Raw genomic sequence first — 922746 nt, 5'->3', positions numbered from 1 at the left:
ACCCTATGACAGCCGCGCACCTCATCTGGGCCAGCCTCCACGGCCTCGTCTCGCTCGAAGCCTCGCGTAAACTCGTCATGGGCCGCGATTTCCGGGAATTGATGGCACCGATGGTGGCAGCGATCATGAACGGCGTTGCATCGACCGATCGGTAAGTCCAGAATCCGGCAATGTGCGGATTTTCGGGCTTTCAACGCAGTCTCATTCCTCTGAGATGGTACGGCATCCCAGCGGATGTCGCCGCAGCCGTCGCCGTTCTCGCAAGTCCCGTTGCCCGCCAGATCTCCGGAACCACCGTGAACGTCGACGGCGGCGCGCTGGCCTGAGCTCAAACCTCGCCGATCGGCGAGGTTTGGCCGCTTTCAGTCGGTCAGCTTTTGACGACGAAATCGCAAAAGCTGCCATCGGACTCCGACAGGTCGGAGCTAGATCGAAGCTTGAACCATCCTAGCCAACGTCGCGGAATCTTTGTTCATATGAGCCGCGACAACCGACAAGTTTTGGGTATGCTCCTCCAGTTTTCGCAGTTCCCTGCGTAAGGTCTCCTTGGCTACGATCCCGTAGTTCATACAGCGCACCATAGGCATTGTACCGGTTCGCTTTTTCCCTTCCTGCGCATTCTTGGAGAGAAGCAAAAAGGCCTTGTCGCCTTCAACGCGTCGCACCGCCCAGTGAGCGAAAGTATGTCGCATTTGTCGGTGCATTCCAATGATTCCCGCGGCTCGTATGAGCGTTTCCTTTACATTGCCCTTGCTATTATTTTTCAATCGGTTCGCGGCCAGAATCAAATGTGGGAAAACGTCATGTCCGGAGAGCCGCGAAGCAGCTTCTTTGCTCTGGCTAGGTATGACGGAGTCGATCATCTCAATAATCTGCCGAGCACTAAGCTCCGCGAAGCAATAAACCTGCACGAATGTGCCAATGAGTTGAAAATCTTTGGCGGTAGGTCGCTTTGATGCTTCGATGAATGCGTCAGGGTTCTCGTCAAACTGAGCACCGAGACGCGCCAAAAGAGCAGCGTCTCTTGCGTCAAATCCCGTAGGTCTCCGTTCCACTGCGAGCCCGTTCAAATGACATCGCTCCTATGTGTGCCGTAACGCCGTCGCGACCGGGGTATCGGAGGGGTTGAGTGCCAGCTAGGCCGCGGCCTTCTTGTAGCCAATCTTGCGCAAGAATTCAGGCCAGCCATAGTACCGCTCGGCGCTGGGGCGCGGATCGGCCCCGTGTTTGTCCAGCGCGATAAGAATCTCGGCATCGTTGGCATGCTTGGTCTCGTCTGCCGTGAGTTCCATCTTGGAGAAGCCCGAGGACATATATTCCCGGAAACTCACCGTGAGCAGCCGGTCCGAAGGCGTGTCCCGATGCGTCCAACCCGAAAAATCAATCTTGGTGCTGCCCTGCAACCAACCGTTGGGTGTCAGATGCATCTCATCAACTTCATCGCTCGCTGACATTCTGTCCTCTCCCTCCTCGGGCGGAATTGCTCCGCTCTGCCCTCCAAAGTGTGGTCGCGCGGGCAAATTTCAACCACGCCATCAATGCTTCGCCGCTAGTCCCGTTGGCAGCGAAATCGACTCTCTGGCGGGTTTCGGACCGCCGGCTTTAGAAAAAGAAGTATGGGATAGCTGTCGCAACAATGGCGACGGCGGCGGGGCAGTTCCTTGCTCTGGCTGTTTCGGGATGGTTCAAGAGCCCCGTGGCCTTTCAGAGCTTATGGCTTGTCGACGCACGACCTTGCGCCATTCATGTAGTTAGAAGGGGGTATGGCTACACGACCAGGCAATATTCTGGAACGTTGGGACATGGGGATGGTCAAGTCCATGCTCGCTCGCAACTTCGTGCGGTACGACCTGCAAGCATATTCTCCCGGCCGATACGATCCGAAGCGGTGTCGGTTCTGACCGAAACATCTTCAACGAAGACACTTCCTGCACATCGTCGCATCAGCGACATCGCTCGCCCTACATGGTCGGCTCACCCTCGAACCATAGCCACGTTGAGGTCGCTATCCACGTCAAACCGCGGATAGCGACCGGCGCGCAGCTCGCCGGCAAGCCAAGCGATCGGATCGTCATACAGGTTGCCGTTTTTGGGCAAAGTGTCCGGGCCGAATAATATCCGCCCGACGATTTGCTCCTTGCTGACACTCTCGCCCGACCGGCTTCGGGCTTCGAGCGCAAACAGGCCGTCGACCACTGCCGCCCGGGCATGATCGACATAGCGTCCGCGATGCGGGTCGGTCGCATGAGGGACCAGCGTCATGGGTATAAAGAGTAACATGTCTCCGCGCTGCGTATCGCGCAGGTACTGCTGTGCGATCATTTTGCCTTCGCGCGATTCTGGACCGTAGCGCGTAACCACCCGATCGAAGATGTCTGTCTTCCCATCGGCAAATTGGACTTCGAAGCGCCGGTCGGGCCGCAACCGAACGCTGCTGATCGCGCCCTGACGGTATTGGACGGACGGAAAGGCGAGGAGCAGGCGCATGGTCCAGACATTGTAGGGCGAGAGCTGCCGGGTATAGGCCGTCGGCATACGACCGTTTAACACGATGCTGACATCGGGTCGGGCCAAGTCGGTGTAAGCTGCAATGTTTTCAGGAAGCGGTATCGACTCCGCAAGCTCTTCGGTCAGCCGGCTGATCCATTCCTCGGCAAGTGGCCGCATCACCTCGCGGATTACCAGCTGGTCGGCAAGAGGCAGCTCAAGCACGAAGTCCTCAAGCGTTTCCCATTCAGCAGTCTCGAACGGCTCGACCCGCGCGCCAGCCACAAAATGGGGTTTCAGCAACGCATCGAGGCGCTCGTAGATCGGCGGCAGATGCAACTCACCGCCGGGCGGCCAAGAAACTCTGTTGTACGCCATGAAATATCGCTGATCGAGCCACCAGACGATCTCGGACAGGATTTCCGGTTCGTAACGGGCCTCGGGTTCCCCGCTGTCGAATATCGCTTCTAAACGTGAGCGTCGCAGACCCTCGTCAATCTGCGCCTCAAGACCTTCGCGGTATCGCCAAAGCGCCTTCACATAACTGTGGCGAAACTCGCCGAAGGCGTAGTGAAGGCCCTCAATGACTCCGCTGTCGCCGCAGCCCGATATCAGCACTTTTGCTGGCGGAACGAGATGGTCGTAGATGAGCTGGTGCCCCGAATCCCAGTAGCTGTAGTCGGTGACCCCCAGCGGGTTGGCCTCCTCGCCATATCCCGTCGCGTCGATGAGCAGGTCGACCGAAACAAAGCCGTAGTTCGGGTTACCGGAAGAGAAATCAATATCTACCCCGTCATGCCGCGGATGCAGCTTCTGGGGAAGCACCTCCGAGCCGGTGAATGCGAAGATGGGAAGGTCGCGGTCATAGGTCGCAAATTCGTTCAGCCAGGCGTAAGCGACCTCGCTGGCGTTCGCGGCCTCCCACGCAAAAATTGGTGACCGAAACTCCGCCGACGACCATTCGGGATCGAAGCGAGTGCCAAGAGCGCGCGAATTCAGCACTGGCGACAAGTGACGATGCGCCTTGTCGCGAAAGCGGTGGAGCAGTCGGTACTCCTTCTCAAAGACATAGACGATCGCGTCGTTCACCATCGCCAGGATGACCGCGAGCATCAGCCCCGAAAATGAGCCCCCGACGACCCCGATCACATCCCCTGGTGCCACCCGACCGGTGCGGGAAAGCGCCCACGCAAGGTTCGTCGCGCGGCGCTGCTGATGCAAGATGGAGATGTTCTCACGCGCGAACCCGGTAGCCGAAAGGATGCGCGGACTGGATTTCGATGTCGCCTCGGCGATCATCTTGCCGGCGAGCTCATCCAGCCTGGCGGCATCATCAATAGAGGGTGTTTTCGTCATAATGCCGCCTTAGCATTCGCTGGCATCCCTCCGCATTATTCATTGTATCCCGGCCCTCCGAATTCCTATATGTTCTCCTTATGTTCTTATCGCGCCACCTCGAACCGGAAACGGTATGGCAGCGGGCTGTCGGCTGCTCCCGGCACGATGTCGCTGGCGACTTCCCGTCCTTGATGGAAGTCGATAAGGACACGCCATGCGGGCAGGGCCGATCATCATCGAGACGGATATTGGGGTGGCGCAGCCTCCCGCTGCCCGTCGGCGCGGCCGGTGAAGATCCTCGGACCAGACAAGGGTCTCATTTTCCGGATCGTCCACCGCGACAATCTGGACTGGATTCTCGCAAACGGTGTTCATTGCCGCAGTTCAGAATTGGTCGACCCCAATTACGTCGACATCGGCAATCCGGAACTGATCGGAAAACGCAATGGCCGACAGGTGCCGATCGCGCCGGAGGGGACGTTGAGCGACTATGTTCCCTTCTATTTCACACCTAGATCGCCAATGCTTCTGAACATAAAAACAGGATTCAATGGCATTCCAAAGCGCAGCAATGAAGAGATTCTAATTCTTGTTTCCAGTCTTTTTCATATTCGTGATCAACTGATGGAATATTTGTTTACGAATGGCCATGCATACCTTCAAACATCTCAATTTTATAAAGATTTAGCTCGACTTGATGCGATAGATTGGGCTATATTGCGGGACAGTGATTTCAAGCGCGATAATGATGATTTGGGCAAGTTCGATCGTTATCAGGCCGAAGCGCTTGTGCATCATCATGTTCCGGTCGGCGCCTTGCTCGGCATTGCGTGCTGCAATGACGCAGAAGCGGCGGCGACGCAGGAACGGATTGACGAAGCGGGCGTGGATTTAAGAGTGGTCGCAAGACCGGGATGGTATTTCTGATGATCAGCTATACGCAGGGAAATCTTCTCGAGGCCGACGTCGATGCGCTGGTCAACACCGTCAATACCGTTGGCGTGATGGGCAAGGGCATTGCTCTCATGTTCAAGGAGAATTTCCCGCTGAACCTCAAGGCCTATATGGCCGCCTGCAAAGCTGGCGACGTGAAGGTCGGGCACATGTTCGTCACCGAACGGCGCGAGCTGCTCGGCCCCAAATGGATCATCAACTTCCCCACGAAGCAACACTGGCGCAATCCGTCGAAGCTGGAATGGATCGAAAAGGGGCTCGACGATCTCAAGCGGGTAATCCGTGAGCAGGAGATTCGCTCGATCGCTTTGCCGCCACTCGGCAGCGGCAATGGCGGACTCGATTGGCCGGTGGTGCGCAAATTGATAGCGGACAAACTCGGCGACCTCGATGTCGAAGTGGTAGTTTACGAGCCGACCGCGGCCTATCAGAATGTCGCGAAGCGCACCGGGGTCGAGAAACTGACGCCGGCACGGGCAATGGTAGCCGACCTTGTCCGTCGCTATGCGGTGCTCGGCTTCGAATGCTCACTGCTCGAAATCCAGAAGCTGGCCTATTTCGCGGAGCGCAGCCTCGCCAAGCTTGGCATTCAGAACGATCTCGATCTGCGCTTCGAAGCCAACCGCTTCGGCCCCTATGCGCCGCGGCTTCGTCATTTGCTGGATTCGCTCGACGGCAGTTATCTGCATAGCGACAAGCGCATGGCGGATGCCGGGCCGCTCGACACGATTTGGTTCGACGACAGCAAGCGCGATCGGATCGCTGCCTATCTGGGGTCGGAGGGGAAGGAATATCTGCCTGCTCTTACGCTCACTGACGAGCTCATTGACGGCTTCGAAACGCCGCTCGGCATGGAGCTGCTCGCCACCGTCGACTGGTTGATAGAAAACGGCGCCGAAGCGAGCATTGCCGGCGTGCGCGCTGGCATCAAGGCGTGGCCAACTGGTCAAGATGCAGCCGTCCGCAAGCTCGGAATCTTCGACGAGCGCATGATCGAAGTTGCACTGGTACGCCTGTCCGAATGGCCCGCGAGCCGGCTGGCCGCAGCCAGCGCCTAACTGAGGCAGGAGAAGTCCGATGGCGGAAACGCAGATTGAATGGACCGACGCGACTTGGAATCCGGTGGCGGGCTGTTCAATCGTCTCGGCGGGCTGCACCAATTGCTACGCCATGGAGATGGCGCGGCGGCTCGAGGCGATGCGGATCGACAAATATCGCGACCTCACCCGCCGGAGCGGCAAGCGCACTATCTGGTCCGGAGTCGTACGCGAAGACCGCGATGCCCTGGAAATTCCGCGCCGGTGGCGCAAGGCGCGGAAGATTTTCGTCAACTCGATGAGCGATCTGTTCCATGAGGCCGTCTCCGAGGAATTCATCCTCGACGTGTGGCAGGTCATGCGCGACACGCCGCACCATAATTATCAGATTTTGACCAAGCGCCCGGAGCGTATGGCCCATATTCTGACCGAAGTGATCCGCGACGTGCTGCCCAATGTCTGGCTTGGCACTAGCGTCGAGGATCGGGCGGCCGTGCCGCGCATCGATCTCTTGCGGTCCGTCCCTGCGGCGATCCGGTTCATATCCTTCGAGCCACTGATCGGCCCGGTTGGCTTGATCGATCTTACCGGGATCGACTGGGCGATCGTCGGCGGCGAAAGTGGCCGCGCGGCGCGTCCGATCCGTGAAAGCTGGATCGACGAAATCCACCATCAATGCGCCCGGCACGGTACGCTGTTCTTCTTCAAGCAGTGGGGAACCTGGGGCAAAGACAACAAGCGCCGGTCGAAAAAGGCGAACGGCCGCGAGTATCGAGGCCGTACTTGGGATGAAATGCCAGGGAGTCAGTTGGGACTGTAATTCTCTGTCAACTATGGCATGGAGCATGGATGACAGAGAAGATCTACGAATGGAAAGATGGCGCGGTCCTCGAAGAGCATTCGAAGTGCAAGCATAAGATCCTTCGCGAGTATTTCTTCCGCTACCTGATTGTTCGTTGCCAGGTTCCCCAGCAAACCAAATTCCGTCTCGCGTTTGTCGACGGATTCGCCGGCGGCGGTCGGTATAAATGCGGAGCGCCAGGCTCACCGATCATCATCCTCGAAGAGCTGAAAAAGGCGCTCGATGCCGTCAATCTGCACCGCGCCGCGAGCGGCCTTGGCGCGATCGATATCGAATGCCTGATGATCCTTAACGATTGGGAAGCCGACGCCCTCGACAGTCTCAAAGGGCATATGGCGCCGGTTCTGGGGGAGCTTCAGGAAACTACACCTCGGCTGCATGTACAGATCTGCTATTTCAACGGCGCATTCGAGACCATTTTTCCGTCGATCGAAGCCACGCTGGCAGCGGGTCGCTATCGCAACGTCGTCTTCAATCTCGACCAATGCGGGCATAGCCATGTGGAGCGGCAGACCCTGGTGCGTATCATGCGCACTTATCCCTCAGCGGAGATATTCTACACTTTCATGATCACGGCGCTGCTTGGTTTCCTGAAGAAGGCTGATCCGGGCAAGCTGCAAACCCAGCTTAAAGCCGTCGCGCCGTCGCCCGAGCAATTGGAGCGCCTCAATGGGGCAATGAGCAACACCGACTGGCTTGGTACGGCCGAGCGCATAGTATTCGAAACCTATGAGAGTTGCGCTCCCTATGTCAGCCCGTTCTCGATCAACAACCCCGGCGGATGGCGTTACTGGCTGATCCATTTCGCCAACGCCTATCGTGGCCGGCAGGAGTATAACAATATCCTGCATGCCAATAGCAGCATGCAGGCGCATTTCGGCCGGTCAGGCCTCGACATGCTGAGCTATGACCCGCGACACCATGACGGCGAACTCTATCTCTTCGATCTGGACGGACGTGAGCGCGCCAAGGACCAGTTGCTCGAAGACATCCCGCGGCTGATTTCCGATTCAGGCGACGTTCTTCCCGTGGCTGAATTCTACGAGGGCATTTATAACGCGACGCCTGCACACGCAGATGACATCCACCAGGCGATCATCGACAATCCGGATCTCGAGGTGCTGACGCCAGGAGGCGGGACCCGTCGACGCGCAAGCACGATCGCGGTGGGCGATGTGCTGCGGCTCAAGAAGCAGCAAAGCTTTTTTCCGATGTTTCTCGGATCGCCGCCGGGTAAGAGCTGATGTCGCGCGCGCGGCGTGTCGATCCCGAGTGGCGCCAGTTCGAACAGCTTGTGTCCCGGCTCGAAGGCGATGCTGCGGACCTGGGCGCAATCGTCCGCTCGCCAGACCGGATCCCTTGCCGAGTGACGGGCCGGTCGCGCGAGGTCGACGCCAGCCTCCGAACGCCGGATGGTTCACTTGTCACGATCGAATGCCGCAAGCGCCGGGCCCGGCAGGATGTCACCTGGATCGAGCAGCTCGCAACGAAAAGGAGATCGATCGGCGCCAAACGGACGATCGCCGTGAGCGCGAGCGGCTTTTCCGAAGCCGCCCACGCCATCGCCTGCGAGAATGCGATCGAGCTGAAGGAACTGCACGAACTCACGGAGATCGACCTCCATCCATTTCTCGGTCTGGATTTCGTCCTCTTTTGGCATCAGCGCGCCGAGCCGGTCACCATTGGATTGCGATTCGCCGATGGCGGCGAGTGGACCATGCCTGATCCCGCGAATGTCGACTTCACCTTCTCTCACGATACCGACCTCTTCGCACCGATATTCCGCAATATCGATGAAGGTCATACATGGTCACTCAACGACGTCTGGCTGCAAATGCAGGATGCGGCGAACCCTTTTGCAGAAGCAAGGAGGGGCGGCCCTCCAATCATTCGCACGGCCGCATTTCCCTATCCTCGCAATGTCAGCGTCGAGACACCGATGGGCGTGAAGATGCTTGGCGACGTCATCATGACCGTGCGCCTCTGGTTCGAGGATGAACCCGTGGGTCGTGCCGATGCCACGAAAGTCGCCTATGGCGGCCGCGACGACGCCGGCCATCACCGGATCGAGTTCGCATCGCTGCGATCCGCGGACGAACAACGGGTCTCGCTGCAAACCAGAATCGATGCGAATTCGATCGAAGAGATCAAGATCGGCAGTGCTTGGCCAGAGCCCGGCAACGGTCAATAAGACCGCGCAGCGTACAGCTGCGCCGCCTTTCCCACCTTCGGCGGAGCCATGAACTCGAAGCGGTCACGGTATGAACCTATGTCCAAGCGCGAACGTACGGTGGCTCCGGGGCCGCCCATTTTGTAGCCGGTAAGGACTTGATAGGGCGCGAAGCGCTCGCTGTCCGCGGGCCTATCGAATGACCGCTATCGGGTACAGCTCGGTCAAAGCCGGAACGGCCGGCCTGAGGCGCGTTCCTGCCGGTAAGTTCTGAAGGCCCGAACGGCAGCTCTCAGGCATCGGTTTCGCGGCCGGCTATGACTGGGATGAGGCGCATAGCTGCCTTCACCGCAGACTTAAGGTGTCCGAAATTTCCAGACGTAACTACGATAACAGTGGGCTAATTGGCTGTCGTCAGGCCTCCAAGGCGTGATCGAGGCGCGGAAGACAATTAACATTGCGCGCGCGATACCATCGTGAATACCGCATGTAAGATCGCTGGGCATTGGCAGAAGCACACGGTTGGCTGCATCGGGCGCGGCAGCGATCACTTCCTCGACAGTAGCCCGAATTTGCGATTTACTCATTCCGGTCGCGCGGCCGGTTTCGACGAAATGCCGCCCCCGGATATCGAGGGTCTTGTACTTGCGGTTCGTCCCCGCCGACATCGCAAGTTTGTATATACCCACAGGGTATTAAAAGAAATTATACCCTGTGGGTTATAGGGCGGCCTCGACCTTGCCGAGAAGCAGGCATTGCAAACCCTTTTCCCGACAAGTGACATGTGGATCCGACAAAAACCGGTGGCATTAAACCAGAACACATCAAGCGGCGGCTTGAAGCTCTTCCAGGCGCCGTTTGGTGAGCAGTGCGACCAGATCCCGCAGTCTTTTCACAGAGGCGGCAAGGGCTTCAAGATCTTCCGCACCAATTTCGAAATTCGGGGAATATCGCGCCTCGACATACGCCCGCTTCAGCAGTTCGAAGCGGCGTCGGTCCAATTTGCTTTCGCGTGGCCAAGCTTCGATTATCGCGGGTTCCCGATCCTCTGCCAGCGAGCGCAAAAACTTTATGTTATGAGATCTCGGAAAATAGAATGTGGTGGTGAGCAGGTAGCACGCATAGAGGCGTTCAACGGCTTGGTGGAGAGCAAAGGCGGCTCCTTTCAGCCAGCCAGCGTCATCCCGCGCCCGCCCAAACTCGAACTCGAAGGATTCGATCCTCCGTCCCGCCTCCGCAAATCCCGCTTCAAAATAAACGTTCGCCATCTCCAGAGCGTCAGCGGGGGTTAGAGGTTTTGGCAAGGCCAGCGCGTGGTTCGGCAGCTCGTAAAGCGCGATCCCGTCGCGAATGATATCGACCCAGAAATATTCACCGCGGCTCAGCGCCCTGTTCACATCGTCAAGCGTGTGGACGATGATATTGAGCGTCCGGCCGATCGACGCATCGCGAAGAATGCGGTCCTCGGCAATATACCAATGGTCGGCGATGTCGGTCAGATTCTCGTGGCTGACGACAATCAGCAGATCATAATCCGACTGATAGCCATTCTCCGGCTCGTCGACCCAGTCGTCGCGCGCATAGCTTCCGAACAATATGATCTTGAGGATCTTGCCGTTGCGCTTCCAGTCCTGCGTCGCGCGCTCGATCGAGCGCGCGAACTCCTCCATCAATGTCTCTTTGATGCGCTGGAGTTCGTCCTGCTGCCGGGCGGGTAGATGATCGATATCCGTTTTCATGTCCGCCGCGATTCTTGCCGACATTGTCGCTGCTGGCAAGCCTCTCCCCCGCATGCGCGCCGACAGGCGCGGTGCACCGACGGCAGGCACGGCAGGGCCACGGCAAAGCGCATCGACGACCAAGGCGGCGCTAACGCGGGAGGCAATCGAGACGGCGCTCGGCACCACCGACATGCGCGTTTGCTCCGCCATTTGATTCGGTTCGGACCAATTTTTTCCCAGACTCTTGCCCCGACGCTACGGCGGGCTATGCTGAAGGCGCATCGAGCCCGAGGCGCGCGATGCCGGGTCGTAAGAAGCCCGCTTGAGACGAAATCCCAATCGCCATCCTGCCGGGTGGCCGCTGCGCATGTTCAGGCCCTCGGGCTAAAGGTTGCGGCGTAAGCCTCAAGCTTATTCTTAACACCCGGCTTCAAAGCCGCCTTTCCGCCGATGCGCGGGAAGGCGGAGGCGATGGATTACGACGAAGACCAAGGCAGGCGAAGTATCGCGGAAGGCGACCCCTTGCCGCCCGACGAGTGGAACGGCTTCGCAGCCGGCACGCGCGTCGAGGCGATCTACACCGCCCATGGCCCGGAGCTCGCCCGCTATTTCCGCCGCCGGGCGCCGGCACAAGACGTTTCCGATCTGGTGCAGGAATGCTTTCGCCGCTTCACCCAGAGTCGCGGCGCAGCCGCCAGCCTGATCGACCGGCCCGCAGCCTATCTCGTCCAGACCGCGCGCAACCTGCTCGCCGAGCGCGCACGCGCCGACGGTCGCCGGATGCAGGCCGATCACGGCTCGTTCGATGAGGACGACCATGCCGGCCCCGACCCGCACGCGGCGCTTGAGGCGCGCGATACGATCCGCCGCCTCGCCGATGTGGTCGCCCGCCTCAAGCCGAAGACACGGACCATTTTCCTGATGCATCGACTCGATGGCCTCAGTTATGAGGAGATCGCTGCCGCACAGGGGATGAGCGTGAAAGGCGTGGAAAAGCAGATGGCCAAGGCGCTCGGGGCGATCCGCCGCTCGCGGCGGGACGGCAGATGATCGGCGGGCGTAACGCCGAAGACTGGCTCGCATTGATGGAGGGCCCCGATGCCGAGCGGTATCGCGCGGCGTTCGAAGCGTGGCACGACGATCCCGCCAATGCGAAAGCTTATGCGATCCTGCGCCGCGATTTCGAGGCCACCTCGCAGCTTTCGGCCCAGGAGATCGCCAGCCTCGCGGGCCCGTACGACGCAGCGCGGCGGAAACGCCATCAGCAATGGGCGATAGCCGCCGCCATAATGCTCTCGCTTTCGGCGGGTTTCGCCTGGACCGCGATCGGTCCCGACGCCGCGAAGCCGGTGATCGCAATTACGGGACCGACGGGCGAGCAGCGCCTCGACGACGGCACGCTGGTCGCGCTGCTCGACGGCGCCAAGGTCGAGACCCAGTTCACGCGCAGCGAACGCGTGGTGACGATGACCGGCGGCCGCGCCCGCTTCACCGTCGCCCATGATGCGAGCCGCCCCTTCCGCGTCGTCGCGGGAACGTCGGTGACAACCGCGCTCGGTACGGTGTTCGAGATCGATATGCGCGGCGCCGCCCCGCGCATTCGTTTGCTCGAAGGCTCGGTCGACGTCGCGCGCCGGTCGGCGGGTAGTCCGGCGCTGCGCCTCGCGCCCGGCGAAAGCGCCGAGGTCGGTGCCGATGGCCCGCGCCGCGTGCCGGCGATGGCCAGCCCCGTCGCGACGAGCAAGCTCGACGCCGACAATCTCCCGCTCGGCGCGATCGTCGATCGCGCCAATCGCGTGAATAGGCGAAAGATCGGCCTCGCCGATCCCGCGCTCGCCGCCCTTCGGGTGAGCGGTCGGTTCGAGATCGGCGATGGCGATGCGCTCGCGCGCAAGCTCGCCGCCGCGCTCGACCTCGGGCTCGACACCGGCCCAAGCGGTCCGATTCTCAAGCACCCGTAAGAAAAACGGGGGGCCAGGTTTCCCCACGTCATCGAGCCAACCAGACAGCCGGAATGCGGCTGCAAGGGAGGGTTTGATGAAAAGACTTTATCTGGCGGCCTTGCTCACGACGGCAAGCGGTCTCGCGACAGGCGCGCCGAGCGCGCAGGCGCAGACCGGCGAGGCGGACTACAATATCGCGGCGCAGCGCCTCGCCGACGCCCTCAACGAATATTCGCGGGTGTCGGGGCGCGACGTCGTCGCGGCGGCCACGCTGGTCGAGGGCCGCCGCAGCCGGGGCGTCCATGGCCGCCTCGCCCCCGACGCGGCTCTCGAACGACTTCTTTCGGGCACCGGCCTCGTCGCCGAACGCGTCGATGGGGCGCTCGTCCTGCGCAAGCGAAAGGACGCCCCGCTCGCGGCAGCGGCTCCGAGCGAAGCGAGCGCGCCAGCGACCGACACGCCCGCGAGCGAAGCGATCGTCGTCACGGGCACCCGAATTCGCGGGACGGGGCCGGTCGGTTCGCCGGTCACCACGATCGATCGAACCGCGATCGAGCGCAGCGGCCTTTCTTCCGTCCAGCAGGTCGTCCAGTCGCTTCCGCAAAATTTCGGCGCGGGTCCCAATGAATCGACGCTGGGCTCGGGTACGCGCAACGGGGCGGGCTCCAATGGCGGCTATGGATCGAGCATCAATCTCAAGGGTCTCGGCGCCTCCTCGACCCTCGTCCTGATCGACGGCACGCGCCCTGCCCTGGGCGGGCTCGGAGGCGTGTTCGCCGACCTGTCGATGATCCCGCTCGGCGCCGTCGAGCGGATCGAGGTGCTCACCGACGGCGCTTCGGCGATCTATGGCGCCGACGCGGTCGCGGGCGTCGTCAATCTCAGGCTCAGGAACCGCTTCGAAGGCGCCGAGACGACATTGACTGCGGGCACCGCCGACGGGGACATGACCAACCTGCTCGCAAGTCAGATCGTGGGCCGCCGATGGTCGAAAGCGCATGTCGTCCTTGCCTATCAATTCGAGGATCGCGGTCGGCTTGCAGCGTCGAAGCGACCTTTCGTTACCGAAGACCTCCGCCCCTTCGGGGGCCTCGACTATCGCTCCACCTACGGGGTGCCAGGGACAATCTTCGTCGGCACCGATCCCTACGCGATCCCGGCCGGTCAGGACGGAACCGGTCTGTCTCCCGCCGACCTGACCCCGGGCACGGTCAATTATCGCGACGCGCGCGCGGCTACCGACATCATACCCCATCAGCGGACCCACAGCCTCTACGCCGCGGGCGAGTTCGCGTTGGCCGAGCGGTTGACGCTCCGTGCCAGCCTCCTCGCCACGCACCGGACCTATGAAAAGCGCGCGCTGCCCGAGACGTCGAGCGCGGTCACCGTTCCGGTGACCAATCCCTTTTACGTCGATCCCGTCGGCACCGGCCGCCCGGTTTCGGTACGCTACAGCTTCGTCAACGATTTGGGGCCGGAGATCGACCGCGGACGGGTGAAAGGCATTTCTGCCGCCGCCAACCTCGAACGCGAGGTCGGTCCATGGCGGATCGCAATTGGCGGTGCCTATGGCCGCCAGGTCGAAAAACGAACCGATCTCAATGTGCCCAACCGGGCGCGCATCGCGCAGGCGCTCGCGGACACCAACCCGGCGACCGCGCTCAATGTCTTCGGCGACGGAGCCGCGAACAATCCGGCGACGGTCGCCTTCATCCGCGGCGGACGCATCGCGACAACGCGCTTCGACAGCCGGTCGGTGGCCCTGCGTGCCGACGGCCCGGTCTTCACCCTGCCCGCCGGCGACATCCGGCTCGCGATCGGCGCGGAATATCGGCGCGAACATTATCGCGCCCGGTCGCTGTCGGACATCAGTTCGCTCGCGCCGGTCGAGAACCTCAACCCCGAGCTTCCGGGACCGCGCCATGTGCGGTCGGCCTATGCGGAACTCAATGTGCCGCTGATCGACGCCGACGCTGCGATGCCCGGCGTCCACCGGCTCGATCTGTCGCTCGCCGCCCGGATCGAGGATTATAGCGACGTCGGCCGCACCACCAATCCGAAGATCGGCGTGCGCTGGGAGCCGCTCGAGGGCGTTGCGCTGCGCGGATCTTATGGCACCTCGTTTCGCGCGCCGAGTTTCGAGGAGCTGATCGGCCCGACCGTTTCGCTCTATCTCGCGACGCAAGTCGCCGATCCAAGCGCAGCCAGCGGTCAGGCCAATGTTCTCGCCCTCTTCGGCTATGCGCCCGACATCCGCCCCGAGAAGGCGAAGACCTGGACCGCCGGACTCGACCTTAGTCCGCCGACAATCCCCGCACTGCGCGCGTCGATCACCTATTATCACGTCGATTATCGCGACCGCATCGGGACAGCGAACGAGGATTTCGCCAATTTTCTCAACCGGCGCGACGTCTTCGGCGGGCTGATCGAAGAGCCGCCCACGGCCGCCAATCTCGCCTATTATTTCGCTCAACCGACCTTTTCGAACCCGCTCGGGCTCGCGCCGGACCAAATCAGCGCGATTCTCGACGGGCGCATCCGCAACCTTTCGCGCGTGCGACAGACCGGGCTCGATTTCGACCTCGGCTTTGCGCCCGCCTTCGCCGGAGGCACACTCGACGCCGGCATCGCCGGCAGCCGCATCTTTCATATCGACCGCGAACTCGCTGCGGGCGCGCCCGTCGATGACGTCGTCGGCACATTTGCCAGCCCCTCGAAGTGGCGGCTGCGTGGCCGGCTCGGCTGGACGCGCGATGGCTTCTCGATCAGCAGTTTTGCCAACTTTATCGGCGGCTATCGCAATCAGATCCCCGCTATTGCCGAGCAGGTCGCGAGCTGGACCACTTTCGATCTGCAGATCGCGCAACGGATCGGCAGCGAGGATAGCCGTCACCTGCGGTTGGCGCTGTCGGCGACGAACCTGTTCGACAAGGCACCGCCCTATGTGACCAACCGGACGAACACCTCGGCGCTCGGCTATGATCCCGACAAGGCCAATGCCGTCGGCCGCATGATGTCGTTGTCGGCGAGCTTCCGATGGTGAGCGGCATGACGATTGCGGCAGTGGCGCTTGCTGCCACGTCACCCGGCGCCGCGGTGCAGGAAATCGAAAGGGTCACCGAAGTCGCCGATATTTCCGGGCTTGCGGCATCGCCCGACGGGCAGTGGATCGCCTACCGGATCGAACGCCCGTCGATCGCGCACAATGTTATCGATACCCAATGGTACATTGTTGCCGCGGATGGCCGATCGCCGCCTCGCCCTGTCGGGCGTGGCGCCCACGCGACCTGGGATTCGGCCGGCGTTATCGAACCGGGACAAGCGATTTGGATGCCGGACAGCAAGAGTTTCCTCGTCCGCGCTCGGCGAGATGGCCGCATCGGGATTTGGTCGATGCGCATCGCGGGGCCTTCCTCGCCGGCCTTCGAGGCCGACGGCGATGTCGAGCGCTTCGCGGTCGCGCCCGACGGCAAGCTCATCGCGGAGATCGGACCGCCGCGCGATGCGATTCTGCGCGCGAACAGCGAGGCGCGCGATCGCGGCGTGCTGATGGACGAACAGGTCAATCTTGCCGGGGGAATTTATCGGGATGCCCTCCATGGCAACGAGACTGGCAGCGAGCGCTGGACGGGAGAGTGGTTCGATAGCGCACCCCTGCTTTGGGATGCTCCCCGAAAGGTCGTCGCGCATGACCCCAATGCGGGAATCGACGCCGTCGCTGTGGCCAGGGAGCGCGCTCTGCTCGACGCCAAGCCGCCGGCGCCCCCCGAAGATGCCATAGCCGCGGCGATCGCAACCACCGCGTGCAATCGCACGATGCCCCGATGCGGCCCCCGTCGCCTGTCGTCGTCGCTGCCCCTCGGTGACGGCCGCTGGGCAGTTACGACCATCGACGGCGTCCTCGGACAGCGCATCGACATCTGGGACGACCGGGCGAAGCGCCTCAAGATTCTGCGCACGGCCCGAGGATTTCTCAACGGCGGGCGGCGTGAAGGCTCGCGATGCGCCGCCTCCCAAGATGCGCTCTTTTGCGTCGAGGCTGCGGCCGATCAGCCCCCGCGCCTCGTTCGGGTGGCGTTCGACGGCGATCCGCTTCACGTCGTGGCCGCACCCAATTTGAATCGCGCCCGCGACAAGCTCATCGTCGAACCCGTCGCATGGCGGGTGGGCGGCAGCCGCGCGTCGGGCTGGCTCCTTCGCCCGAAGATCCCCGGGCGGCTGCCGCTTTTCGTTAGCTATTACCGCTGTGCCGGCTTTCTGCGCGGCGGTCTCGGCGACGAATGGCCGCTGCGCGCGCTGGCGGCAAGTGGCATCGCCGCGCTCTGCATCAACGCCCTGCCCGTCACCGACGAAAGCGCCCAAGTACGTTACGATAACGGACTCGAGGCGGTCCGAACCGCCGTCGAGATGCTCGACCGGCAAGGACGGATCGACCGCCGCCGCGTCGGCATGGGCGGTCTCAGCTTTGGCAGCGAAGTAACGATGTGGATCGCCGCAAATAGCAATTTGCTTCGTGCGGCCTCGATAGCCTCGGCGCAGATCGAGCCCGCCTATTACTGGTTCAATATCATCGCCGATCACGGTCGCTTCAAAGATAATTTTCGCAAATATTGGGGGCTCGGGTCGCCTGACGAGAACAGGGAGTTGTGGAGACGCCTGTCGCCCGCCGCGAATGTCTCGACGATCGAAGCGCCGGTTCTCATGCAATTGCCCGAGAAGGAGGCCCGCCTTTCGCCCGAACTTCATGCCAGGTTGATTGCGGGGCGCAAGGGCGAGCTCCACATCTTCCCGCTCGCGCCGCACATCAAGGTAGCACCCCGGCAGAAATTCGCGGCCTATGTCCGCAATTTCGACTGGTTTCGCTATTGGTTACAGGATCGCATCGATCCGGACCCCGAAAAGGCCGCTCAATATGCGCGCTGGGCGTCGCTTTTGCCCGTCGAGCAGGACCGGGACTCGACCAACCGGACCCAGCGCTCGAGGTCCGCGATCTCAAGGAGCCGAAAATAGGCAAACTCGGCATCGACGCCTTCCCGGGAAAAATAGCGCTCTATTTCCGGGCGATCGAGCAGCCCATGCGTCGCGATCCGGCCTTCGAGCAGGAATGGCGCCAGACGCGCCCGCTCGCGCTGGAAGGCGGCGGCGCACATCGCCTCGAGGCGGCCCTTGGTGCGGCGATGCAGGACCGACGGCGGCAATTGACGCGCGAAAGCCGCGCGCGCGACCGCGCGGTCACGCCCGCCCGAAATCCAGAGCCAGCTCGGGATAGCGAGGCAGGCCTCGACGAGCGGCTGTGACAGAAGCGGAGCCACCACTTTTCTGTCATGCCAACGGTCGGGCCTGTCCATGAAGTCGGCGATGCGCATCAGCGCCTCGACATGCTGCCGCTTCCCCGGTGGAAAGTCGCTGGCGGCTTCGTGCCAAGGATGTCTGAACGGAGTAGCGGGCAACGCCGATCTTTCTGCGAAGATATCGTCGCGCGGCCAAAGCGGGCGCGACGTTCGCGCACGAAGCCTGCGCCCCAGAGCCCTTGCCGCATGCCACCGCGTCGTCCCCGCCACGGCGGCAATGTCTCCGAGCAGACGGAACAGGGGCGCGCGCAATCCCTTCGCTTGCCAGGCATCGATCGCCGGCGAGACCGAATGGCTGTAGCCAAAGATATTGTCCCCGCCGATGCCGCTCCAGATTTGGTCGCCGTCTCGCGCGCTGACCGCTCGCGCGATGGCCCGATCAAATCCGGCAAGTATCGACGCGGCGGCGGGTCGCACGGTCAGATGTTCAGGCTCTGAGAGCAGGTCGATCGCCGCCTCGTCGATCGGCGCCTCGACGAGGCTCGCGCCGCACTGACGGGCGACGTCGCGAGCATAGCGCCGTTCATCGCCGTCTGGTGTCGCTGTGACCGCGGTTACGGCTCTGAAACTATAACCACAGGCCGTGAGCGAAGATGCGATGATCGAACTGTCGAGCCCGCCGGAAAGCTCCAACCATCGATCCTCGGACTGCTTCGCCCAGCGATCGACACACATCAGGGTGCAGTCCTCGACCACCGCCGCGGCGCTCTCAAGACCGGCGCCAGAGTCCCGGGCCACATGCGACCAGGGTGACCAGAACGGGGCTGCGGAAGGCTCCACGCCATCGAATGTCAGGGCGGTTCCGGGCAGAATCTCGGCGACACCCGCGATCCCCGTTCGTTCGGTGCGAAAGTTGCGGTAGGCAAGGCTGTGGCGGACGAAGTCCCAGTCTACAGCAAGATCGACTCCCAGGCGGGCCGCGAGTTCGAGATGCGAGAAACAGAGAATGCCGCGCCGCCACCGAGTCCAATAGAGCGGCATCCCGGTAACCGGCGCCCGTTCCACCCGGAGCGCGCCATGCCCGACGAGGGAAAAGCGGAGATAATCCCCCCAGACGCGTCGGCTCTCCCCGGAATAGGCAAAGCAATCCCCCACCACGGCGGTGTCGGACAGCAATTCGACCGGGAGTTCCCGCCCGACATGGACGTTGGCAAATGGCGTCGCATGCGCGACCAGGCCTGCGTCGTCGGCGGTGACCTCGACATCACCAAGGTCATGCGTCCCGAATGCTAGCAGGATCCCGCGTTTCATCATATGACGAGGATCGGCGTGAAGTTGCGCGCTTCATCCTGCGCACAGGTGAGCACATGATCGCCGGCCTGCAGCCAGCAGTGAGCCGCGAACGGACCGGTACGAACACCGAATATGAGGTCGGCCGCAAGCCCGCGGGCCAACAGCATGCGCATCAGCGCGACGGAATCGATCAGGCAGCGGCGCGCGACCGGGATCGATGAGCGATTGGCGTCGAATCGCAACGCCGCGCCGGTGATTGCGCCCAAGTCCCACCGTGCCTTGGCTTTCCGGCGAGACAGGGCGACGATCGCCGTCTCCAGCCGGGCGGCCCGAATGGCCGAGCGTGCGCATAGCACATGATATCCGGTCTCGAACGCAACCGCCAACGAAGGACGCACTGGTTCCAGACCATAAATGTCGTCGGGAGCGATCTTCGCCTCCGCTGGAGCGCAAGCGAAATCTCCTTCGACGCGCTGCAGGATCTCGGCATCGACAAAAGGCTGGAGCGCGCCTTCGGCGGCTTCTCCACGCAAGAGCCGCTCGAATATGTCGCCCTCGCACGGGGCGAGCTGAAAATATCGATCGCGCCGCAGGTCCAGGAAGACAAATCCATGTGGCGTTCGACAATAGGAAATGCCGGGGGAAAGCTGCATGTTCATGGCTGCGCGCCTCGTCGGGCGCCTGCACCGAAGAGCGGGCGCCCGACCCGGAGTGTCAGTCGCTGATGCCGGTCACGGGAAGCAGTCCCGCACCTTCGATCGGACGGCCTTCCTCGCCGTGCGTGTCGGTGCTGACCTGGCCGAGATCGACCGTTTCGAGCGCATCATTGCGTTCCATCTTCATTTCCTTTCACGGTGCCGCGGAATTGCAGCGCCCTGATAGTTAAACGCATGATTTCATATAGGAATTTTATAATTCCAATATTGTTCGAATATATTCTGCAGCTCATCCGAGCGGCTGTTCGCGCGGACGCATCTCGGCCACGACGCGCCCGGCAAACTCCAGGCGGCGGTGATGAAAACGCGTGATCCTGGCGCGCAGCGCACTCCAGCGGCCGAACCGAAAATCCTCGTCCATCGCCGCGATCTCCGCGCCGCAGCCGGGATCGACCCGCAGTTCGGCTGCGCGAAAGACGTGCGATCGCTCGACCAGATTTGAAACCGCAAAGCGCAGTTCGCGATTGTCGCTGAGCCAGGCAGTCGCGCGGAACAGACGGGCGACCTCGCCGGCATAGTCGGAGTCGCGAATTTCGCCCGCTACCCGATCGGGCAAAGCCGCGTCGGGCATCTGCCCAGCGAGCGCCAGCGCGAGAAGCGACGCCGCCCATTCATAAAGATCGTGGAGATCCGCCTCGGCGAGGATCGGCTGCCGAAATCCTTCCTGGTGCCAACTGTCGACGATCCGCTCGCCCGACAGGCGATGGAGGGCATCGCGCACCGGAGTTGCGCTCGCGCCGAGATCGCGCGCGAGAACCGAAGGGTCGAGGCGATCGCCCGGCGCGAATTCGCCTCGCATGGCGCGCGCCTTGAGTTCGCGGTAGACACGCTCCATCGTCGCGCCAGGGCTCATGACGACATTGGCCAGGACGCCGTCGGCCTGGCGATCCCTGCCCCTGCAAGCCGCGCTGGCGTCGCGGCATCGACATCGACGGCGACTGCCACCATATCCCGTCCGCCGGACGAGTGGATCGCACCCAGGCGGCGACACGCCCATCCCAGACCCTCGATCCGTCGCGCTAACCGCGGCTCGGCGATTCCGAGGAAGCACTGAATGTGCCGGGCAAGCGCATGATCGACGAGCCCGTAAAGCAACTGATCGCGCGCGCGGCGCCTCGCGTCGGAAGTGATATCGGGCGAAAGACAGAAATGCGTCACTTCGGCGACCCCCGCGTTCGAAGCACCCGGTTCGAATATGCGCTCTTCGAACCGGCGGAGACTGGCCGCGGTTTCGGGAAGCAGGCGCGCCGACGCGAGATGTTCCCCGTCGGCGCCGGCTATGATCAGATAGGTCGCACCGGGACGATCGCGGCGATCGACCTCATAGCGGCCGGCGAGCACCGGTAGGTCCCAGTTCAGGAGATCGACGAAGACCCGCTTGCGCGCGGCGAACATCGACCGGAGCGCGACATGCTCATGCGCGCGCATGGTCTGATCGACGACCAGCATCACCGGTGAAGCGCGGCGCGGCGCGGCATCGGCGGCGCGCGCGCGGCGACTTTCCGCCTGGGCGCGTCGAATATCAATCCAGCCGCGCGGCGGCGCGGCATCGCATGTCGGCATGGCAACCCTTGGCAAGCCGGGCGGCGTCCTCAAGCCTGCCGGTCCGGCATTGCCCCCATCGGGCCGGCCGCGGGCCTTCTCAACCAGGCGGCGGACCGGCGGTGGCGCATCGCCGCTGGTCGGACGGCGATTCGAACCCTCAGGCTATCCGGCCGCCCATATATTTCCATTATATTCGTAGGGTTACTCTCAATTTGAGAGTTGTTCTTGAATGCGGCCACTTCCCGCGCCGCGATCGCTGGAACCGATCCGGTGCGCACCGCCGCCCTGCCAAGTCTCTGCAATCGCTTCCAACCGGTCCTGTGACCGGCTATTGCCAGGTTGCCGTGCGGGGCGCTTGATTAAAGACTTGTGTACACGCGCTTTTATCCTGAAACTGCCAGGATGGAAGGGTCGCAATCTTCTGAACTCGCCGACCGCGCGTGCTGGGATCGGCTGACCGAGAAACAGCGCGCCTGCCTCGACCTCCTCCTCGAGCGCAAGACATCGAAGCAGATCGCGATCGAGCTCGACATTTCCAAACCGACGGTCGATCAGCGGATTACCACGGCGCGAAATATACTTGGCGCCACCGACCGTCATGACGCGGCACGGCGCTATGCGCGTCTCAAACGGACATATGATCGGATCACATATGATCCGATGGATATTCCCTCCGCGCCCACCTTCGTGCCATCCGACTTCGCGGACGGCGATCCATCGGAGCCCATGCAGGCGAATGCCGACGGGGGAATTCCGGTTGGCTCCTGGGGCACAGGCCTGCCGTTCGGGAAGATCGGGAGCCACGATCATGGCTCTTCAGCGAGACTGGCGATCGTGGCGACGATGCTCGTGGTCATGGTCATCAGCCTCCTCGGCGGGCTGGGCATCGCGCAGGCGCTGACGCGGCTCATCTCCGGCTGACGCTTCTCAAGTTCAACCGAATAGCGACCGGAGCGCCCCTGCTCCGGCGGAGGAGAGATCATGTCCGATACGATCATGTTCGTAGCCAGAAAGCTGCAGCATCAGGTGCCCGTCACCGAAACGCGCATCGACGATGCGCTGATCGCGGTATCGTCGCTTATGACCACCATCGTGACCGCGCGCCGGGACGTAAGCCGGGTCCGGCCCGCGAAGGGACAGGCGACGATCCAGCGTCTCGCCAAGGCTCAGATGGCGCTCATCGACGCGAGCGGCGGGGTCCTGCGCGTCCACGGCGAGCTGGCCGATATCGCGCGCGAAGCCGCGGGGCTCGATTTGCATGAGTGTCCCGCGGTCGCGCACGCCGATGACGCACGGGATGGCCGCGCGGCCGGTTGACCGGGAGCGGAGCTCATGGTTTCAGGCCGAAATGTTGCGGATCGCCTGCTTCCTGACCCTCCTCTTCCTCGCGACATTCTATGCGCTGAGAAAGGGCGGCGGGCCCGAGCGGACGATGGCCTATATCCTGATCGCGATGCTGGCCTCCGATCAGGCGCTTCATCTCATCGTCCCGGCACGCTTCACGGTGCTCGATGCGGGACATCTCGCGATCGACCTCGCGGCAGCGACCGCGACGCTGGTCCTGGCATTGAGGGCCCACCGCTTCTGGCCGCTAGCAGCGGCGGCACTCCAGATTCTGCCGCTTCTCGCTCATTTCAGCCGAGTGGTGGACCTTTCGATGCATCCGATCGCCTATCTGTCGATGCAGGTTTTTGCCTCATGGCTTCTCCCGCCGCTGCTGGCCCTCGCAACCTGGCGGCATCGCAAACGGCTGCAAATTTGCGGCAGCGATCGGTCCTGGCGCGGCTCGTGGCCATGGTCGAACCCGAGCATGCCGAAGCGGTAGCGGCTACGCTTCTGGGCGAATATCGCAGCCTGTCCCGGCTGTGGTCGCAAACCTCCGAAGAACATGCCCGGACGCTCCGCGGCAAGCCGTCCGTCGTCGAACTGCTGGCAAGCGCACGCGGCGCATGGGACGAGTTGGTGAAGGGCGATCTCGCATCCCGCAGGATCGATCCGCTTGACGCGGGTCTGAGGCGCTATCTGACCGCCTCGATGGGATCGCTTCCCGAAGAGCGGCTCCGCGTCCTGTTCCTAGACGCGGCGCGGACGCTTCTCGCCGACGAGCAATTGCAACAGGGCACGCTCGCGCACATGTCGATCTATCCGCGTACCATCTTCCGGCGCGCGCTCGAACTCAACGCCGCCAGCATCATCCTCGTCCACAACCATCCGAGCGGCGACCCCCGGCCTAGCGCGGAAGATATCGGCGCCACGGCAATGATCGAACAGCTTGGCCGATCGCTCGATATCGAACTGCTGGACCACATCGTCGTCACATCGACCGAAACGCACCATATTCGGAGCGGAAAAACGAAGACGTCCACGGCCCCGCTGCCACGTCGCTTCGCCCTGCGAAGCCCTGCCGAACCGCAAAGGGGCAACGTCGATGACCATATACTCGGCAATGCCAAGGCAACGCTGCGAAGACGGATCCTCCGTCGGCAATTGCTGGGATGGGAGGAATTGTTCGGCGAGCCGGCGTGGGACATGCTCCTCGAACTGTTCATCCACGAATGCGAAGAAAGGGCGCTATCGATGTCCTCGCTCTGCACCGCTGCGGCAATACCCGAAAGCAGTGCGATGCGACTGGCGCAGCGGCTGTGCGACGCAGGGCTGCTGGTTCGACTACCCGACCCCGAGGACGGCCGCCGCAGTTTCATGAAACTCGCGCCCGATGTGGCGCACCAGCTGCGCGCCTATTTTGCCGAAGGCGGCGAATAGGCACCGCGCGCCGGGTCGGCCGCAGTCGGAGCGTGAAGCCGGGCGCTTCCCGCCCTCCTCCATGCTCCCCCGCGATATTCGGGCACCCCGGCCCAATCGCATTGCGCCGGCGAGCCTGACCCTCACCGCTCCGGCACGGTCTTGAGCCGCGCGCGCTCCGGTCAGGTCGTCGCGGCATGCCTATATTCGGAATATATTCTGGATATTTTGCGTGACCACCGCCCCGCCAGGGGCCGACTGGCGATCGGCCGAAGCCTATACCGCGCTCCTATCTTGCGACAGGCGGTTCTTTGCTTGGGAATGGCTACGCCGCAGCGCCGCCTATCGAGAAAGCTGGACCCGGCGTAATCGATTGCCGGGCGACGCGGCCGCGCGATTAGGGTTGGTTGCGTGGATCGATCCCGCCATCCCGGCGCCCATCGCGCGACCGATCTGGAGCGTGAACACCGATCCGGCGGTAATCGACAGCCGCCCTGCCGGACAAGCCGACCCATATTACGCGACCGGCGATACCCTCGATATCCTGTCGATAGCGCCGCTGGTTTCGGTCGAAGTCACCGCCCGAGCCGAACACTGGCTGCTTAGCGACGGTCGTTGGACGATCCGCCTCGATCTTCACGACGGGACATTGCTCGGCGGGCCGCTTCTCATCGAACACCACCTCACAGGGCTGCGGTCGCTTCGACCGCGACTTGAAGCGCTCAAACAGCTGGCCAGCGTTGCGGAACGAGGCAAATTGCCTCGTTCGTTAATGCCGCGCGAACGCCGCGCTGCACAGTGGATTCTCGAACTGCGCGTCGCCGATGCGATCCTCGCGGGCGCAACGCAGCAGACGATGGCGCGGCGTCTATTCGGCAGTGCAGTTGCCCGCGAAAATTGGCGGCTCGAAAGTACGTCTTATCGGCTGCGAATTCAACGTCTCGTGCGACGCGCGAGGATACGCCTCGCTCACCCGCTAGCGGGTCCCTGGTTCGAGTGAAGCAAGCGATGCGCCGACTTATCTCGCCAGGCAGCGTAAGCAGCTTCCAGGATTCGATTCTAAGATCAAAGCGATCGCGCGAATCCAGCCCGAGCAATTGCGGATACGGTAGCGAAAACTACGCATCAGGGCGGCATCTAAATCAAGAGGATAAGGCCCCCCGATCTTCAAAGCGTTGCTCCGTCTTCGAATGACGTGGATTGCGTGGTTCGGTGTAGGTGATTTTGTGTCGTTACTACCAGTCTTTCGGTGTCAAACCCTGTCCCATTTCTAAATCATATTAAACACGAATGCAGCCAAGCGCCATAACTTATTGAAATTAGAAGAAACTCTTAATCAGCGGGTCCTAGGTTCGAGCCCTAGTGCGTCCACCATTTTTACAATGACTTAGAGGTCAATCTTGAGCGGCTTCTCAACCGCCGCAAAATGCCGTGCAAGCACCGGGCAAGCACGCAATCAACGGTACACATCTGATTTAATCAAACATTATCGGTGGTTTCAGCCAATTCTCCTTGCCTAATTGCGGGTCGAAATGTCACAAAGCAGTCAGCTTTTTGATGTGTCTCCCCCATCGCTTCATCGTTTGTCGCTTCTCCTCCCGATATGGATAGCATTGATACGCGCCAACAATGCCGCTCTTCGTCCCGGAGAGATGATTGAGAACGGACTCGATGATTTCCGTTCTGATCTGCAATGCCTGCATCCCGTGGCAACGGTTCGGCGAATGTCGTGAATCCGCCAAGGAGCTAAAACGGCGCCCTCCCCCGCTGACCTCATTTCTCTGAAGATCACCGCGTCCCATTTCTCTTTAACTTTCGAGAATGCACCCAGGCGCGTTCCGTAGCTCGACAGGAACATCAAGCCGCGTGACGGCCAATCTTTCCTACCGGCGATGGCATCGAGCAGCGCGATCGCCTGTTGCCAAGTAGAACAAGATGCGGACGGCCATTCTTTGATCTTTTGGCTGGCAAGTCCCATCGATTGCCTTCACGGCGCAATTCCGACCAGTCCAGCCCGATCGCTTCGCCACGCCGCTGTCCGGCCATAAATCATCAACCGAAACGCTGGACCATATTGCCCCGGAAGCCGGAAACTCGTTTTCCAGGCGCAACGTAATTCTTCGGTTGCGAGGTACCGATTTCGGGGTTTCAGTGGCGGAGGAGCACCCAAGCCTTGGACCGGAGAATACTCCAGATCGTCTCTGCTCATTGCCCATTGGGACAATTTCGCGGCGTCGCGTATATCGCCCGTGCGACCGACGGTCGGTTGCAACCCGGCGCGCCTTCAAAGGCGAGGCGAGCCCATAAACGACGATTATAGGAAAGCTGCCGCCGCTTTCGCCGAACTTGACGGACAGGTTCCGCTCGCCGAAGGATCGTACGCTCAGGATCGAAGCAAGCAGATCGGGGCAAACGGGTCGATGAGAGGGTTATTCCGCCGCGGGCTCGCGGTGCCACAGGGCCAAGAGCCTGCCGGACCAGGGCCCGGCGCGTGACCGCTTCGGCGATCGAGGCGAATGCAGTGACCGCGGCACTTGGCGCCGACGCGCCGGCGCTTCCTCACGACGCGCCCGCCCAACCGTCGGCAAGACGCCTGCTCGGCCTCTATCTGCTGCTCGGTTTTTCGGCGGGGCTGCCTTTTTACATGTTCAACGCGGTGCTGACGCTGCGCCTTGCGCGGCACGGGGTCGACATCGTGATCATTGGCTTCTTCGCGTGGATCGCGTTGCTGCCAACCTTCAAATTCGCCTGGGCGCCATTTATCGAGCGCTATGATATACCCGGTTTTTCCCGCTTTTGGGGCCGCCGCCGCGGGTGGATCATGCTGTCGCAACTCGGCATTTTTTTCTCGATGGTCGCGATGGCGCTCACGTCGAGCGATGAAAGCTTGCCGCTCACCGCCTTGTTCGCGATCCTGCTCGCTTTCTGGACGACAACGCTCGAGGTCGCAGCCGATGGCTGGCGGATCGAACTCGCGCCTGGCCAAGCCGCACAGGCGCCGATCGTCGCCGCCAACCTGTGGGGCTATCGCAGCGCGATGGTCGCGGCGGGGAGCGGCGCGATTCTTGTCGCGGCCTGGGCCGACTGGACGATCGCCTATCTGGTCATCGCCGTCGCGGCATTTGCGCCCTTCCCCCTCCTCGCGGCGATGCGTCCCGAACGCGAAGGCGCGGGCGGCCGCGCCCTGGCGCTGGCGAGCGGGATCGGTGCCAGCCTGCTGATCCTGCTTACCGCCGCGCTGATCACTGCGGCGGCCGGCTGGGCCCTGCTGTCGGCCGCTGAGGGTATAGGGCTGTCGGCGACCACCAATGTAACGCCCGTCGTGCTGGCGATGGCACTGCTTCCCTTTGCGGCGCTGGCGCTGGCGTTGCCGCGGATCAATCGCCTTCCCGCCGGCACAGCGGCCACCCTGCCCTCCTTTGCCGCGCCCTATGTAGAGCTGTTCTGGCGCTACGGCTATGCAGTGCTCGCAATGCTCGCCTTCGTGTCGCTCTACCGCATGGGCGACGTGCTGACGCTGACGCTGTCGCATCCGCTGTGGAACGCCAAGGGCTATACGCTGCACCAGATCGGCGTCGCCGACGGCGCCGTCGCGCTGTCGGCCAGCATGGCGGGCGTCGCGCTCGGCGGCTTCCTCTCGACGCGGCTATCGCTCGGCTGGACTCTCGCCATCGGCGCGGTGACAGCGGCCGTGGGCAATTGGATCTATGTCTGGTTGTGGCACGCCGACCCGTCGGCGGTCGTCCTCTACACCTCGGTCGCGGTCGACCAGTTCGGCAACGGCTTCGCGGGCACGGTCTTCGTCGTCTATCTCTCGATGCTGGTGAGCCCGACCAATGCTGGTGCGCAATACGCCCTGCTCTCGGGCTTCGCCTTCCTGCTGCCGCGCCTGCTTGCCGGTGCCTCGGGATCGATGCAGACGCAGATCGGCTATGACGGCTTCTTCCTGCTGTCGGGTGCGCTCAGCTTCGCCGCGATCTTCCTGCTGCCGGTGATCGCGCGCGTGAAAGGACGTACGCCGGCATGAGAGTCGAAGCTGTTTGCGAGGCGGGATTCGCCCCCGTGCGCGCGGCGGTCGAAAGCGGGCGCATTCCCGGAGCAGCGCTGGGCGTGGTCGATGCCGACGGCCAGAGTGCGGTGCGCTTGGCGGGCATGGCCGCGATCATTCCCGCGCGCGAGACACTGACGCGCGACCATTGGTTCGACCTTGCCTCGCTCAGCAAGGTGATCGCAACAACGACGATGATCCTGACGCTCGCCGAGCAAGGCCGTCTCGAGCTCGACCGGCCGCTGACCGATGCGATCCCCGACCTGCGCCAATATGACGTCGCGGGCGCCTCCGAGCGCAAGCTGACCTTTCGCGATTGCCTGATGCACCGCAGCTTCCTGCCCGCGGTCGAGCCGATCTACACCTATGGTGACGATCCGGCGCGGCTGCGCGCCTTCGTGCTTCAGCGCGAGTGGCGGCATGGACCGCCCGTCTATTCCGATATCAATTTTATCCTGCTCGGCATCGCGATCGAACGCCTTACCGGCGCGACGTTGCCGGACTGGCCGCTCGGTGATGGGCTTGGTTTCGGCCCGCCGCCGGGCTCGGCCGTCGCGACCGAATATTGCAGTTGGCGCGGGCGCGTGATGAAAGGCGAAGTGCATGACGAAAACGCCTTCGCGCTTGGCGGCGCCGCGGGACATGCAGGGATGTTCGGCACAGTCGACGGCGTGCTGGGCTTTGCGCGCGCAATGCTGCGGGGCGAAATCCTGTCGCATGGCATGATGACCGAGGTCCGCACCGCGGGCGATCGCCATCGCACCTGTGGCTGGGAACGCGCCTTTGCCGGATGGCACGGCGGCGATGCCTGTTCGGCGGAGACGATCGGCCATACCGGATTTACCGGCACCGGCCTCTGGATCGATTTCGAACGCGGCCTCGCCTGGACCCTTCTCTCCAACCGGGTGCATCCGACCCGCCACGCCGATAGCGGCATTACGACCCTGCGCCCCGCAGTGGGCGATCGGGTCATCACTGCATGGGACGACGAGACGAATTCATGAACGCATCGATCAACAAGTTCGCCCTGGCTGCCACGCTCGCGCTGTCGTTTTCGTCGGTGGCGGTGCAGGCGCAGACGGCTACGAGCCTGGCGCCTGCCCCGCTGCTGACCGCTGTCGAGCAAAAACTGGCCGAGGGGCCAGCGGGTTCGCGCATCGGCATGCTGGTCGCGACGCTCGACGGCGAGGTGCTGGTGTCGATCGCCCCCGATCAGCGTTTCATCCCCGCGTCGAACACCAAAATGTTCACGACTGCGATTGCCTATACCGAACTGCCTTTGCTCCAGCGCACGGCAAAGGGCACGGGCGTGCAGCTCGAAACCGTAGCTGACGGCGAGGTGGACGTCGTGCTGCACGGCCGCGGCGACGCGATGCTGTCGAGCGCCGACAACTGCCAGACCGACTGCCTCCAGACGCTCGCCGACGCGGTCGCCGCGAAGACGGGCCACGTCCGCAACATCGTCGGCGACGATAGCTGGTTTCCCGACGAGCGCTGGAGCCCGGGAATGAGCTGGAACAATATCCAGTCGCGTTACGGCACGGGCGTATCGGCGCTGACGCTCGATGACAACGAGCTGGTGGTAAAGCTGGCGCCGGGGGCCGTCGGCGCGGCGCCGAGCGTGCAGGCGTCCGGCTATTACGAGATCGAAAATCGCGTCGTCACTGTCGCGGGCAAAGAAGACGCGATCGACGCCTCCCGCATGCCGAACAGCCGGCTCCTCCGCCTGACCGGAACGGTCGGCGCCGAGGTCGCGCCGATGACGCTCCGCTACGGGATCGACGATCCCGCGCATTATGCCGCGTGGCGCTTTGGCGAACTGCTGCGCGCGCGCGGCGTGCACATCGAGGGTGACATTACGGTGCGTCACCGGCCGCTGACCGCCGCCGACGATCCCGAAAAGCGCAGGGGCGCACCGGCCATCCTGCCCCTCGAACCCGCGATGCTCGCCGAATTGCCCGCGCCATCGCTTGCCGAAAATATGGTACGGATCAACAAGGAGAGCCAGAATCTCCATACCGAGCTGATGCTGCGGCGCGTTGCCCGACACGCAGGGAGCGGTTCGATCGCCGACGGACAGGCGGTGATGCACAGGGTCATGACCGGGGCCGGCCTGTCCGAGGCAGGCTATCACTTCGCCGACGGGTCGGGCATGTCGAGCTATAATCGCCTCAGCCCGCGCGCCGCGGTCGGCCTGCTCGGCTGGATCACACGTCAGCCATGGGGCGCGGCGTGGCGCGAGACGCTGCCAATCGCCGGACGCGACGGGACCTTGCAGAACCGGTTCAAGGGCACGATCCTCGAAGGAAGATTGTTCGCGAAGACCGGCTCGCTCAACGCATCGCGCGCGCTGTCGGGCTATCTTGTGACGCGCAGCGGAAAAACGCTCGTCTTTTCGGCGCTGGCGAACGACATGCCCGAGGACACCGACGGCCAGGCAACCGCCGCGGTCGACCGCGCGCTGGTCGCTATCGCCGAGGCGCTTTAGCTGCCGGCGTGAGAATCTGACGCGCGGCGGCGTGCTGTTCAACCGCCCCCTTGCTGAACCACAGGGGCTGCATCTCGCCCGCGATCCATCTGGGATAGAAATCGCGATAGCGCGGCGAGCGCGGATCGGCCGACTGGCCGGGCAGCAACAGGAAGCGACTATTGTCCCACGCGCCGACGTCGGCGACGAAGAGGTAGCTCGCGCCGTGCGAGACGTCGAAGCCGCGCTTGGCGTTGAAACCGCGCGCCATCGGCGTGTTCCAGTCGCCGCCCGAACGGCCGCCCTCGATTCGCGGGAAGGCCGCGGCGATCGCCGGGTTCGACGACGCCAGCGGATGCCCGATCGTCACGCGGTGGAGGTCGCCCCAGCGCCAGTCCGCGGGATCGGAGCCGGCCAGCTCGACCGCGCGCTTCCAACCCGCCGCCAGCGCGCCATCGATCATCGCATCGCGCGCGGCCACGGGATCGTCGCCGAGACGCTTGTCGGGTGAGCCGAGGATGCGCAGCATTTCGGACAGGTTGACCGATGGGATCAGGTCGCGCGCAGCCGCCGGAACGATCCGGTCGTAAAAGGCCGTCGACAGCGCCGCCATCACCATCTCATAGAGCAAGGTTGCGGCGCTGTCGGCCTCGATCCCGCAATTCCAGCGGCGAAGCAGCGCCGCGGCGCTGGCGGCCTCGGGCGAGGGAACGGCCGGGAGCAGCTTGACGATCGCGCGCGCGGGAAGCGACTGGACGTCGTGCTGAAGCGCGATGCTGTCCTCGATCCGGTGTTTCGGCTGGGCACGCAATATCTCGGCGCAGCGATCGTACCGGAAAGGGTCGCTCCAGCTGAAGCTGATGATCCGCTCGCGATAGGGATAGCCCGCCGGCAGGTTCATCTGGTTCGCCGAGGCGAACCAGCCTTCGGGTGGGTTATAAAGGTGCGGCATATCCTCGACGGGCAGGATGCCCGTCCAGTCGAACGACCCGTCGCCGGGCGCCGGGAACAGCCCGTCATGCCTGGGCCGGCGCGGGACGAAACCGATCGTCTGCCAGCCGGTGTTGCCGTCGACATCGGCATAATGGAAATTGGTCGGCGAAACGTGCAGCCTGAATGCCTGGCGTAACGACGCCCAGTCCGTCGACAGGTTGATCGCGATGATCGCGAATCGCATGTTCGCGCCGGGCAGCATGCTGACCGTGGCGAAAGCGACCGCGCGCTCGCGCGCCGCATCCTCGGACACGATCGGGCGGCCGCCCGCATAGCGCAGGGTCACGCGCTCGGCCGGCGCACCCTTGACCGCAATCTCCTCTTCGACCGTCTCGAACGCCTTCCATTCGCCCTTGTGCCAATAGCGGCCGGGATCGTCCCTTTTGGTGCGGAGGATGAAGAGGTCGGTCTGATCGATATGGAAATTGGTGCGACCGAAGGCGAAGCGGTCGGTGTGGCCCTGCATGATGCCGGGCAGCCCCGGCGCACCCGCCCCGATCACGTCGAGCCCCGGCGCGGTCAGATGGACCATGTGACGCGGGCTCGATCCGCCGATGCCGAGATGGGGGTCGTTGGCCAGAATCGGCCGGCCGGTCGCGCTGCGCGACGGCGCGACGGTCCACGCGTTGCTGCCGAGCGCGAAGCGGTCGGAACCGCGCTCGGCGCGGTCGAGCTGCGTTTCCTGGATCGGAGCGAAGCTCGCACGTCGGTTGGCCGGGTCGAGGATACCGAGATCGGCTTCGCTCACCGCCGCGACATCCAGTCCGTCGGGGACGGTGAAGGACCAGGCGGGGCGCAGCGGCATCATCAGCTGGTCGGCATCGAGCAGGCCGCGCGCCTGAAGTTGCGCTCGGCGCACCTCGTCGTCGGCGTCGCCCATGCTGATGCCGCGGTCACGCACAAGGTCGCGCACGTCCCAGCGCAGCGGACTTATCCCGAGAATGCCATATTCAAGCGGCAACTCCGCTGGATCGGCGGCCAGTTCGTCGATGCGGGCGTTGACGCCGGCGACATAGCCGCGCGCACATTCGAGCACGTCGGGAGGTAGCGCGGCGAGTTCGGCGTCGATGTCGCCGTGATAGAGGAAGAGCCGCGCCGCCTTGTCGGCCGCGACGAAACGCGGGCCGAAGGCTTCAGCCATTCGCCCCATGTCGCGGCGGTGATCCATGTCGATCTGGAACAGCCGGTCGCGCGCGACGAGGTAGCCCTGCCCGAAAAAGGCATCGTGCAGCGACGCGGCACGGACGTGCGGCACGCCCAACTCGTCCTCGACCACCTCGATCGGCGCCTGCGCGCCCGACAGCCGGACGGACCTCGCGGCCACCTTGACTCCCGTCACCTTGGGTTTCGCCATCAGGCTTGCCGGCATCGCGACAAGCGCGGCGGAAGCCAGCAGGAACGCACGGCGCTGGATCAACAGGGGCCCCTCCACTATCGAACAGGTATAACGAACGGCGACCCTATCGCACCTCGCCGTGGTGGAGCCATAACAAGCGGATCTCGTCCTATAACTGCAAGCTATCCATCTTTGCCGCCCGCGCTGCCGCGACACCATTCCTCAAGGTTATATATCCATATATTCAGGTTATTAGCGTAGTTGTTGACCTGCCGAAACCACCCTGTAACCTCCCCGTCATGAAACCGACCCTCGCCAGCCTTGTGCAGGGCAGTGGCCGGTCGGGTACGGCGCTTATCACTAAAATAAAAGGGCGGAGCAAGACCTCCGCCAGATGGTCAGGCGGACGAGAGGGCAAGCCAAGCCGGCGATGGGCCGGGACACGTCTCGGGCGGCGTGGGCTCAGGCCCTTGGGTCAAAAAGGGGACTGCTGATATGCGTGATCTTGAATATATTCGTCAGCCGCTGGGCCGTTTCGGCGCGGCGATGACCGCACTGGCGCTGGTGCAGGCTGCGCCGGCGCTGGCGCAGGAGGAGGAAGCCGCTGCCAACAGCACCGAAGCGGCGCCGACCGACCAGATCATTGTCACTGGCTCGCGCGTCGCTCGCGACGGCTTCGAGGCGCCGACCCCGCTGGTCGTGCTGACGCAACAGGACATCCAGAACACCTCGCCGTCGAACAATATCGCCGATTTCGTCAACCAGCTTCCGCAGCTCGCCGGTTCAACGCGGCCAGCCAACTCGCGCCTCAATATTTCGAACGGCTCGGCGGGTATCAACGCGCTCAACATGCGCAACCTCGGCGAAAGCCGCGTGCTCGTTCTCGTCGACGGTCGCCGTTCGGTCGGTTCCACAATCTTTGGCTGGGTCGACATCAACACCATCCCGCAGGCGCTGGTCGAACGTGTCGAGGTGGTGACCGGGGGGGCATCGTCCGCCTATGGCTCCGATGCGGTCACCGGCGTGGTCAATTTCGTTCTCAACAAGAGGATGGAGGGGCTCCGTATCGCCGGCGACATCGGTCTCACCGACAAGGGCGACGGGTTTAACTATTCGGGCAGCATCGCGGGCGGCATGTCCTTCGCCGAGGGTCGCGGCCACGCCGTCTTCAACGCCGAGATCGCGCATCAGGACGGCATTTACGAGATCGATCCCAATGATCGCCCTTGGAACCACCGCGGCTATCTGTCCTTCGCAAACCCGGCTTATGCCGTAACGGACGGGGTAGGAAACGGCGAGCCAGCGTTCATCACCTTCCGCCGCAATGCCGGGCAGACGAACCAGGCGCCCGGCGGTTTCATCACCGGTTCGGCGGGCAACAACAACGCGCTGCGCGGTCTCTATTTCGGCCAGAACGGTGAAGTCATTCCGTTCAACTATGGCTCGTTCAACTCGCCCGCGCTGAACAGCGGCTCCGCGGTAACGCGTACCGTCGGCGGCGACTGGCGGGTCAACGATTCGGGCCGCCGCATCGGCCTCAGCCCCAAGGACGATCGCTGGGGCGCCTATGGCCGCCTGAGCTATGAAATCGCCGATGGTGTCGAAATCTTCGCCGAAGGCTCGTACAACCGGCAGGAAGTCTTCTTCAACGCCGGCCCCAATTTGGGCTCGGCAACGCTCGGAACGATCGGCTGCACGACCGTTCCGGTTCCCACGACCTGCAATGCTTTCGCGCTGCAGACGCTGGGTGCCGACCGGCTTGCCGGCGTCGACAGCGTGAGCATCACGACCACGGCGGCGGACCTGCCGTTCCGCGGTATCAACAACAAACGCGAGGTCCAGCGCTACGTGATCGGCGCCGAGGGCGAGTTCGACGCGTTCGGCAAGGCGGCGCGCTGGGATGTTTATGGCCAATATAGCCGCTCGGACCTGCGCGAACAGCTTCGCAACATCATGCATGTTGCCCGGATGCGAGACGCGACCAACGCGGCCTTCGCGCCGGCCGGCAACGCGGGCGGCTATGCGACCGGTTCGATCCAGTGTCTGATCAACGTCGATGCGGACGCCAACAACAACGATCCCGACTGCGTGCCGCTCAACCGCCTGGGTATCGGCGTCGCCGACCCGGCGGCGATCGACTATGTGCTCGGCGACCCCTATCGCAAGCAGGTAATGCAGCAATATGTCGCCGGCGCCAACCTGTCGCTGACGCCGTTCGCGACATGGGCGGGCGACGTGAGCATCGCGATTGGCGGCGAATATCGTGAAGAGAAGATTCGCGGCAGCGTGCCAGAAGAATTCCAGCCCGCCCGCAACGCCGACGGGACGACGTCGAACCGGTGGTCGGTCGGCAACTATCTGCCGTTCAAGGGCAGCTATAATGTGAAGGAAGCCTATCTCGAGACCGTGGTCCCGCTGGGCCTGGGCCTCGAGTTCAACGGCGCGGTGCGCGCGACCGACTATTCGACCTCGGGCTATGTCACCACATGGAAGCTTGGCGCGACCTGGGCGCCGATCGAGGATATCCGCTTCCGCGTCACTCGGTCGCGCGACATTCGCGCGCCCAACCTCAACGAACTGTTCCAGGCGGGCACCGCCAACAGCGATTCGGTGCGCAATCCCGCGTTCGTTCAGGGCGACCCCAGCAGCGGCCCGCAATTCTTCCCTTATTCGGGCCTGACGACGGGCAATCCCGACCTGAAGCCTGAGAAGGCCGATTCGTGGAATATCGGCGCGGTGGTTACGCCGCGTTTCCTCCCCGGCTTCAGTGCTTCGGTCGATTATTTCCGCATCGATCTGGAGGATGCTATCGATACGATTTCCGCGCAGGAAATCGTCAACCGCTGCGACGAAGGACGACAGGAATATTGCGACGCGATTACCGAGGATCCGACGCGCGAACAACCCGGTCCGCCGCGCGTCCCCTATCTGCTGATCCGCAGTCAACCCTTCAACTTCGTCAGCAAGCTGGTGCGCGGCATCGACTTCGATGCTGCCTATCGCGTGCCGGTCGGCGGAGAAAGCATCATCACGCTGCGGGGTAATGCAACGCGCTATATCGAGAATCTGTCGGACACCGGGATTGCCGGCGTCACGCCCGTCAATACCGTCGGCGCGAACGGCAGCCAGTCCGCGACGCCGAAGTGGATATTCCGCGGGAGCCTCAACTACGAAACACCGGCCTTCTCGGGCACGATCACCGGTCGGGGTGTCAGTTCGGGCAAATATCTGGCGAATGCCATCGAATGCACGAGCGGCTGCCCGACTTCGACCAGCCAGGCGCCGACTTATGACAACAACCATGTCAAAGGCACCTTCTACGTCGACCTCAACCTGATGCAGAAGGTCCAGACGAAGAGCGGATCGCAGGCCGAAATCTTCTTCAACGTCACCAATTTGTTCGATGCCGATCCGCTGCTGCTGCCCGAAACCGGCCTGGCCGCGAACAGCACCTATTCGGACCTCCTCGGCCGCCAGTTCCGCGTCGGAATCCGATTCCGAACGAAGTGAGCCGATCCGCAAGGAGCCATTTGCCCCGTTTCGCGCGGCCACGGGCGACGATCGCTGCCCGTGGCCGCCACCATCCGATTACAGGTTCTCCACGGACGATGGCCGGCGATGTCGCGGCGCCAAGGCGGATCGCCTTGCGGGGAAAGCTCGCCGGAGCGATGACGGACAAGGCACCGCATCTACAGGCTTCGTTCAACGGCCGTTCCTCCCGTTTGGGATGAAACACGCCGACCGCGGTCGCGATATTGACGCCCCGGACAAGCGACGGCGACAATTTTCATTCTCTCCAGCCTAGCGTTCATTTTGAACGCTTCGGCCAGCGCTGGCCGATGCAACGGAACGATCGTTACGAGCAGCAGTTGAAACTCGAACGGAGGGTAGTTCGCCCTTGCCGTCGGAGAGAGAGAAATGAAAAAGCTTCTGACAATTTTCGCAATTGGCAGCTCGATGTTGCTTATGTCGGCTTGCAACACTGTTGAAGGCGCGGGAAAAGACGTTGAATCCGTCGGAGACTGTGCTGATGGGGTCGAAGGCAATTGCTAGGCGGCGTGGGCAAACTAGCGTGAAGCGGCATTCGCGGATCGCCTTCGTTGCCCATTAGAAGCCATTCCGCTTTCCGACGTTGACCGGGAAGCAGACCCTCGCAGGCCTCGTGAACTAACAGAGTGCTCGGCAAGCTTGCGCCGATCCGATTTTCCGGTTCGGGCGCTTGGAATTTTATCGCAGCGACCTGTATAGACGGGTTATGGATTCCATTGCGCGCACGCCCGGGAGCGGTTCAAGCTTTTCAAAGGGTTCAACTACGTCCCGGCGAAGTGAAACCGATGACAAAGAAGCTCGCACCGGGCCGCGCTATGCAGCGATCAAGCAGAGCATCTGCAACGCCGTTAGAGACGGACTCCTGAAACCGGGCGATCGGGTGCCGTCGGAGGCCGAATTGGTCCACCAGTTCGACGTGTCGCGCATGACTGCAAACCGGGCGCTTCGCGAACTCCAAGCCGCGGGTATTCTGGTACGCCGCGCCGGCAGCGGTTCGTTCGTCGCCGAGCCGAAACCGATCGGCCAGATGATCGAGATTCGTAATATTGCTGACGAAATAAGGGCGCGGGGGCATGTTTATCGTGCCCGCGTCGTACAGAATAACGAAATACGGGCTAGCGCCGACACGGCGGCGCTTCTGGAAGTTCCGGTCGGGACAAGATTGTTCCACTCGATCATCGTGCATCATGAGGCCGAGTTCCCAATCCAGCTCGAAGAGCGATTTGTGCTCGCGTCGGCCGCTCCCGACTATGGAAAGATGGACTTCACCCAGACGACGCCGAACGAGTATCTGACGCGCACTGCGCCCTTGGAGCGGGTTGAACATCGCGTCCGCGCGGAGATGCCAGACGCGCGGACGCACACCATGCTGGGGCTGTCGAACGGCGAGCCGGTGCTACGGATGACGCGCCGTACCTGGAGCCATTCGCGCCTCGTCTCACATGCCTGGCTGACGCACCCCGGATCACGCTTCGAATTGTCGGCTGCCTTCTCGATCGACGACTGAGGGCTGACGGGTCATGCTGCGCCGCGGGTCTCGACAGGCTTGCGGCGGCGACGTAGCCAGCGAAAATCGGCGCGGCTGAAGCTTTTGAACAGCAGGTAGAATCCGGTTCCCGACAGCCACAGTGCCCCGAACGCGACGAAGATGATGAGCGGATGGTTGAAACTTTTCCGGTTCAGATAATCCATATTGTGGAGCATCCAGAAAAAGTCCCATGTCCGCCAGGTATCGCCGCGCATCACGAGGAAGCGCGCGGTGTCGAGCGAAACATAAGCGCTGCTATTCTCGGCATCGGCGAAGTCGACCCGCCACATGGCACCTTCGTGATCACGCGATTCGAGGTTCGGCCTCGTGAGTATGCTGATCTTGCGGATCGGGGCGTCGTTCATCATCGAGGCGACATCGCGGGCCATTTGCTCGTCCACCAGGACTGTCTTGCCATCCGTCGCATCCACGAGGCGCACGCCTTTCGTAGTCCGAAGTTCGTAAATCGGGCGAGCACCGAGATCGCGCAGGACGACAGCTGTCACGGGTTCATGACGCGGCAGCGAGGCGAGATCGAAATAGTCCCCGGGCGGCAGGGGGTGGGCGTGCGACATTCCGCCGCCATGACCGCCGACCCGGTCCTTATCGAGCAGCGCCATCACCGAGCCGCTCAAGGCCCACAGCAGGAACTGAAGACCCAGGATCAGGCCAACCCATTTGTGGATGCGGCGGAAAAGCAGCGGCGTCAGGCGTATCTTCTTCATGCCTTCTTCCCTTTGCGACGCTTGAAGGACCAGATCAGGAGCCACGCTCCGCTCAGCGCCATGGCGAAGGCGCTCCAGGTCGCGACACGAAGCAGCGGATTATTGACGTCGGTTCGTTCATCATAGTCCATGATGTGGAGCATCCAGGCGAAATCGAAGACGCGCCACAGCGCGTGGCGCCGTGAAATCAGCTCGCCGGTCTGGGGCGAGAGGTAGAGGGTGGGACGGTTCCATCCCTCGAACTCGACCTGCCAATAAGGCGGCTTGCGCGCTTGCATTTCCAGCGGCGCCACGGCCAGCAGCTTGACCGATACGATCTTGCCGTCGCCGGTATAGATGCGCCGCGCCTGCTCGCGGACCTGGGACTCGGTCAAAGCAGGTAGCGGCGCACCCGAGCGAGCATCGAACAGCCTCGCACCATCGGGCGTTTCAGCACGCCAGACGGCACGATCGAACAATCGCTGCAATCGAACCTCGGACGCGCCGGGCGCGGCCGCCACGATCTGCGACGGCGGCGCCAGCCCGGCCAGCTCGAATGGCCGGAAAGCAGGCGCGCGCACCAGATGATCGCCATGGATGGTGTCGATGTGCACGACCACCATGTAAAAGCCGGTCAGCGTCCAGAGCAGCGCCTGGACCCCGACCACCAAGGCCAGCCATTTGTGCGTTCGCCGGACAAGCAGCGGCCAACGGATCGCCATTTCGATTACCCTCAGAACGCGGTTCGGAAGCCGACGTAGAAACGCCGTCCGAGCAGGTCGTATGTCATCGTGTCGGTGTTCGCATCGGTGAAACTCTGGATATAGGGAGCCTTCCGATCGAAAAGATTGTCGACACCAACCTGGAACCGCGTCTTCTCGTCGATCTCAAATGCGACCTGGAGATTGTGATAGAAGACGTTGGGCGTTCGGTAGCCGATCTCCCCGGGGGCCGCGTTGAAGTCGGTCGCCTTGCCGATCCACTGCGTCGACCAGGTCGCACTGATGCCGTCCTTTTCCGCGGTCAGGACGCCATAGCCGCGCCACTTCGGATAACCGCCGTTCCCCCCGCCGATGAATCCGTCGAAATCGATCGGTGCGCCCCCGGGGAAGGGCAGGACGACATATTTGTTGAGGTAGGTCAGGTTGACGTCGAGCGAGACATTCAAGGCGCCGATATCGTTATTGTAGACTAGGCCGAGATCGAGGCCGTTCATCTCTTCGCGACCGGTGTTGATCGGCTGCGCGGAGAGGAAGGTGACCTCCCCGGTCAATGGGCTGCGCGTAAAATCATCGCAGAAGGGATGCGACAGGTTGGCGCTGGCATAACAGATGGCAAGCTTGGTCGATCCTGGAATGGCGCGGATCGCATCCTTGATTTTGATGTCGAACCAGTCGGCGGTGAGCGACAGTCCCGGAACCAGTCCCTTGGGCGTGACGACCGTACCGACCGTCCATGTCGTCGAGCTCTCGGGCTGGAGGTCCTCATTGCCCCCGACCGTGGTCAGGATGGTGGTGCCGAGCTGAACATAATTGGCTGGCACGCCCGACGCCTGGCAGTTTGCGATCAACGTCGCGTTGCCGCTGGTCGAATAACGCGAGCAAGGGTCGGTCGTCGTCAGATTGCCTTCCGACACACCGCCGAATAGTTCAGGGACGTTCGGGATACGAAAGCCGGTGCCATAGGTGCCGCGCAAACGGAAGCTGTCATTGATAACCCAGTCGAGGCTCGCCTTGTAGTTCCAGTCGCTGCCGAACAGGTCGTAGTTCGAATAGCGTACCGCCCCGCCAGCGGTCAGCGCCTGGAAGAAGGGCGTATCGGCGAGAATGGGCACCGAAAGTTCGAGATAGGCCTCCTTGGCGACGCTCGTTCCCGAAATCGGACTCTGCTGGTTTGTATTGGCGATCCCCAGAACGGTAAGCGGATCGGGATCGCGCCAGCCCTTTTCCTTACGATAGACGACACCGGCCGCGAAGGAGACGGGACCCGCGGGCAGCTTGAAAAGGTCGCCGTTGAGGTCGGCGGTGACCGTCGCGAGCTCGTTCCCGCCGCGGTCGCGCGAGGTGAAGAGAATATAGTCGAGCACCTGCGGGGTCAGGTCGCCGAACCCGAGATAGTCGCCGCATGGAATGGCCGCGCCTGGCGCGGGGCTGCAGACGCCGGTATCGATCGTATTCCGGACGCGCTCAAGATTGGCAATGTTGGTCGAACCATCGACCGCGGTGTTGCGACCAAAGGCGCCCGCCACTTCCCAGCCCCAGTCATTCGACAGCTTGCCGCGAAGACCGAAGGTTCCCTGCCAGGTGTCGGTTTCCTGAAAGAACTGGCGCGGGCCCGGTTCGGCGAGACGGCGCTGGATCAGGACGATATCCTGCCCCGTGGGATTGGTGGGATTGCTCGCGGCGATCGCCAGGTTGCGCAACGTGCCGGGCGTCGCGATCTGGTTCGACTTGCGGAAGGTGTAGAGGAATTCGCCGAACGCCTCGATGTTGTCGGTCAGGTCATAGTCGGCGAAGAAGGCCGTGCTGACACGCTCGACCGGGCTCACCGCATTGAGGAACGGGTTCGAATTGAAGTTGTGCTTGGCGGCGCTGTAGGGCTCGAAGAAATCGCCGTTGCCGCCGAGTAGCTGGTTGAAGTTGATCTGCTGGCCGTTCGGCAACACCGCACGACCACCGATCGTCGAAGCGCTGTTGACGCAGCCCAGGGCGCCCGGTGTCGTCTCGGCGAGCGAACAGGGCGCGCGTGTCGCCATATTGACCGCACTCGTCTTCTGATAGGTGACCGCGGCCATGAAGCCGCCGCGATCGTTGCGCACGCCCCATAACAAATCGGCGGTGAAATCCGACCCATCGCCCTTTTCGGTGATGCCCTGCCGAACGCTGAGTCCAAGGCCTTCATAGTCGGTTCGGGTCACGAGGTTGACGACGCCCGCCATCGCATCCGCACCGTAAATCGCCGATGCGCCGTCCTTGAGCACGTCGGTACGCGCAAGCGCGGCGACCGGGATCATGTTGAGGTCGGGCGATGAGTTTGCCCCCGTACCGCCTGCGACAAGGCGGCGGCCATTGAGCAGCACGAGGGTGCGCTTGATGCCGAGACCGCGCAGGTTCACCTGCGCGGTGCCATAGCCATTGTTCGCCCAATAGGCTGAAGTCTGGTTGCCGGCAAAGCCGGCGTTGGCCGGCAAGCGCTGCAACACGGTTTCGATATTGACCACACCCGTGTTCTCGATCTGCTCGGCGGATACGACGGTCGCCGGACCGACGCCGGCAAGATCTTGTCGCCGGATTCGCGAACCGGTTACCACGATCTCGCTGCCCGATTGGCTCGCCTCAACCCCGGAAGCCGTGGGTGCCCCGTCTTGGGCGAACGCAGGCGTTGCAATTGTTGCGAGCACCGCCCCGCTCGCGAGCAATGATTTTCTGATCGACATGCGAAACCCCCTTTTTGGTTGCGTAATGAACCTTAGAGAGCATCAATTGTATATACAGGTCAACAGAAAAAAGCGTGATTGTTCAATTGGTTAGTTATGCGTTGATAGGTCGCACCGGATATTGCTAATACGCATCCCAAAGACTTACCCCTCACCGACGCGACATCTTTTTTCACCTGGGGTAGCGAAGCTGACGATGAGCGCCGCCCGACGTTCCTTTCGTGTAATTTAATTACCACGACGGGACGACGTCGCGCGCGCCCGGATCCTCACAAAACGATGAATGTTGATAAGGAATACACGCGCTCGGCCAGCGCGGGCGCTGTTCCTGCAGTCACGCGAGAAATGAGCGACGCCGTCCGCCGGATTTGATCGACTTCCGGCTACCGCTCCTGTGAAAGGCGGTTCGCAGCAGCGGACCTTGCCCGTGCCTTTGTTCCGCCAGCCGAGGTTAGAACCAGGACCTGACCCCCATGACCCAGCTCACGCTGTCGGCATCATCGCCCGCTGCGCGAGCGAAGCGCGCGGTATCGCCGACCTTGCGCGCCCATTCGACCCCCACATAGGGCGCAAATTCCTTCACGATTTCGTAGCGCAGGCGCAGTCCGAGCTCCATGTCGGACAAGCCGGACCCGACCCCGATTTCCGGAACATCCTGCAAAGCGAAGTTAACTTCCGCCATCGGCTGGAGGACCAGCCTTTGCGTGATGCGCTGATCATAATAGCCTTCAAGCCGGCCGTGCAGATCGCCCTTGTGCGACAAGAACAGGGCGCCTTCGACCTCGAACCAATAGGGCGCGAGACCCTCGAAACCGACCGTCGCATAAGTGCGATCAGGACCGGGCCCGAGATCTTGCCGGATGCCCGCCTGCGCATTGAAATAGGGGCCGACGGCTCGGCTGTAGAGCAATTGTGTCTCGGTCTCTTCGATGCCCTCGCCAAAGACGCCTTCGCCTTCGCTCTTGAGGGTCAGTCGGCTGATGTCGCCGCCATACCAGGCCTCACCGTCCCAGCGGAAACCGTCACGTCCCTTGCGCGCCTGATATTCAGCGAGGTTAAAACTGATGAAGGCGATCTTCTGTGCGCCATTTTCTTCCATCATCGCATGGCGCGAATGCTCCATTTCGGCCTTGGAATAGATACGGTCGGCGTACCAGTCGCTTGGCGGTGCAGGCGCGGCAGCGTCCCCCGGCGGCAAGTCGGTGCCGCTTGCCCCGCTCATCCCGTCCATGCCCGCAGTGGGGACCTTCGGCGTGCAATGCCCCATCTTGGCATGTTCGGGCGGACAGTCGGGGTCGGACGGGACGGCCGTACCATGGTCCATCGCGTCCATATTCGGCATTTGCGCGCCTGAAGCTTCCTTGCCCGAAGACTCCGCCTCAGGCGTGCAATGGCCCATCGCCGCATGCTCGGGCGCGCAATTTGCCTCCTTCGGTTTCATGTCCATGCCGCCGTGACTCATATCGGGCATCGGCGTGGGTTCGGGCTGCGGCGGCGAGGACGACTGCAGCGTGGCAGCAGACTTCGGTTCGGCGGGCATGGTCATGCCCGGCATCGACGAATGATCCACCGACTGCGCGGTGACCGGAACGGCGAGGGCGAGCGCGGCTGTGCCCGCGAGGAAAAGCGTTGCGCGGGTCATGCGGCGTCTCCCTTCGGACGGACGCTGACGACGCGCATCATGCCTGCGTGCATATGGTAAAGCATGTGGCAGTGAAACGCCCAGTCGCCGAGCGCATCGGCGGTGAAGTCAAAGCTGGCAGTGCCGCCGGGCTGGACGAGGACCGTGTGCTTGCGCGGCGAGCGATCCCCCTTCCCCGTAACCAGTTCGAAGAAATGGCCATGGAGGTGGATGGGGTGGCTCATCATCGAATCGTTGATGAGGTTGATCCGCACCCGCTCCCCTTCAATGAAGGGTATCGGCTCGTGATGGTCCGACATCTTGACGCCGTCGAACGACCACATGAACCGCTCCATGTTGCCGGTCAGATGGATGTCGAGCGAGCGCTCCGCGGCGCGCACGTCGGGATTGCGCTCGAGCGCGACCAGATCATGATAGGTCAGCACCTTGTGCCCGACATCTTCCAGGCCTTGGCCGGGCTCGCCCATGCGGTCGACCGGCATCGGCGAGATGGTCTGGACGCTCGGGTCGCGTTTGACCTGGGGGGCGACGTCGAAATCGCGCATGCTGTGCTGCATGCCGCCATCGCCATGCCCCATCGCGGCATGATCTGTTTGTGCGGCATCGGCGGACGGGGTGCAATGGCCCATCGCGGCATGTTCAGGGGTACAAGTGGCATCGCCAGCCGTGCTGCCCGACATGGCACCCATACCCATGTCCTTCATGGTCGCCAGCGGCCGCTCGCGCAGCGGCGGCACCTCGGCGGCCATGCCGGCGCGGGGGGCGAGCGTCGCGCGCGCCATCCCTGATCGGTCGCTGGCTTCGGCGACCAGCGTATAGGCGCGCTCCTCGACCGGGGTCACAATGACGTCGTACGTCTCGGCAACGGCGATCTGGAACTCGTCGATCTCGGTCGGGACCACGTTGAGGCCATCGGCCTGCACGACGGTCATCCTGATGCCGGGAATGCGGACGTTGAAGATCGTCATCGCCGAGGCGTTGATGATCCGCAGACGGACGCGCTCGCCGGGATTAAAGAGCGCGGTCCAATTGTCGCGCGGGCCGTGACCGTTGACGAGGAAGGTGTAGGTTGATCCATTGACATCGGCGACGTCGGTCGGATCCATTCGCATCGCGCCCCACTCGACGCGCTCCTTCAGCGATTGGTCCTTGCCAGCGAGCAGCCCAGACAGTGTCTGGCGCTGCATATTAAAATGCCCCGGGTTGACCTTCAGCTTGCGGAAGATCGCTTCGGGCGACAATTGGCTGTGGTCGGATAGCACCACGACGTGCTCGCGGTCATAGCCGATCGGGTCGGGACCCGCCGGATCGATGACGATCGGGCCATAATGGCCGAGCTGTTCCTGCAGCCCCGAATGGCTGTGGTACCAGTAGGTCCCCGACTGGACCACCGGGAATTCGTAAACGAATTTCGAGCGCGGTTTGATCCCGGGGAAGCTGACGCCCGGGACGCCGTCCATCTGGAACGGCAGAATCAACCCATGCCAATGGATCGAGCTGTCCTCATCGAGATCGTTGATGACCGTCAGGCGCGCCGTCTGCCCTTCCCTCAGGCGGACAAGCGGCGCGGGCACGGTGCCGTTGACGCCGATCGCGCGGCTGATCTTGCCGTCGATCCGCATCGTCTGCCGCGCGATACGGAGGCTGATGTCGTTACCGGACACGGTCGGGAGCGGCGCGACAATTCCTGGCGACACAGTTTGAGCCCAGGCCGGAAACCAGGGCGCCAATGCGGCGACAGCGCCCCCGCCCAATGCTCCGCTCACGAAACGACGCCTGTCTATCTGCATAAAATTCCCGGATGTTGCCTTGTCTCGTTTGTCATACGCAGCGCAACCGCGCGCCCCTCAGCCTTTTGGACGAAATCGACTGCGCGCAACGCACGTTCACCCCGTCGCACGCGTGGATGGTTCGTCGAGGAACGTCTTCAGTTTCGTTCGAGCCCGGTAGAGACGTGTCTCGACCGTCTTTTCGCTGATTTGCAGGAGCTCGGCGGTCTCGGCCTGCGTAAGCTCCTCTACACCTCGAAGAACGAGTACCTCGCGCAAGTTCGGCGCGAGGCGCGACATAGCGGCGCGAACGCGCGCGAGTTCGGCTCGGTCGGCCGCCTCGGCGTCGGGCGCCGGTCCGTCACCGGCGACATCATGCGCGCTTTCAAGCGGCAGCGCGCGAGCGAAGAATGAACGGACTGTGCGCCGCCGCGCCCAGTCGCGGCACTTGTTAAGCGCGATCCTCGCAATCCAGATCCGGAAGGGCCGGTCGGGATCGTATCGGCCAAGCGCTGCGAAACCGGCGACAAAGGTCTCCTGCGTCAGGTCCATCGCTTCGTCCGGATCGCCGATATTGCTGCGGATCAGGCGAAACACCGGCGCTTTGTAGCGCCGCAGCAACTCGCGATAGGCCAGCTGCTGGCTGGCTCTTGCAAGAGCGACAAGGTCGCGGTCGCTACATTGCGAAAGATCGAGGCTCACCGCGCATCGGCGGTCAGCGCATTGACCACGCGCCTGTCGAACATCTCCGCCTGGTCGCGATCGAGAACGACGCGCATCGCGAACAGATGCTGGAGCGTTTCCTTCTGCAGCTCGCCCATCACGCGGTGCGTCTCGTCGATGGCCTCGGTGACGCGGGGACCATAGCCATGTTCGGCTTCGATCGCTTGGGCGAGCCGGATGTTGGCCGCGCGCATATCGAGTTCGAGGGCGTCGCGCCTTAGCCCGAATTTCGCTTCGATCCGATCGATCTTCACCTGCTGCGCCGGCGTAAGCTTCAGCTCATTGTGAAGAAGCGCATGCAGTTCGGTTTCGCTGGCGCGGGGCGTCTCGACGACGAATCGTCCGGCAATTACACCGGCAAGCGCGGCGATGAACGCGACCAGACCAAAGATCAGCAGACGGCGCGACGACGTCATCAACGCGAATCCAGCAAGGTCGAGGGAGCCAGCGGGCTGGCTGGAATGAGAGGCGTGATCGGGCTCGCAGCCACGGCGGGGGGCACGACGGCGGTGCCAACAACGAATCCGCCGCCCAGCGAGACGAACGCGGCAAACGCCATCATGCGCCGCATGGACGCCGCCTCGCGCTGGCGCCCCGCCAGGCCGGCGAGAACATGCTCGTCGAGCGTGTCGAGGGCAGCGGGCAGCTTCGCTTCATTCAATATCCGGAGTTCGTCCATCGACTTTTCCTGCCAGTCCTTCCCAAGGTCATACGCGCGCAATCTCGGTATCCCTTGGAAATAATCCATTCCGCCATGTCAGATTTTCCAAGGGGCGGTTTGCAGATTTGCGTATTAGCAGGACAGACCCGAAAATGGAGCATTTATGATCAAGTCCCTCCTCCCTGCTGCGACCGCCGTCCTGACGCTGCTTCTCGCCTCGACGCCGGCCAGCGCGCACGCCAAGCTCGTCGGGTCCACACCCGCCGCGAACACAACGGTTTCGAAGGTCACCTCGATCGCACTGAGGTTCAACGAAAAGGTCATTGCGTCGACCGTCAAGGCAGAGGTGGTGATGACGGGAATGCCCGGCATGGCCAATCATGCCCCGATGAAAATCCCCGCGACGCCGATGATGGGCAAGGACGGGAAGTCGATGACGCTTGCGGTTAAGCGCGCGCTCGTCCCCGGCACCTACAAGGTAAAATGGGCGGCGGCGGGCGCCGATACGCACCGTATGGGAAGCGAGTTCAGCTTTACCGTAAAATAGGGCCATGGCCGACCTTATTTTGATCGGCATCGGGTTCGCGCTCTTTGCGAATCTGATGCCGATTGTGGGACTGGCCGCGTTTATCCTCTATGCGCTTGACGGCAATCGGTCGGCACGATGACATCGGCAGCACCCGTGGCGTCGCTTTGCGGACGTTCCCGAAAAAAGCGCCGTCACCGGGCCCCGGCCCAGATCGGGGGGATATGGCGGTGCCATTCGATCGCGGCTTCGAGCTGATAGCCGAGCGCGAGCAACAGGTCTTCGCCGCCGGGGCGCGTCGCGAACTGGACGCCGACGGGAAGCCCGTTGTCGCTGAATCCCATCGGGAGGCTGATCGCCGGCGAGCCCGCGAAATTGTCGATCCAGCAATAGCCCGCATAATCGATGAGCGCGTCCTTCTGGTCGTCCCATGCAACATCGGGCCCGAAGACGCCGATACGCGGAATCTCCGTGCTGAGTGTCGGCGTCATCCAGACATCAATCTGTTCGAGCCGGTCGAGATAGGCGGCGACGACGCCCTCGATCGTCGTCCATGCCGACGCGAATTGCTCATCGCTTATCGCCGCGCCCGCCGCGATCAGCGTCGCCGACCGATGCTCGAGGTCTTCGGCTTTGACCTCGATGCCGATCGCTTGTGAAAGCATCCCCAGCCGGCGGCAGAACATGCCTTCGGTGATCGTGCCGAGGAGCTCCATCGCGCGCGCGCCGTCAAAGGGGACGTCGGCATCCGAAACCCGGTGGCCGAGCCGGCCGAGCAATGCGATCGCCTCGCCCAAAACCCGCTGGACGCTGGCGTCGGGCAGTTCGCCGGTCCGCATCACCCGGCTATAGGCATGGATGCGAAGGCGGCGATCGACCGGCGATGTCACCAACGGAACCGGCGGCAGACAGCTCGGGTCGCGCGTCTGCGTCGCCTCGATCCAGGCCGCGGTATCGCGCACCGTGCGGCTGACGCAGCCGTTCACCGTCAGGTCGGCGATCGACCGGAATGTTTCTTCGCCGGCATTGCGCCCGCGCGACGGCTTGAGGCCGACGAGGCCGCAAGGCGCGGCACCGTGGCGGATCGATCCGAGCCCGTCGCTCGCGTGCGCGATCGGGACCACCCCGGCGGCAACCGCCGCCGCCCCGCCGCCCGAAGATCCGCCTGGCGTATAATCGGGGTTCCACGGGTTGCGCGTCGGACCGAGCAAGGGCGATTCCGTGACCGCGTTGAGCCCCAGTTCGGGCATTGCCGAGCGCGCGATCGAGATCAGCCCCGTACTCGCGAGAGCCCGCGTGTAAGGCGCGTCGTCGGGCGCGATGAAATCGCGCAGCGCGGCCGAGCCGAAGCTCGCGGGGATCCCCTTTTCGGGGAGCATGTCCTTGATCAGCGTCGGGACCCCGGCGAGCGGGCCGGATCGGGACTCCCCCGCCTGGCTGCGCGCGCGCTCGAAGGTCGGCCAGGCGATGAAGTTGAGCTGCGGGTTGACCGCTTCGGCGCGCTCGATCGCCTGTTCGACCAGCGCGGACGCGGTGACGCGACCGGACGCCATCGCCTCGCGCATGGCGGTCATGTCCGCAGGCGCGGGGCCGGTCGATAGCGTCGTCGTCATGAGAAATCCTTCGAAAGCTGAGGCCGGATCGCCCGCAGAGTAGCGGCATAGGGGCCGGGTGCGAATGCCATCAGTATCGCCGAGACGATCAGCGACGGCAGGCTGACGATCGTGATGGCGTAGAGCATGCCGCGCGGCCCCGCGATCAGCCCGGAGATCGAGCCGACCGCCAGCGGCGACACGGCGAGCGCCAGCGCGTTGACGATGCCGAGCAGCGCCAGAACGCGCGAACGCAGGTGCGGCGGCGCCAGTTTCTGCAGCACGCCGGGCATCAGCGAGGAGGCGGCGATACCCAGCGCGCCCTGCACCGCCGCGATGGCATAGGCCTGAAACGCCGAGGTCGCGAACGGCAGGAAAGCGGCGGGCAGCGGGGTCAGCGCGACGAAAATCGCGGCCGCCCTGACCGGGCCGAGACCGGCATCCGTCCGGCGCAGCCTGAGCATCAGCGGGGCGAGCAGCACGCCGACGATCGTCGCGATCGTGATCGCGGTGCCCAGCCCGACCCCGACCGTCGCGGGATCGATCCCGAAGGCGCGCGGCAGCGCCAGCGGAAACCACATCAGCCCCGACGTCATCGCGACGGCCATCGCGAAAATCGACCCGAAGATGCAGGCGAGCGTGCGCCAATGCGCGGTCGCATAGGGTATGAAATCGCGGGAACCCGCGTCATCGGTCGCGATCGGCGTTGCCGTTTCGCTCCCCTGACGATCGAGCGGCATGGTCAGGACGAGGAAGAAGAAGATCGGCCCCGGCAGCGCGATCAGCATCATCGCGAGGCGCCAGCTGTCGATACCGGCCAGCCAGCCGGGGAGACTGCCATGCGCGCCCGCCAGCCATTGCAGCATCGCGCCCCCCAGCGCCATGCCAAGTCCGGCTCCGAGCAGCGAGCCGCCGTAGAAGATGAAGTTCGCGGTGTTGCGCTGTCGTTCGTGAAAGAGATCGGGGATCAGGGCAAAGACGATCGGGGCGAGACCTGCCTCGCCGATCGCGATCCCGATCGTTGCGGCGAACAGGCCGCCGAAGCTGTCCTGAAAGGCGAAGAGCGCGGTCGCGAGCGACCAGCAGGCGACGCCGAGCGCGAGGAGGAGGCGGCGCCCGAACCGGTCGGCGAGCCAGCCCATCGGATAGCTCGCAATGCTGGCGAAGACCGCCATGCCGAGCCCCTGCAACATGCCGAGCTGCAAGTCGGAAAAGCCGAGCGAGGTCTGCAGCGCCGGCGCGATCAGACTGAGCATCTGGCGCACGACGAAGGCGAAGAGCGTCGTCATCAGCAGCACGCCGAGCCCGTACCACGCCCATGCGGCGGCATGGCGCGCTTCGCCTTTGCCCGCCCTTGGCATTCCGATTTCCATATCGCTCTCCTCGAGCCGGTTTCGCGGTCTATAATAAACAAGTTGACTTTATTGTAAATGGGGCAGATGAGTCGCATCGACGAAAAGAGGCTGGCAGCGTCAGGCGCCAGCCTTCTGTCGGGAGACGATCGATGCCCTTTTCGGTGCGTGCCGCCCTCGAGCAATTCACCCTCCCCCATCCTTCGGGCGAGGGCGCGCTGACGGTCAGCGTCGCACCGCCGGCGGGGCCCATGCCCGACAGCGGCGTTCCCGTCCTCTATGTCGTCGATGGCGACCTGCTGTTCGGCATGGCGGCCGAAATCGCGCGCGCGGTATCGAGCGTCGCCGCCTTTCCCGCCCATTATGTGGTCGGTATCGGTTATGACGCTGCCTATGCCGATTTCCTGAAGCTCCGCACAGCGGACCTCACCCCGCCGATCGGGGTCGAAGCGCTGGAAAAGCTGGGTGGACTCGCCGCGGCGATCGGCGGCGACCGGAACGGCGGCGCCGACGCGTTCCTCGCCTTCCTGACGGACACGCTGCGCCCCGAAATCGCAGCGCGTTACCCCAAGGCGGCGGAGGGTCCGCAAATATTGTTCGGCCATTCGCTCGGCGGGCTGTTCGCCGCGCACGCATTATTGACCCGGCCCGACAGCTTCGCCGTCTTCATCGCGAGCAGCCCGTCGCTCTGGTGGAACGGCTTCGCGATCCTTGGCGAACTGCCTGCTTTCGGGGAGCGGCTCGCCACCCTGCCCCGCCAGCCGCGCGTGTTCGTCGATGTCGGCGCCAAAGAGCAGGAGCTGCCGACCAGCGTGCCCGACGGCATCGCGGTGACGCTGGAGGAAGCGCAGGCGCAAATCCGCGCCGCGCGCATGGTCGATGCCGCTCGCGAGTTCGCCGATGCACTCCGCGACGCAGGCCTGGCCGAGCTCAGCCATATCGCCTTCGCCGGGGATGACCATGTCTCGGCCGCGCCCGCCGCGATCCTGCACGGCATGCGCTTCGCGCTCGGCCACGGCCGCTGAAACGAAAAGCGAAAATCTGATGAGGGGACTGACAATGCGACTTCCGACCAAGGCCCTGAGCGGCACGGCCCTTACTCTCGCTCTCGCCTCGCCCGGCGTGGTGTGGGCGCAAGACGGCGAAACGGGCTTTGGCGACGAGATTGTCGTGACCGCCCAGAAGCGATCGCAGACGCTGATCGACGTGCCGCAATCGGTGTCGGTCGTGTCGGGCGCGACGCTCGAACAGCAGGGCGCGACCAGCTTCGCCGATTACCTCAAGAATGTCCCGAGTCTGCAGCTCGTCCAGGGCACGCCGGGCCAGGGGCGGCTCGTGCTGCGCGGCATCAACACGGGCGGGGTCGCCTCGACGGTCGCCGTCTATGTCGACGAGACGCCCTTCGGATCGAGCACCGGCCTTGCCAACGGGTCCGAACTCGCGGGCGATTTCGACAGCTTCGACATCGCGCGGATCGAAGTGCTGCGCGGCCCGCAGGGCACGCTCTATGGCGCCAGCTCGCTGGGCGGCCTGCTCAAATTCGTGACCAACGAACCCTCGACCTCTGCCTTCGAGGCAAAGGCGCTCGGCGGGGTCGAATTCACCGACGGCGGCGACGTTTCCTATCGCGGCGCCGCGATGATCAATGTCCCGCTCGGCGAGACGTTGGCGTTTCGCGCCTCGGGCTCGTACCGCAAGCAGGGCGGCTATATCGACTCGATCGGCACCGCGGGATCGAACGTCCACAGCAACATCAACGATTTCGAAAATTACGGCGGCCGCGCCTCGCTGATCTGGAAACCCGACGCCAATCTCGACGTTCGGCTCAGCGCGCTCGTCCAGAATCTCCATGTCGACGCGCCGAGCATCGTCGAGGCTGACCCGGCGACGCTGAAGCCGCTCTATGATGGCCTTACCCAGTCCGAATATCTGCCGACCTTCAGCAATGTGAAATACCGGCTCTATAACGGCACCATCGACTATGATTTCGGCGACGTCACGCTGACCTCGGCTACGAGCCATGGCGAACAACTCCAGTCGTTCCGCGCCGATTATACCGCCAATCTGATCGGTGTTCTCGGCGCCTATGTCTATTTCGACCAGCAGACCGAGAATCGCAAATGGACGCAGGAACTGCGCCTCGCGTCGAATGGCGGCGATTTCCTCGAATGGATGGTCGGCGGCTATTACACCCGCGAAAAGGCGCGGATCTTCCAGAACCTGAAAACCGCCGTGCCCGGCACGCCCGGCGTCCTGACCCCGATCGACCTGCCCTTTGACTATGCGGTGTTCAATCTCGATTCGCGCTATGAGGAGATCGCGGGCTTCGCCAACGCGACGCTGCACCTGTCGCCCTGGTTCGACGTCGATCTCGGCGGCCGGTACAGCCACAACAGCCAGCACGCCGAGCAGGCGACCGACGGCGTTCTGCTGGGCACCGCGCTGATCGACGGCCTGCGCTCTTCGGACGACGTCTTCACCTGGTCGATCGCGCCCAAGGTCAAGTTCGGCAGCCAGGCATCGCTCTATGCGCGCGTTGCCAAGGGCTACCGCCCCGGCGGCCCGAACGTGATCCCGATCGGGTCGCCGGCGGGCACGCCGACGACCTTCGAGCCCGATACCGTCACCAGCTATGAAATCGGCTTCAAGGGCGACACCGCCGACCGCAGCGCCTCGATCGAGGCGTCGCTCTATCATATCGACTGGAACGACATCCAGCTCGCGGCGGTGGTCAACGGCTTCGGCGTCAATGTGAACGGGACGAGCGCCAAGGTCGACGGCGCCGAAGTCGTCGCCACGCTGCGTCCGACGCGGGGCTTAACAACCTCGATCGGCTTGACCTTCACCGACGCGAGACTCGGCGGCGACACCGACCCGATCGCTGTCGGCGCGGTCAAGGGCGACCGCCTGCCCTTCACGCCCAAATATGCCGTCAACCTCAACGCCGACTATCAGTGGGATCTGGGATCGGACGTCACCGCGTCCATCGGCGGCTCGATCCGGTCGCTCTCGCGGCAGAGCGGCAGCTTCGACCCCGCCTATCGCGCGGCCTATGGCCATTTCGCGCGGGTGAGCGCCTATGAGGTCATCGATCTGCGCGCCGGTCTCGACTTCGGCCGCTATTCGCTCAGCGCCTATGCCAATAACCTGACGGGCAGCCGGGGGATCACCTCGACGCAGGCCTTGCTGGGCGTCGCGGGATTGCCAAGGAACGCCAACGGCGCACTCGGCACGGGCGTCGTCCGGCCGCGGACGATCGGGGTCAATGCGACCGTGGCATTTTGAGGCGCTCGCTTATCGGCGGCGTGACAGCTATCGCAGATGACCAAGGCATGACGACAACCGCGACCCGACCCCGCCGCAGCCAGGCCGACCGCAGCGCCGCCACGCGTGCCAAGGTGCTCGCGGCGGCGCGCGACGTGCTCTGCTCGCAGGGCTATTCGGGGGCTACGATGCTCGCGATCCGCGACGCCGCGGGGATGAGCCTCGGCGCCATCCAGCACCAATTCCCGACGAAAGCCAAGCTGATGGCCGCGGTCGCCGCCGAATTCGCGGCCTATCGCACGCGCGTTTACGCCGAGGCCATCCGGGCCGGCGCCACGCCCCGGCAGTCGATGGAAAATCTGATCGACGCCAATTATCAGATGGTCAGCCGGCCTGAAATGGCGGCGGTGCTCGAAATCCATCTCGCCCGGCGCAACGATTCCGACCTCGATCAGGAGGTCGGACCAAGCGCGCGGCGCTTTGACCGCAGGGTCCGCTTATGGGGTCATATGATCCTGCGGGCGGCGGGGATCGATAACGACCAGGCCTATCAGACGCTTCAACTGCTCAACAATGCCGTGACGCGCGGCTTGACGGTCGAATATATCCGCAATCCGGACATGGCGCTGATCGAGCGATCGGTCGCGATCTGGAAACGCCAGATGCTCGGACTGGTTTTTGGCGATTGACGCAGCCCGAAGCGGCCGTGTGTGGACGGCGCGGCGTGCGTTGCGCGCTCCGCATGGCGGAACGATCGCCGCCGGCGTCAGTCGCGCTCGACACGGATGCGGCTGAGCCGCGTCCGGGCGATCAGCCAGCGTCCGCTCGCCTTGCGATAACAGTCGTGATAATGACCGAAACCGTGGCGCGAGCGACCCGCGAGATCGCTTCCCTCGCCCGCCCAGAAATGGTCGTCCATCGCCCAGATGCCCTCCGCGTCGCGTGCGCCGGTGAAGCGGATTTCAAAGCTGTGGACATGATGGACCGTGGTGGCATTCTCGAGCGCCGAGGCGACCCCCGCGACAAAGGCGTCGGCGCCGGTGGTCAACAACTGCTCGTCAAGCTCGCCGCCCGGCATCTCGCGAAAGTCGCCGACCATGTCGTCGGTCAGCAGGCTGCGCAGCAACGCCCAGTCCTTGGTATCGAGCGCGCGCAGATAACGCGCCTTGAGCAGCCGGATTTCTTCGATTGCGCCGAGATTGACGGCTTCGGTCATGTTTTTCCTCTCCAGGACGGCGGCTCGACAGGCCGTGAAACGCTGCCCGACATCGGAGCGGAGCGGGCACGAATCTTCAAGTGGATATTTGTGCTGGGACTGCGGACCGGGGGCTTTTGCGATCGAAAGCGCAAAAACAGATCATGCCGCTTTCGGGGAGGCTGCCGAAGCAAATTTCCCCGCAGGTAGAATGCCTTGCCTCCAGCCGGACCCGCGACGGCCCATCGTAATAACCCCACCGATGATCAGCATAATGCTGGCCTAACCATACCGCAGTGCAGCATGATGGCTTGGCCGAGGTTAACCTCGCCGCAACAACAAGGGGTCGATCGCCATGCCAAGCCTGTACATCTCACCTGCCGGATCCGGGGACAAAAGCGGCAGCGACATCAACAATGCAGCGTCGATCGGTTCGCTCAACACGCTAATCGGAAGGGCGGGACCAGGAGGCGAGGTGCTGATGCTGGCCGACCAGGGCGACTATAATGTCACCGGTATCCTCGGCATCACACGCGGCGGGGCGGAGGGCGAGCCGGTAGTGGTGCGCGGCATCGATTCCGGCGGCAATGCCATGGCGGCGCAGTTCACCGGTTCGCGCCCGGTCGACTGGCAGGCGGGCGACGCTTCCGGCAACGAATTGTTCAAGCTCGGCTCAGGCGCCGACAATCTCGTATTCCGCGACTTGCAGATCGACAATGTCGGCACGGCCTTCCGCGTCACCGCCGATCTCGCCAATCTCCATATCGAGGATGTCGACGCGAAGAATGTTCGCCGCTTCTTCGAGGATTATGCCAGCGCGCCTTCGGCTACCGCGACGATAACCGGGCTGACGATCCGCGATGTAGACGTGGAGGGATTCTCGAGGGTGGCGATCCGCCTCCAGTACGACACCAACAATGTGGTCATCGACAATGTGACGGCGGACATGGCGGGGCAGACGGGCGACGACCTGCCCGCGGGCGTTCATCTCGACGGCACCGTCCATAACGTCACGCTCAGCCAGGTGGTGATGGAGAATGTCCAGAGCACGGCCGGCGCCTATTTCAACGGCGACGGCTTCGCGACCGAGCGCGGCGTCCATGACGTGCGCTTGATCGACACCGCCGCACGCGGCAACAGCGACGGCGGCTATGACCTCAAGTCGAGCGGCACCCTTGTCGTCCGCGCGCTCGGCGAGGAAAATGGCCGCAACTACCGGCTCTGGGGGGAGGCGACGCTGATCGACTCGGTCGGCCTGAACCCGGTACTGCGCGGCGGCATCTCCGAACAGAACCAGCTCTGGCTCGACGACTCCGCAGACGTCACGGTGATCGGAGGCCGCTTCGATGATGCCGGTTCGCGCACCAAGGTGATCTCCTCGCAGGGACGGCTCACCCTGCAGGGCGTCGAGATCACCCTGTCCGAACTCGCCACGCTCGCCACCCGCGATTCGTTTCCCGGCCTCAGCGGCATCGAGACGATCCGCGAAACGCTGACCGTCGATCGGGGCGACGCTTCACCCGGCGCGACCGACTTTATCGCGCTGCTTCCCCTGCCCGCCACCGCCACCGCGGATGAGCTGCATGGTACCACCGGTGACGATATTTTCCTTGTCGACGACACCGGCGACCGGATCGCCGAAGCCGCAGACGCCGGGTTCGACCGGGTCGAAACGACACTCGATGGCTATACGCTCGCGGGCAATGTCGAGGGATTGATTCGCCGCGGCGGCGCCGATTTCACCGGCAACGGCAATGCGCTCGCCAATGCGATGATCGGTGGCGCGGGCAGCGACACGCTGGGCGGCCTCGGCGGCAATGACGACATCGCCGGCAACTCGGGCGACGACTGGCTCGTGGGCGGCAATGGCGAAGACCTGCTCCGGGGCCAGTCGGGCGCCGACATGCTGCTCGGCGGCTGGCAGTCGGACATGCTCGCCGGCGGCTCGGGCGCGGACCGGCTGGTCGGCGATCAGGAATGGTTGAGCAGCCAGGGCGCCAACGACCGGCTCGACGGCGGCGACGATGCCGATTTGCTGATTGGCGACGCGACCAACATCTATGGCAACGGGAAGGGCGGCGGCGACCGGCTGGCTGGTGGCGCGGGCAACGACATTCTGATCGGCGACGGCGACGTGATGATGGACAGCGCGAGGGGCGGCGCAGACACGCTGGAGGGCGGCGACGGCAATGACTGGCTCTATGGCGACGGTCGGGAGTCGGCCGCGGATGTGGCGGGCGGCGCCGACAAGCTCTATGGCGGCGACGGCGCCGATCACCTGATCGGCGGCGGCGGCGCCGACATGTTAGCGGGTGGCGCCGGTGCCGACTGGTTCGTCTTCGCGCCCGGCTCCGGTGCCGACGAGATCAGCGATTTCACCTCGGGCGCGGATCATATCGACCTCAGCGCCTTCGATATCGCCTATGAACAGCTCGGTTTCATGGCGAGCGCGGACGGGGTCCGCATCACCATGGGCCCGGACAGCATCTTCGTCCGCGGTGCGCAGGCGTTTTCGCCCGCTGATTTCGTCTTCGGCTAATACCCGCCCGCCGGCCGGGAGCGGGTCAGCCGAAGACGAAGTCCGTCTGATCGAGCGCGGTCGCACCGCGCACGAAGATCGTGTCGGTGCCGCCTAACTGGATCGTCACGCCCGCGCTGCTCGTGGTGAAGCGCAGCGCCTCATAGGCGATGTCGAAGGCGCTGAGGTCGATCCGGTCGGCCTCGCCGCCGCCGCGGGTAAAATCGCTGATCTCGTCGGCACCGGAGCCGGGCGCGAAGACGAAGCGATCGCTCCCGCCGCCGCCGGTCAGCTTGTCCGCCCCGCCGCGCGCCCCGACCGCCATATTCACCGCATCACCGTACAACACATCGTTGCCCAGCCCGCCAATCAGCGTGTCCGCGCCGCCGATCCCGCTCGCCGTCATGCTCATTCCGTCGCCGACCAGCATATCGTCGCCGTCGCCGCCGTCGAGATGGTCCCTGGCCGCGAGGGACGAGATCCATTCGGTGTCGCCGACCAGCAGGTCGTCACCCGCCCCGCCGTACAGCTTGTCCGTTTGCTGGCCGCCGTAAAGCGCGTCGCCGTCATCCTCGCCGTAAAGCATATCTTCGTTCTTGCCGCCGTCGAGTTGGTCGGATCCGGCGCCTCCCCGCAGCGTATCGTTGCCGTCGTCGCCCGCGAGCGTGTCGTCGCCATCACCGCCCGTCAGCACATTGGCGCCGGTGCTGCCCAGCAGCACATCAGCAAACGCCGAACCCTGCGCATTCTCGATACTGACCAACTTGTCGCCCATGGCATCGCCCCCGGTCGCAGTCTGCGCCCGCAGGTTGACGAGCACGCCGCCGAGCGAACCGGCGTATTCCACACTATCCGATCCCGCGCCCCCGTCGAGCAGATCGCCGCCCGCCCCGCCGCGCAGCACGTCCGCGCCATCTCCGCCGGCCAGCCGATCCTCGCCGCCGCTTCCGACGATGAAATTGTCGAGCGTATTGCCGGTCATCGTCGCGCCGATCGTGCCGGTATAGACCAGCTCCTCGACATGGGCGCCGAGCGTGTAGCTGCTCGCCGCGGTGCGGATGCGGTCGCGTCCCTCCCCCGCCGCCTCGATCACCTGGTCGCCGGCCTCATAGACGACATAGAGGTCGTTTCCGGCGCCACCGCGCAGCAAGTCGTTGCCGCTGCCGCCATCGAGCTGATCGTCGCCCGCGCCGCCGACCAGCAGGTCGCCGCCGCCACGCCCATAGAGGATGTCGCCGGCCAGCGGATCGTCGCTGCCGGTGATACTGTCGGAATAGTTGGAGCCGATCACGATCTCGATGCCGACCAGCCGGTCTCCCTCGGCCTCGCCGCCGTGATTGACGTTGGTGACAAGGTTCACCGTGATCGCGGCGGACTTGGTATAATCGACCTGATCGCGTCCCGCCCCGCCGTCGAGCAGGTCCGCGCCCGCGCCGCCCACCAGCTTGTCGTCGCCGTCGAGCCCATAAAGCGCGTCGTCCGCCGCCTTGCCATAGAGGCTGTTGTCTAGCGCGTTGCCGGTGCCGGAGAAGCCGCCGCTACCGACATAGCTCAGGTCCTCGACCCCGTCGGCAAGCGTCAGCGAGGACAGGGTCGTGCGCACGATATCGACCCCGCCGCCAACCGCCTCGGCCACCTGGTCGCCGGCGTTGTCGACCACATAGGAGTCGTTGCCCTCACCGCCGATCATCACATCGGCGCCCGCCCCGCCGTCGAGCGCGTCGTTGCCGCCGCCGCCCTCGATCCGGTTGATATTGGCATCGCCCGTCAACGTGTCGGCGAAGGCACTGCCCACCAGCCCCTCGATTCCGGAAATGCTGTCACCCTGTGCATCTCCGCCCGACAGGATGCTGGTCGCGAGGTTGACCTTCACGCCCGCGGCGCTGCCCGCGTAGACCGCTATGTCGAAGCCGCCCGCGCCGTCCAGCCGATCGCCCGCCGCGCCGCCGACCAGTATCTGATCCGCCCCGTCGCCGACGATCGTATCGGCAAAGCTGGTGCCGATGAACCGCTCGACGCCGTCGAACCGGTCGCCCTCGGCATCGCCGCCGCTGCTCGCGCCGGTCTGGAGGTTGATCGAGACGGCACCCGCATTGGCGCTGTAGTCGACCGTATCGATGCCTTCACCGCCGATCATCATATCGGCGCCCGCACCGCCCTGAAGCAGATCGTCGCCGCCGCGCCCGTCGAGCCGATCCGCGCCCGCACCGCCGTACAGCGCCTCGTCGCCCCCCACGCCCGCCAGCACATCGTCGAAGGCCGAGCCGACCAGCGCCTCGATACTCGTCAGCCGGTCGCCCGCTGCATCGCCGGTACCGCCCTGCACCGACAGGGCAAGGTCGACCTGCACCGCCGCCGCTGAGCCCGAATAATCGGCCGTATCAAGGCCATCGCGCCCATCGATCACGTCCGCGCCCTGACCGCCGAGCAGCAGGTTGCCGCCCGCGTCGCCGTTCAACACATCGTCGAACGCCGAGCCGATCAGGCCCTCGATCGCGACGAGCGTCACCCCGCCCGAAGCCGTGCCCGCCGCAAGATCCGCCGTCACTGTGCCCGCGGCGGCCGAAAAGTCGGCAACGTCCGAGCCCGCGCCGCCGTCGAGCCGGTCCGCCCCGCCGTTGCCCGCCAGCCGGTCGTCCCCGCCGCCGCCCGACAACATATTGACCGCGCCATCGCCGACCAGCACGTCGCCAAACCCACTACCGACCAGATTCTCGATCCCCGTCAGCACATCGCCCTCGGCATCGCCGTCGCTGCCCGCGCCGCCCAGCACGGCGTTCACCGCCCCGGCGCTCGCCGAATAATCGGCGGTGTCAGTCCCGGCGCCGCCAGTCAGCCGGTCCGCGCCAGCGCCGCCAATCAGCATATTGTCAAAACCGTCGCCGGTCAGCACATCGCCGAAGCGCGAGCCGATCAACCGCTCGACCCCTTGCAGCCGGTCGCCCTGAGCATCGCTGCCGCTTCCGGTGCCCGCGGCAAGGTCTACGGTGACTGCCCCCCCGCTGGCAGAATAATCCGCGCTGTCGATCCCGGCGCCACCGATCAGCATGTCGGCACCCGCGCCGCCGACCAGCAGGTCGTCGCCGCCGCGACCGTCGATCCGGTCGTCGCCCGCGCCGCCGCCGATCCAGTCCGCGCCTTCATTGCCTGACAGCGTATCGCCATAGCCCGAGCCCATGACCCCCTCGATCCCGATCAGCCGGTCGCCCGCCGCCTCGCCGCCACTCGCCGCGCCATTGGCTAGATCGACAACCACCGCCGCGGTGCTGCTGCCATAATCCACCCGATCGATACCAGCGCCGCCGTCGAGCAAGTCCGCACCCGCACCGCCGTCGAGCAGGTCATCGTCGGCACCGCCCGAAAGCGCGTCGTCGCCCGCGCCGCCGAACAGCCGGTTCGCGCCCGCATCCCCCGCCAGCACATCGGCGAAGGCCGAGCCCTCGACATCCTCGAACCCGTCGAACAGGTCGCCCGCGGCATCGCCGCCGCTGGCGGAGAGCCGCAGCAGGTCGACCCGCACCGCAGCATCGCTGCCGGCGTAGCTGAGCAGATCGCGCCCGGCGCCGCCGACCAATATGTCCGCGCCCGAACCGCCGGTCAGCACGTCGTCGCCGGCATTGCCGACCATCATGTCATCGCCGGCACCGCCGATCAGCAAATCGACGCCCGCCGTGCCGCCGATCAAGTCGTCTCCGGCCGTCCCCGCCGCGACCACCGCCCGCTGCCCGTCCAGCGTCAGCACCGATCCCGTGCCCTTCTTCCAGGTCAGCGTGCCCGCACCGGTGGCAAGGCCATAGTCCTGCACGGTCAGCGCGCCATTCCTTTCGGCGAGGTTGAACAAAGTCGGCGAGCCGGGATCGGAGAAAAACGCCCCGTCGATCGTCGCATTGGCGCCCTCGGCCAGCCAGATATGTTCGCGATTGCCGCCGGCGAGTGGTGCGCCCGCGTCGAGGCTGACGATATTGCTGAGCTGCGCGCCCGTGCCCCACAGCCGGATGTTGCGACCATTGCCCGAGACGATCGCGCCGTCGACCACGATGTTATCGCTCTTGAGGTCGAGCCCGCCATCACTGTTGCCGGTGGCGATCACATCGCGCAGCGTGATGTCATAGGTGCCGCGTTCGGTCGCGAAGCCGTCGCCGTTGCGATAATCATTCACCGTGTCGAGCGCGTTGCGCATGGCGACGCGGTCGATCGTCACGTCGTGCGCGGTGCCGGTGATATGGACGCCGATCGCGAAATTGTCGCCGTCCTGAAACTGGCTGTCGCCGCGCACATCCTCGATCAGCACATTGTTGCTATCGTACTGGATCCGGATCGCGCCCTTCGAATAGCCGTCCACCGCGACGTCGCGGATGGTGAGCCCGCTGATCGTCGCGCTGGCATTGGCCCCCGACACCATATTGTCGAAAAAGCGCGAGACGTTCGCGGCATCAACATGTTCGATCGCAAGGTTGCGCACATCCGCGCCCACGCGAAAGGCCGTGCCGACATTCTCGAAGGCCAGATCGCTGAAGCGCAGATTGTTCGCACCGCCGAGCAGGCGGAAGACCTCTTCGCCCGAGGGGTTGGCCGGGTCGAAGGGCTCGGGCCGCGTGCCGGCAATCGTCGCCGCCATCGCATTGCCCGCGCTGTCGACCCCGCGGATCGTCACGGGCGCGCTCGCCGTCCCTCCTGCGACGATCGCCAGCGGCCCGGTCGGCGCACTATAGCCTCCCTGATCGGCGAGCAGCAGCACCTGCCCGCCCGGCCCCGCCGCCGCGATCAGCTGCGGCAGGTCCTCGATCGTCGCGGCGTTCGCGGCGCTCGAACCGTCGCCCGAACCGCTGCCGGTCGGTGAGATGTAAAGGGTGGGCATGGCAGGGCTCCCGTCATAAGCCTGAAAACATACCCCCCACTTGATCGCGACCAGACAGCCCGCGACGGCATCGGGGTCAACCATATGCTGCACCTGCGAACGCCGAATTGCCCCTTTGCTCCGACGACCGGAGCGGCGGCGCCTTCGCTCGCCAGGCTTTGGCGGCTACCAAGGTTCGTGCCGGACGATTTACCTTGCCGCACCCCGCAGATTGTCGACGCCTGAAGAACCCGATCGGAGACCCACCGTGCAGCAGGACCTGTCCCTCGGGACATCGGAGGCGCCCGTGGATAGCGGGCTCGTCGCCTTCGCCCAGATTCTCGCGATGCACCGCATTGTCGCGGACCCGGCCGAACTGCGCCACAGCCTGGGCCATTCCGATCCGGTCACGGCATCCGATCTGGTACGCCTGGCCAAGCGCATCGAGGGCGTCCGCGCCCGCGCCTCGACCGCCGATTTCGAACGGTTGAGGCGCCTCCCCATGCCGGTATTGGCCAGCGGCGCGGAGGGCTGGTTCGTCATCGGCCGCGTCGGCGAGGATGCCGTCGCGGTCCAGCGTCCCGGCGCCGCGATCGAGCGCTGGGACCGCGCCGCGCTGGAAGCCCGCTGGTCGGGGGCGCTGCTGCTCGTCGCCACGCGCGATTCCGCGCAGGTTGCCGCGCCCGCCTTTGACATAACCTGGTTCGTCCCCCAGATCGTCAAATATCGAAAGCTGATCGGCGAAGTGCTGCTGATCACCCTCGCGCTCAACCTGCTCGGCCTCGCCGCGCCGCTCTTCTTCCAGAATGTCGTCGACAAGGTGCTGGCGCACAACAGCCTGGCAACGCTGCAGGTGCTCAGTATCGGGCTCGTGCTGGTTTCGCTCTGGGAAGTCGCGTTCGGCTGGCTGCGCACCCGTCTCTATTCGGAGACAAGCCAGAAATTGGATGTCGAGCTGGGCAGCCGCCTTTTCCGTCACCTGCTCCGCCTGCCGCTCGCCTATTTCGAAAATCGCCGCGTCGGCGACACCGTGACCCGCGTCCGCGAGCTGGAGACGGTGCGCGAATTCATGACCAATGCTTCGCTCACCGTGCTGGTCGATCCGCTGTTCACGATCGTCTTCCTCGTCGCGATGTGGCTCTATTCACCGCTCCTTTTCGTGATCGTAGCGCTCACCCTCCCGGCCTATGTGATCGTCTCGCTGCTCGTCACCGGCCCCTTGCGCCGCCGGCTCGACGAGAAGTTCGCGCGCGGCGCCGCCAACAACGCGCTACTCGTCGAGAGCGTCTCGGGCATGCAGACGCTCAAGGCCGCCGCGGTCGAGCCGCAATGGCAGGACCGCTGGGAACGCCAGCTCGCCGCGTACAGCGCCGCCAACCAGCGCGTGATCAACCTCGGCAATTCGGGCAGCCAGGCGGTCCAGCTCATCTCCAAGCTCAGCCTCGCCGCGATCCTGTTCTTCGGCGCGCAGCAGGTGATCGCCGGCGCGCTGACCATCGGCGGGCTGGTCGCGTTCAACATGTTCGCCCAGCGCGTCTCCGGCCCGGTCATCCGCATGGCGCAGCTCTGGCAGGATTTCCAGCAGGTCCGCCTCTCGGTTCAGCGGATGGGCGACATCCTCAACACCGGTGCGGAGCCCGGCGCAGGATCGCGTACCGCCTTGCCTGCGCTCGCCGGCCATGTCCGCTTCGAGAATGTCCGCTTCCGTTATGCCGCCGACGGCCCCTGGACATTGGACGACATCAGCCTCGACCTGCCCGCCGGCGCCACGCTCGGCATCGCCGGCGCCTCGGGCTCGGGCAAATCGACGCTCACCAAATTGCTCCAGCGCCTCTATCTGCCCGCAAGCGGCCGCGTGCTGATCGACGGTGTCGACCTGGCGCAGATCGATCCCGCGTGGCTGCGCCGTCAGATCGGCGTGGTGTTGCAGGAGAATATCCTGTTCAACCGCTCGATCCGGGAGAATATCGCGCTCGCCGATCCCGTCACCCCGATCGAGCGGGTGATGACCGCCGCCCGCCTCGCCGGCGCGCACGACTTCATCCTGGAGCTGCCCCGCGGCTATGACACGATCGTCGAGGAGCGCGGCGTCAACTTCTCGGGCGGGCAGCGCCAGCGCCTCGCCATCGCCCGCGCGCTGATCACCAATCCGCGCATCCTGATCCTCGACGAGGCAACGTCGGCGCTCGATGCCGAAAGCGAGGAGATCGTCCAGCGCAATCTCAAGGCGATCGCTGCCGGCCGCACCGTGCTGATCATCGCGCACCGCCTCTCTGCGATCCGCCAGTGCGACCGCATCCTGACGCTCGACAAGGGGCGCATCGTCGAGAGCGGCACGCATGACGAGCTGCTCAAGCTCGGCGGCTGCTATGCCGCGCTCCATCACCGCCAGATCGGCGTTCAGGCGGGAGCGGCGGCATGAATGCGCTCACGCGTCACTGGACCGCCGTTCGCGACGCGCTCGACAATGAACGTGCGCGGTCGCGCCAGGTTTTGCGCACCGAGGAGGCCGACTTCCTGCCCGCCGCGCTCGAAGTGGTCGAGCGGCCCGTGTCGCCGACCGCGCGGGTCACTGCCTGGCTGTTGCTCGGCCTGCTCGCAGCCGCGCTGCTCTGGTTGGTGCTTGGCCGGGTCGACGTCGTCGCCTCCGCACCGGGCAAGCTGGTCCCCGCCGACGACGTCAAGCTGATCCAGCCCGGCGCGGCGGGAATCGTCCACGCCATATTGGTACGCGACGGCCAGCGCGTCCGCGCCGGCCAACCTCTGGTCGAGCTCGATCCCACCGTCTCGGATGCCGACGCGGCGCAAGCCGGCAAGGCGCTGGAAACCGCGGTGCTCGACGCGGCGCGGCTGCGCGCCATACTGTCGGCACTCGACGGTAGGGGTCTGCGCTTCACCCCGCCCGCCGGAACTGCGGCCGACGTAGCCGACACCCAGATCGCGCTCGCCCGCGCCCAGCTCGCCCAGATCCGGGCGGGTAGTCAGACGCGTGCGGCCGACACCGAATCCGCCCGCGCCGCCCGCGCCGAGGCGGAAATACAGGCGGCCAAGCTCAGCGAGACGCTCCCGCTGCTCGACGAGCAAATCGCCGCCAACGAAAAACTGCTCGAAAAGGGTTATGTCTCGAAGCTGCGCGTGATCGAGATGCGCCGCCAGCGCCTCGTCGCCGCGCGCGATCGCGACGCCGCCCTCGCCACCGCGCGCAAGGCGGAGGCGCAGATCGGCGTGGCCGGCGGCAATTCGAGCCAGTCTATCGCCGAGGCGCGCGCCCGCATCCTCGCCGATCTTGCCAAGGCCGAGAGCGACGCGCGGCTACGCAAGGAGGAGCTGACCAAGGCAACGAAACGCAGCAGCCTCCAGCGCCTCGTCAGCCCCGTTGACGGAACGGTCACGCAACTGGCCGTCCACACCGTCGGCGGCGTGGTCGAGGCCGCCAAGCCGATCATGGTGATCGTGCCCGCGCGCGGGAAGCTGATCGCCGAAGTGGCGATCGCCAACAAGGATGTCGGCTTCGTCCGCGCCGGCCAACCGGTCGCACTCAAGGTCGAGGCCTTTTCCTTCACGCGCTACGGCGCGGTGCCGGGCAGGCTCGAGCAGATCAGCTCGGACGCGGTGCAGGACGAGACGCGCGGACTGATCTATACCGCGCGGGTAGCGCTGGACCGGGCAACGATCCGGGGGGACGGTGCGACAATCCCCCTGACCCCCGGCATGGCGGTCACCGCCGACATCCGCACCGGCCGCCGTTCGCTCGCCTCCTACCTGCTGAGCCCGATCGACGAGATCCGCGCGACGGCGGCGCGGGAGCGCTAAATGCCATCTCCCCGTTAGGGAGCGGGGCTACCGCGCAATTCCTGCTTTGCAAAGTTCCGCGACAAGCTGTTCGTCTTCGGCAGGTTTCAAAGCACGAGCGTCTGGCCGAAATCGGAATGGCATAGGGGAGCGAAACCCGCTCTCACTTCCATCGGATCATATACTCGGCGTCAGAAGGAATGGCGCATGCCAAAGGCGATGCTGCGGCCGCGCAGCGGTGACTGGTCCTTCACGAATGACGTGTGGGAAAATGCCAGTTCGTCGAGCAAGTTGGTGCCGCGCACATAAAATTCCACCCTCCTCGTGCCACCGAGATCGAAGCGATAGCTGAGCGTGGCGTTCAACATGTCATAGCCGTTCGTGCGCGTCTCGTAGGACGCAAATTTATCCTGCCCGAACGTGCGATAATATTCGAGTTCGCCCGCCAGGGGTCCAGCGCTGTGCTCGTAACGCGCGCCCAGCCGTCCCGGCGGAATGCGCGGCAAATTGTCGTCTTCGCGCGATGAAATCTAAGCGTTGTCATAACATTACCCCTTCATGGCCAAGGGCCCGTCAAATAATAATATGTTATGCCGTCAAGTCATAATTGATGCTTTGGAGCAGAGGGTCGCGACCGTCATACCGCAGATGGACATGGGCGTTTGGGCACGCGAATCATCCGGAAGCCGCCCAATAATCGGCCTTCTGTGGATGCTCTCGGTCTGATGGGGTGGCCCCCTGGTGGACAGGGCTGGATTCGAACCAGCGTACGGAAACCCGGGCAGATTTACAGTCTGCTGCCTTTAACCACTCGGCCACCTGTCCTTGGGGCCCGCTTTGGGAAGCGGTCCAATGGCGAAACGAGGCTTGCCTGTCAATGCCAGTCATGGGAAAGGCGCGCCATCATGCGTCAATTTTCTCGCCATCGCCGTCCCGCCGGCCAAAACCAGCGCGGACAGGCCATCCGCTTCTGGGGCCGCCACGCCGTCCTCGCCGCGCTCGCCAACCCCGAGCGCACCGTCAAGCGCATCTGGGGCACGCGCGAAGCGCTGGGGCAGCTCGATCTGCCGCCGGTGATTCCCATCTCTTACGCCGACGTCGCCGACCTCGCGCGACTCGTCGCGCGCGACGCGCCGCATCAGGGCCTGGTGATCGAGGTCGACCCGCTCGAAAGCATCTATCTCGGCGATTTGCTGCAGCAAGAGGTCGATACTGAGAGCAAGCGCCCGCTGATCATCCTCGACCAGGTCACGGACCCGCATAATATCGGCGCGGTGCTGCGCTCGGCGGCGGCGTTCGATGCCGCGGCGATCATCACGCAGGACCGCCACAGCCCGCCCGAAAGCGGCGTCATCGCGCGTTCGGCATCGGGCGCGCTCGAAACCGTGCCGTGGGTGCGCGTCGTCAACCTGTCGCGCGCGCTGGAAGAAATCGCCGAGGCGCAATATTGGCGCATCGGCCTGATGGGCGACACCGAAACGACGCTCGGATCGACACTCGACGGCAGCAAGGTCGCCCTGGTGCTGGGGTCCGAGGGCGACGGCATGCGTCACAATGTCATGGAACATTGCGACGTGCTGGCCAAGCTCCCCATCTCGCCGCGGATGGAGAGCCTCAATATCTCGAACGCCGCCGCGATCGCGCTCTACGCGGTGGCGACGGCGGGCGACTGAGTTTTCCAAACGCCGTCATTGCGAGGAGCCGAAGGCGACGCGGCAATCCAGAGTCGCGCAAGGCCGCCCTGGATTGCTTCGCTACGCTCGCAATGACGAGCCTTAGGAGGTCAATCCTCCGCCGCGATCCGCACCTTCAGGCCGTCGAGCGCGTCGCTGAACGGGATCTGGCACGACAGGCGCGAATTATCGTCGCGGTCGGTGGTCGAATCGAGCAGGTCGTTCTCGTCCTCGCTCATCGCCGGCATGGCGCCCTTGTCGCCGGCCTCGACATGGACATGACAGGTCGCGCACGAACAGCAACCGCCGCACAGCGCGAGCAGTTCGTCGAAACCGGCATCGCGGATATTTTCCATCACGGTCAGGCTGGTGTCGCCTTCGATCTCATGTTCGGTCCCGTCGCGCGTCACGACAATCAGCTTGGCCATGCTCGTCCCCATAGGTTTCCTGTCGCAGGCGCTATGTCGCGCGTTGCGCGCCAAATCAAGCGTTGCTATCAGCTTCCTCCAGAACAAAAGGAGAATATGCGATGGGCCTTAGCCAGCAGCAGCTGAACGCGGGGATCGACGCGCTGGCGGAGCGCGACACCAATTTCGCGCGCGCGCTCGGCAACGCCGGCTACCCCGAACCGCGCATCCGCGCGCCGGGCTATACGACGCTGCTGCGCACCATCGTCGGCCAGCAGGTCAGCGTCGCCGCAGCGACGTCGATCTGGAACAAGCTGGAGACGCAATTTGGCGAGGGCTGCCCCGCCGAAGTGATCGCCGCCGCCGATTTCGACACGCTGCGCGCCTGCGGCCTCTCGGGCCAGAAACAGGGCTATGCGAAAAGCCTCGCGCAGCTGATCCTCGACGGCGAGCTGACCTTCGACGCGCTCCCCGCCGACGATGAGGAAGCGATCGCGCTGCTCACCAAGGTCAAGGGCATCGGGCGCTGGTCGGCCGAAATCTACCTGCTCTTTGCCGAGGGCCGCCCCGACATCTGGCCCGCGGGCGACCTCGCCGTGCAGGAAGCGGTCGGCCGCATCCTGCAATTGGGCGCACGGCCGAGCGAGAAGCAGGCGCGCGAGCTCGCCGAAGCCTGGCGCCCCCACCGCGGCGCGGCAGCGATCTTCAGCTGGCATTGTTATAATATGGATGTGATCTGAGGGTGCGTGGCTACGCCACCTTCGTCATTCCCGCGAAAGCGGGAACCCAGTAGCGCCCGCGATGCGCGAGAACTTCGGCCCGGCGGTCTACCTGCTCGCGTCGCGGCGCAACGGCACGTTGTATCTCGGCGTCACATCGCACCTGGTTCAGCGCATCCGCCAGCACCGCGAAGGCCTCATTCCCGGTTTCACGCGCGAATATGGCGTGAAGATGCTCGTCTGGTTCGAGCAGCACGCGACGATGGACGCGGCGATCCAGCGCGAAAAGCGGGTCAAGAAATGGAACCGGGCGTGGAAGCTCGAACTGATTGAGAAGGATAATCCCGAATGGCGCGATCTTGCAGGCGATTTCGGTTTCGCCCCGATAGGCTGAACTGGGTTCCCGCTTTCGCGGGAATGACGAAGGTCAGAGATCACGAAGAGCAAAAAAGGCCGGGCGGAGCATCCTCCACCCGGCCTTTTATTCGATCGTCAGCCGAAGCTTATTTCTTCGCCGCAGCCTTCTTGGCCGGGGCCTTCTTCGCGGGCTCGGCCTTCTCGGCCGCGGCCTTTGCCGGAGCAGCCTTCTTCGCCGCTGCGGGCTTTTCCTCGGCCTTCTTGGCGGGGGCGGCTTCGGCCTTCTTCGCCGGTGCCTTCTTGGCGGGCGCTTCCTCGGCCTTGGCCTCTTCCTTCACCGCATCCTTCTTGGCGGCCGGCTTTTTGGCGGCAGCTTTCTTGGCGGGCTTATGGTCATGGTCATGGTCGTGGCCGCAGCCCGGGCCATGGACGTGGCCGTCGTCGTCGGCTTCGATCGCGGCTTCGATTTCTTCGCGCGTCACTTCGCGATCGCTGATCTCGGCCTTTTCGAACAGGAAGTCGACGACCTTGTCCTCATAGAGCGGGGCGCGGAGCTGCGCGGCCGCGAGCGCGTCCTGCTGGACATATTCGACGAAACGCTGGCGGTCTTCGGGGCGATACTGCTGCGCCGCCTGCATGACCAGGCGCTGCATTTCCTGGCTGCTGACCTGAACGCCATGCGCCTGGCCGATTTCCGACAGGAGCAGGCCGAGGCGGACGCGGCGGACCGCGATCGAGCGATATTCCTCGCGGTCATTCTCGAGCTCGGCCTTCGCCGCCTCGGGATCTTCCTCGTGGCTCGCTTCATGCTCGAGCTGCTGCCAGATCTGGTTGAACTCGGCCTCGACCATCGTCGGCGGCACGTCGAAGTCATGGCTCGCGGCGAGCTGGTCGAGCAGCTTGCGCTTCATATAGGTGCGGGTCAGGCCGTTCAGTTCCTGCTCGACCTGGTCCTTCATCAGCTCCTTGAGCTTGTCGAGGCTTTCGAGGCCGAGCGACTTCGCGAACTCGTCGTCGATCTTTGACGCCGCCGGGACCTTCACTTCCTTCACCGTGACGGCGAATTCGGCGGGCTTGCCCTTCAGGTTTTCGACCGGATATTCATCGGGGAAGCTGACCTTCAGCACCTTCTCGTCGCCCGCCTTCACGCCGACGAGCTGGTCCTCGAAACCGGGGATCAGCTGCCCCGAACCGATTTCGACCGCCATATCCTCGCCCGTGCCGCCGTCGAAGGCGACGCCCTCGACGCTGCCGGCAAAGTCGATGATGACCTGATCGCCCTCGGCGGCCTTCTTGGTCTTCGGCGCATCTTCGAAGCGCTTCATCTGCGCGGCGAATTCCTCGATCTTCGCCATCACCGCCTTGTCGTCGGCGGGAACGGTCAGACGCTCGAGCTTCAGCCCGTCGATCGACGGCGCCTCGATGTCGGGCAGCACTTCCAGCGCGACGGTGACTTCGGCATCCCTGCCTGCTTCATAACCGTCGGCCAGCGACACGGCGGGCTGCAGCGCGGGGCGGAGCTTTTCCTTCGCCATCAGGTCGCGCACGCCGGCGTCGATCGCCTTGTTCAGCGCATCGGCCGACAGCGCGGGGCCGTGCATCTTGCGGATCAGGTTCGGCGGCACCTTGCCGGGACGGAAACCGGGCATGCGGACGGTCGGGGCGATGCTCTTCACCTCGTCGTCGACGCGCGCGTCGATATCCTTGGCGGTGATGGTGACGCGATATTCGCGCTTCAGGCCTTCGTTCAGCGTTTCGACGGTCTTCATTGCCTTGGTCTTATCCTTGCTCAAAATCTCGTATCCGAACCCCGCCAATATGGCGAAGTTCCCCTATCCCGGCCTCTGCTCGCGAAGTTGGTGCGGGCGAAGGGACTCGAACCCCCACATCTTGCGATACTGGTACCTAAAACCAGCGCGTCTACCAATTCCGCCACGCCCGCTAGAGAGCTTTCGGCCGGGTGCACGACATCGCGCGCTGCCGCGCACGCCCGTGCGGGCCGCGCGGGGCTATAGCAGACACGCGGCCAAGGGCAAGGGCGCAAAGCCCCCTGTTCCGCGGGCGGAACATGCTTGGCGTCTCCGCGGGCGGAACATGCTTCGCGCCCGTTCGTTGGTCAAGCCAAGGAGAATGAACATGGCCAGCAGCCCCGACCCGCTTCCGAAACCCAAGCCCGACACGATCGAACCGCAATCGCCGCCCGAAACGCCCGTGCAGCCCACCCCGCTCGAAGACCCCGCGGGCCAACCGTCCGAAATTCCGGGCCGTCCCGGCGGCGGCGATATCGACGAACCCGGCCGCGGACCCGATGAAATGCCGCCGCAGCAGGTTTGACGCCGCGCCCTGTTTCGTCATTCCCGCTTTTGCGGGAATGACGAAGTTTAGCTTGCTAACCACTTGACCCATAGCCTCCCCGCCCGCCACCATGGCGCAGGGGAGAGACGATATGAAATTCACCGCCGCCATCGCGCTGCTTCTGGCAATGACCGCGCCGGCCATCGCGCAGGACACCACAATCTACCGCGGCGGCCCGATCATCACGATGGACGGCGACACGCCGCAAACGGTCGAGGCCGTCGTGGCCCGTGATGGCCGCATCGCCTTTGCCGGCTCCGAAAAGCAGGCGCGCAAGGCAGCGGGCAAAGATCCCGTGGTTCGCGACCTCAAGGGCGCCACGCTGCTCCCCGGCTTCATCGACGCCCATTCGCATTTCACCGTCGCCACGATAAGCGCGGGCGGGCTCGACCTGCGCGAAACCGGCGGCGCCCCGATCAGCGACATCGCCGGCGTCTCGGCCGCTATCCGCGAATATGTCGCTCGCGCGTCAGGGCCCGGAGGCTGGATTACCGTATGGCAGTTCGATCAGGAAAATCTGGCCGAAAAACGCTATATCGCCCGCGCCGAGCTCGACGCCATCGCGCCCGACCGCCCGCTCGTCGTGCTCCACGTCTCGCTTCACGGCGCGGTCGCCAACAGCGCCGCGCTGAAGGCCGCCGGGATCGACGAGGTCACCCCCGTCCCGCCGGGGGGCATGATCCTCCGCGACGACGCCGGCAGGCTCAATGGCGTGCTCCTCGAAAAGGCGATGTTCCTGCTGCTCGCCAAAATGCCGCAACCGACGGCGGAGCAGAGGCTCGCCGCGCTCGACGCCGCGCAAAACGCCTATTTCGCCGAGGGCTATACCCATGCACAGGACGGCGCGACCCAGCCGCCCGACGTCGCCTTCCTTACCTCTCCACAGGCGCGCGAACGCCTCAAGCTCGACCTCGCGCTCCTCCCCTTCTCTCCCGGTCTCGACGCGCTGCTGGCCAAACCCGACCTGAAATTCGGCAGCTATCAGGGCCATGTGAAGTTACAGGGGATCAAGTTCGTCCTCGACGGATCGGTGCAGGCGCGCACCGGCTATTTCACCCGCGATTACAAGCGCGGCAGCCCCGCGGGGCATCATCCGTGGCACGGCGAACCCGTCCTTTCCGAAACCGACTTCGTCGCGCAGGCAAAAAAGGTCCACGACCGCGGCTGGCAGCTTTTCGTCCACGCCAATGGCGACGCCGCGATCGATATGGCGATCCGCGGCTTCGACGCGCTCGGGATCAAGGCCGCCGACGACCGCCGCCCCATCGTCATCCACTCGCAATTCCAGCGCCGTGACCAGTTCGCCGCCTACAAGCGCATCGGCGTCGGCCCCGCCTATTTTTCGAACCACGCCTGGTACTGGGCCGATGTCCACCGCACCAACTTCCCGGCCGAAGTCGTCGATTTCATCAGCCCCTTTGCCTCGGCGCGCGCCGCGGGCCTGACGCCGTCGAACCACAGCGACTACAGCGTCACCCCGCTCGATACGCGCTTCATGCTGTGGACCGCCATGGCGCGCGTCTCGCCCACCGGCGTCGTGAGCGGCCCGGACGAGCGAGTCGGAGCCTATGAGGCGCTACAGGCGCTCACCACCGGGCCCGCCTGGCAAATCTTCGAGGAAGATCGCAAGGGCCGCATCAAAGCGGGCCTCCTCGCCGATTTCGTCATCCTCGACAGAAACCCACTGACCACGCCGGTCACCGACATCAAGGCGATCAAGGTTCTGGAAACCATCAAGGACGGCCGCAGCGTCTGGAAACATCCGACCGAAGCCGTTTCGCCCTGATTTTTTTCCTGGAACGCGCCGGGACAGTCTTGGTGGTCGCGCCGCGGTGCGATAGGATGGCGATGCTGCAAGCAACGGGAGTCATCGCCATGCGTCGCGCTCTGCCTTTATCGCTTCTTGCCTCCGCCGCCCTTTCGGTCCCCGCACTCGCGCAATCGGCGCCTGACGTCGCCGACCTTGTCGGCGCGCGCGGCGCCGGCGGCGAAACGCAGCTGCTCGCGCGCGGATATGAATCGCGCCATTCGAACACGGTCGGCGGCCAACGCTACACCTTCTGGTGGAACCAGCGCACCGGACGCTGCATCTCGGTCGCGACGACGGACGGGCGCTATTCGGCGATCATCGGCGTGCCGGCCGAAAATTGCCAGGGCGACGCACCGCGCGGCGGCTATGCGCCGCCCGCCGACCATCACGCGCCGCCCACCGAACCGGGATATCGCGACGCCAGTTCGCTCGTCCTCGTCTGCTACGGCGCCGGCAACCGGCCCAGCGTCACCACCACCCCGCGCTACGACTGGAACCGGTCGAAGCATAAATGGGAATGGAGCAACGATGTCGTCGGCACGACCCAGGGCTTCAACAGCGACGTCCAGATCGAGCTTTATGGCGATCAGGGCCGCATCCATCTTGGCCCCAGCCTCGTTCCGCCGATCCATTCGGGCGGGCATGAAGGCTGGTGGGATCTCGAAAATCTCGTCGTAACGCCCGACCGCATCACGGCGACCTATCGCCTCAACGGCCTCAACAAGCCCAAGGTCGATATCGACCGCCGCTCGGGCCGCATCCAGCTCAAGGCACAGACCAATTTTTCGGGCCAGTGTGATGTCGGCAACTGGGGTGCCGGGCAGCGGCGCTTCTAGGGAACGACGCGCTTCGCCGCGACCTCGGCCAGCATCGCCTTGAGCGCCGCCGCGTCGAACCAGCGCCCCCCCGCCATCACGCCGAGCGGCGTTCGCAACGTCGCCGGCCTTTCGAGCGGATTTTCGGCGACGAGCAACAGGTCGGCGCGATAGCCCGGCGCCACGACGCCGAACTTCGCCGCGCCCGGCACTGTTTTCGCGATGAACTCGCCTGGCGTGCGCGTTGCCGCCGACAGCGCCTGCCACGGCGTCAGCCCCGCCTCCAGCATCGCGTCGATTTCGCCGTGCAGCGCAAAACCCGGCACCTGCCCTGGGATCGTCGGCGCGTCGCCGCCGGTGATCAACGGCACGCCCGCGTCGGCCATCGTCTTCACGAAGCGCGCCTCGAACGCCACGCGCCGCGACAGGTCGATCGCCTTCTTCTGATAGACCGACTGCGCCCAGCCGATCCGGTCGGCGGGCGACAGGTAGCGCGCCTCTGGCGCCGCGAGATAGGCTTTCACCACCTCCGGCTTGCCGAATTGCGCCGCGATCGTGCGGTAATTGAACAGGTCCGACGTGACGAACGCCCCATGCGCCTTGACCAGCGCGATCGCGTCGGCAATCCGCGCATCGGCGGGCGGCGCCTGCTGGTCGTCCGCAGGGGGTTCGGGGAAGACGCCGTAGAAAAATTCCTCGATATGCGCAACCATAGCCTGCCCGGCGGCAAGCTGCCGCGCGAGGCCGACCGCCTTCACATTATGCCCGACGACGCCGATACGCTGCGCCTTCGCTTCGTCGGCAAGCGCCGCAAAAGCCTCGGCCGACAGGTTCGTATAGGCCTTGATAAAGCTGTAGCCGTTGGCCTTCGCAATCCCGACGATCGCGCGCGCATCCTCCGCCCTCTCGATGACCAGATGCCCATATTGCGGGTCGCCATCGACCGCGAGCGCGGTGAATATCTGCGGCCCCGGCACCTTGCCCTCGTTCACCGCGATCCGCGTCCGCCCGGCAAAGCTGTTCGTCGCCTCGCCCATGTTGAGCATTGTCGTGACGCCGTTCGCGAGCAGCAGCGACAGGTCCTCGCGGCTCGTCACATGATTGTGCATGTCGGCGAGCCCCGGGAAGAGCCACGCCCCCTTGCCGTCGATCACCGGCGTCCCCGCGGGCAATTTCGCCTTGATCCCGATGGTCGAAATCACGCCGTCGGTGACGATGACCGTCGTGCGCGGGATCACGCGCTCGCCGTCCATCGGCACGACGTTGACGTCGGTGAACACGATCGTCTCGGCGCGCGCGAGCGCCGCGCCGGCGACCAGCAGCCAAAGGGTCAGGAGCGCGCGAACCGTCGCGCGCATCCTCAGCCCAGCGCCTTCTTCAACAGCTCGTTGACGACCTGCGGGTTCGCCTTGCCCTGCATCGCCTTCATCGTCTGTCCGACGAAGAAACCGAACAAGGCTTCCTTGCCGCCCTTATACTGCTCGACCTTGTCGGCATTGGCGGCGAGGACCTTGGCGATCTCGGCCTCGATCGCGCCGGTGTCGCTCGTCTGCTTGAGCCCTTCGCGATCGACGATGACACCCGCGGGATCACCGCTTTCGAGCATCTTTTCGAACACCTGCTTGGCGATCGTCCCCGAAATTGTGCCGTCGGCAACGAGTCCGAGCAGTTCGGCGGCGTGTTCGGGCGACACCGGCGAATCCGAAATATCGCGGCCCATGCGATTGAGCGCACCGAACAATTCGCTCGTCACCCAGTTGGCGGCGGCGACCGGCTTGGCGCCCGCGTCGAGCAACGTGTCGAACCAGCGCGCCGCCTCGACCTCGGCGGTCAGGACATCGGCGTTGTAGGCGCTGATCCCCGCCGCGAGATAGCGCGCGCGCTTGGCATCGGGCAGCTCGGGCAGGCTGTCGCGGCACTCAGCCAGAAACGCATCGTCGAGTTCGAGCGGCAGCAGGTCGGGATCGGGGAAGTAGCGGTAATCATGCGCGTCTTCCTTCGACCGCATCGACCGCGTCTCGTTGCGGTCGGGATCGTAAAGGCGCGTTTCCTGCACCACCGTGCCGCCGCTTTCGATCAGTTCGACCTGGCGCTTCGCCTCGCCCTCGATCACCGCCATCACGAAGCGCACCGAATTGACGTTCTTCGTCTCGGTGCGCGTCCCGAATTCGTCGCCGGGTTTGCGCACGCTGACGTTGACGTCGGCGCGCATCGAGCCCTCTTCCATATTGCCGTCGCACGAGCCGACGTAGCGCAGGATCGAACGCAGCTTGCGCACATAGGCCCCCGCTTCGGCGGGCGAGCGCATGTCGGGGCGCGAGACGATCTCCATCAGCGCGACGCCGCTGCGATTCAAATCGACATAGGACATCGTCGGATGCTGGTCGTGCATCAGCTTGCCGGCGTCCTGCTCGACATGGATACGCTCGATTCCGATGACCTTGTCTGCGGGAATGCCGGCCTTCTCATCGGCGGCGATCGTCAGCGAACCTTCGCCGACAAGCGGATGATAAAGCTGCGAAATCTGGTAGCCCTGCGGCAAATCGGCATAGAAATAATTCTTGCGGTCGAACCGCGACCATGTGTTGATCTGCGCCTCGATCGCCATGCCGGTGCGCACCGCCTGGCGGATGCACTCGCGGTTCGGCACCGGCAGCATGCCCGGCATCGCGGCGTCGACCAGCGACACCTGCGTGTTCGGCTCCGCCCCGAACGCCGTCGCGGCGCCCGAGAACAGCTTGGCGTTGGTCGTGATCTGGGCGTGGACCTCAAGGCCGATCACGACCTCCCACTCGCCAGTTTCGCCCTTGATGCGATAGTCAGTCATCGGTAATCTGCTTTCCGGTCTTACTGTCGAAGCGCGCCTCGCTGTGGACCTCATCACCCCAGCCTAACTTCCGAAGAAGGGGCTCAAGCCCTAGCCAGCATAGCAGGTCGATCAACAGGCTGCTCACCACCACTTCTCGGCGCGCGCCGTAAATCCGGCCCGTTCCTCGATCGCCAACCCGGCATTCAGCACGCCCTGCTCGTCGAAAGCCTTGCCGATGATCTGTAGCCCCAGCGGCAGCCCTTCGCGGTTCAGCGCCGCGGGGACCGACATCGCGGGCAGCCCGGCAAGGCTCGCGGGCACCGCGAACACGTCGTTGAGATACATCGCCAGCGGATCGGCCATCTTCTCGCCCAAACCGAACGCCGCCGACGGCGCGGTCGGCGCCAGGATCACGTCGCAAGTCTCGAACGCCGCAGTAAAGTCGCGCGAAATCAGCGTCCGCACCTTCTGCGCCTGCGTATAATAAGCGTCGTAAAAGCCCGCCGACAGCACATAGGTGCCGATCATGATGCGGCGCTTGACCTCGGGCCCGAAGCCGTCGGCGCGCGTTGCGGCATACATGTCCTGCAACCCCGCGCCCTGTGGCAGGTCGCGCAAACCGTAACGCACGCCGTCATAGCGCGCGAGGTTCGACGACGCCTCGGCGGGCGCGATGATATAATAGGCCGGCAGCGCATATTTGGTGTGCGGCAGGCTGATCTCGACGACCTCGGCCCCCGCATCCTTCAGCATCGCGATCCCCGCATCCCACATCGCGTCGATGTCGGGGTCGATGCCCTCCAGCCGATATTCCTTGGGAATACCGACCTTCTTGCCCTTGAGATCGCTCGACAAAGCCGCTTCCCAATTCGGAACTGCCATATCAAGGCTCGTCGCGTCCTTCGGATCGAAGCCCGCCATATTCTCGAGCATGATCGCGCAGTCCTTGACGTCGCGCGCCATCGGCCCTGCCTGATCAAGCGAGCTGGCGAACGCCACGATACCCCAGCGCGAGCAGCGGCCATAGGTCGGCTTGATCCCCGAAATGCCCGTGAACGCCGCGGGCTGGCGGATCGAGCCGCCGGTGTCGGTCCCCGTCGCCGCCGGGCACAGCCGCGCCGCGATCGCGGTCGAACTTCCGCCCGACGAACCGCCCGGCGCCAGCGCGGCATTGCCGCCATCCTTGCGCCGCCACGGCGAAATCACATTGCCAAAATAGCTCGTCTCGTTCGACGACCCCATCGCGAACTGGTCGAGGTTGAGCTTGCCGAGCATCCCGCAACCCGCGTCCCACAATTTCTGCGAAACGGTCGATTCATAACGCGGCACAAAGCCTTCGAGCATGTGGCTTGCCGCGGTCGTCTGGACGCCGTTCGTCGCGAACAGGTCCTTCATCCCGATCGGCACGCCCGACAAGGGCTTCAGCGTCCCCGCCGCACGATCCGCATCGGCGGCCTTCGCCGCCGCAATCGCATGCTCGGGCGTCTCGACGATGAACGCATTGAGCGCCTTCGCGCCCGCGACATTGGCGTTGAACGCCTCGGCCACTTCGACGGCGCTGAAATCGCCCGCGCGGTGTCCGTCGCGGATCTCGGCGACGGTCAGGTTGGTCAGCTCGGTCATTATTCGATCACCTTGGGAACACCAAAGAAGCCGTGCATCGCCGCCGGCGCGTTCGCCAGCACGTCGTCGCGGCGCCCACCGCCGGTCAGCGGGTCGGCATCGACGACATCGTCGCGCAGCCGCAGCGTGTTCGGGATCACCGCGGTCATCGGTTCGACCCCGGTCACATCGACCTCGCCGAGTTGCTCGACCCAGCCCAAAATGCCGTTCAATTCGCCTTCCATCGCGGCCGCTTCGGCATCGCTGATCGCGATGCGCGCCAGCGACGCGATTTTCCTCACTGTTGCCTGATCGATTGCCATGATCGCCCTAACCTTAACGAAGCCGCGCCGCTAGCATCCCCGCCGGATCGCTTCAACCTTCGCGAACATCGCAATGCCTTCCCCCTTGATGGGCGAAGTTAGATGGGGGGGTGATGGTGCGACATGCGACCGTAGTTTGCGCGCGCAACCGCACCCCCACCGCTGCGACTAGCCAGCAAGCTGGCAAGTCTCGCTGCCTCCCCCATCAAGGGGAGGATAATCATTCGAACGTCGCCGATTCCGGCACCCCATTCACCAGCACGCGCCGTTGCTGCACCGCCTCGATCTCGATCCGCGCGGTCGACAAGTCAACCTCGGCCTTGTTGGGCGGCGCCGCCTTCGCCCAATCGCCCTGCACCCACTGGCCGGCGTCATTCTGCGTCACGAAATCGAAATTCAGCGTCTCGCCCGGCTCATTCTGCCCCAGCACGCCGATCCTCTTGTCGTCGAGCCACAGCGCGACGCACGCCTTCGCGCGGCTGCACATATAGCTCCCCGCGATCCGGTCGAGCGCCGCGGCGGGCAAGGCGCGTCCCTCGGGAATGACTCGTACCCGCTCGGCCAACGGGGGCAGCAGCAGCGCGCCGCGCGGCCCGTTCAAGTCCCAGCGATTCTTCGCCGCCAGCGCCGACTTCGCCGCATTTGCGCGCGCCTTCCGCGGCGACTTCGCCAGTTCCGCCAGCGCCGCACGGCCGCTGGGCCCGAAATCGAACGCCATCGCCGCCCAGTCGAACTTTTCGGCCGGCGTTGCCCCCGATTTCAGCCGCGCGAGCTGGTCGCGCGTCGAAATCGCCCCGAAATCGAGGATCGGCAGCGCGAGGAAGAGCGCGAGCAGCGCGAGCCCGATCGCGAGCTTCTGTTGCAAGGGCCGCAGCCAGTCGTCGAAATCGCGCCGTCCCCTCGCCACCGCCCACAGGCCCGCAATGCCATAAGCGAGCGCGATCATCGCGGCGATCACGCCCCAGATGCGCTCGGGGGTCCAGCCGTACTGGATCACGCGCAGGTGCATCGAGTAAAAGGCGATCCCCGCGAGCGGCAGCACCGCGACCGCCAGCACCGGCGCGGCCCAGCGCAACGCCGGGTTCGTCGCGCGATCGTCGCCGCCATTGCCGATCACCGCATTGGCGAGCAGCACCGCAAACGCCGCCACCCCCATCATCACCGCAGCGGTCGAAAAGCCCGAATCCCAAAGCTTCTGCAGCCCCGTCCCGGCGAGCGACAGCAGGAACAGCACCAGCGCGACCGCGAGCACCGGCGCGAGCACCGCGAGCACGATCATCACCAGCCGCTGCAACGTCGAAACCAGTCTGTCGCGCTCGCGCAGCAGGCCGACGGCTCCGCCGAACGCCGCGCCCGCGAGCATCCAGCCGAACCATTCGTCATTGAGCAGGTCAAAGATCAGGTTGATCCCGATCAGCTTGAACATCTGCCCGATCAGCACGACGAGCAGAAAGGTGATGCCGACGAACGCCAGGCTCGCCGCGCCGATCACCGCGTCGGTCCACGCATGGCTGTGCAGCCGCTCATACGGCATCGCCCACAGCTTCCAGAAGCGCCAGTCGGGCGCGACGTCGCGCCGCGTCTGGAACAACGGCGTCGCGACGAGCACCGCGAGAATGCCCGACCAGAAGGGCCATTCGACCGGATTGCCCTGGATATTATACGCCGCCGTCTGCCACGCGATCAGCCCGAGGATCACGCCCCAGACCAGCGCGAACCCCAGCGCCCAATGCCAGCGCCGCAATTCGACACCCAGCGCGAACACCACCGTCGCCGCCGCGATCCCCGCCGCCAGCGCGCTCCGCCAGTGTGCCAGCGCATCCTCATAATGATGGTCGATCAGCAGGTGGAAGGAGAGCCCGGCCGCGGCACAGATCGCCGCCATGATCCACGGACGCAGCGGCCACGGCGGATCACTATCGTCGAGGCGCGCCGAAACGCGCGGCGACCTGGCGTGCGAATCGGGGGCGGCGGATGCGGTCGTATCGGTCATGGCCCAATCTGGGCTTGTTTCGCGTGCGCGGGCAAGCCAAAGCTGCGCGCGATTTTACTGGAACCAACCCCCGTTGCCGTTCGTGTCGAGCGAAGTCGAGACACCCACCGGGACAAAGCAAGACCAAGGGGCGTCTCGACTTCGCTTGATGCGAACGGGTAAAGACGCCCGAAACCACCTCCTCCCTCTCCCCGATGGAGCCCAAATGGCCCGCAAATTTCTCTACGTCATTGCCGCGATCATCATCCTCATCCTCGCTGCCGGGGTCGTGTACCAGCTTTTCCCGGGCTGGATCGCGCGCACCGCCTTCGTCCCCAGCACCGAGTTCAAGCCGCAGGCCGCGGTCGCGCCCAACGCCTATGACGATCCGAAAATGTGGTTCGCGCGCCCGGATATGGAAAAAAATCCCTCGGCATGGCGCCCTGCCGCCGACGGCAGCGAAACCCCCGGCACCGACACGCTCGAAGCGGAAAACAAGGCTGCCGAGCCGCTGATCCCGCCCGCCAAGGCGGCCCCGACGACCGCCGATGCGCCCTTCCCCCAGGGCGACGCCGCGATCTTCTTTGTCCACCCGACCAGCTATTACAGCCGTTCGAGCTGGAACGCGCCGCTCGAAGACCGCGATTCGGACCACCGCGCCAACCTCTTCGTGCAGGGCATGGCGAGCGCCTTTGCCGACGCCGGAGAAATCTGGGCGCCGCGTTACCGTCAGGCGACGCTCGGCGCCTTCCTCGCCGAGGACCGCGTCACCGCGGGCAAGGCGATCGATTCGGCCTATCGCGACGTCGAGGAGGCGTTCGACGCATTTCTCGCGGCACAGCCGAAGGACAAGCCGATCATCCTCGCCGGCCACAGCCAGGGCGCGCTGCACCTCACCACGCTGCTGCGCACGAAAATCGCGGGCACCCCGCTCGCGAAGCGCATCGTCGCCGCCTACGTGATCGGCTGGCCGGTGAGCATCGACACCGACATCGCCGGTCTCGGCCTTCCCGCCTGCCAGACCCCCGAACAGAAGGGGTGCATCGTCAGCTGGGCCACCTTCGCCGATCCCGCCGATCCGGTGATGGTCACCGACGCCTATGACGGCACGATCGGTTTCGACGGTCGCCCGCGCGCGGGCACGCGAATGCTGTGCACCAACCCGCTCACCGGCATCCCCGACACCGAAGCCCCGCCCGAGGCGAATATCGGCACGCTCAAACCCACCGAGGGCTTCAAGTCGGGCGCGCTGATCGCGGGCAAGATCGGCGCCAGATGCGACGACACGCGCGGCTTGCTGATGATCGGCGACGCCGACATCGCGAAAAACTACGTCGTCGCGGGCTACGTGCTCCCCGGCAACAATTATCACGTCTACGACATCACGCTCTTCTGGGCGAACGTCCGCGCCGACGCGCTGCGGCGGCTCGCGACCTATGAGGGCAAGCCGTCGCCGGTGCCGCCGGCCGCGGTGCCCGTCACGGCCCCTGCTGTGCAAACCCCCGCACCAAAATCCTGAATCGTCATTGCGAGCGAAGCGAAGCAATCCAGAGCGGGTTACGCGAACTCTGGATTGCCGCGTCGCTTCGCTCCTCGCAATGACGGGATTTGCGCGGTAATGACAGCGACATGATCACCGCCGCCGCCCCCGACTTCGCCGCACACTTCCCCAACGGCGGCCGCCTCGCGGGGCTCGATGTCGGCACCAAAACAATCGGCGTCGCTTTCTGCGACACGAACTGGAGCTTCGCGACCCCCGACAAGACGATCGTCCGCAAGAAATTCTCGGTCGACCTTGAAACGCTCAAGGCGCTCATCGCGCAGCACAATATCGTCGGCCTTGTCGTCGGCCTCCCCCTCAACATGGACGGCACCGACAGTCCCCGCACGCAAAGCACGCGCGCCTTCGCGCGCAACCTCGCCCCGCTCGGCCTCCCCCTGCTCCTTTGGGACGAACGCTGGTCGACCGCCGCGGTCGAGCGCGCGATGATCGCCGCCGACGTCAGCCGCGCCAAACGCGCCGAACGCGTCGACAGCGCCGCCGCGGCGTTCATTCTCCAGGGCGCGATCGACGCGATGACGCGCGCTTGACCGCTTATATCGTCTATTGGCTGGCGGCGGCGAACCTGACCGCCTTCGCGCTGATGGTCCTCGACAAGCAGTTCGCCGAACATGGCGCGCGCCGCATTTCGGAGGGCGCGCTGCTTCTCTGGGCATTTCTCGGCGGAGCTCCGGGCACCTACGCCGCCTCTCGCCTCGTCCGCCACAAGACGCGCAAGCAACCCTTCGCGACGTGGATGATGATCTGGCTCGGGCTCGACCTGATGCTGGTCGCGCTCTGGGTTCTCGGAATATTGGAGCCGCTGTTCGCCTCGGCGCTTGCGATTTTCAGAGTTCCTGCGTAGACGCTCGGCTTTAATGACAAGCTCCACAACCCGACCCGCCAGCGACTATCCGCCCGGCGGCGATGCGTTTCGCCATCGCCACCTCACCGGCATCGCCCCGCTCACCCCGTGGGAGATTAGCTACGTCCTCGACGCCGCCGAAGAGTGGGTCGAGTTGAACCGCAGCGGCGCCGCCAAGCATGACGACCGGCTCGCGGGTCTCACGATCATCAACGCCTTTTTCGAGAACTCGACGCGCACTTTGCTCTCGTTCGAAATCGCCGGAAAACGCCTCGGCGCCGACGTCGTCAACATGCACGCCGCGCAGTCGAGCGTGAAAAAGGGCGAAACGCTGATCGACACCGCGATGACGCTCAATGCGATGCGCGCCGACGCGATCGTCATTCGTCATGCCTCGTCGGGCGCGGTGCAGCTTATCGCCGACAAGGTCGATTGTCCCGTGCTCAACGCCGGCGACGGGCGCCATGAACATCCGACGCAGGCGCTGCTCGACGCACTCACCATCCGCCGCCGCCTCGGCCGCGTCGAGGGGCTCACCATTGCCATATGCGGAGACGTCCTCCACAGCCGCGTCGCGCGCTCGAACATCCTCGCGCTGACCCTGCTCGGCAACGAGGTGCGCGTCGTCGCGCCGCCGACGCTCACCCCGGCCGCGATGGAGCGGATGCACGTCGCGAGCTTCACCGACATGGACGAGGGGCTGAAAGACGCCGACGTCGTGATGATGCTCCGCCTCCAGAACGAGCGCATGGACGGCGCCTACCTGCCCTCGGCGCGTGAATATCATGCGCTCTACGGCCTCACGCCGAAACGGCTCGAAAAGGCGAAACCCGATGCGATCGTCATGCATCCCGGTCCGATGAACCGCGGGGTGGAGATCGACAGCAGCATCGCCGACGATCCCGCGCGCTCCACGATCACCGAACAGGTCGAGATGGGGGTCGCGGTCCGCATGGCGTGCCTCGACATTTTGACGCGCCGCCAGCGGGGAGTGCCGGGATGGAACTGAAACCGCTCCATATCACCGGCGCGCTGCTGATCGACGGCGATACGCCGCGCCCGGGCAGCCTGCTCGCGGTGGACGGCCGCATCGCCGCGATCGACCCTACCGAAATCCCCGACGGCGCCGAAACCGTCGATGCCAAGGGCCGGTGGCTCGCCCCCGGCATCATCGACCTCGGCGTCTTTGCGACCGACAAGCCCGCCTTTCACTTCGGCGGCATCACGCGCGCCGCGCTGATGCCCGATAGCGGCCCGCTCGATGGCGCCGGGCTGGTCGAGCGGGCCGCGAAGGGCGGCAAGCCCGACCTCTGGGTCCATCCGCTCGCCGCCGCGACCAAGGGCCTCGAAGGCCGGGAGCTTGCCGAAATCGGCCTGATGAAGCAGGCGGGCGCGCGCGCCGTCGCCACCGGCCGCGCGCGCATCGCCGACAGCGGCGTGATGCGTCGCGTCCTCGGCTATGCCGCCTCGCTCGGCCTCGTCACGATCATCCATGCCGAGGATGAGGGGCTTACCGCCGGCGCGGTCGCGACCGACGGCGAGATGGCGACGCGCCTCGGCCTCGCCTCCGCGCCCGCCGTCGCCGAGGCGATGGCGATCGCGCGCGACCTCGCGCTCGTCGAGGAAACCGGCGCGCCCGTCCATTTCCGCCAGGTCACCACCGCGCACGGGCTCGCGCTTGTTCGCGAAGCCAAGGCGAAGGGGCTGCCCGTGCTCTGCGGCATCACCCCCGCGCACCTGCTGCTCTCCGACACCGCAATCGGCGATTTCCGCACCTTCGCACGCCTCTCGCCGCCGCTCCGCAGCGAAGACGATCGCCACGCATGCCTCGCCGCGATCAAGGACGGCACGATCGACATATTGTCGTCGGGCCACGATCCGCGCGGTCCCGAGGACAAGCGCCTGCCCTTCGCCGAGGCACAACCCGGCATGGCCGGCGCCGAAACCCTGCTCGCGCTCGGCCTTGGCCTTGTCCGCGATGGCCATATCGCGCCGGGCCGCCTGTTCGAGCTGCTCGCGGCCACCCCCGCCTGCCTGCTCGGCGTCGATGCGGGCAGCCTCGCGGTGGGCAAGGAAGCCGACCTCATCCTGGTCGACGACGGCACACCGTGGCAGGTCGATGCGAAGAAGATGGCGGCCTGGGCTGGCAACACCCCCTTTGACGGCATGCCCGTCCAGGGCCGCGCGACGATGATGTGGAAGGGCGGCCAGCGCATTCGCTGATATGGGCTTTATATCGCTGATTTAGTTCGATACTTATGGAAAGGGAGTCGACGACAGCGAGGATGACCCGATGCGCCTTTTTGCCGTAACAGCTATTCCCGCCGCCCTGCTTGCCCCCGCCGCGGCGGCACAAATGGCGCCGGTTCAGGGCATTCCCTGCGCGCAGGGGCTTCCCTGCAACGCGCCGCCGCCGCAGGTGCTGCAGCAAATGTATGGCGGCACCGACGCGGCACCACCGGGACAGGTCATCCCGTTCGCCGAGGAAAAACAGGAATATGTCGGCGGCTATATGGTCAACAGCTTCGCCGCGATCGCCTTCTGGCGCTCGGCGACCGGCCAGCCCGGCTATTCCTATGGCGCGCTGCGCGGCGACAGTCGCGAGCAGGCCGAAAAATATGCGATGACGGCGTGCCAAGAGGCGGGCGGCCGCGACTGCGTCGTCGGCCTGTGGGGCGCAAACGGCCATTTCGCGATCGCGCGCGACAAGGAGGGACAATATTACGCCGGCTTCGCTGCCACCCCCGGCGGCGCGAAACGTTCGGTGATGGGCAGTTGCAAGAGTGCGGGCGCCAAATGCAAGGTGGTCGAGACGCTCGAAAGCATGCCCTATTTCTTTCGTTTCTGAGCCTCCACTACCGCGGCTCCACACATTGGCGAGGTGGATCGGACCGTTCGACAGAAGCGGTCGACGGGCGATCCTTGTCCCGAACAAAAGAGGCGCGGCCTCGCGGCCACGCCCCTCCCCCTTATCTCTGGAAAGTCGGGCCTAGCGCGATGCGAGCCGCATTGAACCGGCCTTCGCCGCCCACTGGATCGTCTCGCCGCCACCCATCGCGCGGATGAAGCAGGTCTGGCCCTGCTTCTTAAGCTCGTTGCAGAGGCTGGTCGCGTCGGTGCGCGAGGCGAGGCCGTTGACCGTCAGGCGATAGAATGTGCGCCCCTTCAACGTCGCGGCGTGACTCGACGCCGGGAAATTCCCGAGCACGCCGTTGCGCTTTTTCAGCGTGCCCCATTTTTCCTTCGCGATCGCCAGGCTGTCATAGGCGCCAAGCTGCACCGCCCAGCCATTCGGCTTCTTCGCGTCGAAACCCATCGCTCTGGGGACGAGCACCGTCGCGAGTTCGAGCGCCTGCTGCTGCGCGGGGCGGATGCGCCCTTCGCCCGCGACGCGCGGCGCGGCGCGATAGGGCGCGGCATCGGCAAGGATGATTTCGCCGGCGGGCTGCGGCTGCGGCAATTCGGTGACGGGCACGACACCATCGGCCCCGCGCACCGGCATCGGCAGTTCGACGCTGCGGATCGCGCTGCCCGCGTCGGCGAGGACCGGGGCAAGCACCGGCGGCGGCGGCGCATAGTCGGCGACCGGCGCCGGATCGGCACTGGCGAGTTCGACGGCGGGTTCGTTCACGGGTTCGGCGACGGCCATCTGCGTATCGGCGAAATTGGCAAGCGCGAGGCGCACGGGCATACCCGCATCCTGCTGCGCGGACGTGCCGATCAGGCTCGCGACGCGGACCTGCGCGATCGGCTGTTCGGCGAGCTTCGACCATTCGGCCATCCGGCCTTCGAGCTTGTCGAGCGACAGATCCTGCGACGCCACGATGCGCGCCTGCGCCCAGCGGCCCGACAGCGCGAGCGCGAGCGCGAAATTCTGCCGCGTCCGCGCCTCGGCACCTTCGGCGCGCGCGGCTTCGCTCAGCACATAGATCGACCCTTCGGCGTCGCCGGCCAGCGCGAGCGCCAGCCCGAGATCGGACGCGGGAACCGTGTCGCGGTGCCGCGTCAGCAACGCGACCGCCTCGGCATTCTTGCCCTGCGCGATCTGCGACAGCGTCAGCGACAGGATCGTATTGCTGTCCGTGGCGCCAAGCTCCATCGCCTCCGCCAGGGCCGCGCTCGCCGATGCGAAGCGGCCGTCATTGAGATAGGCTTGCCCCAGCAGCGCGCGGAAACCCGCGTCGCGCGGACTGCCCGCGACCGCGGCCTCGGCCAGGCCGATCGCCTTGCTTGCCTTGCCCGCTTCAAGCGCGGCGCGTGCCTTTTCGGCCGATTTGGCGGCGACAGCGGGCGTGCCGGCGGCGCGCGACGGCGCGTCGGCCATCTTGCCCATGCCGCTGCATCCGGTGACGACGCCCAGGATGAATCCCGAAACGGCCAGGTTCTTCAGCAACTTGCGGTTCATGTCGGTCCCCCTCTTATGCCTGTCAGCGCCGCCCGCGCGCCGGACGCGCGGCCGGCAGGCGGCTCGCCATCGCGTCGATTTCGGGCAACGACGACAGATATTCGTCGAGCAGGTCGGTCAGGATCACCTGCGACGACCGGTTCGTCACCGCGCTTGCGAGGCGAAGGCGCAAATGGCGCTCGGCGTCGAGGCGCAGCGTGAACGCCGCCTTTTCGCGGGCGCGCAGCGCGCGCGGCGCCTTTTCCTTTTTCGCCGCCAGCGCGGGACGGGCCTCGACCTTGCGCGCCACCGCGGCGACGCGTTCGATCAGCGATTCCTGCTGGCGGACGATCTCGGGGACTTCGTGCGTTTCGGCCTCGAACTGGTCGGCGCCATAACCGTCGACAGCGAAATCATCGGCGGGAGCGGCAAAATCCGCAGCCATGTCGTGGCCGGCGCTCTCGTCGACCGCCTGTTCGGCCTCGACATTATGCGCAAGCACCGATCCGGTGAGCAAAGGCTTGAGGTCGAGCATCCGCGCGGGCTCGCTCGACTGGTCGGGATCGACATCATAACCCATGTCGTTCCAGCCAAGATCGTCATAGCCGCCACTGTTGAGCGGTGCCGGACCGCTGCCGAGCGGCTGGCGGCGCATCGCGGGACGCGCCCCGCCCTTGCGGGCCAGAAGTCCGGCGCTCAGCGATGCGAGGGGTTTCGGTTCGCCCATGGTTCCCGCTCCCGTCACTGACCGGCGATGCGGCGGCCGAAGCCACCGCCCATCGGGCGAACCGCACCATAATTGCCCTGCGTGGGCAAAGGCGCGGCAAATACGGTCCGGCGGAAATTCTTTTCGAGGCGATCGTTCATATAGGTCCACAACTGGCGGATTTCGTCGGCGGAGCGCCCGTTGGGGTCGACCTCCATCACGGTGCGGCCGTCGATCATCGACGCGGCATAATCGGTGCGGTGATGCAGCGTGATCGGGGCGACGGTGCCGTGCTGCGACAGCGCAACCGCGGCTTCGCTGGTAATCTTGGCCTTGGGCGTCGCGCCGTTGACGACGAACACCAGCGGTTTGCCGGCGCGTTCGCACAGATCGACGGTGGCACCGACGGCGCGCAGGTCGTGCGGGCTCGGCCGCGTCGGGACGACGATCAGTTCGGCCACCGAAATCACGCTCTGGATCGCCATGGTGATCGCCGGCGGCGTATCGATGACCGCTAGTTTAAAGCCCTGCTGGCGCAGGATTTCGAGGTCGGAGGCGAGCCTTGCGACCGTCGTCTGGGCAAAGGCCGGAAGGTCGGTTTCGCGCTCGTTCCACCAGTCGGCGAGCGAGCCCTGCGGATCGATGTCGATCAGGACGACGGGGCCGGCGCCCGCAAGCTGCGCCTGCACCGCGAGGTGCCCCGACAGCGTCGTCTTGCCCGACCCGCCTTTCTGTGAAGCCAATGCCAATACGCGCACTGCGTTACCCCCTCGGAAATCCAAAAATCGGCGAAGGGATGCCATGCGGGGCGCTAAAATTGGGTTAACGATGATAAAATGAGGGTGAACGACTTGCTCGCACTTATGGTAAACAACCCCTCAAGACCAACTTGTCCCAGAACGGATCAAGTTCGGTGCGCGGCATTTTGTCGCTAACGCGGTGTTAGCCAATTGGCGCTATAAAGCATCCGGGGACTGCAGCCGCTGTCATGCCGCGCAAGTCATTGGAGAATAAGATGCGTTCGTTCCGCACCGCCCTTTTATTGGCCCTGCCGCTCGCCCTCGCGGCGATGCCGGCGTCGCCCGCCCTTGCCGACGTCAAGGACGGCGTCGATGCGTGGCAGGCGGGCAATTACCAGGCGGCCGTCGCCGAATGGCGACCGCTCGCGATCGCCGGCGACGCCGATGCGCAGTTCAACCTCGGCCAGGCTTACAAGCTCGGCCGCGGCGTCCCGACCGACCTCTCGCAGGCCGAGGCATGGTATCGCCGCGCCGCGAAACAGGGCCATCTTCAGGCGGAGGACAATCTCGGCCTCGTTCTGTTCACCGCGAACCGCCGCGAAGAGGCGATGCCCTTCATCACCCGCTCGGCCGCGCGCGGCGAACCGCGCGCGCAATATGTGCTCGGCACCGCGCACTTCAACGGCGACCTCGCGGCCGAGGACTGGCCGCGCGCCTATGCGCTCACCAAGCGCGCGAGCGACGCGGGGCTCGCCATCGCGTCGGCGCGCCTCGTCCAGCTCGACAATCTGATCCCGCTCGAGCAGCGCCAGCGCGGCCTCGCGATGCTCCCCGACATCGAACGTGGCGAACAGCAGGCGCGCCTCGCCGCGGTCAGCGCCGCAGCGCCGCCCGCACCGAAGCCCGCGCCCGCCTCGCCGATCAAGACCGCGAGCTTGCCCGCCTCGACCCCCGGCACCAACTACACGCCGCCGCCGGTGATCAAGGCCCAGTCCGCGCCCGCGCCGAAAACCCCCGAACCGATCCGCAGCGTCGCCGTGCCACCCTCACCCGTCGCCAGCGCCGCTGCCGCGGCCGCCGCCGAAGCGACCGCGGACGCCGTCGCGGCGACCAGCCAGCCGGGTACCACTTACGCCCCGCCGCCCGAAAGCGGTACGCTGCCGCCCAAGCCCGAAACGGTGCAGCCGGCCAAAACCGCACCCGCCCCCGCCAAGCCGGCTCCGGTCAAGGCCGAACCCGCCAAGACCGCGCCGGCCCCCGTGCTGGCCCGCGTTCACAATGGTACCGCCAGCCCGTGGCGCGCGCAGCTCGGCGCCTTCGGGGTCGAGGCGAACGCGCGCAATCTCTGGGCCGCGCTTGAAAAGAAGAATGGCGCCTTCGCCGGCCGCACACCCCATCTGGTCAAGACCGGCAAGCTCACCCGCCTCCAGGCCGGCGGCTTCGCGAACAAGGGTGAGGCCGACAGCTTCTGCGCCTCGCTGCGCAAGAGCGGCCAGGCCTGCCTCGTCGTCGATAAATAGGCGCCGCGGCGATCAGTCGACCACCGGCGGCTCATCCTCGTCGTCGGTCCGATCGCGCTCGGGCATCAGGAAGTTCACCGTCTCGACGCAGCCCGACGCGCCTTGCGCCGAGGGCGCGACGCGGCCGCTGCGCACGATGGAGATCGCCTGCCCGCCGAAATCGTCCGATGGCTGCGCGGCGAGCAGCTTGACATTTCCGACCTCGCCCCATGGCGCGATGTCGAACGACACCACCGCCCAGCCCTCGATCGCGCGCTTGCGATAGGCGGGCGGATAATAGGTCGTAGGTCGGCTCACCCACTCGATCTTTGCCGGGCAGACGGCATCCGCCGGACGCAACGCCCGCTTGGTGGGCCGCTCGGGCGCCGCGAATTTCCCCGCGCCAAGCCAATAGGGATAGAGGCAGCCCGTCCGCGCGCCGCCGGTGAAGCGCGACGCGCGTATCGCCTCGACCGCGGCGGCATCGAGCTCCTCATTGCCCGTTCCGTGCGCGACTTGCACATTGAGCGGCCGCCCGTCGGCATCGGTGTCATAGGCGACCAGCGACCAGTCGCGCGCGCCGGGCGTTGTCATCAGCTTCGAAAAATCGGGTCGCGCGCGCATCAGCGCGACCGGCCGCGGCTTGTCGCGGCAATTGCCGACGGCGGCGAAGCGTCCCCACCCCGCCTTGGGCAGCCTCGCCCCGGTCGGGAAAATCGAATAGGCGGCGAGGTCGGCGAGCGGCGCCTGCGCCAGCGACGCGAATTGCGGCGTATAGCTGATCTCGCAATTTGCGCGCGGCATACCGGCTGCGAAACGGCTCGCCGCCAGCGCCGGGCCGATGTCCTGACCGAAGGAGGAAATATTGCCGGTCGCGCGCGCGATCGAGTGCGTCCGGCCCGTGCCGTCGATCGCAAAGCGATAGATTATCGGCTTGACCCGCTGAGGATCTACCGTCGCCACATCGACCGCGGGTCGCTGCACCTCGCCCGCGATCGCCGCGCCATCGCAGCGGATTTCGCCGGGGCTCCACGACAGCATCTGCTGCGAATAGGCGGAAGGGCTGCTGACGGGAGGTGCGGGCAGCGCGGCGGGCAGGAAAGCGAACAGCAATGCAGCATCGAACATCAGGCAATCCCCCGCGAACTCGCCGTCAGACTAGCGCGAGCGCGGGGGCTTACAAGATTGAAAAGCAACGCGATCGAACGCTATTGCGCGCCCGCGCGCTCCTCCTCCAGCCGTTTCTCGAGCCGCTTGCGTGAGCTGTCGGCATAGGTCCGGCACGCGCCCGGCGCGTCGCTATACCGCCCCGGCCCCGCATTGTCGGGATGCGCCGAGATCAATATGTCGCACGGCATCGCGTCCATCTTGCGATAGCTTGCGGCAAACCCCTCGACAAAGGGCTCGCCGGCTTTCGAGGTGAAGCGATAGCCGTCGGCCGACACCGGATTGAGGCTCGACGCAAAGACCACTGCCTTGCAGACGCGGCCCTCGCACGCCGGCCAGCGCCAGCTCATGCTGCCCATCGTGTGCCCCGGCGTCGCGACCGCAGTGATCGCTGTTGTGCCCAGCTTCAGCACTTCGCCATCCTTCACCGCGCGCACCTCGGCCACCGCCGGCCAGCTGCCGCCATAGCCGAGCTGCGGATCGTCGTCGGCGTGCTTGCCCATGCGAAGCCCCTCGGCGCCGCGCTCGCTCGCGACCACTGTCGCGCCGGTATCGCGCGCGAGCGCGGCGAGCCCGCCCGCATGATCGAAATGCGGTTCGGTGCTCAGAATAAATTTGATGTCTTTGGGGTCGAACCCCAGCTTGCGGACATTGGCGAGGATCGCCGGCGCCGCCTGCGGCAGCGCGCCGTCGACCAGCACAAGGCCGGCACCGGTATCGATCAGCGCGACGCTCATCCCGCCGAAGCCGACCAGATAGGTCTTCCCGAAGATTTCCTCCGGTTCCGCGGGCGTCAGCCATTCGGCGGAGCGCGACGTGGTGATCGGCTGCGTCAGCGGATCGACCGCCGGAACCGGCGCCCCGCTCACCCCGGCGAGCCAGGCCAACATGCTGATTGCTTCGATCATCTTCATCTCCCTTCGGCGCCGGAATGCCAAGAGGCGCGCCGCGCGACAAAGCATCATTTCTCGACAAAGCCATGAAGATAATTGATGACTGACCGATGGATCGTGCCCAACTCCCGCTCAACGCCCTCCGCGCCTTCGAGGCGGCGGCGCGCCACCTCAACTTCACCCGTGCGGGGATCGAGCTCCACGTCAGCCAGGGCGCGGTCAGCCATCAGGTGGCGCAGCTCGAACGCCGCCTCGGCACGCGCCTCTTCCACCGCCTGCCGCGCGGCCTCGCGCTCACAGACGAAGGCCATGCGCTCGTCCCCGTCGTCGCCGATGCGTTCGACCGCGTCGCCGCGACGCTCGACCAATATGCGGACGGCCGCTTCCGCGAGGCGCTCAAGGTCGGCGTCGTCGGCACCTTCGCGACCGGCTGGTTGCTCCCGCGCCTAAATGCCTTCGCACGCCTTCACCCGTCGATCGATCTCCGCATCTCGACCAACAACAACCGCGTCGATCTCGCGGGCGAGGCGCTCGACTATGCGATCCGCTTCGGCGACGGCGCGTGGCACGGCACCCACGCCGAACCCTTGCTCGCCGCGCCGCTGGCGCCGCTATGCGCGCCCGCGATCGCCGCGCGCCTCAAGACCCCCGCCGACCTGATCCACGAACGCCTGCTCCGCTCGTACCGCGCCGACGAATGGGCGCTGTGGTTCGCCGCCGCGGGGGTTCCGGTCCCCGTCCTGCGCGGCCCCATGTTCGACAGCTCAGCCCTGATGGCCGCCGCCGCCGCCGCAGGCCAGGGCGTCGCACTCGCACCGCCGTCGATGTTCACCCGCGAACTCGCGGCCGAGCTGCTCGTCCAGCCCTTCGCGACCACGATCGACGCCGGCCGCTACTGGCTCACCCGCTTGATGTCGCGCCCCGAAAGCGAGGCGATGCAGCGTTTTCGGGCATGGTTGGTCGATGAAATCGCGCGCGACGGCCCGCTTTCCTGAGAGAGCTTCAAAAAAATCACACCTCCTTGTTGACATCGTAAACATTGATCCCATTTGGATATCTCCAATGTTTACATTGTTAACACCAGTTTCAGGAGACGCATCATGTATCACGCCATTGTCCGCCGTCAGGTCCGCAAGATCTTCGCCGGCCTCAGCCGCGGCGACTGGGAGTCGGCGCTCGCCGGCATGGCCGACCGCTTCGAGCATATCTTCCCCGGCGACCACGCCCTCGGCGGCACGCGCCACAGCAAGGCGGGCCTGCGCGCCTGGTTCCAGCGCCTTTTCGCGGTCCACCCGGTGCTGAAGTTCGAGATCAAGCATATCGCGTCGAGCGGCACGCCATGGGACACGACGGCCGTGATCGAATGGCGCGACCGCGCGGTGATGGCCGACGGCGATACATCTTACGTCAACGACGGCGTCCACATCATCCGCCTGCGCTGGGGCAAGATCGTCAGCCTCCACCCCTATCTCGACACCGCAAAATATGCCGCGGCGCTGAAGCGCCTCGCCGACACCGGCTTCGCACCGGCGGCCGCCCCGCCGATCGAGGATTAGGGACAGCTTCGGGGCGGTGAGCTGACCCACCCAATATTGTCATCCTCGCGAAAGCGGACACCCGGAGCGCGCGTAGGCTGATCCCACTCCGGGTTCCCGCTTTCGCGGGGATGACGAAATAGAAAAGCGCGCGGCACCTATCGCTCGAAACCAGCCCTTACCCGCGAAGGATCTTCACCATCGCCTTGCCCCTGGCGAGTTCGTCGATCAGCTTGTCGAGATAGCGGATCTCCTTCATCAACGGGTCCTCGATAGTCTCGACCCGGATGCCGCAGATCACGCCCGTGATCAGTTCGCGCGCCGGATTGAGCGCGGGCGCGGCGTCAAAGAAATCCTCGAAACTCGTCCCTTTCGCCAGCTCCGCCTCGAGCGCCGTCTGGCTATATCCGGTCAACCACCGGAAAATCTCGTCGACCTCGGCCTTCGTCCGCCCCTTCTTCTCCGCCTTGGCGATATAATGCGGATACACGCTCGCGACGCTGATCGAATAGATGCGGTGTTTGGTCATACGGCCTCTACATTCGGCAGATATCGGGACATCTTCACCTTCAAAAGCTGGACCAGTGCCCCGTCCATAAACTCATAATCGTCCGGGATGTCGAGGCAGATGACACGCGCGTCCTTCAGCGCGGCCCGGTACCGCGTCCGAAGCTTGTTTCGATGCGCCTTTTCCATCACGAAGATAATATCGGCCCAGCGCACAAGTTCGGACGTCAGCGGGTTCTCCGCATCATTGTTGGTTCCCGCCGAGTCCGTTTCGATTCCCGGATGGTTGGCGAATATTTGCTCGGCCGTCGGGCTGCGCAGCTTGTTCTGGCTGCACACGAACAGGATGTTGATCACCTTCGCCAAACGGCCCGGCCCTACCCCAGCACCCAGCTCCGCCGCGGATAGCCCTGCGCCCAGAGCAGCGCCGTCAAATCATGGTGCCGGATCACCGCCGCCGCGGCTTCGCCCGCCGAGGGATGCGGATAATAGCCCACCCCGAGCCCCGCGCTCGTGATCATCGGGATATCGTTCGCGCCGTCACCCACCGCCAGCGTGTCGGCAAGCGGCAGGCCGTGCTTCGCCGCCTCGGCCTTCAGCGTCTCCAATTTGGTGCTGCTGTCGACGATCGGCTCGCGCACCCTGCCGGTCAGCTTGCCGCCCGCGATCTCCAGCTCGTTCGCAACCACCTTGTCGAACCCGATCGCCTCGCCCACCGGCCCGGCAAAGGCGGTAAAGCCGCCCGACACCAGCACCGACCAGGCGCCATGTGCCTTCATCGTCTGGATCAGCGTGCGCGCGCCGCGCGTCAGCCGCACCCGCTCCATCCGGCAATCGGCGAGCGTCGATTCGGGCATCCCCGCGAGCAGCCCGACCCGTTCCTCCAGCGCGGCGCGGAAATCGAGTTCGCCGCGCATCGCGCGCTCGGTGATCGCCGCGATTTCGGGCTTCAGCCCCGCATAGTCGGCGAGTTCGTCGATGCACTCGACGGTGATCATCGTCGAATCCATGTCGGCGATGATCAGCTTCTTGGTGCGGTCGCCCAGCGGCTGGACGACGATATCGAGCGAACCATGGTCCATATGCGCCAGTTCCTTGCGCGCGCTGACCAGGCTGCCGTGAAAGACGATGTCGGCCGCGTCATGCTCGTCGATCCAGTGCGGTGCGCCGACATCGTGCCCCGTCGCAGCCAGCCGGTCGATCCCTTCGCGAACCACCTCGTCGGTCAGCTTTCCGGCTGCTATCAGCGTCGCGACGAACATGGCATCTCCTTCTTTCTCGACCGCCAAGACGCGGCAGCCTGTGGCACTTATCGCCGGACCCACCGCCAGCGGCAAGAGCGCTTTGGCGGTCGCGCTCGCAAAATCGCTCGGGGACGGGACGCCCGGAAACGCGATGGTGGTCAATGCCGACGCAAGCCAGGTCTATGCCGACCTCGCCATCCTCTCGGCGCGCCCCACGGACGAAGAGATGGCGGGCGTGCCGCATCGCCTGTTCGGCCATGTCGACGCCGCCGAGGCGCATAACGCCGCGCGCTGGGCGGGTGAAGCGCGCGCCGAGATTGCTGCGGCGCACGAAGCGGGCATCGTCCCGATCCTCGTCGGCGGCACCGGGCTGTACCTGCGCACCCTGCTCGCCGGCATCGCCCCCGTGCCCGAAATCGACCCCGAAATCCGCGCCGCCGTCCGCGCGCTCCCGGTGGCCGAGGCGCATGCGGCGCTGACCGATGCCGACCCCGACGCCGCCGCGCGCCTTGCGCCCGCCGACACCACGCGCGTCGCGCGCGCGCTCGAGGTTGTGCGTTCGACCGGCCGCACATTGGCCGACTGGCAGCAGGCGCGCGAAGGCGGCATCGCCGGCGACATCGCCCTCGCCCCGCTGATCCTCCTGCCCCCGCGCGACTGGCTCCGCGAGCGCTGCGATGCCCGCCTCGTCCAGATGTTCGACGGCGGCGCGATCGAAGAGGTCGAAGCCCTGCTCGCGCGCCATCTCGACCCCGCCCTTCCCGCGATGCGCGCGATCGGCGTACCGCAGATCGCGGCCTATCTCGGCGGCGAGATCGGCCGGGCCGATGCGCTCGAGCAGGCGCAAGCGGCGACGCGCCAATATGCGAAGCGCCAATTCACGTGGTTCAGGCACCAGCCCCCGTCCGACTGGCCGCGCCATCCGGAGTCATTAAACATCGATTCTATTGACCAATTAGCAATTATATTACGTGATAAGCTGTTGACAGGATAGAATCATACACCTATTGCCCGCAACCCTGTCGCAGCGCACAAGCGCTGCGTTTTTGGTTGGAAGGAGTTTCGTCGTGACGGAAATGAGCGGTGCCGACATGGTGGTTCAGGCGCTGGTCGACCTTGGGGTCGATACGGTGTTCGGCTATCCGGGCGGCGCGGTCCTTCCGATCTATGACGCGCTCTACAAGCACCCGACGATCCAGCACATCCTCGTCCGCCACGAACAGGCGGCGACGCACGCGGCCGAGGGTTATGCGCGTTCGACCGGCAAGCCCGGCGTCGTGCTCGTCACCTCGGGCCCCGGCGCGACCAATGCGGTCACCGGCATCACCGACGCTTTGCTCGATTCGATTCCGATGGTCGTGCTCACGGGACAGGTCCCGACGACGTTGATCGGCACCGATGCCTTCCAGGAATGCGACACGGTCGGCATCACGCGCCACTGCACCAAGCATAATTATCTCGTCATGGACCCCGACCGGCTCGGCCCGGTGATCCACGAGGCGTTCCATATTGCGACGCACGGCCGCCCCGGCCCGGTGGTGATCGACATTCCAAAGAATGTACAGGTCGCGACCGGCACCTACAGCGTGCCCGAATTCATCCAGCACAACAGCTATCGCCCGCAGGTCGAACCCGACGCCGATGCCATTGCGCAAGCGATCGACATGATCGCCGCGGCCGAACGCCCGGTCTTCTACACCGGCGGCGGCGTCATCAACGCCGGCCCCGATGCCAGCGCCGCCTTGCGCCAGCTCGCGTCGCTGACCGGCGCGCCGGTCACCTCGACGCTGATGGGCCTCGGCGCCTTCCCCGCCGACGATCCGAAATGGCTCGGCATGCTCGGAATGCACGGCACCTACGAAGCTAATATGGCGATGAACCGCGCCGACCTGATCATCGCGGTCGGCGCGCGCTTCGACGACCGCGTCACCGGCCGCCTCGACGCCTTCTCGCCCGATTCGAAGAAGATCCACATCGATATCGACAGGAGCTCGATCAACAAGATCGTCCCCGTCGACCTGGCGGTGGTGGGTGACGCGGGCCGCGCGCTCGATGCGCTGATCGCGGCGTGGGCCGACAAGGGGCACAAGGCGCGCGACCTTGGCGAATGGTGGCGCCGCGTCGATGGCTGGCGCGCGACGCGCTGCCTCGACTTCCCCGAAAAGCAGGATCCCGGCGCCGACATCATGCCGCAGCGCGCGGTGAAGGCACTGTTCGACGCAACGCGCGGCATGGACCCGATCATCACGACCGAGGTCGGCCAGCACCAGATGTGGGCGGCGCAGCATTTCGGCTTCTCGGCCCCGAACCGCTGGCTCACCAGCGGCGGGCTCGGCACGATGGGCTATGGCTTCCCCGCCGCGGTCGGCGCGCAGATCGCCAACCCGAACCGCCTCGTCATCTGCATCGCGGGCGAAGCCAGCCTCCAGATGAACATCCAGGAAATGGGCACGGTCGCGCAATACCGGCTGCCGGTGAAGATCTTCATCCTCAACAATGAATGGATGGGGATGGTCCGCCAGTGGCAGGAGCTGACCTACGAAAGCCGCTATTCGAACAGCTATTCGGACAGCCTGCCCGATTTCGTGAAGCTCGCCGATGCCTATGGCTGGACCGGCCTGCGCATCGACACGCTGGGTCAGCTCGAGGACGGCATCGCGACGATGATCGACACGCCCGGCCCGGTGATCGTCGACTGCCGCGTTGCACAGCTCGCCAACTGCTTCCCGATGATCCCGAGCGGAGCGGCGCACACCGACATGATCCTCCAGCCGAATGACATCACCGGCACGATGGACGACGAAGCCAAGGCACTAGTGTAAAACATATGAAAATCAAGACCGAAGCCGGCGAGCGCCATGTGCTCGCCATCACCGTCGATAACGAGGCCGGGGTGCTCGCCAAGATCACCGGGCTGTTCACCGCGCGCGGCTATAATATCGAAAGCCTGACCGTGGCCGACATCAGTTCGGATCACGCGCTGTCGCGCATCACGATCGTCACCAACGGCCCGCCGCCGATCATCGACCAGATCATCGCGCAGCTCGACCGGCTCGTCCCCGTGCACAAGGTCATCGACCTCAACGACGCGGGCGAGGCGCATGTCGAGCGCGAGATCGCGCTCGTGAAGGTCGCGGGCACCGGCGACAAGCGCATCGAGGCGCTACGCATGGCCGACGTCTTCCGCGCCAAGGTCGTCGATACGACGCTCACCAGCTTCATCTTCGAAATCACCGGGAACAGCGACAAGGTCGACCGCTTCATCGCGCTGATGCGCGAATGCGGGCTGGTCGAGGTCGGCCGCACCGGCGTCGTCGCCATCGCCCGCGGGTCAGAGGCGCTGTAAACACCGTTAACATCGGGTTCCGGCATCAGGTTGGCGCCCGCTCTCCCACATCAAATCACCCCCTAGCGGGGCCACAGGACTAGAAGGGGTTTTCCAATGCAGGTTTATTACGATCGCGACGCCGACCAGGATCTGATCAAGGGCAAGAAGGTCGCCGTCGTCGGCTATGGCAGCCAGGGCCACGCCCACGCGCAGAACATGCGCGACAGCGGCGTGAAGGAGGTCGCGATCGCGCTCCGCACCGGTTCGGCGACCGCCAAAAAGGCCGAAGCCGCGGGCTTCAAGGTCCTGTCGAATAAGGAAGCCGCCGAATGGGCCGACGTGATCATGATCGCCGCCCCCGACGAGCATCAGGCGAAAATCTATGCCGACGACATCGGCCCCAACATGAAGCCCGGCGCCGCGCTCGCCTTTGCGCACGGCCTCAACATCCACTTCGGCCTGATCGACGCGCGCCCCGACATCGATGTCTTCATGGTCGCGCCGAAGGGCCCCGGCCATACGGTGCGCAGCGAATATCAGAAGGGCGGCGGCGTCCCCTGCCTGATCGCGGTTGCGCAGGAAGCACAGGGGGCGGGTTCGTCGGGCAACGGCTATGCCAAGGCGCTCGCCCTCTCCTACGCATCGGCGGTCGGCGGCGGCCGCAGCGGCATCATCGAAACCACGTTCAAGGAAGAGTGCGAAACCGACCTGTTCGGCGAACAGGCGGTGCTCTGCGGCGGCATCACCCATTTGATCCAGGCCGGGTTCGAAACGCTCGTCGAGGCGGGCTATGCCCCCGAAATGGCCTATTTCGAATGCCTCCACGAAACCAAGCTGATCGTCGACCTCCTCTATGAAGGCGGCATCGCGAACATGCGCTATTCGATCTCGAACACCGCCGAATATGGCGACATCAAAACCGGCCCGCGCATCATCACCGACGAAACCAAGGCCGAAATGAGGCGCGTCCTCGCCGACATCCAGTCGGGCCGCTTCGTCAAGGACTTCGTGCTCGACAACCAGGCCGGCCAGCCCGAACTGAAGGCGAGCCGCAAAGCCGCCGCCGCGCATCAGCTCGAAAAGACCGGCGCTGAACTGCGCGCGATGATGCCGTGGATCGCCAAGAACCAGCTCGTCGACAAGGCGAAAAACTAAACCGCCAACAAACCTCGTCATTGCGAGGAGCGTAGCGACGAAGCAATCTCCAGGCATCGGCCTCGTGCAATTTCGCGGGCTGGAGATTGCTTCGCTCCGCTCGCCATGACGAATTGAGGAAGCGATGCCGAACTCTCCCTTCGACACCCACCGCCGCGACCTCGACGCGCTGGCGGCCCAAAGCCGCCGCCGCGCCCTCGCGCCGCGCGCCGGCCGCGATTTCGCGTCGAACGACTATCTCGGCCTCGCCGACAGCGAAGCACTCCGCACCGCCCTCGCCGCCGGCATCGAACGCGGCCTCCCTGCCGGATCGGGCGGCTCGCGTCTGCTGCGCGGAAATCACGCAGAGCATGAGGCGCTGGAAGCGCATGCCGCGCGCCATTATGGCAGCGAGGCCGCGCTCTTTTTCGCGACCGGCTTCGCCGCCAACGCCGCGCTGTTCGCGACGCTGCCGCAGCGCGGCGACCTCGTCGTCCACGATGAGCTGATCCACGCGAGCGCGCACGACGGGATGAAGCTCGGCCGCGCGGGAACCGTCGCCGCCGCGCACAATGACGCGCAGGCGTTCGACGACATCATCACCCGCTGGCGCGCCGGTGGCGGCGCCGGAACGCCGTGGATCGCAGTCGAAAGCCTCTACTCGATGGACGGCGACCGCGCCCCGCTCACCGCGCTCGCCGAAGTCGCCGACCGCCACGACGCCATATTTGTGGTCGACGAAGCGCACGCAACAGGGGTGTTTGGCCCCGGCGGCGCCGGCCTCGCGCACGGCCTGCCGCGCCGCGACAACCTTATCACGCTTCACACCTGCGGAAAGGCGCTCGGCGCCGAAGGCGCGCTGCTGTGCGCCCCCGCGGTCGCTTGCGACTTCCTCGTCAACCGCGGCCGCCCCTTCATCTTCTCGACCGCGCCCTCGCCGCTTAGCGCGTGGCTCGTCCGCCAGGCGATCGAGATCGTCGCCAACGAGCCCGAACGCCAGGCGCGCCTCCACGCGCTCGTCCGCTACGCCGCCGAACGCCTCGTTCCGCTCGGCATTCCCGCCAGCGGAACGCAGATCCTGCCCGTGATCATCGGCGACAACGACCGCACGATGCGCATCGCGGCAAGCCTGCGCGATGCGGGCTTCGACATTCGCGGGATCCGTCCGCCGACGGTGGCGGAAGGCACGGCCCGCCTCCGCATCGCGATCACGCTCAATGTTGACGAGGTTAATATCGACGAGATGGCCGACGCGCTCGCCGATGCAATGGCGGCCGCATGACGCGCTTCGTCGTCACGGGCACCGACACGGGTATCGGAAAAACCATATTTTCCGCAGGCTTGGCGCAGGCCACCGGCGCTTCCTACTGGAAACCGATCCAGTCGGGTCTCGAAGACGAGACCGACAGCGAGGTCGTCGCGCGCCTCGCCGGGGTGCCGATCATCCCCGAGGCCCACCGCCTCGTCACCCCCGCCTCGCCGCATATCGCCGCCGAAATTGACGGCGTTAACATTAACGTCGAAAGCGTCACGCCGCCGCCCGGCGACCTTATCGTCGAGGGCGCCGGCGGCGCGCTCGTCCCGGTCACGCGCACGACCCTCTACGCCGACCTCTTTGCGGCATGGCAGATCCCCGTCATCGTCTGCGCGCGCACCGCGCTCGGCACGATCAACCACAGCCTGCTGACGATCGAAGCTTTGCGAGCGCGCGGCGTGCCGATCCACGGCCTCGCCTTCCTTGGCCACGCGGTGGAGGACAGCGAGGCGATCATCGCGGAAATCAGCGGTGTGCGCCGGCTGGGCCGGTTACCGATCATCGATTCGCTGACGAGCGAAGCCTTGACGAAAGCATTAGACGCGAACTTCGACCTCGCCGATTTCCGCTAGCTCATTCATGTTCCCCGGCGAAAGCCGGGGCCCACGGAAACGTCTCGCTGGCCCCCGGCTTTCGCCGGGGAGCACGGGGTTTCGTCTTTCGCGGGGATGACGAAGGAGTATAGGAACGCGCGATGACAACGCCCCCCTCCCCCATCTGGCACCCCTTCACCCAGCACGGCCTCGGCGACCCCATCCCGCTGATTTCGCACGCCAAAGACGCCAAACTCCACGCCGCCGACGGCCAAAGCTGGATCGACGCCATCTCGAGCTGGTGGGTCACCACCCATGGCCATGCACACCCGCGCATCATGGCCGCGATCCGCGACCAATCCGAAAAGCTCGACCAGCTCATCTTCGCCGGCTGGACGCACGAGCCCGCCGAAACGCTCGCCGCCGAACTGATCCGCATCACGCCCGATCCGCTCACGCGCGTCTTCTTCTCGGACTCGGGTTCGACCAGCGTCGAGGTCGCCTTGAAGATGGCGCTCGGATACTGGTTCAACATCGGCGAGGCGCGCAGCCGGATCCTCGTCCTCGAACACAGCTATCATGGTGACACGATCGGCACGATGTCGGTCGGCGAGCGCGGGGTCTACAACCGCGCGTGGCAGCCCCTGCTCTTCGACGTCGATACCATCCCCTTTCCGCACGAAGGGCTGGAACAAGCCACGCTCGACGCGCTCGAAGCCGCGTGCGTGCAAAAGCCCGCCGCTTTCATCGTCGAACCCTTGATCCTCGGCGCCGGCGGTATGCTCGTCTATCCCGCGTGGGTGCTTACCGAAATGCGTAGCATCTGCGCGCGCCACGGCGTCCTGTTCATCGCCGACGAGGTGATGACCGGCTGGGGGCGCACCGGCACGCGCTTCGCCTGCGATCAAGCGGGAGTCATCCCCGACATCGTCTGCCTGTCGAAAGGGCTCACCGGCGGCGCGCTGCCGCTCGCGGTCACGCTCTGCATCGAGCCGATCTTTCAGGCGCATTATTCGGAAGACCGCGGCAGGGCCTTCTACCATTCGTCGAGCTACACCGCGAACCCGATCGCCTGCGCCGCCGCGAACGCGAACCTCGCTATCTGGCGCGAGGAGCCCGTCCAGGCGCGCATCGACGCGCACGCCGAGGCACAGGCCGCGCATCTTTCACTGCTGTCGCACGATCCCCGGCTGGAGAAACCCCGCCGCCTCGGCACGATCGCCGCGCTCGACATGGTGGTGGCCGATGGCGGCTATCTGTCGAACCTCGCGCCGCGCCTCATCGCTTATTATCGCGACCGCGGCGTCCTGCTCCGCCCGCTCGGCAACACGCTCTATGTGATGCCGCCCTATTGCATCACGCCGGACGAGCTGGCGCAGGTGTGGGATGCAATCGCGGCGTCGCTCGAGCTTCTCGGGGACTGAAGCCCATGTAATAAGGGGTGGGCAAAGCCCACCCCGCACATCCTACATGCCGTCGAGGCCCTTGCTGACCATGATATTCACCGCGACACGGCGGTTCTGCGCCTTGCCTTCGGGGGTGGTGTTGTCCGCCGCCGGGTCGGCTTCGGCCATGCCCGTCGGGGTCAGCATGCGATAGGGCTTCCAGCCGCATGCCTGCTGCAGGTGATTGACCACGCGGCCGGCGCGCTTTTCGCTGAGCACCTGGTTGAGTTCCTGGCTGCCCGTCGAATCGGTGTAGCCGACGACGAGCAACAATGCGTTGTCCATGCTTTCGGCCTGCGTCGCGGCAGCGCAAAGGTCGGCCTTCGCCTGTTCGGTCAGCACCGCCTTGCCGGTGTCGAAGTTCACGTTCGTCGTGCCCTTGACGTTATACTGGTCGATGTCGCCGACGCGGCCGCGCAGCGCTTCGGTCGCCGCTGTCTGCTCGGCAAAGCGCTGGTCGGTGCCGGTGTGGATCATCGACGCGGTGCGCAGGTCCTTGCTCTTGAGGTTGACCTCGTTCGCCACCAAGCCGCCGTCCCATTGCAGGGTGTCGACCTCGACCGGAAGGCCGTTGAGCAGCGAATTCGCCGGGAGCTTGTCGCGGTCGAGGCCCAGGAAGCCGCCGCTGCTCTTGATCTTGGTGTATTCGGCGATCGCGATCGCCGTGTTGTTGCCGTCGGCGGTCGTGACCTGCATCCGGCCGTCGCTACGCGCGGAGATGATGCCTTCGACCTTCGGCCCCTTGGTCATCTCTTCGGGCGACGGCAGCTGCCCGTAAACGGTCGTCATGACTTCACTGTCGGACGCCTCTTGCGCCTGCTCCTGCGCCTGCGCTGTCAGGCCGCCCATGGCCGGTGCGGCGAGCATCGCCAGCATCAGCATTGCGCCTGAACTTTTCGAAACGGCACCCATACCCTACTCCTTCAATTGAACCTGCTGCCCCCGCAGCATGAGCCCGCCCGTTGACGTGACCCTTTCTGGCACATGAATACTCGCGGAAATGGGGAAAGTTGCGCAGGTCATCGGCCGTTTTGCACGGCAAACCGATAAGCCCGTGTGGCGCAATCGGAATTTTTTATGCGCAAACCCGGTTTTTATGGAACCAAAGCGGATTGGCTCGGGCAGGGGGGCCGGCTCCCCGGCCCCGCCATCTCATCCGCCGAATTTGGCGTCGTCGGGCATCGCCACCCAATTTTTCTCCGCCGACGCGATATAGCCCGCGCGGTCCTTGTCCCACTTAGCCTTCACCTCCTGGTTGAAATTCAGGTAAAGCTTGCCGTCGACGATCGCATAGGCGAGCGGATCGCCGGGCGCGAGATAACCGCGCGACATCGCCCACGCGCAATGCCCGCCATATTGCGGCATGAACGCCGCCGGATCGGCCTGGAATTTCGCCGCATGGCCGGCGCTCGCGAAATGATAGACCGCGCCGTCATGCTCGACGGCAAAGGCGGCGTCGCCCTTCACCGGCACGCCGTCGCCCTCGAAATAGCTCACCGCATCATAGCCGCTCACCGCGATGTTGCCACCGTCAACACCGACGTAGACCGGCTTGGCATAGGCCTGCGGCGTAAAGGCGGCGACCGACAGCGGCGCGAGCACCGCGGCGAGCAGCGCGAAAAGGGCTTGGTTTTTCATGATGTATCTCCATCTGGAAGGCATCGGCCCCGCGCCGGCCTTCGTCGTCACCCAGTTCGCGCCAAAAGCGTAAAGCGTTACGGGCGGGCAGTTCGGCTTAGGTTCATCTGCGCCCTTCCATCCGGGATCGCGGGGATACGGGGTCTGGGAACGCGATTTGTGACGAAGAAAAAGACCGGCCTCCTTTCCCTCCTCGCGGCGCTCACCCTCGCCGCGCCCGCGTTCGCGCAGGACGACGACAGCCTCGCGCAGTCGGGCTCGCCGCCCGAGCGGACCTCGGTGCTCTACACCTATGGCGACGAACCTTGCCCCGAACCGCAGGAGGGCGAGATCGTCGTCTGCGCGCAGGAGCCTGAAACCGAACGCTACCGCGTGCCCAAGGAATTGCGCGAGGAATTGAAGGAGGAAGATGTCGTCGGGGGCGGCAGCTGGACCTCGGCGGTCGAAGGCTATGAAAATGTCGCGCGCGCCAGCCGCCCGAACAGCTGCTCGCCGGTCGGCAGCTACGGCTTCACCGGCTGCGCCGCCGCGGCGCTGCGCAACTGGTTCGAGGCCCGTCGCGCGCGCTGACGCCGAACCGAAACGCTGCGTTTCTCCGCCGCTTGTTGACGCCAACCCATGCCGTCGCCTAGCTTTCGCCTCCCCAACAGGAGATCGTTCATGCGCCGCATTGCCCCCCTTGCCGCTATCGCCCTTCTCGCCGCCGTCGCGACCCCGATCGTCGTCGCGCAGGGCGGCTCCGCCCCCGGCGCGCCCGACAAGTCGCGCGTCACCGCGGGCACCTATGCCGCCGACCCCGGCCACACGATGGTCGTCTGGGAAGTCGATCACCTCGGCTTCAGCAAATATACCGGCATCTTCGGCGATGTGACCGGCACGCTCGTCATCGATCCCGCCAACCCCGCCGCCGCCAAGGTCGACGTGACGATCCCCGTCGCCAAGGTCACCACCGCCAGCGCCGGCCTGACCAGCCACCTGCTCCGCGCCGGCAAGGACGGCGGCAAGCCCGACTTCTTCGGCGCCAATCCCGCCGACGCCAAATTCGTGTCGACCAGCGTCGTCGTCGATGCCGAGGGCGACGAGGCCAAGGTCATGGGCAACCTGACCCTCAACGGCGTGACCAAGCCCGTCACGCTCGACGTCGATTTCCACGGCGCGGGCCTCGGCATGAACAAGAAGGAAACCGTGGGTTTCGAAGCCGAAACGACGATCAAGCGCAGCGATTTCGGCGTCTCGATGGGCATTCCGATGGTCAGCGACGAGGTCGAGCTCGAAATCCACGCCGCCTTCGAAAAGCAGTAAGTCGCGCGCACCCCAATCTGTCACACGCGCCGCGTATCAGGGGGCGGGACCGGCGATGGCCCCGCCCCTTTTCGCACAAGGAGCCGTGTGATGAGCGAACTGGTACGTGAAATCGTCGAAGTGAACGCCGGAATCGACGGCGACGAGGACAATCCGGTGCTGGTCGTCGAGGTCGAAGGCCTTGCGCCCACCGCGGGCTGGACCAATGTCCGGCTCGACCCGCATGCCTATATCACTCCGCCCGACGACGGCGTGCAGGATTTCGACCTCGTCGGCGACCGCCCGGCAGAGGCCGCCGAAGTGCTGAGCGAAGTCGAGGCCGGATGGGAAGGCCCGCTGCAGGACTGGTGCATCGGCGTGCGCGTCCACGCGGTCGACAATCTGATCGAGGACGAGCTTTTCGAACCGTGGGACGAGGACGACGAGAGCGAAGCCGCTTAAGTCCTTCGTGATTTTCCTTCATCGTTTGAGATTTCAAGCCCCTGCACTGCGCCGGGCCGCGAGGCCCCTTGCGGCCCGGCGACATTTTCGGTTCATCACACAGCCAGCAAGCCCGGCCTAGCCTCCCCCAATCAAGGGAGGATCCTCATGCGCCCGCTGCTTCTCGCCCTCGCCCCCATCTTCGTCCCCATCTTCGTCGGCGCCGCCGCCCCCGCGCTGGCGCAGGCCAATCCCCAGATCGACTATCCCGCCTTCCAGGCGCTCACCGCCTCCGTCGCCGCCGAACGCGCCGCCCGCCTCATCGCCTTCGACGCTTTCAAGGCCGAAGCCGCGAAGCCGGGCACCCTCCTCCTCGACGCGCGCTCGCAGGACGCCTTCGCGCGCGGCCACATCAAGGGCGCGGTCAACCTTCCCCTCACCGATTTCACCGCGGAGAGCCTCGCCGCAGTGATCGGCGCGAATCCCGACCGCGCCATCCTCATCTATTGCAACAATAATTTCTCGAACCACCGAAGCCCCGTGCCGCTGAAACGCGCCGCGCTCGCGCTCAATATCCAGACCTTCATCAACCTCGTCGGCTATGGCTATCCCAACGTCCGCGAACTCGCCGACGTCGTCGATTTCACCGATCCGCAGGTGGAGTGGGTGACGGGATAACCGCTCGACCCACTTCGTCATTGCGAGCGTAGCGAAGCAATCCAGGAGCGGCCTTGTACCGCTCTGGATTGCCGCGCGGCTGCGCCGCTCGCAATGACGAACGGAGGCAACCCGCGCAATTTTCACACTCCCCCCTTGCCAAACGCGACATTTTGAACCAATAGCCTGCCCATGCGCGGTAACGCCCTTCTTCTTCTGCGACTTACACGCCCTTGGGCGTGACACTGGCTGCGCGCTAGTCGCGGCCACCCGCTCAAGGGTCCGATCGACAAAGCACCGCAACCACCCGAAGAAGAAGCCAACACCATGACCATGCTCCGCGACCCCTCGGTCAAATATAGCGCCTTTCCGCAGATTCCCCTGGGAACCCGCGAATGGCCCGGCCGCACGATCACCCAGGCCCCGATCTGGCTCTCCACCGACATGCGCGACGGCAATCAGGCGCTGATCGACCCGATGGATGCCGAGAAAAAGGCGCGCTTCTTCGACCTGCTCGTCCGCATCGGCCTCAAAGAGATCGAAGTCGGCTTCCCCAGCGCCGGCGCGACCGAATTCGACTTCATCTCCGGCCTCGTCCGCGACGGCCGCATCCCCGACGACGTCACCCCGCAGGTGCTGACGCAAAGCCGCGCCGACCTCATCCGCACCAGCTTCGACAGCCTCGCGGGCGCGAAAACCGCGATCGTCCACGTCTACAACGCCGTCGCCCCCGCGTGGCGCAAGATCGTCTTCGGCATGGACAAGACCGACATCAAACAGATCGCGATCGACGGCGCCAAGCAGCTGCGCGACAATGCCGCGCGTCTGCCCGATACCAACTGGCGTTTCCAGTACAGCCCCGAATGCTTCTCGACGACCGAGATCGATTTCAGCATCGAGGTTTGCGAAGCGGTGATGCAGATCCTTGCACCCACCACCGACAATCCGATCATCCTCAACCTGCCCGCTACAGTCGAGGCGGCGACGGCGAACATCTACGCCGACCAGATCGAATATTTCGGCAAGAATCTGCCCAACCGCGACGCCGCGATCCTCAGCCTGCACACCCACAACGACCGCGGCACCGGCGTCGCGGCGGCCGAGCTCGGCCTGCTCGCGGGCGCCGACCGCGTCGAGGGCTGCCTGTTCGGCAATGGCGAGCGCACCGGCAACACCTGCCTCGTCACCATCGCGCTCAACATGTACACGCAGGGCGTCGATCCCGAACTCGACTTCTCGAACATCGACGAGGTCATCCAGACGGTCGAATATTGCAACAATCTGCCCGTCCACCCGCGCCACCCCTATGGCGGCGAACTCGTCTACACCGCCTTCTCGGGCAGCCATCAGGACGCGATCAAAAAGGGCTTCGCCGCGCGCGAACGCCAGAATGACGAGCGCTGGGAAGTCCCCTACCTGCCCATCGACCCCGCCGACCTCGGCCGCAGCTATGAAGCGGTGATCCGCGTCAACAGCCAGTCGGGCAAGGGCGGCGTCGCCTGGGTGCTCGAACAGGACAAGGGCCTGAAACTCCCCAAGAAGATGCAGGCGAGCTTCAGCCATGTCGTGCAGGCACTCGCCGACGAAACCAGCCGCGAACTCGGCGCCGAGGACATCTGGCAAGCGTTCGAGCGCCAGTATCTGGCGACCGAAGCCAAGCGCTTCCAGCTCGTCGACTGGTCGGAGAGTCATGCGGGCACCGACCGCATCTTCGCCGGCAAACTCACCATCGACGGCGCGACGCGCAGCGTCAGCGGCCGCGGCAACGGCCTGATGAGCAGCGTCATCGCCGCGCTGGCCGAGAGCGGCGGCCCGATCATGGACATCGTCGACTATAGCGAGCACGCGATCGGCCAGGGCAGCAATGTGCAGGCCGCGGCCTATGTCGAATGCCGCACCGCGGACGGGAAGAGCCTGTTTGGCTGCGGGCTGGACACCGACGTCGCGACGGCGAGCGTGCGGGCGATTTTGTCGGCGGCTAATGGGGCCTGAACAATCCTCCCTGTGGCGCAGCCATGGGGAGGTGGCAGTCCGCAGGACTGACGGAGGGGCCAATGGCGCGACCGTCGCTGCCCCTCCACCACCCTACGGGCGGTCCCCCTCCCCATGCCTTCGGCACAGGGAGGATTGAGCACGCCAATCCTCCCTGTCGCGTAGCGATGGGGAGGGGGACCGCCGCGAAGCGGTGGCGGAGGGCCCCTAGCGCGACGCCAAAATCAACCGAACCAACCCCTCAACCACAGCATCAACATCCTTCAAAACATCCGAAGCCCCCACCCGAACCACAACAAAACCCTGCCCCCTGAGCCACGCATCGCGAGCATCATCCTGCTCCACCCGAAAATCATGCGCCAACCCATCAACCTCAACGATCATCTTCGCCTCAGGCGCATAAAAATCCGCCACAAACCGCCCCACCGGATGCTGCCGCCGAAACTTCACCCCACCCGGCCGCCCCCGCAGCCGCTGCCACAACAGAACCTCGGGAGGCGACATCTGCCGCCTGAGCCCCCGCGCCACCTTCACCGTCGCCCTAGAAGTCAAACGCCCCACAACCCCTCCCCAACCAATCCTCCCTGTGGCGAAGCCATGGGGAGGTGGCAGCCGCAAAGCGGCTGACGGAGGGGCAATGGCGCAACGCCCCAGCCCCTCCACCAACGCCTGCGGCGTCGGTCCCCCTCCCCATGCCTACGGCACAGGGAGGAAATCAAAAACCCCAACCACCCCCACCCCGGACCAAACCCCCAAATCCTCCCTGTCGCAAAGCGATGGGGAGGGGGACCGCTCGCGCGGCGAGTGGTGGAGGGGCGATGGCCGAGACCACTCGTAAAGATTATATAGACGATAGAGTTCCCGCCATTTACTCACTTGTGCCTCATTATTAGTATGCAGCGGGCGACATCGTGGTGATGTGTTTTGTTTGATGATGTGAGATCGACATTCGTTCACAATGTCGTAGCGACATATGACGAGTATGTTGCTCAACGCGACATCGATCACGCCGGTCGAGATCAGCACCTACGCAGCGCAGTATCGTCCGCAATAGCACTCTATCATTTTAGGGAACATATCCCGGGAACTTTGCGCCCAGCATACAAAATCATTGTACAGAAATGCCCCGAATATCTTTTGTTGCGCGGGGTGACAAACGCTGGAAAGCACAAAATCCCGAGGCAGGAGCCGGTGTTAGTCTCAGACGCCAAAGACATTTTAGAACGACTGGTTTTGGTTCAATATGACGACGAGAACGGTGATTATTTCCACGCCCAGACCGTCATAAATGTTCGCTGCACCGATAACACTCTCCGGAATTTAGACGCGGCGCTTACGCGGACTCTAAACTATTGGGGAAAATTCCTATATTCGGCTGGGATCCTTAAATATACCGATCGCCCGGAACTGCCCGCCCCTGGAAGTTTCTATATTCCAAGAGCCAACGCGTCACGCAGGCTCAACCTTGAAGCTGCGCGAGGGCTGAATTTCAAACAGCACATTCAGTTTCTTAAGTTTGATAACTCACTAGGCCGCGCCGTACCTATCGACATTGAAGGCATGCAATCTGAAGGCCACGTTTATAAAGCCCAAGAGCATTTCTTTGACGTCAAAATGACTCATCCGCAGATCGGCGAGGTCATCGTAAGCTTACCCCTAACTGGCCCGGAGAATCTAGAATATCACCTTCTCCATCCCGACGAACGCGGCGCATTTGTGGAAAAACTCGCTAAAGATCACCACGATGAAATCGTTAAAATGATCGAGCGGGAATTGAAACGTCGTGACGAGAACAACGAAGACACCGCTTCCCAGCGGTAACCACATTTCCTCTTTCCTACAATTCACCCATATGGTTCATTCTATCGGCTTCACCTAACCGAAAGGACGAATCGATGGACGACACCCCGCACAACCCCGCCACCATCCCCGCCCCCGGCAGCTACCACTGGACCTCCAAACTCCAGCGCGAGTTTCTCGAAGCCTTCGCCACCAACGGGTCGGTGAAGATTTCGGCGGCCAAGGTCGGCATGTCGCCGTCCGCCGTCTATCAGCTGAAGCAGCGGCCCGAGGGCGCGGCGTTCAAGCTCGGCTGCGCCGCGGCGCTGCTGATCGCGCGCGGGCGGCATGAGGAGACGAGCACGATCCTGCGCAAGGAAGGGCCGCAACCATGCCAAGCGGCCGCTTTGCCCCGGCGATCGAGCCACCCGCGCAGCGACGCGGGAAAGTCCGTGCAAAATTCGCCTCCCGCCTGAAAATAATCGCGACTTATTTCTGCGGCCGGCCGAAATAAACCGCCGCGTCCTTATCGTGTTGCGCGCCGCATCGGGCGCCCGAACGCGCTCGATAATTCGCCGCAATTTCACGGCAATTTGCCCATGATCTTGACTTTTCGCGATCAATCCTCCATATGGGTCCCGCTAACGTCGCCTGCGACGGAATTTGACGGCCCCTTGGGGCAGACTCTTCCCTTCACATGCTACCAGCTCCGCCGGTGCTTTTGCCGGTGGATTCCCGTTTCTCGTGAAAGGAAACACCCATGGCCATCGGCACAGTAAAATTCTTCAACAGCGACAAGGGCTACGGCTTCATCGAAAATGAAGACGGCTCGGGCGACAGCTTCGTCCACATCACCGCGGTCCAGGCCGCTGGCATGGACACGCTGAACAAGGACCAGCGCGTCTCGTACGAGCTCGAAACCGGCAAGAACGGCAAGGTCTCGGCGATCAACCTCCAGTCGGCCTGATTTTGGCCAAAGAGGAACTCATGACCTTCGAGGGGCAGATCGACGAGATCCTGCCCGACGGGCGCTTCGGCGTCATGCTCGAAAATGGTCATCGGGTCATCGTCTACACGGCTGGCCGGATGCGGCGTTTCCGCATCCGGTCGGTCGTCGGCGATGCCGTGCGCGTCGAAATGACGCCCTATGACCTGACCAAGGGCCGCCTCGTCTATCGCGAACGCGGTGGCGGGCCGGTCGTCCCCGGCCAGCGCAAGCAACGGCGCTGACCCTTAGCAACGACGGCCGGCGCGAGAGGCGCCGGCTTCCACGACAACAATAACTACAATGACTTGTAATTAAAAATAAAGATGATGACTATGTTTGATACCCATTCGATTTTCCCGCGTCTTGCGGGGCTTCCGCTCGCCGGCAAGGCGATCACCCTTCCCTCGGCGCCGCGCCGCCGTTCGCCGACGCTGTCGCGCCGCGAACTCCGCCGCCTGATCGCCGACATGGTCGACTAAGACCCAGCTCGAAAGGCCCGCTTCGATGTCCGCCACCCGCGAATTCTATCTGGCACAGGCCGCCAAGTGCGGCACCGAGGCCGCGGAGACGGCGTTGGGGCAGGTCCGCGACCGCAATTTGCGTGCCGCCGCCGCGTGGCAGGCGATGGCCGACAAGCTCGAACGCGCCGAAACCGCGCGCGCCGAGCGCGAAGAGGCCGTCGCCAAGCTCCGCGCCGCCACCTCCTAGACCGCTCCCGACCCCGTCCGCTACAGGCCGACGCGATGTTCACGCACCGCATCGCCACCGCCGCCGACCTCGACGCCCTGCGCGACGTGATGGCGCGCGCCATCGCCGAACTGCAAAAAGGCTTTCTGTCCGCCGCGCAGATCGCGGCGAGCCGGGCGGTCATGGGCCTCGACACCCAGCTGATCGCCGACGGCACCTATTTCGTCGTCGAGAACGGCGGCCGGATCGCGGGGTGCGGCGGCTGGTCGCACCGCGCGACGCTCTATGGCGGCGACCACAGCAAAGACCTGCGCGATCCCGCCCCGCTCGACCCCGCCGTCGATGCCGCGCGCATTCGCGCCATGTATACCCATCCCGATTTTGCCCGCCGCGGCGTCGGCCGGCTGGTCATGACGCTCTGCGAGGATGCGGCGCGCGCCGCGGGATTCCGCCGCGCCGAAATGATGGCGACGCTGTCGGGCGAACCGCTCTACCGCGCCTGCGGCTACACGCCCATCGAACGGGTCGAGGTGCCGGGTCCGGACGGTGTCCCGGTTCCGCTCATCCGCATGGGAAAGGCGCTGCGTTGAGCCCCGGTCGGCAAAGGCGCGGCAAGGGAACCGAAAGGCCGATGCGACGTTCTCGCCGTTCAGCCGGGGTTACAATCGATCGTGGCACGGTCGATCATGCCAAGGAAAGGACAAGAGATGCGCAAGACCCTTATCGCAGCCGTCATGGCGGCCATCGCCCTTCCCGCCGCGCCGGCGCTCGCCGATCCGCCGCCCTGGGCACCCGCACACGGCAAGCGCGCGAAGCAGGCCGCCATCTACGACAGCTATGGCCGCTATTACGAACCACGCCGGCTCGACCGCGGCTCGCGGATATGGCGCGGCGATGATGGCCGTTATCGCTGCCGTCGCGACGACGGGACGACCGGCCTGATCATCGGAGGTGCGGTGGGCGCACTCGTCGGACGCGAATTGGACGGCGGCCGCGACCGAACCGTCGGCACGATTATCGGCGCCGCCGGCGGCGCGCTGCTGGGCCGGGCGATCGATCGCGGCGAGCTACGCTGCCGCTGATTGCAGCCCCGGCCGCGCGCCGGGGTCTCAGTCGGCGACCCAATAATCGGCGGCGCCCCCCGGCTCAAACCCGCGCCGGCAAATCACCTCGCCCCCACTCGACAATTCGGCCCATTCGCCGATCGGCTCGCGATCCATCATCGCCAGCGCCGCGGCGACATCCTCGGCCTCGAACGCGACGCGCTTCTCCATCCCGAACCAGGCGTCGCGATATCTGAGGACGAAAGCGGTCAGGGGGCGGACGTCGGCAACGGAGTCGGGGCGCGGCAGGCAGTCGCAGCCGCCGTCGCCTTGCCCGATGGATGTGGCATGGGGGAATTTCATGGGGGAGAGCCTTCGGTGGGGGAAACGAAGGGGGCGGTCGCATCGGCCCGTCGAGCCATGACCGCCGCCGGGCGAGATTTGGCGGGTGAGTTACCTCCTGTCGGCGCGCAAGCGCGATCGGATCATCACGCCGGAACGCCGCGATGCCCATAAAAAGATACGTTATTTCATTGTCATAAGTCGCACCTCGGCCCGCCCTCACCTTCGACGAGCGGCCGGTTCAAATCGACAAACGACTTGACGGTTATCGCTCGCCCCGACGCGCGCGGCGACGTTGCCAAAGGATCAACCCGGCGACACCCAGCCCGAACAGGCCGAACATCCCCGGCTCGGGAACCGGAATCGCGTCGCCGCCGGACGAACCGCCGCCCGACGATCCCCCCGTCGAGCTGTCGCCGCCGGTCGATGTGCCGCCCGACGGCGGGGTCACATAGCCGCCCTTGAAGGTGCCGATGTGCATTTCGCCGTTCTGCCTGAGGTTGCCGAACACCCCCGACCCCTGGATATAATTGCGCGTCTCGGCGTCGGCGAGCGGCGCGAGCACCGAACCGCCCCACGCGGTCGTCAGCGTCAGTTCCTCGGCGTCGGGAAAATTCCAGATCACCCGCTCGCCAAGGTTGTTCGTGCCGCCGAGGAAATTGTCGTTGAGCGTGGCGGTCCGGCCGCTGACGTTGACGATCGCGGTGTCGGCGCCGCCCAGGTCGAATTGAATCTCGCCGATCCTGTCGAGGTCGGCGGCGGCGATGTTGAACACCGCGAGCCCCTGCGCATTCGGCTGCGCGTTGAAAACGCCCCGATTGCCCTGCACCGTCATCCGACTGGTCGCCGCCAGCGTGCCCATGTCGAACGACAGGCTGCCGAGGCTGCTCTTGAGGTCGGCCTTCTGCTGCTGCAGCCCCAGCCCGAACGCCGGGTTCGTCGCGTCGAGGTTCGCGACGACCATATTCTGGTTGACGTTGGTGTTGCGGATCATCCCGCCGACCTTCACCGTCTGGTTCGGTCCGTTGAGGTTGAAACCGCTCGTCACATTGCCGCCGACGACCGCTCCCGACCCGTTGTTGAGGTTCTTGTGGCTTCCGTTGACGTTGCCGACGACGGTCAGCCCCGGCTGGCCGTTCGGCGACGCCAAGGCGCGGATGCCGTAATTGGACGAATTGCCCGTCAGATTGCCGCCGACGAAGGTCCGCCCCTCGACCTCGGACGAGGATTCGAGGTTGCCGAGCACGACGAGGTTCCATTCGCGAAGCGCGTCGATGCCCGTTATCGTCGCCGTCTGCGCGGCGAGTGGCGGGGTCAACGCGATCGCGAGAAGCGCGGCGGAAATCGGGATGCGTGTCGGGAAAGCCACGGGTTTGTTGTCCGGTTGCAAATGGGAAAGCGCGGGCGCTCCTAGAGTGTTCGTCGTCGCACCTACACCGAAGTGCGACGGGCCGTTGTCCCGTTCCGGAACATCGGACGATTTTCGGCGAAGGACCGTTGGAAATTTGCGACAGGCGCCGATCAGCCGATCGACAGGAAGGCAGTCACCGTCAGCCGCCCCTCGATCGGATCGGGAGAAAGCGTGGTGGCCGCCGAAATTGCCCCGCTGTGAATGTTCCAGCTGCGATAAAGCAATGCGCGATTATAGCGCGCATGCTCGATATGGACAGATTCGAACAGCGACGTGTCGCCCAGCATATAGGCCGGCGGCGGAACCCCGCCATGGCGCATCGCCAGTTCGAGGTGGTGAAAGAACAGCTCGCGCCGTGCCTCGTCGATCCTCTCGAACCCCGTCGCCCGGTGACGGAAGAATGCGGTGCCATCGCCGCCTTGTGGCGACAGATAATGGACGAGCGCGATACGGTCCGCGGTGAAGGCATCGACATGCGGCAGACGCTGCGGGATCGTCAGCTCGTCGGGCGGGGTCGACACGATCGAAAAACTCGCATCGACGACGCTGACCGGGCCGGTGCGACCAAAGGCCTGGGCCGCCGCGGCGGCGATAAGCGGAAGCTGCGTCGCGAGATAGGTTTCGGGAAGGTCGGCGCGCACGCCCGGAAAATGGTTGCGCGCCGGGGTGAATTCGGCCGTCGCCGCGAAGCTTCGCAAGGCGTTGGGGTCGGGCGCGAAATCATCGAGCACGACCAGCGGCTGCGCCTCGGTGCCGATCGTTTCGATACGCATCGCGGTCATCCGCCGCATGCCGCCGCGCGGCCCAACAGGAAATCGCGCTCGCGCTCATTGCCCGTCAGTGCCGCCGCCGCCTCGAACGCCGCCCTGGCCTCACGGTGCCGTCCGGCGCGAAACAGAAAATCGCCGCGCGCGGCGGGAAGCGGGGCATAGTTGCGCAGCATCGCCGCGTCGGCGATTTCATCGACCAGCCGCAACCCCGCCTCGGGGCCGAAGGCCATGCTGTGCGCGACCGCGCGGTTCAGCTCGACCACCGGCGACGGCATCACCTGCCCCAGCCGGTCATAGAGGCCCGCAATGCGCCGCCAGTCGGTCGCCTCCGCGGTGCGCGCCCGCGCGTGGCATGCCGCGAGCGCCGCCTGAAGTGCATAGGGGCCATCCGAACCGCCCAATGCCTCAGCCCGATCAAGCGCATTCAGCCCGCGACGGATCAGCAGCTGGTCCCAGCGCGCGCGATTCTGTTCGGTCAGCGGGACGAAGCGCCCGTCGGGCCCGGAACGCGCGGCCAATCGCGACGCCTGAATTTCCATCAGTGCGAGCAGGCCGAGCACCTCGGGCTGTTCGGGCATCAATCCGGCGAGGATGCGCCCCAGCCGCTGCGCCTCGGCGCAGAGCGGCCGCCGGACAAGCGACGCCCCCGTGGTGGCGGCATAGCCTTCGTTGAAGATCAGATAGACGATCTCGAGCACCGATGGCAGCCGGGCGTTGAGTTCGGCGCCGCGCGGCACTTCAAAAGCGACCCCCGCCTTGCCGATCGCCTTCTTAGCCCGCGTGATCCGCGCCGCGATCGCGGCCTCGTTCGACAGGAACGCCCGCGCGATCTCCTCGACCGTCAGCCCGCCGACCAGCCGCAGCGTCAGCGCGGCACGCGCCTCGGACGTAATCACCGGATGGCACGCCGCGAAAATCAGCCCGAGCAGTTCGTCGCCCAGCGGATCGTCGAGCGCCGCCTCGAGGGCCTCGGCGCTCATGTCGTATTTCGCGTCGAGTTCGCGAGCGATTTGGGCATGTTTCCGCTCCCGCATCGACCGGTGCCGCGCGCCGTCGATCAACCGCCGTTTCGCCGCGGCGGTCAGCCAGGCGCCCGGATTATCGGGCACCCCGCCCTTCGGCCATTCGGTCAGCGCGATCAGCAGCGCCTCCTGCGCCAGTTCCTCGGCGCGGTCGAGGTCGCGCGTCATCCGTGCGAGCGCGCCGATCAGCCGTGCGCGCTCGATCCGGAATACCGCCTCGATCGCCCTGTGGGTGGGGTCCGCCGCCATCCGCGCCTTGTCCGCGAAAGCGGGCGCCAAGGCAAGGCGGGCGGCGGACATGGCAGCTTATTCGCCGGCCAGCCTGTCGCGCAGCCCCTGTTCGTGCGCCGCGATTTCGGGCGTCACCGCATCGCCGAAATCTTCCATTTCATAAAAGGGACGGATCTCCAGATCGCTCGGCCCGCGCATCGGATTGGGGCAACGCTTCGCCCAGGCGACCGCTTCGTCCATGTCCTTGACTTCCCAGATCCAGTAACCCGCGACCAGCTCGCGCGCTTCGGCGAAGGGGCCGTCGATCACCGTGCGGTTCGCGCCGTCGAAGTGGATCCGCTTGCCGAACGACGAGGGCTTCAGCCCGTCGCCCGCGACCATCACCCCGGCATTGACCAGTTCCTCGTTGAACTTGCCCATCGCCTCGAACATTTCGGTCATTTCCTCGGTCGGGGGCAGACCCTGTTCGCTGTCGTCGGTCGCTTTCACAAAAACCATCACACGCATTTTCCGTCTCCTTTTGTCGGGCCAACAGCGGCTCCTATCCAGACGACGAACGAGCCATCGTCAAATCGACACGAGCCGGAAAAAAATTTCAGGCGACCTCCGCCAGCGACTGCGGCGTCGAAAAACGCTGCCGATATTCGTGCGGCGACAGGCCGATCAGGCGGTGGAACAATTTGCGGAAGGCCGCCGCATCCTCATACCCCACGCTCCACGCGATCTGGTCGACCGTGCGCCGCGTGAACTCCAGCAGCTCGCGCGCCTTGCCGACGCGCAGGTGCTGGACATATTCGACCGGGGTCATTCCCGTCGCGGCCTTGAAGCGCCGCTGGAAGGTGCGCTCCTCCATCCCCGCCTCGCGCGCCATATCGGCGACAGCGACCGCCCCGGCCCCGCGCGCCTGCAACCAGTGCTGCACCTTCAAAATCGCCTCGTCGCCATGGGTCAGCTTGGGCGCGAAGCTCGCGTAATTCTTCTGTTCGCGCCCCGACGGATCGATCAGCAGAAAGCGCGCCGTCTCCATCATCACCGTCGGCCCGAGCAATCGCTCGACGATACGCAGCCCCAGGTCGGTCCACGCCATCAGCCCGCCCGCGGTGACGATATCGCCATCGTCGATCACCATCCGGTCGGCCTCCAGCCGCACGTCGGGAAAGCGGCTCCGGAACTCCTCGGCAAAAAACCAGTGCGTCGTCGCCGGCCGGCCGCTCAGCAACCCCGTCGCGGCGAGCGCGAAGGCGCCGCCGCAATTCGACGCCAGCACCGCGCCATGCGCGTGCCGGTCGAGCAGCCAGCGCGCATAGGGTTCGACCTCGCCCGGTTCGAGCAGCTTGTGCAGGCTCCCCGGCGCGATCAGCACCGCGGGCGAATTGCCCGGCGGCTCGTCGGGATGGCTGTCGTAAAAGCGCGCAAAACCCCCGCCATTCTGCAAGCGCCAGTGGCTGGCACGGATCGGCGACCGCCCATGATCGACCGCGAAGCGCCCTGCGACGTCGAACAGGTCGGTGATGCCGTGCACCATGCCCATCTGGCAGTCGGGATAGGTCATCATCCCGACCTCGATCAGCGGCACATTCGCGGCGTCGGGCACCTTCAATCTCGGCATATCGGCTCCTTTGTCGGAATCGGACCGCATAATGTCGTATCCGCCAATCCCGCGCAAGCGCGTCCAAGCCTATCTCCTGTTTCATCGGGACGGACACCCCGCCCTCCAGACTGAAAGGCAAATATCATGACCACCATCACCACCAAGGACGGCACCAACATCTTCTTCAAGGACTGGGGTCCGAAGGACGGACAGCCGATCGTCTTCTCGCATGGCTGGCCGCTGTCGTCTGACGCCTGGGACGCGCAGATGGTCTTCTTCGCAAGCCAGGGCTTTCGCACCATCGCCCACGACCGCCGCAGCCACGGCCGTTCGGACCAGGTCTGGGACAATAACAATATGGACCAGTATGCCGACGACCTTGCCGAACTGATCGAACAGCTCGACCTGAAAGACGTCATCCTCGTCGGCCACTCGACCGGCGGCGGCGAAGTCACCCGCTATATCGGCCGCCACGGCACCGCCCGCGTCGCCAAGGTCGCGCTGATCGGCGCAGTCCCCCCGCTGATGCTCAAGACCGAAGCCAATCCCGACGGCCTGCCGCTCGACGTCTTCGACGGCATCCGCAAGGGCACGTTCGACAACCGCCCGCAATTCTTCAAGGATCTGACGATCCCCTTCTACGGCTATAACCGCGACGGCGCGGCGGTTTCGGAAGCGGTGCGCGACGAATTCGTGCGGCAGGGCATGAACGGCGGCCTCAAGGGCCTGCTCGACAGCATTCGAGCCTTTTCGGAAAGCGACTTCAACGAGGATTTGAAGAAGTTCGACAAGCCGACCCTCGTCCTCCACGGCGACGACGACCAGATCGTGCCGATCGGCGCCGCGGCGCTCTCGACCGTCAAGATCGTCAAGCAGGCTGTGCTCAAGGTCTATGAAGGCGGCAGCCACGGCCTCACCGTCACCGAGCAGGACCGCTTCAACGCCGACCTCCTCGACTTCATCAACAGCTGATCGACCCGGCGGGCGGCGGCGATGCCGTCGCCCGCTCAACAAGAGAGTAAGACCATGATCCTCGGCCTCACCATATCGCAGTTCACCGCCCTGCACGTCGCGATCAGCCTGATCGGCATCGGTGCGGGCCTCATCGCCCTCCCCGCCTTCGCGCGCGGGCGCCTCCTCCGCCGCACCACCGACATCTTCCTCTGGGCGACGCTGCTGACCAGCCTTACCGGCTTCCTGTTCCCGATCGTCGCCTTCACCCCGGCGCTCGGCGTGGGCATCCTCTCGACGCTGATCCTCGTCGCGAGCTTTGCCGCCTATTACGGCCGCAAGCTCGCGGGGCGCGCCGCGACGGTCTATGCGGTGAGCGCGACCGCCGCGCTCTACCTCAACCTCTTCGTGCTCGTGGTGCAGTCCTTCCTGAAAGTGCCCGCACTGAACGCGCTCGCCCCGAACGGCACCGAACCGCCGTTTGCCGCCGCGCAGGGTGCGCTCCTCCTCGCCGCGATCCTCTTCGGATATGTCGCGGTCAAGGCCAGCCGGCGGCCGATCGCCGCCTGACCTGCCTGACGACGATGCAAGGGCGGCCAACGGCCGCCCTATCGCGCGTCAGGCCCACAGCGCGTTGAGCGCGATCACGATTGCGACCTCGGTGAAATTGCCCAGCCCGTGCGCGACGATCGGGGCGAGCAGGCTGCGCGACCGCTCCATCAGCCAGACATAGATGAGGCCCCAGACAAAGGCGTAAATCTGCTGCGCCATCGCCTGATAGAAGGGATCGACGGTAAAGGATTTCCAGTGCGCCAGCCCGAACATCAGCGCGACCAGATAGGCCGCGACCGGCAGGTCGAGCGCCCCGATCCGCAGCCGCCCCGGCACCAGCACGACGAGCATCCCGACAAGCAGCCCCCGAAAGATCGTCTCCTCCGCCAGCCCCGTCGTGATCATGCCGAGCAGATAGCCCGCCGAATCGAGCGGCGCCTTCGAATAGCTCAGGTTCGGCGCTGTCTGCGCCGCAAGCGCGGGCCAATAGTCGGCAACGAGCATCACCAGCCCCATGCCGATGCCGATCGCTATCGCGATCCCGACGTAGCTCGCGCCCGGCGGCCAGCGCAGATGCGGGTCGGCGGCGGGCAGCACCCGGCGCATGACGAGGATGGCGGCGAGCCCGAGCAGCGCCTGGAACGCGATCGCTGTCAGCAGAAAGGCCGAGATATAGCCGTCCCAAAGCGGCGCCCCGGCAAAATAAAGTTCACGCGCCGCGATGCGCCCGAGTTCGAGGATGGCCTGCATCAGCACCGCGGCGACCAGGATCGGCCACAGGCGAAAGCGAAAACCGGAAAGCGCCACAAACGGGCGCGGCGAAGCAGGGGAGAGACTTGTCATGCGACCCGCCTAGCGCGCGGGTTCGGCCCGCTTCTTGAACAAATGTGACCTTTGACGGGTTTCGGCCGAAGGCGGTCGTTCCTAGCGGGCGCTCGACCAGGTTACGCGATCGGTGGCAGGGTCATATCGCGCAATGGCGGAATCCCTCTGATTTTCAGGAGTGAGAATGACCTCCCGAGAAGTGGCACGCCCCATTTGCGTGAGAAACCGTTCGAGCAATTCACCGTCAGCAGCAGAACGAACCTCTTGTGGATCAAGATCAAATTCCACTTCGTCTGCCCCGAAGAAATGGCAGTTCAGACCCATTGTTCCCAGCCGATATGTTGCCAAGAATCCGTGGAATGGCCGGCGCTCGAATATCTCTTGCAGATCGCTCGGTGGATCGGTTCGATCGCCATCGATCCAGAATTCCAGCAAATCCGGATCGGCTGTCAACAGTGACCACACATTCGCCCACACCGGGAGTGATGCATTAAGAATGTAGATATCCCGTAATCCACCGTCGGGCTCGAAATCCTGCGCGATACTTGACCATCCCATCGCCCCTGCATGCAACTTTCCAGTATCGGGTGCAATGTCCGCTTCCCACCCCTAAACTGTCATCCGGGCCAACCGCCACCACCGTGGCGGCATCCCGGTCAGCCTCGTCACCGCCCGCGTCATATGCGCCTGGTCGGCATAGCCCGCCTCCACCGCGATCCCGGCAAGATTCTCGTCGCTCGCAACGATCATCCGCCAGGCCCGCTTCGCCTGGCAGTCGGCGCGATAGGCGGCGGGCGACACGCCATAGAGTTTCTCGAAGCTGCGCGACACATGCTCGCGCGACCGGCCGCGCACCGCAGCCCATTGGCCGATCCGCGGCGATGCCGATGCCCGCAGCGCGACGGACAACTGGTCGGGCAAATCATCCTCTTCGACCGCCGCTACGGACGCGAGCCCGTCGAGCAATGCCGCGACCGCCTCGACCGGATCGCGTTCGGCCAGCCGGACGATCCGGTCGGGATCGGCGATCTGCGCATGGGCCGGCCAGTCGCGGCCATCGAACGGCAGCGGCAGATCGAGCACCGCCGTCCGCTTCGCCGAGATCCGGTCGCGGTGTGCCGAAAAGGGGCCGTGGAGTAGCACTTCGCCTTCGCGCACGGCGATACGCCCGGCATCGCCGGCTTCCTCATAGCCACCCGCCAGCACGACCGTAGCATAGGGTTCGCGATGACGATGACGCGCTATGTCGGCCGCGGCGGGCAACAGGCTGGGCTGGAGCAACTGCATCGCCCGACTTTGTCGCGCCCGGTCGGGGATCGCAACCGCCACCGGACCAACCTCCGTCACCGGTCGATGGACAGCCGCTCCATGCATCAATTACAAACCTTCATCCGAGCATGGAATTTCGAGGAGCGACCGCCGTGGATACACCCCCCTTTACCCTTCGCACGATCGACCATGTGGTCCTTCGCGTCGTCGATCTCGACCGCATGGCCCGCTTTTACCAGGATGTTCTCGGCTGCACCGACGAGCGCACGCAGGCCGAAATCGGCCTCTATCAATTGCGCGCGGGCGCTTCGCTGATCGACCTCGTGACCGTCGACGGCAAACTGGGCGCGATGGGCGGCGCGGCGCCGGGTACCGAAGGCCGCAACCTCGACCATTTCGCGATCGCGATCACCCCGTTCGACGAACCGGCCATCCGCGCCCATCTTGCCCGCCATGATATCGCGATCGAGCAGGCGGGGCCCCGCTACGGCGCCGAAGGCGAAGGGCCGTCGATCTACATCCGCGACCCCGAAGGCAATATCGTCGAGCTCAAGGGCCCCGCCTTCGACTGAACATCTTGCGCAGCCTTCCGTTTACGTTAAGGTCAGTTGCATAAAGCAACCGGAGAGTTTGATTCATGGCCCTTCCCCCGATTTTCGACCGTCTTCGCCTGCCCGTCATCGGCTCGCCGCTGTTCATCGTATCGGGCCCCGAGCTCGTCATCGCGCAGTGCAAGGCGGGCGTCGTCGGCAGTTTCCCGGCACTCAACGCGCGGCCGCAGTCGCTGCTCGACGAATGGCTGCACCGGATCACCGAGGAACTGGCGGCGTGGGACCGCGACAATCCCGACCGGCTTTCGGCGCCCTATGCGGTCAACCAGATCGTCCATAAATCGAACGACCGGCTCGAGGCGGACATCGCGACCTGCGCCAAGTGGAAGGTGCCGATCACGATCACCTCATTGGGCGCGCGCGAGGAACTCAACCAGGCCGTGCACGGCTGGGGCGGCATCACGCTGCACGATGTCATCGACGACCGCTTCGCGCGCAAGGCGGTCGAAAAGGGCGCCGACGGCCTGATCCCCGTCGCGGCGGGCGCCGGCGGCCACGCCGGTCGCCAGTCGCCCTTCGCGCTCGTTCAGGAGATCCGCGAATGGTTCGATGGCCCCGTCGCCCTGTCGGGCGCGATCGGCCACGGTCGCTCGGTGCTCGCCGCGCAGGCGTGCGGCGCCGACCTCGCCTATATCGGCAGCGCCTTCATCGCGACGTCCGAAGCCAATGCCGAGGATGGTTACAAGAACGGCATCGTCGAAGGCCGCGCCGCCGACATCGTCTATTCGAACCTGTTCACCGGCGTCCACGGCAATTATCTGCGCCAGTCGATCGTTTCGGCGGGGATGGATCCCGACAATCTGCCCGAGGGTGATTTGAAGACGATGAACTTCGGCTCGGGCGGCAACACCAAGGCAAAGGCGTGGAAGGATATCTGGGGCTCGGGCCAGGGCATCGGCCCGGTCACCGCGGTCCGGCCGGTCGCCGAATTCGTCGCCGAACTCGAGGAACAATATCTCGCCGCCCGCCGCGAACTCGAAGCGAAGGTGCGGCTTTAAACCCGCGCTGCCAGGCCGTTGGCCAATGCCGGCTTTGGGTGGGTAGTTCGAAACTCCACACCATCCTTCACTCGCCGAACAGCTTGTCGATTGCCTCGTCGAGATAGGGGCGGTCGACGAACAGCCGCATCGGATCGCGCCGGTTAAGCCAGAAGCCCGCACCATGCCGGTCGGTCAGCGCGCGGCGCGTGGTGTCCTGGAGCAGGCGCAGGCGCATTACCGCCACTCGCCGCGCGATCCGCATATCGACGGCGGCCTGCGCCGCGAAATGCGCGCGGATGCGCTCGACCCGGGCGGTGACGACATCGCTGTAGCCCCGGTGCGGCCCGCGATGCAGCGCGTGACCCAGCGAAAGCGCGGCGGGTTCCGATGCCGGCAGCATCAATCCGTTGCGCGCGAAATGCTGGAGCGCGAAGCCCTCGGCATGGAGCTGGTCGAACATAGCCCCCATCTGCGGTCGGTGCAGCAAGGCGATCGGGATCAGGTGATGGCGCTGGAAACCGGTTCGCGGCGGCGGCGCGCCCTGCCAACCGCCGCGCCGCGTCAATCGCCGCGACCGAATTCGACGACGACGGTCGGCTGGCGGTTTCCGGTTACCGGTCCCGGCGTCAATCCGATCCATTCGCCGGCCGCGAGGCCGCGCGTCGTGCGCGCGCCCAGAACCGGGCCGTTGAGCATCATGTCGAGCGCCAACCGCGACAGGCGCCGGACCATTTCGGCGACCGTCCAGCCCTTCGGGACAAGCGCTTCCAGCTCCTGCCCCGCGAAAAGCGTCAGCCCGCGCGTCCGCATGATCGCAGCTTCGCCGGTGTCGCTGCGGCGAAACGCAATCAGGTGCAGCACCGGCGGCATCCCGCTCGCCAGCATTTCGGCGATCGCGGTGCGAAACTGCTGGGCGTCGGACCACAGCCTGGCGGGTGACCAGAAAAGATGGCTCGCATCGAACAGGTCGATGAGCAGAACCATCATCTTGAAAAATTCGCGCATCCGCGAAGCCTGGCCGGGAGAATGCCCGGTTTCGCCGCCGCCTTCGGGTATGAACAGCCAGCATCGGCCGCTGTCGCGCCAGTCGCGCGGCAGGCTGGCGGCGAGCAGGCTGGTCGACGGATCGGCAGGATCGGCGAGATCGAGCGCCCTGTCATCCGCCCGGCCCGCCAATATCGATATGGAACCGAAGGTCAGGCGAAATCGTGGCGGTGCGATCTGCGCGGCCATGTCGGAATCGTGGTCCGGCACGCGCTCGGGCCGAAGTCCCATGTGGCGGAGCGCCCTTTCCAGCACGTCGTCCGGCCCACCCTGCATCGCGGCGCCGACGATCAGCGCAAAGGGTTCCGGGGGAACGGGCAGGATCAAAGCGTCACGATTGCCGGCATCCATAGCGGGTCGATCTTTGTGGGTCCCCGCTAGATTGCAAGACTGGCCCCGATGTTCAAACGCTTATTCGAATATGTCCGAAAGTTAACCTTGCCCGACGCCTCGCCTAGCCGCGTCAGATGGCGACCTGGCTTCCCAGCTCGACGACGCGATTGGTTGGCAGGCGGAAATATTCCATCGCGCTTTCCGAATTGCGCAGCATCCATGCGAAGAGTTTCTCGCGCCAGATCGGCATCCCCGGCTTGCTCGCGGCGATCAAGGTCTGCCGCGACAGGAAAAAGCTGGTTTCCAGCATCTTGAATTCGCCGCCGCAACTGGTGACGCGTTTGAGCGCGTCGGGAACATCGACGGGCTGCATAAAGCCATAATTCAGAATCAGCCGGTGGAACCCCTGTCCCAGATCCTCTAGCGCGCAGTGATTTTCCTCGCGCACGAACGGCACGTCGGCGATCTTGATCGTCAGCAGGATGATCCGCTGGTGCAGCACCTTGTTGTGCTTGAGGTTGTGGAGCAGCGCATGCGGCACGCCGTCGCTGCTCGACGTCATGAACACCGCGGTGCCCGGCACCCGCGTCGCGCTGTTCGCGGCCGACTTTACGAACACCGGGATCGGCATCGCGCCTTCGGCCATTTCCTGCTGCATCAGCTTGCGCCCGCGCGACCAGGTCGTCAGCATGGTAAAGATCGTCAGCCCGATCGCGAGCGGCACCCAGCCGCCGTCGGGTACCTTGATCAGGTTGGCGCCGAAATAGGCGATGTCGACGATGAAAAAGACCGCCAGCACCGGCAGCGCCTTCCAGGCCGGCCATTTCCACAGCGTGAAAAGCACGACGCTGAGCAGGCAGGTGTCGATGAACATCGCTCCCGTCACGGCGATGCCATAGGCCGCGGCAAGGTTGCTCGACGACCCGAAGAAAAGGACGAGGATGATGACCATCACCATCAGCCCCCAGTTGACCACCGGAATATAGATCTGCCCCGCCGCCGACGCGCTGGTATGCTCGACGCGCAGGCGCGGCATGAAACCAAGCTGGATCGCCTGCTGGGTCAGCGAAAAGGCGCCCGAAATCACCGCCTGGCTCGCGATGATCGTCGCCAGCAGCGCAAGGATGACGACCGGCACTTCAAGATATTGCGGCATCATCTGGAAAAACGGATCGGAAATCAGATCGGCGCGCGGCCCCGCTTCGGCGGCAAGGACCATCGCCCCCTGCCCCATATAGTTGAGCATCAGCGCGGGCAGGACGAAGGCCAGCCAGCTCAGTCCAATCGGCCCGCGCCCGAAATGCCCCATGTCGGCATAGAGCGCCTCGGCGCCCGTCACCGCGAGCACCACCGCGCCCAGCGCGATAAAGGCGGTAAACCCATCGACATAGAAAAAGCGCAGCGCGTTCAACGGATTGATCGTCTCGACGATGATCCACGGATTTTCGGCTATGTGCATGACGCCCAGCCCGGCCAGCGTCAGGAAATAGAGCAGCATGATCGGCCCGAACAGCGCGCCGACCTTGGCCGTTCCGCGCGACTGGATCGCGAACAGCCCGATCAGGATCGCAAGCGCAATCGGCACGATATAGGGAGCGAACCCCGGGTTGATATAGCGCAGCCCCTCGGTCGCCGAGAGCACCGACATCGCCGGGGTGATCATGCTGTCGCCATAGAAAAGCGCGGTTGCGAATACGCCGAGCAGGATGATCGGCCAGGTCCAGCGCTTTTCGCCCGACGACCGGCTGATCAGCGCGAGCAGCGCCAGGCTGCCCCCCTCGCCCTTGTTGTCGGCCTTCATGATCGTCAGCACATATTTGAAGGTGACGACGAGCATCATCGACCAGAAGACAAGGCTGAGCACGCCATAGATGTGCAGCCGGTCGGGCTCGATCGGGTGATGGCCGGCAAAGGTTTCGCGGAACGCGTAAAGCGGACTCGTCCCGATGTCGCCGAACACGACGCCGACCGCACCGACGGCGAGCTTCAGCTTGCCGTCGCCCTGATGGCCGTGGCCATAATGGCCGGTGTTGGCGGCAGTGGGGGCGACGCCCGAAGCGCCGCCGGCCGCCTGTTGCGACTCAGCAGTCATCGCGCGCCTTTAGACGAGCCGGCGCTTCAGGAATAGGTTTCAATTTGGGACGCCCCCGGGCGATACATCGGCCGCTTCACCCGGCAACCGCGGCCCCAGCGCCTGCCGTATCTGCGCCAGCCGCATTTCGAGATCGGGTCGCCACGGCGCATCGGCCGGGCTGCGCGCGAGAAGCTCGCTCCATACGGCCTCGGCGCCCTTCAGGTCGCCGCCCTGCGCCAGCGCCAGCCCCGCGAAGAAGGGCGGTGCAGGATGCGACGGATCGCGCTTTGCCGCTTCGTCGAACGCCAGCGCCGCCGCCGGCGACATCATCCCTCCGCCGTGCGACGCGAGCGCATTGCCAAGCCCGACCCACAGGTCGACATTGTCGGGATATTTTTCGAGCCCCTTCTCCAGAGTCTTTGCCGCAAGCTCGGTCTTGCCCGTACGCGCGAAACCGTCGGACATGCCGAGCCACTGCGCCGCGGGGCCGAAACGTTCGGCCATCCCCTGCCGCTGGTCGGTCAGCGCCTCGCCAAAGCCTTCGGGTTCCTCGGGCGCCGCGACCGGCTTGCCCGGCAGCGACGGGCTGCCCTGCAACGCATAACCCGCGAGCCCGAGCATCACCGCCGCCCCGGCGAGCGGCCGCGCCGCCGCGGGCAGCTTGCCGAGCCACAAAATCCCGCCGATCGTCGCCGCCGCGGAAAGGAGGACCCACAGCCAGATCATGCGATATCGTCCCCGTCGCTCGCGCCGCGCCGGAACCGGCCGAACGCCAGCCATCCGCCCACCGCGAGGAACAGCAGCGGCCCCAGCCACAGGAGCGCCGTCGCCCCGTCGAAGGGCGGATCATAGCTTACCCAATTGCCATAGCGCGCGACGAGCCAGGCCTTGATCGCGTCGGGGCTCTCGCCCGCCGCGATCTTGCTGCGCACCTCGTGCCGCATGTCGCCCGCGAGCGGTGCGTCCGAATCGGCGATCGACTGCCCCTGACAGACGAGGCAGCGCAGTTCCTCCATCAACGCCTTGGCGCGCGCCTCCTTGGCCGGATCGTTGAGCTGCTGATAGGCATAGGGCGCCGGCGGCAAACGGTCCTGCGCCGCCAGCGGCAGCGTGAACGCGCCAAGCAGGCAGAACAGGATCAGCCGCAACCTCACTTCATCGCCTCGATCTTGGTGACGATTTCGGGCACTTGATCCGCCAGGATCACGCCCTGGATCTGCTCGCGGATGATGCCCTTGCCATCGATCAGGAAGGTTTCGGGCACGCCCGAGGATCCCAGCGCGATCTGCACGCTGCTTTGCATGTCGGACCCGATGCGGTCGAACGGATTGCCATATTCATTGAGGAACATCGCGACATCATCGGGCCGGTCGCGGATCGCGATGCCGTCGATCGGGACCCCGGCGGCTTTCAGCGCCTCGAGCTGCGGCGCCTCGGCGCGGCACGGGATGCACCAGCTCGCGAACACATTGACCAGCCGCGGCTTGCCGTCGGCGAGCTGGCTGCTCTTCAGCCCCTCGACCCCGGCGGTCGCGGGCGGCAGGTCGAACAAGGGCATCGGCTTGTCGATCCACTGCGACTGGATCAGCGTCTCGGCGGGCGTCGTCAGCCGATAGATGAAGGCACCGAACAACAGCCCCATGACCGCCAATGGCACAAAAAGGACCCAGCGATTCTTCATGGCGCAAAACGCTCCTGTGACTTGCGGTGGCGGCGCGAGCGCCAGATGGCGAGCAACTGCGCGCGGCCGAGCAAAGACAGCGTCGCGCCGATCGCGATCAGCGCGCCGCCGAGCCAGATCCACCACACCAAAGGTTTCCACCACAGGCGGATCTGGTAGCGGTCGGCGCGGCCCTCATCGCTCGTCACCGGCTGGCCGAGCACCGCATAAAGCTGTCCGCCAGGCCGCGTGAGCAGCGCCGCTTCGTTCGTCTCGGTCGGCGCGGTGCCCATCAACCCCGGAAATGTCCGCGCCTCAGGACGCATCGTGAAGCGGCTTCCCGACGCGGTGGTCGCAACCAGCGTGCCCTCGATCGCGGTATAATTGGGCCCCGCGACGGGCTTCACCCCGGCGAACTTCACCGAAAAATCGCCGATCCGGATGTCGTCGCCGGGCGCCGCCGCGACCAGCCGCTCCTTGATGAAGGCGCTTTCGGCGCCCATGCCCGCAAGGCAGACCGCGACGCCGAAATGCGCGACGACCATGCCCCAGGTCGGCAGCGGCGTGCGGCGGAGGTTGCGTCCCCACAAGGGCGCGAGGCTCGCGACCGCGACGACGCCCGCGACCGTCATGCCGAGCAGCGGCAATATGCCGACCTTGCCGCCGAACAGCACGAGCCCGAACAGCACCGCCGCCCCTGCGAACACCGCCAGCGGCAGCCGCGACCACAGCCGCTTCCCGTCGTCCTTGCGCCAGCTCAGGAGCGGTCCCGCCACCATGACGAGGCAGAGGATCAGCGCGAGCGGCCCCGCAACCTTGTTGTAATAGGGCGGCCCGACCGAAATCTTCTCGCCCATCGCCTCGGCGACGATCGGATAGAGCGTCCCCAAAAGCACGAGCGCGAGGATCGTCGTGAGCAGCAGGTTGTTGATGACGAGCGAGCCTTCGCGGCTCAGCAGCGCGAATTTCTTGCCTTCGGCGACGCTGCCGGCGCGCAGCGCGAACAGGGTCAGCGCGCCGCCGATATAGATCGCCATCAGGACGAGCAGGAATGTCCCGCGCTCGGGATCGACGGCAAAGCTGTGAACGCTCGTCAGCAGCCCCGACCGCACGATGAAGGTCCCGACCATCGACATCGAAAAGCCGATCACCGCCAGCATCACCGTCCACGCGCGCAGCGCGTTGCGCGTCGCGGTCACCGCGACCGAATGGAGCAACGCCGCACCGGCAAGCCAGGGCACGAGCGACACATTCTCGACCGGGTCCCAGAACCACCAGCCACCCCAGCCGAGCTCATAATAGGCCCAGTAGCTGCCCGCCGTGATCCCCAGCGTGAGGAAAATCCAGCTGCCGAGCACCCATGGCCGCATCGCGCGCGCGAAGGCCGGGCCGATTTCGCGCGTGATCAGTGCGCCCACGGCAAAGCTGAACGCCACCGACAACCCGACATAGCCGACGTAAAGCGTCGGCGGGTGGAAGGCGAGCCCGATGTCCTGCAGCAGCGGATTCAAACCCTGCCCGTCGGGCGGCGCGACCGGCAAGCGCTTGAACGGGTTCGACGAAAAAAGCAGGAAAGCGAAGAAGCCGAGGCTCAGCGCGGCCTGTGCCGCGAGCGTCGCAACCAGCGTATCCTCGCGCAGCCGTTTCTCGAAAATCGCGATCAGTCCGCCCGACAGCGACAGGATCATCAGCCACAGCAGCATCGACCCTTCGTGATTGCCCCACGTTCCCGCGACCTTGAAGATCATCGGCTTCAGGCTGTTGCTGTTGCGCGCGACCAGTTCGACCGACATGTCCGATCGCACGAACAGCGCGATCAGCAGGCCAAACGCCGCTGCGGTCAGCACGCCCTGCGCAACGCTCGCCGGGCGCACCAGCGCCGCCAGATCCTTCGGCCCGCCGCGCAGGAACAATATCCCCGCGACGAGCGACAGGCACGCAAGCGCCGCGGCGATCCACAACAGGGCCAGGCCGAGCTCGGCGATCATCGGGCGAAGCCCTTACACCACAGGCCGTCATTGCGAGGAGCGAAGCGACGAAGCAAACTCCAGCTATCGGCACGAAGGATCGCGAGCTGGAGATTGCTTCGCTCCGCTCGCAATGACGGAAATGCAGTGAAGCTCATGGCCACGCCGTCGCCTTCACATTTTTCGGCGCCTTCATATTCTTCGGCATCTCACCCATCTGCGGCGGCATATAACGCTCGTCATGCTTCGCAAGGATGCGGTCCGCCACAAAAGTCCCGTCGGCGCGCATCCGGCCGTCGGCGACCATGCCGCTCTCCTCGCCGAACAGGTCGGGGACGATGCCCTTATATTCGACCGGCACCGTCGCCTTGCCGTCGGTCGCGACGAAGCGGATCGTGAGGCCATCCGACTGCCGTGCGATGCTGCCCTTGGCGACCATGCCGCCCAGCCGCATCGCTTCGCCGACCGCGGCCTTGCCGCCCGCGACTTCCGCGGGCGTGCGAAAATAGGCCGCCTCGTCGCGCAGCGCGCTCGCCGCAAGCACGCCCGCGCCGGCAATGCCGCCCAGCGCGACCAGCGCCAGGGCCAGCCGTTGATGCTTGGCTTTCACTTGCGATCCTTTCGCAGCGCGTCGCTGCGCTTTTCGGCCTTTTTCATCGCGCGCCAGTTCGTCCACAGCACCGCGCCGGTCAGCACCGCCGTCAGCCCATAGGCCGCGGCGACGAACGCCCATTGACCGCCCCCGCTGATCACCCCCGTCACGTTCAGACCCCCTCGTCGTCGGCCAGTCGCCGCAGCCGCGCCGCGACGCGGTTGTCGGCGATTATCCGCCGCATCCGCATCAACACCAGGGCGCCGAATAACAGCGAAAAGCCGAACAGGGTCAAGCCCAGCGGCCACAGCAAGGCGCCGTCGATGCTCGAACCGCGCAGCGTGATGCTCGGCCCCTGATGCAGGCTGTTCCACCAGACGACGCTGCGGTTGATGATCGGAATGTTGATCGCGCCGACCAGCGCATAGATCGCCGCGCCGCGCGACAGCGAGCCGCCCTGCCTTTGCCCGTCGTCGCCGCTCGTCAGCGCCATGAATCCGGCATAGAGGAACAGCAGCACGAGCATCGACGTCATCCGCCCGTCCCATTCCCACCAGGTCCCCCAGGTCGGGCGGCCCCAGATCGATCCGGTCGCCAGGCACAGCGCGGTGAACAGCATCCCCGGCACCGCGATCGCGCGCGCCGCGATACCCGACAGCGGGTGCCGCCACACGAGCTGCACCAGCCCGGCGATCGCCAGCGACGTCCAGCCGCCCATGCCGAGCCACGCCGAGGGAACATGGACGTAAAGGATGCGCGCGGTCTCGCCCTGCTTGTAATCGCCGGGGACCATCGCCAGCCCCGCCCACGCGCCAGCGAGCACAAGCAACAGCCCGACGCCGAGCAGCCACGGCGTCAGCGGCTTGGCGATCGCCAGGAAACGGGTCGGATTGGCATAGGCGTGCATCGGTTTCGCGTCGTCCTTAGGCGAGCCGCGCAGGCCGGTCCAGCAATTTGCCCCGCGCGCTCGACGCACCGCTGTCACAGCGGCGCGCAGCAAAGTCACCCCTCAGGCCGCGTCCAGATCCAGCTTCCCGTCACGACGGCGGCCACCACCGGCAGCATCACCCACGGCCAGGGCGACAGGATCGCGGCAAGGACGATGCTGACAGCGAACGCGGCGGTGGCGGCGATCTTGCCCTTGCGGCTGATCGCGCCCTTCTCGCGCCACGCGACGATATGATGTCCGAAATGCGGGTGGTTCAGCAGCCAGTTTTCAAGCCGCGGCGACGAACGCGCGAAACAAAAGGCGGCGAGGATGACGAACGGCACCGTCGGCAGCAACGGCAGGAAGGCGCCGATCGCGCCGAGACCCAGCGAAGCCCAGCCTGCGACCAGATAGAAATGCCGTTTCATCAGGCGCTGGCTTAGCGGAATTGGCGGAGCGCGCCAGCCCTGCCGCGAGCGCATGACCGCTCTGGATTGCTTCGTCGCTTCGCTCCTCGCGATGACGAAACTTTGCGAATCTCCGTCATTGCGAGCGAAGCGAAGCAATCCAGCGCGTCCCAGCGGCCAGTCCGATCTTCGAGCTAACCCCGCCCGATCAGCTTCTGCGCCATGCGGTCGGCGACGACCGACGCGGGGGTGCCGCTCGTCTTGCTCTCGGCCCAGATTTCGGCGAGGCGGCCGGGGATCTGGTGGATGCGGCTTTCGACTTCTTCGCGGTTACCCTGTCCCAGATATTCGAGCGCGACGTTGATGATGCCGCCCGCGTTGATCACATAATCGGGCGCAAAGACGATCCCGCGGTCGTGGACGCGCTGGCCGTCGAGCGCGGTCGCCAGCTGGTTGTTCGCGCCGCCCGCAACGATCGGCACGCGCAGCTTTGCGATGCTCGCCTCGGTCAGGATCGCGCCGAGCGCATTGGGGCTCAGCACATCGGCCTCGACCTCCATGATCGCCGCCGAATCGGCAAGATCGGCGCCCAGTTCCTCGGCGAGCGCCTTCGCGCGCGCCAGATTGACGTCGGCGAGGGTCAGCTTGGCGCCCTCGGCCGCGAGCCGCCGCGCGACGCCGCCGCCGACGCTGCCGACGCCCTGGATCGCGATGCGGACATCCTTCGCACTGTCGGTGTTCAGGCCCTCACGGATCGCCGCCTTGATGCCCAGATAGACGCCCAGCGCGGTGAACGGCCCCGGATCGCCGCCGGCATCCGCGCCGCTCACCACCGGCAGTCCGCTGACATGCTTCGTATGTTTGGCGATTTCGACCATGTCGGCGTCGTTGATCCCGACGTCCTCGGCGGTCACATAGGCGCCGCCCAGCGACTCGACCGCGCGGCCGAACGCCGCGAGCAGTTCGGGGGTCTTCGCGGCGCCCTCGTCGGCCAGGATCACGCCCTTGCCGCCGCCCATCGGCAGCCCCGCCATCGCATTTTTATAGCTCATCCCGCGCGACAGGCGCAGCGCGTCGGTGATTGCGGCGGCGCGCTGCGGATAATGCCAGTAGCGCACACCGCCCGCGCCCGGCCCGAGGTGCGTCGAATGGACGGCGATGACCGCGGTCAGCCCGCTGGCACGATCGCGGAACATGTGGACATGCTCATGATCGTCGAAATCGGCGAAATCCCAGACAGCAGACATGCGCGGCTCCTCGCATTAGAAAATTACGTCAAAACGCAATAATCCAATAAGGGCGGAGAGTCACCCCAAATCCCGCATATGCGCAACGATCAAGTAATGGGGCGACCAACGGGGCTCGAACCCGCGACCTCCGGTACCACAAACCGGCGCTCTAACCAACTGAGCTATGGTCGCCACACGCCGCGCGAAACCGCCTGCGACAGCGCGCGGCGATAGGCGCGCCCTCCCCCTTCGTCAAGCATTGTTCGCACGCGCGCAAGCCACTAAAAGCCGCCTCATGGCTGGCAAGGATCACGTCGACTTGGCGACATCGGGCGCCGACCGCACCGCGCAGCGGCTCGCCGCCGTTCCCGGCATCCGCCGCGCGCCGACGCCAAAGCTGCAACAGTTCATGCTGTCACGCTTCCTCGACTCCGAAACCTGCGCCGCGCTGATCGCGCAGATCGACCGCGACGTGCGGCCTTCGACGATCGCCGACCCGAACGGCGACGAGGCGTTTCGTACCAGCACGACGTGCGACCTCGACCACCGCGACCCGCTGGTGATCGGCGTGAACGACCGGCTCCACGACCTCACCGGCATCCCGCGCGAATATGGCGAGCCGATGCAGGGCCAGCGTTACGACGTCGGGCAGGAATTCAAGGCGCACACCGACTATTTCGACCCGCACGGCGCCGACTGGGAAACCTATTGCGCGATCCCGGGCCAGCGAAGCTGGACGCTGATGATCTATCTCAACGAGCCGGCGGCGGGCGGCGCGACGCGCTTCCTCGCCACCGGCAAGATGCACCAGCCCGAGGTTGGCAAGCTGCTCGCGTGGAACAACGTGCGCCCCGACGGCACCGCCAACCCCGACACGCTCCACCACGGGATGAAGGTGCGCAAGGGCCGCAAATATATCATCACCAAATGGTTCCGCGAACGGCCGTGGCCGTGGGCGGAGGGGGAAATGGGCTAACGGCCATCTCAAAACCCGTTCGTGTCGCGACACGAACGGAAATAGGGGTCGATTTGCACCGACCCCTCGTTAGAATTACCGCACCAGCCGATACTGGAAATTCAGCGTCAGCGTGTTCGCGACCTGCCCCGGCTCGACCGGCGTCGCCTTCGCCTCGGCTGCCATCAGCCCGCGCGCATAGGGCATCGGCGGCTGCGGCCCGCCAAAGCTGCCTTCGCTGATCGAGACCAGCTCGACCCCGCGAAAGCCGGCAAGCCGCGCATAATCCTGCGCCTTGGCCTCGGCCGATTTGATCGCCGCGCCGCGCGCGCCGACCAGCTGCGCGTCGGCGTCCTTCATCCCGAACCACGGCCCTTCGATATTGGTGCCGCCGGCGGCGACGAGCGCGTCGAGCAGCGGGCCGATATCGTCGATCTTGCCCGTGGTCGCACGCACCGTGTTGCTGACCTGATAGCCCAGAAAACGCGGCGGCTGGCTGTCGGTGCGGTTGTTATAGTCATATTGCGGCGACAGGTTGATGCCGCTTGTCTGGATGTCCTCGGCCTTGATCCCGCGCGCCTTGGCGGCGGCGATCAGCTTGTCCATCGCGGCGGCATTGGCGCGCATCGCCTCGACCGCGGTCGGCGCGGTTGTGGTGACACCGGCACCGACCGTCGCCTGGTCGGGGCGCGAGCGCACTTCTTCGCTGACCGAAAAGGTCAGGATCGGGCCCTGGGTCGTTGCTGCCGTCACCGTCGAACCTCCTTGCTGCGCGATTGCGGGCGTGGCGGCGATCAGCGCCAGTCCGGTTGCCATAGCGGTGAGCATTTGCTTCGTCATTTCATTCTCCTGTGAACCGGGCTTGCGGTCCATTGTTATCTCTGCCCCGTAACGCAGACGGAGCAGACCCGTTCCGGCCTTTGCGCGGACGGCGCTTGCATGATGCTGAACGCCGCAGTAGCGCGCCGTTCATCATGGCTGCTCCCATTCTCTCCTATGAAGGCCTCGGCCTCGTCCAAGGCAGCGGCTGGCTGTTCCAGGACCTCGACATCTATGTCGGCGAACGCGACCGGCTGGCGCTGATCGGCCGCAACGGCGCGGGCAAGACGACCTTGCTCAAACTGCTCGCCGGCCGCATCGATCCCGACAAGGGCAAGCGCGTGATCGTTCCCGGCACGCATGTCGTGATGCTCGAACAGGAACCCGATTTCCGCCCCTTCGCGACGCTGATGGATTTCGCGATTGCCGCGCCCAATGCGCCCGAGGAATATGAGGTCGCCGCGATCGCCGACCAGCTCGGCATCGACATGAGCCGCACCGCCGCCAGCGCCTCGGGCGGCGAGCGCCGCCGCGCCGCGCTGGCCCGCGCGCTCGCGCAAAACCCCGACGTGCTGCTGCTCGACGAACCGACCAACCACCTCGACCTCGCCGCGATCGACTGGCTCGAATCCTGGCTCGCGCGCTACACCGGCGCCTTCGTCGCGATCAGCCACGACCGCACCTTCCTCACCCGCCTCACGCGCCAGACTTTGTGGCTCGACCGCGGCAGCATCCGCCGCAAGGAAATCGGCTTCGGCGGCTTCGAGGAATGGAGCGACGCCGTCGCCGCCGAAGAAGCCCGCGCCGCGCAGCGCCTCGATTCGAAATTGCGGCTCGAGGCCCACTGGCTCGAACGCGGCGTCACCGCGCGCCGCAAGCGCAATCAGGGGCGGCTCGAGAAGCTCAAGGAAATGCGCGCCACCCGCGCCGCAATGATCGGGGGCCCCGGCGTCGCCAAGCTCGGCCTTGCCAACGACGACGTCCGCTCGAAGTCCGTCATCGTTGCCGAGGGTGTGTCGAAAAGCTTCGGCGACCGCACGATCATCAAGAATTTCGATTTCCGCGTTCAGCGCGGCGACCGCATCGGCATCGTCGGCGCGAACGGCGCGGGCAAGTCGACCCTGCTCAAGCTGCTCACCGGCGAGATCGAGCCCGACGAGGGCAGCATCACCCTCGCCCCGACGCTCGACGGCATCATCATCGACCAGCAGCGCAGCCTGATGTCGCCCGACAAGACCGTCCGCGACATCCTCGCCGACGGCGGCGACTGGGTCGAGGTGCGCGGCGTCAAAAAGCATATTCAGGGCTATCTCAAGGAATTCCTCTTCGACCCCGGCGTCATGGAAGCGAGCGTTGGCGCGCTGTCGGGCGGCGAACGATCGCGGCTGTTGCTCGCGCGCGAATTCGCCCGCGAATCGAACCTGCTCGTCCTCGACGAACCGACCAACGACCTTGACCTCGAAACGCTCGACCTGTTGCAGGAAGTGATCGCCGACTATGCCGGCACCGTGCTGCTCGTCAGCCACGACCGCGACTTCCTCGACCGCACCGTCACCGTGACGCTCGGCCTCGACGGATCGGGCAAGGTCGATATCGTGGCCGGGGGTTACGCCGATTGGGAAGCGAAGCGGGTCAAGCCGAACAGCGTCAAAGCCAAGGCCGCGACCGCCGCAGCCCCGCCGCCGCCAACCGCGCGCAAGAAATTGAGCTACAAGGATCAGCGCGACTACGACCTCCTGCCGAGCCGGATCGAGGCGATCGAAAAGGAAATGGCGGGGATCGAGAGCGAATTATCCGACGGCAGCCTCTTCACGCGCGACAACGCGCGATTTAGCGCACTGACGGCGAAACTCGAAACGCTGCGCGAGGAAAAGGCGGCGGCGGAAGACCGCTGGCTGGAACTGGCAGAAGAGGTCGAAGCGCTGGGATAATCGCCCCCCTACCGTCTACTTTGGGGTGGGAAGCGGAAGCTGGGACGGCCTCGCGACCTATCGGTTGCCAGCAATATTGTCGGGAGAGATTATTGCTTCCGCGAGATCACAGAACACAACCATCTTGTATTGCTCTTGAAACCCTTGATGCATGTTCCAGAACTCGTGGATGGCCTTCCGAAAGTCCATGCCGTGATGCAATATGAATGAACTGAGAGGCCCCATGCCGAACACGTCATCTACAGCGCTTACCCGCCGATCTTGAGAGATCGCCTTAAGGACTGCCCACCCCTTTGCAGGTGCATCTGACATCAAAGCGTCGAGGATCAACGAAAACTCGCTATCAATTGCCTCGCCCTTTTCGACCGCTTGGTTCGCAATTGCTTCCGTTATCCAACCGTCCGCGACATAGATGACTTGTGAACATTCCGCCATTTGTTGAGAATAGCGGAATTTGCGACGTCAGCAATCGGTCGCAACCCGCCATTCTCATCACCCCGTCCCGTAAAAGCGCGCCAGCCGGTCGAGCGCCAGCCCCAACACCAGCTTGCCCGACCGCGCCGGCCACCCCAGCCCTTTCTCTGCGCCGCCAATCCCCTCCCCCGCGCAAATCACGCGCCAGCAAATATCGGCCAGCCCCGGCCCCACCGCATCGAGCGCCGCGTGAAAGCGCCGGTGCGCGTCGCGCGGGCACCGCCCCGGCTCTTTCCGGGCGGCGCGGCGTCCCAGCGCATCGTCACGCGCGACGACAGGCCCGCGCGCTCGTAATCGGCGCGCAACCGCTCGCCCGCGCCCAGTTGCGCGGGGGTGAGCATCCCGCGTGACGCCAGCCAGCCGATCGGGCTTTCGCCGACATTCACCGTCACATGCCGCATCACCTGCGGCCCCGTCTTGCCGGGATCGATCCGGTCGTCGGGGTGGATGCGCGTTTCGAGGCGGCGTGCGGTCATGCGATTCTCCTTTGCTACACGCCGGGCTTGACACTGGATTATTTTGTAGGAAAGAAGAAACCGATTTGGTTATTCAAGGGTCGGCCATATGATCAACAGCATTCGTTCCGTCCGCCGTGCCAAGGGCCTGACGCTCGAGGAAGTCGGCCAGCGCTGCGTTCCGCCGACCACCGCGCAGACGATCGGCCGGCTCGAAACCGGCACGCGCACGCTGTCGCTCGGCTGGATGAACCGCATCGCCGCCGCGCTCGGCGTCGATGCCGCCGAACTCGTCCAGCTGCCGCAGGACACGCAGCTCACGATCACCGCGCTGCTCGGTGCCGAGGGCGCGCAGGCGCCGACACGCATCGAACAGGCGCTCACCGCGCGTCCGGGCGAGGATATGGTCGCGGTGCGCGTCACCTCGTCGATCGGCGACTATCGCGCGGGTGATGAAATCTGGTGCCGCCGGATCGAGGGCGACTGGGCCAGCGCGCTCAATCGCGACCTGCTCGTCCCTCGCCCCGCCGGCCGCTTCTTCTTTGCCCGCCTGCTCAACGTCGATGGCCAAAAGCTGCACCTGCTCCCGCTCGGCACCAGCCAGCGCCAGCAGGTCGTGAGCAACCCGCCTTGGGCCGCGGTCGCCGTCCGCTTGCTCCGGTCGCTGTAAACCCATGACCCACCACATGGCGGGATTCGTCATTGCGAGCGAAGCGAAGCAATCCAGGGCGGTTAACGCAAACCCTGGATTGCTTCGCTTCGCTCGCAATGACGCCCGGGGTTGATCGGATGCCCCCCCTCCGCGTCCTCAGCATCGCAACCCTCTTCCCCGACGCCGCGCGCCCCAACTTCGGCCTGTTCGTCGAGAAGAGCCTTCGCGCGCTCGCCGCAGAGCCCGGGATCGACCTCACGATCGTCGCCCCGGTCGGCCTGCCCCCCTTTCCGCTGTCGCTTCACCGGCGCTACCGCGCGCTTCGCGATCTGCCGCCGGCCGAGCAACGGAACGGCCTCACCGTCCTGCGCCCGCGCTTCACCTTGATCCCGCGCTACGGCGCGCGCTTCAACCCGGCAGCGGTCGCGCGCGCTGTCCTTACCGCCGTGCACGATCGCCCGTTCGACGTCGTCGACGCGCAATTCTTCTATCCCGACGGCCCCGCGGCGATGCGCGTCGCCGATGCCCTCGGCCTCCCCTTTTCGGTCAAGGCCCGCGGCGCCGACATCAGCCATTTCGGCCATGATCCCGCGACACGGTCGCAAGTGATCGAAGCCGGCGCGAAAGCCGCGGGCCTGCTTGCCGTCTCCGACGCGATGCGCTGCGATATGGCCGCCATCGGCATCGATCCGGCCAAGGTCGCCGTCCATTATACGGGGATCGACACCGCACGCTTTCACCCCGGCGACCGCGCTGCGGCGCGCGCCGCGCTCGGCATGGGGGGCGCCCCCGCGATCCTGACGGTCGGCGCGCTCATCGCGCGCAAGGGACAGGCGCTGGTGATCGACGCCCTGCCCGCGCTGCCGGGCATCCATTACTGGATCGCCGGGGCCGGCGAAGAGGAAGCCCGCTACCGCGCGCGCGCGCGCGACCTCGGCGTCGAACCCCGCGTCCATTTTCTGGGTTCCGTCGCCAACGCCGACCTGCCGCAACTCTATCGCGCGGCCGACGTCGTCGTTATGCCTTCGGTCAGTGAAGGCCTCGCCAATGCGTGGGTCGAGGCGCTCGCCTGCGGCACGCCGATCGTGATCAGCGACGCGGGCGGTGCCGCCGAACTCGTCACCTCGCCCGTAGCGGGCCGCATCGTCGCCCGCACGCCCGAAGCGATCGCCGACGCGGTGCGAGCCGTAATCGCGGATCCTCCCGCGCCGTCCGGCGTGGCGGCCAGCCTCGGCGGACGCTTCGACTGGGATCGCAACGGACGCGAACTCGCCGACCATCTGCGGCGCTGCGCGGGGCGCTAGATACGACAACGCCGGCCCGCTCGAACAGCGGACCGGCGCCGGTTTTTCCGATATCGGGCCTCAGACGACCGCGCCGTCGTCCTTGCGCTCGACCCGTTCGCCGCCCTCGGTCGCGGCCGAGACGCGCGGCACGAAACTGTGCGGGCCGACCTTCAGCCACACGAGAACCGGGGTCGACATCAGGATCGACGAATAGGTGCCGACGAACACGCCGAACAGCATCGCGGCGGTAAAGCCGAAAATGACGTCGGGGCCCATCACCAGCAGCACGCCGAGCGCGAGCAGGATCGACACGCTGGTCATCACGGTCCGCGCCAGCGTCTCGTTGATGCTGAGGTTGAGCAGCGGGACAATGTCCATCTTGCGATATTTTTTCAGATTCTCGCGAATGCGGTCATAAACCACGATCGTGTCGTTGAGCGAATAACCGACAATCGTCAGCAGCGCCGCGACGCTGTTGAGGTCGAACTGGATCTGCGTCACCGCGAAAAAGCCGAAGGTCAGCGCGACTTCGTGGAACAGGCGGCCGAGCGCGCCGACGCCGAACTGCCATTCGAAGCGGATCCAGATATAGATCGAGATGCCGAGCATCGCGAGCGCGAGGCTGATCGCGCCGGTGCGCAGCAGCTCTTCGGACACTTTGCCCGACACGGTTTCGACCGATCCGGTCTTCGCGGTCGGAAAAGCCTTTTTGATGCCCGCCACAAGCTGCTGCCCCGCACGCTCGGCGGCGGCCTTGTCGCCATCGGGAAGCGCCGTGCGGATCGACACCGCACGGTCCGACCCGAATTGCTGGATCGTCGCCTCGCCGACGCCGATCTCGCCCACGGCTTCGCGGATATCCTCGATCGGCGGCATCGTTTGGGTGAATTCGACGCGAACCGACTGGCCGCCGACGAAGTCGATGCCGAGGTTCAGCCCCTTTACCGCGACCAGCGCGATCGAAATCACGACCAGGAAAAAGCTCATGAAAGAGGCGAACTTGCGCCACTTCAGGAAATCATAATTGGTGTCGTCGGGGACGAGTTTGAGCAGGCGCATCTTTCGGTCCCTCCTTTAGATATTGATCGTCGTCGGGCGATTGGTTCGCAGCCAGTGGGCGACGAACATGCGCGTGACGGTGACGGCGGTGAAGACGCTGGTGACGATGCCGATGGTCAGCACCACCGCAAAGCCCTTGATCGGGCCCGAACCGAACCAGAACATCAGCCCCGCGGCGATGACATTGGTGACGTTCGCGTCGAAAATCGCGCGGCTTGCCTCGGTATAGCCGAGCTCGACCGCCTGGAACGGCCGCCGCCCGCGTTTCAGTTCTTCGCGAATGCGCTCGTTGATCAGCACGTTCGCGTCGACCGCCGCGCCGACGGTGAGCACGAAGCCGGCGATGCCGGGAAGGGTCAGCGTCGCGTTGAACGCGGCCATGATCGCGATGATCAGGAAGACGTTGAAGATCAGCGCAAGGTTCGCATAGACGCCGAAACGGCCATAGACGACGAGCATCAGCGTCAGCACGGAGACCGTCGCGATGATCCCCGCCAGCACGCCCTTTTCGATCGAATCCTGACCGAGCTCGGGCGAAACGGTGCGCTCCTCGACCACGGTCATCTTCACCGGCAAAGCGCCCGAACGCAGCGAGATCGCCAGCGCATTGGCGCTCGCGACGCTGAAGCTACCCGAAATCTGCGCGCTGCCGCCCAGGATCGGCTCGTTGATCGACGGCGCCGACAGCACCTTGCCGTCGAGCACCATGGCGAATCGTTTGCCGACATTCTGCGCGGTCACCTTGGCAAAGGTGCTCGACCCGCCCGAATCGAAGCGGATCGACACGACCGGCTGATTGCTCTGCGGGTCATAGCTTTGCTGCGCGTTGATCAGCTGTTCGCCGCTGATCATCACCTGGCGGCGGAGCACTTCGAAAGCCGCGCCATTGCCCTCGCCCTCGGCATAGGGGACGATCTCGCTGCCCACCGGCACGCGGCCCGCGGCGGCTTCGGCCGGGTCGGCGTTGGTGTCGACCATGCGAAATTCGAGCCGCGCGGTCTTGCCGATCAATTCCTTGAGCGCGGCGGGGTCCTGAAGCCCCGGAACCTGCACGACGACGCGGTCGTCGCCTTCGCGGATGATCGTCGGTTCGCGCGTACCGAGGGCATTGACGCGCTTGTCGATGATGTCGCGCGCGGTATCCATCGCGTTCGCGACCGCCTGCGACTGTCCGGCGCTCGTCGGGGTCATCTCGATCCGCTGCGAATCGACGACATTGATGTTCCAGTCGCGCTGCCCGGTCAGCCCCGCGCCCTGCGTCTCGCTGAACAGTCGCTCGCGCGCTTCGTCGAGCTGCGCCTGGTCGCGGACGAGGAAGCTGATCTTGCCGCCCGCCGTCGACAGTTCGCCGATCGCGATATCGTCGTCGGGACCGCTGTCGCCGCGCATCGCGGTGCGCACCGTCTTTTCCATGTTGGTGAGCTGCGTCTTGCGCAGGTCGGCGATGTCGGCCTCGAGCAGCAAGTGGCTGCCGCCGGCCAGGTCCAGCCCCAGATTGACCTTCGCCTGCGCAAAGCCCGGCAGGCTCTCGAACGTCTTGGTGGGCAGGAAACTGGGAATAGAGAAGAGAATACCGAGCAGCAGGATGATGCTGATGCCGATGGTCTTCCAGCGCGGGAAATCGAGCATGGTCTAGAAATCCGATAGCAAGAGCGGAGGCCGCAGAGAGAGCCGGCCCCGCCGCGTCAGTCGTTGGCGGGCTTGCCACCGGGCTGCAGAACGTCGGCGAGGGTCGACTTCACGACCTTGATCTTGACGCCCTGTGCGATTTCGACATCGACGAAATCATCATCGACGCGCGTGATCTTGCCGACGATGCCGCCGCCGGTCACCACCTGATCTCGCGGCTTCACCGCCGCGACCTTGGCGCGATGTTCCTTCGCGCGCACCTGCTGCGGGCGGATCAGGAAGAACCAGAACACCGCAAAGATCAGCAGATAGGGGACCAGCATCAGGAAACCGGCAGCCCCGCCGCCCGATCCGGCCGCCTGGGTCAGAAGCAATTGCGTCGACATGGATGAAGAACTTTCGTTACAGGCAGCGCCCGATCCCCTCCGGAGCGAGCGCGCAAATATGGCGCGGCGCCTATCATGCAGGGGCCGTGCGCGCAACCGGTCGTGCGCGCCCCTCCCCCATGGCAAGCGCGGCCGAAATGGGGTTCCGGACCGCAAGATCAAGCCCGCGGCGTCAATCGGCCGTAAAGCAACCATCCCCCTGCTTCGACTTTGCTCAGGAGAGCCTTGCATCCCCCGCCAAGGCGCGCTAGGGGCCTCGCCTGCCCAATCGGGCCGGTCGGGACGTAGCGCAGCCTGGTAGCGCATCACACTGGGGGTGTGGGGGTCGGAGGTTCGAATCCTCTCGTCCCGACCAATTTTACCTGACAATCGACAGCATCCTGACAGGATTGCGCGCCAAGGGGCCCCGGCGCCGCGCTGCGCCGCAATGCCATCGACGCGCGGTGCCGCGCACCAACGGAAAGCGCAAGGATATGCAGGCAGGCCTTTTGATCGTTGCCGCCGCATTCCTTACTTCCATCCTCTCGGGCATTTTCGGCATGGCGGGCGGGCTCCTATTCATGGGGGTGCTCGCATGGATGCTGCCCGCGACCACCGCGCTCGCGCTCCATGGCGTCATCCAGTTCGCGTCGAATGTCTGGCGCGCCACATGGCACCGCGCACACGTCGCCTGGCCCGTCCTCGCATGGTTCGGGATCGGCGCAGCGGCGGCTATCGGCTTCTTCTCGCTGCTGGTCCTCACCCCAACCAAATTCTACGTCTTTCTTGGCCTCGGCCTGCTGCCGATCCTCGTCTGGCTGCCCGAACGCTGGCTGGCGCTCGACGCGACCAATCGCTGGCACGCGATCGGCGGCGGCTTCGTCTCGACCGGTCTTGCGCTCGTTTCGGGTGTTTCGGGCCCGGTGACCGACCTGCTCTTCATCCATAGCAAGCTGAACCGGCATCAGGTTGTGGCAACCAAGGCGGTGATGCAGGCGATCGGCCACGCGTCGAAAATTTTCGTCTACGGCGCGCTGCTGCTCGGCGCCCAGGCGCGCGACATCGTCCCTCTGAGCGTCACCGTGATCGCGGTGCTCGCGTCGATGGCGGGCATCATGGTCGGCGCCGCGATCCTCGACCGCATCAGCGAGGCGCATTTCCGCGCGAGCCGCCGCTGGCTCGTCACGATCATCGGCGCGACCTTCCTTGTCCAGGCGATCCGGATCGCCGCCGGCTGAACGCGCCGCGAATCCGCGGCCGGGCCCGTCCAGCCCGGCCGCGTCCCCGGTTACTCAGCCGGCGCCGGCGGTGCGGCGCGCGCCTTGCGCATCGCCGCCAGTTCGGCCTTGTCCACCGCGCCGTCGCCGTTGGCATCGGCGCGCTTGATGAAGGCGTCGATCTTTTCCGGGCTCTTCAGGCTCGCGTCGCCGCGTCGCTCGGCGCGCTTTTCCATCATGCTGGTGACTTCGGCCCTGTCGAGCTTGCCGTCGCCATTGGCGTCGACCATCGCGAACATCCGTCCGCCGTCCTTCGGCTGTTGCGCCGCGGCAAGCGTCGGCAGCGAAAGCGCGACCGAGGCGGCAATCAAAATAGCTGTCTTCACGTCATATCCTCTCAGATGGTTCGGCGAACTCGCCGGGCACCCCGGCGCGGGCATGGCGGCACGATGTCGCAAAATTATCCCAATATAAGAGGCGTCACGGCCGCAGCACGACCTTCCCCACCACCTCGCGGCGCTCGAGCATCGCAAAGCCTTCGCGCCAGTCGGCAAGGTCGAGCGAGGCATGGACGTGCGGCCGGATCCTGCCCGCGGCGGCCAGCGCATCGATCGCGGCGACATTCTCCGCGCCTCGTTCGGGAAAGCGGCGGCCATATTCGCCCGCGCGCACCCCGACGACCGAGAATCCCTTGATCAGCGGCATGTTCACCGACACTTCGGGTATCCGGCCCGAGGCAAAGCCGACGACGAGCAGGCGTCCGCCGAAACCGATACAGCGTGTCGATTCGTCGAATATATCGCCGCCGACGGGATCGAAGATCACATCGGCGCCCTTGCCGCCGGTCAGCGTCTTCACCGCCTCGCGAAAGCCCGGCTCGGCCGCAATCACCGCGTCGGGCGCATAGAGCCGCGCGATCGCATCGCGCTTTTCGGCGCTGCCCGCCGCCGCGATCACGCGCGCGCCCAGCGCCTTTGCCAGATCGACCGTCGCCAGCCCGACGCCGCCCGCCGCACCATGGACGAGCAGCCACTCGCCGGGTTCGATTCGCGCACAGCGGACGAGCGCGACATGGGCGGTCAGATAGGCGACCGGATAGGCGGCGGCCTCGTCCCAGCTCAGGCCGTCGGGTTTCGCTCGCAGCGCGCTCGCGGGAACGACGGCATATTCCGCCATCGCGCCAAAGCGATTCCCGCCGACGACCTTGTCGCCCGCCGTCCAGCCCGCCACCCCCTCACCCACCGCGTCGACCTCTCCGGCGAACTCCAGCCCCGACACGAAAGGAAGCCCCGGTTTCAGCTGATATCCGCCGGACGTCATCAGAAGGTCGGGGAAATTCACCGCCGCCGCACGCACGCGCACGCGCACTTCGCCGGAACCCGGGACCGGCACCGGCAGATCGGCCAGCCCCGCACCGCCATGACCGGCGCGCAATTCACGCACCTGCAACGCCCGCATCGCGAAAAGCCTTTCCTACAATATTCCAATATGGTTCGTTTTAACCGTTCAACCAACCATAAGGAGCGAATCATGCCACGACCCGACCCACTCGCCAGCGACGCCGACGCGTTGATCGACGCCGTCATCGACCGCGAAGGCCGATATGTAAACCACCCCGCCGACCGCGGCGGCCCCACTTGCTGGGGGATCACCCAGGCCGTCGCACGGGCCGAAGGCTATGCGGGCAGCATGCGCGACCTGCCGCGCGCCGAGGCGGCATCGATCTATCGCCGCCTCTATTGGCTGCGCCCCGGTTTCGACCGGGTCGCGCTGCGCGCGCCGCAGATCGCCGCCGAACTGTTCGACACCGGCGTCAACATGGGCACGGGCACCGCGGCGGGTTTTCTCCAACGCGCGCTCAACGCGCTCAACCGCGCCGCGCGCGACTATCCCGACATCGCGGTCGACCGCGACATCGGCCCGCGCACGCTGTCGGCGCTCGACGGCTTTCTGAAAGCGCGCGGCAAGAGCGGTGAAACCGTCCTCCTCCGCGCGATGGAGGCGTTGCAGGGCGAACGCTACATCGCGCTCGCCGAACGCCGCCCGAGCCAGGAGGCCTTTCTCTACGGCTGGCTCGCAAACCGCGTCGGAGAGGGGTGACGGGTATCATTGTACCGGGACGTATCGTGAACTTTGACAACTTCCAGCAAAAGGACATGCGAGTATGAGCATCATCGAAGGCCTGATCGGCCCCATCGCCAAGCTGATCGACAAGATCATCCCCGACCCCGAGGCGCGCGACCGCGCCAAGCTCGAACTGCTGAAAATGGAAGGAAGCCAGGAAATGGAAGCGATCCGCACCCGGATGACCGCGATCGTCGCCGAGGCGAACAGCGCCGACCCGTGGACCAGCCGCGCGCGGCCGAGCTTCCTCTATGTCATGTACGCGCTCTTGCTCTGGGCGATCCCGATGGGGCTGATCGCCGCCGCGCGGCCCGAGATGGCGAAGGGCATCGCCGATGGCATGAACGCCTATCTCGCCGGAATCCCGGAGCCGCTCTACGCGCTCTTCGGCACGGGCTATCTGGGCTACACCGCCGCGCGGGCGTGGGGGAAAGCGAAGGGGGTGGAGAGCTGATCGGTTCGCCAACACACAGAGCCTGTGCACGCGCGAAGGCGGGTGCCCATCACCGGTCGGTGCCAATTTGAACCGGCAGGAGATGGGTCCCCGCCTTCGCGGGGACACGCCGCTTTGATTACGCGCGACTTTCCACCAGCGCCGCCAGATTGGCCAGCGAGCTGTTCAATCCCTCGAGGTGATCTTTCGCCGAAATTCCCGGCGGCACATGGTGCGCGTCGATCGTCACCAGCGTGCCGCCACCCTGCCGCGACAGATACCAGTGCATCGCCATCGTCCCCGAAAAGCGCGGGTCGTCGGATTCGAATTCGACCTCCCAGACGATCAGCCGCCCGTCATCGAGCGTCGGGATATAGACCTCGACGACATCGCTGTCGTCGTCGCTTTTGGTTTCGACATCGGCGTCATCGAAGGTGAGCCGCATCAGAAAGCCCCCGCCTGCACTCAAGTCGACATGCTCGAACGTTCCCGTCGCCCCCTCGGGCGGCAACCAGCGCGCCAGCTTGTCGGCGCTCGTGAACGCCGCGAACACATCGACCAGCGGCGCCGCGATCAGCCGTTCGGCATGATCGGTGCGCCGCGTCTTCTTGGTCGGTTTCAAGTCGGCCGGCTTCAGGCGAGCGCGGCTTTGACCGCCGCGACGGCGTCGTTCGCCGCGCCGCCGTCGGGGCCGCCGCCCTGCGCCATGTCGGGTCGCCCGCCGCCGCCCTGCCCGCCAAGCGCCGCGACCGCCGCCTTGACCAGGTCGACCGCGCTATGGCTGCCGGTCTTGTCGTCGGTCACCCCGACCGCGACCGAAGCGCGTCCGTCGTTGACCGCGACCAGCATCGCGACGCCGCTGCCGACCTGTTTCTTGAGGCCGTCGACCGTTCCGCGCAGTTCCTTGGGGTCCAGCCCGTCGACGACTTGCGCGAGGAACGCGGTATCACCCACCTGCTCGACCGCCGGCGCGCCGTTCGCGGCGCCGCCACCGCCCCCCATCGCCAGCGCTTTCTTCGCATCGGCCAGCTCGCGCTCGGCCTTCTTGAGCGCGTCGGCGAGCGCCGCGACGCGCGCCGGCACATCGTCGGGCGACGTCTTGAGCGCCGCGGCGGCCGTCTTCAAAGCTTCGTCGCGGCCGTTCAGCCACTGGCGCGCCGCTTCGCCGGTCAGCGCCTCGATGCGCCGCACGCCCGAAGAGACCGCGCTTTCGCTGACGATCTTGAACAGGGCGATGTCGCCCAGAGCGCGGACGTGCGTCCCGCCGCACAGCTCGACCGAATAATGCGTGTCGGTCGCCTTGCCCATGCTGAGCACGCGAACCTCGTCGCCATATTTCTCGCCGAACAGCGCGAGCGCACCCGCCGCGACCGCATCGTCGGGCGTCATCAGCCGCGTCGACACGGCTTCATTACCGCGAATCTGCGCGTTCACATCCGCCTCTATCTGCGCAATTTCTTCCCCGGTCAGCGCCTTGGGATGCGAGAAGTCGAAACGGAAACGGTCTTCGGCAACGAGGCTGCCCTTCTGCGTCACATGCCCGCCGAGCCGATTCCGCAGCGCCGCGTGCAGCAGGTGCGTCGCGCTGTGATTGGCGCGGATGCGATCGCGGCGTTCGGCATCGACCGTCAGTTGCACCGTGTCGCCGACCTTCAGCGTTCCCGCTTCCAGCTTCGCCTGATGCGTGTGCAGGCGGCCGAGCGGCTTGCCGGTATCGCTCACCGACGCCTTCGCGCCTTCGAGCGTCGCGATTGTCCCCGCATCGCCCATCTGGCCGCCGCTCTCGCCATAGAAAGGCGTCTGGTTGGTCAGCACCACCACCGCGTCGCCCGCCTGGACCTCGTCGACCGGCTTGCCATCCTTGACGAGGCCGATGACCGTCGCCTCGCCCGCGGTCGAAGTATAGCCGGTGAATTCGGTGCTGCCGTTGGTTTCGGCCAGGTCGAACCAGATTTCGTCCGACGCCTTTTCGCCGCTGCCCTTCCACGCCGCGCGCGCCGCCGCCCTTTGCTGCGCCATCGCGGCGTCGAAACCCGCACGGTCGACCGCGATATCATTCGCGCGCAGCGCATCCTCGGTCAGGTCGTAGGGGAAGCCAAAGGTGTCATAGAGCTTGAAGGCGACCTCGCCCGCCAGCGTATCGCCCTTGCCCATGCCGGCGGTCGCCTCGTCGAGCAGCTTCAGCCCCTTGTCGAGCGTCTGGCGGAATTTCGTTTCCTCGCGCTCGAGCGTCTCGGCGATCAGCGGCTGCGCGCGGATCAGCTCGGGATAGGCGGCGCCCATCTCGGCGGTCAGCGACGGCAGCAGCCGGTGCATCAGCGGGTCTTTCGCGCCGAGCAGATGCGCGTGGCGCATCGCGCGGCGCATGATCCGGCGCAGCACATAACCGCGCCCCTCGTTCGACGGCAGCACGCCGTCGGCGACGAGGAAGCTCGATGCGCGCAGGTGATCGGCGATCACGCGGTGGCTGGCCTGCGTCGCGCCCTCGGCCGGAATCCCGGTCAGGTCGACCGACGCCGCGATCAGCGCCTTGAAGGTGTCGGTGTCATAATTGTCGTGGACGCCCTGCAGCACCGCCGCGACGCGCTCCAGGCCCATGCCGGTGTCGATGCTCGGCCGCGGCAGATCGACGCGCTCGCCACCCGGCTGCTGCTCATATTGCATGAACACCAGGTTCCAGATCTCGACGAAGCGGTCGCCGTCTTCCTCCGGCGATCCCGGCGGGCCGCCCCAGATATGGTCGCCATGGTCATAGAAGATTTCGCTGCACGGCCCGCACGGGCCGGTGTCGCCCATCGACCAGAAATTATCGCTCGTCGCGATACGGATGATGCGCTCGTCGGGCAGGCCGGCGATCTTCTTCCACAGGTCGAACGCCTCGTCATCGGTGTGGTAAACGGTCGCCGTCAGCTTCTCGGGCGCCAAACCCCAGGTCTTGGTGATCAGCGTCCAGGCGTGGTGGATCGCCTGCTCCTTGAAATAGTCGCCGAAGGAGAAATTCCCCAGCATTTCAAAGAAAGTATGGTGCCGCGCCGTATAGCCGACATTGTCGAGATCATTGTGCTTGCCACCCGCGCGGACGCACTTCTGCGCCGATACCGCGGTGCTGTAGGGGCGCTTCTCCAGCCCGGTGAAGACATTCTTGAACGGCACCATGCCCGCGTTGACGAACATCAGCGTCGGGTCGTTGTACGGCACCAGCGGCGCCGACGGTTCGATATGGTGGCCCGTCCCCCCGAAATAGTCGAGGAACGAACGGCGAATGTCGTTGGTCGATGTCATGCGCGCGATCTAGTGCGGAACGACGCGTTTCTCAAGCGCGATACGCGCGGCGGCGCTTGCCGCCTAGCGACGGCAAAGGCGATCGAGTTCCTCGTCGCTCATGCCCTCCTCGTCGATCAGCTTCTGCGAAACATAGCGCACGTCATATTGCGCGATCCGATATTTGCCATCGTTGACGCGATAGAGCAGCACGCCGCCGCATGTTCCGGCAATTCCGGGATGCGAGCTGATGACGGCGAACAGTGCGTAGGCGCCCGGATAGGCCGCGTCGGGCGGATTGTTGAGCCAGCCGTCCAATCGGGCGGTGAAACGGCCGCTGCCCGTCTGGTGCATCTTCGCTTCGCGGCTGAACCGGGTCATCTCGTCGGTCGTCGCCTCGAGCTGCGGGTCCATCATCGCGGCCAGCGCGCGCCCGTTCCCGGCGTCGAGATTGTCCAGAAAGCGCGTCATATATTGGGTCGCCCCCGCGGTTTCGGCCGCGCTCGCCTTCCAGTCCGCGGGCACGGGCTTATAGGGATCGGTGGCGGGATCGAAGCAGGAAAAGGCCTGGCGAAAGTCCTTGATGATCGTGACGCCGCGGTCGACGTCGATCTCATTGTCGAAAAAGAAGCGCCCGAACCGGACGCTCTGTCCGCCGCATCGCTCGGCCGCCATCAGCTTTATCCGCTCGATGACCGGCGTATATTGGTTCTCGTCGATGAGCGGAACCGTTGCGGCATAGCCGCGGCCGGGCACCGCCTCGATCTTGATTTCGGGCGCGCCCGGTGCCGCCGCAAGCAATGCCGCCACGAAAATCGTCGCCATAATCCGTTCCCCACCTCTTCGCGCATCGCCCCCCGGCGCCGCGTCCTGCGCGCTATCGTGCGCAGGCGCGCGCGCGCCGGCAAGCCCAAATTTCGCTTGGGATCACAGGGCGGTCGCAATGCCCTTGCCGAGGTAGCAAGGCAGTTGGCGCAACACATCGGCCTTCGGCACGCCGTCTTCGATCAGGTCGGGCGGCACTTCGGACGTGTCGGTGCGCACGACGGTCCAGCCGGCGGCTGGCTCGGCGCGGTGAACAACGACGTAGCCGCAGTCCATCGTCCCGTCCTTGCGGTCGCCGCGAAAGTCGAAAGCGGCATAGACACCCGGCGGCTGCCCGGCGGGATCGATATACCAGCTGAGGCGCAGCGGGCGGATTTGCCCGTCGGCCCACAAGGTGCCCCGCTTGCGCTGGTTCATTTCCCATTCGAGCCGCGGATTGGATGCCTGGAACGAGAGGCGCAGCATCGCATAGGCCGCTGCGAAATCGCGCTTTGCCAGTGCAAGCGTATATTCGGCGAACCGGTCGACCGCTCCCTCCTCGTCGGATGCCGACGGCTGAAAGGACATCCCTTCGGGCGCGACGATCTGACGCTCCACTTCGGGCGCGAGCGTCAGCGGCGCGGCGAAAGCGGCCGGAAGCCCCGCCATCAAGGCCGCGGAGGCGAGCAGCGCGCGGCCTCCAGGCTCAATAGCCATAATAGGCGCCACCCTTCTCCCGCGCGCGCTGCCATGCCGGGCGGTCGTGACAGGCGTTCACAAATGAGGCCAGTTTGGGGTAGCGCGGCGCCATGCCCTGCATGACCGCAATCTCGGCGGGGAAGCTGAGCATGATATCGGCGGCCGACAGGCTGTCGCCGATGAAATGACCGCTCTCGCCGACGCGGCTTTCCATATATGCGAAGTGCGCGTCGAGTTGCTGCGCGATGCGCGGCTCGAGCGGGGCCGCCGCTTCGCCGAGGCGCGCGGTATAGATGCGCAGGAGGATCGGCGTCATCGCCGAGCCTTCGGCGAAATGCAGCCATTCGAGGTGCGTGATATAATCATCGCTGCCGCGTTCCGGCACCAGATGGCCGCCGCCGTGGCGTTCGCACAGATATTCGGTGATCGCGCCCGATTCGGTGATCACACGGCCCTTGCCGCCGGAGACGGAATCGTTGAACTCCTCGATCACCGGCGACTTGCCGAGCGGGTGAACCGCGAGCAATTCGGGCGGGGCGAGATTGGTGACGGGATCGCGGTCGTAATATTTGATTTCGTAAGCCGCGCCGATTTCCTCGAGCAGCCAGAGGATGCGCTGCGAGCGGCTGTTGTTCAGATGGTGGACGATCAGGTTCATGGACTTTCCTTTGGATCAGGGGCGATAGGGGCCGTTGCGGTCGATCAGCGCCGCGAGTTCGCGGACGAGTTTGGCGCCGAGAATGGCTGTCACATCGCCTACATCGCGACCGGGATGCAGTTCGACAATATCCGCCCCGACAATCGGCGCGGTCTGCTTGTGCAGCACGGCGAGCAGTTCGCGAACCGTCAGGCCGCCCGGCTCGGGATGCGCGACGCCGGGCGCTGCCGACGGGTCGAGCCCGTCGAGGTCGATCGATATATAGAGCGGGCCGTCGAGCACCGGGACGCGGTCGGGCGAGAAACCGGCCATCGGCACAATCTCGACGCCGAAGCGCTCCGCCTGCTCGCGGCAATGACGGTTAAGGGTGCGAATGCCGACCTGCACCAGCCGCTTCGCATGACCGGCCTCGCAGATACGCGCGAAGGGCGAGGCGTGGCTGCGCGGATTGCCGGCGAAATCATCATAGAGGTCGGGATGCGCGTCGAAGTGGAGGATCGTCACCGGTCCGTGGCAAGCGGCCGCCGCCTCGACGAGCGGGAAAGTGACCGCGTGGTCCCCGCCGAGCGCGAGCGGAATGTCTCCATCTTCGCGCACATAGGCAAGGTGGCGGCGGATCGCCGCATCGTCGCGCGCCGTGTCTTCGGTCAGCGGCAGGTCGCCGTCGTCGGTGAGGGCGATGTCGGTGCCGATTTCGACGCCGAGCTCGCTCGCCATATTGCCGCGGTCGCTCCACAGGGCGGCGCGGATCGCCGCGGGGCCGGCGGCGGCGCCGCGTTCGAAGCTGCTGTTGATGTCGGTGGGCAAGCCGAAAAGGCGGATCGCGGGCATGCGCCGCTTGTAGCCGCTGGCAGAAGCGGCGCAAGGATCAACGGCGGGCGGGCCGACCTGCTTGGGAGGGGGAGAGTGCAGGTCAAAGGGGCTGGTGGCCCGCCGCCGTCGGCCGGCCGGTTCAAGCAAGGCGAACCGGCCGGATGGCAATCAATTGTCGTCGTCGCCCTCGTCGTCGGGGCCGGCCATCATTTCCTCGGCCACCGCCTCGGTCCGGCCGCGGATCGCGGTTTCAAGCCGCTCCATCAACTCGGGATTGTCCTTGAGGAAGGTTTTGGAATTTTCGCGGCCCTGCCCGATACGGATCGAGTCATAGCTGAACCAGGCGCCCGATTTCTCGACGATGCCGGCCTTGACGCCCAGATCGAGGATCTCGCCGATCTTGGAAATGCCCTGCCCGTACATGATGTCGAATTCGACCTGCTTGAACGGCGGTGCGACCTTGTTCTTCACCACCTTCACGCGCGTCGTGTTGCCGACGATCTCGTCGCCATTCTTGATCTGGCCGGTGCGGCGGATGTCGAGACGGACCGAGGCGTAGAATTTGAGCGCGTTGCCGCCGGTCGTGGTTTCGGGATTGCCGTACATCACGCCGATCTTCATGCGCAGCTGGTTGATGAAGATCACCATGCAGCGCGAGCGGCTGATCGAGCCGGTGAGCTTGCGCAGCGACTGCGACATCAGACGCGCTTGCAGGCCGACATGGCTGTCGCCCATTTCGCCTTCGATTTCGGCGCGCGGAACGAGCGCCGCGACCGAGTCGACGACGAGCACGTCGATCGCGTTGGACCGGACAAGAGTATCGACGATTTCGAGCGCCTGTTCGCCGGTGTCGGGCTGCGACACGATGAGTTCGTCGATGTTCACCCCGAGCTTGCGGGCATAGACGGGGTCGAGCGCATGTTCGGCGTCGACGAAGGCGACGGTGCCGCCGCCCTTCTGCGCTTCGGCGAGCGTATGCAGCGCGAGCGTCGTCTTGCCCGAGCTTTCGGGGCCGTAGATTTCGATGACGCGGCCGCGCGGCAGCCCGCCGACGCCAAGCGCGATGTCGAGGCCGAGCGAGCCGGTCGAGATCGCCTCGACCTGCATGGCTTCCTTCGAGCCCAATTTCATCACCGAGCCCTTGCCGAACGCGCGATCGATCTGCGCGAGCGCGGCGTCGAGCGCCTTCTGCCTGTCCGTGTTGTTCACTGATTTCCCCGATTCGACGAGTGACAATTGTCCGGCCATGACCGTCCCTTTCCAGCTCTAGAGCGACGGCAGAAGCATCGCAATGCCAGACTATGTGCCACATTTGTTCTCATGGAACAAGAGGGGAACAATATAAAATCGACTTTGTCGAAAAGCGCGTTATTCCGCCGAAAACTCATCGAGCGCCGCCTCGATGTCGCTGATCCGGAACGGTTTCGTGATCAGCTTGCGATGCGCGTGCGCGGGTGGAAGGACATCGCCGCCGCCCGAAGTGAACGCAAAGGGAATGCCGCGTTCGGCGAGCGCATCGGCGACCGGCCAGCCCTTTTCGTCGCCGAGGTTGATGTCGACGAGCGCCCCCGCGAGCGATTCGGCGGCAATCAGCGCGAGCGCCTCCTCGTTGCTCGTCGCCTGCGCGGGCTCGGGAAGGTCGAGCGCGTCGAACATGTCGGCAAGCATCATGCCGATCAGCACATCGTCTTCGACGAGCAGGATGCGGCGATCACTGGCCATTGGGCACCCGATGCGCAGCATCGTCGAGCGCCGCCGAGGTCGCCTCGGCGAGCTGCGCGACCGAAAAGGGCTTGGGCAGAAAGGCGACATCGTCGATGTCGATCGACTGGCGGAGCTGTTCTTCGGCATAGCCCGACATGAACAGGACCGGCAGGTCGGGGCGTTTGGCGCGCATCGCACGCACCATCGCCGGGCCGTCCATCGTCGGCATCACCACGTCGCTGATGATCAAATCGACCTTCTCCATCTGTGCGAACCGTTCGAGCCCCTCTTCGCCCTGCGAGGCGGTCACGACGCTATAACCCGCGCGGGTCAACGCGCGTTCCGCCACGGCGCGCACCATATCCTCGTCCTCGACGAGCAGGATGGTGCCGGTGCCCCACTGGCTCTTCTTGGGCTTCGCGGGTGGCGGCGGAGCGACGGGAGCGTCGCCGCCGGCGCGGTGAACGGGCAGGTATATCGAAAAGCTCGTCCCCTGCCCCGGCTTGCTGTCGGCGAAGATATAGCCCGCCGACTGCTTGATGATGCCATAGACGGTCGACAGGCCAAGTCCGGTGCCCTTGCCGACATCCTTGGTCGTGAAAAAAGGTTCGAAAATCTTGGGCAGCACGTCGGCGGGAATGCCCGTGCCGGTATCGCTGACCTTGAGCGCGCAATAGTCGGCAGGGGGCATGAATTCATTGCCCATCTGCCGCACGTCGGCGGCCGAGACGGGATAGGTTTCGATCGTCAGCGTCCCGCCGCCCGGCATCGCGTCGCGCGCATTGACCGCAAGGTTGATGATCACCTGTTCGAGCTGGCCCGGATCGGCACGCACCGCGCCAAGGCCGCGGCCGTGATGCACCGAGAGCTGGACGGTCTCGCCGATCAGGCGCTTCAAAAGATGCGACACCTCCGAAATCACGTCGGGCAGCTGCAATATCTGCGGGCGCAGCGTCTGCTGTCGCGAGAAGGCGAGCAACTGCCGCGTCAGGCTGGCGGCGCGATTGGCGTTGCTGCGAATCTGCTGGATGTCGTCATAGTCGCTGTCGCCGGGCGTATGGCGCATCAACATCAGGTCGCACGCGCCGAGCACCGCGGTCAGGATATTGTTGAAATCATGCGCGACGCCGCCAGCAAGCTGGCCGACCGCCTGCATCTTCGACGCCTGCGCCACTTGGCGCTTGAGGCGCGATTCCTCGCTCGAATCCTTGAGGCTCAAAAGCACGGCCGCCTCGCCGAGCCCGCGCACGCCGACGACGCGCATCGACACGGGATCGCCGCTCTGCCCTGCGAGCCGGATCGACAGGTCGCCGCCGACCTGCTGTCCGCTGCTGTGGCGGCGGATCATGTCGGCAAGCGGCCCCTTGTCTTCACCGACGACGATGTCGCCGGGGTAGCGGGGCATCTTGCCTTCGGGAAGGCTCGCCGCCCGGACGAAGGCACGGTTCATATAAAGGAAGCGCCCGTCGCGATCGACCATCGCCAGCCCGAACGGCAGCAGCGACAGCAAGGTTTCGACATAGGTCTGCGCGGTGCCGCGGTCGGCCGGCCCCATTTCCTCGTCGAGCAACGCGAGCAGCATCGGCGTATTGCTGTCGGCGGGCGCTAGCGGGATCTGAATCAGCCGCACGGGCGTCGCGCGGTCGCCCTCACGCGCGAAATAGAGTGCGCCCGCGTCATCGAGCCGGATCATCGGCGCAACGTCGCGGCCGGCATAATGCAGCGCGTCATCCTCCCCCAGCGCGCGGAGGAGGAAGGCCTGGTTGGCGACGCGCAGCCGCCCTTCGGCGCTGACGAGCGCGGCCATCACACCGGCATGACCCAGCGTCCGGCCCGCAGGCCCGTCGAGATGACGGACGATTTCAGCGACCAAGTCGAGCCGTTCGAGCGCCGAGAAGCGCCAGACGAGATAATCCTCCGACTGCCCGGCGCGCGTCACCTGCGCGCGCAACTGCAGCGGGCCGATCGCGATATCGTCGGCATGCCCCTCGCCGTCGCGCCACGCGATGCGGCCGGCATTTTTAAGCATTTCGGCGCCGCGTCCTTCGAGCGGGAGGCCAGGCGGCGTCACGAAACCATTGAACCAGGTGCCGAACAGGTCGTTCGCGCAGACCATCCGCCCCGCGCGGTCGGTCACCGCGATCGCGACATCGTCATGATTGACCGCCTGGCGCAGCATCGTCCAGTCGGGCGCGGCAGCCTCGCCCGACACGGCTGCGGGAAAGACCCGGCGCACAAGCAGTACGCCGGCCGCCGCAACGGCCAGGCCCGCCACGAATCCTGCCGCCAGAATCGCGCTGCCCGTCGCCCAGAACAGCAAGGCTGCCGAAAGCAGCACAAGGCCGCCGAGCAAGCCCGCGTCGAGCCGCGAGAGGCCCGCCGGAGCCGAAAGCAGCCCGGCGGCAGGGCCCGCCCCCCTGATGACATCACCATCAGCGGAGGGCAGGCTTTGCACGGTCAAATGACACTCTTTCTCAGTGGCGCATCACCAGATGCGAACGCGGTCCTCGGGTGCCAGATAGAGCTTCTGGCCCTGCTTGATCTGGTAGGCCTTATACCAAGGGTCAAGATTGCGCGAGACCCAAGTCCGCTGGATCGACGGCGAATGCGGATCGGTCGTGATGCGCTGCGACAGATTCTGCTCGCGATAGTTGCGCCGCCACACCTGCGCCCAGCCGAGGAAGAAGCGCTGGTCGCCGGTCAGCCCGTCGATCACCGGCGCATCCTTGCCACCGAGCGACTTTTTATAGGCGTCATAGGCGATGGTCAGGCCGGCGAGGTCGCCGATATTCTCGCCCAGCGTGAAGGTGCCGTCGAGCTTTTCGCCCGGAAGCACTTCATAGGCGTCATATTGCGCGATCAGCGCCTTGCCCGCCGCCTCGAAGGCCGCGACGTCGGCCGGGGTCCACCAGTCGGCAAGCTTGCCGGTCTCGTCATATTTCGCGCCCTGATCGTCGAAATGATGGCTGATTTCGTGACCGATGACGGCGCCGATGCCGCCATAGTTGATCGCGTCGTCGGCGTGCGGATCGAAGAAGGGCGGCTGGAGGATCGCGGCGGGGAAGACGATCTCGTTCATGCCGAAATTGGCGTAGGCGTTGACCGTCATCGGGGTCATCCCCCACTCCCAGCGGCGGATCGGGCCGCCGAGGCGGCTGATATTGTCATCGTGCGCGAACTGGTTCGAGCGAAGCGCGTTGCCGAACAGGTCGCCGGCCTTGATCTCGAGCTTGCTGTAATCCTTCCAGCGGTCGGGATAGCCGATCTTGGTGGTGAAATTGGCGAGCTTCTTCTTCGCCTTCACCTTTGTCGCGGGCTGCATCCACGTCAGATTGGTGATGCGTGTGTCGAGCGCCGCGAGCACATTCTTGACGAGCACGTCCATCGCCGCCTTGGTTTCGGGCGGGAAATATTTGGCGACATAATCCTTGCCGACGGCTTCACCCATATTGCCCGTGGTGAAGTCGACCGCGCGCTTCCAGCGTTCCTGCATCTGCGGCGTGCCGGACAGCGCGGTGCCGTAAAAGGAGAAAGCCTCATTGGCGACCGCATCGGGCAGTACGTCCGAAAAGCCGTCGAGGCTGCGGACGACCAGCATGTCGCGGATCACGCCGATCGGCGCGTCGGCGAGCAGCTTCGCCTCGCCGGTGAAGGCGCTCGGCTGCGACACGAGGATCGAATCCTCATTGACGCCGATGCCGCGAATGAAGGTCGCCCAGTCGAAACCGGGCGCGGCCTGCGCCAGCTCGGCGATCGTCATCTTGTTATAGACCTTGGTCGCGTCGCTGCTGTCGTTCTTGTCCCAGTGGACGGTCGCGACCTGCTTTTCGAAGTCGTAGATCGCCTTGGCGCGCGCCGCGGCGTCCTTTTCGCCGGCGAGCGTCAGGACATTTTCGAGATGCTTCAGATAGGCAGCCTGCAGCTTGGTGTTCCGCTCATTCTCCTTGAGGTAGAAATCGCGGTCGGGCATGCCGATGCCGCCCTGGAACATCGTGTAGATGTAAACGTCGGGATTCTTGTCATCCTGACCGACATAACCGCCGAAGAAATGCTGGACGCCGCTGCGGTCGGCCTCGGCGAGCAGCTTCGCAAGCCCCGCCTTGTCGACCGCGCGAATCTTGTTCAGCCACGGCTCGATCGGCGCGAGCCCCTTGGCCTCGACGGCGGCCGAATCGAGATAGGAGGCGTAAGCGCGGCCGATCATGCTGTTCGGATCGGCCTTCGCCACGTCGAGGATTTCGCGCGTGCGCGTTTGCGACAGGTCGGCGAGCGCGGTGAACATGCCGTAATTCGATTTGTCGGCGGGGATCTCGGTATTCATGGCCCAGGTGCCATTGGCATAGGAGTAGAAATCGTCGCCCGGCTGGACGCCCTTGTCCATGCCCGAAAGGTCGAAGCCGAAATCGCCGATTTCGGGCTTGGCGGCGGTGGTGGCAGGCGCCGCCTGCTCCTGTGCGGCGGCCGGAACGGCGGCGAGCATGATTCCGCCAAAAGCGGCGGTCGCGAGCAGGCGCGAAGAAATATTCAAGCGAGTCATGATATTCCCCAGTTATCGATTTGAAGCGAAGAACCGCGCCGCAAAGGCACGCCGCGGATCAGCGATGCGACAGCTATACGCCTGCTTCTTGGGGGTTCAACCGGCGGCCGTGTCGCTGGTCGATGCCTCATGTCGTTGGTCGCGTGCGCGCGCCAGCTTGCGCCGCCAGCGGAGGCGTATCCAATTGTCCCAGAACAATGTCGCGAGCACATAGCCGACGGCCGCCGAGACGACCGAAATCACGAACAGCCCCGCGAGCATTGCGGGCGCCGCATCCGAAAAAACCCAGCGCACCCACTCGCCCGCCGACGCGCCATGCTCGATCATCGACGAAAAGGTCGCGCTGTTCGCGTGGAGGCCGAACAGCCAGTCGCCGAGCCACACCGAAGCGATGATGATGAACGGCGTCGTCACCGGGTTCGACAGGAAGGTCATCGCCGCGCCGATCGGGATATTGGCACGGAACGGCAGCGCGAGCAGCGCGACGCCCAATATCTGCACGCCGGGGATCAGGAAGAAGATGCCGACGAACAGCCCGAGCGCGGTGCCGCGCGGCACCGAGGTGCGCGTGAAGCGCCACAGATGGCTGTGCGCGACCCGGTGCGCGAACGGCTTGATGAAGCGGCTCGCCAGCAATTCCTCGCGCGTCGGCGAGTTGCGGCGGATCCAGTTCATCACCGCAGCCTTGTCGCGGGGCTTGCCGCCGCTCATCCGCGGTCCTTCATCAATCTTTGCTTGTCGCGCTTCCAGTCGCGTTCCTTGATCGACTCGCGCTTGTCGTGCGCCTTCTTGCCCTTCGCGAGCGCGAGTTCGACCTTGGCGCGGCCACGGCTGTTGAAATAGACGCTTAGCGGCACGAGCGTCATGCCCTGGCGCATCACGCCGGCGTGCAGCTTGTTGATCTCGCGCCAGTTGAGCAGCAGCTTGCGCGGCCGCTTGGGCTCGTGGTTGAAGCGGTTGCCGTGGCTGAATTCGGGGATGTTGGCGTTGATCAGCCAAACCTCGCCGCCGGTGACCTCGGCATAGCTCTCGGCGATCGTGCCCTCGCCGAAGCGCAGCGACTTCACTTCTGTCCCCTGCAGCGCGATGCCGGCCTCGAACACCTGTTCGATGGCATAGTCGAAGCGCGCGCGCCGGTTCTCGGCGACGACTTTCTTCTTGTCGAATTCGGCGGCGGACTGCGGACGGGCCATGGCGAAAGCTTACATCACTCCTGCCGACGACAGCGCGGCATCGACGGCCTTGCACGATGCTTCGGACGCCGGGATGATAGGTAGGCGCACTTCGGGCGAAAACCAGTCGTGGAGACGCGACAGCGCATATTTGACCGGTCCCGGCGAGGTGTCGGAGAACATCGCCTTGTGAAGGGCGAACAAGCGGTCGTGGAGCGTCAGCGCGCGTGTCCAGTCGCCAGCGGCGCAAGCGGCGGCGAAATCGGCACAGAGGCGCGGCGCAACGTTGGCGGTGACCGAGATACAACCGACGCCGCCCATCACGGCGTGCGGGAGCCACAGATCGTCGTTGCCCGAAAGCTGGCAGAAATCCACACCTGCCCCGGCGCGATGCTCCGTCACGCGCGCAAGGTCGCCGCTCGCATCCTTGACCGCGACGACGCTCGGAATTTCGGCGAGCTTGCACATCGTTTGGGCGCTTATGTCCGCGACGGTGCGGCCGGGGACGTTATAAACGACGATCGGCAGGTCGCTGGCGTCGGCAAGCGCGTGATAATGTGCGATCAGCCCGTCCTGGCTCGGCCGGTTGTAATAGGGCGCGACGATCAGCGCCGCGGTCGCGCCGGCTGCCTGCGCATAGCGCATGTGGCGGATGGCGGTCGCGGTGTCGTTCGATCCGCAGCCCGCGATCACCGGCACGCGTCCAGCGGCCGCCTCGATGCAGGTGTCGATGACCTGATAATGTTCTTCGAAGCCGAGCGTGGGGCTCTCACCGGTCGTCCCGCACGGGACCAGCGCGCTGGTGCCCTCTTTGATCTGCCAGTCCACAAGGCGCGCGAAGGCGGGCGCGTCGAACGCCCCATCGCGGAATGGCGTCACCAAGGCGGGAATCGAACCCGAAAACATGCACCGCTCCTTTACAAGAACATGGCTGAGCCGATAGAATCCGGCCGGCGCGCCGCTATTGGACGTCTATTCAGCGCCCCGCAAGGAGTTTGGCATTAGTATGGCCATCATGACCACGCTGCCCCGCATTTCCCGGCTCGCGCTCGCGCTGGCCCTCGCCATCCCCGCCGCTGCGAACGCCAGCGAGCTGACACCCGAGCAAATGGCCTGGTATCGCGCCCAGATGGGGCTCGCCTCCGTATCGGGTCCGCCGCCCTCGCCCAATTCGGTCGGCGATGCGGTGATGGAATGGCGGCGGCTGACCGCCAACACCGGTGCCTCGTTCGACCAGCTGTCGCGCTTTCTGATGGCGAACCGCGGCTGGCCCGACGCCGAGAAGCTGCGCACGCGGGCCGAAAAGGCGATCTCGCTCGACAGCTATGATCCCGCGCGCACCCTCGCCTATTTCCAGTCCTATCCGCCGCAAACCGCGAGTGGACAGCTCCGCTATGCGCTCGCGCTCAACGCATCGGGCCGGCGCGAAGATGCCAATGCCGCCGTCCGGCGCGCTTGGACGAGCGGACCGCTCGACGATTATGAAACAAGCCGCGCGCTCAGCATGTTCCCCGGCGCGATCGCGCCCGCCGACCATGACGCGCGCATGGACAAGCTGCTTTGGCTCGGAGCCACCTCTGCCGCCAGCCGCCAGCTCGCCTATACGTCGCCCGACAAGCGCAACATCTTCGCGGCGCGGCTCGCGATGCGCAGCGGCGCGGTCGATGCCGCCTTCCAGGCGTCGGCGGTCGAAAGCGCCAACCCGTCGCTGACCCGCACCGACCCCGGCTATATCACCGACAAGGCGACCTGGCTGCGCGCGTCGGGCCGCGTCGGCGAAGCGCGCGCACTGCTCGCGGCACCGCGATCGCTGTCGAAAGCGCCGACCGATGCCGAGGAATGGCTGGAAACGCTGCTCACCAACGCGCGGCAGGCCGACGCGGGCGGCGACAAGCTGACCGCATATAATATCGCGCGCCAGCTCGACGACGCGCTTCCCCCCGGCACCGTCGTCCGCGAAACCCCGCTGGGCGTGCGCGACGATTACACTTCGCTCGCCTGGCTCGCTGGGCAGCTCGCGTTCAAGGATCTGCGCCGGCCCGCGGAGGCGGTGAAGCTCTACCGCGCTTATGGCGAAGCCGCACGCTCGGCGCAGACGCGCACCAAGGGCTTTTACTGGGCCGGCCGCGCCGCGCTGGCGGCGGGCGATCGGGCCACCGCGAACGCGCATTTCGCCGATGCGGCGCAGCATTATGATCAATTCTACGGCCAGCTGGCGCTCGAGCGGCTGAACCGTCCGCAGCCCAAGCCGACGCCGAACCCGACGATCGAGGTCAGCAGCACCGAAAAGCGTGCCTTCGAAGACGACCGGCTGGTGCGCGCCGCGCGCGCGCTCGGCGAAATCGGCGCATGGCGCGAGCAATCGGCGTTCCTGCGCGCGCTCGCGCAAAAGGCGAGTTCGCCCGCCGACCATGTGCTCGCGGGGCAGCTTGCCAATCAGATCGGCCGCCCCGACCTTGGCGTGATGATCGGCCGCAGCGCGCAGGCGAACAGCCTCGACGCGGTGGAGGTTTCGGGTTTCCCGACGGTGCGCGTCCCTGCAGGCCATGAAAGCAACTGGACCTTCATCCACGCGATCACGCGGCAGGAAAGCCAGTTCGACCGCGCCGCGATCAGCCACGCCGGCGCGCGCGGCATGATGCAGCTGATGCCTGGAACGGCGCGCGAAGTCGCGGGCAAGCTCGGCCTCAGCTACGATGCCGGCTCACTCACGACCGACACCAACTACAACATGATGCTCGGATCGACCTATTTCCAGCAGATGCTCCGCTATTATGGCGGCAGCTATCCGCTCGCGGTCGCAGCGTACAACGCGGGGCCCGGCAATGTGAACAAGTGGCTGCGCGCCAATGGCGACCCGCGCACCGGATCGATCGAGATGCTCGACTGGATCGAAGCGATCCCGATCTTCGAGACGAAGAATTATGTCCAGCGTGTGCTCGAAAACGCCGTCGTCTATGACACGCTGCGCGAGAGCGGCAGCGCACGAGCGCAGGCGCCGCTGAGCTTCTATCTCGGCAAGCGCACGCCAGGCTGATCTGGTCGTTGCTTTCCATCGTCATCCCGGCCTTCGCCGGGATGACGAGATAAGGATCAGGGGATGGCGGGGGACAAGACGAACATCATCAGCCCGGCCGGCTACGCCGCGCTGCGCGCTGAATATGACGCGCTGCTGGGCGACGAGCGGCCGAAGCTGGTCGAGGTGATCAGTTGGGCCGCGGGCAACGGCGACCGCAGCGAGAATGGCGATTATATCTATGGCCGCAAGCGGTTGCGCGAGATCGACCGGCGGCTCTCCTTCCTCGCACGGCGGATGAAAGCGGCGCGCGTCGTCGATCCCGCCGAGCAGCCCGACAAGGGTCGCATCTGGTTCGGCGCCACCGTCGAACTCGCCGACGACGACGATGCGAGGCGGATCATCACATTGGTGGGCGATGACGAGGCGGAGGCCGGCGAAGGCCGGATCGGCTGGAACAGCCCGCTTTCCCGCGCGCTGCGCGGCGCGGCGGTCGGCGACCTCAGGACCGTCCAGCTTCCCGCCGGGCCCAAGGAGTGGGAAGTGATAGCGGTCAGCTATCCCGCGGGCTGATTGACCGCACGGCTCTCTTTCCTCGCGTCAGGGCTGCAACAGCGCGGGAACGATCCAGATTGCCGACAGGACAATCACAACCGCTGCCAGTGAAAAACCCAGCACATAGCGGACATTATGCCCCTTCACCCCGCTGCTCGCCTCGGTCTCGGACACCTCGACATGGTCATCGACGACTTTCATGGTTCGTCTCCTTTTCTGGTCCGCTTAATACGCGGCCCGGCCCGGCGCGGTTCCCGCGCGCCCCGCGGGAGAATATGCCAGAGGGTCTGTAAGCCGGGTTCTGTCCACCCCTTGCGGGGATAGGCGATCATTCCTCTAGGCGGACGGTTACCCGAACGCTCAAGCAGTCAACCCGGACGGCGGGGCCGGAACCGGCCCTGGATAAATCCGTGCCATCCCTATTCGACCTTGCTCCCGGTGGGGTTTGCCGTGCCGCGTCCGTTACCGTCCGCGCGGTGCGCTCTTACCGCACCCTTTCACCTTTCGCCGGGCCGAGGCCTTGGGCGGTCTTCTCTCTGTGGCACTTTCCCTGAACCGGCCCGAAGGCCGGCCCGCCGGACGTTATCCGGCACCGTGGTTTCCGTGGAGCCCGGACTTTCCTCCCCCTCGCTTGCGCGAAGCGGCGATCGCCCGACCCTCTGGCGAGAAGCAATATAGGCCTTTCGGCCCGCCTTGACGAGTCAATTGCCTTCGGGCTGCGGCAGCAGCAGCGCGAGCAGGATCGCGCGGCATTCGCCGCAGATCGTACCGTCGATCAATTCGGGGCGGAACCGCCGCTGGAAGGCGACCGTCGCCGCGAAGCCGTCGGTCACGTCATAGCCGAAGCGTTCGAGCGCCAGCAGGAAGCCCGCATCGGTCCACAGCGGATCGGTAAGCTTTTTGGTCGGGCGCGGCAGCGCGAGGCGGCGGCGCGCCAGCTCCTCCCAGGGGAACAGCTCGCCCGGATCCTGCTTGCGCGTCGGGGCGATGTCCGAATGGCCGACGACGTTGCCGCGCGTGATCGCATAGCGATCCTTGATCATGTGAACGAGCCGGACGACCGACGCGACTTGCGGGTCGGGAAAAGGCACATAGCCCCATTCGTGCCCGGGATTGACGATCTCGATCCCGACGCTCGCCGAGTTGATGTCGCTGATGCCGCGCCAGTGCGACTTCCCCGCGTGCCAGGCGCGCTTGTCCTCGGGCACCATATGGGTGATCTGGCCATCTTCGCTGACGACATAATGCGCCGACACCTTGGATTCGGGATTGGCAAGCCAATCAATGGCTTCTGCGCCGCTCTTCATGCCGGTATAATGCAGCACGATCATCGAGATGGGCAGCGCGCGCTCGTCGAAATTGGGAGACCAGCGTTCGATAAAATCGCTCATGCGCTCCGGGGACCCGTCCTGTACTTGCCAAGCCGTCGATTGCGCCACTGGCGCGCAAAAAGCAAGGTCAGGCGGCGGCCGCGCTGCGTACCTGCTGGTCGGCGGGCTCATAAAGGCCGCGCAGCCGCGGGCTCGCGACGAACTGGTCGGTCTGCCCCAGCACCGTTTCGCCCGCGCCGAGCACGAGGAAGCTTTGCGGCGCCGCCATCGCGCGCAGCCGCGCAAAGGCCTTCTGGCGCATCGGCGCGGAAAAATAGAGCAGCAGGTTGCGGCAGAAGATGAGGTCGGCGGGACTGGCCAGCGGCGGCCGGTCGGTCAGCATATTCTGCACCGAAAAATCGATCCGGCGGCGCAGGTCGGCCTTGGCGAGCCAACCGCCCTCGGTCTGGTCGAACCAGCGCACCATGCGCTGAACCGGCAAACCGCGCTGGATCTCGAACTGGCTGTAGAGGCCGACGCGCGCGCGGCCGATCGCATGATAGCTGACGTCGGTGCCGACGATATCGACCTGCCAGCCCGCCCATTTCGCGCCCTGCTCGGCGATCAGCATCGCCATCGAATAGGCTTCCTGCCCCGTCGAAACGCCGCAATGCCAGATCGTCAGCCGCCGGCGCTGTCTGTTGATCTCGCGGATTTGTTCAAGTGCAGTCGCAGCTATTTCATCGAAAACACTGTATTCACGATAGAAATATGTTTCGTTATTCAGCATCGCGTCGACCGTGTCGTCGAGCAGCCCGCGGCTGGTCGAGGTGACGAGCGCCGCGACCAGCGCGTCGAGATCGGCGATGCCGTGACGCTGCATCACGGGTTTGAGCGACATTTCGATCCGCCAGATGCGGTTCGGCGAGAGCGTCTGGCCGGTGCGCGATTCGAGCACGCCCATCAGGACGCGATAGGCCGATTCGCTGGCGCTGCCGCCCATCATGGCTTGCGCCGCCCTTGCCCGCGTCCCTGCAGGAAGCTGCCGAGCAACAGCGCGATCGCATCGGGGTTGAGCGTCGCCGCCGCGATGCCCGATTTCGCCACCGCCCCGGGCATCCCCCAGATGACGCAACTTTCGGGCGCCTGCGCAAAGATCGTCCCGCCCGCTTCCTTCAGCCGCGATGCCCCGATCACACCGTCGCGACCCATGCCGCTGAGGATCACGGCGATGCCGCCCTTGCCATAAACGTCGGCGACCGAGTCGAGCATTGGGTCGGCGGACGGGCAACAGCCATTGTCGACCGGGCGATGATCGAGCGCGATCTCGCGGCGCCGGCCATTGGCCACGACGATCAGATGCGCGTCGCCGGGAGCGAGATAGATGCCATTCGGCTCGACCGCCATCCCCGCTTCCGCGACGCACACGCGGCGCGCCGTCATCATCCCGATCTGCTTCGCGTAAAATTCCATGAAGGCGTCGGGCAAATGCTGGGTCAACAGGATCGGCGCGCTGATCCGCGGATCGAGGTGAGCGAGGAAGTTGGTGAAGGCGGGAATGCCGCCCGTCGATGCCGCTACCGCGATGCACTCGACCGGCTGGTCGGTATCGATCGCGAGCGCGACCGGCGCCGGCGCCTGACGTTCGGCGACAGGCACCGGCGCCGGATGATCCTGCAGATGGCCGAGCGTCATGATCCGCTCGGTCAACACCTCGGCGAAACGCCCCGAAAAGCTTCCGCGTCCCGGTTTGGCAAGCGTGTCGCTGGCGCCCAGCGCAAGGGCTTCGATCGCCGCGGGGCCGCCTTCGACACAGTTCGACGAGAGGATGAGCACTCGCGCCTTTTCGGCCCGTTCCAATATGTGCGGCAGCGCGTCGATTCCGTTCATGCCCGGCATCTCGACGTCGAGCACGACGACATCGACGGGCTCGCGCGAAAGATAGTCGAGCGCGTCGTGCGCCGAAGCGACCGAGGCGCAGATCTTGAGACCCGGCCGCTGGTCGACGATCCGTTCGAGGATGCTGCGAACGACGAGGCTGTCATCGACCAGCATCACGCGCACGGTGCGGGCGGTCGGCTCGATATCCGGAATTCGGGGTTGCGGCTGGGCCACGGGCAAAACCTCAAGCGATGCCGACGAGCTGCAGCTTTCCTTCGAGCGTTTCGCGGTCGAACGGCTTCATCACATATTCGTCCGCTCCGGCTTCGATCGCGGCGCGGATATGGTCGATGCTGTTTTCGGTCGTGCAGAAAACGACGCGCGGGCGTTCTTCGCGCCCATAGTCGAGGTCGTTGAATGCGCCGAGGAACTCCATCCCGCTCATCACCGGCATGTTCCAGTCGAGCAGGATGACATCGGGACGATTGGCGCGGCAGAAGGTCAGCGCCTCCTGGCCATCGGCCGCCTCTTCGACGGCAAAGGACATGCTTTCAAGGATATGGCGCGCGACCTTGCGAATGACTTTGCTGTCATCGACGACCAGACAAGATTTCGACATTCAATTAACTCCGACCCCCGGGGATTTGGGACATTTACGACCAAGGCGTGTGCAGCCCGTTAATAAACGGCCAGATTCATGCCGCCTTTAAGGCCGGCAGCGTGATAAAATTGGACGGGTCGACGACGAGCAGCGAGGCGCCGTCATATTCGATCACCGCATCAGCGACGCGCGCCCAGCCCGGAAGCAGCTTTCCGGTGACGCGCGTCTCGGGCGCCTCGATGAAACAGACATCCTCGATTTCGTCGGCGAGCAGCGCATAGCCATGCTCGGCGACCTCGACGACGATCACGCGCTGGCCCGGAACGACCGGCACCGCCGAAAGGCCGATGACGACATGCGGGTCGATCAGCGTGAACACGCGGCTGCGCAGCGCGAAAAGGCCCGCGACATGCGGCGGTGCACCGGGCACCTCCACCGGCGCGCCGACGGTGACGACCGAATGGATCGCGCGGCTGCGGAGCGCCACGCGCGTGTCGGCGATGCGCGCGACGAGATAGAGCCTTTCCATCATTGCCCCCTTCCCCCGACGCTGCGGCGCATCGCGTCGAGCAGCGCCTGGCGGTCGTAACGATAGACGCTTTCGTCCTCGGGCCCCGTCGCGGCGATCGACGTGCGCAGGCGGATCACCGGCACGTCGCACTCGATGTGCGGGCAGATTTCGCCGTCTCCGGTCAGGCAGAGGAGGACGTCCGCCGCCTCGTTGGACGGGTCGCCGTCCGCAATCACGCGATAGCCGGCGCTGCGCAGGATCGGGGCGAGGAAATGGTCGCCCCAACCGTCGCGATCGTCGGCAAGGCGGCACACCGGCTGGCGCAGCGACGGTGCCGCGGCCGCATCTCGGGCATATTGCTCCATCAGCCAGAAGGGATCGATGAGCTCGACCGGCTCGCCGCCCACGAGCACGACACCGGCGATCAGTCCGGGCGCGGCCGAGGGTTGCACCGCGTCGGGCAGGCGGACGATGTCGATCACCTCGGCGATCGGATAACAGAGCACGGCCTGCCCGTCGTAGAGACGAAGCAGCTTCAGCGTCCCCTCGCCGCCCGGCAAGGTCGCAGCATGAACGGGGAAGATATCGTCGCCGATCCGGGCCTGGATCCGCCCCGCGCTTTCGAACAGGCTCGATGCCGGCACTTCTTCGACCCGCTCGATCACCGACAGGCGCACCCCGCGAATGCGGGCGTTCGTGTCGCGGAAAAGCAGCAACTGCGCTGCGTTGCGCGCCGCCACCGCCTCGGCTTCGACTTCGGCGGCACGGTCGCGGCCGCGCCCCGCTTCGTTCGCATCGATCGCCGCGGCGGCGAGCAGGCCCTGAACGTCGAGCAGCAGCACGGGGCGGCCGTTGTCGGGTAGCGTGGTCCCCGCATACAGCCCCGTCGCCATGATCATCGGCGCCGCCGGTTTGATCACCAACTCCTCATGATCGTGGATTGCCGCGACGCTCAGCGCGTAGCTTTGCCCCTGCCCCGGCCGGACGATGACAAGCGCGCGATCGTCGAGGTCGTCGCCATGGTGGCGCCCGCGGCCGAGCGCGGTTTCGAGGCGGAGCAGCGGATATTGCTCGCCGCGCACCGTCGCAAGCTCGCCGCCGCCGACCCGGTCGATGCGCACGCTATCGCCGCCTTCGAGCAGGATTTCGCGCACTGCGCCGCGCGGGATGGCGAAATATTGCCCCGCCGCGCGCACCATCAGGCCCGAAATGATCGTCAGCGTCATCGGCACGCGAAGCAGGATCGTCAGGCCCCGGCCCTCGTCATTGCGCAGTTCGACGACGCCGCCGATCTTTTCGACGTTCGCCTTGACGATGTCCATGCCGACGCCGCGACCCGAGATGGCGGTGACCGTCGCAGCCGTCGAGAAACCGGGCCGGAAGATCAGCTCGAGCTTTTCCTTCGGCCCCAGCGCACGCGCTTCGGTTGCGGAGACGAGACGCGCCGCAACGGCTTTCGCGACAAGGGCATCCGGCGAGAGCCCGCGGCCGTCGTCGCGGATTTCGATCTCGATCTGGTTTCCCGATTGACGCGCCGATACCGAAATCGTCGCGGTGATCTCCTTGCCCGCCGCGACGCGATCCTCGAGCGGTTCGATACCGTGATCGATCGCGTTGCGCACGATGTGGATCAACGGATCGCGGATATTCTCCATCATCTCGCGATCGAGTTCGACCTCGCCGCCGCTCGTCTGGAAAGCAATCTTCTTGCCCATTTCCTGGGCAAGATCGCGAACGATCCGCGGCAGCGGCGCGAAGAGCTTGTCGATCCGCTGCATCCGCATCTGGCTGACCGACTGGCGCATGCCGGCGATCGAATCGGAGAGGCGGTCGAACGAGGCGATCAGCGAAAGGTCGGCGCCCGATTCGCGCAGCATCCGGGCGAATTCGTTGCGCGCGAGCACGATGTCGGTGACGCCCGTCATCACGCTGTCGAGCAACGGCAACGGAACGCGGATCGAGCGCCAGCTCTGCAGGTCGGCGCCAAGGTCGTCCTCCCTGCGCAGGGGAACACCAGCGATTTCAAGCCGCGCGTCGTCGTCGGCCGATCGTTCGGCGAGCGCGCCGATCACGTCGCGGTCGTCGCCCGCCGGTTCGGTTCCATCCTGCCCGAGCGCGGCGCAAAGGTCGTTCAGCCGGTCCACGACGCCGAGCACCGCCGTGACGAGCGCGGCATCTGCGACACGGTTGCCGCGGCGCACCTGATCGAGCGCGTCCTCGGCGGCGTGCGAGAGCGCGGTGACGCGCGGCAAGGCGAGGAAGCCCGAGCTGCCCTTGATCGTGTGCACGAAGCGGAAAATGGCGTCGAGCTGCGCGCGGTCGGCGGGATCCGCCTCCCACGCCACGATCGCCCCGCCCGCTTCGGTCAGGATTTCTGCCGTTTCGGCCAAAAAGTCGTTCAGCAGATCGTCCATCGCCGTATCGGTGCGCCCCAAAAACTGAGGCTTCACCATGGCGGACAATGGTTAAAAGTGGCTTTACTTGCGCTGCTCCGCCGAGGGACGGCGGGGCGACAACCCATTCTTTCGCGCCAGCTGGCCCGGTCGCCGGGCAATGCGCGGAACCCTGCAGGCGGTCGTGCGTATTCGGGCACGAGCTGACCGGGAGGAATTTCATGCAATTGAAGATATTTACGCTGGCCGGCGCGGCGGTTTTGGCGCTAGCTGCATGCACGGCGAAGGAAAAGCCGACGCAAGACGACACGGCAGGTGCTGCCACCGGCGGCGTGATGCGCGACGAGGCCAAGGCCGAACCGGAAACCTCGCCGGTCACACCGATGCCCGCCGCGACGGTGATCCAGTCCCAGCCCGGCCCCGACGGATCGCAGGTCGACCTGCTTTCGGTCAAGGTCACGGGCGACATCTTGACCGTCACCCTGCGTTGCTCGAGCCCCGAGCGATACAATCGTGAATCGATCCGCGTCGCCCAGGTCAGCGTGATCGACGATGCCACGTCGCAGCGCATTGGCGTGCTGAAGGATAATGAAGGCAATGCGATGGTGTCGAACCTCAACCGCAGCAGCAGTCCGGAAAACGATAATATGATGGTCGATTGCACCTCCAAGCCCGGCGTGATGTGGGCCAAATTCCCGGCGCCGCCGGCCACGAGTCCCACGGTTTCGATCAGCCTTCCCGGGGTCGCACCCTTCGACGGCATTCCCGTCCAGCGATGAAGCGGGCGCTCTTGTCCATCGCCACGGCTGCTTCGATCGGCGGCTGTTCGGCGAACGCCCCGGCCGATGCCGCCGACGAGGACGAAAGCCCGATCGCGACGCCGGCCCCCGCCGCCGACACGGCCCCGCCGCCGGCGCGCCCCGGCTTCAGCGCAAAAGTCAGCCCGCTCACGGGCACGGTGAGCGGACTTCAGACGCGGGTCACCGACATGGGCACGATCATCGACCTGCCCGCCGACGCCTTGTTCGAATATGACAAGGCCGTGCTGACGCCTGCGGCCGAGGTGGAACTGCGCAAGGCAGCCGAAATGATCCGTCGTAGCCCGCCCGGGGCGATACGGGTGGTCGGACATACCGACAACAAGGGCGATGAAGCGTACAACCAGACGCTTTCCGAAGCGCGCGCGAACAGGGTCGCGGACTGGCTTCGCGAGCAGGTCGGCGTTCGCCAGCGCGAGTTGCTCGTGTCGGGCCGGGGCGAGACTGCGCCGATCGCGCCCAACGAAAAGGCCGCGGGCGGCGATGATCCCGTCGGGCGCGCAAAGAACCGGCGGGTCGAGCTGGTCGTGCCGACCACAGACAGCCGATCATCAGCCGCCGCCGGATGACGCCGTCGCGGGAGAAGCCCGTCAGTTACCCCTAAGCACCGCGCCGACCAGCAGCGAGGTCGGCGTCTCGCGCGCGAGCATCACAGTGCCGCCGTTCTGCCGCGCGACCGCCTGCACCAGTACCGCGGGCGCGGTGCGCGAGGTCATCGCGGTCGCGCCCTCACCTTCGGCAAGGATGCGCTCGACGTCAGCGTCGAGGAAGATGCGTTCGGCCTCGACATGCAGCGCGATCTCGATGCCCTCCCCCTGCTTTTCGCAGCCGATGTCGAGCCGTCCGCCGCGCACCAGCGCATCGACGAGAAGCAGCGATAGGTTGAGGATGATCTTGACCGCGGGCTTGGGCAGCGGTTCGGCGCCGATCATCCAGTTCAGCTCGATCGCGCGGTCGCCGATGATGCCCTGGATCGCCGATTTGGCTTCATCGGCCGGGACGAATTCGCCGAAGCCGCCTGCCGAACCGAAGGCGAGGCGGAAGAATTTGAGCTTATTCGCCGAGGTGCGCGCGCTCTGTTCGAGCAGATCGATGCACCGGGCCCGCATTTCGGGGTCCTTCTCGTCCGCGAGCAGTTCGAGGCCGTTGGCAAAGGCCCCCACCGGGCTCAGAAGATCGTGACACAGGCGCGAGGCCAGCATCGACGCGAAATCGACGCGATCGTCGGACATGGATGAACAGGCTCCCCAGCGCAGCGGCCGGATGTTTCCGGCGTGGGTCGTCCCTAGGGCAGGCACAGTGCCCAGGGCAAGCTGGTTCCTTTTCCATTCACCCCTCACCGTCATACCGGCGAAGGCACGGCGCCCCCGGCCCCTTGAAAATCGGCACGCCAAACACATATCCCGACCAATGTTGGGGGACGACGAGATACTGACTGTGACGCTGGAGGACAGCGCGGCCGGGCTGCGGCTCGACCGCGCGCTGGCCGAGGCGCTCCCCTCCCTTTCGCGCGAGCGGTTGAAGACCTTGATCAAGGGTGGACGCGTCGCCGATGCGACCGGCGTGATTCTGTGGGACCCCTCGGCGAAGGCCGCCGTGTCCTCGACGATCGAGGTCCGCCTGCCCGCCGCGACGCCCGCGCACAATGTGGCGCAGGACATGAGCCTTGTCATCGCTTTTGAGGACGAGCATCTGATCGTCGTCGATAAGCCCGCCGGGATGGTCGTCCATCCTGCTGCGGGCAATCTCGATGGCACGATGGTCAATGCGCTGCTCCATCATTGCGCCGGGCAATTGTCGGGGATCGGCGGCGTCGCGCGCCCCGGAATCGTCCACCGGATCGACAAGGATACGAGCGGGCTGATCGTCGCGGCGAAGCACGACAAGGCGCACGAAGGCCTTGCGAAACAGTTCGCGGCGCACAGCATCGACCGCCGTTACCTCGCGATCGCAACCGGGCGCCCGATGCCCGCGAACGGGACAATCGACGCAGCGCTGGGCCGGTCGAGCACGAACCGCAAGAAGATGGCGGTCGTCGCCGAGGGGCGCGGCAAGCATGCGATCACCCATTACCGGACGGTCGAGCCGCTGAACGGGGCGACGCTGGTCGAATGCCGGCTCGAGACGGGCCGCACGCACCAGGTCCGCGTTCATATGACCCATATCGGGCATCCGCTGGTCGGCGACCCGGTCTATGGCCGCGCCAGAAAGCCGCTGTCCGAGGTTCTGAAAGCGCGGAATTTCGAGCGGCAGGCATTGCACGCGGCCCATTTGGGCTTTATTCATCCGGTGACCGGTAACAGGATCGCGCTCGACAGCGAACTCCCAGCGGACATGCGGGAACTGATCGATGAATTGCGCGTTTAGGTTTCGAATGAAAATCTATTTTGACCGCCGGGCCGAACCGGGGCAGAATGATTTCAGGTTTTAGGGAAGACACTCTCCATGGCTAACAAAAGCAATGTTCCGGCAACGGTGCCCGCGCTCGGCGGTGAGGCGAGCCTGAACCGCTACCTGGCCGAAATCCGCAAATTTCCGCTTCTGACGCCCGAGCAGGAATATATGCTCGCCAAGCGTTTCCAGGAGCACGGTGACAATGAAGCCGCCGCGCAGCTCGTCACCTCGCACCTCCGCCTCGTCGCGAAGATCGCGATGGGTTATCGCGGCTATGGCCTGCCGGTCAGCGAGCTGATCAGCGAAGGCAATATCGGATTGATGCAGGGCGTGAAGAAGTTCGACCCCGAACGCGGCTTCCGTCTCGCGACCTATGCGATGTGGTGGATCCGCGCCTCGATCCAGGAATTCATCCTGCGCTCGTGGAGCCTCGTCAAGATGGGGACCACCGCGGCGCAGAAGAAGCTGTTCTTCAACCTTCGCCGGATGAAGAACAATCTCGAAGCGTTCGAGGACGGCGATCTTAGCCCCGAGCATGTCGCGAAGATCGCGACCGACCTCGGCGTCACCGAGGACGAGGTCGTCAGCATGAACCGCCGCATGGCGATGGGCGGCGACACCTCGCTGAACGTGCCCATGGGCGAGGATGGCGACAGCCAGTGGCAGGATTTGCTCGGCGACGAAGGTCCGCTGCAGGACGAACGCGTCGCCGAAGCGCAGGAGCGCGACGTGCGCCATTCGCTGCTGAACGAAGCGCTCGAAACGCTCAACGAGCGCGAGCGCCATATCCTGACCGAACGCCGCCTGACCGACGACCCGAAGACGCTCGAGGATCTGAGCCAGGTCTATGACGTCAGCCGCGAACGCGTCCGCCAGATCGAGGTGCGGGCGTTCGAAAAGCTGCAGAAGGCGATGCTCAAGCTCGCCGGCGACCGGCGCCTCGTCTCGGCCTGACCGGCGTTTCGATGTCATAAACCTGCGATTTGACTCGCGGATGCAAAAGGACCAGCCTCCCCCTTAGGTTCGACCGAAGGGGGAGGTCCTCATGTGGAAATGGATCCGGATTCCGAAAGGCATCGCGCTGGCGGCCTTCCTGCTGCCATGGATGACTGTCAGCTGTTCCGAACAGAAGCTCGTCGAGGCGACCGGCTTCGGCCTCGCGTTCGGCCGCGTCACCGCGATGGGCCAGGCGGCGCAGGCAGGCGACGGCGCGTCGCTCAACCTCTGGTTGATCCTCGCGCTGCTCGCGATCGCGGGCGGGCTGGCGCTGCTCTTCATGAAGGGGCGGGAGGCCGCTAAACTCGTGCTCGGCACATCGATCGCGGCGGTTGCGCTGATCTTCATCGGCACCTGGCGATACAGCAAGGACGCTCTCCTCGAGGAGGCGGCGAAGAACGGCCAGAACAGCGGCATGGACCAGGCGGCGCTGGCGATGATCCAGGTTCATTGGGAAATCGGATATTGGCTCGCGATGCTGTCGCTAGTCGTCGCGGCGGCGATGGCGTGGCTGGTGATGAGCGGCAAGGAAGGCGAAGCCGAGGCGAAGATGCGCTCGCTTGCGGCCGAGGCCGGCGAAAAGGCGAAAGCCGCAGCGGCGAGGGCGGGCGAAGCGGCCGACAACGCGACCGGCAAGAAAGAAGACGACCCGCCTAAGCCCTGAGATAGAGTGACAATCGCAATCAGCCGCTTGCCGGACGCGGGCAAGCGGCTATGGAAATCGAATGACGACCGCTGCCAGGAAACAACAGAAGCGCCGCAAATTGCCATGGTATCTGCGACCCTTCAAATGGCTGCTCTGGTTTGTCGTGATTTCGATCGCGTGGGTGCTGGCATATGCCGTCGTACCGCCGCCGGTGACCTTCACCATGCTCGCCGACAGCAACGGCATCACTAAGGATTGGGAAAGCCTGTCGAATATCGACCGCAATATGGTGCGGGCGGTGATCGCGGCCGAGGACGGAAAATTCTGCAGCCATGACGGGTTCGATCGCGACGCGATCGAAGAGGCGATCGAGCGCAACGCCAAGGGCAAGAAGCTGCGCGGCGGATCGACCGTGAGCCAGCAGACGGCAAAGAACGTCTTTCTGTGGCAGGGCAGCGGCTGGACGCGCTATGTGCGCAAGGTGCCCGAGGTGTGGTTCACCTTCCTGATCGAGACGATCTGGGGCAAGCGCCGGATCATGGAAGTCTATCTCAACGTCGCGGAGACGGGCATCGGTACCTATGGAGTCGAGGCCGGCGCCCAGCGTTATTTCAAGCATGGCGCAGCCAAGCTGACCCCGCGCGAGGCGGCGCGCATCGCGGCGATCCTGCCGCTGCCAAAGAAGCGCGAGGCGATCAGCCCGTCGGGTTTCACGCGCCGTTACGGCAACACCATCACCGCGCGCATCGGCCAGGTCCGGCGCGACGGACTGGATGCTTGCGTTTATAAATAGCGGGCGCTTTGGGGTGGGGAGCGGACGTTCATTCGCTCAGCTTCGTCATCCCGGACTTGATCCGGGACTCACGGCAGCGCTGGAGGCATGGACCCCGGATCAAGTCCGGGGTGACGAGGAGAAGAATCCTCGCCATCGCTCCGCGACAGGGAGGATATTCTTGTCCGCATCCGGTCGTTTCCGGCCTTTACGCCGGCTTCCAGCTCCTCCGCTCTTCAGCCTGCTTTAACACCTCGAACGCCGCCTGCCCTGCCGTGAAACGTTTCGCCGCGTCGGCGTCGCCGGGCTTGACGTCGGGGTGGCATTCCTTCGCAAGCGCGCGCCATGCCTTTTTGGTCGCCTCGAAATCGGCGTCAGGTTTGAGGTCGAGGATTTCGAGCGCGCGCATTTCGTCGGCGCTGCGGCTGCCGTCGCCCGACCCGCCCCAGGCATAATGCTGTGCGCGTGCATAGCTATTCGCCCCGCGTGCTTCCTCGGCGGCGCGAGCGGCAGCGTCTTCGGCGCTCAATCCCTCAAAATAGTCCCATCCGCGATTATATTCGGCGGCGTGGGTTTCGCAGAAATACCAGCGTTCGGGGCTGTTCGGCGACTTGGGTGCCGGACAGTTGCCGGGGTTCGTGCAGCCGTGGCGGTCGCACAGACGTATCTTTTGCGCTTCGCGCGACGAGCCATAAGGGCGCCAGCGGGGAAAACCCCAGTCGTCGGATCTCTTGGCGCGGCTCATTCCACCCCATGTAGCGGCTGGAGGCCGGAATTGCTAGCCGAGCGGGGCGAAAAACCTAGTCTTTAGGCCTGTAGCCGAACGCCTTGCTCGCGAGCTTCACGACCGCGGGGTCGAGATCGGGCGGCGTCATCGGCACCGCCGCCTCAAGCGTTTCGATGATATAAGTCAGCGCCGCGATCCGTGCCGCCTTCTTGTTGTTGCCATCGATCACCTTCCACGGCGCCCAGCGCGTGTTCGTCTGCGCGAACATCTCATCCATTGCGGCGAGATAGTCATTGCGCTTCGCCCGGTTGCGATAGTCCTCGGTGCCGGTCTTCCACCGTTTCCACGGGTCGTCAAGCCGGTCGGCGAAGCGCTTGTCCTGTTCCTCCTGCGTGACATGGACGAACAATTTGACGAGGTTGGTGCGGCTGCCGGTCAGCTGCGCCTCGAACTCGTTGATCTCGTCATAGCCCTTGCGCCATTCGGCCTCGCTCGCGAAGCCCTCGACGCGCTCGACAAGCACGCGCCCATACCAGCTGCGGTCGAAGATCGAGATTTCGCGGTTGCCGGGCAGGCGCTTCCAGAAGCGCCAGAGGAAATGGCGTGCCTTTTCCTCGTCGGTCGGCGCGCCGATGGGCCACACCTCGAAATAGCGCGCGTCGAGGCATGCGGTCAGCCGCTGGATGATCCCGCCCTTCCCCGCTGCGTCCCAGCCCTCGATCATGATGACGCTGCGCTGGGCGTGGATGATATGCGCGGCCTGTAGCCGCTCGAGCCGGTCTTCGAGCGCCGCGATAGCCGCGGAATAATCGCCGTCATATTTGGCGCCGGTTTCAAATTCGGAAAGGGAAATGCTCATCGGCTCATTCTAGCGCAAACAAGCGGTTCGGACCAAGCGGGCGATGCGCCCCTGTCATTTTCTGGCACAGAGCCAGCGCGGTTTGTTACGCGGGATTGCGTCAGAGATGTCCGGCGAGAAGAGCGGCGACGCGCGCCGGCGCTTCCATCGGGATGAAATGGCTGTGTTCGGTCCATAGTTCGTCACGTTCGGCGCCGATCGCCGGACCAAGGCCGGTCCAGGTCGGGCTCAGCGAAAAATCGAGCGGGCCACCGCGCTCGCCGGTCGGGGCACGGATCAAGGTCGAAGGCACCGAAAGATAGTGCAGCCACTCATGCGGGTTGGTGCGCAGCGCATTTTGATAGACCGAAGCCTCGAGCGCTGGCGGGCAGGCAAGCTCCAACCCGTCGCCATCGGCTGCCGGAACCAGTCCGTAGGCGCAATAATCGTCGAGGGCACCCGGTTCCCAGTTCGCATATGGCGGCCGGTCGGCAAAACGCGCGCGCATCTCCTCGGCGTCAGTCCAGACATTGCGCCGGCGCGCGACGGGATGATCGGCGGGTTCGGGAATCGGCTTGGCACTCTCGCCCTCGTAAAGCGCCGGGTCCATGATCACCGGATCGATGAGGATCAGGTAGCCGAAAGCTGCAGGCCGCTGCGACGCGAGCCGGGTCAATATATAGGCACCCATACTGTGCCCGCAGCCGACGAGCGGGTGGCCGCCAAGCCCGTCGAGCAGCGGCAGCAGCACGTCGGCGGTCGCCGCCCAGTTGGCGAGCGTCGTGGGCCGATAGCTGCGCCCATGTCCGCGGTGATCAGGCGCGATGACGTGCGTGCCCGCCGGTAGCGCCGCGACGACCCGATCCCACAGCCGCGCATGAAAGCCCGTCGCGTGGAGCAAAAGCAGCGAAGCGCCCCGCCCCGGCGTTCCCCATTCGAACCAGCAGATATCGCCTTCCGGCGTTTCCAGCCGGTGCTCCCGGGGCTCGCTCATGCCTTAACTCTTGGGGCCGTCGACGATGCGGATACCAAGTTCCTTGAGCTGCTTGTCGCTGACCGGCGCGGGCGCGCCCATCATCAGGTCTTCGGCCTTCTGGTTCATCGGGAAGACGACGACTTCGCGGATGTTCGGTTCGTCGGCGAGCAGCATCACGATGCGATCGACACCCGGTGCCGAGCCGCCGTGCGGCGGCGCGCCGAACTTGAAGGCGTTGATCATGCCGCTGAAATTCGCATCGACGTCGGCCTGGCTGTAACCCGCGATTTCGAACGCCTTGTACATGATGTCGGGGCGATGGTTCCGGATCGCGCCTGACGACAGTTCGACGCCGTTGCAGACGATGTCATACTGCCAGGCGAGGATGTCGAGCGGGTCCTTGGTTTCGAGCGCTTCGAGCTCGCCCTGCGGCATGCTGAACGGGTTGTGGCTGAAATCGATCTTGCCCGTGTCCTCGTCGGCCTCGAACATCGGGAAGTCGACGATCCAGCACATTTCGAACTTGTTCGGATCGATCAGTTCGAGCTGTTCGGCGACGCGCGTCCGTGCAAAGCCTGCGAGCTTCGCCGCGACCCCTTCCTTGCCCGCCGCAAAGAACAGCCCGTCGTCGGGGCCGAGGCCGAGTTCGACCGCAAGTGCATCCATGTTTTCCGGACCGTGGTTCTTGGCGATCGGGCCACCCCATTCACCGCCCTTGCGCGTCGCATAGCCGAGGCCGGCAAAGCCCTCACCCTGCGCCCAGCTGTTCATATCGTCGAAGAATTTGCGGCTCTTCTCCGCAGTTGCGGGCGCCGGGATCGCGCGCACGACGTCGCCCGCCGCGACGATGTCGGCAAAGCGGCCAAAGCCCGACCCGGTGAAATGCGCCGAGACGTCGGTGATGATCAGCGGATTGCGCAGGTCAGGCTTGTCATTGCCATATTTCAGCATCGATTCGCGGTAGGGGATGCGCGGAAACGAGCCCGCCGGGGTCACCGACTTGCCGTTTGCAAATTCCTCGAAAACGCCCGCGAGCACGGGTTCGATCGCGCCGAACACATCGTCCTGCGTGACGAAGCTCATTTCGAAGTCGAGCTGGTAGAATTCGCCGGGCGAGCGGTCGGCGCGCGCATCTTCATCGCGGAAGCAGGGCGCGATCTGGAAATAGCGGTCGAAGCCCGCAACCATCAGCAGCTGCTTGAACATTTGCGGCGCCTGCGGCAGCGCATAGAATTTGCCGGGGTGGACGCGGCTCGGCACCAGATAATCGCGCGCACCCTCGGGCGACGAGGCGGTCAGGATCGGCGTCTGATATTCGGTAAAGCCCTGTTCGACCATGCGGCGGCGGAGCGACGCGATCACATTCGAGCGCAGCATGATGTTCGCGTGCAGGCGTTCGCGGCGCAGGTCGAGGAAGCGATATTTCAGACGGATATCCTCGGGATAGTCCTGTTCGCCCGCGACCGGCATCGGCAGTTCGACCGCCGCCGACTGGACGGTAACCTCGCGCGCGCGCACTTCGATCGCGCCGGTGGGCAGGTTGGCGTTGATCGTTTCGGGCGAGCGCGCGACGACCTCGCCGGTGATCGTCACGACGCTTTCGACGCGCAACCCGTCGAGCGTGGCGAACGCCGCGTCGCTCGAGTCCGCGACGATCTGGGTCAGGCCATAGTGATCGCGCAGATCGACGAACAGCAGGCCGCCATGATCGCGCTTGCGATGCACCCAGCCCGATACGCGTACCGTCTGGCCGACGTCGTCGGCGCGAAGCTGGCCGCAATTATGGGTCCGATAGGCGTGCATTGTCTCGTCTTTCAATTGTCCGGGAAGGCACGCGCAAACGTGCCGATATGGCCGCGCCTAAGGCAGCGCGCAGAGCCATTTGTCAAGGGTTGAAGGGCGTCGGTCAACAGGTCAGGCCCAGCCCGTCGAGAACCTCGCTGCCGAACAGGGCGCGATGCCCGGGATCCGGGAGCAGCCGATCACGCGCAGCGCGCCAGCGCCGGAAATCCTCCTCATAGTCGGCAGCAACGCGCAGCGCGTCGAGGCGGCAGCTTTTCGCCCAGTGCCGCGTGAAGGCGACCCCCTCGGCATCGAGGCATTCAACGACGCGCGCATAGGCATCGGCGGTGCGCGGGCTGCGCGGACCATCGAAATCGATCACGGCATTGTGAAGGAAGCGCGCAGGCGCGAGCAAGCCCTGCGCGCGCTCCATGAAGCGCACGGTGACGACGGTCGAGCCGCCGTGACGCGCGTAAACCGCGCAGATGCGTTCGAAGGCGCGCGCAAGGTCGGCACGGTCGATGGTGACCGAGGCGTTGAACAGGTCAGCGAGCGGCCGGTGCGTATCAAGCCCCTCCCCCCAGCTGCCATAGACGGCGGGCGCATCGACGTCGGGGCCGCTGGCATAGCCCTGTTTCATCGCGAATTGCAGCAACGCGCCGCGCGCCCACGGATAGTCATTGAGCAGCCGGCCGAGCAGGCTGAGCGCGTCGTACCCCGCGCCGAGTTGGCCGGGCGTCGCGCGCAGATAATCGTCACGCCAAGGCTCGCGATAGAGGAAGCGGAGCATCGCGGGCCGTTTGAACGGCTTGTAGGGATTGACGATCATCTGGACGAAATCGGGGTCCCGATCGAGTGCATAGGTCGCCGAGAAGCGCCTGAAATCGCCTGCCGAAAGCCAGTCGAGCGCGGCGCAGTCGACCTTGCGAAGATTCTGGATCGGGCGAACCAGGAATTTGGGCACGCTATCGACGACGAGCGCGGTGATAATCCCGAGCGCGCCGACGGGAAGCTGCGCCGCGGCGAATATCTCGTCATCGCGCATCGGGGTCGATCCGGTCGCGGCGATGAAAGCGTCGCTCATCACGCCGGCTTCGGGTTCAATCCAGTGGACGCCGCCGGACGTCACGACCTGCACCGCGCGGATATGGTCCTGGATACCCCCGCGCGCGATCATCGAGCCGTGGGTGCCGGTCGCGCAGGCCCCGGCAAAGGTCTGCCCGTTGCCCGCGCCGCTGGTCCACAGCGAGCGGCCTTGCGCTTCGAACTTGTCGGACACTTCATCGACGAGCGCGCCCGCCTCGACGAGCATCAAGGCCGCCGCATCGACGCCCGGCCGTACATCTTCGGCGCCGATACGGAAGCAACGGTTGAACCGGCGCGTATGCAGCAGCCAGCTCTGCGAGCTGATATTGATGTTCGATGGCGACCAGCCCGCGCCGAGCGGTCGGACGCGCCGGCGTGCGGCGGCGGCCTCGGCGAGCCAGGCCTGTACCGCCTTCGCCGCGATCGCGATCTCGTCGCGCCCGCGCTCCGCATCGCCGCTGCGCAGCGCGAAGCGTGTCGCCGCCTCGCAGGTCCCGGTGCCATGATAATTGGTCCAGCGTCCCTCCTCGCCCAGTTTGACGATCGGCATCATGCCTCTCCCAGCGGAAGGATGCCGGCATGCGCGCGCCAGGCCACCGTCACGGGGCGGAGGAAGCCGAAGGTCGCGATCGCGACGAGCATCTGGGGCCGTGTCGCGAAGACGCGGACATCGCAAAGGCCATGGTCGGATTCGGGCGTCACGAACGGCTGCGCGGCCTCGGCCGCGAAGCCCCAGCCTTTCTGCGTCACAACCATCGATTCCTCATCGAGCGGCCGCGGATTGGCGATCGAGAGGAAGACATCCGCCTGCCCCGCCAGATATTGCCCGAAAAGCAACGCAAAACCGAGCGCGGCGAGCGCCCAACCAAGCCAGATCATGCCCCAAACCCCTTCGTCTTTTTTCCCGGCCGGTGTTCCGGCTCCGCAACCCGAAGAGAGCGGGCAATTTTTCCTGCCCGTTCCTTTCAACTAGCTGTATAGGCGCGCTATGCAAGTCCATCCGTTGATCGAAACCAACGCCGCGCTCGTCGAATTCTGCGACCTCATTCGCAGCAGCGATTTCATCGCCGTCGATACCGAATTCATGCGCGAAAACACTTTCTGGCCAGAGCTTTGCCTGATCCAGGTGGCCGACCGCGACCATGCCGCGGCGATCGATCCGATGGCACCGAACATCGATTTGAAGCCGCTGCTCGACCTGCTCGTCGACAATGAGGATATGTTGAAGGTCTTTCACGCGGGCGGGCAGGATGTCGAAATCATCTTTAACCTGACCGGCAAGACCCCGCACCCGATCTTCGACACCCAGATCGGTCAGATGGCGCTCGGACAAGCTGAGCAGGTCGGCTATTCGAACCTCGTCGAGGCGTGGATCGGCCTGCAACTCGACAAGGGCGCGCGCTTCACCGACTGGAGCCGGCGCCCGCTCGACAAGCGCCAGATCGACTATGCGATCGGCGACGTCACGCACCTCGCAAAGATTTTCCCGATGATGCTCGACAAGCTGATCAAGACCGGGCGCGGACATTGGCTCGACGAGGAAATGGAAAAGCTCGCCGATCCCGCGAACTACAGCGTCGATCCCGACAAGGCATGGCAACGAATCAAGATTCCGACGCGCAAAGCCGATGTGCTCGGCCGGCTGCAGGCGCTTGCCGCGTGGCGCGAACGCGAGGCACGGAACAAGAATCTGCCGCGCGGGCGCATCGTCAAGGACGAAACGCTCGCCGACCTCGCCGCGCATCCGCCGAAGGATCAGGACGGGCTGGGCCGCGTGCGCGGGCTGTCTGCGACGTGGCGGACGAACGATATCGGCGGCCGGCTGATGGACGCGATCGCAAACGCCAAGCCGATGTCGAAGGACGATATGCCCGACCGCGCACCGCGCGGTCCGGGGCTGGGCAAGGAAGGGACGCTCGTCGCCGACCTGCTCAAGCTGCTGCTCAAGATCCGCGCACGCGAACTTAATGTCGCGGCGCGGCTGATCGCGCGCAGCGACGATCTGGAGGCGCTTGCGGCAGGCGCACGCGACGGCATCCAGATGATGCAGGGCTGGCGCTACGACGTGTTCGGACACGCGGCGCTCGACCTTGTCGAAGGGCGGATGGGCTTCGCCGTCAAGAACGGCAAGCTGGTGATGAGCGAGATCGACGCCGCAGCCGCGGCCGAAGTCTAAAGCAGCACAAGCTCAGGCTTGGCATCGAGCGCCTGCGCGAGAACGCGCAGGCGGCGTTCGACCGATTCGCCGGCCAGATGATGCCATCCGGCCGCGAGAGACAGCCGCAACCTGCCATCGACAAGCGCGATCCCGCTCGCCTTGAGCGGAGCCTCGACGCCGCCGGTCAGTCGCTGCGCAAGGCGGATCGCGAGACCCCATTGCCGCGCGCGGGCGAGCCGTTCCTGCGAAACGAGTGTGCCCATCGCGGGAAATTCGGCATCGGCACCGCCGAAGCCCGCGTAAAGCGCGCGGGCGAGCAGGATTCGTCCCGGTATGTCGATGCTGCGCCAGTTGCCGTGCAGGCCGATTTCTGTACCGCGTTCGGCGCGGAAATCGGGGTTCGCCGACCAGGCGACGTCGCTGAGCAGACTCGCGGCGAGTCGCACCCGGCTGTCGGCCGGCGCCTCGTCGGCAAAGAGCGGTGTGATCCAGTCGGCGATCGCGCGGCCGTGTGGGGCAAAGCGAGCGAGACGACGGCCTTCGAATTCGGCGGCGACGATCAGCGGATCCTGCGCGCGCGTTTCGGCATCGAGCGCCTGATAGAGCAGCCCTTCGCGAAGCCCCGAAGACGAAACGGTCATTTCGGGCACGTCGAGGATGTTGACGAGCGCCGCGAGCAGCGCCGCCGCATCGGGCAAGGCCGCCGCGCGGTTCGACGCCATGCCGGGAATCGCGCGCAATTCCTCGAAGCTCAGCCTTTTGGTCGCGCGGATCAGTCGGCGAAGCGCGCCGCGCGGCAGCGTGTGCTGATCGAGCACCGCGAGCGGGTCCTTGGTCAGCTCGAGGTCGAGGCGCGAGAGCGCGCGCCACGAACCGCCCACGAGGTAGAGCGGCAGCCCGGTGAGTCCGTCACCGGGCCAACCGGCGGCGCGGAGCATCTTGCGGATCGCCCGCTCGAACGCCTGTTCGCCATCCTTGCGCAGCGCCGGCAGGCGGAGCACGCCTAGCGGGAAGGAGACGCAGCGGCCGACCCGCCCGTCCGAAACCTCGGCCAGTTCGAGGCTGCCGCCCCCCAGATCGACCGCGATGCCGCGCGCGTCGGGAATCGCCGAAAGCACACCATGCCCGGCGGCTTCGGCCTCCTCCTCGCCCGAGAGCAGCCGGATTTCAAGGCCGGCTTCGGCCGCCGCGGCGATGAAGTCGGGACCGTTCGCCGCGTCGCGCACGGCGGCGGTGGCGACGCACTGGATCGTCTTCACGTCCATATGCTTCGCAAGCAGGGCATAGCGACGAAGCGCGACGAGGCCGCGTTCGGCATCTTCGGCCGCGATGCGGCCGTCGATCGCGAGGCCGCGGCCGAGGCCGGCGGCGACCTTTTCGTTGAAAATCACCGCGGGCGCGCGCGACGGGCCTTCATAAACGACTATGCGGACCGAGTTCGAACCGATATCGATGACGGCGGACCGGCTGACCGCTTGTCGGGAGGTGCGCAGGAAACTCAACCTCTTCTCAATCTTCACGCATGTCAAAGGCGAGCGTGGGAACGTCCTGGCGCTGGTGGAGCGCGGTTCCGCGACCCGACAGCGACGGGTTATTCATGAAATAATGGTGTAAGTTGAAAGGCTTGTCTCCCGGAGCGACGCGCATATAAGTGCCGTCAGGCTGCAATATCCAGCTTTGTTCATTGTCGATGAGGTTCGCAACAAGCACCTGATCCAAAATCTGGTCGTGCACCGTCGGATTTTCGATCGGGATCATATATTCGACGCGGCGGTCGAAGTTGCGCGGCATCCAGTCGGCGCTGCTGATATAGAGTTTGGCGCCGCGATGCGGCAGCGGCGCGCCGTTCGCGAAGGCCCAGACGCGGCTGTGCTCGAGGAAGCGGCCGACGACCGACTTGACGCGGATCGTTTCGGAAAGACCGGGCACGCCGGGGCGGAGGCAACAGATGCCGCGCACGATCAGTTCCACCGGGACGCCCACGGCGCTCGCTTCATAAAGCTTGTCGATAATGTCAGGGTCGACGAGGCTGTTCATCTTCGCCCACACCCCCGAGGGCGCCCCCGCCTTCGCCGCGGCGATTTCGGAGTCGATCAGTTGGCTGAGATGCGCGCGCATGTTGAGCGGCGACATGGTGATCAGGTCGAGCCGTTCGGGCTCGACATAACCGGTAATGTAGTTGAACAGCTGCGCCGCATCGCGGCCCGCGCGCGGATCGGCGGTGAAGAAGCTGAGATCGGTATAGATGCGTGCGGTGACCGGATGATAATTGCCGGTGCCGAAGTGACAATAGGTGCGATACCCCTGCCCCTCGCGGCGGACGACCATCGAAATCTTGGCGTGCGTCTTCCACTCGATGAAGCCGTAGACAACCTGCACCCCGGCGCGTTCGAGCTGGTTCGCCCAAAGCAGATTCTGCTCCTCGTCGAAGCGCGCCTTGAGCTCGACGACTGCGGTGACCGACTTGCCGGCCTCGGCCGCCTCGATTAGCGCGCGGATGACCGGGGACTGGTTGCCCGCGCGATAAAGCGTCTGCTTGATCGCGACGACGTCGGGATCTGCGGCGGCCTGCCGCAGGAAGGAGAGGACGACGTCGAAGCTTTCATAGGGATGATGGACGACGATGTCCTTCGAGCGGATCGCAGCGAAACAGTCGCCGCCATGTTCGCGGATACGTTCGGGGAAGCGGGGCGAATAGGCCGGGAATTTCAGGTCGGGACGATCGACGTCGACGAGCGGCGACAGCGCCGCGAGGCCAATGAAACCGCCGATCTTGGCGACGATCGCCTCGTGTCCCTGGATATCGGCGTTCAAGACCTCGGCGATTTCGCCGGGCATGTCGGCCTCCAGCTCAAGCAGAATGACACGGCCACGACGGCGGCGGCGGATCGCGGTGCGGAACAGGCGCACGAGATCCTCGGCCTCTTCCTCCAGCTCGATATCGCTGTCGCGGATGATACGGAACACGCCGAGCGAGCGGATCGTGAAACCGGGGAACAGCAGGTCGCCGAACAGCTCGATCAGATATTCGATCGGCACGAAGCTGCTCACCTGGCCCGGCACCGGCACAAAGCGCGCCAGCGAGGCGGGGATCATCACCAGTTCGCGCACCGTCTCTCCGTTCGCCTTGCGCTGAAGGTCGAAGATGACGCCGAGGCCGCGGTTGGGGATGAAGGGAAAGGGGTGCGCGGGATCGAGCACCTGCGGGGTCAGGATCGGAAAGATCTGGTCGATGAAATATTGACGCAGCGCGGCGCGGAGCGCGTCCTTGTCCGATCCCGCGCCGTGGACGACGATGCCCTGTTCGCCGAGTTGGCGATGGAGCAACTGCCATTCGCTCTGTTGCTGATCGACGAGGCGGTTCACCTCGGCCTCGATCTCTGCGAGTTGCTGCCCCGGCGAGCGGCCGTCGGCGGAGGGGTCGTCGATCCCCTGGAGCTGCTGCCCCTTGAGCCCCGCGACACGGACCATGAAGAATTCGTCGAGGTTGCTGCCCGAAATCGACAGGAAGCGGAGGCGTTCGAGCAGCGGATGCGCGGGATTGCGCGCCTCCTCCATCACCCGCCGGTTGAAGGCGAGCCAGGAAAGTTCGCGGTTGAAAAAGCGCTCCGGCCCGAAATCCGGCCCCGCCGTATCGGGATCATTGTCGGCGCGAAGAGGTCCACCGGCTATCGACATGTCGTTCCATCCTGCCTTTCGAGGAGATCGGGGTCGATCAGCCCTTGTGACAGCAATGTTTCACGCGCGAGACGGATGCCAAGACGCCGCCCCTGTTCGAGCGATGCCGCGTCGAGCGCCGCGACGACGCGGTGGAGCATAGCATAGCTGCGCTCCATGCGCGGCACGATATAGGAGGCGACGCCGGGCGCCAGCGCGACGCCGCGCTGGGCGAACAGCGCCTCGATCAGGTCGCGCGCAAGGCAGTCGTCGGGTTCGCCGATCGTCAGTACCGGGACCGCCGCGAGGCGCGAGCGGAGATCGGGCAGAGCGACATTCCAGTCCGCGGGGGGCGCGTCGGCGACGATCAGCAGCGGCGGGCCGACCTGCGCGGCGTTCCACGCATGGAAGATTTCCTCTTCCGAAACGCTTTCATGGCCGTCGATGACCCGCCCGCCCGTGTCCTGTGCGAACAGCCGACCCATCAGGCTGCGCCCCGAACCGCGCGGTCCGTTGAGCACCGCAGTGCGGACCGGCCAGGTCGATACGTGGCGCAGATAGCGCACGGCATCGGCGTTGCTGGTACCGATAATCAGCGGGCCGTCGTTGGCGCCACCCGCGCTCCAATCGAGCGGCAGGGCAATTTGTGAAGATTTCGGGCTCATCAGCGGCTGATCCGCAGCTGCCCGCCGCCTTCCTGGACGTTGAATCCGCGTGCCGCGAGCGCCGCGCGCAGCGCCGCGATGTCGCCGCGGAAGGTGACGCGCATCACCGACATGCCGCCCAGCGCGAGGCTGGTGGTCGAAGCCGACTGGACGCCGGCGGCGCCGGCGACGGCGCGTTCGGTCGCGGTCACCGAATCGACGTCAGGCGAGCTGTACTGAACGGTGAAGCTCTGGACACCCGCGACAGGCCCGGTGGGCACGCTGGCGTCGATCTCGCCGGGCAAGGCCTGTTCATCCGTCGTCGCGACTTCTTCGGGCAAGTCTTCCCGTTCGACCGGCTTTTCGAGCACGAGATAGGTGTCGGTACGCAAGACGCCCTCTGTGAGCGCGTTCGTGTAGATCGAATCCATCCGCGCAACGGCTTTTTCCATCATGTCGGGCAACGCCGCCGCGCTCGGCCCGGTCATCGTGAAGCTGGAAATCAGCTTGCCGTCGGGACCGAAACGCGCGGTAAAATAGCCTTTGATCGGCCCACCGGGATAGGAATATTCGACGCGCGCGATCGGCGTCAGCACGTCGGCGGCGCCATATTGATCGAGGATCACGCGCCACCAGACGCGGCCGCGGCGGCCCGTCTGCCCCGCGTTGATCAGCAAGGTATCCGCCCCGGTGCCCGCGGTGCGGACATAGTCGATCGCGCTCTGCCCCGTATTATATTCGGCCCAGGCGCGCTGCCAGGCGCTGCGCTGTTCGAACACCTGCGGGATGCCATCGATCGAATAGACGGGGATGACGAGCAGGGGCGGCGACCGCAGCGTCCGGCCGCTGACGCCCAAAATCTGCCCGGCGCGCACCCGGTCGAACTGAATGCCCAGCTTTGCTACATAGCGGCGCGGGCCGATCTGTTCTTCCTCGACGACAATCGACGTGACGATGCCGTCGAGGACCGAATCGCCGAGCGCGGGGCCGTCGCTGCCGTTCAGCCGACGATAGAGCTGTGCCCAGCCCTTGCGCTGCGCCTCGCGCCAGCCCTTTGAGCGCGCGTCGTCGGCATTGTCGCCGGTTACGTCGACGAGGATCCCGCTGGCGAGGAAATCGCCGCTGCTGTTGATCGGGGTAATGCCGCGATTGCCGCGAGTGATCTGTCCATCGACGATCCCGGCGAGCAGAATCGCGAAGAAAAGGCCGAATAGCACAGCCCAGCGCCCATCGCGAAAACGAATTGCGTCGAAGGGAAGCCGAGGCGCGAAGCGGGGGAAAGCAGCCGAAATCATATCTTCTCTATGCTTTGCCCAAAAGCGCGGGCCCCGACAAGGAAATCATGGCAATTCTCGGCTGGAACCGTTAGTCGCGCGTGCCATGGATTCCAAGCAGAACAAACGAGACGGGCAACCCGCCTCCTACACTTATGCCGAGGCCGGCGTATCGATCGAGACCGGCAACGCCTTGGTCCGTGCCATTGCCCCGCTCGCCCGCGCGACGCGCCGTCCCGGCGCCGATGCCGACCTGGGCGGGTTCGGAGGCTTTTTCGACCTGAAGGCGGCGGGGTTCAACGACCCGCTGCTCGTCGCGGCGAACGACGGCGTCGGCACCAAGCTCAAATTGGCCATCGAATCGGGCAAGCATGACGGCGTCGGCATCGACCTGGTTGCGATGTGCGCGAACGACCTGATCGTGCAGGGCGCCGAGCCCCTGTTTTTCCTCGATTATTATGCGACCGGCAAGCTCGACAATGGCGTCGCGACCGAAGTCGTGGCAAGCATCGCCGAAGGGTGCAAGCAGGCCGGGTGCGCGCTGATCGGCGGCGAAACCGCCGAGATGCCCGGCATGTACAGCGACGGCGATTATGACCTCGCCGGCTTTTGCGTCGGCGCGGTCGAGCGCGATCAGGTGCTGACCGCCGACAAGGTGGCGGCCGGCGACGTCATCCTCGGCCTTGCCTCGTCGGGCGTCCATTCGAACGGTTTCTCGCTCGTGCGCCGGCTCGCGGCGGACAAGGGCTGGAAGCTCGACCGCCCCGCCTTGTTCGACCAGACCATCCTGCTGATCGACGCGCTGATGGCGCCGACGCGCATCTATGTGAAGAGCCTGCTCCCGCTCGTGAAGACCGGAAAGATTCACGCGCTCGCGCACATCACCGGCGGCGGGTTGCTCGAAAATATTCCGCGCATCCTGCCGAAGACCTTGCACGCGCATATCGACGCCGACGCGTGGGCGCAGCCGCGGCTGATGGCGTATCTGCAGGCGCAGGGCAATATCGAACCCGAGGAAATGGCGCGCACCTTCAACTGCGGGATCGGCATGGCGGTGGTCGTTGCCGAAGGCGATGTCGCCGAAGTCACGGCGGCGCTCGAAGCCGCGGGCGAGACGGTGTTCCGGATCGGCGATATCGCCGAAGGCGAAAAGGGCTGCACCGTGACGGGCAGCGCCGAAACGTGGAGCGCGATGGGGGCATGGAGCGCGACGCATAATGGCTAAGGCCGCAGAAGCCCCCTCCCGCTTGCGGGAGGGGAGAAGTTGAAGGCCAAGGTCGCCGTCCTGATCTCCGGCGCCGGGACCAATATGGCGGCGCTGCTTTATGCGGCGAAGGCCGAAAACTGCCCCTATGAGTTGGTGTTCGTCGGCAGCAACGATCCCGACGCAGCGGGGTTGAAGATCGCCCAGGCCGAAGGCATCGCGACGTGGAGCCTGTCGCACAAGGGCATGAATCGCGACGCCTTCGACGCGCTGGTCGACGAGCAATTGCGCGGCGCAGGCGCCGAGTTCGTCGCGCTGGCTGGCTACATGCGCATTCTGTCGGACGATTTCGTCGGGCGCTGGGCGGGCAGGATGATCAACATCCACCCGAGCCTGCTCCCGCTCTACAAAGGCCTCAACACGCACCAGCAAGCCATCGATGCTGGCGACAGGTTCGGTGGATGCAGCGTTCATATCGTGACGCCCGGCGTCGACGAGGGGCCCGTGCTGGCGCAGACGCCGGTGGCTATCCTGCCCGGCGACACGGTCGAGACATTGAGCGCACGCGTGCGCCTCGCCGAGCATCAGCTTTATCCCGCCACGCTCGCGGCCTTCGTGACGCGCGAGCGGTCGCCCGATTATCTGCGCGGCCGGGTGCGCGAACTCGCGATGGCATTGCCCGAGGCTGACGAGGTGGTGTCGCACGGCATGCCGTGTTTCGGGATCGTGAAAGGCAAGAAATTCGCCTATTTCACCGAGGATCATCATGGCGATGGCAAGACCGCGCTGCTGGTCAAGATCAGCGGTGCGGACGAACAGGCGTCGCTGATCGAAATGGACTGTGAGCGCTATTACCGCCCCGCCTATTTCGGTGACGGCTGGATCGGCATCCGCCTCGATCTTGGCGATACCGACTGGGATGCGATTGGCGATTGGCTGCGCAAGAGCTGGCTGGCGGTAGCGCCGAAGAAGCTGGCGGGGCTGATGGGGGTAGCCGACGAGTTCTGACGAAAAAGGCCGCCGGATCGCTCCGGCGGCCTTATCTTTTCGGTCATGCCGTTCAGCTTAGCCGACGATTTCTTCGGGCTTGAAGAAATAGGCGATTTCGATCGCCGCATTTTCGTCGCTGTCCGACCCGTGCACGGTGTTCGCCTCGATGCTCTCGGCCAGTTCCTTGCGGATCGTGCCGGGGGCCGCGTCCTTGGGGTTGGTCGCGCCCATGATGTCGCGGTTGCGCTGCATTGCATTCTCGCCTTCGAGAACCTGCACGACGACGGGCCCCGAGGTCATGAATTCGACGAGTTCGCCGAAGAAGGGGCGTTCCTTGTGGACCGCGTAGAAGCCTTCGGCCTCTTCGCGGGTCATGTGGATGCGCTTCGACGCGACGACGCGCAGGCCGGCGTCTTCCAGCATCTTGGTGACGGCGCCGGTGATGTTGCGACGCGTGGCGTCGGGCTTGATGATCGAAAAGGTGCGGGTGACCGCCATGGGAAAGCTCCTGCGTTGGTGTGTTATCTGATGCGCGCGCCTCTAGCGGCGCTTTTGCGGGACCGCAAGGACAGAGCGCCGACGCCCTAGGGCCCTTCCGACCAGCGACCGCCTTCGTCCTGTTTCCAGAAGCGGTTATCGATATCCTCGCGCGCGGCGAGTGTGCGCCAGAGCGCGCGGGCGTCGTCGATGCGGCTGTTGTCGAAAAGGAGGAAGGTGCGTTCGAACCCCAGCGCCTGCTCGCGCCACTCTCCGTCGGCGAGCGCCAGGAGGGTTGCGCGGTTGGGCGGCGACGGGTCGAGCGTGCCTGCGATCAGGATCGGCTCGATCGCCTCGTCGGGCGAGCCCGCGTGACCGTGCGGCAGGAAGCTGGCTGGAGTCAGCGTCCAGAGCGCCTCGTCGATCGCCTGACGCTGCATCGCCGAGGCGGCGACCACCAGCAGGCGGTCGCCGTTGCCAAGGATGCGCGTCGCGAGCGCCGGGAGCACCCGTTCGGCGGGGTCGCGGGTCAGCCGGTAGAAGTCGATGCGCGCCATGACCAATTCCGTCATTGCGAGCGAAGCGAAGCAATCTCCAGCCCGCAGCCTTGCGCAAGGCTGCTAGCAGGAGATTGCCGCGTCGCTTCGCTCCTCGCAATGACGAGCATAGGACGATCAGCCTTCGTGTTTGGCGGCGATGTAGCGGTCGAGCAGGCGCACGCCGTAGCCGGTCGCGCCCTTGGCATAGACCGGGCCGTCCTTGTCCGCCCACGCCATGCCCGCGATGTCGAGGTGCGCCCAGGCGACGCCATCCTCGACGTAGCGCTTCAGGAATTGCGCCGCGGTGATCGAGCCTCCTTCGCGCGGGCCGATATTCTTCATGTCGGCGATGGGGCTGTCGATCAGCTTGTCGTAAGCGGGCGACAGCGGGAAACGCCACAGCTTGTTGTCGCTCGCCTCGCCCGCTGCGAGCAGATCGGTCGCGAGCGCGTCGTCATTGGCGAAGATGCCCGCATATTCGTGGCCGAGCGAGATGACCATAGCGCCGGTCAGCGTGGCGAGATCGACGATCACCTTGGGGTCATAGACCTTTTGTGCCCAGCTGATCGCGTCGCAGAGGACGAGGCGACCCTCGGCGTCGGTGTTGAGCACCTCGACCGTCTGCCCCGACATGGTGGTAACGATGTCGCCGGGGCGCATCGCGTTGCCGTCGGGCATGTTCTCGACGAGGCCGACGACGCCGACGACATTCGCCTTCGCCTTGCGGCCCGCGATCGCCTTGATCGCACCCGCGACCGCGCCTGCGCCGCCCATGTCCCATTTCATCATGTCCATGCCCGGCCCGGGCTTGAGGCTGATCCCGCCGGTGTCGAAGGTGACGCCCTTGCCGATGAAGACCACGGGCGCGTCGCCAGGATTGCCGCCGTTCCAGCGCATCGCGAGGAGGCGCGGCGGGCGCGTCGAGCCCTGCGCGACGCCGAGCAACGCGCCCATGCCGAGCGCCTTCATCTGGCGCTCGTCGAGCACTTCCAGTTCGACGCCAAGGTCGGCGAGATGCTGGCAACGTTCGACGAAGCTTTCGGGATAGAGGATGTTCGGCGGTTCGGCGACGAGCGTCTGGGTGAGCGCGACACCATCGGCGATCGCTTCATTCTCGGCCCAGCGCGCCGAAAGGTCGCCGTGCGGCGACGCGATCGTCACCGTCTTGAGGCTCGGTTTCGCCTTGTCGGCGAGGCGGGTGCGATAAGTGTCGAGGCGCCAGTTGCGCAAGCGCGCGCCCATCGCGAACGCGAGCACATCGTCGGCGTCGCTCGGCCCGGTGCTCGCGAAATCGACCTGGACCTGGGTCGCACCGCTCATCTGGAGCTTCGCGGTCAGCGCCGCGCCGCCGCGTTCAAGATCCTGCTCGCTGCCCTCGCCGATACCGACGAGCAGGAGGCGCTTCGCCTGTGCGCCGTCGATCGCCGCGGTTTCGGCGATCGTACCCGCCGCGCCATCGAAGCGCGCCTGCGCGGCCGCCGCACCGAGCAGCGCCCCGAGCGCGCCCGCCTCGCCCTTGCGGACCGGAAAAGCGACGACGTCGGCAGACGCATCGATTTGCGCGACAAACTGAATGTCCATGCCTTAACTTTCTTATGCGATGATTGATTGGAACGTGGCGGACCGATAGGGGTTTCGCCTGCGAGTTGCAAAAACAAAGCAGCCGGTCCAAGCCGGGACGCATCGATTAGGGTCTGGGACAAAGGGATTAAATGAGCTGGGCTTTGTTCCATCGGGCAGCGGATGCGCGGCCGTTCTGGCTGGCGACGGCGAGCGGCTTTGCGCTGGCCGCCAGTCCGGTGCTGGCCCAGAGCGAGGCGAATCCGGCCGAGGCGCAAGAGGTCGTGGGGGAACCCGACCTCCAGACGCCCGACGTCGCCCCGACGACATCCGACGCGCCTGATACCCAGAGCGAGCAGCAGATCGGCTTTGCCGCCGACAACCTCAATTACGACAGCGAATCCGAGGTGGTCATCGCCGAGGGCAATGTCCAGATGAACCGCGAAGCGATCGAGATGCGCGCGGACAAGGTGACGTGGAACCGGCAGACGGGACAAGTCTTTGCGGAAGGCAATGTCACGATCAAGAATCCCGAGGGCGACACCGCCTATGGCGACAAGATCGAACTCACCGACAGCTTGCGCGACGGCGTGGTCGAGAATCTGCTCGTCGTGCTCGACAATGGATCGCGCCTCGCTGCGGTGAAGGGCACGCGCTTCGACAACGGCAATATCGAGCTGGAGAATGCCGCCTATACCCCCTGCCCCGTCGAGGATGACGACGGCTGTCCCAAGAACCCGAGCTGGCAGATCCGCGCCGTCCGCGTGATGTACGACCGGGTGAAAAACAAGGTGCGGTACAAGGGCGCGCGCGTCGAGATTTTCGGCCTGCCGCTGATCCCGCTCCCCGGCCTCAGCCATTCGATCAACAATGAGGCGAGCAGCGGCATCCTGGTGCCCGAAATCCGGCTTGACCGAAGCAACGGCTTCGAGATCGCGGTGCCCTATTATCTGCGCCTCGCCCCCGATCGCGACATCACGATCACGCCGCATCTCTACACCGACGCGGCGCCGATGATCGAGGGCGAGTTCCGCGCGCTGACCGACATCGGGTCGTTCCGCATCAACGGCTATGCGACCTATGGTTCGCTCGTCCCGCTGGTCGGCGAGGACCCGGACAGCCAGAAAAGGTTCCGCGGCTATCTCGAAAGCGCGGGCAAGTTCCAGTTCGATCCGCGCTGGAGCCTTACCTATTCGGGGCGCATCGCGACCGACCGCACCTTCATGCGCCGCTATGACATCAGCCGCGACGACCGGCTGCGCTCGACCTTCGAACTCGAACGGATCGGCGGCAATAGCTATCTCTCCATCGCCGGCTGGGCGACGCAGACGCTGCGCGTCAACGACATTCAGGGCCAGCAGCCGATCGCGCTGCCGATCATCGATTATCGCCAGCGGCTCGACGATCCGATCTTCGGCGGGCAGTTCGAGCTGCAGTTGAACACGCTCGCGATCGGCCGCACCGCAGGGCAGGACACGCAGCGCGCCTTTGCCGGCGCGCAGTGGAATTTGCGCGGACTGACCGGGCTGGGGCAGGAAGTCACCCTGACCGCGATGGTGCGCGGCGACGTTTATCACAGCGACGAAAATCTGCTGACCGAAATCCCCGGCTATCGCGGCAAGTCGGGCTGGCAGGCGCGCGGGATCGCTGCGATCGCCGCCGACATGCGCTGGCCGTTCATCGGCGAATTCGCCGGCGGGACGCAAACGCTGACCCCGCGCGTCCAGGTGGTCGCGACGCCGCCGATCAAGAATCTCGACATTCCGAACGAGGATTCGCGCGCCTTCGACCTGGAAGACAGCAATCTCTTCGCGATCAACCGTTTCAACGGCCACGACCGGTTCGAGGACGGCGCGCGCATCACCTATGGCCTCGAATGGAATTACAGCCTCCCGGGCTTCAACATCAACAGCATCGTCGGGCAGAGCTATCGTCTGACCGACAAGCCGAGCCTGTTCCCCGACGGCACCGGCCTGACCGACCGCACGTCGGACATCGTCGGCCGGACGACGATTGCATACAGGGATTTCCTGCGCCTGACCCACCGCTACCGGCTCGACAAGGACAATCTCGCGATCCGCCGCAACGAATTCGACGCGACGATCGGCAACCGCTCGACCTATGCGGTGCTCGGCTATTCGCGGCTCAACCGCGACATCCTGTTGCTCGGCGAGGATTTGCAGGACCGCGAGGAAGTGCGGGCGGGCGGGCGCGTCGCGTTCGCGAAACATTGGTCGCTGTTCGGATCGGCGATCGTCGATTTGACGCAGCAAAGCGACGATCCGCTGAGTGGCGCTGACGGGTTCGAGCCGATTCGGCACCGTCTCGGCCTCGCCTATGACGACGAATGCCTGTCGATCGCGCTGACCTGGCGGCGCGATTATGCGGATACCGGCGATGCACGGCGCGGCAACAGCTTTTCGTTCCGCATCGCGTTCCGCAACCTGGGGTTCTGACGGCAGTCGACCGGAAGCCATCGTTAGAGATGTGCGCCCCGGCGAAAGCCGGGGTCCGGAACACCGGCGCGAACTCAGCGCATTCCCGCTCTGGGCCCCGGCTTTCGCCTGGGTTCACAAGCGGCGGCTCTCCACCCCAAAAGTCGACGGTCGTTTCCGCTCAGCCTAGGTTAAGCGTCCCCGCGCTATCCGCGCCGACATCAAATGGCTCCGATGGCGGATTGCGCTGGACCATCGGGCGTGTCCGCTGATACGGAGCGTCCGGACTTTCTCGAATAGGGTAAAGATGACCAAATTTTCGACCATGACCGGCCTGATCGCCTTGGCCGCCGTCGGTGCGGTGCCCGTGCTGGCCCAAACCGTCCCCGACAGCGAAGTGCCGACGACCAGCCTCAACATCCCCGGCAATGTGCAGCTTTACGGCGATGCCAAGCCGAACGTCTATCGCCCCTCGGCGACGGTGAACGGCGAAATCATCACCGCGACCGACATCGAACAGCGTATGGCGCTGATCCGCATCGCCAACAACAATGTCGAGTTGCCGCCGGAAGAGGTCGAGCGGTTGCGCAACCAGGTGTTCAGCAACCTGATCGATGAAAAGCTGCAGATCCAGGAAGCGAAGGCGGCCGAAATCGCGATCGACGAAAATATCGTCAACGAGCAGTTCGCCCGGCTCGCGACGCGCTTCAAGCAGACGCCCGAACAATTTTCGGAGTATCTTGCCTCGAAAGGCTCGTCCGCCGCGGCGGTGAAGCAGCAGATCCGCGGCGAATTTGCATGGGATCGACTGTTGTCGCGCAACATCCAGTCGACGACCAACGTATCGACCGAAGAGGTCGACCTGATCGTCAAACAGATGGAAGCCGCCAAGGGTCAGGATGAATTTCACCTCGGTGAAATCTATCTGTCGGCGACCCCCGACAATATGGCCGCGGTCACCGAAAATGCGAAGAAGATCATCCAGGCGTTGCAGGCGGGTGGCAGCTTTGCCGCCTATGCGCGCCAGTTTTCCGAAGCATCGACGGCGGTTGTCGGCGGCGACCTGGGCTGGGTGAAAGCCGGCCAGCTGCCCGCGTCGATGGGCGAGGCCGCAACGCAGATGCAGCCGGGTCAGCTCGTCGGGCCGATCGAGGTGCCGGGCGGCATTTCGATCATGCTGCTGATCGACCGGCGCCAGGTGCTGACCGCCGATCCGCGCGACGCGGTCCTGAGCCTCAAGCAGCTTTCGCTCGATTTCCCGGCCGGGACGACACCGGAAAAGGCGTCCGAACTCGCCAGCAAGTTCGCCGAAACCACGCGCACCATCGCCGGCTGCGGCGGCGCCGACGCGGTGGCGCAGCAATTGGGCGCGAGCGTCGTGTCGCGCGACAATATCGAAATGCGCGCGCTGCCCGCGCCGCTCCAGGCCACGCTCGCCAATCTCCAGATCGGGCAGACGACGCAGCCCTTCGGCGCCGCGAACGAAGGCGTCAGCGTCCTTGTCCTTTGCGGCCGCGACATGCCGCAGACGGCGACGGCGCCGAACCTCGAGCAGATCGAGCAGAAACTGCTGGAGGACAAGGTCAACAAGCGGGCCCAGCGCTATCTGCGCGACCTGCGCCGGGATGCCGTGATCGAATATAGCTGATGTCGGATTGCAACATTCGACGCCCGATCGCGGTCACCATGGGTGACCCGGCCGGCGTCGGCCCCGAAGTCACGGCGCGCGCATGGGCCGCGCGCCGTGATAACAACCTTCCTCCCTTTGTCGCGATCGGCGACCTCGCCGCGATCGAAGCCGTGTGGGACGGCCCCGTGGCCCGCGTCGGCGACATGGACGAGGTCGTGCACACCTTCGACGCGGCCTTGCCCGTCTGGCATCTTGAGGACAGCGGTCCGCTAACCCCCGGATCGCCTACGCCCGCCGGCGCGACCTGCGCGCTCCACGCGCTCGAAACCGGCATCGGGCTGACGCGCAACCAGGCGAGCTCGGCGCTCGTCACCGGATCGGTATCGAAACATGCGTTGCACGGCATCGGCTATACGCATCCCGGGCAGACCGAATTCATCGCCGAACGCTGCGGCGTGACCGCGACCAATGCGGTGATGATGCTGGCGGGGCCGTCATTGCGCGTCGTGCCGCTGACCGTGCATATCCCGCTCGCGGACGTGCCGGAGCGGCTGACGAGCGAATTGATCGTCGCCAAGGCGCGGATCGTCGCGCGCGGGCTGCGCCGCGATTTCGGCATCGACACGCCGCGCATCGCGCTGGCGGGACTCAACCCGCACGCGGGCGAGAATGGCCAGCTCGGGAGCGAGGAAGAACGGGTGATGAAGCCCGCGGTCGCCCAGCTTGCCCAGGACGGCATTCTTGTCGATGGCCCGCTTGCCGCCGACGCGCTCTTCGCCCCCGGCATTCGCGATCAATATGACGCGCTGCTGTGCGGTTATCACGATCAGGCGCTCGCGCCGTTCAAGGCGCTGCATTTCCATGACGGGGTCAATCTGACGCTCGGGCTGCCGATCATCCGCACCTCGCCCGATCATGGCACCGCGTTCAACATCGCAGGCACCGGCCGGGCCGATCCCGGGCCGACGATCGCGGCGATCGCGATGGCCGCGCGCATGGCGCTGGCCCGCGAGCGCGGCTGCGCACCGGCAAAGTGACGATCCAGCCGCGCACGCCGCTGCCGCCGCTGCGCGAAACGGTGCGCGCCCACGGCCTGTCGGCCAGCAAGGCGCTGGGGCAGAATTTCCTGTTCGACGAGCAATTGCTCGACCGGATCGCGGCACTTCCGGGCGATTTGAGCGGCGCGACGGTGTTCGAAGTCGGGCCGGGCCCCGGCGGGCTGACGCGCGCGTTGCTGCGCGCGGGCGCAAAGGTGATCGCGGTCGAGCGCGACGATCGCTGCCTGCCGCTCCTCGCCGAGCTGGCGGAGGCGTTTCCGGGTCAGCTGACGGTGGTCCCCGACGATGCGATGGCGGTCGATGTCGAGGCGCTGACCGGCGGGACGCCTTACCATATCGTCGCGAACCTGCCCTATAATGTGGGCACCGCGCTGTTCACGCGCTGGCTCGAGCCCGCGGCATGGCCGCCGCGCTGGGTGTCGCTGACGTTGATGTTCCAGCTCGAGGTTGCCGAGCGGATCGTCGCGCCGGTGGGGACGAGCGCTTACGGCCGGCTCGCGGTGCTCGCGCAGTGGCGCTCGAACGCAAAAATCGCGATGAAAGTGCATCGTTCGGCCTTTACCCCGCCGCCCAAGGTGATGTCGGCGATTGTCCACGTGACCCCGGGCGATCAGCCCGACGGTGTCGATCCGAAAATCCTGTCGAAGCTGACCGAAAAGGGGTTCGGCCAGCGGCGCAAGATGCTGCGGCAAAGCTTGAAGGGGGTCGAGGGCGCGGTCGCCACGGCCGAAGCGATCGGGATCGATCCGACGCGGCGGGCCGAAACCGTCAGCGTCGGCGAATGGGTCGCGCTGGCGCGTGCGCTTGGCGCCTAGGCACCGGAATTTCAGTTCTGGCCGGTGGCCGGCTTGACCGTCGCGACGACCGGCGTCGGCACCAGCGCTTCGGCGGCGACGACGCGCTTCGATGCGCTCGAGGCGATCGTCTTTTCCAGCGCGGCGACCTGCGGGCATTTCGCGCCGCAAACACGCTCGGCCTCGACCAGCTTTTCGCGCGCCAGTTCAAGCGCGCCCTTGTCGGCGAGCGCTTCGCCCTGCCCGGTCAGCGCGACGATGTCTTTGGGTTCAAGGATCAGCGCCTCGCGATAGAGGCCGATCGCCTTGCCCGGCAGGCCCTGTGCACGCGCGACCTGCGCAAGCGCGATGATCGCCGAACGGTTGCGCGGGTCGGCGGCGAGTGCCGATTCGTAAAAATCGATGGCAAGGTCGAGGTCGCCGGCGTCCTGCGCCTTGTGGCCTTCTTGCTGAAGCGCGATCGAGCGGGGGAAGATGTCGTTGTCCGCACGCTGGGCATCGGAGGCGGTCGGCAGGCTGGCCAGAACGAGGCCGGCGCCAATAGCCAGAAAACTGATGCGCATCGCATTCTCCCATCGCTTCATCGAGAGGGATGCTAACATGGCGATGTCAGCCGTGCGAGAAAAAATCCGTCGCAGCCATCATGGCCGGGCGTCAGCAGGAAACCCGCGCCCGCGGCACGGCCGATACCCTCGGGAAGATAGCCCGCGTCGGCGGTCCAGCCCGGATGCCGGTTCAGAAAATCGTCCACCTGTGCCCGCCCCTCGCGCGTGATGATCGAGCAGACAGCATAAAGGAGTTTGCCGCCGGGCGCCACAAGATCGGCGCCGATGTCGATGAGCTTCGCCTGGTCGGCCCGATGACGATCGAGCCGCGCGGGGGTCAGGCGCCAGCGCAGTTCGGGGCTGCGCCGCCAGGTGCCGCTGCCCGAGCAGGGGGCATCGACGAAGACACGGTCGGCCCTGCCCTGCCAGTCATCAAGCATCGCTCTTTCCTGCCCCGGATTGAGCAGGCGGGTTTCGACGCGCGTCGCGCCCGCGCGTTCGGCGCGCGGCTGGAGTTGCTGGAGGCGCGCGCGATTGGTGTCGCAGGCGAGAATTTCGGCGTCATTGCCGGTGAGCGACGCGATGGCGAGCGTCTTTCCGCCGCCGCCCGCGCAAAGATCGACGATCGCCTGCCCCGCCGCGGTATCGAGCGCAGCGGAGGCATATTGGCTCGCCGCATCCTGCACCTCGAAGCGGCCTTCGGCATAGCCAGGATGCTGGACGGCCGCGGTTTCGGGCGGCAGGCGCCAGCCATCCGGCGCGCCGGGGATCGCTTCGCCATCGGGAAAAAGATGCGAGAGATCGCCTTGCGACGATTTGATGCGGTTGGCGCGAAGGTCGAGCGGCGCGCGCGCCAGCATCGCTTCATGCTCGTCTTCGCCGACGAGCGCGTCGAAGAGGTCGATCAGCGCCCCTGCGGCGAGCCCGGTTTCGGCGCGCGCCTCGTCGTCCGTGATCGGTGCGGGGCCGTAACCGGATCCGTCGAAGAGCGCCGCGAGATCGGGCTGCACATCGACGAGCGCCAGCATCGCGGCGCGTCCCGAGGCAGGCGCCGAGCGCACCGCGCGGATTGCGTCATAGACGTGGGCGCGGATCGCACGGCGGTCCTTCGACCCCGCATAGCGGCGCGCGCGCATCGCTTCGGCGAAGATCGCGTCGGCAGGCGCCCCGCCCTCGCGCGCGGCGGCGGCGATCGCGTCGAGGATCTCGATTGACGTCTGGAGGCGGGCGGCGGGGGTCATGGCTTTCCCATTATTTCGTCATTGCGAGCAAAGCGGGCCGAAGGCGGCCGCAGGCCAACTCATCCAGAGCAGTTTACGCGATCCCTGGATTGCCGCGTCGCTGCGCTCCTCGCAATGACGAAGCATGGGATTCAACCCGCCGGATAGTTCGGCGCCTCGCGCGTGATCGCGACGTCGTGGACATGGCTTTCGCGCAGACCCGCATTGGTGATGCGAACGAACTTCGCCCGCTCGCGGAAATCCTTGAGCGTCCGGCTGCCGGTATAGCCCATCGCGGCCTTCACGCCGCCGACCATCTGGTGGATGACGTCCTTCGCAGGCCCCTTGAACGGCACCTGCCCCTCGATGCCTTCGGGAACCAGCTTCATCTGGTCCTTGATATCCTGCTGGAAATAGCGGTCGGCGCTGCCGCGCGCCATCGCGCCGACGCTACCCATGCCGCGATAGCTTTTGTAGGTGCGCCCCTGATAGAGAAAGGTCTCGCCGGGCGCCTCGGCGGTGCCGGCGAGCATCGACCCGACCATAACGCTCGACGCGCCCGCCGCAAGCGCCTTGGCCACGTCGCCCGACGTACGCAGGCCCCCGTCGGCGATCACCGGCACGCCGAGCTTCGACGCCGCCTCGACGCTGTCGAGGATCGCGGTGAGCTGCGGCACGCCGACGCCCGCGACGATACGCGTGGTGCAGATCGAGCCGGGGCCAATCCCGACTTTCACGCCGTCGGCGCCCGCGTCGATGAGCGCCCTGGTCGCGTCGCCGGTGGCGACATTACCCGCGAGCACCTGCACGCGGTTCGACAATTTCTTGATGCGTTCGACCGTCTGACCGACGCCCTTGCTGTGGCCGTGCGCCGTATCGACGACGATCAGGTCGCACTCGGCATCGAGCAACGCCTCGGCGCGCTCGACGCCGCTATCGCCGGTGTTCGTCGCGGCTGCGACCCGCAGGCGACCATTTTCGTCCTTCGTCGCGTCGGGGAAATTGACCGCCTTTTCCATGTCCTTGACGGTGATCAGGCCGATGCAGTGATAATCATCGTCAACGACGAGCAGTTTTTCGATCCGGCGCTGGTGTAGAAGCTTGCGCGCTTCGTCCTGACCGACGCCGGCGCGCACCGTCGCGAGATTTTCCGCGGTCATCAGCTCGCGCACCGGCTGGCCGGGATTGTCGGCGAAGCGCACGTCGCGGTGCGTGAGGATGCCGACGAGCTTGCCGCCAGGCTCGACCACCGGAATGCCCGAAATCCGGTGCTGATCCATCAGCGCGGTCGCAAAGGACAGCGGCGCGTCGGGGGTGATGGTGATCGGATTGACGATCATCCCGCTTTCGAAGCGCTTGACCTGCCGCACCGCCGCGGCCTGTTCCTCGACCGTCAGGTTGCGGTGGAGCACGCCGATCCCGCCGATCTGCGCCATCAGGATCGCCATGTCGGCCTCTGTCACCGTGTCCATCGCCGACGACAGGATCGGGATGTTCAGGCTGATCTCGCTGGTCAGCTGGGTCGACAGGTTTGCATCCGAAGGCAGGATATCCGACGGACCCGGCACCAGCAGCACGTCGTCGAAGGTCAGGCCGGTGATGATTTCCATGGATGCCACTTTCTGGTGCAGGCGGCGCCTGCCCCGGATTTCGGGGCGGCACGCGCGAATCATTTGGTGGCGGCCCATGTAACCAGTCGCGCCCGCGCGCGCCAGTGGGGGACGAACGATTATTTCGCGCGATTCGGGAGCGAGCCCGGTGCGCCTTGAGGGCGCGCGTCATCGGCACCGATGTAACCGGTTGCATTGCCTCCGACGCCCCGTTAGACCCGCCGCATAACATAGTTCCGGCGAAGAGGATATTGCGAATGAACCTGCCCAGCGAGGCGAGCGTCCAAAGTGGCGGCCGGTCGAATGCCATGGCGGCCTTCGCCGCGGTAACCGTGCTGTTTTTCGCCTGGGGCTTCATCACGTCGCTGATCGACCCGCTCGTCGCCGCGGTGAAGGGTATCTTCACACTGAGCGATGCCGAGGCGCAGCTTTCGGCATCGGCCTTTTTCATCGCCTACGGCCTGATGTCCTTCCCGGCAGCGGCGCTGATCGCCCGCTTTCACTCGGTACCGTCGATCCTGACCGCGTTGTCGACGATGGTCGTCGGCTGCCTCGTCATGCTCGCCGCGGCGAATCTCGCCGTCTATCCGCTCGTGCTCGCGGGCCTCTTCATCCTCGCAAGCGGGATCACCATCCTGCAGGTCGCGGCCAATCCGCTCGCCGCAGCGCTCGGCGACCCGAAACGCAGCCATTTCCGCCTGACATTCAGCCAGACCTTCAACAGTTTCGGCACCTTCCTCGGCCCGCTGATCGGCGCGCACCTCTTCCTCGAAGGCGTCGAGGTCAAGGAGGGCATGGTGGTGACCGAGGCGGTGCGAGCGCAGGCGCTTGGCGGGATCGACGCCGCCTATTTCTGGATCTGCGGGCTGATCATCGCGTTGCTTTTCTTCTTCTGGTTCAGCCGGCGGATCGTCAACGAAGCTGTGCCACCCGCGCCGATCGGCCAGCGTGCCGGGATGGGGGAACTGATCCGCGAAGCCTTTTCGTCACGCTGGGCGCTGCTCGGCGGTTTCGCGATCTTCCTGTACGTCGGCGCCGAAGTGGCGATCGGGACGCAGATGGCGCTGTTCCTCAACAGCGATGCAATCTGGGGACAGTCGGACGCAGCCTTCGGTACCTTCGGCTGGATCATGGGCAGCGACGGCGTCCCCGGCGTTTCGTTGCAAGAGGCCGGAAAGGCGGTCGCGCTTTACTGGGGCGGCGCGATGGTCGGCCGCGCGATCGGATCGGTGCTGCTCGCGCGCTTCTCCGCATCGAAGCTGCTCTCCATCTTCACAGCCGTCGCGGCGCTGCTCTGCCTTTATATCGTGTCCGTCGGCGGCGTAAGCGCAGGCTTCGTCGCGCTGTCGATCGGACTGTTCAATTCGATCATGTTTCCTGTGATCTTCACGCTGACGCTCGAACGTTCGACCGCGCGCGCCGAAGCCACATCGGGGCTGCTCTGCACCGCGATCGTCGGCGGTGCGGCGATCCCCTATCTTGTCGGGCAATTGTCCGATGCGGTCGGCTACGCCGCTGCACTGGCCCTGCCGGCCGCCTGCTACGTCGCGCTATGCCTGTTCGCGATCGCCGCGGGACGCGCGCCGGCGCGGCAGGCGAGCGCAGGCGTGACGGTTCACTGAGGTCCCTGGAACGCCGCGAAACATGGCTCGACTGTCGATCGAGGGCGCGCGCAAGAGCTTCGGGGCGACCGAGGTCCTGAAAGGCGTGTCGATCGACGTCGCCGACGGCGAATTCACCGTGATCGTCGGCCCGTCGGGATGCGGCAAATCGACGCTGCTGCGTGTCGTGGCGGGACTGGAGGATCTGACGGACGGCCGCATCGTCATCGGCGACCGCGACGTCACCGACCTTGCACCCTCGGAGCGCGGCATCGCGATGGTGTTCCAATCCTATGCGCTCTACCCGCACCTCAGCGTCTATGAGAATATGGCGTTCGGGCTGAAAATCGCGAAGACGGACAAATCCGCGATCGATGCCGCGGTGCGCCGCGCGGCGGCGATACTGAATATCGAGGGCCTGCTCGACCGCAAGCCGGCGGCACTGTCGGGCGGGCAGCGGCAGCGCGTGGCAATCGGCCGCGCGATCGTGCGCCAGCCGCAAATTTTCCTGTTCGACGAGCCGCTGTCGAACCTCGACGCCGATCTGCGCGTGCGGATGCGTTACGAATTTGCCGAGCTGCACCGCCAGCTCGGCACGACGACGCTCTATGTGACGCACGACCAGGTCGAAGCGATGACGCTTGCCGACCGGATCGTCGTGCTGCGCGACGGGCGGATCGAACAGGCAGGGACACCGCGCGAACTTTACGCGCGGCCGGCGAATATCTTCGTCGCGCAGTTTCTCGGCACGCCGCGGATGAATATCCTGGCTGCAACCATGGCGGAGGGCGGCCGGGCGACGCTGGCCGACGGGCGGAGCATCGCCCTGCCCTCGCTCGAAGCAGCGCCTGCGACCGGGACGCCGCTGTCGATCGGGATCCGGCCCGAGGATATCGCGATCGGCGATGCTCCGGACGCGCTGCCTTTCACCATCCGTTTTATCGAACGGCTCGGCGGGCTCGCGACGCTGCATCTGGGCGCGCATGCGGACGATGAAGCCATTGCGTGCCAGCTACGCGACGACGGCCGCCTCGATGAGGGAGACGCGGTCGCCGCCGTGCTTCCGGCCGACCGGCTGCACCTGTTTGACGCCGCCGGCCAAGCCTTGGGAAAGGCCGGGAAATGACCTTGCCTTTCGCCCGTGTAACCGGTTACGCTGTGAATGTTTCCGCACCCGGCGAACCTGGAAGAACCGAGTCGCACAAGCGGCCCGCTGCCAATTGAGGGAAAGGGGGCCAGCGGCATGGCAACATTGAGGGATGTCGCCCGCGAAGCGGGGGTTTCGGTGGCGACGGCATCGCGAGCCATCAACGGGCTCGGCAATGTCACCGCGCCGACACGCGCCGCAGTGATGGCGGCGGTCAAGAAGTTGAATTTCGTGCCCCATAGCGGCGCGCGCAGCCTGACCCGGCGCAAGACCGACACCGTCGGGGTCATCCTGCCCGACCTGTTCGGCGAATTCTTCTCCGAAATCATTCGCGGCATCGACCTGGTCGCGCATGAATCGGGGATGCACCTCCTGCTCGGTAACATGCACGGCAGCACGCACGAGACGGCGGCGGCGATCGCCGCGATGCGCGGCCGCGTCGATGGGCTGCTCGTCATGCCGCCCGACCTGAAGCCCGAATTGCTGTCGGACTATCTCGACCCGGCACTGCCTACGGTGCTGCTCAATTATGACGCGGGATCGCTCGACCTGCCATTTGTGGCGGTCGACAATTATCGCGGCGCCTATGCAATGACCGAAGCCTTGCTGACAGGCGGAGCGCGGCAGGTCGTCCATATCGCCGGACCCAAGCACAACCGCGACGCGCGCGACCGCCAGCGCGGCTTCGCCGATGCGATGGCGAAAATCGCCGGGGAACGTAGTCCGGTGATCCTGCCCGGCGACTTCTCGGAAGAAAGCGGCGAGAAGGCCGCGCGGCTATTCGTCGAGGGGCAGCTCCCGGCCGACGCGGTCTTTGCCGCGAACGACCAGATGGCGGTCGGGCTGATCGCCGAACTGGCGCGTGCGGGCGTGTCGGTGCCCGGCGACGTCATGGTCGCGGGTTTCGACGATATTCCGCTCGCGCGGCACCTGAGCCCCGGCCTGACGACGATGCAGGTCAATATCGACCGGCTGGGCTCGACGGGCATGATGATGCTGCTCCGCCTGCTGCGCGGCGACGCGCTCGGCGCGGCGAGCGCGACAATCCTCACCCCCAGTCTCATCGCGCGCGGCACCACCGCGAACGCGCCCGGAACCGAGAAAGCGACCGCCGGGGCGGGAGCCTCGCCGCCATGAGCACGCCGGCGCGCCCTTGCCGATGCAGCTGACGCGCCGCCATTTGACCGGCGCGCTCGCCGCGCTGCCTCTCGCCCCCCTGCTAAGCGGCTGCGGCGCGCGCGGGCGCGATACGCTGACCGTCTGGGCGATGGGGAACGAAGCGGCGAGCCTGCCCGCGCTGGTCCGGGGTATCGACTGGCCCGCGACCGCGCCGCCGATCGCGATCCAGCCGCTGCCCTGGACCGCCGCGCACGAAAAATTGCTGACGGGCTTTGCCGGGGATTCGCTGCCCGCCGTCGGGCAGGTCGGCAACAGCTGGATCGCCGAGCTCGCCGCGATCGGCGCGCTCGCGCCGGTTCCCGCGCACGCGATGCGCCTCCTCGGCGACCAGTTCGGCGCGGTGGTCGATACCAACCGGATCGCGGGCAAGACGTGGGGTATTCCATGGTATGTCGACACGCGGCTGCAATTTTATCGCAAGGATCTGTTCGCGCGCGCGGGATATGCCGCGCCGCCGTCCGGCTGGGCCGAGTGGAAAGCCGCGCTCCACAAGGTGAAAAAACAGGCCGGCGACGGCAATTTCGCGCTGCTCTATCCGCTCAACGAATATGAGCAGTTGACGACGCTCGCGCTGTCGGCGGGCGCGCGGCTGCTGCGCGACGACGGTGGACGCGGTGCCTTTTCGGACCCCGAGTTCAAGGCGGCGCTCGCCTTCTATAAATCGCTGTTCGACGAAGGGCTGGCGCCGCGGGTATCGATGGCGCAGATTTCGAATGTCTGGGCCGAATTCGCGCGCGGCTATTTCAGCCTCTTCCTCTCCGGCCCCTGGACGATCGGCGATATGAAGAGCCGTCTCGCCCCCGAATTGCAGGACGCGTGGGAGACCGCCGCCAACCCCGGCCCCGACGGCGTCGGCTCTGCGGCGCCCGGCGGGTCGAGCCTCGTCGTTTTCGCAAGCAGCGCGCATGGCGAGGCGGCGTGGGATCTGGTATCGCGCCTGATGGCCCCCGGCGCACAGCTTGCGCTCCACGAGGCGACGGGAGATCTGCCCGCGCGGCGCTCGGTGTGGACTGCGGCAGGGCTGATACGCGACCCGGCGGTCGAACCCTTCCGCACGCAGCTCGACCGCGCGACCGCGCTGCCGAAGGTCCCCGAATGGGAGCGCATCGTCACCGAGATGCAGATCGTCGCCGAACGCATGGTGCGCGGGCAGTTCAGCGTCGACGAGGCGGCGAAGGAGATCGACGTGCGCGCCGATCGGCTGCTCGAAAAGCGGCGCTGGATGCTGGACAGGGGGCGGACTTTGTGAGCGCGCAGTCGCGAGCCAGTGAACGCGCGAGCGCGGTCGGCCGGGCGAGCGAGGCACGCGCGGGCTGGGCGATGTCGATTCCGGCGCTCGCGGCGATCCTGCTTTTCTTCGTCCTGCCGGCGATCGCGTCGCTGTTCCTGAGCTTCACCGATTTCGACATCTACGCGCTCGCCGACATCGGCAACCTGCGCTTCGTCGGGCTCCAGAATTACGAAAGATTGCTCGATAACCCGCTATTCTGGAAGGCGATGACGAACACATTGCTGTTCGTTGCGGTCGGCACGCCTTTCATCGTCGCGCTGTCGCTGTTCGCCGCGATGATTGTCAATTCGCGCTGGCTGAAATGGCGGCCGCTGTGGCGCGTCGCGCTGTTCGCGCCCTATGTGACGACGCTCGTCGCGACCGCCGTCGTGTGGCGCTACCTGCTCCACACGCGTTACGGCCTGCTCAACTATCTGCTCTCCTTCTTCGGCGTGCCGCCGGTCGACTGGCTTGGCAGCCCCACCGCCTCGCTGCCCGCGATCCTGCTCTTCGTCGCGTGGAAGACCTTTGGCTATAATATGATCATCTTCCTCGCCGCGCTGCAGACCGTGCCGCGCGAACTCGACGAGGCGGCGCGGATCGATGGCGCGGGGTGGTTGACGCGGCTGCGCCACGTCACCCTGCCCGCGATCGCGCCGACCGTGCTGCTCGTATCGGTGCTGACCGTCGCGGGCATGTTCCAGCTGTTTGCCGAACCCTATGTGATGACGCAGGGCGGCCCCGCCCAGTCGACCGTCACGATCCTCTATTTCATGTATGAGGAAGGGTTCAAATGGTGGAACCTCGGCTCGGGCGCGGCGGTCGCCTTCCTGCTCTTTCTCTGCATTCTTGCCGTGACGCTGGTGCAGCTGCGGCTTGCGAAACGGAGCGGCGCGATATGAGCCTGCGTCGCTGGTCCGTCACGCTTCTCGCCGCGCTGGTCGCGCTGGTCACAATCGCGCCGCTGATCTGGATGGTGTCGGTCAGCTTCATGGCGCGCGGCGAGGCGGCGCAATTCCCGCCGCCGCTGTGGCCCGCGAGCCCGACACTCGAAAACTACCACCTGCTGTTCGGCACCTTCGGCGTCGGGCGCTTCCTGCTCAACAGCATCCTCATCTCGACGCTCGCGACAGGGCTGGCGCTGCTTTTCACCATCCCGGCGGGCTACGCCTTTGCCAAGCTGCGCTTCGCGGGACGCGACGCGATCTTCCGTTTGCTCGTCGCGGCGCTCGTCGTGCCGGGACAGATCGGGATGCTGCCGCTGTTCCTCGAGCTCAAGGCCATGGGCCTCGTCAACAGCTATGCCGGCGCGCTGGTGCCATGGCTCGCGGGCATTTTCGGCATCTTCCTCGTGCGCCAATATTGCCTGTCGATCCCCGACGAGATGCTCGAGGCGGCGCGCATCGACGGCGCGAGCGAAGGACAGATCCTCCGCCGCATCGTCCTGCCGATCCTGACCCCGATCATCGTCACACTGGCGCTCTATGTGTTCCTGTCGAGCTGGAACGATTTCATGTGGCCGCTGATCATTCTCGCCGACCAGGATCTCTACACCTTGCCCGTCGCGCTCGCCGCGAACAGCCGCCAGAATGTGCAGGATTACGAGATCATGATGGCCGGCGCGGTCGTCACCACCCTCCCCGTCCTCATCCTCTTCCTCGCGCTCCAACGCTATTATCTGAGCGGGCTGCTGACCGGGAGTGTCAAGGGATGACCCGTTCAACCAAGGAACCGAATATGAGATATTGGACCGCGGCGCTGCTGGGCCTTGCGCTCGCCACTTCCCCCGCTGCCGCCTGGACGAAAGCCCCTCCGGTCGTCGAAGGCCAGACACCCCGGCAGCCGGTCGCATCCGGCAATTATCCGTACCAGCTGTTCGTGCCCCAGGGCTATCTGACCGACAAGGCGAACCACTATCCCCTGCTGATCTTTCTCCACGGCTCGGGCGAGCGCGGCGACGATGTCGCTAAGGTGAAGGTGCACGGTCCGCCAAAGATCGCCGACCGCGATGCCACCTTCCCTTTCCTCACCGTCTCGCCGCTGCTCGGCACCGATCAGGACTGGGATATCGAAAAGCTCGACGCGCTCGTCGACCATGTAACCAAGACCTATCGCGTCGATCCGGCGCGGATCTATCTCACCGGCCTCAGCCGCGGCGGCCATGCGAGCTGGCGCTGGGCGATCGCCGAGCCCAAGCGGTTCGCCGCGGTCGCCGCGGTCGCTGGGCGCGGAAATCCCGGAGAGGCGTGCCGCCTGATGGACCTGCCGGTCTGGGCGTTCCATGGTGACCGCGACGATGTCGTCATGCCCGAAGGCAGCTTCGCCATGGCGCGCGCAATCCGCGCCTGCGGCGGCCGCAAGGTCCGCCTCACCATCTATCCCGACCTCGGCCACAATGCCTGGGATCCCACCTATGACGACCCAGCGCTCTATGCCTGGTTGCTCGAACAGAAACTTCCCTCCCCGACTTATGCCGACAAGGACAAGAAATGACGCAGACCGTTTTCCCCGACGATTTCCTGTGGGGCGCCGCGACCGCCGCCTATCAGATCGAGGGATCGCCGCTCGCCGATGGCGCGGGCGCGAGCATCTGGCAGCGCTTCAGCCACGATCCGCGGCTGATGGCGGCGAAGGGCGACACCGGTGACGTTGCCTGCGATCACTATAACCGCATGCCCGCCGACGTCGCACTGATGAAGGAATTGGGGTTGAAGGCCTATCGCTTCAGCGTCAATTGGGGCCGCGTGCTGCCCGAGGGGATCGGGCGCGTCAACGAACCGGGGCTCGGCTTTTACGAGCGGCTCGTCGACGAACTGCTCAAGCACGATATCGAACCGCTGCTGACGCTCCACCATTGGGACCTGCCCGCGGCACTCGACGACAAGGGCGGCTGGCTGAACCGCGACAGCGCCGACTGGTTCGCCGAATATGGATCGGTCATGTACCGCCGCCTCGACGGCCGCGTAAAGAAATGGGTGACGCTGAACGAGCCGTGGGTGATCACCGACGGCGGCTATCTCCACGGCGCGCTTGCCCCCGGGCACCGCAACCTGTTCGAAACGCCGATCGCGAGCCACAATCTGATGCGCGCGCACGGCCGCGCGGTGCAGGCCTATCGCAGCGAAGGCGCACACGAGATCGGCCTCGTCGTCAATATCGAGCCCAAATATCCAGCGAGCGACAGCGCCGAGGATCTGGCCGCCACTGCACGCGCGCACGCCTATATGAACCGCCAATATCTCGACCCCGCGCTGAAAGGCAGATACCCCGACGAACTTGCCGAAGTGTTCGGCGAAGCTTGGCCCGAATGGCCCGCCGAGGATCTCCGGGACATCTGCCAGCCGGTCGATTTCATCGGCATCAATTATTACACGCGCAACGTCGTGAAGGCCGATCCGCACCAGTGGCCGGTCGGCGCGTCGCCGGTGCGGCAGAATGCGACGCACACGACGACCGACTGGGAGGTCTACCCACCCGCGCTCACCGACATGCTGATCTGGTTCCGCGACACCTATGGCGACATCCCGGTCTATATCACCGAAAATGGCGCCGCTTTCTATGACCCGCCAAAGGCCGGACCCGACGGGGTCGACGATCCGCTGCGCTGCGACTACCTCCGCACGCATATCTCGGCGATCGGCGACGCGATCAAAAAGGGCGTCGACGTGCGCGGCTATATGGCGTGGTCGCTGCTCGACAATCTCGAATGGTCTCTGGGCTTCTCGAAGCGCTTCGGCATCGTCCATGTCGATTACGAGACGCAGGCCCGCATCCCCAAACGAAGCGCGCGTTTCTACAGCAGCGTGATCGCCGCCAACGGAGGAAATCTCGGATGATCAGCAAAACCCTGTTCCTCGCGGCGGCGCTGCTCGCGCTGCCGGCGGCGGCGAAAGAACGCGCCGACCATTATGAGGCGATGACCTATAATATCCGGCTCGATGTCGCGTCGGACGGCGACAATGGCTGGCCGCACCGGCGCACGGCGCTGACCGCGCTCGTCGCCTATCGGGCGCCCGATCTCGTCGGGATGCAGGAGGTGCTGCAACACCAGAAGCAGGCGGTCGAGGCCGATCTGCCCGCCTATCAATTCGTCGGCGTCGCGCGCGATGATGGCAAGGATAAAGGCGAATATTCGATGCTGGGTTTCCGCCGCGACCGCTTTACGCTGGCCGGATCGGGGACCTTCTGGCTATCGCCGACGCCCGAGGTGCCGAGCAAGGGCTGGGACGCCGCGCTGCCGCGGATCGCGACATGGGCACGGCTGCACGACCGGACGGCGAAGCGCACATTGCTCGTCGTGAACACCCATTTCGACCATATCGGGGAGGTCGCGCGGCAGGAAAGCGCCCGGCAGATACGCCGCTGGATCGACGCTGAGCGCAAACCCGGCGAAAGCGCCATATTGATGGGCGATTTCAACAGCCCCGCGACGAGCACCCCTTATGCCGCGATTGTAGAACCCGGCAACGGCGCGCTGCGCGACAGCCGCACGATCAGCCGCACGCCGCACTACGGCCCGCTCGGTACCTTCACCGGCTTCGACATCGCGCGGATGGACGCGAGCCCGATCGATCATATCTTCGTCAGCAACGATGTGACGGTGCTGCGCCACGCGACGCTGACCGATCAGACGGGCGGCAAGCTGCCGTCGGATCATTATCCGGTGGTCGCAGATTTGTGTATCGGAAAGGGCTGTTAATCTGTTCTCCGGCGAAAGCCGGGGAACATTTATTTCGCCTCGTCCAGCCAGCCGCCGGTAAAGCCGATGCGCTTCAAGCCGCGCTGGATATGCGGATTCTTTCGCATCACCTTCCAGACGAGGCCGCTGCGATGATTTTCCATCATCGCGAGGATCGGTCCCTGGTCGATTCCGAGATAATCATTCGCAACCCAGCCCTGCACGGGATCGACCTCGCCCGATTTCGAGCCCGCGTCGGCAAAGGTGAAGCTGGGATTGAACGCATCCTTGAAACCGTAGCGCGTATAGAGCCTGGGCCCATATTGCGCGCGCATCGCCATCAGCGCGGGGATCGTCACCTCGGGCGCGAAGGCGACCGAGCCGCCCGCTGCGGTGGGGACGATCGTGCCGTCGTCGACGACGCGGATCGCGCTGACACCGCGCGCCATATAGCCGTTGAAATTCCGCGGCGCGCCGCCCACACGATATAGCCCCTCCGAATAGCCGGGGCCGTCCGACGCGGTCCAGCCCCAGATGTCGGCGTTATAGCCCGCCCATTTATTCGGATTGTCGGAGCCATAGGCACGCTGCGCCAGCGTCGCACGGCGGCTGTTCTCGAAATAATCGATGCCCTTCCCCCGCATGAATTCGTCGTGGATCCCGCGGAAATCGACCCAGACATGGCTGTACTGGTGCCCGAACAGCGGTTCGAACTGGAGGTGCTGTTGTCCGTAATAACTGCCCCAGTCCTTTTCGAGATCGACCGCCCAACCCTTGTCCCACGCATCCTTGCCGACGGGATGCGTCGGCGATCCGAACGCGAGGATATAGACGAGCATCCCTTCATTGTAGCCGACCCAGTCGTGGGTCCCGAAATCGCCGCCCTCGCCGCGTTCGGGATACCAACCCATCGCGATCGCCTTGCGCCCGCCGCCGTTGGCTGACGGGATCTTGCTGTTCTCGCGCTGGACGAAGGTCCAGTCGACCCGGCCGTAGATTTTTTCGGCAAGGTCGCGGATCTCGCCCTCGACGGGCGTATCGCGGTCGTAATAGCTCTGCGCGAAGAGGATACCGCCAAGCAACAGCGACGTATCGACGGTCGAAAGCTCGGTCTTGCCCCGCCGCGTTCCATCTTCATTGTTCAGGAAATGATAGAAAAAGCCCTTGTGGCCGGTCGTTCCGGTCACGGCGGCCCCCTGCGGCGCGGTCCAGTAGAAGCGCAGGCAGTCGCGCGTACGCTCCGCCGCCGCGGCGCGCGTCACATAGCCACGCTCGGCGCCGATGCCATAAGCGGTGAGCGCAAAGCCCGTCGCGGCGATCGAGGAGAAGGGGTTGCTCGGCCAGCGGTCGGGCGCGAGGCAGCGCTGCGTGTCGGTCGTATCCCAGAAATAGCGAAAGGTGCGTTCGGTCAGCTCTTCCGAAAAGGCCGCCTCGCTCAGCGGTGCCATCGTCGACGCGGGGGTGACAGCGGAAGGTGCCGCGCCGGGGGTGCAGGCGGTGGCCAGCGCGATGAGGGGCAGGAACAGGGCCACGCTGCGGAACGACATCAAATACTCCAAAAATTTGAGGCGCCCGGCCCGCGGGAGGGGGGTGCGGGCCGGACGCCTGATCAGCCGGTCAGAAAGAGAAACCGGCCGAAAGCTTGATCGTTCGCGGCGGCCCGTCAAGCCCCATGTCGTTGGGGTTGCGCAGCCCGGTAATCGCGTCGAAGCCGCTGAAATTGCGGTCGTTGAACAGGTTGATGATATCGAGGCGGAAACGCAGCCGCGCTTCGTCGCTGACAAAGGCGATCGGGACATATTTGGTGATCGAAAGGTCCATCTGCCGATAGCCCCAGCGGTCGCCATTGCCCTCCGTCTCGGTCGAGATCGCTTCGCGCGATGGCGGCGTGCCTCCCGTGCCCGGCGTGTTCAGGATCGCGCCGAGATATTTGGGCGATGCGATCTGGAACTTGCCCGACACGGTGAAACCCATCGGGATATCCACCGTTCCCGCCATCACCAGACGATGTTTGCGCACACCCGTCGCCGTGATGAAGCCATAATCGTCGATATTCGGGAAATCGAGGCTGAAGACCTCACCAAACTGCCGGTTTTCCTTGGCATCGGTGTAGGTGTATGTTGCGTCGAAGCTCCACGGCGAGGCCTGGGTATAACGCTTGGTCAGCTTGAGATAGGCGGTATGCGCCTTTGTTTCGAGCCCGTTGTCGCCGAGGATGATCGAACCGAAAGGTGACGGCGGCGAACCGAACGGTGAGTCCGGATTGCCCGTCGGCGGGAAGAAGCTGCCGTCGGGCCGCCGGTTGCCGAGCAGATAGACGAAACCGTCCTTGCTCTTCACATAGCTATAGCCGACTTCGGCATCGAGCAGGTTGAAGCGCCCGCGCACACCGAGGCTGAACTGGTCCGAATAGGGCACCTTGAGGTCGTTCTTGATGAAGCGCAATTCGCGCCCCGCGCCCGGCGGCAGGCCCGCGATCAGATCCGCGCGTCCTTCGGGCGTCAGATAGACGGGATCCCATGCGATACAGGTCGGGCTGGGATCGCAGACATTGGTCGTATCGCCCGGATTGTTGAAGTTGAAAACGCGGTTGGCGAACAGCCCCTGGCGAAGTTCCTGCTGGATGAAATCGAACTGCGTCCGGTCATAGGAACGGCCGTAGCCGCCGAAAACAGCAAAGCGCCCTTCTTCGTCGAGTTCATAAGTGAAGCCGATACGCGGCTGCCACGCGCCCTTGAACGCCTTTCGCTCGGAGCCGGTCGAGATATAATCGTTGATGTCGTAATCGGCGTTCAGCAAGTTGGTATAGGGCGGCGTCACCGTCCCGTCGGGCGCGGTGTAGGAGGCTTGACCGCTCACGAAGGCAGCAATCGCTGGGTCGTGGACATAGTCAAGAAAGGCCGGGGTCCGTTCATAATCCCAGCGTAGGCCGATGTTTACCGTCAGCCGGTCGGTTACCTCCCAATCGTCCTGCGCATAGAGACCGAGTTGGAAATTGTTCGACCGGATGTTCGGATCCCCGTCGGTCACGGGCGCGCTGAACTGCATGCGATAGGGAATGGTATCGTTGAAATCGACGCCCGCCGGATAGAGCGCGTTGTAGAAGAAAACTGGGTTGACCCCGCCCTGCTCGTTGGTGTTGAGCTTGACCCATTTCGCCTTCACGCCGACCTTGAACGTGTGGCTTTCAAGACCAGTGAAGGTGAAGTCGTTTGAAACCTGCCAGCCCTTCTGCCCCTTGTCCTGAAAATTGCTGCCCGCACCGATACGCAGAATGTCACCGCGCTGTGTCGTGCCTGGGACGGTGCCCGGCACCGTAGCATTGAAGACGCTGACATTGCCGAATTCGGCCGGGCGCGGTCCCCAGCTCACATCTTCATAAGCGACCTTGAAATCATTGACCCAAGTGTCCGCCGTATGCTCCCAGCGGGCGAGGCCACGCCATTCCTCGACCCTCGCGAGCGTCCGTGTGTCGAAGGCAGCGAGCCCGTTGTTGATCTGCACACCCGTTTCGTCACGATATTTACCCGAAAATTCGAACAGATCGCTCGACGTCGGGGTGAAGTTGAGTTTGCCGAAATAGAGATTCTCGTCGAACGTCTCGCTCGCCGAACCGAATGCGCCCTGATATTCGGTCGGGAAGAAATCGGGCGACAGGTTGAGGCCCGGAGTGATCGTGCGCGGTTCGGTCCGCCGCTTGCCTTCATAGGTCACGAAGAAATGGAGGACGTCCTTCACGATCGGACCGCCCAGCGCGCCACCGAACTGAATGTCGCGCGTCTTGATCTTGGGAATATAAGTGGGATAATTTTCGGAGGGCGTGCGGTCGCGCAGATCCTGGTTGGTGAAGTCGATGAAGCCTTCGCCATGGAATTCGTTGGTGCCGGATTTAGTCACCGCGGTGATCGCGACCGAACTCACCTGATCATATTCGGCCTTATAGTTCGAGCCGATGACCCGATATTCACCGATCGCGAGCTGCGGAAACGGGTTGCCCTGCGTCGAATCCTGTCCGGTAATGCCGTTCTTCAGGACATAGTCCTTCTGTCCCACGCCATCGATGAAGATATTGACCGAATTGCTGCCTTGCGCACCGCCCTGAAGGCGCGACTGACCACTGGCGTTGGTGATGAACTGAACGCCCGGTGCGAGGTCGGCAAAGGCGAGGAAGTTGCGGTTGTTTTGCGGGAGTTGCTCGATCAGCCGCTGCGAGATGTTGATACCGACCTCGCCCCCCTCCATCGAACGGATACGGCTGCCCGTCACGATGATCGCATCGTCGCCTCCCTCGGCTATGTCGGGTTGCGAGAAGTCGAAATCGAGCACCGCATTCTGCGCGACGTTGAGCGTGAACTCATCGGTCTGACGCTTGCCCTGCGGTGTCGTCAATTCGAGGCGATAGGTGCCGACCGGCAATGAGGCGAAGCTGTAGCCCCCGTTTGCATTGACCGTCGAAGTGCGCGTCAGGCCGGTATTGACGTTGATCGCGGTGACTTCGGACACCCCACCTTCGGCTTTTACGGTGCCGCGCAGCGACGCGCCGGACACCTGCGCCTGCGCCGGGGTCGCGACGGCCACGGCGAGCGCCGCGCCGGCGCTGCTCCAGGCGAGCGCGGCGGCGAACCGGCGCGCGCGCGACCGGCGTGCGGTCATGGTCTGAAATTCATGCGAAAGCTTCACGGCATCCTCCCTTTTTGTGCCCCGACATTTCCCGTACCCGCCTTGCCTGCCGACCGGCCTTGCCGCCGGTGCAGCAACGAGTCGCGGGAAACCACGTCGTTGTTTTTTTGATTTGTAACCGGTTTCACGATCACTGTATAGGGGGAAGCGACACAGGTGGATGCGATCGGGGGCCAGCCGGTTTCCGGCCGAAATTCGGCCAATCCGCGTGACAATGTATAAACAGACCCGACTGGGAAGGACGAATCATGCCGCCGAAAACGCGCAACCTCACATGCCTGACGCTGGCCACTTTGTTGGTGACCGCGCCGCTTGCCCCCGCTCCGCTGTTCGCGCAGCTCGCGCCCGCCGCAGAGACGTCGGCGAATGCGGCAGCGTGGACGCGCGCCGATCCGAAAATGGACCGGTTCATCGCCGATCTGATCGCGAAAATGACGCTCGACGAGAAGATCGGGCAATTGTCGTTGCTGACCAGCGACTGGGATTCGACCGGCCCGACGATGCGGGACGGCTATCAAGACGACATCCGAAAGGGGCGGATCGGGTCGATCTTCAACGCCTTCACCGCCAAATATACGCGCGACCTGCAACGCCTGGCGGTCGAGGAAACGCGGCTCAAGATCCCGCTGCTCTTCGGCTATGACGTGATCCACGGCCACCGCACCATCTTTCCGATCTCGCTCGGCGAATCGGCGAGCTGGGACTTGAACGCCATTGAAAAAGCTGCGCGAATCTCCGCGACCGAAGCCTCCGCCGAGGGGATTCACTGGACCTTCGCGCCGATGGTCGACGTCGCGCGCGACCCGCGCTGGGGCCGGATGTCCGAAGGGGCGGGCGAAGATGTCTATCTGGGTAGCAAGATCGCGGCGGCGCGGGTGCGCGGCTTTCAGGGCGACGATTTGAAGCGCGTCGATACCGTGCTGGCGACGGCGAAGCATTTTGCCGCCTATGGCGCCGCGCAGGCGGGCCGCGATTATCATACGGTCGATATTTCGGAGCGTACGCTGCGCGACGTCTATCTGCCGCCGTTCAAGGCCGCCGCCGACGCGGGCGCCGCGACATTCATGACGGCGTTCAACGAATATGACGGCGTGCCCGCATCGGGCAGCCATTATCTTCTGACCGACGTGCTACGCGATAAATGGGGTTTCAAGGGCTTCGTCGTAACCGATTACACGTCGATCAACGAAATGGTCGCGCATGGCTATTCGAAAGACCTCAAGCAGGCGGGAGAGCAGGCGATCAACGCCGGGGTCGATATGGACCTGCAGGGCGCGGTGTTCATGGACCATCTCGCGAAATCGGTCGCCGAGGGCAAGGTCGATGTGAACCGCGTCGACGCGGCGGTGAAGGCGATCCTCGAGATGAAATACCGGCTCGGCCTGTTCGAGGACCCGTATCGCTATTCGGACGAAGCGCGGGAAAAGGCGACCGTCTATCGCCCCGACTTCCTCGAAGCCGCGCGCGACGTCGCGCGCAAGTCGATCGTCCTCCTCAAGAACCAGGACAATGCCCTGCCCCTCGCCGTCTCGGCAAAGTCGATTGCGCTGATCGGCCCGCTCGGCAACAGCAAGGAGGATATGATCGGCAGCTGGTCCGCCGCGGGCGACCGCAAGACGCGGCCGGTTACGCTGCTCGAAGGGCTGCAGGCGCGCGCGCCGAAGGGAACGACGGTCGCCTACGCCAAGGGTGCGGGCTACCAGTTCGCCGATGCGGGCAAGAGCGATGGATTTGCCGAGGCGATCGCGCTGGCGCAGAAATCCGACGTGATCATCGCCGCGATGGGCGAGCATTGGAACATGACCGGCGAGGCGGCAAGCCGCACCTCGCTCGGCCTGCCGGGCAACCAGCAGGCCTTGCTTCAGGAACTCAAGAAAACCGGCAAGCCGATCATCCTCGTTTTGATGAGCGGGCGCCCGAACAGCATCGAATGGGCCGACGCCAATGTCGACGCGATCCTCGAGGCCTGGTACCCGGGCACGATGGGAGGCCACGCAATCTCCGATGTCCTGTTCGGGGATTATAACCCGTCGGGCAAATTGCCCGTCACCTTCCCGCGCAACGTCGGTCAGGTGCCGATCCATTACGACATGAAGAATACCGGACGGCCGATCAATCCGGCGGACCCGAATGCCAAATATGTCTCCCGCTACCTCGATACGCCGAACACCCCGCTCTATCCGTTCGGATATGGGCTGAGTTACACCAGCTTCACCTATTCGCCGGTGACGCTCGACCGGGCGAATATCCGCCCCGGCGATAAGTTGACGGCGAGCGTCACCGTCACCAACAGCGGCACGCGCGACGGCGAGGAAGTGGTGCAGCTTTATGTCCGCGACCTCGTCGGGTCGGTGACGCGGCCGGTCAAGCAACTCAAAGGTTTCGAAAAGATCAGCCTCAAGAAGGGTGAAAAGCGGACGGTCCGCTTCACGCTGACCGACGCCGATCTCGCCTTTACGAGGGCGGACATGAGCTGGGGCAGCGAGCCCGGCCAATTCAAGCTGTGGATCGGGCCGTCGTCCGCCGAGGGGGCCGAAGCCATGTTCGAGCTGACCGATTGACGATGCGGTCTCGCCTTCCGGTCGCGCTCGCCCTGCCGCTCGCTTTCGCTGCCGCGGCGGGGGCGCAGCCGGCCGCGCGCCCGAACATCGTCTACATCATGTCGGACGATCACGCCTATCAGGCGATTTCGGCCTATGGATCGCCGTTGTCGAAGCTTGCGCCGACGCCCAACATCGACCGCATTGCAAAGAATGGTGCGATGTTCACGCAAAGCTTCGTGGGCAACTCGCTCTGCGGCCCCAGCCGCGCGACGCTGCTTACCGGGCGCCAGAGCCACGCGCATGGCTTTACCCAGAACGGCCAGCGCTTCGAGAATAATGTCTGGGTCTGGCCCCGCGCGCTGAGCCAGGCGGGCTATGCGACCGCGATGTTCGGCAAATGGCATATCAACCATTCGCCCGAAGGCATCGGCTTCGACGACTGGAAAGTGCTCGACGATCAGGGCGAATATTATAATCCCGATATCATCACGCCCAAGGGGCGCAGCGTGGTCGAGGGCTATGCGACCGACCTCATCACCCGGTACAGCCTCGACTGGCTGAAGAACGGCCGTGACAAGTCCAAGCCGTTCGCGATCCTGATCCACCACAAGGCGCCGCATCGCAATTTCATGCCCGCGCTGCGCCATGTGCAAAAATATCAGGGCGTGACCTTTCCCGTGCCCGACAATTATTTCGACGAATATCGCGGCCGCATTGCTGCCGGCACGCAGGAAATGAACATCTATCGCGATATGTATGAGGGCCACGACCTCAAGATGACGGTCGCGAAGGGGTCCGCGCAGCTGCGCTACAATCGCTGGCCGGGCGCATTCGACCGCATGACGCACGCGCAGCAGGCCGAGTGGGACGCGCTTATGCAGGCCGACAACGACCGGCTCAACGCTACGCCGCTCTCGGGCCGCGACCTCGCGCTGTGGAAATACCAACGTTACATGCAGCAGTATCTGGGGACGATCGCGGCAGTCGACGAAGGCGTCGGCGCGGTGCTCGACTATCTGGAGGAAAGCGGCCTCGATCGGAATACGATCGTCGTCTACACCTCCGATCAGGGCTTTTACCTCGGCGAGCACGGTTGGTTCGACAAGCGATTCATCTATGAAGAATCGATGCGCACACCCTTCCTGATCCAGTATCCGGGGCATATTCGCCCGGGCACGCGCATCGCTGCACCGATCCAGAATATCGACTATGCGCCGACCTTCCTCGACTATGCCGGGGTCAAGGGCCCGGCGACGATCCAGGGCCGCTCGATGACGCCGCTGCTCACGGGTCGGACGCCGCGCGACTGGCGCAAGGACCTCTATTATCATTATTATGAGTTCCCCGGATTTCACTCGGTTCGCGCGCATTATGGTGTGCGCGGCGAGCGCTACAAGCTGGTCCGCTTCTATGGCGACGGACTCGACGCGTGGGAGTTTTACGACCTCAAGACCGATCCGCGCGAGATGGATAACCGGATCGCAGACCCCGCGATGAAGGCGCCGATCGCGCGCATGAAGCGGCGGCTGGTCGAGCTGCGCCGCGAATATGAAGATACGAGCGGCCCCGCCATTCGCTGACCGGGTTGCGGCGATCGCCGGGCGGCGTTAGGCGGACTGGTGTGAGCCCTGAACCGCCATCTGCGTTCGCGCCCTTCCGCTACCCGGCGTTCCGCGCGATCTGGATCGCCAACCTGGCGTCGAACATGGGGTCGATGATCCAGTCGGTCGCGGCGGCGTGGCTGATGACCGAACTCACCGAATCGCATCTGCTCATCGCGCTGGTGCAGGCGGGTGCCACGATTCCGATCATGCTGCTCGGTATTTTTGCCGGTGCGATCGCCGACAATTTCGACCGGCGGCGCGTGATGCTGGCGGCGCAGACCGGAATGCTGATCGTCTCGGCAGCGCTGACGCTGACGACCTATATGGATGCCATCACGCCGCTGACGCTGCTTTTCTTCACACTCGCGGTCGGGTGCGGCACTGCGCTCAACGGGCCGGCGTGGCAGGCGTCGGTGCGCCTCCAGGTGGGGCCGAAGGATTTGCCGCAGGCGATCGCGCTCAACACCATCGCCTTCAACCTGGCCCGCAGCGTCGGCCCGGCACTCGGCGGGATATTGATCTCGATCGTCGGCACAGCCGCCGCGTTCGGACTCAATGCGATGAGCTATGTCGCGCTGATTGTCGTGCTGCTGCGCTGGCATCCCGAAACCGTGCCGCCGCGCCGGACGCCGATGTTGACCGCGATCGCCGCGGGCATCCGCTTCTGCACCCATTCGGATCCGGTACGCCGCGTCCTTATTCGTGGTTTCGCCTTTGGCGTCGGCGCGGCGGGGTTTCAGGCGCTGCTCCCTTCGCTCGTCCGCGACCGGCTGCACGGGACCGAAATCGTCTATGGCCTGTGCCTTGCCGCCTTCGGCGCCGGATCGATCTTTGCCGCGCTGTGGATCGGGCGGGCGCGCCGCCGCTGGGGCAGCGACCGCGTCGTGACCGCCGCGTCGCTGATCTTTGCCGCCGCGATGCTGCCGGTCGCGCTGACGGCCAGCCTTCCCGCCCTGATGATCGCCGCCTTCGTCGCCGGCGGCGCCTGGGTGTCGACGCTGACGACGCTGAATGTCGCGATGCAATTGCGATCGCCCGAGGAGATCCTCGGCCGCTGCCTGTCGATCTACCAGGCGGTGACCTTTGGCGCGATGGCGCTCGGTGCCTATACGCTCGGACTGGTCGCCGACCTCAGCAGCTTGCCCGCGGCGATCCTCGGTTCGGCCGGCTGGCTTCTGCTATCCGCGCTCGTGCTGCGTTTCGTGGCGCCGATGCCGCGCCGCGACGAGGGCCGTATCCTGCCCTGAACCTCAGCACGCCTCTTCGATCGTGAAGCGGCTGTTCGACAGTTGCAATTCGTCGCCGCAATGGCTGCACGCCGCGACCATGTGCAAGTCATGCCCGCACGGACGATGCGTCAGCAGCACCGGGGGGCCGCGCTCGTCGGAGAACCATTTGTCGCCCCATTGCAGCAGCGCGAGCAGCACCGGGTAAAGGTCGCGGCCCTTGGCGGTCAGGCGATATTCGACGCGGTCGGCGTGGCTCGAATAGGGCACGGTCTTTAAAATTTCCTGCCGCACCAGCCGTTCAAGGCGGCCGGTCAGAATGTTCGTCGCCATCAGCGTGTCACGCTGGATATCGTCGAAGCGGTTGATGCGCGTGAACATCGCCCGGACGACGAGCGTCGCCCAGCGATCGCCGAACAGCTCGATCATCGTATCGACAAGCGGACGTCCGCCGGGCCGCCGCGCGCCGACCTCGCCGTTGAAACGGCGACGTTCATAATGCGGGACGACTTGCGCAAGGCCGGGCCCTTCGCGCCAATCGACGTCGCGCGGGTCGATCTCCACCCGGCAATGGGCACATGCGGGCACCGGCTCGGTGGCGTGGCCGCAGGTCGCGTGGTGGAGCCGGACCTGGAAATCGCGGCTGTCGGCTTCCCACTTGTGCTGCCAGCGCAGCATCATCAGGCCGTTGGGAAACTGGTCGCGACCCTTTTGCGTCAGCACATAGTGAAATCCGCGCCCGCCCTTCTTGGGCACCTTGGCGAGGCAATCCTCCTCGACCAGCTTCTTGAGCCGCCCGTTGACGACCGAGCGCGCGAGGCCGGTGCGCGCGACGAATTCGTCGAAACTGTGAATGCCGAGGAACGTCTGTTCCATGATCAGGAGGACGGGAACGTCGCCGACGACATCAAGCGCGCGCCAGATCGAGCAAGCCCTGATGGTGCGGTCGTGTTTCAAATAAGCGGTCCTTATCTCGCTCCGCCCCTAGACCAAGGGACATGCATCGACAAGGCTGGCGCCCGCGACAGCGAGGACGGCCGGAGCCGCCCTCCCACCCCCTCAGAAGCGGCCGGTCAATTGCACCGCGATCGTGCGCGGGCGGTCGACGATACCATTGTACGCGTTGCCGGCATTGCCCGTGATCGTGGTCGCGAGCGGCATCGAACTCGCGGTCTGCAGGATACGCTGGTTGGTGAGGTTGCGACCGATGACCGCGACCTCCCAGCGATCGTCGATCTCAGCCAGCGCAAGGCGCGCGCCGAGCTTTACATAGCCGTCCTGATGCGTGCGAGGGTCGAGGTTCGCCGCGGCGATATAGGAGGAGGAGAAGTCAGCGTTGACGTTGAACGCGACCTTCATGCCGCTGGTAACGGGCGTGGTATAATCGACGTTCAAATTCCCCGACCATTCGGGGCTGAGCGCGTTGCGCTTGCCCGAATAATCGCAAAAACCGTTCGCGCCGGGCACTTGCAGATAATAGCATTGGCCATCGGTGAAGTTGGTGAATTTGAAGTCGAGATAGGCGATCGCGCCGCTGACGGTCAGCCCGGGGGCCAGCGCCGCGCGGAAATCGGCCTCGACGCCTTGGGTTCGCGCTTCGGCGGCGTTGCGAACGTTGAAGTTCAGCGTCCCGTCGAAGATGTTGACCTGAAGATCCTTATAATCGGTGCGATAGACCGACAGGTTGAACGCGACATTGCGGCCCTTGTATTTGAGGCCCGCCTCGAAATTGTCGGCGCTTTCGTCCGCGAACTCGAACGCCCCCGGCTTCGCGACGGTGGTCGAGGTCGGCAGCGAGTTCGACCGGATGTCGAAGCCGCCCGCCTTTGTGCCCTTGGCGTAGGAGGCGTAGAGCATCAGGTCGTCGGTCGCGTCATACTGGACGTTGACCATCGGGTTGAAGCTGTCCTCGCTGATCTTGCCCGCGATGCTGTGCGCTTCGATATTGAGCGCGCGGAACACCGCCGCGACGACCGGCGCGGGCGCGGTGCTGAGCGGCCCCTGCACGATAGCGAGGCTGCGGCTGCCGCTTTTTTTCTCGTGATTGAACCGCGCGCCGGCAGTGATGCGAAGCTGGTCGGTCACCGACAATTCGCCCTGCGCGAAGGCCGAGATCAAATCGGATTTCTGCGCATAATCGCGGTCGTTGCTGGTGTCGCCAAGCGCGCTGAACGGGGCGCCCAAGGCGAGGAAAGTCGGGTTGAAGAGGGTGAAGTCCTGCACATCGAGCTTCGCGTGCTGATAATAGACGCCGCCGATATAGTTGAACACCTCGCCGCCCGGTGAGGTCAGGCGGAGTTCCTGGCTGAACTGGCGATAATCCTCGCGCAAATTGGTGCCGTCGAGGAAACTGATGCCCGAAAAATCGACGTCGACGATCTCGCGCGTCTTGTAATCGAGCAGCGACGAGACCGAGGTCAGCGTATGCTCGCCGAGTTCGAGGTCGGCATTGAGCGTCGCGCCGAACACCTTGTTGCGGCTTTCATAGCCATTGTCCTCGCGGACATAATCGGGATCGGTGCTGACGAAGAAGGGGCCCTGAAAGACAGCGTTGTAGTTGCCGACGGCGCCGAACACGTCGCGTGGCTGTCCCTTCATTTCAAAGTCGGCATATTCGAGCTTGAGTTCGGCCGCAAACGGCCCACCCTTGTCGAATTCGAGCTTGCCGCGGAAATAATATTCATCGACGTTGGGTTCGTCGCGATCGAGCTTCTGGTTATAGAAATAGCCGTCCATCGAACGGTGATAGCCGACGACGCGCGCCTCGACGCCTTCGCTCAAGGGGCCGGACAGTACGCCGGTAAGCTGAAATTCCTTGTGGTTGAATTCATAGAGGCCGCTGACCGAGCCTTCGAATTCGTCGGTCGGGCTGCGCGTCGTGATGTTCACCGCGCCGGCGATGGCATTTTTCCCGAACAGCGTCGGCTGCGGCCCGCGCAGTACCTCGACGCGCTCCATGTCGACGAGCGGCAGGCGCGAGAGTTGGTCGCGGCCGTAGTAAACCCCGTCGACGAACATCGCGACCGACTGTTCGAACCCCTTGTTGTCGCCCGAAGCGATGCCGCGGATCGCGATGCGGTTGGCAATCGCGGTCTGGGTGATCTTGAGGTTCGGGACCGACGACGAAATCTGTTCGAGGTTGGTCTGCCCGTAATTTTCGACCTGCTTGCCGCTGACCGCCGAGATCGAGATCGGCACATCCGACAGACCCTCGGCGCGTTTTTGCGCGGTAACGATGATTTCCTCGAGCCCGCCCTGATCGTCCGCGGGCGCCGCGTCCTGCGCAAAGGCGATTCCGGGGGTCGCGAGCGCGGTCGCGGCGAACAGCACGGCAAAGCTGGTCTTCATAATCTCTCTCCCTCCCACCATCGTCAGGTTCGCCCCGCGATGCTTTTCTGGTCTTGCGACTCTTATCGTCTTTAAGTATCGTTATGCAAGTCAGATAATTTGGGAGAGCATGATAGTGCCGAATAACGGCCTTCCACCGGCGCTGACGCAGGGTTTGCGACTGCCCGCAATCGCCGCGCCGATGTTCCTTGTCTCGGGACCCGAGATGGTGATCGCCGCCTCACGATCGGGCGTGATCGGCAGCTTCCCTGCGCCCAATGCTCGGACATCCGCCGACCTGGAGGATTGGATCAGCCGGATCGATGCGGCGCTGTCCAACGATCCTCACGCCGCATCGTGGGCGGTCAACCTGGTCGTCCATCCGTCGAACAGCCGCTTGCCCGAAGACCTCGCTTGCGTCGTGCGCAACAAGGTACCGCTCGTCATCACCGCGCTCGGCAGTCCGGCACGGGTGGTCGAGGAAATCCACAGCTATGGTGGGCTGGTCTTCGCCGACGTCAATTCGGTCGGCTTTGCGCGCAAGGCAGCAGCAGCCGGGGTCGACGGCCTTGTGCTCGTCGCCGCGGGCGCGGGCGGGCACACCGGCGCGACCGCGGGCTTCGCCTTTGTCGAAGAGGTGCGGCAGTTCTGGGACGGTCCGCTGGTGCTCGGCGGAGCGATTTCGACAGGTCATGCCGTGCGCGCCGCCGAGATATTGGGCGCCGACTTGGCCTATCTCGGCACGTCGCTGATCGCCTGCGCCGAGAGCATGGCGGCGGCCGGCTATAAGGACATGATCGTGGCCGCGGGCGCCGAAGACATCGTCCCTTCAAAAGGTATCACAGGTGTAACCGCCAACTGGTTGAAATCGAGCCTGATCGCCGCCGGATACGACCCTGCAAACATGCCCGAGGACAAGCGCCCCAATTTCTCGGACGCGCAGGACGATGCGAAGGCGTGGAAGAATGTCTGGTCCGCGGGCCAGGGCGTCGGCGCGGTGCGCGGCGTCGAACCCATCGCAACCATCGTCGATCGCCTCGTGAAAGAATATGATGCGGCCGCAACGCGCCCGCGCTTTGTCCCCGCCGAAGGAGTCATCGCATGACCGCCCAGCTTGTCGACACGATCCAGACGACGATCCAGCCGAACGACCATCCCTATATGAAGGGCGCGTGGCGCCCGACCTACAATGAGTGGAACGCGATCTTCGCCAACGGCGATGCCGAGGTGATCGGCAATATCCCGACCGACATCGACGGCGTCTATGTCCGCACGGGCGAAAACCAGATCCACGAGCCGATCGGGCGTTATCATCCCTTCGACGGCGACGGTTTCATCCACGCGATTTCGTTCAAGGACGGTCGCGCGAGCTATCGCAGCCGCTTCGTCCGCACCAAGGGGTTTGCGGCGGAGAAGGAAGCCGGCCGTTCGCTGTGGGCGGGACTGATGGAGCCGCCGCACAAGTCGACGCGCCATGGTTGGGGGGCACAGGAGTGGCTGAAGGATTCGAGTTCGACCGATGTCGCAATCCACGCGGGCAAGATCATCTCGACCTTCTACCAGTGCGGCGAGGCGTACCGGCTCGACCCCTTCACGCTCGAACAGTTCGGCACCGAAAGCTGGGTGCCGCTCGACGGCATTTCGGCGCACTGCAAGGTCGACCTCGCGACCGGAGAATTGATGTTCTTCAATTACTCGAAGCACGCGCCTTACATGCACTATGGCGTTGTAGGCGCGGACAATAAGCTGAAGCATTATATCCCGGTGCCGCTGCCCGGACCGCGGCTGCCGCACGATATGGCGTTCACCGAAAACTATACGATCCTCAACGACATGCCGCTCTATTGGAACGAGGAACTGCTCGAAAAGCGGCTGCATGTCGTCCAGTTCCACCCCGATCAGAAGACGCGCTTCGCGATCATCCCGCGCCACGGCCAGCCCAAAGACATTCGCTGGTTCGAGGCCGAGCCGACCTACACGCTCCACTGGCTGAACGCATGGGAGGAAGGCGACGAGATCATCCTCGACGGCTATTATCAGGAAGAGCCGATGCCGAAATCCTATCCCAATGCGCCGGAGGGCTTGGAGCGGATGATGGCCTATTTGGATCAGGGATTGTTGAAGCCGCGTCTCCATCGCTGGCGCTTCAACCTCAAGACTGGCGCGACGGTCGAAGAGCGGCTCGACGACCGCGATCTCGAATTCGGCATGTTCAACCACCGCTATGCGGGTAAACCGTATCGCTACGCCTATAGCGCGATCCCCGAGCCGGGCTGGTTCCTGTTCCGCGGCCTCGTCAAGCACGACCTGAACGCGCGCACGAGCGAAGAATATGAATTCGGCCCCGGCCGCTTCGGTAGCGAGGCGCCTTTCGCGCCGCGCATCGATGCGAAGGACGAGGATGACGGTTACCTCGTGTCGTTCATTGCGGACCTCGAAACCGACACATCCGAATGCGTGCTGATCGACGCGAAAAATATCACGGCGGGGCCGGTGTGCCGGATCATCCTGCCCGAACGCATCTGTTCGGGCACACACACCGTCTGGGCATCCGGCGACGACATCGGCATGGGCGAAAACAGCGTGTTGGCCGCCTGAGATGATCGTTGCGGGAGAGGACAAGCGACAACAACACCGCGCAAGCGGTTGGTGGGGCGACAAGACGTTCGCCGACCTGTTTTTCGCCAATGCGGTGGCGCATCCCGACCGGCTGGCGCTGGTCGATGCGCCCAACCGCGGCGACTTCGCTTTCGGCGAACCGCAGCGGCTGATCTACGCCGAGCTGGCCGCCGAGATCGATCGGCTCGCGGGCGCGCTCGTCGCCGCGGGGATCGGCAAGGACGATGTGCTGCTGGTCCAGCTGCCAAACATCAGCGAGTTCGTCGCGCTCTATTTCGCCGCGGCGAAGATCGGCGCGGTCGTCAGCCCGGCGGCGGTTCAATATCGCAGCCATGAACTGAAGGGCATGATCGGCGTCGTTGGGCCCAAAGCCTTCCTCTGCGCAACGCAGGTCAAGGGCTGCGATCATGTCGGGGTTGCGGCACCGCTGCTTGACGGCATCGCGCTGATGACCTTTGGCCCCAACCCGCCCGCGGGCGCGCTCGACCTTTCGACCGTCGGGGGCGACCCGGACGCGCTCGTCGCGCATGTCGCGTCGAACCCGGTCGATGCCGACGATATCTTCACCATCTGCTGGACCTCGGGCACCACCGGCGTTCCCAAGGGCGTGCCGCGCAGCCACAACCACTGGATCGCGGTCGCGGCCGCGGGATATGAGGCGTTGAAGGTCGGGCCGGGCGATGTGCTGCTCAACCCCTTCCCGCTCATCAACATGGCGAGCATCGGCGGCATCACCATGTGCTGGCTGACCAGCGCGGGGACGATGGTCCTTCACCATCCCTTCGATCCCGGCATCTACCTCAAGCAGATCGCCACCGAGCGGCCGAGCCTGACGATCGCGCCGCCCGCAGTGCTCAACATGCTGCTCCAGAACGAAGCATTGCTCGCGTCGGTCGACCTCTCCAGCCTGCGCGTAATCGCATCGGGCTCGGCCCCGCTCGCGCCCGCGATGGTGCGCGGTTTCCAGGAAAAGCTCGGCATCATCATCGTCAACGTGTTCGGGTCGAACGAGGGGATGAGCTTCATCACCGGCGAAGGCGACATGCCCGATCCCGACAAGCGCGCGAGCCTGTTTCCGCGCCGCGGCACCTATCGGCGTCCCTATGGCGAAGGCCGCGCGCCGAATATCGAAAGCCGGCTCGTCCCGCCCGGCGGCGGCAATCCGATCGAGGCCGACGGCGTATCGGGCGAACTCCAGATCCGCGGGCCGACCTTGTTCGAGGGCTATCACAACGCCCCCGACCGCACCGCCGAAGCCTTCACCGACGACGGCTGGTTCCGCACCGGCGATTTGTTCGAGATCGCCGAGAACGGCGACTTCTACCGCTTCGTCGGCCGCTGCAAGGACCTCATCATCCGCGGCGGCGTCAACATTTCGCCCGAGGAGATCGACCAGCTGCTCGGCGGCCATCCGTTGCTGGCCGAAGCATGCACCTTCTCGCTGCCTTGCGCAAAGATGGGCGAACGTATCGGCCTAGCCTATGTGCCGCGCGGTGCCGATGACGTGGATATCGGCGAGGTCGCCGATTTTCTGCGCGGGCACGATCTCGCGGTGTTCAAATTGCCCGAACGCCTGTTCCGCTTCGACGCGCTGCCACGCAACGTCACGAACAAGGTGATGCGTAGCGAAGTGCGCGAAATGGCGCTCGCGACTCTCGAAAAGGAAGCCTGACATGGCAAAGGACGTCTTCATCCTCGGCGGCGCGCAGAGCGATTTTTCGCGCAACATGGAACGCGAGGGCGGCGGGCTGTTCGAACTGTTCCGCGACGTCGCCGAGGCGGCGTTTGCGGCGACGGGTATCGAACCCAAGGAGGTCGAAACCGCGCATGTCGGCAATTTCGTCGGCGAATTATTCGCGGGCCAAGGCCAGCTCGGCGGCTTCTTCGGCCATGTCCACCCCGACCTCGCGGGCATCCCGGCATCGCGCCACGAAGCCGCCTGCGCCTCGGGCAGCATCGCGATCCTTGCCGCCGCCGCCGAAATCGAGGCCGAGCGCTATGGGCTCGCGCTGGTGCTCGGGATCGAATTGATGCGCAACGTCCCCGGCCAGCGCGCCGCCGAATATCTCGGCGCCGCCGCCTGGGCGGGGCGCGAGGCGCAGGAGGCGCGCTATTTGTGGCCGTATATGTTCGCGCGCGTCGCCGAGGAATATGACGAACGCTTCGGGCTCGACCGCGCGCATCTGCGCGGGATTTCGGCGAACAATTTCGCGAATGCGAAGAAGAACCCGAACTCGCAAACGCGCGACTGGGCGGTGACCGACGATCATCTCGGCGAGAATGACGAGGTCAACCCGCTGATCGAAGGCTCGCTTCGCAAGTCCGATTGCGGGCAGGTCACCGACGGCGCCGCCGCCATCTTCCTTGCCTCGCGCGAGGTGGCCGAGGCCTATGCCAAGCGGCGCGGCATTTCGATCGACTCGATCCCGCGGATCAAAGGCTGGGGACATGCCACCGCCCCCCTGCTCTATTCTACCAAAGTTCAAGACAGCCGCGGCGGCGATTATGTCTTCCCAAGTGTGCGCAAGGCGATGATGGACGCGCTGCGCCGCGCCGAGATGCCCGATATTTACGCGTGCGACGGTGTCGAGGTGCATGATTGCTTCTCGATCACCGAATATATGGCGATCGACCATTTCGGCATCACTCCGCCCGGCGAAAGCTGGCGCGCGGTCGAGGATGGAACGATTGCCTTGGGCGGAAAATTGCCGGTCAATCCGTCGGGCGGGCTGATCGGCCTTGGCCATCCGGTCGGCGCGACGGGGGTCAGGATGCTGCTCGACAGCTGGCGGCAAGTCACCGGCAATGCGGGCGATTACCAGGTCGAGGGGGCACGCAACTTCGCGACCTTCAACGTCGGGGGCAGCGCGACCACAGCTGTCAGTTTCGTCGTCGGCACCTGATTTGCCGCACCCCGTCTTTCTATACGATGCCGTGCGGACGCCGCGCGGCAAGGCGCGGCCCGATGGAGGGCTTGCCGGACTGAGCCCGCAGGAGTTGGTGCGCCAGCAGGCGGCGGCGCTCGCGGTGCGTTGTGGCGACATCGCGGCGACACCCGATGCGCTGATCCTCGGCTGCGTCACGCAGACCGGCGCGCAGGGCGGACATATCGCCCTGGTGTCGAAGCTGCATGCGGGCCTGCCCGACACGGTGGCGGCGCACAGCATCAACAATTATTGCGCGTCGGGGCTGTCGGCGATCGGTCAGGCGGTCGCGAAGGTCGCAAGCGGCGAAGCGACGCACGTGCTGGCCGGGGGTGTCGAATCGATGAGCGGCGCGCCTTTTCTCGGCGATTGCGCGGGTTTCTATACCAACGACGAACTTCCGCCCCGCGCGCGCTTCGTCCCGCCTGTTCTCGCGGCCGATCGCCTTGCCAATGCCGAGGGCATCAGCCGCGCCGAACTCGATGCTGTGGCTCTCGCTTCGCAACGAAAGGCGGGCACCGCCGAAAACAACGCCACGCTTCAAAAATCGCGGATCACAACAGGCCCGCTGGTCGGCGAGGAGTGTATTCGTCCGCAAACCACCGCGGAATCACTCGCCGCCGCGCCGCCCGCGTTCGGCGAATTGCAGCAGCAATATGCCGGCGCACTCGAAGGCGCGAGGTTCGAGCCACTCCACAGCATCGCGCACGCGCCGCCGATCTGCGACGGCGCGGGGCTGGCACTGGTCGGCGGCGAAGGGCTTGGCATCACGCCGCGCGTGCGCGTCGTCGCCTTTGCCGAAAGCGGCGGAGATCCGGCCGCGTCGCTGACCGCCGGCTTCGCGGCGATGGACAAGGTGCTGACGCGCGCCGGGCTGACCCTGGACGACATCGACCGGATCGAGTTCATGGAGGCTTTCGCGGTAACAATCGCCAAATTCCTGCGCGACCGCGAAGCCGATCCCGTGCGCGTCAATGTCAGCGGCGGGCACCTCGCCAAGGGGCACCCGATGGGGGCAAGCGGCGCGATCCTGACCTCGACCCTGCTCGATGCGCTCGACACCTGCGGCGGCCAATACGGCCTGGTCGTGCTGACCGGCGCGATGGGGGTCGGCGCGGCGATGGTCATCGAACGACTGTAAATCCCGATTGCGCAAAACTGCCGTTCCGCTATGGGCGGCGCGTGCGGGGCTTGCTCCGCATATGATCGCGCCGGTGCCCGAGAGGGCTTAAAATGGGAACGCGGTAGGCGTGTCGGAAGGCGCGCCGAAACCGAGGCTGTCCCTGCAACTGTAAGCGGCGAGCGAGATGCACTGGTCCGGAATTGCGGATCAGCCACTGGGGAAACCTGGGAAGGCGTGCATCAAGCCCTGACCCGCGAGCCAGGAGACCTGCCGGCGTGGGTCGCTCAATGCCAGGGCCCAGGGAGTGGCCAAGGCACGGAGGTTTCCGTCGAGCGACGACCAAGCGGCTGGGGCCGCTTCGGTGCCGGGGTTGCAGGCCTTTACGCCACTTGCGACGCCAGCATCGGTCGATCGCGCTCGCGTTTCGGCAGGCTCCGCCTTCGTTGCCGGCGTGCGGGGGCCTCCCATGTTGAAATCCACGACCCTATCCTTGATCGCACTGACGGCGGCGACGCCCGCTTTCGCGCAGACCGGCGACGATATCGTCGTCACCGCGTCGGGCATCGAACAGCCCCGCGACGAGGCGGGGCAAGCGATTACCATCATCGACGCCGATACGATCGAGACGCGTCAGTCGGTCGACGTCGTCGACCTGCTCGCCACGACCCCGGGGGTGCGGTTCAGCCGGACGGGCAGCATGGGATCGGTGGCGAGCATATCTCTGCGCGGCGCGGAAACGACGCAGACGCTGGTGCTGATCGACGGCGTCAAGGTCAACGACCCGAGCGGCATCGGCGACGGATATGATTTCGGGCACCTGCTGACCGGCAATATCGACCGGATCGAAGTGCTGCGCGGATCGAATTCGGTCGTGCACGGAAGCCAGGCGATCGGCGGCGTCGTCAGCCTGACGACCGCGACCCCGGCTAAAGGCTTTGCCCCCAAGGGATCGGCCGAATATGGTTATAGCGACAGCTTCACCGGCAAGGCCGATGTGTCGGGCACCGCCGGACGCATCTCGGGCGGCATCGGCGGCGCCTATTTCCGCACCGACGGCATTTCGTCGGCGGCGGTCGGCGCCGAGAAGGACGGTTACAAGAATTTCGCCGGCAACGCGCGGTTGAAGGTCGCGTTCAGCGACGCGCTGAGCCTCGACCTGCGCGGCTATTATATCAACGCCGACCTCGATTATGACAGCTTCTTCGGCGCGCCGGCGGACAGCGCCGACGTCGCGAAGCTCGACCAATATGTCGGCTATGCGGGGCTAAACCTCGGCCTCTTCGACGGCCGTTTCACCAGCCGCGCCGCGGTGACCTGGCTGCGCAACGACCGCGATTATTATTTCATGCGCGGCACTGCGCCCGACTATGGCTATTCGGGCACCAATTTGCGCTTCGAATATCAGGGCGTGGTGACGCCCGTCGAACAGGCCAGGCTGATCTTCGGTTACGAGCATGAGCGCCCCGATTATGATTTCTTCGGCTTTGGATCGACCGACAGCCAGCGCGCGAACATCGACAGCGTCTATGCGCTCGGCATCGTCCAGCCGTTCGCCGGGCTGTCGGTGACGGGCGGGTTCCGTCATGACGATCACAGCCAGTTCGGCGGCGCGACGACATTCGGTGCCAACGCCAATTATTCGCCGAATGACGGCGCAACCAATGTGCGCGCAAGCTATGGCGAGGGATTCAAGGCGCCGTCGCTTTACCAACTGTACGACGCTTTCAGCGGCAATGCGGCGCTGCGCCCCGAACGGTCGAAAAGCTATGATGTCGGGATCGACCAGAGCCTCGCGGACGGGCGTGCGCTGGTCTCGCTCACCGCGTTCCTGCGCAACACCAACGACCAGATCAATTATGACAATACGGCCTTCACCTATGGCAATATCGACCGCACGCGCGCGAAGGGCGTCGAGGCGACGCTGGCGCTGAGGCCGATCGACGCGCTGAACGTCACCGCATCATACAGCTATATCGATGCGCGCGACCGCTCGGGACGCGCGGTGTTCGACGGCAAGCGCCTGCCGCGCCGCGCCGAACATGCGGTCAGCCTGTCGGCCGATTATGATTGGTCGTTCGGCCTGTCGACCGGCGCGACGCTGACCATGGTCGGCGACAGCTTCGACGATGCGGCGAATGCGGTGCCGCTCGATGGCTATGCGCTGGCGGGCATCCGCGCCTCCGTCCCGGTCGGGCCGAATTTAGAGATTTACGGCCGCGTCGATAATCTGTTCGACGCCGATTATGCGACCGCCTTCAATTACGGCACTTATGGCCGCGCCGCCTATGGCGGCGTGCGGGCGCGCTTCTGATGAAGACGCGCACCGACGCCGAACATGCGGCGAAGATGAAGAAGATCCAGGCCGCGCAGAACAAGAAGGTCGCGGCGAAGACGGTCGAAAAGGGGCTGGTGATCGTCCACACCGGCCCCGGCAAGGGGAAGACCTCTGCCTCACTCGGCATGGCCGTCCGCGCGATCGGTCACGACATGAAAGTCGGTGTCGTGCAGTTCGTGAAGGGCGCGATGGCGACCGGCGAGAAAGCGGTGTTCGACCGCTTTCCCGATCTGATCGAGTTCAAGCCGATGGGCGAAGGCTTCACTTGGGACACGCAGGACCGGACGCGTGATATCGCGGTGGCACGCGAGGCTTGGGAGGAAGTGAAGCGCATGATCGCCGAGCCGAGCTATGCGATGGTGATCGCCGACGAGCTCAACATCGTGCTGCGTTACGATTATCTGCCGGTGGGTGAAGTGCTCGATGCGCTCGCCGCGAAGCCGCATATGACGCATGTGGTTATCACGGGACGCAACGCGCCCGAAGCGCTGATCGACGCGGCCGACCTGGTGACGGAGATGGTGCACGTGAAGCATCCGTTTCGCGAACAGAATGTAAAGGCGCAGAAGGGAATCGAGTTCTGATGCGGCGACTCGGTCTTGCGGCGGCAGCGGCGCTGCTCGGCGCCGCAGGGCTGCTTTGGGCGGCCTCCCCTGCGCCGCGCGCCAAAGCGCCCCGAGTTCCGCAGCGCATCGTTTCGATCAACCTGTGCGCCGACCAGCTCGTCCTCGCACTCGCCGACAAGGGGCAGATCGCGGGGCTGACGAAAAATGCCACCGATGCCGAAATGTCGGGCGAGGCAGCAAAGGCGCAGGGCATCCCGCAGCTCAGCAATTCGGCCGAGCAGATATTGGCGATCGAACCCGATCTGATCGTCGGCATGCCCGCGAGCCGCAGCGCGGCGCTCAGCGCGCTGCCCGAACAGACCTATCCGCTGCTCGACCTCGACACCGCGAACACGCTTGGCGGAATCTATGCGTCGATCCGCCAGACCGCCGTTGCTATCGGCCATCCCGAACGTGGCGATGCGCTGGTCGCACGGATGGAGGGCGAACTGGCCGGCCTGCCCAAACCGGGCCGCGGCCGCGTCGCCGCTTATTATCAGCGCCGCGGCTATATGACGGGCACCGGCACGCTGATCGACGAGCTGATGATGCGCGTCGGGCTGGTCAACCTTGCCGGCAAGCTCGGCAAGCCGCCGCTGTCGCAACTGAGCATCGAGGAGATGGTCGCGGCGCAGCCCGATTATCTGATCGTCGAAAGCGCGACCGACAAGGTGACCGATCAGGGGAGCGAAATGCTGCACCATCCGGCATTGAAGGATATTCCGCGCATCAGCATGCCGCAGGCGTGGACGGTGTGCGCCAGCCCCGCTTACACGCAGGCGGCGCGCAGCATGGCGGCGCAGATCGTGCGCCTCGACGGGGGCCGATCGTGAACCGCTTCGCCCCGCCACGCTGGTCGCTGATCGCGGCGCTGGCGGCGCTGGCCTTGGTCGCCGCGGTCGCATCTTTGCTGTTCGGCGCGGTCGACCTGTCGGTCGCCCGGCTGTTCGCCGCCGCGACGGGCAGCGGCGACAAGGTGGCGTCGATCATATTGTTCGACCTGCGCCTGCCGCGCACCGTGCTGGCGCTCGCGGTCGGCGCGATGCTCGGGCTCGCAGGGGCGGCGCTGCAAGGTTATCTGCGCAATCCGCTCGCCGAACCGTCGGTGCTCGGCACGTCGAACGCGGCGGCGCTCGGCGGCGTCGCAGCGATCTATTTCGGGCTGGCCGAAATCCATCCGATCATATTGCCGCTGCTCGCGACCGGAGGCGCGCTCGTGTCGCTCGCTTTGTTGTTCGTGCTGGCGGGCAAGGCCGAGAGCCCGCTGACCTTGATCCTGGCGGGGATCGCGGTCGGGACGCTGGCGGTTGCGGGAACCAGCCTTGCGCTCAACCTGTCGCCCAATCCCTTTGCGGCGATGGAGATCATGACCTGGCTGCTCGGCAGCCTCGAGAACCGGTCGTTCGATCATGTTTGGATCGCACTGCCGTGCATCGCGATCGGCGCGGCGATGCTGCTGTGGAACGGCCGCGCGCTCGACGCGCTGACGCTCGGCGAGGATGCGGCGCAGGCATTGGGCACCGACCTTCAGAAAACGAGGCTGCGGCTGCTGATCGGCACCGCGATCGGGGTTGGCGGCGCGGTCGCCGTGACGGGCGCGATCGGTTTTGTCGGGCTGATCGTGCCGCACCTGATCCGGCCGCTGACCGACCGCAGCCCGTCGGCGATCCTGCTACCTTCTGCCATCGGCGGCGCGGCGTTGCTGACGCTCGCCGACCTGGGCGTGAGGATAATCCCGACGACGAACGAGCTGAAGCTCGGCGTCGTCACGGCGTTCCTCGGGGTGCCGGTCTTCCTTGTCCACCTGATGCGGGAGCGCCGGCTATGGTGACCATCACGCTGAAGGACGTCGGCGTCACGCTCGGCCGGCGCGCGGTGGTGCACGGTGTCAGCGCGGCGTTTGGCGTGGGGACGCTGACCGGGATCGTCGGCCCCAATGGCGCGGGCAAGTCGACGCTTGCGCGCGCGATGCTCGCGCTGGTGCCCGCGAGCGGAACGGTCGAAGTCGATGGCGCCGATGTCGCGGCGATGCCGCGTGCCGACCTCGCCCGGCGCGTCGCTTATGTGCCGCAGGGCCAGACGCTCCACTGGCCGCTTACGGTCGAACGGCTCGTCGGGCTGGGGCGCCTGCCCCACCTTGCGCCGATGTCGCGGATTGCCGACGCCGACAACGCCGCGATCGAGCGCGCCATGGCGCGCGCCGACGTGCTGGACCTGCGCGACCGGATCGCGACCGAGCTGTCGGGCGGCGAGCGCGCTCGGGTGCTCTTCGCGCGCGCGCTGGCGGTCGAGGCGCCCGCGCTGATCGCCGACGAACCGCTCGCGAGCCTTGACCCCCGTCACCAGATCGATGTCATGGATATGCTTCACACCGAGGCGACAGGCGGCGGGCTGGTGATCGCGGTGCTCCACGACCTTACGCTCGCCGCACGCTATTGCGACCGGCTACTGCTGATCGACAGCGGGCGGATCGTCGCCGACGGCGCGCCCGCCGAGGTACTGACCGCCGCGCGGCTGCGCGCGGTGTACGGGATTGACGCGGCGGTCGAGACGGGCGGCGAATGGCCGACGATTACCGTCCTCGGCCGTGCCGGGGGTTAGGCAGTGCTCCCGCCGCTGCGACACATGCCGACGACATAGTCGATAATCATCCGGTCGCGCTGCGGCGACGGCGGGCCGAGCACGCCCTGCGCGTGCGGCGGCAGGTGATCGACCGCATGCGTCGCGCCTTCGCCGAAGACATAATGGTCGAACCAGCTTTTCCAGGCGGCGCGCTCGGTATCGGGGAGTTCGCGGATCGAGTGCATCGCAAGCATCAGCGCGGCGAACGGGAAACGGTCCTGCCGCTTGCCGAACCAATAATTGACGAGCACATTGAGCGCGCCGTCGCTGCGCACATGGTGCCACCACATCGGCGGCATATAGATGGCGTCGCCGGGCAAAAGGTCGGCGACGAGCTTGTAGCGCTCGGCCCTGGCATAAAGCGGGTAACGCGCATGATCGGGATGGTCTGGGTCGACCATGCTCGTCGGCTGGCCCGCGATCGTGCGTTCGACCGGACCGACATAGAGGTTCGCGATCTGTTCGGGCGGGAACAGCGTGAAGCACCGCTGTCCCGCGACGACGACCGCGATGTTCGCAGCCATGTCGTAATGCGGAGCGATGCGGCTAGCGTTGCCGACCCAGATGCGGGGATCGACGCCGGTGTCGACGGGCAGCGGGTTTTCGGCGGCAAAGCTCGCGACGCTCTCGGGCGTCGGGGTCGACCCGGCGTAGAGGCTCGGCGCGTCGGCGGTCTCGCGCAGCACGAGCAGCTGCTCGACGAGCATGGCCATCGGCATTTTCTCGCTGCGAAAATTCACCCCGCGCATGTCGTCCGAATAGAAATAGCGCCCGCCGGCTTCGGGCGGGCCGACGAGCACGGTGAGCGGGTTGCCGGTGTCGCGCGCGGCGAGCCAGGCCGCGATAGCCACGTCGCCTTCGCGCGCGGCGGCGACGGCGGGCCAGTCGGCGGCGATGCCGCGGAGGATGACGGGGCGCTCGGCTGCCGCCACGGCGCGCGCGATTGCGGCATGATCGCTACCGGCGATTTCGTCCAGCGTCCCGCTCACTTCGTTTCCCCTGCCCCTAGCGGGCGGGTTCGACCCGCACCGTCCGGCTGGCGCGCTTGCCGTCGGCGGAACGACTGCGGAGGTCGACCGCGCCGCCGACCGCGACGGGCCCGGCATAGCGCGTCCACGCGCCGCCTTCGACCCGATACTCGATTGTCGTACCGGGGAACATGCTGTTCGCCTCGAGCCTGCCGTTCGCGATGCGCGCGCCCGGCGGCGCAACGCGATAGGCGACACCGATCTTTTCGAGCATCGGGAATTGCGCCGCGGTGCGTCCGGCGAAATCCTGCCAACCGGCTTTGAGCCGGGCGGCATCGACGCGCGGGTCGGCCCATATATAGCTGGCGCCCGCCTGATAGGCCGGGGTCCAGGGCGCAGGGCTCCACGCGCGCTCGGCAAGCGCAAGCAAGCGGGGGAAGAGCATATAATCGACCTGCGCGTCGGTGCGGATCGTCTCGCTCCAGAGTTGTGCCTGAAGGCCCGCGACGCGGTGGCCGGGCTGGAGGACGGGCTTGTCCTCGATGGGTTTGCCTTCGGCGTAAATGCTGCGAATCGTCGCGGCGTTGGCGGGCAGGTTTTCGGGCATGAAGCCGAACACCTGATAGGGATCGACCCCGCGCGAGGCCCAATCATAACCGCCCTCGTCGGGATGCGGCGCATAGGGCATGTCGAAATAGCCGAGGTCGGGGATCGACAGCACAACGTTCCAGCCGCGGTTCAGCTGATCATGCGCCTCGCGGATCGCACCGGTGTGGAGCACGCCCCAGATGTTGGTCTGGACCGCCTGCGGCATTGCGGCGGTTTCGGTATGCCCCATGCCGTCGCTCCACCCGCCGGCTTTCAAACCCTTGGCGGCGAGGCTTTCGCTCACGCGTTCGATGAAGCGCGGGGTGAGCTTGCCGGCATCGCCGCCATTCTCCGCAATCATCGCTTTGCACGCCGGCGAACCCACCCAGGCTCCCGCGGTCTCGTCGGCACCGAGGTGGAAGGTCTTGAGCGGCGCCCCTGCCTCTCTGTGCATCGCGGCGAGCGCGTCGACGACGGTATCGACGAAACGATAGGTCGCAGGCAGGCAGACGTTCAGCGTATTGTCGTTATAATTCTGGATGCTGCGATATTCGGTCGTGTCGGCCTGGTCGATCAGCCGATATTCCGCGGCTTCGGCCGTCTTGCCCGCCGCGTTCAGCCGGGCATGGCGCAGTTCCATGGCCTTGATCGCCGCGCGACTGTGGCCGGGCATGTCGATCGACGGGATCACCTCGATCTGCCGCGCCGCCGCAGCCTGCACGATCGCGACATAGTCGGCGGTGGAGAGGTAGCCGTTGACGCTGCCGGTCCCGTCGGGTCCGGCCCCGAGTTGCGGCAGGAGACAGGTCTTTTCTTCGGGATCATGGCAGCGCTTCGAACCAATCTCGGCGAGTTCGGGGAGCGCGGGGATTTCGATGCGCCAGCCTTCGTCTTCGGCGAGGTGGAGGTGGAGCTTGTTGAGCTTGTACGTCGCCATCGCCTCGACGAGCTTCAAAATCTCGTCGCGGCTGTGGAAGTTACGGCCCAGATCGATGTGCAGGCCGCGGAAGCCATATTCGGGCGCGTCCTCGACGTGCAACGGTGTCAGCTTGCCCTTTTCGAACGCCGCCTGCTGCGCGAGCGAGCGCAGCGCGTGGCTCGCGCCCGCGGCGTCGTGCGCGGTGATTGCGATGCCCGACGCTTTGGCATCAAGGATATAGCCCTCGACCTTGGGCGCCGCTGCGGGGTCGACCCGGATCGTCAGCGGCAATGCGCCGGTTTCGGGGGCGCCCAGCGCGGCGAGCGCGGGTGCGACGGCGCCGCGCTCGACACCGTTCAGCGTCAGCGCGACGCCGCGGCCGAGATCGACGGCCGTTCCCTTGCCCTGCACGGCCTTTGCGGGCTTCGGCAGGATAACGATCCCCTTCGCCTCGGGCGCGAGCCGCCCGGCCTGCAGATCGAACGTGCGCTCGGCGGTCAGCCAGCGCGTCTTGTCGGCGTCGCTCTTGGTCGCGAGCTTTGCCTCGTCGGTCATCGGCGCAACGAAGGGCAGGATTTCGAGACCCGTCCCGGGATCGATCACCGCGCGGGTCGCGGCGATCGTGCGCGGCCTGAGCCCGTCGGCCACCAGATAGGCGTTGGGCATGCCGAACGCCTTCGAGAAGTTCGACCCGACGCCCCACAGCCTGATTTCATGTTTCGCGCCGGGGCGCAGCGCGGCGCCGGGCTTGAGCACGAGTTGCTGGACGTCGCCGTTGACCAGCCGGTGCGTGAAGATGTCGCTTTCGACGAGCGGCAGCCGGTTGACGAAGCTGAAATAGAGCGAGAGCCCCTTTGCGGGCAGATCGGCGGGAAGCGTCTCGGGCAGCGTCAGCGTGATTATCGACAGGAAGCAGGCGTCGATCCCGGCCGGGCATTCGGGGCCGTTATCGACCATGGTGAGCTGGTAGCCGAGCGTGTCGGCAAAGCGGTCGAGCGATGTCTGCGACGGCGCTTCCGCCGCCAGTAGCTGCGGCGCGGCGAGTGCCGCCATCGCCATTGCCGTCCAACCCGCAGCCCGCATGCTTTTTCTCCCGCTCGACAATTTGTATCTAATTTGTCATGCAGTCGCGGGCGGGTCAACGCCTTTCAGATTCGACAGAATTGAAAGGAAAAATGGCAAAATGACGACAAATGAGACTTTTCGCTTCATTGCATCGATCCTGATTGGTTTTACATTGATATTGTCACCGGGCTTCGCTGCCGCGAAGCCGCCGCGCCCCGTTGTGGTTGGCTATCTCGCGGCGTTCAAGGGGCTGGAGATGTCGATCGCGCGATCCGACCTGTCCGCCTTCACCCACTTCAACCTGTCCTTCGCCAATCCCGATGCCGAGGGGCGTTTCGTTCGCGACGGGCGGATGACGTGCATGAGCGACGAACAAGGCGCCAACCTGTCGGTCGAGGCGCTGCGCGCGACCGTCGCGATGCTGCAGGCAAGCGGCGCGAAAGTGCTGATCTCGACCGCAGGTGGCGTGATTCCAAGCTGTTCGGGGGACTGGAAGGTCTTGCTCGCGCCCGAGCGGCGCGCTGCGACGGTGGCAGCGCTGATCGAGCTAGCCGATACGCTGGCACTCGACGGCATCGATATCGACATCGAAGGACAGCTGCTGACCGAGATTGACCGCGCCGGCGACTATACCCCGTTTATCGCGGCGCTCTCCGGAGCGATGAAGGCGCGTGGCAAACTGCTGACCTGCGCGACCGCTTCTTACGAAGGTGGGATGATCCCGGTGGGCTCAATCCGCTATTTCGATCTTGTCAACATCATGTCCTATGACGCGATCGGGCCGAGTTGGGGCCAAGCAGGAACCGAGCACAGCAGCTATGCGATGGCCGCGCGCGATCTCGACCTGTGGCTGGCGCGCGGCGTCGCGCCGGACCGCCTTGTCCTCGGCGTCCCTTTTTACGGCTATGGATTCGGCGGCGAAAAGGCGAATTGGTCCTATCGCGACCTTGCCGCCGCACATGGCATAAATGCGACCAAAGCCGATGTCATCGGCGAGCTTTGCGCCGGGTGCCGCTATATCAGCTATAACAGCCCCGCCGCGATCGCCAATAAATCGCGACTCGCCGCCGAAAAGGCGGGCGGCGTGATGGTGTGGGAATTGTCGCAGGATACGCCCGATCACGCGCTGACGACCGCCATCAAAGAAGGGCTTTCGCGCGAATAAGTCGCAACAAGGTTGACGCAAGGATACCAATGCAACACATGCTGCGCTATGGCTGGTCCTATCGACCGGCATGCCGGAGCCATCGAGTGGAGCATCGTCCTTGTCATTGATCGAACGCGTGGGTCCGCTCCAGAAGGACGATCCGACACCGCTTTACCTGCAGTTGCAGAAAATCCTGCGCGACGCGATCGAGGGGCAGGTCGTCAAGGCCGAAGAAGCGATCCCGACCGAGCGCGACCTCGCCGAGGAATTCGACGTGTCGCGCATCACGGTGCGCAAGGCGATCGACGGGCTGGTCGCCGACGGCATCGTCACGCGCCGCCGCGGTGCGGGGACGTTCGTCACGCGGCCGCGCGTCGAAAAAAGCTTTTCGAAGCTCACCTCCTTTTCGGAGGACATGAAGTCGCGCGGAAGGCGGCCGACGAGCAAATGGGTGAGCAAGACCGCGGGCGCGGTGACCCCCGAAGAGGCGTTGTCGCTCGGCCTGTCGCCGGGATCGCTCGTCTATCGGTTCCACCGCATCCGTTACGCCGACGACACGTCGATGGCGCTCGAATATGCGACGATCCCCGCGTACTGCCTGCCGTCGGTCGAGGCCGTCGGTGCGTCGCTGTACGAAGCGCTGGAAGCGGCGGGACACCTGCCGGTGCGCGCGCTGCAACGGCTGCGCGCGGTCGCCTTTACCGCCGAACAGGCGGATATCCTGGGGATCGAGGCGGGAACGCCCGGGCTGTTCATCGAACGGCGCGGTTTCCTGTCCGACGGGCGCACCGCCGAGTTCACGCAAAGCTATTATCGCGGCGATGCTTATGACGTCGTGGCGGAGCTCAACGGCTAACCCAGCCCCCGCAGAAACGCGATGTGAGGCGGCAGCTCGGCGAGTTGCTCGGCGACGCGGCCGCGCAGCGCCCCGAGGCGTGATGCCAGTTCGTCAGCGGAGAGGCCGTCGGCGATCGGGTGCCAGCTTTGCGGCCGCACCCCCTGCCCGGTCAGCACGGCATGCCAGTTGGTCGGGCCGAACAGGTCGCCGGGCTCGAACAAGATGTTGCCGGTGGCGCGGAACGCCTCGATCCGCTCGGCAAGTGTATCGGGCATACCTGCCGCGGCGGCGTCGCGCCAGAATGGCGTGTCGTTGCGGTTCGCGAGCGCATAATGGGCGATCACGAAATCGCGGATCGTCCGATACTCGTGCAAGGCATCGCGATTGAAGCGCGCGACGACACGGGGATCGATCGCATCGCGCGGCAGCAGCGAAAGCAGCCGGATGATCGTCGTCTGGATCAGGTGGATCGAAGTCGATTCCAGGGGCTCGAGAAAGCCCCCCGCGAGCCCGATCGCGACGCAGTTGCGGTTCCAGATCTCCTTGCGATGCCCCGCGGTGAAGCGCAGCCGGTTGGCGTCGGCGAGCGCCGGCCCGGGCAGGCGCGCGCGCAGCAGCGTCTCGGCCTCGTCATGCCCCAGATGCGCGCTCGAATAGACATAGCCATTGCCGTCGCGATGCTGGAGCGGGATGCGCCATTGCCACCCCGCCTCGCGCGCGGTCGAGCGCGTGAAGGGCGCCGGGTCGCCCTCGCCTTCTGACGGCATGGCGACCGCGCTGTCGCACGGTAGCCAGCGGCTCCATTCGGCGTAGCCGGTCTGGAGAGCACCTTCGATCAGCAGGCCGCGAAAGCCCGAGCAGTCGACGAACAAATCGCCCTCGATCGTCCGGCCGTCGTCCATTTCGATCGCGGTGATGAAACCGTCTTCGGGATCGAGGCTAACGTCGGCGACCTTGCCCTCGATCCGCACGACGCCCTTGTCCTCGGCATAGGTGCGCAGGAATCGGGCATAGGCGGCGGCGTCGAAATGGACGGCGTGATGCACCGGCCCGTGGCGCGTTGCGGGGGCAAACCGGCCGGCGCGCGCGGCCATCGTTTCGAGGTTGTAGGGCGCCTGGTCGGGATCGCCCCCCGCCGCGAGATGGCGCAGCCAATAATGATGGAAGTGGATGCCCGCCATTTCGATGCCGAAATAGCCGAAGGGATGGAAATAGTGGTGCCCCTCGCCGCCCCAGCCATCGAACTCGATGCCGAGCTTGATCGTGCCATGCGTCGCGCGAAGGAATTCGGCCTGATCGATCTTCAGGTAGCGGTTGAATTCGTGGATCGGCGGCACGGTCGCCTCGCCGACCCCAATGGTGCCGATCGCTTCGGATTCGACGAGAGTGATGGCATGCGACTGCCCCGACAGCGCGCGGCCGAGCGCCGCCGCCGTCATCCAGCCCGCGCTGCCGCCGCCGACGATGACGATGCGCCGCACGGGGCGCTGGCGCGCGCTCATCGGCGTATCCGTCGCAGGGCTTCGGCGTGGGTTTCCATCGCGTGCACCTCGCTCGCCACGGCGCGGAGCTGGCGCTGAAATTCGGCCATCAACGCCTGTTCGTCGACGAGCAGCGCCTGCGGGTCGAAGCTGCGCGGAACGACGCCATGCCCCGCCATGACGAGCGCCCAGCTATCCTCGACATACGCCTCGTGATTGAAATGCGCGAACATGCCGCGGGCGGCAAAAAGGTCGATCTTTGACGCGAGTTCGTCCGAGACCGGCGCGGTCCGGGCGGCGTCCCAATAGGGCTCGCCAACGCGGGCATTGAGGCGGAAATGCTGCGCGGTGAAATCGCCGACGCGCGCCCGGGTGCCGGCAAGTTCCTCATTATAGATATCGGCCTCCGGCATCGCGGCGCGATCGATCGGCCAGAGCAGCACCAGCTGTGCGATCGCAAGCTGGAGCAGGAGCAATTCGGCGCCGTCGAGCGCGGGCGCGGCGCCCGCCGCGCGACCGACCGCGACGACGTTACCGATCCACGGGCGCGGGCGCGCGGCGGTGGCGAGCGACGCGGGCGGAGCGGCGTCCACCGGGCGTCCGATGGCCGCCGAAAGCGCGGCGCGTGCATCGGCGTCGGACAGCAGCCGGCCGTCATAGCAAAATTCAATCGCGGTCCGGTTCGCAAGCGGGATCATCGTCAGCCATCCGGCGGAATGCGCGGCGACGCGGCTGTAGAGCGGCAGCGGATCGAAGGCAGGCACCGACGCGCGGACGATCCGGTCGCAGAAGCCTCGGCGCGTCACATCGTCGTCGGGATCGAGCGCGGCGATCAGCGCGCCGTCGGTGTCGATAAACAGGTCGGCATCCAGTCGCTCACCATCGGCGAGGTCGATCCGGTCGAGGCGGCCACCGGCCGCATGGACCGCAGCCCGCGCAACCGAAACGATGCGAATATCCGCCTGCTCGCACGCCGCGCGGAGCAGCCGGACATAGCCGGGGGCATCGAGATGCCAGCCCGCCTTCACCGCCTGCCGCGTCGCCGCTTCGCGCGGTGCGCCGGTGCGGCCCTGCTTCGCGGCGGCGGCGGCGAGGCAGAAATCCTCGAGCGCGACGCGCAAGCCTGCCCCCCGCGCGCGCGTCCAGTGCTGGACGAAGGGCAGCGAGGCGAAGGCGATGCCGGCGTCGCCATAGGCGTGGAGGAAAGCGTCGTCGCCGCCCGACCAGCCCGCGAATTGCTGTCCCATGTTGATCGTCGCGGCGGCGCCGGCGGTCAATGCGGCTTCGTCGATACCGAGCAGACGGTGGAAGGTCGCCAGATCAGGCGGTGCGATGAGTGCGGCATGCGCTGGCGATTCTTCGCCGGTGTCGATCCATGTGACATCGGTTCCGAGCCGGGCATAGGCGCGGCTGACCGCTAGCGCCGCCATCGCCGCCGCAACGCCGCCGCCATAAACGACTACCTGCTGAACCGAATGCGTCATGGTGCGGGCGCCGGGCAGTAACCCGCGATGAAGTCGGCATGCGACGGCACGGTCGCCGCCGCGTCGGCGATCGTCGCCGCCAGGTTCGCGAGCCGCTCGTTCACCGTCGCGGCGGGCAATATGTCGGCGAGGCGGTCAGCGGCGCTCGGCTCGATCCCCTGCCCGACGAACACCGCCTGCCAGCTCGGCGGCCCGAACAGGCCGTCGCGATAGGCCTGGACATGGCCGCGATGGCGGAAGCGATCGATCTTGCCTGCAAGCGTATCGGGCAGATCGATCGCCGTCACGCGCTGCCAGAGCGGCGCGTCGGGCTCGTTCGCGATATAGTGAAGGATCAGGAAGTCGCGGATGCGATCATATTCGACGTCCATCACGCGATTGAGCTCGGCGCGCAGCGCGGGATCGATCGCGCGTTCGGACGGCATCAGCGTTAGCATGTGCATGATCGCCATCTGGACGAGGTAGATGCTCGTCGATTCGAGCGGCTCGAGGAAGCCGCCCGCGAGGCCCATGCCGATGCAATTGGCAGCCCACGCCTTTTTGCGCTTGCCCGCCTTGAAGCGCAGCACGCGCGGATCGGCGAGCGCTTCGCCGTCGAGATTGGCGAGCAGGGTCGCCGCCGCCTCGTCGTCCGAAATATCGGCGCTCGAATAGACATAGCCGTTGCCGGTGCGGTGCTGGAGCGGGATGCGCCATTGCCAGCCCGCCTCGCGCCGCGTCGAGCGCGTATAGGGCGTGAAGTCTTGCGAACGCACCGAGGGCACCGCTTGCGCGCTGTCGCACGGCAGCCAGTGCGACCAGTCCTCGAGCTCGACGCCGAGCGTCCCGCCCAGCAGCAGCGAGCGGAAGCCCGAGCAGTCGACGAACAGGTCGCCCGCGACGCGCGCGCCCGACGCGAGCTTCACCGCCGCAATGTCGCCGCTTTCGCCATCCCGTTCGACCTCGACGATCCGCCCCTCGACACGCTCGATCCCGCGCGCTTCGGCCCAGCCGCGCAGAGTGCGCGCGTAGAGAAAGGCATCGAGATGATAGGCGTAGGCGAAGGCATTGCGCACGTCGCCCGCGTCGCCGTTCGGCAACATGAAACGGTTTTGCAGCGCGGTGACGATCGGGAAGCAATAGTCGAAGAGCGGCGCGGCGGTGCCGGCGCGGCGCGCGCGGATCCAGTAGCTGAAGAAATCGGCCTCGCCGATCGGGCGCCCGAAAGTGCCGAAGGGGTGGATATAGCGATCGCCCTCGCGTCCCCAGTTGACGAACTCGATGCCGAGCTTGAAGCTCGCCTGTGTCGCCTTCATGAACTCGACTTCGTCGAGCCCGAGGAAGTCGTTGAAATCCTTCATCTGCGGCAGCGTCGCTTCGCCGACGCCGACGGTGCTGATCTCTTCCGATTCGACGAGGCGGACACGAAAACGCGTGGGGTCGAGCTTCGCGGCGCAGGCCGCAGCGCACATCCAGCCGGCCGTCCCGCCGCCCACAATCACCAGTTCGAATTTATCCCCCATACAGGATCCAGCTTAGCGCCAGAGAAAGCCGGCGCCAGTCCCCTGAAGGAACCGGCGCCGCTCCCCTTGTCAGAAGCTCAGCCGCACACCGAGCTGATAGCGGCGGTCGTTCTTGAACCAGGCGTTCGGCTTGAGCAGGCCGTCCGAGTCCACCTGCTGCATCAGCACGGTATCGGTGCCGAGCAGGTTGGTGCCCTCCAGAACGAACTCGATATTCGCCGTCGCGCGCAAACGAAGCGACGCGTCGAGATAGCCCGTGCTCTTTTGCCAGATCGGGAAGCCGACGCAGCAGTCGATCGCGGTCACCAGATATTTGGAACGCCAGTTATAGGCGACACGCGCCGATAGCGGCCCCTTTTCATACATGCCGACGAGGTTGTAGCTATGCTTCGAGATGCCCTCGAGCGCCTTGGCCTTCACCGTCGACGTGTCATAGCTGATGCCGCCGCCCGCAGTGCCGCCCGCGGTTTCGTTGGTCAGGTTGACCGTCTCGATCCCGTCGTTCTTTACAAAGGTGTAGTTGGCCTGCACCCCGAAGCCGTCGAGCGGCGCCGGCAGGAAGTCGAAGAAGGTCTGAAAGGCGAATTCCGCGCCATAAATGCTCGCGCCGTCGCCGTTGACCGGCCGGTTGACGCGGACGTCTTCGGTCACGCCATTGTTGGTCACATCGACGTTGAACGAGCCCGCCTGGATATAGTCGTAGAATTTCTTGTAGAAACCCGTCGCGGTGAACGAACTCGACCGGCCGAAATAATATTCGAGCGTGAGATCGAACTGGTCGGCCGTCATCGGTTTCAGCCCAGGGTTGCCCGATGTGCCGGTATATTGCCAGTCATAGGCGATCGCATTGCCATCGGCATCGCGCGTGACATTGGGGTCAGACCGGTCGTTGAGGTTCGGCGTCAGGCGGTTCACGGTCAGGAAGTTGCGCAAGAGGCCGAAATCGGGTCGCGACATCGCCCGAGAATAGGCGAAGCGCGACACGAGTTTGTCGGTCAGGTCGAACTTGATGTTGAAGCTCGGCAAAGCATGGAAATGATTGACCTTGGTGGTGTCGGCCACGGTTGCGCCATTGCCGAAGTCGATTTCGGTTTGCGTGACCACGCAGCCCGAGGAGGCGGTTGGCAGGCCGGTGCCCGGATCGGTGCCGCGTTCGCAGAGCAACGCGGTGGGGGTGAAGGGGTTGGGCAGCGTGGTCGCCCCCACCGTATCGTCGCGCGTCCAGATCAGTCGGACGCCGACGTTGCCGGAGATCGGCACCCCGCCGATCGCGAGGCTGTCGCCGCCGAACTTCGCCATCGCATAGGCGGAAACGGTCCGCTCGCTGACGCGGTGGACTTCGCTCGGGAAATAGCAGCCGAAGGATTTTTCGATCGTTTCGGCACCGCGATACCCCTCGCCCGAACAGACGGGATAATAATCGCCGACACCGATCGACGGACGGCCAAGCGCCGCCGCGAGTTGTTCGCGATCCGACAACATATCCATGTTGAAGAAGGCGAAGCTGTTGTGGTTGATCTGGTTGCCGGCGAAGAAATCGCCGCTGAAGGTGTGGAGCCCGCTGGTGCCAGGCGCATAGGCCGGACTGTCGATGTTGAAATAGGGCGCCTGCGTAAAGGTCCAGGTATTCGAGATGTTCGCCCAGTTATAGGCGCCCCAACGCACCGTCTGGTCGCGGTCGGCATAGCGCGCGCCGACCTTGATCGCATCGAGCCAGCCCGAATCGACGTCATATTCGACGTCGGCGCGCAGCGCGACTTCCTGGCCGTCGCTGTCCTCGGTGTGATCGGTGATCGCATAATAGAAATAATTGTTGGGATTGTTCAGCCCGCCGTTCGACAGGTTGATATTCTCGGCCTGATTGGGAAGGAATTCGAGCCGCGGATATTTGCCCGCCAGGTCGACAAAGGTGTCGGCGAAGCTGCGCGCGGTGACCGATGCGTTATAGTTCTTCACACTGGCGTCCACATATTGGCCGTCGAGCGTGACGCGCAGCCGGTCCGAAACATCCCAGCGGAAATTGAGCCCGAAATCCTGCGTGATCTGCTTGTTCTTCAACGCGTTGGCGGCGGTATCGACCTGCGGCGCGCGCTGTTGCGGAACGCAGCCTTCCCAGCCGTAGCAGCGGTTGAAGAATGCCTCGCCATCCTCGTTGACGCCAAGGCCGAGGTTGGCGTCGCCCTCGCCGACATAGGGACGCGGCGCCGACCACCAGCCACTGAGGAAATTGCCGTCGTCGTCGAACTGAAACGGCGCGGTGCCGGTCAGCGGATTCACGAGCGTCGGGTCGGTGACCAGATAGTCGCTCGGCTGGCCGTAGATGCTGAAGGCGCTCGAGTAGATCGCATGTTCGCGCCAGCTGTTGTTATATTGCGACCGCAGATACTGGCCGGTCAGTTCCATATCGCCGTCGTTCGAGCGCCACTGGAAGGCCGCCGAGACGCCATAGCGTTTGCGGTCATATTCATTGTCGCGCATATAGATGCCGCTGGGGATATATTGCTTCCCCGGACCGAACACGCCGTCGAAGATCGCCATGCGGTCGAACTGGATACCTTGGCTGGCCGTCACCGCATGCGAGTAGGCTCCGTTGAGCATCAGCCCGATCTCGCCGATCCCCGTCTGCCAGCGGTCCGAAATGATGCCCGAGATCTCCGGCGTCGATTTCTTCGCAATGTCGCCATAGGTGTTCTTGATCGAGATCGAGATCAGGCGCCCGTCCTGGTCGAAGGGCACGCGGGTGCGCAGGTTGACGGTGCCCGCAATACCACCCTCGATCATGTCGGCGGTCTGGTTCTTGTAGGTATCGATGCCGCCCAGAAGTTCGGGCGAAATGTCCTGCCAGCTGAGCCCGCGCGACGAGTTGGCGCTGAATGTGTCGCGGCCGTTGAATTCGGAGCGGACCTGGCTGAGACCGCGAACGATGACGCCCGACGGCTCGGCCGAGAAGTGCGAGGTGTCGTCGGTGCCCGCAAAGCGAACCACGGTGATACCGGGCACGCGCTGCAACGCCTCGGCGACCGATTTGTCGGGAAAGGAGCCGATATCCTCGGCCGTGATCGAATCGACAACCGTGTCGGCGTTGCGCTTGCGGTTCTGGGCCGATTCGAGGTTGGCGCGAATGCCGGTGACGACGATATCGTCCGCGTTTTCCTCGTCCGCCGATACCGGCGCGCCGCCTTCCTGCGCTGCGGCGGGAAGAGTAAGCGCGCTAGCCAGTGCTGCACCGCAGATGCCGTAAAGCAGGCTGTGGCGAATCCGATGTGTCTTGGCAGGCCCCTTAACCATTATAATTTTCCCCCATCCAATCCGGTCCAGATTGCCTTCCCACAATCTATATAAGACCAATTGCGTCCTTGGTCTATTACCAATAGACTACAAATATGAAGCGCTGTCCATTGCAAATTTGTGTCAGCGCCAAGATGTTGCCTGAGGGGGCGGCCAGAACCGGGGAGGCGAAGCCATGCGATTGATTTCACTTGATGTGCTCAGGGGGCTGACGGTCGCCGGGATGATCCTCGTGAACTCCGCAGCGGCAATGAAATATGGCGCCGAGGCCGATGTCTCGCCGATATTGCTGCATGTCAGTTGGGACGGTCTCACCCTCGCGGACCTCGTTTTTCCGGGCTTCCTGACGATGGTGGGGATCGCCATCCCCTTTTCGATGCGCGATGCGAAGCTCGATGCGGCGCAGCGCCGCCACATCTTCGGCCGCACCGGCCGCCTGCTGCTGCTCGGTTTCATCCTCAGCAATCTTTACTGGTTCACCAGCTTCGCCTCGGGCGACTGGCGATTGTTCGGCGTGCTCCAGCGAATCGGACTCGTCTATTGCGCCTGCGCGCTGCTGTTCCTGATCGCTGCCCCCCGCGCGCGGATGATCATCGCCGCGACGATCCTCGCACTTTACTGGCCGCTCGCGCTGCTGCCCTCGCTTGATGGCGTTGCGACTGATATTTGGGTGCGCGGGCATAATTTCATCGCTTCGGTCGATCGCCTGTTGCTCGGTAACCATCTCTATGTGAAGGGACCCGAAGGCTATGATCCCGAGGGAATCCTCGGCACCCTCCCTGCGATTGCGCAGGGGCTGATCGGCGTCGCGATCGGCGAGCTGCTGATTGACCGCAAGGGTCCGGCGGCAAGGCAACTCGGCCTGATCGGCGCCGCGATGCTCGTCGCTGGCGGCGTCTGGAGCATCGCCTTCCCGATCGTGAAGGATATCTGGTCGAGCAGCTTCGTACTCGTCACGAGCGGGATCACGATCCTCGCGCTCGCATTGCTTCACCACTGGCTCGACCGCGAGGGCCGCAAGCCCGGCCTTGCCGCGACCGCGATGCTGGCGTTCGGCGCCAACGCCATCGCCGCCTATACGCTGCATCAGGTGACGGCGGGGGTCGTGACATGGGATTTGCTGCTGCTGCCTTTCCGCGCGCTGCGCGAGGCGCTGGGCGATCCGGTCGCGTCGCTGCTGCCCATTCTCCTCTATATGCTGTTGATCTGGGGCGCGATGGAATGGCTGCGCCGCAAGGGCTGGGTCATTAAAATCTGAACTCTCGAACATACCTCTTGATGAGACATATATAACCTATATAATACCAATAAATCGGATGGAGCGATGCCTCCGGCTGGAGACAGATGAATGACGCCGAACGCCGCAGTAGACGGACGAAAGACGCTGATGGAGCAGGAAGCCGGGGAGGCAGCGGCCGCAGTCGCCGCGATGCTGGCTGCGAATCGCGACGCATTCATCGCAATCGGCAAGCGCCTGCGCGCCGCGCCGCCGGCGGCGGTCGTGACCTGCGCGCGCGGATCGTCGGACCATGCCGCGACCTATGCCAAATATCTGATCGAAACGCTGACGGGGACACCCACCGCGTCGGCGGCGCTGTCGATCGCGTCGCTCTACGATGCGCCAGCGGTCGCGGGGAACCGCCTGTGCCTCGCCATATCGCAGTCGGGAAAAAGCCCCGACCTGCTCGCCGCGGTCGATCAGCAGCGCGAGGCCGGCGCCTTCGTCGTCGCACTCGTCAATGCCGAGGGATCACCGCTCTCGGGGCAGGCCGACGTGGTGATCCCGCTGTCGGCAGGGACCGAACATTCGGTCGCCGCGACCAAATCCTATATCGCCTCGCTCGCCGCGATCGCCGCGCTCGTCGCCGCTTGGGCCGAGGATGATGCACTCGAAGCGGCGCTGACCGCCCTGCCCGACCAACTCGAGCGAGCGTTCGCACTCGACTGGTCGCGCGCCGTCGCGGCGTTCCGCGACGCGACGAACCTCTTCGCCCTCGGCCGCGGCTATGGGCTGGGCGTCGCGCAGGAAGCCGCGCTCAAATTCAAGGAAACCTCCGCGCTCCACGCCGAAAGCTTCAGCGCCGCCGAGGTGCGCCACGGGCCGATGGCGATCGTGGGCGATGCCTTCCACGTTCTGGCGTTCGGCGGCACCGACCGGGCGGCAGAGAGCGTGCGCGAAGCAGCGGCCGAGTTCCGGGGGCGGGGCGCGACGGTGCTGCTCGCCGATCCCATGCGCGGCGACCTGCCCGCCATCGCCGCGCACCCGGCGATCGAGCCGATCCTGGCGATCCAGAGCTTCTATCGCATGGCGAGCGCGCTGGCGCTCGCGCGCGGACAAGACCCCGACTCGCCACCGCATCTCAACAAGGTTACCGAGACCCTATGATATTTCGTTTCCACAACGGCCGGGTCGCGCTGCCGACAGGGGTCGCCGAGGCGGCCGATATCGCCGTCGCCGACGGCGCTGTCACCGCGGTATCGGATGCGGGCGATGCGCCCGCCGAACGCGAAATAGATCTTGAAGGCGGCTGGCTGCTGCCCGGTTTCGTCGACACGCAGGTCAATGGCGGCGGCGGCGTGCTGTTCAACGACCAGGTGGATGTCGAAGCGATCGCGGCGATCGGCGCCGCGCATGCGCGCTTTGGCACTACGTCCTTCCTGCCGACGCTGATCAGCGATACGCCGGCGCAGATCGCCTCCGCACTCGCCGCGGTCGATGCCGCGATCGAGCGAGGCGTGTCGGGCGTCGTCGGCATCCATATCGAAGGACCGTTTATCAACGAGGTGAAGCGCGGCATTCACGAAGCGCACCGCATCCGCCGCCTCGATGCGGAGATCCTCGAGACGCTCACCGCGCCGCATCGCGGGCGTGTGATGCTGACGCTCGCGCCCGAACTGTGCGACCAGCAGGATATCCGCACCCTTGTCCGGCACGGGGTGATCGTCAGCGCGGGCCACAGCGATGCCACTTATGACGAAGCGCAGCGCGCGATCGGCGCGGGCCTCACGGGCTTCACCCATTTGTTCAACGCGATGTCGCCGCTTCACCACCGCAATCCCGGCGCGGTCGGCGCGGCGTTCGATTCAGACACTTATTGCGGGCTGATCGTCGATGACGTCCACCTGCACCCCGCCGTCGTGCGGCTGGCGGTCCATGCCAAGGGCAAGGACCGGATCATGCTCGTTACCGACGCGATGCCGAGCGTCGGCACCGACGTCAGCGAATTCACACTGCAAGGGAAACGCATCGCGGTGAAGGACGGCGTCTGCATCTTCGAGGATGGAACGCTCGCGGGCACGCATCTCGACATGGCGTCGGCGCTGCGCAAGACGGTCGAGGTCACCGCTCTTCCGGTTCCCGACGTGTCGGCGATGGCGAGCGCGACGCCCGCCGCCTTTCTGTCGCTGCACGACCGCATCGGCTCGATCGCGCCGGGGCGGCGCGCCGACTGGGTGTGGCTCGATGCCGGGCTTGCGCCCCGCGCCACGTGGATCGGCGGCGCGCCGACGACCGGTTCCGCCCCTACCTTCGTTCAAGCCGCACAATAGGGATTGCCGATGAGCCTGATCATCACCTCTCCGCTCAGAGGTTGGGCCTCGGCACTCGACAGCGTTCCCGATCCGGTCTTTGCCCAGCGGATGATGGGTGACGGCGTCGCGATCCAGCCACTTGGCGATACCGTCGTCGCGCCCTTCGATGGCGAGGTGGTGACGCTCCACGAAGCGGGCCATGCCGTGTCGCTGCGCAGCGCCGAGGGCGCCGAGGTGCTGATCCATATCGGGCTCGATACGGTGATGCTGAAGGGCAATGGCTTCACCCCTCTCGTCGTGACGGGCCAGAGAGTATCGCGCGGCGACCCGTTGATCCGGTTCGACCTCGACGCGGTCGCGCTTGCGGCGACGAGCCTGATCACCCCGGTGATCGTGACCAACGCCGAGAGTTTTGCGATCAGCCGGCGTACGGTGGATTGTGCGATCGGCGCGTGCGAGGCGCTGATGACGCTCGTCCCCGTGCAGGGCGAAACGCGTCGTCGATCGGACGACGGCACATCGGTCGAGCAGGCGGTGACGCTGTCGCTGCCGCACGGCATCCACGCGCGTCCCGCGGCGCGGATCGGCGAAGCCGCGCGCGCCTTCGAGGCCGACGTCCATCTGGTGAAGGGTGACAAGCGCGGCGACGCGCGGAGCACCGTCGCCCTGCTCGCGCTCGGCACCGCTTTCGGCGACGAGGTGGTGGTACAGGCGCGCGGCGACGATGCCGAAACGGCGCTTGCGGCAATCGTTGCGCTGCTCGCGAGCGACATGGGCGAAGGAGCGCCGGTTGCCGCGTCCTCCCTGCCCGCCGCCGCGAACAATCGGCTCCGCGCGGGACAGATCGGCGGCGTGATCGCCGCGCCCGGCCTCGCCATGGGACCCGCAGCGCGGCTCCGGCAGACGGAAATCGCGGTCGCGCGTGAGGGCAAAGGGGCTGCCGAAGAGCGCGCCGCGCTGCTCGCGGCACGGAACGAGGTTAGCGCGCAGATCGAAGCACGCGCCGAAGATGCGAGCGGCGGCGTCGCCTCCGTGATGCAGGCGCATCTCGCGCTGATCGACGATCCCGAACTGCTCGCCGCTGCCGAGACGCGGATCGTCGCCGGGAGCAGCGCGGGTTTCGCGTGGCACGGCGCGATTCACGACCAGATCGACGCGATCCGCGCGACGGGCAATTCCCATCTGATCGAACGGATCGACGATCTGGTCGATATCGAACGGCAGATGCTCGCGACGCTGACCGGGACGGCACTCGATGGCGCAGCGGTCCCCGCGGGCGCGATCGTCGTCGCCGAAGACCTGTTGCCTTCGCAGCTCGTGACGCTCGCGGCGGCGAAGCCCGCCGGCATCTGCCTCGCGCGTGGCGGTCCGACATCGCATGTCGCGATCCTGTGCGCGGGGATGGGCTTGCCCGCGCTCGTGGCGATGGGCGAGGCGCTGGACAGTATAAAGGCTGGCACTTCGCTGTTGCTCGACGCCGAGCTGGGCCACGTCACAATTGCCCCCTCGCTCGCCGATAACGCAGCTTTCACCGAGCGGCTGACGAAACGCGAAGCGCGGCGCACTGCTGCCCAGGCAGCGGCGAAGGATGCGTGCCACAGCGCCGACGGCACCCGCATCGAGATCTTCGCCAATATCGGCACGGCCAAGGACGCCGCGCTTGCCGCCGCGCAGGGCGCCGAAGGATCAGGCCTCGTGCGTAGCGAATTCCTCTTTCTCGACCGAGAGACCGCGCCGTCGGAGGACGAGCAGCACGCTGCCTATCAGGACATCGCCGAAACCCTCGCAGGCAAGCCGGTGATCGTGCGGCTGCTCGACATCGGCGGCGACAAGCCCGCCGCCTATATCCCGATCGACGCCGAGGAGAATCCGGCGCTCGGTCAGCGCGGCATTCGGGTAGCGCTTGCACGGCCCGACCTCCTCGAAACGCAGATCCGCGCGATCCTGCGCGTTCGTCCCGGCGGCCAATGCAAGATCATGATCCCGATGGTCGCGAGCGTCGATGAACTGCGGCAAGTGCGCGCGATCGTCGAGCGGTTGCGCGGCGAAATGGCCATCGCGGCGCCGGTCGAGATCGGGGTGATGGTCGAAACGCCCGCCGCGGCGATGACCGCCGACCTGCTCGCCGCCGAAGCCGATTTCCTGTCGATTGGCACCAATGACCTGACCCAATATGTGCTGGCGATGGACCGGGGCAACCCGGCGGTCGCCGCCGGGGTCGATGCGATGCACCCCGCGGTGCTGCGGATGATCGGCGAAACCTGCCGCCTCGCCGCCGTCCACGGCCGCTGGGTCGGGGTATGCGGCGGGCTCGCGTCCGATCCCGCGGCGCTGCCGATCCTGGTCGGGCTGGGCGTCACCGAATTGTCGGCGGTACCCGGCTTCGTCGCCGAGGCGAAACAGATCGTGCGCGGCCTGACGCTGGTCGAGGCGCGCGCGCACGCCAAGCTGGCGCTGCAATGCAAGTCGGCAGCGGAGGTTCGCGCACTCGCCCGCGCGTTCGAGGAGACACGTTGATGCGGAAGATACTCGAAACGCTCCAGCCGCTTGGCCGCGCACTGATGTTGCCGATCGCGGTCCTGCCGATCGCCGGCCTGCTGCTGCGCATCGGCCAGCCGGACCTGCTCGACATCGCCTTCATCTCGGCGGCGGGCGCGGCGATCTTTGAAAATCTCGGCATCTTGTTCGCGATCGGCGTCGCGGTCGGCTTCGCGCGCGACGGCAATGGCGCGGCGGCGCTCGCCGGGGTCGTCTGTTACCTCGTCACGACGACCGGCGCGCAGACCTTCCTGACCGCGCCGGGCGATGTGGGCGCGGGATGGCCCGAAGCAGCGGCGACGCTGGCCGGAAAAAACTGGGCGCTCACGCAGATCGACAAGCTCGAGGTGCCCATCGGCATATTGTCGGGGCTGATCGGCGGGCATTTCTACAACCGCTTTGCGACGATCGCCCTGCCCGAATACCTCGCCTTCTTCGGCGGGCGGCGCTTCGTGCCGATCGCGAGCGGTGTCGCGGGACTGCTGCTCGCGGCGGTGATCGGTTACGGCTATGCGCATATCAGCGGCGCGATCGATGCGGCGAGCCGCACCGTGGTCGAAAGCGGCGGCGCGGGCCTCTTCGTCTATGGTGTGCTCAACCGGCTGCTGATCGTGACCGGATTGCACCACATCATCAACAACGCCGCATGGTTCGTCGTCGGCGATTTCGCTGGCGCCACGGGCGACCTGCGCCGCTTCTTCGCGGGCGATCCGAACGCCGGGGCGTTCATGTCGGGCTTTTTCCCGGTCATGATGTTCGGCCTGCCCGCCGCGTGCCTCGCCATGTATCACGAGGCCCGGCCCGATCGGAAGAAAGCGGTCGGCGGCATGCTCTTCAGTCTGGCTTTCACCAGCTTCCTGACCGGGGTGACCGAGCCGATCGAATTCACCTTCATGTTCGTTGCGCCTTTGCTCTATGCGATCCACGCGCTGCTGACGGGCGCGTCGATGGCGTTGATGAACGCGCTCGACGTCAAGCTCGGCTTCGGCTTTTCGGCGGGGTTGTTCGACTATGTGCTGAATTTCAGCCTCGCGACGCGGCCGTGGCTGCTGCTGCCCATCGGCGCAGCCTATGCGCTGCTCTATTATGGGCTGTTCCGCTTTTTCATCCGCCGCTTCGACCTGACGACGCCAGGGCGCGAACGGGGCGATGTTGCCGAGACAGCGATGGCATCGGCGGGCGGCACGCGCGGCGAGGCGTTCGTCGCCGCACTCGGCGGCAAAGGCAATCTGGTGAGCGTCGATGCCTGCACGACACGCCTTCGCCTGATCGTCGCCGATCAGGGGGCGGTCGATGACGCCGCGCTGTCGGCGCTCGGCGCGCGGGGCATCATCCGGCCGTCGGATAATGCCGCGCAAGTCGTGCTGGGCCCGGTCGCCGACCTGGTCGCAGAGGAAATCCGCGGCGCGCTGGCCGGGAGCGGCGGCGCCATGGCGGCCCCTGCCCCGACGTCCGGCGATAGCGGCGCGGGCGCGACCTTGTCCGACGACATAGCAGGCGCGCTCGGCGGCGCAGTCAATGTCCGCACGGTGCACGCGCTCCACGGCCGCTACCGGATCGAACTCGCCGACGCGGCGCAAGTGGACGAAGGGGCGCTCGCGCGCCTGACGCGCGGACTTGTCCGGCCCACTCCCGATGTCTGCCATATCCTGATCTGACAGGGCGGCGGTCTTCCCGCCGTTCGCCCTTGGCGCTCGCCGCGGTTTCGTCCGGAACCCGGCGGGCGCCGTTCAGGCGGGCGACGACAATTTCATCAGGATGAGCCCGCTGACGATCAATAGCGCCGCAACAATCCGCATCGCGTTCGCCTGTTCGCCGAGCATGAAAATGCCGACAAGGAAGGCGCCGATGGCACCGATCCCGGTCCAGATCGTATAGGCGGTGCCGAGCGGCAGCGACTTCATCGACAGCGCAAGCAACGCAAAGCTCGCAATCATCGCCACGATGGTGACGGCGGTCGGACCGGGGCGCGTGAAGCCGTCGGATTGCTTCATCGCAAAGGCCCACACGACTTCGAAAATACCGGCGACCGTCAGATATACCCAGGCCATGGCAGCCTCCTCTTCAGAGCTGCCGGGCCGTCCCGGACTTGAAGACCCGCGTTGCGCGAGCAAGGACGTGGCCCCTTTCGCGGGCCGCGATCGCGGCCCTAGCGCGAAATATCCTGCGCGGCGTCGGACACGCGGTCAAGCATCGAACGCGGGAAAGGCGCAAAATCGCCGTGCAGCCCGTGTTTGAGTGCGGCGAGAGCGAGACCGTGCTTCGCCGCATCGGCCAGCCCCTTGCCGCTCCACAAGCCGTCGAGAATGCCCGCCGCGAAGGCATCGCCCGTCCCGACCCGGTCGATCACCGGCGTGACGAGCATGGGGTCGCTGGCGCCCCGGTCGTCCCGCGTATCGATGCGCGCGGTGATCCGGTGGGCGTCGGGACCGAGGATTTCGCGCGCGGTCGAGGCGATATGTTCGAGCGAGGGAAAATGATCGAACAGCGCAATCGCCGCCTCGCGGCGCCGGTCTTCACCCTCCCCGGAAAATTCGCGGCCCAGAAGCAGCCCCGCGTCGCGATGATTGCCGAAAAGCAAGGTCGCCTGTGCGACGATCGGTTCCAGGACAGCCGCCGGATCGGGCTGCCACCGTTCCCAGAGACGCCCGCGCCAATTGCCGTCGAACGATACCCCGATCCCGGCCGCGCGTGCGCGCGTGACAACTTCGAGCGTGGCGGCGGCGCTGTCCGGCCCGAGCGCTGGCGTGACACCCGACACGTGCAGCCAGCCGACGCCGCCGAGCAACCCGTCCCAGTCCCATGCGTCGGGCCTCGTCGCGGCGAAAGCCGAACCCGCGCGGTCATAGACGACCTCGGCGGGGCGCACCGGACCCCCCGGAAGGTAATAATAGAGCCCCATGCGGCCGGCGGGGCGGAGCACGGGCGCGACGTCGACGCCGTGGCGGCGCATTTCGCCGAGCGCGCCGTCGCCCATTGGGCCCTCGGGCACCGCGCTGATCATCGTCGTAGCACGGCCAAGCGCGGCGAGCGCGACCGCGACATTCGCCTCGGCGCCGCCGACATGCGCGTCGAAGCGCGCCGATTGCAGCGGCAGTTCGCCTTCCGGAACCGAAACGCGCATCACGATTTCGCCGAAACAAGCGATGGTGCGGGGAGGAGCGATCATGCGTTGAATCCGTTTTCTGCCGCGGCGATGCAGGCGATAGGGGAGGTCGCGCCGAAACGGGCTGTCGCTGTCTGGCCGACCGCGATCGTGTGGACCCCTGTGATCGCACCGGCCGAAATCCATTGCCCGGGCTTCAGTTCGATCACTCCGCGATGATGAAGCTCGACAAGAAAGTCGAGCGAACCCCAAGGGCCGTCGAGCACATCGATCGGACGTCCGCTGCCGACCGGCACGCCGTCGATCGACGTTTCGACCGCCAGCGCAACGAAATCGCGGATGTCGAGCTGCGGGCCGAGCAGCAGGCCGTTGTTGATGCCGATATCGGCGACGATGCCATAAGGGGCGTGGTCGTGGACGTCGGGCGCAGGCGAACTCGCTACCTCGAACCCCGTGCGAATCTCGTCGATCCAGCGTGCGCCGTCGTCGCCGTTCGTCACGCGTCCCTCGGGCACGGCGCGCAGCCGCAGCATCACCTCGGACTCGATTGCCGCCGCCCCGCCGTCGAAGACCCGCGCCTCACCCGGGGCATCGCCCTCGAGTTCGGCGACCCGGAGCACCGGCCCTGCTATGCGCTCGGCACCCAGCCTCTCTATCAGCGCGGGCGGGATGCGCCCGACCTTCCAGCCGAGTACCGGCGCGCCGAGCGCGGCGGTCAGCTGCTGCTGGATCGCATAAGCCTCGGCCAGCGTTGCGGGAACAGGAGCGGGAAAGGCCGGAAGCGCCTGGCCCGAAAGGCGCGCGGCAAGCAGCACCGCAACGGGATCCGACGCGTCGGGCATCAGGCGAGTTTTGCGCTCAGCAGATAGCGTTGGCGACTTTCGGCCGACTGGCGACGCAGTTCGACCATTGCGCGTTCCTCGGTCTCGTCGAGCATCGATTCGAGCAGTCGGTTGAAATGGCGTCGCATCGCGAGCCGCGCCCCGGTCGCGTCCCGATTGCGCAGCGCCGCGACGACGTCGGCATGTTCGGCCTCACGCGCGGCACCGTCCTTGCGGCAAACAAGCGAGTGGCTGCTGCGCACCTCGGGCAATTCCATGCGCATCCGCCACAGGCTCTCGATAACATGGATGATCGCCTTGTTGCTCGACGCCGCCGCGATCGTCATGTGGAATTCGCGGTCGATCGCGCTGATTTCTTCCTCGCTCTTGCCGTCGTCGGCCATAGCCACGAGCAGTTCGTCGAGTTTTTCGAGCGTTTCGCTCGAAATCGTCGGCGCGGCCAGCGCCGCCGCCTCGGCCTCGAACAGCGAGCGCGCCTCGGTCAGTTCGAACGCGCTGACCTTGGGCAGGATCGCATTGTCGCCGGGCAGGACCGCCTCGACATAGGCGCCCGCGCCGGTGCGGATATGAATCCACCCCGTCGCCTGCAGCGCGATCTCCGCCTCGCGGATCGTCACCCGGCTGACCTCGAAACGCTCGGACAGCTCGCGCTCGCCGGGCAGGCGGGTCCCTGGCGGGAAGGTTCCGTCGAGAATCAGGCGCCGGATCGCGTCCGCAATATCTTCAAAAAGGCGGCGTTCGGCCATGATCAATCGTCTCCCCACATAGGCATGAGGAAATCCATACAATCAGGTAGGACAAGTTTGAAGCCCATGACCGAACTTAGTTTATATGCCTAGATCCGTGCCCGCAGGCCGATGAAATATTTGGACCCATAATAGTGGTATTGGCGGCTGCTGCCATAGACGGGCATATAGGTCGCCTTGGGCTCGTTGAAGAGGTTGAGCGCCTCGAACCGCAGCGAGACGCCGGGCATCAACGCAAGCGAGGCGCGGAAATCGACCGTCTCGCTCGGCCCGACATAGCGCAGTTGGCTGTTGCCGCCGACGAAGTCCTGGAAATATTTGCTGCGATAATTGTAGATCGCCTGCAGCGACACCGGGCCGAGCTCGTAATAGGCCTGCGCCGACAGCACATGCTTCGAATAGCCCGAAAGGCCCGCCGGTGCGATAAGGCCTTGGCTGACCTCTTCAGTCACCGGATCAAATTGATCGCCGAGCCGGACGTCCTGCGTTTCGAAGTTCGAATCGGCATAATTGTAACTCACCTTCGCGCCGAGGCCGTCGAGCGGCTTGGGCAGGAAGCTGAAGCGCGTCGCGGCGGTCAGCTCAAGACCATAGATACGCGACTTGTCGGGGCTGTTGCGCGTCTGCGTCACCGGCGCCGTGACCGTCTGTCCGTCGATGACGAATTCTTCGTCGAACACCACGGGCTGGAACCCGCCGTTGAACTGCTTATAATAGACGGTCGCCGACAGGAGGCTGTCCTTGTTGGGATACCATTCGATCGCCGCGTCGGCATTCCACGACATCAGCGGCTTGAGGCGCGGGCTGCCGTTGGCGCGGACGTTGCCGATCGCTTCCTCGACCGAGGTGAAGTCGTTGCCGTCGAGCTGGAAGGTACGGCCGGCGCCTAGCGCGCTTGGTGCCGGGCGCGACATGGCGCGATAGCCTGCGACGCGCAGCAACGTGTCGGGCGCGACTTCGAAGATCGCATTGACGCTGGGCAGGATGCGCGTGTTGCTGCTCTTGATCGTCACCGTTTCGAAATCGCCGGTGGTGTCGAGGCGGATGGTGCCGTCGCCATTGTCGATGATGGTGAGGTCGCTGCGCAGGCCGTTCGACGTCACGTCGGTCTTGACAACGCGTACACCGATATTGCCGCGCACGGGCATATTGCCGAGATCGGCGTCATAGTCCGCCATGATATAGCCCGCGAGCGTGCGTTCGGTGACATCGCGGTTTGCCGGCGAACGCTTGTCCTCGAGCGCGCCCGGGTCTTCGCTGCCGGTATATTCGCGGAACAGGCAATCGACGTCAAAGGTCGCCCAGCTGTTGATCGCATTGCCATCGGCCGCCGACAGGAAGCCGGTCTGCGGGAAAGCCCGCGTGCGACAGAGATTGTTGATCCGGCGTTCTTCGTCGATGTCGGACGTCAGGTCGAAACCCTCGTTGCGCACATCATAGTCGCGGAAGGTCATTTCGGACCAGCGGACGCCCGCGGACAGCTTGCTGAAGAAACCGTCCATTTCATATCCGGCGTCGAAACGGCCGGCGATGATCTCGTTATGCCGGCGGCTCTGGTCGCGGCGCAAGCGTGCATCGTCCCAGAACAGGTCGTGATTATTGAGGTCGAAGCGGGGGTCGATCGTGATCGTCGGCACGAAGCTGCCCGGCGTAATCTCGTAGGTGTAGGGGATACGCATGTTGTTGAAGACGGTGGTGTCGCCGTTGAGGTCCCTCGGGTCGGTGCGCAGGCGGACATTGCGCTCATCCTCGACGCGGATCGTACGCGAATAGCTGCCATCGACGGTCAGCGTCAGCCGGTCCGACGGTTGCCATTCGACCGAGAGGCCGCCCCCCAGATATTCTTCGGCGCGCGACAGTTCGGACCCGTTCGATTCGATCGCGCTCTGCCCGCTCAGGCTCTGGACGATGCCATTTTCGTCATAAACGACGTCGGTCAGGCCGCGGCGCGCTTCAGAAATGTTGAGGTCGCGGCGGCTCTCGACGAAGGTGCGGTCCGAATATTGGACGTCGAGGTTGACGTTGAACTGGTCGGAGGGGCGCCATTGGATCGCGCCGAAAACCGCGTCGCGCTTGTCGGTCTCGCTGATCTGGCGGAAGGTATAGGCGTTGGGAACAAGGTAAAAGGGGTCCTGCCCATAATCGGCGCGCGCCAGTTCGGTGCAATTGGCTGCCGCGCTATTATCGGCCCGGCATGCAGTCCAGGTCGTCGAAGCCGCATAGGTTTCCTCGGGGTTGTTCGTATCGTTGCGCTGGACGCCGATCGCGATGCCGATCGTGTCGTTGGCGAACTGATCGACATAGCTCAGCGTGCCGCGCCAGCCGATGCCGCCCGAACCGACGATGCGGTCGCCATAGGGGTTGTATTGCGCCTTGACCTCGCCCTGGATGCGGCGCTTGCCGAAATCGAGCGGGCGCAGCGTGCCGATTTCGATCGTGCCGGCGACGCCGCCTTCGACGAGGTCCGCCTGCTGAGTCTTGTAGATCTTGATATTGTTGACGAGTTCGGACGGGAACTGGTTGAAGTTCACTGAGCGGTCGCCGCTGCCGTTCGTCGCGTCGCGGCCGTTGAAGGTCGCGTTTGACAGAAAGGGGCCAAGGCCGCGCAGCGCGATTTCCGATGCGTCGCCCTTTTCGCGGTGCGTCGTCGCGCCAGTGATCGTCTGAATCGCCTGCCCGACCGACAGCGCGGGAAGATCGCCGATGTCGTCCGCCGACAGCGCATCGACGATCGCGGTCTCCTCGCGCTTGGTGTTGATCGAATTCTGGATCGTCTCGCGGATGCCGGTGACGACGATCGCGTCCTCTTCGCCCTGCGCGGCTGGTGCCGTGTCCTGCGCCCTTACGGGGATCGCGGTGACCAGCAGGGTCGAACCGGCGCCGGCAAGCAAGGCCGCGCGGAGACCGCGCGCACGGATTTGATTACGAGAATTCACTTCGTCTCTCCCAGATGTCGATTCTGTTATGACCAATGCTGTCGAATATCGCAGCAAAATTGTCAACCACTCTGTATGCCAGATTGGTTAGTCCATATTGCTATACACGGTCTTAGCGGACGAGCTGGCTCCGCAAAGCCGGCACTTCGCGGGCAAGCGCCTCGGTTACCAGTTTGGCGGTGACTTCGGCGCCGACGTTGCCGAGGTGCGTATAGTCGAACTTGCGCGTCACCTGTCCGCGCGCGCCGTCGCCCGTAATCGGCGGCGGCAGGGGTGGCGCCGGGCGCGCGGTCAGCGTCGTTCCGGCTTGCGCGGCGGCGAGTTCCTCGGCCGTCGGGGGCTCCTGCGCGAGCTTCGTCGCCATTTCGGCGCCCATTTCCTGCGCCTGCGCGGCGCTGAGCGCGTTCAGATCGACGAGCGGCACATCCATTGCCTTGCCGACACCACGGATCTGGTCGGACCAGCTCGCGAGCGTATTGCGGAGCTTGTCGTCGCGGAATTCGCGCCGCGTCAGCGGCGTGACGAGCACCGGGGTTGCGCCCGCGGCCCTCACTTCTTCAACGAAACGGCGCAGGTTCGCAGGAAACTCGGTGGTCTCGTCGGTCCAGCGTTCGGACTTCGACGACTGGTCGTTGTGCGCGAACTGAATCAGCACCCAGGTGCCACGATAGCCCGGCACCCTGGCCTCCGCGAGCGCGATGTCCCAGCTTCCTTCCTGTCGGTAGCTACGCGTCGAGCGCCCCCCGCGTCCGGTGTTGAGGCAGGCGACCGACGATTTGACGTGATGCGCGCAAAACGCCCCGCCCCAGCCGCTGTGCGGCGCCATTGTCGAATCGCCGACGAGGATGATCTTGTATGGCTCGAGCGGCGGTGCGTCCGTCCGTTCGCGGGTCTGCGCCTGCGCCCCGCTGGCGAGCAGCGCGGCCATGGCGGTTGCGGCGAGCCAGCGCATCAGGAGAAGCCCAGCCCGCCGTTGACGTCGAGGCAGACACCGGCAAGGAAACTCGCGGCCGGCGACGCGAGATAGACGATCGTATCGGCAACCTCGTCGGGGTGGCCTTCGCGGCGCAGCGGGGTGTTGCCTGCGGTCGCGGCGCGGCCTTCGGGTTTCGAGAAGATGTCGTGGAAGCTGGTGCCGATCAGGCCGGGACAGACCGCGTTAACGCGGATACCCTGCGGCCCGAGTTCTTTGGCCATCGAACGCGTGTAAGTCATCAGCGCGCCCTTTGCGGTCGCATAGACCGACGCGCCGGGACCGCCACCATCGCGGCCCGCGAGCGACGACACGTTGACGACCGCCGACCCTTCGCCGAGGAACGGCTGCGCCGCCTGCAGCACAAGGAAGGCCGATTTGAGGTTGAGCGTCATCACCTCATCGAAGAACGCCTCGTCCATCTCGCTCAAAGTCTTGCGCGCGATCATCCCGCCCGCGAGGTTGACGAGGATGTCGAGGCGGCCGCTGAACGCGACACCGACCTCTTCGAGCATCGTCCGGACCGCGCCGCTGTCGGTGACGTCGGCCTGGATCAGAAAGGCATCCCCGCCTGCGTCCTTGATCGCCTTCAGCGTATCTTCGGCGGCGTCGCGGCCGCTGTTGTAGTTGATCGCGACGCGGACGCCGGCGCGCGCGAGGGCGATCGAGACCGATCGGCCGATATCGCGGCCGCCGCCAGTGACGAGCGCGGTTTTCCCCTGGAGATTCATGTGATGCAGTTCCTTATTCTTGGGTTTTGGTGGGTGGAGTGACGACCGGTTCGACGCGTCCGCCGATCAGCCAGAAGCAAAGGAAGGCGATCGGCACGATCGCCGCGCCAAGCGCGAAGATCGGCGCGTAGCTCGTCTTGGTGAGTACGGGGACGAGCCAGGTGGTGATCAGCGTCCCCGCGACCGCGGCGGTGCCGCTGATACCGGCAAGGCTGCCGACCGCGCCGCCGCCGAAATAGTCGCTCGGCAGCGTCTGGATGTTGCCGATCGCCATCTGGAACCCGAAGAGGATGCACGCGATCAGCAGCACGGCGTTAAGCGGCTCGCTCGCGCCTATGGTGAAGAGCAGCGACGGCAGCATGATCGCGCAGCCGATCGCGATGGTCAGCGTCCGCGCCTTGTGCACCCCGCCGCCCTTGCTGATGATCCGGCCCGCGAACCAGCCGCCGAACAGGCTGCCCAGCATCGCGCCGACAAACGGCACCCAGGCGAACAGGCCGATCTGCTTGACGTCGAAGCCGAAGGTTTCGGCGAGATAGATCGGCAGCCAAGATACGAAGAGCCACCAGACGGGATCGAGGAAGAAGCGCGACAGGATGACGCCCCAGCTCTGGCGGTAGCGGAGCAGTTCGCCGAGCGGCACGCGACGGCTGTCGTCACGGCCCGCCTCGGTGCGGCCGGTCAGGATATAGTCGCGTTCCTCCTCGCTCAGCGCCGGGTGCTTTTCGGGGTCGGCCTTGTAGAACCAGAGCCAGGGCACGAGCCAGATGAAGCCGAGGACGCCGATGAGCAGGAAGGTGCCGTGCCACCCGAACTGGACGAAGAGCAGCGCGATCAAAGGCGCCGAAATAATGCCACCGAGCGAGGCGCCGGCGTTGAAAATGCCCTGCGCCAGCGCGCGTTCGCGCGACGGGAACCACAAAGCGTTCGCCTTCGCCGCGCCAGGCCAGTTGCCCGCCTCGCTGACCCCGAGCGTCGCGCGCAGCACCATCAGCAGCGGCATCGAGCGGACGAGCGCATGGGCTGCGATCGACAGCGACCAGACGACGATCGAGATGGTGAAACCCATCCGCGTGCCGATCGCGTCGAAGATGCGCCCGAACAGCGACTGGCCAAAGGCGTAGAAAATCATGAAGATCGTCACCAGCAGCGCATAATCTTCCTTGGTGGCGCCGATCTCTTTCGACACTTCGGGCCACATCACCGCGAGCGCGTTGCGGTCGATATAGTTGATGACAGTCGCGAGGGCGATCAGCGCGATCACGCACCAGCGGAAGCGACCCTTGATATTGCTCATTTCTTCGCTCCGGTTTTGGCAAGGTCGAGGCGGCCGACGGGGCCGGTCCAGGCCAGCGTGCTGCCGTCCACGGTGACGCTGTGCCGCGCGTCGGGCGCGACATCGTTGGCGACCGCGACCGCAATGCGGCGTCCATCGACAAGCGTGACGACGACGAGATCGACGCCCTTTGCGCGGCGATGGTCGAGCCCCGTCACGCGCGAACTGCTGGCGACGACGGTCTCGGCCGACGCGTCATAGGCGCCGTGCGGTTCGAGCAGGCCGACGAAGGTCGCGTCCTCGGCACCGTCGACGCGCTGGATCAGCGCGGGCTCGCGGCGCAGATTGAATTCGGGATCGTTGGCGCCACTCTCCGCGACGATGAAGCGCGCGCCCGCGGGCGGCGCCATATGATAGCTGTAGAAGCGGCTGCCCTGCCTCCACGTCAGCCGCGCCTTGCCGGCCTTTGCGCCCTCGCCGTCGACCCACAGATGCTGGTAGCCGTTCGCCTTTCCGAGCACCGGCCGTTCGGCGAGTTTGCGGTCGAGCGCGATGTCGCTGTCGATGATATGCCCCGAAAAATGCAGCGGCAGGTCATAGCGATGCCTGCCGCTGCCAGTTCCACGGAGGATATCGAGCGCGAGGGGATTGGCGAGGCCATCGACCTCGACAAGCAGCAAAGCGCGGCGGATTTTGACATCCTCGTACGCGCTGTCGATCTCGCCGATCGCATAGCGGGTGGGACCTTCGAGCGACGCCGCGAGCTGGCGCGTCCCCGATTTTTCGCCAGCTTTCCAGTCGCCTGCGAAGTGGCTTTGCTCGTCGACAACAAGCGTGTTGTGCGCAATCGTCGCGCTCGCCCAGCTGTCGTTTTCGGGGAGATAACGCCCGCCCCGCTTCGCCTCGACATTGAGGAAGCGCGCGGCGCCATAGTCGGTCACGACCGCGCCCGTCTCGTCATAATAGAGCCAGCCCAGCCGGTCGAAATGGCCGTGCCCCATGCCCTGCACCGTATTCTTGGCGACGAGCAGCGGACCGGTCGCGTCGGCCTTGGTGCGCAGGAGAACGAGCGCGCCGCCCTTGCCCTCGGGACCGTCGGAGAGCAGCCGCGATCCGAAGGGCCAAGGCTTGGCCTTGCCCGCCGCAAGGTCTGCCGCCATCGCCTGCCCCGCCGGCGTCAGCACCGTGCGCCCCTGCCAGTCGGCGATCGACAGGAAGGCCGGATCCTTCGTGGCGCCATAGGCGATCGCGACCGCGTGATAGAGTTCCTCGGTACGCAGGCTCTTGTCTGGCATCGCGTCGTTAATCGGCAGGAAATAGCCGTCGTGCGTTACGTCGATCGCGGTGCGGATCGCCTTGAGCACGATGCCGTCGCGGTATTCGAAGATCTTGCGGTCGGGATCATTCGCCGCGATCGCCGCCGTGAAGACGATGAAAGGCTGGAGCGCATAGCGCTGATAATAGGGCCCTTCGGCATAATAGCCGTCGGGCGAGAAGAGCAGGTCGAGCTGGCGCAGGAAGCCCGCCTTGCCGCTCTTGTCGAGCCCGAGCAGCGCCTTGTCGACCAGATCGCGATCACCGAGCAGATAACCCGACAGGCCCACCCCAGCCGCCGCCCAGGTCGCATGATTGTGGATGCGGTTGATCACCTCGGGCGAGCCGTCGGACAGGAAGCGCGCCATCGGGCGAATCACCTGATCGTCGATGCGCTTGCGGTCGGCGGGTGACAAGGCATCGCGAATTTCGGCATAGCCCTGCACCGCGTTCACGAGGAAGACGCTGTCGTTCAGGCTCTGCCAGAACAGGCGGCCCGGAACCTGGTTCGACGCTGCGGGATGCGGCCCGAGCTTCGGATAGAGATCGGCATAAGCGAGCAGCAAGTCGCGGACATGATCGCGGTAGCGCGCCTCGCCGGTCAGGCGGAAAAGCTGGCCGCCCTCGAAGATCGTGCGATAATTGCGCTTATGCTGTTCATGGGTAAACCCGCCGCCGGGGTCCTTGGGCACGGGCACGTTGATGCCTGCCTTGATCGACGCATCGACATCGCGCCGTGCGCGATCGACCTCGGCGGCGAAGAGCGGCGCGAACGCCTGCGCCGAAGCGGCGGGCGGGGTCTGTGCCGCGGCGGGAACCGCAGGCAGCGCCGCGGCGGCGAGCAGGATCGCGATGGTGCGGGTCACGGGCGCTCCTCCACCAAATTGCCGGTGAGCTGGCCACGCGGCGGCCCTTTCCACATCAGTTCCTCGATGCGCGGCGCAGGGGTCGCGGCAAAGGCGTTCGACGCGATCCGCGTCTCGGGCGCGCCGACCGAATGGATGACGAGCATTCCGTCCGATTTGGCGAAATTATTCTGCGCAATGTCGACGTGCTGGGCGCCCGAGATCCGCAGCGAAGCGCCTTTCGAGCCGGTGTCCGCGACGCTCGATCCGGTCATCGCGAACCAAGGCCCGAAGGTGCTTTCGTCGGTGCCCTTGCGCAAGAGGTCGGCAACCATCGAAACGCGCGCGAAGCGGCTGCCGCTGATCGTCAGCCGTTCCATCGGATACCAGCCTTTCGGTTCCTGCTCGCCGGTGCCCAGGACGACGACGCCCATTTCGGCGAAGTCGCTGTTCGTGATGGTCACATCGTCGGCGAAGGTGCCGGGGGCCATGGCGATGCCGTCGAGGCGGCCTTTGCCGGGACCGCGCATCGACACGCCGTCAAGCGCGATGCCGTAATTGGGCGCAGCGCCCGAACTGACGGCAATAAGTGCGCCCTCGCCCGCTGCGGCGCTTGCATCGACCGCCAGATTTTCCAGACGCAGCCCGCCGCCCCCTTCGATGCGAGCAAGGCTCGACGCGACGCGCAGTACCGGCTTCGCATCCTTGGCGCCGGCGATGGTCAGCCGGTGGCGGAGCGCAAGCGGCGCCGCGACTTCATAGGTGCCCGTCGCAAGCGCCAGCGTGTCGCCCGCCTTGGTACCGGCGACCGCCTGCGCGAGCGAGGCGCCCGCGGCGAGCGACCGCGTGCTGCCCGCGCCGAATGCCGCTTCGGGGGCGTCGCCGCGATACCATATCGCGCCAACTTCCTCGCGCGTCACGGGCCTGAGGTCGCGCGGCGCGCCAACAGCGGCCAGCGCAGGGTCAGTCGGGTACAGCAAGCCGTTCGCCGCGCGTTCGAGCTTGACCTCGCGCTGCTCGACACCGGCGCCGAGCAGCGGTTTCGCAACCTTCGCCTCGACATTACCGGCAAGCGCGATGCCGCCGATCTCGCCCTCGGCGCGGAACGGGTCCTGCCCTTTCGCGCCGACGATCAGATTGCGCTCGAACTTGCTGCCCGTCGGCGCGGCCGACCGTTCGGCATCGGCGCCGGCAGCGAAGGTGATGCGCACGCTGTCGATGATGCTGTTACCCTCGATCCGCGCGTTCGCGACCTGATGATAGCGGTTGATCACCGAATTGGGCACGCCGTTCATCACGCTGATCGCGCTCTTGAACGAGGCGCCCGCCAGCCCCTCGAAATAATTGTCGCGGACGACCTGGTCGCGATTGATCACGCGCACCCCGCCGGTGTCGGGCACGCTCTTGCCGAGGAAAATGTTGCGCTCGACCAGGTTACCGTTGCCGTGGCGGAGAACGAACGCTCCCTGCGCCTCCAGCACCAGATTTTCGCGGATGATGTTGCCGCCCGACTTGACCGAGACGATCTCGACCTCGCCGCTGGTGCGGTCGAAGATGTTGCGCTCGACGATCGTGTAGCTGTCGGACAGCGATTCCTCGCTGGTGCCGATGCGGATCGTCTCGCCGCCGTTCGATCCCAAGGGCGGGCGCGGGCCGAAATAATTATGATCGATGCGGTGGCGGTTGTCGAGCGGATCGCCCGCGCGGCGGATCACCGCAAGCGTCACGCCGGCGTTGGTCTTGCCCTCGAAATGCGAATGGTCGACGCGGTTGCCGGTGCCGTAGAGCGCGACCCAGATATCGTCGGCGCGGCGATCGGCCTTGCTATAGCCGTCGATGACGGTTTCGGTGACGCGTGAGTCGCTCGCGAGGGTTTTCGAATCGCGGCGAAAGCTGATCACCTCGCCGGTCGGGCTGGCCCCATTTTTGAAGACGAGCCCCGATACGAGCAGATGTTTGCCGCCGAGACGCAGGTTCGACTGGCCGGTGATGAGCACCTTGCCCTTGGTCTGCACGGTCAGCGTGATCGGCTTCGCGGCGGTGCCGGTTCCCGTAAAGACCATCTGAAGATCGCGCCATTCGCCGTCGGCGAGGATGATCGCGTCGCCCGGCTGCGCCTTTTTCACCGCCGCTTTGAACTGGGCCTGATCCGATACCAGCATGTCGCGGGCGAACGCCGGATGTGCCGCCGAGACCAGTATCGCTACCGTTAGAACCGCCCTTATCTGCGCCATGCCTCACCCTTTTTATGATTCTTGATCAGTGGACTATACAAGAGGTAGGACAATATCAACCCTTGTTCGGTCTGAATCTGGGTTGACATATTGGTCTGACACGACGAGCTTCTCTCCAAACATAAGTCAATGAGGGAGAGTGGGATGATTCGGGGCAGCCTCGTGCGCGTAACGCGCGGCAACATCAATTTCGCAACGCTGCTGGGGACGACGGCGATGGCGATTCTCGCCGTCCCGGCCTTTGCGCAGGATACGGCGGCACAGGATGCGAACGCCGAAGAGGTGGGCGATGATGCGATCGTCGTCACCGGCATCCGCAGCTCCCTTGCCACTGCGCTGGGCGAAAAGCGCTCCTCCGACAATATCGTCGAGGTCATCCAGGCCGAGGATATCGGCAAGCTGCCCGACCAGAACCTCGCCGAAGTGCTGGAAAATGTCACCGGGGTCCAGATCACGCGGCAGGCCGGGGTCGGTAACGCGGTGCAGATCCGCGGCACCGACGCGAACCGCACCGAAATCAACGGCGTGTCGACCGTGGGATCGGGCGCCGGGCGCTCGGGCATCAGTTTCGAAGACCTGCCCGCGGCGCTGATCGCCTCGGTCGAAGTGACCAAGGTCCCGACCGCGCAGACGATCGAGGGATCGGTCGGCGGCACGATCAACTTGCGGACGATCCGCCCGCTGGACCTCAACGAACCGCTGATCGCGGCGCGCGCGCAGATGGAAAACAGCGACCTCGCAAAATCGACCCTGCCGCGCCTGTCGGCGACGCTCGGCAACAGGTGGGATACCGGCATCGGCGAGATCGGCATCGTGGTGAGCGGAAGCTATGCGCGGCAGGACGTCGCCGCGTTCAAGCCGCGTGTCGACCGCGATGCCGTCGTCCTTCCAGGCTCGGGCTCGAGCGCCGAAGCCTTCCCCTTCCTGCGCATCCAGTTCTTCCAGCAGGGACTCGAGAATTACGAATATGAAACCTACAACGGCACCGCGGCGCTCGAGTGGAAGCCGAACGACGACCTGAAATTCTATTTCGACGCGACGCTGAACAACCAGACGCGCGGCCAGCAAAGCCATCGCGTGCAGATTTCAGGAACGGCGACGCCGTCGGTCGTTGACGCGACCGACAATACGGCATTCGAAACGGTCGATTGGGGCACCCTCGACGGACCCGACGGCCCTATTGACCTCGGCAGCGTCGATGCCACCGTAGCCGGCACCATCGGCATCGGCGGCACGACCGGAACGGTGATCGACCCGAACATGCGGACATCGAGCGACACCGGCGCGCGTGTCACCAAGAGCCGGGTGTTCGACCTCGGCAGCGACTGGCAAGTCACCGACAAGCTCAGGATGCGCGCGGAAGTGTCGCTATCGACTTCGAAATCGGACTTCCCCAACTTCTCCACGACGCTCGATTTCATCAACCCCAACGGGCCGCAGCCGGAAATCGGGCAGAGCATCGACAATGGCGTGCCGCTCGAATTCGACCTGCGGGATGGCACGCTGCAATTCGGCATCGATCAGGCGAGCCCCTTTGCCCCGACCACGGCGCAACTGCTCGATCCCGCCAACTACCAGCTGCAGCAGGTCGCGCAGGGCGCCAATTCGACCGACAATCAGGAAAGGGCGGCGCGCCTCGACTTTTCCTACGACACGACCGACCTCAACCCCTTCGTGACTTCGATCGACTTTGGCTATCGGTGGAACCGGACGTCGGCCGAAAACAACGAATTTTCGCGAAATGTCAGCCTGACCAACACGACCAGCGCCTGGAACCGGCCGTCGGGCGACCTGTTTTCGGACATATTGATCCCGGGGCCCAGCAACTTCAACGCGGCCGACGGGCGCCGGCTCTATTTCTCCGACTTCCTGCTGATCGACGGCGGATTGGCATTCGACGATCCGGCAAAAGTTCTCGAATCGCTCAACGCCGCGATCGACGCGAGCAACGCCGCCGCGACCCAGGGACCGCCGGTCGCGCCGCTGACGACACCGACCGAATCCTTTTCGGGTTTCTTCAAAATCAAGGAAACGACAAACGCCGCCTATTTTCAGGCGAATATGGAGGGTGAAATCGCCGGTATGCCGGTGCGCGGCAATGCGGGTGTCCGCTGGTTGCACACCAGCCTGTCCTCGACCGGCAACAATATCGCTAACGGTGAAGTCACGGGGCAGACCGTCGCCAAAAGCTCGTATAATTTCCTGCTGCCGCGCTTCAACCTGGTGATCGAGCCAGCCGACCGCTTCCTCGTCCGCGCCGGGATCGCGCGCGACATTCGCCGCCCGAATTTCGACACGCTGTCGACTTCCTTTTCTTTCGGCACCGGCGCCAACACGCCGGTCGCGGTCGGCAACCCCGACCTCGTCCCCGAAGCGGTTTGGTCGTTCGACCTTTCAGGCGAATATTATTTCGCGCCCTCCAGCCTGATCAGCATCGGTTTCTTCCACAAAAGCCGCACCAATTTATTCGCGCAGCGGCAAGAGGACCCGGCGCCCAATCTCGACGCCGACGGCAATCTCAACATCTCGATCGATCCGTCCTGCCCCGACGGCGGCATCTATAACCCCATCGCCAACCGTAACATCAACAACCCGATCCAGGGCGTCGGCATCTGCGTGCCGCGCAGTTCGACGTTCAACGTTCCCGGGACGACGACGCAGACCGGCGTCGAAATCGCCTTCCAGCACGACCTGTCGGCGTGGGAAGACACGCTCGGTTTCGCCTCGGGCTTCGGCTTCATCGGCAATTTCACCTATCAGAAGGCGGGCGGGTCGGCGCGCGAATATCGCACCGCCGACGGCCCGCGGACGGTGTTCACGCAGCTCGGATATCCGGGGTCGCAGGACCTGATCTCGCTCACGAACCTGTCGAAATACGCCTATAATGCGACGTTATTCTACGACAAATACGGACTCAATGCCCGCCTGCGCTACACTTGGCGGTCAAGCTATGTGTCGAATGACCCCTTCTTCTTTGGCCTGCCGCTGATCAACGGCGCGAGGGGGCAGCTCAACGCCAGCATCAACTATGACATCACCGAAAATATCAACGTCGGCGTCGAGGGCATCAACCTGCTGCGCGGCGACCAAAACCAATATTGCGTGAACAACAAGGCGCTGCTCTGCTTCCAGGGCCTGACCGATCGCCGGATCACCGCAGGCCTCAGCGTCAAATTCTGAAGATCCGCGCCAAAAGAATGGGGCCGAGGCAACGAATATTGCCTCGGCCCCAAACTGCGTGAACCGCTTCCGATCGGGTCGCTATCAGAAGGCGATGCGCGCAGTTACTCGTGCACCATGGGCGCTGCGATCCGACGCCAGCGTGCCGGTATAGGCAGCGCCGAGGCGGAAGGCCCCCGTGGTGAATTCAAAGCCGGCCTCGACCTCCGCCGAATTTTTGGGGATCGCGATGCCGAGGATGTCGAACGCCGGTCCGCCCGCGACGAAGCGCGAGACGATCGGGGCGCCCCGGTCATTGAAGGCGCGGTTCCACGCGGCCGACAGATAGGGCTGGAAGCCGGGCTGTCCTGCGTTGAACTGCGCGCGCGCGCCAAGGCTGAGGAAGGTCGCCTTCTGATCGGCCTTGCCTACCGTCAGCGCTGCATTGCCGCCGGCTTCGGTGAAGGCGTCGCTGCCGGTATCGACATGCGCCAGCCGGGCAAAGGGCGTGACCGCCGTGTTGCCGGTGACGATGTCGTAACCGATCTCGCCGAAGATCTGCAGCGTGTCGGCGTCGCGCTTCGAGGTCAACGTTTGTGCCAGCGGCGCGCCGCTGATGCCGCGGCTGGTGTCAATGTCGTGCCAAGCATAGCTGACCCCGACGGTGCCGCGCAGCCCCTCGCCGCTGCCATAGGTGGCGTGCGCGGCGAGATATTTGCTATCGACTTCGGCGCGGTCATTGCGGCCGTCGAACCGGAAGTCCGAACCGCCGATCCCCGCCGAGAGCGCTGCGGCGAAGCCGTTGCCGCCGAAGCCCACGCCGGCGACCAGGCCCTTGTGGTCGGTGTCCATCGCGAAATTGCCGCGATTGGCGTCGAAATCGCCCCAGCCGCCAAAGGCCGAGCCCCAGACGAACGCGCCGCTTTCCTCGGGTGCCCTCATCCCCATCAGGCTATTGCGGAGATGCCGGCTGTCGTCGGTCAGGCCGCTGAGCGAGCTGGCGAGGATTTCGCCCGACAGGTCGCCGAAGCTCGCCTGCGCGGTCGCCGCATTCTGCACCAGCACCGCTTCGTAAAGCGGATTGTCGACCCCGAGCGCCTGCACCGCGGTCGCGACGCTCGCCTGGTTGAAGCCCACCGCGATGTCGGCGAAGTCGATGTCGTTGCGATAAAGCGACAGGATCACCGAATTGGCGTCGTAGCGCAGCAGCGGATCGAGGAAGGCGAGGTCGCTCGTCACCGTCCCGAAGGTGCCGGTGATGCCGCCCGCGCCGGTCAGGATCACATAATCGGTCCGCCCGTTATATTCGCCCTCTTCGGCGAGGACGGCGACGCTTGCCGTGCTGTCGATCGTTACCGCGCCGGTGGCGTCGAGGCGGTCGGCTTCGCCGGCCGCGTTGACTTCGACCTCATAGGTCGAGCCGGGCGCGAAGGCGAGGTCGCCGTTGACGGTCAGCCGGCCAATCGAATTGCCCGGTGCGAGCGTGCCGCCATCGCCCACCGTCGTCGAACCGACGCTGCCGTTGCCGCCGAGGGTGCCGCCGCTGTTGACGGTGACCGGCGAGACGATCGACCCGTTCACCGCGAGGGTGCCGCCATCGACCGAGGTGGGGCCGGAGTATGTGCTATCTCCCGTCAGGTTGAGCGTGCCTTCGCCCTGCTTGACGAAGCTCCCGGCGCCCGAGATGCTGCCGCCGAAAGCGGTATTGCCCGGCTGATCGACGGTCAGCTGGTTGTCCCCGATCTCGACGTTCGAACCTTCCTCACCCTCCAGGCCGCCGATCGTCTGATCCTTGCCCGTGATGTCGAGCGTGCCGCCATCGCCGAGGTTGAAATCGGTAGTCGGGTCGATCGTCCCGCCGATCCGGACCGAACCGCCGAGGATGTTCGTCACGCCTTCGAAGGCATAGTCGCCCATGAAGGTCAGCGCGCCGTCGCCCTTCTTGTCGAGCACGCCATTGCCCGAGAAATCACCGAGGAAATCATAATCGTCAGACCGATTGAAGACGAACCGGCCGTCGTTGACGATATTGCCCGCGAAGCTGCCTTCGGTGCCGCCGGCGCCGAGTTCGAAATAGCCGTCGCCTTCGGTCTTCACATCGCCCTGCAGCACGCCGGTCAGCACCAGCCCGCCGTTGGAGACGATCGTGCCGCCCGTATGCGCGATATTCGCGGTATCGACCGTGAACACGGCCTCGCCGATCAGTTGCAGCTGCCCCGCCCCGTCGATCGTCAGATCGTCGAGCGCCGAGACGGTTTCGTCCTCGCCGAAGTTGAGCACGAGCAGACCGTCGGTGCGCACCGTCGAGGTGAGGATCGGTGACGAAGTGCCTTCCTCGCCCAGATCGACCTCGTTGACCTGCAGCGCCGCGCCTTCGTCGATCGTCACATTGCCGAATTCGCCGACGAAGCCCGACGTCGACCAATATCCCGCCGCGACGTCGAGCGCCTCGAAGCCGTTGGCAGCGGTCAGTTGCTGCGCTTCGGTCAGTTCGAGCACGTCGCCGTCGAGCGTCAGCGTGTCGATACCCTCGCCCGCGTCGACGAGACCCGAGATCGCGCTGCCCGTGCCCAGCGTGACGCTGTCGTCGAATGCACCGAGCAGCACCGCGACACCGTTATCGCCGGCAATCGAACCGTTGTTGGTGAGGCTGGTCTGCGTCGTCGATTCGATTCCCGTCCCGGCACTCTGGATGGTGCCGGCGTTGATCAGGTCCAGCGTTCCTTCACCATCGGCGTAGACGCCATAAGCGGCCCCCTCGATCACCCCGTCGGCGCTGTTGGTGATCGTCACGTCGCCAAGCGTACCGTGGAACACCCCCGCCCCCGCGACGCTGCTGATCGTGCCGCTGTTGTCGAGCGTCGCGGTGGACAGGTCGCTGCCGAAGCCGACGCCATAACCGTTGAGCCCGTCGTCGCGGGTGCCGGTTATCGTGCCGCTGTTGACGACGCTGGCGGTCAGCCCGCTGCGGTCCTCGCCGGGGTCGGTGTTGATCGCGGTGCCCTGGAGGAACATGCCGCCGTCGGCGCCGGTGATGTCGCCCGCATTTTCGACCGAGCCGCCGCCCGACAGGATGATCCCGAAGCGCGCGCCGCCGATCTCGCCGCCCTCGGCGTTGACGACCGAGGCACTGAAATCCTCGTTCGCCTGGTCGACGAAGGCGTACATCGAGATGCCGTCGGAGAAGGCGGTCCCCTCGCCGCGGATCGATCCGCTGTTGGTGACGATGCCGCCGCCGATCAGGCGCACGCCGTCGTTCGCTTCGCCCAGGATGCTGCCGCTGTTGGTCACTTCGGTGCCGACTGCGAGGCCGACGAGCGCGCCGAGCTCCTCGTCGAACACATAGGCGGTGGTGATGCCGGCCCCGGCGCCCGAGATGGTGCCGCTGTTGGTCACGCTCGACGCGGCGGTACCAATGGTGATGCCGGCATCGGGAGCCGCATCGAAGCCGTCATAGGCGCCGTCGCCGCGGATGGTGCCCGCATTGTCGACGGTCAGCGTGCCGCTTGAGCCGCTGTAGATGCCCGAGGTGGCGCCGGTGATCACACCGCCCGCCTCGTTGGTGATCGTCAGGTCGGCTAGCGAACCGTGGCTGACGCCCTCGGCGAATTCGCTGCTGATCGTGCCGCTGTTGACCAGCGTCGCGGTCGACATGTCGCTGCCGAAGCCGACGCCATAGCCTTCGGTGCCGGTGCCGCCGAAATCGCCGAGGCCGGTGATCGTGCCGCGGTTGACGACGTTCGCGGTGAGCCCGCTGCGTTCCTCGTTCGGGTCGGTGTTGAGCGCCGTGCCCTGAATATAGACCCCGCCCGACGCGCCGAGGATTTCGCCGTCGTTCACCACCTCGCCGCCGCCCGACAGGATGACGCCGAAGCGGACGCCGATGATCCGGCCCTCGGTCTCGTTGGTGACGAGCGCGCTATAATCCTCGTTCGCCTGGTCGGTGTAAGCGAACATCGACACACCGTCGGCAAAGGCGTCGATCTGGCCGCCGATTTCGCCGCTGTTCGTGACGCTGCCGCCGCCGATCAGGCGCACGCCATCGTCATTATAGCCATAGATGGTGCCGCTGTTGACCACGGTGGTGCCGGTCGCGAGTCCCTGAAGCTGCCCCGTCGCGGCGTTGAAATAATTGGCGGTCGTGATGCCGAAGCGGTTGCCGGTGATGCTGCCGCTGTTCGTGACCGTGCTGACCCCGCCCGAAATGGTGACGCCCGCGTCGGGCGGCGCATCGAAGCCGAGGTTGACGCCGTCGCCATGGATCGAGCCCGCGTTGGTGAGATCGAGCCCGCCAAGTTCGGCATGAACGCCCGATGCCGCGCCGGTGATCGTGCCGTCCTCGGCGTTGTTGATCGTCGTAACGCCGGTGGCCAGGGTCCCGACATAGATGCCGTCGCCGCCGAGGCCCGAGATCGATCCGCTGTTATCGACCGTGCCGCCTCCGGTCAGCCGGATCCCCGCATTGTTCGTCCCGGTGATGGTACCGCTGTTGTTCACTGCCGCGTTGAAAGCGACGAACTGCGGCCCCGTCGTCGGGGTCGCAGGCTGGACGTTGGTGGCGACCCCCGACTGCCCGCCGGTGATCGTCCCGCTATTGGTGATCACGGCGTCGGCGGTCAGGATGTTGATCCCGTTCTGCGAATCGCCGCGGATCGTGCCCGCATTGTCGACCGTCAGCTGGCTCGTCGCGGCCTGGATGCCGTTGCCGCCGGATGCGATTTCCGCGCCTTCGCCATTGTTGACGATCAACTCGCCGTTCGACTGGCCGAAAATGGCCACGGCGGCGCCATTGATGATGCCTTCGTTGTGGATCGTGGTCGTTTCGAGCGAACCGCCCGCAAGCACGCCGATCAGGCCGAGGACGACGCCCTCGTTGTTCAGCGTCGCGCTCCGCCCGACCTGCTCGGGCGTTGCATTCATGACGATCCCGATCGGAGCCTGCGCACCCGGAATCGCCGGGTTGAACTGTCCGGTGGCGCGGATCGTCCCACCGTCATTGTCGATCGTCCCGCCGCCCTGCAGGATAACGCCGAAAGTCTGCCCCTCGATGATCCCCGTGTCGATGTTCGTGATCGTGCCGATGCCGGTGACATCCTCCGCGATCGCATCGGGGAACTCGGTAACGATGACGCCTATCCCGTTGACCCCGCTCCCCGGCGCGCCGTTGAAGCCCTGGATCAAGCCGTCATTGTTGGTGACGCTGCCGCCGCCGGCCAGCGCGACGCCGGTGCCCGCGTCGCCGCGGATCAGCCCAGTGTTGACGACCGTCGTGTCGGCCGCGCGGGCTTCGGGCGGCAGTTCGTCGTCATTTTCGTCCTCGCTGAAGAAATAGGAGGTGGCGATGCCGTTCGATCCACCGGTGATCGTGCCGCTGTTGGTGACGCTCGACCCCGGCTGCGCGATAACGATACCGCCGCTCGGACGGCTGTCGGGACTGCCGACGCTGGTGCCGTTGCCGCGAATCTCGCCGGCATTGTCGACGGTGACGGGGCCATTGTCGGCATAGATGCCGATGTCGAGGCCTTCGACCTCCTCATCCTCTGCGACCACGATTTCCAGCAGTTCGGGCTGGTCGTTGTGGATACCGAAGGATTCCTGTGCCGCAGCGGGCGCCACGACCTGCCCGATGGAAAGGCCGACGATCGCGCTGGTGGCCAGCAGGCGGGATTTCGAAATACGCGACATGAATGTGACTCCCCTCGACATTGCAAGCATGGCGAGAGGTTCGCCGGGGAGCGCTCGGCTCCCCGGCTAGTCCACCCCGCCGCAAAAATGTGCGTCCCCCAGCTGATTGGATGACAGGCATCTTTCAGCTTTGTGGGCGTTGACTAGGTCGCGGTGGCCCCGAGCGTCTACCCAATGTTTTTTGGGGTAAATTTGCGACGGACCGTTGACGTCATGCTTGCACACGGGCGTGCACCGACGTTACGGTGACCCGTCACCGGGGGGTGGGTCGCTGATATTCGGGGGAGCGCGGGAAATCGCGCGCGCCCTCCGTGAACATGATGAAACCGCTGGCCCCGTAATCGAACGACGGGTGCCAATGATCCGAAGCCTGCTTGCCATCCTGATTTTCGCCATGGCCTGGCTGGTGCAGCCGGCTTGGGCCGCGCCCACCGAATTGCCCGTGCTGGAAGTGCGTGCGGGCGAGGATGCGCCGAACCTGGCACCCTTCATACGGTTCGCCAAGCGTCCCGGCGACAGCCGGACGCCTCAATTAAACGCCATTCTCCAAGGCCCGCTTCAGCGCGTGGAGGGTTCGACCATCCATTTCGGGCCGCCGGGGACCCGCACCGTCGTCTTGCTGCAGGTCCGCAATGCAAGCGACGAGCAAGGGAGCTGGATCCTGACCACCGGCCGTGGCTCGCTCAAGCATTTCCGGCTTTATGAAGCTAAAGACGGCCGCCTCGCCCTGGCAGTCGATGCCACCGATCCGCAGACCGCGCGGCAAAATCTCGGCACCTATCAGGCGTTCAGCTCGGAACTCGTCCTCGGTCCGCGTCAAGGCACGCTGATCGTCATCGAATTTATTTCCGAAAACTCGACATATATGCCGCTGAAAATCGAAAGTTACGGGACTTTCTTCAAGGAACGGCGCGCGAATATCTCGATGGTGTCGGGCGTCGTGGTCGGCGCGCTGATTCTGCTGCTGCTGAACTTCCTCTTCTTCTCGATCACGGGTTTCAAGGAATTCCTTTGGCTGGCCGTCGCGGAAGCCTTCTTCGCGCTGAACACCGTCCATTCCGAAGGCTATATCACGATCTTCTTCCTCTACGACAAACCGCTGACCGGGCTCGCGGTCGAGGATTTCATCAAATGCGGCTTTGCCGCGTCGATGGCGCAATTCTGCCGGAGTTTTGTGAAGACACTGACGAATTTCCCGAGGCGCGACATGGTGCTGAAGGCGCTGATCTGGTTCGCGCTCGCGATCATGCTGTTCCAGCCGGGGCTTGCATATTATCCACCCGAGCTGCGCTTCCTTCTACACATCGCGACTTGGCTGGTCGCGGTCGCAGTCGCATTGTTCCTGCCGTTCGTCGGCTATGCCGCGATGAAACAGCTCGGCTTTCAGCTCTGGCCGCTGTTCATCGGCTGGGCCAGCCTCGCGCTCTTCATCGTCTATGCGGCGATCGCGTCGATGGGCATTTTCGCGTGGTTGCCGGTCAACTGGCACCTCGCCGGACCGGTCGGCCTGTTTGAATCGGTCATGGTGACGGTCGCGCTGGGACTGAACCTCAAGAAGATCCAGCGCGACAAGGTGGTCGCCGACTGGAAATATGCGCAGTCGTTGACCGAGAGGCTGGAAATGAGCGAGCGCGCGACGCGACTGGCCGAGGAAAAGGCTTTCGCGCTCGAAACGGTCCACAGCCAGAATGCGCTGCTTCACGCGTCGGGGCACGACAGCCGGCAGGTGATCCTCGCGCTCAATAGCGCGGTCGAGGTGCTCAAGCGCCAGAATCGCGCTGATGCCGACGACCAGCTGGTCGAAATGCTCGAAAGTTCGGCTGATTATCTCAATGAGATCGTGTCGACGACGATCTCGGGCGCCAATATCGCGGCCAGCGATTCGGGTTTCGTCGCGCTCAGCAGCTTCCGCGCCGAGGCGCTCGTCGAACCTTTGTCGATGATGTTCAAGACCCCCTTTGCGGGCAAGAAGCTGACGCTCGACGTTCGCGTTCCGGACAAGGTGACGATCATTTCCGATCGTCCCTTGCTGATGCGCGCGCTCGCCAATTTGCTGAGCAACAGTTTTAAACATACCGACAGCGGGGGCGCGAGCATCGCAATCGCGCTTGAGGACGGCTGCGCCGTCATCACGATCCGCGACAGCGGCGCCGGCATGCCCGCCGAACTCGTCACGGCGTTGAACGGCGGCACCGCGACGCGCATCCGGGCCGATGAAAGCGATGAGGGCACAGGATCGGGCTTCGGGTCGGCGCAGCGCATCATCGAGACGCTGCGCGGATCGCTGAAAATCATCGCATCAAGCGTCGCCGGGACCGAAATCCGGATCGTGCTGCCCGCGGCCTTTCCGTCGGTCACGCCGGTGTCCGCCGAAACCTTGCAGTCGCAGCTCGATGGCTGGAAACTGCTCGATTTCGACGACCGTACGGCTTTCGAGGCCCGACTGAACGCCGCCGACACCAAGAACGGCCAGACGATCGCGCTGACCTATGACGATACAACGGTGACGCGCGGGAGGCTCAGCCAGCTGGTCGCGATGATGGCGATCAAGCCGGCGTGCCGCGAAATGGCGATGCACCCGCTTTTGGGCGAGCGATCAGAGCAGGTTTAGCTCGTTCGCGCGCTCGACGATCTTGCGATTGTGCGCGACGTCGAGCTTGCGCCGCAACTCGGCGATATGGAAGGACACCGTCGGCGGCGCGATCGACAGCCGATAGGCGATTTCCTTGTTCGTCTCGCCCTGCGCCAGATAATGGAGAATCGCCATTTGCCGCGACGACAGCGCAACCGGCGGCTGCTGGAACTTGCCGAGCGCCTCGCCGATATGGGGTGAGACATAGATTTCCCCCGCCAGCGCCGCGTCGCAGGCGGCGACGATATGGTCGAGCGAGTCCGACTTGCTGACGATCGCGCGCGCGCCCAGCTTCAACGCCGAATGAATCTCGTTCACATGCGTTTCGCCGGTCAGGATGATAACCGTCATATCGCGCGAGCCGACGATTTCGGCGAGCACATTGATTCCGCGCACATCGGGCAGATTGAGATCGAGGATCACCAGGTCGACGGGCTGCGACTGGACGAAGGCATTGACCGTCGCCCCGCGATCGAGCGCCCCCACCACCGTATAGCGATCGAGCGATCCGAACAGGAAGCGCAACCCGCTCTGCGTGATGCGGTGATCGTCGACGATCAGGATATTATGCTTCGCCACCATGCCTGCGCCCCGCCTGCTCGATGCGGGTTGATCGGCAGATTTTGCAGCCGCCGCAACCCGAATAATATTGGGGGACGCCGGGCGCGGCAAGGTTCGGGATTTTGCGGTGATCGATTCCGGCGATGCCCGACGAGCATGATTGCGCGCCCCGCCCCGGCTGATCATCGTCCCGCGCCCTTGTAGAAGCGCGCCTTTGCCGGCAATTGCGCGGCGGGGCACCAGGTCCAGTCTTCGCTGTAGGTTTCGACCGCGAAAGACCGCGGCCCGGTGACGCGATAGTTGGTCGTCCCGGCGGTCGGCCGCCCGTCCTCGTCCAGACAGCTCTCGGTTTGCCGGAAATTCCGGCCATCGACCATTTTTAGGCTGGTAAATTTGCAGCTGTTGTAAGGCGATACGAGCCGATCCTCGGCAAGATAGAGCGTCCCGTCGCCGAAGGGCCTGGCGCAGGTGCCGATACGCATATCGACATAATAGCCGACGGGCAGCGGCACGGCGCGGGACTGGCCGGGCTTCGCCGCGGGCGAGACCGCCGCCACCTGCGGGCATTGTTTTTCAAGCGAGCGGATCGCCGCGGTCGATCCCGCAAGCGACAGATAGGTGATTTCCTCCCACTCGTCGCCGCCGTCGGTGCTGGCATAGGCGGCAAGGTCGGCGTCCGCGCCGGTCAGCAGCGCCTGCATCGCCGGGTCGAGCGCGCCGCTGAAATCGGGCTTGCCGGGTTCGAGCATCAGTTGCTGCGTCGCTTCGGTCAATTCCCCGTGACTCCGAAAACCGATCAGGAGCGGCCGGCCCGCGGGCGGCAGGCGCAGCGCCTTCGTCGGCACGACGCTCATATAAAGGCCGCCGCCCGGCTGGCAGCGCAGCCCGAGCGCGACGAATTGGGGATGCCCGGTCACCGCCGCGACCGCCCCGGCCCCGGTGCCGCCGAATTGCCAACGTGCACCGTGCCCTGGCGACGGCGGGAGCGCCGGCTCGCCGCCGTCGGTGCCGATATCTTCGGGCGTGCCGCGCCGCCGCCCGGCGAGCGCCCATTTGCGTCCGTCCCAGCGCAGCACTTCGAGGCACATGTCTGCACCGATGCTGCCGCATACGGTCCCGTGCACCGACAGGCCGAGGCCCGTCCCGCCACGATCGAGCTTCACCGCTTCCCAGCCGCGGACATTGTTGCTGAAGATTTCGGTCAGGCCGCCGCGCCCCGACCCGAGGATCGCGATCATGCAGCCGGCGGTGCCGCACCACGCCGAATAGCCCTGATTGGAGCAGTGCGCCGCGTCATATTCGACAACCCAGTCGGGCTTGCCGTCACCCGTCACCTCGGTTTGGACCGCGAACCGGGCGCGATCGGGGACGAACTTGCCCCCGCCCGCACGACATTCGGCCTTGAGCTCGTCATAAACCGCCTGAACCTCGCGCGGCCAAGCTCGGGGTTGCGGTTGCGACTGGACGAGCGCGGCGACCGGCAGCAGCGCCGATGCGAGCGTGAAAAGCGAACGGATCATGATTGCCTCCCGACAGGACCGGACGCCGGGGCCGGAGCCCCGCCGGACCGGTCAAAAACCCTCTTCGGAATATTCCCACGGTTTCCAGCGTTGCGCGGACGAACACCAGGTGTAGCCGCCGGTCCACCAATTGCCTTGCTGCACGATGATGAACTTCGGGTCGTTCATGTCGATGACCTGACGCTCATCTTCGCCGCCGGTCTGGTAGCGTCCGCCGCCGAGCGCCTTGAACGGCGTGACATTGTAATAGTCCTGCGGGCCGGTCATCACCTTGCCGTCGAAAATGAAGTCGGGATCGCCCTGCCCGCGGGCCAGCGCATCGCACGCGGTGCGGTTGCGTGCCCAGAGGCCGGTGGCCATCGGCAGACCGGTCTCGGCCGCCTTCGGCTTCGGCGCGAAGGCCGGCGCCAGTTCGCAAATCCGACCTACGAGCGATCGACCGCCATAGACATATTCGCGGCCGTTCCAGCGCAGGAAGGGAAAGCAATCGGCGCCCGGTCCGCCGACCTCTATGTCGGGCCATGCGATGCCCTTGCGCGGGTAGAAGCCCGGGATGCCCATGCTGTCGGTCATCACCTTCCAGTCCGTTCCCGATTTGGCGAGCAGCTTGAACGCGAGGCCGGTATTTCCGAAGCAATAGCTGCTGCCGCCACTGATCACCGCCTCGGCGATGCCGTCGCCGTTCAGATCGCGCATCTCCGTGTTTTCGACGCCGTACCAACTGTCCTTCGGCACCGGCTTCATGTCGGCCTCGCAACTCGTCATCCATGTCCCGCCGCGTTGCCGATAGCCTGCGGCGCGGAGCGCGCCGTCGCGATCCTCGGCGCCCGGATTCGCGCCGGCGGCGGCTTTAGGGGCGGCGGCGCCAGCCGTGGCCGTGCCGGCCGCCCCTTCCCCTACCCCCGTCGGCGTTTCGCCGCTGCTGCAGGTCGCAATCAGCAGCGACGAAAACAGCAAGGGGCAAAGGGAAAGCCAACGCGCGGCTCGCCGGCCGGTCACGCCGCTTCGCCTTCGCGCCCGGCGCGCATCCGCCCATGCTCCGCCTTGGCATCGGCCAGCACCTCGTCGATCCTTTGCCGCACTGCTTCCTTCAGCTTCCGATATTCGCCGGCCTTCTTGTGCCAGGCGTAGAAGGCCCAGCCGAACCCCGCGAGTCCAAGAATCCACCAGAGCCCGGTGAAAAGCGAGGCGCCGATGATCGCGCCCACTATCGGGGCGATCAGCACCATCAGAGCCGACGGAAATTTTCCCAGCGGCCATGCCAGCCAGCCGTCCGGTGCGTGAGTGTTGCCGGTATTATGGTTGTGATAGGCGACATTATAGCCCCAGCCGGGGCGCGAGCCGATGCGAACGACCGTCACCCGTTGCCCCTCGCGCGCGGCGAAGCCGCCGCCCTTGATCGTCACCTCTTCCTCGTCGTCGTCGCCATATTCCATGAAGAAGCGCATGACCTCGGTATTGGTCGACGATACCGTCACCGTGGGCGCCGATATGTGCCCCGTTCCATTGTGGACATAGCCGCCGCCGCCGCTGGTCGAAGATCTCACATGCGTTTCGGACCAGTTGCCGACGCCGCGAACGGTACCCGTGCGGAAAAAGCCGTGGATGTCCTCGACACGCCGGATCGGCTGCTCGTTACTGCTCATCATGACCTCCCCGAATTCAATCGTCGGAGATTGCTCGCACATCCTTGAATTCGCGTCCTGATCCTGTTCTAAAGCTTTTCTAAAGAATGGTCGGGGGGGCTGTGATTTCTATGTCGGGAACCCATTCGTCACGGCGCCGGCGGCGCCTCTGGCACTTCGCCAACGCCGATTTCGACGAGGCGAGCTGGGCACTGCGCATCGACGGGCGCGCCGTCGCGCTCGAGGGCAAGCCGCTCGAAGTACTGCACGAGCTACTGCTGCGCGCGGGTGAGGTTGTCACCAAGGACGAGATACTCGATGCCGTCTGGCCGGGCCTTACCGTGGTCGAAGGTTCGCTCGCCACCGCCATATCGAAATTGCGCAAGGCGCTGGGCGGTGAAGCCGATGCGATCATCGCGACCGTACCGCGCGTCGGCTACCGGCTCGTCGCCACCGTCGCGGTCGAAAGCATCGACACGCCGCTCGCGCCGCGCTTCGCCTTTGCGCCGGGCGACAGTGTTCCCGGCCGCAAGCTGTGGCAGCTCGACCGTCCGCTAGGCGACACCGGCAGCGAGGATGTCTGGCGCGCCCGGCAGGCGAAGACAGGCGAGGCGCGCGTCTTCAAATTCGCCGACGCACCCGACCGGCTCCGCAGCCTGAAGCGTGAAGCGGCGCTGTCGCGCCTGCTCTTCGCCGGGCTGGGAAAGACCGCTCCGATCCCGGCGCTCCACGAATGGAATTTCGACACGGCGCCCTTCTTTCTGGAATATGCGTGGGGCGGCGACGACCTGCTGGCATGGGCCGAGGCTGCGGGCGGTTTAGCCGCCATCTCGCTCGAACGGCGCCTGTCGGCCGCCGCGATGATCTCGCGCGCGCTCGCGGCGGTTCATGGCATGGGCGTGCTGCACAAGGATCTGAAGCCCGCGAACATCCTGATCGACCAGGTCGACGACGAGCCGATGGTGCGGCTTGTCGATTTCGGGAGCGGGCGGCTGCTCGATGACGCGGTCCTCGCCAATTATCACATCACGGACCCCGGCTCGCTCGACGCCGACCTTGGCAAGGACGAGCCACGATCGGGTACGCTGGCGTATCGCGCGCCCGAACTCGCGGGCGAAGCCGTGCCGACGGCGAAGAGCGACATCTATGCGCTCGGCCTTATCCTCTATCAGCTCGTCATCGGCGATTTTTACGCAGCGCTGGCGCCGGGCTGGGAAGCACGCGTGGCCGATCCCTTGCTGCGCGACGACATCGCGCGTGCGGCGGCGGGAGCGCCGGCCGAACGGTTGGCGAGCGCCGAAGAACTCGCCGACCGGCTGGACCGCCTGCCGCAACGCCGCACCGAGGCCGCTGCGCAAGCCGAGCAGGCAGCGCGGCTCGCCGAGCAGCAAAAACTGGATGACAAGCGCGCTGCGCGTCGCCCGTGGGTTAGTGCCGCCTTCGCCAGTCTGACCATCGGACTGCTGACCGCATCGGCACTCGCCGCCTATGCATGGCACCAGCGCAACGAGGCGGTGGCGGCGCGCGAACTCGCCGAAACCAGCTATGCCTTTATCGCCGAGGATGTGCTCGGCAGCCCGGATCCAGCGAAATCCAGCGCCGACGAAACCGTGATCGACGCGATCAAGCGCGCGAGCCAGCAGATCGACCAACGCTTTGCCGGCGCGCCGCATGTCGCTGCGCGGCTCCATCTCGCGGTCGCGCGCGCCTTTCACCAGCGATCCGATTTCGACACCGCGCGCGCCGAATATGCGCGCGCCGACGCGCTGTTTGGCAAGGCGGGCGAGATAGAGAGCGACGATGCCGTCGTTGGCCGGCTCGGTCGCATCCACATGGAATCGACCTCGGGTCAGCCCGAAAGGCTCGAGGTCGCCGGCAAGCTGCTCTCGGCCGAGCGCAAGCGGCTCGGCGCGCGCGGCGATGCCGGGCGGGTCGGCTTCGCGCTCGCCTCGGCCGAAGGTGCTTATGGCTATATGGCGGACATAGCGGCCGCCGAGCGCGCGTTTCAGCGAGCGGTGAAGATCGGCGAGGCGGCGGGCAGCGCGGTGCCACAGGGGCAATTGCTCAAGACGCGGTCATCGCTCGTGCTGACATTGATGCGGCTCGGCCGTGCCGAAGACGCAGAGCCGGTCGCGCGCGCCATCGTGCGCGATTCGACGCGTATCCGGGGCGCAGACCATCCCGACACGCTCGTCACGCGGCAGCATTGGCTGAACAGCCTTTCGATGACGGGACGGCACGACGAGGCGTTGAAGGCCAGCGCCCCGCTCCTCGCCGCGATGCGGAAGCGTTTCGGCCCCGACCACCGCTTCACGCTGGCCTTGCATTCGACGCGGTTCGAAAGTTTCGCGGCGCTCGGGCAATATGATGCCGCGGCGCGCGAAGCCGAGCGGGTCTGGCGGGGCGCCGCCGCGCTGGCCGGACCGCAATCGCACCAGGCGCTGGTCGGCCAGATCGACTATGCATCCGCGCTATGCCAGACGTCGCGCCGCCCGCAGGCGATGGGAATCGCGAACAACGCCCTTTCGACCGCTCGCGCCGTCTTTGGCGCCGACTATCCGCTCACGCATGTCGTGCAGTATTTCACCGCCGAATGCCTGATCGCCAACGACCGCTTCGCCGACGCGCGCGGCTTGCTGACCGGCCTCGACCGGGGAAAAATGGCGCAATTGCTAGGCAATCCCGACATCGGCGCGACTATCGATCTCGCGCTCGCCGAGGCTGCGCTGGGTAGCGGCAGCGAGGCCGAAGCGCGGAGATTGCTCGCAAGCGCCGCGCCGGCGCTCGCCGATGCAAAGGATGTGTCGGCAAAGGCGCGGGCCAGCAAGCTCGAGGCAAAGCTGGCGTCCAAGGGCGGCTGATCGGTCTCATTCTCCGCCGCAACTGCCATCGATCAGTTGCGGATTTTTTTGGAAAGCATGCAGGACCGGCCAGTGTCCCGTAACGCCAGCCGATTATAGATTTTTTCCACTATCTGTAGCTTATAGGTACCGGAATGGGAGCATTCTACTTCAGCTCAGTTGACGCCTCGAAATTAATTCAAGGGATCTGCGGGGGCCGCTCCGTCTTAATTCTTGCCGGTCACGGCAACGTGTGGTTGACCGTTGCTCGTCGACGCAGTCAGCGATCGTGCTCGTTCGATGATTCTGGCGAAGGACTGGGTCTGATCTTGTTCGACGAAGAGGAACAAGCACGGAGGGCAAGCTTGCCCGAATTGTGGCAGGCGCCCGGGGTCACCGTTAAGAGTGTCAACGTTAGCCGCGTTGCTGCCACGGCGTAACAAATCTCGAAATTGGTGATGCTCGGAACCAGCCGTCGTTCGCTCGCCCAGCTCAACTGGCCGACAACGGAACGGCAGTTTTTGGGTTGCACGCGGGAGAAGCGGACGTTCCCAGCCAGCTAAGGGCGAGGCTCGATAACGCGCCATGGCAACGCGCTGCTACTTCGCAGGTGGCACCTTATGACGGTCCATATGTGGTATGAAATCCATCTTGCCGATGGCTAGCCCCGCATTGCGGAGCAAGGCGTAGGCCATCGTCACGTGAAAGTAAAAGTTCGGCATTATCCAGTCTCGAATGTCTTCCTCCGACGACATCAAAAAGCGAACACCATTCGGCAGCTTTAGATCGACAGTCGCCTCGGCGTCTGCCCATTCAGTCGGCTCGGCGTGATCGACATGTGCGCGAACAACCGAAATCCGTTGGCGTATTTCGGCAAGTGACCGATATGGAGTTTCTTCGAGTGGCACTGATTTTCCACCGACCTGATTGAGCGCCAAAAGCACCTGGTTAAGTGCGACTCTGAACTGCAACTCGAGCGGAAACATGTCATCAGTAAGCTTCTCAACAAGCACATCGTCCGTCATGCGGGCATCGATGGCCTTGCTGACGAGGTGATCGAGGGTACCAAGCATGTTGGTAAAGGTCATTCGAGTTGAATGGGCGTAAGACATCGCGAACCTTTGAAGCCGAATTTTGGGATAGGTAAAGCATCTGCAAAAGCGGTCAATGCGTTCCCAATTAGCCAACGCGGCGGATTGCGAATTCATTTCAGACTTTCCGGAATCTGCGTGATCCCTGTACGCGTGTCGGCTTGACTTCGCCGCCAGTAGACTGGCCGCTTCGAGACGCTGAAACCCACGAAGCGGCCATTCAGTGAACCGAATTCAGATTGCCTAGCCGCGCTGGGAATCCAGCACCTCATGATCGGAAGCGACCTGCTGCGCCTTGGTGTAGCTTTCGATGAGCAGCAGATAAGGCGGGAAAATCTTCGTATAGACCTTGACCCACTCTTCGGCGTCGTCGCGGTGCCATGTCTTCTGGATTTCCGAAGCGACGGCAGCGGTGTCCATCGGCACGACGCCGGCCTGAACGACCCGGGCGAGCGTGATTTCCTGTGCCATCTTCGAATAGGTGCCCGACGCGTCGACGACCGCGAAAACCTTGTAGCCGTCCTGCACCGCGCTGATCGACGGAAAGGCCATGCACACGCTCGTAATCGTACCAGCGATGATCAGCGTGCCTCGGCCAGTCGCCTTCACCGCCGCCACGAAATCGGGATTATCCCACGCGTTGATCTCCCCCTTGCGCGCGACATATTGGGCGTGCGGCGCGTTCTCGTGGATCTCGGGGATCAGCGGGCCGTTCGGACCTTGAGGCACAGAGGCGGTCGTGATCACCGGGATCTTGGCGAGCGCCGCCATCTTCGCGAGCGCCGACGCATGATTGCGCAATACCGGAAAGGGCATGTCGGCGACGATCTGGAACAGGCCGCTCTGGTGATCGATCAGCAGCATCGCTGCGTCATCGGGGTCGATCACAGGGCGCTGGCCGTTAAAATTGGCGGGGGTCGTCACGGGTCTTCTCCTTCACAAGGGACCCGGCGGCGGGCGACGATCGCCGCGCCGCCGGGCCGCTGGGGCTCAATCGGCCTTGTCGTATGAAAACTGGATGCCGGCGGTGCCGCCCGTCTCGATGAACAGGTTCATGAAGGCCGGGACGGTATCGCTGCGCTTCCAGTCGCGCTGCAGTTCGCAGAAGAGCTGCGGGACCGAAATCATCTTGCCGCCCGCCTGTTCGATGCGGCGGAGTGCCGCGTCATGCGCGGCAAGCGACGTGCCGCCGACCGCATCGACCGGGACATAGACCTCATAGCCCTCGGCAAGCGCGTCGAGCGCCGGAAAGGTCAGGCACGCCTCGGTCCACAGCGCGGTCATGATCAGCTTCTTGCGCCCGGTCGCCTCGACCGCTTTCCGGAACTCGACATCTTCCCAGCTGTTGATCGTCGTCCGATCATAGGTCGGATAGTCGGCGAGCGCCTTGCGGACCGGTGGCACCGGCGGCTTGTTGAGGCCGGTTTCGACATTCACCGTCGAATGGACGATCGGCAGGCCATAGGCGACCGCCGCCTTCGCGCAGCCCGTGATATTGTTGAGCAACAATTGCCGGTCCATCGAGGCGATCGAGTTCACCTGCACCGGTTGATAGTCGATGATGATGAAGGCCGCATTCTGCGGGGTGAGCAGATGATCGGCCTTCGGGTCGCGGATGGCTTCGCTTGTCATAAGTCTTCTCCTGTCTTCGGACACGCGCAAAAGCTCGGCAGTCGCCTGCCGTCGCGGCGGGCGCGCCGGCCGCCGCTGATCGGGAAAGGGAGAGCGGAGAACCCGGCCCCCGGGGGGCGGGGGATAGGGAGCCGGGTCCGCGTCAGGCCGCGATCGGTGCGAGCCTGCCGTTGTTATAATCGTCGATCGCCTGGCGGATTTCCGCCTCGCTGTTCATCACGAAGGGCCCATGGCCGATGATCGGCTCGTCGATCGGTTCACCGGTCAGCACGAGGATCGTCGCGTCGCCGTCGGCGCGGATGTCGATCGATCCGCCCTCACGGCTCAGCAGCACCATCTCGGCCTCGCGCGCGCCCTCGCTGCCGCCCACGGTGACATGGCCGCCGAGCACCACCAGCATCGCGGTATGGCCTTCGGGCAGGTCGAGCGTCACGTCGGCATCGCGGTTGAGGCGCACGTCCCAGACGTTGATCGGCGTGAAGGTCCGCGCCGGGCCCTTCGCACCGAGCATGTCGCCCGCGATCACCCGGGCCAGACCCGCGCCATCGGGGAGCTCGACGGTCGGGATGTCCGCCGCGGTGATCCCCTGATATCCGCCGGGCGCCATCTTGTCCTTCGCGGGCAGGTTGACCCAGAGCTGGACCATGCGGAACGGGCCTCCGGTCTTGGCGAACGCCGGCGAATGATATTCCTCGTGCAATATCCCGCCCGCTGCGGTCATCCACTGGACGTCGCCAGGGCCGATGATACCGCCGTTACCCGTAGAATCCTTATGCTCGACCTCGCCGTCATAGACGATCGTCACCGTCTCGAACCCACGATGCGGATGCTGGCCGACGCCGCGGCGGTCGGTGGTCGGCGCGAAGTTGTAGGGGCCAGCATAGTCGAGCAGCAGGAAGGGGCTCACCTGCCCGCCGAGGCTGTTGTAGGAAAAGAGCGAGCGGACCGGAAAGCCGTCGCCGACCCAATGCTGATTGGGATTGCTGTAAGTGCCAAGGATCGTCTTCATCGTGCATCTCCTGCGCCCCCAGAGGGAGGACGCCTGTTGAAATGCACAATAATTCTTTGGCAATCTCGCCAAAAGATTGCGAAATTGGACTCAGAGTCCTACTGATAGGACAATGCAGGATCTCAACGACCTCTATCTCTTTGTCCGGGCGGTCGATCATGGCGGCTTCGCCGCGGCGGCGCGCGCGCTGGGGTTGCAGAAATCGAAGGTCAGCCGCCGGATCGGCCTGCTCGAAGACAGGTTGGGGGTGCGGCTGATCCAGCGTTCGACGCGGCGTTTTTCGGTGACCGAAATCGGTCAGGAATATTATCGCCACTGCGTTGCCATGCTCGTCGAGGCCGAAGGCGCGCAGGCCGTCATCGATCAGTCCCGCGCCGAGCCATGTGGTGTCGTCCGTCTTAGTTGCCCCACCGGCCTCCTTGCTTTCCAGTTCGGAGCCCTGTTCGGACGCTTCATGGCACTCCATCCGGACGTCGAACTCCATGTCGAAAGCACCAACCGCCGCATCGATGTCATCGGCGAAGGGTTCGACCTCGCGATCCGCGTCCGCCCGCCGCCGCTCGCCGAGAGCGACCTTGTCATGCGTCGCTTCGACGAGCGCACGATCCGTATCGTCGCCAGCCCCCATCTGCTCAAGCAGCGCGCGGTCACGCTTCCCGCCGATCTCACCGACGTTCCCAGCCTCGACTTCGGACCGGCGGGCGGCGAACACCGCTGGCGCCTAACCCATGCCGACGGCAGCGTTGCCGAGGTGCGCCACAGGCCGCGGCTCATCACCGACGATATGGCGGCGCTGCGCGAGGCTTCCCTCGCCGGCGCCGGGGTCGCGCGGCTGCCGACCCTGGTGGTCTGGGACGATGTGCAAGCGGGACGGCTGGTAACGGTGCTGCCCGATTGGAGGCCTTCGAACGAAATCGTCCATGCCGTATTTCCGTCGCGGCGCGGTTTGCTCCCCTCGGTGCGAGCCCTGCTCGATTTTCTGGCAGACGAATGCGCCGCGCAGCGACGGCGCATACCGGAGTCCGGTCACGGCTGATCACTCCTGGCCGTTGGCGGACAGGCGGTTTTTGGCGGCCGAAAAAGAGAGGGGACATCGCGCGACACTTCAGAGCACTCACTCTCGGGATGTCCGCGCTTTAATTTTCCCGCCCCGCCATCCAAAGCGTTTGGGTAAGCGGTTCAATGAGGTAAGAGAGCGCCGTCCGCTTTCGCAACGGGATCATTATATCGACCGGCAGGCCGGCGCGAAGCCCGCCGTCCCGTCGAACGCGCCGGAGTTTCGCCAACTCGCTGGGCGGCACAATCAGTTCGATCTTGAAATATCGGATGCCCGAGCGCTCATCCTCGAAGCTGTCGGCCGAAATTTTGGAAATCTGGCCGAAAAGGATCGGCAGGTTGCGCTCCTGGAGCGCGGTAAAGCGGATCTGGGTTTCCATCCCCGGCGCGAGATCGTCGGCATCGGTTGGCGAGGCCTTGCCGTCGATGACCAGGGCCCTGTCTTGCGGAACGATCTCCATCAGCATGTCACCTGCCGAAACGACGCCGCCGACCGTGAAGATCTTGAGCCCGACCACCCGCCCGCTCGCCGGAGCACGCACGGTCGAGCGGGCAAGCTGTTCGCGCACGGCGATCAGCTTGGGCTGCAACTCGTCGAGACGAACCTGCCCGGCCTGCTTGGCCGTGGCCACCTCCTCGAGCATCTGCTTGTCGATACCGACCATCTGCATCTGCGCCTCGCCGATCGCTTCGGAGGATCTTGCGATGTCGGCGCGGTACGCGCCGTAGGAACCGTCGAGCTCCGCAGCGGAGCGTTCCATGCCGCGGACCCGGTTGATCGATACAAAGCCTTTCGGAAGCAGGGTGCGCAGCCCGTCCAGCTCTTCGCCGATCAGCTGTTGTTGGACCTTGTTGGAATTCATCTGGTAGCTGTAGCCGTTGATCTGCTCCGAATGCTGGCGCATCCGCTGGCGCAATACGTTGCGTTGTGTCTGCACGGAATTACGCCGCGCTTCGAAAAGCTGGCGCTGACCTCGCAAGGCTTCGGCCGCCAGGGCCCGATTCTCGGGCGCCAGCGATGCGAATTCCGCCGGTTCGGCGATACCTTGCAATCCGCCGAGTTCGGCGACCAGACGCGCGCGCTGCGCCAGCAGCGCGATGACTTCGCCCGTCAATCCCCGTTCGGCGGCCACCAGCTCCGATGCCGAGATTGTCAGCAGCGGCTCCCCCTTTGTGACCGTTTGCCCCTCGACAATATGGAGTTCGGTGACAATACCGCCTTCGCGGTGCTGAACCGCCTGCCGACTGCCCGATACCGCAACCACGCCGGGCGCATAGGCGCCGGCATCGAGAGGGGTCAGCGACGCCCATCCCAGCAGGCCCACAAAGAAGAAGGCGATGACGATCAGGCCGATCCGCATTTCGCGATGCGGACGGTCGGCGGCATCATTATCCGAAGGGCGATCGCCCCCGGCCGGCGGCTTCCAGCTCATGTCGGTCATGGCCGCGCTCCTTCATGGATGGGAACGACATTCTGCTTCGCCGCCGAATGCTTCAAAGCCTGGAGGATTTCGTCGCGTGGCCCCGTCCCCACGATCGCACCGTCGGCGAGGATCGCCAGCTTGTCGGCACTCGCCAGCACCGCCGCACGATGGGCGACGATCATGATCGCCGCGCCATCCAGCTTCGCGGCACCAATGGCCCTCGACAGGGCATCCTCGCCATCGCTGTCGAGCGCCGAGTTGGGCTCGTCAAGCACCAGGATGCGCGGGTTGCCATATAGCGCGCGCGCAAGCGCGACGCGCTGCGCCTGTCCTGCCGACAGCCTGTGGCCATGGCCTTCGATAAAGGTGTCGTAACCGCCGGGGAGATGCAGGATCATCTCGTGGACTCCCGCCATGCGCGCGGCGTTCATGACCTGCTCGTCGACGACTGCCTGCGGAACACCACGCGCGATGGCGAAGCGGGAGACATTTTCGCTGATCGTTCCGGGCAGCAGTCCGCAATCCTGCGGGAGATAGCCGATATGCTGCGCGAGCTGTTCGGAATCCCAGTCGGCCATGCTGGCGCCATCGACCCTGATCTCGCCGAGGTCGGGCGGGAGAGCGCCCGCAACGACGCGCGCCAGCGTCGTCTTGCCTGCTCCCGACGGGCCGACGACCCCCAGCACCTCTCCGGGTGCGAGTTTCAGCGATATATTCTTGAGCAGGACCGCGCTGCCGTCGGCGTTGCGAACGACAACCCCCTGGAGTTCCACTTGCCCCTGCGGATCGGGCAAGGTGGTGCGCGCGACCGGGCCGGTCGCTTGCTCGAACAGCCTGCCGAGCGTCTGAACGGCCTGGCGCGACTGGACGATGCTCGGCCAGAGACCGACGAGCTGTTCGATCGGCTGCAGGGCGCGGCTGAGCAACACCGAGGCGGCGATGATCGCGCCGACCGAAATTTGCCCATTGATGGCGAGCCAGGCGCCAACCCCCAATGCGAAGGATTGCATGAACATCCGTACGAATTTGACGAGCGAATTGTATCGGCTGCCCGAAAACTGGAGATCGGCGACGGCATTCAGGCCGACGCTGCGTTGCTGGATATGACGGGAGACCAGCGCACGCCGCATCCCGAGCGCCCGCACGATCTCGGCCTTGCGTAACATCGCCTCATGCGATTCATAGGCCGCGGCACTGGCCTGATGCGCTTCTTCGGCCTTTGCCTTGCTGCGCCTTTCGTTGACGATCGCAAGCGTGACCAGCAAGCTGCCCGCAGCGAACACCAGCAACCCCAAAATCGGGTGAATGAGGAACGCGACCAGAAAATACAAGGGCGTCCACGGGACGTCGAACAGCGCGGTCGCGGCCGGTCCCGCAAGCGACTGACGCAGCAAGTCGAACTCACGCATCGCCTGTTGGGTCGAAGGCGCACCGGGCAGCGCGCGGGATCGAGCGAGCAGCCGGTCCAGTATCTCGCCGGAAAGCAGCCGGTCGAGGCGCAGCGACGCGCGCGTCATCAGTCGCACGCGGACCGCATCGAGCATCGACAACGTTGCGATCGCGACGCCCACGACGACGGTGATGACGATCAGCGTCAACACACCGTTGGTCGGCACAACCCGGTCATAGACCTGCATCATGTAGATGGTGGGTGCGAGATACAGGATGTTGATCAGCGCACTGAATGTTGCCGCGAGGATGAAGTGAGTCCGACAGGCGCGGACGGCTTCGGACAATGCTGGTGGAACGCGCATCCAGAACAGGCGCATGTAAATCCTCCCTGATTATCGAAAAAAGTGGCGCCGGGCCGGGGGGGAGGTCCCGGCGCCAAGATCTTTATGCAAACGGATAGTCCGCGTCGAAATGGTTGCGGAGACCCGCTCGGCCATGATCCATCCAGTCGTCGAGCAGCGTCCGGATTAGCTGGAAGGGGCCTTCTTGCCGCGGAGCGAACCCGCCGCCACCGCCATTGCCGGCATTGACCACATCCTGCGGCCGGGCATCGCCGATAAACCGATCCGCACCACCGCCGGTATTGAACACGAGCCGATGGTCGGAGTTCAATCCGGATATATCGACGGTGTCCGCGCCTCGTCCGCCGTTGACGGTAATCGTATTGAAGTTGAGGCTGGTGGGATTGAAATCGCCGATGACGAGGATCGAATCGCCGCCGTTCGCACCCCCACCGCCAGGGGGGATTCCTCCCGGCGACGACACGTTGAGCGCGTTGACGTTGATTTCTTCGATATTGTCGAGTTCGGCCACGATCTGCGCATTCGACGTGCCGTTGCGCGTGATGACGATTTCCGTGTTCGCGTTGAGGCCTGTCATGCCCGCCGCCTCGGCTGCCGCCTTGGCATAGATGCGGAAAGTCTCCGCTCCGGCAGCGCCATTCAGGACATAGGTGTCCGTTCCGGCCCCGCCATCGACAATATCCCGGCCGCCGGTGCTTCCGGTCTGCGTCACGGTATCGGCTCCGGCGCCGCCATGGAGATAGTCGTTTCCACCCCCACCGTTGATCGTATCGGCACCGCCCAGTCCGAACACCGCCTGCGAGCCCGCAGCGCCGGCCGCGCCGTTCAGATTATTGTTGTTGCCGACGGTTCCGGTCACGACGGTGTAATTGACGCCGTTGAACCGAAGCACTTCAGTAGAGAGCACCGAGTCAACGCCCTCGGCGCCTGTATTGTCGGTGACGACGATCGTTGTGCCGTTGGAGTCGATTCCGAAGTTCGCGATCCCGCCGACGAATATCGCCGTATCGGTGCCGGCATTGCCGTAGACGCTATCGTTGCCGGCACCCCCCGTCATCAGGTCATTCCCCGCATCGCCGCGGAGCGTGTCGTTGCCGAGGCCGCCCGACAGCGTGTCATTGTCAGCGCCGCCGTTCAACACATCGACGCCGGCGTTCCCCGACATCGTATCGTTACCGCCTCCGCCACTACCGGAATCATCGCCGGCCGTGCCGTTGAGCGTATTATTGCCCCCGTTGCCGGCCCAATTCACGCCGGTCGGCCCCGTGGCGTCGGATACGACCTGTTCGACCGTACCGCCGCCGTCGGTAAAGGTTACCGCGACGCGCAGCCGGAGGCCGGCCTGATCGCCGAAAACAAGGCCGGGATTATCGTCCGGGGTGAACGTCGCCGCGGTTGCTCCGGCAATATTACCCCATGTCACGCCGTCGATCGACTGCTGCCATTGGTAGCCGAAGGCGCCGAGCCCGTTTGCATCGGCAATCGCCGCCGTGTTGACGGTCAGTTGCAGCGCTTCTCTCGGCGTCAGGTCGCTGATCACCGGCTGGCCGGTTGCCGGCTGATTGACGCCGATTTCGATGTCCGAGAAGCGCATACGTTCGATGTTGCGCAAATTGTCGGTGCCATCGAGCTGCGTACCGCGCGCATGCGCCACGCTGATCGTGCCATTGGCATTGTAGATGATGTCGTAATTGGCTCGGACGTCGGAGAACACGGCAATATCCGTGTCGCCCGCCGTGGTGTCGGTCAGGATTTCTCGGACGATGACCAGCTGTCCCGGATTGAACGTCCGGTTGAACATCCGCGTCACCAGCTGCGACATGCTGTCGGCGGTCGCGATTTCCGCGCCGGTCCCGCCATCGGGGCCAATGTTCTCGCGAACGCTGATCCGAACGTTCAGCCATTTGTCGCCATCGATGATATCATCCCCGGCGTTACCCCGGATAAGGTCGCTGCCGTCGCCGCCGAGAATGATGTCGCCGGCGTTGTAGGACGTGACGCCCGCACCAACCACGGCCTGGAGCCCGGCGACCCGGGCGATGCCGGCGGCGTCGAGGTTGCTCCCCCGATAGCCTTCCGATCCGCTGAGGGCCGGGTCGGGATCGAACGGCGCGCGTTCGGCCGCGGTGACGTCGGAGCCCGCCAGAATGTCGTTGAACCGCGAACCCGAGAGCCCTTCGACGCTTTCAAAGGCGTCCTGCGTCGCATTGATCGGCGGCGTGGGATTCTCGTCGAATACGATCCCGCGCGTCAGGTCGGCATCGACGCCCGAACTATTGTCCTTGTAGATCGCCCAGTCCCATCCGGACATGCCGGCCATCTTGCCGCGCCCGGGACTCCCAACCATGATATCGTCGCCGCCTTCGGCGATGAACTCGTCGAAACCGCCAAGGCCGAAGAAGACGTCATGGCCGACCACGCCGTCCTGCGCGAAAATCTCATCGAAATTGTCGCCCGGCGCGCCGTCGAACGTGCCATGCTCGATCCAGTCGTCGCCTTCGTTGCCGAGGATGCGCTCGGCGGTCAGGTTGCCCAGGATGAAGTCATTGCCTTCACCCGCAAAGACTTCCGAACCCGCATCGGTGCCAAGGACGATAAAATCCTGGCCGCGACCACCCAGCACCAAGTCGAGGCCCGGACCGGTATTGAGCACGTCATGGCCGTCGCCGAGCTTGATGTTGTCGTCGCCGCCAAGGTCGCGGACGACATCGTCCCCCGCCCCGGCATTGATGATGTCGTTCCCCGCACCGCCTTCGAGCGTGTCGTTGCCGCCGTCGCCGAAGATTGTATCGTCGCCTTCGCTGGCGATGATGATATCCGCGCCCTCGGTACCGCCCAGAACGACATGTTCATCGCCGGTATAGCGCAGATAATTGGTGTCCGGGCCTGCGGTCCCCGGGTTGTTGCGGACGACGAGCGGGGTCAGGATGCCGCCGCCGCTCGGATCCGCGCTTTCAAGATCGCCATCGCCGTCCAGATCATTGAACTGCCGCGTCGGATCGACCTCGAGGATCAGTCCCGGGGTCGAGAAGACGTCCGACGGCAGATGAGTCGCGTCGGTATGGCGCATGATCATCGCGGCGAAGCTGTTCGCCTCCATCTCTCCGAACAGGTGCAAGCCGTCGAGGCGTTGCAGATAATAGAAGCGGTCGCCGTTCTGGAGCTGCTCCATCTGCACTTCGAAAACGAAGTTGAAGGTCGAACCGAGCATGCCGCCGAAGGGCAGTATCTTCTCGGCGAGGCCGCCGATCCAGAGATCGACATTGTCGAGCCCGGTCGTGGTGACGCCACCCGGGCCGCTCGCCCAGGCACCTTCCCCATTGAGGAAATCCGCGGCATCCGCAGGCACACCGGCGGCGCCGACGCCGAGATCGGTACCGAAGATGATTTCCATCGCCGCGTTACGCTTCCCTTCCACCGTCGTTTCATTGACGATCAGGGGATGCAGGCCATAAGCCGCGATGAAGTTGATGATCGACGCCTCATTCTTGAGATTGCCGGCAAAATCGACCCAGCTCTCATAGGGTTTCAGCCGCGCGTCATTGTTGGTCGCCTCATAGAATTCGCGGCGTGCCGCATTCAGCGATGGGACGCCGGTGTCGCGGCCACGCGCGAGGTTGATCGTCGCGAGGTCGAGCGGCAGGCCCAACAGGTTGTTGCGCAGCGCGCTGGTAACGAATTCGTCGATCTCGTTGCCGACCTGACGGGTCATGCCGCGGATGATGTCACCCGCCGCCAGCCCGTCTTCGATGGCGCCGTCAACCCCGTTGAAAGCCGTGGGATTGAGGAAGCCTTCGATCAGGCTGATGTCGTTGGACACGAAGGTCGGACCGAACCGGTCGATGTCTTCGGTCAGCATCGAGTGGCCGAACCGGTATACGACATGCGCGAATTCGGCGACGATGTCCGGATTGATCGTCGTGTCGAAGCCGTCGGGGACGACAAACGGATCGACCTGCGGCTGGATCTTGCGCGCGAATTCCTCGAACACGAGGTGCTGATACTGCATCTCGGTGCCGAATTTCGCGGCCTGGAACAGGCGTTCGCCGTCCCACACCAGCGCGTCGATCGCCGCCGCGCCGACAGGAACCGAGGCGACATCGTCGACCAGCCATTCGTTGAGGAACGCCACCGCTTCGGCCTGCGTCGCGCCGTCGGCGAGCATTTGCGCCGCATCGGCAAGCGTCACCTCCTTGGTATGTTCGACGAGCCGGTTATGTTCGGCATGGAACACATGGTGCACCGCGGTCAGACCGATATTCTCGTTCACACGCCCATCGCCCGCCATGAAGTGGGCGTCGAGCAGCTCGTCGTCATAAACCAGCGGGTTGTTGCCGGGGTTCAGCAGCCCGATCGTGATGTCGCCGTCTTCGATGCCGTTCGGTACCGCGGTGTGGGCGATGTCGGCGAGGAACGCGCTGTTGGTGCGGATCGCGGTATCCAGGCTTACAGGCGCCAACGGCGTTCCCGAAATCACGACGTCGTCGGCCGTGTTCGGAATTCCGTCGATGCCGATGCCGGTGATAACCTGCGCATAGCCCGCGGCGTTCGGAATGAAGTTGCCATAGGCGTCGGTCCGCAACAGCGGCACCTTGCCCACGTCCTGGTCGGTCAGCAGGATGCCGAGCATCAGCGCCTGTTCCTTGACTTCACCCCAGGTCGCCATGCCGCCGGGCGAGCCGCCGGCGCCCTCGATCAGCTTGCCGGTCGCGACCGGATGTCCATCGGCGTTCAGCGTATATTGGCGCAGGAAAACCTGATGCGACGCGTGCGACGCATAAGTCTGGTTCTGATCGACGTAGGAAGTCGTCGTGTTGATCGGCCGCACATCATCGGCGGTTCCCATGATGCCGTCGGTGCCGGCGGAAACCGTGGCGCGGGTCAGCACCATGAAGTTGGTCTGGCTGCCCGGAACATAGAGCGGATCGTCGGGTTCCAGCGGAATGAAGACGGTGCCGCTGCCACCCTTGTTGATGAGGTCGAGCCCATGATCGAAGAACTGCCCGAACAGGGTGAACCACGAGTTGAAGGAGGCCGACAGGCCGCCGTCGGGCGAAATATTGGGTAGATGGACATTGTCGCCGTCCATCGCGAGGCCGTAAGGCTCAAGCGCGGCGTCGCGCACCACGCGCGCGGCATCGAGGTCGGTAACGGTCACGTCGTGCGCCGCCGTTGCAGCGGCGAGCGCAGCGAGCGCGGCGGTTTCCGCCGCTGTTTCACCAGGCAAACCATCGTCGACCAGGGTCGCAGCCGTCTGCGCGTTCTGCATCACGACACGCGCCTGATATTCGGCGTCGGAGGCCGGTTTGAAGGTTTGATAGATCGCCGTGATCGCCGGCAGGTCAAGCAGCGGATCGGCGCTGCCCGCCCGGGCCAGCCCCTCGAGAATGGCTGCCGGATTGCCCAGCGTCTGGTCGACCAGCAGGTTGGAGATCGTCCGCAGGCTGGCATCGAAGACGAGCGAGTTCGGGTCGTTCGACGGACTATAGTCCGCCTGCGTCGGCATCGCCGGAGCCGGACCCGGCCCGTCGGGGTCAAAAGACGTCCCGTCGGCAGGGCGGTACACCGGATCCAGCAGCGTGGGAAACGGCACGTTGGCCGCGCCCCATTGTTCCTGGCCAGGGAGCAGATGGTTGTTGCTGCCATCGACCGTGCGCAATCCGAAAGAAAGATTGTACGCCGGAACAAGTCCGCCCGGCCCGTAAAGCGGTTGGCCAGCAGCATGCGCTTCGGCGATCTTGATCTGGTCCAGAATGAATTCGAGATCGCTGCGGATATAGGTGACCATGTTTACCTCCCTGCAATAAACCCGCGCGCACCGCTCACTTTACGGCACGGCTTTCGACTCGCGATACGCTGTCGATCTGCGGGATCTTGTGGGTGTAAGTTATGGCTGATTAAGCATCATAGTCGAGTTGGACGGGCGACCTATTCCGTTTCCGCAATTCTATATTCGTCTGCAATATAACTGTGTCGCAATAGACATAGTACTTTATATATAGTGAGCGATCAGCGAAGACGCGTGCGAAATTCCGACGACAAGTCAGCAAAGCAAAGGAAGAACGGAAGAAATCTGGTTTCGCGCTGCGCCGGCGCGTGACGGTGAAGCCTGGTTCAACGCCTGTAATATATCTGGGACAGCCCGCTGAAGTTGCGTTGCAACATCGGCTTTCCGCGGCTCTCTTCGATAAGGCCAGGCAGATATTTCTGGTCGGGACTGCCGTTGAACGCCCGCGCCTGCATCACCGCCACAGCGCTGACCCGGTTATGGACACCCAGCATACGAAAGGCCGCGGCAATATGGACCTTGACCGTTCCCTCCGCGATGCAAAGAAGCCGGGCAATTTCCTTGTTCGAGCGCCCAGCCGCGAGGAGGTGCAGCACTTCGAACTGGCGTCCGGTCAGCGCCGTCTCGTGTGCGCCGCCCTCCTCCTCCGCGACATTCGCCTTGCGGACATTCAGGTCGGAAAGAAACGGAGGAACATAAATCTGCCCCGCCAGCACCTTGCTTAACGCTTCCGCCATTTCGTGGACCGAAAAATCTTTTGGAATATAGCCGTGGACGCCAGCGCCCAGCGCGTCGAGCACGATTTCGCGGTCGCGGGACGCGGTTACCACGACAATGCGGACCTCGGGATATTTGACGCGCAAATCGCGCAAGCCCTCGCGCTTGTGCATTCCCGGCAGGCCGAGATCGATGGTTACAAGGCCGATCGACCGGCGCGCCGCAATCGTGGCGATGACGGACGGAAAGTCCCAGGCTTCGACCAGGTCGGATCGACCGAGATTTCGCGAAAAAAGCGTGGTCAGGCCTTCGCGGCAAAGCGGATGGCTATCCGCAACCAAAATCTCACATGTTTCTTTCGCCACGGATTTGCCCCCCACGGGTACTTGCCTAGGCACGCGCCGACAAACATACTCCCGCTTGACCTTTTCCCGCCGCCGCGACCCGTGCAGGAAGGCTTTTCTCCAATTATGAAACGATTCGGTCAAAGTTGAGCCTATGCCCCCAAGCTGACGCCAACCTGACGATCAGTTCCGATCGAGAGCGCCCGATCCCACTAAATGTTCGTCATCTTGAAATAGCAGACATATTTCTCTTCGATGAGGATCCGTCACCAATGCGGCGTGGTGGATTTCTGCGATCCGCGCCACGATCGCAAGGCCAAGCCCCGCCCCCCCCACGCTGGCGTGATCGGCGCGAGCAAACCGATGACGGAGCGCGGCCAGTTCCGCCGCCGACAAGCCGGGCCCCTCGTCCCTTACACATAGTCGGGCGTCGGGACCGATAGAGATCACAACCGTCCCGCCCTCGGGGGTCACCCGCAACGCATTTTCCAACAGGTTTGAAAGCGCTGCCGCAAGCGTCTCCCTGATTCCCGAAACCATCGGCTTGCCTTCGACCGCCAACGCCACATGTCTGCCCTGCTCCGCCGCCAGCGGCGCAAAGCGGTTTGCCACTTCCATCGCGACGTCGGGAAGGGAAATGCGGCTTCGGGGGATTGGCGCCTCCAGATAAACGTCCATCTGGGCCATCATCATGATCTGGCCGACAAGCCGCTTCATCGCCGCCACATCCTTTTTCAGCCGGTGAGCATCTGGCGATCCCAACCGGTCGAGTTCGATCATCAGTATTGCCAATGGCGTTCGGAGTTCGTGGGCCACATTGGCGGCAAAGGCCTCGCGCTGCCCGGCCGCATCATCAAGGCGCGCCAGAAGATCGTTCAGCGCGCGCGCGAATGGCTGAACCTCGAGCGGGAATTCGTCGAGATTCACGCGAAATCCGCGGTCGGTGCCGAGCACCGAATCCATGTGTGCGGCCGCCGCGCCCAACGGAGCGAGCGATGTTCGAATAACCCATCTCGCGGCGAAAAACATCGGCACCATCAGCAAGAGAAGCGGCAGGACGACATGCTCGCCGATTTCAAGCCATTCGCCCCGCCAGCCGTCCGCTGCGGTCCTCTGCTCGAGCATAACCTCCACATCAAAGCTGACAAAGATGATCAGCGCAAGGCCCCCGAACACCCCCGTCCAGGCGAGACCACGCGTCAGGCGGCGCGAGACCGAATGCGGCGCCTTAATCTCCGCAATCCCTGAGTAAATAGCCCATTCCCCGGACCGTGATGAGCATGTCCGGACGATCGGCTTCGCTCAACTTGTGGCGGAGCCGGGACACGGTCGCCTCGACCGCATTCGGCGTCACCGGTTCGTCAAAGCGATACAATGCGTCTTCGATCGACGACCGCCGAACGACGGTGCCGGCCCGGCGAATGAGCAACTCCAGCAAATCGGCTTCGCGACGTGTCAGCGGGATAGCATGGTCGCCGCTCCGAGCCGTTCGCGTCGCCACGTTGAACGCCAGCCTTCCGGCCCGGATGACCGGCAGCTCGCGCGTTCCCGGACGGCGCAGGAGCGCGCGGAGTCGGGCAGCCAGCTCCTCCATTTCGACGGGCTTGACAAGATAGTCGTCGGCCCCCGCGTCAAGGCCGGCGACACGATCGCCCATGCCATCGCGCGCGGTGAGGATCAAAACGGGCGGGAGCGGTCGTTTCGGCCTTTCGCGGCGCAGCCAGTCAAGTCCGTCACCGTCAGGGAGCCCCAGATCCAGAATAACCGCATCATAGGTCGCGCTGGCGAGCGAATCTTCGGCTTCGTCGATACTCGCCACACCGTCCCCGCTAAATCCGTGCCGAGCTATACCCTCGGAAATGAGCGCCGCCAGACGGCTGTTATCCTCTATGATCAGGACGCGCATGTGATACTGTTCGGCAGCGGGGCCCCCTACGGCCTGGCCAAGCAACACCCGAAAAATCATCCTCCGGCGTGCCTGGTTACTAATCGCAAGACTTGCTGATTATGAACTCATTATCGGTAAAATCAAGACAATCGGCCAGCCCGCCGGACATAGCCGCTGACATCGGCCTAAGAGGTTCAGAAAAGTCCCCAAGAAAAAGGTCGTCGAAATTACCGATATTCAACCATATTCGATTCGTCCATTTTCTGAATCAAGCAATTTTATACGAAAACATATGAAATAAAGCGCGGCACAACCGTTGAGAACTGTGCTTGCGAGGCCACGAAAGCCTTGGACGGTAGCCTTTCCGCGAAGCGCCATCCGGTACATGATGTCGATCATTCGATTTTCGCTGATCACCAGCGTCTTCGCAATTGGCGCCGGGAAAAGATAACGGCCCAAGCGCATATTGCCTGCAGCACGATACACATTGAGATCGCGGATTTCGTCGAGCAGGCCCAGCGCTTGCCGCCGTAGCGAACCAAGTGCTCTGATCGCATTTTCATTCGCTCAGGCGAGAGGCGCCACACTGGTTCGGGCCCATCGAGATTTTCGAACTCGTCCCGTTCACCTTCCTGTATGGCTTCCCGGCTGGCTTGAAGGCGTCGATGGCAACGTTGGTAAACATGTTGCTACCTCCTACCCGACACGTCGCGAGTTCGATTCCCAGGCTCACCAGTGTTGGTAGTCAGCGCCATTTGACACCAACAATCGACTCAAACTGCAAGGGGAGCAGGGGGGGGACATCATGGGACGTCCCTTACTCATAACCCGCTGATTTTCTGATTTTCGAGAGACGCGCTGGGCCTCTCTGGGACGTCCTGGGACGCGGTCCTGGCAGGGGCAGCAGGACTCGAACCCGCGACCCTCGGTTTTGGAGACCGATGCTCTACCAACTGAGCTATACCCCTAGGCCGGAGTGCGCCACTAGCCCGATTGGAGGGACGGGGCAAGGGGGATGACGGCTTGCGCGTGCGAGCCGGACTGATATGCGCGATTTCGCATGAGCGACGCGCCATCATCCACCCCGTTCGACGGACCTCCGCAGCATTATCTGGGCGGGATCGCCCTGCGGCTGCTCGCGATGGTCAGCCTGTCGCTGATGTTCGTGCTGGTCAAAAAGATCGACGCGGCGGGAATCCATGTCGTCGAAAGCCTGTTCTGGCGACAGGCGCTCGTGCTGCCCTTCCTGCTGGCATGGGTGGTGGCGACGGGCAGCCTCTCATCGCTCAGGACGCAGCGGATCGGCGCGCACGCGCGGCGCATGCTGATGGGCCTGACCGGCATGGCGTGCAATTTCGGCGCGATGATCCTGCTGCCGATGGCCGAGGCGACGACCATCAGCCTCTCGGTGCCGATCTTCGCGGTCATTTTCGCGGCGCTGCTGCTCGGCGAGGCGACGGGGTGGCAGCGTTGGAGCGCGGTGATCGTCGGCTTCGTCGGCGTGCTCGTCGTGCTTGACCCGCTTTCGGGCTTCGCGGGCGGCTTCGGCGGGACGCACGGCGTCGGCACGCTCGTCGCGCTGACCGGCGCGATCATGACGGCGCTGATCACGATTGCGGTGCGCGACCTGGGCCGCACCGAAAATGCCGCGACGATCGTCTTCTGGTTCAGCCTCTTGTCGATGATCCCGCTCGGCATCGCCCTGCCCTTCGTCATCACGCCGCATAGCGGCCACGAATGGCTGCTCTTGATCGGGCTCGGTTTCCTGGGCGCGGTCGTCCAGATGTCGCTGACCGGCGCGCTGCGCCTCGCGCCCGTGTCGGTGGTGATCCCGATGGATTATTCGAGCCTGCTTTGGGCGATCGCCGCCGGCTGGTGGTTCTTTGGCACCCTGCCGGCCGACACGACCTGGGTCGGCGCCCCGCTCATCATCGCCTCGGGCCTGTTCATCGCATGGCGCGAGCATCGCCGCCATATCGCGCGGCCGAAGGAGGTTGCAGCATGACGCGCCCTATCCTGTATCATTGTCCCGACGCGCGCTCGCTGCGCTGCCTGTGGGCGGTCGAGGAAGCGGGGATCGACGTCGACCTCCGGCTGCTGAAATTCCCGCCGCGCGCGTTCGAGCCCGATTATCGCGCGGTGAACCCGCTGATGACGATCCCCGGCTGGGTCGAGGACGGCCGGCTGATGACGGAATCGGCGGCGATCTGCGAACGCATCGCCGAGGGGACGCCGCTCGAGGTGCGCCGTGACGAGGCGGATTATTGGGATTATCGCAACTGGCTGCACCGCAGCGACGCGACCCTCACCTTCCCGCTCGCGATCATGATCCGCTACACGCGCGTCGAGCCCGAGGAGCGGCGGCTGAGCCAAGCAGTCGCGGATTACAAAGCCTTCTTCGGCGGCCGCGCGAAAAGCATCGAGGCGGCGCTGGGCGACGGGCGCGAGTGGCTGGTCGCGGGGCGCTTCACCATCGCCGACATCGTGATCGGCTATGCCGCCTTCCTCGCGACGACTTTGGGCGCCGACGATGTGCTGGGCGATGGGACCAAGGCGTGGCTGGGCCGCTGCACGGCGCGCGAGGGTTTCCGGCGCGCGCGGCAGCGGCAGACAGCCTCCGCTTAACGGAAAGGGCTCCACCTATAAGGTGAAGCCCTCCGTGCCCCCCGTGCATGGCAAAGCCAACGAGGAAAACGCATCGGCCTTTCGGGGGTGTAGGTCGCGTGAAAGGCCGGATGTGGGGCCAATTTATGGGGCGGCGATGAGGTTGGCTTTCACATTCTCACCGTCGATGTGCCAACCGCAAATGGAGCCATTTCCAGTGCATTTGGGCTGGCAACTACTTGCGGTGGTTGGCGGCCACTCAATTCACCATCCGCTCATAGCCTTCCCAATAGGGCGCACGCAGGTCCTTGCGCAAAATCTTGCCGCTCGCGTTCCTCGGCAGCGCCTCGATCACGTCGATGCTGCGCGGGCATTTGAAGGGCGCGATGCGTTCGCGCGCCCAAGCGATGATGTCGGCCTCCTCGACGCCGGTGCCGGGTTTGGCGACAACCACCGCCTTCACCGTCTCGCCCCATTTCGGATCGGGGATGCCGATCACCGCGACTTCCTGAACCGCCGGATGGCCAAAGATCGCGCTTTCGACCTCGGCGGGATAGACATTCTCGCCGCCGGTGATGATCATGTCCTTCATCCGGTCGTGGATGAAAAGATAGCCGTCGGCATCAAGATAGCCCGCGTCGCCGGTGCGGATCCAGCCGTCGTCGGTCATCGTATTCGCGGTCGCGTCGGGCAGGTTCCAATAGCCCAGCATATTGTTCGACGAACGCGTCACGACTTCGCCGACCTCGCCCGTCGGAACCGGCTGGCCGTCAGGACCGAGGATGACGATTTCGACCCCGGGCAGCGCCTTGCCGGCCGAGCGCATCCGCGCATTGCCCGCCGGATCATGATCCTCGGGCGGCAGCATCGAGATGGTGCCGGTGGTCTCGGTCATCCCATAAGCCTGGATGAAATCGGCACCGAAGACCTGGATGCACTGGCGCAGCAGTTCGAGCGGGATCGGCGCGGCGCCATAGAGGATATATTTGAGGCGGCTGTAATCGACGCTGGCGCAGCGCGGGTGCATCAGCAGCATCTGGAGCGCCGCGGGGACCATGAAAAAGCGCGTCACGCCATGCTGCTCGACCGCGTCGAACACCCCGTCGGGATTGAATTCGGCGAGGATGATACCGGGGAGTCCCGCCGCGAGCGCCATGATGCCGAGCCCGGTGCCGCCGATATGCGCGCACGGCATCGCAACCAGCACCGCCTCGTCATCGTCCCATTTGGTGTAGGGCATGTCGAGCGTGCTCGAATGCTTACGGAGCGCGAAGAGGTTGCGGTTCGAGAGGACGGCGCCCTTGGGGTTGCCCGTGGTTCCCGAGGTATAAAGCTGGAGCACCGCGTCGTTCGCGCCCGACGGTTCGAAGGGGATGCGCGCCGCACCCTCGATCATCGCCCATGCGTCGGTCGCGCCTACGATCGCCGGATCGTTCGCAAGCTTGCCAGCAAGCTGATCCGCCAGTCCCTCGAACCCCTGTCCGGCGAAGACCATCTTCGCCTGCGTATCATTGACGATGAACGCCCATTCGGTGGGCGACAAACGCCAGCCGATCGGTGCCATCACGATGCCGGCGCGCGCCGCGCCATAGAAGAGCGTGAAATAAAGATCGCTGTTCTTGCCGATCCACGCGATCCGGTCGCCCTTCTGCAGCCCCGCCGCGATCAGCGCCGACGCCGCCAGCGCGGTCAGTTCGTCGAGTTCGGCATAGCTGTAGACGCGATCCTCTTCGCGCAGCGCCACCCGGTCGGGCCGCTCGGCGGCCCAGTGGGTCAGGAATTCGTCGAACGTAAACAGTTCCGAAACGTCGCGGCCCATCGCCTCTCTCTCCTCGAATCGCGTCTTTTGCGCGCAATTGGAGGAACGCTAGCGGCTGCGGGCGCGAGGTAAAGCGCCGATCGCCGATCCTGTCAGGTCCGTCAGGTGCGGCGGAAGAGCAGCATCAGATTGTTCGCGGGCATCGCGCGACGCTCGGTGAAGGCAATGCCGGCGTCGGCGGCGGCCGCCTTGACCGCGTCGGCATCGCGCAGCCCCCAAGCCGGATCGCGGCTCCGCAGGCTGGCGTCGAAGGCAAGGTTGCTCTCTGCGGTCGGCACATCGGGTTCGGTATAAGGGCCATAGAGGATCAGCGGCGCGCCGGGGGCGAGCAGTCTGGCCGCACCCGCGAACAGGCCAAGCGTCGCTTCCCGCGGGCTGATGTGGACCATGTTGATGCAGAGGATCGCGTCGGCGCGCTCGATCGGCCATTGGGACGCCGACGCGTCGAGCGCGACGGGCGCCCCCAAATTCGGGAGCGCGGCTTCTGCGCGGTAAGCCGCGATCGACGTCAGTCCGGCGGGATCGGGATCGCTCGGCTGCCAGTCGAGGTGCGCGAAGGTCGAGGCGAAATGGACGGCATGCTCACCCGATCCGCTCGCGACTTCAAGCACTGTCCCCGATGCGGGCAGCCAGTCGGCGAGTACGGCCGCGATCGCATCGCGATTGCGCAGCGTGGCGGGGGCGTGGCGCTTGTCCGCCTCGCCGCCGTCGCCGGGCATCCACGGCTGCGACGTCATTTTTTCGCCTGTGCCCGCGCGCGCCGCTCACGGACGATCAGCCAGGCGAACAGGCCGACCGGCCCGACCATCAGCGTCAGGAACAGGATGGGCAATTGGACGATACGGCTGAAGCCCTTCTGGTCGGCATCGCGCGCGATCCACATGCCGGTGAACAGGTCGAAGGCAAGATAATGAACCCAGCCGAGCGTCGCCCCGCCGGGGCTGTCGAACAGCTTCATCACGCCAGCGAGCGTCGTGAAATCGCCGCCGCCCGCCCCGCCCGCATCGATGCCGCCCGTGAGGAAACCGACGATCAGCACGGTGTAGGCCAGACAGAGGAGCGCGACGCCGAGATAGAGGATGAGCGCCAGTGTCTTCGGCCCGCGCGGCAGAAAGGCGAGCGCGATCCATGCGGCGAACGCCCAGTAGTTTGCCAGCAGAAACAGACTATCCCAGCTCATCTCAATCTCCCCCATTTGCCGATGTCGGCGATCACCCCTCCCACGCCAGCACGGGCTTGCGCGCCGCGAGCGTTTCGTCAAGCCGCGCGCGCGGCGCGAAATGCGGTGCGCTCTTCAACGCAGGGTCGCCGTTCTTCGCACGCATCGCGATGCTGCGCAGCGCGCCGATGAACTGGTCGAGCGCCGCCTTCGATTCGGTCTCGGTCGGCTCGACGAGCATCGCGCCATGGACGACGAGCGGGAAATAGACGGTCATCGGATGATAGCCCTCGTCGATCAGCCCCTTGGCGATGTCGAGCGTCGAGAAGCCTTCGGCAAGCCCCTTATCGCTGAACAGCGCCTCGTGCATGCACGGGCCCGAGGCGGCGAACGGCGCGTCGAGCACGCCTTCAAGACTGCGCAGCACATAATTGGCGTTGAGCACCGCATCCTCGGCGACCTGCTTCAAGCCGTCGGCGCCGTGGCTGAGGATATAGGTCAGCGCGCGCGTGAACATGCCCATCTGGCCGTGGAAGGCGGTCATGCGGCCAAAGCTCTGCGGATGATCCTCGCCTGCGCTCTCCTCTTCGATCAGGCGGAACGCATCGCCCTGCTTCGTCACGAAGGGGAGCGGCGCGAACGGTGCGAGCGCTTCCGACAACACAACCGGACCCGAGCCCGGGCCGCCGCCGCCGTGCGGGGTCGAGAAGGTCTTGTGGAGGTTGATGTGCATCGCATCGACGCCCAGGTCGCCGGGGCGAACGCGGCCGACGATCGCGTTGAAATTGGCGCCGTCGCAATAGACATAGCCGCCCGCCGCATGGACCGCGTCCGAGATCGCCTTCATGTCGCGCTCGAACAGGCCGCAGGTGTTGGGGTTGGTGATCATCACCCCCGCGACATCGGGGCCGAGACGCGCCTTCAACGCTTCGAGATTGACGCGGCCCGCCTCGGTCGCCGGAATATCCTCGACGGTGAAGCCCGCGAAGGCCGCGGTCGCCGGGTTGGTGCCGTGCGCGCTTTCGGGGACAAGAATGACGCGGCGGTCTTCTCCGCGCGCTTCGAGCGCTGCCTTGATGCAGAGGATACCGCACAATTCGCCATGCGCCCCCGCCTTGGGCGACATCGCGACGCTGTGCATGCCGGTGAGCGTGATCAGCCATTCGGCGAGCTGGTGGATCACCGCATAGGCGCCCTGCACCGTTTCCTGCGGCTGGAGCGGGTGGACGTCGGCGAAACCCGGCATCCGCGCGACCTTTTCATTGAGGCGCGGGTTGTGCTTCATCGTGCAGCTGCCGAGCGGGAAGAGGCCGAGGTCGATCGCGTAATTCTGACGCGACAGCCGCGTATAATGGCGCACCGTTTCGGACTCGCTGAGCCCCGGCAGGCCGATCGGCGCGGAACGCGCGAGCGCGCCGAGGTCGGCGCCGGGCGCGTCCTCGTCGAAGTCGACGCCGGTGGTGTCGGCGCCGCCGATTTCGAAGATCAACGGCTCTTCGAGCATCAGCGCGCGGTTACCGGTGAAGGTGACATTGTCGTCGGCGCCACCGGCAGCGTTCATTTCGGGGCGCCAGCCGGCGCGATTGAGCGCGGTCATGCCAGCACCTCCTTCAGGGCCGCGGCGAAGGCGGCAATGTCCGCCTCGGTCACGGTTTCGGTCACGGCGACGACGAGGCCGTTTTCGAGGCCGGCGTTGTCGGGATAGAGACGGCCGAGCGAGACGCCGCCCAATATGTCCTTCTCGGCCAGCTTGTGAATCACGGGGCGCGCCGCGGTCGGAAGCAGCAGTGTGAACTCGTTGAAGAAGCTGTCGTTCATCACCGACACGCCCGGAACCTTGGCCAGTTCGGCGGCGGCCGCCTTGGCCCGGCCATGGTTGATCGCCGCGAGCCGGCGCAGGCCCGCTTCGCCGAGCAATGTCATATGGATGCTGAAGGCCAGCGCACAGAGCCCTGAATTGGTGCAGATATTACTCGTCGCTTTCTCGCGGCGGATATGCTGCTCGCGCGTCGACAGCGTCAGCACGAAGCCGCGCTTGCCATTGGCGTCGACGGTCTCTCCGCAGAGGCGGCCGGGCATCTGGCGCACATATTTGGTCTTGCACGCAAAGAGGCCGACATAGGGCCCACCGAACTGGAGGCCGACGCCGAGCGATTGCCCCTCCCCCACCACGATATCGGCGCCCATTTCGCCGGGCGACTTGATCAGGCCGAGCGCGACGGGTTCGGTGACGACCGCGATCAGCAGCGCTCCCGCAGCCTGACAGGCTTGGGCCAGCTTCGTCATGTCGTCGATGCGGCCGAGGATGTCGGGATATTGCACGACGACGCAGCTCGTCTCCTTGTCGATGCTGTCTGCGAGCGCTGCCCAGTCGGTGCCGGCTTCGAGGCTCGGGTCACCATCGACCAGAACGTCGCCGGTATATTTCGCCATCGTGCGCGCGACGCTACGGTAGTGCGGGTGAACGCCGGTCGAGAGCAGGGCCTTGCCCCGCTTGGTGATGCGGCGCGCCATCACGATCGCTTCCCAGCAAGCGGTCGAGCCATCGTACATCGACGCATTGGCGACGTCTGAGCCGAGCAGGCGCGCGACCTGGCTCTGAAATTCGAACAGCATCTGGAGCGTGCCCTGTGCGATTTCGGGCTGGTAGGGGGTGTAGGCGGTGAGGAATTCGCCGCGCTGGATCAGGTGATCGACGCTGGCGGGTACATGGTGGCGATAGGCGCCGGCGCCGAGGAAGAAGGGCCCTTCGCCCGCCGCGCGGCTGCCGCGCGCGAGCGCGCCCATGTGGCGTTCGACAGCCAATTCGCTCGCATGGTCCGGCAGGCCCGCGATCGGGCCATCGAGCCGCGCTTCGGCGGGCACATCGGCGAACAGATCGTCGATCGACGACGCGCCGATGGTCGCGAGCATCGCCGCGCGATCGTCGGACGTAAGAGGAAGATAACGCATGAAATACTCCGGTCAGCTATCGGAAGTGGAAGCAAAAAGCGGCGCGAGATCGGCCAGCGATCCGCGAAATGTGGCGGGGCCGCTGTGCGTCGTGCGGACCCAGGGTGCGAGCCAGATCCGAAACCCCGCGTCGCGCGCGCGGCGGCAGAAAGCATAATCTTCCGACAGCATCAGTCCGCTCGGGCGGTCGATCTCTGGCAGGAAGAGCGCATGAACATTTTCGCGTACACCCGTTCCCTGCCGGTCGCGCGCTTCGGTGCGAAAAGCGAGTTCGGGGTGCCGCGCGCAGAGCGTCTCGACGACGTCGCGGCGGATCAGCATCAGCCCGGTGCCGAGCTGCGACAGTTCGACGAGGTCGGTCAGCGCGAACCGTTCGTCGGTGTTCAGGAAACTGAGCGCGAAATCACCGGCATAGCGCGCAAGGTCGGCCGCATTATCCTTTGCCAGCCCGCACTCAGCGGCGCGCGCAACCTGCGACCAGTTGACCGTGCGGCGCGGCACCGCAGCGCCAAGCATGGCGCAGTCGGGCCGTCCCGCCATCGCCTCGATCATTGCGAAAATGTCGGCCGCCGCGAAATCAATGTCCGCATCGACGAAGAGCAGATGGGTGCAATCGCTCTGCATGAAGAGGTCAGCGAGCAGGCTGCGCGCGCGGTGGACCAGGGCTTCATGCAGAATAAACTCGAACCGCACGGGCATATCCCGCCGCTGCGCCGCCATCGCAAGGTCGAGCGCCGCGCGGACATAGGTGCCCTGCGCGCCGTCATAGATCGGCGTCGCCACCATCAGGCGGCAATTGGCTGGCGCGGCGTCGGTCATCGCATCCCTCCCCCTCCCGCCCGCGGGAGGGGCGATCGGTTACAGGGCGTCGCAGAAGGCCTTATAGGCCTTTGCATCCATCAGGCCGTCGAGCTGGCCCTTGTCGGACAGCGTCATGCGAAAGAACCAGCCCTCGCCCTCGGGGTCCGAATTGACGAGCGCCGGGTCTTCCTCGAGCTGGCCATTGCCTTCGGTCACGGTGCCGTCGACGGGCGCATAGACGTCGCTCGCGGCCTTCACCGATTCGACCACCGCCGCATCGCCGCCCGCGCTCAATTCGGCGCCGGTGTCGGGAACCTCGACGAAGACGATGTCGCCAAGCTGCCCCTGCGCGAAGTCGGTGATGCCGACCGTCGCGACGTCGCCATCGACGTCGATCCATTCATGTTCTTCGGTGTAATAACGCGGCATCGATCAGGCTCCCTGTTTGCGCACATAGCGGTGTGGAATGAATGGCATGGCGGTGACGGTGCAATGGACCAGCTTGCCGCGCACCTCCGCCGCGATGGCGGTGCCGGGCACGGCATGGTCGCGCGGGACGTAACCCATCGCGATCGGCGCGCCGACGCTGGGGGCGAAGCCGCCCGACGTCACGACGCCGATCTCATCCTCGCCGTCGAACAGCTTGGCGCCCTCGCGCACCGGCAGCTTGCCATCAATGGTGAGCCCGACGCGTTTGCGCGGCGGGCCGTCTTCCAGATGGCCGAGGATGCGCGCCGCGCCGGGGAAATTCTCTTCCTCGCGGCGGCGCTTGCTCACCGCGAAGCCGAGATCGGCTTCGGCTGGGTCGATCGCCGGGGTGAGGTCATGACCGTAGAGCGGCAGACCTGCCTCGAGCCGCAGCGAATCACGCGCACCGAGGCCGATCGGCTTGACCTCTTCCATCGCGCACAGCGCGTCGGCGAAGGCGGTCAGCGCCTCGTTGGGCAGCGAAATCTCGAAGCCATCCTCGCCGGTATAGCCCGAACGGCTGAGAGCTATTTGGTGGCCAGCCCAGGTCGCGCGGGTCGCCTGCATGAAGACGAGATTTGCCGCTTCGGGAACCAGCCGCGCGAGCGCATCGACCGCTTTCGGGCCCTGCAGCGCGAGCAGGCCATAATCCTCATTATGGTTGAGCGTGATATCGTCGGGCAGATTTTCGCGCAGGTGGCCGATATCTTCCCACTTCACCGCGCCGTTGACGACGATGCCATATTGATCGCCCTCGTTGGTGATCATCAGGTCGTCGAGGATGCCGCCGTCGTCATCGAGGAGCAGCGAATAGCGCATCAGTCCGGGTTTCAAGCCCGAAATATCACCGGGAAAGAGCGTTTCGAGCGCTTCCGCGATGCCATCGCCCGACAGGGCAAGCTGCCCCATATGGCTGACGTCGAACAGGCCGGCGCTTTCGCGGGTCCAGAGATGTTCCGCCATGATGCCTTCATACTGGATCGGCATCCAGTAGCCGGCGAACTCGACCATGCGGCCGCCCTTCGCGCGGTGCCAAGCGTCGAGCGGCAACGTCGCCGTTTCGACCGGAATTTCTTCATCTTCGCGCATATCGCACTCCCGTCGTTGACACGGCAAGACGCGGCCGGGTGCCGCCCTGTGCCATGCCCCCTCTGTCACGGGAACCTGAGAGTTTTCCTCCATGCGCTCTCGTCGAGGTTGGGCATGGAGTTACCCCTTCGGTGGTTCCGGCGGAAACAGCCGGAACGCTTTCCAGAGTGTCCGTTCCAGCCCGCGCGGTCCGCTTGACCTGAGAGTTTCCGGGGCGGTTGCTCCTTCGGTGGCGGGGTTGCCCCCACGCTCTCCCGCGCGGCCGGTCGAATCCCTTGGCGGAACCCGACAGACGCCGCGAGCCTTGGCGCTCCCCCTGTGCGGAGTCAATCGGCGACCGCGCGGATCGCGTCGTTTTCGTGGATATACACGCCCGAATCCCTTTGGCCGGCAAGCGCGACGATCGTCGCCGCGACTTTGTCGCCCGAAATCGAGCGGTAGCGGCGGAAGCGGCCGTGGAGCAGCGCGTCGGTCAGCGGCGCGGCGATCGTCGCCAATCCTTCGCCGAGGCGCTGCGGCCCGGGACGCTCGCCGCGGAGCAAACCGGGACGGATGAGATCGAGGCGGTCGAAGCCGAGCGCGACGAGATCGTTCTCGGTCTGCCCCTTGGTTCGCAGATAGAAATTGCCGCTCTTCGCCGCCGCCCCGACCGAGCTGACGACGATCATGTGCGGCGTGCCGCCCGCCCTTGCGCCGCGCGCGGCCGCGAGGACGAGATCGTGATCGACGGCGCGAAACGCCGCCTGCGATCCCGCTTGCCGGATCGTCGTCCCAAGGCAGGAGATAAGAATCGCCGGCTTTTCGGCGGCGATGATATCGGCCCAGCGTTCGGGCGGAGCGACCAGTTCCTTGTGATGCGGGGCAAGCCCCGCGACAGGGCGGCGCGCCAGTATGGTCACGGGCGCGGAGCCGAAATGATCGATCACCGCGCGCCCGACCATCCCGGTCGCGCCGACGATCAGCGCGTCAGGCATGCGCCAGCGCGGCGGGCACCGCGTCGCGGCCGAAAATGTCGGCATAGCGGTCGATGGCGAAGCGGTCGGTCATGCCGGCGATATAATCACCGATATGCCGGCTTGTCGCGCATTCTTCACCGGGCAGGCGCGCCGACCAGTCCGCGCCCATCAGCCGGGGATCGGCGGCATAGGCGGCGAAGAGGTCGGCGACGACCTGATTCGCGGCCTCGGCGGCGGCAAGCTGTTCGGGGTGGTGATAGAGGTTGGCGTACATGAAGCGCTTGAGTTCGCGTTCCTGCGCCGCCAGCTCTGCCGAAAAGCCGCCGAGGGTCCGCCCCGCCGCGCGGACCTCCTCGACGCTTGCGACCCCGGCCTCGGCGACATTGGCGGCGGTAGCGGCGATCACGTCGTTGACCATCACGCCGATCTGGTCGCGGACGAGTTCGCGCAGCAGCCGGTCGCGCGGCGCGCCGGGGAAACGCCCCTCTACCGCGCGATAATTGGCGGCGACGAAGGGCTGTGCCATCAATTGGTCGAGGTCGAGCAGGCCGGCGCGCAGCCCGTCGTCGATGTCGTGATTGTCGTAGGCGATGTCGTCGGCGATTGCCGCGACCTGCGCCTCGAGGCTGGCATGGCTGGCGAGATCGAGTCCGAAATCGCCGTCGATTTCGGCGAGCGCCCAGCCGGGGTTCGCGACCGGGCCGTTGTGCTTGGCGAGCCCTTCCAAAGTCTCCCAGGTCAGATTGATCCCGTCGAACAGCGGATAGGGGCATTCGAGCCGTGCGAGCGTGCGCAGCGTATGACCGTTGTGATCGAAACCGCCGTGCGCCGCCATCGCGGCCTTAAGCGCGTCCTCGCCCGCATGGCCGAAGGGGGGATGGCCGATATCGTGCGCGAGGCACAGCGCCTCGGTCAGATCCTCGTTCAGCCCGAGCGCGCGCGCGATGCCGCGACCGATCTGCGCGACCTCGATACTGTGGGTCAGGCGAACGCGATAATGATCGCCATCGGGCGCGACGAACACCTGCGTCTTGTGGCGCAGGCGGCGGAAGGCGATCGAGTGAATGATGCGGTCGCGGTCGCGCTGGAAATCGTCGCGCGGCCCGCGCACGACGCGGCCGGGTTCGGAGTAGCGGCGCCCGCGACTATGTGCGGGATCGCTGGAGCAGCGCGCCAGGCTCACTTGAGCGGATCGACGGTTTCGCCGACATCGCTGTCGAAGAGGAAGCCGTCGCCTTCGGCTTTTTTATAGTCGCCGAGCCAGTCATGCGCCGCCTTGCGATTGGGGAATGGTCCGACGAGCAGGCGCCGCGTCTGGCCCCATTCGGCGGTCGATCCGGACTTGCCCTTGAACAGCGCTGCGTTGCGCTTGGCGAACCGGTTATAGTCGAAGGCGAGCGCCTTGAGGTTCGATCCGGTGGCGATCTGGACCCAGATGCGCGCAGGGTTCGCCTTTTTCTTGGCGGCTTCTTCCTTCGCTTTGGCGTCCGCCTCTGCTTTCGCCTTGGCGGCCGCCTCCTCCTTCTCGCGCTTCGCCGCTTCGGCCGCCTCGGCCCTGCGCTTGTCCTCCAGCAGCCGGGCAAGCGTGTCGGCGCCGACCGCACTGTCGGACGGCGCGAGTTCGGCGGCGGGAATTTCGATCGACCCGACGATGTCGGCAAGCGACGCGAGCGGAGCCGAAACGGCGGCATTGGTCGCGCCGGGCGGCGCCGGGCTTGCGGGCTGCGAAACCGCCGGGGTCGAACGCCCCACGTCGGCGATCGAGAAACCGGGACCAATCAGGCCCCTCGCGGCATCGACGGCGGCGCCGACCGGTTCGGACGCCGGCGCGGCGCGCGCCGGGGCCGGATCGGGTCGGCTCACCGCTGCCTGCGCGGGGGGCGATGCGGGTGGATCGGCCGGTCGGACGACCTGAGCGGGGGGCGAAGGCTTCGGCGAACGCGCGGCCGGGGCCGGATCCGGATCCGGTTTGCGGGTGGCCGCTACCGGCGCGGGCGCCGGCGATGGCGCCGGTTTCACGGCCGCGGCGGGCCGCCGTCGATCGTCCGCCGCCGGCTTGCGCGCTGCCGCCGGCGGCGGCGAGGATGCCGCCGCGACCTGCACCGGCGGGCGTTTCGGGCCGAGCTGGCCGTTCGGGAAGCGGCCGAAATGCGCCGCCGCGGCCTGCTGCGCGGGATTGAGCCGGTCCAACTGGACGAGATAGGGGGTGATATTCTGCGCCATCGCGGGCGGCATCGTCGCATTGACGATATCGGTCGCTTCCTTGTCGCGCCCGTTCATCGCGAGGATCATCGCGCGTAGCCGCCACGCGCCGCGGTCCTGCGCGCGCAGTTGCGGGGTCAGCATGGCGATCGCGCGATCGGCGTCGCCGCTGATCCCGAGCGACAGCGCATAGCGCCGGGTCAATTCCTCATTGGGCGAGATCGACAGCGCAAGCTGATAATCGCGCTGCGCCGCGTCCTGCTGGCCAAGAAGATCGCGCGCGAGCCCGCGGTCGGCGAGGAACAGCCGTTCGGGGGCGCCCATCAGCTGCGCCTCGCCGAAATAGTCGAGCGCGCGTGTCGGATTTTCCATATGGACCATCGCCGACCCGAGCGCGGCCTTGATCGCGCCGTCGCGCGGGCGCGCCTGTTCGGCACGGACGAGAAAACCGAGCGCGGCGCGATAATCCTCGAGGTCGATCGACGCCCGGCCGGCGTCAAGCAAGGCCGACACATCGCTGTTGTTCGCAGCGATGCGGGCGAGCGACGACGACAGCAAGGTCCGCGCGGCGGCGCGCTTTTGCATCGCCGCCTGCGTCGCGGCGTCGGGCGGCGTCACCTGCGCATGAACGGCGGGACAGGCAGCCGTCCCCAGCAACAGCGCCCCGAGCGCGCCGACCCACGGCCGTGCGCGCACCGGCTTCGCCGTCAATTTCACCTGCCGCATGGGCAACTCATCCCGATCTCCGGCCTGCCGTTGCCCGGCGGGCGGCCGCTCGATAGCCCCGTTACTGGTTGTTCTGCCGTCCGAGGAAGCGCGGAATATCGACCCCGTCGTCCTTGCCGGCCTCTTCGGCGTCGGGCGTCGATGCCCCGCGCGAGAGCCGCGACATGCGTTCGAACAGCGTCCCCCCGCCCACCGAGCGCGCGGGCGATTCGGCCGGCGCGGGATCCGCGGTGCCTGCCGCACGATAATCGGCGGCCGGCGCTTCGGGCGCGTCGAGGACAAGCTCGTCGGCGGTATCGTCATAGGTCGCGGCGACCTGCGACAATTCCATCGGCTCTTCCTCGGCCGCCGGAGCCGGAGCTTCGCCGGAATCGCCGAGCGAGAAACCCGGCGCCGGGTCATTGTCCTGCTGGACGGGCGATTCGGCGACAGGCTCTTCCTGCACCGCCGGCTCGACGACCTCTTCGGCCACCGGAGCGGGCGCCGCGGCGCGCGCGGGGGCGAAGGAGAAGCTGCGCGTGGCAGGCGCGGCCTGTGCGGCCTCGCCTGTGCCGTCGATACCTGTGGCAACGACCGACACGCGGATCTTGCCATCGAGGCTGTCGTTGAAGGCGCTGCCCCAGATGATGTTGGCGTCGGGATCGACCAGTTCGCGGATATGGTTCGCGGCTTCGTCGACTTCCATGAGGCGCATGTCCTCGCCGCCGGTGATCGAGATGATGACGCCCTTTGCGCCCGCCATCGACACGCCGTCAAGCAGCGGGTTGGCGATGGCTTTCTGCGCCGCTTCGAGCGCGCGGCCGTCGCCTTCGGCTTCGCCGGTGCCCATCATCGCCTTGCCCATTTCGCGCATCACGCTGCGCACGTCGGCAAAGTCGAGGTTGATCAGGCCGGGCATGACCATCAGGTCGGTGATGCCGCGGACGCCCTGCTGGAGCACTTCGTCGGCCATCGTGAACGCTTCCTTGAAGGTCGTGTTCGGGTTGGCGACGAGGAAGAGATTCTGGTTCGGGATGACGATCAGCGTATCGACATGATCCTGCAGCTCGGCGATGCCGGCGTCGGCCGAGCGCATGCGCCGCGCGCCTTCGAACATGAAGGGCTTGGTCACGACGCCGACGGTCAGGATGCCGCGGTCGCGTGCCGCCTTGGCGATGACGGGGGCCGCGCCGGTGCCGGTGCCGCCGCCCATGCCCGCCGCGACGAAGCACATATGCGCGCCATTCAGCGCCTCTTCGACCTGCGCGATGCTTTCCTCGGCTGCCGCACGCCCGACCTCGGGCCGCGAACCCGCACCCAGCCCCTGGGTGATCTGCGTCCCCAGCTGGATGCGCCGTTCGGCCGGCGAGGCGTTGAGCGCCTGCGCGTCGGTGTTGGCGACGACGAAATCGACGCCCTCGACGCGCGCCGCGATCATGTTTGCGATGGCATTGCCGCCCGCGCCGCCGACGCCGATCACCGCGATCCGCGGCTTCAGCTCGTCGACCTGCGGCGGGCCAATATTGATGCTCATCAAATAATCTCCCTGCAGCGGCGAACCCATGCCGCTTCCCTGCACCTTGCGACCCGTCGGACGGTGGTCCTGCCGCCCGGATAACTGTCACCGCATTGCACTATTGTGACTTCGGAATCACCCAAAAAATTAACCTTTTCACCTTTGCCGCCACTAAAAACTGCTTTTCAGCGCGGCCATCAGCCGGTGGAGGATCGACGTCCCCGCCGGCTTGTAAACATCCTGTGCCATCATCGGCAGGTCGCGAAGGTCGACGGGGTCCGACGCGGCATAGAGAACCAGACCCGCGAGCGTCGCGAAAGCGGGGCCGCCATGCGCATCGGGCAGTCCGTGCAAGCCGCGCGGTCGCCCGACGCGCGCAGCGCGGCCGAGCGCGCTTTGCGTATAATCGGCGATGCCTTTCAGGTCCGCACCGCCACCGACGAGCACCACCTGCCGCCCGATCGGACCGACGAAATGCAGGTCCTTCAATGTCCGGCCGATCTCCCCCATCATCGCGTCGAGCCGCTGGCGGATCACCGCCACGAGCTGCGCGCGCGTGATGCGCGGGGAATCGCTGCCCGACGGGGCACCGGGTTCGAGTTCGATGATCTCGTTATTGTCGCGGGGGGACGCCGAGGCCGAGCCGTAGAAGCTCTGGAGCCGCTGCGCCTGGCTGCGGCGGATGCCGAAGGCCGAGGCGATGTCGTCGGTGATATCGCTCGCGCCGAAAGGCAGTGACGCCATTTCGACGAGCATGCCGCCTGCGTAAAGCGAGACGGTCGTGACCGCCGCCCCGAGTTCGACGAGCGCGACGCCGAGGTCGCGCTCCTCCTCCGACAAACAGGCAAGGCCCGCGGCGATCGGTGAGGCGACGACGGCGTTGACGTCGAGATGCGCTTGCCGGACCGCAGACTCGAGGTTCCGCACCGGCGCGCCGTCGGCCATGATGATGTGGATATCGACGCCCAGCCGGTCGGCGTGGAGGCCGATCGGATTCTTGACGCCGGTCAGCCCGTCGAGGGTGTAGAGCGCGGGCTGGGCGTGGAGGATCATCCGCCCTTCGGGATCGATGCCCGCGCGCCCCGCGGCGAGTAGGTCATCGACATCCTCCTGCTCGATGCGGTGGCCGCCGAGCTCGCTTTCGATCGGCGCGACGTCGCTGAGCAAGCTTCCCGCCGAGAAGCTGACCCAGACGTCGTCGATATTGAGCCCGGCGATGCGTTCGGCCTGCTCGATCGCCTCGCGCACGACATGCTCGGTCTGTTCCATGTCGGCGACATAGCCGCGTTGGACGCCGCGGCTCTCGCGCTGGCCGGTGCCGAGCACGTGGAGCTGGCCGTCGGCGGTCTGCCCCGCGATCAGCGCGCAGACCTTCCACGACCCGACGTCGAGCGCGGTGATGATCTTTTCGATGCGCGGCGGCGCCATCGCCTTATCCTTCGTTCGAAGCGGCGGCGGCAACCGCGTCGACCGCGGCGCGCGCCTCGTCGAGCTTCGCGGGCGCGACCTGCCCCTCGTGCGGCAGGCGGAGCACGAAGCGGGCGGGGTCGCGCATGTCAAAGCGCAGGATGCCGCGGCCGAGCAGGCGGTTGGCGCCGTCCATATGCGCGAATTTGGCGAGCGCGGCCTTTGCCTCGGCCTCGCCTTCGGGCAGCGAGAGCGTCTCGCCGCTGCGGAAGCGGAGGTCCCAGCGTCGGTTTCCGACCCAGGTCGCGCCGGCGAGCAATTCCTTGAGGCTGCTCGCCTCCGAAAGCAGGCGAGCGAGATCCTGCGAACGCTGGTTCGCGCGCGGACCGATGACGAGCGGCAGGTCGGGCATCGTCGCGACGGTGACGGGTTCGAGCACGACGCCCTTTTCGTCGATCAGCGACAGGCGATTATTATGCTGCCAGATCGCGGCCGGGGTGCGCTCGACGATGTCGACGACGAGCGTGTCGGGCAGGCGCCGCGACACGCGCGCATCCTTGATCCAGCCGTAGCGCATCAGGTCGCCGCGCACATCTTCCAGATCGACCGCAGCCATCGAGCGGTCCTTCTGCGCGAGCGCGATGTCATAAACCTTGAGCCGGTCGATGCGGTCGGCGCCCACGACCTCGACCTTCTTGACCTGAAAGCCCGCGCGGCCGACCGCCTGCGCATATTCCTCGTGGATTTTCGCGGTGACGCCGGTGGCGTGCGCCGCGATGGCAACCACGGCGCACAGGCTGAGGCCGATCGTCCAATTAGCGGCCTTCTGCAATCGCTGCGGGCTGATCGGCAGCGCGTTGATGATCGCGTTTAGGCGCGACTGCTGGATCTTACGCCGCTTCTTCGGCGCGCGCGCGGGCCGCCGGGGCGGCGCCTTGGCGCGCTTGATCTTCGTACTGCTCATGACAACGCTTCCCCCACGATGCGTTCGACGAGTTCGGCATAATCGATGCCAACGGCGCGCGCCTGTTCGGGCACGAGGCTGAGCGGCGTCATGCCGGGCTGGGTGTTGACCTCGAGCAGGAAGATGCCCGCGAGGCCATGTTCGTCGTCCCACCGAAAGTCCGAGCGCGAGGCGCCCTTGCAGCCGAGCAGGCGATGCGCCTGCACCGCCAGATCCTTCATCCGCTGCGCGACGTCATCGGGGACGTCGGCGGGGCAGACATGCTCGGTCAGCCCCTCGGTATATTTGGCGTCATAGTCGTAGAAGCCCGATTTGACGCGGAGTTCGGTGACGGCGAGCGGCGTGTCGCCGAGCACCGCGACGGTCAGTTCGCGCCCCTTGATGAAGGGTTCGGCGAGCAGCCGGTCGAACTCCTGCCACGGACCCACCGCTTCGCGCGCGATCGGGTTGCCGTAGTTGCTGTCGTCCTTGACGATCGCGACGCCGACCGACGAGCCCTCGTTGACGGGTTTCAGCACATAGGGGCGCGGCAAGGGGTCGATCGAAAAGAGGCTTTCGCTGTCGACCATCGTCCCCGCCGGCATCGGAATACCATGCGGCACCAGCGCCTGCTTCGTCAATTCCTTGTCAATCGCGATCACCGAGGTGACGAGGCCGCTGTGGGTGTATTTGAGGCCCATCAGGTCGAGCATTCCCTGCACCGTCCCGTCCTCGCCGGGGACGCCGTGGAGCGCGTTGAACACGACATCAGGCTTCGTCTCGGCAAGCCGCAGCGCGACGTCGCGGCCCATGTCGATGCGCGTGACCCGGTGCCCGCGGCTTTCGAGCGCATCGGCGACACCATTGCCGCTCATCAGCGACACCTCGCGCTCGGCCGACCAGCCGCCCATCAGGACGGCAACATGCCACGGACCCCGGCTCACTTCATGACTCCCACACGCTGTATTTCCCATTGCAATTCGATGCCGCTCTTGTCCTTGACGCGGCGGCGGACTTCCTCGCCGAGCGCTTCGATATCGGCGCTCGTCGCGTCGCCAGTGTTGATCAGGAAATTGGTGTGCTTCTCGCTGACCTGCGCCCCGCCGACCGCGAAGCCGCGGCAGCCGGCCTCGTCGACGAGTTGCCACGCCTTGTGGCCGTCGGGGTTCTTGAAGGTCGAACCGCCGGTTTTCGAGCGCAGCGGCTGCGAGGCTTCGCGGCTTGCCGAGATGCGATCCATTTCGGCCTGGATCGCGTCGGATTCGCCTGGCTGGCCGCGAAAGGTCGCGCCGATCACGACCGCGCCCTCGGGCAATTCGCTATGGCGGTAGGTATAGCCAAGGTCGGCGAGCGGCAGGGTATGGCGTTCGCCCGAGCGCAGCACGACGTCGCAGTCGATCAGGATGTCCTTGACCTCGCCGCCATAGGCGCCACCGTTCATACGCACGAAACCGCCGACGGTACCGGGGATCGAGCGGAGGAATTCCATGCCGGCAATGCCCGCATCGCGCGCGGTCGAGGAGACGAGGATGCCCGATGCGCCGCCGCCGCAGCGCAATGTGGTTTCGTCGATCGCTTCGACCTTGGCGAACGCCTTGCCCAGCCGGATCACGACGCCCGGAAAACCGCCGTCGCGGACGATCAGGTTCGACCCGAGACCGAGCGCCATCACCGGCACGGCGAGATCAAGGTCACGCAGGAAATCGGCAAGGTCGTCGGCGTCCTTCGGCTCGAAAAGCCAGTCGGCGGGGCCACCCGACTTGAACCAGACGAGCGGGGCGAGCGGCGCGTGGGGCGTGAGTTTGCCGCGCACTGAAGGAAGCGTTGCGGTGCTCACAGCGCCCTCCCTTCCCCGCTCGCATCAAGCGAAGTCGAGATGCCCCTCGGGCCAGACGCGAGGTCGATGGGTATCTCGACTTCGCTCGACACGAACGGGATGAAAGGCGGATACAAAATCATGCCGCCTCCACCGCGCCTGCCAGCCCCGCCGCCATCTTCGTGATGTCGCCCGCGCCGAGGCAGATGATCATATCGCCCGCGCCGAGGTCGCCGGCCTTGATGCTCGCCGCGATGCTCGCGGCCAGCGCGCCCGCATCGGCGACGACATGGGCGTGGCGATGGCCGCGGTCGCGCAGCCCCTCCGTCAGCGCATCCGACGATATGCCATCGATCGGGTTTTCGCCTGCCGCATAGACGGGCAGCGCGAGCACCATGTCGGCGTCGTTAAACGCCTGCTGGAAATCGTCCATATGATCGCGGAGGCGGGTGAAACGGTGCGGCTGGACGACGCCGACGACTCGCCCTGCTCCCGCGCCCTCGCGCGCTGCCGAAAGGACTGCGCGGATTTCGACGGGGTGGTGGGCGTAATCGTCGATCACCGTGATCACGCCGCCCTCGACCGCGATCTCCCCCACCTTGGTGAAACGGCGCTTGACCCCTGCAAAGCCGTGAAAGCCCGATACAATCTTGTCGTCGCTAACGCCCATGTGCAGCGCCACGGCGATCGCCGCCAGCGAGTTCTGGACATTGTGGCGCCCCGACATCGGCAGATGGATGCCCTCGATCGTCCGGCTGTTGCCGTCGCGGTCGCGCACCACGACGTCGAAGCGGTTGCCGTCGGCCCCAGGCGTCACATTGGTGCCGCGCACGTCGGCCTGCGCCGAAAAACCATAGGTGACGATCCGCCGGTCGCGGATGCGCGGGATGATCGCCTGCACCTCGGGATGGTCGAGGCAGAGCATTGCGGCGCCGTAGAAGGGGACATTTTCGATAAACTCGACAAACGCGTCCTTGATTGCGTCGAAGCTGCCATAATGGTCGAGATGCTCGGGATCGATGTTGGTGACGACCGCGATCGTGCCGTCGAGGCGCAGGAAGCTGCCGTCGCTTTCGTCGGCTTCGACCACCATCCAGTCGCTGGCGCCGAGGCGCGCGTTCGAGCCATAATTGTTGATGATGCCCCCGTTGATGACCGTCGGGTCGATCCCGCCCGCGTCGAGCAAGGCCGCGACGAGGCTGGTGGTCGTCGTCTTGCCGTGCGTACCGGCGATCGCGACGGTCGATTTGAGGCGCATCAGTTCGGCGAGCATTTCGGCGCGGCGGACGAGCGGGATGCGGTGCGCGAGCGCGGCCTCGACCTCGGGGTTGCCGCGCTTGACCGCGGTCGAGGTCACGACCACCTGGGCGCCGTCGACATTCGAGGCTTCATGACCGATCGCGACCTTGATGCCGCGCTTGCGGAGACCCTCCACGACATAGCTATCGGCGATGTCGCTGCCCTGCACCTGATAGCCGAGATTGTGCATCACCTCGGCGATGCCCGACATGCCGATGCCGCCGATGCCGATGAAGTGGATGGTGCCGATGTCGGTCGCGACGCCGCGCATCAATTGTCTCCCGCGCGGGTGGCGGCGATGCCGCCGGCGACCGAGGCGCTGCGCGAAGGCGCGCCGACGCGAATCACGTCCATCATCGGCGGCGCGGCGAGCGATTCGACAAGATCGGCGAGGTCGCGCGTGGCATTCGGCAGGCCGCAGCTTGCCGCGCGTTCGGCGGCTTCCTCGAGTGCGCCGGGTTCGAGCGCCATGCGCTGAATATGTTTCGCGACCTCGGCCGGGGTGAAGGCCGGCTGCTGGAAGGCGATCGCTCCGCCCGCTTCGACGAGGTCGACGACATTATAGGTCTGGTGATCGTCCATCGCGCTCGGATAGGGAACGAAGATCGCCGGACGACCCGCGCACGCGAGTTCGGCGACGGTCGAGGCGCCGGCGCGCGCGATCACCATATGCGCCCAGCGCAGCCGCTCGGGGAAATCCTTGATATATGGCGCGCATTCGGCGGCGACGCCCAGTTCGGCATATTTGGCGCGCACGCCCTCGATGTCATCTTCGCGGCACTGCTGGACGACCTGCAGCCGGTCGAGCAAAGCGCGCGGCAGCATCGCGATCGCGGCGGGGACGACTTCGCTGAGCACCGTCGCGCCCAGGCTGCCTCCGACGACGAGCAGGCGGACGATGCCATCCTCGGGCAGCGGCGGAAAACCGTCCTCGCGGATCGCCACGATCTCCTCGCGTACCGGGTTGCCGGTGATATGTTTCTTGAGTTCGTGCCCCGCAGGATAGCGCTGGATATTATGATAGGCGACCGCGACCGCATCGACGCGCGGCGCCATCATGCGGTTGACGCGGCCGAGCACGGCATTTTGTTCGTGAAGCACGCGTGGCCGCTTCGTCGCGCCCGCGGCGAGCAGGCTGGGCAGCGAGGGATAGCCGCCGAAACCGACGACGACCGCGGGGTCGAAGTCGCGGATCAGGTCGATGGCCATGCGGCGGCCCTTGTAGATTGCCAGCGCGGCCTTCAGCCAGCCAATGGGCCCGCCCGATACGCGACCGGCGGGAAGCACATGCGTGTCCATCTCGGCGGGCGCGCCCGGAATCTTCAGCCCGCGGTCGTCGCTGACCAGCGCGACGCGATGGCCGCGCGCGATCAACTCGCCCGCAAGGGCATAAGCAGGAAGCATATGTCCTCCCGTCCCGCCGGCGGCGAGAAGGAAGTGGCGCGTCGCGGTCATTTTTGGGCGCTCATTTCTTGTTCCAGTTTCGGGTCATCGACACCCGGGCCGCATAGGGGTTTCGCCGGGTCAGCGACAAGAGCAAACCCATGCCGATCGACAAAGCGATGAAGGACGAGCCGCCATAGCTGATGAAGGGCAAGGTCATCCCCTTTGACGGGAAGATCTGCGTGTTCACCGCCATGTTGATCACCGCCTGTCCGCCGAACTGCGCGATCAGCCCCGCGACGGCGAGGATGAGGAAGCTGTCCTCCTCGTCGAGCAGGCGTACCAGAACGCGCACGATGATCGCGAGATAAAGCGCGGCGATCGCGATGCAGGCGATCATCCCGAACTCCTCGCCGATCACCGAGAAGATATAGTCGGTGTGCGCTTCGGGCAGCTGGAATTTGGCGAGCCCGGCGCCGGGGCCGGTTCCGATGAGGCCGCCTGCGGTCAGCGTCGCATGCGCCTTGTCGACCTGGAAACTGTCGCCTTCGGCAAAGAGCCAGATGTTGATGCGCTGCTGGGCCACCGGATATAAGAAATAGGCGAGCACGATGCCGACGACGCCCGCGCCCGCAAGCGCGCCCATGATCCGCATCGAGAGGCCGGCGACGAGGACGAGCACGAACCATGTCGCCGCGAAGATGACCGTCTGCCCGAGGTCGGGCTGGCCCATCAGCAGGAGCGCGATGACGCCGGTGAGCGCCGCGGCGAGCGGCACGACGGGAAGGCTCTGGTCGTGGAGGCGCAGCGACAGCACCCACGCGAGCGACACCGCGAAGAAGGGCTTCAAGAATTCCGAAGGCTGGAGCCGCAGCGCCCCGCTGCCGAGCCAGCGCTGCGCGCCGTTCACGGAGGTGCCGACAAGCGGCACGAGGAACAGGAGGCCAAGGAAGACGACGGTGCCATAGATGGCGAAGCGCCGCGCCTGCGGCTTGGGCAGCATCGACACCATGAGCATCACGGGGACGCCGACGATCACCCACATCAGTTGGCGATAGAAATAATAGAGCGGGTCGAGCGACGCGGTCGAGGTCGAGAGTTTCTGCGCCGCGACGGGCGACGCCGCCGCGACCGCGACAAGCCCGACCGCGACGAGGATCGAGACGAGAAGCAGCAGAACGCGGTCGATTTCCCAAAACCAGAGGCCGAGCGGCGTGCGGTCGGCGCGGCTGAGGCGCGGCCCGCGGCGTTTCGTGGTGCGCGTGGCGGCGATCACCGGGCGTTCGGTCGCATCCATATTGTCCCCCCCGCTCATGCCCCGAGCGCCTGCACGAGCGCGCGGAAGGCATCGCCGCGCTGCTCATAATCCTTATACTGGTCGAAGGAGGCGCAGGCGGGCGAGAGCAGCACGATATCGCCGGGCCTTGCCGCCGCCGCCGCCTGTTTCACCGCACTCGCCATATCGCCCGACTTTTCGACCGGAATCGCGTCGCCGATCTCGGCGGCGAAGGGCTCCATCGCCTCGCCGATCAGATAGGCACGCTTGACGTGGCCGAACCACGGACGGCAGGCGCCGAGCCCGTCGCCCTTGGCCTGCCCCCCCGCAATCCAGTGCAAACGCTGGTCCGGCGCCGGCGGGAATGCCGCCAGCGCCGGTGCAGCGGAAGCCGCGTTGGTGGCCTTGCTGTCGTTGAACCAGCGGACACCATCGGCTTCGCCGACCAATTCCATGCGGTGCGGCAGCGATTTGTAGGTCGCAAGACCGCGTTCGATCTGTTCGTCGTTCAGCCCGAGGACGCGGCACACCGCGATCGCACACACGGCGTTCTGGGCGTTGTGCGGCCCCTGCAACGCGGGCCAGCGCGCTTGGTCGGCGGGGTCGATATCCTTCCCCGACACGCGATGGAGCCGGTGGTTGATGCGCCCCGCGATCATCTTCGACGGATCGTCGTCGACCGCGACGATCGCGATCTGGTCGCGGCGCTGGAGACTGAACAGCCGCGCCTTCGATGCCGCATAGCCGGCAAAACCGTCGTAGCGGTCGAGGTGGTCGGGGCTGAGGTTGGTGAGGACCGCGATGTCGCAGGCGAGGCTGTGCGACAGGTCGATCTGGTAACTCGACAGTTCGAGGACATAGACCCCGCCTTCAGGAAGCGGCTCGCGCGTCAGGATCGGCAGGCCGATGTTGCCGCCCATCAGCGTCGGCACGCCGGCGCTTTCGAGCAGGTGGGTGATCAGCGCGGTCACCGTCGACTTGCCGTTGGTGCCGGTGATGCCGACGACCCGATGCGACGGCAAGTCGCCCCTGGCTTCGGCGAACAGTTCGATGTCGCCGATGACGGGGACATGCGCTTCCTTGGCGTGCGCCGCGATCGGGTGACGGTTGAGCGGCACGCCGGGCGAGACGACCACACCCGCGAAGCCGACGAGGTCGATCTCGAGCGGGTCGCCGATATCGGCGCCGAGCGCCATCGCCTCGTCGCGCGCTTCCTCGCGGTCGTCCCATGCGGTGACGCCCGCGCCGCTGGCGACGAGCGCCTCGACGGCCGCGAGGCCCGAGCGCGCCAGCCCCAGCACCGCATAGCGGCGGCCGGCAAAGGCGCGCGAGGTGATCACCGGAGCTTCAAGGTCGCGAGCCCCGCGAGTGCGAGGACGATCGAGACGATCCAGAAGCGGATGACAACGGTCGATTCCGGCCAGCCAAGCTGCTCGAAATGGTGGTGTATCGGCGCCATGCGAAAGACGCGCTTGCCGGTGCGCTTGTACCAGAAGACCTGGATGATCACCGACAGCGCCTCGACGACGAACAGCCCGCCGACGATGACGAGCACGAGCTCGTGCTGAGCGGTGACCGCGATCGTCGCGAGCGCTCCGCCGAGTGCGAGGCTGCCCGTATCGCCCATGAAGACCGCAGCGGGCGGCGCATTGAACCACAGGAACGCGAGGCAGGCGCCGATGATCGCAGCAGCGAAGATCGCGAGCTCGCCCGCGCCAGGAACATGCGGGATGCCGAGATATTCGGCAAACTTCACATTGCCCGACAGATAGACGATGACGAGGAAGGTCAGGCTGGCGATGATCACGGGGAAGGTTGCAAGCCCGTCGAGCCCGTCGGTCAGGTTCACCGCGTTGCCGAAACCGACGATCAATATCATCGCGAAGACATAATAGAGCGGGCCGAGCGGGATATAAACGTCATTGAAGAAGGGCAGATAGAGGTCGGTGCCGGTGCGCGAGACGATCAGCAGCACCGCGACCCCCGCGATGAGGAATTCGACGAGCAGGCGCACGCGCCCCGGAATCCCGCGGTGGCTGGCCTTGGTCACCTTGTCGAGATCGTCGAGGAAACCGACCGCTGCGAACCCCCCGGTTACAAAGATGCACGCCCAGACGAAGCGGTTGGAGAGGTCCATCCAGAGGAGCGCGGAGATCATCAGCGAAATGAGGATCATCAGCCCGCCCATCGTCGGCGTGCCCTTTTTGGCGAGATGGCTTTGCGGGCCGTCGTCGCGGATCGGCTGCCCCTTCCCCTGCCGCATCCGCAGCATCAGGATGAAGCGCGGCCCGATCCACAGGCCCAGGATCATCGCGGTCGCAACCGCGGCGCCCGAGCGGAAGCTCAGATAGCGGATAAGGTTGAGCGCCCCCGGAAAGCCAAGCCATTCCGCCAGCCAATATAGCATCAAAAATCCCCGTTGGTCAGCGCCGTCACAAGATGTGACAGCCCGACGCTGTTCGACCCCTTGACCAGCACGGCGTCGCCCGGACGGATCAGGTCCCGCAGCCGCCCTACCGCGGCCGGGTGGGCGGGCACATGCTCGAAATCGATACGGCCCTCAAGGGCTTTGGCGAGTGGCGCCATCTCTGCGCCGACAAGCAGGGCGAATTGCACTCCCGCCGCGACGAGCGGAGCCGCAAGCGCGGCATGATAGGCCTCGCCATCCGGGCCAAGCTCCTTCATCGCACCAAGAATCGCGATCTTGCGGTCGGCGGATTCGCTGCCGAGCTGGCCGATGGTCGCCGCCATCGAGGCGGGATTGGCGTTATAGCTTTCGTCGATGACGAGGATGTGGCCGCCGGGAACCTCGACGCGGTGGCGCGCGCCGCGCCCCGCCAGGCCGGCCATTTCGGCGAAGGCGAGCCCCGCCGCCGGCAGGTCCCCGCCGACGGCTTTCACCGCGGCGAGCACCGCGAGCGAATTGGCCACCCAATGAGCGCCGGCTTGCGCGATGGTGAAGCAGAGGAGCGATTCCTGCACCTGCGCGGTGACGAGCGAGCCGCCCTGCCCGTCGGGCAACCAGTCGACGGCGCGGACGTCGGCGCCCTCGTTCAACCCGAAGCTGACGATGTGCGCGGCATGTTGCTCCGCCTTGGCGCGCAGGCGCGCATAGTGCGGGCTGTCGAACGGGACGATCGCGGTGCCGCCGGGTTCGAGGCCTTCGAAAATCTCGCCCTTCGCGTCGGCGATCGCTTCTTCGCTAACGAAAAATTCCATGTGCGCGGGGGCGATGGTGGTGACGATGGCGACGTGCGGACGCACCATGCGTGTCAATGCCGCGAGTTCGCCCGCGTGATTCATGCCCATTTCGAAGATGCCGAAATCGGCGGTCGAGGGCATACGCGCGAGGCTCAGCGGTACGCCGACATGGTTGTTGTAGCTTTTGACCGAGCGATGCGCCTTGCCGGGACGAAAACGATCGAGTGCAGCGAACAGCGCCTCCTTCGTCCCCGTCTTGCCCGCCGAACCGGTGACGCCGATGATGCGGCCATGGCTGCGCGCGCGCGATGCGGTGCCGAGCGCGGCGAGGGCCGCGGCACTGTCGGCGACGCGAACATGCGGGTACGCGATGTCGGTTTCGCAGACGATCCCGGCGGCGCCCGCTGCGATCGCCTTGTCGATGAAGTCATGGCCGTCGGCGGTTTCGCCCTTCATCGCGATGAAGAGGTCGCCCTTCGTCACCTCGCGCGAGTCGAAGGCGACGCCATGGGCGGTGAAATCGGCGCTGGCGGCACCGCCGGTGGCCGAAGCGATGGCGCGCGCGGTCCAGAGCGGATTCATGCCGCCTCCTCGCGCGCGACCGCGACATCGTCGAAGGGAATGACGCGCATTTCGTCGCCGCGCCCGACGATCTGACCCTGTTCGTGCCCCTTGCCCGCGATGCAGACGATGTCGTCGCCGCGCGCCTCGGCGATCGCGGCGGCGATCGCGGCGCGGCGGTCGCCGATCACCCGCGCACCGGGCGCGGCGGCGGCGATCGCGTCCCGGATCGCCGCCGGATCTTCGCCGCGCGGGTTGTCGTCGGTGATGACCAGCACATCGGCCTTGGCGGCGGCAACCCTGCCCATTTCGGGGCGCTTCGCCTGGTCGCGGTCGCCGCCGGCACCGAAGACGAGGATCAGGCGGCCCGCCGCATGCGGGCGCAGCGCGTCGAGCGCGGCTTCGATCGCGTCGGGCGTATGGGCATAGTCGACATAGACCGGCGCGCCCGCGCGCGTGATGGCGGCGCGTTCGAGCCGCCCGCGCACCGGCTGCAGCCGCGCGAGATTGGCGAGCGTCTGCCGGGCATCGCCGCCGGTCGCGATGACGAGGCCCGCCGATACGAGCGCGTTGGCAACCTGATAGCCGCCGATCAGCGGCAGATCGACCTTTTGCGAGAGATCGCCCGCCGTGATGACGAGCGACTGGCCGAGCTGGGTCGCCTCACGCGAGACGAGGCGGAGCGCTTCGCCCCGCGTGCCGACGGTCAGCAGGCGGACGCCGCGCGCCCGCGCCGCGCCGATCACGGCGGGCGAATATTCATCGTCGGCCCAGACCACCGCCGCGCCGCCGGGTTCGACGACTTCGGTGAAAAGGCGGAGCTTGGCCGAAAGATAGGAATCCATCGTGCCATGATAGTCGAGATGGTCGTGGCTCAAATTGGTAAAGGCCGCCGCCTTCACCGGCAGGCCTTCGGTGCGATACTGATCGAGGCCGTGGCTCGACGCCTCGAACGCTGCATGGGTGACGCCCTCGGCGGCGAGGCCCGACATGTTCGATAGAAACGTGACGATGTCGGGCGTCGTGAGCCCGGTCGAGGCGCTGTCCATCGACGTCGTGATTCCGAGCGTGCCGATCGAGGCGGCGTTGAAGCCGGCCATGCGCCACAACTGGCGCGTCATTTCGACGGTCGAGGTCTTGCCGTTCGTGCCCGTCACCGCGACGCAGGTCGCCGGGAAACGGTGGAAGAAGCGTGCCGCGATATGCGCGAAGGCGCGACGCGGGTTGGCATCGGCGACATGCACGGCACCCTCCACACGCGCTTCGGGCCGCGCAACGATCGCGACCGCACCCGCTTCGAGGGCGGCGGGAATAAAATCCTCGCCGTTGAATTTCTCGCCGACGAAGGCGCCGAAAACCGTGCCGGGCGCAACCTTGCGATGATCGATCGCAAGCCCCGTGACGACGGGACCGCTGCCCTCCAGCGCCTGATCCTCGAGCAGCGCGGCGAGACGCATCAGTGCGTTTCCTCGCCTCTTTGCAGCAGCGGCGTCAATTCGGAGACGTCAACGTCGCGGCTTTCGTCGGGGAAGACGCCGAGCATCGGGCCCGCGCGCGTCACGACCTTGCGCACCACCGGCGCCGCGGTCCAGCCCGCGGTGCGCTGGCCCGAACTATAGGCATTGCCCTTGGGCTCGTCGATCATCACGAGCACCACATAGCGCGGATTGTCCATCGGGAAAGCCGCCGAGAAGGTCGAGACGAGCGAGTGGCGGCGATAGCCGCCAGCGCCCGGCTTTTCGGCCGATCCGGTCTTGCCGCCAACGCGGAAACCCGGCGCGTCGGCCTGTTTGCCGGTGCCGTCGGAGACGATAAGGCGCAGAAGCTGGCGCATCCGCGCGCTGGTCGACGCCTTGAACACGCGGCGACCCTGCGGCGGCGACTTGTCGCCGAGCTTGAGCATCGTCGCGGGGCGATAGATGCCCCCGTTGACGAGCGCGGCATAAGCGCTCGCGAGGTGCAGCGGCGTCACCGCGATGCCGTGACCATAGCTGGTCGTCATCGTCGTCACCCGGCCCCAGTTTTTCGGCCACAGCGGGAAGGCGCGTTCCTTGAGCTCGATTTCGGGGCGCTTGTCGAAGTTCAGGTCGCGGAACAGTCGTTCCAGATTCTCGCGCCCCAGTTCATCGGCGATGCGCGCGGTCGCGATGTTCGAGCTTTCGATCAGCGTTTCGGGGACATTATACCAGCGCCCGGGATGGCTGTCGCGGATACGAAAACCCGCGATCGGGAGCGGCGCCGTCGCATCGTAGCGACGCGCCATGCTGGTCACCGTGCCGTCGTCGATCGCGGCGCCGATCGACAGCGGCTTGAAGGTCGAGCCGAGTTCATAAAGATTGTAGGTGACGGCGTTGCGCCGCGTGCCCGGATCGCTGCCGAGCAGCTTGTTGGGATTAAAGGTCGGGAGCGAGGTCATCGCGGCGACTTCGCCGGTATGGACGTCGAGGATGATGCCCGCGCCGCCGATCGCCTCGAGGTTCGCAACCGCCGTGCTCAGTTCGCTTTCGAGCACGCCCTGGACGCGCGCGTCAATCGACAGTGCGAGCGGCTCGCCGCGTGTCGCCTTGTCGATCAGCCGCTCGTCGAACGCACCCTCGACGCCGGTGACGCCATGCCCCTCCGAATTGGTGAAGCCGAGCACATGCGCGGCGAGGGTGAGCTGCGGATAGAGGCGTTCCTTCTCGCGCGGAAAATCGAAGCCGACGTCGCCGATCGCGTTCACCGCGGCGACCTGATCGGGCAGCGCGCGGCGGCGGATATAGGTCGGGCGCGGCCCGGTCAGCTTCGCCAGCAGGTCCTGGCGCGTCATGTCTGGAAAGATCTTTTGCAGCTCGGCCGCCAGATATTGCCGGTCGTTGAGCAATTTCGACGGCATGACGCGGATCGAATAGCCGTCGATCGTGCGCGCGAGCGGCACGCCGTTGCGATCGACGATGTCGGCGCGGGCGGGAATGAAAGCCGTCGCCGCCGAACGGCCCGACGATGTATCGAACAGCGCGAAATAGAGCAGGCGCACCGACACAACGAAAAATGCCGCCATGAACAGCAGCATCAGGATCATCAAACGCTGTTGTGCGGTCAGCAATATCTGCTGCCGCACCCCTGCGGTTCGAACCCGGGTCGGACGGACGACCAGCGTGTTCATCGGCCGGCGCTTCCTCCCGCCGCTTCGAGGGCCGCGGCGCGCTTCAAGTCGGCGAGCGTCGATTCGGCGAGCAGCTGATCCTCGATCATCTTGAGTTGTTCGCGGCGGCGCGTCGGCGCCATGCGCGGAGCGACGTCGCTGCGTACGCCGGTATCGGCCTGCGCGAGCAGCACGGGCTTGGGCGCGGCGGGCTTCGTTGCCGCGGGCTTGCTCGCAACGGGGCTTTCCTTCGGCGCGGCGGGCACCGCGACCGGCGAAACCATCGCCATCAGTACCGGCGCGACCTCGTTGGCGCCGCGCGCGCGCGGCAGCCGGTCGAGCGAGGCCAGCTGGCGCTCGCTCTCCAGATACTGCCCCGCGTCGGGCGCCGAATAGCCGAAGGCATCGGCATTCCACTGTTCGAGCTGGCGCATCGAGGCGCGCACCGCGAGTTCGGATTCGAGGTAGCGGATATTGTCGCGCGTCCGGACAATGTCCCGCTCGATCCGCGTAAGTTCGCTGCGCGTCGCCGCGACCTTGAGCGATACGGGATAAAGCATCATCGCGAAGATGAGCACGAGCAGGACCAGTCCGATCCCCTGGAGCTTGCGGGCCGCCATCAGCATGACATCGCCTCCTTCATCCTGTTGTCCGGCCAGGCCGGTGCCGCGGTGCGTACCGCGCTGCGCAGTGTCGCCGAACGCGCGCGCGGATTGCGCGCTTCCTCTTCCTTGCCCGGACGCACCTTGCGCGCCGGCGTCTCGAAGGTTGCGGCCCGCGCCAGAGGGGTCGGCGCGGGCCGGTGACGCGAACCCGCGGCATCGCCACCGCTGCGTTCGCGCAGGAAATTCTTCACGATACGGTCCTCGGTGCTGTGGAAGCTGACGACGGCGAGCCGGCCGCCGGGGCGCAATATGCGCTCCGCGGCGGCCAAACCCGCGACCAGCTCGTCGAGTTCATTATTGATGTGGATGCGGATCGCCTGAAAGCTCTTGGTCGAGGGATCCTTCGGCGCGCCGGGCGGATGGCGCAGCGCCTTGCGAATCACGGTCGCGAGCTCGGCGGTCCGGCTGAGCGGGCGCGCAGCGACGATCGCGCGCGCGACGCGGCGCGACTGGCGCTCGTCGCCATAATGAAAGAGCACGTCGGCGATCTCGCTCTCGTCGGCACGATTGAGCCAGTCGGCAGCGCTTTCGCCCTCCTGCGCCATGCGCATGTCGAGCGGGCCGTCCTTCTGGAAGGAAAAGCCGCGCGCATCGCGGTCGAGCTGCATCGACGAGACGCCGATGTCGAAGGTGATGCCGTCGACCGCCTCGATCCCGCGCTCGGCAAGCAGCCGGTCGATCTCGCCGAAGCGGCCGTGGACCAGCGTCAGCTTGCCATCGGATTCGGCGACGAGCGCCTGCCCTTCGGCGATCGCGTCGGGATCGCGGTCGCACGCGACGACTTCGGCGCCCGCGGCGAGCATCGCGCGTGTATAGCCACCCGCGCCGAAGGTCGCATCGACATGGCGCTCCCCGGGAAGGATTGCGAGCGCGGCGATGACTTCTTCACGGAGGACCGGATCGTGGCGGGGATCCCGATGGCGTTCGGGGAGAAGCTCGGTCACTTGCGCCCCTTCCCCTTGGCGGCGTCCCATGAAGCGGCTAGCCGCCGGAGCACCGGGTCGGCCTCGGCGCATTCGGCCAGCGTCGGCAGCCACCAGATTTCGAGACGGCGGCCCGACCCCACAAAAGCCGTCGCGCCGGCATCGCCGACGCGGTCGCGGTGGATGAAGCTGGGAAGGAAGCGGCCGCTGTCGTCGAGCGTGTACGGCTCGGTATAGCTGAAGCGCTTCTTGAACTCGCTGTCCTCGTCGAAGTCTATGTTGCGCAGCCGCGCGGTTTCGCGGTCGCGTTCGATCTCGCCGTTCAGCCGGTCATACTGATCCTGCCCATAGGCGACGAGGCACGGCAGTTTTTCGTGAAAACCTACCCAGAGTACGCGCTGACCGTCCGCATTGAGGGGCACATTGTTGCGGAACTGTGAGGGGACGGCGATGCGCCCCTTGCCATCGATCGCGGCGAAGTTGGTACCCGCATACTGGCCGGGCGTCACAATCGCCATCGCTCTGCCCCCGTATCCGCGCCACCGGGCAAAACTTCCCCGGCCCCGGAATCGCGTGATTCCAGCTGGTTCGGCTCGAGTGGAGAATGCCCCTCTCCGATTTCGTGAGTATCAATTATAGATCGGGGTGAAAAGGGGTAATTTAGGGTGAAATAGGGAATCTAGCCCCAATTGGCCGCAAAAAGCGCTCCGAATTGGGTAAATACCGGTCCTACGGCGCGCGAACGGCACCGCAGGACGACTTCGATCGGGGCGATTTAGGGTAAAAAAGCCGACTCAGGCGGCGCGAGCGCGAATCCAGAGCGGACGGAGCACACCGTCACCGGCGCCGGGCCACAGGCGCGCCGCGAGCCATTCCATCGTGTCGGCCCGCCGCAAATGATCGGCGCCGGGGACGAGCGGGCGCCAGAGCGGAGCGAAGAGCAGGTCGGCGTCGCCGGCCAGCCAGGCCTCGCCCTTCCCTATCGGGCAGCGGGCGACGCGCCGGCCGGCGAAGGCCTGGCATTGCGGAGGGAGGCGATCGAAGCGGCCGGAGCTGAACAGACGGAGACGCAAGCCGTCAACGTCAACGGGCAATGAAGGCCCCTCGGCGGCGGCAGGCGCCGCGAGCGTGATGCCCCAATGATCGAGGAGCGGCGTCAGTAGGCTCGTCACGGGCGGATTGCGCGGATCGCCCAGCGGGTGGCGCGCGGGCCAGCCCGACAGCGCATCGGCGAGGACGACCGCGCGGCCGCCGCCGCGCACGAAGGCGTCGATCGCGACCAGTTCCTGCGGCGCGAGCGCGCGGGGATGCGCGAGCAGCAGCGCGCCACCGGGAGGGGGCACATGGTCGGCGAGGCTGTCGACGAGCGACACGGGACCGGCCGCGGCCAGCCGCGCGAGCGCCGGATCGTCATTCATTCCCTCCGCAATCATCGCCCCGATGTCGCCGCCGCCCGACCAGCGCAGCGGCAGGCCGGTGAGCATAGTGAGGGCGGGGGCGTCCGCCGCTGCGGCGGCCGGGCGATAGAGGGCGGCGAGCAGTCCATGTGCCGCCCCGAACCAGCCGGCGACGAGCAGCAGCGCGGCTAGCCAGGGCAAAGCCCCGAAGCGCGCACGCCAGCCCGCGAGCAGTCCCGAGAGCCACGCGGCGAGGCCGCCCGCGGCCATGGTCAGGAGGAGCTGCGGCGAAGCCGCCGATCCGGCAAAGATGAAGCCGAGCAGCGCCTGCGCCGCGGCGAGGAGGACGAGCGCCAACAATATCGTAAACCAACGGGTCGCGGCCGGCTCGCGGCGCTGCCACCATGCGAGCAGCATCAGGGGGAGCGGGAGCAGCGGAACGGCGAGCGCGGGATCGATGCGCCCGAGCAGCGCCTGCCCGCCCGCGACCCACGCCAGCGCGACGATCGCGATGGCGGTGGCGAAGGCGCGCAGCAACGGCCTGCGCGATGGCGCGATCACTGTTTCGACTGGCGCGCGCGCTGGAGTTCGGGGTCGGGTTCGAGGTCGGGCACCGACGAGGCGGGCGGTATCGCCTGCGGGACCTTCACGTCGGTGGCGGCATTTTCGTCTTTCGACGACGATGGCGACACCGGCTGGACGCCAAGCTCCTCCAGCGGGGCGCCGCTGGCGGGCTCTTCACCCGGCATCTTGACTTCGGTCGTGGCTGCGACCTCCCCTTCGGCCCGCTCGCGGGCGCGCTCGCCGATGAGCCCCGCCATGCCGACGAGCAGCAGAACGGTGAGCACCCCCGCAATGCCGATCTGCAGCCGCCGCATCGTGTCGTTGACCGGCGCCGTCGGCGACGGCGGCACGGCTTGCGTCTTGGGTGCCGAGGGACTGTCGATCCGCACGCTCATGCTGCTGCCTCCAGTCCCTTGCTCGCCAGCCATTCGGGGTTGTAGAGCGTCGAGAGATAACGGAACCCGCTGTCGCAGAGGATGGTCGCGATGCGCTTGCCCGGCCCGAGCTGCCGCGCGAGCGCCATCGCGCCGGCGACGTTGATCCCCGACGACAGGCCGAGGCACAGCCCCTCCTCGTCGAGCAGGCGGCGGACGATGGCGAGCCCCTCCGCATCCGAAATGCGGAACTGCGTGTCGATCGGCGCGCCTTCCAGATTGGCGGTGATGCGGTTCTGGCCGATGCCTTCGGCGACGCTCGACCCTTCGGGCTTCAACTCGCCGCACTGGTAATAATTATAGAGTCCGGCGCCGTGCGGATCGGTCAGCGCGATGGTGATGTCGGCGCTCTTCGCTTTCAGCCCCAGCCCGGTCCCCGCGATCGTGCCGCCGGTTCCCGCCGCACAGGTGAAGCCGTCGATGCGGCCGTCCATCTGTTCCCAGATTTCCTCTGCCGTGCCGAAGATATGCGCCTTTCGGTTGGCGATATTGTCGAACTGGTTAGCCCAGATCGCATTGTCGGTTTCCTCGGCGATGCGGCGCGAGGTGTGGACGAAATGGCCGGGATTGGCGAAGGGCGCGGGCGGGACGAGCACGAGTTCGGCGCCCAATGCGCGGATCGTCGCCATTTTCTCGGCGCTCTGATTGTCGGGCATGACGATGATCGTCCTGTAGCCGAGCGCATTGGCGACGAGCGCGAGCCCGATGCCGGTATTGCCCGCCGTTCCCTCGACGATCGTGCCGCCGGGGCGAAGGCTGCCGTTCGCTTCGGCATCGCGCACGATATAGAGCGCGGCGCGGTCCTTCACCGAACCGCCGGGGTTGGCATATTCGCATTTTCCCCAGATTTCGCAGCCGGTCGCTTCGCTGGGGCCCTTGAGCAGGACGAGCGGGGTGTTCCCGATCAGGTCCAAGCTGGTTTTGGCTATGGTCATGGCGCATGATCTAGGACGCCGCCCCGCGCCCCGCAAGACAGCTTCGCTTGCCGCGCCGATGACGCGCCTTTGTCGACCAACGGGGATCGAGGGCCGACGAACAGCAATCAAGCGGGGCTCCGGGGCTTGTTTTTGTGACAATATATCATTACTGCCCCGCCATCAGGTCGCAATAACAACAGGACTCTCCCTCCATGCGTTTGCTTTGTTCCGCCGGTTTTTCCCTTGCCCTTTTCCTCGCCGCGCCCGCTTTCGCGCAGGATCGCGCCACCGGCAGCGATGACGATGTTCATACCGGCGACCCGATCATCGTCACCGCGCCCTATGTCCGCAGCCTCGACATCCTCGGCAACGTCTCGGTGCTCGAGGGCGACGAGCTGGCGCGCGACATTCGCGGCCAGATCGGAGACACGCTGACCCGCCAGCCGGGCGTTTCGGCGACGAGCTTCTCGCCCGGCGCATCGCGTCCCGTCCTCCGCGGCTTTTCGGGCGAGCGCGTCAAGGTTCTGACCGACGGTATCGGATCGATCGACGCGTCGAACACCTCCGCCGACCATGCGGTCACCATCGACCCGCTGACCGTCGAGCGCATCGAAATCCTGCGCGGCCCCGCGGTGCTGCTGTTCGGCAGTCAGGCGATCGGCGGCGCGGTCAACCTGTTCGACCGCCGGATTCCGAGGAAGGTGCCCGCCGACCACGTCCATGTCGATGCCATCGGCGGCTATGCGACCGCAGCCAACGACCGCAACATCGGCAGTTCGATCGACGTCGCGCTGAGCCCCCAGATCGTCGCGCATCTCGACGGCAGCTGGCGCAAGACGGGCGATGTGCGTTCGGGCGGCTATGTCTATGCCCCCGATATTCGCGGCGACCTGCTCCACCTTGCCGAACATGAACTCGAGGAAGGCCATGCCGACGAAGCGGCGGAGCTGACCGAACAGGCGGGCAAGCGCGGCAAGGTCGACAACACCCAAAGCGAGACCTGGACCGCGGGCGGCGGCCTGTCGCTGATCAACGACGGCGGGCAGCTCGGCATTTCGATCGGCTATTTCGACACTAATTATGGCGTGCCCGATCGCCCGAACACCGCGCACGAGCATGAAGGCGAGGAGGAAGAAGGCGGCCACGACCACGGCGAAGGCCCGGTCACCATCGGCATGAAGCAATGGCGCGCCGACCTGCGCGGCGAAGTCGAGCTGGGCGACGGCTTTTTCGACAAGCTGCGCATCCGCGCGGGCTTTGCCGATTACAAGCACACCGAGTTCGAGGGCGACGAAGTCGGCACCGTCTTCACCAACCAGGGCATCGAAGGCCGGGTCGAGCTGGCGCAGAACGACCGCGGCGGCTGGCGCGGCGCGAGCGGTGTGCAGTACAGCCACCGCGATTTCAACGCGATCGGCGCCGAAGCCTTTGTCCCGCGCAACCTGACCGACCAGTTCGCGCTCTTCACGCTGCAGGAATATACGATGGGCCCGCTGGGGCTCGAAGCCGCGGCGCGCTATGAAAAGACCAATGTGCGCGCGCAGACGCTGGGCTTCGAGCGCGACTTCGACAGCTTCTCGGGTGCGCTTGGCGCGACCTATGACATATTCGACGGCGCGAAGTTCGGTGTTTCGGTATCGCGCGCGGTGCGTGCGCCGTCGGCCGAGGAATTGCTGTCGAACGGCCCGCATATCGCGACGCAGAGCTTCGAGCTCGGCGACCCGAATTTGAAGCGCGAATCCAACTGGGGGGCCGAAGCTTCGTTCAAGTTCAAGTCGGACGCCTTCAACCTCAGCCTCACCGGCTATTCGAACTGGTTCGACAATTTCATCTATTCGGCGGCGACTGGCGCCGAAGAGGATGAGTTGCCCGTCTTCCAATATTTCCAGCGCGACGCGCGCGTCTATGGCTTCGAGGCCGAGGCGAGCGCACGATTGGCGCAGATCGGCGGCTTCAACATCATCGGCGACGTCACCGCCGACATGACGCGCGCGAAGATCAAGAACGCGGGGCTCGACCGCAATGTGCCGCGCATCCCGCCGCTGCGCGTATTGGGCGGGCTCGAGGCGCAGGGCGAACGCGTCGATGCGCGCGTCGAAGTCGAATGGACCGACGACCAGACGCGCGTTGCGCAGTTCGAGACGCCGACCGACGGCTTCACCTTGGTCAACGCCTCGCTAAGCTGGCGTCCGCTTCCCGACACGAAGAATCTGACGCTCAGCCTGTCGGCGAATAATATTTTCGATGTCGAGGCGCGCCGCCACGCAAGCTTTACCAAGGATTATGTGCCGCTGGCGGGCCGCGATTTCCGCCTGACGGCCCGGGCGAGCTTCTGACCCCTCTCTCCGCTCGTCCCGAGGGCCGGGTCCGGTTGAACCGGACCCGGCCCCTTCGCTGTCAGGGCGCGATCTGCTTGCGCTTGTTCCAGTAGATCGAGGTCGCCGCGGCGTAGGCGCCGACCTTCTCCCATGCCGCACCGTCGACCTTTTCGATATCGACGTCGGCTTCGATATAGGCCTGAACGATCTTCATGATCTGCTCTTCGGTCATGTCGGTCGACAGGTCGGGATTCGCCCCGTTCGGCCCGAAGTCGAGCGCCTTGTCGACGACCGCGGGCGACAGGTTGAGCTTTCCGATATCCGCCGCCAGCCATTCGCGCGCGATGCGCGCAAGGCTATAGTCGAAATAATGACCCTTTTGCTCGGCCGTGATGCCGTGAGCCGTGACGCAGCTGTCGACAACCGTCGCCAGATTCTTGAACAATGCTTCGCGCGACGCATCGTCGCCGCTGCCCGCCATCGACTCGCCGATCGACTCCCTCATGTCGCCCGGCACCGAAGCGACGACGCAGTCGAGCTTTTCGCCTTCCTGCGCCGCGACCACAGCGGGGAGTGTCGCAAACGCCAGCGCGGCGCCCGCCATCCAGGTCTTCATCATCGACTCGTCTTTCCGTCCGGCGGGATCGCCCCTCAGGACAGCATGGCCATGCCGCCGTTCACATGCAACGTCTGCCCGGTGACGTAGCCCGCTTCCTTCGACGCGAGATAGACGACCGCGGCGGCGATATCGCTGCCCTCTCCCATCCGGCCCGCCGGGATGCGCTGGTTGAGCGCTTCTTTCTGCGCGTCCGGCAAATCGTCGGTCATCGCGGTCGCAATGAAGCCGGGCGCGACGCAGTTCGCGGTGATGCCGCGGCTCGCCAGTTCCTGCGCCAGCGCCTTGGTCATGCCGGTGACGCCCGCCTTCGACGCGGCATAATTGGCCTGCCCCGGATTGCCGGTCGCGCCGACGACGCTGGTGATCGAAATGATGCGGCCGAAACGCGCCTTCATCATCGGTTTCGCGGCGGCGCGCGCGAGGCGGAAATTGGCCTCGAGGTTGATGCGGATGACGTCCATCCACTCCTCGTCCTTCATCCGCATGATCAGATTGTCGCGCGTGACGCCGGCGTTGTTGACGAGGATATCGAGCTGCCCGAGCGCCTCGACCGCCGAGGGCACGAGCGCATCGACGGCGGCGGCATCGCCGAGGTTGCACGGCAGCGCGACATGGTCGCCGCCGAGGGTATCGCGAAAGGCGCTCAGCTTGTCGGCGTTGGAACCCGACACCGCGAGCCGTGCGCCCTGCGCGGCAAGCGCCTGCGCGATGGCAGAACCGATGCCGCCCGAGGCGCCGGTGACGAGGGCGGTCATGCCGGTGAGATCGAACATCTTATTCTCCTGAAATCTGAATCTTAGAGCGTTTTGAGCAGCGCTTCGATGTCGTCCATCGAAATCACGCTGACCGTCTCGACCTCTCCACTCGCGCTGCGCTTGACCATCGGCGAGAGGACCTTGCCGCCGAATTCGACGAACTGCGTGACCCCGATATCTTCCATCGAGACGACGCTTTCGCGCCAGCGGACGCGGTCGGTGACCTGCTGGACCAGCAAATCGCGGATCTGGTCGCCATCGCTCACCGGGCTCGCGGTGACATTCGCCACCACCGGCACCAGCGGCGGCTTGGGCGGGTTGGCGCCGAGCGCCTCGGTCATCGCGTCGGCCGCGGGCTGCATCAACGGGCAATGGAAGGGTGCGGAGACGGGCAACAGCACGCCGCGCTTGATGCCATAATCCTTGACCAGCGCGACTGCGCGTTCGACCGCGCCCTTGTGGCCCGAGATCACGACCTGCGACGGGTCGTTGTCGTTGGCGACGGTGCAAACCTCGCCCTCGGCGGCGGCATCGGCGAGCTTTTGAGCGGTGTCGATATCGGCGCCGAGCAGCGCCGCCATCGCGCCGACGCCGACGGGCACCGCCGCCTGCATCGCTTGCCCGCGCGTCTTCAAAAGCCGCGCCGTGGTCGCAAGGTCGAACGTCCCCGCGGCACAAAGCGCGCTATATTCGCCGAGGCTGTGACCCGCGACATAATCGGCCTTGGCGGCGAGCGTCACGCCACCTTCCTTTTCGAGCACACGCAGCGTTGCAATCGCATTCGCCATGATCGCGGGCTGGGCATTTTCAGTGAGGGTCAGCTGGTCCTCGGGACCGTCGCTCATCAGCTTGAAAAGATGCTGGCCGAGTGCGTCGTCGACCTCCTGAAACACCTCGCGCGCGATGGCCGAAGCGTCGGCGAGCGCCTTGCCCATACCGACCGACTGGCTGCCCTGACCCGGAAAGATGAATGCGCGCATATTGCGTCCCCTAGCGTGATTTTGAATTGGGCCGCGCCTATTCCCTCACCCCGCGCGATGCAAGCCGAAGGGCACGACCTTGTTCGCGGCGTCGTGGCCGATGTCGGCCCGGCCGAGCCAGGGGATATTGCACCGCGCGCACCAGTCGCGGGCGATTTCATCGGCCTCCATGCCGAAGGGACGGTCGTTTTCGGGCACGTCGCTGACGCGCCCGAGCCGCAGCCCCGCGAGCCCGCGCGGCGCGAGATAGGTCGCAACATGGAAAAAGGCGCGGTCGAGGGCGTAGAGATATTCGCTGACCTCCTCGACAAGCAGGACATGCCCCGACAGATCGGGTTCTAGCGGGGTGCCGAGCAGCATCGACAATGTCATCAGGTTGAACGCGGCGTGGCGCGCACCATGTTCGAGCCCGGGCTCGCACGCCGCAGGATCGCGCGCGACGAGCCAGTCGAGCGCGCGCAGAACGGCGGCGTCGCCGCCTTCGCGGCGGATATCGGCGACCATCGGCCCGTGCGCGACATGGTCGAAGCCGTCGCGATAGAGCGCGCCGAGCAGATTGCCCTGATCCGAATAGCCAAGAAACGCCTTGCTCCGCGCCGCATCGGTCATCGCGGCGACCGCTTCCCCGGCGATCCGGCACGCGCCGTAACCGCCGCGCGCGAACCACACCGCGTCGATATCGGGCCGGTTCGCCATTTCGACGAGCGCGGCGAAGCGGTGCCCGTCCTCGCCCGCGAAATGGCCGTGCGTCGCGAAGCATTGCGGGTCGAATATGAGCTCGACGTCGGGATAGCCTAGGCTGGCGAGCGCGCGCACCGCCTCCGCATCATCGGGGAGGATGGGGGTCGAAGGAGCGACGATGCCGATACGCAAATCCTGTCCCCTGCCCTGCCTTGCCAAATTTGAGCCAAGCCCATATCGCGCCGCCATGTCGGAAAACAAATCCTATTTCTTCTGCGGCATCGGCGGGTCGGGCATGTTGCCGCTCGCAATGATCGTCGCGGCGCGCGGCGCGGCGGTCTCGGGGTCGGATCGCAGCCGCGACCAGGGCCGGACGCCCGACAAATTCGCCTGGCTCGAAGGCCAGGGCATTGCCTTTTATCCGCAGGACGGCAGCGGGCCGAAGGATGGACAGATTCTCGTCGCGTCGGCGGCGATCGAGGACAGCGTGCCCGATGTCGCTGCGGCCGATGCGCTCGGCCTCCCGCGCATGACGCGCGCCGACCTGAATGCGGCGCTGTTCAACGCAGCGGACAAGGCGATCGGCGTCGGGGGAACGAGCGGCAAGTCGACCGTGACCGGAATGATCGGCTGGATCCTCGCCAGCGCGGGAAAGAAGCCGACCGTGATGAACGGCGCGGTGATGCGTAATTTTTCGGGTGCGGACATGCCTTTCGCCAGCGCGCTCGTCGGCGACGCGGACATCTATGTGAGCGAGGTCGACGAAAGCGACGGGTCGATCGCGCTATATGCGCCCGATGTCGCGGTGATCACCAACATCAGCCTCGACCACAAGAGCCTCGCCGAACTTCACCAGCTGTTCGGCGATTTCGTCGAGAAAGCGCGCGTTGCGGTGATCAATGCCGACGACAGCGAGTCCGCGCCGCTCTTGTCGGGGCACAATGTCGTCACCTTCGGCTTCGCCGACACGGCGACGGTGCGCGGCAGCGATTTCGAGGCGCTGCCCGATGGGTGCCGCTTCGCGGTCCATTCGGGCGGCACCGCCTATCGGGTGAAGCTGCGGATGCCCGGCCGCCACAATGCCGCCAACGCGCTCGCCGCGATCGCGGCGGCAGAGGCGGCGGGCGTGACCATCGCGCAGGCGGTCGAGGCGCTGGCGGATTTCGCGGGCCTTGCGCGCCGCTACGAAGTGCTCGGCCAGGCTGGCGACGTCACCGTGATCGACGATTTCGCGCACAATCCCGACAAGGTCGCCGCGACGCTCGGCGCCGTGGCCGAACTGCCGGGACGCGCCCTGCTCTTCTTCCAGCCCCACGGCTATGGCCCGCTGCGCCAGATGGGCAAGGAGCTCGCGGCCAGCTTTGCCGCGGGCATGCGGCCCGAAGATAAACTCTTCGTATGCGACCCCGTCTATTTCGGCGGCACCGTCGACCGTAGTATCGGCAGCGAAGCGCTGGTCGCCGACATCGTCGCGGGGGGGGCCGACGCCGTCCATCTGACGACGCGCGCCAACTGCGGCGCAGCGATCCTCGATGAAGCGAAGCCCGGCGATCGCATCCTGATCCTCGGCGCGCGCGACGACACGCTCACCGAATTCGGGCGCGAATTGCTGGAAAAGCTACCCTGATCCCTTCTCCCCTTGCGGGAGAAGGACGAAGAAACCTTGCGTTCTCGCCGCGAATCTGTATAGGCGCGCTCATTCGGGGCGAGGCCTTGTGCCGTTCGCCCCGTTTGCTTTGCACCAATTTCGCAAAGCCGGACGACAGCCGGAGGGGTTTCGCGATTGGCGCGAAACCAGCGATCGGCCAAATCGAAGGAAGCGCACCATGCCGTTTTACGAGCATGTCTTTATCGCGCGTCAGGACCTGAGCCAGGCTCAGGTCGACGCGCTGGCGGAAACCGTCACCAACGTCATCGGCGAATTCAAGGGCACGGTCCACAAGACCGAGACCTGGGGCCTGAAGCAGCTCGCCTACAAGATCCAGAAGAACCGCAAGGGTCATTATGTGATGCTGTCGGCCGAAGTGTCGGGCGAAGCGATTGCAGAGATCGAGCGTCAGGCTGCGATCAACGAAGATATCATCCGCTGGCTCACCATCAAGGTCGACGAACTCGAAAAGGGTCCGTCGGTGATGATGCGCAAGCAGGAACGTCGTGGTGGCCGTGGTGGCCGTGACCGCGACGGCGAAGAATAAGGATAACGACCATGGCACGACCCTTTTTCCGCCGCCGCAAGACCTGCCCCTTCAGCCAGAAGGACGCACCGGTCATCGATTACAAGGACGTCCGCCTGCTCCAGGGTTACCTGTCGGAGCGTGGCAAGATCGTCCCGTCGCGGATCACCGCGGTGTCCACCAAGAAGCAGCGCGAGCTGGCGAAAGCGATCAAGCGCTCGCGCCACATCGGCCTGCTCCCCTACATTGTGAAGTAAGGAGGGCGGACCGATGGAAATCATCCTGCTCGAACGTATCGAGAAACTGGGCGGTATCGGCGACGTCGTCACCGTCAAGAACGGCTTTGCCCGTAACTATCTGCTCCCGAACAACAAGGCGCTCCGTGCGAACGACGCCAACCGCAAGCTGTTCGAAGCCAACCGCGCGAAGATCGAGGCCGACAACGCCGAGCGTCGCACCGACGCCGAAGGCCGCGCCAAGGACATCGACGGCAAACAGATCGTCCTGATCCGCCAGGCGTCGAACACCGGCCAGCTTTACGGCTCGGTCGCGGTTCGCGACATCGTCGAAGCGCTTGTCGAAGACGGCGTCCAGGGCGTCACCAAGGCGATGGTCGAGCTCGAGCGCCCGATCAAGTCGCTCGGTCTCGTCGACGTCAAGGTCAAGCTGCACCCCGAGGTCGTGGTGACCGTCGGCGTCAACGTCGCGCGTTCGCCCGACGAAGCCGAAATGCAGAAGCAGGGCATCGACGTCATCGCCGCGATGTTCGAGGAAGAACAGGCCGAAGCCGCCGCCGCGGCGCTGGAACCCGACAGCGAAGACGAGTTCGAAGACGCGACGCCGCCTTCGGAAGTCGCTGCCGAGGATGCTCCGGCCGCGGACGAGGCCGAAGAAGCCTGAGCTTTTTCAGCGAAAGCCTATTGAAAGGGCCGCGTTTCCGGGAGGAAGCGCGGCCCTTTTCATTTGCGCGATCCGCGAAGGGTGGCGATCGGCCAGCAGCCCGTCGCCGGCTCTTCCATCTGGCCAACCCGCGCCGCCCCTCCTATGGCGGCAGGCGATGGCCGACGATCCTTTCCAGTCCCGTTTCGCCGCTGACGCGAGCCTGTTGCCGCATATGGCGGACCTGGCGAACGACCGGGTGCTGGTCGCGCTGCTGGCAGAGGCCGATTATCGCGCCGCGAGTTTTCTCGACCAGCGCCTGCTGACCGATCGCGTCGGGCGTGAGTGGATGGCGTGGGACGCCTTGCCCGACCTCGGCGCTGCGGCGGCGGGTCCGCATTTCATCTTTCATATCGGCCACGTCGGATCGACGCTCGTATCGCGCCTGCTCGCCGAGGCTGGCGATGTGCTGCCGCTGCGCGAGCCGATGCTGCTGCGCACGCTCGCGCAGGTCGCTGAGCGGATCGAGCGGCCCGAGTCGGTCTGGTCACCCGAGCTTTACCGCACGCGCCTCGCGCAAACCCTCGGCTGGCTCGGCCGCGGCTTCGCCCCCGGTCAGCGCGCGATGGTGAAGGCGTCGAGCGTGATCACCGCCGTCGCCGACGATCTGACGGGCACCGACGGCCGTGCGCTGTTCCTCCATGTCCCGCTTCCCCGCTATCTCGAGACGATCCTGGCCGGTGAAGCGTCGATGGCCGAGACGCTGGCGCAGGCGCCCGCGCGCATGGCGCGGCTCGCGGCCCTGCTTCCCGATTTTCCCCATGCGCTGTGGCAGTTGCCGCCCGTCACGCGCGTCGCGATGAGCTGGCTTTGCGAAATGGCGACCGCGCAGCGCAGGCTGCCGCCCGACGATCCGCGCCGCCTGTGGGTCGATTTCGAGGCGATGCTGGCCGATCCCGCCGCCGCGCTGATGGCGCAAGCAACGCATTTCGGACTGCCGATCGATCCGGCGCGCATCGAAGCAGCGCTCGCTGGCCCCATCATGCGGCAATATTCGAAGGCGCCCGAGCATGGCTATACTCCCGACCTGCGCCGCGAATTGCAGGCGCAGGCGGCGGCGGACCATGCCCCGGCCATCGCCGAAGCGATCGCATGGGTTGAAGCACTCGCCGCGCGCTATACAAACCTTGCCGACCTGCCGATCCTCGGCGATCAGAGCGTGATCCAGGAAGTCCGATGTTCAAGCTAGTCCAGTTGCTCGATGACAATGCGGTGCGCGCGCTGCGCGAAATTGCCGCGAGCGGCAAGTTCGTCGACGGCAAGATCAGCAACCCTCATTCGACGGTAAAGAACAACCTGCAGTTGCACGACGCGGGCGCCTATGAACGCTCGTCGAAGATTTTGCTCGATGCGATGGTGCAGAATCCCGACTTCATGGAATTCTCCTTTCCGGCGCGCATCGCCCCGCCGCTGCTGACGCGTTACACGCCGGGCATGAATTACGGACTGCATCCCGACGCGGCCTATATCCCGCTGCCCGACGGCCAGCTGCGCACCGACGTCAGCTGCACGGTGTTCCTGAACGACCCCGCCGATTATGACGGCGGCGCGCTGCATGTGCAGTTGGGGAATGCCGATTTGCGCTTCAAGGAGGCGCCTGGGGTCGCTGTCGTCTATCCCTCGCACACGCTGCACGAAGTCGAACCGGTGACGCGCGGCGAGCGCCTTGTCGCGATCACCTTCATCCAGAGCCTGATCCCCGACGTCCAGCACCGGAACCTGATGTACGAACTCAACGAGGTGGCCGCGCTGGAGGGTGGCAAGATGGAGCCCGCGAACTTCACGCGGCTGCAGGCGGTCCAGTACCAGCTCTTGCGGATGTGGCGCCGCTGATTCAGTAGCCCATCAGGCTCAGCACTTCCTTGCGGCTGCGCTCGTCGTCGAGGAAGCAGCCGAGCAGACGGCTCGTCACCATGCCGACGCCGGGGGTGCGCACGCCGCGCCCCGTCATGCAGCCGTGCTGCGCGTCGATCACCACCGCGACGCCATGCGGGTGGAGATTGTCCCAGATGCAACGCGCGACTTCGGCGGTCAGCCGTTCCTGAACCTGCAGCCGCCGCGCATAGCCGTTGAGCACGCGCGCGAGTTTGGAGATGCCGACGACGCGGTCGCGCGGCAGATAAGCGATCGACGCCTTGCCAGTGATCGGCGCCATATGATGTTCGCAATGCGACTGGAACGGGATGTCGCGCAGGAGGACGATTTCGTCATAGCCGCCGACCTCCTCGAAGGTGCGCGAGAGATGGACCGACGGGTCGTCGGCATAGCCCGAGCAATATTCCTTCCAGGCGCGCGCGACGCGGCGCGGCGTATCGAGCAGGCCCTCGCGCGCCGGATCGTCGCCCGCCCACTCGATCAGCGTGCGGACGGCGTCGGCGACGTGGTCGGGCACGATCACCTTGCCATCGGGTCCCAATTCACTCTTGTCGTCGCTCATCGCCCCGCCTTCACTGTTGCCATCATGTCGCACATTTCGACGTGCCTGAGCCGATAAGCAAGGCCCGGACAACAAGAATTTATGCCAGCCCGCCAAGTTTACGTTGCGGAATCTTCGCTTTTTATGCGTTCGAAGAGGCGCGGTTTCGCGTCCTTTTTTGGGCTCAACAAGTTACTTGACGCTTTCGTCAACTCGGCGCACCTTCCTTGCCATACAGAACTCGCTCAAGCGGGTCGTATTCCGGAGAGGCCGGCGTTTTCCCCGACGCCGGTGGGAGAGGACGATGACCAGCGCAGCTGGCAGGTGGGATTCACGAGGGCACATGGCCGTTTCGGCCGGGTGCCCTTTGCCATGTCTGGTCGTTTCCCCTCCCCTTACCACAATTTGATGTTGGGCGGCCCCGCACCTTGCGGGATCGAAAAAGGGAGGCTGTAGATGAAGTTCAAGGCACTGATCGGAACGTCGATCCTTGCGATGACGGTGGCGACACCGGCCTATGCGCAGGATGCGGCGGATGAAGTGGAACGCGATGCTTTCGGCGGCGAAATCGTCGTCACGGCGCAGCGCCAGTCGGAACGCCTGCAGGACGTGCCGATCGCGGTCAGCGCCTTCTCGACCGAGGCGCTCGAAGCGCAACAGATCAAGACGCCGTCCGATCTTCAGCTGACCCTGCCCAACGTCACCTTCACCAAGACCAATTTCACGGGCGCCAGCTTCACGATCCGCGGCATCGGCGACCTTTGCGTCGGCACGACCTGCGACAGCGCGACCGCGATCCACCTGAATGGCGACCCGCTGTTTTCGACGCGCCTGTTCGAAACCGAATTCTTCGACCTCGAACGCATCGAAGTGCTGCGCGGGCCGCAGGGCACCTTGTTTGGCCGCAACGCGACCTCGGGCGTGGTCAACGTGATCACCGCCAAGCCCAAGCTCGGCGTCTTCGAAGCCGCCGCCGAAGCCGAATATGGCAATTATGATTCGATGAAGGCCAAGGCGATGGTCAACATCCCCCTTGGCGATACGGCGGGCATCCGCGTCGCCGGCATCTACCTCAACCGCGACGGCTATACGAAGAACGAGTTCCTCGACACGCGCATCGACGACCGCGACCTCTATTCGGTCCGCGGCTCGTTCCGTTGGGAACCGACCCCCGACACGACGGTCGACCTGCTCGCTTCCTATTTTCGCGAAAAGGACCAGCGCACGCGCATCCAGAAACAGCTGTGCCAGCGCGACCCGACCGGCATTCTCGGTTGTCTGAACAGCCGCCTCGACAATTCGCCGTTCAACGGCAACGCGACCTTCACCGCGGCGCTGACCTCGCGCGAGTTCCTCGCCATTCGCGGTATCCCGGAATCGTTCGCGCTCGGCAGCCTTTATGGCCCCGACGTCTATGCCAATACGACGATCCCGTCGGATCCGCGAACGGTGAACACCGCTTATACGCCGAGCTATTTCACCAGCGAACTGACGCTGCAGGGCCAGATCGAGCATAATTTCGGGCCAGTGTCGTTGCAGGTTTCGGGCCAGTATCAGAAGGTCAAGCTCGACGCATCGCAGGACTATAACAGCAATGTCGGAGACCGCTCCCTCTATGCGACCGCTCTCAACACGCTTGCCTTCTTCGCCGCGAATCCCATCCCGCTGGGGGTGGACGCCGGCGGCAATCCGATCCTGTCGAACGCCTATTTCGGCCCTGTGGCCGCCGCGATCATTCCGGACGGGCCGAACGGCCAGCTCTGCACATCGCTGGCCGAGGAAAGTGGCTATGGCAGCTTCGGCGGCAACAAGATCTGTAGCGATCAGTCGCTCCAGTTCGACCGGTCGAACCAGTATAACAGCAGCTGGTCGGTCGAGGGCATTTTGTCGAGCGACCTCGACGGGCCGTTCAACTTCCTGGTCGGCGGTATCTATGCCGATTACCATCTGACCGAGAACAGCTATTATGTGAACGCCTTTCCCATCGACTATCTGACCGGCGTTCTGGGGGCCTTTACCGCGGCGACCAACCGCGTGCCCGACCCGGACAATCCGGGGCAGACGATCGCCGCGCCCTTGCCGCCATCGTTCCTCGCGACGCCTTTCTTCCGCAACAACACCGACGATTTGAAGATCACGTCGTACGGCTTGTTCGGCGAAGCCTATTTCGAGTTCAGCGACCGCCTCAAACTGACCGCCGGGCTTCGCTACAACAATGACAAGAAGAGCGTCAGGGCGCGTTCCACTCTGGCGAGCTTCCTTGCTCCGCACGGAGGGACGGGCAGCGTGTTCGACTCGCCGTTCGTCGGCTCGTTCGACGCCGACCCCGGGACGCCAGGCAACCAGATTATTCAAGAACGCACGGTAAAGTTCAACAAACTGACCGGCCGCGCGGTGCTGGACTTCAAGGTCACCGACGACAACCTGCTCTATGCTTCCTATTCGCGCGGTTATAAATCGGGCGGCATCAATCCGCCGCTGCAGCCGATCTTCGAAGTGCCCGAAAGCTTCCGGCCCGAACAGGTCGATGCGTTCGAAATCGGGTCGAAAAACACCTTCGGCAACGGGGCGCTCCAGCTGAACCTCACCGCCTTCTATTATAAGTACAAGGATTTGCAGCTCAGCAAGATCGTCGCCCGCACCGCGGTCAACGACAATGTCAGCGCCGACATCTATGGTTTCGAGGCCGAAGCGATCGTCCGGCCCGACCCCGATGTCGTCGTCAACCTGGGCTTCAGCTACCTGCACAGCAAAGTCACCGACGACAAGTTCACGAGCAACCCCCGCGACTTCGGCGGCGGCCGGAGCGACGCGGTGATCATCAAGGACATCACCAATGCCGCGAACTGCGCGATCGCGTCGACCTCGGGCAACGCCGCAGGGGTCAACGCCTTCGTGAACGGCGTCCAGCAGGTGATCAACGGAGGCTTCGTCCCCGGTGTAGCCGCTGGCGCCAATCTGCAACCGACTACGACGTTTCCGGCGGACGGCGGCATCGCTTCGACGGGCGCCTTCAGCATCTGTTCGGTCATGGATGCCGCAGCGGCCGGCGCTTTCGCAGCGGCGGGGCTAGATCCGGCAGCCTTCGGCGGGATCGAATATTTCTCCGCCGGCATCCCCGTCAACATCAAGGGCAACCAGTTGCCGCAGGCGCCGAACTACAAGTTCAGCGCGGGCGTGCAATATACCGCGCGACTGGGCGACGGCGACATGACGCTCGTCCCGCGTGTCGACCTCGCCTATACCGGCGAAAGCTATGGCAGCATCTTCAACGGTAACGTCAACCGGATCAAGGGCTATGCCCAGGTCAATGCCCAGCTGCAGCTGAACGGCCCCGACGACAAATGGTATGTGAAGGGGTTCATCCAGAACGTCTTCGACGCCAACAGCGTCACCGGCCTGTACATCACCGACCAGTCGTCGGGGAATTACACCAATATCTTCACGCTCGAACCGCGCCGCTATGGCATCGCGGCGGGTGTGCGATTCTGATAGCCTAGGCGGCAACGCCAAAAAAGAAACCCCGGCCTCTCCATCGAGAGGCCGGGGTTTCTTTTGTCCGTCGCCGGGAGGGCCGGGCGCATTGCCGCCCGGCCGCCCTCGATCAGAATTTGAAGCGGACGGTGCCGCCATAGGTGCGCGGCTGGCTGGGATAGCCCGAGACGCTGCCCGCCTGCGCGACGGCGTTGAAGATCGTCGTCAGATATTGCGCGTTGGTCAGGTTGCGGCCCCACACACCGACTTCGAGCCCGTTGGTCAGCGCCAGCGTGAACGACGCGTTGAGCTGGTTCACCTCGCGCTTCAGATTCTGCGCGACGCTTTCAGGAAAGCCGTTCAGGCCGTCGACGATCTGCGTCGGGCTTTCATACTGATAATCGACATGCGCGATCGCGCGCGTGCCGCCGGCGAATTCGTGGGTATAGGTGCCGCCCATCGAAACCGACAGGTCGGGAATGCCCGCGGGCTTGCGCCCCGAAAGGTCGCCGAACGCCGAGCCGACGAAGCTGTCGTATTTGGCGTCGAGATAAGTGACCGCGAGGTTGAGGTTGAGCCCGGCGACCGGACGCACCGACCCGTCGAATTCGACGCCGAAGGTCGACTGCTTGCCGGCGTTGGCAAGCGCGAAGCCCGTGCCGGTGAAGACGTTCGACTGGAAGCCCTTGATCGACTGTTTGAACACCGCGAGGTTCAGCGCCGCGACCGACCAGTTCGCCTTGAGGCCGAATTCATAGACTTCGGATTCTTCGGGCGCCGCAAAGCGAGAGCCCGAGGCGAGGTTCGGCGTCGTCAGCCCCGCCGCTTCGATCGCCGCAAGGTCGCTGGCGAGCGGGCGGCTGTCGCGCGACAGGTTGACCGAGCTGGCCTTGAACCCCGTCGCATAGGTCGCATAGACGTTGACCGTGTCGGTTAGCTCATAGGCGGCGCGGACGCTCCACGCGAGATCGCTGTCGTTGGTCTTGCCCGATTCGACCGCGTTCGGCAGGTTCAGGAATGGCGGCAGGAACTGGAACGCCTTCAGCCCGTTGAGCGGGTTCGCCGCCGGGTTGTTGTCGTTGGCATCGGCGAAGGCGACAAACTGCTGGAAGATCGGCGCCGTCGCGGGATTCGTCGCGAAAGCGGCCACGGCGGCCGGGTCGTTCGGATTGACGCCCGCCTGTTGCAGCGCGCCGCCGAGCAGCAGCTGGTTGCGGAACGGCGCATAGGCACCGGCGTCGAGGTCGATCGCCGAGAAGGTGTCGGTGCTGACCACGTCGGTCGAGAAACGCTTCTTGTCCTTGGTATAGTTGGCGCCGGCGGTCAGCGTCAGCCGGTCGGTGACGTCGAAATCGACGGTGCCGAAGATCGAGAACGCCTCGTTCTTCAGGCGATAGGCTTCGTCGAAACCGTCGCCGGCGCGGAAGAAAGTGCCGAGATATTTCGTCGGATCGCCTTCATAGGCGCCGAGCGCACCCTCGAGCGTCCCGACGCTGAGCGCGCCGCCGCTCGCCTGCTGGATCAACGCATCGCCGTAGGGGCGGAAATCGTCGCCGAACAGCAGGCCATTCTTCTGGTCGATCTTTTCGTTGAAATAATAGCCGCCGAGCAGGAAGTTGACCGGCCCGTCGAAGTCGGAGGTCAAGCGGACTTCCTGGGTGAAGGTGTCGATGCCAAGATCCTGGCTGTTCTCACCGATCAGGTCGGCGGCGGTGAAGTCCGAATCCTGGTTCGTCAGCGCGCGCACCTGACGATAGGCGGTGATCGAGGTCAGCGCCATCGTGCCGAGGTCATAGTCGATCTGCGCCGAGCCGCCGTAATTCTCGATCTCGTTCGACGACAGGAAATTATTGTAGACGTCATAGGAGAAGGGATTTTCGCGATCGACGCTGGTGCCGCCGGCGAGCGCATCGGTGATCGCGATGGTCGGACCGGCGATGACATTGCCCGCGATGCAGCAATTTTCGTCGATCTTGTCGTAATCGCCGATCAGGCGGATGCTGAGCGCGTCGGTCGGTTCAAACAGGAGCTGGCCGCGCACGCCCCAGCGGTTGCGGTCGTTGACGTCGGTGTCGAGCGCGAGATCCTGCGCATAGCCGTCGCGACGGTTGAAATTGCCGCCGATCGAGAATGCGACGGTGTCGCTGATCGGGCCGGTGATGTCGCCCTTGACGGTGATTGCGTCGAAATTACCGTAGGTCGCCTCGATCGAGCCGCCGAATTCATATTGCGGCTTGCGCGTGACGATGCTGATGACGCCCGCCGACGCATTCTTGCCGAACAGCGTCGACTGCGGCCCGCGCAACACCTCGACGCGCTCGACATTGGGAAGGTCGCCGATCTGCGCGGCCGAACGCGAGCGATAGACGCCGTCGATGAAGACGCCGACCGACGGTTCGATACCGGCATTGTTCGCGCCGTTGCCGAAGCCGCGGATGATGAAGTTCGTATTGGCGCTCGACTGGAGCTGCGACACGCGGAGGCTGGGAACCGCCGACTGGAGGTCGATGAGGTCGCGGATCTGCGCATTTTCAAGGTCGGCGCCGGAGGTCACCGAAACGGCGACGGGCGTGTCTTGCAACGTCTGCGACCGCTTCGTCGCGGTGACGATGATCTCGTTGCCATAGTCGGTGGTATCGGCGGGCGCCGCCGTGTCCTCGGCCGGCGCGGCATCCTGGGCGAAGGCGTGGGCCGGGATAGTGGCGGCGCACAGCATAGTGCCGCCCAACAAAATGTTGCGCAAAATCATGACAGGTCCTCTCTCCAAAACCGCCGTGGCGCAGCCAAAGGCTTATCGGGAGATGCCCGGCAGTGAAGCGCCGGTCTAACGCCCCGCCGGGCCGCGTCAACGCGCGCGCGCGAGAACACAGGGCTTTTCTGTCGATTAGTGGCACAAAAGCAACAGTTTACGCTACGGAAGGCGCAACCTGACTGTCACAAAAAGGGTAGAATAATTGTCGCGTTCCGCGGAAGCTGACTCAAATTCCGCCTCAGGGACTCACAATACCCAGATCAGACCTGCTCTTTCTAATGGTGTGAAAGCGGCCTTATCGCCGACGAATTATTCGAGATTCGCCGCGAGCCCCTCATCACGAACCTACACCCGTTACCGACAAAGTATCGCGCTCATCGATGCGGTGGTCCGCTCCTACGATCTCTAAGCTGCCTCAAGCGTTGTGCGGCTTTCGAGACCCTCCGCTTCGTGACGTGCCGCCAGCACCGCGAGCCCTGCAGCGTACCCTAAAATCGGATGAACAGCATCTCCGATCCACTTCGCCAAATTTTTGCGCTTCACAGGCATGAAGTCGGGATCGAAAATGAACCAGTCGGGGAACCCTTGAATGCGAGCGGCCTCGTGCGGTGTGATTACACGGCGCCGTTTTGGATGAACGTATCGCCCCTGCCCCGGCGTGCCGATACCGGTCGTAATCGTTTGAGCCGGCCGATCCCAGTACATACGGCCGTAGACGGACGTATAGGTTGTCCCGTTTTTGTGGCAGTCTGGACGCTGAGCGTCGGGCAGATCGTAAATATCGTGGTCGAAAAGATAGTCGATCCGGGCTGCATTTACGGCCGTCGGAGTAGGCGCGGTATCAACCATCCTGTCGCTCTCGATATCCAGAAGGTCTTCGATTGCCCACGACAACGGCATAGCCGGTGAAGCGAGGCGAGCAGCGGCCTCGGCCAAATAGTTTTTCTCAAGCGCCCTGCCCTTCACCGCGACAGTAAAATGGCGATTTCGGCGCTGCGCGGCACCAAGTTCGTCGGCCCGCAAAACGCCGGACGACACGCCGTATCCCGAAGAGCGTAAAAGGCCGATCGCGGTCGCGACGACTTCCGAATGTGAATTCTGCACCGTCGGGACGTTTTCGATGACGATCGTCTCGGCGCCGAGGGCGACGCCCATCGCCGCGGCAGCGACGTAAAGTTCGTTGCGCGGATCCTGCCGGCGCGTATGATTGTTGAGATTGGAGTGCCCCTGGCACGGCGGGCCCGCGATGAACATGTCGACCGAACCGACGTTTGCCAAATCCGGGTGGACGATTTCGGGCTCGTAGCCGAAGGTCGCCGCCTCGCCGAGGCCGAGCACGTGGAAATCGACCATGGTCGCCACGCTCGACGACAGGGCGCGATGCGCTCCCATATTGTGCCGGTGGATATCGATGGCCGTCGCGTCGGTATCGATCACGGCGACGAATTCGGCGTGCCCACCCACCGCTTCGATTGCGGAGCGGACGCCGAGCGCGAGGCCGCCGGGACCGCAAAATGCATCGACGACACGGAAATTCTTCTCGGGTCGATCGGGACGAGGATGTTCGCCGCGCAGCAGCGATTGCCACCACGCCGCGGTTGGAGCGATATCGGGATCGCCGAGGTCGTTGATACTCGTTTCCGTCGCGATCCCGTTAACTGTTAGAGATCGAACGATTTTACCGTTCCGACGCGAAAAACTCTGTCTCAAGAAACACCCTCATGCGCTTTCGAAGGCGAGCGTCTCCCATTCCGATTCGATGAATTGGGATGCTCGTTCCATCGTCATTAGCTCAAACATGAGATTGGATCGAGCTCTTTTCAGCCTTTTCGCGAGTTCTCTTATCTCGACCGTTTTAAGACGCGGCTTTCCGCCATTATCTGCGGGAAACTGATAGCGGACCAGCGCTCGCACGAAATGCCGGACGTCACCATAGCCTTGCCGGAATACATGGCTCCGCCAGAAGTCGATATCTCCGACGCGGGCCAGAGCGTAGACATCGTCGCTTTCTTCGAAATATCCGATCTCGGCCCGGAGCCACAACCGATACATGAAATTCTCGCCCGGTCCGCCGAGTCCGAAATTGCGGGTGTTATTTCCTTCGCCGTATCGCCAACGCACGATCGACGCGCACGGGACGAGCGCGAGCCAAATCCAAAATTCCGGGTCGGCGAGCGCGGGATGATCAGGGAGGACGGCGTGAATTTCCGGGCCAGCCACCACTTCGAAATAGGAGCCGGAATTCTGCCCCTTATCGTCGGCGGCGACGCGAGCTTTATCCAGCCGCGCGAAAATCTCCGTCGCGATACCGTCCCAATCCTCGTCGGGGCCGGCGTCGTTGGATCGTGGTTCGGGCGGCGCGGGAGGTTCCGCATCCGCTTCCACTGCGGAGGTGATTGCGCCGAGGTACGCGCGAGCTTCGGCCTTGCCGATGACGGGATAAGACATGTGGGGTTTCTACTTCACCGCGGCCACGACCGACAAACGATCTTGGAGCGTCGCTTTGAGCAGCGAGGGTCGGGAAATTAGGGCTTGTAGCCCCTGCAGCGTCAGCGGCTTTTCCTTGCCGAGCTGCTTCAACAAAGTCGTAAGCGGGCTCGCTGGATCGACCTGGTCGGCGTTTTGCCAATCCTTGAGGCTTTCGACGAGGATAGCTGCGATGATTTCCGCGCCGAGCATCGGTTGCAGCGCTTCGCCAATCTGACTCGACACCATTTTATTGTGCGCGTCCGCGTGCACGTAGACGGTCGCTACCGACGCTCCTTCCTCCAATTCGGCATCGATCCCACCGAGATATTCGACGGAATAGAAAGTCTTCGGCGGGTAGCCGGCCGCTGTCCATTCTTCGTCGGTGCGGACGCGCAGATCGAACAGGGTCGGCATCGATCGCGAACGAAGCAAGAACGACTTTTTCGCGATCCAATGCCCCGGCACGAACGGCGAGCCCGGAGCAGGCGCACGATCGCTTCGCAAACAAATCGCCAGCGTGACGAGCATGTTGCGTCCGCCCCCGAACCGCGCCAGCGCGTCTGCCGATATAGACCAGGTGCTGGGCAGCGGATCCCCGAGCGATACGCTCGCGAGAATTTCCGAACGCTTCAAGAAGCCGTGTCGCGCGATCAGCGTTAGCTCGAGCTCGTCGATCGCAAGCTCCGCAGGGAGCCACTTCGAGGGATCCGCGACCGCGATATGCACGACCGGTTCCAATTTTTTGAAGTCGATCTCGTCGAGCTCGAACGACGCGTCCTGCATCACGTCGCCATTGGCGAAGAGGCGAAGTCCGCTCGCATCGAGACAGCGCTCGGCATTGATCGCGGCAAAGAACGGACGAACGTCTCGCGGTTCTTCGCGGTGCCATTGCTGGGTCGCCATCAGACCGTCTCCTCGACAGGTTCTATTTCGGGGACGAAGCGGACTGTCCAAAGCGGGTCGTACGCCTCGCTCTTGCACTCGAACCGCACCGACTTGGTGCCGAGGTCGAATTGCGACCAGCCCTCCTTCGTCGTGTCCGCGGCGAGTTCCGCAGTCGAGGCGATCTCTAGGGCGATCGAATCACCGACTTGGCCGTCCTCGATGACCGGGCATGACACCTTGACGCGAGCGCGGATAGAATCGACGTCCTCGTCGGCCTTCAAGCGAACGCTGAACGTGGCGGTCAGACGGAGCTTATCACCGAGTGCTTCCGCACGTGGTTCGGCATCGTAGGATAGATGGATCGGAGCGGCAGACGCTCCGGGGCCTTGCGGCGCCCCCTTCTTCGACGGCGTCAGGAAGGTCGCCAGCGTACGTTCGAGCAAAGTCAGCCTTTTCGGCCTCGGCGGTGGCGGTGGCGACGCCGTACTTTGGCATTGCTTCAACGACCGCTTGATGCCGTTCAAGACCTTGCCGACGATGGCACGGCGGCGACCGGTGGCATCGTGCAAGCGGCGCGCGTCCAAGTCCCAGCGATCGTGAGCGGGCGGTTCGGCCGCGCGCAGAATATCGTCGATATCGTCGTGTCCGACGAAGGCACCGGCCATGGCGGGTGTCTGCACGTTCCACTGCCGGTGATAGGCGACCACCATCTTCGGCGAACGAACGAGCGCGATCGCATCTACGCGCTCCTCGGGTACGACGAACTCGTCCTTCTCGTTCTTCTCGAGCACTTTGAAGCCACATGCGCCGAGCGAGACATTCTCGCTCTTGTTGAACCCCTTGTGAAAGTCGGTCTTTCCGTTGGGCGGCGAAGTACCGATCGCCAAGAAATAAGCCTCGATGAACGGCAATAGATCCGGACGCTTTTTTGGGCGCGGCAGCGTCGCCTTTCCATCGACATCCACGACTTTGACGTCGAGTTGATTGGACAGAATGCGCGGCCACCACCAATCTTCGACGCCTCGCAAAATGTCGTCGGCAGCGACTTGTGCATCGACGATCAAAACCGACGTTCCGAGATCGTCCGGACCGCGCTCCGCGAAGCCGAGCAGCTTAGCCGCGGCATCGGCCTCCGCATCGCGCAGCGGCTCGACGATCTGCTGTCCGTGACCGGCGGGATCGGATTTGTCGGCGCCGAACCAAGACCGCCCGGTATAATGCGCGCCGCCGTGCTTATGCTTACGAAAATAGCCACATCCGAAAAGGATCGAAAGCGGATCGCCGTTACCGTCCTTCGTACGGCTGTATGCAAAAATCGAAAGAATGCCCGAGTTTGAGCTATATACGGATTTTCCGAAGCCATAAGATCCGCCGGTTCCGTGCTCGTCATGCTCCTTTCCGCCGTCACCCAGCGACAACAGGAAGCGATGGAATTTCGAATCCGGCTCGCTCGGATCACCCTCCAACCCGGTCGTATTATAGTCGTCAATGAACAAGAGCCCCAGGGCGGCCTTCTCATCCGAAAGCGAGGCGAAGCAATTCGGGTCTTTCAAGTCGAGGACCGGGGCGCGATCGACGAGCGCATGGAGACCGGCCGCCTCCACGAAATCGGCCTTGGCTTTCCCGGCCAGCGATCTCGCGACGAAATCGACGGCGACCTTCGCCCCCTCTTCCGCTTTCGCATCGACGCTATTCTGGATCGCTTCGCGCGCCAGCACGGCGGCTGGCGGCATCCCCGATGACGCGAGCGTGTTGGTGAAGGCCTCACCCGCCGCGCCGCCCATTCGCGGATTATTCTCAAAGACCCAACTCGCGCTACCCGCAGGAGAGCCCGGCTTATTTTTACTCGACATTCTTACTTCTGCCCCTGCTTCGCTCGCGAGTCCCCGCGTGTCTCCGCAAGCGACGTATCGCTATTCAAGAAATTTTCGATCGCGTCGATCGTCGCGTCGAGATTTTTCAGACTACATTGCCATACCGTCATTACTCGCCAACCCGCCGCCACTAGCTCCGCCACTTTTCGAGCATCACGCTCTCTATTGGCAGCCAGTTTGGGGGCCCAGAACTCCGGCCGCGACTTGGGTGGGCGGCCCGCTTTGCAATCATGCCCGTGCCAAAAGCAACCATTCACGAAAATCACCGCACGCCGCGCTACGAACACGATGTCGGGGGTTCCTGGGAGCGATTTGACCTGCAAACGATATCGCCAACTGCGCGCGTGCAGACGTTGACGCACTAGCATCTCGGGCGCCGTGTCCCGCCGCCGAACCTTTTTCATCAGTTCGCTTCGCCGAGAATCGGCGCCTCGATCGGACACCGCGTGGTTCAATCCAGATTGAAAGAGTGGTCGGCGGCGCCGCTGCTGTCGGCGAAACGCGCCTTCGCTGTATCGACCGCCCGCTGCAGCGCCTTCACGATCTTTTTCGTGTCCTCCTCGGTGAATTCGTAAGCCGCTCGATTGGACAAATTCCCGACCAACCGAATCTGATCGATCGCCCGCGTCACCCGCTGGTTTGCAAGCTGAACGAATTTCGCCCTCTTATCTCGCATGTCGCCCTCATAAAACATAAGCAAGAAATATGCTTTCTTCAGACCGATATGTCAAACACATTTCAGAAATGTACAGAGACTGCACTTCTCCTTTGCATCGCTTGCTGCGATCGCGCTAATCTCGATATGTAGGTGAAAAACGCGCCGGGGGGTTCGATCAAAATATGAAAAGGGCAAGCGAATCTAGCGCCGAGGCGGCAGCTCTTGACTCGGCCGCAGCAGCGAAATGAGCCGGGTTAGTTTCGACCGGCTCGGTTCGTCGGATCTCGTCGTAGACGCGATATACGAGAGCGACCGGGGGACATCTTCGATCGCCGCCGAGCCGCTGGCACGCTTGACCGGCACCGGCAATCAGGGGGGCTTCCGCTTCTCGGGCCCGATCGCCGCCCCGGGGCTGGTGGTCCTATATTCGACGATGGTAGAGGCGGATTGGCCCGATACGATCGACGAAGAAAATGGCCTGTTCTATTATTATGGGGACAATCGCAAGCCGGGCTTCGAATTGCACGATCGAAAAGCAGGTCGCGGCGGCAATCGGATTTTGCGCACGGCTTTTGAACTCGCCCACGGGAGCGCCGGCGATAGGCGCAAAGTGCCGCCGTTCTTCATATTTTCCAAGGGAGAGATCGGGCGCGACGCGGTGTTTCGCGGCCTTGCGGTGCCAGGTGCGATTCATCTCGATCAGGCATCCGATCTCGTCGCAATATGGAAGTCCATCGGAGGACAGAGATTTCAAAATTATCGGGCGGTCTTCACGATATTGGACTGCCCGTCGGTGGATCGCCGTTGGCTGACTGAGATTCGTGAAGGGGAGACACTGGGTTCGCACTGCCCCCCGGCGTTTCGAGCCTGGGTCGAAACGGGAAAGTATCGAGCGCTACGTGCGGAGCGAGTAAAACTGACACGCTCCGGGGCGTCGCAACTTGGTTCGCCACGCGCTCGGGAAATCGGCCGCGCCATATACGAGCATTTCAAGCAGGATCCGATCGCCTTCGAGCATTTCGCCGCCGACGTCGCGCGCATGATGGATGCGAATATCGTGTCGCTCGACGTGACACGTCCCAGCCGCGACGGGGGCCGTGACGGGATCGGCCGGTACAGGATCGGGTTCCCGGCAAGCTGCATCACCGTCGATTTCGCACTCGAAGCCAAATGCTACGCGCCGGAGACCGGGCTCGGGGTAAAGGTGCTAGCTCGGCTGATTTCCAGGCTGCGGCACCGGCAGTTCGGGATGCTCGTGACCACGGCGTTTCTCGCATCGCAAGCATATGAAGAACTTGTCGAGGACGCCCATCCTATCGTGGTCGTTGCGGGCGGCGACATCGCCGAACTATTGGTGGAACGCGTTGGGTTAAACGGTGCGAGCGACGCAGAAAACTGGCTTCGGGCAAATTACGCCCACGATCATCGAAGATTGCCGCTCTGAACTGGGAGCTATTCGTCAGGAATTACGATTTCGATCCCGGCGGCATCGGCGAGCCCGCTGACATTGACGCCTTCCGACCTTGAGACTGTCGCGGTCCGTGCCGGATCGAAGATCAGCTTGACCCTGGTTTCATAACCTTCCTCCGCCCCACACGTCAGCGCGAGGATATAATCGCTGCCCTTCTCGATCGCGCGGGCATATTCGACGATCGTCATCTTCACCGAAGTGGGCATCGACCGTGCGCTTGCCTTGAGCTCGACGAAGCGCTTCCAGTCCAAGGCCCCATCGGCGCCAACGTGATGCCGCTTGCGAAAATCGACGAGTTCTGGTCCGTCCGCATCGGTCAGCACATGCTCCACGAGCGCCCAGCCGAAATTCTCGAGCTCCGCGTCGGTGTAAGCGACATTCGCCTGCTGCATGCCCGCCGACGACGATGGCGAAGAGCGGGATGGCGGCGAAGACAGCGGCTTTTTGCGCTGCTCGCCGGGCGGCTTCGGCTGCATGCCCGGCACGACCGTCACTTCGCCGATCCCAACGAGAGCGCTTTTAAGCTTGCGCGGCGGCAGGGGTGCCGGCGGCGGAGACGGCGTCGGGGAAGCGGCCCCGCCCGGCAGCGCGACCTTGTTGCCCTTGCGCGCGACGCGAATGCGTGCAGCCTCAGCCTCCGTCTGGCGGCGGCGTTCCTCTTCGTCGGCGGCGAATCTCAGCCCGTCAGCTTCCCTCTCACCAGCTTCCTGCCACGCCAGCGCCCATTCGCCGTCGAAGGCCCAGCTCGACGATTTCGCAAAAAAGGATGCAATCGCCCTGCCACCGACCGCGCGCACGCCGAGCGCATCGGCGGAAATGTGGAGTTCGAGCGGTCGCCGCGAAACATGGACACGAAGGTCCAGCGGGATGCGTCCAGCGAGGGCGGGATCGGAGACGACCACGGGAACAAGATCGTCGTAAACGAAGAGCTTCATCTCCCTGAGCTCGTCCCAGCCAATCTGCAGCGTGCTGCGCTGGCTCGTCGCGGTCCGCGCCAGCTGGTCGGACAGGTGCGTGACGGCCCGGCGAAAGCGCTCGGTATGATCTTCGCCGAGTTCCGCCGCCCGTGCCCCCGGTGCTGGTTTGACCATCGGATCGATCCGACCGACGCCGAGCGCCTTTACAAGCCGCGGGATCGTCGCGGGATCGCACGGGGAATCCCAGAAAAACATCGAGGGAAGCGCGTCACGTAGACCTTCGCGCAAATCGTCCCGCTCTACAAGATGGATAGGCCGGCGCACACGCCAGACGTCCCCACACGCAAGCGGCACGTGCCGAACGGTCTCGGCCTGGCGGCCATCAGCGTCGGCAAGGAGGGTTTCGAGGAAATTATATACTTCGATCAGTTCACCGGCCTGCTCGCGGGTTCCGCAACGCTCGGCATGACTCTTCAGGAAGCCGACACAGTCCGCGATCCGCGTCTCCTCGACCTGAAGTATCCGCCACAGCCTGTCATAGGCATCGCTGTCCGGGACATAGCGAGCTGACATCGGCAAAATGCGTTTGCCGCGCAGCACCTGATTGGGGCGCCGCCACATCGGGGTGCCGTCGCCCTGCTCGACGACGACCAGCCCGCCGCCGTCCGTGAAGCGTTTGCGAAGCGACGCGACGCTCATTTCGCCGACCAGTTCCCAAGTCTGACGAGGTGCCAGCTGGTTCAGGTGGCGATATGCGAGCTTCACCTTTCCTCGATCAAAAGCGATGTTTCCAGCGCGCATATTCTCGAGCATCGCCACCAGGTCGTTCGCGCGAACGCTGCGGACAAAGCCGAGCGCCTCGGCCATCGCCTCCGGAATGTCGCCGGGTTCGATCCCCTGAACGAAATCCGCCGTCCCGTAGATGGCCTCGGTGCTGTTATTCTTTAGGACCGCCTGACCCGGCACGCTGAAGCCCGACCGGCCGACGGGCACCCAGGCAAGCTCGCGCAGCCTGCTAAGCCATCGCGCCGTCACCGGCGCCCTGGGATATATCCATTTTCTGCCGACCTTCCGCGACGCCACCTTCGCACGCCCGGCAAACTTGTCCCAATCGCGGGCCATTGACCGGATCAGCCATATGGCGCGCTGCCTGCGATCCCTAACAGTGGCGCTACCGCTTTCCCCGGTAATGATGTCAAGAAGCGCATCGAGGTCGTCGGACGCCACGTCGGTTTCGACATCGGTCGCATCGATATCAATGAGTTCGCGACGCTGCAAAGCCGTCGGCGCGACTTGCGATACGGAGGTCAGGCGCGGCGACGTTCCTACACCTAGCAGAGCGAGAAAACGCTTGGCACCGCGCGGTCGAATGCCGTCCTGACGCCGCTTCGCCTTGCCGAGGCCAGTGCGGAGCCGATCCTCATAGGTCGGGGAGAGCCACCACAATCCCTCGATCCCTGCCGCCGCATTGGGCCAGTGTGGCGTATCCTTGTCGATTGCCTTGGGGAGATAGGCATCGGGCGGCGACACCAGCCTCGTCGGACCGCGGCGCGTCCCATTGTTCGCTTCGAGCAGAAGCGCGCGGCCCAGCAGTTGTCCGATCTTTGACGCCTTCGTATCGGAAATGGGGTCGAACAGCGTCTTGATCTCCGACAGCGTCGGATCATCGATTGCGATCGGTTCTTCGAGATGCTTTTCCGCGAAGGCACCGAGCACATCCTCATTGGTAGTGCGCGTCGAAAAATCGGCGTGTGCCGCGAGCCATGCCTGGGCGGCTTCGCCGCGCTCTGAGCCGAAGGCCGGATGAAGACGGCAGTACAGGCCGTGCTTATCGGCGAAGGCATGATCGACGCTGCCGAAGAAGAGCTTCCGGTTCGTCGTGCCTTTCGCCGATGAAGCCGCTGGGGTCCCATCGCCGCAAAGCCACAGAAGTCGCCCGTGAATATCGTGGGAAGCCATGACGTCGACGAGAGTGGCGGCGGTTTCGATCCACCAGTCGGGCGATTTGTCCGCAAAGCTGCCGACCTCGATCGCGTCCAAGACATGATCCGGTCCGACCCGCATGCTGATGTCGAGTTCGTCGAGCACGGACCGCCATCTCTCGCCGCGGTCGCGCGCCGAATGCCCGATGGCGGATGTCCGTTCGGCGAGACGCGCCGTATCGACCGGGTCGAGAATATGGGTGAGTTCCGCTCCTTCGTAAGCGAGCTGGTCCAAGCCGAGTTCGCCCGCATCGGTGGGAAGCACAGCATGTTCGGCAAAAAGCGAGCGGGCGGCGACGAAACAGGCGTCGAAGGGTTCACGCGGCCACCCCGACCCCTCGTCACCGACATGGTCGCCGGGCAAGGGTATGAATTTCCACGCCTGCGGTGAATCTTCACGCAGCAAGGCAGCCCCCGCCGCGGCAAGGACACGTGCACAGCTTTCAATAAGCCATTCGTTCCAGCCGTCCTCAAGAATATTTTCGCGCGATGAGGTTGGATCGAACTGGGCGTCGATGGCAAATGGCAGGTGCGTTGGCACGCGGGTCCGGAAGCCGACAAAGAGGCCATTCAATTGGTCCTCGCCGCAGCTCGCGAACGAGATCGCGGTCGTGGCTCCGGTGCTCTTATAGGAGCGACGCCGATCGGTGGGCACCGGGACATGCGCGCGAAGCACCGTCCACAGATTCGCGCCCGACTTGATATCCCGGCACTCGAGTGTAACGCCCAACGCAGCAGGGCTTTCGACAAGTCTCCAATCGGATGGCTCGGTCCCGGCAATGAGCGACTCGCCTTCGTCGCGCCGCCAAGTCACGCTGCGAACGAACTCGAGAAAAATGAGGCTGTCTCCGCTCCATGTCTCGAACCAGCGAGTGAATGCCTCCTCGTCGAAATCGTGGAGATCGAGGACGATAAGCGTATCGTTATCGATGTCGAAGAAGTCGGGAATTTCTGCTTCGGCTTTCGCGTTGCGAATCTCGACTTCGGCGCCAGTCCCGAAATGATAAGGGCCACTGTGAACGGTAAGGCCGCGAGAAATGCGACGCAACGTCTTGAGGCCGATCCCGAACCGGCCGCGCTGATCGGCCTCGTCTTCCTTCGTCGTGACATACGGCAACATCATTCCGGCGACGTTGCGATAGGTCACCGGCGTTCCGTCGTGAACGATGAGCAGCTGGCGACCGTCCGGACCGTCGCGTAGTGCCAGGCGAACCGCTGTGGCGCGCTGGTCATCGGCATTCTGGACAACTTCGATGATGCCGTGAAAGGGATCGACGTTCGTTCCCTCGGCGCTCCTCGCCGCCCCCCGTATCGCCTTTTTTAGGAGGTTGCCGGTCGACTGCAAATGACCGTTCAACGCTTCGATGAAGGCGGCGGCGAATGCCGGATCCATCGGATCGATGGGCACTTCCGCAACCGAGCCCGCATCCGCATCTTCGTTCGCGTCCCAAATGAATTGCGCGGCGGCCTTTGCCGCGATCTGCAAGTCTCGGAACGCCCCCGGTCGCTCCTGCCCAAGTTTCTGCAAGGATTCAGCCATTGCCGACAACAATCAGAAGCCGCACGCAAGAGCAAGGACCGGTATCACCCGATCCGGGTTGGTCTCGGTCATCTCGGAACCACGCTCCACTGTTTTAGGCAACAACCAACACCCACTGCGATAAAAGGGTAGGACGACCGCGGCCCAGCTCGAGCGATCACTGTCATAATTACATAGATCAGGCTCTGAGCCGACACGCGACTGGATGCAATGTCGAATAATCTATACAGCGAGATTGTGAAGAAAATTGCAGCCAAACAAAGCCTGAGACGATTTACCACAATCGGCTCCGCAATCGATACACTTCGCAAGAAACGGATCGCGTTTCTGGACCCCGATAAATGGGATGACCGTAACGACGCCGAGTTTATGAGATTATATCGCAACAGAACCCGGTGCGCGAGCTTGAAGGCGCTATGCTGCACCGAGAGTGCGGAAACGTATCATCACTGGCGGGTTTTTACTCACTCGACAGACGGTTGCTTTATCGATCTGCAAAAGAAGGCCTTAGTCGAAAGCGTTAGGAATAATCCAGATTACCGGGCTCAGCCAATGGAATACATTCGGCTCAGTGAAATTGAGGATTGCGAGTACGAAGCTCGCGACCTCCCTTTTTTAAAGCGGGCCGGATTTCGCGCGGAGGAAGAGTATAGGATCATTTATACCGGTGCTTGCGATGATGACACTCACTATCTCGAAATCGAATTATCCTGGATAAATCGTATCGTTCTGAACCCGTGGTTGCCCGCGACGGTTGCGGAGAGCATTACCGACACTTTCCGCGAAATCAGCGGCCTCCCGTCTTTGCGCGTTGTCGCATCAAAGCTGACAAACTCGCAAACATGGCTTCAATGGGGAAGAAAAATGAGCAGGCGGCGCACCTAGCGTAAGTCGCTGCGACGTCAAGACAGTATTGGTTTTAACCGCGCCTCGCCCGCACTCATCGGAAACCCGACCGCTAGCCCCAAATCCGAGCGCTCCCCACGTCGCAGAATGCCACCTCCAGCGTTACGAGGGAACGCCAACTACTTCGTTGAGCCCATAGCCTTATTAGGCCGTAGCTCCGCAATTACGGATCCTGACCCTAGTTCCGCCGGCTAGCGCCGCATCTTCCAGCCAACGTCAACAGCGCGGCCAGACGATTCCAGATACTCGGCCCACTGAACGGGACGCAACGCTTCGATACGACACAAGAGACGAGCCGTCGGTCGCAGCGCGAGGCGATCGAACCAAATATTTATCACCAATCTCTTTGCGCGGCGTTCGAAGTGTACATCGATTGGGAAAGAAGCTTCTTCACAAAGTATCGATAAAACCTGTGTCAGGATTAAGGGACAATGGTAGGATTCTAATCGGAGGCAAATCGTTCGCTCACGCGGGCATTTGCGAGGCAGCTCTCCTGGACAGGAGACTTGCTCCACTGCATGGCGTAGCGGTCCTGACATTGAGAGATCCCAACTAGCGAGTACAACGGAACATGTTCGAGATCCTGAGATTCCGCAGATACAAAACGGCCTCGGTATAATTAATTTTCTGAATAATTATCTTTTCTAGAACTTGCTTCCTCGCAAAAATTCCGGATCTATTTTATCGTAGCTATCGACATTATTCACATCGCCCTCCCCTCTATATTTATAATATCCGGGGAAGCTAAACACGGGCTTCGTCGACTCAGGGGGCAGGATCGTTGACGAACCACCCTTCGAATTTGGCTTGGTGGCTACTAGGAAATCCGGGCCGACGCCTTTTTCGACCCATGTTCGGAGATAAGGAAGAGAGTCGATGGAATGGGCACCCGCGCCGCTCGCCCCGCAATGGTTTGCGCCCGGGATGAGATAGAACCTCAGGAAGTTATCGACCTTTCCACCAGCGACAGCTCGAGCAACTTCGAAATAATCGATCATCTGGCCCGTGAGTGCACCTACGTCGTCAGCCCCTTGCACCATCATCAATTTCCCGCCAGCTGCACGGAAAGGACGTAGGTCAGGGGTGGAAGGCACATAGGTTGCGCCTATGCCTATTCGCCCATATTCCCGCTCAAAATCGACGTTCTCGTAGTTGAACGCAGGCTTGGCGCCGGGGAACGCGAGCTCGGAAAAGGCGCTCAGGTTGCGATCCATTTTCTTCGAGCCCCAAAACCTCCACTGCAATTCGGAACCCGGCAAGAACCCGACCCCTGGAGCTAGCGGCTTTCCATCTCGCCCTCGCGGCGAAGAGTATATCCGCTCCGCGAAATCGATCTCCGGCTCACCGAGACAAGACTTCCCGGCCAGGCCGCGGCCACCACATTTCAATTCTCGTGGAGAGAACCTGCAGCTCATGGGATTGCTAATTACCCCATCCTTTAGCCCGTCATCACCATCGCAAGCCCGCAGGGCTCCGTCGTGGAGCGTTTGGATGTCCGCATCAGTCAATTTTTGTATGTATTTTGAGTGATATAACAGACGCAGCAGAAAGTCGCCAAAGTCCGTTTGGGCACCGCCGGCCATCACGCCGTCGAAGTCTCTTGGAAAACGCTGTGCAGTGGTCAGGGCTAAGTTTCCGCCAGCGGAGCACCCCATGAGATATGAGAACTCGGCGGCATCCTCGTAAAACTCGGAGATAGTCGATTTCGCTACTTGGGTTAGAGTATGAACTGAGCCGTTCCAGTCGTAGCGACCTCCAACGATGCGCCGCACTAACGCTTGCACCGGACTGCCCGATTCTGCGCTTTCAAGCGGATTCTTTAGCCCAAACCGGTACATTGGCATGCACGCGTAGCCGTCCTTCACGTAACTCGCGCATGCAGGGCCGTCAGCTGCGGCGAGCGAGACAAAACGGCCGTTCCAATTGTCTGTCGGCAGGTGAATTTCAAACTCTGGGAACCCGCCTTTTACCTCGCCCGCTACAAGGCAATATCGCGTACCGAACCCGGGCAATGATTCCACGGACGATGATTTGACCGTCGCTTCGGCATCGAGCATGTTCAAAGCAAAAGACTTTGCCTGAAGACACTTATTTGCAGTTGGTGACTCCAGGCCCGATCCCACTTCGCCACGGGCTGCGGGGCTCCCCGCTCCCCTCGCCGCCTGAACGGGTGGAACCCGACCTGAAGCATCCCGGGTCGCCGCATGAGCTACGTGACCAGCAACCGCAAGCGCGCATGCCGATACCGTCAATGCCAGTTGCCTGAAATACATGCGGCCTCCCCTGCGATGGATAGTTGCCGGGCGACACCCCGGAGGGCTGAGCCCGTGATCCTAGTACTTGAGCTCGAAGGCTATCGCGAAGGTCCTTGGACGGACAAGCGTACCAAAGCGATTGCCGCTGCCGTCGGACGTCGTCCCGACGGAACTGAGCGCGAACTTATCAAATACGTTGTCAACGCGCGCCATGATGCTGAACCCAGGCCACTTGAGTCCGGCGCGCAGGTCTAGCAGGCTCCGCGCGGCGAGCTTAGTGCTACCGGTTTCGGTAAACACGCTGCCCATCGAACTTTGATGGTTTGCCGTGAGGCCGATCGTCGGCGAGGGCCTGGCTCCTTCGTTAAACGCGTGGTCGATGATCGCAGCGCCCGACCACTCGGGCGAGAACGGCAGGGGGTCGCCCGCCTGCACCCCCACTTGGGGTACCGCCGCCTTGATCGACCCCTTGCTATGGGCGCCTCGCAAACTGATGCTTAGTCCCGGCGTCGGTTGCATATCGATCGCGGCCTCGATTCCCCGGGACCGAGCCTTCGCCGCATTCAAAATGACCGAATGTCTCCCAATCACTGCGCCGAGTTGAATATCCTTCCAGTCGATCTGGTACGCGGCCAACTCAAAATTCACACCCGGAGCAATTCGACCCTTTACGCCGGCCTCGTAGTTCCAAAGCGTGTCGGCACGATAGGTAATAGGAACGCCCGCATCGATCGCGTCTTGCGCCAGAATTTGTGTGCTGCCTGGCCGATAACCACTAGCGGCGCGCACGTAGAGGGTAAGATCCCGAGTGGGCTTGTAACTAACGGTCGCGAGGTAAGTGACTTTCGAATCCGTGTCATTCAGCGGAGGAATGGGAACTTGTCCCAATATGCCCGATCGGAACAAGTCAAATGACTGCTTGTTCCGCGAATACCTCGCGCCCACCGTGGCTTCGAGAGATTCAGAGAAGTTGGCAGTGACGTTGCCGAAAGCAGCGTACTCGTCATATCGCGCATGATTGAAAAACGTGTAGATATCGTACCCGGGCACTGTCGTGGGCAGGAAGTCTCCGTTGGCATCCGTGCCTCGAAATGGATAGAAATTTACATCTCGTTCCCGGTCATAATAGAAGCCGGCCAGCCACTCGATGCTCCCCGGATTCGAAGCAAGTCTAAGCTCGTTCGACAATCGCTTCGACTTCACGTCGTTTTGAGAGAAGACGCCAACTGTTCCAGGTCCGCCAAGGAATGCTATGCTTGATACATCCATATTGATCCTATTCTTCGTTACAGAATAGGATAAAATGTTAGAAAGGTCAGCAAAATCCAGGTCGACTTTAGTTATATTTGTTATGATTCGATACTCACCCCTGAATGAGTTGTCGAATATGGACCTATTAGAATATCCATTCAGGGGCTTTAGGCTGGAGTTTACATAAATTCCACTCCGGTCATTCCTGTAGATATCCTGGGCGAGCCCGGTGAATGTCGTCTCGACCGTCTCACTCAGCGCAAAACGCAACGAGGCCCTTCCTCCCGTAGTCCGCGAATAGTTGGCATCTTTTTCCCGCGCCGTGTTGTCCGCGTACCCTGGTTGGCGACGATGAAACACCGAGGCGCGGAGGGCGACCTTGCCCGGAACTAGCGGCGTGTTTAGCGAGGCTCGCAACCCGTAGCCGATATCTCCGTGCGTAACCTGCGTAAGCTCGCCACGGAAAGACCCGCTAACATCGTCTAGATTCGGCTGCTTGGTCACGTAGCGGATTACGCCGCCCATCGCCGAGGCACCGTACAGTGTCGATTGGGGGCCCTTCAGAATTTCAATTCGATCGATGTCCGCCAGGTCGGGATCGAACACGAAACCGACAGCGAGGACGAGCGGCGAGCTCGGTGTGAGCGGCGCATCGTCGAGGTATACGCCGACCAACGGCCCCCGGTCACTGCCGGTATTGATGCCACGAATCACGGGCTGGCCAGTCCCCTCTCCGCCATCGCGAAGGACGAGGCCCGGGACCTGCTTTACGTAATCGGCGAGATTGCTGACACCCTGGTCTATCAGGGCATCGCCCGTGAGGACGGCAACGGAAGTCGGAACATCCTGCAATCGCTGGCTTCGTTTTTGGGCCGTGACAATGATCTCGTCCCTTGGCGATTCACTTACCTCGTCGGAGGCAGCGGCCTCTGACGCCTGCGCGACGCCGAATCCCTGCACCCCGATGACTGCAACTGACAAAAGCAACCGCACTCGCTCCTTGGCCCACCTGTTCATTTTGCCCTCCCTGGCTCGTCAAGCCTGATTCGCTCAGGCCGCACCCGGCAGTAATGCATATTTTATCCAAAATAAAGATCGGATTCAGGGTTTGCCGCAGAAATTTGCCCTTTCCGGTCGAAAATTTGCTCAAGATGTCGCGCTCCAGCTTCGCGTGCGTATAATATTGTATAAAATTATTGCTCGCGAACTGTTGCTTGGCTCCAGGTCATCGCGGTGGTCGACCTAGGCTGGCCGCGCGATTTCCGTGTCAGCGCTTCCCACTGCTAAAGCGTTCTAAGGAACAGATGTTCAGGGGAAAGGGCGGATCTCCGCTTCCCAGGAGGGCAGCAACGGCTTGGCCCGTAACGGCTGCTTGCGTCAGACCAAGATGTTGATGACCGAATGCGTATAGGACGCGGTTATCGCGAGACAGGCGCCCGATCGCGGGTAGGCTGTCAGGAAAAGAGGGGCGACACCCCATCCATCGTTCGCCTTGTCCGGCCGCCCAGTCATCGACGTACCTTCCCGCAAGCTCTCGCAATTGGTCGGCGCGCCGCCAGCTAGGAAGAGAAGTCGGCTTTGCTAATTCGACAGTCCCGGCCAAGCGCAACCCGTTGCCGAGAGGCGAGGCCAAGAAAGATTCCCGGTGAAATGATATTGGCCGCGAAGGCCTGTGCGCGACTTCCCGCATCATGAAATGATAGCCTCGCTCTGCCGCGATCGGCACACGCACTCCGAGCGGGCGAAGGAGATCGGCTGACCAGAAGCCGGCGCAGACTACGACGCGATCGGCGCCGAGGCACTGGTCCCCCGTCGTGATAGTTACGCCGTTCACGCGTGGGTTTATGGACACGACACGTGCTTGTTTCATCTTGCCGCCTCGTTCGACGAACGCCGATAGTAAGGCGCTGTTGACAGCCATCGGGTCGCTGACGTGGGCGACCCGGCCATGGAAAAGCGCTGCCCCGATACGGCCAGACAATAGCGGCTCTAGTTCTCCCGCCTGCAATGGATCCAACAGCTCGACGGCTGCTTGCTGGTCAGAAAGACGGCGCGCCAACGCCCTAAGGGATCGTTCCGCGCCGAGATCAAGGGAGGGACTGACTTCAAGCATCCCGCGCTCGGACAGGAGACTACTTGCTCCCGCTGCGAGCAGTAATTCGCGCCAGGCAACCAGCGCCCGGGCGTTGATCGCTTTCAATCCCTCGATCGACTTCAGCTGGGCCCCCGGAAGCGCATTCAGAGCGTACCGGAACAGCCAAGGTGCCAGTGACGGCAAATCCGAGGACCGAATTGAAAGCGGGCCAAGAGGGTCCAGCAGCATCCGCGGTACGCGGACCAGCGTGTGAATGTTGGATAACGGTAATACGAAAGAGGTCGCGATGACGCCGGCATTCCCGCTTGAACACCCCCCACCTGGTGCACCGGCATCGATCAGCGTGACGGTGATACCTCGCAACGTAAGGGTTAGCGCCGTGGCCAAGCCGACCACTCCTCCGCCCACGACTATCATTGATTCGCGCGACTCGCGTCCTTCAAGGCGAGCCGCATCAAGCACCAGGCGGCACTTTATCATGCCCTTGGCTAAGCCCCAGGACCAACTTCGCAGCTGCGAAATCGGCTGCCGCTATTCCGACCGATTTGAATACCGATATCCCCCCTACACGGTCGCCCTTCTTGGCTAGCAGGCTAGCGAAATCTCCGCTTACGCTGGCCCGGTTGATAACGCCGGCAGCGATCGCATCAATCAGGTCGCCTGACTCGTCTACGGCAGAGAGGGTATCCACCCAGATCTCGGAAGCACGACTCATAAGTCGATCGTCGCTTTCCCGCATTCGCGGAGTAAAGCTTCCAAACAGGTCGATGTGTGCGCTGGGCGATAGCCAGTCGCCGTGGAGGAATGGCTCGTTCGCCGCAGTTGCCGACGCGATCATGTCCGCGCCGGACACGGCGCTTTCCAGATCCGATTCCAGCGCACAATCGATCCCGTCTGCGTTTAACCGGCCAACGAGCACCTCGGCACGAGCTGTTGACCTTGCATGCACTGTTATGCTCGCAAAACGCCCACTCGCAAAATGACCGCGCACTAGCGACTCAGCCAGCGGCCCCGCCCCCAGCACGGACAGTCGTCTCGCATCTGGGTGTGCTAAGCGCCGCGCGGACAAGATTGACAGTGCTGCCGTTCGCCTATGAGTCAGCGTCTCGGCCGCGATCATCGCCCTCAATTGCCCCGATCGCGCGTCCAAGAGAATATAGCTCGCACCGTGAGTAGGTTGACCAAGCTGGCTATTTTGCGACCAATAGGTGACCAGCTTTAAGCCCAGGACCTGATCATCCTGCCAAGCAGGCATGATAAGAAACTCGCCCACTTCACCCGAGAGCGAAGAGATCTTGTGCCGGTGTCTCCTGGGCGCAACGACAGTCGCGCCAACGGCGTGCTCAATCGCCTCGAGTAGATCGACCCACGGGAGCCGTTCGGCGACGGCCTGGTCATCGAGAACAATTGCTGGTTGCGACGGTGTATACAGCGTGTCCATGTATCGCCTTCAACCGCACACCGCGGCGAATACACGCAGTGCATTTTCGCCGAGGACAGCTATTACGGCCTCGTCCGACCATCCGCGGGACACGAGGCCACGGGTGATATTGGGCATGTCTCGGCAATCGTCGAATCCATCGAGATTGACCTCCACGTCCAAGGCGTCCTCGGCGCGAAACCCCGTGTCGGCATTGCTGGGCGAAAATAGGGGGCGTTGGATTTCTATCGGTGCCTGGAGCGGCCAATCGGTCCCTATCGCGACATGCTGCCAGCCAACCAGCCCGGCAATGTACTCAATGTGATCCAGCATGTGCTCAATCGATGGCTTATTGCTATCGGTTAGGTACGCAGGCACGGCGAGAACGCCGATCAAGCCACCAGTCCCTGCAATGGCCTTTAAACAATCGTCGTCCTTGCCACGAGAGTGGCTGAACAATCCCTTGGCGCTTGTGTGATTTGCCGTGACCGGCTTCTTGGAGAACCTGCAAGCGTCGAGAGTCGTTTGTGGCCCGCAGTGGCTCGTATCAACTATTACACCGAGTTCATTGCAGTGCTTCACTACGCGGACGCCGTGATGCGAAAGGCCGGCGTCGGCCCGCTCGGTACAGCCGGAGCCAACAGAGGTCATGCTATTATATGTGAGCATGAGAGACCGAAGACCCTTTTCAAACGCTCGCGTGATAGCGCTTAGGTCGTTCGGAATGGAGACGAGTGGCTGGTAGTTGGCGAACGAGCCAATTACGTTGTCGGCCTTGGCAGCGCGCATTTCCGCCGCGGTCGTCACGAGGCGCATGCGATTTCCGTCTAGGTAAGGTGTCGCATCGATACCTTGCAGCGGGTCCTCGAAGATCGGCAGCTGGTGCGAGATGATCGACAGTCCTGCTTCGCGATACCAATCGTATATCAGGCCAGACTGTCCCGAGAGAGCCATGTCGTATGGCCAGTTCACGGCGATTGAGTAGCGTTCGTAGATATTGTTAGAAGCGTTGATCCGCGCATCCAGGTCCGCCCGCAGTCCGGACGGATAGTGATCAAAAATGCGTGCGCCTGCCCGCTGGGATAGCAAGTCGATCACGATCGCCTCGCGGTGCAGCTTTGCTGCCCGGCTTTCCTCGGCGTCCGACATACCAAAAGAATATCGGCCAGGACGGCGAGCTTTCAAAGAAGCGGACGAAGTCACCTTTACCCCCTATCGACAAGAGCTCTTCAATTTCCCAAGGTTCGCCGTCTGAACAGCCTGACGCCAGAATGGAGCTTGGTCATCTGTCCATTGCGGTCGGGTTCAGAAAATAGGAACTCGGCGCCCTTTTGATTGAGATCGGAGAACATTTCGAAACGATGCTCCCCGATGGGAAACAATCTGACCGCAGGAGAAAGGCGATCGCCGCGATCGTAAAGCGCGTGGTCCATTCCAGAACGGAGCGTGAGCCCCTCTTCACCAATCTCCACTTGCTGAAACTGCAGGTTGTTTCCGAATACGCCAGTATAAGGCTTAAGATCGCGGGGCATTGATGCCTGAGGCGTACGCCCAGGCACGGGATTTCCGGTCCAAGTCGAAATTATCGGCTCGCACATCGCGGCGTGCAAACGCCCACCCCGGTCACAATTAGTGAGTAAGGCCATCACGCGGCCAGTAGGCTCATGCGCATAAAGCACCGACGCCACGCCAGGACCAGCACCGCCATGCCAAAGGACACCCGATGGCATCACGAGCCAGCCAAGTCCCCAGGAAGCATCCATGGCCGCCAATTTTGCCGACGGGCGCGTCATTGCTCGAGATAATTCTCGCGAGAGCAATTGCGTGCCCTTGCTGCTCGTGTCACCCGGTACTAACGCGCGTGCGAAAGTCACTAGGTCACCTGCACTCATCATCGCCGTGGTGCCGCAGGAAGCGAAACTGAGTGGCAGGAAGGGGCGAGACGTCTGGATGTTTCGACCTTCCGCATAGTCCCATATATCGCCAACACTACACCTGAATCTCGGCACCTCCGTGATGTCCACGAGCGCATGGAGCAAACCGAGTGGCTTGAATATTCGCTCCTTGACGAGCTCGTACCAGCTCCGCCCACGCAGCTTTTGGGTGACGTACCCGGCGATGCAAGTCGCCAGATTCGAATAGGAGACATCTTCTCCCGGCGCATGGAGTTGGCCAACTTCGCCGCAACGAGCCACCAGGTCGACTATACGCTCTTGGTCAGCACCATGGTCAGTCAGCATGTCGCAATCGATACCGCTCGTGTGGTTGATGAGCATCCTGCACGTTATACGTCCAAGTGCAGACTCGTCACGAAGGCGTAATTCCGGGACATGTTTCGTCACCGGGTCGTCAAGATCCATGAGACCATCGTCGACCAGCTGCAAAAAAAGCACGGCATTCATCAGCTTCGTGATTGAACCGATATGCATGACGGTGTCGATCGTGACGGCATCGCCCGTGACACTGTTGCGAACTCCCGCAACCGCGGAACGCATTTGCATCCCGTCCCAGTACGCAAATGACGCCCCGGTCACGCCAAGCGAGGCCGCCAATTCGCGAAGCGCGCTTTCAAAGTCATGCGTTGCGTCGATGTCCACCACTTTGATTCCTCACCACTGCACATTTTATACAATCTTTATCGTTCAAGGCTGCTATCATGGGTTAACTCGGTTCTCAAGGCCGTTATTCAACTTGAAAGATATCGCGGGGCTAAGAATGGCAGAACAGGACGTCGGCGTCAGGCCGTCGGAAAAGGTAGAACGGTTGACCCTTGGTGACAGCACCACTGATCAACTGCGCCGAATGATCATCTCTGGGGAGCTACCCGATGGCAAAGCACTTCGCCAAGATGAGATAGCCGCCCGTTTAGGCGTGAGCCGCAGCCCCTTACGCGAGGCTCTTTCTAGACTCGAAGCGGAGGGATTGATCGCCGGCATCCGGCATCGCGGTTACGTAGTGACGGGCCTCTCCCACGACGAGATCCTTGAGCTTTTCGAGCTGAGGGCCATGTTAGAACCTGACCTTATCGCCCGCGCGATTCCACGTATGACTCAAGAGGACATCGAAAAAGCCAAGATCGAGCTCAGCGCTTACGACCGCGAAATAAGTGGCGCGGCACACCCAGCCTGGGGAGAAGGTAACACGCGTTTTCACATGGCGCTCTACAGCCCGTCGGGTCGTACGACGGCCTTAGAAATAGTGAGGGGCTTGCTCACGAAAACCGCCCGCTACACGAGGACTGTGCTGACCCTAGGGACCGGCGTCGACCAGGCAAAGGAAGACCATAGCAACTTGCTTGCACTATGTTCTAACCGGTCCCCACACCTCGCAGCCGCACTGACCCGCGATCACATCGAGCGTGCGCGCGATGACCTGTTCCGATTGCTAGAGCAATCCTAGGGTAGACAGCTGTAGCCGGCCAGGCCCTCTGCAAATCAATTTCACAACACTCCAAGCCAGTTGACAACGTCGCCAATTTTCTAAATTGTATAAAAAGTGCAAAACAAGGAGTTGGGATTGTGAAAGCATCCGTTCGACATCGCATCGTTCCTCGACGTTCTATCTCGGCGGCCGCTTAACATGGAGGCTCACATTGCGCCTGGCGCGCGCGCCATCGAAGCGACGGGTGTCGGGTCCACGCCGGAGCACCTCGGGGCAGCGTGGTACGCACTGGGCGTGTTGGTCGCGGCCTACCTCATGGCCTACGTAGACAAGCAGGTCATCGCGATCGCCGCCGCGCAAATTGGGACATCGTTGTCGTTAACTGATCCGCAGATCGGGATGGTGCTAGGATTGGGGGCCGCAATTTTCGCACCGCTCGCAATCATCTTGGTGGGCTTCTTGGCTGACCGGTTTAGTCGTCCACTGATACTGGCAATTGGGATATCGCTATGGAGCGCGGCAACAGCTGCTTGCGGGCTCTCGCAGACCTATAACCAGCTACTAGTTGCGAGCATTGTCAGGACGGTTGGCGAAGCGACCTTGGTCCCAATCGCCTATGCCTTGATCCCCGACGTTTTTCCACGTCGGCTGTGGGTCACGGGCAACATTGTTTTCTTCGTATCTGCTTTGCTGGGGATATCGATAGGACTTGCTTCGGCTAGTGCCGCACTCGACTGGTTCTCTCGCAATAGCAGCCCATGGGTCGCGAGCCTTGGTGAGCCTTGGCGAATTACGATGGTCGCGGTGGCCTTGCCCGGCCCCTTGCTATCCCTGATGACACTTTTCATCAGGACCCGTTACAGGGCGACGGTCGATACTCAAGATGACGCTGACCGACTCGGCCTAGTCGAATTTGCGCGGATAACTTGGAAGGCACTGGCGCCCTTGTTGCTCGCGAAGGCCTCTTTGCAAGTCGCGCTGGGTGGACTTTTTGCTTGGCTCGTCGTCGCCCTGCCCCGCCAATTCGACATCGCGGCTACACGAGCGGGATATGATTTCAGCATCGCCACCGCTGTTGGGAGCGTTTTAGGCGTGGGTGCCGCCTTCATATTGTCTCGCCGCTTTGCCGATCCCACGTCTAGCTTGGGACCACTCAAGACAGCACTCGGTACTTTCTCGGGGTTGATATTTATTTCTCCATTGATCTTGGCGGCAACCTCGGCAGGCCAAGTCGTGGCGGTGGCCGGGGTAATCATAGGCCTAGCGATGGGTGCGTCGTCGCTTCTTCCGGGCCTCGTACAGATCCTTACGCCCTCGCACCTTCGTGGCCGGGCATCGGCTGCATTCGCGCTAGTGCAGGTGTTCGGTTTTGGGCTGGGATCGTTGCTCGTGGGGGCGGTATCCGGGACAGCCTATTTTGAAGGAGACGCGTTGGCTGCAATCGCAGCAGTTAACATCGCAAGTTGGCTCGTGGCTGCGGTCGCGATTAATTTCACCCGCCTGACGATGCCTGCTGCCCTCGAAAAGGTGCAATAGCATGGCCGGAAACGAGGAGCCCCTTCGTCCGTCCCCGCTCGCGCTAGAATGGGTCGAGCGTCTCATAGCGTTCGACACGACGTCAAGGGTGTCAAATCTCGCGCTAATTGAGTTCGTTGCGAAATTCCTGCGCGACGAAAATTGGCACGTGAGCCTTACTTGGAACCACGACGGCAGAAAGGCGAACCTGTTCGCGACCCTGCCGGCTCTCAACGGGACGTTGCAGGGTGGGCTGGTATTGTCCGGGCATACCGACGTGGTACCGGTAGATGGACAAGACTGGACCACCGACCCTTTCGCCCCACAGGTTCGCAACGATCGCCTCTACGGACGTGGCGCCTGTGACATGAAAGGCTTCCTAGGCGTTGCAATCAGCCTCGCGCCTCGGTGGGCGAAACTAGGCCTGCCCCACCCGGTGCACCTCGCGCTCTCGTTTGACGAAGAAGTGGGTTGCCTCGGAGCACCGATCTTGATCGAAGATCTTGCCCGACGCGGCGTGAAGCCCGATTACTGCATAGTTGGCGAGCCGACCAACATGCAGCCGGTCATTGCCCACAAGGGCATCCGGATCCTACGCTGCAGCGTTCGTGGCCGCCCTTCTCATTCCTCGCGCCCGCACGATGGCGTGAACGCAATCGAGTACGCATCTCGCATCCTAAATCACCTAACCGAGATTGCGCGAACAGCGAAGGAAGAGGGCCCATTCGACGAAGGGTTTGATCCCCCTTACACTTCGCTGGTCGTGAGCGAGATTTCAGGAGGCACCGCTCCAAACGTGGTCGCCGAGCACTGTGTTTTCACGTTCGAATATCGTGCCCTGCCGTCAGAGGATCCCCTTCGCATAGAACGGGAAGTGAGGCGGTTTATTCATGAAGTCATCAACCCCGCGATGCAGCACGGTTCGCCGGAGCTCGGCGCCAAGCTAGAAGTAGTCGCGGACGTCCCGGGTTTCGACGCGGGGGCAAACAACAGCCAAATCTTGAAACGAGTAACAGATTTGACGACCGGCAATCACTGCAAGGTTTCATACGGCACCGAAGCCGGTCAATTCCAAGCCACGGGGATCCAGACCATCGTATGCGGCCCCGGCTCTATCGAGCAAGCTCACCGAGCAGATGAGTGGGTGGCCTTAACCGATTTGGCGTACTGCGAAGAATTTCTGGTCAAGATCGCCGAGACGGCAGTTCTTGCACGACGCCCTATGGCCCCCTCCAGGAAACCTTCAGGAAAGGCCTAATGGATCCGTGGCGACACGCCATCAAAGTTGCCGCCGAGCCGCAGCGTCAACAACGTCGGTGATCGCCGACACCTTTGGCGTGCCAAGTAACGTGGCCGCGGCATGATCAATCGCACTTTCGACTTCCGGCGGTTCGTGATCTTGATCGTATCCTCCGAGTAGGATCGCCTTGCATATGACGGTAGGTGAGCGGAGATCGCACTGGTGCAAGCCGCTTAGCAAAGCCGGCTCTACCGCAAAGTCATTGTAGCCTGCGGGCTCCCTTGGATGCTTACGCTATAGGCGAAATCAAGACCCCTCCTGTCGACGTGACACCGTCGGGTGTGTCCCGTCGTGCTTGCCGAATGGACAATCGTGGAGCCTGAGGATCTCAATCCGCTTCGATGATGCACTGAATCCGCCCGGTAGCAACCATGACGCCCCGACAGACACCGTGGTCATCGGCCATGGGCAAGTGGCCGGCCAAGAACTTAGTACGAGACGCCTCAGCCATCAGATCTCCAAGATCGCGAAAGGGGAGGTCAAGGGAAAGAGGGTGGGTGTGGCCCATCAGGTAGACTTGGTAGATCGCCATTACGCGGCCTCCTTCCGTTGCCCGCTGGTAGTAGCCGCGCCCCCACTAGGGGGCGCATGCTGCTATCAACGAGCCGGGCTAGCCGGCTCAAACGTGAACAGATCACTGCGATAATTCCGCAGTTTGTCGGCAATCTTATTTGCGTCCACAACTTTGCGAACGACCTGGTCTCCGCGCTCGAAGACATCGTCCTTGTTGTTCGTGGTGAAGCATTCTTCCCCAGTTACAACCAAAAACCGGTTCGCATTGCGCTCATGAATCTCCAGAAGTTCATGAAGCCTACGTTGATCGAGGTTTCCGTTCCCCGTCTCGAACCACCCCAGGAACTGATCCCACTGCTCGGCAGTACCGACAAAACCCGACCGGAGCGACGTCTGGGCCAAAGCTCCGAGACCGTAATACATCAGCTCACGAAACGGACCGGAGGCAACCGCCAAAGAAATTCCAGCATCTTCCATGGCGGCAAACCCGACGGTACCAAATGCCCTCTCAACGTCGATTTCGCGGCCCGCGATGGGGCTCAACAGACGGTAGCGCTCGGCCAGTGCCAGGCTCTGCTGATCGTTCCGACCAGTCAGCACCTTGAGTCCGCTTTTGTCAAAGTTCGCCTGTTTGGCGACCCAATTCATCATCATCTTTTTGGTCTTTCCATTGCGACGCGCGCCAACGGTTGGCGTGCTCGAGAGCCAGAAATCCCCCAAAAGCGAATCGGCTCTGAAATTGATGTAGGTTTGCAAAAGAACAGCTGCAAGTCTATTTCCTTTTTATTAAATCACATGACCGACATTTTGACTATACATTGGTCGTAAATTACACTATACATTTGCCCTACCTGATTTGTTAGTTGACATGGTTTCCGATTATCGCGATCATTATGGCATTGCGATTCGGGATATTTCCTTGTTTGAAAAATTTTCTTTAAGCCTGAGCCTTTCCTTGGCCGATACTCAGATCGAGGATGTGCGAGTTGTGCGCCGCCAAGGAGGCGGCCACGTGAGAATCTCGAACGGGCGCCGCGCCCGGGCGATGGGGCGCTATTTCAGCGTCAAAATGGGCAATTTGCTGCCGTGGGAGTCACGGCTCGAGCTGCGTGACTTATACCGCTGCGAGGTCGATCCGAAAATCACGTCCTATTTCGTGCAGCCCGAGACGATGCACTGGCGGTGCGCGGGAAAAGCTCGTCGCTATACGCCGGACCGCATTGATCACGTGGCGGGCGGTCAGCGGAGAGTTATCGAGATCAAGGACAGCTTCGATCCTAAAGCAGATACGGATTACACCGAGAAGCTGGAACAAGCGTCCCAGATTTACGCTGCCTTGGGTCACAATTTCGAGATCAGGGAACGCTCAGCGATTTTGAACGAGCCGTCCTTTTCGGCAATTGAAGAAATTCAGGCTTATCGCCGCACGGCTATCACCCCGGTCGACATTACTACCGTACACCACGCGCTGCGGAGCGAGAGCAAACCGCTGAGCGACATACTCTCAATGATGAATGGTGCTCATCCTAAAGCCACGCTCTTCGCGATGGCGGTGCGCCGGTTCGTAAATATCGATGTGACCAACGGGCTGCATGATGGCGCAGCAGTATCGCTTCTTGAGGCCAATTCGCCGTGAGGGGCTTAATCAATTTTGAGTTCGGCGAACGGATCACGGTGGATGGTGACGAACTGACCTTTCACAGTCTGGTTCCTCCGCTGAAGCCTCGCGCCGATGGATCGGACGATCTCCAGTTCCTTGGCATTCGTTCGCGGCGAGCTGTGAACTTCACGCCCGACGAATTTCTGACGGCATATTCGCAGGGCAAAATCCGCCTTCATCGCACCAAAGACACGCCTGGCGACAGCTGTGGAGACGATGAATCGCCAACCAAGAAGATTTTGCGGGCATGGAGGCTCTTCTGGGTGCGCGAGTACGATAAATCGCCGGTCCCAAAATCGACATCCAAGCTGCAAGCATTCATCAGCGCCAATATGGGGCGCCAGCCGGACCCTATTGATCCGCCGAGCCCCCATACGCTTCGCAGGTGGTTGCGAGAACGTGGTCAGGATGGGGACCGGCGACCGAAACAAATGGGTGATCGACAGCGTACGAACGCTGGTCGCCGGTCTTTTCATCCGTCCGTGAAATCGGTCTTTGAAGCAGCGAGCGGCCGATACTGGTCCAACTACAAACTTACCTTTGAGGATTTTCAGAATGAGGTTCGCGCCCAGTTGATTCATGAGAACCAGCGCCGAGTGGAAGAAGGCCAGTCGCCTATTAAGGTGCCCGGCCGCACCACGTTGTGGCGTTGGCTCCAGATGGAACGGACGTATGACAACGTAGCGGCGCGGCAGGGAAAGCACATCGCGGACCGGCAATTCAAAGGGATCCGAAACTCGCTCAGCACAAAGCGGATCTTGGACGTGGCAATTCTCGACCAAAAAAGGATGGACGTTCATATCTGCGATGCAACTCGCCGGTTCGTCATTGGCAGGCCTTGGCTCGCCGCACTGATCGATGTCAAATCGAGGATGATACTTGGATACTCTCTATCCTTCGAAGACCCGAGCGTTCTTTCTGCGATGAGCTGCATCCGTGCAGCCATGCGGGGGATGCCGGAGATGAAACAAAGATTCCCTAAAATTGACGGACAGTGGGAGGCATTTGGCGTCCCCCGCACAATTCTGGCTGACAACGCTTGGGAGAATACCGGTTCCTCGTTCGTCGACGCTTGCGCCGACTCTGGCATATCGATCGAGTGGGCTCCGGTAAGGCGACCGGAATATAAGGGAATTCTCGAACGCTTCTTTTCACGCCTGGACAACCAGCTCGTTCACAAACTGCCCGGCGCCGTAGTCGATAATCCTGTGGCATTGCGAGAACGACGGATCGATCCCCAGTCAGACGCCGTCTTGACCCTCCAAGAACTTGACGAGTTAGTCTGTACCTACCTTGTCGAAGTCTACTCGGTCGACAGGCACGACGGCATTTATGACACACCTTTGCGGGTCTGGCGTGAGGGCGTCAAACGCGACGGTTTGGAGTTGGCTCACGATCTCTCGGCTTTGGACCATGCAATGGGCAAGTTGGTTCGCGATCGCATGCTGAGTCACGAGGGCGTGAAATTTCGAGGGCTTTCGTATCGGTCGGATGCGGTCGACACTCTCCTCGCTGACTTGCTTCCTCTCCAGCCGGCTAACGTCCGTCGGGGTTCGGCGAGGGTGAAAATCAAGTACCATCCCGAGGACTTGTCGCGGGTCTTCGTCTGGAATGAGGTTAAAAACACCTATGTGCCTTTGCCGTGCACGAACGAAAAATACGCCTACCGCCTCAGTGAGCGTGTCCACCTTGAGCTTCAACGCCGTAAGGGCGAAAATGACGAAGACTTCATTACGGACGATGAACTTTGCGTTCGCAAGTCGGCCCTTCTGCGCAGCATTCAGCAAAGTTACGACAAGCTGCCCCTGAAGGAAAGGCGTCGTAAGGCACGATTGACGAGTTCACTCGCCCCGTCGGACGACGCTAGTATCAAGATCGAAACGGTCGCCCACCGCGTGGGTGGTGACAAACCCGAAAAGGGAACAGTGCGAGCTCGCACCGTTAGGCCGAAGGTCCCGGCGACAGCACCTGTCACATTCGAGGAATCTCCGCCTTTCGATCCCTTTGCCGATCGCGACCGTGCAAAGTCGATCGGACAATCACTCGAGCGCATCGCATGACGGGCGTTATTGACCTCCCTTCGCCAGCCCAGCGTCGTGCTTTAATGGATAGCATCGTTATTGATAACCCGCGGGCAAGGGCCGCCCATGGGACGTTTGACTACCTTGTCGAGCTTAGCGGACTTCAACCGGGCCAACCGAAGCGTTGCGCGAGCTTGATCGCCCCTGCGCAATCCGGGAAGACGACGATAATCGATAGCTATATCCAGAAACTCAATACCCATGAAGCTTTGATGGCCGGAGAGATACCCGCACTCAAGGTTACGCTCGGCGCCAACACTACTCGCCGACAGTTTGCTCAAGATATTTTGGAAGCATTTGAGGGCTTTGGCTGCAATGCGCTGGTTGAATCTGGAACCGAGGCCCAACTGTTAAGGAGGGCTGCGAACTACCTGGTTGCGAGAAAGGTTAAGGTGCTATTTCTCGATGAATTCCACCACCTGGTACACAGCGACAACCGCAAGGTTGTCATGTCGGTCAGCGAGACCGTGAAACGTCTGCTTATCACCGGGAGCTGTCCGATCGTGGTTGCAGGGCTTGAGGAGGCGAGGAAGCCCTTCAGTGGAAACGCTCAATTGGCTCACCGCACCGAAGATCATATCGATCTCCATCCGCTCGACCCGACATCAACTGCGGACCGCGATCTTTTCTGGGCATTTTTGTCGGATTATTTGCTGAAATCCGAACAGGTGGGTGCGGGCAAACTTCGTCATCTTCTGAATGATGACATCCCCGCGTGCATCCTGGAGGTTTCGCAGGGTGTCCTCGGAGCCGCGTGTAACCTCATCAAGGATGCGGTTCAACTCGCCGGGACCAAATCTAGAATGCTCGTAGACAAGGCGGACCTTATCGGGGCAACTGATCGAGCAATAATCAAAGGTCTATATACTCGGAACCCCTTACGTGATGGCCTCGGCCCGATACGACGCAGATTGGCTCCTGTATGATCAGGCCTTTTTGCGCACCCGTAGAGATCCATTCGGACGAGAGTTTGCTTTCGGCAATAGCGCGATCCGCTGAGGTCAATGTGCTGCCAGCAACAGCAACCTTGCTTCAGCATGCAAATGTTAATGCGCCGCGCACAGCGTTCGTACCATTCACTCAATCGGCCGCTTCCGCCAACATCGGGCAACTTATGGGGATATCTCCGATTGAGGTTGCTCGCCGCATGCTGCCCCGCTTGGAGGAAAGTGAACGCACAACCGTCGATTGGTTTGGGACGCCGCTGGAAAGGCGATTTGTCGAAGCAAATGTGAGACGATTGTCGTTTGCCGCCCTGACGGCCGGGCCATATGCGCGCAGTATCTGGATGATCAGGCCTCTCCTATACTGCCCAGATAATTTTGACGCGCTTCAATCGAATTGCCCTGCTTGCCAAAAGAAGCTGGGATGGACTCGGTCGCTGGGAGTTGCCGTTTGCGAGCATTGTGAAAAGCCGCTCACGGGACGCTCTCCAAAATTGCCGGCCGAAAGTCGGCGTGAGTATCAAAACATCGCCGCGCTCGTCGATATGGATCCCAAGCGGCGTGACGCCTCTGCTGCACTTCTCCCCTTGCCCTTTGGTGACTGGGACCATGGGGACATCTTTGCGGCCGCGATCGACTTGGGCGCATTGGCACAGAACGCAAGCCGCACCGATTGTCGCAACCTTTGGCGCCAACTAGCTACTGGCGATTTCTCCCCGTTGCGAGACAATGGGATATTCCAAGGGTGGGATATTTTGCTGGGTGGACCCAATGCTGTTGATAATCTGTTGCGAAAGATCATAGGTGCGCGGAGGAATGACGGAAATCTGCGACAAGTTTTGGGTCCTATCAGTAGGTTTTTCCATTCGAAATCCAAATCCCCGCTCTGCAACCTTATGGAAAAACGCGTAGGCCTCATACTACGTGAACTCAAATTGCCCCTTAAAGTAATGTCGCGATCACGCGCCCTGTGCACCGAGCGAACGGAATCGATCGCGATGTGGGACGCTATGCGAGAATTCAGCATCAGTGATAAATTGCTCAAAAGGCTTGCCGTGCGCGGGGACTGCCTACTCGGAAAATCTGCAGGCGAAACTGGAGTTCATCTTTTTGATCGTGTCAAACTGCAGAAAGCTGTTGGACAGATGAGATCGGGAGTGGGCATTTTTAAATTCTCCAACGATATGGGTATGCCTGCGTACGCGATCAGTGCGCTTATCGAACACGGGCTTGTTGAGCGAATTCTGGATGAGAACGTACAACTTCTCGCCCCGCACCCGCTGCTGGAGCCTGCCTCTGTGGCGGATCTCTACGATTTATTCGCCTCCCTCCCGCCGCCGAAGAATGACTCCAATCTGGTCAGCCTCTCAACGCAATTGGCGAGCGATCTGTCTCCGTTCGCGTGGTCGGACACATTGTTAGCGATCAAACGTGGCCAGCTAAGAGCGTTCTTAGCCGCCGGGGGTGAAAGCTGGAGCGAAAGAGTAGTCGCGCATCCCGGCGCGTTACGTACCCACCTTGAACAAGCCCGAACGCTTCCGCTTCCGGACATTTACATCCCCGCTTGTACGGCGGCGCCGATAATCGGAGTGAATGACGTTGTACTGGGACGAGCTGCTGAATCCGGCCTTCTACGGAAGCACGCTAAAGGATTCTTGCTCGAAGATTTGGCTGTTTTTCGCTCTACCTACGTTTTTCCAAGTGAGATATCTAAATGGTTTGATGGCTCAGGTCGGAGCTTTGCCAATGCGATGGCGGAAGCTGGCCTTTGTCCAGCGGCGACGCTCCACAAGAGCAATATTTGGCGACGATCCGACGTCAATCTGGTGTTTGGGAGTCAGCAAATCCGGAATTTCGAAGCAGTTGAGTCAGCGGTACCGGAATAAGGAGTCCGGATCCCAAACATCCCCAGCCGAAAAACTGGGGAAATCCTCAACTCTTATACGCCGTGATGAGTCGGCGAATATGGAACGCGACAATAATATATGAGGTGGTGGTGCCTGGGGACGGGATCGAACCGCCGACACTGCGATTTTCAGTCGCATGCTCTACCAACTGAGCTACCCAGGCGAAGCGCTTGCGGCTGGTCGGCCGCGCTGGCGAGCGGCGGCTATAGGCAGGGCTTTGCATCCTGTCCAGCACCTTTCTTGGCTATTTATTCCTCGTCGAAACGATCGTCGTCGGCGGTGCCGTCGGGTGCCTGGACGGCGGGCACGCGATAGTCCTCGCCGAACCAGTTCAACAGGTCGCGGTCGCGGCAACCGCGGCTGCAAAAGGGCTTATATTCGGGATCGCGCGGCTTGCCGCAGAGCGGGCAGCGCGGGGATTTACTGGGCATGGCCCGCTCCTTTGACAGCCGGATCCGTGACGAGGCGGACGGCGCGGCCGGTACGATTCTGCAATGTTTCGGTCCAATGCGCGTGCGCGGCGATATGGTCGATCACCCGTGCGCGCGCCGTCAACGTCAACACCCCCGTCCCGACCGCCCGTTCCGCCCGGCGCAGCAGCAATGCGGCGTCGGTCGCGACGGGATCGAGCCCGACCTGTTCGATCAGCGAAGGGCGGTCCCGGCGTCGGACGATCTGCATGAAGCCGAAGCCGTTGACCGCGGTTCGCTCGAACGGCTGCGGCAGCGCGTCGTCCACCGCGGCGTCGATCGCCTGCCGTCCCGCACGATCGGGCACGGAGGGAAAGTCGATCCCGATCGACCCGCCGACGTCGCAGCGACGGATGACGGCTGCCGCCTGCCGCGCGCCCTCCGTCGCCAGCGCCAGCGCATCGCCCTCGCCGTCGATGTCGATCAGCAGCATCGCGGGGGTCGCATCGACCCACAGCGCGCCGCGCGCAAAGGGCCAATGGCCGGTGCGGACATGGTCGATCAGTTCGGACCAGCCCGCCTGTTCGAGACGGTCGGGACCGGCCGGATGCAGATCGATGACGGCGATGCCCGTTGCGGTGATGCGCGCGCGCAGGTCGGGACCTTCGCCGATCGCAGCGTCAACCTCCGCCATTCGCGCGCGCGCGGGTTTGTCGCGGCCGCGTTCGCGCAGCGCCATGCGGGTGATTTCGACGATCAGCCGCGCCCCGGTCGAGGTCGACGGCGGCAGGTCGGCGAGCGTCGCCTGCGGCGCGCCCGGCCAGTCGAGCGCGACGAGCGCGCCCTTGCCGCCTTTGCCCGCCTCAACCAGCTTCGCTTCGAGGATCGCGCCGACGCGCGGGCCGTCCCCGTCGCGTTCGATCCGCGCTTCGACGATTTCGCCATTCTCGACGAGCGCCGCGCGCGCTTCGCCGATCCCGGCTTCGTAGAGCCACTCAGCCAAGCGGGATTCCCGCGCTGCTCAAAAGTGCGCGCGCTTCGAAAAGCGGCAGGCCGACGACGTTCGAATGGCTGCCCGACAGGAAGCGGACGAAGGTTTCGGCGCGGCCCTGGATCGCGTATCCGCCCGCTTTGCCCATCCCTTCGCCGCATTCGACATAGGCGTCGATCTCCGCGGCGCTCAGCGCCTTGAAGGCTACGATCGTATCGACGACGCGGACGCGTGGCCGGTCACCGGTACCAACGACGCAGATGCCCGACCAGACATGATGGCGGCGGCCGGACAGCAGGCCGAGCATCCGGCGGAGGTCAGCCTCGTCGGCCGGCTTTTCGAGGATGCGGCGCCCTACGGCCACCGTCGTGTCGCCGGCGAGGACGACCTCGGCCGGGGCGCGCTCGACCGCGAGCGCCTTGGCCCGCGCGAGGCGGGCGACATAGTCGCGCGGCAGCTCGCCCTTCAGCGGCGTCTCGTCGATTTCGGGCGCGGCGATGCGCGTCGGCTCAAGACCGATCCGCGCCAGCAATTCGCGCCGACGCGGCGAGCTCGAAGCAAGCACCAGCGCGGGAATGGTCGCCGCGCCGCTCACTTGAAGCGATAGGTGATCCGACCCTTGGTCAGGTCATAGGGGGTGAGTTCGACGAGCACCTCGTCGCCCACGAGAACGCGGATGCGGTTCTTGCGCATCTTGCCGGCCGTGTGACCCAGAATCTCGTGATCATTTTCCAGTTTGACGCGAAACATCGCGTTGGGCAGCAGTTCGACCACCTGGCCGCGCATTTCCAGAAGTTCTTCTTTCGCCATCTATCCTCTATGGGCTCGAAATATCAGGATGCGGGCCCATAACCGCAATTCGCAGCAATTGGAAGCAATCTGTCACAGTCGTCATTCGACGAGGCGCAGCTTGCGCGCGGCACGCCAGCCGACGGTCTTCATCCACGCATAGCTCGGCCAGCGCGGGGGCATGACGGGGTCGAGCCCCATGCGGCGCAGCGCGGCGTTGGCAGCGTGCGCCTCGGATTCGCGATAGCTCCATTCGCTGCGCCATGTGATCGACAGCGAGATCGACGGCGCATCGCCATTGGCGACAAAATGCGGCGCCATTACGGGCATCAGCACCGCGTCGCCGGGGCCGAGCGGCACCTGCTGCGCCTCTTCCCGATACCCTTCCGCCCATGGCAGGTTGCGGTGGCCGCCGGTGTGATAGCGTTCATGCTCGCGGCGATGCGCGAAGCGCTCGTCGCCCGCAGGCCAGACGTTCATCACCTTGCGCCCCTTGAGCTGGAGCAGAATGTTGTGCTCGGGGTCGAAATGGAACGGGGTGATCGACCTCGGCGACGAGATGAAGATGAAGCCTTGCGGCGTCAGCATCGCCCCCGTGCGTGGGCTCACGACGGGTTCGAGCTCGCCGAGCAGGTCCATCAGCAGCGCGCGATAGGCATCCACATTCTCGATATTCTTGAGCACCGCCCAGCTGCCATTCGTATCGATCGTGCGGATCGTCTCGCCGATCGACAGGCCGTTCGACGGGACATCCTCCGGCCGGATGCCGATCGGCACATTGCCGGGATTATATTCTACCTCACTCGCGGGCAGGCCTTCGCCCAGTCTGGCGAGCGCTTCAAGCGACAGGAGCGGATGGTCGGGAAGATGATGCTGCAGCAATCCCGCCCGCTGCGGATAAAGCTCCGCCATCCGCTCTAGCGTTTCGGCGGGGAATACGGCACGGTCGATCGGCTGGTGCGCGGTCATGTCGGGCTTTCTAGCTCATTTGCGGGCATGGCGGCACCCTTCCAGCGCCGCCACAGGCGCTCGGCCTTGCCCAGCATCGCAAAACGCAGCCGGTCGGCGGGCGCCGACAGCGGCACATTGACCCAGACCAGCGAACGGCGTTCGCGCCAGACGCTGTCGATCATCGGGTGGCCGGGCGCGGCGCAACTGTCGACCCACGCGATCTTCGGGTCTTCGAGCAGGTCGAGGTTCGCCTGTTGCAGCAACACCCCCGGCGAGAAGCGGGCATAATCCTCGTCGAACGCGGTCTTGAACGAAAAGCCGCCGGGCGGGCAGAGGAAATTGACCAGCATCGCGAGCGGGCGGCCGCCGAGGTCGAGCGCGCGCATGTCGAGCTTGCCCGCGTCCGCCGCGCCGGTCACGATCGCGCGGAACCACGCCTCGGTATCGCCGTGGCTGGCGAGCGCCGATCCGGCGCGCCCCTTCCAGCCGCGCGCTTCGAGATCGAGGAAGGCGTCGATCCACGGACTGGGCGCGTCGCCCGCCTGCCAGTGGCGAAAGCCTACCGCGCCCTCTTCGGCGAGCCGGTTCGCCTGACGGCGCAATTCCTTGCGTTTCTTGGCGCGTACCGCGGCATCCCAATAGTCGCCGGGCGACAGCGGGCTTTCGAGAAGCGCGCGTTCTTCGCGATGCACCACCATCGCCTCGCCGCCGCGCGCCCGCGCGACCTCGACCAGCGCGCGCTGAAGCGGGCCGTCCTCGGTCAGGCGCGGCACATGCAACAGCGTCTGCGCCCAGGGCGACGCATCGCACCAACCGAGCAGGATCGACCAGAAGAGACTTTCGAAACCGGCGCGCACCAGCGGAGCCCCGTGAAAATGATTGGGGTGCGCCCAGCCGGTGACGTGGCGCATCGGCAGGCGGCCATAGTGAAGCGCGGGCGCGACCGGCATGACCCCGATTACCGGCCCGTCGCGGCCGCCCTGTACGAGCACGAGCCGCGCTTGGCGTTCGGGATCGAGCAGATGGAGCGCCGATTGCAGGCACCAGCGTTCGGCGAAAGGATTGGGTTCGCTCGCCTCATCGCCGAGCCGGTCCCATGCGGTCGCGAGGTCGTCCGAGAGCGACAGCGGATCGACGATACGCACGGCCAGCGGCGCGGCTTCATCGGCGCTCGTCGGAAAGGCGGGATGGACCGTCATCGGCGAGAGATTAGCAGCGAAGCGTTAATATGGCGTGGCGATTCGTTCGGGGTTTTCGTCAAGCGACACCGGGTCGGGATAGCGGGTTTCGACCGGAGGCTGACATGCAGGCTCCCCACTCCGTTCGCATCGGGCGAAGTCGAGATGCCCCTCGGGCTAAGCGCCACATCGATGGGTGTCTCGACTTCGCTCGACACGAAAGGAAAAAGGGAACGGCAGCTCCCCACCCGAAAACCGAAGCCACAGTTCAAATCCCGAACAGCTTCGCCAGCGATTTTTCGAGCATGAAGAATTGCCAGATCAACCGGCCGTGATCACGGCGTCCCGACTGGTGCGCGGCGACGATCCGTTCGATTTCGGCCATGTCGAACCAGCCCGAACGCGCGAGCGTCGACGAGGTGGCAAGCCCCTTCGCCTGTTCGACCAGCGGGCCGCGGAACCACGCCGAAACCGGCGTCACGAACCCCATCTTGGGGCGGTAAAGGATATCATGCGGCAAATAGCGCTCCATCGCCTGCTTCATGATCACCTTGCCCGTTCCGCGCTTGACGCGCATCGATGCGGGGAGGCTCGCGGCAAATTCGATCAGGCGGTAATCGAGCAGGGGCTCGCGCGCCTCAAGGCTGACCGCCATGCTCATCCGGTCGGTCTTGGTCAGGATATCGCCCGGAAGCCATATCTGCATATCGGCATATTGTGCGCGGTCGAGCGGCTCGCGCGCGGGGGCGTCCTTCATCGCCTTCCAGTAGCGCGCCTCGGCGACATGGTCGCCGAGCGCGCGGTGCGCGGCATCGTTGAACAGACGCGCGCGCTGCGCCTGCCCCGTTACGCCGACCGCCTCGGCATAACCCTCCGCCCCGTTTTTGGAGAGGCTGGCGAGCGTCGCGCGGGCCCGCAGCGGGCGTGGCGCCCAATCCATCTGCGGCCAGACATGCGACAGCGGCCCGAGCACGCCGCGGCGCAGGACGCCGGGAATGAGGCTCCGGAGCTTTTCCTCCTGATGCTGGAACACCAGACGGCGGTATCCCGCGAAGGCCTCGTCGGCGCCGTCGCCCGAGAGGGCGACCGTCACCTCTTCGCGCGCGAGTTCGCAAACGCGGTAGGTGGGGAGCGCGCTGGCGTCGGAGAAAGGTTCGTCGAACATGTCTGCGATCCGGTCGACGAGCGCGAAATCGCCCGAAGAGACGGTGCGCGTGCGGTGGTCGGTGGCAAAGCGTTCGGCGATCTGCTGAGCGTAGGCCGTTTCGTCGAGCGCGGCCTGATCGAAGCCGATGGTGCAGGTCTTGACCGCCTTCGTGCTCGCCTCCGCCATCAGCGCGACGACCGCGCTGCTGTCGACCCCGCCCGACAGGAACGCGCCGAGCGGCACATCGGCGACCATGCGGTCGGTCACCGCGGCGCGCATCAGGTGAACCAGATGCTCGGCCGCCTCGCCTTCCGACGCGCGGATGCGTTTCGAGAAATCGGGCGCCCACCAGCGCGTTGGCGCCGGTACCCGCTTGCCGCGTTCGAGCATCAGATAATGGCCGGCGTGCAGCTTCTCCACGCCTGCGACAATGCAATTATCATCGGGGACATAGCCGAAGGCGAGGAAATCCTCGATCGCGGTCAGGTTCGCTTCCTGCCGGAGCAGCGGATTGCGGAGCAGCCCCTTCAGTTCCGATGCGAAGGCCACCGACCCGTCGGACAGGCGAACATAATGGAGCGGCTTTACCCCCAGCCGGTCGCGCGCGAGGAACAGGCAGCCGCGCTGGTGATCGTGGATCGCAAAGGCGAACATGCCGTTGAGCCGCGACAGGCAGTCGGGGCCCCATTGGCGCCACGCGGCGATGATGACCTCGGTATCGCCGCTGGTGCGGAAACGGTGGCCACGATCCTCGAGTTCGGCGCGCAGTTCGCGAAAATTGTAGATTTCGCCATTGTAGGTGAGCGTGACGGTCTCGTCGTCGCTCGCCATCGGCTGCGGGCTGCCCGCGATGTCGATGATCGAGAGGCGGAGATGGCCGAGGCCGACACCCGGCGCCGTCCACTCGCCCGATCCATCGGGGCCGCGATGCTGCATCGGCTGAAGCATCGCGCGCAGGCGGGCCGGGTCGACCGGCTTCGCCGTTTCGAGATGATAGATGCCCGCGATCCCACACATATGTGGCTGGCCTAGCGGGTTTTGAGCGCGCGGTCAGCCATCGCTTTGGCTCCACCCGACGCGGAAACGAAATCGGTGATCGCATCCAGACCGCCCTGGCGCTCCTCGCTCGATATGATCAGCGAAAGCGCGCGCGGGTCGCCGCCGAGCAGCCGCGCCTGAAGGCCGGCGAGCTTGGCGCGGCGTGGATTGCCTGTCACCGTGCCGCCGACGACGTACCAGGTGGCGGCGTCGCGCAGCACCGGGCCGGGATGGAGCAGCCGCTCGGTCCTTGCCCCGTCGACCGCTGGCAAGGCGGCGCTCCACGCCCATTTGCTTTCAAGGTCGACCGCCCCCTGTCCGAAGGCGACGACTTCGCGCCCTTCGGCCTGGCGTTCGTAACCGCCGATCGCCACGGTCACCACCTGCCGCTTCTCGTTCGCGAACTGGCGGCGCAGCCGCTGGTCGGCGCCGTCGAAGCGCGGTGCCCAGGCAATGCCGCCCGCGCGCGTATCGCGCCAGCCCGGCGGCGCGTCGATGGCCATGGTCGCGGGGAGCGGCGCGCTGCGCCCGCCGATGAACAGCCCCCATGCGGCAAAGAGCAGCGGAACCGCAAGCGTCGCCGGCAGCACCATTTTCGCCGCGCCCGTAAAGCGCGGCACGCCGCCGAGCCGGCGCACATCGACCGCGGTATCGTTCGCGGGCCGGTCGAACCAGCGGAGTGCGACGAGCATGACGAGCAGGATGACGAGGCCGAAGAATATCCAGCCGTAGAAAATATGGTCGATCCCGCCCGCGGCTTCGATGCCCCATATTTCTGCGGCGACCATCGTGCCGTAGGCGCGCAACGCGTTGGCGAGGATCGTCGTGGCGAGCGCCGCCGCGACAAAGACGAACCGCCGCGTCCAGCTCTTGAAACAGAGATGCGCCGCGAACACCGAATAAGCGAGCATCGCGATCAGGAAATTGACGCCCGAACATTCTTCGGCGACCTCGAAAAATCCCGCTTTCGTGGTGACGAACACGCCCTGCATCTCGGCCGCGACGCCCGAGAGATGGAGCAGGACGACGCTGATATGCGCGGTGAAGGTCTGGAGCAGCGGGACCAGTTCCTCGCCGAATGGCACGAGCAACAGCGCGTAGCCGAGCGGGAAAAGCAGCCCGCGCACCAGCTTGTCGCCAAGCGTCGCACCGACCGCGCCCTGCAGCATCAGCACAAGCCCGAGTTGCCGGAACAGGCCGATGCCCGCCGCCTCGCCGACGAGCCATGTCAGTCCCGCCCCCGCCATCCACAAGAGCGCGGGCCACCAGAATACCGGCGTCAACGGGCGCAGCAGCGCCACGCGCTGCGCCACGAGCCAGCCGATCATCGGCACCATCAGCAGGCAATGCGTAAAGGTCGAACTGTGCCACCAGATGCCCGCCATATCGGCGGCATCGCGCCAGAAAAGCGCAAGGATGACCGCCGAAAGCAGACCCAGCGCGGCGAGATGGCGCTGCCAGAGCGTCATCCGGGCAATCCCAGCAGCTCGCCGAGCGGCACCATGCGCGCGTCCCAGCCGTAACGCGCGATCATTCGCGCCCGGGCGGCACGCCCCATGGTCGCTGCGGCGGCGCGGTCGTCGAAAAGCTGGCAGACGGCTTCGGCCATTGCGTCCGTTCCATCGGCGACGAGCAGATGTTCGCCCGGCACCGCGTCGATCCCCGTCGCGGCGGCGGCGCTCGCGGCGACCGGTCGCGCCATTGCCATCGCCTCGAGCAACTTGTTCTGCACCCCGCGCGCGAGGAGCAGCGGCGCAACCACCGCGTCGGCGGCGCCGAGCCAGGGGCGTACGTCGGGGACCTCGCCGGTCACCGTGACACCGGGCAACGCCGCCAGCGCATCGACCTCGGCCCTCGGCGCGCGCCCGACGATCGCGAAGCGGGCCGACGGATGACGCGTGCGGATCAGCGGCAGGATATCGGCCGCAAACCAGCGCACGGCGTCGATATTGGGGCGATAATCCATCTGCCCGGTGAAGACCGCGAGCGGCCCGTCGCCTGTACCGACCACTTCCAGCGCGGTGGCCGGATCGAACCGGTCGGTGTCGATCCCGTTTTCGACCGCGCGCACCCGATCGGCGCCCAGCCCGCTGCGGCTGCGAAACAAGGCGGCCTCGGCTTCGCTGACGAACAGGCTGGCGTCGACGCGGCGCGCGACTTCGGCTTCATAGGCGCCGAGCGTCCGGGCTTCGCGCCTATGCACCCAGTTCAGCGGCTGGCGCTTGTCCTGTTCGGCATAGGTCCCGAATTTGGCCGAATCGACATCGACAAAATCCATGAGCACCGGCCCGTCGAAACGGGCGGGCATATACTGGGCCATCTGACCCGAAAATGCTACGATATGGGTGATGCCGCCTTGACCGATCAGCGCATCGACATGGCGCTTCAGAGCGGCGTTCCGGAACAGGCGGTTCGATACGGGTTCGCCGTTCAGCACCGCCTGTGCCAGCGCCAGCGGGCGCGATTCCTTGCGCACTTCGATCGCCAAACTCTTGCAAAGCGGCGTCATCTTCGCACGGGCAAGCGCGGCGTCTGCCTCGCCGTCGGCGAGCGCCGCGACATGCACCGGGGCCAGCTTCGCCAGCGCCTCGAACATGTGCCAGCTGCGGATCCGGTCGCCGCGGTCGGGGGGCCAGGGCGCGCGGTGAACGAGGAACAATATCTCGGCCATTAGCCAAGCCCGCGCGCGATCAGCGGCCCGATCCTGTTCGCCGCCCAGAGCGGCAGCTTTTTCCAGAGATCGACTTGCAGGCGATAGCGCGCGCTGTTGGGATTGGTGTCCCGCGGCGCCTCCCCCGGCGCGAGCCAGCGGGCGTAGCGGAGCGGCTGCGGTTCGAAGCCCCAATTCTTCTTGTAGGCAAAGGGGCCGGTGCCGAGTTTCGAGCGGCCGAAATCGAAGCGCGTACAGCCCTTTGCGCGCGCGTGGCGCATCAGCGCGAAATACATGAGCTCGTTGGCGCGCAGCCCCCGCGCTTCGGCGGTGCCGCCGCCCCAATAAGGCATGACGGTGCCGCGCCAATAGAGGCTGAGGACGCTCGCGACCGGACGCCCCTCGTGGCGCACGGTCAGGATGTCGGCCGCGTCGCAGAAGGCGTCGAGCACGGCGTCGAAAAGCGCCTTAGGAAAAACCGGTGTGCCGAGGTTGCGGACGCTGGTGGCATAGATGCGATAATGGTCGCGGCGCTCGGCGGCGCCGTGCCCCGTCGTCACCGTCAGCCCGCTTTCGAGCGCCTTGCGAACCTCGGCGCGCTGTTTGCGCGGGATGGCGAGAAGTTCGGCATCGTCATCGGCGGCGAGGTTACGCGCAAAGCCGGCATAAACGCCTTCCTCGCAAGACCACCCCTCGCCTTCGGGCAAGGAGCCACCGCGCAGTTCGACCGATGGCACGCCGAGCGATTTCGCCATCGCCGCCGCCCCCTCGGCAAGCGTCGCGGCGACCGCGGGGCCGTCTGCGATTATGCCGCCACCGACAGCAAAGCCGCTGCTGACGAGCGCCTGCCCGAACAGCGGCGAACGAATATGGTGGAGCGGCAATATGCCGGTCAGCCCGCCGTTCGGATCGCGCCCGGTGACGAGGTGGCAGCGATGGCCGGTCGCCTTCGTAATCGCCTCGCACCATGCGCGGCTGTGGAATGGCGTCGCGTCCGGATGCGCGGCGACATAAGCGTCCCATTCGCCCGCGTCGGAGAGCGGCGCACCGGAAAACCCGTCCTTCACGGCAAGCGTCGGCGCATTCACGCCGCGGCGCGCCACGGCTGGGCGCGCTGCTGCTGCGCGGGGAGCAACGCGTCGGCGCGCGTCCATTCGAAATCCGCGAGCAGTTTCTTCAGCTTGCCAGCCATCGCCGACAAGCCGCTGTAATGGCGGATCTTCGATTTGATCGGCGCGCCCGCGACGCGCGGTTGGCCTGGGTCGATTTCCCACGGATGGAAATAGAGGATCGCCGGATGTCCCTCTTCATTCATCCGCGCGATCGCCCAGCGCGTGAAGCCATAGGGAAGCAGGCGCATGAAACCGCCGCCGCCTGCCGCCAAGGTTCGTCCCGCAAAGCGCGCGGTCGTGACGGGCCATTCGACGAGGTCGCTGCCCGCGACCGGCCGCCACGCGTGGCGCGGGCTGGCGGGCCAGCCATAATGGTCGTGGACCACCGGCGCGACGCTGCTCGAATAGGCATAGCCTTGTTCGGCGAGCACCATATGCGCCCAGGGCGTGCGCGTATCGACCGAGAAGCTCGGCGCACGATAGCCGCGCACGGCCACGCCACCGAGGTCCTCCAGGATCGCGCGCGTCTTCCTGAGATCGGCGGCGAATTCGTCAGCGGTCATGGTGAAGACGCGCTTGTGATCATAACCGTGGCTGGCGAGTTCGTGCCCCGCCGCGACGATACGCTTGATCAGCGCGGGATAGCGTTCTGCTACCCAACCGAGGGTGAAGAAGGTGCCTGTCGCGCCCGCATCGGCGAAAATCCGCAGCACCGCGTCGCAATTCGCCTCGACGCGGCATTCGAGCGTCGGCCAGTCGGCGCGGTCGATCGTGCGCTCAAAGGCGCCGACCTGGAACCAGTCCTCGACATCGACCGACAGGCCGTTCTGCATTTTCCCTCACCTTCATCAGCGGGATAGCCGATTTCGGCCAGATTGTCAGGCCGCCCAGGTCCGCGACGTCGCCGGGTTGGGAGCGTTTTCGGGATCGCGTTCGACCCATTCGATCAGCAGGTCGAGCACGCGGCGCAGCGCCGCGTCCTGTTCGACAAGCCGTTCCTCGAGCGATGCGACGTGCGCTTCGAGCGCCGCGAGATGTTCGGGGTCGATCGCCGGCGCGGCGGGCGGCGGCGCCTCGGTCGCGGCGGGCGTCGGGTCGGGCGCATCCGCTGCGGCGGCAGGCGGGGTCAGGGTGATGACCTGCGCCGGTTCGACCGGGGCCGCGAAAGGAGCCGGACCATTGTCGTCGGGTTCCGCAGCGCGTGCCGGCCATTCGGACGGCGTCTCGTTCGCAGCGGCCGGCGCGGCGAAGGGCGCGGGGGTCGGCGCGACAGCCGTCGCTGCGGCCGCGACGACGTCTTCGACCGGCAGCGGCGCCAGCGTCGAAGCGTCGATGCCACGATCGGCCTCGATCTCGGCGACGACCGAGCGCACATTCTGCGCGGTGATGCGGTTCATCTGCTCGACCGCGCCGTACAGCAGCAGGCGGCTGACCAGCACGTTCAATTTGCGCGGCACGCCTTCGCTGTAGTCGAAGATTTCCTCGAACGCGTCGGGGCTGAAGCTGGGGTTGCCCGTCCACCCGACCTTGCCGAGGCGGTGGAGGATATAGGGTTCAACCTCCTCGGGCTCCATCGGGTCGAGGTGGTGCGTCGCGATCACGCGCTGGCGCAGCTGTTCGAGCGTCGGCGAGTGAAAAAGCGTCTGGCGGAATTCGGGCTGGCCGAGCAGGAAGATCTGGAGCAACGAGTGGCCGCCGAGCTGGAAGTTCGACAGCATCCGCAGCTCTTCGAGCGCCGAGATCGCAAGATTCTGCCCCTCGTCGACGATCAGCAGCGTGCGTTTCCCCGCGCGTGCCTGTTCGCGCAGATATTGTTCCATCGAACGCAGGAGTTCGGCCTTGCTCTGCCCTTCCCACTCGATGCCGAACTGTTCGGCGACGAGGCGGAGGAGGTCGTCGCCCTCGACCTGCGTCGACACCAGCTTGACCGCCGTCAGGCGATTGGGGTCGATCGTGTTCATGAGGTGACCGACGAGCGTCGTCTTGCCGGCGCCGACGTCGCCGGTGATCACGATGAAGCCTTCACCCTGCGCGAGGCCATAGCCGAGGTAGGACATCGCCTTGCGGTGCGTGCCGCTTTCGAAATAGAAATGCGGGTCTGGCGTCAGCTGGAACGGACGTCCGGTGAAACCGTAGAATTGATCGTACATCGCAAAAATTCCCGTTGCCTGGTCAGAAGTTGTAACGCAGTCCCACCAAAGCTGAACCGATTAGCTGGCTGTTGAAGCCTTCCTGATCGAAGGCGTTGAGGCTTGCCGCCGCCGTCCCGGTCAGGCCGCGCCAGAAGCGCCGCGAATAGGCGGCCGAGAGCCCGGCCGACTGGACGTCGCTCGCGCCCGGCGCGCCATTGTCGAAATAATTGACATAGCCCGACAGGCTGAGGTCGGAGTCGGCGTCAAGCTGGCGCCCCGCCGAGACGAACAGATACCAGCTTTCGTCCTTGATCCCGTCGAGGCTGGCGATCGGCGACAGCTGCGGCGCGAGCAGCTTGCGCTGGTCGTAACCGACGCCGACGCCATAGGCCCAGCCCGAGAAGCGCGACGACAGCGTCGCCTGGACGCCGCGGCTGCGATATTGCGCCGATGTCGCGTTGCCGAGCTGGTTGTTGAGGCAACCGCCGCCCTGCCCGCCGAACACGCACGGGTTGATATTGCCGCCGATCGGGTTGCGCGTCGGGTCGAACTGCGTCGGCAGCGCGGCAAGCCCGCCCGACAGGCCGCGGCCGAGGCTGGACAGCCCGTCATAGACGCCGACCTGGATCGTCGTCGCATGATCGGCGCGATAGGCGAAACTGCCGGTATAGATGGTATCGCCATAGCGGCGGCCGACGCGGGCGGTCAGTGAGGTGCGGCGGCTCGGCCGCCACATCACTCCCGCATCCCAGATCAGCCCGTCGGTGTCGAACGACAGGCGGCGCGGGGTCGATTTGTCGGTGACGAAGCGGCCGCTCTCATCGCGCACCGGCACGCCATTCGCGTCGAGCACGGGGTCGCGCTGACCGATCTCGATATCCTCGTAACCGACGCCGCCGAGTAGCGCGACGGTCGGCCCGACGGGCACCGTGATGTCGGCGCGGGCATATTTGCCCTCGTAGCGCTGGTCGAGCTGGCTCGCATCCTCGCGCTCATAGCCGCCCGACACCTGCCATCCGAACGGCAGGTCGCCGGGACGCGCGCCGAGGCTGGCCCAGGCGACATGGTTGGTCGAGCTGTCGAAAACATCCTGCGGCTGGGTATCGGGCGAGAGGATCGCGGGCTCGTCGATATCGACCTTGGTATAGCCGAAGCGATAGCCGGCGCCGAAGTCGAGCCCGCCGATCCGCCGGGCCAGGGTTGGGCCGGCGTAAACCGAATAGAGGTTGGCGACATTGCTGGCGTCGCCGATGAACAGCCCGCTGTCGGCACCCTGCCCGTCGGCCCGCGTGCGCGTGGCGAGCGCGCCACCCTCGAGGTTGAGGCCGCGCGCGACCTCGATCCGGCCGCGTGCGAGGCCGCTGATCGTATCCGAATCACCAAGATCGCCGTTCCAGCCGAAGCGATGCTCGTAACGCAACGTCGCGGCGAGTTCGGCGCGGCGCGTCACGATCGCGGCATCGATGCCCGCGGCGACGGTCGTGTAAGTGAGGACATCGCCGCCATTTTTGAGATCGGCGGTCAAAACCTGCCCAACCTCCAGATAGGGGCTGACATCGACCTGGCGCTGGGCCCGGCGGCCTTCGGCCCGGCTCTCCGCGCGGCCCGGCTCGGCCGCGGGCGCGCCGGTTGGCGCTTCACCGGCGCCCGAACCCGGGTCGCCAGAAAATTGGGCATGCGCACCCGTCGCGGTCCCGGCGAGCAGAAGCGCCGCCAGCGTCGCGACATGACGCGTACCGGTCGCGGTGCGCATCACGCGCCTCCCTGACCATAATAGGTGCCGAAGCGGCGTCCGCCCGGCGAATATTTCACGCCGTTGAGCAGCAACTGGATATGCGGGCAGGCGCCCATCAGCCCGATCGCATCGCGCAACGAGGACTCGAGCGTTTCGTCGGCGCGCACGACCATGATCGTCTGGCCGACGTGTCCCGCGAGCACAGCGGCGGGCGACGCGGCAAGCACCGGCGGCGAATCGAGGATGAGAATGCGGCCGGGCGCGCCCTGTTCGAGCCGCGCCAGCAGGGCTTCGGTGCGCGCCGAGGCGAGCAGCTCGGTGTCGTGCATGTGTTGCGTGCCGGCGGGCATGACCTTCAACCCCGCGATGTCGGTCTGGATCAGGCAATCGCCCAGCGGCAGGTGCGGATCGGCAAGCGCGTCCATCAGGCCCGGACCATCTTCGAGCCCCAGCGCGTCGATCACGCTGGGCTTGGCGATGTCCGCGTCGATCAGCAGCACGTCGTGATCGGCCTCGACCGCGAGGCTCAGGGCGAGGTTCACCGCCGAGAAGGTCTTTCCCTCGCCGGGGTTCGCCGACGCGATCAGCACGCGGTGGCCGCGCGGCAGGATCGGGCGGTTGCCGACGCCACCGAAATTGCGGATCAACTCGCGCTTCACGATGCGATATTCTTCGGCGATGCCGGTGACCGGCGTGCCGGGCACGATCATGCCTCGCGACGCAAGCCGCTCGCGGTCGATTGTTCCCTGCCGCGTCGGGACGACGGCGGGCGCCGCCTTTGCGACATCCTTGCGCGGAGAGGGCTTCGACGCGGGCGCCGGGTCGACGGCCGGCGCGGCCTCGACGGACGGCTCCAGGATTTCGGGCTGCGGCGTCTCGGCGGCGGGTTCGGCCTTCGCCTTCTTTGCCTTTTTCTCGGGTTCGGGCGGCAGGTTCGACACATCGATCGTCGGCGCGTTGGCGGCGGGATCGAGTCCGAACATATCGGCGGCGCGTTCGAGCAGCGAGGGCGGGCGTTTGACTTTGCGTTGATCGTTCATGTCATCGTCCCCCGTCACGCAACCATGCCGCGCTGGATGAATTCGGCGACCAGCAACAAGGCATAGAGCCCGACCAGCGCGGCGCCGCCGCTTGCCAGCCAGACGAGCTTCTTGCGCCGTTCGACATGACGTTCGGGCGTCACCACCTCGGTGATCGAACCGATCACCGGCAGTCCGCTCGCGCGTTCGAGCTTCGCCGCGGTCGCATAGCTTGTCCGCACCTGGCCGAGGCCGAAGGCGGCGCCGATGCCACCGCCGACACCCGCGAGCAGCACCAGCGTCAGGAAGAGCGGCCGGTTGGGCGCGGCGGGGCTCGTCGGCTTCGAGGGCGGGTCGAGCAGTTCGATCTTGATCGCGTCGGTTTCGGTCTGCACCTCGCCGCGCATCCGTACCTGCTCGCGCTGGCCGAGCAGCTTGTCATATTGCGCCTTGAATGCGGTATATTCGCCATTAATCCGGTCATATTCGGCGGCGATTCCCGGGTTCTGGATCTGCTGCGCCGTGATCTTCGCTATGTCGCCCATCAGCTGGCTCTTGCGTGCCGACAGCGCGCTGACGGTCGCCTGGCGCTCGGCGCGCATCGCGGCAAGCGAGGCATAGGCGGGGTTTTGTATCCCGCCGCCACCGCCACCCGCACCCTCGCGATCGGCGATGGCCTTGAGCGATGCGATCTGGCTCTTGATCGCGATCATATCGGGGTGCGCGTCGGTCAGGCCGCGCGCGCGCATCGCCGACAGTTCGTTCTGCGCGCCGGCAAGCTGCTGGCGCGCCACGCCGCCGCCGACACCGCCGCCGGCGCCGGGAATCGACTGCGGAGTCGATGCCAGCTGGCCGTTCGCGGCCGCGAGTTGCGCCTGCGCCGACACCAGTTGCGAGTCGATCTGGCTCAGTTCGGCGCGTGCCGCATCGACGCGCTGCGCCGGCGATCCCGCGCCGCCGGGGATCAGCCCGATATTCTGCGCCTCGAACGCCGCGCGCCGCGCTTCGACTTCGCGCAGCGCCTTTTCGCGGTCGGCGATCTGCGCGTCGAGGAATTTGAGTCCTTCGCGCGCGTTCATCCGGCCGCCGCGCAACTGATCATCGCGGAACACGGTAATCAGGCTGTCGAGCACGCCCGACGCCAGCTTTGCGTTGTCGGCATCGGACAGGCTGCCGACCGCGATGCTCGAGGTGATTTCGAAGATATTGTCCTGCTGCGGAACGACCTTGATATTCTTTTGCAGCATCGCAACCGTGCCGGCCTTTTCGCGGTCATTGGCCCCCGCGGGGAGCAGCCCCGTCGTCGCCGCGACCTTTTCCATGTTGCGCGCGCTGGTCAGCGTCTCGCGAATCTGGTCGATCTGCGGTCCCCTGCCGCCCGTTTCGTCGGGCAGGATCTGGTTGATGTCGACGAGCAGGCGCGCGCGGCTGTCGTAACGGTTCGGAATCGACGCGATCGCGAGCCAACCGAGGATGCAAATGCCCCACGCGACCGCCAGCACCAGCCAGCGGCGCGTCCAGACGCTGTGCACTGCTACCCGGAATTCATCATAGAGGCTGTTCATCGCTCGAAATCTATCCTTGGGACATGAGTGGGTGGCCGCCGGTCGATATCAGAACATGCTTTCGGGGATGATGATCACATCGCCGGGCTGCAGCCGCACGTTCGCCTTGATATCGCCGCGCTTGATCAGGTCATTAAGCCGCAGGGCAAATTCCTGCTGCTTCCCACTGCCCTTGTCGAAACGGACGAGTCGCGCCTTGTTCCCAGCGGCATATTCGCCCAGCCCGCCGACTGCAATCATTGCGTCGAGCACGGTCATGTTGGCACGAAAGGGGATCGACGCCGGTTTCTCGGTCGCGCCGACCACGCGCACCTGCTGCGAGAAGGTGCTGTTGAAGGTGGTGACGATCACGCTGACGATCGGATCGGTGATATATTGGCTGAGCTGGAGCTTGATGTCCTGTTGGAGCATCGTGGGGGTTTTCCCCACCGCGGGCATGTCGGTGATCAGCGGCGTCGTGATGCGACCGTCAGGACGCACCTGCACCTTGCCGCCGAGTTCGGGGTTGCGCCACACGAAGATCTGGAGTTCGTCGAGCGGGCCGATGATATATTCCTCGCCCGGCCCCTCCTGGTTCGCGACGAAGTTCGCGCTGGGGAGTTGCGGCGCGTTGCCCGCGCCCATGCAGCCGGTGAGCGCCGTCGCGGCGATGCCCGATACGAGCGCGGCGCGCGCGATGCGAAGCGAGGGGAACGAAGCCATAATCATCAACCTTTCGAGCCGCCGGGGGAACCGCGGTCCAGAACTTACGCGGCGACAGCCATATCGTCAGTGTCCGCCATTGCTCGAAAAGGGTGAACATAATGTTAGTATTGACATAAGTCTGGACCGCAACATCGCGGAACTGTCCCGATAGGGAACAGGTCGAGCCCGATCAGACGAGCATTTCGCGCGCTGGCCCCTGTCCCAGGAACGCCGCAGGGCTCGCGCTTGCACCGTAGGCGCCCGCCTGAAAGATCGCAACCAGGTCGCCGACGTCGGCGCGCGGCAGCGCGACCTGATCGCCGAGCCGGTCGAGCGGCGTGCAGAGGCAGCCGACGACCGAGACGGTTTCGGTCGGCTCGGCACCGAAGGCGCCGGCCAATGCTATGGGATAGTTACGACGGATCACCGTTCCGAAATTGCCACTCGCCGCGAGCTGATGGTGGAGACCGCCGTCGGTGACGAGGAACGTCTCGCCATGACTGACCTTGCGGTCGACGATGCGGGTCAGATAGACGCCGGCTTCGGCGACGAGCCAGCGACCGAGTTCCATCGCGAAACGGCTGTCCGCGAGGATCGTATCGCGCGTTGCCAGAGTTTCGCCGAGCGCGGCTCCGACCGCGACGGCATCGACCGGCTTGTCGCCGGGAAAATAGGGCACGCCCATGCCGCCGCCCAGATTGACGAGCGGCGGGGTCACGCCGATTTCATTCGCGAGCCGCGCCGCGAGCGCCACCGTCTGCGCCTGTGTTTCGGCGATCGCGGCGGCGTCAAGCGCCTGCGATCCCGCGAAAATATGGAAGCCCTGCCAATCGGCGCCAGCATCGATCAGGCGGCGGACGAGCGCCGGAACCTCGGCGGCATCGACGCCAAAGGGCTTGGCGCCGCCGCCCATCTTCATGCCCGACCCCTTGAGGTCGAAATCGGGATTGACGCGCACTGCAAGGCTGGGCGTCAGACCGAGATGCTCGGCGATCGATAGCGCGCGCGCCGCCTCACCCGCCGATTCCAGATTAAGCGTCGCGCCGGCGGTGATCGTCGCTTCGAGTTCACGATCGCGCTTGCCGGGCCCGGCGAAGCTGATGTCGCCCGCGGGCATGCCACTTGCCAGCGCGGCCTTGAACTCGCCGCCCGACGCGACGTCGAACCCGTCGACGAGCCGCGCCATGAAGGCGAGCAGGGGCGCATAGGGATTCGCTTTCATGGCGTAATGAAGCTGCACCCTGGCGGGCATCGCCGCGCGCCATTCGGCGACGCGCGCGGTCAGCATCGCGCTGTCATAGACGAACAGCGGGGTATCACCCGCGACATCCGCGAGCGCTTCGGCGCGGTCGCCGCCGATCAGCAGCATACCGCCCGCATCGGCCTTGAAGCCGGGCGGAATCGGGCCGTGGGGTTTCATGCCGCTACCTCCCTGCCCCAATCGGCCGAGATCGCCACCCGATCGAGCTTGCCATTGGGGTTCCGCGGCAGTTCGCTCCGCCATTCGATGATATGCGGCTGCATGAAATTGGGAAGATTCTGGCGGAGATAGGCTGCCAGTCCCTCTTCGTCCGCGGCGCCGTCCTTGCCGCGCACGATCAGGATGATCGCGGCGCCGAGCCGCGCGTCGGGCACGCCGAAGGCGACGGCTTCGTAGATCAACCCCGACGCGACCGCGACATCCTCGACCTCGGTGGGACTGACGCGGTTGCCCGCGGTCTTGATCATCGCATCGTCGCGACCGACGAAATAGAGGAGGCCGGCAGCGTCGCGGCGCACGGTATCGCCCGACCACACCGCGATGCCGCCGTAGCGCGACGTGATTGGCGCGGGCTTGAAACGCTGCGCGGTGCGCTCGTCATCGCGCCAGTAGCCCTGCGCCACCAAAGGTCCGGTGTGGACAAGCTCGCCAGGCTCGTCGTCGTCTGCGACGCTTCCGTCGGGGCGGCAGACGAGGATCTCGGCGTGCGGGATCGCACGGCCCATCGAGGTCGGATGGTCGGCGACGAGCGCCGGGTCGAGAAAGGTCGAACGGAACGCCTCGGTCAGCCCGTACATCGGATAGATGTCCGCCTTGGGGAAGGTCCGGCGCATCGCGTCGATCAGTGAAGGCGTCAGTGCGCCGCCGCTGTTGGTGAGGCGCTTCAACAGGCTTGCGGGTTCGGCAGGCCATTCAGCCTCGACGAGTTGCACCCAGAGCGGCGGCACCCCAGCAATCGTCGTTATCCGGTGCCGCGTCACCGCCTTCACGACGTCGCGCGCGGTCAGATAGTCGAGCGGCGCGACCGCTGCGCCCGCGTACCAGCTCGAAAACAGCTGGTTCTGGCCATAGTCGAAGCTCAGCGGCAGCACGCCGAGCGCGCGGTCGCCGGGCACGATACCAAGATAGGAGGCGACGCTTTCGGCACCTAGCCACAGGTTCGCGTGGCTCAGCATCACGCCCTTGGGCCGCCCGGTCGAGCCGCTGGTGTAGAGGATGGCGGCAAGGTCGCCCGCTTCGGCGATCGACGGCGGCAGCCCCTGCCCGCCCGAATCGATGACCGCCTCCGCAACCTTCAAATCCTGAACCGCGCAATCTTCGGGCCGTGCGTCGCCCAGCATCTCCGCGCGCGAATGATTGGTGACGAGCAGTTTCGCGCCGCTGTCGGCAAGGATATGCGCGACCTGTCGCCCCTTCAGCAGCGGATTGACCGGCACATGGATCAACCCCGCGCGCGCCGCGGCGAGCGGCATCAGGCAGGCCAGCCGCGTCTTCGCGCTCCAGCTCGCAACCCGCTCGCCCGGACCGCCCGCCTGTTCGAGCAGCCACGAAGCCAGCCGGCCGACTGCGGCGTCGAGGTCGGCAAAAGTCGTGATCCGGTCGCCGATCAGCAGCGCAGCCGCATCCGCCGCGCCGCGAAGGGCGAGATGGTCGATCGGAAACGAGGGCGGGTTTTCGACTTTGGTCATCGGCTGTTAGGAGAGGAGTGATAGAGGGCCGCATCATGCAAGGGAACGGTGAACATCAGGCTAATGATGATGCGGCGCGGGCCGCAGGTTTCGCTTCGCCTTTCGATCGGACGGAATGGTTCGACCTGCTCGCGGCGCACGGTTTCGCGGGCGAAGGCCGGATAGACGCGAGCGGCAGGGCGAACGGCACGGCGGCCTGGCTGCCGCTGCGTATCGAGGCCCCGGGGCATCTGGCTGGGCTGACGAACTGGTACAGCTTTGCCATCCGGCCCCTGTTTTCGGGCGGTCGCGATCGCCGCAACGCGCTGTCGGCGCTGTTTCGCGACCTGCGTACCGGGGGGGCACGGCTGTCGCTCTATCCGGTTCGCGACGAAGATCGGGAAGAGATCGTTTCCGCGCTTCGTGGCGCAGGCTGGTGGGTAAAAACCACACCGGCGGGTGACCGTCACTGGCTCGACCTCGGCGAGATGGATCATGAGGTCTGGTGGGCGAGCCGCCCCGGCGCGCTGCGCAGCACCGTCCAGCGCAAAGCGAAAAAGGGCGTGGTCGACATCCAGTTGATCACCGCTTTCGATCCCGGCAGTTGGGCCGCCTATGAGCAAATCTACGCCGCGAGTTGGAAGCCCGAGGAAGGCGATCCCGCCTTGCTGCGCGCCTTTGCCGAACTCGAAAGCGTCCGCGGCACGTTCCGCATGGGAATCGCGCGGATCGAGGGCGTCCCGGTCGCGGCGCAATATTGGACGGTCGAGGATGGCACGGCCTTCATCCACAAGCTCGCGCATGTCGAGGACAGTCTGAAAGCCTCGCCCGGCACCTTGCTTTCGGCCGCGCTGTTCCGCCACGTCATCGAGGTCGACCGCGTGAAGCGCGTCGATTTCGGCACCGGCAACGACGGTTACAAGCGTGACTGGATGAACCGGCACGACCCGCTGTGGCGTATCGAGGCTTTCAATCCGTCGCGCCTCGCGGCATGGGGGCCGGCATTGAAGGCCTTTGCCCGTTCCATGCTAAGGAAAGAAAATTGACCGATAGCAGCTCCATCGACGCCACCCTTCGCGCCCTGCTCGCCGATGTGCTCGGCCTTGGCGAAGACCGCGCCGCCGCGCTGACCGACGACAGCGGGCTGTTCGGCGAACTGCCCGAATTCGATTCGATGGCGGTCGCGACGGTGCTGACCGAGATGGAAGACCGGCTCGGTATCATCATCGACGACGATGAAGTCGATGGCGAGATATTTGAAACCTACGGCAATTTGCTGGCCTTTTCGCTGCGCAAAGTGACCAGCTGAATCGGACGCGGAGCGCATGGCCGAACACCGATTGCGCATCGACCCCGCGGGTACACCCCGCGCCACCATCGTCATCGTCCCGCCGCTGTTCGAGGAAGCGAACCGCACGCGCCGTACCCTGGTGCTCGCGATGCGCGCGCTTGTAGCGAACGGTTTCGCAGCGCTGCTTCCCGACCTGCCGGGACAGAATGAGAGCCTCGTTCCGCTCGTCGAGGTCGATCTGGATCGCTGGCAGGATGCGCTGGCCGAGGTCATCGCGGGCAACGATGGGCCCGCCATCATCGCATCGGTGCGCGGCGGGACGCTGATCGATCATAAGGCGAAGGCCACTGCATGGTGGCGGCTCGCGCCCGTCGGCGGCGCATCGCTACTCCGCACCTTGATGCGCGCGCGGGTGAGCGCCGACCGTGAAGCTGGCGTGAGGTCATCGCTGGAAGATCTGCAGGCGGCCGCGCGATCCGAAGCCCTTCTGCTCGCCGGCAACGCGCTGTCGCCGGCGATGATCGCAGGGCTGGGCGCCGCCGAGGCGCAACCGGTCGCCCCGCTGCGCAGCATCGGTATTGGCGCCGACGGCATCGCCGGCACACCGCTCTGGCTGCGCGCCGAGCCGGGCGAGGATGCGGCGATGGCGCGCGCCATTGCCGCTGACATCGCCGCATGGAGCAAGTCATGCGGCATCAGCTGAACTTTTCCTGCGAAGGCGCGGCGCTGGCCGCCACGCTCGACGACGCGGAGGGCAGCACCGGCCTGCTGATCGTGTCGGGCGGCAACGAGATCCGCAGCGGCGCGCATCGCGGCATGGCGACACTGGCGCAGCGCGTCGCCGCGGCCGGGCATCCGGTGTTTCGGTTCGACCGGCGCGGGGTCGGCGACAGCGAAGGCGACAATGGCGGCTTCGAAAGCAGCGGGCCCGATATCGCCGCAGCGATTGCGGCGTTTCGCGAGGAATCGCCGCAGGTCTCGAGCATCGTTGCGTTCGGCAATTGCGATGCGGCAAGCGCGTTGTTGCTTCACCAGCCGCTGGCGATCGATGGACTGATCGTCGCCAATCCGTGGACGTATGAGAGCGACGCCGACGGCACGGACGAGGAACCCGCGCTGCCTCCGGCGGCGGCGATCCGGGCGCGCTATCTGTCGCGGCTCAAGGACCCGAAAAGCGTGATCAGGCTGGTCAGGGGCGAGGTCGATTTCCGGAAGCTGTTTCGCGGGCTGTCGGCGCTCAAGGCACCGACTGGCCCCGCTGCGCCCGACAGCCTCGCGGCACGGATCGACGACGCGATCGCCCGGCTGGAAGGCCCCGCGACAATCCTGCTCGCGACGGGCGACCGGACCGCGCAGGCTTTTATGGAAAGCTGCCCGGCGGCGCTTGATCGCGTTCCGGTCAGGCGCCTCGCCAGCCCGTCGCACAGCTTTGCTGGCGACGATGGGGAGTGGTTGGCGGCACGAATCCTTGAAATATTGAAGTAATCGCGCCGCCGTCCTCGATGCCGATCTCGGCTTAGAGGTTGGGAGCTGGCGGCAAACTACCTCCGCTTCGTCGTCCGGGACTTGGTCCGGGATCCGTAGCTGCGCCGTCGTCGTGGATCCAGGATCAAGTCCGGGACGACGATGAAAGGAAGGGCAGCTTCCGGTCGTCAACCACCGCTACAGGCCGCTCACGCCGTCGCCATCGCGTGATATTCGGCTTCGGCGAGGAAGCGTTCGGCGTCGAGCGCAGCCATGCAGCCCATGCCCGCGGCGGTCACCGCCTGGCGATAGATTTTGTCGGTGACATCACCCGCGGCGAAGACGCCCGGGATCGAGGTCAGCGAGGTGCCCGGCGTGACCTGCAGATAGCCGTCGTCATCAAGCGGCAGCTTGCCCTTGAACAATTCGGTCGACGGACTGTGGCCGATCGCGACGAAGCCGCCATCGGTCGGCTCGTGGCTCGCCTCGCCGGTGACGGTGTCGATCAGGTCGACGCCGACCAGCCCCGACACGCCCTCGCCCGCGACGAAACGCTCGACGCGCTTGTTCCATAGCGTCCTGATCTTCGGATTGACCATCAGCCGGTCCTGCAGGATCTTTTCGGCGCGCAGGCTGTCACGGCGGTGAATCAAGGTCACATCGTCGCTATGGTTGGTCAGATAAAGCGCTTCCTCGACCGCGGTATTGCCGCCGCCGATCACCACGACCTTCTTGCCGCGATAGAAAAAGCCGTCGCAGGTTGCGCAAGCCGAGACGCCCTTGCCGCCCAGTTCCTGCTCGCCCGGAACGCCGAGCCATTTCGCCTGCGCGCCGGTCGCGATCACCAGCGTTTCAGCCATATAGACGTCACTGCCGTCGCCGGTCAGCTTGAACGGGCGGCGCGACAGGTCGACATCGACGATCGTGTCCCAGATCATGCTGGTACCGACGTGCGTCGCCTGCGCGGTCATCTGCTCCATCAGCCACGGGCCCTGGATCACCTCTGCGAAACCCGGGTAATTTTCGACGTCGGTCGTGATCGTCAGCTGGCCGCCGGGCTGGAGCCCCTGCACCACGATCGGCATCATGCCCGCGCGCGCGGCATAGATCGCCGCGGAAAGGCCGGCGGGGCCGGAACCGAGGATGAGCATCTTGGTGTGGTGAACGGCGGGCATGGCGATCTTTCTTGAACTGCGCGGCAGGCACAGATGGGTGTTGCCAAGTGCGCTAGCAAGGGTCACCTTCCGCGCCAAGGGGAGACTGGCGAATGGCAAGCTGGTGGGAACGTCATGGAGTACCACGCCTGATCAAATGCGCCTGTTCGCAGGGGCAGGTCATGAAGCTTCGAAGCAAGGTCGTGCCGCACGCGCGCGGGCATGTGCTCGAACTGGGCTGCGGCGGCGGGATCAATATGGAATTTTATCGCCCGGGACAGGTCGAGAGTTTTTCCGGGCTCGATCCCTCGCCCGAGCTGCTCGCGATGAGCAGGGCGGCGGCTGCAGCACGGGGTATCGACGCCGACATCCGGGGCGGCGTCGGCGAGGCGATGCCGTTCGAAAACGGGCAGTTCGACACGGTGGTCACCACCTTCACCCTCTGTTCGGTCGCCGATCAGGCGGCGGTGCTTGCCGAGATCCGCCGCGTGCTGAAGCCGGGCGGGACCGCGCTGTTCCTGGAGCATGGCGCCGCACCCGATGCGGGCGTCGCGAAATGGCAGCGGCGGATCGAGCCGATATGGAAGCGCATCGGCGGCAACTGCCACCTGACCCGCCCGATCAGCAACGCCTATGCAAAGGCGGGGTTTTCTGTCGATCGGCAGGCCGCTTCCTATATGCCGAAAACGCCGCGGCCGTTCGGCTGGGTCGAATATGGCGTGGCGCGAGTGCAGGCGTAGGTGCGGCTGAAAGTGGCAGGAAGTTGACGATAGAGATATGTGCCCCGGCGAAAGCCGGGGTCCAGAATGCTGACGCCAACCCGGCATATTTCCGCACTGGGCCCCGGCTTTCGCCGGGGTACACGACCGGCCGCTCCCCACCCCAATGCCGACGCTCCGCCCGCGCGAGGGGAAGGCTCCCGAACCTAGGCCTTCTCGCCCGCCTCGACCAATCCGTGCCCCACGCTCACCCGCTCGTCGAAGACGAAGCAGTTGCCGTGCCAGCGGCTGTCGGCCTCGGGCACCTGTTCGAGATAGGCGAGGATGCCGCCCTTCAGGTGGACGACGTCTTCGACCCCTTCATGGCGGAGGAAAGCGGTCGATTTTTCGCAGCGAATCCCGCCGGTGCAGAACATCGCGACGCGCTTGCCCGCGAAACGGCCGGCATTGGCGCGCCACCAGTCGGGGAAGTCGCCGAAGCTTTTCGTTCCGGGATCGATCGCGCCGGCGAAGCTGCCATAGCCGACCTCGAAGGCATTGCGCGTGTCGATCAGCACGGTGTCCGGATCGTCGACGAGGGCATTCCAGTCGGCGGGATCGACATAGGGCGCGGCCTCGCGCGCGGGGTCGAGCCCCGGCACCTTCATCGTCACAATCTCTTTCTTGAGCCGCACCTTCATCCGCTGGAACGGCATCTCGGCGGCGGTCGAATATTTGACGTCGAGCGCAGCACAGTCGGGGAGCGCGCGGATATGGTCGATGACGGCGGCGATCCCGGTTTCGCTGCCGGCGATCGTGCCGTTGACCCCTTCGCAAGCGAGGAGCAGCGTTCCCTTGATGCCGTGCCCGGCGCAGATGTCGAGAAGCGGCTGGCGCAGCATGGCGGGATCGGCGAACGAGGCGAAGCGATAGAGGGCGGCGACGGTGAAGGTCATGGCGGCTGCCCCCTTACCCGTTTGCCCTGAGCTTGTCGAAGGGCGGCTCTTGTCTTCATCGCCCGTGAGAAAGACCGTGTTTCGGCAAGCTTGGCACGAGCGGATTTGATGTGGGGCCCCTACCCGAAGGGATCGCTCCGCCCGGTCGCATATTGCGCCATCGCCATCGTGGTCCACTGCGCGTTGACGCGGATGCAGCTGGGAAAGACGCTGGCATCGGTGACGAGCACATTGGTCGTTTCGTGGACACGGCAATCGAGGTCGACGACCCCGTGCTGCGGATCCTCGTTGATGGCATTGCCGCCGTGGGGGTGGCTGCTCGACAGGGTGACATCATCCTGTTCGCGGATCGCATCGCGGAAGAAGGCGTCGATATCCATGTCGGGCGTGACCGTCTGCCCCTTTGCCAGCGCCGGATAGCATTCGAGCGCGCCGGCGGCGAAATGGACCTTGGTGAGCGTCGCCATCGCGTCGCGCAGCACCGGCAGATCTTCACTGGGGTCGAGCCGGAATTCGAGCTTGCCGTTCTTCACGCGCCCACGCCGGTCGGCCGGGAACAGGATTCCCGCCGAATGGACGCGGCCGAAATTCTTCATGCGGTCCGCATGGTCGCCGAACCAGCCGGGCATCAGCGACGCCATCGACATCGGGGGCTGGAAATGGCTTTCGAGCAGATAGTCGCCGCAATCGACATAGCTCGACATCTGATCCTCGTCCCACGCATCGCCCCCGACCCCTTCGGGCATCAGCGCGACGACGGGCGAGGCGACGTTGAGCGATATCTGATAGCCGGTGCGGTCGATATCGCTGCGATCGAGCAGCTTCGACGAGGCGATCGTTCCCGCCGCGACCACGACGCCGACGCGCGCGCGGACGAGCTTTTTCGACCCGTCGGGCAGGACCAGCTTCACCGCCTCCGCCTCGCGCCGGCCGTCATAGGCGGTCTGCCAGACGATCCGCTCGGCCTTGGTGTCGGGCAATATCCGCGCCCCGAAATCGCGGCACGCCTCGGGCAGATAGGTCTGCGCGATCCCCATGCGGCGGCCATAGGCGCAGCCCGAGTTGCAATAGCCGCAATAGGCACAGGCGTTGGCGGTGTTCGGAGGGCCGAAATTCTTGGCGAACCAGTCGGTTATGGCGCGCTGTTCGCGCGGGTTGCTGGATGCTGCGGCATAGTTGTTCCAGCCGTTGATCAGGTGCGGGCCGTTGTGGCGCCCGCTGCGCGGCTCGATCGGCGCGATGCCGAGCCTCGCCTGCACCGCGTCATAGCTGGCATGAAAGGCGGCGGCGTCGATCGGCGCGCCGATGCTCGCCCATTTGGCGAGCACGTCCGGCGCGTCGGGGTGCGTGCGTCCCGCTTCGTTGACGCGGAGGCATATCCCGTTGTTGATCGTCGACGATCCGCCGACGCAGCGCCCCTGGAACACGACGAAATCGCGATTGGTCGAGGTTTGCAGCGCGCCATGCTTGTAGAGCCGCGCGATCATGTCGAGTTCGTGATGGGTGATCTCGTGGGTGGGGCAAAAGGGGCCTGCCTCGACGATCAGCACCTTATAGCCCTGTGCCGCGACATTGCGGGCGGCGACCCCGCCTCCCGCGCCCGATCCGATGACGACAACGTCATATTCGTCCTCGATCGTGTCGGCGCCGAGAATATAGGCGGGATCGACCTCGCGCCCGACGACCGGCGTCAGCGGGACGTCGTAGTTGCCGCGCGCCCGGAACTTCGGGAGCGTGAAACCGATCTGCCGGTGCACCGGATTGGCGGCGTTGGCGCCCTGGTCGCCGGGTTCCAGTCCCGGCTGCCAATGGCCATAATAGCAGGCGTAGATGATACCGCGCAGCCGCGCCATATCCTGAAACAGGTCGATCTGGCTGTTCTTGAGGCGATCGGTCAGCCTCTCCACACGGTCCGCGACATCATTTTCGGTGAAAAAGGGCCCGCCTAGCACCAACTCGGTCGCGGTCAGCGACAGCCGGATCTCGTCGAGCTTGGTCCCGCCGACCTTTTCGAACAGCTCGCAGACATTGGTCACGACCTGATCGGCCGAAATCACCATCTCGGCTTCGTGGAACAGCGCCTCGGTCAACGCCTTCAGAAATTTGCGCTGCCCGAAATTGAACGGTGCCGTCATCGCCCTGCCCCCCTTGTCCTGCTCCGCAAAATGCCGCGTTATAGCGGCCAGGAGCAAGCTGTATTGTATGGGATCGCCAGCTATGCGGTGCGCGCCAATTTTTCGGGCGCAAGGAAGGGCTGCACGACCGCCATTGCCCGCCCGACATAATCGGCTTTCTCACCGACCGGCGCGACATAGTGAAGCGCCTCTTCGGCGGCCGCGGTCCCGGCGAGGCGCGCGATGATCCACGCCGAGAGATATTGCGACGCGAGGCAGCCGCCCGCCGTCGCGACATTGCCGTGCGCGACGAAGGGCGCGTCGAGCACCTCCACCCCCGCCTCGATCACCCACGGCTTGGTGGTGAGGTCGGTGCAGGCGGGAAGATCGCCGATCAGCCCGAGCCGGGCGAGCAGCAGCGTTCCCGAGCATTGCGCGGCGACGAGCTGACGCGCGGGGTCGAGCCGGATGCGGCCGAGCATCAGCGGATCGGCCGCGATCTCGCGCGTCCTGATGCCGCTGCCGATGATCACCGCATCGGCCTTTGCCGCGAAGTCGAGCGGTTGCTGCCGTTCGATCGTCACGCCGTTCATCGAAGTCACCTTCGGCGTCGGCGCGGTGATATGCGCCTCCCAGCCCTGGCCGCGCAGGCGGTTCAGGATCGCGGCGGCGACGAACGAATCGAGCTCGTTGAAGCCGTCGAAGGTCAGGACCGCGATCTGCACGTCAAAACTCCCGCAAAAGATGAAGGGACAAAGGGGCCGCGCCTATACCGCGCCTTCGATGACATCATCAACCTTCGGCGATCGAATGGTGGCGCGCCTCGACTATGGCGCCGCGATGCAATAGTATCGAGCGATCAGCGCAGCGCGATCGTCAGATGCGCGACCGCGACGATATCCGTCAGCCGGTCGCGCAATTCCTCGCACCGCACATCTCCCTTTACCTCGACGATCGCGGCGCGCGCCTCCGGCCCGACGCGCCAGACGTGGAGGTCGGTGACCACCGCCCCCGCCGCCTCGACGCGGCTCCGGATCGCCGCGGCGGCTTCGGCATCGTTCGTGTCGAGCAGGATCGCGGCGGTGTCGCGCATCAACCCCCACGACCAGTGCGCGATGACGAGCGCCCCGACGACGCCCATCACCGGATCCATCCAGTAGAGCCCGAGATAGCGCCCCGCGAGCAGCGCGCCGATCGCGAGCAGCGAGGTCAACGCGTCGGCGAGGACATGGAAATAGGCCGAGCGGAGATTGTTGTCGTGGCCGTGGTGGTGATGCGCATGATCATGGTCGTGCCCATGATCGTGGCCGTGATGATGGTGCCCGCCCATCAACAGCAGCGCGCTGACGATATTGACCGCAAGCCCCAGCACGGCGACGAGCGTCGCACTGGCGAAATCGACGCGCACCGGATCGATCAGGCGCAGGAAGGATTCGACCGCGATCCCGATCGCGAAGATGCCGAGGATCAACGCCGAAGCGAAGCCGGTCAGGTCGCCGACCTTGCCGGTGCCGAAGCTGTAGCGCGGATCGTGGCGATGCTTTTTCGCATAGCGATAGGCGAGCGCGGCAAGACCGAGCGCCCCGGCGTGGGTCGCCATGTGGAAACCGTCGGCGAGGAGCGCCATCGACCCCGTCCAGTAACCCGCAGCGATCTCGGCGACCATCATCACCGCGGTCAGCGCGACGACCCACAGGGTGCGCTTCGCATTCTCGTCATGCGCGGCGCCGAGGAAATCATGCAAATGCTGGGTGGGGACGGATTCGGACATGCCGCCTATCTATTTCGCATCGTAGCCTGTTCGACAAGGGGCGCGGCGCGGGCGATGGAACCTGACGGCTTTTGGGCAGAGAGCGGGCGTTGCTTCGGGAAGCTCATCCGGCAACGCTGGATTGGCGGCGACACCTCCATTCCTCTAGCTTGATATCCTTGATTGCAGGACAAACATAATCATACTTATCGTATGAGTTGCGTTCAGTTTCGGACTTGTCGAGAAACTCCGCACCCGTTGCATCGCAGGTGCAATCAGGGCAATCGGGTAACACACAGCCGGTGGGGTAGTAATCCACTCGAAAGTAACCTGCCGCTTGCAATTCAGCGATGGTTGGCGCGTCGGCCGCTGATATCGCCTCATATGGAGCGGCATCCACCCAGCCCGTTTCTGAATTGCGGCCCTTATCCTCTGTCGCGCACCCGCCGAGGACTGCAACTATTCCTAATATCAGATTACGCATCGCCGCGTGCCTCCAAATCGATCCGGCAAAAATCTAATTGGCGCGCTCAATGTCCGCAATCGGTCGAAACCCGACTAAGGATAGCTCACCGTCTTCGGCACCTCGGGGATCGGGATGAACTCCTCGCTGTCGCCGGGGACGAGCGGGAATTTGCGGTCCTTCCATTCCTGCTTGGCATCGTTGATGCGATCACGCGAGGAACTCACGAAATTCCACCACACATGGCGCGGCGTCGTGAACGCCTCGCCGCCGAGCAGCATCACGCGTGCGTCGGTTTCGGCGCGCAGCGTCATCGCCTGTCCGGGTTTCAATATGTAAAGGCTGTAGCGGTCGAGCAGCTCGCCATCGAGGCTCGCGTCGCCGAGCGCGACGAGCACCGCGCGCTCGTCGGCCTCGGCATCGACGGGCAAGCTCGCGCCGGCGTTCATCAATATGTCCGCATAGATGGTCGCGCTGTGCTGCGTCGTCGGTGCGGTGACGCCCCACAGGCTGCCCATGATCACCCGGGCCGAAACGCTGCCATCTTCCACCAGCGGCAATTTGTCGACGGGCACATGCTCGAACGCCGGGTCGATCTCTTCCTTGCCGTCGGGCAGCGCGAGCCAGGTCTGCATGCCCGAGATGCCCGATCCGGTCGCGCGCTCGGCCGGCGGCGTGCGCTCCGAATGGACAATGCCGCACCCCGCGGTCATCAAATTGCATGCGCCGGGGCGGATCGTCGCGAAAGTGCCCAGACTGTCGCGATGGTCGATCGCGCCTTCGAAGAGGTAGGTCAAAGTCGACAGGTTGATATGCGGGTGCGGGCGCACGTCCATCCCTTGGCCGATGTCGAAATGCGCGGGGCCGAACTGGTCGACGAAGATGAAGGGGCCCACCATCGTCCGTTCCTTGTTGGGAAGCGTGCGGCGCACGTCGAACGCGCCGATGTCGTGGGTCGAGGGGGTGATGACGGTGAACATCAATCGAGCCTTTCCAGCGTCTTTCGGGTCTTTTCGGTTTCGACATTGCCGGTGTTGCGCGTCGAATTGGGTTCGAGCAGGACGACGTGACATTCGCCGTCCAGCGCCTCGGGGCAATGTTCGGTGCCGTGCGGCACGATGATGAATTCGCCGGGCTCGACGATCACGTCGCGACCCTGAAACGCCATCTTCATCCGGCCGGCGACGACGAGGAACAACTCGTCCTCGGTGTCATGATGATGCCAGTCGAACTTGCCGTCGAGCTTCACCAGCTTGACCTGGAAATTATTGATGTCGCCCGCGACGCGCGGGTTCCACGCATCGGCGATTTTGGCGAAGGCTTCGGCCAGGTTGACCTTGTCCGCCATCGTCATTCTCCCGGCGCGGTCGCGCGGATCGCCAGCGCATGGACGCGCTGGCCCGGCAGATCGCCGAGCGCCTTGTTTACCGTCCGCTGGCGCATTACGCGGTTCATTCCCGCAAAGCCGGCCCACTCGATGCTCAGGCTGAAATGCGATTCGCCGCTGCCGTCGTCACCGGCATGGCCGTGATGGCTGGCGCTGTCGTTGCTCAGGATGAAATTTGCGTCGGGAAAGGCTGCGGCGAGCAGGCTTTCCATCTCTTGCTGTACGGGGCCTTTGTTGCTCATGGGGTTGACCATAAGCGCTCCGTCGCCAAATTATAAGGCCTCCCAAAGATCAGCTTGCCGCTCCGATTCCGAAAGCCTCTCGTGCCGTCTTCCGCCCGCCCCTCCCGATTCCATGGTCGCGTCCCCCGCGAGGAACGCTGCGCCGCACCCGGCTGCCGCGAAGCCGGCGAGTTTCGCGCACCCGTATCGTCGCACCGCTCGGCCGACGGCCCGCCGCCCTATCGCTGGCTGTGCCTCGACCATGTGCGCGAATTCAACGCCGGCTATAATTTCTTCGAAGGCATGAGCGCCGACCAGATCATGGCGGCGCAATCGCCGACCGCCGGGTGGGAGACCGAAAGTCGCGCATTTCGCCCTGCGGGCAGCGCCGACCTGCCGCCGCGCTGGGCCGATTTCAAGGATCCGATGGACGCGCTCGGTGCGCGGTTCCGGCAACGCATGGACGCGGCGCGGCGCGAGGCGGCCAATCCCGGCCTGTCGCGCGACGAGCAGGACGCGATGCAGTTGATGGCGCTTCCCGCCGACGCCGACCGCGCGGCGCTGCGACGCCGCTACAGCGAGTTGGTGCGCAAATATCATCCCGACCGGAATGGCGGCGATCGCAGTTTCGAAACCCGTCTGGGTCAGGTAGTGGGGGCCTATCAACTGCTGAGGAAGAGCAAGGCGTTCGCATAGGAGAGGCGCGATGACCGACCTGGATGAAGCACGGATCGCGGTGGTGCGCCGCCACATGGCGCTTGAGATCACGCACGATTGGGACGGTGTTCTCGCGACCTTCGACCATCCGCGTTACGAACTGATGGGCCCCGGGACGATCTTCGACGGCGAGGCGGCGGTCAGATCCTATTTCGCGTCCTCGCGCGAGCCCTTTCCGGACCAGGCGAACGAGGTCATCGCGATCGCCGCCGACGCCGCGACGAACACGGTGCTCGTCGAATTCTGGCTGACCGGCACGCATCTTGGCCCGCTGAAGCTTGGCGTGCGGACGATCGAACCGACGGGCAAGGCGTTCCGCATCCGCATGGCGGCGAGCTTCGAGTTCGCGAACGGCAGCGACAAGATTGTCTGCGAACGTCCCTATTACGACCAGTCGGCGGTGATGAAGGCGCTGGGTCTGCTCTGAAAGGCGTTGCAAGCCGCAACCCATGACGATACCGCGACAGCCGAAGCGCCGCCCGGCGGCGACTCTCCCCGTTTGCTTGCTGGACTTTGCCATGACCGATATCCCGAACAGCCTTCCCGACCATCACGGCTCGACGCTCCTTTCGGCGCCCGATGTCGAGATCGACGCGCGCGAGGTGTTCGGGGTCGATATCGACATGAAGGTGCCCGCGTTCAGCGAGGCCGACGAGCGCGTCCCCGACCTGGACCCCGCCTATGTCTTCGACGGCGACACGACGCTCGCGATCCTCGCGGGCTTCAAATACAACCGTCGCGTGATGGTGCAGGGCTATCACGGCACCGGCAAGTCGACGCATATCGAACAGGTCGCGGCGCGGCTGAAATGGCCGTGCATCCGTGTCAACCTCGACGCGCATATCAGCCGTATCGACCTGGTCGGCCGCGACGCAATCGTGCTCCGCGACGGCCAGCAGGTCACCGAATTTCGCGAAGGCCTGCTCCCCTGGGCGCTGCAGACCCCGACCGCGCTCGTCTTCGACGAATATGACGCCGGGCGTCCCGATGTGATGTTCGTGATCCAGCGCGTGCTCGAGACCGAGGGCAAGCTGACGCTGCTCGACCAGAACCGGGTCATCCGCCCGAACCCCTATTTCCGCCTCTTCTCGACCGCGAACACCGTCGGGCTCGGCGACACGAGCGGGCTGTATCACGGGACGCAGCAGATCAACCAGGGCCAGATGGACCGCTGGAACATCGTCGTCACGCTGAACTACCTCCCCGCCGCGACCGAAAGCGCGATCGTCCTCGCCAAGGTACCGAACACCGACGACACGACCGTCGCCAATATGGTCAAGGTCGCGGACCTGACGCGCCAGGGTTTCATCAATGGCGATATATCGACCGTGATGTCGCCCCGCACCGTGATCAGCTGGGCGCAGAACACCGCGATCTTCAACAATATCGGTTTCGCGTTCCGCCTCTCGTTCCTCAACAAGTGCGACGAGGCCGAACGGATGATCGTCGCCGAATATTATCAGCGCGTGTTCGGCGAAGACCTGCCCGAGAGCGTGATCGGCAAATGATGCGGCTGCGCCACCTGACGGTGGCGTTCGGCGCCGCGCTGACGCTGTCGGGGTGCAGCATCGCGGCGGTCGATTATGGCAAGATCCGCCACGCCGACTATGTCGCCGACCCGCGCTGCACCGCGCAGTCCGGCACGGCGGTCGATGACGCCGCGCTACCCTATTTCTTCGCCACGAGCCGCCTGCCCGACTGCCGCACGAGCGAGATCGAGCTGCTTCGTCATCGGGGCGACCAGATACGTTACGGGCGCTTCGATGCGCCGCGCGACGTCATGGTAGGCAAGAAGAAGCGCTTCCTGCCCCCGCTCGCCTTCCAGACCTCGGCCGACTGGTGGCGCGCGCTGCAGGCCGAAACCGACCGCAGGCAAGGGCGCGTATTGCTCTATGTCCACGGTTACCGCGAGAATTTTTCGACGACGTCGAAGGACGCCGCGCAGATCGCGCGGATGACGGGCTTCGACGGCCCGATCATCGAATATAGCTGGCCGTCGCAGGGCAAATTTCTGAGCTATGTCGTCGACGAGACGAACATGTATCACGACGTCCGCAATTTCCGCGATTTCCTGAAGTCGCTTGCCGAACAAAGCTGGGTCAAGGAGATCGTCGTCGTCTCGCACTCGCTCGGCGCGCGGCTGGTCATCCCGGCGGTCGCCTATGTCGACCGCACGTCGAGCAGCGCCGACAGCAGCAATATCTCGAACATCATCCTCGCCTCGCCCGATATCGACCGCGAGACGTTCGAGCGCGATATCGAGGAAGAAGTGTTGTCGGCGCGACGCGTGGCGGTGGGCCGCCGGATCACCGCCTATGTCTCGCGCGCCGACAAGGCGCTCGCCGCATCGCGCGCGATCCACGGCTATCCGCGGCTCGGCTCGCCCTATTGCTTCAACCCGTTCGAGGCCGCCGCGCTGAAAGCCAAGGGGCTCCCCGAACGCTGCTATCCCGTCGCACGCCCGGGGCTGATCGTGATCGACACGACCGACGTCTCGCGCGGATCGACCGGACACAGCAATTTCCTGCGCAGCGCCGTCGTGTGCCGCGATTTCATCGATGTGGTCGCGAACAAGCGCACGCGGCCCGAGCGCGTCGCGACGGAGTGGTCGCATGTCTTCCGCCTGATGCCCGATCCGACGGTGCCGAAGGATGGCGACGATGCGATCTGCCAGCGGACGCCCGAAGTCGAAGAGCCGCAGTAAGACCCTAAAAGCCGCACATGATCGCGAAATTGGTGAGCCAGACGACCGGCCCCTCACCGGTCCAGAGCCAAAGCCCGCCAAGCGCGATCAGAGTGAAGAGCGCGAGCGCGACCCAGTCCTGCCGCGCCAGCTTCATGCTGGCTTCAGCCGTGTGACGGGCGCGTCGGCGATCGGCAAGTGGACGAGCCCCGCGAACAGCCCGAGCGCGATCGAGAAGCCCCAGGCGATATTATAGCTGCCGGTAGCGTCGAAGATCAGCCCCGCCATCCACGCGCCGAAGAAGCTGCCGAGCTGGTGGCTGAGAAAGACGATGCCGTAAAGCATCGAAAGGTAGCGGATGCCGAAGATCCGCCCGACGATCCCGCTGGTGAGCGGCACCGTGCCCAGCCAGAGGAAGCCCATCGCGCCCGCGAAGACGAGCGCGCTCGCATGGTTCAAGGGCAGGAAGAGAAAGAGCGCGATCACCGCCGAGCGCGCGGTGTAGAGCGCCGACAGCACATATTTCTGTCGCAGCAAATCGCCCGCGCGGCCGAACACGTACGAACCGAGGATGTTGAAAAGCCCGACGAGCGCGAGCACCTGCGCGCCGATTTCGATGCCCAGTCCCTTGTCGTCGAGATAGGCCGGCAGGTGCGTCGCGATAAAGGCGATATGGAAACCGCAGACGAAGAAGCCCGCGTTGAGCAGCCAGTAGCCGCGGTGTCCCGCCGCCTCGCGCAGCGCCTCGCGCGCGCTTTGCTCGACTTCCAGGGTCAGGCCCCCTTCGCCGTCAGTGCGACCCGCGACACCGATCGCGAGTAGCCCGCACAGCGCGACGAGCCCGGCCATGATCCACAGCGTCTGATGATAACCGATGTCGCCGAGCAGCATCGACGCCAGCGGGACGACGAGGAACTGGCCGAGCGAGCCGCCCGCGGTGACGATGCCGAACGCACCGCTGCGCTTCTCTGGGCTGACGACGCGTCCGACGGCGCCGAGCACGACGACGAAGGTCGTCGCCGACTGCGCCATGCCGATGAGCAGGCCGAAGCTGATATGGAGTCCGATCGCGTCGGTCGCGAAGGCCGCACCGATCAGCCCGAGCGCATAGAGTAGCGCGCCCGCGAGCACGACGCGCCCCGCGCCATGCTTGTCGGCAAGCGCGCCGACGAAGGGCTGAACAAGGCCGAAGAGCAGGTTCTGGAGCGCCATCGCGAGGCCGAAGTCAGAGCGGCTGATGCCGATATCGACGCTCATTTGCGGCAGGAACAGGCCGAACGACTGGCGCACGCCCATTGCCAAGGTGACGATGAAGGCCGCGCAGGCGATGACGACCCAGGGGCGTTTCATGGGGAAAAGTGCGAGGGAGCTCATATTGCGCCGGATGCTCCCGCCTTCGCTTGGCGTCAAGCGAGCTTAGCTATGCCCCGGCCTACACCCACTTTCGTCACCGCGGACTTGATCCGGGGCCCATTTCCGCCGGTGAAGCCATGGAACCCCAATCAAGCCCGGGGTGACGATGAAAGGGATTTCCTTCGGCACCCAAAGCCGGTTAGAGCCGATTCGAAATGTCTGCCTCCACTCCCCTCGACGATTTCAAGGCCGCGCTGTCGAGCGTCGCGCGCGCGGTGACGCGCGATGCCGAGGTCGAGGTCGGCTTCACCGCCGACGCGCCGGCGCAGGTCGGCAAGGCGATCAAGGTGCCGACGCCGTCGCGCACATTGCCCGCCGACCAGGTCGCCGAGGCGCGAGGTTTCGCGGACGCTTATGCGCTGCGGATGAAGCATCACAGCGACAAGATCCATAATGCCGCCCGCCCCGCCGAACCCGTCGCCGCCGCGGCCTTCGACGCGATGGAGCGCGCGCGCGTCGAGGCGCTGGGCGCGCGGCATATGAACGGGATGCGCGGCAATCTGGCGGCCAGCCTCGCGATGCGGATGCGTAGCGATCCGATCAGCCGGGCCCAGAATCGTGAAGACGTACCCATTTCGAGCGCGCTCGAACTGATGCTGCGCGAGGCGCTGACCGGCGAGCAGGCGCCGCAGGGGACCGAAACCGGCCTTTCGCTTGTGCGCGAATGGATCACCAACGAGGCGGGCGGCGACCTCACCGCGCTGTCGATGCTGCTCGACGATCAGGCGGCCTTTGCCGAAACCGCGAAACTGGCGCTGCGCCACCTCGACCTCATTCAGAGCGACGAGCCGCTCGAGGAGGGCAGCGAGGACGGCGGCGAGCAGGATGAGAGCGAGGCCGAAGAGAGCCAGGAAGAGCAGGAAAGCGAAGACGGCGGCGCCGGCGAAAGCCAGGTCGATGCGCGCGCCGAAATGGCGGGCGATCAGGCCGACGACGGCGACAGCGACCCCGACGCACAGGAAATGGAGGCCGACGGCGAACCCGAAATGGGCGGCGAAGGCGACGAGGGGATGCTGCCGGTGCGTCCCAACCGCCTGCCGAGCGACATTCCCGATTTCAACTATCTGCGCTTCACCGAAAAGCATGACGAGATCGTCGCCGCGACCGAGCTGTGCGATGCCGATGAACTCACCCGCCTGCGCGCCTATCTCGACCAGCAGATGACGCATCTGCAGGGCGCGGTGACCAAACTCGCGAACCGCCTCCAGCGCCGGTTGATGGCGCAGCAGAACCGCGCGTGGGATTTCGACCAGGAGGAAGGCCAGCTCGACGCCGCACGGCTTGCGCGCGTCATCGTCTCGCCGGGCCAGTCGCTCTCCTACAAGATCGAGCGCGATACCGATTTCCGCGATACCGTCGTCACCCTACTCATCGATAATTCGGGGTCGATGCGCGGGCGGCCGATCAGCATCGCCGCGATCAGCGCCGACATCCTCGCGCGCACGCTCGAACGCTGCGGCGTGAAGACCGAAATCCTCGGCTTTACCACGCGGACGTGGAAGGGCGGGCAGAGCCGCGAGGACTGGCTAGCCGCGGGGCGCCCTGCGCACCCCGGCCGCCTCAATGACCTCAGGCACATCATCTACAAGCCGGCGGACGAGCCCTATCGCCGCGCGCGCAAGTCTCTGGGGTTGATGATGCGCGAGGGGCTGCTGAAAGAGAATATCGACGGCGAGGCGCTGATGTGGGCGCACCATCGCATCATCAATCGCCCCGAGGAACGCCGCATCCTGATGGTGATCAGCGACGGCGCGCCGGTCGACGACAGCACGCTGTCGGTGAACCACGGCGCCTATCTGGATCAGCACCTTCGCCAGGTGATCGAATGGATCGAAAACCGCTCGCCGGTCGAGCTGTGCGCGATCGGCATCGGGCACGACGTGACGCGTTATTACAGCCGCGCGGTGACGATCATGGACGCCGAACAATTGGGCGGGACGATGGTCGAGCAATTGGCAGGGCTGTTCGATATCGATTGAGGGGCGACCGGGCACGCGATGCGGCGCGCCCGGACAAGATCACGAATTCTCAGTTTGCCGGCTCGACCGGGATCGCGGCGGCGGTGGCGACCGGTTCCGCCGCGGGCGCGATCGGAGCTACCGGCGTCGTCTCGGCCATCCGCACAGCCAGCGCCTTGTCGAACTCGGCATGGAAGGCATTATAGGGCTCGGCAAACGCCACGGGCTTTCCGTCCGAATAGGAGGATCCCATGCGCGCCTTGGCTTCGACCGTCTGCAGTTTGATCGACATACGGGTCAGCGCGGGCGAGATTGGCTCGACGAATATGGACGCGACCTGGGTCAGTTTCTTCTTACCAAACCCCCAGAATATATTATAGACCAGCTTTGATTTCGCATCGGTCTCTGCCGTTATTGTTCCCGCATCCTTGCTTGCGTTGATGTTGACGTAACCCATCTCCTGCAGCGCAGATATGGATGAACGGAAAACGATGTCGACACCCCCCTGGATTTCGCGTTTTTGCAGCGCGTCCAGCTGCACCTCGCTCAGTTCTACCGGCTTCGGTTCTTTTTCCTTTGCCGATACTGCAGCAGACGTCATCATCATCGTCGCGCCCAGCACGACCAATGCCACTTTACGCATTCAAACCCCCCTTTGAAATTGGCTTTCCCCTGCGTTGACTGGATAGGATCGAATTCATGCTTTGCAACCATTTTACGAAAGGCGGCGATGCCGCCCGAAACCCGAGGGTGCATCGCCGGATGACAACCCCTTTCCCCCTCGTTACAAACCCTTCCCGGTGCAACAGGGACTCGCGGCCCAAGACGAGAGCCAATGCGCCGAAATATATGCTGAAGGTCGCCGGCATGACGTGAGGCCGCACCGATGGGGTGCGCGGCTGAGGGGGCGATTTTAGCATGAAAAAAGCATCCGACCTGTTCATCGAGTGCCTGGAAGAAGAAGGCGTCGAATATATTTTCGGCGTTCCGGGCGAGGAAAATCTCGATTTCCTCGACAGCCTTTCGCGCTCGACCAAGATCAAGCTGATCCTGACCCGGCACGAGCAGGGCGCGGGCTTCATGGCCGCCACATACGGACGCCATACCGGCAAGACCGGCGTATGCCTTGCGACGCTCGGGCCGGGCGCGACGAACTTCGTTACCGCGGCGGCCTATGCGCAATTGGGCGGCATGCCGATGATGATGATCACCGGGCAAAAGCCGATCAAGAAATCGAAGCAAGGCCGCTTCCAGATTCTCGACGTCGTCGCGATGATGGGGCCGATCACCAAATATACGCACCAGATGGCGTCGTCGGACAATATCCCGAGCCGCGTGCGCGAAGCCTTCCGCCTCGCCGAAGAGGAAAAGCCCGGCGCGGTGCATATCGAGCTGCCCGAGGATATCGCCGACGAGCATACCGACTCGACCCCGTTGAAGCGCAGCCATTCACGCCGCCCCAACGCCGATTCCAAATCGATCCGCGAGGCGGTGAAGGCGCTCGAAAATGCGAAGTCGCCGGTGCTGGTGATCGGCGCGGGCGCGAACCGCACGATGACGAGCCGGATGCTGCTGCAATTCATCGAAAAGACCGGCATACCCTTCCTGACGACGCAGCTCGGCAAGGGCGTGATCGATGAGCGGCACCCGAAATTCCTCGGCTGCGCAGCATTGAGCGCGGGCGATTTCGTCCACCGCGCGGTCGAGGCGTCCGACTGCATCGTCAATCTTGGTCACGATGTGATCGAAAAGCCGCCCTTCTTCATGCAGCGCGGCGGCCCGACGGTGATCCATGTGTCGACCAAGACCGCCGAGGTCGATCCCGTCTATTTCCCCGACATCGAGGTGATCGGCGACATCGCCAACGCGGTCTGGCAGATGAAGGAGGACATCGTCCCCAACGGCGGGTGGAAGTTCGATCACCTGCTCGCCTATCGCAAGGCCGAGGTCGAGCATACCGCGTCGCTGGCGAAGGACGAGCGTTTCCCCATCTTTCCGCCGCACCTGGTGCAGTCGGTTCGCGATGCGATGCCCGACGACGGGATCATCTGCCTCGACAATGGCGTCTACAAGATCTGGTTCGCGCGCGGCTATACCGCGTGCAAGCCGAACACGGTGCTGCTCGACAATGCGCTCGCGACGATGGGCGCGGGGCTGCCGTCCGCGATGATGTCGGCGATGGTCTATCCGGGGCGCAAAGTCATGGCGATCTGCGGCGACGGCGGCTTCATGATGAACAGTCAGGAGATGGAGACCGCGGTGCGCCTCGGCCTCAACATCACCGTGCTGATCCTCAACGACAACAGCTATGGCATGATCCGCTGGAAACAGGCGAACATGGGCTTCAAGGATTGGGGGCTGACCTATGGCAACCCCGACTTCGTCAAATATGCCGAGGCTTATGGAGCCAGCGGCCACCGCGTCGAAAGCGCGGCGCATCTGAAGGAACTTCTCACGCATACGCGCGATACTCCGGGGGTGCACCTGATCGACTGCCCGGTCGATTATTCGGAGAATGACCAGATTTTGAACAATGATATCAAGCGATTGTCGAAGGAGCTGTAAAGGCTTCCACCGCTGATTGAACGCGACAATCCACAATGGGTCGATTTGTATGATCGGCTGAACGGTTAATGCCGCCCCTGGGTCCCCGCTTTCGCGGGGATGACAATGTTTCAGAGTGTCGGAGAATGATTGTGAAGTTGAAAGACGTCTATCCGCTCTATCTCAACAACAAGGCGGTGCAGCCGAACACCGACCTCGAGGTGATCGACAAATTCACGGGCGAGGTTGCATTCCGCACCGCGCTCGCGACCCCCGACGTCATCGACGAAGCGATCGCGGGCGCCGTGCGCGCCGCCGAGCCGATGGCGCGGCTGGCGAGTTTCGAGAAGCGCGATGTGCTCAGCCATTGCGTCGGGCGATTTCAGGAGCGGTTCGACGAACTCGCCTATGCTTTGTGCGTCGAGGCGGGGAAGCCGATCGCCGACAGCGAGGGTGAGGTCACCCGCCTGATCGATACCTTCCGCATCGCCGCCGAGGAAGCGACGCGCAATTATGGCGAGGTCCAGCCGCTCGACGTTTCGGCGCGCGCAAAGGGCTATATGGGGATGTGGAAGCGCGTGCCGATCGGTCCGTGCAGCTTCATCTCGCCGTTCAACTTCCCGCTCAACCTCGCCGCGCACAAGATCGCGCCCGCGATCGCGATGGGCTGCCCCTTTGTGATGAAGCCCGCGTCGCTGACGCCGCTCGGCGCGATCATCATGGGCGAGGTGCTCGCCGAATGCGATATATTGCCCGAGGGTGCGTTCAGCATCCTGCCCGCGACCCGCGCGGGCGCCGACCTGTTCACCACCGACGAGCGCCTGAAACTCCTGTCCTTCACCGGATCGCCGGGCGTCGGCTGGGATTTGAAGGCGAAGGCGGGAAAGAAGAAGGTCGTGCTCGAACTCGGTGGCAACGCCGCGGTGATCGTCGACAAGGATGCCGACCTCGACCATGCGCTCGCGCGGATCATCTTCGGCGGCTATTACCAGTCGGGGCAAAGCTGCATCCATGTGCAGCGCGTGATCATCCATGAGGATATCTACGAGACCTTCCGCGACATGCTGACCGCGAAGGTCAAGACGTTGAAATCGGGCGATCCGAAGCTGCGCGATACTTTCATCGGGCCGATGATTTCGGGGAAGGAAGCGCAGCGGCTCAAGGGTTGGATCGACGAGGCGGTGGCCGCGGGCGCGACCCTGCTCGCGGGCGGCGGCTGTGAGGGCAATATGCTCGAAGCCGCGCTGCTTGAGAACGTGCCGTCCGACACCGACGTCGTGCGCGAGGAGGCGTTCGGCCCCGTCGTCATCCTGTCGAAATTTACCGATTGGGAAGCCGCCCTCGCCGAGGTCAACGACAGCAAGTTCGGGCTGCAAGCCGGGTTGTTCACGCGCGACATCCACAAGGTCCTCGACGCATGGGATCATCTCGACGTCGGCGGCATCGTCGTCAACGATGTCTCGTCCTACCGCGTCGACAATATGCCCTATGGCGGGGTGAAGGACTCGGGCCTCGGCCGCGAGGGCGTGCGCTTCGCGATGGAAGATATGAGCGAAATCAGGAATTTGGTGATCAGGCGAACCTAGGCTCCCTCCATCTCGTCATTGCGAGCGTAGCGAAGCAATCCAGGGCGGTTTACGCACGCTCTGGATTGCCGCGTCGCCTTCGGCTCCTCGCAATGACGAGGATAAAATCCTTCGTCCGTCACCAAACCGCCTTCAAACCGTCCCCGAACCGACGCGGTTTTGAATCGCACAGTGTCACAAAACTCCTGTCTAGGCCGTGGGCAGCCAGAGGCTGCTTACGGAGTGTGACATGGCCACGATTTCGACCCTGCCCATCCCCGCGCGTTTTCCCGACCCCTTCACGACCGACCCGCATATCCCCGAGCGCGTGATCGGCGAACGCCGCAGCTATCGTACCGTGTGGGTCAGCGACATCCACCTCGGCACGCGCGGGTGCAACGCGCCGCTGCTGATCGACTTCTTCGACCATGTCGATTGCGAGACACTGTATCTCGTCGGCGACATCATCGACGGCTGGCGGCTCAAGAAGCGCCATTTCTGGCCGCCCGAGCATAATGACGTCGTCTGGCGCGTGCTCAAGCGCGCCAAGCGCGGCACGCGCGTCGTCTATGTTCCCGGCAACCATGACGAAATGTGCAAGCCGTTCGACGGCTTCGATTTCGGCGGCGTCGAAATCCGCCGCGAGGCGGTGCACGAGACCGCCGACGGCCGCAAATTGCTCGTCGTCCATGGCGACGAGTTCGACGCGGTGATGCTCGCACACCGCTGGCTCGCCTTCGTCGGCGATGCCGCCTACACCGCGCTGATGAAATGCAATGTGGTGGTGAACCGTATCCGCAGCGCTTTCGGCCTGCCCTATTGGTCGCTGTCGATGGTCGCCAAGCACAAGGTCAAGAACGCAGTCCAGTTCATCGGCCGCTATGAAGAGGTCGTCGCCCACGCCGCACGCTCGCGCGGGGTCGATGGGGTGGTGTGCGGGCACATCCACAGCGCCGAGATGCGCGAGATCGAGGGCACCGAATATTATAACGACGGCGACTGGGTCGAAGGCTGCACCGCGCTGGTCGAACATCATGACGGCACGATGGAAATCCTCTACTGGGCCGAAGAGGTCGCCGCCCGCAACGCCCCGACGAAGCTCGCGCTGCCCGCCGCCGCATGAGGATATTGATCGTCACCGACGCGTGGGAGCCGCAGGTCAACGGCGTCGTCCGCACGCTGCAGGCGACGATCGGCGAATTGCGCGCCGCGGGGCACGAGGTCGGGGTGATCTCGCCCGACCTGTTCCGCTCGATACCCTGCCCCTCCTATGCCGAAATCCGCCTCGCCTTTGCGGGCCGGCGCGCGGTCGGGCGCCGTATCCGCGCTTTCGCACCGCAGGCGATCCATATTTCGACCGAAGGGCCGCTCGGCCTCGCCGCGCGGCGCTGGTGCCTTGACAACGGCTTTCCCTTCACCACCGCTTATCACACGCGCTTTCCCGAATATGTCGCGGCGCGACTGCCCGTGTCGCCCGATTTCGTCTGGCGCTTCATCCGCTGGTTTCACCGCCCGGCGCGGCACATCATGGTCGCGACGCGTAGCCTGGCGCGCGAACTCGCCGAACAGGGCCTCGATCAGACGATGATGTGGGAACGCGGCGTCGATCACGACCTGTTCCGCCCTGATCGCGCCCCGCACCCCGCATTTGAGGGGCTGGCACGGCCCATCCAGCTTTATGTCGGGCGCGTCGCGGTCGAAAAGAATATCGGCGCCTTCCTCGATTGCGACCGGCCGGGCACGAAAGTCATCGTCGGCGACGGCCCCGCGCTCACCGAATTGAAGGCGCGGCATCCGGGTGCGTTGTTCCTCGGCAAGCTGGGCGGCGAAACGCTCGCGGCCGCCTATGCCGGCGCCGACGTCTTCGTCTTCCCCAGCCGCACCGACACCTTCGGCTTGGTCATCATCGAGGCGCTGAGTTGCGGCACGCCTGTTGGCGCCTATCCGGTGCCCGGCCCCGGCGATATCGTGCGCGATGGCGCCGGGGCGCTCGACGAGGATCTCGGCCGCGCCATCGACACAGCGCTGCTATGCGATCGGGGCGACGCCGCGGCGCTCGGCACGCGCTACAGCTGGTCGTCGTGCACGGCGCAATTCGTGAAGGCGCTGACGTTCCTGCCGGCCGGTCCGGGGGCGGGCGCCCCGGCCGCGATGCCACGGCTCGCGTAGATTACGGGGACGGCAGGAAGCGACCGATTGCGGACATATCGGAAACGATGCAGGATCGGTCGATGTCCCGTATCAATGATCAACTGCTCACCCGGCTACCTCTCCGAGATATCGAGAGAGTGACCTTCTATAAGCGCGATGAAATCACGACAGATCTAATCTACTGCGACATCATTGCGGGTGATACGACTTGGTCGTTTCACGAAGAGACCGCGGGATGGGATTTGCTGCTGCGTCACTTGCAGAAACTTCCGCAGTTTCGCGCCGACTGGTACGAGTCGGTATCGCAGCCGCCCTTTGCGCTCAGCGAGATTGTCGCATTCAGCCGATAGCATGAGCGTCCGCTTCCCACCCCAAAGCCGCCTTCCCGCGACGGCCTAGAAGGCCTTGCGCCACTCCAGCTCGACATAGCGGCCGAGCGGATCGGTATAGCCGGGCTGGTAGTTCAGCGGCACGACACCGCTGGCGTCGGTCACCTTGCGCTGCGCGTCGAACAGATTGTTGACCGACAGGCGCAGGCGCGATCCTTTCAGGAAAGGCAGGTCGTCGGTCAGCTTCGGCATCTGGTTGAAATCGGCGAAGAAGCGCAAGTTGAACGTCGCGAGATCGTGGAACTTCAGGTCGCCATTGGCGCCGCCGACGATGCTGCTGCCACTGTCGTATTTCGCGCTGACCCGGGTACCGAAGCCCTTGTAGAACAGGCCGCCGTCGAGTTCGACGAGGTGGCGGTTGGTGCCGCCGCCGCTACCCGTCGCCGATCCGTTCAACAGGTCGAGTTCGGGGACGCCCGGTCCGATCAGCACTTTGTCGGTCAGCTTGACGGTGTGGTAGAGCGACACCTGCCAGCGTCCGCCTTGCTGCTGCCGTCCGCCGAACATGCCGCCACGCCCGCCGCCGCGGCCGCGGAAACCGCCCCCGCCGCCGCCGCGACGCTCCCCTGCTTCGGCCGGGGGCCGCTGTCCTTCGGCGGGCGGCGGTGCGGCCTCGCCGCCCTCACGCGGCGGCGGCGCGTCGGCATCGCCCGGGGGCGGACCGCCAGCGCCGGTGCGTCCGCCGCCGAAACGCCCGCGGCCGCCACCCTCGCCCGCGTCGCCCTGGCCAAAGCTCCTGCCGAAATTGAAGCCCCAGCGGATCTGCGAATTGGTCGCGCGTTCGAAATTGACCGGACGCTGGTCGATCGCGAGCAGGGTCCCGTCGTCGTCGCGGATCACACGGCCGGGGAATGCCGCCTCGATCTCTGGGGTCAGCAGTGGGAAATTGTTCGCGGTGTCGTTGCTCTGGTTGCGGTTGTAGTTGATCGAGAAACGCAGGCCTTCGACCATCGGCACCTCCCAGTTCAGCCCGACCTTGAGGTCGCGGCGCTGCTCGGCGAGCAGGAAGGGATTGCCGCCGGTGATGGTGTTGATCAACACGGTCTGGCCGGTCTGGAAATCATAATAGGTCACGCCCTCGGTCTCGAGCGGCGCCGCGCCGAGCTGGGTCATGCTGGGGGCCGCTTCGTCGCTGGAAAAGCTCGTGAGCAGCGACAGATTGTCGGTGATGCCCCAGTTCAGCGTCGCACCCCAGCTCGTCAGCGCGGAAAAGTCGCTCGGTCGCTCGGCTTGGGCGTTGAGGGTCAGCGACAGGCGGCCGATATTGCCGACATCATATTCGGGGTCGAGCAGCGGGACGGTGAGCGAGCCGAAGACGCTCGGCGTGTCGCGCGCCAGCTCGGTCGTCGTGATGTCGAGACCGCGTTCGGTGCGGCTGTCGAAGCGCTGCCCGCTATAGCCGCCGGTGATCGAGGCGCGGATCGGCCCCGCCCAGCCGTCGACGACGCTGCCCGAGATATTGGCGTTGGTGCCGAAGCTTTGCTGGCTGCTGTCGAACCGGTCGCGCGCGCCGCTTTCCTGTTCGGTGAAGGTGCGTTGGTCGGCGTCGGCATAATTGCCGGTCACCGACCAGCGCCAGTCGCCGAGCATGCCGTTGACGCTCGCCGAGCTGGTCCAGTTCTGCGAGCGGGTGTCGCGGCGGCGGGGATCGTCGGGATTGCCGTTCCGCGGGCCGAGCAGCGACAGGCTGTCGGTCTGGTCGAAACGCAGGCTGACCGACGCCTCGGTCACCTTGTCGATGTTACGCACGAGCGTGCCGTCGATGACATATTCGTCGCTCGCGGCGGCCAGGCTGCGCGCGGGTGCGCCGGCTGCGAGGACGGGATCGTCGTAAACGAGATCGCGCTCGCTTTCGCGCAGCATCGTCTGATGCTCCCAGCTCGCATTGAGGTTGAGCCGGCCGTTGTCGCCGATCGCCATGAAGGCGGGCTCGAGCTCGTTCTTGAATTGCCCGCCCTGCGTCGGGATCCCGGCTTCCGCCTCGACCGAAATCTGACGGAAATCGGGCTTGAGCACGAAATTGACGACGCGCTCGGTCGCGGCATAGCCATATTCGAGCGCGACTTCCTCAGGGAAAATCTCGACCTTGGCGATCGCTTCGGGCGGGATGTTGCGCACCGCGCCGAAGCCCGAAATGCGCCGGCCGTTGACGAGGATGACCGGCCGCCCGCCGCGCCCGCGGCCCGATCGCGTCTGCGGTTCGAGCGCATCGAGCAATTCCTCGATCGACGAGGCGCCATAGCTCGCGACCGCCGCCTCATCGAGCTCGGCTTCGGCCCTGATGTCGGTGGCGAGCTGGCCCGCGAGCCGCGGGGCCGTGACGATGATCTCGTCCTCGCTATATTCGTCATCCTCCTCCTGATCCTCGGGTGCCGCGGGTGCGGCCTCGGCCGGCTGCTCGGCCACCGCCGTCGCCGCGGCGGGACCGATCGGCGTCGCTGCGATCACCGGCAGCGCGAACGAGGCTCCGGCGGCGAGCAGGGCGGCGCGTGCGGAAATGGAGAGACGGATGTTATTCATGGGGGAGAGCCTTTGTTTCTTTTCTGTCTTCGTTTTTTTCTTCGCATGGCAGCGCTTAACGCCCGCTGACGCCGCGCTTTGTTCGCGGTTCATCTATGTCGCGCAATTGTCGCAACAATGTGTCGAGGCCATGCCCGTTCGACGGGCGCCCCATATCGACCGCTGGACAGCATGAGCCTTCGCCCTTATCGGCCAGCCATGCCGACTCCAGACTCTTCCACTCCGCCCGAATCCATCCTGATCGTCGATTTCGGCAGCCAGGTGACCCAGCTCATCGCCCGCCGCGTCCGCGAGGCCGGCGTGTATAGCGAGATCGTCCCCTTCACGCAGGCCGAAGCCGCGCTCGAACGGATGCAGCCGAAGGGCGTGATCCTCTCGGGCTCGCCCGCCTCGGTCCCCGCCGACGGCAGCCCGCGCGCGCCGCAGTCGATTTTCGACAGCGGCGTGCCGATCCTCGGCATCTGTTACGGCCAGCAGGTGATGAGCCAGCAACTCGGCGGCCAGGTCGAACCCGGCGGCGTCGATGGCGAACGCGACGGCGAATTCGGCCGCGCCTTCCTGACCGTCACCGAACCCTGCGTGCTGTTCGACGGATTGTGGGAGGTTGGCGAGCGGCATCAGGTGTGGATGAGCCACGGCGACCGCGTCACCCAATTCGCGCCGGGCTTTCGCATCGTTGCGATCAGCGACGGCGCGCCCTTCGCGCTGATCGCCGACGACGAGCGCCGCTATTATGGGACGCAATTCCACCCCGAGGTCGTCCACACGCCCGACGGCGCCAAGCTGATCGCCAATTTCGTCCGCCACGTCTGCGGTTGCAGCGGCGAGTGGACGATGGCCGAGTTCCGCGCCACCAAGATCGCCGAGATTCGCGCGCAGGTTGGCGACCAGCGCGTGCTCTGCGGCCTGTCGGGCGGGGTCGACAGCGCGGTTGCGGCGGTGCTGATCCACGAAGCGATCGGCGAACAGCTCACCTGCGTCTTCGTCGATCACGGCCTCTTGCGCATGAACGAGCGCGAGCAGGTCGAACGGCTGTTCCGCGACCATTACAACATCCCGCTCGTCGTCGTCGATGCCGAGGAGCGATTCATGGCGGGCCTCGCGGGCGTCACCGACCCCGAGAAGAAGCGCAAGTTCATCGGCGCCGAATTCATCAACGTGTTCGAGGAAGAAGCGAAGAAGATCGGCGGCGCCGACTTCCTCGCACAGGGCACGCTTTACCCCGATGTGATCGAGAGCGTCAGCTTCACCGGCGGACCGAGCGTGACGATCAAGAGCCACCACAATGTCGGCGGCCTTCCCGAGCGCATGAACATGAAGCTGGTCGAACCGCTGCGCGAGCTGTTCAAGGACGAGGTCCGCCTGCTCGGCAAGGAGCTGGGGCTCCCCGACATTTTCGTCGGCCGCCATCCGTTCCCGGGCCCCGGCCTCGCGATCCGCATCCCGGGCGAGGTCAGCAAGGATCGCTGCGACATCCTGCGCAAGGCCGACGCCGTCTATCTCGAAGAGATCCGCAACGCGGGCCTGTATGATGCGATCTGGCAGGCGTTCGCGGTGCTGCTTCCGGTCAAGACCGTCGGCGTGATGGGCGACGGACGCACCTATGACCATGTCTGCGCGCTGCGCGCGGTGACCTCGACCGACGGCATGACCGCCGACATCTACCCCTTCGATGCGAGCTTCCTCAGCCGCTGCGCGACGCGCATCATCAACGAGGTGCAAGGCATTAACCGCGTCGTCTATGACTATACGTCGAAACCGCCGGGCACGATCGAGTGGGAGTGATAGGCGAGGCAGGACATAGACGGTCGCCCCGTCCCTGAAACCAAGGGCGCGCCCATGTATCTCGCACCGCCGCTATAAGCGATGGCAGCGCCAGGATCGGCTCATCGGAACCGGAATCGGCCTCGCCCCTTTCAGTCCGCCTTCTTCATCTGGCGATATTTGTGCAGCAGCGGTTCGGTATAGCCCGACGGCTGGCTCACGCCTTCGAAGATCAGCGCGCGCGCGGCGCGGTATGCGATGCCGTCGGGCGACAGCTTCTCATACAGCGGGTCGCCGGCGTTCTGCGCGTCGACCTTCGCCGCCATGCGCGCCAACGCCGCATCGACCTGTGCCTCGGTGCAGACGCCGTGGAGCAGCCAGTTGGCGAGCGCCTGGCTGGAGATGCGCAGCGTCGCGCGGTCCTCCATCAGGCCGACGTCGTCGATGTCGGGCACCTTCGAGCAGCCGACGCCCTGGTCGATCCAGCGCACGACATAGCCAAGGATGCCCTGGCAATTATTGTCGAGTTCGCGCGTGATCTCCGCCTCGCTCCAGTTGCGCCCAGTCGCGACGGGAATGGCGAGCAGCCGGTCGAGCGCGGGCACCGCCTCGCCCGCGATTTCCCTCTGGCGCGCGAACACATCGACCATGTGATAGTGTAGCGCGTGCAGCGTCGCGGCGGTCGGCGAGGGCACCCACGCGGTGTTCGCGCCCGATTTCGGATGACCGATCTTCGCCTCGAGCATGCCGCGCATCAGGTCGGGCATCGCCCACATGCCCTTGCCGATCTGCGCTTTCCCTGAAAGGCCGCAGGCGAGGCCGATGCGGACGTTGCGGTCTTCGTAGGAAGCGATCCAGTCGCTCGCCTTCATCTCGCCCTTGGGGATCATCGGTCCCGCGCGCATCGAGGTGTGAATTTCGTCGCCGGTGCGGTCGAGGAAGCCGGTGTTGATAAAGACAATACGGTCCTTCACCGCATGGATGCACGCGGCGAGGTTGGCGCTGGTGCGCCGCTCCTCGTCCATCACGCCGACCTTGATCGTGTGGCGCGCGAGGCCGAGCATATCCTCGACCGCGTCGAACAGGCGGTTCGTGAAGCCGCATTCCTCGGGCCCGTGCTGCTTGGGCTTGACGATATAGATGCTGCCGGCGCGGCTGTTGGTTTGCGTGCCGAGGCCTTTGAGGTCGTGGAGCGCGCAAAGGCTGGTGATGACGGCATCGCAGAGGCCTTCGGGCGCCTCGGCGCCGTTCGGCAGCCTGATCATCGGCGTCGTCATCAGGTGGCCGACGTTGCGCACGAACATCACGCTGCGCCCGTGGAGGGTGAAGGGCTCGCCCGATGGCGACGTCCATTCGCGATCCCCCGCCATCGCGCGGGTAACGGTCTTGCCACCCTTGTCGAAGCTTTCCATAAGGTCGCCGCGCATCAGGCCCAGCCAGTTGGTATAGCCGAGCACCTTGTCCTCACCATCGACCGCGGCGACGCTGTCCTCGAGGTCGATGATCGTCGTCAGCGCGGCTTCGAGGATGACGTCGGCGATGCCCGCCGGATCGGTTTTCCCGATCGCACTGTCGGGATCGATCACCAGTTCGATGTGCAGGCCATTGTGGCGGAGCAATATGCCGCCGGGCTTGCTGCCCACCCATTGCGACGGGTCGGCGAGCGCCAGCTGTCCGCCCTGCCAGTCGGCCCAGCGGCCCGATGCGAGCGGCGCCGCATCGTCGAGGAACGCCTTGGCGCGCGCGATGACTGCCGCGCCGCGAGCAGGATCATAGCCGCCCGGTTTCGCCGGCGGCGCGTCGAGCGCGTCGGTGCCGTAGAAGGCATCGTAGAGGCTGCCCCAGCGCGCGTTGGCGGCGTTGAGCGCGAAGCGTGCGTTGAGCGCGGGCACGACGAGCTGCGGCCCCGCCATCGTCGCGATCTCGGGATCGACATTCTGTGTGCCGACTTTGAAAGGTGCGGGTTCGGGAACGAAATAGCCGATCTCGCGGAGGAACACCTGATAGGCGGCGGGGTCGTGTGCCTGCCCTTCGCGCGCCTGATGCCAGGCATCGATCTGCGTTTGCAAATCTTCTCGTTTCGCGAGCAAGGCGGCGTTCTCTGGCGCGAACCGGCCCAGCAAGTCCGCGAAGTCCCTCCAGAACTTGGCAGCGTCGAGCCCCGTCCCCGGCAGCGCGCGCTGCTCGATGAAGACGGCCAGTCGCGAATCGACGGACAGGCCGGAACGGTCGAGAAATTCGGTCATGCAAGCACCCTCTGGTCGGCGCGGCTGCGCCAGTGGACCCGGGGAGGAAAGGGCCGCTGCGCTATGCCGCGATTGGATTCGATTGGCAATGGGCGCTTTTCAATGCGCGCCGCGTAGGTTACGTTGCAGCGCACAACGAAATATATATCTCCCCAAACGACCGGATCCATGGACGATACACGACTGAAATTGATGGAAGCCATCGCTCGCAAGAAGCTGGTGACGGCGCAATATAACGGCCAGACGCTGACGCTGGCGCCGCATCTGCTGTTCGAACGCCGCGGCGACCTGTTCATCAGCGCGCTGAATTTGAACAAGAGCTGGCGGTCAGACGAGGATCCGCGGCTCGGCCACTTCAAACTCGGCGGCCTCGCGTCGATCGAACTCAGCGACGAGGGATTCGAGCCCCTCCCCGGTTTCGAGGCCGCGCCGCCGCGCGAGGAAGATACGCCGCTGCTCGCGGTCTGAGGTCAGGCAGCGCCCATGACGGGCGCCGACGACAGTTCGCCGAGCGCCACGCGAACCTGGTTCCTCCCGCCGGCCTTGGCGCGATAGAGGGCGGCATCGGCGCGGCGCGACAGTTCGAACAGCGAATCGTCGGACGCGCGCTGGGCGACGCCGAAGGACGCTGTAAAGCCGCGATCGACGCCGAGCACCGGCAATTGCGCCGCAGCAAAGGCGGTGCGCACCGCTTCGGCGTAGATGCGGCCGTCGGACAGCAAGGCATCGGGAAGGAGTACGGCGAATTCCTCGCCGCCGATCCGCCCGACAATCGCATTGGGAGGCGCCGTATCGACCAGCATCGCGGCGAAATGCGCGATGACCCCGTCGCCCGCGGCGTGGCCGAAGCTGTCGTTGATCCTTTTGAAATGATCGAGGTCGGCGGCGATCAGCACGGCACTCTCCCCCCCGCGCAGCAACGCCAGTTCGGCATGATGTTCGAAGCCCCGCCGGTTGAGCACGCTCGAAAGCGGATCGGTTTCCGAACGCACGACCATCTCCGCCGTCGTGTCGCGCATCATGATGAGCAGCATGACGAGCGCGATCGCCATCAAGGTGACGACGCTCCCGCTCTGCGAAATCGCAGCATAGGTCGTCGCCATATAACCTTGCGGCGAACTCGCCGTTCCGATCGTCATTGCGATGAACGGCTTGGCGATATAGATGGTCGCCGCGACAAGCTGGAGCGCGATCAGCAGCAGATCGAGCGGCTGGCGACGGCCCGAGCGCCAGATCACGATAGCGATCAGTAGCTGCATCGCGAAATAGGGAAGCTGATAGAGCATCAGCCGCGGCATCGAGCCATAGGCCAAGCTGAATATCGCGGGCACGGCGAGGATCGTGAGCACCCATATTGCGGCCATGGCGACCCATGGCGGTGCGGTGCAATAGTGGCGGGCGACACCGACCAGCGCGAAGCTGAGCGCGAGGAGGAAGACGAGGAATATGCCGATGCCGATGGGCGTCGGATCGACCTGCCACGTCAGCAGGAATTCGAGGCCGACATTGACGATACCGAGTCCATAGCCCGCCGCGAGCCACCTGGCGCCGCGCGCGGTGCGGTTCGTCGCCGCAACCACGGCGAAGGCGACGGCAAAAACGCCGGCGACGGACATGTTGATGCCTAGGACGAAGGCGATGGACATCGGCTCACTCAATCTGGTTTCGGCCAGCGTAAGCAGGCTGTCCCGAAGTTTCGGTTAATATATTGCGATCCGGGACGATTCGGGCGCGTTCATAACCGATTATGCGGCCGGCAGCAGTGATTTACCGTATCGCGGCGACATCATTACCCGCGCGCGGACATGGGCCGCAGCACCGCGCCTTGTCGCGAACGGAACCCATGCTATGCGGTCTTTCCCCCGTTCGATCGAGGAAATCGACCATGCCGCATCATGCCCTGGCCTGCCTCCTGCTTTTGCTCGCGGCGGCCTTCCCGCGACCTGCCGAAGCCGAAAAGATCAGGACGCGGCTCGCGATTCTCGGCGTCGACCATAGCGCGCAGCTTGTCGCCGAGAAGGACCAGCCGGGGATGCTCGCGGCGTGGCTCGATCTGGTGAAGCCCGCCGCAGTCTGCATCGAGCGCCCGCCCGAACAAGCGTCGCGGCAAGATTTTTACGAATTCACATACGAGATCCAGGGCATCATCCTGCCTTGGGCGGCGAATAACCCGACCGAGCTTTGCCCGATCGACTGGATGCCGCCGGTCGACGACCAGTTACTCGGCTTCGGGCTCGACCTCGACACGCCGCTCGAAGTGCGCAAAGCACAAGGCTTTCAGGGCTTCCTGACCTTTCCTGACCGCAAGATCCTCGATTGGGATTTCCTTTCCGCCGACGATCCGGCGACGCTTGCGCCGCTGCAGAAATGGGCGGGCGAACCCGCGCCGCGCGCCGATCGCGACCTGCCGCGCCGCCTCTATCTCTATCGCACCTTCATGCAGGCGCAGCGCATCCGCGCGATCGCGCACAAGCGGAAAGGCGAAACCATCGTCGTCGTCGTTGGATATTTCCACAAACCCGACATCGAGGCGATCCTGAAGCATGACCCCGCGATCGAACTCGTGCCGGCCGCGAGCCTCGGTCGCCCCGACGACGCTGCCGTGCGTGCCGCGACGACGGCGGAGCATCGCGGCGCGATCCTTGCCTTCAACCTGCTCGGGATGCAGGCGACTACGGGCGTAGTGAACTGGGGCTGGGTCGAGCGCGTCCTTACCGATTTCACCGGCGCCAATGCATCGCCCGAAGCGCGGCTGTTCCAGACGCGATACGCCGTACTGACGGGCAAACTATCGCTCGCCGAGGCCGCGCGGAGCTATACCGCCATCGCCGGGGACACCGCGAGCACCCGGCCCTTCGCCTGGACCGGGGTCAAGGACCAGGCCCGGATCGATTCCTTCTTCGACCCCTTCGGCAACCTCGACGTGCGGCAGCGCGCGCAGGTCGAACTCGCGCGCACGCTGTTCGCACAGCGCAAGGACGCGCGCGCGCACCAATCGCTCGATACGCTCGCCGCGACGCTTTCGCCGCGCAAGGCGCTGCAACTTCGAGGTTATACGCCGCTGCTCAAACCGGCAGCTCCCGCGGCGAAGACTCCGTAGCGTCGTCGGGGGTGGCAAAAGGGCGGCACGGACGTCTATAGCCGGCGCATGACATCCATCACGACCGCCGAAGCCCCCGTGCTCGACCGCGCCGCCGATGCGCCGATGCTCGCACAGGTCGAGCAATGGGCGGCGGTGAATAGCGGCACGGGCAATCTCGCGGGACTCAAGATCGTCGCGGGCCAGCTTGCCGACGCCTTTGCCGTGCTGCCCGGCGAGATACGGCTCGTCACCCCCGATCCGGTCGAGAACGTCGATGCGGCGGGCCAGATCAAGACCACACAGCGCGGCGACCATCTGCATCTTCGCGTGCGGCCCGACGCGCCGGTGCAATTGCTGCTGACGGGCCATATGGACACGGTGTTCGCCGCCGATCATCCGTTCCAGACGCTGAAGTGGCTCGAACCCGGCGTGCTCAACGGCCCCGGCACCGCCGACATGAAGGCGGGGATTGCGGTAATCCTCGCGGCGCTGAACGCGCTTGAAGCCTCGCCGCTGGCAGGCCGCGTCGGTTACGATGTGATGATCAACAGCGACGAGGAGACGGGCAGTCACGCGTCGGCCGCGCTGATCGCCGAGCTGGCCAAGGGCAAGACCGCCGCGCTGACCTACGAACCCGCGCTGCCCGACGGCACGCTCGCCGGCGCGCGGCCGGGCAGCGGCAATTTCTCGGTGATCGTCCACGGGCTGTCGGCGCATGCCGGGCGCAATCCCGACGACGGGCGCAATGCGCTGCTCGCCGCGGCCGACCTCGCGCTGCGGCTCGCGGCGCTCAAATCGCCGGCGCTGAAGGTCAATCCCGCGAAGATCGACGGCGGCGGGCCCAACAATGTCGTCCCCGACAGCGCGATCCTGCGCGTCAACATGCGTCCGTCCACACCCGAGGCGATGGTCGAGGCGGAGGCGGCGCTGCGCGCGGCGGTGGCAGCCGTCTCGCGCGACCATGACGTGCACTGCTACATTCACGGCAATTTCAACCGCCCGCCCAAGCCGCTCGATGCCGCCGCGACGCGATTGTTCGAACTGGTGCGCGACTGCGGCGCGGCACTGGGCCTGCCGCCGATCGGCTGGAACGCGACCGGAGGCGTGTGCGACGGCAACAATATCGCGGCGTGCGGTATTCCTGTGGTGGATACGATGGGTCCGCGCGGCGGGGCGATCCACAGCGCGGACGAATTTCTGATCGTCGACAGCCTCGCCGAGCGCGCGCGGCTGTCGGCGCTGACCATGACAAGAATAGCGGAACGGGGGACGGTGTGAATTATGTGATCCGGGCGGCCAAACCGGGCGACCTGCAGAGCATCTACGAGATGGCAAAGCTGACCGGCGGCGGCTTCACCAACCTGCCCCCCGACAAGAAGGCGCTGCGCGCCAAGCTTGAGCGTGCCGAAGCGGGCTTTGCTTCGGAGAAGGAATATCCGGCGGACGAGCTTTACCTGATGGTGCTCGAAGACCTCGACAGCGGCGAAGTGCGCGGCACCTGCCAGATTTTCGGGCAGGTCGGGCAACGCTGGCCTTTCTACTCCTATCGCATCGGCACCGACAGCAAGCATAGCGAGCAATTGAACCGCACCTTCCATGCGCAGGTGCTGATGCTGAGCAACGATCTCAACGGCGCGAGCGAGGTCGGCGGGCTGTTCCTGCACCCGGCGGCACGCGCGGGCGGGCTGGGGCTGCTGCTCGCGCGCTCGCGCTACCTGTTCATCGCGCGCCACCGGCCGCGCTTCGGCGACCGCATCCTCGCCGAGCTGCGCGGGGTGATCGACGAGGCCGGCGGCTCGCCCTTCTGGGACGGTGTCGCGGGCAAATTTTTCGGGATGAACTTCCAGGAAGCCGACCAGTTCAACGCGGTCCACGGCAACCAGTTCATCGCCGACCTGATGCCCAAGCATCCCGTCTATATCGCGATGCTGGGCGAACATGCGCGCAGCGTCATCGGCGTCCCCCACCCGACCGGGCGCGCCGCGATGCGGATGCTGGAGAATGAAGGCTTCGCTTTCGAAAATTACGTCGACATCTTCGACGGTGGCCCGACCATGACCGCGCGCACCGATCAGGTCGCGAGTATCCGCGATGCCCGACATATCGAAATCACCGGCATTGCCGAAGGCGGCGTGGATGCGCTGGTCGCGACGGGGCGGCTTGCGGAGTTTCGCTGCTGCTTCGGAAAGATCGGTGCCGACGGGACGATCGATGCCGAGGCGGCGCGCATTTTGGGCGTCGGCAAGGGCGACGCGATCAGCTGGATCGGACGCTAGGCCATGCTCACCGAAATCAATTTCGACGGGATTATCGGCCCGAGCCACAATTATGCGGGGCTGAGCCGCGGCAATATCGCGTCGGCCAGCCATGCCGGCGATGTATCGCAGCCGCGCGCCGCGGCGCTGCAGGGCATCGAGAAGATGCGCCACAATCTCACGCTCGGTCTGCCCCAGGGCTTTTTCATGCCGCTCGATCGTCCCGACGCGCCGTGGCTTGAAACGCTGGGCACGACGCCGGAGGATGCCGAGGGACATTTGCGCGCGCAGGCCTGGTCGGCGTCGTCGATGTGGGCCGCAAACGCGGCGACCGTTTCCCCTGCGCCCGACAGCGCCGACGGCAAATGCCACCTGACCGCCGCGAACCTCGTCACCATGCCGCACCGCAGCCACGAATGGCCGGGCACGCTGGCGCAGCTGCGGCTCGCCTTCGCCGATCCCGCTTTCGCGGTGCACGCCCCCATCCCCGCTCCCTTCGGCGACGAGGGCGCGGCGAACCATATGCGGCTGTGCGACGGGCATGACGGGCAAGGCGTCGAAATCTTCGTCTATGGCGTCGGGGGCGGTCGCTTCCCGGCACGCCAGCATCTCGACGCGTCGAAAGCGGTCGCCAGGCTGCACCGGCTCGACCCGGCCCGGACGCTTTTCATCCGCCAGTCGGACACCGCGATCCAGGGCGGAGCCTTCCACAACGACGTCGTCGCGGTCGCGAACGAGCATGTCCTCTTCACGCACGAAACCGCGTTCGAGGACCGCGACGCCGCGCATGCGGAAATCCGTGCCGCCTTCCCCCAGGTCGAGATCGTCGAGGTGCCGGCGAGCGCGGTGAGCCTGCCCGACGCGATCAAATCCTACCTGTTCAACGCGCAGCTCGTCAGCCTGCCCGATGGCGGCGGTATGGGACTGGTGCTGCCGACCGAGGCGCAGGCCACGCCCGCGGTGTGGAACTGGCTGCAGGGCATGATCGCGGGCAATGGTCCGATCCGCCGATTGCTGCCCGTCGATGTGCGCCAATCGATGGCGAATGGCGGCGGCCCCGCCTGCCTGCGGCTGCGCGTCGTCGCCGATCCCCGGACGGTCGATCCGCGCTTCATCGCCGACGAAGCGAAGCTCGACCGGATTGCCGGCGTGGTGGCGAAACATTGGCCCGAAGCGATCGTGCCGGGCGACCTCGCCTCGGCGGCGCTGGCAAGCGACGTCCGCAAGGCGCGAAACGCCCTGCTCGCCGAGCTTGGGCTGAGCGAGCTGAACTGATCGACTGGTGAAAGTCCGCGAACTGATCGACACCGCGCAGATTCCGGGTGGCGACGAACTGCGCCTCTACCGGCGCGGCGACGATTTCATCATCGTGATCGGCGGCAATGAATTGATGAACAGCCGGATGAGCGGCTCCGAAGAAGCGCTGGCGGTGATGAGCTGCGAGCGGCTGCGGAACCCCGATACCGCCCACCTGCTGATCGGCGGCTATGGGATGGGGTTCACCCTGCGCGCGGCGCTCGCGGCGCTCGGCCCGGCCGCGAAGGTCACCGTCGCCGAGCTCGTCCCCGAAATCATCGACTGGGCGCGCGAACCAATGGCGGATCTCGCGGCCACCTGCCTCGACGATCCGCGCGTCGAGTTGGTCATCGGCGATGTCGCGGCGGCGATCGCGGCTGGGCGCGACTGTTACGACGCGATCCTGCTCGATGTCGACAACGGCCCCGACGGACTGGTCCGGCAGGCCAACGACGGCATCTATTCGGCCTCGGGTCTCGCATCGGCCAAGGCGGCGCTGCGGCCGGGCGGCGTGCTCGCGATCTGGTCGGCGGCCCCCGACGCGCAATTCACTCGTCGACTGACGGCGGCGGGCTTCGCGGTCGATGAAGTCACCGTCCGCGCCCGCAGCAACGGCAAGGGCGCACGGCACGTCATCTGGTTTGCGCGGACGCGATAGGCCTGTCGTCCACTTTGCGGCCGGAAGCGGCCGATAGAGATGTGTGCCCCGGCGAAAGCCGGGGTCCAGAAAGATGGCGCTAACCTGGAATATTTCCGCACTGGGCCCCGGCTTTCGCCGGGGTGCACGAACGGCCGATAGCCACCCCAAAGCAGACACGCTTACCCCACCGCGCGATCGCGCCCTTCCCAATAAGGGGCACGCAGTTCACGGCGCAGCACCTTGCCCGACGGATTGCGCGGCAGCGCGTCGATGAACTCGATGCTTTTCGGCACCTTGTACGCCGCGATCCGCGTCCGCGCCCACGCGACGATATCGGCGGGATCGAGCGTCACACCCGCCGCCGGCACCACCAGCGCCTTCACCCCCTCGCCCCATTTGTCGTCGGGCACGCCGATCACCGCGACGTCGGCAACGCCGGGGCAGCCCATGATCGCGCTCTCGACCTCGGCCGGATAGACATTCTCGCCGCCCGACACGATCATGTCCTTGATCCGGTCGTGGACGTAGTAGAAGCCGTCGGCGTCGCGGTAACCGACATCGCCGGTGTGGAGCCAGCCGCCCGCAAGCGTCTCTTCGGTCGCAGCAGGACGGTTCCAATAGCCCTTCATCACGATACCGCCGCGGATCGCAATCTCGCCGATCTCGCCATCGCCGAGTTCGCGCCCCTCACCATCGAGAATCGCCATCGCCGCGCCCGGCCACGGCGTACCGCATGAGGTGAGCTTACCCGGCAGGTCATGCGCGCTCGGCGACAGGTACGAACCGCCGCCGGCGGACTCGGTCATGCCGTAGAATTGCACGAAGTCGCAGCCAAAGGTCGCGCGCGCGCGGCGCAGCACATCTTCCGCGATAGGCGACGCGCCATAGGCGATCGACTTGAGCTGCGGATAGGCGCTCGCGGCCGCATCGGGCTGAAGCAGCATCATCTGGATCATCGCGGGCGCGAGGAAGGCGTGCGCGACATTCTCCTCGCGCATCATGCGTACCGCGTCGGCGGCCGTGAAATCCTTGACGAGCACCAGCCGCCCGCCCTGCGCGAGTCCCGAGAAGCTGACATTGGTGCCCGCGACGTGAAACAAGGGCATGACGATCATCACCGTCTCGTCCTCGCCATAGGCAAAGCCATCAACCTGGGTCGCGGCCTCAAGGAAGGTGCGATAGTTGGCGTTGGTCAGCACGACGCCCTTGGGCAGGCCGGTCGTGCCGCTGGTGTAGAGCTGGAGCACATCGTCGGTTAGCCGCGGCGGATCGACGATGGCGGCATCGGATGCCTCGCCCAGCCACGCATCGAACGGCTCGAACGCCGGATGTTCGCCGTACAGCGCGATCAGGCGCGGCCGCGCCGGAAGGTTCGCGACCGCAGCAAGCGCAGAATCAAAGAAATCTTCGCCGACCAACAACAGTTTCGGTTCCGCATCGCCCAGAATGAAGCCGATTTCGGCAGGCGCGAGACGGCAGTTGATGGGCGCCAAGCAAGCGCGCGCACGGGCGGTGCCGAAGAAGAGCGGGTACCAGCTGTCATGGTTCTTGGTCAGCGCCGAAACACGGTCGCCGGGAGCCACGCCCGACGCGATCAGCGCGTTCGCGACGCGGTTCGATCGCGCATCGAGTTCGACAAAACTCGTCTCGCGCTCGCCGAACTTCACCGCGGTCGCGCTGCCCCTGACCCGCGCCTGCGCCGCCGGAATATCCGCCAGCGTCCGGATGGCCTCCAGATCGATCATTTTGCTCTCCCAACCGTCGTTTCGACTTGAATTAGATAGAATACTAAGCAAATGTTTGGCCAGCCCAAAAATCGAGAGGATTGACCTTGTTCGACCGCCCCATATTGCCGACGACGATCGTCGGAAGCTACCCCCAGCCCGACTGGCTGATCGATCGCGAAAAACTGAAGGCCAGCCTGCCCCCGCGCGTGCGCGCCGAGACGCTGTGGCGCATCCCCGAACCCTGGCTCGCCGACGCTCAAGAGGCCGCGACCTTGATGGCGATCCGCGATCAGGAAGAGGTCGGCATCGACATCGTCGGCGACGGCGAGATGCGCCGCGAAAGCTATTCGAACCGCCTCGCGACCGCGCTGTCGGGGATCGACCGCGAGAAGCATGGCACCGCGATCGACCGCACGGGCAACGCCAATCCGGTGCCGCTCGTCTCCGGCCCGATCCGCCGCGTCACGCCGATCGAGGCACAGGACGCGGCCTTCCTGCGGCGTCATTCGGAGAAACCGGTGAAACTCACCCTGCCCGGTCCCTTCACGATGACGCAGCAGGCGGAGAATGGCTATTATCCCGACGCGCGCGCACTCGCGATGGACTATGCCGATGCGGTCAACGCCGAGGTCAAGGATTTGTTCGCGGCCGGGGTCGATGTCGTCCAGCTGGACGAACCCTATTTGCAGGCGCGCGCCGCCGAGGCGAACGCCTACGCGATCGAGGCGATCAACCGCGCGCTCGACGGCGTCGGTGGCACGACCGCGCTCCACATCTGTTTCGGCTATGCGATGGTCCACCACGGCGCGGGCGCGACGGGGCCGAAGCCCAAGGCCTATGATTTCCTCGCCGAACTCGAAGCGTCGGCGATCGACGTCATCTCGATCGAGGCGGCGCAGCCCGGGCTCGACCCTGCCATTCTGACCGAACTGCCGACCAAGACGATCATGTACGGCGTGCTCGACCTGTCGATTCCCGAGGTCGAAACGCCCGAGGTGGTCGCGGACCGCATCCGCGAGGCGCTGCGTTACGTCGACGCCGAGCGGCTTTGGATCGCGCCCGATTGCGGGATGAAATATCACAGCCGCGAGCATAGCTTGGCGAAGCTGAAGGCGATGGTCGATGGGACGGCGATGGTGCGGGCGGAGTTGAAATAGCTCCACTCGTCATTGCGAGGACCGTAGCGACGAAGCAATCTCCACTATCAACCTTACGCGAGGTCGATAGCTGGAGATTGCTTCGCTTCGCTCGCAATGACGATGGCTATCCGTCCATGAACTCGGTCAGCAACGGGACCACTACTTCGGGCGCCTCAACTGTCGGCAGATGTCCGGCGCCAGGAATCGCCTCCAACCGCGCGCCCGCAATCGCCTCTAAAATCTCGTCATGGTGCGCGCGGCTGGTGATGCCGTCCTTCTCGCCCCAGATCAGCAAGGTCGGCACCGCAATCTCGCCGAGCCGCGGGCGGCTGTCGATGCGCGCCATGATCGCGCGCTGCTGCGCGAGGAAGATGTCGGCGCCGGTGTCCGCCGCCATCCGCCGCGCAATGCCGAGCAGCCGTTCGTCGTCGCGTTTCTCTTCGGGGAAGAGGATCGGGATGCGCTCTTCGACGACCTGGTCGAAGCGGCCGTTTGTCACCAGGTCGATATAACCCTGCCGCCGCGCGGTCTGCGCCGGGCCGTCGGCTGAGGCAAGCGTCGAGATGAGCGCGAGCTTCGCGACCCGTTCGGGTGCGTGGCGCATCACCTCGAACGCGACAAAGCCGCCCATCGCATGGGCGATCAGCACGAATTTCAGCGGGGCGTTGTCGAGCAGGCGCTGCGCAAACCCCTCGATCGTGTCGTCGCTTTGATTGTCGGCGACGATGACTTCGCGGTCGGGCCACGCATCGAGCAAGGGCTGCCAGACGGCTTCGGTCAGAAGCTGGCCGGTGATGAGGACGATGGGGAGAGGCATGGGTTCAATCCTTATGCTTCGTCATTGCGAGCGCAGCGAAGCAATCTCCAGCTTGCGACACGGCATGCCGATAGCTGGAGATTGCTTCGTCGCTACGCGCCTCGCAATGACGGGGTGTTTCATACGACTTGATGCAGCAACGCCTCGCCCGCCGCCAGCCGGCGGCAATTTTCCTGCGCGACGGTCAGGCTACGCACGAGCGTTTCGGGGGTCAGCCAGGCGATGTGCGGGGCGATTACCGCGTTGGACAGGCCGAGCAGCGGGTTACCGCGTGGTAGCGGTTCTTCGGCGAACACGTCGAGCCCGGCGCCGCGCAGATGCCCCGAGGTCAGCGCCTCGACCAGCCGCGCCTCATCGACCAGTTCGCCCCGCGCCGTGTTCACCAGTACCGCACCCTTCTTCATCGCGAAGGGATCGATGCCGGCGCGCGTTTCGTCGGTGAGCGGTATGTGCAGTGAGACGATGTCGCTTTCCGCAAGCAGCCGGTCGAGCGGCAAGAATTCATAGGGCACGTCGCGCGGACGGCGCGCGGTGTAGACAAGCTTCGCCCCCAGCGCCGCCAGCACCGGCGCGAGCAACTGCGCGGAATTACCGAAACCGACGAGTCCGACCGTCCGCCCGCCGATTTCGCCAACCTGATCTAGCTCGGACGGATCGGCGGTCCAGCCCTCGCCCGCTCGCGTCCGCGCGTCGAAGAAGCAGGTCCGGCGGAGCACCGCCATCATCAGCGACAGCGCCATTTCGGCGACCGCCTGGCTGTTGGTGCCGGGCATGTTGCACACCGCGACGCCATGGTCGCGAGCGGCATCGAGCGCGATCGTGTTCACCCCGACGCCGAGCTTCTGGATCAGCTTCAGCTTGGGCGCCGAAGCGATGAACTCACGCGTCACCGGCGTCAGCACATGGAGCAACGCGGTAATCTCTCCCGCCACGCCGTCAAGCGGCTCGGCTTCATCAACGTGGGTCACGACACCCGCGCCGAAGATCGCATCGACCGCTTCGCGAAAACCCGGGCTCGGGCGTGCGTGGAGGACGATCATGCCGCAACTCCCCCGATCGCACCGGCGAAGGCCGAAAAGCCCGCGAACACCGCGTCGCTTCCCATCGCCTCCTCGATCCGCAGCATCTCGTTCCACTTCGCCATGCGTTCAGAGCGGGTGAAGCTGCCGACCTTCAATTGCCCCGCGTCCCAGCCGGTCGCGAGATGCGCGATGGTGATGTCCTCGCTTTCGCCCGACCGCGCCGAAACGATCGCGCCCCAGTCACGCGCGACCGCCGCATCGAGCGCGGCCTTCGCTTCGGTCACCGTACCGACCTGATTGACCTTGATCAGGGCCGCGTTGCACGCCGCCGCCTCGCCCGCGCGAGCGACACGTTCGGCATTGGTGACGAGCGCGTCGTCGCCGATGATCTGCACTGTGCCGCCGATCGCCGCGGTGACCGCGGCCATCGTCTTCCAATCGTCCTGTCCGGCGGGATCCTCGATCGACAGGATCGGATAGCGTCCGGCCCATTCAATGATGCGCGCCGCCATTTCTTCGCCCGAGAGCCGCCCGTCGTCGAGCGCGAGATCATAGCCGCCCGCGTCGCCGAGTTCGTTCGCGGCGATGTCGAGCGATATAAATACCTCGTCGCCCGCGCGATGCCCGCTCGCCTCGATTGCCTTGGTCAGCGTATCGAGCGCATCCTCGTTCGACGCGAAATTGGGCCACCAGCCACCTTCGTCGGCGACACCAGAGAGCGGTCCCTTGGTTTCCATCAGCCGGCCAGCGGCGCGATAGACATCGTCGGTGATCTCGAGCGCGCGGCGAAAACTGCCCGCTTTCGGGCACATCACCATGAAATCCTGCACGTCGGTGCGCCGCCCGGCGTGCGCGCCGCCGCCGAAAATCTGGATCTCGGGCAGCGGCACGCGCACCCTTTGCCCGTCCGCGAGATAGCGCCAGAGCGGCTCCCGCGCGTCCGCCGCCGCGGCGTGGAGCACCGCCATCGACACGGCGACGATGGCGTTCGCACCGAGCCGCGCCTTGTTGGGCGTACCGTCGAGATCGCACAGCACGCGGTCGATCGCGGCCTGATCGCGGGCGTCCATGCCGGTGATCACGCCCGCGATCTCCGAACCGATACCCGCGACCGCGCGATTGACACCAAAACCGCCGAAGGCTTTGCCCCCGTCGCGCAAGTCGATCGCCTCGTGCGCGCCGCGCGAGGCGCCCGCGGGTGCGATCGCGCGACCGACCGCGCCCGATTCCAGCACCACCTCAGCCTCAACGGTGGGCCGACCGCGCGAATCCCAGAGCTGGCGGCCGGTGACGGAGGCGATACGCGAAGTCATGGAGAAGTCCTTTTCCAGTTGGCGACGAGCGCGTCGATCGGTTGCGGCGCCATGATCAGCGCGCGCGCCTGATCGCGCACGATCCGCTTATGTTCGGGATCGGTCAGATAAGGTGCAGGCGACTTGCCCTCGACGCGGGCGAGGAGCAGCGCGGCCGCAAGCTTGCCCGCGCGGAGCAGCAGGCCGCCGGCGTCCTCCCAGCCGATGGCCGCGCGATAGGCCGCGACGAGCGCCGCCGCGGCATCGTTCAGCCGTGCCTCGCCAGACCACACCGCCTTGAGCAGCAGATGCGTCGTACAAAAGGCGAGGTCGAAGGCCGGATCGCCATAGACCGCGCATTCGGCATCAAGGAACACCGGGCCAGCGCGGCTGACGAGGATATTCTTGGGACTGACGTCGCCATGGACGAGCGCGATCTTGCGCGATGAGACGTCGTCCGCGAGCGCGGTCAGCGCAAACGCCAGTTCGCTATCCAGTCGCGCGACATGGAGCAGGAAGGGATCGACGCGCAGCGCCCGGAACATCTCGTCGTTGGGAAAATCGGTGCGATCGCCCTCATTGTGCGCGGTCGCGGCGTGGACCGCAGCGATCCCCTGCCCCACATGTGCGGCAAAACCGATATCGACGCGGCCCGCCATCAGTTCGTCCTTCCACACCGGGCAGTCGGGGAGGAAACGCATCGCGAAGGCGTGGCCCGGCAGTTCGGCGAGCACCTCGGGCGCCATCCCCGGATCGACGCCGCGCGCGCGCTTGAGCCAGCGCACTTCGCTCGTCCCGCGCTCGACCGGCGCGTGCCATTCGGCGGCGACGCGAAGCTGCGGTAACGGGCGCTTGACGACGATCGACCCCGACGGCGTCTCGACCTTCCACACGTCACAAGACACACCGCCGGTCAGCGGCGACAGGACGACATCGCCCTCGCCCACCAGTCCGGCGGCGCGCAATGCGTCGATGATGTCGGCATTCGCCGTCACGTCAGAGCTTCTCCCTGATCCATGCGCCGACCAGATTGGCGGCATTCCGGCGCTCTGCGATCGAGTCCTCGAAATAATGCGCGCCGGGGATCAGTTCGAGCCTCTTGTCGCTGCTTCCAAGGAAATCGAAAATTTTGCGTGCGTCGCTCGGGAAGACGCCGGTATCGGCGGTGCCCTGAACGACGAGCGCCGGCGTGTCGTGCTTGGCGAGATGCGGCTGGCCCTGGCACGGCGAGGTTTCGAGGCTCCACATGTTGAGCCAGGTCTTGATCGTGTTGGCGCGGCCGATGCTCGGCGTACGGTTCGCGGTTGCCGGATCGCCGCGATAGCACCAGTTGGGCTTGCGATCCGACGGGTCGATCGCCGGATCGACACAGCGGATATCGCCCCAGCACCGGAACATCGGAAAGATGCGGTCGGGAATGCCCGCATCGTTCAGCCGCTTCAGCTCGGCCTTCGCCCAATCGGTGATGCGCTGGTTGCGGGTGCGCTGGGCGGCGCGATATCTGGCAATGAACTCCTCCGAATAAGGCGGGCCGTTGTCGGGGTTGAACGGGTCGAGTTCGGGGTCAGTGGCGACCGGATCATTCTCGTCGATCACCGAGGCGTCCATCCAGTCGGTGAGCACCTCGGGGCGCCCCTGATGCGCGTTGAAACTGATATAGAGGTCACCCTTCACCAGTTCGGCCAGAGCATCCTGCCCAACCGCCGGCAGCCGGTCGGTCAGCGTCGGCGCAATCGCTTCGGCCTGATAGGCGCCCATCAGCGAGCCGCCGCCCGAATTGCCAAGGATAACGATCTGCTCCACGCCGGCCTCTTCTTTCAGCCACTTCATGCCGACGCCGATGTCGAGCACCGCATGTTCGAGCAGGAACTGGTCCTCGAAGCCCCGATAGCGCGTGTTCCAGCCCAGAAAGCCGAAGCCCTGCCGCGCGAACCAGGGCGCGATATAATGTTCCTTGAAATCGACATTATAATGGGTGGCGATGATCGCGACCTTCGGCCGCCTGCCTGCCTCCGTCCAGTAAATGCCCTGACACGGATGCCCGCCCGCGTGGATGCGCGGCGCGGTCGGCGACACCCGCCCGATGAATTGCGCGTCCAGTCCCTCGATCCCGTTCGGGTCCATCATTGTCTCTCCTTTTTATGATTTTGGTTCAGCGGCTAACCTCGAAAGGCAGCTTATACCCCTCAAGCCCGGCACGGATCGCCTTCTTGTCGATCTTGCCCGTCGGTCCGAGCGGGATTTCCTCGACGAACAACACATCGTCGGGCATCCACCAGCGCGCGATCTTGCCATCGAGAAAGGATTTAAGATCGTCGGCGCAAGCGTCGCAACCGGGCTTCAACTGGCACAACAGGATCGGGCGCTCGTCCCATTTGGGATGCGCGATGCCGACGACCGCGGCGTTGGCGACCGCATCATGCCCCATCGCGATATTCTCGATCTCGATCGAGCTGATCCATTCGCCGCCCGATTTGACGACATCCTTCGCGCGGTCGGTGATCTGCATATAGCCCTCACCGTCGATCGTGCTGACGTCGCCGGTGTCGAAAAAGCCCTCGGCGTCGAGCACCTCGCCGCCCTCTCCGCCATAATAGCCGCGCGCAATCGTCGGCCCCTTGATCATCAGCCGTCCGGGTGTCTTCCCGTCATGCGGCACAGGGTTTCCGGCATCGTCGACCAATTTCATCTCGAGCCCGCAGAGCAGCCGGCCCTGTTTGAGCTTATACGCCATCTGTTCGTCGTCCGACTTCGCGGCAACCGGCGCATTGGGCACCGACACGGTGCCGAGCGGCGAGGTTTCGGTCATGCCCCAGCCCTGGATGACGTCGACGCCATAATCATCGCGGAAGGTGCGGATGATCGATTCGGGGCACGCCGAGCCACCGATCGTCACGCGCTGCAGGGTCGTGAAACGCTTGCCGTTTTCCTGCATATACTGGAGCAGCATCTGCCACACGGTCGGCACCGCGGCCGAATAGGTCACGCCCTCGGCCTCGATCAGATTGTAGATCGATTCGCCGTCCATCCGCTGCCCCGGAAGCACCAGCTTTGCTCCGACCGCGGGCGCCGAATAAACGACGCCCCACGCATTGGCGTGATACATCGGCACGACGAGCAGCACCGTATCGCGCGCCGACAGGGCGAGCGCGTCGCGCTGGAGCGTCATCAGCGCATGAATATAGTTGGAGCGGTGCGAATAGAGCACACCCTTGGGATTGCCCGTCGTGCCGCTGGTATAGCAAAGCCCGCAGGCAGCATTTTCGTCGAAGCTTCCCCAGTCATATTCCGTCGAATGCCCCGCGATCCAGTCGTCGAACGCCACCGCCGCAAAGCTCGTCCGCGGCAACGATGCCCGATCGCAGAAGAAGATCACCTTCTCGATCGAGGGCACCTGCGGCAGCAATTGCTCCACCAGATCGGCGGTGGCAGGATCGGCGATCAGCAGCCGGTCGCCGGCGTGTTTCGCGATATAGGCGATCTGTTCGAGGAAAAGCCGCGGGTTGAGCGTGTGGAGCACCGCCCCCATCCCCGCCGCGCCATACCAGGCGGCGAGGTGCCGTGCGCCGTTCCACGCCATCGTCGCGACGCGGTCGCCCGGCTTGATGCCTTCGGCGGCAAGCGCGTTCGACACGCGCTTCGCGTCGGCGTGGATGTCGGCATAGGTGGAACGGGTGACGCGCCCTTCGGCATCGCGCGACACGATCTCGCGCGAGCCGTGCCAGTTCGCCGCATGGTCGATGATCCGGTCGACCGTCAGCGGCACATTCTGTATCAATCCGTCCATGCGGTCCTCTCTCCCCAATTGTTGCAATAGATAGTATACTAAGTATTTTGCCTTTGCAACGCCGCTCAGCCTTGCTTCGCCCGCATCGCTCTTCTAGCGTGACGCCGTCGGCACCCCGCCGGCAACAGGGGCAAACATAGCGTCATATGCGCACCAACCAGCTTATCATCGCGCTGTTCCAACGGTTCTGCTGGCTCGACGAGGGGCTACAGGCGCGGCTCCACGATCATGGCTGGCCCGACGTCAACCGCCCCCAATCGATGGTGATGACCAACATCGTCAGCGGCATCGTCCGACCGTCGGACATCGCGCGCAACCTGGGCGTATCGCGACAGGCAATTCACAGCACGATCAACCAGATGGTGAAGCTCGGCATCGTTCAGCTCGAGGTCGATCCCGGCGATCGCCGTCACATGGTCGTGTCGCTGACCGACCTTGGCGCGCGCATGCGCAAGGATGCGCAGCGTTCGATGGATGCGCTCACCGCGCAGATCGCCGCCCGCCTCGGCCAGGACAAGTTCGACGCGCTGCTTACGGCGCTCGAGGCCGACTGGGGCGACAATATCGCGCGCGCGCCGGCCACTTCGCGCAATCGCTAGGCTGCAAGCGCCTTCGCGACGGCGATCAGCCGCCCCGCCGTCATGTCGACGAGCGAAGCCGGCAACGTCTCTTTGAGGCTACCATCCTCGGCAAAGGCGGCGTGCGCGTTGGGGACGACGACCTGCTCGGGGATCACGATCATCTGGATCGTCGACAATATCTGGCGCAGATGCATCAGCCCGCGCAACCCGCCGAACAGGCTGACCGACGCCGACATGATCGCCGCAGCCTTGCCGCGATAGGCGGTCAGCGCGACAAGCCCCTCGTCGCCGGTCGGCCGCGATGCCCAGTCGATGGCATTCTTGAGCAGCGGCGACAGCGAGCCATTATATTCTGGCGACACGAACAAGAGCCCGTCCTGCGTGGCAAACACATCCTTGAGCTTCACCGCCCCGGCCGGAAAAGCATTCGCTTCAAGGGCCGCCGAATAGAGCGGCAAGTCGAACGCCGCGAGATCAACCCGCGTAACACGCGCGCCCTGCGCCTCCAAGCTTGCCGCGGCGAGTTCGCCCAGGGCGCGATTGAAGGACCCTTCGCGGGTGCTACCGACGATGACGGCGATGCTGGTCATTTTCCCTCCCGGACACAATAGTTAGAATACTAACCTATTGCGGCGCGGGAAAGCAAGGGCAAGCGATCAGGCCTTGATGTCCGACAGCACGGACAGCTTGCGCGTTTCGTCCGCGAGATTATCGATCACGCGGCGCATCAACCCCTGCAGCACCTCGACCTCCTCGTCGCTCATGCCCTTGGTGGCGATCTCGTGAATCTCGGCGTTCATCGGCGCAAGGATCAGTTCGAGCTTCTTGGCGTGCGGGGTCAGGTAGATGAAGGTTTTCCGCCGATCATCGGTCGTTTTCTTGCGCGTGATCAGTCCGGCCTTTTCGAGCCCCTTCAGCGCCACGACCGTCGTCGGCTCACGCATGCCGACGCGTTCGCTGAGTTCACGCTGGGTAATACCGTCCTCGCGCCATAGCTGGCGCAGGAAACGCCACTGCCCCGCCGACACGTCATGCGTCAGCGTGCGGCGCTCGAGCAACCGTGAAAAGGAACGAAAGACGACGCGCGCCAGATAGCCGATGCTGTTTTCAGGATCGGTATAATATTCGGCGGGATGCCGATAATCCTGTGTTTTCTTCGCCAAAACCCTGCTCCCCTGTCGCGGCGCCGCAACGCCGGTCCGCGCCGGGATAAATCTTAGGACGCGAAGGTTCACGCGGCAACCATCTTCGTCGCCACCTTGCATCCGGTTGCCGTTCCAACTTCGCGATAATGTTGGACAAGATTCGCCAATCAATATACTTAGAATACTAAGCTAATGGAGGCGGTGTGCAAAAATTCATTCGGGTGAAAGCGGTCGCGGCACCGCTAGCGCTGGTCAATGTCGACACCGACATGGTCATTCCGGCGCAATATATGAAGGCGCTGACGCGTTCGGGCCTCGGCCAGCATCTGTTTCGCGAGCTACGGTTCGACGAAACCGGCCGCGAACGCACGGATTTCATCCTCAACCGGCCCGCGTGCCGCAACGCGCAGATTTTGGTGGCCGATCGCAATTTCGGGTGCGGATCGTCGCGCGAACATGCGGTTTGGGCATTGACCGATTTCGGTATTCGCTGCGTCATCGCGCCTAGTTTCGGTGACATCTTCGCGGGCAATGCGCGCAAGAACGGGCTGCTGCTGATCCGCTTGCCCGACGAACGCTGCGCGCGTCTTCGCAGCGCGCTCGAAAATGCGCAATATGCGCCCATCGAAGTCGACCTCGAAGCGCAGCGCATCCGCCTTGCCTCCGGCGAGACGATCGCTTTCGATATCGACCCCGTCGACCGCCACGTTCTGATGGAGGGGCTCGACGATATCGACCGCACGCTGCGCCACGCCGACGCCATCGCACGGTTCGAGGCGTCGACCTAGTCGAGCATCGCCGGCGACGCGATTACGCCAGCAATCGCACTCGCCGCCGCGAGCGCCGGACTCATCAGGTGCGTGCGCCCGCCGCGCCCCTGCCGGTTCTCGAAATTACGGTTGGACGTCGCGGCGCAGCGCTCGCCGGACCGGAGCCGGTCGGCGTTCATGCCGACGCACATCGAACAGCCGGGCTCGCGCCAGTCGAACCCCGCGGCGCGGAGCGTATCGGCGATGCCCTCTTCCTCGGCCTGTTTTTTGACCAGCCCCGATCCCGGCACGACCATCGCCCGGATGTGCGGCGCGACACGGCGGCCGCGCACGACGTCCGCCACGACGCGCAAATCCTCGATCCGGCTGTTGGTACAACTGCCGATGAATATGCGGTCGAGCCGCTGACCGGCGATCGATGCCCCCGGCGCCAGATCCATATATACGAGCGCGCGTGCCGCGGCGGCGCGCGCGTCGGGATCGTCGAGCGTAGCAGGATCGGGAACGGGATCGTCGATCGCGACGACCTGCGACGGGTTGGTCCCCCAGGTGACCATCGGCCGCACCTCTCGCGCATCGATTTGCAACTCGCGGTCGAATGCCGCTCCGACATCGCTTGCCAACGCCGCCCAGCGGGCCAGGCCCTCCTCCCATGCCTCGCCGCTCGGCGCCGCCGGTCGGCCCTGCAGATAGGCGATGGTCGCCGCATCGGGCGCGACCAGCCCGGCGCGCGCGCCCATCTCGATGCTCAGGTTGCACAGCGTCATCCGCGCCTCCATCGATAGCAGGCGGACCGTCTGCCCGGCATATTCGATGACATGTCCCGTGGCGCCATCGACCCCGATCCGGCGAAGCAGGTGCAGCGCGAGGTCCTTCGCATGGATATCCGGCGCGAGCATGCCGTCGATCGTCACGCGCATATTGCGCGAGCGACGCTGGCGGATCATCTGCGTCGCCAGCACATGTTCGACCTCCGACGTTCCGATTCCGAACGCGAGCGCACCGAACGCCCCGTGCGTCGAGGTATGGCTGTCGCCGCACACGATCGTCATTCCGGGTTGCGAGCGCCCCTGCTCGGGACCGACGACATGGACGATGCCGCCGCGTGGGTCGCCCATCGGAAAATTCTCGATCCCGAAGTGCCGCGTGTTCTCGACCAATGCCTCGAGTTGCGCCCGCGCCTCGCTGTCGGCAACCGCGGCAGGCCCCGCCGCCTGCCCCGTCGTCGGAACATTATGGTCCGACAGGGCCAGCGCGCGCTCGGGACGCCGAACCGCCCGCCCCGCCGCCGCGAGCCCGGCGAAGGCCTGCGGCGAGGTCACCTCGTGCAAAAGATGCAGGTCGATATACAGCAAGGTCTCGCCGTCATCCTCCGCCACCGCGTGCGCGTCCCATATCTTGTCGTAAAGCGTGCGCGGCCCCGTCACGGTGTCCCCATCATTGTTTTCGGCCTCCGATACCGACCCGATGCGCAGCGACCTCGCGTAGCTTCATTTCAGTTGCCATTTTGCTTAGTATACTAACTATATAGCATGATTCTTCTCACGGCAAGCGGCGTTTACGGCTGGGAGGACGAATCGGGGCCGAACCGGTTTTCGAGTCACCTCATCAGCCCCTTCCGCAAATCGCGAGGAACCGGGTTTAAACTTATTGAAGCAAGCGATTGCTCCTCACGCCCCCCCTGTGATACGCTTTGACGATAACCATAAATTGTTGTGGGTCCGGCAACGCACCGGTCCATCAGGTATCGATATACCAAGGCTTCGCGGGGACTGCAGTCCGCGAGCATTGACGATGATCGGGGACAGAGCATGGCAACAGCGGACGAGTTTCCTATTTCGCGGCGCGGCATTCTGATCGGCGGGGCCGCCTCGGTCGCCACGGTGGGCATTATCCCTCCGTCGACCGCTGCGCCCGCCTCCGCCAGCTCCGATCGACCGCCGACTGCCCGCGTTCGTCTCGACGTCAATGGCGCGGCGCGCGACCTCGAACTCGATACGCGGACGTCGTTGCTCGACGCGCTGCGCGAGCATCTCCATCTCGCCGGCACCAAAAAAGGCTGCGATCACGGCCAGTGCGGCGCGTGCACCGTCATCGCCGACGGGCGGCGCATCAACAGCTGCCTGACACTCGCGGTCATGCACGACGGGGAGAAGATCACCACGATCGAGGGCCTCGGCACACCCGACAAGATGCACGCGATGCAAGAGGCGTTTGTCGTCCACGACGGCTTTCAATGCGGCTATTGCACGCCGGGCCAGATCTGCTCGGCGGTCGCGGTGCTCGACGAGATCAAGGCCGGCATCCCCAGCCATGTCACCGCCGACCTGAATGCAGCACCCCCGTTGACCGCGACCGAGATCCGCGAGCGGATGAGCGGCAATATCTGCCGCTGCGGCGCCTATTCGAATATCATCGCGGCGATAACCGACGTGGCGGGAGTGAAGGCATGAAGAGCTTCACCTATGAGCGGGTCGACACGCCTGCTGCCGCCACCGCCGCCTTCGCGCGGACCAAGGGTTCGCGTTTCATCGCCGGCGGCACCAATCTCCTCGACCTGATGAAGCTCGAGATCGAAACACCCGGACATCTGATCGACATCAGCCGCCTCGCGCTCGACAAGATCGAGCCGACCCCCGAGGGCGGGCTGCGCATCGGCGCGATGGTGCGCAACACCGACCTTGCCGCCGACGCACGGATCCGCCGCGATTACGGTCTCGTCTCACGCGCGCTGGTCGCCGGCGCCTCGGGACAGCTCCGCAACAAGGCAACAACAGCGGGCAATCTGCTTCAGCGGACACGCTGTCCTTATTTCTACGACACCAACCAGCCGTGCAACAAACGCCAACCGGGCAGCGGCTGCGCCGCGATCGGCGGCTTCAACCGGACGCTCGCTATCATCGATGCCAGCGAAGCGTGCATCGCGACGCATCCGAGCGACATGGCGGTGGCAATGCGCGCGCTCGATGCCAGCGTGGAAGCGATGAGCGCCGAAGGAAGGACGCGCGCCATCCCTCTCGGCGATTTCTATCGCGCGCCGGGCAAAACCCCGCATCTTGAAACGGTGTTGGCACCCGGCGAACTGATTACTGCGGTGACCTTGCCCAAACCGATCGGCGGCACGCATCTCTATCACAAGGTACGCGACCGCGCCTCCTATGCCTTCGCGCTGATCTCGGTCGGGCTGGTTGTACAAGAGGACGGCACCGGGCGCGTCGCGCTCGGCGGCGTCGCCTACAAGCCATGGCGGATCGAGGCGGCGGAGGCCGAGCTGCCGCGCGGTTCGAAAGCAGTCACCGCGAAGTTGCTCGCGGGCGCCAAGACCACGCACGAAAATGCCTATAAGCTGCCCCTGGTCGAGCGCACGCTCGCCGGCGTGCTGGCGCAAGCGAAAGGCTGAGCCGATGAAATTCGACACCCCCGCAACCACCAACCCGATCGACCAGCTCAAAGTCGTCGGCAAACCCACCGACCGCATCGAGGGGCCGCTCAAGACGACGGGCACCGCCCCCTATGCCTATGAACATCAGGATTTCGCCGCGACGCAGGCCTATGGCTATGTCGTCGGCTCGGCGATCGCCAAGGGCCGCATTTCGTCGATGAACCTCGACGCGGCGCGCGCCGCGCCGGGCGTTCTCGCGATCGTTACCGCTGCCAATGCGGGTAAGCTCGACAAGGGGAATTTCAACACAGCAAAGCTGCTCGGCGGCCCCGACATCCAGCATTATCATCAGGCGATTGCCCTCATCGTCGCCGAGACTTTCGAACAAGCGCGCGCCGCCGCGTCGCTCGTCCGCGTCGAATATGTCCGAGGCAAAGGTGCATATGATCTTGCCGCCGCGCTCGACACCGCCGTGACGCCGCCCACCGTGTTCGGTACCGCACCGGATACCAGCATCGGCGACTTCGCCGCCGCTTTCTCTGCGGCGCCGGTGCAGTTCGACGAACGCTACACCACCCCCGATCACACGCATGCGATGATGGAGCCGCACGCCTCGATCGCGAACTGGGATGGCGACAAGTTGACGCTCTGGACCTCGAATCAGATGATTGCGTGGTCGGTCGGCGATGTCGCCAAGACGTTGGGCATTGCAAAGGAGAATGTCCGGCTCGTCTCGCCCTATATCGGTGGAGGTTTCGGCGGCAAATTGTTCGTGCGTACGGACGCGATCCTTGCGGCCTTGGGCGCCAGGGCGACGAAACGTCCCGTAAAGGTGGCCCTGTCGCGCCCGCTGATGATCAACAACACGACGCACCGCCCCGCCACGATCCAGCGCATCCGGCTCGGCGCGACCCCCGACGGAAAGATAACTGCGATCGGTCACGAAAGCTGGTCCGGCGATCTGCCCGGCGGCGGCCCCGAAGTCGCGGTGGCTCAGACGCGGCTGCTCTACGCGGGGGCAAATCGCATGACCGCCATGCGCCTCGCCGCACTCGACCTGCCCGAAGGCAATGCGATGCGCGCGCCCGGCGAGGCCCCGGGCCTCATGGCGCTCGAAATCGCGATGGACGAAATGGCGGAAAAGCTGGGCATCGACCCGGTGGAATTCCGCATCCTCAACGATACCCAAGTCGATCCCGAAAAACCCGACCGACCCTTTTCCCAGCGCCGGCTCAACGAATGCCTGAAAACCGGTGCCGAGAAATTCGGCTGGAGCAAGCGCGCGAAACCCGGCGTGATGCGCAACGGGCGCTGGCTCGTCGGCATGGGCGTCGCCGCGGCGTTCCGCAACAATCTCAACGAAAAGTCGGCGGCACGCGCGCGGCTCGATGCGTCGGGCATCGTCACCATCGAAACCGACATGACCGATATCGGGACCGGCAGCTACACGATCATCGCACAGACCGCCGCCGAAATGATGGGTGTCCCGCTCGACCGCGTCGTGGTGAAGCTCGGGGATTCCAGCTTCCCCGTCTCGGCCGGTTCGGGCGGGCAATGGGGCGCGAACAGCTCGACCGCGGGCGTCTATGCCGCCTGCGCGAAGCTGCGCGAGGCGGTGGCGCAAAAGCTTGGCGTGGCCTCCGCCGATGCCATCTTTGCCAATAGCAAGGTCACGGCAGGTCGGCGCAGCTTCGCGCTCGGCGACGCCGCGAAGGACGGCGGGATCGTCGTCGAGGACATCATGGAATATGGCGACCTCGCCGAGAAGTTCCAACAATCGACCTTCGGCGCGCATTTCGCCGAGGTCGGCGTCGACGCGATGACGGGTGAAATCCGCGTCCGGCGGATGCTCGCGGTGTGCGCGGCGGGGCGCATCCTCAACCCCAAGGCGGCGCGCAGCCAGGTCATCGGCGCGATGACGATGGGCGCGGGTGCGGCGCTGATGGAGGAACTCGCTGTCGACAAGCGCTTCGGCTTTTTCGTCAACCACGACCTCGCCGGCTATGAAGTGCCGGTCCACGCCGACATTCCCCATCAGGAAGTGATCTTCCTCGACGAAACCGATCCGACAACCTCGCCGATGAAGGCAAAGGGCGTCGGCGAACTCGGCATCTGCGGTGTCGCCGCAGCCGTCGCAAACGCGGTTTACAATGCGACGGGCGCGCGCGTGCGGAGCTATCCGATCACGCTCGACAAATTTATCGATCGCCTGCCGGATATCGCATGACACCGGCGCATCAGCCCGGCGGCAGGTCGGTCCGCCGGTCGATGTCGGCGAGCTCTTCCGATGGCGCGGGAACGAGTTTTGCCGCGGCCAGAAGCATCCGCCCGCCCTGGTCGCCGCTCATCCCTTCGAGCGCCGCGAACGTCGAGCGCGCGAACATGGCGGGCGGCATCGGCACCCCCTCTCGGCTCGACGCCACGACTGGCGCCGTTTCGGGATCGAAGGCGGCCAGCAAAGCTCGCAGGTGCGGCAAACGGACGAACGGCATGTCGGCAAGGCAAAGCAGCGCGGCTCGTTCGGGGCCGGCGCGAACCGCACCGATGCCGAGCCGCAGCGATTCGGAAAGCCCGCGCCCGGGGTGTGGGTTCGGCCATATTTCAAAACCCTGTTCGGCCAACAGTTCGGCGAGCGCCCCGTCGCGGTCCGGGCAAATCGCGACCAGCCGCGCCGGTGCGAGTTCGATCACGGTCCGGGCCGCATGCAGCGCGAGCGGCATATCGCCGAGCGGCGCCAGCAACTTGTCGTCGGCACCGAAGCGGCTCGACCGGCCCGCGGCGAGGAAAATGGCGGCGACAGCGCCGGGGTCGATCATCGCAGCTTCTCCTGCCCTGCACGGCCACGCATCCTCCTGTCCGGCAAAATGACCGCGCTGGCAATCTCTCCAGCCGATATTCTGCATTTCGCCCATAAACATGCGGGCGCAGGCGTGGTGCTCGTCACTTTGGTCGGGATCGCAGGATCGTCGCCGCGCGCGCTTGGCGCCCAGATGGCAGTAGCGGCGGACGGCGATTATCGCGGCTCCTTTTCAGGCGGCTGCATCGAGGCCGCGATCATCGCCGAAGCGCTCGCGGTGCTCGACGACGGGGAAACGCGGATGGTCCGCTTCGGCGCGGGGTCGCCCTATATCGACATCCGCCTGCCCTGCGGAGGCGGCATCGACCTGTTGTTCACCCCGCGCCCCGATGCGGCGGCGCTGGGCGCCATTCTGGCTGTGCTGGACAAGCGCGAACCCGCCGCGATGCGGCTTTCGCGCCATGGAATATGCGTAGAAGGACCGGCTACCATCGAAACGGGATGGCACGGCGACGAATTCGGCGTCACCTATTCTCCGCGCGTCCGTATCCTTGCGATGGGGCACGGCGACGCGTTGACCGCGACCGCGCGACTTGCCCATTATTTCGGGGCCGAAACTCGCGCATTCTCGCCTTCGAAGGACGATGTGACCGCCCTGTCGGCAGAGGGGATCGCCGCGACGCTGCTCGACAGCCGCTCGCGTACCCCCATGATCGAGGCCGATCGGTGGACCGCCTTTGCCTTTCTGTTCCACGACCATGACTGGGAGGAAATGCTGCTGCCTTGGGCGCTGCGCCAGCCCCATCTCTTCGTCGGGGCGATCGGCGGGCGGCAGAGCCGCACGGACCGGATTGCGATGTTGCGCAGCCATGGACTGTCAGCCGCGACACTGACCCGTTTCAGCATGCCCGCCGGCCTTATCCCTCAGGCGCGCGACCCGGCGACACTCGCGCTGTCGGTAGTTTCCGAAATCATCGGCGCTTATCACTGCATCGAACGGGACGTCCAAATCGCGCGGCACAAAGAGGAAGGCGTCGACGATCCGTTGCTGCCGGTCTGAACCGCACCGGCGCCGAGCTATCTGCTGTCAAAGGGCGGCTCCGCGGCCGGGAATTCGCCCGCCCCTTTCGCGGTGCCGATCGATGACAAGACAATCAGTCCGATCGCGACCCATTGCGTGAAGGACAGCAATTCGCCGAGCAGGAAAAAGCCCATCAGCGCCCCAACCGCGGGTTCGGCGCTGAGCAGCGTTCCAAAGCTGTTGGACGGCAGGCGGCGCAGCGCGACCATTTCGAAGCCATAGGGTATCGCGCTCGACACAAGGCCGACGACGAGGCCCAGCGCCAATATCTCCGGCTGGAGCAGTTCGGCGCCGGCGTGGATGATACCCACCGGCGCGACGACGAGGGCCGCGACGATCGTGCCGCCCGCTGCGGCGGCCGGCCCGTGCTGCGCCCCCGCGCGTTTGCCGAGCAATATATAGGCGGCCCAGCAGAGGCCCGCGAACAGCGCCAACGCAACGCCCCGCCAGTCGATATGCGCCGTGCCCGCACGAATCGGCAACAAGAGAAACAGGCCGAACACCGCGATCCCGATCCAGAGAAAATCCGCGCGCCGGCGCGAGGTCAGCACTGCGACGCCGAGCGGGCCGATGAATTCGATCGCAATCGCGATGCCGAGCGGAATATAGCTCAGCGCGCTATAGAAGCTGAGGTTCATCGCGCCGAGCACGACGCCATAGGCGAGGATCGACCGCCACCCCTCGCGATAGTTCAGCCGCCACGGACGAAGCACCGCCGACAGCAGGATCGCGCCAAAGATCAAGCGCAGCGCCGTGGTTCCCGCCGGCCCAACCAGCGGGAACAGCCCCTTTGCCATCGCTGCGCCCCCGGTCACCGAAACGAGCGACAGAAACAGCGCGCCCAGTGCGAGCAAATCGATTTTCCCGCTGGCGCGGTTCGGGGCGGCGGGGACGGTCATCGGCGCCCGTCGTTGGACAAGGCCGGATCATTTCGCAAGATGTGATCGGTATGAGCGCTGGCCCGATACCGTTTCCGTAATGAAAATGTCCGGATCGCGCTATCCAGCTATTCTTTTCGCGCCTGCAACACGATGAAGCTGGAAGATTCGAACGTCGCCGCGTAAGGCGCGGGCCATGAGGATCGCGATCATCGATACCAGCACGACGCGGGCGGCCATCATTTCCGACGGCCTGCGCGAGGCGGGACTCGATGATCTCGTGCTGATCGACCCCGCCGGCGCGCTCGCCCGCCAGATCGAGGCGGCGCAGCCCGAGGTCGTCCTGATCAACCTTGAGAACCCAAGCCGCGACCTGCTCGAGGATTTCTTCGCGATGTCGCGTGCGCTGGCGCGGCCGATCGCGATGTTCGTCGACCAGAGCGACGCCGAAGCGACCGGTGCGGCGATCGACGCGGGGGTGTCGGCCTATGTCGTCGATGGCCTGTCGAAGCAGCGAATCAAGCCGGTCATCGACCTTGCGGTGCGCCGCTTCCAAGCCTTTTCGCGGCTTCAGCGCGAACTCGACGAAGCGAAAAACGCCTTGGCCGAACGCGCGACCATCGACAAGGCCAAGGCGATCCTGATGAAGCGGCGTCAGGTCGACGAGCCTGCCGCCTATGCGTTGCTCCGCGGCCAGGCGATGCGGACCAATCGCCGGATTTCCGAAATCGCCGAGGCGATCGTGACCAGCGAAGCATTGATGGGAGACATGGAATGACCAGCGATCGCTTCCGCATCGGTTTCCTGCCGCTCGTCGACGCCGCCTTGCCGATCCTGGCGCACGAAATGGGATTCGCCGCCCGCGAGGGCGTGCAGATCGAACTCGTCCGCGACATGACCTGGGCGACGGTACGCGACCGGCTGCTTTATGGTCACACCGACGCGGCGCATATGATCGCGCCGCTCGCGATCGCGACCACGCTTGGCCGCGACCGACCTTCAGTGCCGCTCGCGGTGCCGTTCGTGCTCGGCCTCAACGGCAATGCGGTGACTTTTTCAACCCCGCTCGCCAGCGAGGCGGGCCTCGGCGACGCGCTCGGCGACCCGGCGAAAACCGGCGCGGCGCTGCGGGTGATCGCGGCGGCGCGCAAGGCGGCGGGCAAGCGGCTGCGCTTCGGCGTCGTGCACCGCTATTCGAGCCATAATTATATGTTGCGTTATTGGCTGGCAGGCGTTGGCATCCAGCCCGATGTCGATGTCGAGATCGTCGTAACCAGCCCGCCCTTTGCCGCCGATGCGCTCGCGGCGGGCGAGGTCGACGGGATCTGCGTCGGCGAGCCGTGGAACTCTATCGCCGTCGATCGCGGCGTCGGCCATATCGCGCTTGCGACGGCGCAGATCTGGCGGCGCGGAGTCGAGAAAGTGCTCGCGATGCGCGCAACGACCCTCGACGAGCGACGCGATACGGTCGAGGCCCTCGTCCGAGCGCTGCACGCGGCAGCCGCACATTTCGTCGAACCCGACGCGGTCGAGGCGAGCGCGGAAATATTGGCGCGGCCCGAATATCTCGATGCGCCGCGCGACGCCGTGCTCCGCGCGATCACCGACCGGATCCGACTCGCTCCGGGCGGCGAACCGATCCACTATCCCGACTTCATGTTCCAGTATCGCGAGGCTGCGAATTTCCCCTGGCGCAGTCAGGCGGCGTGGCTCTATTCGCAAATGGTCCGCTGGGATTTCATGACCTTCGATCCGGTGCAGGCGGCCGCGGCGGGGAACGTGTTCCGGCCCGATGTCTACCGCAGCGCGCTGGCGGGTTCGGGTGCGCCCCTGCCCGGCGCGAGTTCGAAGCTCGAGGGCGGGCTCGACGAACCGATCGGCGCCGGCTCGACGCAGGGCCGCCTGACGCTCGGCAGCGACCGTTTCTTTGACGGCCGCGCCTTCGATCCCGACGATATCGAGACCTATCTCTCTGACCTTCCCTGATTTTCCTGTATTCATCATTTTTTGCTGCACCTGCGAAAAGAAGGCTTGCGGCAATCCGGCGAATCAGGCAGTCTAAACGCACTCGGCAAGGCTGCCGGGGCAGGACAAGGCGGCGGCGGCTCCAACGAGGGGGCCGAACCGCAGGCGGACGGGGAGCCTTTTCCCCGAAATCCCACAGGCAATGAAGCCGTCAGGATGCGCCCGCGTGGCCGCCGTCCTGGCGGCTTTTTTATTGCCCGTCGCACAAGGGGACGGACGATGACGACTGCAAGCGTGGGTGCCGGCACGGCACCCAAATCGAGTTTCTGGGCGAGCGGCCACTGGCCGACACTCGTGGCTGCATTTCTCTATTTCGACCTGGCCTTCATGGTTTGGGTCATCCTTGGCCCACTCGCGCCCGCGATTTCGGAAGACCTTGGCCTGACGCCTGCCCAAAAGGGTCTGATGGTCGCCGTGCCGACGCTGGCGGGCGCGATCCTGCGGGTCGTCAATGGCCTGCTCGTCGACCGTATCGGACCGAAGCGGGCGGGCGCGATCAGCCAGATCATCGTTATCGTGGGTCTCTTCACTGCTTGGCTCATGGGGGTGAACAGCTTCGCGGGCACCCTCGCGCTCGGCGTGATCCTCGGCTTCGCGGGCGCAAGCTTCGCGATCGCGCTGCCCCTCGCCAGCCGCTGGTACCCGCCCGAGCATCAGGGCAAGGCAATGGGCCTTGCCGGCATGGGAAATTCGGGGACCGTTCTCGCGGCGCTGTTCGCGCCGGGTCTCGCCAAGCTCTTCGGCTGGAACGCGGTGCTCGGGCTCGCCTGCATCCCGCTGACGATCGTTTTCTTTCTCTATCTCGCGATGGCGAAGGACGCACCCGCTGCGCCCGCACCAAAGAAGCTCGTCGATTATTTCGAGCCGCTCAAGACCGCCGATGCCTGGTGGCTGATGGCCTTTTACTCGGTGACCTTCGGCGGCTTTGTCGGGCTCGCCGCCTCGCTCCCCATCTACTTCACCGACCAGTTCGGCCTGACGCCGGTGATGGCGGGCTATTGCACCGCGGCGTGCGTTTTCGCGGGGTCGCTGGTGCGGCCGATGGGCGGAGCGCTTGCCGACCGGATCGGCGGGGTCAAGGCGCTGATGATGGTGTTTGTCGTCGCGGCGCTCGCGCTCGCCGGCGTGCCGCAGGCCGATACCCTGCCCGCCGCGCTCGGGCTGTTCGTGATCGCGATGCTCGCGCTTGGCACCGGCAATGGCTCGGTATTCCAACTCGTCCCGCAGCGTTTTTCAGCCGAGATCGGGGTAATGACCGGCCTGGTCGGCATGGCGGGCGGCGTCGGCGGATTCTATCTCGCCTCCTCGCTCGGCTTCGCCAAGCAGTGGAGCGGCAGCTTTGCACCGGGCTTTTACATCTTCGCGGGGCTCGCGGTGGCAGCGCTGATCGCCCTGATGTTCGTAAAGGGTCAATGGCGCGCCACCTGGGGCGCCGCCGAAGGCGTGCGGATCTAGTCATGACCCGCACCCTTATCCTGCTGCTGGCGGTCGCGCCGGCCGGGGCCGCGCACGCCGAGGAGGCAGCACTGACGCCCCTCGGCGAAGCCCGGCTCCGTTATGAAACGGTCAACCAGGAGGGGCTTGCCGCCGATGCCGAAGCGCTCACCGTCCGCATCCGCGCCGGGGTGGAGGCAAAGGCGGGCAACTGGTCGGCGCTCGTCGAGGGGCAGGGAAACCTTGCCATCGTCGATGACTATTTCGACGGATTGCACGGTGCCGCGACCCGGCCGCTCATCGCCGACCCCGAAAATATCGCCCTCACCCGCGCGCAGCTTCGCTACGCCTCGCCTGCCTTCGCGGTGACCGCCGGCCGTCAGCGGATCGGTTTCGACGACGAGCGTTTCGTCGGCGGCGTCGGCTTTCGCCAAAACGGCCAGAGCTTCGACGCCGTGCGCGCGGAAGTCACGCCAGCCCAAGGCGTGAAGGCCGACATCGCCTATATGTGGAGCGTGCGCACCATCTGGGGCATCGACGGCGACGGCGCGCGGCAGCACGCGGTGTCGGGCGACAATGTCCTTGGCAACCTCAGCGTGCAAACACCGCTCGGGAAAATCGCGGCCTTCGCCTATCTCGTCGATCAGGACGAAGTCGGGATACAGGGCTTTCGCCTGTCGAGCCAGAGCTACGGGGTGCGCTTCAACGGCGATCAGCCGCTCGGCAAGGCGAAGCTCGCATACCAGGTTTCCTATGCGCGCCAGTCCGACTGGCATCGCAACCCCAACGACTATGCCGCGGACTATTGGCTGGCCGATGTCGCGGTCGATCTTGGCGCCCCCCGGCTCGGCGTCGGGTATGAAATACTCGGGGCCGACGACGGGGCGGCGCTAACCAGCTTCCAGACCCCGCTCGCGACCGGGTTCAAATTCCAGGGTTGGGCCGACAAATTCCTCGTCACCCCACCCGACGGCGTGCGCGACCTTTATGCGACTGCCGGATGGGGCTGGAAGACGGTCGGCCCGTTCAAGGCCGTCAACCTGCAGGCCGCGTATCACCATTATCGCAGCGATCGCGCCAGCCGCTCCTATGGCGCCGAGATCGACCTGCTCGCGAGCGCAAAGCTCGGCAAGACGACCGCCTCGGCGCGCTACGCGCATTACGACGCCGACGGCTTCGCAACCGACACCGACAAATTTTGGCTCCAACTGGACTGGACGCTCTGATGGAACATCGCCCCCTCCACCCCGAAACCGACACGCGCGAGCATCTCGTCGTGATCGGCAACGGCATGGCCGGTTGCCGCGCGGTCGAAGAACTGCTCGCGCGCGATCCCGACCGGTACCGCGTGACGATCTTCGGCGCCGAACCGCGGGTCAATTACAACCGCATCATGCTCTCCCCGGTGCTCGCGGGCGAGAAATGCTTCGACGACATCGTGATCAACGATGCTGACTGGTATGCGTCGAACGGCATCGCACTGGTCGCGGGCGATCCGGTCGCCGCGATCGACCGCGAAGCAAGGACGGTAACGACGCGCGGCGGGGTCAGCGAACGCTATGACAAGCTGCTGATCGCGACGGGTTCCGATCCCTTCATCATCCCCGTGCCCGGCAAGGATCTGCGCGGCGTCGTCGCGTTCCGTGACATGGACGATGTCAGCGCGATGCTCGCCGCAGCCGATGCGGGCGGCGATGCCGTGGTGATCGGCGGCGGCCTGCTCGGGCTCGAAGCAGCACACGGCCTCAGCCTCCGGGGCATGAAGGTCACGGTGCTTCACCTGATGCCGACGCTGATGGAACGCCAGCTCGACGAAGCGGCAGGCTGGCTGCTCAAGCAGGCGCTTGAAACGCGCGGCCAGACGATCCTGACCGGCGCCGACACAGCCGAAATCGTCGGCGACGGCAAGGTGGAGGGCGTCAGGCTCAAGGACGGGACGCTGATCCCCGCCAGCCTCGTCGTGATGGCGGTCGGCATCCGCCCGTCGGTCGCCCTCGCGCGCGATGCCGGGCTTGCGGTCGGCCGCGGCATCCAGGTCGATGACCATATGGTCACCAGCGACCCCGCCGTGCTCGCGGTCGGCGAATGCGTCGAGCATGACGGGCAGGTTTACGGCCTCGTCGCGCCTTTGTGGGACATGTGCCGCAGCCTCGCCGACGGGCTGGTCGAAAAGCACACGGGTTATCGCGGATCGGTGACCTCGACCAAGCTCAAGGTGTCGGGCATCGACGTCTTCTCCGCGGGCGATTTTTCCGGAGGCGATGGGTGCGAGGATATCGTGCTGCGCGACGCCAGCCGCGGCATCTACAAGCGCGTGATCGTCAGGGACGGCCGCATCGTCGGCGCGGTGCTCTATGGCGATACCGCCGATGGCAGCTGGTATTTCGACCTGCTCAAACGCCAAGAGGATGTGTCCGGGCTGCGCGACCTGCTCATCTTCGGCCAGGCCTTCGCCTCGGGAGGGGGCGCCTCGGACCCTAAGGCGGCCGTTGCGGCGCTCTCGGACGATGCCGAGATTTGCGGCTGCAACGGCGTCACCAAGGGTCAGGTCGTGTCGTGCATCGCCAAGGGCGCGCACAGCCTCGACGCGGTGCGCGGCACCTGCAAGGCATCGGCAAGCTGCGGCAGCTGCACCGGCCTCGTTGAAACCCTCCTCGCACTGACGCTCGGCGACGATGTGCAGAGCGGGCCAAAGACGATGTGCAAATGCACCAGCTTCGGCCACGACGACGTCCGGCGCGAAATCGTCGCGCAGGACATGAAGTCGATCCCCGAGGTGATGCAGAGGCTGCACTGGTCGACCCCGGATGGCTGCTCCTCGTGCCGCCCGGCGCTCAACTATTATCTGCTCTGTGCGCTGCCCGGTGACTATGCCGACGACCAGCAGAGCCGCTTCGTCAATGAGCGCCTCCACGCCAATATCCAGAAGGACGGCACCTATTCGGTCGTCCCGCGCATGTGGGGCGGGCTCACCAACCCGACCGAGCTGCGCGCGATCGCCGACGTCGTCGAGAAATATAACGCGCCGATGGTCAAGGTCACCGGCGGCCAGCGGCTCGACATCTTCGGGATCAGGAAAGAGGATTTGCCTGCGGTGTGGGCCGACCTGAACGCCGCAGGGATGGTGTCGGGCCACGCCTATGGCAAGGCGCTGCGAACCGTAAAGACCTGCGTCGGCTCCGAATGGTGCCGTTTCGGCACGCAGGATTCGACCGGGCTCGGCGTCAAGCTCGAGCGGATGAGCTGGGGCAGCTGGATGCCGCACAAGTTCAAGATCGCCGTCTCGGGATGCCCGCGCAACTGCGCCGAGGCGACGATCAAGGACTTCGGCGTCGTGTGCGTCGACAGCGGCTACGAACTGCACGTCGGCGGCAACGGTGGCATTCACGTCCGCGCCACCGACCTGCTCTGCAAGGTCGCGACCGAGCAGGAAGCGATGGATTATTGCGCCGCCTTCATCCAGCTCTACCGCGAGGAAGCGCGCTACCTCGAACGTACCGCGCCGTGGATCGAGCGCGTCGGGCTCGATCATATCAAGGCGCGCATCGTCGAGGACGACGCTCGCCGCGAGGCGCTTCGCGCGCGCTTCCTCTTTTCCCAGAGTTTCAGCCAGGACGATCCATGGGCGCAGCGCGCCGCGGGCGCCGAAGCCGAACATCATGCGCCAATGGCGCGCTTCACCCCGCAGGAGGAACTCGTATGACCGGCGACTGGCTAGACATCGGCTGGGTCGATGAGATTCCGGTGCGCGGCAGCCGCACCGTGCAGGTCGCGGGCGGCGACGACATCGCCGTTTTCCGAACCGCCGAGGGCAAGGTCTTCGCGCTGCGCGACCGCTGCCCGCATAAGCATGGACGCCTCTCCCAGGGTATCGTCCATGGCGGCGCGGTCGCCTGCCCCTTGCACAATTGGCGGATCAGCCTGTCGACCGGCGAAGCGCTGGGCGAGGACAAGGGTTGCACCCCGACGGTGCCGGTCAAGATCGACGCCGGCCGCGTGCTCATCTGCCGAGCCAGCACGCTGAAGGCCGCGGCCTGATGAAGGAGGCCGTCCGCACCACCTGCGCTTATTGCGGCGTCGGCTGCGGCATCCGCGCGACGGTGACGGGCGAGCGGACGGTCGAGATCGCGGGCGATCCCGACCACCCCGCCAACCGGGGCAAGCTCTGTTCCAAGGGGACCCATTTGGGCGAGACCGTCGGCCTCGAGGGCCGCCTGCTCCACCCCATGATCGGCAACAAGCGCGCGAGCTGGGACAAGGCGCTCGACCTCATCGCGAAGCGCTTCAAGGAAACGATCGCGCGCCACGGCCCGAACAGCGTCGCTTTCTACGTCTCGGGCCAACTCCTTACCGAGGATTATTACGTCGCAAACAAGCTGATGAAGGGGTTTATCGGCACCGCGAACATCGACACCAACTCGCGGCTCTGCATGTCGAGCGCGGTCGCGGGCCATATGCGTGCCTTCGGCGAAGACGTCGTGCCCGCGACCTATGACGATCTCGACGCCGCCGACCTGTTCCTGCTCATCGGGTCGAACACCGCCTGGTGCCACCCGATCGTCTACCAACGCATCCGCGCGCGCTGCGAGGCAGGCGCCAAACTTGTCGTCATCGACCCCCGCCGCACAGAGACCGCCGAGGAGGCCGATTTGCACCTCGCGATCCGGCCGGGCAGCGACATCGCGCTGATGAACGGCCTGCTCCAGCATTGCCGCGACGCCGGCGTCGTCGACGAAGACTATCTCGCCGAGCATGTCGCGGTGCCGGCGGATTTCTGGGATCAGCTCGGAGAGGAGAATGACCTGTGGTCGGTGGCGCGGACATGCGAAGTTCCGGCTGCCGACCTCAGGCGCCTCTACGAGCTGTTCGCCGCGACGCCGCGCACGGTCACGATGTTCAGCCAGGGTATCAACCAGTCGACATCGGGGACCGACCAGGTCAACGCGATCACCAACCTCCACCTCGCTACCGGCCGCATCGGCAAACCCGGCGCGGCGCCCTTCTCGATCACGGGCCAGCCTAATGCGATGGGGGGGCGCGAGGTCGGCGGCCTTGCCTCGACGCTCGCCGCGCATATGGATTTCGCATCGGAAAGCCGGGACCGCGTCCAGCGTTTCTGGGCGTCGCCGGCCATCGCAGAAAAGCCGGGATTGAAGGCGGTCGACCTCTTCCGCGCGGTCGGCGAAGGTCGCATCAAGGCGCTGTGGGTGATGGCGACCAACCCCGCCGTATCGATGCCCAACGGCAATGCCGTGCGCGACGCGCTCGCAGCCTGCCCCTTCGTCGTCGTGAGCGACGTGATCGAAAAGACCGACACCGGCGCCTTCGCCCATGTCCGCCTGCCCGCCGCCGCGTGGGGAGAAAAGGACGGCACCGTCACCAACAGCGACCGGACGATCAGCCGCCAGCGCGCGATCTTCGAACTTCCGGGCGAAGCGATGCCCGACTGGTGGATCGTGAAAGAGGTTGGGCGGCGGATGGGGTGGAAGAACGGCTTCACCTATGACCGCGCCGCCGATATCTGGCGCGAACATTGCCGCCTGTCGAATTACGACAATGACCGCGCGCGCCTCTTCGCCCTGCCCGGTGCCGCGCAGGGCGGCAACGCCGCCTATGATGCTATGGAGCCCTTTCGCTGGGGCGGCGACCATGTCTTCGCCGGCGGGCGCTTCTCGACCGAGGACGGCCGTGCGCGGCTGGTCCCCATTGCGCAAAAGCCGCTACCCGAACCGCTGGCCAAATGGCCGCTTACCCTCAACACCGGCCGTTACCGCGACCAATGGCACGGCATGACGCGCACGGGCCTTGCCCCGAAACTGGCGCGTCACCGCGAGGAGCCGCTCGTCGAGGTTCACCCCGAAGACGGCACGCGGCTCGGCCTCACCGACGGCGGGCTGGCGCGCGTGGAGACACCGCAGGGCGACAGCCTCTATCGCGTCGCCTTCCACAACGGCCAGCGTCCCGGCGAGCTGTTCGTGCCGATCCACTGGACCGATCGCACCTCCAGCGGCGGGCGCACCGGCCTGCTCCCGCGTCCGCTCGTCGATCCGGTCTCGGGTCAGCCGGGGTTCAAGCGCACCCCCGCGTCGATCGTCGCCGTCACGCCCAAATGGCGCGGCTTCCTGCTCCTCGCCCGCGAACTGTCCGATACGCCGCGCTGCCTGTGGGCGACGCGCGTCGCGGTGCCGGCCGGCGTGATGTGGGAGGTCGCAGGCAATGGCGATCTCAAATCGATCGAGGCTTTGCTGCCCCAGGGCGAGCGCATCGAGGCGCAGGATGCCGCGCGCGGCACGCGGCGCATCGCCATCGTCGCAAACGGCCGCCTCGCCGGCGCGCTCTTCGTCACCGAAACCGGCGAATTACCGCCGCGCGGCTGGCTGATCGCTCAGCTCAGCGCCCCCGACGTCGCCCCCACCCTGCTCGCAGGCCGCGCGCCGGGTGCGCAAGCCGACCGTGGCCCGATCATCTGCGTCTGCTTCGATATCGGCATCAAGACGATCGTCGCCGCGATCCGCGACCAGGGCCTCGCCGACGTCGCCGCCATCGGCAGCGCGATCGGCGCCGGCACCAACTGCGGATCATGCCGCCCCGCGCTCGCGCGCATCCTGACCGAGGAGACCAGCAATGCAGCCTGACGATTTCGCACCCGGCACGGTGTGGTTGGTCGGCGCCGGCCCCGGCGACCCTGAACTGCTGACGATGAAGGCGGTGCGTCTGATCGAGCGTGCCGACATCGTCTTTTATGACGCGCTCGTTGGGCGCGGCGTCCTCGACCTCATCCCCGCGCGCGCCGAGACCGTCAGCGTTGGCAAGCGGTCGGGGCGCCATTCGAAAGACCAGTCGGCGATCGACGCACTCCTTGTTGCCACCGCGCACGCCGGCAAGCGCGTGGTCCGGTTGAAGGGTGGCGACCCGACGCTCTTCGCCCGCGCCACCGAAGAGATCGAGGCGCTGAAGAACGCGGGCTTTCCGGTCCGCATCTGCCCCGGCATTACGGCCGCGAGCGCCGCCGCCGCTTCGGCCGGCATGTCGCTTTCCCTGCGCGGCGTTGCGCGCGACGTCCGCTTCGTGACGGCACACAGCCGCCGCGGCGCCGCGCTCGACATCGACTGGGCGTCGCTGGCGCGCGGTGGATCGACCCTCGCCTTTTACATGGGCCGCGAGGCTGCGGGTGAAATCCGGCGCGGTCTGACGCAGGCGGGGATGCCGGGCGAAATGCCGGTGATGATCGCCTGCGAAGTCAGCGCGCCCGGCGAGCGACACCTCGTTACAAGGCTCGACCTTCTCGATCTCGCGACCAAATCCTTCGCAGCCGATGCCCCGACGCTCATTCTGGTCGGCGCCGCGGTGATGCTCGCCGGCGGCATGCCGGCGCTACCGGCCAACGCCTCGCGCGCCTGCCGGCAATAGCAACCGCCAGCGAGCCTGAATTGGCCGGTCCCATCACATAACACGATGAATATGCTGCAAAGATACGCGGAACCGATGCCCAAGATGCCGGCCTCGACGATCAGCACGTCGACATGTGCCGCATCTTCGCCCCATCCTCGCTGCCGACGGATAGATGATTTGCGGTTTGCGTCATGTTCCTGCTCCCATGCGCGCCAAGCCCCTGTCTTCGAGAATATAGTGGTGGAACAGCGACGCCGCGGCATGAAGCCCGATCAGCCAGTATCCGATCGTCCCGCCCAGTTCATGGATATCCTCTACATTCTCCGCCAGTGCCGCATTCGCGGCGATCAGCGGCGGCAGGTCGAAACCGAAAAAGGGGATGGCCTCGCCTTCGGCGCTCAGGATGAGCCATCCCGCGACCGGCATCGCGATCATCAAGACATAAAGCGCGAGATGCGTGGCCCCAGCGACGGTCTTTCTCCAGACTGGACCACTTGCTGGCGGCGGTGCGGCCCATATCAACCGTGCCGCGATCCGGAACCAGACAAGACCGAAGACCGAAAGGCCGAGCATGAAATGCCAGGTCTTGAACGCCTCGCGGGTAGCGCTGCCCCTCGGCCAGAATTCACGTAGTTCGATGGCCGCATAGACGCCGACAATAAGCGCGACCATGAGCCAGTGAAGCATGATAGAGGGGAGCGCATACCGTCTTGGATCATCTTCGGCGGTCACGTCGGTTCTCCTCAAAACCTGTTCACCATATTCGAGAGATCGACGCTTTGATCTGCGTCAAACACCGCGGACCAACGCATAATCGAAGGCAAGAAACGGCCCCGCGATCGCGCGCTTACAATTCCCCCCGGACGCGGTCGAAATGCGCCGCGACATGCCGCGCATAGGGCCGTCCGGAATCGCGGATAAGGAGGTCATCACCCTCCCAACCGATCAAGCCCCGGTCCTCGAATCCAGCCAGCGCGGCATGGGCCTCCTTGTTGAAGGGCGCATCGATTTGCGCCCGCCCGCTGCAAAGAAGCGCGCGAATGATCGCGCCGCGCCTGCGTTCGTTCGCATCGATTATCACCCCGCGCATCGCGGCAAGCCCACGGGCCTCGACCAGATCGCGATAATGTCCGGCGCGCTTTTCATTCTGGACGATCAGGTCGGGAAATTTGCTGATCGCGCTTGCGCCAAAGCCAAGCAGGACCTGGGCATCATCATCGGTAAAGCCCTGAAAGTTCCGGTTCACCCGCCCCTCGTCAGCGGCAACGGCGAGCGGATCGTCGGGGCGGGCGAAATGATCGAAGCCGATGGGCCGATAGCCCGCAGCGACGAGACGTTCGTAGCCGCGCCGGGCTTGTTCGAAGCGCAACTCATGGCCCGGCAGGTTGCTGGCATCGATACGGCGCTGGCGCGGGATCATCGCGGGGAGATGCGCATAGCCGAATAGCGCGACGCGGCCTGGCGCGAGCCGGATTGTCTCGTCGAGCGTCGCGTCGAGATCGTCGAGGCCCTGCCCCGGCAATCCGTACATCAGATCGAAATTGATCGCGTCGATCCCGCGCAAGCGAAGACTTGCCACGGCATTTTCGATATCGGCGAGCGGCTGGATCCTCCCGATCGCGTGCTGGATTTGCGGTGAAAATGTCTGCACCCCAAGGCTGACGCGCGCGACGCCCGATGCCGCGAGAACGCGCGCCCAATCGGCCGAAAAGCCGCGCGGGTCGATCTCGATCGAGATTTCCGGCGCGATGGCGTCGAAGACGGTCAGGATCCGGTCGAGCAGGCGGACGAAATCGACCGGCGCGATCGCATTGGGGCTGCCGCCTCCAAACGCTATCCGCTGAACGCGCGCGCGGCCGCCTAGCCGCCTGGCGACGTCGGCGATTTCGGATCGCAGCGCCGCCAGATAGTCCGCCAGCCGCTGCGTGCGGTTGGCCGCGCCTGTGTTGCAGCCACAATACCAGCAAATCTGGTCGCAGAACGGGATATGGACGTAGAGCGAGACCGGCGTGGCCGGTTCGATCCGGTCAAGCGCGGCCGCATAATCGTCAGCGCCGACGTCATCGGCAAATTCGACGGCGGTCGGGTAGCTTGTGTAGCGCGGCACCGGGGTCGCCAGAAGATCGGGGTGATAACTCCACATTGCGCTTGCCTAGGTTGCCGGATGCGACATCGCATTGACGCAGATCAAGAGGATCATCAGCAGCAGCCCTTCCGGGCGCCGGTCGGCCCGTGGCGCCGGTCGGTCATCGCGTGGCACGCCTTCGCGCAGCCTCCACCCTCTTCCGTGGGCGTGTCCGCATCGTCCGGCACGATCATGATGTGCCGGCCGCCGCCGCAATCGGGGACCACCAGCACCCGCGTGTCGCCGGTCAACGGCGCCAGCGCGAGCCCGGCCACCCCCGCGAACGAGGCGAACGCCCGAACGATCATGCGGCCCGGTCCTCTTCATCCTCGACGAAGATGCGCAGCGCAGCGCCGTCGAGGTCCTCGAACTGCCCCCGGCGCAGCGACCAGAAAAAGGCCGCGAGCCCGAGGAGTCCGAGGCCCAACGCGATCGGGATCAGAAAAACGAGCCCGTTCACCGGATCGCCCTTTTCAGCCGCATCGCATTACCGACGACGAGGAGCGACGATCCCGACATCGCGAGCGCCGCGACGAGCGGCGTTACATGCCCCAGAAAGGCTAGCGGCACGGCAACGACATTATAGCCGATCGCCAGCGCGAAATTCTGCCGGACGATCGCCTGCGTCCGCCGCGCGATGCGGAGCGTCTGGACCACTGGCATCATGCGGTCGCCCAAAAAGATGCAGTCGGCGGCGTTCTTGCCGACATCGCTCGCCGAGCCCGGCGCCATCGATGCGTGGCCCGCCGCAAGCGCGGGGCCATCGTTCAGCCCGTCGCCGATCATCAGGACCTTGCGCCCCAGCCCCGCCTGCCGCGCGATCGCCGCGAGCTTGTCCTGCGGGCTCATGCCCGTCTGCGCCGTCATGCCAAGCGCCCGCGCCACCGGCGCGACGGCTTCGGCGCGGTCGCCCGACAGGATCATCGCATCGAGCCCCTCCGCCCGCAGCGCGTCAACCGCGCTGCGGGCATCGGGACGAAGCTGGTCGGCGAAGTGGACGGTCGCCACCGCTTCCCCATCGATCGAAAGCTGCGTGGCGAGCGCGCTGTCGTTCAAATTCTGGTGCGGCCGGCCAAGCGACACCCTGAGTCCCTTCCACATGGCCTCGACGCCGAAGCCGGGGATTTCGCGGATATCTTCCACGGCTTCGGGCTCGATCCCGCGCGCCGTCAGATCGCGGAGCAAGGCCTCGCTCAGCGGATGACGGCTGACCTGCGCCAGCGCGAGAAGCAATCCTTCGGCTTGAACGCCGAGCCCGTCCAGATCGAGCGCGACGGGACGGCCGAGCGTGAGCGTGCCGGTCTTGTCGATCAGCGCGCAGTCGACTTCGGCCAGGCGTTCGAGCGCGGATCCGTCCTTGATGAGCACGCCGACGCGCATCAGTTCGCCCGCCGCGACGATCTGCGCCGCGGGAACCGCGAGGCCGAGCGCGCAGGGGCAGGTGATGATGAGCACCGCGACCGCGATCAGCAGGCTGTGATGCCATCCCGCGCCCGTCACCATCCAGCCGACGAAGGCCAGCAGCGCGAGCGCGTGGACCGCCGGCGCATAAAGCCGCGCGGCGCGGTCGGCGATGCGGACGTAGCGCGACTTGCCCTGCGCCGCCTCGCCCATCAACCGCGCGATGTCGGCGATCGCCGTATCGGCGCCGGCAGCGGTCACCCGGATCCGGATCGGCGCGTCGAGATTGAGCGTCCCGGCGTGAACATGGTCGCCGACATGCGCCGCGACCGGCGCGCTTTCGCCGGTGAGCAGCGACAGATCGAGCCGGCTTTCGCCTCTCACGACGACACCGTCGGCGGCAAGACGCTCGCCCGCCGCGACCAGCATGACCATGCCATGCTCGAGCGCGGTCGCGTCGACCCAATGTCCCGACCCTTCGCCGCGCAGCACCAGCGCGCCCGTGCCCATATTGCGCAGCAGCGCGGCAACGCCGCCGCGCGCCCGGTCGCGCATCACGCTGTCGAGCCAGCGCCCGCAGAGCAGGAAAAAGAGCAGCATGACCGCGCCGTCGAAATAGGCGTGCGGCCCATGCGTCGCAGTTTCATGGAGACTGAGCGCGCTCGCGAGCAGCACGCCGATGCTGATCGGTACGTCCATATTGGTCTGGCGATGGCGGAGCGCGCGCCACGCCGAACGGAAGAAGGGCCGGCCGGCATAAGCGATCGTCGGCAGCGCAATCATCGCCGAGAGCCAGTGGAAGAGATCTCGCGTGGCCCCCGCCGCACCCGACCATACCGACACCGACAGCAGCATGATGTTCATCATCGCGAAGCCCGCGACGGCGACGGCGCGCAGCAGCTCGCGGGTGTCGGCCGCGGCAGGATCGGTCTCACCCGGCCCGTTGCCGACGGGATGCGCCTCGAACCCCAGCGACGCGAAGGCGCCGATGAGATCGGGCATCTCTGCATCGGGCAGGCACGAGAGGTGGACGCGCTTTTCGGTGAAGTTGACACGCGCGGCGGCGATACGCCGGTCGCGGACGAGCCCCTGTTCCAGCTTGGCAATGCATCCGGCACAGCGAATGTCGGGGACCGCAAAATCGCGTTCGATCAGGGCCGCGGCGCTCATTGCAGGTCGATCCGGAAGCGCGCTTTGTCCCCGCCCTTCCCAACGCGGATGTCGAGCCGCTGGCGCCCCATCGCCAGCGGCTCGACCGAGCGCCACCCGCCCTCCTCCACGGCCACGAAACGAAGCGTGACGGGAGCGGTGCGCCCAAGGGGATGGCTGGCCGCCGCGCGCACGCGCAGTCCCGAGAGCGGCCGGCCATCCTTTCGAATTTCAATGCGAACGCGCCGATCGGGATCGAGCGTTACCGTCGGCGCCCATCGCAGACGATCCTGCGCCTTCGCGCGTTCGAGCCATGTGTTGTAATGCTGGCTCGCGACATAGCTGTTTTCGACCACCTTGCCGCCAAAGGTCGACATGGCGAGGCGCGCCATCGTGAAATTGACCACGACGACGGTGGCAAAGAAGGCCACAAGAATGGCCGTCATGTGCCAGCCGGTGAACGGCTTGGGGGCCCGTTTTCCTGTCATTGTCCTGGCTCCGGCCGGTCGAACTGGATGATGTCGCTGTCGCCGCGCGGATCGCCGTCGAGGCCGCGCGTCGCGATGGTGAAATCCTGCCGCGCCGGACCGGCGCCCGGCGCCGCAATGAACAGCTTGAGCCGCGTGACGCTGTCGGGAGCGAGCGCAATTTCGATGCGCTGCTTCGCGGTTTCGCGCGACCCCGCTTCGGTCCACAGCGCGGCACCCTTCAGCCCGTCAACCGTCACCGCGACGCGGCGCGGGCGCGTTTCCATGTTGCGCAGCTTCAGCGTGTAATTGTTGCGGATATGGCCGTCGGACAGCTGGACATAGAGCGGGCTGCGCTCGTGCTGGACCGCGAGATCGAGCCGCGTCCGCTGCCCCAGCGAGAACAGCATCGCGGCGCCGATCGCGCTCCATATGCCGAAATAGACGAGCGTGCGCGGTCGCAGCAGCGTCTTCACGACCGGTTTGCCGACGCCGCCCGTCTTTTCGATCGCAGCATCGTCGAGCGTGCAATAATCGATCAACCCGCGCGGGCGTCCGACCTGTTTCATCACGCCGTCGCAGGCATCGATGCACAGCGCGCAGGTGATGCAGCCGATCTGCGGCCCTTCGCGAATATCGATCCCGGTCGGACACACCGCGACGCACTGGTTGCAGTCGATGCAGTCGCCAAACGCGCCGGGATGCGCCTCTGCCTTCTTGACGCTGCCGCGCGGTTCGCCGCGCCACTCCTTATAGGTCACGAGCAGCGACTTTTCATCCATCATCGCGGTCTGGATGCGCGGCCAGGGGCACATATAGATGCACACCTGTTCACGCATGAAGCCGCCGAAGATGAAAGTGGTCGCGGTGAGCACGGCGACAGTGCCATAGGCGACCGGCGCGGCCTGTCCGGCCCAGAAATCGGCGGTCAGCGTCGGCGCATCGGCGAAATACATGATCCACGCGCCGCCTGTCCAGAAGGCGACCACGAGATAGATTCCATATTTGACGGTGCGCTTGGCGAGCTTCTCGAAGGTCCAGGGACCGTTCGCAAGCCGGATCTGCGCATTGCGGTCGCCATCGACCAGCCGGTCGACATGCTGGAAGAGGTCGGTCCACACCGTTTGCGGACAGGCATAGCCGCACCAGGCGCGCCCCACCGCACTGGTGACGAGGAACAGCCCGATCCCAGCCATGATGAGCAGACCCGCGACATAATAAAATTCGTGCGGCCAGATTTCGATCTGGAACATGTAGAAACGGCGGTTCGCGAGGTCGACGAGCACCGCCTGATCGGGCGCATAAGGACCGCGGTCCCAGCGGATCCACGGGGTGCCATAATAGATCGCCAGGGTGACCCCCATGATCGCCCATTTGAAGCGGCGAAAGGGGCCGTCGACCTTTTTGGGATAGACGCCTTTGCGCGCCGCATAGAGCGGCGCGTTTTCGCCGGTCAGGTCGTCAGGGCTGGCCATCGGCTCCCTGCCCTTCGGATGCCGCCGCCGCCGCGCGCGCCGCTTTCTCGCCGCCACCCAGCGAATAGACATAGGTCGCCAGCATCTTGACCGTCACCGGGTCGAGCCGGTGGCCCCAGCGCGGCATCACGCCGTTGCGCGGCTGGGCGATCGTCGCGGTCAGGCTGTCGCGATCGCCGCCATAGAGCCAGACGGCGTCGGTCAGTTTCGGCGCGCCGACGGTGCGATCGCCGGCGCCGGTCGCGCCGTGGCAAACAGCGCAGTTCGCCTGGAACAGTGCCTCGCCGCGCCTCGACGCCGCGCCCGGTTGTTCCTGCCGGCTGATGACGCGAACATGGCTGACCAGGTCGGCGATCTGCGCGGCATCGAGGATGCCGTCGCGTCCGAAAGCGGGCATCTGGCTGATGCGCGTTGCCTCGTGATCGGGGTTCCGGATGCCGTGGGCGATCGTATATTCGATGCTCGCGAGATCGCCGCCCCACAGCCAGTCATCGTCGGTCAGGCTGGGGTAGAGCTTCCTCACGCCCGCCCCGCCGGCGCCGTGACACTGGACGCAATGCACGCGAAAAGACGCGGCGCCGCCTTGCACCGCCGCCTGCATCAGTTCGGGTTTGGCGGGCAGGTCGGTCAGCGCCGTCGCCGCGATGGCATTGGTGATCGGGGCGCGGCGCACCGCGTGCGCCTGCATCGCCTGCTCCAGCTCGCCGCGGCTGCTCCACCCCAGCACGCCCTCGGTCGCGCTGTTCACCAGCGGCCAGGCGGGATAGAGGATGACATAGCCGAACGCCCACACGATGCTGGCGTAAAAGGTCCACAGCCACCAGCGCGGCATCGGTGTGTCGAGTTCCTCGATCCCGTCCCATTCATGGCCGACCGTGCTCGTGCCGGTGGCTTCGTCGATGCGCTTGCGGTCAGCCATGCTCGTCGTCCTTGAAGATCATCGTTGCGGCCTCTTCGTTGCGGCGGCGCGACCCCTTGCGGAACGGCCAGGCGACGAGGCCCAGAAACAGGATGGTCATCGCGAGCAGCCCCCAGCTGTCGGCGAAATGGCGCAGGTCGTTGTAGGTCATGGCGCCTTCCCCTGCGGCGCGGCGGGTGCGGCGCCCTGCTCCTGCGGCGCGGCCTTTTCGACATCTACGAGCGTGCCGAGCATCTGGAGATAGGCGATCAGCGCATCCATTTCGGACAAGCGATCGGGATTGCCGTCAAAATCGCGCACCTGCGCCTTTGGATAGCGTTTTTGCAGATCGATGCCCGCCGCCGGATCGACCTGTGCCTTCAGATCCTCGTTCGCCGCGGCGATGGCTTCCTTGCTGTAGGGCACGCCGACGCGCGACAGCGCGGTGAGATCGCCCCGCATGTCGCCGACGTATAGGTCGCGCTCGGCGAGAAAGGCATAGGGCGGCATGATAGACTCGGGCACGACGCTGCGCGGGTCGATCAGATGCGCCTTGTGCCACTCGTCCGAATAGCGCCCGCCGACACGCGCAAGGTCGGGCCCGGTGCGCTTCGACCCCCATTGGAAGGGATGGTCGTACATGCTCTCGGCCGCCAGGCTGTAATGGCCATAGCGTTCGACCTCGTCGCGAAACGGGCGGATCATCTGGCTGTGACAGGTGTAGCAGCCCTCGCGCATATAGATGTTGCGGCCCGCCAGCTCGAGCGGAGTATAGGGGCGCATTCCGTCGACCTTCTCGATCGTATTGTCGATCCAGAACAGCGGCGCGATCTCGACGATGCCGCCGATCGCGACCGCGACGAGCGCGAACAGGCCGAGCAGGCTGACGTTGCGCTCGAGCTTCTTGTGGCTCAGGCGCTTTTCGGCGGGGTGGGTGGCCATTGTCCGGGCTCCTTATTCGGCGGGCACGGGCGCGAGCGGGCGGTCCGCTGCGGCGCTGTAGGGGGTTTCGGTCATCGGCTTTTCGGCGCGAACCCTGCCCGCGAGCGTCGCCCAGACGTTGACTATCATGATGAGGAAGCCGGCGAGATACATCGCCCCACCCGCGGCGCGGATCAGATACATCGGATGCATCGCCGCGACGCTTTCGGCAAAGCTGTAGACGAGGTAGCCGTCGGCGCCATATTCGCGCCACATCAGTCCCTGCATGATGCCGGCGACCCACATCGAGGCGGCGTAGAAAACGATCCCGACGGTCGCGAGCCAGAAGTGCCAGTTGACCATGCGCAGGCTGTAGAGGCGCTGGCGGCCCCACAGGCGCGGTACCAGATAATAGACGCTGGCAAAGGTGATCATGCCGTTCCAGCCGAGCGCGCCCGAATGAACGTGGCCGATCGTCCAGTCGGTATAGTGCGACATGGAGTTGACCCATTTGATCGACATCATCGGGCCTTCGAAGGTGCTCATGCCATAGAAGGCGAGCGCCATCACCATCATGCGGATGATCGGGTCGGTGCGGATCTTGTCCCACGCGCCGTTGAGCGTCATCAGCCCGTTGATCATCCCGCCCCAGCTCGGCATCCACAGCATGATCGAGAACACCATGCCCAGCGTCTGCGCCCAATCGGGCAGCGCGGTGTAATGGAGATGATGCGGACCCGCCCAGATGTAGAGGAAGATCAGCGACCAGAAGTGGATGATCGACAGGCGGTAGCTGTACACCGGCCGCTCGGCCTGCTTCGGCACGAAATAATACATCATCGCGAGGAAGCCCGCGGTCAGGAAAAATCCGACCGCATTATGCCCGTACCACCATTGCGTCAGCGCATCCTGCACCCCGGCGAAGGCGGCATAGCTTTTCGACCCGAAGATGCTCGCGGGCATCGACAGATTGTTGACGATGTGCAGCATCGCGATGGTGATGATGAAACTGAGGTAGAACCAGTTCGCGACATAGATATGCGGTTCGCGGCGCCTGACGATCGTGCCGACGAAAACGGCCAGATAGGCGACCCAGACGATCGTCAGCCACAGGTCGACATACCATTCGGGTTCGGCATATTCCTTCGCCTCGGTGACGCCCATCAGATAGCCGGTGGCGGCGAGGACGATGAACAGCTGGTATCCCCAGAAGACGAAGCGCGCGAGGTTCGGAAAGGCGAGCCGCGCGCGGCAGGTGCGCTGAACGACGTAAAAGCTTGTCGCGATCAGCGCATTGCCGCCGAACGCGAAGATCACCGCCGAGGTGTGGAGCGGGCGCAGCCGCCCGAAGGTCGTATATTCCAGATTGAGGTTGAGCACCGGAAAGGCGAGCTGGAGCGCGATGAACAGCCCCGCTGCCATCCCCGCAATGCCCCAGAACAGCGTCGCGATGACACCCCAGCGGACGGGATCGTCGTCATAGACGCCCTGGTCGGTGGGCATTTTCAATATGCCGCGCGCGATCGCGCCATAATCGGCCCGCGAAATCGTCGCCCAGAGCACGGCGAGACAGGCGACCGCGACGATCATCATGTGCACCGCGAACGGCGCATCGACCGCCAGCGCCGCCATCACCAGCGCGAACAGCGCCAGCGCCAGCCAGCCGCCCGCTTTCATCACTAGACCGTCCATATGCTCGTCCCCGCTTCCAGCGGCTTCGCGCCGCGCTTCGGGTCGCTCTTGGACGCGCGCAGGCGGCGAAACATTGACCGGGATCAACGAATTGGTTGTGCTCCATCAATGCGGCCGGCGGACGCGCGGCGCAGGGACGGCTCTGTCAACAACAGGAGCAAAGTCCCATGAAATGCCGATATATGTCCCTGGCCGCCCTGGCTGTCGCGCTGGCCACACCGGGGCACGCCGCCGCGAAGAGCGGCGACGTCCAGTTCAAGCTGCTCGCAACCTATGTGGCGCCCGACGGCAAGATCAAGGACGTGAAGCTCGACCTGATCGGCCTGCCCGCGGACGCGCAGACCAAGGCGGACGACAATGTCGTCCCGACCGTCGCGATCGAATATTTCGTCACCGACAATATCTCGGTCGAAACGATCGCGGGCGTCACCCAGCATGACGTCGTCGGGCGCGGCGGGCTCGCCGGGGCGGGGCTGGTGTCCAATGCGAACATCGTCCCCGCGACGCTGACGCTCAAATATCATTTCGGCACGGAGGGCGGCGTTCGGCCCTATGTGGGTGCGGGGCCGAGCTATTTCATCTTCATCGACGAAAAGCCCGGCGCGACGGCCGTCGCGCTCGGCGCGACGCGGCAGAAGATGGACGACACGCTGGGCGTCGCGCTGCAGGCCGGCATCGATGTGCCCGTGAATGCCAAGGGGCTGGCGGTTACGCTCGATGCCAAGCGCTATTTCCTGCGCCCGGCCGCGCACTGGTTCGCCGGGGCGACCGAGGTGCTGCGCACCAAGCACAAACTCGATCCCTGGGTGATCAGCGCCGGCGTCGCCTTCCGCTTCTGAGCGTCCCCAACTCGCGCCGACGGTCAGCCCGCCATATCCTCCATCGCCGCGCGGTCGTGGATCACGATCTCGCGGCGCGAGGGCAGGTCGATCACACCGTCGGCGCGCATTTTGGTGAGTTGGCGACTCGTCGTCTCGATCGTCAGCCCCAATATATCGGCGATCTGCTGGCGACCGAAGGGCAGTTCGAAGGCGCCGCGCGTCGAACCCGCATCGCACCCCCGCCCCGACAGGCGCCCGGACATTTCGAGCAGGAAGGACGCGACCTTTTCCGTCGCCGACTTGCGCCCGAGCAGCATCATCCAGTGCCGCGCGCGATCGAGCTCGTCGAGCGTGCGGCGCAGCAATTTCTGCTGGAGGTCGGGGTGCGAGCTGGCGAATTCGTCGAAACTGTTGCGGTTGAAAATGCACACTTCGGCGTCAGTCATCGCGGTGACGCTGTACGGGCTCTCCTTGCCGAACGGGCGGCCGATGAAATCGGACGGAAAGACGACGCCGACGATCTGCTCGCGCCCGTCGGCGGTCGATACGACCAGCTTCAGCACACCGTCGAGCACATTCGCGACCACGGGCGCGCCATCGCCTTCCCACAACAACGTCTGACCCTGCCGGACCTTCTGCCTGCGCCCCATCTTGCCCAGGTCCGCAAGCTCGGTCGCGTCGAGGCTCGCGCAAATCGCGCGGTTTCGTACGACACAGGCGGCGCAGTCGGTCACGCCGCCGCCGTACAGCAGGCGGTGACCATTGGAAAGCAGCGAGCCGCTGGGGATCAGTGCATCAACAGCAAGGGAGCCGGCGCCGCTTCGAGCAAATAGCGCGTGACGCCGCCGAAAACCGTCTCACGCAAGCGGGTATGCCCGAATGCGCCCATCACGATCATGCCCGCCCCCAGCTCGACCGCCGCGCGCTCGAGCGTCTCTTCGATCGTCTCGGCACCGCGCCCGACCTCGCGCAGCTCGGCATGAAGATCATGGCGCGAGAGATAGCGCAGCGCGTCGTCCGCGGCGACCTGCCCCCGGGCCTCTCCGACGGTCACGAGAAGGATTCTGCTGGCGTTGGCCATCAACGGCACCGCAGCGCGGATCGCGTGCGCCGCCTGCGGGCTACCGTTCCACGCGACCATCACCGGCGCATCGAGATCGACGGGACCGCAGGGTTCGGGAATGGCGAGAACCGGAGCGGGAACAGCCATGGCAATATCCCCGGCCATCATCGGCGGCGTAAAACTGCGGCGCCGATCCGCGGTCCCCAGCGAAACGATCGTGAGATCGGCCAGCGCCGCGGCCAGCGCGAGCGTCGATACGACGTCGCCGTCGGACACGCTGACGTCCCACGGCACATCCTCGCGCTCCAGATCCGCGCGCAGGCGGCCGGCGAGTGCTTCGTCGGCTTGCTGCGCCTTGCTCAGCTGATCGCTCGCCAGATACATGCCGCCGAACGGATCGGTGGCGATGAACTGCTGAAAGGGCGAACTGATCACGAAATTCAAGTGCGACCGCCGCCGCTTGCCGATCGCCAGCGCGCTCTCGAACCGGGCCTTCATCCCCGGACCGTCGTCGGCATGGACCAAGATATTGCGCATATTGCTTCTCCTGCGATTGCGGGCATTTGGACCGATGCGCGGGCGAGGTCATTGATCGGGGTCAATGGTCATAAGCCCAAGGACGCCGGGAACTTCGAGCCGGAATACCGCGCCGCACCCGGCGGCCCTAGGTAGTTCTACCAATCCCGCCAGACGGTCACCTATTGCACCCTGTGCCGCTCCACCGGAAGGAACGGCAACGCGACATGTCGATGAGCAAGGTTCGAGTGACGCGCCCAAACATGCGCACCCCGTCGGCGCCGCGGCCATGATCCGCGAACTGCTGCTCGCGACGCTCATGGTGACGGTAACCGTGCTCATCCACGGCGCGGGGCTGATCCTGCTGGCGCGGCTCCTCCGCCTCGAGGCGCAGCAGGAGGCCGGCGGCCACATGCACCCCGCCTCCTTGCGCGGCCTCGGCACGCTGCTCTTCGCGATCCTTACCCTCATCGGTCTGCATGGGGTCGAAATCTGGGTCTATGCACTGACTTTCCTCGTCATCGGCGCGATCGATAGCCTGCGCGAGGCGGTGTATTTCTCGACGATCACCTATGGCGCCATCGGCTACAGCGACGATGTGATGGCGAAACCATGGCGGCTCGTGTCGGCGATCGAAGGGATCAACGGCATCCTCATGATCGGCTGGTCGACCGCCTTCCTGATCCGTATCGTCGGCCTGCTGCGGCGCGTCTGACCCTAACGGCGGGGCCAAGCCACCCTAACGCCAGAATCGCTTCAGATCGAACAATTGTCCATGCGCAGCCTCTGCGGCGCGAAGGAGCTTCTTTTTCTGACCTTCCGCCGTCAACCGCGACGCCTCGGCATCGCCCGCGACCCCTAGTTTTTCAAGGACAAGGGCCGCCATCGCCAGATCGTTGAGCGCGCCAAGCTGGTCTTGCAACGCCTGCAGCGATGCGATGAATTCTGCATAACGTCGGCGGTCGCGCTTGCGGACGAACAGGCTGCCCAGGAATTCCGCCGCATAGCGCAGCTTCTTGGCCGCCTTGCGCGCCTCGTGCCGGTCGGCGTCGTCAAGGCCCGCGAGTTTGCGGCCCCGTTTCCTCGCGCGGCGGTAGCAATGGTCGAGCGCCGCGACCGCGTAGGCGCGCGCCGGCAAGTCTTCTTCCGCAGGTCCGGGCCAGCCGGCGCGCGCGATCCACTCCGCCAGATCGAGCATCAACTGCCGCGTCCGCGGCATCTCCAAAACCTCGCCAACGCGGCGATAGGCCGCGTCGCGCGCCAAGGCGACATGGTCGTGCAGCGAACCGGGCCGGGTCCGTGCCAAGAGCACGTCAAGATTGCGCGCTTCCCCCAACTCCGCTGCCAGCCAGCGCAGGTCTGCGGCAAGCGCCGAGCCCAATTCACCGATGATCGGCCGGAAGATCGAAAAAGCCGAGCGCAGCCGGCGGAGCGCCACGCGTGCTTGATGCAGCGCGCCGGCGCTTCCCTCGGCCAACAATAGCGCCTCATTGAGCCGGAACTGCCGTATGCAGCTCTGCGCGACGATCGCAAACGCTCGGCCCGGGGCTGTTCCGTCGGCGAGCAGGACGGGTTCGGCCTTGAACATGGCGGGTGCCGGTCCGGCCAGTCGATAGCCGCGTTCCGCCTTGGTCAGGACGCCCAGGCGCACTGGCGCGACGGCATCGAGCTTGCGTGCGAGGGCGAACAAGGCGGAGGGAGCGCCCGATTTCAGCTCCAGCTCGATTTCGCAGATCGAAGACTGGCGATCGCCAGCGGCAACCTCGCCCCGATCGAGGACGACTTCGATCGTCGCATCGCCCTCCGCGATGATCCAGCTACGCCGGTCGACCGCTACTTCGAAAATGGGCGCGACGGTGTCGATGCAGTCGTCGAGACTGTTCGGCAAGGAGGTTGCGGCATCGAAGACCGGAATGTCGTCCATGACGGCGCGTTCCCATTCCGATCGCGCGAACAGGCCTGCGGTGCTGGCGACCGCCGCCTTGATCGTCTGCACCCGCTTGCCTTCCGATTTGCGGATACGAAGCGAAACCCCCGCGCGATCGAGAGCGTGATCAGGGGTGTCGAAATAGATCGACGATTGCCGGGCACGGGTCGACCCGCCTGGCAGCAGGCCGGACGCTTCGATGGCAACCGCAGCGCTAGGGCTGAGTTCGAGTTTCAGTTCGATTTCGTCCGCCATGAGTATCTTTCGCGCGGGCCCGGTCGACAACCGGATCCGACTAGACGATTGCGGTACGTCCGGCGTTGATTTAGCGCAAACGCTCTCAACAAGGTATCCCATCCCACCCGCCCCCATCGGGAGGGGCGCGTGTCGTGTCTATTCGCCGCGGCAGGCCTCACACAGTGCCGCGATAATCCGCTGCATCTTCGGGTCCGACAGACTGTAATATCGCGTCTGCGCCTCGCCGCGCAGCGACACGATCCCTTGCTTGCGGAAACGCGCGAGGTGCTGCGACACCGCCGACTGGGACAGGCCGGAAATCTCGGTCAGTTCGCCCACCGATACCTCGCGCTCGTCCATCTGGCACAGCATCAGCAGGCGCTCGGGGTTCGCGAGCAGCTTGAGATAACCCGCCATTTCATGCGCATCGCGCTTGAGGATCGAGAGGTCGGTCGGCTTTGTCATGGAGAGAGGCTTCCTTCGCGGCCATCGTCGCGGAGGACGATGTAGATCGCGGGAATAACCAGCACCGTCAGCAGTGTCGAGGAGGCAAGCCCGAAGAGCAAAGATATGGCGAGACCCTGGAAGATCGGGTCGGTCAGGATCGTCGCCGCGCCGATCATCGCCGCCGCCGCGGTGAGCACGATCGGCTTGAAGCGGATCATCCCGGCCTCGATCAAGGTTTCGCGCAGCGGCTTTTCAGGCCGTTTCGCGTGGTTGATAAAATCGACGAGCAGGATCGAGTTGCGCACGATGATCCCCGCGAGCGCGATGAAGCCGATCATCGAGGTTGCGGTGAAGGGTGCCCCGAACAGCATGTGCCCGAGCACGATGCCGACAAGCGTCAAAGGGATCGGCGTCAGGATGACGAGCGGGATTTTGAAGTTCCTGAACTGCCCGACGACGAGCACATAGATGGCGAGCAGCGCGACCATGAAGGCCGCGCCCATGTCGCGGAAGGTCACCCAGGTGATCTCCCACTCGCCGTCCCACAGCAAAGTCGGCACCGCTTCATTCTCGGGCTGGCCGTTGAAGCGGATGACGGGTTTCGTCATCCCGTGCGCCTTCCAGTCGAACGCCTCGATCGCATCGTCGACCGCGAAGATGCCATAGATCGGCGCCTCATAGTCGCCCGCGAGTTCGGCGGTGACCATGTCGGCGGCGCGGCCATTGCGGCGGAACAGCGCCGGCGAACCCTTTTCCTCGCGCGCCTCGACGATCTCGCCCAGTTGAACGAGCCGTCCGCCCGGCCCCATGCTCGCGACCGGCGTCGCGGCGAGGCTGGCGCTCCACGTTCGCTGCGACTGATCGAGTGCAATGCGGATCGGCAGCGGATCACGCCCCTGCCCACGCGGCGCATAGCCGACGGTTTGTCCGCCAAGCAGCGCGCCGATGCTGTCGAAGAGCTGGCGCTCCGAAATGCCATAGGCGTCCATCCGCGCGCGGTCGGGGACGAGGCGCAGCCGCGGGCGCGGCACGCCGAAACTGTTGTCGACATCGACGACATAGGGGATGGTGCGGAACAATTTCTCGACCTGCTCGGCGGTCCGGCGCCGCGTCGCCTCGTCGGGGCCATAGATTTCGGCGAGCATCGTCGCGAGCACCGGCGGGCCCGGCGGTGTCTCGACGACCTTGATCGACGCACCGGCGGGCAGCGGCAACGCCTTTTTCAGCTTGTCACGCAGGTCGAGCGCGAGCGCGTGGCTCGACCGGTCGCGCTCGTCCTTGGGCGCGAGCGTCACCATCACATCGCCCATCTCGGGACGGCTGCGCAAGAAATAATGGCGGACGAGGCCGTTGAAATTGAACGGCGCCGCGGTGCCCGCATAAGCCTCCATCGAGCGCGCTTCGGGCAATTGCCGTGCCACGGCCGCTGCGGCGTCGAGCGTGCGCCCCGTCGTCTCGAGCGAGGTGCCTTCGGGCATGTCGAGGACGAGCTGCACCTCCGATTTGTTGTCGAATGGGAGCAGTTTCACCGTCACCGCCTTGAAATAGAACATCGAGCAGGCAACGAGCGTCGCGACGCCGACCGCGATCAGGAAATTCCGCGCGCTCTTGCGGTCGCGGATCACGCGGGCCGCGACGCGGCCGTAAAGCACGCCCAGCTTGCCGCCGGTCGCATGGTCGTCGTGGCCGTGCGCCAGCGCATTTCTGGCAAAGCGCACCATCAGCCACGGCGCGATGATCACCGCGACAAAGAAGGAGAAGAGCATCGCCGCCGAAGCATTGATCGGGATCGGTGCCATATAGGGGCCCATCAACCCGGAGACGAAGAGCATCGGCAGCAACGCCGCAACGACGGTCAGCGTCGCGATGATCGTCGGGTTCCCGACCTCGGCGACGGCATCGACCGTCGCATCGATGCGGCTCCGCGCGTCGGCCATCGCCCAGTGGCGCGCGATATTCTCGATCATCACGATCGCGTCGTCGACGAGGATGCCGATCGAAAAAATGAGCGCGAACAGGCTGACGCGGTTGATCGTGAAGCCCATCAGGTTCGATGCGAACATGGTGAGCAGGATCGTCGTCGGGATCACCACCGCGGTCACCGCCGCCTCGCGCCAGCCGATCGCAAAGCCGATCAGGATGACGATCGACACGGTGGCAAGGCCGAGGTGGAAGATCAGCTCGTTCGCTTTTTCGTTGGCGGTCTCGCCATAGTTGCGGGTGACCGCGACATCGACTCCGGCGGGAATCAGCGTGCCGCGCAGCGCTTCGACCCGCGCGACGACGGCGTGCGAGACGTTCACGGCGTTGGCACCCGAACGCTTCGAGACGGCGAGGCTGACCGCGGGCGCCATCGACCAGCGTCCGTCCCCGCCCTTCGCCCAGCGCCACGCGCGCGCCTGCTCCTCGCCCGGTCCCTGCGTCACCGTCGCGACGTCGCGCAGATAGACGGGGCTGCCGTTCGCCCCGCGCACGGTGATCGTCGCCAGCTCGGCCGCGCTCCGCACCGTCTGCCCCGCAACCACCGCCGTCGCCGCACCGCCTTCGCGCACCGTGCCGAGCGGGAAGCTGCGGTTCGCCTGCGCTGCCGCGTCCATCAGCGTGCCGAGCGATACCCCGTGCGCGGCCAGCTTCGCGGGGTCGGGCGTGACCCGAAGCTGTTCCTCCTGCCCGCCCGCGATGAAGGTCAGCCCGACATCGTCGACCTTCGCAACCTCGGTGCGCAGCCGGGTCGTGAGCGCGTGCAGCGCCTGCTCGGTCCATTCGCCGCGCGCACCGGGCTCGGGCGACAGCGTCAGCACGACGATCGGCACGTCGCTGATCCCGCGCACCGTCACCTGCGGCGCTGCGATGCCCGCCGGGATGCGGTGCATGTTCGCCGACAGTCGCTCGTTGATGCGCGTCGCGGCATCGTCGGGATCCGAACCAACCAGGAAACGCGCGGTGACCAACACCCCGTCATCCTCGGCCTGCGTATAGACATGCTCGACGCCATCGACGCTTTTGACGATCGTCTCGAGCGGCTTGCCGACCAGTTCGACCGCATCGCTCGCCGACAGGCCGGGCGCGGCGACCATCAGGTCGACCATCGGCACGCTGATCTGCGGCTCTTCCTCGCGCGGGATCGTCAGAATCGCGAGCAGCCCGACAAGGATCGCCGCGAGCAGCATCAGCGGCGTCAGCGGGCTCTGGATCGTCGCGCGCGTCAGCCGACCGGAGATGCCAAGGCTCATCGGCGCGCCCCGGCCGGCGGTGCGATCAGCGTATCGCCCGTGGCCGCGCCCGAGAGGATTTCGACGCGTGCCGGGTCGTCCGACGGCGCGATCTGGACCGGCACGCGCGACGCCGAATCCTTGCCGACGCGGATCGTCACATAATCGATGCCATAGCTGGTTTCGACGAAGCCCCCTGGGACGACGAGCGCCTGCCGCTCGCCGGTCGCGACCCGCGCGGTGATCCGGCGGCCGACCATATTGCTCGCAAGTCCCGGTATCCGGACGTCCGCGGCCATCTGCCCGCCAGTCACCGCGGGATAGACACGGCTGACGGTCGCGTGCGGGGCAACGCCCTTCGCACCGTCTGCCAGGCCCGTCGCCAGGACCGCGCTACCGACGCGCACCTTGCCCGCCAATGTTTCGGGAAGCTCGAGGCGCAATACCATCGGCCCCGAGGTGATCGTCGCAATCGATGTGCCGGCCGCGACGGCGGAGCCCGCAGGAACCTGCGCCATCAGGACGCGCCCTGCCGAGGGAGCGACGACCGCGCCCTGTCCCGCAACCGCGCCGACCGCCGATTGCTGCGCCTTCGCCGCGTTGACCTGCGCCCGCGCGGCGCGCGCCGCGGCCTCGGCCTGATCGAGCCGCGCCTGGGCATAGACGCCGTTGGCGTGGAGATATTTGACGCGCGCCAGCTCGGCCTCGGCCTGCGCGACCTGCGCCTGCGCCGCGGCCGCCTGCGCGCCATAAGCCGCGCCTTCGTAGCCGAGCCTGCTGTCGACGACGCGGCCGATCACTTGTCCCTTGCGGACAAGATCGCCCTCGCGGACGGTCAGGCTTTCGAGGATGCCGGGGATGCGCGCGCGCGCATCGGCCATGTCGACGCTGGTGACGAGCGCGCCGACATCTTTCCATTCGGTAACGGCGACGGACCGGAGAACCAGCGATTCGCCCTTCACCTCGGCTGCCTGATCGGCCGGCAAGGATGCGCCGCCGTCGCATGCCGAAAACGTCAGCGAAAGCGTGACCATCGCTGCGGGCAGGATGAAGCGGCGGGACATGGCGCTCACCCGCACACGACCGACAGGCCGGCAAGTTCCTGTGCGGGAATCCCCTTATATCGCGGACGGCAGAACAGGCTCAGCATGATCAAACTCCTCGGTTGATGGACACGCTAGCGAGCGCCACAAAATTTCAACATTGCTAATATTACGTAGTGCTAATATTATGCAACTATAATATATATCGACCGGGCCGCATCGAAAGGTGCCGGAGCCTCACGCGCCTCGAACAAGGAGAGAGATATGTCGTTGCCGCGGATCGTCGTTCTGGGTGCCGGCCTCGGCGGCACGATCGCCGCTTATGAAATTCGCGAAGCCGTAAAGGGCAAGGCGGAGGTCATGGTCGTCTGCGACCAGGAAGATTACTGGTTCGTGCCTTCCAACCCATGGGTCGCGGTGCGCTGGCGCGAGCCCGAAGCGATCCGCGTCCACCTGCCCCCGGTGATGAAGCGCAAGGGTATCGGTTTCACTGCGGTCGGCGCCAGATGGGTCCACCCCAAGGACAACCGGATCGAACTGAACGACGGATCGTCAGTCGATTATGATTATCTGGTGATCGCGACCGGTCCCCACCTCGCTTTCGACGAGATCGAGGGTTTCGGCCCCGACGCCAACACCGTGTCGATCTGTTCGACGGATCATGCGTCCGCCGCCGCCGACGCGTTCGACCGCTTCTGCGAAAATCCGGGCCCGATCGTCGTCGGTGCGGCGCAGGGGGCCTCCTGCTACGGGCCCGCCTATGAATTCGCGCTGATCCTCGACACCGAGCTCAAGCGCCGCAAGATTCGCGACAAGGTGCCGATGACCTTCGTTACCGCCGAACCCTATATCGGGCATCTCGGTCTCGACGGCGTCGGCGACACCAAGGGTCTGCTCGAGAGCGAGTTCAGGAACCGCCATGTCAAATGGATCACCAACGCCCGGGTCACGAGCTTCGAGCCCGGCCTGGCGCATGTCGAGGAAGTCGCCGAGGACGGCAGCATCAAGGCGAAGCACGACCTGCCCTTCGGCTATTCGATGCTGCTCCCCGCCTTCCGCGGCGTCGATGCGGTGTTCGGGATCGAAGGGCTTACCAACCCGCGCGGCTTCATCCTCGCCGACAAGCATCAGCGCAACCCGACCTTCACCAATGTCTATTCGCTGGGCGTCTGCGTCGCCATCCCGCCGGTCGGCCCGACCCCGGTCCCCGTCGGCGTGCCGAAGACCGGTTTCATGATCGAATCGATGGTCACCGCGATCGGGCAGAACCTGAAACTCGAGGTCGACGGAAAGCCGCCGGTGCATGAGGCGACCTGGAACGCGGTCTGCCTGGCCGATTTCGGCGACGGCGGCGTCGCCTTCGTCGCCCAGCCGCAGATCCCGCCGCGCAACGTCAACTGGTCGTCGTCCGGCAAATGGGTGCATTTCGCCAAGATCGGCTTCGAGAAATATTTCCTGCGCAAAATCCGCAAGGGCGAGAGCGAGCCCTTCTACGAAAAGCTCGCGATGCATGCCCTCGGCATCAAGAAACTCCGCTTCTGACGAAAGGATAATCCCATGAACGTCGATCGTGCCGTCCTGCGTTTCGCCGGCTTCATCGTCCTCTTGAGCATCGCGCTCGTCTGGCTCGTGCATCCCTACTGGATCGGCCTCGCCGTCTTCGCCGGCCTCAACCTGATCCAGGCGAGCTTCACGGGCTTCTGCCCCGCCGCGATGCTCTTCAAGCGGCTCGGCGTGCGGCAGGGTGTCGCCTTTAAGTGAGGCGTGCCGGTTTCCGCATGATTGCGGTCGTCACCGCGCTGTACCCGCTTGCTATCGCCCAGGCGCAGGATCTGGAAACCGCGATCGCCGAGGCGCGCGCGCATTCGCCCGCGCTGGTCACGGCCGAAGCTGAGGCCGAGGCCGCCGATGCGCAGCTCGCGCAGGCGCGGGCGGCGGCGGGACCGACGGCGCGTGTCGAAGGCAGCATCGGTTACGGGAGGCTCGATCCGGGCGGCTATTTCGGGCTGACCGCTGGCGACGTCACGCCGAACGCGGTCCAACTCGTCGGCGAATATCCACTCTACGCCGGCGGACGCATTGCCTCGGCGATCGGCCAGGCCGCCGCTGGACAGCGCGCCGCAAGGCTTGGCACCGACATGGCGCGGCAGAATCTGACGCTCGCAACCGTGTCGAGCTATGCCGAGGTGCTGACCGCGCGCGAGATGGTGGCAAGCTATTCCGGGCTGGTCGCTGCGCTCGACGAGATCGTCCGCCACGCAGGGCTGCGCTACGACATCGGCGATGCGACCAGCAGCGATGTCGCGCAGGCAAAGGCGCGCCGCGCCGAGGGGCTCGCCGGGTTCGTCCAATCGCAAGGGCGGCTGGCGGCGGCCGAAGCGCGCTTCGAACGGCTGACCGGCAAGCCGGCGGGCAAATTGTCTCCGCTGCCGCCGCGACCAAAGGTGCCTTCATCGCTCGGTGAGGCCCTCGATGCAGCGACGCTCGCCAATGTCATGCTCGCGCAGGCGGGTTCGAGCGTCGAAGGCGCCGAGGCCGGGGTTCGCGCCGCCAAGGCGAGCAATCGCCCGACCGTTGGCGTATTTGCCGAGGGCGCGCGCGTCCGCGACCAGTTTTTCCCCGACTATCGCGCCGATAGCGTCACCGTGGGGCTCCGCGGCCGCTGGACCTTTTTCGACAGCGGCGCGGGGAGTGCGCGCGTTCGCGAGGCACGCGCCAACCTGACGGCGAGCGAAGCCCGGCTGCGACAGGCGCGCGACGAGCTGATGCAGGCTGTGATCGAAGCCTGGAGCGGCCTCGAAAGCGCGGAACGCGGGCTCGATGCCGCGCGCGAGGGCGACACGGCCGCGCGGGAGGCGCTGCGCGGCACGCGGCTCGAAGTGCGATCGGGGGCAAGGCCGCCGCTCGCCGAACTCGATGCCGAGCGCGAGGCGATCGCAGCCACGGCGCGCCTCGCCGAAGCGCAGGCTGCGGTGCAGGTCGCCGCATGGCGGCTGCGGCTGCTGTGCGGGATCGAATAGGCCGCGACTGGACTTCCGCCGCCTCATCATTACATTAGCAATATATAATATTATAGGATTGTCCGATGATCGATCTCCACCGCCACAAGGCCGCCGCCACGATCGAAGCCGCGCGCCGCTCGGGAAAAACTCCCGTCGTCCGCACCTTTTTCGACGAAGCGACCTTCACCGCCACGCACGTCGTCCACGACCCCGCGACACGCGCCGCCGCGATCATCGACAGCGTGCTCGATTTCGACCAGCCGTCGGGCGGCACGAGCCATGCCTCTGCCGATGCAATTATCGACCATGTTCGCACCCAGGGCCTGACCGTCGAATGGCAGATAGAAACCCATGCCCATGCCGATCACCTGTCGGCCGCGCCCTATCTGCAGGAAAAGCTCGGCGGCCGGATCGTCATCGGGCGGCATATCAAGACGGTGCAAACGGTGTTCGGCGACATTTTCAACGAGGATGATCGCTTCGCCCGCGACGGATCGCAGTTCGACCGGCTGATGGACGATGGCGAAACCTTCCGGCTCGGTGCAACCGAGGGGATCGTGCTCCACACGCCGGGACACACGCCCGCCTGCATGGTGTGGATCATCGGCGATGCGCTGTTCACCGGCGACACCTTGTTCATGCCCGACTATGGAACGGCGCGAGCCGATTTCCCCGGCGGCGACGCACGCACGCTCTATCGCTCGATCCGCCGGCTGCTCGCGCTTCCGGGCGAAACGCGCGCCTTCCTCTGCCACGACTACAAAGCGCCGGGGCGCGACGCCTACGCCTGGGAAACTACGATTGCGTCCGAACGCACCTCGAACGTGCATGTCCATCAAGGCGTGAGCGAGGACGAATTCGTCGCGATGCGCGAGGCGCGCGACCGGACCCTGTCGATGCCGAAGCTCATCCTCCCGTCGATCCAGATCAATATGCGTGCCGGACATCTTCCCGAGCCCGAAAGCAACGGCACACGCTATCTGAAACTGCCGCTCGACATACTCTAAGGGCTGGCGCGATGCCGAGTCCCCGGTGCGCGGTAGGGATGTCTACGTAATCCCTGCACCGCGCCGCTGCGCTAGGATTTGGCCCGAACCGGCCTGCGAAGCCAAACGGCGAAGGAACCGAAAATGGACGATACCGCCTTTTCCCACGCTGGAGGGCCAGCCCATCCCGCGGAGTGCCCGAACACAGAGCCGCCCGAACGTCCCGAAAAGCCCCTTCCCGAGCGGCCCGATCAGGCACCCGAGGATCAGCCGCTGACGGTTCCGCAGGAAACGCCGGTCGTCCCCGAAACGCAGCCAGGTCCGCCGCCGACCGAGTTTCCGGAAGAACGCGGAGGCTGAGGGGCGCTTGCGGACGGCAGGCGGCAGGACAATCCGGATAGCGCCCCGGCCCGCCGGATCGCTCAATGACACATCAGCAGCGGGACGGTGCTGTCGCGCAGCATTCGCTTTGTAACTCCGCCGAAAACCTCGCACCACTGGCCCCGGCCATAGGCGCCCATCACGACATAGTCCGCCCGCCACCGCCGGCATTCTTCGGCAATGAGCCGATCGACCCGATCGCCGCCGCGGTCGGTCATGCGCGTCTCGGTGGCGATGCCGTAGCGCGACAGGTAGATCGCGGCATCGGCGGGATCGGCGTCATTGTCGGCGCCCGCGTCGCCCGCCGTGAATATCTCGACCCGCGCGGCGAGCGCGAGCAGCGGAACGCAGGCACGAAGCGCCGCAGCGGCCGACGAGCGACCGCCCCAGGCGACCAGCGCGCGGTCGAATTCGAAGCGGTCGAGCGAGGGCGGCATCGCCACGATCGGCGTATGCGTGTGGCCCAGCACGCGCGACACGATTCCCCGCATGTCGGGAACCCGATGGTCGTCGAGCGCGCGGTTGAGGAGGATCAGGTCGGAAAAGCTCGCCCGGTTCGTGACGCAACTGGCGATATCGCCCGTGGCATCGACCCAGCTCCAGTCGACATCCTCACGCGACAGCCTGTCGCGTACCGCGATCTTGTTCGCCGCCTCGCTGCCGCGCTCGTCCGAAATGATCGCGGCCTCGCCAAAGCCGACATAAAGATCGCCCGCGATGATCGGACTGGGCGTCACATCGATGCAGGCTAAATGCCCATCGAGCGCGCGCACGATCTCAAGCGCAGCCTCGAGCCGGGCGTCCTGACCTTCATCGTCGTGGACCAGCAATAATATCGTTTTCATGAGCCCTGCCTTCATGTTGTGGCGAACAAGCTAGGCCGCCGCGACTCGCGCCAATATGCGCAAAGCTACGGATGCAATGGCACCGGGCCGTGAGGCGTGTTTCACCCTTTGGCGTCGGTCAGCCGACGGACGGTATCCACCAAGGCATGCTCGCGGAGCGGTTTGTCAAAGACCGCCGCGAAGCCCGCCGCGCGCGCGCGGTCCGACAGTTCGTTCGATCCAAATGCGGAAATCAGCACCGCCGGTCCCCTCCACCCCCCCGCCAGCATCGCTGCGTGCAATGCAATCCCGTCCTGATCGTCGAGGCGGAAATCGGTCACGAGACAAGCCGGCGGACAGGCCGCGGCGTCGGCGAGAGCCTGCGCCGCAGCGGGATAGGCGACCACGTCGAAGCCGCGTCCTTTCAGCAATAAAAGCAAGGAGCGACGCACTGCCGGATCGTCCTCGACAATCAGGATTCTGGGAAAATCCGCTCGATGATGGGCGCCCTCGTTCGGCATTATCGTTACCTGGCATGGCAAAATATTTGCCGCGTGAAATTTGGGAGCGACCTTCATTCGTCTGGAAAGGGCGGGTGTCCGCGCGACCGCGCCGTGCCTGCCATCAAATCTTCGCAGGCCGCCACGACTTCCCGGTCAATGCCCGAGGAGGAGCGGAAGCTTGCTGTCCTGCAGCATACGCTTCGTGACGCCGCCAAAAGTTTCCATCACGCGGCCGCGGCCATAGGCGCCCATCACGATATAGTCGGCGCGCCCCGCCTGGGCTTCGGCGGCGATCAGCTTATCGGCCCGACCGTCCTTGTCGACGATCTTGACGCGGGCATGAATGCCGTGGCGCGAAAGATAGGTTGCCGCTTGGTCGGGACCGTTACGGGGCTCGTCTTCGCGCGCCGTGAATATCTCAACCTCGTTCGCGAGTGCGAGCAACGGGACCGCAGCGCGCAGCGCCGCGGCGGCCGATCGTCCGCCGTCCCAGGCGACGAGCGCGCGATCGATCGCAAAGCGCTCCAGCGTCCCGGGGACCGCGAGAACTGCGGCGCTGGTCCGCGCAACGATGCGGCTGGTGATGTCGCGCATGTCGGGCAAAGGATAACCGTCGAGCGCGCGATTGAGAATGATGAGGTCGGCAAGATCGGCAGCATCGAGTACCGATGCCGCCATTTCGCCAATCGTATCGGCCCAGCTCCAGCTGACATCTTCGCGCGACAGACGATCGGTCAGCGCCGACTTGTTCTTCGCTTCGCTATCGCGTTCGTCGAATACGACGACCGTTTCGGCATAGCCCATGGCGGTTTCGCCCGCGATGACAGGGTAAGGCGTCACATCGATGCAGGCGAGATGGCCGTCCAGCGCACGCACTATGTCGAGCGCCGCCTGAAACCGCGCCTCCTGGCCCGCGTCATCATGCACCAGCAAAAGAATATTCTTCATGTGCCATCTCCTTCATCTCGTCGAAGGCTAGGGGGCGGCACCCCGACCCGATATGCGCAAAGTTACGGAGTCCTCGCGCGGGCTGCGATCAGGCCGTTCCGGGATTGCTGCTGCGAGGTACGTTCCGCCAGCACAAACCGAACACGGAAAGCAGCGCTGCGGGGAGTCGGGTCGCAATCGCCTCCTCGCAGCGCTGCATCCCTGACTGCGCCGATTCCACCCGGCTCAGGATGAAACACAGGTAGCACAGGGACGTCGTGCCTGGCGAAGATCCGGTTTCGTGACGCTGAGGACACCCTGCCGACTTCAACCAGATGACCCATTCTGCACAGCCGATCAGACACGGCACATTCGCAATTACCCGTACGGGTTTTCGGTTCGCCTCCTCATCTATGGCGGGGCCGGACGACGCGGAGTTTGATGAGGCCCCGACGCGCGCTCATCATCCTCGATGTGGAAAGGTATCGCGTTCGCGTCGTCCGCGCGGAGCGAGTCGCCGGTTATGATAACGCTCGAACCGGGTCCAAGCAGCGGCTCGACCACAGCCCGAAAGTCGGGCGCGACGTGGATCCGGCCGCGGAGGCTTTCGGTCGGCGCCGAAGCAAGCGGTTCGGGCAAATGCACGCGGATCCACTGTGCTCGCCCGTCGGGCGCGCCCTGTCGCATGAAAACCGACGTCCCGGCGACCGGCCCGTCGATCCGGACGGGTGCAGAACCGATCGCGATCCCGTTCCTCAGCACAAGGACGCGGCGGTCGGCCGCGCTGACGACGACCGCGACGGGCCCCGATGGCGCGCGTTCGGGATGCCAGTCGGCGATGCCGCCCGCATCGGTGCCCGCCCATGCAACGGGATCGCCGGGCGCCACGCGCGGGATCGCCGCCGTCTCGGTGACGATCACCGTCATGCCGAGCCGGGTAACGCCGTAAAGCAGCCGCGCGAACGCGTGCGGCAACCGGATGCAGCCGTGCGACGCCGGATAGCCGGGCAATGTTCCGCCATGGAGTGCGATCCCGCCCCAGGTAAGCCGCTGCATATAGGGCATGGGAGCATTGTCGTAGATGCTCGAATAATGCTCGACCCGGCGCTCGAGGATCGTGAAGACGCCGACCGGCGTTCGATGATCGGCGCTGCCCGTCGACACCGTGGAAATCGCGATCGGGATGCCGTTGCGATACAAGGTTGCGCGCTGCGTCACGAGGCTGACGACGAGCAAAAGCGGCCCGTTCGCCGCGATTTCCGGCGCCCAGAAAAATTCGCCCGGTTTCAGCGCCTTCGCCGCACCGACAACCGATTTTTCACCCGCCGGCGATTGCGCCGTCGATACCAGCGGCAGCAGCGCCGCGCCGATCAGCATGGCCGCTCGCGCGAGCTGCGCCGGTCGAGCGCATTGCCGGCGATCGCCCGGACGACCGATGCGCGGGCGCATGATCATCCGGCCATCGCTTCCACCGCGCGCCGATCGTGGATGACCACCTCGCGGCGGGAGGGAAGATCGAGCAGCCCGTCGGCGCGCATCCGGGTCAGTTGCCGGCACGTCGTTTCGATCGTCAGCCCCAATATGTCGGCGATCTGCTGACGGCCAAAGGGCAGTTCGAATCCGTCGTCGCGGCGCGTCGGGCCCGCCTGACCCGCCAGACGATCGGACATTTCGAGAAGGAAGGACGCCACTTTTTCGGCGGCCGACTTGCGGCCGAGCAGCATCATCCAATAGCGTGCCCGGTCGAGTTCATCGAGCGTCCGGCGGAGCAATTTCTGCTGCAGATGGGGATGCGCACCGGCAAAGGCGTCGAAGCTGTTGCGGTTGTAGATGCACACTTCAGCGTCGGTCATCGCAGTCACGCGATAAAGACTTTCCTTGCCGAACGGCCGGCCGATGAAGTCGCAGGCGAAGACGATCCCGACGATCTGCTCGCGCCCGTCGGAAGCCGCCACGACCAGTTTGAGCACGCCCTTCAGGACATTGGCGACGAGCGGCGCATCGTCGCCTTCCCATATCAGTGTATGGCCCGATTTGACGCGTTGGCGGCGCCCCATCCGGCCAAGTTCGGCGAGTTCGCCGGCGTCAAGGCTCGCGCAGATCGCGCGGCCCCGCACGGCGCAGGACGCACAATCGCTCACTGGCGATACTCCGGCATGATGCTGCGAATGGCGGGCGCTTGGTTCATGCCGTGCCTTCTATGCGCGCCCTGCGGCGAAGTGAGTAAGGAAGAGTACGTATGAAGGCCGGGAGGATCGGCCCACGGCGGACCGTAAGGGGAATTGCGTAACGACGTCGCGGTGCATTCGCCGCATCACGAGGCCTGATCTTTCGATGCGAGCGGGTCTGCACAGCCCACTAAGGCATCCTTCACAAGAGGAAAGATGATGTACGACGCCGTCACCCTCCGCACGCAACTCGAAGCGCGTCTCCTCGCGCTTGGCGCCCGCATCGACGACATCGAGGCGACGCAGCGCGAACCGCTCGGCGAGGATTTTGCCGACCAGGCTGTCGCACGTCAGGACGACGAGCCGCTCGATGCGATCGAAGGCGCGGCGCTGAGTGAAATCGCACTGACCCGGCAGGCGCTCGCGCGGCTGGCAGCCGGAACCTACGGCCTCTGTATCGCTTGCGGTAAACCAGTTTCCGCGGCGCGCCTCGAGGCGCTTCCTGTCACTCCGCATTGCATCACATGCGCACGCGACGCCCGAAGCTGATCCGCTCCTCCCGATGCGCCGATATCCGGGCGGGGGCGATGTGCAAAACCGCCTCCGCAGCTTTCGAAAGGGGGCCGGAATGTCCGTGCTGATCGCGCCCGCCGGGTTTGGGCAATGGCCGCTTCTTACCGGCATCGGGCTGTCGCTTGGGCTGGGTCTGCTGATCGGCGTCCAGCGCGGATGGACGGCGCGAAACGAAGCCGATGGAAGCCGCTTTGCCGGGATCCGCACCTTCGGCCTGCTCGGACTGACAGGAGGAATCGCCGGGGCTCTCGAACCGATCGACCGCGCGGCCGCGATCCTGTTGCTGACGGCCGCCTCGCTTCTGATCCTCCTCGGCTATGCAAGGATGGCGCATCGCAGCGTGAGCGGCACCGCCGGTCTTGCTTCGCTGATCGCGCTGGCCTGCGGCTTTCTCGCGACGTCGGCCCAGCCCCTGCTCGCATCAATCCTGGCGGTCGCCACCACGCTGCTTCTGACGATGCGCCCCCAGCTTCACCGCTGGATCGGCGCCATGACCGAAACCGAGGTCAGTGCAATCGCCCGCTTCGCGTTGATCGCGATCGTCATCCTGCCGCTGCTGCCCGATCGCGCGCTCGGCCCTTATGAGGCATGGAATCCGAGGCAGCTCTGGCTCGTCGTCGTGCTCGTCTCGGGCTTTTCCTTCGCCGGCTATGCCGCAGCGAAACGGTTCGGTGCGACGCGCGGAACGCTGGCGATGGCCGCAACCGGCGCGATGGTGTCTTCGACCGCCGTGACCGCAGCGCTGGCGACACGACTGCGCGACGAGACGGAAAATGCGCCCGCGCTGGTAGCGGGGATCGCCGCGGCCTCGGCCGTGATGCTCTCCCGCGTCGTCGTCCTTGTCGCCATCCTCGCGCCGATTGCATTCGGCACCGCCGCGCTGCTGATCGGCCCCGCCGCGTTCGTCAGCCTCGCCGCCGCAATCTGGTGCCTGCTGCGCGCCCGCCACGCCCCGGCAACGCCGACCGAAGCCATGAATTTGCGCAACCCCTTGAACTTCGCCCCGGCGCTGGGGTTGACCGTGCTGGTGATGGCGATGGCGCTCATCGCTCGCTGGCTGATGGAGCGGATCGGCGAAGGCGGAACCGCGATCATCCTGGCGCTGTCGGGAATCGCCGACGTCGACGCGGCAATCGTCACGATCGGCGGGCTGCCATCCGGGACCCTCGACGGCCGGACGGCCGGAATGGCGCTCGCGGCGGCGGTCATGGCCAATACGCTGTTCAAGGCGGCGATTCCTCTCGCTCTCGTCCGGACGCGCCGCGGCTGGCTCGCGGCGCTGCCGCTCGTAGCCAGCGTGGTCGCCGGCTTCGCCATGCTGCCCTGGATAATGTGACAGGGTCTGGACTCATCCGCCTCGCGGGAACTCGTTCCGATGGGGCAAGACCAGCGAGAGAAGCGCCGCAAGCGTCGGCGTCCGCAGCTTTCGCATCGCCCGCGCGCGGTGGATCTCGACCGTCCGGTGACTGATACCGAGTTCATGGCCGATCTGCTTGTTGGTGAGGCCTCGCATCAACCCTGCCACGACCTCGCGCTCGCGCCCGGAAAGGTCCGCAATCGACGGCAGCGCGGCGGGCTCGATTTTCATGGGAAAGCGCGCATTCGTATCATGCCCGCTTTCTAGCGAGCCGTGCTTCCGTCGGTCGCTACGTATTGCTCCCTATATCAGGCACCCATGCCGGCCGCGAAGGCGAGGCGCAGCGCGTCGGACAGGCTGCGGACGTCGAGCTTCGCCATCAGATTGGCGCGGTGCACTTCGACGGTGCGCGGCGAGATACCGAGGTCATAGGCAATCGTCTTGTTCGGCAGCCCCTGAGCCAGACCGTCGAGCACCTCGCGTTCGCGCGGAGTGAGGACGCCCAGCACGACATTGGCTTCAGCGGCGCGCGCGGCCGCGCCGTCCGCCGCTGCGATCCGGTCGAAAGCAGCCTCGATCGCGGCAATGAGCACCACTTTTTCGAACGGCTTTTCGAGGAAATCGACCGCGCCCGCCTTCATCGCCCGCACCGCGATCGACACATCGGCATGGCCGGTCAGCACGATCACCGGCATCGTTACACCCCGGTCGAGCAGCGCCTGCTGGACTTCGAGGCCGTCCATCTCGGGCATCCGGACGTCGAGCAGGACGCAGCCCTCAGGGGCATGTCGCACCTCTTTCAGAAAGGCGGCGCCGCTCGCCCATGTCTGGACGCTGTAACCCGACGTCTTGAGCATGAAGCTCGCCGAGCGCCGGATGGCGTCCTCATCGTCGACGATATGGACAAGCTTATTATCCGTCATCCCGTTCCTCGGCTTTCGCGCTGACCAGTGTGAAATGAAATTCGGTACCGCCGCCTTCCCGCGGCTCCATCCAGATCCGCCCACCGTGCGCTTCGACGATCGTGCGGCAGATCGAAAGGCCCAGCCCCATCCCTTCGGACTTGGTGCTTGTAAAGGCCGTGAAAAGTTGTTCGGCAATCTGCGCATCGACGCCCGGCCCGGTATCGGCGACGATCACGCGCACGAAGCCGCGCTCGTCGGGGCGGCTCATAACACTGAGTTCGCGCACCGGACTCGCCGCCATCGCCTCGCAGGCGTTGCGGATGAGGTTGATGAGAACCTGTTGGATCTGGATCTTGTCGACGAGCACGGGCGAGGCATAGGGGTCGAGATCGAAGCGCGGCGCGATCCCCTTTTCGCGCGCGCCCATCAGGCCGAGCACCGCGGCTTCGTTGATCAGCAGGGGGAGCTTCTCGATCGTCTTCTCGACCTCGCCGCGCGCCACGAAATCGCGCAGGCGCCGGACGATATGCCCCGCCCGCAGCGCTTCCTTCGCGGTGTCGTCGAGCGCATCGCGGATCATCGGGAAATCGCCCGGGTCGGGCCGGGCGAGCATGTCGCGCACCGCCTCGACATAATTGGCGACCGCCGTCAGCGGCTGGTTGAGTTCGTGCGCGAGGGTCGATGCCATCGTTCCCATCGCACTGACGCGCGAAACATGGATGAGCTCGGACTGCAGCGATTCGAGCTGCTCTTCGGTCTTCTGACGCTCGGTGAGGTCGCGAATGAAGCCAGTGAACAACGGATGCGCCTCGCCCGTCGCCTCGCCGATCGAAAGCTCCATCGGAAAGGTCGATCCATCCTTGCGCTGGGCAAAGACGACGCGCCCGATGCCGATGATCCGCTTCTCGCCCGTTTCCAGATAGCGCCGGATATAATTGTCGTGACGTTCGCGGTCGGGCGACGGCATCAGCATGCTGACGTTGGCGCCGAGCAGTTCGGCCTCGCTATAGCCGAACAATTGTTCGGCGGCCGCGCTGAACGACAGGATCAGGCCCTGGTCGTCGATCACCACCATGGCATCGGGCACCGTCGAAAGGATCGAGCGAAGATGGCTTTCCTGCGACCGCAGCGCCTCTTCCGAAGCACGCCGGCCGGTGATATCGGACACGACCTTGGCAAACCCCCGCAGGCTGCCGTCGGGATGGCGCAGGGCGGTGATCGACACGTCGGCGAGGAACTCGGAGCCGTCCTTGCGGACGCGCCAGTCCTCGGCATCGAAACGGCCATCGCGCGCGGCGCGCGCAAGATCGTCGGCGGGTTTTCCGCTTGCGATCGCGTCGGACGGATAGAAAACCGACGCGTCGAGCCCGATGACGTCCTCCTCGCACCAGCCCTTCAGGCGCTCCGCCCCCTTGTTCCAGATCGTGACCCGCCCCTCGGGGTCGAGAAGATAGATGGCGTGACCCTCAGCGCCGTCGATGAGGAGACCGAGTTCCTCGGCGAGCACGTCGGCCTCGGCCGCACGGCGGGCCGCGCTTCCTTCGCTTTCGCGAATGCGTCCCTTCAGCCCGTGGCTCAAGCGTGCGAGCAAGATGATACCCGCGGCCGTCATCAGGAAAAGCGCCGCTTCGACGAAATCGACGGCGCCTGTTTCCCGAAACCCGGAAAAGTAGATCCCGAGGAGCAGCGAGGGAAAGACGGCGATCGCCGCAGCGAGCGGGCCTGCAAGGATCGATGCGGACAGAATGGCGAGGGCGAAGAGGAGAAAGGCCGCTTGGCCGTCGATCCAGAAATCGAACAGATTGCGGACCAGCGCCGCCACAACGACCAACGCCAGCGCGACCAGCACACGGGCCGGTAAGGATCGTTCCATCAAAGGCATCGGCGCAGTCGCTCCCTCCCGCGCGGGGCAACCGGCGCCAATCGAACGCCCTGCCCCTCACCGACGAGCATATCGCCAAATGGCTTCGCGCGAAACCCGTGCGGAAGGTCCGACGCGAGTATCACACTTTCGCCATAGGCCTGTCCCCAGCACGCGTGGCATCCGTAGAATCCCGAACTGCGGCGGACGCATTCGGCGCCTATCCTTGCCCCCACAGACAGCAAGGAACGCGATATGGCCGGCTTCATGGCGAGAACAGCGAGCCCGCGGGGCGAATACGGCAACCTGTTCTGGGCTGCGGGTCTGGCTATAGGCGCGGGCGCCGTGCTCCTCTTCCTTCAATTTTCGCCGCGCCCCTTCCTCACGACAATAGCGGCCATCCTGTGGCTGGTCGTGCTGATGGGCGTCGCGGCGCTCATCCAGATTCGCGAGGCGCACATATCGCGGCATCGCGGAGAACGGATCGCCTGGCGGGCGGCGGCGGCGCCCTATCTGGTCGCTGCCGCGATCCTGATCGCCGATCCGCTACTCGGCCAGGGCGGGCTGGCCTATGCGCTGGCGGCCGGCCTCGGCATTGCCGGGGTCGCGCGCGTGGCCATCGCGCTCGGAACCGGCCGGCGGCGCCGCGGATGGCTCTATATTTCGGGCGCGGCAACCCTTGCCGTGGCGATGGCGCTCGGTTTCGGCTGGCCCTTCGCGCTCGCCTCACCCGCCATCAAGGCGCTGGCGTTCGACCTTCTCATTCTCGGCATCACATTGGTTCTTTCGCAGGCAGGAGGCAGATCATGATGGAATGGATCAACGGCGCGGACGACGTCATCGCGCTCAGGCTCGCCGACAAGATCACCGGCGCCGACCTCGACGCCATCATGGACAGGCTCGATGCGGCCATGGCGCAGCATGCGAAGGTGCATATCTTCGTCGAAACGCATTCGGTCGACGGAATCGAGCTTTCCGGTCTCGGCTCCTATATGGCCAGGGCGTTGCCGCTGTTCGGCAAGCTCGGCCACTTCGGCCGGGTGGCGGTCGTTGCCGACCAGGCGTGGATCCGCGCGGGCACGCGGCTAGAAAGCGCGCTGTTGCCCGGCATCAGCTATCGCACCTTCACGCCCGAACGACGCGAAGAAGCCCTCACCTGGGTTGTGGGCGCAACCGTCGATGCCTGAGCGGCGAACCACCGTCCGAAACGGCCGCGGCCGGACCCGGCACCAAGCAAAGGAAAGCTGACATGACCGACCAATCGCTGGATATGACGCTCTCCGAAGCCGGCGGCACGAGCATCGTCACGCGCGATGGCGCCGAGATCATGTTGCGGCCCGTCACCGCCGACGATGCAGCGCTGCTCAATCGCTTTTTCGATGGTCTGGCGCCCGATGATATGCGGTTTCGCTTCCTCAGCGCCCAGCCGCATCTGTCGGGCGCGCAGCTGGCGGCGATGATCGACGTCGATCACCGTCATCGCGAGCATCTGCTGGCGTTCGAAAGCAACCGCAACGAACTTGTCGCGAGTCTCCTGATCGCGGCCGACGACAAATTCGAGGTGGCCGAGGTCGCGATCGCGATTTTGCCGGCATATAAGGGCCGCGGCGTCGGATGGAGCCTGTTGAACCACGCTGTCGACCTCGCGAAGAAGCGCGGCGTCAAACGGCTGCGTTCGATCGAAAGCCGCGACAATCGCGAAGCGATCGACGTCGAACGAACGCTCGGCTTCCGTTCAAGTGACTATGAAGGCGATGCGACGCTGGCGCTCCTCGAGATCGACCTCGGCTAGGTGCCACGCGATATTTTGCGAGCATGACTTTCGCAAAACAGTCGAGATTGCTCTGCCGGCGAGATCGAACGCATTCCTGGCATCCTATCCTGCCTACGCGAACGGCAGGTTTCGGGCAGCCGCCGCGCGGCCGGCTACGACCTCGATCAGGCGCATAGCAGCCTTGTAGTGCGGCCAATGCCCCCTCGGAGGGAAGGGTTGGATCGCGATTCACGGGCATCTGGCCGGATATGCGTTGGGAATTTCAACGAGTTATCTAGGGAGCCTACAAGCGCGGTAGTCGCTCAGCGAATAAAATATCCCATTATTTCGATGCGACGATTCGCGGGCGCGCCATGCCCGCGCGCATTTTCACGAGACGGGGCGCCCGATTATCGAGGGCTATGATCCGCCCGAGGGATGGGGCTGGTGCTATATCGACGATGTCGTCGTCGCACTTCCCGATCAAACGCGGCAAGTCGGGCCAATCCCGCGCTATTTCCAGGCGCCCGCCCTTCCCCCATCTGTCGGATTAACTTACAGTTTACCATAGTCTCGGCGCGCCAAATCCTCGATTTGCGCCACTGGCACGGCGCTTGCTTGGTTTAAGGTGATGCTCAAAAAAATCGGACGCCTGTTCGTTATCAAGACCCGCTTCGAGGCGTGCCTCATCATCTATGCGCTCGCCGTTGGCGCGATGGCGCGCGGAGCGGCCTATCTGCATGAATATCCGGGCTATGGCGGCAAGCTGCTGTTGCTCGCCTGCACCGGTTCGGTCTTTCTCGCCGGCGCGAAGATCTTCGATTGCCTGCGCTACGAGCAGGCCGCCGAGACCGCGGGACAAGCCGAGTAGCGCACCGGTCTTTCGCCGGAGGTCAGGATATGCGATGGCGCAGGCCATGAGCAGGATCAGCGGCCGGCCGGCCATCAGCACCGAGCATGTCTACGGCCTTTCGCTTCGCGTCGCACGTTGGCGTGAGGGAGCACCCGGCACGCCGCTGCTGTTCCTCAACGGCATCGGCGCCGATATCGCCGCCGCCGCGCCGCTGCTCGCGCAAATCCACGGTCGCGAAGTGTGGACGCTGGACATGCCGGGCGTCGGCGGCTCGCCCGACGCGCTGCTGCCCTATGGCGCGCCGACGATCGCGGCGGTGGTGATGGAGATAGCGGACCGGCTGGGTCACAAGCTGGTCGATGTCGCGGGCTTCAGCTGGGGCGGCGCGCTGGCGCAGCAGGTCGCGGTCCAGTTCCCCCACCGCGTACGGCGGCTGGTGCTGATGGCGACGACACCGACCGTCAGCGCGCCGGGGATCGGCTGGGCCGCGCTGCTCGATGACGATATGCTGGCAAGCGGGCTCAAGCTGCCGACCGCGACGCCGCTCGGGCTCGCCTATCAGTCGATGGCGATGGCGGGATGGACGAGCGCGGCGGCGCTGCCGCACCTGAAAGGCACGCCCGTCCTGATCCTGATGGGCGAGCGCGACGGCGTCGTTCCCGCATGCCACGGCCAGGCGATCGCCGACCTGATCGACGGCGCGGTGCTGGAAGTGGTGCCGGGATCCCACCTCTTCCCCTTTACCCATGCCGCGGCGATTTCGGCGCGGATCAGCGCGTTTCTGGACGAGCCGGAGCGGGCGCAAGCCGCCGCTTGAGGAAGTCGGCGATGGCGGCTGCGGTCGCGTCCGGCGCCTCTTCCATCGGCAAGTGACCGATGCCAGGCAGGATCACGACTTCCGACCCCGCGATCCGTTCGTTGAAGGTCTTGGCCGCGGTCGGGTTGATCACCCGGTCCCGGTCGCCGAACAGGATCAAGGTCGGCGCCCCGATCTCCCCGACGTGCGCGGCCATCGCGGGCTCGCGGTTCATCCGCGCGCGCAACACGGTGGCCGGGCGATTGCCGGGAAAACGCAGCAATTCCCAATAGCGGTCGATCATCGCGTCATCGATGATCTCCTGCTTCTCGACCGAACCGCGCAGCGACTGTTCGACGAGCATCCGCGGCGTCACCCGAGTCGCGAGCCAGCGCCCGAAGGGATATTCGAGGATGCGAAAGCCGACGTTCGATTCGGGGCGCTTTTCGCCCTTGCGAAGCGGCATGCCGGCGGCGTCGATCAGCAGCAGCGCATCGACGCGCGCGGGCTGCGCGAGCGTGTAACGCCACGCCACCCAGCCGCCCATCGAATTGCCGCCGAGGATGAAATGATCGAGCCCGAGCCTGGCGGCAACGACATCGACCGCCTCCATCATCCCCTTGGCCGAATAATCGGTATCGGGGGTGGCGCCGGTGAGCCCGTGGCCGGGCAGGTCGAGCGTGACGATGCGATAGGTGGCGCCGAGCCGCTTCACCAGCGGCTCCCACGTATGGAGGCTGGCATTGGCGCCGTGGATCAGGATGATCGGCGGGCCATCGGCCCGGCCCTGATCGCGATAGTGAATGCGCTGGCCCGCCGGTCCTGCGACGAAGGCCGCGTTCGGGCCGCCATATTTGGCGATCATCGCGTCACGATCGGTATCGGGAGTCAGGAGGAGAAGAAAACCGACGATGATCGCGAGTATGACGCCAAGCGGGATCAGCACCCGCTTGCGCCGGAACAAGGGACGCCGCGGTGGCGGCGGCTCACCGAAATCTATGTCCTCGACAGTCATCATGCCCCCCTGAAGGCCTGACGATACTCTAGCGGGCGACCCCGATGGGTCAATCTATGCCTGAGGATGGAGCGGGCGGCGGAAGGTCTCGGGAAGGAACAACAAACCGATCACCAGCGTGATCACCGCGACGATCACGGGATACCAGAGGCCGTAATAGATATTGCCCGTCGCGGCGACCATCGCAAAGGCCGTCGTCGGCAGGAAGCCGCCGAACCAGCCGTTGCCGATATGATAGGGCAGCGACATGGCGGTGTAGCGGATGCGGCTGGGGAAAAGCTCGACGAGCAGCGCAGCGATCGGGCCGTAGACCATCGTCACCAGCAGCACGAGGTAGAAGAGGATCGCGACGACGAGCGGTTTGTTCATCGCATCGAGATCGGCCTTGGCGGGATAGCCCGCGGCGGCGGTCGCGGCGGCGAGTTCCTGGCGGAAGGCTTCGGCCGCAGCCGCGCGATCTTCCTCGGCAAGCCGCCACGGTTCAGGCGCAACCAGCACGCGATTGCCGATCCAGACGTCGGCGGCCTCGCCGGTGTGGCGCGGGCGCGTCACGCTGGTATAGCTGACCCCGGCTTTGGCGAGCGCCGACTTGGCGATGTCGCAGCCGCTGCTTTCGAACTTTTCCTTGCCGATCGGATCGAACTGGACGGCACAGGTGCCGGGGTCGGCGTTGACCGTCACGGCGGCAGTCTGCTGCGCCTTTGCCATCGCCGGATTGGCGGCGCTGGTCAGCATGTGGAACGCGGGGAAATAGGTGAGCGCCGCGAGCGCGCACCCTACAAGGATGATCGGCTTGCGCCCGATCTTGTCGCTAAGCCAGCCGAAGACAATGAAGAAGGGCGTGCCGAGCGCCAGCGCGATGGCGATCAGGATATTCGCGGTCGCGCCATCGACCTTCAGCGTCTTTTCGAGGAAGAAGAGCGCATAAAATTGCCCCGAATACCAGACGACCGCCTGCCCCGCGACCGCACCGAACAGCGCGACGAGCACCCATTTCAGATTTTCCCAGCGGCCGAAGGCTTCGGTCAGCGGCGCCTTCGACGTCGTCCCCTCCTCCTTCATCTGTTTGAAGACCGGGCTTTCCTCGAGCTGGAGGCGGATCCAGAGCGAGACGCCGAGCAGGATGATCGAGATGAGGAAGGGGATGCGCCAGCCCCAGTCGGCGAAGGCCGCCTCGCCCATCGCCGAGCGGATGGCGATGACGACGCCGAGCGCCGCGAACAGCCCGAGCGTCGCGGTGGTCTGGATGAAGCTGGTGAAGAGGCCGCGTTTGCCCTCGGGTGCATGTTCGGCGACATAAGTGGCGGCGCCGCCATATTCGCCGCCAAGCGCGAGACCCTGGACGAGGCGCAGCAGGACGAGGAGGATCGGCGCCGCGACGCCGATCGACGCATAGCTCGGCAGGATGCCGACGAGGAAGGTCGACGCGCCCATCAGCCCCATGGTGACGAGGAAGGTATTCTTGCGCCCGACGAGATCGCCGATGCGGCCGAAGACGAGCGCGCCGAAAGGCCTTACCGCGAAACCCGCGGCAAAGGCCGCGAGCGCGAAGATGAAGCCGGTGGTTTCGTTGACGCCCGAAAAGAACTGCGCCGAGATGATCGTCGCAAGCAGGCCGTAAAGGTAGAAATCATACCATTCGAACACCGTGCCGAGCGACGAGGCCAGGATGACCTTGCGTTCGCTCTGGCGGGTGTCGATGGTTGCCGTTGCGTCCGTCATCCGCTGCCCCTTCGCCCTGTTATGGCGCGAAAGTAGACTTTAGCTGCTTGGCGTCAATGGTGCGCCACAGCCCCGCGATAACAGTTCGTCATTGCGAGCGAAGCGAAGCAATCCAGAGCGGTTTACGCTACTCTGGATTGCTTCATCGTTACGCTTCTCGCAATGACGAGGGTTTTAGCGTCAACCGACGCGCTTCACCGCGCCCTTGTGCGCGCCGACGCTCTTGTTGCGTGGGCGGAAGCGGCGCTTGCGCTGGCCTTCGGCGCCTTCGCCGGCTGCGCCGTCGCGGCGCGGGCCGCGATCGCCGCCCGGCTTGCCCGGACCGCGGCCGCGCATCGCATCTTCGCGCTGGCGCTGCGGATTGCGGCCCTGGCTGCCGGTGTCGCGCGGCGGCTGCACCGGCTTGGGCAGGTTACGCACCATCTCGTTGAAATTCTCGGGCAGCGGCATCGGTTCGGACTTGCTGCGGGTAACGCGCTCGATGTCGCGCATATAGGGCCGCTCGTCGGGGGCGATGAAGCTGATCGCCTTGCCCTCCGCGCCGGCGCGCGCGGTGCGGCCGATGCGGTGGACATATTGTTCGGGCACGTTCGGGATCTCGAAGTTGATCACATGGCTGACGCCCGACACGTCGATACCGCGCGCGGCGATGTCGGTCGCGACGAGCAGCTTGATGTCGCCCGAGCGGAACGCCTGCAGCGCGTGGGTGCGCTGCGACTGGCTCTTGTTGCCATGGATCGCCATCGCCTTGATGCCCGCGCCCGCGAGGTGGCGCACGACGCGGTCGGCGCCATGCTTGGTGCGGGTGAAGATCAGCGCGCGGTCGATATCTTCGCTCGCGACGATCGAGTGCAGCAGCGCCTGCTTTTCCTTCTGTTCGACGAAGGTCGCGTACTGGCTGATCTTTTCGACCGTGGTCGCCGCCGGGGTAACCGACACCGTCACCGGATCCTCGAGGAACTGTTCGGCGAGATGCGCGATTTCCTTCGGCATCGTTGCCGAGAAGAAGAGGTTCTGGCGACGCGAGGGCAGCAGCTTGGCGATGCGACGCAGCGAGTGGATGAAGCCCATGTCCATCATCTGGTCGGCTTCGTCGAGGACGAAGATTTCGACATCGTCGAGGCGCAGCGCGCGCTGGTCGATCAGGTCGAGCAGGCGACCGGGGGTCGCGACGAGGATATCGACGCCGCCCGACAGGTCGCGGATCTGCTTGTTGATCGGCACGCCGCCAAAGACGGTCGAGACGCTAAGCTTGGTGAAGCGGCCATAGTCGCGGCAGCTCTGCGCGATCTGCGCCGCGAGCTCGCGCGTCGGCGCGAGCACGAGCATCCGGCAGCCGCGCGGGGTCGGGCGGTGCGGATAGGTCAGGAGGTGATGGATCGAGGGCAGCGAGAAGCCGGCGGTCTTGCCAGTGCCCGTCTGCGCGATACCGCACAGGTCGCGGCCCTTCATCAGCGGCGGAATCGCCTGAACCTGGATCGGGGTCGGGACGGTATAATCCTTGGCGGCAAGCGCGCGATTGATGTCGGCGTGCAGGCCAAAGTCGTTGAAAGTCGTCATGAAATACTCACTATGAGCGACGCGCAGGCACATCCGTTCGGATCGAACGGACGGCGCACGGGCCGCGGGTTCGAAACGACCCGCGTGAAAGGGTGCCTCTGGGGACAAAGCGCTGGTCCGGCTCGTCCCGCGCCTGAAATCGGGCGGGAAAATCACGCTGCCGGTGGTTGCGGCGGGATATCCCGCCATGCTGCGCTGCACAATCATATGGCATGAGTTGCGCGATATTGCAAGATAATTGCTTGCTTCCCTCTTCCCGTTCGCCTCCAGCTTGTCGAAGCGCCGTTCTTTCTTCATTGATGGCGAAAGAAAAGAACCGTGCGGAGGAGGATCAGGTGTCCGAAAAGATCATCGTCATCGACGAGGGCACGACGTCGACCCGCACGATGCTGTTCGGCGCCGACGGCACCCCGCTCGGCAGCGCACAGCGCGAGATCCGGCAGCATTATCCCGCCCCCGGCCTCGTCGAGCATGACGCGGCCGAAATCTGGGAAGCGACGCTCGCCTGCACGCGCGAGATGGTGACGCGCGCCGGCGGCGCCGATCATGTCGCGGCGATCGGCATCACCAACCAACGCGAAACCGTCGTGTTCTGGGATCGCAACACCGGCGAACCGCTCGCCCGCGCCATCGTGTGGCAGGACCGGCGCACCGCCGCCGATTGCGCCGCGCTAAAGGAAGCGGGGCATGAGGAGATGGTGCAGGCGACGAGCGGCTTGCTGCTCGATCCCTATTTCTCGGGAACCAAGGCCGGCTGGGCACTGAAGCACTGGCCGCAGCTGAAGGAAGCCGGCGACCGGCTCGCGGTCGGGACGGTCGAATCCTATCTGGTCTATCGCCTGACCGGCGGCGTCCATGTCACCGATGCGAGCAATGCTTCGCGCACGCTGCTGATGGACATCGATGCGGGCCGCGGCTGGGACGACGGGCTTTGCGACCTGCTCGGCGTTCCCATGGACCTGCTCCCCGAAATCACCGGCTGCACCGCGACGGTGGGCACGACCGACCCGGCGCTGTTCGGCGGCGCGATCCCGATCTGCGGCATGGCGGGCGACCAGCAGGCAGCGACGATCGGCCAGGCGTGCCTGTCGCCCGGCCAGACGAAGGCGACCTTTGGCACCGGCGCCTTCATCCTTTCGGCCAGCGGCACGACGCGGCCCCGATCAGACAACCGCCTGCTCGCGACCGTGCTCGTGCAGGAAGGCGACGTGCGATCCTATGCGCTCGAAGGGTCGGTGTTCGTTGCGGGCAGCCTGATCAAATGGCTGCGCGACGGATTGGGCCTGCTGGCAAGCGCAAGCGAAAGCGAGGGGCTGGCGCGGTCTGTCGCCGACAATGGCGGCGTCTATCTGGTCCCCGCCCTATCGGGCCTTGGCGCACCGCATTGGCGGCCCGATGCGCTGGCGGCGCTGTCGGGGCTCAGCTTCGCGAGCACGAAGGCGCATGTCGCGCGCGCAGCCTTGGAGGCACAGGCCTATCAGGCGCACGACCTGAAATCCGCCTTCGCCGCCGACGGCGTCGATTGGGCGGAACTGCGCATCGACGGCGGCATGGCCGCGAACGACTGGATGGCGCAGGATCTCGCCGACATGCTCGACCTCGTGGTCGAACGCCCGGGTTTCGTCGAAAGCACGGCGCTCGGTGCCGCGATGCTCGCCGCAACGGGCGCTGGGCTTTATCCCGATCTGGCGAGCGCGGCGCAGGCGATGCGCGGCACCGCGACGCGCTTTACCCCGGCGCTCGATGCCCCGAAACGCAAAACGCGCCTTGCCGGGTGGCAAAGCGCGCTTGCAAAAGTCCTGGCGTGAGCCGGACGCGAATTAACGCTTGAGGGTGAGACCGCCGAAGCGCTTGTTGAACTTCGCGACCTGACCACCCGCGTCGAGCAGGCGTCCGGTGCCGCCGGTCCAGGCCGGGTGCGCGGTGGGGTCGATTTCGAGCGTCATCACATCGCCCTCTTTGCCCCAGGTCGAGCGCGTCTGATATTCGGTACCATCGGTCATCTTGACCGTGATCATGTGGTACGCGGGGTGAATGTCTTTTTTCATCTCAAATGCTCCTGTGCCGCTGGTTTCCGACCAGCCGCGTGAGTCGATGCTTCCCCGTCCGGGGCCGCGAAGCGGCGTCCCCTAACGGCGAAAGCCATAATTTGCAAGTGGTGCTTAATCGCTCGGCGGATCGGCGATCATCGCGGTGAACTGGCATTCGGTCGCCAGCTGGCCGTCCAGCATCGCCCGCCCTTCGAACTTGCAGATATTCCGCTTTGCCTGAAGTATGGTGACGTGGAGGTCGAGCAGGACGCCGGGTTCGACGGGCTTGCGGAACTTCACCCCGTCGATGCCCATGAAATAGACAAGCTTGGCCGAGCCGCCGAGGCCCAGCGATTCGACCGCGAGAATGCCACCCGCCTGCGCCAGCGCCTCGACGATGAGGACGCCAGGCATGATCGGCCGGCCGGGGAAATGGCCCTGAAAAAAGGGCTCGTTCATCGTCACCGCCTTGACCGCGTGGATCGAGGTGTCCTTCACCATCGAAACCACCCGGTCGACGAGCAGCATCGGATAACGGTGCGGCAGCAGCGTCAGGATCCGGCGGATATCCACCGGGCCCAATTCCCCTGCCCCATTTTCCCCGTCCGCCATCGGATCAGCGCGTGGTCGGTGCGGTGCCGGCCGGGGCCGGAGCCGGAGTTGCCGTTCCCTGCGACGCGCGCGCCGCATCCATCAGCTGCTGGTTGCGCTGCTGGACGAGCTGGCCGGGCTGGTAGCCGGCGGGGACCGCGATCGAAACGCTCGGGAGGATGCGGTTGAGTTCGGTCACCACCGCGTCGGTGATGTCGACATTGTTTTCGCGCGCGAGAACCGCATCGGGATTGAGCAGCAGGTCGATCTTCTTCGCGGTCATCGCGGCCTTGATCGCCTCGTTCATGCGAACGCTGATCTGGTCTTCGACATAGGCGATGGCGAGGTCGACCGGCGCGCCGATCTGGCCGAGTTCGGTCTGCGCCGCCTGACGCTTGTCCTGCACCGCCTTTGCGGCGGCCTGCAGCGCGGCCTGGTTCTGCGGCGTCTTTTTCGCCTCTTCGTTATATTTCGCGATCAGCACGTTGATTTCAGCCTGCAGCGTCTGACCGCGCGACTGCTGCTGGTCGATCTGAGCCTTGTAGGTGGTTTCGATCTGCTGCGACGCGGTGCGGAAGGCGTTCGAACGCGCGGCGGCGACGCGGACGTCGGCGACGCCGACGCCCTTCGCCTGCGCGAGGGCGGGAGCCGACAGGATGGGCGAAACCGACAGCGCGGCGATCGCCAGCGCGGAGGCGGCAAGAATTTTCTTCATCAGAATTGGGTTCCTACATTGAATGAGAAGCGTTTGGTATCATCGCCCTCTTCTTTGCGAAGGGCGTAAGCGAAGTCGATCCGGAAGGGACCGAAAGGAGAGTTCCAGTTGACCCCGGCGCCGATCGAGACGCGCGGCATCCAGGTATCGCCGAAGAAGCGTTCCTCGAACGGCGCGAGCGACGAGAATCCCGTCGGACAGGTCGTGTACTGGCCGGTTCCCGTCGTGACCCCATCGGTGGTCGTCGTCGTTTCGGTCGCGAACTGGCTGACGCCCGTCGTTGCGTTGCGGCAGAGGAACTTCGTGAAACCGTCGGCGGGATCGCGGAAATCGTCGAGAGTGGTCAGCGTCGGGCGCTTCACGCTGAACACCGACCCGACGTCGAGGAAGATCGACGGCCGCAGCCCCAGTTCCTTCGCGCCGGTCCCGAGCGGGATATCGAGTTCGACCCGCCCCTGATAATAGGCGCGCCCGCCGAGCGCATCGTCGATCTGGCCACGGTTGTCGTTGCTGGTGTCGATCACCGGATTGAGCGGATCATAGGTCGCGGCATAGCGGATGACGCGCGGACCGATGCCGCGAATGTCGAAGCCGCGCATCTGCGGTTCGCCGAGGAAGAAGCGGTCGGTCAGGCGGACCTTGTCGCTGGTCGGGGTCGGGCGCCCGCCGAACGGGTAGATATAGCCCCCCTCGGCCGAGATGTTGAGGATGAAGCGGCTGCCGAGATTGAAGTGTTTGGTGCCCGCAAGGCGCGTGCGAACATATTTGACGCTGCCGCCGAGCCCCGCGAAGTCCTGGCTCAAGGACAGCGACTGGCCGCGCGTCGGACGAATGCGATTGTCGCGGTCGTCATAGGCGAGCGTGTAGCCGAGCAGCGACGTCGTGCGGTTGCCGATCGCGTCGCACAGATAACGGCCGGCGACGAGCGGGTCGCATTCGTCGCCGAAATAATAGATCGACCTGTCGAGCGTCACATCGTCGAAATTGATGCTGTAGCGGCCAAAGAAGGACATGAATTCGGTCAGCGGCACGCCGACGTTGACCTGCGCGCCGGTCGTGACCTGTTCGAAGGTCGTGCGGCGATCATTGTCGATGAAGTTGAACGAATTGAGGTCGCGGCGATAGACGCTGCCGCCGATCGAGATGTTGCGGTCGAACAGATAGGGTTCGGTAAAGCCGAGCTCGATCGACTTCGAATAGCTCGAATAGTTGACCGAGGCTTGCAGTTGCTGGCCGAGGCCGCGGAAGTTGCGCTGACGGATCGAGGCCTGGAGCAGGAAATTCTCGATCGACGAGAAACCGGCCGAGAGCGAGAGTTCGCCGGTGGGCTTTTCCTCGACATTGGTTTCGAGGATGATGCGGTCGGGCGCGCTGCCTTCCTTGCGCTCGATCTCCAGATTTTCCTGGAAATAACCGAGGCTGTTGATGCGATTCTCGGTGCGCTTGACGCCGAAGCTGTTGAAGGCGTCGCCTTCGTTCAGGCGGAATTCGCGGCGAACCACCTTGTCATGGGTCAGCGTGTTGCCGTTGACGTCGATGCGCTCGACATAGGTACGCGGGCTTTCGCCGACGTTGAAGGTGATCGCCATCGTCCGGTCGTCGGGGTTGCGGCGGAACTCGGGATTGATGTCGGCAAAGGCGTAGCCGAACAGGCCCGCGGTCTCGCTGAGGCTTTCGACCGTGTCCTCGACCAGCTTGGCGTCATACCAGTCGCCGGTCTTCATCGGCAGCAGCTTCTTCAGCATCTCGGGCTGGAAGTCGCGGATTTCGCTCTGCACGTCGACGTCGCCGAACTTGTAGCGTTCGCCCTCCTCGACGACATAGGTGATGATGAAGTCCTGCTTGTTGCTCGTCAGCTCCGCCACCGCCGAAATGACGCGGAAATCGGCATAGCCGTTGGTCAGGTAGAAAAGGCGCACCTTCTGCTGGTCATAAGCGAGGCGGTCGGGATCGTAGCTGGTGTTCGACGACAGGATCGTCAGCAGCCCTGTCTCCTTCGTCGCCATCTCGTCCTTGAGGTCGCCGTCGCTGAACTTCTCGTTGCCGATGATGTTGATCTGGCGGACCTTCGACTTCGGACCCTCGTTGATCTCGAACACGACATCGACGCGGTTCTGGTCGAGCGACACCATCTTGGGTTCGACCGTCGCCGCGAAGCGGCCCTGCCGCTTGTAAAGCTCGATGATGCGCGCAACGTCCGCGCGCACCTTGGAGCGCGTGAAGATCTGGCGCGGCGCGAGCTTGATCTCGGGACGGATTTTGTCGTCCTTCAGGCGCTTGTTGCCCTCCAGGATCACGCGATTGATCACCGGGTTTTCGGTAACCTGGATCGTCAGCGCACCATTGTTGTCGGTGATCTGGAAATCCTTGAACAGCTCGGTCGCGGCGAGATCCTTCAGCGCCTGGTCGAGCACCGCGCGGTCATATTGCTGGCCGACGCGCAGGCGCAGGTAGGAAAGGATCGTCTGCGCCTCGAGCCGCTGGTTGCCGACGACGGTGATCGACTGGACCGTCGTCGCGGTCGGGACCGCTTCGGGCGCGGGCGCCGGGACGGTCGGAGCGGGGACGGGCGGCGGCGCAACCTCCTGCGCCATCAGCGGCGTCGCGAGCATCGTGCCGGCCAACAGAGCGACCGACAGCTGCGTCCGCGCCGAAAATTTGTGTGAAGCCACGCTGTTCATCCCGAAAAAATAACTCAAAAGCGACAAACCCGCCTGACCGCGGGCTCGCGCGCCACTCCCTGCCCCAGACTCGCTAGCCAATCAAGCGCGCGATCCGGTCCCACAGGCCCAATGAGCCCAAATCGTTGAAAGTTACGACCAGCATCAGCGTCGCGACCGCCGCGAAGCCGAAACGAAACGCCCATTCCTGCACCTGCAGCGGCGCAGGGCGCCGGCGGACTGCTTCATAGGCGTAGAATAGCAAATGACCACCATCGAGCATCGGCAATGGCAAGAGATTGATGAACCCCAGATTGATGGAAATCAGGGCGATAAAGAATATGAGCGAGGCAAGCCCGAGCGTCGCAGCCTGCCCCGAAATCTCCGCGATCTTGACCGGCCCGTTCATATCCTTGATCGAGCGGCGGCCGGTGAGGAACTGGCCGAGCACTTCGCCGGTCTGCCGGACGATCTGCCAGGTCTGGTGCAGCCCGACCGCGGGCGCTTCGAGCAGCGACACCGGCTGCAATTGCGGTGCGGGCGGCGCGAGACCAAGGATCGCGCGTTCATATTCCTTGCCGAACGGATCCTTTTCCTTGACCAGCCGCGGGGTCAGCTCGACCGCGCGCTCGCTTCCCGCGCGCAGCACGCGGACCTGCAGCGCCTCGCCGGGACGGTGCGCCACCGCCAGCGGGATATCGCCAAAGGTCTCGATCGACCGCCCGTCGATCGTGACGATCCGGTCGCCCGCGCGCAGCCCCGCGGCAGCGGCGGCCGACCCTGCCTCGATCCCGCCGGCGACGGGCGGCGTGACCGGCTTGCCGCCGATCCACGCAAAACTGGCGAGAATCAGGATCGCGAACAGGAAATTGGTGACCGGCCCCGCCGCGACGATCGCCGAGCGCTTCCACACCGGCTGCGCGGGAAAGGTGTGCGACTTCTGTTCGGCCGGCAACGCCTGCCAGTTCGCGTCGGGCTGGCTGACGGCGTCGCGGTCGCCCGCGAACTGGACATAGCCGCCGAGCGGCAACCAACCGATCTTCCACTCGGTGCCGCGCTTGTCGGTCCAGCCGAGGATGCGGCGACCGAAGCCGATCGAGAAGGTATCAGCCTTCACCCCGCACCAGCGACCGACGATATAATGGCCATATTCGTGCACGAAGACGAGCGGCCCGAGCACGAGCAGGAAGGCCAGAACCGTGAAGGCGAAACCCGGGGTCTCAAGCATGTTCTAATTGGTCCACAAAATGCTGCGCGGCCGCACGGGATGCGGCATCGACGCTGAATATGTCCTGAAGCGATGCGGGCACGGCCGGCGCCTCAGCATCGATGACCCGGCGCACCGTATCGACGATCGCGGGGAAGGAAATCCGGCCGGCAAGGAAGGCGGCGACGGCCACCTCGTTCGCGGCGTTGAGTTGCGCAGGTCGCGCGCCGCCCTCGGCGATCGCGGCGCGGCAGAGCGCGGTCGCGGGAAAGCGCACCTCGTCGGGCGCCTCGAAATCGAGCCGCGATATGGTCGCGAGGTCGAGCGGGGCGCACGGCGTCGCCATCCGCTGCGGCCAGGCGAGCGCGCTCGCGATCGGGATGCGCATGTCGGGCGAACCAAGCTGCGCGAGCGTCGAGCAGTCGATATATTCGACGAGGCTGTGGATCACCGACTGCGGGTGGACGAGGATTTCGATGCGATCGAGCCCGACGGGGAAGAGGTGGTGCGCCTCGATCAATTCGAGGCCCTTGTTCATCATCGTCGCCGAATCGACGCTGATCTTGGCCCCCATCGACCAATTCGGATGCGCGACCGCCTGCGCCGGGGTGACGGCGGCCATGTCGGCGGCGCTCATCGTGCGGAAGGGGCCGCCGCTCGCGGTCAGGATGATACGGCGCACCTGGTCGATGCGCCCGCCCGCGAGGCACTGGAAAATCGCATTATGCTCGCTATCGACCGGCAGGATCGTCGCGCCCGATGCGCGCGCCGCAGCGGTCATCAGCTCGCCCGCCGAGACCAGCGCTTCCTTGTTGGCGAGCGCGACGTCGTGCCCCGCCGCCAGCGCCGCCATCGTGGGGGCGAGGCCAGCGGTGCCGACGATCGCCGCGAGGACGAGGTCGGTGGGTCGCTGCGCCGCCTCGACGAGCGCTGCGGATCCGGCGGCGGTTTCGATACCGGTTCCGGCGAGCGCTTGCCTCAGCGCGTCGTGACAGCTTTCGTCGGCGACAACCGCAAGGTCGGGACGAAATTCCCTTGCAAGCTTCGCAAGTTCCCCGACGTCGCAATTGGCCGTGAGCACGGTGACGCGCCACGCCTCGCCATCGCGGCGGACGAGATCGAGGGTCGATCGCCCGACCGACCCCGTTGCGCCGAACAGCGAGAGGCGGCGCTGCGCCATTTCAGCCCGCCGCCCGCACGGCGATCTGGCCGACGAAGGCCAGCCCGCCGAGCAGCAGCGCCACCGGCAGCACGCCATCGACGCGGTCGAACAGCCCGCCGTGCCCGGGAATGAGCTTGCCCGAATCCTTGACCCCCGCGCGGCGCTTCATCCAGCTTTCGCCAAGGTCGCCGAGCTGCGCAAGCAGCCCCATGAAAAGGCCGATCCACAGCGGCACGCCGATGATCCCTGCGCGGTCGCCGATCGTCGCGCTGGCGATCAAGGCAGCAACCATCCCGCCGACCAGCCCCGACCAGGTCTTCGACGGGCTGATTTTCGGTGCCAGGCGCGCGCCGCCGAAGGCACGGCCAGCGAAATAGGCGCCGATATCGGTCGCCCAGACCATCCCGAACACCCACAGCGCCGCCGTCATGCCCAGATGATCGCGGACGAACCAGAGCCCGGCCATCGCGCCGACGACGAGGATCGGGCCGAGAATGTTGAGCGCGGCCTTGCCCCCGCCACCGAGCGTCATGCGCTTCACAAGCTGGAACCATTCGACGAGCACGAGCGCACCGCCGATCAGCAGCAGCAGGCCGAAGGCGATGCCGCCGAACCACAGCGCGGCGCCCGCAATCGCGAACAATATGATCGCCGACCCGGCCCGCACCCAGAGATCCGATTTCACCGCTGTCACCATGCCCTTAAAGTCCCCCGTAACGGCGATCGCGACGCGCGAAATGGTCGAGCGCCGCTTTCAGATCGGCCGGCTTGAAGTCCGGCCACAAGATGTCGGTGAAATAGAGTTCGGCATAGGCCGACTGCCAGAGCAGGAAGTTCGACAGCCGCACCTCGCCCGAGGTGCGGATGAGCAGGTCGAGCGGCGGCATGTCGGCGGTGTCGAGGTTCGCCTCGATCGCCTCGGCGGTGATCCCGCCCTGCGCCGCGGCGGCGTTCGCCGCGCGCACCAGCTCGTCCTGCGCGCCATAGTTGAGCGCGACCGCAAGCGTCGTGCGCTTGTTGCCCGCGGTACGCTCAAGCGCATTTTCGATGAGCGCGACAACGTCGGGCGCGAGCGCGCGCCAGTTGCCGATGACCTTCAGCTTCACATCGTTCGCGGCGAATTCGTCGAGATCGGAGAGGATGAAGCGCTTCATCAGCCCCATCAGATCGCTGACTTCCTCTTCGGGCCGCTTCCAGTTTTCGGAGCTGAAGGCATAGAGCGTCATCGCCTCGATGCCGAGGTCGCCCGCGGCGTGCACGATCGTGCGCACTGCCTCGACCCCCGCCTTGTGCCCGGCGACGCGAGGCAGGAGGCGCTTCTTCGCCCAGCGGCCGTTGCCGTCCATGATGATGGCGACATGGCGCGCGCCGTGGTCCGAAACCGTCACAGGAAAAACCTCAAAATCCGGTCGCATCGAGCGAAGTCGAGATGCCCCCCGGCCTTGCTCCAGTCCGATGGGTGTCTCGACTTCGCTCGACACGAGCGGAAGAGAGATGGGCGCCCTGAAGCACTAGCCGAGGATTTCCTTTTCCTTGGCGGTCGCGGCGGCATCGATTTCGGCGATCGTGCTGTCGGTCAGCTTCTGGACGTCGGTTTCGGCGCGCTTGCGCTCGTCCTCGCTGATTTCCTTCTTGTTTTCGTCGGCCTTGAGATTGTCCATCCCGTCGCGGCGGACGTTGCGCACCGCGACGCGCGCCTTTTCGGCATATTGGCCGGCGAGCTTCGACAATTCCTTGCGGCGTTCCTGCGTCATTTCGGGGATCGGCAGGCGCAGCATCTGGCCGTCGACGATCGGGTTGAGCCCGAGGCCTGCCGAGCGGATCGCCTTGTCGACCGGGCCGACGTTCGACTTGTCCCATACCTGCACCGACAGCATGCGCGGTTCGGGCGCGCTGACCGAGGCGACCTGGTTCAGCGGCATATGACTGCCGTAAACCTCGACCGTCACGGGATCGAGCAGCGCCGTGTGCGCGCGACCGGTACGCAGACCCGAAAGGTCGCTCTTCAATGCTTCGACCGCGCCGTGCATGCGGCGTTCGAGGTCGGCCTTGTCATATTTCGCCATCTGTCTTTCCTCTCATTCTTCTCAGGCGTCGCCGACGACGGTCGAAACGCCCTCGCCCGCCAGCACGCGCGCCAGATTTCCGGGCTCGCGGATATTGAACACGACGATCGGGATATGATTGTCGCGGCAGAGCGCCACCGCGCTCGCGTCCATCACCTTCAGATTGTCGGCGAGCACGCGGTCATAGCTGAGCGTATCGTAGCGGACCGCGCTCGGGTCCTTTTTGGGGTCGGCGTTATAGACGCCGTCGACGCTGGTGCCCTTCAAGAGCGCGTCGCACTTCATCTCGGCGGCGCGCAGCGCCGCGCCGCTGTCGGTGGTGAAATAAGGCGCACCGACGCCCGCGGCGAAAATCACGACGCGGCCCTTTTCCATATGGCGTTCGGCGCGGCGACGGATCACCGGCTCGCACACCTTGTCCATCTCGATCGCCGACTGCACGCGCGTTTCGACGCCGAGCTGCTCGAGCGCATTCTGCATCGCGAGCGCGTTCATCACGGTGGCGAGCATGCCCATATAATCGGCCTGCGCGCGGTCCATGCCCTTGGCCGCCCCTGCCATGCCGCGAAAGATGTTGCCGCCACCGATGACGAGGCAGATTTCAAGCCCACGGCCCTTTGCTTCCTTGACCTCGGCCGCCATGCTCGCGACCGTTTCGGGGTCGATGCCGAAAGGGGTGGAGCCCATCAGCGCCTCGCCCGACAGCTTGAGCAAAATGCGTTTCATGCCGGGCAATGCCATGTCGTGGGGAACCTCTTGCAAACTCGATATAAGCGAATGGCGCGCACCCTAGAGCGGGCACGCGCCATTGCCAAGCGGACTACCGCGACAGACGCGGCAATCCGTATCTTCCCTTTTAGACGCCAGCGGCCGCCGCGACTTCCGCCGCAAAGTCGCTTTCTTCCTTCTCGATGCCTTCACCGAGCTGGAAGCGGACGAAGCCCTTCAGGGTGATCGTCGCGCCGACATCCTTGCCGGCGGCAGCGACGACTTCGGCGACCGGAGTCTTGCCGTCCATCACGAACAGCTGCGACAGCAGCGCGTTTTCCTTGCGGTACTTGGCGATCGCGCCATCGACCATCTTCGAAACGATGTCGGCGGGCTTGCCCGACTGGGCCGCCTTTTCTTCGGCAATCGCGCGTTCGCGCGCGACGAGGTCGGCGTCGAGATCGTCGCCGTTCAGCGCCAGCGGGTTCGCGGCGGCGACGTGCATCGCGAGCTGCTTGCCGAGCGGCTCGAGAACATCGGCGCCGGCGGTCGATTCGAGCGCGACGAGCACGCCGATCTTGCCCATGCCGGGTGCGGCGGCGTTGTGGACATAGCCGGTGACGACGCCCGAGCTGACCGACACGACCGCCGCGCGGCGCAGCGACTGGTTCTCACCGATCGTAGCGATGTTGCTGGTCAGCTTTTCGGCGACGGTGCCGCCGGTGGGATAAGCGGCAGCGTTCAGCGCATCGATGTCGGTGATGTTGCCGGCAAGCGCGACCTGCGTCACGTCGCGGACGAATTCCTGGAACTGTTCGTTCTTGCCGACGAAATCGGTTTCGCTGTTCACTTCGACCAGCGCGCCTTTGGTGCCTTCGGTCGCAAAGCCGACGAGGCCTTCGGCGGCGACGCGGCCGGCCTTCTTGGCGGCGGCGGCGAGGCCCTTGGTGCGCAGCCAGTCGATCGACGCTTCGATGTCGCCGTTGTTTTCGGCGAGCGCCTTTTTGCAGTCCATCATGCCTGCGCCCGTGCGGTCGCGCAGTTCCTTGACGAGGGCGGCCGTGATCTCAGCCATGGAATATTCCTTTCAAAAGGGCGAGCCCGTCCGGCCCGCAAGACGCCCCGCGCGCATGGCGGGGCGATAAGTCAAAGGGATGACAGCGACGGCGCGGACCCTAGCCGCGCCGTCCTGCCATGCCCGCGAACGATCAGGCGTCGCTCTGGCGTTCGGTTTCGGCGGCGGCTTCGGCCGGGACCTGTTCGTCCTCGGTCACCGGAGCGGCGGCTTCTTCGATTACCGGCTCGGCGGTCGGCTCGACCGCGGCGCCAAGGTCTTCGCCGCGATCGGCGCGGGCCTGCTGGCCGCCACGCGTTGCCGCCTGGGCAACCGCATCGCAGTAAAGGCGGATGGCGCGCGCGGCGTCATCGTTCGCCGGAACCGGGAAGGCGATGCCGTCGGGCGAAACGTTCGAATCGAGGATCGCGACGACGGGGATGCCAAGGACGTTGGCTTCCTTGATCGCCAACTCTTCCTTGTTCGCGTCGATCACGAACATCACGTCGGGAATGCCGCCCATGTCGCGAATGCCGCCAAGCGACATTTCGAGCTTGTCGCGCTCGCGCGTCTTGTTGAGCACTTCCTTCTTGGTGAGGCCCGAGGTGTCGCCCGAGAGCTGTTCCTCAAGCGTCTTGAGGCGCTTGATCGAACCCGAGATCGTCTTCCAGTTGGTGAGCATGCCGCCCAGCCAGCGGTGGTTGACGAAATGCTGACCCGACGCGCGCGCGGCGTCGGCGATCGGACCCTGCGCCTGGCGCTTGGTGCCGACGAACAGCACCTTGCCGCCGGCGGCCGACGACGAAGCGATGAAGTCGAGCGCGCGCGCGAAGAGCGGCACGGTCTGCGACAGGTCGAGAATGTGGATGCCGTTGCGCGCGCCGAAGATGTACGGCTTCATGCGCGGGTTCCAACGGTGGGTCTGGTGACCGAAGTGGGCGCCAGCTTCGATAAGATTCTGCATCGTGACGACAGGTGCCGCCATAGTCTTTCTCCTTCCGGTTAGTCCTCTGGAAGGCAAGAACCGGGGTGTCCGCTCAAAGCGATATCCCGGCACCGGTATGTGCGCCTTCCATGTGGAATGGGCGGGCCGTTAGCCGCCTTGGCCGCCAAAAGCAAGGGGTGTCGGCGTCTTTTCACGCTCGCCCCGTCGCGCGCGCCGGACTCGGCTCAACGACAAAGCGCCTCGGTTCGTCGCAAAGGCGTTGAGAACAAAACGGGAACATGGAACAAAAAGTTCACGGAAACCGTCGCTGGTTAACAAAAGCTTTCGCACAGGAAAGCCGAAAGGACAAGATCATGGTTCAGGTCGCAGCCGCTCTCCTCTTCGTCGCCGCCGGGCTCGGCGTCACGGTCATCCTGGCCATGCTCAGAAATAATGAGGATGCGATCCTGTCGGCACTGATGGGCGAAGGCGCCTTTCCGCTCGACATCGCGCCGCAGCCGGGGCCGGCCTCGTGCAGGGTGACGCTGCGCCGTTCGGCAGCGCACCGCGATACCTCGCGCCCGGTCCGCGCCACGGTCCGGATGCAGCCGGCAATCAGCCGCGCCGCCTGACCTTCGCATAGCTCGCAAGCCCGAAGGGCAGCGTCGCGGCATAGAGCGCGCAGACCGCGAGCAGGGTCAGCCAGGGCGCCGTGACCAGCGCCGCACCGAACAGGCCGACCCCCGCCAATGCGAACAAGCGCCACGAACGGCGCAGCCGGATTGACGCCCAGCTATAGGTGGGGATCGCCGAGATCATCAGCATCGCAATTCCGAGTGCCCACGGCATCACGACATACCATTCGCGAAACAGATCATGGCCCGTCGTCAGCCACAGATAGACGGGCACGAACGACAGCCCCGCCCCCGCCGGCGCGGGAATGCCGGTGTTGAAACCCGCCGACTTGTGCGGTTGGAACTCGGCATCCATGCGCGAATTGAAGCGCGCGAGGCGAAGCGCGCAGCAGACGGCGAGCGCGAGCGCGGCGGTCCACCCGAATTTCGGTGCCTCGTCGAGCGACCACAAGAACAGGATCATTGCCGGGGCGACGCCGAAGGCGATCACGTCGGAGAGCGAATCGAGTTCGGCGCCGAATTTGCTTTGCGCGCGCAGCAGGCGCGCGATGCGCCCGTCCATTCCGTCGAGCACGCCGGCGACGATGATCATCGTAATCGCCGCCGCCCATTCGCCATCGATCGCGAAACGAACGCCGGTCAGCCCCGAACACAGCGCCAGCAGCGTGATCGCATTGGGCGCGAAGGCGCGCAGCGGAATTCCGCCGATGCGGCGATGTTCGGCGTCGACCGGAACCGGGGCTTCGTCCGCCATCCTTACTGTCCGACTCCCTCGATCGTCTCGGCAATGCCGATCCGCGCGATCACCGTTTCACCCGCCAGCGTGCGCTGGCCGAGCAGCACCTGCGGCGCGGTGCCCGCGGGCAGATAGACGTCGACGCGGCTGCCGAAACGAATGAGGCCGACGCGCTGGCCGGTCGCAAGTTCGTTGCCCATCGTCACGAAAGGCATGATGCGCCGCGCGACGAGGCCGGCGATCTGGGTGAAACCGATGCGCATGCCGTCGGCGCGCTCGACGACGAAATGCTGGCGCTCATTCTCCTCGCTCGCCTTGTCGAGATCGGCGTTCACGAACTTGCCGGGGATATAGACGAGCTTGCGCAGCGTCCCCGCGACGGGGGTGCGGTTGATATGGACGTCGAAGACGCTCATGAAAATCGAAACGCGCAGCATCGGCGACGCGCCGAGCCCGTCAGAGCCCGCGATTTCGGGTGGCGGCGGGACCTCGGCGATCTGCGTGATCAGCCCGTCCGCCGGGGCGATGACAAGATCGGCACTCGCCGGGGTGACGCGCACGGGATCGCGAAAGAAGGTCCCGATCCAGATCGTCACGCCCAGCATCAGCCAGCCGAGTATCTCCCACCCGAGCAGCCAGAAACAGAGGGTCACGATTCCCGCGATTAACAGGAACTTGCGGCCTTCGGGATGAACAGAGGGCCATTGCCATTTGATGCCCCCGCCGGGCCGGTTCGATGAGATGATAGTGGACATGACCATTCTTCTAGGGTGCGGCTTCTATACTGACAATGGATAAGGCGACGCGATCGTTGCCGCCCCGCGGCCATCGGCAAGCACGACGGGCGGTTGATCAATCGCGCCGCTTTGCCTAAGGCCCGCTGCAACTCCGACTCCCCAAGGAAAAAGGCTGAACGCATGGGCAAGATCAAGGTAGCCAACCCGGTCGTCGAACTCGACGGCGACGAAATGACCCGGATCATCTGGCAATGGATCCGCGAGCGGCTGATCCTTCCCTATCTCGACGTCGACCTTCACTATTACGACCTCGGCATCGAGGAACGCGACCGCACCGACGACAAGATCACCGTCGAGGCCGCGAACGCGATCAAAAAATATGGCGTCGGCGTGAAGTGCGCGACGATCACCCCCGACGAAGCCCGCGTCGAGGAATTCGGCCTCAAGAAGATGTGGAAATCGCCGAACGGCACCATCCGCAACATCCTGGGCGGCGTGGTGTTCCGCGAACCGATCGTGATGAAGAATGTGCCCCGGCTCGTCCCCGGCTGGACCGACCCGATCGTCGTCGGCCGCCACGCGTTTGGCGACCAGTATAAGGCAACCGATTTCCGCGTCCCCGGCCCCGGCAAGCTGCGCCTGGTGTTCGAGGGCGAGGACGGCACGCTGATCGATGAGGAAGTGTTCCAGTTCCCGTCGTCGGGCGTCGCGATGGGGATGTACAATCTCGACGATTCGATCCGCGACTTCGCGCGCGCCAGCCTGAACTATGGCCTCGCGCGCCAGTGGCCGGTGTATCTGTCGACCAAGAACACGATCCTCAAGGCCTATGACGGCCGCTTCAAGGATCTGTTCGAGGAAATCTTCAACGCCGAATTCAAGGCGAAGTTCGACGAGATCGGCATCGTGTACGAACATCGCCTGATCGACGACATGGTCGCCTCGGCGCTCAAATGGTCGGGCAAGTTCGTCTGGGCTTGCAAGAATTACGACGGAGACGTCCAGTCGGACACCGTCGCGCAGGGCTTCGGCTCGCTCGGCCTGATGACCAGCGTGCTGATGACCCCCGACGGCAAGACCGTCGAGTCCGAAGCCGCGCACGGCACCGTCACCCGCCACTACCGCATGCACCAGCAGGGCAAGGCGACGTCGACCAACCCGATCGCTTCGATCTTTGCGTGGACGGGCGGCCTCAAGCACCGCGGCAAGCTCGACGACAATGCCGAACTGGTGAAGTTCGCCGACGACCTCGAAAAGGTCTGCGTCGCCACCGTCGAGAGCGGCAAGATGACCAAGGACCTCGCGCTCCTGATCGGTCCCGACCAGAACTGGTTGACGACCGAAGGCTTCTTCGAGGCGATCGTCGAAAATCTCGACAAGAAGATGGGCGCTTAAACAAGCGAATTAGTTGAGATAGCGCTCTAGCCAATCGGGGCCGGCCTGCATAAGGTCGGCCCCAATGGTATCCGAAACAGAAACCTCCGCCATCGGCAACGCGCTCGTGGTCCTCGGCGCGGCGGGCGTCGTCATTCCCGCGTTCGCAAGATTCAGGATCTCGCCGGTAATCGGCTTCATCCTCGTCGGCCTTCTCGTCGGTCCGTCGGGGCTCGGGATGCTGGCGGGCGATTATCCGTGGCTGAAACACGTCACGATCGCCTCGACCGAGGATATCGCGCTGTTCGCCGAATTCGGCATCGTGCTGCTTCTCTTCTCGATCGGGTTGGAACTCTCGTTCAGGCGCCTCTGGCAACTGCGCAAGCTCGTCTTTGGTATCGGTGCCGCCGAACTGATCTTCGGCGGCGCGATTCTGGGCTCGGCGATCCTGTTGTTCCGCGACCAGCCGCTCACATCGGCTTACGGCCTCGGCATCGCCCTCGCGCTCTCCTCGACCGCGCTCGTGCTCCCGATCGCGGGAACCAAGTCGGCTGTGGGCCGGGCCTCCTTCTCGATGCTGCTGTTCGAGGATCTGGCGCTCGTTCCGATCATCTTCATCCTCGCCGCGCTATCCCCCGCAGCGTCGGGCGACAGCGCCGAATTGCTGCTGACAACGCTGTGGCAGGGGGCGCTCGTCGTCGCGGCGCTTGCTATCGGCGGCTGGTTCCTGCTCCCGAAGATCTTTGCGCAGGCAGCGCGCGCGAAGGATCCCGAGCTGTTCCTCGCCGCAAGCCTGCTCGTCGTCATCGTCGCCGCGCTCGCGACCGCCGCGGTCGGCCTGTCGCCGATCGTCGGTGCGCTGCTCGCGGGGCTGATGATCGCCGAAACCGAATATCACGAGGAGGTCGAAACGATCACCGCCCCCTTCAAGGGCCTCGCGCTCGGGGTGTTCCTGATCAGCGTCGGCATGGGGCTCAACCTCCAGACGATCGCGAGCCAGTGGCCCTCCCTGATCATGGCGGTCGTCGGCGTCGTACTGGTCAAGGCCGTGGTCACGGCGGCGCTCCTGCGCTTCGCGGGCGCGGCGCGGCGCGGCACTGCGGCCGAGGTCGGCCTGTTGATGTCGAGCCCGTCCGAAACGACGCTGATCGTGCTCGCGACCGCCTTGCAGGCGCAGCTGATCAGTCGCGACACCGCCGAATTCTGGCAGCTCGTCACCGCGATCGGCCTGACGATCACGCCGCTGCTTGCGCGCGTCGGCCACGACGTAGCGCGGCGGATCGAGATGCGTTCGGGCGACGCGCAGGACGAAGAAACGCCCGAGGATCGCACGGTGATCGTCGGCTTTGGGCGCGTCGGCCACACCGTCGCCGAATTGCTGCGCGAACACGGCCGCCCCTATGTGGCGGTCGATGCCGATATCGACACGGTCGCGGCGGCGCGGCGCGACGGCTTCAGCGTGCGTTTTGCCGACGTCGCGCGGCCGGGCAGCCTCGACAAGCTCGGCATCGAACATGCCAAGGCGATCGTGCTGACAATGGACGATCCGGTGCAGCAGTTACGGATGACGCGCCAGTTGCGCCGGAAATACCCCAACCTGCCGATCATCAGCCGCGCGCGCGACGCCGACCATGCGGCCGCGCTGTATCAGGCGGGCGCCAGCGACGCGGTGCCCGAAACGCTCGAAAGCTCGCTGCAACTCGCCGAGGCGGTGTTGATCGACCTTGGCGTCGCAATGGGGCCGGTGATCGCGTCGATCCACGACGTCCGCGCCAAGATGCGCCACGACATCATGACCAAGGGCAAGCTCGACCATGAGCCGCGGATCCGCACGACCAAGCGGCCGATAGCCGGAAACGAGACCGCCTAACGCCCGCCCACTGCTGCGGGCGCGTCATCCAGCGCCGACGCATCGGCAAGGGTCATGCCCTTGGGCAGGATCGCCAGCGACCATTGCCGTTCGGGGGTCAGATATTGCCGCGCGAGCCGCTGGACGTCGGCGGCGGTGACCGCCGAAATATCGTCCTGGATCGACAGCGCCGCGGCGGCGACGCGCGGATCGCGCGTCGCGCCTTCGAGCAGGAACATCCAATAGACGTTCCCCGTCGAAGCCCGCGCGACCTGTTCCCGGATCGGACCCGCATTGCGCGCCAGCTCGTCGGCGCCGACGGGCTTCGTCACCAGGTCGGCGGCGATATCCTTCGCTATGGAATAGAAGCGGTCGAGATCCTTCGGCGCGAGCAGGCTACCGACCAGAAGATAACCGCCGGTGTCGAAACCGGTCGGCCAGTGGCTGTCGACGACCGGGCCATAGCTGGCCCCCTGTTCGGCGCGCAGGCGATCGAACAACCGGTCGTTGAAGATCGCCGCGAGTATCTCGAGCCCGCGCGCGTCGCGCGGGCTGGCGAGGCCGCCACCGGTGGGCCATGCCGTCATCGCCGCGGCCTGTCCCTGCTCGCCGCGGTGGTAAGCGATGTCGGGTTCGGACACATGCTTGGCGAACGCGACCCGCTGGCCGCTCGGCGGTGCCAGGGTCTTGCGCGACGGCAGCGCCCCCAGTGTTTCAGCGAGGATCTTCTTGTAATCGACCGTTTCGAGGTCGCCGAAAATCTGCACTTCGATCGGCCCGCTCGCAAGGCGCGGTTCCCAGAAGGCGCGGAAGGCGGCCGGCGTCAGCGCCTCGATCTGCGCCTTGTCGGGCGCGGCCCAGCGGGCGTCGTTGTTCGTCAGCCAGCCGCGCAGGTTGCGGTCGAGCACCGCGTTGGGCGTCGCATCGTTGAGGTCGTATCCGGTGAGGTAGCCGATACGCAGCCGCTCGACCGGTGCGGGATCCCAGCGGGGAACCGCCAGCTTGCCCGCGATCAGGCGCATCTGATCGGCAAGGTCGGCGGGCCTGCTTTCGGCGGACAGTTCGAACGCATCGTCGTCGATCGCGAAATTCATCTGAATCTGGCGTCCGTTGGTCAGCTTGTCGATCTCATTCTGCCCCCATGGGCCGATCCCGCTCGCGACCAACGCATAATCGCCGGTCCACAGGAGGTTGGGCGCATCGGCCGCGACGCTGCGATTGCCGGTGCCAAAGCGCACATTGACGCGGACCTTGCCCGGTTCGACTTTGTTGTTCGAAATCAGCGCCGTGACGCCGTTGGAAAATTCGACCCGCTCGGCGCGCAAGCCCAGAATGGGAGTCGTCGAAACGATCGCACCCGGCTGGCCGAACCCGGGCAATTGCCCGAAATCGGCCTTGACCGCCGTGAGCCGGTCGTCGCGCGCCGCCACCGGCGCCTTCAGCGCGGCCAGCACCGCAGCGTTGCCACCCGCCGAGGTCGGCGTCGTCAGCACGACGCGCGTCACGGGCGCCGAAAAGATCGCCTTGCTGATGTCGAGCATCACCTGCGGCGTCGCCGAGGCGCGGATCGCCTTGAACATGTCGACCTGCCCTTGCGGGCTCGTTACCGTTTCGCCGATGTCGACCGCGCGCACCATGTCGTCGGCAAGCCGCGCACCGGGTTCGTTGCGGGCATTTTCGAGTTCCTTCAGCAGAAACGCCTCGATCTCGTTCATCTCGCGGTCGATATCGGCCTGCGACGGCGGCGTCTTCACGGCGTCGGCGATCACCCCGCGGACGTCGGCGAGCGCGGCCTTCCAGTCGTTCAGGGGCACGATCGACGCCATCGTCACGTCGGCGCTGCGGCTGACATATTGCTGCTCGACCGTCGCGACGAGATAGCTGCCGCCCGTGCGCGCGCGATTTTCGAGCCGGCGGTTAACGAGCGCCTGGGCCAGATATTCGAGATAGAGCCGCCGCGTGTTTGCGACCGTATCGATGCGCTTCTTCCACGGCCGCACCATCGCTAGGGTCAGCGCGAGCGGCTGGCTTGCCTCGACAATCTCGAGCGCCGCGGGCTGCTTCGGGTCGGGCTTGCCGAAATCGGGAGCGACCGGGTTCGGCGCGTCCGCCTGCCAGTCGCCGTAATATTTGGCGATCAGCCGCGCGAATTCCGCCGGGTCGCCGTCGCCGGAGATAACGACCACCGCCCGGTCGGGGCGGTACCAGCGATCGTGAAAGGCACCGACCGAGGTCGCGCTCGCCTTGCCGAGCGAGGCCGTGGTGCCGATCGGCGAACGGTCGCCGAGGAGCTGGCCGGCGAAGAGATGCGCGTTGGTCGCATCGGCGATCCGCTTTTGCGGGCCGTCGGATTCGCGCAGTTCGGCCATCACCACCCCGCGTTCGGCGGCAACCGCCAGTTCGGAGATGCGCGGTTCGCGGATCATGCCCGACAGCAATTTCATGCCTTCGTCGAGATTGGCCGGCGTGACGCTGGGCAGGTCGAGCTGGTACACAGTTTGCGTCGGCGTCGTTTGCGCGTTCGAATCGCTGCCGAAGGTGACGCCGAACCGTTGCCAGATGCGTTTCGCTTCGCCGTCGGGGATATGCTCCGATCCGCGGAAGGTCAGATGTTCGAGCAAATGCGCATAGCCGCGCTCGTCCTCGGTTTCGAACATCGAACCGACGTCCATGCGCACGCGGATCGACACCTGCCCCGGCGGCACGCCATTGTTGCGCACGGCATAGCGCACGCCGTTGGGAAGCACACCGAACTGCCACGCGGTATCGCGCGGGATATCGCTGCCCGCATAGAGCCAGTCGGCGTTCTTCGCCGCGTTCTGGGCCGTCGCGGTCGGGCTGCTGTCCTGCGCGCTTGCGGTAAGCGGCACGAGAAGCAGTGCCGCGGCACCGGAAAGAAAAAGCGAATGGCCGAAGCGAAGCGGATGGCGCGGGGGAGAATAGGACATTGCCCCTTCTTATCGCGTCCGAACCTTGCTGGCCACTGAACTGTCATGCTTGCCCGGCGCGCGGCAGGAGCCTAGCCAGCAAGAATGGACGCTTCCTCGCCTGCACCGCTTGCCGCGCTGATCCAGATGACGAGCGGCATCGACCCTGACGCGAACCTGGCGACGATCGACCGCGCGATGGCCGAGGTCGCGGCGCGCGGGGCGGTCATGGCCTTCCTTCCCGAAATGTCGCTGCTGCTCGACCGCGACCGCGTGCGGTCGGGCGGCCATATCGTCCGCGAAGCCGACAGTCGCTGGCCCTCCGCGCTGCAAGCTTTGGCGCAAAAGCACGGGATATGGCTGCATTCGGGATCGATGCCCCTGCTCGCCGACGACGGCGAACGGCGCGTCAACCGCAGCCATGTCATTGCCGCCGACGGCGGCATCCGGGCGCGCTATGACAAGATCCACATGTTCGACGTCACGCTGCCTTCGGGCGAGAACTGGCGCGAATCGGCGGCCTATGAGGGTGGGAACAGGCTGGTTGTCGTCGATACGCCGCTCGGACGGATGGGCCTCAGCATCTGCTATGACCTGCGCTTTCCCGAACTCTATCGTGCGCTGGCCGATCGCGGCGCGACGATCATCGCCATCCCGGCCGCCTTCACCGTATCGACCGGCGAGGCGCATTGGCATGTGCTGATGCGCGCGCGAGCGATCGAAACGCAATGCCATGTCGTGGCGGCCGCGCAATATGGCTCGCATGCCGACGGCCGGCAAACCTATGGCCACAGCGTCGCAATCGATCCCTGGGGCATGATCCTTGCCGATGCGGAAGCGAAACAAGCCGTGGCGCAAAAGGGCTATGCGCTGGCGCTCGCGCCCATCGACGCGGCAGCCGCCGAGCGCGCCCGTCAGGCGATTCCGTTGGCGCAATCGCGGACGGTGCGGAACGTCGCCCCCTGATCGCGCGACGCCGCGACTTCGCGCGGCGATTCTCGATTTTTGGGAACTCCTAACGCACAAAAGGCCCCGAGCGACGCTCGGAGCCTTTCGGTATTCGGTAGCGATCAGCCGATATTACGGGCTGGTCGGTTCGTCGTCGTCGTTGTCCGACGCGATGATTGATGCCGCCAACGACAGCAACGAGAGCGAGGACAGCGATGATCCAGCTCGTGCTGCCTTCGAGTTCGCTCTGGCCGTCAACTGCCGAAGCGGCGCGAGCCGCAGGAGCTGCCGATGCGGCGACCGGAGCCGCGATCATCGAGGTCGCTGCGAGAGAGATCGCAGCCTTCTTAAGCAGGTTCATCTTATTCTCCGTCCACTGGATTACTTTTGTCGAATCACACCGGAGAACCCGCCCCGGTCTGCTTCTGCAGCGCCTTCTTAGGCACGGCCTTCAGCAATTGCAACGACGATTTGCCCTAGCCCAACAAATGTTAGTAAATAATAAATAGGGAAAAAGTTGCCATACTGAACTGCCGTTATCCGCGCCGAACGCGGTCGAAGGGCTCGCTCGTCACGGGGTAGCCGAGGTGGCTCGGAATGCAGAGATGGCTTTGCCCATCGCGGTCCTCGATCCATGGCGTCACCAGCTCGACAGGAAACTGACGCGAATGGGACGAGAAACCCGCAAAATCGGCGGCTTGCGCGATGCGTTCAAGATTGCGCCGGGTCGGAAAGATCACCGATACCTCGCCCCGATCGGCCATCGCCAGCGTCGCTTCGGCGCTCGCCCAGAAGATATGGCTGTGCTCGGCCTCTTCGACCGTCAATTCATGGCCGTGGGGCGGCGCCGCGACGGCATAAAATCGCGTGTCGAACGTCCGGGCTTCTTTGAAATTGGGGCACCAGCGCGCGAAGGGAACGAAGGATTCCAGGGCGATTCGGTCGCCGCGCGCCGTCAGGATATCCGAAAGCAGCGTCCCGCCGAGCAGCGCCCGCCGCACCTCGGCGACCTCCCCTTCCCTCAGTTCCGGCCAGCCGACAGCCAGCCCCGTTTCCTCGAGCGTCTCGCGCAGCGCGGCGACACGCGCGGCGCCGTCGGCCTCGTCGATCCTGAAGCCGTAGAGGCGCGCGACGTGATAATCGTCGGGATCGACGCGTCCCCCCGGAAACACGACGGCGCCGGCCGCGAATGCCATTTTCGTCGAACGCTTGACCATCAATATCTCGTCGGCTCCGCCACATTCCGACGGGCGCATGATGACCAGCGTCGCCGCGGGAATGGCGCCGTCGGGCAAGACTTCGGGCGGTGCGGTCGGCGAAGCTGCGTCGGTCATGACCCGAGCGATAACCGCACCACGACGCCTTGTCATCCCGGCATTGCGGGCGCGCGCGGACGGGTGCAAGATGGCATCATGTGATCCGGGACGGGGAGCGGGACATTGGGAATCGTCGAGATTTTGGGCGTCGCCGGCAGCCTCAGCCTCCTCGCCGGCTGGCGGCTCTACCTGACCATTTTGGCGACCGGCGTCGCGATGCGCTTCGGTTGGCTGCCGCTTCCCGAACATCTCGCGGCGCTGCAGATACTCGCCAACCCGTGGGTACTGGGCGTGGCAGCCGTCGGCACGCTCGCCGAATTCCTCGCCGACAAGATCGCGTGGGTCGATTCGATCTGGGACACCGTCCACAGCTTCGTCCGTCCGCTCGGCGGCGCGCTGCTCGCGCTCGCGCTGGTCGATGCGTCGGATCCGGCGTGGCAGGTGATCGCCTTCCTGCTCGGCGGCGGCGGCGCGTTGCTCAGCCATGGGGCGAAGGCGACGACGCGCGCGGTCGTCAACGTCAGCCCCGAGCCCTTCAGCAACGCCGCGGTCTCGACCGGCGAAGATCTCGCTACGGGCGGCCTGCTGGCGCTCGCGATCGCCTATCCGCCGCTGGCGATCGTCATCGCGATCCTGCTCGCGGTCGCCGCGGTCGTGGTGATCATCGCGCTGCGGCGCCTGCTGCGCAATATCAAGGCAACACTGAAGCGCGCGCTGGGTGACGAACCGCCGCCAGCTATTGACGCTTAACATTTTGGCAATATTCGATTAATAGGTTGCACGGACAGGGGGGCGCACCGACCCGGAAAGGGAGCGATGCCCCATGTCCCCCAAACACACCCTCAGGCCCCTATTTCTGTCGTCCGCCGCCCTCGTCGCGCTGGGGCAGACCTCCGCCGCCTTTGCGCAATGCGTCTTCACGCCCACTGCCGGTGACGATGTCCACATCTGCGACAGCGGCACGTCCGCGGGCGGACTCGACGATCCGGACGGAAACAATCAGCTGACGCTCCCTGCCGGCGGCACCGGCACCGTCGCGGGCGACGTCACTTTCGGCGGCGGAGCCGATGCGGTTACCGTCAATTCGGGCCGGATCGAGGGTTCGGTCGATCAGGGCAATGGCGACGACAGCTTCTCGATCAGCGCGGGAACCGTCACCGGCCAGGTGCAGCAAGGCGAAGGCGTCGACGATTTCGTCATGACGGGCGGCGAGGTGGACCGGCTCAATCAGGGTGGTTCGATGGACACATTCCTGATGACCGGCGGCCGCATCGTCGATGCGTTCGACGACGGCGATACCGCGCGAATGACTGGCGGGCGGATCGGACGCGTGAATATGAAGCTCGCCGACAATCTCTTCGACATGTCGGGCGGCGTCATCGACCGCAACCTTGTCGCCGGTTTCGGCAACGACACGATCATCCTCTCGGACGGGACAATCGGCGGCAATGTCAGCGTATCGGGCGGCACCGACAGCGTGACGATCACCGGCGGGTCGGTGGGCGGCGACGTGCTGCTCAGCGCCGGCACCGACAGTTTCGTCTGGGACGGCGGCGGGATCGTGCATGGCATGGTCGACATGGGCGGCGACGACGACAGCGCGCGGCTTGCCAATCTGACCAACGCGAACCTCGGCGGGTCGCCGCGGATCACCGGCGGGGTCGGCACCGACGCGCTGGTCTTCGACAATGTCACGACGGGCGGTGTCGCACGCTTCGACGGCTGGGAAGATGTCCGGGCGACGAACGATAGCGAACTGACGTTCGACGGCCTCCTGACCCTCGGCGACGCCGGGACCGGCACCGGGCGCTTCGAACTCGACGCGTCGAGCACGATCTTCGGCGGCGGCCTGCAGGGCGGGATCGTCGCCTTCACCGCGGGCGAGCGCGCGACGCTGGTCAATGCCGGACGCATCGACCTGACCAACAGCGGCAATGCGCCGGGCGACAGCTTTACCGTCGGCGGCGACTATGTCGGCAACAACGGGCTTTTGCTGATCGATACCGTCCTCGGCGATGACGCGTCGCTCTCCGACAAGCTCGTGATCGACGGCGGCGATGCTTCGGGCACGACCGGCGTGACCGTGATCAACGCGGGCGGCACCGGCGCCGCCACGCAGCAGAACGGCATTCTCATCGTCGAGGCGGTGGGCGGCGCAACGACAGCGAGCGGCGCCTTTGCGCTCAACCACCGCGTCGCCGTCGGCGCCTATGAATATTTCCTGTTCCGCGGCGGCACGACGGCCGGAACCGGCGAAAACTGGTATCTCCGCTCGACATTGCCGCCGGCGCCCGAGCCCGAAACCCCGCCGCCCCCCGAACCCGCCCCCGCGCCGCCGGTGTTAACCCCGCCGGCGCCCGATCCCGCGCCCGAACCGCTGCCGCCCGAGCCGCCTGCCCCGCCGCCCGCTCCAGCGCCCGAGCCGCCACCGCCACCGCCCGAACCGACGCCGGACAATCCCGATCCGGTCGACCCCGCGCCGCCGGTGACCGAGACCGATCCGCCCCCGGCGCCGACGCCCGCGCCCGAGCCGGCGCCCGAACCCGAAGCGCCGCCGCCGCCGCCCGAGCCGCCGGCGGAACCGGCGCCCCTTCCCTCCCCGGCCCCGGAGGTCGTGGTCGAGCCGCCGACCCCCGGTGCGACACCGGTGATCGCGGAGGTCGTGCCGCTCTATCGTCCCGAAGTCGCGGCTTTTGTCGCGTCGGTGCCGGTGGCGCATCATCTCGCGAGCGCAACGCTCGGGACTTTCCATGAACGGCGCGGCGAACAGGCGCTGCTGCGCGGCGGCGGCGCGCTACCCGCGACCTGGGGGCGCGTCTTTGCCGAAAATAGCGAGATCAAATGGGATGGCGACGTTGCCCCGTCGCTCGATGGCGATCTCTCGGGCTTCCAGATCGGCCAGGATTTTGCAGGCTTTGGAGAGGATGGCGGCACGAACGTCCGTCTCGGCGCCTTCGTCGGACGCTCGTCGACCGACGGCAGCGTCCGCGGCGGCGCGCTCGGCTGGAACGACCTGACGGTCGGCCAGATCGACGTCAAGGCGACGAGCCTTGCCGGCTATGCCACGCTCGTCGGGGAAAACGGCTGGTATGTCGATACCGTCGTCATGCACAGCTGGTTCGATGGCGAAACCTCGGCCAGTTCGGGCGAAGCGATCGACATCGACGGCAAGGGATGGACCGCCTCGATCGAAGCGGGCTATCCGCTTGCCCTCTCGGCCAACTGGACGCTCGAACCGCAGGCGCAGCTCTTGTGGCAGCAGGTGAAGCTCGACGACCGGGCGGACAGCTTTTCGACGATCGACTTCGCGACCGGCGATGTGCTGACCGGGCGGGCCGGACTGCGGCTGCAGGGCGGGTATGGCGGCTTCCAGCCCTATCTCCACGCCAGCCTGTGGCACGGCTTCTCGGGCGACCAGACGACGCGCTTCGGCACCGACCCGATCATCACCGATCTCGGCCGTACCGAGGCCGAGTTCGGCGCTGGCCTGATCGCGCGCCTTGGCGAAAACGTCGCGGTGCATGTGAAAGGCGATTACGGCTTCGACGCCGACGGACCGCGCAGCCGGCGCTATGGCGGCACGGTGGGGCTGACGATCCGCTGGTAAGCCTCAGACTGGCAGCAACGCCTTGAGCGGCGTTTCGGTGTCGGCGAGCTGCTCCGCCGTGGCGCGAAGTCCCGCAGTGACGATCATGCGGCCCTGGACATAGTCCTTGGTCGCGTTGACGCAGTCGATCGCGATCACCTTGCCCGCTTTGAGGTAAACGACCGAGAAGCTGCGGTTTGCGGGATCGCCGCGAAGCACCGCCTGATCGTGCCCGGTCGAGAGGCCCGCGGTCTGGAGCTTCAGGTCATACTGGTTCGACCAGAACCAGGGGATCGCATGATAGGGAGCCTCGTCGCCCACTATGCCCTTGGCGACGACATTCGCCTGATCGTTCGCGTTCTGCACCGATTCGAGCCGGATCTCGGCGCCTTCGGCAAAGTCGTTCACATGCGCGGCGCAATCGCCGATCGCATAAATATCGGGCAGGCTCGTCTTGCAGAGCCGGTCGACGCGCACCCCGTTGGCGCAATCGGCGCCCGCAGCGACCAACGGCTCGATGGCGGGCACGATGCCGATGCCGACGATGACCAGATCGGCGGGGACGATCTCGCCATCCGAAAGGCGCACGCCGGTGACATGACTCTCGCCCTCGATCGCATCGACGCAGACGCCGAGCCGCAGGTCGACGCCATGATCCCGATGCTCCTTCTCGTAGAAGCGCGACAGCTCTTCGCCCGCAACGCGTGCGAGAACGCGGTCGAGCGCTTCCAATAGCACGACCTTCTTACCCGCCTTGTTCAGTACCGCCGCCGCTTCGAGCCCAATATAGCCGCCACCGATGACCACGATCTGGCGCGCGGTTTCCGACGCCGCCTTCATCGCATCGGCGTCGGCGCGGGTGCGCACCCCCTGCACACCGGGAAGGTCGCCGCCGGGGATCGGCAGCATGCGCGGATGGCCGCCGGTCGCCCATACGAGCTTGCCATATCCGATCGTCCCGCCGTCGTCGGTCGTGACGCTATGCGCGGCGGGATCGACCGCGACGACCCGCTTGCCGAGCAGCATCGTCACCGCGCGCTCGTCCCAATATTTGGCGGGGCGCAGCTGGATACGCTCGAACTCTTTCTCGCCCGCGAAATATTCCTTCGACAGCGGGGGGCGCTCATAGGGAAGCTCGGGCTCCTCGCCGACGATCGCAATGCTGCCTTCGAACTTCTGCGTCCGCAGCATCATCGCGACCTGCGCGCCGCCATGCCCCGCACCAACTATCACCACGTCGAACCGCATCGCCTCTTTCTCCCGCTGCTCGTCGGCGCGGCTCTTGCACGCGCGGCGAAGCGAAGCAAGCCACGCCAGCCTCGCCATCGCGAAAGAAGAAGTTGAAGCTCAGCCCACTACGGCCAAGGTCGGCTGCCTGCGGTCCGCGCCGTAAATCGCCGTTACGGACTCTTCGACTTCGGATCGCAGGACAGCAACAACTTCGCCCAGCTTGGCCGCGATGATCGCAGCCTGCGCCGCCTCCAGCCCCGCAACCGCGACCTCGATTTGCATGTGCGACGGCAGGACGCGCATCGTCACACCGGTCGGCACGATCGCGCGCTGCGCAAAGAAATTGGCGACGCGCGGCAGCGATTGCGGATCAAGGATCGCGTCGACGCGAAAACGGTGCATCAGGCCGCCTCGCGCTGCGCGCCGGCGATGACCTCCTCGGCCATTTCGTCGGCGACGACTGCGGGCGAGCGGCCTTCGCGCGCCGCGCGATCGAGCAGATCCCCGACTCGCGGCGCGATTTGGGCGACACGCAGTTCGACGTCGCTTTCGTCCTCGCCAATATATTCGGCCGATACGTTGATGATGCCGCCCGCATTGACGACATAGTCGGGCGCATAGGCGATCCCGCGCTCCAGCAGCAGCCCTGCGATGTCAGGGGTCGCGAGCTGGTTGTTGGCAGCGCCGCAGACGAGCTTTGCCTTCAGCTTCGCGACGGTGTCGCGGTCGAGCGCGCCGCCGAGCGCGCAGGGCGCGAATATGTCGGCATCGACCGATGCGATCTCCGATACGTCGACCACCTTGGCGCCATGCACCGCCGCGAGCCGGTCGCGGCGCGCCGGGCTGACGTCGGCGATCACGAGCCGCGCGCCCGCCGCGGCAAGGCGGCGGCACAGGTCGGCGCCGACATTGCCGGTGCCCTGGACGGCGACGGTCAGCCCGTCGAGTTCCCGGCCCAGCGCGAACTCGGCCGCGACCTGCATCGATTCGAAAACACCTTTCGCGGTCCAGGGCGACGGATCGCCGCCCGCGCGCCCTGCCACCGAGGGCAAGCCCGCGACATGGCGCGAGACGGAGGCAACCTCCTGCATGTCCTCGACCGACGTCCCGACGTCTTCGGCGGTGACATAGAGTCCCCCCAGCGCCTCGACCGCGCGGCCGAAGGCGCGGAACAAGGCGACGCGGTCCCAGTCGCCCTCGGGCCGCCGCAGCACCGCCTTCGCCCCGCCCAGCGGCAAGCCGGCGAGCGCATTCTTGTAACTCATGCCCTCGGCCAGGCGCACCGCATCGGCGAGCGCGTGGCTCGTGTCGGGATAGGACCACAGCCGGCACCCCCCCGCGCCGGGCCCCAGTGCGGTCGAGTGAATCGCGATGAAGCCGTCGAGACCCGCTTCGAGATCATAAAGCCGCACGCATTCGAGCGGCGGGGCCAGGCGGGCAAGACGGACGACCATGAAACATACTCCTTGGATTGACGGTAGCTTGTCGCATTTTCACGCCGGGCAAACTTGATCGATTATCGGCCACCCTGACTGATTTTCGGATTTTCTTGCCGTCCAAATTGGGTTATTCGGTTGGAATGACCGATTTGGACCCGTTCGAGATAAAGATTCTCCGCGAACTGCAGCGCGACGCGAATCAAACGACGGCACAGATCGCCGAACGCGTGGGACTGTCGGTTTCGCCCTGCTGGCGCCGCATCGACCGCCTCGAACGCGACGGCTTCATCAGGAAGCGTGTCGCGATCGTCGACCGGCGCAAAGTGGGGCTCAACGCGCATGTCTTCGCGCAGGTGAAGCTCAATGCCCACGGCCGCGCCAATCTCGATGAATTCAGCGCGGCGATCCAGGGTTTTCCCGAGGTGCTCGACGCCTATGTGCTGATGGGCACGACCGATTTCATGCTGCGCATCGTCGCGCGCGACATCGACGCCTATGAGCGTTTCTTCTTCGACCAGCTCAGCAAATTGCCGGGAGTGCAGGAAATCAACTCGACAGTGGCGCTGTCCGAAATCAAGGCGACGACCGAACTGCCGTTGGGCCGGGATTGACCCCGGCCCGGCGGACGCGCAAAACCCTTATCCGCCACTTGTGCAAGGACGCTTGTTTTCATCCGAAGGCGCTGCTAGGGGCGCCCCTCGTTGCCGCTTTAGCTCAGTTGGTAGAGCACATCATTCGTAATGATGGGGTCACAGGTTCGAGTCCTGTAAGCGGCACCACTTCCGTGGAAATGCGAAGACAGACGCCGCGCGACGCTCGCGGCGAACCGGCGGCTCGCGCGGTCGCTCAGCCGAAGCAAATATTCGCCAGATTCTCTTGAATTTCGCTCGAAGGGTGGCGGGCAACGCCCGCCACGCCGGTTACCGTCAAAAGCCGAATTCAGATTACTGCGGCGGAGGGTGCGCAACATCTGGCGGCGGCGGGTTCAGTTCCCAAGGTTTCGAGCGCGGGGCTGTCGCCATAGGTCGTCGCCTCGCCATCGGTGTAAAAGGCTTCCCACACCACCCCGTCGGGATCGGATATCCAGCTCTTTTCCGACTTGGCGTAGCAACAGGTCGTGCGGCCCTCTTCGAGCACGGGTCGTTCGGCTGCCTTGATCCGCCCATAGACTTCGCCGAGTTCACAGGGGCTTTCGACCTGGACGCCGAGATGCTGGATGCCGTTGCGCGCATGATTGCCCATCGAGATCGCGAAGTTCACGCGCGGATCGTCGAGCAGCCATTTGGCATAGTCGGGCTTCGTCACGGTCGGCTCGGCGCCGAACATAGAGCTGTAGAAGCGGATCGAAGTCGCAAGGTCCTGGACCCCGACATGGACATGCAGTGTTTTCATACGCTTTTCCTTTCGTCTGCCGTGGGTGCGCAGCCCTCGCCCTCGCACGCCGAGGCGGCGCAGCAATTTTCCATGAGGTAGGCGACCAGCGCATTCATCGCCGGATAGTTGGCGCGGTAGATGATCGTCCGATGCTGGCGCTCCTGCTCGATCAGCCCCGCGCCGCGCAATTGAGCGAGGTGGAAGGAGAGCGAACTATTGGGGACGCCGAGCGCCCCGGCGATCGCGCCCGCCGCCATCCCGTCCCCGCCGGCCTGCACGAGCAGCCGGAACAGCGCGAGCCGATACTCCTGCGCAAGAGCGCCCAAAGCGTCGATGACCGACCTCGAATCCATGGTCATTTCTTCATTTCCATATTTGCAGAAATGAAGCGCAATGCGTGCCCTGTCAAGATCAATTCCATATTTCTCGAAATGAAACTCGTTCGGCCATCGCTGGCGATCAGCGAGGGTGGCAGGCGATGGATGTTGACGATTGTTAACGTATCGGATAATCCCGATGGATGAATAACGATTCGGCACTGTCGGCTCTGGCCGCGCTCGCCCATCCCACGCGCCTCAACGCGTTCCGCCTGCTTGTCCAGCACGAGCCGGACGGCCTTTCCACCGGCGAACTCGTCGATGCATCCGGCCTGTCGCAAAGCACCTTCTCGACGCATTTGGCGGTGCTCGCGAAAGCTGGGCTGGTGGCATCGGAGAAGCGCGGCCGACAGATCAACCAGCGTGCCAACATCGATACGCTGCGCGATCTGATGCTCTTCCTTGCCAAGGATTGCTGTCAGGGACGCGCCGAGCTTTGCGAGCCGCTGCTCGCCGAACTGGCATGCTGTTGAGCGGGTCGGAACGCGGAAACCCCTTTGATTACCCCAACTAATGTCAGCGCGCGCGGCGCAACCGCGATGAGGAGACGGTGATGGCCGACCAGACCTATAATGTGTTGTTCCTTTGCACCGGCAACAGTGCGCGCTCGATTCTTGCCGAGGCGCTGCTGAACCGAATGGGAGACGGACGCTTTCGCGCCTATAGCGCGGGCAGTTTCCCGAAAGGCGAAGTTCACTCGCAGGCGCGCTCGCTCCTCGCCGAACTCGGCTTCGATACGGTTGGCCTTCGCTCGAAAAGCCGGGACGAGTTCTCGGCACCTGGGGCGCCCACCTTCGATTTCATCTTCACCGTCTGCGACAATGCCGCCGGCGAGACCTGCCCTATCTGGCCGGGCAAACCGATGAGCGCGCACTGGGGGATCGAGGACCCTGCCGCGGTCGAAGGACCCGGCCAGCGCGAAGCCTTCGAACGGGCGCTCCATTATCTGTCAAACCGCATCTCGCTGTTCCTGGCGCTGCCGCACGACAGCATCGACGAAATGGCGATGGAGCGAAAGCTCAGGGAAATCGGCCGCACCGAAGGGTCGAGCGCGCTGGCGGAGTCCGCCGAATGACCACCGACATCACCATCTACCACAATCCCGAATGCGGAACGTCGCGCAACACGCTCGCGCTGATCCGTAACGCCGGCATCGAGCCGCATGTCGTCGAATATCTGAAAACGCCGCCGTCACGCGCATTGCTTGAACAGCTTATCGGGCGCGCCGGCATCGCCCCGCGTGCGCTGCTGCGCGAAAAGGGAACGCCTTTCGCGGACCTCGGCCTCGGCGACGAGAGCCTCGACGACGACGCGCTCATCGACGCGATGATGGCGCATCCGATCCTGATAAACCGGCCGCTCGTCGTCTCGCCTCTCGGCGTGAAGCTCTGCCGCCCGTCCGAGGAGGTACTCGATCTTCTTCCGGAGCCGCAGCGCGGCGCCTTCGCCAAGGAAGACGGCGAACAGGTGATCGACGACGCCGGCAATCGCGTCGGCGCCTGAGGAGAGCATAGATGACGCAATCCAAGCGCGATCACCTGTCGTTCCTCGACCGCTATCTGACTCTGTGGATCTTCCTCGCGATGGCGCTGGGCGTGTTGCTCGGCTCGACCTTCGCCGGGCTTCCCGCCGCGATCGACAGCCTCTCATGGGGCCCGACCAACATCCCGATCGCGATCGGCCTCGTCCTGATGATGTATCCGCCGCTGGCGCGCGTTCGCTATGATGAACTCCCGCGGGTGTTCGAGGACAAGAAGGTGCTCGCGATCTCGTTGATCCAGAACTGGGTCATCGGCCCCGTGCTGATGTTCGCGCTTGCCGTCATCTTTCTCTCGGACAAGCCCGAATATATGACGGGCCTGATCCTCATCGGTCTCGCGCGCTGCATTGCGATGGTGATCGTCTGGAACCAGCTCGCGAAGGGCGACAATCAATATGTCGCGGCGCTTGTCGCGTTCAACTCGATCTTCCAGATCCTGTTTTTCAGCGTCTATGCCTGGTTCTTCCTGGCCGTGCTGCCGCCGCTATTCGGACTCGAAGGCAGCGTCATCGACGTAAGTTTCCGGACGGTTGCCGAGGCGGTGCTCATCTATCTCGGCATCCCGTTCCTCGCCGGCTTCCTGACCCGCAAGTGGCTCGCTGGCGCCAGGGGCAATGAGTGGTACGAGACGCGCTTCCTGCCGAAGATCGCGCCGATCACGCTGGTCGCACTGCTCTTTACGATCGTCGCGATGTTCAGCCTCAAGGGCGGCGAGATTGTAACCATTCCAGGCGATGTCGTGCGGATCGCGATCCCGCTGACCATCTATTTTGTCGTCCAGTTCGTCGTCAGCTTCTGGATGGGGAAGCTGGCCAAAGCCGATTATCCGCGCACGACCGCGGTCGCCTTCACCGCTGCCGGCAACAACTTCGAACTCGCGATAGCGGTCGCGATCGCCGCCTTCGGACTCGCCTCGCCAGTGGCCTTTGCCGCTGTCATCGGGCCGCTCGTCGAGGTGCCCGTGCTCATCTTGCTGGTCAACGTCGCCTTCTGGTTCGGGCGGCGCTGGTTCCCCGCGACGACCCCAACGAAAGCCTGATCATGTCCTCTTCCCCATATTCCCGCCTGCGCACGCTTGCCGACCCCGACCACTTGCCGGCGCTGCGTCCCGAATATCTCCGGCCGCAGCCCGGCCTCGGGCTGGGCGCGCTCGATCCGCCGCCCCGCATCCTGCTGCTTTACGGGTCCTTGCGCGAACGCTCCTACTCCCGGCTCGTCACCGAGGAGACAGCACGCTTGCTCCAGCTTTTCGGCTGCGAAACGCGCATCTTCGATCCCTCGGACCTGCCGCTTCCCGACCAGATCGCCGACGACGACCATCCCGCGGTCGAGGAATTGCGCCAGCATTCGATATGGTCCGAAGGCCAGGTCTGGTGTAGCCCCGAGCGCCACGGCCAGATCACCGGCATCATGAAAGCGCAGGTCGATCACCTGCCGCTCGCCTACAAGGGCCTCCGCCCGACGCAGGGGCGCACGCTCGCGGTGATGCAGGTGTCGGCGGGCTCGCAATCGTTCAACAGCGTCAACACACTGCGTATTCTGGGTCGCTGGATGCGGATGATCACCATCCCCAACCAGTCAAGCGTGGCGAAGGCCTATGCCGAATTTGACGAAGCCGGCCGCATGCTGCCGTCGAGTTATTACGACCGGATCGTCGATGTCGCCGAGGAACTGGTGCGCTTCACCGTGCTGACGCGCGGTCATGCCGACCAGTTGGTCGATCGCTATTCCGAGCGCAAGGATCGCGACGAACCCGTGATGACGTCGGCGGATTTGCTGGTCGCAGGGAACGCCTGAGTTCTTTTGCGCCACCCTCGAACGACCCGCCGGTGTTGGATTTTGCCGCACCAGCGGGCGCAATTAAACGCCGGCTGGCTGTTCCTTGTCGCCAAGTCCGGCCTCATCGGCTGTCAGCCGATCCACTCCGCCCTGCTGCGCTGAACTTCGATTATTTTGCACTTGCCCCTGTTGTCGTCCTGCACAGTCCAAGCGCTGCGTCTTTGCCCCGCCGGCCTCGAAGGCCGGGCCTGCGCAAAGCGTATCGTCGCCCGAGTGGGAGACCGCAAAACAGCCGTTGGAGAAGCGCAACCAACAAGGAAATGGCAGAATTCTGCCGCTATTCAAGGGTTCTTGGATATTATGAGAAGGGGAAAATGGTGCCCAGAAGAGGACTCGAACCTCCACGACCTTGCGATCGCCAGCACCTGAAGCTGGTGCGTCTACCAATTCCGCCATCTGGGCACGGGGTAGGAGCGGGCGCTTAGCGGCGCGGCCATCGGCTTGTCAACCGCGTCGCGGGGGCCGACGTGCATTTTATCGCAAAGCCGTGGGTTTTGCGTCATAATGCCGCCGTCGCCCCTTGCCCCCCTCCCCGCTTCGCGGCATGGGGAAGCCCCTCGGCGCACCCCGCGCCATCCAGAGAATCGATACAGGCGGATGCAAATGCAGAAACTCGACGGGCAATTGATCACGGTGCTGGGCGGCGGCGGCTTCCTTGGCCGTTATGTCGTGCAGCGGCTGCTCGCGCGCGGTGCCCGTGTCCGCGTCGCACAGCGCGCCCCCCGCGCCGCGACCTTCCTGAAGCCGCTCGGCGGGCTCGGCCAGACGCAGTTCGTCGCATGCGACGTGCGCAACCCCGCGAGCGTCGCGCGCGCCGTGCAGGGCAGCGACGCGGTGATCAACCTCGTCGGCGCCTTCGGCGACATGCAGGCCGTGCAGGCCGACGGCGCGGGCCATGTCGCGGCGGCGGCCAAGGCGGCGGGCGCCGCTGCGCTCGTCCATATCTCGGCGATCGGCGCCGACCGCGAAAGCGCCTCGGCCTATGGCCGCAGCAAGGGCGATGGCGAAGCCGCGGTGCGCGCGGCCTTTGCCGAGGCCGCGATCCTGCGCCCCTCGATCGTCTTCGGCCGCGAGGACCATTTCATCAACCGCTTCGCAACGATGATGCGCGTGGCACCCATCGTCCCGGTGATCGCCCCGCGAGCGAAATTCCAGCCGATTTACGTCGGCGACGTCGCCGACGCGGTCGTCGCGGCGCTGAGCGGCGACGCCGCAGGCAAGACCTATGAGCTTGGCGGGCCGCAGCAGTTCACCATGGCCGAACTGCTCCGCTGGATCGCGGGTGCGACCGGCCGCTCGCCCTTGTTCGTCGATGTGCCCGACTTCGTCGCCTCGGCGCTCGCCAGCGGCCTCGGCTGGGCGCCCGGCGCACCGATCACCAAGGACCAATGGCTGATGCTCCAGCATGACAATATCGTCGCCGATGGGGCGGCCGGCCTTGCGCAGCTCGGCATCACGCCGACATCGCTGGGGTCGGTTGCCGACGGCTGGCTCGTCCAATATCGCCGCCACGGCCGCTTCGCCGAGCTCGCCTCGCGATAATGGGTATCTGGCTGACCGCAATCATCCTCGGCATCGTCGAGGGTCTGACCGAGTTTTTGCCCGTCTCCTCGACGGGGCATCTGATCCTTGCGACCGAGCTGCTCGGCTATGACGCCGCGCGCTGGGCGATTTTCAACATCGCCATCCAGCCCGGCGCGATCCTCGCGATCGTCGTGCTGTACCGCAAGCTGTTCTGGGACATGTTCACCGGTTTCTTCCGGCGCGACCCGGTCGCGATCGCCTTCGTGCGCAACCTGCTGCTCGCTTTCTTCCCGGCGGTCGTCCTCGGGCTGGCCTTCGGCGATTATATCGAGCTGCTGCTGGAAAATGCCGTGGTGGTCGCCTGGGCATTGATCATCGGCGGCTTTGCGATCCTGCTCGTCGAGCGCTTCGCCAAGACCCGCGATGTCGGCGGCGTCGCCAATCTATCCGCGCGGCAGTCGGTCCTCGTCGGGCTCGTCCAGTGCATCGCGATGATACCGGGCGTGAGCCGCTCGGGCGCAACGATCCTTGGCGCGATGTCGTTCGGCGTCGACCGCAAGACCGCGGCCGAATTCAGCTTCTTCCTCGCGCTCCCGACGCTCACCGGCGCGACCGTGCTCCAGCTGTTCAAGCATCGCGACGCGATCACCTCGAACGACCTCGGCCTGATTGCGGTCGGATCGCTCGTCTCGTTCGTCGTCGCCTGGGCGGTGATCAAGGCCTTCCTCGCCGTTGTCACGCGTTATGGCTTTGCGCCCTTCGCCTGGTACCGAATCGTCGTCGGGGTCGCGGCGCTGATCTGGCTTGGCATGAGATAGGTCCGTAACGGGACTAATTGACGAAAGATAATTGCGCAGACCTGTTGGGAAGCAAATTTGCCTCTCGATTTAGGTTAGTAATATTGTCCTATCATGCAATTCGCCCGTGACAGGGCTTTGGTAGCCATGCAAATCCCCGGCCAACGAAGGGGATATTGCATGGCTTCCGAACGCATGCTCCAGTTTGTGGGGCGTGAACAATCCTATCCGGACAAGCGCTCGCCCGAGGAACGCGCGCGCGACTTCCACGAGATCGCCGAGCGCTACGCGGCGCCCGACGCCGACGCGCAGGCGGCGCGCTGCTCGCAATGCGGCGTGCCCTATTGCTCGGTGCACTGTCCGCTCCACAATCATATTCCCGACTGGCTGCGCCTGACCGCCGAGGGGCGGCTGCGCGAGGCCTATGAGCTTTCGAACGCGACCTCGACGATGCCCGAGATCTGCGGCCGCATCTGCCCGCAGGATCGCCTTTGCGAGGGCAATTGCGTGATCGAGTTTTCGGGGCATGGCGCAGTGACGATCGGCAGCGTCGAGAAATATATCACCGACACCGCCTGGGCCGAGGGCTGGGTCGAGCCGCTGCACCCCGGCGCCGCGACCGGCCAGTCGGTCGGCGTCATCGGCGCGGGCCCGGCGGGGCTGACGGCGGCCGAATATCTGCGTGTCGCGGGGCATGAAGTGCATGTCTATGACCGCCACGACCGCGCGGGCGGCCTCCTCACCTATGGCATTCCCGGTTTCAAGCTGGAGAAGGATGTCGTGATGCGCCGCATCGAGCGGCTCGAGCAAGGCGGCATCCAGTTCCATCTGGGCTTCGCGGTCGGCGAGGATGCGACGCTCGACGCGCTGCGCCAGAAGCATGACGCGATCCTGATCGCGACCGGCGTGTACAAAGCGCGCGAGATCAACGTCCCGGGCAACGAGGCCGCAGGCGTGATCGCGGCGCTCGACTATCTGATCGCGTCGAACCGCAAGAGCTTTGGCGACGAGGTTCCGGCGTTCGACGACGGCCGCCTCGACGCCAAGGGCAAGCATGTCGTCGTCATCGGCGGCGGCGACACCGCGATGGACTGCGTCCGCACCGCGGTGCGGCAGGGGGCAAAATCGGTGAAATGCCTCTATCGCCGCGACCGCGAGAATATGCCGGGGTCGCAGCGCGAGGTGACCAACGCCGAGGAGGAAGGCGTCGACTTCGTCTGGCTCTCGGCCCCCGAAAGCTTCACCGCGGACAAGCATGTCAAGCAAGTCGCAGTCGCGGGAATGCGCCTCGGCGCGCCCGACGCGAGCGGCCGCCGCAGCCCCGAGGCCGATCCGGGCCGCAAGTTCGACGTTCCCGCCGACATGGTGATCAAGGCATTGGGCTTCGATCCCGAGGAACTGCCGCACCTGTTCGGCGCGCCCGACCTGTCGGTCACGCGCTGGGGCACGCTGCGCGTCGATCATCAGACGATGATGACCAGCCTGCCGGGTGTCTTTGCAGCGGGCGACATCGTGCGCGGGGCGAGCCTGGTCGTCTGGGGCATTCGCGACGGCCGCGATGTCAGCGAACAGATGGCAAAGTGGTTGAAGGCGAAGGCGAAAAGCGAAAAGAAGGCGGCATGACCAACAGGGGAAGGAATTTCATGATGCCGTCGTTCAAATCGATCCTGCTTGCCGGTGCCGTTGCGATGCTGCCGCTGGGCGCGCCCGTCCATGCCGCGCCGGAAGAGGCGCCGGTTGCGGAGGTCGTCGCGGCACCCGCCGAGGATGAAACCGCCGCGCCGTTCGACAGCGAGGCCGCCGCCGCCGAGGCAAAGGCCAAGATGCAGAAGGAAATGGATGAGGCGATCGCGCTCATCGAAAAGATGTTCGACACGAGCGACCTGCCGCCGATCGACCCCGCGCGCCTGACGCTCGCGCAGCGGACGACCGCCGCGCTGATCCCGAACGGCAGCATCGAGAAGATGGTCGACAATCTTTACGGCAAGATGTTCAAGACGATCATGGGCGAGTTCGGCGGTCAGTCGGACCTGCTGCTCTCGATCAAGACCGGTGTCGAAACCGAACAGATCGCCGCGCTCGACGAAGCGACCAAAGGCAAGGTCGCCGATATGTTCGACCCGCACCGCAAGGAGCGCGACAAGCAGATCACACGGGTGATCAAGCCGCTGATCAGCGAGGCGCTCGCCGACATGGAACCGCCGATGCGCGACGGCCTCGCCAAGGCCTATGCGCGCAAGTTCACCGGCGCGCAGCTTGCCGACCTCAACGCTTTCCTCGCGACGCCGACGGGCAATCTCTATGCCGGCGAATGGATGGCGCTGCAGGCCGATCCCGAAGTGATGGTCGCGGTTATCAAGGCCGTTCCGCCGCTGGTCACCAAATTCATCGACCGCGCACCCGAGATCGAGAAGGATCTGAAGGAACTGCCGAAGGAAAAGCAGCTTTCCGACTTCGACGACAAGCAGCTCGGCACGCTCGCCAAGCTGATGAAAGTCGATGTGAGCGTGCTGAAGGAACAGCGCGACATGTGGGCCAGCGACACGATGGAGGCGACCGACGCGGTCGCGGTCGATGCGGCCGACGATTATGCGGTCGATGCCGCGGCAGATGCAGCCGACGCGGGAAGCTACGCCGCCGATGCGGCGGCAGCGGCGGTCGACGATCCCGCCTATGACCGCAGCAATTGGTCGGCGGCGGACCTGAAACGTGTCGAGGACCTCGAGCTCGCATATGAGAATGCTTCGATCGCCGCGCAGCAGGCCGCCGAGGAAGCGGCCGAGAATGCGCGCAAGAAGCTGCCCGATTAAGAACATTCCGTCAGGACGAAGATGATGACCCACTACCCCACCCCCGATCACGCGCGGCTTGCAGCCGAAGGCATGTATCGCCCGGACATGGAATCCGACGCCTGCGGCGTCGGCATGGTCGCGGCGACCGACGGCAAGGCCTCGCGCCGCGTCGTCGAGGCGGCGATCGAAGCCTTGCGGGCGGTCTGGCACCGCGGCGCGGTCGATGCCGACGGCAAGACCGGGGATGGGGCGGGCATCCATGTCGACCTGCCCGTCCGCTTCTTCGACGATGCGATCGCGGCGTCGGGGCACAAGGTGCTTCCGAACCGCCTCGCCGTCGGCATGATCTTCCTGCCGCGCACCGACCTCAATGCCCAGGAGGAATGCCGCACGATCGTCGAGGCCGAGATCATCGACGCGGGCTTCACCATCTATGGCTGGCGCCAGGTGCCCGTCGACGTCTCGGTCATCGGCGACAAGGCGCAGCGCACGCGCCCCGAGATCGAACAGATCATGATCGCCGGACCGCTGCCCGAGGAACAGTCGATCGATGAGTTCGAAAAGCAGCTTTACCTCGTCCGCCGCCGCATCGAGAAAAAGGTGATCGCGGCGCAGGTTGCCGATTTCTATATCTGCAGCCTGTCGGCGCGCTCGATCATCTACAAGGGGCTGTTCCTCGCCGAGAGCCTCGCCGATTTCTATCCCGACCTCACGAACAAGCTGTTCGAAAGCCGCGTCGCGATCTTCCACCAGCGCTATTCGACCAACACCTTCCCGCAATGGTGGCTCGCGCAGCCGTTCCGTTGCCTCGCGCACAATGGCGAGATCAACACGATCCGCGGCAACAAGAACTGGATGAAGAGCCACGAGATCAAGATGGCGAGCCTCGCCTTTGGCGAGCATAGCGAAGACATCAAGCCGGTGATCCCCGCGGGCGCATCGGACACCGCCGCGCTCGACGCGGTGTTCGAGGCGCTGTGTCGCGCCGGCCGCGATGCGCCGACCGCCAAACTGATCCTCGTTCCCGAAGCGTGGACGAACGAAAACGACGTTCCCGACAACCATCGCGCGATGTATAGCTATCTCGCCAGCGTCATGGAGCCGTGGGACGGCCCCGCCGCGCTCGCAATGACCGACGGCCGCTGGGCGGTCGCGGGCATGGACCGCAACGCGCTCCGCCCGTTGCGCTACACGCTGACCGCCGACAATCTGCTCGTCGTCGGTTCCGAAAGCGGCATGGTCCTGCTGCCCGAAGCGAGCGTGCGCAAGAAAGGCCGCCTTGGCCCGGGCCAGATGATCGCGGTCGATCTCGACCAGGGCACGCTTTATGAAGATCTCGCGATCAAGGACAAGATCGCCGACGCGCAGGATTATCCCTCGCGCGTCAAGGGCTTCCGCACGATGAGCGACCTGCCCAAGGGCGGCAAGTCGACGCTGCCGCAATGGGATCGCCAGGAACTGCTCCGCCGTCAGGTTGCGGCGGGGCTGACCATGGAGGATATGGAGCTGATCCTGTCGCCGATGGTCGAGGATGCGAAGGAAGCGATCGGGTCGATGGGCGACGATACGCCGCTTGCGGTCATCTCCGACAAGCCGCGCCATGTCGCGCAATTCTTCCGCCAGAATTTCAGCCAGGTCACCAACCCGCCGATCGACAGTCTGCGCGAACGGCATGTGATGAGCCTGAAGACGCGCTTCGCGAACCTCGCGAACATCCTCGACGAGAAAGGTCAGAGCGATCACGTTCTCGTGATCGACAGCCCCGTGCTCGTCGGCGACGACTGGGATCGCCTCCGCGCCTATTTCGGCGATGCCGTCGCCGACATCGACTGCACCTTTGCCGCAGGTGGCGACGCATCGACGCTGCGCGAGGCGATCGCGCGCGTCCGCCGCGAAGCCGAGGACGCGGTGCGCGCGGGGCGCAGCGAACTCTTCCTGACCGACCAGAATATCGGTGAGGGCCGCGTCGGCGTGGCGATGGTGCTCGCCGCCGCCGCCGTCCACACGCATCTCGTGCGCAAGGGACTGCGCAGCTACGCGTCGATCAACGTGCGTTCGGCCGAGGTGCTCGACACGCATGCGTTCGCCGTGCTCGTCGGCGTTGGCGCGACGACAGTCCACGCCTATCTCGCCGAAGCCGCGATCGCCGATCGCCAGTCGCGCGGCCTGTTCGGCGCGTTGACGCTCGACGAATGCCGCCAGCGTTTCCGCAAGGCGATCGACGACGGCCTGCTCAAGATTCTCGCCAAGATGGGGATCGCGGTGATCTCCTCCTATCGCGGCGGCTATAATTTCGAGGCGGTCGGACTGTCGCGCGCGCTCGTCAACGACCTCTTTCCGGGGATGCCGGCAAAGATTTCGGGCGAAGGCTATCAGTCGCTGTTCATCAACGCGACCGACAAGCATTGCGCCGCGTTCGACAGCCGCGTCACCACCCTGCCCATCGGTGGCTTCTACCGCCAGCGCGCGGGGGGCGAGGCGCATGCCTATTCGGCGCAGCTGATGCACCTGCTGCAGACCGCGGTCGCGACCGACAGTTATTCGACCTATCTGCAATTCGCGCGCGGGGTGGCCGATCTGCCGCCGATTTACCTCCGCGATCTGATGGAGTTCAACTATCCGGCGCAGGGCGTCGCGCTCGACAGCGTCGAGGCGATCACCGAAATCCGCAAGCGCTTCGTCACGCCCGGCATGTCCCTGGGCGCGCTGTCACCCGAGGCGCACGAGACGCTGGCGATCGCGATGAACCGCATCGGGGCGAAGGCCGTATCGGGCGAAGGCGGCGAGGCGAGCGAACGCTACAAACCCTATGCCAATGGCGACAACGCCAACAGCAACATCAAGCAGATCGCGAGCGGCCGCTTCGGCGTCACCGCCGAATATCTCGGCGCGTGCGACGAGATCGAGATCAAGGTCGCACAGGGCGCCAAGCCCGGCGAAGGCGGTCAGCTTCCTGGCTTCAAGGTTACCGAGTTCATCGCACGGCTGCGCCACGCGACGCCGGGCGTGACACTCATCTCGCCGCCGCCGCACCACGACATCTATTCGATCGAGGATCTGGCGCAGCTCATCTACGACCTCAAGCAGATCAATCCGAAGGCGCGCGTTTGCGTGAAGCTCGTCAGTTCGGCGGGCATCGGGACCGTCGCTGCGGGGGTCGCCAAGGCCCACGCCGATGTGATCCTCGTCGCGGGCAACACCGGCGGCACTGGCGCCTCGCCCCAGACCAGCGTCAAATATGCCGGCACGCCGTGGGAGATGGGCCTGAGCGAAGTCAATCAGGTGCTGACGCTCAACGGCCTGCGCCACCGCATCCGTCTCCGCACCGACGGCGGGCTCAAGACCGGGCGCGATATCGTGATCGCGGCGATTCTCGGCGCCGAAGAATTCGGCATCGGCACGCTCAGCCTCGTCGCCATGGGCTGCATCATGGTGCGCCAGTGCCATTCGAACACCTGCCCGGTCGGCGTCTGCACGCAGGATGAGAAACTACGCCAGAAATTCACCGGCTCGCCCGAGAAGGTGATCAACCTGATGACCTTCATCGCCGAGGAAGTGCGCGAGATCCTCGCCAAGCTGGGGGTCACGAGCCTCGACGAGGTGATCGGCCGCACCGAGCTGCTGCGCCAGGTCAGCCGCGGCGCCGAGCATCTCGACGACCTCGACCTCAACCCGATCCTCGCCAAGGTCGACGCGCCCGACGACCAGCGCCGGTCGCAGGGACCGAACTTCCGCAACGCGGTGCCCGACAGTCTCGACGCGCAGATATTGGGCGACGCGAAGCCGCTGTTCGAGCGCGGCGAACGCATGCAGCTCACCTATAACGTCCGCAACACGCACCGCGCCGTCGGCACGCGCCTGTCGGCCGAGGTCACCGCGCGCTTCGGGATGAAGGGGCTCGCCGACAATCATGTTCAGGTGCGCCTCCGCGGCACGGCCGGCCAATCGCTCGGCGCCTTCCTGTGTCAGGGAATCACGCTCGAAGTGTTCGGCGACGCGAACGACTATGTCGGCAAGGGCCTGTCGGGCGGCCGCATCATCGTGCGCCCCACGGTGTCGAGCCCGCTGGTCAGCCAGCATAACAGCATCGTCGGCAACACCGTGCTCTATGGCGCGACCGCGGGCACGCTGCTCGCGGCGGGCCAGGCAGGCGAGCGCTTTGCGGTCCGCAACTCGGGCGCGAAGGTCGTCGTCGAAGGCTGCGGCGCCAACGGCTGCGAATATATGACCGGGGGCACTGCGGTGATCCTCGGTCCCGTGGGATCGAACTTCGGCGCGGGCATGACCGGCGGCATGGCCTTCATCCTCGACACCGACGATCAGTTCGAACGCCGCGCCAATCCCGAATCGATCGTCTGGCAGCGGCTCGCGAGCATCCATTGGGAGACGGTGCTCAAGGATCTGGTCGAGGAGCATGGCAAGGCGACGGGCAGCAAATGGTCGGCCGAAGTCCTCGCCGACTGGGACCGCTGGCGGGGCCGTTTCTGGCAGGTATGCCCCAAGGAAATGCTCAGCCGCCTGACCCATTCGCTGAACGAGGAAGAGGTCGAGGTCGTCGCGGCAGAGTAAACAAATCCTCCCTGTGGCGAAGCCATGGGGAGGATATTTATCGCGCCAGCATCGCAACTTGTCTCAAGCGTCTCTTACGTTCACGCCAGCGAAAGCGTATGGCCTGTAAGGACACCCCACGCTGATCCCCCTCGTCCTTTGAAAGGATGGAGCCATGACCCGTATTGCCCTGATCGCCCTCCCCCTGTTCGCGTGCGCCGCGCCATTGCCCGCGGCCGCCAGCGAAATGAACGATACCGTCGCGACGCTGAACGATCCGGTGGCGCAGGACCGGATGGCCGAAACGATCACCGCGATGGTCGGCGCGCTGATGCAGATGCAGGTCGGCCCGCTCGCGAAAGCCGTTGCGCAGATCGACCCCGAATCCGACGCCGCCTATATTCCGCCCGATGCGACGCTCGGCGAAGTGACGGGGCGCGATCCCTATTATGCCGAACGCATGGGCGACGACGTCCGCGCGACCACGCGCATGGCAGGTCATGCCGCATCGGCTATCGCGGCTTATGCCCCCGTCCTCAAGGATATGGCGCGCGACCTTGCCGCCCAGTGGGAACGCGAACGCGAAGCGGCGCGCCGCTGACGCTTAATCCACGATCGACCGCCCGCCGCACGCCATAGCCGTTGCGCGGGCTGCCCCGCTGCCGCTATGCCGGAGCCATGTGGCAACTCTATCAATTCCCGCTCTGTCCCTTTTCGCGCAAGGTTCGTCTTTTGCTGGGCGAAAAGGGCGTCGGATATGAATTGGTGCGCGAATCGCCGTGGGAACGCCGCGACGAATTCATCGACCTGAATCCGGCCGGCCGCACCCCGGTGATGGTCGATCAGGCGCGCGGGCAGGTGCTGATGGACAGCATGGCGATCGCCGAATATTTCGAGGAAACCGTCGAAGGCAAGGCGATGATCAACGGCACCGCCGCCAACCGCGCCGAGATCCGCCGGCTGACCGCCTGGTTCGACCATGATTTTTATTATGAAGTCACCGGACCCTTGCTCTTCGAACGGATGCAGAAGCGCATCGTCCACCGCCAGCCGCCCGACGGCGGCGCGCTGCGCGAGGCGATGAAGGCGGCGAACAACCATCTCGATTATGTCGACTATCTCATCGACCACCGCACCTGGCTCGCCGGCGCGACGATGAGCCTCGCCGACCTGACCGCCGCCGCGCATATCTCGGTCGCCGATTATCTCGGCGGCATCGACTGGACGGGGCACGAACAGACCAAGGGCTGGTATTCGGGGTTGAAGTCGCGCCCCAGTTTCCGCCCGCTGCTGGCCGAACGGATGGAGATCGTGACGCCGCCGAAATATTATGAGGATGTCGATTTTTAGGGCAGACGGACCCCAAAAATCCGTTCGTGCTGAGCTTGTCGAAGCACCGCCCTTCCTTCCTTTGGACGTGAAAAGAAAGAACGGCCCTTCGGCAAGCTCAGGGCAAGCGGTTTTGAGGCGCTAGCACCCCTTGTATTTCCAGTTCCGGTCCTTGCCCTCGGCAACCTGCGCGACGATCGTTTCAATGCGCTTCACCCGCGTTTCCTCGCGCTTCGCCTCGAGCACCCATTCGATATAATCGCGCCGCTTGCCCGGCGAGAAGACATCCCAATGGCCCTGCGCAGCGGCATCGGCCTTGAGCGCCGCGCCGAGATCATCCGGCAAATCAAGCGCCGGCCTGGGCTTCGGTGGCGGGCGCTTCGGTTTCCCTTCGCCACAGAGCGCCGCGGCTTTCGCAATATAGGCCGCCATCATCTTGTCGGCGGGCAGGTCGGCCAGCGACGCCAGCCGCCCCATGCTGCCCATAGCGCCGGTATCGCGCGGCGATCCCGTGACTTCCTCGTCGCGCCAGAAACCGAAGGTCGCATGTTCCTTGAACGCCGCCATGCCCGCCAGATTCTGCCCATTCAGCACGAAATGCGGCACGCCCCATTTCAGCGTTTCCTCAGCGCCCGGGGCATGGGTGTGCACGAGCTCGCGCAGATGGTTCAGGATCGGCTGCGCGAAGGGCTGCCGCTTCGCGATATAGGCATCGACGCGCGGGTCGCGGCTCACCCCGCGTGTCTCGCCGCGACCAGATAGTTGAGCGCCTCGCTGCCGCCGAGCTTGAAGCCCTTGGCCGCGGACGGCGACAGGCCGGTGCGGTCGACGACCTCGATCCCCGCGCCTTCGAGCAGCTTCGTCAGTTCCTCGGGCTTCAGGAACTGATCCCAGTCGTGCGTCCCGCGCGGCACCGCGCCGACGCGCTCGGCGGCTTCGACGAGCAGAAGCTTCGACAGCATCGTGCGGTTCGGGGTCGAGAGGATCATCAGCCCGCCGGGCGCAAGCCGCGCCGCAAGCTCGCCAATGAACGCGGCGGGATCGGTAACATGCTCGACAACTTCCATCGAAGTCACGAGGTCGAACTTTGCCGGGGGAAGCGCAGCGAGTTCGCCCGCAAAATAGTCGATCGGGAGCCCCTGCCCAGCCGAATGCTCGCGCGCCGCCGCGATATTCTCCGGCGCCGCATCGACGCCCGTGACCCTTGCGCCCATGCGCGCGAGCGGTTCGGCGAGCAGCCCCGCACCGCATCCGACATCGATCGCGCTCCGCCCCGCGAGCGCGTGACGTTCGCGCGCATCGACATGCCAATGCGCATCGATCCGGTCGCGAATATAGGCCAGCCGCACCGGATTGAGCTTGTGCAGCATGGCCGACGATCCGTGCGGGTCCCACCAGTCGGCGGCGAGCGCTCCGAAATGGGCGGCTTCGTGCGGGTTGATCGTCGCGGCACTCATGCCCGCGATGTGGCACCGTGCCTCACGCCATGCAAGAAATTCTATCGCGTGCGCGTGTTCGCGCGCTTGCCATCGCCCTCCCCCTTCCGTAACGACGCGGGCGCCGCGGAAATGCTTGGAAAAGTTGCGGCTGAAACCAGATCAGGAAAGCGGGGCGACATGGCGCGGATCGTGATGAAATTCGGGGGCACGTCGATGGCGGGCACCGAGCGGATTCGCACCGTGGCGAAACTTGTCGCCCGCGAAGTGGCGAATGGCAACGAAGTCGCGGTCGTCGTCTCCGCCATGGCGGGCGAGACCGACCGGCTCGTCAATTTCTGCCGCGAGGCGAACCCGCGCTACGACCCCGCCGAATATGACGTCGTCGTCGCGGCGGGCGAGCAAGTGACCTCGGGCCTGCTCGCGCTCACGCTGCAGGCGATGGGTGTCCCCGCGCGCAGCTGGCTCGGCTGGCAGCTGCCGATCCGCACCGAGGAGGCGCACGCCCGCGCGCGCATCGTCGACATCGACACCGGCGCGCTGACCGCCGCGATGGCACGCGGCGAGGTCGCGGTGATCCCCGGTTTCCAGGGCATGATGGACGACGGCCGCCTCGCGACGCTCGGCCGTGGCGGGTCGGACACCAGCGCGGTCGCCGTGGCGGCGGCGGTGAAGGCCGACCGCTGCGACATCTACACCGACGTCGACGGCGTCTACACCACCGACCCGCGCATCGTCGCGCGCGCGCGCAAGCTCGACTATGTCACCTATGAGGAAATGCTCGAGCTCGCGAGCGTCGGCGCCAAGGTGCTCCAGACGCGCTCGGTCGGGCTCGCGATGAAGATGGGCGTGCGCGTGCAGGTCCTATCGAGCTTCGTCGAGGGCGACGAGGCTCCAAAAAAAGGCACGATGATCGTCAGCGACGAGGAAATAGAGGAACATCAGATGGAACGGCAGCTGATCACCGGCATCGCCCACGACAAGAATGAAGCGAAGATCATCGTCACGCGCGTCCCCGACAAGCCCGGTGCGGTCGCCAACATCTTCGGCCCGCTCGCCGCGGCGGGGATCAACGTCGATATGATCATCCAGAATGTCGGCCGCGAAAAAGGCGAGACCGACGTGACCTTTACCGTTCCCGCCACCGACCTGCTGCGTTCGATCGACCTGCTCGAAGGTGCGAAGGACAAGATCGGCTTCAACCGCATCATCAGCGACGACAAGGTCGCGAAGATCAGTGTCGTCGGCGTGGGCATGAAAAGTCACGCCGGGGTCGCGAGCACGATGTTCCGTGCGCTTGCGGACCGGGGTATCAACATCCAGGCGATCTCGACCAGCGAGATCAAGGTCAGCGTTCTGATCGACGAGGATGAAACCGAACTCGCGGTGCGCGTGCTGCACACCGCTTACGGGCTCGACGCCGACTGACCCTATTCGGCAGCGAGCGGCTTCAGCTCGCTGCCCGCGCGGCGGCGCAGCCGTGCCTGCGTGATGACATGCACCACCGCGATGTGGATTGCGAACAGGCCGAATTTCGACGCCAGCGGGAAAATCCCGATGAACAGCGGCCACCATTGGGTGAAGAACAGCGCGATGACGAGATTGAGCCCCGCGCTTGTGAACATCAGCGCCGCCCAGATCATGCCGAAACGGTCCATCACGTCACCGACCATCGCCAGTTGCTCGGGCGGGATATACCGGTTGAGCCACCCCTTGCGCAGCATCACGGTGCCGACGATCAGATAGACGATCGTCGGCTTCGCCATCACGAAGCGCGGATCGCCGGTGAAAAGCGTCGCCGCCGCCGTGAAGAGCACCGAGGCAAGGCTGATCCACTGCAGCGCCGCGACCTTGTGCCCACGCGCGAGTTCATAGCCGACGACCGCGATCGCCACGATCGAGCCGGCGACCGTGGCGGCGACGATTCCGGCACCCACGGCCAGCAAAACCGCAAAAACGATGATGCCGAGCGAGTCGAACAGCATCGGGCCGATGGCGTAAAACAGCGTCCGCATGGTGCATCCTCTTTTTCCGCGAATCAATGTTGTCGTCGTAAACATTGCCCATCGCGAGCCATGCAGTCAAGGCTAAATTTACATTGTTAACATTGCCCGCGATGAAAGGTGCCACACGAACGGCCGCCTGCGGCCGGAGGTGGCCGATGGAGATGTGTGCCCCGGCGAAGGCCGGGGTCCAGAAAGAGGACGCTAACCCGGCATATTCCCGCACTGGGACCCGGCTTTCGCCGGGGTTCCCGTCCCCCGGCAGGACCACCGCGCGGCGGCATGGGCCGCGCCTTGGCCTATCGCCTGCGTGAGCGGCCACAGGTCGCCAGCTTCGCCGCCGCATGGGATCGCGCGATCGCAATGGGCCTACGCATTCAGCATCGCAAAAAGAAAGACCCGCCCCCAGGCCCATGTCCCCGGGGGCGGGTCGCGACCCGTCGTCAACGGCTGCCGCTGCCCGTGCGGCATGATGCACGGGCAGCGGCGCCAAAGATCAGGCGAGGTCGAAACGGTCGGCGTTCATCACCTTGGTCCAGGCCTTGACGAAGTCCTTGACGAACTTTTCCTCATGACCCGTCTCGGCATAGACTTCGGCGACTGCGCGCAGTTCCGAGTTCGAACCGAAGATCAGGTCGGCACGCGTTGCGCGCCAGGTCTCGCCGCCACCCTTGCGGTCGGTCGCGACATATTCCTGGTCGTCCGATCCATCGACGGCCTTCCACACATTGGTCATGTCGAGCAGGTTGACGAAGAAGTCGTTGGTCAGCTGGCCCGATCGCTTGGTGAAGTGACCATGCCCGCGCTCGCCGTGATTGGCGCCGAGGACGCGGAGCCCCCCGACCAGCACCGTCATTTCGGGTACCGACAGGCCGAGCAGCGACGCCCGGTCGAGCATCATTTCCTCGGTCTTAACCGCCAGCTTCTTCTTGCCCAGATAGTTGCGGAACGCGTCGGCTTCGGGTTCCATCACCGCAAAGCTGTCGGCGTCGGTCTGCTCCGCGGTCGCGTCGCCGCGACCGCCGGTGAAGGGCACGGGCACGTTGAAGCCCGCATCCTTGATCGCCTTTTCCAGACCGACGACCCCGCCAAGCACGATCGCGTCGGCCATCGACATATTGCCGCGCAGCCCGTCGAGCGTATCGAGCACCTTCGCCAGCATCGCGGGCTCGTTGACCTCCCAGTCCTTCTGCGGCGCCAGCCGCACGCGCGCGCCATTGGCGCCGCCGCGGAAGTCGGACTTGCGATAGGTGCTGGCCGAGGCCCACGCGGTCTTGACCAGCTGGCTGACGGTCAGGCCGCTCGCGGCGATCTTGTCCTTCACCGCCTTGACGTCGGCATCGGACGGCATCGTGCCGGCAGGAACCGGATCCTGCCAGATCAGGTCTTCGGCGGGGACTTCGGGGCCGAGATAACGGATCTTGGGCCCCATGTCGCGGTGGGTCAGCTTGAACCAGGCGCGCGCGAAAGCCTCCTTGAACGCTTCATGATCGGTCCGGAACTTCTCGCTGATCTTGCGGAACTCCGGATCGACCTTCAGAGCCATGTCGGCGGTGGTCATCATCGTCGGAACCTTCTTGGACGAGTCCCAGGCGGCGGGCGCCATATCCTCTTCCTTCTGGTTGATCGGCTGCCACTGCTGCGCGCCGGCGGGCGATTTCACCAGCTCATATTCATAGTCGAGCAGCAGGCGGAAATAATTCTCGCTCCATGTCGTCGGCGTGTTCACCCACGCGCCTTCGAGCCCGCTGGTGACCGTATGCTCTCCGATGCCGCCGCTTTCATGACCGCTGACCCACCCGAAGCCCTGCGCGACGAGATCGCCGCCCGCGGGGGCCTTACCTAGCAACGACGCGTCGCCATTGCCGTGCGCCTTGCCAAAGGTGTGGCCGCCCGCGGTCAGCGCGACGGTCTCCTCATGGTCCATCGCCATGCGGTGAAAGGTTTCCTTGATGTCGCGCGCCGACTGGAGCGGATCGGGGTTGCCGCCCGGTCCTTCGGGATTGACGTAAATCAGGCCCATCTGGATTGCCGCAAGCGGACCCTCGATCTCGTGCATGCCATGTTCGGGAGCGATGCGCGTCTGCACCCCCTCGTTGACCCATTTGTCTTCGCTGCCCCAATAAATGTCGCGCTCGGGCTCGAACACGTCGGCGCGGCCGCCACCGAAGCCGAAGACCGGACCACCCATGCTTTCGATCGCGACATTGCCGGTCAGGATGAACAGGTCGGCCCAGCTGATCTTGTTGCCGTATTTCTGCTTGATCGGCCAAAGCAGGCGGCGCGCCTTGTCGAGGTTGCCGTTGTCGGGCCAGCTGTCGAGCGGCGCGAAGCGCTGCTGCCCGCTGTTGGCGCCGCCGCGGCCGTCGGCGGTGCGATAGGTTCCGGCGGCGTGCCACGCCATGCGGATGAAGAAGGGGCCGTAATGCCCGTAGTCGGCCGGCCACCAGGGCTGGCTGTCGGTCATCAGCGCGGTGAGGTCCGCCTTCAGCGCCTGATAGTCGAGCGACTTGAACGCCGCGGCATAGTCGAAATCCTCGCCCATCGGGTTCGACGGGCCATTGGGGTTCAGGATCTCGGTCGCCAGCATCTCGGGCCACCAGTCCTTGTTGGTGCGGCCGAGCAGCGCGCGGACGCCGCCGGGCTGGTGGACCGGGCAGCCGCCGGCGGGATCGATGGGGGTGGGGTCGTTCATGCAGTCTCTCCTCTTTTGATTATGCGTTGATGACCGGACGGGATGACGGGCGCGTGACGCGGCGGCGAAAACGGTGGTTTCCGAGGGCCTCTGAAGGACGGTCGGCGCGGGCAGGCGTCGAGTCGATGGCGTCATCCTTTCGTTCTGACCCGACGACGATAGGCCCACGCGTCCAATCGACCTAAACGAATAAGCTGAATATAGTCATCGAATGAACCGATCAGGCGGACATCCGGTTGCCGGAACGCCGGGCGCCCGTCCCGCGCCAGCCACGCCCCGGCTCCAAGGTGGAACATCTGGCACTGCCGGGGGGTTGATCGGATGTCGCGGCATGATGGCATGGCGCGGCAAAAGGAGATGGAAAGTGGCTAACACCCCCAACCAGCAGAACGAGAAAAACCCGCAGGCTGACCGCGACGAAGAACAGCGCCGCCAGCAGCAACAGCAGGGTGGCCAGGATCGCCAGCAGGACGGTCAGCGTTCCGATCAGGATCGCAACAAGAACCCGCAGCAGCGCTGATTTTCTCAGGCTGCATGAGAAAGGGCGACCCTGCGGGGCCGCCCTTTTCATTTGCCGGCAGGACAAAGATCAGAAGCCCGCCTTGATCGTCGCGCCCCAAGTCCGGGGATCGCCCGGCAGGCCAGTGATCAAACCGGTATTGCCCGGACCGACACTCAGCTGCTTGAGGTAATCCCGGCCGAAAGCGTTGCGCACCCAGCCAAAGATGTCGAACCCGACCTCCGTCCGGAACCCGGCGCGAAAGTTCGAAAGCGAATAGCCATCAATCCAGGTGTAAGCCGACGGCGACGGGTTCGACGACCAGTCCGAACGATAGCTGCCGTCGTAACCCAGATAAAATTGACCATCCTTGCCGAAAAGACTGGATTCGGCGTTCGCCTCGGCGCCAAAGGAAATGGCCCATTTCGACACGCCCGGCAGGCGCTGCCCTGAAATGTCGCAGTTCGGCGGACTGCTGGTCCCACCGGACAGCTCGGGCGGGCAAGGCGCATCGACGAAGCGTTCATATTCGGCATCGGTGTAGGCGCCATTGGCATAGGCCCGAAACCGCTCGCTCGGCCGGACCGAGAAATCGAATTCGGCGCCTTGGGTGCGTACCTTGCCCGCATTGGCGAGATAGCCGCGCAGCACCCCGAGCTGGCCGTTGTTCACATTGGCCTGGAAATTCTTGATGTCGGTGCGAAAGGCCGTGAGGTTCAGGGTGATGCGCCGGTCCCAGAATTCGGACTTCGCCCCGGCCTCATAATGATTGACCGATTCGGGCTTCACCGTTGCGGCGGCGAGGATCGGGTTTCCGTCGGCGCCGTTGGGCACGCCATTCTGGTTGATCCCGCCCGATTTGAACGTCTTCGCATAGGTCGCATAGAAAAGCAGGTCGTCCGCCGCCTTCCACGTCGCGGTGAGGTCGTAGCTGAAGTTCCAGTCGCTGAACGACGGCGCATATTCCTGCGGTGTAAATACGCCGAGCCGCGCGACCGATACCGGATCGGTCAGGCCCGCCGTCACCGGCGAACCGTCGCCGGCAAAGACGAGGCGGCGATAATAGCCGTCCTTCTTGTCATAGTTCAGCCGGACGCCGGGCTGGATCGTGAACTGGTCGGTGACCTTCCAGCTCATTTGGCCGAACAGGGCCGCGCTGGTGTTCTTGAGATACTGCGCGTTGATGGCGGCCAGGCCGTCGAGCACCGAAGGATCGTTCGACAGGGCGCTCGTCGGATTGAGCGTCCAGCGGCTCGACGCCGGACCGTGGGCCTCTGTACCCTGCGTGTCGATGCGCTGGAAATAATAAAAGCCGCCGACGACGAAATCGACGCGATCGCCGGTGTAATTATAGCGCAATTCCTGCGTGTACTGGTCCTGCTGCGACGGATTCTGCGACTTGGTGACGATCGGCAGACCGGTGAAGTCGCGATCGTTTTCGGGCTGCCAGTCCCAATAGCGCCACGCCGTGACCGACGTCAGCGTGCCCGGCCCGACATCCCATTTGATGCGCAGCGAGGCGCCGCCGATCTCGTTGCCCGCATTCAGGCTGGCATCGAGATCGGTGAGCCGGTCATAGGGATTGTCGCTGGGAAACGCATAGCCCTGTGCCGCGGCGAGAGCGGCGAACTGGCGGTTCAGCGGCCGCTGCGTCGCGCCGGTGCGAACGAAGACCGAGCCGCAGCACACCGCTTCCTGCCGGTTCCAGTCGCCGGCGAGCGTGATGTCGAGATTGCCGGCCGGCCGCCAGAGCAATTGCCCGCGAATGCCGATATTGTCCTGGCTCTGGATATAACGGTCGGTGACGACGTTATGGATCGTGCCGCGGCGGCTGGTCGACGAGATCGCGACGCGCGCAGCGAGCGTATCGGACAAGGGACCCGAAATCGCGGCCTTCGCCTGCTTGAAATTCAGGTTGCCGATGCTGACCTCGGCCTTGCCCTCGAAATCGAAGCTCGGCTGGTTGGTGGTGATGTTGATCGCGCCGGCGGTGGTATTCTTGCCATAGAGCGTACCCTGCGGCCCGCGCAGCACCTCGATCTGCGCAACATCGAGGAAATCGAAGGTCGAAGAGGCGACGCGCGAATAATAGACGTCGTCGACATAGATGCCGACACCCTGTTCGATCCCGTCGTTGGTGAGCCCGAACGGCGCGCCGATGCCGCGGATATTGACCGCGGTATTGCGCGGGTTCGACGAATAGAATTGCAGCGTCGGCGTGAGCTGCGTCAACCGGCCGACGTTGAAGCTGCCCGTATTGTCGATCTGTTCGCCCGCGACGACCGAGATTGCGATCGGCACGTCCTGTGCGGTTTCGCTGCGACGGCGCGCGGTGACGACGATCTCGCCGCCGTAGCTGCCGCCCTCGACCTGCGCGGCGGTGTCATCGGCAGCGAGATCGCCGGTGGTTTCCGCGGCGGCGGGGGTCGCCAACAACAAGGAAAGCGTAAAGAGGCTGGCCGGTACGCGCCGGCGGTTGGACGGATATTTTGCGGTCATGACAATTTCCTGTTGCAAGAAAATTGCCACATCCGGCGGTCCGGTCTGCGGCATTGAAGTGGGGAATATCCCCGTCGGGAGTGGTCTAATTCAGTTGGGGTAGCGGTGCCGTTCGGTCACATCGACCTGCACCAACCGCCCTTCATGCACGGTCAGCTGGATCGCGCCGAACTTCAGCTTGTCGAGCGCGTCGAGCACCGTCTGGATGGCGCGGCGCGGCGGTTGAGAGCCGCTTTTCGCGGCCTCCTCGGTCGAACTCATCGATATTCCTTTCCCGTCTGGATTCGCCGGACAAGAATAACCCAAGTGATTTAGTTGACAATGATCGTTTTGCTTTTTGCGCCGAAAGGTTCGGTTGTCGCGCCCAACGGATTCACGCGTGCGACGGGCCGACGGGCGCGACGACGCCAGGGATTGCGCGCGAGTCCCCATGCTGGCAAAGGCAGCCTCAATGAGCAAAATGAACGAACTGATGGCGCGCGGGACCGAACTTCTCGGCAGCGACCATGCCATCCTCTGCGGCGCGATGAGCTGGGTCTCCGAGCGCCGTCTGGTCAGCGCGATCAGCAATGCCGGAGGCTTTGGCGTGATCGCGTGCGGCGCGATGACGCCCGAACTGCTCGACGCCGAAATCGCGGCGACCAAGCTACTCGCGACGCGCAATTTCGGCGTCAACCTGATCACCATGCACCCACAGCTGTTCGACCTGATCGACGTGTGCGCCAAGCATGGCGTCGGCCATGTCGTGCTCGCGGGCGGCCTGCCGCCCAAGGGCAGCCTGGAGGCGATCAAGGCCTCGGGCGCGAAGGTGATCTGTTTCGCTCCGACGCTGGCGCTCGCCAAGAAGCTTGTGCGTTCAGGCGTCGACGCCCTGGTGATCGAGGGGATGGAGGCGGGCGGCCATATCGGCCCGGTGTCGACGAGCGTGCTCGCACAGGAGATCCTGCCCACGCTCGCCGACGAAGTCCCGATCTTCGTCGCCGGCGGCATCGGCCGCGGCGAGGCGATCGCCGCCTATCTGGAGATGGGCGCGTCGGGCGTCCAGCTCGGTACGCGCTTCGTCTGCGCGACCGAGAGCATCGCGCATCCCAATTTCAAAAAGGCTTTCCTGCGCGCCTCGGCGCGCGAGGCGGTCGCGAGCGTCCAGATCGACCCGCGCCTGCCAGTCATTCCGGTCCGCGCGCTCAAGAATGCCGGGACCGAAGCCTTCACCGCAAAGCAGCGCGAAGTCGCGAACAAGCTCGACAAGGGCGAGGTCGACATGGCCGAAGCCCAACTCGAGATCGAGCATTATTGGGCGGGCGCGCTGCGCCGCGCCGTGATCGACGGCGACGTCGAAAATGGTTCGTTAATGGCAGGGCAATCTGTCGGTATGGTATCCGAAGAAGAGAGCGCGGCAGCAATTGTCGCATCTCTGGTGCAACAGGCCGAAGCCGCGTTGCACGCTCGGGGTTGATGCTGCATGGCGATGCGGTTGGGGAGTGGTCATGAATTTGTCGCGTAAGATCATCGTAGCCGGCCTGCTGGCGAGTGTTGCCGCCTGTGCGCCGAAACCGCCCCCCCCGCCGCCGCCTCCCCCGCCGCCGCCGGTCGTCGTCACCATCCCGCCGCGGCCGCTGCCGCCGGGCAATGCTTCGCTGACGCAGATCCTTCCGGGCCGCGGGATCGACGGACGCTTCGTCACCGCGAACAGCGGCGTGACAGGCGACCGTGCCTTCTGGCAGCTCAAGATCGGGCTCAACGTCGCCGCGATCGGTTGCCGCGGTATCGAGGAATCGACGCTGGTTTCCGCCTATAACAATATCATCAAGGCGCACGGCAAGGTGATCAAGTCGACCGAGAAGTCGGTGATCAAGGATCTCGGGAAGGAAAACAAGAACAACGGCATCGCGCCGCGCGACCGCCTGTCGACGCAATTGTTCAACTATTTCGCCCAGCCCCCCGCGCAGCGGAACTTCTGCGCGCGGGCAAACGAGATCGCCCAGATCGTCTCGACGACGCCCACCGACCAGCTTGTCGAACAGGCGCCCGCGCACCTCGCGCGGCTCGACGAGCCGTTCAAGGAATTTTACGAAGCCTATGCCCAATATCAGGCCGATGTGATCGCGTGGGACGCGAAATATGCGCCGCCGCCGGCCATCATGACGGCGCCCGCACCGGCCATGCCGGTCGGCCCGGCGATCACGACCGGCACCACGCCGGGGGCGCTGGCGACGATGCCCGCGGATCCGGCCGAGAGTCGCTGACGGAATTTCGGGCCGCATAGGAATAGATCGGACAATCGCGCGCGAGGTATTGGCGCACGCCGCATCCTTCTGATAGCAGGATGGCGATGACCAACGCCCCGCCCCCGCCCTCGTCGGCCGCCCAGTCGGCGCGCACCATATTGACCCGGCTGCACGAGGTGATGGCATCACGCGTCAATGCGCAGGGCAAGCTCAACCAGGTCGTCGGCATCATCGGCGAATGCCTCGACAGCGAGGTGTGCTCGATCTACCTTCTGCGCGACGGCGCGCTCGAACTTTACGCGACGCGCGGGCTGAAGCAGGAGGCCGTGCACGTCACGCGCCTCGGCCTCGGCGAAGGGCTGGTGGGCACGATCGCCGAGCATATCGAGACGCTGAACCTCGACGAAGCGGCGGCGCATCCCGACTTTTCCTATCGCCCCGAAACGGGCGAGGAACTGTTCCACAGCTTTGCCGGTGTCCCGATCATCCGCCGCGAGCGCGCAGTGGGCGTCCTCTGCGTCCAGCACGCCGATCCGCGCCGTTATGCCGATATCGAGATCGAGACGCTGCAGACGGTCGCGATGGTGCTGTCCGAACTGATCGCCAACGCTGATCTGGTCGATACCGCCGCGCGCACCGATGCCGCCGCAGCGGATCAGTCGGCGCAGCGGCTGAACGGGCAGAAGCTGGTCGACGGGATGGGCGCCGGGGTCGCGGTGTTCCACCAGCCGCGCATCACGATCGAGCACACGGTCGCCGACGACACCGAAGCCGAACGCCACCGCGTCTATGCCGCCTTCGACAAGATGCGCGAGCAGATCGACCGCATGGCGAGCAGCGCCGACTTCGGCGTCGGCGGCGAGCATGAAGAGGTCATCGAGACCTACAAGATGTTCGCCTATGACGAAGGGTGGTCGCGACGGATCAACGAGGCGATCGACAGCGGGCTGACCGCAGAGGCGGCGATCGAGCGCGTCCAGCAGCGCACCCGGATGCGGATGCGGCAGATCGACGATCCCCTGCTGCGCGACCGCATGCACGATCTCGAGGACCTGTCGAACCGGCTGATCCGGATCGTGTCGGGGCAGATGGGCACCGCGGCGCAGATGGGCCTGCGCCAGGATTCGATCCTGATCGCGCGCAACCTCGGCCCCGCCGAGCTGCTCGAATATGACCGCCGCCGCCTGAAAGGCGTCGTGCTCGAGGAAGGGTCGCTGACCGCGCACGTCATCATCGTCGCGCGCGCGATGGGTGTGCCGGTGATCGGCCGCGTCAGCGATGTTCGCACGTCGATCCGCGAAGGCGACCTGTTGCTGCTCGACGCATCGGCCGGCCAGTTGCATGTCCGGCCGACGCAGGCGGTGCAGGATGCGTTCGACGCAAAGCTGGAGATTTCACACAAGCGCCGCGCGAACCTTGCCTCGTTGCGCGACATGCCCGCGGTCACCAAGGATGGTGTGCCGATCGAACTGATGATCAATGCGGGCCTGCGCGAAGACGTCGCGGCGCTCGACTTGACCGGCGCGCGGGGCATCGGGTTGTTCCGCACCGAATTCCAGTTCCTCGTGTCGGCGACCCTGCCGTCGCGCGACCGCCAGCAGCGACTATACCGCGACGTGCTCGACGCAGCCGGCGACCGGCCGGTGATCTTCCGCACGGTCGACATCGGCGGCGACAAGGCGCTGCCCTATATGAACGTAGGCGACAGCGCGCAGGAGGAAAATCCGGCGATGGGCTGGCGCGCGCTGCGCCTCGCGCTCGAGCGCGAAGGACTGCTCAAGGTTCAGGCCCGGGCGCTGATGGAAGCGGCGGCGGGACGGACGCTCAACGTGATGTTCCCGATGGTGTCCGAGCCGTGGGAATATGAAGCGGCGCGCGACCTGTTCGTCGGCCAGCGGGCGTGGCTCGCGCAGCATAACAAGAAATTGCCGGCAGCCATCCGTTATGGCGCCATGCTGGAAGTGCCCGGCCTCGTCGAAACGCTCGACCTGATGCTGCCGCACCTCGATTTCCTGTCGGTCGGGACCAACGACCTGACCCAATTCCTGTTCGCCGCCGACCGGGCACATCCGCGGCTCGCCGAGCGCTATGACTGGTTGTCGCCGACGGTGATGCGCTACCTCGCTCGCGTCGTGCGGGTCGTCTCGGGAACGAAGGTCGCGCTGGGCGTGTGCGGCGAGATGGGCGGACGGCCGCTGGAAGCGATGGCACTGCTCGGCGTCGGCATCGAGCGGCTGTCGATCACCCCGGCCGGCGTCGGGCCCGTCAAGGCGATGATCCGCTCGCTCGATCTCGGCGCGCTGCGCGCCGACATGCCGGCGATCCTCGCACGGCCCGCCGCCAACCCGCGCGGCCAGTATCAGGACTGGGCAGAGCGTCATCAGGTCGATCTGGGCGATTGATCACGCTTCAGCGCCGAAATTAACCTTTCGACAGGGATGTTTTGGTTAATACACTCTTGCGCCCATTGGGGAGGCTGGAGAAGATGATGCAATTGGTCAAACGTTCCTACGCCGGGGTCATGCACAAAATCGCCGACCTCGGCCCGATGGAAAGGCTTGCCGAGGAAGCGCAGCAGAGCGACGAATATGGCTGGTTGCGCTGGGCCGCTTCGCTGCTCGCGATCCACGACATCGAACGCATGATCGCGCTCGGTCTGCCCTGGTGGAATGTCGCCGCGACACGCGACGTTGCGCAGTTCCTTCGCACGCGTCCGAATGCACGGGTTTTCGAATATGGCGCGGGCGCGAGCACCATCTGGCTCGCCCGCCACGCCGCGCACGTCACCTCCGTTGAGCATCATGCCGAATGGCACCACCGGCTGAGCAGGGAAGTCGCGCGCTTCCAGAATATCGCGTTGCACCACTGCGAGCTCGACGGCGACGCCTATATCGGCGCAATCGACGAAACGGGGGCGCCGTTCGACCTGATCGTCGTCGATGGACGTCGCCGCACCGAATGTCTCGCGCGAGCAATCCCGCATCTAGCGCCGGGCGGCATCATCCTGCTCGATGACAGCGGCCGCAGTCGCTATCGCCGCGCCATCGAAAATTGCGGGCTGAAAGAGCGCCGCCATTTTGGCCGCTCCTATTGTGTCCCCTATCCCGATTTTACCAGCATCCTTCATGCCTGACATCGCCGCGCCGCGGCGCCGGCCGTCGTTCGAACGGATCGGGCGATGGGTTGGCGGCCTAGCGCTCGCGGCCAGCATCGCCTTCATCGGCGAGCGACTGTGGCGGCTCGACTGGTCGACACTCCAGCCGCACGCTTCGTGGAGCTTCGCGGGCGCGATGCTCGGCGCCGCGCTGCTCTTCGCCGCCGCCGACCGCGCACTGGCGCTGGGATGGACCGCACTCGTCGATCCCGAACGGGTCCATCCGCCGCGCGCTATGGCGCGCATCTATGCGCGCGGCGTGTTGATGAAATATCTGCCGGGGTCGGTGTTCCAATATGTGAGCCGCCAGGTTGAAGGCGCGAAGACCGGAATCGAACATAAACTGCTCGCCAAGTCGGTTGCTATCGAGGTCGGCCTGCATCTGGTCAGCAGCATGTCGGTCGCCGCCGCCTGCCTGGCCTTCGATCGCTGGCCTGTAACGGCGGTCATGGCAGCGCTCATCGTCATCGGCGCATCGCTTTCCATGCGCCGGCCGCTACTGACCGCGCTGGCCTTCCAGATCATCGCCTTCGGCGCTTTTGCCGCGGCTGCCGCGTTGATCGGCGCTGCGGTTCTGCCAGCCGGCGCGACCCTCGCGCATTTCGCCGCGCTGTTCCTGCTGGCGTGGCTGGCGGGATTTGTCGTGCCTGTCGCACCGGGCGGCATCGGCGTTCGCGAAGCAGCGCTGCTGGCGCTGGCAGGCACCAGCCTGCCAGCGGCGGCTTTGATGGCGGCAACGCTGGCGCTGCGCGCATCGTCGATCGCCGGCGACCTTGGATATGGCCTTGTGACGCTGGGACGCCGCGACCGGGGTTGAAAGGCGTTTGCCGGGCGCGCGGCAAATACCACGACGGCAACGCAATTCAGAACAGCATGAAAAGGGGACCGCCCTCGTCGAGCTGCGCCGGAACCTTGATGCCCTGCCCCCAGATCAGCCGGGCGCCCGAAGCACCGGTCGATGCCCGATGGACGCCGCGGTCGAGGTGGACGAATTGACCGGGCGCGAACACGCGATCGCCGATCGTGATGCTCGCATCGCCCACCGTGTAGGAACCAGGCACCCGGATCGTGAAGCGATGATCGGTCGAGCGGGATGGAATATTCTCGCCGGCGATCCAGAACGGGCCCCACAGATGCACGAACGTATCGCGGATCGCGGCGAGATCGCCGGGAAGGAAAGAGGGCACCGGGCCTTTGCCGTTCAACGCATCCTCGAACATATGGTCGTCGTTCACCACTAGCGGGACCGGCTTGGACGCCATGGTTTCCTCGAGGCTCGGAAAGCCGCCGCGAAGATATTGGTCGATGCCCCAGGGCGTCATGAACACATTGGCCTTGGGAAATCGCCCCAGCATCGCGCAACTGTCGAAGTAGGAGACGCCGTTCGGGAACATGGCGTCGGCGACGCGCAGCATCTGGCGCTGGCGTTCGATCGGGTTCGGCGGTTCCTTGTAAAGGACGAAGCCGCCACCGAGCAGCAGCAGCGCGGCGACCGCGATCGCGCGGTAGCGCGCAACCAGCACCGCGAACACCACGCCGCAAGCGACCGTGACCGGCGGCAGCATATAGACGTAAAAATAGGGCGCGGTGTTGTGATAGAAGAACAGCGTCAGGATCGGCAGGTAAAAGCCGGTCAACGCCAGCTTTTCGGCTTTGGGCAGCGCCGCGTTCCAGACGACGAGCGGAAACGCCAATATGGCGAGCGCCAGAACGACCGAAAGCTGCACGCCCTTCACCAGCGATTGCCAATAGGTCACATAACCAAAGTGGAACATCTTGCCGCCGGCGCGCGAGACGACCTTCATCGCCTCGACGTCGCTGTTGCCGGCCAGGCTGCTGGCGTGCGCGAGATAGATCAGCGCGAATGCACCGAGCGCGGCGCCGCCGAGCGCGGTGAAGCGGAGGAGCAGGCGCCGCTTGTCCGCCGCCTCCGACCAAAGGAGGCAAGCGACGCCCAGAAACACCGGTGCATAGAGGATCGTCTTGATCGTCAGCATCGCCGACAGGCCGGCAAGCAGGCCGACGACAAGAATCGGACCGGCGGTCAGGCGAAACCGCAGCAATATCCAGGTTGCGGTCATGAGCATCGCAGCGGCGGGCGCATCGAAACGGAAGGAGGTGCCGTGCTGAAGCACATATCCGGCGGTCAGATATGCCAGCGCGCAGAGCATGGCGGGCACCCGCGCCACGAAACGCGACGCAGCGCCGAAGATCGCCGCCGCGACGATGATCTCGCACAGGAACATGAAGAGCCGGATCGTGATGATATGGTCGACGCCGACACCCGGCAGATCGACCGCCCACACGAAGGCGCGCGTGTAGAGCGTCTGCAGCGGTTCGGTCAGCGTGCCTTGCGCAAGCTTTTGCACCTGGCTGTAATGATAGAATTCGTCCCAGTTGATCGCGCGCGTGAGCGCGAGATAAAGATGCGCCGCAAGCGCCAGCACGATCCCCGCCATCGGCCAGAAAAGCGAGCCGGCGTCGGGAAATTTTCCGACGCGGACGTCCAGCGCCGGTATCGCCTTCGGCGCCCCGCGATGCCTTTTCAGCGGTTCGCCACCACGATGGCCCCCGGCTTCCCCCTGCTGGTCCATGGTCCCTTCAATACTCCGTAAAGATGGGCCCGCTCGGCCAGGCAAAAGCCGGTCGGTCCAGATCGTCGCCCCAACGCAGGGTCACATCGACGCCGCGTGGCCCCGCGACGCTGTGCATTCCCCTCGCCAGCGTGACCAGGCTGCCGGCGGGATGATGTTTCCCGTCAATATCGATGCTCCCGCCCTCGACGGTATAGCGTCCGGGAACCGCGATCTCGACCGCAATCGGCCGTTCACCCGGCGCGATGACCTTTCCGGCAACGAACAGCCGTCCCCAATGCGGAATATAATTCTCGCGCAGAATCCTGTCGTCTTCGGGAAGAAAGCGGCCGTCGAAAGACGTGTCGTGGAAAAGACCCCGCAGAACCACATTATTGGCCAGAAGCATCGGGACGGGCTCGGCCTTCAGCGCCGCGCTGTAAATCGGTTCGCCCGCCCGATAGTAATTTTCCAGTCCCCATCCGCTGGCGAAGTGATTCACCGCGCGCGGGAAATTTCCCGCCATTCCGCTGTTGTCGATATAGGTGACGGGCGCGGGAAATATGGTCTGAATGCCGGTCAGGATCGCCCGCTGGCGGGGCAGCACGTCGCGATCCTGCCCGAACGACAGCAGCAGCGCGCCGGCGAGCGGAAGGAAAGCCACGGCAACGACGCCGTAACGCTGCCGGAGCCAGCCCACCACGGGCGCGACGGCAACAACGGCGGGGGGCAGGATGAAGGCGAAGTGATAGGGGAAGGCATTGCGATAGACGGCGACCGTCGCGAGCGGCGCCAGAAGGGAGAGCAAGAGAATGCGCTCCGTCCAGCCGCGGCCGGGCCAACAGGCGTAAAGGACCGTAGCGAGAATGGCGACCGACAGCAGCGGCGCAAAGACGATCTGCAACAGGAGCCAGGCCCCTTGCGGAAAGACACCCCCCGAAAACATCCGGTCGATCGAAGCGCGACCAAGATCACCGACGTCGCGCAAAACGCCGACCGGCCCGGTCGCCGGCAGATGGGGTGCCAGCCAGAGCAGCGTCACGCCTGCCAGCGCGACCAGCATCGCCGCGCTCGCCAACACCCGGCGATGACCGGGCTTCTCCAGCCGGAACAGCAGGACGCCCAGAAAGGCGGGCGCGTAAAGCACCGCTTTGATCGTGGAAAAGAAGGCCAGTCCGACAAGAAGCAGGATCAGCGCGATTTCCCTGCCGCGCAGCGGGCGGCAGAGGGTCAGCCACAATGCCCCCATCAGCAGGGCGGCCGCGATCATGTCGGCCCGCAGCGCGAAGGCGTGCAGGAACACATAGCCGCCGGTCGCGTATATCAACCCGCAAAGCAGCGCCGTTTCGCGGTCGGTAAAGCGGCTCGCCATTCCCGCGATCGCCGCGATCGTCGCGATTTCGAAAGGAAGGATGAGAAGCCGGATCAGCTGGATATGGTCGATATTATCCCCGGGGAGCGCGGGAACCCAGAAAAACAGCGCGACAAATGGCGCCTGCAGCCATGGCGCCGGACGCCCGAGCAGATGCTGGTGGATCTGGCTGAAATGGAAAAATTCGTCCCAGTTCACGCTTTTGGCATAAACGAGCTCGACCTGAAGCAGCAGCACCAGAGCCAGCATCGTGCACAGGATCTGCACCGCCGTCGGGCGAAGCAATCGCGTCGCGATATCTCGCCGCTGCGCCACCGATGCCATAGTCAGCGTTCGGCCCGGCGCTTCCCGTGAGCCTCGTCGGCAACCGGATCGGCAGCGCCTCCGTTCGCGGCGTCCAGATGCGCCTCGATCTTGTGAAGGCGGATAAGCCCGGCTTCGATCAGCTTGCGGTTCGCGGCGATCAGGTCGGCGAGCAGGCCCATCACCGCAACCATCGCGCCAAGCACCAGCAACGCGCCGCCGATCACCAGCGACTGGACATGCCCGTCGCCCCCGCCCTGCAGGAAAAAGATCAGGAAACGCACGATCGGAACAACACCCACGAACGCGATTGCCAGCCCGAGCCCGACGAAGGCACGTAGCGGGTTATAGGTCGTATAGGCGCGCGCCATCGTGATACCGGTGTTGACGATGAAGCGCGGGATCGATTTGAACAGGCGCGACGGGCGCAGCGTTGCATTGGTGCGGATCGGCACGCTGAGGATCGACAGGCGCTTGCGCCCGGCCTGGATCAGCATGTCGGTCGTGTAGCTGAATTCGGTCGTGATATTGATGCGCTGTGCCGCCTCGCGGCTGATCGCGCGAAATCCGCTGACCGCGTCCGAAACCTGCACGTTGGCGAGGCGCTGGACCATCGCGCTGCCCAGCGCCTGCAACCGGCGTTTGACCGGGCCGAAATGTTCATTGTCGCCGACGCCACGGTCGCCGACGACGATATCGGCGCGCCCGTCGATGATCGGCGCGACAATCTTGGCGATATCTTCGCCGACATATTGGCCATCGGCGTCGGTGTTGACGATGATATCGGCACCGGCGGCAAGCGCTGCGTCGATGCCCGAGCGGAACGCCGCGGCGAGCCCGCGATTGGTGCGGTGGCGCACGACATGGTGCACGCCCCACATGCGGGCGACCTGCGCCGTATTGTCGCTGCTGCCATCGTCGATGACGAGGATTTCGATCGTGTCGATGCCGTCGATCTTGCGGGGCAAGGCCGCAAGGGTAGCCGGAAGGTCTTCGGCCTCGTTCAGGCAGGGAATCTGGATGACCAGCTTCATCGCGCGAACTGCCGCCGGATCCCCATCGACCCCGATCGGCCCGCAGCCGATTTTCCGCACCCGCCCTGATCCATGGAAGTTCCCCAAAATCCGTGTCTCTGCGGCCTAGGCGCTTGTGGTTAACATCCCGCTAATGCTTACCCCTCGCGTCATTGCCGAGGTCGATATGTTTATGATATGTTCTTTCTCGATTCTACAAGGAGAGAGCGATGACCGACAAAGCCCCCCGCGCCAGCGGCCAATGCCATTGCGGCGAAATCCGCTATTCGATGAGCACCGCGGTGCAGCACCATGCGCTGTGCCATTGCAGCGATTGCCGCCGCCATTCGGGCGCGCCGCTCGTCGGCTGGGCGCTCGTCGGCAACGACGAGATCGAAATCAGCGGGACGGCCAGCATCTACGCCTCATCCGAACATGGCCGCCGGCATTTCTGCGGCAATTGCGGCACCGGGCTTTTCTACACCAATGAGGCGATCTTTCCGGGCCAGATCGACGTGCAGAGCGCGACGCTCGACGACCCCGACCTGATCCCGGCGCAGGCGCAGATCCAGACCGCCGAACGCATCGGCTGGATGGAGAAGCTGAACGACCTTCCCGCCTTCGAACGCTATCCGCCTTTCGAATAGCGGCGGTCATTATCGTCGGCGGCGACGACCGACGCCACGAGTTTCGCGATGTCGAGCCGGCCCGTGCCGTCATCATAGCCCTGGCGGACGATCACGAGTTCGCGCGACGGGATGATCACGACATATTGGCCGCGATTGCCGAAACCGCCAAAGGCGTCGGCCGGCACGCCTTCGGACCGGTCGAGCAGCCAGAAACCCGCGCCATAGCGAAACGCGCCGTCGGGCTGCGGTCCGCTCGGCGTGGTAACGAAACGGCGCCAGTCGGCGGGAAGCAGGCGCTCGCCCCGCCACATCCCGTCATTCTGATAGAGCAGCCCGAGCCGCGCGAGATCGCGCGCGGTGGTCCATACCTGACTCGACAATATATAATCGCCGTCCTTGTCATGCTCGGCGAAGGTGCGCGTCATGCCGAGCCGATCGAAGAAAGCCGCGGGGTCGAGCGGCGTCCCCGCCCTTTCGAGCGCGGCCTTCAGCGAAAGCGTCGCGAGCAACGTATCGTTGTTGGCGTAGCGATAACGCGTGTTCGGCGGATTGAGCAGCGGCCATTGGGTGATCCACTGGCGTACCGAGGCGCCGCCCATATAGATGGCGTCGCTGCGGTTTCCGGCAGTGTCGCTGGTGAGGCCGCTCGCCATCCGCATCAGCTGTTCGGTGGTGATCGCGGCGCGCGGGTCGCCCGGTGACTGCCATTCGGCGATCGACGCGGGCTGGGTCACATCGATCCGGCGCTGATGCACGGCATGGCCGATCAGCGTCGCCGCCATCGACTTGGCGACCGAGAAGGTGCGCTGCGCGGTGTGCATGTCGTGCCCGCCCCAATAGCGTTCGAGCGCGATGCGTCCGTTCTTGACGATCAGCAACGAACTGGTGCGGCCGCCGAATGCCTCCATATTCATCGTCGCGCGCTCGAAACTGCTCATCCCCTTGGCAATCGGCCAAGTCGCGCCCTTGTCGCCCATCGGCCAGGGCTGGGCATCGAGGTTGGGGCGCCGTTTGGCGGGGTCCACCGTCGTCGCGGACTGCGCGCCGATCGGCAGCGTGACACAGCCTTCGCGCCCGTTCCATTCGGCGATGCGCGGCGGCATGTCGGCGCGATAGGTCACGCGGACCGTTTTGGCGCGCTCGTCGACATCGGCCTTGAGCGCGCGGACATCGGCCTCGATCTCGGGATAGATGCCGGTGAGTTCGTCGCGCTCGATCGCCGCGAGCGGTTTGCCTGCGCCGTTCCAAAGCGACGAACAAACAAACGCCGCGCGATAGCCCGCCGCCCAGGCGCGGTGCAGCTCGGCATCGGGCTTCGGCGCCTGCGCCGCTGCGGGCGCAGCGCTCGCGAGAAGGAGGACGCCGAGCAGGCGCAGCATATCAGGGCCGGTCGCCGAACGCCTGCCGCTGCGCCCTTCTGGCGCGATCCCACCATGCGCGGCGCAAGACATTGGCGACCCGCTCGGGATCGTTCGACCCGAACCGGACGAGCAGCGCGTGCCAGCCTTCATAATGCGCGGTCTGCCAGAAGGTGTCGGGATCGGTTTCAAGCAGGATTTCCTTTTCATCGGGCTTGCACATCACGGCGAAACTGCCGGGTTCACGCCCCGGCGAGGCGAGCGCCTTGCCATTGAGCTTGGGACAGGGGGTGCCGTAAAAGGACAGCATCTCGACATCGGGAAGCGCGCACGCGAAAGCGACCACATCATCCCAGCTGTCGAATGTCAGCGCCATATCGCCGTTGTCGCTCAGTCTTCCAATATCCCGGCGGTGACCTCTATGTCGCGCCCCAGGGGCTGCATGGGCTGGAAGCGCAGGCGCGTCAACATCAGGCGGTCGCCCTGGATATCGAGGTCGAACAATGCGTTGCCGCCGCGCGGGCAGCAATCGCCGTCCCCCTCGCGCGCGACGGGGGCCGATGCGGTCATGTCGTCGAAGGAGAATTCAGCAGGGCCGCGCAGCCAATAACCCGTCGGCAGCATCTTGCCGCCCTGTTCCGACCAGTCGGACAAATCGACGCGGCGCCATCCCGGCTCGGCGGTCTCGCTCATGAAGAGCGCATCGGCATTGCCGCCGCCGCTGCCCGCAGGTGTGCCGCCGACGTAGATCAGCTGACGCTGGTCGTTATCGACGACCAGATCTGGCGCCCCGATCGATCCCGAGCTTTCGGCGAAGCCCGCGAGGGACGCCTTGCCCGCCTTGTCCTGCGCGACGAGAACCAGCATCCGCCTTTGGGCGCCGTCGCGCGGTGCGAGCAGCATCTTCTGCCATAATAATGCGGTGCCGCGACCCGCGGGATTGATCCGCCCGCTCGCCTCGACGGTGCATTTCCCGCCGAAATCATAAAGACATCGCTGCGCGATACCGGTGACGCGAGCGCGCGTCAGCGCGATCTTCGCCTCCACCTGTGCGGCGGTACAGCTGGTTTCGATAGTACCGCCCGGGCAGGACAGGATCGGTGTCGCTGCGGCGGCAAGGACAAGCGCCAATGCCATGATGAATACCCCAGTGCCGGCGCGACCCGAGCTGGGCAAAAACTATACCCTTGCGGCTCGCGGAGCAAGAGTGACGTCATTCCTTCAAGCGGCGCCGTTCGTCCCACCAGGCGATGCGCTCGGCGATACGCTTTTCAAAGCCGCGATCAACGGGGCGATAGAAGTCGACCGGCGCCATGCCGTCGGGCCAGTAATTGTCGCCGGAGAAGCCGTCGGGCGCATCATGATCGTAACTGTAGCCGGCGCCATAACCCAGATCTTTCATGAGCTTGGTCGGGGCGTTGAGGATATTCGCGGGGGGCGCGAGGCTGCCCGTTTCGCGCGCGGCCGCCCACGCCGCCTTCTGCGCGGCATAGGCGGCGTTCGACTTGGGCGCGGTGGCGAGGTAGAGGCATGCCTGCACGATCGCGAGTTCGCCCTCGGGCGAACCGAGGAACTGATAGGCATCCTTCGCGGCCAGGCATTGCACGAGCGCCTGCGGGTCGGCGAGGCCGATATCCTCGCTCGCGAAACGGGTGAGTCGCCGCAGCAGGTAGAGCGGCTCCTCGCCCGCGACGAGCATCCGCGCGAGCCAGTAGAGCGCCGCCTGCGGATCCGAACCGCGCAGCGCCTTGTGGAGCGCCGAGATCAGATTGTAGTGGCCGTCGCGATCCTTGTGATAGACCGGCATCCGGCGGTGGAGGAATTGTGCCAGCTCGCCCGGATCGAGCGGTTTTTCGATCGTCACCGAAAACAGCGTTTCGACCTGGTTGAGCAGGAAGCGGCCGTCGCCGTCGGCGCTGGCGATCAGCGCCGCGCGGGCTTCGTCGGTCACGGGCAGCCGCTGGCCGATCTCTGCCTCGGCGCGCTCGATCAGCGTTCCGAGCGCGGCTTCGCCAAGGCGGTTCAGCACCAGCACCTGCGCGCGGCTGAGCAGCGCGGCGTTGAGCGCGAAGCTGGGATTTTCGGTCGTCGCGCCGACAAGCACCACGGTGCCACGTTCGACATAGGGCAGGAAGCCGTCCTGCTGCGCACGATTGAAGCGGTGGATCTCGTCGACGAACAGCAGCGTGCGCTTGCCCGCCGCCGCCATCTTCTCGGCATCGGCAAAGGCCTGTCGCAAGTCCGCAACCCCCGAGAAGACGGCGGATAAAGGCGCGAACCGCATGCCGACCGCCTCGGCGAGCAGGCGCGCGATCGTCGTCTTGCCCGTGCCCGGCGGGCCCCAGAGGATAATCGAGGACAATTGTCCGGCGGCGACCATCCGGCCGATCGCGCCTTCGGGGCCGGTCAGATGCTCCTGCCCCACAACCTCGGCGAGCGTGCGCGGGCGCAGCCGTTCGGCGAGCGGCGCAGGACCGCTCGCGCCGCTTTCGCGCTGATCCGGTGCCTCACCGCCGAACAGATCCCCGGCCATCGGACGATCAGTCCCGGCGCCGCTGTTTCTGGCGGATCAGGCGGATATAGGTATCGGCGACCGCCTGGTTTATCGCGTCCCATTGATAGGCTCCGCTTTCGCGCACCGCCGCCGCGCCATGTTCGGCGCGCAGCCGCGTATCGCGGCAATATTGTTGGAGATGGTCGGCAAAGCCGGTGATCGATCCGGGGGCGACGAGATAGCCCGTCTGTCCATGCTTGACGATGCTCGCGCTGCCCGTGGCCCGCGCGGCGACGACGGGCAGCCCGCACGCCATGGCTTCGAGCGTCACATTTCCGAAGGTTTCGGTGACCGACGGATTGAAGAAGATGTCGCACGATGCGAGCGCGTGGGCGAGATCCTCGCCGCCCTGGAACCCGACGAAATTGGCATCCGGCAGGCGCGATTCGAACCATTCGCGGGCCGGCCCCTCGCCGATCACGACGACCTTGTGCGGTACGCCTCGCCGCTGAAGCACGTCGATGGCGTCGGCAAAGACGTCCAGCCCCTTTTCCATCACGAGCCGGCCGAGAAAGGCGATCGCGGGAACATCGTCGTCTATGCCGAGCGACCGGCGCCAAGCCATGTCGCGCCGGCCGGGGTTGAAGACCCCCTGCTCGACCCCGCGCGTCCAGATGCCGATGTCAAAATTCATCCGCTGGTCGCGCAGCACCTGCGCAAAGCTTTCCGACGGCGCGATCAGCGCGTCGCACTTGCGATACAGCTTGCGCAGCCACGCGACGACGACGGGTTCGAGGAACGACAGATTGTAATAGCGGAAATAGGTCTCGAAGCGCGTGTGCACCGAGCAGGCGACCGGAAGCCGCCGTCGCCGCGCCCACGCCGCAGCCTGCCGCGACACGCGATCGGGGCTGGAGATATGGACGATATTCGGGCCAAAGGCCGCGATATCCTCGCGGACCCGCGACGAGAAATTCAAGGGAATCCGGTATTCGCTGCGTCCCGGAATCGCCATCGACGGCACGCTGACAAGGTCCCCCGTCGGTTCGAAATCGGGGTTGGCGACGGTCGGCGAATAGACGCGCACCGCCGCGCCATGCGCCAGCAGAAAGCCGACCAGGCGATTGAGCGCCTTGTTCGCACCATCGGTGGTCATGTTGTAATTGCCGCTGAACAGGGCGATGCGAAGGTCGGAAACTTCCATCCGGTCGCGCCTAGTCCTTTAGCCGCGCATTGGCAATTGCGTCAGAACTCCTCGGTCCGTTCCGACGGCGCCTCCAGGTCGATTTCGACGGGCGGATGGAGGCGCAGCCGGTGGACGCGGCGTTCGTCGGCCTCGGTCACTGCGATCCGCCAGCCGCTCGGGTGGACGAGGATCTCGCCAACCTCGGGCACATGCCCCGCGAGCACCGCGGCAAGTCCGCCCAGCGTGTCGACATCCTCGTCAACCTCGGCGAGGCGGGGGTCGATCGCTTCGCCGACATCGTCGAGTTCGGCGCGCGCGTCGGCATCCCAGCAGCCATTTTCGCCGGGCGCGAACAACGCGGTCGGCTCGTCGTCATGCTCGTCCTCGATCTCGCCGACGATTTCCTCGACCAGATCCTCGATCGTCAGCAGGCCTTCGGTGCCCGAATATTCGTCGATGACAATCGCCAGATGGGTGCGTTTGGCGCGCATTTCGGCGAGCAGGTCGAGCACGCCCATCGATTGCGGTACATAGAGCGGCTGGCGGATGAGGTCGAGAAGCGGCGGCGGCGCGCGCCCCTCGGCGAGCACCGCGAACACATCCTTGACGTGGATCATGCCGACGACCTCGTCGAGGTTTTCGCGATAGATCGGCAGCCGGCTGTGCCCGGCCTCGGCGAACATCGCGACGACTTCGGTGAAACTCGCGCTTTCGGGAATGGCGATGATGTCGGCGCGCGGCACCGCGACATCGTCGACGGTCTGTTCGCCGAAGTGGAGCAGGTTGCGCAGCATCTTGCGCTCGATCGGCGACAGGTCGCCGACGATATTGCTGCCGCGCCGGTCCTCGCGCTCCTCCTCGGCCTCGTCGATGACCTCTTCGATCTGCTCACGCAGCGACGGTTCCTTGTCACCGCCGAACAGCAGGTTTCTCAGTCCGGACAGCAGTCCGGACCTGCTACTGTCCTCTTCCGATCGGTTCGAAGATCCCTGGTCGTCGGGCATGTGCGAAGCGTTTCCCTGTTAATCCTGATCCGCATATGGATTGGCGATGCCCAGCGATGCAAGGGCTTTCACTTCCAGCGCCTCCATCGCGGCGGCCGCAGCGTCGTCCATATGGTCGTATCCGACAAGATGGAGCGTGCCGTGGATGATCAGGTGCGTCGCATGATCGGCGAGCGAAATCCCCTTCTCCTCGGCCTCGCGCAGACAGGTTTCGCGCGCCAGCACGATGTCGCCAAGCAGGATTTCGCCGTCGTCGCTGTTGGCGAGGCTTTCGAGCAGATCGTCCTGAACTTGCGGAAAGGACAGCACATTGGTCGGCTTGTCCTTCCCCCGGAAGTCGCGGTTGAGCGCGTGCACCTCGGCATCGTCGGTAAGGCGTATCGCGATCTCGACCAGCGGTGCGGCGTGGGCGAGCGAAGCGAAGGGCGTCAGCGCCAGCGCGGCCGCTGCGGCCTCCGCAGCGCGCGCGTCCCAATCGAGGGCATCGGGCCACGGGGCCGCGCTATGGGTTTCGACCGAAAGCATGGTCCGGCAACTACCGGCATGGACCGGCGTTGCACAGCGTTAATGCATGTGCCGCAGCTTGTCGGGATTGCGCATCACATAAATGCCCGCGATCTTGCCGTCCTCGATCTCGAGCGCGGTGGTCTGAAGCTCGCCGTCGGCCTCTCGCGTGACGAAGCCCGGCAGACCGTTGATCATGCCGATGTGAACGAGCGTCGAGCCATATTTGCCGAACAGGACCGCAAGGCTGCGGTGCAATTTCATCACCACGTCATAACCCATGATCGGCCCCGTCGCCGCGGGCCGCTTGCCGCCGCCGTCGGCCCACATGCCGACATCGGCCGCGAGAAGCGCGCCGAGCGCACTCATGTCCCCGCTGCGCGACGCCGCGAAAAAGGCATTGGCGATCTGCATCCCCTGTTCCTTTTCGAGCTTGTAGCGCGGCCGTGCGTCGCGGACATGGGTGCGGGCGCGCGCGGCGAGCTGGCGCGTCGCCGCGGGGTCGCGGTCGATCGTCCTCGCGACTTCCTCGAACTCGACGCCGAAGACGTCGTGGAGAAGAAACGCCGCGCGTTCGAGCGGGGAGAGCCGTTCGAGCGCGAGCATCAGCGGGAGGGTGACATCGTCTTCCTCCTCTTCCTCGACCAGCGGATCGGGGAGCCATGGGCCGATGTAGGTCTCGCGCTGCGCACGCGCCGACTTGATCTGGTCGAGGCAGAGCCGCGTCACGGTGCGGCGGAGGAAGGCCGCAGGCTCGCGCACCGCGTCGCGATCGGTGCCGAGCCAGCGGATGAACGCGTCCTGCACCACATCCTCCGCATCGGCAACCGAACCGAGCATCCGGTAGGCGACGCGGGTGAGCAGCGGGCGCAGCGGGTCGAAACTCGCCGCCGCCGCCGCCGCGGTGCCGTTCCGGATACCCTCGGCGGTCATCAGGCGGCCTTCGCCGGCGCGCCGCCCTCGTACCAGAGGTCGAAGCCGACCGCGATCCGGTTCCAGCCATTGATGACATTGATCATCACGGTCAGGTTCATCTGTTCCTCCGCGGTGAAATGCTCGTCGAGCGCTTCGCGAGCCTCTTTCTGTGTGTGCCCTTGCGAAAGGCGGGTCAAGGCGTCGGTCCACGCCAGCGCGGCGCGTTCGCGGGGCGTGAAGACCGGCGCCTCCTGCCACGCCGCGAGCAGGTAGATGCGCTGCTCGGTTTCGCCCTTCGCACGGGCTTCGATCGTGTGCATGTTGATGCAGTTGGCGCAGCCGTTGAGGATCGACGAACGGATCTTCACCAGCTCGATCAGGCTCGACTCAAGGCTGTTCTGCGCCGCGAGGCTGACCGCCATCCACTGCTTCATGAGCTGCGGCGAGGCGGCAAAGGGGTCGGTTACCTTGGACATATCGTGTCTCCTTCAGGGGGTGTACCGACATGACGAGACAGGCGCGTCCGATGTGACATGCGACGCTAAAAATTTTCCGCCTGATCCATTTTCGCGTCATCGCGAGCGCGGCGAAAGAACCAGCAGCAGCCTTGCACCGTTGTGGATTGCCGCGTGCCGTCGCTCCTTGCAATGACGCTTTGAAATGTCGCAGGCTTGTCATAGCATCCCCCGTCTTTTCGAGATGGAGGGGAATGATCATGAAGTTTCTGGGTGGTTTCGGCGAACAGACTTATGCGCTGCTGCGCATCGTCGCGGGCCTGTTGTTCCTCGCGCACGGCGTGCAGAAATTCTTCAATTTCCCTGCCGCCTTCCCGATGCCGCTGAATCCGATGCTCTATGCGGCCGGCGCGATCGAGCTGGTCGCGGGCGCGCTGATCGTCATCGGCCTGTTCACCCGCCCCGCCGCCTTCCTCGCCAGCGGCATGGCGGCGGTGGGTTATTGGGTCGCGCACGGCAGCAAGGGCCTTTATCCGATCGCCAACGGCGGAGAGACGATCGCGCTCTACTGCTTCATCTTCCTGTTCATTGCGACGCGCGGCGCGGGGATCTGGAGTGTCGACGGGGCGAAGAAATAGGGCGTTGCGCTATTATCTCGACGCCGAGTTCAACGGGTTCGGCGGCGCGCTGATCTCGATCGCGCTGGTTCCCGAAAGCGAGGGTGCCCTATCCTTCTACGGCGCGGTCGAATGCCGCGACCCGACGCCCTGGGTTGCGGAGCATGTCCTGCCGAAGCTCGACATCGCGCCGATCTCCTATGCCGAGCTGCAATGGGCGTTCGCCGATTATCTGGCGGCGGACCCAGAGCCGGTGCTGGTCGCCGACTGGCCCGAGGACATCGTCCATGCTGCGCGCCTGATCGTCACCGACGACGGGCGGCGGCTGATCGTCTCGGCGGTGCGCTTCGAGCTGGCCGAAGTGGTGAGTTTCTCGACTGCGGAGCTGAGCCATGTCCCGCATAACGCGTGGCACGATGCGGTGGCGCTCCGCACCTTTTGCATGGCGCGGCGACATGGCTCGGGCTGATCGGCATCGACCGCTTTTTTGGCCGCTGGCGACCAATAGCTGCCGTCAGATATCTCCAAGCCCGTTCGCATCGAGCGAAGTCGAGATGTCCATCGGACTAGGCGTCGCGTCGATGGGTGTCTCGACTTCGCTAGACACGAACGGAAAGAGAGGCGGGAACTCCCCACCCCAAAAGCGGCCCCTCGTCCCGGTCCCCCCAAAAAAACAGAGGGCGGACCTGCGCACCGCCCCCAGTTCGGGCTTCACATGGTGAAGGTCTTCACAGCTTGCGCGTATTCGCCTCGATCAGCTTCTTTGCCGCGGCGATCGCGTTCGCCGACGTCAGTTTATTTTCCTGAATCTCGTCGGCGATTTCGAGCAGGCGGCCGCTGATCACGGTGCCGGTGTCGGCCTTTTCGTCGATCGCGATGCCGCCTTTTGTCGCAGCCACGCGGTCCCATTCGGAGCGCACCGCAGCCCAATAATCCTTGGTCGCGGTCCAATAATCGTCGGCCGCCTTCACGTCATACTGGTCATATTTGATATAGGTGTTGAGGACATATTCCTGAACGATCGGCACGAGCTTGCCGTCCTTCGTCCCCATCTTGATATTGTCCTGCCAGTGGACCCAGCCATCGGGCGACGGCTGGTGGCGGTTGATCGAGAGGTAGCGGTCGTAGACCGGATTGCGCACGGCGTCGCGGCGGGCGAGCGGGCGCCACGTCCAGCTCGAGCGCCAACGGCGAATTCCGCCCTGCGTTTCGAACTGGCCCCAGCCGGCGTAACGCGGGCTGTCGTCGACCTGATAGACGGTCTGCGACCAGCGGCCGGTGCGCATCCGTTCGGGGACGTCTTCCCACGCCCAGGTGTTGCGATCCGAATAGGCGAGGATCTTCGCGGGCTCATATTCCCAATCCTGCCGCCAATGCTTGATGACGAAGCTCTTGTCGTCGTCGCCGGTGATGACGAGCATGTGCTGGAGCACGATCTTGCGCCCCGTGTCCTCGATCACGCGCACGACCTCGTTGCCGCCTGAGCGCTTGGGTTCGAGGACTTCATAATCGGGATCCCAGCGCGTCGATTCCTGCATGTTGAAGCTGACGCGGTAATTGCCCGCCATCGCGAGAATGTCGGCGCGGTCCTGTTCGAAATTGGCGGCGGCGGCCTCGGCGGCGATCGGCGGGTGCGCGGAGGCGACGACGGGCAGCGCGGCGGTGAGCAGCAACAGGCCGGCGGCGAACTTGCGATAGGATTTCATCGGTGCAGTCCTTCTTTCAGAAGCGGAAGCTGAGCGACACGCTCGCGTTGCGGCCGGGCTGGGTATAGGCGTCGGTGACGGTCGAGGTGGACGCGAGCCCGCGCACGTCGCTCCACCACGCATATTTCTCGTCGAGGATATTGAAGACGCCGGCGCGCAGCGTCAGCCCCTGCGCGACCCGCACGAAGGCGGTCGCATCGAGGATGGTGAAGCCGTCGGGTCGGAAGCATTCGGGGGTGCAAAGCCCCTCGGTCCGCGACGCTTCCTTGCGCGCGCTGTGCGTCATGATCAACTGGCCGCCGAACCGGCTCGCAGGCTCGCGATAGCCGACGCCCGCGACGAGCTTGAGCGGATCGACCGTCGACAGCGGCACGCGCTTGCCGTCGGGCAAAATCTCGTTGCCCTTCGCATAGGATAGGGCGAGCGTCGTATACAGGCCGGACGACGCTCGCCCCTCGAGCCGCGCTTCGGCGCCTTTGACGCGGGCGCGGTCGAGATTGACGAATTGATAGACGGCGGGATCGGCGGGCGTGAAGCTGCCGCTCACCACTTCCTGGCTGATGAAATCCTTGTAACGCGCTGAAAAGGCGGTGACGTCGAGGCTGACCTGGTCGCTGGAAAAGCGGATGCCGCCCTCGAAACTTTCGCTGCGTTCAGGGCCGAGATCGGGGTTCGGCGCCGAAGTGTAGCCGAAGGCCAGGTTTTCGAAGAACTGGTTGACCTGCCCCGGCTCGGGCGCCTTGAAGCCGGTCGCATAATTAGCGAACAGACGCACCGTGTCGGTGATTTTCCACACCGCGCCGACCTTGGGCGACAGGCGCGAACCGTCCTGCCCCGCGCCGCTGAACGCCGGAAGCAGCGGGTCGTCATCGGGCGACAGATCGTACCAGTCGAAGCGTAGCGCGGGATAGAGGATCAGCCGCCTGTCGGCGACGCTGATTTCGTCGCCCGCGAACAGACCCCCGCGCGTGAAATCGGTGCTCGGGAAGGCGCGCGTCGGAAAGACTTCGCCGGCGGGCGGGATGGTGCCGTCGCGCAGCCCGCGCTGGCGCGTCTTGCTGACGTCGCCGCCGAAGACAAGGCGATGCGCGATCGTGCCGGTCGTAAAGTCGGCGCGCGCATCGGCCGAGGCGCCGATCACGCGGTTTTCGAACGTATTGAGCCGCGTGCGGTCGGCGAGCGGCGTGCGATCCTCTTCGGTATATTGATTGTCTTCGCCGTCCTGCCAGTAAAGCGCGACGCGGGCGAAATCGATCGTGCCCTCGCCTTCCCAGCTCCAGTCGAGCGATACACGCTTGCGTTCGCCGCTGTCGAAACCTTCGAGCCGTTCGACCGACGCGCTGAGGCCTGTGAGGCCGTTGGTGTAGAGGTGCGTGTCGAGATATTCGCCGGTCAGGCGCAGCTTGTGGCCGTTCGCGGGGTCGTAGACGATACGGGCAAGCGCGGCGTTCGAGCGGCCGTCCTGCGGATTGGGTTCGGTGCGCAGCGCGCTCGTTCCGCCGATCTCGCCCTTGTTGTCCAATTCCCGCCAGTCGCGGCGGGTATAAGCCGCCATGACCGACCAGTCGCCGCTGCGCCCCGCGAGGATCGCCGTTTCGCTGAACTCCTCGTCGGCGCTGCTGTAGCCGGCGCGCAGTAGCCCGCCGACATTCTTGCCGGCCTCGATGAAATCGACGGGATCGGCGGTGATGAAGCTGACCGCGCCAGCAAGCCCGTCGCTGCCATAGAGCGCCGACGAGGGACCGCGCAGGATTTCGACCGACTTGATAAGGCCGAGGTCGACATAGTCGCCGCGCCCCGACGCCTGCGCGCCGAAGCTGAAACCGTCGGGGACGCGCACGCCGTCGACCTGGATCAGCACGCGGTTCCCGCCAATCCCGCGGATGTTGAAGCTGTCGTTACCGGCGCGTCCGGTCGCACCCAACGCGGCGCCGAAACGCGCGGGCTGGCGCTGGACGCTGACGCCGGGCTCGAAGCGGACGAGGTCGCGGATGTCGGTGACCAGTTCGTCGGCGATCTGCTCGTCGCTCTTGACGCTGACGGTGACGGGCAGGTCTTCGGCCTTAACCGCGGTGCGCGTCGCGGTCACGACGATCTGACTCTTGCGGAGCGCCCAATATTCGCCGTCATTGTCCTGAGCAAAGGCCGGTGCGGCGGTCGCGGCGAGCGCGAAGCCCAAAGCGCTTCCTGCGACCAGGCGGGACACAGACGGCGAACGAGAGCTATACAATTTTCTTCCCCTGATTGTATTGCGATTGTTTCGCAATAGCTGATCGCTAGGCGCGTCAGCTCAGGAGGTCAACATGCTATTGATAATCGTTTGCTAGAATACCGAGAATATCGCGCCATCATGCGAGCGCAGCGAAGCAATCCAGAGCAGCTGCCTCGCCCTGAATGATTTCGCTGCGTTCGCAATGACGCTTCAGATAGGGCTAGGATCCCGGCCCTTCATACGCCTCGACAATCCGCCCGACGATCGGGTGGCGCACCACGTCGGCGCTGGTGAAGCGGCTGACGTTGATGCCCTCGAGCCCCTCGAGCCGCGCGACCGCGTCGGCAAGACCTGAGGTTGCGGGGATCGGCAGGTCGACCTGCTTGGGGTCGCCGCAGATCACCATGCGGCTGTTCATGCCGAAGCGCGTCAGGAACATCTTCATCTGCGGGATCGTCGTGTTCTGCGCCTCGTCGAGGATGATGAAGGCGTCCGCAAGCGTGCGGCCGCGCATGAAGGCGAGCGGCGCGATTTCGATCTCCCCCGACGCAATGCGGCGCTCGACTTGCTCGGCCGGGAGGCAATCGTGGAGCGCGTCGTAGAGCGGTCGCAGATAGGGATCGACCTTTTCCTTCATGTCGCCGGGCAGGAAGCCGAGTTTCTCGCCCGCCTCGACCGCGGGGCGCGAGAGGATGAGGCGCTGAACGCTGCCGGTGATGAGCTGCGCCACCGCCTGCGCCACCGCGAGATAGGTCTTGCCGGTGCCCGCCGGGCCGAGCGCGAAAATCACATCCTCGCGCGCAAGCGCCTGCATATAGGGAATCTGTGACGGCGCGCGGGGCACGATCGTCTTCTTGCGCGTACGGATCATCACCGGCGGCGCTTCGTTCGCATCGTGGCGGATGATGCCGTCGAGCGTCGGCTGCGCCGACATCGCGATCACGCCGTCGACCATGCCGGCATCAACCTCCTGCCCCTTTTCGATGCGGTCATAAAGGTCGGTGAGCACGTCGCGTGCGCGCGCCGCCGCTTCGGCCTCGCCCTCAATCTGCACGCGATTGCCGCGCGCCGAGATATAGACGCCAAGCCGGTTTTCGATCGCGACGAGATTGCGGTCGAATTCACCGAAGAGGATGCCCAAAAGCTGCGTTCGCTCGAATTCCGCCGTCAGTCGGACGCGGTCGCCGGGTTCGGCGGGGGCGGAGGCGGTCAGCGGGCGTTTGGACACGTGGGCAAGGCTCCTTCGATCGAGAACCGGACTGTAAACCCGCAAAGACGGGAGTCCATCACCTGCAGGTTCGGAATGTGACGGAAGCAGACGGAGTGTGTCTTCGCGGAGACAGTTTCCGCCAGCCGCACTAGGCGATCGCTTCCATCAGCGGCTCGGCGCCGAGGCTGTTCGGCCCGGCCGAGGTAATCCGCACGTCGATCATGTCGCCGATTGCGAGGCCCGGCGCGGTGACGTGCACCGACTGGAGCCACGGCGACTTGCCGATGAGCTGGCCTTCGAGCTTGCCCTTGCGTTCGAGGAGCAGGCGCGTCGTGCGGCCAACCGTCGCGGCGTTGAATGCCTGTTGCTGCTCGTTGAGCAAGGCCTGCAGCCGCTGGAGACGGTCGTTCATCGTCGCTTCGGAAATCTGGCCGTCCATCGTCGCCGCGGGCGTGCCGGGGCGGCGCGAATATTTGAAGCTGTACGCCATCGCGTAGTTCGTCGCGCGGACGATATCGAGCGTGGCCTGAAAATCTTCCTCGCTCTCGCCGGGGAAGCCGACGATGAAGTCGCCCGAGATCGCGATGTCGGGGCGTGCCGCGCGAACACGCTCGATGACGCGAAGGTAGCTTTCCACGCTGTGGCTGCGGTTCATCGCGGCGAGGATGCGATCGCTGCCTGCCTGCACCGGCAGGTGGAGGAAGGGCATCAGCTTGTCGACCTCGCCATGCGCCGCGATCAGCCCGTCGGTCATGTCGTTGGGATGGCTGGTCGTATAGCGGATGCGCTCGAGCCCGTCTTCGCGCGCGAGTTCGCGGATCAGGCCGTCGAGGCCGATCGCCCGGCCCCGGTCATCCTCGCCATCCCATGCGTTGACATTCTGGCCGAGCAGCGTGATTTCGCGTACCCCGCCTGCCACCAGCGCGCGCGCCTCGGCAATCAGGTCGCCGAAGGGCCGGCTGATCTCGGCCCCGCGCGTGTACGGCACGACGCAGTAAGTGCAGAATTTGTCGCAACCTTCCTGCACGGTCAGGAAGGCGGTCGGGCGCTGGCCGCCGGCGCGTTTGGGGAGCGCGCCGAACTTGCTTTCGAGCGGCATGTCGAGGTCGATCGCCTTTTCGCCCTTTTCGGCACGCGCGATCAACTCGGGCAGGCGATGATAGGCCTGCGGGCCGACGACGACATCGACGCTCGGCGCGCGACGCGCGATCTCGGCGCCCTCGGCCTGCGCGACGCAGCCCGCGACCGCGATCGTCGGCGTGCTCCCGTCCTCGCGCTTCAGCCGGCCGATGTCCGAGTAGACTTTCTCGGCAGCTTTCTCTCGGATGTGGCAGGTGTTGAGCACGACAAGATCGGCGTCGGCGCCGTCGGCGGCCGGGACATAGCCTTGCGCGCCCAGCATCTCGGCCATGCGCTCGCCGTCATAGACGTTCATCTGGCAGCCGAAGGATTTGACGTGAAAGGTTTTGCCGGAATTCTGGGATGAGTCGGATTTCATCGGCGCGCTATAGGCGATGGAGGGTCACGGCGGAAGGGCGCGCGACCTCGGCCATCCGCGCCGTGATCGCCGCGCGAGCGGCCTCCGCCAATATCTTGCGATCGCTCTCGACGATGTCGGGCAGCGGATCGAGATAATGGATAGTGAGATGAACCGGGCGCTTGCGCGCGAGCAGCCGCTTGAAATTATCGAGCCCCGATTCAGGGTCGAGCCAGGCGATATCGTTCGCCTCATCGCCATAGTCGAGCAATACCGGCTGGACGCGCAGTTTCGGCGGCGTCGGGATCACCGCCTGGAACAAGGAGGCACGGAAGGGCAGCAGGCCGTCGCCTGGCCCCGTCGTGCCTTCAGGGAACAGTGTAACAGGACGCCCGCGTGCGAGCGCATTGCGCAGGTCGTTCGCCTGATTGTGAATCTCGCGCCGCGCCTCGCGCTGGACATAGACCGTGTGGTTCTGGTCGGCGAGCCAGCCGACGAGCGGCGCGGAGCCGATTTCCGCCTTCGAAACGAAGGCGGAGCGCGCGGCACCGCCGAGCGCAAGAATGTCGAGCCAGCTGACATGGTTGGAAACGAAAAGCACATCGCGCCGGAGCCGCGTGCCCGTCGTGCGGATGCGCAGCCCCGCGATCCATCCGACGGCATTGAGGAAGGCCATGACCATCGGCGACGGACGGCCGACCGCGCGGTAGAGAAGATGCGGGACGATCAGAAAAAGGAGCGTCAGCACCATCAGGGCGAGACGGGCGACCGTCCGCCAGGTGATCGAGGTTCGATCAGTCGCGCTTGCGATCGATGGCGACACCATAAAGCTCCATGCGGTGGTCGACGAGGCGGAATCCCAGCCGTTCGGCGATCACCTTTTGCAACGCTTCGAGTTCGGGATCGACGAATTCGATCACATTGCCTGTTTCGACGTCGATCAGATGGTCGTGATGCGCCTCGGGCGCGGCTTCGTAGCGCGAGCGTCCGTCGCCGAAATCGTGACGGTCGAGGATGCCCGCCTCTTCGAACAGGCGGACGGTGCGGTAAACGGTCGCGATCGAGATGCCGCTGTCGATCTTCGACGCGCGCTCATACAGCGTTTCGACGTCGGGATGATCCTCCGAATCCGAGATGACGCGCGCGATGATGCGGCGCTGTTCGGTGATGCGCAGGCCCTTTTCGTGGCACAGGGCTTCGAGATCGATATTACCGGACATGCTTGCCTTTCCTGCAGATGCAGCCGCGTCTGTATTTGTTGCAAACTGTATAGGGACGCCCCGCGAATAGGACAAGGGCGGCGCCCGACGGGCGCCGCCCTTCCCTGCTCCGGGCGGAGCGATTTATCGCGAGTATCAGGCCTTGGCCTTGCGCTTGCGCCCGCCGCCACGGCCCTTGGTGCCGAGGCCGATTTCCTTTGCCAGCGCGCGGCGCTTTTCGGCATAGTTGGGCGCGACCATCGGATAGTCGGCAGGCAGGCCCCATTTGGCGCGATAGTCGTCGGGGGTCATGCCGTAATGCGTCATCAGGTGACGGCGGAGCATCTTCAACTTCTTGCCGTCCTCCAGACAGACGATGTAATCGGGTTTGACCGAAGTGCGGATCGAGACCGCCGGCACCAGCTTTTCCTCGACGACCGGCTCGGCCCCGAGGCCCGACAGCGCGGCGTGGACATTATTGATCAAAATGGAGAGATCTGAAATCGCGACGCTGTTGTTGCTGACATGCGCCGCGACAATATCGGCGGTCAGCGTAACGAGCATCTCATTGGTGTCGGCTTGATCGGACATGAGACTATTCCTTGTTTTCGATTACCCAGAAGCATAGCGGCGAATATTGGATTTTTTCTTTCGCCGCACGGTTTAGTGCCACTTTGGATGTAATTCCGCAATCACCGATCAGCCGGTTTGGCTTGTCCCCGCCGACTGGCGCATTGTAATTGCATCGCGAAGCTTGCCGTCATGGCCGCGATAATAGGCAGGCCGCCGCCCGCACTCCGTAAAACCTGTGCGCTCATAAAGATGAATCGCGCCATTGTCGGCCCGCATTTCAAGGAAATAGTCTTCGGCGCCCTGTTCGCCGGCCCAGGCACGCCAGTCGTCGATCAATAATCGGCCGATCCCGCGACCGCGAAACTGCGGATCGACCGCGAGCAACAAGAGCTCGCTTTCCGGGCCGGCGATCCGTGCGGCGGAAAATCCGCACGCATGGTCCCCGTCCCAGGCCAGGCACACGCGCGCCGACGGCAGCGCGAACAGGGTCAAAAGCTGCGCGCCGGTCCATGCCTCGCCATAGGCGGGCTCGAACGCGGCATCCATCACGCGCATCACCGCGGCGAGATCGCCGACGCGGGCGGTGGCGAGACGAATAGCGGTCGTCATGCCGGCGGCGCCATCGGCTTGGCGTCGGGCGCACGACCGTAAATCGGGCTCGGCCGGTCGATCATTGCACCCGCGGGCAACCGTGAGAAGGCGCGCGCGTCGGGCAGCACCGCCAGCGCGCGTCCCGAGCCGCGTTTTGCGACGAAGGCTTCTGAGCGGTTGCCGACGACCAGCGCGTCTGCGAGCCGGACGGCCTCCTCCGGGAGCAGCGATCGAAGCTCGGCGCGCGACGCAAGGTCGGCCGTGAAAGGCTGAACGAACCATTGGCCGTGGCCGCCTTCCATCACCACCAGCGCGCCGTCCGCCGCGGCAATCTCGTCCGCCGCAGCGGCGGCAACGAGGGCGAGCGTCGAAAAACCATGCACTGGCACCTGCCATCCGAGCGCGAACGCACGCGCCGCTGCCACGCCGATCCGCACGCCGGCAAAGCTGCCCGGGCCGCACCCGACGGCGATCGCCTCGGCGCGGCCTCCGCCAGCGAGTTCAGCGACCAGCGGGACGAGGCGCTCGGCGTGGCCGCGCCCGATCACTTCGTGGCGATGATCGACGACTGCGCCCGCCTCGATCAGCGCCACCGAGCAGGCTTCGCTCGCCGAATCGATGACAAGGTGGCGCATGGATGGGGCGCGGGCCGTTCAGGCGATGCGGTTGAAGCGCGCGAAGTCGGGGCGCGGGCTGCGCTCGAAAATACTCGCGGGATCGCCATAGCCGAGGGTCGAGATGAAATTGCTCTTCACCTTGGGCTGGTCGGCGAAAAAGGCCTCGTCGACGGCGGCGTTGTTGAAGCCCGACATCGGGCCGGTGTCGAGCCCGAGGGCGCGCGCGGCGAGGATGAAATAGGCGCCTTGCAGGCTCGAATTGCGGAAAGCCGTTACTTTCGCATGCTCCTCGTTACCGGCAAACCAGCTGCGCGCATCGGTGTGCGGGAAAAATTCTGGCAGATGCTCGTAAAATTCGGTGTCCATCGCGATGATCGCCGTGACCGGCGCCGCGAGGATCTTTTCTTCATTCCCCGGAATGGCGAGCGCCGCGAGCTTTTGCTTCGCTTCGTCCGACACGCACCAGACGATCCGCGCCGGCAGGCCGTTCGCGCTGGTCGGGCCGAACTTCATCAAGTCCCAGATCGCGTAGAGCTGAGCTTCGGAAACGGGCTTGTCGAGATAGCCGTTATAGGTACGCGCGGTGCGAAACAGCTGGTCGAGGGCGCTGTCGGAAAGCGGCTCGCTCATAGGGCATCTCCTGAAATGATTTGGTCAGACGGCGTGAACTGCCGTTACCTCAGGCACATAATGTTTCAAGAGGGACTCGATGCCATTCTTCAGCGTCGCGGTCGAGGACGGGCAGCCCGCGCAGGCGCCCTGCATCTTCAGATACACATTGCCCTTGTCGAAACCGCGATAGACGATATCGCCGCCGTCGTTGGCGACCGCGGGGCGGACGCGCGTTTCAATGAGTTCCTTGATCTGGTCGATGATGTCGGCATCGGCGGGATCGTCGGCGAACCCTTCATCCTCCGCCGGCACCGAAAAGCCCGCGCTGGCGGCGTTGAACAGCGGCACTTCGGCGAGGAAATGATCCATCACGATGCCGAGTATGTCGGGCTTCACATCGGCCCATTCGGCACCGGGGGCGATCGTCACCGACACGAAATCACGACCAAAGAACACGCCGGTCACATCGCCGAGCGAGAAAAGCGCGCTCGCAAGCGGCGAAGCTTCCGCCTCTTCGGGGCTGGCAAAGTCGCGTGTTCCCGCCTCCATCACCGCCCGGCCGGGCATGAATTTGAGCGTCGCGGGATTGGGCGTCGATTCGGTTTCAATCAGCATGGGGCGCATGTGGGGCTCCGGCGCCCTTTGTGCAAGGCGCTCTGCGGCGCTAAACCCCAGCGATGCGCCGCTTCACCCACTTTGCCGCCCTCGACTGGTCGGGCGCCCGCGGCGAGCGCCAGCGCGGGATCGCGCTCGCGCTCGCGAGCGCCGCGGCGGCGCCAGCGCTCGTACGGCCGGGCCATATATGGTCGCGCGCCGAAGTACTCGCCTGGCTTGAAGGCGTCGCGGACGCGGGCGAAGATATGCTGATCGGCTTCGATTTCTCGGCCGCCTTCGCCTTTGCCGATCGGGAGGCATATTTCCCCGAGTGGACCGATAGTCCGGCCGACATCCCGGCGCTTTGGGCGCTCGTCGAGCGTCTCGCGCAAGGCGATCCGCACTATGAAGCCGGCGCGTTCCTCGCGCACCCCGACGCGCGGCGCCATTTTCGCCACGGCGGGGGCGATGTCGGCGATCTCTTCCTTCCCGGCGCGGGCCGCCTGCGGATCGTCGAGCAATATCAACGCGCGACGAAGCAGGCCGCGAGCGTGAGCAATTTCAATCTCGTCGGCGCGGCTCAGGTCGGCAAGGCGAGCCTCGCCGGCATGCGCCTGCTGCACCGGTTGTCGGGCCGAATACCGCTGTGGCCGCTCGATCCGGTTCCCGCCTGCGGCCCGCTGCTCGTCGAAATCTACACGAGCCTTGCCGCGCGCGCAGCCGGCCTGCCACCCGGACGCAGCAAGATTCGCGACGGCGCGACGCTCGATACCGCGCTAACGGCGCTGGGGTCGCCGCCGGCAGGCTTTCGCGGGCCGGTGAGCGATCATGCGAGCGACGCGCTGCTGACCGCCGCTTGGCTGCGGGCGATCGCAAGCGATGCCGCCCCTTGGTCACCCCAGCCGCTGACCGAAGCTCTCGCCAAAACCGAAGGCTGGACTTTCGGCATCGTCTGACGATTCCGCTGTGCCGCATTTTACCGAATGTCCGCTGTTTCCATCGGGTCGAAAAATGCTTAGGGGAACGCGAGCGCCGGCTTAGCTCAGTTGGTAGAGCACCTGATTTGTAATCAGGGGGCCACGGGTTCGAATCCTGTAGCCGGCACCATTACTGCGTTGGACTCCAGCGGCTTTCAGGAAACCCATAGGAAAGCGGGCGCTGAGAGGCCGCGCGCGCGGCATAGACGGTATAACCGCAAAGCAAGCCATAGAGCGCCAGCCCCTCGACCTGCCAGAAGGGCATCGTCGCCATGTTGAGCAGGAAGAAGGCGAAATGCGCAGCGATCAGCAGGAAGCGGTCGCCGCGCGCCGCCGCCGCCGCCGCGAACATCACCGTCCACAGCGCGATCATCGCCGCCACGCCGAACCAGCCGAGTTCGTAGAGCGTCGCCACCAGCGTATTGTGCGGATAGACCTTGAACACGCCCTCCCAGCTTTCCGGCCCCATGCCGAACAGATGCTGGAGCGGCGTGCCATCGGCCCAGGCGTAGATATAGCTGCTCCAGATCAGCGGCCGGCCCGACATCACCTGGCGCTCGAGAAGGTCGAAGTCGCGCGGCGGCTTGATCAGCGCCGACGGGTCCGCGAGGAAGGCGGCGAGATCGGCGAAACTCTCACCGTAAGACAGCGCCGCGACCGAAAATAGCAGCACGCCTGCGACCGCCGCTGTGGCCGCCATCGCCCCGCGCTGGTCGCGCCGCACGCTCATCGTCAGTCCGCTCAGGAAAACCGCAAGCGCGAGCGGCGCGAGCGCAAGGATCGTGGTGCGATAGCCCGCGAGCAGGATAGCGATGAACGTCGCGGACAGAAAGGCGATACGTACCGCGCGCGGCGCCGACCGCGCGAATCCGCCGACCATGAACCCCGTCAAGAGCGCGACCGAGAAGGCCGCCTCGTGATTATAGCCGCCGATCCAGACCAGCCCGTCGCCGTCCTCCGCGCCCTTTGGCATATTGAATGCCAGCGACAGCGCCTGAAAGACGAGCAGCGGCAGGAACGAAACCATCGCCCAGTTCAGGAAACGCGCCTCGGCATCCTGGCGCAGCGCTTGAAACGCGGCGACCATGATCACGATCATATAGGCATATTTCACCGCAACATTGATGCCGCCCGCGGCATCGCCGTTCAGGCTGGCGCTGACCAGCGCGAGCACGACGAGGACATAAACGGGCAACAGCCATTTGAGCCCCAGATTGGCGGGCCGGACGACAAAGAGCAGCCCGAAGCCGGTCACCGCGATCGAGAGCAGGGCATTGCCCGAAAGCCCGCCTGCGAACGGCTGGAACATATAAAGATGATAGGCGCCCGCAGCGTAGCGAAGCCAGAGCGCCACCACCACGAACGCGCCCGCCATGCTGCCCGCCCGCCGCGCCGCGATGACGAGCGGGACGAGCAGCAACAGCGTGACGGGCACCAATATGCCAAGCCCGAAGGCCGGGCCATAAGGCAGCGCCGGCGTGGTCACGGCCCCGCCCGGTCAGTCGGCATAATAGGGGCGGTACGCCTTGAGGAAGGTCCCGCCATCTTCATAGCCGGCGCGCTCCTGCTCGTGAACGTCGACCAGCGTGAGTACCGCGCCCAATATTTCGGCATGGACGTCGTACAGCCGCCGCAGCGCCACCGACGCCGCCTTCGACGGCGTCCGGCGCCAGCGCACGAGGAATACCACGCCGTCGGCCATGCTGGCGATCACGCGCGCCTCGTCGACCGGCAGGACCGGCGGCGTATCGAGGATCACAAGATCATAGCGTTCGCGCACCTGCTCGATCAGTTCGGCCAGTCGCGGACTCTCCGTCAAGCCGATGCCTTTCGAATCGAGCCGCTGCGGAAGAATGCAGGCGTCCGACAGGCTGTCCTTGACGATCGCCTGCTCCAACGTCGCCTCGCCCGCCAGCACCTCGTCGAGGCCCAGCGATACGCCCTCGGCGAATTGCCGGCTCGATGCGCGCCGGCGGGCGTCGGCATCGATCAGCAGTACCTTGCCGCCCGCCGCGGCCATTGCGCGGGCCAAGCCCATCGCGGTGGTCGTCTTGCCTTCGCCCGGCACCGCCGAGGTGATCGCGACGACGCGGACCGCCTTTGGCGCCTCGGCGAACTGGATCGAGGTGCGCAAGGTCCGGAACGCTTCGGCGTAGGTCGATTGCGGCCGCTTGAGCAGCAGTTCCGCTGGCGGGGCCGGCAGGCCCGACTTGCGATAACCGGGAAGCGTCCGCGCGTCGGGGATCGAGGCGAGCGTCGCCAGCCCCAGCGTTTCCTCGATCGCGTCGCTCGTCTCTAGCCCGCGCTCGAGCAATTGCAGCAGCACTACAAGGAGCACGCCGATGCCGAGCCCGCCGACCACCGCCATCGCGGCATAGATCAACATGTTCGGCGAGCTTGGCGCGCCCGGAACGCGCGCGCGGCTGACGATGTAGGAATCGCTTTGCTCCAACCCCGATTGCGCGACCGTCTGGCGATAGCGGTCGAGGAACGCCTGATAGAGCGTCCGCGCCGATTCGGCGTTTCGTTCGAGCTCGCCCAGTCGCACCGACGCTTCATTGTCGCTCGCGAGCTTCCCCTGCGTCTGCGCGACCGAACCGGCGAGCGACGCCGCGCGCTGATTGGCGATACTCGCCTGGATCGACGCGTTGGCGACGATGCGCTGCACTTCTGCCGCGATATGCTGATCGGCGGTGCGGAGCTGGTTTTGCGCCTGGACGAGCGCGGGATGACGCGGACCATAGCGTTTTTCGAGCGCCGCAACCTCGCGCGCCGCCTCGGCGCGCTGGGCCCGGAGCTGGCTGACCACGGGAGAGTCGAGCGAATCGCCGAGTTCCTCGCCGCTCCGCCCGCCGCGCAATTGCGTGCGGGCCGCCGAAAGCCGCGCCTGCGCCGCAGCATTTTCCGCCTTGGCCTGCGCGAGCTGCGTCGAAAGGCCCGACAGTTCCTGCTGGGTTACCGTGCTGGCTTCGGACACGGTGAAAAGATTATTCGCGGCACGATAGTCCGCGACCGCGCGTTCGGCGCCGAGAACCTGCGCGCGCAGGTCCTGAAGCCGCTCTTCGAGGAATCCGCGCGCGCGCTGGGTCGCCTCCGCCTTCGAACCCGCCTGGCCTGAGACATAATTATCGACCAGCGCATTGGCTATCTGCGCCGCCCGGACCGGGGTATTGCCCTCGAACGACACGCTGATCGCATAGGAGAGCCCGTCGCGCTTCACCGTCAGGCCGCCGAGCAGCGTGCCGATCGCGCGCTGGCGACCGATCAGGTCGGGCTGCGTCGCAGGCGGACCCTGTGTTGCCGCCTCGTTGAAAGCGGGATCGCGGGCAAGCCGCAACCGGTCGACCACCCGCCCGATCAGTTCCGGCGAGCGCAGCGCCTGCACTTCGGTATCGACCGCCGCCGAATCGGGGTCGGCGGTCGGGATGACCGAATCGACGTTGATCACGCGCTCGGCCGTCCGTTCGAGCGCGACCTGCGCGGTCGCGAGATAGCGGGGCTCGGCAACGAGATAGGCGGCCGCGGCGACGACGATCGCCGCGATCATCGCCGCGCACAGCACCATCCATCGCCGGCGCAATATCGCGCCGACGTGGCGCAGGTCGATCAGCGCGCCGCGATCGACCTGCGGGTCCGCTTCCCTGCGGAGCGGTACACGCCTTGAAAGTGCATCCATATCACGCCGCAGCCAGGAAAGCCCGCACCGCGGGCGCAATATCGGGGCGGCCAAGCGCGAGTGCGAGCGTCGCGGTCACGAAACCGCTCTTGTCGCCGCAGTCATAGCGTTGCCCCGCGAAGGTGACACCGTGGAAGGGCTGCTGGCCGATCATCCGCGCCAGCGCGTCGGTGAGCTGGATCTCGCCGCCCGTGCCTTCTTCCTGGCTGCCAAGCACGTCCATCACCTCGGGCTGGAGGATATAGCGGCCGATGATCGCGAGCCGCGACGGCGCGACCTCCGGCGCCGGCTTTTCGACCAGTCCCTTCACCTCGGTGATCGGCCCGGCCTGAGCGCCCGGAGTGACGATGCCATATTTGTTCGTCTGATCGGCCGGCACCTCCTCCGTGCAGATCAGATTGCCGCCGAGGTCGTTATACGCCTCGACCATCTGCTTGAGGCAGCCGGACTCGCCGACCATCAGGTCGTCGGGGAGCAACACCGCGAACGGCTCGTCACCGACGAGGCGGCGGGCGCACCATACGGCATGGCCGAGCCCCAGCGGCTCCTGCTGCCGCACGATGGTGATATCGCCCGGCGACGGGCGGGTGCCGTCGAGCGCCGAGAGCGACTTGCCGCGCCGCGCCATCGCCTCTTCGAGCTCGAAGGCATGGTCGAAATGGTCCTCGATCAGGCTCTTGCCGCGACTGGTCACGAAGATGAATTGTTCGATGCCCGCCTCGCGCGCCTCGTCGACGGCATATTGGATCAGCGGTCGGTCGACGACCGGCAGCATCTCTTTCGGCATGGATTTGGTCGCCGGAAGGAACCGGGTTCCAAGGCCGCCGATGGGGAACACGGCCTTGCGTATCTTTCGCATCTTTCCACCCTTTTCTGGTCACTGGGTTCCCCCCCAAAACCAGCTTTCGGATTCGCAGACACGATCGCCACGTGCTGACGGGACGCGATGTGCGCCTTTACGCTGCATTGCAGCAAGAGCCCGGCGTCGAAGCGTGTCCAAACTGCGCCGGGGCTCAAAGCTTGGGCGGGTCGCCCTTGAAGGACACACCGCCTGGCACCGAACCCCCGCCCCGCGAGCGCACGAGCGGCGTTCCCTTTGGCACCTGGATATCGTGCGAGCCGATGATGATCTTGGCGGGTCCGTTATGAACGTCGAAGATCGGCCAGCCGCGGTCACTCTTCACCGTCAGATGCTCGATAGTGATCACCAGCGGCTCGCTCGCGCCTTTCGACGCCATGATCGAAAAATGGTTGGTATCGCCGATCCCGCCGATCTTGATGGGGTCGAGGCTGACGAGCCGCGTCGCGCGGATGCTCGACCATAGCCGGAAGTTGCGCGCGTTGCGGCCGCTGGTGCAATCGTCGAGCAATGTCTCGGTCGATTTCAGGTCGAACCCGCCGTCGCTATTGTCCCAGGCGGCGCACTGGCGGAACAGGAAACGCGCATTGCCGCGCTCGGTCGAAAAGCCATCGCCGTTCCAATATTGCGTGTTGCGGCGTTTCCATTGGAACCCCCGCATGACACAACGTTCGATCCGGAAATCGTGCGCGGTGTCGGCGAATCCGATCCCCACGGGAAGATCTGTCGCACCCGTGGCCAGCGTGCCGCTGGCATTCACATCCTCGATCACCCCGTGATGGCTGTCATAGCGGATGCGGGCGAAACTGCGCTCGAGATCGCTTGCCCGCGCTCCGCGCACATGCAGTCCGGCGCAACCCGCCGCCGCCAGATCGGGCGTCGCGGTATTTTCGATCACGCGATAACCGCTCGCCACCCTGACGTCCGAAATCCGCACGTCGCGGACAGGTTCGCGAATCACGAATAGACCATTGCCGACATCGCGAGCATTTATGTCGCGATAGACGGCGCCCGAGCGCACGACATAGACGGGTTCGCCGCCTGCGGCGATCTGAACCGCGCTCGCGGCGCGGCGGGAGGACATGTCTGCCATGTCCAAAGGATAATTTGGCGGCGCCGGGGAAGGCGACCGCGATGCGGCGTGGCGTGGCGTGGCCGGGGTCAGCGCAGCGCGGGCGCCGCCCCGGCGAGTTCGCCGCTGTCCTTTGCTGCGAACCGGTAAGCAAGGCCAAGGAAAGACGGACGGCAGACGTGCCGGGCCCGGCTGAACCGTCGAAAACCCGCCTCGCCGGGCCCGATATTGATCGTCATGCCGGCGTCCGCCTTCGCCGCCAACAGCGCCCGCCCGTCGATCGCGATCGCCGAAGACAGAGTGCGGTCGACCACATGGCGGCGCTCGGCGGCGTCGCGCCCGAAATAATAGATGGCATGCGGCGGCGCGCGGCGGTGGATCGCGGCGATCGCATCCTCGATCCGCGCATAGTTGCGCAGCGGCAGGATCGGTCCCTCGACATCTTCCTGCATCACCAGCATGTCATCGCTGGCGTGACGGACGATGTGGAGCGTCAAGCCTCCACCCCGCGGTTCCGCCGTCATCACCTCGCCGCCACGCGCGCGCGCGTCGTCCAGTAGCCGCGCCACGCGTCCCTGTTCCGCATCCACCAGCGCGCCTTCCTTGCCGCCCGGCTGCATCGCCGCGCGCCACAGCCAGCCGGCGGCCGCCTCTTCCTGTTCCTCAGGCACGAGCAGATAGTCGGGGGCCAGCGGCACGCGCCCGCTCCTGACCCGTTTGTGGGCAATCACCTTGCCCGCCGCCTTGGCGAAGTCGGCCGACCGCCCGAAGATCGCGGGCGACTTGCCCGAGCGGGCGAATGTCACGCCGTCGCCCTGCTCTTTGCTCGTCACCAACAGATCGAAGGCGAGGTCGGCAAAGGCGCCGGCCGATACGATGACCAATTCGAGCGGGTCGAAAAAGCGGGGCGCGAGCCGGCCGACCAATTCGTTCAGTTGCGGCGACGCGTTGTCGAATTTCAGCATCACGCGGTTGCCTGCGGCGAGCGCGCTCGCGAGGATGCCCGCCGCATGGAGTAGCGGCAGCGCGGCCGGCGCCGATATTCCGATCACTCCGACGGGCAGATATTCCACATAGTCGCCGCCTCCACCCAGCCTTGCGAGCAGACCGCGATCGCCAGCGGGGCGCATCCAGCGCCCGACGCCATCCATAGCGGTATGCAGCGCCGCAAGCGCAGGCGCCACTTCGGTGCGCTTCGCCGAAGCCGCATCCTGATTCGCCTGGTCGGCAGCCAGCGCAGCGCACAGCGCGTCGGCATTTTCCTCGATCATCAGCATCGCCCGCCCCAACCGGTCGCGGCGAACCGCCAGCGACACCGGCAGGTCGGCAAAAAAAGCCGCGCGTTGCGCTTCCAGCATCCTGCCCTCCCCACAGCTTATCCTGTCCAGCTTCTAGACCAGCGCCGACGCGTGGCAAGTTCAAGTCGAAGCGTTTCGTCGCATGGCATCCAAATCGCCAGTTCTTCGTTTGCGCAAAGTCGCGAATTATCTGCCTCAAATCCGGGAGTCTTTTGCGATCCTGCCCCATTTTGAATCGAAATCGCGGGGACATTCGCTTCGCCTTCAAATTGCCTCTTTTCAAAGCTGGCAAGTTGACGAGCGAGGGGTATCCGCGATGATTGTTCGCAAGCGCAGCAAAGTCGCCTTCATATACATAGGGAGCAACGCGTAATGCGTATCGTAATGATCGGGTCCGGCTATGTCGGGCTCGTTTCGGGCGCATGTTTTGCCGATTTCGGCCATCATGTGACCTGCGTCGACAAGGACGCGAACAAGATCGCCCGCCTTCGCGCCGGCGGCATTCCCATTTACGAGCCCGGGCTCGACAGCCTGGTCGCGCGCAACGTCGCGGCGGGCAATCTCGACTTCGCCACCGAGCTTTCGGAGGCAGTCGGCGCCGCCGACGTTGTGTTCATCGCGGTCGGCACCCCCAGCCGCCGCGGCGACGGCCACGCCGATCTTTCCTTCGTCCATGGCGCAGCGCGCGAGATCGCCGGGGCGCTCAATGGCTTCACGGTGGTCGTCACCAAATCGACCGTGCCCGTCGGCACCGGCGACGAGGTCGAGCGGATCATCCGCGAGTGCAATCCCGCGGCCGAATTCGCCGTCGCCTCGAACCCCGAATTCCTGCGCGAAGGCGCCGCGATCGAGGATTTCAAACGGCCCGATCGCGTCGTCATCGGCATCGAGGACGATCGCGCGCGCGCGCCGATGGAAGAGGTCTATCGCCCGCTGTCGCTGAACAAGGCGCCAATCGTCTTCACCCGGCGGCGCACCAGCGAACTGATCAAATATGCCGCGAACGCCTTTCTGGCGATGAAGATCACCTACATCAACGAAATGGCGGACCTGTGCGAACAGGTCGGAGCCGATGTGCAGGAGGTCGCGCGCGGCATCGGTCTCGACAACCGGATCGGCGCCAAATTCCTGAACGCGGGGCCGGGCTATGGCGGCTCCTGCTTCCCCAAGGACACGCTCGCGCTGATGAAGACGGCGCAGGACCATGACGCGCCGCTGCGGTTGATCGAGGCGACCGTCGCGGTGAACGAGCAGCGCAAGCGCGCGATGGGCCGCAAGGTTCTGGCAGCGATAGAGGGACAGGTCCGCGGCCGCACCGTGGCGGTGCTCGGTTTGACGTTCAAGCCCAACACCGACGATATGCGCGACGCGCCCTCGATCGCGATCATCCAGGCGCTGCAGGATGCCGGTGCAAGGGTGCGCGCCTATGACCCCGAGGGTATGGAGGCGGCGAAGGCGGTGCTGAACGACGTCGACTATGCGTCCTCGGCCTATGACGCCGCCGACGGTGCGGCGGCAACGGTGATCGTGACCGAATGGGACGCCTTCCGCGCACTCGACCTCGCCCGCCTCAAAGCGGCGATGGCCGATCCGCTGCTCGTCGATCTGCGCAACATCTATCGGCCCGCGCAGGCCGAAGAAGCGGGCCTGCGCTATGTCGGTATCGGCCGGCCGGGCGATACCGACGACGACACCCGACTCTCCAGCGAAAGGCGGGCGGCATGACCGACGACAGCCCCATATTGGTAACGGGCGCCGCGGGCTTCATCGGCCATGCGGTGTCCGAGCGGCTCCTCGCACGCGGCGAACGTGTGATCGGCCTCGACAGCTTCACCGACTATTATGATGTCGCGCTGAAGAAAGCGCGCACCGCGCGGCTGGCCGACAATGTGGGCTTCCGGCTGATCGACGGCGACATCGCCAGCCCCGGACTGGTCAGCGAGCTGGTGGAGGCAAACGGCATTCGCCGGATCGTCCATCTCGCCGCGCAGGCAGGCGTGCGCTACAGCCTCGAAAACCCGTTCGCTTATGAGCACAGCAACCTCAAAGGGCACCTCGCGGTGCTCGAGGCAGCACGCCATGCGGGTCATATCGAGCATCTCGTCTATGCCTCGTCGAGTTCGGTCTATGGCGACCGTCCGATCGGCGGCACCGGCTTCCGCGAGGACGAACCCTGCACCGCACCGGTTTCGCTTTACGCCGCGACCAAGCGTAGCTGCGAACTCATGAGCCAGAGCTATGCGACGCTCTATCGCCTGCCGCTCAGCGGGCTGCGCTTCTTCACCGTCTATGGTCCATGGGGCCGGCCCGACATGGCCTATTATGGTTTCGCGCAGAAGATTTTGCTCGGCCAGCCGATCGAAGTGTTCGGCGAGGGCCGGATGGCGCGCGATTTCACCTATATCGACGATATCGTCGACGGCGTCGTGGGGGTGCTCGACAAGGCGCCGGCCGCCGGCGAACATCGGTTGCTCAACATCGGCGACTGCAATCCCGTCGGGCTGATGGACATGATATCCATGCTCGAGCGCGCGCTCGGCCGGCCGGCGGTCAAGTTGATGCGGCCGATGCAGCCGGGCGACGTGACATCGACCTATGCCGATATCTCGGCGATCAACGCGCTTACCGGATACAGCCCGAAAGTGCCGCTCGCACGCGGGATCGAGCGGTTCGTCGACTGGTATCTCAATGAAATAGAAAATGGTGGAAGAGGGCCGATGGCAGCGGTGGCCTGAGCCGGATAATCCGGCTGGGCGCGATTGGAGTTTATTATGCTGCAACGGACGAGTGTGCCATCTGGCGATCCTGCGCGATCGCCCGTCATCTGTGTAACGGGCCTCCGCGGCTTCCCGCACGTCATGGGCGGGATCGAAAGTCATTGCGAGGAGCTGCTGCCGCGGATCAAGACGCTGTGGCCCGACCACCGCTCGGTGGTTCTGGGCCGTGCGCCCTATCTGCCCGAACGGCAGGGCGAGCATCGCGGCGTCGAGATTATCGGCATCCCCTGCCCGCGCTCGCAGCATTTCGAGGCGGTCGTATCGACCTTCCTTTCGGTCCTGTCCGCCCGCAAGCGCGGCGCCCGGCTAATCCACATCCACGCCATCGGCCCCGGGCTGCTCGCACCAGTCGCGCGGCTGCTCGGCCTCAAGGTCGTCGTGACGCACCACGGCACCGACTATCATCGCGCCAAATGGGGCCTTCTCGCGCGCGGCGCGCTGCGTGCCGGTGAGTGGCTTGCGCTCACTTTCGCGGACCGCGTCATCGCCGTCTCACCGTCGCTCGCCGAACAGCTGCGCCACAACTTTCCGAAGCGGGCGACGGCGATTTCCTATATCCCGAACGGCACGTCCGACCTGCCGGACGATGCCGACCCCGCGCTCATCCTCGAACGGCTGGGGCTCGCGGGCGATGATTTCCTCCTCGCCGTTGCCCGCCTCGTCCCCGAAAAGGGCCTGCACGACCTGATCGACGCCCATGAACGGTCGGACAGCACTGCCAAGCTGGTGATCGCCGGCTCGGCCGACCATGAAAGCGAATATGCCCGCGAGCTTCTCGCGCGCGCCAGCGACCGAGTGATTTTTGCTGGCGTCCAATCGCGCGCGACGCTCAAATGCCTCTACGAACATTGCGCGCTGTTCGTCATGCCATCCTATCATGAGGGGTTGCCGATCGCGGCGCTGGAGGCGGCGAGCTGCGGCGCGCGGATGCTGCTCAGCGACATCCCGGCCAATCTCGACATCGGGCTCGATCCCGTAAATTATTTCCGGGTCGGAGACGTCGGGGAACTCACCGCGCGCCTGAACGCCGACGGCGCCGACTTCCAGGTCGATCGCGACGCCGTTCGCGGGCGCTTCAGCTGGGACCGCGCCGCGGCCGAAACGCTCGAAGTCTATCGCACGGCGCTTGCACCGCGCCGCCCGGTCCGGCGCCCCTCCGCCACACCCGGAACGGTGAGGACCTAGGCGCGCAGCCGGGCGATCACCGCCGCCCGGTCCGCCGCGTCGATCGCGCCGCTGATTTGGATTTTCCCGTTGGTCAGCCGTGCCCGGGCGATCTGCGGCCGCCACGCGTTCGCGCGCCATTGCCAGCTGCGGATGCGCCAGCGGCCCGGCGCCTCCGAATCGATCGCCAGCGTCGGGCGGCCTGCATGATTGTCCCCGGCGTCGGCATCGTCGCGCCGGGTGCAGGCACTCGCGGTTGCCGCGCCGGCAATCGACGTCAGCAAGGTTCGTCGGTCCATCGGATCATCTCCATCGGTATCTGGATGGCGCGGCAGATCGAGCGTTCATGGCGCGGCGATCTTTTCGGGAACGGTCTGGTGCGCGCGGGGCGTGCCGCGTCCGACAGCCCGCTTGATGACCGCCTTGCCGAGCCGCTGGCCGGGCAGCTCGACCAACCTGTAGGTCACAAAGGCAAGGACATAGGTTGCCGGGATAACGATCGCACCGGTCAACGCAAAACGGCCGATCGCTCCCAGACCGGTGCCGAATTGCCCGATCACCGCGGCCGCAACGGGCTGAAGTATCAACAGGTGGATCAGGTAGGCGCCATAGGAAAGCTCGCCCAGCCAATGGAAGGGCCGGCTGCCGAGGAGCCGCGAAATCCAGTCGATCACCCCGAGCGAGCGCAAATGGACCAGCGCAAAGAAACCGAACACCAGCAACTCGCGGACCGCGAAATGGAGCAGGTCCTGGTCGCCCCCGATCGGGATCGCGGCGAGCAGCATCGCGGCACCGAGGCGCAGCCAGAGCCGCGGGCGGCTCTCGTCCGCACCGGCGGCAAGCAGCATGCCGCTCAAAAAGAGCTGGAGCTTCAACGGCAGGAAGGATGGCATCGGATAGTCGAGGCCCGCCGCGGCGGCGAGCAGCGCGACGGCCACCCCGCCGCCCGCCGCGATAAAGGCCGACGTCAACCAGCCGAACCGCCGCCCGAGCAGCACGAGGAAGGGAAAGAGCAGGTAGAATTGCATCTCGAGCCCGAGGCTCCAGTCGGGCAGCGGCGTACGGAAGGCGTAATCGGGCAAAAAGCCGAACAGGAAGGTCAGATGCAGGACGATATTGGCGAGGCTTCCGTCGAGATAGCGTTCGGACGGTTGCAGCGACTGGCCGAGGAAGCCGTCGATCGCCACCCTGTCGGCATAGATTGCCGGTCCGGCGATCAGCGCGGCGGCGAGTGTCACATAGAAAAGCGGCGCCAGCCGGAAAAAGCGCCGCGTCCAGAAAGCGCCCCATGTGGCGGGCGCCGTCCAGTCCTCGCGCCCCGCGCGCAGCCGGTACTGGAACATCATCAGGAAGCCCGAGAGCAGGATGAACAGATCGACGCCAAGGTCGGGCTTGCTCATCAGCGGCAACCGGAAACCGGTGAGGATCATCATGTGACCGAGCACCACCCACAGCGCCGCAACGCCGCGCAAGCCGTCCAGACACTCGACCCGCCGAATGTCCATTACATATCTCCGCGAACGTTCATCGATGGTGCCGATGATAGACATATCGACCCGCAAAACCCGCTCGAATCGGCCAGTTGCCTCCCGCAGGCGATGAAGCGGGCGCGCCTGTGTGCACTGCAACAAATCGGCGTGGTAAGGGTTCTTCCGAAGCGAATTTCCCGCCCCCCACTCCAACGAGGAATCATGCTGCATCAAAAGCGGATCTTGTTCGCGATCAACTCGCTCGCGGGCGGCGGCGCCGAGCGCGTGCTCGCGACCCTGCTCGGCGGGTCGGAGCCGTGGCGGGCGCGCTACGACATCCACCTCGCGCTGCTCGACGACGAACCGCGCGCCTATGACGTGCCCGAATGGGTCGAGCTTCACCAACTGGATGCCCGGCATAAATTGCTGCCCAGCCTGACCCAGTTGCGCGCGCTGACCCGGCGGATCCTGCCCGATGCGACGCTGAGCTTCCTGACCCGCGCCAATATCGCCAATGCCTGGGCGATGGCGGGGCGCCGGCGGCCATGGCTGATCAGCGAACGGGTCAACACGAGCGCCCATCTTGGCAACGCAGTCGCCGCCAAGGCGATGGTGCGCCTCGTCTATCCGCGCGCGACGCATGTCGTCGCCGTGTCCGACGGCGTCGTCGACGATCTTGCCGTCCATTTCGGCGTCGCGCGCGGCCGCATGTCGGCGATCGCCAATCCGGTCGACCATCAACGCATCGCTGACCTTGCAGCCGAGCCGCCCGCCTTCATCCCTGCCGGCCGCTATATTGTCGCAGCGGGGCGACTCGTTCCCAACAAGAATTTCCCGCTGCTGCTGCGCGCTTATGCCGAAGCCGCGCCGCCAGAGCGCCTCGTCATCCTCGGCGAAGGGCCCGAACGCGGCGCGCTGGAGGCGCTTGCCACGTCGCTCGGCATCGCGGACCGGGTCGACATGCCCGGCTTCGTCGCCAACCCCTTCGCCGTGGTCGCGCGCGCGCAGGCCTATGCGATGCCTTCCAATGCCGAGGGATTCCCGAACGGGCTGGTCGAGGCGATGGCTTGCGGCGTTCCCGTCGTCGCCACCAATTGCGCCTCCGGCCCGTCGGAGATTCTGGCCGACCGGCCGCGCGACGCCATCCCGAGCGGGATCGATGTCGATGCCGGCGCGTTGGTCCCGACCGATGACGTACCAGCCTTCGCAGCCGCCTTGCGCCGGGTGCTCGCCGAGCCGCGCCGCAGCGAATGCGGCAGGCGCGCGCGCGAACGCTCGCTCGCTTACGGCGTCGAGCAGGCCGCCGCCAATTATTGGGCACGGATCGAGGCGGCGCTCGCGGTGCCGCCTGCCGAGGCCGAATTCAAAAACATTGCAGCATCGAGTCCGGGAGTAACTTCATGAAATGGCATATGCAGATCGCATTGGCGGGCATGCTCGCGGTGCTTGGCGGGTGCGCCGGGCAGTCGCCGCTCGCCGGCAGCGGCGCCGCGCCGCCGCCCGCCGAAGCCTTCCGCCTCTCGCCCGGCGACAAGATCAAGATCGCGACCTATGGCGAGGAGACGCTGACCGGCGATTTCGAAGTGTCGCCCGCCGGAACGGTCGCCTTTCCGCTGATCGGCGAGGTCAAGGCCGCCGGGCTCCAGACCGACGAGCTGTCGAGGGAGATCGAGGCGAAGCTCGGCAACGGCTATCTGCTCGAGCCGAAAGTCTCGGTCCAGGTCGCCAGCTTCCGGCCCGTCTATGTGCTCGGCGAAGTGAACAAGCCGGGCGAATATCCCTATACGCAGGGCCTGACCATCCGCGGCGCCGTCGCCAAGGCCGACGGCTTCACCTATCGCGCCAATGAAAAGCGCGTATTCCTGAAACGCGCGGGCGAAGCCGGCGAGCAGGAATATCCGATGACCGCCGATTTCCCGGTGCTTCCCGGCGACACGATCCGTTTCGGCGAGCGTTATTTCTGATGGACATGACCAGCGCATCGCTTGCCCCCGCTCCGGCAATTGAGGAGCCCGTCCCCGACGACACCGGCAAACCGCATCTGCGCGGTTGCCCGGTCAGCTTCGCGAAACTCAAGGCGCTGCTCGCCGCCGACCTCTATCGCTATGCCGGCCGCGTCGGCTTCGGCGCCTTCGCGAAGCATTATGCCTTTACGCCGGGGTATAAATATACGGTGCTGATGCGCACGACCGGCTGGCTCAAACTGAAACCCGCCAAGGCGTTCGGCCTCTACCCCTTCGCCAAGTGGTTGCTGCTGCGCGCGCGCTACAAATATGGCTTTGCGATCCCCGAATATATGGAGATCGGGCCGGGCCTGTTCCTCAACCGCTTCGGCGGCTTTTATTTCCACGGCGACGCGGTGCTCGGCAGCAATGTCAACATCACCCACGGCGTCGTGCTCGGCTATATGAACCGCGGCGGCCGACGCGGTGCGCCGGTGATCGGCGACCGGACCTTTTTAGGATCGGGCGCCAAGGTGATCGGCGGCATCCATGTTGGTGCCGAGGCGGCCATCGGCGCCAATGCGGTCGTGACCAGGGACGTGCCCGAACGCGGCGTGGTCGGCGGCATCCCGGCAAAGCTGCTCTCGGATCAAGGATCCGGCGGCTATGTCAACCGTCTTGCCCCGCCCGAACTGCTCGCCGCCTGCGAGGGCGCGCTGCACGGGTCGCGCGGCGCGATGCCGGGCTGACCCCCACGTTCTCTTAAAGGCCCGAGAAGGTCACCCCCACCGAGACCCGATTGTCGGTGAATTCGCGGCCTGCGGTCGCGCCCCAGCTCGACTGGGTGCGGCGCTGGAGATCGAGGCGCAGCGCCAGCCGCTTGCTGACGAGGTAGGATGCGTTGGCACGCCAGGTCCAGCGGTCGTCGCGCCGGTCGATATTATTGAAATCGCGCTTTTCCAGCTCGCCGCCCGCGCTGATGATCAGGTTGCGCAGCAGCTCGTAATCGGCGCGCAGCGTCATGTTGGTGGCGAGATAGCCCGTCGCGCCGTTGACGCCCGTTTCGCGGATACCCCGGTCGACGGTGCCGGTGATCGTCACCAGTGGGGTCAGGAAATAGGCCAGCTCGCCGCGCACGAGGAAGCCCGAAACATCCTCGAACTCGGCCGCCCTGTAATCCTGGTGGAGATAGCCAAGACGAAGCGATCCGCGTGCTTTGCGTCCCAGCTCGAAGCTTGCGCCTGCAGCGAGGTCGAAGCCCGTCGAATCGCGCGCCGGAACCGGACCGCTGCGTTCGCGATAATCGCGCTTTCCCAGCGACCCCGCGACGAACAGCGCGACGCTGGGGCTCAGCGCATATTCGCCGATCGCGGTGCCGCTATAGCTGGTGTGGTCGCGGAAATCCTGGTCGATCGGATCGCCGCCGGGCGTCACGCTGTCGCTGTAATTGCGGTTCTCGACATCGAATACGCCGCGCAGGCGCAGCCGGTTGAAGACATGCGTATAGGTCGCGGTGCCGCCGTTCAGCGTGAAGCGGATCGGCCGCGACGCCTGCGTCGGGCTGTCGGGCGAGACGCGCTCCTGGCTGTAACGCCCGTTGCGCAGCGTGATATCGAGCGTGTCCGATTTGCTGATCGTGTAAAGTGCGCCCGCGCTCACCGCATATTGGGTCGCATTTTCGCTCGACCGGTCGGCATAGCGCAGCAGGTCCAGTTCGCCGTCGAGCGAAAGCTTCAGGTCCGGCGACGGCCGCACCAGCGAGATGCGCGGGCGGATGCGCAGATAGGCGTCGCCTATCCCGTCGCCCGGCTGCGCATAGAGATTGTCGTCATAGCCCGCGCCGACCGCGATGCGTGGCAGCAGCTCGAGCGTGCCGACGTGGATAGGCTCGGGAGTGTAATCGGGACGGCGCCGTTCGAGGACGCTGACGTTGCGGTCACGCCCGAAACTGTTTTCGCTCGATACCGAACCGAGCCCGTCGGTCGCGTCCGATTGCTGGGCAAGCGCGGGCGCTGCGAGGCCGCAGCCGCCGAGCAGCGCGAGGGAAAGAAAGCGCTTCACCGACGTGCCAGCGTTACGAGAATCGGCCTGTGGTCCGATCCCGTCCCAGGCAATTGTCGCGACGATACCAACCCCCAATCGGGGCCCGCATAGAGATGGTCGATAGGCAGCACGGGAATGGCGCGCGGCCAGCTGGGCGAACGCGTCATGCGGGTGAGCGGGGCAAAGGCACGGTCCTGCTCGCGCATCGCCGCGGCCCAAGGCGTCAGGTTCATGTCGCCTGCAACGATCAAGTCCTCGCGATCGATCCGTGCCAGCGCCTGCGCCGCGGCGCGCCTGCGCACCGCTTGGTCGCCTGACGTCGGCCGGGGATAGTGAAGCGTGGCCACCATGAACGTATCCCCCGTGGAGGGCGCAATCCGCGCCCACAGCAGCGCGGGACCAATTTTGCGGCCGTTCCGGGCCTTCAGGGAGTAATCGCTGTCAACGATCGGCCAGCGCGAGAAAATAATAAAACTGCACCTCCCCGGACATTTGGTCGCATAGGGAAAATGCTGGCCCAAGGCTGCCAGCATGGGCCGGAAGTTGCCATTCACTTCCTGGAGTATCGCCACATCGGGGCTGGCATCGATAATCGCCTGCGCCGTTTCTGCGGGGTCGTCATTTTGTGTCCATACATTGTGCGTCAGCACATGAACCTGCGGCGCGCCCGCAGGCGCGGTGGGGATTTCCCGCAGCCATTCGGGCGCCACGCCGATTGCAACGGGAGCCAGCGCGAGCAACGCCGCCGCAATCGCGGCGCCTGGCCGCCACTGCGCGAGCAGCAGTCCCAGCAAGGTCGCAACCCCGAACAGCGGCAGGAACGACGCGAGCACGTCGAGAGCAGGCACGAATTTTCCGGCAAGCGACAGCCACGCGGCGACGCACGCCCCGCCGGTCAGCAGGGACCCAAAGGCGCGAAGCAGTTTCACGCGCGCGCGCGCAGCCGGTTGCGTAGCGCATAGCTCGATTGACGGAGCGGCGCCGGGATCAGCTTGGCCGCGAGCAACAAGGCCGCCGTGCCCGTTCCTTCGGGCAGATAGAGATCTCCGAGCCGGATCGCCGTCCGCCCCGGATATTTCATCGCGTAGCGTGCGTAATGCGCGATTTCCTGATTGACGAGCCGCCGCAGCAAGGCGGCTTCGCGCGTCGAGGCGTCCGCAATCATCGCCCGCGCCGTCTCGACCAGGCAGGGCAGGTCGAGCGTCGTGGTCGACTTGCTGACCTTGTTGTCGCTGTCGCGGTGAAAGCGTGCCGTGATGCGCGGATCGTAACGCAGCGCGCCCTTGGCAAGCACGCGCAGCCACAGATCCTTGTCGCCCCCGCGTACCGCGCGCCCTTCGGGGAAGAGGCCCGCCTCGAACAGCGTGTCGCGTCGGATCGCGATCGCGCCCGTCCACATCGGGCATTCGCGCACCGCGAGCCAGGCCGCAAGGAAGTCCGCAAGGTCGAGGCTCCGGGCGCGACCGAGTTCCGGCGCGATCCGCTGCGGTTGCGAGCGATCCTCGAAGACATGGTCGAACCGCGTCGCAGCCGCGCACACGTGGGGATCCGCGCTTATGCCTTCGGCCAGAACCGCCAGATGGTCCGGGTGCCACAGGTCATCGGCATCGAGGAAGGCGATCCAGTCACCGTGCGCCGCCCGGATGCCGACATTGCGCCCGGCGTAACCGCCGGGACCCGGCGTCGGCAAATCGAGCAGCTTGATCCGCGCGTCCCCGAAGGCGGCCACGAGTTCGCGCCCGCCGTCGGTCGATCCATTATCGATCGCGATGATCTCATGCGCCGGATAGCTCTGCGCGAGCGCGCTTTCGATCGCCGCGCGGACATGCGCGGCCTTGTTGTAGAGCGGCATCACCACGGAAAAACGCGGGACTGATCGGAGATGGGTCATCAGTCGCGTGCCGCCTTTCGTCCGCCTGCCAGATTGAGGAATTCGCTTACCGCGACGCCGGCGAGTTGCAAGGTCAGCCACATGACCGCGAGCCTGCGCCGCGACGACAGTTCGTGGGTGATCGCCGCCCGGCGCAGCCGCCGTAGCGTATCGACGGCGGTGATGCCAAGCACATGGGCAAGACGCGGACGCCGCGTCGTGCGATCCCAGCGCCCGCCGCTCAACCGCTGGCGCTTACGGACGAGTTCGGCGCGGCTCGCACGCACCGGATGGCGCACGACCATCGCCGGAACATAGACGAGCGGATAGCCGGCTGCCCGGATGCGCAGCGCCATCTGCCGGTCGCCGCCCGATTTCAACCCCGCGTCGAACCCGCCAAGTTCGCGAAGCAGCGCGGTATCGCTCGCCCAATTGGCGGTGGCGCAATTGCCGCGCGCGGCATGCGCCTGCGGAAAGCTGAAAAGCCGCTCATAATCGCCGAACACCTCGCGTTCGGGTGCGATCTCGTCGAACAGCTCGATCTTGCCCGCTAGGACGCCAAACCCGGGGTTCATCCCCGCGGCACGCACCACCTGTTCCAGCCAGTCGGGTCCGGGCTCGCAATCGGCATCGGTGAAAGCCGTGATCGGCGCCCGCACCCGCTCGATCCCGCGGTTGCGCGCGACATAGGATCCAGGGCGCGGCTCTTCCAGCAACTCGACGTCGGCATAGGCACGCGCGACCTCGCGCGTCGCATCGCTCGATCCATTGTCGACCACGATGATCTGATAGGCATCGCGCGGCAATGTCTGGCGCGCAAGCGCGTCGAGGCAACGGCCGAGCACGGCTTCGCCGTTCCACACGGGTATAACGACTGCGACTTGAAACATAGATGCGCCTGTCCAGTGCCCCCGCAGCGATCCAATCGGGCTCTCGCCCCACCGAGGTCAACCTTATGCTGCACCTGCGAAGACGAGTCGCCCCGTTGACCGGACGACCGGAGCCTGGGCGCCTTCGTTCTCCAACGAATGCCCGCTACGAAGGACCGTCCCGGCCGTCGTTGCCGACGCGCTGCACAGCCATAGCAGAAGGCGATATTTGTGGGTGAGTTCCTCCCCGATACAGGCGAATCGACCGAGGTCCTGGTGGTTTCGCTCGAATCAGCCGAGGCCCGCCGGGCCGATTTTGCGGCACGCGCGGCAGGCACGTCGCTCGCGTGGCGCTTTTTCGATGCTTGCACGGCTCCCGCGCCCGGCATGACGATCGACGAGGCCGCGATCCGCCGCAACAAGGGCCGCGCGATGAGCAAGGGCGAGATCGGCTGCTATGCCAGCCATTTCTCGATCTGGCAGGACATGATCATGCGCGGCGTGCGTCAGGCGATCATCCTCGAGGACGACACGGTGGTCGACTGGGCCTATCTCGAACAGCTTGCGCGCGCCGACCTCAACGCGGAGGGCATCGACTATCTCCGCCTCTATGCCAAGCAGCCGACCTGGCAGCGCATCGTCCGGCGCGACTTCCTCCAGCATTCGCGCACGATCGTCGAACTGGTCGGGCTCGCCTATGGTACGCAAGGCTATGCCATCACGCTCGCGGGCGCGCGGCAGCTGGCGGAGCATTGCCGCACGGTCTGCCGTCCGATCGACGACGAAATGGACCGGTCCTGGGCACATGGCCTGCCCAATCTCGCGCTCTATCCGGCACCGATCCTCGAGGCGGCGATCGTCTCGGACATCGGCAATTCGCGCTTCGTCCCCAAGAACGACCCTCTCTATCATTCGCTGAGACAGAGGGTCTGGCGCCAGGTCGAGCGCACCCGCATGCGGATGCTGAAAGCGAGGCGTCTGCTTGAGCGCTGAACTCCCCACCCGCTTCGACGCGGGATTACGCGCGCGCAGCCGTAGCTCGATCGGCTGGACGGTGACGCGTTTCCTGTCCGACCAGATTTTCTCCTTCGTCGTCTTCGTCATCCTAGCGCGACTGCTGACGCAGGCGGACATCGGCGCCTTCGCCGTGATGGCGGTGACAGCGGAGGCCTTTCGTATCATCGCGACGGCGGGCCTCGTCCAAACGATAGCGCGAAAGAGCGAGATAACCCCGGCCTTCCTCGATACGATCTATCGCTCGCAGCAGGCCTTTTCCTTCGTCTCCGCCTTCCTGATCATGGCGTTGGCGCAGCCGATCGCCAATTGGATGGGCGCGCCGGATATCGCGTTGCCACTCGCGGTGATGAGCCTGACGTTGCCCATCTCCTCCTTCGGCGCCACGCATATGGCGCTGCGTTTGCGTGAGTTCGGACATCGCACGACGGCGCTGCGCTCGGTGGTCGGCGGGCTCATCGGCGGCACCGCCGCCGTCGCGGCAGCCTTGGGCGGACTGGGGCTCTGGAGCCTCGTCATCCAGCGCCTCGTTACCGAGATCGTCGGGCTCATATTGTCGCGCGCCTCCTATGACTGGAAACCCGGCTGGCAGTTCGATTGGGTCATCCTGCGCGGCAATCTGGTGCTCAACGCCAGCCTGATCTATGTCCAGCTCGCCTTTCTCGCGACCGTGCGCGTGCAGGAAATGGCGATCGGCGCCGGAATAGGACTCGCTGCCGTCGGTGTTTATCGCACCGCCTGGCGCACCGTAGAGCTGATCGGCCGCGGCGCGATCCAGCCCTTCACACAGGTTGCGGTGCAGACGCTCGCGCGCGTCAAGGACGACCCCGCCGAACTGGCCCATGCCTATCGCTGGATGATTTCGCGCGCGTCGGCGCTGTCCTTTCCGGCGCTGGTCGGGTTCGGTGCGCTCGCGCCGATCGCTATCCCGACCGTGTTCGGCGCCAAATGGACCGAGGCAGGGCAACTCGCCCAGATTTTCGCCTTCATGGCGCTGCCCTTCACGCTCAACTTCTTCGCCTCGCCCTCGCTCAGCGTGCTCGGCGCATCGCGCAGCCTGATTTCGCTGTCGACGACGCAGCTCGTGCTTGGCGTGATCCTGACGCTCGCGGCGCTTCCTTTCGGCCTGTTCGCGGTCGCCATCTCCTACGTCGGGCGCGCCTATCTGACCCTGCCGATGCAGATCTGGCTGCTCCGCCGCGCCTCGGGCATCCGGCCGATCGACAGCCTCCGCGCGGTCGGCCCGCCGCTGGTCGCCTCTTCGCTGATGGGCGTCGCGCTCGCGGTCGCGATGCGGCTGCTCGACGGGCATCTCGCGGGATGGCAAGCCTTGCTCCTGCTCACTGCGGTCGGCGCGCTCTTCTACGGTGTCGCGCTGCTCGCCCTCTCCGGAACATGGCGCAACCGCCTCCTGTCCTTCTCCCGACTCCTCAGAAAGAGCCCGATATGATCAAGAAAAACGCCGACCAGCTCGTCGGCGAGCTCGCCGACCATTTTGCCAGCGTACTCGATGCGGTGCTTCCCTCGGGCAAGCTTGCCCTCGTCGACTTTCCCGACCATTCCAACGTCGGCGATTCGGCGATCTGGCTCGGCGAAATGACCTATTTGCGCCAGCGCGGTCGTCTCCCGGCCTATTATTCCGCGATCGCCGATTTCGACGACGACGCCTGCCGCGCGGCGATCGGCGACGGACCTATCCTGATCCACGGCGGCGGCAATATGGGGACGCTCTGGCCCAAGCACGAAGCCTTCCGCCTCCACCTCCTCCGCACGCATCGCGGCCAGCCGATCATCCAGATGCCGCAATCGATCCATTACGCCGATCCCGCCGCGGCGGCCGAGATGGCCGATGCGATCCGCGAGCATGGCCGGTTTACCCTGCTCGTCCGCGACGCCCGTTCGCTCGCCTTTGCCGAGCGCCATTTCGACTGCACGATCCGCCTCTCTCCCGATGCCGCGCTGATGCTCGGCCGCCAGCAGCGCGCGCCGGCCAGCGTGCCGGTCTTCGCGCTGCTTCGTACCGATCATGAACGTGCGCTCGGCGGCGTTGATGCGCTCCCCGCCGGCGTGGCCGCCGACGACTGGCTTGAGGAAGACCCCGCTCAAAAGCGCCGTCTGCGCCTGTCGCTCAAACTCGGCCGCCTTTTCAACCGCGATCCGATGGCGCAGCGCGCGGCGCGGCAGCAACGCCTGGCCGAATGGCGGTTCCAGCGCGGCCTCGCCATGCTGTCCGCCGGCGAACTGGTCGTGACCGACCGGCTCCATGCGCATATCCTGTCGCTGCTGCTCGATATCCCGCATGTGCTGCTCGACAACAGCTATGGCAAGGTCGCGGGCTTCGCCGACCAATGGACCGGCGACTATGCAGGCTTGATGCGCGCCACCGACCGTGGCGGGGCGTTTGAAACCGCGCTCGCTTGCGTCGCCCCGCAGGTCGTCGACGGCTGAGCCCTCAATAGGCGTTGCGGTGGATCAGCACCTGCGCCGTGCGCACCAGGATCGAAACGTCGCGCAGCAGCGACCAGCCGTGCTGATATTCCAGGTCCGCGCCCAGCCGGTTGACGATATCGCGCTTCGTGTTGGTCGCGCCGCGAAAGCCGCGGATCTGCGCGAGCCCGGTGATGCCGGGTTTCAGCGCGTGGCGATGCCAATATTGCCGGTCGACGCGCCAGAACAGTTCGTTCCCGGCCGTCGAGCCCAGCGCATGCGGCCGCGGCCCCACAAGGCTCATCTCACCCGACAGAACGTTGATCAACTGCGGCAGCTCGTCGATGCTCGTGGCCCGGATGATCTTGCCGACGCGCGTGATCCGGTCGTCGTCGCGGCTCGCCGAGCGCGCGCCGTTCGCGTCGGTCGCCTCGACGCGCATGCTGCGGAACTTGAGGATCCGGAAAATGCGGTTGCCGCGCCCCATCCGCTCCTGCCGGAAAAACACCGGGCCCGGCGAATCGAATTTGATCGCGATCGCGACCAGCGCCAGCAGCGGCGCCAGCACGAACAGCGCCGGGATCGTCACCGCGAGGTCGAGCGCGCGCTTCTTGACCCGGTTGGCCCGGTTGAGCGGCCCCCAAGACACCACCAGCGTCGTCACCCCGCCCGATTGCCGCGTGGTCAGCGGCCCCAGTTCGGCGATCTCGGGCATCACGATCTCGCCGAGAATGTTCACGCCCTTCAGCGCGCGCGCCCATTCGACCTTCCGCTCGGGCGCGCAAACGATCGTTACCCGGTCGTAATCCTGCAGCACCGTACCGAGCCGGTCGAGCATGTACGGATCGTCGAGATCGGTGCGAAGCCCCGACGTCCGCGCGTCGATAATATCGCGCTTCAGATAGGAAGGCGGCAGGTTCGCCCCGTCGACAATCACCAGTTCGGCGGTCAGCTGGCCGAAAACGCGGCGCACGACATGGCAAACGAGCAACCGCTGCGCCACGAGCAGCATCAGAGCGGTCACCATGCCCATGCCGAGCGCGAAGCGGGGAACATCCCCGGTCACGCGCAGCGAGAAGGCGGCAAGCAGGAAGACGAGCAAGGTGGTCGCGAACGATATCAGCGTCTGGCGGCAGCTCTTGAGCGGCTTGGTCAGGCAGCGCGGATTATAGGCCTGGTTCTGGAAAGCAATGGCCGCGTGAACGAGCAGCGCCCCGAACAGCGCCGTCAGCAATCCTTCCGACACGTTCCGCGGCGCTTCGATTATCAGCGTCACCGCAAAGCCCGCCATCAGCGCCACCGCATCCAGCGCCATCAGGCCGAGGCAGAGCCATATCTTGGCGTCGCGCCGCGCTGCTTTCGCGATCGGTGTTCGGAGCGGCGCCCCTTGGAGCGCCAGGTCGATCTTGGTCATGGGATGGGAGACTCCCTGAATTCACATAATCTTGTTGCAATGCAACATGCTCTCAGAGGCCGGAAATACAAGCGGGCAGCGCGGGCTTGTGCCGGATACAGGATGATCCGTGCGAAAGACGCCTGGACGGAGGTTTAGGTGTCGTCGACCGTCCGAATAGGCTGTCAGCGCGCCGGCAATGGATTAAGGGGTTGGGATGTCCAATGATCCGACTCGCCGCCTGTTGGGTGCCGTGACGGCCACCGGCCGGGCCTAGCGCGATGTCAGACTATGTCTTCAAACCGCACGAACGGCCGACGCTGCCGGGATCGCCCGCCAACCCCGACCACCCGACCTCGCGCATGGTGCGCCACTTCCTGATCGGATGCCTGATCGGGATCACCGGCGGGCTCGGCAATGCGCTTGTCACGGTCAACCTCAATTTCGCGCAAGGGACGCTCGGGCTGAACAGCGACGAGGCGGCATGGCTGACCGCAGCCTATTTCATGACCAATGTCACCGCGAACCTCTTGCTCGTCAAATATCGCCAGCAATTCGGCCTTCAGCCGTTCATCCGCTATACGCTCGTCGCCTATGCGGTGACGACGCTGATGCACCTGTTCATTCACGACTTCTGGACCTCGGTCGCGGTGCGCGCGATGAGCGGGATTGCGGCGAGCGGACTCTCCACGCTGACTATTCTCTATTTCTTCCAGGCCCTTCCGGCGTCGAAGCGGCTTGCAGCGGTAATGATCGGTATCTGCATCCCGCAGATCGCGACCCCGCTCGCTCGCGTGCTGTCGCCTGGGCTGCTGGTCTGGGGCGACTGGCACAACCTCTACTGGTTCGAATTCGGGCTCGCGCTGGCGACGCTCGCCGCCGTATGGGCGCAGCCCTTGCCGCCGAGCGAGCGCGAAAAGGTATTCGAACCGCTCGACTTCCTGACCTTCGGCCTCTTTGCGCCGGGATTATGGCTGCTGGTCGCCGTCCTCTCGCAGGGCCGGATCCAGTGGTGGACCGAACGGTCTTGGATCGGCTGGTCGCTGGCGGCAAGCGTCGCGCTGATCGCCGCGGCCATCCTCGTCGAGCATCATCGCAAGAATCCGCTCATCAACACGCGCTGGCTGGGCACCCGCGAGATGCTCCGGCTGTTCGCCGTGGCGGCATCGATCCGCATATTGCTCTCCGAACAGGCCTTCGGGTCGGTCGGTTTTCTGTCGGTCGTCGGCATGATCAACGACCAGATGGTGACGCTGAACCTGATCGTTGTGTTCGCGTCCATCGCGGGTCTCGCGACCGCCGTGCTGACCTTCCGTCCCGACAATCTGACGCGTCCGATCATCATCGCTGTCGTGCTGATCGTCATCGGATCGTTCATGGACGCCGGCGCGACCAACGTTTCGCGGCCGAGCCAATTCTATCTCAGCCAGGCGCTGATCGGCTTTGCATCCTTGCTCTTCCTCGCGCAGGCAATGGTCATTGGTATCGCGCGCACGCTGCTCGCGGGCGGCAAGAATTTCATCAGCTTCGTCGTCCTGTTCAGCATGAGCCAGAGCATCGGCGGCCTCGCCGGCAGCACCTTGCTCGGCACTTTCCAGACGGTCCGAGAGAAATATCATTCGCACGAGCTGGTGCAGAATATCGTCGCGACCGACCCGCTGGTCGCCGCGCGGCTCGGTGCGGGGGGCCGCATCGTCGCGGGGACCGTCGGCGACCCGGTTCTGCGCGGTGCGGAAGGCGCGGCGCTGCTGAACCGGCAGGTCACGCGCGAGGCCAATATCCTCGCTTATAACGATGTCTTCATGCTGGTCGGGGTGCTAGCGATCCTGACAACAATCTGGGGCTTTCTGATCACTTGGTCGATCCGTCGCCGCGGCGAGCCCTCGCCAGTGATATTGTTGGTACAACGTCTTCAAGCGCAGGCACAGGCGCAGCAGGGGCAGTGACATGAGCGAAGAGAAGGCGAACACGCCGCCCGAACCCGAGGCCGAGGCAGCGGCGGCGCCCGCCAAGCCACCCGCCACACCGGAGCCCGAACCCGGGACCGATCGACAGATCGATCCGCCGCCATCGTCGTGGCGCCCGCCCGCCAAGTCGCGCACGACCGTGATCGTCATCGTCGCGGTGACGTTCGCCGCCATCCTCGCGATCCTTTTCGCGTGGAAGCTGCCACCCTTCGCTGGCGGTTCGGAACGCACCGACAACGCCTATGTTCGCGGACGCGTCACGATCATCAGTCCGCAGGTCAGCGGCTATGTCACGCGCGTCCTCGTCCAGGATTTCGCCGAAGTTAAGGGGGGTCAGACGCTCGCCACGATCGACGACCGCATCTATCGCGCGCGCGTCGCGCAGGCCGAGGCGAACGTCGCGGCGCAGGAAGCCGCACTCGCCAACTCGGCGCAGGCGCAGCGATCGCGCGAGGTCGCCACCGACAGCCAGAATGCCGGCATCGCCAACGCGCAGGCACAGCTGGCGCGCGCCGAAGCCGATATGCGCCGCGCGCGCGCGCTCGTCGCCGACGGATCGATCTCGACCCGCGAGTTCGACCAGACGCGCGCCGCGCTGCTCGCCGCGCAGGCGTCGCTGCAACAGGCGCGCGCCAGCCGAGCGATCGGGACGCAGGACGTGCGCACCGTCGTCGTCGGCCGCGCCGGCCTCGAAGCCGCCGTCGCCTCGGCAAAGGCGCAGCTGCGCCTCGCGCAGATCGACCTCGACAATACGGTCATCCGCGCTCCCGCGGACGGGCAGCTATCGGAAATCGGGGTGCGGCAGGGGGCCTATGTCACTGCAGGCACCCAATTGCTGTCGGTCGTCCCGCACAATGTCTGGGTGATCGCGAACTTCAAGGAGGCCCAGACGGGAGATATGGCGGTCGGCCAGCCGGCGCGGTTCAGCGTCGATGCGCTCGGCGGCGCCGAGCTCACCGGGCGGATCGAGAATCTGGCACCCGCGGCGGGGTCCGAATTCGCGGTGTTGAAGGCCGACAATGCGACCGGCAATTTCGTCAAGGTCGCGCAGCGCATCGCGGTGCGGATCGCGATCGACAAGGGGCAACCGCAGGCAAAGCGGTTGCGGCCAGGCATGTCGGTCGAGGTTCGCATCGACACCAGCGGCGGATCGCGGCGGTGAGGATAGCCCCCCTCGCGATAGCGGTGCTGGCCGGCACGCTGACCGCCTGCGCGGGGCCGAATGTCGCGGTCACGGAGGTCACGCCCGTCGCGCCGCCCGCCGCGTGGCGAACCGAATCCCGCGGCGGCGCGCCGCTGCAAAGCGACTGGTGGCAATCATTCGGGGATCCGGCGCTTGCCGCGCTGGTCGAAAAGGCGCTCGTCCACAACAGCGACGTCGGAATCGCTGCCGCGCGCGTGCGCGAGGCGCGCGCCAACGTCGCGATCGCGCGGGCGCAGACCCTTCCCGCCATCGACGCGACGCTCGGCGCCGGACGCTCTCGGTCGGTCAACCCCTTCGGCCAGCCGGTCGAGCAGGATTTCGCCCAGCCGCAAATCCAGATCGCCTATGAGGTCGACCTGTTCGGTCGCCTCGCCGACCAGCAATCCGCCGCGCGCGACGCCTTTTTCGCGAGCGAAGCGGGGCGTGATACGGTGCAGCTGTCGGTCGCCGCGGCGGTGGCGAACAACTATGTCGTGTTGCGCAGCCTCGACGCGCGGCTGGCGATCGCGCGGGAGACGGTGCGTGCGCGTTCGGAATCGCTGCGCATCGCCAAATCGCGCGTCGGATCGGGCTATTCGCCCAAGCTCGAACTCGAGCAGGCGCAGGCCGAATATGACGCGACCGCGCAGATCGTCCCGCAGATCGAGCTGGCGATCGCGCGCACCGAAGGCGCGCTGAGCCTGCTCGTCGGCGAGACGCCGCGGACGATCGACCGCGGCGTCGCCCTCGATCGCCTGACCGTGCCCGCCATACCTGGCGACCTGCCGTCGGAACTGCTGCGCCGCCGGCCCGACGTCGCGCAGACCGAATATCAGCTCGCGGCGTCGGACAAGAATCTGGCGGCGGCGCGCAAGCGTTTCCTGCCGCAAGTGCGCCTCACCTCGGCGGCGGGTGCGGCCTTTTCGACCCTGCTCGCCGACCCGATCACGATCTGGTCGGTCGGCGGAAGCATCCTCGCGCCGATTTTCCAGGGCGGGCGGTTAACGGCGCAGGCCGATGCGGCGGGGGCGCAGCGCGACCAGGCGGCGTTCGCCTATCGCCGCACCGCGCTGAACGCGTTTCGCGAAGTCGAGGATGCGCTCGCCGCGGTCAAGCGGGTCGACGAGCAGATATCTTTTGCACAGTCGCAGCGCGACGCGCTGGCCGAGGGGCTGCGCCTTGCGACCAATCGCTATCGTGAGGGCTATTCGCCCTATCTCGAACAGCTCGACGCGCAGCGCGGCCTGCTCGGCGCCGAGCTGTCGCTGATCCAGCTGCGCGCCGACGCACTCACCGCGCGCATCCAGCTGTTCCAGGCGATGGGAGGCGGCTGGACGTGGGCGCCATGCGGAACCGCGGACGCGCCCTGCGCTCCCGAAACCTAGACTTCGGTCGCGAGTTCGACCCGCGCCTGTCTGAACACCTCGAGGCTGCCCCAGATCGCGAGCCCGGCCATGATCGCCGCAACCGCAAGGTCGGGCCAGCTACGCCCGGTGCCGAACACGCCGAGCGCGGCACCCATCACCGCGATGTTGCCGATCGCGTCATTGCGCGAACATATCCACACCGATCGCATATTGGCGTCGCCTGTCCGGTAACGATAGAGCATCAGCGCGACCGCGACGTTGGCGGCGAGCGCCAGCGCGCCGATCAGGCCCATCGTCTCGGCATGCGGCGCCGATCCGGCAACGAAGCCCCAGACCGCCGATCCAAAGACCCACAGGCCGAAGGCAAGCATTGTCGCCGCCTTCAGCAAGGCGGCGCGGGCGCGCCACGCGAGCGCCATGCCCGCGACGCCGAGGCTGATCGCATAATTGGCGCTGTCGCCCAGGAAATCGAGCGCGTCGGCCTGAAGCGCGCGCGAATCCGCGGCGACCCCGGCAACGATCTCGACACCGAACATCGCGGCATTGACGATCAGCGCGAACCACAGGACGCGCCGCCATCCGGGATTATTCAGCGCGGTCTTGCCGCTTTTGCCGGCACAACATTGATCGGCCATCGCCGAAACCTCCTGTTATCTTCGATTCGGCACCCTATATGCAGCCTGTAGCAACTACAGGGTCAAGCGATGAAGATTGGCGAGCTGTCGCGTGCCACCGGGACCAATATCGAGACCATCCGCTATTATGAGCGGATCGGGCTGCTCCCCGCGCCGGGTCGCACCGCGGCCAATTACCGCAGCTATGACGACGCGCACCGCTCGCGGCTCAGTTTCGTGCGCCATTCGCGCGAGTTGGGCTTCACGATCGAGGAAATCCGCTCGCTGCTCGACCTGTCGGACGATCCGGAGCGCGATTGCAGCGAGGCCGACCGGATCGCCACCGCACATCTGGAGCAGGTCGAGGCGAAGATCGCGCAGTTGACGCTGCTCCGCGCCGAACTCACGCGCATCGTCGGGCGCTGCCGCGGCGGCGTCGCTGCCGATTGCCGCGTGATCGAGGCGCTCGGCGATCACAGCCGTTGCGCAAGCCCGCACTGACCCGGGCCGCTCGCTCGGGCTTTTCCACTCGGTTCGTCGAATGCACCGGAACTTGCGTCCGGGGCACGCGTCAGTCGGACAGGTTGGGGGCGTCGCCCCCGACGCCTGCCAGCCGCTTCCCCAGCGAAATGAGGAGACGGAGAATGGAAAGGCAGACGAACAGAGAGCGCGGCAGCCGCGAGGTCGAGACCGATCGCGATGCGCAGTCGGGACCACTCCATGAATGGGAAACGAACCGCAGCGACGACGGCGGCTACGCCTATGGCAGCTATCCGGAAGCCGGTTTCGGTCCGCGCGAGTTGCCGCGCTATGGCGACTATGGCCGCAGCGGACGCGAGCGCACCGAACGCGGCCACTACAGCGCCGATCGCCCGCGCGATTATGCCGGAAATGACTGGAATCGCACCTATGGCGCGCGGCGCTATCGGGACGACGAGCAGCGCCAGCGCGACCGCGACGACGATCGATATCGCTCGGCCCGCGACCGGCGCGACGAGTATGAGCGCCAGTCGGCGTGGACCTATATGGGATATGCCGACCCTTATGGCTGGCCGACCTACATCCCCTATGCCGCCGGCGATTTCGGACGATCGACTTATGATCGCGGCGGATATTCGCCGCGCGCCCGCCATGATCGCGGCTTCTTCGAGCGCGCGGGCGACGAGGTACTGTCGTGGTTCGGCGACGAAGACGCGCAGCGCCGCCGCGAGCGCGACCATCGCGGGCGCGGACCGGCCGACTATGTCCGTTCGGACGACCGCATCCGCGAGGATGTGAACGACCGGCTGACCGAGGATTACTGGATCGACGCCTCGCGCATCGGCGTCACCGTGTCGGGCGGCGAGGTCACCCTCGACGGCACGGTCGACGGCAAGCGCGCCAAGCGCCGAGCCGAGGATATCGCCGACGACGTGACCGGCGTGAAGCATGTGCAGAACAACCTGCGCGTCGACCGCGCGTCCTTCGCGCCGCAGGGCAGCTGACCTGCCGACACGGCCGAGAGAGGGGGCGGTTCGCCGCTCCCTTTTTCATGCTTGCGAGTGAAGGAAAGGTGGGACGATTCTGTTGCCCGGCTCGTCCCCAGCCGCTGGTATCCGATTCTGTTGCCCGGTTCGGTCCGAACCGCGTTCTATTTGAATAACCTTAGGCCGTGAGGCTTATCGGTTACGCAGCCAGAGCGAGTGCTTCGTTATCGTTAGCACTTATCGTTTTGAGCCTTGAACGGGTTACTCAGCCCGGAAGAAAATATCGCCTTTGAACACACGTCGATCCTGGTTCGGCCCCGTCAGAAGCCCGCGCGCCCATCAAGAAACGCGGGTTTGTGGTGGAGCCGCCGGGTACTGCCCCCGGGTCCGCTGTGTCTATTCCACGACACCATTTATCCTCATAGCCGGCAGAAACCGGCAAGACCCATATAGGAAGCCCGCCCGAGCTTTGGAAGAGCGCAGGCGGACCATTCGTCCCGGAAAGGGCTCGGCCTCCTATTTCTTTCGCAATTCGTCGCGGATTTCGGTGAGGATATCGACCTCGCTCGGACCCGCGGGCGCGTCGGGCGCCTTGCGCACGACCTTGTTCACCGCCCTGACCAACAGGAAAATGATCCACGCCAGAATCAGGAAATTGATCGTCGCGGTGATGAAAGCGCCATAGCCGAACATCGCGACGCCCGCCTCTTTGAGCGCGGCGTAATCGGTCGCCGACACACCCTCGGGCACCGGACCGAGGCGGATGAACATGTTCGAAAAATCGACCCCGCCAAAGATCGCGCCGACCACCGGCATGATGATATCTTCGGTCAGCGACTTGGTAATCGTCGCGAAAGCGCCGCCGATGATGACGCCGACCGCGAGGTCGATGACATTGCCGCGCGCGATAAATTCCCTGAATTCATTCAGCATCTTGCCGTACCCCGGATTGTTGGACCTTGGCGCCAAAGGTGCCGCGACGATTGCACAAAGGCAAGCGCGATCCTATTATGTGTATTGTTGCGGCAAAACGCCGCCGGAGGGAGCCTGATGACCATGACCTATCGTAACGCCCGCTGGTTGATCCTGCCCGTCGCCGCGATGAGCCTGTCCGCGTGCGGCATCAACAGCGTCCCGACCAAGGAAGAAGCCGCCAAGGCCAAGTGGGCGAATGTCGAAGCCGCCTACCAGCGCCGCGCCGACCTGATCCCCAATCTCGTCGAAACCGCGAAGGGCGCCGCCAATATCGAGCAATCGACGCTCGAGGGCGTGATCCAGGCACGCGCCTCGGCGACGCAGGTCAGGCTCAGCACCGACGACCTGAACGATCCCGCGAAGGTCCAGGCCTTCCAGCAGGCGCAGGGCAATGTGTCGGGCGCGCTCGGCCGCCTGCTCGTCACCGTCGAACAATATCCCGACCTCAAGAGCCAAGCGCGCTTCGCCGACCTGATGACCCAGCTCGAAGGCACCGAAAACCGCATCAACGTGACGGTGCAGGACTATAACGCCGCGGTGCAGGATTATAATACGACGATCCGCACCTTCCCCGACATCATCGGCGCCAAGATCGTCCATGGCGCCGAGCCGATGACGCCCTATCGCGCGGTCACGCCCAATGCCAACCAGGCGCCGAAGGTCGACTTCGGGCAATAAGGTGGGGCCCATCGCTCTTGCTGCGCCGCTCGCGATCCTGTTGGTCGCGGGCGGATGCAAGGCGGCGTCGGAGCCGACGGCTGCGAAGGAAACGACCTTCTGCGATGGCGTCCCCCAAATGGCACTCGCTGGCCGGGTAACGGACGCTGCAAATGTCTTGACCCTCGAAGAGGAAGCTCGCTTGTCCGAGCGTTTGACCCGATATGAAGAGCGCACGAAGCACCAGATGATCGTCGCGACGACACCGAGTCTTCATGGCGCTCGCATCGACAATTTCGCAACCTGCCTCGGAAATCGATGGCGTATCGGGCGAGAAGGCCATGACGATGGACTGGTCATGCTCGTCGCTCCGCAGGATCGCCGGGTGGCTATTTCGACCGGCCTCGGAATGGAGAAGCTATTCCCCGACGACAAGGCGTTGGACGCCGTGAAAAACATGACCGCATATTTCAAACGCGCCGATTATGCCGGCGGCGTTTCCGCCGGCATAGAAGCCATCGCCACCCAAACGGGAGATCCGCAATGAGACCGCTTTTGCTCGGATGGGCACTGGGCCTCTCATTGCTGGCGGCACCCGCCACCGCCCAGACCTTCCCGAAACTCGCGGGGAACCCGGTCGTCGACCAGGCCGACATCATTCCCGCAGCCGAGGAAGCGGCGCTCAACGCGCAGCTACTCGAACTCCAGCAGAAGACCGGGCATCAGCTCGTCGTCGCGACGGTCAATGATCTCGAAGGGCACGACGTCGCCGACTATGGCTACAGGCTCGGCCGCGAATGGCAGATCGGCGACAAGGAAAAGGACGACGGCGTCGTCTTCCTGATCGCGCCGAACGAGCGTCGAATGAATATCTCCGTCGGCTACGGCCTCGAACCGATCCTGACCGATGCGTTGTCGGGCCGGATCATCCGCGACGTCGTGACCCCGAAATTCAAGGCGGGCGACATGCCCGGCGGCATCCAGGACGGCGTCAACGCGATCGCCGAGCAGATCCGGCTGACCCCCGAAGAAGCCGCGGCGCGCGCCGCCGCCGCCGACAAGGCCGAGCGCGACCGCGCCGACGACGGCAATTTCGGCGGGCTGTTCTTCATCGGCTTCATCATCCTGATCTTCTTCATCATCCCCTGGCTGTCGAGCCGCTCGCGGCGCGGCCGGAGGCGGCGCAGGGGCGGCCCGTGGGGCGCCGCGCCAATCATCATCTGGGGCGGCGACGACGACGATCATTGGGGATCGGGCGGCGGGTCGTCGTGGGGCGGCTGGAGCAGCGGCGGTGGCGGCGGCTTCGGCGGTTTTTCGGGCGGCGGCGGCAGCTTCGGGGGCGGCGGCGCCTCGGGCGGCTGGTAGGGGAACGGGACGATGAAAGTCAGCCATGTCAGCGAAGCCGATCACGACATCGTCACCGCCGCGGTCGCCGCGGCCGAGGCGCATACGAGCGGCGAGATCGTCACCGTCGTTGCCGGAAAATCGAACGATTATGACGATGTCGCGCTCGTCTGGGCGAGCATCGTCGCTTTCCTCGCCATGTCGATCGTCGCGCTCTTCCCCGACTTTTACCGCGCCAAATATGATTGGCTGACCGGCGGCTGGGGGCATGAACTGACCGCCAACCAGTGGCTTGGCATGGTGATCGCATTCGGGGTGCTCAAATGGATCGGCGTCTGGTTGATCCTGCTCTGGCGCCCGCTACGCATGGCGCTGACCCCGCGCAGCATCAGGGCCGAGCGCGTCCGCGCCCGCGCGATCGACCTGTTCAAGGTCGGGACCGAGGGCAAGACCACCGGCCGCACCGGCGTGCTCCTCTATTTGAGCCTCAAAGAGCATCGCGCCGACATCGTTGCCGACGAGGCGATCGCCGCAAAGGTGGCGCCCGCGGTATGGGGCGATGCGATGGCGGCGCTGATCGAGCGCGTGCGCGCAGGCAAGCCCGGCGAAGGCATGGCCGAGGCAGTGCGCCAGATGGGCATCGTCCTCGCCGAACATTTCCCGCGCGGCAGCGAGAATCCGAACGAACTTCCCGACCGCCTGATCGAACTTTAGAGTCTGTCGTCATTGCGGGGGCCGAAGGCCCGTGGCAATCCAGAGCGGTGCGAGGCCTCCCTGCATTGCTTCGCTCCGCCCGCAGCGACGAAGGATAGATATGCCCCGCCCCTCCCCCGACACGCCCATCGAGACGCGGTGGGAAGGCCGCTTCATCACAGTCAAACAACAGGGAACGTGGGAATATGTCGCACGCTCACGCGGCATCCACGCCGCGGTGATCCTCGCGATCGACGAGGGCGAAGACGGGCCGCACATCATCCTGGTCGAGCAATATCGCGTGCCGCTGAAAATCCAGTGCCTCGAACTGCCTGCGGGTCTCGTCGGCGACGACACCGCCGGCGAAGCGGCCGAAATCGCAGCGGAGCGCGAGCTTGAGGAGGAAACGGGCTATCGCGCGGCGCACTGGCGCACCGTCGGCGAATTCTACAGCTCGCCGGGGATGGTGAGCGAAAGCTTCACCCTGTTGATCGCCAAGGGGTTGACGAAGATCGGCGATGGCGGCGGGGTCGATGGCGAGGATATCGTCGTCCACCGCGTGCCGCTGGCCGGCATCGCCGATTTCGTCGCGGCGAAGCGCGCCGAAGGCTGCGGGATCGACGTGCGTGTCGCGATGCTGCTCGCGGGCGGACTGCTTGGCGGCGTCTAGCGCGCGCCGAAACGCCAGCGGAGTAGCGGACGCGCGAGGAACAGGCCGGCGAGGAAGCCGCCGACGTGGGCCCAGATCGCGACCGCGCCGAACCCGCCACCACCCGCAAAACCAAGGAGCAGTTGGAGGCCGATCCATGCGGCGGCGAGCCACAAGGCACGCACCCAATGGCCGGGGATCGGACCGATCGCGGGCGCCTGCGTGCGGCTGAAGATCAGCGCGAACACCGCGATCAGCGCCGAGATCGCGCCGCTGGCACCGATCATCGGCACAGCCGAAGCCGGATCGGCGAGATATTGGGCCAGCGCGCCGCCATAGGCGCCGGCGAGCAACAGCACCGCCATCGCCTTGGTGCCCAGCGGCGCCTCCAGCTGGCGGCCGATGAAAAGCAGAACGACCATGTTGAAGGCGATATGCAGCACCCCGCCATGCAGGAAGGCCGACGATAAAGGCGTGAGCACAAAGGGCACCATCGTTCCCGGCGGCAGGATCAGATCGGACCCGAAACGCGCCGGAATGAAACCCGCGCGCACGAATGCCTCGATCTGGAAACCGGTAATCGACAAGAGGACGAAAAGGACGACGCAGGCAAGCGCATAGCCCGTGACCAGCGGCGCATCCTGCGGTTTCATCCTCTTCCGTCCGTTCGTCAGATGAATTCGATCTTGGTCACCAGATAATATTTGTCGCCCGCGGGCACGGTGACCTCGATCTCGTCGTCGACGCGGCGGCCGATCAGCGCGCGGCCGAGCGGCGAATTATAGCTGATCTTGCCGTCCTTGGCGTCGGCTTCGGCCTGGCCGACGATCTGGTATTTCACCGGCTTGTCGTCCTCGTCGGCGAGCGTGACGGTCGCACCGAACACGATGCGGTCGCCCGACAGCGTCGTCGGGTCGATCACCTGCGCGCGCGACAATTTGTCCTCGAGGTCGCCGATCGTCGCTTCGACCTGGCCCTGACGCTCTTTCGCGGCATGATATTCGGCATTTTCGCTAAGGTCGCCATGCGCGCGCGCTTCCTCGATCGCATCGACGATCAGCGGTCGCTCGGCCTTGAGCGCAGAGAGCTGGGAGCTCATCTTCTCATAGCCCTCTGCCAGCATCGGCACCTTTTCAACGCTTGCCATTATCCTGTTGTCCTTCGTCAATAATCCAGCGCCAGCGAAACTTCGCCGGGCGGCTGCGCCGCTGATCCGTCAATGTCGGGGGGTGGAGCGGTGGTTCAATAATAGTCCTGAAGCGGCTTTACTTCAAGACTGTGCGCGCGGAGCGCCCCGATCGCCTGCGTCGCGGCATCGCTCGCCGCCGCCGTGGTATAATAGGCGATGTCGGCGGCGAGAGCGGAGGCGCGGATCGATTGCGAATCCTGCAAGCTCTGCCACCCCTCGGTCGTGTTGAAGATCAGCTGCACGTCGCCGTCCTTGATCCGGTCGACGATATGCGGGCGGCCTTCGGCGACCTTGTTGACGCGCTCCACGTCGATCGCCTGGCCCGCCAGATAATCGGCCGTGCCGCCGGTCGCGATGACCTTCCAGCCCCAGTCGGCGAGCTGTTTAACCGCGCCGACGATGCGCGGCTTGTCGCTGTCCTTGACCGATACGAAGACGCGGCCCTCGGTCGGCAGGCGGTCGCCCGCGCCGAGCTGCGCCTTGGCGAAGGCCAGGTTGAAGTTGCTGTCGATCCCCATGACTTCACCGGTGGACTTCATCTCGGGGCTCAGTACCGGATCGGTGCCGGGGAAGCGCGCGAACGGGAAGACCGCTTCCTTCACCGCGACATGTTTGATGTCGCGGTTGATCCTGGGCAGGTCGGCCAGCTTTTCGCCCGCCATCACGCGCGCCGCGATCTTGGCGATCGGCGAGCCGACCGCTTTCGCGACGAAGGGCACGGTGCGGCTGGCGCGCGGGTTGACCTCGATCAGGTAAACCTCGTCGCCCTTGACCGCGAACTGGATGTTCATGAGACCGCGCACCTCCAGCGCGCGCGCAAGCGCGTCGGCCTGCCGCTCGATCTCGGCGATGATATGCGCCGGCAGGCTGTACGGCGGGATCGAGCAGGCGCTGTCGCCCGAATGGACGCCGGCTTCCTCGATATGCTGGAGCACGCCCGCAACCACCACGTCGGTGCCATCGCACAAGGCATCAACATCGACCTCGATCGCGTCGCGCAGATACCGGTCGATCAGCACCGGCGAGTCGCCCGACACCTGCACCGCAGTCTCGATGTAATTTTCGAGCTGCGCCTGATCGTCGACGATCTCCATTGCACGGCCGCCGAGGACGTAAGAGGGGCGTGTCAGCACCGGATAGCCGATGCGCGTCGCGACCGCGATCGCCTCTTCGCGGCTGCGCGCGATGCCGTTTTCGGGCTGTTTCAGGCCGAGCTTGTTGACCAGCGCCGCGAAACGCTCGCGGTCTTCGGCGAGGTCGATCGCGTCGGGCGAGGTGCCGAGGATCGGGATGCCCGCGTCGGACAGCGCCTGCGCGAGCTTGAGCGGCGTCTGGCCGCCGAACTGGACGATCACGCCGACGAGTTCGCCCCTCGACATTTCGACGTGCAGGATCTCCAGCACATCCTCGGCGGTGAGCGGCTCGAAATAGAGGCGGTCCGACGTGTCATAGTCGGTCGACACCGTCTCGGGATTGCAGTTGACCATGATCGTTTCATAGCCCGCCTCTTCGAGCGCGAAGCAGGCGTGGCAGCAGCAATAGTCGAACTCGATCCCCTGCCCGATCCGGTTCGGGCCGCCGCCAAGGATGACGACCTTTTTGCGATCCGACGGGTTCGCCTCATTTTCGGGCTCGCCAAAGGTCGGGGCTTCATAGGTCGAATAGAGATAGGGCGTTTTCGCAGCGAACTCGGCGGCGCAGGTGTCGATCGTCTTGAACACCGGCCGCACGCCGAGCTTGTGGCGAAGCTTGCGCACCTCGCCCTCGGTGACGCCGCCGGTCATTGCCTTCACCGCCTCGTGGATCAGCCCACTGCCGCGCGCGGTCGCGCGACGCGTGCCGGGCTGGAGGTTCGCCGACTGGAGCGCGAGATAGGCCAGGCGCTTGTCCGAAAAGCCCATCGCCTTTAGCTTGCGCAGCCCCTCGGCGTCGCGCGGCAGGCCCTCGCGGCACACCTCCTGCTCGGCCTCGACGATTTCGGCGATGCGTTCGAGGAACCACATGTCATAGCCCGCGACGCGGTTGATCTCCGCAAGCGGGAGGCCTTCGCGGATCGCCTGCGCGGCGTTGAGCAGCCGATCGGGGGTGCGCTGCGCCAGTTCGTTGCGCAACTGGTCGTGCGTCGCGCCTTTCAGCCGCTCGACGAAGTTGAACCCGGACAAGCCGGTCTCCAGCCCGCGCAGCGCCTTCTGCAAGCTTTCGTGGATCGTGCGGCCGATCGCCATCACCTCGCCGACCGACTTCATCGCGGTCGACAGCGTCGCCTCGGCACCCTTGAATTTCTCGAAAGCAAAGCGCGGAATCTTGGTCACGACATAGTCGATCGTAGGTTCGAACGATGCGGGGGTGACGCCGGTGATGTCGTTCATGATCTCGTCGAGCGTGTAGCCGACCGCGAGTTTCGCCGCGACCTTGGCGATCGGAAAGCCCGTCGCCTTCGACGCGAGCGCCGACGAGCGCGACACGCGCGGGTTCATCTCGATCACGATCAGGCGGCCGTCCTTGGGATTCACCGCGAACTGGACGTTCGATCCGCCGGTTTCGACCCCAATCTCGCGCAGCACCGCGATGCTCGCGTTGCGCATGATCTGATATTCCTTGTCGGTCAGCGTCAGCGCGGGGGCAACGGTGATGCTGTCGCCGGTATGCACGCCCATCGGATCGACATTTTCGATCGAACAGATGATGATGCAATTGTCCTTGCGGTCGCGCACCACCTCCATCTCATATTCTTTCCAGCCGAGGAGCGATTCCTCGATCAGGACTTCGGTGGTGGGTGAGGCGATCAGGCCGCCGCGGACGATATGTTCGAACTCCTCGCGGTTATACGCGATGCCGCCGCCGGTGCCGCCCATGGTGAAACTGGGGCGGATGATCGACGGCAGGCCGGTGCGTTCGAGCACCGCAAACGCCTCGTCGAGCGTGTGCGCGATACCCGATCGCGCGCTTTCCAGCCCGATCTTGTCCATCGCGTCGCGGAACTTGATGCGGTCCTCGGCCTTGTCGATCGCCTCGGCATCGGCGCCGATCATCTCGACGCCATATTTCTCCAGCGTTCCGTCGTTGAACAACGCCAGCGCGGTGTTGAGCGCGGTCTGTCCGCCCATCGTCGGCAGCACCGCATCGGGGCGCTCCTTCGCGATGATCTTCGCGACGATCTCGGGCGTGATCGGCTCGACATAGGTGGCGTCGGCGAGGTCGGGATCGGTCATGATCGTCGCCGGGTTGGAGTTGACGAGGACGATGCGATAGCCCTCCTCCTTCAACGCCTTGATCGCCTGCGTCCCCGAATAATCGAACTCGCACGCCTGACCGATAACGATCGGGCCGGCGCCGATAACGAGGATGGATTGGATGTCAGTTCTTTTGGGCATTACTGTGCCTTGATAATTGGGGCGAGTGAAAGGATTGCGGCGACTATTGCAGCGATCGCGCCGATGAACGACCAATCATATGTGCGAAGGCGCCTGAAAGAGTAGATTGGCCGTCGTCGAGAAATAGACGTCCGCGCTGCCTGCTCACCTAAAGGAGTGATGCGAAAGCAAGGTTCATCCTTACCGTCGAACTTGCCCCAGCCGAACTCAATAAAATGGGATCGATATCGATCAAGTTGGGCGTTTGTCACGTCCAACCGCAGAGCTTTGAAAGCACTAGCGAAGCCCCAGAAAGTGTTGTCTCCTTGGCCTAAGCCGTAACCCAACTCTCTGTGATAAAGCATCTCAAGCACATGCTCAGGGGGATAGGGAAGCCGCTCTCGCGTCACCGCAACCCACCCACGAACTTCTCAAACAGATAGAAACTATCCTGCGGCCCCGGGCTCGCCTCGGGGTGATATTGCACGCTGAACGCATTTTTGCCCGTGATCGCGATACCGCAGTTCGATCCGTCGAACAGGCTCTTGTGCGTCTCGACCACGCCCGCGGGCAGCGTCGCCGCATCGACCGCGAAGCCGTGGTTCATGCTGGTGATCTCGACGATGCCGTCGGCGAAATCGCCGCCGACGCGCTGCACCGGATGGTTCGCGCCGCGGTGGCCCTGATGCATCTTGACCGTCTTCGCGCCCGCGGCGAGCGCGAGCAGCTGGTGGCCGAGGCAGATGCCGAAGATCGGGACATTGCGTTCGAGCAATCCCTTGATCACCGGCACCGCATAGTCGCCCGTCGCCGCCGGATCGCCGGGGCCGTTCGACAGGAACACCCCCGCGGGGCGCAGCGCGACGATCTCGTCGAGGCTGGTTTTCGCGGGCACCACGGTGACGCGCGCGCCGGCCTTCACCAGATTGCGGAAGATATTGTCCTTCGCGCCATAGTCGACCGCGACGACGTGGGGCCTCTTGTCCCCCTCCCGCTCGCGGGAGGGGTTAGGGGAGGGCATGTCGGACACGGCAGCGTCGGAAACAGGCCCTCCCCCGACCCCTCCCGCAAGCGGGAGGGGGGAATTGGCGTAGCCCTTCCCCAAAGCCCAAACCCCCGCATCCCAGCTACCCTGCCGCTCGCGCGTCACGGTCTTGGCGAGGTCCATGCCCTCCAGTCCCGGCCAGCCCTGCGCCAGCATCAGCAGCTTGTCGATGTCGAACTTGCCCTCGGGATGATGCGCGACAACACCGGTCGGCGCACCGCCGTCGCGGATACGGCGGGTCAGCGCGCGCGTGTCGATGCCGGCAAGCCCGATCAGCCCCTGCGCCGCCATCCATTCGGGCAGCGTCTGCACGCTGCGGAAGTTGCTCGGCAGCGTCGGCAGTTCGCGCGTGACGCAGCCGATCGCGGCGCGCTTTTCGCGCTCCATATCTTCGGGATTCGCGCCGACATTGCCGATGTGCGGAAAGGTGAAGGTGATGATCTGGCCAGCGTAAGACGGGTCGGTCAGGATTTCCTGGTAGCCGGTCATCGCGGTGTTGAAACAAATCTCGCCTACACCCGCGCCACTCGCGCCATAACCGATCCCCCACAGGATCGTGCCATCGGCAAGGACGAGAACGCCAGTTGCGCCAGATGGCTGGGCTTTGGGCGCGGCAGAGGGGTTGGCTGGTGCCATTCAACATGCTCCGGACGGGGGGCTAAACGGCCGACCAAGTAGGCGGCAAAAAAGTGATTCACAAGCTATCGGATTTGGAATCTTGGCGCTAGAGAGGGCCTTTCCGAAATTTGCAGCGCATGGGGACACGTATGATTCGTGACGACATCAAGGCTGCGCAGGTCGCCGCGATGAAAAGCGGCGACAAGGCGCGGCTCGGCACCATCCGGCTGATGCTGGCCAAGATCAAGGACAAGGACATCGAGCTGCGCACCGGCACCGCGCCGGCCGACGACGATGTGCTGGTCACCGACGTCTTGCAGAAAATGGTCAAGCAGCGCCGCGAATCGATCACCATGTACGAACAGGGCGGGCGGCAGGAACTGGCCGATATCGAGGCGGCCGAAGTCGCGGTGATCGAGGACTTTCTGCCCGCGCAACTCTCCGACGACGAGGCGATGGCGGCGATCAAGGCGATCGTGACCGAGCTGGGGGCGGAAAGCCTGAAGGATATGGGCAAGGTGATGGCCGCGGTGAAGGACCGGCTCGGGAGCCAGCTCGATATGAGCAAGGCTAGCGGGTGGGTTAAGGCGGCGCTGACCTGAGGCAACATGCCCTCCCCTAGCCCCTCCCGCAAGCGGGAGGGGGACATGCGGACGGCGAACGCTTATTCTCCCCTCCCGCTTGCGGGAGGGGTCGGGGGAGGGCCTGTTTGGACAAGGGCTACAAACGACCGACTGCGAGATCGCGCGAGCTAAGACTGAACGCTACCGAAGCTGAACGGAAGCTATGGGCGCAACTGAGCGCCCGCAAGATCGCCAGCGTCCGCTTCAACCGGCAATTCCCTATCGGCCCGTTCATCTGCGATTTCGTCTCGCGATCGGCAAAACTCGTCATCGAAGTCGATGGCGGGCAACACGCGGTTGATGTAGAAAAAGATCAGGCGCGGACGAGCTATCTTGAAGCACAGGGATATCGAGTGATCCGGTTCTGGAACAATGATGTGTTAGAACGGATTGAGGGCGTCATCGGCGAGATCGAACGCGTGCTTGCGGACATGCCCTCCCCTAACCCCTCCCGCAAGCGGGAGGGGAACTAATTGAGCCTTACCCCGCAATGGCTGGACGAACTGCGCTCGCGGATCACGCTGTCGACGCTCATCGGGCGGACGGTGAAGGTTACGCGTGCGGGCCGCGAATATAAAGCCTGCTGCCCCTTCCATAACGAGAAAACGCCCAGCTTCACGATCAACGACGAGAAGGGCTTCTACCATTGCTTCGGCTGCAGCGCGCATGGCGATGCAATCCGCTGGATGACCGACCAGCGCGGACTGTCGTTCATGGATGCGGTGAAGGAACTCGCCGCCGAGGCCGGGATGGACGTCCCCGCCCCCGACCCGCGCGCGGCGAAAAAGGCCGAGGAGGCGGCGAGCCTCCGCGATGTCGTGCAAGCCGCCGCCGACTGGTTCACCCAGCAGCTCGGTAGCAGCAATGGCGCCCCGGCGCGCGAATATCTGGCGAAGCGCGGGATTTCGGAGGAGACGCGCAAGGCCTTCGGCTTCGGCCTCGCGCCCGAGAGCCGCAGCGCATTGAAGGAAGCGCTCAAGAAATTCCCGACCGCGATGCTCGTCGAATCGGGGATGCTGATCGCGGTCGAGGACAAGGAGCCCTACGATCGCTTCCGCGGCCGGTTGATGATCCCGATCCGCGATGCGCGCGGGCGCGTGATCGCCTTTGGGGGGCGCATTTTGGGCGACGGCGAGCCCAAATATCTGAACTCGCCCGACACGCCTTTGTTCGACAAGGGGCGCACGCTCTATAATCTCGACAAGGCGAGCCCCGCGTCGCGGCAGACGAACCGGATCATCGTCGTCGAGGGCTATATGGACGTGATCGCCCTCGCCGAAGCCGGGATCGCAGATGCCGTCGCGCCGCTCGGCACCGCGCTCACCGAAAACCAGCTCGGCATGATCTGGCGCATGGTTCCTGTACCCGTCCTTTGCTTCGACGGCGACAGCGCCGGACAGAAGGCCGCGATGCGTGCCGCAATGCGAGCGCTTCCCCTGCTCCGCCCCGGCTTCAGCCTGTCCTTCGCGACGCTTCCGGGGGGGCAGGATCCCGACGATATCGTCCGCGCGCGCGGCGCGGCGGGCTTCGCCGAAATCCTCGAAAGCGCGCAGCCGCTCGTCGAGCGCCTGTGGGCGCATGAAGTAGCGGCCGGTCCGCTCGCGACCCCCGAGGAGCGCGCCGCGCTCAAATCGCGCCTGCTCGCGCACGCCGACGCGATCCAGGATGCCGACGTGCGCCACCATTACCGCGAAGCCTTCCGCGAGCGACTCGACACATTGTTCGCGCGCAAACAGCCCGAGCGCGCACAGCGCCAACCGTGGACGCCCAATCCCCCGCGTGGCGGGTTCGGCGGAGGACGCCGCTTCGGCCCCGACCCGCGGCTGCAACCTCCGGCCGACGAGACGCGTTCCATCGGGCAGGCCGGTATTTCGGCGCCGTACATCGCGGCGCTGATCGGCGGATTGCTGCGTTATCCCGAGGCGCTTCGCCGCAACGAGGAGGCGTTGACGCGGCTGCCCGTGAGCGATTCCGGCGACGCCGAACTGCTCGGCATAATGCTTGACAGCGCAATGTGCCGCGAAGGGCTTGATTGCGAGGGGTTGCTTGCCATATTGGAGCCAATGAAAGTGTATAATAGGGCGACGACATTGCTCAGAGCCGACGGAATGCACTTCTCGTTCAATCGCAGGCTGGAAAGCAGTGACGAGGCCGCAGCGGCGCGCGAGACCGCGCTTCGCGACCTCGACGAATATATCGGCGTGCTGGTCACCCAGCCCGAAATCCGCGAGCGGCTGGCACAGGCCACCGCGGATTTTCAGCGCACGATGGATGACGAAGGCCTGGCGCGACAGCAGAAGCTGCGCGCCATGGATGAGGATCTGACCCGCCGCCTGGCCGCGCTGTCCGAAAACAGCAGCCAGTAACGACTAGTAATTGCCCTTTCAGGCAGGAAGAATAGATGGCCACCAAGAACACCGAAGCCGACACCGACGCCCCGCTGATCGACCTCAACGAGGCCGACGTCAAAAAGCTGATCGCGCGTGGCAAGAAGCGCGGCTACCTGACCTATGACGAGCTCAATGCGGCGCTGCCGCAGGACGAGATGTCGTCGGAGCAGATCGAAGACATCATGTCGGCGATTTCCGACATGGGCATCAACATCGTCGAAAGCGACGAGGATGTGCAGGAAGAGGCCGAGCAGGAAACCGACGACGAAGTCGATGTTTCGGCCGGCACCGGTTCGGTGTCGAACCCCGCGATCGAAAAGAAGAAGGAAACGGTCGATCGCACCGACGATCCCGTTCGCATGTACCTGCGCGAAATGGGCGCGGTCGAATTGCTCAGCCGCGAGGGCGAAATCGCGATCGCCAAGCGCATCGAGGCCGGCCGCGACACGATGATCCTCGGGCTGTGCGAAAGCCCCCTAACCTTCAACGCGATCATCGAATGGTCGAACGCGCTCAACAACGGCGACATGCAGCTGCGCGAGATCGTCGATCTCGAAGCGATGCTGTCGAAGGATCCCGCGCCCGAAAACCTCGATGAGGAAGGCGCCGAGGACGACGGCGAGATCAGCGAGAAAACCGCCGGCGTGTCGTTCAAGGACGAGGACGAGGTCGAGGAAGAACCTTCTGCCGACGGCGACGACGAGGACGGCGAGAGTTCGTCGGGCAAGCGCGAAAGCTTCGAAGAGGATGAGGAAGACAACACGCTCAGCCTCGCCGCGATGGAAGAGCTGTTGAAGCCCGACGCGCTCGAAAAATTCGCGAACATCACCAAAAGCTTCAAGGCTTTCTCGAAACTGCAGGACGCGCGCCTCGAATCGCTTTCGGGCGGCGAGGAATTTCCCGCAGCGTCGGAAAAGAAATATCACAAGCTGCGCGAGGAACTCACCGCGCAGGTCGAAAGCGTGCAGTTCCACGGCACCAAGATCGAATATCTGGTCGACCAGCTTTACAGCTACAATCGCCGCCTGACCGCGCTCGGCGGCCAGATGCTGCGCCTTGCCGAGCGCCACAAGGTCCCGCGCAAGTCGTTCCTCGACAATTATGTCGGTCGCGAGCTTGAGGAAAACTGGCTCGATCAGGTGTCGGGTCTCGACAAGAAATGGGCCGCCTTCGCCGAGAATGAAGCCGGCGCGGTCGACCGCATCCGCATCGAAATTTCGGAAATCGCGCAAGCCGCGGGCATGAGCCTGACCGAATTCCGCCGCGTCGTGAACATGGTCCAGAAGGGCGAGCGCGAAGCGCGCATCGCCAAGAAGGAAATGGTCGAGGCGAACCTGCGCCTCGTGATCTCGATCGCGAAGAAATATACGAACCGCGGGCTGCAGTTCCTCGACCTCATCCAGGAAGGCAATATCGGCCTGATGAAGGCGGTCGACAAGTTCGAATATCGCCGCGGCTACAAATTCTCGACCTATGCGACTTGGTGGATCCGCCAGGCGATCACCCGCTCGATCGCCGATCAGGCCCGCACGATCCGCATCCCGGTCCATATGATCGAGACGATCAACAAGCTGGTGCGCTGCAGCCGCCAGTTCCTCCATGAAAGCGGCCGCGAGCCGACCCCCGAGGAAATGGCCGAGCGTCTGTCGATGCCGCTCGAAAAGGTCCGCAAGGTGATGAAGATCGCCAAGGAGCCGATCAGCCTCGAAACGCCGATCGGCGACGAGGAAGACAGCCACCTCGGCGATTTCATCGAGGACAAGAATGCCGTGATCCCGGTCGATGCCGCGGTGCAGTCGAACCTCAAGGAAACGGTCACCCGCGTCCTTGCGTCGCTCACCCCGCGCGAGGAGCGCGTGCTGCGCATGCGCTTCGGTATCGGAATGAACACCGACCACACGCTCGAAGAGGTGGGACAGCAGTTCAGCGTGACGCGCGAACGTATCCGCCAGATCGAGGCGAAGGCGCTCCGCAAGCTGAAGCATCCCTCGCGGAGCCGCAAGATGCGCAGCTTCCTCGATCAGTAAGCGCCGTCGGTAACCTTCTGACGACATTCATCGAATTTTGACGGCGGCCGGTCTAACCGGTCGCCGTTTTTTCATGCGTCCCTTGTAGGAGGATGCCTGCCGCCCATATCGGCGGCGCTCTCCCCCGAGTTCACCGCCATGAAAAACGATACGATATGATGGTGTCATTTCCCGACTGATGGGACAAATTCCCGATCCGCGCGTCACCTCTAGGATGACGCCCGGGTCAAATCGGCCGGAAATCCACGCATCCGCATAATTGGCACGCCCCTTGCGAAGCATGGGACACGAGCGCGGGGCAGAGCCCGCAGCCAAAGGGAAAGACGAAAAAATGCAGAACGAAACCACCAATCTCTTCCGCCGCCGCGACACCTTCTTCGGTATCTGCGAGGCCGTGGGCCAGGATTTCGGCTTCAACCCGCTGTATCTGCGTCTCGCGTTCATCGCGCCGCTCTTCTTTTTTCCCGCCCAGACCTTCATGGCCTATTTCGCGCTCGGTCTCGTCGTGCTCGCATCGCGGCTGATCTTCCCTGCGAAACACGCTGCTGGCCAACCCGCGCTGACGGCGATCGAAGCCGACGCGCCGAAAGCCGAAAAGACCCCCGAAAAGACGGGAGAACTCGCGCTCGCAGCTTGAGCGGACCCGGCCGGACACCCCTCTCCCCGCCCGGTCCGTCCGCTCCGATGGCGCCCCCCCGGCGCCATCTGCACGGGACCGGCAAGCTTCCTCGCGGGGCTTGCCGGTCCCTTCGTCGTTCCGCGCTGTCCCCGCCTGAAACAGTCGCGTCATAAATCCGTCCCCGCTTATAAACGCGTCGTTTACGACGTTGTCCTATGACCGATCGCTGTAATGCCATTGGCTTGGGTGCGCGCGCCCTTGCCGCAGCGAGGATCGAGCGTTGAGCCAGTCCCCCCAGCCCAAAACGCCGACACGCGGCGTCGCCGAACTGCTCGATTCGCTGGTCGCCAGCGACGGCACCGGCGCGCATCCGCACGTCCGCTCGGGCGCGCTGTCGAGCGGCCCCGAGGCGATGCGCAATCTCGCCGATGCCGTGCACTTCCTCTGCCTCCTCCATGGCCGCCATCCGGGCGTGATCGACAATGCCGCGCGCAAAGCGGTCGATCCCGCGTCGCGCCGGTGGATGGACGAGGCCGCCGACGCCTTTGTCCAGGAACGCGCCTTCCTGTCGAAGATCGCCTCGGCGGTCGGACCCGTGCCCAGCACCCAGGGACAGGCGCAGTGCGAGGCCGCCGTCGCGGCGCAGCGCAAGGCGCTCGACATGCTTGCCGAATCGGATCGCCACGGCTGCGCGCTCGGCGCCGCAATCGCGCTGACGCTCGACTGGCGGACGATACGCGTGCTGCTCGACATCAGCGCGCTGCGGCTCGATCTGGTGCCGCCGACCTGCACGCTGCCCGACCTGCCGGGCACCGCGCGGCTCGCCGCGATGGTCGCCGATACCCCCGCGATCGAGCGCGCGATGGTGTTCGGTGCGCAACAGCTCATCACGCAGCACAGCGGCCTTTGGGACCTGATGGCCGCGCGGGCGGCAAGCCGCCTCCACCCTTGAAATTTGATCCCTCCCTGTGGCGAAGCCATGGGGAGGTGGCAGCGCGAAGCGCCGACGGAGGGGCTATGGCGCCGCCCCTCACCACTCGCTCCGCGACAGGGAGGATTTTGATTGCGGCGCCCCTCCGGCTTGCGCGCATCTTCCTCCGTCGCTATGCCAGCTTGACGTTCACGTTAAGGGAAAGGCAGCAGCCGATGCGCTTCGAAGGCACCAGCGCCTATATCGCCACCGACGACCTGAAGGTCGCGGTCAACGCCGCGACCTTGCTGCGCCGCCCTTTGCTCGTGAAGGGCGAACCCGGCACAGGCAAGACCGTGCTCGCCGAAGAAATCGCAAAAGCCTTCGACGCGCCGCTGATCACCTGGAACATCAAATCGACGACCAAGGCGCAGCAGGGGCTTTACGAATATGACGCGGTGGCGCGCCTGCGCGACGGCCAGCTCGGCGAAGAGCGCGTCCACGACATCCGCAACTATATCCGCAAGGGCAAATTGTGGGAGGCGTTCACCTCGCCCAAGCTCCCTGTCCTCTTGATCGACGAGATCGACAAGGCCGACATCGAATTCCCGAACGACCTGCTCCAGGAACTCGATCGCATGGCATTCCACGTTTACGAGACCGACGAGACGGTCACCGCGAAAGAACGCCCGATCGTCGTCATCACCTCGAACAATGAAAAGGAACTGCCCGACGCCTTCCTGCGCCGCTGTTTCTTTCACTATATCAAATTCCCCGACCGCGACACGATGGCCGCGATCGTCGAGGTCCACTTCCCCGGCATCCAGAAGACGCTGGTCAGCCGCGCGATGGACATCTTCTACGAAGTGCGCGAGGTGCCGGGCTTGAAGAAGAAGCCGTCGACGAGCGAACTGATCGACTGGCTCAAGCTGCTGCTCAACGAGGACATGCCGCTCGAAGTCCTCCAGAACCGCGACGTCGGCAAGGCGATCCCGCCCTTGCACGGCGCCTTGCTCAAGAATGAGCAGGATGTGATGCTGTTCGAAAAGCTCGCCTTCATGGCGCGCCGTCAGGGCAGCTGAGACCAGTATAATTCGTCATTGCGAGCGTAGCGAAGCAATCCAGGACGTGGCAAACTGCTCTGGATTGCTTCGCTACGCTCGCAATGACGAGATTAAAGCTGGTAAGCCACTTCGACATCGCCCCAGCGGCGCCCGCCGATGATCGCGGGCATATAGACGTTGCGCACGGTCAGGTAATTGATGCCGTCGCCTTCCTGACGATAGACGGTCATGAAGAAAGGTGCGGTGCTGCGCTTGGCCGCCATGTCGGTATCGTCGAGCAGGATGCGGCCGTTGCGGCAATGCGCCGTGTCATGCTCGAGGTCGCCGGTCGGCGCGCGTGAGCATTCGGTGATGTGCGTCGGCAGAAAGCCGTTCATGTCGCCCGCCGACGACATCTTGATTTCGGGGTGGCTCGCGACGATGCGGTCGAACAGCGGGCGCCAGTGGGCGTCGGCCCAGTCGCACAGGCTCGTGCGGAAGCGTTCGGGGTTCGAGTTCGGCACGCGCACATAATTGGCGTCGAAAAGCTGATCCATCGTCAGCTCGCCGCACGCGATCGCCTTTTCGGCAAGGCCCACGAATTCGTCGCGCACCTTCGCGGCGAGTTCGACGATCGCCGAATCCTGCGGACTGACCCCCGCGGAGATCACCGCGTTGAACATGCGGTTCGACACATGCTCCATCGACAGGATCGAATCGCGCGTGCCCTCCAGCGTCGAACTATTGTCGCGTACCGAATTCACCACCAGATCGAGCGCCTCGCGCACTTTCGCACCATTGGCATGGACCATCGCGCTCGACTGCGCGATGCGGTCGCTCTGGTCGTCGAGCAAGGCGACGAGATGCGTCGCGTCGTGGAGCGCGTCGGTGATCGTTTCGAACTGCGCCTCGGCGCGGCTCGACTGTTCGACCCCCGACTGGATTTCCGTGACGAGCCCGCTCGCCTCGGCGGCGAGGCTTCCGATACTGCGGCGGATCTCGTCGGTCGCGCCGCGCGTGTTCTGCGCGAGCTTCTTCACCTCGGCCGCGACGACGGCGAAGGTCCGGCCGGCATCGCCCGCGCGCTCGGCCTCGATCGCGGCATTGAGCGCGAGCATGTTGGTCGTCTTGGCGATCGATTCGATCGACTGGCTGACCTGCTGGACCTGCTCCATCACCGCGGCGAAATTGGTGACATGCGTGCCAAGCCGCGCGACGAGGTCGATCACCGAGCGGAATTCGCTGACCGCGGCGTTGACGCGCTCGGCGCCGGTGTCGAGCTGTTCGCAGGCGCGCGCCGACAGCAGTTTCGCCTCGTCGGTCGAATCGGCGATCTGGCGCTGGTCTGCCTCGAGGCTGACGACATATTCCTCGAGCCGACCAAGCTCGCCGATTTGCCGTTCCATCTGGTCGGTCGCACGTTTGATCCGCCCTGCGGCGTCGCTGCACCCGACGGCGAGCTCGCCGCAGTCGCTCGCGACCGACTGGTCGAGGATCTGTGCCTCCGGGTTGATCGGATCATATTTCATTGGCTTGCCCGCGTCCCTGAATGATCGCGAAGCTATGCCCAACATTGGTTAACGGGGGGTCAATGGGTGGATGCGCGGATATGTCGGTTTTGGGGTGGTGAGCTGACCCTTGTGCACCCCGGCGAAAGCCGGGGCCCAGTGCGGAAATATGCCGGGTTAGCGTCATCTTTCTGGACCCCGGCTTTCGCCGGGGCACAGATCTCTATCGGCAACCTCCGGTCGCTTCCGGTCAGTTGCACACCGGCGGTCCAGATGTTGCCTCCCGCCGCTTTACGTGAACGTAAAGTGATTGCACGCACCGCGCGAACGCGATACGCCTGCGCCATGTTTTTCGGCTTTCTCGACGAGCTTCGCGCCGCGGGCATTCCCGCCAGCCTGAAAGAGCATCTGATGCTGCTGGAGGCGCTCGACCGCGAGGTGATCGACCGCAGCCCCGAGCAATTCTATTATCTCAGCCGCGCGATTTACGTGAAGGACGAGGGCCTGCTCGACCGCTTCGACCAGGTGTTCAACAAGGTCTTCAAGGGCATCATTTCGGATTACGGTCAGAACCCGGTCGATGTCCCGGCGGACTGGCTGAAAGCCGTTGCCGAGAAATTCCTGACCCCCGAGGAAATGGCGGCGATCGAATCGCTCGGCGACTGGGACAAGATCATGGAGACGCTGAAAGAGCGGCTCGAGGAACAGCAAAAGCGCCACGAGGGCGGCAGCAAGTGGATCGGCACCGGCGGCACCTCGCCTTTCGGCAATTCGGGCTATAATCCCGAGGGCGTGCGGATCGGTGGCGAGAGCAAGCACAAACGCGCGCTGAAGGTCTGGGAAAAGCGCGAGTTCCAGAATCTCGACAACACCAAGGAGCTCGGCACCCGCAACATCAAGATCGCGCTCCGCCGCCTGCGCAAATTCGCGCGCGAAGGCGCCGACGACGAACTCGACATCCCGGGCACGATCGACGGTACCGCGCGGCAGGGCTGGCTCGACATCCAGATGCGCCCCGAACGGCGCAACGCGGTGAAGCTGCTGCTGTTCCTCGACGTCGGCGGATCGATGGACCCCTTCATCAAGCTGTGCGAGGAACTGTTCAGCGCCGCGACGACCGAATTCAAGAATCTCGAATTCTTCTATTTCCACAATTGCCCCTATGAGGGCGTGTGGAAGGATAACAAGCGCCGCTGGTCCGAACGCCACCAGATGTGGGACATTCTCCACAAATATGGCCATGATTACAAAGTGATCTTCGTCGGCGACGCGTCGATGAGCGCCTATGAAATCACCCATCCGGGCGGCAGCGTCGAGCATTTCAACGAAGAATCGGGCGCGGTCTGGCTCCAGCGCATCACCCATGTCTATCCCGCCGCGGTGTGGCTCAACCCGGTGCCCGAGGCGCATTGGGGCTACACCCAGTCGGTCAAGCTGATCAAACAGCTGATGAACGACCGCATGTATCCGCTGACCCTCGCCGGCCTCGACGATGCGATGCGCGAGCTGACGCGCAAGCATTGATCCACAGTTTCATTTAATCGTCATTGCGAGGGCCGAAGGCCCGTGGCAATCCAGAGTTCGCGTAAACCGCCCTGGATTGCTTCGCTTCGCTCGCAATGACGAGAAATTAGACCCCGCAATGATCGACCTCCCCCTCCTCACCATCCTGCTGCTCACCGGCTTCATCAACCTGATCGGCGCGCTCGCCTATGCCGCGCGCATCGCCGGGGTGCGAACGCGGCGGATCGCGATGTCGTTCGCGCTGTTCAACATCCTCGTGCTCTTCTCGCGCACTTCCAACAGCTTTCTCGGCCCTTTCCTCGCCAAGCGCATCGAGACGCGTATCCACGACGGCAGCGGCACCGCGCTATTCATCGATATGCAGTTCGTTCTCGCCGCGGCGAGCGTCGCGACGCTGGTCGGCATATTGCTCGTGCCGACGGGGCAGCGCATGTTCGCCGCCGCGATCGGCTGGTATCAGGACAACCGTTCGACGACGAAACTGGCGCTGAAGGCGGTGAGTCCAGCCGGGGTTCGCACTCTGGGCCGATCGCTGACTTTCCCCCGTCTTTCGCATCTGAAGAGCTGGCAAATGCCGAAGGGGATCGGCTGGGGCGTGCTCATCGCCAATTGCCTCGCGCAGTCGCTGCTCGCCGTCGGCGTCGTCGCCTCGCTCTACGCCGGCTACCTTGCCCCGGAATTCCGGGTCACAGCCTCACAATTGTCGGCGCTGATCAACGGTTTCGCGACGATACTCCTGTTTGCCTTCATCGATCCGCAGCTCTCGGTGATGACCGACGATGCGGTCGAGGGGAAGGTCGACGAGGCCGATTTCCGGCGCGCGATCACCTTCATTTCGCTAAGCCGCCTCGCTGGCACGATTCTCGCGCAGGCTTTGCTACTCCCTGCCGCGTTGCTGATCGCCTGGGTCGCCGTCCATGTCTGAACCGGAACGCGGTCACAGCCGCTTCCATGCTGTCCGCTCGCGGCTGGAGGCGATGGCGGTCGAGCCGGGACCGCGCGGCTGGTTCCTCGAATTTCTCGTTTTCGGCTTCAAGCAGGGCTGGGCATGCCTGTTCGGCGGCCTGATGCTCGCGCTGCTGCTCGGCACGCATCTCTTCTGGCCCGACGACGCGGCCATCCACCGCTACGACGCAATCACCATCGGCGCGGTGCTGATCCAGCTCGCCATGCTCGCCTTCCGGCTCGAGACACCGAAGGAGGCGCTCGTCATCCTGATCTTCCACATCGTCGGCACGGTGATGGAATTGTTCAAGACCGCCGCGGGATCGTGGCAATATCCCGAAGCGAGCCTGCTCCACATTGGCGCGGTGCCGCTCTTTTCGGGCTTCATGTATGCGGCGGTGGGCAGCTATATCGCCCGCGTGTGGCGTATCTTCGATTTTCGCTACACCGGCTATCCGCCCGTCTGGGCAAGCTACGCCCTCGCCGCCGCGATCTACGTCAATTTCTTCGCCCACCATTGGCTGTACGACATCCGTTGGTTCCTGTTCGCCGCGACCGCGCTGCTCTTTTGGCGCTGTCAGGTGTGGTTCCGTCCACTCCATGTCCACCGCCGGATGCCCTTGCTCGTGGGCTGGGGCCTCGTCGCGCTGTTCATCTGGTTCGCCGAAAATATCGGCACCTTCGCGCGCGCCTGGACCTATCCGAGCCAGAACGACGGCTGGCACATGGTCGGGCTCGAAAAGCTCGGCAGCTGGTATTTGCTGATGATCATCTCATTCGTGCTGGTCAGTCTGGTCCAGCGGCCGCGGATGCCGGATTAGCCGAACGGGTTGTCGATCGACGGCGGCGGTTCGCTGAACCACTTTGGGCCGCTGTCGGTCATGTAGAAACAATCCTCCAGCCGGATGCCGAACTCGCCGGGAATATAGATGCCCGGCTCGTTCGAGAAACACATGCCGGGCGCGAGCTTCGTCGTCTCGCCGCGCACCAGGTTGACCGGCTCGTGCCCGTCGAGCCCGATGCCGTGGCCGGTGCGGTGAGAGGTGCCGGGAAGCTTATAACCCGGTCCCCAGCCGAGGCTTTCATAATAGGCGCGCACCGCGTCATCGACCGTCCCCGCGGGGGTGCCAAGCTTCGCGGCGGCGAAGGCGACGTCCTGCCCCTTGCGCATCTGGTCCCAGACCTGCCGCTGGCGCGCGCCCGCCTTGCCATAGACGAAGCTGCGCGAGATGTCGGACTGGTAGCCGTGCACGGTCGCGCCGCAATCCATCAGCACGACTTCGCCCTGCTTCACCGCCTGCGGCTTGCCCGACCCGTGCGGATAGGCACTCGCTTCGCCGAGCAGGATCAGTTCGAACTCGCTCTTGCCCCCGAGTGCTTCGGTCGCGCTCTTCATGATCGCGCCGATGTCGGCGGGGGTCATCCCCGCCTCGATGCGCGGCGCGGTGTGGCGATAGGCGGCGAGCGTGATGTCGGCGGCGACCTGCATCAGCGCGATTTCGGCGGGCGACTTGTGCATCCGGCATCCGCGCACCACCGGCGCGCCGTTGACGACGGTCGCATCGGGCATCGCCTTTTCCAGTCCATCGACCGCGAAATAGCGCACCGTTTCTTCGACCCCGATCTTGCCCTTGGCCAGCCCGCGTTTGCCGAGCCACGCCGAGATCGCCGCGAGCGGGTTCTCATCCTCGTTCCATGTCAGCACCTCGGCCTCGATGCCCAGGCTCTCACGCACCGACGGTTCTTCGAAAAAGGGCGTGACGATCGCGACCTCGCCCTCGCGCGTCAGCACCGCGGCGGTCAGCCGCTCGCTGCGCCACCATTCGACCCCGGTGAAATAGATGAGGCTCGACCCCGGCTCGATCAACAGCGCGCCGATGTCGTTCGCGCGCATCAACTCCTTCGCCTTGGCGATCCGCGCCACACGCTCGGCCTTGCCGATCGGCACTGCCTTGGCGGCGAGATTGGGAAGGCCGGCCGTATCGGCGGCGAACGCCGGCGCGGGCAAAGTCGCCGCCAGTCCGCCGATCGCCGCGGTGCCCAGAAATTGCCGTCGCTGCATCATTGCTTTCTCTCCGTCAGTTTCGGGGCGTCATGGGTATACTTAAGGGCGGCGGCAATTTTTCATTGATGCGCTGCATCTCTTCGCTGCGGCGATCACTATATTGCCTCATCAGGTCTTGGCAGAACCGCCGGGCGGTCTCCGTCCCGAGCAGGCCCGGCTCTGCCACGATATCGGCCCATGACAGTCCATCGGCAACGCACATCAGGTCCTGGAAGTCCCGCGCGTAAATTCCGTCGGAAAAATAGGCAAACAATCGTCCGCGCCGCGTCGCAACGACCGATGCGGTCTCGTTATCCTCGATCAACGGTATCGCCCACGTCACAACATCCCCGGCTTCCATCATCTTCGCCGACGCCGCAACGGCATCGTAGGGCCGATATGCCGAGCCTTTCGGCCGAACTTCCCGGATCAGCGTAACGCTGACATCGCCTGCCGAAACCTTGTCTTCGACGATATAGTCCGGCCTTGCCTTGCGGTTTTTCCACTCATCCAGCAGGGCCAACTGGTCGGCCGGCGGCAACTTGCAATCGAGGTCCGGCATATACATGCGCGCCCAGACGAACCCCGGCGCGATCGGCCCGCCCGGAAGCCGGTCCCATCGCATTTCCATTCGGCACACATCGATCTTGTCCTTCGGCTCTATCCGGCCATTATTGTAATCGTCCAGCGATACATAATGGCCATAAGGCACGGCGTAGAACACACCCTTGCGGGGTGTCACCGCGCCAATGATGGTCCGCGGGCGCGCAGGGTTGGCAGGAAAAACGGTATAAACGCCGACATGAGGCTGATATTTTGAGTCGCGCGCTTCTTCTGCTGCCCGTTTCCGCAGCAGGCCGACGACATCACGATGGGATTGCTTCAGACGCTCGATATCGGTCCCGCCGGGGAACGGCAGCGTAATGATCTCACGCTCGACGAAGGATGCGGCTGACGGCTCGGCCGCGCAGCTTGCGATCGGGAATGCAAGGGCAATGCTGATCGCAGCCGCCAAGCTTCGCCGCCAGATCGTCAGCATTTGTTCGCCCCTCAATAAATCAGCAAATCCGCGATCTCTTCGCGCCACGCCGCCTCGTCGGGCAGCGCCAGCGCGTCGAGATCGCCCGCATCTGCACCCGCATCGTCGACCCACTCGCGCAGGCCCGGTCCGCCGTTGATCACGTCGATCGCGAGCACATCGTCGGTATATTCATATTTGAAATCCTTGCCACGCCAGATCGGATAGTCCGGATAGAGGCTGCGGATCGCCTTGAATCCCAGCGCCTGCACGCGCCACGGCTGGAACGCATCGTCATCGTACCACGGCCCGTCGGCATGGATATGCACGCCGCTATTGAGCTGGCCGACATGCTTGTGAAAGGTTGGCTGGAACCAGATGTCGCGCAGCTTGCATCCGCCGAGCCATTGCGGCGCGAGGCGCTGCATTTCGGCAATCACCACCTTCGCATCGATATCGGGCGCGCCGAACAGCTCGAGCGGACGGGTCGTGCCCCTGCCCTCGCTCAAGGTCGCGCCCTCGACCATCACCGTGCCGGCATAGGCGCGCGCCATGTTGACGTTCGCGGCGTTCGGGCTGGGGTTGACCCACACGCGATCAATCGGCCAGCCGAAGCCGGGGCCTTTCGGATCCCATCCCTCCATCGCGATCACGCGATAATCGACGTCGAGGCCGAAGTGGCGGATGAACCAGTGTCCGATCTCGCCCATCGTGAGGCCATGTCGCATCACCATCGGCCCTGCGCCGACAAAGCTTTCCCAGCCGGGCAGAAGCCGCGTGCCCTCGACCGGGCGCCCCGCCGGATTGGGCCGGTCGAGCACCCACACCGCCTTGCCGTGCTGCGCCGCGGCTTCGAGGATGTAGAGCAAGGTCGTCACATAGGTGTAGATGCGGCAGCCCAGATCCTGCAGGTCGACCAGCATCACGTCGAAGGTGTGCATCGACTGGCCACTCGGCCGGCGCACCTCGCCATAGAGGCTGAACACCGGCATGCCATAGACCGGATCGGTGAAGTCGGGCGACTCCATCATATTGTCCTGAAGATCACCGCGAACGCCGTGCTGCGGTCCGAACACCGCGGTGATATCGAGCCCCGCCGCGACGAGCGCATCGACGCTGTGCGTCAGGTCGGCAGTGACCGAGGCAGGATGCGCAAGCAGCGCGACGCGCTTGCCTTCGAGCGGTTTGCGAAGCGCCGGGTCGGCGAGCAGGCGGTCGATGCCGAAAAGGGTCGTCATGCCCGCCCGCGTGCCTCAAGCGTCAGCGCAAAGCAATCGGGATGATGAAAGTCGGGCTTGCCCGGCGGATGCGCGAGCGCCCAATAGCTTTTGGTGCCGTCGAGTTCCTCGATCACCGCGGACAGCGCGAGCTTTGCGCCGACGTCGGGGAAGATGCCGGGCTCGACGCGCAACGCATAGCTTTGCTCGCCACGCTCGGCGACCATTTCCCACGGCGCGAGCTCGTCGGTGCGCAGTAGCGAGCGATAATCGTCGAACTGGTAACAGGCCCAACGTCCGTCGGGGCCATAGTTGAATTCGGTATAGTCGGGCTGCCCCTCTTCGGTCAGGAACGCCTCGAAACAGGTGCTTTCCCACAATCCGCGGGTCGCGCTGTCGGCGATGACCAGTTCGCCCTCGCCATGGGGCAGCACAAGGCCGGCGATCGCGCCCCCCACGATATAGCGGAGCGCGAAACCATCCTCGAACGACAGGCTGACGTCGACCGCGACCGATCGGACCGCCTTGCCCGGCGTGTGGGGGTGGCAGATCAGTTCCTTGCGCATGCTATCCAAATATCAAACCCCATGCTAAGCGCCCGCCCGCTATGACGAACTATAAATCCGACCTGCTGCGCCTTCTCGACGAGCGAGGCTATATCCACCAGATGACCGACGCGGAAGGGCTCGATGCGCTCGCGGCGAAACAGGTCGTCCCCGGATATATCGGATTCGACGCGACCGCGCCCAGCTTGCACGTCGGCAGCCTCGTCCAGATCATGATGCTGCGCCGCCTGCAACAGACGGGGCACAAGCCGGTCGTGCTGATGGGCGGCGGGACGACGCGGATCGGCGACCCGACCGGGCGCGACGAAAGCCGACGGATGCTGTCGGACGCGACGATCGCCGCGAATATCGCGTCGATCTTCAGCATCTTCCAGCAGTTCCTGATCTTCGGCGACGGCCCGACCGATGCGGTGATGGTCGACAATCAGGACTGGCTCGGCCGGCTCGGCTATATCGAACTGCTGCAAGAAGTCGGCACGCACTTCACGATCAACCGCATGATGACCTTTGATTCGGTCAAGCTGCGGCTCGAACGCGAGCAGCCGATGACCTTCCTCGAATTCAACTACATGATCCTCCAAGGCTACGACTTCCGCCACCTGTCGAAGGACATGAATGTCCGTTTGCAGATGGGCGGATCGGACCAGTGGGGCAATATCGTCAACGGGATGGAGCTGGGCCGCCGCATGGATGGCGCCGATCTCTATGGTCTCACGACGCCGTTGCTGACGACCGCGGCGGGGGTCAAAATGGGCAAAACCGCCGCCGGTGCGGTCTGGCTTAATCCCGAACAACTGTCCCATTTTGACTATTGGCAATATTGGCGCAACTGCGACGACCGCGACGTCGGCAAGTTCCTGAAGCTGTTCACCGACCTGCCGCTGGGCGAGATCGCGCGGCTCGACGCGCTCGAGGGCGCGGAGATCAACGAGGCGAAGAAAATCCTCGCGAACGAAGCGACCGCGATGTGCCGCGGCGCCGACGCCGCGCTGGCCGCCGCCGAGACCGCGACGCAAACCTTTGAAAAGGGACAGATCGGTGGCGACCTGCCGCAGGCGATCGCCCCCGCCGAAGGGATCAGCGTCGTCGACGCCTTGCGCGAACTCGGCTTCGCCGCCTCGAACAAGGAGGCCCGCCGCAAGCTCGACGAGGGCGCGGTGAAAGTCGATGGTAACGTCGTCCGCGACCCGCACCAGTTGATCCAGCCCGGCGAGAATGCTGTTCCGCTGAGCCTCGGATCAAAAAAACATGGCCTTGTGGTGCGGTAACGCGCACAAAAGCGTTTACCACTTCTTCAGCAATCGAATGGATCGTCATGGCCAAATCAACAAGGTCCACGGATATGCGCAAGATCGACACCAGCAAGGCCCACTATGTCGGCCTCGACCAGCGGATCGCTCCGCGTAGCGACGTCTATTGCCGCCTGCCCTTTGTCATGCCCGACGGACGGCAGGAAATGTGCACCTGCGTCAACATCAGCGCCGACGGCCTGCTGATGCGCTTCGAGCGCGGGCTTGAGCCCGGCGACCTCGTCGTTTTCCGCATGCCGATCATCGGCCGCACCGCGGCGAAGGTGGTCTGGTCGCTCGGCGGCAAGACCGGTGTGCAGTTCGAAAAGTCGATCTCGGTCGAAGATTATCTGCCGATGATCCGCGCGATGGGGGCGCGTGGGGACGTCAACTAAATCCAAAGTTTGAAGCCCAAGCTGGTTCCCCCTCCCGCTTGCGGGAGGCGAGAAGATCATCCGCTCCGCAAAAGCGGCACCGCCGCATCGCGCTCGAACAGATAGAGGCAGAGGCGCACCGCCTCGGCCCGCACCCCTTCCATGCCGCCGTCGCGCTCGACGAACAGCCGTGCGTCGTCGTGCGCAACCGGCAGCAGGCGCACCAGCTGTTCGGGTGTCGCGAGCCTGTAATCGGCATCTCCCGACTGCTTGAGTCCGAGCAATTCGCCGCCGCCGCGCAGTTCCAGATCCTTCTCGGCAATCACGAAACCGTCGTTCGTTTCGCGCATCAGCGCCAGCCGCTCGCGCGCCGTTTCGGAAAGGTTCTGCGAGCGCAGCAGCAGGCACACCGATTTCGCCGCGCCGCGTCCGACGCGGCCGCGGAGCTGGTGGAGCTGCGCGAGCCCGAAATTCTCCGCATGTTCGACGATCATCAGGCTGGCGGCGGGTACATCGACCCCGACCTCGATCACCGTCGTCGCGACGAGCACGCCGATCTCTCCGGCCTGGAAGCGGGCCATCACCTCATCTTTCTCTGGCCCCTTCATCCGGCCGTGGACCAGCCCGATGCGCGCGCCGCCCAGCCGTTCGCGAAGCAGCACGGCCCGGTCTTCCGCCGCGGCGAGTTCGCTCCCTTCGCTCTCGGCCACCAGCGGGCAGACCCAATAGGCTTGCGCCCCGGTCGCGAGATGGCGGTCGAGGCTGTCGATGACATCGTCCAGCCGGTCGAGCGAGATGACGCGCGTATCGACCGGGGTGCGCCCCGGCGGCATTTCGTCGATCTGCGACACGTCCATCTCGCCATGATTGGCGAGTTGCAGCGTGCGCGGGATCGGGGTTGCGGTCATCACGAGCAGGTGCGGCGGCCGCACGGCCTTTTGGGTGAGCATCAGCCGCTGCGCGACGCCGAAGCGGTGCTGCTCGTCGACGACGACAAGCGCCAGGTCCTTGTAGGTCACCGCCTGCTGGAAGATCGCGTGGGTGCCGACGAGGATGTCGATGCTGCCATCGGCGAGCCCCATCAGCGTCGATTCGCGGGCCTTGCCCTTGTCACGCCCGGTCAGGATTGCGAGGTTCACGGGCAAACCGCCGAGCATCCGTTGCAGCGTCGCAAAATGCTGGCGCGCGAGAATCTCGGTCGGCGCAAGCAGCGCAGCCTGCGTCCCCGCCTCCACCGCCGCCAGCATCGCGCGCAGCGCCACCAGCGTCTTGCCCGACCCAACGTCGCCCTGCAGCATGCGCAGCATTGGCATGTCCTGCGCCATGTCGCCCGCAATCTCGCGCCCGACGCGCTCCTGCGCGCCGGTGAGGCCGAACGGTAGCTGGAGGGCATCGGTCAACCGGCCGTCGCCGACGATCGCCCTGCCCTTGCGCGTCCTGAGGCCCTGCCGGATCAGCATCAGCGCGACCTGGCTCGCGAAAATCTCATCATAGGCGAGCCGGTCGCGCGCCACCTCGTCGCGCGGGCTGGCATGCGCGCGCGCCATCGCGGCGTTCCAAGCCGGCCAATTGCGGCTGGTCAGCAAGGGCCCATCGATCCACTCGGCAAGCTCGGGGCGCCGTTCGAGCGCGACCTGTGCGAGTTGCGACAGCCGCGCGTTGGTGAGCCCCTCGGTCAGCGGATAGACGGGTTCATGCTCGGCGATCCCCGCTTCGTCGCCCGGTTCGACGACCTGATCGGGATGCACGATCTGGCGCATCTCGCCATAGAGATCGAGCCGCCCCGACACGCGGCGCTTTTCGCCCAAGGGGAAGAGCTTGCGTGCAAGGCCGGAGGTCCGCCCGAAATAGACCAGCCGCACATGGTCGCCCGCGCTGTCGAACGCATCGACCCCGAACGGCGCGCGCGGACTCCGGCCCGGGCGATAATCCTGCGCCGTCAGTTCGACGATGATCGTCTGCCCGGGAAGCGCCTGATCGAGCCGATCGACCGGAAAGCGCGAGATCAGCCCCGTTGGCAGATGGAACAGCACATCGACGACGCGCTCCAGCCCCAGCCGCGTCAGCGGCTTGGCAAGCTGCGGCCCGACGCCTTTGAGGTCGGTCAGCGCGGCAAAGAGTGGATTGAGGATTTCGGGTCGCATCGCTAGGCGTGTCTAGCCTCGTCTTTCGGCTCGTGTCGAGCGAAGTCGAGACACCCGGAAGGCAAGCCGCCGAGCCGATGGGCATCTCGACTTCGCTCGATGCGAACGGGTTGGGGAATGTCCGTTGATACATTGCCCAACCGCTCTAAAAGGCCCGCCATGACCGACCGCCTCAAACGCCTGAAATTCCGCGCCTGGCACCGCGGCACGCGCGAGGCCGACTATATGATCGGCGGCTTTTTCGACCGCTATTCGGCGGGGTGGAGCGAAGAAGAGATCGCCTGGTTCGAAATCGTCGTCGAAGAGGACGACGTCGATATCATGGCATGGGCGCTCGGCACCGGCGAACCGCCCGCGCATCTCGACCGCCCCGACATGATCGCCGCGATGCGCCGGCTGGACTATATACCGCTGCCATGACCCGGAGCGCCGCCGACATATTCGCCGCCATCGCGTCGGCAGCGACGCCGCTGACGCTCGCGCGCGCCGCCGACGGCTTCCTGCCGCTGCTGCTCGCCGACCTCGCGCGCGCCAGCGACAGGAGGCTCGTGTATGTCGCGACCGACGACGCGGCGATGCAGGCGGTCGCCGACGCGGCGCCCTTCTTTGCGCCCGACCTGATCGTGCACCGCTTCCCCGCATGGGACTGCCTGCCCTACGACCGCGCGGGTCCGTCGATGCGCGCCAGCGCCGATCGGCTCGCAACCTTGTCGGCGCTGCAACAGCCGGCGAAACGCGGCGAACTGATCCTTACGACGGTCGCCGCGATCACGCAGCGCACGCTCACGCCCTTTCGCATCCGCCAGCTCGCGACGACGCTCGCGGCGGGGCAGCGGATCGATCGCGATGCGCTCGCCGAACTGCTCGTCTCGAACGGCTTCAGCCGCGTCGATACCGTCGCCGATCAGGGCGAGTTCGCGGTGCGCGGCGGCATCCTCGATCTGTTTCCCGCGGGCGAGGAAACCGGCCTGCGCGTCGATTTCTTCGGCGACGAGATCGAGAGCATCCGCCGCTTCGACCCCGCCGACCAGCGGAGCCTTGGCCCCGCCAAGGCGCTGCAACTGCTCCCGGCCTCCGAAACCCTGCTCGACGAAGCAACGATCAAGCGTTTCCGCTCGGCCTATCGCGATCTGTTCGGCGGGCAATCGACCGGCGATCCGCTCTATCAGGCGGTCAGCGACGGGCGCCGGCAGGCAGGCATGGATCACTGGCTGCCGCTGTTCGAGGAACGGCTGGCGACCCTCTTCGACCATATCGACCCCGCGACGCCGGTGCTGCGCGGCCACCGCACCGAGGCGACCGCCGAGACGCGCTTTGCCGCGATCGCCGACTATCACGCCAACCGCGTTGCCGCCGAACGCGAGTCGCCGGGCAGCTACCGCCCGCTCGCGCCCGAGGCGCTCTATCTGAGCGAAGGCGAATGGGCCGCGGCGGCGAAAGACCGCCCGATCCATATCGTCACGCCCTTCGACGTCCCACCCGCCGCGACAGTGGTCGACCTCGAAACTTTTGCGGCGCGCGACTTCACCCCCGAACGCACCGCCGACCTCAACGTTTACGACAAGGTCGCCGACCATCTGTCGGACGAGCGCCGCAAGGGCCGGCGCACGATCATCGCGAGCTATTCGGGCGGGGCGCGCGAGCGCCTGTCGGGATTGCTACGCGACCATGGGGTGACGTCGCTTGCGCCGGTCGACAGCTGGCAGGATGCACTCGGCACCGCCTCGTCGGAAAACGGCGGCGCGACCGCCATGATCGTCCTGCCGCTCGACCACGGCTTCGCCTCCGACGCGATCAGCCTGCTCACCGAACAGGATATTCTCGGCGAGCGCCTCGTCCGCCGCCAGAAGCGCCGCAAGAGCGCCGATGCCTTCCTCGCCGAGCTCGCGACGCTCAGCGTCGGCGACCTCGTCGTCCATCTCGACCACGGCATCGGACGCTACGAGGGGCTGACCCAGATTCCGGTCGGGAGCAGCCCCCATGATTGCGTCGCGCTGACCTATTCGGGCGGCGACAAGCTCTACGTCCCCGTCGAAAATCTCGATGTCCTCTCGCGCTACGGCGGCGAAAGCGACGGCGTCGCGCTGGACAAATTGGGCGGCGAAGCATGGCAACGCCGCAAGGCGCGGATGAAGGAGCGTATCCGCGAGATCGCGGGCGAACTGCTCGCGACCGCAGCGCAGCGCGCGCTCCGGTCGGGCGAACTGCTCGCGCAGGATGCCGCCTACCCCGCCTTCGCCGACCGTTTTCCCTATCAGGAAACCGACGACCAGGACCGCGCGATCGGCGACGTGCTCGCCGATATGGCGTCGGGGCGCCCGATGGACCGGCTCGTCTGCGGCGACGTGGGTTTCGGGAAGACCGAGGTCGCGCTGCGCGCCGCCTTCGTCGCGGCGATGGCGGGCGTTCAGGTCGCGGTCGTCGTCCCGACCACGCTGCTCGCGCGTCAGCATTACACGAATTTCGTCGAACGCTTCAAAGGCTTCCCGGTCAATATCGGCCGCCTGTCGCGCCTTGTCCCCGCGAGCGAAGCGCAGAAGACGCGCGACGGCCTCGCGAGCGGCCAGATCGACATCGTCGTCGGCACCCATGCCGTGATCGCCAAGTCGGTCGAATTCAAGAATCTCGGCCTCGTCATCGTCGACGAGGAGCAGCGGTTCGGGGTCGTCCACAAGGAGCGGCTGAAGCAGCTCAAGGCCGACGTCCACGTCCTGACCCTCACCGCGACCCCGATCCCGCGCACGCTTCAGATGGCGATGTCGGGCCTCCGCGAGCTTAGCGTCATCCAGACCCCGCCGGTCGATCGCCTCGCGGTTCGCACCTATGTCGCGCCGTGGGATCCGGTCGTGATCCGCGAGGCGTTGCTTCGCGAGCATGATCGCGGCGGGCAAAGCTTCTTCGTTACCCCGCGCATCAAGGATCTGCCCGACATCGAGGAATTCCTGCGCACGCGCGTGCCCGAGATCAAATATGTCGTCGCGCACGGCCAGATGGCGCCGGGCGATGTCGAGGAGCGGATGAGCGCCTTCTACGATCGCAAATATGACGTGCTCGTATCGACGACGATCGTCGAGTCCGGGCTGGACATTCCGAGCGCCAACACGCTGATCGTCCACCGCGCCGACCGTTTCGGCCTTGCACAGCTTTATCAGCTGCGCGGCCGTGTCGGGCGGTCGAAGACGCGCGCCTATGCCTATCTGACGACGCTTGAAGGCGGCGCGATCACCGACACCGCCGAAAAACGGCTCAAGCTGCTCGGCGATCTCGACACATTGGGCGCGGGTTTCCAGCTCGCGAGCCACGATCTCGACATTCGCGGCGCGGGCAATCTCGTCGGCGACGAGCAATCGGGGCATATCCGCGAAGTCGGCTTCGAACTCTATCAGTCGATGCTCGAAGAGGCGATTTTGGTGGCAAAGGCCGAAGGCATGGGCGCCGCGCCGCCGCGCGAAGCGCTGTCGCCCGTGATTACCGTCGACGCGCCGATCCTGATTCCCGACGATTACGTCCCCGACCTGCCGCTGCGCATGGCGCTCTATCGCCGCCTCAACGAGGCCGAGGATCGCGCCGCGCTGGATGCCTTCGCCGCCGAGATGATCGACCGCTTCGGCCCGCTGCCGCCCGAGACCGCGAACCTCCTCCAGCTGATGGAAATCAAGGCCAACGCGAAACTCGCGGGCATCGCCAAGCTCGACGTCGGCACCAAGGGCGCGCTGGTCAGCTTCCACGGCGACCAGTTCGCGAACGTCCCCGGTCTCATCGCCTATGTCGAGCGACTGAAAGGCCGTGCGCGTATCCGGCCCGACAACAAATTGTCGGTCAGCGGCGACTGGGTCAGCACCGGGGCGCGGCTCAATGGCGCGCTGCAATTATCGAAAGGTTTGGGCAAGCTGGCGCGGCAGGCGTCATAGAGCCCTGACGCCTTGTCTTCCGCTCGAGCTGAGCTAGTCGAAGCACCGTCCATTCTTCCTCCGACGGCAAAAGAAAGAGCGGCCCTTCGACAAGCTCAGGGCGAACGGAATTTAGGTATTCAATAAATCCAGCAATTGACTCGACGGCACCGGCCCCGATTTCAGGAATCCCTGCCAGGTCGCGACGCCGAGTTCGGACAGGCGTTCGAGTTGCCGTTCATTCTCGATTCCCTCGGCGACCACCAGCAGCCCAAGCGCGCGCGCCAGGTCAACGATCGCGCGCACCACGATGCGGTCGCGGTCGCTGCCGTCGATCGTCCGGGTGAAGCCGCTGTCGATCTTGAGATAGTCGATCGGCAGCCGCGCGAGCAGCGACAGGCTGGAATAGCCGGTTCCGAAATCGTCGATTGCGATCGCCACGCCGTGCGCGCGGATTTGCGCGAGCTGTTCAGCCGCGCTCGCCGGATCGCTCAACATCGCCTGTTCGGTGAGTTCGAGCGTCAGCCGGTCGGGATCGACCTTCGCCGTCTTGGCCATCGCGGCGAAGCGTCCGGCGAATTCGGGATCACCGAGATCGGCGGCGGTGATGTTGAGCGAGACGCGAAGCCCGGCGAGCGCCTTGGGCCAGGTCGCCATTTCCGCGAGCGCGACGCGGTGCGCATGTTCGGTCAGCTCGCATTCGAGCCGGGCGGCGCGCGCCGCAGTCACGAGCGGCCCCGCGCCCAGCAAGCCGAGTTCGGGATGCTGCCAGCGCAGCAGGGCTTCGACCCCGGTCATTTCGCCGGTCGCGACGTCATATTGCGGTTGGTAGTGGATCACGACCTCGTTCCGCGACAGCGCGGCGCGGACCATCACCCCGTCGCGCGCCGACGCCGGCCGCGCAAGCTGGTCACCGGCGGCGCGCAGCTGTTCGGCAACCGATTCGTCGCGCGTGATCAGCGCGGCGGCGATGCGGATCGACAGGCGGCCGTTCGGGTCGCCGACAATCGGCTCGGCGAGCGCGACGTGCAGCGCGCGTTCCTGGGCGCGGAGCGCGCCGAGCGACATCGGCGTCGCGGGGACGATCAGGAAGCGCGGTCCGTCGAGCCGATCGACGCACGATCCCTGGCCGAATTCATCGCTGGCGAAATTTTCGAGCCGCCGCCCGATTTCGTCGAGCACCGAGTCGCCCGTCGCGGTCCCGGCGCTGTTGTTGATGCGCGCCATCTGGTCAACCTGAACCAGAATGACGCCTGCATCGGCGTCGTACCGCGCGTGCAGGGCTTCGAGTTTGCGGGCACAGGCGGAAAGGGAGTCGGGCAGATGATTCATCGCGCTTCCCTAGCAGGCTTTCCTTGCCAAGATCGTGCCTTTTGCACCACAATATGTCCGTGACTGTCCCATTATCTTATCGCGCCGCGTCGCCGGCGCCCCTGATCGACGGACTTGGCCGGCGGATCAGTTACTTGCGTCTGTCGGTCACCGATCGCTGCGACCTGCGCTGCCGGTATTGCATGGCCGAAGACATGACCTTCCTGCCCAAATCGGCGGTGCTTAGCATCGAAGAAATGGCCGAACTTGCCGAGCGTTTCGTCGCGCGCGGTATTCGCCGCATCCGTCTGACCGGCGGCGAGCCGCTCGTGCGGCGCGGGATCGACACGCTGGCGATGCGCCTCGGCGCGCTGATCGGCCATGGGCTGGACGAACTGACGCTGACCACCAACGCGATGCGGCTCGCCGAACATGCGCCGATGCTGGCGCAGGCCGGCGTGCGCCGTATCAACGTCAGCCTCGACACGCTCGACCCCAAGGCGTTTCGGCACATCACGCGCGTCGGCGACCTCGATGTCGCGCTGAGCGGGATCGACGCCGCGCGCGCTGCGGGCCTCGCGATCAAGATCAACATGGTCGCGCTCGCCGGTCTCAACGAGGACCAGTTGCTCCCGATGCTCGACTATTGCGCCAGGGCCGGCTGCGACCTCACGCTCATCGAAACCATGCCGCTGGGCGAGGTCGCGGAGGATCGCAGCGATCATTACATCCCGCTCCACCATTTCGTGGCGCCGCTGCGCGACGCGCACGCAATCTATCCGGTCGACCAGCGCACGGGCGGTCCGGCGCGCTATTTCGCCATCGAGGGAAGCCCGGTGACGCTCGGCCTGATCACACCGCTCAGCGACAATTTCTGCGCAACATGCAATCGTATCCGCCTGACCGTCGAAGGCCGCATCTATATGTGCCTTGGCCAGGACGATCATGTCGACCTGCGCGCCGCGCTTCGCGATGGCGGCGATGTCGACGGCTTGATTGATCACGCATTGGCTGGCAAACCCCGCGCGCATGACTTTCATATCGAACGAAAGTCGGGACCGGCGGTCGCGCGTCATATGAGTGCAACGGGCGGCTGACAGGCCGTCCGCGAGGGGACATGATGTTTCGCAAGATCGCGCTTGTCGCATCGAACGCGCCCGCAGCCATGGAAGCGGAAGCCGAACTGCGCCCGCTCTATGATTTCGTCGACCTCGCCGAGGCCGACCTGCTGATCGCGCTCGGCGGCGACGGCTTTCTGCTGCACATGTTGCACCAACTGCTCGACCAGCGCCGCAGCCTGCCCGTGTTCGGCATGAATCGCGGCACGATCGGCTTCCTGATGAACGAGTTTCGTATCGAGGGGCTACTCGACCGCATAGCCGCTGCCCGCCCCTATCTGATCCACCCGCTGTCGGGCGACATCACGACGGTCAGCGGCGAGCGTCACATATTGCCCGCGATCAACGAAATCTCGCTGCTCCGCGAAACGCGCCAGGCGGCGAAGCTCGAGGTGTTGATCAACGAAAAGACGATGCTGGAGGAACTCGCCTGCGACGGCGTGCTCGTGTCGACCCCCGCGGGATCGACCGCCTATAACCTCAGCGCCAATGGCCCGATCCTGCCGCTCGATTCCGCAATGCTCGCGCTGACGCCGATCAGCCCCTTTCGCCCGCGGCGCTGGCGTGGTGCGCTCGTCCCCGAATCGACGAGCATCCGGTTCAACGTCCGCGAAGCCGCGAAACGCCCGGTCAGCGCGGTCGCCGACCAGCGCGAGATCCGCGATGTGAAGACGGTATTGGTGACCACGGACCGCAGCCGGCCGCTGACTCTGCTGTTCGACCCCGACCAGGGCCTCGACGAACGCATCGCAATGGAACAATTTATCGTCTGAGAATCACAAAGCCGCCAAAACCCTCTTGATAATTATATCGGTTGGCGGCAAAGGAGCCGCCTTGCCCGCATCGGCGGCGTGTTCCTCGGTAGCTCAGCGGTAGAGCAATCGACTGTTAATCGATCGGTCGTAGGTTCGAATCCTACCCGGGGAGCCATTCTTTTCCAGACGCACGAAGCCCACGCCAAAGCACCCTGGCTTTGCGCGACATTCGCCAGCCTTGGCGCCCCTACTTGGGGGTAGCGACGAAGAGAGTTTTCACGCTTATCGCAGAGCAAAATATCGTAGGTCGACCCGGCACTGCAACGGGAAAAACGGCTTCGCGTAGGCTGGCGCAGAAGTGCAAGCTGCAGCGTTTCCAAGCGCACTTATGGGTACAGCAGCGTAGCCCTGCGCCGTTCCCGGTTACATTGGCGTAGTCTTCTGACCAGCAAAGCCCATGCACGAGGATTTGTTTCTGACCGTTAGCGGCCTGTCGCCTCTTGAGCGGAGCCAATCCAAACCGGACATTGCATCCAAGCGGGATAATCTCGCACCCAAGCTACCTTGTGATGGCAGGGACCAGAAAGTCGCGGAGCATCTCCGTTTGCTTGGTTTCAGAGTAATCGACCCGCATTGTCAGCATCGCATGTACGTTGCGGATCCACTCGACGGCGCGATCATTGTCGATTCCATCGCGTATCTTTCCTTGGGCTCTCGCTCGATCGAGAACGGGTCCCCATAGCTCGACCATAAGCTCCTGAACACGGGCAGACCCCCGGAACATATATTGATCGACGCTGTGATCGGCCTGCTGCTGAATATCGTCGAGGACGGGATCGCTCCGCCCAACCCCCGCCGATTATGAAGCGAATGTGGCACAGGCAACGCGCGAACGCGACAGCGGCTTCGAACCGCCGCTCGCCGAGCGGGTGGCGAATATCGCCGCTTATGACGAAATCTATCTGGGCTTTCCGATCTGGGGCGAGACCGCACCGCCTGTGATCCGCTCCTTCCTGAAGGCGCACGACCTGACGGGAAAAACGCTCCGCCCGTTCATCACCCATGGCGGCTTCGGGCCGGGCAGCAGTGCCGCCGTGCTTCGAAGCCATGCCGTTGGCGCGCGCATCGAAGACCCGTTCGTCATGGAAGCCGATCAAGAGCGCCGCACGATGACCGAGGTCAAGGGCTGGCTGGACACCATCGAGACCGTCTAGCCCGCGCGATCAACCGGCCAACCGACTTCATCCGGCTACTAACAAGGGACTGAAAGATCATGACAAGCACCACCCCAACGGTCACGCTCAACAATGGCGTCGACATGCCCCTCCTCGGCTTTGGCGTATTCCAGGTGCCCGATCCGGCGGAGTGCGAGCGCAGCGTCCGCGATGCGCTCGACGTCGGCTACCGCCTGCTCGACACCGCGGCATCCTATGGCAATGAAGCGCCGGTCGGCGCCGCGATCCGGGGCAGCGGGATCGACCGGGCGGACATCTTCGTCACCACGAAGCTCTGGGTCGAAGATGCAAGCTACGACGGCGCCAAGGCGGCGTTCGAACGATCGCTCAACAAACTTCAGCTCGACTATCTCGACCTCTACCTCATCCATCAGCCCTATGGCGATGTTTACGGCGCGTGGCGCGCGATGGAGGAGTTGCACCGCGCGGGCAAGAACCGGGCGATCGGGATCAGCAACTTCTACCCCGACCGGGTCGTCGATTTCGTGCTCCACAACGAGATAGTCCCGGCGGTCAACCAGATCGAAATCCATCCGTTCCATCAGCAGGCGGAAGCCGAGGCGCTGCTTCGTGAGCATGGCATCCAGACCGAGGCGTGGGGTCCGTTCGCCGAAGGGAAGAATGGCTTGTTCGAGAATGACCTGCTCCGCTCGATCGGCGAGCGGCACGGCAAGTCGATCGCGCAGGTGGTCCTGCGCTGGCTCATCCAGCGAGGCGTAGTGGCGATCCCCAAGTCGGTCCGCAAGGACCGTATGGCCGAGAATTTCGCAGTGTTAGATTTCGAACTGAGCGCGGAAGATGTGGCCGCGATCGCGACACTCGACCAAGGGGCGAGCAGCTTCTTCGACCACCGCGACCCCGCCATGGTGAAATGGCTGGGAACACGTCGGCTGGAAACGTGAGATTTGCTGCGAAACGCGCGATCAGCAGGTTTCGAGAAGTCGTCGACGGTCCGGGTACGACTTGGGTTGGGCGCGATGCAGCCATCGGAATATGCCCCGCGAGCAAGTGAGGTGAATCAGGCGCATCAATCTGGCGCTTGCCTGAAGGATGCTTATGATGACCTTGAAAACCCACCATTCCGATATCCGAGGCTGCGCATTTCTTTAGCCTCTCACCGCGAACCGCTGTCCGGCCGCCGGCGAGTGGCTGCGGGTCGGGGCCTGCAACGCTTCGGCGGCCGGCTCGCCTAGCGCATCAGCCGGTCGCCGCTTCCGGTTGAAGATGGGCACGCACGAAATCGACGGAACGCGCATCGCTCACCAGCCGTTCGCGTCCAAGCAGGCCGTTCCAATAGCTTTCCGATCCGTCGGCGAGGCGCCATTCGTGGAGGCGGCGGGTGAAGAGCTGGAGGTCATGCTCCTCGCTGATCCCGATCGCGCCGTGGACCGCGTGCGCCGTCGCCGCGACGCGCGCCGCGGCGCGGCTCGCGATCGCTTTCGCGGTCGCGGCGGCGACCAGCGACGGGGGAAAGCCACCCGCGCAGCCGAGCTGCGAGGCGATGCGCGCCGCGACCATTTCTTCGGCCATGATCGCCATCTGTTGCTGTAACGCCTGCTGGCGCCCGATCGGCTTGCCGAACTGGACCCGTTCATTGGCATAGGCGGCGGTCATTTCGGTCACGCGCCCGGACGCGCCCGCAATCAGCGCCGCGCGCAGGATCGCCGCGATGGGGCGGAGGCCGCTCGTCGGTGCGGTGGAGTGTGGCGATGGGAGATCGTTGCACGTCATCCGCGCGGCAAGGCTTGCGACGACGCCCGTGAGCGCGCCCGACGCCTCGACCATGTGAAGCGCGCAATCGGACTCGATCAGCATATATGCTGCGACCAGCCCGAAGGGAACGACGACGCTCTGCCCCGGCGCCGCGACTGCGAGCGCGACCGGACCATCGGGCGCGCCATCAAGCAGCGCGCGCGCGATCATCGTCTCGCCGACCGGCAACGGCACCGCATGGCGACCGAGAGCCATCCACAGCGGCTGAACGTCGGCAAGGGCCAGACCGGCGCCGCCGCGTTCCTCGGGCACCAGCGCATCGAGAAAGCCCGATTCGGCAAAGGCCTGCCACATCGCATCGGGGGACCCGCCACGCTCGATGGCGCGCACTGCCGCCGGGGTCGACACATTTTCGAGCATCCGTTCGAAAGGTTCGAGAAATTCGCTCATCCTGTCACCGCAATCCCATGCCGCGCGCGATGATCCCGCGCAAAATTTCCCGTGTACCGCCGCGCAGCGAAAAGCTCGGCGCGATATGCGTCACATAAAGCAAGGTCCGGTAGAGTTCGGCGTCGACCCCCTCGTCTGGATGCGACGCCAGATCGTCGCCGATGCGGGTCGGCAGTTCCTGTTCGAAACGCGTCCCCAGATCCTTGACCAGCGATGCCTCGACCACCGGGCTTTCGCCGAGCGCGAGCCGCGCGGTGCAAGCGATCGACATCGCGCGCAGCGTTCCGAGGCGCGCGGTGAAATCGCCGACCAGCGCGCAAGTTGCCGGATCGTCGCGGCGGGCGTCGCGCAAATGCGCGATCCAAGCGTCGAGCAGCACGACGCTCGAATAGATGCGCTCGGGGCCGCTGCGTTCGAAGGCGAGTTCGGCGGTCACCTGTTTCCACCCCTCCCCTTCCTCCCCGATCAGCGCATCGGCGGGCAGCTCGACATCTTCGAAAAAGACCTCGGCGAAATGGGCATCGCCGGTCAGGTCGGTGATCGGGCGCACGGTGACCCCCGGAGCCTTGAGGTCGATGATCAGCTGCGAGAGGCCGGCGTGCCGGTCGCCGGCGCTGCCCGAAGTGCGCAGCAGCGCGATCATATAGTCGCCGTGCGCCGCGTTGGTGGTCCAGATTTTCTGTCCGTTAACCCGCCAGCCGGCGGCAGTCCGTTCGGCGCGGGTGCGCACGCTCGCAAGGTCCGAACCCGAGCCGGGCTCGCTCATCCCGATGCAGAAGACCAGCTCGCCGCGACAGATGCGCGGGATATAATATTCGCGCTGCGCCTCGCTGCCGTAATTGAGGATCAGCGGCGCGCTCTGCCGGTCGGCGATCCAGTGCGCCGCGACCGGCGCCCCCGCCGACAGCAATTCCTCGACGACGACGAAACGCGCAAACGGCCCCAATTCGGCGCCGCCATAGCATTTGGGCAAGGTCAGCCCGAGAAAACCCGATCTGCCGAGCAACCGCGAGAAGTCGCGGTCGAACCCCGACCAGGACCGTGCGCGGACGTCTGCACTTGCATTCGCTATCGCCTGCTCGGCGATCGCCCTGATCGCCGGCCGGATCGCTTCGCCTTCGGCGGGCAACGCCGCGAGGGTCAATGTGTCGAACACGCCCCTTCTCCCTTCTCCATGGCGGCGTCGCTGCGCCGTTTGCCCGATAGCTGACGGTCCGGAATCGGGAATGCGCACGCAAAAAAGCAGACCTTCCGTTCCGCCTCAATCCTATTCGGCAGATAATTCGGTGATCGGAATGCACAGGCGAACGGCTTCTTGCAACGACATGCATCGTTCAATTTCAACGATGCCGTTGCTGCCATGAGGAATGTCGTGCGGGGTATGGATTAGCCGAGCCATCGCGATGGTCGTCCGCGATCCTGTCCCCGTCGCCGTCCGCGCTGGAGCAGTTTCGGCCAAGGCGTTGACATTTTTATATTAAGTTATAAATATGATTTATTAGGGTTTGTCTTCGATTACAGCGAACTCCAAATATCGAATGGAGAGGGAGGCATGACCATGGGTCCCGCAATTATCTTCAAGCTTGTTCGCGGCGTGACGGCCTTGGCAGCGGGATTGTCCATGGCTGCATGTACCGCGGCTCAGAGTGGCGCGATGGACACCAGCCTCAAAAGCGCAAAGCAAGTGGGCCAGTCCACCGAAGCACGGCAAAACGCGCGGCCGAACTTCCTGGTGATCGTCGCCGACGATTTGGGTTTTGCCGATGTCGGATTTAACGGGGCGCAGTTCCGCACGCCCAATATCGACGCCATCGCGCAATCGGGCATGGTGCTCGATCACTTCTACGTGTCGGCCTTGTGCTCGCCATCCCGGGCGGGCTTGCTGACCGGACGCTATCCCCATCGCTTTGGCATCATGGGCGACACGATAACGCCGGGAAGCGATTTCGGCCTTGATCCGCAAGAGGAAACGATCGCTGCGATGCTGGCCCGCGCGGGTTACGGTCGCCGCGCCTTTATCGGCAAATGGCATCTTGGCCACCGCAAGCCGCAATATCATCCGATGAACTTCGGCTTCACCAGCTTTTACGGCCATTACAACGGCGCGATCGATTATTTTACTCACAAGCGAGAGGGGGAGATTGACTGGCATCGCGACCGCGCGCCCTCATCGGACAAGGGGTATTCGACCGACTTGCTCAGCGAGGAAGCGGTTCGCGTCATCCGCGGCGCGCACGGGGATGGAAAACCCTGGATGATATGGCTGGCATATAATGCGCCGCATGGACCACTACAGGCAAAACCCGAAGACCTCGCCGCGGTGGGTTTCGATCCCACGAAACCCAGATTTGGCGAGCGCGAGGATGGCGCGGAAGGGGCCGGCTTTGGTTTGGCCGGCCGGGGCAATACGCGTCGACAGACCGCAATCGCCATGATCCGGGCAATGGATCGAGGGATCGGGACGATTCTGGACGAATTGCGCCGAACCGGCCAGCTCGACAACACCGTCATCCTGTTCACCAGCGACAACGGCGGGCCCGGTCGCGACGGTGCGCGCGATCCCGCGGCCGATAACGGCGTGTTGCGCGGCTATAAGACCCAGCACTATGACGGCGGCGTTCGCGTGGCGGCGGCTATCGCCTGGCCAGCGCACCTGCGGCCTCGTCCGCGTGCGTCGGTGGGATCGCTGTCCTACGTCGACATCATGCCTACGTTCGCTGCGCTCGCCGGAACCAAGCCGGCCCGAAAAGTCGATGGCGCAGATATCAGCAAGAATTTGTCGAGCGGGAAGGTCGTATCGAATCGAACCCTGTTTCTCGGCGAGGATTATCGGGAGGCCCCCGCTTATGGCGAGCGTTTTTCGCGCGCGCCGGTCGCGCTCGCGGGACGGGCTCCCGCGGTCCTCTCGGGCCGGTGGAAGCTGGTCGGGAACCACCTTTATGACATCGTCGCGGATCCGTCCGAGCGACGGGACATCGCAGCCGATCATCCGGACGCAGTGCGCCGCCTTCAAGCCGAGATTGCGCGTTTCACCGCCCTGCGCCAAATTTCTCGCGATAGATTGAATGCGACCAAACTCCCCCCTTTGCGGAAGTGGGAAATACCGCCTTCAAACCGCTGACGAGAACGGGTGGCATTTGCTTCAAACACTATCACATTGCCATTAGTGTAGTGCAGTGATAACACAGCTGGGATAGCCCTGTCCTTTGATAGAAGCCCCAGTTGATCGGCGCGCCATCCATTGTTCTGCGAATCGCCTCGGCCATGCTGATTGCGATAGCTTGTGCGGCTGGCATGATTGGCGCGGCGCGAGCAGAGCCGCGACCGGAACTCGTCGACAAGCTCTTTGAGCCTTGGGATCACACCGATACACCAGGGATGACCGTGGCGATCCTGAGGGACGGAAAGACGGTCTATGCTCGAGGCTTCGGCATGGCCAACGTCGAATTGTCGGTCCCAAATGGTCCCGACATCGTTTACCCGCTGGCTTCCAATTCCAAGCAGTTTACCGCGTTCGCGATTCACCTGCTGGCGGGCGACGGCAAACTCTCGCTCGTCGATGACGTACGAAAGCATGTCCCCGAATTGCCCGACTTTGGCGAAACCATCACGCTGGAGATGCTGATCCACCATAGCAGCGGCCTCCGCGATGCGACGAGCCTTCTGGATTTGCAGGGATATGGTCCGGAGGACGCCGTATCCCGGCAGCAGGCGCTCGATCTCCTGTGGCGCCAGCAGGATCTGAATTTCCGGCCGGGCACGGAGTACCGCTATAACAATTCCAACTATTTGCTGCTTGGGCTGGTCATCGAGCGTGCCTCCGGCATGTCGCTCGCGCAGTTTTGGGAACGGCGAATCTTTCAGCCGCTCGGCATGACCGCGACCAGAGCTTCGCAGGACCCCATCCAGATCATTCCTCGCCGCGCCTCGGGGTATGGCAGAGAAAAAGACCGGTACACACCGCGCCAGACGCCGGACGCCCTTCTTGGCGCATCGGGCATCAGCTCGACGGTCGGCGATCTGGCCATATGGCTGGCCAATTTCGATGACCCGGAAGCGGTTGGCGACCCCGCCTTGATCGCGGCCATGCTGAGGACCGGCACGCTCGGCGACGGCACGCCGATTACTTACGCCTCCGGTCTCCACCGCGAGCATTATCGCGGCCTTCCGTTCATAGAGCACAGCGGACACAACTGGGGCTACAAGACCGAAATCCTTCGTTTCCCGACCCAGAATCTGACCATCATCATTCTGGCCAACGCAGACGACGGCGATCCGCCGTCGCTGGCGTTCAAAGTGGCGGACATTTATCTCAAAGGCGAATTTCCTTCTTCGCCCCCGAAGCCGGAAGCGATCGCCCCACCCCTGCACCTGATCGATCGCTATACAGGGACCTATGCGGTCGCCACCGGCACAACCCTTCGCGCGCCAGGCCGGCGATATATATTCCGCCGCGAGGATTTCGTCGGTCCAGCAGCCCAACTGACGGCATTCTCGCCGACGGATTTCTTTTCCCCGCAAAGCGATTTTCGCGCGCGTTTTTTACCGCCGCCCGGAGGAGGCCCCTCGCAGCGGGTCATCATCCACAATGACGACGGCGATGAATTTGTCGCGCGCCGGGTGCCGGAAGTGGTTGCGCCGCCGCCGACGGATCTGTCCGATGCCAGCGCGCTTGCCGGCGATTACTGGTCGCCGGAACTCGGCGTGCTCTATCGCGTCAGCCAGCGCGACGGAAAGCTCTGGCTACGCTACCCGCGCGGCGAGGCCGAACTGCGTGCCGAGGCGCGCGACATCTTCCTTTGGCGTCAGGAGGATTATTCCATTCGGTTCGGGCGAACCGGCGACAAGGTCACCAACTTCGTGCTGACGCAGCCAAACCAGCGAGTGCGCGATCTCCGTTTCACGAGAGCGACGATTACCTCGATCGAACGGTGACGCGCGGTTGGCCGACGATCTCGGTTTGCCACACGTCCTTGGTGATGGTGAACAGCCCATGTTCGTTACGCGGGCTGGCAGCTTTCGGGCCGGGCGGCTCAGCTGCCCTTCTTCTGCGCGCGCGCCGCCTTGACGCCCGCGACGAACTGTTTCTCGGTAACCTTCACGGCCAGCCCCTGGTCAGACAGGAAGAACGCGGCACGCGGCATCGTGATATTGCCTTCGCGGGTGGCGAGCACCGCGCCTTGCGGTGCCATCGCCTTGACCTTGCCCAGCACTGCCGTGCCATCGGCGCTGCGCACCTCGGCCCCCGGTTTCAATGCGCCGTCGACCGCCGCCGCATCGGCCTCCGCCTCTTTCAGAACCGCGAAAATCTTCGCCTTCGGCGCCTTTAGGGCCGGACCCTTTTTGGTCATCAGAAAGGCGCTTTTCGATACCACCAGCCCGCTGCCGTTGACTGCAACCGCAACCTTGTCGCCTTCCACCTTGACGATCTGGCCGATCTCTTCGCCGGCCTGGTCATAGACTTTGGTCCCGGGGGTCAGCGAAGCGGACGACGCCGCCTCTTGGGCTTGCGCAGCGGGGACGGCGGACGGCGCGGCACCGATCAGGCATAGCGCGGCAAGGGCGCCGGAAGATTTGGGCATGAGAAGCTCCTGTCGAAAAGCACTGTCCCGTGCCGCATGGTTTGGCCTTGCGCCAAATCGCATGTTGTCCGGCCGTGCAGCGGACACGGCGAGCCGACGGGAGCCCTTCGTTTCCGTGCCGTTCCCCCTGAGTCAAACTGAGTCAAAGTGCGCCCCGCCATCGGGCCCCACCGCTCGGCGGTTGACCCTCGCATTCCGGGCCTCTAGCCTTGCTGCGATGCACAAAAGGGACAGCCTCCCTCCTCCGCCACCGCTTTCGGAATGGGCCGCGCGACAACCGGTGGCGCTCTTCCTCGATTTCGACGGCACGCTCGTTGAAATCGCGGAAACGCCCGACGCCATCCTGATCCCCGACGACCTCATGCGGCGGCTGGAAGATCTCGCGGCGCGCGTGGATGGCCGTCTTGCGCTCGTCACCGGACGGTCGCTTGCGGACATCGGCGCGCATCTGGGGCCGAGTTCGATCATGATCGTGGGTTCGCACGGGGCCGAACAGGACGATGCCGCCCTTCCAACCGCGCCGCTCGCGCGCGATGCAACGGCGTCGATCGCGACGCTCGCGGCGCAGTGGCCGGGCCTCCTGATCGAAACCAAGCCGCACGGCATCGCAATTCATTACCGGCAGGAACCAGATGCCGAGACAGCCGTCTTTACCGTCATGGACGACATTGCGGAGCGCGAGGGCCTGGCGGTGCGGCGAGGCAAGATGGTGGTCGAACTGGGGCCGGCGCAAGCCAACAAGGGACAGGCCGTGGCGCGGCTTATGCGCGAGCCCGCCTATGCCGGCGCCATGCCGGTTTTCATCGGCGACGACGTCACCGACGAAGACGGTTTTGCCGCGGCTGCCGCAGCGGGCGGACACGGCATTCTGGTCGGCGCACAGCGTCCGACCGCTGCCCGATACAGGCTTGCGGACCCGCGGGAGGTCTATCGTTGGCTGGACCTTTGAGCGACCTGTCACTCTGGCCGATCGGCAATTGCCAGGTCAGCGCGCTCATCGACAGCGCGGCGGGGCTGGTGTGGGGATGCGTCCCGCGGGTCGACGGCGATCCCGTTTTCTGCGCGCTGATGAACGGCGAGCGTCAGGCGGAAGGCGTGTGGCGTTTCGTTCTCGAAGGGCAGGTGCGCGCAACCCCGCGCTACAGCCGCAACACGCCGATCCTCGTAACGCGTCTCGAGGCGGAGGATGGCAGCGCGGTCGACGTCATCGATTTCTGCCCGCGCGCCGAACGCTCGGGACGCATGTATCGCCCCGTCGCCTACACCCGCATCGTCCGCCCGGTCGCCGGCAGTCCGCGCATCCGCATGAACCTGTCGCCGATGCGCGATCATGGCGCCGAACGCGCGCCGACGACGCGCGGCACCAACCATATCCGTTATCTCGTCGGCAACCAGCCGCTCCGCCTCACCACCGACGCGCCGGTCGGCTATGTCATGCAAGAGCTTGCCTTTCGCGTCGAATCCGACCTCCATTTCTTCCTCGGACCCGACGAGCCCTTCACGGGCAATGTCCGCGAATCGGTGCGCGGTATGGAGGAAGCGACCGGCCAATATTGGCGCAGCTGGGTGCGCGGGCTCGCGACGCCGATGGACTGGCAGGACGCGGTGATCCGCGCCGCGATCACGCTCAAGCTCTGCCAGCACGAGGAAACCGGCGCGATCGTCGCCGCGCTGACGACATCGATCCCCGAGGCACCGCACAGCGAGCGCAACTGGGACTATCGCTATTGCTGGATCCGCGATGCCTATTACACGGTTCAGGCACTGAACCGGCTCGGCGCGCTCGACGTGCTCGAAAAATATCTCGCTTACCTCCGCAACATCGTCGATCGCGCCGCGGGCGGGCAGATCCAGCCGCTCTATTCGGTGATGGGCGTCGCCGAACTGGACGAGGGCGTCGCCGAACATCTCGCGGGTTATCGCGGCATGGGACCGGTACGGATCGGCAACGCGGCCTATCAGCAGATCCAGCACGACGCCTATGGCCAGATCGTGCTGCCGACGGTGCAGGGCTTCTTCGACCAGCGGCTGTTCCGCATGGCCGACGAGCGCGATTTCGAAAGCCTCGAAAGCGTCGGGGAAGTCGCGTGGGCGATGCACGACCAGCCCGACGCCGGGTTGTGGGAATTTCGTACCAAGCAGCTCGTCCACACCTATTCGGCGGTGATGAGCTGGGCGGCGTGCGACCGGCTCGGCAACGTCGCCGCACGCATCGGCAAACCCGACCGCGAAGCCCATTGGAACGAACGCGCGGCCAAAATCCGCGAAACGATCGAGCGCGAGGGATGGGACGAAGCGGCGGGCCATTATGGCGCCGCCTTCGGCCATGCCCATCTCGACGCCAGCCTGCTCCAGATGGTCGAGCTGCGCTATATCCGCGCCGACAATCCCCGTTTCCAGGCGACCTTCGCCGCGATCGAAAAGGCGCTGCGCCGCGGCGAACATATGCTGCGCTATGACAGCGAGGATGATTTTGGCCTCCCCGAGACCGCGTTCAACTTCTGTACCTTCTGGCTGATCGAGGCGCTGCACCTGTGCGGTCGGGGCGAGGAAGCGCGCGAGCTGTTCGGAAAGATGCTCGCGCACCGAACGCCATCGGGCCTGCTTTCCGAGGATCTCGATTTCGAAAGCGGCGAATTGTGGGGCAATTTCCCCCAGACCTATTCGCTTGTCGGCATCATCCATTGCGCCGGGCTGCTCTCGCGCGGCTGGGACACGGTGCGATGAGCCGGCTGATTGTCGTCTCGAACCGCGTCTCGGTCGCCAAGGGGCGTGGTGCGGCGGGCGCGCAGGGCGGTCTTGCGGTCGCGATGAGCGCGGCGCTGCACAAGCGCGGTGGCATCTGGTTCGGCTGGTCGGGAAATGAGGTCGAACATTTCACGGGTCAGCTCACGATGGAGCGGGTCGACGGCTTTACTACCGCGACCGTCGATCTCGAGCCCCAAGACGTCGACGAATATTACAACGGCTATGCCAACCGAACGCTCTGGCCACTCTTTCACTACCGCATCGATCTGGCCGAATATGAGAATGAATTCGGCCGCGGCTACGAACGCGTCAACGAGCAGTTCGCGAACAGCCTCTATCCGCTGATCGAAGAGGAAGACGTCGTCTGGGTGCAGGACTACCACTTCCTGCCGCTCGGCGAACGGCTGCGCGCGCAGGGGGTGACGAACCGCATCGGCCTGTTCCTGCATATCCCGTGGCCACCGACGCGCCTGCTCGTATCCCTCCCGCATCACGAGCGGCTCGTCGCCGCGATGCTCCATTATGACGTGATCGGCTTTCAGTCGGTCGAATGGCTCGAAAGCTTCCTCCATTATTGCCGGAAGGAACATGGGGCCGAAGTCGACGAGGATAGCGGCACCGTCCGCATTGGCGGCCGAAGCACGATCGCGCGCGCCTTCCCCATCGGGATCGACCATGCCGAATTCATGGCGCTCGGCGAGACCGAGATCGCCCGGCGATCACAGCAGCGGCTCGGCACCAGCGCCCGCAAGCGCACGATCGCGATCGGCGTCGATCGGCTCGACTACAGCAAGGGGCTTCCCGAACGGATCGACGCGCTCGAACGGCTGTTCGCCAGCCATGACGACATGGTCAACGAGCTGCTCTTCGTCCAGATCGCGCCGCCTTCGCGCGAGGACGTCCGCTCGTACCAGCGGATCCGCGCGACGCTCGAGCAGAAGACCGGCCAGTTCAACGGCGCGCACTCGGACGTCGACCTCGTCCCGATCCGATACGTCAACCGCGGTTTCGGCCGCGCCGAATTGTTCGGCTTCTACCGCGCGGCGAAGATCGGTCTCGTGACCCCGCTCCGCGACGGGATGAACCTCGTCGCCAAGGAATATGTCGCGGCACAGGACCCCGACGATCCGGGCGTATTGATCCTCTCGCGCTTCGCGGGCGCGGCCGAGCAACTCACCGACGCGTTGCTCGTCAATCCGCACGATGGCGGCGACGTCGCCCGCGCGATCTGGACCGCGATGCACATGCCGCTCGCGGAGCGCAAGGCGCGCTGGGAAAAGCTCTACGCCATCGTCCGCGACGCCGACGTGATCGGCTGGGCGGATGATTTCCTCTCGGCACTCACGCAGGAACCGGCCTTGCCGGAGGCGTAAGAGCAAGCGCCGCGCGCGGGCGATCGGCCTTATTTTTCGGCTATCGCATGGGGCAATTGCGGCGTTTCCGCCCCGCCCCAGACTTGGCGCTCCCGCCCCTTGAGGTGCGGGTCATAGGCGTCGCTCCACGCATCGACATAGCTGCGCGCCGCCCACGCGTCCCATTGCTGCGCCATCCTGCGGACGCGCTCGGGCTGGCTGGCGGCAAGGTCATGCATTTCGGTGCGGTCAGTCGCCATGTCGAAGAGTTGCCAGGGCTTCTCGAAACCCGCGACAAGTTTCCATTGGCCATCGCGGACGGCGCGATTGCCCTCATGCTCCCAGAAGATCGGCTTGTCGCGGGTCAGCGGCTCCCCGCGAAAGGCGGGAACCATCGAACGCCCCTCCATCGGCAGGATGGCATGACCGTTGAAGGTCTTGGGATAAGTAGCGCCGGCGAGTTCGACGAGCGTCGGCATGACGTCGATCAGATGCCCCGGCTCGCGTACCAGCCTGCCGCGCGCTTTCGCGGCGATCCCGCGCGGCCAGTGCGCGATCAGCGGCGTCGCGATCCCGCCCTCGTAGGTGTGGTGCTTGTAATATTGGAAGGGCGCGTTCTGGAGCGTCGCCCAGTTCATGCCCGTCCAGACCACCGACTGTGCGCTGCCCGGCAGCCCTTCACCCTTGAGCCGGCCGTCGGGGCCGCTTTCGGCGGTACCACCATTATCGTTCATCACCAGGATCAGCGTGTTGTCGAGTTCGCCCGATTGCCGCAGGCGATCGACGAGCGTTCCGATCGCCCGGTCGACGCGGTGAACCACCGCCGCATAGACCGCCATCATCGTATCGAAACGATCCTTTTCCCCGGCCGACAATTTATTCCAGTCGTAACTGCCGGGAAGGGCGGCGGGCAGTTCGGCGTCGGCCGCGATGATGCCGAGTTTCTTTTGCCGTTCGAAACGATCGCGGCGCACCGCTTCCCAGCCCCGCATGTACCGGCCTTTGAACTTCGCCACGTCCTCGGCCGGCGCCATCAGCGGAAAATGCGCGCCGACGAAGGGCATGTAGAGGAAGAAGGGTTTGCGCTGCTCACGCGCCTCGCCAATGAATTTCGTCTGCCAGTCGACGAACATGTCCGACGAATACCAATAGCCCTGCCCCACGCGCGGCGACCCGGTGGGCACGCGCTCGCCGTCGATATAGACCGATTTTGCGAGGGGTTGCGGCTGATCGCGATAATAAAGCTCGCCCGCAGGCGAAGTGAGCGAGCGGTCGAAGCCGCGCTGCCACGGGCCGACCCCGCGCGAAATGCCGAGATGCCATTTGCCCGCCATCGCGGTGAAATAGCCCGCCGACTTCATCACTTCGGCCAGCGTGACGACGCGGTCCGCAAGCTTGCTGTGCAGCCCTTTCGATCCGGGCACTTGCACCGATTCGAGATGCCCCAGCCCCGCCTGATGCGGATAGGTGCCCGTCAGCAGCGCCGCGCGCGACGGGCTGCACCGCGCATTGTTGTAGAATTGGGTGAAAGCGAGGCCGTTTTTCGTCAGCGCATCGATGTTCGGCGTCGGGATTTCGCCACCAAAGCTGCCCATGTCCGAAAATCCGACGTCATCGAGCAGGATGACGACGACGTTCGGGCGTATGGGTTGCGGGCGGACCGGCGGCGCTTCCGCCGCGACCAGGGCAGACGGCAGGATACCCGCCGCCAGTGCTGCCACCGCACAACCAGCACGACCCAACAGGCGGACCGCATATTTCATAGCCACCAGATTCTCTCCCCTGTCGCGGATTCGCGTTATAGCCTATATATCATATATATATTGACTTTGTTTAGGGCATTGGTCAACGTCCCGGTCGAGGCGTTGACGAGAAGGTGCAATAATCTGCGTGAGATCGGGTTGGCGGCCATTAGGTCGCGCGATCCCGGGATCATCGGCCGTTCCTTCTTTCCAACGTCGAAAGGCAAAAAATGCCTGAACAGGGACATCGGGAGAGGACAAAATGAAAAAGCAGACGGGTTTTTCGGCCGCGGTATCGGTACTAGCGCTCGTCGTGAGCGCGCCGGCCTGGGGGCAATCCACCGATGCGGCCGATACGGTCGCGGAAACCCCGCAGGACGCCGACGACGCGATCGTCGTCACCGGCATCCGCCGCTCGCTCGAGCGCGCCGCCGACATCAAGCGCGACTCGGTACAGGTGGTCGATGCGATCGTCGCGCAGGACATCGGCAAGCTTCCCGACCCGACGACGGCGGCGGCGCTCCAGCGCGTTCCCGGCGTCCAGGTGTCGGTGAACCGCAACAACGAACTCGGCGACGTCCGCGTGAGGGGTCTTCCCGACGTGCTGACCACCGTGAACGGACGCGAGGTGTTTTCGACGATCGGCCGTAACTTCGACTTGCAGGACATGCCGGCCGAAGCTTTGTCGCGCGTCAACGTCTTCAAATCGCAGACCGCCGACCTGACCGAAGGCGGCCTCGCCGGCGTGATCGACCTCCAGCTCAACCGGCCGTTCAATTTCAGGGATCCGACCGTCGTCCTGGGCGGCCGCGCCAATTACGGCGACCGCGTCGACAAGATCAATCCGCAGTTCAGCCTGCTCGCGACCGATCGCTGGGACACCGGGATCGGCGAGATCGGCGCGCTGATCAACGGCACCTATTCCAAGTCCGACTATTATCGCGCGACGACGGTGCTGTTCCAGCGGCGCAGCACCAATACCGCGCCGTTCAATACGCCGGGCTATGTGATCCCCGGCATCCTACAGAATTTTCCGCAACAGGGCTTTATCGAGCGCCACCAGCTCAACGGCGCGCTGCAATGGCAGGCAACGCCGTCGCTCGAGGCCTATGTCGAGGGATTCTACACCTATTTCCGCGACCGCGGCAGCCGCAACGGCGCCAATATCCAGCCCTTCACCAACGGCACCACGATCACCGACGTCACCCCGGGTACGAGCTGCATCAACACCTATGTCCGCTCGAACGGCAACAATCCGGTCATCCAGACCGACGCCAATGGCGACAAGTCATGGACGCTAACCGAGCCGCAACTGGCCAACCCGGTCGAGCTGTGCCAGCCCGAAAGCATGACCTTCGCCAATCTGGTGTCGAACCAGACGACGCAGGCACGCGACCTCAACCAGCGCAACAAGCAATTCGCCGGCGGGCTGAAATATGACGAGGGCCGACTGAACGCGGTGCTCGATGTCGCTTATCAGACGTCGAAATATGAGATTCAGAACATCACATCGGACATCGGCCAGCGGCTGCCGAGCCTGACCGTGGAGATGGATGTCGACGGGCACGCCGAATATACGGTGCCCGGCGACGCGCTGCTCAGCCGCGACAACCTCTATATCCGTAACGCACTCATCCAGAATTTCACCGAGAACCGCGGCAAGCTGTTCCAGGCCAAGGGCGACGTCGACTATGACCTCGACGGCTTCCTGTCGAATATCGCGGTCGGCGCCCGCTATGCGCACCGCTCGGCCAAGGAGCAGGCGGTCAACCTCAACCAAGCCGCCCCCGGCGGCAACATCGGCACCGGAAACGACGCGGCGGCGGTGCTGGTTTCGGACACCGGCTTGCCCGACGACTTCCTCGCGCTCGGGTCGCGCGCACCCGACCTCAACAATGGCTCGCGCTTCTATATCCCCAATCCCGATTTCCTGCTGTCCGAGGAAGGGCTCGACGCCGCGCGCGCCTATTTCGGCCTGCCGGCGGGGCGGCCCGACTTCGATCCGGGGCGCGCGTTCGACGCGAAAGAGGATACGCTCGCGGCCTATGTGCAAGGCAAATATGAAGCCGATCTGTCGAACAACATCACATTGGATGGTGTCGTGGGCGTGCGCTATATCCGCACGAGCCGGACGATCGGCACGTTCGTGGAGGGTGAGGATGGCGAATTTGACCGGCTGACCGCCGACTCCGTCGATCACGACTGGCTGCCCAACGCGACCGCGCGGTTCCGCATCGGCGACGATATCCAGATCCGCTTCGGCTATGCCAAGTCGATCCGTCGTCCGAACTTCGAAGCGCTCAACCCGGCGATTACGCTCAACGAGTCGAACAACCCGCTGGTCCAGAGCACCGGCAATGCGGGCAACCCCGATCTCAAGGCGCAAAAGTCCGAAAGCCTAGACGCGACCTTCGAATATTATTTCCCCAGCGGCTATATCGCGGTCGCCGGCTATTATCGCGACATCAGCGACCGCGTCATCACCAGCGGCGCCGCCGAAGTCTATGACGGCGAAACTTACGCCGTATCGCGTCCGCGCAATGTCGGGCAGGCGACGCTGAAGGGTATCGAGCTCAGCACCCAATATTTCTTCGACTTCCTGCCCGGCGCGCTGTCGGGGCTCGGCGTGCAGGGTGCTTTCACGCTCGCCGATTCCAAAGTCGGCGGCGACGATCCGCTGGCGGGCTATCCGCTCCAGGGCGTGTCGAAGTATAATTATACTGTCGGCCTGCTTTACGAAAAAAGCGGGGTCAGCGCGCGGCTGGTCTACACCTATCGCTCCAAATATCTTTCGCTCGACGCAAGCGGCCAACCGACGCTGCGCCCGATGACCGAAGAGACGATCGATGCGCTCGAGGTGCCCGCGCTCGTCACCTATGCGCGCGGCGCGGGGCGGCTCGATTTCAACATCGGCTATGACATCACCGACAAGATCCGCGTCGATGTCGGCGGCACCAATATCCTCGGCAACAACACCTCGACCTATTACGACTATCCCGGATATACGAATATCAACAACGAGATGGCGTATGACGAGACGACCTATTCGGTCGGTGTCCGCGTGAAATTCTGACCAATCGGGCGGCGGCACCGATCTGCCACCGTCCGCTTCGCCAAAAAGAAAGGCCCCCTCGCGACCGGGCGAGGGGGCCTTTCTATTTCCCGGTCGACGTCATTTGGGAAGCGTCGCCATCCATGCTTTCAGCTTGGCGAGAAGGCGGTCGCGCATTGCGGGCTGGCTTGCGGCCATGTCGTTCGCTTCGCCGGGATCGCGCGCAAGGTCGAAGAGCTGCGGACTCGCGCCGCCCGCTTCGGCTAGCAATTTCCAGTCGCCCTCGCGGATCGCGAACGGCGGCGCCTGGTCGCGCTCGAGCGCGGGTTGCGGCGGCTCCTTCGACGCCCCTTCCTTGCCATAAGCCCAGTAAAGGTCGGGCCGCTCGGCGACCGGACGCCCTGCGATAACCGGCGACAGGTCGACCCCGTCCACCCCCGCGGGTATCCGCGCGCCGACGATGCGGGCGAGCGTCGGGAGCAGGTCGACCCCCTGCCCCACCGTCTGCTCGTCGCGATGCCCGGCCTTGGTGTGCCCGCGCCAATAGAGGATCAGCGGCTGGCGGATGCCGCCTTCGTAGAGGCTCCATTTGCGCCCGCGCAGGTTCTCGGTGCTGCCCGGCGCAACATGGCCGCCCGTATAATATCGCTGCGACGATGATGGGCCGTTGTCGCTGGTGACGATGACCAGCGTATTGTCCATCTCGCCCATCTGGTCGAGCCGGTCGAACAGGCGGCCGAGCGTCTTGTCCATCTTGACCAGCGAAGCGAGCATCCGGTCGTCGTCGGAGGATGCGCCCTTGCCCATGACGTCGGACAGGCTTTCATCATCGGGCGCCCAGGGATCGTGCATATCGTTGAGCCACAGGTTCACGAACCACGGCTTTTCCGAATGCTGCGCGACGAAATCGACAGTCATGTCGGCATAGAGGCCGGTCAGCCTGGTCTTGATTTCCCAGAAGCGCGGGCCTTCCCCGAGCTCGTCCGATTGTTCGGCAAGGAAACGTTCCTCGTCGGAAACGAGCACGCGCGGCCCCAGCCCCTCGAAGGTCGTGAAGCTGTGGTCGAAGCCATAGGCCGTCGGCCACGGCGCGTCGGCGATGTCGCGCCCACCGCCCAGATGCCATTTGCCGATATGCGCGGTTTCATAGCCCGCACCCTTCAGCAGGCGAGCGATGTTTGGCAGCTTGGGGTCGAGCCAGTCGGCCTGTCCGATCGCCTTGTTATAGGCGCGATCGCTGACATAGTTGATGAAACCGACCTCGGCGGGAAAGCGTCCGGTCAGGAGGCCGGCGCGCGACGCCGAACAGATCGGCGCCGCGTCGTAAAATTGCGTCATCAGCACGCCTTCGCGCGCCAGCCGATCGAGATTGGGGGTCTGGACCTTGCGGTTCCCCATCACCGACAGGTCGCCAAAGCCCATATCATCGACAAGGACGAACAGGATATTCGGCTTGCCCGCTGCGGCGGTCGGCGCCGGCGGATCGGCGGCGGCCGCCGCCGCCATCGTCACGGGCGCCGCGACGCCCATGAGGCCCGCGAGCATGGTGGTCGCGGCCCAGCGGGCGATCGCGGTGCGTCGTGCCATCGACTTTCCCCTTGCCTTATTTGTCCTCGAACAGCGGCTTCGCGATCTTCGCGAAATCCTCAACCGGCAGCTTCGACACCGCGCGGTCATAGGTGAGCAGGCCATTAAGCTCGCCCTCGACATCGCTCGTTTCGGTGTAGACCGACGCCGCGAGCCCCAGTTCCTTCGCCTGCCGGATGATCTCGTCGAACTTGATCTTGTAGCGTCGGCGATAATCTTCCTTGTCGGCCGCGAACTGATAGATGCGCGCGTCGCGGTCGGTGAACCACAGATGCCCCGGAATCGGCAGGCCGACGCCGCCGAATTCGCCGGTCACGATCGGCCGGTCGGCCTGCGGCGCGGGTTCGACCGGCACCTCGTCATAGGTATGGATGTCATAGACGTCGGACCCGCTGCCGGGGACATCGAACCACCCGCTCGCGTTGTTCACGAGGCGGCTCGGGTCCATATTCTTCGCGATACCGCCGACGGTCTTGACGTCATACTGGCCCCAGCCTTCGTTGTTCGTCACCCACATGACAATCGACGGAAAGGCGCGCAACGCGCCGATCATCCGCGCCAGTTCGGCCTGATATTGCGCCATTCCTGCCGAGCTGAAGGTCGCCTCGCGGTCGCTTGGGCGGCGTACCGCCTGATCGCCGAATGCGCCCGAGGGCATGTCCTGCCAGATCAGGATGCCGAGCCGGTCGGCGTCGTGATAATATTGCGCGGGCTCGACCTTGATATGCTTGCGCAGCATGTTGAAACCCGCCTTCTTCAGGAAGACGATGTCGCTGCGCGCGGCTTCCTCCGACGGCGGGGTGAGCAGGCTTTCGGGCCACCAGCCCTGGTCGAGCGTGCCATTGTGAAAGAGCGGCTTGTTGTTGAGCAGCAACGCCATCTTGCCCGTCTTGGGATCGACCCCGGTCGAAATCTTGCGCATCCCGAAATAGCTTTTGACGCTGTCGCTCGGCGCGCCGGTGACGGTCGCGGCGGCATAAGCCTGGGCCTCGCGCCCGGTCATCGGCGGCAGTCCGGTGCGGTCGTTGCCCGCACCCTTTGGCGGCGTCACTTTCACCAGCTCGGCGGTCAGGTCATAGAGATAGGGATCGTCGGGCGACCAGAGCCGCGCGTTCGGGATCTTGAGCACCCCCTGCCGGTTGCCGCGGATGATCGTGCTTGCGATGACCCTGCCCTTGTCGCGCGCGGTGATGCGCACCGCGTCGCTCGGCGTCGCGGTGTTGCTGAGCGCGACATCGACGGTCAGCTCGCCCTTGTCGATGTCGGGCACCGCGCGAAGGTCGGCAATGTGGAGGTCGGCGACGGGTTCGAGCCACACCGTCTGCCAGATGCCGCTGACCGCGGTGTACCAGATACCGCGGGGTTCGAGCGTCTGCTTGCCGCGCGGCTGGTCGCCGGTCGAGGTCGGGTCGGTGACCTGCACGACAAGCTCGTTCGCGCCGGGACGCAGATAGCGGGTGACGTCGAAACTGAACGGATCGGAGCCGCCTTTATGGCTCCCGACGACGACGCCGTTGACGAGCACGGTCGATTCGAAATCGACCGCGCCGAAGTGGAGCAATGTCCGCTGCCCCGGCCATTTCGCGGGCAGCGTGAAGCTGCGCTTATACCAGAGCCGGTCGTCGGGCATCAGCTTGCGCGCGACGCCCGACAGTTTCGATTCGACCGCGAAGGGGACGAGGATCTTGCCGTCCATCGCCGCGGGCTGCGGTTCGTTCGCCGGCCGGATCGCATAATCCCAATGCCCGTTGAGGTTCATCCAGGTGTCGCGTTCCATCTGCGGGCGCGGATAGCTGCGCCACGCATTTTCGGGGGTCACCTTGCGGCCCCACTCGGTCATGATCGGGCCGACATAGGCGGGCCCGCCCTCGGTGGTGCCGGGCGCGGTGTAACCCGCGGTATTGGCAGTCGAATTGGCCGGTTTCTTGGGCGGCGGCGCGCCGGTCTGCGCATAGGCGGCAATGCTGGCGCTGCTGGCCAACAGCGCGGCGCCGACCAGCAGCTTTGAAATATGATTCATCTGACCCTCCCAATTTATATGATCAATGTGTTTTATAAAGAGTCGCCGGACGTGGCAACCGGAAAACGGTCTGCGCCGCTTCGCGGAATGCGGCGCTCTATCAGGAAGATCGCCATCGCCGAAAAAGCGAGCATGGCGGCGAGGAAGATCATCGGCGCGAGGTCGCTGCCCGTCGCATCATGGATTTTCGGCACGACCGCCTGCGCGACGAAGCCGCCGAGATTGCCCACCGAATTGATCGCTGCAAAGCCGGCCGCCGCCGCCGCCCCGGTCAGGAAGCGCCCCGGCAGAACCCAGAAAAATGGCTGGCCGGCAAAGATCGCCGCAGCTGCAATGCACAGCGCCGCAAACTGAAGCACCGGCGACGGCAGCGCGGCTGCCATCACCAGGCTGAAGGCGCCGATGAGCGCCGGTCCCACCATGAAGCGGCGCGAACCGGTGCTACGCGCAGCCCGTCGCGGAAGCCACCAAAGCGCCGCAGCGACGACCAGCCAGGGGATGATGTTGAGCAGGCCATTGACGCCATCGCTGACCCCGAAACCGCGAACGATCGTCGGGAGCCAATAGCTGAGACCATAGGCCGAGAGCGGAAAGCCAAGAAAAGCGACGCAAAGCAGCAACACGCGCGGGTCGCCGAGCGCGCGCAGCGGATTGGCGTGTTCGCGCGCGCCGCCCTCAGCCGCAAGCGTTGCCGCGAGCCATTGTTTTTGTCCGTCCGTCAACCACCCGGCCTCGGCAGGCCCGCGCGGCAGGCGCGCGAGCACGACAGGAACGAGCAGCAGCGCGGGGATCGCGGTAACGATGAACACCCATTGCCATCCGCGCAATCCAGCGAGGCCATCGAGTTCGAGCAGCAGACCGCCCAATGCCGCTCCCACCGCATTGGCGAACGCGCTCGCGATCAGGAACAGCCCGATCGCCCGCGCGCGCTCGGCCTGCGGGAACCAGAGGGTGAGCAGATAGAGGACGCCGGGAAAGAAGCCCGCCTCGGCGACGCCCAGCAGGAACCGCAGGATATAGAAGCTGGTCGGCGTCCACGCGAAGCCGAGCGCCAGGGTGACGAGCCCCCACGCCCCGATGATCCGCGCGAACCAGATGCGCGGCCCGACGCGCTCGAGGATCAGATTGCTCGGAATCTCGAAGATGCAATAGCCGAGGAAGAAGAGCGCCGAACCCAAACCGTAGGCGGCTTCGCTGAGCCCGAGGTCGCCGACCATCTGCAGCTTCGCATAGGCGACATTCTGCCGGTCGATATAGGCGACGAGGTAAAGCAGGCAGAGCAGCGGCATCAGCCGCCATGTGATGCGCCGGACCGTCGTCGCGCCGATGTCGTCCATATCTGCCTCTCCCCATCGTCGCTCTGCGGACCGTTGAGGCGACTGGAACGCCTTCGATTTATTTATACGATATATATGCTTCCTATCCGGGCAAATCGATTCTATCAATGGCCATCGATGTGGCGCGGGAGCGAACCGACTCCCGCCAAGGACACCAAGAGGGAGAAGAGACATGATCCGCCGGAGCTTCCTGCTCACCGCCGCCGCCGCTTTCACGATTGCCGCCACCGCCGCCCAGCCCGCCGCCGCGCGCGAGCAATGGTCGAAGGAACAGGCGAACGCATGGTATGACAAGCAGCCGTGGCTGATCGGTTCCAACTACAATCCCGGCTCGGCGGTCAACGAGCTCGAAATGTGGCACGAGCCCACTTTCGATCCCGCGACGATCGACAAGGAACTCGGCTGGGCGTCGAGCATCGGCATGAACACGATGCGCGTCTTCCTGCATAACCTGCTCTGGGAAAACGACCCCGAGGGTCTCAAGAAGCGGATGAACGAATTTCTCGTCATCGCCGACAAGCACAAGATCAAGATCATGTTCGTGCTGTTCGACAGCGTTTGGGATCCAAACCCGGTTTACGGCCTGCAAAGCCCGCCGATCCCTGGCGTCCACAATTCGCGTTGGGTGCAGGCGCCAGGCGAGGCGCGGCTGAAGGACGCGAGCCAGTATCACAAGCTGGAGGGCTATGTGAAAGACATCGTCGGCACCTTTGCCGGCGACAAGCGCATCATCGCCTGGGACGTGTGGAACGAGCCCAACAACAAGGGTGGCGGCAATTACGAGCACATCCCCGACAAGAATAAATATGTCGCGCTGCTGCTGCCGCAGGTCTTCGAATGGGCGCGCGGCGCCAACCCCAGCCAGCCGCTCACCTCGGGCGTTTGGATCGGCGAGAATTGGGACAATATGGACAAGGTCGACGCGGTCGAGCGCACCCAGCTGACCCAGTCGGACATCAACAGCTTTCACGATTACAGCTGGCCCGAAAAGTTCGAGAAGCGCGCGAAGCAGATGCTGAGCTATGGCCGTCCGGTGCTGTGCACCGAATATATGGCGCGCGGCAACGGATCGACCTTTGACGGGTCGCTGCCGCTCGGCAAGAAATATAATATCGGCATGTACAATTGGGGCTTCGCCGACGGCAAGACGCAGACGCGCCTGCCGTGGGACAGCTGGAAAAAGCCCTATACCTATGACGAGCCGACGATCTGGTTCCACGAGGTTTTCCGCGCCGACGGCCAGCCCTATCGCCAGGCCGAAGTCGATCTGATCAAGCGCCTCGCCGCCGCGCCGAAGGGCGTCGTGCCGATGGCGAACGCCAAGTGATCGGGGGGCCGGTGCTCCGCCGCACCCTGCTCACCGCGCTGCTCGTCAGTTCGGCCGCAGCTGCGGCGGATGCGCCGGCCCCGCCCTCGTTCGACGGCGCCGATCCCGACATCGAGGCGGCGGACGGGCGTTATTACATCTATCCCACCAATTCGGGCGACACCTCGCGGTTGCACGTCTGGACCTCCTCCGACCGGCGCCAATGGAAAAAGGGCGCCGAGCTGATCCGGCTCGACCAGATCGGCTGGATCGGCGACGACGGTGCGCCGCGCCACGCGCTGTGGGCGCCCGACATGGTCGCCGCGAACGGGCGCCATTATCTTTATTTTTCGGTCGGGCCGCAGAATCCGACACCAAGCCGGATCGGCGTCGCGACCTGCGCGGGCCTCGAAGGGCCGTGCACCGACAGCGGCAAGCCGTTCGTCACCGGCGGCAACGGCTTCGAGGCGATCGACCCCGCGGTGTTCGTCGATCCAAAGAGCAAGACGCCCTATCTCTATGCCGGCGGCAGCGCGGGCGCGAAGCTGCGCGTCTGGACGCTCAAGCCCGACATGGTGACGATCGACCGCGAGGTTCCGGTCGAAACGCCGCCAAATTTCACCGAAGGCGCGTTCATGCACGAACGCGGCGGCACCTATTACCTCTCCTATTCGTCGGGCAGCTATCGCCACGACAGCTATCAGGTCCATTATGCGACCGCGCTCTCGCCGACCGGCCCCTGGATCTATCGCGGCAAGATCGTCGAGAGCGACGCGCGCTTCAAGGGGCCCGGCCACCACGCATTCCTGCACGATCCCGCCGATGGCGGCTGGTATATCGCCTATCACCGCTGGGAAGGGCAGACCGGACCCGGCCCGTACAAGGGCAGCCGTAAATTTACCGTCCAGCCGATCGTCTATCGCGTCGATGGCACGATCGTGCCGTTGGAAATGCGCTAAGCGCTTATGCCTCGGCGTCGTCGATCAGCGTCAGCACGTCGCCGATCAGATGGCGCATCGCGCTCCGCGCCGCATCGGGATCATGCGCCGCGATCGCATCGCGAACCGCAGCATGGTCGGCGACACTCGCACTGCGTCCCTTGATCCGGTTGGTGAAGCGGATCGACGTGCGCAGCGCCGTGCTCACCACATCGCGGAACTGCGCATAGAAGGGATTGTTCGACGCGCGCAGGATGGCGACGTGGAAGGCAATATCGGCCTCCAGCGTATCGTCCTCGCCGCGCTCGGCCGCCGCCATGCGGTCGAGCCCGTCACCGATCCGTTTCAGCTCCTCGGGCCGTCCGAACTGCGCCGCGAGCGCCGCCGCTTCGGGCTCGATCGCAACGCGCAGCTGGTTGAACTGCTTGAGCAGCTCGATCGAGAATTGCCGTTCGAGCAACCAGCGCAGCACATCGGTGTCGAACAGGTTCCACGACGAGGTCGGCTGCACGACCGTACCCTGCCGGGGCCGCGCGCTCAGCAGCCCCTTCGCGGTCAGCATCTTCACCGCCTCGCGCGTCACCGATCGGCTGACGCCGTGGCGCTTGGTCAGCTCGGCCTCGGTCGGAAAGGCTTCGTCGTCGAACTGTCCGGTGACGATGGCGCGCCCCAGATTGTCGAGCAGCCCATAGGTCAGGTTGCGCCCGAGCGAAGCGGGCGCGTCATCCTGCCCCAATCCCGATGGTTCCAACGACACGGCGTTCGCCTCCTTTTGAAAAGCCGCGGATCGGCCCTGGCGGCGATGTTAAACCGAACAGAAAAGTAGACAAGCCTAATTAATACGATAAATATACATTACTCGCCGAGGAGGAATCGGGAGGTTGGGAGAGAATATGGTCATGTCGTCGTCCACCATCCCTTTACCCGCCACCGGAAAAGCTCGCGGCCCGCTACGCTCGGCTGCCGGCCGGCGGTTTTTTGCTGCCGCGGCGATGGGCCTGGCAGCGATCGCGACCGTGCCCGCTGCGACGGCCCTGGCACAGGCATCGCCCCCGGCACGCGCGGCCGAACCCTCTCGACAGGCCGAGCGCCGGCCCAATATCCTTTTCATCCTCGTCGATGACATGGGCTTCGGCGACCTGTCGGTGATGGGGAACAAAAAGGTCGCGACGCCCAATATCGACCGGCTGGCCAAGGACGGCGTGCTGCTCACCAAATTCTATGATGCGGCCCCGATCTGCTCCTCGTCGCGCGCGGGTTTCCTGACCGGACGCTTCCCCGCCGACGTCGGCTTTGTCGGCATTACCGGCGCGCGTGCGCGCAACGCCGAAATCGGGCAGGTCGACTGGCTCGACCCGAAACTGCCGACGATCGCCCGCCTGCTCCAGCAGAACGGCTATAAAACCGCGCATATCGGCAAGTGGCATTTGGGCGGCGGGCGCGACATTGGCGACGCGCCATGGCCGACGGCCTATGGCTTCGACAAGAGTTTCACGACCTTCGAGGGGCTCGGCCCGCGCGTGCTCGTTTCGGACGAGGAACGCTTCCTTGCGCAGCAGTCGGACAAGCTCGGCGAGGGTCCGCGCTTCTGGGAGATCAAGACCAACCTCACCGGCCTTTACGCCGACATGACGGTCGATTTCGTCGCGCAGAATTCACAGAAACCGTGGTTCGTGAACCTCTGGCTCAACGACATCCACGATCCCTGGGCGCCCGACGACGAAAGCCTGTCCGACGTCATGGGCAAGGGGGATTCCTCCGACGACGACCGGATGCTCGCGTCGCTGGTCAAGATGGACAAGACGCTCGGCCGCCTGATCGAACGCCTCGACCAGATGGGCGAAATGGACAATACGCTTGTCCTCTTCACGTCGGACAACGGACCTTCTTCGCTGGCACGCTACCACGAGCGCGGCGAAACCGCGCCGGGCAGCACCGAGGGGCTGCGCGGGCGCAAGTTCAGCCTTTACGAAGGCGGCATCCGCCAGCCGCTGATCATGCACTGGCGCGGCCATATGAAGGCAGGAACACGCGACGAGCAGACGGTGGCGCAGGGGGTCGACCTGCTCCCGACCTTTGCCAGCATCATCGGCGCCCGGAAGCCGGCGGGCAGCGCGGGCATCGATCTGTCGCCGGCGCTTCAGGGCCAGCCCGTCGCGCAGCGACCCGACCTGTTCTGGGCCTATGGCAAGGAAGGCCGGCCGATGCTGGGCAAACCCAGCCAGGCGATCGACGTCTCGCCGCGCTTCGCGGTGCGCGAGGGCGACTGGAAGCTACTCGCGAACGACGGCGGCGCCGACGTCGAGCTTTACAACCTTGCGCGCGATCCGATGGAGAAGCAGGATCTGGCGGCAGGCGAGCCGGAGGTACGCGGGCGGTTGCTCGCCAAGCTCAAGAAATGGCTTGCCCAGCTGCCCCAATGAGCGGGCCGCACACGCCGAACCCCGACCGAAACGAGATGATCCCCCGACCATGAAAGCCGCATCGCGCCGCGCCGCCTCTCCCCCCGCCCCGTCGCTCGACGGCATGCGGCATATCGAGGGCGGCACCTTCACCATGGGGTCGGACCGCTTCTATCCCGAGGAACAGCCGCTGCGCCGCGTCAAGGTCGACAGCTTCTGGATCGACGAAACCCCGGTGACCAACCGCGCCTTCGCCGAATTCGTCGCGGCGACGGGCTACCGCACGCTCGCCGAACTTGCGCCCGACCCCAAACTCTATCCCGGCGCCGATCTGGAGGGCATCGAACCCGGATCGCTCCTGTTCCAGAAGGCCGACGGCCTGATCCCGCTCGACGACCCGTCGGGATGGTGGGCCTTCGTCCCCGGCGTCGACTGGCGCCATCCGACCGGCCCCGACAGCTCGATCGACGGGATGGAGGATCACCCCGTCGTCCACGTCGCGCACAGCGATGCCGAAGCCTATGCGAATTGGGCGGGCAAGTCGCTGCCGACCGAGGCCGAATGGGAATATGCGGCGCGCGGCGGCATCGACGGGCAAGAATTTGCGTGGGGCGACGAGCTGGCGCCGGACGGCGCGATCCTCGCCAACTATTGGCTTGGCCTGTTTCCCGTCTCGACGACCAAGCCCGACGGCAATTACCGCACGACGCCGGTCGGCAGCTTTCCCGCCAATGGCTACGGCCTGTTCGACATGATCGGCAATGTCTGGGAATGGACGCGCGACTGGTATGCCGCGCCGCAGTCGGCGAAGACCAAGTCGCCTTGCTGCGCGGTCGCCAACCCGCGCGGCGCAACGCTCGCGCAAAGCTATGACGATGCGAATCCCGGCGCGCGCATCGGCCGCAAGGTCATGAAGGGCGGATCGCATCTTTGCGCCGTCAATTATTGCCAGCGTTACCGCCCGGCGGCGCGGCATCCGCAACATGTCGACAGCGCGACGAGCCACATCGGCTTTCGCTGCGTGTCGCGACGAAAGGGAGAATGAAGATGCGACGGACCGTCCACTGGAGCCGCCGGGCGATGCTCGCGCTGCTGATCACGGCAACCTCGGCGTGCAGCCAGACCCCGGCGCCGCGGGCGGCGCTGACGCCTGCGCCAGCACCCGCGACAGCGCAGCGGCCCAACGTCCTGCTCATCCTCGTCGACGATCTCAAGCCCGCGCTTGGCGCCTATGGCGACCGCACCGCGATCACCCCCAACATCGACCGCCTCGCGCAGCGCGGGCTGAAGTTCAATCTTGCCTATGCCAACGAAGCCGTCTGCGGGCCGAGCCGCATCAACCTGATGACCGGCGCGCGCTCGACGAGCAGCGGCATCTATAATTTCGGGATGAACCTGCGCGATTATATGCCGGGCGCGGTGACGCTGCCGCAGCATTTCATGCGCGCGGGCTACCACACCGAAAGCATGGGCAAGGTCTATCACATCGGCCACGGCACCGTCGGCGATACCGCTGGCTGGTCGGTCCCGCACCATAAGGAAAAGGTGATCGAATATGTCGATCCCGCCAGCACCGGCGGCAAACCGACGCAGGAAGAGGCGCTGTTCGAAGAGATTCCGGTGCCCGAGGGCAATCCCTTTGCCTATGCGCGCACGTTGGCGCGCGGCGCCGCCTGGGAAATGCCCGACGTCGCCGACGACGCCTATGCCGACGGCCGCACCGCCAAGCGCGCCGAGGAACGGCTGAAGGCGCTGAAACAGGGCAACCAGCCCTTCTTCCTCGCGGTCGGATTTGCGCGCCCGCACCTGCCCTTCTCCGTGCCGAAGCGCTATTGGGACATGTATGATCCAGCGAAGCTGCCGATGCCGGATTTCGAGCAACTGCCCGCTGGCGCGCCCGCCTATACTGACAAGCAAGGCGGCGAGATCACGGCCTATCGCGAGCCGCCGGAGGATGTTCGCGGCGACAAATTCCCGGCCGAGCTGAAACGCACGCTGCTGCACGGCTATTATGCCGGCGTCTCCTATGTCGACGTCCAGATCGGCAAGATGCTGAAAGCGCTCGAACGCGAGGGGCTCGCCGATAACACGATCGTCGTGCTGTGGGGCGACCATGGCTATCACTTGGGCGATCACGGAATCTGGACCAAGCACACCAATCTGGAGCAGGCGACGCGCATCCCGTTGATCTTCGCCGGTCCCGGCGTCGTCAAGGGAGGTTCGACCGACCAGCTCGCCGAGACCGTCGATATCTACCCGACGCTCGCCGCGCTCGCCGCGCTGCCCGCCCCCAACGGACCGCAGCCGATCGACGGCATCTCGCTCGCGCCGGTGCTGCATGACCCGGCGACGCGCGTTCGCGGCTATGCTTATCACGCCTATCCGCGTCCGGGACGGCTCGGGCAGGCGATCCGCACCGATCGCTATCGCCTCGTCCGCTGGACCGAAGAAAAGACCGGCGCGCGCGACTATGAACTCTACGACCTCGTCGCCGATCCCGAAGAGAAGCGCAACCAGGCGGACGCGCTGCCCAAGGTGCGCGCCGAACTCGACGCGATCCTCGACACCCAGCCCGCGGCGCGGCCGATCAACGGCAAGCCTCGCCGGAACTGAGGGGTTCGGGGAATAAGGAAAAGGCCGCGGTACCCGCGGCCTTTTCTTTATCACAAGCGCAGGGCGGTCAGCGCCCGCGCGACGGAACCGGAAGCGGCGTGTCGCTGGCGACGGGCTCGCCGAACTGCGGCCACCCCGCCTCGCTCCACCCGAAACGCTGGATATGCGGCGCGCGCGCGGACGTGCATTTCATCCCCGGCCCCGGATTGGCGTGATAGATGATCCAGCTTTCCTTGCCGTCGGGCGAGGTGAAAAAACCGTTGTGTCCGGTCGCATAGACGCCGTTCGCGCTCTTGAACACCGGCTGGGCGGTCTTGGTCCAGACCTTGGGATCGAGGACGTCCGACCTTGCGGGCGCGTGGAGCAGGCCGAGTGAATAGTCGTCAGACCAGCAGGCGCTCGCCGAGTAGGTCAGGAACAGATCGCCCTTCGGCCCCAGTAGAAACTCCGGACCTTCGAGGATCTGGCGCCCGCCCTGCTTTTCCCAGAACTTGTCGGGCATCGCGATCACGCTTTCGGGTCCGGTGAGCGTCCAGGGGTTGCGCATTTCGGCGATCGCCAGCCCGCTGTCGGAACCGATATAGGGCGAGTAAGCGAAATAGCGTTTGCCGCCATGTTCGAAGACCGTGCCGTCGATCCCGGCGCGCGCGGTATTCACGCGCCCCCTATCGACCCATTCGCCCTGCATCGGATCTGCGCCCGCATTCTCGAGCACAAAGACCGCGCGGTGTTGGTCGTCCTTGAAGCCGCTCGCGGTCGCCGAATAATAGAGATACCATTTGCCGTCGAACCGGTGGAGTTCGGGTGCCCAGATGCTGTGTGCGTTCGGCCCCCTGGTGGGGGGCGTCCACACGACCCGCTTCTCCGCTTTCGCGAGGTCGGCGATATTGTCGGTCCGCCACAGCATGATGCGATTGCCCAGCGTGTGCGTGTAATAATAGACACCGTCGACTTGCGTGATCCACGGATCGGGCCCCGAAGTGAGCAGCGGGTTGGTGAAGGTCGTCGCCGCCGGCGCCTCCGCGCCGCCCGCCGGAGCGGCCATGCCGGCCAGCAACGCGGCAGCGAGCAGCGCTGCCGATCGCCGGAGACGTCCGTCACGCGGCTTGCCGAGGCGGCGGTTCGAATCCGCCACCGCCCATTGATCAACGACCTTCATTCGTTTCCCTCGTCCGTTCAGAATTTCACCCGGGCACCGATGCTATAGACCGTCTCGTCGCCCTGCAGGGCGAACACGACGCGCTCGTCGCCCCAATAGGTCGACGTCTTGTTGCGCAGGATGTTCGTCCCGCCGATGTCGAGCCGCAGCGCATCGGTCACATCATAACCGATGCTGAAGTCGAGGCGGCCGGCAGGCCGGACATAGGACAGGAACACCGGGATGTAGGGCGCGTCGACCGGCCGACTTTCGTCATAGGGTCGCACCGCGACGCCGCCCGTATTGTCGCCGTTGATATATTTCGACCGGAAGGTCCAGATCAGGCGCCCGCTCAGACCCTTTTTGTCATAGAGCAGTCCGGCGGTGTAATTATATTTGGACACACCGACCAGCGGATTGCCCGCGAGGGGATCGTCGCCCTTGATCTTCGAATCGGCGAGCGTGAACGCCCCCTGCACGCCGAAGCCCGACAGCGCGCCTGGCAGGAAGTCGAAGAAATATTGGGCGCTGACCTCGATGCCCTTGAGGTCGACCGATCCGACATTGCGCGGGGTGGAGATCAGGTAATTTTCGCCGCCGATCTCCTCCTGCCGGTTGGCGGTGACGACACGGTCCTTGATCGAGCGATAATAACCGGTGATCGCGACATAGCCGCTGTCGAAATAATATTCGGCGGTCAGGTCGATGCTGTCAGATTGCTGCGGGCGCAGGTCGGGATTGCCGCGCTGGCCGTTGTTGATGAGGAACACGTTACCGACGACGGTCAGCGATTCGGAAGGGTTGAGCGAACCGAAATCGGGGCGGCGCATCGAGCGGGAATAGGTCAGGCGCGTCTGGAACGAGCCCGGGAATTTCAGGCGCGCGGTCGCCGACGGCAGGATATCGACGTCCGACCTCTTGGCAACGATCGGGCTGAAGGCATCGCTGCCCTCGACGCGCTCGAAGCCGGAGATGGTGCGGTCGGTCTTGACGACGCGCGTGCCGACCACCCCGTCGAGGGTGAGCGCGCCGATCGGGATTTCATAGCCGCCCTCCAGATAGGCGGCCAAGGTTTCCTCGCTGGCGTTGAATTCCTTGGTCGGATCGTAAGGCGGCGCCTCGAGCGGCAGGCCGAACAGGTCGCGCAGTTCGTTCCGCCCACGTTCGGACCGCAGATAGGCGGGATTCACGCCCAGGAACGCCTGCCCGCCATTGAGCCGCGGCGCGACGCCGATCACACCCAGGAAATCGGGCGACAGCGGCAGCGAAGAAATCAGCCGAGCATTCGCCTCCGACGGGGTACCGATATTGCCGAAGCCGATCGACTGCACGGTGTTGGTCTGGCGCACTTCCTGGAACCGCGCCTCGCGCTTGGCGTAACGCAGGCCGCCGCGAAGCTTGGTCAATATGCCGTCGAATTCATATTCGCTGTCCATGCGCGCCTGGAACAGGCTGCCCTTGCCGGTCGAGAAATTCTGGTTGATCGAATTGCGCAGCGAGACATTTTCGGAGCTGAGCGGGATCGACGGATCGATCGTGAAAGATGGGCCGTCATTATCGTCGAATTCGACGAAGACCGTCGGCACGCGCTGGCCGACTTCGGCGTTGAAATTCTCGGTCACCGAGCGCGACGTCTGATAGGCGACGTCGACCTTGAGCACGCCGCGATCCTGTTCGAAAATCAGGCCGCCGGCGACCATCTTGTTCCGCTGCGTCACCTCTTCGGACGAGCTGTTCTGGTTGACCACGACATTGTTGAAGCGCGCGCTCGTGGGCTCGCACATCGTTCTGACAGTCGCGGGCTGAAGCGTTTGCGTGCCATCGGCATTGTTCACGATCTGCGGGTTCGTCCCCGCGCCGTTGACGCGCGCGTCGATGCAATAATCGCTAAGGGTGATCTCGGCGATCTGCGAATTGTTGGTGAAAGGCTGGGGGTTGAAACCGGCGAAGCCCGTCGTGCTGTTGAAATAGGTATAAAGGCCGTCGGCATAGAATTGCAGCGACGGGGTCGCCTGCCATTGCAGCGCGGCATTGGCCTGGAAACGCTTGATATCGCCGACGTCGGGCATGTTGCGCAGCACCTGCGGCATCATGATGTCCGCCGTGCCGAAGGGCGCGCCCGAGACGAAGCGGCGTTCACCCAGATTGGTGACGCTGCGAATATTCTCGGCCTGCGAATAGGTCACATTGACCAGCGCGCCGATCTCGCCAATCGACGAATCGGTCTTCGCGGCGGCGAGCGCGCCGAACTGCGGGTTGCTCGCGTCGGCGGTCGTCGCGTAATTCTGGCGCGCCGTCAGGACCAGTGTCGGGTCGCGGAAGCTGAACGGGCGGTTGAGACGCAGGTCGAGCGCGCCCGCGACCCCACCCTCGATCTGGTCGGCGGTCTGAGATTTGAAGGCGTCGATCCGCGCGAGGGCTTCGGCGGGGACGTCCTGCAGGTCGAAGCCGCGCCCGGTCGTGGTCACGACCTCGCGCCCGTTCACCGTCGTCAATATGTCGGTGAGGCCGCGGATGCGGACGGTCGACAGTTCGTTGTTGCGGTCGTTCTGGACCTGGATGCCCGGAACGCGCTGCAGCGCCGCGGCGACGGTCGGATCGGGCAGCTTTCCGATGTCGGTCGCGACGATCGAATCGACGACCTGCGTGGCGTTGCGCTTCACCTCCGCCGCGCGTTCGAGCGACTGGCGCACGCCGGTGACGACGATGTCGCCGTCGGCGCTTTCCGCTTGCCGGGACGGATCCTGCGCCGCCGGCGCCACCGTATCCTGAGCAACCGCCGGCATCGAAACGAACACGGCCGTCGCCGACACCGCGCCCAACAAAGTCTTACGCATAACCCTCTCCCTGTTCGACGCGTTTCGCGCGCTCGTCACCGGCCCCGATCGCGGGATCGATTCTTGAAACGATAAATAATATAAAACGGAGAATACCGCAACGCGCGATCGCGACGTGGCACCACTAGAAAAAATGCGCCGGAGGTGGATTCGGCGCATTTTTTTGTCGATTGAACGGTGACCGTTCTCAGTCGCCCTCGCCGTCCATCGCGCCGCGTTCGAAGCGGGGTTTGACGGGAACTGCCCCGCTGTCGCCCTGCGCCTTGCGCCACGCGGCGAGCCGGCCGCGAAGTTCCGACAATGTCTTGGCGTAGCGCGGGTCGCCGGCCAGGTTCACCTTTTCATCGGGGTCCGCCTTCAGGTCATAAAGTTCCTCGGCGGGCCGCTTGTAATAGCTGTCGACGATCGCCTTGGCGGCGGGGTCCTTGTCCGCCGCGTCGCGCCACGAAGGGAAATAGGCGCCCGAATCGGTGCGCTTCACCTTCAGGTCGATGTGCGTCGTGTAAGTCCAGTCGGGGTGGAGGTTTTCGATATATTTCCAGCGATCGGTGCGGATGCTGCGCATCGGATAGACGTTCACGCGGCCGTCATTGTTATGCGTGGTGAAAATCTCTTTCCGCCCTGCGGCCTGCTTGCCGACGCCCACCAGGCCGGCAAAGGAAAGGCCGTCGATGCCTTCGGGTGCCTTGCCTCCGGCAAGCTCGACCAGCGTCGGCAGGACATCGACCCAGCTCACCATCGCGTCGGTACGGGTTCCCGCCTTCACATGGCCGTTCCAGCGCACGACCATCGGCACGCGCGTGCCCGTGTCATAGAGGTTCCACTTCCCGAACGGCCACTGCGTGCCATGGTCGGTCGAATAGAGAACGAACGTGTCCTTCCCCAGCACGGCATCGACCGCGTCCATCGTCGACGCGAGATCCTGGTCCATCCGCGTCACCGCGGCATAGAAGCGCGCGCGCGCATCGCGCGTGATCGGCGTGTCGACCGTCTTCGGCGGCAGCTTCATCGCCGCCGGATCATAGCCTTCGGTCGTCCGCGGCCACGGCACATGCGGCCAGTTGCTGCCCACGAACAGCGCGAGCGGGCGCTTGTCCTTGCGCTCCTTCAGCCATTCGGCCGCAGCCGGAATGCCCTTGTGATCGTGGAAGGTGTCGTTCGCATAATAATCGAAACCATAGGTTCCGGTGTGCTGATAGTGCGCGACCTTGCCGAAGGCGACGACCTGATACCCCTGTTCCTGCAAATAGGACGGCAGCTTGCGGATCGCCGCGTTGGCGCGGTCGTGGTTCGCCTCCGCCCCGTTGCGCGCGGGCATCATGCCGGTGAGCAAGGCGGCGCGGCTCGGCGCGCAGGCGGGCGAGGCGACGAAGGCACGGTCGAACGACATGCCTTCGGACGCGAGGCGCTGCAACGCCGGGGTGCGGACATTGGCGTCGCCGTTGATCGACACGTCGCCGTAGCTGAGGTCGTCCGCGAGGAAGATCACGATATTGGGCTTCGCGGACGCCTTGGCGGCGCCTTGCGCGTAACCGGGCGCGGCAGACGCGAAGGAAAAGGCGAGGATGCTCGATGCGAGCACCAGATTGCGCCGGCTGAATTTACTCATCGGAAATCTCCCGGATTATGAAGTTATTATCGGCCAAGCGCGGCGATGAAGGCGCGTGCGCGCTCACCGACCTCGCCCGCAGTCACGCCCGGCCGGTAGAGCGCCGACCCGAGGCCAAAGCCCGCCGCGCCAGCCGCCGTCCATGGCGCCATATTGTCGGGCGCGATCCCCCCGACGGGCAGCAATCGCGTCCCCGCCGGAACCACCGCGCCCAGCGCCTTGAGTACCGCCGGGCTGGCGGCCTCGGCCGGAAACAGCTTCAGCGCCGTCGCGCCCGCCGCCAGCGCGGCAAAGGCCTCGCTGGGGGTCGCGAAGCCCGGAAGCGACACGAGCCCTGCTCCAACCGCCGCGGCCACGACGTCGACATTGGTGTTGGGCGAGATGATCATCGTTCCGCCCGCATCAGCGACGGCGGCAACATCGGCGGTCGTCAGCACCGTCCCGGCACCGATTACCGCACGTCCTTTCAAACGGCCCGCGAGGCGGCCGATGCTGTCCAGCGGGTCGGGCGAGTTCAGCGGCACTTCGATCAGCGTGAAGCCCGCCTCGACCAGCGCCTCGCCGATCGCCTCGACTTCGTCCGGTTTCACCCCGCGCAGGATCGCGATCAACGGGCAGCGGGCGAAGGCGGCGTCGAAGGCGGCAATATGGGTCATAGGGCATTGTCTCCGATGGCGAGGATGCCGCGCGCAAAGGCGCTATGGCTGTCGACGATCACCGGCTCGCGGCCGGTCGCCGCGACGGCGGTGGCATAAAGATTGCCGAGCGCAGGGTCGGCGAGAATATGGATCTGCTCGAACGCGCAATCGTCCATGCGCGCGGTGACATCGGCCCCGATCAGCACGCCGCTCGCGAAGGAGGCCGCATCGGCATCGTCGCGCAGGCCGAGCACCGACGCCGCGCGGATGCCGAACAGCGAGGCGGCGAGGTCGCGCCGCGCGCCTTCGGCCAGCCCTTCGCGAAACGCGTCGCCGTCAGTGACCTCAGCGGTCAGCGAACCCGCGAGCAGGCTGTGTCCGCGAAGCAAAGCGAAAAGCTCGCCCGTCATCGCGGTGGTGAAGCCGGTGATGCGCCCGCCGGCCATCGTCGCCCATTTGCAATGCGTTCCGGGCTGCACGAGCAGCGCGTCGGGCGGCGACATCCAGCCCGCCACCGCGCCGAGCAACTGCACCTCCTCGCCGCGCATCACGTCGGCGCGGCCATTTTGCGAACAGGAAACGCCCGGTACGATCGCAGTCCGGTCATCGATCCAGTCGAGCCCCGCGACCAGCTCGTCGATCCCCGCCGGCGCCGCGACATAGGGCACGACGCGCCAGCCGACGGTCGAGCCGACCATGCCCGCGAGCAGCATCGGCAGGTCGCCGAAGCGCTCGCGGATCGCCGCGACTTCGCCCGCGAAGTCGCTGACCGACGCAGCGCCGCGGTCGTCGCGCTCGGTATGCGCGACCGCGCCGCCCTCGAAGCGGAACACACGCCGGTTGGTCGTGCCCCAGTCGATGGCGAGAAAGGCGGACGGCGCGCTCACCACCAGGTCGCGTAGAGCGCGATGAGGATCAGGATCACCAGCACCCCGGCGATATTGAAGCCCCTGGTCGTGGCGAAAGAGACGCCTTGCATGACGATCCGGTTGCTGTCGGCACGCGCGGGGCGTGCGAGCGAGACGATCACCGCCAACGCCAGGCTGGCGAAGAAGACGATGAGCATGCGATCCATAAAAGGTACGGCGTTGAACGCCGCGATCCCGCCCCATTCGGCAGGGAACCAGAAAATGAGGCTGAACAGCACCGAGGCGACAGCACCGACCAGCGCCCCTGCTTCGGTCGCGCGGGGCCAGAACAGGCCGAGCAGGAATATGACGGTGATGCCCGGCGTCACGAAACCGGAGAATTCCTGGATATACTGGAATGCCTGATCGAGGCTGCCGAGCAAGGGACGCGCGGTGAAGATCGCGAGAAGCGTCGCGACGACGGCGGTGATCCGGCCGACAAAAACGAGCTGGCGTTCGTGCGCGCTGGTGAGGTTAGCGTCCTGACTGGCATCCTGCGCTCGCGACTCCACCCCTTTCATCTTGGCATAGAGGTCGAGCGTGAAAATGGTGGCGACCGAATTGATCTTGGACGCCGTCGAGGCGATGATTGCCGCGACCAATGCTGCGAAGACAAGGCCGAGCAGGCCGACCGGGAGCAGCCCCATCATAGTCGGATAGGCCTGGTCGGGCTTGGCCAGATCGGGCGCGAGGATCACCGCAGCGATACCGGGCAGCACGATGATGACGGGCATCAGCAGCTTCAGGAAGGCGGCGAACACCACACCCTTTTGCGCTTCGCCAAGGTTCTTGGCCGCCAGCGCGCGCTGGATGATATATTGATTGAACCCCCAATAGCTGAGGTTCGCGATCCACATGCCGCCGATCAGCACCGAAAGCCCGGGCAAATCCTTGTAAAACGGATTGTCCTGCGAGAGGATCATGTCGAATTTTTCGGGCAATTCAGTGGTCAGGCGCGCAAAGCCGCCCAGCACGCCTGCATCGCCGCCGATCTGGCTGAGCGTGAGATAGGAGATGACGAGGCCGCCGAACACGAGCAGCGTCACCTGGACGATATCGGTGAGCGCCACCGCCTTGAGCCCGCCGCGAAGCTGGTAGACGAGCGCGAAGGCGCCGAGGCCGAACAAGGCGACGTCCTGGTTCACCCCCGCAACCTGGGTGACGGCGATCGAACCGAGCCACAGGATCGAGGTAAGGTTCACAAAGATGTAGAGAACCAGCCAGAATATAGCCATCACGGTGCGGATCGTCGGCCCGAACCGCTGTTCCAGGAACTGCGGCATGGTGTAGATTTCATTCTTCAGGAAGATCGGCAGGAACCATTTGCCGACGATCAGCAGCGTCAGCGCCGCCATCCATTCATAGGAGGCGATCGCAAGCCCGATGGCATAGCCCGAACCCGACATGCCGACGATCTGCTCGGCCGAAATATTCGCCGCGATCAACGACGCGCCGATCGCCCACCAGGGGAGCGATTTCGAGGCGAGGAAATAATCCGACGTGTCCTTGGTGTGCCCCGCCTTTTCGCGGCTCACCCATTGCGCGAGGCCGAAAATGCCGATGGCATATATGACGATGACGATGATATCGATTTGCGACAGGCCCGACATACGGACTCTCCCCTTGGCTGTTTATTGAAATCACATTTATCTGATTTAAACGGCTTGTCTAGCTTCCTGTGTGGAATCGGTGATAAGGCCTGTCAAAATATTGCGTGGAGACGAACGTGGCGAACATGTCGGGATTGGGAATTGACGATGCGGGACCGCAACTTGGGCGTAATCTGACCTATGGCATGCTCGATGCGATCGGGCGTGCGATCGTCGTAGGCGATTATGAGGGCGAGATATTCCCGACCGAGGCGGAGCTTGCGAAACAGCATGGCGTCAGCCGCTCGGTGACGCGCGAGGCGGTGAAAATGCTGACCGCGAAGGGGCTTCTGAGCGCCCGCCCGCGTCAGGGCACGATCGTCCAGCCCACGACATCGTGGAACCTCTTCGACACCGATGTCCTGCGCTGGCTGCTCGAGCGGCAATTTTCGATCGACCTCCTCCGGCAGTTCAACGAGCTGCGCGTCGCGATCGAACCCGAAGCGGCAGCATTGGCCGCGCGCGTCGCGACGGCGGACGATATCGAGCGGGTGAACGCGGGGCTGAAACGGATGGAAAAGGCCGAACGCGGCGACGATGATACGCTGGAAAGCGACATCGCGTTTCACATTGCCGTGCTTCGAGCCTCGCGCAACCCGTTCTACGCCCAGTTTCGCGACGTCGTCAGCACCGCGCTGCGCACCTCGATCCGCTTTACCAACCGCGTCAAGGGCCGCACCGCCAATGTCGGCGACCATGCCGCGGTGCGCGACGCGATCGTGGCCGGCAATCCCGACAAGGCGCGCAAGGCGATGCGCGCGCTGATCAGCGATGTGCTCGAACTGATCGACGCCGCCAAGCCCGACGGTGCCGCCGCCCGGGGGTGACGGCACCGCTCAGCTCCTACTGCTTCGCCTTCGCTCCGGTAGTCAGGCGATAGGTCATCACGTTGCGATAGGTGCCACCGGGCGCGAGGCGCGCGTCCGGGAAATTCTTCTGGTTCGGCGCGTCGGGGAAAATCTGCGGCTCCATGACCAGCGCGTCGCCCATCCGGTAAATCTTCTTGCTTTTGCCGTGGCTCGTCGCGTCGAAGAAATTGCCCGAATACATCTGCAGCCCCGGCTGGTTCGACCAGAGTTCGAAGCCGCGCCCTGACGCCGGATCCTCGACCCGCGCCATCAGATGCTGGTCGGCTGTGACCTTCCGCCCGATCACCCAATTATGGTCGTAGCCGCGGCCGAAGACGATCTGCTCGTCGCTGGCATCGCGGACGCGATCGCCGATCGCGGTCGGCTTGCGGAAATCGAACACGGTCCCCGCCACCGGACGATATTCACCGGTCGGAATAGCGCCCGAATCGGTCGGCAGATAGCTTTCCGCCGGGATCGTCACGACATGCCCCATCGCACCGTTCGCCGATCCCTCGCCCGACAAGTTCCAATAGGCATGGTTGGTGATGTTCGCGATCGTCGGCCGGTCGGTCGTGGCGACATATTCGATACGCAGATCGTTATTTTCGTCGAGCGAATAGATGGCATCGACCGTCATCGTGCCGGGGTAGCCCTGGTCCCCGTCGGGGCTGACATAGCGCAGCGTGACCGACGCCGTCGGACCACTCTTGACGGAGGTCACTTCCCACAACACCTTGTCGAAACCGAGCGTCCCGCCGTGCAGCGCGTTCGCACCATTGTTGACCGGCGTCTGCCAGGTCTTGCCGTCGAGCTTGAAGCGCCCGCCCGCGAGGCGGTTGGCGAAGCGGCCGACGGTCGATCCGAAATATTGCGGCTGGTCAATATAGTCGGCCAGATTGTCGTATCCGAGCGCGACATCGGCTTTCTTGCCGTCGCGGTCAGGCATGACGACCGATTGCAGCGTCGCGCCGAGAGCGATGACCCTTGCCGAAATGCCATTGGCGTTGGTCAGTGTCACCGCGGGTACGCTGCGCCCATCGGGCATCTTGCCGAAGGTCGATTGCGACGCCTCCGCGCCAAGCGCCGGCGTCGCCGCGACCAATGCCGCCGCAGCGGCGCCCCAAGCCAGTTTCGTCATCTTCTTCACTCCTCTAACCCTTATATTTCAGCGTCGGCAGGCCGCGACACCCCGGATCGACCTCGAACAAGGCGCCGCCATGTTCCTCGGTCACGCCATCAGACGCCGAGGTTACGAACAGCCGGTCGAGATGGGGGCCGGCAAAGGTGCAGCTGGTGATTTGCGACGCAGGAAGGTCGATATGACGATCGGGCGCACCGTCGGGCGCAAAGCGCATGACGCGCGAAGCCCCCCAACAGGCGACCCACAAGCCGCCTTCGGCGTCGAAGGTCATCCCGTCGGGATTGCCCCATTGCTCGTCGAAGACGATGAAGGGCGCGGCCTCGCCGAGCGAGCCGTCGTCCCGAACATCGAAACGAAAGATCGTCCCGCGCGCGGTGTCGGTGTGTAGCAGGAAGGCGCCGTCCGGATCGATCGCCGGACCGTTGGCGATCGTATAGGGCCCGTCGACCTGCGCCAGCGCGCCGTCCGGATCGAGGCGATAGAAGGCGCCCGAGGGCCGGTCGCAGGTGACCGGCATCGTCCCGGCCCAGATCCGGCCGCGCGCATCTGCTTTCGCATCGTTCAGCCGATTACCGGCGTTGCGCGGATCGACCGATACGATCGGCTCCCGTTCGTCGGCCTCAAGGTCGATCCGGACGATATCGCGGCCGATCCCCGCAACGAAGCCGCCCGCCTCGCGCTCGATGATCCAGGCTGCGTAATGCGGCTGGTCGAAACTGTCGACGCGCCCGTCCGCCAGCGCCATGCGGTTGATCCGCCGGCCGAGGATATCGACCCAGAACAGCGCATCGTGCCGCGCCGACCACATCGGGCCTTCGCCCAGCCGGTCGCGCCCGTCGCGCGCGATCACCCGCACATCGGACATCAGTGGCTGTCTCTCGGCAATCCATGCGTCTGCGCGACGCGCTGATATTTGACCGCCATTTCGAGGACCGCGCCGCCGTCGAACTGCCCGGTCAGCGCGCGGTGGATTTCCTGCCACGGCGTCTGCGCGGGCGGCATATAGTCGGGATCGGCCTTGAGCGCGGCGCGGCGGCGTTCGAGCTCGGCGTCGTCGACGAGCATGTTCGCCGTGCGCTTGGCAAGGTCGATACGGATGCGATCCCCGGTCCGGACAAGAGCCAGTCCGCCGCCGACAACCGCTTCGGGCGCCGCGTTCAGGATCGACGGGCTGCCGCTGGTCCCCGATTGGCGCCCGTCGCCGATGCACGGCAGCGCGTGGACGCCGCCCTGTATCAGGGCCGCGGGCGGGCGCATGTTCACGACCTCGGCGCCGCCCGGATAGCCGATCGGCCCGGCGCCGCGCATGATCAGGATCGAATTGGCGTCGGCACCAAGCGCCGGATCGTCGATGCGGCTATGATAATCTTCGGGCCCGTCGAACACGATCGCGACACCCTCGAACGCGTCGGGATCCGCCGCATTGCTTAGATAACGTTCCCGGAACTCGGGCGAAATGACGCTGAGCTTCATCACCGCATTGTCGAACAGATTGCCGCGCAGCACGGTCAGCCCCGCCGCAGGCTTCAGCGGTGCGTCGAGTTTGCGGATGATATCGATATCCTGCGTATCGGCCTCGCCGATATTCGCCGCCACCGTCTGGCCGTTGGCGGTCAACGCTTCGCCATCGATCAGCCCAGCGCGCAGCAACTGCCCCATCACCGCGGGGACACCGCCCGCGCGATAGAAATCCTCGGCCAGATAGCTGCCCGCCGGTTGCAGATTGACGATCAGCGGCACGTCGGCGCCTTGCGCCTCCCAATCCTCGAGCGTCAGTTCGACGCCGATATGGCGCGCGATCGCGTTGAGATGGATCGGCGCGTTGGTCGATCCGCCGATCGCCGAATTGACGCGGATCGCATTGAGGAAGGCGGTGCGAGTTAAAATATCGCTCGGCTTGCGGTCGGCGAGAACCATCTCGACGATCTGCATGCCCGTGCGATACGCGCATTCCTGCCGGTCGCGATAAGGCGCGGGGATCGCGGCCGATCCGGGCAGCGACATGCCGAGCGCCTCGGTCAGCGAGTTCATCGTCGTCGCGGTGCCCATCGTGTTGCACCAGCCGGTCGACGGCGCCGAGGAGGCGACGAGCTCGAGGAAGCCCTTATAGTCGATCTCGCCCGCCGCGAGCAGTTCGCGGGCTTTCCACACGATCGTTCCCGACCCGGTGCGCTCGCCCTTGAACCAACCGTTGAGCATCGGGCCGACCGACAGCGCGATCGCCGGCAGATTCACCGTCGCCGCCGCCATCAGGCACGCGGGCGTGGTCTTGTCGCACCCGATCGTCAGCACCACGCCGTCGAGCGGATAGCCATGAATCGCCTCGACAAGGCTGAGATACTGGAGGTTGCGGTCGAGCCCAGCGGTCGGGCGCTTGCCGGTTTCCTGGATCGGATGCGTCGGAAATTCGATCGCGATGCCGCCCGCGTCGCGAATCCCGTCGCGGACGCGCTTCGCGAGCTCGATGTGGTGGCGGTTGCACGGAGTCAGGTCGCTGCCGGTCTGGGCGATGCCGATGATCGGGCGCCCCGACTGCAATTCGTCGATGCTGAAACCATAGTTCAGATATCGCTCAAGATAGAGCGCCGTCATATCCGGGTTGTCCGGGTTGTCGAACCAGGCACGCGACCGCAACCCTGCCTTGCCTTCTGGCCGCGTTTTCGCCCCGTCTCCCATATATATCCTTCTCGATGCACATTTTCAGCCCAAGGCCGGAATCGGTTGATAACCTGAACCGGCACAGATAGGAAGCATATATATCAGACAAATAAAAATGGGATGAAGAATGATGATTCGCCTGGGATTGGTCGGAATTGGAAAAATAGCGCGCGATCAGCATCTTCCGGCCATCGACGCGGACGATCGATACCGGCTTGTCGCCACCGCTAGCCGCCATGCACGGCTCGACGGCGTGCCGGGCCATACCGATATCGCGGAAATGATCGCGACCGATCATGCGCTCGACGCGGTTTCGATCTGCACCCCGCCCGTCGGCCGCCATGCGATCGCGGCGGCGGCGATCGACGCGGGGCTGCATGTCATGCTCGAAAAGCCGCCCGCAGCAACCACGACCGAGATCACCGCGCTCGCCGACCACGCCCGCGCGCGCGGCGTCACCCTGTTCGCGACCTGGCATTCGCGCGAGGCCGCGGGCGTCGCTGCTGCGAGGGACTGGCTGGCCGACAAGCAGATCCGCACCGCGCATATCCGGTGGAAGGAAGACATCCGGCGCTGGCATCCGGGGCAGGAATGGATTCTCGAAGCCGGCGGCTTCGGCGTCTTCGACCCCGGCATCAACGCGCTGTCAATCATGACCGCGATCCTCCCCGCGCCGCTGCTGCTCGACGCGGCGCGGATCGACATTCCGGATGGCCGCAGTTCGCCGATCGGCGCGACGATGGCGATGCGCAGCGGCGATGCCACGGTCACCGCCGACCTTGATTTCCTGCAAACCGGGCCGCAGAGCTGGGACATCGAGGTTGAAACCGATGCCGGCATGTTGCGCCTGTCGATGGGCGGCAGCGTGCTCGAACTGCCGGGCGGCGAACCCGCGACCGGCGCGGATCGTGAATATCCGCGCCTCTATTCCCGCTTCGCCGAACTGGTCGCGGCGGGCAAGAGCGACGTCGACATCCGCCCGCTCCAGCTTGTCGCCGACGCCTTCCTCGTCGCCGAACGGCGCACGGTCGCCCTGTTCCAGTTCTGACAAGCACGCATCCCAATCGCTGAAAAAAAAGGCCCGCCTTTGAAAGGGACGGCGGGCCTTTGGGTGTGCAGACGAAAATAGTGAGGGGCGCACCTAGTCGCGCGCGGCGCCGATCCGCGGGATGCCGATCGATTCGGTATCGCCGATATCGATCGGCACCAGCCCGAAGTGCATACGCCAGGGCGCGGTCGGGTCGTTGCCGAACATCGTGTACCAATAGCGACCCTGCTTATCGCGGAATGCCGTGCCATGGCCGCCGTGCGGCGCCCCCATGCGGCGCTGCGTATAGGGACCGAACAGGCTCTTCGAGGTGCCGTACATCATGTCGTAGGTGCCATGCGTGCGCAGCGGCCCGTGCCATTCGGCGCCGGTCAGGAAATAGACGCCGTTCGCCTTGATCAGCCCGTTTCCTTCATAACCGACATGGTCGCCGTCGGCGTCGACAAGTTTGCGCACCGGCCCCTCGAAGCCGCTGCGCGCGGCGTTGAGTTTTCCGATGCTGCCACCGCCCCACAGGAAATAAAGGCCGTCGTCATCCTCGAACGGAAAGCCGTCGATGCCTTTGACGAAGAAGCTTTTGGTGACATTTTCATAAGGCCCATCGGCCTTCCCGGTCGTCGAGCGATAGAGCCAGGTCTTGCCGCCGACGCCCTTCTCCATCACCGAAAAGGCGAGATAATAGGTTTTGTCGCGCGCCGACCACATGATCTCGGGCGCCCAGAGCTCGGCGATATTCTTGCCGAAATCATAGCCCATGCCCTCCCACTTCCAGATGAAGCCGACCTCGTCCCACTGCTTGAGGTCCGACGAGCGCCATAGCTTCACCCCGCCATCGGGCTTGTGATAGCCATAGCCGTCGAGCGTGCCGACGAGATAGTAGAAGCCGTCGCCGCCGAGCGTCACCGAAGGGTCGCGCATCGTCTCGCTGGTCACCAGCGCCTTGCGCGCGGCGACCGCACTGTCCTCGGTGATCACCGACGCCGCCTGCCGCAGCCGCCCGTCGGGCGCGCGTTCGAGTGGCACAAGCCCGACCTGTTCGCAGAACATCGCAAAGCCATCGTCGCATTTGGGGTTATAGACCGCGGCGAGCCGATCATCGTCGAGCCGCACCAGCGACCCGCGGCCGGCGTGCGGCACCGCGAGCGCGCGCATCGTGAACGGACCGTAGGGCGTTGGCGCCTCTGCCACGAACAAATCCTCGGTCGCGGTGCGCATCCGTCCCGTGACCTCGCTCGCGGCAAGGACATAGCGGTCGCCGTCGCGGACCATCGCCGCGCCGCGCGTGCCGACGCGGGTGCGTACCGGCCAATCCTTGCCGACCGGCGGATGCTTGGCGAACAGCGCCTGATCGGGTTTGAGGAAGCGCGGCGCTTCGGCGAGCTTGCCGAAACCCGGAGCCAGCTTCGCAATCGAGCCGCCACCCCAGAGTAGATAGCCGGTGCCGTCCGTATCGACGAACAGTGACACGTCGGACGCACCATCAACGAGGCACGGCGAAGCCTTGAACGCACCCCCCGGCTGCGCCGCAAGCCCCGTCGCGACGCGCGCGCAACCGGTCTTGTCGGAAAAAGCCAGATACAGCTTGTCGCCCGCAACCGTCACAGACGGGGCTAGATAGCGTTCGGACACGTCGCCGGGCGCGATGCCCTCGCCCGAAATCCTGGCCGGGCCGATGCGCGTCCATGTCGCCGCGTCGGGCGAGGTCCACAGTTCGACGCCGTGCCGCGCGCCGCTACGCAGGCTCGTGCCGGTGAGGATCCACCCGCCCCCCGGCAGCCGCGCGACCGACGCGTCGCCGATCGGCCGTTCGGCAAAGATCGCGGCAACCGGCTTGGCGTCTGCGGCGGGCATCACCGTCGCATTCTTGTCCATCGACGGGTGGTCGGCGAAGATATCGTCGGCGACGGCACTCTTCAGCTTCTGTTGCGCTTCGGCCGACGGCGCCAGCGACAGCGCCGCCAGCGTCAGGCCGGTGATCCAGGTCTTCATCTGCACGGTCATTTACCCTTCTGGAGCGCCTTGAAGTCGTCGAATATCGTATAGTTGGGCGCGGCGCTGCCGTCCGCATTCTTGCGGATCGTCGCCGGCGCGAACACGCTGTTGATCAGCCACGGCGTCTTGTCGGGACCGAAATTGTTCGACATCGAACGTCCCTGCTTGAAGCCATAGGTCGCGACTGCGAGCCGGCCGGTGTCGCGGAACATCTTCATCTGGTTCGCGACATAATGTTTGCGGTTCTCGAACCACGGGCTCATCCGCAGGAAGTCGTCCCATTGCGCCTTGGGGAACGGCGTTTCGAGCGCCGCCTTGATGATCTGCCAGTTCTGCGCGGTGCGCGGTGCCTGATATTTGTCGGCAAAGGCCGGCGCGACGACGCCCTTCATATTCTGCTGCCACCACCAGATGAGCGAAAATTCGGTGACGATGAATGTCTGCTCGGACCGCATGCGCGGCAGGATATAGTCGAGGAAGGGCTTCGACGCCTCGATCGCCGGGATATGCGGGTGGATGTTGACCCCGTCGAGCTCGGGCGTCGCCTTGACGAACGCCATCCAGCGTTCGGTCGACGCGGTCTGGTTCTTCTTGAGATCCATCCGGTTGAGCGCGCCCATATAGAGGCGGGTCTTGCAGTCGCCGGGGCACGCCTTGGCGCGATAGTCGATCACGCGCTTTGTCATCGCCTCGTAAAAGGCGTTGAGATCGAGGTCGCGGTCCTGCTCGCGGCTTTCGATATAGGGTTCGTTGCCGACGACGAGGATATCGACCTTGCCGACCACGAGCGGAAGCACCGCATCGACACGCGCCAGTTCGCGCGCGAACGCCGGCGTGCCCGCCTTGGGGAAATCGCCGCGATTATAAGGAAATTTCAGCGTCAGGATCGTCTTGTAGCCGCGCGCATGGGCATCGAGGATCGCCTTGACCGCGCCATGGTCGGCGGCGCCGCGGTCGAGCTGCGGCATCGGCACGAACAGGCGGACCCAGCGCGCGTCGGCCTTTTCGAGGTCGCGGTAATCGACGTCCTCATAATGCTCGTTGTAATTCGCCCCCAGCGCGCCCTGCGCCTGGGCTACGCCCGGCAGGCAGGCGAGCGCCGCGACGGCGGCCAACAATCCCCGCATCGTCATCTCCTCATGATCCTGGTCACGGCCGGCTGCGGCCGTCCTTTTCGATTTTGTCGAGCCAGCCCGCCAGCTCCACGGTGAGGTCGGGCATTTTGTCCGCGAGGTTCGCCCGCTCGCCGGGATCGCCCGCCAGATTGTAGAGCTGGTGCCGCGGCAGCGTCCCGATCGCATTGCCATGAAACTCGTGCGGCTCGACGCTGCCGCGAATGAATTTCCAGTCGCCGGCACGCAGCGCAAGGATGCGCGCGCCGCTGCTCGCGACGGTGGTCCCCGTCGTCACCATCAGCTTGGTATCCTCGACCACATGGTCGCGGCCGCGCGCGTTGCGTCCCATCAGCGGCACCAGCATGTCGAAGCTGTCGACGGCGGCATCGCGCGGCAGCGCCTGCCCGACCAGCGCCGCCAGCGACGCAACCATATCGACATGATCGACCAGCGCCTCCGACACGTGACCCTCACGCACATGCCCCGGCCAGCTGACGATCATCGGCACCCGCGTCCCGCCTTCGTAGATGCTGTATTTTCCGCTCTGGTACGGACCCGACGGCTTATGCTCACCCGCCAGTTCGACCGCCTGGTCCTCATAACCGTCGAACAGGATCGGCCCATTGTCGCTGCTGAGGATCACGAGAGTGTCATCGGCGATGCCAAGCTCGGCGAGCTTGTCCATCAACGCGCCGACGGTCCAGTCGAACTGGACGATCGCGTCGCCGCGCGGCCCCATGCCCGATGTGCCGGCGAAGCGTGGATGCGGCGCGCGCGGGACATGCGGCTCGTTCATCGCGAAATAGAGGAAGAATGGCTTGTCCCTGCGCGCGGTCACGAAATCGACCGCCTTGCCGAGCAACTGGTCGGTCAGCTCTTCATCCTTCCAACGCGCCGCGTTGCCGCCGGTCATGTAACCGATGCGGCTGATGCCGTTGACGATCGTGTTCGAATGTTCGGGATCGCCCCTGAACTTCAGCTGCTCGGGATGCTCGGCGCCGGTCGGCTCCTCGCCGACCTTGGCCTTGTAATCGACGCGGATCGGGTCGGCGGGATCGAGGTTCACGACGCGCCGGTTCTCGATCAGCACCGTCGGCACGCGGTCGAGCGTCGCGGGCATGAAATAGCCATAGTCGAAGCCGACATCGAGCGGCCCCGGCGCGATCTCGCCGTTCCAGTCGACCTTGCCGTCGCCGAGGCCGAGGTGCCATTTACCCACGACCCCGGTCGCATACCCCGCCTTTTTCAGCATATGCGGCAGGGTGAACTGGCCGGGGCGGATCAGCGCGGGGGCATCGCCTGGCAGGATCTGCGTTCCCGACGCGCGCCAGGCATAATCGCCGGTCAGCAGGGCATAGCGCGACGGCGTGCAGGTGGCGGAGGGCGAATGGGCGTTGAGGAAGCGCGTCCCGCGGGCGGCGAGACGGTCCACGTTGGGCGTCTTGAGATTTGTCGCGCCGTAACAACCCAGATCGCCATAACCGAGGTCGTCGGCATAGATGACGATGATATTGGGCTTGGTGCGCGGGGTGGCCCCCAAGGCGACACGCGGCAGCGCGACCGTTCCCGCGCCCGCCAGCAGCAGCGCCCGACGCGACAATATGGATTTCACGACCCTCTCCTATCGACTTGAGTAGGATATATCTGATTTATTATGAGCGCGCAACGCGGCGGGGCTATTTCGCCTGCATCCGTCGGAAATCGTCTATCCACGCGTAATTGAATGCCGTGGTGCCGTCGGGATTGGGACGGATCGTCCGCCCGGCATAGACGCTGTTTAGCAGCCACGGCGTCTTCTTCGGACCGAAATTGTTCGACATCGAACTGCCCTGCTTGAACCCATAGGTCGCGACCGCCAACCGGCCGGTGTCGCGGAACATCTTCATCTGGTTGACGAGATAATGTTTGCGGTTCTCGAACCACGGGCTCATCCGCAGGAAATCGTCCCACTGCGCCTTGGGAAAAGGCGTTTCGAGCGCCGCCTTGATGATCTGCCAGTTTTGCGCGTTACGCGGCGCCTGATACTTGTCGGCAAAGGCCGGCGCGACCGGCTTGGTCAGATTCTGCTGCCACCAGCCGACGAGCGAAAATTCGGTGACGATGAATGTCTGCTCGGGCCGCATCCGCGGCAGGATATAGTCGAGGAAGGCTTTCGACAGCTCGATCTTTGGAACATGCGGGTGGATGTTGACGCCCTCGATCTCGGGCGTCGCTTTCACATAAGCCAGCCAGCGTTCGGTCGACGGCGTGATATTCTTTTTAAGGTCGAGCCGGTTGAGCGCGCCCATATAGAGTTTCGTCTTGCACTCGCCGCCACAATTGGCCTTGCGATAGGCGATGATACGAGCCGCCATCGCTTCGTAAAAGGCGTTAAGATCGAGGTCGCGGTCCTGCTCGCGCGTTTCGAAATAGGGTTCGTTGCCGATCACCAATATATCGACCTTGCCCATCACCAGCGGTAGCACGGCATCGAGTCGCGCGAGCTCGCGCGCGAAATCCGCGCTTCCCGCCTTGGCAAAGTCGCGGTCGGTTTGCGGCCATTTCAGCGTGAAGATCGTCTTGTACCCCCGCGCACTCGCTTCAAGGGTGGTGCGGATGGCGCCATGCTCCGCCGCGCCGCGATCGACCTGCGGCACGGCGCTATGCTCCGCCGCGCCGCGATCGACCTGCGGCATGGGCAGGAACAGGCGGATCCATTTGGCGCCCGCGTCATCGATTTCCCGATAATCGACATCCTCGAAATGCTCGTTGAAATTCGCGCCGAGCGCGCCCTGTGCCGCAGCGGCGCCGGGGTGCATCATCGTTGCGGCACCAGCGGCCCAAATCCATTTCCCCGGCATTTCGCCCTCCCGTTCTGTGCTGAAACCTTGACTCATCTTAATTATACGATAATACAGATATAACGATGGCGTACAGCCGGGCAAGGGAGGAATGGATGAAATCGGCACGGCACACGCGGAGATGGGCGATCGGGGCGGCAGGGGCCGCCCTTTTCGCGATGCTCGGCGCCGGCGTGGCACCCGCCCAAGGCGTCGCCCCCGCTGACACGCCAGCGAAATCGGCTCCGCACGCGCCGGCGCGGCAGCCGAACATCCTCTTTATCCTGATCGATGACATGGGATATGCCGACCTGTCGCTGACCGGCAACAAGCTGGTTGCGACGCCGAACATCGACGCGCTCGCCCGCGACGGCATGGTGATGACGCAATTCTACGATGCCGCGCCGATCTGTTCGCCCTCGCGCGCCGGCTTCATGACCGGTCGCTTCCCTGCCCGCGATCGTTTCGTGACCTATATCCACGATCGCAAGCGCAACCGTAACTTCGGGCAGGCCGACTGGCTCGACCCGTCGCTCCCCATGCTGCCGCGCCTGATGCGACAGGCCGGCTATGCTACCGGCCATTTCGGCAAATGGCACCTCGGTGGCGGGCGCGACATCGGCGACGCGCCGCTGCCGTCAGCCTATGGCTTCGACGAAAGCTATACTCAATGGGAAGGCCTCGGCCCGCGCGTCCTGCCGACCGACCTTACCAACAAGCTGGGCCAGCAGAGCGCCGAACTGGGACAGGGCCCGGTCGAATGGCTGCCGCGCGCCGAGATCACCGGCCGCTTCATCGACAAGACGATCGATTTCGTGGGGCGCAGCAAGGACCGTCCGTGGTTCGCGCAGCTGTGGCTGACCGACATGCACACGCCGTGGGTGCCCAGCGCCGCGCAGCTCGCCGCGACCAAGGGCAAGGGCGCCACGCCGCGCGAGGACCAGTTCCTCGCCGTGCTCGTCGCGATGGATGCCGAGATCGGCCGGCTCGTCGATGGGCTGCGGCAGGCCGGCGAGCTTGACGATACGCTGATCGTCTTCACCTCCGACAACGGCCCCACCATCGGCGCCGATACCCCGGGGTCGGCGGCGCCCTATCGCGGCCGGAAAGCGAGCCTGTACGAAGGCGGAATACGCCAGCCTCTGATCGTGCGCTGGCCCGGCCATATCGCCGGCGGCGGCCGCGACGCACAGAGCGTGACGCAGGCGGTCGACCTGCTTCCGACCCTCGCGGCCATCACCGGCGCCGAAAAGCCAGCGGGGATCGACGGCATCGATATGTCCGCCGCCTGGCGCGGCCAGCCGATCGCCACGCGCCCCGACATCTACAGCCATATCGCACGCCCCGGCGGCGAAGCCTTCGGCCCGCTCTATTCGATCCGCTCGGGCCCGTGGAAGCTGTTGATGAACGCCGACGGCGGTGGCGCCGAACTCTACAATATCGAAGAGGATCCGCGGGAACAGCGTGATCGAAAGACCGAAGATCCCGCGACCGCCGCCAAGCTGTCGGCGAAGCTTTCGAAGTGGATCGCGAGCTTGCCGCAACCAGCCTTGCCCCGGCGCCGCGCCAGATAGCGCACGGGCAGCTAACCGGCGGCTTCGCGCCGAATTTTATCATATTAATTCTATACATATCAGATTTGAAGGGGGAGAAGTTCACAATGCGAAACAAGATAATCCTGGCGTGCACGACATCGGCCTTGGGGCTCATCGCCATGCCTTCGGCGGCGCTGGCACAGGACCAGGACGGGCAGGTCACCGTCGACTCGGCGCCCGAAGATCCGCAGGCCGACGACGCGATCGTCGTCACCGCAATTCAGCGCAGCCTCGAAACCTCGCAGGCGATCAAGGAGGATTCGGACCAGATCGTCGATTCGATCGTGGCCGAGGATATCGGCAAGCTGCCCGACGTCACCGCGACCGAATCGCTCGCGCGCATCACCGGCGTCCAGGTCGATTATGCTAATGGCACCGCCGCCGGCACCCGCGTGCGCGGCCTGCCCAATATCGCGACGACATACAACGGGCGCGAACTCTTCACCGGCCAGGGCCGCGCCGTCGCGCTCCAGGATTTCCCGTCGAGCAGCATCGCGCGCCTCGACGTCTATAAATCGGGCAGTGCCAATCTGCTCGAACCCGGCGTCGCGGGCCTGATCGACGTGCGTGCCCGCAAACCGCTCGACTTCAAAGGCGACCGCATCGCGGGCGGCATCAGCGGGGTGCATTGGAAGCAATCGCAAAAGCTGGGCGTCGACGCAAACCTCCTCCTCAGCAAACGGTGGGACACGGGGATCGGCGAGATCGGCTTCTTGATCGAGGGATCCTACACCGACCTCAAATTCCTCGATTCCTCGCGCAACGTCGCGCAGGCGATCCTCGTGCGCAACAACGTGCCCGGGCTCGGCACGATCCGTTATCCGTCGTTCGTCAACATCAACTATAACACCGCCGACCGCTATCGCCCGTCGGTGGCGACCGCGCTGCAATGGCGGCCGAGCAACGAACTCGAATTTTATGCCGACTTCCTGTTCCAAGGCTATCGGAGCAGCGGCTATGGCAGCAACCTCCAGATCAACTCGGGCGTGCAGGCCAATCTGAGCGACATCGAACTGTTCTCCGGCACCAACCAGGTCAAGAGCATGACGGCGACTGCCGGCGGCATCCCGACCGGCAACCAGAATGTCGTGACGGGAAAGACCGACACCTATCAGGCGGGCACCGGCTTTATCTGGAAGCGCGACGGGCTGAAGATCACGGGCGACGTCGCCTTCACCGATTCGACCTTCACGCGGCGGACGACGCAGTTCAACTATTCGCTCGTCGTCCCGCAACCGACGCGCACCTATGATTTCGACACCGATATCGGCGCCGGTGGCGGCACCGTCGTCGTCGACGATTTCCCCGTCAACGACCCGTCGCGCTATCGCATGGTGGGGCTCGGCGAGAATGGCGAGCGCAACCACGGCCGCGACTGGCAGGGGCGGCTCGACCTCGATTACCGGATGGGGCCGACGGGCATTACCAACGTCCAGGCCGGCGTCCGCTTCAACAGCCGCGACTTCGATTTCGCCAATTATTCGGAAAGCGGCAACGCGCCCGCCGGCCAATTCTATTCGCTGCTGCCGCTCGAATACAGCACCGTCGCACCGGGCTTTCGCGGCGACAAGGTGCCGGTCACGCGCGTTTTCCTGACCCCGACCACCGACAGCATCATGGACAATCTGGACTTCCTGCGCGACCTCACGGGCGACCGCACCGAAGTCCCGCCGCTCGACCGGGTCTATTTCGGCAACGAAAAGGGATATGCGGGCTATGTCCAGGGCCGCTATGCCTTCGACATCGGCAGCATGACGGTCGACGGCCTCGTCGGCTTGCGCGCCGTTCGCACCGAGACCGAAATCAACGGCTTTGACCGGGTAACAACGGGCGGCGTTACCACGGTGACGCCGGTGTCGCAGTCGAATAGCTACACCGACTTCCTGCCCAACATCAGCGCGCGCATTCGCCTGGCACCGAAGCTGCAACTCCGCCTCGCTTTCACCGAAACGCGCACGCGTCCCGGTTTCGGCGACCTCAACCCGTCGCTGACCATCGGCGCGCCTTCGGCGATCTGCAACACCGATCCGAACGATGTCGATTGCGTCCGCAATGCTTCGGGCGGCAACGCCGACCTCGATCCGATCAAGTCGCAGAATTACGACGCGTCGCTCGAATGGTATTTCTCGCGCGGCGGCTCGCTGACCTTCGGCGCCTTCCAGCGCGACGTGACCGGCTTCATCTCCGATTTCACGACCGATATCGACGACGCCGAATTCGGCCGGCTGCGCGTCACACGTCCGTTCAACGGCGGCGAAGGCCGCCTGCGCGGCATCGAAGCGGCGTTCCGCACCTTCCTGCGCTTCCCGCAACTGCCTGAATGGCTGCAGAATTTCGGTGTCCTCGCGAACTATACCTATATCGACCATGGAACCGAATTGCCCGATGCGCTGGCCGCGACCCTGCCGGGCAAGCAGCGGATCGCCGGTGTGTCGAACCATATCGCGAACGCGTCGGTCTTTTACGAGAACCAGTCCTTCTCGGCCCGGCTTTCGTATAATTACCGTTCGGACTTCGTGGCCGACTATAACCGGGTCAACGATCCGTTGCTCGGGAATGCGGTGCTCGGCCCGACAACACCGATCATCGAGGATGGCCGCGGCAGCCTCGACTTCAACGCGACGCTCGATCCGACGAAGAATGTGACGATCGCGTTCAGCGCGACGAACCTGCTCGGCGCGGCGGCAACGAACCGCCGGCAATATGACGCCGAGGGCCACAGCTATCCGTGGCAGACGCGTTTCCTCGAGACGATCTACCGCGTCGGCGTCCGCTTCCGCTTCTGATCCCAACCTCCTTGGGTCCCATTGGCCCGCAATCGCCACCTGGCGATTGCGGGCTTCTTTTTGCGGCGCACCGGACGCCGTGCGCGTCATTCGCCCGCCGCGGCCCGCGCACGCTTGCGCTTCCCCTTGCCGCGCTTGCCTTTACCCGGTCCCGGCGCCTTGCCGCCTTCCAGCCGGCCCTTCACCACGCCGCCGTCGACCTTCCTCGGCCACGGGTCGACGAAGCTTTTCGCGGCCCAGTCCTCCCACTGCTTCGCCATGCGCGCGGCGATGTCGGGGTGCGCGGCGGCAAGGTCGCGCGTCTCGGTCCGGTCGCTGCTCATGTCATAAAGCTGCCAGGGCGTGCCGAATTGCGCGACCAGCTTCCACTTGCCGTCGCGCACCGCCTTGTTGCCCTCATGCTCCCAGAATATCGGCACGCTGCGCGTCAGTGCCTCGCCTTCGAACGCGCCGGCAAAGCTGCGCCCCGACATCGGGCGGATGTCGTGCCCGTCAAAGCGCGCCGGATATTTGGCGCCGACCAGCTCCACCAGCGTCGGCATGACATCGACGAGATGGCCCGGCTCGCGCACCATCGTGCCGCGAACCTTCGCGTCGATCCCGGCGGGCCACGAGACGATCAGCGGCGTCGCGATTCCGCCTTCCTCGGCATAATGTTTGAAATAGCGGAACGGCGTGTTCTGGAGTGTCGCCCAGTTGAGCCCGACGAAGACGTTCGAATTCTTCCCGCCCCACGGCGCCGCGCCGGTGCGTCCGTCGGGGCCGCTTTCGGCGTTGCCGCCATTGTCCGACATGAAGAGGATCAACGTGTTGTCGAACTCGCCGCGCGCCTTCAGGTCGGCGACCAGCGTTCCGACCGCCTTGTCCATCCGCGAAACCGCGGCGGCATAGACGGCCATGATCGTGTCGAACCGATCCTTGTCCGCGGCCGACATCTTGTCCCAGTCATAGGCTTCGGGCAACGCGCCGGGCAGCGCCGCATCGGGGGCTATCAGCCCCATCGCCTTCTGGCGCTCCAAGCGGTCGCGGCGCAGCTTTTCCCAGCCCGCCATATATTTGCCCTTGAACTTCGCGATCTCGTCGGCGGGCGCCATCACCGGGAAATGGACGGCGGTAAACGGCAGATAGAGGAAGAAGGGCTTTCCTTCCGCTTTCGCTTCATCAACGAAACGCACGGTCCAGTCGACCAGCATGTCCGACGCATACCATTCGCCCTTGCCCACTTCGGGCGAATCGAGCCGGGTGCGCTGACCGTCGATCATGGCGAACTCGCGGCCCGGCTGGTTCGGGAAATAGGTCCCGCCCTTGTGAAAGAGGGATCGGTCGAACCCCACTTCTTTCGGCGGCGTGCCGTTCTGCGCGCCGATATGCCATTTACCCGCCATTCCCGTGAAATAGCCTGCGGGCTTCAGCACCTCGGCGATCGTGACCGCGCGGTCGGCGATACGGCCCTGCAAACCGCCCGCCCCGGCGCGCACGACGCTGTCGAGCCCTCCCATTCCCGCTTCGTGCGGATAAAGCCCCGTCAGCAGCGACGCGCGCGACGGGCTGCAACGCGCCGTATTGTAGAATTGGGTGAAGCGAAGGCCGTTTTTGGCCAGCGCGTCGAGGTTGGGCGTGGTGATCTCGCTGCCATAGGGCCCGATATCCGAAAATCCCATGTCGTCGACGAGGATGACGATCACATTGGGGCGCTTGGCCTGCTCCGCCGGTGCCGGCGCGGCGGACCGTGCCGTGGCTTGCCCGGTCGCCGCGTGCGCGCACGGCCCCGCGAGCAGCGCAAATGCCGCGGCGGTCGCCGCAGCCCCGCGCATGGCACGCCTTATCGACTTCGAAACTTTCATGCTTAACCCTCTCGCAGACGACCCCGATTGAATTGGCCTATTTATCTGACAAGATTTGTCGCAGAAGTATGTTAGTCGAATATATAGCCACCGGTTATGGGCCTGTATCGCCTTTGAAGACGCGCGCACGCCATGCTTCGATCATGATGCCTGCGTCCCCACCTGAGAGGCATTTCATGATCGCCAGCCCCTATCTTCTTTATCTTGGCCATGTGAACGACGAAGTCGGCATCAAGACGTCGCGCGGCCTTGCGGTTTTCCGGCCCGACGATTGTATCGGCGAATTCCGCCATGACGATTGCGAGCTGTCGCTGGGCCTGCCTCGCATGGGCTTTGCCGAAGCGGTCGCCGCAGGCGCCCGGACGCTTGTGCTCGGCATCGCCAATGCGGGGGGCAAGCTGGGCGACGACCTCGTCCGCGATGCCGTCGCGGCGATCGAGGCGGGGCTCGACGTCGCCTCCGGCCTCCACAACCGGCTGCGCGACGAGCCGGCGCTGGTCGAAGCGGCCAGGCGCCATGGCCGCACGCTCCACGACGTCCGCGATCCGCGCCCCGACATCCCGATCGGCAATGGCAAGCGCCGCGCCGGCAAGCGTCTGCTCGCCGTCGGCACCGATTGTTCGGTCGGCAAGATGTACGCGACTCTCTGCCTCGAACGCGCGATGCGCGCGCGGGGCATGGCGGCCGATTTCCGCGCGACGGGCCAGACGGGCATTCTGATCGCCGGCAGCGGCGTGCCGCTCGACGCGGTGATCGCCGATTTCATCTCGGGCGCCATCGAACAGTTGTCGCCCGCGCGCGACGATGACGGATGGGACCTGATCGAGGGTCAGGGTTCGCTTTTCCACCCCTCCTTCGCCGGGGTTTCGACGGGCCTCCTGCACGGCGCGCAGCCCGACGCGCTGGTGCTCTGCCACGACCCCGTGCGCCCGCACATGCGCGGGCTGCCGCACTATCCCATGCCCGGGCTTCGGGAGACCCTCGACGCGAACCTTCAGGTCGCGGGGCTCACCAACCCCGGCGTCCGCGCCGTCGGCGTCGCGCTCAATACCTCCAAGCTTTCGCCTGCCGAGGCAGAACGGCTGTGCGCCGAGACCGCCGACGCGCTCGGCCTGCCCTGCACCGACCCCTTTTCCATGGGAGTAGATCCCATCATCGACTGGATCGCCACATGCTTCGAACCCTCGCCGCGCAAAGCGACGCTTTCCCTCTAGCCCGGCCGTTCCGCATCTCGCGCGGGGTCAAGACCGTCGCGGATGTGGTGACGGTCGAAATCGGCTGCGACGGTGTCACCGGGCGCGGCGAAGGCGTGCCCTATCCGCGCTATGGCGAATCGATCGCGAGCGCGCTTGCGGCGATCGAGGAGGCACGCGGCGCGATCGAGGCCGGCGCGACGCGCAACGAACTTCAGCACATCATGCCCGCGGGCGCGGCGCGTAACGCGGTCGACTGCGCGCTATGGGATCTCGAGGCGAAATCGTCGCGCGAATGCGTCACCGCCCGCCTCGGCCGCCCGCCGCTGGGCGCGACCCCGACGGCGATCACCGTCAGCCTCGACGATCCCGCCGCGATGGGCACCGCCGCCCGCGCGCTCGCCCGCGTCCCGCTGATCAAGATCAAGGTCGACAGCAGCGACCCCGAAACGCAGATCCGCACCGTGCGCAATGCAGCGCCCGCCCCGCGCGTCATCGTCGATCCCAACGAAAGCTGGACCTTCGCCGAGGTCGAGCGGCTCCAGCCCCTGCTCGCCGAATTGCGCATCGACCTGCTCGAACAGCCACTCCCGGCCGACGACGACGACGCGCTCGCGGGCTTCGCCCCACTCGTCCCGATCGCCGCGGATGAATCAGCGCATGTCGCGGGCGACGTCGGCGCGCTCGCCGAAAAATACCAGGTCATCAACATCAAGCTCGACAAGACCGGCGGGCTGACCGGCGCGCTCGCGCTCGCCGATGCCGCCGCCGCCGCGGGGCTGGGCGTGATGACCGGCAGCATGATTTCCTCGTCCCTGTCGATCGCGCCCGCGCTGATAATCGCGGCGCGATCGGCCTTCGTCGATCTCGACGGCCCCTTGTGGCTGGCGAACGATCGGCCGGGCGGCGTCGGACACGGCACAGGTGTCTTGACGCCGCCCGCACGAGGCTTTTGGGGAACGGCATAAAGTCCTTAGCTATGTAAGAAAAAAGGGGTGTCGCACATGATCCGCTCTCTCAGGACAACCACCGCGATCGCCGCGCTTTGCGTCGCGGGCGCCATCGCGGTGCCGCAAGGAACCGCCCAGACGGAGGTCGCAGCCGACGTGATCCTGCGCGGCGGCACGGTCTATAGCGGCGAGGCCGCACCCTTTCGCGGCGACGTCGCGATACGCGGCGACCGCATCACCTATGTCGGGCCCAAGGCGCCCGGAACGGCGACGCGAACGATCGACGCGACCGGGCTGATCGTCGCGCCCGGCTTCATCGATCCCCACACCCATGTGAACGAGGCGCTCGCCTCCTCCGATCCCGCCGCGCGGCTCGTCCTCCCCTTCCTGACGCAGGGCGTCACAACCGCCTTCATCGGCGTCGATGGTGGCGGCGATCCCGATATCGCTCGCACATTCGGAACCGCAAAGGCCGCGAGTGGCGATGGCGAAGCGGGCCTCGGCCAGTCGATGCGCGACTTCGGGATCAATTTCGCTGCCTATGTGGGCCTCGGCGCGGTGCGTGCCAAGGTGATCGGCGCCGCCGATCGCGCCCCCACGCCCGCCGAGCTCGCGCAGATGGCCGACCTTGTCGACAAGGCGATGTGCGATGGCGCGCTGGGCCTGTCGACCGGCCTTTTCTATGCGCCGCAAAGCTTCGCCAAGCGCGACGAGGTGGTCGCGCTCGCCAAGGCAGCGGCGGCAAAAGGCGGCATCTACGACAGCCATTTGCGCGATGAATCGAGCTATACGATCGGCCTCGCCGCCGCCGTCGATGAAGCGCTCGCGATCGGCCGCGACGCCGGCATTCCGGTGCATATCGCGCATATCAAGGCGCTCGGCGTCGATGTGCATGGCCAGGCCGGCGCGGTGATCGCGCAGATCGAGAAGGCGCAAAAGGCCGGCCAGGTCGTCCATGCCGACCAATATCCCTGGTCGGCGTCGGGCACGGGGCTTTCGGCCGCGCTCCTCCCCCGCTGGGCGCAGGACGGCGGGCGCGCGGCGATGCTGAAGCGTTTCGACGACGGCGCCACGATGGCGCGGATGCGGCCCGAGATCGCTGAGAATCTGCGCCGCCGCGGCGGTCCCGCATCGCTACTCATCACCTCGGGGCCCGCAGGGGTCGAGGGCAAGACTCTCGAAGATGTCGCAAAGGAACAAGGCGTCGATCCGGTCGATGCCGCGATCGCGGTGCTTCGCCAGCGCGAGGCGGGGGTCGCCTCGTTCAACCAAAGCGAGGCCGACATTGCCGCCTTCATGACCCGCCCGTGGGTCGTCACCAGTTCGGACGCCTCGCGCGGCCACCCGCGCTACTACGCCTCCTATGCGCGCAAATATGCGACCTATGTGAAGGACAAGCGCGTCCTCGACCTCCGTCGCTTCATCGCGCAGAGCACGACCACCACCGCGCGCCTGTTCGGGCTGGAGGACCGCGGCGAACTCAAGGCCGGCGCCTTCGCCGACGTCATCGCCTTCGATCCCGAGACCTTCGCCCCGCGCGCCGACTATGCGGATCCGGCGCTCTTTTCGACAGGGATGCGCTTCGTTCTCGTCAACGGGGTGCTCGCGCTCGAAGACGGCGCGCCGACCGGTGCCGCAGGCGGAAAGCCGCTGCCGCGCACGCCGGTGGCGGGCTGCCAATAATCCAGGGAAAAGCGCCGGTCGCCCGGTGGCACGGAGGCGTCCTTCACGCAAAAAAATAAACAAACAAAACAAGGGGTAAGACACATGATCAGATCAACGCCGATCGTATCGACCGCGGCTCTCGCCACCGCGCTGCTGTGGGGCGCACCCGTTCTCGCGCAGGAAGCACCCGCGCCCGCCGCCGAAACCTATGCCGATGCGGAAATCACCGTGACCGGCAGCCGCATCCAGCGTGACGGCTTCCGCGCCCCGACCCCGCTCACCGTGCTCAATTCGGAGGATATCGAAAGCTCGGCGCCCGCGAATATCGCCGACTATGTCAACGACATCCCCTCGCTTGTCGGCAGCGTCACGCCGGCCAGCTCGAACCTCAACATCAGCGCGGGCACCGCCGGCGTCAACGCGCTCAACCTGCGCGCGCTCGGCACCGCGCGCACGCTCGTGCTGCTCGACGGCCAGCGGTCGGTCGGATCGACGATGACCGGGCTCGTCGACGTGAACACCTTTCCGCAAGGCCTGATCAAGAGCGTCGAGATCGTGACTGGCGGCGCCTCGGCGGCCTATGGCTCCGACGCCGTGTCGGGCGTCGTCAACTTCATCCTCGACAAGGAATATACGGGGATCAAGGGATCGGCCGAATATGGCATCACCACCTATGGCGACGCGCCCAGCTATCGCGCCACGCTGACCGCGGGCACCGCCTTTGCAGGCGGACGCGGGCACCTGCTCCTGAATGGCGAGATCGCGATCAAGGACGGGCTGCACAGCGTGCCGCGCGACTGGAACCAGCAAGGTTGGTATACGATCAACAACCCCGCCTATGCGCCAGGCAACGGCGCACCCGAACGGCTCGTCGTGTCGGGCGCCGGGCTCAGCCTCGCGACACCGGGCGGCATCATCACCGATACCGCGCTGCGCGGCACCGTCTTCGGCCGCGGCGGCGCGGTCGGCCAGTTCGATTATGGCACCGTCCGCAACCCGTGGATGATCGGCGGCGACTGGGAATCGACGCAGGTGAACAGCTTCCAGTCGCTTGACCCCGCCGAAAATCGCAAGAGCCTGTTCGGGCGCCTCAGCTTCGAAGTCTCCGACGGACTCAATCTCTTCGTCCAGGCCTCCTACGCCAAGTCGAAGAATCTCGGCCTCCTCGGCGTCCAGCTCAACCAGGCGAATGTCACCATTCAGGCGGACAATGCTTTCCTGCCACAGTCGGTACGGGACGAACTGGCGCTTCAGGGCATCGACGAATTCACGCTCGGTACCACCAACGCCAACCTGCCGATCCGCAAGAATGACACGAAGCGCGAACTGCAGCGCTATGTCGTCGGCGCCAATGGCGACTTCGACCTGTTCGGATCGAGCGCGCGCTGGGACGTCTATTACCAGAAGGGGATCAGCCGGACGCGCGAAATGGCGCGCGACATCAGCAACAATGCGCGCCTCGCGCTCGCGCAGGACGCGGTGTTCGCGCCCGCCGGCAACGCGCTCGGCGTGGCCGAGGGCACGATCGTCTGCCGCTCGTCGCTCACCAGCCCCGACAATGGCTGCGTGCCTTTCAACCGCATCGGCATCGGCACCGCGAGCCAAGAAGGGCTGGACTATGTGCTCGGCAACCCGTTCCGCCGCCAGAAATTCCAGCAGGACGTCTTCGCCGCGAACCTGTCGTTCGACGCCTTCGAGCTGCCCGCGGGCCCGGTGTCGGTCGCCATCGGCGGCGAGCACCGGCGCGAGAAAGTGTCGGGCGACGTGGCGGAAGAGTTTCAGACCGGCTGGTTCGTCGGCAATTTCCTGCCCAGCTTCGGTTCCTACAACGTCAGCGAGGCCTATCTCGAACTCGCGGTTCCGGTGTTCGATGGGCTCGACCTCAACGGCGCGGTGCGCGGCACCGATTATTCGACCTCCGGCTATGTCACGACGTGGAAAGCGGGGCTGACCTGGGAACCGATCCCCGACATCCGCTTCCGCGCGACGCGCTCGCGCGACATTCGCGCGCCCAACCTCGGCGAATTGTTCACCGCAGGCTCGACGCGCATCAATGTGCTGATCGACCCGACGCAGAACAACGCTTCGGTGCAATTCGCCGGAACGACGCGCGGCAACCCGCAGCTCGACCCCGAAAAAGCCGACCAATGGGGCGTCGGCGTCGTGCTGCAACCGCGCTTCATTCCCGGCCTCGCGCTGTCGGCCGACTATTATGATATCAAGATCAACGGCGCCATCGGCACCGTCGCCGCGCAAACGATCGTCGATCGCTGCGCCGAGGGCGTGCAAGCCTTCTGCGAAGCGGTCGTGCGCGGCCCCAATGATTTCGGCAACAATCTGCAGGTCTTCGAAAGCCCGTTCAACTTCGCGGTTCAGCGCGCGACGGGGATCGATTTCGAAGGCTCGTACCGGATGCCGGTCGGCAGCGGCGACCTGACGCTGCGTGCGATGGCGACACGCTATATCAAGAATTATTTCGACAACGGCATCGATGCGCCGACCGACACGGTGGGTCAGAACGCGCCCGGCGGCACGCCCAAATGGCTCTATCGCATCCAGGCCAATTGGGCGACCGACGATATCAATTTCAACCTGACGGGCCGCGGCATTTCGAGCGGCGTCTATGACAACAGCTTCGTCGAATGCACGTCGGGCTGTCCGGCATCGACGGTGACCAACCGGACGATCAACGACAATCGCATCGCGGGCGCCTTCTATCTCGACACCTCGCTGACCTTCGACGTCGCGATGGCGGGCAAGGAGCTCGAACTCTATCTCGCGGTGAACAATCTGCTCAACAAGGATCCGGCGGTCGTGGCGGCGGGACCTGCGGGCAGCGCCTATGCGACGCCCGCGACCAACCAGTCGCTCTATGACCTGCTCGGCCGGACCTATCGCGTCGGCATCCGCTTCAAGCTGTGACGAAAGGACGGTCGATGAAACGCCTTACGCTCTCGCTCGCGGCGCTGCTCGCCAGCACCGCGCCCGCCTTCGCCCAGCATTATGACGTGCTGATCCGTGGCGGTACGCTCTATGACGGTACGGGGGGTCCCGCGCGCACCGCCGACGTCGCTATAACGGGCGACCGCATCGCGGCGGTCGGGTCGATCCCGGCCGGCGCGAGGGCGACGACGCTGGTCGATGCCGCCGGCCGGATCGTCGCGCCGGGCTTCATCGACCCCCATTCGCACGCGGCGCCGAACATCCAGACGAAGGAACTCGCAGCCGCGCTGCCGATGCTGCACCAGGGGATCACGACGCTGGCGATCAATCCCGATGGCGGCGGGCCGGCCGAACTGGGCCAGCAGATCACCGACCTCAACACCAACATCCCCGGGGTCAACGTCATCCCGCTGATCGGCCACAATGCGGTGCGGCGCGCGGTGATGGGCGATGTCGCGCGGCTCGCGACCGCCGATGAGCAAGCGAAAATGGAAGGGCTCGTCACTGCGGCGATGGCGGCGGGCGCCTATGGCCTGTCCGACGGCCCCTTCTATATTCCGGGCAAATATTCGAACACCGCCGAAATCGTCGGCCTCGCCAAGGCGGCGGCGCGCTTCCCCGGCGCCTTGTACATCAGCCACATCCGCGACGAAGGCAATTACGACGTCGGCGTCGTTGCCGCGGTCGACGAAGTGATCACCGTCGCGCGCGAGGCGAAAATCCCCGGCATCGTCACCCATATCAAGGTGCTGGGGCCACAGGTCTGGGGCAAGTCGGCCGACGTCATCGCCAATATCAACAAGGCGCGCGCCGATGGGCTTGAGATCTGGGCCGACCAATATCCCTATTCGGCGTCGGGATCGAGCCTGATGGCCTCGCTCGTTCCCGGCTGGGCGCAGGAGGGCGGCGCGGCCGCGCTCGCCAAGCGGCTCCGGGATCCCGCGATGCGCGCGAAGATCCGCGTCGAGATGGTGCCGAACCTCGAACGCCGCGCCGGGCCGCACGCGCTGATGATCCGCAGCTTCGCACCCGACCCGTCGCTCGAGGGCAAGAGGCTCGACGAGATTGGCCGGATCAAGGGCATGGATCCCCTCGACGCCGCGATCGACATGCTGATCGCGGGCGGCGCGCCGACCGTCTCGTTCAACATGAGCGACGCCGATGTCGAGGCCTTCATGCGCCAGCCGTGGACGATGACCTCGACCGACGGCGGCCTGCCGCATTTCGGCAAGACGTCCGAACATCCGCGCGCCTATGGCGCCTTCCCGCGCAAGTTGCGAGGCTATGTGCTCGACAAGCCGGTGATCCCGATGGCGCAGGCAATCCATGCCGCGACCGGCCTGCCCGCGAAGATCCTCGGCGTTCCCGACCGCGGCCTGCTGCGCGAAGGCGCTTTTGCCGACGTGATCGTCTTCGATCCCGATAACATACGCGACCTTGCGACCTATGAGCGGCCGCACGCCTATTCGGTCGGCATCGACTATGTCTTCGTCAACGGAAAGGCCGCGCTCGCGAAAGGAAAACCGGTCGCCGAACGTTATGGCCGCGTGCTGCTCCGGCCGCGCTGACGCAGCGACCCCCGCCTTGCGGCGATGCAAAATATCTTGCCGCGGGGCAGGGCACGGCTAGGGTCCGTACCCAATTAGGGCGTCGTCGAGGTTTCAAGCAAAATGGCTCAGTGCGAGGAGAGAAGGCGAAGACATATGCCGCCGATATTTCGAGACTTCTCGACGAAGCAATGGACCATTTTGATCAAATCCCGCAGGGACGCCGCCATAATTGAGTACGGACTCTCGGCATGGCGGGGATGAACCTGCGCCATATCGAGATATTCCACGCGGTCTACACTAACGGGTCGGTCAGCGCCGCGGCGCGCGCGCTCAATATTTCGCAGCCTTCGGTGTCGAAGACGCTGCGCCACGCCGAATCGATCCTCGGCTTCCCGCTGTTCGAACGCTCGGCCGGGCGCCTCGTCGCGACCGACGACGCGCACGCGCTGTTCGCCGAGGTCAACGAAATCCAGGACCGCGTTCACGCGCTGCGCGAAGGCGCGCGCAACCTGCGCCGCGGCGCCGGAATGAAGCTGCGTATCTCCGCGCTCCCGTCGCTGGCGCTCGGCGTCCTGCCCGAAGCCGTCGCGCGGTTCCTCACCAGCCATCCCCACGTCAATTTCGACCTGCAAACGGTCCATCATGACGATCTCGTCCGCAAGCTCTACGAGCGCGAAACCGACGTCGCGATCGCGGTCGAGGTGCCGCAGAACGCCCCGATCGGCAGCCGGTGGCTCGGCGAGGGCGAACTGGTCGTCCTCTATCGCGAAGCCGACCTGCCCGAAGCGCCACCGCGTCTCGCGCTTCGGGACCTGCGCGAACATCGCTTTATCAGCGTCGCGGCGAGCGGCCCGATCGGAGAGATCTTCGTCGAGGAACAGCGCCGGCTCGGGCTCGAGTTCGACCATGCGATGTCGGCGCGCACCTTCTATATCGCGACCGCGCTCGTTCGCGCAGGCGTCGGGCTGACCGTCGTCGACAGCTTTACCGCGCAGGCCGCGCTGGCGCCGGGCCTCGCGATCCGTCCGCTGACGCCGCCGCTGACCTTCGATCTTTATGCGATGTATTATCACAATCGCCCCCCCACCGCGCTGACGACCGATTTTTTGAAAGTCGTGGCAGAGGTCATCGACGGGATATAGCGACGGGTTATGGATAGACGCACATTCGCTATGCGGTCCGGGCCGCACCTCCGACTAGGCTCGCGGGCCATGGATTGTCTTCCATCCCGTCCCACACGACGGCCCGCCGGGCGATGATGCGCGGCTGGTTCGCCATTCCGCTCTGGAAACGCGTGCTCGGCGGGCTCGTGCTCGGACTGTTGCTCGCGCTCGTCTGGCCGGATGCGGCGCCCAAGGTCGCGGTGTTCGGCGATCTGTTCGTGCGCGCGATCCGGATGCTCGTCGCGCCGATCGTGCTCGTGACCATCGCCGCAGGGATCACCTCGCTCGCCGACCCCAAGCGCCTCGGATCGCTCGGCGGGCGGACGGTCGGTCTGTTCGCGCTGACGACGGCGATCGCGGTGTCGGTGGGCATGGCCGTCGCAATGATCGTCGAGCCCGGCGTCGCCGCCCCCGTCGGCACCGCCGCGCCCAAGGCGCTCGGCGACCCGGTGCCGCTCTATGACCAGCTCGTCGGCATCATCCCGCTCAACATCGTCGAGGCGCTGGCGAAAGGCGACATGCTGGCGCTGATCTTCGTCGCGATCCTCGTCGGCGTGGGCACCGTGCTCGCGGGCGAGGCCGGAAAACCCTTCGCCGGTCTGCTGCAGTCGCTGTCGGCGGTGCTGTTGAAGATCGTCGGGCTGGTGATGGAGGCGACCCCGATCGGCGTGTTCGCGCTGATCGCCAATGCCGTCGCCGCCAACGGCGCCGCAGTCTTCGTCAACATCGGCTGGCTGGCGCTCGCCGTCGTCCTGGGATCGGCGATCCAGATCGTCCTCGTCCACAGCCTTATCCTGCGGCTGCTCGCGCGCCTGCCCGTTTTCACTTTCTTCCGCGGCATCGTCGATGCGCTCGTCGTCGCTTTCTCGACCGCCTCTTCCTCGGCGACCTTGCCGGTTGCGATGACCGTCGCTGGCAGGAACCTCGGCATATCGTCCAGCGTCTATTCGACCGTGCTGCCGCTCGGCGCCAGCATCGGCAAGGACGGCACGGCCATGTATGTCGGCCTGCTCAGCATATTCAGCCTGCAGGCTTTCGGCGTGCCGATCGATGCCGGAACTCTAGCGATCATATTGCTCACCGGCGCGCTCGCGGCGTTCGGCACCGCGCCGGTTCCGTCGGCGTCGCTCTTCATGCTCGCCGCGGTGCTTTCGGCGGTCGGCGTCCCCGCCGAGCAGACCGCGCTGATCGTTGGTTTCGTGCTTCCGTTCGACCGGTTGCTCGACATGACCCGCACGGTTCCGAGCGCCAGCGCCAATCTGGTCGTCGCCACCACCGTCGCGCGGTGGGAAGGCGAGCTTGACCAGTCCATCTACCGCTCGCCGCCCCGGCGCTAGGGCTATTTCCCCGGTGCGACGCGCATCGCCGCGCCGCCGCCCGGCGCCAGCCACAATTTATAGCTATCGCCCTTCTTCACCCTGATCGTTTCGTAGGCGATGCGGTGCCGCGCTTCGGTCAGATAAGTGGCGCCCTCGCCATCCTTCCAGATCGTCGCGGTATAGGTCTTGCCCGGGTCGAGGAAATCGAATGTCAGCGTCAGCGTGCGTTCGGTCGCATCATTGACCCCGCCGACATACCAGTCGGCGCTGGCGCGGTCCTTGCGCGCGAAGATCGCATAGTCGCCAACCTCACCCGCGACCAGCTTGCTTTCAGCCCAGTCAGCCGGGACTGCCTTGATGAATTCGAGCTCGCGCGGATGCGCTTCGAGATTTTCGATGAAGTCCGCCGCCATCTGGATCGGCGAATAAAGCGCGAGGTAGAGGCCAAGCTGTTTGGCGAGCGTCGAGGCGAGCGGCACGTCCTGCGCGCCCTTCAGGCTGAGCACGCCGGGGGTATAGTCCATCGGACCCGACAGCATCCGCGTGTAGACGAGCGTCGGTTCATGATCGGGGCCGTTGGCGAAGGCACCCCAGGCATTATATTCCATGCCCCGGGCGCCTTCGCGTGCGACCCAGTTGGGATAGGTGCGACGAAGGCCCGTGTCCTTCACCGGTTCGTGCGGATTGACCGCGACATGATATTTGGCGGCGATCTCGACGACCTTCAGATGGTGTTGCACCTGCCGCTGCCCATCGTGCCATTCCATACGCTTCGTCCCCGGCGTGTCGCCCGGCGCGATAATCCCGCCCGCGTCGGCGACATAGCCGGTCTTGACCGTCCCCACGCCGAGCCGGCCGTAAAGCTTCATCGCATCGTCAAGCTGCGCCTCATATACCGCGATATTGCCGCCCGTTTCGTGGTGTCCGATCAGCTGGACGCCCTTTTTCCGTCCGTAATCGGTGACCGCCTTCAGGTCGAAGTCAGGGGTCGCCTCGGTAAAACTATATTCGTCGCCATGGCCGAACCAGTTGCCGTTCCAGCCCTTGTTCCAGCCCTCGACCAGCACGCCGCCGAAACCATGCTTCGCTGCGAAATCGATATATTGCTTGGTCCGTTCGGTGGTCGCGCCATGCTGCGGGCCTTCGGCCCAGCTCCACGGCCCCCGGATCATCCCCCACCAGATGCCGATATATTTCATCGGCTTGAACCAGCTCGTGTCGCCCAGCTTGTTCGGCTCGTTGAGGTTGAGCTCCAAGTCGTTTTCGACCAGTCCCGCCGCATCGTCGGCGATGCGGATCGTCCGCCACGGGGTTGCGAACGGCAGGTCGCGGATGACGCGCGGCCCTTGCGACGACGGCGACAGGGTCGCACGGAATTTCCGTCCCTCGACACGCCTGAACCACATGCCGGCATAATCGACGAGCGCGGCTTCATGGAACGACAGGTGCGTGCCGTCGTCGAGGCGCATCGTGATCGGCGTATGCGCGGTCGCGACCGCGTCGATCGGCGTGTGCTGGTAAATCTGCTCGTAACGGTTCCACTCGCCGCCGGCGATCCACCAGGCCGTGCCCTCGGGCGCGATGTCGAATTCGGTGATCTCGTCGGCGATCTTCGCGGTCGCCAGCCCCGCCTGCTCGGGCAATTCATAGCGGAAACCGACTCCGTCGTCGAACAGGCGGAAGCGGACATTCATCGCATGTCCCCCCCAGCTTTCATTCTGGCGGAAGCGGACGAGCAGCTCGTTGTGGCGGTCGCGCACGAAACGGCGTTCGCCCCACGGCTGTTCCCAGCGCGTATCGCCACTCGCGCGCTCGGCGCTCTCGATCGCGAAGCCGCGCTGGAGCGCGATGCCGTCGGTAAGCAGAAAGCCGAGTTTCGAGGGCGCGAGCAGCAGCTTGCCCTTGCGCGACAGCGACCAGGTCGGGCGCTGATCGTTGTCGGTGGTCACGGTCAGCACGATATCGCCGTTGGGCGACGTAGCGGTCTGCTGCGGCCGCGCATCCTGCGCCGCGGCGGGAACTGCCGCGGCGGCGAGCAGCGGGAGGGCGACAAACAGGCTACGCATCAATTTTTTCCTTCGAGTTTCAGCCAGAGGGCGCCGCACGGCGGCAAATGCGCCGGGTCGGCGCCGTTCAACAGGATAATCGGCTCCGCGCCGGCACAGCGCCCGGCGATATCGATCGCCCCGCCGCCGAGATTGAAGAGGCAGCGGACATGCTCGCCGCCCGCGACGCGATCGAACCCGAGCAGGTCGCCGTCGGCAATCCAGTGCGCGTTGGCGCCCAGTCGTAGCGCCGGGTGCGCCGCGCGCAAGGCAATCAGACGGCGGGTGAGGTTGAGCAGCGATGCGGGGTCGTCGTGCTGCCGATCGACTGCGAGGTCGCCGTGCGTGGCGCCGAGCGGCAGCCACGGGTCGACGCTCGAAAATCCCGCATGGCTTTCGCCCGACGCCCAGGGGAGCGGCGTCCGCGCGCCGTCGCGCGAAAGGGTCAGCGGCCAATTCTTGAGTGCCTCGGGATCCTTGACCAGCTCGAACGGGATTTCGACCTGGTCGAGCCCCAGCTCCTCGCCATTGTAGATGATGATATTGCCGCGCAGCGCGCAGAGCAGCGCCATCTTCATTCGAGCAAAGGCGGCAGGCTCGACGCTTCCGGGGGTCCATCGCGATACCGCGCGCGGTGCGTCGTGATTCTCGAACGCCCAGCTTGGCCAGCCTGTACCCGGCGCGTCGGGCCATTGTTCGGCCGCCTCGCGCACCAGTTGCGGCGTCAGCTTGTCGGCATAGAGGAAGTCGAAGCCATAGGCGGTGCTCAGCCGTCCTTCACCCGCGGTGAACAATTTCATCTCGCGCACCGCATCGTCGCCGCCGACCTCGGCCACCGTGAAGCGGCCCGGATATTCATCGGTCAGCGCGCGGATGCGTTCGAGGAACAGCGGGATGTCGGGGTGCGACTGGTTATAGATTTTCTGCTGGAAATCGAACGGCCGGGTGCGGGCCTTGTTCGACGGCGGCGCGGGCGGATTGTCACGAAGTTCGGGGTCGTGCATCGAAAAATTGATCGCATCGATGCGAAAGCCGTCGACCCCGCGATCGAGCCAGAAGCGCACGACGCCGAGCAGCGCCTCCTGCACCGCGCGATTATGGACGTTGAGCTGCGGCTGCGACCCCAGGAAATTGTGCATATAATATTGGCCGCGGCGCGCGTCCCACGTCCACGCCGGGCCGCCGAACACCGACTGCCAGTTGGTCGGCGGCGATCCGTCGACCTTTGCATCGGCCCAGACATACCAGTCGGCCTTGTCATTGTCCTTGTTCGCGCGGCTCTCGGCGAACCATGTGTGACGGTCGGAGGTGTGCGCGAAGACGAGGTCGGTCGTGACCTTCAGCCCCAGCGCGTGCGCGCGCGCGACGAGCGCATCGAAATCGGCGAGCGAGCCGAAGATCGGATCGACATCGCAATAATTGGCGATGTCGTATCCGAAATCGTCCATCGGCGAGGGGTAGAACGGCGACAGCCAGATCGCGTCGACACCAAGGCTGGCGATATAGTCGAGCCGCGCGGTGATTCCGGCAAGGTCGCCGACGCCGTCGCCGTTCGAATCGGCGAAGCTGCGAGGATAGACCTGATAGATCACCGCCCCCTTCCACCACGGCGTCTCGGGGGCGACGGAAAGGCTTTGATCCTGAACGAGGGGCTGGTTGGTCGTCACGCGTTTTTTCGCTTATTCGCTGGCCTGGCAGATGATCGTACCGAGGGCGGGGAGGGAAAGGTGGAGGCTGCCGGGCGCGGCGGGCGTGACCGGGCAATCGCCGTGGAGCGCGGTAAAGGCCGTGCTTTTCACATTGATGGCAATGTTTGCCGCGAGCGGCGCCGCGGACGTATTGAACGCCAGCAGCACCTCGCGCCCGGTTTCGGGGTCGAAACGCGATACCGCCAACAGGCCGGGCTTTTCGGCGAAGGCACGCACCTTGGTCGTGCCGCGCGACAATGCCGGGGTCTTGCGGCGTAACTGCGATAATGCCGCGATATGTCGATAGAGCGGATGCGCGGGGTCGAAATTCGCCGCCGCAGTCGTGGCATTGCTGCCGATCAGGTCATTGTCGTTATAGGCGGCGACCGTCGACGCGAACATATCCTCGCGCGCGAGCTGGTCCTTGTCGTCCGAGACGAACCCCTGTTCGTCGCCATAATAGATCGTCGGCACCCCGCGCAGCGTCAACAGCATCGCATGGCCGAGCATCACGCGCTGGAGCAGTTCGGCCTCGCTCGCCCCGGGGTTCGCCGCCTTCACGAACATCGAAAAGCGGCCCATATCGTGATTGCCGAGGAAGGTGGGCAATTCGAGCGCCGCACCTGCCCCACCCTTATAGAGCAGGTCGCCGTCAAACAGCTTCGCGAACTGATCGGTGCCTTTCGTACCGCTGACCGCGTCGATCGCCGCACGCGCGAAACCGAAATCGAGGACCGCGGGGAGGTCCGCCGCGTGCGTGTACCAGGCAAGCGCGCCCGGATCGACCGCATCGACATAGACCTCGCCGAAGATGTGGAAATTGGGGATGCCGCGCGCCTTTGCCCGCGCCTGCATCGCGGGGACGAACGCCTGCCAGAATTCGGGGTTCACATGCTTCGCGGTGTCGATGCGGAACCCGTCGATACCGAAATCGTCGATCCAGCGGCCATAGATGTCGATAAAGCCCTGGACGACGCGCGGGTCTTCGGTTGCGAGGTCGTCGAGCCCCGAAAAATCCCCGTACAGCGCCGACTCGCCGACCCAATCGCTGTTGCCGCGATTGTGATAATAGACGGGGTCGTTGAGCCACGCCGGGACCTTCACCCTCTCCTCGCCCTTCGGCACGACGGGCGTATAGGCGAAAGCCGGATCGGTCAGCTTTTTCCAATTCTCTGCCGTCGCGACATGATCGCCCGCAAAGCCGGGATTGATCGCGGGACCTTCCGGTCCCCCGCGCCGCGAGAAAGGATAATCGGCAAGGCTGCGGTAGCGGAAGCCCCGCGCCGCATCCTCCTTGTAGCGGATGACGTCGGCAGTGTGGTTGGCGATGATGTCCATATAGACTTTCATCCCCCGCGCATGCGCGGCATCGACGAACGCCTTGAACTCTTCATTGGTCCCGAAATGCGGATCTACAGACGTGAAGTCGGTCACCCAATAGCCGTGATAGCCCGCGCTCTCCTCGCCCTTGGGCCCCTGCACCGGCTTGTTCTTGAAGATCGGCGCGAACCAGATCGCCGTCGCGCCCAGCCCCTCGATATAGTCGAGCCGCTTCGTCAGCCCCGCAAGGTCGCCGCCGTGGAAAAAGCCCTTGGCGCTCGGGTCATAGCCCGTGGCGAGCCGGTCGCCCTCCAGCCCCCCGCGATCGTTCTGCGGATCGCCATTCTCGAAACGGTCGGGAAGCACGAAATAGATGACCTCGTCCGTCGCCGGCCGCTGGCGGTAATCCTCCACGGCGGCGGCGGGCGCGGTACCCGCGAGGCTCAGCGCGATTACCGATGCGATCAGGCTCATGCCATCACTCCTGCCGCGCAATGCTGCGCGATGAAATCCTCGTGGGCGGGCAGACGTGACGCGGTGCGCGCGACGATCGTTTCGATGTCGGCGAAAAAGCCAGCCAATTCGTCGCGAGTGAGCTGATCGGCCATCGGATGATAACCGCCGGGCAGGATATTCTGGCCCGTCAGCACCTGGAACCAGCCGATCTCGATGAATAATTCGTCGGCTTCGCGAACGATCTGGCCCTGGCTTCGAAACAGCTCGATCTTGCCCGCCAGCGTATCGGGAATGCCCATCTCGCGGCAACGAACCCAGAAGGGCGAGTCCGTGCGCTGGTTGGCGTGATAGTGGAGGATGACGAAGTCGCGGACGCGTTCGTAATCGAAGCGCATCCGGCGGTTATAGGCCTCGATATTGGCGGCATCGAAATCGCGATCGGGGAAGTGCGCGAGCAGTTTGGCGATGCCGTTCTGGATCAGGTGGATGCTGGTCGATTCGAGCGGTTCGAGGAAACCCGAAGCGAGGCCCAATGCGACGACATTGCCGTTCCACGCTTTCTTGCGCATACCCGTCCGGAAACGCAGCGTCCGCGGATCGGCGAGCGGGCGGCCCTCGATGTTGGCGAGCAGGACCGTGGCCGCCTCATCCTCACTGATGAAATCGCTGCAAAAGACATGACCGTTCCCCGTCCGGTGCTGGAGCGGAATGCGCCATTGCCAGCCGGCCCGATGTGCGATCGCCTGTGTATAGGGGCGCGGCGGGCCGGCGTTTTCGCTCGGCACCGCGATAGCGCGATCGCAGGGAAGCCAGTGCGTCCAGTCCTCAAAGCCGGTTTCGAGCGCCTCCTCGATCAGCAGCGCGCGAAAACCCGAACAGTCGATAAAAAGTTCGCCGGCGACTTGTTCGCCACTTTCGAGGACGACGGCTTCGACATGACCGCTTTCACCGTGGCGCTTGACGCTGTCGATCTTCCCCTCGGTCCGTACGACGCCTGCCTGTTCCGCCATCTTGCGCAGATAGGCGGCATAAAGCGCGGCATCGAAATGAAAGGCATAGGCGATGCCGTCGAGGCTGGTGTCGGGAATGCGCTGCAGCCGCGCGAAGCGGTTCTGGCGCCCCGCGGTTTCGTTCAGCGAATAATCGCCAAGCCATCCCGCGACACCCTCTTGCCGGCCCCGCAGCCAATATTGCTGGAACGGCAGCATGCCGAGGCTGCGCCCGATCTGCCCGAAGGCGTGCATATAGACGTCGCCGATCCGGCCCCAGTCGTGGAACTGGATACCCAGCTTGAACGTGCCGCCCGTTTCGCGGATGAATTCATTCTCGTCGATGCCGATCAGCGCGTTGAACAGCCGGATGGCGGGGATCGTCGCCTCGCCGACTCCGACGGTGCCGATCGCGTCGCTCTCGATCAGTCGGATCGACAGATTGTCCATCGTGCGCGACAGCGCCGCAGCGGCCATCCAGCCCGCCGTTCCGCCCCCGACGATCACCACCTTCGTGATGCGACTTTCGCCCACCCTGTTCCTTCCCTCGCGTCCGGAAGCGGGCCGGCCTTGCCGGACGGCCCGCGCGCCCGTCAGAACTTGTAGGTGATACCGGCCATGAAGTTGCGACCGTAATTCTGATAGTCGCGGATCTGGCGCGGATCATTGTTGTAATAGGTCACGAACGGCTCGTTCGTCAGGTTCGATGCCTGAAGCAGGATGCCCAGCCCTTCGAGCGTACCGCTCTGGAAGGTATAGCCGACCTGCGCGTCGACGACGAACTCGCTCTTCGCCATGAACATGTCGCGCGCGAGGCTGATCGTCGAAACCTCTGCGAGGAACTTCGAGCGATAGCGGCCCGAGGCGCGCACCTGGAACCCGGCCTTTTCGAAATAGGCGGTTCCGTTCACGACCCATTTCGACAGGCCCGGCATCGAAATCGTCGTATCGCCGCCCTCGCGCACGCGGCTCTTGGTGTAGGAGGCGCTGCCGAGCACCCCGAAGCCGTCAAGCGATTGTGTCAGGTTTGCGAAGGGCAGCGAGAAGGACGCCTCGGCGCCATAGACGCGGCCCGCATTGCCGTTCAGCCACTGGCGGCTAAGCCCGGCGCGCGTGCCCACCGTGCCGCCGTCGGGAACCTCGAAGTCCGAGAAGTCGAACGGATTGACCTGGCGATAGATGTAATTTTCGAGATATTTGTAGAATCCGCCGAGCGAGACATAGCCGCCCTGGCCGAAATATTTTTCGAGCCCGACATCGACCGTGTCGGCCATCAGCGGACGCAGCTTCGCATTGCCGAGGTCGAGCGACCAGGGCGACGCATTGACGTCGGTGTTGTTGCGCCTCGACGTGTCGAAATTAACGCCGCCGCCGGGCTTCAGCTGGTCCATGCGCGCGCGCGCCAGCATCCGCGCCGCGCCGAAGCGCAGGAAGGTGTTGTCGGCGAATTCGACCGACAGGTTCATGCTCGGCAGGATGTCGGTATAGGTGTCGCCGTCGGTGATCGGCGTCGACTGGGTTACGCCGCCGACGACCTGGGCGTAAAAGCTGGACCCCGTCTGGTCCGAATGGACGATCTGGACGCCGACATTGCCGCGGATCGGTGTGCTGCCCGCATCGGCGTCGAAATTCGCCTGGACGAAGCCGGTCAACACCTTTTCGCGGATCGTATAGTCGTTGAAGACGCGCGCCGGATCGAAGCCCGCGCCATCCGTCAGCGTATAATTGCCGTCGTTATAGAAACGCCAGCTGTCGAACGCGACCATGCCGGGGATGCCAATGAAATCGAGCGACACCGGGTCGTAAAGATAGTCAGCGGGCACCGCCGTGTTGGCCGGATAATTTTCGCTCGTCAGCACGAAGCCGCGATCGTCGAGGCTCTTTTCGCGATCCGAATAATTGGCGCCGACGCGCAGGCTGCTGATCACGCCGTCCAGTTCCTGGGTTGCCTGCAACCGCAACGATTTCAGCTCGTCCTTGATCTTCGGCGTGTTGACGAAGCCATCCTGGCAGTTGGCGACCGCGCCGCCGCAGCTGTTCCAGCCCTGCGGATCGGTGATCACGAAAAGATTGGGATCGGCATAGTCGAGCGACGGGTTGAACATGATCCCGCCGTTCGGCCGCAACTGGAAACCCAGCGCCGTTTCGCGCGCGCCGACGCCCGCGCCGCGGCCGGTGCCGAGGTAGATTTCGAGATTCTCTTCGGTCTTCTTGAGCCGTGAATAGCCAAGGTCGAGTTCGAGCGTCAGCCGCTCATTGGGTTTGAACTGAGTATTCCAGCCACCCGCGATGATCGTTGAATCGCGGTGGACGACGTCGTTGCGCATCACCGCCTCGGTGCCCGTCCAGACGCCTTCGGTCACCAGCCCGTCCTCGACGGTGAAGCCGGGCTGCAGCGTCGAATTGCCCCATGCCAGCGGGAATTCGATTCCGCGCAGCCGCTGCTCGTCCTTGAACTTCGACCAATATCCGTCGATCGTCATGTGGAGCCTGTCGCTCGGCTCCCATTCGACGACCGCCATCACGCCGTCGCGCTTCAATTCATTCGATTTCACATAGGGTTTGGCCCCGCCGATCAGGAAGGCGGTGTCCGTGCCGTTGGTGGCTGCGGGATAGCCCCAGGCGTTGAACCGCTCTTCGGCAGTCGGCGACTGCATCCGTGCATAGCCGATCGCCCAGCCGAGCGTGCCGTCGGCATTCTGGTCGATATAGGAGATGTTGGCGCGATAGCCCTTGTTCGAAATATCGGGGTTGAGCTTGCCAAGGTCGTTGACCTCGAACCGCGCACCCGCCGCGATCGCCCGCCGGCCATAGGCGAGCGGGCGCACCGTGCGCATGTCGATTGTGCCGCCGAGCGCCTGCCCGATCAGCGACGCGTCGGGGGTCTTGTAGACGACCGCGCCGTTCAACAGCTCCGACGGATATTGGTCGAGCTCGACGCCGCGGTTGTTGCTCGCCGAAACCTGTTCGCGGCCGTTGAGCAAGGTCGTGGTGAAATCAGGGGCAAGGCCGCGGATCGAGACGACATTGGCGCGGCCATCGAGGCGCTGCGTAGCAAGGCCCGGCAGGCGCGACAGCGATTCGGCGATCGACAGGTCGGGCAGCTTGCCGATGTCCTCGGCCGAAATCACTTCCACGATCGAGGTGTTCGCCTTCTTCGCCTGGACCGAATTGTTGATCGCGCCGCGGATGCCGGTGACGACAATGGCATCCTCGGTCGGCGCTTCATCGATGGGCGCGGTGTCCGTATCCTGCGCCATCGCGGCGCCGGACACGAAAACGGACAAGGCGAGGCCAAGCGCGATGGCGCTGGCACCCCGGCGAAGATTGGTCGGCATGGTCATTTGTGGCTCCCCTGGCACGGACGGGCGGTTTTGACCCATGCACCGGGAGGGGGACGCGGGGCGTCCGTCAGGCTCCTCTCCGATACGTGGGCTTTCCCATCTTGAGCCTCGCAATTGAAACCAATCACGCCGCGCCGCCATAGGGTATACGTATACGCATAATATGCAGGCGCACGGACTATCGCAGAAATGCAACGCCTTTGGCGCCGAAAACCGCGGGACAGGGCATCCCGCAAATTCTTGGCATCGACCGGACCAATCGCTAGTCTCCGACGACAGGCGGCCATCGGCACGGGCGCGGCGTCAGGGAGAGAGACATGGGGCGCCAGCCCTCGGCCAAGCCGACCAGTTTCGACATCGCCTATCTGGCGGGCGTCTCGCAGCCCACGGTGTCGCGCGCGCTGCGCGGCAGCAAGTCGGTCAGCGCCGCGACGCGCGCCAATATCGAACGCATCGCGCGCGAACTAAATTACACCGTCGACAAGAACGCCTCGAGCCTGCGTTCGCAGCGCACACACACGCTGGCGCTACTCTTTTTCGAGGATCCGACCCCTGACGAATCGATGATCAATCCTTTCTTCCTGTCGATGCTCGGGTCGATCACCCGCCAGTGCGCGCTCAAGGGCTATGACCTCCTCATCAGTTTCCAGCAAATGCACAACGACTGGCACGTCGCCTATCAAGACAGTCATCGGTCGGATGGCATCATCCTTTTGGGCTATGGCGATTATCAGCTCTATCGCACCAAGCTCGAACATCTGGTCGAGATGGACACCAAGTTCGTACGCTGGGGCTCGGTTTCCGACGACAGCATCGGGCTGACCGTCGGGTCGGACAATGTCGGCGCGGGCGAACAGGCAGGCGCGCATCTGGTCGAGATCGGGCGGCGGCACATCGCCTTCCTTGGCGACGCATCGGACCATGCCCCCGAATTTCAGGATCGCTACACCGGCCTCTGCCGCGCGATGCACGCCGCCGGGATCGCCCCCGACGCCGCGTTGCAACGGGACGCGGTATCGTCGGAAGCGTCGGGCTATGCCGCCTCCAAGTCACTACTTGCGAGCGGGCGGGCTTTCGACGCGATCTTCGCCGCCAGCGACTTGATCGCGATCGGGGCGATGCGCGCGCTCGCCGAAGCCGGGCTGCGCATGCCGCACGACGTCGCGATCATCGGCTTCGACGACATCCCCGCCGCCAGCCTGACCTCGCCGACGCTGACGACGGTGATGCAGGACATGAAGGGCGCGGGCGAACTGCTCGTCGACGCGCTGCTCCGCCGCATCGACGGCGCCAGCGCCGACCGCACGATGCTGCCCGCGAGACTGATCAAGCGACAGAGCACGGCGGTCTAGGGTCAGGGCCTATTATCCCCTTTCGTTATCCCGGCGACGATGACGGACAGGTCCCAAGTGGGCCAAGACAGGCTTCAGCCCGTTCGCCGCGCGAGCCAGACGCCAGCGATCATCAGCGCGATCCCGGCGACGCGTTTCAGGTCGATCGCCGAGCGCAACGCGCCGAACAGGCCGAAATGGTCGATCGTCGCGGCGCTGATCAGCTGGCCGACGAGCACGAAGAAGATCGCGTTGCCGACGCCGAATTTGGGCGCGATGAAGGTCACCGCGATCACATAGAATGCGACGAACAGCCCGCCGAAATAGAAATGGGCGGGAATGTCGGGCGTGAAGCGCATCTGCCCTACCGAGCCGGTCAGCAAGGCGCCCGTCGTCGCGATCAGGAAGGCGAGGCCAAAGAGGATCATCGACGCCGCCATCGGGCTGCCGAGCCGCGCGCCGAGCCCGCCGTTCAGCGCGGCGAGGATCGGGATGCCGACGCCTGTCAGGAACATGATCGTGGCGAAGGCGGGGGCGGCGTTGTTCGCGGTCATGGATTTTGCTCCTTAGATGCCTGCGTCGCGCGATAGTCGAGAACGGGCAGACCGCCGATTCCCCAATTTTCGAAATCGACCTCGTCGATGGTGACGACGGTAGTCGCAGGGTTCTTGCCGAGCACGCCCCGGAGCAATTCGGTGACGCCGGCGATCAGCTCCGCCTTTTGCTCAGGGGTCGCGCCTTCGCGGGTGATACGGATGTTGACGTATGGCATCATGCACCTCCTTCGGCCGGCCACCCGGGCATGGCGGGAAAATCGGGCAGCGCGGCGATCCGGCGCGTCCAGTCGCGGATCGCCGGCCACTGTCCAAGGTCGATCCCGCCGTCGGGCGCTAATGCGAGATAGGGGCTCGCCGCAAGGTCGGCGACGGTCAGCCGGTCGCCGACGAGCCAGTCGCGGCCTTCCAGATGGGCCTCGACCACCGGCAGGATGCGGTCGGCGACCGCTGTCGCGCGCTCGCGGTCGACCGACCAGCCGAACAGCCGTTCGGCGCGGAGCAGCGCGGGGCCATTGAAAATCTCGTTTGCCGCATGCGACAGCCAGATCATGATCGCGCCGCGCTCTTCGGGCGTACGCCCGTCCCAGTCGCCGGGCCGGTGCCGCGCGGCGAGATAGGCAAGGATCGCCTGGCTGTCGCGCAATATGAAGTCGCCTTCGACATAAACGGGGATCTGCGCCATCGGGTTGAGCGCAAGGAAGGCGTCGGTCTTGCGCGCGGCGGCGTCGGTCGCCCGCTCATCCCAGCCGAGCCCGAGGATGGCGAGCGCCATCCGCACCTTGTGGGCGTTGCCCGACATTTCAGATGCATAAAGGCGGATCATCGTCAGTCTCCTTTTTCGGCCGCGCGCAGGGCGGCGATCTCGGCGCGCAGCTGGTTGAGTTCGGCCGCCATCGGACGGACCGCGGCGGAAATTTCCGCCTCGGTGAAGCGCGGGGTGATATGCTGCGAGCAATTCCATTCCCACCCGATCACATCGATGAAGAAGGCGCGTTCGGGGGTCGCGCGATACCCCTCGGGCATCAACGCCGTGACCGCGGCCGGGTCATCGGCGAGTTCGATGATTGTCGCATGTCCGACGAGCTTCAGCCGGTCGCGGTTCGGATAGTCCATCAGGAAGAGCGAGACGCGGTCGTTGCCCGTCAGGTTCGCGGTGCTGATATATTGTTTGTTGCCGCGATAATCGGCGAAACCGATGCGATTGCCCGCGATATGGCGGAGGAAGCCCGCGGGGCCGCCGCGATGCTGCATATAGGGCCAGCCGTCGGCGGTGACGCTCGCCATGTAGAAGCTGTCGCGAAGCGCGATATAACCCAGCTCCTTGGCGGTCAGCGCGTCGGGGGTGCCGTCGGCGCCCGCGTCCATCTTCACATAGGCGGCGCGAGAGCCGTGGCGCTCCTGCAGCGCCTTCACCGCGTCGTTGAAAAGCGTGTGCCGGTAATTTTGCGCCATCGTCCGCTCCTTTCGGGCCGAAAACTATGGCATTGCGCAATGGGTTTTAATCAGCAAAGATCGAACAAATTAATTCCGGTAAGTGGAATAATCTTGGACCGGCTCACTACCCTCGAAATGTTTGTCGCGGTCGCGAGCGAGGGCGGCTTTGCCGCCGCGGCGCGCAAGCTTGGCAGCTCCCCGCCCGCAGTAACGCGCGGTATCGCAGCGCTCGAGGCGCGGCTCGGGACGCGGCTGTTCTACCGCTCGACCCGCGCGGTCGCGCTGACCGATCCGGGCGCGGCCTTTCTGGAGCAGGCGCGGCGCATTCTCGCCGAGCTGGCGGACGCCGAGCGCGAGTTGCGCGGTGCCGAAGCCGAACCGCGCGGGCACCTCCACCTGACCGCTCCGGTGATGTTCGGGCGGTTGCATGTGCTGCCGGTGGTCGGCGCGCTGATGGCGCAGCACCGCGATCTTGGGGTGCGGATGATGCTGATCGACCGCAATGTGCGGATCGTCGAGGAGGGGATCGACGTCGCGGTGCGGATCGGGCCACTCGCCGATTCGACGCTGAAGGCAAAGCGGATCGGCTGGGTGCGCCAGATGCTCGTCGCCAGCCCCGCCTATCTGGCGCGCCGCGGGGCGCCGGCGACAATCGAGCAATTGGCGGGCCATGAGCTGATCGGAACGATGGGGCCGCGCTGGACGACCGAATGGCAGTTCGCATCGCGGCGATGGCGGCTCGACGCGCCGCCGCGGCTCGTCGTCAACAGTGTCGACGGGACGCTCGCGGCGGCCGAGGCAGGGCTCGGGATCGCGAACCTCCTCTCCTACCAGCTCGCCGAGGCGGTGGATGCGGGGCGGCTGATTTCGTTGCTGGCGGACGAAGCGCCGCCGCCGCTGCCGGTCCACCTGTTGTTCGAGCCGTCGCGCGCGGGCTTGCCGTCGGTGAGATCGTTCGTCGCGGCGATGGAAACGCGGATGCGGATGGCGGGGCTGGATTGAAGGGGAAAGACGGCTGGCGGTGGCGGCCGGACGGTCCCCGGCTACCGACCAGGAGGATGGCCGCTTCCGGCCCAAACCAGCCGCTCTACGTATTCGTATACCTATGCTCGACATGCTTGCCCTCCCCCGCCCACGCTGCAACAGCTTTGCAGGCGAGAGCCGCCGAGCGGCCCGATGGGGAGAGACGCGATGGACAAGCCGCGGCAGGGTTTCGCCGGCCTGTGGAATATCAGCTTCGGCTTTTTCGGTATCCAGATCGGCTTCGCGCTGCAGAATGCGAATATGAGCCGCATCTTCCAGTCGCTGGGCGAAGATATCGAGAAACTCCCCGGCCTGTGGATCGCCGCGCCGCTGACCGGGCTGCTGGTCCAGCCGGTCATCGGCCATATGAGCGACCGGACCTGGCTCGGTCGGCTCGGGCGCCGTCGTCCTTATTTTCTCGCCGGCGCGATCCTTGCCGCGATCGCGCTGTTTGTCATGCCCGAAAGCCCGGCGATCTGGTTCGCGGCGATGATGCTGTGGATCCTCGACGCCTCGCTCAACGTCTCGATGGAGCCCTTTCGCGCCTTCGTCGGAGACATGCTGGGCAAGGACCAGCATAGCGTGGGTTACGCCGTGCAGACGGCCTTCATCGGTGCCGGCGCGGTCGTCGGCTCGCTCTTTCCCAGCCTGATGGAAGCGTTGGGCGTCGCCAATGTCGCGCCGCCGGGGCAAATCCCCGACACGGTGCGCTATGCCTTCTGGTTCGGGGGGCTCGCGCTGTTCCTCGCGGTGCTGTGGACCGTCGTCTCGACGGGCGAATACAGCCCCGAGGAGATGGCGGCCTTCGAACCGCCGGTCGCCGTCAACGCGCCCGTCGTCCCCACGCTCGCTTCGCGCAGCTATGCCGCCAGCATCGGCTGGGTCATTGCGGGGATCGCCGTCGCTTTCGTGCAGGTCCGGTTCGCGCTGCTGCGCGAAGTGTTGCTGCTCGGCGCGCTGCTTGCAGGATATGGCCTCGCGAGCGCGCTGGCGATCATGCTGGCGCGCCGCGGAAACGACCGCAACATGCTATCGAGCATTGTCGGCGATTTTGCCGGCATGCCGACGCTGATGAAACGGCTCGCGCTCGTGCAATTCTTCAGCTGGTCGGCGCTGTTCATCATGTGGATCAACACCACGCCGATCGTCGCGCAATATCATTATGGCGCGACCGACGCCGCGAGCGCCGCCTATCAGGATGCGAGCAACTGGGTCGGCGAGCTGTTCGCCATCTATAACGGCGTCGCCGCCATCGCCGCGCTGACATTGCTTCCCTGGCTTTCGCGCCGCTTCGGGCAGGCGCGAACGCATATGATCGGGCTCGCCTGCGGCGCGGTCGGCTATGCGAGCTTCTTTCTGCTGCGCGACCCGGCGCAACTGATCGCGAGCGAGGTCTTCATCGGCATCTTCTGGGCGTCGGTGCTCGCCATGCCCTATGCGATCCTCGCGTCGAGCCTGCCGCAGGCGAAGCTCGGCATCTATATGGGCCTCTTCAACATGTTCGTCGTGCTGCCCCAATTGCTCGTCGCGACGGTGATGGGTTCGATCATGCAGGCCCTGTTTCCGGGCGAACCCATTTACACGATGGCATTCGCCGCGGTGACATTGCTGCTTGCGCTGCTTGCGATGACGCGCGTCACCGGTGCCCGGGATCAACCGGCGGGCGCGCTGTCATAGGCGAGGCGAAAGCCGACATTGCTGGTCCCCAATCCCGGATCACGACCCTGTCGCGAGGCGGGACGATAGCGCTGGCAATAATTGGGAGCACACAGATAGCTGCCGCCCTTCACCGTGCGCGACGGCATACCGGGGTTGAGCGGATCATAGGCGTTGTTTTCGCCAGGCCCCTTGGGATTGTCCGTGTCGGCGGGATCATGCCCCGGCCGGAAGAAATCGGATGTAACCTCCCAGACATTGCCGACCATATCGTAAAGCCCGTTGGCGTTGGGTTGATAGCAGCCGACCGGCGCGACGCCTTTGAACCCGTCGCTTTCGGCATTGTAGTTGGGAAAGGCGCCCTGCCAGCTGTTTGCTTCGGCGGGCTGGACATTCCTCGACCGTTTGCCCGCGCTCGCCGCATATTCCCATTCGGCCTCGGTCGGAATGCGCCCGCCCGCCCATTTGGCGTAGGCGACCATATCGTCCCAAGCGAGATGGACGACAGGCTCGTTCGGCACCTGGTCGGGGCCCGTCGGACCATAAGGTTTTTTCCAGTTCGCGCCGGGCACATATTTCCACCAGTCGGCGTAATTGTTCGACGGGAAATCGGGCGGCGTGAACACCGCCGAGCCTGCTTTCAGCATATCGGGCGGAATCTGGTCGGCGGGCACCTGGAACTGCTTGGGATCGACAGGCTTTTCGGCGACGGTGACATAGCCGGTAGCTGCCACGAATTCGGCAAACTGGCGATTGGTGACCTCGTGCGGGTCGATCCAGAAACCCGATACGCTGGTTTCGCGGACCGGGCCTTCCTCGGCATAGACATCGTCCTCGCCCATTTCGAAAGTCCCGCCCGCGAGCTTCACCGGCGTGTCGGCGATCGCGGGGCATTTGCGCGGGGTCGCGGCGACCATTTTGTCCGTGCCCGCGTCGCCATCGCCGCACGCCGACACGAGTCCGATCAGCGCGGCGGCGCCCAGGACCGGAAACAGCGTCGAACGGGTCATCCTTTTCTCCCCTCGCGCCGCGCACGCGGCTGTCGGGCCGGGGCTGGACGCCATCGGCGCGCGCGTCAAGGGCCGGTGGCCCGGTCTCACGGCCCGGCGTCGAACTCCGCGACCAGATCGAAGCGATCACCGCGAAACAATTGCCGGACGTGGGTGACGACGCGCCCCGCGCGCCAGGTCGTGCGATCGAGTTCGAGGCAGGCGGTGCCGGCATTCACCCCCAACAGGCCCGCCTCCTTTCGCGTCGGCGTCACCGCGCGGATGACATGGCGTGCCTGCGTCCACGGGATATGGCCCAGCAGCCACGTTCCCGGCGCCTCTTTCGTGAAATCGGCTTCGACCGCCTCGGGGACCTCATCAAGCGCGATCGAACGGCCTTCGATCGCGAACGGCTCGCCGCCTGCCATATGCACGCCTTCGATCCGCAGCACCCGGCCCGGGCATGGCGCCTCACCCGCATCTTCGGCTTCGCTCGAGGACAATATCCAACGATAGGCCTCACCGCGCGCGGCGATCAGTTCGGCAAGATCGGGAACCGCCATCACCGCCGAATGAACGGGAGGATGCGCGACGAAAGTGCCCGCCTTGCGCCGCCGCTCGACAAGGCCCGACGCGGCGAGCTCGCCGAGCGCCTTGCTCACCGTCGCGCGCGCGCAAGCGTAGCGCACGGCGAGTTCCTGTTCGGTCGGCACGCGATCGCCGGGGCGCCATTCGCCCGAGCGGATCGCGCCGGCGATCTCCTCGCGGATGCGCCGCGCCGGGTTCATGCGAGCAGCCGCGCGATGCAGGTGCGATAGGCAGCAGCAATCGCCTCGGCATCGACATGACGCCCATTCTCCACCCGCTTCACGCCCGCGCGCCAAACGCTGTCGATCGCGCCCGTGCGCGCCGCAAAAATCCAGCGATCGAGCAGCGTCGCATCGTCAGCGCCCGCGAAGGACGGGTGATCGAGGTCGAGCGTGACGATATCGGCGGCATGACCGACAGCCAGCCCGGCCGGAACACCAAGCGCCTGCGCGCCACCGTCGAGCGCGCGCGCAAACAGGTTGGCGCCGACGAACGGCGCCTCTTCGCTCGCCAGCAACGCGCGGGCGCGCTGCGCAAGGCGCTGCGAATATTCGAGTGCGCGCAGTTCCTGTGCCGCATCGACCAGGATGTTGCTGTCGGTCCCAACCCCAAAGCGTCCGCCCGCGGCGAGATAATCGACCGCCGGGAAGATACCATCGCCCAGATTGCCTTCCGTGATCGGACACAGTCCGGCGACCGCGCCGCTCGCGGCGAGGCGCTGGACTTCGCTCTCCTCAAGGTGCGTCGAATGGATCAGGCACCAGCGCTCGTCGACCCCGGCGTTATCGAGCAGCCATTCGACCGGCCGCGCGCCGCTCCAGTCGACGCAGTCCGCGACCTCCTTCACCTGTTCGGCGGCGTGGATATGCACCGGGCCCGCCGGCGACATTTTGATGAGCGCCGCAAGCTCCTCAGGCGTTACCGCGCGCAGCGAGTGCGGCGCAATGCCCATATTGGCGTCGCCCGCCAGCTTGGACCGGGAGGCGTCGAGCAACGCGGCGAAGCTGTCGATATTGCTGAGAAAGCGACGCTGCCCAGGGCTCGGCGAGGCCGCGCCGAAATTGCCGTGCGCATAAAAGACGGGCAGCAGCGTCAGCCCGATTCCGGTTGTCGCGCTCGCCCGCGCCACGGCGCCAGCCATTTCGGCGGGATCGGCATAAGCAGCGCCCACCGGATCACGGTGCAGGTAATGAAATTCGCCGACACGCGTAAAACCCGTCTCGAGCATCTCGGCATAGGCCTGCGCGGTAATCGCCGCTACATCGTCGGGCGTCAGCCGGTCGAGGAAGCGGTACATGATCTCGCGCCAGCTCCAGAAATTATCGTCGGGCCGGCTGCGGCGCTCGGACAGCCCCGCCATGCCGCGCTGGAAGCCGTGGCTGTGGACATTGCAGAGGCCCGGCAGGCCGGCGCGGTGGCGCTCATCCCCGGCTTCTTGCGCAACGCCGATTTCTACCGCGGCGATCCGGCCGTCGGCGATGCGCAGCCGCACGCCCCTTTCCCAGCGATTGCCGATCCACGCGCGTTCGAACCAGAGCGAAGCCATCATCTGTCCTCATATTATGTCTAGACATAATGGCGCATCGGCGCGAGACTGTCCAGATGGAGCAACGCTGGACGAACGCCCGAATCGCGACGATGGCCGATGACGAGCTCGGCTTGATTGACGACGGCGTGATCGCCGCGAAGGACGGCCGGATCGTCTATGCGGGGCCGGCGGGCGGCGCGCCGACGAGCGAAGCCCATATCCATGACTGCCAGGGTCGGCTGATCACACCCGGCCTGATCGACTGCCACACGCACCTGGTCCACGGCGGCAACCGCGCGAACGAATGGGCGATGCGGCTCGAGGGTGCGACTTATGAGGAGATTGCCCGCGCCGGCGGCGGCATCGTCTCGACGATGCGCGCGACGCGTGAGGCGAGCGAAGACGACCTCGTCGAAAGCGCCCTGCCCCGCCTAGATGCGCTGATCGCCGAGGGCGTCACGACAATCGAAATCAAGTCGGGTTATGGCCTTTCGACCGCCGATGAATTGAAGATGCTGCGCGCGGCGCGCGCCTTGGGCCGGCGCCGGGCGATCCGCATCGAGCCGACCTTCCTCGGCGCGCACGCGCTGCCCCCAGAATATAAAGGCGACAGCGACGCCTATATCGACCTCGTGGTGGGCGAGATGATGCCGGCCGCCGCATCGCTCGCCACCGCGGTCGATGCGTTCTGCGAAGGCATCGGCTTTTCGCCGGCGCAATGCGAGCGGGTGATCGAAGCGGCAAAGGCGCACGGCCTTGCGGTCAAGCTCCACGCCGAACAATTGTCGGCGCTCCACGGCAGCGCGCTCGCCGCAAAGTTCGGCGCGCTGTCGGCCGATCATCTCGAACATGCCACCGACGACGATATTGGCGCCATGGCGGTAGCCGGTACGGTCGCGGTGCTGCTGCCCGGTGCCTATTATTTCATGCGCGAGACCCAATTGCCGCCGATCGCAGCGATGCGCCGCCACGGCGTGCGGATCGCGCTGGCGACCGACAACAATCCCGGCACCTCGCCGACGACCTCGCTGCTGCTGATGCTCAACATGGGCGCGACCTTGTTCGGGCTGACGGTGGTCGAGGCGTTGCGCGGGGTGACGGTCAACGCCGCCGCCGCGCTCGGGCTCGCTGCTGAAATCGGAACGCTCGAAGCGGGAAAGGCCTGCGACCTGGCGATCTGGGACGTCACCGCCCCCGCCGAGCTGGTTTACCGTATCGGCTTCAACCCACTGCACCAACGTATCAAGGACGGACAATGATCATCACCCCCGGCGCGATGACGCTCGCCGACTGGCGTGCCATCTATGAAGGCGCGAGCGCGGCGCTCAATGCCGAGGCGTGGGATGCGATCGATGCGAGCGCCGCCGCGGTGGCACGCATCGTTGCCAAGGGCGATCCGGTCTATGGCATCAACACCGGCTTTGGAAAGCTGGCGAGCGTGCGCATCGCGAGCGACGATCTGGCGACGCTCCAGCGCAACATCGTGCTCAGCCATGCTGCGGGCACCGGTGCTTCCTCCCCTACCCCTGTCGTTCGGCTGATGATGGCATTGAAGCTCGCGAGCTTTGGCGTCGGCGCATCGGGGGTGCGGCGCGAAACGGTGGCGATGCTTGAGGCGATGCTGGCGAAGGGGCTGACCCCCGTTGTGCCGTCGCAGGGCTCGGTCGGTGCGAGCGGCGATCTTGCGCCGCTGTCGCACATGGCCACGGCGATGATCGGCGTCGGCGAGATCGAGGTCGCGGGCGAACGCGTCGCTGCGGCCGACGCGCTGGCGAAGGCCGGCCTCGCGCCGCTCGACCTTGGCCCAAAGGAAGGCCTCGCGCTCCTCAACGGCACGCAATTTTCGACCGCCAACGCGCTCGCGGGGCTGTTCCGCGCCGAAACCATCTTCCACTCGGCGCTGATCACCGGCGCGCTGTCGACCGAGGCCGCCAAGGGCTCCGACGCGCCGTTCGACGCGCGCATCCACGCATTGCGCGGCCATGCCGGCCAGCGCGAGGTCGGCGATGCACTGCGCACCCTGATGGCGGGATCGGCGATCCGCGCCTCGCACGCCATCGACGATCCGCGCGTGCAAGACCCCTATTGCCTCCGCTGCCAGCCGCAGGTGATGGGAGCCGTGCTCGACCTGTTACGTCAAGCGGCAACGACGCTGCGCATCGAGGCGAACGGCGTCTCCGACAACCCGCTGATCTTCGCCGGCGCTGGTCCGTTTGGGGACGAAGCGCTGTCGGGCGGCAATTTCCACGCCGAGCCCGTCGCCTTCGCCGCCGACATGATCGCGATGGCGCTGTGCGAGATCGGCTCGATCGCCGAACGCCGCATCGCGATGCTCGTCGACCCAGCGCTGTCGGGCCTGCCCGCCTTCCTCACCCCGCGTCCCGGCCTCAATTCGGGCTTCATGATCCCGCAGGTCACCGCCGCGGCGCTCGTCAGCGAGAACAAGCAGCGCGCCTATCCCGCGAGCGTCGACTCGATACCGACTTCGGCGAACCAGGAGGACCATGTTTCGATGGCCGCGCACGGTGCGCGCCGCCTGCTCGACATGGCCGACAACACCAGTGCGGTGATCGGCATCGAACTGCTCGCGGCGTGCCAGGGGATCGACTTCCACGCCCCGCTCAAATCGAGTGACGCGATCGAAGCCGCACACCAGCATCTCCGCGCCGAAGTCCCGACGCTCGAAGACGACCGCCATTTCCACCCCGACATGGAGGCCGCGACCGCGCTGGTCCGATCGGGCAGCCTCGTCGCCGCGGTGCCCGCCAGCCTGCCGGGCCTCGGCTGATGGACTGGCTGCGCGTCCATCGCGGCGACGCGCCGCTTGTCATCGCCTTCCCGCATGGCGGAACCGATCTCGCGGGGCTCGACGAGGAGTTCGTGTCACCCTGGCATGCGCAGATCGACACCGACTGGTGGATCGCCGAGCTTTACGCCTTTGCCGCCGATCTGGGCGCGACACTGGTCGCGACCGATATTTCGCGCAGCGTGATCGACATGAACCGCGATCCCTCGGGTGCGTCGCTCTACCCCGGGCAGGCGACGACCGAGCTGTGCCCGACAACGACCTTCGACGGCAAACCGCTCTATCGCTTCGACCAGCCCGACGAAGCGGCGATCACCCAGCGGCTCAACCTCTATCATCGCCCCTATCATGAAGTCCTGACAGCGGAACTCGACCGCCTGAAAGCCGCGCACGGCAAGGTCGTCCTCTACGACGCGCACTCGATCCGCAGCCACGTCCCGCGCCTGTTCGAAGGCGAACTGCCCCAATTCAACATCGGCACCAACGGTGGCGCCACCTCAGCTCCCGAGCTCGAGACCATCGTCGCCAACATCTGTGCGGCGAGCGGTCGCAGCCATGTCGTCAACGGCCGCTTCAAGGGCGGCTGGACGACGCGCCACTACGGCCGCCCCGATGATGGCATCCACGCGATCCAGATGGAACTCGCGCAGCGCGGTTACATGGCCGAGCCCGAACCGATCACCCACGCCAACTGGCCCTCCCCCCTCGACCCCAACCCCGCGATCCGGCCCGTGCTGGAGCAAGTGATCGCCGCGACCCTCGATTTTGCGAAAGGACGAACATGACCCGCCCCCTTAATCCGAGGTTGGACAACAGCCGCGTGATCCGCCCGGCGACTGGCCCCGACATCACGGCAAAGAGCTGGCTCACCGAAGCGCCGATGCGGATGCTGATGAACAACCTCCATCCCGACGTCGCCGAGGCGCCGCACGAACTCGTCGTCTATGGCGGCATCGGCCGCGCCGCGCGCGACTGGGAAAGCTATGACCGGATCGTCGAGACGCTGAAGCGGCTCGATGGCGACGAGACTTTGCTCATCCAGTCGGGTAAGCCGGTGGGCGTGTTCCGCACCCATAGCGACGCGCCGCGCGTGCTGCTCGCCAATTCGAACCTCGTCCCCGAATGGGCGAACTGGGATCATTTCCACGAGCTCGATAAAAAGGGCCTGATGATGTACGGTCAGATGACCGCGGGCAGCTGGATCTATATCGGCAGCCAGGGCATCGTTCAGGGCACTTACGAAACCTTCGTCGAGATGGGACGCCAGCATTATGGCGGCGACCTGTCTGGCCGCTGGTTGCTCACGGCGGGGCTCGGCGGCATGGGCGGCGCGCAGCCGCTCGCGGCGGTGATGGCGGGCGCGTCGTGCCTCGCGATCGAATGCCAGCCGAGCCGCATCGAGATGCGCCTGCGCACCGGCTATCTCGACAAGCAGGCGGCGAGCATCGACGAAGCGTTGGCAATGATCGAGGAAGCCCACGCCGAGGGCAAGCCCGTGTCGGTCGGTCTGCTTGGCAACGCCGCCGAAATCCTGCCCGAGATGGTCCGCCGCGGCATGCGCCCCGACCTGCTCACCGACCAGACCTCGGCGCACGATCCGGTCAACGGATACCTCCCCGCCGGCTGGACGCTCGACGAGTGGTTCACGAAGCGCGAGAGCGATCCTGCAGCCGTCGCAAAGGCCGCGAAGGCGTCGATGGCGGTGCATGTAAGGGCCATGCTCGACTTTCAGGCTGCGGGGGTCCCGACGACCGACTATGGCAACAATATCCGCCAGATGGCGAAGGACGAGGGTGTCGAAAATGCCTTCGACTTCCCTGGCTTCGTTCCCGCCTATGTCCGCCCGCTCTTCTGCCGCGGCATCGGCCCCTTCCGTTGGGTAGCACTCTCGGGCGATCCCGAGGATATCTACAAGACCGACGCCAAGGTGAAGGAGCTTCTCCCCGACAACGCGCATCTGCACAACTGGCTCGACATGGCGCGCGACAAAATCCGGTTCCAGGGGCTGCCCGCACGCATCTGCTGGGTCGGACTCGGCGACCGCCACCGGCTGGGGCTCGCCTTCAACGAGATGGTGGCGTCGGGCGAATTGAAAGCTCCCGTCGTGATCGGCCGCGACCATCTCGATTCAGGCTCGGTGGCCAGCCCCAACCGCGAGACCGAGGCGATGCGCGACGGCAGCGATGCCGTCTCCGACTGGCCGCTGCTCAATGCGCTGCTCAACACGGCGTCGGGCGCGACCTGGGTATCGCTCCATCATGGCGGCGGCGTCGGCATGGGCTATTCGCAGCATAGCGGTATGGTGATCGTCGCCGACGGTACGCCCGAAGCGGCGAAGCGGCTCGAGCGTGTGCTGTGGAACGACCCCGGCACCGGCGTGATGCGCCATGCCGACGCGGGCTATGACGTCGCGATCGACTGCGCGCGCGAAAAGGGCCTCGACTTGCCGAGCATCTGACGCTTGTTTCAGTTGCGCCGAAACAGCTTCGTATTCTAAGGCTCTCCCCATCCTTCTGGGGAGAGCCGAACGCCGATGTCCGAAGTCCAGCCGCAGAGCTACCCCGAAATCCGTGAGGCGGTGCGCCGCCTCTGCGCCGATTTTCCCGGCGGATATTGGCAAAGGCTCGACCGCGACCGCATCTATCCGACCGAGTTTGTGCGCAGGCTGACCGAAGCGGGCTTCCTCTCGGTCCTGATCCCCGAAGACTATGGCGGCTCGGGCCTCGGCCTTGGCGCGGCTACTGCGGTGCTCGAGGAAATCCACCGGTCGGGGGGCAACGGCGGCGCCTGCCATGCGCAAATGTACACGATGGGCACGCTGCTCAAGCACGGGTCGGAAGCGCAGAAGCAGGCCTATCTGCCCGCGATCGCCAGCGGCGAACTCCGCCTCCAGGCCTTTGGCGTGACCGAGCCGACCGCGGGCACCGACACCACGCGCATCCGCACCTTCGCCAAAAGGGTCGGCGACAAATATATCGTCAACGGCCAGAAAATCTGGATCAGCCGCGCCGAACATTCGGACCTGATGATCCTCCTCTGCCGCACCACGTCGCGTGACGAATGCGCCAAGCCGTCCGACGGAATGAGCGTCCTCCTCGTCGATATGCGCGACGCGCTGGGCAAGGGCCTGACCATCCGCCCCGTGCGCACGATGCTCAACCATGCGACGACCGAGCTGTTCTTCGACGACCTTGAGGTTCCCGCCGCCAACCTGATCGGCGAGGAGGGCAAGGGCTTTCGCTACATCCTGTCGGGCATGAACGCCGAACGCATCCTGATTGCGTCCGAATGTATCGGCGACGGACGCTTCTTTGTCGATCGTGCCACGGCCTATGCCAGCGACCGTTCGGTCTTCGGCCGCGCGATCGGCGAGAATCAGGGTGTCCAGTTCCCCATCGCCCGCGCCTGGGTGCAGATCGCCGCCGCTGCCGAGATGGTCGACAAGGCGGCACGCCTTTTCGACGCCGGCGCGGACTGCGGGACCAACGCGAATATGGCGAAGCTGCTGGCGTCGGAAGCGAGCTGGTACGCCGCAGACATGTGCATCCAGACGCACGGCGGCTTCGGCTTTGCCGAGGAATATGACGTTGAGCGCAAGTTTCGCGAGACGCGGCTGTATCAGGTCGCGCCGATCAGCACGAACCTGATCCTGAGCCATGTCGCGACCCACGCGCTCGGCCTGCCCAAGAGTTTCTGATGGACGATTATTCCGCCTGGGTCGGACGCAGCGAAACGCGCGAGGACATCGCGGCCGCGGCACCGCTCGCGGGCCTCGCCGCGTTGCTCGATCATGATGTGCCGCCATGGGCGTCCGGCACCGTCCCGCCGCTCGGCCACTGGCTCTATTTCCTTCCCACCGCGCGCCAGTCGGAGATTGGCGAGGACGGCCACCCGCGCCGCGACGCCCAGAGCCTGCTCCCGCCCATCCCCCTTCCCCGCCGCATGTGGGCGGGCAGCCGCGTCGACTTTCTGGCGCCCGTTCCGGTCGGCGCCGCGCTGACACGCGTCACCACGATCGACGCGATCAAGCCCAAACGCGGCGCGAGCGGCGACCTGCTGTTCGTGACGCTGCGCCACGACATTACCGCCGACGGCGTTGCAGCGATCCGCGAGGAGCAGGATATCGTCTTTCGCGAACCTGCACCCGCCTCGCCTGTCCCGGCGGCCCCGCCCGCGCGGCCGGCCGAGACGGAACCCGCCGACGCGGTCCGCAGCGTCCTGCCCGATCCGGTGCTGCTGTTCCGCTATTCGGCGCTCACCTTCAACGCGCACCGCATCCATTACGACCGCGATTATGCGGAGGGCGTCGAGGGCTATGCCGGGCTCGTTGTCCACGGCCCGCTGATCGCGACGCTGCTGATCGATCATGCGCTGCGCGCCGGCTTTGCCCCCCGCGCCTTCCGCTTTCGCGCCGAAGCGCCGCTTATCGACGGTGCGCCCTTTGACCTCTGCCTGACTCGCGACGGCGGCGGTGCGCGATTGTGGGCGCGCGATGTCGCCGGGCGCATAACAATGCGCGCGGACCTCGCCTGAAAACAGCGGATTCGGCGCGGAATCGACCGCACGCAATTCCTCCTACTGTTATCATCTGGGTAATTCTCCACCCCCGACATTGCCAATTCGCAAAGCGGCAAATGCCGCGGCGGAGCATCATCGCCTTGTTCGCACCGATGCGGACGGAGTCGGGGAGGATCCGCATCAGCCATGCCATCCGGCATCGCGAGCCGTCCCCATTTTTGAGAGGAAGAAGTCATGATCAAGAAAGTCATGCTTGCGGTCTCGACGCTGGCCCTTGCAGCAACCGCAGCGCCCGCGCTGGCGCAACAGAACCAGGACAACGACAACACCACGACCGGTGCGTCGGGTAACAACAGCGATACGGTCGTTGTGAACGACCTGATCGACCTGTTCGTCCAGGACAATGCCGCCGATACCTTCTCGGACGACGACCAGGACAACGACGGCAACGGTTCGTTCAACGGCAACAGCCTCGTTGTCGCGACGCAGACGCTCAGCGCGAACAACACCAACCAGAACCTCGACGAAGTCGTCGATCTGGACGGTGAAGACGGCACCGAAACGGCTGTCGGCTACAACAGCGGCAACAACTCGGTGCGCGGCAATGCCTTTGCGGCTTATGCGGGCATCCTGAACGCCGCCTGGAACACGGGCATCAACGCCAACACCCAGGCCGCGACCAACATCGCGGCGAGCGGCACTGTCAGCTTCGGCGACAGCGCCCCGGCCGGCGGCGGCGGCGGCGGCGGCGACTGATCAGTCCCCCCGGATGGCCGGCCCGGCACCACTGGCGGGCCGGCCATTTCTTCCCGTATCGCTTTCTAGGAGCGCGTCATGAGACCCCCGATCGTCCCGGTTTTGCTGATTATGGCAGGCTTGTCCGTGCCGGTATCGGCCCAACTTCCCCCGCCCGACGTGGCGATGCCCGTCGTGGCAGAATTCGTCGCTGCCGAGGGCGTCGCGACGCCCGCGATCCCGGCGCGCGCCGAACGCAAATCGCCGATGCTGAACGACAACGAACTCGACACGCAACGCGGCGGCCAATCGCTCGTGATCACCAACCAGACGATGGAATCGCTCGTCGCGGGCAATGTGCTCAACGGCGATTACACCGCGGGGTCGGTCGCGCTCAGCGATTTCGCCCTGTCCAATTTCAATGGCGTCGGCAATCTGCTGATCAACACCGGCGCCCAGGTCAGCGCCCAAAGCGGTATGAACCTGACCATCAACCTCGGCGATTGAATCGCCGTGCTGCCCATGCGAGCCTTGATCGCGGGCGTATTGTGCGCTCTCGCTGTGGTACCTGCCGCCGCCGAGGTCCGGCTGACCGGACCCGAGACGGGCGGCAATTATCAGCTCCAAGTCATGACCTGGTGGGACATTCCGTTTCGATCGGTCGTCCGCCAGCGCTATGATTTCAGTTGCGGCTCGGCCGCACTCGCAACCCTCCTCACCTATCACTATGGCGCGCCGACTTCGGAAACGATGCCTTTCCGCGCGATGTGGGAAAAGGGGGACCGCGAAGCGATCCGCAAGGTCGGCTTCTCTATGCTCGACATGAAGACCTATCTCGCCTCGCGCGGCTTTCGCGCCGAAGGGTTCCGCCTGACCGTCGAGCAATTGAAGCAGGTGAAGCGCCCGACCATCGTCCTGATGGACATCAAGGGATTCAAGCATTTCGTCGTGATCAAGGGCGTTCGCGGCGACCGGGTGCTCACCGGCGATTCGGTGCTCGGCCTCAACGAATATTCGCTCGAGGATTTCGAGAGGCACTGGAACGGCATCGCTCTTGCCATTGTCGAGGGCGGCCAGAAACGCCCCGCGTTCAATCTCGCAGGCGACTGGGGCCCCTGGTCGCAAGCGCCGCTCGAAAAGGACGGCTCGCTTCACGTCTCGGCCGGCGACCTCACCACCCATCTTCCCCCTCAGTATCAGCTGACACCGCAAATCCTGCTCGATGTTCGCGTCGGCACCGTGAAATGAGAAAAACCATGTCCCCACGCATCCTCCTGCTCGCGTTCGCGCCCGTGCTCCTCGCGGCAAGCGAACCCGACGATGCCGACCCGCTCACTGTCGCGCAGACCGTCCCGGACGAAGTGCTCGCGGTGCAGCGCGGCGGCTTCGCCTTTCAGGGCATGGTGATTGCCTTCGGCGCCGACATCCGTAGTTTTGTAAACGACGAGCTCGCGCTGCGCACGATCGTCAGTTGGACGCCCGAAGGACAGACGATCGAACGCTTCGTCTCACCCTCGCTGACCGCTGTCGATGCGGCGCAGGTCCAGGGCGGCATTTTGACCAGCGGCGGCATCTCGATGCGCGTCGGCGACGAAACGGTGTTTCTCGCGAACAACGGCCAGACAGCGTTGATCCAGAGCACCGATGCGATCCAGAACGTGCTGATCAACACCGCCAGCAATGTTTCGCTGAACCAGCAGGTCGACGCGGTGCTCGACATCAGCGGCTATGAAGGCTTCCGCGACACGCTCGCGATGACACGGATGAGCGACGCGATCGGCGCCGTGATGGGTGCCCAGACCGTCGGCGCGCTCGGTAACTGACGACCCCCCGCCCCCGTTTCGACAGGGACGGTTCACCTGGCCCCGCCATTTTTGGCGGGGCTTCTTTCTGTGCGTCTCGAAAGGGTAGGCTTATTTGCCGCCGAACGGCATGCGCAGCGTGATCGACACATCGGGCGCATCCTCGGTCACGCCGATTTCGAAGCCGAGGTTGAGCACATCGCGTTGCGTGAGCCGGTACGACATGCCGAAATTGAGCGATCCGACATGAATATAGTTGGATTTCTGCCGCGTATCGCCGATTTCGGTCTTCGTCGGGAAGATATAATTGTGGCGATAGCCGAGCGAGAAGGAAAAGCGCGGGTTGAGCGCGAAGCCGAAGCCGATGTTGGCCGATATCGCGTCGCCCGGATCGACGCGCCCGATCAACACGTCGCCGACCAATTCGTTGACGTCGCGCGGGATGTGATAGAGATAGGCCGCGCCGCCATAGATCACCGCGGGATCCGACGGCATCAGGAAGTTGAGCCCCGGCTGAACCGCCCAGAATCCCGACCCGGTGGCGAGGCCCGTCGCGACGCCGAATTCATCATAGCCGATCTCGAACGGGCCCTTGCCCGTGTCCGATTTGACGCGCAGCGTCCCCACGAAAATCGGCTTTTGTCCGACCGGCCGGTTGAACTGGTAACGCAGCGAAAATTCGGCATCGCCGATGCCGTCTTCGCGCAGTTTGATCTGGCGGACGATGCCTTCGTCGCGCTGCTGGACCACCTCGATCCGGTCGTTCCGATACAGATAGGGCAGCCGCACTTCGGCCTCGAGCCGGTCGGTAATCCCGTAACGCAGCGAAGCGGTGCCGACGAGCGTGTCGCGATCGGCGTCGGTCGCCTCGATCAGCCCGATCTGAATCCCGGGGATCAGCTCGATGCCGCGGAACACGAGGCGGTTGGTCGACGAGCGCGTATATTCGAACGAGGGTTCGAAGAAGAGCTCGCCCGCGCGCGTCAGCACCCCTTGTCCTTCGGGGACTGCCGCGACACGCTGTTCGGGCGGCTCGCCCGGCGGCGGCGCCTCGCCGACCGGCGCATCGGGCAGCGCAACCGAGTCGCTGCCGGGACCAGGAAGCGCGGGGCCGGGTCCGACGCCCTGCCCCATGCCCGTGCCACGGAAGATGTCGAGCGGCGCTTCGGCGAGCGCGAAGGATGAAAGCCGGTCGACCTGCGCCTGCTGCGTCACGATCTGTTGTTGCAGCTTCGCGATCTGCTGTCCCTGCTCGGCGATCATGGCGCTCTGCCGGTCGATCAGCGCGCGTTGTTCGGCCATGATCCGGCGCTGCGCATCGACCTCGCTCTCGGCGCTCGCCGCCGGCTCGCCGGCGGCGGCCCCCGCGGACGCCAAAGCGGCGGCGCGCCAGGTCGGAGCGGTATCGAGGAACGGCAGCGTCTCGCACAGGCATTCAAGTGCCGACGTTTCGTGCGCATGCGCCTGCGCGGGCGTGAAGACGGCCGAAAAGCCGACGGCTGCCACGCCCAGATGACGCAGCGCGGGCGGGGCCGACACGATGCTCATGCCCCCAACTCCTGTCCGGCGAAGGGTCGCCGCATGCGCATCGCGCCCATCCTGTCGATCGCCACCCCCGCCTCATCTCCGGCGATAGCGCGCAGTCCGTCCAGATCGAGCAGCCGGCACGATTGCGGACCGTCCAGTTCGATCAGGCCCTGGCGGACAAAACCCGATATCGTCCGGCTCACCGTATGAATCGTCAGTCCCAGATGGTCGGCGATGTCGCCGCGCGTCATCGGCAGGGGAACGCTGCCGAGCGTCGACAGACGCTTCGCCGCGATCAACAGAAACGCCGCGACGCGTTCGGCGGCATTGCGGCGGCCGAGCAGGAATATGCATTGGTTGGCGCTGTCGAGCGCGCGTTCGAGGGCGCGATTCTGTCCCTGGGCGTCCGGCTCGCCGTTCATCGCGGGGCGGCGGGCCAGGATCGTGTTCGTCACCGCCTCGGCCGCAGCATCGCGCGAACCATATTCGACGCCGAAAACATCGCCCTGATAGAAAAAGCCGGTAAGCTGGCGGTGCCCGTCGACATGGAAATGACAGGTCCGGACGGTGCCGGAGATGACTTCGAACCAGCAATCCCCCGGATCGCCCTGCGAAAAGATGATTTCGCCTTTACGAAATTTCAGGATGGTATCCTGCGGAATGCCCCCGCGCTGAACTTCTGCCGATAGACCTTGCACGCCACGTCTCCAATCTCAAATTGGTATTTGCGGCGACCCCGTTTGCGAGTCTCATCTGCCTTTGCGCGTGATGAATCTATCCGGGTAAAGACCTAGGAATTCGTGTGTAGGAATGGCGTAGGTAAATCACTTACGTATAATTCCTTAGCATTTTCTAGGAATATACAATTTGATTTCAGTGCCATAGCGATATTGGCATTATCCGTGCCGCCAGATACTTAATTAGCTTACGTTAATTGCTAAACAGCGCGCAAAGGGATATGCTGCCCGCTAGAGCAGGTGGGTGGCGGCTTTGCCGCGCAAAAGATGCTCGTCGGTCGCAAAGAGTCCACGCCTTGGGTGTCAGGGGATTGCACCGTGCATCAAAATGCTTTGAACGTCGAACCGCATTTGACCTTTCGTGAACATCAAATACTGGAGCTGGTGGCCGTCGGCTGCTCGGCCAAGCAGATCGCGCTCGAGATCAATATCGCACCGCGCACCGTCGAACGGCATATCGAAAATGTGCGACTGAAACTGAACGCGCGCAACCGCGCGCACCTGATTACGCAGGCCATGCACCTCGGCCTGCTCGTCATCGAAACGCCGCCGCCCGATGAACCGACACTCTTCGAACTCAAATGATCGAAGCGTCCGCCGGGGATTGCAATTGAAGTCTGCATCGGGATAGAGGGCCTGCATTCGCAAGGACCCGGTGCAACTCCGGGTGGCTATTCCGGCCGCCGATCCGCCGGACAACATCGCACATGCAAATATGAACGCGGCCTTGCCCGCGCCATGTGTCTTGATGTGAGCTTTTCATGTTCAACGGATTTACCCCATATCGCCAGCAATGGTTCGCCGACGCGGCAACCGCGCGCGCCGATATTCTCGCAGGCGTCGTCGTCGCGCTCGCACTGATCCCCGAAGCGATCGGCTTTTCGATCATCGCTGGCGTCGATCCGCGTGTCGGCCTTTATGCCTCGATCGCGATCGCGATCGTCATCTCCTTCACGGGGGGCCGGCCCGGGATGATCTCGGCCGCGACCGCCGCGGTCGCCGTGCTCGTCGTCCCGCTCGTCCGCGAACATGGCGTCGAATATCTTTTCGCCGCGACGATCCTGATGGGCATCCTCCAGATTATCGCCGGCCTGCTGCGGCTCGACCTCGTCATGCAATTCGTGTCGCGCTCGGTCATCACCGGGTTCGTCAACGCGCTGGCGATCCTCATCTTCATGGCGCAGCTCCCGCAGCTCACCAACGTGACCTGGGAAGCCTATGCGATGATCGCCGGCGGGCTCGCGATCATCTACCTGCTTCCGCGCCTGACCAAGGCGGTGCCTTCGCCCCTGGTCGCCATTCTTATCCTGTCTGCCATCAGCATCGGCTTTGGCCTGCCAGTGAACACCGTTGGCGACATGGGCCAGCTGCCCCAGGGGTTGCCGAGCATCGTTCTGCCCAATGTGCCGCTGACGCTGGAGACGCTGCGGATCATCCTTCCCTATTCGCTGACGATGGCCGCGGTGGGCCTCCTCGAATCCCTCCTCACCGCACAGATCGTCGACGACATGACGCACAGTGACAGCGACAAGCGCCGCGAGTGCGCGGGACAAGGCAGCGCCAATATCGCCGCTGCCTTCGTGGGCGGCATGGGCGGTTGCGCGATGATCGGCCAGTCGGTCATCAACGTGACGTCCGGCGGTCGCACGCGGCTTTCTACCTTCACCGCCGGTGCGACGCTGCTGATCCTGCTCGCATTGCTTGGCCCCTATGTCGGCCGGATGCCGATGCCCGCGCTCGTCGCGGTCATGATCATGGTGTCGATCGGGACGTTCAGCTGGAACTCGATCGCCAACCTCCGGCGCCATCCTCCGACGTCATCGATCGTCATGGTGACGACCGTGGTCGTCGTAGTGGCGACGCACGATCTCTCGCTCGGCGTCCTCGCCGGCGTGTTGCTGTCGGGCATCTTTTTCGCCGCCAAGGTACAGCGCATGTTCGAGGTGCGACGCGAGACCGGTCCCGACGGAAACAGCGCGACCTATTTCGTGACCGGCCAGATTTTCTTCGCCTCGGTCGACCGCTTCACACGCAGCTTCCAGATGGAAGAAACCGCGTCGAGCATCCTCATCGACGTGTCAGCCGCCCATTTCTGGGACATTTCGGGGGTTGGCGCGCTTGACAAGATCATCGCACGTCTGCGGCGCGAAGGCCGCTCGGTCGAGGTCGTCGGCTATAATCGCGCCAGCGCCGACATCGTCGACAAATTCGCACTGCACGACAAGACGGGAGTCGAACTCGGCGCGGTTCCGCACTGATCCCGTTCAGGAGGTCGGGCGCCACGGAAAGATCAAACAGCGCCCGGTCTCAAAGTCGATGCTCACGATCCAGATGGAAACAAATGGCCCGTATCTGTCGGGGTTTCAGCGGGACGCCCGAACAAGGTTCTGACCGGCACACCCGTGTCCTTCATCGTCCCGGACTTAGGTGAAGTGACCGCGGATGGGCCGTCGCACCATCATTGAGCGGCCGTTGGTTGCCGCGCTGCTTTCCGGAAAAGCAGGCCGGAAAGCAGCTGTGGCCCCGACCTAGGATATCGTCAGGAATCTGCCCTCCATCTTGTCATCGGCAAGGCGAGTGACCCACGGACTCGCAGGCTTGTGAAATCGCCGTTCGGCAAGCAGAGCGGCGGCGGCGGACGTCATTTTGCCGCGTTTTGCCGCGTGGAGCGCGGTAAGCGACAGAATGTCGCGCTGTGCATGCGACCCGCCAAAACGCGCCGCCATTCCGCGGATCGCGATCAACGCTTCGGAAGCCTCTCCATAGTGCCCTTCTGCAAAGGCGATCAGGGCGGCCGCCACCGGAAGACCGATCGATCGTGCAACGAAAGCATTGTCGTCGTCCTGGTCCGCGGCCCGCGTCAACGAAGCGAGGCAGGTCCGAGCATCGTCGAGGCGCCCGGCCCCGATGAAGGCCATGATCGCATGGCAATCGTTGAACGCGTACCAACGGTCGTCGCTCGCGCGCTGCCAGCGATCGGCAAGCCGCGCAAACCGGTCGCCGGTGTCGACTGCGTCGAGGTGCAGTCGCCACAGCAGCGCCGAGGCATCGATCCACTGAAGCAGCGCATCGCCGTCCGGGTCGGGCCGGATGCGGCTGTCATAGAGCGCCAGCGCAGCATCATGCTCGTTACGATCGAGATGAAGCAGCGCGAGATGCCACCAATTGTGATAGGAAAAGCCGCATTCGGCCGCCATCGCCTCGTCGTTGCCGTTGAGCCACGTCATCCCGCTATCGGTGTCGCCGCGCATCTCGTGAACATGCGCCACCGCATGCAGCGCCCAGGCATCGCGCGGATCTATCGCGACCGCCTCGCTTCCCAGCGCTTCGGCCCGGCCATAATCGCCGCATTCCTCGAGCCCGAAGGCCGCCATGCCCAGCACCGCGTGATAACCGTCGTCGCCGCGCCCGAACGCGCGCAACGCCTGAAGTGGGCCGTCGCGCAGGTCGGACGCGCGCCCGAGATAGAAATGACCCAGATGCGCGGTCTGCAGCGCCATCATATCGCGCGGATTGTCGCGCGCGATCGCCATGAAGCCGCTCACGCTGCGCTCGATTCGTCCGCGCGCCCAGTGGGCCGCCGCCGCCAGGTGCGCGCGCTCGTCGTCGGTGCCGCCGCTAGCGACACCCGCATCGAGCGAACGCTCGGTTTCCTCAAGATAGGCGCGGTCGCCCTGCTGGACGAGGATCTGAGCCCGCGCCGCCCAGGCCATGGTAAAGCCGGGATCCTCGGCGAGCGCCGCGTCGAGCGCGGCGATCGGATCGCCCCGGTACAGGCGGTTGAGTAACAGCGCCTCGTCGTAATGGGCGAGCGCCGCCGTCGAGCTGGTGGAGACGCGGTTACCGTAACGATCGTTCAACATTGTCGTGACTTTCCAGTGGTTGCCGGGCGTGCAGAGCGCACGCCCGGTGACGAGCCGATCGGCAAAAGCGATCAGAGAATTTCCAGCCGGCCGTTCATGCGGATCGGCTGGTTGAGGTTGAAAAAATTGGGCGACGTCTTCATCACCGCCTGGTGGATGGCGTCGAACTGCTCGGCTGTGCCCGTCCCGCCGATGCGCACGGTATAATCGAGCTCGCGGTATCCGGGCGACACATTGTCGTCGAGACCCAGAAAGCCGCGAAGATCAAGCTGGCCGTGGGTTTCGATCTCGACCGCGTCGAGTTCGATGCCTTGCAGCGCGGCGTTGGCCACATAGCCCACCATCATGCAGGCATTGAGCGCGGTCATCAAAAGTTCCTGCGGATTGGGCGCCGTATTCTGGCCCATGAGCTCGCTCGGTTCGTCGGCGACGATCTTGAAGCGGCGTCCGACATGTTCGCCGGCAAACTCATAGCCTTCGATCGTCGTCTCGCTGCGCGTCTGGCCGGTCCAGCGCGTCTTGACGCGGAACCGCACGATCCCTTGGGCGGCATCCTCGCGGATGCTGTCGACCATCGCGCCGAGCGCGCCCAGATCGAGGCCATTGATGTCGGCGTAGGTGGTGGTTGCGACCATTTTTTAACTCCTTTTTGTTGCTCTTTAAAAATTCGGTTGATCAGAAATATGCAGGCGCGACGGCATCCAGCCTAGCCAATGCGGCGGGTGCGATCTGGCCGAGGGTGGCGCGGAACCGGGGATGGGACATGCCCGAACCGAGGAAGGTCCAGCGCGCCGCCTGCCGCTGTCCGGCGAGAAATTCGCCATGGCCGGCGCTGTCGAGTGTCCGGCCCGCAGCCCGCTCGAATATGCCGAGGTTGATTTCGGTCTGGGCGGCGAGCCCCGCGTCGAGATAGGCGACGATTTCGAGATAGCCCGCGAACGCGCTTTCGATCGCGTCGGCATCGCGGCCCTGCGCAAGCGCCTCGACCATCAGCGTATCGAGCCGCGCGTGCATCGCCTCCTCGATCCAGTGATGGCGAAGAAGACTCTTGAACAGCGGATCGAGATCGGGGTCGCCGCGGACGCTTTCGACATAATGGGCCTGCGTCATCCATTCGATCTGCAGCACCGTCAGCGCCACCGACAGGGGATCGTGACCCAGCACCACGCGCGCGACTTCCGCCGGTGGACCGATAAGCGGGCAAGCGTGGCCGAACCCAGCCTCAAAGGCGGTGTGAAAGCGCTTGAACAGCTGGATATGCTTGGCTTCCTCGCTCGCGAACTGAAGCAGTGCGCGGGTCCGGTCATCGTCGTCGCCAAGCTGCGGCCGGGCATGATCGAGGACGAACGGCAGGATGAATTCCTCGACCAGCCCGAAGATGCCCAGATATTCGTGCGCACGGATATGATTGACCAGCAACCGCTCATCGGCGTCGAGCGCGGTGAGCGACGACGTGCGCGCCAGCGCTTCGGGCAGAAAGGGTCGCGAGAAATCGAGGACGTCATCGTCTCCGATGACGTCCTCGATCTGCCACGGCGCCCGCTGCGATGCGGCGACGGCGCTCTTGAACGCTGCGTCGAGATACATGGTCGATCTCCTTGCCGCGCGCTCAGGCGACTGCGGTGGCGCTGCCGACGATCAGCAAGCTGCTCAGTACGGCAACCAGAAGCGCCCCCATCATCGGCGCGATTGGGAAGTCGTTATTCCTCATGTCGATACTCCTCGTTTGCAAAGGCGGTCGGGGCCGCCGATGGCCCCTCTTGAGACCCGGTCGTGGCAAGCGCCGTGGTAAAAAGCGTGTGAATTGCCGTGAGCGCGCGGATTTGCTATTTTCCACGGTCACCTCGGGGGGCAAGATGACCTCGGTATCGCTCAACCTGCTGCGCGCGATGGAACTGGAGCGCGACGGCCTGCCCGTGGCGCTCCCCTCCTCGCGCAAGACGCGCGCCCTGCTCGCCTATCTCGCGATCACCGACCGCGCGGTGCGGCGCGACCATCTGTGCAGCATGCTGTGGGATATTCCCGACGATCCGCGCGGCGCGCTGCGGTGGAGCCTGTCCAAACTGCGCGGTGTCGTGGACGACGAACGGACGCGGCTCGTCGCAGACCGCGAGACGGTTCGGCTCGAATGCTCGGACATCGACATCGACTGGCGGCGGCTGGCCACGGTCGGCACCGACGATATCCGCAAGATCGACACGGTCGCCCTGAACCGCGCCGCCGCACTTCAGGGCGAGCTGCTGGCCGATCTCGAGTTGCCGCGATGCGACGGTTACCAAGCGTGGCTGGCGGCGATGCGCGAGGATGTCCGGCGCTGGCAGGCGGCGATCCTGCGCGAACTGATCCGCCGTCCGATCGACCCCGAACGCGCGCTCGAAGTTGCGCGCCTATGGGTGGAAATCGATCCTTATGATGCGCTCGCCCGCGTTGCGTTGATCGACCTGCTCGATCGCACCGGCCGGCGTAGCGAAGCAGACGCGCAGCGTGCGCTGGGCGTCCGCAAGCTCGACGAGGCCGCGATCGCCGTTCCGACCGCGATGCGCGCCCCGGCCGCAGCTGGAGGAGCCAATATCACTGAAACGGATGATTCCGACGCCCGGCTGCCCCCCCATCATGTCCGCTTCTGCACCGCCTCCGACGGAACGGGACTCGCCTATTCGGTAGTCGGCGAAGGCCCTGCGCTCGTGAAAACCGCGAACTGGCTCAACCATCTCGACTATGACTGGGAAAGTCCGATGTGGCGGCACTGGCTGCGCGCCATCATTCGCGAACGCAGGCTCGTGCGTTATGATGAGCGCGCCAACGGACTCTCCGACTGGAACACCGCCGACATCTCGTTCGACGCCTTTGTCGATGATCTTGTGAGCGTGGTCGATGCCGCTGGGCTCGATCGCTTCGACCTCCTCGGGATTTCACAAGGGTGCAGCGTTTCCATTGCCTATGCCGTGCGGCACCCCGAGCGGGTTCGCAGATTGATCCTTTTCGGTGGCTATGCGGCCGGATGGCGCCTGCGCGGATCGGCCGAGGAGATCGCGCGGCGTGAGGCGATGCTGACGTTGACGCGGCAGGGTTGGGGCCAGGACAATCCCGCCTTCCGGCAGATGTTCACCAGCCTGTTCTTTCCCGACGCGAACGCCGCCGATCATCGGTGGTTCAACGAATTGCAGCGAATGTCGACCTCGCCCGACAACGCGGTGCGACTGCAGGAGGCTTTTGCGCGCATCGACGTTCGCGCGCTGCTGGAGCAGGTTTCGGTGCCGACGCTCGTTCTACACGCGCGCGACGACGCGGTAATACCATTCGCCGCGGGTCGCGAACTCGCAGCGCGCATCCCGAAGGCCGAATTCGTGGCGCTCGAAAGCCACAATCACCTCCTGCTCGAAAAGGAGCCTGCGTGGGCGCGCGCAATCGAGCGCATTCGAGACTTTCTGGCTTAGCAATTCATGTTCACCGACTTGCCGGCGCCCAGCCTTGGACGCCGGTCATATCGACCGACGCCCAAGGTCATTTGCCTTTTAGAAGCGTGCCCGGATCCCGGCGGTGTAGATCGTGTCGTCCCAGCGGATATCGCGGTTGAACCCAGTCGGGTTGAAATAGCTGCGATATTTATTGCCTAGGATATTGGTACCGCCGACATCGACCCGCAGATTATCGTTCAGCTCATAGCCGATCCCGAAATCGAGGCGCCCGCCCGGGCGGACATAGTTCAGGTTGGTCGGGGTGACACCGGCCGCCAGTTCGGCGTCGGTGATGGGACGAACCAGATTGAGCCCGGTCGTGTCGCCGTCATAATAGCTCGACCGATAGGTGTAGACGAGACGCGCCGACAAACCGAACTTGTCGTAGAATAGTCCGGCGTTGAAATTATATTTGCTGACGCCCTGAAGCGGCAGGCCAGCAAGCCGGTCGTCGCCGCCGACTTCGGAATCGGCATAGGTGAAGTTGCCCGAGACGCCGAAGCCGGACAGAGCGCCGGGCAGGAAATCGAAGAAGGTCTGACCGCTGACTTCGACTCCCTTGAGCTTCGCTTCGCCGACGTTGCGGGGACGCGTGATATTATATCCGATGCCGTCGATGAATTCGAGCGACGGTGCGCTGATGACGCGATCCGTGATGTCGCGATAATAGCCCGCCACAGCGACGAAGCCGCTCTTCCAATAATATTCGAGCGTCGCGTCGAAGCTTTCGGACTTTTGCGGGCGCAGGTTCGGATTGCCTGCCGATCCCGAATTCTGGACGTTCGGATTGGTCGCCACAATGTAGCTCAAACCCGGATTGAGCGAACCGAAATCGGGGCGGCGGATCGTTTTCGAATAGGTCGCTCTGGCCTGCAGCCCGCCGCCGAACTGGATACGCGCGCTGGCATTGGGAAGTATATCGATATCGGACGTCTTCGCACGAACCGGAGTCACCACGCCGCTCACCACGCCCGCGCCTTCGATCTGCCGGTCCGTCAGCGTCGGCCGGACGCCGATAACCCCATCGAGGACGAGCGGCCCGCCAAGCTCGACTTCATATTTCGCCTGAATATAGCCGGCGAAGGTCCGTTCCTTTGCGTCGAAGCGCCGCTCCGGCTGATAAACAGGGTCGCCCAGCGCGACGCCGTAAATTTCGCGCAGCCGGTCGCGCCCCTCAGCCGATCGCAGATAATCGGGATTGGGCGACAAACGGGGCGCACCACCGTTCAGCCGGGGAATGCCGGGGACTTCAATGAGGAAGTCGGACGGCAGATCCAGTGAACTGAGCAGCGTATTCGAATCGCCGCCGGGTGCCGCGCGGTTGACGAGCGCCTGGTTAGATGTCGCGCCGCGATCGGCGAAGCGAAGGCCCAGCTGAAGCTGGTCGAGCAAGCCCCCAACCTCGAACTCGGCGTCCATGCGTACCTGGAACAGCGACCCGTCCGCGCGACTGAAATTCTGGTTCAGCCCGTTCCGGAGCCTGAAATCCGTGGGGTCGTTCAGCGGATTTCCGGTAAATTCATACTGCGCCCCGATGCCGGCGTTGCTTTCGACCACGACCTCATCCAGCCGCTTGCCGACATCGACGATCACCACTTCATTGATGAAGGTCGATTCCTGATATGCGAGGTCGAATTTTACGCGGCCCGGGCCCCGTTCGAAAATGAACCCGCCGCCAAAGAGGTAATTGTCGGTCTTCTGATCGCGCGCCTGGGTGCTGACGAACGAAGTGGTGTTGCCATAGGTCGCGCTGTCGAGCTCGCAAAGGTCCTGCAAGAAATACCCGCCCGTCGGGCGATCGGGGGTGATCTCGCCCAGTGCAACCTCAGCCGATGTCGGGTTGAAGCCCTGACGGTTCACGCGCGCGCGAAAGCAGTTGTCGTTCGTAACAGGGTTCGAGATCGTCGTGCCCGGGCTGAACAACTGGGCCTCGACAAAGGCCGATTGCTGCTTCGCGCGATAGCCCGCGTAAAGCCCGTCGAAATAGATTTCGAGTTCGGGCGTCGCCTGCCACTGGATCGCCGCATTCGCCTGCGGACGTTCGAAATAGCCATATTCATTGAGCCCGCCCGCGACGTTCTGCGACGCATAGCCCGGCAAGTTGAACGGCGCCGTCGCGGTAGAACGGCGGACGGGGGCATAGAGATAAGGCCGGTTATAGTCGGTGCGGCTCCACGAGACGTTCAACAGCGCGCCGATCTCGCCAATGCCGGTGTCCCAGCGGTCGGTGGCGAGGAGCCCGAACTGCGGATTGAGCTTTTCGACATTGGTCGCGTAATTTCCGCGGGCGGTGACGACGATCGTCGGGTCGCGAAACTTGAACGGCTTGTTCAACTGAAGGTCGGTGTTGCCTGCAATCCCGCCCTCGATGAGGTCGGCGGTCGCGGATTTGATGACGTCGACCCGCGACAAGGCTTCGGCGGGAAGGTCCTGAAAGGAAAAGGTTCTGCCGGTGGTGGAAAAGAATTCGCGGCCGTCGAGGGTGGTCAGAATATCGCCCAGCCCGCGGATCACGACGCCCGTGATCTCGTTGTTGGCGCCCACGGTCACCTGCACCCCCGGCACGCGCTGAAGCGCGGCGGCGGTCGTCGGGTCGGGGAATTTGCCGATTTCCTCGGCAACGATCGAATCCACGACCTGAACCGAATCGCGCTTGATCTCGGCCGCCGCCTCAAGGCTCCGGCGAATCGTTCCGGTGACAACGATTTCCGCGTCCGAACCGGCGGGCTGCGGATCGCTATTTGCCTGGTCCGCCGATGCGACCGCATCGCCCGAAATCGCTTCGGACGGACGCGTCTGCCCTTCCGATGCGGCTGCTTCGGAAATCATCAGGCCCGCCACCAGCGGCAGCAACGAAACCGACACGACCGCTTTGGACGCCTTGCTCATCATCATCCCCTTCCTTGTAGCGCATCGTTGAACCATCGCGCTTGCATGACTGTATAATGCGATAAATCATATCTCGCAATCCGGTTGCGCCATAATTCATGAAAACAACCCATGTCGAGCGGCGGCACGCCGGCGCATCACCTGAAAACCCCGCTTGAGGGCATCGGGTCGAAACGGCGAGAAGCGGCGCACCCGCGCCGCTCATGCCAGTCAGACACGGCCTGGACGCAAGGCGTTCTTCTGCGCGGTCAGCACCAGTTCCGCCGCCAGCAACGCCTGCGCCTGATCCTGCGCGACATCGGTACGTTCGACGACGTCGCTGACGAACTGCGGTCCGAACGGCAACGGGACCTTGCTGCAATCCATATATTGCACGCCCTTGCGGTCGGTCAGGAACAGGTGGTTGCCGCCCGGCCGCCCCGCCACGTCGATATATTTGCGCAGCTCGATCGATCCCTCGGTGCCGATGATGAACAGCCGCCCGTCGCCCCAGGTCGGGAGGCCGTCGGGCGTGTGCCAATCGACCCGCACATAACCCGTGCCGCCGTTTCCGCTCAGCATCATGTCGCCGAAATCCTCGAATTGCGGCCGGTCGGGCATCGCCATATTGCCCGCCTGCGACGCCACGACGCGGGCCTCCGTCGATCCGGTGTAAAAGAGGAACTGGTCCGCCTGATGGCTGCCGATGTCGGTCAGGATGCCGCCGTAGCGCGCGGTGTCCCAGAACCAGTCCGGGCGGCTCGGTGCGTTCAGCCGGTGCGGCGCAAGGTTGATGGTCTGGAGTACCTGGCCGATCGCGCCCGCCTTGACCAGCTCCCCCGCGCGGACCGCTGCGCGCACTTCGAAGCGTTCGGAATAGAGGATCGCGAACTTGCGCCGCGTCTCGCGCACCGCGTCGCGCACGGCGGCGAGCTGTTTCAGGCCGGTGATGCCGGGCTTGTCGGCCAGGAAATCCTTGCCGGCACGCATGACCCGAATGCCCAACGGCGCGCGCAGATCGGGAATCGACGCGCTGGCGACCAATTGTATCGTGGGGTCATCCAGAATCTCCGCCTCGCTGCGCGCAACCTTTACGTCGCCGTAGCGCCGGCGAAACGGCGCGACCTGCGCCGGATCGGCGGCGAGCATCGCCACCAGCGTGCCGCCGCCCCGGATCAGCGCGTCGGTCATGCCATAGATATGCGAATGGTCGAGCCCGATGACCGCAAAGCGGATGCGGTGGCGCGCCGATGCGTCGGGCTCGCGCGGCGCCCCCCTCCCCGCGCGCGCCTTCGGCCGCGGGGTGGATTGAGCGAACACGTCGCTCGCCATGGCGGCGGCAAAGCCAGCGCCAGCAATCAACGCGCGGCGATCGATCGGGGTCATGGCCAATATTCCCGCTGAAACCGGTTCAGAACGTGACGAGCGAGCGCGGCCATTCGACCGCCTCACCGCTGTCCATCGCCTGCTCGCCCATCAGCGAAGCGACGCTGGCATAATAGGCCTGCTGCAACAGGCCGGGGACTTCGCGGCCGCTCCGCACCGCCTCGCCGAACCCTTCGAACTGAAGCATCGTCTCGTCATACTCGCCCCAGCCCAGCGATTCCCCCGGCGTGGTCACCGGCAGCTCGGGGAACCAAGTCGCGCCGCCGATCGGGACCGTGCGCTTGTGCCCCCGCGCGACATCCTGTTGCATGCGCTGAAGCGCGAGCTGCTTGGGCAACACTTCCTGATAGATCCTGCCGAGTTCGGGCTCGATGGTGCCCGTGCTGCCCTGAATCTGCTCCTCGCAGCCGTAGCGTGCGTTGTTGAGGAGCGAGGAATAGATGGCTTTGCGCCCGTCGCCATATTCGTAGATCAGCGCAACATGGTCGTACACTTCGCGCCCGTCTTTCCAGAAACAGATGCTGCCCGATCCGATCACCCGCGTCGGGACGCCGTCAAGGAACCAGTTGCACACCTGAAGCTGGTGCGTGGCCAGTTCGGTCATCAATCCCGCCGACCGGTCGCGATACAGTCGCCAGTTGATCTGCTCGTCTGTGGCGTCGGCGGGCACGTTGCGCCGCCATTTGTTGTTGCGGTGCCAGCTGGCGCGGATTTGCGTAATTTCGCCGATCTCGCCCGACTTGGCGCGCTTCAGCGCGTTCAGATATGTCGGGTGGAACATGCGCTGGTGCCCGATCTGGAGCACCTTGCCCTTCGCGCGCGCGTTTTCGATCATCGCGCCGCAGTCGGCGATGCTACGCGCCATCGCCTTCTCGCACCAGACGTGCAGCCCGGCGTCGAGGACATCGAACGTATGCGATGCGTGAAGGTCGAGCGGCGTCGCGATGACCACCGCGTCGATCCCGCGCGCATCCAGCATGGCCCGGTGATCGCTGAACCCCGGCGTATCGGCGGGCACGAGCTTGCGCGCGCGATCCATATTGGGCGCATAATTGTCGCAGATCGCGGCGACGGTGCAGTTGCGCGTCTTCGCGATGTTCTGGATCAGCGCACGGCCGCGATCGCCGGTGCCAATGACCCCCAAGCGCACGCGGTTTCCGGTGGCGACGGGCGTCTGCGCGATCGCCGCCCAGGGTGCCGCCGCAGCCATCGCCGCGCCGGCCGATGCCATCGCGATCCGATCGAGGAATTTGCGGCGCGAAAGGGTAAAATCACTGTCGGTCATCTGTCGATCTTTCAATTATGCCGTCATTCGGCGGGAGGGGTCGTCAAAGGCGAAGGTGAAACGGCGCGTCGGATCGGCTGCGATCAGTCGCTGCGCGGCATCGGGATCCGCGACCAACAGCGCCGTGCTCATCGCCTCGGCCGCTGCGCCCGAGGCGTCGACCGCCACCGCGGTTGCGGCAGCGGTGACGATCATGCCGTCGGAAGGACGGATCATCGGGCTGCGCCCCGGCGCGGCCGCGCCGTCACCGATAGTGGATGAAACCGAAAGCGCTTCATCGCGCAGCGATAGCTCGACGAGCCAGCTTTCGGGATCAAGCGGATGCGGTATCGCGACGGGCCATGCGCCGCCGAGCGGATGCTCGCCAATCACCGCGACCGAACTCTCCCCCGCCGACAGGAATGCCGATGTGACACCGGCCGCGCGCATGGCTGCGGCAGCGCGATCAAGCGCGAAACCCTTGCCGAAGCCCCCGAAGTCAAAGGCGACCGGCCGGCCAGTCTCGATGCGCCCGGAACCGCGGTCCACCGATAGCCCCGGCCAGGCCGCCGCCCCGCCGCTGCCGACCGTCGGATCGAACAGGCCGTCGGTCGCGTGCCAAGCCTCCGCGATCGCCGCCAATGCGTCGAGCAGCACCGGATTTTCGGTCATCGCGAACTCGCCGGCCATCAGCCGGTCGTTGACCGCGGTTGTCGCCGACGGGCGGTGGATCGTCAGCGCGTCGTCGACAGCTTCGATGGCGCGACGCGCCGCCAGCAGCGCATCGGGCGCCGCCCGCCCGAACTGGTGAAGCTCGATCCGCGTCCCCATAGCGGCGAAGCGCTCGACGCCTGTTTCGACCATATCGTCGGTCATCTGCCCGTCGCCGGACAGCATGGTTTTTGGGCCGATCGCAGCTTCATGACAGTTCCGCGGGTGGCGATTGATCGCGTCACCATTATTCCCTCACAGCCGCTTGGGGCGAGCTAGCAGCCAGCGAAGCCTTGGCCGCCGTCATGTTCGCGCCTCTCCTGCATCAAGCCTAAAGGGCCTCGGAACCATCTGCAATAGTATATATACGATAATTAAATATCGCGTCTCAGCGGACCTTCTATTCCCTGCGCGTCGCGCCGGCCGGCCGGGGATCGGGCGGATCGGACCGAACACCCGGAGGCACGGCAACAGGGCCGTCGAGCAAGGGATCCTGCGTCCGGCGCATCCACTCGCTCAGCCGCGAGCGCATATCCTCCAACACCGGCGCCAGTTCCGGCAGCGCGACAAGATTGCGCTGTTCGGTCAGATCGAAATGGAGGTCGAACAATTCTTCGCCCGCCTCGTCCGCCACCAGGGGATAGCCGGCCCAGCCGCGCTTCAGCCACTGGGCCTTGGTCAGTCCGCCGTCACAATTGACGACCACGGGCGTCCGACGTCCATCGAAACGCCGGATATATTTGTACCGCTGCGTTCGCACCGCGCGCTTCGGCTCATAGGCCGCGTGGAAAGTCAGCTCGGTGAATATCGCCTCGTTCACTTCCGCCTTTCGCCCATCGACGACGGGCAGATAGGATTGGCCTTCCAGCCAATCGGGCGGCGCAATTCCAAGATATTCGCACAGCGTCGGAAACAGGTCGATTTGCGACAGCAGGGCGTCGGAAACCTTGGGACCGGCGAATGCACCCGGGCCCCGCATGATCATCGAAACCCCGGTGCCGCCATCGCGCAATTCGCCCTTCATCGTCGGAAACGGCAGGCCATGATCCGTCGTGCTGATGACCAGGGTATTGTCCGCCAGCCCCGCCGCCTGAAGCGCATCGAGGATAAGCCCGACGCCCTTGTCGAGCGCGCGGGCGCTGGCATGATATTCGGCCATGTCGCGGCGGCTTTCGGGCGTGTCGGGAATGGGGGCCGGCGGCAGGATGAAAGCGGGGTCGTCCACCGCCGGGTGCAAGGGCCGGTGGGTTTCCTCAAATCCGATATCGAGGAAAAACGGCTGAGCCTTTGCCGCCGGGCTGCGGAGAAATGCCGCCGCTCCGGGCGCCACGTCGCGCACCATATTGCTTTGATGCGGAAGGATTTGGCTATAGCCGATCGACGCGGCGTCGCGCGCGACATGCTGAAGCCCCGCAAGCATGGTGGCATAGCCTGCCCGGCCTAGCGTATGCACCAGATGGCGTTCGGGATGCGCAAGGTCCCAGCCGCGATGCGTGAGCCCGAGCATCCCGCTGCTGTGCGACGACTGGCCCGTCAGCATCGCCGCCCGGCTGGCGGAGCAGCTCGGCGAGGCACAATGCATCTGCCGGAACAATACACCCTCGCGGGCAAGGCCAAGGAGGCGCGGCGTCGGCACCGCATAACCATAGGGCGACAGGTAACGGCCCGAATCGTGCGAATGGATATAGACGATGTTGGTGCGCCGCGACGGCTGGATCGCGCTGGCGCGCGCCGCGTCGAAAAGCGATGGCGCGGCCGCAGCAGCCGCGGCCACGCCGACGAGTTCGCGGCGCGTGAAGTCCTTTGGCATCTATCTTCCCTCAATCATCGCGGCCGTCACCGCGCTCTTTGCTCTGTTGTCCGACAAAGGCATAATATATATTATAGATATGCCAATTTAAAAAGTGGCAAGTGGAAGAGCGTCATGAAGCGCTGTCGAAACGAACGTGGCCGCGGGCACGGCCTGCAGGGGAGGACGATAGCGTGACAACCATCTGCAACCGCTGGACGGCCCGCGCCGCGATCACCGCCGCCGCCGTCCTTGGCCTGTTGTCTTCAACGCTCGCGGAACCGCACGCGCAGAAAGGCTCCGGCATCGACGCACAAAGCCATGACCTGAATCTGCCCCGCTGGGGCCCCTATTCCAACGCCTATCTGGGCGTGTCGCACATTCCGGATCTGGCGCCGGGAATGCGGTTCGACATCACCCTGTTCGCCGGGCCGCACACGACGTCGACGCCCGATGTCCCCAATGCGTCGCTCAACACCGGTTTCGTCGCCTGGGAAGCGGCGCCCGACCTGTCCTATCATTCGTATCGCCAGAAACTGGAAGGGCAGCAGGTCTATGCCGAGATCGCGTTTGCCGCGCTGGACCCGGCATCGGATGCACGACTGATCCGCGTCGATCTGGTCAACGGCGGCACGCGGGCGAAAACAATGACGCTCAATCTTCTGGCTTCGATGCAACGTCCCAACCGGGCGCCCGGCAGCGTGCTGACGCCGCGGCGCATCTTGCGCGCCAGCATCCCGGCGGGCGGCAAATGGGTGTCGGGGGTTCATTATCGAGCGCATCGCCGGGCGCGGCCGACACCGTCGGAGCGGCTCGTTTACGATGGCTGGTTGCGCGGCGAGGTCCGCGAGGACGGGCTGGTAGATGGCCGCGCGCTGCGCATGGCGGCGGGAGACACGGCGACCTATGCCGTTCCCGCCGGAACCGAGGTCGCGGTGCTGCGCTATCGCGCCAAGACGCAGGTCGCGCTGGCCGACGCCGGAGGCGTGTCGCTTCCCCCCGCCCCCGACGGCGGGACGTGGACGATGCCGCTCGCCGTCGGCACGCGCGCGCTGACGCTCCGTCCGGCGGGCGCGGTCGACCTCGAAGGGATCGCCTTCGTACCCGCCTCATCCGCGTCGGCGGTGAGCTTTCCGCCGGAGGACGCCGACACCCGCCCGGAGATGGCGAAGGGACCCGCCGAGCAATCGCTGCTACTCAAATATCGGCAGGCCGATGCCTGGTACGGCCTGCGCTGGTTCCGGCCGGGAGTGCGTATCCGCGAATTTCGCAACGGGACGCTCGATTTCTTCTTCGCCCGGCGCAGCCACAGCAAAACGCTGACGGTCGCGCAGGGCGATGGCCGGGGTCATTATGCCAATCTGCTGTTCGGCGGCACGCCGGTCGCCGCCGGCGGCAGGGAGACGATCTGGGCGCTGGTGTCGACAGGCTCGCGCGAGGCCATCGAGCGCACGCTCGACGCCCACCCCGATACCGCCGCGCTGGAACGCGCATGGGCACGGGGCAAGGCGCGTGCGGCAATCGCCGATCCCCTTCCCGCCGGCCGGCGGTTCATGCTGGCACGCCAGTTGATCGGCGCCAATCTGCTGATGAACATCGTCTATCCAGTCTATACGCAGGACCAGTACATCCGGCATTTCACGCCCGGCAAATGGTGGGATTCGCTCTACACTTGGGATTCGGGCTTCATCGGTATCGGAATGGCCGACGTCGCGCCGCGCCTCAGCGCCGACGTGCTGCGCGCCTATACGACGCCGCCCGGCGCTCAATCCGCCTTCATCCATCACGGCACACCGCTGCCAGTGCAGCATCATCAATATCTGGAGCTCTGGAACCGCACCCAGGACCGGCGGATGCTGGCCGACAATTATCCCCGCCTGCGCCATTATTATGATTTCCTGCTCGGCCGGGTCGAAGGCTCGACGATCGCGGCGCTGCCGTCCGGACTTCTGAAAAGCTGGGATTATTTCTATAATTCCGGCGGCTGGGACGATCTACCACCGCAGGTGAGGGTACACGCGGCAAAGCTGCAGGCGCGCGCCGCGCCGATGGTCACCACCGCGCACGCGATCCGCGCAGCCAAAACGCTGCGCATGGCGGCGCTCGATCTGGGACGGACACGCGACGTCGCGCAATATGACGCCGACATTGCGCGCCTGACCCGCGCGGTGCAGGCGAACGCCTGGGACCCCGCGACCGGCTATTTCGGCTATGTCCTCCACGATGCGGCAGGCCGTCCCGAAGGGCTGCTCCGCACCCCAGACGGCGAAAACTGGAACCGCACGCTCGACGGCGTCCAGCCGCTGATCGCAGGCATCACGACACCCGAGCAGACCCGCGCCATCCTCGCGAACCTGCGCGACCCGGCAAAGCTGTTAACGCCTGTCGGGCTCACCGCCGTCGACCGTTCGGCATCCTATTATCGTCCCGATGGCTATTGGAACGGGACTGTTTGGTTCCCGCACCAGTGGTTCGTGTGGAAGGCGCTGCTCGATCAGGGCGAGGGCGGCTTTGCCTGGCAGATCGCGCGCACGGCGCTGGACGCCTATCAGACCGAGGCCGACGCGAGCTGGTCCTCCGCCGAACATTTCGAGGTTGCAACGGGTCAGGGTACGGGCTGGCACCAGTTTTCGGGCCTGTCATCGCCGATCGCCAACTGGTTTCAGGCCTATTTCGTCCCGGGCCGGCTGAGCACCGGCTATGACATATGGGTCCGGTCGCAGACCACCCGGCCGGACAAGCGCGGCATCACCGCAGACCTGGCGATCCACAGCGCGCGAAACGACGGGTTTATCAGCGTTCTGGCAACGCTCGCACCCGGGGAGCGGTATCGCGCGACCTGGAACAACCGATCGATCGAGGCGATCGCGATCCACGACGGCGCCTATGAATTGCGCATACCGTTGAGCGGTTCGCGAAAAGGACGCTTGGACATCTCCGCCTCGAACGTTCGTCCCATTGTACAAGAATGGTCCCCCACATATCCCGACTGAATGGCCGCTTTCGAATGATTTGAGCGAGGCTGCGAACGATCGACATGGGCGCAAAGCGGAAGCGCTGCCCGGCTGATGGCTGATATACCCTCGTTGCGGTCCACTTGCCGCTCGTAAAACCCGGCGCCTGATTGACCGAGACGCCAAAAAGCCTCAGACGCCGCTTAAAGGCGAGCCACTGGCGGGTCTTTTTGTTGGGCAAAGACTGGCCGCCGATTCACGCGAGGTCGCGCACCTTCGCCTCGCGCGCCCAATGGCGCCGCGTTCCGACCTTGATGAACTCCGCCAAGTCCACCACCCCTTCGTCCTTCTCGACACCAGCCTTGTCGAGCAGCGGCTGCGATGCAGCATCATGGGCGATCGTCTTGCAATGGCCGAATGCGTCCATGAACCATTGCACCGCTGCGCCCTGCGTCGCCAGCGCTTCTGCCTGGTCGGGCGCAAGCACCGAAGCCACGGCATCGAACAGCACCGACGGCGAACCCGCGAGTTGTCCGTCAGCCTTCAGCGTTCCGCCTTTGACGGCAATTCCGCCCACCTTGGGCGCGACGAGAAAAGCAGTGCCCCCCGCCTTTTCGATCTGCTTCCTGAGCCGGTCGATCGCCGCGAGGTCCGACCCTTCGGCAAAGAGGATCGCGACCTTGCGACCTTCGAAGTCGGGATAACCGACCTTCTGGATCGACAGCGCGTCGGAGGGCGCCATATCGATCGGCGCTTTTGCCGCCTTGATCTTGGGCGGCAAGTCGATCGCAAGCCCCTGTGCAACGCGCTTCGCAAGGTCTTCGTCGACATTGCGAAGCTGGCCGACGACACGCGCACGCACATGGTCGAGCGTCACCTTCGACAGTTCGAATACCAGCGCCGACGCGATATGCGCCTGCTCATTCTCGGTTTGCGACCGATAGAAAAGACGCGCCTGGCTGAAATGGTCGGCGAACAGGCTTGCACGAATGCGCAATTTCTCTCCGGCGTCATTGCGCTCGTCGTTGACCGGGAAGGTTGCAAACCCCGTTTGGGGGCACGCGCGCGGTCCGCCGTCCTCGCCAGCCTCGGCAAGGCTGTTGGGCTCATAATTGGCACGGCCTTGCGGAACGAGCGTTTGCATCATCCCGTCGCGCTGGAAATTGTGGAAGGGGCATTTGGGCGCATTGACCGGGATCTGGTGGAAGTTGGTGGTCCCGAGGCGCGACTTCTGCGTATCGAGATAGGAGAAGAGCCGTCCCTGGAGCAGCGGGTCGTTGCTGAAATCGATGCCGGGGATGATGTTCGAGGGCAGGAACGCGACCTGCTCGGTTTCGGCGAAGAAATTGTCGACGTTGCGATTGAGCGTCATGCGGCCGATGATCTCGACCGGCACATCCTCTTCGGGGATGAGCTTGGTCGCGTCGAGAACATCATAGGGCTGGTTCGCCGCAAAATCCTCGTCGAAAACCTGGATGCCAAGATCCCAGGCGGGGAAGTCGCCGTCGTCGATCGCCTCGAAGAGATCGCGACGCTGATAGTCAGGGTCGGCGCCCGCTATCTTGACCGCCTCGTCCCACACCGTCGATTGCAGCCCGAGAACAGGCTTCCAGTGGAACTTGATGAATTTCCCCCTCCCCTTCGCGTTGACGAAGCGGAATGTATGGACGCCGAAACCTTCCATCGTGCGAAAGCTGCGCGGGATCGCGCGATCGGACATCGCCCACATGATCATGTGGGTGGCCTCGGGCATCAGTCCGATGAAATCCCAGAAGGTGTCGTGCGCGCTCGCCGCTTGCGGATAGCCGCGGTCAGCCTCCATCTTCACACTGTGAACGAGATCGGGAAACTTCATCGCGTCCTGGATGAAGAAGACAGGGATATTATTGCCGACCAGATCCCAATTGCCCGCCTCGGTATAAAGCTTGACCGCAAATCCGCGCACGTCGCGCGGCGTGTCGACCGACCCGGCTCCGCCCGCGACGGTCGAGAAGCGCACGAATACCGGACAGGTCTTGCCCGCTTCCTGGAAAATATCGGCTTTGGTCAGGTCGGGGATCGCGCGCGTACATTCAAAGACCCCATGCGCACCCGACCCGCGGGCATGGACGATCCGCTCGGGAATACGCTCGTGATCGAAGTTGAAAATCTTCTCGCGGAGGACAAAGTCCTCGAGCAGCGTGGGTCCGCGCTCGCCCGCCTTCAGCGAGTTTTGATTGTCGGCAATCCGATGTCCGAAATTGTCGGTGAGGTGTGCCCGGCCGTCGCGATGATCTTCGTCATGCGCGATCTGCTGATGAAGCTCGCCGCCATTGCCATTGGAAGCCTTGACCGCGGTCTGGCCGCTCCCCGGCTGGTGATCCTCGAGAGAATTGACGCTAGCGGGGGTGGGCGCAGATTTCTTGGCCATCGATTTGCTCCTGAAACTGGGGATGCCTTCTCAACCCCCGGCGACCGGGCAAGTTTCGCGGACCAGCGATAATTGCATGGTCGACTACGCCACAGCTTATCCTATGTTGGACAGGCAGCAGCACTTGGGCTGGCGTTCTTACCCGAGGCGCCGTACCGAACAGGGCAGTAGCCGCAAGCCTTCCCGCTTGGATGATCTCCATTAATGTCCGTCTCACCGGGGTTGAGCTGTCCAGAAGGCGACGACCCGTCTGTCACGATGGACGGGCCTGCCGGCATAGCACCCGGACAGCCATAACGGCTGCCAACCAGAGTGCGTCCAGTTGCGCCTGTCAGCGCAACATCTTCCCCGGATTTCGCCCGATCGACATACTTTTCTATTTTTTAGAATATAATGGATAATTTTATCCGTCTGTTTCGCACAAACTCTCCTGTCTAAACCCGCCTCAGCCCGAACGGTTCGGGTGTCAGGATCATCCAACAGGAGTTGTTGCCCATGTCGATCAAAGCCACCCCTACCCCCGCGAAGACGCTGCTGGACCCCGGCAACCACGCGCTGGTCCTTATCGATTTCCAGTCGCAGATGGCCTTCGCCACCAAGTCGATCGCACCCGAACTCCTGCGCAACAATGCCGCGCTCGTCGCGAACGGCGCCGCCGGCTTCAACGTGCCCACCATCCTGACCACGGTCGCAGAGAAAAGCTTTTCGGGTCCGATGTTCGACGAGATCACCGACGCTTTTCCGGGCCAGGCGCTGCTCGACCGTACGAGCATGAACACATGGGAAGACGCCGCGGTGATCGACGAGGTCAACCGGATTGGCAAGGACCGCATCGTTTTCGCGGGTCTGTGGACCTCGGTCTGCATCGTCGGCCCGGTCCTTTCGGCACTCGAACAGGGCTTCGAAGCCTATGTCATCACCGACGCCAGCGGCGACATTTCGGAAGAGGCCCATGAACGCGCCGTCGAACGGATGACCCAGGCCGGCGCCAAGCCCATCACTTCGCTGCAATATCTGCTCGAACTGCAGCGCGATTGGGCGCGCGCCGAAACCTATGACCTCACCACCGGTATCGCCCGCAAATGGGGCGGCGGCTACGGCCTCGGCATCACCTATGCCAAGGCGATGTTCGGCGCTTCCGAGGGCGGCCACTGATTTTGCCCGATGGGCCGGAGGGCGCCACATCCGGCCCGCATTTCCCGACCAAATGAAAGGACGAAACCATGGGCTACGTTACCACCAACGACGGTGTCGAAATCTTCTACAAGGACTGGGGGCCAAAGGACGCGCAGCCCATCGTCTTCCATCACGGTTGGCCGCTGTCGTCGGATGACTGGGACATCCAGATGCTCTTCTTCCTCGCCAAAGGCTACCGCGTCGTCGCGCACGATCGCCGCGGCCACGGCCGGTCGGCGCAAGTCAGCGAAGGCCATGACATGGACCATTATGCGGCTGATGCAGCCGCCGTCATGGAACATCTCGAGCTCAAAAATGCGGTCCACATCGGCCATTCGACGGGTGGCGGCGAAGTCGCTGCCTATGTTGCGCGCTATGGCATCCCGCAGGGCCGCGTCGCCAAGGCCGTACTGGTTTCGGCTGTGCCGCCCATCATGCTCAAGACCGCCCGTTATCCGGGCGGGCTGCCGATCGAGGTGTTCGACGGCATTCGCAGCGAACTGGCTGCGAACCGCGCGAAATTCTTCCGCGATCTCCCGTCCGGGCCCTTCTACGGCTTCAATCGCGACGGCGCGAACGTCATCCCCGCCGTGATCGACAATTGGTGGCGCCAGGGCATGATGGGCAGCGCCAAGGCGCACTACGACGGGGTAAAGGCCTTCTCGGAGACTGACCAGACCGACGACCTCAAGGCGATTAGCGTACCGACGCTCGTGCTGCACGGCGACGACGACCAGATCGTACCCTACAAGAACGCGGCGGTGTTGCAGGCCGAAATCCTGCCGAACGCGACGCTTAAAATCTACGAGGGCTTCAGCCACGGCATGCTGACGGTCAACGCCGACGTCATCAACCGCGACCTGCTCGCATTCGTTCAGAGCTGAGGCTGAAAAGGGAGAACGGACGATGAAGATATACCTCGTCTCGCTTGGTGCCGGATTGCTGGTCGGTGTCATCTACAACCTGCTCGGCGTCCGTTCTCCCGCCCCGCCGATCGTCGCTTTGCTCGGTCTCGCTGGAATCCTGCTCGGCGAGCATATCATCCCCTTGGCAAAGCGGCTGGCCGACAGACCCGAACTGGCTCGCTATTTTCACCAAGATTGCGCCCCGCAGATTTTGGGGACGCCGCCCACCGGAAAGGAGCGCGACGCATGAACCCGATTACCCGCCGCCAGGCGCTTGCCGGCGCCGCTACCACCGCCCTTCTCACCGCCACGGAAAGCATCGCCATGACCCAGCCCGACCTCGTTATCGTCAATGCCAGGGTGACCACGCTCGACAAGGCCAATCCCGAGGCACAGGCTGTCGCGATCCGCGGCGGCAAATTCCTGAGCGTCGGCAGCGAGCAGGTGGTCCGCGCCGACGCCGGCCCCGATGCGAGGGTCATCGACGCGAAGGGCCGCCGCCTGATCCCCGGACTGATCGACAGCCACATCCACGTCATCCGCGGCGGCCTTAATTATAATATGGAATTGCGCTGGGACGGCGTGCCGAGCCTTGCCGACGCGATGGCGATGCTGAAGAAGCAGGCCGCGAACACCCCGCCTCCGCAATGGGTGCGCGTCGTCGGCGGCTTCACCGAACATCAGTTCGCCGAAAAGCGCCTGCCCACTCTCGATGAGATCAACGCGGCCGCGCCCGACACGCCGGTGTTCATCCTCCACCTTTACGACCGCGCGCTGCTCAACGCCGCAGCGCTACGCGCCGTCGGCTATACGAAGGACACACCGAACCCGCCGGGCGGCGAGATCGTCCGCGACGCGGCGGGCAACCCCACTGGGCTTTTGCTCGCGCAGCCCAATGCGGTGATCCTCTATGCGACGCTCGCCAAGGGGCCAAAGCTGCCCGAAGACTATCAGGTCAATTCGACGAAGCATTTCATGCGCGAGCTCAATTCGCTCGGCGTGACCAGCGTCATCGACGCGGGTGGCGGGTTCCAGAACTATCCCGACGATTATCAGATCATCGAAAAGCTGCACAAGGACGGCGAACTGACGCTGCGCATTGCGTACAACCTCTTCACGCAAAAGCCGAAGGAAGAGCTCAAGGATTTCGCGACCTGGTCCAGCCAAGTGAAGCCCGGCGACGGCGACGACAGCTATCGCCACAATGGCGCGGGCGAGATGCTCGTCTATTCGGCCGCCGACTTCGAGGATTTCCGCGTCGAGCGCCCCGAGATGCCGGCGAATATGGAAAGCGACCTCGAACCCGTCGTCCGCCTGCTGGCCGAACGCAAATGGCCTTGGCGGCTCCACGCGACCTATGACCAGACGATTTCGCGCGCACTCGATGTGTTCGAAAAGGTCAATCGCGACATCCCGCTTCAAGGCCTCAACTGGTTCTTCGACCATGCCGAGACGATCAGCGAGCGCAATATCGACCGCATTGCCGCATTGGGCGGCGGCATCGCGGTCCAGCACCGGATGATGTTCCAGGGCGAATATTTCATCGAACGCTACGGAGCCAAGGCGGCCGAGGCGACCCCCCCGATCAAACGGATGATGGAGGCGGGCATTCCCGTCGGCGCGGGCACCGACGCGACGCGTGTCGCAAGCTATAACCCATGGGTGTCGCTCTCTTGGCTCGTTACCGGCAAGACGTTAGGCGGGACCACGCTCTATCCGGTGCGCAACCGCCTTGACCGCGAAACCGCGCTGCGGCTGTGGACTGAGAAGAACACATGGTTTTCGAACGAGGTCGGCAAGAAGGGCCAGATCAAGGCCGGCCAGCTCGCCGACCTCGCGCTGCTCTCGGACGATTATTTCGGCGTCGCCGAAAGCGAGATCGTGCATCTACGTTCGGTGCTGACCATCCTCGGCGGCAAGGTCGTGCATGGCGAAGGCGACTATCGCCCGATCGCCCCCGCGCTGCCCAAGCCGATGCCCGACTGGTCGCCCGTCGCGACGTTCGGCGGCCATTATCGCCGTCCCGAAGGTGCGCAGAAGATGGCGGCCGCCTGCGGCTGTGCCAGCGCATGCAACGTCCATGGCCACGACCATGCCGCGGCGCTCGGCGCCAATATCCCCGCCGCCGACGTCCAGAGCTTCTGGGGCGCCTTCGGCTGCGGCTGCTGGGCGGTCTGAGCGATGACGTCCGCCGCAGCCCCGGCAGGGACAAGCGAGGGCCCGCTCGCCAGCCCGATGTTCCGCGCCTTGTGGATCGCCACGATCGTTTCGAACGTCGGCACCTGGATGCACGATGTCGGCGCGGGCTGGCTGATGACCTCGCTCTCGCCCGACCCGTTGATGGTCGCACTTGTGCAGGCCGCGACGACCTTTCCGATGTTTGTGCTCGCGCTACCCGCCGGCGCGCTCGCCGACATCGTCGATCGCCGCCGCCTGCTGATCGGTGCGCAACTGTTCGGACTGATCGGCGCCACGGGGCTCGCTGTGATCACGTTAGCGGGCTTGACCACTGCCTGGGTACTGCTCGCCTTCACCGCGCTGATCGCCGTCGGCGCTGCCTTCTCGGCCCCCGCCTTTCAGGCGATCGTTCCCGAACTGGTGCCGCCAAAGGCGCTGCAACAGGCGGTCGCGCTCAACTCGCTGGGAGTCAATATCGCACGCGCGATCGGGCCGGCGCTCGGCGGGGTCATCATCGCCGCTTCGGGCTCCGCCGCGGTGTTTGCCGCCAACGCACTGTCGGTCGTCGGCGTCATCATCGTGCTTTACCGCTGGCGCCGCGCGGCGCCCGACCGCCACCTGCCCGCCGAGCATATGGTGGGCGCGATGCGCGCGGGGCTGCGCTATGCCATGCGTGCGCCCGAACTGCAGGTCGTGCTGATCCGCTCGGTCGGCTTCTTCGTCTTCGCCAGCGGCCTGTGGGCGTTGCTGCCGATCATCGCGCGCCGCGACCTCGGGCTCGGCCCGGCGGGCTATGGCGGCCTCCTCACCTTCATGGGGCTCGGCGCGATCGGCGGCGCGATCCTGATGCCGAAGCTGCGCGGGCGCATGGGCGCGAATGCGATCACGCTCGCCGCATCGACCCTGCTCGCCGCGGCGATGGCCGCCCTGTCTCTCGTCAGCGGTTTCTGGACCGCATCGGCGGCGCTGTTCGTCGCGGGGCTGGCTTGGATCGCGATGATGGCCTCGCTCAACGGCGGCGCGCAGGCGACCTCGCCCGGCTGGGTCAAGGCGCGCGCGCTCGCCATCTACCTGCTCGTCTTTCAGGGGTCGATGGCGGGAGGCTCCGCGCTCTGGGGGGCGCTCGCCTCGCGCATCGAGGTGCCGTCGACCCTGCTCGTCGCGGCGGCGCTGCTCGCCCTCGCAGGGCTGGCGCTCGCCTGGCGCTTCCCGCTCGACAAGGCAAGTATGCTCGACCTCGCGCCCTCGGCGCACTGGCCCGCCCCACTTGTCGATGGCGATGTCGAACATGACAGCGGCCCGGTGCTGGTCACGGTCGAATATCGCATCGACCCGGCGCAGGTGCCCGCCTTTTTCGCCGAAATGCAGAAGATGCGCCGCATCCGCCGCCGCGACGGCGCGATCCACTGGGGCATTTACGAAGATACCGCCAACCCCGGCACGGTGATCGAAAGCTTCACCGTCGAGAGCTGGCTCGAGCACCTTCGCCAACACGACCGAGTGACCAATGCCGACCGGGTGCAGCAGGAGGCGCTGCGCGCCTTCCAGACCGGCGATGCCCCGCCGGTCGTACGTCACTTCGTCACGCGCCGCTGATGCGCGCGCTCGCTCTCCTCGCCGCGCTGCTTCCTTTCGCGGCGTGGACGCAGGAGGCGCAGCAGACCAATCTTCGTTACGACGAGGATTGGTCCTTGGTGTCGAACGCACCGCGCGAAGGATGGCGCGCGGCGAAATATCGGCCGCTGACCGACGACGGCTCGGCCTATCTGACGCTGGGCGGCGAAGCGCGGGCGCGGTTCGAGGGGTTCGACGACAATCTGTGGGGCGATCCGCCCGCCCCCGACGACGGCTATCTCTGGCTCCGCGTCATGCCCCACGCCGATCTTCACGTCGGTCCTGCGCGCGTATTCGTACAGGGCATCGCGGGCTATGCACGCGGCGTCGGCGCGGGCAAGGGTCCCGTCGACGAAACCGGTATTGACCTGCTGCAGGGCTTCGCTGACGTCCGCATGCCGCTTGGCAACAGTGGCAACCTGACCGTGCGGGCCGGACGCGAACTCGTCGCGCTGGGCTCGGAACGGCTCGTCGGAATCCGCTATGGTCCGAACATTCCGCAAGCGTTCGACGGCGTCCGTGCCATCCTCGACCACGGCCCGGCCCGTATAGACGCATTCCATCTGCGGCCCGTCGCGGTGGCAGGCGGCGACTTCGACGACCGGACCTCGACGACGCGGCGGCTGGATGGGGTCTATGCGACGCTCGCGCCCGCCACGGACATCGGCATCGACGCCTATTGGCTCGGCTATATGAATGAGGAGGCCCGCTTTGCCGGTCGCACCGGCCGCGAGACGCGCGACACCTTCGGCCTGCGCTTCTTCGGCCAGCGCGGCAACCTCGGCTGGAACTGGGAAGCGATGCTCCAGCGCGGGCATTTCGATGGCGATCGGATCCGCGCCTGGTCGCTCGCAACCGAGACCGCCTGGCGCTTTACCGACATTCCGCTCAAACCGCGCGTGCGCCTGCGGGCCAATATCGCAAGCGGCGACCGCGATCCCGCCGACGGCCGAATCCAGACTTTCAACGCCCTTTTTCCGAAGGGCAAATATTTCGGCGAGCTATCCCCGATCGGACCGCGCAACATCGTCAACGTCCATCCCAGCGTCGATTTCGAGCTCGGCAAGGGCGTGACGGTCGAACTGGTTGCCGCGCGCTTTTGGCGCGAAAGCCGCGGCGACGGTCTCTATGATATTCCCGGCGGGCTCATCCGCCCCGCGGGCGGTGGCGATGCCCGGCATATCGGCGACCAGATCGAGATTTCGGCGGGCTGGCAGGCAAGCGCGCTGTTGTCCTTCACCGCCTCATTGTCAGCCTTTCGTCCCGGTTCCTATATCCGCGACACCGGCCCAGCTCGCCAAATCCATATGGTCGGCGCCGAAGCGATGCTAAAACTCTAAAGATCGATCATGCCGGCCAGTTCGGCGTCATTCTCGCCGAGCGCGACGAATTGTTCGAGCAGCCAAGACGCCGCCGGCCCCGGCGGAGTGTCACGGCGCCAAACGCCCGCAAAACGATAGGTGCCGCCCGGATGATCGGGCATCGCGAGCTGCACCAGCGTCCCCGCGACAAGGTCGGGCGCGATCATCGGCAGCGGCATATTGCCCCAGCCGATCCCTTCGCGCAGCAGCGCATGCTTGGCGCCGAGATCGGCGAGCCGCCAGGTCTTGGGGCTCATCACCGAATAGTCGCGCCCCTCGGTAAAACGCGAACGGTCGGTCAGGACGAGCTGCGTATAATCGCGTCCGGCCCCGGGCGGGATACGGCCCATGCGGCCGAGCGGATGATCGGGGGCGGCCACCGGCACCATCGGAATCGAGCCCGCCGCGACGCATTCGACCCCCTCCACCCCCGCCGCCAGCGGCCCCGATAAGCCGAGGATCGCCCTTCGGTCGAGCACCATCGCGGTGATCGCACCCAACGCCTCGACATGGAGGCGCAGCTGAACCGTCGGATATTCAACGGCGAAGGCACGCAGCACCTTGCCCAGGCGTTCGGACGGCAACATCACATCGACCGCGAGGTCGACCTCCGCCTCTAGTCCGTCGAGGATCCCCTTCACCTTGGCGCGCAGGCCGTCGATGCCGACCGAGATCGCGCGCGCCTCCGACAAAAGCGCGCGGCCTGCGACGGTGAGCTGCGGCTTGCGCGTCCCCTCGCGTTCGAAGAGCGTCAGCCCGAGCTGCGCTTCGAGATTGGAAATGCCGTAGCTGATCACCGAAACGGCGCGATTGAGCTGGCGCCCCGCCGCCGCGAAACTGCCCGTGTCGACGATCGCCAGGAAGATGCGAAGCTGGTCGAGGGTCGGGGTTCCGGGATTGTTCACTATTCAATTTCCTCGAACATTTCGGTGAATTTTATCTCACTGAACAAAAGAAGCCGCAATGCCTAAATCACGCCCAACGGCGCCCGATCCCGGTACGCCATGGAGATAAAAGATGATCGAACTTCGTCCCTTCGACAGCCTCGGCGGCGCCAACCATGGCTGGCTCGACGCCAAGCATCATTTTTCCTTCGCCGGCTATCACGATCCCGCCCGCACCAGCTGGGGCAATCTGCGCGTGTGGAACGACGACACGATCCAGCCGCAGACCGGCTTTCCGCCGCACCCGCACCGCGACATGGAAATCATCACCTATGTCCGCGAAGGCGCGATCACCCATCAGGACAACCTCGGCAACAAGGGCCGCACCGAGGCGGGCGACGTGCAGGTGATGAGCGCCGGCACCGGTATCCGCCATTCGGAATATAATCTGGAGGACGTCACGACCAAGATTTTCCAGATCTGGATCATTCCGACCCGCGACGGCGAAGCGCCGCAGTGGGGCGCGAAGCCCTTTCCCAAGGGTGAGCGTTCGGGCAAGTTCGTGACGCTGGCCTCGGGCTACGATAACGATAATGACGCGCTGCCGATCCGCACCGACGCCCGCGTCGTCGGCGCGACGCTCCGCGCGGGCGAGACGGCGGAATATCCGTTAGGCAAGGATCGCAAGGCCTATCTCGTCCCGGCAAAGGGCGCGGTGCAGATCGACGACGTCCGCGTGAATGCCCGCGACGGTGCCGCGATCAGCGATATGGAGGTACTTCGCGTGACCGCGATCGAGGACAGCGAAATCGTCCTCGTCGACGCGGCCTGACAAAGCCCGGAGCGCCGCCCGGCCGGTGGCGCTCCCAAGGGGGAGAATGACGATGATCCGTTTCCGGGACCGCGGTGCCCGCGGCCGGCACCAGGGCGGCCAGATCGACGCCTGGCACAGCTTTTCCTTCGCCGACTATAACGACCCCAAGCATATGGGCTTTCGTGCCTTGCGGGTGCTCAACGAAGACCGAGTCGTCCCCGGCGCCGGACTCTCCGAGCATGGTCACGAAGATATGGAGATCGTGACCATCGTGCTGAAGGGTGCCATCGAGCATCGCGACGACCTCGGCAACAGCGCGACCATCCGCGCGGGCGAGGTCCAGCGGATGAGCGCGGGCACGGGCATCCGCCATAGCGAACGCAATCCGAGCGCCGATGAACGCGCCCACCTCCTCCAGATATGGATCATCCCGTTCGAGTTCGGGGGCCCGCCTTCTTACGACCAAAAATCCTTCGCCGCCGATGAAGGGCGCAACCGTTGGGTCACCATCGCGAGCGGCGACGGACGCGAAAGATCGCTAACGCTGCGCCAGGATACCGTCATGGCGATAGCCCGGCTCGACGACGGCAAGGCGATCGCACGCGAACTCGACCCGAAGCGCGGCTATTGGGTCCAGGTCGTTGGCGGCATTGTCGGCTTGAATGGCACCGAAATGCGCGAAGGCGACGGCGCCGCGCTGACGTCGGAAGGCATGTTGTCGATTGAGGCCGATTCCGATGCGGAAGTTTTGCTCATCGACCTGCCCTGACCAGACCGAGCATCGCCGGTCACGGACCTCAGCAGAGAATCGCGCGAAGCGGACGGCCAAGACAAGTCAGGGCGTTGCGTCTCCACCTTATCGTCAGCTTTCATATGAAGACGGGTAAACGACCCACCTTCCCGCATCATTCGGGTTAGTGATCAGAACCGCACCCGGAACCCAGCTGTACCTTTCAGGGTATAGCCCGCGCCAAAATCGGCGATCGCCGTATCGCCCGACACTTCGGTATAGAGGGTGAAGCGGTCGTCACCCCAGCTGTAGCTGCCGCCAAGCCCCAATTCACCCGACAGACGATGGTCGCGATTGACGATCGGCGTTCCCGACACATCGGCTACCGCGCCGTCGAGCCATTCGTAGCTGAGGTTCATGACGGTGTAGAGGCGAGTGCGGCGCGTATCGCCCGCGCGGCCCTTCCAGCTTGTCTGATGGTCGATCGCCAGGCCCCAGCGGGTTTTCAGACTTTCGCCCTTCCCAACCGAAACCGCGGCCGCCGAAGGATCGGCGAAACGATCGAAAGCGACCTTGGCATAGCTCATCTGCACCTGCGGCGTGACCGACAGGTTGCGGCCGATGGGCGTCTGCTTGCCGAGTTCGAGGCTGAAAGCCTGGCCGTCGCCCTTGTTGCCGCGGACAAGATCCCCAAGGATGTTCGATTCCAGATCGCTGTCGAACCAGCTGAGCTTGACCTGCCCGTCGACATAAAAGCCCTTCGGCCCGTACCAGGTCATCGTCGCGCCGACGCCATAGCCCTGCGTATCGATGGTGCCGTTGCCGAAGATCGACGCGACGCTGCTGTCCGCCTTGCCATAATGGGCGGTCAGCCCCCCGACGAGCGCGGCACCGTCGCCGCGCTCTGCCAGCACCGCATCGAGCCCGAGCTGCGCCTGCCACTGGTTGAGTTTGCGGTCGGCGCCGCTCGTCGATGCCACGGCTTCCGGCCGCTGGCGCTCGGATTCGAAGCGACCCCACAGGCCCGCACCGGCGATCGGCGACGCAGCCCACGAACGGTTGCCGACGCGCTGTTGCAGGGTCGGCAGACGGTTCAGTGACTGCAGTGCGCCGACATAGGCTTCATAGACGGGGACACCCGGCTGATAGAGCGGACCTTCTGGATTCTCGCCGGGGTCGAGCAGCGCAGAGCGGAGGTACCAGTCGCCGTCCTGCGGCGTCGATATCCCATTTTTGTAGAGGCGATAGCCATAGGCGCCCAGCACCACAGCCTGCTCGCCTTCGAACAGATAGTCGCCCTCGAGCGTGAAGCTGCCGTTCGATGCGCCCGCGACATCGACGATCTTGATCCCCTCGACCGTCTGGCCGCCGATGCCGCCGCGATTGATCACCGTGACCCGCGTGTTGCCCGACGTGGCGCCGTTCACAACCAGGCGGTCAGCCGCCGAGGCATCACCGCCGAGTACGGCCTCGATCTCGAGCAGGCCGCCGTTGCCGGTATAGTCGCCCGCCACGGTGAGCGAGCCGATGCCGCTGCCCGGTGCGACGACGCCGGCGTTGACCAGACTGCCCACGCGCCCTGCGCCTTCGACGCGGCCCGCCGCGCCGACGGTGACGGCGCCGCCAAGGCTTCCCTGCACGGCCAGCGTGCCGCCCGCGACCGTCGTGTTGCCACCGAAGCCGCTGTTGTCGGCGGTAACGAGCAGGGTGCCCGCACCACTCTTGGTCAGTCCGCCCGTGCCCGAAAAGAGGCCATTATATGTAAAGATGGTATCGGACGCGGTCGCGATCATGCCCCCGCCGCCGACGACGATGCCGCGCGCACTGGTGAGGTCGGCACTCGTTTCGAGCGTGCCGCCATCGAGTGTAAGGTCGCCGCTCGCCGCGCCGAGATTGGCATCGTTCGAGATGCGGATTGTGCCGCCAACGATCTGTGTGCCGCCGGTATAGCTGTTGGTGCCGCCGAGGACGAGCGTCCCCGCATCGGTTTTGACCAGCTGCGCGGTGCCGGTGAGCGCCGAAGCGATCGTCGCGGTGAAGCCCGCGCCCGCCGTGCTGCCGTCGCCGACGCGGACCGTCGCCTGCGCCCCGTCGAGCGCGACGGAGTCGCCGGTGATGACATAGCCGTTGGCCGCAAACTGCATGCCGGTGATCGACACGGCGCCCGGTGCGTTATCGACCGTGACCGTGCCCGCGGTTCCGCCGAAGATCGCAAAGGCCCCATCGGCGTAGGGCGCGCTGAGGTTACCCGTCGCGTCGGTCCAGTTGCTGTTTCCGGCGCTGCTTTGCCACACGCCATCACCACCGTTGATCACGCCGTCGACCTTTGGTCCGGCGGCGCCGTCCCAGAAGTTCAGCGTCAGCTCGCCCGAGTTGACCAGATTAACCTGCCCCGCGACCGAGGTCTGGACGGCGGTGCTGGCGCCCGTCGGCATGGTGCCGAACGTCACGCCGTTGTTCGTCAGCGTGCCGCCGTAGTTGAACAGGCGATAGATGCCGACGTCGAACGCGCCGCCCGTCGGGACGCTGACGTTGAGCACACCGTCGAGGACCAGATCGCCGCCAACGTTGACGAGATCGTTGAGCGCGCCGCCCGCGACACCCGCCTGCCCGAATTCGAAATCGAGCTGCGTTCCGGCCGCAAGCGAAAGATTGCCGCCGATGGCCAGCGTGCCCGTTCCGCCTGCGCCCGGCGCGAGGGAGGCCCCGCTCGCGAAGTCGACATTGCCGCCGATCGTCCCCGTGCCGCCCAGCGTCGCGCCGGCGGCGACGCTTGTCCCGCCGGTCGCCGCCGAATAGTCGCCGTTGACGAACAGCGTGCCCGCTTCGACCGTCGTCGCGCCGGCGAAGGATCCACTGCCGCCGAGCGCCAGTGTGCCCGCACCCGCCTTGGTGAGGCCACCAGCCCCGCCGACCGGGCCGGTCAGCGTCAGCGTGGTGCCCGTATCGCTGCGGAACACGCCGTCGCCGATCAGCGTGACGGTCCGGCCCGAAACGATATCGGCGGTGGTGTGAAGTGCACCGCCGCCGAGCGACAGCCCGCCGCTCGCATCGCCCAGATTGGAGTCGCTGCCGATCCGGACGGTGCCGCCGTTGATCAGCGTGCCGCCGCTGTAGCTGTTCGCGCCGGTCAGGACGAGCGTGCCCGCGTCGGTCTTGAGCAACTCTGCCGTGCCCGCGATCTGTGCGTCGATGGTCGCGGTATAGCCCGCGCCCGCGACGCTGCCGTCGCCGACCTGAACGATCGCCTGCGCGCCGGTCAGCGTCAGCGTGTCGCCCGCCACGACATAGCCGTCGCTCGCAAACTGCATGCCCGAAGCGAGGACGTTGCCGCCGCCGTTGTCGATCGTGACGGTGCCCGGCGCACCCGCGAAGACCGCGAAGCTGTCCTGCGCATAATCGGCGTTGATCGAACCGTCCGCATCGGTCCAGTTATTGAGGCCGCCCGCGACGCGCCACACCCCATCGCCGCCGTTGAGTACGCCGTCATATTTGGGCCCGACCGCGCCGTCCCAGAAGCTGAGCGTCAGCCCCTGCGAATTGACGAGATTGACCTGGCCCGCGATCGCGGTCTGGACCGAAACGCCGCCGGTGCCGCCCGGGATTGTCCCCAGCGTCAGCCCGTTGTCGATCAGCGCGCCGCCATAGTTGAACACGCGGTAGATGCCGGGGCCGAAGCTGCCCCCCGCCGCGACCGTCACATTGATCGTCCCGTCGAGCGTCAGGTCGCCACCGACATTGACCAGGTCGTTGAGCGCACCGCCAGCGACATCGGCCTGTCCGAACTCGTAATTCAGGATCGAACCACCGGCGAGCGACAGATTGCCGCCGACCGTCAGCGTGCCGGCACTTTCCCCCGGCGCAAGGATGGCGCCGTCGAGCATGGCGACGTCTCCGCCGATCGTGCCGGTGCCACCGAGCGTCGCGCCCGCGAACACCGTCATCAGGCCGGTCGCCGCCGACTGGTCGCCATTGACCAGCAAAGTGCCCGCGTTGACGAATGTGGCTCCGGCATAGCTGTTGGCACCCGTCAGCGTCAGCGTGCCGAGGCCGTCCTTCGTCAGCCCGCCCGCGCCGGCAAAGCGCGGCGCAATGCCGATATTGTGACCGTCGGTATCGATGATGCCACCGTTTGTGCCGAGCGTGATGTCGTTCGTACCGAAATCGGCGAAGAACTCGCCTTCATCCTGCGTCGCGCGGAGCACGCCGCCGTCGAGCGAGAAATCGACCGTACCCAAACCGCCCCCGATCTGGCTGGTCTCGACAACACCACGGTTGCCCGTCGTGCCCGCAATGGTCACAGTTCCGCTGGAACCCGCCGCGACGCCGAGCGCGAAGCCGCCCTCGGCCCGGACCAGCCCGCCGTTTTCGACCAGCAGCGAGCCCGCGCCCTCATTGCCGACGGTCATCGAGAAATCGGTGACCAGCCAGTTCGACCCTGCCCCGGTCACGACCACGCTGCCAGTGGAATTGGCGCCGATATAAGCCTGATTGCTGGTGACGCTCGCACCGTTCTCGATGCGCATGGAGCCGGTGCCAAAGCTACCGACGCTCAGTTGCTGGGTGTTGATCCACGACGTGCCGGCGCCGGATATGATCGCGTTGCCGTTTCCGGAAGCCCCGATGATCGCGTCGTTGCCGGTGACCGTCGCGCCATTTTCAATACGCAGCGTTCCGGCGCCGAACAGGCCGACGTTGATCCGTCCGCTGTTTTCCCACGACGAGCCGACGCCGGTTACGAGCACCTCACCAACGCCGTCGGAATTGGCGCCGATCTGGCCGCCGACGCTGACGACCTTGCCGCCGTCGGCGATATTCAACGTCCCGTTGCCGTCATAACCGACCAGCACATCGCCATTGTTCGTCCAGGTCGAGGCGGCGCCGTTGGCGCCGACACCCGAGACATTGACGATCCCCTGGCTGCCGGCATTGGAGCCGATCCAGCCCGACTGGTTGCCGACCTGACCGCCTGCGGTGATGTTCAGCGTGCCGCTGCCGAACTCGCCGACGACGATGTCGCTCGCCCCGGTCCAGGTCGAGGCATTGCCATTGGCGTCCTGCCCCGAAACATTGACTGTCCCCTGGCTGCCGACGTCGTCGCCGATATAAGCGATGTCCGCGACGGTCACGATGCCGCCATCGAGGATGCCCAGCGTACCGGAGCCAAGGCGGCCGACACGGAGGATACCCGTGTTGGTCCAGGTCGAGGCGCTGCCGCTGCCGTCGGTGCCCGTGACGGTGACGACGCCCTGCTCGCCGATTTCGCGGCCGATCATGCCGTCCGCATTGTTCAGCGTGCCGCCGTCCGCGAGCCGCAGTTCGCCGCCCCGGACGTTGGTTTCGCCCACGAAACTGTTGTCGCCCGTCAGCACGAGCGTTCCGAGGTCGGTCTTGATGACGTCGCCGATGCCGGTCAGGTTCGACGCGATGGTGGCGCTATAGTCCGCACCGCCAATCGAGCCGTCACCGACGCGAATGATCGCCTCTGCTTCAACGAGCGCGATATCGGCGCCCGCGATGACATAGCCGTCGCTGGCGAACTGCATCCCCGATGCCGTGACCGCGCCGAGCGAGCCGTCGACGGTTACCGCGCCACCGACACCCGAAAAGACCGCGAAGGCCGCATCGGTGAACGGCGCGTTCGCCGATCCGTCGAACTCGGTCCAGTTGTCATTGCCGCCACTTGCCTGCCACAGGCCGTCCCCGCCCGTGATCACCCCGTCATTCTTGCCGCCGTTGACACCGTCCCAGAAGCGCATCGTGAGGCCGGTGGTGTTCACCAGATTGACCTGGTTCGCGACCGAGGTCTGCACGAAATAGCCTGCATTGACCGTCAAACCGTTGTCGGTCAGCGTCCCCCCATAGTTGATGACGCGATAGACGCCCGGTTCGAAATTACCCCCAAGGGCCTCCTGTACATTGAGTGTCCCGCCGAGAACGAGGTCGCCGCCCACATCGATCAGGTCGTTGTACGCGCCGCCAACGACATTCGCCTGACCGAAGTCGACGTTGAGCGTCGCGGCCGGGGCGAGGTTCAAGTCGCCGGCGATCGTCAGCCTGCCCGGAACCCCGCCGACGTTACCCGGATTGAGGTTGCCATCGAGGATGGCGACATTGCCGCCGAGCGTGCCGGTGCCGCCAAGCGTGCCGCCCGTCGCTACGCTGACGCCGCTCGACGCGTCGCCAAGGATGCCGTCGACGAGCAGCATACCGCCTGCGACCGACGTCGTGCCGGTAAAGGCCGAGCTGTCACCGGTCAGCCGCGTCGTGCCGGCCGCATGGTCGATCGAACCCGCGCCCGACATGCTGTTGGCAAAGAGATGGTCGGTGCCGGTGTGGTTGAAGTTCAACTCGCCCGCGCCGGACCCGAAAGTTATGTTGCCCTCGATGAAGCCCGCCGCGGCGGCCAAACCGCCTTCGACGCCGCCGATATTTACGGTGCCGGTCGAACCGGCTTGGGCCGCAATCTGGAGGCCTGAGCCGGCGACCGTCCGGCCGCCGTCGGCAACCGTCAGAACCGCAGTGCCAGTCCCGCTACCGATAATCAGGTCACCCGTCGTGGCGAAGCTGGAGCCCGCGCCCGACACTGTCAGGTTTGCGGCCTGCGGCGCGGCACCGAAGGTCGCCGACGCAAAGCTCGCCGTGCCGCCCTGATCGACGGTGAAATTGCCGGCGGTCATCAGCAACGAACCGGTGCTCGTCCAGTTGGAACCCGCGGCAGCGATCGCGACGGCGATGGGATTGGTGTTGCTGGTCGCGGTGCCGATCTGGCTCTCCCCCGCGGTGCGCAGCGTCCCGCCCGCGCCGATCGTCAGGCTGAAGGGAGCGTTGAAGGTCGCGCTCCCGCGAATGCCGCCCGCCACATCAGCCAGCGAGTTCGCGCCGGTGATGTTGATCCGGGTCGCGACGTTGAGAGTGCCTCGCAGATCCAGGTCGCCCGCCCTGATCCGGAGCGTGCCGCCGTCCGTTACGTTCACGACGGTCGAGCCGGCGAAGGCAATAGTCCCGCCAATGGCGGTCGTGCTGAAGACCGAATTCGCGCCGTCGACGCTCAGCGTCGAGCGCCCCATCGTCGTGGAACCCCCGGAAATGACATTGGCCCCGCCGACGATACGAAGCTCGCCGCCCAGACCATTGATGAGCGTCCCGGCGCCATAATTGCTGTCGCCGGTCAGCGTGGTCACGCCGGTGCTTGCTACCTGAACGCTGCCAGTGCCGGTGATCGAGCCCGCATAGGTATAGGCATTCGAGCGGTTGAAGGTGAGGCGGGCATTGTTGACCACGTCGCCGATGATCGAGCCGGTCGCGCCGCCCAAACCGCCGATCTGCAGCGTACCGGCCTCGATCGTCGTGCCGCCGGTATAGCTGTTCTCGCCAGCGAGCGCGAGCGAACCGTCGCCGAGTTTTGTAAATCCGCCGCTTCCTGTCATGGCATCGAGGACGCCGTTCGACGTTGCGGCATTGGCAATGTCGATCGCACCGCCGTTCGCGCCCAGAATGTAGGCGTGCGCGTTGACCGAGTTGGCGCCCGTCATCCGCAAGGTGCCGCCGTCGAGCGTGATCGCGCCCGCCGCATCGCCAAGGAAGCTGTCATTCTCGACCGAAATGACGCCGCCCTCGATCCGCGTGCCGCCGGTGTAGCTGTTGGCCCCCGTCAGCACCAGCGTGCCGGCGTCGGTCTTGACCAGTTGCGATGCGCCGGTGAGGTCGGCAGCGATCGTCGCGGTGAAGCCCACGCCCGCAGCGGTGCCGTCGCCGACGCGGATCAGCGAGTCCGGACCGACCAGCGTCAGCGGCGCGCCGTCGATCAGATAACCGTCGGTCGCGAACTGCATTCCCGTCGCGGTGACCGCACCGCCGCTGTTGTCGACCGTGACCGTGCCCGGCGCGCCTGCGAAGATGGCGAAGGTCCCGTCGGCATAGGCCGCGTTGATCGCGCCGTCGGCGCCGGTCCAGTTGTTGTCGGCGCCGCCGAGATGCCAGCTACCGTTGCCGCCGTTGACTAGATCGTCGAACTTGGGTCCGGCATCGCCGTCCCAGAAGCTGAGCGCAAGGCCCTCGCTGTTGATCAGATTGACCTGTCCCGCGACCGATGTCTGGACGGTGACATCGCTCCCCGCCGGCATCGATCCCAGTTCGAGCCCGTTGTCGGTGAGTGCCCCGCTATAGTTGAAGACGCGGTAGACGCCGCCGCCGAAATAGCCGCCGCTCGACGCCGTGACGTTGAGGATGCCGTCGAGCCGCAGGTCGCCGTTGACATTGACAAGATCGTTGAGCGGACCGCCCGCAACGTCCGCTTCGCCGAATTCGAAGTTCAGGATCGAGCCGTTTGCGAGCAAAAGGTCGCCGTCGATATTGAGCGTGCCGGGGCTGTTACCCGGCGCAAGAATGCCGCCGCTGAGCACATTGACGATTCCCCCGATCGTCCCGCTGCCGCCCAGCGTCGCCCCCGACGCAACCCTCACCAGACCTGTCGCCGCCGATTGGTCGCCGTTGATCAGCAGCCTGCCGGCATCGACATTCGTGAAGCCGGTGTAGCTGTTGTCGCCCGACAACACCAAGGTGCCCGTTCCCGCCTTGATCAGTCGGCCGTCGCCTATGATCACGCCGTCGTGCGAAAGGGTCGTCCCGGCATCGGTCGATATGGTGCTTGCATCATACAGTCGGGTAGTCCGAGCGGTAGCGAAGGACGCGGTCGTCCGCAAAGTGCCGCTGAAGATGCTCAGCCCCCCGGATGACGCGCCGAGATTGGCGTCGGCGGACACTTGCAGGGTGCCGCGGAGGATCGACGTGCCGCCGGCATAACTGTTGATGCCGGTCAGCACGAGCGTGCCGTCCCCCGCCTTCTCTACAGCGCCGCTACCCGAAATAACGCCGTCGAAGCTGACAAGGTCCGAACGGTCGAAAATCAGCATGCCGTCGTTGACGACATCGCCGACGATACTTCCACTGGTGCCGCCATCGCCCAGCTGGAGAAAGCCATCCTCGATCGTCGTGCCGCCGGTGTACGTGTTTGTGCCGGTGAGGACGGTCCCGCCCGCCCCCGCCTGTCGCAGCGAGCCGGTGCCGACGATCTGCCCGCCATAGGACAAAAGGTCGCTGCGGTTGAACCCGAGCGTGCCGAAATTGTTGACGACGGCGCTCGCGATCGCACCCGTGTTGCCGCCGCCGCCGACGAACAGCGTGCCACCGTTGATGTTGGTGGGCCCGGTGTAGCTATTGTTACCGGTCAGCACCCAGGTGCCGCTGTCGTTCTTCGCAAGCGTGGTGATACCGAGGCCGGCATTGCCGATCGACCCCGCCAGCGTGTTGTTGCCGGTGTTGGTCCCGCCGAGCGCGATGGTGCGCGCCAGATCGTTGTTCGCCAGCGTCACCGGTCCGGTGTCAGTAAAGGCGATTGCGCCCGTGCCCGACGATTCGATGAAGGTGACGCCCGACGACAGCGTGAACAGCCGGTTGGTCGTGTCGCCGCTGCCGGTGTAGCGCAGCGTCGAGCCATTGCCGATGACGAGGTTGCTGGCCGCCGCAGACGAAGCACCGATGCTGCTCGCAACGCCGCCGTTGCTGAGCTTGCTGACACCGAGCACCCCGCCGTTGATCGTGGTGACGCCGGTGTAGCTGCTGTTCGCATTGTTGAGGATCCAGGTGCCGAGCCCATCCTTGGTCAGCGAGGTCACACCCGCGCCATTGTTGGTGATCTGCGCGGCGAGGCTGTTGTTCCCGGTGTTGGTGCCGCCCAGCGCAATCGTCTGGTTGCTGCCCGGCGCCGCGAAGGCGATCGCGCCGGTATTGGTAAATGCGATAGCGCCGGTGCCCGAGGCCTCGAGGCGGCTGTTCGCCGAAGCCCCGAGCGTGAACAGGCGGTCGGTGCTGCCGGCTGCCCCGACATATTGGAGCGTGCCGCCGCTCAGGATGAGATTGCCCGCGGCATTGCTCGACGCGCCGATCGCGCTGTTGCTGCCGCCGTCGGTCAGGCAGCCAACCTGGAGCACGCCGCCGCTGACGACGGTACTGGCGCTATAGCTGCTGCCGCAGCTGCCGAGGAACTGGGTGAATCCGCCCGTTTTGACCAGCCCGCCGCTGCCGCTGATCGCACCGGCAAAGCTCGCCAGGCCGCTTCCCCAATTGAGCGTGAGCGTCCCCGTGCCGAGCGACACATTGCCGCCCGTCGCGCCGCCGCCGTTCAGCACCGCGATGGTCGCGTTGAAATTGCCAAGGTCGAGCGTCGCGCCCGCGACGTTCGCCATCGTCACGGCCCGCGCGCCGAACGCTGTGTTCGATCCGGCACGCACGGTGCCGCCATTGACGGTCAGACCGCCGGTGAATGTGTTGTTGCCGGACAGGACGAGCGTACCCGCGCCCTCTTTGCGGAAAGCCCCGACACCCACGATCGCGCCGCTGATTCCGAGCGTAGTGGCGGCATTCGTCACGTTCACCGCGCCGGTCCCGCCCAACCTGATCCCGCGATCGATGTCGACGCTGCCGCCCGTATAAGCGAGCGTGCCGCCCGCGAAGACGAGGTTGGCCGACGCGCTGGTCGATGCACCGATGCCGCTGGCCATCCCGCCGTTGGCGAGGCAATCGACGCTGAGCGTGCCGCCCAGGAGGGTCGTGGCGCCGGTATAATCATTGTTGCAGCCGAGCAGCGTCTGCACGCTGCTGTTTTCCTTGGTGAGTCCGCCCGCTCCGGTAACCGTGCCGCCGAAGGAGACATTCGTCCCGCCAATCGTGAGAGTCGCGCCGCCGAGGCGAACGACACCGCCATTCGCTCCGCCTCCGGACAGACCGCCGATCTTGTTGTTGAAGCCATTGAGTTCGAGCGCGACACCGGCGGCGTCCGCCAGGATCATTATATTGGGACCGCCGAACGCCTGGGTCGATCCGGCGCGCAATATCCCGCCATCGATCGTCGTCGGGCCGGTATTGCTGTTGATGCCCGACAGGACCAAAGTGCCGGCACCAGCCTTGCGAAACGGTACCGCGCCGACGATCGAGCCGCCGACCGTCAGGGTCGTCGCCGCATTGGCGACATCGATCGCGCCGCCCGCGATACCACTCAGCGTAAAGCCGCGGTCGGTGCTCACCGTCCCGCCGGTATATTGCAGCGTTCCGCCGGTCTGGATCACCAGATTGGCGGCGTCCGAGGACGACGCACCGATACCGCTCGCCGCGCCGCCATTCGCCAGCGTGGCCACCGACAGGGTTCCGCCGGAGATTGTCGTTGTCCCCGTATAAATATTGGCAGCGTTCGCCAGCGTCAGCGTGCCCGTCCCGGTCTTGTTCAGACCGGCGCCATCCGAGCCGACGACCACCCCACCGAATGCGAGGTTAGCAGTGCCATCGACCTGAATCGTCCGCGACGGGCCACCGTCCACGAGCGTGAAACCTCGATCGGTCACCGCGTCGGCGCCGGTATATAGCAGCGTGCCGCTCTCGATCACCAAATTCGCCGAATCCGCCGACGAGGCACCGATGGCGCTGTCGACACCCCCGTTGGCGATGTTGCCCACGATCAGCGTCCCGCCGCTGAGCGTCGTTCCACCGGTGTAGCTGTTCAGGCCCGTCAACGAAACGCGGCCAGCACCGCCCTTGATGAAGCTGGTCCCGCCATTGTCGACGATGTTCGACGCGATGGTGAAAGTGCCGGCTCCGGTGCCATTGTGCAGCACGCCGAACGCGCCACCGCCTGCCGAACCGGTGACCGATCCACCGGTGATCAGCTGGCTGCCATTGTTGACGCTGGAAGCGACGATGATCGTGCCATCGACCCCGAGCGTGTTACCCGCGCCGACGGTAACCGTGGAATTGTCCGCAGCGGTATATTTGAGACCGCCGAGTTGGACGTCGCCGGCGACGTTGCCGAAAAAGCCCGTGTTCGACGCACCGCCTTCGTCGCTGACGACGTCGCCGGCCAGCCATGTGCTTGCATCATCCTTTTGCGCATAAGCGGCGAAGGCCGTGACGAGGCCGCCGCTGATCTGCGCATAATCGGTACCGTTGATCGTCGCCCATCCGAGCGCGCCGTCGCCGTTGGTGGTCGTGATCGTACCGCTGACCGGCAGCGTGAAATCGAGCAGGCCGCCGCTCCGCGTGAGTGCGCCGAGGTTCAGCGTCATGTTGCCGCCCGCGCCGGGCGCGATGACGATCCGGTTGTTTCCCGCCGTGACATTCAACCCGTCAAAGCTTTGGCTGTTCGCTGCGCCCGCTCCGGTCAGCGTCAGCGTACCGCCGGCCATGTTGAGCGTCGACTGGTTCGAGAGGATATCGCTGACTGGGGCGCCCGCCGCGGCAAAGTTCAGCGCCAACGTGCCGCCGTTGATCGTCGTATCGCCGATGTAACTGCTTTGCCCGCTGAGCGTGAGCGTGCCCGTGCCGCGCTTGAACAGCCCGCCCGTGCCGGTGAGGCTGCCCGCATAGTTCGTGTTCACGGCACCGTTCACCGTCAGATTGGCGCCGGTGAGCATAACGCTGCCGCCCGTGCCCGCAAGCGAGGTGACTTCGATATCGTGGGTGTTGAGGTCGAGCGTACCGCCGTTGACGACCATCGCATTCGGCGCGCCAAATGCCTGGCTGCTGCCAGCCTGCAGCGTCCCGCCGAGGACGGTGGTCGATCCGACGTAGGTGTTAAGACCGCTGAGCAGCCAACTGCTTCCCGCAGCGCCGTTCATCACCAGGCTGCCGTTGCCCGAAATCACGCCGGACAGGGTGTTGCTGCCCGCGAAGCTGCCGCCAAGGGTAAGCGTGTCGCCGGGACCGGCCGGATTGAACATTGCCGCGCCGGTGAGGGCCAGCGAACCGCTGCCGTCGTTGAGAATGCTGCTGGCGCCGTTGAGCGAGAATGCGCGATCGGTGCTGTCGCCGCTGCCGGTATAGGATAGGACACCGGTGTTGAGGAGGATATTCCCGCCCGTGCCGAGCGAGCTGGCGACACCCTGATTCGCCAGCGAGCCCGCCTTTACCGTGACCGCCTGGATCGTGACGGGGCCGCCGAAGCTGTTGGCGCCACCGAGCGTAATGCTGCGATTTGTCCCGCTGCCCGTGAATATAAACGGCCGCGCGTCCAGGTTGCTGCTGATGGTACCCAGCAGCGCCAGGTCTGCGGTCTGCGCGTCCAGAATCACCGACGATGTATACCCTCCCCCGGCAATTATATCCCCGGTGACGGTGAGCGTGCCGCTTCCCTGATTTCGCAGGATGGAAGAGCCGGTCTGGGGAGCCATGCTCCAGTTGCGGTTCGAGGTCGCGCCGCTACCCGTATAGACGGCAGCGGCGTTGCGGACGAAAATCGTTCCGTCGGCAACCGTGGTCGCCGCGCCGAGGGCGCTCGCCTCGCCCAGATTACCGATCGACGTGAAGTAAAGATTGAAGCCGTCGGTGCCCACCGCCCCGGTGAAATCATTGGTATCGTCGGTAAGCACCGTTTGCGCGACAAGATTGAAGCCGCCCGCGCCGGTGATATGCGCCGAGCCGACGCCGCCGCCGATAGCCGACGTGCCGGAGAGCAGCGTAATGACGCGGCTGGAGCTCAGCGCGCCGGTACTGTGCAATGTCGCGCCCGACGAAAGGGCGATGCCATTGCTGGCGGCGCCGAGCGCCGAATCGCCGCTGACGTTCAACCGGCCCTCGGTCACGTTGACGCCGCCGCTGAAGCTGTTGGTGCCGGTCAGGGTCAGAATGCCTGCCCCCGCTTTGGTCAAGCCCGCGGTTCCCGCCAAGTTCGAATTAATCACGGTGTTGCCGGTCGCCAAGCCGCCGGAGGTGATCGTCGGCGTGGCACCGCCTAGAGTGATCGTGCTACCGTTCAGGACGTAGCCCGCCGAATTGAAGGTGATGTTGCCGACGGTGACAGGAACACCGACCGTTACCGTCCCGGCAGTGCCGCCGAAGATCGCATCGTCGAGATCGCCATTGACCCACGGCTCGACGAAAGGTCCGCTGACGCCGTCGCCATTGGGGCTCCAGTTGAGGTTGGCAAGGTTCCATGTCCCGCTACCGCCTGAACCCACGGCGGTGCCGTTGGCGTCCCAGTAGCGGTCCTCGGCATGTCCCGCCACGGGAACGCAGGCGAGCACTGCGGCAATCGATGCGCTGCAAAGAAGCCGCCGCGAACGGGCCCGAGCACTGCTGACGTTTCGACGGTTCATGCTGTTATCGACCATGAGCTTTCCTTGAACGCGAAATGGCCCGCGGGACGGGCGAGCTGGGGAGATTGGCAGCGGTGGTCGGGTTCGACAGGGGATGGCGCGGCGCATGGAGTGCGACGTTTGCAGGGTCGAGCATGACGGGCAAAGCCGTGCGATCTTCGATCATTCACCCCCCTTTTCTCAAATCCCGCCCCAGGATCGACGTTCGTCCCACGAACACGCTTCCTCTGGAGGCTTGCCTCCGCGTCGCTCGTACCTCCCTTGCGCAAGGCGAGCTAAACGGCGGTCCGTCCGGCCCGATCTCCGCAGAATCGAAAGCCAGTGCAGAACTTGATATAAATCAAATTATTATCAGCAGGTTACCGAATGACAGTGAATGGGGGTGTGTTACCGTATCGATGGGAGAGGCTGAGGCCGGGTAACATCCGGCGATCCACCGGATTGCGTCGCTGCGCCGCTGCTGGTTACTTGCGCTGCGGGCGAGCGCACCGATAATGTGCGTCATGATGTTACTTTCGAGCCGCGATCCAAGGCGGTGAATTCACTCGGCTCCGACGACGAGCGGCGACTAATTGCCTCGTCGATCGTGTCGGACGCGATCAAACGAAGATAGCTCACCGGCTGGGTTTGACCGATGCGGTGATTGCGGTCTTGGCTCTGAGCATAGTGATCGAAGCCCACGACATCGACTCGTAGATGGTGAAGCTCGCCGCGGTGAGCGTAAATCCTGTGCCGGCGGCCGCCGCGTTCGCGATGAGTATCCGCGTATTGGGATCATTTTGGAATCGCGCCGCGATATCCTGACGCTCGCCAGTCTCAACGCCTCCGTAAATTGCGACCACGCCATGGCTCGCAAACCGAGCCAATAGCAGCTCAATGTTCCGGACATAGTTGGACCACAAAATGATCTTGCGGCCTGGCACCGAAAGAATGTCGCCCACCAAGCCATCAAGCACGTCGAACTTGGCTGGTGTCCGAGCAAGATCGGGGAGGAGGAGCGAAGGATTGCTCGCAAGCTGGCTGAGGCGGGTGAATTGAGCAAGCGCCGTGGATGCGAAAGCACGATAGCGTTCACCCGACATGTCGCGAATGTCGCACACCATCTGTTCGCGCATTTCATCGTAGAGGCTCCGCTGCCAGTCGGGGAGCTCGACGACAATGTCGGTGAAGGTCTTTTCGGGAAGGTCGAGGCATTCCTCCTTGGTGCGGCGAAGCACCAGGCGATCGAGAGCGGACTTTGCGAATCCCGCAGTCGGGTCGCCTTCGACGCGGGCAAGGAAAGATTCGAGCGAGCCCAAAGCATGTTCGCCCGGCGCAATGATTTCGATCTGCGTATAGAGGTCGGCGGGAGTGTTAGTGACTGGCGTACCCGACAGCAGCCAACGATCAACGCAGCGGGGGGACATGTGGCGCATCGAAGTCGAGGTCAGCGGGTCCCAATTCTTCGCGGCATGCGATTCATCGAGCACAAGCACGGTACGAAGCGCGTCGACACAAGCAAGGATCGCGGTCACTTCCGCATCCCCCAAGCGGACCCGTCGGATGGTCCGGAGGCCTCAGATAGTGACGGCATTGCCTTCATTCCAACTGCGATGGCGTAACCAAGCGCGACCGTCTAAATCGCTGGCAATTTGCTGCGCGGACCACGAACATTCTTATTCCAAGGCCCAAATCAGTCGATAAGCACCTGCCATCTCAATGGGATTGCGGAACAAAAATTATCCGATTTTGTTCCAATTTTGTTGCACGGAACTCCCGGGGCCCATCGAAACCCAAGGAAATCTGCGGAATCCCAAGGAACGCCACGGAATCGCGTTTGCGTAGAAAAAATCCAACTAAACCATTGAAAAATGGTGCACCCGACTGGATTCGAACCAGTGGCCCCCAGATTAGGAATCTGATGCTCTATCCTGCTGAGCTACGGGTGCGCCGCCGCTCGTGTAGCGGCGGAGCGCGCGGAGCGTCAATCGGCTTGGGTCAATTGGCCGCCTCGGGCGGCACGACCGGCACAAGCAAGGGCATCGCGGCGATCCCGTCGTCGCGCAGCGCCTGCGCTTCGTCGGGCGAGGCCTGGCCGTGGATCAGATCCCCGGCCGCCCGCCCTTCGTGCATCGCACGCGCGGCGTTGGCAAAATCGCGGCCGACCCAGCGCGATTGCGGCAGCATTTGCGCCTGTTTCGCCGCGATGTCGGCCAGCAGCTTGCGCACCAGATCGGGCCCGGATTCGGGTTCGGTCGTCGCCGGAACGGGCGTGACCAGCGCCTGATTGGACTTCGCGCCCACCCGCGGCGCCATCACCGCCTTCTTCACCGCGCTATCGCCACAGACCGGACAGGCGATGAGCCCGTGCGCCTGCTGATCGGCAAAGCTGTCGCTGCTCGCGAACCAGGCCTCGAACCGGTGGTCGCCGGCGGCACAGCAAAGATCGAACACGATCACGCGTCAGGCGGCGCCGATCAGCGCGTCGAGTTCGCCCTTCGCATCGAGCGCGGCGAGGTCGTCGCTGCCGCCGACATGCTTTCCGTCGATGAAGACCTGCGGCACCGTGCGGCGACCGTTCGCGCGTTCGACCATCGCCTCGAACCCGGCGCGGTCCATCGTCACGTCGATTTCCCGGAAATCGGCACCCTTGCCGCCCAGCAGCATCTTTGCGCGCGTGCAATAGGGGCAGAAGGCCTTCGTATAAACTTCGATCTGGGCCATGCGGCTATCCTGTCATCCTTTCGCTCTGCATATCGGAATCCAACGAGGCAAAGTCAAATTTGTTGCCCCCGGCCGCGTCGGGAACGACACGCGCCCACGTCAGCGCCGACACCCGCACCGCGCCGCTCCGCCGCAAGGCCCGCGCCGCAGCGCGTAGCGTCGCCCCGCTCGCATGAACGTCATCGACCAGCACGAGATGCCTTCCCTTCGCGCGCGCCTTTGCGTCGGGCGCCAGCGCAAAGGCGCCCGCGACGACGCGTTCGCGCTCCTTGCGCCCCTTGCCGCGCAGCGATGCGGTCGATTTGACGCGCAGGAGCATATGATGATCGCGCGGGGCGCCCGTCAGCCGCTCAAGTTCGTCGGCAAGCAGCGCGGCCTGGTTGAATCCGCGCGACCACAGCCGCCAGCGGTGCAAAGGCACCGGGACGAGCAGGATCGCATCCAAATCGCCCAGCGCGACGAGCCGGCGCGCCATCAATCGTGCTATCAACCGCGCATGCCCCGTCCGCCGCCCATATTTGAGCCGCAGCGCTACCGTGCGGGCGACCGGACCATAAGCGAGCGCCGCCGGCGCGCCCTCGAACGGCGGCGGTTCGGCAAGGCACGCCCCGCACGCCAACGCTTCGCCGGGCGCCGCGGTGGGCAGCGGGGTCGAACAATGCGCGCATCCCGGCCCGTCCAGGAAGTCGAGCGACGACCAGCAGGAAATGCAGAATTGGCGGTCGTCACCGACGATGACGCCGCACCCCGGGCAACGCGGCGGCAGCGCGTAATCGACGATCGCGCGCGTCGCGGCGCGCAAGCCGCGAAGCCATGCCCCGACCGGCGCGTCGCTTTTTCCGGCATCCCCCGTCGCCCTTGCCATCAACGGGTTGTGAAGCATCGCCGGCGGCGGCACAAGCGGCGCATGTCGCAATCCCCCCGCCCGCTTTTTTCGCCCTCCCGCCACCGCGCCCAGCGCGACCGTATGGCCCGCCTGCCTGGGGCGGCCAATTTCCTCGCGCCGATCATCGCCGAAACATTGCTCGACCGCCTGACGATGGTGACGCGCGAATTCCCGCGGACCCTGCTCGTCGGCGCGCACGATGCTGCGCTGATCGACTATCTCCGCGCCACCGGCACCGATCTCACGATCATCGAGGCGGCTCCGCGGCTCGCGGGCCGGACCGCGGCGATCGCGGTCGAGGCCGACGCGGTCGACCTGCCCTTCGGCAGCTTCGATCTGATCCTCTGGCCGGGCGGCCTCGACAGCGTCAACGACGTGCCGGGCGCACTTTTGCGCCTCCGCGCGCTGCTCGCGCCCGACGGGCTGTTGCTGGGGGCCTTTGTCGGCGACGGCAGCTTGCCGCGACTGCGCCGCGCGGTGATGACCGAAGGCGTCCGATCGATCGCGCGGCTGCATCCACAGATCGACCTTGCCGCGATGGGCAATCTGCTCCAGCGCGTCGGCTTCGCGCTTCCCGTCGTCGATGTCGAGGCGCTGACCGTGCGCTATGGCGACTGGTTCGCGCTCGCGCGCGACCTGCGCGCCACCGGCCTGTCGAGCCGCCTCGACCCCGCACCGCCCCCGCTGACCCGCGAGGAGGCGGCGCGGATCGCCGCGGCATTCGCCGCGCAAGCCGACCCCGACGGCCGCATCGGCGAAACCTTCCGGATCGTCCATTTCAGCGGCTGGGCGCCGCATCCCGATCAGCCGCAGCCGGCGCGGCGCGGCAGCGGCACCGCCTCGCTCGCCGACGCGCTGAAACCGAAGGACTAGATCAGCGCCTCGAGCAAGCCGATCAGCGGCTTGTCGGCGGGCGGCATGGCGAGCCCGTGCAGTTCGACCGGGCGCACCCAGCGGAGCGCGCTCGCGTGCTGCGCGACCGGTGTTCCGCGCCATTTTCGGCAAACGTAAAGTAGCAGCAGCAGATGCCTGTCGCCCAGCATGTCGCTCGCGAAGCAGGCTGGGGCAAGGCAGGCATGATCGACATCGATCGCGAGCTCCTCGGCCAGTTCGCGGATCAATGCCTGCTCGGGCGTCTCGCCGGGCTCGAGCTTGCCGCCCGGAAATTCCCACAGGCCCGCCATCGCCAGACCTTCGGGGCGCTGCTGGACGAGCAGCCGCCCGTCGCGGTCGATCAGCGCCGCGGCGACGACGACCAGCGATGTTTTTGGCGGTTTTCCGGGAGTAAGCGCCGACAAATTGTTAACCTTCCTGTGCGAATGTTGGACCCCTCGGGAACTATATTTCAGTCAGGGGTGGAACAATGCGAAACTTTTACAGGCTGATGCGGTCGACCAGGGCCGCCACAGCCGTCGAATATGGGCTGATCCTGGCCCTTATCTTTCTGGCGGCTGTCGTTGCGGTCAGCAATGTCGCCAATTCTACCGGCAATATGTGGGGCAAGGTTTCGACGGCCGCCGACACGAACATGTAGCCCCGCTACTGTGTCGTTTCGGGCCGATATTCCGCGCCTTTCGCCAGATGCCATTAAGATTTTCAAAACCTATTCGCCCTAAACCGCAGATGTTGACCCAGACCAGACCGTCAACAGGGTAAGTGAAATCAGGAGACCAGTCATGAAGTTCATCAAGAAGTTCGTCCGCGACACCAAAGCCGCCACCGCCATCGAATATGGCCTGATCGCGGCCCTCATCGCCGTCGCTGGCATCTCGGCCATGGGCCTCGTCGGCAACAGCGTCAGCAACACCTTCAACTCGGTTGCGTCGAACCTCGACTAATCGCGTTGGTTCGCGGGCTTTCAGCGCGCGACAAAATCGGAAAGGGCGGTGGGTTATCCCACCGCCCTTTTTCGTAGGCGACCGGCGTTACCGGTTCGCGTAGACCACGATCTTCACCTTCTGCCCCGGCGTCAGCCGGCTCGACGCGGTCAGGCGGTTGAGCACCTGAAAGCGTTCGGTCTGATATTTGCTGAACGCCATCCGCCGGGAGAGGCTGGCGACGGTGTCGCCGCGTCCGACGGTGACGACATCGACGCGCCGTGGCCGGATCGCCGCCGCCTCGGCCGTGCTCAGCCGCCGCACGCTACTGAACATCGAATTGAACACGCTGCCGCGGCCCGCCTGCGTCAGTGTGACGAAGTGGAACGCACTGCTCCGCGAAAATTCATAGGCGAAGACGGTGACGTCGACCTGCCCCGACTGGCTGTTGACACGCGCCGTCGACCAGGAGGCCGGAATGCCGTTCACGGTCGTCCGCTGGATCGTGCCCGGGCTGACTGATGTATCGCCCGCAACCGCGCGGAAACCCGCAGCAATATAGGCGTTCATGTCGCCATTATACGGCCCGGTCGAAAATTGCGCCTGCCCGCCGTTGCCGCTGATCGACACCGCGTCGGTGCCATTCTGCATCCCGTAACCGTTCGGCACCGTGAAACGCAGCCGGAGGTCGGGATGCAGGAAATCGCGGCCCTCGACGACGCCCTGTGCCGGATCGTCGCCATAGAGGACGCCATCAACCGACGCGAGAAATGCGTCAGCGTTGCGATTGCCGCCACGGCCGCCGACGCGGCTCGCCAACGTCTGTGCGTTGCGGACGCGCGAGGCCGGGTCGGGGTGGGTGCTCGCCCATTCGGGGAGCGAGCGCGCATCGCCGCCCGACAGGCGCGCGTCGAGGTTCGTCTGGTTCGCAAGGCTCGCGAGCATCGTCGACAGCGCGAGCGGGTCATATCCCGCGCTGTGCAGATATTGGACCCCCAGTTGGTCGGCCTGCAATTCCTGGCTGCGCGAAAAGCCGAGCGTCGCGAGCTGCGCGACCTTCATCGCGTTATTCTGGAGCAGTCCGCCCAGCCCGCCGAGCAGGCCGCCATTGTCGCCGATCGCACCGCCGAGTACCGCGCCGAGCACGCCGAGGATGGTATTGCGGGTCGCCGCCGACTGGCGTTTCTTGCTGTGCTGCGCCGCGACATGCCCGACCTCGTGCCCGAGCACGCCCGCAAGCTCGGCTTCGTCGTTCATCAGCGCCATCAACTGGCGGGTGACATAGATATAGCCGCCGGGGATCGCGAAGGCGTTGTTTACCGGCGAATTGAGCAGCGTGACCGTGAAGTCGCTGGGCGACCGCGACAGGCCCGATTGCACCGCAATATTTTGTCCGACGCGGTTCACATAGGCGGCCTGCGGCCCACTGTATGCGCCGCCGAATTCCTGGAGCAATTGCGGATGCGCCTCGTCGCCCTGCTTGCGCTCGGCGGGCGAGATGTTGGTCTGCGTCTGGATCGCCCTCAGCTGCGCATCGGCCGCGCCGGTCAGCGCGACCCCGCCCATCACGAGTGCTGCCGCCAGTGTCCTTCCCGTCTTCCAGCTCATCGAAATGCCTCCCGTTTGTGTCTTGCCGAGCGATATCTCCGCCACGCGGCAAGGCAAGCCGCGCCATCGTCCGCGGCTCGTCTATTTCCGAAAATGGAACGCCACGACCCGCGATCGGGTTCCGGCGAAGACCCCGCTAAGCGCGCCCCATGGCGAGGAATTTTTCCTCGCGCGCGGCCAGCAGCGTGTCGCGCGGCAGTCCCGCCAGCGCCCCCAGTTCCTGTTCGATCGCATCGCCCAGCGACGCGATCGCGACTTCGGGCGCACGGTGCGCGCCGCCGACGGGTTCGGGAACGATCCGGTCGATGACCTTCAGGCCGAGCAGGTCCTGCGCCGACATCTTCATCGCTGCGGCGGCGTCCGCCGCCTTGTCCGACGTGCGCCACAGGATCGAGGCGCAGCCTTCGGGCGAGATCACCGAATAGACCGCATGTTCGAACATCAGCACGCGGTTCGCCGCGGCCAGCGCGATGGCGCCGCCCGATCCGCCTTCGCCGACGACCGCCGCGACCATCGGCACGCCCAGCGCGAGGCATTGCTCGGTCGACCGGGCGATCGCTTCGGCCTGTCCGCGCTCCTCCGCCTGAATACCGGGAAAGGCGCCCGACGTGTCGACGAGCGTCACCACCGGCAGTCCGAAGCGGTCGGCGAGCTGCATCAGGCGGATCGCCTTGCGATAGCCCTCGGGCTTCGCCATGCCGAAATTATGTTTCATGCGCGACGGGATATCGTCGCCCTTTTCATGTCCGATCACCATCACCCGGCGCCCGCGGAAGCGCGCGAGACCCCCGAGGATCGCCTGATCGTCGCCGAAATTGCGGTCGCCCGCAAGCGGCATCCAGTCGTCGAACAGACCCGCGACATAATGTTTGAAGTGCGGGCGGTCGGGGTGGCGCGCGACCTGCGTCTTTTGCCACGGCGTCAGCTTGGCATAGAGTTCGCGCAACAGTTTCGAGGACTTGTCCTCCAGCCGCGCGATGTCATTGTCCATGTTGAGCGACGGATCGTCACCCATTTCGCGCAGTTCGGCAATCTGCCGATCGAGCGCGGCGACCTGTTTTTCGAAGTCCAGAAAGGCTGTCATGCGGAGTCGCTAGGACGAAGGCTCCGCAAGGTCAACGCCATCCATGCGGGCAAGCGGATGCCGTTTGTTGACCAGTTCGACCAGGCGGCGGCTATCGACATGCGTGTAAATCTCTGTCGTCGCGATATCGGCGTGGCCGAGCATCAATTGCAGCGCGCGCAGATCGGCACCGCCCTCGAGCAGATGCGTCGCAAAGGCGTGGCGCAGCACATGCGGACTGATCACCGCCGGGTCGATCCCGGCGCGCGCCGCCAGTTCGCGCAGCATCTGGAACAGCCGCACGCGCGAGACATGCGCCTTGCCCGACGGAAAGAGCCAGGGCGATCCGTCGGTCAGCAAGGGCAGCCAGCGATCGAATGCCTCGCGCGCGCGCTCGGACAGGGGCACCAGCCGCTCCTTGCCGCCCTTGCCGCGGACGATCAGATATTCGCGCTCGCCGGCAACGGCGCGGCGCGGCAGCGACACGAGTTCGCTCGCACGCAGGCCCGAACCATAAAGCAATTCGAGCAGCAGCAGCATTCGCACGGCGTTGGCAGGCGGCGCTTCGCCCCCGGCTTCCTCACCCGCCTGTTCGAACAATCGTTCGACGTCCGAATGCGTCAGGATCCGCGGCAGCGGCCGGCGCGTCGCAGGGCGCGCGATGTCGAGGGCCGGATTGTCCGCCCGCTCGCCCTCGTCGAGCAGGAACGCGAAGAACTGCCTTAACGCCGACAATTTGCGCGCCGCGCTGCTCGCCGCAAGCGATTGATAATCGGCCATCAATTTGCGCAAAGCCGGCACATCGGCGTCGCCGAGCGGACCTTTGACCCACTCCGCCGCCTGTTCGAGGTCGCGGCGATAGGCGGCAAGCGTGTTGCGCGCGGCCCCACGCTCGGCCGCCATCATTTCGAGAAAGCGCTCGATGAGAGCGCCGTCAGACACGCACCAGCGCTTCGGCGGCGATCATCCGCGCTTCCGACGACAGGCCGACTTCACGAAGGGCGCGGACGATATAATAGAGATGATAAGGCGGCACTTTCGACCATTCGCCCTGCATTCCCGCGGCCGCGAGCAGCGCCACCATGCCCGGTTCGCGCCGCTCGGCCGCCGTCATGATCGCCCGCGACCAGCGCGTCTGCTTGCCCAGATCGACATCCAGATCGCCCGCCGCCGACGCTGCGGCATTCGCATCGAGCCGCCCGAGACCGGCAAGCCCCGCGAGCAGGAATTTCGAGCGCAGCGTGTTCGCGCTGTCGTCATCGTCCGAAAATCCCTCGACCGCGCTCGCGCTCATGCCGGTAAGCGCGCGCGGCGATCCGACCGCGAGCACGCCCCACGCCCGGCTGCCGACCGATACGGCCGGAACCCAGGCAAGCGCATTCGCGTCATAGCCGCCCGCGAGCATCGATCCCAAAAGCCGCCACGGATCGCCGCCGGTATCGGTGCCGGGCGAAAGGGCGGCCGCCGCGCGCGCGGTCGCGACCATCGCGGCATAGCCTTGTGCCGTATTGCCGCCCGCGCCCCAAAGCTGCTCCATCGCCGCATAACGCTCGGCGCCGGTCGGGAGGCGAAAGGCTCCGCGAAGCTGGTCGGTCTGCGCCGCGAGCGCTTCGGCGGGCTCTTCCTCGCTGGCCGCCGCGCTCAGCAGCGACACATAGGCGTCGCTCGACAGCACGCCGCGCGCCGCAGCTTCGGGCGCCGCGGCGATACGGTCCGGCATGTCGGTCATCGGCGCGAGCACCGTCCAGCCCTTCATATAATAGGGCGCCGACGTCCGCAGCGCTTCGGGAACCTCGATCGCGGTCGCGGTCGACATGCCGAAACGCCAGCTCGTCATCCGGTCGATATTGTCCCATTCGATCGTCGTCGAACGTCGTCCGGCGCCGGTCGCACCGAGCACGCGTTCGGCGAGCAATATGTCGAAGTTCGAGATCCTGCCGCTCGACCGCACGCGGCTGATCGCCCAGCCCGCCGGCCCGGCCTCACCCGACAGGCCCGAGCAGATCGCCGACGCAAGGCGCCACGCCTGCTCGTCGCCATGCGCAAGCCCTGCGGGCACATAGGGGCACATCCCCGCCGGATCGGCGTTGGCGAGATAGACCTGCTGCGCCGCGGCGACGAGGCGAGGGCTCGCGCGGTCATAGTCGACCGACTGGACGATCCGGCGTGCGGTGATCGATTCGCCCATGCGCAGCAGCAGCGACGCGCGCTCGGCCGCCAGGTCGGCGCCGTTGATGGTATCCGGCGTGTCGATCGCGGACGCGAGCGCGCGGCGGAGCAAAATCTGGCCCCAGCGCGACGCGAACTGGCCGTTCGTCTTGCGCATGATCGCCGCGGCATATTGGCCGCGAATGCCGAAGGCGTCGGGGGCGAGCCCCCCGGTTTCCGGCGTGAGCGGCCCGATGCGCGTGAGCAGGCGGCGCGCTCCCGGCGGCAGGTCATATTTCAGCCCGCCCGATTCGACATCTTCCGCTTGCTCGCCCTCTTCGTCCGCTGCGCCGATGGTGGCGCTATCGAGCGTCGGGGCAACGGTTGGCGGCGCAACACCGTTGGCCGGCGCCGAACCGGGCGCGGGCGTCGCTGTGGGCGACGGGGACGGCGTCGGCGACGATTTCGGGGTGGGCGTGTCGGCGGGGTTGCCGAACCCTTCGGGCAGCAGCGATTCCTGCGCGATCACGGGCAGCACCAATATGGCCGCGAGCGCGGTGGCCGACAGGCCCAGCGTCAGCGACAGCGCCTTCTTCTTCATCGCGTCGCGCCTTCGGCAAACTTGTCGGTCACATTCACCTCAATCATTCCGGGCCGATCGGCGATGACGCCGCAACGCGGCCTTTTCCCGATCCGGCCCCGGCGTGCAATATCCAATGACCGCCGTTCGTCCCATATCGCGCAAAACCATTGTTCCGCGCCGAACGGGCGGTATAGCCGCGCGCACCATGTCGCGAAACCCGAAAAGCCCTTCGCCAGCCATAGCCGCGTCGATCCGCGACCGGTCGATCGTGCTCGTCGGGCTGATGGGCTCGGGAAAGTCGACCGTCGGCCGCCGCCTCGCGCAGCGCCTCGGCATGCGTTTCGCCGACGCCGACGACGAGATCGAGCGCGCCGCCGGAATGACGATCTCCGACATTTTCGCGCGCTTCGGCGAAGCGCATTTCCGCGACGGCGAGCGCCGTGTGATCGCGCGCCTGCTCGGCGGAAAACCAATGGTTCTCGCCACCGGCGGCGGGGCCTTCATCAATGAAGAGACCCGCGACCTGATCCTGCGCGACAGCCTCTGCATCTGGCTCGACGCCGACATCCCGACGCTCGTCGAACGCGTCGGACGCCGCAGCCACCGCCCGCTTTTGAAAGACCGCGACCCCGGCACGGTGCTGCGCGAACTGGCGGCGGTCCGCAATCCCATCTATGCCGAGGCGCATCTGCGCATCAGCTCGGCGAGCACGCCGCACGACCATACGGTGCGCGCGATCCTGGAGGCCCTGTCAAAGTGGGAAGATCCGCAATGGAAAAGCTGACGGTAGAGCTGGGCGCTCGCAGCTATCCGATCCTGATCGGCGACGGGCTGATCCGCGAGATCGGCGAACATGTCGCGCCGATACTGAAGCGTCCGCGCACGATGATCGTCACCGACAGCCATGTCGCCGACCATTATCTGATCCCGCTCGGCACTTCGCTGGCGATGGCGAACATCTCCTTCTCCTCCTTCGTGCTCGACCCCGGCGAGGGTACCAAGAGCTGGGCCGGCCTCGCGCGCCTCACCGAATGGCTGATCGGCGAAGGCGTGGAACGCGGCGACCATGTCATCGCCCTGGGGGGAGGCGTGATCGGCGACCTTGTCGGTTTCGCATGCAGCATCGTCAAGCGCGGCTGCAACTTCGTCCAGGTCCCGACGACCCTGCTCGCGCAGGTCGACAGCAGCGTCGGCGGCAAGACCGCGATCAACGTGCCCGCGGGTAAGAATCTGATCGGCGCCTTTCATCAGCCCGCGATGGTCGTGATCGACCCGACGACGCTCGAAACGCTGCCGCGCCGCGAGCTCGGCGCCGGCTATGCCGAGGTCGTCAAATATGGGCTGATCGACGACGCCGGTTTTTTCGCCTGGTGCGAAGCGAATGGCGCGGCCTTGCTCGCGGGCGACAGCGCGGCACGGCATAAGGCAATTGCCCACAGCGTTTCGGCCAAGGCGCGGATCGTCGCCGCCGACGAGCGCGAGACGCAGGATATTCGCGCGCTGCTCAACCTCGGGCACAGCTTCGGCCACGCGCTCGAGGCCGAAACGGGCTATTCGGACCGACTGCTCCATGGCGAGGCGGTCGCGGCGGGCATGGTGCTCGCGCATCAATTCTCGGCCGCGAACGGCCTGTGTGCGCCGGAGGATGCCGACCGCGTGCGCGATCACCTCGCGAGCGTCGATCTGCCGCACAGCCTTGCGAGCGCGGGGGTGAACACGGGCGGCGGCGAACTCGCCGCGCATATGGCACACGACAAGAAGGTGCGCGGCGGCAAGCTGCCGCTGATCCTGACGCGCGGCATCGGGCAAAGCTTCGTCACCGACGAATATGGCCTCGATGCGGTGGCGGCGTTCCTCGACGGACAGCGCGCCGCATAGCAGCGTCGGCGGGCCCCTAGCTCTCGCTCGTGAGCCCCATCGCCTCATTCTCTTCGCGCGCGATCTTCGCCGCGAGCCTTTTGCGCCGGAACTTTTCGAGCACGCTGTCGGCTTCGCGCCCGCCCCCCGGCTTGAAGCGATGGTCCATCCCCGCCGACAGGTCGCCCTCGTCGAGTTGCGCCCGGAGCCGCGTTTCGTCGAGATGGCGCAACGTCGCCTCGACATCGTCCATCTCGCTCGGGTCGACGTCGAGATAGCGCAGTGCCGTCAGCCCCATCGCGACCGAGCTTTCGAAGACTTCGCGCACGACCGTATCGACCCCCGCGCCGTCGACCGCGAGCAGTTGGCGGCGATCGAACACGCGCATCAATATCTTCGCGTTCGGAAAGGCTTCGACGATCGGCTTCAGCGCCGCCGCATCGACCGAGGCATCGTCGATACAGAAGATGATCAGCCGCGCTTCTTCGGCGCCCGCGCGGCGGAGCAGGTCGACGCGTAGCCCGTCGCCGAAATAAACCTTGGTGTCGAAGCGGCTCGACAGCTCGATCTGGCTCGGTTTCTTGTCGATCAGCGTGACCGAGCAGGCGACGCCGTGCAGCATCTGCGACACGATCTGGCCGAAGCGGCCATAGCCGACGACGATCGCCGATCCGCGCGGCGCCCCTTCGGGATCGTCGAGATCGGATTCGTCGGCTCCGGGTGCGAACTCCAGGTTGCGCGCGAACAGCATAAGGAACGGCGTCGTCACCATCGACAGCGTCACGACGGCGCTGAACAGGCTCGCGGCCTCGGGTTCGATGAGCAGCGCGTCGGACGCCTGCGCGAAGAGCAGGAAACCGAACTCGCCGCCCTGGCTGAGCAACAGGCCGAGGCCTAGCGCCGCCTGCCAGCTCTTGCCGAATGCCTTTACGATCAGCGTCAGCACGACGACCTTCACCGCGACCAGCCCGAGCGCCAGCGAAAGGACGAGCAACGGACGTTCCATCACCGCGCCGACGTCGAGCACCATGCCGACCGCGAGGAAGAAGAGGCCGAGCAGGATCAGACGGAAAGGCTCGACGTCCGACTCGATTTCGTGCCGATAGGGCGAATCGGCCAGCATCACGCCTGCGATGAACGCGCCGAGCGCGGTCGACAGATGCAGGCTGTGCATCAAGGCGGCGCTCGCAAGGATGGTCAGCAGCCCGACGACGACGAACAACTCGCGCTCGCCATAGCGGCCGACGATGCGAAGCAGCGGATTGACGATGAAGCGCCCCGCCAGCACCAGCACGATGATCGCCCACAAGGTGAAGAAGGCCATCTGCCACCCCGGCGGCGCCGAGGGATCGGCGGGTGCGCGCGACAGCACGGCGACGATGGTGATCATCGGGACGATCGCCAGATCCTGGAACAGCAGGATCGAAAAGGCCTTTTCGCCGAAGGGCGAATTGATCCGCCCCGAGCTTTTGAGCCCCGGCAGCACCTGCGCCGTCGAGGACAGCGCGAGCGGCAGGCCGAGCGCGAGCGAGGCGGCCGGGCTGAAGCCGAGGGTCAGATAGATGAGGCCGGTCAGTATAAGTCCCGTGACCGCGACCTGCATCATGCCGAGACCGAAGATCGCGCGGCGCATGTCCCAGAGCCGGCGCGGCGACAGTTCGAGCCCGACGAGGAAGAGCAGGAAGGCGATGCCGAGTTCGGCAAAGGCCAGCTTCGATTCGCCGCCACCGACGAGCCCGAGCCCGTGCGGCCCGACGACCGCGCCCGCGATCAGATAGCCGAGTACCGCGCCGAGGCCGAGCCGGCGGAAGATCAGCACGAACAAGGTCGCGACGCCGAGCAGGATCGCGCCTTCGATCAGCGCCGTGTCGGTCGCGGCTTCGGCGACCTTCTCAGCGGCTTCCGACGTCGCCGCGGTGAGGGCGAGCCAGTTCATGCCGCTGCCGCCCGATCCTCGAGCGCCGCGATCGCGGCGTCGAAGGGCAGCAGGATCGCGCCGTGGCGCGCGGGATAGTCGCGCGCGGGGGCGAGCAGGTCGAATCCCGGCCAGTCGGGCCGATCGCCCTCGCCCGCGAACCAGCCGGCGATGCCGTCGCGCGCCGCGCGGATTTCGGCGAGCCCCAGCCCCGGCGCATGGCGCGCGAGCAACGCCGCCGACGCCTGCCCCAGCGCACAGGCTTCGACGTGCAGCCCAACGCGCGCGACGCGCCCCGCATCGTCGGTGTCGAGGTCGAGGATGATCGCGCTGCCGCACAGCGGTGCGCGCTTGCTCGCGCGGTGCTGCGCATCGGCGATCGGCAGATAGTCGGCGGTCGCGACCGCGAGCGCCAATATGTCGCGATTGTAAAGCGGCGCGCTCATGATGCGTCGTCCTGCGCAGCTTCAGCTTCCGCCTCGCGCGCCTCGGCACGCCGCTCGGCGATCACCTTGCTCATCGCGCCACTCGTCGCGTTGAGCGCGGGATAGGTGCGGCTTTCGGTCATCCACGCGGGGCGCTGCGCATTGCCATAGCCGATACCATAGAGCAGCGTTACGATCATGAAGGCGATCGAGGCGATCAACAGGCCCTTCACCGCGCCGAAGCCCGCGCCGAGCCCACGGTCGAACCCGCCGACGAGCGACGCGCGGCTGCGCTGCCCCATCGCGCGCGATCCCCATTTGGCCAGTACGAAAACGCCGCCAAAGAGCAGCACGAACGCCAGCATCGCCGCGCCGCCCTCGGTCCCGACCCAGCCCGCGAGCAGGTCGGTGACGAGCGGGTGAAAAAAGCGCACCGCCGCGATCGCCAGGACCCACGCGAGCAGCGTGGTCACCTCCTGCACCAGGCCGCGCGAAAAACCGAGCACCGCGCCGCCGCCGACGAGCGTCAGCACGATGATATCCAGAGCCGTCAGACTTCCCATTTGCCGGTCGCTAGTCGCGCCCGAGCATCAGGTCAACGAGTTCGCCGAGCCGTCCGAAACCCGTGACCGAAATCCCGCCGACGCCCTTCATTCCCGTGGGGCCCCAGCCGCGCGAAAAACCGAGCTTGGCCGCTTCGCGCAGACGCAGCCCGTCGTGCGCAACCTGCCGCACCTCGCCCGACAGCGACAGTTCGCCGAACACGATCGCATCGGCGGGCACCGGCCGCTCGCTGAACGCCGAGATCAGCGCCGCCGCGACGGCAAGATCGGCGGCGGGATCGGTCAGCCGATAGCCACCCGCGATGTTGAGATAAACTTCCGCCGCGCCCATCTGCAGCCCGCAACGCGCCTCCAGCACCGCGAGCACCATCGCGAGCCGCCCGCTGTCCCAGCCCACGACGGCACGGCGCGGCGTCGCGCCGCTCGCGAGCCGCACCGTCAGCGCCTGCACCTCGACCAGCACCGGGCGTGTGCCCTCGAGCGCCGGGAACACCACCGACCCGGGCACGTCGCGGCTGCGATCGGTCAGGAACAGGCTCGACGGATTGGCGACCTCGCCCAACCCTTCCTCGCCCATCGCGAAGACGCCGATCTCGTCCGTGCCGCCAAAGCGGTTCTTGACCGCGCGAAGGATGCGATATTGGTGGCTGCGCTCGCCCTCGAACGCCAGCACCGTATCGACCATATGTTCGAGCACGCGCGGTCCCGCGATCGTCCCGTCCTTCGTGACATGGCCGACGAGCACGATCGCGGCGTCGCTGTCCTTGGCATAGCGGATCAGTTCCTGCGCCGACGCGCGGACCTGGCTCACCGTCCCCGGCGCGCTGTCGATCAGGTCGCTGTGCATCGTCTGGATCGAATCGATCACCACGAAATCGGCCTCGCGCCCGTCGAGCGTCGCCAGGATATCGCGCACCGACGTCGCGCTCGCCAGCGCGACCGGCGCATTGCCGAGCCCCAGCCGCTGCGCGCGCAGCCGCACCTGCGCCGCCGCTTCCTCGCCGCTGATATAGACGACCGACTTGCCCGCCTTGGCGAGCCGTCCCGCCGCCTGCAGCAGCAAGGTCGACTTGCCGATCCCCGGATCGCCGCCGATCAAGGTCGCCGAACCCGCGACGAAGCCGCCACCAAGCGCGCGGTCGAACTCGGCGATCCCGCACAGCATCCGCTCGGGCATCTTGCTGTCGGCATCGAGCGTTTCGAGCGTCAGCGTCCGCCCGCCGCGGCTCAGATCATGTTTCGCCGAAAACACCGTCTCGGCGGCTTCCTCGACGAGCGTGTTCCACTCGCCGCAATCGGCGCACTGCCCCTGCCAGCGATAGGTGGCGGAGCCGCAATTCTGGCAGACATATTGACGTTTCGCTTTGGCCATGCGGTTCGCATAATCGGAACAAAGATGGAACGCCAGTCCTTTCCCACCCTCGTCATTGCGAGGAGCGAAGCGACGCGGCAATCTCCAGCCATCGACCTCGCGCAAGCCGGACAGCTGGAGATTGCTTCCCCCGGCTTTCGCCGGGGTCGCAATGACAATCAAAGGGCTTTAGGGGATCAGCAACCACCGAATCACCTTCCCACCAGAAAGCCCGCACCATGAAATTCTTCGCCGACACCGCCGAAATCGCCGACATCCAGGAACTCGCCGCGACCGGCCTGCTCGACGGCGTTACCACCAACCCGTCGCTGATCGCCAAGTCGGGCCGCGATTTCAAGGAAGTGACCCGCGAAATCTGCGCGCTGACCACGGGCCCGGTGTCGGCCGAGGTCGTCGCGCTCGACCATGAAACGATGATGAAAGAGGCGGAAATCCTCCGCAAGATCGCCGATAATGTCTGCATCAAGGTGCCGCTGACGATCGACGGTTTGAAAACCTGCAAGGCGCTGACCAGCGACGGCACGATGGTCAATGTCACGCTCTGCTTCTCGGCAGCGCAGGCGCTGCTTGCTGCCAAGGCCGGCGCGACCTTCGTCTCGCCCTTTGTCGGCCGTCACGACGACAATGGCTTCGACGGCATGCAGCTCATCTCAGACATCCGGCTGATCTACGACAATTATGGCTATGAAACCGAAATTCTCGTCGCGAGCGTGCGCCACGGCATCCATGTGCTCGAAGCCGCGAAGATCGGCGCCGACGTGATGACCGCGCCGCCGTCGGTGATCAAGGGGCTGTTCAAGCATATCCTGACCGAAAAGGGCATCGAAGGCTTCCTCGCCGATTGGGCAAAGACCGGTCAGTCGATCTGACTGGCTTCGTCATTGCGAGCGTAGCGAAGCAATCCAGGGCGGTTTACGCGCGCTGGATTGCTTCGCTACGCTCGCAATGACGATGAACAGTTGACGTAAACGTCAACTCACCGCGATACTCGCCCGAAAGGGAGAGATTCGCAATGACCGATACCACCATCCTCACCGAACGGCGCGGCCACATCCTGATCGTCACGATCAACCGGCCCGAGGCGCGCAACGCCGTCAACGCCGCGGTCCACATCGGCATCGGCACCGCGCTCGAAGAGGCGGAAAACGACCCCGAAATCCGCGTCATCGTCATCACCGGCGCGGGCGACAAGAGCTTCTGCGCCGGCGCCGATCTGGTCGCGCTGTCGCGCGGCGAAAGCCTCTACCCCGGCGATCCCGCGCAGCAGGCGTGGGGTTTTGCGGGCATGGTTTCGCACCCGATCTCGAAACCGATCATCGCCGCGGTCAACGGCTTCGCCTTCGGCGGTGGCTGCGAGATCGCGCTGATGAGCGATATCATCGTCGCCGCCGACCATGCGCAATTCGGGCTGCCCGAGGTCAAGGTGGGGCTGTTCGCCGCGGCGGGCGGCGCCTTCCGCCTCGCGCAGCAACTGCCGAAGAAGCTCGCAATGGAATATATGCTCACGGGCGATCCGATCCCCGCCGCGCGGGCGGCCGAATTCGGGTTGGTCAATCATGTCGTCCCGCTCGCCGACCTGCTCCCCACCGCGATCGCGCTCGCCGAAAAGATTGCCGGTAACGCGCCGCTGTCGGTGCAAGCCTCGAAGCGCGTCGCGCTCGGTATCGACGAAGGGCGCATCGCCGCCGACGCGCCCTATTGGGAGCATAACACGCGCGAACGCGGCGTGCTGATGCGCAGCGAGGATGCCCGCGAAGGCCCGCTTGCCTTTGCCGAAAAGCGCAAGCCCCAATGGAAAGCGCGCTAAAATGACGATGACCGATCCCGAGCGCATTCCGGTCATCATCGGCGTCGGACAAATCAACGACCGACCTGACGATCCCGATCAGGGACTCGACTCGCTCGGGCTGATGGTCGCCGCGCTCAAGATCGCGGCGGACGATGCCGGCGTGCCGCTTGCCGACATCGACAGCCTCGCGATCGTCGACCAGATCAGTTTCCACCACCTCGGCAAGCTCTGCGAACCGCTCGCCGCCGCGATCGGCGCAACCCCCGCTGTCAACTATCAGTCCGCCGCGCCGCATGGCGACACGCCCGTACGCCTGCTCAACGAGGCCGCGAACCGCATCGGCGCGGGCGAGATCAAACTCGCGGCGATCGTCGGCGGCGAAGCGCTGCGCACCGCCGCGGGCCGCGCCGCCAAGGCCGCGAGCGGCGAGGACAAGAGCTATAACGCGGTCCGCAAGGTCGCGACGCGCCGCGAACCCAATTATGCGCAGAAGCACGGCCTCGCCGCGCCGGTCGACGTCTATCCACTCTACGAGAATGCGACCCGCGCCGCGTGGGGCCAAAGTCTTGCCGAAGCACAGTTCGAAAGCGCCGAGATCTGGTCGCGTTTCTCCGAGGTCGCCGCCGCGAACGACGGCGCTTGGATCCGCAAGCCCGCCTCGCCCGAGGACATCCTGAAGGTCGACGAACGCAACCGCCCTATCGCCTTTCCCTATTCGAAACTGATGGTCGCCAATTCATCGGTGAACCAGGGCGCGGGCTTCATCGTCGCCAGCCTCGCCGAGGCTAGGCGCCGCGGCATCGCCGAGGACCGCTTGATCCACATCGGCATGGGCGCCGCAGCGAAAGAGCCCGCGAGCATCCTGCATCGCGACCGCTATGATGGCAGCGTCAGCATGGAAACCTCGATCACGCGCACGCTCGAACTCAACGCGATGACCGCCGACGATTTCGATTTCGTCGAACTTTACAGCTGCTTCCCCTGCGTGCCCAAGATGGCGCGGCGCATCCTCGGCTGGCCGTGGGATCGTCCCGCCACCGTGTTCGGCGGCCTCACCTTCGGCGGCGGGCCGATCGCCAATTATATGAGCCATGCGATCGTCTCGATGGTGGAGAAGCTGCGCCACGAAGGCCGCTATGGCTTCCTCTTCGCCAATGGCGGCTTTGCGACCGACAATCATTGCATTGTGCTTGGCAAGCAGCCGATTGCGGCCGCAAGTTTCCCGCAGGATTTCGACTATCAGGCCGAAGCCGAAGCGAAGCGCGGGCTGGTGCCCGAACTGGTCGAGGATTATGCGGGGCCGGCGATGATCGAAAGCTATACGGTCTTCTATGGCCGCGACGGAGCGCCGAAGGCCGGCGTCGTAGTGGCGCGCACGCCCGACGGCAAGCGCACGCTCGCGCATGTCGATGTGAGTGATGCGGCGATGCTGGCATTTTTGACCGACGGGACGCGGGAGCCCGTCGGCACGACCGGGCAGATCGTTGCGCTGGACGAAGGCTTTGGCTGGCGGGCGGTCTAATCCCCTTCGTCATTGCGAGCGTAGCGAAGCAATCCAGGGCGGTTTACGCCTACTCTGGATTGCCGCGTCGCTTCGCTCCTCGCAATGACGAGGATTGTTAATTCAGGTCGAAACTCACCCCCTGCGCCAGCGGCAGCGTATCCGAATAATTCAGCGTATTGGTCGCGCGCCGCATATAGGCCTTCCAGCTGTCCGAACCGCTCTCGCGCCCACCGCCGGTCTCCTTCTCGCCCCCGAATGCTCCGCCGATCTCGGCGCCGCTCGTCCCCAGATTGACGTTGGCGATGCCGCAATCGCTCGCCGCCAGAAACCGCTCGGCCTCGCGTATGTCGGTGGTGAAGATCGCCGACGACAGCCCCGCCGCAACGTCATTGTGCAGTTCGATCACGGCATCGAGATCATAGTAGCGCATGACATAGAGGATCGGCGCAAAGGTCTCTTCGAGCACCGGCCCGACCTGCCCCGGCATTTCGACGAGCGCGGGCTTCACATAAAAGCTCGCGCCTTCGCCAACGCGCTCGCCGCCGTGGACGACGCCGCCTGCATTGCGAGCAGCCGCCAGGGCCGCCTGCATCATCTCATAGGCCGCACGGTCGATCAGCGGGCCGACCAGCACCTCGCCCTCCAGCGGATTGCCAACGCCGACGCTCGCATAGGCGGCCTTCAGTTTCGCCACGAAACCATCGTAGATGCTGTCGTGCAGGAACAGCCGCCGCGTCGTCGTGCAGCGTTGCCCCGCGGTCCCCATCGCGCCGAACGCGACGCCGCGCAGCGCGAGATCGAGGTCGGCCGACGGCGCGACGATCACGCCATTGTTGCCGCCAAGCTCGAGGATCGCGCGCGCAAACCGGTGCGCCAGCCGCGGCGCGACCGCGCGGCCCATGCGCGTCGATCCCGTCGCCGACACCAGCGCCACGCGCCCGTCGTCGACCAAAGCCTCGCCCGCCTCGCGCCCGCCAATCAGCAATTGCGCCAAGCCTTCGGGCGCATCGCCGAAACGCGCCACCGCCCGCTCGAAAATTGCCTGCGTCGCGAGCGCGGTGAGCGGCGTCTTCTCCGACGGCTTCCACACAACACTGTTGCCGCAGACGAGCGCGAGCGCCGCGTTCCACGCCCACACCGCAACCGGGAAATTGAACGCCGAAATCACCCCGACGACACCCAACGGATGCCAGACCTCCATCATCCGGTGCCCCGGCCGCTCGGTCGCGATGGTGAGGCCGTAGAGCTGACGCGAGAGACCGACCGCGAAGTCGCAAATGTCGATCATCTCCTGCACCTCGCCCGCGCCCTCGGACGGGATCTTGCCCGCCTCGATCGTCACCAGCCTGGCAAGGTCGTCCTTCGCGGCGCGCAATTCTTCACCCCACAGCCGCACCAGCTCGCCGCGGCGCGGCGCGGGCACGTCGCGCCAGGCGCGGAACGCCGCGCTCGCCTTGCCCAGCGCCTCGTCCGTCGCCGCGACATCGACGACCTGCACCATGCCCAGCTGTTCGCCGGTCAGCGGCGTCACCGAGGGCATCGACCCTTCGGTCCACAGCGCCCGGTCCACCCCAAGTCCATCGAGCAGCCGCGCGACTTCCTGGCCCAATATCGTCATCATCTGTCCCTTCATCAGCGCCAGCGCGCCCTTGCAGTTTGTGGCTCGCGGGTTATCGCAGCCAGCAAGCGAGTCAAACCGAAAGCGGGAGAAGCAGACGTGTCCGACCTACCCCCCTCCGAACCGCTGGTTCCCGTCCCCGCCGACGCCGCCGCGAACACGCACTGCACCACCGCCGACTATGACCGGCTCTATGCGCAAAGCATCGCCGACCCCGACGCCTTCTGGGCCGAGCAGGCGAAGCGGATCGACTGGATCACGCCGCCGACGAAAATCGGCAACTGGTCGTACAACCCCGTCGAAATCAAATGGTATGAGGATGGCTTTCTCAACCTTTGCCACAACGCCGTCGATCGTCACGTCGCGGCGGGCCATGGGGACCGTATCGCGATCATCTTCGAGCCCGACGCGCCCGACGGCGAAACCCGGCACATCAGTTACGCCGCGCTGCTCGCCGACGTCGTCCGCTTCGCGAATACGCTCAAGAAAATGGGCGTCCAGAAGGGCGACCGCGTCACCATCTATATGCCCATGATTCCCGAGGGCGCGGTCGCGATGCTCGCCTGCGCGCGCATCGGCGCGGTGCACAGCGTCGTCTTCGGCGGTTTCTCGCCCGAGGCGATCCACGGCCGGATCGAGGATTGCGCCAGCGACTGGGTGATCTGCGCCGACGAAGGGCTGCGCGGCGGCAAGGTCGTTCCCCTGAAAGCCAATGTCGACAAGGCGCTAGAACGCGTCGAGGTGAAGGCGGTGCTCGTCATCGCGCATACGGGCGGCGACGTGATGATGAAGGAAGGCCGCGACCATTGGTACGACGCGCTCTCGGCCGACGTCGAGGCCGATTGCCCGTGCGAGCCGATGAACGCCGAGGACCCGCTCTTCATCCTCTACACTTCGGGTTCGACCGGCAAGCCCAAGGGCGTGCTCCATACCGTCGGCGGTTATAGCGTCTGGACCGCCAGCACCTTCTATTATGGCTTCGACTATCGCCCGGGCGAAATCTTCTGGTGCAGCGCCGATATCGGCTGGGTCACCGGCCACAGCTACGTCGTCTATGGCCCGCTCCAGAATGGCGCGACGACTTTGATGTTCGAGGGCGTGCCCAATTACCCCGACCACGACCGCTTCTGGCAGGTCGTCGACAAGCACAAAGTCAACATTCTCTACACCGCGCCGACCGCGATCCGCGCGCTGATGCGCGAGGGCGACGATTATGTGACGCGCCATGATCTCTCCTCGATCCGCCTGCTCGGCAGCGTCGGCGAACCGATCAACCCGGAGGCGTGGCGCTGGTATCATCAGGTCGTCGGCAAGGGCCGCGTGCCCGTGATCGACACCTGGTGGCAGACCGAGACCGGCGGCATCATGATCACCACGCTTCCGGGCGCGCATCCGATGCAGCCCGGCAGCGCGGGACGCCCCTTCTTCGGCATCCGTCCCGAGCTCGTCGATGCCGAGGGCAAGACGTTGGTGTGCGAACAGACCGGTGGCGCCGCCGAGGGGAATCTGTGCATCACGCACAGCTGGCCGGGGCAGGCGCGGACAATCTATGGCGACCATGGCCGCTTCGCCGAGACCTATTTCTCGACCTACAAGGGCAAATATTTCACCGGCGACGGCTGCCGCCGCGATACCGACGGCTATTGGCGCATTACCGGCCGGGTCGATGACGTCATCAACGTGTCGGGCCATCGCATGGGCACCGCCGAGGTGGAAAGCGCGCTCGTCCTCCACGACCTCGTCGCCGAGGCCGCGGTCGTCGGCTTTCCGCACGACATCAAGGGCCAGGGCATCTATGCCTATGTCACCCTAAACGCCGGGGTCGAGCCGACCGACGAGGTCGCCGCCGCATTGAAGCAGCAGGTGCGCAAGGAAATCGGCCCGATCGCGACCCCCGACCATATCCACCTCACCCCCGCGCTGCCGAAGACGCGTTCGGGCAAGATCATGCGCCGCATCCTGCGCAAGATCGCCGAGAATGACTTCGGATCATTGGGCGACACCTCGACGCTCGCCGACCCAAGCCTCGTCGACGGACTGATCGAGGGGCGGAAAAACCGGTAACGGTGCGCCATGGCGCCGTGTGTCCCCGCGAAGGCGGGGACCCATCTCCGGTCGTTTCAAAATCGCGCCGGCCGGAGATGGGCTCCCGCCTTCGCGGGAGCACGCATTTTTGCCGGCCTCACCTGCTCTAAAAATGGAAGTCCGGTAGCTCGGCCAGCGCAATCCCGAGCGCCTCGGCCCAGCCGTGCGACACGCTGTGGAAATAGGCGTCGTCGCGCTCGAAACGCCGCTCGCGCACGGTCGCAAATTCGTCGCGCTCGTGAATCTTGAGGTCGATCGGCAAATCGACTCCCGCGTTCGCGCGAATCGTCGAATCGAACGAGACGCACAGCAATTTCACCGCGTCCTCGAACGACATCGCGGGATCGTATGAGCGGACGATGATCGGCCGGCCATATTTCGTCTCACCGATCTGGAAGAAAGGGTTGTCCTCGCCCGCCTCGATGAAATTGCCTTCGGGATAGATCAGGAACAGCCGGGGCTCCGATCCCCTGATCTGCCCGCCGACGATCAGCGAGGCGCGGAACAGCGACTCCGCCGCAGGGCCCTCGTCATTGTGGCGCATCACGATGCTGCGCAGCGTTTCGCCGACGATCGTCGCGACCGCGAACATCGACGGCGCAGCGAGGATCGACGGATGCCGCTCCTCGGGCGCCTTCGTGCGCTCGTCGAGCAGGCTGACGACCGCCTGCGTGGTCGCGAGATTGCCCGCCGACATCAGCGTGATCACGCGCTCGCCCGGCAGCGTCCAGCTGCGCATCTTGCGGACCTGCGAGATGTCGTCGACACCCGCATTGGTGCGGGTGTCCGACATGAACACCAGCCCTTTGTTCAACCGCATGCCAACGCAATAAGTCATCGAACCCCGTAATCCCCGCCCCGATAATCCTGGACCGCCCCGGTCCGCTTATTGCTGGACCTGCAATTGGACAACCAGATTTTCTTGCGCCGCACCATAACGCATGCCGCGAACCGGGGCGGCGTCGCGATAATCGAGCCCGGTCGCGACGCGAATATAGCGCTGGTCGGGCGAATGGCCGTTGCTCACGTCGAAGCCGATCCAGCCGATATGGTCGAAATGCGCCTCCGCCCAGCCATGCGTCGCGTCCTGATGCGTCCGGTCGTTCATCATCAGATAGCCCGAGACATAACGCGCCGGGTGCCCGAGGTGGCGCATCGCCGCGATGAAGATATGCGCATGGTCCTGGCACACCCCGCCATCCCCCGCCAGCGCCTGCTCGGCGGTCGTCTCGGCGTCGGTGACGCCGATTCGATAGGCCAGCCTGTCCAGGATCAGCGCCGACAGCGCATGCGCGCGCTCGATATCGTTGACGAAGTCGCGGCCCAGTTCGGCGGTCAGCGAACGCACCCCGCGCCCCGCGCGCGTCAGCGGCGTCGGGCGCAAAAAGGTCCAGAGCGGCATCGCGCCGCGGTGCGGCCCGATCACTCCGTCCCATGTGATGAGTTCGACCTCGCCGGCGCAGCGGATGACGAGTTCGCTGGTTCCCCCATCGACCGACACCAGATCGACGCCATTGCCGTGATGGTCGGTATAGTGAAGCTGCTGCGCTCCGCCCTCGATCGCGATCGTCCAGTCGTGGATCAGTTGCTGCCCCGGCCGTTCCTTCGGCGTCAGCTTCAACTGCTGGAGCGCATAGCGGACCGGGCTGTCATATTGATAATGGGTGATATGTTCGACGCGCAGGCGCATGCTTACTCCACGAACCGGTAATCGCGCTCGATCTGCCGCGCGAGTGCGGCATTGGCGCGGAGGAACTCGGTGATGAACTCGTGCAGCCCGCCGTCGAAGATCGACGCGATCGGACGCGTCAGCCGGTCGCGGCAGATCGACGCCCCCATGCGCACTGCATCGGTCTCCTCGCCATAAGCGTGCTGAAGCCACGCGAGATTGTCGTTCATCTTGTCGCAGCAGAAAGCCAAGCTGCGCGGCATCTGTTTATAGAGGATCAGGAATTCGGCGATCTTCAGCGCGCTGATCTCGGTTCCGTAGAGCCAGTGATAGGCGCGGTGCGCCGACACCGAGCGCAGGATCGTCTCCCACTGCACATTGTCGATCGACGTGCCGATATGCGCGACCGAAGGCAGGAGCAGGTAATATTTGACGTCGAGGATGCGCGCGGTGTTGTCGGCGCGCTCGAGGAAGGTGCCGAGGCGCGAGAAATTATAGCCGTCATTGCGCAGCATCGTCCCCGCAAAAGCGCCGCGCACCAATCCGCTCTGCTGGCGGATCGCCGCAAGCACGTCGGGCAAATCATCCTCGCGCACCTGCCGTTTCAGCAGCGCGCCGAGCGTCATCCAGCTCGTATTGATCGCTTCCCATGCCTCGCGGGTCAGATAGGTACGAGCGGTGCGGGCGTTGTCGCGCGCCTGCTTGACAACCGACATGATGCTCGACGGATTGGCAGGATCGCGCAGCATGAAATCGACGACGCGCTGCGAATGATAATCCTGCTGCGTCTGCCGAAAGGCATAATCCTGCCCCGCAGTCACGAGCACCGATCGCCACTCGGCCGCCGCGGTGCTCGATCGGGTCAGTGCGATGCGAAAACCTGCGTCAATCAACCGCGCGTTGTTTTCGCTGCGCTCCAGATAGCGCGCCATCCAGTAAAGAGCACCAGCGGTTTTCCCTAGCATGGGGCAGCCCCCTCCGCTGAGGCCCCATCCATTTCGTCATTGCGAGGAGCGAAGCGACGCGGCAATCCAGAGTTGCGTAAACCGCTCTGGATTGCTTCGCTTCGCTCGCAATGACGGGGAAAGGGGACGATACGCACCATCAATCCTCCAGCACCCATGTATCCTTGGTCCCGCCGCCCTGGCTCGAATTGACCACCAGCGATCCCTTGCTCATCGCAACCCGCGTCAGGCCGCCCGGCGTGATCCTGATCCCCTGCGGCGACATCAGCACGAAGGGGCGAAGGTCGACGTGGCGCGGCGCAAGCCCCGCCTTGGTGAAGATCGGCACGGTCGACAGCGACAGGGTCGGCTGCGCGATATAATTGCGCGGGTTCGCTTCCAGCTTGGCGCGGAAGGCGGCAATCTCCTTCTTGCTCGCCGCCGGGCCGACGAGCATGCCGTATCCGCCCGACCCGTGGACCTCCTTGACCACCAGCTCGGGCAGCCGGTCGAGCACTTCCCTGAGATGTTCGGGCTCGGAGCAGCGCCAGGTCGGCACATTGGGCAGCAGCGCCTTTTCGCCGGTATAGAATTCGATGATGTCGGGCATATAGCTGTAGAGCGCCTTGTCGTCGGCGATCCCCGTCCCGGGCGCGTTGGCGATCGTGATCCCGCCGGCGCGATAGACGTCCCAGATCCCCGGCACGCCGAGCATCGAGTCCGGGCGGAAATTGAGCGGGTCGAGGAAATCATCGTCGACGCGGCGATAGAGGACGTCGATCGGCGTATAGCCCTGCGTCGTGCGCATCGCGACGCGGCCGTCGACGACGCGCAAATCATGCCCTTCGACCAGTTCGGCGCCCATCTGGTCGGCGAGGAAGCTGTGCTCGAAATAGGCGCTGTTATGAATGCCCGGCGTCAACACCGCGACCGTCGGCGTCCCGTTGCACGCGGGCGGCGCGCAGGCGGCGAGCGACTTCAACAGCTTGAGCGGATAATCGCTGACCTCGCGCACCGAAATCTTCGCGAACAGCTCGGGAAACATCTGAAGCATCGTCTCGCGATTTTCGAGCATGTACGACACCCCCGACGGGGTGCGCGCATTATCCTCGAGCACATAATATTCGTCGGCGCCGGTGCGCACGATGTCGATGCCGCTGATATGCGTATAGACGCCGCCCGGCGGGTCCATGCCCATCATCATCGGCAGGAACGCCTCGTTGCGCGAGATCAGATCGACCGGGACGCGGCCCGCGCGCAGGATTTCCTGCCGGTGATAAATATCGTGGAGGAAGGCGTTCAACGCCCGCACCCGCTGTTCGATTCCGCGCGACAGGCGGCGCCATTCGTTCGCCGCGATAATACGCGGGACGACATCGAAGGGGATCAGCCGCTCGTCGGCCTCATCCTCGCCATAGACATTGAAGGTGATGCCGGTGGTGCGGAAAAAGGCCTCGGCCTGCTGCGCCTTGCGCTGGATGCGCGCCGCATCCTCGCGGCTGAACCAGTCGGAATATTCGCGATAGGGCGACCGGACGTCGCCCCCCTGTCCCGTCATCTCGTCGAAAAAGGAAATGCGCCCGCCCTTTCCAAGCAACATGCCACCGTCCGACCGCGCGCGCCCTCGTGGGCGTGCGCGGCGCCGTCGTTCCTGCCTGCTGCGTCGCTTGTCTGGCTACGCGGCCGCCAAGCTTGTGAAGGCGATGCTAATCGCGCCCGCGCACCTTGGCAAGCGGCCTCGTGGCTCGGATTGATACGGTAACATCAAGGGCTTGCCGCGCGCCCGAAAGCGCGCGGCGGAGATAGGGTCAGATCGCCCCGTGGCAATGCTTGTACTTGCGGCCCGAACCGCAGGGGCACGGCGCGTTGCGGCTGATCTCGAGCGCGGCATAGGGATTTTCGCCCTCGGGCAGATCGGGCTTCGGCACCTGCATCGGCGGCAGCGTGTTCGCGATCACGCCCAGCGAGCCCGCATCGACGTCGGCGCTGTTATCCTCGCCCGTGAAGGGGTCGATGTGCGTGGTCAGGAAGTCGGGCAGGTCGGGGAGCGGCATCGGCTCGGGCTCTTCGAAGCGCAGGTCGATGCGCGCGACGGTGCGCGTCACATCCTCGCGGATATTCGACAGCATGCGCTCGAACAGCGCAAAGGCTTCCTGCTTATATTCGTTGATCGGCTGCTTTTGCGCATAGGCGCGGAGGAAGACGACCTGACGCAGCGCGTCGAGCGTCGAGAGATGCTCCTTCCAATGATGGTCGAGCGTCTGGAGCAGGATCGACTTCTCGATCCCCTTCCACGTTTCGGCGTCGACGAGTCCGGCCTTCTCCGCGGCGATCGCGTCGGCCGCCTGCTGGATGCGCTCCTCGAAGATTTCGGCGTCGACCGCGTCTTCCTGCATCCACTCGTCGATCGGCGGCGCCAGGTCGAGGATGTTCGCGACCCGCTCCTTCATCGTCTCGACGTCCCATTGTTCGGGATAGCTGCCCGGAGGGCACGCATCGGCGACGATCGAGTTGACCGTCTCGGCACGCATCGCGGCCATCACCTCGTCGACGGTCTCGCTGTCGATGATCTCGCCGCGCTGTTCATAGATGACCTTGCGCTGGTCGTTCATGACATTGTCGTACTCGACGACCTGTTTGCGGATGTCGTAGTTGCGCGCCTCGACCTTCTTCTGCGCGGTCTCGATCGCCTTCGACAGCCACTTCGACCCGATCGCTTCGCCGTCCTCCAGATTCTTGTTCATCATCTTGGAGAAGAGCGTGTCGGGGCCGAAGATACGCAGGAGATCATCGTCGAGACAGAGGTAGAATTTCGACAGGCCGGGGTCGCCCTGTCGCCCCGAACGGCCGCGCAGCTGGTTGTCGATGCGGCGGCTCTCGTGGCGCTCGGTCGCGAGCACGAACAGCCCGCCTGCGGCCTTCACCGCTTCGCGCTCGGCCTCGACCTCGGCCTTGATCCGCGCGATGCCGGCGTCGCGCTCGGGGCCTTCGGGCAGATCCTTGAGCTCGTCGTCGATACGGAATTCTTCGTTGCCGCCGAGTTTGATGTCGGTGCCGCGGCCCGCCATGTTCGTCGCGATCGTCACGGCACCCGTGCGGCCCGCCTGCGCGACGATATGCGCTTCGCTCTCGTGGAAGCGCGCGTTGAGGACGCTGTGCGGCACCCCTTCCTTTTCAAGATAGGAGGAGAGCAGCTCGGACTTCTCGATCGACACCGTGCCGACGAGCACCGGCTGGCCGCGCTCGTTCGCTTCGCGGATCGTCTTGGCGATCGCGCCGAACTTGTCGTTGATATTCTTGTAGAATTCATCCTCGTCGTCGATGCGCGCGATCGGGCGGTTGGTCGGGATGTTGACGACATTCATCTTGTAGATGTCGAAGAATTCGGCGGCCTCGGTCGCGGCGGTGCCGGTCATCCCCGAAAGCTTGGGATACATGCGGAAATAATTCTGGAAGGTGATCGAAGCCAGGGTTTGATTTTCGGGCTCGATCTGCACGCCCTCCTTCGCCTCGACCGCCTGGTGCAGCCCGTCGGACCAGCGGCGGCCGTCCATCATGCGGCCGGTGAATTCGTCGATGATCACGACCTTGCCGTCCTTGACGATATAGTCGGTGTCGATCCGGAACATCTGGATCGCCTTCAGCGCCTGGTTGACGTGATGGACGACCTGTGTGTTCTCGATGTCATAGAGGTTGTTGCCCTGAAGCAGGCCCGCGGCTTCGAGCAGCCGTTCGACATGTTCGGTGCCGTCTTCGGTCAGGTTGATCGACTTCGACTTCTCGTCCTTCTCATAATCCTCCTCGCCGAGCTGGAGCACCACCTCGTTGACGCGGATATAAAGCTCCGACTTGTCGTCGGTCGGGCCCGAGATGATCAGCGGGGTGCGCGCTTCGTCGATCAGGATCGAATCGACCTCGTCGACGATGCCGAAGTTGAATTCGCGGTGGACCATCTGCTGGCGGTCGAACTTCATATTGTCGCGCAGATAATCGAACCCCAGCTCGTTGTTCGTCGCATAGGTGATGTCGCTGTTATAGGCGTCGCGGCGCTGCATCTCGTTGAGGTTGGGGACGATGATCCCCGTGGTCAGGCCAAGGAAGCCATAGACGGTGCCCATCCACTCGGCGTCGCGGCGGGCGAGATAGTCGTTGACGGTCACGACATGGACGCCCTTGCCCTCGAGCGCGTTCAGATAACAGGGCAGCGTCGCCATCAGCGTCTTGCCCTCGCCCGTCGCCATTTCGGCGATTTCGCCGCGGTGGAGCACAACGCCGCCGATCATCTGGACGTCGAAATGGCGCATGCCGAGCGTGCGGACCGCCGCCTCGCGCACCGTGGCGAAAGCTTCGGGCAGGATGTCGTCGAGCGTCTCGCCGGCGCCCAGCCGGTCGCGGAATGTCTGCGTCTGCGCCTGCAGCCCAGCGTCATCGAGCGCCTGCATCGCGGGTTCGAAGGCATTGATCTTGTCGACGATCTTGCGGATCGAGTTGACGTAACGGTCGTTGGACGAGCCGAACAGGCTCTTGGCGAGGCCAGAAAACATGGAATTTCCCTTGGATTTAGAATGAAATGGCGGCGTTTTTCAGCCGCAAGACAGATGAAACGGGCCTCATCGCGAGGCGGCGCCCTGAACAGGCGCGAACGACCCGGCGCTATTCTAGTGCGCGGTCGCTACCGGTCAGCAGACCGGGCAGATACGGCGGAGCCGCCTTGCGCGGCTTGCCGCTGCCGGTCGACGTGCGCCGCGGCGCGGTGTTGGTGGTGGGGCGGCGCTCGGTATCGTTCGCTTCGGTCTTGCCCGTCGTTTCGGCCAGCAGGACCAGCGCCCCCATCGCCGCCGGAACGGCAGGCGCGGCAACTGCCCGGTCGGCGGTCGCTAGGCCGGTCAGCAATGCCAAAAGGGTCAACAACAACCGCAAGAATCGCCCCTCTATACGTTCGGGAGCGTGGAATATTGCGCCCCGTCCCCTGAACATAGGGTGAAAGCCGCGCGGCGTCTAGGGGGCGGGGGCTTTGGCGGGCTCCGTCAGACCGGGATTCAACCCCTTCACTTCGATCAGAAAGCTCTTGGGCTTCTTGAACAATTTGCTTTTGCGATTGACCTGCAAGCCGACGACCTCGGCCAGCTCCATCACGAAATGGACGCAGTTGCGCTTGTTCAGGCTGTAACTCGGCTGCTCGCGGTCGCGCCATTCGGCGACCTTCGCCAAGACCCGCCCATAGGTCGCATCGTCGACCGTCACGTCGAACTGGCGGTCGCTCTTTTCGATATAGTCGGGCTTCGACGATTCGACCTTGCCCTTCACCGACCCGAACAGGATCGCGGGGCTGACCGAAACCGCGGTGAAGCCGTAATTGGCATCGACCGCCTCGCCCGTCGTGTCGAGCCTGCCCTTCATCACGATGAAGGCGTGCGGAAATCGGTCGCCGAAATCATGGCTGTAAAAGCTCACGACCACTTCGGCGCGCGCGGGGGCGGCGAGGCCCGCGCACAGCATCAGCAGCGACAGGATGATAGAACGAAGGCCGCGGGTCATCCCCGCCCTCTTAGCCATCGGCGCCGGATATTGCCAAGCCGCGATTGCCGCTTGACCCTGACATCGACTTCGCATCATGTCTCATTGACATCAATGTAAGGAGGGGCCGGATGGCACGGAAGGCGATTTTCATCACCGGGGGCGGATCGGGCATCGGCCGGGCGGTCGCGCGCCATTTCGCGGGGCAGGGCTGGTTCGTCGGCATCGCCGACGTCAACCGCGCCGGGATCGATGAAACCGCCGCGCTGCTTCCCGAGGGCGCGTCGTCGCGCCACGTCATGGACGTGCGCGACCGCGACCAGTGGAGGGTCGCGCTGGACGATTTCGCCAGCGTGAGCGGCGGCCGCCTCGACGTCCTCTTCAACAACGCCGGCATCGGGTCGGGCGGGCAATATATGGACATGGCGCCCGAGGAGGCCGACCGGCTGATCGCAATCAACTTCGGCGGAGTCGTCAACGGCATCTATATGGCGCTGCCGCTGCTCAAGGCGACGCCGGGATCGGCGATCCTCAACACCGGCTCGGCGTCGGGCTTTTACGGCGTCGCGGGGCTCGCGGTCTATTCGGCGACCAAATTCGCGGTGCGCGGATTGACCGAGGCGCTCGAGATCGAATTCGCCAAACACGGTATCAAGGTGCGCTCGCTGATGCCCGGCTTCATCGACACACCCTTGCTCGATCAGGTCAGCGCTGACAGCAACGAACCCGCGCGCAGCCGCCTGTCCGCCAGCGGATTCGAGATTTCGCCGGTCGAGGACGTCGCAAAGGCGGCGTGGGATGCGGTGCATGGCGACCGCGTGCATATGCCCGTCGGCAAGATGGCGCGGCGACTGTCGCGCCTCGCGCGCTGGTTCCCCGGGCTGATCGCGCGCCAGTCGAAAAAGATCGACGGCCTGGGCGCGGCGGCGCATTGAGCCCAAAGTCGGCTTTGGGGTGGAAAGCGGACCCTTGTGCACCCCGGCGAAAGCCGGGGCCCAGAGCGGAAAAGCGCAATGCTAGCGCGGGAATTCTGGACCCCGGCTTTCGCCGGGGCACACATCTCTATCGGCAGCAATCGGTCGCCAGCCGCCGTTCGCCTAACAACTATTTCCCCGTCCCGCAGGTCACCGACCCGCTGCCGACATTGCGCACGGTGCACACAGGCCGCCCGAGCACCACAACCTTGCCGATCCCGCGCGACGTGACTGCCGCGCTCTTGACCGCGCGCAATATATGATCGCCCGCGCCCTCGCTGTCGCTGATCAGCGCGCCGACCGACAGCGAGCCGGCATCGACGACGCCCGCGCCCGACAATGTCATCTGCGCGGTCTTGGCCGCACCGCCGAGCGTCATCGTGCCGTTGCCGATCATCGCCACTTGCAATCGGTCGGCCGCGATCGCGCCAACGTCCAGCCGCCCCGGGCCGCGCAGCCCGACCATGGCACGCTGCCCCTTCAGCGTGTCGATCCGGAGCGACCCCGCCCCGGCAAGCGTCGCGCTGTTCAAATTGGCGGCGTTCACCCGCACCGTCACCGGTCCCCGCGGCGCCCCGCGCTTTTCATCCCCCGCGAACTGGCGCTGGCTGATCACCAGCCGTCCGTCGCGGCTTTCCAGGCTCAGCCGGTCGAGGGCGTCCTGCGGTCCCGTCGCCACCGCGCTCACCGGCGCGCGCGTCACCACCTCGACCGCGACGTCGGCGCTGACCTCGATCGCCTCGAAACTGGTCAGGCCGAAGCGTTTCTCGGCCGCCGACACGGGGCCGGCGAGCGACAGGAGCGACAGGGCGGCCGCCGCGACAGCGACGCCCCTTGCGAAATATGGCAGGGCGCTGGTCATGGTGCTCCCCTAACCTTTTCGGGCCGGCAGCACCATAGGCGCCTCAGTTGCAGGTCGCGGTGCCCGACCCCATCGTGCGCGTCGAACATTTGCCGCCGCCGCCGATCGTCGCGTCGCCCGACCCCAGGATCGAAATGTCGGCGCTGCTGCTCGCTTTCGCATCGACGTCGCCCGATCCGGTGATCGACACGTCGAGCGTCGTCGCGGCGAGCCCGCCCGCCGCGATGCTGCCCGATCCGGTCACGTCGAAATTACCCGACCCGATCGTTCCGCCACCGACCTCGATATCGCCCGATCCCGATATCGTGATCTTGGCGCTCTTGCCGTTCAGCGCGCCGACCTTGAGGTCGCCCGATCCGGTCACGACCGCCTCGGCCGCGTCGCCATCAACCGCATCGGCGTCGATCTCGCCCGATCCGGTCAGGCGCACGGCGCGGAGCGCCGGCATGGTGATCGCGATCTCGACATCATCGTCGTCGCCGCTGAAGCTGAAACCCGAATTCTTGCGTCCGATCGACAGCATGTCGCCGTCGAGTTCGATTTCCAGCTCGTCGATCACCGCCTTCGGCCCCTTGGCGGTGATCGAGAAAGCGTCGCCGCGGCGGATCGTCACATCGTCGGGACCCGCGACCTTGACGCCGGTGAAGCCCGTGAGGTCATAGGCCTGCGTCGTCGCCGGTCCCGCATCGACCGTGCGCGTGCCGCCCTTGCCGTCGCTCGTCACCTCGGCGCTGCACGCCGTAACGGTCATCGCGAGAGCCAGCGGCAGAACCGCCATCGTCCAGTTACGCATCGAGAATCTCCTTTGTGTATTGCTTACGTAACACACGCTTGCCACCGCTGTCCAGCGCAAGCCGCCATCTTGTCGCCACCTTCGTGGCGCAAAGGCGCGCATCCTTCAGGAATGAGACGATGAGCGTAGCCTTTCGCCGCGAGAGCGACGACGAACATAAAGAACCCGAGTTCGAGTGGCCGATTCCTGTCGGCCCCAATCTCGTAACGCCACGCGGCCTCCGTCTGATCGGCGAAGAGGTTGCGCGTCTCAACACCGCAATCGCCGCCGAAACCGACGGCGACGCGCGCAAAAAGCTCCAGCGCCGACTTCGCTACCTCCATACGCGTCAGGCGACCGCCGACGTGCAGGCGCTCCCCGGCGACGATGTCGTCGGCATCGGCAGCCGCGTGCGCTATGCGTTGGGCGGCTCCGAGCGGGTCGTCACGATCGTCGGCCATGACGAGGCCGACCCCGCAGCGGGCCGCATCGCCTTCACCTCGCCGCTCGGCCGCGCCTTGATGGGCGCCGAGGCGGGCGACATGGTCGCATTTCAGGGACGTGAGGACGCCATCGAAATCCTTGCCGCCACCGCCGATCCGGAGGTCTTGGCATGAAAGACAGGTTCGAACGCCACAAACAGCCGTGGACCGCGGCCGAGATCGACAAGCTCCACACGCTTGCGAAAAAGGGCATGGCATTGAAAGCCATCGCCAAGGCGCTGACGCGCAGCGAGGAATCGGTGAAGACACGCGCCAAGGCCGATGGCCTGTCGATCGCAAAGCTGCACTGACGCATCCATGACCGCCCCCGATTATGACGCCATCGTGCTGGGTGCCGGCGCGGCCGGGCTGATGTGCGCCGCGGTCGCGGGGCAAAGGGGGCGGCGCGTCCTGCTGCTCGACCACGCTGATCAGGTGGGGAAGAAAATCCTGATCTCGGGCGGCGGGCGCTGCAACTTCACCAATATCCACACCGTCCCCGACCGCTATATCTCGGCGAACCCGCATTTCGCGAAGTCGGCGCTCGCGCGCTACACCCCCGCCGACTTCATCGCGCTCGTCGATCGCCATGGCATCGCGCACCATGAAAAGACGCTCGGGCAGCTCTTCTGCGACGGCTCGGCCAAACAGGTCGTCGCGATGCTGCTCGACGAATGCGCGAAGGGCGGGGTCGAGGTCCGCTGCGACCAGCCGGTTCGCGAAGTGACACATGCGGATGGCAAGTTCCGGGTGATTTTCGGCGACCAGCCCTTCACCGCCGCCAACCTCGTCATCGCGACCGGCGGGCCGTCCATCCCGAAGATGGGCGCGTCCGGTTTCGCTTACGACCTCGCCCGCCAGTTCGGCCTCAAGGTCGTCGAGCCGCGCCCCGCGCTCGTCCCGCTGACGCTTGGCGGCAACGATGTGCTGTTCCGTGACCTCTCGGGCGTCGCGACCCCCGTTGAAGCGCGCGCAGGCAAGGCGGCGTTCCGCGAAGCCGCGCTTTTCACGCACAAGGGTCTGTCGGGACCCGCGATCCTCCAAGTCAGCAGCTACTGGCGGCACGGCGAGCCGGTGACGATCGACTTCCTCCCCGACGCCGGGCCGGGCTGGCTCATCGAAACCAAGCGCGTGCGCCCGCGCGCGACGCTCGTTTCGGCGCTCGCCCTGCCCGACCGCCTCGCGCAGACGCTCGCCGAACGCCTCGCGCTTCCCGGCGAACTCGGCGCGTTGACCGACCGCAAGCTTGCCGACGCCGAAGCGCGCCTCAAGCGCTGGCCTTTCCACCCCAACGGCACCGAAGGCTTCGCCAAGGCAGAGGTTACCGTCGGCGGAATTTCGACCGCGAACCTGTCCTCGCAAACAATGATGGCCAAAAGCGTGCCGGGGCTGTATGCGGTCGGCGAAGCCGTGGATGTCACCGGGTGGCTGGGCGGCTATAATTTTCAATGGGCTTGGGCCAGCGGGCACGCGGCGGGCCAGGCCCTTTAGGAAAAACCCACATAATTCTTCGTCATGCCGGACGCGTTTCGGCATCCATGACCCAATTTTCGATCCCGGGCGACAGACCCCGGGGCAAGGCCGGGGCAGCGAAGACACAACCGCGGCGCCTTTGCTGCTCAGGATAAGAAGAACAACATGCCTTTCGAACAACTTTCGCCCGTCCTTGCGGACGCCCTCACCGCGCGCGGCTATGAAGCGCTCACCCCCGTCCAGACGCAGGTCACGCAAGACGAAGCCAAGGGCCGCGACCTCCTCGTCTCCGCCCAGACCGGCTCGGGCAAGACCGTCGCCTTCGGTCTCGCGATGGCCGACGAACTGCTCGAAGACGGCCGCCTGCCCTTCGCAACCTCGCCGCTGGCGCTCATCGTCGCGCCGACGCGCGAACTCGCTCTGCAGGTCAGCCGCGAACTCGCCTGGCTTTACGGCAAGGCCGGCGCGCGCATCGCAACCTGCGTCGGCGGCATGGACGCGAGCAAGGAACGCCGCGCCCTGGGTCAGGGTGTGCAGATCGTCGTCGGCACCCCCGGCCGCCTGCGCGACCATCTCGAACGCGGGGCGCTCGACCTCAGCGCGCTGCGCGTCGCCGTGCTCGACGAAGCCGATGAAATGCTCGACATGGGCTTTCGCGACGATCTGGAGGAAATCCTCGACGGCACCCCCGCGACGCGCCGCACTTTGCTGTTCTCGGCGACGCTCCCCAAGCCGATCGTCCAGCTTGCCAAGCGTTACCAGCAAGACGCACTGCGTATCTCGACCGTCGGCGAAGACCGCGGCCATGGCGACATCGCCTATCAGGCGGTGACCGTCGCCCCCGCCGACATCGAAGGCGCGGTCGTCAACCTGCTCCGCCTGCACGATGCCGAGACCGCGATGCTGTTCTGCGCGACGCGCGACAACGTCCGCCGCCTTCATGCCAGCCTTGTCGAGCGCGGCTTTGCCGCCGTCGCGCTGTCGGGCGAGCATAGCCAGAACGAGCGCAATCAGGCGCTGCAAGCGCTTCGCGACCGTCGCGCCAAGGTCTGCGTCGCGACCGACGTCGCCGCGCGCGGCATCGACCTGCCGACGCTCAGCCTCGTCATCCACGTCGAAATCCCGCGCGACGCCGAAGCGCTCCAGCACCGTTCGGGCCGCACCGGCCGCGCCGGCAAAAAGGGCACCGCGGTCATCATCGTCCCCTATCCGCGCCGCCGCCGCGTCGACGGCATGCTGCGCGGCGCGCGAATCGAGGCCGAGTGGATGGACGCACCGACCGCCGCCGATGTGCGCGCGCGCGACCAGGAACGGTTGATGGAGAAGCTGCTCACGCCGCAAGAGCATGAACCCGAGGATCTCGAGCTCGCGCAGCGCCTGATGGCCGAGCGCACGCCCGAGGATATCGCCGCCTCGCTCGTCCGCTCGCACCGCGCGCTGATGCCGCCGCCCGAGGATCTGCTCGACAACGGCCCGCGCGGCCGCGACGCCGCCGGCCGTCCCGAGCGCGGCGAGCGTTTCGAGCGCCCCGAACGTGGCGGCGATCGCCGCGAGGGGTTCGAGGACGCCGTCTGGTTCCGCCTCAACATCGGCCGCCACCAGAATGCCGATCCGCGCTGGATCCTGCCCCTGCTCTGCCGCCGCGGCCATGTGAGCAAGAACGAAATCGGCGCGATCCGCATCGGCCCCAAGGAAACGATGTTCAACATCCCGCGCGCGATCGCCGACCGCTTCGCCGAGGCCGTGACGCGCACCGCAAATCAGGATGGTGAAGACGACAGCGGCGTGTCGATCACGCCGGCCCCCGACGGCCCGACCTATCCGCCGCGCCGCGACAAGTCCCCGCGTGATGGGGCGCCGCGCGGCAATTTCGCTCGTGCGCCCGGTGGCGATCGCGGGTTCGGCGATCGCTCGGGACCGCGCGGTCCGCGCGCGCCGGGCAGCAACACCGAACGCTACAAGCCCAAGCCCTACGGTCAGCGCAGCCCGCGCCGCCCGTCGAAGTAAAACCGAACCCCTCCCCTGATGGGGAGGGGCTTTTGTCGCACCGCTATTGCACTCGCCTCCCTCGCCCACCAGATGGACCGGACAGCAGGAGAGCGGCGGATGAAAGCGATCGAAGCCTTTATCGAAAGCCAGGGCGGGCCCGAGGTCATCGACTGGCGCGAGGTCACGCTCGGCGAACCCGGCCCCGGTCAGGTCCTCGTGCGACAAACCGCGGTCGGGCTCAACTATCTCGACACCTATCACCGCGACGGCACCTATCCGATCGAGCTTCCCGGCGGGCTCGGGGTCGAGGCTGCGGGCGAGGCGATCGCAATCGGCGCCGACGTTCACGGCATCCGGCCCGGCGACCGGGTCGCAACCTTCGGCCCGCAGCGCAACGCCTATGCGTCGGCGCGGCTCGTCCCCGCATCCTCGCTTTTCAAGCTGCCGCCCGGCATCGACGATGAAACCGCCGCCGCCGCGCTGCTCAAGGCTTGCACCGTCGAGATGCTCGTCGAGCGCTGTGCCAAGGTCGAAGCGGGTTCGACGGTGCTCGTCCATGCCGCCGCCGGCGGCGTCGGGCTGATCCTCGTCCAATGGCTGAAGGCCATCGGAGCCACGGTCATCGGCACCGTCAGCACCGAAGCGAAGGAGCATGCCGCGCGCGAGGCGGGCGCCGATCATGTCATCCGCTACAAGGCCGAAGATGTTGCCGCGCATGTCCGCGAAATCACCGACGGCCAGGGCGTGCCCGTCACCTTCGACGGCATCGGCATGGCGACCTGGGCGACCTCGCTCAAATCCACCGCGCGCCGCGGGCTCATCGTCAGCTATGGCAACGCCGGCGGCCCCGTCACCGGCGTCAACCTCGGCATCCTCGCGCAGCATGGCTCGCAGTTCGTGACGCGTCCGACCCTGTTCGATTATTATCACCTGCCCGGTGAACGCGCGGCAGGCGCCGACCGGGTGTTCGAAATGATCGAGGGCGGCGCGGTGCGGATCACTGTCGGTCAGCGCTATTCGCTGGAAGATGCGGCAAGGGCGCACGCCGATCTGGAGGCCGGGCGGACGACCGGATCGAGCCTGCTGATTCCCGAACACCCCTGAACCCCTCCCGCTTGCGGGAGTGGGGAGGGTTCGCGGCGCTAAAGGCTTTTCCCCCATCCCCGCCCCGAAGAGAGGGAGAAATTACGCCTTCAACCGCTCCGCGTGCCAAGCGACATGCTCGGCCATGAAGGTCGAGATGAAATAATAGCTGTGATCATAGCCCGGCTGCATGCGGATGTCGGCCTTCTGTCCTGCCCGCCCGCACGCTTCGACCAGCAATTCGGTCTTGAGCTGTTCGGTCAGGAAATTGTCGGCATCGCCTTGGTCGACGAGCAGGTCGGGCACGCGCAACCCCTGATCGAGCAGCGCGCACGCATCATAAGCGTGCCAGTCCTCGCGGTCATCGCCAAGATAACCGCCGAGCGCCTTCTGGCCCCACGGGCACTGCGACGGCGCGACGATCGGCGAAAAGGCCGAGACCGAGCGGAAGCGGTCCTGATTGCGCAGGCCAATCGTCAGCGCGCCGTGCCCGCCCATCGAATGCCCCGTGATCGCCTGCCGCGTCAGGTCGGCGCTCGCGAAATTGCGCAGCACCAGCGAGGGCAGCTCGTCCTCGACATAGGAGCGCATCCGGTAATGTTTCGCCCACGGCTCCTCGGTCGCATCGACATAGAAGCCCGCGCCCATCCCGAAGTCATGGGCCCCGTCGGGATCGTCGGGCACATCCTCGCCGCGCGGGCTGGTGTCGGGCGCGATGAAGATCACGCCATGCTCGGCGCAGGCGGCGCGATATTCGCCCTTCTCCATCACATTGGCGTGGGTGCAGGTCAGCCCCGACAGATACCAGAGTACCGGCAACTTGGCGCCGTGGGCATGATCCGGAACGAAGACCGCAAAGGTCATGTCGGTGCCGGTGGTCGTGCTCGCGTGCTTGTAAACGCCCTGCGTGCCGCCATGGCTGCGGGTGGTGGAGATGGTTTCGAGGGTCATGCTGCTTCCTGAACGGGGATGGGTGCGGTCACCGGATCATGCCCCCAATGACGCAGCAGGTCGAGGATCGATCCGCCCGACAGCCCCAGCGTCGCGGTGTTGCGGAGCGGGTGGACGTTGACGGCGGGCGCGGTCGCCAGCGCCGCATCCAGCACCACGGTAACGCTCCCAGGCTGCGCATTGATCGCCGCGAGCGGCGTCACCGACCCCGGCGAAATGCCCAGCAATCGCTCCATATCGCCAGCCTTGCCGAAGCTCACGCGCTTGCTGCCGATCGCGGCGGGCAGCGCCTTCAGATCGACGCGCGCATCCGACGGCACGGTTACGAGCCAAAATGCCCCGCCCGCATCCTTCAGGAACAGATTTTTCGTATGCGCCCCCGGCATCGCGGCGTGCACCGCGTCGCTTTCGGCAACGGTGAACACCGCATCATGCTCATGCTCGGCGAAGGGGATAGCAAGTGCCTTCAGGTCCGTTCGCAATCCCGCTTCGCCGCGCATGATCGAACCTCACACGATGCGGTGCAGCGCGCAGAGCTTGTTACCCGAGGGATCGCGAAGATAGGCGAGATACATGGCGCCGAACCCGCCTTCGCGCACGCCCGGTGGGTCTTCGATCGCGGTGCCGCCGTTGGCGACGCCCGCGTCGTGCCACGCCTTGGCCTGCTCGGGCCCTTCCATCGCAAAGCCGATCGTGCAGCCATTGCCTGCGGTCGCCGGCTCGCCGTCGATCGGAGGCCCGACGAGGAACAGTCCGCCATTGTGCACATAGATCAGCCGGCCCTTGTCGTCCTGGATCGCGGGCTTGCCGCCGATCGCCTGAAAGGTCGCGTCATAGAATTTTCGCGCCGCTTCGATGTCGTTCGCACCGACCATATTGTGACTGTACATGGCTCTCCGCTCCTCCTGATTATCGTTGCGATTCACTACCTATACCCGGCGTCACCGGAAAACCACCGTCTTGCGGCCGTCGATCAAAACGCGCTGCTCGGCGACCCAGCGCACCGCGCGCGCCAGCACCTGCGCCTCGGTGTCGCGGCCGATGCGGATCAGCTCATCGACACCGTCGCGATGATCGACGCGCTCGACCGCCTGCTCGATAATCGGCCCCTCGTCGAGGTCGCTCGTTACGAAATGCGCGGTCGCACCGATCAGCTTCACCCCGCGCTCGTGCGCCCGATGATAGGGTTTCGCGCCCTTGAAACCCGGCAGGAAGCTGTGGTGGATGTTGATGCAGCGTCCCGCGAGTTTCGCCGACAGATCCTCCGACAAGACCTGCATATAGCGCGCCAGCACCAGATATTCCGCGCCCGCCTCGGCCATGATCTGCAGGATCGCCGCTTCCTGTTCGGCGCGGTTGGCATCGCTCACGGGCAGGTGATGAAAAGGCACCCCATGCCATTCCGAAAGCCGCCGCTGCGCTTCGTGGTTCGACACCACGCCGGCGACGTCGATCGCCAGATTGCCGGTCGACCAGCGATGCAGCAGATCGTTGAGACAGTGGCTGCCCTGCGACACCGCGATGACGAAGCGTGGCTTGACGCTGGTGTCGCTGATCCGCGCTTCCATCGCAAAGCGGCTGACGATCGGCGCGAAGGCCGCCTGCACGCCCGCCAGGTCGACGGGAAAGTTCGACCCCGCACCGCGAAACTCGACACGCATGAAAAAGCGCCCCGAACCCAGGTCGGCATATTGCTGGCTGTCGAGAATGAATCCCTCGCGTGTCGCAAGCAGCCCCGTCACCGCGGCGACGATGCCCACCGCGTCGACGCAGCTGAAGGTCAGGACATAGGGTCCGGTCACATCAAGGCTCCCCAATTCACGTCATTGCGGGCGAAGCGAAGCAATCCAGGGGCTTTACGCAGGCTCTGGATTGCCGCGTCGCCTGCGGCTCCTCGCAATGACGAAGCTTGGCGACGAACGGAACCGCTTCTTTAATATACCACCACCGAACGGATACTCTCGCCCGCGTGCATCAAATCGAAGCCCTTGTTGATGTCCTCGAGCCCCATGACGTGGGTGATCATCGGGTCGATCTCGATCTTGCCGGTCATATACATGTCGACGATCTTGGGCACGTCGGTGCGGCCCTTGGCGCCGCCGAACGCGGTGCCGCGCCAGTTGCGCCCGGTGACGAGCTGGAACGGGCGCGTCGCGATTTCCTTGCCCGCCTCGGCGACGCCGATGATGATCGAGGTGCCCCAGCCGCGGTGGCAGGCTTCCAATGCGGTGCGCATCACTTCAGTGTTGCCGGTGGCGTCGAAGGTATAGTCGGCGCCGCCGTCGGTCAGCCGCACGATTGCGGCGACCGTGTCCTCGCGGCTCATGCCCTTGGTGTTCAGGAAGTCGGTCATCCCGAACTTGCGGCCCCATTCCTCTCGGGCCGGGTTGATGTCGACGCCGATGATCTGGTTCGCACCCGCCAGCCGTGCACCCTGGATCACGTTCAATCCGATGCCGCCAAGCCCGAACACGACGACATTGTCGCCGACCTGCACCTTCGCGGTGTTGATCGCCGCCCCGACCCCGGTGGTGACGCCGCAGCCGATATAGCAGCTCGACTGGAACGGCGCGTCCTCGCGGATTTTCGCGACCGCGATCTCAGGCAGCACGGTGAAGTTCGAAAAGGTCGAGCAGCCCATATAATGGAAGATCGGCTGGCCCTTGTACGAAAAGCGCGTCGTGCCATCGGGCATCAGCCCCTTGCCCTGCGTCGCGCGGATCGCGGTGCACAGGTTGGTCTTGCCGCTGAGGCAGCTTTTGCACTGGCGGCATTCGGGGGTGTAGAGCGGGATGACATGGTCGCCGGGGGAGACGCTGGTGACGCCCGCGCCGACCTCGCGCACGACGCCCGCGCCCTCATGCCCCAGCACGCTCGGGAAGATGCCCTCGCTGTCGAAGCCGTCGAGCGTGTAGGCATCGGTGTGGCAGATGCCCGTCGCCATGATCTCGACCAGCACCTCGCCCGCCTTCGGGCCTTCCAAATCGAGTTCGACGATTTCGAGCGGCTTCTTCGCTTCGAACGCAACGGCGGCGCGGGTCTTCATGGGCGGTCTCCTTCTCGGCGCTCCCAATCAGGCAAACGCGTCGGCAATGCAAGCATGTGATCCTCCCTGCGGCGAAGCCGTGGGGAGGTGGCAGCGCGAAGCGCTGACGGAGGGGCAATGGCGCTGCCGTCGCCGCCCCTCCACCATCGCCTGCGGCGACGGTCCCCCTCCCCATCGCTACGCGACAGGGAGGATACGGTCGGCGCTTCGCCCTAAAGCCACAAAGGCCCCGCGTGCGGACCTCCAATTTGTGTCCTTTGTGGCTTTAGCGGCGTCCGCGTCCGGCCTTAAGGAGACAAAAGACTCGCACGCGCAGCGCAAAACTGTCTCCTTTGTCGCTTTAAGCAAAGGCGCGAATATCGACGAAATCAAAGAGCCGGACCGCAGGCTGGCACAGCGAAATAATGTAGGAAAGCCCCTTTCGAGGCCCCCTGTTTCGTCACCCCGGACTTGATCCGGGGTCCATGACGGCGGCGCTGCAATGGATCCCGGATCAAGTCCGGGATGACGATGAAGGAGGGGTCGCGCTCCAGACCGCTATCGACTCGACTGAAGAGCCTCCCATGCTGCGGCAATTATATACTTGAGAAAGCAGGATGGCCAGTTTATCAGAGACGCCGCGTGACAGGCCGGTAGCGATTGAGATTACGCCTCAGATGGTTGAGGCTGGTATGCAAGTCGTATTGGCGCAGGGTTCGGGCATGGCGTCCACGGACTACTCCGTGTCCGATATTCGGGAAATGATGCCCGACATTATTCGGAAAGCGGTCGCTTCCGTAGGTCTTCGTTGAGATCGATGATGTCGTTTACGATTTTAGATAGGACTCGGCACGCCTGATCGATTTCGTTGATCCGTCCCTTGTCGAAAGCTTTGGTTTCGAGCAGCGGTTTTTGATCGACCGTATCGAGATTGGCCGAGACGGTCGCTATGTAGTGGCCTGTCCCTTGATCAATTACCCATTCCGCGTGGGCCAGCTCGTTCCGGAGTCGGGTTGGTGCCTTGAACCTCTTTATAATGGCAAGGCTGCGGTCTTTTAGGTCACCCTGCAAATTCGTATTGATGAGGGCGTTTAATAGTTTCATTCTGCCATAATGACTGGATTGGCTGAAAAATATCACGTCACCGTTGGCCTGACTGACTCTCAAAATCATGGCGATCATGTTGATGATGTGAGATTCAGCAGTCGCCCATTGAGCGATTAGTGCGCCAACATGGCGGTTAACCCAAGCTCGCTGGTCGTAGCCTACCGGCGTTGAATACGTTTTGTTGATGTGAGGAATGTCATCCATGTCAGACACCGATCAAAAAGAGCTAGAGACGCTTCGCCGGATGCTGGCGACCCCACCGACGCCACACAAGGCAAAAAAGGGGGGCGAGCCGAAACCCGCCCCCGCAAAGGTTAAAACAGGGAAGGCTGGCGACCGGTAAATCCGGTGCCTCGTTTGCCCGTTTTGATTTCAGAAACGCGACCCTGGTTGATGCCAAGGTCGGCCGCGATATCGTGCTGGTAATGCCCCGCTTTGAGGCGTTCCCAGATAGCGCGGATGGTCTCTTCGTTCAGGCGGGCGCGCTTGCGCTTGCCCCCGTTTTCGTCGTCTAGCGCCATGTCTATATCTCCTTTGAGATGGCGCGATCTGAGACTTGACGAGGAGTCCCCGCCATGTCACACGGCGGTTCTCAGGTTTCTCCAGTCCCGCGCCCCAGACCAAGATTTGCGGAACTATCCTGATCAGAAAGCCCGGCGCGCCAACGCTGGGCTTTCTTCATTTCAGAACATGTCGAGAACCTACATGAATGGCGCAAGCGCGCGAGTCCATATGGTGAATCACTATTTAGCGACTCGGCTCGTAGAAATTCTGGAACGCTTTGCCGCAGTTATCGGCCCGTCCATCGCTTGCGGCGCTCACCAATGACGCGCGGGGCCTGATACCAATCAGGCGGCGATTGCGTCAGTCCGCCGATAGGTAAGGCGCTTACCGCCGATGCGCGACAAGGCGACCGCGCTACGTTCGGCATCGGTCATAGTGCGGGTGTTATAGCGGAAATCAAATTCGCCAGTGTAGCGGGCAAGGTGTGCCTCGCTCATATGGTGATAGGTGCCGATGACCCCGCGCTTGAAAATGGAGAAGAAGTTTTCAGCGGTGTTGCTGTGCTTGAAGCCGCCGGTGGTCACATATTCCTTGGCGCTGTGGTTCACGACGCTGTGGCCGTTAAACTCGCGGCCCACGCTGGTATAGACGACGCTTTCGTCGGTCATAAGGTGCGAGCGGCGGTCCACGTTGGTGACGATAAGGCCGCGCAGATGCTTGGCGTTGACGTTGGCGACGTGGAACGAACGAACATGGCCGTCACGCTCGACAAGGGCGACAACGGCCTTCTTGGGAGCGGGGCGACGGGTGGCGCGGTTCTTGGCCTTGCCGCCGACATAGGTTTCATCGGCTTCCACGACGGCGTCAGGACCGCCAAGGGGGCCATCGGTATCATCAACCTTCATGGCCTCGCGGATGCGGTGGCACATGAACCAAGCGGTCTTGTAGGTGACGCCCAGCATACGTTCGATCTGCTTTGCGCTCATCCCCTTTTTGGACGCGCAAAGCAGGTGATTGCAGAGCAGCCATTTGTGAAGCGGGACCTTCGAACGCTCGAACACGGTGCCAACAGTGACGGTGAACTGTTCGCGGCAATCGTTGCACTGGACCAGACCGGCGCGGTGCTTCTTGCCTTCAAGCCGCGTGGCGTTGAACGAACCGCAATGGGGACAGGTCGGGCCTTCGGGCCAACGGATCGCTTCCAAATGCTCGCGAGCTTTGGTTTCGTCGTGAAAGTGCGGGGCGGTGATGTTCGTCATGCCCTATTCTATGCCGTTTCATAGGCTGCTTTGTCAAGTATATAATTGCCCATGCTGCTGCTTCCAATCCACCGTCTCCGTTCGCGACTACATTTCCCTCGCCGTCGGTGAGAATGAACGACTGTTGCTCTCGGCCAAGTGAAGCCGAGCCATCGATTGCAAGCAGCATGGTGTAGAATGCGTCAGTTAGAGCGGCGTCCAGAGCCGATACTACCTGACTTCTCTGCTCCGGTGACAGCTTCGCCGCAGTAAGAAGCTGGGCAACCGCCGACCCGCCAGAAGCGTCGGAATAGTTCGCAAGCATGAGATCACGCTCTTCGCGACACGCATCAGCAAAATCAGTCGGTCCCATCCTCATCTCCCAATTTATTGCCTTACACGGCGAAGCTACCCCTCAACACTCCACCACACTAACCGCCAGCCCGCCCTTCGACGTTTCCTTATACTTATCGCGCATGTCGCGCCCCGTTTGCAGCATCGTCGCGATCACCGTGTCGAGGCTCACCACATGCGTGCCGTCGCCGATCATCGCGATGCGGCTCGCGTCGATCGCCTTGATCGCGCCCATCGCATTGCGCTCGATACACGGGATCTGGACCAGCCCGCCAATGGGATCACAAGTGAGGCCGAGGTTATGCTCCATGCCGATTTCGGCGGCATTTTCGACCTGCGCGTTAGTGCCACCCAAGGCGGCCGTCAGCCCCGCCGCCGCCATCGAGCAGGCGACGCCGACCTCGCCTTGGCAGCCGACCTCGGCGCCCGAGATGCTGGCGTTGCGCTTATACAAGGCACCGACCGCGCCCGCGGCGAGCAGGAAGGTGCGCACGCCCGCTGCATCGCCGCGATAGCCGCGCCGGTAGAAGCGAATCACCGCGGGGATGATCCCCGCCGCGCCGTTGGTGGGCGCGGTGACGACCTTGCCGCCCGCGGCATTTTCCTCGTTCACCGCCATCGCCCACAGGTTGATCCAGTCCATCATCGCGAGCGGGTCGATCAGATTGGTTTCGTGGCGGTTGCGGATGTCGTCGGCGATCTGCGGCGCGCGGCGCTTGACCTTCAATCCGCCGGGCAGGACGCCGGTGCTGCAGCAACCGGCGTCGATCGAGGCATCCATCGCCTCGGCGATCGCATCGATACCCGCCGTCACCTCGTTCGGCGGGCGGTGACGCACTTCGTTGGCGAACATCATTTCGGCAAAGCTGAGGCTCGACGCCTTGCCCATCGCGATCAAGTCGGCGCCCGAGGTGAAGGGATAGGGCAGTTCGACCTCATCCTCCGCCCCGCGGCTGTTGCGCCCCGCCTCATCCTCGTCGACGACGAAGCCGCCGCCGATCGAGAAATACATCCGCTTGGCGAGGATTTCGCCGTCGCCGTCGCGCGCGGTAAAGCTCACCGCATTGCTGTGGAAAGGTTGCCGCTGGCGCATCTGGAAATGGAGGTCGCGCGCGGGCTGAAAGCGCGCCCGGACACGTCCGAGCAGATAGAGGAAGCCTTCGCTTTCCGCCCGGTCCCAATGCGCCTTGATCGCGGCGAGGCTGGTCGAGGCGGGGATTTCGCCCGCGAGCCCCGCGACGATCGCGGTGTCGGCGGCGTGGCCCTTGCCGGTCAGCGCGAGTGAACCGTAGAGGTCGGCCTCGACATGCGCGGTCGTCGCGAGCAGCGCCTGCTCGTCGAGCCAGACGGTGAAACGCCGCGCCGCGACCATTGGCCCGACGGTATGCGAGCTGGAGGGACCGACACCGATTTTGAAGAGTTCGAACAGGCTGATCGTCATGGCGGCGCCTATAGGCGAAGCGCTATCGTCGGCATAGGCCTACCTAATATATGAACCCGACCGCGCCATTCTTCGTCATTGCGAGGAGCGACGCGACGCCGCAATCGCCAGCTTTCGGCCTTGCGGAAGGCATCGGGCTGGAGATTGCTTCGCTTCGCTCGCAATGACGCTAGTTACGCCGGATAGGTCCAGGTGCCCTCGCGCGCGAAATTCTCCGCCGCGAAATCCCAGTTGAGCAGTTCGTCGACCACCGCATCGACATAGGCCGGGCGCAGATTCTTGCGATCGATGTAGTACGCATGTTCCCACACATCGATCACGAGCAGCGGCTTGATGCCCGCGACCAGCTCGGTGCCCGCATCGTGCGTGTCGGTGACCGACAGCGTGCCGTCGCGCGCGACGAGCCAAGCCCAGCCCGACGCGAAATGGTTGACCGCGGTTTCCTTGAGCTTCTTTTTCAGGTCATCGAGCGAACCGAAATCGCGGTCGATCGCGGCGGCAAGGTCGCCTGCGGGCGCGGTCTTCGCCGGCGACAGGCTGTTCCAATAGAAGGCGTGGTTCCACGACTGGGCGCTGTTGTTGAACAGGCCCTTGTTGCCCGAACCTTCGGCGTGGTGGATGATTTCCTCGAGGCTCTTGCCGGCGAGGTCGGTGCCCTCGATCGCGGCGTTGGTCTTGTCGACATAGGCCTTGTGGTGCTTGCCATGGTGCGTCGCCAGCGTGTCGGCCGAGATATGCGGTTCCAGCGCGTCCTGGGCATAAGGCAGGGGAGGATGGGCGATCGTCATGGCAGTCTCCTATGTTTTGTGGGTCTTTGCGGCCTTTAACTCGGTATCGCGGGCGAGGGTTGCAACCCCGTGACGGGGAAATTTTCATCCCGCCATTGCGAGCGAAGCGAAGCAATCCCGAGCGGTTACCGCACGCTCGGGATTGCCGCGTCGCCTTCGGCTCCTCGCAAGACGAAGAAAACTAAGTCACCATTGCCAGCAACGTCGCGATCCGGTCCGCCTCCTCGGCGGGCTTGTCGCGGCGGATGCGAGATATGCGCGGGAAGCGCATCGCGAGCCCCGACTTGTGGCGTTTCGATGCGTGGATCGAATCGAAGGCGACTTCGAGCACGAGCGACTTTTCGACCTCGCGCACCGGGCCAAAGCGGTTCAGCGTGTTGTCGCGCACGAATTTGTCGAGCCACTTCAATTCCTCGTCGGTGAAGCCCGAATAGGCCTTGCCCACGGGGAGCAATTCGCCCGCGTCGGACCAGCATCCGAAGGTATAGTCCGAATAGAAGCTCGCGCGGCGGCCGTTGCCGCGCTGCGCATACATCATCACGCAGTCGGCGGTGAGCGGGTCGCGCTTCCACTTGTACCACAGCCCCGCGCGCCGCCCTGCGACATAGGGCGCGTCGCGGCGCTTGAGCATCACCCCCTCGATCGCGGCATCGCGCGCGCCGGCGCGGCGTTCGGCAAGGTCGTCGAAATCGGTCGCGTCGATCACCCGCGACAGGTCGAAATGGGTGTCGGCGAGGCGCGGCACGAAGGCTTCGAGTTGCCGCCGCCGCTCGGTCCACGGCAGGGCGCGCAGATCATTGCCGTCGATACCAAGCAGGTCATAGACGCGGACGAACGCCGGATAGTCGGCGAGCATCTTCTTCGACACCGTCTTGCGCCCGAGCCGCTGCTGGAGCGCGTTGAAGCTCGCTGCTTCGCCCCCCTGCGCCTCGCCGCGCACGAGCAGTTCGCCGTCGATCACCGCATCCTGGTCGAACGCCGCAACCAGTTCGGGGAACGCCCCGCTGATCTCCTCGCCACCGCGGCTGTAGATGCGTGTCTCGCCGCCGCCCCCAATCCCCCCGCGCACGATCTGGACGCGAATGCCGTCCCATTTCCACTCGGCGGCATAATCGGCAAGGTCGACGCTTTCCTCCTCGAGCGGGTGCGCGAGCATGAAGGGGCGAAAAAAGGCGACGTCCTTGAGGTCGGGGCGCTCGGCGCGTCCCTCGCCCCACGCGAACAGCGGCGCATAGGGCGGCGGGATCGCGTGCCACAGCTCCTCGACATCGTCGACGGGCACATCGAACGCCTGCGCAAAGGCTTGTTTCGCCAGCCGCGCCGACACCCCGACGCGCATTCCGCCGAGCGCAAGCTTGAGCAGCGCATAGCGCCCGTCGGCGTCGAGCCGGTCGAGCAGCGAGGCGACGACGGCGGGGGCGTCGCTGCGGCTTGCGGTCGACAGTGCATCCACGGCGGCCGAAACCGTGAGGTCGTCCTTCTTCCCCGGCGCATCGGGCCACAGCAATGCTGCGGTTTCCGCCGTATCGCCGACGAAATGCCGCGACAGGCGGAACAATTCCTCATCAATCCGCGTCGCCAGCAACGTCCGCACCGTCCCCGCCTTCACCGCCGGAAAGTCGAGGCTTTCGGTCAGCGCCGCGATCGCCCAGCCGCGATCGGGATCGGGCGTGTGGCGGAGATAATCGACGATCAGCGCGAGCTTCGTATTGCGCGAACGCGTATAGATCAGCCGGTCGATCAGGGCCGCGAAGCGCTTCACGCCTCCTCCTCCAGATCGCGCCCGACGAGATGCAGCGCGCGCGCCTTGCGCTGGGTGAGTTCGCACCAGCGCAGCAGTCCGTCCTCGCTGCCGTGGGTGATCCAGCTTTCCTTCGGGTTCACCTCGCTGATCGTGGTGGTGAGTTCATCCCAGTCGGCATGGTCCGAAATGACGAGCGGCAGTTCGACCATCCGTTGCCGCGCGCGCTGGCGCACGCGCATCCATCCCGACGCCATCGCGGTGACGGGATCGGGCAGCCGCCGCGACCAGCGGTCATTGAGCGCCGAGGGCGGCGCGAGGATGATCTGCCCCGCCATCTCGGCCTTGTCGGTCTCGCTGACGAGACGGAGTTCACCGAGATCGACGCCATGAACCGCATAAAGCTGGCACATCTTTTCGAGCGCACCGTGGATATAGATCGGCGTATCCCACCCCGCACCGCGCAGTTCAGCGATCACCCGCTGCGCCTTGCCCAGCGCATAGGCGCCGACGAGCACCGAACGATCGGGCTCTGCCCGCACCGCGCCGATCAGCTTGGCGATCTCATCCGATGTCGGCGGATGGCGAAACACCGGCAGCCCGAAAGTCGCCTCGGTGACGAAGATGTCGCACGGCACGACTTCGAAGGGCTTGCAAGTCGGGTCGGGCCGCCGCTTGTAATCGCCGGTGACGACGATCCGCTCGCCGGCATATTCCATCAATATCTGCGCGCTGCCGAGCACATGCCCCGCAGGGTGGAAGCTGAAGCGTACCCCGCCACGCTCGAACCCGTCGCCATAATCATACGCCTGATTATGGCTCGCCTCGGCGTCGACGCCGTAACGCAGCGCCATGATCGCCAGCGTCTCGGAGGTCGCATACACCGCGCCATGGCCGCTGCGCGCATGGTCGGCATGGCCGTGCGTCACCGCGGCGCGCTCGACGGGGCGCGAGGGGTCGATCCACAGGTCGGCGGGCTTCACATAAATGCCGCCGGGATGCGGCTCGATCCAGTGCTTCGCCTTCGCCATCAGGCGGCGAGTTTCCGCGCGCGGATCAGGTCGGCGACGAAGGCTTTGCGCTCCTCGGCGGCGCGTGTCCGGTCGGGCAGGCGCAGCAGGAAGGACGGATGGATCGTCGCGATCAACCTCGCCCCCCCTTCGAGTTCGTGCACCGATCCGCGCATCGACTTGATGCTCGCGCTCTTGCCCGTCACCCCGCGCAGCGCGCTTCCGCCCAGCGTCACGATCAACTCGGGCTGGACGAACGCCCGTTCCTTGTCGAGCCACCAGCGGCAAATATCGATTTCGGCGCTCGTCGGATTCTGGTGCAGCCGCCTTTTGCCGCGCGGCTCGAACTTGAAATGCTTGACCGCATTGGTGAGGAATAGCCGCGTGCGGTCGAGCCCCGCTTCTTCGAGCGCCTCGTCGAGCAACTGTCCCGCCGGGCCGACGAAGGGCCGCCCCTGCAGATCCTCCTGGTCGCCCGGCTGCTCACCGACGAGCATGATCCGCGCGCGCTCCGGCCCCTCGCCCGCCACGCCCTGTGTCGCGTTGCAATAGAGCGGGCAGCGCGTGCAGCGACCGACCGCCTTCGCCAATTCGGCGAGCGATGTCACATCCTCGGTCAGGGCCAGCTCTTCGGGCACGCGGGTTCGCCATTTCTCCGTTCGCGGGTTCGCAGCCGAAACGGCCATTTCGCGCATCCGTTCCACCCGCGCCCCCGCGCCCGCGAGCAAGGGCGCAATATCCTGTGCCTCGGGCAGGTTCTTCCAATATTTCTTGGGCATCTCGGCGCGCATCGCGTCGATCTTGACCCGCGCGGGATTGAAGATCGCGCCATAATAGGTGCGCCATTGATCCTCGACGACGTCGCTGTCAGGCACCTCGTCCTTCGTCCCGCCCGAACCGTAGACGAGCTGCTCATTCCGCCAGATCGCGCGCGCATCGGGCGTTACGATCGCCCAGTCCATCCCATAGAAGCGCCGCTGGAAAAAGGGCGCGGTCAGCCGCACGATGCGATGCGTCGGCTCGAACCACGCGGCGAAACTCTCGCGCCCCGCCTCTTCGCCGAGCCGCCGAAAGCGCACAAAGGCGTGCATCTTGTGCACGTCACGGCGGATCGCCTTGTCGGCCCCCCGCAGCCAGTCGACATCGGCGTCGGTGGTCCGCGCGAGCAAGTGCCGGTCGCGCGCCGCGCGCCAGATGATGCGGTAGAGCCGCGCCGGAACCTCCGCATCGCGGTGACAGATCACCCGCTCGGCGATCTCGAGCAACTCGCGCGGCAGCGACACCGCGGGCGCAGGCACCGCCACCGCGGCATCACCGAACAGCGAAGCGCCTTCCTCGCTCCCGCGCCAGCTCACATCCTCGGGCGCCACCCCGTCCGCGAGAAGCCCGCGCGCCGCGCTCCGCCAAGCGGCGAAATCGCGGGGCTCGGCCAGCACGACCTCCCTCACAGCGCGAGCGCCAATTGCTCTGCGGGTGGCGCGAAGCGCGCGCGCAAGTCGGCGCTGTCGGTGAGCTTGCCCGGCCGCCAGTCGGGGGTGACGATAAACGGCAGCAACTTCTTCACCGATGCCGTCAGCTTCGCGAGATCGCCGAGCCGCAGTTTTCCCAGCCGCCGCGCCGCGACAATCCGGTCGACCGCGCGCGTGCCCAGCCCCGGCACGCGGAGCAGCAGTTCGCGCGGCGCGCGGTTGATATCGACCGGGAACGCCTCGCGCCGCGTCAGCGCCCACGCGAGCTTCGGGTCGATGGTCAGGTCGAGCATCCCGCCGCGCGCGCTCTCCATGATCTCGGCGCGCTCGAAGCCATAGAAGCGCAGCAGCCAGTCGGCCTGGTACAGCCGATGCTCGCGCATCAAGGGCGGCCGCACCGGCGGCAAATCGCTGCTCGCGTCGGGGATCGGGCTGTACGCCGAATAATAGACGCGGCGAAGCTGATAGCCCGAATAGAGGTTCGTCGCGGACTTCAATATATCGTCGTCGCGCGCCGCATCGGCGCCGACGATCATCTGCGTCGATTGCCCCGCGGGCGCGAAGCGCGGCGGCTTCGCCTTGCCGATCAGCCGGCTTTTCGCCGCCTCGATCGCATCGTCGGCGCCGACGCGCACCGACGCCATCGTCTTGCGGATCGTGTCGGGCTTTTTCTCGGGCGCGAAGCTTTGCAATCCTGCCTCGGTCGGCAGCTCGACATTGGTCGACAGTCGATCAGCGTAAAGACCCGCCAGCGCGATCAGCCCCGGATCGGCGCCCGCGATCGTCTTTAAATGGATATAGCCTTGGAAGCGATGCTCCTCGCGCAGGATGCGCGCGACCTCGACGAGCTGCTCCATCGTGTAATCTTCGGACCGGATGATCCCCGACGACAGGAACAGACCCTCGATATAGTTGCGCTTGTAGAAATCGAGCGTCAGCGTGACGACCTCGTGCGGAGTGAACCGCGCGCGCTCGACATTGCTCGACGCGCGGTTGATGCAGAAACGGCAGTCGTAGATGCAGAAATTGGTCAGCAGGATTTTCAGCAGCGAGATGCACCGCCCATCGGGCGCATAGCTGTGACAGATGCCCATGCCCTCGGTCGAGCTGATCCCCTTGGTCCCGGTCGAATCGCGCTTCACCGTTCCCGACGACGCGCAGGACGCGTCATATTTCGCCGCATCGGCGAGCACGGCCAGCTTTTCGAGAATCGCTTTCGCGGACATGCCCCATGGCTAGCACGGGAACATATGATGAACAAACAATCTGGGTTAAGCCGCCTACGCCTCGCGCCACCGCGCGGGCAGCGTGATGTCGACGATCAGCCCGCCCGGCTCCCAGTGCCGCTCGATCGTACCGCCGAGATTATTCTTCACGCTCCGCTCCATCAGCAGCGTACCGAAGCTGGTGCGGTCGGGGGCGACGACTTCGCGGTCGCCGCCGCTTTCGGCCCAGGTCAGGCGGAACATGCGATCGTCGCCACCCTCGGCATCCTGCGTCCAGCTGACATCGACCTGACCGTTCGCGCCGGTCAGCGCGCCATACTTCGCGGCATTGGTCGCGAGTTCGTTGAAGAAGAGCGCCATCGCGACCAGCGCGTTTTCGGGAAGCAGCAGGTCGGGCCCCGACCAGCGGATGCGCGGAAAGGCCGCCTCGACCTCGCGCATCAGCGCGTGCATCGATCCGGTCATGAAATTCGCGCCGAGCAACACATTCTGCGCGCGATTGAGCGCGTCGAGGCGGCTGCTGATCCGCTCGACATAATCGTCGACGTCGCGCGCCGCGTGGCGCGTGAGCGAGATGATCGCGCCGACCGTCGCGAACAGGTTGCGCATCCGGTGGTGCAGTTCGCGCATCAACAGATTGGCGTTTTCCTGCCGGCTTTTCTGTTCGGTGATGTCGATGCTGACCCCGGTCAGGATCGCGTCGTCGGTCTTGACGTCCCAGTCGGCGTGCACCGCGATCCAGCGCACGCCGCGTTCGGGGTGCTGGATGCGATATTCGGTCGCATAGTGCGCGCCGTTCGCGACCGACTCTCCGAGCACGCTGCGGACCGCGTCGCGGTCGTCGGGGTGGAGGCGGTCGAAAAAGCCGTCGACCTGCGCGAGTGCGGTCGCATAGTCGGCGCCCCAGAGTTCGGCGGCCGCGCCGCTCCAGTGGATCGTGCCGGCACGCGCATCGTAGCGCCAGGTTGCGATCCCCGAAAAATCGAGCGCGCGTTCCAGCGTGCGCCGCGCCTCGTCGCGCTCGCTGACGATACGCCGCAGGTCGGCCTCGGCCATGATGATCCCGGCGAAATCCTCCAGCCGTTCGAGTTCGGTGGCGGTCAGCGGCGCCCTCTCCTCGCGGTCGATCAGGCACAATGTGCCGAGGATCGCGCCGTTATAGGCGCGAAGCGGAACGCCCGCATAGAAGCGGATATGAAGGTCGCCGGTTACGAGCGGATTGTCACGGAAACGCGGATCGTCGGTCACGTCGGTGACCATGAGGGGGCGGCCCTCGGCGACGACATATTGGCAAAAACTGATGTCGCGCGGCGTTTCGCTCACGTCGAGCCCGTGCGCCGACTTGAACCACTGGCGGTCGTCGTCGAGCAGCGACACCAGCGTGATCGGCACGCGATAGAGGTCGGCGACCATCTTGGTCACGCGGTCGAACGCCTGCTCGGGCGGAGTGTCCATGATGCGATATTCGCGAAGCGTATCGAGGCGCAACCGCTCGGACCGTTTCGCCTCCTCGCTGGCTCCATCCGACAATTGCTGTCCCCCGCCGCCCTGCAAGGGCGCCCCATCGCTGAAATCCCCGGGCCGCCGCTCTGCCATGAATATGGTCCCTACAAAAGCATCCTCGCCGCGCAACAATAAAATGGCGACATTCCACTCACTTAAATCACAGCTTCATCGCGTCCCGGCTAAATCTACGCTTAAGCGTGCGACAAGTTGCAGCCGACCGTATCGCTTTTTCGCCGCCCGGCACGGGAACCGACCCGTATCAAGGAGCGTATGACTGCTCTCAAGAGGGAGGTTTTTTGATGACATTGGGTGAGGAAATTCGTGGCCATCTTCCCTATCTGCGCCGCTACGCGCGCGCGCTGACGGGCAGCCAGCAACATGGCGACAATTTCGTCCACACGACCCTCGAAGTCATCGTCGCCGCGCCGGACGAATTCCATAGCGGCGACGGCACGCGCATCGACCTCTACCGCAACTTCCACCGCATCTGGGAAAGCGCTTTCATCGACGATGGCGAAGGCGGCGACGATGACGAGCATCCGCTGGTCCGCGCCGCGCACCGACGCCTGGTCCAGATCACCCCGCTCGGCCGCCAGATCCTGCTGCTCACCGCGCTCGAAGGCTTTTCGGTCGAGGAAGCGGGCCTGATCACCGGCACCGACGGCGAGACCGTCGAAGCGCTGCTCGCCGATGCGGTGGGCGAACTCGACCGCGAATCGCGGACCTCGGTCCTCATCATCGAGGACGAGCCGCTCATCGCGATGGAGCTCGAGCAGATCGTCCGCGACCTCGGCCACCGCGTTGCGGGGATCGCGACGACCCATGAGGATGCGATCGCGGCGTTCCAGGAAACCGACGCCGGCCTCGTCCTCGCCGATATCCAGCTTGCCGACGGATCGTCGGGGATCGATGCGGTGCAGGACATTCTTGCCATCGCGCCGGTGCCGGCGATCTTCATCACCGCCTTTCCCGAAAGGCTGCTCACCGGCGGCCGCGTGGAGCCGACCTTCCTGATCTCGAAACCGTTCCGCGAGAATACGGTGCGCGCCGCCATCAGCCAGAGCCTGCTCTTCACGCCGCAACTGGCGGCCTGATCTGGCGAGAGCGGCACCGGCCGGAAATGAATCTCAGTCCAGCGAAGGGCCGTTCGCGGTCAACTGGTCGACATTGTCCATGATCGTCCGGAACACCTCGCTCGACGCCATCGCGTCGGTGCTCCGCCGCGGCATCTCGCCGCTTTCGAGAATCGCCTGCAGCGCGGCGCGGCCACGCGACACGCGGCTCTTCATCGTGCCGACCGCGCAGCCGCAGATCGCCGCGCCTTCCTCATAGGATAATTGCCCCGCCCCGATCAGTACCAGCGCCTCGCGCTGGTCGACGGGCAGCAGCAGCAGCGCGCGCTGCACGTCGGCGAGGTGCAGGCTGTCGTCCTGGTCGTCGGGTGCGACGAGCAGCCGCTCGGCCGCCATCTCGTCATATTCGGCGGTGAATTTCTTGCGCCGCATCTGGGACAGGAAGCAGTTGCGCAGGATGACGAAGGCCCAGCTCTTCATACTCGCCGGCCCTGGAATATATTGCTCGCGCGCTTTCCACGCCTTCAGCATCGTTTCCTGCACCAGGTCGTCGGCAAGGTCGGCGTTGCCGCACAAGCTGCGCCCGAACGCGCGCAGATGCGGCAGCATCGCGGCGAGTTCGCGCTTGAAGCTGGCATCGTCGAGCGGTCGAGGCGTTACGTCGTTGATAAAAAGGCCTTCGTCTGGCGATGATCGGTCATGTCACGACCGGCTTAGCGGCTTGACATCGCATTGCAAGCGCACCGCCGGTCACGCGAACCGCGGCCGGCGCCCGAGCGCGATGAAATTCGCGAAAATCCGTTCGTCCTCGGCGTCGATCCGGCCGTTGACGGCGAGCCGCGCCAAGCCATCGTCGCGCCATTCGAAACGCGGGTCATAGAGCATCGCCCATTCGGCGAAATTGCGCGTCTCGACCGGACGGCGGCGCACTTCGATCATGCCGCTGTGGCGCGGGTCGCCGCGGATGACGGTCAGGCAGGCGTCGACCTTTTCGTCCGGCCCCTCGAGAAGCTGCAGGAAATTCCGACCATTATAGACGAGCGCCCCGGTTAGTTCGTCGCGCATATTGTTGCGGCGTGCCGAAACGAGGATCGCCGCAATATCTTCGTCGCGGATCAAGGGATCGGCGACACTTACATAGGTAACGGAAAGCAACAGGTCACCTCCTGGGCGCCGGCCACAGGGCTGGCAAAGCGTGACCCCTCACATCCCCTCGCATAGGGCCGGTGTGACTTCTTGGCAACGCATTCGTCGCAAAAAACAGAGTGGATGGGAACCCGCGGCCCTTTTCCTCGTTGCTCTCGCATGGCTACGCAAGGCAACAACAGGATGAACGGGAAGGGCCCCCCGCCCCCGGATGTCGACGCCCCGCGCCGCGCGAACGGAAGTTTCCCGGGAACGCACGGCGACGAATGGCATCGCACGCTTACCGGCCGGCAGGCGCCGGAACCGGTCAGCGCAAAGCTCCGCATGATCTACGGCAATGTCGTCGCCGAACAATTGCCCGACAACATGCTCGAACTTCTTTCGCAGCTCGATCAGAAAAGCCCGAAACAATAATGACCGGACCCAACGCCGCTGCCTCGCAGCCGCAGGCCGACACCCTTTCGGACAGCGAGTTCAAGGCGTTGCTTGCCGGCGTCATTCCGCACCTGCGCGCCTACGGACGCAGCCTCTCTGGCAATCCGGACCTCGCCGACGACCTGACGCAAGACACGATGGTCAAGGCATGGGCTTCGCGCGAGCGCTTCGAACGCGGCACGTCGATCAAGGCGTGGACCTTCGTCATCCTGCGCAACACCTTCCTGTCGCAGATGCGCCGCAACAAGTTCGTCGGCGAATATGACGAGACCGCGGTCGAACGCACCATGTCGACCCCGGCAAGCCAGGAAGACAGCGGCGAGATGGCCGACCTCCAGCGCGGCCTGATGGAATTGCCACAGGACCAGCGCGAAGCGCTGATCCTCGTCGGTGCGGGCGGTATGTCATACGAAGAGGCCGCGAGCATCTGCGATTGCGCGCTCGGCACGATGAAGAGCCGCGTCTCGCGCGCGCGCGCCGCGCTCGAGGAAATCATGAACAGCGGCCAGTTCTCGCAAAAGCGCGCCGACGCGCCGCCGTCGAGCGAGGCGGTCGATGCGATCATGGACAGCGTCGAGGCGATCACCGCGCGGCGCGAGTCGGCGAACCGCTAAAGCGCTCTCGACTTTGCGACAGGCCGCGGTCAGAACGAGATGTCTTCCCCAGCAAAGCGAGCCGTCCCGATGAAGAACCTGCCCCCCCTCGCCCTGATCGCCGCGCTCGCCGTCGCTTCCTGCACGGCGCCCGGCGCGAGCGAAGCCGCCCCCGCCGACACCGCAAAGCTCGACGCCTCGGGCGCGCACCCCGCGACCCCGCTCGCCGAGGCGCCCTTCACCGTTCAGGAAATCGCGAGCTTCAACGAGCCTTGGGCGATGACCTTCGTCCCCGGCACCCGCGCCGCGCTGATCACCGAGAAATCGGGCAAGCTGAAACTCTGGCAGGAAAATGGCCCGACGCAGGATGTCGCGGGGGTTCCAGCCGTCGCCTATGGCGGCCAGGGCGGTTTCGGCGACGTCATCGTCGCCCCCGATTTCACGACAAGCGGCACGGTCTATCTGAGCTGGATCGAAGCCGGCACGGGCAAGAATTTCGGCGCGGTCGTCGGCAAGGCGAAGCTGGTCCAGGGCGCCGCGCCGCGGCTTGAGGGTCTCCAGATCATCTGGAAACAGGATCCGAAAGTCGAAGGGCGCGGCCATTTCTCGCACCGCCTCGCCTTCTCGCCCGACGGCAAATATCTCTTCATCGGCTCGGGCGAACGTCAGAAATTCGACCCCGCGCAGGACATGAAGGCCAATCTCGGCAAGATCCTGCGCCTCAATCCCGACGGCAGCGTGCCCTCCGACAATCCCTTCGCCGATCAGGGCGGCGTCACCGCGCAAATCTGGTCGCTCGGCCATCGCAATATCCTCGGCCTCGCCTTCGACGCCACCGGCAAGCTCTGGAACCAGGAAATGGGCCCGAAGGGCGGCGATGAGGTCAATCTGGTCGAGGCGAAGGCCAATTACGGCTACCCGATCGTCTCGAACGGCGATCATTATGACGGCAAGGATATCCCCGACCACCCGACGCGCCCCGAATTCGCGGCGCCGAAACTATGGTGGAACCCCGCCGTCTCGCCCGCCGGCCTCGCCTTCTACGATGGCGACCTCTATCCCGGCTGGAAAAACAGCCTGTTGATGGGTGCGCTCTCGGGCGAAGGGCTCGTTCGGATGAGCATCGACGGCGAGACGCTCCACAAGTCCGACCGCTGGGACTTCGGCAAACGCATCCGCGAGGTCGAGGTGCGCGATGACGGCTCGGTCTGGCTGCTCACCGATGGCGAGGACGGCAAGCTGGTGAAGCTCGTCCCCAGGAAGTAGCGGCGCGCCGACTTTCGCCGCGGCGCAACTATCCCTATATCGGCCCCATGATCCGCGGCTTCCTCACCCGGCGCGCCGAATGGCCCGCGCGCATTCCCGATCCCGACGCCTTGCCGCCGCTCACGCTTTTGTGGCGCGAGATCGGATCGCTGGCGCGCGCGGTGGGCGGCCGCATCCGCCCGTTGCCGCCCGAACCCAACCCCGACAGCGAGCACCCGCCGGTGATGGTATTGCCGGGTTTCCTGTCGGGTGACTGGGCGACGAAGGGCCTGCGCGCCGACCTCCGCCGCGCGGGTTTCCGCTGCTATGCCTGGGGCCTCGGCTTCAATCGCGGCGCGACCGCCGACATCATCGAGCGCATCGATACCCGTGTGCAGTGGATCATCGACCGCACCGGCTATGCGCCCGCGCTCGTGGGGTGGAGCCTTGGCGGCATCTATGCCCGCGAATATGCCAAGCATCACCCGGACAAGGTCGCGCGCGTCGTGACCCTGGGCTCGCCCTTTTCGGGCAGCCGTCGCGCCAATCGCGCGTGGCGGCTCTATCACTTCATCGCGCGCCACCCGGTCGACAATCCGCCGATCGACTTCCACCCCGCGCCGCGCCCCGAAATGCCAACCTTCGCGCTCTGGTCGAAACATGACGGCGTCGTCGCGATCGCCAGCGCGCGCGGACTTCCCCATGAGAGCGATCGGCAGGTCGAGGTCGATTGCGGCCACATGGGCTTCGCCTATGCCCCGACCTCGGTCGCCGCGATCGTCAAGGCGCTGACCGAAGAGGTCGGCGCCGACGCACCCGATCAGCACACGTCGATGCGATAGGCTGGCGCTGTGCGCCACGCCATCAGCATCCGCCCCGGCCGCTTGCCCGGACGCCCGGTCGATGCAAAGCCGATGCGCCGCAGCAGCGCGCGCGAGCGTTCGTTATCGGGGTGGCATTCGGCCACGATCGAGCAGCCCGGCCGCGACGCGGCGAGCGCCTCGACGACCGCGCGCACGGCCTCGGTCGCGATGCCCTTGCCGCGCACGCGCGCCGCGAACCAGTAGCCGATCTCATATTCCTGGCCCACGCGCCGGTGGACCCCGATCACGCCGTTGAGGTCGAGGCCGCTTGCGTCGCGCACCGCGTGGAACACGTCGCCGCCGCCCGATTTGGCGATCAGCGCGCGTGCGTCGGCTTCGGTGAAGGGCGCGGGCAGGAAATGGACGCGCGCGGTCACCGTCTCGTCGGTGATCGCGGCGAGCGCGCGCGCATCGTCGGCGAACAGCGGCGTGATGCGGCAATGGTCGGTCGACAGGGCAAGCAAGGTATCGGTCATGTCGCGTCTTCTTCAAAAAGCGCACGCCGTGACCGGAGGTTTGGTGGTGTGACGATGACCATTCGCCTGTCCGAACACGGCGGCGATGGTCACAGGTGATGCCATGCCGCTCCTATGTAAAGGAGCGCCAATACGCCTTGAATCGGGTGGATCGGTCGTTGGTCATCGCCGCCGTGGCTAAACGCTCCGCCGCCGCCGGTCAATCCCGCACCTTGACGTTGGCATTTCTCGCACTATTTAAAGTTACATGAAACGCGACAGCCGACTTTCGGGCGTGCTCCACGTCCTCCTCCATATGGCCGAGCAAGGCGAGGCGATGACCTCCGACCAGCTTGCGAAGGCGATGCAGACGCACCCCGTCGTCATCCGCCGCATCCTCGGCGGGCTGCGCGACGCGGGTTTCGTGCATAGCGAAAAGGGCCATGGCGGCGGCTGGACGATCGCGCGCGACCTCGCCGAGATCACAATGCGCGACGTCTATGACGCGATCGGCCGGCCCAGCCTGATGGCGATGGGCAACCGCACCGAGGCGCCCGGCTGCCTCGTCGAACAAGCGGTCAACGCCGCGCTCGACAGCAGCCTTCAAGAGGCCGAAGCGCTGCTGCTCGTGCGCTTCGGCGACGTGACGCTCGCGGCACTCGCCGCCGATTTCCACGCGCGCATGGCCGCGCGCCCGCTCTCCCCCACGACGCAGGAGCATATCCATGGCTGAAGGCGCCCAGCATTTTCTCGACAGCTTCAAGGACCCCGAAGCGGTCGCGCGCTACACCGAAGGACCGAAGCGTTTCGTCCCCGGCCTCGACGGCCTCCACCGCATGACCGGGCTGCTGCTCGCCGAGCGCGTTCCCGCCGACGCGCATATCCTCGTCCTCGGCGCCGGCGGCGGCAGCGAGATGAAGGCGATGGCCGAGGCGTATCCCGGCTGGCGCTTCACCGGCGTCGATCCCGCGGGGCCGATGCTCGACCTTGCCGCCAAGGTCATGGGCGCAAACACGCACCGCGCCGACCTCGTCGAGGGTTATATCGACGACGCCCCCGCCGGCCCCTTCGACGGCGCGACCTGCCTCCTCACGCTCCATTTCCTCGAACGCGACGAACGCGTCCGTACCGCCGCCGCAATCCGCGCGCGCCTCAAACCCGGCGCGCCCTTCGTCGCCGCGCACGGCAGCTTCCCGCAAGGCGCGGACGAACGCGACCGCTGGCTAGACCGCTACGCCGCCTTTGCCATCGCGTCGGGCGGCGAACCCGATCAGGTCGCCAAGGGCCGCGAAGCCGTCGCGACACACGTCGCGATGCTGAGCCCCAAAGCCGACGTCGAGGTCCTGCGCGCCGCGGGCTTCACCGGCGTCGAACAATTCTACGCCGCGTTCACATGGCGCGGCTGGGTGGGATATGCGTGAGGGCGGGTTTGGGCCGATAATTTCTGTTCCCCGGCGAAGGCCGGGGTCCAGAGCGCACTGAACAAACGCCAGCTCTTTAACGCTCTGAGCCCCGGCCTTCGCCGGGGTACAAGATTACGCTCGCGTCCGCTCTCCACCCCCAAACGGCCGGTTCCCAAACCCGATCTCCGCCGATGATCCTGCACTTCGCCCCGCCTCGATCGTCGACGCCCACTTGCGCCGCGCATAAATACAATATATTGCGCAATATATTGCATGATTCGCATAACAGGCAGGAACCCGTATGAACAAAAAGCGCTGGCCCTTCCTTCTCGCCGCCACGACCGCATGGCTGGCGACCGTTGCCGCGACGGGCGAAGCCCCGCTCTCGGCCGCCGACCGGCGCGCGGTGGTCGAGCAGCTCGGCCAGACGCTCGAGGCGAACTATGTCTTTCCCGACAAGGCCAGGACGATCGCCGCGACGTTGCGCCGCAATCTCGACGCCGGCGACTATGACACAGCGCACGACCGCCCCACGCTCGCGCGCGAGCTGACCGACGATCTGATTGCCGCAAGCAACGACCTGCATTTCGCGGTCGGGGTCGATCCCATATGGGTCGCCGACTATGCGGCGAAGCAGGACCCCGCGCGCGCCGCCGCGCTGCGCGAAGCGGAACGGCGCGAAGAGACACGGAAGAATTTCGGCTTTGCGGGTTTGCGCTATCTCGACGGCAATATCGCCTATGTCGACCTGACGCATTTCGCCGACCCCGAACCCGGATATGACGCCGCCGCGGCCGCGATGCGCTTTATCGAGAATGGCGACGCGGTGATCTACGACCTGCGCTACAACAATGGCGGCTATCTGGAGATGGCCCAATTGCTCGCGAGCCAGCTCTTTCCGGGCGACAAGGATCAGGAGCTGTTCGATTATTATTACAATCTCGACGGCCGCCGCGTCGAACGCGGCCAATGGGTGCTTCCCGCGCTGCCCGCAAAGCGGCTGACCGGCAAACCCGTCTATGTACTCACCGGATCGACCAGTTTCTCCGCCGCCGAATGGTTCGCCTACACGCTCAAGAAACTCGGCCGCGCGACGCTGGTGGGCGAACGCACCGCGGGCGGCGCGCACCCGGTCGACCGCAAGCCCGTCGGCACCGACTTTTTCGTGCAGGTGCCGATCGGCCAGATCCGCGACCCGGTCGACCGCGGCGATTTCGAGGGACAGGGCGTCACGCCCGATCATCCGGTCGCGTCCGCCGACGCGCTCGCCGTCGCGCACCGCCTTGCACTCACCGATCTGGCGAAGGCCCATCCGGCGAAACGGGCCGACGCCGACTGGTTCGCGCCCGCGCTTGCCGAACGCCCGCAGCCGACCCCCGCCGCGCTCAAGGCCATCACGGGCCGCTACGAAGGGCGCCGCATCGACCTCGTCGAGGGCAAATTGCGCTACACCTGGCGCGACCGCTTCCGCCTGACGCTCGAACCGCTCGGCGGCGACCTGCTCGCGATCGAGGGCGTGCGCGACTTCCGCTTCCGCATATTGCGCAAAGGCGGCAAGATCGTCGCGCTCGAACGCATCAACCGCGATGGAACGACCGACTCCTATGCCCGCCTCGACTGATCTCGACGACATCACTTTCCTCGGCCGGCTCAGCGAAGCGCTGAGCGACCGGATCGAGGAGCAGACGCGTCCCTTGTTCGACGAGGCCGGCATCACCGTCCCCGTCCGCTCCTGCTCGTTGCTCACTGCACTCGGCGCGGCGGGCGAAGCCTCGGCCGCCGATCTCGCGCGCGCGCTCGGCCAGTCGCACCAGCTGGTCGTCCAGAAATGTCCTGCGTTGCTCCGCCTCGGCCTGATCACCCAGCACGCCGATCCCACCGACGCGCGGCGCAAGATTTTCCGCCTGACCGATGTCGGCCGCGACCAACTCGCCCGCATCGACGCCTATAGCGTGCGGATCAGCGAGGTCTATCGCGACCTCTTCGAAGAGGTCGGCGACGTGCATGGCGCGATACTGAAGGCGCTGAATGCGCTCGACGCCAGGCCGCTGGCCGAACGCTTCAACGAATAGTCAGAGCGCGCGGAACATCACCAGCGCATCGACGAAACCCTCCGCCGGATGGTCGAACGCGCCCGGCAGGCGGCCGACGATTTCGAACCCGAGCGACTGCCACAGCCCAACCGCGCGGACATTGTTGCTGACGACGAAATTGAACTGCATCGCGCGAAAACCGCGCGCCTTTGCATGGTCGATCGAATGCAGCGCCATCGCCCGCGCCACCCCGCGGCCGGTCGCCGCTGCGCCGGTGACATAACCTGCATTGCACACATGCGCCCCGCCGCCCGTCTGGTTGGCGCGCAGATAATAGGTGCCGAGGATCGCGCCATCGTCTTCGGCGACAAACACCTCCTTGTCCGCCCCGAACCAATAGGCCAGCGTATCCTCACGGCTCATTTCGCGGTCGAGTGTATAAGTCTCCCCGGCGCGGATGACCGGTCCGGCGGCTGTCCAGATTGCGGCGGCATCGGCCTCGGTGGCGGGCCGGATGATCATCCCGAAAAGGGCGAAACAATTTCGTCGGTTACGCGCAATGGCCGCCCGCTGGCCTTGTCCAGCAACGCCCACACCGTCCGCGCCCGCACATGCACTTTGCCGTCCGCGCCGGTGAATTCCATGAAGCGGTCGAACTTCGCGCCCTGCGGCTTGTCGGCGACCCATGTCCGCGCGGCCACCGTCTCGCCGGGGCCGAGGGCGCGGAGATAATCGATCTCGTGGCGCACCACGACCCAGATATAGGCGTCCTTGTGGCTCTGCGGCGCCGCCGCGTCCCAATGCCCCGTCGCAACCTGCTGGATCCACTGGACCCAGACGGCATTGTTGACATGCCCCAGCTCGTCGATGCTCTCGGGCGTCGCCGTGAGGGAGAGGGTAAATTCTTTCATGCGGAGTCAGCCGCAAAAAGCTTCGTCATTGCGAGCGAAGCGACGCAATCCAGGGCGGGTTACGCACACTCTGGATTGCCGCGTCGCTTCGCTCCTCGCAATGACGAGGTAAAAATGGCTCACGCCAGTTCCACCGTCGTCACCATATAACCCGCATCGCGGAGCGCCGCGACGAGGCTGTCGAGATGCTCGCGGTCGCGCGCTTCGCATTCGATGTCGGTGATCAGGCCCTTGGCGGGCAGCGTCGTGAAGATGCGCTGGTGATAGATTTCGATGATGTTGACCTGTTTCTCGTCGAACAGCTTCATCACCTTGAACAGCGCGCCGGGACGATCCTGCAAGCGGATACGCAGCCGGGCAATGCGGCCCGAGCGCGCGAGGTCGCGCAGCAGCACGTTCGCGAGCAGCCGCGTGTCGATATTGCCGCCGGTGAGCACCAGCCCCACCTTGCGCCCCGCAAACTCCTCGGGATGCGCGAGCATCGCCGCGAGCCCCGCCGCCCCCGCGCCCTCGACCACCGTCTTCTCGATCTGGAGCAGCAGGCTGACCGCGCGCTCGAGATGGCGCTCGGCGACGAGCACGATGTCGTCGTTGAGTTCGGCGACAAGCTTGCGGGTATAGGCGCCGGGCTCCTTGACCGCGATACCCTCGGCCAGCGTATCGCCCTCGCACGCCATGTCGACGCCGTTGAGTTCGGCATACATCGACGGATACAGCTCGGCCTGCACGCCGACGAGGCGCATGTCATTCTTGATCCCGCGCGCCGCGGTGCCCATGCCCGCGAGCAGCCCGCCGCCGCCGATCGGCACGATCAGCGTGTCCAGCTCGGGCACATCCTCGAGCATTTCGAGCGCCACCGTCCCCTGTCCGGCCGCGACATGCGGATGGTCGAAGGGATGGACGAAGGTGAGGCCGCGTTCCTTTTCGAGCTCGCGCGCATGGGCATAGGCGTCATCGAACTTTTCGCCGAACAGGACGATCGTCGCGCCGTGGCTCGCGGTCTGCGACACCTTCACCTGCGGCGTCGTGCTCGGCATCACAATGGTGACGGGAACGCCCAACCTTTTGCCATGATAGGCCAGGCCCTGCGCATGATTGCCCGCCGATGCCGCGATCACGCCGCGCGCGCGCGCTTCGGGGTCCATCAGCAGCAGCGCGTTCAATGCGCCGCGTTCCTTGTACGCCGCGGTGAATTGCAGATTCTCGAACTTCAGCCACACCTCGGCGCCGACCATTTCGGACAGCGTCTGCGAATGGAGCGTGGGCGTGCGAACCACCGCGCCGTTAATTCGCCCCGCCGCCGCGCGCACATCGTCCAATGTGATCGCCGGAAAATCGGCGGCGGAGGTCAGGGTGAGTTGATCAGTCATAACGTTTGGCGCCCTAGCCCATCTGGCGCGCGAAGCAAACAATGCTATGGACCGCGCATGAGCGAACAAAAATTGCGTATCAGCTTCATCGGCACCGGCGTCATGGGCGGGCCGATGGCGGGTCACCTCGTCCGGGCGGGCCATCACCTCACCGTCTATAATCGCACGCGCGCCAAGGCCGATGCGTGGGCGGCGCAGCATGGCGGCGCGGTCGCCGTCACTCCGGCCGACGCCGCGCGCGACGCCGACGTCGTCCTCAGCTGCGTCGGTAACGACGACGATCTCGCGCAAGTCACGCTGGGCCGCGACGGCGCGTTCAAGGCGATGCGCAAGGGTTCGCTATTCGTCGATCACACCACCGTCTCCGCGCGCATCGCGCGCCAGCTGTCGGTCGAGGCCGAGGGGCTGGGCCTGCTCTGCCTCGACGCGCCCGTTTCGGGCGGCGAAGCGGGCGCGCAGAACGGCACGCTCTCGATCATGTGCGGCGGGACGAAAGCGGCGTTCGAGGCCGCCGAGCCGGTGATGCAGGCCTATGCCGCGCGCATGGTGCATATCGGCGGCCCCGGCGCGGGGCAGACGACGAAGATGGTCAACCAGATCGCGATCGCCGGGGTGATACAGGGCCTGTCCGAAGCCTTGCGCTTCGCGCAGGCGTCGCGGCTCGACACCGATAAAGTGTTCGAAGCCGTCTCGGGCGGCGCCGCGGCGAGCTGGCAGATGCTCAACCGCTGGGGCACGATGGCGAAGGACGAGTTCGACTTTGGCTTCGCGGTCGACTGGATGCGCAAGGACCTCGGCCTCGCGATCGACGAAGCGCGCGTCAACGGCGCGACCCTCCCGGTCGCAAGCCTCGTCGACCAATTCTACGCCGATGTGCAAAAGGCCGGCGGCGGGCGCAAGGACACGAGTTCGCTCGTGATGAGGCTGCCGAAATGAAGCGCCTGATCCTGACCGCGCTGGCGCTCACCCTCGCCGCCCCCGCGCACGCCGACACGCTGGTCGACAATGTCAACGGCATCACGCTCGACAAGGACGGCAAGCTCGTCCGCTTCACCGGGCTCGTCATCGACACGCAGGGCAAGGTCAAGCAGCTGCTCGATCGCAAGGACAAGCGCCCCGAACGCCCCGATTTCAAACAGGACGGCCAGGGCAAGACCCTGATCCCCGGGCTTATCGACGCGCACGGCCATGTCATGGGGCTCGGCTTTCAGCTGATGCTGCTCGACCTCAGCGGCACCAACAGCCTCGCCGAAGCGCAAGCGGCGATCCGCAAATATGCCGCCGACAATCCCGAAATGCCGTGGATCATCGGCTTCGGTTGGAATCAGGAAAAATGGGGCCTCGGCCGTTTCCCGACCGCTGCTGACCTCGACGCCGCGGTACCGAACCGCCCCGTCTGGCTCGAGCGTATCGACGGCCACGCCGGCTGGGCGAACAGCGCCGCGATGGCGGCCGCCAGGATCACCCCCGCGAGCAAGTCACCCGAGGGCGGCCGCATCGAAATGGAGGGCGGCAAGCCGAGCGGCGTTTTCATCGACGCGGCGATGGCGCTGATCAACAGCGCCAAGCCCAAACCGCTCGCGCGCGACCTCGACCGTGCGCTCTATCTCGCGCAGCAGAAATTGCTCGAACAGGGTATCACGACGATCGCCGACATGGGAACGACGATCGAAGAATGGCAATCCTACCGCCGCGCGGGCGACAAGAAACAGCTCGCGGTGCGGATCCTCAGCTATGGCGGCGACATCGACAATATGGCGATCATCGCGGGCAGCGAACCGACGCCCTGGCTCTATGACGACCGCCTCCGCATGGTCGGAGTGAAGCTCTATCTCGACGGCGCACTCGGATCGCGCGGCGCCTGGCTGAAGGCGCCATACAGCGACGCGCCGGGGCAGAAGGGCCTGCCCCTCCTCACCCCCGCGCAACTGCGCAACAAGATGGTGCGCGCGTCGATGGATAAGTTCCAGGTCGCGATCCACGCGATCGGCGATGCCGCCAATGCCGAGGCCCTAGCCGCGATCGCCGATCTCACCGCCGACCTGCCCGGCGAGCGCCGCTGGCGCATCGAACATGCGCAGATCATCGACCCCGTCGACATCCCGCGCTTCGCCACCCTCAAGGTTATCGCCTCGATGCAGCCCGTCCACCAGACGAGCGACCGCGTGATGGCCGAAGCGCGCCTAGGCCCCGACCGCCTCAAGGGCGCCTATGCGTGGCGCAGCCTCCAGAATGCCGGCGCGCGCCTCGCCTTCGGTTCGGACGTCCCCGTCGAAAGCGCCAACCCCTTCCCCGGCATCGCCGCCGCCATTTCGCGCACCGACGCGAAGGGCGAGCCCTTCGGCGGCTGGCGCCCCGAGGAGGCGGTCAGCCGCGAGACCGCGCTCGACGGCTTCACGCGCACCGCAGCCTTCGCCGGGTTCGCCGAGGACCGGATCGGCACGCTGATGCCCGGGATGCGCGCCGACTTCCTGATCATCGACGCCGACCCGATGCTCGCGAGCCCCGACGAGATCCGCCGCATGACCCCGCTCGAAACCTGGATCGGCGGCTATCGCTATTACAAGAAAAGCGAGGGCGCGACCGTTGGCCGTTGACGTGCCGACCCGCCGCGCGCTGCTGACCGGCCTCGCCGCCCTCCCCGTCGCGGCGAGCGCCGCCGCCGCGGCCGAGCGCAAGGAACGCCGCTCGAAAAAGCGCAAGCCGGCCAGGCCCAAGATCCAGCATGTCGATGTCGCGATCGTCGGTGCGGGGGTGTTCGGCGCGTGGACCGCGTGGCACCTCTTGCGCGCGGGCAAGTCGGTACGCCTGTTCGATGCCTATGGCGCGGGCCATGCGCGCAGCTCGTCGGGCGGGGCCAGCCGGGTCATCCGCATGGGCTACGGCGCCGACGCCCTTTATTCGGAGATGGCGCGCGACTCGCTCAAATATTGGAAAGAGCTCTCCGACACCGCGAGCGCGCCGATCTTTCACAACACCGGCGTGCTATGGTTCGCGCCGCAGGGCGACAGCTACACCGCCCAGTCGCTCGCCTGGCTGCAGGCGAACCGCGTCGGCCACGAGCATGGCGACGTCAGCTGGCTGCAGAACAAATATCGCCAGATCCAATTCTATCAGGGCGAAACCGGCATCCTCGAGACCGAGGCGGGCGCGCTGATCGCCGCGCGCGGCGTGCAGGAAGTGATCGCCGACGCCCAGATCGCGGTCGAGCGCGTCGTCATGCCCGCGCCGCTCTTTTCAAAACGGATCAGGAAGCACACGCTCCCCGACGGCGGCACCGCCGATCACCTCGTCTACGCGGCCGGCCCGTGGCTCGCCGAACTCTTCCCGCAACAATTGATGCACAAGATCGTCGCGACGCGGCAGGAAGTTTATCATTTCGGCGCGCCGCAGGGCGACAGCCGCTTCGCCCCGCCCGCGCTTCCTGTCTGGGCCGACTTCAACAACGGCCGTATCGTCTATGGCATCCCCGATCTCGAAGGGGCCGGCTTCAAGATCGCGTTCGACACGCACGGTCCGGTGATCGATCCCGATACGCTCGAACGCCAGCTCACCCCCGCGGGTATCGCCGAAGCGCGCGCCTATGTCGCCCGGCGCTTTCCCGGCCTCGCCAACGCGCCGCTGATCGGCGGCCGCGTCTGCCAATATGAGAATAGTTCGAACGGCGATTATCTGATCGACCGCTTTCCGGGGCAGGAACGCGTCTGGCTCGTCGGCGGCGGATCGGGCCACGGCTTCAAGAACGGCCCCGCGGTGGGCAAACGCGTCGCGGCGCATATTCTCGACGCGAACCTCGCAGTCGAACCGCGCTTCAGCTTCGCGACCAAGGGGACGGTGGCGGCGCGGACGGTGTTTTGAGCCTCGTCATTGCGAGGAGCGAAGCGACGAAGCAATCTCCAGCCATCACCCTTGCGCAAGATTGAGGGCTGGAGATTGCTTCGCTACGCTCGCAATGACGGGATAAATGCGGGGCCGAAATGAAACTCACCGACTGCCACAATATCGACGATTTCCGCGCGCTCGCGAAGCGGCGCCTGCCGTGGCCGGTGTTCGATTATATCGACGGCGCCGCCGATGACGAGGTCACTCGCCGCCGCAATCGCGCCGCGTTCGACGATTGCGACCTCATCCCGCGCGTCCTCGCCGGGGTCGAAAGCGTCGACATGCGAACGACCTTGTTCGGGCGCGAGATGGCGATGCCGCTCTTCCTCTCGCCCACCGCGCTCCAGCGCCTGTTCCACTGGCAGGGCGAACGCGCCGTCCTCCGCGCCGCCGCGAACGCCGGCACGGTCGCGGGCATATCGAGCCTCGCGACGATCAGCCTTGCCGAGGCCGGCGCGCTGACCGATGGCCCCAAGCTTTTCCAGCTCTACGTCCACCACGACGAGGGCCTCAACAAGGCGATGCTCGACGCCGCGCGCGACGCGAAGTTCGACGCCGTCGCGCTCACCGTTGATACCATAGTCGGCGGCAACCGCGAACGCTGCCTGCGCTCGGGCTTCACCTCGCCGCCGCGCTTCACCGCATCGAACATGCTGAGCTACGCCGCCAAGCCCGGCTGGGGCCTCAACTATATCCTCCGCGAAAAATTCAGCCTGCCGAACCTCGCGACGCATGTGTCTGAAGGATCGAGCGTCCCCAAGTCGGTCGCCGAATATTTCACCTCGATGCTCGACCAGAGCCTCGACTGGAAACGCGCCGAGGCGATCCGCAAGCAATGGGACGGTCCCTTCTGCCTCAAGGGCATCGTCGCGGTCGAGGATGCGAAGCGCGCGGTCGAGATCGGCGCGACCGCGATCATGGTGTCGAACCACGGCGGGCGCCAGCTCGACGGCAGCATTTCGCCCTTCGACGCGCTCACCGACATCGTCGATGCGGTCGGCGACAAGGTCGAGGTGATCTGCGACGGCGGCATCACGCGCGGCACGCATGTGCTCAAAGCGCTATCGGTCGGCGCGAAGGCCTGCTCGGGCGGCCGCCTCTATCTTTATGCGCTTGCGGCAGCGGGCGAGGACGGCGTCGCGCGCGCCATCGCACTGCTCCGGGCCGAGATGGAGAGGGGCATGAAGCTGATGGGAGCGAAAAGCCTCGCCGATCTCGGCGCCGGCAACCTGCGCTGGCGCTGAAACCGGGCAAGCGGGGCGGCCTCCCCCTGAGACCGCCCCGGTGCCGGCGTCAGAAAGAGACGCCGAGCGTGAAGATCACGGCGCCGTCGGCACCGACCGATTCCTTGTACCCAAGCGCCTTGGGCGCATCGGTATTCACATAGGCGACGCTGCCGGTGAGCATCTTGTAGCTCGCCGACACGCCGATCGAATAGTCGATGACTTCGCCGTCGGCGCCGCCCAGGAAGCTGTCGCTTTTCGAGAAGCCGATGTGGCCGTTCAGGCTGAACGGCGTGCTCGGGATCGCGACGCCCGCGTCGGTATAGATATAGACGCCGCTGTCGTCGCCAAGCGAATCCTGCCCGCCCGGCGCCCAGGCGATGCCGGTCTTGACCGAAGCGGGGCCGAGGTTGCCCTTGACCGAGAAATAGGGCTCGATGATCGAGCTGTTGGCGGTGCCGGGATAAAGATAGAGGGTCGCGCCGATGTCGGCAGTCAGGCCCGGGACGACCTCGGTCGAATAGCCGCCGAAAACGTCGATCTCGGTGCCGTTGGCAAAGCCGATGCTCGATCCCCAGGTGCCGACATACAGCCCGCTGTCGTGGCTGATACCGAAGCCGCCCTGGATCGCCGCTTCTTCGTTCGACTGGCTGAAGCCGCGAAAACGATAGTCGCTGACGACGGTAGCGCTGCCGGTGATGGTGATGCCGTCGTCCGATTCTTCGTCTTGGGCGAAGGCGGGCGTGGACATGGCCGAAGCCGCGAGGAGCATGCCGAAGCACGCACGGGAAAGATTCTTCATGGACAGATCCCTGTATCAAGATTGATGGATCGTCCCTGCCTGCCGCACGACGGCCAGCCTCTTTTCGGGCCGATCCGGTCTTGCGTGCCACCTCTCTTCCCGAAATTGCTGCGCCGCACAAACAAAAAAGTCATCGCGAGCGCATCTTCACTACCCGATGCGACTTTTTTGCAACATATGATTATATGATACCGGTTTCATTCGTAACAATCGTTCAGTCGCGGGAAACCGGCGCGAAAAAGGGGACGGCCTCCCCCGAAGCCGCCCCCTTCACGCGTGGTCGCCGACGCGTCAGGCGTTCAGAAAGAAACGCCGAGCGTGAAGACCACGGTTGGATCGTAAAGCGTGTCGAAGGCTTTCACCCCCGTCTTCTTGATGTCGGTATCGATATATTGCGCCGACAGCGTCGCGGGCCCGATGATGTAGGACGCGCCGACCGACCAGTCGACATAATTGCCGTCGGGCGCGGTCAGTGCCAACGAGCCGTCGGCATAGCCGACCCCGGCGTTGAGCGTGACAGGCGTGTTCGGGATGCCATAGCCCAGGCCCAGGTTGAGGTACCAGCTGTCGTCGCCGAGCGACTTCTGGTCCCACGCATAGGCGACCATGCCCGTCGCCGAAATCGGGCCGATGTCGTGCGACAGCTTGCCGATGGCCTCGAAATAATCGGTCGGCGCGCCGCCGTCGTCGCTCCCCGGATAGGTATACCAGGTGACGCCGACGTCGACCGTTGTGCCGGGCGCGATTTCGGTCGCATAGCCGCCGTAAAGGTCGAGCTCGAACTTGCCATAGGCCGGGCTGTCGGGAAGCGAAGATCCCCACACGCCCGCATAAAGGCCGCTTTCGTGGCTGACCGTCAGCGTCGGCTGCACCGCGACCTTTTCGTTCGACAGCGAAATGCCGCGGAAACGATAGTCGGTGGTGACGGCGATACCACCCGAAAGCGTGACCGGACCCGCTTCGCCGATCGCCTCGTCCTGCGCGAAGGCGGGCGTCGACATCGCCGACGCGGCAAGCAGCAGGCCAAGGCAGCCCTTGTTGAAAAATTTCATGGCAGATCCCCTCTCTGGTCTCATGGATCGTTCCGCCTGCGGTGCGCGTCCCGGCTTCTCGATGGGGCCGTGTGACGACGAACCGCGCAAAAATTGCCGATTACGCTGCAACGCACAACCGAAATTGTCCTTCGCGGCCATTCGGCGACGGACTGTTGCTTTCCCGCAACAAGCCGAAAGGGACGCGAGCGACGGCACTCGGCTTTGCCAATCGGCCGCAGGACGGCTAAAGAGCGCGCACATCCCCTTCCGTCGAGCGACAATCATGAGCGATCACAATCCCGGCCTGCGCCCCTGGCGTGACATTTCCAGACGCGAGTGCCGCCAGATCATGGTCGGCGGCGTCCCCGTCGGCGGCGGCGCGCCGATCAGCGTCCAGACGATGACCAACACGTTGACGAGCGACCCGGTGGCGACGATCGACCAGATTCGCCGCTGCGAGGAGGCCGGCGCCGACCTGATCCGCGTCTCCTGCCCCGACACCGAATCGACCGCCGCGCTCGGCCAGATCGTCCGCGCGGCGCGGATTCCGATCATCGCCGACATCCATTTCCACTACAAGCGCGCGCTCGAAGCCGCCGACGCCGGCGCCGCCTGCCTGCGCATCAACCCCGGCAATATCGGCAGCAGCGAACGCGTTGGCGAAGTCGTCCGCGCCGCCAAGGCGAACGGCTGCGCGATCCGCATCGGTGTCAACGCCGGGTCGCTCGAAAAGGATCTGCTCGAAAAATATGGCGAGCCCTGCCCCGAGGCGCTCGTCGAAAGCGCGCTCGACCATATCAAACTGCTCCAGGACCATGATTTCCACGAATATAAGGTCGCGGTAAAGGCGAGCGACGTCTTCCTCGCGGTCGCCGCCTATGCGCAGCTCGCCGACGCGGTCGACTGCCCGCTCCACCTCGGCATCACCGAGGCCGGCGGGCTGATCGGCGGCACGGTGAAAAGCGCGCTCGGCATCGGCAACCTGCTGTGGGCCGGTATCGGCGACACGATCCGCGTCAGCCTCTCGGCCGAACCCGAAGAGGAAGTGCGCGTCGGCTACGAAATCCTCAAATCGCTGGGCCTGCGCACCCGCGGCGTCCGCGTCGTCTCCTGCCCCAGCTGCGCGCGGCAGGGCTTCGACGTCATCCGCACCGTCCAGGCGCTCGAGGATGCGCTCGGCCACATCAAGACCCCGATGTCGCTCTCGGTTTTGGGCTGCGTCGTCAACGGCCCCGGCGAGGCGCGCGAGACCGACATCGGCATCACCGGCGGCGGCAACGGCAAGCATATGGTCTATCTGTCGGGGGTCACCGACCACCATGTCGCCGACGCCGACATGATCGGCCATATCGTCAAGCTGGTCGAAGCAAAGGCGGCCGAGATCGAGACGGGCAGCTCGGTAAGCATGGACGTGGCGCACGGCAAGGCGGCGTGATGCTCTCGATCCGCCCCGCCGTGCCCGCCGACCTGCCGCTGATCGCGCAGTTCATCCGCGACCTCGCCGACTATGAAAAGCTCGCGCACGATGTCCGCTTCGACGAAGCCAAGCTGGCCGCCAACCTGTTCGGCCCACGCCCCTATGCCGAAGTCGTGATCGGCGAGTTGGACGGCGCACCGCAGGGCTTCGCACTCTTCTTCCACAATTTCTCGACCTTCGAGGGGCGCCCCGGCATCTATCTCGAAGACCTGTTCGTCCGCCCCGAAGCGCGCGGATCGGGGCTCGGCAAGGCGCTGCTCGCGCATCTCGCCAAGCTATGCGTCGAACGCGACTGCGCGCGCCTCGAATGGTGGGTGCTCGACTGGAACACCCCGTCGATCGGTTTCTACCAGAAGCTCGGCGCCAAGCTGATGGACGAATGGACCGTGATGCGCGTCGACGGCGATGCGCTCACCAAGCTCGCGGGCTCCTGACTTCCAAATCCCGTTCGCATCGAGCGAAGTCGAGACGCCCATTGGTTATGTGCAACCTCCCGGTGTCCCGACTTCGCTCGACACAAACGGAACAGAGGGTCGTCCCACGCGTTCCCCCGCCATGTTCGACCACACCGGAATCGTCGTTGGCGACCTTGCCCGCGCCCGTGCCTTCTACGAGGCGATCGGCAAGCCGCTCGGCCTCGTCACCGCCGACAACGGCGAACAGGCCTTCGTCTTCGGAAAGAGCAGGGAAGAACCGATCCCCTATCTCTGGGTCGGCACGCTCCGCCCGAGTTATTGGGCCGAAGGCTCGCGCACCGGCATCAACCAGATGCACATCGCCTTCATCGCGCCGTCGAAGGACGCGGTGCAGGCGTTCCATGCAGCGGGCATCGCCGCGGGCGGCACCGACCATGGCGCGCCCGGCCCGCGCGAGGGCGCCGCGGGCTATTATGGCGCCTTCCTGCTCGATCCCGACGGCAACAATATCGAGGCCGCTTTTCGCGACAATTTGCCCTATCTGCGCCCGGATTAGCAGCCGTCGGGAAAGTCCCTCCGGATAATAGCGAACGATTACAGCACGCCGGTGCCGCCGTTTGCGAGCCCCCTCGAATCATGCTTTCCTGTCGCCGGGCCGCGCCTTTCCGAGCGAGTCGGGCTCCCTCAACGGGAGCCGGCGACAACAGGGGAAATAGCATGAACAGGATGATGTTCGCCGCTTCGGCGGCCCTTTTTGTCATGGCGACGGCGCCGGTCGCCGGCGCCCAGATGCCGACATGGTCGGCCGAGCAGGCCGAGGCATGGAAAATCGTCGAGCAAAGCTGGGTCGACGATGTCGCGCAGAACGGCAAATGGCCCGCCAACTATGCCGATCCGCAGATGATCACCTGGTCGTCCGAATTCGCCGCACCGCGCGGCAAGGATGCGACCGTCCGCTGGACCAAGTTCCAGACGACACAGGGCAAGGTCATCCAATATGAGCTGGCCCCGCAATCGATCTCGCTCAGCGGCAACACCGCCGTCGTCACCTATGCGCTGACCGTGGTCAGCCAGCGCGGCACCGAAAAGCCCGACTGGGGCAAGGAAGCGATCGTCGAAACGCTGGTGCGCGGCGACGGCGGCTGGAAATTCCTCGCCTCGACCAGCTTCGCGCTCGGCAAATAGGCGCGCGCGGCGGTCAGCGCGCGCCGCGCGGCCGCCGCCGTTCCATCGGCCAGCTCGGCATATGCGCGTCGGAGAGCGCCTTCGCCTCGGTGGGCGCGATGCCCAGGTCGGTGAGCGCGCGCGTCAGCGCTTCGGCGGGCGGCACCGCGATGTCGGGCAGCACCCCCTCGCCCTCCCAATCCTTCCCCGTGACCGGGTCATAGGTGCGCCCGACCGGGATGAAGGCGCCATAGCCGCCGCCCAGATCCTCGCCGCGCCCGAAATGATTGGCGCCCGCGGTCGGCGCGCCGACCAGCGTGCCGCGCCCCGTATGCTTCATCGCCAGCGCGAAATGCTCGGCCGCCGACGCGCTCGCGCCCGATGTCAGCACATAGACCTTCGCATCACGCAGGCGCGCGTCGGCATTCGGCGTCGCCCAATGCTCGCGCGCGATCATGCCCGCGTCGCCCTTCGCCATCCGCATCGAGGCGATACCCGCGATCGGCGACCCGCCCTCGGCATCGACCGAGGCGCGCGTCGCCATCGTCACCAGCCGCGTTTCCTTGCCGAACAACCAGGGGAAAATCACGTCCATCTGGTCGAGCCCGCCGCCATTGTGCGTGCGGATGTCGAATATGATCGCCTTGGCATCGGCATGGTCGGCCATGAACTTCGCCGCCTGAGCGGTCACCGCATCGTCCATCGGAAAGACGTTGAACCGCACGAAAGCAATCCCGGGCGCGATCCAGCCCGCCTGCTCGACGGGCAGCTTGGGCGGGCGCCGCACCGGCGCCGCACCGCCCGGTGCGGGCGCCGCTGCGCCCGCCGCCGCTTCGGGCACGCGCAGCCGCAAATGGCCGTCGGGTGACACCGCGTTGACGTCGCTGTCGATCGCCGAACCCAGCGCCTCGCCGGAGAGTCCCCGGTAGCGACCCGCCGCGATCGCGGCGCGTATTGCATCGGCATAGCGCTGGCCCGTTTCGGGATAGACATAATCGCGCTCGAGCAGCGCCGCATAGGTCTCGGCGACCTGATCGGCGCCGGCCTCGTCGGCTGCAAACGCGGGAGACAGCGCAAGCAAGGGGACCGCAGCCATAGCGGCAGCGAGCAACAACGCAGGCAAAATATGCGACGAACGAATCATTCCAGTCTCCCATCCAGCCCCGGCCGGATCGGAGTGTATCATGTTAGCAATACAGATCAACTACATTTGTAGTCGGTAATTATTTCCGGCGCGCGAACCAGACCAGCACCACGCCCACCACCGCCATCACGACGCCGTTGCGCGTCCAGACCGTATCGCCGAGCATGAAGCTGCTCGCTGGCCAACGCACGATGTCGAGCCCCTGCAACGCCCACAACCCGCCGACGAGGATCATCGCCACGCCGACGATCGCCAATATGCCTTTCAACGCGCCCATGCCCGCTCTCCCCCTATTTGCGCTGGAGACCGATCAGCGGCCGCAGCCAGCCGATGCTGCGCCCGATCGCATAGAAAAGCCAGCAGCCGATGACCGTCGCGGCAACCAATATCAGGAATGACGGCATCGCGCTCACCCCGGCGCGAAGCAAATACCAGCCGACCGCGACGATGATCGTCTGATGGATGATGTAAAAGGGAAAGACCGCCTCGGCGAGCATCGCGCGCTTCGGATGGTCGCGATTCCCGTATCGGTCGGCGATCCCGACCAGCGCGACGATCGTCGCCCAGCCCTGCACCAGCCGTACGACCATGAACGGCGTGATCACCGCCGCTGGCGGCGGCCCGTCGCCCGGCGCCGCCCACATCGCCCAGGCGATAGTGGCATAGGCGGCGACCGCCAGCACCGCCGCCGCGGGCCAGCAGCGCGCCACGGCCTCGAACAGCCCCGGGCGCACACGCAGCAGCCAGCCGATGAAGAAGGGGACGAGGAAATGAAGGTGCGCCGGCCCGTCGTCGATGAGCGCGTGCGTGTCGCGATGCCCCGGAAAGAGGAACAGGATGAAGAGCCACGCGGCGAAGGGCGTGGCGAGCATCCCCCATCCGTCCAACCAGCGCGCGACGGCATCGGCGATGCGCGCGCGCACCGGCGCCGGAAGGACGGCGAGCAGCAGCGCGGCCAGCGCAGTATAGGCAAACAGATAGACGACGAACCACAGATGCTGCCACGTCGGCAGCACGATGCCTTCCAGCGACCCGAAGCGGAAATAATCGTGGAGCCAGAAATGCCCGAAGCTTCCCGAATATCCATGCTGGGTGACAAGCTCGATCCACGGCTGCACCGGGATGATAATGACCATGCCAAAGGCGAGCGGGACCAGCAGCCGCGCGCTCCGCGACCGCATGAACGACCCCGCGCCGCCCATCTTGGCGAACAACGCCGCGCTCGCATAGCCCGAGACGAGAAACAGCAGCGGCAGCCGCCAGCTGTTCGTCGCCATCATCGGGATCTGCACCCAGTCCCTCGGCTGCGCGATCTTCACATGCCAGCCCCACGGCACGAAATACATGCCGATATGATAGAAGATCAGCAGGGCGAACGCGCCGATGCGCAGCCAGTCCATGCCGTAATGCCGTGTCCCGTTCATCGCCGCGAATCTCCTTTGCCGGGGCCTGCCACAGCCGCTAATCGGAAAGGCGGCCGACGGGCGATCCCGGCGGGACGAGATGCGGAGCCGGTGTGACGGAAAAGGATGGGCGTGGGACAAGCGGCGGCGGAGCCGGGACGGACGGGTTCACCCCGCGCGTGCTGACCCTGCTCGCGTTCGGCGTGCTGCTCGCCTACGGGCTCATCCGCATCACCTCGAACGTCTATTCCTATCTTGCCGACCGCCACGCCTTCGGCCGCGAAGTGCCTGCGTCGACCGCGTGGACCTACGAAAGCACCAGCCTCCTCGCCTGGTCGCTGATGATGATCGCCTGCTGGTTCAGCGTGCGCTTCTTTCGCCCCCCGCGCTTCGGCTGGGGCACGACGGCGGCGATCCACGCCGCGCTCGCGATCCCGGTGTCGCTCGGCCATATCGCGCTGATGGTGGGCTTTCGCATGCTCGCATGGCGGCTGTCGGGCGGCACCTATCATTTCGAATCGCCCGACGGCACGCCGATCCTGTATGAATTGCGCAAGGATCTCGCGACCTATGCCGAGCTCATCCTGCTCATCTTCCTGATGCAGTGGCTGATCGCGCGCTACGCCGCCCCGCCGGCGGAAACCACACCCCGCGCCACGCTCGCGATCGGCGACGGATCGGTGACGCACCACCTGCCGATCGCGGAGATCGAGCATGTCGCTGCGGCGGGCAATTATGTCGAGATCGCGTGGCGCGGCCAGCGCCTGCTGCACCGCGCCACGCTCTCGGCCATCGAGGCCGAACTGGCAGAGGCGGGCTTCGCGCGCATCCACCGCAGCCGCCTCGTCCGCAAGGATGCGGTGCGCCGCGTCGTCACGCACAAGAGCGGCGATTTCGACGTCGAACTCGAAAGCGGCGAGACGCTGCGCGGCAGCCGCCGGTTCCGGGAGAATGTCGAGGGGTAACGCCCGTCATTGCTTCGCCGCGCTCGCAATGACGAGATTATCGCACCACCCGCCACGCCAATTCCGCGAACTCGCACAGCAGCGGCCGCGTGTCGCGCGGGTCGATGATATCCTCGACCCCGAATTTCTCCGCCGTCCGGAACGGCGAGCGCACCCGGTTCAATCGCGCGCGGATCGCCTCCAGATGCGCCGCCGGATCCTCGGCGGCCTCGAGCTCGCTCTTGTACGCGACCTCGACCCCGCCCTCGATCGGCAGGCTGCCCCAGTCGCCCGACGGCCAGGCGAAGCGATACTGGAAACGCTCGGCATTCGACATCGCGCTCCCCGCGATGCCGTAGGCGCGGCGCACGACGACCGACGCCAGCGGCACGCTCGCGCGATAGATCGCGTTCATCGCCTGCACCCCGTAGCGGATCGTCCCGGTCCGCTCGGCCTCGCCGCCGATCATGAAACCCGGATTGTCGACCAGGTGGACGATCGGCAGCCGGAACTGGTCCGCCATTTTTACGAAACGCTCGGCCTTCTCGCTCGTCTTCGCGTCCCAAGACCCGCCGAGATAGGAAGGATCGCTCGCGAGTACGGCAACCGGATAGCCGTCCAATCGCGCAAACGCGGTGATCACCGCGCGCCCCCAGCGCGCGCCCATCTCGAAGAAACTGCCCTGATCGAACACCGCGCCGGTAATCCGCCGCATCGAATAAACCTGCTTCGCCTCGCGCGGCACGATCGACAGGAGCGAACCCTCGCGCCGGTCGACCGGATCGCTGCATTCGGTCCTGAGCGCCCGGTCGTGGATCGACGACGGCAGGTACGACAGGAAGCGCCGCGCCGCCGCGAACGCCTCGGCCTCGCTCGCCACCTCGTCATCGACGACCCCGTTGCGCGTATGCACGTCGGTCCCGCCCAGCTCCTCGCGATCAAGCGTATCGCCGATCGCTGCCGCCACGGCCGGCCCCGCAGCGAACAGCTGCGACAGCCCGCGCACCATCACGCTGTAATGGCTCGCGACGACGCGCGCCGCGCCGAGCCCCGCGGTCGGCCCGAGCGCGAGCGCGACCACCGGCACCGTATCGAGGTTCGCGATGATCTCATGCCATCCCGGCACATGCGGGATATAGGTATAGCCCATATCCTCGAGCGTCTTGACCGATCCGCCGCCGCCGGTGCCGTCGATCATGCGGATCAGCGGCAGGCGATATTCATGCGCCATCGCCTCGCACTGGACGAACTTGCGGTGCAGCGCCGCATCGGCCGCGCCGCCGCGTACGGTGAAATCGTCGGCCGAGGCAACCACCGGCCGCCCGCCCACATTCGCGCGCCCGAAGATGAAATTGCTTGGCGCGAGGTCTTCCAGCTCGCCATCGGCGCCATATGTCCCGCGCCCCGCGATCTTTCCGATCTCGCGAAAGCTGCCTTGGTCGACGATCCCCGCGATCCGCGCCCGCGCATCCATCTTGCCGCGCCCATGCTGCCGCGCGACCTTTTCCTCGCCGCCCATCTTCTCGGCCATCGCGCGGCGATGCCCGAGTTCGTCAATCTCTTTTTCCCAGCTCATAGGGCAAAGGCTATCTTACGTTGACGGAAACGTCATGCAAAACCTATCGTCGGCAAATGAAGCACCCGATCACCCTCGCCTTCGCTACCGCGCTGCTCGCGCTTGCGCCCGCCACAGCCCGCGAGAAGCGCACGATCCCCGGCGTCGAGGATGCCTATAAGAGCGACGCTTTCGTCGCCGACCCGATGCCCGCGATCGACGCCGCGCTCGTCAACGCCCGGCAATCGGGTAAGCCCGTCCTCCTCGTCATGGGCACCGGCGGCTGCCACGACAGCGCCTGGCTCGCCAACCTGATCGCCACCGACCGCTTCGCGCCCGTCCGCGACCGCTACGAGATCGTCTATGCCGACATCGGCATGCCGCATGTGAAGGGCTGGGGCCGCAATCCCGAAGTGGCGAAGCGCTTCGGCTTCCGGATCAAGGGCACGCCCACCGTCGCGGTGCTCGACGCCGAAGGCCATGTCCTCAACCGCAAGGCCGCCCCCAAATGGCGCAACGCCGCGAGCCGAAGCGACGACGACATCTATGATGAACTGATGAATTAGGGAGAGAGACATGGCCGAGATGAACCTTACGGGGCGCGTCGCGCTCGTCACCGGCGCCTCGCGCGGCATCGGCCGCGGCATCGCGATCGGCCTCGCCGAAGCCGGCGCAGACGTCGCGGTCAACTATACGCGCGGCGAAGAGGCCGCCGCCGAAACCGTCGCCGCGATCGAGGCACTCGGCCGCAAGGCCAAGGCCTATCAGGCGTCGGTCACCGACGAAGCCGCGTGCGCCGCGATGGTCGCTGCGATCGAGGCCGACTTCGGCGCCATGTCGATCCTGATCAACAACGCCGGCATCGCCAGCCGCGGGCTTTCCGTCGCCGAAACGACCCCCGAGGAGGTCGACAAGCTCTTCGCCGTCCACGCCGCCGGCCCGCACCGCCTCAGCCGCCTCGCGCTGCCGCAGCTCCGCACCCACGCACGCAGCGACATCATTATCATCTCGAGCATCGCGACCTATGTGAACTCGCCGAACGGCGCCCCCTACACGATGGCGAAAGCGGCGGGCGAAGCCCTCGCGCTCACGCTCGCCAAGGAGGAACTCGCGAACGGCGTCCGCGTCAACATCGTCGCCCCCGCGCTCACCGTCAGCGACATGGGCGAAAAGCTTTCGCGCGCGATCACCGGCAATGCGGACATCCATCACCTCGACACCAAAATGCCCTTCGGCCGCGTCGCCGTCCCCGCCGACGTCGCCGCGGCGGTCGTGTGGTTCGTCAGCGATGCGAACAGCTATTGCTCGGGGCAAAAGCTCAACATCGACGGTGCCGGGCAGGCGACATTTCGATAGTGCCAAACCCTCTCCCCTTGGGGGAGAGGGATGCGAAGACTTGCCAGCTTGCTGGCTAGTCGAAGCTGGGTGAGGGGTATGCGAGCCATAGGCTCGCGCGGAGCTTTGCTCCGCTCACCCTCATCCAACTCCGCCTAACCGCTTCGCGGCAAGGCTGCGTATCCTTCTCCCCTCAAGGGAGAAGGTAGAATAAAGCCCCCACCATGCGCCCCGATTCGCCCTCGCCCATCCTCCCCTTCCTGATCGCCTGCGCGGGCATCGCGACCTTTTCGGCGATGGACGTGCTGATGAAGGGGCTGTCGATCGACATCGGCGCGTATAACGCGGTCCTCTGGCGCACCGGCACCGGCACGCTCCTTGCGGGCGCGCTCTATTTCGCCAGCCGCCCGAAATGGCCCGGCAAGGCGACGATGCGAATCCACGCCTGGCGCTCGCTGTTCGTCGCGGGCATGGCGCTCAGCTTCTTCTGGGCGCTCGCGCGGCTGCCGATGGCGGAGGCGATCGCGCTCGCCTTCGTCGCGCCGCTGATGGCGCTCTATATGGCCGCGATCTTTCTGGGCGAAAAGATCGGCCCGCGCTCGATAGCCGCCTCGGCGCTCGGCCTGTGCGGGGTGATCGTCATCGTCGCGGGCAAGCTCGGCGGCAGCGATTATTCGGACGAGGCTCTATTGGCCGTCGGCGCGGTGTTCCTGTCGGCCATCTTCTACGCCTACAACCTCATCCTCGCGCGGCGGCAGGCGAAGATGGCCGAGCCGATGGAAATCGCCTTTTTCCAGAATTTCTTCGTCGCCGCGATCCTCGCCATCGGCGCGCCCTGGTTCCTCGCCGTTCCCGGCGCGGAGCAAGCCCCGAATATCGCCGGCGCCGCGATCCTCGCAACCACCTCGCTGCTGCTCCTGAGCTGGGCCTATGCCCGCGCCGAAACCCAGATCCTCGCGACCACCGAATATACCGGCTTCCTCTGGGCGATGCTGTTCGGCTGGTTCTTTTTCGACGAAGCGGTGACGCTGCCGACCTTCGCCGGCGCGCTGCTGATCGTCGTCGCCTGCCTCATCGTCGCGCGCAAGGCGCCGCACGGCGACCCGATCGAACCTGCGGCGGCGTAATCTCCCCTCCCATTTCTGGGAGGGGGTCGGGGGAGGACATGTCGATATCGGGAGTTGCCGAAACAGGCCCTTCCCTAACCCCTCCCGCAAGCGGGAGGGGGACTTAAACCGCCGCCCGCGCCAGCCTGTCATTAATCGCCGCGCCCAGCCCCTCGACCGGGATCGCCGCCACCGCGATCTTCGGCTTGGCGCTCGCTGCCCCCGCGTGCAGCGCATCGAACAGACGCGCCGCCGCCTCCGTCAGATCGGCCCCGGCGCTCAGGTCATAATCGCCCCGAACCGCGCCGAACCCGATTCCGAACTCATCGTCGGCGAACGCCACCGCCCCCAGCCGCACCGGCTTCCCCGGCGCATAATGGCTCGCGAGCATCCCCGGCGCGACGATCTCCGATCCCTGCACCCCCCTCGCGGGCAAGCCGCTCGCGTCGGCGAGCATCTTCGCCGTGACCGGCCCCGGCCGCAATATCTCGACCGCGCCGTCCGTCACGCGCGCGATCGTCGATTCGACCCCCGCGTTCGTCGGCCCGTCGTCGATCACCAGCGCGATCCGCCCGTCAAGGCTCGCCAGCACATGCTCAGCCCTGGTCGGGCTCACCCGCCCGCTCGCATTGGCGCTCGGCGCCGCGAGCGGCGCGCCCGATGCGGCGAGCAAAGCCTGCATCGCGCGATGCCCCGGCACCCTCAGCGCAATCGTGTCGAGCCCCGCCGTCGCGATGCTGGCGACCGGGCAGGCCGCCGTTCGCGGCACCACCAAAGTCAGCGGCCCCGGCCAGAAGCGCGTCGCGAGCGCGCGCTCGACGGGTCCGAACTGCCCCAGCGTCTCGGCGACGCCAAGCGTCGGCACATGGACGATCAGCGGGTTGAAATCGGGCCGCCCCTTCGCGGCATAAATCCGCGCGACGCCGTCGGCGCTCCGCGCATCGGCGGCGAGGCCGTAGACCGTCTCGGTCGGCACCGCGACCGGCTGCCCGGCCGCGATCAGCGCCGCCGCGTCGGCGATCGCAGCGCTATCGAACGCGCGAACGAGTGTGGGATTTGAGGCATGGGCCATGCCGCGCTATAGCGCCCACGTAACGATATTCACCAGCAAAGTGCCCCGCCCATGACCTATACACCGCCCACCACCGAACAGCTCTTCGTCCTCAATCATATCGCGCGCGTCGATGCCATGGCGCAGCACGAGCGTTTCGGCGCCGCGACCCCCGACATGGTCGAGGCGATCGTCGCCGGCATCGGCGAATTCGCCGCCGACGTCTATGCGCCGCTCAACCGCGTCGGCGACACGCAGAACCCCAAATGGCAGGACGGCAAGGTCACCATGCCCCCGGGCTTCAAACAGGCCTATCAACAGTTCGTCGAGGCCGGCTGGGGCAGCATCGACGGCCCCGGCGCCTATGGCGGGCAGGATCTGCCCTTCACGCTCGCGACCGTGGTGATCGAGGCGCTCGGCAGCGCCAACATGGGCTTTTCGCTCTGCAGCATACTGACGCCGGGCGCGATCCACGCGCTGATGGCCTATGGCACCGAGGAACAGCGCCAGACCTGGCTTCCCAAGCTGATCACCGGCGAGTGGAACGGCACGATGAACCTGACCGAGCCCGCCGCGGGCAGCGACGTCGGCGCGCTCCGCTCGACCTCCGAAAAGATCACCGAGGGCGAGCACGCGGGCCTCTACCGGATCAAGGGCCAGAAAATCTTCATCACCTTCGGCGAGCATGACCTGACCGACAATATCGTCCACCTCGTCCTCGCGCGCACCCCCGGCGCTCCCGAGGGGACGCGCGGTATCTCGCTCTTCCTCGTCCCCAAATACCGCCTTGATGCGGAGGGCAATCCGACGATCAGCAACGGCGTCCATTGCGCCTCGATCGAGCACAAGCTCGGTATCCACGGCTCGCCGACCGCCGTCATGGTCTATGGCGAGGACGAGGATTGTCTCGGCGAAATCGTCGGCGACGAAATGGGCGGCATGCGCGCGATGTTCGTGATGATGAACAACGCGCGCCTGATGATCGGCTGTCAGGGCATCCAGATCGGCGAGCGCGCGACGCAACAGGCGCAGCGCTTCGCCGCCGAGCGCGTCCAATCGGCGCTCGCGGGCTCGCCCGACCGCAACCCCGTCACGATCGACCGGCACCCCGACGTGCGCCGGATGCTGTGGCGCATGCGCGCGCAGACCGAGGCGGCGCGTGCGCTGACCTATTATGCCGCGGCGCAGATCGATTTCGGCAAATTGGGCGACGAGGCCGCCGCGATGCGCGCCGACATATTGATCCCGCTGGTCAAGGCGCACGCCACCGACATCGGCTGCGAGGTCGCGAGCCTCGGCGTTCAGGTCCATGGCGGCATGGGCTTCATCGAGGAAACCGGCGCCGCGCAGCATTATCGCGACGCGCGTATCGCGCCGATCTATGAAGGCACCAACGGCATACAGGCCGCCGATCTGGTCGGACGCAAGCTCGGCATGGCGGGCGGCGACCTTGTCCGCGGCCTGATCGACGACATCGCGCACGGCGCCGCCGATTTCCCCGAACTCCAGCAACTCGTCGATGCGTGCCGAGCCGTCACCGACTGGATGGCGAACGCGCCGACGGCGGACCGGCTCGCGGGCAGCTACCCCTATCTCACCATGCTCGCGACGGCGACGTGCGGCTGGTTGATGGCGATCCAGCACAGGGCGGCGCGCGCCGCGCTCGACGAAGGCGGCGGCGATGCCGCCTTTCTCGAAGCCAAGATCGTCTCGACGCGCTTCTACCTTCAGCAGATCGTCCCGGCGGCGACGGGGCTCGCGGCGTCGGCGCTCGCGGGCGACGCAGCGCTCGAAGCGCTGCCCGCAATCGCTTGAACTGCCCGGAATCCTGCGATTTCCGCTTTGCCGGACTTCGCAGGATTTCGTTCATAATTAACGCGATGATAACCATCTGGGACTAGACGCGACCGGCAATTGCTGGAGACGTGCGTGCCCATCCCGGTCAAAAGTCTAATCATCAGCTGGCGAAGCATCCTATTGTCGGTGCTTCTTAGCCTGGTCGTGGGATTGGCTGCGGTCAGTGAACCGATTGATCGCGTGGTCGAAGCCGCGATCGGCCGAATCGCTTGGCGGCCGGTGTCGAATGACATCGTCGTGGTTGCGCTCGACGACCGGACTCTCGACGAAGTCGCCGGTCGCGATTTTTCGATGACCCGGCACGCGCAGCTGGTTGATGCAATCGACGGGGCAGGCGCGAAACGCCTGTTTATCGATTTCACCTATGATCGACGCGAAAAGGACGCCGACTTTTCGTCATTGACCGCAGCGGTGAAACGGATGGGCGAGCGCGCCATCCTCGCGGTCGCGGCGAAATCGGCGCGCAGCGGCGATTCCGAGCTGGCCCGCTTTCCCAGTCCCGCCTTTGGTTCGGCGGCTCAGATCGCCTGTATCGGCTGGGAATATGAACTCTGGCAGGTTTGGCGGATACCAATCACGCTCGACGTGAACGGACGCGCCATTCCAAGCTTCTCGTCGTTGCTCGCGAACCGGCGATCGAATGAAGCCGGGGTTTATGCGTTGGACTATTCCTACAGGACGAGTTCGATCACCGAATATAGCGCCAGCGATGTCCTGTCGGGCAAGGTTTCCCGCGAACTTACCGGACGCGATGTCATTTTCGCGCCGACAGCGGCGGAATATCAGGACAATCACTATCTTCCGGGCCATGATCGCGTGCCGGGCGCCTATGTGCATGTGATCGGTGCCGAAACGCTGAAACGCGGCATGCCCATCGATATCGGCTGGCTTCCGCACCTCGCATTCGCCGCGATCTGCCTCCTCGGCGCCGCCGCCTTCCGGCGCGCGCGCTGGTTCAATATCATCACGGCCGTGCTCGCCATTGGGCTGATCGCCAGCAAAATCTATCTGATGACGATACTGGTCAGCAGCTCGGTCGGGGCCTCGCTGTTTCTCGCTGCGGTGATCAGCGCAAATGTCTCGCGTACCAGCCGCCGCCGTTCGGCGCAGCGCGAGAATCCCGTGTCGGGCCTGCCCAATTTCGAGGCGCTGCGTTCGCAGGCCGCATTCGGCAGCGCGACTGTCGTTGCGGCCAAAGTCGTCAATTTCGAGGATCTCGCCGCCTTCATCCCCGGCGACGGCATCGGCAAACTCGTCGAACAGGTCACCCGACGCCTTCAGCTCGCGTCGCAGGGCACGACGCTCCACCACGATCTCGACGGCACCTTCGCCTGGCTTGTGCCCTATTATCAGCACAGCCAGATCGAAGGCCAGCTCGCGGGCCTCGCCGCGCTGTTCAACGCGCCGCTGACGATCGGCGAGCTGCGCGTCGATGTCGCGATCGCCTTCGGGGTCAATGACGAGTTCGAAGGGTCGAACGCGCAGCGCCTCGCCGCGGCGCTCGTTGCAGCCGAACGTGCAATCCGCACGCGTGCGCTGTGGACCAAATATACCTCGCGCCAAAAGGAAGACGCCGGCTGGCAGCTCTCCTTCCACTCGCAGCTCGAGGATGCGCTGACCGGCGGCGACATCTGGGTCGCCTTCCAGCCGCAGTATGAAATCGCGACGAACCGGCTCGTCGGGGTCGAGGCGCTCGCGCGCTGGACGCATCCGACGCGCGGGCCCATCCCGCCCGACGAATTCATCGTCCAGGCCGAAAAGAGCCAGGACATCTATCGCCTCACCCTGTTCGTGATGGACCAGGCGATCCGTTCGGCGGCGCAGCTGCGCGAGCGCGGCCTCCATATCAACATGTCGGTCAACCTGTCGGCGAGCCTGCTCGACCATAGCGATCTTGTCGGCACGATCCGCGTGATGCTGACCGCGCATCACCTGCCGCCCGAGGTTTTGACGATCGAGATCACCGAAACCGCGCAGATCGAAAACAGCCGTCAGGCGCGCCAGACGCTCGCGCAGCTTCGCCGGACGGGCATTCGCCTGTCGATCGACGATTATGGCACCGGTCAGTCGAACCTCGAATATCTGACCGAGATCGAAGCCGACGAAATCAAGATCGACAAGCGATTCGTGATGACGATGCGCGATTCGCAGCGGAACCTCGAAGTTGTTAAATCGACGATCGACCTCGCGCATCGGCTCGGCGCCGTCGCGGTCGCCGAAGGCATCGAGGATGCCGAAACCATGGCGCTGCTCGCCAGCCTCGGCTGCGATGTCGGCCAGGGTTATCATCTTGGAAAACCGCAATTGTTTTCCGAACTTACCGCGACCCTTACCGCGCTCCCCCATAACCGCACCGCATAACTGCCAGATTGGCGGCAATGTTTATAGTTAAGACTCGATTTACCTTACTAATTAAGGTATATGCTCCGTTAACTGTTCCGTATGGGCAGTGCCAACAGGAGATCTGAAATGGGTTGGTTTTGGAAATTTCTGGGTGGCGGCGGCACCGGCAACGGTGGCGGTCAGGCCTAACTCGGAAACAAATTAAGGACAGGGCTCCGGCATCGCCGGGGCCCTTTCTTTTTGTCCGGCGCCGATCTGTGCGGCGCCGTGCGAAACCCGCCCGCGCCCTCGTCGCTTCGCGCTTCGGCGCCAACGTGACATCGCGGCAAGTCCTTCTTCCCGATCGAAAAAATTTCGGGCCGCCACCCATATCCGCTGCTTGCCGCGCAAACCCGCGGAAAGGCTGGCGCTGCGCCCGTGGCGCGAGCATCTGGGGCGACGAGACGAATCAAATTATCGACGAGTTGAGTCCCCGAACTGTCATTTACCGTCTTGCATCGTCGCGCCGACGTGGCACTATAGGTGGTGGGTCAACCACGGGGGCACCCCAATAAATTGTATCAGGCTGTAAGTGGCGGATTTCCGTCGTCCATTGCATATGGACCCGGAAAAACCCTGACTGCGCCCAAAAAAAGTGCCCCGTGGACGGGTTTAGATGCTAGGATCGGGGCTTCGCCCTGAGTCGAACAAGACAGGAACAAGCGCACCCATGTGCGCGGTCAGATCGGGGGCGAATGCAATGGATTTTCGGGAAAGCGAACGGGTGGAGACGAGCGACGTGGCGACGATGGAACTGGCGAAGAATGACGCTCCGGCGGCAAGTGAGTCGAAGGATGATTCGGCGCCCGTGAAGCTGAACGACGGCGGCGAGGCGAAGGTCCACGCGCGCCGGTTCGCCATCGTCACCGATGCGAGCCGCGACGCGCTGCTCACCGATTTCGGCAAGGAAACGCTGCAGGACCGCTATCTGCTTCCCGGCGAATCCTATCAGGATCTCTTCGCGCGCGTCGCCGACGCCTATGCCGACGATCAGGATCATGCGCAGCGCCTCTACGACTATATCTCGAAGCTGTGGTTCATGCCCGCGACCCCCGTGCTGTCGAACGGCGGCACCGGCCGCGGCCTGCCGATCAGCTGCTATCTGAACTCGGTCGACGACAGCCTCGAGGGTATCGTCGGCACGTGGAACGAGAATGTCTGGCTCGCCAGCCGCGGCGGCGGCATCGGCACCTATTGGGGCGCGGTGCGCGGCATCGGCGAACCCGTGGGCCTCAACGGCAAGACCAGCGGCATCATTCCCTTCGTCCGCGTGATGGACAGCCTCACGCTCGCGATTTCGCAGGGCTCGCTCCGCCGCGGTTCGGCCGCCTGCTATCTCGACGTCTCGCATCCCGAGATCGAGGAGTTTCTCGAGGTGCGCAAGCCGTCGGGCGACTTCAACCGCAAGGCGCTCAACCTCCACCACGGCGTCCTCATCACCGACGAGTTCATGGAGGCCGTCCGCGACGGCGCCGAATTCAACCTGCGCAGCCCCAAGGACCAGAGCGTCCGCGGCACCGTCGACGCGCGCTCGCTGTTCCAGAAGCTCGTCGAAACGCGCCTCGCAACCGGCGAGCCCTACATCATCTTCATCGATCAGGTGAACCGCATGATGCCCAAGCATCATCGCGACCTCGGGCTCAAGGTCACCACCTCGAACCTCTGCTCGGAAATCACCCTCCCCACCGGCCGCGACCATCTCGGCAACGATCGCACCGCGGTCTGCTGCCTCTCGTCGCTCAATCTCGAAACCTGGGACGAGTGGAACGGCGACAAATTGTTCATCGAGGATGTCATGCGCATGCTCGATAACGTCCTGCAGGACTATATCGACCGCGCCCCGCCCGAAATGGCGCGCGCCAAATATAGCGCTAGCCGCGAACGCTCGGTCGGCCTCGGCGTCATGGGCTTCCACAGCTTCCTCCAGGCGCGCGGCCTGCCGTTCGAGGGCGCGATGGCGAAATCGTCGAACCTGCGCGTTTTCAAGCATATCCGCGCGCAGGTCGATCAGGCGTCGATGCTGCTCGCCAACGAGCGCGGCCCCTGCCCCGACGCCGCCGATCAGGGGGTGATGGAGCGCTTCAGCTGCAAGATGGCGATCGCGCCGACCGCGTCGATCTCGATCATCTGCGGCGGCACCAGCGCGTGCATCGAGCCGATCCCCGCGAACATCTACACGCACAAGACGCTCTCGGGCAGCTTCTCGATCCGCAACCCGCACCTCGAAGCCCTGCTCGTCGACAAGGCGAAGAACAGCGACGCGGTGTGGAACTCGATCCTCGAACGCGGCGGCAGCGTCCAGCACCTCGACTTCCTGTCGCAGGACGAGAAGGATTGCTACAAGACGAGCTTCGAGATCGACCAGCGCTGGCTGCTCGAGCTCGCCGCCGACCGCACGCCGTACATCGATCAGGCGGCATCGCTGAACCTGTTCATCCCGGCGGACGTCGAGAAATGGGATCTGCTCATGCTCCACTATCGCGCGTGGGAACTCGGCATCAAATCGCTCTATTATCTCCGCTCGAAATCGGTCCAGCGCGCCGGCTTCGCGGGCGGGGTCGAGGCCGACAACACGCCCGAGGCCGCGAAATTCGAACTCGCGACCACCGATTATGACGAATGTCTCGCGTGCCAGTGAGGACTGGCCGATGAACAAGAACGCCGGGTGCACCCTGGCGGCCATCGGGGTGGCGGTCGTCCTGCTGCTGGTCGTACTGATCGGATACCCGCAATACCGCGTCTATTCGCAGCGGCTGGCCGGTGAGGCCGCCTTGGCCGAAGCGCAATCGTCGCGGCAAGTCGCAATCCTCGAGGCGCGCGCCAAGAAGGAAAGCGCCATCTCGCTCGCCGAGGCCGAGGTCATCCGTGCCAAGGGTGCGGCCGAAGCGAACGCGATCCTGCAGAACAGCCTCGGCGGCCCCGAAGGCTATCTGCGCTATTTGCAAATCCAGGCGCTCGAATCATCGCGCGCCTCGCTGATCTATGTCCCGACCGAGGGCGGCCTTCCCGTTACCGAAGCCCGCCGCCTCGCCCCCCAATAACCGCCTGTCTCAAGGAAGTCCGCCATGCCGTTGTTAGAAGCCCGCAAGACCTACAAGCCCTTCGAATATCCCTGGGCGTTCGATTTCTGGAAGCGCCAGCAGCAGATCCACTGGGTTCCGGAGGAAGTGCCGCTGGGCGAGGATTGCCGCGACTGGGCGCAAAAGATCAGCGACCATGAACGCAACCTGCTCACGCAGATTTTCCGCTTCTTCACGCAGGCCGATATCGAGGTGCAGGATTGCTACCACGAAAAATATGGCAGCGTGTTCAAGCCGACCGAGATCAAGATGATGCTGACCGCGTTCAGCAACATGGAGACGGTGCACATCGCGGCGTACAGCCACCTGCTCGACACCATCGGCATGCCCGAGAGCGAATATGGCATGTTCCTCGAATATGACGAGATGCGCGCCAAGCACGACTATATGGGCACCTTCGGCGTCGAGAATGACGAGGATATCGCGCGCACGCTCGCGATGTTCGGCGGCTTTACCGAGGGGCTTCAGCTTTTCGCCAGCTTCGCGATGCTGATGAACTTCCCGCGCTTCAACAAGATGAAGGGCATGGGCCAGATCGTCAGCTGGTCGATCCGCGACGAAAGCCTCCACTGCGAAGGCATCATCAAGCTGTTCCACACCTTCACCAAGGAACGCGACTGCCTGACCAAGGCGGTGAGGGAAGACATCATCGACACCTGCCAGAAAACGGTGCGGCTCGAGGATGCGTTCATCGACCTCGCGTTCGAACAGGGCCCCGTCCCCGGCATGACGCCCAAGGAGATCAAGCGCTACATCCGCTACATCGCCGACTGGCGCCTGGGCCAGCTCGGCTTCCAGCCGATCTACATGATCGACGAACACCCCCTCCCCTGGCTCGCCCCGCTCTTGAACGGCGTCGAGCACGCCAACTTCTTCGAAACCCGCGCGACCGAATATAGCAAGGGCGCGACGCGCGGCGACTGGAACACCGTCTGGACCAGCTTCGACAGCCGCAAGAAGGCCAGGACCAGCGAAGACGCCGCCCCCGCGGGCGACGCCGAAAACGACGGCGAGGACATGTTCGCCAAGGCCGGCATCGCCGCCGAGTAAGCGACTCCAAACCCCTCCCGCTTGCGGGAGGGGCAGCAAGACTTGGGAGCTTGCTCCCTAGTCGCCGCGGGGAGGGCACAGGCGCCACCCCACGACACAGAACAAGAAGTCAGAGGCCAAAATGACCGAAAAGAAACCCAAACTCCTGATCCTCAGCCAGCCGCAGCGCGCCACGCTCGAAGGCCTCTCGAACCGCCGCCCCCAACTCCCCACCGACCCCGTGCGCGACGAACTCGTCACGCTGGGTCTGGTGGTCAAACAGGGCGCCAAATGGGCGCTAACCCCGCAGGGCAAGAAGGTGCTGGCGGCGAACTCGAACCGGCGCAATGCTGGGGGGTTTTCGGTTTGAAAGCCGCAATGTAACTGCCGACTAGTGCAGGACAGGCTTTGATTTGCACATCTTCATCGACGAATCTGGTACCTTCGCTATACCGGCCGCAGGGCAAACGAGCCCCTGTATTGTCGGCGCGCTCATTGTGCCCAACTATACGATTGATCGCCTTTTTCAAAAGTATGAGCGACTGCGTCAACATCTGCCCAAGGAGGGGGACGAGGTAAAAGGGCGGCGGCTTAACGAGGCTCAAGTCAATTCCGTCATAACATTGCTCAGACGAAATCACTGTCTTTTCGAAGCTATCGTGATCGAAATGGGGAGAGAGTCTGCAACGGATATTGCAGAGCATCAACAAAAGGCAGCGGAAGCGCTAACTGCCAACCTAACAGAAAAACATCATCCAGAGCTTGTCGCAGGCGTGAAGAAGCTCAAGTCGCGTCTCGAAGCGATGGCCCTGCCACTCTATGTGCAAGCTGCACTAATGAACGTGCTACTCGCTCGGATCATACGAGAGCTTCCAGCCTATTGGATACAGCGGCAACCAAAGGAAATTCTCAATTTTCATTGGGTGGTTGACGGTAAGGGGGTCGATAGCGAGACCAGCTCGGAAAACTGGTGGTCGACAACCAAGGCAGGATTCCTCCAGTCCGCGTTAGCTCGCGAACCAGTGATCATGCTGGACTGGTTGGATTATGCCGCGTTTGACAACAAATACCTGATGCCAATGCCCGACTATCTGAAAGAAACGATACTTCCTTACGAACACGGATATAATCTCAAGTTGATTTTGGAAGAAGATTTTCGGTTCAACTCGGGCGTCGATTATGGACTCGAATTGGCAGATATCGTGACCAACACTACACGGCGCGCACTCAAAGGAAATCTTGGTCCGGAAGGCTGGCGGCAAATTCCTGCGCTGATGATCGCGCGCGAACAGGCACTCCACTTTTGCTCACTGAGTAAGGCAGTCGATAGTTCTCATCTTCCTTACCGCGACGTCGTGATGAAAGCGTTCAGACACGGAGGCCGGGATATGCTCACGGCGGCAAGCCGTCGCTAAACACGCATGGATGCCGGATCAAGTCCGGCATGACGATGTGAAGAGAAGCGTCCGTTTCATCCCCATCTTCGTCACCCGCAGACGAGGCCCGTGACTCGTCTGCCTTGATCCGGGGTCCATCGCCGCCCTAGCCTCGACCCCATACACGTCGCCCCTCATCCCCTGCGCCATTTCGGCGCCGCACCAAAAGTAAACATGATTGACGAGTAACCGGTTTCCTGATCTCCCCTGTCAATGGCGAGCAGGGGGCTCGCCTGTTTTGGGGGTTACTTAAACAATGAAATCGAACCTGCTCGCGGGCGCCGTGTCGCTCGCGCTTGTCATGCCTGCTTTCGCTCCGGCGGTCGCTCAGGAAACGGCGGCGCCTGTCGAGGCCGCATCCGCGCCCGCGGTCGTCGCCATACCGGTTGCGGCGCCCGCGCCCAATTCGACGCGCACATTGGCGGCGAACACCGAAGTGCTGCTCAGCATGAACGAAGAACTGTCGACCAAGAAAAATGAAGAAGGCGATACCTTCTACATGACCGTCGTCCACGATGTCGTGCAGGACGGCTATATCGTGATTCCGAAGGGCGCGCGTGCGACGGGCGAGATCACATGGCGCACCGGAAAAGGCGCGTTCGGCAAGTCGGGCAAGATGGAAATCGAGCTTCGCTATATCGACATCGGCGGCAAGCGCGTGCCCCTGATCGGCAGTTTCCGTCAGGAAGGCGAAGGCAACACGGTCGCCACCGTCGGCGGCGTCATCCTTGCGGGCGTGTTCGCCGCCTTCATCACCGGCAAGAGCGGCCGGATTCCGGCTGGCCGCGAACTCAGCGTCCGCACCAAGGAAGAATTGGCCTTCGCCGTGCCGACCACCGCGCCGGCGGCCCAGCCGGCGGTGATGGCGGTCGCCGTCGAAGCCGCGCCGGTCGCCGTGCCCGTGGGTGCAGCGGTGGCGGCTCCCGTGGCCGAGGCCGTTCCGGCGGCGGTTCCGGCCGCAACGCCTGCGGCCGAACCGGCAGCGACGCCCGTTACCGAAGGCTGACGATAAGAGGGGGCCGGGTCGGCCGACCCGCCCCCCCTCAATGCACCGTAACCGGCCGCACCCCGCCGCTCGCGCGCGCCGCGGCGAACATCACCCCGTCGCGCACCACTTCGGGCGGGTCTTCGAGCATATAGAGCTTCACCAGCTCGCGCGTGACCTCGCTGTCGTCGTCGACGACCAGCCGGAGCGAGTGCAGCCCCGTCTCGCCGCGCGTGACCACCACGCCCTTCACCAGAACGAGCGGCCAGCGCGCGCTGCCGCCGCGATACAGCGTCACCCCGTCGTGGCGCAGATAGGCGCCGCGCCGCCGCCACATGCCGAAAAAATAGCCCCACACCGTCAGCACCGCGACAATGCCGATCAGCAACAGCGGCTGCCCGAAGATCATGTACCGCAGCGCATCGATGGGATCGCCCTCCCAGTTCAGCCGCGCCGCCAGCACGCCGAGCAGTACCACGCACGCGAATTGCCACCCCACCAGGGGCGCGGCGCGCAGCCGCGCGATCACCACCATCTTCCGGTCCCCGTTCGTCATCGCGGCCTAGATAGGAAGTGCAGCCGCGCCGCGCCAGTCCGGCGGCTCGCGGAAAGGCCGCGGGCGAACGCCTGTCGCGCCTTGGCGGCTTTGGGGTGGGGTGAGCGGACGCTCCTCTGTTTCCGTTCGTTTCGAGCGAAGAATCCTGCGAACATCCCTGCGCCCGATGCAGCCTTCGCCATCCCCGCCCGTTGACCCGCTATCGAGGGGGCACAGGAGACAGATCATGGAATGGACCCTCATGACGATCCTCGGCCCGATCCTGCTCGCCGCCGTGCT

The 922746-nt window shown here is 65.0% G+C and carries 792 protein-coding genes, 11 tRNA genes, 2 other RNA genes, 2 pseudogenes, 3 riboswitches and 1 other annotated feature (2 of these 811 running past the window's edge); of the genes and pseudogenes, 357 read left to right on the top strand and 450 right to left on the bottom strand.

Annotation, left to right across the window (positions count from 1 at the left end):
* Together VSX79_RS05350 and VSX79_RS18570 are read left to right on the top strand one after the other, a co-directional pair.
* Positions 1-155, top strand: the 3' end of a protein-coding gene (locus tag VSX79_RS05350) for a TetR/AcrR family transcriptional regulator (protein ID WP_326914660.1). 529 nt of this gene lie to the left of the window's left edge; the window shows 155 of its 684 coding nt (coding positions 530-684); the start codon falls outside the window, past its left edge; it ends in the stop codon at positions 153-155.
* A 15-nt stretch (positions 156-170) separates the two neighbouring features.
* The gene (locus tag VSX79_RS18570) at positions 171-326 is read left to right on the top strand and encodes an SDR family oxidoreductase (RefSeq protein ID WP_407697257.1); all 156 of its coding nucleotides are present in this window, start codon (positions 171-173) and stop codon (positions 324-326) included.
* Positions 327-425: 99 nt separating this feature from the next.
* Here the strand turns inward: VSX79_RS18570 and VSX79_RS05345 are convergent, their stop codons facing one another.
* From VSX79_RS05345 to VSX79_RS05335, 3 genes are all read right to left on the bottom strand, one after another.
* Positions 426-1070, bottom strand: coding sequence for a hypothetical protein (locus VSX79_RS05345; RefSeq protein WP_326914659.1), 645 nt, complete (start codon positions 1068-1070; stop codon positions 426-428).
* Positions 1071-1136: 66 nt separating this feature from the next.
* Entirely contained in the window at positions 1137-1454 is a 318-nt protein-coding gene (locus tag VSX79_RS05340; RefSeq protein ID WP_326914658.1) for a hypothetical protein, read from the bottom strand.
* A 520-nt stretch (positions 1455-1974) separates the two neighbouring features.
* Complete coding sequence (locus tag VSX79_RS05335) at positions 1975-3843, bottom strand: hypothetical protein (protein ID WP_326914657.1); 1869 nt, start codon at positions 3841-3843, stop codon at positions 1975-1977.
* A 270-nt stretch (positions 3844-4113) separates the two neighbouring features.
* Here VSX79_RS05335 and darT point away from each other — a divergent pair, with 270 nt between their 5' ends.
* Genes darT through VSX79_RS05310 form a run of 5 tightly spaced genes read left to right on the top strand, consistent with a single transcriptional unit; the run spans position 4114 to position 8869 of the window.
* Positions 4114-4752 carry a type II toxin-antitoxin system toxin DNA ADP-ribosyl transferase DarT gene (gene darT, locus VSX79_RS05330; RefSeq protein WP_326914656.1) on the top strand — a complete coding sequence of 213 codons (639 nt, stop codon included), beginning with the start codon at positions 4114-4116 and terminating at the stop codon, positions 4750-4752.
* Positions 4740-5837 (top strand): type II toxin-antitoxin system antitoxin DNA ADP-ribosyl glycohydrolase DarG, encoded by a 1098-nt coding sequence (gene darG / locus VSX79_RS05325; RefSeq protein ID WP_456154544.1) that lies wholly within the window; start codon positions 4740-4742, stop codon positions 5835-5837. The genes darT and darG overlap by 13 nt, the downstream gene beginning before the upstream one ends.
* Before the next feature lie 19 nt (positions 5838-5856).
* Positions 5857-6636 (top strand): DUF5131 family protein, encoded by a 780-nt coding sequence (locus VSX79_RS05320; RefSeq protein WP_326914654.1) that lies wholly within the window; start codon positions 5857-5859, stop codon positions 6634-6636.
* A gap of 29 nt (positions 6637-6665) precedes the next feature.
* Entirely contained in the window at positions 6666-7922 is a 1257-nt protein-coding gene (locus VSX79_RS05315) for a three-Cys-motif partner protein TcmP (RefSeq protein WP_326914653.1), read from the top strand.
* Positions 7922-8869: a restriction endonuclease gene (locus tag VSX79_RS05310; protein ID WP_326914652.1), complete on the top strand. Its 948-nt coding sequence runs from the start codon at positions 7922-7924 to the stop codon at positions 8867-8869. The genes VSX79_RS05315 and VSX79_RS05310 overlap by 1 nt, the downstream gene beginning before the upstream one ends.
* Before the next feature lie 803 nt (positions 8870-9672).
* Here the strand turns inward: VSX79_RS05310 and VSX79_RS05305 are convergent.
* Entirely contained in the window at positions 9673-10779 is a 1107-nt protein-coding gene (locus tag VSX79_RS05305) for a HEPN domain-containing protein (RefSeq protein WP_326914651.1), read from the bottom strand.
* A gap of 261 nt (positions 10780-11040) precedes the next feature.
* Here VSX79_RS05305 and VSX79_RS05300 point away from each other — a divergent pair, with 261 nt between their 5' ends.
* From VSX79_RS05300 to VSX79_RS05285, 4 genes are all read left to right on the top strand, one after another.
* Positions 11041-11619, top strand: coding sequence for an RNA polymerase sigma factor (locus VSX79_RS05300; protein ID WP_326914650.1), 579 nt, complete (start codon positions 11041-11043; stop codon positions 11617-11619).
* Positions 11616-12530, top strand: coding sequence for a FecR family protein (locus tag VSX79_RS05295; protein ID WP_326914649.1), 915 nt, complete (start codon positions 11616-11618; stop codon positions 12528-12530). The genes VSX79_RS05300 and VSX79_RS05295 overlap by 4 nt, the downstream gene beginning before the upstream one ends.
* Before the next feature lie 76 nt (positions 12531-12606).
* The gene (locus VSX79_RS05290; RefSeq protein WP_326914648.1) at positions 12607-15555 is read left to right on the top strand and encodes a TonB-dependent receptor; all 2949 of its coding nucleotides are present in this window, start codon (positions 12607-12609) and stop codon (positions 15553-15555) included.
* Between the two features lie 5 nt (positions 15556-15560).
* Entirely contained in the window at positions 15561-17522 is a 1962-nt protein-coding gene (locus tag VSX79_RS05285; RefSeq protein WP_326914647.1) for an Atxe2 family lasso peptide isopeptidase, read from the top strand.
* Here the strand turns inward: VSX79_RS05285 and VSX79_RS05280 are convergent.
* From VSX79_RS05280 to VSX79_RS05260, 5 genes are all read right to left on the bottom strand, one after another.
* Positions 17420-19117, bottom strand: a complete 1698-nt coding sequence (locus VSX79_RS05280; RefSeq protein ID WP_326914646.1) for an asparagine synthase C-terminal domain-containing protein — start codon at positions 19115-19117, stop codon at positions 17420-17422. The two genes, VSX79_RS05285 and VSX79_RS05280, sit on opposite strands and share 103 nt — an antisense overlap.
* A complete protein-coding gene (locus tag VSX79_RS05275; protein WP_326914645.1) occupies positions 19114-19755 on the bottom strand; it encodes a lasso peptide biosynthesis B2 protein in 642 nt (213 codons plus the stop codon). Before VSX79_RS05275 ends, VSX79_RS05280 begins: the two co-directional genes overlap by 4 nt.
* Before the next feature lie 55 nt (positions 19756-19810).
* The gene (locus VSX79_RS05270; protein WP_326914644.1) at positions 19811-19933 is read right to left on the bottom strand and encodes a hypothetical protein; all 123 of its coding nucleotides are present in this window, start codon (positions 19931-19933) and stop codon (positions 19811-19813) included.
* 108 nt (positions 19934-20041) lie between these two features.
* Complete coding sequence (locus VSX79_RS05265) at positions 20042-20611, bottom strand: GntR family transcriptional regulator (protein ID WP_326914643.1); 570 nt, start codon at positions 20609-20611, stop codon at positions 20042-20044.
* A 50-nt stretch (positions 20612-20661) separates the two neighbouring features.
* Positions 20662-21375, bottom strand: coding sequence for an acyl-homoserine-lactone synthase (locus VSX79_RS05260; RefSeq protein ID WP_326914642.1), 714 nt, complete (start codon positions 21373-21375; stop codon positions 20662-20664).
* Between the two features lie 384 nt (positions 21376-21759).
* On the opposite strand from VSX79_RS05260, the gene VSX79_RS05255 reads away from it, so the two are divergent.
* From VSX79_RS05255 to dacB, 8 genes are all read left to right on the top strand, one after another.
* Positions 21760-22278: a helix-turn-helix domain-containing protein gene (locus tag VSX79_RS05255; protein ID WP_326914641.1), complete on the top strand. Its 519-nt coding sequence runs from the start codon at positions 21760-21762 to the stop codon at positions 22276-22278.
* Between the two features lie 60 nt (positions 22279-22338).
* Positions 22339-22674 (top strand): hypothetical protein, encoded by a 336-nt coding sequence (locus VSX79_RS05250; protein ID WP_326914640.1) that lies wholly within the window; start codon positions 22339-22341, stop codon positions 22672-22674.
* Entirely contained in the window at positions 22643-23182 is a 540-nt protein-coding gene (locus VSX79_RS05245) for a hypothetical protein (protein WP_326914639.1), read from the top strand. Before VSX79_RS05250 ends, VSX79_RS05245 begins: the two co-directional genes overlap by 32 nt.
* Positions 23152-24120, top strand: coding sequence for a JAB domain-containing protein (locus tag VSX79_RS05240; protein ID WP_326915222.1), 969 nt, complete (start codon positions 23152-23154; stop codon positions 24118-24120). Before VSX79_RS05245 ends, VSX79_RS05240 begins: the two co-directional genes overlap by 31 nt.
* Before the next feature lie 211 nt (positions 24121-24331).
* Positions 24332-25099 carry a DNA -binding domain-containing protein gene (locus VSX79_RS05235; RefSeq protein ID WP_326914638.1) on the top strand — a complete coding sequence of 256 codons (768 nt, stop codon included), beginning with the start codon at positions 24332-24334 and terminating at the stop codon, positions 25097-25099.
* 1491 nt (positions 25100-26590) lie between these two features.
* Positions 26591-28126: an MFS transporter gene (locus tag VSX79_RS05230; RefSeq protein WP_326914637.1), complete on the top strand. Its 1536-nt coding sequence runs from the start codon at positions 26591-26593 to the stop codon at positions 28124-28126.
* Positions 28123-29151, top strand: coding sequence for a serine hydrolase domain-containing protein (locus tag VSX79_RS05225; RefSeq protein ID WP_326914636.1), 1029 nt, complete (start codon positions 28123-28125; stop codon positions 29149-29151). The genes VSX79_RS05230 and VSX79_RS05225 overlap by 4 nt, the downstream gene beginning before the upstream one ends.
* Entirely contained in the window at positions 29148-30635 is a 1488-nt protein-coding gene (gene dacB / locus VSX79_RS05220) for a D-alanyl-D-alanine carboxypeptidase/D-alanyl-D-alanine endopeptidase (protein ID WP_326914635.1), read from the top strand. The genes VSX79_RS05225 and dacB overlap by 4 nt, the downstream gene beginning before the upstream one ends.
* Here the strand turns inward: dacB and VSX79_RS05215 are convergent.
* Entirely contained in the window at positions 30616-33024 is a 2409-nt protein-coding gene (locus VSX79_RS05215; RefSeq protein WP_326914634.1) for a penicillin acylase family protein, read from the bottom strand. The two genes, dacB and VSX79_RS05215, sit on opposite strands and share 20 nt — an antisense overlap.
* Positions 33025-33438: 414 nt before the next feature.
* On the opposite strand from VSX79_RS05215, the gene VSX79_RS05210 reads away from it, so the two are divergent.
* From VSX79_RS05210 to hutC, 3 genes are all read left to right on the top strand, one after another.
* Positions 33439-36453 (top strand): TonB-dependent receptor plug domain-containing protein, encoded by a 3015-nt coding sequence (locus VSX79_RS05210; RefSeq protein WP_179496861.1) that lies wholly within the window; start codon positions 33439-33441, stop codon positions 36451-36453.
* A 408-nt stretch (positions 36454-36861) separates the two neighbouring features.
* Positions 36862-36996 carry an entericidin A/B family lipoprotein gene (locus VSX79_RS18565; protein WP_257018144.1) on the top strand — a complete coding sequence of 45 codons (135 nt, stop codon included), beginning with the start codon at positions 36862-36864 and terminating at the stop codon, positions 36994-36996.
* Positions 36997-37198: 202 nt separating this feature from the next.
* On the top strand, positions 37199-37999 hold the full coding sequence (gene hutC, locus VSX79_RS05205; protein ID WP_179496865.1) for a histidine utilization repressor: 801 nt from the start codon (positions 37199-37201) through the stop codon (positions 37997-37999).
* A gap of 11 nt (positions 38000-38010) precedes the next feature.
* Here hutC and VSX79_RS05200 read toward each other — a convergent pair whose 3' ends face one another.
* The 8 genes from VSX79_RS05200 to VSX79_RS05165 all read right to left on the bottom strand — a co-directional run bounded on the left by VSX79_RS05200 (position 38011) and on the right by VSX79_RS05165 (position 47042).
* The gene (locus tag VSX79_RS05200; protein ID WP_179497452.1) at positions 38011-38745 is read right to left on the bottom strand and encodes a PepSY domain-containing protein; all 735 of its coding nucleotides are present in this window, start codon (positions 38743-38745) and stop codon (positions 38011-38013) included.
* Positions 38742-39446, bottom strand: a complete 705-nt coding sequence (locus VSX79_RS05195; RefSeq protein ID WP_179496867.1) for a PepSY domain-containing protein — start codon at positions 39444-39446, stop codon at positions 38742-38744. Before VSX79_RS05195 ends, VSX79_RS05200 begins: the two co-directional genes overlap by 4 nt.
* Before the next feature lie 11 nt (positions 39447-39457).
* Positions 39458-42160 (bottom strand): TonB-dependent receptor domain-containing protein, encoded by a 2703-nt coding sequence (locus VSX79_RS05190; RefSeq protein WP_326914633.1) that lies wholly within the window; start codon positions 42158-42160, stop codon positions 39458-39460.
* A 451-nt stretch (positions 42161-42611) separates the two neighbouring features.
* Positions 42612-43802, bottom strand: a complete 1191-nt coding sequence (locus tag VSX79_RS05185; protein ID WP_326914632.1) for a copper resistance protein B — start codon at positions 43800-43802, stop codon at positions 42612-42614.
* Positions 43799-45592, bottom strand: coding sequence for a copper resistance system multicopper oxidase (locus VSX79_RS05180; protein WP_179496872.1), 1794 nt, complete (start codon positions 45590-45592; stop codon positions 43799-43801). Before VSX79_RS05180 ends, VSX79_RS05185 begins: the two co-directional genes overlap by 4 nt.
* Before the next feature lie 96 nt (positions 45593-45688).
* The gene (locus VSX79_RS05175; protein WP_326914631.1) at positions 45689-46273 is read right to left on the bottom strand and encodes an RNA polymerase sigma factor; all 585 of its coding nucleotides are present in this window, start codon (positions 46271-46273) and stop codon (positions 45689-45691) included.
* Positions 46270-46710: a periplasmic heavy metal sensor gene (locus VSX79_RS05170; protein WP_179496874.1), complete on the bottom strand. Its 441-nt coding sequence runs from the start codon at positions 46708-46710 to the stop codon at positions 46270-46272. The genes VSX79_RS05175 and VSX79_RS05170 overlap by 4 nt, the downstream gene beginning before the upstream one ends.
* Positions 46710-47042: a hypothetical protein gene (locus VSX79_RS05165; protein ID WP_326914630.1), complete on the bottom strand. Its 333-nt coding sequence runs from the start codon at positions 47040-47042 to the stop codon at positions 46710-46712. The genes VSX79_RS05170 and VSX79_RS05165 overlap by 1 nt, the downstream gene beginning before the upstream one ends.
* A 76-nt stretch (positions 47043-47118) precedes the next feature.
* Here VSX79_RS05165 and copC point away from each other — a divergent pair, with 76 nt between their 5' ends.
* Positions 47119-47502 carry a copper homeostasis periplasmic binding protein CopC gene (copC, locus tag VSX79_RS05160; RefSeq protein ID WP_326914629.1) on the top strand — a complete coding sequence of 128 codons (384 nt, stop codon included), beginning with the start codon at positions 47119-47121 and terminating at the stop codon, positions 47500-47502.
* A gap of 173 nt (positions 47503-47675) precedes the next feature.
* Here copC and VSX79_RS05155 read toward each other — a convergent pair whose 3' ends face one another.
* Together VSX79_RS05155 and VSX79_RS05150 are read right to left on the bottom strand one after the other, a co-directional pair.
* Entirely contained in the window at positions 47676-49094 is a 1419-nt protein-coding gene (locus tag VSX79_RS05155; protein WP_179496877.1) for an amidase family protein, read from the bottom strand.
* Entirely contained in the window at positions 49091-50446 is a 1356-nt protein-coding gene (locus VSX79_RS05150) for an MFS transporter (protein WP_326914628.1), read from the bottom strand. The genes VSX79_RS05155 and VSX79_RS05150 overlap by 4 nt, the downstream gene beginning before the upstream one ends.
* Positions 50447-50577: 131 nt before the next feature.
* Here VSX79_RS05150 and VSX79_RS05145 point away from each other — a divergent pair, with 131 nt between their 5' ends.
* From VSX79_RS05145 to VSX79_RS05135, 3 genes are read left to right on the top strand one after another with little or no spacing between them, the layout of a single operon-like run.
* Positions 50578-51450 (top strand): alpha/beta hydrolase, encoded by an 873-nt coding sequence (locus VSX79_RS05145; protein ID WP_326914627.1) that lies wholly within the window; start codon positions 50578-50580, stop codon positions 51448-51450.
* 34 nt (positions 51451-51484) lie between these two features.
* On the top strand, positions 51485-53710 hold the full coding sequence (locus VSX79_RS05140) for a TonB-dependent receptor (protein WP_326914626.1): 2226 nt from the start codon (positions 51485-51487) through the stop codon (positions 53708-53710).
* 47 nt (positions 53711-53757) lie between these two features.
* Positions 53758-54378, top strand: a complete 621-nt coding sequence (locus tag VSX79_RS05135; RefSeq protein ID WP_326914625.1) for a TetR/AcrR family transcriptional regulator — start codon at positions 53758-53760, stop codon at positions 54376-54378.
* A 77-nt stretch (positions 54379-54455) separates the two neighbouring features.
* On the opposite strand, the gene VSX79_RS05130 is transcribed toward VSX79_RS05135, so the two are convergent.
* Positions 54456-54905, bottom strand: coding sequence for a nuclear transport factor 2 family protein (locus tag VSX79_RS05130; protein WP_326914624.1), 450 nt, complete (start codon positions 54903-54905; stop codon positions 54456-54458).
* A gap of 334 nt (positions 54906-55239) precedes the next feature.
* Between VSX79_RS05130 and VSX79_RS05125 the strand changes: the two genes are divergently transcribed.
* Positions 55240-57423, top strand: coding sequence for a calcium-binding protein (locus tag VSX79_RS05125; RefSeq protein WP_326914623.1), 2184 nt, complete (start codon positions 55240-55242; stop codon positions 57421-57423).
* 25 nt (positions 57424-57448) lie between these two features.
* Here VSX79_RS05125 and VSX79_RS05120 read toward each other — a convergent pair whose 3' ends face one another.
* The gene (locus VSX79_RS05120; RefSeq protein ID WP_326914622.1) at positions 57449-62260 is read right to left on the bottom strand and encodes a calcium-binding protein; all 4812 of its coding nucleotides are present in this window, start codon (positions 62258-62260) and stop codon (positions 57449-57451) included.
* A 325-nt stretch (positions 62261-62585) separates the two neighbouring features.
* On the opposite strand from VSX79_RS05120, the gene VSX79_RS05115 reads away from it, so the two are divergent.
* The gene (locus VSX79_RS05115; protein WP_326915221.1) at positions 62586-64661 is read left to right on the top strand and encodes a type I secretion system permease/ATPase; all 2076 of its coding nucleotides are present in this window, start codon (positions 62586-62588) and stop codon (positions 64659-64661) included.
* Positions 64658-66052, top strand: coding sequence for an HlyD family type I secretion periplasmic adaptor subunit (locus tag VSX79_RS05110; RefSeq protein WP_326914621.1), 1395 nt, complete (start codon positions 64658-64660; stop codon positions 66050-66052). The genes VSX79_RS05115 and VSX79_RS05110 overlap by 4 nt, the downstream gene beginning before the upstream one ends.
* 170 nt (positions 66053-66222) lie before the next feature.
* Here the strand turns inward: VSX79_RS05110 and VSX79_RS05105 are convergent, their stop codons facing one another.
* Both VSX79_RS05105 and VSX79_RS05100 read right to left on the bottom strand, forming a co-directional pair.
* The gene (locus VSX79_RS05105) at positions 66223-66537 is read right to left on the bottom strand and encodes a TonB-dependent receptor (protein ID WP_218844318.1); all 315 of its coding nucleotides are present in this window, start codon (positions 66535-66537) and stop codon (positions 66223-66225) included.
* Between the two features lie 233 nt (positions 66538-66770).
* Positions 66771-66856 (bottom strand) — tRNA-Tyr (locus tag VSX79_RS05100).
* Between the two features lie 80 nt (positions 66857-66936).
* Between VSX79_RS05100 and rlmB the strand changes: the two genes are divergently transcribed.
* Positions 66937-67704: a 23S rRNA (guanosine(2251)-2'-O)-methyltransferase RlmB gene (gene rlmB / locus VSX79_RS05095; protein ID WP_179499275.1), complete on the top strand. Its 768-nt coding sequence runs from the start codon at positions 66937-66939 to the stop codon at positions 67702-67704.
* A 110-nt stretch (positions 67705-67814) separates the two neighbouring features.
* Here the strand turns inward: rlmB and VSX79_RS05090 are convergent, their stop codons facing one another.
* Positions 67815-68132, bottom strand: a complete 318-nt coding sequence (locus VSX79_RS05090) for a 2Fe-2S iron-sulfur cluster-binding protein (RefSeq protein WP_179499274.1) — start codon at positions 68130-68132, stop codon at positions 67815-67817.
* Between the two features lie 101 nt (positions 68133-68233).
* Between VSX79_RS05090 and VSX79_RS05085 the strand changes: the two genes are divergently transcribed.
* Entirely contained in the window at positions 68234-68851 is a 618-nt protein-coding gene (locus tag VSX79_RS05085; protein ID WP_179499273.1) for a DNA-3-methyladenine glycosylase family protein, read from the top strand.
* A 61-nt stretch (positions 68852-68912) separates the two neighbouring features.
* Positions 68913-69224 (top strand): GIY-YIG nuclease family protein, encoded by a 312-nt coding sequence (locus VSX79_RS05080; protein ID WP_326914620.1) that lies wholly within the window; start codon positions 68913-68915, stop codon positions 69222-69224.
* 109 nt (positions 69225-69333) lie between these two features.
* On the opposite strand, the gene tig is transcribed toward VSX79_RS05080, so the two are convergent.
* The gene (tig, locus tag VSX79_RS05075) at positions 69334-70956 is read right to left on the bottom strand and encodes a trigger factor (RefSeq protein ID WP_179499272.1); all 1623 of its coding nucleotides are present in this window, start codon (positions 70954-70956) and stop codon (positions 69334-69336) included.
* A gap of 88 nt (positions 70957-71044) precedes the next feature.
* Positions 71045-71129: transfer RNA gene (locus VSX79_RS05070), tRNA-Leu, on the bottom strand.
* Positions 71130-71323: 194 nt separating this feature from the next.
* On the opposite strand from VSX79_RS05070, the gene VSX79_RS05065 reads away from it, so the two are divergent.
* From VSX79_RS05065 to VSX79_RS05055, 3 genes are all read left to right on the top strand, one after another.
* Entirely contained in the window at positions 71324-71521 is a 198-nt protein-coding gene (locus VSX79_RS05065) for a hypothetical protein (protein ID WP_326914619.1), read from the top strand.
* Between the two features lie 112 nt (positions 71522-71633).
* On the top strand, positions 71634-73328 hold the full coding sequence (locus tag VSX79_RS05060) for an amidohydrolase (RefSeq protein WP_326914618.1): 1695 nt from the start codon (positions 71634-71636) through the stop codon (positions 73326-73328).
* A gap of 89 nt (positions 73329-73417) precedes the next feature.
* Positions 73418-74188, top strand: a complete 771-nt coding sequence (locus VSX79_RS05055; protein ID WP_326914617.1) for a hypothetical protein — start codon at positions 73418-73420, stop codon at positions 74186-74188.
* Here VSX79_RS05055 and VSX79_RS05050 read toward each other — a convergent pair.
* From VSX79_RS05050 to VSX79_RS05030, 5 genes are all read right to left on the bottom strand, one after another.
* Complete coding sequence (locus VSX79_RS05050) at positions 74185-75525, bottom strand: amidohydrolase family protein (protein WP_326914616.1); 1341 nt, start codon at positions 75523-75525, stop codon at positions 74185-74187. The two genes, VSX79_RS05055 and VSX79_RS05050, sit on opposite strands and share 4 nt — an antisense overlap.
* A gap of 2 nt (positions 75526-75527) precedes the next feature.
* Positions 75528-76994: an Asp-tRNA(Asn)/Glu-tRNA(Gln) amidotransferase subunit GatB gene (gene gatB / locus VSX79_RS05045; RefSeq protein ID WP_179499267.1), complete on the bottom strand. Its 1467-nt coding sequence runs from the start codon at positions 76992-76994 to the stop codon at positions 75528-75530.
* Positions 76995-77117: 123 nt separating this feature from the next.
* Positions 77118-78599, bottom strand: a complete 1482-nt coding sequence (gatA, locus tag VSX79_RS05040; protein ID WP_326914615.1) for an Asp-tRNA(Asn)/Glu-tRNA(Gln) amidotransferase subunit GatA — start codon at positions 78597-78599, stop codon at positions 77118-77120.
* On the bottom strand, positions 78599-78901 hold the full coding sequence (gene gatC, locus VSX79_RS05035; protein ID WP_179499265.1) for an Asp-tRNA(Asn)/Glu-tRNA(Gln) amidotransferase subunit GatC: 303 nt from the start codon (positions 78899-78901) through the stop codon (positions 78599-78601). The genes gatA and gatC overlap by 1 nt, the downstream gene beginning before the upstream one ends.
* A gap of 220 nt (positions 78902-79121) precedes the next feature.
* Positions 79122-80894 (bottom strand): DUF4153 domain-containing protein, encoded by a 1773-nt coding sequence (locus VSX79_RS05030; RefSeq protein WP_326914614.1) that lies wholly within the window; start codon positions 80892-80894, stop codon positions 79122-79124.
* Positions 80895-81099: 205 nt separating this feature from the next.
* Between VSX79_RS05030 and VSX79_RS05025 the strand changes: the two genes are divergently transcribed.
* From VSX79_RS05025 to VSX79_RS05000, 6 genes are all read left to right on the top strand, one after another.
* A complete protein-coding gene (locus tag VSX79_RS05025; RefSeq protein ID WP_326914613.1) occupies positions 81100-82392 on the top strand; it encodes a DUF3089 domain-containing protein in 1293 nt (430 codons plus the stop codon).
* Positions 82393-82502: 110 nt separating this feature from the next.
* Positions 82503-82964: a Holliday junction resolvase RuvX gene (gene ruvX, locus VSX79_RS05020; RefSeq protein WP_179499262.1), complete on the top strand. Its 462-nt coding sequence runs from the start codon at positions 82503-82505 to the stop codon at positions 82962-82964.
* Positions 82961-83278, top strand: coding sequence for a DUF1294 domain-containing protein (locus VSX79_RS05015; RefSeq protein WP_326914612.1), 318 nt, complete (start codon positions 82961-82963; stop codon positions 83276-83278). The genes ruvX and VSX79_RS05015 overlap by 4 nt, the downstream gene beginning before the upstream one ends.
* Positions 83279-83291: 13 nt before the next feature.
* Positions 83292-84287: an aspartate carbamoyltransferase catalytic subunit gene (locus tag VSX79_RS05010; protein WP_326914611.1), complete on the top strand. Its 996-nt coding sequence runs from the start codon at positions 83292-83294 to the stop codon at positions 84285-84287.
* Positions 84278-85501 (top strand): dihydroorotase, encoded by a 1224-nt coding sequence (locus VSX79_RS05005; RefSeq protein WP_326914610.1) that lies wholly within the window; start codon positions 84278-84280, stop codon positions 85499-85501. The genes VSX79_RS05010 and VSX79_RS05005 overlap by 10 nt, the downstream gene beginning before the upstream one ends.
* 70 nt (positions 85502-85571) lie before the next feature.
* Positions 85572-86126 (top strand): DUF4189 domain-containing protein, encoded by a 555-nt coding sequence (locus tag VSX79_RS05000; RefSeq protein WP_326914609.1) that lies wholly within the window; start codon positions 85572-85574, stop codon positions 86124-86126.
* 141 nt (positions 86127-86267) lie between these two features.
* Here the strand turns inward: VSX79_RS05000 and VSX79_RS04995 are convergent, their stop codons facing one another.
* Genes VSX79_RS04995 through VSX79_RS04985 form a run of 3 tightly spaced genes read right to left on the bottom strand, consistent with a single transcriptional unit; the run spans position 86268 to position 89126 of the window.
* Positions 86268-87683, bottom strand: coding sequence for an SPOR domain-containing protein (locus VSX79_RS04995; RefSeq protein WP_326914608.1), 1416 nt, complete (start codon positions 87681-87683; stop codon positions 86268-86270).
* A gap of 22 nt (positions 87684-87705) precedes the next feature.
* A complete protein-coding gene (locus VSX79_RS04990; protein ID WP_326914607.1) occupies positions 87706-88389 on the bottom strand; it encodes a hypothetical protein in 684 nt (227 codons plus the stop codon).
* Between the two features lie 14 nt (positions 88390-88403).
* A complete protein-coding gene (locus tag VSX79_RS04985; RefSeq protein WP_037518907.1) occupies positions 88404-89126 on the bottom strand; it encodes a ParA family protein in 723 nt (240 codons plus the stop codon).
* 257 nt (positions 89127-89383) lie between these two features.
* Between VSX79_RS04985 and VSX79_RS04980 the strand changes: the two genes are divergently transcribed.
* Positions 89384-90628: an SPOR domain-containing protein gene (locus tag VSX79_RS04980; protein WP_326914606.1), complete on the top strand. Its 1245-nt coding sequence runs from the start codon at positions 89384-89386 to the stop codon at positions 90626-90628.
* A 12-nt stretch (positions 90629-90640) separates the two neighbouring features.
* Here VSX79_RS04980 and VSX79_RS04975 read toward each other — a convergent pair whose 3' ends face one another.
* Positions 90641-91735, bottom strand: a complete 1095-nt coding sequence (locus VSX79_RS04975; RefSeq protein WP_326914605.1) for a TonB family protein — start codon at positions 91733-91735, stop codon at positions 90641-90643.
* A gap of 80 nt (positions 91736-91815) precedes the next feature.
* On the bottom strand, positions 91816-92682 hold the full coding sequence (gene bla, locus VSX79_RS04970; protein ID WP_179499254.1) for a subclass B3 metallo-beta-lactamase: 867 nt from the start codon (positions 92680-92682) through the stop codon (positions 91816-91818).
* Positions 92683-92777: 95 nt separating this feature from the next.
* On the opposite strand from bla, the gene VSX79_RS04965 reads away from it, so the two are divergent.
* On the top strand, positions 92778-93662 hold the full coding sequence (locus VSX79_RS04965) for a LysR family transcriptional regulator (RefSeq protein ID WP_326914604.1): 885 nt from the start codon (positions 92778-92780) through the stop codon (positions 93660-93662).
* A gap of 105 nt (positions 93663-93767) precedes the next feature.
* Complete coding sequence (locus tag VSX79_RS04960; protein ID WP_179499252.1) at positions 93768-94223, top strand: nuclear transport factor 2 family protein; 456 nt, start codon at positions 93768-93770, stop codon at positions 94221-94223.
* 157 nt (positions 94224-94380) lie between these two features.
* On the opposite strand, the gene VSX79_RS04955 is transcribed toward VSX79_RS04960, so the two are convergent.
* From VSX79_RS04955 to serB, 3 genes are read right to left on the bottom strand one after another with little or no spacing between them, the layout of a single operon-like run.
* The gene (locus VSX79_RS04955; RefSeq protein ID WP_179499251.1) at positions 94381-94731 is read right to left on the bottom strand and encodes a DUF2200 domain-containing protein; all 351 of its coding nucleotides are present in this window, start codon (positions 94729-94731) and stop codon (positions 94381-94383) included.
* Positions 94728-95066 (bottom strand): low molecular weight protein tyrosine phosphatase family protein, encoded by a 339-nt coding sequence (locus tag VSX79_RS04950; protein ID WP_326915220.1) that lies wholly within the window; start codon positions 95064-95066, stop codon positions 94728-94730. Before VSX79_RS04950 ends, VSX79_RS04955 begins: the two co-directional genes overlap by 4 nt.
* A gap of 20 nt (positions 95067-95086) precedes the next feature.
* Positions 95087-95971: a phosphoserine phosphatase SerB gene (gene serB, locus VSX79_RS04945; protein WP_179499250.1), complete on the bottom strand. Its 885-nt coding sequence runs from the start codon at positions 95969-95971 to the stop codon at positions 95087-95089.
* Here serB and miaA point away from each other — a divergent pair.
* The 7 genes from miaA to VSX79_RS04910 all read left to right on the top strand — a co-directional run bounded on the left by miaA (position 95970) and on the right by VSX79_RS04910 (position 103687).
* Positions 95970-96947, top strand: a complete 978-nt coding sequence (gene miaA / locus VSX79_RS04940) for a tRNA (adenosine(37)-N6)-dimethylallyltransferase MiaA (protein ID WP_326914603.1) — start codon at positions 95970-95972, stop codon at positions 96945-96947. The two genes, serB and miaA, sit on opposite strands and share 2 nt — an antisense overlap.
* 73 nt (positions 96948-97020) lie before the next feature.
* On the top strand, positions 97021-98775 hold the full coding sequence (ilvB, locus tag VSX79_RS04935; protein ID WP_179499248.1) for a biosynthetic-type acetolactate synthase large subunit: 1755 nt from the start codon (positions 97021-97023) through the stop codon (positions 98773-98775).
* A gap of 5 nt (positions 98776-98780) precedes the next feature.
* Positions 98781-99299: an acetolactate synthase small subunit gene (gene ilvN / locus VSX79_RS04930; protein ID WP_179499247.1), complete on the top strand. Its 519-nt coding sequence runs from the start codon at positions 98781-98783 to the stop codon at positions 99297-99299.
* Positions 99300-99395: 96 nt separating this feature from the next.
* Positions 99396-100436, top strand: a complete 1041-nt coding sequence (gene ilvC / locus VSX79_RS04925) for a ketol-acid reductoisomerase (RefSeq protein ID WP_326914602.1) — start codon at positions 99396-99398, stop codon at positions 100434-100436.
* Between the two features lie 124 nt (positions 100437-100560).
* Positions 100561-101697 (top strand): 8-amino-7-oxononanoate synthase, encoded by a 1137-nt coding sequence (locus tag VSX79_RS04920; RefSeq protein WP_179499245.1) that lies wholly within the window; start codon positions 100561-100563, stop codon positions 101695-101697.
* A complete protein-coding gene (gene bioD, locus VSX79_RS04915; RefSeq protein WP_326914601.1) occupies positions 101694-102302 on the top strand; it encodes a dethiobiotin synthase in 609 nt (202 codons plus the stop codon). Before VSX79_RS04920 ends, bioD begins: the two co-directional genes overlap by 4 nt.
* A 122-nt stretch (positions 102303-102424) precedes the next feature.
* Positions 102425-103687, top strand: coding sequence for an adenosylmethionine--8-amino-7-oxononanoate transaminase (locus VSX79_RS04910; protein WP_326914600.1), 1263 nt, complete (start codon positions 102425-102427; stop codon positions 103685-103687).
* 42 nt (positions 103688-103729) lie between these two features.
* On the opposite strand, the gene VSX79_RS04905 is transcribed toward VSX79_RS04910, so the two are convergent.
* Both VSX79_RS04905 and VSX79_RS04900 read right to left on the bottom strand, forming a co-directional pair.
* The gene (locus tag VSX79_RS04905; RefSeq protein WP_326914599.1) at positions 103730-104620 is read right to left on the bottom strand and encodes an OmpA family protein; all 891 of its coding nucleotides are present in this window, start codon (positions 104618-104620) and stop codon (positions 103730-103732) included.
* Positions 104621-104860: 240 nt separating this feature from the next.
* The gene (locus tag VSX79_RS04900) at positions 104861-105346 is read right to left on the bottom strand and encodes a YHS domain-containing (seleno)protein (protein ID WP_326914598.1); all 486 of its coding nucleotides are present in this window, start codon (positions 105344-105346) and stop codon (positions 104861-104863) included.
* A gap of 159 nt (positions 105347-105505) precedes the next feature.
* On the opposite strand from VSX79_RS04900, the gene VSX79_RS04895 reads away from it, so the two are divergent.
* The 5 genes from VSX79_RS04895 to leuA all read left to right on the top strand — a co-directional run bounded on the left by VSX79_RS04895 (position 105506) and on the right by leuA (position 109717).
* Entirely contained in the window at positions 105506-105916 is a 411-nt protein-coding gene (locus VSX79_RS04895; protein WP_326914597.1) for a hypothetical protein, read from the top strand.
* A gap of 90 nt (positions 105917-106006) precedes the next feature.
* The gene (locus VSX79_RS04890) at positions 106007-106648 is read left to right on the top strand and encodes a YceI family protein (RefSeq protein WP_326914596.1); all 642 of its coding nucleotides are present in this window, start codon (positions 106007-106009) and stop codon (positions 106646-106648) included.
* Positions 106649-106738: 90 nt separating this feature from the next.
* Entirely contained in the window at positions 106739-107089 is a 351-nt protein-coding gene (locus VSX79_RS04885) for a hypothetical protein (RefSeq protein WP_179499237.1), read from the top strand.
* Between the two features lie 147 nt (positions 107090-107236).
* A complete protein-coding gene (locus tag VSX79_RS04880) occupies positions 107237-107746 on the top strand; it encodes a rhodanese-like domain-containing protein (RefSeq protein ID WP_179499236.1) in 510 nt (169 codons plus the stop codon).
* 306 nt (positions 107747-108052) lie between these two features.
* A complete protein-coding gene (leuA, locus tag VSX79_RS04875; protein WP_326914595.1) occupies positions 108053-109717 on the top strand; it encodes a 2-isopropylmalate synthase in 1665 nt (554 codons plus the stop codon).
* A 207-nt stretch (positions 109718-109924) separates the two neighbouring features.
* On the opposite strand, the gene VSX79_RS04870 is transcribed toward leuA, so the two are convergent.
* Positions 109925-110221, bottom strand: coding sequence for an endonuclease domain-containing protein (locus VSX79_RS04870; RefSeq protein ID WP_326914594.1), 297 nt, complete (start codon positions 110219-110221; stop codon positions 109925-109927).
* A 420-nt stretch (positions 110222-110641) separates the two neighbouring features.
* On the opposite strand from VSX79_RS04870, the gene VSX79_RS04865 reads away from it, so the two are divergent.
* The 8 genes from VSX79_RS04865 to VSX79_RS04830 all read left to right on the top strand — a co-directional run bounded on the left by VSX79_RS04865 (position 110642) and on the right by VSX79_RS04830 (position 114253).
* Positions 110642-111538, top strand: coding sequence for a hypothetical protein (locus VSX79_RS04865; protein WP_326914593.1), 897 nt, complete (start codon positions 110642-110644; stop codon positions 111536-111538).
* Positions 111539-111612: 74 nt separating this feature from the next.
* Entirely contained in the window at positions 111613-111972 is a 360-nt protein-coding gene (locus VSX79_RS04860; protein WP_326914592.1) for a hypothetical protein, read from the top strand.
* Positions 111973-112256: 284 nt separating this feature from the next.
* Complete coding sequence (locus VSX79_RS04855) at positions 112257-112463, top strand: cold-shock protein (protein WP_179499231.1); 207 nt, start codon at positions 112257-112259, stop codon at positions 112461-112463.
* A 2-nt stretch (positions 112464-112465) separates the two neighbouring features.
* Positions 112466-112726, top strand: coding sequence for a translation initiation factor IF-1 (gene infA, locus VSX79_RS04850; protein WP_179499230.1), 261 nt, complete (start codon positions 112466-112468; stop codon positions 112724-112726).
* Positions 112727-112816: 90 nt separating this feature from the next.
* Entirely contained in the window at positions 112817-112963 is a 147-nt protein-coding gene (locus VSX79_RS04845) for a hypothetical protein (RefSeq protein WP_179499229.1), read from the top strand.
* A gap of 25 nt (positions 112964-112988) precedes the next feature.
* Positions 112989-113192, top strand: a complete 204-nt coding sequence (locus VSX79_RS04840) for a hypothetical protein (protein WP_179499228.1) — start codon at positions 112989-112991, stop codon at positions 113190-113192.
* A 35-nt stretch (positions 113193-113227) separates the two neighbouring features.
* Positions 113228-113761 carry a GNAT family N-acetyltransferase gene (locus tag VSX79_RS04835; RefSeq protein ID WP_326914591.1) on the top strand — a complete coding sequence of 178 codons (534 nt, stop codon included), beginning with the start codon at positions 113228-113230 and terminating at the stop codon, positions 113759-113761.
* Between the two features lie 117 nt (positions 113762-113878).
* Positions 113879-114253, top strand: a complete 375-nt coding sequence (locus VSX79_RS04830; protein WP_326914590.1) for a glycine zipper 2TM domain-containing protein — start codon at positions 113879-113881, stop codon at positions 114251-114253.
* Positions 114254-114280: 27 nt separating this feature from the next.
* Here VSX79_RS04830 and VSX79_RS04825 read toward each other — a convergent pair whose 3' ends face one another.
* From VSX79_RS04825 to VSX79_RS04800, 6 genes and pseudogenes are all read right to left on the bottom strand, one after another.
* Positions 114281-114577: a hypothetical protein gene (locus VSX79_RS04825; protein WP_179499226.1), complete on the bottom strand. Its 297-nt coding sequence runs from the start codon at positions 114575-114577 to the stop codon at positions 114281-114283.
* 244 nt (positions 114578-114821) lie between these two features.
* Positions 114822-115925: a choice-of-anchor A family protein gene (locus VSX79_RS04820; RefSeq protein ID WP_326914589.1), complete on the bottom strand. Its 1104-nt coding sequence runs from the start codon at positions 115923-115925 to the stop codon at positions 114822-114824.
* 152 nt (positions 115926-116077) lie between these two features.
* Complete coding sequence (locus tag VSX79_RS04815) at positions 116078-116740, bottom strand: DUF6445 family protein (protein WP_326914588.1); 663 nt, start codon at positions 116738-116740, stop codon at positions 116078-116080.
* A 5-nt stretch (positions 116741-116745) separates the two neighbouring features.
* Positions 116746-118059: an RNA polymerase sigma factor gene (locus VSX79_RS04810; RefSeq protein ID WP_218844656.1), complete on the bottom strand. Its 1314-nt coding sequence runs from the start codon at positions 118057-118059 to the stop codon at positions 116746-116748.
* A 78-nt stretch (positions 118060-118137) separates the two neighbouring features.
* Positions 118138-118497 (bottom strand): annotated as a pseudogene (locus VSX79_RS04805) (YciI family protein); the annotation flags it as partial.
* 88 nt (positions 118498-118585) lie between these two features.
* On the bottom strand, positions 118586-119599 hold the full coding sequence (locus VSX79_RS04800) for a GlxA family transcriptional regulator (RefSeq protein WP_179499223.1): 1014 nt from the start codon (positions 119597-119599) through the stop codon (positions 118586-118588).
* Between the two features lie 126 nt (positions 119600-119725).
* On the opposite strand from VSX79_RS04800, the gene VSX79_RS04795 reads away from it, so the two are divergent.
* Complete coding sequence (locus tag VSX79_RS04795) at positions 119726-120553, top strand: alpha/beta fold hydrolase (RefSeq protein WP_179499222.1); 828 nt, start codon at positions 119726-119728, stop codon at positions 120551-120553.
* 54 nt (positions 120554-120607) lie between these two features.
* Positions 120608-121102, top strand: a complete 495-nt coding sequence (locus VSX79_RS04790; RefSeq protein WP_326914587.1) for a hypothetical protein — start codon at positions 120608-120610, stop codon at positions 121100-121102.
* Positions 121103-121150: 48 nt separating this feature from the next.
* On the opposite strand, the gene VSX79_RS04785 is transcribed toward VSX79_RS04790, so the two are convergent.
* From VSX79_RS04785 to VSX79_RS04775, 3 genes are all read right to left on the bottom strand, one after another.
* On the bottom strand, positions 121151-121927 hold the full coding sequence (locus tag VSX79_RS04785) for a CPBP family intramembrane glutamic endopeptidase (protein WP_326914586.1): 777 nt from the start codon (positions 121925-121927) through the stop codon (positions 121151-121153).
* A gap of 81 nt (positions 121928-122008) precedes the next feature.
* Positions 122009-122467, bottom strand: a complete 459-nt coding sequence (locus tag VSX79_RS04780; RefSeq protein WP_326914585.1) for a hypothetical protein — start codon at positions 122465-122467, stop codon at positions 122009-122011.
* Between the two features lie 51 nt (positions 122468-122518).
* Positions 122519-123238 (bottom strand): helix-turn-helix domain-containing protein, encoded by a 720-nt coding sequence (locus tag VSX79_RS04775; RefSeq protein WP_326914584.1) that lies wholly within the window; start codon positions 123236-123238, stop codon positions 122519-122521.
* A gap of 92 nt (positions 123239-123330) precedes the next feature.
* Between VSX79_RS04775 and VSX79_RS04770 the strand changes: the two genes are divergently transcribed.
* Together VSX79_RS04770 and VSX79_RS04765 are read left to right on the top strand one after the other, a co-directional pair.
* Positions 123331-123750, top strand: a complete 420-nt coding sequence (locus VSX79_RS04770; protein WP_326914583.1) for a VOC family protein — start codon at positions 123331-123333, stop codon at positions 123748-123750.
* A 65-nt stretch (positions 123751-123815) separates the two neighbouring features.
* Complete coding sequence (locus tag VSX79_RS04765; RefSeq protein WP_326914582.1) at positions 123816-124787, top strand: NAD(P)H-dependent flavin oxidoreductase; 972 nt, start codon at positions 123816-123818, stop codon at positions 124785-124787.
* Positions 124788-124854: 67 nt separating this feature from the next.
* On the opposite strand, the gene VSX79_RS04760 is transcribed toward VSX79_RS04765, so the two are convergent.
* The 13 genes from VSX79_RS04760 to VSX79_RS04700 all read right to left on the bottom strand — a co-directional run bounded on the left by VSX79_RS04760 (position 124855) and on the right by VSX79_RS04700 (position 135195).
* A complete protein-coding gene (locus tag VSX79_RS04760) occupies positions 124855-125334 on the bottom strand; it encodes an AHH domain-containing protein (RefSeq protein WP_179499217.1) in 480 nt (159 codons plus the stop codon).
* Positions 125331-126164 (bottom strand): hypothetical protein, encoded by an 834-nt coding sequence (locus tag VSX79_RS04755; RefSeq protein WP_326914581.1) that lies wholly within the window; start codon positions 126162-126164, stop codon positions 125331-125333. Before VSX79_RS04755 ends, VSX79_RS04760 begins: the two co-directional genes overlap by 4 nt.
* Positions 126165-126276: 112 nt before the next feature.
* Positions 126277-128238 carry a potassium transporter Kup gene (locus VSX79_RS04750; protein ID WP_179499215.1) on the bottom strand — a complete coding sequence of 654 codons (1962 nt, stop codon included), beginning with the start codon at positions 128236-128238 and terminating at the stop codon, positions 126277-126279.
* Positions 128239-128277: 39 nt separating this feature from the next.
* Positions 128278-128946, bottom strand: coding sequence for a tetratricopeptide repeat protein (locus tag VSX79_RS04745; RefSeq protein ID WP_326914580.1), 669 nt, complete (start codon positions 128944-128946; stop codon positions 128278-128280).
* Positions 128943-129368, bottom strand: a complete 426-nt coding sequence (locus VSX79_RS04740; RefSeq protein ID WP_407697275.1) for a cytochrome c-type biogenesis protein — start codon at positions 129366-129368, stop codon at positions 128943-128945. Before VSX79_RS04740 ends, VSX79_RS04745 begins: the two co-directional genes overlap by 4 nt.
* A gap of 2 nt (positions 129369-129370) precedes the next feature.
* Positions 129371-129901: a DsbE family thiol:disulfide interchange protein gene (locus tag VSX79_RS04735; RefSeq protein WP_326914578.1), complete on the bottom strand. Its 531-nt coding sequence runs from the start codon at positions 129899-129901 to the stop codon at positions 129371-129373.
* Positions 129898-131868 (bottom strand): heme lyase CcmF/NrfE family subunit, encoded by a 1971-nt coding sequence (locus tag VSX79_RS04730; RefSeq protein WP_326914577.1) that lies wholly within the window; start codon positions 131866-131868, stop codon positions 129898-129900. Before VSX79_RS04730 ends, VSX79_RS04735 begins: the two co-directional genes overlap by 4 nt.
* Positions 131869-132001: 133 nt before the next feature.
* The gene (gene ccmE / locus VSX79_RS04725; RefSeq protein ID WP_326914576.1) at positions 132002-132457 is read right to left on the bottom strand and encodes a cytochrome c maturation protein CcmE; all 456 of its coding nucleotides are present in this window, start codon (positions 132455-132457) and stop codon (positions 132002-132004) included.
* The gene (locus tag VSX79_RS04720; RefSeq protein WP_179499209.1) at positions 132454-132609 is read right to left on the bottom strand and encodes a hypothetical protein; all 156 of its coding nucleotides are present in this window, start codon (positions 132607-132609) and stop codon (positions 132454-132456) included. The genes ccmE and VSX79_RS04720 overlap by 4 nt, the downstream gene beginning before the upstream one ends.
* Positions 132610-132611: 2 nt before the next feature.
* Complete coding sequence (gene ccmC / locus VSX79_RS04715) at positions 132612-133346, bottom strand: heme ABC transporter permease CcmC (RefSeq protein ID WP_326914575.1); 735 nt, start codon at positions 133344-133346, stop codon at positions 132612-132614.
* Between the two features lie 95 nt (positions 133347-133441).
* Positions 133442-133795: a YbaN family protein gene (locus VSX79_RS04710; RefSeq protein ID WP_179499207.1), complete on the bottom strand. Its 354-nt coding sequence runs from the start codon at positions 133793-133795 to the stop codon at positions 133442-133444.
* Between the two features lie 173 nt (positions 133796-133968).
* Positions 133969-135021: a Glu/Leu/Phe/Val family dehydrogenase gene (locus VSX79_RS04705; RefSeq protein WP_179499206.1), complete on the bottom strand. Its 1053-nt coding sequence runs from the start codon at positions 135019-135021 to the stop codon at positions 133969-133971.
* A 97-nt stretch (positions 135022-135118) separates the two neighbouring features.
* Positions 135119-135195, bottom strand: a tRNA-His gene (locus VSX79_RS04700).
* Positions 135196-135298: 103 nt separating this feature from the next.
* Between VSX79_RS04700 and VSX79_RS04695 the strand changes: the two genes are divergently transcribed.
* Positions 135299-135979: a prolyl hydroxylase family protein gene (locus VSX79_RS04695; RefSeq protein WP_179499205.1), complete on the top strand. Its 681-nt coding sequence runs from the start codon at positions 135299-135301 to the stop codon at positions 135977-135979.
* A gap of 75 nt (positions 135980-136054) precedes the next feature.
* Here VSX79_RS04695 and VSX79_RS04690 read toward each other — a convergent pair whose 3' ends face one another.
* Positions 136055-136798: an SIMPL domain-containing protein gene (locus VSX79_RS04690; protein ID WP_179499204.1), complete on the bottom strand. Its 744-nt coding sequence runs from the start codon at positions 136796-136798 to the stop codon at positions 136055-136057.
* Positions 136799-136932: 134 nt separating this feature from the next.
* On the opposite strand from VSX79_RS04690, the gene VSX79_RS04685 reads away from it, so the two are divergent.
* Positions 136933-138708 carry an ABC-F family ATP-binding cassette domain-containing protein gene (locus VSX79_RS04685; protein ID WP_326914574.1) on the top strand — a complete coding sequence of 592 codons (1776 nt, stop codon included), beginning with the start codon at positions 136933-136935 and terminating at the stop codon, positions 138706-138708.
* A 57-nt stretch (positions 138709-138765) separates the two neighbouring features.
* On the opposite strand, the gene VSX79_RS04680 is transcribed toward VSX79_RS04685, so the two are convergent.
* Positions 138766-139143 carry a hypothetical protein gene (locus tag VSX79_RS04680; RefSeq protein ID WP_326914573.1) on the bottom strand — a complete coding sequence of 126 codons (378 nt, stop codon included), beginning with the start codon at positions 139141-139143 and terminating at the stop codon, positions 138766-138768.
* 57 nt (positions 139144-139200) lie between these two features.
* A pseudogene (locus VSX79_RS04675) lies at positions 139201-139523 on the bottom strand (DUF6456 domain-containing protein).
* Between the two features lie 223 nt (positions 139524-139746).
* Here VSX79_RS04675 and VSX79_RS04670 point away from each other — a divergent pair.
* The gene (locus VSX79_RS04670; RefSeq protein WP_326914572.1) at positions 139747-140307 is read left to right on the top strand and encodes a helix-turn-helix domain-containing protein; all 561 of its coding nucleotides are present in this window, start codon (positions 139747-139749) and stop codon (positions 140305-140307) included.
* Positions 140308-140426: 119 nt separating this feature from the next.
* Complete coding sequence (locus VSX79_RS04665) at positions 140427-141593, top strand: glycosyltransferase (RefSeq protein WP_326914571.1); 1167 nt, start codon at positions 140427-140429, stop codon at positions 141591-141593.
* A gap of 60 nt (positions 141594-141653) precedes the next feature.
* Here the strand turns inward: VSX79_RS04665 and secF are convergent, their stop codons facing one another.
* From secF to yajC, 3 genes are read right to left on the bottom strand one after another with little or no spacing between them, the layout of a single operon-like run.
* Positions 141654-142634: a protein translocase subunit SecF gene (secF, locus tag VSX79_RS04660; RefSeq protein WP_326914570.1), complete on the bottom strand. Its 981-nt coding sequence runs from the start codon at positions 142632-142634 to the stop codon at positions 141654-141656.
* A gap of 15 nt (positions 142635-142649) precedes the next feature.
* Positions 142650-144263 (bottom strand): protein translocase subunit SecD, encoded by a 1614-nt coding sequence (gene secD / locus VSX79_RS04655; protein WP_326914569.1) that lies wholly within the window; start codon positions 144261-144263, stop codon positions 142650-142652.
* Between the two features lie 56 nt (positions 144264-144319).
* Positions 144320-144649: a preprotein translocase subunit YajC gene (gene yajC / locus VSX79_RS04650; protein WP_052182143.1), complete on the bottom strand. Its 330-nt coding sequence runs from the start codon at positions 144647-144649 to the stop codon at positions 144320-144322.
* Positions 144650-144927: 278 nt separating this feature from the next.
* Here yajC and VSX79_RS04645 point away from each other — a divergent pair.
* A tRNA-Pro gene (locus tag VSX79_RS04645) sits at positions 144928-145004 on the top strand.
* Between the two features lie 118 nt (positions 145005-145122).
* Positions 145123-145866, top strand: coding sequence for a sulfite exporter TauE/SafE family protein (locus VSX79_RS04640; RefSeq protein ID WP_179499197.1), 744 nt, complete (start codon positions 145123-145125; stop codon positions 145864-145866).
* A 50-nt stretch (positions 145867-145916) separates the two neighbouring features.
* Here the strand turns inward: VSX79_RS04640 and VSX79_RS04635 are convergent, their stop codons facing one another.
* Positions 145917-146231, bottom strand: a complete 315-nt coding sequence (locus VSX79_RS04635; RefSeq protein ID WP_179499196.1) for an EF-hand domain-containing protein — start codon at positions 146229-146231, stop codon at positions 145917-145919.
* Between the two features lie 94 nt (positions 146232-146325).
* Positions 146326-147303 carry an NADPH:quinone oxidoreductase family protein gene (locus VSX79_RS04630; protein WP_326914568.1) on the bottom strand — a complete coding sequence of 326 codons (978 nt, stop codon included), beginning with the start codon at positions 147301-147303 and terminating at the stop codon, positions 146326-146328.
* A gap of 72 nt (positions 147304-147375) precedes the next feature.
* Here VSX79_RS04630 and VSX79_RS04625 point away from each other — a divergent pair, with 72 nt between their 5' ends.
* The gene (locus VSX79_RS04625) at positions 147376-147945 is read left to right on the top strand and encodes a glycoside hydrolase family 108 protein (protein WP_326914567.1); all 570 of its coding nucleotides are present in this window, start codon (positions 147376-147378) and stop codon (positions 147943-147945) included.
* A 64-nt stretch (positions 147946-148009) separates the two neighbouring features.
* Positions 148010-148423, top strand: a complete 414-nt coding sequence (locus tag VSX79_RS04620; protein WP_326914566.1) for a holin family protein — start codon at positions 148010-148012, stop codon at positions 148421-148423.
* Positions 148424-148541: 118 nt separating this feature from the next.
* Here the strand turns inward: VSX79_RS04620 and VSX79_RS04615 are convergent, their stop codons facing one another.
* The 13 genes from VSX79_RS04615 to dapA all read right to left on the bottom strand — a co-directional run bounded on the left by VSX79_RS04615 (position 148542) and on the right by dapA (position 162956).
* On the bottom strand, positions 148542-149024 hold the full coding sequence (locus VSX79_RS04615; RefSeq protein WP_326914565.1) for an SRPBCC family protein: 483 nt from the start codon (positions 149022-149024) through the stop codon (positions 148542-148544).
* Between the two features lie 11 nt (positions 149025-149035).
* Positions 149036-151684 carry an alanine--tRNA ligase gene (alaS, locus tag VSX79_RS04610; protein WP_326914564.1) on the bottom strand — a complete coding sequence of 883 codons (2649 nt, stop codon included), beginning with the start codon at positions 151682-151684 and terminating at the stop codon, positions 149036-149038.
* 63 nt (positions 151685-151747) lie between these two features.
* The gene (locus VSX79_RS04605; RefSeq protein ID WP_326914563.1) at positions 151748-152488 is read right to left on the bottom strand and encodes a hypothetical protein; all 741 of its coding nucleotides are present in this window, start codon (positions 152486-152488) and stop codon (positions 151748-151750) included.
* A 102-nt stretch (positions 152489-152590) separates the two neighbouring features.
* Positions 152591-153184 carry a hypothetical protein gene (locus VSX79_RS04600; protein WP_179499189.1) on the bottom strand — a complete coding sequence of 198 codons (594 nt, stop codon included), beginning with the start codon at positions 153182-153184 and terminating at the stop codon, positions 152591-152593.
* Positions 153174-153824, bottom strand: a complete 651-nt coding sequence (locus tag VSX79_RS04595; RefSeq protein WP_179499188.1) for a glutathione S-transferase family protein — start codon at positions 153822-153824, stop codon at positions 153174-153176. Before VSX79_RS04595 ends, VSX79_RS04600 begins: the two co-directional genes overlap by 11 nt.
* Before the next feature lie 15 nt (positions 153825-153839).
* Positions 153840-154655, bottom strand: coding sequence for an agmatinase (gene speB, locus VSX79_RS04590; protein WP_179499187.1), 816 nt, complete (start codon positions 154653-154655; stop codon positions 153840-153842).
* A 150-nt stretch (positions 154656-154805) separates the two neighbouring features.
* Positions 154806-155885, bottom strand: coding sequence for a recombinase RecA (gene recA, locus VSX79_RS04585; protein ID WP_037518780.1), 1080 nt, complete (start codon positions 155883-155885; stop codon positions 154806-154808).
* A gap of 120 nt (positions 155886-156005) precedes the next feature.
* Complete coding sequence (locus VSX79_RS04580; protein WP_179499186.1) at positions 156006-156359, bottom strand: response regulator; 354 nt, start codon at positions 156357-156359, stop codon at positions 156006-156008.
* The gene (locus VSX79_RS04575) at positions 156349-158736 is read right to left on the bottom strand and encodes a hybrid sensor histidine kinase/response regulator (protein ID WP_373562824.1); all 2388 of its coding nucleotides are present in this window, start codon (positions 158734-158736) and stop codon (positions 156349-156351) included. Before VSX79_RS04575 ends, VSX79_RS04580 begins: the two co-directional genes overlap by 11 nt.
* A 90-nt stretch (positions 158737-158826) precedes the next feature.
* The gene (locus VSX79_RS04570; protein WP_326914562.1) at positions 158827-160878 is read right to left on the bottom strand and encodes a M13 family metallopeptidase; all 2052 of its coding nucleotides are present in this window, start codon (positions 160876-160878) and stop codon (positions 158827-158829) included.
* A gap of 96 nt (positions 160879-160974) precedes the next feature.
* A complete protein-coding gene (locus tag VSX79_RS04565; RefSeq protein ID WP_179499184.1) occupies positions 160975-161589 on the bottom strand; it encodes a DUF2062 domain-containing protein in 615 nt (204 codons plus the stop codon).
* Entirely contained in the window at positions 161586-162071 is a 486-nt protein-coding gene (gene smpB / locus VSX79_RS04560; RefSeq protein WP_037554711.1) for an SsrA-binding protein SmpB, read from the bottom strand. The genes VSX79_RS04565 and smpB overlap by 4 nt, the downstream gene beginning before the upstream one ends.
* Positions 162072-162080: 9 nt before the next feature.
* Positions 162081-162956, bottom strand: coding sequence for a 4-hydroxy-tetrahydrodipicolinate synthase (gene dapA / locus VSX79_RS04555; protein ID WP_326914561.1), 876 nt, complete (start codon positions 162954-162956; stop codon positions 162081-162083).
* Positions 162957-163056: 100 nt separating this feature from the next.
* Here dapA and VSX79_RS04550 point away from each other — a divergent pair, with 100 nt between their 5' ends.
* Positions 163057-165087: a lytic transglycosylase domain-containing protein gene (locus VSX79_RS04550; protein ID WP_179499182.1), complete on the top strand. Its 2031-nt coding sequence runs from the start codon at positions 163057-163059 to the stop codon at positions 165085-165087.
* A gap of 63 nt (positions 165088-165150) precedes the next feature.
* On the top strand, positions 165151-165639 hold the full coding sequence (gene greB, locus VSX79_RS04545; RefSeq protein WP_326914560.1) for a transcription elongation factor GreB: 489 nt from the start codon (positions 165151-165153) through the stop codon (positions 165637-165639).
* A gap of 27 nt (positions 165640-165666) precedes the next feature.
* Here the strand turns inward: greB and VSX79_RS04540 are convergent, their stop codons facing one another.
* The 8 genes from VSX79_RS04540 to VSX79_RS04505 all read right to left on the bottom strand — a co-directional run bounded on the left by VSX79_RS04540 (position 165667) and on the right by VSX79_RS04505 (position 172338).
* Complete coding sequence (locus VSX79_RS04540; protein WP_179499144.1) at positions 165667-165822, bottom strand: hypothetical protein; 156 nt, start codon at positions 165820-165822, stop codon at positions 165667-165669.
* 73 nt (positions 165823-165895) lie between these two features.
* Positions 165896-166284: RNase P RNA component class A (gene rnpB, locus VSX79_RS04535), an RNA gene on the bottom strand.
* A gap of 38 nt (positions 166285-166322) precedes the next feature.
* Complete coding sequence (locus VSX79_RS04530; RefSeq protein WP_179499143.1) at positions 166323-167012, bottom strand: N-acetylmuramoyl-L-alanine amidase; 690 nt, start codon at positions 167010-167012, stop codon at positions 166323-166325.
* A gap of 67 nt (positions 167013-167079) precedes the next feature.
* Positions 167080-167937, bottom strand: a complete 858-nt coding sequence (locus VSX79_RS04525; protein ID WP_326914559.1) for a CheR family methyltransferase — start codon at positions 167935-167937, stop codon at positions 167080-167082.
* Positions 167934-169046, bottom strand: a complete 1113-nt coding sequence (gene cheB, locus VSX79_RS04520; RefSeq protein WP_179499141.1) for a chemotaxis-specific protein-glutamate methyltransferase CheB — start codon at positions 169044-169046, stop codon at positions 167934-167936. Before cheB ends, VSX79_RS04525 begins: the two co-directional genes overlap by 4 nt.
* Positions 169047-169056: 10 nt before the next feature.
* Positions 169057-169431: a response regulator gene (locus VSX79_RS04515; RefSeq protein ID WP_039575078.1), complete on the bottom strand. Its 375-nt coding sequence runs from the start codon at positions 169429-169431 to the stop codon at positions 169057-169059.
* A 76-nt stretch (positions 169432-169507) separates the two neighbouring features.
* A complete protein-coding gene (locus VSX79_RS04510) occupies positions 169508-169942 on the bottom strand; it encodes a chemotaxis protein CheW (protein WP_326914558.1) in 435 nt (144 codons plus the stop codon).
* Entirely contained in the window at positions 169942-172338 is a 2397-nt protein-coding gene (locus VSX79_RS04505; protein ID WP_326914557.1) for a chemotaxis protein CheA, read from the bottom strand. Before VSX79_RS04505 ends, VSX79_RS04510 begins: the two co-directional genes overlap by 1 nt.
* 200 nt (positions 172339-172538) lie before the next feature.
* Here VSX79_RS04505 and VSX79_RS04500 point away from each other — a divergent pair, with 200 nt between their 5' ends.
* Together VSX79_RS04500 and VSX79_RS04495 are read left to right on the top strand one after the other, a co-directional pair.
* Positions 172539-173096, top strand: coding sequence for a hypothetical protein (locus VSX79_RS04500; protein WP_326914556.1), 558 nt, complete (start codon positions 172539-172541; stop codon positions 173094-173096).
* An 11-nt stretch (positions 173097-173107) separates the two neighbouring features.
* Positions 173108-173704, top strand: coding sequence for an OmpA family protein (locus VSX79_RS04495; protein ID WP_326914555.1), 597 nt, complete (start codon positions 173108-173110; stop codon positions 173702-173704).
* A gap of 21 nt (positions 173705-173725) precedes the next feature.
* Here the strand turns inward: VSX79_RS04495 and VSX79_RS04490 are convergent, their stop codons facing one another.
* The gene (locus tag VSX79_RS04490; RefSeq protein WP_179499134.1) at positions 173726-174367 is read right to left on the bottom strand and encodes a histidine phosphotransferase family protein; all 642 of its coding nucleotides are present in this window, start codon (positions 174365-174367) and stop codon (positions 173726-173728) included.
* A 178-nt stretch (positions 174368-174545) separates the two neighbouring features.
* Between VSX79_RS04490 and VSX79_RS04485 the strand changes: the two genes are divergently transcribed.
* The 4 genes from VSX79_RS04485 to mtgA all read left to right on the top strand — a co-directional run bounded on the left by VSX79_RS04485 (position 174546) and on the right by mtgA (position 177964).
* Positions 174546-175502 carry an RluA family pseudouridine synthase gene (locus VSX79_RS04485; RefSeq protein ID WP_326914554.1) on the top strand — a complete coding sequence of 319 codons (957 nt, stop codon included), beginning with the start codon at positions 174546-174548 and terminating at the stop codon, positions 175500-175502.
* 78 nt (positions 175503-175580) lie between these two features.
* Positions 175581-176483, top strand: coding sequence for an RNA polymerase sigma factor RpoH (rpoH, locus tag VSX79_RS04480; RefSeq protein ID WP_179499130.1), 903 nt, complete (start codon positions 175581-175583; stop codon positions 176481-176483).
* Between the two features lie 91 nt (positions 176484-176574).
* Positions 176575-177189 carry a hypothetical protein gene (locus VSX79_RS04475; protein ID WP_326914553.1) on the top strand — a complete coding sequence of 205 codons (615 nt, stop codon included), beginning with the start codon at positions 176575-176577 and terminating at the stop codon, positions 177187-177189.
* Between the two features lie 61 nt (positions 177190-177250).
* Positions 177251-177964 carry a monofunctional biosynthetic peptidoglycan transglycosylase gene (gene mtgA / locus VSX79_RS04470; RefSeq protein ID WP_179499126.1) on the top strand — a complete coding sequence of 238 codons (714 nt, stop codon included), beginning with the start codon at positions 177251-177253 and terminating at the stop codon, positions 177962-177964.
* Positions 177965-178151: 187 nt separating this feature from the next.
* Here mtgA and VSX79_RS04465 read toward each other — a convergent pair whose 3' ends face one another.
* From VSX79_RS04465 to VSX79_RS04440, 6 genes are all read right to left on the bottom strand, one after another.
* Entirely contained in the window at positions 178152-178688 is a 537-nt protein-coding gene (locus tag VSX79_RS04465) for a J domain-containing protein (protein ID WP_326914552.1), read from the bottom strand.
* Between the two features lie 55 nt (positions 178689-178743).
* Complete coding sequence (locus tag VSX79_RS04460; protein ID WP_179499122.1) at positions 178744-179529, bottom strand: polyphosphate kinase 2 family protein; 786 nt, start codon at positions 179527-179529, stop codon at positions 178744-178746.
* A 100-nt stretch (positions 179530-179629) separates the two neighbouring features.
* Positions 179630-180502: an alpha/beta hydrolase gene (locus VSX79_RS04455; protein WP_326914551.1), complete on the bottom strand. Its 873-nt coding sequence runs from the start codon at positions 180500-180502 to the stop codon at positions 179630-179632.
* Positions 180503-180505: 3 nt separating this feature from the next.
* Complete coding sequence (gene aspS / locus VSX79_RS04450) at positions 180506-182287, bottom strand: aspartate--tRNA ligase (protein WP_326914550.1); 1782 nt, start codon at positions 182285-182287, stop codon at positions 180506-180508.
* 103 nt (positions 182288-182390) lie between these two features.
* Entirely contained in the window at positions 182391-183902 is a 1512-nt protein-coding gene (locus tag VSX79_RS04445; RefSeq protein ID WP_326914549.1) for an FAD-binding protein, read from the bottom strand.
* Positions 183902-184231 (bottom strand): hypothetical protein, encoded by a 330-nt coding sequence (locus VSX79_RS04440; RefSeq protein ID WP_179499114.1) that lies wholly within the window; start codon positions 184229-184231, stop codon positions 183902-183904. Before VSX79_RS04440 ends, VSX79_RS04445 begins: the two co-directional genes overlap by 1 nt.
* A 109-nt stretch (positions 184232-184340) precedes the next feature.
* Between VSX79_RS04440 and rnd the strand changes: the two genes are divergently transcribed.
* Positions 184341-185528: a ribonuclease D gene (rnd, locus tag VSX79_RS04435; RefSeq protein ID WP_179499112.1), complete on the top strand. Its 1188-nt coding sequence runs from the start codon at positions 184341-184343 to the stop codon at positions 185526-185528.
* Here rnd and VSX79_RS04430 read toward each other — a convergent pair.
* From VSX79_RS04430 to VSX79_RS04415, 4 genes are read right to left on the bottom strand one after another with little or no spacing between them, the layout of a single operon-like run.
* Positions 185525-187012 carry a Ppx/GppA family phosphatase gene (locus VSX79_RS04430; RefSeq protein WP_179499110.1) on the bottom strand — a complete coding sequence of 496 codons (1488 nt, stop codon included), beginning with the start codon at positions 187010-187012 and terminating at the stop codon, positions 185525-185527. The two genes, rnd and VSX79_RS04430, sit on opposite strands and share 4 nt — an antisense overlap.
* Positions 187013-187019: 7 nt before the next feature.
* Positions 187020-189188, bottom strand: coding sequence for an RNA degradosome polyphosphate kinase (locus tag VSX79_RS04425; protein WP_179499108.1), 2169 nt, complete (start codon positions 189186-189188; stop codon positions 187020-187022).
* Positions 189179-189832 (bottom strand): HdaA/DnaA family protein, encoded by a 654-nt coding sequence (locus VSX79_RS04420; protein ID WP_179499106.1) that lies wholly within the window; start codon positions 189830-189832, stop codon positions 189179-189181. The genes VSX79_RS04425 and VSX79_RS04420 overlap by 10 nt, the downstream gene beginning before the upstream one ends.
* Entirely contained in the window at positions 189832-191028 is a 1197-nt protein-coding gene (locus VSX79_RS04415; protein ID WP_326914548.1) for a heavy-metal-associated domain-containing protein, read from the bottom strand. The genes VSX79_RS04420 and VSX79_RS04415 overlap by 1 nt, the downstream gene beginning before the upstream one ends.
* A 163-nt stretch (positions 191029-191191) precedes the next feature.
* On the opposite strand from VSX79_RS04415, the gene purM reads away from it, so the two are divergent.
* Together purM and purN are read left to right on the top strand one after the other, a co-directional pair.
* A complete protein-coding gene (gene purM, locus VSX79_RS04410; protein WP_179499102.1) occupies positions 191192-192310 on the top strand; it encodes a phosphoribosylformylglycinamidine cyclo-ligase in 1119 nt (372 codons plus the stop codon).
* Between the two features lie 84 nt (positions 192311-192394).
* Positions 192395-193297, top strand: coding sequence for a phosphoribosylglycinamide formyltransferase (gene purN / locus VSX79_RS04405; RefSeq protein WP_326915219.1), 903 nt, complete (start codon positions 192395-192397; stop codon positions 193295-193297).
* Between the two features lie 57 nt (positions 193298-193354).
* On the opposite strand, the gene ndk is transcribed toward purN, so the two are convergent.
* From ndk to VSX79_RS04390, 3 genes are all read right to left on the bottom strand, one after another.
* On the bottom strand, positions 193355-193777 hold the full coding sequence (gene ndk, locus VSX79_RS04400) for a nucleoside-diphosphate kinase (protein ID WP_326914547.1): 423 nt from the start codon (positions 193775-193777) through the stop codon (positions 193355-193357).
* 86 nt (positions 193778-193863) lie between these two features.
* The gene (locus VSX79_RS04395; protein ID WP_326914546.1) at positions 193864-194313 is read right to left on the bottom strand and encodes a DNA polymerase III subunit chi; all 450 of its coding nucleotides are present in this window, start codon (positions 194311-194313) and stop codon (positions 193864-193866) included.
* 117 nt (positions 194314-194430) lie between these two features.
* Positions 194431-195876 (bottom strand): leucyl aminopeptidase, encoded by a 1446-nt coding sequence (locus VSX79_RS04390; protein WP_326914545.1) that lies wholly within the window; start codon positions 195874-195876, stop codon positions 194431-194433.
* A 131-nt stretch (positions 195877-196007) separates the two neighbouring features.
* Here VSX79_RS04390 and VSX79_RS04385 point away from each other — a divergent pair, with 131 nt between their 5' ends.
* The 4 genes from VSX79_RS04385 (at position 196008) to rsmA (ending at position 201793) form a co-directional block, all read left to right on the top strand.
* Entirely contained in the window at positions 196008-198311 is a 2304-nt protein-coding gene (locus VSX79_RS04385) for an LPS-assembly protein LptD (protein ID WP_326914544.1), read from the top strand.
* Between the two features lie 286 nt (positions 198312-198597).
* A complete protein-coding gene (locus tag VSX79_RS04380; protein ID WP_179499090.1) occupies positions 198598-199938 on the top strand; it encodes a peptidylprolyl isomerase in 1341 nt (446 codons plus the stop codon).
* Between the two features lie 38 nt (positions 199939-199976).
* A complete protein-coding gene (gene pdxA, locus VSX79_RS04375) occupies positions 199977-200957 on the top strand; it encodes a 4-hydroxythreonine-4-phosphate dehydrogenase PdxA (RefSeq protein WP_326914543.1) in 981 nt (326 codons plus the stop codon).
* Positions 200954-201793: a 16S rRNA (adenine(1518)-N(6)/adenine(1519)-N(6))-dimethyltransferase RsmA gene (rsmA, locus tag VSX79_RS04370; RefSeq protein ID WP_326914542.1), complete on the top strand. Its 840-nt coding sequence runs from the start codon at positions 200954-200956 to the stop codon at positions 201791-201793. Before pdxA ends, rsmA begins: the two co-directional genes overlap by 4 nt.
* A gap of 11 nt (positions 201794-201804) precedes the next feature.
* Here the strand turns inward: rsmA and VSX79_RS04365 are convergent, their stop codons facing one another.
* From VSX79_RS04365 to guaB, 3 genes are all read right to left on the bottom strand, one after another.
* Positions 201805-202335 carry a tetratricopeptide repeat protein gene (locus VSX79_RS04365; protein WP_179499086.1) on the bottom strand — a complete coding sequence of 177 codons (531 nt, stop codon included), beginning with the start codon at positions 202333-202335 and terminating at the stop codon, positions 201805-201807.
* A 32-nt stretch (positions 202336-202367) separates the two neighbouring features.
* Positions 202368-203558: an RsmB/NOP family class I SAM-dependent RNA methyltransferase gene (locus VSX79_RS04360; protein ID WP_179499084.1), complete on the bottom strand. Its 1191-nt coding sequence runs from the start codon at positions 203556-203558 to the stop codon at positions 202368-202370.
* A gap of 131 nt (positions 203559-203689) precedes the next feature.
* Positions 203690-205147, bottom strand: a complete 1458-nt coding sequence (gene guaB, locus VSX79_RS04355) for an IMP dehydrogenase (protein WP_179499082.1) — start codon at positions 205145-205147, stop codon at positions 203690-203692.
* Positions 205148-205404: 257 nt separating this feature from the next.
* Here guaB and VSX79_RS04350 point away from each other — a divergent pair, with 257 nt between their 5' ends.
* The 9 genes from VSX79_RS04350 (at position 205405) to VSX79_RS04310 (ending at position 215043) form a co-directional block, all read left to right on the top strand.
* Complete coding sequence (locus tag VSX79_RS04350) at positions 205405-206769, top strand: MFS transporter (protein WP_326914541.1); 1365 nt, start codon at positions 205405-205407, stop codon at positions 206767-206769.
* Positions 206770-206791: 22 nt separating this feature from the next.
* On the top strand, positions 206792-207874 hold the full coding sequence (locus VSX79_RS04345; protein ID WP_326914540.1) for an ABC transporter ATP-binding protein: 1083 nt from the start codon (positions 206792-206794) through the stop codon (positions 207872-207874).
* Positions 207875-207991: 117 nt separating this feature from the next.
* The gene (locus VSX79_RS04340; RefSeq protein ID WP_179499078.1) at positions 207992-209032 is read left to right on the top strand and encodes a LacI family DNA-binding transcriptional regulator; all 1041 of its coding nucleotides are present in this window, start codon (positions 207992-207994) and stop codon (positions 209030-209032) included.
* A 22-nt stretch (positions 209033-209054) separates the two neighbouring features.
* Positions 209055-210323, top strand: coding sequence for an extracellular solute-binding protein (locus tag VSX79_RS04335; protein WP_326914539.1), 1269 nt, complete (start codon positions 209055-209057; stop codon positions 210321-210323).
* Positions 210320-211246: a carbohydrate ABC transporter permease gene (locus tag VSX79_RS04330; RefSeq protein ID WP_326914538.1), complete on the top strand. Its 927-nt coding sequence runs from the start codon at positions 210320-210322 to the stop codon at positions 211244-211246. The genes VSX79_RS04335 and VSX79_RS04330 overlap by 4 nt, the downstream gene beginning before the upstream one ends.
* On the top strand, positions 211243-212058 hold the full coding sequence (locus tag VSX79_RS04325) for a carbohydrate ABC transporter permease (protein WP_179499074.1): 816 nt from the start codon (positions 211243-211245) through the stop codon (positions 212056-212058). Before VSX79_RS04330 ends, VSX79_RS04325 begins: the two co-directional genes overlap by 4 nt.
* A 23-nt stretch (positions 212059-212081) precedes the next feature.
* A complete protein-coding gene (locus VSX79_RS04320) occupies positions 212082-212837 on the top strand; it encodes a carboxylesterase family protein (RefSeq protein WP_326914537.1) in 756 nt (251 codons plus the stop codon).
* On the top strand, positions 212834-214180 hold the full coding sequence (locus tag VSX79_RS04315) for a GH1 family beta-glucosidase (RefSeq protein WP_326914536.1): 1347 nt from the start codon (positions 212834-212836) through the stop codon (positions 214178-214180). Before VSX79_RS04320 ends, VSX79_RS04315 begins: the two co-directional genes overlap by 4 nt.
* On the top strand, positions 214177-215043 hold the full coding sequence (locus VSX79_RS04310; protein ID WP_326914535.1) for an endonuclease/exonuclease/phosphatase family protein: 867 nt from the start codon (positions 214177-214179) through the stop codon (positions 215041-215043). Before VSX79_RS04315 ends, VSX79_RS04310 begins: the two co-directional genes overlap by 4 nt.
* A gap of 29 nt (positions 215044-215072) precedes the next feature.
* Here the strand turns inward: VSX79_RS04310 and VSX79_RS04305 are convergent, their stop codons facing one another.
* Both VSX79_RS04305 and VSX79_RS04300 read right to left on the bottom strand, forming a co-directional pair.
* Positions 215073-216569, bottom strand: a complete 1497-nt coding sequence (locus VSX79_RS04305; protein WP_326914534.1) for a glucoamylase family protein — start codon at positions 216567-216569, stop codon at positions 215073-215075.
* A 70-nt stretch (positions 216570-216639) separates the two neighbouring features.
* Positions 216640-219702, bottom strand: a complete 3063-nt coding sequence (locus VSX79_RS04300) for a TonB-dependent receptor (protein ID WP_326914533.1) — start codon at positions 219700-219702, stop codon at positions 216640-216642.
* Between the two features lie 248 nt (positions 219703-219950).
* Here VSX79_RS04300 and bglX point away from each other — a divergent pair, with 248 nt between their 5' ends.
* From bglX to VSX79_RS04285, 3 genes are read left to right on the top strand one after another with little or no spacing between them, the layout of a single operon-like run.
* Positions 219951-222263 carry a beta-glucosidase BglX gene (gene bglX / locus VSX79_RS04295; RefSeq protein WP_326914532.1) on the top strand — a complete coding sequence of 771 codons (2313 nt, stop codon included), beginning with the start codon at positions 219951-219953 and terminating at the stop codon, positions 222261-222263.
* Between the two features lie 2 nt (positions 222264-222265).
* Complete coding sequence (locus VSX79_RS04290; RefSeq protein ID WP_179499060.1) at positions 222266-223825, top strand: sulfatase family protein; 1560 nt, start codon at positions 222266-222268, stop codon at positions 223823-223825.
* 41 nt (positions 223826-223866) lie between these two features.
* Positions 223867-225096 (top strand): MFS transporter, encoded by a 1230-nt coding sequence (locus tag VSX79_RS04285; protein WP_326914531.1) that lies wholly within the window; start codon positions 223867-223869, stop codon positions 225094-225096.
* A 3-nt stretch (positions 225097-225099) separates the two neighbouring features.
* Here the strand turns inward: VSX79_RS04285 and VSX79_RS04280 are convergent, their stop codons facing one another.
* Both VSX79_RS04280 and VSX79_RS04275 read right to left on the bottom strand, forming a co-directional pair.
* On the bottom strand, positions 225100-226032 hold the full coding sequence (locus VSX79_RS04280) for a winged helix-turn-helix transcriptional regulator (protein WP_179499056.1): 933 nt from the start codon (positions 226030-226032) through the stop codon (positions 225100-225102).
* A gap of 102 nt (positions 226033-226134) precedes the next feature.
* Complete coding sequence (locus VSX79_RS04275; protein WP_257018316.1) at positions 226135-228423, bottom strand: TonB-dependent receptor; 2289 nt, start codon at positions 228421-228423, stop codon at positions 226135-226137.
* A 109-nt stretch (positions 228424-228532) separates the two neighbouring features.
* On the opposite strand from VSX79_RS04275, the gene VSX79_RS04270 reads away from it, so the two are divergent.
* From VSX79_RS04270 to VSX79_RS04225, 10 genes are all read left to right on the top strand, one after another.
* Positions 228533-229507 carry an NAD(P)H-dependent flavin oxidoreductase gene (locus tag VSX79_RS04270; RefSeq protein ID WP_326914530.1) on the top strand — a complete coding sequence of 325 codons (975 nt, stop codon included), beginning with the start codon at positions 228533-228535 and terminating at the stop codon, positions 229505-229507.
* Positions 229504-231000, top strand: a complete 1497-nt coding sequence (locus VSX79_RS04265; RefSeq protein ID WP_326914529.1) for a carotenoid oxygenase family protein — start codon at positions 229504-229506, stop codon at positions 230998-231000. Before VSX79_RS04270 ends, VSX79_RS04265 begins: the two co-directional genes overlap by 4 nt.
* A 1-nt stretch (position 231001) precedes the next feature.
* Entirely contained in the window at positions 231002-232693 is a 1692-nt protein-coding gene (locus tag VSX79_RS04260) for a class I adenylate-forming enzyme family protein (RefSeq protein WP_326914528.1), read from the top strand.
* A gap of 1 nt (position 232694) precedes the next feature.
* Positions 232695-233924 carry an acetyl-CoA acetyltransferase gene (locus tag VSX79_RS04255; RefSeq protein ID WP_326914527.1) on the top strand — a complete coding sequence of 410 codons (1230 nt, stop codon included), beginning with the start codon at positions 232695-232697 and terminating at the stop codon, positions 233922-233924.
* Between the two features lies 1 nt (position 233925).
* Complete coding sequence (locus tag VSX79_RS04250; protein ID WP_326914526.1) at positions 233926-235086, top strand: acetyl-CoA C-acyltransferase; 1161 nt, start codon at positions 233926-233928, stop codon at positions 235084-235086.
* A 54-nt stretch (positions 235087-235140) separates the two neighbouring features.
* Positions 235141-235357, top strand: a riboswitch (cobalamin riboswitch).
* A gap of 177 nt (positions 235358-235534) precedes the next feature.
* A complete protein-coding gene (locus VSX79_RS04245) occupies positions 235535-237379 on the top strand; it encodes a TonB-dependent receptor plug domain-containing protein (RefSeq protein WP_326914525.1) in 1845 nt (614 codons plus the stop codon).
* Positions 237379-237987: a cob(I)yrinic acid a,c-diamide adenosyltransferase gene (gene cobO / locus VSX79_RS04240; protein WP_326914524.1), complete on the top strand. Its 609-nt coding sequence runs from the start codon at positions 237379-237381 to the stop codon at positions 237985-237987. The genes VSX79_RS04245 and cobO overlap by 1 nt, the downstream gene beginning before the upstream one ends.
* Positions 237987-238841 carry an ABC transporter substrate-binding protein gene (locus VSX79_RS04235; protein ID WP_326914523.1) on the top strand — a complete coding sequence of 285 codons (855 nt, stop codon included), beginning with the start codon at positions 237987-237989 and terminating at the stop codon, positions 238839-238841. The genes cobO and VSX79_RS04235 overlap by 1 nt, the downstream gene beginning before the upstream one ends.
* Positions 238838-239839: a FecCD family ABC transporter permease gene (locus VSX79_RS04230; RefSeq protein ID WP_326914522.1), complete on the top strand. Its 1002-nt coding sequence runs from the start codon at positions 238838-238840 to the stop codon at positions 239837-239839. The genes VSX79_RS04235 and VSX79_RS04230 overlap by 4 nt, the downstream gene beginning before the upstream one ends.
* Positions 239833-240609: an ABC transporter ATP-binding protein gene (locus VSX79_RS04225; protein WP_179499034.1), complete on the top strand. Its 777-nt coding sequence runs from the start codon at positions 239833-239835 to the stop codon at positions 240607-240609. Before VSX79_RS04230 ends, VSX79_RS04225 begins: the two co-directional genes overlap by 7 nt.
* Here the strand turns inward: VSX79_RS04225 and VSX79_RS04220 are convergent.
* Positions 240606-241619: a cupin-like domain-containing protein gene (locus VSX79_RS04220; RefSeq protein WP_326914521.1), complete on the bottom strand. Its 1014-nt coding sequence runs from the start codon at positions 241617-241619 to the stop codon at positions 240606-240608. The two genes, VSX79_RS04225 and VSX79_RS04220, sit on opposite strands and share 4 nt — an antisense overlap.
* A 16-nt stretch (positions 241620-241635) precedes the next feature.
* Positions 241636-244188 carry a family 20 glycosylhydrolase gene (locus VSX79_RS04215; protein WP_326914520.1) on the bottom strand — a complete coding sequence of 851 codons (2553 nt, stop codon included), beginning with the start codon at positions 244186-244188 and terminating at the stop codon, positions 241636-241638.
* Between the two features lie 100 nt (positions 244189-244288).
* Here VSX79_RS04215 and VSX79_RS04210 point away from each other — a divergent pair, with 100 nt between their 5' ends.
* Both VSX79_RS04210 and VSX79_RS04205 read left to right on the top strand, forming a co-directional pair.
* On the top strand, positions 244289-245335 hold the full coding sequence (locus tag VSX79_RS04210) for a glycosyl hydrolase family 18 protein (protein WP_326914519.1): 1047 nt from the start codon (positions 244289-244291) through the stop codon (positions 245333-245335).
* Positions 245336-245435: 100 nt separating this feature from the next.
* A complete protein-coding gene (locus tag VSX79_RS04205) occupies positions 245436-246173 on the top strand; it encodes a GntR family transcriptional regulator (protein ID WP_179499028.1) in 738 nt (245 codons plus the stop codon).
* Here VSX79_RS04205 and VSX79_RS04200 read toward each other — a convergent pair.
* The 4 genes from VSX79_RS04200 to VSX79_RS04185 all read right to left on the bottom strand — a co-directional run bounded on the left by VSX79_RS04200 (position 246170) and on the right by VSX79_RS04185 (position 253910).
* Positions 246170-247657, bottom strand: a complete 1488-nt coding sequence (locus tag VSX79_RS04200) for a tryptophan halogenase family protein (RefSeq protein ID WP_326914518.1) — start codon at positions 247655-247657, stop codon at positions 246170-246172. The genes VSX79_RS04205 and VSX79_RS04200 overlap by 4 nt on opposite strands.
* Positions 247654-249120 (bottom strand): tryptophan 7-halogenase, encoded by a 1467-nt coding sequence (locus tag VSX79_RS04195; protein WP_326914517.1) that lies wholly within the window; start codon positions 249118-249120, stop codon positions 247654-247656. The genes VSX79_RS04200 and VSX79_RS04195 overlap by 4 nt, the downstream gene beginning before the upstream one ends.
* Positions 249117-250622: a tryptophan halogenase family protein gene (locus VSX79_RS04190; RefSeq protein ID WP_326914516.1), complete on the bottom strand. Its 1506-nt coding sequence runs from the start codon at positions 250620-250622 to the stop codon at positions 249117-249119. The genes VSX79_RS04195 and VSX79_RS04190 overlap by 4 nt, the downstream gene beginning before the upstream one ends.
* A 69-nt stretch (positions 250623-250691) precedes the next feature.
* Positions 250692-253910 carry a TonB-dependent receptor gene (locus VSX79_RS04185; RefSeq protein WP_326914515.1) on the bottom strand — a complete coding sequence of 1073 codons (3219 nt, stop codon included), beginning with the start codon at positions 253908-253910 and terminating at the stop codon, positions 250692-250694.
* Between the two features lie 175 nt (positions 253911-254085).
* On the opposite strand from VSX79_RS04185, the gene VSX79_RS04180 reads away from it, so the two are divergent.
* The 5 genes from VSX79_RS04180 to nagE all read left to right on the top strand — a co-directional run bounded on the left by VSX79_RS04180 (position 254086) and on the right by nagE (position 261637).
* Positions 254086-255168 carry an acyltransferase family protein gene (locus tag VSX79_RS04180; RefSeq protein ID WP_326914514.1) on the top strand — a complete coding sequence of 361 codons (1083 nt, stop codon included), beginning with the start codon at positions 254086-254088 and terminating at the stop codon, positions 255166-255168.
* 90 nt (positions 255169-255258) lie between these two features.
* Complete coding sequence (locus VSX79_RS04175) at positions 255259-256296, top strand: SIS domain-containing protein (RefSeq protein WP_326914513.1); 1038 nt, start codon at positions 255259-255261, stop codon at positions 256294-256296.
* Positions 256293-257459, top strand: coding sequence for an N-acetylglucosamine-6-phosphate deacetylase (gene nagA / locus VSX79_RS04170; protein ID WP_326914512.1), 1167 nt, complete (start codon positions 256293-256295; stop codon positions 257457-257459). The genes VSX79_RS04175 and nagA overlap by 4 nt, the downstream gene beginning before the upstream one ends.
* A gap of 9 nt (positions 257460-257468) precedes the next feature.
* Positions 257469-259958 (top strand): phosphoenolpyruvate--protein phosphotransferase, encoded by a 2490-nt coding sequence (ptsP, locus tag VSX79_RS04165; protein WP_326914511.1) that lies wholly within the window; start codon positions 257469-257471, stop codon positions 259956-259958.
* Entirely contained in the window at positions 259958-261637 is a 1680-nt protein-coding gene (gene nagE / locus VSX79_RS04160) for an N-acetylglucosamine-specific PTS transporter subunit IIBC (protein ID WP_326914510.1), read from the top strand. Before ptsP (VSX79_RS04165) ends, nagE begins: the two co-directional genes overlap by 1 nt.
* Before the next feature lie 72 nt (positions 261638-261709).
* On the opposite strand, the gene VSX79_RS04155 is transcribed toward nagE, so the two are convergent.
* The 10 genes from VSX79_RS04155 to VSX79_RS04110 form a co-directional block, all read right to left on the bottom strand.
* Positions 261710-262030: a DMT family transporter gene (locus VSX79_RS04155; protein WP_326914509.1), complete on the bottom strand. Its 321-nt coding sequence runs from the start codon at positions 262028-262030 to the stop codon at positions 261710-261712.
* 98 nt (positions 262031-262128) lie between these two features.
* Complete coding sequence (locus VSX79_RS04150) at positions 262129-263148, bottom strand: sugar kinase (protein WP_179499006.1); 1020 nt, start codon at positions 263146-263148, stop codon at positions 262129-262131.
* Positions 263145-263927 carry a 2-keto-4-pentenoate hydratase gene (locus tag VSX79_RS04145; protein ID WP_179499004.1) on the bottom strand — a complete coding sequence of 261 codons (783 nt, stop codon included), beginning with the start codon at positions 263925-263927 and terminating at the stop codon, positions 263145-263147. Before VSX79_RS04145 ends, VSX79_RS04150 begins: the two co-directional genes overlap by 4 nt.
* On the bottom strand, positions 263927-264673 hold the full coding sequence (locus VSX79_RS04140; RefSeq protein ID WP_179499002.1) for a FadR/GntR family transcriptional regulator: 747 nt from the start codon (positions 264671-264673) through the stop codon (positions 263927-263929). The genes VSX79_RS04145 and VSX79_RS04140 overlap by 1 nt, the downstream gene beginning before the upstream one ends.
* Before the next feature lie 89 nt (positions 264674-264762).
* Positions 264763-267609 (bottom strand): TonB-dependent receptor, encoded by a 2847-nt coding sequence (locus VSX79_RS04135; RefSeq protein WP_326914508.1) that lies wholly within the window; start codon positions 267607-267609, stop codon positions 264763-264765.
* 112 nt (positions 267610-267721) lie between these two features.
* Positions 267722-268561 carry a rhamnogalacturonan acetylesterase gene (locus tag VSX79_RS04130; protein WP_326914507.1) on the bottom strand — a complete coding sequence of 280 codons (840 nt, stop codon included), beginning with the start codon at positions 268559-268561 and terminating at the stop codon, positions 267722-267724.
* Positions 268561-269313, bottom strand: coding sequence for an SDR family NAD(P)-dependent oxidoreductase (locus tag VSX79_RS04125; protein ID WP_179498998.1), 753 nt, complete (start codon positions 269311-269313; stop codon positions 268561-268563). The genes VSX79_RS04130 and VSX79_RS04125 overlap by 1 nt, the downstream gene beginning before the upstream one ends.
* Before the next feature lie 13 nt (positions 269314-269326).
* Positions 269327-270610, bottom strand: coding sequence for an MFS transporter (locus tag VSX79_RS04120; protein ID WP_326914506.1), 1284 nt, complete (start codon positions 270608-270610; stop codon positions 269327-269329).
* A complete protein-coding gene (locus tag VSX79_RS04115; protein ID WP_326914505.1) occupies positions 270607-272769 on the bottom strand; it encodes a heparinase II/III domain-containing protein in 2163 nt (720 codons plus the stop codon). The genes VSX79_RS04120 and VSX79_RS04115 overlap by 4 nt, the downstream gene beginning before the upstream one ends.
* The gene (locus VSX79_RS04110; protein WP_179498992.1) at positions 272766-274982 is read right to left on the bottom strand and encodes a chondroitinase-B domain-containing protein; all 2217 of its coding nucleotides are present in this window, start codon (positions 274980-274982) and stop codon (positions 272766-272768) included. The genes VSX79_RS04115 and VSX79_RS04110 overlap by 4 nt, the downstream gene beginning before the upstream one ends.
* Positions 274983-275126: 144 nt before the next feature.
* On the opposite strand from VSX79_RS04110, the gene VSX79_RS04105 reads away from it, so the two are divergent.
* Entirely contained in the window at positions 275127-278162 is a 3036-nt protein-coding gene (locus VSX79_RS04105) for a TonB-dependent receptor (RefSeq protein ID WP_326914504.1), read from the top strand.
* Between the two features lie 84 nt (positions 278163-278246).
* Here the strand turns inward: VSX79_RS04105 and VSX79_RS04100 are convergent, their stop codons facing one another.
* Positions 278247-283826 carry an autotransporter domain-containing protein gene (locus VSX79_RS04100; RefSeq protein ID WP_326914503.1) on the bottom strand — a complete coding sequence of 1860 codons (5580 nt, stop codon included), beginning with the start codon at positions 283824-283826 and terminating at the stop codon, positions 278247-278249.
* A gap of 358 nt (positions 283827-284184) precedes the next feature.
* Between VSX79_RS04100 and VSX79_RS04095 the strand changes: the two genes are divergently transcribed.
* Positions 284185-286437 (top strand): sensor histidine kinase, encoded by a 2253-nt coding sequence (locus tag VSX79_RS04095; RefSeq protein ID WP_326914502.1) that lies wholly within the window; start codon positions 284185-284187, stop codon positions 286435-286437.
* Here VSX79_RS04095 and VSX79_RS04090 read toward each other — a convergent pair.
* The 4 genes from VSX79_RS04090 to VSX79_RS04075 form a co-directional block, all read right to left on the bottom strand.
* Positions 286423-287040 (bottom strand): response regulator, encoded by a 618-nt coding sequence (locus VSX79_RS04090; RefSeq protein ID WP_179498978.1) that lies wholly within the window; start codon positions 287038-287040, stop codon positions 286423-286425. The genes VSX79_RS04095 and VSX79_RS04090 overlap by 15 nt on opposite strands.
* A gap of 161 nt (positions 287041-287201) precedes the next feature.
* On the bottom strand, positions 287202-288539 hold the full coding sequence (locus VSX79_RS04085) for a hypothetical protein (protein ID WP_326914501.1): 1338 nt from the start codon (positions 288537-288539) through the stop codon (positions 287202-287204).
* A 51-nt stretch (positions 288540-288590) separates the two neighbouring features.
* Positions 288591-289538 carry a hypothetical protein gene (locus tag VSX79_RS04080; protein WP_179498974.1) on the bottom strand — a complete coding sequence of 316 codons (948 nt, stop codon included), beginning with the start codon at positions 289536-289538 and terminating at the stop codon, positions 288591-288593.
* Entirely contained in the window at positions 289535-290185 is a 651-nt protein-coding gene (locus tag VSX79_RS04075; RefSeq protein WP_326914500.1) for a hypothetical protein, read from the bottom strand. The genes VSX79_RS04080 and VSX79_RS04075 overlap by 4 nt, the downstream gene beginning before the upstream one ends.
* A gap of 110 nt (positions 290186-290295) precedes the next feature.
* On the opposite strand from VSX79_RS04075, the gene VSX79_RS04070 reads away from it, so the two are divergent.
* Positions 290296-293025, top strand: coding sequence for a protein kinase domain-containing protein (locus VSX79_RS04070; RefSeq protein WP_326914499.1), 2730 nt, complete (start codon positions 290296-290298; stop codon positions 293023-293025).
* A 578-nt stretch (positions 293026-293603) separates the two neighbouring features.
* Here the strand turns inward: VSX79_RS04070 and VSX79_RS04065 are convergent.
* The 4 genes from VSX79_RS04065 to VSX79_RS04050 all read right to left on the bottom strand — a co-directional run bounded on the left by VSX79_RS04065 (position 293604) and on the right by VSX79_RS04050 (position 296736).
* Positions 293604-294092, bottom strand: a complete 489-nt coding sequence (locus VSX79_RS04065) for a DUF1993 family protein (protein WP_326914498.1) — start codon at positions 294090-294092, stop codon at positions 293604-293606.
* A 246-nt stretch (positions 294093-294338) separates the two neighbouring features.
* The gene (locus tag VSX79_RS04060; RefSeq protein ID WP_326914497.1) at positions 294339-295019 is read right to left on the bottom strand and encodes an isochorismatase family protein; all 681 of its coding nucleotides are present in this window, start codon (positions 295017-295019) and stop codon (positions 294339-294341) included.
* A 66-nt stretch (positions 295020-295085) separates the two neighbouring features.
* On the bottom strand, positions 295086-295727 hold the full coding sequence (locus tag VSX79_RS04055; RefSeq protein WP_326914496.1) for a hydrolase: 642 nt from the start codon (positions 295725-295727) through the stop codon (positions 295086-295088).
* Positions 295728-295869: 142 nt separating this feature from the next.
* A complete protein-coding gene (locus VSX79_RS04050) occupies positions 295870-296736 on the bottom strand; it encodes a pirin family protein (RefSeq protein ID WP_326914495.1) in 867 nt (288 codons plus the stop codon).
* Positions 296737-296848: 112 nt separating this feature from the next.
* Here VSX79_RS04050 and VSX79_RS04045 point away from each other — a divergent pair, with 112 nt between their 5' ends.
* Positions 296849-297772 carry a LysR substrate-binding domain-containing protein gene (locus VSX79_RS04045; protein ID WP_326914494.1) on the top strand — a complete coding sequence of 308 codons (924 nt, stop codon included), beginning with the start codon at positions 296849-296851 and terminating at the stop codon, positions 297770-297772.
* Positions 297773-297872: 100 nt separating this feature from the next.
* On the opposite strand, the gene VSX79_RS04040 is transcribed toward VSX79_RS04045, so the two are convergent.
* The 7 genes from VSX79_RS04040 to VSX79_RS04010 all read right to left on the bottom strand — a co-directional run bounded on the left by VSX79_RS04040 (position 297873) and on the right by VSX79_RS04010 (position 310675).
* Entirely contained in the window at positions 297873-299234 is a 1362-nt protein-coding gene (locus tag VSX79_RS04040; protein WP_179499884.1) for an HlyD family type I secretion periplasmic adaptor subunit, read from the bottom strand.
* Positions 299231-300985 (bottom strand): type I secretion system permease/ATPase, encoded by a 1755-nt coding sequence (locus VSX79_RS04035; RefSeq protein ID WP_326914493.1) that lies wholly within the window; start codon positions 300983-300985, stop codon positions 299231-299233. Before VSX79_RS04035 ends, VSX79_RS04040 begins: the two co-directional genes overlap by 4 nt.
* A gap of 67 nt (positions 300986-301052) precedes the next feature.
* Positions 301053-306758, bottom strand: coding sequence for a peroxidase family protein (locus VSX79_RS04030; RefSeq protein WP_326914492.1), 5706 nt, complete (start codon positions 306756-306758; stop codon positions 301053-301055).
* A gap of 326 nt (positions 306759-307084) precedes the next feature.
* Positions 307085-307840 (bottom strand): LuxR C-terminal-related transcriptional regulator, encoded by a 756-nt coding sequence (locus tag VSX79_RS04025; protein ID WP_179499881.1) that lies wholly within the window; start codon positions 307838-307840, stop codon positions 307085-307087.
* A gap of 162 nt (positions 307841-308002) precedes the next feature.
* Positions 308003-308995 (bottom strand): sensor histidine kinase, encoded by a 993-nt coding sequence (locus VSX79_RS04020; RefSeq protein WP_326914491.1) that lies wholly within the window; start codon positions 308993-308995, stop codon positions 308003-308005.
* Between the two features lie 52 nt (positions 308996-309047).
* A complete protein-coding gene (locus VSX79_RS04015; RefSeq protein ID WP_179499879.1) occupies positions 309048-309725 on the bottom strand; it encodes a response regulator transcription factor in 678 nt (225 codons plus the stop codon).
* 874 nt (positions 309726-310599) lie between these two features.
* Positions 310600-310675, bottom strand: a tRNA-Trp gene (locus VSX79_RS04010).
* A gap of 92 nt (positions 310676-310767) precedes the next feature.
* Here VSX79_RS04010 and VSX79_RS04005 point away from each other — a divergent pair.
* Both VSX79_RS04005 and VSX79_RS04000 read left to right on the top strand, forming a co-directional pair.
* Positions 310768-311712: a DMT family transporter gene (locus VSX79_RS04005; RefSeq protein ID WP_326914490.1), complete on the top strand. Its 945-nt coding sequence runs from the start codon at positions 310768-310770 to the stop codon at positions 311710-311712.
* Positions 311709-312332 carry a glutathione S-transferase family protein gene (locus tag VSX79_RS04000; RefSeq protein WP_326914489.1) on the top strand — a complete coding sequence of 208 codons (624 nt, stop codon included), beginning with the start codon at positions 311709-311711 and terminating at the stop codon, positions 312330-312332. The genes VSX79_RS04005 and VSX79_RS04000 overlap by 4 nt, the downstream gene beginning before the upstream one ends.
* A 238-nt stretch (positions 312333-312570) precedes the next feature.
* Here VSX79_RS04000 and VSX79_RS03995 read toward each other — a convergent pair whose 3' ends face one another.
* From VSX79_RS03995 to VSX79_RS03850, 30 genes are all read right to left on the bottom strand, one after another.
* On the bottom strand, positions 312571-314130 hold the full coding sequence (locus VSX79_RS03995) for a fatty acid--CoA ligase (RefSeq protein ID WP_326914488.1): 1560 nt from the start codon (positions 314128-314130) through the stop codon (positions 312571-312573).
* A gap of 101 nt (positions 314131-314231) precedes the next feature.
* Positions 314232-314867 (bottom strand): DUF938 domain-containing protein, encoded by a 636-nt coding sequence (locus VSX79_RS03990; RefSeq protein ID WP_326914487.1) that lies wholly within the window; start codon positions 314865-314867, stop codon positions 314232-314234.
* Entirely contained in the window at positions 314864-315310 is a 447-nt protein-coding gene (locus tag VSX79_RS03985; protein ID WP_326914486.1) for an ABA4-like family protein, read from the bottom strand. Before VSX79_RS03985 ends, VSX79_RS03990 begins: the two co-directional genes overlap by 4 nt.
* A 31-nt stretch (positions 315311-315341) precedes the next feature.
* Positions 315342-316850, bottom strand: a complete 1509-nt coding sequence (gene gcvPB, locus VSX79_RS03980) for an aminomethyl-transferring glycine dehydrogenase subunit GcvPB (RefSeq protein ID WP_326915218.1) — start codon at positions 316848-316850, stop codon at positions 315342-315344.
* 32 nt (positions 316851-316882) lie between these two features.
* Positions 316883-318241: an aminomethyl-transferring glycine dehydrogenase subunit GcvPA gene (gcvPA, locus tag VSX79_RS03975; RefSeq protein WP_326914485.1), complete on the bottom strand. Its 1359-nt coding sequence runs from the start codon at positions 318239-318241 to the stop codon at positions 316883-316885.
* A 12-nt stretch (positions 318242-318253) separates the two neighbouring features.
* Positions 318254-319060 carry a glycosyltransferase family 2 protein gene (locus tag VSX79_RS03970; RefSeq protein WP_326914484.1) on the bottom strand — a complete coding sequence of 269 codons (807 nt, stop codon included), beginning with the start codon at positions 319058-319060 and terminating at the stop codon, positions 318254-318256.
* 39 nt (positions 319061-319099) lie between these two features.
* Positions 319100-319471, bottom strand: coding sequence for a glycine cleavage system protein GcvH (gene gcvH, locus VSX79_RS03965; RefSeq protein WP_179499869.1), 372 nt, complete (start codon positions 319469-319471; stop codon positions 319100-319102).
* Between the two features lie 3 nt (positions 319472-319474).
* Positions 319475-320599 carry a glycine cleavage system aminomethyltransferase GcvT gene (gene gcvT, locus VSX79_RS03960; protein WP_326914483.1) on the bottom strand — a complete coding sequence of 375 codons (1125 nt, stop codon included), beginning with the start codon at positions 320597-320599 and terminating at the stop codon, positions 319475-319477.
* A gap of 52 nt (positions 320600-320651) precedes the next feature.
* Positions 320652-320775, bottom strand: a riboswitch (glycine riboswitch).
* A riboswitch (glycine riboswitch) is annotated at positions 320776-320866 on the bottom strand.
* A 59-nt stretch (positions 320867-320925) separates the two neighbouring features.
* Complete coding sequence (locus VSX79_RS03955; protein WP_326914482.1) at positions 320926-321573, bottom strand: Rossmann-fold NAD(P)-binding domain-containing protein; 648 nt, start codon at positions 321571-321573, stop codon at positions 320926-320928.
* Positions 321566-322738, bottom strand: a complete 1173-nt coding sequence (locus tag VSX79_RS03950; RefSeq protein ID WP_326914481.1) for a deoxyguanosinetriphosphate triphosphohydrolase — start codon at positions 322736-322738, stop codon at positions 321566-321568. The genes VSX79_RS03955 and VSX79_RS03950 overlap by 8 nt, the downstream gene beginning before the upstream one ends.
* On the bottom strand, positions 322735-324483 hold the full coding sequence (locus tag VSX79_RS03945; protein ID WP_326914480.1) for a tetratricopeptide repeat protein: 1749 nt from the start codon (positions 324481-324483) through the stop codon (positions 322735-322737). The genes VSX79_RS03950 and VSX79_RS03945 overlap by 4 nt, the downstream gene beginning before the upstream one ends.
* A 61-nt stretch (positions 324484-324544) precedes the next feature.
* A complete protein-coding gene (ftsZ, locus tag VSX79_RS03940) occupies positions 324545-325996 on the bottom strand; it encodes a cell division protein FtsZ (protein WP_179499864.1) in 1452 nt (483 codons plus the stop codon).
* A gap of 153 nt (positions 325997-326149) precedes the next feature.
* Positions 326150-327406 carry a cell division protein FtsA gene (gene ftsA / locus VSX79_RS03935; RefSeq protein ID WP_179499863.1) on the bottom strand — a complete coding sequence of 419 codons (1257 nt, stop codon included), beginning with the start codon at positions 327404-327406 and terminating at the stop codon, positions 326150-326152.
* A 4-nt stretch (positions 327407-327410) separates the two neighbouring features.
* Positions 327411-328349 carry a cell division protein FtsQ/DivIB gene (locus VSX79_RS03930; protein WP_179499862.1) on the bottom strand — a complete coding sequence of 313 codons (939 nt, stop codon included), beginning with the start codon at positions 328347-328349 and terminating at the stop codon, positions 327411-327413.
* On the bottom strand, positions 328346-329272 hold the full coding sequence (locus VSX79_RS03925) for a D-alanine--D-alanine ligase (RefSeq protein WP_179499861.1): 927 nt from the start codon (positions 329270-329272) through the stop codon (positions 328346-328348). The genes VSX79_RS03930 and VSX79_RS03925 overlap by 4 nt, the downstream gene beginning before the upstream one ends.
* Entirely contained in the window at positions 329269-330165 is an 897-nt protein-coding gene (gene murB, locus VSX79_RS03920) for a UDP-N-acetylmuramate dehydrogenase (RefSeq protein ID WP_326914479.1), read from the bottom strand. Before murB ends, VSX79_RS03925 begins: the two co-directional genes overlap by 4 nt.
* Before the next feature lie 118 nt (positions 330166-330283).
* On the bottom strand, positions 330284-331714 hold the full coding sequence (gene murC / locus VSX79_RS03915) for a UDP-N-acetylmuramate--L-alanine ligase (RefSeq protein ID WP_326914478.1): 1431 nt from the start codon (positions 331712-331714) through the stop codon (positions 330284-330286).
* On the bottom strand, positions 331714-332898 hold the full coding sequence (gene murG / locus VSX79_RS03910) for an undecaprenyldiphospho-muramoylpentapeptide beta-N-acetylglucosaminyltransferase (protein WP_326914477.1): 1185 nt from the start codon (positions 332896-332898) through the stop codon (positions 331714-331716). The genes murC and murG overlap by 1 nt, the downstream gene beginning before the upstream one ends.
* Before the next feature lie 10 nt (positions 332899-332908).
* Positions 332909-334141, bottom strand: coding sequence for an FtsW/RodA/SpoVE family cell cycle protein (locus VSX79_RS03905; RefSeq protein ID WP_326914476.1), 1233 nt, complete (start codon positions 334139-334141; stop codon positions 332909-332911).
* Positions 334138-335442, bottom strand: coding sequence for a UDP-N-acetylmuramoyl-L-alanine--D-glutamate ligase (gene murD, locus VSX79_RS03900; protein ID WP_179499856.1), 1305 nt, complete (start codon positions 335440-335442; stop codon positions 334138-334140). Before murD ends, VSX79_RS03905 begins: the two co-directional genes overlap by 4 nt.
* Positions 335439-336509 (bottom strand): phospho-N-acetylmuramoyl-pentapeptide-transferase, encoded by a 1071-nt coding sequence (gene mraY / locus VSX79_RS03895; protein ID WP_179499855.1) that lies wholly within the window; start codon positions 336507-336509, stop codon positions 335439-335441. Before mraY ends, murD begins: the two co-directional genes overlap by 4 nt.
* Positions 336509-337885, bottom strand: coding sequence for a UDP-N-acetylmuramoyl-tripeptide--D-alanyl-D-alanine ligase (locus tag VSX79_RS03890; RefSeq protein ID WP_326914475.1), 1377 nt, complete (start codon positions 337883-337885; stop codon positions 336509-336511). The genes mraY and VSX79_RS03890 overlap by 1 nt, the downstream gene beginning before the upstream one ends.
* The gene (locus VSX79_RS03885; protein ID WP_326914474.1) at positions 337882-339321 is read right to left on the bottom strand and encodes a UDP-N-acetylmuramoyl-L-alanyl-D-glutamate--2,6-diaminopimelate ligase; all 1440 of its coding nucleotides are present in this window, start codon (positions 339319-339321) and stop codon (positions 337882-337884) included. Before VSX79_RS03885 ends, VSX79_RS03890 begins: the two co-directional genes overlap by 4 nt.
* Positions 339321-341009: a peptidoglycan D,D-transpeptidase FtsI family protein gene (locus VSX79_RS03880; RefSeq protein ID WP_179499852.1), complete on the bottom strand. Its 1689-nt coding sequence runs from the start codon at positions 341007-341009 to the stop codon at positions 339321-339323. Before VSX79_RS03880 ends, VSX79_RS03885 begins: the two co-directional genes overlap by 1 nt.
* Positions 341006-341614 carry a hypothetical protein gene (locus VSX79_RS03875; protein ID WP_326914473.1) on the bottom strand — a complete coding sequence of 203 codons (609 nt, stop codon included), beginning with the start codon at positions 341612-341614 and terminating at the stop codon, positions 341006-341008. Before VSX79_RS03875 ends, VSX79_RS03880 begins: the two co-directional genes overlap by 4 nt.
* Entirely contained in the window at positions 341608-342597 is a 990-nt protein-coding gene (gene rsmH, locus VSX79_RS03870) for a 16S rRNA (cytosine(1402)-N(4))-methyltransferase RsmH (protein WP_407697248.1), read from the bottom strand. The genes VSX79_RS03875 and rsmH overlap by 7 nt, the downstream gene beginning before the upstream one ends.
* Positions 342594-343094 (bottom strand): division/cell wall cluster transcriptional repressor MraZ, encoded by a 501-nt coding sequence (locus tag VSX79_RS03865; protein ID WP_326914471.1) that lies wholly within the window; start codon positions 343092-343094, stop codon positions 342594-342596. Before VSX79_RS03865 ends, rsmH begins: the two co-directional genes overlap by 4 nt.
* A 276-nt stretch (positions 343095-343370) precedes the next feature.
* The gene (locus VSX79_RS03860; RefSeq protein ID WP_326914470.1) at positions 343371-344534 is read right to left on the bottom strand and encodes a Gldg family protein; all 1164 of its coding nucleotides are present in this window, start codon (positions 344532-344534) and stop codon (positions 343371-343373) included.
* Positions 344531-344932: a hypothetical protein gene (locus VSX79_RS03855; protein WP_179499849.1), complete on the bottom strand. Its 402-nt coding sequence runs from the start codon at positions 344930-344932 to the stop codon at positions 344531-344533. Before VSX79_RS03855 ends, VSX79_RS03860 begins: the two co-directional genes overlap by 4 nt.
* Positions 344929-345906: a cysteine synthase A gene (locus VSX79_RS03850; protein ID WP_179499848.1), complete on the bottom strand. Its 978-nt coding sequence runs from the start codon at positions 345904-345906 to the stop codon at positions 344929-344931. The genes VSX79_RS03855 and VSX79_RS03850 overlap by 4 nt, the downstream gene beginning before the upstream one ends.
* Positions 345907-346100: 194 nt before the next feature.
* On the opposite strand from VSX79_RS03850, the gene VSX79_RS03845 reads away from it, so the two are divergent.
* A complete protein-coding gene (locus VSX79_RS03845; RefSeq protein WP_326914469.1) occupies positions 346101-348224 on the top strand; it encodes a TonB-dependent receptor in 2124 nt (707 codons plus the stop codon).
* A gap of 61 nt (positions 348225-348285) precedes the next feature.
* On the opposite strand, the gene VSX79_RS03840 is transcribed toward VSX79_RS03845, so the two are convergent.
* The 4 genes from VSX79_RS03840 to VSX79_RS03825 are packed head-to-tail and all read right to left on the bottom strand — an operon-like array spanning position 348286 to position 351433.
* Positions 348286-348825, bottom strand: a complete 540-nt coding sequence (locus tag VSX79_RS03840) for a hypothetical protein (RefSeq protein WP_179499846.1) — start codon at positions 348823-348825, stop codon at positions 348286-348288.
* Between the two features lie 32 nt (positions 348826-348857).
* Positions 348858-349598, bottom strand: coding sequence for a 3-oxoacyl-[acyl-carrier-protein] reductase (gene fabG / locus VSX79_RS03835; RefSeq protein ID WP_179499845.1), 741 nt, complete (start codon positions 349596-349598; stop codon positions 348858-348860).
* A 23-nt stretch (positions 349599-349621) separates the two neighbouring features.
* A complete protein-coding gene (fabD, locus tag VSX79_RS03830; RefSeq protein ID WP_326914468.1) occupies positions 349622-350560 on the bottom strand; it encodes an ACP S-malonyltransferase in 939 nt (312 codons plus the stop codon).
* 45 nt (positions 350561-350605) lie between these two features.
* Positions 350606-351433, bottom strand: coding sequence for an LD-carboxypeptidase (locus VSX79_RS03825; protein WP_179499843.1), 828 nt, complete (start codon positions 351431-351433; stop codon positions 350606-350608).
* A 55-nt stretch (positions 351434-351488) separates the two neighbouring features.
* Here VSX79_RS03825 and VSX79_RS03820 point away from each other — a divergent pair, with 55 nt between their 5' ends.
* The 6 genes from VSX79_RS03820 (at position 351489) to VSX79_RS03795 (ending at position 356187) form a co-directional block, all read left to right on the top strand.
* Positions 351489-352868, top strand: coding sequence for a Mur ligase family protein (locus tag VSX79_RS03820; protein ID WP_326914467.1), 1380 nt, complete (start codon positions 351489-351491; stop codon positions 352866-352868).
* Positions 352869-353067: 199 nt separating this feature from the next.
* On the top strand, positions 353068-353436 hold the full coding sequence (gene rpsF, locus VSX79_RS03815; protein WP_179499841.1) for a 30S ribosomal protein S6: 369 nt from the start codon (positions 353068-353070) through the stop codon (positions 353434-353436).
* Between the two features lie 11 nt (positions 353437-353447).
* Positions 353448-353672 (top strand): 30S ribosomal protein S18, encoded by a 225-nt coding sequence (gene rpsR / locus VSX79_RS03810; RefSeq protein WP_037517582.1) that lies wholly within the window; start codon positions 353448-353450, stop codon positions 353670-353672.
* 13 nt (positions 353673-353685) lie between these two features.
* Entirely contained in the window at positions 353686-354315 is a 630-nt protein-coding gene (rplI, locus tag VSX79_RS03805; RefSeq protein WP_179499840.1) for a 50S ribosomal protein L9, read from the top strand.
* Between the two features lie 157 nt (positions 354316-354472).
* On the top strand, positions 354473-355543 hold the full coding sequence (locus VSX79_RS03800; protein ID WP_326914466.1) for a hypothetical protein: 1071 nt from the start codon (positions 354473-354475) through the stop codon (positions 355541-355543).
* Complete coding sequence (locus VSX79_RS03795) at positions 355531-356187, top strand: Fe2+-dependent dioxygenase (RefSeq protein WP_179499838.1); 657 nt, start codon at positions 355531-355533, stop codon at positions 356185-356187. Before VSX79_RS03800 ends, VSX79_RS03795 begins: the two co-directional genes overlap by 13 nt.
* Position 356188: 1 nt before the next feature.
* Here the strand turns inward: VSX79_RS03795 and folE are convergent, their stop codons facing one another.
* A complete protein-coding gene (gene folE / locus VSX79_RS03790) occupies positions 356189-356791 on the bottom strand; it encodes a GTP cyclohydrolase I FolE (protein WP_179499837.1) in 603 nt (200 codons plus the stop codon).
* A gap of 435 nt (positions 356792-357226) precedes the next feature.
* Here folE and VSX79_RS03785 point away from each other — a divergent pair, with 435 nt between their 5' ends.
* Positions 357227-360262 carry a TonB-dependent receptor gene (locus VSX79_RS03785; RefSeq protein ID WP_179499836.1) on the top strand — a complete coding sequence of 1012 codons (3036 nt, stop codon included), beginning with the start codon at positions 357227-357229 and terminating at the stop codon, positions 360260-360262.
* Positions 360263-360374: 112 nt separating this feature from the next.
* Here the strand turns inward: VSX79_RS03785 and VSX79_RS03780 are convergent, their stop codons facing one another.
* From VSX79_RS03780 to VSX79_RS03750, 7 genes are all read right to left on the bottom strand, one after another.
* On the bottom strand, positions 360375-362993 hold the full coding sequence (locus VSX79_RS03780) for a TonB-dependent receptor (RefSeq protein WP_257018403.1): 2619 nt from the start codon (positions 362991-362993) through the stop codon (positions 360375-360377).
* A gap of 408 nt (positions 362994-363401) precedes the next feature.
* Complete coding sequence (locus tag VSX79_RS03775) at positions 363402-364706, bottom strand: DNA cytosine methyltransferase (protein ID WP_326914465.1); 1305 nt, start codon at positions 364704-364706, stop codon at positions 363402-363404.
* Between the two features lie 9 nt (positions 364707-364715).
* Positions 364716-365444 (bottom strand): hypothetical protein, encoded by a 729-nt coding sequence (locus VSX79_RS03770; RefSeq protein ID WP_326914464.1) that lies wholly within the window; start codon positions 365442-365444, stop codon positions 364716-364718.
* Between the two features lie 9 nt (positions 365445-365453).
* Complete coding sequence (locus VSX79_RS03765) at positions 365454-366368, bottom strand: hypothetical protein (RefSeq protein WP_326914463.1); 915 nt, start codon at positions 366366-366368, stop codon at positions 365454-365456.
* Positions 366368-368134, bottom strand: coding sequence for a hypothetical protein (locus tag VSX79_RS03760; RefSeq protein WP_326914462.1), 1767 nt, complete (start codon positions 368132-368134; stop codon positions 366368-366370). The genes VSX79_RS03765 and VSX79_RS03760 overlap by 1 nt, the downstream gene beginning before the upstream one ends.
* 71 nt (positions 368135-368205) lie before the next feature.
* Positions 368206-368628 carry a very short patch repair endonuclease gene (locus VSX79_RS03755; RefSeq protein ID WP_326914461.1) on the bottom strand — a complete coding sequence of 141 codons (423 nt, stop codon included), beginning with the start codon at positions 368626-368628 and terminating at the stop codon, positions 368206-368208.
* Between the two features lie 47 nt (positions 368629-368675).
* Positions 368676-368918, bottom strand: coding sequence for a hypothetical protein (locus VSX79_RS03750; protein ID WP_326915217.1), 243 nt, complete (start codon positions 368916-368918; stop codon positions 368676-368678).
* A gap of 208 nt (positions 368919-369126) precedes the next feature.
* On the opposite strand from VSX79_RS03750, the gene VSX79_RS03745 reads away from it, so the two are divergent.
* Positions 369127-370326 (top strand): restriction endonuclease, encoded by a 1200-nt coding sequence (locus VSX79_RS03745; protein ID WP_326914460.1) that lies wholly within the window; start codon positions 369127-369129, stop codon positions 370324-370326.
* 8 nt (positions 370327-370334) lie between these two features.
* Here VSX79_RS03745 and VSX79_RS03740 read toward each other — a convergent pair whose 3' ends face one another.
* On the bottom strand, positions 370335-374738 hold the full coding sequence (locus VSX79_RS03740) for a sacsin N-terminal ATP-binding-like domain-containing protein (RefSeq protein WP_326914459.1): 4404 nt from the start codon (positions 374736-374738) through the stop codon (positions 370335-370337).
* Between the two features lie 291 nt (positions 374739-375029).
* Between VSX79_RS03740 and VSX79_RS03735 the strand changes: the two genes are divergently transcribed.
* Positions 375030-375677: a hypothetical protein gene (locus tag VSX79_RS03735; RefSeq protein WP_326914458.1), complete on the top strand. Its 648-nt coding sequence runs from the start codon at positions 375030-375032 to the stop codon at positions 375675-375677.
* Positions 375678-376342: 665 nt separating this feature from the next.
* Here VSX79_RS03735 and VSX79_RS03730 read toward each other — a convergent pair.
* From VSX79_RS03730 to VSX79_RS03705, 6 genes are all read right to left on the bottom strand, one after another.
* Entirely contained in the window at positions 376343-377755 is a 1413-nt protein-coding gene (locus VSX79_RS03730) for a tannase/feruloyl esterase family alpha/beta hydrolase (protein ID WP_326915216.1), read from the bottom strand.
* 276 nt (positions 377756-378031) lie between these two features.
* Positions 378032-380221, bottom strand: a complete 2190-nt coding sequence (locus VSX79_RS03725; protein ID WP_326914457.1) for a TonB-dependent receptor — start codon at positions 380219-380221, stop codon at positions 378032-378034.
* 250 nt (positions 380222-380471) lie between these two features.
* The gene (locus VSX79_RS03720; protein WP_326914456.1) at positions 380472-381686 is read right to left on the bottom strand and encodes an NAD(P)/FAD-dependent oxidoreductase; all 1215 of its coding nucleotides are present in this window, start codon (positions 381684-381686) and stop codon (positions 380472-380474) included.
* A gap of 67 nt (positions 381687-381753) precedes the next feature.
* Positions 381754-382740, bottom strand: a complete 987-nt coding sequence (locus VSX79_RS03715) for an ornithine cyclodeaminase family protein (RefSeq protein ID WP_326914455.1) — start codon at positions 382738-382740, stop codon at positions 381754-381756.
* 9 nt (positions 382741-382749) lie between these two features.
* Positions 382750-383922 carry a dipeptidase gene (locus VSX79_RS03710; RefSeq protein ID WP_326914454.1) on the bottom strand — a complete coding sequence of 391 codons (1173 nt, stop codon included), beginning with the start codon at positions 383920-383922 and terminating at the stop codon, positions 382750-382752.
* A gap of 26 nt (positions 383923-383948) precedes the next feature.
* Entirely contained in the window at positions 383949-385319 is a 1371-nt protein-coding gene (locus VSX79_RS03705; protein WP_326914453.1) for a serine hydrolase domain-containing protein, read from the bottom strand.
* A gap of 115 nt (positions 385320-385434) precedes the next feature.
* Here VSX79_RS03705 and VSX79_RS03700 point away from each other — a divergent pair, with 115 nt between their 5' ends.
* The 3 genes from VSX79_RS03700 (at position 385435) to argE (ending at position 388873) form a co-directional block, all read left to right on the top strand.
* The gene (locus tag VSX79_RS03700) at positions 385435-386118 is read left to right on the top strand and encodes a GntR family transcriptional regulator (RefSeq protein ID WP_326914452.1); all 684 of its coding nucleotides are present in this window, start codon (positions 385435-385437) and stop codon (positions 386116-386118) included.
* Between the two features lie 180 nt (positions 386119-386298).
* Complete coding sequence (locus tag VSX79_RS03695) at positions 386299-387636, top strand: MFS transporter (RefSeq protein ID WP_326914451.1); 1338 nt, start codon at positions 386299-386301, stop codon at positions 387634-387636.
* Position 387637: 1 nt separating this feature from the next.
* Positions 387638-388873: an acetylornithine deacetylase gene (gene argE / locus VSX79_RS03690; protein WP_326914450.1), complete on the top strand. Its 1236-nt coding sequence runs from the start codon at positions 387638-387640 to the stop codon at positions 388871-388873.
* Positions 388874-389243: 370 nt separating this feature from the next.
* Here the strand turns inward: argE and VSX79_RS03685 are convergent, their stop codons facing one another.
* Both VSX79_RS03685 and VSX79_RS03680 read right to left on the bottom strand, forming a co-directional pair.
* Positions 389244-389447 (bottom strand): hypothetical protein, encoded by a 204-nt coding sequence (locus tag VSX79_RS03685; protein WP_326914449.1) that lies wholly within the window; start codon positions 389445-389447, stop codon positions 389244-389246.
* 65 nt (positions 389448-389512) lie between these two features.
* Positions 389513-390184, bottom strand: coding sequence for a hypothetical protein (locus VSX79_RS03680; RefSeq protein ID WP_326914448.1), 672 nt, complete (start codon positions 390182-390184; stop codon positions 389513-389515).
* 112 nt (positions 390185-390296) lie between these two features.
* Here VSX79_RS03680 and VSX79_RS03675 point away from each other — a divergent pair, with 112 nt between their 5' ends.
* From VSX79_RS03675 to VSX79_RS03660, 4 genes are read left to right on the top strand one after another with little or no spacing between them, the layout of a single operon-like run.
* A complete protein-coding gene (locus VSX79_RS03675; RefSeq protein WP_326914447.1) occupies positions 390297-391064 on the top strand; it encodes a TnsA endonuclease N-terminal domain-containing protein in 768 nt (255 codons plus the stop codon).
* Positions 391061-393148: a Mu transposase C-terminal domain-containing protein gene (locus tag VSX79_RS03670; protein WP_326914446.1), complete on the top strand. Its 2088-nt coding sequence runs from the start codon at positions 391061-391063 to the stop codon at positions 393146-393148. Before VSX79_RS03675 ends, VSX79_RS03670 begins: the two co-directional genes overlap by 4 nt.
* Positions 393145-394095 carry an ATP-binding protein gene (locus tag VSX79_RS03665; protein ID WP_326914445.1) on the top strand — a complete coding sequence of 317 codons (951 nt, stop codon included), beginning with the start codon at positions 393145-393147 and terminating at the stop codon, positions 394093-394095. Before VSX79_RS03670 ends, VSX79_RS03665 begins: the two co-directional genes overlap by 4 nt.
* Positions 394092-395999, top strand: coding sequence for a hypothetical protein (locus VSX79_RS03660; RefSeq protein ID WP_326914444.1), 1908 nt, complete (start codon positions 394092-394094; stop codon positions 395997-395999). The genes VSX79_RS03665 and VSX79_RS03660 overlap by 4 nt, the downstream gene beginning before the upstream one ends.
* Positions 396000-396107: 108 nt before the next feature.
* On the opposite strand, the gene VSX79_RS03655 is transcribed toward VSX79_RS03660, so the two are convergent.
* From VSX79_RS03655 to VSX79_RS03565, 19 genes are all read right to left on the bottom strand, one after another.
* Positions 396108-396183, bottom strand: a tRNA-Phe gene (locus VSX79_RS03655).
* A gap of 85 nt (positions 396184-396268) precedes the next feature.
* Positions 396269-396451, bottom strand: a complete 183-nt coding sequence (locus VSX79_RS03650; RefSeq protein ID WP_179499835.1) for a DNA gyrase inhibitor YacG — start codon at positions 396449-396451, stop codon at positions 396269-396271.
* Positions 396441-397433 carry a ribonuclease gene (locus VSX79_RS03645; protein ID WP_179499834.1) on the bottom strand — a complete coding sequence of 331 codons (993 nt, stop codon included), beginning with the start codon at positions 397431-397433 and terminating at the stop codon, positions 396441-396443. Before VSX79_RS03645 ends, VSX79_RS03650 begins: the two co-directional genes overlap by 11 nt.
* The gene (locus VSX79_RS03640) at positions 397426-398016 is read right to left on the bottom strand and encodes a Maf family protein (RefSeq protein WP_326914443.1); all 591 of its coding nucleotides are present in this window, start codon (positions 398014-398016) and stop codon (positions 397426-397428) included. The genes VSX79_RS03645 and VSX79_RS03640 overlap by 8 nt, the downstream gene beginning before the upstream one ends.
* Positions 398013-398231: a translation initiation factor IF-1 gene (gene infA / locus VSX79_RS03635; RefSeq protein WP_010162480.1), complete on the bottom strand. Its 219-nt coding sequence runs from the start codon at positions 398229-398231 to the stop codon at positions 398013-398015. Before infA (VSX79_RS03635) ends, VSX79_RS03640 begins: the two co-directional genes overlap by 4 nt.
* An 81-nt stretch (positions 398232-398312) precedes the next feature.
* Complete coding sequence (locus VSX79_RS03630) at positions 398313-399179, bottom strand: cupin-like domain-containing protein (RefSeq protein WP_179499833.1); 867 nt, start codon at positions 399177-399179, stop codon at positions 398313-398315.
* The gene (locus tag VSX79_RS03625) at positions 399176-400360 is read right to left on the bottom strand and encodes a GNAT family N-acetyltransferase (RefSeq protein ID WP_326914442.1); all 1185 of its coding nucleotides are present in this window, start codon (positions 400358-400360) and stop codon (positions 399176-399178) included. The genes VSX79_RS03630 and VSX79_RS03625 overlap by 4 nt, the downstream gene beginning before the upstream one ends.
* 247 nt (positions 400361-400607) lie before the next feature.
* Complete coding sequence (locus VSX79_RS03620) at positions 400608-402503, bottom strand: XrtA/PEP-CTERM system amidotransferase (RefSeq protein ID WP_326914441.1); 1896 nt, start codon at positions 402501-402503, stop codon at positions 400608-400610.
* 11 nt (positions 402504-402514) lie between these two features.
* Positions 402515-403993 (bottom strand): exosortase A, encoded by a 1479-nt coding sequence (gene xrtA, locus VSX79_RS03615; protein WP_326914440.1) that lies wholly within the window; start codon positions 403991-403993, stop codon positions 402515-402517.
* Complete coding sequence (locus tag VSX79_RS03610) at positions 403990-405195, bottom strand: TIGR03087 family PEP-CTERM/XrtA system glycosyltransferase (RefSeq protein ID WP_326914439.1); 1206 nt, start codon at positions 405193-405195, stop codon at positions 403990-403992. The genes xrtA and VSX79_RS03610 overlap by 4 nt, the downstream gene beginning before the upstream one ends.
* Positions 405195-406262, bottom strand: coding sequence for a FemAB family XrtA/PEP-CTERM system-associated protein (locus VSX79_RS03605; protein ID WP_407697247.1), 1068 nt, complete (start codon positions 406260-406262; stop codon positions 405195-405197). Before VSX79_RS03605 ends, VSX79_RS03610 begins: the two co-directional genes overlap by 1 nt.
* Positions 406259-407119, bottom strand: a complete 861-nt coding sequence (locus VSX79_RS03600; protein WP_179499827.1) for an XrtA system polysaccharide deacetylase — start codon at positions 407117-407119, stop codon at positions 406259-406261. The genes VSX79_RS03605 and VSX79_RS03600 overlap by 4 nt, the downstream gene beginning before the upstream one ends.
* 45 nt (positions 407120-407164) lie before the next feature.
* A complete protein-coding gene (locus VSX79_RS03595; RefSeq protein WP_326914437.1) occupies positions 407165-408436 on the bottom strand; it encodes an XrtA/PEP-CTERM system-associated ATPase in 1272 nt (423 codons plus the stop codon).
* A gap of 22 nt (positions 408437-408458) precedes the next feature.
* Positions 408459-410171: a hypothetical protein gene (locus VSX79_RS03590; protein WP_326914436.1), complete on the bottom strand. Its 1713-nt coding sequence runs from the start codon at positions 410169-410171 to the stop codon at positions 408459-408461.
* Complete coding sequence (locus VSX79_RS03585; protein ID WP_179499824.1) at positions 410171-411193, bottom strand: P-loop NTPase; 1023 nt, start codon at positions 411191-411193, stop codon at positions 410171-410173. The genes VSX79_RS03590 and VSX79_RS03585 overlap by 1 nt, the downstream gene beginning before the upstream one ends.
* A gap of 14 nt (positions 411194-411207) precedes the next feature.
* On the bottom strand, positions 411208-412737 hold the full coding sequence (locus VSX79_RS03580) for an XrtA system polysaccharide chain length determinant (protein ID WP_326914435.1): 1530 nt from the start codon (positions 412735-412737) through the stop codon (positions 411208-411210).
* Positions 412738-412785: 48 nt separating this feature from the next.
* Complete coding sequence (locus VSX79_RS03575; protein WP_179499822.1) at positions 412786-413439, bottom strand: XrtA/PEP-CTERM system exopolysaccharide export protein; 654 nt, start codon at positions 413437-413439, stop codon at positions 412786-412788.
* Positions 413440-413611: 172 nt separating this feature from the next.
* Positions 413612-414841 (bottom strand): pyridoxal-dependent decarboxylase, exosortase A system-associated, encoded by a 1230-nt coding sequence (locus tag VSX79_RS03570; RefSeq protein WP_326914434.1) that lies wholly within the window; start codon positions 414839-414841, stop codon positions 413612-413614.
* Positions 414838-416370, bottom strand: coding sequence for an acyl-CoA ligase (AMP-forming), exosortase A system-associated (locus VSX79_RS03565; protein WP_326914433.1), 1533 nt, complete (start codon positions 416368-416370; stop codon positions 414838-414840). Before VSX79_RS03565 ends, VSX79_RS03570 begins: the two co-directional genes overlap by 4 nt.
* A 35-nt stretch (positions 416371-416405) precedes the next feature.
* Between VSX79_RS03565 and VSX79_RS03560 the strand changes: the two genes are divergently transcribed.
* From VSX79_RS03560 to VSX79_RS03545, 4 genes are read left to right on the top strand one after another with little or no spacing between them, the layout of a single operon-like run.
* Entirely contained in the window at positions 416406-417395 is a 990-nt protein-coding gene (locus VSX79_RS03560; RefSeq protein ID WP_326914432.1) for a GNAT family N-acetyltransferase, read from the top strand.
* Positions 417392-417658, top strand: a complete 267-nt coding sequence (locus VSX79_RS03555) for an acyl carrier protein (protein ID WP_326914431.1) — start codon at positions 417392-417394, stop codon at positions 417656-417658. Before VSX79_RS03560 ends, VSX79_RS03555 begins: the two co-directional genes overlap by 4 nt.
* 16 nt (positions 417659-417674) lie before the next feature.
* Complete coding sequence (locus VSX79_RS03550; RefSeq protein ID WP_326914430.1) at positions 417675-418343, top strand: alpha/beta hydrolase family protein; 669 nt, start codon at positions 417675-417677, stop codon at positions 418341-418343.
* A complete protein-coding gene (locus tag VSX79_RS03545) occupies positions 418328-419125 on the top strand; it encodes a hydrolase 1, exosortase A system-associated (protein WP_326914429.1) in 798 nt (265 codons plus the stop codon). Before VSX79_RS03550 ends, VSX79_RS03545 begins: the two co-directional genes overlap by 16 nt.
* Positions 419126-419313: 188 nt before the next feature.
* Here the strand turns inward: VSX79_RS03545 and trxB are convergent, their stop codons facing one another.
* Entirely contained in the window at positions 419314-420279 is a 966-nt protein-coding gene (gene trxB, locus VSX79_RS03540) for a thioredoxin-disulfide reductase (RefSeq protein ID WP_326914428.1), read from the bottom strand.
* 92 nt (positions 420280-420371) lie between these two features.
* On the opposite strand from trxB, the gene VSX79_RS03535 reads away from it, so the two are divergent.
* A complete protein-coding gene (locus VSX79_RS03535) occupies positions 420372-420998 on the top strand; it encodes a class I SAM-dependent methyltransferase (RefSeq protein WP_179499814.1) in 627 nt (208 codons plus the stop codon).
* A 185-nt stretch (positions 420999-421183) separates the two neighbouring features.
* On the opposite strand, the gene trhO is transcribed toward VSX79_RS03535, so the two are convergent.
* From trhO to VSX79_RS03495, 8 genes are all read right to left on the bottom strand, one after another.
* Positions 421184-421912 carry an oxygen-dependent tRNA uridine(34) hydroxylase TrhO gene (trhO, locus tag VSX79_RS03530; RefSeq protein WP_326914427.1) on the bottom strand — a complete coding sequence of 243 codons (729 nt, stop codon included), beginning with the start codon at positions 421910-421912 and terminating at the stop codon, positions 421184-421186.
* Positions 421913-422031: 119 nt separating this feature from the next.
* Positions 422032-424047 (bottom strand): GMC family oxidoreductase N-terminal domain-containing protein, encoded by a 2016-nt coding sequence (locus VSX79_RS03525; RefSeq protein ID WP_326914426.1) that lies wholly within the window; start codon positions 424045-424047, stop codon positions 422032-422034.
* A gap of 80 nt (positions 424048-424127) precedes the next feature.
* On the bottom strand, positions 424128-424751 hold the full coding sequence (locus VSX79_RS03520) for a DJ-1/PfpI family protein (protein ID WP_179499811.1): 624 nt from the start codon (positions 424749-424751) through the stop codon (positions 424128-424130).
* Between the two features lie 134 nt (positions 424752-424885).
* Positions 424886-425797 (bottom strand): CDF family Co(II)/Ni(II) efflux transporter DmeF, encoded by a 912-nt coding sequence (dmeF, locus tag VSX79_RS03515; RefSeq protein ID WP_326914425.1) that lies wholly within the window; start codon positions 425795-425797, stop codon positions 424886-424888.
* A 103-nt stretch (positions 425798-425900) separates the two neighbouring features.
* Positions 425901-426260: a hypothetical protein gene (locus VSX79_RS03510; protein WP_326914424.1), complete on the bottom strand. Its 360-nt coding sequence runs from the start codon at positions 426258-426260 to the stop codon at positions 425901-425903.
* Between the two features lie 74 nt (positions 426261-426334).
* Positions 426335-427219: a pirin family protein gene (locus tag VSX79_RS03505; RefSeq protein WP_326914423.1), complete on the bottom strand. Its 885-nt coding sequence runs from the start codon at positions 427217-427219 to the stop codon at positions 426335-426337.
* Positions 427219-427587: a cupin domain-containing protein gene (locus VSX79_RS03500; protein ID WP_326914422.1), complete on the bottom strand. Its 369-nt coding sequence runs from the start codon at positions 427585-427587 to the stop codon at positions 427219-427221. Before VSX79_RS03500 ends, VSX79_RS03505 begins: the two co-directional genes overlap by 1 nt.
* A 2-nt stretch (positions 427588-427589) precedes the next feature.
* Complete coding sequence (locus VSX79_RS03495; RefSeq protein ID WP_407697246.1) at positions 427590-427868, bottom strand: BolA family protein; 279 nt, start codon at positions 427866-427868, stop codon at positions 427590-427592.
* A gap of 81 nt (positions 427869-427949) precedes the next feature.
* Between VSX79_RS03495 and VSX79_RS03490 the strand changes: the two genes are divergently transcribed.
* The 4 genes from VSX79_RS03490 to VSX79_RS03475 all read left to right on the top strand — a co-directional run bounded on the left by VSX79_RS03490 (position 427950) and on the right by VSX79_RS03475 (position 431268).
* Positions 427950-428543, top strand: a complete 594-nt coding sequence (locus VSX79_RS03490; RefSeq protein WP_326914421.1) for a J domain-containing protein — start codon at positions 427950-427952, stop codon at positions 428541-428543.
* 10 nt (positions 428544-428553) lie between these two features.
* Positions 428554-428991, top strand: coding sequence for an ester cyclase (locus VSX79_RS03485; protein WP_326914420.1), 438 nt, complete (start codon positions 428554-428556; stop codon positions 428989-428991).
* Positions 428992-429082: 91 nt separating this feature from the next.
* Positions 429083-430072 carry a cobaltochelatase subunit CobS gene (gene cobS, locus VSX79_RS03480; RefSeq protein WP_326914419.1) on the top strand — a complete coding sequence of 330 codons (990 nt, stop codon included), beginning with the start codon at positions 429083-429085 and terminating at the stop codon, positions 430070-430072.
* Entirely contained in the window at positions 430069-431268 is a 1200-nt protein-coding gene (locus tag VSX79_RS03475; RefSeq protein WP_326914418.1) for an alpha/beta hydrolase, read from the top strand. The genes cobS and VSX79_RS03475 overlap by 4 nt, the downstream gene beginning before the upstream one ends.
* Before the next feature lie 4 nt (positions 431269-431272).
* Here the strand turns inward: VSX79_RS03475 and VSX79_RS03470 are convergent, their stop codons facing one another.
* Both VSX79_RS03470 and VSX79_RS03465 read right to left on the bottom strand, forming a co-directional pair.
* Positions 431273-431404: a hypothetical protein gene (locus VSX79_RS03470; RefSeq protein WP_257018396.1), complete on the bottom strand. Its 132-nt coding sequence runs from the start codon at positions 431402-431404 to the stop codon at positions 431273-431275.
* Positions 431401-432597: an MFS transporter gene (locus VSX79_RS03465; protein ID WP_326914417.1), complete on the bottom strand. Its 1197-nt coding sequence runs from the start codon at positions 432595-432597 to the stop codon at positions 431401-431403. The genes VSX79_RS03470 and VSX79_RS03465 overlap by 4 nt, the downstream gene beginning before the upstream one ends.
* A 218-nt stretch (positions 432598-432815) precedes the next feature.
* Here VSX79_RS03465 and cobT point away from each other — a divergent pair, with 218 nt between their 5' ends.
* On the top strand, positions 432816-434639 hold the full coding sequence (gene cobT / locus VSX79_RS03460) for a cobaltochelatase subunit CobT (protein WP_179499801.1): 1824 nt from the start codon (positions 432816-432818) through the stop codon (positions 434637-434639).
* A 49-nt stretch (positions 434640-434688) separates the two neighbouring features.
* On the opposite strand, the gene VSX79_RS03455 is transcribed toward cobT, so the two are convergent.
* Positions 434689-435261, bottom strand: coding sequence for a hypothetical protein (locus VSX79_RS03455; RefSeq protein WP_179499800.1), 573 nt, complete (start codon positions 435259-435261; stop codon positions 434689-434691).
* Between the two features lie 275 nt (positions 435262-435536).
* On the opposite strand from VSX79_RS03455, the gene VSX79_RS03450 reads away from it, so the two are divergent.
* The 5 genes from VSX79_RS03450 to VSX79_RS03430 all read left to right on the top strand — a co-directional run bounded on the left by VSX79_RS03450 (position 435537) and on the right by VSX79_RS03430 (position 441228).
* On the top strand, positions 435537-437183 hold the full coding sequence (locus VSX79_RS03450; RefSeq protein WP_179499799.1) for an acetolactate synthase large subunit: 1647 nt from the start codon (positions 435537-435539) through the stop codon (positions 437181-437183).
* 125 nt (positions 437184-437308) lie between these two features.
* A complete protein-coding gene (locus VSX79_RS03445) occupies positions 437309-438748 on the top strand; it encodes an aldehyde dehydrogenase family protein (RefSeq protein ID WP_326914416.1) in 1440 nt (479 codons plus the stop codon).
* 229 nt (positions 438749-438977) lie between these two features.
* The gene (locus tag VSX79_RS03440) at positions 438978-439850 is read left to right on the top strand and encodes a UDP-2,3-diacylglucosamine diphosphatase (RefSeq protein WP_326914415.1); all 873 of its coding nucleotides are present in this window, start codon (positions 438978-438980) and stop codon (positions 439848-439850) included.
* Positions 439847-440896, top strand: coding sequence for a glycosyltransferase family 4 protein (locus VSX79_RS03435; RefSeq protein ID WP_326914414.1), 1050 nt, complete (start codon positions 439847-439849; stop codon positions 440894-440896). Before VSX79_RS03440 ends, VSX79_RS03435 begins: the two co-directional genes overlap by 4 nt.
* Positions 440897-440958: 62 nt before the next feature.
* Positions 440959-441228 (top strand): hypothetical protein, encoded by a 270-nt coding sequence (locus VSX79_RS03430; RefSeq protein ID WP_326914413.1) that lies wholly within the window; start codon positions 440959-440961, stop codon positions 441226-441228.
* A gap of 45 nt (positions 441229-441273) precedes the next feature.
* On the opposite strand, the gene VSX79_RS03425 is transcribed toward VSX79_RS03430, so the two are convergent.
* Entirely contained in the window at positions 441274-443787 is a 2514-nt protein-coding gene (locus VSX79_RS03425) for a TonB-dependent receptor plug domain-containing protein (RefSeq protein ID WP_326914412.1), read from the bottom strand.
* A gap of 198 nt (positions 443788-443985) precedes the next feature.
* Between VSX79_RS03425 and guaA the strand changes: the two genes are divergently transcribed.
* A complete protein-coding gene (guaA, locus tag VSX79_RS03420; RefSeq protein ID WP_179499362.1) occupies positions 443986-445572 on the top strand; it encodes a glutamine-hydrolyzing GMP synthase in 1587 nt (528 codons plus the stop codon).
* 131 nt (positions 445573-445703) lie between these two features.
* Here the strand turns inward: guaA and VSX79_RS03415 are convergent, their stop codons facing one another.
* Positions 445704-447797 (bottom strand): malate synthase G, encoded by a 2094-nt coding sequence (locus tag VSX79_RS03415; protein ID WP_326914411.1) that lies wholly within the window; start codon positions 447795-447797, stop codon positions 445704-445706.
* 168 nt (positions 447798-447965) lie between these two features.
* Here VSX79_RS03415 and VSX79_RS03410 point away from each other — a divergent pair, with 168 nt between their 5' ends.
* A complete protein-coding gene (locus tag VSX79_RS03410) occupies positions 447966-448265 on the top strand; it encodes a WYL domain-containing protein (protein WP_179499364.1) in 300 nt (99 codons plus the stop codon).
* 2 nt (positions 448266-448267) lie between these two features.
* Here the strand turns inward: VSX79_RS03410 and VSX79_RS03405 are convergent, their stop codons facing one another.
* Positions 448268-449443, bottom strand: coding sequence for a GGDEF domain-containing protein (locus tag VSX79_RS03405; RefSeq protein WP_326914410.1), 1176 nt, complete (start codon positions 449441-449443; stop codon positions 448268-448270).
* A gap of 239 nt (positions 449444-449682) precedes the next feature.
* Here VSX79_RS03405 and VSX79_RS03400 point away from each other — a divergent pair, with 239 nt between their 5' ends.
* Genes VSX79_RS03400 through VSX79_RS03380 form a run of 5 tightly spaced genes read left to right on the top strand, consistent with a single transcriptional unit; the run spans position 449683 to position 455088 of the window.
* Positions 449683-450897 carry a hypothetical protein gene (locus VSX79_RS03400; protein WP_179499366.1) on the top strand — a complete coding sequence of 405 codons (1215 nt, stop codon included), beginning with the start codon at positions 449683-449685 and terminating at the stop codon, positions 450895-450897.
* 48 nt (positions 450898-450945) lie between these two features.
* On the top strand, positions 450946-452157 hold the full coding sequence (locus VSX79_RS03395; RefSeq protein ID WP_179499367.1) for a hydrolase: 1212 nt from the start codon (positions 450946-450948) through the stop codon (positions 452155-452157).
* On the top strand, positions 452154-453155 hold the full coding sequence (locus tag VSX79_RS03390; RefSeq protein WP_179499368.1) for an arginine N-succinyltransferase: 1002 nt from the start codon (positions 452154-452156) through the stop codon (positions 453153-453155). Before VSX79_RS03395 ends, VSX79_RS03390 begins: the two co-directional genes overlap by 4 nt.
* A gap of 3 nt (positions 453156-453158) precedes the next feature.
* On the top strand, positions 453159-454409 hold the full coding sequence (locus tag VSX79_RS03385; RefSeq protein ID WP_179499369.1) for an N-succinylarginine dihydrolase: 1251 nt from the start codon (positions 453159-453161) through the stop codon (positions 454407-454409).
* A 7-nt stretch (positions 454410-454416) separates the two neighbouring features.
* Positions 454417-455088 (top strand): spermidine synthase, encoded by a 672-nt coding sequence (locus tag VSX79_RS03380; RefSeq protein ID WP_179499370.1) that lies wholly within the window; start codon positions 454417-454419, stop codon positions 455086-455088.
* A 161-nt stretch (positions 455089-455249) separates the two neighbouring features.
* On the opposite strand, the gene VSX79_RS03375 is transcribed toward VSX79_RS03380, so the two are convergent.
* The gene (locus VSX79_RS03375) at positions 455250-456815 is read right to left on the bottom strand and encodes a long-chain-fatty-acid--CoA ligase (RefSeq protein ID WP_179499371.1); all 1566 of its coding nucleotides are present in this window, start codon (positions 456813-456815) and stop codon (positions 455250-455252) included.
* 80 nt (positions 456816-456895) lie between these two features.
* Between VSX79_RS03375 and VSX79_RS03370 the strand changes: the two genes are divergently transcribed.
* Entirely contained in the window at positions 456896-457954 is a 1059-nt protein-coding gene (locus tag VSX79_RS03370) for a 5-methyltetrahydropteroyltriglutamate--homocysteine methyltransferase (protein ID WP_407697244.1), read from the top strand.
* Between the two features lie 106 nt (positions 457955-458060).
* On the opposite strand, the gene VSX79_RS03365 is transcribed toward VSX79_RS03370, so the two are convergent.
* The 6 genes from VSX79_RS03365 to VSX79_RS03340 all read right to left on the bottom strand — a co-directional run bounded on the left by VSX79_RS03365 (position 458061) and on the right by VSX79_RS03340 (position 464854).
* Entirely contained in the window at positions 458061-458753 is a 693-nt protein-coding gene (locus VSX79_RS03365) for an alpha/beta fold hydrolase (RefSeq protein WP_326914408.1), read from the bottom strand.
* A 119-nt stretch (positions 458754-458872) separates the two neighbouring features.
* Positions 458873-459793 carry an NAD(P)-dependent oxidoreductase gene (locus VSX79_RS03360; RefSeq protein ID WP_179499374.1) on the bottom strand — a complete coding sequence of 307 codons (921 nt, stop codon included), beginning with the start codon at positions 459791-459793 and terminating at the stop codon, positions 458873-458875.
* Positions 459790-461088: a phosphopyruvate hydratase gene (eno, locus tag VSX79_RS03355; RefSeq protein WP_326914407.1), complete on the bottom strand. Its 1299-nt coding sequence runs from the start codon at positions 461086-461088 to the stop codon at positions 459790-459792. Before eno ends, VSX79_RS03360 begins: the two co-directional genes overlap by 4 nt.
* Positions 461085-462062 (bottom strand): phosphotransferase family protein, encoded by a 978-nt coding sequence (locus VSX79_RS03350; protein ID WP_326914406.1) that lies wholly within the window; start codon positions 462060-462062, stop codon positions 461085-461087. The genes eno and VSX79_RS03350 overlap by 4 nt, the downstream gene beginning before the upstream one ends.
* Position 462063: 1 nt before the next feature.
* Entirely contained in the window at positions 462064-463194 is a 1131-nt protein-coding gene (locus VSX79_RS03345) for an alpha/beta hydrolase family protein (RefSeq protein ID WP_326914405.1), read from the bottom strand.
* Between the two features lie 25 nt (positions 463195-463219).
* Positions 463220-464854: a long-chain-fatty-acid--CoA ligase gene (locus VSX79_RS03340; RefSeq protein ID WP_326914404.1), complete on the bottom strand. Its 1635-nt coding sequence runs from the start codon at positions 464852-464854 to the stop codon at positions 463220-463222.
* A 146-nt stretch (positions 464855-465000) separates the two neighbouring features.
* On the opposite strand from VSX79_RS03340, the gene VSX79_RS03335 reads away from it, so the two are divergent.
* Positions 465001-465453 (top strand): MarR family winged helix-turn-helix transcriptional regulator, encoded by a 453-nt coding sequence (locus VSX79_RS03335; RefSeq protein WP_326914403.1) that lies wholly within the window; start codon positions 465001-465003, stop codon positions 465451-465453.
* Here VSX79_RS03335 and VSX79_RS03330 read toward each other — a convergent pair.
* Positions 465450-466025: an NADPH-dependent FMN reductase gene (locus VSX79_RS03330; protein ID WP_326914402.1), complete on the bottom strand. Its 576-nt coding sequence runs from the start codon at positions 466023-466025 to the stop codon at positions 465450-465452. The two genes, VSX79_RS03335 and VSX79_RS03330, sit on opposite strands and share 4 nt — an antisense overlap.
* Before the next feature lie 66 nt (positions 466026-466091).
* A complete protein-coding gene (locus tag VSX79_RS03325) occupies positions 466092-466598 on the bottom strand; it encodes a MarR family winged helix-turn-helix transcriptional regulator (RefSeq protein WP_179499380.1) in 507 nt (168 codons plus the stop codon).
* 185 nt (positions 466599-466783) lie between these two features.
* On the opposite strand from VSX79_RS03325, the gene leuD reads away from it, so the two are divergent.
* The gene (leuD, locus tag VSX79_RS03320) at positions 466784-467368 is read left to right on the top strand and encodes a 3-isopropylmalate dehydratase small subunit (protein ID WP_179499381.1); all 585 of its coding nucleotides are present in this window, start codon (positions 466784-466786) and stop codon (positions 467366-467368) included.
* Here leuD and leuC read toward each other — a convergent pair.
* Entirely contained in the window at positions 467365-468777 is a 1413-nt protein-coding gene (gene leuC, locus VSX79_RS03315) for a 3-isopropylmalate dehydratase large subunit (protein ID WP_179499382.1), read from the bottom strand. The two genes, leuD and leuC, sit on opposite strands and share 4 nt — an antisense overlap.
* A 384-nt stretch (positions 468778-469161) precedes the next feature.
* Between leuC and paoA the strand changes: the two genes are divergently transcribed.
* From paoA to paoC, 3 genes are read left to right on the top strand one after another with little or no spacing between them, the layout of a single operon-like run.
* Complete coding sequence (gene paoA, locus VSX79_RS03310) at positions 469162-469803, top strand: aldehyde dehydrogenase iron-sulfur subunit PaoA (RefSeq protein ID WP_326914401.1); 642 nt, start codon at positions 469162-469164, stop codon at positions 469801-469803.
* Positions 469800-470750 (top strand): FAD binding domain-containing protein, encoded by a 951-nt coding sequence (locus VSX79_RS03305; protein WP_179499384.1) that lies wholly within the window; start codon positions 469800-469802, stop codon positions 470748-470750. The genes paoA and VSX79_RS03305 overlap by 4 nt, the downstream gene beginning before the upstream one ends.
* Before the next feature lie 4 nt (positions 470751-470754).
* Positions 470755-472959 (top strand): aldehyde oxidoreductase molybdenum-binding subunit PaoC, encoded by a 2205-nt coding sequence (gene paoC / locus VSX79_RS03300; protein ID WP_326914400.1) that lies wholly within the window; start codon positions 470755-470757, stop codon positions 472957-472959.
* Between the two features lie 10 nt (positions 472960-472969).
* Here paoC and VSX79_RS03295 read toward each other — a convergent pair whose 3' ends face one another.
* Complete coding sequence (locus VSX79_RS03295; RefSeq protein ID WP_326914399.1) at positions 472970-473548, bottom strand: nucleotidyltransferase family protein; 579 nt, start codon at positions 473546-473548, stop codon at positions 472970-472972.
* Positions 473549-473596: 48 nt separating this feature from the next.
* Here VSX79_RS03295 and VSX79_RS03290 point away from each other — a divergent pair, with 48 nt between their 5' ends.
* Entirely contained in the window at positions 473597-474589 is a 993-nt protein-coding gene (locus VSX79_RS03290; protein ID WP_326914398.1) for an XdhC family protein, read from the top strand.
* A 17-nt stretch (positions 474590-474606) separates the two neighbouring features.
* On the opposite strand, the gene VSX79_RS03285 is transcribed toward VSX79_RS03290, so the two are convergent.
* The gene (locus VSX79_RS03285) at positions 474607-475509 is read right to left on the bottom strand and encodes an EamA family transporter (protein ID WP_179499388.1); all 903 of its coding nucleotides are present in this window, start codon (positions 475507-475509) and stop codon (positions 474607-474609) included.
* A 175-nt stretch (positions 475510-475684) separates the two neighbouring features.
* Here VSX79_RS03285 and VSX79_RS03280 point away from each other — a divergent pair, with 175 nt between their 5' ends.
* The 8 genes from VSX79_RS03280 (at position 475685) to cobA (ending at position 486357) form a co-directional block, all read left to right on the top strand.
* Positions 475685-476266 (top strand): ANTAR domain-containing response regulator, encoded by a 582-nt coding sequence (locus tag VSX79_RS03280; protein ID WP_179499389.1) that lies wholly within the window; start codon positions 475685-475687, stop codon positions 476264-476266.
* The gene (locus VSX79_RS03275) at positions 476263-477474 is read left to right on the top strand and encodes a CmpA/NrtA family ABC transporter substrate-binding protein (RefSeq protein ID WP_179499390.1); all 1212 of its coding nucleotides are present in this window, start codon (positions 476263-476265) and stop codon (positions 477472-477474) included. Before VSX79_RS03280 ends, VSX79_RS03275 begins: the two co-directional genes overlap by 4 nt.
* A gap of 258 nt (positions 477475-477732) precedes the next feature.
* Positions 477733-478968, top strand: coding sequence for a nitrate/nitrite transporter (locus VSX79_RS03270; RefSeq protein WP_179499391.1), 1236 nt, complete (start codon positions 477733-477735; stop codon positions 478966-478968).
* 2 nt (positions 478969-478970) lie between these two features.
* Positions 478971-480173, top strand: a complete 1203-nt coding sequence (locus VSX79_RS03265) for an alginate export family protein (RefSeq protein ID WP_326914397.1) — start codon at positions 478971-478973, stop codon at positions 480171-480173.
* On the top strand, positions 480173-482650 hold the full coding sequence (gene nirB / locus VSX79_RS03260) for a nitrite reductase large subunit NirB (protein WP_326914396.1): 2478 nt from the start codon (positions 480173-480175) through the stop codon (positions 482648-482650). Before VSX79_RS03265 ends, nirB begins: the two co-directional genes overlap by 1 nt.
* The gene (gene nirD / locus VSX79_RS03255) at positions 482647-482985 is read left to right on the top strand and encodes a nitrite reductase small subunit NirD (protein WP_088440948.1); all 339 of its coding nucleotides are present in this window, start codon (positions 482647-482649) and stop codon (positions 482983-482985) included. The genes nirB and nirD overlap by 4 nt, the downstream gene beginning before the upstream one ends.
* On the top strand, positions 482985-485582 hold the full coding sequence (locus VSX79_RS03250) for a molybdopterin-dependent oxidoreductase (protein ID WP_326914395.1): 2598 nt from the start codon (positions 482985-482987) through the stop codon (positions 485580-485582). Before nirD ends, VSX79_RS03250 begins: the two co-directional genes overlap by 1 nt.
* Positions 485572-486357, top strand: a complete 786-nt coding sequence (gene cobA, locus VSX79_RS03245; protein WP_326914394.1) for a uroporphyrinogen-III C-methyltransferase — start codon at positions 485572-485574, stop codon at positions 486355-486357. The genes VSX79_RS03250 and cobA overlap by 11 nt, the downstream gene beginning before the upstream one ends.
* A 171-nt stretch (positions 486358-486528) precedes the next feature.
* Here cobA and VSX79_RS03240 read toward each other — a convergent pair whose 3' ends face one another.
* The 11 genes from VSX79_RS03240 to ccoN all read right to left on the bottom strand — a co-directional run bounded on the left by VSX79_RS03240 (position 486529) and on the right by ccoN (position 496467).
* Positions 486529-487026, bottom strand: a complete 498-nt coding sequence (locus tag VSX79_RS03240; protein WP_326914393.1) for a cytochrome b — start codon at positions 487024-487026, stop codon at positions 486529-486531.
* Positions 487027-487186: 160 nt separating this feature from the next.
* Positions 487187-488482: an oxygen-independent coproporphyrinogen III oxidase gene (hemN, locus tag VSX79_RS03235; RefSeq protein ID WP_179499397.1), complete on the bottom strand. Its 1296-nt coding sequence runs from the start codon at positions 488480-488482 to the stop codon at positions 487187-487189.
* Between the two features lie 56 nt (positions 488483-488538).
* Positions 488539-488772, bottom strand: a complete 234-nt coding sequence (locus VSX79_RS03230) for a hypothetical protein (protein ID WP_179499398.1) — start codon at positions 488770-488772, stop codon at positions 488539-488541.
* Positions 488769-488924 (bottom strand): cbb3-type cytochrome oxidase assembly protein CcoS, encoded by a 156-nt coding sequence (gene ccoS / locus VSX79_RS03225; RefSeq protein WP_179499399.1) that lies wholly within the window; start codon positions 488922-488924, stop codon positions 488769-488771. Before ccoS ends, VSX79_RS03230 begins: the two co-directional genes overlap by 4 nt.
* Entirely contained in the window at positions 488921-491035 is a 2115-nt protein-coding gene (locus VSX79_RS03220) for a heavy metal translocating P-type ATPase (protein WP_326914392.1), read from the bottom strand. Before VSX79_RS03220 ends, ccoS begins: the two co-directional genes overlap by 4 nt.
* The gene (locus VSX79_RS03215; RefSeq protein ID WP_326914391.1) at positions 491032-491502 is read right to left on the bottom strand and encodes a FixH family protein; all 471 of its coding nucleotides are present in this window, start codon (positions 491500-491502) and stop codon (positions 491032-491034) included. The genes VSX79_RS03220 and VSX79_RS03215 overlap by 4 nt, the downstream gene beginning before the upstream one ends.
* Entirely contained in the window at positions 491499-492956 is a 1458-nt protein-coding gene (gene ccoG, locus VSX79_RS03210) for a cytochrome c oxidase accessory protein CcoG (RefSeq protein ID WP_179499402.1), read from the bottom strand. Before ccoG ends, VSX79_RS03215 begins: the two co-directional genes overlap by 4 nt.
* Positions 492943-493875, bottom strand: a complete 933-nt coding sequence (gene ccoP / locus VSX79_RS03205) for a cytochrome-c oxidase, cbb3-type subunit III (RefSeq protein WP_326914390.1) — start codon at positions 493873-493875, stop codon at positions 492943-492945. The genes ccoG and ccoP overlap by 14 nt, the downstream gene beginning before the upstream one ends.
* Positions 493868-494026, bottom strand: coding sequence for a cbb3-type cytochrome c oxidase subunit 3 (locus VSX79_RS03200; RefSeq protein ID WP_179499404.1), 159 nt, complete (start codon positions 494024-494026; stop codon positions 493868-493870). The genes ccoP and VSX79_RS03200 overlap by 8 nt, the downstream gene beginning before the upstream one ends.
* Positions 494023-494796 (bottom strand): cytochrome-c oxidase, cbb3-type subunit II, encoded by a 774-nt coding sequence (gene ccoO, locus VSX79_RS03195; protein ID WP_326914389.1) that lies wholly within the window; start codon positions 494794-494796, stop codon positions 494023-494025. Before ccoO ends, VSX79_RS03200 begins: the two co-directional genes overlap by 4 nt.
* Positions 494797-494808: 12 nt before the next feature.
* The gene (gene ccoN / locus VSX79_RS03190) at positions 494809-496467 is read right to left on the bottom strand and encodes a cytochrome-c oxidase, cbb3-type subunit I (protein WP_326914388.1); all 1659 of its coding nucleotides are present in this window, start codon (positions 496465-496467) and stop codon (positions 494809-494811) included.
* Between the two features lie 167 nt (positions 496468-496634).
* Between ccoN and VSX79_RS03185 the strand changes: the two genes are divergently transcribed.
* Positions 496635-497306, top strand: coding sequence for an OmpW/AlkL family protein (locus VSX79_RS03185; RefSeq protein WP_407697242.1), 672 nt, complete (start codon positions 496635-496637; stop codon positions 497304-497306).
* 23 nt (positions 497307-497329) lie between these two features.
* Here VSX79_RS03185 and VSX79_RS03180 read toward each other — a convergent pair whose 3' ends face one another.
* Positions 497330-498022 carry a Crp/Fnr family transcriptional regulator gene (locus VSX79_RS03180; RefSeq protein WP_179499408.1) on the bottom strand — a complete coding sequence of 231 codons (693 nt, stop codon included), beginning with the start codon at positions 498020-498022 and terminating at the stop codon, positions 497330-497332.
* 53 nt (positions 498023-498075) lie between these two features.
* Entirely contained in the window at positions 498076-498888 is an 813-nt protein-coding gene (locus tag VSX79_RS03175) for a universal stress protein (protein WP_179499409.1), read from the bottom strand.
* 268 nt (positions 498889-499156) lie between these two features.
* Here VSX79_RS03175 and VSX79_RS03170 point away from each other — a divergent pair, with 268 nt between their 5' ends.
* On the top strand, positions 499157-499582 hold the full coding sequence (locus VSX79_RS03170; protein WP_326914386.1) for an ion channel: 426 nt from the start codon (positions 499157-499159) through the stop codon (positions 499580-499582).
* A 24-nt stretch (positions 499583-499606) separates the two neighbouring features.
* Here VSX79_RS03170 and VSX79_RS03165 read toward each other — a convergent pair whose 3' ends face one another.
* Genes VSX79_RS03165 through VSX79_RS03150 form a run of 4 tightly spaced genes read right to left on the bottom strand, consistent with a single transcriptional unit; the run spans position 499607 to position 505754 of the window.
* Positions 499607-501166, bottom strand: a complete 1560-nt coding sequence (locus tag VSX79_RS03165) for a CYTH and CHAD domain-containing protein (RefSeq protein ID WP_326914385.1) — start codon at positions 501164-501166, stop codon at positions 499607-499609.
* A gap of 21 nt (positions 501167-501187) precedes the next feature.
* Complete coding sequence (locus VSX79_RS03160; protein WP_179499412.1) at positions 501188-501496, bottom strand: ArsR/SmtB family transcription factor; 309 nt, start codon at positions 501494-501496, stop codon at positions 501188-501190.
* Complete coding sequence (locus VSX79_RS03155; RefSeq protein ID WP_326914384.1) at positions 501493-504711, bottom strand: efflux RND transporter permease subunit; 3219 nt, start codon at positions 504709-504711, stop codon at positions 501493-501495. The genes VSX79_RS03160 and VSX79_RS03155 overlap by 4 nt, the downstream gene beginning before the upstream one ends.
* Positions 504708-505754 (bottom strand): efflux RND transporter periplasmic adaptor subunit, encoded by a 1047-nt coding sequence (locus VSX79_RS03150; protein ID WP_179499414.1) that lies wholly within the window; start codon positions 505752-505754, stop codon positions 504708-504710. The genes VSX79_RS03155 and VSX79_RS03150 overlap by 4 nt, the downstream gene beginning before the upstream one ends.
* Before the next feature lie 243 nt (positions 505755-505997).
* Between VSX79_RS03150 and VSX79_RS03145 the strand changes: the two genes are divergently transcribed.
* The 5 genes from VSX79_RS03145 to VSX79_RS03125 all read left to right on the top strand — a co-directional run bounded on the left by VSX79_RS03145 (position 505998) and on the right by VSX79_RS03125 (position 510081).
* Complete coding sequence (locus VSX79_RS03145) at positions 505998-507275, top strand: NAD(P)/FAD-dependent oxidoreductase (protein WP_326914383.1); 1278 nt, start codon at positions 505998-506000, stop codon at positions 507273-507275.
* Between the two features lie 15 nt (positions 507276-507290).
* On the top strand, positions 507291-507494 hold the full coding sequence (locus VSX79_RS03140; protein WP_326914382.1) for a YgaP family membrane protein: 204 nt from the start codon (positions 507291-507293) through the stop codon (positions 507492-507494).
* The gene (locus VSX79_RS03135) at positions 507491-508753 is read left to right on the top strand and encodes a TolC family protein (protein ID WP_326914381.1); all 1263 of its coding nucleotides are present in this window, start codon (positions 507491-507493) and stop codon (positions 508751-508753) included. Before VSX79_RS03140 ends, VSX79_RS03135 begins: the two co-directional genes overlap by 4 nt.
* 65 nt (positions 508754-508818) lie before the next feature.
* A complete protein-coding gene (locus VSX79_RS03130) occupies positions 508819-509742 on the top strand; it encodes an MBL fold metallo-hydrolase (protein ID WP_179499417.1) in 924 nt (307 codons plus the stop codon).
* Positions 509743-509865: 123 nt separating this feature from the next.
* Positions 509866-510081 carry a hypothetical protein gene (locus VSX79_RS03125; protein WP_179499418.1) on the top strand — a complete coding sequence of 72 codons (216 nt, stop codon included), beginning with the start codon at positions 509866-509868 and terminating at the stop codon, positions 510079-510081.
* Positions 510082-510143: 62 nt separating this feature from the next.
* Here the strand turns inward: VSX79_RS03125 and VSX79_RS03120 are convergent, their stop codons facing one another.
* The 5 genes from VSX79_RS03120 to VSX79_RS03100 all read right to left on the bottom strand — a co-directional run bounded on the left by VSX79_RS03120 (position 510144) and on the right by VSX79_RS03100 (position 514497).
* Positions 510144-510947: a universal stress protein gene (locus VSX79_RS03120; protein WP_179499419.1), complete on the bottom strand. Its 804-nt coding sequence runs from the start codon at positions 510945-510947 to the stop codon at positions 510144-510146.
* A gap of 101 nt (positions 510948-511048) precedes the next feature.
* Positions 511049-511447, bottom strand: a complete 399-nt coding sequence (locus VSX79_RS03115) for a response regulator (RefSeq protein ID WP_179499420.1) — start codon at positions 511445-511447, stop codon at positions 511049-511051.
* A gap of 135 nt (positions 511448-511582) precedes the next feature.
* Positions 511583-512377 carry a universal stress protein gene (locus VSX79_RS03110; protein ID WP_326914380.1) on the bottom strand — a complete coding sequence of 265 codons (795 nt, stop codon included), beginning with the start codon at positions 512375-512377 and terminating at the stop codon, positions 511583-511585.
* 390 nt (positions 512378-512767) lie between these two features.
* Positions 512768-513811: a L,D-transpeptidase family protein gene (locus VSX79_RS03105; RefSeq protein WP_326914379.1), complete on the bottom strand. Its 1044-nt coding sequence runs from the start codon at positions 513809-513811 to the stop codon at positions 512768-512770.
* On the bottom strand, positions 513808-514497 hold the full coding sequence (locus VSX79_RS03100; RefSeq protein WP_179499422.1) for a Crp/Fnr family transcriptional regulator: 690 nt from the start codon (positions 514495-514497) through the stop codon (positions 513808-513810). The genes VSX79_RS03105 and VSX79_RS03100 overlap by 4 nt, the downstream gene beginning before the upstream one ends.
* A 246-nt stretch (positions 514498-514743) precedes the next feature.
* Here VSX79_RS03100 and VSX79_RS03095 point away from each other — a divergent pair, with 246 nt between their 5' ends.
* Complete coding sequence (locus VSX79_RS03095) at positions 514744-515073, top strand: TraR/DksA family transcriptional regulator (protein ID WP_326914378.1); 330 nt, start codon at positions 514744-514746, stop codon at positions 515071-515073.
* 79 nt (positions 515074-515152) lie between these two features.
* Positions 515153-516433: an MgtC/SapB family protein gene (locus tag VSX79_RS03090; RefSeq protein WP_326914377.1), complete on the top strand. Its 1281-nt coding sequence runs from the start codon at positions 515153-515155 to the stop codon at positions 516431-516433.
* 12 nt (positions 516434-516445) lie between these two features.
* Here VSX79_RS03090 and VSX79_RS03085 read toward each other — a convergent pair whose 3' ends face one another.
* The 3 genes from VSX79_RS03085 to VSX79_RS03075 form a co-directional block, all read right to left on the bottom strand.
* Entirely contained in the window at positions 516446-516685 is a 240-nt protein-coding gene (locus VSX79_RS03085; protein WP_179499425.1) for a response regulator transcription factor, read from the bottom strand.
* A gap of 77 nt (positions 516686-516762) precedes the next feature.
* A complete protein-coding gene (locus VSX79_RS03080) occupies positions 516763-517377 on the bottom strand; it encodes a response regulator transcription factor (RefSeq protein ID WP_326914376.1) in 615 nt (204 codons plus the stop codon).
* Positions 517367-519241 carry a PAS domain-containing sensor histidine kinase gene (locus VSX79_RS03075; protein ID WP_326914375.1) on the bottom strand — a complete coding sequence of 625 codons (1875 nt, stop codon included), beginning with the start codon at positions 519239-519241 and terminating at the stop codon, positions 517367-517369. Before VSX79_RS03075 ends, VSX79_RS03080 begins: the two co-directional genes overlap by 11 nt.
* Positions 519242-519475: 234 nt before the next feature.
* Here VSX79_RS03075 and VSX79_RS03070 point away from each other — a divergent pair, with 234 nt between their 5' ends.
* The 5 genes from VSX79_RS03070 to VSX79_RS03050 all read left to right on the top strand — a co-directional run bounded on the left by VSX79_RS03070 (position 519476) and on the right by VSX79_RS03050 (position 522643).
* Positions 519476-520030, top strand: coding sequence for a hypothetical protein (locus VSX79_RS03070; RefSeq protein WP_326914374.1), 555 nt, complete (start codon positions 519476-519478; stop codon positions 520028-520030).
* Entirely contained in the window at positions 520027-520407 is a 381-nt protein-coding gene (locus VSX79_RS03065) for a SpoIIAA family protein (protein ID WP_179499428.1), read from the top strand. Before VSX79_RS03070 ends, VSX79_RS03065 begins: the two co-directional genes overlap by 4 nt.
* A gap of 62 nt (positions 520408-520469) precedes the next feature.
* Positions 520470-521012 carry a GNAT family N-acetyltransferase gene (locus VSX79_RS03060; protein ID WP_257018347.1) on the top strand — a complete coding sequence of 181 codons (543 nt, stop codon included), beginning with the start codon at positions 520470-520472 and terminating at the stop codon, positions 521010-521012.
* Positions 521013-521604: 592 nt separating this feature from the next.
* Positions 521605-521844, top strand: coding sequence for a hypothetical protein (locus VSX79_RS03055; protein WP_179499429.1), 240 nt, complete (start codon positions 521605-521607; stop codon positions 521842-521844).
* Between the two features lie 46 nt (positions 521845-521890).
* Positions 521891-522643, top strand: coding sequence for an alpha/beta fold hydrolase (locus VSX79_RS03050; protein ID WP_179499430.1), 753 nt, complete (start codon positions 521891-521893; stop codon positions 522641-522643).
* Here VSX79_RS03050 and VSX79_RS03045 read toward each other — a convergent pair.
* The 3 genes from VSX79_RS03045 to VSX79_RS03035 form a co-directional block, all read right to left on the bottom strand.
* The gene (locus VSX79_RS03045; RefSeq protein ID WP_326914373.1) at positions 522597-523640 is read right to left on the bottom strand and encodes an alpha/beta fold hydrolase; all 1044 of its coding nucleotides are present in this window, start codon (positions 523638-523640) and stop codon (positions 522597-522599) included. The two genes, VSX79_RS03050 and VSX79_RS03045, sit on opposite strands and share 47 nt — an antisense overlap.
* A 51-nt stretch (positions 523641-523691) precedes the next feature.
* Positions 523692-525359: an MFS transporter gene (locus VSX79_RS03040; protein WP_326914372.1), complete on the bottom strand. Its 1668-nt coding sequence runs from the start codon at positions 525357-525359 to the stop codon at positions 523692-523694.
* Positions 525360-525539: 180 nt separating this feature from the next.
* A complete protein-coding gene (locus VSX79_RS03035; protein ID WP_179499433.1) occupies positions 525540-526919 on the bottom strand; it encodes a DEAD/DEAH box helicase in 1380 nt (459 codons plus the stop codon).
* A 335-nt stretch (positions 526920-527254) separates the two neighbouring features.
* Here VSX79_RS03035 and VSX79_RS03030 point away from each other — a divergent pair, with 335 nt between their 5' ends.
* The gene (locus VSX79_RS03030; RefSeq protein WP_326914371.1) at positions 527255-528727 is read left to right on the top strand and encodes a glycerol kinase; all 1473 of its coding nucleotides are present in this window, start codon (positions 527255-527257) and stop codon (positions 528725-528727) included.
* A gap of 12 nt (positions 528728-528739) precedes the next feature.
* Here VSX79_RS03030 and rpmE read toward each other — a convergent pair whose 3' ends face one another.
* From rpmE to rpsB, 12 genes are all read right to left on the bottom strand, one after another.
* The gene (gene rpmE / locus VSX79_RS03025) at positions 528740-528967 is read right to left on the bottom strand and encodes a 50S ribosomal protein L31 (protein WP_077030436.1); all 228 of its coding nucleotides are present in this window, start codon (positions 528965-528967) and stop codon (positions 528740-528742) included.
* A 114-nt stretch (positions 528968-529081) separates the two neighbouring features.
* Complete coding sequence (gene fabZ, locus VSX79_RS03020; RefSeq protein ID WP_326914370.1) at positions 529082-529561, bottom strand: 3-hydroxyacyl-ACP dehydratase FabZ; 480 nt, start codon at positions 529559-529561, stop codon at positions 529082-529084.
* A 4-nt stretch (positions 529562-529565) separates the two neighbouring features.
* Positions 529566-530255 carry an OmpH family outer membrane protein gene (locus VSX79_RS03015; protein ID WP_179499436.1) on the bottom strand — a complete coding sequence of 230 codons (690 nt, stop codon included), beginning with the start codon at positions 530253-530255 and terminating at the stop codon, positions 529566-529568.
* Entirely contained in the window at positions 530255-532936 is a 2682-nt protein-coding gene (bamA, locus tag VSX79_RS03010) for an outer membrane protein assembly factor BamA (protein ID WP_326915214.1), read from the bottom strand. The genes VSX79_RS03015 and bamA overlap by 1 nt, the downstream gene beginning before the upstream one ends.
* 73 nt (positions 532937-533009) lie before the next feature.
* Positions 533010-534143, bottom strand: a complete 1134-nt coding sequence (gene rseP, locus VSX79_RS03005; protein WP_179499437.1) for an RIP metalloprotease RseP — start codon at positions 534141-534143, stop codon at positions 533010-533012.
* Positions 534136-535302 carry a 1-deoxy-D-xylulose-5-phosphate reductoisomerase gene (locus VSX79_RS03000; RefSeq protein ID WP_179499438.1) on the bottom strand — a complete coding sequence of 389 codons (1167 nt, stop codon included), beginning with the start codon at positions 535300-535302 and terminating at the stop codon, positions 534136-534138. The genes rseP and VSX79_RS03000 overlap by 8 nt, the downstream gene beginning before the upstream one ends.
* Position 535303: 1 nt before the next feature.
* Positions 535304-535981, bottom strand: a complete 678-nt coding sequence (locus tag VSX79_RS02995; RefSeq protein ID WP_179499439.1) for a phosphatidate cytidylyltransferase — start codon at positions 535979-535981, stop codon at positions 535304-535306.
* A 4-nt stretch (positions 535982-535985) separates the two neighbouring features.
* Positions 535986-536699 (bottom strand): polyprenyl diphosphate synthase, encoded by a 714-nt coding sequence (gene uppS, locus VSX79_RS02990; RefSeq protein WP_326914368.1) that lies wholly within the window; start codon positions 536697-536699, stop codon positions 535986-535988.
* Between the two features lie 96 nt (positions 536700-536795).
* The gene (frr, locus tag VSX79_RS02985) at positions 536796-537350 is read right to left on the bottom strand and encodes a ribosome recycling factor (protein ID WP_179499441.1); all 555 of its coding nucleotides are present in this window, start codon (positions 537348-537350) and stop codon (positions 536796-536798) included.
* Between the two features lie 21 nt (positions 537351-537371).
* Positions 537372-538091 carry a UMP kinase gene (gene pyrH / locus VSX79_RS02980; protein WP_179499442.1) on the bottom strand — a complete coding sequence of 240 codons (720 nt, stop codon included), beginning with the start codon at positions 538089-538091 and terminating at the stop codon, positions 537372-537374.
* A 115-nt stretch (positions 538092-538206) separates the two neighbouring features.
* On the bottom strand, positions 538207-539133 hold the full coding sequence (tsf, locus tag VSX79_RS02975) for a translation elongation factor Ts (protein ID WP_179499443.1): 927 nt from the start codon (positions 539131-539133) through the stop codon (positions 538207-538209).
* Between the two features lie 133 nt (positions 539134-539266).
* On the bottom strand, positions 539267-540097 hold the full coding sequence (rpsB, locus tag VSX79_RS02970; RefSeq protein ID WP_179499444.1) for a 30S ribosomal protein S2: 831 nt from the start codon (positions 540095-540097) through the stop codon (positions 539267-539269).
* Between the two features lie 314 nt (positions 540098-540411).
* On the opposite strand from rpsB, the gene VSX79_RS02965 reads away from it, so the two are divergent.
* A complete protein-coding gene (locus VSX79_RS02965) occupies positions 540412-540669 on the top strand; it encodes a hypothetical protein (protein WP_326914367.1) in 258 nt (85 codons plus the stop codon).
* On the opposite strand, the gene VSX79_RS02960 is transcribed toward VSX79_RS02965, so the two are convergent.
* Positions 540653-541426, bottom strand: coding sequence for a CDP-alcohol phosphatidyltransferase family protein (locus VSX79_RS02960; RefSeq protein WP_326914366.1), 774 nt, complete (start codon positions 541424-541426; stop codon positions 540653-540655). The genes VSX79_RS02965 and VSX79_RS02960 overlap by 17 nt on opposite strands.
* A gap of 2 nt (positions 541427-541428) precedes the next feature.
* Positions 541429-542163, bottom strand: a complete 735-nt coding sequence (locus VSX79_RS02955; RefSeq protein ID WP_179499447.1) for a phosphatidylserine decarboxylase — start codon at positions 542161-542163, stop codon at positions 541429-541431.
* 162 nt (positions 542164-542325) lie between these two features.
* Here VSX79_RS02955 and VSX79_RS02950 point away from each other — a divergent pair, with 162 nt between their 5' ends.
* Positions 542326-543540: an NADP-dependent isocitrate dehydrogenase gene (locus VSX79_RS02950; protein WP_326914365.1), complete on the top strand. Its 1215-nt coding sequence runs from the start codon at positions 542326-542328 to the stop codon at positions 543538-543540.
* A 64-nt stretch (positions 543541-543604) separates the two neighbouring features.
* Positions 543605-545389: a cation:proton antiporter domain-containing protein gene (locus VSX79_RS02945; RefSeq protein WP_326914364.1), complete on the top strand. Its 1785-nt coding sequence runs from the start codon at positions 543605-543607 to the stop codon at positions 545387-545389.
* Here the strand turns inward: VSX79_RS02945 and VSX79_RS02940 are convergent.
* Entirely contained in the window at positions 545386-548316 is a 2931-nt protein-coding gene (locus tag VSX79_RS02940) for a M16 family metallopeptidase (protein ID WP_326914363.1), read from the bottom strand. The two genes, VSX79_RS02945 and VSX79_RS02940, sit on opposite strands and share 4 nt — an antisense overlap.
* An 84-nt stretch (positions 548317-548400) precedes the next feature.
* Here VSX79_RS02940 and VSX79_RS02935 point away from each other — a divergent pair, with 84 nt between their 5' ends.
* Entirely contained in the window at positions 548401-549261 is an 861-nt protein-coding gene (locus tag VSX79_RS02935) for a carbon-nitrogen hydrolase family protein (RefSeq protein WP_326914362.1), read from the top strand.
* Positions 549262-549310: 49 nt separating this feature from the next.
* Here VSX79_RS02935 and VSX79_RS02930 read toward each other — a convergent pair whose 3' ends face one another.
* The gene (locus tag VSX79_RS02930) at positions 549311-549604 is read right to left on the bottom strand and encodes a hypothetical protein (RefSeq protein ID WP_326914361.1); all 294 of its coding nucleotides are present in this window, start codon (positions 549602-549604) and stop codon (positions 549311-549313) included.
* A 175-nt stretch (positions 549605-549779) separates the two neighbouring features.
* Complete coding sequence (locus VSX79_RS02925) at positions 549780-550577, bottom strand: NUDIX hydrolase (RefSeq protein WP_326914360.1); 798 nt, start codon at positions 550575-550577, stop codon at positions 549780-549782.
* Positions 550578-550682: 105 nt separating this feature from the next.
* Here VSX79_RS02925 and VSX79_RS02920 point away from each other — a divergent pair, with 105 nt between their 5' ends.
* Positions 550683-551309, top strand: coding sequence for a DUF4126 domain-containing protein (locus tag VSX79_RS02920; protein WP_179499454.1), 627 nt, complete (start codon positions 550683-550685; stop codon positions 551307-551309).
* A gap of 73 nt (positions 551310-551382) precedes the next feature.
* The gene (locus tag VSX79_RS02915; RefSeq protein ID WP_326914359.1) at positions 551383-554166 is read left to right on the top strand and encodes an autotransporter family protein; all 2784 of its coding nucleotides are present in this window, start codon (positions 551383-551385) and stop codon (positions 554164-554166) included.
* A 3-nt stretch (positions 554167-554169) separates the two neighbouring features.
* On the opposite strand, the gene VSX79_RS02910 is transcribed toward VSX79_RS02915, so the two are convergent.
* The 3 genes from VSX79_RS02910 to VSX79_RS02900 all read right to left on the bottom strand — a co-directional run bounded on the left by VSX79_RS02910 (position 554170) and on the right by VSX79_RS02900 (position 556829).
* Entirely contained in the window at positions 554170-555393 is a 1224-nt protein-coding gene (locus VSX79_RS02910; protein ID WP_326914358.1) for an NAD(P)/FAD-dependent oxidoreductase, read from the bottom strand.
* Positions 555394-555492: 99 nt separating this feature from the next.
* The gene (locus VSX79_RS02905) at positions 555493-555777 is read right to left on the bottom strand and encodes a hypothetical protein (protein ID WP_179499457.1); all 285 of its coding nucleotides are present in this window, start codon (positions 555775-555777) and stop codon (positions 555493-555495) included.
* The gene (locus tag VSX79_RS02900) at positions 555777-556829 is read right to left on the bottom strand and encodes a Leu/Phe/Val dehydrogenase (RefSeq protein ID WP_179499458.1); all 1053 of its coding nucleotides are present in this window, start codon (positions 556827-556829) and stop codon (positions 555777-555779) included. The genes VSX79_RS02905 and VSX79_RS02900 overlap by 1 nt, the downstream gene beginning before the upstream one ends.
* Before the next feature lie 125 nt (positions 556830-556954).
* Here VSX79_RS02900 and VSX79_RS02895 point away from each other — a divergent pair, with 125 nt between their 5' ends.
* Both VSX79_RS02895 and VSX79_RS02890 read left to right on the top strand, forming a co-directional pair.
* Entirely contained in the window at positions 556955-557425 is a 471-nt protein-coding gene (locus VSX79_RS02895; protein WP_179499459.1) for an Lrp/AsnC family transcriptional regulator, read from the top strand.
* Positions 557426-557517: 92 nt separating this feature from the next.
* Positions 557518-557593 (top strand) — tRNA-Thr (locus VSX79_RS02890).
* A gap of 160 nt (positions 557594-557753) precedes the next feature.
* Here the strand turns inward: VSX79_RS02890 and VSX79_RS02885 are convergent.
* Together VSX79_RS02885 and VSX79_RS02880 are read right to left on the bottom strand one after the other, a co-directional pair.
* Positions 557754-558206, bottom strand: coding sequence for an ArsI/CadI family heavy metal resistance metalloenzyme (locus VSX79_RS02885; RefSeq protein ID WP_179499475.1), 453 nt, complete (start codon positions 558204-558206; stop codon positions 557754-557756).
* Positions 558203-558547, bottom strand: a complete 345-nt coding sequence (locus tag VSX79_RS02880) for an ArsR/SmtB family transcription factor (RefSeq protein WP_447952542.1) — start codon at positions 558545-558547, stop codon at positions 558203-558205. The genes VSX79_RS02885 and VSX79_RS02880 overlap by 4 nt, the downstream gene beginning before the upstream one ends.
* Before the next feature lie 161 nt (positions 558548-558708).
* Here VSX79_RS02880 and VSX79_RS02875 point away from each other — a divergent pair, with 161 nt between their 5' ends.
* The 5 genes from VSX79_RS02875 (at position 558709) to arsH (ending at position 561902) form a co-directional block, all read left to right on the top strand.
* Positions 558709-559038, top strand: a complete 330-nt coding sequence (locus VSX79_RS02875; RefSeq protein WP_179499476.1) for an ArsR/SmtB family transcription factor — start codon at positions 558709-558711, stop codon at positions 559036-559038.
* A gap of 80 nt (positions 559039-559118) precedes the next feature.
* Positions 559119-559640, top strand: coding sequence for an arsenate reductase ArsC (locus VSX79_RS02870; RefSeq protein WP_179499477.1), 522 nt, complete (start codon positions 559119-559121; stop codon positions 559638-559640).
* Positions 559637-560068: an arsenate reductase (glutaredoxin) gene (arsC, locus tag VSX79_RS02865; RefSeq protein ID WP_326914356.1), complete on the top strand. Its 432-nt coding sequence runs from the start codon at positions 559637-559639 to the stop codon at positions 560066-560068. The genes VSX79_RS02870 and arsC overlap by 4 nt, the downstream gene beginning before the upstream one ends.
* Before the next feature lie 11 nt (positions 560069-560079).
* A complete protein-coding gene (gene arsB, locus VSX79_RS02860; RefSeq protein WP_326914355.1) occupies positions 560080-561144 on the top strand; it encodes an ACR3 family arsenite efflux transporter in 1065 nt (354 codons plus the stop codon).
* Positions 561145-561146: 2 nt separating this feature from the next.
* Entirely contained in the window at positions 561147-561902 is a 756-nt protein-coding gene (gene arsH, locus VSX79_RS02855; protein ID WP_179499480.1) for an arsenical resistance protein ArsH, read from the top strand.
* Positions 561903-562259: 357 nt separating this feature from the next.
* On the opposite strand, the gene VSX79_RS02850 is transcribed toward arsH, so the two are convergent.
* Positions 562260-562346 (bottom strand) — tRNA-Leu (locus tag VSX79_RS02850).
* A 201-nt stretch (positions 562347-562547) separates the two neighbouring features.
* On the opposite strand from VSX79_RS02850, the gene VSX79_RS02845 reads away from it, so the two are divergent.
* From VSX79_RS02845 to VSX79_RS02815, 7 genes are all read left to right on the top strand, one after another.
* Entirely contained in the window at positions 562548-563486 is a 939-nt protein-coding gene (locus VSX79_RS02845; RefSeq protein WP_179499510.1) for a complex I NDUFA9 subunit family protein, read from the top strand.
* Positions 563486-564286: an undecaprenyl-diphosphate phosphatase gene (locus VSX79_RS02840; RefSeq protein ID WP_179499511.1), complete on the top strand. Its 801-nt coding sequence runs from the start codon at positions 563486-563488 to the stop codon at positions 564284-564286. Before VSX79_RS02845 ends, VSX79_RS02840 begins: the two co-directional genes overlap by 1 nt.
* Positions 564287-564445: 159 nt before the next feature.
* Positions 564446-565888: an NAD(P)-dependent oxidoreductase gene (locus VSX79_RS02835; RefSeq protein WP_179499512.1), complete on the top strand. Its 1443-nt coding sequence runs from the start codon at positions 564446-564448 to the stop codon at positions 565886-565888.
* Positions 565885-567075: a DUF2059 domain-containing protein gene (locus VSX79_RS02830; RefSeq protein WP_326914354.1), complete on the top strand. Its 1191-nt coding sequence runs from the start codon at positions 565885-565887 to the stop codon at positions 567073-567075. The genes VSX79_RS02835 and VSX79_RS02830 overlap by 4 nt, the downstream gene beginning before the upstream one ends.
* Positions 567076-567096: 21 nt before the next feature.
* Positions 567097-571626, top strand: coding sequence for a glutamate synthase large subunit (gltB, locus tag VSX79_RS02825; RefSeq protein WP_179499514.1), 4530 nt, complete (start codon positions 567097-567099; stop codon positions 571624-571626).
* 154 nt (positions 571627-571780) lie between these two features.
* The gene (locus tag VSX79_RS02820; RefSeq protein ID WP_179499515.1) at positions 571781-572206 is read left to right on the top strand and encodes a hypothetical protein; all 426 of its coding nucleotides are present in this window, start codon (positions 571781-571783) and stop codon (positions 572204-572206) included.
* Between the two features lie 77 nt (positions 572207-572283).
* Positions 572284-572955, top strand: a complete 672-nt coding sequence (locus VSX79_RS02815) for a glutathione S-transferase family protein (protein ID WP_137754256.1) — start codon at positions 572284-572286, stop codon at positions 572953-572955.
* 120 nt (positions 572956-573075) lie between these two features.
* On the opposite strand, the gene VSX79_RS02810 is transcribed toward VSX79_RS02815, so the two are convergent.
* A complete protein-coding gene (locus VSX79_RS02810) occupies positions 573076-573669 on the bottom strand; it encodes a YdeI/OmpD-associated family protein (protein ID WP_179499516.1) in 594 nt (197 codons plus the stop codon).
* Positions 573666-574391: a bifunctional 2-polyprenyl-6-hydroxyphenol methylase/3-demethylubiquinol 3-O-methyltransferase UbiG gene (ubiG, locus tag VSX79_RS02805; protein ID WP_179499517.1), complete on the bottom strand. Its 726-nt coding sequence runs from the start codon at positions 574389-574391 to the stop codon at positions 573666-573668. Before ubiG ends, VSX79_RS02810 begins: the two co-directional genes overlap by 4 nt.
* Before the next feature lie 159 nt (positions 574392-574550).
* Here ubiG and VSX79_RS02800 point away from each other — a divergent pair, with 159 nt between their 5' ends.
* Entirely contained in the window at positions 574551-575798 is a 1248-nt protein-coding gene (locus VSX79_RS02800; RefSeq protein ID WP_179499518.1) for an aspartate kinase, read from the top strand.
* Between the two features lie 2 nt (positions 575799-575800).
* On the opposite strand, the gene VSX79_RS02795 is transcribed toward VSX79_RS02800, so the two are convergent.
* Together VSX79_RS02795 and katG are read right to left on the bottom strand one after the other, a co-directional pair.
* On the bottom strand, positions 575801-576385 hold the full coding sequence (locus VSX79_RS02795) for an inner membrane-spanning protein YciB (protein WP_326914353.1): 585 nt from the start codon (positions 576383-576385) through the stop codon (positions 575801-575803).
* A gap of 484 nt (positions 576386-576869) precedes the next feature.
* On the bottom strand, positions 576870-579068 hold the full coding sequence (gene katG / locus VSX79_RS02790) for a catalase/peroxidase HPI (RefSeq protein WP_326914352.1): 2199 nt from the start codon (positions 579066-579068) through the stop codon (positions 576870-576872).
* Positions 579069-579432: 364 nt separating this feature from the next.
* Between katG and VSX79_RS02785 the strand changes: the two genes are divergently transcribed.
* Positions 579433-579588, top strand: coding sequence for a hypothetical protein (locus VSX79_RS02785; protein ID WP_179499521.1), 156 nt, complete (start codon positions 579433-579435; stop codon positions 579586-579588).
* Positions 579589-579657: 69 nt separating this feature from the next.
* Here VSX79_RS02785 and VSX79_RS02780 read toward each other — a convergent pair whose 3' ends face one another.
* Both VSX79_RS02780 and VSX79_RS02775 read right to left on the bottom strand, forming a co-directional pair.
* Positions 579658-582066, bottom strand: a complete 2409-nt coding sequence (locus tag VSX79_RS02780) for a TonB-dependent receptor (RefSeq protein ID WP_326914351.1) — start codon at positions 582064-582066, stop codon at positions 579658-579660.
* 90 nt (positions 582067-582156) lie between these two features.
* Positions 582157-582327 carry a YezD family protein gene (locus VSX79_RS02775; RefSeq protein WP_179499523.1) on the bottom strand — a complete coding sequence of 57 codons (171 nt, stop codon included), beginning with the start codon at positions 582325-582327 and terminating at the stop codon, positions 582157-582159.
* Positions 582328-582517: 190 nt separating this feature from the next.
* Between VSX79_RS02775 and VSX79_RS02770 the strand changes: the two genes are divergently transcribed.
* From VSX79_RS02770 to VSX79_RS02750, 5 genes are all read left to right on the top strand, one after another.
* Positions 582518-583522, top strand: a complete 1005-nt coding sequence (locus VSX79_RS02770; protein WP_179499524.1) for an NAD(P)H-dependent flavin oxidoreductase — start codon at positions 582518-582520, stop codon at positions 583520-583522.
* Between the two features lie 31 nt (positions 583523-583553).
* Positions 583554-584312, top strand: coding sequence for a hypothetical protein (locus VSX79_RS02765; protein WP_326914350.1), 759 nt, complete (start codon positions 583554-583556; stop codon positions 584310-584312).
* A gap of 86 nt (positions 584313-584398) precedes the next feature.
* Complete coding sequence (gene ptsP, locus VSX79_RS02760; RefSeq protein WP_326914349.1) at positions 584399-586696, top strand: phosphoenolpyruvate--protein phosphotransferase; 2298 nt, start codon at positions 584399-584401, stop codon at positions 586694-586696.
* A gap of 86 nt (positions 586697-586782) precedes the next feature.
* Positions 586783-587427 carry a class I SAM-dependent methyltransferase gene (locus VSX79_RS02755; RefSeq protein ID WP_326914348.1) on the top strand — a complete coding sequence of 215 codons (645 nt, stop codon included), beginning with the start codon at positions 586783-586785 and terminating at the stop codon, positions 587425-587427.
* A complete protein-coding gene (locus tag VSX79_RS02750; RefSeq protein WP_179499528.1) occupies positions 587420-588265 on the top strand; it encodes a hypothetical protein in 846 nt (281 codons plus the stop codon). Before VSX79_RS02755 ends, VSX79_RS02750 begins: the two co-directional genes overlap by 8 nt.
* Before the next feature lie 46 nt (positions 588266-588311).
* Here VSX79_RS02750 and VSX79_RS02745 read toward each other — a convergent pair whose 3' ends face one another.
* The 3 genes from VSX79_RS02745 to VSX79_RS02735 are packed head-to-tail and all read right to left on the bottom strand — an operon-like array spanning position 588312 to position 592790.
* Positions 588312-590042: a glycosyltransferase family protein gene (locus VSX79_RS02745; protein WP_179499529.1), complete on the bottom strand. Its 1731-nt coding sequence runs from the start codon at positions 590040-590042 to the stop codon at positions 588312-588314.
* Positions 590043-590049: 7 nt separating this feature from the next.
* Entirely contained in the window at positions 590050-591678 is a 1629-nt protein-coding gene (locus VSX79_RS02740) for an ArnT family glycosyltransferase (RefSeq protein ID WP_179499530.1), read from the bottom strand.
* Between the two features lie 41 nt (positions 591679-591719).
* Positions 591720-592790: a glycosyltransferase family 2 protein gene (locus tag VSX79_RS02735; protein ID WP_326914347.1), complete on the bottom strand. Its 1071-nt coding sequence runs from the start codon at positions 592788-592790 to the stop codon at positions 591720-591722.
* A gap of 149 nt (positions 592791-592939) precedes the next feature.
* On the opposite strand from VSX79_RS02735, the gene VSX79_RS02730 reads away from it, so the two are divergent.
* Positions 592940-593356: a GFA family protein gene (locus VSX79_RS02730; protein ID WP_179499531.1), complete on the top strand. Its 417-nt coding sequence runs from the start codon at positions 592940-592942 to the stop codon at positions 593354-593356.
* Here VSX79_RS02730 and VSX79_RS02725 read toward each other — a convergent pair.
* From VSX79_RS02725 to VSX79_RS02685, 9 genes are all read right to left on the bottom strand, one after another.
* On the bottom strand, positions 593338-594717 hold the full coding sequence (locus tag VSX79_RS02725) for a serine hydrolase domain-containing protein (RefSeq protein ID WP_179499532.1): 1380 nt from the start codon (positions 594715-594717) through the stop codon (positions 593338-593340). The two genes, VSX79_RS02730 and VSX79_RS02725, sit on opposite strands and share 19 nt — an antisense overlap.
* 1 nt (position 594718) lies before the next feature.
* The gene (locus VSX79_RS02720) at positions 594719-595072 is read right to left on the bottom strand and encodes a hypothetical protein (protein ID WP_326914346.1); all 354 of its coding nucleotides are present in this window, start codon (positions 595070-595072) and stop codon (positions 594719-594721) included.
* A 14-nt stretch (positions 595073-595086) separates the two neighbouring features.
* Positions 595087-595833 (bottom strand): hypothetical protein, encoded by a 747-nt coding sequence (locus tag VSX79_RS02715; protein ID WP_326914345.1) that lies wholly within the window; start codon positions 595831-595833, stop codon positions 595087-595089.
* Between the two features lie 76 nt (positions 595834-595909).
* Positions 595910-597229, bottom strand: coding sequence for a replication-associated recombination protein A (locus tag VSX79_RS02710; protein WP_326914344.1), 1320 nt, complete (start codon positions 597227-597229; stop codon positions 595910-595912).
* 7 nt (positions 597230-597236) lie between these two features.
* A complete protein-coding gene (locus VSX79_RS02705) occupies positions 597237-598394 on the bottom strand; it encodes a glycosyltransferase family 4 protein (RefSeq protein ID WP_179499534.1) in 1158 nt (385 codons plus the stop codon).
* A gap of 41 nt (positions 598395-598435) precedes the next feature.
* Complete coding sequence (locus VSX79_RS02700; RefSeq protein WP_179499535.1) at positions 598436-599380, bottom strand: hemolysin family protein; 945 nt, start codon at positions 599378-599380, stop codon at positions 598436-598438.
* Between the two features lie 18 nt (positions 599381-599398).
* Positions 599399-599905: an rRNA maturation RNase YbeY gene (gene ybeY, locus VSX79_RS02695; protein ID WP_179499536.1), complete on the bottom strand. Its 507-nt coding sequence runs from the start codon at positions 599903-599905 to the stop codon at positions 599399-599401.
* A gap of 39 nt (positions 599906-599944) precedes the next feature.
* Positions 599945-600817 carry a sigma-70 family RNA polymerase sigma factor gene (locus VSX79_RS02690; RefSeq protein WP_179499537.1) on the bottom strand — a complete coding sequence of 291 codons (873 nt, stop codon included), beginning with the start codon at positions 600815-600817 and terminating at the stop codon, positions 599945-599947.
* The gene (locus tag VSX79_RS02685; protein WP_179499538.1) at positions 600817-601275 is read right to left on the bottom strand and encodes a carboxymuconolactone decarboxylase family protein; all 459 of its coding nucleotides are present in this window, start codon (positions 601273-601275) and stop codon (positions 600817-600819) included. The genes VSX79_RS02690 and VSX79_RS02685 overlap by 1 nt, the downstream gene beginning before the upstream one ends.
* A gap of 233 nt (positions 601276-601508) precedes the next feature.
* On the opposite strand from VSX79_RS02685, the gene VSX79_RS02680 reads away from it, so the two are divergent.
* Together VSX79_RS02680 and VSX79_RS02675 are read left to right on the top strand one after the other, a co-directional pair.
* Positions 601509-601892: a DoxX family protein gene (locus VSX79_RS02680; RefSeq protein WP_373562830.1), complete on the top strand. Its 384-nt coding sequence runs from the start codon at positions 601509-601511 to the stop codon at positions 601890-601892.
* A gap of 4 nt (positions 601893-601896) precedes the next feature.
* Complete coding sequence (locus VSX79_RS02675; RefSeq protein ID WP_179499539.1) at positions 601897-602340, top strand: hypothetical protein; 444 nt, start codon at positions 601897-601899, stop codon at positions 602338-602340.
* A gap of 259 nt (positions 602341-602599) precedes the next feature.
* Here VSX79_RS02675 and VSX79_RS02670 read toward each other — a convergent pair whose 3' ends face one another.
* The 11 genes from VSX79_RS02670 to VSX79_RS02620 all read right to left on the bottom strand — a co-directional run bounded on the left by VSX79_RS02670 (position 602600) and on the right by VSX79_RS02620 (position 612683).
* Positions 602600-603577, bottom strand: coding sequence for a DUF6607 family protein (locus tag VSX79_RS02670; protein WP_326914343.1), 978 nt, complete (start codon positions 603575-603577; stop codon positions 602600-602602).
* A gap of 16 nt (positions 603578-603593) precedes the next feature.
* Complete coding sequence (locus VSX79_RS02665) at positions 603594-605756, bottom strand: TonB-dependent hemoglobin/transferrin/lactoferrin family receptor (RefSeq protein WP_326914342.1); 2163 nt, start codon at positions 605754-605756, stop codon at positions 603594-603596.
* Between the two features lie 253 nt (positions 605757-606009).
* The gene (locus VSX79_RS02660) at positions 606010-607017 is read right to left on the bottom strand and encodes a PhoH family protein (protein WP_179499541.1); all 1008 of its coding nucleotides are present in this window, start codon (positions 607015-607017) and stop codon (positions 606010-606012) included.
* 130 nt (positions 607018-607147) lie between these two features.
* Positions 607148-608434 (bottom strand): tRNA (N6-isopentenyl adenosine(37)-C2)-methylthiotransferase MiaB, encoded by a 1287-nt coding sequence (gene miaB / locus VSX79_RS02655; RefSeq protein ID WP_326914341.1) that lies wholly within the window; start codon positions 608432-608434, stop codon positions 607148-607150.
* Between the two features lie 70 nt (positions 608435-608504).
* Positions 608505-609302, bottom strand: coding sequence for a lysophospholipid acyltransferase family protein (locus VSX79_RS02650; RefSeq protein WP_218844706.1), 798 nt, complete (start codon positions 609300-609302; stop codon positions 608505-608507).
* Positions 609271-609696: a Fur family transcriptional regulator gene (locus VSX79_RS02645; protein WP_037555319.1), complete on the bottom strand. Its 426-nt coding sequence runs from the start codon at positions 609694-609696 to the stop codon at positions 609271-609273. Before VSX79_RS02645 ends, VSX79_RS02650 begins: the two co-directional genes overlap by 32 nt.
* A 135-nt stretch (positions 609697-609831) precedes the next feature.
* Positions 609832-610266, bottom strand: coding sequence for a MucR family transcriptional regulator (locus VSX79_RS02640; protein WP_179499543.1), 435 nt, complete (start codon positions 610264-610266; stop codon positions 609832-609834).
* A 108-nt stretch (positions 610267-610374) separates the two neighbouring features.
* The gene (locus tag VSX79_RS02635; RefSeq protein ID WP_257018355.1) at positions 610375-610857 is read right to left on the bottom strand and encodes a GNAT family N-acetyltransferase; all 483 of its coding nucleotides are present in this window, start codon (positions 610855-610857) and stop codon (positions 610375-610377) included.
* The gene (gene tsaB, locus VSX79_RS02630) at positions 610854-611474 is read right to left on the bottom strand and encodes a tRNA (adenosine(37)-N6)-threonylcarbamoyltransferase complex dimerization subunit type 1 TsaB (protein WP_179499544.1); all 621 of its coding nucleotides are present in this window, start codon (positions 611472-611474) and stop codon (positions 610854-610856) included. The genes VSX79_RS02635 and tsaB overlap by 4 nt, the downstream gene beginning before the upstream one ends.
* 18 nt (positions 611475-611492) lie before the next feature.
* Positions 611493-612086: a malonic semialdehyde reductase gene (locus VSX79_RS02625; RefSeq protein ID WP_326914340.1), complete on the bottom strand. Its 594-nt coding sequence runs from the start codon at positions 612084-612086 to the stop codon at positions 611493-611495.
* A 24-nt stretch (positions 612087-612110) separates the two neighbouring features.
* Positions 612111-612683, bottom strand: coding sequence for a NifU family protein (locus VSX79_RS02620; protein ID WP_326915213.1), 573 nt, complete (start codon positions 612681-612683; stop codon positions 612111-612113).
* A 62-nt stretch (positions 612684-612745) separates the two neighbouring features.
* On the opposite strand from VSX79_RS02620, the gene VSX79_RS02615 reads away from it, so the two are divergent.
* The gene (locus tag VSX79_RS02615) at positions 612746-613618 is read left to right on the top strand and encodes a hypothetical protein (protein WP_326914339.1); all 873 of its coding nucleotides are present in this window, start codon (positions 612746-612748) and stop codon (positions 613616-613618) included.
* Between the two features lie 75 nt (positions 613619-613693).
* Positions 613694-613769: transfer RNA gene (locus tag VSX79_RS02610), tRNA-Thr, on the top strand.
* On the opposite strand, the gene VSX79_RS02605 is transcribed toward VSX79_RS02610, so the two are convergent.
* The 5 genes from VSX79_RS02605 to VSX79_RS02585 form a co-directional block, all read right to left on the bottom strand.
* Entirely contained in the window at positions 613770-615125 is a 1356-nt protein-coding gene (locus VSX79_RS02605) for a hypothetical protein (protein WP_179499547.1), read from the bottom strand.
* Positions 615126-615137: 12 nt separating this feature from the next.
* Complete coding sequence (locus tag VSX79_RS02600; RefSeq protein WP_179499548.1) at positions 615138-617315, bottom strand: polysaccharide biosynthesis tyrosine autokinase; 2178 nt, start codon at positions 617313-617315, stop codon at positions 615138-615140.
* 1 nt (position 617316) lies between these two features.
* Positions 617317-618174: a UTP--glucose-1-phosphate uridylyltransferase gene (locus VSX79_RS02595; RefSeq protein WP_326914338.1), complete on the bottom strand. Its 858-nt coding sequence runs from the start codon at positions 618172-618174 to the stop codon at positions 617317-617319.
* Positions 618175-618328: 154 nt separating this feature from the next.
* The gene (locus VSX79_RS02590) at positions 618329-619258 is read right to left on the bottom strand and encodes a hypothetical protein (RefSeq protein ID WP_179499550.1); all 930 of its coding nucleotides are present in this window, start codon (positions 619256-619258) and stop codon (positions 618329-618331) included.
* 77 nt (positions 619259-619335) lie between these two features.
* Positions 619336-620604: an aldehyde dehydrogenase family protein gene (locus tag VSX79_RS02585; RefSeq protein WP_326914337.1), complete on the bottom strand. Its 1269-nt coding sequence runs from the start codon at positions 620602-620604 to the stop codon at positions 619336-619338.
* Between the two features lie 312 nt (positions 620605-620916).
* On the opposite strand from VSX79_RS02585, the gene VSX79_RS02580 reads away from it, so the two are divergent.
* The 3 genes from VSX79_RS02580 to VSX79_RS02570 are packed head-to-tail and all read left to right on the top strand — an operon-like array spanning position 620917 to position 624506.
* Positions 620917-622269 carry a UDP-glucose dehydrogenase family protein gene (locus VSX79_RS02580; protein ID WP_179499552.1) on the top strand — a complete coding sequence of 451 codons (1353 nt, stop codon included), beginning with the start codon at positions 620917-620919 and terminating at the stop codon, positions 622267-622269.
* Positions 622266-623279, top strand: coding sequence for an NAD-dependent epimerase/dehydratase family protein (locus tag VSX79_RS02575; RefSeq protein WP_179499553.1), 1014 nt, complete (start codon positions 622266-622268; stop codon positions 623277-623279). Before VSX79_RS02580 ends, VSX79_RS02575 begins: the two co-directional genes overlap by 4 nt.
* 36 nt (positions 623280-623315) lie before the next feature.
* Positions 623316-624506 (top strand): glycosyltransferase family 4 protein, encoded by a 1191-nt coding sequence (locus VSX79_RS02570; protein WP_326914336.1) that lies wholly within the window; start codon positions 623316-623318, stop codon positions 624504-624506.
* Here VSX79_RS02570 and VSX79_RS02565 read toward each other — a convergent pair.
* Entirely contained in the window at positions 624503-624784 is a 282-nt protein-coding gene (locus VSX79_RS02565; RefSeq protein ID WP_179499555.1) for a hypothetical protein, read from the bottom strand. The two genes, VSX79_RS02570 and VSX79_RS02565, sit on opposite strands and share 4 nt — an antisense overlap.
* A gap of 45 nt (positions 624785-624829) precedes the next feature.
* The gene (locus VSX79_RS02560; RefSeq protein ID WP_326914335.1) at positions 624830-625990 is read right to left on the bottom strand and encodes an acyltransferase family protein; all 1161 of its coding nucleotides are present in this window, start codon (positions 625988-625990) and stop codon (positions 624830-624832) included.
* Positions 625991-626176: 186 nt separating this feature from the next.
* Here VSX79_RS02560 and VSX79_RS02555 point away from each other — a divergent pair, with 186 nt between their 5' ends.
* From VSX79_RS02555 to VSX79_RS02545, 3 genes are read left to right on the top strand one after another with little or no spacing between them, the layout of a single operon-like run.
* Positions 626177-627358, top strand: coding sequence for a glycosyltransferase (locus VSX79_RS02555; RefSeq protein WP_326914334.1), 1182 nt, complete (start codon positions 626177-626179; stop codon positions 627356-627358).
* Positions 627355-627918 (top strand): polysaccharide biosynthesis/export family protein, encoded by a 564-nt coding sequence (locus VSX79_RS02550; protein WP_326914333.1) that lies wholly within the window; start codon positions 627355-627357, stop codon positions 627916-627918. The genes VSX79_RS02555 and VSX79_RS02550 overlap by 4 nt, the downstream gene beginning before the upstream one ends.
* The gene (locus VSX79_RS02545; RefSeq protein ID WP_326914332.1) at positions 627918-628646 is read left to right on the top strand and encodes a serine acetyltransferase; all 729 of its coding nucleotides are present in this window, start codon (positions 627918-627920) and stop codon (positions 628644-628646) included. The genes VSX79_RS02550 and VSX79_RS02545 overlap by 1 nt, the downstream gene beginning before the upstream one ends.
* 13 nt (positions 628647-628659) lie before the next feature.
* Here the strand turns inward: VSX79_RS02545 and VSX79_RS02540 are convergent, their stop codons facing one another.
* From VSX79_RS02540 to VSX79_RS02525, 4 genes are read right to left on the bottom strand one after another with little or no spacing between them, the layout of a single operon-like run.
* The gene (locus tag VSX79_RS02540; protein WP_179499559.1) at positions 628660-629958 is read right to left on the bottom strand and encodes an outer membrane beta-barrel protein; all 1299 of its coding nucleotides are present in this window, start codon (positions 629956-629958) and stop codon (positions 628660-628662) included.
* A complete protein-coding gene (locus tag VSX79_RS02535) occupies positions 629955-630869 on the bottom strand; it encodes an endonuclease/exonuclease/phosphatase family protein (RefSeq protein WP_179499560.1) in 915 nt (304 codons plus the stop codon). Before VSX79_RS02535 ends, VSX79_RS02540 begins: the two co-directional genes overlap by 4 nt.
* Positions 630866-631831, bottom strand: a complete 966-nt coding sequence (locus tag VSX79_RS02530) for a glycosyltransferase family 2 protein (RefSeq protein WP_179499561.1) — start codon at positions 631829-631831, stop codon at positions 630866-630868. The genes VSX79_RS02535 and VSX79_RS02530 overlap by 4 nt, the downstream gene beginning before the upstream one ends.
* The gene (locus tag VSX79_RS02525) at positions 631831-632700 is read right to left on the bottom strand and encodes a glycosyltransferase (RefSeq protein ID WP_179499562.1); all 870 of its coding nucleotides are present in this window, start codon (positions 632698-632700) and stop codon (positions 631831-631833) included. Before VSX79_RS02525 ends, VSX79_RS02530 begins: the two co-directional genes overlap by 1 nt.
* A gap of 210 nt (positions 632701-632910) precedes the next feature.
* Here VSX79_RS02525 and VSX79_RS02520 point away from each other — a divergent pair, with 210 nt between their 5' ends.
* From VSX79_RS02520 to VSX79_RS02510, 3 genes are read left to right on the top strand one after another with little or no spacing between them, the layout of a single operon-like run.
* Entirely contained in the window at positions 632911-633672 is a 762-nt protein-coding gene (locus VSX79_RS02520; protein ID WP_326914331.1) for a glycosyltransferase family 25 protein, read from the top strand.
* Positions 633662-635143 carry an oligosaccharide flippase family protein gene (locus VSX79_RS02515; RefSeq protein WP_179499564.1) on the top strand — a complete coding sequence of 494 codons (1482 nt, stop codon included), beginning with the start codon at positions 633662-633664 and terminating at the stop codon, positions 635141-635143. Before VSX79_RS02520 ends, VSX79_RS02515 begins: the two co-directional genes overlap by 11 nt.
* Positions 635140-636141: a polysaccharide pyruvyl transferase family protein gene (locus VSX79_RS02510; RefSeq protein WP_179499565.1), complete on the top strand. Its 1002-nt coding sequence runs from the start codon at positions 635140-635142 to the stop codon at positions 636139-636141. Before VSX79_RS02515 ends, VSX79_RS02510 begins: the two co-directional genes overlap by 4 nt.
* A gap of 4 nt (positions 636142-636145) precedes the next feature.
* Here VSX79_RS02510 and VSX79_RS02505 read toward each other — a convergent pair whose 3' ends face one another.
* Positions 636146-637534: an exopolysaccharide biosynthesis polyprenyl glycosylphosphotransferase gene (locus tag VSX79_RS02505; protein WP_179499566.1), complete on the bottom strand. Its 1389-nt coding sequence runs from the start codon at positions 637532-637534 to the stop codon at positions 636146-636148.
* Positions 637535-637794: 260 nt separating this feature from the next.
* On the opposite strand from VSX79_RS02505, the gene VSX79_RS02500 reads away from it, so the two are divergent.
* From VSX79_RS02500 to VSX79_RS02490, 3 genes are read left to right on the top strand one after another with little or no spacing between them, the layout of a single operon-like run.
* On the top strand, positions 637795-639459 hold the full coding sequence (locus VSX79_RS02500) for an MFS transporter (RefSeq protein ID WP_179499567.1): 1665 nt from the start codon (positions 637795-637797) through the stop codon (positions 639457-639459).
* Position 639460: 1 nt separating this feature from the next.
* On the top strand, positions 639461-640642 hold the full coding sequence (locus VSX79_RS02495) for an HlyD family secretion protein (RefSeq protein WP_326914330.1): 1182 nt from the start codon (positions 639461-639463) through the stop codon (positions 640640-640642).
* Complete coding sequence (locus tag VSX79_RS02490; RefSeq protein WP_326914329.1) at positions 640639-642048, top strand: efflux transporter outer membrane subunit; 1410 nt, start codon at positions 640639-640641, stop codon at positions 642046-642048. Before VSX79_RS02495 ends, VSX79_RS02490 begins: the two co-directional genes overlap by 4 nt.
* Here VSX79_RS02490 and VSX79_RS02485 read toward each other — a convergent pair.
* Positions 642045-642665, bottom strand: coding sequence for a cation transporter (locus VSX79_RS02485; RefSeq protein WP_179499569.1), 621 nt, complete (start codon positions 642663-642665; stop codon positions 642045-642047). The genes VSX79_RS02490 and VSX79_RS02485 overlap by 4 nt on opposite strands.
* Before the next feature lie 69 nt (positions 642666-642734).
* On the opposite strand from VSX79_RS02485, the gene VSX79_RS02480 reads away from it, so the two are divergent.
* Both VSX79_RS02480 and VSX79_RS02475 read left to right on the top strand, forming a co-directional pair.
* The gene (locus tag VSX79_RS02480) at positions 642735-643145 is read left to right on the top strand and encodes a MerR family transcriptional regulator (protein WP_326914328.1); all 411 of its coding nucleotides are present in this window, start codon (positions 642735-642737) and stop codon (positions 643143-643145) included.
* Between the two features lie 143 nt (positions 643146-643288).
* The gene (locus VSX79_RS02475; RefSeq protein ID WP_257018357.1) at positions 643289-644128 is read left to right on the top strand and encodes a BON domain-containing protein; all 840 of its coding nucleotides are present in this window, start codon (positions 643289-643291) and stop codon (positions 644126-644128) included.
* A gap of 106 nt (positions 644129-644234) precedes the next feature.
* Here VSX79_RS02475 and ssrA read toward each other — a convergent pair.
* Positions 644235-644589, bottom strand: a transfer-messenger RNA (tmRNA) gene (gene ssrA, locus VSX79_RS02470).
* 37 nt (positions 644590-644626) lie between these two features.
* Positions 644627-645043, bottom strand: a complete 417-nt coding sequence (mscL, locus tag VSX79_RS02465) for a large conductance mechanosensitive channel protein MscL (protein WP_179499571.1) — start codon at positions 645041-645043, stop codon at positions 644627-644629.
* 117 nt (positions 645044-645160) lie between these two features.
* Between mscL and VSX79_RS02460 the strand changes: the two genes are divergently transcribed.
* From VSX79_RS02460 to VSX79_RS02440, 5 genes are all read left to right on the top strand, one after another.
* Positions 645161-645763, top strand: a complete 603-nt coding sequence (locus VSX79_RS02460; protein WP_179499572.1) for a LemA family protein — start codon at positions 645161-645163, stop codon at positions 645761-645763.
* A 118-nt stretch (positions 645764-645881) separates the two neighbouring features.
* Complete coding sequence (locus tag VSX79_RS02455) at positions 645882-646289, top strand: TPM domain-containing protein (RefSeq protein ID WP_179499573.1); 408 nt, start codon at positions 645882-645884, stop codon at positions 646287-646289.
* The gene (locus VSX79_RS02450; protein WP_326914327.1) at positions 646286-647107 is read left to right on the top strand and encodes a TPM domain-containing protein; all 822 of its coding nucleotides are present in this window, start codon (positions 646286-646288) and stop codon (positions 647105-647107) included. The genes VSX79_RS02455 and VSX79_RS02450 overlap by 4 nt, the downstream gene beginning before the upstream one ends.
* 12 nt (positions 647108-647119) lie before the next feature.
* Positions 647120-647800, top strand: a complete 681-nt coding sequence (locus VSX79_RS02445; RefSeq protein ID WP_179499575.1) for a TPM domain-containing protein — start codon at positions 647120-647122, stop codon at positions 647798-647800.
* Positions 647801-647900: 100 nt separating this feature from the next.
* Positions 647901-648449, top strand: a complete 549-nt coding sequence (locus VSX79_RS02440; protein ID WP_326914326.1) for an NUDIX hydrolase — start codon at positions 647901-647903, stop codon at positions 648447-648449.
* Here VSX79_RS02440 and VSX79_RS02435 read toward each other — a convergent pair.
* The 4 genes from VSX79_RS02435 to carA all read right to left on the bottom strand — a co-directional run bounded on the left by VSX79_RS02435 (position 648446) and on the right by carA (position 654651).
* Positions 648446-649081 (bottom strand): rhomboid family intramembrane serine protease, encoded by a 636-nt coding sequence (locus VSX79_RS02435; RefSeq protein ID WP_179499577.1) that lies wholly within the window; start codon positions 649079-649081, stop codon positions 648446-648448. The two genes, VSX79_RS02440 and VSX79_RS02435, sit on opposite strands and share 4 nt — an antisense overlap.
* Positions 649082-649098: 17 nt before the next feature.
* Positions 649099-649575: a transcription elongation factor GreA gene (greA, locus tag VSX79_RS02430; RefSeq protein WP_179499578.1), complete on the bottom strand. Its 477-nt coding sequence runs from the start codon at positions 649573-649575 to the stop codon at positions 649099-649101.
* 95 nt (positions 649576-649670) lie between these two features.
* Positions 649671-652991: a carbamoyl-phosphate synthase large subunit gene (gene carB, locus VSX79_RS02425; RefSeq protein ID WP_326914325.1), complete on the bottom strand. Its 3321-nt coding sequence runs from the start codon at positions 652989-652991 to the stop codon at positions 649671-649673.
* 385 nt (positions 652992-653376) lie between these two features.
* Positions 653377-654651 carry a glutamine-hydrolyzing carbamoyl-phosphate synthase small subunit gene (gene carA, locus VSX79_RS02420; RefSeq protein WP_326914324.1) on the bottom strand — a complete coding sequence of 425 codons (1275 nt, stop codon included), beginning with the start codon at positions 654649-654651 and terminating at the stop codon, positions 653377-653379.
* A 131-nt stretch (positions 654652-654782) separates the two neighbouring features.
* Here carA and VSX79_RS02415 point away from each other — a divergent pair, with 131 nt between their 5' ends.
* The 7 genes from VSX79_RS02415 to VSX79_RS02385 all read left to right on the top strand — a co-directional run bounded on the left by VSX79_RS02415 (position 654783) and on the right by VSX79_RS02385 (position 662284).
* A complete protein-coding gene (locus VSX79_RS02415) occupies positions 654783-655235 on the top strand; it encodes a GatB/YqeY domain-containing protein (RefSeq protein WP_326914323.1) in 453 nt (150 codons plus the stop codon).
* Between the two features lie 107 nt (positions 655236-655342).
* Positions 655343-655729 (top strand): endonuclease domain-containing protein, encoded by a 387-nt coding sequence (locus VSX79_RS02410; RefSeq protein WP_326914322.1) that lies wholly within the window; start codon positions 655343-655345, stop codon positions 655727-655729.
* Positions 655730-657622, top strand: coding sequence for a DNA primase (gene dnaG / locus VSX79_RS02405; protein ID WP_326914321.1), 1893 nt, complete (start codon positions 655730-655732; stop codon positions 657620-657622).
* A gap of 35 nt (positions 657623-657657) precedes the next feature.
* Complete coding sequence (gene rpoD, locus VSX79_RS02400) at positions 657658-659673, top strand: RNA polymerase sigma factor RpoD (RefSeq protein WP_179499585.1); 2016 nt, start codon at positions 657658-657660, stop codon at positions 659671-659673.
* 331 nt (positions 659674-660004) lie between these two features.
* Complete coding sequence (locus VSX79_RS02395) at positions 660005-660310, top strand: PspC domain-containing protein (protein ID WP_179499586.1); 306 nt, start codon at positions 660005-660007, stop codon at positions 660308-660310.
* A gap of 262 nt (positions 660311-660572) precedes the next feature.
* Positions 660573-661244: a DUF6975 family protein gene (locus tag VSX79_RS02390; protein WP_326914320.1), complete on the top strand. Its 672-nt coding sequence runs from the start codon at positions 660573-660575 to the stop codon at positions 661242-661244.
* A 194-nt stretch (positions 661245-661438) separates the two neighbouring features.
* Positions 661439-662284, top strand: coding sequence for an AAA family ATPase (locus tag VSX79_RS02385; RefSeq protein ID WP_326914319.1), 846 nt, complete (start codon positions 661439-661441; stop codon positions 662282-662284).
* A 92-nt stretch (positions 662285-662376) separates the two neighbouring features.
* Here the strand turns inward: VSX79_RS02385 and VSX79_RS02380 are convergent, their stop codons facing one another.
* Positions 662377-663774 carry a methyl-accepting chemotaxis protein gene (locus VSX79_RS02380; protein WP_326914318.1) on the bottom strand — a complete coding sequence of 466 codons (1398 nt, stop codon included), beginning with the start codon at positions 663772-663774 and terminating at the stop codon, positions 662377-662379.
* A 324-nt stretch (positions 663775-664098) separates the two neighbouring features.
* Between VSX79_RS02380 and VSX79_RS02375 the strand changes: the two genes are divergently transcribed.
* The 3 genes from VSX79_RS02375 (at position 664099) to VSX79_RS02365 (ending at position 667043) form a co-directional block, all read left to right on the top strand.
* The gene (locus tag VSX79_RS02375) at positions 664099-665277 is read left to right on the top strand and encodes a vWA domain-containing protein (protein ID WP_326914317.1); all 1179 of its coding nucleotides are present in this window, start codon (positions 664099-664101) and stop codon (positions 665275-665277) included.
* Positions 665278-665395: 118 nt separating this feature from the next.
* On the top strand, positions 665396-666202 hold the full coding sequence (locus tag VSX79_RS02370) for a lipid II flippase Amj family protein (protein WP_179499590.1): 807 nt from the start codon (positions 665396-665398) through the stop codon (positions 666200-666202).
* A complete protein-coding gene (locus VSX79_RS02365) occupies positions 666195-667043 on the top strand; it encodes a DUF817 domain-containing protein (protein WP_326914316.1) in 849 nt (282 codons plus the stop codon). The genes VSX79_RS02370 and VSX79_RS02365 overlap by 8 nt, the downstream gene beginning before the upstream one ends.
* Here VSX79_RS02365 and VSX79_RS02360 read toward each other — a convergent pair.
* From VSX79_RS02360 to VSX79_RS02345, 4 genes are read right to left on the bottom strand one after another with little or no spacing between them, the layout of a single operon-like run.
* On the bottom strand, positions 667040-668284 hold the full coding sequence (locus tag VSX79_RS02360; RefSeq protein WP_326915212.1) for a M24 family metallopeptidase: 1245 nt from the start codon (positions 668282-668284) through the stop codon (positions 667040-667042). The genes VSX79_RS02365 and VSX79_RS02360 overlap by 4 nt on opposite strands.
* 16 nt (positions 668285-668300) lie before the next feature.
* Positions 668301-669305, bottom strand: coding sequence for a hypothetical protein (locus tag VSX79_RS02355; RefSeq protein ID WP_179499592.1), 1005 nt, complete (start codon positions 669303-669305; stop codon positions 668301-668303).
* A gap of 11 nt (positions 669306-669316) precedes the next feature.
* Positions 669317-670522, bottom strand: a complete 1206-nt coding sequence (locus tag VSX79_RS02350; protein WP_326914315.1) for an exo-beta-N-acetylmuramidase NamZ family protein — start codon at positions 670520-670522, stop codon at positions 669317-669319.
* The gene (locus tag VSX79_RS02345; RefSeq protein WP_326915211.1) at positions 670519-671067 is read right to left on the bottom strand and encodes a DOMON-like domain-containing protein; all 549 of its coding nucleotides are present in this window, start codon (positions 671065-671067) and stop codon (positions 670519-670521) included. The genes VSX79_RS02350 and VSX79_RS02345 overlap by 4 nt, the downstream gene beginning before the upstream one ends.
* 41 nt (positions 671068-671108) lie before the next feature.
* On the opposite strand from VSX79_RS02345, the gene tyrS reads away from it, so the two are divergent.
* Positions 671109-672335 carry a tyrosine--tRNA ligase gene (tyrS, locus tag VSX79_RS02340; RefSeq protein ID WP_326914314.1) on the top strand — a complete coding sequence of 409 codons (1227 nt, stop codon included), beginning with the start codon at positions 671109-671111 and terminating at the stop codon, positions 672333-672335.
* A gap of 74 nt (positions 672336-672409) precedes the next feature.
* Complete coding sequence (locus tag VSX79_RS02335) at positions 672410-672751, top strand: PilZ domain-containing protein (protein WP_179499595.1); 342 nt, start codon at positions 672410-672412, stop codon at positions 672749-672751.
* A 56-nt stretch (positions 672752-672807) separates the two neighbouring features.
* Here VSX79_RS02335 and recG read toward each other — a convergent pair whose 3' ends face one another.
* Positions 672808-674874, bottom strand: a complete 2067-nt coding sequence (gene recG, locus VSX79_RS02330) for an ATP-dependent DNA helicase RecG (RefSeq protein WP_326914313.1) — start codon at positions 674872-674874, stop codon at positions 672808-672810.
* A gap of 159 nt (positions 674875-675033) precedes the next feature.
* On the opposite strand from recG, the gene VSX79_RS02325 reads away from it, so the two are divergent.
* Both VSX79_RS02325 and mfd read left to right on the top strand, forming a co-directional pair.
* A complete protein-coding gene (locus VSX79_RS02325; protein WP_179499597.1) occupies positions 675034-675294 on the top strand; it encodes a succinate dehydrogenase assembly factor 2 in 261 nt (86 codons plus the stop codon).
* Entirely contained in the window at positions 675291-678785 is a 3495-nt protein-coding gene (gene mfd, locus VSX79_RS02320) for a transcription-repair coupling factor (protein ID WP_326914312.1), read from the top strand. Before VSX79_RS02325 ends, mfd begins: the two co-directional genes overlap by 4 nt.
* A 111-nt stretch (positions 678786-678896) precedes the next feature.
* Here the strand turns inward: mfd and VSX79_RS02315 are convergent, their stop codons facing one another.
* On the bottom strand, positions 678897-680096 hold the full coding sequence (locus VSX79_RS02315) for a GGDEF domain-containing phosphodiesterase (RefSeq protein WP_179499599.1): 1200 nt from the start codon (positions 680094-680096) through the stop codon (positions 678897-678899).
* Positions 680097-680149: 53 nt separating this feature from the next.
* Between VSX79_RS02315 and moaA the strand changes: the two genes are divergently transcribed.
* The 5 genes from moaA (at position 680150) to VSX79_RS02290 (ending at position 684085) form a co-directional block, all read left to right on the top strand.
* Positions 680150-681172, top strand: a complete 1023-nt coding sequence (gene moaA / locus VSX79_RS02310) for a GTP 3',8-cyclase MoaA (protein ID WP_326914311.1) — start codon at positions 680150-680152, stop codon at positions 681170-681172.
* A 23-nt stretch (positions 681173-681195) separates the two neighbouring features.
* A complete protein-coding gene (locus VSX79_RS02305) occupies positions 681196-681966 on the top strand; it encodes an NAD kinase (protein ID WP_179499627.1) in 771 nt (256 codons plus the stop codon).
* Between the two features lie 82 nt (positions 681967-682048).
* Positions 682049-682123, top strand: a tRNA-Asn gene (locus tag VSX79_RS02300).
* 697 nt (positions 682124-682820) lie between these two features.
* Positions 682821-683162 carry a flavodoxin gene (locus VSX79_RS02295; RefSeq protein ID WP_326914310.1) on the top strand — a complete coding sequence of 114 codons (342 nt, stop codon included), beginning with the start codon at positions 682821-682823 and terminating at the stop codon, positions 683160-683162.
* 59 nt (positions 683163-683221) lie between these two features.
* On the top strand, positions 683222-684085 hold the full coding sequence (locus VSX79_RS02290; RefSeq protein ID WP_326914309.1) for an aldo/keto reductase: 864 nt from the start codon (positions 683222-683224) through the stop codon (positions 684083-684085).
* A 295-nt stretch (positions 684086-684380) separates the two neighbouring features.
* On the opposite strand, the gene VSX79_RS02285 is transcribed toward VSX79_RS02290, so the two are convergent.
* Both VSX79_RS02285 and VSX79_RS02280 read right to left on the bottom strand, forming a co-directional pair.
* The gene (locus tag VSX79_RS02285) at positions 684381-685346 is read right to left on the bottom strand and encodes an acyl-CoA dehydrogenase family protein (protein ID WP_326914308.1); all 966 of its coding nucleotides are present in this window, start codon (positions 685344-685346) and stop codon (positions 684381-684383) included.
* 4 nt (positions 685347-685350) lie between these two features.
* Positions 685351-686502 (bottom strand): acyl-CoA dehydrogenase family protein, encoded by a 1152-nt coding sequence (locus VSX79_RS02280; RefSeq protein ID WP_326914307.1) that lies wholly within the window; start codon positions 686500-686502, stop codon positions 685351-685353.
* A gap of 396 nt (positions 686503-686898) precedes the next feature.
* Between VSX79_RS02280 and VSX79_RS02275 the strand changes: the two genes are divergently transcribed.
* Positions 686899-688467 carry a sulfatase-like hydrolase/transferase gene (locus tag VSX79_RS02275; protein WP_326914306.1) on the top strand — a complete coding sequence of 523 codons (1569 nt, stop codon included), beginning with the start codon at positions 686899-686901 and terminating at the stop codon, positions 688465-688467.
* A gap of 101 nt (positions 688468-688568) precedes the next feature.
* Positions 688569-690281, top strand: a complete 1713-nt coding sequence (locus VSX79_RS02270) for a serine hydrolase domain-containing protein (RefSeq protein ID WP_326914305.1) — start codon at positions 688569-688571, stop codon at positions 690279-690281.
* Between the two features lie 98 nt (positions 690282-690379).
* On the opposite strand, the gene VSX79_RS02265 is transcribed toward VSX79_RS02270, so the two are convergent.
* The gene (locus tag VSX79_RS02265; protein ID WP_326914304.1) at positions 690380-690928 is read right to left on the bottom strand and encodes a hypothetical protein; all 549 of its coding nucleotides are present in this window, start codon (positions 690926-690928) and stop codon (positions 690380-690382) included.
* A gap of 280 nt (positions 690929-691208) precedes the next feature.
* Between VSX79_RS02265 and otsB the strand changes: the two genes are divergently transcribed.
* From otsB to VSX79_RS02250, 3 genes are read left to right on the top strand one after another with little or no spacing between them, the layout of a single operon-like run.
* The gene (gene otsB, locus VSX79_RS02260; RefSeq protein ID WP_326914303.1) at positions 691209-691877 is read left to right on the top strand and encodes a trehalose-phosphatase; all 669 of its coding nucleotides are present in this window, start codon (positions 691209-691211) and stop codon (positions 691875-691877) included.
* Entirely contained in the window at positions 691874-693655 is a 1782-nt protein-coding gene (locus VSX79_RS02255) for a glycoside hydrolase family 15 protein (RefSeq protein ID WP_179499795.1), read from the top strand. Before otsB ends, VSX79_RS02255 begins: the two co-directional genes overlap by 4 nt.
* Positions 693652-695049, top strand: coding sequence for an alpha,alpha-trehalose-phosphate synthase (UDP-forming) (locus VSX79_RS02250; RefSeq protein ID WP_326914302.1), 1398 nt, complete (start codon positions 693652-693654; stop codon positions 695047-695049). Before VSX79_RS02255 ends, VSX79_RS02250 begins: the two co-directional genes overlap by 4 nt.
* Positions 695050-695078: 29 nt before the next feature.
* On the opposite strand, the gene VSX79_RS02245 is transcribed toward VSX79_RS02250, so the two are convergent.
* Positions 695079-696791 carry an arylsulfatase gene (locus VSX79_RS02245; protein ID WP_326915210.1) on the bottom strand — a complete coding sequence of 571 codons (1713 nt, stop codon included), beginning with the start codon at positions 696789-696791 and terminating at the stop codon, positions 695079-695081.
* Between the two features lie 241 nt (positions 696792-697032).
* Between VSX79_RS02245 and VSX79_RS02240 the strand changes: the two genes are divergently transcribed.
* Positions 697033-699843, top strand: a complete 2811-nt coding sequence (locus VSX79_RS02240) for a TonB-dependent receptor (RefSeq protein ID WP_326914301.1) — start codon at positions 697033-697035, stop codon at positions 699841-699843.
* A 99-nt stretch (positions 699844-699942) separates the two neighbouring features.
* Here the strand turns inward: VSX79_RS02240 and VSX79_RS02235 are convergent, their stop codons facing one another.
* The 3 genes from VSX79_RS02235 to VSX79_RS02225 are packed head-to-tail and all read right to left on the bottom strand — an operon-like array spanning position 699943 to position 704766.
* Entirely contained in the window at positions 699943-701409 is a 1467-nt protein-coding gene (locus VSX79_RS02235; protein ID WP_326914300.1) for a sulfatase-like hydrolase/transferase, read from the bottom strand.
* Between the two features lie 16 nt (positions 701410-701425).
* Positions 701426-703429, bottom strand: coding sequence for a glycoside hydrolase family 2 protein (locus VSX79_RS02230; RefSeq protein WP_326914299.1), 2004 nt, complete (start codon positions 703427-703429; stop codon positions 701426-701428).
* Positions 703430-703461: 32 nt separating this feature from the next.
* The gene (locus VSX79_RS02225) at positions 703462-704766 is read right to left on the bottom strand and encodes an MFS transporter (RefSeq protein ID WP_326914298.1); all 1305 of its coding nucleotides are present in this window, start codon (positions 704764-704766) and stop codon (positions 703462-703464) included.
* A gap of 172 nt (positions 704767-704938) precedes the next feature.
* Between VSX79_RS02225 and VSX79_RS02220 the strand changes: the two genes are divergently transcribed.
* On the top strand, positions 704939-706093 hold the full coding sequence (locus VSX79_RS02220) for a glycoside hydrolase 5 family protein (RefSeq protein WP_179499757.1): 1155 nt from the start codon (positions 704939-704941) through the stop codon (positions 706091-706093).
* Positions 706090-707031, top strand: a complete 942-nt coding sequence (locus VSX79_RS02215) for a family 43 glycosylhydrolase (protein ID WP_326914297.1) — start codon at positions 706090-706092, stop codon at positions 707029-707031. The genes VSX79_RS02220 and VSX79_RS02215 overlap by 4 nt, the downstream gene beginning before the upstream one ends.
* A gap of 4 nt (positions 707032-707035) precedes the next feature.
* Here VSX79_RS02215 and VSX79_RS02210 read toward each other — a convergent pair whose 3' ends face one another.
* Positions 707036-707767 (bottom strand): FadR/GntR family transcriptional regulator, encoded by a 732-nt coding sequence (locus VSX79_RS02210; RefSeq protein WP_373562840.1) that lies wholly within the window; start codon positions 707765-707767, stop codon positions 707036-707038.
* Between the two features lie 235 nt (positions 707768-708002).
* On the opposite strand from VSX79_RS02210, the gene VSX79_RS02205 reads away from it, so the two are divergent.
* The 3 genes from VSX79_RS02205 (at position 708003) to VSX79_RS02195 (ending at position 712025) form a co-directional block, all read left to right on the top strand.
* On the top strand, positions 708003-709433 hold the full coding sequence (locus VSX79_RS02205) for a sulfatase-like hydrolase/transferase (RefSeq protein ID WP_326914296.1): 1431 nt from the start codon (positions 708003-708005) through the stop codon (positions 709431-709433).
* Positions 709434-709536: 103 nt separating this feature from the next.
* Positions 709537-710457 carry a formylglycine-generating enzyme family protein gene (locus tag VSX79_RS02200; protein ID WP_326915209.1) on the top strand — a complete coding sequence of 307 codons (921 nt, stop codon included), beginning with the start codon at positions 709537-709539 and terminating at the stop codon, positions 710455-710457.
* Between the two features lie 2 nt (positions 710458-710459).
* Positions 710460-712025 (top strand): sulfatase, encoded by a 1566-nt coding sequence (locus VSX79_RS02195; protein ID WP_326914295.1) that lies wholly within the window; start codon positions 710460-710462, stop codon positions 712023-712025.
* A gap of 67 nt (positions 712026-712092) precedes the next feature.
* On the opposite strand, the gene VSX79_RS02190 is transcribed toward VSX79_RS02195, so the two are convergent.
* From VSX79_RS02190 to VSX79_RS02165, 6 genes are all read right to left on the bottom strand, one after another.
* Positions 712093-713184, bottom strand: a complete 1092-nt coding sequence (locus VSX79_RS02190) for a glycoside hydrolase family 43 protein (protein WP_326914294.1) — start codon at positions 713182-713184, stop codon at positions 712093-712095.
* A 17-nt stretch (positions 713185-713201) separates the two neighbouring features.
* Positions 713202-716000 (bottom strand): TonB-dependent receptor, encoded by a 2799-nt coding sequence (locus VSX79_RS02185; RefSeq protein WP_326914293.1) that lies wholly within the window; start codon positions 715998-716000, stop codon positions 713202-713204.
* Positions 716001-716187: 187 nt separating this feature from the next.
* The gene (locus VSX79_RS02180) at positions 716188-717609 is read right to left on the bottom strand and encodes a sulfatase family protein (protein WP_179499754.1); all 1422 of its coding nucleotides are present in this window, start codon (positions 717607-717609) and stop codon (positions 716188-716190) included.
* Positions 717610-717635: 26 nt separating this feature from the next.
* On the bottom strand, positions 717636-718265 hold the full coding sequence (locus tag VSX79_RS02175; protein WP_179499753.1) for a 2-dehydro-3-deoxy-6-phosphogalactonate aldolase: 630 nt from the start codon (positions 718263-718265) through the stop codon (positions 717636-717638).
* Positions 718262-719140 (bottom strand): 2-dehydro-3-deoxygalactonokinase, encoded by an 879-nt coding sequence (locus VSX79_RS02170; RefSeq protein WP_179499787.1) that lies wholly within the window; start codon positions 719138-719140, stop codon positions 718262-718264. Before VSX79_RS02170 ends, VSX79_RS02175 begins: the two co-directional genes overlap by 4 nt.
* Positions 719131-720765 (bottom strand): sodium/sugar symporter, encoded by a 1635-nt coding sequence (locus VSX79_RS02165; RefSeq protein WP_179499752.1) that lies wholly within the window; start codon positions 720763-720765, stop codon positions 719131-719133. Before VSX79_RS02165 ends, VSX79_RS02170 begins: the two co-directional genes overlap by 10 nt.
* 125 nt (positions 720766-720890) lie before the next feature.
* On the opposite strand from VSX79_RS02165, the gene VSX79_RS02160 reads away from it, so the two are divergent.
* Positions 720891-721631, top strand: a complete 741-nt coding sequence (locus tag VSX79_RS02160) for a FadR/GntR family transcriptional regulator (RefSeq protein WP_179499786.1) — start codon at positions 720891-720893, stop codon at positions 721629-721631.
* Positions 721632-721647: 16 nt separating this feature from the next.
* On the opposite strand, the gene VSX79_RS02155 is transcribed toward VSX79_RS02160, so the two are convergent.
* Genes VSX79_RS02155 through VSX79_RS02145 form a run of 3 tightly spaced genes read right to left on the bottom strand, consistent with a single transcriptional unit; the run spans position 721648 to position 725472 of the window.
* Positions 721648-722793, bottom strand: coding sequence for an aldose epimerase family protein (locus VSX79_RS02155; protein ID WP_326914292.1), 1146 nt, complete (start codon positions 722791-722793; stop codon positions 721648-721650).
* Between the two features lie 13 nt (positions 722794-722806).
* Positions 722807-723661 (bottom strand): SMP-30/gluconolactonase/LRE family protein, encoded by an 855-nt coding sequence (locus tag VSX79_RS02150; RefSeq protein ID WP_179499750.1) that lies wholly within the window; start codon positions 723659-723661, stop codon positions 722807-722809.
* Positions 723661-725472, bottom strand: a complete 1812-nt coding sequence (locus tag VSX79_RS02145) for an IlvD/Edd family dehydratase (protein ID WP_179499749.1) — start codon at positions 725470-725472, stop codon at positions 723661-723663. The genes VSX79_RS02150 and VSX79_RS02145 overlap by 1 nt, the downstream gene beginning before the upstream one ends.
* Positions 725473-725581: 109 nt before the next feature.
* Between VSX79_RS02145 and VSX79_RS02140 the strand changes: the two genes are divergently transcribed.
* Entirely contained in the window at positions 725582-726502 is a 921-nt protein-coding gene (locus VSX79_RS02140) for a Gfo/Idh/MocA family protein (RefSeq protein ID WP_326914290.1), read from the top strand.
* 93 nt (positions 726503-726595) lie between these two features.
* Here VSX79_RS02140 and VSX79_RS02135 read toward each other — a convergent pair whose 3' ends face one another.
* The 4 genes from VSX79_RS02135 to VSX79_RS02120 all read right to left on the bottom strand — a co-directional run bounded on the left by VSX79_RS02135 (position 726596) and on the right by VSX79_RS02120 (position 732449).
* On the bottom strand, positions 726596-728503 hold the full coding sequence (locus tag VSX79_RS02135; protein WP_179499747.1) for a family 43 glycosylhydrolase: 1908 nt from the start codon (positions 728501-728503) through the stop codon (positions 726596-726598).
* Positions 728500-729621, bottom strand: a complete 1122-nt coding sequence (locus VSX79_RS02130) for a hypothetical protein (RefSeq protein ID WP_326914289.1) — start codon at positions 729619-729621, stop codon at positions 728500-728502. Before VSX79_RS02130 ends, VSX79_RS02135 begins: the two co-directional genes overlap by 4 nt.
* Positions 729622-729643: 22 nt before the next feature.
* The gene (locus VSX79_RS02125; RefSeq protein WP_326914288.1) at positions 729644-731221 is read right to left on the bottom strand and encodes a sulfatase family protein; all 1578 of its coding nucleotides are present in this window, start codon (positions 731219-731221) and stop codon (positions 729644-729646) included.
* A gap of 64 nt (positions 731222-731285) precedes the next feature.
* A complete protein-coding gene (locus tag VSX79_RS02120; protein ID WP_326914287.1) occupies positions 731286-732449 on the bottom strand; it encodes a hypothetical protein in 1164 nt (387 codons plus the stop codon).
* A 95-nt stretch (positions 732450-732544) separates the two neighbouring features.
* Here VSX79_RS02120 and VSX79_RS02115 point away from each other — a divergent pair, with 95 nt between their 5' ends.
* Both VSX79_RS02115 and VSX79_RS02110 read left to right on the top strand, forming a co-directional pair.
* Positions 732545-734002, top strand: coding sequence for a sulfatase-like hydrolase/transferase (locus VSX79_RS02115; protein WP_326914286.1), 1458 nt, complete (start codon positions 732545-732547; stop codon positions 734000-734002).
* 86 nt (positions 734003-734088) lie between these two features.
* Positions 734089-736809, top strand: a complete 2721-nt coding sequence (locus VSX79_RS02110; protein ID WP_179499745.1) for a TonB-dependent receptor — start codon at positions 734089-734091, stop codon at positions 736807-736809.
* Between the two features lie 86 nt (positions 736810-736895).
* On the opposite strand, the gene VSX79_RS02105 is transcribed toward VSX79_RS02110, so the two are convergent.
* Entirely contained in the window at positions 736896-738623 is a 1728-nt protein-coding gene (locus VSX79_RS02105; RefSeq protein WP_326914285.1) for an arylsulfatase, read from the bottom strand.
* 206 nt (positions 738624-738829) lie between these two features.
* Here VSX79_RS02105 and dgcN point away from each other — a divergent pair, with 206 nt between their 5' ends.
* The 7 genes from dgcN (at position 738830) to VSX79_RS02070 (ending at position 749454) form a co-directional block, all read left to right on the top strand.
* Entirely contained in the window at positions 738830-739867 is a 1038-nt protein-coding gene (dgcN, locus tag VSX79_RS02100; RefSeq protein ID WP_326914284.1) for an N-acetyltransferase DgcN, read from the top strand.
* Positions 739825-740814 carry an N-acetyl-D-Glu racemase DgcA gene (dgcA, locus tag VSX79_RS02095; RefSeq protein WP_179499742.1) on the top strand — a complete coding sequence of 330 codons (990 nt, stop codon included), beginning with the start codon at positions 739825-739827 and terminating at the stop codon, positions 740812-740814. The genes dgcN and dgcA overlap by 43 nt, the downstream gene beginning before the upstream one ends.
* Before the next feature lie 36 nt (positions 740815-740850).
* Positions 740851-742479 (top strand): N-acyl-D-amino-acid deacylase family protein, encoded by a 1629-nt coding sequence (locus VSX79_RS02090; RefSeq protein ID WP_179499741.1) that lies wholly within the window; start codon positions 740851-740853, stop codon positions 742477-742479.
* An 84-nt stretch (positions 742480-742563) separates the two neighbouring features.
* Entirely contained in the window at positions 742564-745383 is a 2820-nt protein-coding gene (locus VSX79_RS02085) for a TonB-dependent receptor domain-containing protein (protein ID WP_326914283.1), read from the top strand.
* A 14-nt stretch (positions 745384-745397) separates the two neighbouring features.
* On the top strand, positions 745398-746972 hold the full coding sequence (locus VSX79_RS02080; protein WP_326914282.1) for an N-acyl-D-amino-acid deacylase family protein: 1575 nt from the start codon (positions 745398-745400) through the stop codon (positions 746970-746972).
* 239 nt (positions 746973-747211) lie between these two features.
* Positions 747212-748096 (top strand): LysR family transcriptional regulator, encoded by an 885-nt coding sequence (locus VSX79_RS02075; protein ID WP_179499782.1) that lies wholly within the window; start codon positions 747212-747214, stop codon positions 748094-748096.
* Between the two features lie 113 nt (positions 748097-748209).
* Complete coding sequence (locus VSX79_RS02070) at positions 748210-749454, top strand: dicarboxylate/amino acid:cation symporter (RefSeq protein WP_326914281.1); 1245 nt, start codon at positions 748210-748212, stop codon at positions 749452-749454.
* A 2-nt stretch (positions 749455-749456) separates the two neighbouring features.
* Here the strand turns inward: VSX79_RS02070 and VSX79_RS02065 are convergent, their stop codons facing one another.
* Genes VSX79_RS02065 through VSX79_RS02045 form a run of 5 tightly spaced genes read right to left on the bottom strand, consistent with a single transcriptional unit; the run spans position 749457 to position 759278 of the window.
* On the bottom strand, positions 749457-751502 hold the full coding sequence (locus VSX79_RS02065) for a glycoside hydrolase family 97 protein (RefSeq protein ID WP_326914280.1): 2046 nt from the start codon (positions 751500-751502) through the stop codon (positions 749457-749459).
* A complete protein-coding gene (locus VSX79_RS02060) occupies positions 751502-753148 on the bottom strand; it encodes an alpha-amylase family glycosyl hydrolase (RefSeq protein ID WP_326914279.1) in 1647 nt (548 codons plus the stop codon). Before VSX79_RS02060 ends, VSX79_RS02065 begins: the two co-directional genes overlap by 1 nt.
* 12 nt (positions 753149-753160) lie before the next feature.
* A complete protein-coding gene (locus VSX79_RS02055) occupies positions 753161-754963 on the bottom strand; it encodes an alpha-amylase family glycosyl hydrolase (protein ID WP_326914278.1) in 1803 nt (600 codons plus the stop codon).
* On the bottom strand, positions 754960-756468 hold the full coding sequence (locus VSX79_RS02050; protein WP_326914277.1) for a tryptophan halogenase family protein: 1509 nt from the start codon (positions 756466-756468) through the stop codon (positions 754960-754962). Before VSX79_RS02050 ends, VSX79_RS02055 begins: the two co-directional genes overlap by 4 nt.
* A 59-nt stretch (positions 756469-756527) precedes the next feature.
* A complete protein-coding gene (locus VSX79_RS02045; RefSeq protein WP_326914276.1) occupies positions 756528-759278 on the bottom strand; it encodes a TonB-dependent receptor in 2751 nt (916 codons plus the stop codon).
* Positions 759279-759595: 317 nt separating this feature from the next.
* On the opposite strand from VSX79_RS02045, the gene VSX79_RS02040 reads away from it, so the two are divergent.
* Positions 759596-760630 carry a LacI family DNA-binding transcriptional regulator gene (locus tag VSX79_RS02040; RefSeq protein ID WP_326914275.1) on the top strand — a complete coding sequence of 345 codons (1035 nt, stop codon included), beginning with the start codon at positions 759596-759598 and terminating at the stop codon, positions 760628-760630.
* A gap of 74 nt (positions 760631-760704) precedes the next feature.
* Here VSX79_RS02040 and VSX79_RS02035 read toward each other — a convergent pair whose 3' ends face one another.
* The 4 genes from VSX79_RS02035 to VSX79_RS02020 are packed head-to-tail and all read right to left on the bottom strand — an operon-like array spanning position 760705 to position 762618.
* Complete coding sequence (locus VSX79_RS02035; protein ID WP_326914274.1) at positions 760705-761163, bottom strand: DMT family transporter; 459 nt, start codon at positions 761161-761163, stop codon at positions 760705-760707.
* A complete protein-coding gene (locus VSX79_RS02030) occupies positions 761160-761381 on the bottom strand; it encodes a tautomerase family protein (RefSeq protein ID WP_179499780.1) in 222 nt (73 codons plus the stop codon). The genes VSX79_RS02035 and VSX79_RS02030 overlap by 4 nt, the downstream gene beginning before the upstream one ends.
* Entirely contained in the window at positions 761381-761989 is a 609-nt protein-coding gene (locus VSX79_RS02025; protein ID WP_326914273.1) for a glutathione S-transferase family protein, read from the bottom strand. Before VSX79_RS02025 ends, VSX79_RS02030 begins: the two co-directional genes overlap by 1 nt.
* Positions 761990-761991: 2 nt before the next feature.
* Complete coding sequence (locus tag VSX79_RS02020) at positions 761992-762618, bottom strand: pyridoxamine 5'-phosphate oxidase family protein (RefSeq protein ID WP_179499730.1); 627 nt, start codon at positions 762616-762618, stop codon at positions 761992-761994.
* 93 nt (positions 762619-762711) lie between these two features.
* Here VSX79_RS02020 and VSX79_RS02015 point away from each other — a divergent pair, with 93 nt between their 5' ends.
* The gene (locus VSX79_RS02015; RefSeq protein ID WP_179499729.1) at positions 762712-763602 is read left to right on the top strand and encodes a LysR family transcriptional regulator; all 891 of its coding nucleotides are present in this window, start codon (positions 762712-762714) and stop codon (positions 763600-763602) included.
* 189 nt (positions 763603-763791) lie between these two features.
* Positions 763792-765300, top strand: coding sequence for an MFS transporter (locus tag VSX79_RS02010; RefSeq protein WP_326914272.1), 1509 nt, complete (start codon positions 763792-763794; stop codon positions 765298-765300).
* Here the strand turns inward: VSX79_RS02010 and VSX79_RS02005 are convergent.
* The 3 genes from VSX79_RS02005 to VSX79_RS01995 form a co-directional block, all read right to left on the bottom strand.
* Complete coding sequence (locus VSX79_RS02005) at positions 765276-766289, bottom strand: formylglycine-generating enzyme family protein (RefSeq protein ID WP_326914271.1); 1014 nt, start codon at positions 766287-766289, stop codon at positions 765276-765278. The two genes, VSX79_RS02010 and VSX79_RS02005, sit on opposite strands and share 25 nt — an antisense overlap.
* A gap of 86 nt (positions 766290-766375) precedes the next feature.
* On the bottom strand, positions 766376-767056 hold the full coding sequence (locus VSX79_RS02000; RefSeq protein WP_326914270.1) for a UTRA domain-containing protein: 681 nt from the start codon (positions 767054-767056) through the stop codon (positions 766376-766378).
* On the bottom strand, positions 767053-768402 hold the full coding sequence (locus VSX79_RS01995; protein WP_326915208.1) for a formimidoylglutamate deiminase: 1350 nt from the start codon (positions 768400-768402) through the stop codon (positions 767053-767055). Before VSX79_RS01995 ends, VSX79_RS02000 begins: the two co-directional genes overlap by 4 nt.
* 29 nt (positions 768403-768431) lie before the next feature.
* Between VSX79_RS01995 and hutI the strand changes: the two genes are divergently transcribed.
* From hutI to VSX79_RS01945, 10 genes are all read left to right on the top strand, one after another.
* Positions 768432-769643: an imidazolonepropionase gene (gene hutI / locus VSX79_RS01990; protein WP_326914269.1), complete on the top strand. Its 1212-nt coding sequence runs from the start codon at positions 768432-768434 to the stop codon at positions 769641-769643.
* Positions 769640-771172 (top strand): histidine ammonia-lyase, encoded by a 1533-nt coding sequence (hutH, locus tag VSX79_RS01985; RefSeq protein WP_326914268.1) that lies wholly within the window; start codon positions 769640-769642, stop codon positions 771170-771172. Before hutI ends, hutH begins: the two co-directional genes overlap by 4 nt.
* The gene (gene hutG / locus VSX79_RS01980; protein ID WP_179499724.1) at positions 771172-771975 is read left to right on the top strand and encodes an N-formylglutamate deformylase; all 804 of its coding nucleotides are present in this window, start codon (positions 771172-771174) and stop codon (positions 771973-771975) included. The genes hutH and hutG overlap by 1 nt, the downstream gene beginning before the upstream one ends.
* Positions 771972-773648 carry a urocanate hydratase gene (hutU, locus tag VSX79_RS01975; RefSeq protein ID WP_326914267.1) on the top strand — a complete coding sequence of 559 codons (1677 nt, stop codon included), beginning with the start codon at positions 771972-771974 and terminating at the stop codon, positions 773646-773648. The genes hutG and hutU overlap by 4 nt, the downstream gene beginning before the upstream one ends.
* A 75-nt stretch (positions 773649-773723) precedes the next feature.
* Complete coding sequence (locus VSX79_RS01970) at positions 773724-774887, top strand: acyl-CoA dehydrogenase family protein (RefSeq protein ID WP_326914266.1); 1164 nt, start codon at positions 773724-773726, stop codon at positions 774885-774887.
* Positions 774887-775723: an FAS1-like dehydratase domain-containing protein gene (locus VSX79_RS01965; protein WP_326914265.1), complete on the top strand. Its 837-nt coding sequence runs from the start codon at positions 774887-774889 to the stop codon at positions 775721-775723. Before VSX79_RS01970 ends, VSX79_RS01965 begins: the two co-directional genes overlap by 1 nt.
* Before the next feature lie 219 nt (positions 775724-775942).
* A complete protein-coding gene (locus VSX79_RS01960) occupies positions 775943-776464 on the top strand; it encodes a hypothetical protein (protein ID WP_326914264.1) in 522 nt (173 codons plus the stop codon).
* Between the two features lie 78 nt (positions 776465-776542).
* Entirely contained in the window at positions 776543-776950 is a 408-nt protein-coding gene (locus VSX79_RS01955) for a hypothetical protein (RefSeq protein ID WP_179499719.1), read from the top strand.
* Positions 776951-776989: 39 nt separating this feature from the next.
* Complete coding sequence (locus VSX79_RS01950) at positions 776990-777691, top strand: C39 family peptidase (protein ID WP_326914263.1); 702 nt, start codon at positions 776990-776992, stop codon at positions 777689-777691.
* Positions 777692-777699: 8 nt separating this feature from the next.
* Entirely contained in the window at positions 777700-778266 is a 567-nt protein-coding gene (locus VSX79_RS01945; RefSeq protein WP_326914262.1) for a hypothetical protein, read from the top strand.
* A gap of 90 nt (positions 778267-778356) precedes the next feature.
* Here VSX79_RS01945 and VSX79_RS01940 read toward each other — a convergent pair whose 3' ends face one another.
* Positions 778357-779793, bottom strand: a complete 1437-nt coding sequence (locus VSX79_RS01940) for a porin family protein (RefSeq protein ID WP_326914261.1) — start codon at positions 779791-779793, stop codon at positions 778357-778359.
* Positions 779790-780470 carry a helix-turn-helix domain-containing protein gene (locus VSX79_RS01935; protein ID WP_179499715.1) on the bottom strand — a complete coding sequence of 227 codons (681 nt, stop codon included), beginning with the start codon at positions 780468-780470 and terminating at the stop codon, positions 779790-779792. Before VSX79_RS01935 ends, VSX79_RS01940 begins: the two co-directional genes overlap by 4 nt.
* Before the next feature lie 279 nt (positions 780471-780749).
* Here VSX79_RS01935 and VSX79_RS01930 point away from each other — a divergent pair, with 279 nt between their 5' ends.
* Both VSX79_RS01930 and VSX79_RS01925 read left to right on the top strand, forming a co-directional pair.
* A complete protein-coding gene (locus VSX79_RS01930; protein WP_326914260.1) occupies positions 780750-781094 on the top strand; it encodes a response regulator transcription factor in 345 nt (114 codons plus the stop codon).
* 60 nt (positions 781095-781154) lie between these two features.
* Positions 781155-781210, top strand: a sequence feature (sul1 is cis-regulatory element that is thought to sense ions involved in sulfur or methionine metabolism; They are found in Alphaproteobacteria).
* Between the two features lie 60 nt (positions 781211-781270).
* Positions 781271-782767, top strand: a complete 1497-nt coding sequence (locus VSX79_RS01925; RefSeq protein WP_326914259.1) for a SulP family inorganic anion transporter — start codon at positions 781271-781273, stop codon at positions 782765-782767.
* 270 nt (positions 782768-783037) lie between these two features.
* Here VSX79_RS01925 and VSX79_RS01920 read toward each other — a convergent pair whose 3' ends face one another.
* The 3 genes from VSX79_RS01920 to VSX79_RS01910 all read right to left on the bottom strand — a co-directional run bounded on the left by VSX79_RS01920 (position 783038) and on the right by VSX79_RS01910 (position 785959).
* Positions 783038-784372, bottom strand: coding sequence for a tetratricopeptide repeat protein (locus VSX79_RS01920; protein WP_179499713.1), 1335 nt, complete (start codon positions 784370-784372; stop codon positions 783038-783040).
* A gap of 71 nt (positions 784373-784443) precedes the next feature.
* Entirely contained in the window at positions 784444-785007 is a 564-nt protein-coding gene (locus VSX79_RS01915; RefSeq protein WP_179499712.1) for an OsmC family protein, read from the bottom strand.
* 40 nt (positions 785008-785047) lie between these two features.
* The gene (locus VSX79_RS01910; RefSeq protein ID WP_326914258.1) at positions 785048-785959 is read right to left on the bottom strand and encodes a hypothetical protein; all 912 of its coding nucleotides are present in this window, start codon (positions 785957-785959) and stop codon (positions 785048-785050) included.
* A gap of 269 nt (positions 785960-786228) precedes the next feature.
* Here VSX79_RS01910 and VSX79_RS01905 point away from each other — a divergent pair, with 269 nt between their 5' ends.
* The gene (locus VSX79_RS01905) at positions 786229-787809 is read left to right on the top strand and encodes an alpha/beta fold hydrolase (RefSeq protein ID WP_218844757.1); all 1581 of its coding nucleotides are present in this window, start codon (positions 786229-786231) and stop codon (positions 787807-787809) included.
* 78 nt (positions 787810-787887) lie between these two features.
* Here VSX79_RS01905 and VSX79_RS01900 read toward each other — a convergent pair whose 3' ends face one another.
* The 5 genes from VSX79_RS01900 to VSX79_RS01880 form a co-directional block, all read right to left on the bottom strand.
* The gene (locus tag VSX79_RS01900) at positions 787888-790719 is read right to left on the bottom strand and encodes a TonB-dependent receptor (protein ID WP_326914257.1); all 2832 of its coding nucleotides are present in this window, start codon (positions 790717-790719) and stop codon (positions 787888-787890) included.
* Between the two features lie 210 nt (positions 790720-790929).
* On the bottom strand, positions 790930-792084 hold the full coding sequence (locus VSX79_RS01895; RefSeq protein ID WP_326914256.1) for a Gfo/Idh/MocA family protein: 1155 nt from the start codon (positions 792082-792084) through the stop codon (positions 790930-790932).
* A 25-nt stretch (positions 792085-792109) separates the two neighbouring features.
* Positions 792110-793369: a Gfo/Idh/MocA family protein gene (locus tag VSX79_RS01890; RefSeq protein ID WP_179499709.1), complete on the bottom strand. Its 1260-nt coding sequence runs from the start codon at positions 793367-793369 to the stop codon at positions 792110-792112.
* Positions 793370-793384: 15 nt separating this feature from the next.
* Positions 793385-794224 (bottom strand): FAD:protein FMN transferase, encoded by an 840-nt coding sequence (locus VSX79_RS01885; RefSeq protein WP_326914255.1) that lies wholly within the window; start codon positions 794222-794224, stop codon positions 793385-793387.
* A gap of 235 nt (positions 794225-794459) precedes the next feature.
* Complete coding sequence (locus tag VSX79_RS01880; RefSeq protein WP_326914254.1) at positions 794460-795869, bottom strand: sulfatase family protein; 1410 nt, start codon at positions 795867-795869, stop codon at positions 794460-794462.
* Positions 795870-796042: 173 nt separating this feature from the next.
* Between VSX79_RS01880 and VSX79_RS01875 the strand changes: the two genes are divergently transcribed.
* Positions 796043-798841 (top strand): MGH1-like glycoside hydrolase domain-containing protein, encoded by a 2799-nt coding sequence (locus VSX79_RS01875; protein ID WP_326914253.1) that lies wholly within the window; start codon positions 796043-796045, stop codon positions 798839-798841.
* A 217-nt stretch (positions 798842-799058) separates the two neighbouring features.
* Here VSX79_RS01875 and VSX79_RS01870 read toward each other — a convergent pair whose 3' ends face one another.
* Entirely contained in the window at positions 799059-801212 is a 2154-nt protein-coding gene (locus VSX79_RS01870) for a catalase (protein ID WP_326914252.1), read from the bottom strand.
* A gap of 495 nt (positions 801213-801707) precedes the next feature.
* On the opposite strand from VSX79_RS01870, the gene VSX79_RS01865 reads away from it, so the two are divergent.
* From VSX79_RS01865 to VSX79_RS01840, 6 genes are all read left to right on the top strand, one after another.
* The gene (locus VSX79_RS01865) at positions 801708-802367 is read left to right on the top strand and encodes a hydrolase (RefSeq protein WP_326914251.1); all 660 of its coding nucleotides are present in this window, start codon (positions 801708-801710) and stop codon (positions 802365-802367) included.
* A 68-nt stretch (positions 802368-802435) separates the two neighbouring features.
* Positions 802436-803272: an alpha/beta fold hydrolase gene (locus tag VSX79_RS01860; protein WP_179499704.1), complete on the top strand. Its 837-nt coding sequence runs from the start codon at positions 802436-802438 to the stop codon at positions 803270-803272.
* A gap of 22 nt (positions 803273-803294) precedes the next feature.
* Complete coding sequence (locus VSX79_RS01855) at positions 803295-803543, top strand: DUF1427 family protein (protein ID WP_326914250.1); 249 nt, start codon at positions 803295-803297, stop codon at positions 803541-803543.
* Complete coding sequence (locus VSX79_RS01850; protein WP_326914249.1) at positions 803540-805471, top strand: amidohydrolase; 1932 nt, start codon at positions 803540-803542, stop codon at positions 805469-805471. Before VSX79_RS01855 ends, VSX79_RS01850 begins: the two co-directional genes overlap by 4 nt.
* Before the next feature lie 3 nt (positions 805472-805474).
* Positions 805475-807067: an MFS transporter gene (locus tag VSX79_RS01845; RefSeq protein ID WP_326914248.1), complete on the top strand. Its 1593-nt coding sequence runs from the start codon at positions 805475-805477 to the stop codon at positions 807065-807067.
* Positions 807067-808425, top strand: coding sequence for an alginate export family protein (locus tag VSX79_RS01840; protein ID WP_326914247.1), 1359 nt, complete (start codon positions 807067-807069; stop codon positions 808423-808425). The genes VSX79_RS01845 and VSX79_RS01840 overlap by 1 nt, the downstream gene beginning before the upstream one ends.
* Here VSX79_RS01840 and VSX79_RS01835 read toward each other — a convergent pair.
* Positions 808422-809351, bottom strand: coding sequence for a LysR family transcriptional regulator (locus VSX79_RS01835; protein ID WP_326914246.1), 930 nt, complete (start codon positions 809349-809351; stop codon positions 808422-808424). The two genes, VSX79_RS01840 and VSX79_RS01835, sit on opposite strands and share 4 nt — an antisense overlap.
* A 112-nt stretch (positions 809352-809463) precedes the next feature.
* Between VSX79_RS01835 and VSX79_RS01830 the strand changes: the two genes are divergently transcribed.
* Both VSX79_RS01830 and VSX79_RS01825 read left to right on the top strand, forming a co-directional pair.
* A complete protein-coding gene (locus tag VSX79_RS01830; RefSeq protein ID WP_179499697.1) occupies positions 809464-810162 on the top strand; it encodes a pirin family protein in 699 nt (232 codons plus the stop codon).
* A 52-nt stretch (positions 810163-810214) separates the two neighbouring features.
* Positions 810215-810913: a pirin family protein gene (locus VSX79_RS01825; RefSeq protein ID WP_326914245.1), complete on the top strand. Its 699-nt coding sequence runs from the start codon at positions 810215-810217 to the stop codon at positions 810911-810913.
* Positions 810914-811065: 152 nt separating this feature from the next.
* Here VSX79_RS01825 and VSX79_RS01820 read toward each other — a convergent pair whose 3' ends face one another.
* The 6 genes from VSX79_RS01820 to VSX79_RS01795 form a co-directional block, all read right to left on the bottom strand.
* On the bottom strand, positions 811066-825018 hold the full coding sequence (locus VSX79_RS01820; RefSeq protein ID WP_326914244.1) for an autotransporter-associated beta strand repeat-containing protein: 13953 nt from the start codon (positions 825016-825018) through the stop codon (positions 811066-811068).
* Positions 825019-825632: 614 nt separating this feature from the next.
* A complete protein-coding gene (locus VSX79_RS01815; protein WP_326914243.1) occupies positions 825633-826532 on the bottom strand; it encodes a DEAD/DEAH box helicase in 900 nt (299 codons plus the stop codon).
* Positions 826533-826869: 337 nt separating this feature from the next.
* Positions 826870-826946 (bottom strand) — tRNA-Arg (locus VSX79_RS01810).
* Positions 826947-826995: 49 nt separating this feature from the next.
* A complete protein-coding gene (locus VSX79_RS01805; protein WP_326914242.1) occupies positions 826996-827457 on the bottom strand; it encodes a DUF1178 family protein in 462 nt (153 codons plus the stop codon).
* 3 nt (positions 827458-827460) lie between these two features.
* Positions 827461-827721 (bottom strand): glutaredoxin 3, encoded by a 261-nt coding sequence (grxC, locus tag VSX79_RS01800; protein ID WP_037554187.1) that lies wholly within the window; start codon positions 827719-827721, stop codon positions 827461-827463.
* A gap of 4 nt (positions 827722-827725) precedes the next feature.
* The gene (locus tag VSX79_RS01795; protein ID WP_326914241.1) at positions 827726-828523 is read right to left on the bottom strand and encodes a ComF family protein; all 798 of its coding nucleotides are present in this window, start codon (positions 828521-828523) and stop codon (positions 827726-827728) included.
* A 165-nt stretch (positions 828524-828688) separates the two neighbouring features.
* Here VSX79_RS01795 and VSX79_RS01790 point away from each other — a divergent pair, with 165 nt between their 5' ends.
* Positions 828689-829480 (top strand): methyltransferase domain-containing protein, encoded by a 792-nt coding sequence (locus VSX79_RS01790; RefSeq protein WP_257018288.1) that lies wholly within the window; start codon positions 828689-828691, stop codon positions 829478-829480.
* Here VSX79_RS01790 and VSX79_RS01785 read toward each other — a convergent pair.
* Complete coding sequence (locus tag VSX79_RS01785; RefSeq protein WP_179498825.1) at positions 829477-829905, bottom strand: (deoxy)nucleoside triphosphate pyrophosphohydrolase; 429 nt, start codon at positions 829903-829905, stop codon at positions 829477-829479. The two genes, VSX79_RS01790 and VSX79_RS01785, sit on opposite strands and share 4 nt — an antisense overlap.
* Positions 829906-829970: 65 nt before the next feature.
* Here VSX79_RS01785 and VSX79_RS01780 point away from each other — a divergent pair, with 65 nt between their 5' ends.
* Entirely contained in the window at positions 829971-830141 is a 171-nt protein-coding gene (locus VSX79_RS01780; protein WP_179498823.1) for a Flp family type IVb pilin, read from the top strand.
* Positions 830142-830283: 142 nt separating this feature from the next.
* Entirely contained in the window at positions 830284-830445 is a 162-nt protein-coding gene (locus tag VSX79_RS01775; RefSeq protein WP_037554190.1) for a Flp family type IVb pilin, read from the top strand.
* Positions 830446-830532: 87 nt separating this feature from the next.
* Here VSX79_RS01775 and VSX79_RS01770 read toward each other — a convergent pair whose 3' ends face one another.
* The 4 genes from VSX79_RS01770 to VSX79_RS01755 all read right to left on the bottom strand — a co-directional run bounded on the left by VSX79_RS01770 (position 830533) and on the right by VSX79_RS01755 (position 835844).
* Positions 830533-832032, bottom strand: coding sequence for a M48 family metalloprotease (locus VSX79_RS01770; RefSeq protein WP_407697240.1), 1500 nt, complete (start codon positions 832030-832032; stop codon positions 830533-830535).
* 136 nt (positions 832033-832168) lie between these two features.
* Positions 832169-833116 carry an acetyl-CoA carboxylase carboxyltransferase subunit alpha gene (locus tag VSX79_RS01765; protein ID WP_326914240.1) on the bottom strand — a complete coding sequence of 316 codons (948 nt, stop codon included), beginning with the start codon at positions 833114-833116 and terminating at the stop codon, positions 832169-832171.
* Positions 833117-833125: 9 nt separating this feature from the next.
* Positions 833126-834001 carry a tyrosine recombinase gene (locus VSX79_RS01760; protein ID WP_326915206.1) on the bottom strand — a complete coding sequence of 292 codons (876 nt, stop codon included), beginning with the start codon at positions 833999-834001 and terminating at the stop codon, positions 833126-833128.
* Between the two features lie 28 nt (positions 834002-834029).
* Positions 834030-835844 carry a hypothetical protein gene (locus VSX79_RS01755; protein WP_326914239.1) on the bottom strand — a complete coding sequence of 605 codons (1815 nt, stop codon included), beginning with the start codon at positions 835842-835844 and terminating at the stop codon, positions 834030-834032.
* A gap of 187 nt (positions 835845-836031) precedes the next feature.
* Here VSX79_RS01755 and VSX79_RS01750 point away from each other — a divergent pair, with 187 nt between their 5' ends.
* Both VSX79_RS01750 and aroB read left to right on the top strand, forming a co-directional pair.
* Positions 836032-836610, top strand: a complete 579-nt coding sequence (locus VSX79_RS01750; RefSeq protein WP_326914238.1) for a shikimate kinase — start codon at positions 836032-836034, stop codon at positions 836608-836610.
* Complete coding sequence (gene aroB, locus VSX79_RS01745; RefSeq protein ID WP_179498804.1) at positions 836598-837704, top strand: 3-dehydroquinate synthase; 1107 nt, start codon at positions 836598-836600, stop codon at positions 837702-837704. The genes VSX79_RS01750 and aroB overlap by 13 nt, the downstream gene beginning before the upstream one ends.
* 16 nt (positions 837705-837720) lie before the next feature.
* Here aroB and VSX79_RS01740 read toward each other — a convergent pair whose 3' ends face one another.
* Genes VSX79_RS01740 through radA form a run of 4 tightly spaced genes read right to left on the bottom strand, consistent with a single transcriptional unit; the run spans position 837721 to position 841958 of the window.
* On the bottom strand, positions 837721-839619 hold the full coding sequence (locus tag VSX79_RS01740; protein WP_326914237.1) for a cation:proton antiporter domain-containing protein: 1899 nt from the start codon (positions 839617-839619) through the stop codon (positions 837721-837723).
* Complete coding sequence (locus VSX79_RS01735) at positions 839616-840044, bottom strand: iron-sulfur cluster assembly scaffold protein (RefSeq protein ID WP_326914236.1); 429 nt, start codon at positions 840042-840044, stop codon at positions 839616-839618. Before VSX79_RS01735 ends, VSX79_RS01740 begins: the two co-directional genes overlap by 4 nt.
* On the bottom strand, positions 840041-840586 hold the full coding sequence (locus tag VSX79_RS01730) for a CvpA family protein (protein WP_326914235.1): 546 nt from the start codon (positions 840584-840586) through the stop codon (positions 840041-840043). Before VSX79_RS01730 ends, VSX79_RS01735 begins: the two co-directional genes overlap by 4 nt.
* A 10-nt stretch (positions 840587-840596) precedes the next feature.
* Positions 840597-841958 carry a DNA repair protein RadA gene (gene radA / locus VSX79_RS01725; protein ID WP_179498796.1) on the bottom strand — a complete coding sequence of 454 codons (1362 nt, stop codon included), beginning with the start codon at positions 841956-841958 and terminating at the stop codon, positions 840597-840599.
* A 218-nt stretch (positions 841959-842176) separates the two neighbouring features.
* On the opposite strand from radA, the gene fsa reads away from it, so the two are divergent.
* The 3 genes from fsa (at position 842177) to VSX79_RS01710 (ending at position 845269) form a co-directional block, all read left to right on the top strand.
* On the top strand, positions 842177-842827 hold the full coding sequence (fsa, locus tag VSX79_RS01720) for a fructose-6-phosphate aldolase (RefSeq protein ID WP_088440397.1): 651 nt from the start codon (positions 842177-842179) through the stop codon (positions 842825-842827).
* A 143-nt stretch (positions 842828-842970) separates the two neighbouring features.
* The gene (locus VSX79_RS01715; RefSeq protein WP_326914234.1) at positions 842971-843765 is read left to right on the top strand and encodes a crotonase/enoyl-CoA hydratase family protein; all 795 of its coding nucleotides are present in this window, start codon (positions 842971-842973) and stop codon (positions 843763-843765) included.
* 1 nt (position 843766) lies between these two features.
* Positions 843767-845269 carry an acetyl-CoA acetyltransferase gene (locus VSX79_RS01710; RefSeq protein ID WP_407697239.1) on the top strand — a complete coding sequence of 501 codons (1503 nt, stop codon included), beginning with the start codon at positions 843767-843769 and terminating at the stop codon, positions 845267-845269.
* Between the two features lie 97 nt (positions 845270-845366).
* Here VSX79_RS01710 and amaB read toward each other — a convergent pair whose 3' ends face one another.
* Positions 845367-846884 carry an L-piperidine-6-carboxylate dehydrogenase gene (gene amaB, locus VSX79_RS01705; RefSeq protein ID WP_326914233.1) on the bottom strand — a complete coding sequence of 506 codons (1518 nt, stop codon included), beginning with the start codon at positions 846882-846884 and terminating at the stop codon, positions 845367-845369.
* Between the two features lie 84 nt (positions 846885-846968).
* Here amaB and acs point away from each other — a divergent pair, with 84 nt between their 5' ends.
* Positions 846969-848933 carry an acetate--CoA ligase gene (acs, locus tag VSX79_RS01700; protein ID WP_326914232.1) on the top strand — a complete coding sequence of 655 codons (1965 nt, stop codon included), beginning with the start codon at positions 846969-846971 and terminating at the stop codon, positions 848931-848933.
* Between the two features lie 127 nt (positions 848934-849060).
* Here the strand turns inward: acs and VSX79_RS01695 are convergent, their stop codons facing one another.
* From VSX79_RS01695 to VSX79_RS01665, 7 genes are all read right to left on the bottom strand, one after another.
* A complete protein-coding gene (locus VSX79_RS01695; protein WP_179498790.1) occupies positions 849061-849792 on the bottom strand; it encodes a peptidase in 732 nt (243 codons plus the stop codon).
* A 48-nt stretch (positions 849793-849840) separates the two neighbouring features.
* Entirely contained in the window at positions 849841-850644 is an 804-nt protein-coding gene (locus VSX79_RS01690; RefSeq protein WP_326914231.1) for a transglutaminase family protein, read from the bottom strand.
* A 2-nt stretch (positions 850645-850646) separates the two neighbouring features.
* Positions 850647-851588 (bottom strand): alpha-E domain-containing protein, encoded by a 942-nt coding sequence (locus VSX79_RS01685; protein ID WP_179498786.1) that lies wholly within the window; start codon positions 851586-851588, stop codon positions 850647-850649.
* Positions 851589-851727: 139 nt separating this feature from the next.
* Positions 851728-853167: a circularly permuted type 2 ATP-grasp protein gene (locus tag VSX79_RS01680; protein ID WP_179498784.1), complete on the bottom strand. Its 1440-nt coding sequence runs from the start codon at positions 853165-853167 to the stop codon at positions 851728-851730.
* A 208-nt stretch (positions 853168-853375) separates the two neighbouring features.
* Positions 853376-856111: a preprotein translocase subunit SecA gene (gene secA, locus VSX79_RS01675; protein ID WP_179498782.1), complete on the bottom strand. Its 2736-nt coding sequence runs from the start codon at positions 856109-856111 to the stop codon at positions 853376-853378.
* Positions 856112-856220: 109 nt separating this feature from the next.
* Entirely contained in the window at positions 856221-856487 is a 267-nt protein-coding gene (locus VSX79_RS01670) for a hypothetical protein (protein ID WP_179498773.1), read from the bottom strand.
* A 78-nt stretch (positions 856488-856565) separates the two neighbouring features.
* Positions 856566-857105: a hypothetical protein gene (locus tag VSX79_RS01665; protein ID WP_326914230.1), complete on the bottom strand. Its 540-nt coding sequence runs from the start codon at positions 857103-857105 to the stop codon at positions 856566-856568.
* A gap of 110 nt (positions 857106-857215) precedes the next feature.
* Between VSX79_RS01665 and VSX79_RS01660 the strand changes: the two genes are divergently transcribed.
* Positions 857216-858019, top strand: coding sequence for an SDR family oxidoreductase (locus VSX79_RS01660; RefSeq protein ID WP_326914229.1), 804 nt, complete (start codon positions 857216-857218; stop codon positions 858017-858019).
* Positions 858020-858188: 169 nt separating this feature from the next.
* On the opposite strand, the gene VSX79_RS01655 is transcribed toward VSX79_RS01660, so the two are convergent.
* Together VSX79_RS01655 and VSX79_RS01650 are read right to left on the bottom strand one after the other, a co-directional pair.
* On the bottom strand, positions 858189-858920 hold the full coding sequence (locus VSX79_RS01655; protein WP_179498767.1) for a head GIN domain-containing protein: 732 nt from the start codon (positions 858918-858920) through the stop codon (positions 858189-858191).
* Between the two features lie 43 nt (positions 858921-858963).
* Positions 858964-859713 (bottom strand): head GIN domain-containing protein, encoded by a 750-nt coding sequence (locus VSX79_RS01650; protein WP_179498765.1) that lies wholly within the window; start codon positions 859711-859713, stop codon positions 858964-858966.
* A 119-nt stretch (positions 859714-859832) separates the two neighbouring features.
* Between VSX79_RS01650 and VSX79_RS01645 the strand changes: the two genes are divergently transcribed.
* The 5 genes from VSX79_RS01645 (at position 859833) to VSX79_RS01625 (ending at position 864740) form a co-directional block, all read left to right on the top strand.
* Positions 859833-860309: a GreA/GreB family elongation factor gene (locus VSX79_RS01645; RefSeq protein WP_179498763.1), complete on the top strand. Its 477-nt coding sequence runs from the start codon at positions 859833-859835 to the stop codon at positions 860307-860309.
* The gene (locus VSX79_RS01640; protein ID WP_179498761.1) at positions 860306-860485 is read left to right on the top strand and encodes a hypothetical protein; all 180 of its coding nucleotides are present in this window, start codon (positions 860306-860308) and stop codon (positions 860483-860485) included. Before VSX79_RS01645 ends, VSX79_RS01640 begins: the two co-directional genes overlap by 4 nt.
* Positions 860486-860492: 7 nt before the next feature.
* Positions 860493-861665 (top strand): BaiN/RdsA family NAD(P)/FAD-dependent oxidoreductase, encoded by a 1173-nt coding sequence (locus VSX79_RS01635; protein ID WP_326914228.1) that lies wholly within the window; start codon positions 860493-860495, stop codon positions 861663-861665.
* Between the two features lie 147 nt (positions 861666-861812).
* The gene (locus tag VSX79_RS01630; protein ID WP_179498757.1) at positions 861813-863654 is read left to right on the top strand and encodes a DEAD/DEAH box helicase; all 1842 of its coding nucleotides are present in this window, start codon (positions 861813-861815) and stop codon (positions 863652-863654) included.
* A 99-nt stretch (positions 863655-863753) separates the two neighbouring features.
* Entirely contained in the window at positions 863754-864740 is a 987-nt protein-coding gene (locus VSX79_RS01625) for a quinone oxidoreductase family protein (protein WP_179498755.1), read from the top strand.
* An 81-nt stretch (positions 864741-864821) separates the two neighbouring features.
* Here the strand turns inward: VSX79_RS01625 and fghA are convergent, their stop codons facing one another.
* The 15 genes from fghA to VSX79_RS01550 form a co-directional block, all read right to left on the bottom strand.
* On the bottom strand, positions 864822-865670 hold the full coding sequence (gene fghA / locus VSX79_RS01620) for an S-formylglutathione hydrolase (protein ID WP_326914227.1): 849 nt from the start codon (positions 865668-865670) through the stop codon (positions 864822-864824).
* Entirely contained in the window at positions 865667-866170 is a 504-nt protein-coding gene (locus VSX79_RS01615; RefSeq protein WP_326914226.1) for a prolyl-tRNA synthetase associated domain-containing protein, read from the bottom strand. The genes fghA and VSX79_RS01615 overlap by 4 nt, the downstream gene beginning before the upstream one ends.
* 9 nt (positions 866171-866179) lie before the next feature.
* Entirely contained in the window at positions 866180-866560 is a 381-nt protein-coding gene (locus VSX79_RS01610) for a VOC family protein (RefSeq protein WP_179498748.1), read from the bottom strand.
* A 51-nt stretch (positions 866561-866611) separates the two neighbouring features.
* Positions 866612-867472, bottom strand: a complete 861-nt coding sequence (gene purU, locus VSX79_RS01605) for a formyltetrahydrofolate deformylase (protein WP_326914225.1) — start codon at positions 867470-867472, stop codon at positions 866612-866614.
* A 131-nt stretch (positions 867473-867603) separates the two neighbouring features.
* On the bottom strand, positions 867604-868716 hold the full coding sequence (locus VSX79_RS01600; RefSeq protein WP_326914224.1) for an S-(hydroxymethyl)glutathione dehydrogenase/class III alcohol dehydrogenase: 1113 nt from the start codon (positions 868714-868716) through the stop codon (positions 867604-867606).
* A 753-nt stretch (positions 868717-869469) separates the two neighbouring features.
* Entirely contained in the window at positions 869470-870006 is a 537-nt protein-coding gene (locus VSX79_RS01595; protein ID WP_326914223.1) for a hypothetical protein, read from the bottom strand.
* Between the two features lie 110 nt (positions 870007-870116).
* Positions 870117-870323, bottom strand: coding sequence for a hypothetical protein (locus VSX79_RS01590; RefSeq protein ID WP_326914222.1), 207 nt, complete (start codon positions 870321-870323; stop codon positions 870117-870119).
* Between the two features lie 327 nt (positions 870324-870650).
* Entirely contained in the window at positions 870651-871565 is a 915-nt protein-coding gene (locus VSX79_RS01585; RefSeq protein WP_326914221.1) for an IS1595 family transposase, read from the bottom strand.
* A 394-nt stretch (positions 871566-871959) separates the two neighbouring features.
* Positions 871960-873339 carry an L-serine ammonia-lyase gene (locus VSX79_RS01580; protein WP_179498740.1) on the bottom strand — a complete coding sequence of 460 codons (1380 nt, stop codon included), beginning with the start codon at positions 873337-873339 and terminating at the stop codon, positions 871960-871962.
* 173 nt (positions 873340-873512) lie between these two features.
* The gene (locus VSX79_RS01575) at positions 873513-874127 is read right to left on the bottom strand and encodes a superoxide dismutase (RefSeq protein WP_179498738.1); all 615 of its coding nucleotides are present in this window, start codon (positions 874125-874127) and stop codon (positions 873513-873515) included.
* Positions 874128-874308: 181 nt separating this feature from the next.
* Positions 874309-875889 (bottom strand): cisplatin damage response ATP-dependent DNA ligase, encoded by a 1581-nt coding sequence (locus VSX79_RS01570; protein ID WP_326914220.1) that lies wholly within the window; start codon positions 875887-875889, stop codon positions 874309-874311.
* Positions 875886-876899 carry a ligase-associated DNA damage response exonuclease gene (locus VSX79_RS01565; RefSeq protein ID WP_326914219.1) on the bottom strand — a complete coding sequence of 338 codons (1014 nt, stop codon included), beginning with the start codon at positions 876897-876899 and terminating at the stop codon, positions 875886-875888. Before VSX79_RS01565 ends, VSX79_RS01570 begins: the two co-directional genes overlap by 4 nt.
* On the bottom strand, positions 876899-878314 hold the full coding sequence (locus VSX79_RS01560) for a UdgX family uracil-DNA binding protein (RefSeq protein ID WP_326914218.1): 1416 nt from the start codon (positions 878312-878314) through the stop codon (positions 876899-876901). The genes VSX79_RS01565 and VSX79_RS01560 overlap by 1 nt, the downstream gene beginning before the upstream one ends.
* A gap of 8 nt (positions 878315-878322) precedes the next feature.
* Positions 878323-879573 (bottom strand): putative DNA modification/repair radical SAM protein, encoded by a 1251-nt coding sequence (locus tag VSX79_RS01555; protein ID WP_326914217.1) that lies wholly within the window; start codon positions 879571-879573, stop codon positions 878323-878325.
* 54 nt (positions 879574-879627) lie between these two features.
* Complete coding sequence (locus VSX79_RS01550) at positions 879628-881169, bottom strand: sensor histidine kinase (RefSeq protein WP_326914216.1); 1542 nt, start codon at positions 881167-881169, stop codon at positions 879628-879630.
* Between the two features lie 209 nt (positions 881170-881378).
* On the opposite strand from VSX79_RS01550, the gene VSX79_RS01545 reads away from it, so the two are divergent.
* Complete coding sequence (locus tag VSX79_RS01545; protein ID WP_179498718.1) at positions 881379-882173, top strand: response regulator; 795 nt, start codon at positions 881379-881381, stop codon at positions 882171-882173.
* A 33-nt stretch (positions 882174-882206) separates the two neighbouring features.
* Here the strand turns inward: VSX79_RS01545 and VSX79_RS01540 are convergent, their stop codons facing one another.
* Positions 882207-882761 (bottom strand): sigma-70 family RNA polymerase sigma factor, encoded by a 555-nt coding sequence (locus tag VSX79_RS01540; protein WP_179498716.1) that lies wholly within the window; start codon positions 882759-882761, stop codon positions 882207-882209.
* Between the two features lie 141 nt (positions 882762-882902).
* On the bottom strand, positions 882903-883307 hold the full coding sequence (locus tag VSX79_RS01535; RefSeq protein WP_179498713.1) for a BLUF domain-containing protein: 405 nt from the start codon (positions 883305-883307) through the stop codon (positions 882903-882905).
* A 174-nt stretch (positions 883308-883481) separates the two neighbouring features.
* Between VSX79_RS01535 and VSX79_RS01530 the strand changes: the two genes are divergently transcribed.
* The 4 genes from VSX79_RS01530 (at position 883482) to VSX79_RS01515 (ending at position 886413) form a co-directional block, all read left to right on the top strand.
* A complete protein-coding gene (locus VSX79_RS01530) occupies positions 883482-883712 on the top strand; it encodes a NepR family anti-sigma factor (protein ID WP_179498711.1) in 231 nt (76 codons plus the stop codon).
* The gene (locus VSX79_RS01525) at positions 883712-884347 is read left to right on the top strand and encodes a sigma-70 family RNA polymerase sigma factor (protein WP_179498709.1); all 636 of its coding nucleotides are present in this window, start codon (positions 883712-883714) and stop codon (positions 884345-884347) included. Before VSX79_RS01530 ends, VSX79_RS01525 begins: the two co-directional genes overlap by 1 nt.
* Before the next feature lie 69 nt (positions 884348-884416).
* Entirely contained in the window at positions 884417-885592 is a 1176-nt protein-coding gene (locus VSX79_RS01520; protein ID WP_326914215.1) for a PQQ-dependent sugar dehydrogenase, read from the top strand.
* Between the two features lie 47 nt (positions 885593-885639).
* A complete protein-coding gene (locus VSX79_RS01515) occupies positions 885640-886413 on the top strand; it encodes an esterase/lipase family protein (protein ID WP_326914214.1) in 774 nt (257 codons plus the stop codon).
* Here VSX79_RS01515 and VSX79_RS01510 read toward each other — a convergent pair.
* A complete protein-coding gene (locus VSX79_RS01510; protein WP_179498703.1) occupies positions 886392-886910 on the bottom strand; it encodes a GNAT family N-acetyltransferase in 519 nt (172 codons plus the stop codon). The genes VSX79_RS01515 and VSX79_RS01510 overlap by 22 nt on opposite strands.
* Positions 886911-887157: 247 nt before the next feature.
* Between VSX79_RS01510 and VSX79_RS01505 the strand changes: the two genes are divergently transcribed.
* The 4 genes from VSX79_RS01505 (at position 887158) to VSX79_RS01490 (ending at position 890364) form a co-directional block, all read left to right on the top strand.
* Positions 887158-887622, top strand: coding sequence for an RrF2 family transcriptional regulator (locus VSX79_RS01505; protein WP_326914213.1), 465 nt, complete (start codon positions 887158-887160; stop codon positions 887620-887622).
* Positions 887615-888310, top strand: coding sequence for a class I SAM-dependent methyltransferase (locus tag VSX79_RS01500; RefSeq protein WP_326914212.1), 696 nt, complete (start codon positions 887615-887617; stop codon positions 888308-888310). Before VSX79_RS01505 ends, VSX79_RS01500 begins: the two co-directional genes overlap by 8 nt.
* Before the next feature lie 283 nt (positions 888311-888593).
* Complete coding sequence (locus VSX79_RS01495) at positions 888594-889913, top strand: S41 family peptidase (RefSeq protein ID WP_326914211.1); 1320 nt, start codon at positions 888594-888596, stop codon at positions 889911-889913.
* A complete protein-coding gene (locus tag VSX79_RS01490; protein ID WP_179498695.1) occupies positions 889897-890364 on the top strand; it encodes a MarR family winged helix-turn-helix transcriptional regulator in 468 nt (155 codons plus the stop codon). The genes VSX79_RS01495 and VSX79_RS01490 overlap by 17 nt, the downstream gene beginning before the upstream one ends.
* On the opposite strand, the gene VSX79_RS01485 is transcribed toward VSX79_RS01490, so the two are convergent.
* From VSX79_RS01485 to VSX79_RS01475, 3 genes are all read right to left on the bottom strand, one after another.
* Positions 890365-890847 carry a GNAT family N-acetyltransferase gene (locus VSX79_RS01485; protein ID WP_179498693.1) on the bottom strand — a complete coding sequence of 161 codons (483 nt, stop codon included), beginning with the start codon at positions 890845-890847 and terminating at the stop codon, positions 890365-890367.
* Complete coding sequence (locus VSX79_RS01480; RefSeq protein ID WP_326914210.1) at positions 890844-891236, bottom strand: acyl-CoA thioesterase; 393 nt, start codon at positions 891234-891236, stop codon at positions 890844-890846. The genes VSX79_RS01485 and VSX79_RS01480 overlap by 4 nt, the downstream gene beginning before the upstream one ends.
* 119 nt (positions 891237-891355) lie before the next feature.
* A complete protein-coding gene (locus VSX79_RS01475) occupies positions 891356-892606 on the bottom strand; it encodes a threonine ammonia-lyase (protein ID WP_326914209.1) in 1251 nt (416 codons plus the stop codon).
* A 57-nt stretch (positions 892607-892663) separates the two neighbouring features.
* On the opposite strand from VSX79_RS01475, the gene VSX79_RS01470 reads away from it, so the two are divergent.
* From VSX79_RS01470 to VSX79_RS01455, 4 genes are all read left to right on the top strand, one after another.
* The gene (locus VSX79_RS01470; RefSeq protein ID WP_326914208.1) at positions 892664-893542 is read left to right on the top strand and encodes an NAD(P)-dependent oxidoreductase; all 879 of its coding nucleotides are present in this window, start codon (positions 892664-892666) and stop codon (positions 893540-893542) included.
* Positions 893539-895203: an amidohydrolase gene (locus VSX79_RS01465; RefSeq protein WP_326914207.1), complete on the top strand. Its 1665-nt coding sequence runs from the start codon at positions 893539-893541 to the stop codon at positions 895201-895203. Before VSX79_RS01470 ends, VSX79_RS01465 begins: the two co-directional genes overlap by 4 nt.
* Positions 895193-896464, top strand: a complete 1272-nt coding sequence (locus tag VSX79_RS01460) for an FAD-dependent oxidoreductase (RefSeq protein WP_326914206.1) — start codon at positions 895193-895195, stop codon at positions 896462-896464. The genes VSX79_RS01465 and VSX79_RS01460 overlap by 11 nt, the downstream gene beginning before the upstream one ends.
* A 119-nt stretch (positions 896465-896583) precedes the next feature.
* Positions 896584-897732: an alpha-hydroxy acid oxidase gene (locus VSX79_RS01455; RefSeq protein ID WP_326914205.1), complete on the top strand. Its 1149-nt coding sequence runs from the start codon at positions 896584-896586 to the stop codon at positions 897730-897732.
* Positions 897733-897781: 49 nt separating this feature from the next.
* Here the strand turns inward: VSX79_RS01455 and VSX79_RS01450 are convergent, their stop codons facing one another.
* Positions 897782-898513 (bottom strand): TorF family putative porin, encoded by a 732-nt coding sequence (locus VSX79_RS01450; protein ID WP_179498678.1) that lies wholly within the window; start codon positions 898511-898513, stop codon positions 897782-897784.
* Positions 898514-898812: 299 nt separating this feature from the next.
* Positions 898813-899565, bottom strand: a complete 753-nt coding sequence (locus VSX79_RS01445) for a TorF family putative porin (RefSeq protein WP_326914204.1) — start codon at positions 899563-899565, stop codon at positions 898813-898815.
* Positions 899566-899830: 265 nt separating this feature from the next.
* Here VSX79_RS01445 and ispG point away from each other — a divergent pair, with 265 nt between their 5' ends.
* From ispG to VSX79_RS01425, 4 genes are all read left to right on the top strand, one after another.
* On the top strand, positions 899831-900982 hold the full coding sequence (gene ispG / locus VSX79_RS01440; RefSeq protein ID WP_179498674.1) for a flavodoxin-dependent (E)-4-hydroxy-3-methylbut-2-enyl-diphosphate synthase: 1152 nt from the start codon (positions 899831-899833) through the stop codon (positions 900980-900982).
* The gene (locus tag VSX79_RS01435) at positions 900982-901458 is read left to right on the top strand and encodes a GNAT family N-acetyltransferase (RefSeq protein ID WP_407697238.1); all 477 of its coding nucleotides are present in this window, start codon (positions 900982-900984) and stop codon (positions 901456-901458) included. Before ispG ends, VSX79_RS01435 begins: the two co-directional genes overlap by 1 nt.
* A 121-nt stretch (positions 901459-901579) precedes the next feature.
* On the top strand, positions 901580-901996 hold the full coding sequence (locus tag VSX79_RS01430) for a VOC family protein (protein WP_179498670.1): 417 nt from the start codon (positions 901580-901582) through the stop codon (positions 901994-901996).
* Positions 901997-902157: 161 nt separating this feature from the next.
* Positions 902158-902625, top strand: a complete 468-nt coding sequence (locus VSX79_RS01425) for a nuclear transport factor 2 family protein (protein WP_179498668.1) — start codon at positions 902158-902160, stop codon at positions 902623-902625.
* A gap of 13 nt (positions 902626-902638) precedes the next feature.
* Here the strand turns inward: VSX79_RS01425 and VSX79_RS01420 are convergent, their stop codons facing one another.
* From VSX79_RS01420 to VSX79_RS01410, 3 genes are all read right to left on the bottom strand, one after another.
* A complete protein-coding gene (locus tag VSX79_RS01420; RefSeq protein ID WP_326914202.1) occupies positions 902639-903748 on the bottom strand; it encodes a S41 family peptidase in 1110 nt (369 codons plus the stop codon).
* Between the two features lie 79 nt (positions 903749-903827).
* Positions 903828-904025, bottom strand: coding sequence for a hypothetical protein (locus tag VSX79_RS01415; protein ID WP_179498664.1), 198 nt, complete (start codon positions 904023-904025; stop codon positions 903828-903830).
* Positions 904026-904038: 13 nt separating this feature from the next.
* Positions 904039-905172, bottom strand: a complete 1134-nt coding sequence (locus tag VSX79_RS01410; protein ID WP_326914201.1) for an acyltransferase family protein — start codon at positions 905170-905172, stop codon at positions 904039-904041.
* A gap of 92 nt (positions 905173-905264) precedes the next feature.
* On the opposite strand from VSX79_RS01410, the gene VSX79_RS01405 reads away from it, so the two are divergent.
* A complete protein-coding gene (locus tag VSX79_RS01405) occupies positions 905265-906116 on the top strand; it encodes a LytTR family DNA-binding domain-containing protein (RefSeq protein WP_179498660.1) in 852 nt (283 codons plus the stop codon).
* Positions 906117-906153: 37 nt separating this feature from the next.
* Here VSX79_RS01405 and VSX79_RS01400 read toward each other — a convergent pair whose 3' ends face one another.
* Positions 906154-907671 (bottom strand): acyl-CoA carboxylase subunit beta, encoded by a 1518-nt coding sequence (locus VSX79_RS01400; protein ID WP_326914200.1) that lies wholly within the window; start codon positions 907669-907671, stop codon positions 906154-906156.
* Between the two features lie 56 nt (positions 907672-907727).
* Between VSX79_RS01400 and VSX79_RS01395 the strand changes: the two genes are divergently transcribed.
* The 3 genes from VSX79_RS01395 (at position 907728) to VSX79_RS01385 (ending at position 910112) form a co-directional block, all read left to right on the top strand.
* A complete protein-coding gene (locus VSX79_RS01395) occupies positions 907728-908216 on the top strand; it encodes a thioredoxin family protein (protein ID WP_326914199.1) in 489 nt (162 codons plus the stop codon).
* Positions 908217-908226: 10 nt separating this feature from the next.
* On the top strand, positions 908227-909006 hold the full coding sequence (locus VSX79_RS01390; protein WP_179498654.1) for an SDR family NAD(P)-dependent oxidoreductase: 780 nt from the start codon (positions 908227-908229) through the stop codon (positions 909004-909006).
* 203 nt (positions 909007-909209) lie between these two features.
* Positions 909210-910112 (top strand): DMT family transporter, encoded by a 903-nt coding sequence (locus VSX79_RS01385; protein ID WP_179498652.1) that lies wholly within the window; start codon positions 909210-909212, stop codon positions 910110-910112.
* Between the two features lie 103 nt (positions 910113-910215).
* Here VSX79_RS01385 and VSX79_RS01380 read toward each other — a convergent pair whose 3' ends face one another.
* On the bottom strand, positions 910216-911163 hold the full coding sequence (locus VSX79_RS01380) for an L-threonylcarbamoyladenylate synthase (RefSeq protein WP_326914198.1): 948 nt from the start codon (positions 911161-911163) through the stop codon (positions 910216-910218).
* Positions 911164-911214: 51 nt separating this feature from the next.
* Between VSX79_RS01380 and VSX79_RS01375 the strand changes: the two genes are divergently transcribed.
* From VSX79_RS01375 to VSX79_RS01340, 8 genes are all read left to right on the top strand, one after another.
* Positions 911215-912957, top strand: a complete 1743-nt coding sequence (locus VSX79_RS01375; RefSeq protein ID WP_326914197.1) for an acyl-CoA dehydrogenase — start codon at positions 911215-911217, stop codon at positions 912955-912957.
* A gap of 168 nt (positions 912958-913125) precedes the next feature.
* Positions 913126-915360: an EAL domain-containing protein gene (locus tag VSX79_RS01370; protein ID WP_326914196.1), complete on the top strand. Its 2235-nt coding sequence runs from the start codon at positions 913126-913128 to the stop codon at positions 915358-915360.
* A 721-nt stretch (positions 915361-916081) separates the two neighbouring features.
* The gene (locus VSX79_RS01365; protein WP_179498643.1) at positions 916082-918019 is read left to right on the top strand and encodes a ribonucleoside-diphosphate reductase subunit alpha; all 1938 of its coding nucleotides are present in this window, start codon (positions 916082-916084) and stop codon (positions 918017-918019) included.
* Positions 918020-918029: 10 nt separating this feature from the next.
* Positions 918030-918422 (top strand): membrane protease subunit, encoded by a 393-nt coding sequence (locus VSX79_RS01360; protein WP_326914195.1) that lies wholly within the window; start codon positions 918030-918032, stop codon positions 918420-918422.
* Between the two features lie 24 nt (positions 918423-918446).
* The gene (locus tag VSX79_RS01355) at positions 918447-919511 is read left to right on the top strand and encodes a ribonucleotide-diphosphate reductase subunit beta (protein ID WP_326914194.1); all 1065 of its coding nucleotides are present in this window, start codon (positions 918447-918449) and stop codon (positions 919509-919511) included.
* Positions 919512-919632: 121 nt separating this feature from the next.
* Positions 919633-919860, top strand: coding sequence for a hypothetical protein (locus VSX79_RS01350; RefSeq protein WP_326914193.1), 228 nt, complete (start codon positions 919633-919635; stop codon positions 919858-919860).
* A 43-nt stretch (positions 919861-919903) separates the two neighbouring features.
* Positions 919904-920905, top strand: coding sequence for a hypothetical protein (locus tag VSX79_RS01345; RefSeq protein WP_326914192.1), 1002 nt, complete (start codon positions 919904-919906; stop codon positions 920903-920905).
* A 277-nt stretch (positions 920906-921182) separates the two neighbouring features.
* Positions 921183-921932 carry a hypothetical protein gene (locus tag VSX79_RS01340; protein ID WP_326914191.1) on the top strand — a complete coding sequence of 250 codons (750 nt, stop codon included), beginning with the start codon at positions 921183-921185 and terminating at the stop codon, positions 921930-921932.
* A 37-nt stretch (positions 921933-921969) separates the two neighbouring features.
* Here VSX79_RS01340 and VSX79_RS01335 read toward each other — a convergent pair whose 3' ends face one another.
* Positions 921970-922467 carry a hypothetical protein gene (locus VSX79_RS01335; protein ID WP_326914190.1) on the bottom strand — a complete coding sequence of 166 codons (498 nt, stop codon included), beginning with the start codon at positions 922465-922467 and terminating at the stop codon, positions 921970-921972.
* A gap of 226 nt (positions 922468-922693) precedes the next feature.
* Here VSX79_RS01335 and VSX79_RS01330 point away from each other — a divergent pair, with 226 nt between their 5' ends.
* On the top strand, positions 922694-922746 hold the 5' portion of the coding sequence (locus VSX79_RS01330; protein ID WP_179498610.1) for a hypothetical protein. 130 nt of this gene lie beyond the right edge of the window; 53 of the gene's 183 nt are visible here — the first part of the coding sequence; it begins with the start codon at positions 922694-922696; its stop codon lies beyond the right edge, outside the window.

It is taken from the genome of Sphingopyxis chilensis (assembly GCF_035930445.1).
Classification (GTDB): domain Bacteria; phylum Pseudomonadota; class Alphaproteobacteria; order Sphingomonadales; family Sphingomonadaceae; genus Sphingopyxis; species Sphingopyxis chilensis.
The sequence above is the reverse complement of the archived record's forward strand: the minus strand, read 5'-3'. Positions and strand labels throughout refer to the sequence as shown.

What these genes read in the sequence shown, in the direction of transcription:
- VSX79_RS04085 (WP_326914501.1), bottom strand. Translation starts at nt 288,539, where the DNA reads ATGATCCGTTCGCTTTTCACGCTCGCATCGGCGCTGCTGCCGGTCGCC.
- VSX79_RS02555 (WP_326914334.1), top strand. Translation starts at nt 626,177, where the DNA reads ATGCTGCATCAAAAGCGGATCTTGTTCGCGATCAACTCGCTCGCGGGC.
- VSX79_RS01625 (WP_179498755.1), top strand. Translation starts at nt 863,754, where the DNA reads ATGAAAGCGATCGAAGCCTTTATCGAAAGCCAGGGCGGGCCCGAGGTC.
- VSX79_RS05125 (WP_326914623.1), top strand. Translation starts at nt 55,240, where the DNA reads ATGCCAAGCCTGTACATCTCACCTGCCGGATCCGGGGACAAAAGCGGC.
- VSX79_RS03985 (WP_326914486.1), bottom strand. Translation starts at nt 315,310, where the DNA reads ATGAGCTGGGATAGTCTGTTTCTGCTGGCAAACTACTGGGCGTTCGCC.
- VSX79_RS01650 (WP_179498765.1), bottom strand. Translation starts at nt 859,713, where the DNA reads ATGCGTAACTGGACGATGGCGGTTCTGCCGCTGGCTCTCGCGATGACC.
- VSX79_RS05275 (WP_326914645.1), bottom strand. Translation starts at nt 19,755, where the DNA reads ATGAACATGCAGCTTTCCCCCGGCATTTCCTATTGTCGAACGCCACAT.
- VSX79_RS02510 (WP_179499565.1), top strand. Translation starts at nt 635,140, where the DNA reads ATGATCAAGAAAAACGCCGACCAGCTCGTCGGCGAGCTCGCCGACCAT.
- rpsB (WP_179499444.1), bottom strand. Translation starts at nt 540,097, where the DNA reads ATGGCGGCACCTGTCGTCACGATGCAGAATCTTATCGAAGCTGGCGCC.
- VSX79_RS02250 (WP_326914302.1), top strand. Translation starts at nt 693,652, where the DNA reads ATGAGCCGGCTGATTGTCGTCTCGAACCGCGTCTCGGTCGCCAAGGGG.
- VSX79_RS02450 (WP_326914327.1), top strand. Translation starts at nt 646,286, where the DNA reads ATGAGACCGCTTTTGCTCGGATGGGCACTGGGCCTCTCATTGCTGGCG.
- VSX79_RS02140 (WP_326914290.1), top strand. Translation starts at nt 725,582, where the DNA reads ATGATGATTCGCCTGGGATTGGTCGGAATTGGAAAAATAGCGCGCGAT.
- VSX79_RS01965 (WP_326914265.1), top strand. Translation starts at nt 774,887, where the DNA reads ATGGACGATTATTCCGCCTGGGTCGGACGCAGCGAAACGCGCGAGGAC.
- VSX79_RS02690 (WP_179499537.1), bottom strand. Translation starts at nt 600,817, where the DNA reads ATGACCGCCGAGGGTATCCGGAACGGCACCGCGGCGGCGGCGGCGGCG.
- VSX79_RS03685 (WP_326914449.1), bottom strand. Translation starts at nt 389,447, where the DNA reads ATGGCGATCTACCAAGTCTACCTGATGGGCCACACCCACCCTCTTTCC.
- VSX79_RS03875 (WP_326914473.1), bottom strand. Translation starts at nt 341,614, where the DNA reads ATGCTGATGGCGGCCCGCAAGCTCCAGGGGATCGGACTGGTCCTGCTC.
- VSX79_RS05255 (WP_326914641.1), top strand. Translation starts at nt 21,760, where the DNA reads ATGGAAGGGTCGCAATCTTCTGAACTCGCCGACCGCGCGTGCTGGGAT.
- bamA (WP_326915214.1), bottom strand. Translation starts at nt 532,936, where the DNA reads ATGAACAGCGTGGCTTCACACAAATTTTCGGCGCGGACGCAGCTGTCG.
- VSX79_RS01780 (WP_179498823.1), top strand. Translation starts at nt 829,971, where the DNA reads ATGCGAAACTTTTACAGGCTGATGCGGTCGACCAGGGCCGCCACAGCC.
- VSX79_RS01425 (WP_179498668.1), top strand. Translation starts at nt 902,158, where the DNA reads ATGAACAGGATGATGTTCGCCGCTTCGGCGGCCCTTTTTGTCATGGCG.
- VSX79_RS02590 (WP_179499550.1), bottom strand. Translation starts at nt 619,258, where the DNA reads ATGTCCTCCCGCCGCGCCGCGAGCGCGGTTCAGATCGCCGCAGGCGGC.
- VSX79_RS03055 (WP_179499429.1), top strand. Translation starts at nt 521,605, where the DNA reads ATGCTCAAAAAAATCGGACGCCTGTTCGTTATCAAGACCCGCTTCGAG.
- VSX79_RS04335 (WP_326914539.1), top strand. Translation starts at nt 209,055, where the DNA reads ATGCAGCTGACGCGCCGCCATTTGACCGGCGCGCTCGCCGCGCTGCCT.
- VSX79_RS01635 (WP_326914228.1), top strand. Translation starts at nt 860,493, where the DNA reads ATGACCGCCCCCGATTATGACGCCATCGTGCTGGGTGCCGGCGCGGCC.
- VSX79_RS01520 (WP_326914215.1), top strand. Translation starts at nt 884,417, where the DNA reads ATGAAGAACCTGCCCCCCCTCGCCCTGATCGCCGCGCTCGCCGTCGCT.
- VSX79_RS01340 (WP_326914191.1), top strand. Translation starts at nt 921,183, where the DNA reads ATGAAATCGAACCTGCTCGCGGGCGCCGTGTCGCTCGCGCTTGTCATG.
- VSX79_RS02700 (WP_179499535.1), bottom strand. Translation starts at nt 599,380, where the DNA reads ATGCCCGACGACCAGGGATCTTCGAACCGATCGGAAGAGGACAGTAGC.
- VSX79_RS02575 (WP_179499553.1), top strand. Translation starts at nt 622,266, where the DNA reads ATGACCGACGACAGCCCCATATTGGTAACGGGCGCCGCGGGCTTCATC.
- VSX79_RS03090 (WP_326914377.1), top strand. Translation starts at nt 515,153, where the DNA reads ATGTCCGTGCTGATCGCGCCCGCCGGGTTTGGGCAATGGCCGCTTCTT.
- VSX79_RS01575 (WP_179498738.1), bottom strand. Translation starts at nt 874,127, where the DNA reads ATGACGATCGCCCATCCTCCCCTGCCTTATGCCCAGGACGCGCTGGAA.
- VSX79_RS01885 (WP_326914255.1), bottom strand. Translation starts at nt 794,224, where the DNA reads ATGACCGACGATATGGTCGAAACAGGCGTCGAGCGCTTCGCCGCTATG.
- VSX79_RS03560 (WP_326914432.1), top strand. Translation starts at nt 416,406, where the DNA reads ATGCAAGGGAACGGTGAACATCAGGCTAATGATGATGCGGCGCGGGCC.
- VSX79_RS04325 (WP_179499074.1), top strand. Translation starts at nt 211,243, where the DNA reads ATGAGCCTGCGTCGCTGGTCCGTCACGCTTCTCGCCGCGCTGGTCGCG.
- arsB (WP_326914355.1), top strand. Translation starts at nt 560,080, where the DNA reads ATGACGCAATCCAAGCGCGATCACCTGTCGTTCCTCGACCGCTATCTG.
- ispG (WP_179498674.1), top strand. Translation starts at nt 899,831, where the DNA reads ATGAGCGATCACAATCCCGGCCTGCGCCCCTGGCGTGACATTTCCAGA.
- VSX79_RS03450 (WP_179499799.1), top strand. Translation starts at nt 435,537, where the DNA reads ATGAAAAAAGCATCCGACCTGTTCATCGAGTGCCTGGAAGAAGAAGGC.
- VSX79_RS04975 (WP_326914605.1), bottom strand. Translation starts at nt 91,735, where the DNA reads ATGTTCGATGCTGCATTGCTGTTCGCTTTCCTGCCCGCCGCGCTGCCC.
- VSX79_RS02315 (WP_179499599.1), bottom strand. Translation starts at nt 680,096, where the DNA reads ATGAATCATCTGCCCGACTCCCTTTCCGCCTGTGCCCGCAAACTCGAA.
- VSX79_RS04815 (WP_326914588.1), bottom strand. Translation starts at nt 116,740, where the DNA reads ATGCGTATCGAAACGATCGGCACCGAGGCGCAGCCGCTGGTCGTGCTC.
- rseP (WP_179499437.1), bottom strand. Translation starts at nt 534,143, where the DNA reads ATGCTTGAGACCCCGGGTTTCGCCTTCACGGTTCTGGCCTTCCTGCTC.
- VSX79_RS05140 (WP_326914626.1), top strand. Translation starts at nt 51,485, where the DNA reads ATGCGACTTCCGACCAAGGCCCTGAGCGGCACGGCCCTTACTCTCGCT.
- VSX79_RS04795 (WP_179499222.1), top strand. Translation starts at nt 119,726, where the DNA reads ATGACCACCATCACCACCAAGGACGGCACCAACATCTTCTTCAAGGAC.
- VSX79_RS01775 (WP_037554190.1), top strand. Translation starts at nt 830,284, where the DNA reads ATGAAGTTCATCAAGAAGTTCGTCCGCGACACCAAAGCCGCCACCGCC.
- VSX79_RS01660 (WP_326914229.1), top strand. Translation starts at nt 857,216, where the DNA reads ATGGCACGGAAGGCGATTTTCATCACCGGGGGCGGATCGGGCATCGGC.
- moaA (WP_326914311.1), top strand. Translation starts at nt 680,150, where the DNA reads ATGTCCGTGACTGTCCCATTATCTTATCGCGCCGCGTCGCCGGCGCCC.
- VSX79_RS05225 (WP_326914636.1), top strand. Translation starts at nt 28,123, where the DNA reads ATGAGAGTCGAAGCTGTTTGCGAGGCGGGATTCGCCCCCGTGCGCGCG.
- mraY (WP_179499855.1), bottom strand. Translation starts at nt 336,509, where the DNA reads ATGCTATATTGGCTGGCGGAATGGCTTGGCTTTCCGGGGGCGCTCAAC.
- VSX79_RS01420 (WP_326914202.1), bottom strand. Translation starts at nt 903,748, where the DNA reads ATGATTCGTTCGTCGCATATTTTGCCTGCGTTGTTGCTCGCTGCCGCT.
- VSX79_RS03345 (WP_326914405.1), bottom strand. Translation starts at nt 463,194, where the DNA reads ATGATGGACCCGAACGGGATCGAGGGACTGGACGCGCAATTCATCGGG.
- VSX79_RS04320 (WP_326914537.1), top strand. Translation starts at nt 212,082, where the DNA reads ATGAGATATTGGACCGCGGCGCTGCTGGGCCTTGCGCTCGCCACTTCC.
- pdxA (WP_326914543.1), top strand. Translation starts at nt 199,977, where the DNA reads ATGGGTGACCCGGCCGGCGTCGGCCCCGAAGTCACGGCGCGCGCATGG.
- VSX79_RS01765 (WP_326914240.1), bottom strand. Translation starts at nt 833,116, where the DNA reads ATGACAGCCTTTCTGGACTTCGAAAAACAGGTCGCCGCGCTCGATCGG.
- VSX79_RS04510 (WP_326914558.1), bottom strand. Translation starts at nt 169,942, where the DNA reads ATGGAAAGGCTCTATCTCGTCGCGCGCATCGCCGACACGCGCGTGGCG.
- VSX79_RS04890 (WP_326914596.1), top strand. Translation starts at nt 106,007, where the DNA reads ATGCGCCGCATTGCCCCCCTTGCCGCTATCGCCCTTCTCGCCGCCGTC.
- VSX79_RS04390 (WP_326914545.1), bottom strand. Translation starts at nt 195,876, where the DNA reads ATGGACATTCAGTTTGTCGCGCAAATCGATGCGTCTGCCGACGTCGTC.
- VSX79_RS02190 (WP_326914294.1), bottom strand. Translation starts at nt 713,184, where the DNA reads ATGAAGGTCGTTGATCAATGGGCGGTGGCGGATTCGAACCGCCGCCTC.
- trhO (WP_326914427.1), bottom strand. Translation starts at nt 421,912, where the DNA reads ATGACCTTCACCGTCGCCGCCCTCTATCGCTTCGCCTCGTTCGCCGAT.
- VSX79_RS04860 (WP_326914592.1), top strand. Translation starts at nt 111,613, where the DNA reads ATGGACGACACCCCGCACAACCCCGCCACCATCCCCGCCCCCGGCAGC.
- VSX79_RS05315 (WP_326914653.1), top strand. Translation starts at nt 6,666, where the DNA reads ATGACAGAGAAGATCTACGAATGGAAAGATGGCGCGGTCCTCGAAGAG.
- VSX79_RS02620 (WP_326915213.1), bottom strand. Translation starts at nt 612,683, where the DNA reads ATGCTGATTGAAACCGAATCGACGCCCAATCCCGCGACGCTCAAATTC.
- paoA (WP_326914401.1), top strand. Translation starts at nt 469,162, where the DNA reads ATGGCAACAGCGGACGAGTTTCCTATTTCGCGGCGCGGCATTCTGATC.
- VSX79_RS02195 (WP_326914295.1), top strand. Translation starts at nt 710,460, where the DNA reads ATGCGACGGACCGTCCACTGGAGCCGCCGGGCGATGCTCGCGCTGCTG.
- VSX79_RS03200 (WP_179499404.1), bottom strand. Translation starts at nt 494,026, where the DNA reads ATGACCTACAACGACCTGCGCCATTTCGCCGACAGCTGGGGGCTGCTC.
- VSX79_RS03365 (WP_326914408.1), bottom strand. Translation starts at nt 458,753, where the DNA reads ATGCCTCTCCCCATCGTCCTCATCACCGGCCAGCTTCTGACCGAAGCC.
- VSX79_RS02580 (WP_179499552.1), top strand. Translation starts at nt 620,917, where the DNA reads ATGCGTATCGTAATGATCGGGTCCGGCTATGTCGGGCTCGTTTCGGGC.
- VSX79_RS01880 (WP_326914254.1), bottom strand. Translation starts at nt 795,869, where the DNA reads ATGCCAAAGGACTTCACGCGCCGCGAACTCGTCGGCGTGGCCGCGGCT.
- VSX79_RS04825 (WP_179499226.1), bottom strand. Translation starts at nt 114,577, where the DNA reads ATGAAATTCCCCCATGCCACATCCATCGGGCAAGGCGACGGCGGCTGC.
- VSX79_RS02915 (WP_326914359.1), top strand. Translation starts at nt 551,383, where the DNA reads ATGTCCCCCAAACACACCCTCAGGCCCCTATTTCTGTCGTCCGCCGCC.
- VSX79_RS01475 (WP_326914209.1), bottom strand. Translation starts at nt 892,606, where the DNA reads ATGACTGATCAACTCACCCTGACCTCCGCCGCCGATTTTCCGGCGATC.
- VSX79_RS02075 (WP_179499782.1), top strand. Translation starts at nt 747,212, where the DNA reads ATGAACCTGCGCCATATCGAGATATTCCACGCGGTCTACACTAACGGG.
- VSX79_RS03505 (WP_326914423.1), bottom strand. Translation starts at nt 427,219, where the DNA reads ATGTTCACCGTCATCACCCCCTCGACCCACGACATCGGCGCGTTCGAC.
- VSX79_RS02565 (WP_179499555.1), bottom strand. Translation starts at nt 624,784, where the DNA reads ATGGACCGACGAACCTTGCTGACGTCGATTGCCGGCGCGGCAACCGCG.
- tsaB (WP_179499544.1), bottom strand. Translation starts at nt 611,474, where the DNA reads ATGCGCCACCTTGTCATCGATTCGGCGAGCGAAGCCTGCTCGGTGGCG.
- VSX79_RS01960 (WP_326914264.1), top strand. Translation starts at nt 775,943, where the DNA reads ATGATCAAGAAAGTCATGCTTGCGGTCTCGACGCTGGCCCTTGCAGCA.
- VSX79_RS03415 (WP_326914411.1), bottom strand. Translation starts at nt 447,797, where the DNA reads ATGACCGAATTTCTCGACCGTTCCGGCCTGTCCGTCGATTCGCGACTG.
- VSX79_RS02615 (WP_326914339.1), top strand. Translation starts at nt 612,746, where the DNA reads ATGCGCCGCTTCACCCACTTTGCCGCCCTCGACTGGTCGGGCGCCCGC.
- VSX79_RS02375 (WP_326914317.1), top strand. Translation starts at nt 664,099, where the DNA reads ATGTTTTTCGGCTTTCTCGACGAGCTTCGCGCCGCGGGCATTCCCGCC.
- VSX79_RS03060 (WP_257018347.1), top strand. Translation starts at nt 520,470, where the DNA reads ATGACCGACCAATCGCTGGATATGACGCTCTCCGAAGCCGGCGGCACG.
- VSX79_RS03395 (WP_179499367.1), top strand. Translation starts at nt 450,946, where the DNA reads ATGACATCCATCACGACCGCCGAAGCCCCCGTGCTCGACCGCGCCGCC.
- guaB (WP_179499082.1), bottom strand. Translation starts at nt 205,147, where the DNA reads ATGGAAATCATCACCGGCCTGACCTTCGACGACGTGCTGCTGGTGCCG.
- VSX79_RS02165 (WP_179499752.1), bottom strand. Translation starts at nt 720,765, where the DNA reads ATGTCGGGCCTGTCGCAAATCGATATCATCGTCATCGTCATATATGCC.
- VSX79_RS04910 (WP_326914600.1), top strand. Translation starts at nt 102,425, where the DNA reads ATGACAACGCCCCCCTCCCCCATCTGGCACCCCTTCACCCAGCACGGC.
- secF (WP_326914570.1), bottom strand. Translation starts at nt 142,634, where the DNA reads ATGCGCCTGCTCAAACTCGTCCCCGACGACACCAATTATGATTTCCTG.
- VSX79_RS03695 (WP_326914451.1), top strand. Translation starts at nt 386,299, where the DNA reads ATGGAGGCTCACATTGCGCCTGGCGCGCGCGCCATCGAAGCGACGGGT.
- VSX79_RS02925 (WP_326914360.1), bottom strand. Translation starts at nt 550,577, where the DNA reads ATGACCGACGCAGCTTCGCCGACCGCACCGCCCGAAGTCTTGCCCGAC.
- VSX79_RS04685 (WP_326914574.1), top strand. Translation starts at nt 136,933, where the DNA reads ATGGCTGCTCCCATTCTCTCCTATGAAGGCCTCGGCCTCGTCCAAGGC.
- VSX79_RS02795 (WP_326914353.1), bottom strand. Translation starts at nt 576,385, where the DNA reads ATGCGGACGCTGTTTTACGCCATCGGCCCGATGCTGTTCGACTCGCTC.
- VSX79_RS04350 (WP_326914541.1), top strand. Translation starts at nt 205,405, where the DNA reads ATGAACCTGCCCAGCGAGGCGAGCGTCCAAAGTGGCGGCCGGTCGAAT.
- VSX79_RS05115 (WP_326915221.1), top strand. Translation starts at nt 62,586, where the DNA reads ATGCACCGCATTGTCGCGGACCCGGCCGAACTGCGCCACAGCCTGGGC.
- VSX79_RS02105 (WP_326914285.1), bottom strand. Translation starts at nt 738,623, where the DNA reads ATGCGCGGGGCTGCGGCGACCGCCGCGGCATTTGCGCTGCTCGCGGGG.
- VSX79_RS03545 (WP_326914429.1), top strand. Translation starts at nt 418,328, where the DNA reads ATGCGGCATCAGCTGAACTTTTCCTGCGAAGGCGCGGCGCTGGCCGCC.
- VSX79_RS04640 (WP_179499197.1), top strand. Translation starts at nt 145,123, where the DNA reads ATGCAGGCAGGCCTTTTGATCGTTGCCGCCGCATTCCTTACTTCCATC.
- VSX79_RS01555 (WP_326914217.1), bottom strand. Translation starts at nt 879,573, where the DNA reads ATGTCCGCGAAAGCGATTCTCGAAAAGCTGGCCGTGCTCGCCGATGCG.
- VSX79_RS01755 (WP_326914239.1), bottom strand. Translation starts at nt 835,844, where the DNA reads ATGAAGAAGAAGGCGCTGTCGCTGACGCTGGGCCTGTCGGCCACCGCG.
- VSX79_RS02110 (WP_179499745.1), top strand. Translation starts at nt 734,089, where the DNA reads ATGCGAAACAAGATAATCCTGGCGTGCACGACATCGGCCTTGGGGCTC.
- VSX79_RS05200 (WP_179497452.1), bottom strand. Translation starts at nt 38,745, where the DNA reads ATGAAGAAGATACGCCTGACGCCGCTGCTTTTCCGCCGCATCCACAAA.
- VSX79_RS02940 (WP_326914363.1), bottom strand. Translation starts at nt 548,316, where the DNA reads ATGTCCTATTCTCCCCCGCGCCATCCGCTTCGCTTCGGCCATTCGCTT.
- VSX79_RS04745 (WP_326914580.1), bottom strand. Translation starts at nt 128,946, where the DNA reads ATGATCTGGCTGTGGGTCCTCCTTTCCGCGGCGGCGACGATCGGCGGG.
- fabD (WP_326914468.1), bottom strand. Translation starts at nt 350,560, where the DNA reads ATGCGCGCATTCATCTTTCCGGGTCAGGGCAGCCAGTCGGTCGGTATG.
- VSX79_RS04215 (WP_326914520.1), bottom strand. Translation starts at nt 244,188, where the DNA reads ATGCGGGCTGCGGGTTGGACGGCAATGGCGATGGCGGCACTCGCCGCG.
- VSX79_RS02780 (WP_326914351.1), bottom strand. Translation starts at nt 582,066, where the DNA reads ATGACCGCAAAATATCCGTCCAACCGCCGGCGCGTACCGGCCAGCCTC.
- VSX79_RS04260 (WP_326914528.1), top strand. Translation starts at nt 231,002, where the DNA reads ATGATCGTTGCGGGAGAGGACAAGCGACAACAACACCGCGCAAGCGGT.
- VSX79_RS02910 (WP_326914358.1), bottom strand. Translation starts at nt 555,393, where the DNA reads ATGCGGTTCGACGTGGTGATAGTTGGTGCGGGGCATGGCGGCGCGCAG.
- VSX79_RS02090 (WP_179499741.1), top strand. Translation starts at nt 740,851, where the DNA reads ATGATCCGCTCTCTCAGGACAACCACCGCGATCGCCGCGCTTTGCGTC.
- gatC (WP_179499265.1), bottom strand. Translation starts at nt 78,901, where the DNA reads ATGGCAATCGATCAGGCAACAGTGAGGAAAATCGCGTCGCTGGCGCGC.
- VSX79_RS04255 (WP_326914527.1), top strand. Translation starts at nt 232,695, where the DNA reads ATGGCAAAGGACGTCTTCATCCTCGGCGGCGCGCAGAGCGATTTTTCG.
- VSX79_RS04065 (WP_326914498.1), bottom strand. Translation starts at nt 294,092, where the DNA reads ATGACCTTTACCAACATGCTTGGTACCCTCGATCACCTCGTCAGCAAG.
- VSX79_RS02585 (WP_326914337.1), bottom strand. Translation starts at nt 620,604, where the DNA reads ATGCTGGAAGCGCAACGCGCGGCTTTTTTTGCCGACCTGCCGGTGTCG.
- VSX79_RS01760 (WP_326915206.1), bottom strand. Translation starts at nt 834,001, where the DNA reads ATGATGGCGGCCGAGCGTGGGGCCGCGCGCAACACGCTTGCCGCCTAT.
- VSX79_RS03150 (WP_179499414.1), bottom strand. Translation starts at nt 505,754, where the DNA reads ATGTCCCGCCGCTTCATCCTGCCCGCAGCGATGGTCACGCTTTCGCTG.
- VSX79_RS03145 (WP_326914383.1), top strand. Translation starts at nt 505,998, where the DNA reads ATGTCGTTGCCGCGGATCGTCGTTCTGGGTGCCGGCCTCGGCGGCACG.
- tig (WP_179499272.1), bottom strand. Translation starts at nt 70,956, where the DNA reads ATGAAGACCGTCGAAACGCTGAACGAAGGCCTGAAGCGCGAATATCGC.
- VSX79_RS01365 (WP_179498643.1), top strand. Translation starts at nt 916,082, where the DNA reads ATGGATTTTCGGGAAAGCGAACGGGTGGAGACGAGCGACGTGGCGACG.
- VSX79_RS02650 (WP_218844706.1), bottom strand. Translation starts at nt 609,302, where the DNA reads ATGGTGTCGCCATCGATCGCAAGCGCGACTGATCGAACCTCGATCACC.
- VSX79_RS02905 (WP_179499457.1), bottom strand. Translation starts at nt 555,777, where the DNA reads ATGCACCGTTTTCGCGTCGACGCGATCCTTGATCCGCAATCGCTGCCG.
- VSX79_RS03425 (WP_326914412.1), bottom strand. Translation starts at nt 443,787, where the DNA reads ATGAATAACATCCGTCTCTCCATTTCCGCACGCGCCGCCCTGCTCGCC.
- VSX79_RS02710 (WP_326914344.1), bottom strand. Translation starts at nt 597,229, where the DNA reads ATGGCCGGGGATCTGTTCGGCGGTGAGGCACCGGATCAGCGCGAAAGC.
- VSX79_RS01530 (WP_179498711.1), top strand. Translation starts at nt 883,482, where the DNA reads ATGAACGGGAAGGGCCCCCCGCCCCCGGATGTCGACGCCCCGCGCCGC.
- VSX79_RS03760 (WP_326914462.1), bottom strand. Translation starts at nt 368,134, where the DNA reads ATGGGCGGCGCGGCGGGTGAGGCCTTCACCAACACGCTCGCGTCATCG.
- VSX79_RS01645 (WP_179498763.1), top strand. Translation starts at nt 859,833, where the DNA reads ATGAGCGTAGCCTTTCGCCGCGAGAGCGACGACGAACATAAAGAACCC.
- mscL (WP_179499571.1), bottom strand. Translation starts at nt 645,043, where the DNA reads ATGCTGAATGAATTCAGGGAATTTATCGCGCGCGGCAATGTCATCGAC.
- VSX79_RS01730 (WP_326914235.1), bottom strand. Translation starts at nt 840,586, where the DNA reads ATGGGAAGTCTGACGGCTCTGGATATCATCGTGCTGACGCTCGTCGGC.
- VSX79_RS02245 (WP_326915210.1), bottom strand. Translation starts at nt 696,791, where the DNA reads ATGAAATATGCGGTCCGCCTGTTGGGTCGTGCTGGTTGTGCGGTGGCA.
- VSX79_RS03550 (WP_326914430.1), top strand. Translation starts at nt 417,675, where the DNA reads ATGGCCGAACACCGATTGCGCATCGACCCCGCGGGTACACCCCGCGCC.
- hutG (WP_179499724.1), top strand. Translation starts at nt 771,172, where the DNA reads ATGGACTGGCTGCGCGTCCATCGCGGCGACGCGCCGCTTGTCATCGCC.
- VSX79_RS04045 (WP_326914494.1), top strand. Translation starts at nt 296,849, where the DNA reads ATGCAGGATCTCAACGACCTCTATCTCTTTGTCCGGGCGGTCGATCAT.
- VSX79_RS03035 (WP_179499433.1), bottom strand. Translation starts at nt 526,919, where the DNA reads ATGACGACTTTCAACGACTTTGGCCTGCACGCCGACATCAATCGCGCG.
- VSX79_RS02455 (WP_179499573.1), top strand. Translation starts at nt 645,882, where the DNA reads ATGGCACTCGCTGGCCGGGTAACGGACGCTGCAAATGTCTTGACCCTC.
- VSX79_RS04005 (WP_326914490.1), top strand. Translation starts at nt 310,768, where the DNA reads ATGAGCGACGCGCCATCATCCACCCCGTTCGACGGACCTCCGCAGCAT.
- VSX79_RS04780 (WP_326914585.1), bottom strand. Translation starts at nt 122,467, where the DNA reads ATGGGATGGTCAAGTATCGCGCAGGATTTCGAGCCCGACGGTGGATTA.
- VSX79_RS04155 (WP_326914509.1), bottom strand. Translation starts at nt 262,030, where the DNA reads ATGGCCTGGGTATATCTGACGGTCGCCGGTATTTTCGAAGTCGTGTGG.
- VSX79_RS01510 (WP_179498703.1), bottom strand. Translation starts at nt 886,910, where the DNA reads ATGACCGATACCTTGCTTGCCCTGTCGACCGACCATTGCCGCATCACG.
- VSX79_RS01590 (WP_326914222.1), bottom strand. Translation starts at nt 870,323, where the DNA reads ATGGCGCTAGACGACGAAAACGGGGGCAAGCGCAAGCGCGCCCGCCTG.
- VSX79_RS01770 (WP_407697240.1), bottom strand. Translation starts at nt 832,032, where the DNA reads ATGAGCTGGAAGACGGGAAGGACACTGGCGGCAGCACTCGTGATGGGC.
- VSX79_RS04710 (WP_179499207.1), bottom strand. Translation starts at nt 133,795, where the DNA reads ATGAAACGGCATTTCTATCTGGTCGCAGGCTGGGCTTCGCTGGGTCTC.
- gcvT (WP_326914483.1), bottom strand. Translation starts at nt 320,599, where the DNA reads ATGCGCGAAGATGAAGAAATTCCGGTCGAAACGGCGACGTTGCCGCTC.
- VSX79_RS02440 (WP_326914326.1), top strand. Translation starts at nt 647,901, where the DNA reads ATGCCCCGCCCCTCCCCCGACACGCCCATCGAGACGCGGTGGGAAGGC.
- VSX79_RS04365 (WP_179499086.1), bottom strand. Translation starts at nt 202,335, where the DNA reads ATGCGCATCAGTTTTCTGGCTATTGGCGCCGGCCTCGTTCTGGCCAGC.
- VSX79_RS04525 (WP_326914559.1), bottom strand. Translation starts at nt 167,937, where the DNA reads ATGATGGGCGGCAGCGCCAGCGAATCGGCCTATCGCGTCCTGATGGGC.
- yajC (WP_052182143.1), bottom strand. Translation starts at nt 144,649, where the DNA reads ATGTCGACGCAATTGCTTCTGACCCAGGCGGCCGGATCGGGCGGCGGG.
- VSX79_RS03745 (WP_326914460.1), top strand. Translation starts at nt 369,127, where the DNA reads ATGAGCCGGGTTAGTTTCGACCGGCTCGGTTCGTCGGATCTCGTCGTA.
- arsH (WP_179499480.1), top strand. Translation starts at nt 561,147, where the DNA reads ATGTCCTCTTCCCCATATTCCCGCCTGCGCACGCTTGCCGACCCCGAC.
- VSX79_RS02885 (WP_179499475.1), bottom strand. Translation starts at nt 558,206, where the DNA reads ATGAAAACACTGCATGTCCATGTCGGGGTCCAGGACCTTGCGACTTCG.
- VSX79_RS03015 (WP_179499436.1), bottom strand. Translation starts at nt 530,255, where the DNA reads ATGAAGAAAATTCTTGCCGCCTCCGCGCTGGCGATCGCCGCGCTGTCG.
- VSX79_RS02395 (WP_179499586.1), top strand. Translation starts at nt 660,005, where the DNA reads ATGCAGAACGAAACCACCAATCTCTTCCGCCGCCGCGACACCTTCTTC.
- VSX79_RS02160 (WP_179499786.1), top strand. Translation starts at nt 720,891, where the DNA reads ATGTCGGGATTGGGAATTGACGATGCGGGACCGCAACTTGGGCGTAAT.
- VSX79_RS01630 (WP_179498757.1), top strand. Translation starts at nt 861,813, where the DNA reads ATGCCTTTCGAACAACTTTCGCCCGTCCTTGCGGACGCCCTCACCGCG.
- VSX79_RS01735 (WP_326914236.1), bottom strand. Translation starts at nt 840,044, where the DNA reads ATGAGCGCGCCGCTTTACAATCGCGACATATTGGCGCTCGCGGTCGCG.
- VSX79_RS04395 (WP_326914546.1), bottom strand. Translation starts at nt 194,313, where the DNA reads ATGGCGCGCATCGACTTCTACCGGCTGACCCGCGACCCCGCCGAACGG.
- VSX79_RS03280 (WP_179499389.1), top strand. Translation starts at nt 475,685, where the DNA reads ATGAGGATCGCGATCATCGATACCAGCACGACGCGGGCGGCCATCATT.
- VSX79_RS02935 (WP_326914362.1), top strand. Translation starts at nt 548,401, where the DNA reads ATGGACGCTTCCTCGCCTGCACCGCTTGCCGCGCTGATCCAGATGACG.
- VSX79_RS02845 (WP_179499510.1), top strand. Translation starts at nt 562,548, where the DNA reads ATGCAGAAACTCGACGGGCAATTGATCACGGTGCTGGGCGGCGGCGGC.
- VSX79_RS03495 (WP_407697246.1), bottom strand. Translation starts at nt 427,868, where the DNA reads ATGAGCAACAAAGGCCCCGTACAGCAAGAGATGGAAAGCCTGCTCGCC.
- pyrH (WP_179499442.1), bottom strand. Translation starts at nt 538,091, where the DNA reads ATGGCATTGCCCGGCATGAAACGCATTTTGCTCAAGCTGTCGGGCGAG.
- VSX79_RS04305 (WP_326914534.1), bottom strand. Translation starts at nt 216,569, where the DNA reads ATGTCGTTCCGCAGCGTGGCCCTGTTCCTGCCCCTCATCGCGCTGGCC.
- VSX79_RS04015 (WP_179499879.1), bottom strand. Translation starts at nt 309,725, where the DNA reads ATGCGCGTCCTGATCATAGAGGATAACAGCCGTCTGGCGGCGCTCATT.
- VSX79_RS04420 (WP_179499106.1), bottom strand. Translation starts at nt 189,832, where the DNA reads ATGAGCCCGAAATCTTCACAAATTGCCCTGCCGCTCGATTGGAGCGCG.
- VSX79_RS02530 (WP_179499561.1), bottom strand. Translation starts at nt 631,831, where the DNA reads ATGACCCATCTCCGATCAGTCCCGCGTTTTTCCGTGGTGATGCCGCTC.
- VSX79_RS05195 (WP_179496867.1), bottom strand. Translation starts at nt 39,446, where the DNA reads ATGGCGATCCGTTGGCCGCTGCTTGTCCGGCGAACGCACAAATGGCTG.
- tsf (WP_179499443.1), bottom strand. Translation starts at nt 539,133, where the DNA reads ATGGCTGAGATCACGGCCGCCCTCGTCAAGGAACTGCGCGACCGCACG.
- VSX79_RS01380 (WP_326914198.1), bottom strand. Translation starts at nt 911,163, where the DNA reads ATGGCCCATGCCTCAAATCCCACACTCGTTCGCGCGTTCGATAGCGCT.
- VSX79_RS04440 (WP_179499114.1), bottom strand. Translation starts at nt 184,231, where the DNA reads ATGATCTGGCTTGGTTGGGCGCTCGCCGCGCTCGGTTTTGCGTTGCTT.
- VSX79_RS03435 (WP_326914414.1), top strand. Translation starts at nt 439,847, where the DNA reads ATGAGGATATTGATCGTCACCGACGCGTGGGAGCCGCAGGTCAACGGC.
- VSX79_RS02800 (WP_179499518.1), top strand. Translation starts at nt 574,551, where the DNA reads ATGGCGCGGATCGTGATGAAATTCGGGGGCACGTCGATGGCGGGCACC.
- VSX79_RS02835 (WP_179499512.1), top strand. Translation starts at nt 564,446, where the DNA reads ATGGCTTCCGAACGCATGCTCCAGTTTGTGGGGCGTGAACAATCCTAT.
- VSX79_RS02230 (WP_326914299.1), bottom strand. Translation starts at nt 703,429, where the DNA reads ATGAATCATATTTCAAAGCTGCTGGTCGGCGCCGCGCTGTTGGCCAGC.
- carB (WP_326914325.1), bottom strand. Translation starts at nt 652,991, where the DNA reads ATGCCCAAAAGAACTGACATCCAATCCATCCTCGTTATCGGCGCCGGC.
- VSX79_RS01500 (WP_326914212.1), top strand. Translation starts at nt 887,615, where the DNA reads ATGGCTGAAGGCGCCCAGCATTTTCTCGACAGCTTCAAGGACCCCGAA.
- VSX79_RS03590 (WP_326914436.1), bottom strand. Translation starts at nt 410,171, where the DNA reads ATGCGCACCGCGACCGGTACGCGTCATGTCGCGACGCTGGCGGCGCTT.
- VSX79_RS03995 (WP_326914488.1), bottom strand. Translation starts at nt 314,130, where the DNA reads ATGGGCCGCGACGTTTCGGAACTGTTTACGTTCGACGAATTCCTGACC.
- VSX79_RS02815 (WP_137754256.1), top strand. Translation starts at nt 572,284, where the DNA reads ATGTGGCAACTCTATCAATTCCCGCTCTGTCCCTTTTCGCGCAAGGTT.
- VSX79_RS02895 (WP_179499459.1), top strand. Translation starts at nt 556,955, where the DNA reads ATGACCGATTTGGACCCGTTCGAGATAAAGATTCTCCGCGAACTGCAG.
- VSX79_RS02475 (WP_257018357.1), top strand. Translation starts at nt 643,289, where the DNA reads ATGGAAAGGCAGACGAACAGAGAGCGCGGCAGCCGCGAGGTCGAGACC.
- VSX79_RS01515 (WP_326914214.1), top strand. Translation starts at nt 885,640, where the DNA reads ATGATCCGCGGCTTCCTCACCCGGCGCGCCGAATGGCCCGCGCGCATT.
- VSX79_RS01565 (WP_326914219.1), bottom strand. Translation starts at nt 876,899, where the DNA reads ATGGCGAAGGCGAAGCACTGGATCGAGCCGCATCCCGGCGGCATTTAT.
- VSX79_RS01955 (WP_179499719.1), top strand. Translation starts at nt 776,543, where the DNA reads ATGAGACCCCCGATCGTCCCGGTTTTGCTGATTATGGCAGGCTTGTCC.
- fabG (WP_179499845.1), bottom strand. Translation starts at nt 349,598, where the DNA reads ATGTTCGATCTCACCGGCATGACCGCCCTCGTCACCGGCGCCTCGGGC.
- VSX79_RS04290 (WP_179499060.1), top strand. Translation starts at nt 222,266, where the DNA reads ATGCGGTCTCGCCTTCCGGTCGCGCTCGCCCTGCCGCTCGCTTTCGCT.
- nagE (WP_326914510.1), top strand. Translation starts at nt 259,958, where the DNA reads ATGCGGAAGATACTCGAAACGCTCCAGCCGCTTGGCCGCGCACTGATG.
- VSX79_RS04620 (WP_326914566.1), top strand. Translation starts at nt 148,010, where the DNA reads ATGAGCATCATCGAAGGCCTGATCGGCCCCATCGCCAAGCTGATCGAC.
- katG (WP_326914352.1), bottom strand. Translation starts at nt 579,068, where the DNA reads ATGAACGACCCCACCCCCATCGATCCCGCCGGCGGCTGCCCGGTCCAC.
- VSX79_RS01825 (WP_326914245.1), top strand. Translation starts at nt 810,215, where the DNA reads ATGATCCGTTTCCGGGACCGCGGTGCCCGCGGCCGGCACCAGGGCGGC.
- VSX79_RS04810 (WP_218844656.1), bottom strand. Translation starts at nt 118,059, where the DNA reads ATGTCCGCCGCCCGCCTTGCCTTGGCGCCCGCTTTCGCGGACAAGGCG.
- VSX79_RS03855 (WP_179499849.1), bottom strand. Translation starts at nt 344,932, where the DNA reads ATGAGCGTGCGGATCGACAGTCCCTCGGCACCCAAGACGCAAGCCGTG.
- VSX79_RS01915 (WP_179499712.1), bottom strand. Translation starts at nt 785,007, where the DNA reads ATGGTCGCAACCACCACCTACGCCGACATCAATGGCCTCGATCTGGGC.
- VSX79_RS01480 (WP_326914210.1), bottom strand. Translation starts at nt 891,236, where the DNA reads ATGAAAGAATTTACCCTCTCCCTCACGGCGACGCCCGAGAGCATCGAC.
- VSX79_RS04855 (WP_179499231.1), top strand. Translation starts at nt 112,257, where the DNA reads ATGGCCATCGGCACAGTAAAATTCTTCAACAGCGACAAGGGCTACGGC.
- murG (WP_326914477.1), bottom strand. Translation starts at nt 332,898, where the DNA reads ATGACCGCGACGCGCCACTTCCTTCTCGCCGCCGGCGGGACGGGAGGA.
- VSX79_RS01740 (WP_326914237.1), bottom strand. Translation starts at nt 839,619, where the DNA reads ATGAACTGGCTCGCCCTCACCGCGGCGACGTCGGAAGCCGCTGAGAAG.
- fabZ (WP_326914370.1), bottom strand. Translation starts at nt 529,561, where the DNA reads ATGGCGGACGGGGAAAATGGGGCAGGGGAATTGGGCCCGGTGGATATC.
- VSX79_RS02370 (WP_179499590.1), top strand. Translation starts at nt 665,396, where the DNA reads ATGATCGACCTCCCCCTCCTCACCATCCTGCTGCTCACCGGCTTCATC.
- VSX79_RS02705 (WP_179499534.1), bottom strand. Translation starts at nt 598,394, where the DNA reads ATGGAAGTTTCCGACCTTCGCATCGCCCTGTTCAGCGGCAATTACAAC.
- VSX79_RS01495 (WP_326914211.1), top strand. Translation starts at nt 888,594, where the DNA reads ATGAACAAAAAGCGCTGGCCCTTCCTTCTCGCCGCCACGACCGCATGG.
- VSX79_RS03990 (WP_326914487.1), bottom strand. Translation starts at nt 314,867, where the DNA reads ATGACGTCGCAGCCGTGGATGCCCGGCGACGGCGGCGAGGCGGACAAG.
- VSX79_RS05000 (WP_326914609.1), top strand. Translation starts at nt 85,572, where the DNA reads ATGCGCCTTTTTGCCGTAACAGCTATTCCCGCCGCCCTGCTTGCCCCC.
- VSX79_RS04345 (WP_326914540.1), top strand. Translation starts at nt 206,792, where the DNA reads ATGGCTCGACTGTCGATCGAGGGCGCGCGCAAGAGCTTCGGGGCGACC.
- VSX79_RS02235 (WP_326914300.1), bottom strand. Translation starts at nt 701,409, where the DNA reads ATGGCACGACGCACCGCGATCGCCCGCTGGGCCGCGACCACCATGCTC.
- VSX79_RS01890 (WP_179499709.1), bottom strand. Translation starts at nt 793,369, where the DNA reads ATGACCGACAGTGATTTTACCCTTTCGCGCCGCAAATTCCTCGATCGG.
- rpoH (WP_179499130.1), top strand. Translation starts at nt 175,581, where the DNA reads ATGGCTAACAAAAGCAATGTTCCGGCAACGGTGCCCGCGCTCGGCGGT.
- VSX79_RS02220 (WP_179499757.1), top strand. Translation starts at nt 704,939, where the DNA reads ATGATCCGCCGGAGCTTCCTGCTCACCGCCGCCGCCGCTTTCACGATT.
- hemN (WP_179499397.1), bottom strand. Translation starts at nt 488,482, where the DNA reads ATGTGGAGTTATCACCCCGATCTTCTGGCGACCCCGGTGCCGCGCTAC.
- VSX79_RS02965 (WP_326914367.1), top strand. Translation starts at nt 540,412, where the DNA reads ATGGTTCAGGTCGCAGCCGCTCTCCTCTTCGTCGCCGCCGGGCTCGGC.
- fghA (WP_326914227.1), bottom strand. Translation starts at nt 865,670, where the DNA reads ATGACCCTCGAAACCATCTCCACCACCCGCAGCCATGGCGGCACGCAG.
- VSX79_RS03385 (WP_179499369.1), top strand. Translation starts at nt 453,159, where the DNA reads ATGCTCACCGAAATCAATTTCGACGGGATTATCGGCCCGAGCCACAAT.
- VSX79_RS18565 (WP_257018144.1), top strand. Translation starts at nt 36,862, where the DNA reads ATGAAAAAGCTTCTGACAATTTTCGCAATTGGCAGCTCGATGTTGCTT.
- VSX79_RS05065 (WP_326914619.1), top strand. Translation starts at nt 71,324, where the DNA reads ATGGCCAGCAGCCCCGACCCGCTTCCGAAACCCAAGCCCGACACGATC.
- VSX79_RS02560 (WP_326914335.1), bottom strand. Translation starts at nt 625,990, where the DNA reads ATGGACATTCGGCGGGTCGAGTGTCTGGACGGCTTGCGCGGCGTTGCG.
- VSX79_RS03065 (WP_179499428.1), top strand. Translation starts at nt 520,027, where the DNA reads ATGATGGAATGGATCAACGGCGCGGACGACGTCATCGCGCTCAGGCTC.
- VSX79_RS02130 (WP_326914289.1), bottom strand. Translation starts at nt 729,621, where the DNA reads ATGCGGGGATTGTTGGCCGCCGTCGCGGCGCTCGCCTGCCTGCCGGGC.
- VSX79_RS04000 (WP_326914489.1), top strand. Translation starts at nt 311,709, where the DNA reads ATGACGCGCCCTATCCTGTATCATTGTCCCGACGCGCGCTCGCTGCGC.
- tyrS (WP_326914314.1), top strand. Translation starts at nt 671,109, where the DNA reads ATGACGAACTATAAATCCGACCTGCTGCGCCTTCTCGACGAGCGAGGC.
- VSX79_RS04530 (WP_179499143.1), bottom strand. Translation starts at nt 167,012, where the DNA reads ATGAGCGATTTTATCGAACGCTGGTCTCCCAATTTCGACGAGCGCGCG.
- VSX79_RS03885 (WP_326914474.1), bottom strand. Translation starts at nt 339,321, where the DNA reads ATGCGTCTCGCCGCGCTGCTCGAGGATCAGGCGCTGGAGGGCAGCGGT.
- VSX79_RS04705 (WP_179499206.1), bottom strand. Translation starts at nt 135,021, where the DNA reads ATGTCTGCTGTCTGGGATTTCGCCGATTTCGACGATCATGAGCATGTC.
- VSX79_RS04565 (WP_179499184.1), bottom strand. Translation starts at nt 161,589, where the DNA reads ATGAGCGGCGGCAAGCCCCGCGACAAGGCTGCGGTGATGAACTGGATC.
- VSX79_RS03410 (WP_179499364.1), top strand. Translation starts at nt 447,966, where the DNA reads ATGGACGATACACGACTGAAATTGATGGAAGCCATCGCTCGCAAGAAG.
- VSX79_RS03470 (WP_257018396.1), bottom strand. Translation starts at nt 431,404, where the DNA reads ATGAAGCTGGCGCGGCAGGACTGGGTCGCGCTCGCGCTCTTCACTCTG.
- VSX79_RS02715 (WP_326914345.1), bottom strand. Translation starts at nt 595,833, where the DNA reads ATGGCATTGGCGCTTGTCCTTGCCGCCGCAGCGACACCGATCCTGTCC.
- bglX (WP_326914532.1), top strand. Translation starts at nt 219,951, where the DNA reads ATGCCGCCGAAAACGCGCAACCTCACATGCCTGACGCTGGCCACTTTG.
- VSX79_RS03795 (WP_179499838.1), top strand. Translation starts at nt 355,531, where the DNA reads ATGTTCAAGCTAGTCCAGTTGCTCGATGACAATGCGGTGCGCGCGCTG.
- VSX79_RS03620 (WP_326914441.1), bottom strand. Translation starts at nt 402,503, where the DNA reads ATGTGTGGGATCGCGGGCATCTATCATCTCGAAACGGCGAAGCCGGTC.
- VSX79_RS05285 (WP_326914647.1), top strand. Translation starts at nt 15,561, where the DNA reads ATGACGATTGCGGCAGTGGCGCTTGCTGCCACGTCACCCGGCGCCGCG.
- VSX79_RS04030 (WP_326914492.1), bottom strand. Translation starts at nt 306,758, where the DNA reads ATGGTCACCTATATCCGCAGCGATCTCGAATTCATTCTGGACCAGATC.
- VSX79_RS02930 (WP_326914361.1), bottom strand. Translation starts at nt 549,604, where the DNA reads ATGAACCTGCTTAAGAAGGCTGCGATCTCTCTCGCAGCGACCTCGATG.
- VSX79_RS03000 (WP_179499438.1), bottom strand. Translation starts at nt 535,302, where the DNA reads ATGGCGCAGCGCCGCCTCTCGCTGTTCGGCGCAACGGGGTCGGTCGGG.
- VSX79_RS02485 (WP_179499569.1), bottom strand. Translation starts at nt 642,665, where the DNA reads ATGGCCGATCAATGTTGTGCCGGCAAAAGCGGCAAGACCGCGCTGAAT.
- VSX79_RS03580 (WP_326914435.1), bottom strand. Translation starts at nt 412,737, where the DNA reads ATGAACAGCCTCTATGATGAATTCCGGGTAGCAGTGCACAGCGTCTGG.
- VSX79_RS04880 (WP_179499236.1), top strand. Translation starts at nt 107,237, where the DNA reads ATGCGCCCGCTGCTTCTCGCCCTCGCCCCCATCTTCGTCCCCATCTTC.
- VSX79_RS03700 (WP_326914452.1), top strand. Translation starts at nt 385,435, where the DNA reads ATGGCAGAACAGGACGTCGGCGTCAGGCCGTCGGAAAAGGTAGAACGG.
- folE (WP_179499837.1), bottom strand. Translation starts at nt 356,791, where the DNA reads ATGAGCGACGACAAGAGTGAATTGGGACCCGATGGCAAGGTGATCGTG.
- hutI (WP_326914269.1), top strand. Translation starts at nt 768,432, where the DNA reads ATGGCGCATCGGCGCGAGACTGTCCAGATGGAGCAACGCTGGACGAAC.
- VSX79_RS03045 (WP_326914373.1), bottom strand. Translation starts at nt 523,640, where the DNA reads ATGATGACTGTCGAGGACATAGATTTCGGTGAGCCGCCGCCACCGCGG.
- VSX79_RS03445 (WP_326914416.1), top strand. Translation starts at nt 437,309, where the DNA reads ATGATTGTGAAGTTGAAAGACGTCTATCCGCTCTATCTCAACAACAAG.
- VSX79_RS03140 (WP_326914382.1), top strand. Translation starts at nt 507,291, where the DNA reads ATGAACGTCGATCGTGCCGTCCTGCGTTTCGCCGGCTTCATCGTCCTC.
- VSX79_RS03275 (WP_179499390.1), top strand. Translation starts at nt 476,263, where the DNA reads ATGACCAGCGATCGCTTCCGCATCGGTTTCCTGCCGCTCGTCGACGCC.
- VSX79_RS01840 (WP_326914247.1), top strand. Translation starts at nt 807,067, where the DNA reads ATGCGCGCGCTCGCTCTCCTCGCCGCGCTGCTTCCTTTCGCGGCGTGG.
- VSX79_RS03770 (WP_326914464.1), bottom strand. Translation starts at nt 365,444, where the DNA reads ATGTCTTATCCCGTCATCGGCAAGGCCGAAGCTCGCGCGTACCTCGGC.
- VSX79_RS03270 (WP_179499391.1), top strand. Translation starts at nt 477,733, where the DNA reads ATGACGACTGCAAGCGTGGGTGCCGGCACGGCACCCAAATCGAGTTTC.
- secA (WP_179498782.1), bottom strand. Translation starts at nt 856,111, where the DNA reads ATGTTTTCTGGCCTCGCCAAGAGCCTGTTCGGCTCGTCCAACGACCGT.
- VSX79_RS04500 (WP_326914556.1), top strand. Translation starts at nt 172,539, where the DNA reads ATGCAATTGAAGATATTTACGCTGGCCGGCGCGGCGGTTTTGGCGCTA.
- dgcA (WP_179499742.1), top strand. Translation starts at nt 739,825, where the DNA reads ATGCTTCGAACCCTCGCCGCGCAAAGCGACGCTTTCCCTCTAGCCCGG.
- VSX79_RS05025 (WP_326914613.1), top strand. Translation starts at nt 81,100, where the DNA reads ATGGCCCGCAAATTTCTCTACGTCATTGCCGCGATCATCATCCTCATC.
- VSX79_RS03650 (WP_179499835.1), bottom strand. Translation starts at nt 396,451, where the DNA reads ATGCCCAGTAAATCCCCGCGCTGCCCGCTCTGCGGCAAGCCGCGCGAT.
- VSX79_RS04315 (WP_326914536.1), top strand. Translation starts at nt 212,834, where the DNA reads ATGACGCAGACCGTTTTCCCCGACGATTTCCTGTGGGGCGCCGCGACC.
- VSX79_RS02635 (WP_257018355.1), bottom strand. Translation starts at nt 610,857, where the DNA reads ATGACGACCGCTATTCGTCTCGCCACCGCCCGCGTCGGCGATCTCGCC.
- VSX79_RS04050 (WP_326914495.1), bottom strand. Translation starts at nt 296,736, where the DNA reads ATGAAGACGATCCTTGGCACTTACAGCAATCCCAATCAGCATTGGGTC.
- bla (WP_179499254.1), bottom strand. Translation starts at nt 92,682, where the DNA reads ATGATCGAAGCAATCAGCATGTTGGCCTGGCTCGCCGGGGTGAGCGGG.
- VSX79_RS02185 (WP_326914293.1), bottom strand. Translation starts at nt 716,000, where the DNA reads ATGCGTAAGACTTTGTTGGGCGCGGTGTCGGCGACGGCCGTGTTCGTT.
- VSX79_RS04960 (WP_179499252.1), top strand. Translation starts at nt 93,768, where the DNA reads ATGTATCACGCCATTGTCCGCCGTCAGGTCCGCAAGATCTTCGCCGGC.
- purN (WP_326915219.1), top strand. Translation starts at nt 192,395, where the DNA reads ATGGCGGCGCTGCTTTATGCGGCGAAGGCCGAAAACTGCCCCTATGAG.
- VSX79_RS03215 (WP_326914391.1), bottom strand. Translation starts at nt 491,502, where the DNA reads ATGACAGGAAAACGGGCCCCCAAGCCGTTCACCGGCTGGCACATGACG.
- VSX79_RS03600 (WP_179499827.1), bottom strand. Translation starts at nt 407,119, where the DNA reads ATGCAGAACGGCCTGTCGGTCGATGTCGAGGACTGGTTCCAGGTCGGC.
- VSX79_RS01850 (WP_326914249.1), top strand. Translation starts at nt 803,540, where the DNA reads ATGAACCCGATTACCCGCCGCCAGGCGCTTGCCGGCGCCGCTACCACC.
- aroB (WP_179498804.1), top strand. Translation starts at nt 836,598, where the DNA reads ATGGAAAAGCTGACGGTAGAGCTGGGCGCTCGCAGCTATCCGATCCTG.
- eno (WP_326914407.1), bottom strand. Translation starts at nt 461,088, where the DNA reads ATGACTTCGCGTATCGCCTCCGTCACCGGCCGCCAGCTCTGGGATTCG.
- gcvPA (WP_326914485.1), bottom strand. Translation starts at nt 318,241, where the DNA reads ATGCGTTATCTTCCTCTTACGTCCGACGATCGCGCGGCGATGCTCGCG.
- VSX79_RS03535 (WP_179499814.1), top strand. Translation starts at nt 420,372, where the DNA reads ATGGCAAGCTGGTGGGAACGTCATGGAGTACCACGCCTGATCAAATGC.
- VSX79_RS01540 (WP_179498716.1), bottom strand. Translation starts at nt 882,761, where the DNA reads ATGCTGCCGCATCTGCGCGCGTTCGGGCGCAGCTTGTGCGGCAACGCC.
- VSX79_RS04550 (WP_179499182.1), top strand. Translation starts at nt 163,057, where the DNA reads ATGGCCATCATGACCACGCTGCCCCGCATTTCCCGGCTCGCGCTCGCG.
- cobO (WP_326914524.1), top strand. Translation starts at nt 237,379, where the DNA reads ATGAAGACGCGCACCGACGCCGAACATGCGGCGAAGATGAAGAAGATC.
- VSX79_RS04845 (WP_179499229.1), top strand. Translation starts at nt 112,817, where the DNA reads ATGTTTGATACCCATTCGATTTTCCCGCGTCTTGCGGGGCTTCCGCTC.
- VSX79_RS04210 (WP_326914519.1), top strand. Translation starts at nt 244,289, where the DNA reads ATGACGACAAATGAGACTTTTCGCTTCATTGCATCGATCCTGATTGGT.
- VSX79_RS04680 (WP_326914573.1), bottom strand. Translation starts at nt 139,143, where the DNA reads ATGGCGGAATGTTCACAAGTCATCTATGTCGCGGACGGTTGGATAACG.
- VSX79_RS03075 (WP_326914375.1), bottom strand. Translation starts at nt 519,241, where the DNA reads ATGCCTTTGATGGAACGATCCTTACCGGCCCGTGTGCTGGTCGCGCTG.
- VSX79_RS04790 (WP_326914587.1), top strand. Translation starts at nt 120,608, where the DNA reads ATGATCCTCGGCCTCACCATATCGCAGTTCACCGCCCTGCACGTCGCG.
- VSX79_RS03375 (WP_179499371.1), bottom strand. Translation starts at nt 456,815, where the DNA reads ATGATCGATCTGGAGGCCATCCGGACGCTGGCGGATATTCCGGCGGCG.
- VSX79_RS01525 (WP_179498709.1), top strand. Translation starts at nt 883,712, where the DNA reads ATGACCGGACCCAACGCCGCTGCCTCGCAGCCGCAGGCCGACACCCTT.
- VSX79_RS05270 (WP_326914644.1), bottom strand. Translation starts at nt 19,933, where the DNA reads ATGGAACGCAATGATGCGCTCGAAACGGTCGATCTCGGCCAGGTCAGC.
- VSX79_RS02775 (WP_179499523.1), bottom strand. Translation starts at nt 582,327, where the DNA reads ATGAGTTCGACCGAGGAGGCCGCGAAAAGCGGCTCTCAACCGCCGCGC.
- VSX79_RS04965 (WP_326914604.1), top strand. Translation starts at nt 92,778, where the DNA reads ATGGATCGTGCCCAACTCCCGCTCAACGCCCTCCGCGCCTTCGAGGCG.
- VSX79_RS01490 (WP_179498695.1), top strand. Translation starts at nt 889,897, where the DNA reads ATGCCCGCCTCGACTGATCTCGACGACATCACTTTCCTCGGCCGGCTC.
- VSX79_RS01665 (WP_326914230.1), bottom strand. Translation starts at nt 857,105, where the DNA reads ATGACCCGCGGCCTTCGTTCTATCATCCTGTCGCTGCTGATGCTGTGC.
- VSX79_RS04145 (WP_179499004.1), bottom strand. Translation starts at nt 263,927, where the DNA reads ATGCCCGACGCGTCGGATCCCGTTGCGGTGCTGCTTGCCGCGCGCCTT.
- VSX79_RS04200 (WP_326914518.1), bottom strand. Translation starts at nt 247,657, where the DNA reads ATGAGCGCGCGCCAGCGCCCCGTGCGGCGCATCGTCATCGTCGGCGGC.
- VSX79_RS01550 (WP_326914216.1), bottom strand. Translation starts at nt 881,169, where the DNA reads ATGGCAGAGCGGCGGCCCGGGGATTTCAGCGATGGGGCGCCCTTGCAG.
- VSX79_RS01925 (WP_326914259.1), top strand. Translation starts at nt 781,271, where the DNA reads ATGTTCAACGGATTTACCCCATATCGCCAGCAATGGTTCGCCGACGCG.
- VSX79_RS04100 (WP_326914503.1), bottom strand. Translation starts at nt 283,826, where the DNA reads ATGTCGCGTATTTCGAAATCCCGCCTGCTGGCCACCAGCGCGATCGTC.
- VSX79_RS02355 (WP_179499592.1), bottom strand. Translation starts at nt 669,305, where the DNA reads ATGCTGACGATCTGGCGGCGAAGCTTGGCGGCTGCGATCAGCATTGCC.
- VSX79_RS01900 (WP_326914257.1), bottom strand. Translation starts at nt 790,719, where the DNA reads ATGAGCAAGGCGTCCAAAGCGGTCGTGTCGGTTTCGTTGCTGCCGCTG.
- VSX79_RS02625 (WP_326914340.1), bottom strand. Translation starts at nt 612,086, where the DNA reads ATGAGCGAGCCGCTTTCCGACAGCGCCCTCGACCAGCTGTTTCGCACC.
- VSX79_RS02290 (WP_326914309.1), top strand. Translation starts at nt 683,222, where the DNA reads ATGACAAGCACCACCCCAACGGTCACGCTCAACAATGGCGTCGACATG.
- VSX79_RS02765 (WP_326914350.1), top strand. Translation starts at nt 583,554, where the DNA reads ATGAATTTGTCGCGTAAGATCATCGTAGCCGGCCTGCTGGCGAGTGTT.
- VSX79_RS04730 (WP_326914577.1), bottom strand. Translation starts at nt 131,868, where the DNA reads ATGATCGCCGAGCTCGGCCTGGCCCTGTTGTGGATCGCCGCGGCGCTT.
- VSX79_RS01790 (WP_257018288.1), top strand. Translation starts at nt 828,689, where the DNA reads ATGGCCCGCCTGCCTGGGGCGGCCAATTTCCTCGCGCCGATCATCGCC.
- VSX79_RS02350 (WP_326914315.1), bottom strand. Translation starts at nt 670,522, where the DNA reads ATGACGACCCTTTTCGGCATCGACCGCCTGCTCGCCGACCCGGCGCTT.
- VSX79_RS03155 (WP_326914384.1), bottom strand. Translation starts at nt 504,711, where the DNA reads ATGAGCCTTGGCATCTCCGGTCGGCTGACGCGCGCGACGATCCAGAGC.
- VSX79_RS04180 (WP_326914514.1), top strand. Translation starts at nt 254,086, where the DNA reads ATGCGATTGATTTCACTTGATGTGCTCAGGGGGCTGACGGTCGCCGGG.
- VSX79_RS01970 (WP_326914266.1), top strand. Translation starts at nt 773,724, where the DNA reads ATGTCCGAAGTCCAGCCGCAGAGCTACCCCGAAATCCGTGAGGCGGTG.
- VSX79_RS04095 (WP_326914502.1), top strand. Translation starts at nt 284,185, where the DNA reads ATGATCCGAAGCCTGCTTGCCATCCTGATTTTCGCCATGGCCTGGCTG.
- VSX79_RS05210 (WP_179496861.1), top strand. Translation starts at nt 33,439, where the DNA reads ATGCGTGATCTTGAATATATTCGTCAGCCGCTGGGCCGTTTCGGCGCG.
- alaS (WP_326914564.1), bottom strand. Translation starts at nt 151,684, where the DNA reads ATGACATCGACCAACGACATTCGCCGTTCGTTCCTCGACTATTTCGGG.
- VSX79_RS02325 (WP_179499597.1), top strand. Translation starts at nt 675,034, where the DNA reads ATGACCGACCGCCTCAAACGCCTGAAATTCCGCGCCTGGCACCGCGGC.
- VSX79_RS05145 (WP_326914627.1), top strand. Translation starts at nt 50,578, where the DNA reads ATGCCCTTTTCGGTGCGTGCCGCCCTCGAGCAATTCACCCTCCCCCAT.
- VSX79_RS04995 (WP_326914608.1), bottom strand. Translation starts at nt 87,683, where the DNA reads ATGAACCGCAAGTTGCTGAAGAACCTGGCCGTTTCGGGATTCATCCTG.
- VSX79_RS02730 (WP_179499531.1), top strand. Translation starts at nt 592,940, where the DNA reads ATGACCGACAAAGCCCCCCGCGCCAGCGGCCAATGCCATTGCGGCGAA.
- rpsR (WP_037517582.1), top strand. Translation starts at nt 353,448, where the DNA reads ATGGCACGACCCTTTTTCCGCCGCCGCAAGACCTGCCCCTTCAGCCAG.
- VSX79_RS03240 (WP_326914393.1), bottom strand. Translation starts at nt 487,026, where the DNA reads ATGCTTCACTGGCTCATGGTCGCGCTTATTGTCGGCGTCTATGCGGCC.
- VSX79_RS02040 (WP_326914275.1), top strand. Translation starts at nt 759,596, where the DNA reads ATGGGGCGCCAGCCCTCGGCCAAGCCGACCAGTTTCGACATCGCCTAT.
- VSX79_RS02500 (WP_179499567.1), top strand. Translation starts at nt 637,795, where the DNA reads ATGTCAGACTATGTCTTCAAACCGCACGAACGGCCGACGCTGCCGGGA.
- VSX79_RS01415 (WP_179498664.1), bottom strand. Translation starts at nt 904,025, where the DNA reads ATGGGCGCGTTGAAAGGCATATTGGCGATCGTCGGCGTGGCGATGATC.
- VSX79_RS03185 (WP_407697242.1), top strand. Translation starts at nt 496,635, where the DNA reads ATGAAATGCCGATATATGTCCCTGGCCGCCCTGGCTGTCGCGCTGGCC.
- VSX79_RS05320 (WP_326914654.1), top strand. Translation starts at nt 5,857, where the DNA reads ATGGCGGAAACGCAGATTGAATGGACCGACGCGACTTGGAATCCGGTG.
- VSX79_RS02335 (WP_179499595.1), top strand. Translation starts at nt 672,410, where the DNA reads ATGCGCAAGATCGACACCAGCAAGGCCCACTATGTCGGCCTCGACCAG.
- VSX79_RS03905 (WP_326914476.1), bottom strand. Translation starts at nt 334,141, where the DNA reads ATGAGCGGGGGGGACAATATGGATGCGACCGAACGCCCGGTGATCGCC.
- ptsP (WP_326914511.1), top strand. Translation starts at nt 257,469, where the DNA reads ATGAGCCTGATCATCACCTCTCCGCTCAGAGGTTGGGCCTCGGCACTC.
- speB (WP_179499187.1), bottom strand. Translation starts at nt 154,655, where the DNA reads ATGCCCGCGATCCGCCTTTTCGGCTTGCCCACCGACATCAACAGCAGC.
- VSX79_RS03820 (WP_326914467.1), top strand. Translation starts at nt 351,489, where the DNA reads ATGTCGGAAAACAAATCCTATTTCTTCTGCGGCATCGGCGGGTCGGGC.
- VSX79_RS02150 (WP_179499750.1), bottom strand. Translation starts at nt 723,661, where the DNA reads ATGTCCGATGTGCGGGTGATCGCGCGCGACGGGCGCGACCGGCTGGGC.
- VSX79_RS05190 (WP_326914633.1), bottom strand. Translation starts at nt 42,160, where the DNA reads ATGTCGATCAGAAAATCATTGCTCGCGAGCGGGGCGGTGCTCGCAACA.
- VSX79_RS01710 (WP_407697239.1), top strand. Translation starts at nt 843,767, where the DNA reads ATGACGATGACCGATCCCGAGCGCATTCCGGTCATCATCGGCGTCGGA.
- VSX79_RS03290 (WP_326914398.1), top strand. Translation starts at nt 473,597, where the DNA reads ATGACCGCGCTGGCAATCTCTCCAGCCGATATTCTGCATTTCGCCCAT.
- VSX79_RS04630 (WP_326914568.1), bottom strand. Translation starts at nt 147,303, where the DNA reads ATGCGGGCGTTGCAGGTGCGTGAATTGCGCGCCGGTCATGGCGGTGCG.
- VSX79_RS04195 (WP_326914517.1), bottom strand. Translation starts at nt 249,120, where the DNA reads ATGACGCATTCGGTTCAGCAGGTAGTCGTTTATGGCGGCGGCGTTGCG.
- paoC (WP_326914400.1), top strand. Translation starts at nt 470,755, where the DNA reads ATGAAATTCGACACCCCCGCAACCACCAACCCGATCGACCAGCTCAAA.
- VSX79_RS03750 (WP_326915217.1), bottom strand. Translation starts at nt 368,918, where the DNA reads ATGTTTTATGAGGGCGACATGCGAGATAAGAGGGCGAAATTCGTTCAG.
- VSX79_RS05250 (WP_326914640.1), top strand. Translation starts at nt 22,339, where the DNA reads ATGTCCGATACGATCATGTTCGTAGCCAGAAAGCTGCAGCATCAGGTG.
- argE (WP_326914450.1), top strand. Translation starts at nt 387,638, where the DNA reads ATGGCCGGAAACGAGGAGCCCCTTCGTCCGTCCCCGCTCGCGCTAGAA.
- rpmE (WP_077030436.1), bottom strand. Translation starts at nt 528,967, where the DNA reads ATGAAAAAAGACATTCACCCCGCGTACCACATGATCACGGTCAAGATG.
- VSX79_RS01455 (WP_326914205.1), top strand. Translation starts at nt 896,584, where the DNA reads ATGAAACTCACCGACTGCCACAATATCGACGATTTCCGCGCGCTCGCG.
- VSX79_RS02145 (WP_179499749.1), bottom strand. Translation starts at nt 725,472, where the DNA reads ATGGGAGACGGGGCGAAAACGCGGCCAGAAGGCAAGGCAGGGTTGCGG.
- VSX79_RS02275 (WP_326914306.1), top strand. Translation starts at nt 686,899, where the DNA reads ATGACCATGGGTCCCGCAATTATCTTCAAGCTTGTTCGCGGCGTGACG.
- VSX79_RS03660 (WP_326914444.1), top strand. Translation starts at nt 394,092, where the DNA reads ATGATCAGGCCTTTTTGCGCACCCGTAGAGATCCATTCGGACGAGAGT.
- VSX79_RS04870 (WP_326914594.1), bottom strand. Translation starts at nt 110,221, where the DNA reads ATGTCGCCTCCCGAGGTTCTGTTGTGGCAGCGGCTGCGGGGGCGGCCG.
- recA (WP_037518780.1), bottom strand. Translation starts at nt 155,885, where the DNA reads ATGGCCGGACAATTGTCACTCGTCGAATCGGGGAAATCAGTGAACAAC.
- nirD (WP_088440948.1), top strand. Translation starts at nt 482,647, where the DNA reads ATGACCGGCGACTGGCTAGACATCGGCTGGGTCGATGAGATTCCGGTG.
- greA (WP_179499578.1), bottom strand. Translation starts at nt 649,575, where the DNA reads ATGGCAAGCGTTGAAAAGGTGCCGATGCTGGCAGAGGGCTATGAGAAG.
- VSX79_RS04800 (WP_179499223.1), bottom strand. Translation starts at nt 119,599, where the DNA reads ATGCCGAGATTGAAGGTGCCCGACGCCGCGAATGTGCCGCTGATCGAG.
- VSX79_RS02005 (WP_326914271.1), bottom strand. Translation starts at nt 766,289, where the DNA reads ATGACCCGTTCGACGCTGTTTCCGGTCCTGGGCGCCGCCGCGCTGATC.
- VSX79_RS04225 (WP_179499034.1), top strand. Translation starts at nt 239,833, where the DNA reads ATGGTGACCATCACGCTGAAGGACGTCGGCGTCACGCTCGGCCGGCGC.
- ilvN (WP_179499247.1), top strand. Translation starts at nt 98,781, where the DNA reads ATGAAAATCAAGACCGAAGCCGGCGAGCGCCATGTGCTCGCCATCACC.
- VSX79_RS02640 (WP_179499543.1), bottom strand. Translation starts at nt 610,266, where the DNA reads ATGTCCGATCAAGCCGACACCAATGAGATGCTCGTTACGCTGACCGCC.
- VSX79_RS03465 (WP_326914417.1), bottom strand. Translation starts at nt 432,597, where the DNA reads ATGAAACGCCCCTGGGTCGTCATCGCCTGCGCGGCCTTCATCGTCACC.
- VSX79_RS04670 (WP_326914572.1), top strand. Translation starts at nt 139,747, where the DNA reads ATGATCAACAGCATTCGTTCCGTCCGCCGTGCCAAGGGCCTGACGCTC.
- VSX79_RS01600 (WP_326914224.1), bottom strand. Translation starts at nt 868,716, where the DNA reads ATGAAGACCCGCGCCGCCGTTGCGTTCGAAGCGAAGAAGCCGCTCGAA.
- VSX79_RS03285 (WP_179499388.1), bottom strand. Translation starts at nt 475,509, where the DNA reads ATGACCGTCCCCGCCGCCCCGAACCGCGCCAGCGGGAAAATCGATTTG.
- VSX79_RS03085 (WP_179499425.1), bottom strand. Translation starts at nt 516,685, where the DNA reads ATGAAAATCGAGCCCGCCGCGCTGCCGTCGATTGCGGACCTTTCCGGG.
- VSX79_RS05340 (WP_326914658.1), bottom strand. Translation starts at nt 1,454, where the DNA reads ATGTCAGCGAGCGATGAAGTTGATGAGATGCATCTGACACCCAACGGT.
- cobS (WP_326914419.1), top strand. Translation starts at nt 429,083, where the DNA reads ATGACCGATATCCCGAACAGCCTTCCCGACCATCACGGCTCGACGCTC.
- VSX79_RS04785 (WP_326914586.1), bottom strand. Translation starts at nt 121,927, where the DNA reads ATGACAAGTCTCTCCCCTGCTTCGCCGCGCCCGTTTGTGGCGCTTTCC.
- VSX79_RS02305 (WP_179499627.1), top strand. Translation starts at nt 681,196, where the DNA reads ATGTTTCGCAAGATCGCGCTTGTCGCATCGAACGCGCCCGCAGCCATG.
- VSX79_RS05240 (WP_326915222.1), top strand. Translation starts at nt 23,152, where the DNA reads ATGGTCGAACCCGAGCATGCCGAAGCGGTAGCGGCTACGCTTCTGGGC.
- VSX79_RS03070 (WP_326914374.1), top strand. Translation starts at nt 519,476, where the DNA reads ATGGCCGGCTTCATGGCGAGAACAGCGAGCCCGCGGGGCGAATACGGC.
- VSX79_RS01910 (WP_326914258.1), bottom strand. Translation starts at nt 785,959, where the DNA reads ATGTATCTCGACGCAGCGTTCAAGAGCGCCGTCGCCGCATCGCAGCGG.
- VSX79_RS03125 (WP_179499418.1), top strand. Translation starts at nt 509,866, where the DNA reads ATGGACGATACCGCCTTTTCCCACGCTGGAGGGCCAGCCCATCCCGCG.
- VSX79_RS01655 (WP_179498767.1), bottom strand. Translation starts at nt 858,920, where the DNA reads ATGACCAGCGCCCTGCCATATTTCGCAAGGGGCGTCGCTGTCGCGGCG.
- VSX79_RS04695 (WP_179499205.1), top strand. Translation starts at nt 135,299, where the DNA reads ATGGCTGGCAAGGATCACGTCGACTTGGCGACATCGGGCGCCGACCGC.
- VSX79_RS02200 (WP_326915209.1), top strand. Translation starts at nt 709,537, where the DNA reads ATGCGGCATATCGAGGGCGGCACCTTCACCATGGGGTCGGACCGCTTC.
- VSX79_RS05030 (WP_326914614.1), bottom strand. Translation starts at nt 80,894, where the DNA reads ATGACCGATACGACCGCATCCGCCGCCCCCGATTCGCACGCCAGGTCG.
- VSX79_RS05120 (WP_326914622.1), bottom strand. Translation starts at nt 62,260, where the DNA reads ATGCCCACCCTTTACATCTCACCGACCGGCAGCGGTTCGGGCGACGGT.
- gatA (WP_326914615.1), bottom strand. Translation starts at nt 78,599, where the DNA reads ATGACCGAGCTGACCAACCTGACCGTCGCCGAGATCCGCGACGGACAC.
- VSX79_RS04040 (WP_179499884.1), bottom strand. Translation starts at nt 299,234, where the DNA reads ATGACCGACATGAGCTGGAAGCCGCCGGCCGGGGGCGATCGCCCTTCG.
- hutH (WP_326914268.1), top strand. Translation starts at nt 769,640, where the DNA reads ATGATCATCACCCCCGGCGCGATGACGCTCGCCGACTGGCGTGCCATC.
- carA (WP_326914324.1), bottom strand. Translation starts at nt 654,651, where the DNA reads ATGGCACCAGCCAACCCCTCTGCCGCGCCCAAAGCCCAGCCATCTGGC.
- VSX79_RS01610 (WP_179498748.1), bottom strand. Translation starts at nt 866,560, where the DNA reads ATGTACAGTCACAATATGGTCGGTGCGAACGACATCGAAGCGGCGCGA.
- VSX79_RS03295 (WP_326914399.1), bottom strand. Translation starts at nt 473,548, where the DNA reads ATGATCGACCCCGGCGCTGTCGCCGCCATTTTCCTCGCCGCGGGCCGG.
- VSX79_RS04130 (WP_326914507.1), bottom strand. Translation starts at nt 268,561, where the DNA reads ATGCGCTGGCTCGCCGCAACCGCCATGGCCGCGCTGCTCGCCAGCGGG.
- VSX79_RS03230 (WP_179499398.1), bottom strand. Translation starts at nt 488,772, where the DNA reads ATGATCGTTCGGGCGTTCGCCTCGTTCGCGGGGGTGGCCGGGCTCGCG.
- dgcN (WP_326914284.1), top strand. Translation starts at nt 738,830, where the DNA reads ATGATCGCCAGCCCCTATCTTCTTTATCTTGGCCATGTGAACGACGAA.
- VSX79_RS03095 (WP_326914378.1), top strand. Translation starts at nt 514,744, where the DNA reads ATGTACGACGCCGTCACCCTCCGCACGCAACTCGAAGCGCGTCTCCTC.
- VSX79_RS03675 (WP_326914447.1), top strand. Translation starts at nt 390,297, where the DNA reads ATGGTTTCCGATTATCGCGATCATTATGGCATTGCGATTCGGGATATT.
- VSX79_RS02495 (WP_326914330.1), top strand. Translation starts at nt 639,461, where the DNA reads ATGAGCGAAGAGAAGGCGAACACGCCGCCCGAACCCGAGGCCGAGGCA.
- VSX79_RS03400 (WP_179499366.1), top strand. Translation starts at nt 449,683, where the DNA reads ATGCCGCATCATGCCCTGGCCTGCCTCCTGCTTTTGCTCGCGGCGGCC.
- VSX79_RS01430 (WP_179498670.1), top strand. Translation starts at nt 901,580, where the DNA reads ATGTTCGACCACACCGGAATCGTCGTTGGCGACCTTGCCCGCGCCCGT.
- copC (WP_326914629.1), top strand. Translation starts at nt 47,119, where the DNA reads ATGATCAAGTCCCTCCTCCCTGCTGCGACCGCCGTCCTGACGCTGCTT.
- VSX79_RS03665 (WP_326914445.1), top strand. Translation starts at nt 393,145, where the DNA reads ATGACGGGCGTTATTGACCTCCCTTCGCCAGCCCAGCGTCGTGCTTTA.
- VSX79_RS03175 (WP_179499409.1), bottom strand. Translation starts at nt 498,888, where the DNA reads ATGCGCAATATCTTGGTCCATGCCGACGACGGTCCGGGGATGAAGGCC.
- VSX79_RS04310 (WP_326914535.1), top strand. Translation starts at nt 214,177, where the DNA reads ATGATCAGCAAAACCCTGTTCCTCGCGGCGGCGCTGCTCGCGCTGCCG.
- ccoO (WP_326914389.1), bottom strand. Translation starts at nt 494,796, where the DNA reads ATGGCCACCCACCCCGCCGAAAAGCGCCTGAGCCACAAGAAGCTCGAG.
- VSX79_RS03625 (WP_326914442.1), bottom strand. Translation starts at nt 400,360, where the DNA reads ATGACGGTCCATCCCGCCTTTCCGACGAGCGCCGATGAAGCCGCGCCG.
- VSX79_RS04425 (WP_179499108.1), bottom strand. Translation starts at nt 189,188, where the DNA reads ATGTCGATAGCCGGTGGACCTCTTCGCGCCGACAATGATCCCGATACG.
- VSX79_RS05130 (WP_326914624.1), bottom strand. Translation starts at nt 54,905, where the DNA reads ATGACCGAAGCCGTCAATCTCGGCGCAATCGAAGAAATCCGGCTGCTC.
- VSX79_RS03715 (WP_326914455.1), bottom strand. Translation starts at nt 382,740, where the DNA reads ATGGACACGCTGTATACACCGTCGCAACCAGCAATTGTTCTCGATGAC.
- ruvX (WP_179499262.1), top strand. Translation starts at nt 82,503, where the DNA reads ATGATCACCGCCGCCGCCCCCGACTTCGCCGCACACTTCCCCAACGGC.
- VSX79_RS02385 (WP_326914319.1), top strand. Translation starts at nt 661,439, where the DNA reads ATGCGCTTCGAAGGCACCAGCGCCTATATCGCCACCGACGACCTGAAG.
- VSX79_RS01450 (WP_179498678.1), bottom strand. Translation starts at nt 898,513, where the DNA reads ATGAAGAATCTTTCCCGTGCGTGCTTCGGCATGCTCCTCGCGGCTTCG.
- VSX79_RS03440 (WP_326914415.1), top strand. Translation starts at nt 438,978, where the DNA reads ATGGCCACGATTTCGACCCTGCCCATCCCCGCGCGTTTTCCCGACCCC.
- dacB (WP_326914635.1), top strand. Translation starts at nt 29,148, where the DNA reads ATGAACGCATCGATCAACAAGTTCGCCCTGGCTGCCACGCTCGCGCTG.
- VSX79_RS03865 (WP_326914471.1), bottom strand. Translation starts at nt 343,094, where the DNA reads ATGGCGATTGTGACGCCCGGCCAGTATGCGGGTACCAACTTCGCCGCG.
- VSX79_RS03170 (WP_326914386.1), top strand. Translation starts at nt 499,157, where the DNA reads ATGATCCGCGAACTGCTGCTCGCGACGCTCATGGTGACGGTAACCGTG.
- VSX79_RS01680 (WP_179498784.1), bottom strand. Translation starts at nt 853,167, where the DNA reads ATGTTGCTTGGAAAGGGCGGGCGCATTTCCTTTTTCGACGAGATGACG.
- darG (WP_456154544.1), top strand. Translation starts at nt 4,740, where the DNA reads ATGGTATTTCTGATGATCAGCTATACGCAGGGAAATCTTCTCGAGGCC.
- VSX79_RS03725 (WP_326914457.1), bottom strand. Translation starts at nt 380,221, where the DNA reads ATGAACAGGTGGGCCAAGGAGCGAGTGCGGTTGCTTTTGTCAGTTGCA.
- VSX79_RS02645 (WP_037555319.1), bottom strand. Translation starts at nt 609,696, where the DNA reads ATGTCCGGTAATATCGATCTCGAAGCCCTGTGCCACGAAAAGGGCCTG.
- VSX79_RS04515 (WP_039575078.1), bottom strand. Translation starts at nt 169,431, where the DNA reads ATGTCGAAATCTTGTCTGGTCGTCGATGACAGCAAAGTCATTCGCAAG.
- VSX79_RS03780 (WP_257018403.1), bottom strand. Translation starts at nt 362,993, where the DNA reads ATGATTTTGCGCAACATTTTGTTGGGCGGCACTATGCTGTGCGCCGCC.
- VSX79_RS02380 (WP_326914318.1), bottom strand. Translation starts at nt 663,774, where the DNA reads ATGAAATATGATCCGATCAACCCGGAGGCACAGATCCTCGACCAGTCG.
- VSX79_RS03250 (WP_326914395.1), top strand. Translation starts at nt 482,985, where the DNA reads ATGAAGGAGGCCGTCCGCACCACCTGCGCTTATTGCGGCGTCGGCTGC.
- VSX79_RS02265 (WP_326914304.1), bottom strand. Translation starts at nt 690,928, where the DNA reads ATGCCCAAATCTTCCGGCGCCCTTGCCGCGCTATGCCTGATCGGTGCC.
- VSX79_RS03595 (WP_326914437.1), bottom strand. Translation starts at nt 408,436, where the DNA reads ATGTACGATCAATTCTACGGTTTCACCGGACGTCCGTTCCAGCTGACG.
- VSX79_RS01845 (WP_326914248.1), top strand. Translation starts at nt 805,475, where the DNA reads ATGACGTCCGCCGCAGCCCCGGCAGGGACAAGCGAGGGCCCGCTCGCC.
- VSX79_RS02225 (WP_326914298.1), bottom strand. Translation starts at nt 704,766, where the DNA reads ATGGACGACATCGGCGCGACGACGGTCCGGCGCATCACATGGCGGCTG.
- VSX79_RS01375 (WP_326914197.1), top strand. Translation starts at nt 911,215, where the DNA reads ATGACCTATACACCGCCCACCACCGAACAGCTCTTCGTCCTCAATCAT.
- VSX79_RS02725 (WP_179499532.1), bottom strand. Translation starts at nt 594,717, where the DNA reads ATGCTGCGCCTGCTCGGCGTCCTCCTTCTCGCGAGCGCTGCGCCCGCA.
- VSX79_RS05305 (WP_326914651.1), bottom strand. Translation starts at nt 10,779, where the DNA reads ATGGCGGAGCAAACGCGCATGTCGGTGGTGCCGAGCGCCGTCTCGATT.
- VSX79_RS04140 (WP_179499002.1), bottom strand. Translation starts at nt 264,673, where the DNA reads ATGGCCGAACGCCGCCTTTTTGAAGATATTGCGGACGCGATCCGGCGC.
- secD (WP_326914569.1), bottom strand. Translation starts at nt 144,263, where the DNA reads ATGCTCGATTTCCCGCGCTGGAAGACCATCGGCATCAGCATCATCCTG.
- nirB (WP_326914396.1), top strand. Translation starts at nt 480,173, where the DNA reads ATGGAACATCGCCCCCTCCACCCCGAAACCGACACGCGCGAGCATCTC.
- VSX79_RS04955 (WP_179499251.1), bottom strand. Translation starts at nt 94,731, where the DNA reads ATGACCAAACACCGCATCTATTCGATCAGCGTCGCGAGCGTGTATCCG.
- VSX79_RS01995 (WP_326915208.1), bottom strand. Translation starts at nt 768,402, where the DNA reads ATGGCTTCGCTCTGGTTCGAACGCGCGTGGATCGGCAATCGCTGGGAA.
- bioD (WP_326914601.1), top strand. Translation starts at nt 101,694, where the DNA reads ATGACGCGCTTCGTCGTCACGGGCACCGACACGGGTATCGGAAAAACC.
- VSX79_RS05150 (WP_326914628.1), bottom strand. Translation starts at nt 50,446, where the DNA reads ATGGAAATCGGAATGCCAAGGGCGGGCAAAGGCGAAGCGCGCCATGCC.
- VSX79_RS03575 (WP_179499822.1), bottom strand. Translation starts at nt 413,439, where the DNA reads ATGGCTTCGTTCCCCTCGCTTCGCATCGCGCGCGCCGCGCTCGTATCG.
- VSX79_RS04455 (WP_326914551.1), bottom strand. Translation starts at nt 180,502, where the DNA reads ATGAGCGAGCCCCGGGAGCACCGGCTGGAAACGCCGGAAGGCGATATC.
- VSX79_RS01350 (WP_326914193.1), top strand. Translation starts at nt 919,633, where the DNA reads ATGACCGAAAAGAAACCCAAACTCCTGATCCTCAGCCAGCCGCAGCGC.
- VSX79_RS03160 (WP_179499412.1), bottom strand. Translation starts at nt 501,496, where the DNA reads ATGACAAAGCCGACCGACCTCTCGATCCTCAAGCGCGATGCGCATGAA.
- VSX79_RS03585 (WP_179499824.1), bottom strand. Translation starts at nt 411,193, where the DNA reads ATGAACGATCAACGCAAAGTCAAACGCCCGCCCTCGCTGCTCGAACGC.
- VSX79_RS03340 (WP_326914404.1), bottom strand. Translation starts at nt 464,854, where the DNA reads ATGGACGGATTGATACAGAATGTGCCGCTGACGGTCGACCGGATCATC.
- VSX79_RS04185 (WP_326914515.1), bottom strand. Translation starts at nt 253,910, where the DNA reads ATGGTTAAGGGGCCTGCCAAGACACATCGGATTCGCCACAGCCTGCTT.
- VSX79_RS03890 (WP_326914475.1), bottom strand. Translation starts at nt 337,885, where the DNA reads ATGAATCCGCTCTGGACCGCGCGCGCCATCGCTTCGGCCACCGGCGGT.
- VSX79_RS02525 (WP_179499562.1), bottom strand. Translation starts at nt 632,700, where the DNA reads ATGTTTCAAGTCGCAGTCGTTATACCCGTGTGGAACGGCGAAGCCGTG.
- VSX79_RS04755 (WP_326914581.1), bottom strand. Translation starts at nt 126,164, where the DNA reads ATGGATGCCGGCAATCGTGACGCTTTGATCCTGCCCGTTCCCCCGGAA.
- VSX79_RS04540 (WP_179499144.1), bottom strand. Translation starts at nt 165,822, where the DNA reads ATGAAAGTCGTCGATGACCATGTCGAGGTGTCCGAGACCGAGGCGAGC.
- VSX79_RS02840 (WP_179499511.1), top strand. Translation starts at nt 563,486, where the DNA reads ATGGGTATCTGGCTGACCGCAATCATCCTCGGCATCGTCGAGGGTCTG.
- VSX79_RS05085 (WP_179499273.1), top strand. Translation starts at nt 68,234, where the DNA reads ATGGGCCTTAGCCAGCAGCAGCTGAACGCGGGGATCGACGCGCTGGCG.
- VSX79_RS05060 (WP_326914618.1), top strand. Translation starts at nt 71,634, where the DNA reads ATGAAATTCACCGCCGCCATCGCGCTGCTTCTGGCAATGACCGCGCCG.
- VSX79_RS01595 (WP_326914223.1), bottom strand. Translation starts at nt 870,006, where the DNA reads ATGGATGACATTCCTCACATCAACAAAACGTATTCAACGCCGGTAGGC.
- VSX79_RS04840 (WP_179499228.1), top strand. Translation starts at nt 112,989, where the DNA reads ATGTCCGCCACCCGCGAATTCTATCTGGCACAGGCCGCCAAGTGCGGC.
- VSX79_RS03360 (WP_179499374.1), bottom strand. Translation starts at nt 459,793, where the DNA reads ATGATCGTCCTCCACGCACGCCCGAGCCCGGGTTTTCGCGAAGCGGTC.
- VSX79_RS01695 (WP_179498790.1), bottom strand. Translation starts at nt 849,792, where the DNA reads ATGACTTATTGCGTTGGCATGCGGTTGAACAAAGGGCTGGTGTTCATG.
- VSX79_RS02030 (WP_179499780.1), bottom strand. Translation starts at nt 761,381, where the DNA reads ATGCCATACGTCAACATCCGTATCACCCGCGAAGGCGCGACCCCTGAG.
- VSX79_RS01385 (WP_179498652.1), top strand. Translation starts at nt 909,210, where the DNA reads ATGCGCCCCGATTCGCCCTCGCCCATCCTCCCCTTCCTGATCGCCTGC.
- ftsA (WP_179499863.1), bottom strand. Translation starts at nt 327,406, where the DNA reads ATGGCGCCGCCGCGCATCGAAAAGATCATCACCGCGCTCGACGTCGGG.
- VSX79_RS03130 (WP_179499417.1), top strand. Translation starts at nt 508,819, where the DNA reads ATGATCGATCTCCACCGCCACAAGGCCGCCGCCACGATCGAAGCCGCG.
- VSX79_RS05180 (WP_179496872.1), bottom strand. Translation starts at nt 45,592, where the DNA reads ATGCAGATAGACAGGCGTCGTTTCGTGAGCGGAGCATTGGGCGGGGGC.
- VSX79_RS04380 (WP_179499090.1), top strand. Translation starts at nt 198,598, where the DNA reads ATGACCAAATTTTCGACCATGACCGGCCTGATCGCCTTGGCCGCCGTC.
- VSX79_RS01445 (WP_326914204.1), bottom strand. Translation starts at nt 899,565, where the DNA reads ATGAAATTTTTCAACAAGGGCTGCCTTGGCCTGCTGCTTGCCGCGTCG.
- cobT (WP_179499801.1), top strand. Translation starts at nt 432,816, where the DNA reads ATGTCTGCCTCCACTCCCCTCGACGATTTCAAGGCCGCGCTGTCGAGC.
- ftsZ (WP_179499864.1), bottom strand. Translation starts at nt 325,996, where the DNA reads ATGAGCATCAATATTGGCCCGCCGCAGGTCGACGAGCTGAAGCCGCGG.
- VSX79_RS02240 (WP_326914301.1), top strand. Translation starts at nt 697,033, where the DNA reads ATGAAAAAGCAGACGGGTTTTTCGGCCGCGGTATCGGTACTAGCGCTC.
- VSX79_RS01830 (WP_179499697.1), top strand. Translation starts at nt 809,464, where the DNA reads ATGATCGAACTTCGTCCCTTCGACAGCCTCGGCGGCGCCAACCATGGC.
- hutU (WP_326914267.1), top strand. Translation starts at nt 771,972, where the DNA reads ATGACCCGCCCCCTTAATCCGAGGTTGGACAACAGCCGCGTGATCCGC.
- VSX79_RS05310 (WP_326914652.1), top strand. Translation starts at nt 7,922, where the DNA reads ATGTCGCGCGCGCGGCGTGTCGATCCCGAGTGGCGCCAGTTCGAACAG.
- hutC (WP_179496865.1), top strand. Translation starts at nt 37,199, where the DNA reads ATGGATTCCATTGCGCGCACGCCCGGGAGCGGTTCAAGCTTTTCAAAG.
- leuA (WP_326914595.1), top strand. Translation starts at nt 108,053, where the DNA reads ATGACCATGCTCCGCGACCCCTCGGTCAAATATAGCGCCTTTCCGCAG.
- rlmB (WP_179499275.1), top strand. Translation starts at nt 66,937, where the DNA reads ATGCGTCAATTTTCTCGCCATCGCCGTCCCGCCGGCCAAAACCAGCGC.
- VSX79_RS02670 (WP_326914343.1), bottom strand. Translation starts at nt 603,577, where the DNA reads ATGAAATCCTATCGCAAGTTCGCCGCCGGCCTGTTGCTGCTCACCGCC.
- VSX79_RS01355 (WP_326914194.1), top strand. Translation starts at nt 918,447, where the DNA reads ATGCCGTTGTTAGAAGCCCGCAAGACCTACAAGCCCTTCGAATATCCC.
- gcvPB (WP_326915218.1), bottom strand. Translation starts at nt 316,850, where the DNA reads ATGAACGCTGCCGGTGGCGCCGACGACAATGTCACCTTCACCGGTAAC.
- uppS (WP_326914368.1), bottom strand. Translation starts at nt 536,699, where the DNA reads ATGCGACCGGATTTTGAGGTTTTTCCTGTGACGGTTTCGGACCACGGC.
- VSX79_RS04690 (WP_179499204.1), bottom strand. Translation starts at nt 136,798, where the DNA reads ATGACGAAGCAAATGCTCACCGCTATGGCAACCGGACTGGCGCTGATC.
- VSX79_RS01585 (WP_326914221.1), bottom strand. Translation starts at nt 871,565, where the DNA reads ATGACGAACATCACCGCCCCGCACTTTCACGACGAAACCAAAGCTCGC.
- VSX79_RS02055 (WP_326914278.1), bottom strand. Translation starts at nt 754,963, where the DNA reads ATGAGCCTGATCGCATCGGTAATCGCGCTGAGCCTCGCGGGTACCGCG.
- VSX79_RS02135 (WP_179499747.1), bottom strand. Translation starts at nt 728,503, where the DNA reads ATGACCGTGCAGATGAAGACCTGGATCACCGGCCTGACGCTGGCGGCG.
- rpoD (WP_179499585.1), top strand. Translation starts at nt 657,658, where the DNA reads ATGGCCACCAAGAACACCGAAGCCGACACCGACGCCCCGCTGATCGAC.
- VSX79_RS01750 (WP_326914238.1), top strand. Translation starts at nt 836,032, where the DNA reads ATGTCGCGAAACCCGAAAAGCCCTTCGCCAGCCATAGCCGCGTCGATC.
- VSX79_RS02880 (WP_447952542.1), bottom strand. Translation starts at nt 558,547, where the DNA reads ATGACCATGGATTCGAGGTCGGTCATCGACGCTTTGGGCGCTCTTGCG.
- VSX79_RS05055 (WP_326914617.1), top strand. Translation starts at nt 73,418, where the DNA reads ATGCGTCGCGCTCTGCCTTTATCGCTTCTTGCCTCCGCCGCCCTTTCG.
- VSX79_RS01335 (WP_326914190.1), bottom strand. Translation starts at nt 922,467, where the DNA reads ATGACGAACGGGGACCGGAAGATGGTGGTGATCGCGCGGCTGCGCGCC.
- VSX79_RS04830 (WP_326914590.1), top strand. Translation starts at nt 113,879, where the DNA reads ATGCGCAAGACCCTTATCGCAGCCGTCATGGCGGCCATCGCCCTTCCC.
- VSX79_RS03475 (WP_326914418.1), top strand. Translation starts at nt 430,069, where the DNA reads ATGATGCGGCTGCGCCACCTGACGGTGGCGTTCGGCGCCGCGCTGACG.
- VSX79_RS01545 (WP_179498718.1), top strand. Translation starts at nt 881,379, where the DNA reads ATGACATTGGGTGAGGAAATTCGTGGCCATCTTCCCTATCTGCGCCGC.
- VSX79_RS04605 (WP_326914563.1), bottom strand. Translation starts at nt 152,488, where the DNA reads ATGGCGACGATTTTCGTGGCGGCATTGCTTGCGGCGGCACCGGGCGCG.
- ccoG (WP_179499402.1), bottom strand. Translation starts at nt 492,956, where the DNA reads ATGGCCAGCCCTGACGACCTGACCGGCGAAAACGCGCCGCTCTATGCG.
- gatB (WP_179499267.1), bottom strand. Translation starts at nt 76,994, where the DNA reads ATGACTGACTATCGCATCAAGGGCGAAACTGGCGAGTGGGAGGTCGTG.
- VSX79_RS03510 (WP_326914424.1), bottom strand. Translation starts at nt 426,260, where the DNA reads ATGCGTAATCTGATATTAGGAATAGTTGCAGTCCTCGGCGGGTGCGCG.
- VSX79_RS03080 (WP_326914376.1), bottom strand. Translation starts at nt 517,377, where the DNA reads ATGACGGATAATAAGCTTGTCCATATCGTCGACGATGAGGACGCCATC.
- VSX79_RS01855 (WP_326914250.1), top strand. Translation starts at nt 803,295, where the DNA reads ATGAAGATATACCTCGTCTCGCTTGGTGCCGGATTGCTGGTCGGTGTC.
- VSX79_RS04105 (WP_326914504.1), top strand. Translation starts at nt 275,127, where the DNA reads ATGATTCGGGGCAGCCTCGTGCGCGTAACGCGCGGCAACATCAATTTC.
- VSX79_RS02595 (WP_326914338.1), bottom strand. Translation starts at nt 618,174, where the DNA reads ATGCGAAAGATACGCAAGGCCGTGTTCCCCATCGGCGGCCTTGGAACC.
- VSX79_RS02680 (WP_373562830.1), top strand. Translation starts at nt 601,509, where the DNA reads ATGATCATGAAGTTTCTGGGTGGTTTCGGCGAACAGACTTATGCGCTG.
- arsC (WP_326914356.1), top strand. Translation starts at nt 559,637, where the DNA reads ATGACCACCGACATCACCATCTACCACAATCCCGAATGCGGAACGTCG.
- ybeY (WP_179499536.1), bottom strand. Translation starts at nt 599,905, where the DNA reads ATGCTTTCGGTCGAAACCCATAGCGCGGCCCCGTGGCCCGATGCCCTC.
- VSX79_RS04490 (WP_179499134.1), bottom strand. Translation starts at nt 174,367, where the DNA reads ATGTCCGACGATCGCGTCGATTTCGCGTCGATGCTGGCCTCGCGCCTG.
- VSX79_RS04360 (WP_179499084.1), bottom strand. Translation starts at nt 203,558, where the DNA reads ATGACCCCCGCCGCCCGCCTCCAGACGTCAATCGAGATCCTCGACGCG.
- VSX79_RS04070 (WP_326914499.1), top strand. Translation starts at nt 290,296, where the DNA reads ATGTCGGGAACCCATTCGTCACGGCGCCGGCGGCGCCTCTGGCACTTC.
- VSX79_RS01410 (WP_326914201.1), bottom strand. Translation starts at nt 905,172, where the DNA reads ATGAACGGGACACGGCATTACGGCATGGACTGGCTGCGCATCGGCGCG.
- VSX79_RS03330 (WP_326914402.1), bottom strand. Translation starts at nt 466,025, where the DNA reads ATGACCAGCATCGCCGTCATCGTCGGTAGCACCCGCGAAGGGTCCTTC.
- VSX79_RS04090 (WP_179498978.1), bottom strand. Translation starts at nt 287,040, where the DNA reads ATGGTGGCGAAGCATAATATCCTGATCGTCGACGATCACCGCATCACG.
- VSX79_RS04150 (WP_179499006.1), bottom strand. Translation starts at nt 263,148, where the DNA reads ATGATCGCTCCTCCCCGCACCATCGCTTGTTTCGGCGAAATCGTGATG.
- VSX79_RS04125 (WP_179498998.1), bottom strand. Translation starts at nt 269,313, where the DNA reads ATGAATCTCCAGGGGAAAACCGCGCTCGTCACTGGCGGCGGCCGCGAT.
- VSX79_RS04485 (WP_326914554.1), top strand. Translation starts at nt 174,546, where the DNA reads ATGTTGGGGGACGACGAGATACTGACTGTGACGCTGGAGGACAGCGCG.
- VSX79_RS01390 (WP_179498654.1), top strand. Translation starts at nt 908,227, where the DNA reads ATGGCCGAGATGAACCTTACGGGGCGCGTCGCGCTCGTCACCGGCGCC.
- VSX79_RS02115 (WP_326914286.1), top strand. Translation starts at nt 732,545, where the DNA reads ATGAAATCGGCACGGCACACGCGGAGATGGGCGATCGGGGCGGCAGGG.
- VSX79_RS02685 (WP_179499538.1), bottom strand. Translation starts at nt 601,275, where the DNA reads ATGTCCAAGGTAACCGACCCCTTTGCCGCCTCGCCGCAGCTCATGAAG.
- VSX79_RS01395 (WP_326914199.1), top strand. Translation starts at nt 907,728, where the DNA reads ATGAAGCACCCGATCACCCTCGCCTTCGCTACCGCGCTGCTCGCGCTT.
- VSX79_RS03430 (WP_326914413.1), top strand. Translation starts at nt 440,959, where the DNA reads ATGTCCCGTATCAATGATCAACTGCTCACCCGGCTACCTCTCCGAGAT.
- trxB (WP_326914428.1), bottom strand. Translation starts at nt 420,279, where the DNA reads ATGCCCGCCGTTCACCACACCAAGATGCTCATCCTCGGTTCCGGCCCC.
- VSX79_RS02875 (WP_179499476.1), top strand. Translation starts at nt 558,709, where the DNA reads ATGAATAACGATTCGGCACTGTCGGCTCTGGCCGCGCTCGCCCATCCC.
- VSX79_RS04235 (WP_326914523.1), top strand. Translation starts at nt 237,987, where the DNA reads ATGCGGCGACTCGGTCTTGCGGCGGCAGCGGCGCTGCTCGGCGCCGCA.
- VSX79_RS01470 (WP_326914208.1), top strand. Translation starts at nt 892,664, where the DNA reads ATGAGCGAACAAAAATTGCGTATCAGCTTCATCGGCACCGGCGTCATG.
- VSX79_RS04340 (WP_179499078.1), top strand. Translation starts at nt 207,992, where the DNA reads ATGGCAACATTGAGGGATGTCGCCCGCGAAGCGGGGGTTTCGGTGGCG.
- VSX79_RS04445 (WP_326914549.1), bottom strand. Translation starts at nt 183,902, where the DNA reads ATGCCGATCGTCAAACTGGGCGAGGAGGGACGCTGGACCAATTATCAT.
- aspS (WP_326914550.1), bottom strand. Translation starts at nt 182,287, where the DNA reads ATGCACGCCTATCGGACCCATAATTGCGGCCAGCTTCGCGCCGACGAC.
- VSX79_RS04465 (WP_326914552.1), bottom strand. Translation starts at nt 178,688, where the DNA reads ATGAGCCGCGCCAAGAGATCCGACGACTGGGGTTTTCCCCGCTGGCGC.
- VSX79_RS04270 (WP_326914530.1), top strand. Translation starts at nt 228,533, where the DNA reads ATGATAGTGCCGAATAACGGCCTTCCACCGGCGCTGACGCAGGGTTTG.
- VSX79_RS01485 (WP_179498693.1), bottom strand. Translation starts at nt 890,847, where the DNA reads ATGATCATCCGGCCCGCCACCGAGGCCGATGCCGCCGCAATCTGGACA.
- greB (WP_326914560.1), top strand. Translation starts at nt 165,151, where the DNA reads ATGGCGGGGGACAAGACGAACATCATCAGCCCGGCCGGCTACGCCGCG.
- VSX79_RS02770 (WP_179499524.1), top strand. Translation starts at nt 582,518, where the DNA reads ATGAGCAAAATGAACGAACTGATGGCGCGCGGGACCGAACTTCTCGGC.
- VSX79_RS05165 (WP_326914630.1), bottom strand. Translation starts at nt 47,042, where the DNA reads ATGGATTATTTCCAAGGGATACCGAGATTGCGCGCGTATGACCTTGGG.
- VSX79_RS02345 (WP_326915211.1), bottom strand. Translation starts at nt 671,067, where the DNA reads ATGCGCAAGGAACTGATCTGCCACCCCCACACGCCGGGCAAGGCGGTC.
- VSX79_RS02960 (WP_326914366.1), bottom strand. Translation starts at nt 541,426, where the DNA reads ATGGCGGACGAAGCCCCGGTTCCGGTCGACGCCGAACATCGCCGCATC.
- VSX79_RS01715 (WP_326914234.1), top strand. Translation starts at nt 842,971, where the DNA reads ATGACCGATACCACCATCCTCACCGAACGGCGCGGCCACATCCTGATC.
- VSX79_RS04570 (WP_326914562.1), bottom strand. Translation starts at nt 160,878, where the DNA reads ATGACTCGCTTGAATATTTCTTCGCGCCTGCTCGCGACCGCCGCTTTT.
- VSX79_RS02285 (WP_326914308.1), bottom strand. Translation starts at nt 685,346, where the DNA reads ATGAGCGAATTTCTCGAACCTTTCGAACGGATGCTCGAAAATGTGTCG.
- VSX79_RS02995 (WP_179499439.1), bottom strand. Translation starts at nt 535,981, where the DNA reads ATGGTGACAGCGGTGAAATCGGATCTCTGGGTGCGGGCCGGGTCGGCG.
- rplI (WP_179499840.1), top strand. Translation starts at nt 353,686, where the DNA reads ATGGAAATCATCCTGCTCGAACGTATCGAGAAACTGGGCGGTATCGGC.
- VSX79_RS04385 (WP_326914544.1), top strand. Translation starts at nt 196,008, where the DNA reads ATGAGCTGGGCTTTGTTCCATCGGGCAGCGGATGCGCGGCCGTTCTGG.
- VSX79_RS02820 (WP_179499515.1), top strand. Translation starts at nt 571,781, where the DNA reads ATGACCCGTATTGCCCTGATCGCCCTCCCCCTGTTCGCGTGCGCCGCG.
- VSX79_RS04920 (WP_179499245.1), top strand. Translation starts at nt 100,561, where the DNA reads ATGCCGAACTCTCCCTTCGACACCCACCGCCGCGACCTCGACGCGCTG.
- VSX79_RS03485 (WP_326914420.1), top strand. Translation starts at nt 428,554, where the DNA reads ATGACCGACCTGGATGAAGCACGGATCGCGGTGGTGCGCCGCCACATG.
- VSX79_RS04245 (WP_326914525.1), top strand. Translation starts at nt 235,535, where the DNA reads ATGTTGAAATCCACGACCCTATCCTTGATCGCACTGACGGCGGCGACG.
- VSX79_RS02415 (WP_326914323.1), top strand. Translation starts at nt 654,783, where the DNA reads ATGATTCGTGACGACATCAAGGCTGCGCAGGTCGCCGCGATGAAAAGC.
- VSX79_RS02870 (WP_179499477.1), top strand. Translation starts at nt 559,119, where the DNA reads ATGGCCGACCAGACCTATAATGTGTTGTTCCTTTGCACCGGCAACAGT.
- VSX79_RS01870 (WP_326914252.1), bottom strand. Translation starts at nt 801,212, where the DNA reads ATGGCCAAGAAATCTGCGCCCACCCCCGCTAGCGTCAATTCTCTCGAG.
- VSX79_RS03335 (WP_326914403.1), top strand. Translation starts at nt 465,001, where the DNA reads ATGCGCACCAACCAGCTTATCATCGCGCTGTTCCAACGGTTCTGCTGG.
- ccoP (WP_326914390.1), bottom strand. Translation starts at nt 493,875, where the DNA reads ATGGCTGACCGCAAGCGCATCGACGAAGCCACCGGCACGAGCACGGTC.
- frr (WP_179499441.1), bottom strand. Translation starts at nt 537,350, where the DNA reads ATGGCGAAATATGACAAGGCCGACCTCGAACGCCGCATGCACGGCGCG.
- miaB (WP_326914341.1), bottom strand. Translation starts at nt 608,434, where the DNA reads ATGAACGTCTATGACGGCGAGCGCATGGCCGAGATGCTGGGCGCGCAA.
- VSX79_RS01640 (WP_179498761.1), top strand. Translation starts at nt 860,306, where the DNA reads ATGAAAGACAGGTTCGAACGCCACAAACAGCCGTGGACCGCGGCCGAG.
- VSX79_RS01435 (WP_407697238.1), top strand. Translation starts at nt 900,982, where the DNA reads ATGCTCTCGATCCGCCCCGCCGTGCCCGCCGACCTGCCGCTGATCGCG.
- VSX79_RS03970 (WP_326914484.1), bottom strand. Translation starts at nt 319,060, where the DNA reads ATGACCGACGCCGCGCCAGCCAATTGCCGCCTGATGGTGGCGACGCCG.
- VSX79_RS02900 (WP_179499458.1), bottom strand. Translation starts at nt 556,829, where the DNA reads ATGGTCGTCCGTCTTGCCCGCCTGGCCCCGCCGCTCGAATGCGTGCGG.
- VSX79_RS03120 (WP_179499419.1), bottom strand. Translation starts at nt 510,947, where the DNA reads ATGAAAACGATATTATTGCTGGTCCACGACGATGAAGGTCAGGACGCC.
- VSX79_RS02120 (WP_326914287.1), bottom strand. Translation starts at nt 732,449, where the DNA reads ATGCCGGGGAAATGGATTTGGGCCGCTGGTGCCGCAACGATGATGCAC.
- VSX79_RS02750 (WP_179499528.1), top strand. Translation starts at nt 587,420, where the DNA reads ATGCCTGACATCGCCGCGCCGCGGCGCCGGCCGTCGTTCGAACGGATC.
- VSX79_RS03730 (WP_326915216.1), bottom strand. Translation starts at nt 377,755, where the DNA reads ATGCTCGATGCCGAAGCGACGGTCAAATCATCGTCCGTGGAATCATTG.
- VSX79_RS05300 (WP_326914650.1), top strand. Translation starts at nt 11,041, where the DNA reads ATGGATTACGACGAAGACCAAGGCAGGCGAAGTATCGCGGAAGGCGAC.
- VSX79_RS04505 (WP_326914557.1), bottom strand. Translation starts at nt 172,338, where the DNA reads ATGGACGATCTGCTGAACGACTTTTTGGCCGAAACGGCAGAAATCCTG.
- VSX79_RS05010 (WP_326914611.1), top strand. Translation starts at nt 83,292, where the DNA reads ATGACAAGCTCCACAACCCGACCCGCCAGCGACTATCCGCCCGGCGGC.
- amaB (WP_326914233.1), bottom strand. Translation starts at nt 846,884, where the DNA reads ATGAAGGGACAGATGATGACGATATTGGGCCAGGAAGTCGCGCGGCTG.
- VSX79_RS03265 (WP_326914397.1), top strand. Translation starts at nt 478,971, where the DNA reads ATGACCCGCACCCTTATCCTGCTGCTGGCGGTCGCGCCGGCCGGGGCC.
- VSX79_RS05155 (WP_179496877.1), bottom strand. Translation starts at nt 49,094, where the DNA reads ATGACGACGACGCTATCGACCGGCCCCGCGCCTGCGGACATGACCGCC.
- mfd (WP_326914312.1), top strand. Translation starts at nt 675,291, where the DNA reads ATGACCCGGAGCGCCGCCGACATATTCGCCGCCATCGCGTCGGCAGCG.
- VSX79_RS01615 (WP_326914226.1), bottom strand. Translation starts at nt 866,170, where the DNA reads ATGCGCGGCGAAGCGGGATTGCGAACGGACCTGAAGGCACTTGCTATC.
- ilvC (WP_326914602.1), top strand. Translation starts at nt 99,396, where the DNA reads ATGCAGGTTTATTACGATCGCGACGCCGACCAGGATCTGATCAAGGGC.
- VSX79_RS02505 (WP_179499566.1), bottom strand. Translation starts at nt 637,534, where the DNA reads ATGACCAAGATCGACCTGGCGCTCCAAGGGGCGCCGCTCCGAACACCG.
- VSX79_RS01940 (WP_326914261.1), bottom strand. Translation starts at nt 779,793, where the DNA reads ATGAGCATCGTGTCGGCCCCGCCCGCGCTGCGTCATCTGGGCGTGGCA.
- VSX79_RS04580 (WP_179499186.1), bottom strand. Translation starts at nt 156,359, where the DNA reads ATGGCCAGTGATCGCCGCATCCTGCTCGTCGAAGACGATGTGCTGATC.
- VSX79_RS05135 (WP_326914625.1), top strand. Translation starts at nt 53,758, where the DNA reads ATGACGACAACCGCGACCCGACCCCGCCGCAGCCAGGCCGACCGCAGC.
- VSX79_RS04595 (WP_179499188.1), bottom strand. Translation starts at nt 153,824, where the DNA reads ATGAACCTGATCGTCCACCATCTGAACAACAGCCGCTCGCAGCGCATC.
- VSX79_RS02480 (WP_326914328.1), top strand. Translation starts at nt 642,735, where the DNA reads ATGAAGATTGGCGAGCTGTCGCGTGCCACCGGGACCAATATCGAGACC.
- VSX79_RS01580 (WP_179498740.1), bottom strand. Translation starts at nt 873,339, where the DNA reads ATGACGATCAGCCTGTTCGAACTCTTCAAAATCGGTGTCGGTCCCTCC.
- VSX79_RS01945 (WP_326914262.1), top strand. Translation starts at nt 777,700, where the DNA reads ATGTCCCCACGCATCCTCCTGCTCGCGTTCGCGCCCGTGCTCCTCGCG.
- VSX79_RS04035 (WP_326914493.1), bottom strand. Translation starts at nt 300,985, where the DNA reads ATGCGCCTGTTCTGGATGCGCGTTCCACCAGCATTGTCCGAAGCCGTC.
- VSX79_RS03955 (WP_326914482.1), bottom strand. Translation starts at nt 321,573, where the DNA reads ATGCCTGACGCGCTGATCGTCGGCGCGACCGGGATGGTCGGGCGCGCG.
- ccmC (WP_326914575.1), bottom strand. Translation starts at nt 133,346, where the DNA reads ATGCACGCCTATGCCAATCCGACCCGTTTCCTGGCGATCGCCAAGCCG.
- VSX79_RS02085 (WP_326914283.1), top strand. Translation starts at nt 742,564, where the DNA reads ATGATCAGATCAACGCCGATCGTATCGACCGCGGCTCTCGCCACCGCG.
- VSX79_RS03050 (WP_179499430.1), top strand. Translation starts at nt 521,891, where the DNA reads ATGAGCAGGATCAGCGGCCGGCCGGCCATCAGCACCGAGCATGTCTAC.
- VSX79_RS03105 (WP_326914379.1), bottom strand. Translation starts at nt 513,811, where the DNA reads ATGATCATGCGCCCGCGCATCGGTCGTCCGGGCGATCGCCGGCAATGC.
- VSX79_RS02550 (WP_326914333.1), top strand. Translation starts at nt 627,355, where the DNA reads ATGAAATGGCATATGCAGATCGCATTGGCGGGCATGCTCGCGGTGCTT.
- VSX79_RS04075 (WP_326914500.1), bottom strand. Translation starts at nt 290,185, where the DNA reads ATGAGCAGTAACGAGCAGCCGATCCGGCGTGTCGAGGACATCCACGGC.
- ccoN (WP_326914388.1), bottom strand. Translation starts at nt 496,467, where the DNA reads ATGGACGGTCTAGTGATGAAAGCGGGCGGCTGGCTGGCGCTGGCGCTG.
- cobA (WP_326914394.1), top strand. Translation starts at nt 485,572, where the DNA reads ATGCAGCCTGACGATTTCGCACCCGGCACGGTGTGGTTGGTCGGCGCC.
- radA (WP_179498796.1), bottom strand. Translation starts at nt 841,958, where the DNA reads ATGGCCAAAGCGAAACGTCAATATGTCTGCCAGAATTGCGGCTCCGCC.
- VSX79_RS05005 (WP_326914610.1), top strand. Translation starts at nt 84,278, where the DNA reads ATGGAACTGAAACCGCTCCATATCACCGGCGCGCTGCTGATCGACGGC.
- VSX79_RS03845 (WP_326914469.1), top strand. Translation starts at nt 346,101, where the DNA reads ATGCGTTTGCTTTGTTCCGCCGGTTTTTCCCTTGCCCTTTTCCTCGCC.
- mtgA (WP_179499126.1), top strand. Translation starts at nt 177,251, where the DNA reads ATGACGACCGCTGCCAGGAAACAACAGAAGCGCCGCAAATTGCCATGG.
- VSX79_RS02080 (WP_326914282.1), top strand. Translation starts at nt 745,398, where the DNA reads ATGAAACGCCTTACGCTCTCGCTCGCGGCGCTGCTCGCCAGCACCGCG.
- VSX79_RS02035 (WP_326914274.1), bottom strand. Translation starts at nt 761,163, where the DNA reads ATGACCGCGAACAACGCCGCCCCCGCCTTCGCCACGATCATGTTCCTG.
- ubiG (WP_179499517.1), bottom strand. Translation starts at nt 574,391, where the DNA reads ATGAGTGCCGCGACGATCAACCCGCACGAAGCCGCCCATTTCGGAGCG.
- rnd (WP_179499112.1), top strand. Translation starts at nt 184,341, where the DNA reads ATGCAAGTCCATCCGTTGATCGAAACCAACGCCGCGCTCGTCGAATTC.
- VSX79_RS02745 (WP_179499529.1), bottom strand. Translation starts at nt 590,042, where the DNA reads ATGGACCAGCAGGGGGAAGCCGGGGGCCATCGTGGTGGCGAACCGCTG.
- VSX79_RS01505 (WP_326914213.1), top strand. Translation starts at nt 887,158, where the DNA reads ATGAAACGCGACAGCCGACTTTCGGGCGTGCTCCACGTCCTCCTCCAT.
- VSX79_RS04055 (WP_326914496.1), bottom strand. Translation starts at nt 295,727, where the DNA reads ATGACAAGCGAAGCCATCCGCGACCCGAAGGCCGATCATCTGCTCACC.
- miaA (WP_326914603.1), top strand. Translation starts at nt 95,970, where the DNA reads ATGGCATCTCCTTCTTTCTCGACCGCCAAGACGCGGCAGCCTGTGGCA.
- purM (WP_179499102.1), top strand. Translation starts at nt 191,192, where the DNA reads ATGGATTCCAAGCAGAACAAACGAGACGGGCAACCCGCCTCCTACACT.
- VSX79_RS01690 (WP_326914231.1), bottom strand. Translation starts at nt 850,644, where the DNA reads ATGCGCCTGCGCGTCGAACATATCACCCATTATCAATATGACAGCCCG.
- VSX79_RS03455 (WP_179499800.1), bottom strand. Translation starts at nt 435,261, where the DNA reads ATGCGTAAAGTGGCATTGGTCGTGCTGGGCGCGACGATGATGATGACG.
- VSX79_RS02175 (WP_179499753.1), bottom strand. Translation starts at nt 718,265, where the DNA reads ATGACCCATATTGCCGCCTTCGACGCCGCCTTCGCCCGCTGCCCGTTG.
- VSX79_RS04900 (WP_326914598.1), bottom strand. Translation starts at nt 105,346, where the DNA reads ATGAAAAACCAAGCCCTTTTCGCGCTGCTCGCCGCGGTGCTCGCGCCG.
- VSX79_RS03765 (WP_326914463.1), bottom strand. Translation starts at nt 366,368, where the DNA reads ATGGCGACCCAGCAATGGCACCGCGAAGAACCGCGAGACGTTCGTCCG.
- VSX79_RS02010 (WP_326914272.1), top strand. Translation starts at nt 763,792, where the DNA reads ATGGACAAGCCGCGGCAGGGTTTCGCCGGCCTGTGGAATATCAGCTTC.
- infA (WP_010162480.1), bottom strand. Translation starts at nt 398,231, where the DNA reads ATGGCGAAAGAAGAACTTCTGGAAATGCGCGGCCAGGTGGTCGAACTG.
- VSX79_RS01860 (WP_179499704.1), top strand. Translation starts at nt 802,436, where the DNA reads ATGGGCTACGTTACCACCAACGACGGTGTCGAAATCTTCTACAAGGAC.
- VSX79_RS02600 (WP_179499548.1), bottom strand. Translation starts at nt 617,315, where the DNA reads ATGGATGCACTTTCAAGGCGTGTACCGCTCCGCAGGGAAGCGGACCCG.
- VSX79_RS02830 (WP_326914354.1), top strand. Translation starts at nt 565,885, where the DNA reads ATGACCAACAGGGGAAGGAATTTCATGATGCCGTCGTTCAAATCGATC.
- VSX79_RS02950 (WP_326914365.1), top strand. Translation starts at nt 542,326, where the DNA reads ATGGGCAAGATCAAGGTAGCCAACCCGGTCGTCGAACTCGACGGCGAC.
- xrtA (WP_326914440.1), bottom strand. Translation starts at nt 403,993, where the DNA reads ATGACGCTCTGGCAGCGCCATCTCGCCGCGCTGGGTCTGCTTTCGGCG.
- VSX79_RS04600 (WP_179499189.1), bottom strand. Translation starts at nt 153,184, where the DNA reads ATGGCTATTGAGCCTGGAGGCCGCGCGCTGCTCGCCTCCGCGGCCTTG.
- VSX79_RS01360 (WP_326914195.1), top strand. Translation starts at nt 918,030, where the DNA reads ATGAACAAGAACGCCGGGTGCACCCTGGCGGCCATCGGGGTGGCGGTC.
- VSX79_RS05290 (WP_326914648.1), top strand. Translation starts at nt 12,607, where the DNA reads ATGAAAAGACTTTATCTGGCGGCCTTGCTCACGACGGCAAGCGGTCTC.
- VSX79_RS02065 (WP_326914280.1), bottom strand. Translation starts at nt 751,502, where the DNA reads ATGCGTAGCCTGTTTGTCGCCCTCCCGCTGCTCGCCGCCGCGGCAGTT.
- VSX79_RS03165 (WP_326914385.1), bottom strand. Translation starts at nt 501,166, where the DNA reads ATGGGGGCGGGTGGGATGGGATACCTTGTTGAGAGCGTTTGCGCTAAA.
- VSX79_RS03405 (WP_326914410.1), bottom strand. Translation starts at nt 449,443, where the DNA reads ATGTCCATCGCCTTCGTCCTAGGCATCAACATGTCCGTCGCCGGCGTT.
- VSX79_RS05245 (WP_326914639.1), top strand. Translation starts at nt 22,643, where the DNA reads ATGACGCACGGGATGGCCGCGCGGCCGGTTGACCGGGAGCGGAGCTCA.
- VSX79_RS02445 (WP_179499575.1), top strand. Translation starts at nt 647,120, where the DNA reads ATGAAAGTCAGCCATGTCAGCGAAGCCGATCACGACATCGTCACCGCC.
- gcvH (WP_179499869.1), bottom strand. Translation starts at nt 319,471, where the DNA reads ATGCCGCGTTATTACACCGAAGAACATGAATGGATCGACGTCGATGGC.
- murC (WP_326914478.1), bottom strand. Translation starts at nt 331,714, where the DNA reads ATGCGCGGCGTCGCGACCGACATCGGCACCATCCACTTCATCGGCATC.
- VSX79_RS03630 (WP_179499833.1), bottom strand. Translation starts at nt 399,179, where the DNA reads ATGACCGCGCACCAGCCGATCGACCGTGCCGTATTCCCCGCCGAAACG.
- VSX79_RS02360 (WP_326915212.1), bottom strand. Translation starts at nt 668,284, where the DNA reads ATGCAGCGACGGCAATTTCTGGGCACCGCGGCGATCGGCGGACTGGCG.
- VSX79_RS05050 (WP_326914616.1), bottom strand. Translation starts at nt 75,525, where the DNA reads ATGCGCGCGACGGTTCGCGCGCTCCTGACCCTTTGGCTGCTGGTCGCC.
- serB (WP_179499250.1), bottom strand. Translation starts at nt 95,971, where the DNA reads ATGTTCGTCGCGACGCTGATAGCAGCCGGAAAGCTGACCGACGAGGTG.
- VSX79_RS05335 (WP_326914657.1), bottom strand. Translation starts at nt 3,843, where the DNA reads ATGACGAAAACACCCTCTATTGATGATGCCGCCAGGCTGGATGAGCTC.
- gltB (WP_179499514.1), top strand. Translation starts at nt 567,097, where the DNA reads ATGATGACCCACTACCCCACCCCCGATCACGCGCGGCTTGCAGCCGAA.
- VSX79_RS03930 (WP_179499862.1), bottom strand. Translation starts at nt 328,349, where the DNA reads ATGAGCAGTACGAAGATCAAGCGCGCCAAGGCGCCGCCCCGGCGGCCC.
- VSX79_RS02155 (WP_326914292.1), bottom strand. Translation starts at nt 722,793, where the DNA reads ATGACGAAACTGGCTTGGGGCGCCGCTGCGGCGGCATTGGTCGCGGCG.
- VSX79_RS01905 (WP_218844757.1), top strand. Translation starts at nt 786,229, where the DNA reads ATGACCTCGGTATCGCTCAACCTGCTGCGCGCGATGGAACTGGAGCGC.
- VSX79_RS04190 (WP_326914516.1), bottom strand. Translation starts at nt 250,622, where the DNA reads ATGGGGGATAAATTCGAACTGGTGATTGTGGGCGGCGGGACGGCCGGC.
- VSX79_RS03800 (WP_326914466.1), top strand. Translation starts at nt 354,473, where the DNA reads ATGGCCGACGATCCTTTCCAGTCCCGTTTCGCCGCTGACGCGAGCCTG.
- VSX79_RS04110 (WP_179498992.1), bottom strand. Translation starts at nt 274,982, where the DNA reads ATGGCGCAGATAAGGGCGGTTCTAACGGTAGCGATACTGGTCTCGGCG.
- ndk (WP_326914547.1), bottom strand. Translation starts at nt 193,777, where the DNA reads ATGGCGGTCACCCGCACCTTTTCGATCATCAAGCCCGACGCCACGCGT.
- VSX79_RS02070 (WP_326914281.1), top strand. Translation starts at nt 748,210, where the DNA reads ATGATGCGCGGCTGGTTCGCCATTCCGCTCTGGAAACGCGTGCTCGGC.
- VSX79_RS03525 (WP_326914426.1), bottom strand. Translation starts at nt 424,047, where the DNA reads ATGACGGCACCGTTCAATTTCGGGCAGCGCAAATTTCTGAAGGCGTTG.
- VSX79_RS01685 (WP_179498786.1), bottom strand. Translation starts at nt 851,588, where the DNA reads ATGCTAGGGAAAACCGCTGGTGCTCTTTACTGGATGGCGCGCTATCTG.
- VSX79_RS02020 (WP_179499730.1), bottom strand. Translation starts at nt 762,618, where the DNA reads ATGGCGCAAAATTACCGGCACACGCTTTTCAACGACGCGGTGAAGGCG.
- VSX79_RS03115 (WP_179499420.1), bottom strand. Translation starts at nt 511,447, where the DNA reads ATGCCGAACGAGGGCGCCCATCATCGAGCGGATTTTCCCAGAATCCTG.
- VSX79_RS03040 (WP_326914372.1), bottom strand. Translation starts at nt 525,359, where the DNA reads ATGACGGACGCAACGGCAACCATCGACACCCGCCAGAGCGAACGCAAG.
- VSX79_RS03610 (WP_326914439.1), bottom strand. Translation starts at nt 405,195, where the DNA reads ATGGCCGAGATATTGTTCCTCGTTCACCGCGCGCCCTGGCCCCCCGAC.
- VSX79_RS04265 (WP_326914529.1), top strand. Translation starts at nt 229,504, where the DNA reads ATGACCGCCCAGCTTGTCGACACGATCCAGACGACGATCCAGCCGAAC.
- VSX79_RS01920 (WP_179499713.1), bottom strand. Translation starts at nt 784,372, where the DNA reads ATGTTGAACGATCGTTACGGTAACCGCGTCTCCACCAGCTCGACGGCG.
- VSX79_RS02180 (WP_179499754.1), bottom strand. Translation starts at nt 717,609, where the DNA reads ATGAGTAAATTCAGCCGGCGCAATCTGGTGCTCGCATCGAGCATCCTC.
- VSX79_RS04120 (WP_326914506.1), bottom strand. Translation starts at nt 270,610, where the DNA reads ATGAGCAATATCAAGGGTCGCTTCCGCTGGTGCGTGATCGCGCTGATC.
- VSX79_RS05280 (WP_326914646.1), bottom strand. Translation starts at nt 19,117, where the DNA reads ATGATGAAACGCGGGATCCTGCTAGCATTCGGGACGCATGACCTTGGT.
- VSX79_RS04625 (WP_326914567.1), top strand. Translation starts at nt 147,376, where the DNA reads ATGCCACGACCCGACCCACTCGCCAGCGACGCCGACGCGTTGATCGAC.
- VSX79_RS02755 (WP_326914348.1), top strand. Translation starts at nt 586,783, where the DNA reads ATGCAATTGGTCAAACGTTCCTACGCCGGGGTCATGCACAAAATCGCC.
- VSX79_RS03880 (WP_179499852.1), bottom strand. Translation starts at nt 341,009, where the DNA reads ATGAACACGCTGGTCGTCCGTCCGACCCGGGTTCGAACCGCAGGGGTG.
- VSX79_RS02205 (WP_326914296.1), top strand. Translation starts at nt 708,003, where the DNA reads ATGGGCCTGGCAGCGATCGCGACCGTGCCCGCTGCGACGGCCCTGGCA.
- VSX79_RS01895 (WP_326914256.1), bottom strand. Translation starts at nt 792,084, where the DNA reads ATGACCCCGATCGATCGCCGCGCGTTGATTGCTGGCGCTGGCTTTGCC.
- VSX79_RS03945 (WP_326914480.1), bottom strand. Translation starts at nt 324,483, where the DNA reads ATGCGGCAGGTGAAATTGACGGCGAAGCCGGTGCGCGCACGGCCGTGG.
- VSX79_RS05295 (WP_326914649.1), top strand. Translation starts at nt 11,616, where the DNA reads ATGATCGGCGGGCGTAACGCCGAAGACTGGCTCGCATTGATGGAGGGC.
- VSX79_RS01465 (WP_326914207.1), top strand. Translation starts at nt 893,539, where the DNA reads ATGAAGCGCCTGATCCTGACCGCGCTGGCGCTCACCCTCGCCGCCCCC.
- smpB (WP_037554711.1), bottom strand. Translation starts at nt 162,071, where the DNA reads ATGGCCCGTCCGCAGTCCGCCGCCGAATTCGACAAGAAGAAAGTCGTC.
- VSX79_RS03565 (WP_326914433.1), bottom strand. Translation starts at nt 416,370, where the DNA reads ATGACCAAAGTCGAAAACCCGCCCTCGTTTCCGATCGACCATCTCGCC.
- grxC (WP_037554187.1), bottom strand. Translation starts at nt 827,721, where the DNA reads ATGGCCCAGATCGAAGTTTATACGAAGGCCTTCTGCCCCTATTGCACG.
- VSX79_RS05080 (WP_326914620.1), top strand. Translation starts at nt 68,913, where the DNA reads ATGCGCGAGAACTTCGGCCCGGCGGTCTACCTGCTCGCGTCGCGGCGC.
- VSX79_RS02460 (WP_179499572.1), top strand. Translation starts at nt 645,161, where the DNA reads ATGACCATGACCTATCGTAACGCCCGCTGGTTGATCCTGCCCGTCGCC.
- VSX79_RS18570 (WP_407697257.1), top strand. Translation starts at nt 171, where the DNA reads ATGTGCGGATTTTCGGGCTTTCAACGCAGTCTCATTCCTCTGAGATGG.
- rpsF (WP_179499841.1), top strand. Translation starts at nt 353,068, where the DNA reads ATGCCGTTTTACGAGCATGTCTTTATCGCGCGTCAGGACCTGAGCCAG.
- VSX79_RS04750 (WP_179499215.1), bottom strand. Translation starts at nt 128,238, where the DNA reads ATGACTGCTGAGTCGCAACAGGCGGCCGGCGGCGCTTCGGGCGTCGCC.
- VSX79_RS05260 (WP_326914642.1), bottom strand. Translation starts at nt 21,375, where the DNA reads ATGCCGACATGCGATGCCGCGCCGCCGCGCGGCTGGATTGATATTCGA.
- VSX79_RS03755 (WP_326914461.1), bottom strand. Translation starts at nt 368,628, where the DNA reads ATGAAAAAGGTTCGGCGGCGGGACACGGCGCCCGAGATGCTAGTGCGT.
- recG (WP_326914313.1), bottom strand. Translation starts at nt 674,874, where the DNA reads ATGCGACCCGAAATCCTCAATCCACTCTTTGCCGCGCTGACCGACCTC.
- guaA (WP_179499362.1), top strand. Translation starts at nt 443,986, where the DNA reads ATGCCGACTCCAGACTCTTCCACTCCGCCCGAATCCATCCTGATCGTC.
- VSX79_RS04665 (WP_326914571.1), top strand. Translation starts at nt 140,427, where the DNA reads ATGCCCCCCCTCCGCGTCCTCAGCATCGCAACCCTCTTCCCCGACGCC.
- VSX79_RS02545 (WP_326914332.1), top strand. Translation starts at nt 627,918, where the DNA reads ATGGACATGACCAGCGCATCGCTTGCCCCCGCTCCGGCAATTGAGGAG.
- VSX79_RS03570 (WP_326914434.1), bottom strand. Translation starts at nt 414,841, where the DNA reads ATGAAACCCCACGGCCCGATTCCGCCCGGCTTCAAGGCCGATGCGGGC.
- VSX79_RS04475 (WP_326914553.1), top strand. Translation starts at nt 176,575, where the DNA reads ATGTGGAAATGGATCCGGATTCCGAAAGGCATCGCGCTGGCGGCCTTC.
- VSX79_RS04990 (WP_326914607.1), bottom strand. Translation starts at nt 88,389, where the DNA reads ATGGGCGAACCGAAACCCCTCGCATCGCTGAGCGCCGGACTTCTGGCC.
- VSX79_RS05090 (WP_179499274.1), bottom strand. Translation starts at nt 68,132, where the DNA reads ATGGCCAAGCTGATTGTCGTGACGCGCGACGGGACCGAACATGAGATC.
- VSX79_RS04905 (WP_326914599.1), bottom strand. Translation starts at nt 104,620, where the DNA reads ATGGGTGCCGTTTCGAAAAGTTCAGGCGCAATGCTGATGCTGGCGATG.
- VSX79_RS02045 (WP_326914276.1), bottom strand. Translation starts at nt 759,278, where the DNA reads ATGACCATGCCGACCAATCTTCGCCGGGGTGCCAGCGCCATCGCGCTT.
- VSX79_RS03850 (WP_179499848.1), bottom strand. Translation starts at nt 345,906, where the DNA reads ATGACCATAGCCAAAACCAGCTTGGACCTGATCGGGAACACCCCGCTC.
- VSX79_RS05110 (WP_326914621.1), top strand. Translation starts at nt 64,658, where the DNA reads ATGAATGCGCTCACGCGTCACTGGACCGCCGTTCGCGACGCGCTCGAC.
- ptsP (WP_326914349.1), top strand. Translation starts at nt 584,399, where the DNA reads ATGACCAACGCCCCGCCCCCGCCCTCGTCGGCCGCCCAGTCGGCGCGC.
- VSX79_RS04835 (WP_326914591.1), top strand. Translation starts at nt 113,228, where the DNA reads ATGTTCACGCACCGCATCGCCACCGCCGCCGACCTCGACGCCCTGCGC.
- VSX79_RS03220 (WP_326914392.1), bottom strand. Translation starts at nt 491,035, where the DNA reads ATGAGCGCCGCGGCCCTGATCGAACGCGATTTTGCGGTCCCCGACATT.
- VSX79_RS01400 (WP_326914200.1), bottom strand. Translation starts at nt 907,671, where the DNA reads ATGAGCTGGGAAAAAGAGATTGACGAACTCGGGCATCGCCGCGCGATG.
- VSX79_RS01865 (WP_326914251.1), top strand. Translation starts at nt 801,708, where the DNA reads ATGTCGATCAAAGCCACCCCTACCCCCGCGAAGACGCTGCTGGACCCC.
- VSX79_RS02955 (WP_179499447.1), bottom strand. Translation starts at nt 542,163, where the DNA reads ATGTCCACTATCATCTCATCGAACCGGCCCGGCGGGGGCATCAAATGG.
- VSX79_RS03500 (WP_326914422.1), bottom strand. Translation starts at nt 427,587, where the DNA reads ATGGCGGACAAGGTCAACCTGGCCGAAGCCTTCGCCAAAATCGCCGAT.
- VSX79_RS04275 (WP_257018316.1), bottom strand. Translation starts at nt 228,423, where the DNA reads ATGAAGACCAGCTTTGCCGTGCTGTTCGCCGCGACCGCGCTCGCGACC.
- VSX79_RS02365 (WP_326914316.1), top strand. Translation starts at nt 666,195, where the DNA reads ATGTCTGAACCGGAACGCGGTCACAGCCGCTTCCATGCTGTCCGCTCG.
- fsa (WP_088440397.1), top strand. Translation starts at nt 842,177, where the DNA reads ATGAAATTCTTCGCCGACACCGCCGAAATCGCCGACATCCAGGAACTC.
- nagA (WP_326914512.1), top strand. Translation starts at nt 256,293, where the DNA reads ATGATATTTCGTTTCCACAACGGCCGGGTCGCGCTGCCGACAGGGGTC.
- VSX79_RS04460 (WP_179499122.1), bottom strand. Translation starts at nt 179,529, where the DNA reads ATGAGCATTTCCCTTTCCGAATTTGAAACCGGCGCCAAATATGACGGC.
- VSX79_RS04175 (WP_326914513.1), top strand. Translation starts at nt 255,259, where the DNA reads ATGACGCCGAACGCCGCAGTAGACGGACGAAAGACGCTGATGGAGCAG.
- VSX79_RS03110 (WP_326914380.1), bottom strand. Translation starts at nt 512,377, where the DNA reads ATGAAGAATATTCTTTTGCTGGTGCATGATGACGCGGGCCAGGAGGCG.
- VSX79_RS04980 (WP_326914606.1), top strand. Translation starts at nt 89,384, where the DNA reads ATGCGTTCGTTCCGCACCGCCCTTTTATTGGCCCTGCCGCTCGCCCTC.
- dapA (WP_326914561.1), bottom strand. Translation starts at nt 162,956, where the DNA reads ATGTTTTCGGGTTCGATTCCCGCCTTGGTGACGCCATTCCGCGATGGG.
- VSX79_RS05170 (WP_179496874.1), bottom strand. Translation starts at nt 46,710, where the DNA reads ATGACGTCGTCGCGCCGTCTGCTGATCTTTGGTCTGGTCGCGTTCATC.
- VSX79_RS02720 (WP_326914346.1), bottom strand. Translation starts at nt 595,072, where the DNA reads ATGGCGCTGACATTCGACAGCTGGGATGATGTGGTCGCTTTCGCGTGC.
- VSX79_RS03840 (WP_179499846.1), bottom strand. Translation starts at nt 348,825, where the DNA reads ATGATGAAGACCTGGATGGCGGGCGCCGCGCTGGCGTTTGCGACACTC.
- VSX79_RS04735 (WP_326914578.1), bottom strand. Translation starts at nt 129,901, where the DNA reads ATGAAGAATCGCTGGGTCCTTTTTGTGCCATTGGCGGTCATGGGGCTG.
- VSX79_RS02000 (WP_326914270.1), bottom strand. Translation starts at nt 767,056, where the DNA reads ATGAACCCGGCGCGGCGCATCCGCGAGGAGATCGCCGGCGCGATCCGC.
- VSX79_RS04765 (WP_326914582.1), top strand. Translation starts at nt 123,816, where the DNA reads ATGGCCCTTCCCCCGATTTTCGACCGTCTTCGCCTGCCCGTCATCGGC.
- VSX79_RS05185 (WP_326914632.1), bottom strand. Translation starts at nt 43,802, where the DNA reads ATGACCCGCGCAACGCTTTTCCTCGCGGGCACAGCCGCGCTCGCCCTC.
- VSX79_RS02570 (WP_326914336.1), top strand. Translation starts at nt 623,316, where the DNA reads ATGCTGCAACGGACGAGTGTGCCATCTGGCGATCCTGCGCGATCGCCC.
- VSX79_RS03785 (WP_179499836.1), top strand. Translation starts at nt 357,227, where the DNA reads ATGAAGTTCAAGGCACTGATCGGAACGTCGATCCTTGCGATGACGGTG.
- VSX79_RS05265 (WP_326914643.1), bottom strand. Translation starts at nt 20,611, where the DNA reads ATGCGAGGCGAATTCGCGCCGGGCGATCGCCTCGACCCTTCGGTTCTC.
- VSX79_RS02025 (WP_326914273.1), bottom strand. Translation starts at nt 761,989, where the DNA reads ATGATCCGCCTTTATGCATCTGAAATGTCGGGCAACGCCCACAAGGTG.
- VSX79_RS02945 (WP_326914364.1), top strand. Translation starts at nt 543,605, where the DNA reads ATGGTATCCGAAACAGAAACCTCCGCCATCGGCAACGCGCTCGTGGTC.
- VSX79_RS03305 (WP_179499384.1), top strand. Translation starts at nt 469,800, where the DNA reads ATGAAGAGCTTCACCTATGAGCGGGTCGACACGCCTGCTGCCGCCACC.
- dmeF (WP_326914425.1), bottom strand. Translation starts at nt 425,797, where the DNA reads ATGTCCGAATCCGTCCCCACCCAGCATTTGCATGATTTCCTCGGCGCC.
- VSX79_RS04885 (WP_179499237.1), top strand. Translation starts at nt 106,739, where the DNA reads ATGAGCGAACTGGTACGTGAAATCGTCGAAGTGAACGCCGGAATCGAC.
- VSX79_RS02435 (WP_179499577.1), bottom strand. Translation starts at nt 649,081, where the DNA reads ATGAAACCGCAGGATGCGCCGCTGGTCACGGGCTATGCGCTTGCCTGC.
- VSX79_RS01820 (WP_326914244.1), bottom strand. Translation starts at nt 825,018, where the DNA reads ATGAACCGTCGAAACGTCAGCAGTGCTCGGGCCCGTTCGCGGCGGCTT.